Below are 780000 nucleotides of genomic sequence, written 5' to 3'. Positions count from 1 at the left end.
CCCAGTGAACCCAGGCGGCTTTTTTGCTATAAAGCCTCTTCAATGCCTGTTTTTTAAACACTCATTATTCCAAGCGCAGATAACAACCACAGCCGGCGCCGCCCGTTAATACCATGCAGAATCATCGCAAACCGACATCCCGTGTCCGTATAGGCGCCTTGCCCAAACATTTTCCCCGCGTACATGCACTCACGGCTAGTGCCGCGGCCTGTGTGCTGGTGTTGGCAGTTTTTATTCCAACGCCGGAAGTGGAAGCCAAGCGTATGCCGCTTCCCGTCAATTTATCTTCAACTGAAGAGACCGTGACTGATCAGCAACCCGTGCATGTTGAGAAAGTTGCTCCCGAGCAAGGTATTGCATTAGCCACAGCAGCTGTGGCTAAAGTACAGTCATTAAGCTTGACCGTACGTAATGGTGACACTCTATCCGATCTGTTTAAGCGCGCCAAAGTGAGCGCCGGGGAGATGTATCAACTACTGGGTAGTGGCAAGGAGGCGAAAAAATTAGCGCGACTCAATCCTGGCGAAGAATTGACCTTTACAGTCAATGCGGATGGAAAATTGCAGGGTTTAGCGCTGCAAAAAGACCAACTCAGTCAGGTCAGATTTACCCGCGATGCGGAAAGCAGGTTCCAACACGATTTAGTCCAGCGTGAACCCGACAGCCATCCAGCTTACCGCCAGGGACAAATTGATAGCTCATTATTTGTTGCCGGTAGTGATGCCGGTTTGAGCGATAGCCTGATCATGGAAATGGCCGATGTCTTTAGCTCGGATATCGATTTCGCACTGGATATTCGCAAAGGCGACAGTTTCAGTGTGATGTTTGAAGAAAAATTCCTCGACGGAGAGAAAATCGGCAATGGTCCTATTCTCGCCGTCAGCTTTACCAATCAGGGAAATACTTACAGCGCAGTTCGCTATGTCGATAGTAGTGGCGATGCCAATTACTTCACACCTGAAGGTAAAAGCATGCGTAAGGCGTTTATTCGCACGCCATTGGATATAGTGCGTATCAGCTCACACTTTAATCCTCGCCGTCTACATCCAGTGTTCAAGTCGCGTCGTCCTCACAACGGTACCGATTATGCTGCTCCGCGCGGCACTCCAGTTTACTCAACGGGCGACGGCCGAGTCATTGCATCCGGCTACAGTAAGCCCAATGGCAACTATGTATTTATTCAGCATGGCGAACGCTACGTTACCCGCTATTTGCACCTAACAAAGCGTAAAGTGAAGAGAGGCCAACGAGTAAAACAGCGCCAGGTTATTGGCACTGTCGGCTCTACTGGCTATGCCACCGGCCCTCACTTGCACTATGAATTCCTGGTGGACGGCAGACACCGCAACCCGGCCACGATCGTGCGTAAACTGCCCAAGGCCAAGTCTGTGCCCTCAGCGGAAATGACGCGCTTTAAAAACCAAACCCAACCGCTGCTGGCTAAGCTGGAAAATTATCAGGGCCCCGCCCTGGCAAAACTCGAAGACGACAACTAAACAAGCACTATTTTTATGTCCGATCTTTTTATCGGCCTGATGTCCGGTACCAGCGTCGATGCTATCGACGCGGTACTGGTCGACTTTGGCGGCGAAGAGAAAATCAAGCCGCGCATCCTGGCAGCTCTAAGCCACCCTATCCACCCTTCATTGCGCAGTGCCATCCTCGCTCTATGCTCTCCAGGTCCCTCAGAATTAGACCGTGCGGGACAGCTGGATCGACAGCTCGGCCAAGTATTTGCCGAGGCTACGAATACCCTATTAGCTCGTGCCGGTATAGAACCGAGCGATGTCACCGCAGTCGGCAGCCACGGACAAACTGTCAGGCACCGGCCACCCGGCACCGTTAGCTCCCCCTTTACCCTACAGTTGGGCGACCCCAACACCATTGCGGCACTGACGGGTATCAGCACTATCGCAGATTTTCGTCGACGCGATATGGCCCTGGGAGGCCAAGGGGCACCATTGATGCCCGCCTTCCACCGCGCCGCATTCAAAACCGAAGGCAACCGTGCCGTTGTCAATATTGGCGGCATGGCCAATATCACCGAGCTGAAAGCCGATGGCAGCATTTGTGGTTACGATACTGGCCCCGGCAATGCCCTACTGGATTACTGGGTAGGTCTGCACAAAAAACAACCTTTCGATCGGGACGGCGGCTGGGCAGCCAGCGGACGCGTAAGTCCCGAGTTGCTCAATCGTTTGATGTCAGCCCCCTACTTCTCCGCTGAGCCTCCCAAGAGCACTGGGCGTGAAACTTTCAATGCCAACTGGCTAGAACAGGCCCTGGCTGGGCTAGAGTTAGCTCCCGCAGATGTACAGGCAACTCTATCGGAAGTTACCGCTGCGAGTATTGCTGAAGCCGTGCATTCATTCGCTGATGGTGGAGAGTTGCTAATATGCGGTGGCGGGGCCAGGAATAAGGATTTGTTATCCAGGTTGCAGAGGCGATTGCCCACTTGGTCGATTGCCGATACCGGCACCTATGGTATTGATGCCGATTGGCTTGAGGCAGTGGGCTTTGCTTGGTTGGCACGGCAGACATTACTCGGCCTGCCCGGTAATTGCCCCGGTGTGACCGGAGCAAAAAAAGAAGCCGTGCTAGGGGCTATCTATCCCCCTTAAGCGGCTAGCTGACGAGCGGCTCAGATTGAGAAAGATGAGCCGCAGCCACAGGTCGAAGAGGCATTGGGGTTTTGCACCACAAAGCGGGAACCGGCTAGTCCCTCCTCGTAGTCCACATTGGCACCCACTAAATAGGGGTAGCTCATCGCATCAACCAGTACCTGGATACCATCCTTTTCGATAATGGCATCGTCTTCGGCAACCAGTTCATCGAAGGTAAAACCGTACTGGAATCCAGAGCAGCCGCCACCGGTTACAAAGACCCTGAGCTTTAATTCCGGGTTGCCCTCCTCTTCCAACAGGCTCTTGACCTTAGCCACCGCTTTATCGGTGACCACTAGTGGTGCAGGAGAAAAGGATACAGCTTCTGACATAAGTCTCTCTCAACTCATCGGGACGTTCGCAGCTCGTATAAAAACCATACTGAGCACAGCCTCGGGGGCGTCATCTTGCTTAAACCCAGCAAATCAGTCAAGTATTTGGCACAACAGACCCCAGCATCAGTGAGAACTGGGGCAGTAATTTACGGTTTAGTTTAAGAGGCTTCTATCACCGTCTCGTCTTCGGAATACCCAATCATAGGGGGCTCACCCGCAGAACTGAGGTCGGCATTGGAAACCAAGGCGCCATTGACCTGGGCACCTTTCATCATCTCAATCAACTTGTAGTGTACATTGCCCTCTACCATCGCCTTGGACGCCAATTCCAAATGGCGGGCAGCGAATACATCTCCACTCACATTACCATTGATGACCACCTGGGGCACACGGATTTCTCCCTCTATAACGCCACCCTCGACAATCTGTAAGCGGGCATCGCTGTCGCTATGAGCGGAAACATTGCCCTTTACTTTGCCCTCGATTACCAGGTTACCTCGAAAGTGTATATCGCCAGTGACTTCCGTCTGGCGCGCGATCAGAGTGGTATGGTTACTACCGGTGCTGGCCATAGTTACGTGCTTCTCTTTTTTTCTTAACATAATCCCTAAAACCTCATGCCTTTGGCATCAATGCTAGCTTTTCTGTACCAACCAGCCGTAGCGCTGTTCAATATTGAAACCCGTGCGCCCACTGGATTTGAGCGACAGCTCCACACCCTCTGGAATAAATCCTTCCGGTAGGCTCAACTCACCCTCAATGTTCTGAAAATATTTAAAACGCAGCGGTATAGACTCTGTATCCACCTGCTCCGATAAGTCTTTGAGGGCGTAGCGCATTGGCTCACCATCTTGACGACCCACAACTGTAAAAGTGGCAGCCCCCTTGATTACATTGCGGCGCGCTGCCGACTGCTGCACTTGCAGCTTGTACTGATAGCTGCGCGCATCAGCAGTCTGGGAGAGAATAAAACGTCCAATTGAAACCCCTTCCCCTCCTTCTGCTGGCGCCATGACCCCTCGATAAAAAGAGATTTCCTGCTTCAGCTCGGCAATCTGACTCTCTTTCTGCACCAACTCAGTTCGCACCGCTTCACTGGCCTGCTCACCGATTACCAAAGACTGCTCGGCGGTAGCTGCACGCAGGCGCAACGCTTCATTCTCGCTATTAAGCGCCACGAGTTTCTCCAGCACCCGGGTGTACTCCAGAGTCTTTTCATCGAGGTTTTTACGTAGATGGTATTGGCCCGCAAAATAAGAGCCAGCAGCGGTGACCAAAACCAACAAGGTGACTCCACCTACGGCAATCACGCCGGAGAAGGGGCGATGAGGCACCACTTTCATACGGTACTGCTTGCTGCCTTTCACTTTGAGCTCCATAAAATTCGCTGGGGCCAAACCGGAGTTGCCGGTTGTCGTAATTTTTTGATTTTAAGGCAGCAGCGCAGGGCTCTCCAAGCCCAACGTCTCAGTTAAGCCAAACATAATGTTCATATTTTGGACCGCCTGAGCCGAGGCGCCCTTGGCAAGATTGTCGATCACCGACATTACCACCAGGGTATCCCGATCCTGAGGCTGCATCACGGAAATCCTGCACATATTTGTTCCGCGCACACTACGGGTTTGAGGGTGACTTCCAGCCGGCAGTACATCCACAAAGGGCTCATCTTTGTAACGCTGCTCAAATAGCATCTGCAATTCACTTGCCGACAGGCTCGCTGAGGAGCTGGTTTTAGCAAAAAGTGTGGCGTGGATGCCCCTGACCATAGGAAGTAGGTGCGGCACAAATGTCACCTTTATCGGGTTGGCACCGAGTGGTTGTATATTCCGCAACCCCTGCTCAATCTCTGGTAAATGGCGATGGCCCGCAGCGGAGTAAGCGCGGAAGTTATCGCTATTTTCCGCCAGAATTAGATCGGTCTTGGCCTGACGCCCGGCACCACTAGCACCACTGGCCGCACTGGCAATCAGTTCTGATGGTTCCACTACCCCCGCTTCCACTAGAGGGATCCAGCCCAACTGAATCGCAGTGGGATAGCAACCGGGACAAGCCACCAGCTGCGCAGCTGCAATATCGGCGCGGTTGACTTCGGGTAACCCGTAAACCGCCTCCTTGGCCAAGGCCGGAGCTGCGTGCTGCTGACCGTACCAGGCTTCCCAGGAGGGAATGTCCTTGAGACGAAAATCAGCGGAGAGGTCGACCACCCGCACGCCGCGTTCAATCAGCGCCGGCACCTGCGCTTGTGCAACTCCATGGGGAGTCGCAAAAAATACAAGATCACAGCTAGCCAGCTGCTCAACATTCGGTTCACAAAAAGCCAGGTCATAATGACCACGCAGACTGGGAAATAATTCTGCGACAGGTGTGCCCTTCAGGGATCGTGAGGTGATTGCGGTTACCTTTACCTGAGGATGTGTCGCCAAAATCCGCAGCAGTTCCACTCCCGTGTAGCCGGTGCCTCCGACAATTGCTACCTTAATCACCTTGCAAAACTCTCCCGATAAATTCGTCAATTGAGACGATAATCATAAAATCAGCCAAGCACTCTAACACAAGCCCCGGACCTTGAAGGATGTGCGGTGTCACAGCGCCCCAGGATTTCACTTAAAAGCACCCTGAGCCGTTACTTACCAAAGACAAACGGCCTGGAACAGATCCGCCTGCAACTCTCTGCCCGGGAAGCCCTGGCACCACTGCTTGGCATGGCTTTGATTACCGGAGCACTCGCCGGTGGAGTCACAGTGTTATTCCGTTTTGCTATGGAGTGGCCGACAACTTTTTTTCTTTCAGTCCCCCAAAATTATGAGTCGTTGCCGCCACAGTGGCGGTTTGCCCTACCGATAATCGGCTCTCTACTCATCGGGGTTATTTACCTGGTGCTCAGTCCCAAGCGCTACGACGTCGGTGTAGTGCATGTGCTCGACCGTCTCTATAACCACCAGGGCAATATGCCGATATCCAACGCAATACTGCAATTTTTCGCCGGTGCCATCGCCCTAATTAGCGGGCATTCGGTCGGGCGAGAAGGCCCAGCCGTACATCTGGGTGCCGCCAGCGGTAGCTGGTTAGCCCGTACACTGCGACTACCCAATAATTCTGCGCGCAACCTGCTCGGTTGTGGTGTTGCCGCCGCGATTGCCGCTTCTTTCAACACCCCCCTGGCCGGTGTGGTATTCGCTATGGAAGTGGTAATGCTGGAATATTCCGTGGCCGGTTTTTTACCGGTTATGTTGGCGGCGGTAACTGGGAGCGCAATCACCCAGCTCACTTTTGGACGCGAACCAGACTTTAATGTGCCGGCAATCCATCTCAACTCCCTGGCCGAATTGCCAATTTTATTTTTGTGTGCACTGGCTATCGGCTTTCTGGCTGCACTTTTCATACTGGCCCACCGCAAACTCACCAAGCAGAATAATCGATCCCCACTATTGCGTTTTTTAGTGGTCGGCCTGGTGACAGGCACCATCGGAATCTGGGTCCCAGAAATTCTCGGTGGGGGCTACGACACATTGCAAATGGCCATGCTGGGAGAGTTGGGCGTAAACACTTTGGTGGTTATTGTTGCGGCCAAGCTGGTTGCCACCGCTCTGGGGTCCGGGTTGGGTATTCCCGGAGGCGTCATTGGACCCAGCCTGATCCTCGGTGCCTGTCTCGGTGGCATCGCCGGCGGCCTTGCCAATATGTGGCTGGGTGAGCACACCGCGAGCCCTGGCTTTTACGCCATGGTGGGTATGGCAGCAATGATGGCTGCCATGCTCAACGCACCCCTCGCCGCCCTACTCGCTATTCTCGAATTGACCTACAACCCCAATGTGCTGTTCCCCGGCATGATGATGATCGTGGTGGCCACCTTGATCAGTCGACAATTTTTCGGCACCCAGGGAATTTACCTGGAGACACTGCGTGCATTAGACAAGGCCGGCACCCCAACCTGGCGTCAGCAGATGCTCAGTGGTGTGGGTGTTGCAAGTCAAATGGATCGGCGTTTTATTGTTGCTCAACAGGAAATTACTGTAGAGCAGGCACAGAGTTACATCGCACAACACCCCCAATGGATATTGATCGACCTATCTAATGAAAAACCGCCTGAACTCTTACGCGCCGCTGACTTGGCTACATTCCTCCAGGGCAGTGGAGAGGAGGGAAGTGAAGAGTCTCTTGTTGAGCACGAACAAAAAATCGGGGAAAAAGCAGCAACTATTGATTTGTTAAAAATTCCCGGTGAGCGCAAACAAATGGCGGAATTAAATTGGCGGGCCACTATGTTGGAGGCCCAGCAGGAACTGAAAAAAACCGGTGCCGACGCTCTCTACATCAGCCGCCATCAGAGCGGTTCTCTGGACAATCGCATCGCGGGCATTATTCTGCCGCTACAGATCGATAACTTTTACCGGAAATAATCGTTTCCGTTTTTATTTTTGAGGGGATATTCCATGTTGTGGATCAAGGCTTTTCACATTATTGCCATGGTATGTTGGTTTGCCGCGCTGTTTTATTTACCGCGTCTTTTCGTCTACCACGTAGATGCTACCGACGCCCTTAGCCGCGATCGTTTCTGCATCATGGAACGGCGGCTGTATCGGGGGATCGCCATTCCGGCCATGCTCGCCACCGTCGGCCTGGGTATTTGGCTGTACAGCTTGAATCCCAGCTACTACACCTCAGCCGGCTGGATGCACGCGAAACTCACCTTCGTTGTATTGCTCCTGGCCTATCATCATATGTGTGGCGCCTACGTTCGTAAGTTCGCCCAGGGCACCAATACCCGCAGCGGGCGTTACTTCCGTATCTTTAATGAGGTTCCAACAGTGGCTCTATTCGCCATTGTAATTTTAGCCGTCGTGAAGCCATTTTAATTTGGCGCAAAATCATTCTTTATGTGGGGCTTACAGGAACTAAAATTAGGCGCACAGCAATTGGCAGTCATGTAGATCTTTTATGGATACACCGCAGCCCATTATTTTGACCGTCACCCACCACGACCCCAGTGGCAGCGCAGGAATAGGCGCAGATACAGAAACGGCCGTCAGTTTGGGCTGCCATGCAGCCTCCGTCGTCTCCGCCATCAGCGTTTGCAATACCGGGGAACTGCTCGGCGTAGCGCCAGTGGATGACAGCCTTTTAATTGAGCAGGCCCGCACGGTCCTTGAAGATATGCCGATAGCGGCTATCAAGGTTGGCTATCTCGGTTCGGTGGAAAATGTGCGGGCATTGCACAGCGTGCTGCGCGACTACCCGGACGTTCCAGTCATTATCGACCCAGATGCCACCCTGGCCGATAAAGAGAGTGTACTGGCCCCGCCTCTCTGGGAGGCCATGACCTCTCTGTTATTGCCATATGCCACCATGGTCTGCCCCAACCGCCGTGAGGCGCGCGCCATGGCAGTAGAGGCCGACACCCATGATGCTATGGCCCAGGAATTGTTGGAAAGCGGTTGTCGCTACCTGCTCCTCACCGGAGTACCGCATGAGCAACAACTGCAGAATCGCCTCTACGATGAACGCGGCCTGATCCGTGAATTCCACTGGGAGCGGTTGCCACCTGCAGCCTATGGGGTCTGCGGCACCCTCGCCACCGCCATCGCCTGTCATATCGCCCACGGCCTGACCATCACCGAGACAGTGAGCCGCAGCCAGCAATACGCCTGGAGCGCCATCCGCGACAGCCGTCGTCTGGGGATGGGACGGCCGATTCCCAACCGCTTATTCTGGTGTGAACGCTAGGGCACTTCCCTCCTCATTGCACAATAGGATCCGCACCGACACTAAGGTCGGTGCGACTTACCAGCCAGCCTCCCCTACTGCGCCCTGACTCTTCACGCATTGTCCTTAGAGCTTCACACCCTGATAATGGCCGCTGACTCTTGGCCTTTTTCGCAATTTCTGAATGAATTCTATGAGTAAATCCGAGCAGCTCTTTGCTGAAGCCCAGCAATTTATCCCCGGCGGCGTTAACTCACCGGTGCGCGCTTTCCGCGCTGTGGGCGGCACCCCTCTGTTTATCCGTCGCGCCGAAGGCGCCTACCTCTTCGATGCGGACGATAAGCGTTATATCGACTATGTACAGTCCTGGGGCCCGATGGTGCTGGGTCATGCACACCCGGAAGTGATTGAAGCGGTTGTGGAGCAGGCCCAGTCAGGCCTCAGCTTCGGTGCCCCCACCGAGCTGGAAACCGAGCTTGCCGAAGAGCTCTGCCGCTTGTGGCCCAATATGGACCTGGTGCGCTTCGTCAACTCCGGTACCGAAGCCACCATGAGCGCTATCCGCCTCGCTCGCGGCTTCACCGGGCGCGATAAAATTGTGAAATTTGAGGGCTGCTACCACGGTCATTCCGACTCACTACTGGTCAAAGCCGGCTCTGGAGCCCTAACCATGGGCGTGCCCTCCTCTCCCGGTGTTCCTTCCGCCCTGGCCGACCACACAATTACCCTGAGCTATAACGATGCTGACGGCGTGCGCGCCTGCTTCGATGAAATTGGCGACCAAATTGCCTGTATTATCGTGGAACCCGTTGCCGGCAATATGAACTGTATTCCTCCAGTCCCCGGTTTCCTCGAGACATTGCGCGAAGTCTGCGACCAGCACGGCGCCCTGCTGATTCTCGATGAAGTAATGACGGGCTTCCGTGTAAGCCTTACCGGAGCCCAGGGCCACTTCGGTATCGAGGCGGACCTGACCACCCTAGGTAAGGTTATCGGCGGAGGCATGCCGGTAGGCGCCTTCGGTGGAAAACGCGAAATTATGGAGCAAATCGCCCCCCTGGGACCGGTTTATCAGGCCGGCACTTTATCCGGCAATCCCGTGGCCATGGTTGCGGGCCTAGAAACTTTACGTTTAGTGGAGGAAGCCGGCTTCTATGAGCCTTTAGTAGCCAGAACAGATCGTCTGGTAGAAGGTATCTTGGCCGCAAGTAAAAAGGCCGGTATTCCTATCACCGCCAATAAAGCCGGCAGTATGTTCGGATTCTTCTTTACCGAAGAACCCCAAGTCACCAATTACCAGCAGGTAATGGCCTGTAATAACGAGCGCTTTAATCAATTCTTCCACGGAATGCTTGAGGAAGGCGTATACCTGGCACCCGCTTCCTATGAGGCCGGGTTTATGTCCGCCGCCCATAGCGACGAGGATATCGAAGAGACTATCGCTGCCGCAGAACGCGTCTTCGCCCGGCTCGACTAGCCCTTCTCTCTCAGGCATCCATCGCAGGGTGGGTGCCTGTACGCTCTCCCAGTATCACAACGGCCCCCAAGCACTGTAGATCAACGGCCCCCAAGCACTGTAGATCAACGCTTTGTCGCAGAAACGTTGTTCTTTTGTTATTAGTGATCAAAAATGTATACAAAATGAAAAAGGTATACATTTTGAGAAGCTTGCTTTCCGATACCAGCCTGTCCACGATCAGCGCTGGCTTTATCGCCGTGCTGGTCGCCGTAACCAGCTCCGCAGCCATTGTGTTTGAAGCAGCCCGTACAGCCGGCGCAGACGAGGCGATGATTGCTTCCTGGATCGGTGCTCTGGGATTGGGGATGGGGCTCTCCGGTATCTTCTTCTCCTGGTATTACCGCGCACCGATTGTTACTGCATGGTCGACTCCCGGCGCAGCATTACTAGCAACCAGCCTCAGCGGTATCCCAATTGCTGAGGCCATTGGTGCATTTTTTTTTAGCGCTATGCTGACCCTTGTAGTAGGCCTCTCCGGAGCCTTCGAACGAGTAGCCAGGCTAGTACCCGGCCCAATTGCCGGCGCCATGCTGGCGGGCATATTGCTCCAGTTCGGCCTCGCTACTTTCACCTCATTGCAATCCCAGCCTGTACTAGTGGGTGCGATGTTGTTGGCCTATTTCATCGGGCGGCGCTGGATACCCCGTTACGCCATTATTTTGGTACTCGCTTGTGGGGTGGCTGTCTGCTGGAAACTGCAATTGTTCGCACCTGACCAGATTCACTGGCAGGCTGCGAAGCCCATTTGGGTTACACCGGAATTCAAACTCTCAACCCTAATCAGCGTCGGCATCCCGTTGTTTATCGTCACAATGACTTCTCAATATCTCCCAGGGGCTGCAACCCTGGCCGCCAGTGGTTACCAACGAGTGCCAGTTTCTCCACTGATCAGCGGAACAGGATTAACCAACCTGCTTCTCACTCCTTTCGGCGGCTTCACCCTGACCCTGGCGTCGATTACCGGGGCAATTTGTACCGGACCCGAAGCACACCCCAACCCAGACAAACGCTATACGGCCGGGATTGCCGCGGGCTTCTTCTATCTTCTGGTAGGATTATCCGGCGCCACCGTAGTGGCATTATTCAGTAATTTCCCCAAGGCACTCATAGCCGGCCTGGCTGGCCTGGCGCTGCTTGGGACACTAGGCAACTGCCTAGCGAGTGCTACCGCAGATACAGAAAACCGTGAGGCGGCGCTAATCACCTTTCTTGTCAGCGCTTCAGGCATCAGCTTCTTGGGCATAGGCGCTGCTTTTTGGGGCCTGGTCGGCGGACTGGGCTGTTATTGGTTTTTCAAACAGGATAATAAATAAAGGGCCAATGAACCTTTACGAGAAAATCAAAGCCGATTTACAGCGGGGACGTTTTCCCGCAGGCCAAGCATTGAAGCAGGCTGAATTGGCCGAGTTCTACGAGGTCAGTCGTATTCCCATAAGGGACGCCTTGCAGCGGTTGAAAAATGAAGGCTGGCTATCGCCCCACGGCAAGCGGGGTGTCGCTGTACCCGAGTTCGATCCGTTGGAAGTAGAAGATCTGTACCTGATACGTATGCGTCTGGAACCTCTAATACAGACCTTTGCACAAAAAAAACTCACCGGGGAAATTATCGGTCGGGCACGAGACATTCTCGATACCATGGAGGGGAACCCCAACCTCTCAGCCGAGCAGATCGGCAGTCTTAACTGGCAATTTCACGCCACTATCTACCTCGCCGCAGAGCGCCCCACCCTTTTCGCTACTGTGGAGCATCTGCACAGACAATGTGAGCGCTATATTGGTTACCAATCTCGCAGCCTGGACTACCAAAACACCAGCCAGAAAGAGCATTACGCAATTCTCGAGGCCCTACAACAAAAGAAGGAACAGGAAGCGGCAGCCCTGCTAGCCACGCATATCGAAACCGCCGGCAAGCAATTGGTGTCCTTTCTTCACACCACGCCAAACAGCCTCTAAAGCAAGTTGAGGGAAATCACCGGTGGCGGCAATTTGATATGATGGCCGCCAATTGCGGTCGCGGGATTGCTGCGGCCTTATCGATAGCCGGAGTAATTCCCTATGAGTCAAAATCTCGGCCGCGGAGCCTACCCCAACACCCGCTTGCGCCGCCTGCGCGCGCAGGATTTTTCCCGTCGACTGGTGAGGGAGAATCAGCTCAGCTGCGACGACCTGATCCTGCCCCTGTTTGTCATCGAGGGGCGCAGCGAAACTCAGAGGGTGGCTTCGATGCCCGGCGTCGAGCGCCTCAGTGTGGACCTGTTGGCCAATAAGGCCAAGTCCCTGCAACAGCTCGGTATTCCCGCCGTCGCGCTGTTTCCTGTAGTGGACCCCTCGGTGAAATCCGACTGCGCCAGCGCTGCCCACGATGCCAATGGCCTGGCCCAACGTGCCGTGCGGGAATTGAAGAATGCCGTGCCGGAGTTAGGGGTTATTACCGATGTGGCCCTGGACCCGTTCACCAGCCACGGTCAGGATGGCTTGATGGATCACAGCGGCTATATCATCAATGATGAGACGGTTGAGGTACTGGTACAGCAGGCCCTCTCCCATGCCGCAGCCGGCGCAGATATGGTGGCGCCGTCAGACATGATGGACGGCCGTATCGGCGCTATTCGTACAGCACTTGAAGGCGCCGGGCACAGCAATACCCTGATCATGTCCTATGCTGCCAAATACGCCTCCGCCTACTACGGCCCCTTCCGCGATGCTGTCGGCTCCGCCAGTAACCTCAAGGGGGGCAGCAAAGCCAGTTACCAGATGGACCCCGCCAATTCCGATGAAGCCTTACACGAGTGCGCCCTAGACCTGCAAGAGGGTGCGGATATGGTGATGGTGAAGCCCGGTATGCCCTATTTGGATATCGTGCGCCGGGTGAAAGAAGAGCTGCGAGTACCCACTTTTGCCTACCAGGTAAGCGGCGAGTACGCCATGCATTGCGCCGCGTTTGAAAATGGCTGGCTGCAGCGCGAGGCGGTAATTCTCGAATCCCTATTGGCGTTTAAGCGCGCGGGCGCGGACGGAATCCTCACCTATTTTGCCGAGGAGGCCGCACAGCTACTGCAGGGCTGAACCCTTGTAAATTTTGCGCGGCCTGCGCCGCGCCACCGGTTCAGGGCCATTGGTCTTCCAGCGCGGGGCCCACCGGCTGGGCCTCCTCAACGGGGACACCTCGGTAGTCCACCTCTGTGGACTGTCCGCGAGGGAGCTCCAAAGGCTCCAGACTGGAATCCCCACCCAATGTCTCCGCATCATCACGGCGCAACTGCTCTCGCATTTGATGGCGGCGCTCACTTTCATATTGGCGCCGCTCTGTATCATTGCCCCAACCCGGTGTCATCTGTTCCCTTGGAGCCGCCTCGGACCGCTCATTGCCAAACAGGTTGCGGAACCAGCGCCAGCGGTCGCGCCCGCGACATTCAGGCGCAGGTTGCAAGTGGGTTTCGTAGGAGAAGGGAATCTCATAGCCGCCCCGACAGTAATCCGGGTCCATAAACTGCCCGCGCGCATTCACCTCTTTGAACTCAACACCCCGCGGTGCCTCGACAGGACCATGCTGATGGGGCAACTTGCGCATGATTTCAGTCCAGATCGGCAGAGCTCCGGTAGAACCGGTTAGACGGGTGCGTACGTTGTCATCGCGCCCAAGCCACACCACGGCGGTAACCTCAGGGGAAAACCCTGCAAACCAGCTGTCGCGGTTATTGTTGGTAGTACCCGTCTTACCGGCAAAGGGCACACTACTGGGCAGACGCTTGGCCGACCTGCGCCCAGTGCCTTCGCGCATCGCCTGCTCCAGCCCCCAGCGCAACAAGTAGGCGGGCACCGGATCGACACCACGATTAGTGCGCGGGCGGAAGTGCTGTACCCGCCCTCCCTGTGCATCGGATACAGCCATCAAGGTGCGCGGTTGCACCGTCTCGCCATTATTGGCGATGGTCTGATACATGCCAGCTACCTCAAATGGCGTCATCTCCACTGCGCCTAACAACATTGCAGGCACATGCGGCAGACTAGTATCTACACCCAGGCGTCGAATTGTCTGACGCACATTCTGCAGTCCCAGATCGAGCCCCAGATGGGCAGTAGCCAGATTGTAAGACTTGGCCAAGGCGACATAGAGAGGCACCTGACCGTGGGCGAGCTTATCGAAGTTCTGCGGCATCCATACATCGCCATCGGCTTCCTCAATTCGCACTGGCGCATCGTCGATCAAGGTAGCTAGGTTGTACTCTTCGGGACGCTCCAAGGCAGTTAAGAAGACCGCCGGTTTGATCAGAGAACCCACCTGGCGGCGCGCCTCCAGGGCTCGATTGAAGCCGGGATAATCCGGATCGCGGTCTCCCACCATGGCCAACACATTACCCGTGTTGTTATCTAGCAATACCGTAGCAGCCTGAAGAGTATTCGCCTTAATTTTGCGATCTTTCTCCAACTTCTGTACGCCTTGACTGATGGACTCTTCCGCGAGTTTCTGTACCGAAGGCGCAAGGGTTGTATAAACCCGCAAACCGGTGGTGCGCAGCTCCTCGTAGGAGTAATAAGGACGCAGCTCTGAGAGCAGGCGCTCAGTAAAGGCCGGGTAGGGATTCTGTGCGGTTACACCGCCTTTCACCACACCCAGTGGTTTGGCGGAGTAGTTCTCAAACTCTGCCTGGGTAATCAGGCCCTGCTCGCGCATCAGTTCCAGAACGGTGTTGCGACGCTTCAATGCGCGCTGGGGATGGCGCCAAGGGTTGTAGTAAGAGGCACCCTTGGCCAGCCCCACTAGCAGGGCGACCTGATGGGGCTCCAGAGTATCCAGCGGCTGTTGGAAATAGAACTCCGAGGCCAGGCCAAAGCCATAAATACCTCTGGCTCCCTGCTGGCCCAACCACACCTCATTGATGTACTCCTGCAGGATATAACCCTTGTCGTAGTGTATCTCCATCAATACCGCCATCAAGGCTTCATTGATCTTGCGCTGCAGGCTCGGCTTATGGTCGAAAAAGATATTCTTAACCAGCTGCTGAGTAATGGTTGAGCCGCCCTGCACCAGGCGCCCTGCCTTGATATTCGCCACCATAGCGCGGGCAATACCTCGCGGAGAGATGCCGAAGTGGTTGAGGAAGTCTTGGTCTTCCACCGCTATCAGGGTATTCGCCACCAACGGCGGGATATCCTTGAAACGCACCGGATTGCGATCGTCTCCGCCCCCCAGCAATGAACCGATATTAGCGGCATCCAGGCGGAACTCGGCGATACGCTGCCCATCTTCATTGCGCAGGTTGTCAATTTCATCGTTACGCAGGCGGAAAGTAACCATAGCCGCCGGCTCACGGCCATCGGCATGAATAAAGTCCCGGCGCCAGACCCGGTAATTCATCCCCTCGTGTGTCCAGGCGCCAGGTTCCGTCAGAGTCTTTTGTTTGCGGTAGTTGAGGGCGGCAAACTCGCTTTCCAGCTCATCAGGGTGCATTGCCATGCCTTCGCGCAGTACCAGAGGGCGCGCAAAAACCCGCGCCGGCAACTGGTACTGGCGGCTATCGAGACGCTCCCGCAGCTGTACGTCGAGGTATGCCATATAGCCGGCAAGGGCCATTGCCCCCACCAGGGCCAGCAGGAATAAGAACTTTAACCAGCGGTAGCGTCTTTTCGGTTTTGACGCTTTACTGCGCCGGCGTTTCGTCGAGGCCATATAAGAGTTTTCCAGCTGCCATCTCGGTACATCTCTAGACAGTGGGGATCTTCAGGAGCCTCATCACTATCACAGGCAGGACACCAGCAGGTGGCAGCTCCGCTGGTATCTTGCCGTAGACGCCTGAACCGGCGCCTTGGGGAACATCCGTGAACCGCCAGAATCCGGGCTGAGTATCCCGGTAGTCATACCACAAGCACACAAAGTACCTGTTCGAGGATTGACCGCAATTGCCTCCTATAAGTTCATATTGAGGCATATGACGCCTTTATAAACGCTGACCGCTTTAAGTCAAACCAACCACCTTGCACTTGCCATAATCACAGCCATAATGCGGCGGAAATCTATACAAATCGCCCGAAAAGGATGGATATGCAGCAATATGATCTCTACGGCATCGGCGCCGCCCTCTTGGACACGGAAATTGAGGTATCCGACAAGGATCTTGCGGAGCTCGGTGTTGAAAAGGGGATTATGACCCTAGTGGACGATGCCCGGCAGAAACAGCTGGTAGACGACCTTCGGGACCACATGATCACCGCCAAACGCGCCTGTGGTGGCTCTGGTGCCAATACAGTTATCGCCGCCAGCTATTTTGGCCTGAACACTTTCTATTCCTGCAAAGTTGCCGCCGACGATAACGGAGATTTCTATCGCAGCAACCTCAGCGCCGCTGGCGTTGACTATCCAACCACTTTGCAGCAAGCAGATGGCGGCACTACCGGTAAGTGCCTGGTAATGATTACCCCCGATGCCGAGCGCAGTATGAATACCTACCTGGGTATCAGCGAGCAACTCTCGGTAGCCGAACTGGATAGCGAAGCCCTGAAAGCCTCCAAGTGGGCCTATATCGAAGGTTATCTGGTCTCCTCCGAAACTGGGCGCCGCGCAGCTATCACTCTGCGTGAACAGGCCCAGCAGGCAGGTGTGAAAACCGCGCTGAGCCTTTCAGACCCGGCTATGGTGCAATTCTTTGGCGAGGGCTTGCGAGAAATGATTGGCGGCGGCGTAGATATGCTGTTCTGCAATCGCGATGAGGCACTGGGCTTCACCGGCACCGACTCACTGGATGCCGCGGCAGAAGCAATGAGCGATTACTGCCGCAGCTTTGCCATCACTCTGGGCGCCGATGGTGCGCTACTGTGGGATGGCAGCAAGCAGTACCGAGTTGCCAGTCCGCAGGTGCGCGCAATAGACACCAACGGTGCCGGCGATATGTTCGCAGGCGCATTTCTGTATGCGGTCAACCGGGAGATGGGCTTTGCCGAGGCCGGCGAACTCGCCTGCCGCGCCGCCGCACAGGTAGTCAGCCAATACGGTCCACGACTACAAGCAGAACAACATCCAGAACTATTGGCAGCGGTTATCTGAAGTCAGCGGTAGAGATTGAGAGCGGCCTTTACCGGCCGCTCAGCTTTAAACCTTAGGGCTCACCAATATCGGGCAATTCCGAAGCGGCAGCAATACCGAAGCCCTGGGCGTAATCCACCCCCATACGACAGAGTTTATCCATCAGTTCGGGGCTCTCGACATACTCGGCGATAGTGCTGATCCCCATACGCTTTGCCAGGTGATCAATGGTACTGACCATCGCGCTGTCGATCTCATCCTCAAGCATATTGCGCACAAAGCTCCCGTCGATTTTGAGGAAGTCCACCGGTAACTGACGCAGGTAAGCCAGCGAAGAAACTCCGCGGCCAAAGTCGTCCAGGGCAAAACTACAGCCCGCAGCGCGCAGCTTGTGGATAAAAATCAGAGCCCTTTCAAGGTTGTTGATGGCACTGGTCTCGGTAATCTCAAACTGTACCCTTGAAGGCGTTACCCCCTCCTCACTCATTGATGCAAGTACAAAGTCTGCAAACGTATCATCGCCCAGGCTGATACCGGAAATATTGATGGCATAGCTGGCCGTAGCAATACCGATCAGTTGCTCCTGGGCCATATAACGGAACACGCGCTGAATAACCCAACGATCTACCTCCTCAATTAGGCCATAGCGCTCCGCTGCGGGTAGGAACAAGCCCGGCGAGATCACCCCTCCATCCCGCCCGCGCATGCGTACCAGAATTTCATAGTGATGAATCTGGCGCTCCCCTTTTAGGGAGACCACAGGCTGCCGATAGAGGATCAAGCGATCCTCTCGCAGGGCAGCGTGAATTTCTGCAACCCAAGTGGACTCACGACGCTTTTCCAACGCCTTGCGCGAATCTCCAAACAACTTTATCCGGTTGCGCCCCTGATCCCTGGCTGAGCAGCAGGCATCATTGGCGGTTGCCAGCAGCTGGCTGGCACTGGGGGTGAATCGGTCCACACCCACCACCCCAATTGATATCGCTACACGGCTATCATTACCCTGCCAGTGGAAGCTGAATTCCTGAACAGATTCGCGCAGACGCGCAACCACGCGCCCGCCCTCTTCAAGGGTGCAATCCCGCAGCAAAATGGCGAACTCATCACTGCCCACACGTGCAAACAAATCAGCCCCAGATAAGCCCTTCTGTAGCAGTGCAACCAGTTGCACCAGCAACTGGTCACCGGCGACAAAACCCAGCGTGTCGTTGATTACTTTGAATTGATAGACATCCAAGTATAGGAGTACATGATGCTGACGCTTATCGACGCACTGTGACAGGAGCTTTTGCAATTCGCTCTCGAAATACTGTCGATTGGGTAAGCGGGTTAACGCATCGTGGCTGGTCTGCCAGCTCAGGCGAGTAGACACTCGTCGGGCAGCAGAAGTATCCCGCAAGACCAACACATAATTTTTTAATGTGCCGGCATCCCACAAAGCCATCACCTGCACAGAGACTTCCAGCGGTGGACGGTTTTCCCCGAGTCTCCAAATAAAGGCGCGAACCTCCCGCACGCTGGGTACTTCGTGAGAAGGGGAGTCTGGTATCAGCGCAGGCAACAGGGTGCCCTGACTATCGCGAAGCCGCAGGCCCTCGTTCACAGGCTGACCAGGCAGGAGTCCAACCAGGTCACCACTCATCTCACTGACCAACGGATTGGCATATTGCACAATACCGCGGGGATCGGTGACGATCACTCCATCGGCAATCTCCCCCAGCGCCGCCTCAGCGGCCTGTAGGCTGATCTGCTCACAGGGTTTGAGTTGAGCCTCCAGCTCCCCCAACAAACCGAGGTATTCGGCGGATTGAGTGTCAAATAAGGCCACAGCCACACTCCCAGTGGAAACCGAAATATCCCTGGAAAAGGGTGGCTGGCGCAGCCCTTGTAGGCATCTCACCGCAAGAAATGGCTAAAAATAGCCTTATCATCGCCCAAAATCGCCGATTGTATTCAATTATCCAGCCTCCAGCCGGCTCACTTCAGTAGATCCCTAAATTGCACATTCAAAGATTTGCGCGCAAGAATTTTTTCAGTTTCTCATCTTCGAATACCCGCTGCATAGTCGCACTCAGCAGGCCATTTACCCGGCTTTCCACCTCTTCGCGGCTGGGCTTAATCAGATTGCGGTCTTTGCCAGAGGAACTGTAAGTTCCAAAATAGGTGGCATGGCCCACTTTAACCTCCAAGTGAATCTCAGCAGAGGTATCCACCTGGGTGGTGTAAACCTGACTGGGGCTGTTATACGTTAGCTTCACCAACTTCGCCGTCACCTGCACCTCAGGTGCCGAGTCGGTGATACGGAATGACCAATTGGCAAAACCCTGGCTCAACCCTGCGGCGATAGCACTACCTGCATCGTTGGCAATACTCACCTGAGATGTGTCTGCATAGACTCCGCCGAGAGAACCGAGCCCCCCACCGGATAGTTCATTAACACCGCGAACATTGAGGCTATAGCCCGAACCAATGGATTCGGGAGCCACCTGAACCTGTGGATACAATTGGATTTGCAGTGGGCTGTGAGCACACCCAGCCACGACCAGAGACCCCACCCATAACAATAACTTCTTCATTTTTCTTACCTTTACTTCAACAGGATTTTTTTATCCAGCACCGCCATGATGATGGTGGTGATCTTTATCAAGTCCATCACGCCCCATGATCGGAACCACGACCTCCAAACTACTTCCGTCGTCAAAAAGCAGGCGTAGGGGCAGTGTATCTCCAGCCTGAAGGCGCACCCCATGAATCATCAAGTGGATACCACCTGGCATCATCTGTAGTTTCTCTCCAGCGGCAATCGACAGTTTCTCCAGTGGACGCATACGGTTGACGCCCCGCTCACGCTCAGTGGTATGCAAATCGACAGCCCCGCCCCCCCCTCCGGGCAACTCCACCGCCGTCAACTGCAGCGGTTGTTTGCCGGTGTTGTGCAGGGAGAGGTACGCCGCGCTCATAGGTGCTCCCGGCGGAGTCTCTCTGGCATAGCCCTCAATCATAAGGGACTGGGTGAGGGCCAAAGCCCCCAAGGTGTACAAAAGGCTGCTGGAAAGCAGAATCCACACAAATACATTTGGCTTTTTCACTGGACCCCTCCACTGGGTTTAATAAGAAGTAAACGTGCGGGGCTGCCAATCTTTATATCCCCCCGCACCCGATAACCGGGCACCGCTTCACGCAGCTGCTGGTAAACCCAGCGACCTTCCGCGTCATTGCCGGTGACAATTATGACGCGTAGTTGTTCTCTGCGAATACGCTGGGCCACTTGGCGCAGCTTTGTGACCAAATTTTCCGATCTCGCCCGCAGCCCAGCCGCAGGCAGGCCAATAGCCTCTCCCTGTGGTAGATCCAGCTGTGCGCGGCCGCGCTCATGGACTAGCTGTGTACGCACCTCAGCCACCAAAGGATTCCCCGGAGCCAGTATTTCTGCGCGCTGTAGTAGGCCGCCCACTTCGGTAAAAGCACGCCTGCGCAGCGCTTCTCGGGCACGCTCAACGTAGGTGACCACAATTGTTTGAATTCCGGTCTGAGCCTTACGATTTCCAGGGTCCAACTTCTGCACGTTTAAGTAGTAGTCATAGGCACTGGCGCCGGCAGGCTTGGTAAGATGGCCTTTGCGTAGCGCCTGTTCAGCACGCTTTAAGAAGTAAGCCACATTGTTACGCCGCACCTCATTAACGGATGGTTTGGCTTTCTGCGGAGGAGGACTGGGCGCCGGGGGAGGCGGTTGTTGCGAAGCACAGGCACCAAGTAACGCCGCCATCAAGAGGCAGATAGCAAAGCTGTGAAGGCGTTCAAGTGACGGCAAAGCAATTCTCCGCTGTTGTTTTTTTGTACCACTAGCATCGCTATACTGCTGACGCGACTGAACCCCCGTCCGGCGCAGCAGTCAGAACCATGCGCCCGACTATAATGAATTTTTTCATCTATGGCTGTGATGACCAAAAGTTTCAGAAATAATTTCCTCGCACTGCTGGCAATATTGCTATGCCTATCCACAACCAACGCTCTTGCGCAGGCGGAAAGTAACCCTTTTGCGTCTTCTATCGGCCAGCAGCAAAATACCTTCCTGCCAGTGGACGAAGCCTACCGGCAGGACCTGCTGCTGAGTGGCAATCAGCTCAGTGCGCTGTTTGAAATAGCTCCAGAATACTATCTCTATCGCGACAAACTTGCCCTTTACCTTGTAGAAAACGGACAAAAGACCGCAGTTCCACTGAATCTCCCCAGCGGTGAAGTTATCTGGGATGAGTATTTCGAGAAGGAAACCGAGGTCTATCGCGGCCAGCTGGAATTCCCCATTCCCCTCAACGACAACGACAGCGCCAATAACTTACAATTAGAACTGCACTATCAGGGCTGCGCCGATGCGGGGCTCTGCTACCCACCAGAGGTACGCCACTATCGCGTGGATATTGGCTCGGGAAGCATCCAGCCTATTGAGGGAGGCCCGCAAAATTCTTCTCCCCAAAGTACAGGTGGCAGCTCCTCACCTCAGGGGAGTAACGCTAGCGCCATCACGCTCCCCTTTGCACTGCTTTTCGCCTTTGCCGGCGGCCTGCTACTCAATCTAATGCCCTGTGTTTTTCCAGTGCTTTCAATCAAGCTGCTGGCAGTTAGCCAGACAGCACAGAATGCTAATCAACGTCACCATCACGGCTGGGCCTACTCCACCGGCGTTGTACTCAGCTTTGTCGCCATTGCCGCCACCATGCTGGCATTGCGCGCCGGCGGTGAGGCGATAGGTTGGGGGTTCCAGCTACAGTCTCCCTGGTTGGTAGCCGCATTGGCCTATCTGTTCTTTATCATGGGACTCAGCTTGTCCGGTGTCACAGAGATCGGCAGCAGCCTGATGGGCGTTGGTAACAATTTAAGTAACAGTCAGGGGTTGCGCGGCTCCTTTACCTCCGGCGCCCTGGCCACACTCGTGGCCAGCCCGTGCACCGCGCCCCTGATGGGCTCGGCGCTGGGCTTTGCAGTCACACAATCTCCAGCCGTGGCGCTCAGTGTTTTTGCCGCCCTTGGCGCCGGTATGGCCGCCCCCTTCCTGCTGCTCACCTATATTCCCGCTCTAGTGGACAAGCTGCCACGCCCCGGCCCCTGGATGGATCGCTTAAAGCAACTACTGGCCTTCCCCATGTACTTGACCGCAGTGTGGCTGCTGTGGGTATTGGGACGTCAGACTGGTGGCGATGGTATCGCTCTGGTTCTCAGCGGCGCTGTGGCAATCGCCTTTGCGCTATGGCTTTGGCCCAGCCCTCAGTGGCACTGGCTGCGGGGCTCGCTGGCGGTTGTGGCCCTGAGCTTTGCGCTAATGCTACTGCCACGCCTCAGTACTGCCCCCCAAGCACTTCAACAGACCAGTGACTACTGGCAGCCCTACTCCGCCGAACGGCTCGAGACAGCGCGGAGGGAGGGGCGTCCAGTGCTAACCAATATGACCGCGGCCTGGTGTATTACTTGCTTGGCCAATGAGAAAGTGGTGCTGTCGAGTGATGCTGTGAGCGACGCCATTGAGAGACTAGGGGTAGTAGCTCTTAAAGGGGACTGGACCAATCAGGACCCACATATCAGCGAGCTCCTGGCGAAATACGGCCGTACCAGCGTGCCGCTTTACTTGCTTTACCCCGCCAGTGGTGGCGAGGCCAAAATCCTGCCGCAAATCCTCTCCCGCGAGGAGCTATTGATGGAGCTGGAAGCCGCTGCCGGGAGCGAACTCAGTAGATCCTCTGCCCCTTAAAGGAAACTGCCGCCTTTGTAGCCAATCCCAAGGGTAAAAAGGCCACATTGCGGATATTTTGCGCTAATTTTTAGGCAAATATCGCCGAACTGCCGCTAACTTCGATAAACTGCCCAGCAGGCATGGACAGGGAGTCACTTTTGCGGCACACTCGCCTAAAGCACTCGGGCAAATAGGCCAAAAATTCGAGTTTGCCCGCAAGATAGCCAACTTTAGACCATTTTTTTGGGTTTTTCGGCAACTTTCCCCAGGGCATACTATGGCTAAAATTCTTCTCCTGCACGGCCCCAACCTCAACCTGCTCGGCAGTCGCGAGCCGCATATCTACGGCGCCGCCACCCTTGCGGAAATCAATCAGGCCGCCGAGCGCCAATGTGATGCTGCAGGCCACCAGCTGGAAACCCTCCAGAGCAATAGCGAGTCTGCCTTGGTGGAACGCATCCACTTAGCCGCCAATACCAGCGTGGATTTCATCGTAATCAATCCCGCCGCCTACACCCACACCAGCGTGGCTTTACGAGATGCTTTAGCGGGCGTTGCCATACCGTTTGTCGAGTTACACCTTTCCAATCCTCATGCCCGCGAGGCATTTAGGCACCATTCCTATCTATCCGATTTAGCCCGTGGTGTGGTGTGTGGCTTCGGGCCACACAGCTACACCCTGGCACTTCAGGCGGCCATACACCAACTGGGTATGGCGTCTCAAAATCAATGAATCAAACCTGCGAGTGAAAGAACTATGGATATCCGCAAAATTAAAAAACTAATTGAGCTGCTCGAAGAATCGGATATCGGCGAGCTGGAAATTAAAGAGGGCGAGGAATCGGTGCGTATCAGCCGCGGGGTCAGCGGTGCAAATCAACCGATTGCTCCAATTTACACGGCTCCAATGGCACCGGCACCGGCTCCTGTTGCACCTGCCCAAGCTGCACCAGCCCCGGCGGCGGTAGAAAAAGAATCCAAACCAACGATCAGCGGCCATGCGGTGAAATCCCCGATGGTGGGCACTTTTTACGCAGCTCCCAGCCCCGGCGCCGAGCCCTTTGTCAAAGTTGGCCAGCAGGTTAAGGTCGGCGACGTAGTGTGCATCGTTGAAGCCATGAAAATGATGAACCAGATCGAAGCCGACAAGGCCGGTACCATCGATTCCGTTCTGCTCGAAGATGGCCAGCCGGTAGAGTTCGATCAGCCGCTCGTGACCATCGTCTGAGTGGGGTAAGTCACTATGTTCGACAAAATCCTGATCGCCAACCGCGGTGAAATCGCCCTGCGGATTTTGCGCGCCTGCAAAGAAATGGGCATCGCCACAGTTGCGGTTCACTCTTTGGTGGACCGCAATCTCAAGCATGTACGCCTGGCCGATGAATCTGTCTGTATTGGTCCCAACCCCTCGCCGCAGAGCTACCTGAATATTCCTGCCCTGATTTCCGCTATGGAGATCACCGATGCAGTAGCCGTGCACCCAGGCTACGGCTTCCTCGCAGAAAACGCGGACTTCGCCGAGCAAGTACAAAAAAGCGGCTTCACTTTTATCGGCCCAGACCCGGATGTCATTCGCCTGATGGGTGACAAGGTATCCGCCATCGCCGCCATGAAAAAGGCAGGCGTCCCCACCGTACCCGGCTCCGATGGTCCCCTACCCGAAAATAGCGAGCGCTGCCTAGAAATAGGCGAAAAAGTCGGCTATCCAGTCATTATCAAGGCCGCCGCCGGTGGCGGTGGTCGCGGTATGCGTGTCGTGGAGCGCGCCGAAGACCTGATCAACGCTATCGCTGTTACCAAGTCTGAGGCTCAAGCTGCCTTCGGTGATGGCACCGTATACCTCGAGAAATTTCTGCAGAACCCACGCCACGTCGAAGTCCAGGTAATGTCCGACGGACAGGGTAATGCCATTCACCTAGGGGATCGCGACTGCTCCCTGCAGCGCCGTCACCAAAAAGTACTAGAAGAAGCTCCAGCTCCCGGAATCCCCGACGCCGTGCGTGAACAGGTACACGAATCCTGCGTGCAAGCTTGTATCGATATCGGCTACCGCGGCGCCGGCACTTTCGAGTTCCTCTATGAGAATGAACGCTTCTACTTTATCGAGATGAACACACGTATTCAGGTTGAGCACCCTGTTACTGAAATGGTGACTGGCGTAGACCTGATCAAGGAACAGATTCGTGTCTGTGCTGGAGAGAAGCTCTCTCTCAAGCAGGAGGATATTGTCGTTCGCGGGCACGCCTTCGAGTGCCGTATCAATGCGGAAGATCCCCAGACTTTCTTCCCCAGTCCCGGCAAGGTCAACAACTTTCATATGCCAGGCGGCCTGGGTGTGCGGGTCGATTCGCACCTCTACTCGGGTTATACGGTTCCCCCCAACTACGACTCGATGATCGCCAAGTTGATCACCTACGCCGAGGACCGCGAAACCGCACTGGCACGCATGCGCGTAGCCCTATCTGAGCTGGTTATTGATGGCATCAAGACCAATATCCCCCTGCAGGAGGATCTGGTACGCGATGAGGCCTTTGCCAAGGGTGGCGTCAATATTCACTACCTGGAGAAGAAGTTGGGACTCTAACCCTCGCCAGCCAGGGCAAAGTTGGAGAGAATTGCGGCCACAATACGATGATGCCGAACGCCAGGGATGGCGGCGGACATCGCAAAAGTAGGGTGGCCACTCCACCCAATAGCAGTTACTCACCACGGAATCCCTATGCCCTGGCTACAACTCCGCGTCGACACCGATCGTGCCCAAGCGGACAAAATTGAAAATGCACTGCTTTTTGCCGGTGCCGTATCCGTTACCCTGCAAGACAACGCAGACCAACCCATTCTCGAACCCGGACTCGGCGAAGTACCCCTGTGGGATCAAACACGGGTTACCGGTCTGTTCGATGCCGAGGTCGACACTGCTGTCACTGAGGCCAAAGCAGCTTCCTTCCTTTGCGAACTCCTACCCAATGCCCGCTGGGACCAACTTGAGGATAAAGACTGGGAACGCGAGTGGATGTCTCACTATAAACCCATTCAGTGCGGCGACAACTTGTGGATCTGCCCCAGCTGGTGCGAGCCACCTCAACCGGAGGCGGTCAACCTGCTACTGGACCCTGGACTCGCCTTCGGCACCGGCACCCACCCCACGACCTACCTGTGCTTGCGTTGGCTGGCACAAGAGCCCTTGCAGGATAAGAGCGCCATCGACTTTGGCTGTGGTTCCGGCATCCTTGGCATCGGCGCCTTGCTACTCGGAGCCAAATGCGCCATGGGGACCGATATCGATCCACAAGCTCTGATTGCCAGTCGCGACAACGCGGTGCGCAACGGCATAGACCCGCAGCGCTTCCCAGTCTATTTGCCAGAACAGATGCCTCAGGAAGCCGCCGATCTCATGCTAGCCAATATCCTTGCTGGCCCATTGGTAGAGCTCTCCAAGCAGCTGATTGCGCTGACCAAAATCGGCGGGCGTATCTGCCTGTCCGGTATCCTCGCCTCCCAGGCCGAACAAGTAAAAACTGCCTACTCAGACCAGATCGATTTCGATGAGGATGCGGAGCACGAGGGTTGGGTACGCCTGAGTGGTACCCGTATTCGCTAAATACGCTAGCCAGTACTACGCGGGGACCGGGCAGACTGATAAACTTGAGCGCAAAATAAACTGCGCCATAGTCGAATGTCTCAACTGGTAACCCGCTGCCCCCATTGCAGCACCTCATTTCACGTTAATGACCAGCAGCTGCGCGCTGCCCGTGGCGCTGTGCGCTGTGGTTCCTGCCTGCAAGTTTTCCGTGCAGATGAGAACATTGTCTTTAATGACAATGGCCCCGACACACGCAGTGATCTGGAAACTCTTCTGGAAGACGATGACTTCCTGATTCATGACGATATCGAGCTGGAAGACGACGATCCGGCGGATGCGGATAAGGCAGCCCCCAACAGCGCCAATGCAAAGCAGCCTCCCATCGATTTTGAAGCCGGGGAACCCGCAGAAGACACCCAGCCCGAAGCACCACCAGCGAATTCCGAGAGCCTCATTGGTGACGCATTTGGCGATAACGAGTGGCAGGAGCTACAAGAAGAAAACCACCACGAGGAAGCCCAGGAGGAAGACCTAGAGTCGGTACTCAAACCGGATTGGGACGATGTACCCGACTTCGATAACAGTACTACAGGCAATAGGGTTGACACCGATTATGACAATCGGGACACCACCCATAAAAACGATAGCCTCAATGACCTGGATCCCTGGGAACAGCCCCTGGAGGCGCAAACAACTGCCACAGAGCCCAGCGATCTAAAATCAACATCCGAGACGCCCCATAGCTCCGAAGAGATATTCCCTACATCCCAGCCTGAGGCAAGTGGTCAACGCAGGGAGCCTTACTTTGCCACAGAAGCTGAGGACACTCCTGAGCCGCAGGCCGAGCCCGCTCGTGAACAGCTGATCTCCGCCATTCAACCTGCCCCGCTGGAAATGAGCTGGGGTGCGACACCATCGAAGAAAGCGGTGAGTCCCTGGCTGTGGCGACTTCTCCTGCCAGCTTTGGTCATTTTACTGCTGCTTCAAGTGGGCTACTTTCAGTTCGACCGTCTCAGCAAGCAGCAACCATGGCGCAAAATTTACGCTGTGGCCTGCCCACTATTCGGCTGTACTCTCCCCCCATTACGCGATGCCAGAGCGATCCAGGCCTCCAACCTGATGGTGCGCAGCCATCCCCAGTTGGAGGGCGCTCTGATTGTGGATGCTGTGCTGCTAAATACAGCGCCCTACCCCCAGGCGTTTCCCAATTTGCTGTTAAATTTCAGCGACCTGAAAAATAAAGCGGTAGCGAGTCGCCGCTTTAGTCCCCAAGAGTATTTACAAGGGGAGTTGGCTGGGCGCAAGCTAATGCCCCAGGGCAGCCCTATTCACATTGCCATTGAGGTGGTCGATCCAGGGGCCGAGGCGGTGAACTACGAGATGAAAATCGCTCCTTGAGGAAGGTTTGAGCGTCAAGACATTGGTCACCCTGGCGTGCAAAGCCACTAAAATTGACCACTCTGCAAGCTAAACGCACAGGGATCGATCAACTTGCCCGCTTTTTCGCTTTGCCAACGCCGGGGCAGTCGTTATCATAGGCGGCCTTTTTGCCTGGGCCCAGAACGCCCTTCCAAAGCCCAAACGGAGCTACCGTGTCTATTGCTATAGGCCCCTACATTATCGACAACCCGGTAATCTTGGCGCCAATGGCCGGAGTTACTGATCGCCCCTTCCGTCAACTGTGTCGCCAACTCGGCGCCGGGTTGGTGGTATCGGAGATGGTGACCTCAGACACGCGTCTGTGGAATAGCCGCAAGTCACGACTGCGTCTGGACCACGGTGGTGAGGCAGCTCCCATATCGGTACAAATTGCCGGTGGTGATCCCGAGATGATGGCTCAGGCCGCTCGGGAGAACGTGCGTCGCGGCGCGCAAATCATTGATATAAATATGGGCTGCCCGGCAAAAAAAGTGTGTAAGAAAGCGGCGGGCTCCGCCCTGCTGCGGGATGAAAAGCTGGTTGCGGATATATTGCAGGCCGTGGTCCAGTCTGTCTCCGTCCCGGTGACGCTTAAGATCCGCACCGGCTGGTGTACGGATTCCCGTAATGGCGTCACCGTTGCTCAAATGGCCGAGGATGCTGGTATCGCTGCTTTGGCGGTTCACGGTCGCACTCGTGCCTGCGGCTACCACGGACAGGCTGAATTCGATACCATTGCCGATATTGTATCCAGGGTAAGAATCCCAGTTTTTGCCAACGGCGACATAACCAGTGCCGAGAGAGCCCGCGAGGTGCTCAATTACACTGGTGCTGCGGCGGTCATGATTGGCCGTGCCGCACAGGGACGACCTTGGATTTTTCGGGAGATAGCCCACTACCTCGCCACCGGCGAGCGGCTGCCCGAACCAACATTGGACGAAGTAAAAAAAATACTGCTCACCCACTTGGGTGAACTGCACCGATTCTACGGTGAGGTGATGGGGGTCCGTATCGCCCGCAAACACGTGGGCTGGTACTTGAAGACACTCGCGGACAGCGAGTCCTTCCGCAAGACCTTTTTCCAAATAGAGAGCGCAGAAGTACAACATGCCAGCGTTCACGAGTGGTTTGAACGCCGAATAACGAGAGGGGCACAAGCGGCATGAATAATGAAGTATTGATTCCGGATACTGGCAGCGAAGAAGTATCCTCCAGGGGGCAGACGCAGCTGGCACAGCCGCAACAACAGTCCCTGCGCGATGCCGTTGAGCACGCGATGGAGAACTATTTCCGCCACCTGGATGGCCAGATGGTTACCGATGTCTATGACATGGTGCTGTCGGAGATCGAAGCGCCCATGCTCGAAGTGGTGATGAAATATACTCGCCACAACCAGACCCGCGCCGCGCAATTACTGGGTCTCAACCGTGGCACTCTGCGCAAGAAGCTGAAGCGCTACGGCCTGCTGTAAGCTTCCCACCGAGAGAAATTCTGAAGGGGGATGAGGTAACTCATCCCCCTTCGCTATTTTCCCGGCAGCAATTTTATTCGTTGCCGCAGAGGACAACCCGTATAAACCCTTTAAACATCTTTTCCGAAAACCAGTTGGATCTAGTGCAATGACAGACAAGGTTTCCATCCGCCGCGCTTTAATTAGTGTCTCTGACAAGAGTGGCATCGTAGAGTTCGCCCAACAGCTCTCCTCAATGGGCGTAGAGATCCTCTCCACCGGTGGCACCCACCGCCAGCTCAAAGAAGCCGGAATTCCAGTCGTAGAAGTTTCCGACTATACCGGTTTCCCTGAAATGATGGACGGTCGCGTCAAGACCCTACACCCGAAAGTACACGGCGGCATTTTGGGGCGCCGAGGCACCGATGACGCCATCATGGGCGAGCACGGTATCACCCCCATCGATATGGTTGTGGTCAACCTCTACCCTTTCGCTCAAACCGTAGCTAAGCCTGACTGTTCCCTTGAGGACGCTATCGAGAACATCGATATCGGCGGCCCCACCATGGTTCGCGCTGCCGCCAAGAACCACAAAGATGTCACTATCGTGGTCAATGCCAGCGATTACGGCAGCATCATCGAGGAAATGAAAGCTAACGACGGTGCACTGAGCCACGCCAGCCGCTTTGACCTGGCGGTAAAAGCCTTCGAGCACACGGCGGGCTATGACGGCGCTATCGCCAACTACCTGGGTGCCATTAAAGGCGAGGAAAAGCAGCTGTTCCCGAGCACCTACAACAGCCAATTTATCAAGAAACTGGATCTGCGCTACGGTGAGAACCCACACCAAAAATCCGCTTTCTACACCGAAGCCAACCCGGCTGAGGCCAGCATTTCCACTGCCACCCAGCTGCAGGGCAAAGAGCTGTCCTACAACAATATCGCCGATACCGATGCCGCGCTGGAGTGCGTGAAGTCCTTCGAGCAACCCGCTTGCGTGATCGTAAAACACGCCAATCCCTGCGGTGTGGCGATTGCTGAAGATATTCACACGGCCTACGACCTGGCCTTCGCTACCGATAGCGAATCTGCCTTTGGCGGTATCATCGCCTTCAACCGGGAACTGGATGGCACCACTGCCCGTGCTATCGTCGAGCGACAGTTTGTTGAAGTCATCATCGCACCGTCAGTCTCCGAAGAGGCCAAACAGGCCGTTGCCGAGAAGAAGAACCTGCGCCTGCTGGTATGCGGCCAGTGGAGCAGCGAGCGCACCCCGGCACTGGACTACAAGCGCGTTAATGGCGGCCTGCTGGTTCAGGACCGTGACGACGGCCTGATCACCGCTGCCGACCTGAAAGTAGTCTCCAAGCGCCAGCCCACGGAAGAAGAAATCCGCGATCTGCTGTTTACCTGGAAAGTGGCCAAGTTCGTAAAATCCAATGCAATCGTATACGGCAAAGACGGCCGCACTGTGGGCGTAGGCGCAGGCCAGATGAGCCGCGTAAACTCCGCGCGTATCGCCGCGATCAAGGCCGAGCATGCCGGCCTCGCCGTTGCAGGGTCCGTGATGGCCTCCGACGCTTTCTTCCCCTTCCGCGATGGTATTGATAACGCCGCCGCTGTCGGCATCCAGGCGGTTATCCAGCCCGGTGGCTCCATGCGCGATGAGGAAGTGATCGCCGCAGCGGATGAGCACAATATGGCCATGGTCTTTACCGGCATGCGCCACTTCCGCCACTAAACCGGCACTCTCCACGAAGCACTCTCTCGCTTCAAGGGGATTCGTGACAGTGACGCATCCTCTGCGTCACTGTTATCGAGTAGTTCCCAGCGCCCACTATCAAAGAGGCGCCTATTGCAGGCGTGTAACACCACCTGCAACGATTCCGCGCTAAACTAGCGCACCTGATACCTGTCCAATGGACCCAAGTGGTCGACTTAGGGGGATTTAAGAATGAATGTATTAATCATCGGCTCAGGTGGCCGCGAGCACGCCTTAGCGTGGAAAGCCGCACAAAACCCCAAAGTGGGTACTGTGTTTGTAGCACCAGGCAATGCCGGTACCGCCCGCGAAGGCAAAGTGCAGAATCTGGCTATCGGTGTCGACAACTTCCCCGCACTGGCGGACTTCGCCGAGGAAAACGGCGTGGAACTCACTATCGTCGGCCCCGAAGCGCCACTAGTTGACGGCATCGTAGATTTCTTTAACGGGCGCGGCCTCGCCATCTTTGGCCCCAGCAAAGGCGCTGCACAACTGGAAGGCTCCAAAGCCTTCACCAAGGATTTCCTTGAGCGCCACAAAATCCCCACCGCCGCTTATCGCAATTTCACCGAAGTTGAACCAGCCATCGAATATATTCGTGAGCGCGGAGCACCCATCGTAGTCAAAGCCGATGGCCTCGCCGCTGGTAAAGGCGTCATCGTCGCCGAGACCGAGCAGCAGGCCGAGCTGGCTGTGCGCGATATGCTCTCCGGTAATGCCTTTGGCGACGCTGGCTGCCGAGTAGTGATCGAGGAATTCCTGCAGGGTGAGGAGGCGAGCTTTATCGTTATGGTAGATGGGGAGAATATCCTGCCCATGGCCACCAGCCAGGACCACAAACGCGTCGGTGACGGCGATACTGGCCCCAATACCGGCGGCATGGGTGCCTACTCCCCAGCACCGGTAGTGACCGACAGTGTTTATCAGCGCATTATGCAAGAAGTGATTGAACCCACAGTAACAGGCCTCGCCGCTGAGGGTACGCCATATACCGGGTTTCTCTACGCTGGCCTGATGATCGATCCGCAGGGTGCTCCCAGAGTGATCGAGTACAACTGCCGCTTCGGCGACCCCGAAACCCAGCCTATTATGATGCGTCTGAAATCCGACCTGGTAGATCTTTGCCTGGCCGCACTGGACAAAAAGCTCGATAGCGTGACGGCTGAATGGGACCCGCGCCCATCACTTGGGGTGGTACTGGCCGCACACGGCTATCCCGGCAGTTACCGCAAGGGCGATGCTATTAGTGGGCTTGAGAAAGCTGACGGCGATAATGCCAAAGTCTTCCACGCTGGTACTGCCCTGGACGGCGAACGTGTGGTCACCAATGGCGGCCGCGTACTCTGCGCCACCGCATTGGGCGACACTGTCGCCGAAGCTCAGACCAATGCCTATGAAGCTGCCCGCGCCATTTATTGGGAAGGTGTCTTTTACCGGAAAGATATCGGCTATCGCGCGGTCGAAAGAGAACAGACTAGTAGCGATAAGTAGTTTTACCCAGCATGGCGGTAGGGCTGACTACCGCCATACAGAGGAAGTCATAAACATGAGTGAACGCAATTTAAGTGGCCTCGATCACCTGCTGATTCAGGCTGACCGCGCCCTGCGCACTCTGAGTCCCGGCGAGCCCTGTCACGGGCGCCCATCTCCGGCCAAAGGCGAAGCGGAGGCCGAGCTCAGCGATACCGAGCGCAAGCACGCCGCCGGTCTGATGCGGGTCAACCACAGCGGCGAAGTCTGTGCTCAGGCCCTCTACCAAGGCCAGGCACTCACAGCAAAACTGCCCGAGGTACGCGGTGAAATGGAGCGCGCTGCGGATGAGGAGATCGACCACCTGGCTTGGTGTGAGCAGCGCCTCACAGAACTGGACAGCCGCCCAAGCCTGCTCAATCCACTCTGGTATGGATTGTCATTTGGACTGGGCGCCGCCGCCGGCAAAATCAGCGATCGCATCAGCCTGGGATTTGTCGCAGCGACAGAAGAAAGGGTCTGCGAACACCTGGAGAGTCACCTGCAGAAGCTTCCAGCCCAGGACAAACGCAGTCGCGCCGTAGTGGAGCAAATGCTGGTCGATGAGAGCGAACACGCTCATGCCGCGCTAGCCGCCGGAGGCAAACGTTTCCCAGCACCGGTGAAAGGCGCTATGTCTCTGGTAGCCAAGGTGATGACCTCAGCCAGTTACAAAATTTAAAATATTAATAACCGGTTCGTAAAAATTGACTGGCCCGCTAAAAGCAACCGCTTTTGAGCAGGCCTTTTCTTTATCTGAGTATTGCTTAGACTTCTTCTACTCGATAGCGATGCACAATCTCCACTCCCGCATTGCGCAACATAATTGAAGCAGAGCAATATTTCTCTGCAGATAGCTCCACAGCGCGGGCTACATGGGATTCTTTTATTCCCCGGCCTCGCACAACAAATTCCATTTCAATTCGCTCAAAAGGTGATGGGGTGGTATCCGGGCGAACGCCATTCAATTCGCAATGACAGGAAATAATATCCTGGCGCGCCTTCTGTAAAATGGAAACCACATCATAGGCTGCACAGCCACCAACCCCGAGGAGGATCATCTCCATCGGGCGCACACCGTTATTAGTGCGCCCCCCTTCCATCACTACCGAATTACCACTGCCGGCTTCGCCGACGAAGGTCAAATCATTAACCCAGGTTACCTTGCCCTGCATTGCCATGCTCCCGCTGAAATTCAAGCCGCGAAGCTTAGCACAGAGTACAAGATTATCCTGACAGGCAGAGTATTTCCGGTATAGTGTCCACAACACCTCCGCGCGAAATGTTCGCTACTGAAGTTTCCCCCTTCGCCAGTGAACGCAATAGCCCGCTTGCAGTCCAATCGCACCCGCGCCAGAGTGTCACAGGTCACACTGCGGAACTTTGCCGCGACCAACCTCTGTTGGGGACTGTTTTTTCGCGCGATAATTCAATAGTGCTCAGCTGCTAAAGCCGGGATAGAGCACGAGACAAAAAATGAGGAATAAATCCGTGACGGTTGCTATCGAAGACCCCATGACTATCGGCAATATTGAAGACTTTCTGGCCCACTGCCACCGGCGACGCTATCCGGCCAAGAGCACGATTATCTATGCCGGCGACCGCTGTGAGTCCCTCTATTTCATTATGCGCGGTTCAGTCACCGTCTTAATCGAAGATGACGAGGGCCGCGAAATGATCGTAGCCTATCTAAACGACGGGGACTTTTTCGGTGAAATGGGGCTATTTGATCAGGACACCCGCAGCGCCTGGGTGCGCACCAAAACCGAGTGTGAGGTTGCGGAAATCTCCTACACCAAATTCCAGGAACTGACTCGTCAGCACCCAGAATTCCTGTTCGCTCTAGCCACACAAATGGCCGGGCGCCTGCGCAATACCACTCGAAAAGTTGGCGATCTAGCCTTTCTTGATGTTACCGGTCGCGTGGCGCGAACCCTTTTAGACCTGTGTAATGAGCCCGATGCGATGACCCATCCAGAAGGCATGCAAATCAAGATCACTCGCCAGGAAATTGGCCGTATTGTTGGATGTTCCCGTGAGATGGTTGGGCGCGTGCTGAAAACCCTGGAAGAGCAGGGCTTGGTATCGGTCAAAGGTAAAACCATGGTGGTTTACGGCACCCGTTAAATACCTGTCCCAGAGTCAAATACCACAGACACAAAAAAGGGCGATGTAATCAATCGCCCTTTTTTGTGTCTGTGATTTTATCTAGCTAACTTTCTAAAACCCCACTAGCACTCAGTTAAACATCTCCATCAATTTTCGTCCCGGTTCTTCCTCGCGCATAAAAGCCTCGCCAACCAAAAATGCATCAACGCTGTGTCCGCGCATGGCCGCGACATCATCCGTGGTGTGGATACCGCTTTCTGTTACAACAATGCGGTCCTTGGGAATCAGATTGAGCAGTTTAAAAGTGTTCTCCAGCTGTACCTCAAAGGTGTGCAGATTACGATTGTTAATTCCAATTAGACGGTTGGGGAGAGCCAACGCCCTCTCCAGCTCTGCGCGATTGTGCACTTCCACCAGCACATCCAATCCCAGTTCCAGGGCCAAACCATTGAGTTCCTGCATTTGCTGATCTTCCAGGCAGGCGGCAATGAGCAGGATGCAGTCAGCTCCAATAGCGCGCGCCTCATACACCTGGTAAGGGTCCACGGTAAAGTCCTTACGCAAAACCGGTAGACGAACCGCGTTGCGCGCCTGCTGCAAATAACTGTCATCGCCCTGGAAAAAATCCCTATCGGTGAGTACCGACAAGCATGCCGCGCCACCCCTCTCATAACTGGTCGCAATTTCTGCGGGAAGAAAGTCCTCGCGAATCACCCCCTTGCTGGGGGAAGCCTTTTTGATTTCCGCAATCACTGCGGCCTCCCCCTCGGCGATTTTGTATTCCAATGCCGCGACAAATCCCCGTGCCAGTGGTTGGTCATGCGCGCTCAGACGTATTTCTTCCAGGCTGCATTGAGATTTGCGCTCCGCCACTTCCTGCCACTTGCGCTCGATAATAGTTTTTAAAATGGTCGGTGTGCTCACGATTTCACTTCCTCGGGGCGAAAGGCGCTGGTAAAGGCAGCCAGGTCATTGATTTTTTCTGCGGCCAAACCGCTATCGATGGCGTCCTGCGCCATGGCGACACCCTGCTCTGCCGTGCTCGCAGTGCCGCTGACATAAATGGCCAGGCCGGCATTCAGGGCGATAATATCTGCAGCTTTTTTCCCTGCTGCAGTTTCACGCTTACCCAATGCGTCGCGAATCAAGGATAGAGACTCTGCGGCACTCGCAACGATCAAGCCATCCAGGCTCTGGCGGGGCAGACCAAAGGCTTCGGGGCAGAGAGTAAACTCACTAATAACACCATCTTTCAATTCCACCGCAAAAGTATCCGCGGCGATACTGGCTTCGTCGAGGCCGTCATCGCTGTGCAGGACCAGCACGTGCTCAGAACCAAGTCGTTGCAGGACTTCAGCCAACAAACGACAGTAGCGTTTTTCGTAAACACCGATGACCTTGCGCTTAACTCCGGCGGGGTTGGTCATGGGGCCGAGCAGATTAAAAATAGTGCGCAGCCCCAATGCTTTGCGCGCTGGGCCTACATGACGTACGGCGCTATGGAAACTGGGTGCAAACATAAAACCGATACCGAGCGTTTCCACACAGCGCGCCATTTGCTCCGCACTTAAATCCAAGTAAACCCCAGCACGTTCGAGCAAATCGGCGGAGCCACTACTAGAAGACACCGAGCGGTTGCCGTGTTTGGCCACCCTAGCCCCAGCTGCAGCTGCAACAAAGCTACTGGCACTGGATACATTAAATAGATTTGCGCCATCTCCGCCGGTGCCGACGATGTCTACGGTATTCTCAAGGTCGAGTTCAACCTTAGTGGCCAGTGCGCGCATGGTTTCCACCGCACCGACGATCTCGTCGACAGTTTCACCGCGAATGCGCAACGCGATCAGCAAGGCCCCTATCTGCGCTTCCAGGGCTTCACCGCGCATGATTTGGCCTACAGTCTCACGCATCTCCTCACGGCTCAAATGCTCTCCATCCACCAGCTTGGCGATAGCATTTTGTATATTCATTGTGCCTCCCTTGTCCCGCTCAGTATTGATTGGTGCGAAGCGTAATTAACTGCCCCGCGTTTTGCCCTTCGCATCAGGACTCGAGAAAATTCTTCAACATATCGTGGCCATGCATGGTGAGAATGGACTCTGGATGAAACTGCACGCCCTCTATCGGTAATTCCCGGTGGCGCAGCCCCATAATTTCATCAATCTCGCCGTCAGGCGTCTCCGTCCAGGCGGTAATTTCCAGGCATTCAGGCAAGCTGCCCTTTTCCACCACCAGGGAGTGATAACGGGTGGCCTCGAAAGGGTTGGATAGGCCGTGAAACACTCCCAGGTTGTTGTGCACTATAGGCGATGTTTTACCGTGCATAACCTGGCCGGCACGTACCACGCGACCACCAAAAACCTGGCCGATACTCTGGTGACCAAGGCAAATACCCAAAATGGGGATACGCCCGGCGAAATGACGAATCGCCTCCAGGGAAATGCCTGCCTCATTGGGTGTGCAGGGCCCTGGTGAAATCACAATTTTCGCCGGGGCCAACTGCTCTATGTCCTTAAGGGTAATTTCGTCATTACGCTTGACCACAACCTCAGCGCCCAGCTCCTCAAGGTACTGCACCACATTCCACGTAAAGGAATCGTAGTTATCGATCATCAAAATCATTACTTGGCCCCCATAGCCTGTGCAGTATCGGTAGTTGCTTCCATGCGCTTTTGCAGTCGTGCGAGCGCCGCCTGGGTTGAGCGCAATTCGCGCAGAATTTCGGTTTGACTGGGCGGCAGACACATTTCATCCATTCGACGCAACTTGGCTTCCTCCAGGTTATTGAGCACCACGCCAATAAACAGGTTAATCATGACAAAGGCGCCCATAACCACGAAACTGACAAAGTAGAGCCAGGCCCAGGGCATTGCATCCATAGCGGTATACATAATGTCGGTCCAATCCTCGAAGGTCACTATACGGAACAGACTCAACAGAGCTATCGGCAGGTTGCGCCAATGGGTTGGGTCTATCTCATGAAAGAGAAAGTAGCCCGCCACACCATAGATATAAAAGATAATTCCCATCAAGATTGCGATGTGCATCATGCTCGGCAAGCTGCGCAACAGTGTATCCACCAGAGTACGCAGTTCAGGGAAAGCAGAAACCAGGCGCAACACCCGCAGGATCCGTACCAGGCGCGCGAGTGTTGCCAGGGGCCCTGTGGCGGGAATCAAACTTAAGGCGATGATGGTAAAATCGAAGCAGTTCCAGCCGCTGGCAAAATAACGCCAAGGACGCGATCCGTGCGAAGTTATTTTTATCGCTGCCTCTAAAATAAAAGCAGTCAGCACCAATTGGTTAACAACGCCCAATGCAGTACCAAAACGCTCCATCACCCATATTGAAGTCTCCAGCCCTACCGCCAGTGCATTAACCAGGATCATGCCAATGATCACCTGATTAAACATGGGAGCTTCGACTATCTGTTGACAACGGGCGGCAAGAGATACTTTTTGAGAAATACTAGCTTCGCTCATTTTGTTCGATCTTTACTTCTACTTCTTTACAACTACTCGCCAGAGCCATGCCCGCTGCACGGAACAACGCCCTAGCCTTATTCATGGTCTCATCCCACTCGGATTGGGGATCTGAATCGGCCACCAGGCCGGCACCGGCCTGGATAAATAACTGTCCGTCCTTAATAACTGCGGTGCGAATTGCGATGGCTGTATCCATATTGCCATTCCAGGCCAAGTAACCCACCGCACCACCATAGATACCACGCTTCTCAGGTTCCAATTCATCGATAATTTCCATAGCGCGGATCTTTGGTGCCCCGGATAAAGTGCCGGCCGGCAGCGCCGCGCGCAGGGCATCCATACCGGTGAGTCCCTCCCGCAACTGACCGGTGACATTGGAGGTGATATGCATCACATGGGAGTAGCGTTCCACCACCATCTGCTCAGTGACCCGCACGCTGCCAGTCGCCGCTACACGGCCCACATCATTGCGCCCCAGATCGATCAACATCAGGTGCTCGGCACACTCTTTGGGGTCTGCCAATAGCTCCTGCTCCAGGGCTTTATCTTCCTCCTCGGAAGTACCGCGACGGCGGGTGCCTGCTAGCGGACGCACAGTCATCTCACCCTCTTCCAGGCGTACCAGAATCTCTGGACTGGAGCCCACAACCTGGTGATCCCCTAGGTCGAGGAAATACATATAGGGCGAGGGGTTCAGACTGCGCAGGGCGCGATAAAAATTCAGTGGCGGGGCATCGAAAGGAGCCGACAAGCGCTGAGATGGCACCACCTGCATAACATCACCGGCGAGAACATATTCCTTTACCCTATCAACGGCCTTCTTGAAATTTTTCTCACCAAAGTGGGAGTGAAAAGCACCCTCTTCGATTCCCTTGCCATCCAGGTCCAGAGGCACTGTATCCGGTAAAGGCCGAGCCAACCTTTCCACCAGTTGATCCAGACGCTGCTGGGCCCGCTCATAGGCATCGGCCTGGGAAGGGTCCGCATGCACAATAAAGATAACTGCACCGGCGAGGTTGTCGAACACCACCAGCTCATCACTGACCATCAGCAGGATATCCGGATTACCCAGGCTATCCTGCGGCATACTGTGCGCTAAACGCGGTTCAATATAACGCACACAGTCATAGCCAAAATACCCAACCAAGCCACCATTGAAACGCGGCAAATTGGCAAGTTCCGGTACCCGATAGCGCTGCTGGAACTGCTCAACAAATGCCAGCGGATCGCGCTCGGTATAGCTTTCTATCACCGCCCCGTCACACTCCACCGTAACCTCGTTGCCACGCACCCGAAGCAGAGTTCTGGCGGGCAACCCAATAATGGAGTAGCGCCCCCATTTCTCCCCGCCCTGTACCGACTCCAGTAGGTAACTGTAGCGGCCTTCGGCAAGCTTCAGATAAGTGGACAGGGGGGTTTCAATATCCGCCAGCACACGGCGCACTAGCGGTATACGGTTATAGCCCTCAGACACAAGTTGGGCGTATTCACTAGGGGTCATAGAGACTCCGATCTATTGGGTATTTTTCTTGTTGGCGCCAAAGTATAGGCGGCGCCCACGGGAGAGGTGGCCGAACGGTATTGTTGACCAGTTGGCCTCAGCGGATCAGTGGCGCCATCGCCAACTGCTGGATGTGGGGATAGTGTGATTCACGGAAATTCCCTCTGTGCAGGCGCACAAGTTTACAAATCCCGTATGCGGCGGGCAAGAGGCTGCCCGCCAAGTTTTTCTCAGGACAGGCTTTCGCGCATAGCACCGATCACTTCAGCGTAGTCAGGGGCATTGAAGATTGCAGAGCCTGCAACAAAAGTATCCGCGCCGGCTGCGGCAATCTCCGCAATATTGTCACGGTTGACCCCGCCATCGATCTCAAGGCGAATATCGTAACCAGAAGCGTCGATCAACTGGCGCGCCTCGCGCAGTTTTTCCAGAGTGCCCGGAATAAACTTTTGCCCACCAAAGCCAGGGTTGACTGACATCAACAAAATCATATCCAGCTTGTCCATCACATACTTGGCCGCATCCAGTCCTGTGGCTGGGTTAAAGACCAAACCGGCCTTACAGCCAAGACTGCGGATCAACTGTAGGGAGCGGTCCGGGTGTCGCGAAGCCTCGGGGTGGAAAGTAATATAACTTGCGCCCGCATCGGCAAACATGCGAATCATATCGTCTACCGGCTCCACCATCAGGTGCACATCAATGGGCGCCTCGACACCATGCTTGCGCAACGCCTGGCACACCATTGGGCCGATGGTGAGGTTGGGCACATAGTGGTTGTCCATCACATCGAAGTGCACCCAGTCAGCACCAGCGGCTAACACATTGTCCACCTCTTCACCAAGGCGGGCAAAGTCGGCGGAAAGAATCGAGGGGGCAATCTTGTAATCTGACATCATTATTTCCTTCAGTAACTCAATTTTCCGCGCTCAGGCGGCAATGCAGGTTTTCCAGGCGCTCGGGGGTGCCCACATCACACCAGTCCCCAGGGTATAAGTCCGCCTGTAGTTTGTCCTCATTGAAAGTAAAGACCTCGCCAAGGCCGAAGCATTCACGCACTTTGGGGTAGCGGGTTAACACCTCGGGGCGCAGCCAACTGATACCGGCAAAGGTATAGCGGGGCTTGGCAGTTCCAGACAGTAGGCCATTATCAATTCCGAAGTCTCCCTCGGGGTTATGTGGAGGATTTGGCACCATCAAAAGTCGGCCGGGGCAGCCCTCAGGTAAGGGGCGATTCACCCACTGCGAAAGGTCAAAGTCACACCAAACATCCCCATTAACCACAAAGAATGGGCCCTCTCCCAGCAGCGGCATCGCGTTGAGAATACCCCCAGCGGTCTCAAGGGGTCGGTCTTCTTGCTCCACAGAATACTGGATATCGAGTCCCCAGCGATCACCACTCCCCAGGTAATCACGAATCTTATGGCCCAAATGGCCCAGGTTGATCACTACCCGTTGAACTCCCACAGCCTGTAGTCGCTCAAGCACATGCTCAATGAGCGGCTTGCCCGCCACAGACAACAAAGGCTTGGGGGTTTGGTCAGTAAGGGGGCGCATTCTACGCCCAAAGCCCGCAGCCAAGACCATAGCGGTTGTTGGGGCTATCTCAGTGAGCTGAGTCATTCAATTCATCTATCAGTTTTTATACAGCTTATTAGTGCTATTCACCGGCATAGCGATAATCACTGTACCAAGGCTGCTGCTCTATAAGCGGAAGTAGCTGTTGCTCAAACCACTGCGCAAACGGCTGAAGCTCCTCATAGCGCCCAGCAGTTTCCAGTACATAGCGTATCACCAGCGGCAAATCCCCCAGGTAGTTCTGCTTGCCATCGCGCAATGATAGACGTGGAAAAAGGCCCAGCACTTTAATATGACGCTGGAGCCCCATCCAGTCGAACCAAGTTAAGAACTCTTTAGGCTCGACAGGTTCCAGCACCCCAGCAGCTTCTGCAGTAGCGGCATAGGCTAAAGCCCAGCGCTCGACCCGCTGGCGTGGCCAGCGGATATAGCAGTCTCGCAACAGAGAGACCAAATCGTAGGTAATCGGTCCCCACACGGCATCCTGGAAGTCCACGATTCCAGGGCGCTCACCTCCACGGATCATTAAATTACGGCTGTGGTAGTCTCTGTGCACTAGAGTTTGCGGTTGGCCTGCAGCACTCTCCAGCAACCGCTGAAAGGTCTCTTGCAGCAGGCGGTTTTCCACTTCACTCAGAGAGTAGCCGAGTAACTTGCCTACCAGCCACTCGGGCATAATACGCATCTCTGTCAGCAATAGTTCCCGGTTGTAATCTGGAAACAAATCCTCTGTACGGGGTATCTGCTGGAGACTCAGCAGCTCACTCATTACCTCCGCATAGAGTCCCTCGACACTGTCATTACTCAGCACATCGAATAATTGGGTATCACCCAAGTCTTCCAATAGCAGGTACCCATTGGCTGTATCAGCTGCTATTACCATGGGTGTGTGCACACCATTGCGCCGCAGATAATCGGCAACTGCTACAAATCGGGCCGGGTTAGTACACTCAGGTGGAGAATCAACAGCGATTAACCTCGGCTCGGTAGAAGTGCGGAAATAGCGCCGAAAGCCCGCATCCCCGGCAAGGTTGGCCAAGTCTGCTGGAAATTCAATTTCCAAAGCCTTACCCACCCAAAGAGCCAAAGCCTCTTGTCGCAGGTCATCACTCACAGTACACCCTTCATTTATTGTTCGGCCCATCAATGATTCTTTCTATCGCGGCAGTTTCCCATTAAGCAGCTCGTATTGAAACCCTGCCCCAGGGAGCTTGAAGCGACTATAACACTCTCGCCTCTTACATCCGTACCATCTGTGCGGCTATTAACCACTTCTACATTCAAGTAGAATCGGGCGATAATTTTTTGCGCGCCCCGGCTGGATAGCTGTCGCACGCATCTGCCGATACAAGAAACACCAAAGAATAGCCGGAACCTATCGATTGATGCTTGAAGTCTCCCGGTGGCGTCGCCTCGCTCTAGCAATAGCTCAGAATCCACGAGCCCACTCTCTAGCCCTCGGTTTGTTGGCCGCGCACCCTATATGGACTCATGCGGACCAAACCGCCGTAGATCCTGAATACAACCCCTACCTGTACTTAGACTGGTTACCACGTTCTGAATTGACCCCTGAGGAAAGCGCCAGAGTACCGGCGATTTGCTCCGGAGCCTTTATCGAACCGCCTAGGGATTACCCCGATGCCAACTTGCCCCCTGAAGACGCGCCACTACGTGCCACAGCCGAGCAGTCTCGCATCCTCGATGACGGATCTGCTGAACTAATTGGCAACGTCCATATCACCCAAGGCTATCGCCAATTATTTGCCGATGAAGTGACCCTCAACCGCCAGACCAACACCGCTTTCCTAAGTGGCGCTATCGAACTGCGCGAACCCAATTTACTCGTTCGAGGGGACTCGGCAGAGGTTCACACCGATACCGAAGCGGCCTCCATTGAGGACGCAACATACGTTGTACACGACGAATTTATTCATGGTGACGCCGCCCAAGTCGCACGTCAGACCAGTGGTGAATTGACCCTTACCGATGGCACCTATACACGCTGTGAGCCGGGCCGGGCTTTCTGGCGCCTGAGTGGCGGAGAAATCAATATCGATCAAGTGGAGAGTCAGGGAACCGCAAGGGATGTACGCCTGGAGATACTGGATGTTCCCGTACTCTATTTCCCGTATTTTCGCTTCCCGGTGGGCGATGCGCGCATGTCGGGCTTCCTTTTTCCTTCTCTAAGCAACAGCGATAAGAATGGCTGGGACCTATCTGTTCCGTATTACTGGAACATCGCCCCGGAGATGGATGCGACCATCACTCCACGCTATATCCAGTATCGCGGCACTGGTCTGGAAGTAGAATTCCGCCACCTAAGCCCTGTGTTCAACACCGAAATACGCCTAGCCGACCTTCCCAATGATAAGGGCGGCAATAGTGGTCTCGCCCAGGAATTGATTGACCGGGGCTTCCCTGAGGATCTGGTTCTACCTTACAAAGGGGACGATCGCTGGTTGGTCAACCTGGAACAGCAGGGCGGTTATAGCGGCAGTATCTGGCGTACCGACATCGACTACACCAAGGTGAGCGATCCAGACTATTTTCGCGATTTGAGTACCGCCAACCTTGATATCAACGCGGAAACCCAGGTTAGTCAAAAAGCCCAGGGTAGACTCACTTTTGAAAACTGGGCGATTAGCCTTCGTGCCCAGGATTACCAAGTATTGGAAAATGATCGTTTCGATACTTTTGCCCAGCTGCCTCGGCTAGATGTGGATGGCAATTACCGCTGGGGTGACTGGCAACTAGCCTTACAAAATGAAGCCACTGTATGGCGGCACCAGGACACTCAGACGATTAGGTTTATTAGAGATATTGATGACCCCGACAGTGTCACTGAACGAACAAGAGACTTTATCACCGCAGACCGCTTGCGACTGGACTATGAGCTTTTTTGGGATAAGGAGTGGCTTTGGGGTTACTTTAAGCCGGGGTTGGCAGGCCGCTATCTGGGTTACCAAGTCAGTGATACCTTCCTACCAGAGGGCACCAACGACACCCCCAGCGCCTCTGCTGCGCAGCTCACTCTGGACACCGGCCTCTACTTCGAGCGAGATAGTTTCGCCTTTAATCATGAGTATATCCAGACTCTAGAGCCCCGCTTGTACGGGTTGCTTAGTAGCAATGCCAAACAAGAGGATTTTTTTAATATCACTGGTGCTGATATCAATAACCTAGGCCCCATTGATCCTCAAAGTAACAATCTACTCTACGATACCTCACTGTTCACCTTCAGCTACGACCAGCTATTTCGCCACAGCCGTTTTACCGGCAATGATCGTATTGACGATGCAAGTAGGGTTGCTCTGGGGCTAACCACCCGCTTTATTGAGCCTATTAGTGGCCGTGACTTGCTGTCTGCAAGTGTCGGCCAGGTTTTCTACTCCAGCGATACCCAGATTGGTCTGCGCGAGCTTATCGAAGAAACCCCTCGCTCTGAGCTTGCCGCCAGACTGGAAAGCCGCCCAATTCAATCCCTACGTATTGGCAGTGAGCTGGTCTACGATGACACAGAGCACAATGTCAACCGCGGCAACTTCAGCTTGCGCTACTTTGATGATGAAGCGCGTATTTTTAACCTCAGTTACTACTATAAGCGTGACAATGTCACATTTATCAATAAGGACGGTGTTGAGCAGGTCGGCCCTACGCGCCAGCTGAACAGCTCCACTGTACTGCCTATCAACACGCACACTTCTATAATGGCTGGCGCAGCTTACGATTTGTCATTGAACCGGGAACTGGAATACCTGGCAGGTATCGAATATGACGACTGCTGCTATCGTGCACGCCTTTTATGGCGCCGAACCCTAGACAATGACCTAGCCGGTGTTGTTAGAGCTGAAGACCTCCAATACGATGAAGGTATCTACCTCGAAATACAACTGAAGGGTCTAGCAGGATTTGGCGCAACGGTCACCCAGATGCTTAGCCAAGGAATTGCCAATTTTGACCAGAGAGAAAAGCTGAAACCGTGATGAAAATAATGCAGAAATTTATGCCGAGATTAGGCTTGTCATCCGTTCTGGCTGCTTGCGCCCTGATCGCCGGCACGGTCACAGCGCAAGTACAAACCCTGGACCGGGTAGTCGCCGTTGTTGATGAAGATGTAGTCATGGCCAGTGAACTAGCCCAGCGCATGAACACTATTGCCAGCCAGATTCAAGCACAGCAAGTCCAAGCACCGCCTGTAGATGTTTTGCGCCGCCAGGTACTGGAACAACTGATTATCGAGCGATTACAGCTACAGATGGCCTCCCGTGCGGGCATTACAGTATCTGAGTCCGAGCTCGATCAAGCCATTGCTCGCGTTCAACAAAATGCGAGTGTCAGCCCTGAAGAATTTCGTCAGCGCCTGCGTGCCGATGGCATGACTATGAAGAGCTTTCGCCAGCAGATCCGTCAGGAACTGATGATCCGCCGGGTAGAACAAGGCAGCGTCAACCGCCGAATCCAGATCACCGACCAAGACATCGACAATTTCCTTCGCTCTAAAGAGGGCGAGTTCTGGAAGTCCCCTCAGTATGAGCTGGGACATATCTTGATCCCCATCAGCTCCAGTGCACCTGCCAGCGAAGTTACCCAAGCTCGTGAGAAAGCCGAGGAGCTGGTTCAGCAGGTTCGCGATGGCACAGATTTTCGTCGCCTGGCAATCGCCAATTCAGCTGGACAGAATGCCCTCGCCGGCGGCGACCTGGGTTGGCGCAAAACAGTGGAACTCCCCACCCTATTTGCTGATGCTCTAAGCGGCCTCAAGGTAGGTGATATCTCTGAGCCCTTCCGCAGTGATGCCGGCTTCCACCTGCTCAAGATTCATGCACAAAAAGGTGCCAGCGAGCAACTAGTGGAGCAGACTAAAGTTCGTCATATCCTGCTCAAACCCTCAGCCATCCTCACAGATGATGAAGCCTACAACAAGCTGGTAGCCATGCGAGAAGAGGCGATGGCTAGCGATAACTTTACCGAGCTCGCTCGCGAGAATTCCGAAGATATTGGTTCCATGCTGTCCGGCGGTGATCTCGGCTGGTCTATGCCAGGACAATTTGTGCCTGAATTTACCCAGGCCATGAACACCACCGGCATCGGCGAAATCAGCCTGCCATTTCGCAGCCAATTCGGCTGGCATATCCTGATGGTCGAGGGGCGGCGCAAACAAGATATGACCGATCAATATATTCGCAACCAGGCTGCCAACCTCTTACGCAACCGCCGCTATGAAGAAGAACTGCAAAATTGGCGCAGGGAAATCCGCGACCAGGCTTATGTAGAAATTAAATTAAAAGATGAAAAGCAAGAAGGTCCTGAACAGGAAGCGCAATAAAAGCGCTTTTTAAGACCTCGAAGACCGGGCCAAAGCGCCCGGTTTTTTATTCGTATAAAGTGTGACTCCTCTATGATACCCAGAATCGCGCTGACCCCCGGAGAACCCGCCGGTATTGGCCCAGAGATATGTGTAAAATTGTCTCAGCATGGCAGCCCTGCACAACTGATTACCATTGCAGACCCAAGCCTGCTGGAACGGGCTGCTAAAAAGCTAAAACTTCCCCTTCAGCTTATATCTTTCTCTGAAGAAACCCCGCTGTCGGAAACAGCACCAGGTAGTCTCTATATTTTAGAAAGCCCTTTAAAGCAGCCATCCCTACCTGGAAAGCTAAACACCGCCAACGCCTTCTATGTATTGAGGACATTGGAGATAGCCGCAGATGGGTGCCAAAATGGTCAATTTGATGCGCTAGTGACGGGCCCTGTACATAAAGGGGTAATCAATGAAGCTGGATTTCCCTTCAGTGGCCATACCGAGTTTTTTGCGGAGCGAGCAGGCGTAGCACAAGTCGTCATGATGCTGGCTGCGCAGGAGCTTCGAGTAGCCCTTGTCACCACACATCTTCCACTTAAAGATGTGAGCACAGCAATAACTGGCAAACGTCTGGAGCTCATCACCGAGATTCTACACGGCGGTCTGCGTGATCAGTTCCGTATCCATTCACCTCACATTGGGGTTTGTGGATTGAACCCCCATGCTGGAGAGGGGGGCCACTTGGGCCGGGAAGAAATCGAAGTGATTCAGCCAGCACTGGAAAGGCTGCGTCAACGTGGCCTTCATCTGACCGGGCCACTACCGGCAGACACACTGTTTACCCCACCCCAGTTAGAGCATTTCGATGCAGTACTTGCTATGTATCACGATCAGGGCCTGCCAGTGTTAAAATTTCATGGCTTCGGCAAGGCGGTTAATATCACCCTGGGTTTACCTTATATTCGCACCTCGGTCGATCATGGCACCGCCCTGGACTTGGCGGGCACTGGCAAAGCCAGTTGTGGCAGTCTCGAAGCTGCCCTCACTCAGGCAATAGAACTGGCACAACTTCGGAAACAGCAGGTGATATAACATCCTGTTTGCCTAATACCACTATTTGAATTGCAGATTAATTAATGGACAATTTTTTCCAACATAAGGCACGCAAGCGTTTTGGCCAGAACTTTTTGGTCGACGGGAATATCATCGAGCGTATAGTTCGTTCAATAGCCCCTAAAGAAACCGATAAATTGGTCGAAATAGGCCCTGGCCAAGGGGCTATTACCGAATTGCTAATACAACGTTGTCCCTCACTCACAGCCGTGGAACTGGACCGGGACCTGATTCCTCTGTTGGAATTTAAATTCAGGGACTACCCTGATTTCAAGATTATTGAGCGAGACGCATTGAAATTCGATTTTGGAGAATTTGCCAGTGAGAACCCTCTGCGTATTGTTGGCAATCTCCCCTACAATATTTCCACGCCTCTTTTATTTCATTTGCTCAGCTTCAAAAGCAAAGTGCAGGACATGCACTTTATGCTGCAAAAGGAGGTAGTCGATCGCCTCGGAGCCAGCCCTGGCACCAAGTCCTATGGCCGTCTCACAGTAATGGTACAGTATTACTGCCGTGTTCAAGGGCTATTTCCAGTACCACCTCAGTCCTTCAGGCCAGCCCCTAAAGTGGAGTCTGCTATTGTCCGTCTAATACCCCATAGCAAGATCCCCTACATTGCCGAAGATGAAAAACTATTGGAAAGAATCGTCAATGTCGCTTTTCAGCAACGCCGTAAAACACTGCGCAATGCACTAAAGCCCCTGTTCCCAGATCTCGATCCAGATCAACTGCCAGTGGATGCCAGCCGTCGCCCAGAAACTCTGAGTGTGCAAGAGTTTGTACAGCTATCAAATTACTGCACAAAACTTGGACAACACTGAGCAAGTTAAGCCTCGGGAGATAAGAGTTTGGCTACCTATGCTATTGGCGACATTCAGGGTTGTTTCGAATCTTTAAAGCGCCTATTAAAGAAAATCCATTTTAGTTTTGACAGTGACAAACTATGGATCGCCGGAGATTTAGTGCACCGTGGCGAAGACAGTCTGGGTACTTTACGCTTTCTTTATGAACACCGTTATCAAGTTACCGCTGTTCTCGGCAATCACGATCTGCATCTCTTGGCCTTGGCACATGGGGCCAAGCATCTTGCAGAGAAAGAGCAAGATCTCGCAAAGATTCTAAGGGCAAAAGATTCAGATCGTCTGTTAAGCTGGCTACAGACCCTTCCCTTAATGGTACATAAAAAGGGATACACTATGGTCCACGCCGGTATCCCCCCTATCTGGAGTATTACCAAAGCCCAAAAGCTATCTCGTGAGGTAGAGCATGCTCTCTCGAATGAAGCCATGGCAAAGGCTTTTTTTTACGGCATGTATGGTAATGAACCCCACTGCTGGGATGATCACCTAATCGGAATTGAGCGGCTTCGTTCAATTACCAATTATTTCACGCGCATGCGCCTCTGCAAGGAGGATGGCACCCTCGACCTTGTTACCAAGCGTGGGCCTCAGGCATCCCATGGTGATTACAAGCCCTGGTTTAGTTTTTCTAATAGAAAGACCAAAAATGACAAAATAATTTTTGGCCACTGGGCCGCCCTTGAAGGAAGAGCCGATACCGAAAATATCTATGCTTTGGATACCGGCTGTGTATGGGGGGGATATCTAACAGCTATGCGCCTGGGAGACGAAGAGTTTTTTTGTACAGACTGCAGCCTCTGAGCCTCCACAAAACTATAAAAAATCTCAGAGGTCAATGGAGGCTACTAGAAATTTAGTTTTGTCCTTAGAGCTGTATACCTGACTTGAGGGTTTATACGCTCAACAATATCACCCCGGAGACAGCTACTAAAGGAGCTAAAATAACTCGCCCCCACTTATAAAGTGAAAGTAAAGAGAACCCCGTTATAACAAGCATATAAATCAAAAAATGTGCCGCTGACTCCAGCCCATTTATAAAGACAACTGCCATAATCCCAGGCATGGATATTAGGATACCTTTGAAGTATTCCTGAATAACAATTTCACCCTTTCCACAAGATTTCATCATCATCCAAAAATTGACTTCAGCCTCATCCTCCAAGATGGAATTTATTGCGTAGGTAAAAATTATTGAAGAGCCAACTACCAATAAAATACGCAAGGCAATCAAAATCTCATTAGCCGCAAACATATAACAGTAAATAGTAATTGCAAACGCGATTAGCAATCTGATGACTATACGCGATTTTTTTAATAAAACTGCCCTTGATTGTGAAAATAGGATTTGTCTATATTTGAGCCCTATTAAAGACAAAAAAGAAAGCAATTGGATGCTACAGAATAAGAAAAACCAAGTCAGGTACCCTAAGATACTAAATGGCTCCCCCAAGTACACCAACACTAAGAGCGGAAGCAACCATAACGCCCAAAAAAGTGGATTGTATTTAAGCTGAACTATACATAGAGATTTAATCAGATCTAGAGGGTGAAAGCAGCTCAAATACCATTTTAACTCCGCAGGTTCAGGAGACAACAGAATTCCACAAACCGCAAAAACAATATGCGCCACTAGAAGAATAGAAAGAGAAGTCCTTATATCTCCATCTTCTCCTGTCAAGAGCAAGCTTACAGGAAGATGAATCATCATCAATACAGGGGTTATTATTGAGGCCAGCCCAATTAAAATCCATTGATTTACCTCAACCCAAACTCTCAGCCTAAAGGCAACCCCTGCAAACAACAAGTTATTCAAAGGCAGGCTCACAACATTACCTCCGTTTCTTTTTCTGAAAAAGAAACGGAATTATGACTCGCGTAAATAAGCATTCCAGAATAACTTGATCAGTACTCGATCAAAGCTCTGCTAGAGTTCTCATCCAACGCATTGAAAGGCTCATCCAATAAAAGAACTCCATTTTCTTTAAATAAGGCACAAACTATAGCCACTTTTCTTCGCTGCCCTTCCGATAAGTCGGAAACTTTTGCACAAGAATGAATATCGCACAAAAACTCTTCTTTAAATTCTTTTAAATGGTCAGTTTTTTGTATATGGCAAACAGATAGGACCTCCCCAACAGATAAATAACCTGGAAGGGTGATCGCATCAGAAAACACTCCACACCTTCCTCTTCGGTTTGACCTTTTTATTTCCCCAAGTAAATTAATAGTACCTGAGGATATAGGAATTAGACCTGATATCCCAAGCAAAAGACTTGTCTTTCCCGAGCCATTCTTTCCCAATATTTTTATTATTCTGGCAGAGGCAGAGAAGGACAGATTTTCAATAACACGGTTTATTCCTCGATGAACATATAGAGCATCAACAACCAATTGATTCAAAACTTCTTCACTCCATAAAGAATAAGCTATCCTAAATAACAAAGAGTAGTGGCTCCTTGTGGAGTTAATAGTTCCAAAGTTCTTAGAGAATTGGCAGTAAGTAGTGGACTCCCTCCCACTACACAGCATTACAATCAGAGAAGATAGTTACTTAAGCTTCGTAACCATTTGGGTTTTGAGACTGCCAACGCCAGGTATCCTCTACCATCCGTTCCAGGCCATGCTCAGCCTTCCAGCCAAGCTCACTCTCCGCCAGAGTTGGATCTGCATAACATTCAGCAATATCTCCCGCTCGACGGGGTACAATTTTATAGGGTATAGACTTGCCACTAGCCGCCTCAAAAGCCCTTACTACCTCTAATACTGAGTTTCCCTTGCCTGTACCAAGATTATGGGTATAGCAACCTACGGGGGTTGAGGGTTTACTCAACATATTTAAAGCTGCAAGATGACCTCGAGCCAAGTCCACCACGTGGATATAATCTCTGACACCAGTACCATCTACCGTAGCGTAGCCATCCCCAAAAACCTGTAGGAATGGGCGCCGACCAACAGCAACCTGGGCAACATAAGGCAGTAAATTATTAGGTATACCACGAGGATCTTCACCAATTAAACCACTCTTATGTGCACCAATTGGATTAAAATACCTTAAAAGACTTACCTTCCAACCGTTACCTGGCGCTGAGCAAATATCCCTCATTATATTCTCTACCATCAGCTTACTAGCACCATATGGGTTTGTAGCGCCAGTGGGAAAGCTTTCATGTATAGGTACCGTTTCTGGATCTCCATAGACCGTAGCTGAGGAACTGAAGATAATTTGTTTAGTATCAAACTCCTCCATCACCTCCATAAGTGCCAAGGTACCAGCCACATTATTTTGGTAATAGCGCAAAGGTTGAGCCACGGATTCACCCACTGCTTTAAGGCCTGCAAAATGAATTACTGCCTTTATCTTGTGATCAGTAAATACTTGGCGAAGCCTAGGCTTATCAGCAATATCCAGATCAAAAAAAGGTATATCCTCACCTGTGATCAGATTTACCCTGTTTAAGGCCTCACGACTGCTATTGGAGAGGTTATCCACCACTACTGGCTGTAATCCAGCCAAAAGCATCTCAACACAGGTGTGACTACCAATATAACCGGCGCCGCCAGTCACTAAAATCGCCATTTCAGTTCCTTATTAACCCACTTACTTCTTCTGGGTCGTAAGTAAAGACCAAAACTGCCATTAAATTCAACCTCTCTGAATAACAATCCAGTGCCGTAGTGAACCAAAAAGCTATGCTGGAAAAGCCGGAACCGTTTCATCGAATCCGGGGAAGGACAAGGTTAGCAACGGCGATAATGAATAGCGCTTTATGCCGGGCAACACTCAAACAAGGTAATGACTGGATAACCGCCAATCAAACACTTTGCGGGAGCCACAGTAAATACAGTCTTCGAAACAACTAGTCAGTGCTCTGATTCAAAATGATAAGCAGGACGCTGGACTCTGCCCACCAGGCTACAGGGAGGTAAATTCCATGACAATTTTTAATCACTACCTGGAACGATACGAGTCAATCCAGGATGAAGAGCTCAGTATTCAAGAATACCTGGAACTCTGTAAGACAGACCGCAGTGCCTATGCGTCACCCGCTGAGAGAATGCTGATGGCCATTGGAGAGGCAGAGCTGATAGACACCTCTCGCGATCCTCGCTTATCACGTATTTTCTGCAATAAGGTTATCAAGCGCTATAAGGCTTTCGGCGAATTCTATGGTATGGAGGAGGCAATTGAGCAAATCGTCTCCTTCTTCCGACATGCCGCTCAAGGGCTGGAAGAGAAAAAACAAATACTCTATTTATTAGGGCCTGTAGGAGGCGGTAAATCCTCACTGGCAGAACGTCTTAAAGCACTCATGGAGCAAGTGCCCATTTACGCAATAAAAGGGTCTCCGGTTTTTGAATCCCCTTTGAGTTTGTTCTCTCCCAATGAAGATGGGCGCATCCTTGAAGAAGACTACGGTATTGCTAGACGCTATGTAAATACTATCATGTCCCCCTGGGCTGTTAAGCGCCTTCATGAATTCAAAGGTGATATCAGTAAGTTTCGGGTAGTTAAGATCCGCCCATCGATTCTTGATCAGGTTGCCATCTCCAAAACTGAACCTGGCGACGAAAACAATCAGGACATCTCCTCCCTGGTTGGCAAAATTGATATCAGAAAACTAGAGGATTTTCCTCAGAATGATCCAGATGCCTACAGCTTTTCAGGCAGTCTCTGTCGTGCCAACCAAGGGCTGATGGAATTTGTTGAGATGTTTAAGGCTCCGATCAAGGTGCTTCACCCTCTCCTTACCGCAACCCAAGAGGGCAACTACAATAGCACCGAAGGACTCGGGTCTATACCATTTAATGGGACTATTCTGGCACATTCAAATGAGTCTGAGTGGCAATCCTTCCGGAATAATCGCAACAACGAGGCCTTCCTTGACAGAATTTATATTGTCAAAGTGCCCTATTGTGTTCGGGTTCAGGAAGAGATTCGAATCTATCAGAAGCTACTGGAAAATAGCTCCCTTTCAAAAGCTCCATGTGCGCCTGACACCTTACGTATGTTGGCTCAATTTTCGGTGCTCTCACGGATTAAAAACCCGGAAAATTCAAGCCTCTACTCGAAAATGCGCATTTATGATGGAGAAAATCTGAAAGACACAGACCCCAAAGCCAAAACTATACAAGAGTATCGAGATAATGCCGGCGTCGATGAAGGAATGAATGGGCTGTCCACTCGCTTTGCCTTCAAAATACTCTCCAAAGTTTTTAATTTTGATGCTACAGAAGTAGCAGCCAATCCTGTGCATTTACTCTATGTCCTGGAACAACAAATAGAACAAGAACAGTTCCCTCCAGAAATACAAGAAAACTATCTTGGATTCATCAAGGAATATCTCGCTCCAAGATATGTAGAATTTATTGGCAAGGAAATTCAAACCGCATATCTCGAGTCGTATGCCGAGTATGGACAAAATTTATTTGATAGATACGTCACTTATGCGGACTTCTGGATTCAGGATCAGGAATATCGAGATCCAGAGACTGGGGAAATCCTAGACCGTGGCGCACTAAATGAAGAATTAGAGAAAACAGAAAAACCTGCTGGTATCTCTAATCCAAAAGACTTCCGCAATGAAATTGTCAACTTTGTTTTACGTGCTCGCGCCAACAATCAGGGGAAAAATCCAGATTGGCGATCCTATGAGAAATTGCGCGCTGTTATTGAGAAAAAGATGTTCTCAAACACCGAGGATCTCCTGCCAGTTATTTCCTTTAATACCAAAGCTTCTGCGGATGACAAGCGCAAGCATGCAGACTTTGTTGCCCGCATGGTAGAACGCGGCTATACAGAAAAACAGGTTCGTCTGTTATCAGAATGGTATCTCCGAGTACGTAAATCTCAGTAGCTGGATTAATTGCAATGACGGATAGAAACTTTCAAGTATCTATTCCTATTTTCCTAGAGCTGAAAAATTTCGTCTATTAGGCCCCCCATAGGGCCTAATAGACGACAAAAGCATTTCTGAATAGATTGTATGGTGGCCTTGCCAGATGGTTTTATTCAGACTAAAGGCAGAACTATGAGCTATATCATCGACCGCCGCCTAAATGGAAAAAAGAAAAGTACTGTAAATCGGCAACGCTTTTTAAGGCGCTATAAAGCCCATATAAAGAAAGCCGTGGGTGACGCTATGAACAGCCGATCCATAATGGACATGGACAAGGGCGAACGTATCAGCATTCCTACCCGAGATATCAGTGAACCCCTTTTTTCACATGGCTCAGGGGGGCATGTCGAGCGTGTTTTACCCGGCAACAAAGAATTTACCACAGGGGATCGTATTCCACGCCAGCAACCTAAAGGTGGTGATGGAAATGGCGGAGGAGCCAGTGATAGTGGCGAGGGAGTGGATGACTTTGTCTTTCAAATTTCACAGGAAGAATTTCTCGACTTTATGTTTGAAGGGCTACAGCTACCCAACATGGTTAAACAGCGGCTCGCTGGTAATGAGTCCTTTCAAGTTGTCCGCGCTGGAATCAGTAACGAAGGCACCCCTGGTCGGCTAAATGTCATTCGCTCCTTAAGAGCAGCTCACGCTCGTCGTATCGCACTCACTAGTAGTAAAAGACGAAATATCCGTGAACTGGAGAAATCCCTAGAGTTAGAGGAACAAAAAGATACTGCTCTGCGCGATCAGCGCAAGATAGAGGCTCTGAAAGGCGAAATTGCTGAGTTGCGCCGCCGTGTTGGGCGGGTGCCATTTTTGGATGATTTTGATCTGAAATACAATCTATTAATCAAACAACCAAAACCTCGTTCGCGTGCGGTTATGTTCTGCCTTATGGACGTATCCGGCTCTATGAATCAAGCCACTAAAGATATGGCTAAGCGCTTTTTCCTCCTGCTTTATCTTTTCCTGCAACGCAGTTATGAATACACAGAAGTCGTTTTTATCCGCCACCACACTAGCGCCAAGGAAGTGGATGAAGAGGAATTCTTCTACTCTCGTGAGACAGGGGGAACCATCGTATCCAGCGCTTTGAAGTTAATGAGACGGATTATGCGCGATCGATACCCGGAGAGTGAATGGAATATTTACGGCGCCCAAGCTTCAGATGGTGACAACTGGAATGATGACTCCAGCACCTGCCATCGTATCCTAATTGACGACATCATGCCCCATGTACAGTACTACTCCTACGTGGAAATAACTCCCAGAGACCACCAAGCCTTGTGGGAAGAATACGAAAGTGTGCGTACCCTATTCCCAAATCACTTCGCCATGGAGCAAATTGTGGATGTGCAGGATATTTATCCTGTGTTCCGTCAACTGTTCAGCCAGAAGGTGACCGCTCGATGCTAGATACATTTGCCAGCGGCAGCGATTCGCAAAAACCAGAATCAGCAAACCCTATCTCTACCACCTCAGAGTGGACATTTGAGCTGATCCAGGAATATGACCTCGCCATTGGCGCGTTGGCAGACGAATTTGGCCTGGATACCTACCCCAATCAAATTGAGGTTATCAGTTCAGAACAAATGATGGATGCCTACTCTTCGGTGGGTATGCCAGTGGGCTACAACCATTGGTCGTTTGGCAAGCAATTTATAAGTGTTGAGAATAATTATCAGCGCGGTTTAATGGGGCTCGCCTACGAAATTGTTATCAACTCCAACCCCTGCATCGCTTACCTCATGGAAGAAAACACCATGACAATGCAGGCCTTGGTGATCGCTCATGCCTCCTACGGGCACAATTCTTTTTTCAAGGGCAATTACCTTTTCCGCTCCTGGACGGATGCCAGTAGTATTATCGACTACCTAATCTTTGCCAAAAATTATATTTCCCGCTGTGAAGAACGCCACGGGCTTGATGAAGTCGAGGCCATTCTCGACTCCTGCCATGCCTTAATGAACTACGGCGTGGATCGCTATAAACGCCCTTACCCCATCTCCGCTATTGAAGAAGAGCGCCAGCAACAGGAGCGTGAAGAATATCGGCAACGTCAACTCAACGACCTATGGCGAACGATCCCAAAACTTGGAGAAGGCACCGAGGAAACCAATGAGAAACGTTTTCCGGAGGAACCCCAGGAGAACCTCCTTTACTTTATCGAAAAAAATGCCCCCTTACTTGAAGGTTGGCAAAGAGAATTAGTACGTATCGTGCGCAAGCTCGCACAGTATTTTTATCCACAGCGCCAAACTCAAGTCATGAACGAGGGCTGGGCCACTTTTTGGCACTACACACTGCTAACAGAACTCTACCGGCGAGGACGAGTGACTGAAGGCTTTATGATGGAGTTCCTGCAAAGTCATACGAACGTGATCTATCAGCCCAGTTTTGACAGTCCTTATTACAATGGCATCAATCCATACACCTTGGGCTTCAGTATATTTAGTGATCTCCGGCGTATCTGTGAAGAACCAACCGATGAGGATCGCCGCTGGTTCCCAGATATCGCTGGGAGCAATTGGCGAGAAACACTCCAGTTTGCCATGCGCGACTTCAAGGATGAGAGTTTTATCCTACAGTTTCTCTCACCAAAAGTGATGCGTGATATGAAACTCTTTTGTGTCAGCGACAACGATCAGGAAAATGAAATTGTTGTCAGTGCAATCCATGACGAAAGTGGTTATCGACAACTTCGGGAGAATCTCGCGGGCCAGTACAACTTGGGTAATCGAGAACCCAACATACAGGTTTACTCTGTAGATACACGGGGAGATCGTTCACTCACCTTAAATCACACCCAGCATCGCCGCCGGCCACTTGGCAAAGATACTCCGGAAGTTTTAAGGCATCTACACAGACTCTGGGGTTTTGATATACATCTAAACAGCCTCAACGGCGATGAAATTATGGCTAGCTTCCACTGCCCTGAACAGGGCCGTGATCGGCAGGAAGGAGAAGAGGAGTCAATGCTGATTCCGAAACCTATCTGAATCTTTGCACGGGAGCTTTTTGTTAAAACTCCCGTGCAAACGGGGCGAATGGCCAGGAATAAATCCAGGCAGAAAACTTGGCTTAGTGATCAGCCTCTAACAGCAACCTGGCTTTAGCAGCCAGTTCACCGCGTTCTTCACGATGTGCCAGAAGGGCATCGGCCCCCGCATCCAGCCAGCGGGCTTTATCCAGATCTTCCTCAGCAGCCACAACCAGGATACGCAGGCTGCTATACTCGCTGCGCGACCTCAAGTAATCCAGTACCTGAAAGCCCCCGTCACCAACCAATGCGGCATCGACAACCAACAGCGCCGGCTTGGCATTAGCTAATAAAACACCCGCAGAGAAACTGTCACCAGCCACTTCAATTTCACAGCCGATATTTTTCAAGGCCTGGAGGCCTGAAGAAGTCAGTTCCGGATCTGTTGTCAGCAACAGAACTTTGCGACTGGGTACCGCCAGGTCATTCGGCACTGGCATAGAGTTATCCCGCAGGAAACCCACGAAGTCCTCTACACAAATCCGATGGTCGCCACGCCCAGGAAGCTTGTAAGCCTTGAGCTGCCCCCGCTCAATCCAGCGAATCACCGTTCGGAAGTTGACCCCACAATACCGAGCCGCTTCCCCGGTGGTTAGCACATGTAGTTCGCTCATATTTATTCTCCCCAACAACTGCAATCCTTGACGAACAAGTCAATTTCAAAAGCCCCAACTCCATCCCCCGAAGCCAGGCGCGAAATTATCCTGCCCAACAGGATCGCCCCTATAAATTATGCTGTTCAATGCTGCAAAACCAGCCCGAAATTCGGTCCATGTATTTAGTTAACGAACAGAGATACAACCCCCTCAAAAAATACTAAAAGATATAGTTGACAGGTATGACAGGTCACATAGAATGACTTCAGATTTAGCGGTACCAGTGTGTCGCCAGATCCTCTCCAGCGGGTATGGCCGGTAAGTCAGCGATCCCGCTATTGGCAATTAGATGTTTGCTAAGCGAATACCCTAAGACCCTGGGCCCCCTTGTTTTTTCGGGGCCTTTTTTTTATCTTGCCAAAACCTCTGACTCTCCTTCCCTGCATTCTTATCCAGCAGCACCCCTGCGGACATTGCCGGAATAAATGGACTTATGGCAGTACAATCACCTACCGAATTAATGATATCTCCAGCTCTGGAGAACAATTTTTGAAGATCTACCTTGTTGGCGGCGCAGTGCGCGACAGACTTTTGAATCGTCCAGTCACCGAGCGTGACTGGGTAGTGGTTGGGGCAGATGTAAATAGAATGCAGGATCTCGGATACAGCCCAGTCGGCAAAGATTTTCCAGTATTCCTACACCCTGAGACCGGTGAAGAATACGCGCTCGCTCGCACCGAAAGAAAGAGCGGACACGGCTATGGCGGTTTTACCGTTAACGCCGATGCCAATATCACCCTGGAAGAGGATCTCCTGCGGCGAGATCTCACTATTAATGCCATTGCAGAAGACACCGACGGCAAGCTAATTGACCCCTACGGCGGGCAGAAAGATCTGGAGGCACGGCTTTTGCGCCATGTTTCCCCTGCTTTTGCCGAAGACCCGCTAAGAGTTCTGCGAGTGGCCCGCTTTGCCGCCCGCTACCATCACCTTGGCTTTAGCGTTGCCCCTGAAACCATGATACTCATGCGCCAGATGGTAGAAGCGGGTGAAGTGGAATATCTGGTGGCCGAGAGAGTCTGGAAAGAGGTCAGCCGGGCGCTTACCGAGCCAGACCCCGATATTTTTATTCGAGTACTGCGAGACTGCGGTGCCCTCTCGGTACTGTTACCAGAATTAGAGAATTTGTTTGGTGTTCCCCAGCCGCCCAAACACCACCCCGAAGTGGACACTGGAGAACACGTACTGCTAGCCCTGCGCGCCGCACCGGCAGAGCTCCCCTTGCGTTTTGCAGTACTGCTACACGACCTGGGCAAAGGACTGACTCCCGAGGAGATTCTCCCCAGTCACCACGGCCATGAGGCCGCCGGCGTGCCCCTGGTAAAGGCCGTCTGTGAGCGCTGGCGTACCCCAAAAGACCTGACTGCACTAGCTGTCGGGGTCTGCGAATATCACCTGCATTGCCACAGAGCCTTCGAATTGCGCCCACAGAGCATTATGAAGATGATCCGCAGTCTGGATGCCTTTCGACGTCCCGAACGATTTGAAAACTTTCTTCGCGCCTGTGAGGCAGATGCCCGAGGTCGTGAGGGGCTGGAGAATCGAGATTATCCACAGGTGGAATTTTTACGCGCCGCTCGAGATGAGGCAGCGGCAGTAACTGCCGAGGAGTTGATTAAACAGGGCTACCAGGGTGCGAAACTGGGGCAAGCATTGGACCGGGAGCGTATCAAGGCAATCGCCAAAGTAAAGGATGACTACATTGCGTAATGTGTTGATTACCGGTGCCGCCGCACGCCTGGGCCGTGCTATTGCTGAGGAGCTACATAAAGATCACAGAGTTGTTATTCACTATCGCAACTCGGCTGATGCTGCCAAGGCCCTGGCAAACGAGCTGAACCAACGTCGCCCCAACTCTGCCATAGCGTTGCACAGTGAGTTGAATAGCGCCGAAGCCTGTTCCAATCTGGCCCAACGCGCACAAGAGGCCTGGGGCAGTATTGATGTTCTGGTCAACAATGCCTCAGCATTTCACCCCACACCTGTGGGAAATGCGACCGAGGAGGACTGGGATCGGCTGGTAGGCAGCAACCTCAAAGCCCCTTTCTTTCTCACTCAGGCCCTGAAAGAAACACTCAGCCAACAACAGGGTTGCGTTGTTAATATGGCGGATATTCACGCCGAGCGCCCGATGCCCGAGCACACTATTTACTGCGCCGCCAAGGCTGGGCTAGTAATGCTGACAAAAAGCCTCGCTCTGGAGCTGTCTCCCCAGGTCCAGGTCAATGCAGTCGCCCCCGGTGCCATTCTTTGGCCAGAGCAAGAGGCAACTAACGAAGCCAAGAAAGCACAGATCACCCAGCGCATTCCTTTGGCCCGAACCGGTGACCCCAGTGATATCGCCAAAACCGTGCGCTTCCTGGTCTGTGACGCCCCCTATATCAACGGTCAGGTTATTGCCGTTGACGGCGGCCGCAACCTCAATATCTAGAGCAGTCCAACCAATAAACAGTCCAACAACGAGGCTTCACTTCAATTTCACCGGCACTCTGTCAGAATGTTTTGCAACTTCCTCTGCCAAAAGAGATTTGCCGGTGCGCTCACTGAAGATATTGTTGATTGAAGATAACCCCACTATCGCCCGCCAGCTTGCCGAATTCCTGCACGCTGAGGGCTGGCAGATAGATTATGCCCAGCGGGGCCGCCAGGGCTTACAGCTGGCCCTGGAACAAATCTTCGACCTGATTATTCTCGACCTGGGCCTGCCGGATATGGACGGCTTAGAGGTCTGCGAAAAGATCAAGGCACAAGCGCCAGTTAACATGCCAATTCTGATGTTAACTGCCCGAGATGCTCTCGCAGATAAAGAACGCGGATTTGGTATCGGTGCCGATGACTACTTATGTAAGCCCTTCGAACCAAGGGAACTGATACTGAGATGCCGTGCCCTGGCACGTAGACACCAGCTGCATACCAGTGAAGAAATTAAGGTCGGTGATTTACAGATAAACCAGCGCCAGCAAACGGCCTACCGGGATAAACAACCTCTGCCCCTGACAACTATCGGTTTTCGCATTCTCACTATGCTCGCCCAGGCGTCGCCAGCACCAGTAAGCCGCTCGGCAATAATCCACCATATTTGGGGTGATGAACCCCCAGAAACAGACGCCTTAAAATCCCACATTTATAGTCTTCGCCAAACACTGGATAAGCCTTTCCAGGCCCCTATGTTGAAAACCATCACCAATCTCGGTTATCAGTTGGAAACTCCCAATGCGCGAAACCAGTAATTTACAGAGGAAGGTCTTCGCTATTTTTGGCAGTTTTACCCTGCTGCTATGCTTGGTGTTTTTTGCCATTTGTATGATGGTGGCCTATGTAGTTGAAGACCATTTACTCGATAACTTATTGGCCGGAGAAGTCCGCTACCTCGAACAGCAGGCAAGACTGACTAATGCGACCCCAGAGCCACGCCTACCCTATTTAACGCTATACACTGAAAGCAAAATAATTCCGGCCGAACTGCGCACTGCCTTACCAAGCTATGCAGAAAAGGCTGAGTGGTTTAGTGATACTGAACATCACTTCCATTTACGCAGAGTACATTTTCCGGACAACCATTCCGCCGTTCTCGTAGCTGAAGTCAGTGAATTGCTCACTGTTACCCGACAATCTTCAAAGCTTCTCTGGCTTTTTGCCAGCGCCTGTATCTTGACCCTACTCTTAGCCCTCTATTGTGCTTTTCGTATTTCCCGTAAAACCATCGCGCCTGTAGTAACCCTCGCTAAAGCAGTTCAGCGGCAGAGAAACTGCGATTCTCAAATTTCCCTGCCCTATAACAATGAACAAGATGAAATCGGTTATCTCGCAAGTACGTTGCAAGATACTCTTAACCAGCTCAAGCTAACATTGCGCAGGGAAACTGAGTTTACCCGGGATACAAGCCATGAGTTGCGCACCGGGCTAACCATTCTGAAAAGCACGCTGGCTCTCAGTCAAAATCGGGAAATGACTTTAGCTGAGAAAAATGAGCTATTAGAAACTGTTACCGGTATGGAAAAAACCGTTAAGACACTATTAGCCCTCGCCCGCTCTGAGTCTCTACAGTCGGAAGATATCCCGTTGTGCGCTTTACTAGAGGAACGTCTTTTAGCTCAACACCAGTTAATTGTACAAAAGCATTTTAATGTTGATTTAAAGTTAGGGCACAAAGTCAGAGTCCTGGCCAATCGACACCTGGTAAGTCTGCTCTTCGACAACTTGATCAGCAATGCATTACAGCACGCTACCAGCCCTGAATTGGTTATTACCTATAAGGGGGACACACTCTTTTTTGAGAACGCCACAGACAACCAATTAGATCTAGAAACCTCCCTCTTACCCGGCCAAAAAAGGGAAGGCAGTGATGGTATTGGTCAAGGCCTTTTCCTGGCCAAGAGAATCTGTGAAGCCTTAAATTGGACCATCTCAATCCAATGTCGAAACAATACTTATCAGTGCGCTCTGTCTTTTACACAGTAGCGTTCTAAGATTCAAATTTTTACCGTATGCGCTCGATATGCACAGTGAATCGGCATCCATACCTTATACGATCTCGAGTGCAGCTTTTTCTTTCTTCCTAAATAGCAATTACAATCTCACCTGAATTTCACCTTCCATCCCTTATTCTCCTACGAACTCACTAGAAGATTTTCCGTCTACTACTGCAATTTTGGAGATTAATATGTTGAAGAAAATTGTTATTTCCCTGGCACTGACTTTGTCCGTATTTTTTGGTTTTATTATTTGGATTAAGGGCCTAATTCCACCCCAAGAGCAGGACTTTTCCACTACGACAGTAAGTGACCTGCCGTATTTACAACAATTACCCAGGGAAAGCCGAGGAAAAATCTTAGCTGTTGTCACCAGTACTGAAACGATGGGAGATAGTGGCAAGGCAACTGGTTATGAATTAACTGAACTGGCACGCCCCTATTACATCTTTTCAGCCAACGGATTTATTATCGATATTGCCAGTCCCAAAGGCGGCAAACCGCCTGCGGTGATCGATAAAGATGATCTGGGGCCTTTCGACTATGCCTTTCTCAATGACCCGGAGGCACAACAAAAGGTCAACAACAGTATTCCTATCGATCAGGTATCAGCAGAGGATTACCAGGCCGTATTTTTTGTCGGCGGTAAAGGCACTATGTTCGATTTCCCTGACAATCCCCATATCCAGTCCCTGGTGCGGGAAATCTATAACAGCGGCAAAATTATCGGAGCGGTATGCCACGGGCCAGCAGCCCTTGCCAATGTCACCCTGGATAATGGCAAGCTCTTAATCGCCGATCGGCAGATCAGTGCTTTTACTAACGAAGAGGAGCTTTTTCTTATCCCTGACGCCGAGCAACGATTTCCATTCCTGCTTGAGGATCGCTTACGTGAGCAAGGCGCGTTTTTTCAGGCTGGGCCCACTTACCTGGAACAAGTCAGCGTGGATGGCCAGCTTATTACCGGGCAAAACCCCTGGTCCACCTGGCTGGCGGCTGAGAGTATGGTAAGCGCGATGGGGTACACCCCTGTTCCACGCCAAATCACTCCGGCGGAGCAGACCGTCAAATTACTACTCACTTATGAGCAGAGTGGCTTTACCGAGGCCACAGAGAAATTACAAAAGCTTCAGAAGAAGGGGAAAATAGACCAGCGCCTACTGGCCATGCACGGCGTTATCTCTGTTATGCGTTGGGAGCCGGGCAGGGCTCTGGACATAATCAGACTGCTGTCCAAGAGCCAGGATTGATTGAGCCCCTCAAAAAGCCAACTAGCCAGCCTGCTCTAGGGGCTGGCCATTTTCATCCACAAATAATACATCGCGAATACTGAGTTTTTGTCCCTGGGCATTCTGCACAGCCACTTCGGAGATAGGCTCACCATTTTTTTTATCGACCAGATGCATCCCATCTTTATTGCCGTTCCAGCGCAGATTCCACTGGCGTAGGGCGATTACCACCGTAAACAAGTCCCGACCTTTTTCCGTTAAGCGGTACTCGTAGCGAGTGCCGTGTTCACCCGCATCAAAGCGCACCAGAACCTCGTTTTCCACCAGACGGGATAACCGATCCACAAGGATATTTTTGGCAATTCCCAGGCTTCTTTGGAAATCCACAAAACGGCGGGTACCCAGCATCGCCTGCTTAATTATCAGCAGGGACCACCAGTCCCCCACCTCATTTAGGGCGCAAGCCAGGGAGCAATCAAGATCATCAAAGCGTTTACGTGACATATAGGGAGCCTCTAAATAACTCCGTGATACCTCTGGCATGCAGAGCGGTTCACAATAAAGGCGCGGCTTCGCAAGAATGTCTAGACCTTTCAAGAAGTCGCAACGCGGAGTGTGAATCGCTCTGCAAGCCCCGAAGGGCGGGCCTTGAAGGCCACAGCTGCTGCGTTGCAGCTCTTGCAAAGGACTGAGCCATTCGCGGCGAGCTGCGCCTAACATCTGCAGCCTTCATGGCCCGCAGAGGCATTACGGAGTTATTCAGAGGCTCCCTAGCCATTATACCGACAAAAGAGTTGCAATACGAAACCAGATATTGAACTCAACCTTAAAATAAGGTCTTATAACGCAACCATTTTAATTGTGACCTAGTGGGACCAGTGAGTCCCAGTGTTGAATCGAGACATTCAGGAGAGAAATATGAGTGGTTCCCTGGACAACCTACTGCGTCCTTTCGAGCATAAATCCCTAAAGCTGCGCAACCGGGTCGCAATGGCCCCCATGACACGCACTATGTCACCGGGCTATACAGCCAATGACCAAGTGGCCGGCTATTACCGCCGTCGAGCTGAAGGTGAAGTGGGACTGATTATTACCGAAGGCACCTTCGTTAATCATAAAGCTGCCAACGGCTACGAGAATGTACCGGCAATCTACGGTGAAGCCGCTCTCGCCGGCTGGAAAAAAGTGGTAGACGAAGTACACGCTGCCGGTGGCCAGATTATCCCGCAGTTATGGCACGTAGGCTCCGTGCGCAAAGAGGGCACAGGCCCGGATAAATCAGTACCCGGCTACTCCCCCTCAGGCCTGTTCAAACCCGGCAAGCCCAATGGCCAGGCGATGAGCAAAGAGGACATTCGGGAAGTTGTACAAGCTTTTGCAGACGCGGCGAAAGCAGCCAAGGAAATTGGGTTTGACGGCGTAGAGATTCACGGCGCCCACGGCTACCTGATCGACCAGTTTTTCTGGGAAGGTACCAACCAACGCGATGACGAGTACGGTGGCTCCATCGAAAATCGCACCCGCTTTGCAGTGGAAATTATCAAAGCGGTACGTGAGGCCGTAGGCGAAGATTTCGCCATAGTGCTGCGCTACTCCCAATGGAAGCAGCAGGATTACGAAGCCAAGTTGGCGCAAAACCCGGAAGAACTGAAACGCTTCCTGACTCCGCTACTTGAAGCCGGCGTTGATATTTTCCACGCTTCTACAAGACGCTTCTGGGTGCCAGAATTTGAGGGTTCTGATCTCAACCTGGCAGGCTGGACCAAGGAGCTGACTGGAAAACCAGTAATTTCTGTCGGCAGTGTCGGCCTTGACGATGATTTTATCGGCGGCAATAACCAGGGCATGGGCGGTACTGCCAACCCTACCGATCTAGGCGAACTAACTCGTCGTATGGACAACCAGGAGTTCGACCTGATTGCCGTTGGCCGCGCACTATTACAAGACTCACACTGGTTCGCTAAGGTACGTGAAGATCGCGCGGAGGAAATCACTCCGTTTACCAAAGAGGCACTAATGAGCCTGAGTTAATTTTTACTGACAAAAAAGCAGCCTCTAAAGGCTGCTTTTTATCTACATTTTTTAAAAAATTATTGGAATCACGGCCAAATAAATTCTACCGGCCACAATTTTTGTGAAGCCTGGTCGTACTCATTCCACAACTGACGGTAAGTTTTCTGCTCGATCGGATGCAATACTTCCGGAGCAATCTCTGCCAAAGGCTGTAAAACAAAGGCATTTTTTACAATCTCACCTCGAGGCAATTTCACTCCATCGATAGTCCCCGTAAGTTGATCATAGGTAAGAATATCAATATCCAGGGTGCGCGCACTGAATTTAGGTCCAGAGCGCAGGCGGCCGTTGGCATCTTCGATACCACGCAGACACAGGGCCAGCTGTCCTACTGGCAGGTCAGTTTGTAGCCCCACCACCAGATTGTAAAAATTATCCCCTGGGAATCCTACCGCTTCGCTCTCGAAAACCTGAGACACCTTCAAGTCGCCAAACTGTCCTGCAAGGGCATCCAGCGCTGCGCGGATATATTGCGCGCGATTGATATTACTGCCGAGGCTAAGATACACCTGAGCCACGTTTACACTCCCGCAGACATCGCTGCTGCACCTTTTGCTGGCCTTTCGCCACGCTCAATAATGACACCCACATCCCTGGACCCTCGGACCGCACCCGGCTTGGACAAACGCAGTCGCAGCCAGCTTACGGAAAACTCTTCCCTGACAATTGCCGCAGCCTGTTCCGCCATAGTTTCCACCAGCAAGAACTCGCTGCTTTCAATAAAAGCGATCAAGCGCTTGGCCACCGCCTTATAGTTAAGTGTGTGCTCGATATTGTCTGTACGCGCCGCCTCGCTGATATCGAAAGCCATTTCTATATCAAGGCTGACAGTCTGGCGTACTTCCCGCTCCCACTCGTAAATACCGATAATGGTATTCACCTTTAAATCCCGTATATAAACAATATCCATTTATCGGCTCTTTTCTTTTTACTGCCAGGATGCCCCTGGGATTTCTTAAAGTTCGGTCTTGGGCAATTCTGTCATTGGCCAACGTGGACGCACATCAACTGCAAGGCTCGTCTGTTCTCCGGCTTGCAAACGCAGACTACCGGCATAGGCGATCATAGCGCCGTTATCGGTGCAAAACTCATGACGGGGGTAGTAGACGCTGGCACTATCCTTGCGCAGGCTCATTTCCAAACGTTCACGCAACAACTTATTCGCGGAAACCCCACCGGCAATTACCAGAGTTTTATAACCAGAGGCTTTAATTGCACGACGACATTTAATCACTAGAGTATCCACGACCGCCTCTTGGAAGGCTGCCGCAATATCCGCACAGGTCTGTTCATCCGGCAGGCCATCTTCGAGGGCGTGCTGACGCACAGTGGTCAGGGTGAAGGTTTTTAAGCCCGAAAAGCTGAAATCCAGCCCCGGTCGATCCGTCATAGGGCGAGGGAATGTAAAGCGCTTGGGATCACCTTTCTCAGCCAAGGCTGCCAATCGCGGACCACCGGGGTAGTCCAGATCGAGCATCTTGGCGGCCTTGTCAAAAGCTTCGCCAGCGGCATCGTCCAGGGATTCCCCCATCAGTTCGTAGTCGCCAAGACCGCGCACTTCGACTAATTGGGTATGACCACCAGAGACCAGCAAGGCCACAAAAGGAAAAGCCGGTGGATTGTCCTCCAGCATCGGAGCTAATAAATGCCCCTCCATATGATGCACCGCCACAGCGGGCACCCCCCAGCCATACGCCAGGGCGCGGCCGGCACAGGCGCCCACCATCAGGGCGCCAACCAAGCCTGGACCGGCGGTATAAGCTACACCCCCCAAATCGGAAGGCTTGGTATTGGTCTTCGCCATTACCTGCCGTACCAACGGCAACAGCTTGCGCACATGGTCGCGGCTTGCCAGTTCAGGGACTACACCGCCGTAATCGGCGTGCAGGTCAACCTGACTAAATAGAGCATGGCCGAGCAGACCGGACTCAGAATCGTAGATAGCGACGCCAGTTTCATCGCAGGAAGTTTCTATACCGAGGACGCGCACTTGATTTCATTCTCGTGACTACTTCGAGGGGCGGTTATCATACTGGAAAATGGGGTTGCGATCCCGTATAGGAGTGTTTAGAATTTGCGCCCTCGCTGTGAACCGGCCACCGGATGCAACTGCGAGAGCATTGCCGGAATGGCCGAGAGAAACGAATTTTAACAGGTATCCTAATGCCCTCTGTACGAATCAAAGACAACGAACCTTTCGATATCGCTCTGCGCCGCTTCAAGCGCTCCTGTGAAAAAGCAGGCGTACTGTCTGAAGTACGTCGTCGCGAGTTCTACGAGAAGCCCACCGCTGTTCGTAAGCGCAAAGCTGCTGCCGCTGTTAAGCGTCACGCTAAAAAGCTTCAGCGCGAAAACCGCAAGTTCCAGCGTCTCTACTAAGAGCCGCAGGCTGAATAAGCCTGTCGCAGCGAGGCGGCCGGACGGGCTTAGCCCGTAGCGGAGCTATAAAGAACGGCGTGCGAGCCCTACTCGCGCGCCGTTTTTCGTTCTGCCAACCGCATTCTCCATGCTCGGCGGACGCGCTATCCTTAGCGCTCAACCCAATAAACCACAATCAATGCCAATCCCGGAACACTCACTATGAGCACTCTCAAGGACACCCTGACTCAAGCGACCAAAGACGCAATGAAAGCACGCGACAAAGAGCGTCTTGCCACCCTGCGTTTAATCAATGCTGAGATCAAACGAGTTGAAGTGGATGAGCGCATCGATCTGGATGACGCGCGTATCCTCGCTCTGCTGGACAAGATGACCAAACAGCGTCGCGACTCCATCACCCAGTATGAAAAGGCCGGCCGCGCCGAGCTGGCTGCAGTGGAACAGGCGGAGATCGAAGTCATCCAAGAGTTCCTGCCCAAGCAGTTGACCGAAGCGGAGATTAGCGAAATTGTCGCTTCCGCCGTGCAGAGCACCGGGGCCAGCGGTATGGCCGACATGGGTAAAGTGATTGCCCAGGTGAAGCCCCAGGTTCAAGGCCGTGCAGATATGGGCGCAGTCAGCAAATTGGTTAAGGCCCGACTGGCCTAACGCCCAGCCGGATTACAGAAAAGTATGCCCAGCAAGATCCCCCAGCACTTTATCGACGACCTGCTCGCCCGCGCAGATATCGTCGAGCTGGTGGACAGTAGGGTAAAACTGCGCAAGACCGGAAAAAACTACTCCGCCTGCTGCCCCTTCCACGACGAAAAAACCCCATCCTTTACCGTGAGCCCAGACAAGCAGTTCTACTACTGCTTCGGCTGTGGCGCCAACGGCAATGCAATCGGCTTCCTGATGGAATACGATCGCCTGCCATTTCCCGAAGCCGTGGAAAAACTGGCAGCCACCCGCGGCTTGGAAGTACCCAGAGAGGCATTGGCTCCCGGGCAGGAAAAGCGCCAGAGGGAAAGCCAATCCCTCTATCTACTGGCGGAAAAAGCTGCAGAATTCTACCGTGAACAGCTACGCAACCACCCTGCAGCAGGTAACGCAGTGGCCTACTTGCGCAATCGCGGATTATCCGGGGAGATTGCCCGAGATTTCGACATCGGCTTGGCACCACCGGGCTGGGACAACCTGCTCAACGCCCTGGCCGACACTCCCGAAAAAGCCGACCAGCTTGAACTGGCAGGACTCGCCATTCGTCGCCAGGACAGTGACGGCAACAGCAAACCAGGCGGGCGTCATCACTACGACCGCTTCCGTAACCGTATCATCTTCCCCATTCGCGACCAGCGCGGCCGCACCATCGCCTTTGGCGGCCGGGTATTGGGGGACGAAAAGCCCAAGTACCTCAACTCCCCGGAAACCCCGATTTTCCACAAGAGCCGTGAACTCTACGGCCTGTGGGAGGCGCGCCAGGCCAATCGCAACTTAGAGCGCTTGATCGTGGTGGAGGGCTATATGGATGTAGTGGCCCTGGCACAGTTCGATATCCGCTACGCCGTCGCCACCCTTGGCACCGCCTGCGGCGAAGAGCACATTCAGCTGGCCTTTCGCCATACTAGTGAATTGCTATTCTGTTTTGATGGTGACCGCGCCGGCCGCGCCGCCGCCCGCCGCGCACTGGAATCTGCCCTGCCCCATATGCAGGACGGCCGCAGCCTACGCTTTTTGTTGCTGCCGGAAGGCGAAGACCCCGACACTCTGGTGCGGCAACTGGGTGGAGAACGTTTCCAGCAACTGATAGAAGAGCAGGCCCGCCCCCTGGAGGACTTTCTCTTCGACCTGCTCAGCGAAGACATCAACCTCCAGACCATGGACGGCCGCGCGCGCCTGTCCAAGCTGGCCGCCCCACTGCTGGATTTGCTGCCAGGAGGCGTATATCGCCAACTGATGTTCCAGCAGCTGGCCTCGCGTACCGGACTCGACAAAGACACTCTGCAGGAGGTGATTCACGCGGAGAAGGCTCGCAACACCCAGTTACAGCAAGCACAGGCACAGCCAACTGTCACCGGCGCACCCCTCTCTACCGAGCAGGATGAGGAACTCCAACACCGCACTCCACCGGAACCCTGGCCCCGCGAAGACGAATCTGAATATTCCCCCACACTTGGGGACAGCCCACGCCGCACCGGCCAGTATCGCCTACCTCCTGAACGTATGCTGGTAGCGCTGATCCTCCACCACCCCGAGCTGGCCACGCAGATTGAGGACTTGCAACAGTTCCTCGGCGCCGACAACCCAGACCTGCTGCTATTTGCCCAGCTGGTGGAGCTTTTCAAGAGCCGCCCACAACTTAACTTTCGCCAATTGATCGGCCACTGGCGCGCCCATCACGGCGCCGAATCCAGCGATATTCTGGCTAAGCTGGCGATATCTCCCCTAGTTTCCGGGGTTCGTCACCTAGCCCAAGGCGATAGCAACCTGGAATACGATCCCCAGGCTGAATTTAACGACTGTCTACGTCACCTAGAAAAATCCGATGCCAAGCAGCGCAATCGCGATCTCTTGGCCCAGTTAAAAGCCGGTGCCCAGCTCAGTCAGGAAGAACAACTGGCTTTATTGGCCAACTGGCGCAGAAAAGACAATTAATCTGCAATAACCCCTTGAAAACTGCGGCCTCAACACTATATTCACTCACCCCGCCGGGCGGGAACGGGAACCTCAGCACCCTAAAATTCACACCAGAGCCGTTGCTTGACAGCTAGAGTGGTTATTGCTAGTGCATATACGCTATAATCCCGCGTCTTTGTCCCGTATTTTCATCCCCAGAATTCAGGGTTGTGCATGACCGACAAAACCCAGCAACAAACCTCCCGTATCAAGGAGTTGATCGCCCGCGGTAAAGAGCAGGGCTATCTCACCTATGCCGAGGTAAATGACCACCTCCCGGAAGATATTTCCGATCCCGATCAGGTGGAAGACATTATTGGCATGATCAACGACATGGGTATCAAGGTGTTCGAAAGCGCACCAGATGCCGAAGAGTTGTTGATGGCCGAGGGTGACAGCTCCGCCGACGAAATCGCCGCAGCCGAAGCCGCCGCCGCACTGGCCGCAGTTGAGTCTGATGTAGGCCGCACCACCGATCCGGTACGCATGTATATGCGCGAAATGGGCACTGTAGAGCTGCTCACGCGCGAGGGCGAAATCGCCATTGCCAAGCGTATCGAAGAGGGCCTGCGCGAGCTGATGGCCGCCCTCGCCTACTGGCCTGGCGCAGTACAGCAAATCATCGATGAATACGCGCTCATCGAGAAAGAGGAGCGCCGTATCCCCGATGTCATCGCCGGCTGGCTCGACCCAGCAGAAGATGTGCCCCCCGGAGCCCAGGCTGGCCAAGCCGCTGTAGTAAGCGACAACAGCAGCGAGTCCTCTGAAAGCGAAGGCGAAGAGGACGATGACTCGGACGACGCCGACGATTCCTCCAGCGAGGAAGAAGAGGAAAACGCCGGCGGTCTCGACCCAGAGGAGCTGGCCGAGCGCATGAATGCGCTGATCGCTGCGCAGAAAGCCGCCGATGAGGCCATCGCCGCCCACGGTCGCGACTCCAAGGAAGCCGGTACTGCTTTGGAAGCCGTCGCCGAGGTATTCCGCTACTTCAAACTGGCACCACGCCAGTTCGATCCTCTCTACGGCGAAGTTCGCGATATTCTCGATAGTGTGCGCAGGCAAGAGCGCATCACTATGAATTTGTGCATCAAGCGTGCACGTATGCCGCGCAAGACCTTTATCAAGGAATTTCCCGGCAACGAAACCAATGAAGAGTGGATCCCCGCGATCATCAAAAAGAAGCGCGACTACTCTGACGCCCTGCGTCATGTCGTAGACGATATCGTTCGCGCGCAACGCAAGCTGGCCCAGTGCCAAGAGCGCTCCGGTCTAGACGTAGGCCAGATCAAAGAGATCAACCGCCGTATGTCCATTGGCGAGGCCCGCTCCCGCCGCGCTAAAAAGGAAATGGTTGAAGCTAACCTACGCCTGGTTATCTCTATCGCCAAGAAGTACACCAATCGCGGCCTGCAGTTCCTGGACCTGATTCAGGAGGGCAATATCGGCCTAATGAAGGCGGTGGATAAGTTCGAATACCGCCGTGGCTATAAGTTCTCCACCTACGCCACCTGGTGGATTCGCCAGGCTATTACCCGCTCTATCGCAGACCAGGCACGTACCATTCGTATCCCGGTGCATATGATTGAGACTATCAACAAGCTCAACCGTATCAGCCGCCAAATGCTACAGGAAATGGGGCGCGAACCCACGCCGGAGGAGCTGGGCGAGCGCATGGATATGCCGGAAGACAAGGTGCGCAAGGTTCTCAAAATCGCCAAGGAGCCCATTTCCATGGAAACTCCTATCGGTGACGATGAAGACTCGCACCTGGGTGACTTTATTGAGGACCAGAACCAGTCCTCCCCGGTGGACACCGCCACCCAGACCGGCCTGCACGACGCCACCCGCTCCGTGCTCTCCGGCCTAACCGCGCGTGAAGCCAAGGTACTGCGTATGCGCTTCGGTATCGACATGAACACCGACCACACCCTGGAAGAGGTGGGTAAGCAGTTCGATGTAACCCGTGAACGTATTCGCCAGATCGAGGCTAAGGCCCTGCGTAAGCTGAGGCACCCATCCCGATCAGAGCACCTGCGGAGCTTCCTCGACGAGTAAGCCCCCACGAAAAAGCCCGGTTCGACCGGGCTTTTTTATGTGACACAATCATGACCGCCCGCAAGGGTCTACGGATGGCAGGAGAGCAGCATGCAAAAAGAAGTCGCCAATAAACCGGAAGAGTCTGAAGAAGTCGCCAACAAGCCAGGCAAAAAAGGCATTGCCCGCCTGATTGCCGCCGCCAAATATTCAAGCGAAGGTCTCAGCGCCGCCTGGCGTAATGAGGAAGCCTTTCGTATTGAAGTTATCCTCGCTATCTTCTTTGTCCCTTTTGCCCTATGGGTAGGAGACACCCCGGCTGAACGCGCCGTATTGATAGCTGTTAGCCTGGTGGTATTGCCTTTGGAGCTTATCAATAGCGCTATTGAAGCCACTGTGGACCGCATAGGAGCTGAGAAGCACCCACTGGCCAAGATCGCCAAAGACACCGGCTCTGCCGCAGTAGCAGTGGCCCTGTTAATGTGGTTTATCGTCTGGGGTTGTATTGTGATTCCCAAGTTGCCGATTTAACCGCACTATTTGAAAATCGTTAGTTATAAAAAAAGGGAGGCTACGCCTCCCCTTCTATAACCTGAACAATGGTACTAACTAACACCAACAAACTGAACAGGCGTACCAACAAGCTCAAAATGGGATATCCATCCCTTACTTTCTAGGCTGGGAAGTTAAAATTTAAAGACCGCTCAAATAATAGCTACTGAGATTGACGTTGTTGTGCAAACACGACAAGAAGAAATTTCTGCCACAAAGGCATTGATTTGAAAGGAAAAATCTTGTACTTTGCCCAACCGCTTGCAACGATACCCGCAAGCAAAGTGTGGGCCCTTAGCTCAGTTGGTTAGAGCATCCGACTCATAATCGGCAGGTCCTGGGTTCGAGTCCCGGAGGGCCCACCATTTTAATCCCCAATTAATCCCTTCTCATGTGACTCACTGGGTTTCTAGGCGTCTAGGAAAAGCACCCACTTACGCACTCCCAACGTTGAAGTAGCTAGCGATATATCACACCTTTTCTAAAGCCCAGTAAATTCAAACATCAAACTATTAATCCGCCATCACCACCAAAATCTCCAAGAAACATAGAAGGTCATAAAAACTTTTACAGCGGATGATATTCACCACTGATAGAGAGCGATTAGAAGCCTGAACTATTATGAATAGATCTATATCAAGACTACTCCTAACAACTAGTCAAAGTGTTGTAATTTCAAGTAGGGTGCTCAATCCTCTCAGTAAACCATTAAAAATAGTATTCAGTTATTTGAAACAGCAGTATCTCTAAATAAATTTTGATCATTCATCCAAGGTATTTTTTCGGCGACATGACATGTCATACATGCAGAGCGGGCATTGGAAAATCCTTGCCAGGCTTTTTTTATATCCCTGGTCTCAAATGCACTAAGTACAGCTTCATATGTTGAGTTTATAAAAATTGCATCCGAATTTGCCCTCCGGGCAGGACGTTTTAGGTAACCATTCTCAATGACAGCTTTAATTTTTTTCCAATGATATATAGCTAGGTCAAAGTTCTCATTCTGAAGTGCCGAATATATGGTTTTGTAACGATCCCCTACTTCCCACATGGAAACAGAAAAACCACCAAGATAATTTTGCAGCAAAATAAAGCGACCTCTATCATTTTCTGCATTCAACAACCAATCACGCTCATCGCCCGTATCGTAACTCTCAGAATACGCAAAATTTTCTACAGATAAAGTTACAATCAGCGCTATCAATAACTTATTCCCATTAAAAGTCTTTGTCATGAGCTATACCAGTTTCCCAGAGACGTATACCAACTAAATACTTATAGCAGCAGAAAATAACGCCAGTTTCTTTCCATTCAAATAACTTTTAATTTCTAGACCTTTTAAGCACCCAAATAAATATATTGCAAGCACTTAAACCTTCAGTTAGATATAAGATTTTCTCATAGAGAATAATGAATAAAAATTTGAAGTATATAGCCCTATGACCCCTTCAACGCCATACAGAAGAGTCGTGAGCTTAAAGAATATATTGGCAACTCTGCAGAGAAAAGTGATTGACCGTCATCAACATTACCTAGACCACAATGAGTAAAATAATCTGGTTCAGAGCTTCTCTCAGGATTACCCAATAACCATTGCTCTAGGTAAATTTTATCTCAAAGCCAGCTATAACTGATGGGCGGCCACTACTCCATGCCTATTAACTCTATAAATGTCCAATTCCAGAATGGGCAGGGACCTGAATTAAGTAAAGGTACACAAAGTATATTTTAAATTCTCGATTTCCGGTTGAAGCGCGCTATGTAGGATATACTGCACCAGTTAAACAATAGTCAGCACCTGCAGCTTGATATGGATGTTCAGCACGCCTGGTTAACAATATCCTCAGATAAGAAGCACAGAATCGGTTGCCTGCCATTGAATTAGTGATAACCCAACCTAATCCTATGATTAATGGCCATCAAGATTGGCTAGAAGGCCTGAAAACAAAGGCTCTTAAGATTAAAGGAAGAACATAATGAAAGCACTGACGCTAAAAGCACCTGGCGGTCTTGAAAATATCTCTCTGAGCGAAATTAATGACCCCGGCAAGCCAGGGCCTGGGCAGATCCGTGTTGCCATTGGCGCATCCTCGCTCAACTTCCATGATTTGCTGGTTGCCGACGGCAGTATATCTACCGAAGATGGCCGTATTTTAATGTCTGATGGTGCAGGAACAGTTGAGGCCGTTGGTGAGGGTGTCACCGAATTTAAGATCGGTGATTCCGTGGTTTCCTGCTTTTTCCCCCAATGGCAGGCAGGGCCGGCATGCCACAGTGTTTGGGGCTTCGCCAATACACCCGGAGATGGCATTGATGGAATGGCAGCCCAGCATGTAGTACGTGATGCCACTGCATTTACCCTGGCACCCAAGGGCTGGAGTCATACTGAATCTGCCACTATTACCACAGCGGGCCTCACGGCCTGGAGGGCCTTGGTCAGCGATGGCAAGGTTAAACCAGGAGATATAATTTTAACCCTTGGTACTGGCGGCGTATCTATTGCCGTAATTCAAATTGCCAATATGTTGGGCGCCCAAGTAATTGTGACCTCATCCTCCGATGAGAAACTAGAACGCGCCAAGAAGCTGGGGGCAACTCACGGGATTAATTACAAAACCCATACACAGTGGTCAGAAAAAGTACTGGAGTTAACCCATGGCAAAGGGGCCGATCATATTATCGAGGTGGGTGGGCCCGCCACTTTGGGACAATCCATTCAGTCAGTTAGGGTGGGGGGGCACATTTCTCTCATTGGGGTGCTAACTGGCAGAGAGGGAGAAGTCCCAACAGCATTACTGATGGGAAAACAAGCACGCCTACAAGGGCTGGTTGTGGGAAATCGCCGTGAACAGCAGAATTATGTTGCGGCATTGGAAAGCAACACAGTGCATCCAGTTATCGATAAGACATTTCCGTTTGCCAATCTTGAGGAAGCTTTTGAGTATCAAACCAGCGGTTCGCACTTTGGTAAGATTTGTGTGGAGTGGTAATCGTTTATTTTAAAGAGCTATTCCCTAGAAAATGAGTAATGCACTGCTACCGGCATTTATTATGTATAAACTCATGGATACGCTCAATGAGTATTGATACCTAATAAAATCTCGAGTGCAGTGTATTATTTTTTTCAGTACAATGAAAGTCAATATTTACTATGACTTTACCTAACTTTCACGATCCTTTTCTTGAATATGATTTGGTAACTGTAATAGTACTCCGTCCCTACCCTGCTTATAGTCACGCCAGCTTGTCGTCATCGGAAAATCAGGGTATAGCGCATCGGTAGGAGATTGAATAAAGCGATAATAGCGCTTGGCAATACTTATCTCTCTTCGAGTTTTTAAGCTTAAAACGGTTAGTTTCAGAGGCTATATTAGGATCGGCGCCTGTCGGAGTACCCACCAAGTTGGTATTGAGAATTTGCTGATACTGGGCCGCATTACTCATCGCTGCTGATTGAGCACCTTCATCAATCATTACATATATACCATTGCGCCAATCGAATTGATCCAAATTTTGAATACAGGAAGAGAGAGCCAATCCTGCGTAAAAATTTCCGCCATGATTATCTCGAAAATCGATAACAAGATTCTGAACTCTACTATCACGTACGATATCAACAATATTCTCACACTGTTCTTGAAGATCACGTAAATCTGGATAACTATCAAAGTCCACGTAAACTGCGTCGTACTTTCTTAGTAAAGCCAGGCGGATACCAGACAAGTCGATATTAAAATAATCAGCAACCACCCGCATAGCGGGTGGTATGGTGAAAGCCCCCAGAGGGGCTAGTTACAACCCCGCTAGTTGAATCTGCTCTTGCCGGCGTTCTTCGACCTCTTGATTCTTGATGTACTCTCGAATCATCTGCTCATCAAGCCCCACTGTACTCACGCAGTAACCCCGAGCCCAAAAGTGTCTTCCTATGAAATTTCTCTGTACATGCTTGTACTTCCGAAATATCTGGATCGCAGATTTTCCTTTCAGAAACCCAACCGTATTGGAAACACTAAACTTCGGAGGAATCATTAACAGCATATGAATGTGATCCCTCATTGCGTACCCCTCGACTAACTCAATGCCCTTTTGACGACATAAGTCTCGGAATATTGCTCCAATCTCCCGCCTCAATGTCCCAAATAACGCTTTCTTTCGATACTTGGGCACAAATACCACGTGGTACCTGCAATAATGTTTCACGTGAGCTTGGCACTGCCAATCTCGCATATGGCCTCCTTCTAGAACTTGCCCGTTCATGGAGGCCATATTTTTACTCTGCACGCCGGAACGGCTGAGCCTTGTCAAGTCTCACCGCCAGAGGCGGTGGTTTACCAGTGTGTTAATTAATATCAGGAACCAAAACCGGATACTGTGTGCTCAACCCACCAAATTTTTCCATAGGCACAGAGTGCACTTTCATTGAGATAGATCTACCATCTTTTAAAAACTGGTAAGTCACCTCATCTTGTCCATCAATAATGCCAGTGCCATAAAGAAACTTTGCCAATACTACGCATTAAACGCATTATTCCCACCTCTACTTCTGCTTCATTCATATCTGGCAGAGATTTAAGTAGATTATGAATTTGCTCATAGAATTCATATTTATCAACATTAACAAGCGGATCTATATGATGTGTTTCAATTAACTTCTGTAATTACTGTATATCTTCCTTCCACAAACTAACCTTCTCAGTTTCAAGTGTGTTGGCTTTATATGAAAAAAATAACAAGTAGATAATTAAAAATAATCTTTGTTTTATGCTTGATTCCGGCTGAAATATGAGGGAGAGACCCCAAACTGAAGGTGAAAGGCCCGGCGAAAACTATCGTAACTGGAAAAGCCCACTCTTAGAGCTACTTGCTCCAAGCTCAAGGACTCGCAAGTAATCAGGTCCCGCGCCCGGTTGAGACGAATTTGATTTAAATACTGGCTAGGCGTGCTGTGTAAATGACGCTTGAACAAGCGAGTTAACTGGCGCTCACTGATAGATATTCTCTCGGCCATATCGGAGACACTGATAGGTTTTTGATAATCTTGAGCTAACCACTCCAGCAATGGGTTGAGACGCATGCTATCGCCAGATTGTACCTGTAATAAGTCTGAGTACTGCGCCTGACCACCACGGCGCTGTAAGTAGACCACCAGTTCTTTGGCAACACTCGCAGCAATAGTATTGCCGTGGTCTCTGCGGATGATCTCTAAGGCTAGGTCGACACCGGATAAAACACCGGCGGAAGACCAGATTCCTTCACTTTCAATAAACAGCGGGTCTTCTTCTACTTGATAATTAACTGCCTGTTGTGCCAATTCTCGGCAATGTCGCCAATGTGTAGTAACTCTATGACTCTGTTCAGGAAAAATCTTTGCCAGAATAAAAGCACCGGTACAGATACTCATTACCCTACGGGCACTTTCAGCTATCAGCCTCAAAGCATTGAGTTGCTTCGAGCTCAGTTCCAATTGCCGCATTCCAACACCGCCACAAATGACCAAGTAATCGACTTGTGGTAATTCAAAGATATCGCAGTCTACAGAAAGGGATTGTCCATACGCTGTTTCAACAACCCCTGAAGACAAACCTAATAAATAGCAAGAATAGGCCTCACTGATAAAACTGTTAGTCTCCATAAATGCATCCAAGGGGCCAAATAAGTCCAGGGCCTGAAAACCATCGGCAATGAAAAAACCAATCTTTTTGCTCATAGCAATTCCTCCTTGTACCTATTCTACTCCTCTAGAAATGTCACAAAAGACGCAATTACGACAAAAACAGACATGCCGATTGCAACGCAAAATACGCTGTGGGTAACAGCTTCATTTTCCATGCCATCTTATGTACTCGTGTCGCAAGCCACAGATATTCGCTATTCATAAGTACTCATTCCTTCAAATTTCTCCTTTTATAGTTTCAACAGAGAACCGTCGAAGTGGATAATCAAATGGAGATATTGCAAAGCAAAGAAATCCGTATGGGGATAGTTGAGAATTCATGAGGGAAAATAGGTTTAGCAGAGTGACCGGTATAGACCTGTCACTCTGCTGTGAGAGAGTATAGATTGACAAAACTCTGGTATAGATCACTACAGCTCTGTAGCCGACTTAGTTATACTTCCCGAGTGACAGCTTAGTGCCTCGATTACCCCGACTTCGGCCAAAGAACAAGATTTATGCTCTTTTCATCTGCCCTACTAGCCATGGTTATGGCCACCACCACACCAAATAATTGTACCGATGGTATTGCCCTGGCAAGGGGGGTAGCCGCCATTGCAAACGAATACCCTTGGTTGAGCGCAAACAAGAAAGACTACGTATTACGTAACTATCATCGTATGTACATCATTATCCCCAAAAAGTCCGATATCAATATCAAGGGTGGTGGTATGCCAACGGCTACAGTAGGTAAGGAGAACTGTGAGGTAATTAATGTTCACCTAGCTCGTTAATTTATTGTCGAACACTAATAAGATATACTTTAACCTTGCTTTTTATAAATCTGCGTATTGTTAGTTTCATCGCATTCCTCCACGATGTTTTTATAGTCTGCGGTCACTTCCAGCACCGCATCAGGATCAAATACCCAATAATTCAAGGTAAAGTTGAGGGTTATCGTCGCACTAACGGCTAAGGCTGGGATTGCTTGAACATCATTGGCCAAAGTATCGGGATCGATCAGGCGAGCAAAACTTGCGGCAGCTGCCATTTGCCCGACATTGGTGATATCTACAGCAATCAGGGATTGCCCTGAACCAGAGTCCCAGATTGGATCATGAATTTTGCTCACGATCAGGTCTGGTTTATCACATACACATAAGCACATGTAGTGATCATCTTCAATTACTCCAAAGGGTGTACCCGCATAACAATTAGCTTCGTCGTCAAATTGATTACCATATAACCAATGGGCCAATGGTTCATCATATGGCTTTTCAATAATCTCTGGATTGCGAGTGATTTTACAAACATTGGTTTGTTCAAACTCCTCTGTCATCTCCTTTGTCAGTTCAGATTCTGATGTAGCACCGACCCAAATTGCACAAGTTCTACGACAGGTAAATGGACCCTGACCTTGATAGAAGTTAGGGTACCAACCAGCATTATAGTTCTGCATACTTATATCCTGAATCGGATCTGCATAACTGATTATCGCAAAAATCAAAGTCAGTAAACTAGCTAAAAAACTGATTATCAGTCTCAACATGTTACCCTCCATAAAGTATTTTTTTTACTAACTATTTTACCCTTCAACCACATATCAAATAAAAACTACATTCTATTGGCTGGAGAGATTGTAAAGCGACCTTATGGAATATCTATATATAGCTGGAAAATATTGGCGGAATTTAATCTTAAACAGTTGCAGCTCTCTTATTTATCATGATTTTTTTAATTTTAAATTCAGTTTTATAATTAAGACACTTCAGCGCTAGAGAAATGTAAATATAACCAAGATACAAAGCATATATCCTAATCCATCCACATTAACTTATCCTCTTATAATCAAGGGTATTAAACGTGTATTTTTAATACCCTAGCACCCTAATTACTACTGAGTGAGAAAATCCGAAAATAAACAGGAAATACTAAAATTCTGCGACGCTGTATAAAACTGCCAATGTAGCTCCAATTGAAAGCATTAGCGGATACACAACAGCTAAGAAAGAATACTTAATCAAAGTCATAATCCAACCTTGCCTATATAAACGCTTTTGCATGATTAAAAGATATACAGGTATCCAAAAGACAAGGATAGATATTAAACTCCACGTGATCTGCTCAACCCATGGATAACCGCCAAACCAACCCTGAACATTAAGTAGAAGAGTCGTCAGTAATAGTGCCAAACTAATAAATGCATGGCTATGTAATGCAACAATTAAGTGTTCCATATATAACCTTCGCTTGAACAGATAAAGCACCCATAACATGAATGCAAAAATAGGCAGCATAATAAATAGTGTGGAAGGTAAAGAGCCAAGAAAAATCTTCTTGAAACGATTGGGATCAGCTTCAACTAGATCACTATTTTTTTCGATCTTTAGCAAGAATTCAGCCACGCTATCCACCAGGGATTGTGGTACACCTGAAAATCTTGGGCGTTCCGCTTTGTTATCCCAGCAAGCTCCACCAACCTTTACATTGCAATGATCATCCTCTTCACTATCAAAAATATCAACTACCAATTTGGGCTCAGCCCTCTGAAATTCATCGATTATTTCACCAACTTTTTTCTTTGGAGCCTCATTCGGCAAAAACTCAGTCTCGACATCCTGATTTGATGTGTCTGATATAGTATTTCTCCCTTCATCAAGGGGCTGCTTTATATCAGATACTTCCTCAACCACAGTCTCATCATTCTCAGATGAATAATCCTTCCAATCAGTGCTAAGCTGAATTGTAAAAAAGGTTGTTATACATAAGAAAATAAACAAACGTACTGGGCTGACATAACGTACCCGCCGTCCAGCAAAATACTCGACTGTTAGAAAACCAGGACGAAACAGCAAAGGCGCCAGAGTGCGTACTATACGCGAATCAAGCGCTAGTAATGTGTCAAAAAAATCCCCGATTATGTTAGAAAATTGGCGCACCATTCCTTTTACAGGCTGACCACAAGAATAACAGTGTGGCCCCAAAAGTTCGGTCTTGCAGTTTGCACATTCAGCAACACTTCCTTTTATATGCTCCACTGTTTCTGAACAACTCATTACCTCTATCCTTTTTTCTACTTCTAGGTATCAACCATAAAAACGTTCTACTTCTTTGCATCTTATTATGTGAAGAACGTCCAAAAAATACTAACCACTGATCAATTTGTTTTATTTCACGAATAGCTAAAAACTAGCACTAAAGCTCTGCCAAGCTCCAGAGAACAGTCAAAGCCGCACCCAAGGCCAGCAAAATCAAATAAGCCCCTCCCAGAAAAGAGTATTTACATAAGGTAATAAGCCACCCCTGCTGATATATACGCTTTTGCATCCAAAATAGATAAATGGGGACCCAAAAAATTAGCAGAAAAAACAGATTATCAAAAAGCGAAGAGATTACATTGTAATCAGAAAACTTTTCGCTTGCGCTGTAAAACAGATTGGCAGTTAAAATACTTAAACAAATAAAAGCATGACTGTGCAGTGCAACAATTAAATGCTCCATATAAAGTCGACGTTTGAAGATATAAGCTACCCACAACATCATGGCGAAAATTGGCAACATGATTATTAAAGTAGAAGGCAAGGCTCCCAGAAATGCTTTCTTAAGTCGATTTGGATCTTCAGTGACTCGTTCTACATTTTTATGGGCACTGTCTACTTTTTTATTAACCCAATCTTCCAAAGAATCAGGAAGCCAGCCAACTTGAAAAAACTCTTCATCTATTTCGGTAATAGTTTCATTTAGCCCCGAAGCAATAGCATCCTTAGTGAAATATTCGGATTGCTTTGATGCCCCTGTAACACCGTTCAGATTGACATTAACTTTATCTAGATCCGTATTCAGTTCGTCTAAACCCGCCTTAATTTCAATGCGTTCTTCAACAAGGTCAGACTCTACCTCCTTTAAATTGATGACCACCAAATTGTCTTCCGCATGTTTTTTTTGGAGGTCTTTTAAATTCTCAACAGCCTGATCAAGACCTCTTTCGGCAGACTCCGTATCCACAACTACAGATTTATTGCCACCAAAGTTAATAGCCCAGTCACTATTAATCTGAGTAACAAAAAAACTGGTGATACAAAGAAAAATAAACAACCTTACAGGACTCACATAGCGGACTCTACGACCTGAAAAATATTCAGTAGTTAAAAATCCAGGTCGAAAGAATAAAGACGGCACTGTTTTCCATGTACGCGAGTCAAATGCCAGTAGAGTGTCAAAAAAGTCTCCAATTATGGAAGAGAAATGACGCACCATCCCCTTGACCGGCTGACCACACTTGTAACAGTGAGGTCCCAAAAGTTCAGTTTCGCAGTTAGCACAACGATTTGATTTTTGAGCAGAATGATTTGCGGATGCCGTAGTACTCATTACCTATTACCCCTCGACATTTAAAATAAATTTCCGAATTACACAAAACGTATTTATGAGCCCAAGTCCCAATTAACGAGCTAAATTAAAAAAACCTCAACTAGTGAAAGTTCACTGATTAAAGCTTTCAAAAGGAATATAATTTCGTGAAAATTTACAGGCGCAGGTCAGGAAAAAATAGAAACGCGCCAATTTTAGGCGCGTTTTGCAAGGCTTTTGGCAGTAATTGCTGGGTATTAATTATCCAGTAGGAAACGAGCAATAGTTCTCAAGCCATGTCCCTTGGCACCAGCGGCCCAAAGGTCATTGGCACTTGGCTGGTAAGAGCCAGAGAGATCTATATGCACCCAGTTGCGGCCCTCCTCCGATACAAAACGAGCAAGGAAGGCCGCCGCAGTTGAAGCCCCAGGGCTACCGTCAGCGCCTATATTAGAAATATCGGCAAAGTTAGAGGGGGTCTGCTCCAGATGGAAGGGCTCCAGTGGCAAGCGCCAGGCCTTCTCATTCTCCTGTGCTGCGGCATTCAGTACCTTCTGTGCCATTTCATCTTCAAAACTGAAGACTGAATTAAAGTCGCGGCCTACAGCCATTTTGGCAGCACCCGTCAGGGTAGCGGCATCCAAAACAAAGCGAGGCTTATCTTCCCCTGCGGCGAGTAGGCCATCCGCTAATACCAGACGCCCTTCCGCATCGGTATTCAGCACTTCAACGGTGACACCATTCTTGTATTCAATAATATCGCCCAACTTAAATGCGTGGCCGGAAACCAGGTTCTCCGCACAGCAAAGGTACAGCTTCACTCTTTTTTCCAGACCACGCGCAATGGCCAGCGCGAGGCCTCCAGTCACCATAGCGGCACCGCCCATATCAGATTTCATGGTGGCCATGTTGCTTGAGGGCTTAATGCTGTAGCCACCGGAATCGAAGGTGATCCCTTTGCCCACCAGACAGATATCCACCTCAGCATCCGCATTGCCTGTAGGGTTGTAGTCGAGCTGTAACATGACCGGCTCGCGCACGCTACCACGGCCCACATTGTGGATACCAACAAAACCATCGCGCAGCAAGTCATCGCCGGCCACTATGCGATAGTTAACTGCGCTCGGGGCAAGCTTCTGTAGCATTTCCGCCGCGCTCTCCGCCAGCACCCTGGGAGAAACATCATCCGGCGTGCCATTGGTAATCTCGCGGACCCAACACGCAGCATTTTCACGTGCTGCCAGTTCTTTTAGCTCGCCAGTATCCTCGCTGCCCCAGTGGATTTTATTATTGATACGTGGATTAAAATAACCGCCCCAGAAAGCCCAGCGACTTTCGATATCCCAACCCTCACCGCTGAGTATCACCTCATTGATTCCCATGCCATCGAGGCGCCGAGCCGCGCGTTGCGCCGCCACCAGTGCAGCACCTTTGGCCGCACCAATATGGATATGAGCTTCGCTGCCATTAAAACTGAGTAACGCCGCCTCGCCCCAGGGTCCTCCTGCAGTGCCTTCCACCAAATGAACGCGCATAGCTTTTGTCATACAACACCTTTTTTGAAACTTGTGTGCCAATTTTATTGGGATTCACGCTGCATTCTAACAGTACATCAAAAATACTCGACGATTGCGCCGCCACGATGACGGCAGATAAACTGTTAGAAAGAAACACAATAAGCCTTCAGGAAGAAAAGTTTTTAGGGAAAATTCATGGCTGAATCCTGCCGCTACCATTCCAGTGCCGATGCATCCTGGCAGTGCCAACCCTGTCAGCGCAAATACTGTAGCGAATGTATCCCAGGCTCCAGTGCCAACTATCAGGGCCTTGGACCCGAGTGTCCGTTGTGTCGCGATCTAGTGGAGTATATCGGTGCCAGCAACAGTGCTAAGCCCTTTTGGCAGATGGGAATTTTTTATTTTCTCTACGCCTTAAAACCAGGTCCCCTGGCGATCATAGCACTGGCAGCTGCAGCTAGTTTACTAATCTCAGGCCTGGGTCTTTTAGCAATCGTGGCCCTGGTGGGCATCGTTGCCCTGGTGAGCCGCTACAACTTGCTGGTTATCGAGCGGCTTGCCAGTGGCCAGTTGGAAGCTCCCGGAATCGGCGATGCCCTGGACGGTAATAGTGCACCGCTGTTCTTGAAAGTCATCGCTATGACCTTGATTGCCGGTTTTGTTGGTTACAAGCTCTTCTCTTTCGGTATGGGTGCCGTGCAGCTTTATGCTTTTGCCCTCTTCCTATTTGCGCCGGCAGCGATGATTGTACTGGCCCTTGAACACAGCCTGCGTGCGGCGATCAATCCACTTAAGTTACTGCAATTCACTTTGATTATCGGCTGGCCCTACTGGCTGTTGTGGATTACCACCACTGCGGTTTCCGCCGCACCCAACCTGCTGATGGCCATTGCTATTGAAAAGCTACCCCCCTGGTCCCTGGGCCCGGTGATTGCAGCCACGACTACCTATTTCTATATCGTGACTAGCGCCATGATGGGTTACATCTGCCTGTCGCGGCAGCAAAAACTGGGTATTCAGGCCGAACTGGATGACGAAAGTACCTTTCTGGAAGAGGACGAATTCAACCGCGCACGCGCTTTGGCCGATGCACAGATTTTAATGCGCGAATCGAATCTTCCAGCCGCACGGCAGGCGCTGGTAGATGGCTTGCGCCGCTACCCCAATGATGAAGTCCTCAACGAACGCTACTACCGCTTGCTACTGGCAACCCAGGACCAAAAAGCCCTGCGGGAACTCGGCCCCCATTTACTGGATAAGTTCATACAACTCAACCGGCCACACAAAGCGGCGGAACTTTACCTGGCCACCGAGCCGGCCCCCCCTATTGTAAAACCCGAGCTTCGCCACACCCTAGCCAAGGTGCTCTACCAACAGCACAAATACCAGCTGGCGGCGCAATTATTGAACAATCTACACAAAGAAAGTTATCCACAGCTGGATGCGGCTTACCTGCTGCTGGCGCAGGTATATATGGATGGGCTGAACCGCGAAGACCTGGCCAGGAAATTACTGCAATTCATTAGACAGAAATTCCCTAACAGCACTCTACGCAATCAAATCGATACTCTGTGGAAAGTACTAAATAGTTCAGAGAACACACACCAATAAATTCATAGGGTCAACGAGTCAGTAGCCTGTACCGATAGCACGTTTCCAGGAGAGGGTTGCGTGCTTTCTCTATCCGTTTATTCCACTCGGCAGAAAATCAGAAGCAATCTCACCAGTGCTTTAAAGCCCTATTCCATAGATAGAGGCAGCGGGCAAAGCCATTATAGATTTTGTTAAGACACCATCGCAGACCCGGTGTTTTTGAAAACCTTGCTTTCCACTGCTCACTGGGAGAGTTCTCCCAAATCGCTATAAATGCTTCGTAACCCACTCGCAGGTGCCCCTGTGTATCAATCACGTGCAAGCGCTCTCGCACAAATTCCAGGTCCACATCGAGCTGCTGTGCTTTGGCATTATCAAGGTGAACATCTTCCCACTCCACACCGCAAGTGGTGTTTTTCTTCTTCTGAGCACGGATACCCACATCGCATACCGGACAGGCAGAATTGTAGAAAACACGTACTTTTGTGGCCATACAGAATCTCTGTCTGTGGAGTTAACGAGGGTGCTCGATATCTTTATGATCCACTAGTTCCCACGGCAACCCCTTATTACGGTAAATCCTCTTATTCTTATTGGGGTAGTCTGCCACATCATGATCCAGGCGCTGGCCCACTACGATACAGCGCAGAATATCGTTTCCGGTATTTTTCATCACATGGGGAAGGCCATTAGCCGGATATCCGATAAAGTCCCCTTCACCCACTATATAGTTTTCTTCGCCGATGAATACTGAAGCCTGCCCCTGCAGGATATAGACACATTCATCTTCAAATTTGTGGCAGTGATACTCTGTGGATTCGTACCCAGGCTCTATTTCAATAATGTGAAAGCCAAAGCCACTTATCCCGGTCATGTCTCCCAAGGATTTATTGCGGCGCACTGCATTCGGGTTGAGGAAGTGCACCTTGTGCTCCCCCTCCATATCCAGGATTTGTTCTTTTTTAAGAATATATTTATTCATAAGGCTCCCCTGCCAATTTGATCTTATGGATGCTTACTGGGATCTGTCTAACTGCCAATGTATTTTAATAAACAGGTTTTTATCCTCTAGGGCTGTCCAGATATTTCCATCCCCTGGGTTAACGCCTTCATTTCCCGCGCGCGCCCCTCTTCGCCCAGACGTCGGTAATAATTCACCAGAGTCATACCTAATTTGGGTATCAACGGGTGCTGTACTTTTTGCGCAATAAGCTTGTTCAAGAGTTCATCGAGCCAGGGCCAGTTTTTGGCTTCAGCAGCGCGGCGCGCCATCAGCAGGCAAGTTTTGGCGGTTAGGGCTCGAGGCTTCTGCGTAGTTTGCAGGTAACTGTAATAACCGTCGGAAATAATACGAGCATCAACTGTTGGGTTGGCCGCCTGGGTAAATAGCGCCAAATTGGCTCGGTGATACGCCTCACTATCGGGATTAATCGCGGTCAACTCGATAAAGCGCTGTATCAGCGGTAGGTGGTCGGGATACTGACGTACTGCGGAGGCCGCAGCCTCTGCGGCTTCGAGCAGCTTACCCTCTTCCTGGAATCGATCGATGCGCGCCAGCGCGCTCTTTTGCGGGGATGGTAGTTCCTCTTCTTCCTGCGGCATCGCCTTTAACGGTGGTCGCCAGTAAATCAACAGTAAGGCCAGAACAAATCCAGCCAGCAAGCCGCCGGTATGGGCCCAATAGGCGATCCCGGCATCACCATATAGGTAGCCAAACACTTCCTTACCCAGCCACAGGGGCAACACCATCAGAGCCGGTGCACTGAACTCGCCAAACATAAATCCGATGGTGTAAAAAAAGCGCAAGCGCCGCACTCCGTATATAGCAACGAACATCCCCATAATCGCCGATACAGCGCCAGAAGCACCGACCATAGGTACATAACTACCCGATTCAACCAACATATGCAGGCTAGCCGCAGCCAAGCCACCGAGAAGATAAAGGGCGATAAACCAAAGCCCCCCCAGCGCCAGCTCAACCGATAAGCCAAACAGCAGCAAAAACACCATATTGCCAATCAGGTGATCCCAGCTGCCGTGTAAAAACATATGACCTAAAAGTCCAGCCGCACTGGGTTCCGCCGGCGTCAGACCCAGGGCCATGCTGCTAATCTTGTCGCGCAGCCCGGCAAAATACTGGCGCTGCTGTAACCACTGGGTTTGCCCCTCCTGTTCCAGCCTGGGCAGTAGCCACTGGTGAAATTCCGTATTCCACAGTAGTTCCCGATAGACAAATTCCTCGCCCTCTACATCCATCTGCAGGCGCCACTCGGGATGCTCCTCATTGACATAAATCAGGAAGCGCTGCTCCTCCAGATCCGGTAAGTCACTGTCGAAGTAATATTCCTCAGCCTGCTGCCAGCGGGCATCGTCACCGCCCTGGTAGAACATAAATACCAGTAAGTTGGCGAGGATTAGCACAAAGCACATCAGAGGAGGTCGGCGCCAGTCTGGTTTATTCTGGATCGGGATTATTAGCACGGGCAGTTCCTTGTAGATATTGCACGAACGCCCAATAGCAAAACGCTGCAATAAAAATAACAGGGATGGGGCCGACATCACCGTCGGCCGCTTGGAAAATACTACGCCTGTTCACCGCAACTCAAGCCCGATGCTCTCCCTGGGCTACTACTTTCTCCCTGTGCGAGTAATCATTGCCGGTGCATCCCAACTGCGCAGGTGCAGATCCCGCTGTGGGAAAGGCACCTCGATACCCTTTTCACGAAATTCCCGCAACAGTTCTAAATTGTAAAGCGCATAGGAGTCACCCAAAGAAGTGACCATGTTACTGTTCACCCATACCACCAGCTTAAAATTCAGCGCGCTATCGCCAAATTCCATCAGCCAGACTTCAGTTTTACGCTTCCAGTCGGTATGAGTGATATTGACCCGCGAGGCGGCCTCCAGTGCAGCTTCCCGCACCAAGTCTGGATCGGAGGCATAGGAAACACCAAAGGACACATGAATACGACGCACCGGGTCATCGAGGGTATGGTTAATCACCCTTCCAGCGACAAACTCGGTATTCGGTACCAGGATATCCACATTGTCGCGGGTGGTGATACGGGTTGAACGTACATTGATATCGCGGATTCGGCCAAAAACACCGGACTCCAGCTCTACCAAGTCCCCAACCTTCAAGGGCCTTTCGAACAGCAAAATAAGCCCGGAAATGAAATTGGAAAAAATAGCCTGCAAGCCAAAACCAATACCTACAGATAGGGCTCCAGCCACCAGTGCCAGCTTGGAGGTATCCAGGCCGAGCATACTCAACACCACAATCAGGGCAACGCCGATATAGGTGTAGTGCAAAACGCGACTCAGGTTATACATGGAGGATTCGCTGGCGTGTTCCCTGCGTACCAGCCGGCGTAGGAAGGCGCGAGTCAGTACCGACAGCAACCAGGCGCAGACCAACACAAATGCCATCCTGGCAATCAGGCGCAACGTGATTGGGTTTTGCGTGATAGTAAACAGCTGGTAATCCGCCAGAGTGCGCCAGCGTTTGTATACCTGGCGGCCGGTCAGCGCCAATCGTTCACGAACCGTGGCCCACCAGCCCTGGCGCTCGCGGTAAACTTCAAGTTGGGCCTTCTCATAACGCTGGATATCCTGCTCCAAGTCGTTGGCCCGCGCCAGACCACTGCCGATCCGTTCAAAGTAAGCCCACCAACGGCTCAGATCGGCACTTTCCTCCTCATCGCGCCAAGCCACCACCTGCCGCTGTCGGATCGCCAGCTCCCGCGAAGTGCTATCGATCACCGCATTGGCATTCTCCAGCAGCTCGCGACTGACAACCAATGTCTCCTCGCCAGTTTCTGGATTCAATACGCGGTTGATGGATTGTAGTAACTCACTCTTGCGCTTACCCAGGTGTTCCTCTAAAAGGTCCACCTCCAGTTGCATCAGGGTGAGGTCCTTTTTCATATTGACGTCGGGGTCAGTGGAGGGCTCGGTAGTGCTCTGGATACTGGTGCGGGTAGCGGCGATACGCTCAATTTTCTTATCGCTGTCGGTGATGGATTTCTCCAGCTTTTCGGCATCCTTCTCACTGAACTGCAGGTCGTCGAGCATACCGCGCAGCTTGGTTTCCGACAGTTCGATTTTTTCCTGCCAGGTGCCGAGAAACTCATTCACCGTATCCAGCTGCTCAATAATATTCAGGTGATTGATCTGCGCCAATAACAGCGCTTGTGCCGCCTGGTCTTCTTCCTCACCTTTGGCATCACGCAGCACAATTACTTGCTTGCGCAACTGCGCCAAGGATTGCGATCGACTAGCGCGCAGCTGCCGCGCCTCTAGCTGCACACCACTTAGGCGGCGTTGACCGCGGCTAATGGCCGCATCGGCGCGGGCCCAGTCGAGTACACTAGGGTTTTCCGGAAACTTCACCTCCGGCATCAACTCAACTTTTAGATATTCCTGACGCTTCTTCCAGGTGACCTCCACCCCCTCCAGGCTCTGGGTAATTTTTTTTGCCCCTTTTTGCAGCGCCTCATCCTCTTCAGGTAATTCTTGCTGCCACTCTTGCCAATCCTTTTTAATCGCTTGTAGCCACTCTCGTCGCTGCTCCGGCGATGCATTGGTCCAGCCGGTCCACCAATCTGCAGAAGGGTCGGCAAACTCAGGCACCACCGCCTTGAATTCCTTGGGCTTGGAACCGGGTAACTGGGCACTAGCGGCCAGAGAGCAAAGGGCGAAAAAAATCAGGCAGAAGGCGATCGGAAAAAAGTGGGAAAGTCGTTGCCCGGTGCGAGTCTTAGGCTTATCAGTAAAGAAGTAACCACCAACACCCAGCATAAAATACACATCTGTCCGTGAAGCAGTATCAGCAAGGGGAAGACCTTGCCCCTAGGGGCTTATTTCTTGAGTGTAGCCGAGAGCGGCCAGGCTCTCGGCCCTTCAACTTAAAGGGGGCTCAGTAGCGTCTGCGCCCATAGCTGCGCATACAATTGAGGTATTGTCTGCGATAGGCGCGAGTACTAACCACAGATACCCTTCCGGGTCTATGCACACTTCTCACCAGATTGGCTGCTCTGGCCTTACAAAACACTTCCCTACGGCCGAGATTTCTGTCAGGGCGGCGGACATTTCTCGAATGACGTAGCTGGCTGACATTGCGGGAGGATTCGTATTTAGGAGGATAGGCTCGGGTAGATTCGTAATTGGGCGGATAGGCACGCGGGTAAATTCTTACTTCGGGTGCTAGGGGATTGCGATTGTAATTGCGCCAATTGGCCGGAGGGGTAACCACCACAAATTGGTTGTCTTTAGGGTCAAACTCGAAGAAAGTGCCATTCCCCGCTCGCCGGTAATCCTTGCCACCGAGGTAAAAGGATGTGCCTGTTGGTACTTCCGGCACTCTAGCCCCGAGTGGTGGCTCCACACGGGTGTAACCATCTGGTCCCTGCCGGTAGAAATATCCATCTGCATAGAAATAAATTTCATTGTTGGCTTCGATAAGGCGCGCCCCGTCCAGAAGGGGCACCACCTGCGTCTCCGCGAGAGGTGCTGAGGCAATCGTCAGTAACAGCAGCGCAAGCAGGAAACGCATAAGACACCTCGACGAGCAAGTAAATGTCGCAGAAGTGTATTGTCATGGAACTCTGTTCCCCAATTTAATTAAAAGAGACTGGTATCAATATTTCAGTCAGCCACCGCCAGAACACTGCTGTCATCTTTATCGCGCACCACCTCTGATAATATCTTCACCTCCTGCCCCGGCTGCAGGCGCTCGGCACCGCGCACGATAACCCGATCGCCATCAGCGAGTTCACCATAAACGGCTATCCACTCTCCATCACCACTGCCAACACGAACCGACAAACGCTCCGCTTTATCCTCTTTATCTACACGGTAAACAAAGGTTTCGCCATTGCGCAACACCAAGGCGTCACGCGGAACTGCCATGGTGTCGCGGGCCTCAGACAGGGGGACTGCCACCTGTACCGGCATGCCCACTACCCAGTCCCACTGCTGTGAAGCCTTGCCGGGCAGCTGCACCATCAGCTTAACTCTGCGAGAGTTTTCGCTGGCCACAGGTACATACTGGCGCACATGACCGCTGATAATCCTTGCTTTAGCGCGCTCACTCTCGGAGAGGGACAAGGCATCGCTGCGCACCGAAATACTGTCGCCGGCACCAATCAGGGGCAGAGCAGCCAACGGAATATCTGCCTCCACCTCCAGCTGGGACATATCCAGCGCGCGCAACAGCTCGGAGCCGGTGCGGACATATTCCCCCGCCTGCAACTCGCGGCTCACCACCAGGGTATCGAAGGGGGCGTCAATGTTGGTCTTACCAAGTTCATAGGCGCGCCTGTCCCGCTCAATCTGTGCGGCTAACAGATCCTGGGCCATCGCCTCGCGCTCGGCCTGCTGTTCTTCCAACGCTGCACGGGAGGTGCTGTTGGTTTCCGCCAATTTACTCAGTCGATGCAGCTGCGCGTCCAGGTAGGTGAGACGCGCCTTCAGCTGGGCAATACGACTTTCACTATTGCGCAACTGCAGGCGCCAATGGGTTCCATCCAACTGCGCCAGGCGCTCACCTTTTTTTACCAAGCTACCGGGCTCAGCAACAAACTCCAACACGCCATCCAGTTCAGAGGAAATACGAATATCGCGACGGCTCACCACCTCCCCCGCGGACCACTGGCTAGCTGCCATCTGGCGGGTCTCAGCCCGATCCACAGTGACCGCCACGGCGCCACTCTGGGCCAAAACCGGTCCCACAGAGGTGAGGGACAGGACTACTCCGGCAAGTAACTTTTTCATTGGGAACTCCTCAGGGCCAGTCTTTGACGCAAGCGGGTAAATTGCGGCACAGGCAGGCGACCGGTCTGTAACAGCGCCGGTAATAAAATCAAGGTAAACAGAGTACTGACCGCCATTCCACCGACAATCACGGAGGCCAGACCGCGGTAGATCACACTTCCTTCGCCCGGAGCTACCAACAGGGGCAACATGCCGAATACGCTGGTCAAGGTACTCATAAAGATCGGCCGCAGGCGCAGGCGCAACGCCTGCTCCACCGCCTCTACCCGACTGGCGCCCGCGCCTTCCGCTGAGCGGGTCTGGTGTACTAACAAGATGGCGTTATTCACTACCAACCCCAGAAGAATAACGAAACCAATCATGGTGAGAAGATCGAGGGGCTGGAAGCTGATCAGATTCAGCAACTGCAGTGCCAAGACCCCGCCGACAGTAGCCAGCGGTACGGTTAACAGCACCAGCCCAGCATCGCGCAGTGAGCGAAACAAAGCACTCATCAGCAGGAACAGAATCAACAGCGCCAACAGGAAGTTCTGTGAAAGAGATACCAGAGCTTTATCCAAATCACTAGCGTTCCCCCCTACCAGGATACTGCCATCCTCGGGCAAAGCCTCGCGAATTTTCGGCAGCACCTCTTCCTCAAGCTGGGCACGTACTTCCTCTAGAGAGATGTCATCCGGTGGCACAATATTCAGGGTAATAGTGCGACGACCATCCACTCTACGCAGATTGCCCGGGCCCACGGTGCGCTCCACACTCGCCAACTGGCTCAGCGATACCACCTCTCCACGGGGAGTGACCAAAGGCGTATTCTGCAACTGTTCCGGTGTACTCCAAGGCTTGGCCTTGAAAATCATATCCAGGCGTTTTTCCCCGTCGAAGTATTCGCCCACATAGAGACCATTGCCGAGGGTGCGAATCAGCCCCCCCATATCCTGGCGGTTCCAACCCTGCTCCAGCATGGCGCGGTCGTTAGGGCGCACAGTCAGCTCTGGTTCAGACAGAGACAGACCCGGGTTAGTCTGCACTGGGGTGCCCGGCATCACCTCTTCCACCACTTCAACACCGCGGGCAGCCGCGCGCATTAATCCATCAGCATCACGGGATTGCAGGTGTAGGGCGATATTGCGATCTCCACCAAAGCGGCTAAACAGGTTGCCCCTTGCGGCGAAGCCTTGAAAGTCGGGAATATCTACCAGGATTTCCTCACGCAACAGCGTCTCCATCTCCTTGGCCTGATCCATATCCTTAACACGCACGCCCATATTTCCGCCGCTGGGCCAGGTAATGATGTAGTAGTTTTTGAGAGCCGGCTCGCGCTCACCACTCATAAAGGGTGCCATGCGCCGGTCCAGTTCGTTGACGATATCCTTTTCGATAGTTTTGGTATTTGTAGCCGCGGGGAAATTCATCCATACATCCACCGCATCCCTTTTTACCGGCGGTAAATAATCGAGATTGGGTAATAGGAAATAAGTTGCGGCAATAGGCACCAGCAGAAAGCCACCGATCACCTGCCAGCGACGCGCACGGGTACCGGTCAGTGCCATAACCCGAGTGGCGATTTTCTCCCACACATGAGCCAGGCGATCCTCACTGGAAATCGAGGGCAGCCAGAGTTTTGCCGCCAGTGGCACTATGGCAATGGCCGCCAACAGGGAAAATACCACTGCCACTGCAATCGTCAGAGCCAGATCACCAAAAACCTGTCCCTCGACACTGTTGAGAAAAAATACCGGCAAGAAGATCGCTACGGTAGTGGCAGTACTCGCCAGCAATGCGCCCCAAACCTGACCGGCGCCCTGTTCCGAAGCCTCCTCCGGATTGCTGCCTTTTTCCCGTAGACGCACAATATTCTCCAACACCACAATTGCCGCATCGAGCACCATACCGGTAGCGAAAGCAAGGCCAGCAAGGGAAATCACATTGACACTGCGCCCAGCGGCAGACATGACAACGAAGGTGGATAAAAGGGAAATGGGAATAGCGGCTGCCACAATCAAAGTAGCGCGCATACGCCGCATAAACCACCAGAGCACCCCCACCGCCAGTAATATGCCCAAAATCATATTACCGCCAAGTAAATTGAGGGCGCGGTAAACGAATACCGAGGCATCGAAGGACTGCACCAGTACCAGCTGTTCGTTTTTCAGCTTGGTCTCATTCAGTTCCTCCACTTTCTGTTTTACCAGCTCCAGAGTGGCAAGCATATTGGCATCGTTTGCGCGGTTGATGCGCATAGAGACAGCCGGATTGCCATTTTGTGTGGCCACTCCGCGGGGCTCAGAGGGCCCTACACGCACCTCGGCAATATCACCGAGGCGCACCGGCTGGCCATCGCGCCACTCCAGCACCAGTTCGGATAAATCCGCCGGCTTGTACTCACCGACAAAACGCAGTGTGTAGCGGCGACGCCCGACATCGGTAAAACCACCAGAAACATCTCTTGCCGAGGCCAACTGACGGCTGATCGCCGGCAACTGAATACCTAAATCAGCCGCTTTCCAAGGGTCGAAAATAACCTGCAGTTCCTCTTGCGCGGCACGACCGGATTGGGCCTCCACACTTGCCACACCCGGCACAGACTCCAGCTCCGGCCGCAACACATCCTCAATCAGGCCGGTATAGTCGTCTAGGTGGTTGGGATTTTCAGGCAGCTTCTGCAAAAAGAAATAAGTAAGTGCATTGGTACCACCGCCCCAACCACCTAGCATTACCCGCGGCGGTTCCGCATCTCGCGGCAGAGGCGGCAAGCTGCTCATACGGCTGATCACATCGATCAGCACCTTGTCCATGTCGGTGCCCATACTGAATTCGAGATTTACCCAAGCACCGCCACGGCCAGCATTGACCTCCATGGTTTCCAGACCGGTAAGGCCCTGCAGAACCGATTCAATCGGCTCGACAATTTCTGCCTCCACCTCTTTCGGTGCGGCAGCACGCCAGCCCGCCTGGATAACAATACGCGGGCTTTCGATATCGGGGAAAAGCTGTACTGGTAAGCGGCTGGCAAGAAAAGCCCCCAGCAAGACTGCGAACACCACTACCACGCCGGCGGCAGCAGGATTTTTCAGAGCGGCTTTTGTCAGTGCCATTCCATAGGCCCTTAATTATATATTTACGGTTAGTGTGGCAGTGACCCAGACATGTCCTGATCTATTTCACTGTCTCTGACAAAATACTGGTGCAGAGATCGTAAACCTGCAGTTAGTAGGTCGGTTCGCACCCGATTTATTTTCTTGGAAAAAATACCATTTTTCTGGGAGTGATAGGCATTATTCCAGACACTCTAGCTCTGGGCCAATAACCGCACTTCCTGTGCCGTGCGATATGCCCGCGGCTGGAGAACAGCGGGCTAGGGAAAGGAAGATTAATGCAATAGGAGTTGCAAACAAGGCCGTTGCGACAAAGTGTCGGGAATATTCGATCAGGTTACTGAGTGAATTTTTATTTCTGCTAGGCGCAAAAATACCTCAAAGAAAATGCTGCACTTTACTCTTATAGCTGCGGCTCATTTTCAGGCACTCGCCACTGTCCAACACCAGGTGATATTCACCATTAATATGCGCGCGAATTTCCCGCACACGGCTTAAATTTACGATGGTGGAGCGGTGAATACGCTGGAATAATTTTGGATCCAGCTGTTGCTCCAATTCCTTCATGGTAATGCGCATCACATGGGTTTCGCCCTGGGCGTGTACACACATATAGTCCCCGGCAGCGTCAATCCAGTCGATTTCCCGTGCCGGCACTAGGGTGATCTTACCAGAGTCCTTCACAGCGATTTTATCCGGGTAGGCGCTGCCGGCAAACTGTCCGCTGACCAGTTTCTGCTCCAGTGCCTCCGGGGATTCCTTGGTCAAATCCGCAACCGCCTCCAACAGCTGCTCGCGCTGTATGGCGATATCCGCCGTGGCCATTTTTTCCCGTGCGCGAGTCAGAGCCAGTTGCAGTCGCTCCTCTTCGATGGGTTTCAATACGTAATCTACCGCGTTGACCTCGAAGGCCTCCACCGCATACTGATCATAAGCCGTTACAAACACCACCTGGGGCAGTTTTTCCAGGGGTATTTGCTGCACCAGCTGCAGACCATTGACGCCAGGCATCTGAATATCCACAAACGCCACATCCGGGTTTAGCTGCAGAATAATTTCCAGAGCCTCACGGCCGTTGCCGCACTCAGCGACTACATCGACACCGGACATATGCTCCAGGCGCAGGCGCAGGCCGCGACGTGCCAGGGGTTCATCATCGACAATTACTGCGGTCAGGTTTTCAACTGCACTCATCTCGTTATTCCTGTTCATAGGGAATGCGGATATTCACCGACAGCCCACCCTGTGGACGGTTGTGGAAACGCACTCTCTGATCATCGCCATACAGAGCGCGCAAGCGCTCACAGGTATTGCGAATACCAACACCGTAACCTTTGCCTATCAGGCGCAACTCCTCTTCCGGCATACCCGGACCATTGTCGCTCACTTCGAGCAGTAACTCCCCTGCGAACACTCGCGCCTTGATATTGATCTCGCCACCGCTCTCCAGTTGAGAGATACCGTATTTAATTGCATTTTCCACCAGAGGTTGCAGTAGTAGGCTGGGCACCAATGCCTGGGGCGAGTCGCCCTGCAGATCCAGCCGTACCCCAAGGCGATCGGCAAAGCGTACTTTCTCGATATCCAAATACAACATCAGGGCCTCCACCTCCTTGGCCAGGGTAACCTTTTGCATGGGGTCATTATCGAGGGAATGACGCAAAAACTGAGACAAGCGTGTGACCATATTGTTGGCGGTGCGCCCATCGTTATCCAGGATCAGAGTGGAGATAGCGTTTAGCGTATTGAAGAGAAAGTGGGGATTCAGCTGGTAGCGCAGCATCTTTAACTGGGCCTGATGCGCCATGGATTCCGCACGCAGAGCCTTGGCCCGCTGGGTCTGTGAAGATCGATAATACTTGATGCCGTAATACAGTGCCGCCCAGGTGGTGAGAATCAGGAAGGAATAGGAAAACCAGTACATGGCCAGCACGGCCGGATGCTCATCGCTGTCCTTACCGTACAACCACAGGGAACCGCCAAACTTGATTGCCGCCCACACAGCAGCTGCACCAATCACCAGCAGCTGTGAACCAAAGAATCGAGTCGCCGGAGGCTTGTTCCAGAGGCGCTGAAAGCCGAAGCGCATGGCTTCACTGAGAAATATCCCCGCGACAGTAGCCACAGCGATATAACCCGAGTGGATCCAGTGGTCCTTCACCCAGAAAAAGCTACCGACAAAAGTCAGCAGTGTGTAGCCGGCCCAACCACTGATTTGCAGGGCCCAGTACTGGGACCTGTGGCTCGACAGGCGCTCTGAAAGCCACTGAAATGCTTTGTTTCCCATAATCTCCCGCTAGAGGCGTAAAAAAATAACGCCGATTTGACACTTTTGTATGGCTTCATACTAAATGGCGCCGATCGCCGGCGAAACACCAACCGGCGCAGCACAGGGACAAACTGCCGCATGACACACTGGTTATTCAAATCCGAACCCGATGAGTACAGCCTGCAAGACCTCGCCGCCGAAGCCAATGGCAGCGGTCGCTGGGATGGTATTCGAAATTACCAGGCGCGCAACTTCTTGCGCGATCAGGTCGCCGTGGGCGATGGGGTGCTGTTCTATCACAGCGCCTGCAAGCTGCCGGCGGTGGTGGGCACCGCCGAGGTAGTGCGCACCGCCTATGCGGACCCGGCGCAATTCGACCCCAAGAGCAAGTACTTCGACCCCAAGGCCAGCGCCGATAGTCCTCGTTGGTTCTGTGTGGACCTGGCATGGTGCAGCGAATTCAAACGCCCAGTACCCCTGGCAGAAATCAAGAAGGATCCACAGCTGGCGGAAATGGTACTGGTCAGGCAGGGGCGTTTGTCGATACAGCCGGTGCGCCAGGAAGAGTGGGATTACATCCTGAAATTGGGCGGGTAAAACTAGAACAGGGCGGCAAGACGCCACCCCGAAGTGATTTATCCCAGCTTACGGTTGTTCGTCTCCACCGGGCTCGCCGCCCCTCTGGGTAGGGCTGTGCCCGACGTTGTACCAGTCCAGTTGACGAGTCAGTACCATAGTGCAGCCAAGCACCCCGAACACTAACAGCGAGCCCATCAACAGAGCGTAGTCCTCAGCGCTGAGCAAACCATACAAGAGTGCATATAGGGCGGCCAACAACCCCGCGAAACCCAGACCGCGCTGCCAACTGCGCAACACCGCGCTGGCATAAAAACCAATTAGGCCTACGCAGGCTGCGGCGGAAATTATGTAGGCTTTGATGAAAGCGATATGCTCCGACAGAGACAATAGAAGCAGGTAAAACAACGCCAATGCCAAGCCCACCAAGGCATACTGCACCGGATGCACTGCCAGGCGCTTGAGTATTTCAAACAGGAAGAAGGTGGCAAAGGTCAGGGTGATAAACAGCAACGCATATTTGATCGCGCGATCTGTTTTTAGGTATTGATCTACTGGGTCGAGGAAGCTCACACCAAAGCGGCTGTTAATCAAGTTATTACAATGATCACTGCCCATACAGCGCTGCAATATCTCCTCCAAGTTGGTGGCGAAAAAGCTGGTCTGCCATTCCGCAGTAAAGCCTTGATCGTTTAAATCTCTACTACTGGGCAGGAAGTTGCCAAAGAAGCTCGGATGCGGCCAATCGGCCCTCATCATGACACGACTGTCACGACCCACCGGTACCAGGCTGAAGTGCTCGGTACCCTGTAGTTTGAGATCGAAGGAAAACGCCAGGGTTTGGCCGCCTTCCGAGTCCAACATTGGCAGCATAGCGTGCACACCATCACCGAGAATCGGTGCACGACTGCCCGGGGCAAATTCCAATGTCTGGTTGTTCAAGCGCAATTTCAGATCGTTGCGGATACCTCGAATATCGTTGATACCTACCGAGAAGTAAGGCGTGCTAAAGCGGTACTGATCCAAATTCGCTCCCAAACCCAGTTTCTCCGGCACTCGGAACAAGCCACTGACCTTGCTATCGCTGTGGTACAGAAGCGCCTCATAGATACCCCGAGCACGCCGCTCAGTTGTCAGGTCGGCATCGAAGACAAAGCGCTCGGGAAGGAAATACAAGTGGCCGCGCTCTTCCCGCTGCTCCTTGTGCCTCTCACCGGTTTTTTCATTGGTTATCCACTTCCAGTATTTCTTGACGTAGGGCACCACTAAAATAGGGCCGGTAATTTGCTGGTTAAAGCTGGAACTGCGGGCAATATCCTTTAGCACATCACTCTGGTAACGCTTTCGCTCACTGATCAGGCCATCGATCATGGTCAGTGGAATAAGAAGCAACAAAATCAAAACAGCAATAGCGCCCAATTTAAAAGCCAGGGCTCGGTTCATGGTTCAGACCTCGGTATCCAATTTCGATAACCTCAGTCTGAGCTGCGAGTATGGATTGCCGATGGAGGCAATATGGAGAGTCTGGGGAGATTGTGTGGGGGCCAGTGGAAAGTAACTTTACCCATCAGGCTGCGGGCAAATTTAGACTGACCTCGACACCACCAGACACATTGCGGATCGACAGAGTACCGCCGTGTAACTCCGCCACCTCCTCAACAAAGTTGAGTCCCAGTCCAGTACTCTTACGCCCGCCCCCAGGACGCGGCAGTGAATAGAAGCGCTCAGTAAGGCGCCCTAGGGCATATTCCGGGATTGCCTCGCCCCGATTGAACAAGCACACCTTGACCCATTCTCCACAGCATTCGGCTTTGACGCGAATCAGGCCGCCATCCGGGGTAAAATCCAGCGCGTTGTCCAGTAGGTTGGCCAGGGCCTGCCGCAGCAGAAAGCGCTCACCGTACAGCTGCAGTGCCGGTGCCAGCTCTTGCTCCACATGCAGCTGGGCGGCACTGATACGAACTCGCTGAGCCTCGATTAGCTCCTCAACGAGCGGCGCCAGCGGTATCGCCACTCGCTCCTCCAGCCCCTGACGCTGCTCCACCTGGGCCAGATGCAGTAGCCGTTCGCTTAACTGCTGCAATCGCTCGGCCTCCCGCTGGATATTACCCACAAAACGCTGGTGCTGTTCGGTCGGCATATCACTATTAAGCAGTTCGGCGGCACCGCGAATGGCCGCCAATGGGCTCTTCAGTTCATGAGTCAGGGTGTGTACATAGCGCTCTACATAGTCCCTGCCCTCTAGTTCACCGCGCATCTGCTCTACCGCCACCGCCAACTGCCCCAACTCTCCACTAGGTAACTGCGGCGGTTTTACCCTGCGGCCCGTACTGGCAGCCTGGGCATAATCGGTGAGTTTCCCCAGAGCACGACTGAGCCACCAGGACAGAAGGGCGCCTACCAACAAACCGAGTACAACCAGCCCCGCCCCCTGCCATATCAGGCGACGCTGCGAACGCTCGATATAGGGCTGCAAGGTTTGATTGGGCTTGGCCACCGAAACCACACCGATAATCCGTTCGCCATCGCGGATTGGCGCCGCCACATACATGACGGAAGAATCTGGATTATTGGGGTCTTCGCGGGTAGATCGGGCACCGTAATCGCCACGCAGGGTCAGATAAACATCGTTCCAACGGGAGTAATCCCGCCCCACAGCGAGGCCACTGGAGTCAAGTAATACTGTACCGCTGGCATCGGTGACATAGATGCGGTGATTGACCTGGCTCTTGGTATACCCCCAGATACTCGCCTCCGGGCGGCGACGACCATAGGCTTTAAGCACTTCGGGTAAATGACTTTGAGCCAAGTTACCGGCGATCACCGGATCGCGCAGGATTTCCGCCAATAGATTAGCGGTATCCACCAGGGTTTCCTCAGTGGACTGGCGCACGCCGGGGCGAATTTCATCCATCACCGTGCCCAATACAAACCAACCGGCCAGCCCTACAAACAGGAAATAGACGGCAAAAATGCGTATCCCGAGCGGCATATTATTGCTCCGGGCAACAACTATATCCGAGGCCGCGATGGGTTTGGATTGGCTTGGAGTCTGGTGCTATCTCGCGAATTTTTGCCCGCAGCCCTTTGATGTGGCTGTCGACATTGCGCTCATACCCCACTTCCAAAGCCACCCCCAAAGCATCGAGCAATTGTGCACGGGAAAACACCCTTCCGGGCTGGGCCAGCAGGGTTTCCAATAGGCGGTACTCGTGGCGGGTCAGGGGCAATAACTGTTCGTGGAAGAGGATTTGGTAACTCACCGAATCGATACGGAAAGGGCCTTTAGCCTCAGATAGCTTTACTCTCTCTGGGCGTGGCGCCACCCTTTTGAGGATGGCCTTGACCCGCGCTGCCACCTCGCGCGGGCTGAAAGGTTTCACTACATAATCATCAGCGCCAATTTCAAGCCCTACAACCCTGTCTATTTCCCCGTTGCGCGCAGTGAGAAAAATCACTGGCACTTCGGAGAAGCGTCGCAATTGTTTACAGGCTTCGAAGCCACTGATATCCGGCAGTCCCACATCCAGAATCACCAAGTCGAAAGACTCACTCTTCAGTAGTGCTAATGCCTCGCCGGCAAGCGCCAGCCAGTGAGTGGTAAAACCCTCGGCCTGCAGCGCATAAATCAGGGTATCGGCTATTGCGCCTTCGTCCTCGACGATCAATATTCTTGGCATGGAACCCTAAGCTCAAATTCCACCAGTGTATCTATTTTTGCCGCGCGGAAAGCGGTAACTCAAATAAAATCAGCAATTTCATCCAGGGGTTTTCTGCCGATAGCTGGCACCTGAGCACCTTCAGCGGGCAGCCCAGCCACCAGAATCATATAGGGTTTTTCCTGCACAGGGCGGCCAAGAATTTCATTGAGAAATTTCATCGGACTGGGGGTGTGGGTCAGGGTCGCCACACCGGCATTATGCAGGGCGGCAATCAATATACCTGTGGCGATACCTACCGATTCCGCGGTGTAATAGTTTTTTAATCGCTCACCATTTTCCGCACTGGAAAACTTCTTCAGAAAAATTGCAATCAGGTAGGGCGCCGTTTCAAGAAAAGGCTTGTGCGCATCTGTGCCCAGGGGTTCCAATGCGTTAAGCCATTCCTCTGAGGCACGGCGCTGGTAAAACTCGCGCTCCTCCTCTTCCGCGGCCAGGCGAATACGGCGTTTAACCTCGGCATTTTCAACGACGACAAAATGCCACGGCTGCATATTGGCCCCGCTGGGAGCGCTACCGGCAGCTCGCACGGCGTCTTCGATAACCTCGCGGGGCACAGGTTTAACTGAGAAATCCCGCACCGAGCGACGCCGGCGCATCAAACGGAAAAAGTCCCCTGCGCGACGGCGCATCTCGTCATCGCCAAGGCAAGTAAAATCCAGTGGCTGAAAGTTTTTATCGGGCTCCATAGCAAGCCCCTCACACCACGCCTTTGGTCTGCGCGATCAACACGCTGATCAACGACAGCAGGGTCAGCACCACCAGGAGCATGACGAACAACAACCAGGGGCGGAAGGGCTTGCGCTCCACTTGGTTGACCGCGCTTTGCAGATACTGATCGACCCGGGCCTGGTCTTCCTCGGAGAGTCTCTTCTGGGAGATATTGGTCATTGGCTGTTTCGCTCTTTATTGTTTTCTCCCGAGTGTAGGAGAAAGCGAAAAGCGACTCCATAAAAAAAGCCCCGCAAGGCGAGGCTTTTTTAGAATCTACCGAGAGGGTTGTTAGAACAGTTCCTCTTCCAGATCCATCAGGGTGGCGCTACCGGCATTGACGCTGCTGGCGAGTGCCTGGGTGCGCGGCAGTAAGCGCGCAAAATAGAAGCGTGCAGTTTTCACTTGGCCCTTGTAGAAGCTGTCCGCCTCCTGCTTGTCCAGCGCAACTGCAACCACCTTGGCCCACATAAAGGCGTAAGCCACATAGCCAAACAGATGCAGGTATTCCACCGAAGCTGCACCCGGCGCGTGGGGGTCTTCCTTGGTTGCGGCGATCATTTTCTCTGTGGCTTCGCGCAGGCGCTGCAACTCAGTTGCCAGCGGCTGTACAAACTCAGCCATTGCCTCGCGATCAACCTGGCTATCGATAAAACGCTGCACATCCGCAGCAAATAGCTCGAACAGGGCGCCACCGCTGGCGACGGTCTTGCGACCCACCAAATCCAATGCCTGAATACCGTTGGTGCCCTCGTAAATCTGGGTAATACGCACATCGCGCACCAGCTGCTCCTGGCCCCATTCACGAATATAACCATGACCGCCGAAAACCTGCTGGCCGATTACGGTGCAGTCGAGGCCCATATCGGTAGTGAAGGCCTTGGCCACAGGGGTCAGCAAGGCCACCATAGCCTCGGCGTTCTTTTTCTCTTCACCCTCGCCGAACTTGGAGATGTCCAGCCATTGAGCCACGTAAGTGGACAGGGCGCGGCCACCGCCCACCAGTGCTTTCTGGGTGAGCAGCATACGGCGCACATCGGGGTGCACGATAATCGGGTCGGCAGCTTTTTCGGGCTGCTGGGCACCGGCAGGAGAGCGGCTCTGGATACGATCGCGGGCGTATTCCAGGGCGTTTTGGTAGGAGCGATCAGAGGCACCGAGGCCCTGGATACCCACACCCAGTCGCTCGTAGTTCATCATGGTAAACATAGCGGCGAGGCCCTTGTTCTCCTCACCCACCAGCCAACCCTGAGCACCGTCGAAATTCATCGCACAAGTAGCGGAGGCTTTAATGCCCATCTTGTGTTCAATGGAACCACAATTAACGTTATTGCTCTCGCCGATGCTGCCGTCTTCGCTCACCTTGTACTTCGGCACCAGGAACAGGGAAATGCCTTTAGGGCCCTTGGGTGCGTCCGGCAACTTGGCCAGTACCAGGTGAATTATATTTTCGGACAAGTCCTGGTCACCGCCGGTGATAAAGATCTTGCTGCCGCTAATGCTGTAACTGCCGTCTTCGCGGGGCTCGGCCTTGGTGCGGATAATACCCAGGTCGGTGCCGGCGTGGGGCTCGGTCAGGTCCATGGCCCCGGCCCAGGTGCCCTCGTACATCTTGGGCAGGAATTTCTGTTTCAGCGCTTCACTGGCATGAGCATCGATCGCCAGACAGGCACCGTTGGTCAGTACCGGGTAGAGAGCGAAGGAGATATTGGAGGCGTTAATCATTTCCTCGACCTGAGCGCCCAGCATCTTCGGCATACCCATGCCGCCGTACTCTGGGTTGCCCAACAGCGCGCCCCAGCCACCCTCACAGAAAGTGGCGTAGGCTTCTTTGAAGCCCGCAGGGGTGGTCACAACACCATCGTTCCAATCACAGCCCTCTTCGTCACCGCTGCGGTTAATCGGATCCAGGGTGTTGGAAGCCAACTTGGCCATCTCTTCGAGAATCGCATCTGCGGTCTCGCGATCCACAGCTCCGGCCAACCCGGGCAGTTCCGCCCAGAGTTTTTCCGCAGCAAATACTTCGTGCAGCAGGAAGTTCATCTCCCGCAGTGGCGCCTTGTAGTCGGCCATGCTCCCGGTCCTCATTCAGGTGTTTCAAACGCTTGTTTGAATCTAGGGCCGAAGGCGTACAAAGTCAACCGATTTGGGCCCTCTCGGGCCCGACTGAGAATGCTTTGATGAGGTGCTTTAGCTGGGTATCAGCGGGCGAATATCCAGGTGTTGCGCCGCTTCGCGGTAATCCCGCGTCTCGCTATGGGGCAGCACACCGAGCAACGGGGCCGGCAGCAGGGCCTCAAGGGTGGCCAGGTTTTCCTCGGCCCGCGCCATGCCCGGACGGACGAAGTTGGCCACCCAACCCGCCAGAGGCAGCCCATCGTGGCGAATCGCCTCGGCGGTCAGCAGTGCGTGGTTGATACAGCCGAGCTGCATACCCACCACCAGAATCACCGGGGTATTCAACTCCCGCGGCAGTTGCGAAAGAAAGGCTCTGGGACCCAGGGGTGTGCGCCAGCCGCCGGCCCCCTCGATTAACACCAGATCAGCGCCGGCACACATCACACCGCGGCAGACTCCAGCCATGCGCGATACGTTGAGCTGCTTACCCGCCTCTATGGCGGCGATATGGGGGGCGATTGCCGGTTCCAGTGCAAAAGGATTCACCTGCTGGTAAGGCAGATGCAAAGTCATGGCCTCCTGTAACAGCAAGGCATCCTCATTGCGCAGTCCATATTCAGTTTGCTCACAACCGGAGGCCACCGGTTTTACCGCTGCGGTTTGCAATCCCACATTCGCGGCCGCTGTGAGTAGAGCCGCACTGACAAAGGTCTTGCCCACTTCGGTATCGGTACCGGCTACAAAATAACTTCTGCCCAAGACCAAGGCCTCCCCTATTCAAAAAGTTCAAATTTTTTCTTGTGGTGACTTTTCACGCCAGCCACTTGATGATAATTTAGTCGTGTAGCGCAGATTTTGAACAAATCAAGCCAAGCACTGATAACAAAGGCACGGGGCCGCGCTCACAAAATAATTCCCTCAAAAGGGGAAACTGCTCTGCAGGGACGCGGGAAATCTCGAAATAACTGAAAACATTCAAGCAGCTTAGAGACCATGCGATACCTGACTCTTGCCCTGTTGCTGGCGATGCCTCTGTTCGCCTCAGCAAAAGTAACTCCTGTCGATCATGTTGTTGTGTACAAGTCGAAGAAGCTGATGCAGCTGATTCGCGACGGCCGGGTAGTGAAAAGCTACACCGTCTCCTTCGGCGATAATCCCAGAGGACACAAGGTCCGCGAGGGGGATGAACGCACCCCCGAAGGGCGCTACACCCTCGACTGGAAAAACCCCAACAGCCGTTTCTACCGCTCTATTCATGTGTCCTACCCAAATAAACAGGACCGTGCGCGGGCAGCCAAAATGGGGGTCAGCCCTGGCGGCGATATCATGATCCACGGCATCAAGCCCGAGTGGTCCTATATGGAGAGGCATCTGCGCCGCAATAACTGGACCGATGGCTGTATCGCAGTGGCCTCCAATCGGGAAATGGACGAGATCTGGGCGCTGGTGAAAACCCCGATCCCCATCGATATCTACCCCTGATCTGGTTCACAGGCCAGCTTCATATAGATGACCTCGTAGCTTACCGGCAGCCCTCTGGGCTGCCTGAGGCCTTCATAGGCTTCGGCCAGTTGCTGTAACCTGGCACGCCCGGTCATCCCCCGCTTGGCGGCGCGGTTAATATTGTGTGCCCCCACGCCTTTTAATTCCTTCATCAGCTGGCGCAGGCTATCGAAATACAACAGGCGCTGCTCATCGAGCACCTCGCCATTTAATTGCGATTGCACCGCCGCTTCACGCCACTTTACCAGGGGAAGGAAACGATTGACGTGTATATCGCCATCCACCTGGGCCCAGCTATTACGCAACTCTGCCAGCGTGCCCGGCCCCAGTGTCGCCACCAGGCAGAACCCCTCTGGAGAGAGTACCCGACGCAACTCGGTAAACAGCTGTGGCAAGCGATAGCACCACTGCAGCGCCATACTGGAAAACACCAGATCCACGCTGTCATCTGCTAGGGGCAACTGTTCAGCATCCGCAACAATATAATCATCAGCCTGGGGGCGTTCTGTGCGAGCGTAGCGCAACATATCTTCCGCCAGATCCAAGGCGATAATTCTCGCCTCGGGAAAATGTTGGCGCAGCAACTCACTACCAAAGCCGGTGCCGCTACCAAGGTCGACAATCGTGCGCGGTGCCCAGTGGCGATCCGCCATTTTCATCAGCTGCCGACACACCGCTCTCTGTATATGAGCGCAGTCGTCATAGCTGGCGGCAGCGCGGCCAAAGGAGCGCGCCACGGCGGATTTATCGAAAGGCTCGGAAGTACCGCTATCAGGGGGAGACAGGCTCTCGACAAAATGCCGCAATCGCCCTGCGACTTGGCGCGGCTGAGATAAATGCGGTTTATGACCACATCCCTCAATCACCTCTACCGCTGCACCACAGCCCTGGATCTCCTCTACGGCAGCTTGGGGCACCAGGGCATCCTGCTTACCAAACAGATGCAGTGTGGGGACTCCGAGTGTCTGCAGTAGTTGACGATTATCCAGGTCTGCCAGGCAGTCCAGGGCCCGCTTCCAGGCTTCGGCATTGATATTGGGGCGGCGCTCCTTAAGCTGCTTGAGCAGGTCGCGCATGGCACTGTCACCATGGGACTGCAGGGCACAAAAGCGCTCCCAGATTGCGTAGGGGTCCTGCACAAAGGCCCTGCGAAATCTCTCAAAAACACGCCGCTGCATACCCGGCCAGTTGTCCCGCTCCACAAAACAGGCATTGGCAGAAATGGTGACAACACCGAGGATTTTTTTCTGTCCCGGTCTGGCCGCCAACTGCAGGGCCAACATGCCTCCGAGAGAGTGCCCAACCAAAACACAGTTATTAGGCAGTTCGTTATACAGTCGCTGTAAAAGTGTCTCTAATTGTGGCCAGGGCACGCCACTACGCTCCCCACACCCCGGTAATTCGATACAAGTCAAAGGTTGTGCCAGTTGTTCACGCACCGCTTCGAGTAGGGGCTGCCAGGGCCCTTTATCTCCCCCCCAACCGTGCAGGAATACCAGGTTCTCTATCTCAATCACAAAGGCACCGCTATTTTTTCCTGAAGCACAGCTACGAGGGCATCTACCAAAGCATCAATTTGGCTGTGGTTATGGGAGGCACTCAGGGTGATTCTCAAGCGAGCGGTACCTCTGGGCACGGTAGGTGGGCGAATAGCGCCCACTAGAAAGCCACGCTGCTCCAACTTTTTGGACACAGTCATCACAGTTTCTTCACAGCCCAACAGGAGTGGTTGAATCGCACTGGATGAATCCGTCAGAGGTAAATTCGCTTGCGCCGCACGCCGGCGGAAGTAAGTGATATTCGCCTGCAGGCGCTGGTTCAACTCGGGCGCATTGCGCATCAGTTCAATTGCTGCAATACAACCTGCCGCCACTGCCGGCGGCATACCGGTGGTATAAATATAAGGCCGTGCAAACTGCACCAAAAAATCGATCAACATACGCGAGCCAGCCACAAAGGCACCTGCATTGCCGGCGGCCTTACCCAGCGTACCCATCAGTACCGGCACTTCATCCTGGCCGAGACCGGCGGCCGCGCAGCTGCCGGCAAGGGGCAGCTGTTCACTCCCCATCACTCCAAAGCCGTGGGCTTCATCCACCATCAGCCAGGCATCAAATTCCCAACACAGGGCAGCAATCTCCGCCAATTGAGCCCTGTCGCCGTCCATACTGTAGACCCCATCTACCGCCACCAGAGTATTGCCACCGCGTTCGGCCGCCCTTTGCAGCTGGCGGCGCAGGGCAACTGGATCGTTGTGGGCAAAACGTAAACTGTTGGCGCCACACAAGCGCGCGCCGTCTATCAGGGAGGCGTGGTTGAGCTTGTCGGAAATAACATTGTCCGCGCGGCCCAGCAACGCACAGAGTGTCCCCACATTGGCCATATAACCACTGGAAAAAACCAGTGCGGCCTCGCGTCCGGTGACTTCGGCAAGGCTCTGTTGCAATTGTTGATGGACTTGAAGGTGGCCGTTAACCAAATGGGAAGCGGTGGCACCGGCGCCCAGCTCAGCACCGGCCTGCTGGGCACGGATAACTTCTGAGTGGCTTGCCAGTCCCAGGTAATCGTTACTACTAAAGGTCAGCAGCTTTCGCCCATCCACTACAGCGATGGGGCTGGGCGCCGCTTCCAGAGTTTTAATCTGGCGATAAAGATTGTCCCGATGCCGCTCATCGAGACGCTGGCGCAGGGTTTTATCCAGGGTCATTTGGCCGCATCGTAAAAGAAAGCGTCGTTTTGCTGCTCGGTAATCTGTGCATTCAACTCCGCTTCCACTGCGCTCTCATCGGCGTATTGTTGATACTCCTCCGGCTGGATACCCAGGCGGGAGAACAATTGCATATCCTTGTTGGCCTCGGGATTGGCGGTGGTCAGCAGCTTCTCGCCATAGAAGATGGAGTTGGCACCGGCGAGGAAAGCCATAGACTGCATCTCATCACTCATCTGTTCGCGCCCGGCGGACAGGCGCACATGGGACTTGGGCATCATAATGCGCGCTACGGCGATGCAGCGGATAAATTCGAAGGGGTCTAGGTCCTTCTCCTGCTCCAGCGGCGTACCAGCTACTTTTACCAACATATTAATGGGCACCGACTCGGGGTGTTCAGGCAGGTTGGCCAGTTGCATCAGCAGGCCGGCGCGATCTTTGTCGCCCTCGCCCATGCCGACAATACCGCCGGCGCAGACTTTCATACCGGCGGCACGCACGCGCCCCAGTGTCTGCAACCTATCCTGGTAGGTGCGGGTGGTAATAATCTCGCCGTAATACTCCGGTGAGGTATCCAGATTGTGGTTGTAGTAATCGAGCCCGGCATCAGCTAATTCCTTCGCCTGGTCATCATTCAACATCCCCAAGGTCATACAGGTTTCCATACCCAGTGCCTTCACTTCGCGCACCATCTGGGTAACGTAGGGCATATCTTTTTTCTTGGGTGAGCGCCAGGCAGCTCCCATACAGAAGCGAGTGGCGCCGCCAGCCTTGGCCGCGCGAGCTTCTTCCAACACCTTCTCCACTTTCATCAATTTTTCCCGCTCCAGCCCAGTATCGTAACGGGCGCTCTGCGGGCAGTAGGCGCAATCTTCCGGGCAGGCGCCGGTCTTAATGGAACAGAGGGTGCTGACCTGGACCCGATTGGGATCGAAGTGTGTCCGGTGAACCTGCTGCGCGGTAAACATCAGATCGCTAAATGGCATAGCGAAGAGATCCAGAACCTGCTGACGGGTCCAGTCGTGGCGGATATCGGCGGCGGGCATAGTCTGGGCTGCAGTCACAAGCTTACTCTCTCTGTTACTGGAGTTGGGGTGCTGTTTTTATGTATTCGGGCGGGGTGACTGCAGAAGACAGCAGTGGCAAACTCGACCAAACAGACTGGCCAGTTTAGCCAGGCCCCACCTGCTGTCAACTCAGAAGCTCTCTTATGGTTTACAGCCTGATTTCAGCTCGACTCTCTCGCTACCTGACGCAGTGCCTGCTGTGCGGCGATAGAGCCGGTGACTTTGGTATCTGTGCCAGCTGTATCCGAGACCTGCCCTATCTGGGCCAGGCTTGTGAAAGCTGTGCGCTGCCGTTGGCCTCCAGCGCACGCCTGTGCCCCAGTTGTTTGCGCCAGCCGCCGCACTGCCAGAGGGTTCAGGCCGCCTGGCAGTATGCCTTTCCGGTGAACCAGCTAATCCAGCGCTTCAAGTACCAACGCGACCTGGCCGCCGGCCATAGCCTGGCGCAACTTGCCGCCACCTCAATAGCCCCACACAACGAGCCCCCCGACCTACTCGCCCCCATTCCTCTCCACTGGCAGCGCTACTGGCAACGTGGATACAACCAAGCGCAACTGATCGCGAGCGAGTTGGGAAAGCAATGGCATTTGCCGGTGCAAGCGCGGCTGTTGCGCAAAACTGGCGCCACCCGCACCCAGTCGCAGCTGCGCCGGCAACAACGCCTACGCAACCTACTGCAAAGTTTTGCCCTGCGTGAATCCGTTGAAGGAATGCATATCGGGCTGGTGGACGATGTCCTGACTACCGGAGCCACCCTGGAGGCGGCGGCACAGATACTCCTGAAAGCTGGTGCACACAAGGTCAGTGCGTTCGTTTTGGCCAGAACGCCATGACTCTTCGGCGCGACCGCAGATAGACCGGCAGTCACAGAGACGTCACAATAACTTGCCTTGCCGTTCTGGCAGATAAATCCCAAACAAGCCGGCACCGCTAAAGGCTAAGGTTTTAATCAGTGACTAATTGCTCGCAGGTGTTTTGCTGCGAGCCAGGGATTCAGCGATGAGTGAACACAAGTTGCCACGGGGCATTGTCATCAGCGGCACCGGCCTGTGGACCCCACCGGAAGCGATCAGCAACGAAGAGCTGGTAGACGCCTACAATAGCTACGCCAAGCAGTACAACCTGGAGCACGCTCAAGCAATTGAATCCGGCGAACTGCAGCCCAAGCCACAGTCCTCTGCGGAATTTATCGAAAAGGCCTCCGGTATCAAGAGCCGCTATGTGGTGACCCGTGAAGGAATTCTCGATCCCGCGCGCATGCGCCCCTTTATTCCCGAGCGCAACGACGACGACCTGTGTGTTCAGGCGGAGATGGGGCTAAAAGCCGCCAAACTGGCGCTTGAGAAAGCCAATAAACAGGCCTCCGATGTCGATATGGTGATTGTTGGCGCTTCCTATATGCAACGCGCCTATCCCGCCATTGCCATCGAAATTCAGGGCGCCCTCGGCATCGATGGATTCGCTTTCGATATGGAAGTCGCCTGCTCCTCGGCAACATTTTCTCTACAGCGCGCGGTAGATGCCATCTGTTCCGGCGCCGCACGCACCGTACTGGTGATCAATTCTGAATTGGCCTCACCGCAAGTGGACTTTACCGATCGCGACAGTCATTTCATCTTCGGAGATGTGGCGGTCGCCAGTGTGATCGAGCGCCGCGAGACCTGCAGCGTAGACACTGCCTGGGAAATCCTCGGCACCAAGGCCAAGACCGTCTACTCCAACAATATCCGCTCCAACTTCGGCTATGCTGCGCGCGCTGCCGATGTGGACCCTTTCGGCCCCGGCAAGTTGTTCCGCCAGAACGGCCGCAAGGTATTCAAGGAAGTCTGCCCCATGGCCGCCGCCCATATTGAGGAGCACCTAGGGGAGAGCGGCACCGATCCCCGCGAAGTGAGCCGCTACTGGCTGCACCAGGCCAACATCAACATGAATAATCTGATCGCCAAGAAACTGATGGGTGATGAGGCCAGCGCAGAACGCGCCCCGGTGGTGCTGGACCGCTACGCGAATACCGCTAGCGCCGGTTCTGTCATCGCCTTCAATCTGCACAGCGATGACCTGCAAGTAGGTGAGCGCGGAATTATCTGTTCCTTTGGCGCAGGCTACTCTATCGGCAGCCTGGTAGTGGAGAAAGTCGCTTTATAAGCTAGCACTCGACTCATTTCCGCACCATAGACACAAAAAACCGGGCATCGCCCGGTTTTTTTAACTGCTCTCTTCACATTTTTGTTCCAGTTGCTGCAGCATATTTTCCGCCCAGTTGATCCAGGTCTTCTCCGCCTCTATGCCTAACAGCAGTGTCTGGTGGGCCAGCCAATAGCGCTCCTGCAGGGCGGGGTCACTCTTAAGCACCCGCTCATTTTGTTCCCGATAATTCTCCAACAGCCCTCGGTGCCTGTGCAGCTGATCATTGAGAGCCGAACGCAACTCCTCTTGGCTCAAATGGTGGCCGGCAAACATACGCACTAAAAAGGGTTCGCGAATCTTCTGTGGTGCCGCTGGCTGAATTACCCAATCGCGCAGCTCCGCACGCCCCTTGTCGGTGAGGCTGTAGACCTTTTTGTCCGGTTTGCCCTCCTGCGGTTGCTCCTCGCAATCCAGCAATCCTTCGTCGTGCAACTTGTGCAGCTCCCGATACATCTGCTGGTGGCTGGCGCTCCAGAAATGGGAAACACTGCGCTCGAAGCGGCGCTTTAGGTCGTAGCCACTGCCGGGCTCTATATCCAGCAGGGTGAGTACGGCATAGCGCAGGGACATGGCGGCTCCGATTCGTCTTATGCAAAGAGTTGCATATTAACCTCTGCGACGCCATCGTGACCAGGAGGCGCGTTAAGCCAATAAGATAATTAGATTAATTTTCTAATAATTAGTAGGACGTTTATCTCGGCAGACCTCACCAGTCGAGATGCAAGGCTAGCATTTACGCAATTTGGAGATATAATCGCCGGCCTGCCGCCATCTTGATATGGCGGCTCGAGGTTCAAGAGGTTGTCTGCTCCATGTCCGCGCCCGCATTAACACCATCCGGCCCCGACGCCGAACCAGCCGCACCCAACTCGCGACGCTGGGATTTCCTGCTCGATATCTTCGCCATGAACAGTTTTTCCTGGGCCGTGGCGATCCCCATCGAGCTGGTGTTGGCAGGTATGAGCTGGAGTGAGCACCTGAAAGTGCGTTTGATGGCGCTGGTGTTCAATACACTGATCGCTCGCCCTTTCAGCATGTACCGCAGCTGGATTGTGAACCGCTTTGGTGGCGGCGGTTTTGTAAATGCTTACCTGGTAGACACCTTTGTCTTCCTCAGCTTCCAGTTTCCCCTATATATGGCCAATATGCGCCTAGGCGGTGCCAGCTGGGACGAAATTGCCACAGCCAGTATCACTTTTATGCTGATCGCAGGCGCCTTGGGGCGGCCTTATGGAATTTATCTCGACTGGGTGCGCCGAGTGTGGATTAATACGCTGGTTCCCCTGCTGGGCAGACGCGCCATCTAAGGGGCACCAATACTCGATTGAGCATTACGAGAGAGGAGCATGACTGTGTTGACCGATAACGCCATTGAAAAAAGTTCTATGACCATTGGCGTGGTCGCCGGCACCCCCACAGACACCCGCTTTGGCCTGGATTTCCTCGCCGCGCGTCAGCTGCGTGGCGTCGGTATGTCTCTGTCAACATCGCCCCAGGCACAGACGCAACTGCAAGCGCTAGAACGCGGCGCTCTCACCCAGCAGCTGATCGAAGCGATTGAACAGCTGCATCAGGCCGGCGCCGAAGCCGCCATGATCTACTGCAATTCCCTTTCCGGTGCGGTGGATATGGAAGCGGTCAAAGCCACCTCGCCAATTGAGGTGGTTTCTCCCCTTGAGGTATACGCCGAACTCACCCAGCGCTACCGCAACTTTGGCCTGCTCGCCGCCAACTGCCAAAGTTGCGCCAATATTGAGCGTGAAATTCTCGAGCGCAACACAACCGCCAAGGTGATCGGTATCGGCAATCTGCAGATCGTCGAAGATATTGAGGATGGCCTCGCCGCCGAGATGATCGTGCGTCAGCACGCTTTGGATGATCTGGTCGCGGCTCTGGTGAAAAGCGGCGTACAGATACTGATTCTGGGCTGCACACATTTCGATTATTTTTATCAGGAATTGCTCGCCCATTGTGATGGAATTCGCCTGTTTCTGCCTTCTGAGCGCATGTTGCAGTTATTGCAGGAGCGCCTACCTCAGGCCGCTTGAATCAACCCTGATATTTTTAATTTTTTGCGTATTTTATCGAGGAACACTGTGCCACCGATCTCGGTAAAATACGCCAACCCAGTGCAAAACCTCCCGCTATATAAGCCTGTGTAATAGCGTGCAATTCTTCAGCATCAAGCCCCCAAAAAAAACCATCCTCTGTTTTTGGCGCAATAACTCTTGGCTAATGGCGATAGCGTTCATGCCTCTGACCGGATTATCCACCCGTTAGCCCGCCAGTCCTTTAAAAATATCTCTTGTACGCCGTGCCATATTGCAGTATCAAACGCTCTGATCTTTTCGGGAGTATCGATCAAAACCTACCGCGAAAATCACACTGCGGACTGCAGGATTTAGTCCGCCCTAACACAAGTGGTTATAAGGATGATAAAAGCCATTTCTTCTGGGGGATTGCCCTCTCGTCGTGTTTTTTTTCACGCTCTACTAGCCGGAGCACTACTGTGCGGCTCAGTATTTATCTCCACCACCGCACAAGCCATTGAATTAAATGCTCTGCAGCAACAAATTCCTATTTACTGGTTGATCGCGGCGCTGATTTTTACTGTGCTAATTTGTGCTTTTACACTCAATAGACAACTGAGTCTGCGCAAATTGCGTAAAGAGAGTGCAGAGCGTGTCGATAATATCAGCGCCGAAAACAGTAATTTGTTTCAGCAGGTGCATAGCCGCAACAGTGAATTTCTCGCCCTAGAGAAGCAACTCGAAGAAACTCGTGAAAGCCTCGAATTACTGCGCCAGGAAAAATCCGATCTGCTCACAATAGTACGTCACCAGTTGCACCACCCCCTGGATACATTGATGGGCACCCTCAACCTGATTGGACGCAGCGAGGACAACAATATCAAAGCGCTGGTTGAAATCGGCAAGCGCCAGTTAAACGCCGCTCTCAAATCTCTGGACGATTTACGTCAGATCGGCAAGGTGGAAACCGTGGAGCTGAAACTTCCCAAGGAAGTGCTCGGCAATACCGGCAGCGGCCTCGCCATCCTGTTGGTGGAAAATAATAAACACGAATCCCTGCAAGCGCCGCTGGAAGCCATGGGCCACCATGTACAAAGGGAATGTAACGGTATCGACGGCAGCAGCGCCGCCCTCCAAAAAAACTTTGACTTAATCCTGACCGACACCCATCTACCACTGATGGATGGCGTGGAGGCAGTACGAGAAATTCGCCGCGAACGGGGCAACGATTTACCCATTTTCGCCCTGCTGCAATCTGCCAAAACCGGCGATAAAGAGCGCTATCAGGCCCGAGGTTTTACTGGCGTACTTACCCACCCAATTGCCGATCGCCAGCTAATGCAGCTGATGCAATGGGCTTCACGGCGCACGCAGGGGACGTCACCACAACAAAAAAACCGCCCCACCCAGCTGCTCAACACCAGTGCTCTTTTACGCCAGCAGGACACTCTCGATCACCTGACCTTCGCCGAGCTACTCAGTGACCGCAGCGCCACCCTACCCAAACGAATCACTGCGCTCACCAGCGCCCTCACCGGCCGCCACTGGTTGGATGCAGAAAAACAGGCGCAGGATGTCGCCCGGGCAGCGGCACAGGTGGGGCTCGATAGCGTAGCCAGTCGTCTGCGCAGTCTCGCCGCCAACCTCTCCATCGACAGCGAACGCGAACACTGCCGTCAGCAGCGTACAGAATTACTGCAACTGATGCGGGAATCGGTGCGACAGCTGAAGGCATGGCGCGAGCGCAATGTGCACACCGAGTGGGCACTAAAATAATATGGGACGTTACGACACCCTGGGCTCTTCACCGACTGTCGTGTAAAAATACCATTCCAACGCAGTCAAGTTGAATTGCGCATTGGGGACCACACTATATTTTTCAGAGTCCACAAGAGAATAAAGTTATGTCAGAGCAGTACCCCACACGCTCCCAGGAGGCCCGCGAACAGAGTGGTCGAGATCTGGCCATCATGGTCTACCTGATCCAGGCCATCAGCCTATTTACCGCGGTTCCGTTTTTTGTTGGCGTACTGATTAACTATTTCAAGCGCAGCGATGTACGCGGCACCCTGGCGGAGTCCCATTTCCGCTGGCAGATTCGCACTTTCTGGTTCTGGTTGCTGTGGACTGTGGTTGGTTCTTTGACCTTTTGGGTTTTCGGTCTCGGCTATGTGATTCTCGCCGTAAACTGGATTTGGGTTATTTACCGGGTTATTCGCGGCTGGCTGCGCCTAGTCGATCGCCGCCCCGCCTATGACTACTACTAAAACCCGGCCCGCGTGAAAATCTCGCGCGGGCGCTTCTGCCCTGCGCAAATAGGGGATATTTAAAAATCCCATAAATTTTACGCCTTCCTAACCAATTTACTCTTCGCTTTTTCCAATTTAATTCCCCTCCTGATGACCTCCCGCCTAAAAAAATCTGGTCGAAAGCTCTCTCTAATAGCCGATAAAATACCTGGCATGATATTTATACCTGCTGGATTATAAATTTTCTAAAAACCAACCTTTATCGTAAGACTTTTCCTTTATTTATCATTATTTAAGTAAATTTCTTACTGAAAAAATCTTTTATTTTGGCAGCACAGCCTCCTTACGAAAAAATTATGCGAAGATAAAGCCCGGTACTTTCACCGGATATCGTTAGGGAGATAAAGGCTTGTGAGTCAGGATCAAAACACCCCGTTGCGGGAGGACGTCCGCCTACTCGGCGAGGAGCTCGGTTCGGTATTGCGCGAGCAAGCCGGTGATTCGCTATTTAATACTGTGGAAACCATCCGCCAGGCCGCAGTGGAAAGCCGCAGTAGCGGAGAGATGCAGGTGGATCGCTTACACCAGCTGCTGGACCCTCTCGACGACGATACATTGTTGGAAGTGGCGCGCGCCTTTAGCCAGTTTTTGAATCTCGCCAATATCGCCGAGCAACGCCATCGCGAACGCCTGCACCGGCAGCATCAGCGTTTTTCTGGCGACCCAGATACAGACCGCGGCCTGCGCCAGGTATTGGCAGAGCTAAAGAACATCAATCGCTCAACCGACGATATACACACCGCACTCAGGGATCTCTCCGTGGAGCTGGTCCTCACCGCCCATCCCACCGAGGTCACCCGTCGCACCCTGATCCGCAAGTACGACCACGTCGCCGATCTCCTCGCCGCATTGGACCGACCAGACCTTACCCAGGAAGAGAGCCGCGAGCTGCGACGTCATCTGCACGAGCAAATACTCTCTGCCTGGAGCACCGATGAAATCCGCCGTGAGAGGCCCACGCCGGTAGACGAAGCCAAGTGGGGCTTCGCCACCATTGAACAGTCCCTATGGCAGGCAGTACCCCAGACTATGCGCGCCATCGAGGAGGAACTAACCCTAGCGGGATTACCGCCACTGCCGGATAACTGGGTACCCATACGCTTCGCCTCCTGGATGGGTGGCGACCGCGACGGCAACCCCAATGTCACCGCAGCGGTAACCCGCAAGGTATTACTGCTGGCGCGCTGGATGGCTGCCGACCTTCTCTTGCGCGATGTGGAAAACCTGCTGGCCGATCTATCCATGCACAAGGCCAGCGAAGAATTACTGGCACAAACAGGCCCAAGCCATGAGCCCTACCGGCTCATACTCCGCCGGGTGCGCTACCGCTTGCGCAATACTCGCGCGCAACTGGAGGCCCGCATTAACGAACAGCAGGAACCAGCGGGTGCAGTATTTCACAGCGGTCAACAACTGCTCACTGAGCTGAACCTGATCGACCGCTCTCTGCGCGCGGTGGGGCTCTCGGCGATCGCCGATGGCCAGCTCAAAGACACCCTGCGCCGGCTCAATTGCTTCGGTATCACCCTGTTGCGCCTGGATATTCGTCAGGAATCCACCCGCCATATGGATGCCATCGACGCTATCACACGCTATCTGGGGCTGGGGAATTACGCCACCTGGGATGAGCAGAGCAAACTGGACTTCCTCCTGGCGGAGCTGGATAACCGCCGGCCATTAATCGATGAGGATTTCTACCATACGGATTTCTGCGATGGGGATGTGCGCGAGGTATTAGAAACCTGCAAGGTGGTTGCTGAGCAGGGCCACGAGGGGTTTGGTGCCTATGTGATTTCCATGGCGAAAAAGCCCTCCGATGTGTTGGCGGTCATGTTGCTGCAGAAAATTGCCGGGGTAAACCAACCTATGCGCGTGGTGCCATTGTTTGAAACCTTGGACGACCTCAATAATGCTGCCGACACCATGAGTACCCTGCTCAATATTCCCCAGTACAAACAGCGCGTGCTGGAGGGCCAGGAGGTAATGATCGGCTACTCAGACTCGGCCAAGGATGCCGGCTTCCTCGGCGCGGCCTGGGCACAGTTCAGTACTCAGGAGGCGCTCACCCAAATTTTCCGCAATCACGGCATTCCCCTAACCCTGTTCCACGGCCGTGGCGGCTCTATTTCCCGCGGCGGCTCTCCAACGCGCATGGCACTGTTGTCGCAGCCACCAGGCTCGGTGGCTGGGCGTATCCGCGTTACCGAGCAGGGAGAGATGATCCGCTTCAAATACGGCCGCCCCTCCGTTGCCGCCTACAATTTGGAGCAGTATGTGGCCGCCACACTGGAGGCTACCCTGATGCCACCGGCCCAGCCTCGCCCCGAGTGGCGCAATCAGATGGAACGCCTCACGGAAGTCTCGGTGCAGAGTTACCGCGAAGTGGTGCGTGACGACCCGGCTCTGGTGGCCTACCTGCGCACCGTCACCCCGGAGACGGAACTCCGCCGTCTGGCTCTCGGTAGTCGACCGGCGAAGCGCAAGCCCGGTGGCGGCGTAGAAACACTACGCGCCATTCCCTGGGTGTTCGCCTGGACCCAGATGCGCCTGATGCTACCCGCCTGGCTCGGCACCGGCACCGCACTCGAACAAGCCCTAAAACAGGCAGACGAAGCCGACACCCTGGGAGAAATGAGTCGTGAGTGGCCCTTCTTCCAGGGCGTGGTGGATATGCTGGAGATGGTTTTGGCGAAATCCGATACCCGTGTCGCCTCCTGGTATGAGGAACGCCTTACAGACAACAAGGAGCTGATAGAGCTGGGGGAAAGCCTGCGCGAACGCCTGGCTCATACAGTGAGTGCTTTGCAGCAACTCACCGGTCGCGAAAGTCTGTTGGACAATAACCCAGTGATGCGTTGGTCCATCCGCGTGCGCGATCCCTATACCGATCCACTGCATTTGCTTCAGGCCGAATTAATGGCGCGTCTGCGCGAGCGGGAGAATGACGCTGTGTTGGAGAGTGCCCTAATGGTAACGATCGCCGGTATCGCCGCAGGCATGCGCAATACCGGATAACCGTTGGCGGGCAGAGTCCCCCACTCTGCTCGCCTACACCCTCGCCCCTATAAAAAGCCTGATATATGGCCAATCAAATTAAATCGAGGCACTACCAGATACCAGGGCAACTCCTACACTGCACGATACACCACGCCCCCATACAATCGATAAGTGTCCATATACTCTTCTGCTAGAACCCGTAGATCGTTATTCAGATCTCCCGAAATACAGAATAACTCCAACGGGGTATCAGCCAGCTGATGATCTATCGTCCGTGTGAATAAACCAGTTTTACCGCCAAAGCCGCCGGAACAGCATCGCCTTATTAACACCTGCGATACTGGCCATGTCCCTAGTTGTACAGCACCCATAACCATGAGCCATCCATTCGCTGATAACTACTTTAAACAGCTTGGCTTCATCGATGGTGCACTGCATAGAATCTCCTTTTCGATATAAACAGGCGCATAATGCAAGTGGTCATTTGCATTACAGGAGATGCCGATGAGCGACCCTGAAACCACGGCTAGAACCCGCAAGTCAAAAGTCATTTACGCCAGCTTTGGACCCAACGAGCGGGCCATGGTCGACAAAGTGCATCCCCTTTGGCTTCGCCGCCTGTTTATTCGTCTTTTGGGTATAAAGTTGCAACTTCAATTTACTGGTTGGCTGCAGTACCTAATGCCTGTCCCAATCACTCTGAGCCTCTTCCTGTTGGTGGGACTCATATATCTAGTAGGTTTAACTGGACTGGCCAATATATTGATCTGGCTACCCTTGATACTAACGGCCATTATTCTTTTTGATATTGTGACTTGCCGTTTTTGTATCCGTTTGCCGGAACCGCTACCCAAAGCCCGCAGCCGAGAAGATATTTTCGCGCTGATACGTGACCGTAGATCGTGCCGCGCCTATCAAACCCGTCCCTTAATCCCCATCCATGAGCAAGCACTAAAAGCTCGTATTGCAATTCACCTACAGCAACCACGTCTCGGCAATGCACCGATACGTCTGGAGTGGGTCAAAGCACCCATCACTGTTTGGCCGGTGGTCAATGCCAGATATTTCCTCGTTGCAATAGCCCCAGCGGAATACAATCGAACGGCCATTCTTGATATCGGCAGAACCCTGCAAAAGATTGTTTTAGACGCTACGCGAATGGGTTTAGGGACTTGCTGGATTGGTCCCGGAGCAGATCACCGCAGTGTCAAAACCCACCTCCGCGAGCGCTTTGATAAGAAAAAGGATTCTATTATTTGTCTCTGCGCTGTGGGTTACGAAAGCTGGTACGCACCATTGTTTATCCGTTTTTTTAACAATCAGTTTCATAAGCGTCTGCCGCTGTCCGACCTGTTTTTCGTAGATAACGCCATGAAAGAAGCATTAAAAATAGATAAATCGCCCTGGGAGGCGTTTAATCGATGTTTTGAAAGTTGCCAGTGGGCACCGTCTTCCTATAACGGTCAAACCACACGCTGTATTGCCCACAAGAAAGGCTCTCAAGTGCGCCTTGATTTTTATGCGACAACATCTTCTAGATACTATGCCGCAGTGGCTACTGGCATCTGGTGCGCTAACTGGGAGGTGGGGTGTGAAGCTTTAGGAATACAAGGAGAGTTTCTAAGGTTGCCCCCACAGGAAAGAAAAAACCTGCCGGACGATGTGCTGCCACCTCACTATGATATTAGCTGGCTCAGTACCCCTTTAATCTAACAGCAAGAGGATTTTTGCATTGTCCGGTCGATATAAATTAGGACGCAATGAGTACCCAAGATACCGTCTTGTTAAAAAATGGATTTACCGGAAAGAGAAAGGAACGATCACATCACTCCTTTCTCCAATCTAACCGTTAAGCCAATCAGATTTTAAAATTGTCCGGTCAGTGCCATTAGGAACAAATCTGGTGGCAACTGCTGGCCATTCACTTCCAGGCGCCCGCGATTCACCTCCAGGTGCATCTGCAGTTCATCGTTTTGCTCAATCAGCAAACCGTATTGTCGCAACATCATTGCCTGGCCTACCAGCGGCGACTGCAGCAACGCCGATTCTGCCGCGCTCAGGGTCATGCTGCCCACCAGAGGATTCAGCCATTGATTTAAAGCGCTGCCGTTGCGATGGCGCGGAGGTCGCTTCATTCCTTTCCAGTCAATATCCGCATCCACCAGAACCGGACCATTGCGAGATTCCACTACCAGCTGTTGTTGCAGGCGCAGGGGTGGACGCATATCACTCGCCCAATTGCGCTCCGCCACCGGCAGTAGTACACGTAAATAGTGGCCCAGATCGGCAGCCTTAATCTTAGGCAGGGTCATCTGTTGGCGCACAGAAGTAATAGGAGTGGCAGACTGCACACTGGGTAGCTGCAGATCACTCACCACTTTGAGGGTCTGCGCCGCGAGCATTTCTATATCCAGTTCCAGGCTAATATCCCGCAGTTCCGCCGGCCCCGAATCACGCTCGGCACGCAACAGTGACAGATATAGCTGTGCCTTACCGCCACGGCGGGGCTCTAACTGAAACTCTCCTTTAAGCGGTTCGGTAAATAATACTTCCACGCCATCGCGCATCTGGGTCAGGCTACCCAGATCGATTACCCCATCCAACACCGCGCCGCTATAATCTGTCGACACTGCAATCTCACCACCTGTAAATGCCAGCTGGCCAAAATCACCTGAACTTTTAAAGGGTTCCAGGCGCAGGGTATTGAGTACCCGGTTATCCGCTAAAACCAGGGTTTCCAAAACCAGGGGGCTGTTCTGCAAGCGGCCATAGATTCCCTCAAGCTGAGCGCGTAGCTGCGGGTTTAATTGCTCTAGATCTAGGCGGGTTTCGCTATAGATAACCCCCAAACGGGGCCCACCAGAAGTTAACAGCAATGGACCATGATGAATTTCAGTGTGCAGCTCAGTGGTGCCATTCTGTAGCGCCACCTCAGTATTGGTTTCAGCTCCAAACCAACCGCGTTGATAGCCGGTAGTGCTTCCCCCCTGCATCCTGCTCAGCTGCTGCTTCCAGACCTCCTCCACCTTGGGACCAATGAATCCTGGCGCCGCCAGGGCTGAAATTACCAGTAAAGCCAGTAGGATTAACAGAAGCCAACGCAAGAGTTTCATAAGAATCGATCTAACAACAGGATTTGCGCTGATGGTAGCAGATTATGAAGTTATTAGTGCGACAGCAGTAACAGGGCTGAACCTCTTTGCCTATTCCATAGCCCCAATGGGCGATTCCCTTTAGCAGGGGCCACGTTAAACAACCAGACATAACGGATTGCCAGGCTTGATATAAAATAACCCCTGAGCCTGTGAGTTAATGATAATACGGCACGAGTGTTCGCTATAAAAAATTAAAAGCTAAAAATATTCTCCCCTTTTATAAGTGCAATAACTCCCACAGATTCCAATAGCTAACTAACCCTCTATAACCCCAATATTTAGAGTACTTTGGCGCAGTCCTGCCGTATAATGGTATTCAAAGTTGTACCAATCAGAGAGATCTAATTTTGAAACCCGAGGTAACGTTACTAACCGTTAACGCTATAATCATCTGCGCCGCCTATCTCTATATCTACCCAAGGCATGCAGGCGCTGACCTTAACAAGATCATAATTAATGACCTCTTAGCAACCGGTATCGCACTACTGATCGCCGGCGCTCTCTTTTGGGATTCTGGATACAAGTTCAATATGCTGCTATTTACTGCTAACTGGTTTGGATTTTCTCTAATCAGCTTTTTACTAATTGAATTACCATTCTTTAAATGGTACTGGGATAAATACAGCGTTAGCTTGAGATAAGTTCTTTTGGCATCATAGCCAAGAAATGAGTAAATAAAGAAAAATATAGAGTACAGGGAATGAGCAACAAACAATTTTTATTAAGGGCGTTACAAATCTCTAGCATCTTTCTTTTAATCTTTTTAATGGCAATTCACTTACCCGAGGATCATCTCATTTGGAGATTGTTTCCTTTTATAACGGCTCTCATTGCCATAAATTACAACCGAAAAAAATTTCAGCAACCAATAATAGAAGATCCAGTTTCCTATGTAAGGTTTGATGGAGAGTTTATCTTCATTGGTGATCATTCAATTAAGAGATCAGAGATAAGGAAAGTTGCTGTCGACTCGGTTAAGGATCGCGGCTACTTTTCTCTCCCTTACAATCAGATATCTCCGGGAGAAATTCCAGAATTTACCTTTCCCTCCAGCAAAATAACCTCTTTTCGTGCACATCTGCAGAAAGAATTTGATACAAACGTGGAATTTATTACATAAAAAACTATGAGAAAACCGTTCCAAAATAACTGAACAATTTCATCAATTAATCGCCATTACTATCCTTACTTATCAAGAAGTAGATAATCACTATGAAAATACGTAAAGCCTCAAAGCATGATGTGCCCACCATCGCTAACATACATAGTGTCAGCTGGCAGGAAAATTATCGTAGCGTGCTTAGCAAACAGTACCTTGAAGATAGGATTCCAATGGAAAGGATGCGACTCTGGAAAGATCGCTTTGAGCACCCTAAATCCAATCAGCAGGTGTTTTTAGCTGAAGTAGAGGGCAATATCGCCGGCTTTATCTGTCTATACATGGATAATCACCCTGACTGGGGTACACACCTGGACAACTTACATGTACGCGAAGGCTACCACTCAATGGGAGTTGGCAAAGCGCTCTTTATAGAGGGCGCGCGCAGGGCTTATCAACAGGCTCCACATAGAGGCATGTGCCTTTTAGTCAACCAGGATAATATTAAAGCGCAATCCTTCTACCAAAAACTGGGCGGGAGACAAGTACAGGAAAGTATTTGGCATGCTCCCGATGGAAGTAAAGTACCAACTTATTGGTATATCTGGGAGCAACTAAACGAACTGGTCGATTTAGACCAATAAAGAATTCAATCTAGACATCATTGAATGCACATCCTCTGACCAATGCACAATAGATAGTATGGAAGAGATTTTTATCTATATTCTTTTTAGCAAAGTGAATCCACAGAGCAAGAAAAAAATAGAAGGATAATAAGGTGAAAAGGTTGATATTCTTTATTGGTATTATTTCATCCAGTAGCTATGCACAAAATATGACTTTGGCCGAAGCTGCTCTGGAGCGAACCTATCATAAGGTACGCTACGATCCTGCTTATGTGTCTATTCCCTATCCAAATGGAGATGTGCCGGCTGATACCGGTGTTTGTACCGACGTAGTGATTCGATCATATAGGAAGCTGGGGATCGATTTGCAAAAAGAAGTTCACGAGGATATATCGGGTCATTTTCAAGCCTACCCATCTAAACGCATTTGGGGACTTTCCAGGCCAGATAAAAATATTGATCACCGGCGAGTACCCAATCTACAGGCTTTTTTTACTCGCAAAGGGCAATCACTCTCAATAAGTAACAAGGCAGAGGATTATCTACCAGGGGACATCGTTACCTGGATGCTGCCCGGTAATTTACCACATATCGGTATTGTGACTGCGAAACGCTCTCTAAAGACCAACCGGTACTTGGTCGCACACAATATCGGGGCTGGACCCGTGCTGGAAGACATGCTGTTTTCCTTTAAAATTACCGGGCATTACCGATACAACGCCAGCCAAGCAACCGAAAAGATTGAGTAGCGAAAAAACTACGCTATTGCCAAGCGATTACGACCTTTCTTTGACCGGGATATGGAGAAACATTTCCGCTGTCGGGCTGGTAACCTGATATCTGGGTGGGTACAGCTCAAAGTCTGGCCTCTCAATATAGTCGTAATTGGACTTTGGCAACCAGCTTCCCCAAATATACTTCAATGTCTGTTCCAGGGTGGTAATAGATCCGCGGTGAACAAATTTTGCATATAGCTGCTCCGGTAGTTCCCGCGCCACCATTCCCTCGGGTACCTGAGTCAGGTCGGCAACCGGCGCACAGCAGACATACTTAAACTGAATTTCATCACCCGCTTCCTCATAACATTCATAGATACCAAAAGATTCATCGCTGATACGATTGGGGATTTTATCCCTGTAGGGCCGAAATGCAGACCAGAGCTTTGGCAAGCTGAGATTTTCATGGTCGTATTCCTGCGCTACCCCCACCAATTGCATCGCTGGCCGCGAAATAATTTGTGGCTCCATGGACAACTCATTTTGCAAGAGGTGCAGCATATGAGGGCTAAATTGATCCTTATACAACAACCGAAAAGGATCCTGCTGCTTTCGATACTGTGCCGGGGTTACGTTAAATAAAGCTTTAAACGCGCGAGTAAACGCTTCTTGGGAGTCAAATTGGCACTCCATGGCAAGCTCAAGAATACCAATATCTTCACTCAACAACCTCTTTGCGGCGACGGTCAATCGGCGCTTACGCAAATACTCTTTCGGTGAGTCCCCCACTAATGCCTTAAAAATACGGCTGAAGTGGTAGGTGGAGTAATGAGAGGCAGCGGCAATTTCGTGAACAGAAATTTTGTCATATAGATGCTGCTCTACGAAGTTAATACTTTTAAAAAATCGCTGCATGAGAGGCTCCTTTACTGCCAGTCTACGTTGGGGCGGTGAAATTTTCGAACAATACCTTCCCGGTTTAGTATGCCTTTAAATTAAATTCGCTCACTAGTGATAAAAAAGCGTAAATGGCTAAATGCCTTGTCCCTCAAAGGAATAATCGCCTGGTAGGCTGGATCATTAAAGAATGCATAGATCGCCTCCCGATCCGAAAAAGATACCACAACAAATGCCCTTGGTGACCGACCCCCGTCCAGGGCCTCTTCCACATCATAAGAGGCAATAGGCACCCCCCCATACTGTTGCATTAATTGCGGTGCCAGACCTATATACTGCTGAAGAGCCTGCGATTCCTGTAAGTTTGGTGAAGACTCTATATGTAAAAATACTGGTAACAAAGTAATAATCTCTTAAGTGTAAATAATTTTAGTTGCTTAACTAAGAGCTTCTAATGACTAACTTTGAGAGGCTACTCGCCTATACCAAAAAACCAGAAGTGGAACTATCGCAAGCTCAATAATCGTAGGCGGTAAGACCTGATCATCCACCAATCCAAATTCCAGAATATTGCTTAAGCGGCCCAGACCGCCAATGAAGAGGGATAAAGCCACGAAGTAAAACAATGCTTTATGTTTTTCGATATTGCTCAGGAAATACAGTAGAACCAACCCCTGGGCAAAGAAAACACCAAAGGCAAATCGATATTGATTATCCCCAAATCCTCTCAAGGGGCTATCCGGGCCAAAAATCATAGCACCACCACTCAGAGCAGCACTGCCATTCAGCCCTCCAAATGCACTGATACCACCGGGTACAAAACAGATCACCGCTAGCGCTACCACTAACAATTGGAAAATTTTTCTTTCTATAGAACTCGCCTGATTCATAGTGTCACCTTAGTTTGCCGTATTTGGAGTGATGACCTAATCATATTGGCCAGTAAGGCCCTATTTTTGATATTTCTTGCGGTCTTGGTATCCCACTAAGACAGCAAGAAATGTCAAAAGACGAGGCGCTTAACCGCTTATCTTTCTCTCCAACAGCCGGGTATATCCATATCCGGGCACCAGTTCCCAATATCCACAGAGACAGAAAGATGATTAAGAGTGTTTTGATTACCGGAGCGAATGCAGGCTTAGGCAGGGAGTGCGCCAAGCAACTGGCGGAATACCAGCAGATTAACAAGATCTATCTCGGCTGCCGCAATCTGCACAAAGCCAAGGAAGCCCAGGCCGAGCTGGTGTCGGAAACAGGCAGGAATATCTTCGAAGTATTGCTGATCGATGTCGCGGATCAACAAGCTGTGAAAGAGGCAGTTAAGAACCTGGACTCCCCAGTTGATGCGCTGGTTATGAATGCTGGCGGTACCGGGGGGAAAGAGTTTTACAACAAGACCCCTGAGGGAGTCACACAAATTTTCGCCGTCAACCTGCTTGGGCATGCTCTACTGACTAACGAGTTACTGAAAGCCAATAAATTAACGCAGGCTGCTATCTATGCCGGCTCCGAGGCCGCTCGCGGCGTAAAAGAGATGGGTATGAAGCGACCAGACCTGAAAAGCGCCTCTGTGGAGGAATTTATGCAGATCTGTGAAGGAAAGCTCTATGCCAGTACCAAAGACGCTACGGTACCCTATGGTCCGATAAAGTATATGGGCGCCCTATGGATGTCTTCCATGGCGCGGGAATTCCCCCATATCCGCTTCGTAACCATGAGTCCCGGGGCTACTATAGGCACAGAGGGCTTCAATACACTGTCGTTATTCAAGCAATATATGATGAAGGGCATGATGCAGATTATGCTGCTACTTGGCAAAGTCCACAAAGTAGAAATAGGCGCCAAGCGCTATATCGATGCCCTACTGGATACAAGATCCTTCCGCACAGGTATTTTTTACGGCAGTGAACGCGGATTGACTGGACCTCTTGGTGAACAGCGGAAGCTTTTCCCGGACCTGGACAATCCTACCTATCAAGACAATGCCAAAATGGCGATCAATCGCTTTATCTAGTGAAGGGTCGCATCAGGGAAGGGCCCTTTGCACCCTTCCCTGCCCCCAAGTTAACGCCACCGAAACCGCTTGTTTACCTATACTTGACTGTTAAATACTTACTGCTAAAAACAGCCAATGTTTCGGGTAATCTTTTCCCTGCTGTTGTTAATTCCCCTTGCCCTGACTGCTGCTGAAGATGTAGCTAAAGCAACTCCCCTGCGGCTGCTGGATCCAGCAACTGTGGATAAGTTCGTCAATGAACTGCCAATACCCGTAGAAATCCACCCTCAGGGCTCAGCCCCGCTTAAACTACCCGCCCGCCCCACTGAAGTTTGGATGGGGCTACGGGATAAGAAAGGCAAACGTTTAATGACAAAGGCCTGGGGTTTTGAATATGCAGGTCGCATCCACTCTCCTGGCCCTACTATTCGCGCCCGAGAAGGCCAACCGGTATTTGTACACTGGGCCAATGAGCTACCGGGTCCGCATCTATTTCCTGTGGATCGATCTATTCACCTCGCCGACGTAAAAGATCCAAAAGCTGTACCTATGATTATCCACCTTCACGGCGGGCATACAGAGTGGAAAAGTGACGGCAACCCCCTCGCTTGGTACACCCGCAATTATCGTGAGACGGGACCATTATTTGAGAAAAAGATTTACGAATACGACAACTCCCAGGATGCCGCCACTATCTGGTATCACGACCACACCCTGGGCATGACGCGCCTTAATGTTTACGCAGGTCTATTCGGTTTTTACCTGGTTGGCGATGACAATGAAGACCATCTGATACAGGAGAAGCTGCTCCCCGCAGAAGAGCGCACTTTTGTAGCCGCTATTACAGACAGCTTGTTTAGCTCCGATGGGCAGCTGTATTTTCCTGGCTGGAGGGACCAGCCTCCATCACCGGTTTCCCATGAGGTGGTTAAGGCCAATTGGCCCAATCCATCCCATCTCGACGAATTTTTTGGCAATTTTATTCTGGTAAACGGTATGACCTGGCCCAAAGTCAGTGTCACTCCACACGTCTATCGATTGCGATTACTCAACGCATCCAATACCCGCACACTGATACTCAGGATCGACGAAAATACACCCTTTGTACAAGTCGGCGGTGACGGCGGATTTCTCGATTACCCTGTAAAATTGAACGAGTTGATATTGGCACCTGCAGAGCGAGCAGATGTTTTAGTAGATTTCAGCGGTTATGAAGGACGTGAACTGACACTGCGGAACTTTGGGCCGGATGTCCCTTTTAAAGGATTTGTAGAGGCTAATGATCCAAAGAGTTCAATTCCACTTGTCTATAACCCGGATGGTAAACGCGTATTAAGCGATGGGCGCGGCGGCATCACACCAGCTACCGATCCAAATACTACAGGCCAGATCCTACAATTTCATATTGCTCCAACACCGATAAACGGCCCTTCTAATAAACAGAAATCAGAGATTCAAAATACCATTGGAGATTTAAAACTCAGCCTAAATACTCCCTTACGCGCCCCACTTAATAGGCTTAACCAAGCCAGCCATACACGACAACTTGCCACCTACCGGTTGGACGATCCCTACGGCCGCAATCTACTCATGTTAGGTCCAGTAAAGGAGGGCTCCCTATTTTTTGAAGACCCTACTACAGAAATAATCCAACACAACGCCGTTGAGATCTGGGAGATATACAACCCCACCGTATCGGCCCACCCTATTCATATTCACTTGGTGGAATTTCAGGTGCTGAACCGCCAGCCTTTTAAAGGAAAGCTAATCCCCAAACCACAGAAATTTATGCACACAGGTGAAGTATTTCAGGGAGCACGACTGGAGATAGAATCTCTACAGGGAAAACCTCTTCCACCACAGCCAGAAGAAAGCGGCCCCAAAGATACAGTCATCGCGCTTCCCGGCCAAGTGACCCGGGTAATTGCGCGCTTTGACCGCGAGGGACTCTATGTATGGCACTGCCATCTACTCTCCCATGAGGATTACGATATGATGAGGCCATTTAGGGTATTGGCGCCAAAACCAATAAACAACCAGTAATCCATTAACTTTTAAGCTCTAATCTAAGATGAAAAGTAAACACCTAGAAACTAATCGATAAGCCGAACAATAAATAAGACAGCAAGAATAAGAATAGAACCAAACAACATCATCAATGGTTACAATCACCCAAGAAAATCAAAAACAACTCGGAATTGAGCTTTACAAAATAAGTAATTACGATGAAAACACTAATAATATTATTATTTTTTACACTGGCATCAGGGGCAATTGCCACTGAAATACCGGAATTAACAAAGGAAAACTTGAAGAAAAAAGCTGCCCTTATCAATGAGCCACAAAACAAAATGCTGATGAAGGGATCGACAATCGAAGATATCGACAAACTATTTTCTCACTACACCGACGACTTTATCTATATCCATGAAGTTTATGGTGGCACCTATACCAAAGAGCATCCATACAACAACTCTATTAAATATTTAAAGGAGGGAGAATATCAAATAACTGACGCCAGATATAAAATTATATCAATCATCGCCGGCTACAAAGCAGTGTCACTTGAGCAGCAACAAGCCTATCAAGGCGTTACTTCTAACCACTCATCAACCTTTGAATTTGAGGGTAATTAGGTTTCAAAAATTATTGAATATTCGAAATAGCAATCACATCAACAACAAAAGATTCAGAATAAAAGCAAAGAAAGTAACACTGAACACCCTGAATATAATTTCTCGCCACTGCAATGACACTAAAACCTGCCTGGAAAGGCTTACTCCAATAAGCCCTTCCAGCAGCCTAAAACTAAAATTGAACAGTGACACCCAATTCAAACTTATCTAAGTTTCTGTCCGTATTCCAAATAGTTTTAAAGACATCACTGCCAAAGCTTGTGTACCTGAAGGTATTTTCTAAAATGGTAGTATAGGAGGCTTTTATCGCAACATTTTTATTGAGAAAGTGAGAGAAACCTACTCGATAATCACTATTTTCATCATAATCGACACCTAAAGAAGAATTTTTAGTAAAATAATAATTTGCAGCCGCTCGCCAATAATTATCCCACTCATTATCATTCAAATAATTAAATTCAAGCGACACATATTTATCACCACCAATTTTAGAAAAGTACTTTGAAGAAAAAATCTGCCAATCAAAAACAATATCAGTAGAAACATCAAACCCGACATAATCAGAATCATTCAATTGATAGTTATAACGAGCTTTTGCATATGTAGCCCCATCAGTATTGTAAATCTTCATTAAGAAATTAGATGTAAACAAATACCCCAGTGAAAATGTATTAAAGTTATCTCGCCCAAAAGTTGTCAGGTTACCACCAAACACAAATCCAGCTTTTGAAAAAAATTCTCCACCCAAGGCAAAGTCATCACTATTACCGTAACCTTTAGCACTATGGAAATAGGCCGCCGACAAACTACTAGCCTTATTAATAAACTCAAACTCGTTAAAAGGTCCCAGAGAGCTTTTTACAGAAAAATAATAAGTGGTTTCTGCAAAAAACTCATCCCTATCACCCTCATCAAAATCCAAGTCAGAGTAGCCGAAATTGGTGATCGAATTGTACTCTTCAGCGACAACGTCTAAAGCCACAAAAAATACAAACAAAAAAATAAAACCATATTTTTTCACACCAAACTCCTTTTTAAGGAAATCCATATTGAAGTCTTCAGCTGAGACCCAAGCTATTTAGAATGGTTCACAACAAATATAACTATCTCCACTGCATGCCACATTAATCAACATAATTTGATTTTTGGCACAAAAAAGTCAATTAGCATGAGGGTTTTAACCACATAAAAAACAAGAAACTTCAAAAATAGAGCCATCTCGGACCAACTCTCAAATCCGACAAAGGTTTAAGGTGACAAACTGACTGACAAAAGCTTATTAGCAAAAATTACCTCAAGGCACTTTGCGAGAACAAGCAACAAGAACTGAATTAAATTGAAATCGACAAATAAAGAATTAATTAATCATGTTTAGCCAGCTGACACACCCACTATACAAATAATATAGAGCATTCTTTTTAGGTGAGGGCCCAACCAAGGAACTCTTAGAACTATTACAATTTTATAATACACGCAAGCAAACAGCTTAATCAGAACCTATATAAACTTATCGAAGCTCGACCAAAAATTCGAAACTTTGAATGCAGACACCATCACCCCATCCCCACCACACATAAACCTAAGAGGAAAAACGAATCCGCATAAATTCCATGCATCGAAATTAATTAGCACGCTTACTTTATATCAGCACCAATAAAGAAAAATATAATTAGCAAACATTTATATTTTTAAACTTATTATTTTAGAAAAGATCAGGTAGCGACCCTGAGCATTTATTTGACAGCAGAAAAATAGCAATCTGGAAGATTTTTTAATTTAAAAAAAATTTTATTAAATGCAATTTGGCTTCAAGAAATAAGGGTTATTTATAAAAGAAAGTTCACACTAGAAGACAGTCTGATTTTCTAGTGTGAACTAATCATAGCTTTTCAGCAAGGCACGAAAGCCTTAGCCACACGGGAGTTGGTCTCGCGCCCCAGCTGTTCAGAAATAAAGTTCCCAGCCTCTGCCAACAACTGCAAATCCACACCGGTTTCAATACCCATGCCATTGAGCATATAAAGCACATCCTCACTGGCAACATTACCGGAAGCGCCGCGGGCATAGGGGCAGCCGCCCAGGCCAGCTACGGCGGAATCTACTACTGCGACACCCATTTGCAGGGCCGCGTAGATATTGGCCAACGCCTGGCCGTAGGTATCGTGGAAATGCACAGCAAGTTTTTCCACAGGTACACGGGCCATCACCTGCTCCAGCATACGCTTGGCGGCTTCCGGGGTGCCGACACCGATGGTGTCGCCGAGGGAAATTTCGTAGCAACCCATTTCCAATAGAGCGGCACTAACCTCTGCCACTTTGGCCGGGTCAATATCGCCTTCATAGGGGCAACCAAGTACGCAGGATACGTATCCGCGCACGGGTATACCGTCTTGCTTGGCTTTTTCCACCAGTGGACGGAAGCGCTCCAGACTCTCAGCAATACTGCAATTTATATTTTTCTGGGTGAAGGCTTCTGAGGCCGCGCCGAATACGGCGACCTCATCCGCTTTGGCTTCTACTGCACGCTCGTAGCCTTTTAAATTTGGCGTGAGCGCACTGTAGATAACACCGTCTTTGCGCTGAATACCCGCCAGCACTTCCTCGCTGGCGGCCATTTGCGGTACCCACTTGGGGCTGACAAAGCTGCCGGCTTCAATAACCGACAACCCGCTAGCACTGAGTTTGTCTACCAAAGCGATACGGGTCTCCACAGAGATAGGCTGCTTTTCATTTTGCAGCCCATCGCGGGGCCCCACTTCGACGATTTTGACTTGCTTGGGCAATGTCATTATTGCTCCTCCCCGGCAAAATCCACCAACAGGCTGCCGCCATCCACCAGCTCACCTTCGGCGCAGAAGAACTGCTGCACGGTGCCGGATGCTGGAGCCCGCAGGGTGTGTTCCATTTTCATGGCTTCCATGACCAGTAGTGGCTGGTCTTTTTCCACCGTAGAGCCGGGCTCAACCAGCAGCGAAATTATGGTGCCGTTCATGGGGGCATCAAGGCCGTGGGCCTGGTCATTGCTCTCACCGATATCCGGTGGCAGCAACTTAAATTCCACCTGGGTGCTATCGATAAATACAGCACCGCCATCGCGGGTATCCACGGCGGAGAAACTCATGCGGCGGCCATCCACCAGCATCAAGTCGCGTCCCGGCAGCAGGCGAATGTCACCGCTGTTTTGTTCTTCAGGCAAGGCATCGCAAGTCCAGCGCAGGCTATCGCCCTCCGCAACAAAGCGAATTTGAGCGTGCTGACCACGGTAGTCCACCGTCTGGGTGCGACTGCCAGCCAGAGCATTGCGCCAGTTATCACCGTTGTGCCAAGGGGAGAAAGGATCCCGCTGCGGTGCGCTGTTGCGCAGATCGCGTTCTTCACGCTGCTGCAAATAACCTCCAATAGCAGCGCATTTCAGCGGCGTCAGTGTCTGCTCCTGATGCAGTACTTCCGCCTCGTAGTCCTCGATAAAGTGCGTCGAAATACAACCGCTGGCAAATGCCTGATGATTGATCACTCGGCGCAGGAATTCGATATTGTGACGCACACCGGCAATCTGATAATCACGCAATGCGCGATCCAGTTTGGCCAGGGCTTCTTTGCGGGTGCGGCCGTGGCAGATCAATTTGGCGATCATCGGGTCGTAATGCACACTGATTTCATCGCCGGTCTGCACACCGGTGTCCACCCGCACGCCCTCGCCTTCCGCCGGGGGCTGGTGACGCACCAATACGCCGGTTGCCGGCAGGAAATCATTGTCCGGGTCCTCGGCGTAGATACGCACTTCCATGGCGTGGCCGTTGATCTGCAGCTCATCCTGGCTCATGGGCAGGGTATCGCCAGCGGCAACTGACAACTGCCAGGCCACCAGGTCCTGGTCGGTGATCATTTCCGTCACCGGGTGCTCTACCTGCAAACGGGTATTCATTTCCATAAAGTAGAAGGCACCGCTGGCATCCAGCAGGAACTCCACCGTGCCGGCACCCACGTAACCAATCGCGTGGGCCGCGCGCAGGGCCGCTTCACCCATGCGGGCGCGCAGCTCCGGAGTCATGCCCGGTGCGGGAGCTTCTTCCACTACTTTTTGATGGCGGCGCTGCACCGAGCAATCCCGTTCAAACAGGTAGACACCGTTGCCCTGCTGATCGCAGAACACCTGGATTTCCACATGGCGGGGACTCACCACATAGCGCTCCAGCAGCATGATGTCGTCGCCAAAGGCATTCATGGCCTCACGCTTGGCTGCAGCTAATGCTTCGTGGAATTCATCGGCGTTGTCGACACGGCGCATGCCCTTACCACCACCACCGGCAGCGGCTTTCAGCAATACCGGGTAACCGATGCGATTGGCATGGCCTTCCAGCAGCTCTTCATTTTGGTTTGTGCCGTGGTAACCAGGCACCAGGGGCACATTGGCCTCTTCCATAATACGTTTGGCGGCGGACTTGGAGCCCATCGCCTCAATCGCCCCGGTGGGCGGGCCAACAAAAATAATGCCGGCGCTATCGCAAGCGCGGCAAAACTCGGCATTTTCCGACAGGAAGCCGTAACCTGGATGTATGGCATCAGCACCAGTCTGCTTGGCAGCACCCAATACCTTGTCGATACCCAGGTAGGAATCCCTGGCCGGGGCCGGGCCCAGGTGTACCGCTTCGTCCGCCATCTGCACATGCAGGGCGTCGGCATCCGCATCGGAATAGACGGCGACAGTGGCCACCCCCAGGCGGCGGGCGGTCTTGATAATACGGCAGGCAATTTCGCCGCGATTAGCTATTAACAGTTTGCGAATCATAAAATTATCCTTCGCCGCCATTCATCCATTTGGGTGCGCGCTTCTCTAAAAACGCACTTAGCCCTTCCTGCCCTTCCGGCGACACACGCACGGCAGCGATCAACGCGCTGGTCTGGCCCTGCAATTCATCGTTGATAACCCGGTTGGACATGGACATGGCCAGTTGCTTGGCCATGGCGACCGCCTTGGGGCCATTATCGGCAATGGCATTCACTAATTTCTGCACATGCAGGTCCAGCTCGCCCTCGGCGCAGACTTCAGATATCAAACCCATCTGTTCTGCGCGCTCGGCGGAGAAGCGCTCCGCAGTGACAAAGTAACGGCGCGCGCGGCGAGTGCCGATCGCATTGATGACATAGGGGCTGATGGTAGCGGGCAGTAACCCGATTTTGACTTCCGACAAACAGAAGCTGGCGCGCTCAGAGGCCACGGCCATATCACAGCAGCTCACCAGACCCACGGCCCCGCCAAAAGCGGCGCCCTGTACTCGCGCAATGGTGGGAGCTGGGAAAGTATCGAGCTTGTACAGCATGGCAGCAAGCGCGGCCGCGTCGCGGCGGTTTTCCTCTTCTGAATAAGTCGCCATGCGCTTCATCCAGTTGAGGTCAGCTCCGGCAGAAAAGCTCTTGCCATTGGAAGCCAGTACCAACACACGAACAGCAGGATTTTGCGCCAGAGTGTCAAAGGTGGTGGCCAGCTCGTGGATCAGTTCATCATCAAAAGCGTTGTGGATTTCCGGCCGATTCAGGGTGACCGTGGCCACGCCCTCGCTATCCACTTCGCACAGCAATTTATCGCTCATTGTAATTCCTCGATTGGGGCGTTTCTCTCTAGCGGCACCGGGGTAGCCCGCGGCACCGCAACCACAGTTCCTTACATACGGAACACGCCGAACTTGGTCTCTTCCGGCTCTTTGTGGCTGGCCGCCGCCAGGCACAGGCCTAGCACGCGGCGGGTATCCGCCGGGTCGATAACGCCGTCATCCCACAAACGTGCAGAAGCGTAGTAGGGGTGCCCCTGATGTTCGTAGTTATCCACAATCGGCTGCTTAAACTGCTGCTCTTCCTCTTCGCTCCAGGATTCACCTCGCGCCGCCATCTGGTCGCGCTTCACCTGGGCCAATACGCCAGCGGCTTGTTCTCCCCCCATAACCGAGATGCGCGCATTGGGCCACATAAACAGGAAGTTGGGATCGTAGGCGCGGCCACACATCCCATAGTTACCGGCGCCGAAAGAGCCGCCGATGAGGATGGTAATTTTGGGCACCTTGGCGGTAGCGACAGCGGTCACCATCTTGGCGCCGTGTTTGGCGATGCCGCCCGCCTCGTACTGTTTGCCCACCATAAAGCCGGTGATATTTTGCAGGAAAACCAATGGAATCTTGCGCTGCGCACACAGCTCTATAAAGTGCGCGCCCTTCTGCGCACTCTCCGCAAACAGGATGCCGTTATTGGCAACAATTCCCACCGGGTAGCCCTGGATACGAGCAAAACCGGTTACCAGGGTGGTGCCGTACAACGCTTTAAATTCATCGAACTCAGATCCGTCCACAACCCGCGCGATAATCTCGCGCACGTCAAACGGCTGGCGCGAATCTTTAGGCACCACACCGTAAATATCTTCCGGTGGATAAATCGGCTCCACTGGCTTTTGGATATCCAGGCCGGGATTCTTGATACGATTCAGGCGCGCTACAGAGCGACGCGCTAACTGCAACGCATGTACGTCGTTATTGGCGTAGTGATCAGAAACCCCGGAAGTGCGACAGTGCACCTCGGCACCGCCGAGTTCCTCCGCGGAAACTTCTTCACCGGTGGCCGCTTTCACCAGGGGCGGGCCCGCCAGGAAGATGGTGGCCTGCTCTTTCACCATAATGGATTCGTCTGCCATGGCCGGCACATAGGCTCCACCGGCGGTGCAGCTCCCCATAACCACCGCAATCTGCGGAATATTCTGTGCAGACAGGTTGGCTTGGTTAAAGAAGATGCGACCGAAGTGCTCTCGATCCGGGAAAACATCGTCCTGGCGCGGCAGATTGGCACCACCGGAATCCACCAGGTAAATACACGGCAGATTATTCTGTTCGGCAATGGTCTGCGCGCGCAGATGTTTCTTTACCGTGAGCGGGTAATAGGTACCGCCTTTTACCGTGGCATCGTTGGCGACGATGACACAAGGCTGGCCAGAGACGGTGCCGATGCCGGTAATAATACCCGCAGCCGGGACATCTTCACCGTAAACCTCATGAGCGGCCAACTGGGAAAATTCCAGGAAGGGGCTACCCGGATCGAGCAGCGCATCGATACGGTCCCGTGGCAATAATTTTCCTCGCGCCAGGTGTTTTTCCCGTGCGCGCTCGCCGCCGCCCTGGGCGATGGCTTCCACTTTTTCGCGCAGGTCTGCCACCAGCGCCTGCATCTGCTCGCGGTTTTCGCCAAAGGCGGCATCGCGCGTATTTATTTTGCTCTGCAACTGATTCATAAAGTCCGATTCACTTTCCCGGAGAAAAGACCTCTACGGAGCGCGGCTTACCGCCGTAATGTCCGTGGAGACAGCTGCCGCCGACAGGCGCCGGCAGCGAGAAGAAATGCCCAGCCTTAGCGGGTCTCGTTAAACAGCTCGCGACCAATCAGCATACGACGCACTTCAGAAGTGCCCGCGCCGATTTCGTAGAGCTTGGCATCGCGCAGCAGGCGACCGGTGGCGTACTCGTTGATGTAGCCATTGCCGCCCAGTGTCTGGATAGCCTGCAAGGCCATCTGGGTTGCGCGCTCTGCAGTAAACAGGATTACTGCGGCGGCATCCTTGCGCGAGTCCTCACCGCGATCACAGGCACGCGCCACGGCGTAGAGGTAAGCACGGCTTGCATTCAGGTCGGCATACATATCGGCGATCTTACCCTGCATCAGCTGGAATTCGCCGATGGCCTTGCCGAACTGCTTGCGCTCGTGGATATAAGGAACCACCACATCCAGGCAGGCCTGCATAATACCGACAGGGCCACCGGAGAGAATGGTGCGCTCGTAGTCGAGGCCGCTCATCAAAACGCGTACGCCGCCGTTCAACTCACCGAGAATATTTTCTTCCGGCACTTCACAGTCTTCGAACACCAGCTCACAGGTGTTGGAACCGCGCATACCCAGCTTGTCGAGTTTCTGCGCCTGTGAGAAACCGGCAAAACCGCGCTCAACGATAAATGCGGTAATACCGCCGGAGCTGATACCCGGCTCGGTGCGCGCGTAGATCACATAGGTATCAGCATCGGGGCCGTTGGTGATCCACATTTTATTGCCGTTCAAAACAAAGCGATCGCCGCGCTTTTCCGCGCGCAGTTGCAGACTCACTACGTCAGAACCGGAATTCGGTTCGCTCATAGCCAAGGCGCCTACATGTTCACCGGAACACAGCTTGGGCAGGTACTTGAGCTTCTGCTCGCGAGTACCATTTTTGCGAATCTGGTTTACACAAAGGTTGGAGTGGGCACCGTAGGACAGGCCCACAGAAGCGGAGGCGCGGGAAATTTCTTCCATGGCCACAGCGTGTGCCAGGTAACCCATATTGGAACCGCCGAACTCCTCTTCCACGGTCATGCCCAGCAGACCCAGCTCACCAAACTTTTTCCACATGTCCGCGGGGAACAGGTTGTCTTCATCGATCTGCGCCGCGCGCGGGGCCAGCTCCGCCTGGCAGAACTTGTAAACCATGTCGCGGAGCATATCGATGTCTTCACCGAGACCGAAATTCAAGGTTGGGTAGGAGGTGTTCATAATGGCTCCAATAATTATTAGAAAAGTCTTTTAAACTGACGGCACCTGCAACCACTCGATACATCGGGTGACACGCTAAACTTCTGCGGGTCACAGGCTTTCGCAGGCGCCTGTCGAAATTTTTAACCGGTGAACTAGGGGCTTTCCTCGTTGCGGCTCTTTACCAAAGCCGCTTGTGCACGGGCCTCGGCTTCACCGAGTTCCCCCATCAGGCTCTCAATATCCCGCAGCTGCTGCTGCAACTGTGCCCGCTTCTGCGCTATACGCTCCAGCAGGCGCTGCAACTGCTCTACATTGCCATGAGCAGGGTCGTACATATCGATAATCTCGCGGCTCTCATCGAGGGAAAAACCCAAGCGTTTACCGCGCAAAATCAGCTTCAGCCGTACACGTTCTTCGGGGCTGTAGACACGGGTCTGACCATGCCGCTCCGGTTTGAGCAGGCCCTTGTCCTCATAGAAACGGATGGCGCGGGTGGTTATCTCAAACTCCCGCGCCAGCTCCGAAATACTGTAACTCTGGGGCTCTACGATGCTGGCTTTGGCTTTCATAAGTACTTCCTCGAGACGCAACAGAGCCTAACAAGAGTTTACGTTGACGTAAACGTAAAGCAAACGCCAAAAATAACTGCGAGGGGCTATTCAGTCATTAACCCATCGCAGTAATCGGAAGGGAGGGATCAGACGCCCAACAGCTGTTGCAACTGATTGTCGAGCAACTTTTGATAGGAGGGTGTAAGACCTGTGATTTCCAGAGCCCAGCCAGCACCGTGGTGCTCAATACGCCCAGCCAGAGAGCTATCCTCCAGCAACTCAGGATGTAAAAACAAACCACGCGATTGGTTTAGTAGCTGTTCAGCAGAAAAATCTGGCGTGCTTGGCTCACAAGGCGCTACCGCCAGGGCCAACTTCAAACCGGTAGCGCGGCTGACACTCTGCATCTCCCGCAGCAACAGGCCACAGCAGACCGCACGAAACGCCGAATCGGCGCCGGAAAACCCCAAACCAACTTGCGGCCCTGCACAACTCAATGGATGGGCACCGTAGATCCGACGTAGCAACTGCATACGCCCATCCAATTCCCGCTGAATTCCATCGAGCGCACTGCGACTCAATTGGTTGGTCAACTGAGCCCAGTTCAATGGCCGCAGGTAGAGGCCTATAGAGTCTTGCTTTTGCTCGGGAAGATCCGCAGAGGAAAGAGGCTCTTCCGCTGGCAAACTGCGCTGCGCGGAAAAACCCCCTGTCATCAGTGCCGCCACTGCACTAAATGGCAGGGCAAATACCAGCGTCAGCAATAAGCTGGCCCAGGGAAAGCTGACGTCCGCACCAGGAATCAGGGCTACGGTAACATTGCCGGCGATACTGTCATGCAGCACTACTGGCACACTGATGGTCTCGCCACTCTTCAGATCACCAACTTCCGCCAGGCTATTGGATTCCACATCCTCAACAGCAACACCGCTGATAGCAGGCAATTCCAGCAGCTGCCTGGCCAACAGCTGCATACTGATACGATCATCGGCAACAATACGCTCCAGGCTCTGCCCGGCGAGAAAACTGGCCGCAACCTGCGCAGAGGCCCGGTCTCTCTCCACCGCATCGGCATGGCGCTGCGCATAGTAATGACCGAGAGCCACACTGCAGAACAGCGCCAGTATCAGCCAGATCATCGCAGCCAGCAGACGCTGGCGGGTACGTTTAGATAAACGCGCAAACTGCTCTGGCAACCTGCGCAGAAGGGAAATCATCGATACAGACATAAATACGGCTTTAATACCTTGCCTTGTTTTTTATTACCTTGCGTTTTTGGAACTCTCCACGGCCAAGGGCCTTGGCGCAATTTTATCCTCACAAAGCGCGAATAATACGCAGTGTAATTTCCTGTGCCGTTGGTCGATCCCGCAACAAAATAGTTCCATACGGGATTTTTTAATTTGTAATAAATAAGCGGGCCCAACCTGCGGCGCTGATTTTAACGAAGATTCCCGCTAGAGCTATAATGCGTCGCTTATTGAATAAATTGGGGACCTTCGCTATGGGCGTCGAGACTAAAGCACAAGAATTTCATCTGCCCCTGGCACAAATTACCCAGTCACACTTCGACTGTTCTGTGCGCTACCTCACCTATAGCGGCGGCCATGCACTGCTGGGGTTGGAATACGACAATACAGCCCCCTTTTCGGACGCCGCCAGTTGCCAATTGAATTTACCCAGCGCGATACCATCAGACGTGCAATCGCCCTGGTGCCTGACCCTCCTAAGCCCAGCAGCCACCCTGTCACAACTGCAGCGCCTACTGGATTTTTGTGCTGAACAACACTGGCATATCGATGTCATCGACACCCTAGCCCACCGGCACGAGTGCACGGTCATCCGCTTTCAGTTCAGCGCTGAACTGGAGTTTTCCCCGGCACGTTTTGCCTGCCTACAACTGGCCGAAGCAATCGGAGCCGATCTGGTCTTGCAGGAGGGCATCAGTCAGAGGGTACCGGCACTGGCTGGCTTCGATATGGATTCCACTCTGATCGATGCAGAGGTGATCGACGAGCTAGCCAAGATTACCGGAATCGGCGACCAGGTGGCGGCCATCACTGCGGCCGCCATGCGCGGCGAATTGGATTTTCGCGATAGTTTCAAAAAACGTATGGCGTTGCTAAAAGGTTTTTCCGAACAGCGCCTGGCAGAAATTGCCAGGCAACTGCCACTAAAAGATGGGGCGCAAAACCTGTTGCACTGCCTACGCAAACTCGGCTGCAAAACGGTCATTTTGTCCGGCGGTTTTACCTACTTCGCCAATTTCCTACAAAGGGAACGCCTGGCTGTTGACCTGATATACGCCAATGAACTGGAGTTCGCCGAGGGCGCGCTCACCGGTGAAGTGATAGAGCCTATCGTGGACGGAATGCGCAAGCGGTTATTGCTGAGGGAAACTGCAAAGGAGATGGGCGTGCCGCTGGAAAAAGTGGTTGCCGTTGGGGATGGGGCAAACGATATCCCCATGTTGAACCTGGGTGCCCTGGGTATCGCCATACACCCGAAACCCAAAGTCCGCAGGGAGGCGCCGCAAGCTATCACTCTATTTGGACTAGATGCGGCGCTTTACCTGTTCGGTATCAACGACCAGCAAATTGCCGAATTGGGACAGCCTTCTTAAAGGTGTCCCAAAAAAGGTTTATATCACCGCGTGTGGGAAGGGAAATGAGCGCGGCTTAGTGTTATCCGAGCAGGCACTGGGTTCATACTCGCAGCCTGCTGCCAAAAGGCTGAGAAAAGCCAATATTAAAATCCGCCTGTACATAGGTACCTCCCTTTGCCTAAATGGATTTTTATTCGAGCAGCAGGGTACGCAATGGGTTCCGTTTTGAACAGCAGTTTAATGATTTTTATGCCAGAAAATTGACGTAAAATTCTTTCTTTTGTACCAGTTTGTTCAGCTTTGCTACACAACCGATTACACAGGCCTTTTTTAGCATTGCGCGCCAGCCAAACCCAATCCGAAACCAGCTTTAGCAGATTCATTAAGTTAATCTTGGTAAGAGGAAAAACGGGCAGATAAAGCGAGGGAAAGCTCGTAGGTGGCCAGTGTTGCGCTGGCAACAACCAGTATGGAGAGTGGCGATTCTGGTGCACAGCACCAAAATCGCACAAGAGTCGAAGGCCGAGCTAGCCTTCTTTTTTACCGTAGATTACCAGGCTGTTCACTTTTACCGTCAGCGGGTGATACCCCACCTTGGCGCGTTCAAAAATACGCGCTGCCACATCCTGTTTGCCGGTTTCAACCATATTGCGGTATAGCGGACGCAGAAACTTGTTGCGGCCGATGCTGGTAAGGAAGTTTTCCAGGCGATTGAATGCCGGCTCGTAGTCGTTGCGCACGGCAATCATCAGCCAGCTAAAGGCCACTTCGTTATTGCGGGATTGGGTCAGGCCAAAGGCGCTGTCCAGTTCCTTCAATTGCGTTTCAGTTAACTTTTCCGGCATACCGTCGAGGAAATACTTCCACTGGTGGAAGGTCCAGCCCTTGGTGTCGATATCCTTCGCTGCCAATTTGCCGTCCAACCACTGTTGACGCACTGGGTCCAACTTGCTGAAGGCATCGGACTGCGGGTGTGGCGCACCTTCAGGAATACCCGGCTCGAAAATCCACTGGTGAATGCGCTCGCGATCCAACTTATCGGCGTGCTCAACCAACAAGGTCTTGTCGAGGTACTTAACGAAATCCTCGGTGGTAATGCTCTGGAAGGAGAAGTGGTTGAAGTACTCCATCAGGAAGCGGTCGAAAGCTTCGCGGCCCACTTTCTGTTCCAATTCGTACAGGAACAGAGAGCCTTTTTCATAGGGGATATTGGAGAAGACTTCATCGGGATCACGGCCGCGCAGGTCGATCGCCATAATCTCATCGCGGGGCTCTTTATCGGCCAGATCCGCTTGCAGGTCGTCATAGCCCAGGGCCATTTCCATCTGGTAGCGCTCATCGCCGTAGACAAACTGCATAATGCGGTTGGTCAGGTAGGTAGTGAAGCCTTCATTCAGCCACAGGTCGCGCCAGCTGGCATTGGTCACCAGGTTACCGGACCAGGAGTGGGCCAATTCGTGGGCAATCAGGGCTACCAAGCTCTTATCGCCGGCGATCACCGTCGGAGTGATAAAGCTCAGGCGCGGGTTTTCCATACCGCCGAAGGGGAAGCTGGGCGGCAGAATTAGCAGATCGTAGCGGTCCCAGTGGTAGGGGCCATACGCCTTTTCGGTCACTTCCAGCATGGATTCGGTATCGGCAAACTCCGCCGCTGCAGATTCCAGCATGGAAGGCTCGGCGTAAACACCGGTGCGCTCACCCATGGGCTTAAACTGCAGGTCGCCTACTGCCAGGGCAATCAGATAAGAGGGAATGCGCTGGGGCATTTCAAATTCGTAAACGCCATCTTTGGCCGCCTGCGGATCGTTGTTCGCACTCATTACCGCGCGCAGTTCTTTCGGGGTGCGAACGGTAGCGTTGTAGGTGATACGAACTTTCGGGGAATCCTGCAGCGGGATAAAGCTGCGCGCGTGAATCGCCTGGGCCTGGGTAAACAGGAACGGATGCTTCTTGCCCGCGGTCTGCTGCGGTTCCAGCCACTGAACGCCAGAGGCCCCCGGCGCTGTGCGGTAGCGGATAGTAATGCTGTCGGCATCTTCCGGCAGCTCGATATTCAGCGGAGTGCCCAGGTGGCTGTCTTTCTCACCCATGGAGAACTTCACCGGCGCGCCATTAGCCGATACAGAAACCACTTCCAGCTCGCGGGTATCGAGCACCATCGGCAGGTTCTTATCGTTGAGGCGTTTGAAGTCCAACTTGGCTTCGCCCTCGAGAACCTTGCGGGAGAAGTCGACAGTCAGGTCCAGATCCAGGTGCTGCACCTGGTAGTCATTGCTATTGGCGAAGGAGTGATAATCCACACCGGATTGCGGCGCCTTTTCTGAAACGCTTTTCTTCTCGATCACCGCAGCCGCTTTTACCGACGTATCGGCGCTGTCAGCTTCGACCTTGGTCGGTTCATTCTTGGAACAACCTGAGGCTACGGCGAGGCCGCCGATGATCAGGCTGGTGCATAGTAAACGGGGCAACATGGGTCTACTCCCTGGGTTCAGCTTTTCAATTTGCGCCACAGGATACCCGAGAGTAAGCGCTTGCGGAACGACAGCGGGAGAGACCATTGCTGGATACCGGTCACAATGAAGGGGTACAGCGTACCGCCAGCGAAGATCGTACTCTCAGGGGCAATAAAAATAGACATATGTCTCAACTTATCGGTTGGCGGACGAATTTGCCGACTAATCCGCACCTACAACACAAAAATCCCCCCATCAATTAACAAAGCCTTCACTTTCCCTATTCAGACTGCGGGCCCTCTAAAACAAGCACATAAAGGAGAGTCCCATGTCACTATCCCGGAGGCGGTTTCTACAATTTTCCGGCGCCGGCCTGGCATCGCTGCCACTGCTGAAAGCCTATGGTGCTGGCCTGCAGCCATTCCAACACGGCGTAGCCAGCGGAGATCCCCTAGCGGATCGCGTTATTCTCTGGACCAGGATCACCCCCTCCGATGATCCCGCCTTCCAGTCCATGGTGCCCTATAGCTGGCAGATCGCACTGGACCCGGAAATGGCCATGGTGGTTAACAGCGGCAGTGGTCTCACCGGCCCAGAAGTGGATTACACCATCAAGGTGGACGCATCAGGACTACAGGCAGGCACTAGTTACTACTACCGTTTCTACTCCAACGGTATCGATTCGCCGATCGGCCGCACCCGCACCCTGCCCACCGGCCATGTAGAGCGCCTGCGCTTCGCCGTTACCAGCTGCTCCAATTACCCGATGGGCTACTTCAATGTGTATCGCGAGATCGCCCTGCGCGCCGATCTGGATGTGGTACTGCACCTGGGCGACTACATCTATGAATATGGCCCCGGTGGTTTTGGCACCGGTAGCGGCCTCGGACGCGAACCAATTCCCGCCAAGGAAATGGTGGATATTCAGGACTATCGCCAGCGCTACGCACAATATCGCTCAGACCCCGATCTACAGGAAGTCCACCGCCAGCACCCGTTTATTTGCGTATGGGACGACCACGAAACCACCAACAATGCCTGGGCCGGTGGTGCGGAGAACCACAACCCCCAAGACGGCGAAGGCGAATGGGCGGTGCGCCGCTCTGTGGCAAACCAGGCCTACTTTGAATGGATGCCAATCCGCGATAACGGCATCCTCGATTTATTTGGTGACAAGGCCATTTACCGCAGCTTCCGCTTTGGCAACCTGATGGATTTGATGATGCTGGATACGCGAATTGCCGCGCGTGACGAGCAGGCCAATTGGTTCGACCAGAAGACCGCCGATAATCCCGATCGCAGTATCCTCGGCGCACAACAGGAGCAATGGTTGCACAGCGGCCTGACGCAATCCCAAGCGGACGGTGTGCGCTGGCGGGTACTGGGGCAGCAAGTGATGATGGCGCAACTGACTTTGGCCAAAGATCTGTCGATCAATATGGACCAATGGGATGGTTACACCGCCTCCCGCGAGCGCCTCTTCGATCACATCAGCAACCACAATATCGACAATTTTGTCGTGCTCACCGGAGATATCCACAGCTCCTGGGCCTGGGACCTGGCCAGTAATCCATTCAATATTCTCGAGTACGGCCGCCTAACCGGCCGCGGTGCCCTGGGCGGCGAGTTTGTCACCCCGGGAGTGACCTCCAGCTTCCTGGACAAGTCCCATTTAACTGATGTAGCCGCCATCGCCATGGATGGACTGATTCCTCATCTGAAGTGGGTTGACGTAACCCAGCGCGGCTACCTGCTGATGGATGTATCCCACTCTCGCACCAAAGCCCACTGGTACCATGTGGATACTGTCACCAGTAAGAGTTACAACGCCAACCTGGCGCGAATCTATAAGCAAAAGGCCGGCGCCAACCACATACAAAGAGCCTGGAGTGAGAGTAATGCTCCCGCGGAAGTGCCTGCACCGGCTCCAGGCTATGCCACTCTGGCGCGCAACGCCATTGCTGCCCTGCGCAGCCGCTATCAGGTTTAAGCGGCATAAAAAAACCGCGCGGCCCATCGAGTCGCGCGGTTTTCTCTCGCCAATTAAGAGCCGGATCAATCCAGGCTAAAGTCGAAATTCATCTCATCTGCCGGAGCCTGCACATAGTAACCCTGGATATAGTCAGTGCCGGTTTGCCAAAGAGTGGGCAACATGCTGGCCTGCTCGATATGGGGCACGATCACCTTGGTATTCGCCTCACCCAGGCGCTGTACCAACCCTGCAAGGGTATCACTGCTCTCGCCCTCGTCCTGCACTTCGCGCACAAATGACGGGTCGATCTTGGCGATATCCACCTTCACATGCTCCAGCGCCTTAAACGGGTTCAGGCCGGTACCGAAGTGACAGACTGAAACGCGACAGCCGATCTGCTGTACCTGGGTAGTGAAGTCCCGCGCAGCGTGTAAATTGCTGGTGATATCCTCCTGGCGCAACTGAAATACCACCGAAGCGGGTATCAACTTGGCGGCCTTGAAGGCCACCCCCAGCCAGGCCGGCAGGCTGTTGTCGAGTAGTGAGGCGGTAGTGAGGTGCAACAATAGCGACACCTCCTTGCCCTCGGCCCTGGCGGCGGCCGCGGCCTTGATCGCGGTTAGGATCACCCAGCGATCCATCTTTGCCGACAGCCCCGCATCACCCAGCTCCTGCAGAAAAGCCAGCGGCGCCAGTTCCTCTTTTTCATCAAGCATACGTACTAAAACCTCGTACATCTGCTCGCCGGTGCCCTGCAGACTCAGGATCGGCTGGTACAGTAGCTTGAGGTTACCCGCTTCCAGCGCCTGTACCACACGGGCGCGGTGATAGGTACCGGCATCAGCGCTGTTTTCGGTATCCGGCTCATAAAGGGCAAAAGCACCGCCCTGAGCGTCTTCGCCGAGGGCCTGTTTATGGGCCGTTTGTGCCTGCTCCAGCACTTGCTGGGAGCCACTGGAAGCCTCGCTCAGTAATGAAATCCCAATCGAGGCGGTCACCTGCTGGGTCTTGCCGGCGGCATCGAAAATGGTGTCAGCAATTCGCTTGAGTATATCTTTAGCGCGCAGCTCGATACTATCCGGCGTGGTATCGGAGCTCAGCAGGCAGAAACTGTCATCACTGTAACGTGCCAGGGTGTCACCGCTGCGCTGGCAGCCCTGTAATAATTCGGCCATGGCTTTCTGCAGTGCGTCGGCACCAGCCACACCCACAACTTTTTGCACCTCCTCAGCAAAGCGATCCACCTGAATAAACATTAAGCCACCGGTGCGATGTGAATCCGCCGAAGCCTTGATGGTGGAGTCCAGTAGCTGCAAAAAATGCTGGCGGTTATATAGGCCAGTGAGAGGGTCGCGATTTTTAATATCGCTGAGCTGGGCTTCCAGCTGTTCAGTATCGCCGCGACGACTGGCAATGCGCACTTGCAAACAGCGCTCATCCTCGTAAGTCGTACTGAGTACCTCTGCACGGGTGGGCAGCGGATCGCCGCTCACAGTTCTGGCAGTAAACTGCCACTCCTTGGCCTCAACTTCATTGTTGTCGATAGCGCAGCGCTTGAGAAATTCCCGTGCGCCTTCCTGCTCATTTTCCGCCAACATATCGATCAGCGGTTGATATTCGATATCCTCACCAGTTTCATAGCCGAAACGCTCGGCAAAGGAATCGTTGGCATATACCAGTAGGCCGTCGGAGACATAGGCTATGGCATCTTTGGAGCTGTCGAGTAATTCTTTAGCCCGCTTGAGTGTGGCGTGATAGCGACGGTCGTGTAGCCGCGCCTGGCGGCGGTTTTCGAGAGCCGACATCTCGCGCTGGATCACCAACAATAGGTGTTGATCTTCATCCACCGTCACCACGTCCCTGGCGCCCAGTTTCAGCCCTTCAACCACCGGCTGAGAGCCACTGCGCTCACTCAGCAGAATCACCGGAATATCTTTTTGCAGTTTACTGATAGTGCGTAGAGTTACTGCTGGAGGAACCTGAGTACTACCTTCTGAGGCAATCACTAGATCCCAGGTTTTATCTTGCAGCAAGCGGGTAAAAACCGCTTCATTAGCGACATGCTGGGCACGATTGGGCCTGCCTGCATTATGCAACATGCTCACCAGGCGCTGTGCCTCTGAAGGCATATCGTGAATCAGAAGGAGTCGGATAGTGTCGTTGCTATTCATTATTTGCTCTATTTATTCAGGGCAGCGCACCGCAACCCCATGCGGTAGTTTAGGGGGCCCCTGTGGTGGCATACAAGAGCACATCTGGGTGGTACGCGTGATTCAAGTCACACTATTCTTCCTGCCAAAAACACGCCCGAGAGTATTTTTTTGCGAATAAGTAATCACTGAGCAGGCCGGCAGCTGCTTTTCTGGCCCGCGGGCTGTGCGGCGCAATTAATCGGCAGCCACTATATATGTAGGCTCTGCCGTGTATTTAGCACAGATCAATTTGACGCCATTTTTCTAACCTCTGCCCCTCAGGATTTTTATTAATCGACTTTAGAAGGTTTGACGCAAGCCTCTATTGGCGACTTGGAAGCGACACCCGGCACTTCTCGCACCAGCTTCGGCACCAAATAACCCGGTAAGCGCCGGCGCAATTGCTCAACAATTTCCACTGCCACGCTATCACTCACTGCGAAGTGGGCCGCACCGTTAACCCTGTCCAACTGATGTAGGTAATAGGGCAACACACTCGCATCAAACAGAGTTTCGCTGAGGGCCTCCAGGGCTTCGCAGCTATCATTGACACCGCGCAGCAGCACCGCTTGATTTAACAGAGTCACTCCCGCTTCGCGCAACCTGAGCAGGGCCCCACGCACCTCAGCATCAATTTCGTTAGCATGATTACAGTGCAAAACCAGAACTGGCTTCAGGCGCGACTGGCTGAACCAGGACAGCATCTCATCAGTAATGCGGCTCGGCGCCACAATGGGTACACGACTGTGCACGCGCAATTTATTTAGATGGGGGATCTGTGCCAGCTCACCGGCGAGCCAACCGAGTTGGCGATCATTCAATACCAGTGGATCACCACCGCTCAAAATCACCTCGCGCAACTCTGTGTGTGCGCGCACATAATCAAGCGCTGCAGACCACTGTTTGCGATTCAAATGATTATCGCCATAGGGAAATTCCCGGCGAAAGCAGTAACGACAATTTACCGCGCACTGTCCCGCTGTAATAAACAGCAGGCGACCGTGATATTTATGTACCACCCCCGGCAGTGGATTCGCCTCAGCTTCTTTTAGCGGGTCTGCACTATAACCCGCTACTACTTCCAACTCTGCAGCGCCAGGCAAAACCTGCAACAACAGCGGATCATTTGGGTCGGCAGGGCGTATACGGCGGAGAAACGGGCGCGGTACCCGCAAAGCAAACTTGTCATTGGCCCGTTGCGCCCAAGGCATCTGCGCCGGGTCGAGCTGCAGCAACCGGATCAACTCTTCGGGATCAGTGATCAGGTCTGAAAGTTCATCCTGCCAGCGGCGGGCTTCGGAGATGTCGATCATTTCGCTGTCGACGGCTGGGGATTTCACCATAGGAATACGCACGGAAGGGAGCAACACTAAAGAAGCCATTGTACCAGAAGCTGCTCCCAGCACAGACGCTCTAGGTATTCGGCCTACCAAGCCTGATAGCGGTACCCAAAAGGCGGAAAACTGTCGATCAAAGTTACCGAGCCAAAACCAATAAAACCACACAGTCACAATGGCTTTAAAGCCAATTAATATCGGGTTCAGTCAGGCCCACACCCTGACTTTCAGTAACAAGGAGTGTAAACCAAGCCTGTGCCAAATATTTTTTCTCTCACAATTATTCAACTTTGTCACATAAACAACGAAAAAAAATCGACAAAAAAATAAACGCCACACTGACCTTGAGATTAGAAAATCTCAATATCGCCCTTTCAACATAGGCGCACAGCCTGCGCTGCAAGCGAAGTAACGACTTCACTACCACCAAGGTAAAAAATCACTCCGAATCAATAAAAGTTGTTACTAACAAAAAAATAACTGCCAGCATAAAAATATTACTACTCATACAAATTTCCTTAGGAAAATCTTCACAATTCCCCCATTCACAACAGGGTTAATACGGTGTTAATTTAACCAAAGACAAAGCGATAATAACCTTGTCTTTCTTGAATTCAGTGCACTCGAATTTCAATAAAAAAATAAACCGGACATCTTCCTCGTCCAATAAAAATGGAATTACATAAAGGAATAATTCGATGGAAATGCAGCTTGAGTTACTTGAGGCAAATAAAGATTTACTGATTGAGCAAACTCGTGCTCACCCATTCCTCAAGCGCTGCCGCGATGGCTCTATAACCATGGAAGAGCTGAAAATTTTCCTGGTCCAACAGGGAATTTACAGCAGCTACTTCGTGCGTTATCTGTGTGCGATGATGGCCAACCTCCCCAGTAATCAAGAAGTACATGAGCTGGCTGAAAACCTGATGGAAGAACTGGGTTTGGAACCCGACAGCCCCAAGCCCCACGCTGAGATTTACCGCGAGACTCTCGAGCATTTTGGTCTGAGCTTGGAAAATGCAGAAATTCTGCCGGGCACCCAGCACCTGATCGACACTATGTTCCAACACTGCCGCGACCTGCGTGCCAGCTCAGGACTGGGCGCACTCTGCCTGGGCGCAGAGGCACTGGTACCGGACCTTTATAGCGATATCGTAGCCGGCTTCCGCGCCCGCGGCGTGGCAGACGAACAGTTAACTTTCTTTCTGCTGCATATCGAATGCGACGACGGCCATGCTGAAACCATCCGCGATATTATGGTCGATATCGGCAGTAAAGATGCCTCCCAGCTTGATGTCATGCTCGATGCGGGACGCCGTCTGGTACAGGCCCGCCAACAGTTCTTCGATTCTATCGAAACTGCCTACCGCACCTCGAAACAGAGTCAGCCCCAAGCGATCCCCGCCTAAGCCGTGTTTGCCCGGCCATTTATTGTGGCTGGGCACAATACAGGGATGTATTTACCACAGTGAAATCACTGTGCTTGCTGCAAAAAATTAAAAAGATTGAACGGCACTTTCCCAGAGTCCCACCGCGCACGGCAACCGGTGAACATTCTGTGCCATAAATATTGGAGTTAAAAATGGCTGAAACACTATCAATGAATAAAAGCGAGCTGATTGAGCGCGCCAGCGAATCCATGAAGCAGCATCTGGGCGTGCCCGATTGGACTCTGCGTGAAAAACTTGCGCTCACCTGCCGTATTCTTTTTGCCCACGGACACGACTCCGGTCTGGCCGGACAGATCACTGCCCGAGCAGAAACACCAGGAAATTATTACACCCAGCGCCTGGGCCTGGGTTTTGATGAAATTACCGCGTCCAATTTGCTGGAAGTGAACGAAGATCTCGAAGTCCTTTCCGGCGACGGCATGGCCAACCCTGCCAACCGCTTCCATACTTGGATTTACCGTGCACGTCCGGATGTTAAGTGCATAGTGCACAGCCATCCAATTCATATCTCTGCACTGTCCATGCTGGAGCGCCCACTGAAAATTTCCCACATGGACGCCTGCATGCTGTACGACGACATCGCCTTCCTCAAGGAGTGGCCAGGCGTGCCGGTGGGCAACAGCGAGGGCGAGTTGATTGCTGAAGCGATCGGTGACAAGCGCGCTATTCTGCTCGCCCACCACGGCCTGATCATTGCCTGCCGCTCCGTCGAGGAAGCCTGCTCCATGGCCCTCCAGTGCGAGCGCGCCGCCCAGTTGCAAATGCTGGCGGAGTCCTCTGGCACCATTCAGGATATAAAACCGGAACTCGGCCGCGAAGCCCACGACTGGATCCTGCAGGAAAAACGCAGTCAGGCTACCTTCGCTTACTATGCCAGGCGCCTGCTGCGGGAAATCGACAAAAGCAGCGATAATCCGCTTGGCTAATACACAGCCACCGCTACTTTTTTCAGTCCGCGGGCCCAACACCTGCGGGCTCACAAGCTGCTCCAGCCAAGATCTGTACAAGCGGCCATAACAACTCTTCAAATCGCCGCACGGAGTCGTTCAAGCCGCCGCCCTCCTGTATAATCTCGCCCCAACATTTCAGGGCCGCAGGTAAAGTCTCTGCGCCGCGGCCTAACGAGTCGCCTGCAGCTACCATTTTTGGCGGGAGCGCACGGGATTCCCAGGGCTGGAGCGGGCCGCGGCCGGGCTTTTGTGAGGGGAAAACTCGTTAAAAATCATAGAGATACATGACTTATAAGGGCTCTAATTGCTATGGCTAATTACTCTACCAACGAATTCAAGGGCGGCCTCAAGGTAATGCTCGACGGCGATCCCTGCTCGATTGTAGAAAACGAGTTCGTCAAACCTGGCAAGGGCCAGGCATTCAACCGCGTTAAACTGCGCAACCTGAAAACCGGCCGAGTTTGGGAGCGCACCTTCCGCTCCGGCGAAAGCTTGGAAGGCGCAGATGTTATGGACCGCGAGATGGAATACCTCTACAACGATGGAGAGTTCTTCCACTTTATGGAGCCCGAAACCTTCGAACAGCACCAGGCCAGCACCGACGCAGTGGGCGACGCATCCAAATGGCTGAAAGAGCAGGATATCTGCACTGTAACCCTGTACAACGGTTCTCCGCTGGCAGTCACTCCGCCCAACCACGTCATTCTGGAAATCACTGACACCGATCCCGGCCTGCGCGGCGATACCGCCCAGGGCGGCACCAAGCCGGCTACCCTGGCTACCGGCGCTGTGGTTAAAGTGCCGTTGTTCCTGGAAATCGGCGAGACCATCAAAGTAGATACCCGCACCGGTGAATACCTGGGCCGCGCCAAAGAAGATTAATTTCCCACCTCTCGCGGGCGGCCACCGGCCGTCCGCCGCCTGAGCCAATCCCATGACCTCTAACCTCTGGCGTCCTAGCGCCACCATTGAAGCCCTGCGCCATCGCGCCGTGTTACTGGCTGAAATTCGTCAATTTTTTACTGTCCGCAAGGTGCTGGAAACCGAAGTGCCAGTGCTTTCACGCCGCGCTACCAGCGACCCGCATATCGATTCCATTCCCACCCAATGCGGTGGTGACAACGCCTACCTGGCCACCAGTCCAGAGTTTGGGCTGAAGCGCTTGCTGGCCGCCGGTTTCGGTGACTGCTACTACCTGGGCAAGGCGTTTCGCCAAGGTGAAGCAGGCAGCCGCCACAACCCGGAATTCACCATGTTGGAATGGTATCGCTGCGGCTGGGATGATCGACGCCTGATGGACGAAGTGGCCGATCTACTGAGCGAAGTACTAGAAATCCAACAAGTGCAGTTACTCAGCTATCGGGAGTTGTTCCAGCGCGAATTACAGCTGGACCCCCATAACGCCAGCGATAGTGACTTACACCGCTGTGTCGAGAAGGAGATGGACCTGGCCTTCAGCCCCGCTGATCGCAGCGAATGTCTGGACTTGCTGATGAGCCATCGCCTGGAGCCCACCATGGGTGAGGGTATTACGCTGCTGTACGACTTCCCCGCAGACCAAGCGGCGCTTGCCAAGGTGCTTCCCGACGAAAGTGGCACCCCAGTGGCAAGGCGCTTCGAAGCCTATGTGGGCGGATTGGAGCTAGCCAACGGTTATTGGGAATTGACCGATAGTGCGGAACAGCTGCGCCGTTTCCAAGCGGACCATGCCTATCGCCAAAAGCGCGGCCTCAATCTCTATCCCTATGAGGAGCGATTAGTGGAGGCATTGCGGGCGGGGATGCCGGAGTGTGCCGGTGTGGCACTTGGTGTGGATCGTTTATTGATGTTGGCCGGTGGTTACAAAACCATCGAAGAGGTGATCGCCTTTCCTATTGAACGCGCTTGACCCTCTTTAGACTCTACAGAACAACAAACTGATCAGCCCCCTCAAGGCGTGTAAACATAGCGCGCCACTTCGCCCACAGCAAAAAAGCCGCAATCCAATGGCAACTGCTGACGTTCCGCAGGTACCAGCGCCACTAGACTGCGGTGATGACTGCTCTGAGCCTGCTCCAGCAGATAGTGAAACAGAGCCCGACCAATCCCCTGCCCTCGGTAGTCTTGCAGAGTCACCAGATCGTAGAGTCCCAGAGCATCGGCGGAGGCAAACAGGCAGCCCGCCGCCACCGGAGTATCCTGCAACCGTGCCAAAAAGAACCTGAGCCGCGCTCGGCGCTGTTCTGGAATCTCCGCCAGTGCCGTGTAAAATTTTTTTAGCTCCGCGGCTTCCAGGGCACTGCCGCACTCCGCCGCCTGTACTTCTGCATATTCGGGCAGAGCCTCTTTTTTTACCGGGCACAACACCAACCCATCCACTTTCTGTGCGGCCCCCTGCACTGCCAGGCGTTCAATCTCTGCGGCCATCGCCACCTGCGATTGCTTGCGCTGTAATCCCAGCTGCGCCAGAGCCTCGTCATCGAGCGGCTTGGAGGCGCTGTGCCACAAGGTAAATGCGCTGTGGCGCTCGGCAAAATAGTCCAGCGCGAAGCGCTGCAGTATGCGTGGCTGCATCACTGTATTGGAAACCGCCTGGTTAAGACGGCTCGATAAAAGACCAGTATCACTGCGCACAATACCGGTGATCTCTTTGGTGTGATTGGGATTGAGCAGAGCCGCACAATAACTGGCGTGAGCCTCTAGATTGCGGCAGACAAGGTTTTTGGCGCTGAGACTGTATTTCATGGGTACAAGGATAGTTCCGTTTATCCAACTCCCTAAAGAACGAAAAACCCCACACAAGGTGGGGTCGCGATCACTACTTTTCCACTTGCGAAAGCGCGCACTGATCCATAGACATTGCCGGCTGGGCACAAGTCGCCGGCCCCACCACTTTGGCCGGCACACCAGCCACCAGGGTTTTTGCCGGTACCGGTTTTAAGACCACACTGCCAGAAGCCACCTGGGCGCATTCGCCCACTTCAATATTGCCCAGTACCTTGCTGCCGGCGCCAATCAGAACCCCACAGCGAATCTTGGGATGGCGGTCGCCACTCTCCTTGCCGGTCCCCCCCAGGGTTACTGACTGCATGATAGAAACATTGTCCTCCACTATCGCAGTCTCACCAATCACAATACCGGTAGCGTGGTCCAACAGGATACCCTCCCCCACTTTTGCCGCAGGGTGAATATCCACACTGAACACCACCGAGACCCGGTGTTGTAAAAACATGGCCAGCGAACGCCGCTGCTGCCTCCACAACCAGTGCGCCACCCGGTGCACCTGCAGGGCGTGAAACCCTTTGAAGTAGAGGAAGGGCTCGTGCATGGAATTGCATGCGGAGTCCCGTAGGTAAGTGGCATTCAGATCCGCGCGCGCCGCACGACCGATTTCCGGGTCGGCCGCCAGGGCTTCATCGATCACCTCGCGGATCAGCAGTGCCGGCGCCACGGCATTGTCCAATTTGTTAGCCAGGTGAAAGCTGAGGGCCGCCTCCAAGGAGCTGTGATTGAGAATAGTGGCGTGCAGAAAACTGGCCAGGATCGGTTCGCGTTCGACCTGCTGTGCCACTTCGATGCGAATTCGCTCCCATAGTAAATCCGAGTTTGTCTCGGTGCATGAGGCATTCACAGTGGACTCTTCCATATCAAACCGCTCCCAGTGTCAGAGGTGGCTCCAGTAGTGCCGATTGCTGCTCGCGCAGTGCCAGTATATGTTCCGCCCAATAACGAGGCGTGTTAAACCAGGGAAATGCCTGGGGAAAAGCCGGATCCTGCCAGCGGCGCGCCAGCCAGGCAGCGTGGTGCATCTGGCGCAAACAGCGCAATGGTTCCACCAGCTGCAACTGCTGAGGATCAAAACTATAGAAGGTTTCATAACCTTCGAGTACCGCATCAAGGTAGGCGGTTTGCTCGGCGCGATTGCCAGAGATCAGCATCCAGATATCCTGGATGGCCGGGCCCATCAGGCAGTCATCCAGATCCACAAACCAGGGGGTCTCATCGCGCCACAGGAAGTTACCACTGTGACAGTCACCGTGCAGACGCAGTAAGCCCCAGTCACGCTCAAACAACGGGGCGACCTGTTCAATAATATGCCCGGTTACTGAGGCGTAGGCCTCACGGTTTTCCCGCGGTAAAAAATCACCATCCAGGATAAATTCGCGGCTATCAATGGCAAAGTGCTTTAGAGTCAGAGTTGGGCGATGAATAAAGGGCTTAGCGCCACCCACTGCGTGGATACGCCCGAGCATAGTGCCCACCTGCTCCAGATGATCGAAATTATCCAGCTCCAGCTGGCGCCCCCCGCGGCGGGGAAACAAGGCAAAGCGAAAGCCTGCCGACTCCAGCAGGGTATGCCCATCAAACTGCATCGGCGCCACCACCGGAATCTCCGCTTCGGCCAATTCCAGGGTGAAACGATGCTCTTCCTGAATCTGCTCATCACTCCAGCGGCCGGGGCGGTAAAATTTGGCGATCAATGGCTCCGCGCCCTCAATGCCCACTTGGTAGACCCGGTTTTCATAACTGTTTAAGGGGAAAATACGCGCATCGGAAATCAGCCCGGTGCTCTCGACACAGTCAATCACCACGTCCGGCGTAAGGGCTTCATAGGGATGGTGGCTCTGGGTCATAGCGGGTACCAACTGAATATCGGTTGGCTATGCTAACGCGCTCGCGGGGGCGGGGACAAACACAGAATAGCCCCGCAGCTTTAGCGACACCCAAAGAGGCTGCAGAAGGGGAAGTGGCGTGCAATAGCACTAACCAGAACCACTCTCTGAATTGCAGTGACTAACCGCCACTTGACCGCTGTTGCTGCAATAGCTGAACCATTTGGTCACGACCAAAGACCTCGGCAAAATCCTCTGCCGAATGGCCGGCCCTATTGACCTGTTGCGAATCACAGTCCTGCTTTAACAAGGTTCTTGCCAAGGCAAACTCACCACGAAAAATTGCCGCCATCAACGCGGTATTGCCGCGACAATCCTGTGCACAGGCGTCCGCACCTCTTTGCAACAAATAATCCACAGCTTCCCTGCGGCCGTTATAGGTGGCAATCATCAGTGCCGTATAGCCTTTTGAATTGCGGGTATTTAGGGGAAATCCGGCTTGCGAGAATTCACGCAGCACCTCGGTATCACCAATCCTGGCAGCGGCAAAAAAATACTGGGAGAGTTCGGTAAAGTCAGAGTCATTTTTTTCCGGCTCCACTGCCTGAGCCATTAGAGTTAGCCCCTGGGCGAGAAAGACGATTGCAAATAGAATTGATCTCATGAGTTCACCTAAACATTTTGGTGGGCGGCAACTGCCGCCCACCAATGGGTCAATATTACTGGGCCAGTTTTTTCACTCGGCTCAGGTTGCCACCAACCGCTTTGGTCAGGCGCTGGCCATAGTCTTTATCGGCGTGGTAGAAATAGCTCAGCATAATGTGTTTGGTGTTGTCATCGCGCACCTTACCCAGATCGCCAGCTAGGTTTTCGATCAGGTTCTGACGCTCTTTCAAACTCAAGCTGCGATAGAAAACACCGGCCTGGGCAAATGGCAGTTTCTTCTCAATCGCCTTTTGCTGGGTACTGCCAGTGAGCAGCTTATTGCTGTACAGGCCTTTGGGATCTTCGCTGCGGGCATCAATACGGCTCGGCTGATAGTTCACATCGGAAGTCTGCTGCCCGTAATTTGCGGCTCCATCTTGGTTCCAGTTATTCACTACTGCGCGGGGACGATTGATCGGCAGCTGCTGATGATTCGCTCCCAAGCGATACATTTGAGTATCGGAGTAGGAGAAAACACGGCCCTGCAGCAGACGGTCTTCAGACGGTTCAATGCCGGGCACAATATTGGCTGGCGCAAATGCGGCTTGCTCAGTTTCCTGGAAGAAATTAGTGGGCACACGGTTGAGCGTCATGGTGCCGACTTTGGTTTCCTCCACCTCCAGCCACATTTTAGTCGCGTCGAGTGGGTTGTAATTAAAGCCATCAAGCTGAGAAGGTTTCAGTACCTTGATATACAAATCCCACTGGGGGTAGTCGCCTTTCTCAATGGCCGCGTACATATCTCGCGTCGCATGACTGAAATCTTTCGACTGGATTTCCGCCGCTTCCTCCGCACTTAAGTTTTTAATACCCTGGCGGGTTTTCCAGTGGAATTTCACATAATGTACTTCGCCCTTATCATTGATAAGTTTATAGGCGTGCACACCCCAACCATCCATTTGACGCAAGTTTGCCGGGGTGCCGTAGTCAGAATAAACCCAGCTGAGCATATGGGTGGCTTCTGGTACATGGCTAAAGAAATCGAAAAAGCGATTCGGATCCTGCTGATTGGTTACCGGAGAGGGTTTCAGGGAATGCACCATATCTGGAAATTTAATCGCATCGCGAATAAAAAATACCGGCAGATTATTGCCTACGAGATCCCAGTTGCCCTCATCGGTATAAAACTTGGTGGCGAAGCCACGGGGATCGCGCAGAGTTTCCGGCGAGCCTTTGGAATGAATTACGGTTGAGAAACGCACGAAGACTGGTGTCTTGCTACCGGGCTCAAATACCACCGCTCGGGTCAGCTCACCAATATCCTTTGTAGCGACAAATTCACCGTGTACTCCTGTGCCGCGCGCATGTACAACCCGCTCTGGAATACGCTCGCGGGCAAAGCGCTGTAATTTCTGGATCAGGTGCACATCCTGCAGTAAATTTCCATTTTCTCCCGCAGTTTGTGAGTTCTGATTGTCACCTATCGGTGCGCCATTATCGCGAGTTAATGTCTCAGCATTGGCACCGCCTATCAGGCCGATAGTTAATGCAAATAAAGGAAGATATTTCATCGGCAAGTCCGTCCCTAAAATTGTTTCTATTACAGGGACAGAGCTTATAAGCGAGTATATTTAGTGGGAAATTAGACCTTATTATCGTTCTTATAGTTGGGATTAATAAGCTGCACTGACTATAAAATTCCCCCTCAAGTTTTATCACTTTTTTTAAAGTGACGCTTTGGCATCAGATACCAAAGCACAATTGCCACCAAAAAAAGCGCAGGAATATCTCCCAACAAATTCGCTCGCTCAGTGCGATCGTACAGTGCCTGAAACAGCATAATCGTAGCATGCACCAGGCTGGACCAAACGGTAAACCAAATTAAGCTGGCATTGGCTGCGGGATCTTTTGCCGCGCGAATAAGAAAAACACCCAAAGTTGCATAGATCCCCATAATCATCTGCTCATATTCCGGCTGTCGTGGGGTCCACCCCCACCCAGATGGCCAAACCCACATCATCATCGGATAAATAGCAAATATAAAGATCAGGCCTACGACTACCAGTGCAATAGGTAGGTACTTGGCGCGGACAGCATCATCCATAACAAAGTCTCTATTTTATTAGCTAAGCAACTACCTGAATTATTCCTGCAAATCGCCGGGCAAATGACAAACCACCTCGAGATTGTTGCCATCCGGGTCTAATACATAGGCTGCGAAGTAATCCGGGTGATACTCTTCATAGATATCCGGCACACCATTATCGGTACCACCCGCTGCCAATGCGGCTCGATAGAAATCACGCACTACCTCACGTTCCTCTGCACGAAAGGCAATATGAAGCTGAGAGCTGCTGACTTCCTCGCCGCGAATCCAAAATTCCGGCTTATCCGCCCAACCAAAACCAGCTGAATTATCAAACTCCATCACCAGTTCATACCCCAAACACGCCAGGGCCTGGCGATAAAATTCACGGGAGCGAGTAAAATCTTCGACCGGTATTCTGATGTGATCCAACATGGATTTACTTTCCCTTTCTTAGGCTGGCTTCACCGCCAATCTGCAAGATAGTCCAGGGAAGGGAGTTAGACCTTGCTCGGAATGGAATCGTGACGGGCTTTACTGCGTGAAAAGAACCATTACAGTGTCGAGGCTGATGACAACCCAGCAAATTCTGTCGCCAAGTTGCCATGCCAAAATTTGAGGGGTCGGGTTAAGGAGTGATATACCAGTGATACAACCCATATGCTGCCACACCAAATCCAAAGATAAGCTGGCCGACCAAAAGTACCCGATAGGCAAAGGTGTAACGCGCAATTTCCCCACGACGGATAGCGTCATTGGAAAAAATTCTGGCCTCTTCGGGATACTGCTGCTCGAGGTTTTGCAGGGCGGGTACCGCTAACCTAAGTAGCTCGCGGCTGCGTACATCCATCAACCAAAATACCGTTACCAGGATCATCACAAAACCACCGAGCAGGGCCAATATAAGCGGGTGAAAATTTTTCTCCACCGCAGTAAAAATCCCACCCTCCACAAACATGGTCAGTACAACAAAAAAATTAAAAACCTTGAGGCGCTGGTCAGCTGCAAAGCGATAGTGCTCACAAAGGTACTTTACTTGCTCCAAACTCTTTCTCCTTGAGTCAATTTACTGGCCTTGGACCAGCGCGCGATGGCACCGATAAGAGCAAAAAAACCGGGCGATGCCCGGCTTTTCTACAGTCCCCAACAGCCGCGCCGCCAGGGAATAGTACTTGCGCTAAATTCAGGTCAGCGATTTTCGCGATGTGCCAGTAGATCGTCAACTACTGCAGGGTCCGCCAGGGTGGAGGTATCTCCGAGGTTATCCAACTCATTACAGGCTATCTTACGCAGAATACGCCGCATAATTTTTCCCGAGCGGGTTTTAGGCAGGCCCGGCGCCCATTGAATAACATCCGGCTTGGCAATAGGCCCTATCTCTTTGGAGCAGAGTTCAATTAACGCCTGCCGCAAGGCTTCACTGGGTTCCCGCCCTGATTTCAGGGTAACAAACGCATAGATACCCTGCCCCTTAATATCATGCGGATAACCCACCACTGCGGCCTCTGCGGTGTCCGGGTGCAATACCAGAGCACTCTCGATCTCAGCGGTACCTAGGCGGTGGCCGGAAACATTCAACACATCGTCGATACGCCCAGTGATCCAGTAGTAACCATCCGCATCCCTGCGCGCACCATCGCCAGTAAAGTAATAACCGGGATAAGTAGAAAAGTAGGTATCGATCATACGTTGACGATCGCCATATACTCCGCGAATCATTGAGGGCCAGCTTTTTTTAATCGCCAGAGCGCCTTCTCCTGCACCTTCGATTTCTTTGCCGTCCCCATCCAACAACACCGGCTGCACACCAAAGAAAGGCTTTGTGGCGGAACCCGGTTTAAGCGCCATAGCACCGGGTAGCGGTGTGATCATATGAGCGCCGGTTTCCGTCTGCCACCAGGTATCCACAATAGGACAGCGCTCATCACCGACCACCTTGTAATACCACTCCCAGGCCTCTGGATTAATTGGCTCACCCACTGTCCCCAATAGTCGCAAGGAGCTGCGTTCTGTACTGGTGACAAACGCATCCCCCGCTCCCATTAGTGCACGGATCGCCGTGGGCGCAGTGTAAAAGCTGTTGACCTGATGTTTATCCACAACCTGCCAAAAACGTGAGGCATCCGGATAGGTGGGCACGCCTTCAAACATTAACGTGGTGGCTCCTGCAGCCAGGGGACCGTAAACGATATAGCTGTGTCCGGTAATCCAACCGACATCCGCGGTGCACCAGAAAACCTCACCCTCCCGGTAATCAAATACATATTTGAAAGTCATGGTGGCCATCAGCAAATAACCAGCGGTGGTATGTAGCACCCCTTTTGGTTTGCCGGTGGAACCGGAGGTATAGAGGATGAACAGCGGATCTTCAGCGCTGACGACTTCTGGTGCACAGTCGCCATCCATTTCTGCGATGGCATCCGCATACCAGATATCCCGTTTACTATCCCAGTCCACTGGGGCGCCGATATGCTTTACCACAATGGCCGTATGAACGCTGGGGCACTCAGACAAGGCCTGATCTACATTAGCCTTGAGGGGAATATGCTTACCCCCTCGAATCGCTTCATCGGCGGTAATCACCAAGCGACAATCAGAGTCGAGTATGCGATCCCTTAGCGAAACCGGCGAGAAACCGCCAAACACCACCGAGTGCACCGCACCAATACGGGCACAGGCGAGCATGGCATAGGCCGCCTCGGGAATCATGGGCATATAAATGCAAACCCGATCCCCTTTCTTCACTCCACGAGACTTCAACAGGTTCGCCAAGCGGCACACATTGTCATACAGAGTGCGATAGGTAATCGCCACACTATCCGCAGGGTCGTCTCCCTCCCACAAAATGGCGGTTTGCTCACTGCGGCTAGCTAAGTGTCTGTCGATGCAATTCACCGTGACATTGAGTTGACCATCGGCAAACCAAGCCGTATGCCCTCGGTGCATATCCTCCTCCAGCACCTGGGTAAAAGATTTTTCCCACTGCAGAAAATCCTTGGCCTGCTGAGCCCAGAATGCCTCTGGATCTTGCACCGATTGTCGATACATTTTTTCGTAGTCTTCAGCGCCAATCAGAGCATTGGCAGCAAACTTGGCAGGTATGGGGCGGGTATGCACATCTGACATCATCTTCTCCCTTATTATTAGCGTGGCACCTTGGCCTAGAGAATTCTGAATTTATGGGGTCTTATTCGACTCACTTTATAGCATTGCCTGGGTGAAACAATCCCCCCACCGCTGGCAGAGTTGAAAAGTAGGAAACATTCACACGGTACAAGATAATTCGTCCATTCCTCACCCACTGGGGACGGCTAAAACAACAAGGGGCCAGAGGGTTGACTAACAACAGAAAATTATCGATTAAGCCCTGGGCAATTTACCGGATATTAAATCCAGATATTATTATCCGCGGTCAGTTCAACTCCGGCATCACCAGTATTCACAACACCTCTGGGCTCAACCAGTAAAATCTCGCACTCCTGTTCAGCCCTTGGCTTGTGCTCCACGCCTTTGGGCACCACAGTCATCTCCCCAGGGCCTAAACAGATCGTATTATCCCGAAACTCAATTTCCATTTGTCCTGAGATAACGATAAAAACCTCATCCGTATCGGGATGATCATGCCAGGTAAACTCTCCTTGTATCTTTACCAGCTTGAACTGGTAATCATTCATCTCCGCGATGACCTTAGGGGACCAATGGTCCGAGACCTTTGCTAGCTTTTCTCTGAAATTAATGACTTCATAACTCATTACCTAATCCTTTCTCCCAAGCAAAAAAGCACTTACTAATTAAAACTATATCGAGCGTGAAATCTCAACTAAGTCTCTGAGCCTTCCAACCCTATGCTGGCTAAAAACCAACACTCCCGACTCTCTTAAACGGGCAGCCACTATTCCAATCCCTTTTTTCTTCACTCCAGAAAAACTGCCATCGTAAATAAAATTCGAGCCACAGGAGGGGCTGTTTTCTGTAAGTACCGCGAACTTGATATCCTGATCACGACACAGGCGCAGGGCTAAATCCGCTCCCAATATAAATTGATTAGTTAGATCCTCCCTGTCGCTTCCTATAACTCTGGCCGTGCCCGCTAAAACCTCAGTTCCGCTACCGCCGCAAATCTCTGCCGGCGCCCTGGGGATAGGTAAACCTGCCGACACCTCTGGACAGAGGGGAACAATCTCCTGGGTATCCACAAGCCAATCAAAATCGCTGTTATGGACCCCAACATCGCTACCGTTATAGCGCACCGCACATCCCAGAAGACAAGAGCTTACCAATATTTTTGCCATATACACCTTCACCTAAAATGGACACAATAGGATAACAAGTTCATGGATCATTGAAATTCCCAATACACAGTTTTTCGGCTTGCATTAAAAGCGAATTAAGCCAGAAAGTCGGGGTCACAGGACAGATCCCCCAGGCATACCGAGAAATCCATAAATAAACTTATTCGAGACAGAAACAATGCGACTTTCAATATTGCTTTTGATCATCTGCCTGATAATCAGCCCCGCGCTTAATGCCAAACAACTGGCCATTACTTTTGATGATGCTCCCCGCAAAGCCGATGGCTACTTTGACGGACCAACTCGAGCAAAAACACTAATTGAGAACCTGGAAAAGCACAAAATTGGACAAGTAACCTTCTTTGCCACCACGCAATCACTGAATCAGGAAGGCCTAGAGAGAATAGGCACATACAACAAGGCCGGGCATACTATTGGCAATCACACCCATAGCCATCCCAACTTTCTTGAGACAGAGCTATCCGTCTATCAGTCAGATTTTTTACAAGCCCATCATCTACTGCAACAATTTGACAATTTTAAACCCTATTTCCGCTTTCCCTACCTGCGCGAGGGAGAAACTATTGAAAAACGGGATGGCATGCGAAATCTATTACAGAAAAATAATTACCAAAATGCCTATATCACCTTAAATAATTACGACTGGTATATCGAAGAGCTTTTCCAAGCGGCAGTGAAAGTCGGGAAACCGGTTGATATGGAGAGACTCTCAAAGTTTTATGTCGACGTTCTTATGGCGAGTATTAATTACTATGACGATATGGCAAGCAAATATCTTGGGCGTTCACCCAAGCACGTCCTACTGTTACACGAAATGGACATTACGGCGTTGTTTATTGGCGATTTAGCTCGTCGCCTGCAGCGGGAAGGCTGGGAAATAATTTCTTTGCAGGAGGCTTATCAAGATCCCATCGCCAAATACCAACTCGACCAACCGATTAAATACAATCCTGGCAGAATCGGCGAAATCGCCCTTGCTAAAGGGCAAAAGAAAAATCTCTGGCATTACACCCTGGATGAGTCCTACCTGGAAAAGAGATTCAATCAGGAAGTGTTATTGATGTCTAATCACTAAATGGCAGGGGTGCTACAGGGCACAAAGCCCTGTAACGGAGAGAATCAGGCTTCAGCGAGCTGAACCGGAATGGTATTAGTGCTGCGCTCTACCTTGTTGCTTTCATCCAGGTAGACCAGCTTGGGCTTATGGCTATCGGCCTCTGCCTCTGTCATCTGGGCATAGGAAGCGATAATAATACGATCGCCAACTTGTACACGGCGGGCAGCGGCACCATTCATGGAGATAATACCCGAGCCGCGCTCGGCCAGAATCACATAGGTGTGAAAGCGCTCACCGTTGCTCACGTTGTAAATATCGATTTTTTCGAATTCGCGCAGACCGGCCAGCTCTACCAGATCTTCATCAATTGCGCAGGAGCCGTCATACCAGAGTTCGGCCTGGGTCACCGCGGCCATATGCAGTTTGCACTTCAACATTTCAATTTGCATGGTTGGATGCCCCTCAGAGTTCCAGGGATACGTTGTCGATCAGGCGCGCGGCACTGGTGTACATCGCCCCCAGAATCGTAATTTGTTTATCGTCATCAGCTGCCGGCTGTAAGTCCTTGCTGTAACAGATGGAGAAATAGTCGACGCGGAAGCCAGTGTCTTCGATACGCTGGCGCGCCTCTTTTTCCAGGTCGGCAAAGTCCCGGCGCCCACCCACGATTTCATCTTTAACCCAATTCAGCGACTGGTTGAGCACCGCCACTTTGGGGCGCTCATCGGCAGTGATATAGCCATTGCGCGAGCTCAGGGCCAGACCGTCGCTCTCGCGGTGTACCGGCGCAGCAATGATTTCCACCGGAATACACAGGTCCTCGGCCATACGGCGAATCACCGCCAATTGCTGGAAGTCCTTGATGCCAAATACGGCCTTGTCCGGCTGCACAATATTAAACAGCTTGGAGACTACCGTCGTCACCCCTTCGAAGTGACCGGGGCGACTCGCGCCACAAAGCACATCGGTCATGGCCGGGCAAACTACGCGGGTCTGCTGGTCCATACCGTTGGGATAAATCTCGTTCTCATCCGGGTGGAACAGGAAATCGCACTCGGCTTCGCGCAACCGGGCCATATCCCGCTCCATAGTGCGCGGATATTTGTCCCAATCCTCATTCAGGCCAAACTGCAGGCGGTTGACGAAGATCGATACCACTACTAGGTCGCAGTGCTGCTGGGCCAACTTGACCAGCTCGATATGGGCGTCGTGCAGATTGCCCATGGTGGGCACGAAGCCCACGGTCTTGCCGTCTGCTCGGGCTTTGGCCAGCGCCTCGCGCAGGCTGGCTACGTGGTGGAAGACTTGCATCTCTCTACCGCTCACTATGTATCAGCGCGGCATCATACTCGCTGAGACGAGGCGTCTCAACTTAGCAAAAGTGCCGCTATCCCCAGGTTTTTTCCACGACATCTCTGATAGCTTACAGACCACGTCTAGGTCATATCAGCCGGATTCCAAGTCACTTACAAATTATCCCACCACACCTCTCCCCCACCTCAGGTTATCGCACAGAGTTCAGGAAGTGTTCATACCCGCCAGGGCAAACTGCCCGCCAAGATCCACAAACGACTTTAAACGACATCAAAGAGCCATCTGTGCTCGGGAGCGCTGCCATGAGACACCTCACTACTGCCATCGCCGCCGCGGGCCTATTGCTCCTGGCAACCCCTGCCATATCCGAAGTACATAGGGGACACCAGCGGGCAATGGACCACGATCACCACGGACAGGGAAGAGCCCATCGCGAGCAGCGTCACATGGAACGCGACAGACATCATAATCGCAAGCACGAGAGAGAACATCGTAGAGAAGAGCGCAGACAGCGCAAGGAAGCACGCAGAGAGCGTAGAGAGGAGCGCAGACATCGCCGAGAAGTCCGCCACGCTTACAAAGATGGTTACTCCGATGGCTATAGCCGCGGCCACCGCACAGGCCACCGGCACGAGCACCGCGCGGTGCACAGACCCCATTATCGCCGTGGCCACCATGGGCATCGTCCTCGCTGGCGCCCAGCACATTACGGCTACGGCTACAGCTGGCGCCACCTACCGCAAAATTTTGTCAGTATCAGCATCGGCGCCACCGGCTTCTACTATAGCGAAGGTATTTTCTACCGCCCGGCTTCTCACGGCTATGTGGTAACCCGTCCGCCCCACGGCGCCATCGTGCATAGCCTACCGGCCTCGGCCCTGACAGTGGTTGTCGGTGGTTACAACTACTACGTAGCCTACGACACCTATTACCGCTGGGATGACCGACGACGCGGCTACCGCGTTGTGCCCAATCCCGGACTGTTTTAACCGCCCTATTCCATCCCCCCAAGCTTCAGCGGTCTTCGGACCGCTTTTTTATTTCGCGGCTAAATTTCCACAACAATTCCTCATCGTAAAGCGCGCTGAAGCCAGAAAAAAACCGAATAAATATTTAGTTTTTTACAGGGAAAAAAATCAACGTTTTTTTATCTATAGTTATTGCTTTCCAGCACTGCTGGGCCCAAGATTCGCGCCCGCCACAGATCAACGGAAAGGCGCCATGAAACAGCAACAAGTAAAAAACTGGACCTGCGACGATTCTGCCGAACTTTACGGCATCCGCAACTGGGGCGCCGGCTATTTCGATTTAAATGAAGACGGTGAAGTTTCGGTCCTGGTCGAGGGTCCCAACGGGGAATCCCAAAGTGTCTCTCTGATGGAGATCGCCCGCGGCGCCACCGAGCGCGGCCTGGGCATGCCCTTACTACTGCGCATTGAAAATCTGCTCGATGCACAGATCGCCCGCATTAATGAATCCTTTGCCCGCGCCATCGAAGATTGCGGCTACGGCAATGTTTTTCGCGGGGTCTTCCCGATCAAAGTCAACCAGCAATGCCAGGTGATTGAGGAGATCGCCAGCGCCGGCCGCCGTTTTAACCACGGCCTGGAGGCTGGCAGCAAGGCGGAGCTGATCGCTGCACTGTCCATTCTGGACAACACCGAATCTCTGATCATCTGTAACGGCTACAAGGACGAGGAATTTATCAACCTCGGCCTGCAGGCGCAGCGCCTGGGTGTACAGATTTTCTTCGTGGTAGAAACGCCCTCGGAAGTGGAAACCATCATCCGCTGCGCAGAGCGCGAGCAGGTGCGCCCCAATATCGGCGCGCGGGTGAAACTCGCCTCCAAGGTGGGCGGCTACTGGAACGCCACCAGTGGCGACCGCAGCATTTTCGGCCTGGGCAGTAACGACCTGATTGCCATGGTCGACCAGCTGCGCAGCCACAATATGCTCGACTGCCTCAAGCTGCTGCACTACCACCTGGGCTCACAGGTACCGAATATTCGCGATATTCGCACCGGAGTGTTGGAAGCTTGCCGCTACTACGCCGATCTGGTGGAAGAAGGCGCTCCCATGGGCTATCTGGACTTGGGCGGTGGCCTGGCGGTGGACTACGACGGCACCAAGACCAACTACACCCACTCCAAGAACTATTCCCTTGACGAGTATTGCGTGGATGTCGTGGAAGCCATTATGGGGACTCTCGACAGTGAAGGGGTTGCCCACCCGGTGATTATCACCGAGTCCGGCCGCGCTACCGTGGCCTACTCCTCCGTGCTTTTGTTCGATGTGCTCGACACCACCCGCTTCGAACCGGTGGAACTGGAGCACACCAAGATCAGCGATGGCGACCACCAGATGTTGCTCAATCTGCAGGATGCGGTGAGTAGTATCACCCCCAAAAACCTGCAGGAGAGCTACAACGACGCCCTTTATTATCGCGACGAAGTGCGCTCCCTGTACCTGCACGGCCAGGTGAGCCTGCGCGAGCGCGCCAATGCGGAGAACCTGTTCCTGCAGGGTGCCCAGGAGATTCGCGCACTCCTCGACGAAGCCGAAGTAATACCCGCTGACCTGCAGGCCCTGCCAGAGGTGCTGTCGGATATCTACTACGCCAATGTGAGCGTCTTCCAGTCGATCCCGGATATGTGGGCCATCGACCAGGTATTCCCGCTACTGCCGATCCATCGCCTGGATGAGGCGCCGACCCGCTCGGGTATCATCGCCGACATCACTTGCGACTGCGACGGTAAGATCGACCGCTTTATCGGTCGCGAGAAGGAGCAGAAAACCCTGCCCCTGCACGAACTGAAAGACGGCGAGGACTATATCCTCGGCACCTTCCTGGTGGGGGCCTACCAGGAAACGCTGGGCGATTTGCACAACCTGTTTGGCGATACCAACGTGGTGAGTGTACGTATCCAGGAGGACGGCAGTATCGACTTCAGCCATGAGATTCACGGCGACAGTATTTCCGACGTGCTGAGTTACGTAGAATATCAACCCAAAGAACTGTTCGAGCGTTTCCGCCGCCTGGCGGAGCGCGCTGTGAAACAGGGGTTGATCACCGCTGCCCAGCGCAAGCAGATTCTGCATACCTATACCGCCAGCATGAGCGGTTACACCTACTTCGAAAAGTAAGTTTAAAAAATAAGGCGGTAAGCCTTTAAGAAGATAGCGGCGGCCAACGTCGCAGACTAAGGAGATCTTTATGGCCAACGTACTGATCATCGGCGCCGGCGGCGTCGGCCAGGTAGTTGCGCACAAGTGCGCACAAGTTCCTGAAGTATTTGAAAACATCACTCTCGCCAGCCGCACCAAGAGCAAGTGCGACAAGATCGCGGAGATGTTGCCGCGGAAAATTGATACCGCCGAAGTCGATGCGGATAACGTACCCGAACTGGTCAAGCTGATCGAAAAAGTGAAGCCGGACATGATCATCAATGTGGCCCTGCCCTACCAGGACCTACACATCATGGATGCCTGCCTGGAAACCGGCGTGCACTACCTGGACACCGCCAACTACGAGCCGCCAGAAGAGGCCAAGTTCGAGTACAAGTGGCAGTGGGCCTACCAGGAGAAGTTCGAGAAAGCCGGCCTGATGGCCCTGCTCGGCAGCGGTTTTGACCCCGGTGTGACCAGCGTATTTACCGCCTACGCCAAGAAGCATCACTTCGATCGTATCCACACCTTGGATATTCTCGACTGCAACGCCGGCGACCACGGCCTGCCTTTCGCCACCAACTTCAACCCGGAAATCAATATCCGCGAGATTACCGCCAACGGCCGCTATTGGGAAAATGGCCAGTGGATAACCACCAAGCCGATGGAAGAGAAGCGTGTCTTCAATTTCCCCGAAGGCATCGGCGACAAAGACATCTACCTGCTGTACCACGAAGAGCTGGAATCCCTGTCCAAGCACTTCCCGGAAATCGAGCGCGCGCGCTTCTGGATGACTTTTGGTGACAGCTACCTGAAGCATCTCGAAGTACTGCAAAACGTCGGTATGACCGGCATCGAACCGGTGCAATTCCAAGGCCAGGAAATTGTGCCCATTCAGTTCCTCAAGGCGATGCTGCCAGACCCCGCCAGCCTGGGCCCGCTGACCAAAGGCAAGACCTGCATCGGCAACATTATCCGCGGCAGCAAAGACGGCGAAGAGAAGATCTACTACGTCTACAACACCTGCGATCACCAGGATTGCTACAAAGAGGTACAGTCCCAGGCCATCTCCTACACCACTGGAGTACCGGCAATGATCGGCGCCAAGATGATGCTGGAAGGTAAGTGGATGAAGCCCGGCGTGTGGAACATGGAGCAGATGGACCCGGACCCCTTTATGGACGACCTGAACAAGTACGGCCTGCCCTGGCAGGAAACCTGGCTGGATAAGCCCTTCCAGTAATTCCGCACTTTTCCATACCCCTCGGGATGGGCCCTGGCGCCCATCCCGCGTAGCAGGATAAAGAAGCTCCCTATGGATCTCACTCCCCGCCTAGACTACTTCGGACACTTTGACCCCTACCGCGTACCCTCTCCCTGTTTCGTGGTCGATGAAATCGCCTTGCGCGACAACCTGGCACTACTGGCCGATGTACAGAAACGCAGTGGCGCCAAAGTATTGGCCGCATTGAAAGCGTTCTCCATGTTCAGCACCGGTCCAATTGTTGCTGAATACCTATCGGGCACCTGTGCCAGTGGCCTGTTTGAGGCGAAACTCGGCTTTGAAGAGTACGGCGGGCGCGACCAGGGCAAGGAAGTCCATGTTTTCAGTGCCGGCTATAAAGAAGATGAACTACGCGAAATTCTGCAGTTCGCCCACCACGTGATCTTCAACTCCTTTTCCCAGTGGAAACGCTACCGGGAACTGTGCCTGGATATGCAGAAGCAGCGCCCGGAACTGCGCTTTGGCCTGCGTATTAACCCAGAGCACTCCGAAGGCCACACCGACCTCTACGACCCCTGTGCGCCCTGCTCACGGCTCGGTATCGTGCGTTCACTGTTTGACGAGGAGTCGCTGGAGGGCATTAGCGGCCTGCACTTCCACACCTTGTGCGAACAGGACTTTAAACCGCTGGAGCGCACCATCGCTGCCGTGGAAGAGAAATTTGGCGACCTGATCCCGCAGATGGAGTGGATCAATTTTGGCGGTGGCCACCATATCACCCGCCGCGATTACCAGGTCGACGAGCTGATTGCCGCCGTGTGCAATTTTTCTGAAAAATATGATGTGCAGGTCTACCTGGAGCCCGGTGAGGCCATTTCCCTGTTCGCTGGTATCCTGGTGACAGAAGTGGTGGATACCGCCTGGAATGGTCAGAACCAGGCCATACTCGACGCCTCCGCCACCTGCCATATGCCGGATGTTCTGGAAATGCCCTACCGCCCGGGAATCACCGGTGCCGCGCGCCCCGGCGAGCTGCCCCACACCTACCGCCTGGGCGGGCAGAGCTGTCTGGCCGGGGACAGCATTGGCGAATACAGCTTCCACAACCCCCTCAAGGTAGGTGAGCGCTTGGTATTCGAGGAGATGGCCTACTACACCATGGTGAAAACCAATACCTTCAATGGCATCCCCCTGCCCTCCATCGCCCTGTGGAACTCAGAGACCGACGACCTGAAAATCATCAAGAGCTTCGGTTACGACGACTTTAAAGAGCGCCTCTCCTGATAGCCCCAACAAGATAGTGATGCGGCGGGCAGTACAATCCCCCGCCGCCGGAGGACACATAGATGCAGCCAGAAAACGATTACCCCATCTTCCTGGGCTCTGAAATTGAGCAACCCAAGCCCGAGGACGCCTTCTTTCATATCATCCCCATCCCCTATGAGGAGACTGTTTCCTACGGTGGCGGCACTGGCAAGGGCCCGGCCTCCATCCTCGAGGCCTCCTGGCAGCTGGAAACTTTCGACAACTTCTCCTCACCCTGCGAGCTAGGTATCTACACCCGCCCGCCGGTTGAAATGGGTGGTGCCGCAGAACAGGTAATGGACAATATCGCCGCAGCCACCAAAGAGGTGCTGGCACTGGGTAAGATGCCCGTGGGCATCGGCGGCGAACACTCGGTGACCTGGGGCATTATCAAAGGCCTGCTGGATGCCGGTGAAACCGACTTCGGTGTGGTTCAGATCGACGCCCATGCCGACCTGCGCGACCGCTATGAAGGCCACAAGCACAGTCACGCCAGTGTGATGCGCCTGGTGGTAGAGGCCGGTGTGCCCCTGTTCCAGCTGGGGATTCGCGCCTACTGCGAAGAAGAGATGCAAGCGCGCAAGGATTACAACGTCGGCTATCTGGACGCCCATCAGCTAGTGCCCAACAACGTGCAGGAATTCCAGCTGCCGGAAAACTTCCCCAAGAAAGTCTTCTTTACTCTGGATGTGGATGGCATGGACCCTTCGGTGTTTCCCTCTACCGGCACTCCAGTACCCGGCGGTCTGGGCTGGTACCAGACCCTCAACCTGTTCGAATCCGTGGCGCGTCAACGCAAGATTATCGGTTTTGACGTACTGGAATTCGCGCCGATTGACGGCTTCCACGCCTATGATTTCGCCGCTGCCCAGCTGATGTACAAACTGATGGGGATTATTCAGCGCAACCGCTGAGGCAGCCTCGCTTTCCAGCACTTTGACAATTCTTAACCAATTAACCTGTCATTGCTGTCAGATTAAGGGTTAGTATGTCGATGTGAGTAATCACTTCGCTGGAGAGACCGTGAATAAGCTGAATATCGTTCTTGGCGCCAGTGCCTTCATTGCACTGGCGGCTTTTGCCTTTAGTCCATCTGCTGACGCCCGTGGCTACGATCGCTGGGGGGAGCACCGCCATCATCATCGCCACGGTCACTACCATGGCGGCAGCCGCATTTCCATTGGCTTTGTCGCCCCGATACTACCCACCAATCATGTACGGGTTGCCGTTGGCGGGCGTCCCTATTACTACCACGGCGGACACTTCTACCGTCATGGCCCAAGGGGTTACGTCGTCGTGAATGCGCCGCTGGGCGCTTCGGTGGTAACACTACCAAGCCGAGCCGTGCCGGTACAAGTGGGCGGCGTCACTTACTACCAGTATGCCGATGCCTATTACCAGTGGGTACCGGCTACCCGCACTTATGTGGTAGTAGCGCCTCCAGCACCGGTCGCGGTCGTTCCAGCTCCGGCACCAGTGGTTACAGTTCCGGCCCCTGTCGCTGCGGCGCCTGCACAAGCTCCAACCGCGGCACCGGCGACAGTCCCCGCAACCCCGGATCCTGGCCCAGAAGGTTTCCAGCCCGGTCAGGTCTTAGAGACGCTGCCTAAAGGCTACGCGGCTGAAGTGATCAATGGCATCCAGTACTATCGCTATGGCGGCAACTACTTTATGCCGACTCAACGCGATGGCCAGGAAGTCTATGTGGTGGTCAAGCTGTAAGCGCCGCCGCTCTTTCCAGCCCGTGAAAGCGGGCGAACTGACCCAAGGCCCGGTGAAAGCTCGCCTCCAGCGAGACGCCGGGCTTTTCCAACCAATGCAGAGTCTCGATACGCAGTGCTCCCGCATCCCGATCGGCCTTCAAGTCCACCAACCCCGCAAAACGGTCTCCGTATAAAATCGGCAAACAGAAGTAGCCATAGCGACGCTTGGCTGCAGGGACATAGCACTCCAGCTGGTAGTCAAATTCAAACAGCCGGCTCAGGCGCTTGCGCTGTAGTATCAGTGGATCGAAAGGCGATAACAGCCGCACCTTGCGCGCTGGCCGCGCCGGACTCTGCTCCAGCTGCTCTGTCAGCATCAACTCTTTGCCATGAGAAGTCAGCTCACCAGTGGTGAGCATATTTTCGATGGCCCGTTGAATCAGGGGCTTGTCTTCACGACGTAGATAGGCGACTTCCTCAGGGCGGCCAATGCCCTGGCAGCCGAGAAAAGTGCGTACCAGGTGACTGCCGTATTCCAGTTCGGTAGCAGCGCTGATCGACGTATTTGCCGGCAATACCCGCTCTGGGAGATCAAAGACCTTTTGAAAACCCACTCGGTGGCTGACCATCAGCTCACCCTCGTGAAATAGCTGCTCCAGCGCTTTCTTTTCATCGGACCACTCCCACCAACCGCTTTTGGTGCGTACGAAATCACTGGCCCGCAATGGTCCCTCAGCGCCTACCCGATCCAGCACATAGCGGCACAGTTTGGCATTCTTCTCATACCAGTGGCGCTGCCCAGCGCGGATACGATCCATACGCACCCGAGCATAGGGGTAGTGCTCCATCGACATATAGGCGGCGGCGTGGGACCAGTATTCAAAAATTTCGCGGCGCTGTTCTGCTTCGGCTAAGTCTGGCTCACGGTAACGGGGCAGACGGTTGTACAGCTGGTGGTGGTGCGCACGGGTAATGCGCTGGATGGCATCCAGTTGCAGCGCGCCGAGATGCGCTATTAAGGCGGGGAGCCCCTCCTTCCAGGGGCTGTGGATAAACTGACGCTCCAGCACCAGTGCGCGGACCTGTTGCTCTGACAGCATGGTGTCACCCTCCTTGTATTTGCTGAGCAGCAGTTACCAGTCAGGTTTCAGAGACTGGCACCTAGCGATCTACTCGCCCTGATAATATTCCGGTGCCAGGTTATCGAAGCGCGTATATTTACCGATAAATGCCGCGCGACAGGTGCCTATCTCACCGTTACGCTGTTTGCCGATAATCAGCTCTGCCAGCCCCTTGTCCGGGCTGTCCTCGTTGTAGTACTCATCGCGATAGATAAACAAAATCACGTCGGCATCCTGCTCGATCGCCCCGGATTCCCGCAGGTCCGAGTTCATCGGCCGCTTGTTGGGGCGCTGCTCCACACCGCGGTTGAGCTGCGAGAGGGCGACTACCGGGCAGTCGTACTCTTTCGCCAATGCCTTGAGAGAGCGCGAGATTTCGGAAATTTCCTGGGTGCGGCCCTCTGTAGAGCCCTTCACCTGCATCAGCTGTAAGTAGTCCACCATAATCATTGCCGGCAGGCTCTTGGCCTCGGCATCCTCACGACTCATACGCGGATTTTCGCGCATCAACTTATTGGTGTGATCGCGCACGGTGCGCTTGGTGCGCGCGCGCACCTCACTGGGGCTGAGCGCAGGCGTATCGTCGATATACAGGGCTTTGCCCTTCATTTTTTGTACGGCGCTGGAGAGTTTGGGCCAATCCTCTTCCTGCAGCTTGCCGTTGCGGATACGGCCCTGGTCGATACGACCGATTGAAGACAACATCCGCATTACCAGGCTGTCAGACGGCATTTCCATACTGAAGACCAGGGTCGGGCGCTCCTGGCTGAGCATGGCACTCTCAATAAAATTCAGTGCCAGCGCGGTCTTGCCCATGGAAGGACGCGCGGCGAGGATTACCAGCTCGCCCGGCTGCCAGCCGGAGGTGCGCTGATCCAATTCTGTCAGGCCGGTACTGAGGCCGGTGATATCGCCTTCAGTTTTAAACAGCTCATCGATGCGCTCGACGGTTTTCTTCAGCAGGCTATCCACACCGACGAAACCGCCCTCTTTGGCGCGTCCCTCGGCAATTTCCGCCACACGGCGCTCAGCCATCTGCAGCAGATCGGCGGAGGCCAGGCCACCGGGATTGAAACTGGTACGGCTGATTTCGCCGGCGGCGGCAATCAGCTGGCGCAACATGGAGCGCTCGCGCACTATCTTGGCATAGGCGACAATATTCGCCGCGGAGGGAGTGTTCTCGGCCAGTTCCGCCAGATAGGCCGGACCGCCCACCTCGCCGAGGAGGTCGCGACTGGCGAGGCCTTCGGCGAGAGTAACGATATCCAGCGGCTGCTCACCATTGCTCAGCTCACCCATTACCGCGAAGATCTTGCGGTGACTGGCGGTAAAGAAGTCCTCTTCACTCAGCTGCTCGGCAACCGCATCGATGCGGCCCGGATCCAACATCAGGCCCCCCAGCACCGATTGCTCCGCCTCTACCGAGTGTGGCAGCGGTGAACTCTCTTCACTGTGGATTTCTTCTTCGGGGGTAGCGTATTCGTCGATCATGGGACTTTACTGGATACCAGAAACAAAACAGGCGCTGACCCGGTAGGGTGCAGCGCCCGATTGTAGCGCGGCTGGCGCCTGTGGCACCAACTGCTTGTCGGCAAAACCTTACTCGGCTTCGATAACGACTTTAACTACAGCAGTCACGTCGGAGTGCAGCTGTACGTCTACTTCGTACTCGCCCACTTCGCGCAGAGCGCCTTCCGGCAGCTTCACTTCAGCCTTGGCTACTTCAACACCGCCAGCAGTAATTGCGTCTGCGATATCGCGAGTGCCGATAGAGCCGAACAGTTTGCCTTCGTCGCCAGCGTTGGCAGCGATGGTTACAGCCAGGTCGGCCAGCTTGGTAGCGCGGCTCTCAGCTTCTGCCATTTTGGCAGCTGCAGCGGCTTCCAGTTCAGCGCGCTTGGCTTCGAACTCAGCAACATTGGCTGCGGTAGCCGGAATTGCCTTACCAGTCGGCAGCAGGAAGTTGCGGCCGAAACCGGCTTTAACTTCAACGCGATCACCCACGTTGCCCAGTTTGCCTACTTTATCGAGCAGAATAACTTCCATCTCGGTTTCCTCAATTTCTGTATTGTGCAGAGCGCGCCTACTTTGCGGAGCGCCCGCGAATATCTATCCAGCTATCTACCAGAGCCAAACCACACAGGAATCCAGCCAGGGGCAAGCCACCAATCACCAGCATCACGTACATCGCCACCAGGGGACCAATCCCCCAACCGCGACTGGCGACCAGCCAGTGAATCAGGGCGATACCTGCAACCACCATGGGGAAGGCGATCACCGCGCCCCAGAAGGCGTAACCTGGGGTCACCAGGCTCACCACCCACAGCAGCATACTCAGTGCCGCCAGCCATACCGGCATACGCAACTGGTGAAACTCCTGGCGGAAACCGCCGGGGTTGTACAGCAGCGCCTGCCAGTAGCGCCCCAGAACCAAAGCCAGTGTGGCGCTCATCGCCGATATCAGGCTCAGATATCCAGTAATCTGCAACTCGCCTGAGAACACCTGCTTCAGTTCTTCCATCGGAACCGTATTGGGCTGCTCTGCCGCTCTTTCGAGCGCTTGCATAAAGCCCTGGAGCAAACCGCCGCTGAAGGCAGAAGTGAGCAAAATACCCACCGCCGAGGCCGCTGTTACAGTGAACAGTGCGGCGACCCATGAACGGCTACTGCGCAGTGCCACGGCGCCGCAGAACACTGCGGCAAAGTGGCCGGCGGAAATACCGGTCACCAGTGGTGGTACATGACCGCTCATGCCCATAACAACGATCGGCAACAGTGCCCAGGCCAAAACCATCAGGCCTTCACTGCTGCCGCGGCGCAAACTCACTAGAGCGAGGATTGCCGGGCTTATCAGCGGTATCCCCACCATAGTGAGGATCACCGCCCGCACGCGCCCGCGCATAATAAACTCAGCTACGGCGCGCATAGTTAGATAGCTTCTCTATTAATGAGTCTAAGCAAACTGCGGCTTAGGCTTCGTGGCTGTCCGTGTACGGCAGCAGGGCCAGGTAACGCGCGCGCTTGACCGCAGAGGCCAGCTGACGCTGATACTTGGCTTTGGTACCGGTGATACGGCTTGGAACAATCTTGCCAGTCTCAGAGATGTAGGCTTTCAGGGTATCGAGATCTTTGTAGTCGATACGCTTAACACCTTCGGCGGTGAAACGGCAGAACTTGCGACGACGGAAAAAACGTGCCATCTGATAATCCCCTTACTCTTCGCTTTCAGCGTTATCGGAAGAAGCTTCTGCGGCGTCAGAAGAGGACTGCTCTTCTTCAGCGCGCTCGCGACGCTCGGTGCGCTCTGCACGGGCAGCTTTGCGCTCACGGCTTTCTTTTTCCGCTTTCATGATCGGGCTCTCGTCGGTGATCGCCTCGTCTTCACGGATTACCAGATTACGGATAACCGCATCGTTGTAACGGAAGTTGGTGGTCAGCTCTTCCAGAGCTTCTTCGGTGCACTCAACATTCATCAGAATGTAGTGGGCTTTGTGGATCTTGTTGATCGGGTAAGCCAGACGGCGACGGCCCCAGTCTTCCAGACGGTGTACTTCACCGCCAGTGTCCTTGATGGCAGCGGTATAACGCTCCACCATGCCGGGTACCTGCTCGCTCTGGTCCGGGTGAACCAGGAATACAATTTCGTAATGACGCATTTTAGCTCCTTACGGGTTAATCAGCCTTCCGGACAGTCCGGTAAGGCAAGGAGTACAACGGGCACGGATAGACCGAGCCCATTGCGGGCGGCGTATTCTAGGCAGTTGCGGGATTGCTTGCAAGTTGATCAATTATTTGTGGGCTGTGTCTTCTCCAGCTCGGGGACAAGTGAACTAATTATTCCAACTGCTCACTCAGAGACCACCCGTTCAAACGTGGGCCTTAGCCCAACGAAACCCTGTCTTTGTGTAGATTCAGCCACTGAACTGCGCGTTCTGGTCATGGGTTTGTGACGGCGAGCTGGCATATAGTGCCTCCCTCTGTAGGGAGAAGTACCATGCCCCAAGAAACGCACAACCTTAGTTTTGGCGCCTTCCAGGTGCCCGTCACCACCGTTCGCAACGGCGAAGGCCCACTAGTCCTGGTGGTTCCCGCCATGGGCGTTCCCGCCAATCGCTACCATCTTTTGTTGAAGGAATTACAGCGACTCGGCTACAGCACCGCCATCACCGAACTGCCGGGAACCGGCGAAAGCCTGCCGAGACCCAACCGCAATGCCGACTACGGCTACGATGACCTGGTATTTGCCTTTATCCCGCAACTACTGGCACTGCTGGAAGAGTCCTTCCCCGCAGGCCCGGCCCTGATTCTCGGCCACAGTATCGGCGGCCAAACTAGCACTCTCGCGGCCCGTGCCGGCCTGACCGGCAATGCCAGGGTTGTCACCATCGCCTCCGGCCATGTAGACCACCGCAGCTGGAGCGGACTGCACAGGTACGCCATTTTACTTTTTGCCTCAATAGTGAGTGTCACCTCGAGTCTGCTCGGCTATTTCCCCGGCGCACGTATGGGTTTTGGCTGGCGTGAAGCGCGCAAACTGATGAAAGACTGGGCCCGCTCTATTTTCAGTGGACGCTTTGCTCCAGAAAAACGCCTTGGAAAACACAAGCCCAGCAACCAACCCACTCTTCATATCGCCCTGGCCGGCGATCCCTTTGCACCAGTAAAGGCTGCGCGCAAACTGGCTGCTATCGTAGATGGCGAGACCCGTGAGATGGCCGCCACCTATCCGAAAGGCAACCCCCACCTAAGCTGGATCAAAAATCCACGTCCGATTATCGCCGAGGTGGACAGCTGGTTGACTCAACACCAAGCAGGCTCTTACTGAGGAAATACAGGTCTTGGCGCCATCCAAAGTGTGGCGCCGAGGCAGCTGAACTCTTCAGGTATTCAACCCCCAGTTTTTCTACTCCTGCTTATTTTCCAGCACAGCAATACCCCCTCACAGTAACACCTTCCCTATTCACTTCCGTTTTTGGCCAGAAGTTAGAAAAGGCTCGAAGTAATTTTCTACCCCAGTTACTCGATCAATAAGTCGTCGCAAGGGGAAATTTAATGGCCACTAATTACTTCGAACAATTCAACGCTTTGCATGAAGGCAGCCAACTCTTAGTCCTTCCAAATATCTGGGATGCCGCTAGCGCACAGCTCTGCCAAGCAGCCGGCGCTCCCGCCTTAGCTACCAGTAGCGCCGCTGTGGCCTGGTCACTGGGTTATGCCGATGGCAGCAGCATGCCAATATCGGAACACCTGAGCGCCGTTAAGCGCATTTTGAGGGTTTCCCGCGTCCCGATATCCATTGATATTGAGGATGGCTACAGCTCTGATCCCGGGCAAGTAGCGGAGTTAGTTGCAACCTTGTGTGATCTTGGCGTAGCTGGCATCAATATCGAAGATGGCAGGGAAAGCCCACAACTGCTGCGTGAAAAAATCCTGGCTATTCGCTCCACGTTAAAGGCGCGACCCTTTTTTATTAATGCACGGACCGATATTTACCTGAACAGTACGGAGAACAGCCAGGATTCACTGAAACAGGTGATGCAAAGGTTGTCCGATTACCGGGAGGCCGGTGCCAACGGAGGATTTATTCCTGGTTTAACCTCCCTGGCGGACGCACAAAAGCTAACACAAGAAATCAGTATGCCACTCAATTTAATGCTGCTAGCCGGTATGGAAGAGCCCGCCCATTTCTGGCGAGCGGGTATTCGTAGGCTAAGCTGGGGACCTGCTTTATTTCAATCGAGTTATGCGCTTTATAGCAACATGGCCAATAAGTTATTCCAAGGAAAACATCCAAAACAAATCTTTGAACACAGTCTGGACTATAACTATCTAAATAACCTGGGCTCCAATATCCAATAAAAAAGATCAATAATCTCGAAAAGGAATAACTTAAACGTCTCAATACCCATTATAAATTTACAGATGCGCTTGGGGGAGCCATCCTTGCCCCCAAGCGATTTAATAGTTCAGCTATCAAAAACTATAACCGACCCCTAAACTATATTCACTTTTGTCGTAAGTATAGAATTCCCGATTCTCCTCATTTTCAATATATTGGTACTTCCCATTAACATGGAGATTAGGGGTAATACGAAGCTTTGCTCCTAACCAGGATCTCATTCGATCAGATTCTCTAAAATAGAGATCCACATCACCTTGGCTATCGGTAATACGATTGCTTTCGTTATAGAGGCTACTGCGATACTCCACCCCTGTGGAGATATTCCATCTTGGTGAAGGTATCCAAACCAGGGTGCCTCCAAGAGTATGACGAGCCGGTGAGTAGCTATAATAATCCCCCTCTGCTTTCTCCTGCCCTTCACGATCGTTGTAATCGAATCGATAAAACAACTTCGCCTCGGTCGAAAATAATGAACGCTGCCAACTCAAGTCAAAGTACTGGCGCCAGCCATCCAAATAAGCATAATCATCGCCACCAAAGTAGTAACCTGGACTATAGGAAAAAACAATTCTGGAGCGCCCCCAATTCCCTGAAACTTTACCCAACAGCCGTGCTTGCTGTGTGACAGGCTCCCCCCCCAAGGTCACCATTTCGACGGCAAATCCCATCTCTGCAGTCCAACCAAACAGGCGGCGATCATGGAATAATCCCGCCCTGGCGCTGGCTAGATCGAGATTGTCATACTCCTTGTATTTGCGCCCAAATCCGTAACCTTGCACCCGCCAGCCACTCCCAGCAGTTCCCTTGAGGCGGTATTGCCCCCAGGCAAACAACTCGGCGTAATTGTCATCCCCAATCGAGGCCTCTTCCAGTAGTTCATTTTGCAACGCATAGGCGTTGTCATCATTGCCCACCGTCAGGCTGACAGTGGCCAGCCAGGGTTTCTCACGTTCGCCACGGTGATCCTCTGCCAATAAGCGCAGACGGCGCGCAGCCATGCCTCGCAGCTTTTCTGTAGCCGCCCCTGCTCGCACAATACGGTAATGTTTAAGTGCGACCAATTCTCGATCACTTCGCTCTGCGGCAATGGCCAAGTTATAACGGGCCAAATCCTTCCAGCGGGCATTATTCAGGAGGCCGAGAAAATATATCGTGGCCTCCGAATAACGCTCTAGTTTCATCAAGGTAACGCCAATGTTATACCTGAGCTTTGCAGAGTTATTGCCAGACTCACGCTCAATTTCAAAGTACTTAAGCGCCCTACGGTATTTTCCCTGCTTGAAAGCCTCCGTAGCCTCACTGAAGAACTCTGCAGCTATTGATACTGGTGATATCAACACCAACAGCGTAATTAGCACTATTCCGATTCGCCCATTTCGCACTGTGGATTACCTCTAAACATTCCCTGTCATCAATTTTGCAGTGCCAATTAATTAGGCATCTGGCCCATCGGGTAAATTGTCCTGAGCCTGCTCAAACATTCCATCAAGCTCCATAGAAATCTGGTCGCGAATATCCGCCGGTAGACTAGAAAGAATATCCTGCATCACTTGCTCGATAACGCCTTGTATATCTGCACCGTTCATCGCACTCTTAACGGCCTCTTCGATACTTTCCCTGGCTACTTCAGCGGTGCGCAGAGCTTCCTCCCTGGCCGCTTCTGCTGAGAGACGCGCATTGGCAATCAACTCCTGGTGGCGTGTGAGGGCCTCACGCATCCTTGCTTCAATTTCCTCACTATGTTCAGCGCCCTGCCCAGTTGCCGCTACTGCTTCCATTACCGCCGCAATGGTTTCCTCAGCCACCTCCTGCATATCCGGCGGAAGCTCTATGTTGTTCACCACATCTTGCGCATCCTGCCCCTCCTCAACCACAGTGAGAGTGACATCCAGGTCTTCTGGTGCCTCCTGCGCCAATAAAGGGCCGCTATACATAACTGCTGCTGCGACACCCGCCGCCAATAATCCCTGTTTCCACATCGCTTGGTTACCTCTAGGTTGTGACAAAAATTGCTATCGAACCCTACATTGCGGCGGCTTCACAAGTGCGTTAATCGTTGACGCAGTCGCTTGCTCACCCCACCGTATTCCACTTCGATCAATATCTCCCCCGTGCTATTTTCACCGAGGATTTTCACCGGCAACGACAGGCGATTACTTCCTGCAGCAATATCCGTTTGCCATTGCAACACCTGACTGCTCGCATAACCATCAAGTTGCATATTTTCCGGTAAGACGACCCTGATTAGTGCCCCCGGCATCCGGCGACTGCTGTGCAGTAAAAGGTGCACTGGCCGCCTGATAGTGCCTTCGACATCTTGTTGCGTATCACCAGCCCCAACATCCATCGGGGTATCCTTTAAGAATGTCAGTATCACTCCCAATGTCACGACCACGAAGAAACCCGCAGCTACAGCCAACTGTCCCACTCGCCGGTATTCGTCAAAAAATAATTTTGATAAAGAAGGCGATTGACTGCTTTCCTGCCCAGTGAAGACAGACTTTAAGATACGCTCTTCCAAGTCATCGCCAGGGTTCTCAACCGGCAGGGCGCGGAGCTGGTGACGTAACAACATCTCACTGGAAAAATCTTCAGAGTCATATTTCAGCATTGGCTTTTCCTCTGATTACTAACACGGATGACCCTCGCTAATAGTTCCCTCACTGAGCAATTTTTTTAATTTTTTATGGGCGCGATGTAGGCGTGATTTCACCGTGCCCACACTTATGCCCAAAATATCTGCCACCTCTAGTAGGGAGTACCCCTCTACATCGTGCAGCAATACCGTATCGCGCCAATCGACCTCTAGTTTCGATAGCGCCTGCAGTAAAATGCGCTGCATTTCCACCTGAGAAGAAAGTCCCTTCTCTGGCGTGCCGCTTGCCACCGTCTCCCAATCAACCTCTTCATCAATGGGGGAGCTTCGGCGTCGGCGGTAGAGATCCACATAGCGGTGATAGAGCACCTTGATTAACCAGGGACCTAAGCGCTGAATTTTTTCCAGTGCTACAGATCGCGTCAGCAGGCTTGCCAAAACATCCTGTACCAGGTCCTCAGCCTCCTCGCGATTCCCTGTCCAGCGAAAGGCCATACGATAAAGTTGGCGAATATGTGGATGTATCAACTCAGCAAAACGAGCATTACGCGATCGTCGTCGCAGTAATTTTTGGGGCCAGGCGTACAAACCGCTACTCCCGGATATCAAAGGAAAGTTACCCGCAAATTTTTCACCCGCGGCATGAAATAGAAAGCTGCACAGTAAAATTGCTGTGTGACAGTGGAAAAAATCTAGCAGTGAATAGTGGAAATAGAGGGGAAAAAGAGGTTTGCGTGTGAAGCGTTACGCCGGGATGCTGCAAGTCCCGGCATCAGTAATCACCAGGACTTACAGATCAAAAAAAAAGAATAAATCAGGCGCTGCGCTGGCGCACCGCTTCAAATAGACAAACACCGGTGGCAACAGACACATTCAGGCTGCTGACTTCACCGGCCATCGGAATTTTAATTAAATGATCACAGTGCTCCCGGGTTAATCGGCGCAGGCCACTGCCTTCGGCACCCATCACTAAAGCCATAGGACCCGTCAACTGAGACTGGTAGACATCCTGAGTAGCCTCTCCTGCCGCACCAAAAATCCACACTCCAGCCTGCTGCAACTGCTGTAGGGTACGCGCGAGGTTGGTCACCGTAACAAAGGGTAAAACCTCAGCCGCACCACAGGCCACCTTGCGGGCTGTCGGGGTCAAACCTGCGGATTTATCCTTGGGCGCAATCACCGCATGTACCCCGGCAGCCTCCGCTGAGCGCAAGCAGGCACCCAAATTATGGGGGTCGGTCACGCCATCCAGGACCAAGAGAAATGGCGCCTCACTTTTCTGGTCCAGCTTTTCGAGCATGCCAAACAGAAATTTCTCATCCAGAACCTGAGTTTTACTCGCACAAAGAGCGATTACCCCCTGGTGATTAGCGCCCTCTTCCACCTTGTCATCCAGAGTGCGACGGTCGACAAAACGCAGTGCGATATCATTTTTTTCCGCCTGCTGAATAATTTTTTGCAGGCGCTGGTCTTTGCGCCCACGCAATAGCATCAGCTCCTGCACATTTTGTGGAGAACCCTTTAACAAAGCCTGCACCGCGTGCAGGCCATATACCAATTCTTGGCTCAACTTATGCCTCAATCACTTTTTCTTTTTACTGGTAGAAGAAGCTTTCTTCTTCTTTTTAACTTTGCCGCTACGCGTTTTGGCCTTTTCTGCTTTCTGTGCAGCCTTGCGCGCAGCTACCGCTGGGCGTTTACCGCCTTTGCGTGTGGGAGTGCGCTTGCTTCCGCGACGCTTTGCCGGCGCCTCAGTTTTTTGCTTGTCGGCATCCTCGCTTGATTTTTTCTTGCTCGTACTGGGCTTATCCTCCGTCAGCTCTGCCACAGGGACCGCTTCTTTGGAGCCGACCTTACGTTTGCGAATAGGCGCTACTTCCGCTGAGGTTTCTGCGCGCTTTCCCCAGGGGCTGGCATGTAATTTACGGCTGCTGTCTTTTTTCTGCTTGCTGCGCCGCTCCCGCTCCAATTGATGCTCTACAGCCATTTCCATCGCGCGGGCACTGACCTTAGTCGTTTCTTTCTTAGCACGGGAGGCCTTTTGACGCGGCACCAATTCCTCGAGAATAAAGTCTACTTTGCGCTCTTCAAGATCGACCCGCGCCACCTGAACGCTAACTGAGTCACCTAGATGGTAGCGTTTGCCACTGCGTTCGCCGATTAAACGCTGGTGCGCCTGCTCAAAGCGGTAATAATCTTTTGGCAGCGCGGTCACGTGGATCAACCCCTCAACAAAAAGATCATTAAGCTCGACAAATAAGCCGAACCCCGTTACCGCACTAATTACGCCGGAATAAACTTCACCCACATGATCCTGCAAATATTCGCACTTGAGCCAGCTAACCACATCGCGGGTAGCATCGTCTGCACGGCGTTCAGTCATGGAACACTGTTCGCCGAGCTGTAACATCGCCGGCATATCGTAGGGCAGTATCTGCTGTCGATCGATGGGCCTGGCACCCGGCACGCTGTATACCTTCTGCACCACTGCGGCTTCATTGGCACTACCATTGCGAATTAGCCAGCGCAGGGCACGGTGCAACAGCAAATCGGGATAGCGGCGAATGGGTGAGGTGAAATGGGCATAGGCGCGATAATCCAAGCCAAAGTGGCCGCGATTTTCCGGTTGATAGACCGCCTGATTCATGGAACGCAGTAACATCACTTGAATTATATGGGCATCCGCACGGCCCTCGACCTGCTCCAGTAACGCCTGAAAATCCGCAGGCTGTGGCTCCGAGCCACCGGGCAGTCGCAATCCCAGCTCACCGAGGTACTCGCGCAAGTTGCTGAGTTTTTCTTCTTTCGGGGCATCGTGCACACGATAGAGAGCCGGTAATTCCGACAGCTCCATTAAATCCGCCGCACAGACATTGGCCGCCAACATGCACTCTTCGATCAGTTTATGCGCATCGTTGCGCGTAACCGGCACTATGCGCTCAATCTTGCGTTCGCTGTCAAACAGAATACGGGTTTCGGTGGTTTCAAAATCTATCGCCCCACGCCGATCGCGGGCACTGCGCAACGCCAGGTACAAATCGTGCAAATTATCCAGATGTGGAACCAGTGCGGCAAACTGCTTACGCAGACCACTATCGCGATTGTCCCGTTCTTCTAATACCTGCCCTACCTGGGTATAAGTCAGACGCGCATGACTGCGCATCAAACCTTCAAAGAAACGGTAATCGGTAATTTCACCGCTGCGATCAATGTGCATCTCGCACACCATACACAAGCGGTCTACCTCCGGATTTAATGAGCAGAGCCCATTAGACAATTTCTCCGGCAGCATAGGCACGACAAAGTCGGGAAAATAAACCGAGTTGCCACGGCTATGGGCCTCCTCATCGAGCACCGAGCCGGGGCGCACATAGTGAGACACATCGGCAATGGCTACCAGCAGCTTCCAACTGTTGTCAGGCAAAAGCTCACAGTAAACTGCATCATCAAAATCGCGGGCATCCTCACCATCAATAGTGACCAGGGGTAATTGGCGCAAATCAACCCGCGCTTTTTTATCCTCTTCCAGCACTTCATTGGCAATGGCATCCACTTCCGCCTGTAAGGCCGCGGGCCAGATATGGGGGATGCCATAGTTGCGGATCGCGACATCGATCTCCATGCCCGGTGCCAAATGGTCGCCGAGCACTTCCAGCACTTCCCCCTGGGGTACGCGGTCACGCCCAGGTTGTGTGACAATTTTTACCACGACATATTGGCCGTGTTCGGCACCGGCGGCATCTTCTGCCGCTACCATCACATCGAGGTTCACGCGGGGGTTATCGGGCCGCACAAAACAGATACCATTTTCCCGGTAAAGGCGCCCAGCCAGCTGTTCGGTATTGTGCTTGATTACCCGAACCACGGCACCTTCACGCTTGCCGCGAAAGCCGCCGGGAGTCTCCCGCACCAGCACCTCATCGCCGTCAAAGACTTTGCGCATTTGTCGATGGGACAAAAATAAATCGCCGTCACCATCCGTGGGCACAACGAAACCAAAACCGTCGCGGTGGCCAATAACGCGGCCACGAACCAGGCTCATTTTGTCCAGCACACCAAAATCACCGGAGCGATTGCTGGCAATCTGGCCATCTCGGGACATGGCGATTAGGCGTCGGCGCACCCCTTCACGCCGGTCTTCATCCTCTAATTCAAGAAGGTTGGCAACAAATTCCCAGGGCACCGGTTCCGCCTGCTGCTCCAAAAGTTGCAGCAAATATTCTCGGCTGGGGATAGGCTTTTCATATTTTTCCGCCTCTCGCTGGGCATGAGGGTCAGCGTTGAGGGGGCCTGAAGTATTTTTGTGTGTCAAAACAGCATCCGTTGTTGAGATAACCGCCCATTGAGGCGGCTTCCGGAGGTTATCCGGTCAAAGGCAGGCGGCGGAGGTAGAGAGTTTTTGTTCAATGTTTCGCCGCTGTTGAACGCATTATAAGCGATTTCAGCACATTTCCAGACCTTTGGGTAAAATGTTGAAATAAGCGCTAAGAAACCGTTGACACTCCCCCTGCAGATCTCTATAGTTCGCGTCCTCAACGGAGCACACGTTGATTTGCCCAGGTGGCGGAATTGGTAGACGCGCTAGCTTCAGGTGCTAGTGACCTAACGGTCGTGGAGGTTCAAGTCCTCTCCTGGGCACCAATTCCAAAAAGGCTGACTCGAAAGAGTCGGCCTTTTTTCGTTGCGGCTTATGTAAATCTTACCCACGAAAAGTCCCCAGATATTTCCAATACAAACGCCCATAAAAAAACCGGCCACTGGGGCCGGTTCGGTATTTTAAAGTCTTCTAGGGACCATCAGCCCCCTGAATTAATGGAGGCCAAGGTCTCCTGCTCGCGGTAGTCGACAGTAACATCCTGGCTCTCTTCCAGCCTGGCATCGAATTCCGGATCTTCCTCATCGGTTCCGGAAAGTCCCGCTGCAGGTAACAACTCACCGGATCTCAAACGCATTTCCGGGGAATTCACCGCATCCACTCCACTACTGTAAGGTTTCACCGCACTGAAAATCGCCGGGTCAACCTGGGTGAAGTCCTCAACACCATTTTGGATTGCGGAGCGCAATCCCTGGGATGCCTGGGCACCAGCGATAGACTGCAGCTCGTCACCCTTACTAGTGAAGTTCGGTACCTGCCCAATAAATTCAGGCTCGTAGTAGGAGACAGAAACAATTGCCACATTGGTAAGCGCATCCATACGCAGCGGCACCAACTCGCTACCGATAATACTCCAGAGCTGAGTATCGGTACCCAGAGTGATATTGCCCGCTGTGATATGGGTATCGCCGTAGGTTTCAGCGGTGAGCATGCCAAAGCCCTCACTCGCCAGCTGAACGTTACCGCGACCCGCATTGATTTCATCAATCAGTAGGTTGTCTTTCGCCAGCACCGTAATATCGACATCCGGCCCGGAAGTAGAGATAGCAAGGACATCGACATCGGACTCAATATTGACATCGCCGCTGACCACCAAATCTGCACGCTTAGCTTTGAGGCTACCGCCAATAGTACCCGTGGCACTGCTAAGTACATTAATATCCCCTGATCCATCGTAACCGAGACGCATACCACTGCCAGCAAATCGCAAACCTACGCCGCTTTTGTTGAAGCTGCCGGAATTAACACCGCCATTTTCAAAATCAAAAGCAAAGTCTGTTTCTAACATGAGATTACTGGAAGTGTTATCAAGGAACTCAAAATCAGAGAAGCTAAAGTTGCCTACTTTGTTACCAGAGGATTTCACCTGCCAAGTATCACCAGCAAGGTTGTACTGGAAGGAATCACTTCCGCTGCCACCAGAGAGTGCTACTGTGTCAGAGCTATTCTCATTCACTTCCACGTAGTCATCCCCCTCTCCCAGGGAAATACTATCGATGGTGGTTGCAGAGAGTATGACCGTGTCATTACCTGCACCGGTATCTATTGAAGCAAGCTCACCGCCATTTAAATTAAAAGTATCCTGGCCACTACCCGCATTTATCGTTTCAATACCGCTAAACACAAGCTTTTTGTTATTGCCGCTTACGGTACTCTGCGCATCGTTGATATCCCAAACCGCATCGATATTGGCCCCCTCGATAGTATCGTTTCCACTGCCCGCACTCAGGCTCTCCAGATCCGCAAAAGTGACCCCGGCAACTGTCATGCTGTTGAGGCTATCGAAGACATAGTTACTGCCGATGTCCTGGCCAATATATGTACCCACTCCCTGGACCATCTCAAGATTATCAAACAGAACAGTAAGGCCATTCACCCTGGCTTGAGCCGCTCCGTTTTCTAGGGAGCTGCCATTACTGGAAGATGTCCAGCTAGCGCCACTACCGGCTGCATTAACAGTGTCCTCACCCTCACCAGTATCCACACTTTCAAGCCCGGTAAAGAGAATACCCGCAGCAGTAATATCACCATTGGAAGCCAGAACAAATGTATCCTTGCCAGAGGTACCTACAAGATGGTCAGTACCTCCCTCACTGCTGACTTTAGTAATGCCTGTAAATGCTATTCCCGCAGTGGCGATTCCAGACTCAGTTAGGGCTAAGACATCATCAGCATCAGTACCGTATAACTGTGCATTATTAGTTTCTACATGATCAATACCGCTAAATTGAACACCATTCACCTCAAGGGCATTTGCAGTACCAGCTAACTGCCAACTTCCCGCATCGCTCTGAATCGTATCGCTATCTTCGTTACCACTTCCCGCAGAAACGCTAGCAACAGACGAGAACTCAATACCCCGCGCTTTGAGCGATTTCCCAGTTTTGGCCAGTTCGAAAGTGTCTGCCTGATTATTTGTTGATGCGTCCAGCGACACGTTGTCTGCATCAACCTGCTCAATGCCCTCAAAGCTCACACCTGCAACAGCAAGAGCACCGCGGCCTAATCCCAATACCCAGGTTTCTCCAGCTATATCACTTGTAGCCACAATAGTGTCTGAGCCTTCGCCTGCATCCACAGAATCAAGTTCCATAAATGTCATGTTGTCGACTCGCACTATGGCATCCGCTCCGGACTTACTTAAGGTGAAAGTGTCCGTATGTTCTCCACCCGCCAGCGTGCTGGTGCCGCCGCTGATGAACTCGGCGTTCTGGATGGTGATCGCGCCGTGCTCTACTTCATTCGCATTGTCGGTCAGGGCCCAACCTTGGCCCGCCTGGCCAATCACGGTGTCATCACCACCGGCGGCGGCGACCGTGCTGAGGCCGGCGAACTGCATATTGTCCACCTTCACCAACTGACCCTGGCTGCCGCCGTCGAGGAAGGTGTAGGTGTCAGCGAAGTCTCCCCCCATCAGGGTGCTGATGCCGCCGCTGATAAACTCGGCGTTCTGGATGGTGATCGCGCCGTGCTCTACTTCATTCTCATTGTCGGTCAGGGCCCAACCTTGCCCCGCCTGGCCAATCACGGTGTCATCACCACCGGCGGCGGCGACCGTGCTGAGGCCGGCGAACTGCATATTGTCCACCTTCACCAACTGACCCTGGCTGCCGCCGTCGAGGAAGGTGTAGGTGTCAGCGAAGTCTCCCCCCATCAGGGTGCTGATGCCGCCGCTGATAAACTCGGCGTTCTGGATGGTGATCGCGCCGTGCTCTACTTCATTCTCATTGTCGGTCAGGGCCCAACCTTGGCCCGCCTGGCCAATCACGGTGTCATCACCACCGGCGGCGGCGACCGTGCTGAGGCCGGCGAACTGCATATTGTCCACCTTCACCAACTGACCCTGGCTGCCGCCGTCGAGGAAGGTGTAGGTGTCAGCGAAGTCTCCCCCCATCAGGGTGCTGATGCCGCCGCTGATAAACTCGGCGTTCTGGATGGTGATCGCGCCGTGCTCTACTTCATTCTCATTGTCGGTCAGGGCCCAACCTTGGCCCGCCTGACCGATCACGGTGTCATCACCACCGGCGGCGGCGACCGTGCTGAGGCCGGCGAACTGCATATCGTCCACCTTCACCAACTGACCCTGGCTGCCGCCGTCGAGGAAGGTGTAGGTGTCTGCGAAGTCTCCCCCCGCCAGCGTGCTGGTGCCGCCGCTGATAAACTCGGCGTTCTGGATGGTGATCGCGCCGTGCTCTACTTCATTCTCATTGTCGGTCAGGGCCCAACCTTGGCCCGCCTGGCCAATCACGGTGTCATCACCACCGGCGGCGGCGACCGTGCTGAGGCCGGCGAACTGCATATTGTCCACCTTCACCAACTGACCCTGGCTGCCGCCGTCGAGGAAGGTGTAGGTGTCAGCGAAGTCTCCCCCCATCAGGGTGCTGATGCCGCCGCTGATAAACTCGGCGTTCTGGATGGTGATCGCGCCGTGCTCTACTTCATTCTCATTGTCGGTCAGGGCCCAACCTTGGCCCGCCTGGCCAATCACGGTGTCATCACCACCGGCGGCGGCGACCGTGCTGAGGCCGGCGAACTGCATATTGTCCACCTTCACCAACTGACCCTGGCTGCCGCCGTCGAGGAAGGTGTAGGTGTCAGCGAAGTCTCCCCCCATCAGGGTGCTGATGCCGCCGCTGATAAACTCGGCGTTCTGGATGGTGATCGCGCCGTGCTCTACTTCATTCTCATTGTCGGTCAGGGCCCAACCTTGGCCCGCCTGGCCAATCACGGTGTCATCACCACCGGCGGCGGCGACCGTGCTGAGGCCGGCGAACTGCATATTGTCCACCTTCACCAACTGACCCTGGCTGCCGCCGTCGAGGAAGGTGTAGGTGTCAGCGAAGTCTCCCCCCATCAGGGTGCTGATGCCGCTGCTGATAAACTCGGCGTTCTGGATGGTGATCGCGCCGTGCTCTACTTCATTCTCATTGTCGGTCAGGGCCCAACCTTGGCCCGCCTGGCCAATCACGGTGTCATCACCACCGGCGGCGGCGACCGTGCTGAGGCCGGCGAACTGCATATTGTCCACCTTCACCAACTGACCCTGGCTGCCGCCGTCGAGGAAGGTGTAGGTGTCAGCGAAGTCTCCCCCCATCAGGGTGCTGATGCCGCCGCTGATAAACTCGGCGTTCTGGATGGTGATCGCGCCGTGCTCTACTTCATTCTCATTGTCGGTCAGGGCCCAACCTTGGCCCGCCTGGCCAATCACGGTGTCATCACCACCGGCGGCGGCGACCGTGCTGAGGCCGGCGAACTGCATATTGTCCACCTTCACCAACTGACCCTGGCTGCCGCCGTCGAGGAAGGTGTAGGTGTCAGCGAAGTCTCCCCCCATCAGGGTGCTGATGCCGCCGCTGATAAACTCGGCGTTCTGGATGGTGATCGCGCCGTGCTCTACTTCATTCTCATTGTCGGTCAGGGCCCAACCTTGGCCCGCCTGACCGATCACGGTGTCATCACCACCGGCGGCGGCGACCGTGCTGAGGCCGGCGAACTGCATATTGTCCACCTTCACCAACTGACCCTGGCTGCCGCCGTCGAGGAAGGTGTAGGTGTCAGCGAAGTCTCCCCCCATCAGGGTGCTGATGCCGCCGCTGATAAACTCGGCGTTCTGGATGGTGATCGCGCCGTGCTCTACTTCATTCTCATTGTCGGTCAGGGCCCAACCTTGGCCCGCCTGGCCAATCACGGTGTCATCACCACCGGCGGCGGCGACCGTGCTGAGGCCGGCGAACTGCATATTGTCCACCTTCACCAACTGACCCTGGCTGCCGCCGTCGAGGAAGGTGTAGGTGTCAGCGAAGTCTCCCCCCATCAGGGTGCTGATGCCGCCGCTGATAAACTCGGCGTTCTGGATGGTGATCGCGCCGTGCTCTACTTCATTCTCATTGTCGGTCAGGGCCCAACCTTGCCCCGCCTGGCCAATCACGGTGTCATCACCACCGGCGGCGGCGACCGTGCTGAGGCCGGCGAACTGCATATTGTCCACCTTCACCAACTGACCCTGGCTGCCGCCGTCGAGGAAGGTGTAGGTGTCAGCGAAGTCTCCCCCCATCAGGGTGCTGATGCCGCCGCTGATAAACTCGGCGTTCTGGATGGTGATCGCGCCGTGCTCTACTTCATTCTCATTGTCGGTCAGGGCCCAACCTTGGCCCGCCTGGCCAATCACGGTGTCATCACCACCGGCGGCGGCGACCGTGCTGAGGCCGGCGAACTGCATATTGTCCACCTTCACCAACTGACCCTGGCTGCCGCCGTCGAGGAAGGTGTAGGTGTCAGCGAAGTCTCCCCCCATCAGGGTGCTGATGCCGCCGCTGATAAACTCGGCGTTCTGGATGGTGATCGCGCCGTGCTCTACTTCATTCTCATTGTCGGTCAGGGCCCAACCTTGGCCCGCCTGACCGATCACGGTGTCATCACCACCGGCGGCGGCGACCGTGCTGAGGCCGGCGAACTGCATATCGTCCACCTTCACCAACTGACCCTGGCTGCCGCCGTCGAGGAAGGTGTAGGTGTCTGCGAAGTCTCCCCCCGCCAGCGTGCTGGTGCCGCCGCTGATAAACTCGGCGTTCTGGATGGTGATCGCGCCGTGCTCTACTTCATTCTCATTGTCGGTCAGGGCCCAACCTTGGCCCGCCTGGCCAATCACGGTGTCATCACCACCGGCGGCGGCGACCGTGCTGAGGCCGGCGAACTGCATATTGTCCACCTTCACCAACTGACCCTGGCTGCCGCCGTCGAGGAAGGTGTAGGTGTCAGCGAAGTCTCCCCCCATCAGGGTGCTGATGCCGCCGCTGATAAACTCGGCGTTCTGGATGGTGATCGCGCCGTGCTCTACTTCATTCTCATTGTCGGTCAGGGCCCAACCTTGGCCCGCCTGGCCAATCACGGTGTCATCACCACCGGCGGCGGCGACCGTGCTGAGGCCGGCGAACTGCATATTGTCCACCTTCACCAACTGACCCTGGCTGCCGCCGTCGAGGAAGGTGTAGGTGTCAGCGAAGTCTCCCCCCATCAGGGTGCTGATGCCGCCGCTGATAAACTCGGCGTTCTGGATGGTGATCGCGCCGTGCTCTACTTCATTCTCATTGTCGGTCAGGGCCCAACCTTGGCCCGCCTGGCCAATCACGGTGTCATCACCACCGGCGGCGGCGACCGTGCTGAGGCCGGCGAACTGCATATTGTCCACCTTCACCAACTGACCCTGGCTGCCGCCGTCGAGGAAGGTGTAGGTGTCAGCGAAGTCTCCCCCCATCAGGGTGCTGATGCCGCTGCTGATAAACTCGGCGTTCTGGATGGTGATCGCGCCGTGCTCTACTTCATTCTCATTGTCGGTCAGGGCCCAACCTTGGCCCGCCTGGCCAATCACGGTGTCATCACCACCGGCGGCGGCGACCGTGCTGAGGCCGGCGAACTGCATATTGTCCACCTTCACCAACTGACCCTGGCTGCCGCCGTCGAGGAAGGTGTAGGTGTCAGCGAAGTCTCCCCCCATCAGGGTGCTGATGCCGCTGCTGATAAACTCGGCGTTCTGGATGGTGATCGCGCCGTGCTCTACTTCATTCTCATTGTCGGTCAGGGCCCAACCTTGGCCCGCCTGGCCAATCACGGTGTCATCACCACCGGCGGCGGCGACCGTGCTGAGGCCGGCGAACTGCATATTGTCCACCTTCACCAACTGACCCTGGCTGCCGCCGTCGAGGAAGGTGTAGGTGTCAGCGAAGTCTCCCCCCATCAGGGTGCTGATGCCGCCGCTGATAAACTCGGCGTTCTGGATGGTGATCGCGCCGTGCTCTACTTCATTCTCATTGTCGGTCAGGGCCCAACCTTGGCCCGCCTGGCCAATCACGGTGTCATCACCACCGGCGGCGGCGACCGTGCTGAGGCCGGCGAACTGCATATTGTCCACCTTCACCAACTGACCCTGGCTGCCGCCGTCGAGGAAGGTGTAGGTGTCAGCGAAGTCTCCCCCCATCAGGGTGCTGATGCCGCCGCTGATAAACTCGGCGTTCTGGATGGTGATCGCGCCGTGCTCTACTTCATTCTCATTGTCGGTCAGGGCCCAACCTTGGCCCGCCTGACCGATCACGGTGTCATCACCACCGGCGGCGGCGACCGTGCTGAGGCCGGCGAACTGCATATTGTCCACCTTCACCAACTGACCCTGGCTGCCGCCGTCGAGGAAGGTGTAGGTGTCAGCGAAGTCTCCCCCCATCAGGGTGCTGATGCCGCCGCTGATAAACTCGGCGTTCTGGATGGTGATCGCGCCGTGCTCTACTTCATTCTCATTGTCGGTCAGGGCCCAACCTTGGCCCGCCTGACCGATCACGGTGTCATCACCACCGGCGGCGGCGACCGTGCTGAGGCCGGCGAACTGCATATTGTCCACCTTCACCAACTGACCCTGGCTGCCGCCGTCGAGGAAGGTGTAGGTGTCAGCGAAGTCTCCCCCCATCAGGGTGCTGATGCCGCCGCTGATAAACTCGGCGTTCTGGATGGTGATCGCGCCGTGCTCTACTTCATTCTCATTGTCGGTCAGGGCCCAACCTTGGCCCGCCTGGCCAATCACGGTGTCATCACCACCGGCGGCGGCGACCGTGCTGAGGCCGGCGAACTGCATATTGTCCACCTTCACCAACTGACCCTGGCTGCCGCCATCTAGGAAGGTGTAGGTGTCAGCGAAGCCTTCTTTGCCCGCCAGCGTGCTACCGCCTCCACTAATTAAATTCGCATTTTTTATAATAATTCCTGCATGACTTACTTCATTATCATTAGCAGTCAAAGCCCAGCCTAAATTTGAGTACCCTTCTAAACCTGCATTCTTTGCAATTAAGTAAGAGACATCAAAAAATGTAATGCCATTATTCGTCGCAGTATTAGCGTTATTAATTATCCAGTTGTGGCCAAGTAAACCAGTTACAGTTCTTGCATAGCCATTTGTTTTAACACTTGTTACACCAGTGAAATTAAATTCATATCCAGGATTTTGCGAATCAGTATCAGATGAAACCAACCCATCCCCTAATACATAAAAATCTCCTTCTTGGGACGCCCCAATAACAATGCTACTGGAGATAATGTCACTGAGATTAACGAATTGGATCCCGTTGATTTTTCCATTTTCTAGATTTGCCTCATCGACGGATAAGGTGTCCTGCCCTCCCAATGCATCGACAATTGTCACCCCAGTAAAATCGATCGATGAGGCAACAACAAGGTTGTCATTTCCGTTTTCAATTATGCTGAAAGCATCAACATTATCGGTGCCATAGAGAGTTGTCGTGTAAGCGTCTTCAATATCCTGGAAAAGTAACCCCTGAGAGTAAAGACGTAACTCTCCAGCAATACCTGTTAGCTCCAGACCATTAGAGTAATTTTCGGCATCTACATAATCATCGCCGCCCAAAGCATTGACAGACTCAAGACCAGTAAACGTTAAGCCATTAACCTGTAGCTCAGCACTGTCATTAAAAGTAAATATTTCTTTATCATTGGTGCCTAGTAAAATATCCGATGTATTAACACCAACATGTGCTCCGGCTTCCACTCGGGTAAGCCCATTAAAGTGCATCCCATCAACTTGGATCGCCGTTGTGCTATCAGCATTTTTTACAATTTGGTAGCTATCATTGCTATTAGACGCACCCTGCAGTATTCCATTGCCGCCACTGAATATATCAGCATCGTTGATGATGACATCGGCATGCTCTACCTGATTATCACTCGCTGTGAGCGCCCAGTTTCTATTGTTAACACTACTGTTAATCGTGTCTGTAAAAGAGCTTGAGTCCCCAGCGCTTAAAATATCAATACCGGTAAAGGCCATGCCTTTAGTATCAATCTGGGTCTTTTGCTGTCCATTATCTGTGTAAGCAGAAAGCGTAAAGATTTCATCTTGGTCATTTCTGCCAACCAACTCGCCAACATTTGCCTGGATAGTTTCTACATCACTGAAGGCAATATTGTAGCCTGTGATCTCTTTATTTCCGGATCCCAAAATCCACTGGCTGCCGGTTTGCCCAGTACCGTCAATAATACTGTCTGTACCCGCACCGGTATTGAGGCTTGCAATACCGGTAAAGGCTATCTCATTGGCCTTGAAGGCCTTGTCCCCAGTAATCTCGATCGTATCGGCTAAGTCTGAGCCGACAAGGTTTTCACCACCAGTACCCGCTACCTCAATCTGTTTAAATAAGATATTGCTGGTAATCAGTTCTTTTGCGATTCCGGTGAGTGCAACCGTTTCTCCAGCCTTTGCATTCACGGTGTCGGCAATATTAGTATCGTTGCCGGCTAATACAGAGCTCACATCCGAGAACTGGATGCCTTTGCTGCGCAGCTTATTATCACCCTCTACGGTGAAGGTGTCTGCACCCGTGGTGCCGGTTAAAATTCCTGTATTAGTAACCGCATCAATGCCACTAAAGTTGATGTCATAGCTGCTACCATTAGGATCGATGGTTACACCAAAGGCATTATTACCTTGAAGAGTAACTGCACCGGTTGCATCTACCGTGTCCGTATAATTAGTATCATCCGTATTCGCATTCACATTGCGAATACCTTTAAAGATCATGGAGTCAACGGTGATATCGCCTGTCAGGGAAAGCTGATAGCTATCTCCGTTATCAGCGGCACCAACGAGGGTGTTATTACCACCCGTCAGACTACGCATTCCTGCAAAAGTAATGCCTGAGTGCTTAACTTCATTATCCGCAGAAACGAGTTCCCACTGGTCGCTGGTCTCAGAGGTAACAGCTCCACTAGAGCCAGTATCAACAATACGATCAACACCGGAGAAGGTGATCGCTTTAGCGAAAACTTTGTTGGTATCTTTTACTGTATAAGCGATATCCGCACCCAGCAGATTACTCGCCACCGCTTCATTAATACCGGATATCGTAATATCGATAATATTGCCATCGGTAAAATCTGCTTTTACGTTGTTGTCATCTAGCAAAAGAAGATTGCCACTAATAGCACTGGCATCTAGTGATGCAGTACCGTTCCCCTCAATTGTGGTAAATCCAGTAAAGCGAATAGCATCAGCATTAATACGTCCATCGCTGGTCAGGGCAAATTCGTTATCAGTATTCTTACTTTCCAGTGTGCCCTGATTATCTGAAGCGGTGACTTTTTCTATATTGGTAAAGGTAATTCCGCTGCTTGTGGCTTCTTTATCTGTATTCGAGAGACTCCATGTACTGTTGGCTACAAGCGTACTAACGGTGTCAGTGCCCTCGCCGGTATCAATCGTTTTATTGAAGCCAGTAAAGTCGATATTATTAGCCGTGAGCTTGTCACCGGTACTGGCTATGATAAAGCTGTCATCTATAGCCGATCCGACAATCTTGCCGTTCGAGTTGTTAATAAAGGCGACCTGTTCAATATCTTTGAACAGGATATTGGCATTGCGCAGCTCTTCTTGATTTCCGGTGAGATTTACATCAGTTTCTGTATTCAGTTGATCAGAAATGCCATCATTACTTGTGCCTCCAGCATTAACTTCTTCAATACCGGTGAAGCTGATACCGTAAGTATGTAATTCGCCGCTAAGGAAACCAAACGTATCGGCCCCGTCGGTACCGATCAAAATATCTGTTGTGTTAACACCAGCATGTGCTCCGGCTTCCACTCGGGTAAGCCCATTAAAGTGCATCCCATCAACTTGGATCGCCGTTGTGCTATCAGCATTTTTTACAATTTGGTAGCTATCATTGCTATTAGACGCACCCTGCAGTATTCCATTGCCGCCACTGAATATATCAGCATCGTTGATGATGACATCGGCATGCTCTACCTGATTATCACTCGCTGTGAGCGCCCAGTTTCTATTGTTAACACTACTGTTAATCGTGTCTGTAAAAGAGCTTGAGTCCCCAGCGCTTAAAATATCAATACCGGTAAAGGCCATGCCTTTAGTATCAATCTGGGTCTTTTGCTGTCCATTATCTGTGTAAGCAGAAAGCGTAAAGATTTCATCTTGGTCATTTCTGCCAACCAACTCGCCAACATTTGCCTGGATAGTTTCTACATCACTGAAGGCAATATTGTAGCCTGTGATCTCTTTATTTCCGGATCCCAAAATCCACTGGCTGCCGGTTTGCCCAGTACCGTCAATAATACTGTCTGTACCCGCACCGGTATTGAGGCTTGCAATACCGGTAAAGGCTATCTCATTGGCCTTGAAGGCCTTGTCCCCAGTAATCTCGATCGTATCGGCTAAGTCTGAGCCGACAAGGTTTTCACCACCAGTACCCGCAATCTCAATCTGTTTAAATAAGATATTGCTGGTAATCAGTTCTTTTGCGATTCCGGTGAGTGCAACCGTTTCTCCAGCCTTTGCATTCACAGTGTCGGCAATATTAGTATCGTTGCCGGCTAATACAGAGCTCACATCCGAGAACTGGATGCCTTTGCTGCGCAGCTTATTATCACCCTCTACGGTGAAGGTGTCTGCACCCGTGGTGCCGGTTAAAATTCCTGTATTAGTAACCGCATCAATGCCACTAAAGTTGATGTCATAGCTGCTACCATTAGGATCGATGGTTACACCAAAGGCATTATTACCTTGAAGAGTAACTGCACCGGTTGCATCTACCGTGTCCGTATAATTAGTATCATCCGTATTCGCATTCACATTGCGAATACCTTTAAAGATCATGGAGTCAACGGTGATATCGCCTGTCAGGGAAAGCTGATAGCTATCTCCGTTATCAGCGGCACCAACGAGGGTGTTATTACCACCCGTCAGACTACGCATTCCTGCAAAAGTAATGCCTGAGTGCTTAACTTCATTATCCGCAGAAACGAGTTCCCACTGGTCACTGGTCTCAGAGGTAACAGCTCCACTAGAGCCAGTATCAACAATACGATCAACACCGGAGAAGGTGATCGCTTTAGCGAAAACTTTGTTGGTATCTTTTACTGTATAAGCGATATCCGCACCCAGCAGATTACTCGCCACCGCTTCATTAATACCGGATATCGTAATATCGATAATATTGCCATCGGTAAAATCTGCTTTTACGTTGTTGTCATCTAGCAAAAGAAGATTGCCACTAATAGCACTGGCATCTAGTGATGCAGTACCGTTCCCCTCAATTGTGGTAAATCCAGTAAAGCGAATAGCATCAGCATTAATACGTCCATCGCTGGCCAGGGCAAATTCGTTATCAGTATTCTTACTTTCCAGTGTGCCCTGATTATCTGAAGCGGTGACTTTTTCTATATTGGTAAAGGTAATTCCGCTGCTTGTGGCTTCTTTATCTGTATTCGAGAGACTCCATGTACTGTTGGCTACAAGCGTACTAACGGTGTCAGTGCCCTCGCCGGTATCAATCGTTTTATTGAAGCCAGTAAAGTCGATATTATTAGCCGTGAGCTTGTCACCGGTACTGGCTATGATAAAGCTGTCATCTATAGCCGATCCGACAATCTTGCCGTTCGAGTTGTTAATAAAGGCGACCTGTTCAATATCTTTGAACAGGATATTGGCATTGCGCAGCTCTTCTTGATTTCCGGTGAGATTTACATCAGTTTCTGTATTCAGTTGATCAGAAATGCCATCATTACTTGTGCCTCCAGCATTAACTTCTTCAATACCGGTGAAGCTGATACCGTAAGTATGTAATTCGCCGCTAAGGAAACCAAACGTATCGGCCCCGTCGGTACCGATCAAAATATCTGTTGTGTTAACACCAGCATGTGCTCCGGCTTCCACTCGGGTAAGCCCATTAAAGTGCATCCCATCAACTTGGATCGCCGTTGTGCTATCAGCATTTTTTACAATTTGGTAGCTATCATTGCTATTGGACGCACCCTGCAGTATTCCATTGCCGCCACTGAATATATCAGCATCGTTGATGATGACATCGGCATGCTCTACCTGATTATCACTCGCTGTGAGCGCCCAGTTTCTATTGTTAACACTACTGTTAATCGTGTCTGTAAAAGAGCTTGAGTCCCCAGCGCTTAAAATATCAATACCGGTAAAGGCCATGCCTTTAGTATCAATCTGGGTCTTTTGCTGTCCATTATCTGTGTAAGCAGAAAGCGTAAAGATTTCATCTTGGTCATTTCTGCCAACCAACTCGCCAACATTTGCCTGGATAGTTTCTACATCACTGAAGGCAATATTGTAGCCTGTGATCTCTTTATTTCCGGATCCCAAAATCCACTGGCTGCCGGTTTGCCCAGTACCGTCAATAATACTGTCTGTACCCGCACCGGTATTGAGGCTTGCAATACCGGTAAAGGCTATCTCATTGGCCTTGAAGGCCTTGTCCCCAGTAATCTCGATCGTATCGGCTAAGTCTGAGCCGACAAGGTTTTCACCACCAGTACCCGCAATCTCAATCTGTTTAAATAAGATATTGCTGGTAATCAGTTCTTTTGCGATTCCGGTGAGTGCAACCGTTTCTCCAGCCTTTGCATTCACGGTGTCGGCAATATTAGTATCGTTGCCGGCTAATACAGAGCTCACATCCGAGAACTGGATGCCTTTGCTGCGCAGCTTATTATCACCCTCTACGGTGAAGGTGTCTGCACCCGTGGTGCCGGTTAAAATTCCTGTATTAGTAACCGCATCAATGCCACTAAAGTTGATGTCATAGCTGCTACCATTAGGATCGATGGTTACACCAAAGGCATTATTACCTTGAAGAGTAACTGCACCGGTTGCATCTACCGTGTCCGTATAATTAGTATCATCCGTATTCGCATTCACATTGCGAATACCTTTAAAGATCATGGAGTCAACGGTGATATCGCCTGTCAGGGAAAGCTGATAGCTATCTCCGTTATCAGCGGCACCAACGAGGGTGTTATTACCACCCGTCAGACTACGCATTCCTGCAAAAGTAATGCCTGAGTGCTTAACTTCATTATCCGCAGAAACGAGTTCCCACTGGTCGCTGGTCTCAGAGGTAACAGCTCCACTAGAGCCAGTATCAACAATACGATCAACACCGGAGAAGGTGATCGCTTTAGCGAAAACTTTGTTGGTATCTTTTACTGTATAAGCGATATCCGCACCCAGCAGATTACTCGCTACCGCTTCATTAATACCGGATATCGTAATATCGACAATATTGCCATCGGTAAAATCTGCTTTTACATTGTTGTCATCTAGCAAAAGAAGATTGCCACTAATAGCACTGGCATCTAGTGACGCAGTACCGTTACCCTCAATTGTGGTAAATCCAGTAAAGCGAATAGCATCAGCATCAATACGTCCATCACTAGTCAGGGCAAATTCATTATCATCGTTCTTACTTTCCAGTGTGCCCTGATTATCTGAAGCGGTGACTTTTTCTATATTGGTAAAGGTAATTCCGCTGCTTGTGGCTTCTTTATCTGTATTCGAGAGACTCCATGTACTGTTGGCTACAAGCGTACTAACGGTGTCAGTGCCCTCGCCGGTATCAATCGTTTTATTGAAGCCAGTAAAGTCGATATTATTAGCCGTGAGCTTGTCACCGGTACTGGCTATGATAAAGCTGTCATCTATAGCCGATCCGACAATCTTGCCGTTCGAGTTGTTAATAAAGGCGACCTGTTCAATATCTTTGAACAGGATATTGGCATTGCGCAGCTCTTCTTGATTTCCGGTGAGATTTACATCAGTTTCTGTATTCAGTTGATCAGAAATGCCATCATTACTTGTGCCTCCAGCATTAACTTCTTCAATACCGGTGAAGCTGATACCGTAAGTATGTAATTCGCCGCTAAGGAAACCAAACGTATCGGCCCCGTCGGTACCGATCAAAATATCTGTTGTGTTAACACCAGCATGTGCTCCGGCTTCCACTCGGGTAAGCCCATTAAAGTGCATCCCATCAACTTGGATCGCCGTTGTGCTATCAGCATTTTTTACAATTTGGTAGCTATCATTGCTATTGGACGCACCCTGCAGTATTCCATTGCCGCCACTGAATATATCAGCATCGTTGATGATGACATCGGCATGCTCTACCTGATTATCACTCGCTGTGAGCGCCCAGTTTCTATTGTTAACACTACTGTTAATCGTGTCTGTAAAAGAGCTTGAGTCCCCAGCGCTTAAAATATCAATACCGGTAAAGGCCATGCCTTTAGTATCAATCTGGGTCTTTTGCTGTCCATTATCTGTGTAAGCAGAAAGCGTAAAGATTTCATCTTGGTCATTTCTGCCAACCAACTCGCCAACATTTGCCTGGATAGTTTCTACATCACTGAAGGCAATATTGTAGCCTGTGATCTCTTTATTTCCGGATCCCAAAATCCACTGGCTGCCGGTTTGCCCAGTACCGTCAATAATACTGTCTGTACCCGCACCGGTATTGAGGCTTGCAATACCGGTAAAGGCTATCTCATTGGCCTTGAAGGCCTTGTCCCCAGTAATCTCGATCGTATCGGCTAAGTCTGAGCCGACAAGGTTTTCACCACCAGTACCCGCAATCTCAATCTGTTTAAATAAGATATTGCTGGTAATCAGTTCTTTTGCGATTCCGGTGAGTGCAACCGTTTCTCCAGCCTTTGCATTCACGGTGTCGGCAATATTAGTATCGTTGCCGGCTAATACAGAGCTCACATCCGAGAACTGGATGCCTTTGCTGCGCAGCTTATTATCACCCTCTACGGTGAAGGTGTCTGCACCCGTGGTGCCGGTTAAAATTCCTGTATTAGTAACCGCATCAATGCCACTAAAGTTGATGTCATAGCTGCTACCATTAGGATCGATGGTTACACCAAAGGCATTATTACCTTGAAGAGTAACTGCACCGGTTGCATCTACCGTGTCCGTATAATTAGTATCATCCGTATTCGCATTCACATTGCGAATACCTTTAAAGATCATGGAGTCAACGGTGATATCGCCTGTCAGGGAAAGCTGATAGCTATCTCCGTTATCAGCGGCACCAACGAGGGTGTTATTACCACCCGTCAGACTACGCATTCCTGCAAAAGTAATGCCTGAGTGCTTAACTTCATTATCCGCAGAAACGAGTTCCCACTGGTCGCTGGTCTCAGAGGTAACAGCTCCACTAGAGCCAGTATCAACAATACGATCAACACCGGAGAAGGTGATCGCTTTAGCGAAAACTTTGTTGGTATCTTTTACTGTATAAGCGATATCCGCACCCAGCAGATTACTCGCTACCGCTTCATTAATACCGGATATCGTAATATCGACAATATTGCCATCGGTAAAATCTGCTTTTACATTGTTGTCATCTAGCAAAAGAAGATTGCCACTAATAGCACTGGCATCTAGTGACGCAGTACCGTTACCCTCAATTGTGGTAAATCCAGTAAAGCGAATAGCATCAGCATCAATACGTCCATCACTAGTCAGGGCAAATTCATTATCATCGTTCTTACTTTCCAGTGTGCCCTGATTATCTGAAGCGGTGACTTTTTCTATATTGGTAAAGGTAATTCCGCTGCTTGTGGCTTCTTTATCTGTATTCGAGAGACTCCATGTACTGTTGGCTACAAGCGTACTAACGGTGTCAGTGCCCTCGCCGGTATCAATCGTTTTATTGAAGCCAGTAAAGTCGATATTATTAGCCGTGAGCTTGTCACCGGTACTGGCTATGATAAAGCTGTCATCTATAGCCGATCCGACAATCTTGCCGTTCGAGTTGTTAATAAAGGCGACCTGTTCAATATCTTTGAACAGGATATTGGCATTGCGCAGCTCTTCTTGATTTCCGGTGAGATTTACATCAGTTTCTGTATTCAGTTGATCAGAAATGCCATCATTACTTGTGCCTCCAGCATTAACTTCTTCAATACCGGTGAAGCTGATACCGTAAGTATGTAATTCGCCGCTAAGGAAACCAAACGTATCGGCCCCGTCGGTACCGATCAAAATATCTGTTGTGTTAACACCAGCATGTGCTCCGGCTTCCACTCGGGTAAGCCCATTAAAGTGCATCCCATCAACTTGGATCGCCGTTGTGCTATCAGCATTTTTTACAATTTGGTAGCTATCATTGCTATTGGACGCACCCTGCAGTATTCCATTGCCGCCACTGAATATATCAGCATCGTTGATGATGACATCGGCATGCTCTACCTGATTATCACTCGCTGTGAGCGCCCAGTTTCTATTGTTAACACTACTGTTAATCGTGTCTGTAAAAGAGCTTGAGTCCCCAGCGCTTAAAATATCAATACCGGTAAAGGCCATGCCTTTAGTATCAATCTGGGTCTTTTGCTGTCCATTATCTGTGTAAGCAGAAAGCGTAAAGATTTCATCTTGGTCATTTCTGCCAACCAACTCGCCAACATTTGCCTGGATAGTTTCTACATCACTGAAGGCAATATTGTAGCCTGTGATCTCTTTATTTCCGGATCCCAAAATCCACTGGCTGCCGGTTTGCCCAGTACCGTCAATAATACTGTCTGTACCCGCACCGGTATTGAGGCTTGCAATACCGGTAAAGGCTATCTCATTGGCCTTGAAGGCCTTGTCCCCAGTAATCTCGATCGTATCGGCTAAGTCTGAGCCGACAAGGTTTTCACCACCAGTACCCGCAATCTCAATCTGTTTAAATAAGATATTGCTGGTAATCAGTTCTTTTGCGATTCCGGTGAGTGCAACCGTTTCTCCAGCCTTTGCATTCACGGTGTCGGCAATATTAGTATCGTTGCCGGCTAATACAGAGCTCACATCCGAGAACTGGATGCCTTTGCTGCGCAGCTTATTATCACCCTCTACGGTGAAGGTGTCTGCACCCGTGGTGCCGGTTAAAATTCCTGTATTAGTAACCGCATCAATGCCACTAAAGTTGATGTCATAGCTGCTACCATTAGGATCGATGGTTACACCAAAGGCATTATTACCTTGAAGAGTAACTGCACCGGTTGCATCTACCGTGTCCGTATAATTAGTATCATCCGTATTCGCATTCACATTGCGAATACCTTTAAAGATCATGGAGTCAACGGTGATATCGCCTGTCAGGGAAAGCTGATAGCTATCTCCGTTATCAGCGGCACCAACGAGGGTGTTATTACCACCCGTCAGACTACGCATTCCTGCAAAAGTAATGCCTGAGTGCTTAACTTCATTATCCGCAGAAACGAGTTCCCACTGGTCGCTGGTCTCAGAGGTAACAGCTCCACTAGAGCCAGTATCAACAATACGATCAACACCGGAGAAGGTGATCGCTTTAGCGAAAACTTTGTTGGTATCTTTTACTGTATAAGCGATATCCGCACCCAGCAGATTACTCGCTACCGCTTCATTAATACCGGATATCGTAATATCGACAATATTGCCATCGGTAAAATCTGCTTTTACATTGTTGTCATCTAGCAAAAGAAGATTGCCACTAATAGCACTGGCATCTAGTGACGCAGTACCGTTACCCTCAATTGTGGTAAATCCAGTAAAGCGAATAGCATCAACATCAATACGTCCATCACTAGTCAGGGCAAATTCATTATCATCGTTCTTACTTTCCAGTGTGCCCTGATTATCTGAAGCGGTGACTTTTTCTATATTGGTAAAGGTAATTCCGCTGCTTGTGGCTTTTTTATCTGTATTCGATAGACTCCATGTGCTATTCGCCACACTCGTACTAACTATATCGGTACCCTCACCGGTATTTAGACTTGAGATACCGGTAAAGGCTATCTCATTGGCCTTGAAGGCCTTATCTCCGGTAATCTCGATCGTATCGGCTAAGTCTGAACCGACAAGGTTTTCACCACCAGTACCCGCTACCTCAATCTCTTTAAATACGATATTGCTGGTAATGAGTTCTTTTGCGATTCCGGTGAGCGCAACCGTTTCTCCAGATTTAGCATGTATGGTATCTTCACCAGTACCGGCATTAAGAGTTTCGATGCTAGAAAAGGACAATTTTAGATGATTTACATTGGTCTCATCAGGGTTTGTTGAGGTTGATACCAGATCAAATGCATTATTCCCAGTGATGAATACTTCATCTTGCCAATCACTAAGAACAAATATATCAGAACCACTGCCTCCTAAAACGTTGAAAGTAGCTTGCGATGCACCATCAAAATAAATCTTACCAAGATAATTAGTTGAGCCCTCACCTTTTTGACCAACCTTTAATTCGAAACTATCTCCTTCAAAAGCACCCTGACCATCTGAGACACCTGAAAAATTTATCTTACCGTAATTATTAAAAGAACCACCAGTAGATAAATTAATCTTATTAGCAACTATTTCTGCTACCTTATCTCCATCCAGATTATTTTCGATATCCCCTTGAGCTATAATCTGAATATTCTCGGCAGTTATGGAACCAAAATAACTATCATTCGATACGGCCGATGCGGCATTAATGAAACTACCATCTGTTGCCACAGAAAAGTTTACTAGGCCTTGAATAGTTCCGTTATTAATCACATCTGTTTTGGCAAGGATAGAGAGGCTACCAGCTCCACCAGCATCTACAGTTGCATCTTGGTGTATCATTACTCCAGCATGGGAATCTAGAGTTAATGTAGTATTACTGCTCCAACTCAAGTTATTTCGAATACGTATTCCATAAGTAAAATCACCAGAATAACTTTCATTACCACTATTCCAAGCAGCATTTGCAGTATTATCGGAAGTTGTTTTTACAGTTACACTATTATTAGTTAAAGCGTCCTGTAATGTACCCACACTCATGCAGTTACTTATGCACTCAGGAACATCCTCTGAACTATCATCTAGGATATCGAACCAACCTGGATCTAATAGCCATTCTCCTGTAATTCCTTTGCCATGGCTTAATGTAGAAACATACATGCCATCTTCACCAAGGTTAAGATAAACCTTACCTGAAGTTTCGACAAAACCACCATCACCACCTTGCTTACCTGACTCGGCTAAAATAGTTCCGGCAAAATTCGTAGTATGGTCGGCCCAAACAATAACCTCACCACCATCGCTTTCGCCTAAACCACTCGCGTCAATATGAGCATCTTCAGTGACTGTTGTTTTTTTGGCATTACGAATCCGGGAATTTTTTCCTTGATAATCTCCACCGATTAATGCTTCACCACCTGCCGTCGTGCCACGGGCATCTATGGTGCCGCTGACCAGCACTTCATCGCCGAGAACCATGGCCTGACCGCCCCGGCCAGCGCTACCACGAACATCAATCGCACCACTGTGTTCTGCAGTATCACCCTCGAGCACCACCTGACCGCCCGTGGAACCAGCGGCTTGTAACTCGCCACTATTGATGACACTGGAACCCGAACCAAATAAACGGATTTTACCTCCGCTGGTGTCGATTCCCTGTGCTTTAATCGTGCCTTCGTTATTTACTGCAGCAGTAAATAAGTCACCAGATACGCTCGCTTCCAGGAGTACCTGGGCACCATCGATATTACCTTCATTTAAAACGGCGCTATCAACACCGAGGTCGTTTTCCATCACCTCTTTAGTAACTTGTACACCGATCATGCCGTCGGCATCGAAGGTAAGGATCGCTTCATCTGCAGCGGCCATACTGACCAGCTCTGCGCTAATCAGACCTGACGAGGCGTTGGTGACTTGTTTACCTACCAATACAGCACTGGCTGCATTGATAACACCTTTATTGACAACAAAGCCCGCGGAGCCGTCCTCTCCCTTAAAGGTAAAGTCGCCATTCATAAAATCCTCTGGGCTCATATCGAGCCCAGAGGCGGTAATGGCACCAACATTAATAGTGGCACTTTCGGTAAAGAGTACCCCGCGCGGGTTTACTAGAATAACGTGGCCATTGGCTTCAATGGAGCCATGAATCTTACTAGCACTTTGATCCAAAATTCGGTTGAGTACGACTGAGGAGGTATTTGGCTGAAGAAACTTAACCAACTCTTCAGCACTTAGATTAAAAGAATCCCAATCTATCGAGAGCAGATCAGTATTTTGATCGATTGTGGTGATCGTACCATTCACATCGATTGTGCCACTACCACCAGTTACCACACCGCCTTCCGGGCCCGCATGTGCCAGAGGGCTTAGTAAGCCTGCAAACATGCCAGCATACGCTAAGCGAGATACCTTGATTGCAGAAGTCAGTTTTTTCAGTTCAAGAGTATTTTTTTTGGCTTTCATACCGGTACCTTGCATAGAGCGGTCAGGTCAGCTTCAGCTATCGATGATATTCTGAATTATTAGTTATAAAAAATGGAAAAATCGGCATAGACCATAGGCTGATCTATATCTTCACCAGTACCTTCGATGGAAGAGGCTTTTTCAATAGGCCAACCGACTGATACTTTGCTGGAGAAGAATTCGTTCCAGGTAAACTTGAACAGTAGGCCACCTCCGGCAAGCCTGGCCCAGTCATCCTCTTTCCCTGATTTATAGTTATTCACAATGCCGTAACCCACATCGGCAAATAACGCAATTTGCATCATATCGTTTAGGCGCTGACCAAATAAGATAGGGTTCACCACTTCGGGGAAACTGGGATACCATTCGGCAGATAAAAGTCCGGCCCTATCAGCAGAAAAGTCTCGTACATCAAAGGCTCTAACTCCATTAGCGCCCCCCAAGGACATCTGCTCAAACGCAGGCAGAGGATTATCGCTTTGCTGTATACGGCTTTTAATTATTAGGCGAGACTGATCATTAGTGAACGGCATTGGCAAAAATAGTAGTGAATTACTATTTAAAGACACCTTGCTAAAACTATCACCGCGGGGCACTTGCAAATTCTCTTTCAGCTCCCTCTGATGCTCACCATATTGTACTCTGGCACTCAAAATATTTAGCATTGAAATCGAACCACTGGATAGGTGGTCCATATAAAAACCTAGTTCGCCGCCGTATACATGATCACCGGGTTCATCGAATGCTTTAATTGCCCGTAAGTTTGACTTTTTCTCAGTGAGCCCAAATGAGCCCGTCAAATTGAAACTTCTAGAGCGACGAAATTTATGATCCACCGTTAATGCGTAACTGCTATTATCGCCATGAATATCCAGTAAATTCAGGGTGTCATCTGGGTCTTTGACGTTACGTAATACAAAGTCGTTGTAATCTGCAGAGAACTGAAGCCTAGTGCGCGGTCCAAATAGTGGAAGGCTGTACCTTAACTGGCCAAGATCGGAACCAAAATCAGAATCAAAATCGGAAACATTAGTCGATTTCAAATAGCCAATGGTAAGTGCATCTCCAATACCCAGAGGATTCAACCAGTCTATGGTCGTATAAAATCTCTGGTCACCTGTATACTCCGATCCATGGTTGTCTACCCTAAATGAGGTTTTCCAGCTAGTGGCATCCCGTACTTTCAAGTTCAGCTTAGTTTCACCAGGATTTTCACCTGCACTAAAATAGCCGGTAACATTTAAGCCTGGCAAATCATTTAGAAGGTAAAGACCCTCTTCTATATTATCGTGATTAACTAGCTTACCTTTTTGTTTCTCAAAGGGCTTAGCCAGCTGTTCCAGAGCGTATTCTTTATTATCCTCAGCAGCGACCTGCCCCAACAATCCCTCTTGAACCGTCAGAGTTACAACGCCATCCTCAACATCTTGGGCAGGAATTTGTACCTGAGCGAGAAAAAGTCCTTGGCGACGATAAAAATTAGTCAGTTCCGCAGCAATTTCTTCCAGATCAGCGTAACTCAAACCACGCTCTTTATTCTGCTTCTCAATGACACTGACGAGTTTTTTGAGTTCAGCAGGTCCCAAACCACCTGGATTAAATTGGGCTTGCATATTACCCAATAAAACTGCTAACTCCTCTAGGTTATCAACCGTATAACCACTAGCGAGGATTTTATCCTCTTTCATAAATTTGACGCGAAGCTTTTCTGCCATCTCTTCGACAATTTCGCGTTCAATACCAAACTCTGGGTATTCTTCTAACCTGTGAAATTTAAACTCTTTTACAGTAATTCTTGGGCCTTGATTACGTTGAGAGATATCTGGAATCTCAGTATTCAAATTTGGATCTTCCGCTTCATAGGTGCGCTGCAGGAAGTCCTTGGTTACGTCCGCCTCATTAACTGTTGGCGTATCCTGGTCAAAGGCCTGCTTTACACGACTGCGAAAACTGGAACCCTCGTCTTGAGCATAAACAGGCAAATTTGATAGCAGGAAGCCTGCGCCCACAAATAGCGCCAGCTTACTTTTTCCAAGCCCAAGCATAACTCCCCCAAATTACTCATATTTACATGGCCGAATCCAGCCTTCACATGGCTAGAAACGGCGAATTTTTTATTAATTCACATCTCTAACGATGCGAAAGCCTGTTAATTCATCTGCGAGTCCTGCATGCAACCTTTTGGATGTAGCGAGACAACGGCTCATGGGGTCTTGTCGATTACCGCCAAGCGCAAGTAACTCCCCATCAGTACCTTTCGCCCACTCTTGAACATTGCCCACAGCATTCACTAGGCCAAATCTGTTTGTCGATCCGTCCTGGGCTGGTATCAACTCGACCCCTTTCTCAATACCGCCATACTTTAAATGGCAGTTGCGATCTGCAACTTCTTCCTCGCCATTAGCACTGGCAGCCGCAAACCACTCTTGCTCTGATGGGAGGCGATAACGGTACCCCGTCTCATCGGATAACCAGCTGATATACGCTTCTGCGTCTTGAAGAGTTAAGTTGTTGGCTGGCAGATCGCCCGCAGCGATATCAATGGCTGCACATTGTTTGGTTGCACTACAATAGTGCTCGAGGTCTCGGTTACTTACTTCATACTTTCCAACTGCCAAGGGCCGACCACTCACACCTCGAACCACTACCATTGCAGGCCCCTTGGTACCATCCGCAAGACGGTCGCGACAGCTGTAGCGGTCTCCTCTGCCACCGCTACCTGGGATTAGGTGACCACAAAAATCCAGCTTGAATTCTTTGAGGGGCTGATAACCGGGCAGGAGCGCCCTGAACTCATCGACTAGAGCCTCTGTCCTTAGTGGGTCTTCAGCACCCAATTTGGTGGCACAGTTATTAAGCTCTTCACCAACAACCGGACGAATCTGTCTGGCTTTAACACTATCTAGCCCTGCCAGCTGAGATAACTGCGCTCCCACAGCGGCGACATTCATATCAAAGCCACAGGTTAGTGTGGATTCCATATTGGCCAGAACAGTGTCGATTTGCCTGTTTTTAATAGAGGCTAAGCGTCGGCGCTCAGCGCGTTCTTCCGCAAGACGAATGCGCTCAGCCTCACGCTCTGCCTCTAGGCGCTCAGCCTCCAAGCGAGTTCGCAGGTTCTCTCTATCCGTAGCCAGCTGGGATTTGATCGCAACAGCTTGGCTGGATACGCCATACCAGCTGGCAGCGCTTTCCAGCATGGAATCCGCTTGATCCAAATTACCCAGGTTTAACTGACCGGTAGCCGCGGCGAGAAACAGCTCCGAAATTTCACGGCGTTTATTATCGAGAAATTCTTCATCGCTGGGGTTAAGCTCAGAATACTCATGAAGCTCCAAGCGAAGGTCCTTTTCCCAGGCTGGAGTAAGGATACTCAGTGACACCAAACGATTAATTGCTTCTTTTTTATCACTGATTCGCCGCTGTAGTAGCTCTTCCTGGAGCTTCTTTTCAAGCTCAATCTTTACTCTTTCTTGCTCAGCCGTATTCTGCTGTTCCAAGTGGCTATAGCCGACCCCAGCACCTACAAGCACCATGGTGAAAGCCCCACCCAATACCCACTTCCAGGTATTGCTGACAAAAAACGCCTGAACAAATTTTTCTACGGTATCAGTACGATCTTCTCGTTTTAGCTGCAGAGCGGCTTCAAGGGCACGCCACTCCCGTCGATTTAACCCCCTAATACGTTTCGGGCGTAGCTTCTTTTCTAAGGCCTTATCAGCGGGAACCTTGTCATAAGGATGTCGGCCACAAAATAGCTCGTAGGCCACACAGCCGAGGGCATAGACATCATCAGATGGAGCGGGCTCACCCCCTTTCAGCATCTCGTAACTGGCATAGGCGGGCGTCAAAGCTCCCAGACTGCCAGCATCAAAAACCGTAGTCTCGCCAGTTTTATTGGCGATCCCCCCTTCAGATACGGCTCGAGCAATACCGAAGTCAAAAACCTTCGCACCTTTCTTACTGGTAACAAAGATATTGCCAGGCTTAAAGTCGGAATGGACGATCTTATGGGAATGGGCGTAAATGAGGGCCTGGGAAATATCAGAAAAAACAGCGCGCGCCTTTTCGGGTTCCAGCCCAACATCCGCATGCTCTCGCAGGAGTTTGTCAAGCGGTGCACCCTCGAGAAACTCCATGGTCATAAAGACCCGATCACCATCGCGGTCAAAATCGTAAACCGTTACGATGTTGGGGTGAGCCAGCGTTTGTGACTTACGCGCTTCCCGTTGTAAGGAAATAAAGGCATCAGGATGTTTCTGGAAATCATCATTTAACAGCTTGATTGCTACATAAGGCTCGCTGTCATTCGCTTCCAGCTTACGGCGATCAAGTGCCTTATAAACAGCTCCCATACCGCCAACCCCAAGGAGCTTATCTAGCTCAAATCGCCCCTTGATCACTGTTTTGGTTACAGCGCCAGATGGCAACGGCTCAAAAGAGTCAGAAGTATCAATAGGGTTTGCAGAAATTCCACCAGAAAGTTGGCCCGGCTCTTTCTTTTGGCCGGTATTCTTTCGAGGTGCAGGGCTAAAAACTGTTGCATCTGGATTAAACCCAGATGCAGCAGAGGGCAGTATTGCCTGCGCACCCCGCACCGGAGGGTGATCATTTTTCCCAGTGGAGTCCTGATTAACAACGACGGTTACGTCGCCATCATCTGTCAGTCCCTTTTTAGATTGATCCGGTCCGGGCAGATTGCCGTTCGGCCGAACAACACGTGTCTTATCGTTCAATTCCGCCTCCATGGGAAAGCTTTTCGACACATCCAAAGACCGTAACAAAATATTGCTACGGGCAGGTTGTCAAGCTAAATAAGGGGCAAAGTATATCGAACAGCCTTTTAGGCAACAATGAACAGGTAAGCAAATATATTTGACTATATACCGTTTTGAAAAAACTACTCGACAATTACAGACTCAGAAGAGAAACTGATACTGAAGACAAATAATTACACCTTCTTACAAGCTCACCTGACAAAAGAAAATCCCTAACTTAAAATATTTTATTAACGTGATTCCGTTAACAATTCTTAATATTTTTTCCTCAAATACTCATTTTTTTGACATCAAGCTTTTCTGTTCAATAGAAAATTAATTAGTGTCAGAGTCGAATAAGCGCAGACGGCATACCTCCAGCAATCAATATACTCCCCTGGATAATTAGTGCCAGAGTCGATTTTATAAGCTGAAATTTCGGTTTTTTTTTGTATTTCACTCTGTTTAAATCACCTCAGTTGTCATTGCGACACCATCTGAGTTACCGCACTAATTCGGTAGCAAGGAACTAACCACCAATATCTCAAGCCAACAAAGAGGGATTTCCCATGGCTATTTACATGAACTTCAACAGCCTCGCCACTAAGGGTAACGTTACTGCCAAGGGCTACGAAGACTGGATCGAAGTTGACAGCTTCAACTTTGGTGTTGGTCGCGGTATCACTATGGAAGCCGGCGCTACCTCCAACCGTGAAGCTTCTCGTCCGAGCCTGAGCGAAGTTACCTTCACCAAGCGTATTGACGCTGCATCTGGTGGCCTGTTTAAGGCTTCCGTAACTGGTGACGAAGGCGTACCTGTTGAGATCCACGTTGTACAAACTGGCGCTAACTCTGTAGAAAAGTACGCTGTGTATAAGCTAGAAAACGTACTGATCTCCTCTTACAGCATCGGTGCTTCTGCTGGCGGCGCACCTCAGGAATCCATCTCCCTTAGCTTTGCCAAGATTGAGGCTGACCTCAATCACGCTGACAAATCCAACAAGAACCCCAAAAACATGCGTGTTGGATACGACCTCACTACCGCTACTCCGCTGTAATAGGTCTATACCCTTTTGGGATAAGATGGCCTGCAGAATCTCTGCGGGCTGTCTACAGGTCTTTAGCTGAATGCTCATTGAGTATTCAGCTAAAGATCTGCAAATCTGCTAGTTTCTCATTTCTTTCAGGCACCGTAGGGATAGTTGGGGCTGCCCATGGCTACACTCAATCAAGATAAAAGAATGATTACGGTCGATAGCCCGGTTGGCACAGATGCGCTAATTGCTACGACCCTGCAAGGCGAAGAGCATATATCTAAGCTTTTCCGCTATGAAGTGCAATTGCTTTCTGATGACCATGCTATTGAACAAAAGGATATTGTTGGCAAACCGGTAACAGTTTCCATTCACCACTCTGAAACACCTCGCCATATCAATGGTTACGTTACCCAGTTCTCTCTACATGATGTTAATGCTGAGGGTGTACGTAGTTATAGCGCCATTTTGCAACCGGGTCTGTGGTTTACCAGTTTGGCCGGCAGCAACCGAGTCTTTGAAAACAAATCTGCCAAGCAGATTCTAGAAGAGGTTCTGGGAGAATATAGCCGGGTAATAAAACTCACGTTAAAGTTAAATGCTGAGTACATTACCCGTGAATATTGTGTTCAGTTTGACGAGAGCGACTTTGATTTTATCAATCGCCTGATGGCTGAAGAAGGCATATCCTACTATTTCAAGCATTCCACAGGACAGCACGAACTCGTTCTTTGCGATGATTCTCAAGACTTTTATGATTGTGAAAGCGCTGACATTGAGTATGACGGTGGAGGCAGCCATCCAACCAAAAATACCGTAAGTAGCTGGAGAAGAAACTTCAACTATCACGGTGGTGGGTTTGAGCTTAAAGATTATAGCGAGTACACAGCAACTAAAGACAACAAGCAGCAGGTAAAAACGACCAGCCAGCTTAATGATGTTGCGAATTATATGCGCGGCCTCTATGGCTTAAACCATTTCCAGGTTGATGGTGAGCACAAGCACAAATTTACAGACAGCTATCACAAAGCACTTGCCGAACGAGCAATGGAAGCGCAAGAAGCACTTTTTGATGTAAGCCACGGTCGCAGTGATTGCCCTTCCTTTACTGCAGGCGGTCGTTTCAATTTCGATCACTCATTATCTTCTGAAAAGGGCAAATATCTTATTACCTCAGTGCATACTTCTGCAGCAGATGGAAATGGTATTGATACCCACTTCCACAACACCTTTAGCTGTATACCTTCTACGGTAATGCCACGCCCACAGCCCAATGTATGTGCGAAAAAAATCCATTCACCACAGGTAGCACGAGTTTTAGAGGTCAAGGCCACAGCTTCAGACAGCTCACAGGATCCCTATACACAGCTCAAAGTTAAATTCCCCTGGAATTCTCAACAGAACAGCTGTTGGGTAAGGGTAATGCAGTCCTTTGCCGGTAAGAACTGGGGCGCGAATTTTGTTCCAAGAGTTAACCAAGAAGTCGTTGTTACCTATATCAATGGCGATCCGGATCGGCCATTGATTACCGGGGCGGTTTATAACGGTGACAACCCTGGGCCCAACTACACAGCGACCCAAAGTGGCTGGAAAACCGAGTATGAAGGTAGCACTTTCAATGAGCTTAGGTTTGATGACAAGGGTGGCAATGAAGAAATTTATATGGAAGCTGGCAAGGATCATAACTTTGTGATCCATAACGATCAAACCGGCAAAATTGAAAACCAGCAAACACTAGAAATCAAACAGGATCGTAGTGTTACCGTCACGGATGGTAGCGAAGTTATCACCATTGCCAAAGGGGACCAAAAACTCAATGTCAATAAGGGCAACCAGGTTGTCACTATCGGTTCAGGCAACCATACCCTTAAGGTGAGTAAAGGCACCCAAACAACCGATGCTATGGGGGCAATCAAGATATCCTCCAAGGCTTCAATTGAGTTAAAGGTTGGTGGCAGCAGTATCAAGCTAACGCCGGCAGGTATTACCATCAAAGGAACAATGCTCTCCTGCAAAGGAGACGCGACGGCTGAAGTTAAGGGCGGTGGTATGCTTACCTTAAAAGGTGGCGTTACCATGATCAATTGATGGGATTAAACAGCAGATGACCGACCTGATCAAAGTACAAGCGTTAACTGCAGCTGAGCTCCTTAAGAATTTTGAGGTTAGCGAGGAGGCGGAAGAGCATCTGGTGCCAGATACCGCACCTGAAGTTAGCATTAATCAACTGATAGAAGCTGGCCTCTATCCGGATGCAATAAAACTACTAGCCCACGGACTGCCAAAACGAGAAGCGGTATGGTGGGCCTGCCTTGCGGCACGCGATATACAAAGTCCTGAGACTGACGAAGACAACGTTAGTGCATTGATCGCAGCAGAAACCTGGGCTAAAAAACCCAATGAGGAGTCGCGATTAAATTGTAAAACACTGGGTGATAAAACCAAACACAAGACGCCCGCAAGCTGGGCAGCAACCGCTGCAAGCTGGTGTCACGGCAGCCTCGCAGCCGAAGGCGAGCCTGTGGTTGAACCGCCAGAACACCTCTATGCGCACGCAGTGGCTGGCAGTATTACATTAGCAGCAGTCTTATCTGACCCAGTAGACCCCGCCAAACGCTTTGACCGCTATATGAAACAGGGTCTGGATCTGGCCCGCGGCGGCAATGGAAGAGTGAAGGATTAAATTATGGGCAAGCCAGCTTCACGTATCACCGATATGCATGTATGCCCCATGGTTACTGGTACGGTACCTCATGTAGGCGGCCCTATTCTCAGCCCAGGTGCTCCAACAGTAATCATCGGCGGCATGCCATCCGCAACTGTTGGCAGCACTTGTACTTGTGTGGGACCACCAGATACTGTTGCTATGGGTAGCACTACCGTAATGCTACAAAAAAAACCAGCTGCCCGTATGGGGGATACAACTGGACATGGAGGGAAGATTGTTATTGGGTGTCCAACAGTATTAATTGGTGGTTAACCACTCACAGTGGCCTTTGCTTAACTTAAATAAGAGCAAAAAAAGAATTTAAGGGACAATAAATTTACTTAATAACCCTTATAAGACAAACTCTGTTTGTCATGACGCACCAATTAGCAGTATAAATTAAAAAAATTAGAAAAGACCATAAAAGCCAAAAATATAATACAACTCAACTAAGAATAAGGTCTTTTATGTCTAACTTGCTCCAAAAATATCTCGATTAGTTTTTCGCATTTTATTATCTTTTACTTCGAGAAGAACTGCTTAGTCAACTACAAATACATACCTTCATGCCCAAAAATGAAAATCTACTGGCTGCCAACAAACTTTCCTATTGAAGTAAATAAGAGCCATAGCTTTATGACAATCAACAACCATAAAAGGAGGATTTTATGGGACTTTGTATTGATTCAACCAATGTTGCATTTATTAATCAAGTTAGAAACGCTTTAACTGTTCTTCTTGGGCAAGCCAATGCCCTAGCATATTCTGCAGAAAAATATCACTTCGGTGCTCGTACGGTTACCCGAATTACACGGGGTGTTGGTATGACCAATGCACTCTTACAGCTACCTCAAAGTGCAACCCTTGTTTCTCGGATTATTGCCAGCCCACATGATACAAGAATAACTGAAAGTGCGGGATTAGCGGCAGTTCCAGATAAGTGGTTAAAAGATAGGGTATGGAGTAACTTTAAGTATTACGTCCCACTGGTTAAACACGATCAAGGTTTCATGGGAAAAGTAATGAGCGCAGGAGCCAGTGCATGTGTCCACTGGAATAACACAGTTCAGACTACCACAAACCTCAATCAAAATGGCACTGTGACTGATGGCGGTGCTTGCCCTATTTTTATCACGTTGGCACATGAGCTCGGCCACGCTGATCGAATAAATCGTGGAGTTTATTTAAGTGGCGCAACTGAAATTACTTGCTTAGTAGATGAGCGTCAAAACATGCTACATAATGTTCAAGTAACTCAACCATCACGATTCTTTAGGGCTCGCGTAAATACTGGCGGGGCAAGCATTAGAATTCCAGATCTCAATAGAACCGTCAACAACCCAAATAATGTTATTACTACGAGAACCCAAGGCTGGATTTGGGTAACAACTGAAAGAATTTTACTTGAAGAGCTAGCTAATGTAGGGGGCCTAAGCGATGACAACAATGTTCTCCCTAATGACCCACTGACAATTTCAGAAAATACTATTCGTGTTGAACATGGTATAGCTAGACGAAGAAAATATGGCAGCATTGGACAGGTGAATTAATCTATCGCACAAAGTAAAAAACCTTAGGCACCCCTTCAAACATAGAAAAATGCACTAAATTCCCCAGCAAGAAAATTATTTGAATAACCCATATAGCTTATGAAGCTTCACTTGTATATTTTTCAGGAATTATATCCAAACACAACGCCAAAATAGATAAAAGCCAATATAAATTAAATTAATTCACTTAGTGTTTTTTAATTAAGGTATTGGATACATCATGAATAGCCCAGGAGTTTAGCACTACTGGGCTAATTTCCAGATTATTCTACTTTATAGGCGAAATCACCCTCTTCAGTCGCAGACACTTTAATTGCCTTAACCTCTTCACCTTTCGCCATTTTATCCAAACATTCACTGGCCAATTCTGGTAATAAAGTTTTATTTAGAATTACCTCAATGTTGCGGGCTCCAGTATCTGCTTCATGGCAACGCGCCACAATATTGATAAGTACATCCTCATCATATGAGAAAGAAGCGCCATAGTGTTCACGAACACGCTTCTCAATCTTACGCATATTGATTTTACAAATTTCAACCAGATTCTCGTCATCCAGTGGATAGTAGGCAACAACATTAGCACGGCCAAGAAACGCTGGTTTGAACTTCTGTAGTAATTGGGGACGTATATTATCTAGCAGTACATCTGGTTCTGGCTTTTTCTCTACCTGGCTGAATATAGCCCTAATAGCATCCTCACCAGCGTTAGAGGTCATAATGATAACGGTATTTTTAAAGTCGATATCACGACCTTCACCATCTTTGATGGTACCTTTATCGAACAGGTTGTAGAAAATATCCTGTACGCCGGGATGGGCCTTCTCCATCTCATCCAGTAGGATTACGGAGTAAGGTTTACGCCTAGCAGCTTCGGTTAGAACTCCTCCTTCCCCATACCCTACATATCCGGGAGGAGACCCTAGCAGCATAGATACTTTGTGTTCCTCTTTAAATTCGGCCATGTTTATCGTAGTGATGTTTTGCTCACCACCAAACAACTCATCGGCTAAAGCCAATGCAGTCTCAGTTTTACCTACGCCACTAGTGCCGCAAAACATAAATACACCAACTGGCTTGCGTGGATCAGTCAATCCTGCCCGTGAAGTACGAATTGCCTGAGCAACAGCCTCAATCGCATGGGGTTGACCAATCACACGCTTGTTCAGGCGCCCAGCCAGAGTTTTCACAGCTACGATTTCATCACTGACCATTTTCCCAACAGGAATACCTGTCCAGTTGGCAACCACCGCAGCGATAGCCTGCTCATCAACAGATGGCTGCATCAAAGGTGTATCACCTTGTATTACCTCAAGCTCTGCAGACAGGCTTTTCAATTGTTGCTGATAGTCAGCTAAAAGCGCTGAATCGGGCTCCAGATTTTCACTCTTTCCTTTCATAAATTCGGAGTCAATTTGATCTCGAATTTTTTGTATCTGTTCAATCAGCTCATTTTCTTGAACAAGCTGTTGTTTTAATGAGGATAATCTCTGCTCTTCAGTCAGCTTGAATTCTTTCAGTTCTGTCAGCTGTTCTTCGTGCTCACCCATCGCTGCATTTTCACGTTCCAACTTGGCAAGCGTTGTGTTAGTCCGCTCAATATTAATTTGAGCATCTTCAATAGCGCCAGGAGTAGCTGATTGGCTCAGGGCCACGCGGGCACAGGCGGTGTCCAGCAAGCTTACAGATTTATCAGGTAGTTGACGCCCAGGGATATAGCGGTGGGATAACTTAACCGAAGCAATAACTGCCTCGTCAAGTATGCGTACTTTATGGTGTGCTTCAAGAGTAGTGGCAATTCCACGCATCATATCAATGGCATTTGCTTCACTGGGCTCTTCAACTTTTACAACCTGAAAACGCCGAGTCAGAGCAGGGTCCCGCTCAAAGTATTTCTTATATTCAGCCCAGGTCGTGGCTGCCAATGTTCTCAGCTCACCTCGTGCTAAAGCGGGTTTAAGTAAGTTGGCCGCATCTCCCTGCCCCTCCTTGCCTCCTGCACCAATCATGGTGTGAGCTTCATCAATAAACAAAATAATAGGCGTTGGGGAGGATTTGACCTCTTGAATCACAGATTTAAGACGATTCTCAAACTCGCCCTTTACGCTAGCACCGGCCTGAAGTAAGCCCAGGTCCAGCGTCCGAACTGCTACACCACGTAGAGGCTCAGGTACATCTCCACTGGCAATTCGTAAAGCAAAGCCTTCAACTACGGCTGTTTTACCAACACCTGCCTCACCAGTGAGAATCGGGTTGTTTTGTCGACGACGAGTGAGGATATCAATACACTGCCGAATCTCTTCATCTCTGCCTAGAACTGGGTCAATCTCCCCCTTCTTCGCTCTTTCAGTCAGGTTGACGGTATACTTATCGAGAGCTGGCGCTTTACTAGCGGCGGCCGCTACGGCAGCAGCGCCATCATCAGTTGCGCAGGCAGCACCAATATGACTCGACTCACCACTTTGCCCAAACATCGCCCGGGCAGTTTCACGAATAGACTCAGGCGCTATATTTTTAAGCTCTGGACAAGATTCTTGAATTTGTCGACGTGAAGTCTCTTCCAACAGCAGAGCTGCGAGGAAGTGTCCAGAACTGATTGCACGGTGCCCATAGTCGATAGACGCCAGCATCCAGGCATTCTTTGCCGCTTCGACAATTGTCGGAGATAGTGCAGGAGGTCGGCTACTTCCCGAGCGGAATCCAGCTATAGAGGAGGCAAGCTGTTTAGCAAAATTTGCCGGATTACAGTCATGTTTTTCCAGTAGGTGATAAAGGTCTGTATCTGATTGATCTAATAATTTAAGCAGCCAGTGCTCAAGTTCAACATTGTATTGATTTTGAGATAAACAAAGGCCGGCTGCGCCTTCAAGAGAATCACGCATATGCGGTGTCATGGTATCAACAAGCCGCTTCAAATCGATATTTATCACAGTAAAAAGATCCTTTTAAAAATTATTGTTAATGAACAATTATGCTGCTGGCAAGGCTTCATCAGGCGACATATTTTCAGCACTTAAGGTAATCTGTATGAGTTCTGCTGATTCCTGTTCACTGGCCATATGTGTATTCCACCCTAAAAGAGGTTCATGATCAGATTTTTTGTTTAACTGAACAGGCGAAACTTGTTGCGCAGGTAAAGATACTGATAGCTCGAAGTCCAACTCAATCCCAGCACTTAGTTTGATAAAGGCTTTAAGGGATTCCAGTTTCTGAGTTCCCGGGGCAATAGTCATAAATTGTTCATAAGCCATTGGTTCGATGACTATTCGAAATTTATTTTGAGCTTGGAAACAGTGCGTACCCAGAATTGTGTTTACCCCTAGACAGTTATTTACTCCACTGGGAGCTTCATCACAAGGCAGGCGACAGAGAATGTCTTTCGGTAATTCATCCCACTGCCCCTGAAATTGCTCTATAGCGACATCCAAACCAAAGAAATGCTTAATCATGCTGGTCAGCGCAGCTGCAGAGCAACGTCCCTGCCCCAAATGGCCTGCCATGCCCAAAAGAGCTTCATCGGGAATTGGCAATCGATAGCGCATCTCGCTAGTACCCAGGCCCGCCAAAGAGGCAATCGCCTGTGTAAAAATATCTGGAACCCTTTCATTGCGTAAACGCTGGCGTTCATAGTTCACAGGCAATTGGTATTTATGCCATGCTTTATAAAGTAGCGAAGTATGACGGTGATTAAACATATCGAGAAAATCCCGAAGAGCGGTATTATTTTCTCTGAGCTCTTTTTGAACTATTTCCGTCAGGTAGTAGGGCATTACACCCTGACTCCCTATAAGACCAGTAAAGCCAACCTCCATATGCCATTGACTAACTTCTTTATCTTGTATTTCTACATTATTACTGGTCTTTTTTTCCAGACGTAAAACGTCTGAGCCAATAAAAGATAAACCGGTCTGGGCGCTGAAGCGAACCATTTCCTTCGCTGGTGGAGCCGCACTGGCAATAGGTTCATCACAAAATCCGCCATCCGCCAAAGACACAGCACGCTCCAGGATACGCACCGCCTGATAGAATTCGAAATGATAGGGCTCTCGACGCAGCCGCTCTATTACAGTAAAGCTTTTTCGCCGGCGCGAGGTGGCCATCTTTTAAGTTCTCCATCTCTGCCACTCATGGTAGCAATCAATTTAGTAAATGAATTAATAGAACAATATAAGCCAAGAAAACGTTCAATGATGCTGGCAAATAATAAAGGGCTAGTGCCAGTAAGCATCATCGAGTCGAGTTCAATTTCTACCTCAGTTCCCCGACAAAGAACGACGCTTTGATCAATCTGGATAGGAGCAGTAATGGGTTTTGTATTCAGCTTTAATAAAGATTCAATCAAATTACGAGTACTGGCTGAATCCCTAAAATCATACAGTCTGAAAATTTCTTTGAGGGCATCACATCCCTGACTTCCAGATAAGGAGAGATGATTCAAGTTCAGATGTGATATCAGCTTCCAGTAGCCTCGCTCTCTTCTCGGAGGCCTCAATGTCGCTGTTGGTGCCACAACACAGCTAATTCGTTTCGCTGGGACATCACCATCAACTACTTCAAGATAAGGTTGAGAATTGCCACTGGGTAACTTCTTAGGCAGATTCCGATTACAGCAAGTTAATTTAATATCGAGTGTTTGATCATTAATCCTGTGCGGATTGAAATCTAAATCAACGAGACTCAAATCAACTTCGGAAGCCTGCTCATTGCGATGCTCCCCTTCTATAACTTCACGACGCCGACTGAACCAAAATGCTGACTGTTCCGCGTGGTGTTGGCTATGCTTAATCCCGTAGAAAGGCCTATATTTAGTGGTTTCGCCATCACCGTCTGTGGCAGCCACCTCATCAATAGAATATATTTCCAGTCCATCGCTACGACGAGCATCTGCTATAACATGATATTCATACTGAGTATGGGTGAGCGGTATAGGATCTGCACTCTGCTTGAATAAATTAATAACAGGCGTACAGCCGAGTGCAAACATACTTGGAACCAATTGTTTTTCCAGTTCCTCATGCGTCTCTGAAAGATAAAAATACAGGTTCAATGTATCTGCATAACTATCATTCAAAGCCCCCTGTAAATTTTCAATATCCAAGAAGAGAAATTTTTCGGGGAAAGCAAAATATTCAGTAAGCAACCTGTAACCGATGAATGCTGTATCTGGATAGGGTAATAAACCTTCTTCTGCATTCATCCCGACCTGGCAAATATCCTCTGGGGATAGAAAAGTCGGTTTTGGATCACTCTCTCCATTTGCCACAACCAGCTTTACACATTTGGTTAAAAGCAGATCATAGAGGCTATACACATGTGTCGCTTGACCACGCAAGAAGAATCTTATTTTTTCGGGATTCATCTCCGCAAAGCTCAGATCAGGACTCAAAGCTTTAAGGGAGAGCTTAAGAACGGCGTTTGCTCCCTGAATCTCATTACAACCAGGAGCAATAAACGGGCGTGGCATTAAGCTTGCGCTGACCGGTTGAAACGGATTAATTTCCACCGGATAACAAGTTGTAAACCTGCAGGTTTGTCCCTGAAAGCTGTCACTTTCTAACAACGTTTTTGCATCAACCTGCGTTATTGCATCAAGGTCTGAATCCGGCTCAAATTGAACGATCGCACATGATGGAATGGGTCGTAAATAATGTGGATACAATGTTTCCAGCATTGCATCTGTAAGTTCAGGGAAATCATCACTTAGTTTTTGTTGAACCCTGGCATTCATATATGCAAAACCAGACAACAAACGCCCCACAAGCGGATCATCTACGGTATCTGCATCTAACTGCAGACGTGATGCAGCCGCAGGGTGCATACGGGCAAACTCAGCGGATGTTTGCTGAATAAATGCGAGCTCACGCTCATAGAGATCTATTAATTTTTCACTCATTACATAATCTCAGACACGTCTACCATTTGTGTTACCGGGTTTAAGGCAGAGTCAAATACGATAACCTCAGATGCAGGATTAACATGCAATACTGCTTCTACACGAAAACGTATGCTGGGATCTTCCACATCTACCTTATCTTGAGTGGTAACTTTTACAGAGCGAATTCTTGGTTCAAAATGTAAAATTGTCTTCTCAATATCCCGGCAGAATTGTTTTCGACTGTCTAATGAGGATAAATTGACAGTAGACAGATCTGGCAGACCATAATTGATATTTGACTCGTCCAAGTGCCGCAGTTCAGATGGTGGTGAAATACAGCGATAACGTGTATTAAATAAATATTCGAGGTCGCGCCTAACCCCCTCACGTAGCTGGCGTAAAATCTGATGGGATTGGTGAACATTTACTTTACTAGATGATTCAAGTAGTCGATCTAGCACTGGAGCTAACAGTCTTTTTTCTCTTGCCATAATTCTATGAACCCCCAACACCTATCGTTGCCAGAGCCGTAGTGAGCTTGAGCTCAGAGACCAAATGATCGACCGTATAGTGGCTTTTAAGATGAATTACGCTTTGATAACTACCTACTTTGCCAGGCTCATCCGCCACACGAACTCGAGCTTCACGCAGGGGGTAACGTGCCAACATTTCCCAAGATAAATCATCTCGCCCAGTAGTATACTGGTCCAACCAATGCTGAAGCTGGCGCTCACAATCAGCAGCATTCATATAGGCACCCACCTTATCCCTAATCATCACCTTGATATAGTGAGCAAAGCGTGAGGCGCAAAGAATTTGTTGCAGCATAGAACTAATACGCGCATTCGCCGTAGCTGCTTTCGATGTATATTGTTTAGCTTTCTGAAGAGAGGGCACACTATTAAAAGCACTATATGGCGTGTCATAACAGTGGCTCAAGCATGCAAAACCCAATTCTGATAGGTCCCTTTCTACAAAATCTGTAACCAGAATCGAAGTGGTCATCTTAACCATACCGGGGCGGCTGTCCGGCTTATAGGCCAGGGTGGGCAGCTGAGTCACCAATCCACCGCCAAGATGATCCCGTGCAACACCGCGAATATGGGAAAACCAACCAACTTCACTGAATTCGCGTAACAGTACTGCCCCCATAGCAAAGCAGGAATTCCCCCAAAGATATCGCCGGTTGTGAGATCCGCTAACCTGTTCCTCAAATCTCAACCCACGATATTCTGAAAACTCTAGGCTATAGGGCTCGCGCATAAGCACTTGAGGTAAAGTAATGGCTATAAAGCGACTATCCTCTAAATCTCTCAGGCTATTCCAGCGTATATATTCTTTTTGACGAAAAACCTCAGAGAAGCGAATTGGCTTGGCCAAATCATCAAAATGATCGACGCCAAAAAGTTGAGGTGTTGCAGCACAGATAAATGGCGCGAAAGCGGCGGCGGCCGTATGGGCTATGCCCTGCAGAGTAAAAATATCATCGTAAGGGTGATCTGCCATCGGCCGATGCGAGATATAATAATCTCCCATTAACAAACCAAAGGGCTCTCCACCTGGAGTACCAAATTCTTCGTTATAAACTAAATGAAAAAGTCCAGACTGATCGAAATCTGGAGCCCTCTCCATATCTTTGCTCAAGTCTTTCCAGCTGGCATCTAGCAGTTTTATCTTAATATTGTCTGAATGTGGTGTATCAAATACCAGCATTGATAGACCACGCCAACTTGCCTCTAGACGCTGAAAACGAGAGTTATGAAGAATCCGATTAACTTGATCGCATATAAGCTCATCAAGCTCAACAATAATACGACTCAAATATTGGCGAACAGAAAAATTCTCCTTTTTTGGACAAGGACATATTTCTGTTAACCAGTATTCAAAAGAGAATAGCTCGTCTGGTTCGCGTAAAAAACGCTGTAATTGACCCTGATCTCCACTCGCTAAATTTTCCGGCAAAATATCTAAATAATCTTCCGTAAATTCTTTTTTTGTTGCGCAGGGCACCGGAAAACTCCCATTAGCATTTCTGACAGCTTCAAGTAATTTAAAGCTTTGATGAAGACTTTTCAAAAAATTGCCCGCCCCTTATTCCGAGGCGGGCACAGGTTTTTATCCTGCAGATGGGATATTGGCAACCATACGCATGGAGGTGGTCAACTCCTCCATTTGTAACCAGGGCTTCAAGTAGGCAACAGCACTGTAGCACCCAGGTTGACCTGGAATTTCCTTCACTTCAACTCGAGCTTCTGAAAGCGGATACTTTGCCTTCATCTCTGGGCTTGCGTCCGGATTTGAGTTGGTGTATTGAGTAATCCACTTATTCAACCAACGTTCACAATCACTAGCCTCCATAAAGGAGCCTACTTTGTCACGCGCCATTACTTTCAGGTAATGGGCAATTCTAGAAGTAGCCATCAGATAGGGAAGACGTGCAGAAATCGCTGCATTCGCGGTAGCATCCGGGTCGTCATAGGCTTTTGGTTTTTGCGCACTTTGAGCACCAAAAAATACAGAGTAATCGGTATTCTTGTAGTGACATAACGGCAAGAATCCTTGAGCGCTCAATTCGGCTTCACGGCGATCAGTAATACCGATCTCTGTTGGACATTTCTGGTCCATATCGCCGTCATCACTCTTGAATATATGTGAGGGCAGACCTTCCACTTTACCACCACCCTCGGCACCACGAATGGCTGTACACCAGGAATTCTCAGCAAAGGCCTTGGTCATGGTGGTGCCCATTACATAAGAGGCATTCATCCAGCAGTACTGGTCGTGGTCCGCAGGGCGTGAAACTCCAGATTCATCAACTTCAAACTCTTCAAAGTCAAAAGCTTCGATTGGCTTGGTATTTGCGCCATAGGGAGTTCTGGCCAGAGTCCGTGGCATAACCAGAGTAACGAAACGAGAATCTTCACTATCTCGGAAACTACGCCACTTAATATATTCAGCTGACTCAAAGATTCCACCGAGGTCACGGGGTTTCGACAGTTCGGTAAAGTTATCAAATCCAAACATACCGGAACCGGCTGCAGCAATAAACGGACAGAAACCCGCTGCCGCAACATTGGACATTTTACTCAGAAGCTCGATATCTTCAGGGTGACTGGTGAATTCGAAATCACCTATCATGCATCCGTATGGCTCACCACCTGCAATACCAAATTCTTCTTCATAAATCTTTTTGAAGGTCTGGCTCTGATCAAATTCAACGGCTTTATCCAGGTCTCGGAACAATTCGCGTTTGCTCAAATTGAGCATGCGAATCTTCATGGTTGCACCTGTTTCAGAATTCATCACCAGGTGATTCAGTCCGCGCCAGGAACCTTCAAGCTTCTGGAATTTTTCATCGTGCAGAATAGCGGCCATTTGCTTAGACATAGCCTGGTCAATTGCACTGACTGCTTTTTTGATTGTCTGGGTAAGGTTACGGTCCCAGGTTACGGTTCCTTTTAAAACCTGCTCTGTCAGGTTTGCGATCAGATCCTGGGCTTCCTGCGGTTCTGTTTGTTTGGTCGCGGCAATAGCCTGCTCCAGTAGGTTGACCGATTGTTCCTCAGCTTCACCTTCCGCAACATTTTCTACTTCTGTGCTCATTCTGAGTCCTCTCCTTTATCCTTGTTCAACCCCAACTGCTCGGAAATAGCACCGACATTTTCCGTACTTTTCAGGATGTCTTCTAAAACTTTTTCTAGTTCCTCAGAGCGGTCTGCCTTACTGAGAAGGTCACGTAATTTACTGCGTGCTTCCAAGAGTTGTTTCAGCGGCTCAACCTGATCGACGATTTTCTCTGGAGAAAAGTCATCCATATGATTGAAATCGAGATCAATACCAATTTTGCTGCCATCACCAGATAAGGTATTTTCCACCTGAAGATTCAGTTTTGGATTAACCTTGGTCATTACATCGTTAAAATTATCGCGATCAATTTGAACAAACTTACGATCTTTCAATGCTTTGCGATTTTCGGTGTTATCCCCTGAGTAGTCGCCCATTACACCAGCAACAAAGGGAAGTTCCTTTTTAACTTCCGCACCATTGGTTTCAACATCATAAGTTATATGTACACGTGGTTTGCGCACACGCTTAAGTTTATTGTGGATACTCTCAGACATCTCAGGTCTCCTTCCTAGATTTAGGGACTGCTGTTCTTAATTAATTACCAACCCGAGCTGGCTTCTTCTTGTGCTTGCCCACCCCAGCTATCCTCAGCTGCAGATGCAGCTTCAGTGGCTGTTGATGCTGGCTCAGATGCAGCTGGAATTGGTGATGGGGTATTACTCGTTACCGGCGGAGCTACATAACGTTGGGTATCCGTTCCATCGAGACGAACACCTGTCAACTGGGAATATAGGGCTCGGGACTGCTCATCTGGTAGTAACTCAGTCATCAATTCAGAGACTGTCATGCGACCCCAGCCTATTAATCGCTCCAACCCTGGAGCCAAAGGAGTATGTGGCTCGTAGGTACGGAAATATTTCGCGGCCTGTTCTAGTAATTTAAGAGCATCCTCTCGGGAGCTAACCGGTCCGGTGGGTGCTGCAATAGCATTCGCAACTATTGTTGATGCCACATTGGGAACAGCTTCCTCAATGGGGGAGTCACTCTGTGTGTCTTCAGTTACTTCCGGTGCCTCATTCTGTGCTAGCGCATCAAGCTGACTCTTATAAATGAATCTCGCTGTACGCAATACTTCATCCAGTAGAGAGGAAATATTAGTTGATGGCGGTGCATCATGACCGCAACTAGAGCGCAAAGCATCATTGATATTTTTATAGCTGCTAATAGTAGCTTCTATAGTTTCTATCAGATTCTTAGCCCATTCATTAGTCGCGCTGTTCACACATTGATCTACATCTTCCAGGCTATATCCCAGAGTCTCAATGCGGGCCGCTTTAGCATCTTCATCTGCGATACGATCTGCATCCCGAGCTTGCTGATGCTGGAAAAAAGAGAAATCTCCGTAATCCCCCTCCGGGGTTACTGGTGCACTACGGATCGGCATCATTAGCGTACCGTCACCGCCATCACCATTAAGGCCCGTCAGTGGTGCAACCGTAGTTTCAATACCATCCTCATCAGGAACTGGGTATAGGCCATCCCAAAAATTGGTAACCAGCTGCTCAATTAATAGAAAGCCATCTCTGAGGCCACTAAAGCCATGGAGACGAATTAGGGCCTCTGTATACCAGCTGGCCACTTCCAGATCTTTACTTTTCTTTGTCAGAATCTTTTCTGCGGCCTTTGCCACATCACGCCAAGGGGCCAGCAGATCAGAATCTGTGTCATCAAACATGGCCGAGCGCTCTGCGGCCCTAGCACTATTTCGCGCATCTTTGATGGAGTAGTAATCAGAGGTCGGTGATCGATCCTCCCGAATATCCTCACCGACAGGGCTCTCTGAAGAAATAGGAGCCGTGAGTTCTTCGATATTTATTGTATTTGGGAATGCCATGAAAAAAGTCCCTTCTACCCAATCAATTCCTTCAAGAAGATTTCCGAGAAGAGTACACGTTGTAAAGATCTAATCAAGGCAAATGACACAATGTAATCGCAATACCTTAAAAAAAGTGCACAGCGCACAATATTAAACAAATAATTTTTATTATTTTTTTAGATTTTACAGCCGCTGACAAGACAATTACACAGCAATTACAGCTGAGGCCTTACTTTCTGCGGTAGTCTCACTTTCCGGAGAGCATTGAAAACTTGCCACTATCTGAATAAATTCTGTTTTTGCTTGTGCAAAGCTTTGCAAAGAGGTCCATAGAAAAAGGGTATAGAAACTCTCTTTGCCGCGAAAAAAAACAACCATATATTGAACCGAATCTTTGCCGACATTAGCACTCATCTCGTACAACAAACCCATTTGCCAATCGCGCTCTAGCACTTGTGGGCCACTTAGAAGGTTGCCATTAGATACTTTGCTCAAACACTGCTGCATCTGAGCCTCGGCATAGTCCGTGAGGCTTAGCTCTTCGGGAAGTTCAGTTCGCTTTTGCTCCAATACAATCAGGTACCGGTTTAATTCGGTATCACCAGCCTGAATTTCAGCGTTTGGATTCAAATTATTACAAACTACCCAATTACGCGGTGCGCACAGTTGCAGCTGCGAGCCTTCACAGTGGAGTTTTCCCATAACCACAGGTAAATGAGAAGCACCACGCTCAACGGATTCTTTAGTAGAGTGCAACAAGTCAGAGTCCAAAAATAATTTGGAGTGCCAACCGGCCACCCATAATTTCTGAACAAAACGACAGGCTTCTGCACGATCTGCAGTCTTTCTAAGCTGTGAGCGGCTGCTAGCCATAAGCGCTTTAATTTGTGTAAAACTAAATCCAAACTCGCTACCCAGGGCTGATATTGCCTTTCGCCGCTCAAAAAGTGCTCTAATCTCCCCAGTAAATACCACGATATATGACATACCTTAACCCTTGCTTCCTGCAGTTATAGATAGGTTGGCGGATATTTGGACAACCAAAGAGCCCTGTACACTGGTACCTTTTTCCTAAATAGGCTACTCAATTAATTTCACTTATGCCATGAGCTTTAATGCATCTGGAGTAAGTTGCTATTACTTCACCAAGCTCAAATGGTTTAAAAACAATAGGGTTTTTATTGTTTAGCCTTAACCCTCTAGTGAAGCAGCCTCGCTTGATACTTTTTGAATAGCCGACTTAAATTTGTTGACTGATGCAAAGACAGCATATGAGCGTATATTGGAGCTAAATAGCCACGCTCTTTTAAGCGTAAGAAGTCATTATCATCCAATGCATTCATACGCTCTGAAGTAACACAAAATACACCGGTTAATCGATGTTTGGTATTACCAGGTAAATCGACTACCACTACCTGCTCCTGAAAGAGTTCCATCTCAGTGAGGCAACGAATAAACTCTTTATTATTTGATTTCTGCTGATGAATTCCACTCAGTAAGTTTCTGGCCTGCAATAATGCATTTGTCGCTTGCCCCTCATCATCGAATAGCCTACTTCTATTTCCATCTAAGCTACCAAGTGAGAGAGAGGATGAATCCACACAAATTATTGGATTTGTTTCCAGTTGATCTTTGTAATGCAAGTAAAATGGATAAGCTCTCAATGTTGCCGGGATATAACCACCCAACCATTTATCCTGCTGAATAAAAAGATTCTGCCCCGGTTTTATACCTAATAAAGCACAACTTTCCAGGGCATTCTCTTCTTGAGACTTTAAAAATATGATCGGACATTCTCCAGCCAGAGCCGTGAACTCGGGTAGGTACACTTGACAGATATGTCGAGTTTCACTGTGTGAAATATCACCGGTTAACACACTATACCGCCGATGCTTATTACTATTTAAAGCCACTATTATTTGCTTCACACTAGATATCCTTTACCTATTTATTCACTGTCTTTGCTGACTGGCACCCAACATAGAGCAGTAAAATTCAGGGCCGGGTAAAGAGGGGCAAAGCACGCTGGTTGGGGCTAGATGCTGTGATCCTTCGCAAGACCACAGACTGTAACTGGCGAACTGCTTACGACATACCTGTCCGAGCAACCCCGCGTAGCGATTGTCGTTACCCGAGGCATCATTACTCGCGACAAAGAACTCACTCTGTGCTGCAGGAGTAGCTAGCTGCCCCAGTTCTACCGGCACCTCACTAAAGGCCTCGAACAGCTGATCTGCATGGAGCATATTTTGCAGTGCGCTGACAGCTAATTCCGTAAGTTCCCGGTACCACATATCTGCATCTGACATAAAGTTAATTATGTCCATAGAAGAGGGTAACGGTGCGGCGATAGTCAAAGGAAAATAACGCCCCACACTATCCACACTAGGCACTAGAACCCCTACCCAGGGGGTCTCATCAATGATTCCTTTACTGTGGGCAAAGCGCCAGACCGGACTGGTCAAATAATAGTCCAGCCAGTTTTCACCCATTATTTCTCGGGAGCCATGCACTGCACGCTGCAGCCACTCATCCCACACCCTGACGAAACTCGCTGGAAGCTGACGCTGGATAAAATCCCCATGCCCAGGAAGCTTGCCAAAAATACCTATGCTGCTTTGCAAGTCACTCACTCCCTACTACAGAGTCTCCGGGCACCGATAACCACGCAGTAAACTGCGATCGAAAGGATTATTTACATTCGAAGCCACTAGTTTGAATTGTGCTTTCCGCCCTTCTTCAGAGAAGGTCACCAAACGCTCCGCATTGCTTCGCCCTGTCTCAAGATCTGAGCTTGCAAGAAGTCGATACCAAGCCCAATCTCCTTCGAAATGTTTACGGTGTACGGTTTCATTGAGATCTTCAAAGATAATCCGCACCCGATTACTCTCTCCACCGCGCCATGTAAGTTTTTTACTGGTCTTGGGGCCATGCGAATAAGGAACACGCTGATCTCCCAGCTCAAGTTCAAACAGGCGCACACTGGAATCCAGCTTGGTTGGCTCTATACGGAAAGAATAAGCTGCGCTTTCTCCCGATTTAAAGAAGGTCTTACGAATCTTCTCCGCTCTACGCAGCTGGGACAGCGTTTCAATTGAAAGGCTCATACCCTGCCCTTCCACATACTTCACTTTCCAATTTCTTGTATCGACGAAAGGCTTTAAGTATTCAGTAACAAACTTTTGCTCAATCCCCCCAGGCTTGAAGTATTGATTAAATTCAATAACTGGTACTTCCTGGTCCCGGTCACTGCGCAGCGGATAGCGATTTGCCAGGCTGCTGGCGTAGCTTTGATAAACTTGCTCACGCCATACCCGGTTTAGATGCCCCTTGGCTTTCGACATAACCAGAGCCCAAGTGCTGTCAGCAATTTCGGTCAGCCATTTATCAAAAGGCGCCGGCGCATTGGCCGCTTTGACTCTTAGCTGCTTAATCGCATCGCCGCCCCCAGCAAAACGGGCTTTGGCACTGGCGAACGCCGCTTCATTGGAGTCTGGAGCACTGTCAATTTCAGTCAGATATTCCTGAATCTTATTGATAGTCTGGAGATACTCCTGAACCCGTGCGGGTCTGCCTTTCTCGCTTTGTGTAATGCGCTGTATTTCCTCAAAGCGCACATCGACAATATTAGGCTTGTAGCGGTCCTTCAACGCCCCTGCTGCGCTATCCAGTGCCGCACCACCGAGTCGGCGAGTTGTACTGGATACCGGTAATGGCACCCCCTTGGCATCCACCGACAGCTCCGGTCGCAATGTCAGGCGTGTGTTATCCGAAGTAATTTCCGTGATTGCCAGTAATGGGGAATAAATGGGGTCTGACAGGGTTGAGAGAACCTCAAGTGCCTGGGAAGTGCTGTTGAATCTGCGAATGCTGAAACCGCCAAGGAAGGATTGCCAGTGCTGAAGATACTCCCCCAGATAAATACGCTTTACATCCTCGCCGAGTTTCGCCCGGTCGGCTTCGGTAAAGTCCTCACCACTGAGTTCCCCACCGTAGATCCAGCGCTCATCCGCCATAGTGGTCATCAACTGGGAATCTGCACCAAAGTCCACGTCCTTATAACCCGCCTTGGTATATAGGAAGGGGATACTAAAGCGTGAATCGCCAGCTCTCACACCAAACACCTGCTGAGTATCACCGCCGATTTCCTGATACAAGTCGACAGAGGTCTGCCCAAGATCGCTATTTTGTAATTGCGCAAACAGCCTTTGCGGCACAGGGATGCGTCGCAGCTGTTGGCGGGCGCGAGCCACTACACGCTCATTTTGTTGAACACTTTCAGGTATTGGACGCGCCAACAATTGATCGAGGTGGTAGCGTAAATTATCTTGTTCCTGAGCTTCGCCGGGTAATTGGCGTTCCCAGCGGGCGCTGTAGTAGCCCTCAACGGTCGTGATGTCCAATTTGTCCGGGTTGAAGAACATCAGATAGGTTTTGAGGGTACTGACCAGTGCAGGGTCATCACTCCCCAAGCGGCTGAGGTTACTTTCAATATCTCGCAATAGCGCCGGTAAAAAGATCTCTTCAAGCTTTTGCCGATAGAGGTTATCCAGCGTCTGATCTATACGGGTGTCATACAAGCCCAGATTGGAGATCCAGGGGTGCTCCTCGCGGTCATACACCGAAGTCGCCTGCCGCAAGGGTTCAAGCATCTGCAAAACATTCGCCGGTGTAGGCCTCTTGTCCTTAAGCTTTTCCTCGGCTTGCTCATAGGCCGCCAGGTGGTCATTAACTTCACCCATGGACAATTTGTTGGATGCGAGACTGCCACTCCAGAGAAAGATCGAACCCACAAATGCCGCAGCTAAAGTGATATATACCCCTCTGCGCAACCACAGGTTAGCGCTCTCTACCTTGCGATTGACTCCCACCAATTCAGCTTCGGGGAATACCACATCCTTGAGCAGGCGATTCAGGAAGAAACTTTTTCCAACCCCCTGGAATTTGGGCCCAACACTGCGCTCCAGGCCAAAATCCGCTGTTACCGAAGCCATCATACGGTCTACCGGGCTGCCCTCCTGGGTACCACTGGTAAAATATATACCGCGAACCATAGGCACAGTTTCATAGCGGTTTGGCTCGAAGGTCTGCTTGATAAAGTCCGCTAAAATATCCGACAAACTTTCCATGCGGGCGGGAAATCCCTGCAGCAGTGCGCGCTTCTCAACATTGCGCTCCTGGTGCACACGCCACAACACTCTCTGATTTAAGCGCTCAATCAGCTGGTTAAACTCGGCCCTGAAGTTATCCAACGGCGCGCCGACAGTGGCATTGGCTTCACGGGGAAAGCTCATACCCCAGACCTGCTCGCGCTCGGCTTGTGAAAGGTTATCAAAGAATTCACTAAAGCCCGCTACCAAGTCACACTTGGTAAAGGTGAGGTAAATAGGGAAACGTATTCCCAGCTCCTGCTGGAGCTCATTCACTCGCGAACGAATCGTCTTGGCCTGATGTTGGCGCTGTTCATCGGTCTGTACCATCAGGTCCTGCAAACTAATGGCAACCAGGGCACCATTAATCGGCCTGCGACGACGATAGCGTTTCAATAATCCGAGGAATGCTCGCCAGGCACTGTTGTCGTAAACCCGGTGGCTGTCCTGAGTGGTATAACGGCCGGCGGTATCGATCAAAACTGCATCGTTGGTAAACCACCAATCGCAATTTCTCGTGCCGCCAACTCCCCCCAGGGCTTCTTTACCGTGGCTTTGCGCCAGGGGAAATTCCAATCCTGAATTTACCAGCGCAGTAGTTTTGCCGCAGCCGGGTGGACCAATAATGACGTACCAGGGCAGCTGGTACAGGGACACCTTGCCCTTCTCTGACTTAAAGCGGGCGTTGCGCAATACATCCATGGCCTCGCGGAAACGCCCCGATAGAGCCTCAAGCTCCTCGAGGGAATGCTCTTCATCCGGATCCTGGGTACTCTCCTGAGACTCTTCAATGCCCTTAATCAGAGCCTGGTTTTGGCGCCGTTCGACCAGCCACTGGCTCAGGTTCCACACCAACCAAATTGCGAAAATAAAAACGATGATGGTAATGCGAACTGTATGGGACAGTGTGGCGTTATCACTGCCAAACTTGATGTAGTCCGCCCCAAACCAAATCAGAACAGACAGGGCTGCGAGGCCGATAATGCCAAGCACCCATTTGTTGGTAAAAAAGTCGCGCAAGCGTTTCATGAATAGCTCCATCTCCCGGGCTCAATCGGCACCGGATCAATTCGGTCCGAGTGTCACCCTTCCCCTTGCGGGGGCTCACTGTCACTGCCTGTTAATTCCACTACTCGGTCAGCCACAGGGGTAGTCGTTTCGTAAAGCCACCAGCGATAGCCGCTGTAGGTGGCAACCAACAACCCCAGTGCGACGCTCATAATCACCCACAAAGGCATGTAGTGAATCAGGCCCGACTTGCGCTCGACACAGCCCTGCCAGTGGGGAGAGAGATCGCGGTCCATTGCTGATTTGTGCTGCTCTATGGTCCGATAAAGCTCATCGCGAATCTGCTCAATCTGCTCGTGGCCCCGCTGCACCAAGCGATACTTGCCTTGAAAACCGAGACTGAGGCAAAGATAAAAGAGCTCTAACAACTCCAGGTGGGAAGCAGGGGTTTCCAGCATACGCTGCAGAATGGAAAAACATTTCTCACCACCAAACGTCTCCTTGTGGAACAGGCTGAGCAACGAGTGCTGACTCCAACCACTCGCCGTACCCCAGGGCGTAGTCAACACCACTTCATCCACAACGGTACACAGCAGATAGCGGGCGGTAAGCACTGCCTCAGGGGCCAGGCCCAGCTGTTTGGATTCCCGCTCAAATGCCTGAATTTCCTTGGTCAGCCGCTTGTGCAGATCCGGCACATTGGAGTGATTCATGGTTGTGCGCAGCTTGATAATCACCCCCAGCAGCTTGGAGGCTGCGGAGACCAGAGGATTCAAACTATTGCGAATCTGCATATCCGCTGAACTGCCGGGATTGGCAAAGAACTGCGGCTGTGCAGATGAACCAGACTGCACCGGAGCTGCGGCACCTGGAGTGGGAATCATTACGGTCCTGTCACCTGCATTGGGCGACGGTGGAGGGCTGAAGCTGTCGTTGCTCATATCAGTTATTCCTTATGGCCCAGAGCTCCATGGTCAGCCCCGGAAATTCCGCGCCGAGATGCACCGCAAAGCCCCCAGATCTCTGCATGGCCTGCCACAGCTCACCGCTGCGCTCCATTTCGAAATAGGTAAAACCCGCGTGATAGGGAATTTGTCTCGGCGCCACTGGCAAGGGGCGCAATGACAATCCCGGCAGCTGAGCGGAAATCAACTCACGGATAGCTTCCACTGGCGCCACTTTGGCCTGCGTGGGGAAACGACTGCGCAACAGGTCGCCGGGCATATCAGCTTTAGCGGCCATCACGAAACTGGCCGTTTTCAGTAGCGAGGGATCGGAAACCGGGGCCACATAAATACCAAACTTTCTCTGCACCAACTCCATGGCAATAGCAGTCTGCTCCAGAACTGTTGAGAGCGACTGGCGCAGGGCTGAAAACAACCCAGCAAAGCTGAGTTGTAGGTTTTCGTGCGAGTAACTGGGGATTTCCGGCGGGCGCTTGGTCGATGAAGTAAATGTCGACAGCTCACCAGCCAATTGCAGTAACTCCACAAACAAACTGTGCGGGTGTAGGCGTGGCTGAGCAGTGATCTGTTTTAATAGAGGTTCAAAACGATTAATAACCTGCAGCAACAGATAATCGGCAATCTCTGCTGAGCCACTGCGGCCACTATCACTCAAGCGGTGTCCCAGCGCGGAGCCGCGGTGATCCAACAGGCCTTTAACCTCTTCGATATAGGCTTTGATTACCGCTGAAGTCTCTGCATTCAATAGCGGCGGAATATAGTCTGAATCCAACTCGACCGGTTTCTCCGGCTGGCGTTCGCGTATTCTAGCGATACCAATAGACGCGTACCCACTGAGATCATCGCTCTCAAGCTTGAGACACACTCGCAGTTTGCCCACCTGGATACGGGCAGACTCCCCGGAGGCTGCGGCACTATTGCGCGCATCGAAGTTTGCTGTCTGGTAGCGCGCCTGGGGAAAATCTTCCTGGTCACGGATGGATTCCTGGCTGCCGGGACGCTTCATCGGTACACATAGATAGACGATCTCATCACGGGTGTTAACCGGCACATCCAGGACATCCGGTAGGATTTCATTTTCCGGTGCAAGAATTGGCGTACCATCGGGAAATATCGCACGTACACGGGATAGCGATATCTTCCCCATAGAGAGCGGTTCACTATCGATCGCCAGCTCCACCACACCCCAGGTATAGGGCCCTAGCGAAGCTGTGCGAGCCTCAACTAACTGTTCGAGATAGCGGTCCTGCTGCTGGAAATGTTGAGGGCGTAAAAACATGCCCTCACTCCAGATCACCTTGTTGTTAACCGACATATGTCTTCCTTGTAAAACCCAATTCCACTTGAAGTGGGCTTAATTAAACCTGTGCTGAGCGACGCTCTATTTAGATTTTTCCGCTTCCTGAAGACGCTTCTTCATCAAGTCATAGTCTTCACTGGAAATTGTCACCGTGTCGCCCTTCTTCCCACTGGTATCGTTGCGAGATAGCGGTGAAACAATGCCTCGGCGTCGCTTGGCGATATTATCGGGTGTGCCGATACGCGTGTCGGCCAAGGCAATCTGATAACTATTCTTTTTGTGGTCGGTTATCGGCAGCACCATGAGTGCATCGGCTTTTTGATACTGCACAAATTCTGCCAATAAACCGATGTACTTCACTTCTGGAGTCAAAGGCAGCTCTTCCACACGCTGCTCACCAGGTGCGAACTCCTTCAGGATAACGGTATCTAGGAGATCCTTGCCGAGACGGGATTCCGCATTTTCATAAAGATTAAGGAAATCCTCTCGGGCAAACTGGCGGTCGTCTGCCAGCATAAACACGCGCACTACCACCGGCGATGCACGACCATCATCATCCGGATTGACGTCATTGCGGATGTTGACCGAGAGCTCGACACTGGTATCCAGATTCAGGGTGCGCCTAGTTGTTTGGCACGCTGCCAGACTAACTACCAGTATTCCGAGTAGGGTGAATTTCAGTAACTTTGTTATGGACACGACCAATTCCCTCTTCCGATCTATTAATTTTTCAGCTGTCTGGCATTCTTCAGCTCAGACAACTGGTTTTCATAAGTCACAGCAAACTCATCACCGAAAAGCTTGCGGTAACAAGCATCCGGATCGCCCACTAATTCCCGATACATCGCGCTGAAGCCCTCCCATTTCTTTGCATTCTTATTGCCGAATACACCAGAGGTATTCCCCAGGCGACGTTCAATATTGTCCGGGCTGAAATACTGCAGCATCGCACTGTAACCAGCGCGCATCCCCGCCAGCACCGCGACCTGGTGATCGGAGAGATCATCGAAACTATCCTGCACCGCCTCCTTGGGCTGTAAAAAAGCACCATTACCGGCGAACATCGCCTCCAACGCATCTCTCTCCGTGGCACTGAATTTCAGTGGGTTATTCGCCTCTGTCTGGATCATAGTGCGCTGTACACGCAGCTCATTCTTGATACTGCTGCGCGCACGTAGGAGGTCGATCAGGCGGGAAACCGTTTCGCGGACGATCTCCGCGGCCTGTTGATCGGCTATTTGTTGTTGCCCGGGATTCATATTCAGGCCCAGCGTTGCTGCCAGCACACTGGATACCGGAGGAACCGGGGCTGGCTGCACCGGCGCTACCGGTACTTCAGGCGCCGGGCTCTGCTGAACAGGAGTCGGTTGTTGCAATTGGGAAAAGCTCTGCCCCTGAGAGGCAAAACCCATAGGGCTTGCAGGAGGCGCCTGTGCAGTATCAAAGCCCGGTGCGCCCGCTACCTGTTGTCCCTGTATTGCCGCAAAAGAATCCGCAAAAGGATTATCCTGTGGAGCCTGCGGGGCTTGTGGCTGCATTTGTACCGGGGGTGGTGACACTGGCGCTGGGGCGAACTGGGGCTGCTGTTGGGCAACTGGCTGTGATGGGGGCGCAAGCGGAGGCTGAGGAGCTACCTGGGGTTGCGGAGCTGGCGCCTGGAAAGATTGCGGCTGAGGTGCTTGAGGCTGTGTGGAGGGAGGAGCCTCAAATGACTGGGCCGGAGTTTGTGGAGCAATTTGCACAGAGTGTTGATCTGCCGGCACATGGTCCTGGGCACTGCCATCTTTCCACCACTCATCATCGGACCATTGCCCTGGCGCCGCCTGCCCTTGGGGTTCGCTACCAAATGAACCGAGTCCCTGCACATCTGACGATCCGAAAGACTGAGGCTGCTCAAAAGCCGACATGGGGTCCAGTGGACCCGGATCTGCAGCCAGTAAATCATCCTGCGCGGGAGCACTCTGACTACTCTGTGGGACGTAACCCCATTCGCCAGACTGGGAAATATCGTTGCTGCCACCGGGTTCCAACCAGTTATCCAGCTGCTTTGCCTCCGCTTGGCTCTGCATCTTGGCCATAGCACTGGCATTGAAGGTGGTGCGATCGGAAGTATCGAGAAAATCGGCACTGCCCAATCCCTTTGGCAGGTCACTTTCGGCCTGAGGCTGTCGCAACGTCACCTTGAGGCGATATTCACCCACATTGATGATATCCCCCTCGCTCAGAGGGAGTTTATTGCCTTTACCCAGCGGGTTATCGCCATCGTTATGATAGGTACCGTTAGTGCTGGTATCTGTCAGGAAAAATTGCCCATCACTGAAAGAAATTTGCGCGTGCTGAGATGAGACAACACGTTCGGGATCGGGTAGCACCCAGTAATTATCAGCAGAGCGCCCCAGACTACCCCCATCTTTAGTGAACAGCTTGGTGTGCTTGAGCATATTGGCCCCTGCGGGGTCGGCCAATACTGAGAGAATTAGATCCATGTCTTCCTGACTCACACAGTTGTTGTACTTCGCTCATCCGCTGGGACACAAACTACCAAAGAGAGCGAAAATGATTCGGGCACAATGGCCTTCCACACAAGAAATTCAAACCCGGCCTACAGAGAATGCCGTGACCGGGAAATACTTTTTAACTCCAGGGCCCTTTTAATTCTCCACCGGCGAGAGATCTCAAACTGGGGAGGACAATCTGATCGCGGCCCTGTACCGAGCGCATAGTACTCAACCCCGCCTGACTAAACTCTGCTGCTGCACGATCGGTAAGCAACGCTTCAGCACAGGGGGTAATCCACTGTCCTTGAGGCAGTTTACGCAGATGCAAAGGCAGGCTTTCATAGGTTGCAGAGGTGGGAGCCTGGAATCTGCCGGTTGTGGAAAAACCCTGACAGATAGCCAAGGCGAGCAGATAGGCACTATTACCCCACTGATAGTATTGGTGGCCCTGATCGGGGGTTAGTTCTTCAAAATCAAAATGCTCAGTGGTGGAGGTCTCACGGCCAAATGGCAGCCGTAACATAAAGCGGGGGGCGGCCAGTGCAACATACTCACTGGCGGAGTAATCCCGTACCGCCTGCCAGCTTTCGGCAAAGCGCTCACTCAAAGGATAATACCAATCATCTGGATCAACCGATCCTGCCAAGCTGGGACAGCCGGCCAGTTTGGTGTCCCCTCCGAGAAGCAGAGTACTTCCAGCCGCTTCCGCAATAGTGGAGAGATCGATCAACAGATGCAGATCTCTCTCCTCGTCCGTAATAAAAAAGTCACCCAACACGAGGTTGTAGGGACGGTCACCGGCGACTGTTTCACGCTCAACCAGTAATTTAAAAACCTGAGACTTTTCAAGATCGCTCTCAGCACTGGCAAAATCGGCAAGCAGCTCTTCCTTGCTGACATCAATCAGGTGCAGCTGCAAATTTGGGTGTTCGTCTAGTCGCCTCATTAAGAAATGCAGACTGAGCCAGCTCGCCTCCAACTGGCGGAAATCACTATGATGCATCACCTTGCGCATAGTGTCAGAGGTCGCCTCGGCCAAGGCGTTTAAATACTCCCCTTGCATGGGATCCACGCTTTTTTGTACATAGGGGGCAACAATGTCCCTAATCAGTTGATCCACCTGGAAAGCACTGCCATTTTCCCTAGCCAGGCGCTCGCGACCCGCCGCGAGAATCTCATCGAGGATTGACTGCTCAGATGAATAATCCGCAGCCTCTTGCCCGGTTTCAGTCAGCTCCGGTTTCCACTGACGAATCTCCTCTGCGGCTTGCTGGAATTGGCCAGGATCACGCAGGCGTTGACCGAGCGCTATAAAATGCTTGAAAAGCGGTAGACGGCTGTAGAGGTAATCCGGGTGTAAATCATCGAAACAAGGTAATTGCAGTGGCTCATCCATCACCGGTAACTGCAGGCTCACCCTAAGATCACTGAATACTCCTTCAAAAGTATCCCGGTTCAGCACATATACCCTGCGCTGAGCAATAGTCTCAGGCTCGCACTGACGACGGCTGGAGCGACCACTAAAATCGCCCAAGATTGCGACTTTTAGAATATCACTGCCATGGTCCATGGTTTCTTCCTTTTTATTTTTATCGCCGTGGATTTGAAATCCGGCAGCTATAGTGGCTTTGCTCACAGTTAATTATCCACAGGTAAAAAAAATACGCAGCACAACGAAACCCCTTGTACTCATCATGCGTTTTTATCTATTTGGTTTCCACTACTTGTTTTTCGATTTTATTCGACTTTCTTGGTCGTCCCCTTTTCAGCGGACGAACCCTCTGATTGGCGATTTGTTCAATCTTATCTTTAAAAGCATCTCCACCCAGAACATGCCCCAACTTAATGGTTTCAGCGATGTAATCCAGTAGCCGGCTATCAAAGCTATAGCGAAAAAGCTGGCGATAAGCCTGTGCACGTTGCCCGGCATTTTCACCCAAGTCGGTATATAAACGATGATCTTTAATCAAATTATCATGCTTAGTGTTTACATGATGATTGAAACTTGACCACTGATAATTTCCCAGTGAGTCAGCAAGTCCCAAATAAAGAGGGCGCAGTTCCACATAGCGGTAGCAGGTCAGCAAGTAGGCATCGGAGTCAATCAAGCTGGATTTATAACGCCCTCGCCAAATGGTGCCGGAACGCTTGTAACGGTGATTGACAAACTGTACGTAACGACGCCCTAGAGATTGCATCATTGAAGGTATGCCATCTGGAACCCTCGGGGTGGCAATAATCTGAATCATATTGGGCAGTAGGACGTATGCGTGCACATCCACATGGTACTGATCAGCAGCATTGCGCAAACTAATCAAATAATATTGATAATCCTCCTCATCAAAGAAGCACGGCAAATTATTGTGACCAACTTGCACAATATGCTGAGGGATATCTATTAGATTGAGCCTGGGCAAACGAGGCATTTTGCCAGCAAATCCTTTTTTATAAGGCGCAATGCCTTTCTAGTGATGAATAAAGGTTTTATTATCGCAAATCAGGGAAAAAAATTTCAAACTTAGTCTACTGCCAAGTTAACATGAACTCTGGTTAGTGGTTGTAATCATGTTACGCTGCATTTTGTTGCTATTTAAATAAAGGGGAGTTGCACCAGACATGGATCAGATAAGTCTGGCGGTCAACGGACGCACTGACATTGGTCAAGTTCGCGAGGAAAACGAGGATAGTATTCGCTGGTATGCCAGCGCCGACCAACCTTTCGCCTATATCGTGATAGCGGATGGTATGGGGGGATACACAGGCGGTGCCACAGCTAGCAAAATAGCGGCAGAAACCGTTCAATTCCATTTAGAAGACCTTTTAAAACATACCTTCCTCTCCTGCACACCCGAGCAACAACAATTGATTTTACGCGCGACTTTGATCGACGCTATCAACAGTGCCAACAACGCCCTCCTAAACACAAAAAATACCAACCCGCATTTTGCAAAAATGGGAACAACAATTGTTGTCGCTGTTATGTGGCACGATTTCCTGATCGTCGCGCATATTGGTGATTCTCGCGCTTATCTATGGAATAACTTCGGCTTACAGCGCCTTACACGCGATCACAGTGTTGTTCAGGAAATGATAGACAGTGGTCAAATAAGCGAGGAGCAGGCACAGCAATCCAGTGTACGAAATCACATAACCCGCGCTTTGGGCGTTTCCAATTCTGTAGAAGCAGAAATTAATAGCTGGAAATTAACAGAGAACGCTTTGCTATTACTCTGCACTGATGGCTTAACTGAATATTTGGACGATCATGCGATTGAGCGAGTGCTTGCCACTCACCGCCCTGCTCTGGAATGTGTTTATCGCTTTATTGATGATGCCAACAGAATGGGAGGGCGCGACAATATCAGTGCGGGTATTCTTGAATACTCCTCCCAACCCGCAGCGCAGATACTCGCACAAGAGCAGAGCGCAACCCAAAGACCAAAATCACCAGATGTAACTATCAGAAAAGCGCAACGATAAAACTGTTTGCCGGAAGCTGAAGAATGACACCGGAACGTCTCACCCAGCTGGTCCCCAACCTGCTCAAAGTCTTAAGCCCCTCCACAGCCACCTTCCCCCAGGGAAATCCTGCGGCAGCCTATCGCTGGGTGGAGGCTATTGAAGAACTTCCCGAGGCCCAAATTACTGACGGCCACCACCGACCTCTGTGGCCAGAACCACCTACTGTCGAGGTCAACACCTATACAATTTCAGCTGCACCTGAAGTCGAGCTGTTACCCGGAGTCAATGAGGGCCCAGTTCAATTTATTAATACTCCCGGTACCAACCCACTAGGGACTCATGTCCCCGCTCTTAGCCGGTGCCGTCGGGTACACGAACAGGTAATCATTGCAACCGGCGAACTGAATTTCGAATGTGTGGACCTCACAATACCGGGGCCACTGCCATTTTCTTGGAAACGATACTACCGCTCTAGTATCGATGAAGACAGTGGAATTGGAGCTGGCTGGCGTCATTCGCTGAGCGAACAGTTACTGGTGCAGGATAACCAAGTAGAACTGTTTAATGCCGAAGGCCGCAAGATTCAATTCCAGTTACCCGCGATTGGGCACGGCTGTTATAACCGCTTCGAACGACTGCTGCTATTCCGGCAGAGTCTGCACAGCTATCGACTCTCCACCTTTAATGAGCCCGATAAAATTTTTCGCGCAGATGGAGTCAACAGTGCACTCCCGCTTACCGAGATTCGAGATCAGTTCGGCAATTCCCTAACCATTGATTACAGCGAAGGGTTACCCAGAAAAATTGTCAGCTCCTGGGGGCGGGTACTCGACTTCGAAAGCCGCGGCGGGCGCCTTACCAAACTGCTGAATAACCACGCTCCCGACGATCAGCGCAATCTGTGCAGCTATGAATTCCAGGGCGGTCTACTAACCGAAGTCCACAGTAATCATGATCTGGAGAGCTATCACTATCACGATTTATTGCTTGTGCAAGCGCACAGCGGTGTGAGTGGCAAGCGTCAATTTGAATACGACCTGCAAGGGCACTGCCACAGGCTGATACAAGAGGAATCGGTAACATTATTAACCTGGCAACACAACCGTGGGAATTGCCAGGTAGAAAATACTGAGCGAACTCCACAACAGCTGCACTTCAACCAGTTCGGCCAGCTCACCAAAGAGCGTCAAGGGCAGCGGCAAAAAAGCTGGCTCTACGACTGCTACGGGAATCTATGCCAGCAGATTAATGCCGATGGACAGCATTCCTTCTTCCGCTACGATGAATTTGGCCGCTTGCGGCGCATCACCGAAGGGAGCAACAGCAAGCGTTATTTATACAGTGAAGACGGCTACCCACAGGCAGTACAGTTAAGTGAACAACAATCATGGCTGTTCACTTACAGCGACAAGGGACGGCCACAGGCAATTATCGACCCGGAACAGCAAGAGTGGAAATTGCTCTATAGCGATCGCGGTATGCTCACGCAAATTACAGATCCCGAGGGCGGCTGCATTGAGTTTACCTGGGATGGCCAGGGGCAGTTACAAACGATTCGCCGAGGGGAAAAGCAGTGGGGTTTCGAATACGATCACTGGCAGCGCATGACCACGCTGGTCGTCAATGGGGAAGCTTGGCGTGAGTGGCGCTATGGCCCCACCGGCGAATTACGCGAGTCCCACATAGGCAGCTACCAATATGGAATCGATTACTGCGAGCGTGGCCAACCCCACGCCATCCATGCCAGTAACAGCCAAAGCTTGCAGTGGGACTACGATAGCTGCGGCCGTATTTGCCAGATACATTTCGCCGATGGCAACCAATGGGCTTTACACCACAATACCCAGGGCCAGTTGACCCAGCTGCAAACCCCCACCGGAGATTACTGCTGGCAATATGATGGACTCGGCCAACTGATCAGCCACCGCACCCCGGACGAGCGCCAACTCACTTGGAACTACAGCGTTGATGGCAGCCTGAGTGAATACTGTGATAACGACTGCCGTTGGTACTTCCACTATTACGACAGAGGCACCCTCGCCAGCATACGCAATAATAATGGCCAAATTAATGAGTTCCATTACGATACTGAAAAACGCCTGATTCAAGCTAACAATTTACATTCATCTGTCCGTTTTAAATACGACCGACGCAACCGGGTTATCGCCGAGAACCACGACAGCAGTGACGTGCGCGATTTCAGCCTGAGGTATCAGTACGATTCACGCGGCTGGTTGAGAAGCGCCAGCTCCGACAACCTCGACTTGGCCTACACGCTCACACCCTGTGGCGCGCTTTACGGTGTGGATGGCAATGGCGAGCCGGTGCTGCGCAGTGAGTTCAAAGAGCAAAACACTATTCATATCCAGGGAGAGGTGCGCAGTATAGTCAAACATCGGTTTGGAAGCCCTTTTAGCCTGGAAAGTGGACTCGCCCTCGCTTGGCAATTTGATAAGTGCCCCCCGCTACAGCTCACTACTCCAATACGCCAGACCGGGTTTCCCCAGGCACAAATTGACAGGGATAAGCGCGGCAACGTGGTCGCCGAGCGGCAAATTCCCGGGCGCAGAGATTATCAATACCAGTACGACGGTTGGGGGCTGATGAGCACCGCAGAATGCGGCGATTTTAAAACTCATTTCCGCTATGACCCGTTCGGGCGCCGTCTGAGTAAAACCTGCACCCATCGCAAGTCGTCACGCCAGCGCCGGGTCACCAGCAGTTGGAGTGGCCTGGGCATCTGGGCTGAAGCACACCAGATCGATGGTAAATCCCGCGGCATCGGCCATTGGATAACACACCCCTTAAACGGATCCGTACTCTGCCACTGGAGCTCCGGCCGCTGTGAGTACTATCACACTGACTCACAGGGAAAACCGCTGGCTATTTTCGACGCACAGGGCACGGTGCAATGGTCTCAGGGAAAAGATGCCGAGGACAGAAATGGCAGAGCCTTTGGACAAACCCCTGGCCCCTGGCGCGGTATCGGCTTGATCGCCGATATTGAGACTGGTCTATGGTACACCACTTCCGGATATTGGAATCCCGCCCTGCAAATGTGGCTGAACGGCTCAAGGATTTTCTCTCACACTACGTCCAATATGCCGCTAATCAGGCTCTAAAATCCTACTGGCGCCCCTCACAGGGGCCCATCCTGGCCTGCTCTATTCCCTAAACTTAGAGCTCTCAATTGCGAACATAACCATGCAAGAATCCCCGAACTTTGAAATTGGCGGTATCGCAGTGGCCAAGGGGGAATCCCGCCATATAGACCTGCCCGTAGTCAGCCTCTACACCAATACAGAAATGGCCATACCCGTTTATGTACAGCGCGGTAAACGGGAGGGTCCCACGATTTTTGTCTGTGCGGCCGTGCACGGCGATGAGCTGAACGGCATCGAAATCATCAGCCGTTTGATTCAGAGCCGCAGTCTAAAATCCCTTCGCGGTAACCTGATTGCCGTACCTATGGTCAATGTCTACGGTGTGCTCCAGCACACCCGCTACCTACCCGATCGCCGCGACCTCAATCGCAGCTTTCCCGGTTCAGCCAAAGGCTCCCTGGCTGCGCGAATGGCCCATGTGTTTCTACGTGAGATAGTGGCCAAATGCGATTACGGCATTGATCTGCATACCGGGGCCGCCCACCGCAGTAACCTTCCCCAGATACGCGCCAATCTCGACGACGATGTGACCCGTGCCATGGCCAAGGCTTTCGGTGTACCGGTATTGCTGAATGCATCGATTCGCGATGGCTCCCTACGCCAGGCGGCCGCAGATCGGGGAGTGAGAATCCTCCTGTATGAGGCAGGAGAAGCCCTGCGCTTTGATGAGTTGTGCATTCGCGCTGGTCTGAAAGGAGTGACTAACGTTCTCAGGCATCTGGGTATGCTCCCGGTAAGGCGCAGACGCAGCTTGATAGAGCCCTTTATCGCTCGTAGCAGTGGCTGGCTAAGAGCCGGCGACAGCGGCATAGCCACCCACCTTAAAGCGCTTGGTGATCAAGTGTACGCAGGTGACCTGCTCGCCACTGTTGCCGACCCCTATGGCAATGAACTAGACCAGGTACGCAGTAATGGCGAGGGAATCATAATCGGCAAGCAGAACATCCCACTGGTGCAGGAGGGAGAGGCGATGTATCACATCGCCTATTTCCACGAACCCCAGGAGGTAGTTGAAAACCTCGAGTTATTGCAGGACAGCCTACTACCGGATGAGAACTTCTAGAGGCGCCCTACTGTTTCTGAAGCAACTCCAATACCTCTTTACTGGGAAAGCCCTTCTCCTCCACACCGGCGCTCTTCTCGAAAGCCTTTATCGCTTTTCGGGTTCCCGGACCAGCTTTACCATCAATCTCACCACTGTAGAAACCCTTCTGCTTCAGCAGTTTTTGCAACTGTTCAACTTGACTGCCATCGAGGGGAGTAAATGGGCGGTTCCAGTCTTTCACCAGCGGCGCGCCGCCGCCAATACGATCCGAAAGTAAACCAATGGCTATAGCATAACGATCGGAGTTGTTATAACGCTTGAGTACAAAGAAATTCTTAAATACTAGAAAAGCCGGACCATTGCGCCCATCAGGCAGCTTCAGCTCCGCCACCGCTTTCTTACTTGGAAAGGGCTCACCATTGGCGCGCTTGACTCCGAGCTTTTCCCACTCCGCAACTGTCAATTTGCCGCCCGGCATTTTCTTGGCGGGAATGGTGACCTCATAGCCCCAGGGCTTACCTTTCTGCCAGCCATTACTGGAAAGTAAATTGGCAGCGGTAGCCAGTGCATCCGGCACCGAATTCCAGATATCACGCTTGCCGTCGCCGTCGATGTCTACAGCATAAGCTTGGTAGCTGGTGGGGATAAACTGCGTGTGCCCCATAGCTCCTGCCCAAGATCCAAGCAGGTGTTGACCTTCAACATCACCGGCCTGCAGGATTTTCAGTGCCGCCAACAACTGCTGCCGACCAAACTTCTTGCGCTGGGGATCTGCATAGGCCAGGGTCGCGAGAGAGCGGATTACACTGCGCATTACCGTCTCATTGCCAAGAATGCCTCCGAAGCTCGATTCCACCGACCAGATTGCCAGTAGGATATTGGGGTCCACACCAAAGCGCTTCTCGATTTTATCGAGCCAGGGCTGCATCTTCTCTTTTTCCCGCTTGCCCCGCTCGATAGCGCGCTTTTGCACACGGTTGTCGAAGTACTGCCACACCGGCGCCTTGAATTCCGGCTGGTAACTGGCTCTATCCAGCACCCACTGGTCAGGAGAGGTAATGCCTTTAAAGGCCTGGTCGTAAACCTGAGGGGAAATCCCATTCTTAACGGCCGTTTGGCGGAACTCCTTTACCCACTTTTCAAAAGCCGGGTCCGGCTTATCGGCAGCCTGAGCCTGTAGAGTGAATAACGTCAAACAGAGGGTAAGAACATAGAGCAGTGCGGGGAACCGTTGCAATTTGGGCATGGGAGTACCTTTGACACGACATTTCGCTCGCACAAGGTTAGAACGAGCCTCTCTCTTCCGGAAGGCGGATTTCTCCAATGGTGTCATCCGCTTGATCCGTCATTAATGGGGACAGTGGAGTCGAAAGGAAGTTCTGGTGATGGCGAGGCCCTGTGACCAGGGCCACAAAATCAGGGAATGACGTAAAAGAGTACGGCGAAGAAATGCAAAATACCGCCAGCCAGCACAAATAGGTGCCAAATAGCGTGGTGAAAACGCAGGCTGCGCCACAAATAAAAAGCAATACCGCCGGTATAACAGAGCCCCCCTAGCACCAACAGCCATAGACCACCGGTCTCAAGACTATTCGCCAGGGGCTTGATTGCAGCGATAACCACCCAGCCCATCAAGGCGCTGAGCGTAATCGACAGTGCACGGATCTTTTTCAAGGGAGTGAACTGGATAATCAGGCCCAGCAGTGCCAAGCCCCAGATAATGCCAAACAACCACCAGCCCCAGGGCCCGCGTAGGGTCACTAGAGTAAAGGGCGTATAGGTGCCGGCAATTAGCAGAAAAATTGAGGAGTGATCCAGAGTTCGCAATATCGCCTTAGCGCCTATATGGCTGACGGCGTGATAAAGAGTCGAAGCGAGGAAACAAAGAATCAGGGTAGAGGCATAGACACTGGAGCTGACGATATGCCAGGCATCCCCACGCAGTGCGGCGAAACCAGTGAGAACACCCAAACCAGCAATAGCCAGAACGGCTCCGATACCGTGGGTTACGCTATTGGCAATCTCTTCAGCAAAGCTATAGCGGCTGGCAACGGAAACGGAAGAGGTCATAAATTGGCCCGATTGAATTCTGGTAGCGAGTGGCTTCAAAACCACTCGACCGATAACTTGAATCAGGTCTAATGATCAAAGGCCTCACTAAAAATAGCAAGGCCAGGATTTGACCGTAGATTCACAAGCAGGCTTTAGAGGCTTATACGCTCGCGTTATGGATTCCCATTTCGCATAGAGCGGAAGAGGCGCGAACGATCGTCTCGTTGCGGTCGGGACCTGTAGAAACAATATCTACCGGCGCACCCACCAGCGCCTCGATACGGGCGATATAGGCCTTAGCATTGGCCGGCAGGTCCGCCTCACGACGCACCCCGAAGGTATTCTCTGTCCAGCCAGGCATGCTTTCGTATACAGGCTCTACCCCTTCCCAACCGGCGGCGTCGAAAGGTACCGGTACTTCTTCTCCGGCACTGTTGCGGTAACCGACACAGATCTTCACTTCCTCGAGACCATCGAGCACATCCAGCTTGGTCAGACACAAGCCTGAGATACTGTTGATACGAATAGCATGACGAACGGCGACCGCATCGAACCAGCCGGTGCGACGCTGGCGCCCGGTGGTGGCACCAAATTCATGCCCCTTCTCACCCAGATGACGCCCTACTTCACAGTCGAGTTCGGTGGGGAAAGGGCCACTACCAACGCGGGTGGTGTAGGCCTTGGTGATACCCAGTACGTAATCCAGGTAGAGGGGGCCAAAACCAGAACCAGTGGCGGTGCCGCCAGCAGTGGTGTTGGAGGAGGTCACAAACGGATAGGTACCGTGGTCAATATCCAGCAGGGAACCCTGAGCCCCCTCGAATAGGATGTGCTCACCCTGTTCGCGGGCTTTATGCAGCTGGTCGGCCACATCGATGATCATCGGCACCAGTTGCTCACGCCAGATCTTGGCCTGCTCGAGAGTGTCCTCGTAGCTCACCGGATCGACTTTGTAGTATTCGGTCAGAGCAAAGTTGTGGTAGTCGATCAGCTCCTTGAGCTGATTGCAGAAGTTCTCCCAGTTACACAGGTCACCGAGGCGCAGACCGCGGCGGGCAACTTTGTCTTCATAGGCGGGACCGATGCCGCGACCGGTGGTACCGATTGCTTTGGCACCGCGCGCCTTTTCACGGGCCTGATCCAGTGCCACATGCACCGGCAGAATCAGAGGACAAGCCGGGGACAGGCGCAAGCGCTTGCGCACTGGGACACCGCGCTCTTCCAACTCAGACATTTCCTTGAGTAATGCTTCCGGTGACAGCACCACACCATTGCCGATCAGGCAGGTCACGCTGGGGCGCAAGATACCGGAGGGGATCAGGTGCAGTACGGTTTTCTCACCGTCGATCACCAGGGTATGGCCGGCGTTGTGTCCGCCCTGAAAGCGCACCACCAGGGAGACCTGTTCTGTCAGCAAATCGACAATTTTACCCTTGCCTTCATCGCCCCACTGGGTACCCAGCACTACTACATTCTTGCCCATCTGTATCAATCTCTAACTCAGGTTTCGTTCTGCAGGAGGCCGAGAGGCCCCTACATCAATGAATCTTGCGGGGTTCACCGCACCAATATAGGCACATTATTGGCACATCCGCTGCGCCCGCCTTTGTTCAATCCCGGGGCTTAACCACCCAGGAGTCGCCCTCGAATACCAGCTCGCGATCACAGCGCGAATGAAGATCGCTCTCTGCACTATCGGAAAGAGTGGCAATGACCACCTCTCCCCGCTCGCGCAGCTCATCAATTGCGCGCCACAGCCCGGCGCCCTGGGGACCACTTACCTCTGGCGCGAGTATGGCACCCTCAGCGGTTATCGCGCTGGTACCCAGCGTATTGAGAGCCACTAAATCACTACTAAAGCCCGTTGCCGGGCGGTCCCGGCCAAATACTGCACCGATACCGTTATAGCGGCCACCATTGGCGAGTGCCTGCCCGTGGCCCGGTGTGTAAGCGGCGAATACCAAGCCGGTTTCATAATCGTATCCACGCACTTCACTCAAATCGAAGAACAGGGTCACCGCCGGGTAGCGCTGCCCCAGAGCCTCGGCGACCTGCTGCAGATCAGACAAAGCATCCAACAGAGCCTGCGGCGCTCCCACCAACTGAGTGGCGGCTCGTTCCAGGCAGTCGAGCCCGCCGGCAAGACTGGGGAGAGCTTGCAGCCAGCCCGATACCTGTGAATCACTAATATTCTCAGACACCCAGCTGTAAACATCGGCACTGGCCTTGTTCTGCAGCAGCGCGGAAAGTTCTTCACGCTCACTGTCACCGAGCCCGGCTGCCTCGGCGAGACTTCGGTAAATCGCTACGTGGCCGAGGTCCAAATAAATATCTTCTACCCCAGCAACCTGCAGGCTCTCCAGCATCAGGGAGATCACTTCGATATCTCCGCTGAGGCTGTCCACGCCAAACAATTCCGCACCTATCTGGATCGGCGCACGCGAGCCCATCGCGGTACGTGGCCGGGTGTGCAGGACCTGGCCCGCGTAGCACAGGCGGTTAGCTCCCGCACGAGGAAAACTATGCGCATCGATACGCGCGGTCTGCGGGGTAATATCGGCGCGAATACCGAGTGTGCGGCCGGAAATCTGGTCTGTGACCTTGAAGGTGCTCAGGTCGAGATCACGCCCCATACCAACCAGCAGGGACTCGGTGAATTCCAACATTGGCGGTATCACCAACTCGTACCCCCAGCAATGATAGAGGTCCAACAGTCGGCGGCGCAGGGTTTCAACTTGAACAGCTCCCGCGGGCAAAATCTCCGCGATGCCATCCGGCAGCATCCAACGATCGGCTTGAGTCATGGTGAAACGGACTTTTCAGAGTTAATGAGGCGCGTCGGCTTCCACAAAAAAACCGGGCGAGGCCCGGTTTGCGTGATTTTAGCACCAACTGCCGGCAGGAAGGTAGGGCTGTCGCAAGGACAGCCACGACCTCGGGCAAACAGCTGGGGGGTAGGGATAATCCGCTGCCATTTGCCCCGCAAGTTGGTTTATTGCCCTTTAGGGTCCTTCAGATAGCGGAAAAACTCACTATCCGGATCCACCAGCAACATATCGGATTTGCTGCGGAAAGATTCCCTATAAGCCTGCAGGCTGCGCGTGAAGCGGTAGAACTCGGGGTTCTTGGTATAGGCTGCGGCATAAATCGATGCCGCCTCCGCATCCCCTGCACCACGCAGTTCTTCGGCCTGGCGGTAGGCCTCGGACTCAATCACCACCTTTTGGCGATCGGCATTGGCTTTGATCCGCTCACTGGCCTCCTGCCCTTTGGCTCGGTGATCCCTTGCCTCCAGCTCACGGCCTGCACGCATACGCTGGAACACGGACTCGGAGACTTCTGGTGGCAGGTCGATGCGCTTGACGCGCACATCAATCACCTCCACACCCAAGTCGCCCTGAGCAACCTTATTCAGGTTTTTGGTGATTTCCGCCATCAGCTCATCGCGCTCACCACTGACTACCTCATGCAGGTCGCGCACACCGAACTGGTTACGCAGCTGATCGTTGATCCGCTCAGACAGTAGACGCACCGCATTGCGCTCATCGCCACGAGTAGCGATGTAGAACTTACTCACATCCGAGATACGATATTTAGCGTACGAATCCACCATCATGAACTTGTTTTCGCTGTTGAGCATACGCACCGGGCTTGAATCCACAGTTTGGATACGAGCGTCAAACTTGCGCAGCTTCTCCGCAAACGGAATCTTGAAGTAGAGACCCGGCTCGGTATAGGTGCGCACCAGCTCACCAAAGCGCAGCAACACGGCCTTTTCCGTTTCCTTCACCACGAAGGCGCTGGAGGAAACCAACAGGACGACGAGCAGCAGTGCGACAATAATTCCTAAAGACTTGTTATTCATTCCATCACCTCCTAGCGAACAGTCTGGCTGCGGCGGCTGCTGGCAGCATCCTGGCGCAGGCGCTCGACGATACGCTGGTAGACCTCTTCGATTACGATCGGGGAGGTGTCTTTACGTTGGACCGCCTGGGATGTGCTCTCCTGCGTCAGCTTATCCAGCGGTAGGTACATCATGTTGTTGCCACCCTCGACATCAACCATCACCTTGGAGGTGTTAGACATCACATCCTGCACCGCATCCAGGTATAGGCGTTCGCGGGTCACTTCCGGCGCGCGCTCGTATTCGGACAGCAGTTTCTCGAAGCGCACCGCCTCACCGCGGGCACTCTCTACAACGCGTGCCTTGTAGCCCTCGGCCTCTTCGATAATTCGCTGTGCCTGACCGCGAGCAACCGGAATCACTTGGTTGGCGTAGGCCTGGGCTTCATTTTGCAGACGCACCTCGTCCTCGCGAGCCTTGGTTACATCGTCAAAGGCATCCTGCACTTCGCGGGGCGCCTTGGCGTCAGTCAAGTTCACCACATCGATACGGATACCCGTTTGGTACAAATCCAGGTACTCCTGCAGGCGCTGTTGGGTGTCGGTGGATACCTGGGTCCGGTTTTGCGAAATCACACCGTTCAGAGTGAGAGAGCCCACTACGTGGCGCAGGGCACTGTCAGTGGCCTCCTGTAGACTCTTCACCGGCTCGCGTACACGCAGTACAAAAGACTCCGCATCACTTACCTGCCATTGCACGGTCAATACCACTTCAACGATATTGGCATCTTCGGTCAGCATCTGTCCGGTGGTGCGCTCGGTACGCACCTCAGTCATATTGACCTTGGTTACACTGTCGATCAGCGGTGGATTCCAGTGCAGGCCGGCCGATTCGGTCGAGTGGTATTTACCAAGGCGCAATACCACCGCCTGTTCGTTGGCGTTGACCTGATAAATACCAAGCCCTGCATAAATCAATACGGCAACAACAATCACCAGCATCCAGGGAAAGTTGCCCGTTCCAGTACTGGGACTGCCACCAAACAACCCACCGAGTTTCTGCTGGACTTTGCGGAACAGTTCGTCGAGATCCGGTGGGCCATCGTTATTGCGGTTACCACCGCCGCCACCCCAAGGGTCTTTGCCGTTGTTACCACCCGGTTCATTCCAGGCCATCTAAATTACTCCAACTCTGATCATTTAAGCTTTGACTCCGGCGGATTCTAGCATTCCCCGCCGGCAAAATATTGCCGCCAGACCTCTGCTGAAGGCAAGTTTGTCGCAATTGGGGCCGCATCGGCCACACGAAAATGTGCTGGCGCTAGTGTTCTTGCGCCTCATTATCATCGGGAAGAGCCTCTTTTGGCAGCCACTCCGGCTCTTCACCACCATCTGTAAATGGGGCCAGTAAACGCTGGAAATCACTGCGCGGAAGCAATAACTGCAATTCGCAATCGCCATTATCCCGATAGTGTTCGCTCTGCACCGCGTTGATCTGGTAGAGCTGTGCGCGCAGGCGGGATTGCTGTGGTTTTACCACCAGCAGCCCCTGTACCATCTGCTCTCCCAGGCGCTCTGCAATCGCCTCCACCAGCAGGTCACAACCAGCACCGGTCACCGCAGAGAGCCAAACCGCACGCGGTACCCCCTCTTCATCGCGGTCAATGCGGGGCTCACTGTCGGCAAGCAGGTCGATTTTGTTGTACACCAGCAGCTGCGGGATATCCGCAGCACCAATTTCCTCCAGTACGGTCTGAACCTCTTCCATCAGGTGCAGACGATCTTCCGCGGCGGCATCCACCACATGTAGAAGCAGCGTTGCCTGCGCAGCCTCTTCCAGGGTCGCGCGGAACGCCTCCACCAGTTTGTGTGGCAGGTGCGAAACAAAACCTACCGTATCAGCAAGGATCATGGCGCCGACATTGGGTAATTCAACCCTTCGCATAGTAGGGTCTAGGGTCGCGAACAGTTGATCGCGCACATACACGTCGGCATCAGTAAGCCTGTTAAACAGTGTCGACTTACCGGCGTTCGTGTAACCCACCAGGGAAACCGTAGCCACTTCGGCACGGGAGCGCGCACGCCGGCCCTGCTCTCGCTGACGGCGAACTTTTTCCAGGCGCTTCTCAATGGAATCGATACGCGCGCGCAATAAACGCCGATCCGTTTCCAGCTGGGTCTCGCCCGGTCCGCGCAAACCGATACCGCCTTTCTGCCGTTCCAGATGGGTCCATCCTCGCACTAGGCGGGTGGTCATATGGCGCAATTGCGCCAACTCCACCTGCAACTTACCTTCATGGGTGCGCGCACGCTGGGCGAAGATATCCAGAATCAGGCCGGTGCGATCCAGCACCCGGCACTTGAGTTCACGCTCAATATTGCGCTCTTGGCTGGGTGAGAGGGTGTGATCAAAGATCACCAGCTCAGCACCCTGCTCTTTCACTTCCTGGCGAATCTCTTCCAGCTTACCTCGACCAACAAAAGTTTTAGGGTCTGGAGTGGCACGTTGTCCAAAAATAAAACTGACCGGATCGGCTCCGGCAGAGAGGGCCAGCTCCTCAAATTCGCGAGGATCATCGGGGCTGTCTATAGCGGAGAGTTCAAGGTGTACCAGTACTGCCAGTTCACCAGATTCCGGTCGATCGAAAAACAATGGGAAATCTCTATATGAGGAAATGGGCGCCTATCTGGCTCCCTAGATTGAAATGGCAGCCGCAAGTCCAACTCCGGATTCACTCGGCTGCTTGCGCCCCGGTAACGGGGCGCGAGTCTCGTTAAGCGCAACTCAATCAGCTGAAAGATTCGCGCTCACCGCCTTCACCATTGCCCTCGCCGCCATGCTGTGCGGCTGGGTTCAACAGGGGAACGCGCACTGCGCGGGACGGTACAACAGTGGAAATAGCGTGCTTGTAAACCATTTGGCTGACGGTATTTTTCAGCAACACCACAAACTGGTCGAAAGATTCAATTTGCCCTTGGAGCTTGATGCCGTTTACCAGATAGATAGAAACCGGGATACGCTCTTTGCGCAATACGTTGAGGTAAGGGTCTTGTAAGCTGTGCCCTTTTGACATCTTTTTTCTCCTTGTCAAAAAGCTGAATGCGGTATGCAGGCCGCAATCGTATCCGCGAAGTGCGCGGATCAAAAAACGACTGAGGTCGAATACGCGTAATAAGTAGTGTAGTTGCGAGCCGGAAAAGGCCGACCCTGTGAAAACTGACTGACTGAGCTTGTCGTTTTATAGCCCAACCACGTTATGGATGCTCAAGCGAGAAATTTCAAGGCTTCGGCCAATATTTCATCATTCTCACGCACCCTGCCCTCGCTGTCCTGAGTGTACAAAATTTCCAACTCGGGCCAGCGCCGCAACCACGTCAGCTGTCGTTTGGCCAACTGGCGGGTGGCGGCAATTCCCGCAGCAACCATCTCATCATAATCGCAGTGCCCTTCCAGATACTGCCACACTTGACGATAGCCCACCGCACGAATCGCCGGTAGATCCTCATGCAGATCGCCACGATCAAATAAACCGCGCACTTCCTGCACAAACCCAGCTTCGAGCATCCGCTTAAAGCGCAGTTCGATACGCCGATGTAGCAGCGACCTGTCCCGGGGCATTATCGCCAACTGAGTCAAGTGGTAGCATTCCTGTACCCCGCCACCAGATTGTTCTCGACGCAACTGGGAAAGAGGCACACCGGTAAGCCGATAAACCTCCAGCCCCCGCTCTATACGTACCGAGTGATTAGGATGCAGTTCCGCGGCTAATTGCGGGTCGACTTGTGCGAGTTCCGCATGCAATGCCGGCCAGCCTTCACGTTCGGCACGCACTTCAATCTCAGCGCGTAGCTTCAGGTCGGCCTCTGGCAACTTTGCCATTCCTTCCAGGAGAGCACGGAAATACAACATAGTTCCGCCAACCAGTAAAGGGATCTTACCGGCTGCGCTGATTTCGTCCATAGCTTCGAGAGCATCTTTGCGAAATCGGCCGGCAGAAAAAGACTCGCTGGGATCACAGATATCGATCAAGCGATGGGGATAGCGGGCCAGCTCCTCCCCGCTGGGCTTGGCCGAGCCCACGTCGAGGCCCCGATAAACGAGAGCCGAATCCACACTAATTAATTCCACCGGCAGGCGATCGGCCAAAGCCATGGCCAAATCCGTCTTGCCCGATGCCGTGGGACCCATCAAAAAAATTGCGCGGGGTTTATCGTCCAGAGTGCGCTCGCTCAAATCACCACCTACTTCCAAAACGCGATTATTGACCGCGCATAAACCACTTATCCATATCCGCCAGTTTAACCTGGGTCCAGGTCGGACGGCCGTGATTGCACTGGCCGCTGCGCTCAGTGCGTTCCATATCCCGCAGCAGCGCGTTCATTTCCGGAATCGTCAAGCGGCGGTTGGCACGTACAGACCCGTGACAGGCCATGGTGGCGAGCACTTCGTTGATTTGCTCGCCTATACGCTCGCTGTCACCCTGCCCAAGTAAATCTGACAATACATCGCGCACCAGTTGCTCCACCTGAGCACCGTGCAACATGGTCGGCACCTGCCGTACCAGTAGAGTTTCCGGGCCTGCGCGCTGTAGCACGAAACCGAGAGCCGTAAACACTTCGCTGCGCTCCTCGAAGCAATCCGCCTCGCGCTGGCTGACCGCCAGGCTCACTGGTACCAGCAATGGCTGTGCCTGAATACCGCCCGCAGCATGAGCCACTTTCATTTGTTCATAGACAATACGCTCGTGGGCGGCATGCATGTCCACCACGATCATGCCCTGCTCGTTCTGCGCGAGGATATATATGCCATGCAGCTGAGCGATGGCAAAACCCAACGGCGGAACATCTTCTCCATTAGCACTCTCGTTAATCGTGGGTGCCTGCGCAGCCATTGGTGCAACAGGAGCGCCAGCCGGAGGCGCATCTGGAGAAGGTACCGCAGGCTCAGCAACAGCCGCCGGCTCCCGATAGGGTTGATGCAAGGCACCGTAGGCATTCATTTGCTGCTGTAAGCTCGCCGGTGAGGGGCGATTGGAGAGTGGCATTTTTTGTTGGCCGGAAAACTCTCCTGCCTGAATACCACTGATTCTTTCAGCAGCGCCATTCTCTTGCCCATCAGCCTCTTCAGCTTGCTCATCTTTCTGCCCTGGGCGCACATCCGCCAGAGCCCGATGCAAACTGCCAAACAAAAAGTCGTGTACCAAGCGACCATCGCGGAAACGCACCTCGTGCTTGGTCGGGTGTACATTTACATCTACCGATGCCGGGTCCAGCTCCAGATAGAGTACAAACGCCGGATGACGGCCGTGATAGAGCACATCCGCAAAGGCACGGCGCACCGCGTGACTCACCACCTTATCGCGGATAGCACGCCCATTGACGTAGAAGAATTGCAGATCGGCCTGGGAGCGGGAGAAAGCCGGCTCGGCCACCCAACCCCATAGGCGCAAACCACTGCGCTCCACATCGATATGCAGGGCGTTCTGCATAAAAGCCGGACCACATACCTGCGCCACACGGCGCTCCATCTCCACGCGGCCGCTGCCGGCACGCAGGTTGTGCACGCCCTTGCCGTTGTGGCGCAGAGTGATAGACACATCGAAGCGGGACAGAGCAAGGCGCTTGATGGTGTCGTCGATACGGTTAAATTCAGTCTTCTCGGTGCGCAGAAACTTACGCCTCGCCGGCGTATTGAAAAATAGATCACGCACATCCACGGTGGTGCCGCGGGGGTGGGCCGCTGGGGCCAGCTGCGCCTGCATATCACGGCCCTCGGCACTCACTTGCCAGCCCTTGCCGCTCTCATCGCGGCTACTGATCAGATTCAATCGCGCGACAGAGGAAATACTGGCCAGGGCCTCACCACGGAAACCCAGGGTGGCCACCGCTTCCAGATCTTCCAGCACATGGATTTTCGATGTGGCATGACGCGCCAACGCCATGGGCAAGTCCTCTTTCTCGATACCCTTGCCGTTATCCCGCACTTTCATGCGCTTGATACCGCCATTATCGATATCCACTTCCAGCCGCGTGGCGCCAGCATCCAAACTGTTTTCCAGCAGCTCCTTGATTACAGAGGCGGGGCGTTCGACCACCTCACCGGCAGCGATCTGGTTGGCTAGACGCGGAGATAATTGCTGGATACGTTCGTGCATAACTCTGTCTTGTTAACGCTAATTTGAAGGGCCGATAAGGCGGTAACTTTGCGGCTAACCCGAGGGGATACTCAGAGTCTGCCCCACGCGGATCACTGAGCTTTTAATACCGTTGGCTTTCTTCAGGGAGGCCACGGAAATCCGGTAACGCGCGGCAATTCCGGACAGTGTCTCGCCGCGGCTAATCACGTGGCGGCGCGACTTGGCAGGCTTGTTGGCTACCAGCCAGGTACCCGCCGGAGGGTTAGCGCGAAAGTAAGCCACTATACCCTCACTGAGCTTTTCTGCCATACGCTGCTGAAACTTGGGATCACTCAATCGCCGTGACTCGTAGGGATTAGTGATAAAGCCCGTTTCCACCAAAATTGAGGGTACATCCGGGTTGCGCAACTCCGAAAAATTCGCCTGCTCCACTTTCTTTTTGTGCAAGTGTGTAAAGCTGGCCAGTGAATTCAGTACACTGGCGCCAATATCCAGGCTGGCATTCATGGTGGCGGTCATCGACAAATCCAGTAATACCCCAGCCAGGGTGTCATCCTTGTCATCCAGGCTCAAGTCACCGGCACCGCCTATCAGATCGGATTCATTTTCCCGCTGGGCCAGGAAACGTGCAGTCTCACTAGTAGCGCCACGCGAGGAAACGGCATAGACACCGGCACCACGGGCCTCCTTGCGGGTAAAGGCATCGGCGTGAATCGAAATGTACAGATCCGCGCGCATTTTGCGCCCCTTCTTCACCCTCTGGCGCAGGGGAATAAAGTAATCACCGGTTCTGACCAATTTCGCGCTGAAACCCCGTTCGCGATCGAGTTCTTTGTGTAGTTTTCGCGCAATAGCCAGCACCACATCCTTCTCGCGCAGACCTCTGGGACCCAGTGCACCCGGGTCCTCACCGCCGTGACCAGCATTCACGGCAATAACGATGTCGCGTTCAGTACTCACCTGCTGCAGGGTCTTCTCTTGATTTTCCACTTTGTCGTAAAGATCAAGCACCAGGCGATCCGGCAGTAATTCATGACGGCGCAGGGAAAAACTGCGGGGATTGATCTGCTGCTTCAGATCGAGGACAACGCGCAGGTCTTTCTTGTTGTGGCGGGCGTGGCGTACTTGGGCGATGGGAGTACCCTTCAGATCCAGAGTATCTAACTGCGCCTTTAACTGAGTATCGGCAATATCCACCACAACACGGTGCGGCCCGCTCAAGGTGAACAACTTGTGCTCCGCCGGGCCGCTCAAGTCGAAGACCAGGCGCGTGTGGTCCGGCGCCCGCCACAGGCGCACGCCCTCCACTTCAGCCGCCATCAGCGGCAGTGCAATTACCAGCCCAGTTACCAGGGCCACCAGCGAGCGCCACATCCTACTCATTACTTCCCAACCCTTTCACTTATTGTTTTTACACATCCCTGAATCCAGGCCAATTGCTATTTATTTAGCATCTTTGCCAGAGTATCGAGTACCGCTTCTCCCTGTTTGGAATGGGTATTCAACAGCAGCTGGCGGCCGCTGTCCGGTACTTGCAGAGTCAACTCCAAGTCCGGTTCAGGTAAAACGCCAGCGCCACGTTCCGGCCATTCCACCAGGCTCAGGCTATGCGTGGCGAAGTAGTCCCGCACCCCCATAAACTCCAACTCTTCGGCATCTCCCAGGCGATATAGGTCGAAGTGATATACCCGCTGGGGTCCAAGTTCGTAGGGCTCAACCAGGGTGTAAGTGGGGCTCTTCACCGCACCCTGATGCCCAAAGGCTCTAAGCACGCCGCGACAAAAGGTGGTCTTGCCGGCACCCAATTGGCCATTCAGGTACAGAGTGAGCCCCTGCTGGAGACCACTGGCCAGGCAGGCGCGGCCCAGCGCTTCGCCGCCTGCCACCGTTGCCTCTTCGTCCGCTAAATGCAATTTCAGTTCACTCACTATCAGTCCACCAACCGTCGAATCCAGGGCAATAAATCTGTGGCCAACAAACCGCGCTGACCATCCTCCGCGGCGCGGTTACCCGCTTCGCCATGCAGCCAAACTGCCAGGCGCGCCGCATCTACCAAAGGCAGGTGCTGACCGATCAAGGCTGCCACTATTCCGGTGAGCAGGTCCCCCATGCCTCCCGAGGCCATACCCGGATTACCGCTGTTGATCAAATCGACACCGCCTTCGTGGGCAACCAGAGTGCCGGCGCCTTTTAGTATCACCACACCACTGAATTTCTGCTGAACTGCCACCGCCGCCGCGCGGGGATCTGCCAGTACCTCGGCGGTATCGCAGCCGAGCAGGCGCGCCGCCTCGCCGACATGGGGCGTCAGCACCCAATCATCGCGTTTTACACCTGCGAGTACCCGCCCGGCGGCGAGGATATTCAGTGCATCCGCATCCACCACCAGCGGCACCTGAGCGCGGCCGGCGCGGGCCAGCAGCTGTTCGCTCCAGGGAGAGCGGCCAAGACCCGGGCCCACTGCGATGACATCGGGCCCCTCTAAAAGTGGCTCAAGTTCCTGGCCAGAAATAACCGGATGGGCCATGACCTCTGGGCAGCGGGTCAAAGCGGCAGTTAAGTGTTCCGGGCGGGTTGCCAGGGAGATCAGACCGGCACCACTGCGTGCAGAGGACTGCGCCGCCATCAGCGCTGCGCCACCGAAACCGCTGTCGCCACCAACCACCAGAATATGGCCAAACATATTTTTGTAGCTGTCCGCAGCACGCGTGGGCAGGCGCCTCAGGCTGGAGCCCTCAAACCGTTGCGCCAGGGGCTCTACTGCTTGATAAACCGGTGCGGGGGCGCCGAGATCGGCAAAGATCACCTCGCCACAAAGCGCCGGGCCACGCCCACAGTAGAGGCCCAGCTTGCGACCGATAAAGGTCACGGTCATATCGGCCTGAACGGCCAGATCAGCGCTGCCACTATCGGCACTCAGGCCCGAAGGAATATCCACAGAAAAAACCGGACCGGGACTCTTGCGAATTCGCTCAATGACATGAGCAACATCCTGACGCAACTCACCGCTAAACCCTGTCCCCAGCAGTGCATCCACGATCAGGGTGTTACCATCGGCACTGTCCAGCTCGGTCAGGGAGGTCAGCACCTGAACGCCTTCGCGAACGGCGTAGGCATGGGCCTCGCGGGCATCGCCCTTCAAGAGTTCGGGGTCGCTACAGGCAAACACCGTCACCGGTATCTTCTTCTGCGCGGCCAGAGCCGCAATCACATAGCCATCACCGCCGTTGTTGCCACCGCCACAAAATACCTGGATGCGGCCGATATCCGTCCAGCGGGCGCGCAAATGGGTGAAAGCTGCGCGGGCCGCGCGCTTCATCAGCTGTATCGAAGGAATTTCCAGCGCGGCGATTGTTTGTCGGTCGAGTTCCCGTACCGATTCGGCACTGTACAAAGGTTGTGGCGTATCCATGCGGCTCCCGCAATGTGGTGAAGATGTCATCTGTGGCAAAATGGGCAATTGTATCGCTGGCACTTGCACTGACAGCAAAGTATACCGCCCCGGCCAGTCATTGTGCTTGCATGGGATATCGAGCCGCTTTATCTATGACCGAATCACTGCTCGCCGAATTAGCCGACCTTATCAAACTCTGGGGACGGGAGCTGGGCTTCCAGCAAGTTGGTATCACCGACTGCCAGCTGGAGGAGGACGGTGAGCGCCTGCGCGCTTGGATCGATAAGGGCTACCACGCGGATATGGAGTGGATGGGCGCCCACGGGGAAAAGCGCTGGCGCCCGGCACTACTGGAAGAGGGAACCGTGCGCGCCATCAGTGTGCGCCTGGACTACCTGCCACCGGATACCCAGCCGATCAAAGTGCTCAAGGATTCCAGTAAGGCCTATGTCTCCCGTTACGCCAATGGTCGCGACTACCACAAGCTGATTCGCAAGCGCCTGGCCAGCCTGGCCAAGAAGATCGATGCCTTCTGTGCCGAACAGGGTATCGATTCCAAGGGTCGCGCCTTTACCGACAGCGCACCGGTAATGGAACGCGCTCTGGCGCGCAAGGCCGGCCTCGGCTGGGTCGGCAAGAACTGTCTGCTGATCAATTCCAAAGCTGGCTCTTTTTTCTTCCTCGGCGAGATCTATACCAATCTGCCCTTGCCTGTCGATGCCGGAGATTTTGCCGACGAGTGCGGCGATTGCGTGGCCTGCCTTAAAGTCTGCCCAACCGATGCCTTTATCGGCCCGCGCACCTTAGATGCCGGGCGCTGTATCTCTTACCTAACCATCGAAAACAAGGGGCCGATTCCGGAGGAATTCCGCGAGCCAATCGGCAACCGGGTTTTCGGCTGCGACGATTGCCAGACAATCTGCCCCTGGAACAAGTTCGCCAAACCCACCGCAGAGCAGGACTTCCACCCGCGCCACGGCCTTGACAACGGCGAGCTGCTGGCGCTGTTCAACTGGAGCGAGGAGGAGTTTTTGCGCAAGACCGAGGGCTCGCCAATCCGCCGTATCGGCTATGAGCGCTGGCAGCGCAACCTGGCGGTGGCGCTCGGCAACGGCGCGGCCAGCGAGGAGGTATTCGAAAGCCTGGAACAATCGCGGCAAACGGCCACGCCTCTGGTGCTGGAGCATATCGATTGGGCCCTGGCGCGACTACGCAGTGGACGCAAACGCAAACGCAAGATCAAACGCGTAACCTGAGCCCCTTATCGAGGCGCAGAAAAGAGTCGGGACAGCAGAAAAGAGGCTCTAATCGGCCGAGTGCTCCGCTAAGTCGGAAGCTTAACTGAGGCGAAAGAAGGTCTCGCGGTAATGGCGCAACTCTTCGATAGAATCGCGAATATCGTCTAGAGCCAAATGGCTGCTATGTTTTTTCACCCCATCCAACACATCCGGACGCCAGCGCCTGGCCAGCTCTTTCACCGAACTCACATCCAGATTGCGGTAGTGGAAGTAGGATTCCAGCTGCGGCATATATTTGACCAAGAAGCGACGGTCCTGACCGATAGAGTTACCACACATGGGCGAGGCACCCTCCGGCACCCAGTGGCGCAGGAACTCCAGGGTCTCTCGCTCCGCTTCCCGCTCGGATATATTCGACTCCTTTACTTTTGCCACCAAACCAGAACCGCCGTGTTGCTCGGTATTCCAGTCATCCATGGCATCCAGCAGGGCTTTGCTCTGGTGAATCACCATCGCCGGGCCTTCGGCGAGCACATTCAGCCGCGAATCGGTCACAATGGTGGCGATTTCGATAATGCGCTCTTTTTCCGGATCGAGGCCGGTCATCTCCAGATCTATCCAGATCAGGTTGTTCTGATCCACAGCGGGTCTCCTCAAACTTTCCGCGCAAGTTACCGCAACTACCCGGCAATGGCTATAATCCGCCGCTAATCTCCAGGTGCCAGTGCATGAGTAAACGCAAATTAAACCGCCGCCAACAGTGGCGCGTCGCCAAGATCCAGCAGGAGCGCGAGGCCCGCGCGCGCAAGCGCGAAGAGTCCGCAGAACAAGCTCTGGACGACGGTCAACTGGGCCAGGAACAGACCGGTCTTGTCATCGCCAACTATGGCACCCAAATTTTGGTGGAAAGTGAGAGCGATGCTTCCCTGCGCCAGCGCTGCCACATGCGTGCCAATATCGATACCCTGGTAACCGGCGATCGCGTCGCCTGGCGTCCCGCCACTAGTGATAGTGATGGCGGCTATGGAGTTGTGGGTGCGCGGTTGCCGCGCAACACAGAGCTGCAGCGCCCTGATCGCTACGGCGACCTGAAAACCGTAGCAGCCAATATCGATCGCATTGTGATTGTTATAGCCCCCTACCCGGAGCCCTTCGCTAATGCCATCGACCGCTACCTGGTCGCCGCAGAGACCACCGGTATAGCGCCAATCCTGCTGCTGAACAAGATCGACCTGATCGACGATGGCAACCGCCAGGCACTGGATACCCTACTGGCCCCCTACCCCGACCTCGGCTACCCAGTACTGCGCCTTTCCACTAAAACCGGCGAGGGCCTGCCACACCTACTCGAGACCCTGGCCAAGGGCAGCAGCGTCTTTGTCGGGCAGTCCGGCGTGGGCAAATCTTCACTGGTCAACGCCCTGCTACCGAGTGCCGGCGCCCGTACCGGCGCCCTGTCCGAGGCAACCCTGAAGGGCACCCACACCACCACCGCAGCGGAACTGTTTCACCTGCCCAGCGGAGGCGATCTGATAGACTCTCCCGGCATCCGCGAGTTTGGCCTCTGGCATATGGAGGAGGCCGCGCTACTGGAAGGGTTTGTGGAATTCCGCCCCTTTATCGGCCACTGCCGCTTTCGCGACTGCAACCATCAGGGCGAACCCGGCTGTGCCATTCACGAGGCACTGGCCAACGGCGACATCAGTGAGCGCCGTATGAACAGTTTTTTACACCTGCGCAACAGCCTGGAATCGGAGAATAAATTTTGAACCTGATTATTGAGGCGGAAGAGCTCGCCGCCGAGCTGGAGCATGAAGAGCTATTGGTTGTCGACCTCAGCTCCCTGCAAAATTACTTGAACGGACACATCCCCGGCGCCCTGCACCTACCATTTCAGGCACTGATGGCGGGTACTGCCCCTGCGCCGGGTAAACTCCCCAGCTCCGAACAGCTGACCCGAGTTTTTCGCGCTATTGGCCTGCGCCCGGAAACCCATGTAGTGGCCTGTGATGATGAAGGCGGCGGCTGGGCCGGACGCCTCCTGTGGACCCTGGAGAGTATTGGCCACCGCAATTACAGCTACTTAAACGGTGGTATGCACGCTTGGCGCGGTGCCGGGTTACCACTGACCACTGAAGAACCACAGGTTACCCCAAGCGATATCGAAGTCTCGATCGATACCGATGCTGCCATGAGTGCCCGAGAGATCCAGGAGCATCTTGGCAACCCCGACTTCCTCGTTTGGGATGCCCGTTCCCCCCAGGAGTACAGCGGAGAAAGGGTCTTGGCTACCAAGGGCGGTCATATTCCCGGCGCAATCAACTGCGAATGGACCCAGCTGATGGACCCTCAGCGCGACCTGCGTATCCGCACCGATGCGCGTGAGCTACTCGCCAAGCTCGGCATCAATGAAGCACATAAAATCGTCACCCACTGCCAAAGTCATCACCGCTCTGGTTTTACCTGGTTGGTGGGTAAGTCCCTGGGTTTTGATATTCGCGCCTACCCAGGCTCCTGGAGTGAGTGGGGCAACCTGCCCAATACGCCCGTCGAACAGTAAGTATTACCGGAAAACGTTGTACCCGTATGAATCCAAAACTCTTTACCACCCTGCAATACCTGACTCCGCAACACGCTCTTTCCCGCGCTGCGGGCTGGCTGGCGAACACCGAAATCAAGTCGATCAAAGACCCTTTCACCCGCTGGTTTGTCGAAAAGTACGGTGTCGATATGCAGGAGGCCAAAGAGACCGATTGCACCGCCTATCGTACTTTCAACGACTTTTTTACCCGTGAACTCAAAGAGGGCGCACGCCCGATTGTCAGTAGCGAGGGTAGCCTGGCCTGTCCCGCAGATGGCGCCATCAGTCAGCTCGGTGCTATCCACAATGGCCGTGTGTTCCAGGCCAAGGGGCACGACTACAGCTTGCTGGAATTGGTGGGTGGTGATCCGGAATTGGCGGCCCAGTTTGACGATGGCCACTTCGCCACCGTGTACCTGTCACCCAAGGATTACCACCGGGTACATATGCCTATCGACGGCACCCTGCGCAGCATGACTTATGTGCCGGGCCAACTGTTCTCGGTCAACACCGTAACCGCCGAAAACGTACCGCGCCTGTTCGCCCGCAACGAGCGCCTGGTGTGTGTATTCGATACTGAAGCCGGACCCATGGCCATGATTTTGGTTGGTGCCATGATCGTTGCCGGAATCGAGACTGTTTGGGCCGGCCAGGTAGCGCCCCATACTCGCGATGTGCGCACCACCAACTATCTTGAGAATGCACCGATTCACCTGCGAAAAGGCGAGGAGATGGGGCGCTTTAAATTGGGCTCCACAGTCATCATGTTGTTTGGGGCGGATCAAGTGCGCTGGCTGGACAGCCTTGAGGCGGAAACCCCTGTGCGTATGGGTGAGTATTTCGGCAGCATGATAGCTGACGCCAGCTGACTCTTCGGGAGAGCGGTAAGTTACGCCGCTCTCAAGGCTTCCCCCGAAAATAAACTATCTCGCCAGACGCGAGAAAAAGCGGGACAGCTGCCCACCACTATTGAAAAGGTAATCGTCCCGCACCGCCGAGGTATTCACCTCCGGATAAGCCCCTGGCTCTATATCCCGCACTATGCTGACCTTTTCCTCCGGGCGCATCTTGCCACGCTCAATCAGCTTTTCTGCACGATCCTCGGCAGCCGCCAGGTCAAACAGGCGCGGTTTACTCAGCTGGCGCTTGTGTGCATCCAGCACAATCATCACCTTGGGGCGCAAACGCCGGTCATAGGTCTGCTCCACCACTACACCCACTTCGCCACTGGAGAGCTCTACCTGGGTACCGGTGGGGTAAAGTCCTATCGCCTGAATAAATTCAACGACCAGCTGTTCTTGGTAGGCGATGCCACGCAGATCATAGAGTTCGGCCACGGCCTTTGAGGGCGCTATGGGTTGGCTGGCGCCACGGGGGTTCGTGGCTTCATCATAAAAAGTAACGATGCCGCACATGCGCGCCAATACGGGAATCTTGTCACCGCGCAAACCGCCGGGATAACCACCGCCGTCGTGGCGCTCGCGATGACCGCGCACAATATCAATCACCTGGGGGTCGACCTGGGCGTCTGCCGATAGCATCTGCACGCTGTGTTGCACAAATTTACGATACTCCAGCTCGCTGCGCGGGTCGCGCTTGGGCATCTGCAGCACTTCTGCGGGAATCGATAACTTACCCACATCCTTTAACAGGGTGGCCACCCCCAGCTGCACCAACTCATGTCGCGCCAAGCCGATATGCCGGCCAAACAGCACCGCCCAAATACTGGCGCGTACCGAGTGACTGTAAGTATGTTCATCCCTGTCTCGCACTCGCGCCAACCAGGCGAAAGCATCCGGGCTGCGCAGCACACTCTCAACCAGATCCTCTACCACCCGGTTCATCTGTGGCACCGGCAGTGGTCGATTGCTCGCTACCAACCCCATAACTTCACCCATGCCGCGCAATATCTGGCCGTGCAACTTGCGCGCATTGCCTGCCTCGCGCTGGGCGGGCTGAGGGGGGGGGTAAGTCTTGTGAGAGACCGCAACGGGGCGGCAGGGAATGGTGACGCGCACGGCGGCTCGGCCATGCCCTTTAGCACTTGCACCACTAGCGCCGATCAAACGGCGCAAGGTAACACCGGCACTGCCTACGGTCTTGTGCACATCGACATAAACAAATCGGCAGTACTTCTGTAGTTGGCGAATCTCCTCCAAATCGCGGATATAAAAGCCCTGCAGGGCGAATGGAGTCTGTGTCCAGGGTTTGTCTAGCCTGGACACAAACATGCCGCGCTGGAGATCACCGACGGGAATTTTTGCCTGTTCGAGTGCCACTTGGGGAGGTACCGACCACTGTAGTAAATGCTTGGAGACCGCCCTCAGCAAGGGCCCCGTTTCTAAATCCGGGCCCCCTCGGGCAAGCGCACATTTATATCACGGACAGATATTGGCGAGCACCTATACAAAGTGAGACTGTATTCACAGACTCAGACACTAGTTGCCACAGTTAGACGTGATATTTTGCGGAAAGCTCTACCACTGCCTCGATCATGGCGCCGGCATGGGCCGGATCTACTTTCGGAGTAATACCGTGGCCAAGGTTGAAAACATGGCCACTACCCTGGCCGTAGGACTGCAGCACAGCTTCCACTTCTTGGCGGATGCGCTCTGGACTGGCGTAGAGTACGGAAGGATCCAGATTACCCTGCAGGGCAACGCGATCCCCAACACGGGCACGGGCACTGCCGATATCAGTGGTCCAATCAAGCCCGAGAGCATCAGCACCGGTATCCGCCATCGCTTCCAACCACTGCCCCCCCCCTTTGGTGAACAAAATAGCGGGCACCCGGCGGCCATCGGCTTCTTTGATCAGACCGCTGAGAATACGCTGCATATATTGCAGGGAGAACTCGCGGTAGGCGCTGTGACTCAAGGCGCCGCCCCAGGTATCAAAAATTTGTACCGCCTGGGCACCGGCGCGAATCTGTGCATTCAGGTAGTCGGTCACCGAATCGGCGAGTACGGTCAGCAGCTGGTGCATCAGCTCGGGGCGGTTGTAGAGCATTTCCTTGCTGCGGGCAAAGTCCTTACTGGAGCCGCCCTCAATCATATAGGTGGCCAGGGTCCAGGGGCTGCCGGAAAAACCGATCAACGGCACACGACCATTTAGCTCGCGGCGAATGGTGGACACAGCGTTCATCACATAGTCCAGATCCCGTTCGCTATTCACCACTTCCAATGCCTCAATATCATCGGCAGTGCGCAGCGGCTTATGGAATTTGGGGCCCTCGCCCTCGGCAAAATAGAGCCCAAGGCCCATAGCATCTGGGATGGTGAGGATATCGGAGAATAAAATCGCTGCATCGAGTGGGTAGCGTTCCAACGGCTGCAGAGTGACCTCGCACGCCAATTCGGTATTACGGCATAGATCCATAAAGCTCCCAGCCTCGGCGCGGCTGGCGCGGTACTCGGGTAGGTAGCGACCCGCCTGGCGCATCATCCACACTGGTGTTCGATCCACGGGCTGGCGCAGCAGAGCGCGGAGAAAGCGATCGTTTTTCAATTCGGACGGTTTGGTATCAGACATAGGTACACCGAGCGGGCTAAAAAAACGGCCATTGTACAGGGGGCGGGGCCACTAGATACAGCGTGGCAAAAATATCATCCAGGCAGGTTGAGGGCTGGTGCCGCTCTACAAAGATATAAAAATGGGAGGCTTAAAGCCTCCCATCCGCAACCGGGAAAATCAGATATCCAGATAATCGAGAATACCCTCACCGGCCTGGCGCCCTTCCCAAATAGCTGTTACCACCAGGTCGGAACCGCGTACCATATCGCCACCGGCAAAGACCTTCTCGTTGGAGGTCTGGAACTTGTATTTCTGTTCTTCCGGGGCAACGACACCACCCCAGTCCGCTACTTCAATGCTGTGCTCGGCAAACCATTCCGCCGGGCTTGGGCGGAAACCGAAGGCGACTAGCACGATATCTGCCGGGATGACTTCTTCGGAACCGGGCACTACCTGCGGACGGCGACGCCCGTTTTCATCGGGCTCACCCAACTCGGTAGTGACTACTTTCACTCCAGAGACCTTGCCGTCGCCGACAATTTCTACCGGCTGGCGGTTAAACAGGAACTGCACCCCTTCTTCTTTGGCATTGACCACTTCGCGGCGGGAGCCCGGCATATTTTCCTCATCGCGACGATAAGCACAGGTCACGCTCTTGGCCCCCAGTCGAATAGAGCTGCGGTTACAGTCCATGGCGGTATCACCGCCACCCAGCACCACTACACGCTTGCCTTCCACCGAGACAAATTCCGCAGGGTCCTTCTCCCACCCCATATTGCGATTGACGTTGGCCACTAAGAACGGCAAAGCATCGTGCACGCCGGGCAGGTCCTCACCAGGGAAGCCGCCCTTCATGTAGTTGTAGGTACCCATCCCCAGGAATACAGCATCATAGTCATTGAGCAACTGCTCGAAACTGATGTCCTTGCCCACCTCGGTATTGAGACAGAACTCCACCCCCATCTCAACAAACACCTCGCGGCGCTTTTCCATCACCGATTTTTCCAACTTGAATTCCGGAATACCGAAAGTGATCAGGCCGCCGATCTCCGGATGCTTGTCGAAGACCACCGGCTGTACGCCGTTGCGTATCAGGATATCAGCGCAGCCCAGTCCGGCTGGGCCCGCGCCCACAATCGCGACTTTTTTACCTGTCTTTTCCACATGGCTGAGATCCGGACGCCAACCCAGGGCAAAGGCGGTATCAGTGATGTACTTTTCAGCATTGCCGATGGTCACAGCGCCGAAACCATCGTTGAGGGTACAGGCGCCCTCGCACAGGCGGTCCTGGGGACAAACGCGCCCGCAAACTTCCGGCAGGGTGTTGGTCTCGTGGCAGAGTTCCGCCGCCTCGATCACATTCCCCTCGCTGATCAATTTCAGCCAGTTGGGAATATAGTTGTGCACCGGGCACTTCCACTCACAGTAGGGGTTGCCGCAGTCCAGGCAGCGGTGTGCCTGGCTCGCCACCTGGTTTTCACTGGATGGCTGGTAAATCTCCACAAATTCACTGGTGCGCGCGATGATATCTTTCTTCGGCGGATCTATACGGGCCACGTCGATAAACTGGAAATCATTGTTCAGTCTGTCTTTCATACTGTCTCTCCACCCCAGCCTTATTCGCCGCGCTTGCGCACGTCAGAAAGAAGATCCGCAAGGCTCGCCGCCTTGGGTTTTACCAGCCAGAATCGGCTCAGGTAATCGTCGAAGTTATCCAGCAGCTCTTCACCCCAGGCGCTGCCGGTCTCCGCGACATAGGTTTCAATCACCTCGCGCAGGTGACTCTGGTGCGGCTCGAGAATTTCACTACTGATACGGCGCAGCTCGATCAACTCATGATTGCAGCGGTCGAAGAAATCGCGCTCCAGATCCAGCACATAGGCAAAACCACCGGTCATACCGGCACCAAAGTTGTAGCCGGTGCGCCCTAGCACCGCGACCATTCCACCGGTCATGTATTCACAGCAATGATCACCGGCCCCTTCCACTACGGCGAAGGCGCCGGAATTGCGCACAGCAAAGCGCTCGCCGGCACGGCCAGCGGCAAATAACTTACCGCCAGTAGCACCGTACAGGCAGGTATTACCGACGATGCTGGTGTCTTGGGAAGCAAACTCACTACCCTCAGGCGGTCGAATAACCAGCTTACCGCCGGCCATGCCCTTACCGACATAATCGTTGGCATCCCCTTCGAGATACATCTCCAGCCCTCCGGCGTTCCATACGCCGAAAGACTGCCCGGCAACTCCATTGAGGTTGAGTTTTATTGGCGCCTCCACCATGCCCTGGTTGCCGTGGCGCTTGGCGATCTCGCCAGAAAGACGCGCCCCCAGAGAGCGATCGCAGTTGGTCACCTCGAAGCTGAACTCACCACCAGTCAGGTTCTCAATGGCGGGTAGAATTTCTTCCACCATGCGCTCGGCCAACTCGCCCTTATCCCAGGGCTCATTTGTGGCCTGCTGGCAGGTTTGCGGTTTGCTGTCGAGTAGTGCATCGGTATGCAACAGCGGCGACAGATCCAGTTTCTTCTGCTTGTCGGTTTCTCCCTCAATGATGCGAAGTAGGTCTACACGGCCGACCAGCTCTTCCATGGTGCGCACACCAATGCTCGCCATCCATTCGCGGGTTTCCTCGGCAACAAAGCGGAAGAAGTTCATCGCCATTTCTGCGGTGCCGATATAGTGCGCATCGCGCAAGTTCTTGCGCTGGGTCGCGATACCCGTGGCACAGTTATTCAGGTGACAGATACGCAGGTATTTACAGCCAATCGCCACCATTGGCGCAGTACCAAAGCCGAAGCTCTCCGCACCGAGAATCGCCGCCTTGACTACATCCAAGCCAGTTTTAAGGCCCCCATCCGTCTGCACCCGAACTTTGCCACGCAAGTCATTGGCTCTCAGGGTCTGGTGTGTTTCCGCCAGGCCCAATTCCCAAGGTGAACCAGCATAGCGAATAGAGGTGATCGGGCTCGCTGCAGTACCGCCGTCATAGCCGGAAATGGTAATTAAATCCGCATAAGCCTTGGCCACGCCGGCGGCGATAGTGCCAACTCCTGGACGGGACACCAGCTTCACGGATACCAGTGCATCCGGGTTAACCTGTTTGAGGTCGTAGATCAGCTGGGCCAGATCCTCAATGGAGTAGATATCGTGGTGCGGTGGCGGTGAAATCAGGGTGACACCGGGCACCGAGTAGCGCAGCCGTGCAATCAGGTCATTCACCTTGCCGCCGGGCAACTGACCACCCTCACCGGGCTTAGCGCCCTGAGCCACCTTGATCTGCAGCACTTCGGCATTGACCAGATAGTGCGGCGTCACGCCGAAACGGCCGGAGGCGATCTGTTTGATTTTGGAGACTTTGTCGGTGCCAAAACGGGCCGGATCTTCACCGCCCTCTCCGCTGTTGGAGCGTCCACCCAGGCGGTTCATGGCCTGAGCCAGAGATTCGTGCGCCTCGGGAGACAGAGCTCCCAGGGACATAGCTGCGGAGTCAAAGCGGCGCACAATCTGCTCGACCGGCTCCACTTCCTCCAATGGCACAGGCACGAGGTTTTCCTTGAAGGCCAGCATATCCCGCAAGGTTGCCACTGGGCGCTGGTTGACCAGTCCCGAGTAATCACGCCAAGCGGAGTAATCCCCAGTACTGGCCGCTCGGCGCAGGGCCGTCACCACATCCGGGTTAAAAGTATGGTATTCGGTGCCATGCACATATTTGTGCAGGCCTCCGGGGGACACCGGCTTACGCGCTTTCCAGGCGATATCCGCACGCGCGGCCATATCTGCCTGCAACTCGGCAAAGCCGGCGCCTTCGATACGAGTGGGTGCACCAGGGAAACACAGGTCCACCACCTCTTTGGAAAGACCGACCAACTCAAACAACAGCGCACCACGGTAAGAGGCGACGGTGGAGATACCCATTTTTGACAGGATCTTCAACAGGCCCTTGATAATACCGTTGCGGTAATTCTTCTGCGCTTCCGCCGCATCCAACAGCAGCTCACCTCTATCGATCAGGTGATTGATAATGCTGTAGGAGAAATAGGGATGTACTGCCGTCGCTCCCACACCTACCAGACAGGCTAGCTGGTGCGCATCCCGTGCACTGGCGGTATCCACCACCACATTGGAATCACAGCGCAGGCCCGCATGCACCAAATGATGGTGCACGGCACCAGTGGCGAGCAGCGCATCTATGGGCAGATGGCCCTGGCGAATATCGCGGTCGGACAGCACCACAATCACAGTGCCGGCACGAACAGAAGCCTCTACCTTGGCACACAGACGTTCAATTGCACTATGAAGATCCAGATTTGCCGGATCGTAATTCAGGTCGAAAATCTCTGCGTCGAAGCCGGGGCGATCCAGCGACAGTAACGCGGTGTATTTCATATGGGAGAGCACCGGCGAGGACAGAATCACGCGGTCGGCGTGCTCTGGCGTCTCCTCAAACACGGATTTTTCACGGCCCAAGCAGGTTTCCAGGGACATCACCACCGTTTCCCGCAGCGGGTCTATAGGCGGATTGGTCACTTGGGCAAACTGCTGGCGGAAGTAATCGTAGAGCGAGCGGTTGTAGCGGGACAGCACCGCCATCGGCGTATCGTCGCCCATGGAACCCACCGCTTCCTGGCCGGCTTCCGCCATCGGGCGCACTACCTTATCGCGCTCCTCCAGAGAGGAACTGAACAGTTTCTGGTAGACCTTAAACTGTTGGTGGGAAAAATTATTGTCAACCGGCGCGGTCACTAAGGTGGAGCGAATACGGCGCGCCTTCTCTTTCAGCCAGCGTTTATAAGGCTGGGCGCGCTTGAGCATATTGTCGATATCGGCAGTGTGGTACAGCTTGCCTTCCTGGGTATCCACAGAAAGCATCTGCCCGGGCCCGAGACGCCCTTTAGCTACTACATCTTCCGGTGCATAGTTATAAACACCGACTTCCGAAGCCACGGTAATAATATCGTCTTTGGTAATCACCCAGCGGGACGGGCGCAGGCCGTTGCGGTCGAGAGTACATACCGCATGACGGCCATCGGTCATCACCAAGCCGGCGGGGCCATCCCAGGGCTCCATATGCATGGAGATGTATTCATAGAAAGCGCGCAGGTCTGCATCCATGCCCTCAACATTTTGCCAGGCCGGCGGCACCAGCATACGCACCGCACGGTGTAGCTCCATACCACCCGCCAACAACATCTCCAACATATTATCCAAACTGGAGGAGTCGGAGCCCTCGCGGTTCACCAGCGGTACCAGCGCATTCAGCTCGGGAATCAGCTCGGTAACAAATTTGTTGGTGCGTGCCACCGACCAATTGCGGTTGCCGGTAATGGTATTAATTTCACCATTGTGCGCCAGCAGGCGGAAAGGCTGGGCCAGAGGCCAGCGCGGCATGGTATTGGTAGAGAAGCGCTGGTGGAAAACACAGATAGCGGTTTCCAAGCGCGGATCCGCCAACTCGGGGAAGAATTTCGGCAGATCCGCCGGGATCATCAGCCCTTTGTAGGAGAGCACACTAGTAGAAAGGCTGGCGATATAAACATCACCGCTCAGCTGCAACTCAGCCTTGCGCCGGGCCACATATAGCCGAGCATTAAAACGGGCTTCACCCAGTGGCTCTTCGGCATCATTGATCAGCAGTTGTTCGAAGCGAGGTTGGCAGTCCCTGGCGATGGGGCCAAGACACTCGGGGTTGGTGGGCACGGTGCGCCAACCAACAATCCGCATTCCTTGCGCCTGCAGCTCAGACTCAAAGATTTGGCGAGCGCTCTGCGCCTCTCTGTCATCCAGAGGCAACATCACCGAACCTACGGCATAGGCCTCAGTGAGTTCCAGACCGAACAACTTTAGCGCTTCCTCGCGCAGGAATTTATCGGGCTTCTGCAGCAATAAGCCACAGCCATCGCCAGTTTTACCATCGGCGGCAATACCGCCGCGGTGGGTCATACAGGTGAGGGACTCAATGGCCGTCTGTACTAACTTATGGCTCGCCACACCCTGTAAATGAGCGATCAGACCAAAACCACAGTTGTCCTTAAACTCATCCAACTGATACAGACTGCTACCCATAGAATTCCTCGTCACTATCGATTGGGGGACCACAGGCACTGCCGATAGCGGCCTGATATGGGCAAAAATGGCTTAACGCTCGCGCTACGCTCTCCTGCGGTCCCTAAGTAAAAGATCCCGAGATAAAAAAAGCCCTCTAATGGGGCTTTCTTTATTGTTCTTATTGGCGGTTATTTTGCCCCGCCATTATTTCCGGGGGGCGCGCAATATTACTTGCTTACCACTACATTTTCAATAATTCACAGTTTTTTTAACTGCCAAACAAAAATAAGGCAGATTTATTTCCTGTCAACTTGGTTTTAAGTGATCGTACTCTCTAATAAGCGCAGTTCGCGAATCCCCTGTCACCTGGCACCACAGTTCCTTAGCGCATCTATAACTTTTTCCTGAGGCGTATCATCGACAACTTTTGCGTCCCCCAAAGATCTCAGCAATACCAAACGCAACTTGCCATCCAGCACTTTCTTGTCTAACTGCATAGCTTGCAGAAAATCATCGACACTCATATCCGCGGGAGACTGCTGCGGCAACTGGGCTTTTTGCAGCAGCTGACGAACACGCTGTACCAATTCACTGTCCACGTCTCCCAGTAAATGCGAGAGCTCCAGGGCCATCACCATTCCTGCGGCCACCGCCTCACCATGCAACCAACGCCCGTAGCCCTGCACAGTCTCAATTGCATGTCCAAAGGTATGACCAAAGTTTAATATGGCACGGCGGCCTGCCTCACGCTCATCACTAGCCACAACCTCTGCCTTATCACGACAGCAACGATCCACGGCATAAGCCAAAGCCTTGGGATCTCGCGATAAGAGTGCATCGATATTGGTCTCTATCCAGTGGAAAAATGGTGCATCACAGATCAGGCCATACTTGATTACTTCAGCTATGCCTGCTGAGAATTCACGATCTGGCAGAGTCGTCAATGTATCCATATCGGCAAGTACTAGCCGGGGCTGGTAAAAAGCCCCAATCATGTTTTTACCTAGCGGGTGATTGACGCCAGTCTTACCTCCCACAGAGGAGTCCACCTGGGCAAGGAGTGTAGTGGGCACCTGAATAAAATCGACGCCGCGCTGATAACAGGCAGCGGCAAATCCACACATATCTCCCACAACACCACCCCCTAAGGCAATTAGCGTAGTCGTGCGGTTGTGACGCTGTTCCAATAGAGCGTCAAAAATTCGATTGACGGTATCCAGAGTCTTGAAGGCTTCCCCGTCGGGTAGTTCGACAACATCAACCTTATCGAAATCAGAGAGCCCATCCACTAAGCGGGACAAATATAGGGGAGCCACTGTCTCATTTGTAACCACACAGATCTGGCGCCCACGTAAATAGGGCAGTAAATATTCTGAGTCGGCTAATAACTTGGACCCAATGACAATGGGGTAACTGCGCTCCCCCAGTTCCACATTAAAACAGTGCACAATGCTCTCCTTCCCACTAGCGCCAATATGTAGCGCATTGAGTTAATGAGACGCACTTTAGCACAGAGTGAAAAAGGGGTTATTGGGAGAGGCTTTCCATAAGGCGCTCAGCAACCAGGGCTGATGCTTGCTTGGGGGTCAGGTCATCAGTGTCGCAGATAACATCCGCAACTTCGCGATAAAGAGGGGCGCGTTCTTGTAAAATTTCTTCAATACGCGCGCGTGGATTGGGCACTCGTAAAAGAGGGCGGTTACTGTTCTTGGAAGTGCGTTCCAGCAACTGCTCTACCCCGGCCTGTAAATAAATCACATGACCAAACTTTTGCAGCAACTGCCGGTTTTCCTCCAGTAGAACGATGCCACCACCGGTGCCGATAACTTGGTGGGGACCAAGACAAAGTTCTTCGAGCACTTCACTCTCGCGTCGACGAAAGCCGGCTTCGCCTTCTACATCAAATATCCAGGGGATATCTGCCCCTGTGCGCTCTTCCAGCACCTTATCGGTATCGGCAAAAGGCAGCTGCAATTGTGCCGCTAACAACCTGCCTATCGTGGATTTGCCGGCCCCCATGGGGCCGACTAAAAAGATGGAGCGGTTAATCACTTAGATAAAAAAGTCTCACTTTCGATAATACGCGGGGTGATAAACATCAATATCTCACGTTTATCATCTGTGCGTACAGTTTTCTTAAACAAGTTACCTAAGTATGGTATATCTCCAAGTAAGGGCACCTTAGTCTCACCCTCAATAACATTACTCTCAAAAATACCACCTAGGACAATGGTTTCACCGTTACGTACAAGAACCTTAGTCTGCAGAAGGTTGACGTTTATTGAAGGAATTTGATTGCTACTACTCACGCTAAAATATTCGCCGACACTATTCTGCTCAATATTTAGCGCCATAATAATATTGTTATCAGGAGTAATTTGTGGAACAACTTGAAGCTCTAACACCGCTTCACGGAAAGTTACAGCAGCTGCTCCTGAAGAAGTAGCCTCAAGATAAGGGATTTCCACACCTGACTGGATAAGCGCCTCCTGCTTGTCACCGGTAACAACTTTCGGCTGGGATACGATTTCAGCCATACCCACGTCTTCCATCGCAGAGAGCTCCAATCCTAAATAGAAGTCATCTTTTAGAATCGCATACGCAATATTACCAGCCCTTGTAGCAACCCCCAAGTCAACCATTAAAGGATTATGTAAACTAGTAGGACTTTCTAAGCTATTCCCCGTTCCTGTTACTGGTTCTCCAGACAGTCCACCTGAAACAACTCCGAGGGAGTCATCATTAATTTCACTCGTGCCTACATAATCCCAGGTCACACCAAGCTCTCGGGTAAAATCACTATTAGCAGTAACAATTCGAGCTTCAATCATTACCTGTCGAATCGGAATATCAATAACCTCTATCAGCTCACGAAACTGAGCAATTTTTTCTTCAGTATCGGTTAGGATAATCGTATTTGTGCGTTCATCAACGATAGCACTGCCTCGAGGGGACAGTATGCTCGCATTATTATTTGCCCCATCACTACCGCCTCCAGCAAAACCGCCTTGACCGGAGCCATCGCTGCCTTTTCCTGAGAACAGATTGAATAACTCCCCAGCATCAGCATAACGAACTGCAATATATTCTGTTCTAAGAGGAGCTAATTCTTGGAGTTGCTTGCGGGTTTCCAGCTCTTGTCGTTCACGCTCCGCAATTTCAGCTGCAGGGGCTACCATAATGACACTACCCTCTTGGCGCTTATCCAATCCCTTAGCCTTTAGGATTAAAGTTAATGCCTGGTCCCAGGGTACTCCATCAAGACGCAATGTAATTCGCCCTTGCACAGTATCACTAGCCACCAGATTGAGATCAGTAAAGTCGGCAATAATCTGGAGTACAGAGCGAACTTCAATATCTTGGAAGTTTAAAGAAAGTTTTTTTCCAGTGAATTGAAACTCTTTTTCTTTCTCACGAATTTCCGCTGCTGAAAGAGCCTTTACGCTTAGCACATACTGATCATCTGCTTGATACGCGAGGTAATCATAATCTGTATCTGTGGGGTCAACAGCAATTACGGTATTTCGGCCATCGGTGTCTACCGTAATCGCATTCACTGGGGTTGCAAAATCAGTTACATCAAGGCGCTGTCGAAGAGATTCTGGGAGCTCGGTGCCTAGAAAAGTCAGATAGATCTTTCCGCTGGTGCGTTCTACATCAATATTTACTGCCGGATCAGAAAGGCTAACAATAACTTTACCTTCACCTTCTTCTCCGCGACGGAAGTCAACCCCTTTCACAGCAATAGCCCCAGAGGTATTAAAATGTTTACTTCCACCGAGATTCAAGCCACTGTCATGAGTGGAAACTGAGGTAGGTATAGGTGAAGCTGTCACAGCAATATCTTCACCAATCTCTATCACAAGCTGGTTACCATGACGCTCACTAGTATACACCGGCAACTGGTCTAGATTAACAATCAAACGGGTTCGACCTTCACTGGAAACAACTACTGCGCTGCGAGCAGCACCTATTCCCAGTGAATATTTCTTCTGTGGCAACGCACTTTCAACACCGACAAAGTCCATCACAATCCGTGCCGGCTGCTCAATCGTGTATCCTGTGGGCTCTGGCGGCTCGTCTGCGAAAGTTAAGCGCAGCTGAATACGGCTACCAGGCAGCTCGGAAAACTGTATATCATTTAATTGATTAACCTGCGCTTGTAGCGCCAGAGGAACCATCAATACGGCGAGTAGCAAAAGCTGAAACGGCGCCAAATATTTAGCGAACTGCTTGTTAATCATTATCCGTTGCCCTTCTCTTCCAACATCAATGCTCGCGGCCTTTCGATCCAGCCACCAGTTCCGTCCGGAACAATTTCCAGTACATCGAGCTGTGAGGCTGTCGAACTCACAACTCGCCCGTGATTTTTCCCCAGATAATTACCCACAGTTATTCTGTGGATGCCTCCCTCTCCATCATCAATAAGGGCCCAAAGCTGGCCATCTCTCGATAGAGTTCCCACCATTGATAAGGCATCAAAGTTAAAGCGTTCCAATAATTCACGCTGCCGGTTCATATCAGGAGCTATATCAAGCCTGCGCCCGACCAGACGCTGTTCTGACTCCAAAACAGGCCTTGTAAATGGGCTTCGTATTGCTGTCGCGCTGTATACATAGGGGCTATATGGTGTGAAAGTAGGAATGGGCTCAATCTGTCCCTTTGGCCGCCTTTCAATCTCAGCCATTCTTGCATGTAGGTCACTATGATCCGTATTTAAACTACAACCTGATGTCAGCAAAAGGAAAGCTGGGAAAAGATATCTTTTCATCCCTCTTCTCCCTGATCCTTATAGCGGTAGGTCTTTGCATTAATGATCATGTTTAGCAAACCTGCGCCGTCTCGATGGTTAGAGATAGTGAAATCATGCAACGTCACAATTCTTGGCATACCAGCAATACCGCTAATAAACGACCCAAACTCATGATACCCACCTTGAACCTGAATCCTGATAGGTAACTCAACATAAAATTCACCTACCAGTTCTTTTTCCAGCTCTACTTTTTCAATCGTTAAACCACTGCCCCGCCCATATTCATCAATATCCTCAAGCAAGCCAGGAACTTCTGTATCTTTTGGCAACTGCTTTAACAGAGCACCAAAAGTTTCCTCCATTTCAACAAGTTGGGCACGATAAGCATCTAAATTTGCGGCTTCGAATTGTTTATTTTCAAACTTAGAGAATAATTCTCGCTCTTTATTACTGGCAAACTCAAGCTTGTCATACTGATCACCAACCCAAAGGTAATAACCAGACCCGATCAATATAGCCACAATTATCGCTAATAAAGTTAAACGTCCCGCCAGGGGCCAAACCCCCACACGGTTAAAATCAATATCATTAATATCCAGCTCTTGCAGCTGCGTAAGCGTATTCGCCAATGTCATTTCTATATTCCTTTAGTTGGCCACGCTCTGATCTTCATCATTCGTCTTACGCCCACTTAAGTTCACCGTGAGCTGAAATGCACTGGCCTGCTCGCCAAAAGCGGGACTCGCTGTGACATCGGTAAGGTTTGGGGATTCATACCAATCTGACTGATCCAGATTACGCATAAAGGAGGAAACCCGGTTGTTCGACTCAGCAATTCCAGACACACTCAAGCCACTTCCTTTACGCTCTAAAGCCGTCAACCAAAGCCCTTCCGGAGTAGCCTGTACCAGCTCATCAAAATAACGAACGGCCAGAGGACGGTTCCCCTGGAGCGCCTGAATCACCCGCATTCGATCAATCAATTCCTGACGGCGCTTTTTCAGGTCCTTAATCTCACTTACCTGCTTATCTAGAGCATTAATCTTGACCTGCAGTATCTGATTGCGCTCATTCTGGGAAGCGACTTGCCGATCAACCGTTTTCATCCAAAGAAAAACCGACGCCGCAGCAGCAATAATCACCAGCACTAATACTTGCTGAAATTCTTTCTGCTTTTGTGCGCGATATTCCTGGCGCCAGGGGAGTAGATTAATCTTGGCCATCTCAGTACTCCTTCTCCCGCATGGCGAGCCCTGCCGCGATCATCAGCCCCGGAGCCTCTTTGGTTAATATCTGTTGGTTTACCCGAGAAGAGGTGGTCATTTTGTAAAAGGGATTGGCAATCACTGTGGGTTTGCCCAGTTTTTCACCGACCAAATCAGACAAACCTTCCATTGCGGCAACCCCACCACTGAGCAATATGTAATCCACATCGCTGTAGGAAGTCGAAGAATAAAAGAACTGCAGCGCGCGGGTGACTTGCTGAATCACCGCATCCCGAAACGGCTCCAGAACCTCGGCATAATAGTCATCGGGCAATCCGCTGCCACCCTGGTGCTTCGCCAGAGAGGCCTCTTCGGCGGAGAGGCCGTAGCGCCGCTGAATCTCATCGGTGAGCTGCCGGCCACCGAATAGCTGCTCCCGTGTATAAACTGTCTTGCCATCAACTAGTACAGACAGTGCACTCATAGTCGCACCGATATCCACTACCGCAACAACCAACTGCTCTTGGGGAGGAAACTGATCTTCCAGTAGAGTGTAAGTGCGCTCAATAGCGTAAGCTTCCACATCCACGACACCCGCCTCCAACTCAGCCTCACCGAGGGCGGAAACCCGCTGTTCGATATTTTCGCTGCGGCAAGCTGCCAGTAACACTTCCACCTGGTCATCCCCTCTTTCGGATGGCCCCTGTACCTCAAAATCGAGACTAACTTCTTCGAGGGGATAAGGAATGTACTGATCCGCTTCCAAGGCAATACGCGCTTCCAGATCCTCATCGGAGAGATCAGCGGGCATTTCCAGGGTCTTAGTGATCACTGCGGAGCCGGATACGGCGACAGCCGCACGGCGCAGTCGGGTTTTGGAGCGGCGCACTACCTTGCGAATAGCTTCCGCCGTGGCGCCAACATCATTGATGTTCTTATCCACTACCGCATTCGGCGGTAGGGGTTCCACGGCGTAACTTTCGACCCGATATTTGTCACCATTGCGACTTAGCTCCAGCAACTTTACTGCGGTCGAGCTAATATCGAGTCCCAACATGGCCTTCGGGCCTTTATCCAGAAAAGGGAAAATCCCCATTTTTCTTATCTTTTCCGTGGGTTATGAAAGTTTGATGTTATAGCACTTTAAATTACCGCTTCAACCGGCATTTGCATAGGTAATAGCGCACAATATTCGTATAATTATTCACCGAATCACTCAAATGAAGTACACAGAAGCAGTTTCATGACAGTAAAAGCCCGAAATCGTCTACTAGCGCTGCTCTGGCTCTGTCTCGCCGGAGCAGCCGGCGCAGCCATGGTTTTCGCCAGCATTTACCTCTACCTGAAACCCGGGCTGCCCTCAGTCGAAAGCCTGCGGGATATTCGCCTACAGACCCCTCTGCGCGTCTATACACAAGACATGAAACTGATAGGCGAGTTTGGCGAGAAACGCCGTAACCCTATCACCATCGAACAAACGCCAGAACCATTTATCAAGGCAATACTGGCAGCAGAGGACGCGAGCTTCTACTCACACAGTGGGGTTTCGATTAAGGGTTTGATGCGGGCAGCCTCGCAGCTGGTGCAGACCGGCTCAATTCAGTCTGGTGGTAGTACCTTAACCATGCAGGTGGCGCGCAATTTCTTCCTGAGCCGTGAGCAGCGTTTTATCCGCAAGTTCAATGAGATTCTCTTATCACTGCAAATTGAGCGCGAACTCAGTAAAGATGAGATTCTGGAACTCTATATCAACAAAATATTCCTGGGTAACCGCGCCTATGGCTTTCAAGCTGCCGCACATGTTTACTACGGTCGCGACATCAAGGACCTGAGCATGGCGCAATGGGCAATGATGGCGGGGTTGCCCAAGGCCCCCTCCACCTTCAACCCCATCGCCAACCCCACTCGGGCCCTGGTGCGCCGCAACTGGATCTTGAAGCGCATGCTCGACCTGGGATATATCGATCAGGATGAGTACAAGCACTCCATTACCGCACCGGTGACCGCCAGCTACCACAGCCGCGATCTGGATCTGGATGCCCCCTATATCGCCGAAATGGCGCGCAAAGAAGCTGTTGAGCTTTTTGGCGACAGTGCCTACACCGATGGCTATCAGGTCATCACCACGGTCAACAGCCGCCTGCAGGACCAGGCGCGCAGGGCACTGCAACACGGCCTCGAAACCTATGATTCTCGCCACGGTTATCGTGGCCCGGAGCAGCGACTGCCACCGGAACTGCTGCATGACAGTGACCAACTGATTGATCTGCTCAATGAAATCCCTGTGCTAGGTGGGCTTGAGCCTGGGGTAGTCACTGCGGTGGAGCCAAAGCTGTTGCAAGTACAGCTGCGCGACCGCCGTGTGGTCGAGGTTCCCTGGGAGAATGGGCTCGATTCCATTCGTCCCTATATTACTGAAAGTTCACGAGGGCCACGCTTACAGTCTGCTGAGAAGATGTTTGCACCTGGTGATGTGGTGCGCCTGCGCCGCATTGAGATTAAGCACACTGAGGTTATCGGCTCCCAGGGCGAACCTACCAGCGCAGGTGGGGCAGCCCAACTTGCTAGCGCCTTTGAAGACACACCCAACCCCGATCCATTTGCAGAGCCCGAAGAAGTTTCTTCCAGCCCCCTGGAGCCACAAATTACTGAGGAATGGGAGCTAACCCAAGTGCCATCGGCCCAGGGAGCCCTAGTCTCCATTGATCCCCAAGACGGCGCCATACGCGCCTTAGTCGGTGGTTATGACTTCCGCCAGAGCCACTTCAATCGCGTCACACAGGCGGCGCGACAACCGGGCTCCAGTTTCAAGCCATTTATCTACGCTTCGGCTATCGAGCGCGGCTATACCGCCGCCAGTGTGATTAACGATGCCCCAATAATCTTCGAGGAAACCAACCTGCAGGACGTGTGGCGCCCGGAGAATGATGGTGGCACCTTCCTTGGCCCCACCCGCTTGCGTATGGCTCTGTATAAGTCACGTAACATGGTCTCCATTCGCCTGCTGCAGGCACTGGGGCTCGATTACGCCCTCGGCTTTGTCGAGGGCTTCGGCTTTGACCGCAGCAAATTGGCGCGCAACCTCACCATCGCACTGGGCAGCTCGGCCTTGACGCCCCTGGAAATGGTGCGTGGCTATGCAGCTTTCGCCAATGGTGGCTATCGAGTGGAACCCTATCTTGTTGACCGGGTTTTAGATGTAAATGGCGAAACCCTCTACCAGGCCCTACCACTCACTGTGTGCAATGACTGTCCTGAGCCTGGCAGTGAGTCCCAAGGATTCAATAATCAGGAGCCACTCGACCTAGCGGCAATTCAACCCGGTGAAGAGGGCCCGGACCAAGGCAAAGAGCCTCCCGAGCTGAAAGTACTCCCGGTTGGCCCACTGGATTCATCCAAGCCCCAGGCACGCCCCCTGGCACCGCGCGCCATGACCCCGGAGACGGCTTACATCATGGATTCCATTCTCAAGGATGTGATCAAAAAAGGCACCGGCCGACGCGCCCTCGCTATGAAGCGCGGTGATATTGCTGGCAAGACGGGAACAACCAACGGCCCGCGCGACGCATGGTTCTCAGGTTATAGCCCCTACCTAGCCACCAGTGCTTGGGTCGGTTTCGACTCTTACGGCGAACTCGGTAAAAATGAGTACGGTGGCTCTGCGGCACTGCCTATCTGGATAGATTTTATGAGTACTGCCCTGGAGGGCTTGCCCGAGCGTCACCTGCCCCAGCCAGACAGCATAACGACCGTGCGTATCAACCCCAAGAACGGCCTACGTACCTCCTATGGCGGCATGTTTGAGATCTTCCGCACCAATAGGGTACCCGGGCGCGAGGCCTACAACCCCTATCGCACCAGATACTCCGACGATGAGATGCCAGGCCGGGACCGATCGAGTGAGCCACCACCCGAAGAGCTTTTCTAAGATACGGCATCCCTGCCATAAGCCCACTTAATGAGTGGGCATACCAATAAAAGAAAAGGGGCCCATGGCCCCTTTTCTTTTATTGATTATTGTTTTCTCTCTTATCACCTGTCATACAAGAGACATCCGCGCTATTACGCCACTATTCTGACTCTCTATACCTAAGGCAGGCACGCTCTACGCTCTGCAGATCGGGAATGACGGCCTCTTCACCTAAAAGTGCCACGTGCATTAGCTCCCCTGGGCTCAGGGTTTGCTCCCGTAGCACTAGTTCTTCCTGGGTCACCCTTACTAAACGCGGTGTCCCCTGCAATATAAGAGCAAAATAGGGCAGGTCTCCATCTGGGTTTCCGCTACTCAGCACCGCGATACGAGCATTATCTGAGGTTCCGCCCAGTGCTTCGCCACGCATCACATCAAAAGACAACAGCGGCAGGCGTTGCTCACGCCAAATGAGGTCCCCCAGATACCACTCAGGCACATCGTATACTGCCATAGGTACCTGCACAGCGATCACCTCGGAAAGGCTTTCTACAGGAACCAACATCTGGCCCTGTTGTAGCGGCAACAGCAGGCTGCTCACCTCCTGGGGAACATCTAGCGGCAGCGCTTCAACTTCACTCATTGCCTACCTCTTGCATGCAATATTTCATTTCTTGGTATTCGCTCAACTGCCAACGGCCGAAGTGCCGGCATATTCTCGAATAGCCTCCAGCAATACGTCTTCCTGGTAGGGCTTACCCAGGTAGTGATTGACTCCGAGAGACATAGCGTGATCACGGTGCTTACTACCGGTACGGGAAGTAATCATCACGATGGGGATATCTCGCAAGCGACTACTGGAGCGAATATGCCGCGCCACTTCGAAGCCATCCATACGGGGCATCTCGATATCCAGAAGTATCAGATCTGGAACCTTATCTTGCAGCTGAATCACCGCATCCTGACCATCTTTGGCGGTACTGACCAGATACCCCTCGCGCTCCAGGAAGCGTGTGGTTACCTTGCGTACCGTTACGGAATCGTCCACCACCATTACAGTCTGCTGGCGTTCTTCTCGCTCGGGCTGCTCTTCTACCTGTAACTGCAGCTGTGGGATATCCGGGCGTGCTAACTGGGTTGCCTGACGCCGCAGCAGGGCATGGGCATCGAGAATCACCACCACACTGCCATCACCAGTTACCGTTGCCCCAGAAACTCCTTGTACCCCAGAAAACTGTGGACCAAGACTCTTCACAACAATCTCGCGGCTGCCGCGGATAGCATCCACTTGCAGGGCCATAGCGTGACCCTCGGAGCGCACTAACAATACTGGTAATTGCATATCATCAACACTGAGCTTCGGTTGGGCACCAGACTTCAGCAGGGTGCCAAAGTAGTTCACCTCATACAGCTCGCCTGCATATTCAAAGCGGGCATCGCTAGAGCGGTAGTAATGCTCCAGCTCAAAGGGGCTCAGGCGTACGATACCTTCAATAGTGTTGAGCGGCAGAGCAAACAGGTCTTCGCCAATCTTCACCATCAGTGCGCGGTTGACCGATACTGTAAACGGCAGGCGCACTACAAATTCCGTGCCGGCACCCGCCTCGGAATTGATATGCACGCTGCCACCGATCTGTTTGAGTTCGGCGGAAACCACGTCCATACCGACCCCACGGCCGGAAATTTGGGTAACTTTTTCCGCAGTGGTAAAACCTGCCTGGAGAATAAACTGCAATATCTCGCTATTGGAGAGCTCCGCATCCGGGCGCATCAGGCCATTTTCCACAGCCTTTTCTCGCACGCGGATCAGGTTCACCCCTGCTCCATCGTCGCGAATGGTCAGCACCACCTCACTGCCTTCTCGAGCCAGAGCCACATCGATGCGACCGCGTTCGGCCTTGCCTGCCGCGCGGCGTGCATCAGGCATTTCAATGCCGTGGTCTACCGCGTTGCGCAGCATATGCTCCAGAGGTGCCACCATACGTTCCAGCATGGACCTGTCCAGTTCCCCCTCGACGTTGGAGAACACCAGCTCCACCTGTTTTCCGAGCTCCGCACTCACCTGGCGCACAATACGACGCAGCCTGGGCACCAAGCGTGAGAAAGGTACCATGCGACTGCGCATCAACCCCTCTTGCAACTCGGTATTAACACGGGATTGCTGCAGCAACAGTGTCTCGGTATCGCGGGCTTTGTTATCCAGGGTGGAGCGCAGCTCCATCAAGTCAGAAGTGGACTCAAGCAGGGAGCGGGACAGCTGCTGAATAGATGAGTAGCGGTCCATCTCTAGCGGGTCAAAATCACCATCCTGCTCAGCCAGCTGCTCCTGGCGGAACAAGATTTGTGCCTCGGTCTCACGATCCAGACGACGCAGCTGCTCATTGAGACGCAACAGGGTTGAATCCATCTCATCGAGGGCCAGACCAAACTCGCTCATCTGCTCTTCGAGACGGCCTCGGGAGATTGCGGTTTCACCAGCGAGGTTCACCAGCTCTTCCAAAAGCTCAGCGGCAACCCGAACCATTTCCTGTGGTTGGTTCCTGGTGGGAGCCGCCACCTCATTTTCCACACCCTCGGGCTTGCGGATAAATGGCAGAACATTGCCGGCATCAGAAGATTGTACTGGCTGCGGCAATGACCCAGAGGGCTCTAGTCGCTGCTCAGATTCAGGACGCTCCTCGCTTTCTGCGGACAGTGGCTCCCGTTTATCGACAATGATGGACTCATCAGCAACAGTCACAAGCTCAGCATCAACACTTGGAGGTACTTCCTCCGTGATAGCTTGAGTGACAGGGTCAGACACATTGCCAAGCGGGTTTTGAATGTCAGCCCAATCGGTAGTGGTCAGTTGAACAAAGGCCTCCAACTGCTCACCTGCCATCCAGGCGCGAACGGTTTCTACTCCCTCGGCAATACGGTCATGTGTGAAATGCGCCTCGCTAAAGAATTGTGCGGAGGGTTTCACAATATCGCGCATGCCCTCAATCGCTGTTTCAAAGCGGTGAGCAACTTCACCAAGCCCCATAAGGCCGGCCATGCGGGCACCGCCCTTGAAGGTATGCAGCACCCGTTTGAGCGCCTCAGCCTGCTCACCACTCTCTGGTGTGTCTTCCCAAGCCTGGATCAGCTCTTCCAGCTCGTCGGTAAGATCGCCAGCCTCCTCCATAAAGACATCGACCACATCGGGATCAATATCCGCCAACAGGCGCTGTTGTTCGGCAATACTCAGCCCAGCTTGTGACTCTGATACCACTTCCACAGTAGGCGCTTGGTGAACAGGCTCCACAGCCTCAATAGCAGGCTCTACTGCACTCTGTTCAGATTCAGCTGTCTTGTCAGCGCAGATGTCTGTAGTCTCGGCCACCTCGAACAGTGCGTCATAGAGGTCATCCAAGACTGGCTCGGGTGAGACGTCCACGGATTCCACAGCGCTCTTGTCTACCATCTCCACCATTGGAGCATCGACAGTTTCAACTTCCGTTGATTGCGCGGACTCTAACTCTACCTCAGGCAAAGTCGCAGAAACGGACTCAGCGGTGGGGGCAAAAATCGACTCCAGTACGGAGGCTTGCACCTCGTCGACGGAAACTGAGTGCTCTTCAATATTTTCAGTTTCTAGATCAGAAACCTCTGCAGCCTCTCCAACTTCAGGGTCGAGAGTTTGTGCCTCGATACCCAATTCGCTCAGGTCGTAGTCATCCTCTGGTACATCTTCGCTCACTTCGCCTTCGGCCAGATAGCGCAAGGCTTCCTCTACCGCCTCACTAACCTCAGGTAAGTCCTGGGCAGCGGCGACAGCATCCACTAGATCGAGTAACTCGTTGTGCCCCTGTTCAAGGGAAGCCCACAAGGCGGGTTCTTCCTCTAGCTGATCGGCCAATACTTTGCGATAAACCTCCAGCAGTAACTGTGCCAGCTCTGCCAGGGTCGGTAGCTGAGCGCGGCTGGCGGCCTCCTGCAGGGTATTGAGCTCTTCGGCAACTTCACTCACCTGAGATTTATCGGCAGGGTTTGCACGCCACTGATTGAGCATCTGATCCGCATCCAGCAGGACACGCATACCGTCTGCCATCAACACTTCAAGAAGTTGAGGATCTACTGCTCTGGGCTCATTCGCTTCGCGCTCGCGGATCAGGTGACCTACGGAACGTTCCTGCAACTCGGCAACACGGGCAAGGAATTGCTCGGCCCTCTCAACCTCAATGGGCTCTGCAGCGCGGATCTGTGCCAAAACCTGACGCACGTAATTTGCGCCATCGCCAATCAGCTCGAAGATATCCGCATCGATGGGCACCTGGTAAATACGCAGCTCTTTGGCGAAGCGCTCCAGAGGCGCCATCATTTCGGCCACCACCTTGACCTCTGCCATATGGGCAGAGCCCTTCAGGGTATGCAGGGCTCGGTGCAGGGGGTCGCTGGGTACACCGTAAACCGGAGCCGCAGCACGCATGTCTGCAAGGTAGTCATCAACGACACCCAGATGGGTATCGGCCTCTTGGGCAAAGATCTCCCACAACTGTGCCCGCTCGTCGCTGCATTCTTCTTCCTCAACGATTGCAGTAGCTGCGGTATTGGCATCTTCGACCAGCAGTTCCGAGGGGATATGCCCCTGGCTGAGCTGCTCCGCCCAGGCTTGTAACTGCAGGGTAAGGGATTTGTCCGGATCGCTCTTGTGGAGACGGAATGCCTCGATCATCGATGGCAGCTTCTGATATACCCGCTCAATTAACAGCACATGGGCGCGCTCAGGCTTTATGCTGTCATCGATTACCCGATTAAGCATATTTTCCACGGACCAGGCCAACTCACCGATATCCAGCGCCTCGACCATACGGCCGGAGCCTTTCAGGGTATGGAAGCCACGGCGGAACTCCACCAGGGCGTCTGAGTTGGCAAAATTAGCGGCCCATTCCGGAAAATAATTGCCGATATGCGCGAGTACTTCGCTGGCTTCTTCGAGGAAAATTTCGATGATCTCATCATCGATCAAGCTCTCGCTATCATCGACTAACTCTTGCGATTCGCTCTCAACAGGCTCTGAGGTTGACCCAGTTTCTGCAAGCGGTTCCACTTCGTTAGGTGACGACTCATCTTCGCTGCCTGCTGCCACAGCTACAGAAATTTCTTCTTCTGCAGCTACCGCCGGGGCCTCGGAAAGAGTCTCAGGCTCGACAGTACTTTCAACTGTTGAGAACCAGTTGTCTTCATACTCGTTAGCTTCTTCCGCAGCAGGGGCTTCCACTTGCTGCAGATCCAGTGTTTTCTCCACTGGCTGTTCAACATTAGGTACGGATTCGGTCTCAGGCTCAGCCGGTGCAGAGACAACATTGAGAAGTTGCTCTTCACGATAATCTTTGTCGGTGTCTGCGCTATCGAAAAACTCCGGTGAAAATAACTCAAGTCCAGCGTTGTCCTCTTCACTCACCGCGCTTTCGTGGACGGACTCAGCCTCCTCCGCAGATACCTCAGCATCAGTAAAGGAAATGCCAAGGTTCGCGACACTGTCTTCCGCCAGAGCCAGCAACATCTCGGTATCATCCAGGCCTTCAACTCGGCGTTCCAGATAGTATTCGACACTGGTGATCGCGTCGGCCAGGGTATCGAGCATTCGCCATTCCGGCTGCTCTGCCCGGTCGATCAGTGCATCGCTGATAAAGCGATTACAAGCGGCAATAATTTTGCTCGCACGCTGGTAGCCCACCATTTCAAGGCCACCACATACCTCTTGCAGGCGCTGGGGTACGCGGCTTAGATAGCTGATATCCCAGTGGCTGGCCACATACTCCATGACCGCCTCTTTAACCGCCTCCAGGCCCAGGCGCGCTTCGCGCAGCACCGAATCTGTAGCATCCCCCATAATCGGCTGTTCGTTATCACCGCGCTTATTGCGGTCGACAGCAGCCGATAGGGCTGAGTCAAGCTGCACCAGCTCACCTGCGGCGCGCATCAGGTACTCTTCGACATCAGTGCCGCGCGAAGCATCGCGTAGGTACTCATAAATGCCGCGGGCACGACCTCTCGGCGCTTCGAGACCCAAAACGCCGAGGGTGTCTGCAATCCGCTTGGCGATAGCAGCAGTCTCACTGAGGGGAGGAAGTTCGGAGGCTGCGCCACTGGGTTCTAGCGCCTCACGCACCAGCTGCAACTCTTCACGCAGTGCAGTTATTGCAGTACCCAATGCTTCAGGCCCCATGGCCAAGACATCTTCTGTATCTGGGCGGGGCGTGCCCGGCACTGCCCTATCCAGGGCAAAGCGTTGGTACAGTTCCTGGCAACGGCTACCATTTGGACCGGCCAGATAAACGTAGAAGAGTAGGTTGCTCAGGAAGTCTGCATCCAGCTCGGCATCCAGTACTCTGGCACCGCGACCCTGCAGCAGGCGGAACTCTACATCGACCCGGCGCAGCAGATGGCGCAATGCTGGTTGCACATTGATACGGTGCTCTGCCAGGGCTTCCAGGATACCCAGTAATACTTCCCACAGAGACTGCCGCCGACTACCGCTGTAGAGCAGCTGCAACTTCTCGACAATTTTCACCAGGTAAGAGAGGCTCTCACCACTGTTTACATCGCGGATTAGCCCTGCTGCGGCAACGTGATACATCTTGCGCAACTTGCCCACCAGCTCCTGCAAGCGCACATTGTCTGCAGTCAAAGGTTGGCGCTTTCCGGTGATGCGATTCGATGAAGTGAGGTCCGGGGAAAAGAGTGCGCCCTCGGTAATCAGGCGCTCGCGGCGCACCGCGCGTAAATCATTGAGGAGGGGCAGCAACAGCACCGCATTATCACGGCGCTGAAAAGAAACCTTCTCTAAATAGAGAGGTAATTCCAGCAGGGCGCGCATCATAAATTCGCGCGTCTCATCGGTATTTTCAACGGTGCCACCGGCCAGTGACTGAAGCAATTGCTCCATTTCTTCAGCCAGCATCGCCGCACCATTGAGTTGCGCCATATGCAGGCTACCGTGTACCTGGTGCACCAGGGACAAGCTGTTCTGCAGCAGGGTCTCACCGGCTTGCGGATCCGTTGCGAAAGTCTCGAGGAACTGGCGTGCCTGTGCCAGAGTCTCGTTAATTTCGCCTATCAGCCAGTCCAGGGCCATGAAGTTCGGATTGTCGTGACTCACGCCAAGTCCCCAATAATTCATTCTCTATGCAGGCGCTCTACCCGAAGCGATCCAGGGTTCGCAATCTTGCGGAAATTGCTCCGTGCGCCCTCTCCGCCCGGCAGCCAACGAAGGCGCCGGGCTTTATTTTGTGGGTTAGGCCAGAGCCCGGTCTTCACGGGACTCCAAGGAGTTGCTTTCCTCACTGTCGAGCGTGAAAGTTTCCGCATCCATCTCCGGCAACTCCACGTCGTACATTTCACTATTGGTTTCCACGCTCTCCTCTTGCGGCAGTTTGAAGCCGGCAACAGATTCACGCAGGGCGCTGGCGGTCTGCGCCAGATTACCAATAGACTGAGCAGTCGCCTGTGTACCGGCAGAGGTCTGCGAAGTAATCTCCTGAATCACGTTCATGGTGTTGGAGATGTGGCCAGCAGAGGAAGCCTGCTGGCGGGCGGCGTTGGAGATGTTTTGAATCAAAGAGGCCAAGTTGCTGGATACATTCTCGATCTCTTCCAGCGCAACACCGGCGTCCTGTGCCAAACGTGCACCACGTACCACCTCTGTGGTGGTCTGCTCCATGGAGATTACCGCCTCGTTGGTGTCAGACTGAATCGCTTTTACCAGGCCTTCAATCTGTTTGGTTGCCGCGGCAGAGCGTTCCGCCAGTCGCTGAACCTCGTCCGCAACCACGGCAAAGCCTCGACCGGCGTCACCCGCCATACTCGCCTGAATGGCAGCATTCAGTGCGAGGATGTTGGTCTGGTCGGCAATGTCATTAATCAGACTTACGATATCGCCGATCTCCTGGGAAGATTCACCCAGGCGCTTGATCCGCTTGGAGGTGTCCTGAATCTGCTCCCGGATATTATCCATGCCCTTAATGGTGTTCTGTACCACTTTGGAACCATTGCTGGCGATCTGTACCGAGCGCTCGGCAACCTGAGCAGATTCGGAGGCGTTAGCAGATACTTGGTCAATGGTGACCGCCATTTCGTTCACCGCGGCAGAGGCCCCGGCAATCTCCTGAGCCTGATGCTCGGAAGCCTCGGCAAGATGCAGAGCTGTCTGCTGGGTTTCTTGAGAAAGCCCGGATACTTCCTGTGCGGTGCCGTTAATTCGAGATACCAGCACACGCAACTGGTCGATGGTGAAGTTGATAGAGTCTGCAATCGCACCGGTAAAGGCCTCGGTTACCGTTGCGGAGGTGGTTAAGTCACCATCGGCGAGATCAGCAAGCTCATCCAGCAGCTGCATAATCGCCTGCTGGTTGCGCTCATTGGTCTCGGCTTCTTCCATCAGGCTGCGGCGGGTACCGGAGAAGGCCATTCCCATCATGGCAAAAATTAACAGCACGAATGCTGCAGCCAAAATGGTAATAGTCATATTGTTTGGCTGACGTTCATCGGCCAGGTTCACAATACGGTCGTTCAGAGTACTGAGAGCCTCAAGCAGCTGTGGCGAGGATGCAATAATGCCGTTGGTTGCCTGACGTGATGCAAACAGTGCCGGGGTTGCTTCGAAGATCTCGCGAACAGACGAACTTACAAATTCAAACAGTTCGGTAATTTCATCGAGCGAGCGGCGCGCTTCCTCATCGGTAATGCGGGAGATACCCATCACTACATCACCGCTCTTCATGCCATCTACCACTTTACCGAACAAGCTAGCATCGGTATTAAACTGGTCGGCTGCGCCTTCGGCATCGTCATCACCCTGCAGCATCTTGTCGATGTTTCGACCGATTCGCTCAGCCCGCCATACCTGTAACTGAGCCTGTTCAACCTGATTAGCGGGGGCATTATTAGCTAGCAGAATTTCCACAATATTGTTGTGCTCAGCCTGCAATTCCGGCAGGGAGTCACTCAAAGTGGTGGCAACATCGTTCAGGAAGATAATCGTTTCTTTGTTACCGGTAATCGTTTCTACCTGCTCGCGCAACTTACGCCAAACGGTACCGTAAGTCGCTAGCTCAGCGTCCAGCGCCCTGCGGCTGCCTTTATCCATTCCCTGCAGCTGATTCCAGGCGTTAGCCATCTGCCCGGAAACTTTTTCCAGCTCGGCAAACGCTTCGTCGTCTCCGGAAGTGGCCGCCGGTGCATAGGAGACCAGCTGATAGGAAAGTGCTCGAAGTTCAGCAACTTGCTGTAGGTACTCTTTATCGCGATCACTGCGGGTCTGCACCAAATAGATACTGACAATCAGCCCCGCCAGTACGGCGAGTACCAGCAGACCCAAACCCAGCGCAGCAGGGTTACTGCGAAACGCGGAAAAGGAGCTCTGGGAGCCTGTTTTCATAGTTTACTCCTAGCGGGCCCAAGCATTAGGCCGGTTTAATACCACTGAATATTTAACGCTTTAATGACAATGGCCCTCAGCCAGTGCGAATATCCCTGCACCGCTTTAGGGTCCCCCCAACATCTCAAAAGCTGCGAGATGCCGAAAATTCAATCGGACCTTAACGAGTGGCAGCATCCATGAAATGAGGGTCTTTGAGCAGAGCCCGCATGTCGAACACCAGCCACCGGTCCTTTTGTAAAATAAACTGGCCATGCACCATCGGCGCAAATGGCTCAATTAAATCTGTTGGTGCTTCACGGGCATATTCAAATGCCAAATGCTGCATTCCGTGCAACCTGTCGACAATCAACCCCACGTAGGTTTTTTCCCGCTCCAACACCAGAACCCTGCGCTGTTGGCGCTGGCCCGAGAGGTGGCCGCCGTAAAAGGCTGCGAGATCAATCAGGGGTAACAGGCGGCCGCGAACATTAGAAACACCTTTTACCCAGGGCTGAACGCCGGGAATAAAGGTGTGCTGCGGCACTTCGAGCAATTCCACAACATCATCCATTGAGGCGACGAAGTTGTGGCCGAGTAAAGAGAAACCGATTCCGGTCCAATAGGGTTTGATTTCTCGGCGGCCGGGCAGGCCGGTGGCCTGCGCTTTAGCTCGCCGAGCGATATCAACAAGTGCTAGATAGGGGGTTTGTGACTGCACGCTGAGCAGCTGGCCGTCAGGCCAACACCTCCCCAATTGCACTCAACAATTTGCCCTCATCAACGGGCTTGGTGAGATAAGCTTTTGCGCCCTGGCGCATACCCCAAACCCGGTCGGTATCCTGATCTTTGGTAGTCACCATAATGATCGGTATCCCCGCGGTATTGCCATCCTTACTCAGCTGGCGTGTGGCCTGGAATCCATTTAACCCAGGCATCACAATATCCATCAAAATCAGATCTGGTCGCTGACTGCGTGCAACATCCACACCATTTTCACCATTGGGCGCGGTGATTACCGAATGGCCATGCTTTTCAAGTATTGTGGTCAGCTTGTGTGTTTCGGTAGGAGAGTCATCAACTATTAATACTCTTGCCATCATTTCCCCCATGACTTCTTCGAATTGGCAACTGCTCAATAAATGACAGTGCTTGGCGATTTGTTGTATTTATTTTGATGGCATGTGCCAAGTCTGCACTTACTGCCAATGCACTGCCAGACTACAGAACCTTCCACCACAGGCAGATGTGGTGAACGGTATGTCTGTTAATTCATCCCCCCCAAAGAGCGAAGGGGTTGGCCCAAAAAATCAGACCCTTTTTGTTAGTGATTACTTAGGCTGCGTGGTGCGGCTTTGCGTGAGCGGAAATTGCTCCCAGCAGCTCGCTTTTACTAAATGGCTTTGTCAGATATTGATCACAACCAACAACGCGGCCTTTCGCTTTGTCGAACAAACCATCTTTGCTCGACAACATCACTACTGGAGTGGAGCGGAATTCACTGTTGTTTTTAATCAGCGCACAAGTCTGATAGCCATCCAGGCGCGGCATCATGATATCGACAAAAATAACATCGGGACGGGAGTCCGCGATTTTCGCCAACGCATCAAAACCATCTGTAGCAGTGACGACCGTGCAACCTGCTTTTTGTAGCAGAGTCTCGGCAGTGCGGCGAATTGTCTTACTGTCGTCAATCACCATTACAGTCAGACTTTCCCAGTTAAGCTCCATAGTCTTTATTGAATCCCCTGTTTACTTATTTTCGGGCACGCGAAAATTTTTTATCTGCACCCTTTTTTGAGCCGCTTGCGGGGCCTGGGTGTCTCTCTTTGCCAAGATCGCACACTGGGTGGAACTTTTATCACAGAACCCCAGGTGAATCTAGCCGCGCTGAAGCACCGCAGACCTTATGGTGCAAATAATCACCACTTTTTATTGCCAATCCAGACAACTTATCTAATTAAGTTGCACCTAGACGAAGCTGCTCTTACCTTATCCACCCTACAAGTTGGCAGTGGCAACATTTCAATCAGCCACAACCACCGCGGCGCGGGATCAAAAATCCCTTCAACTACGGAAGCTAAGATGAATTACTCCCTCGGTGTGGTGATGGACCCCATCGCCCAGATCAATTTTAAGAAAGATACGACACTCGCACTGTTACAGGCCGCACAAGACAGCGGTTTCCAGCTGTTTTATTTTGAGCAAAGCGACCTGTATCTGGACAATGGCCGCGCCATTGGTAAGGGCAGACCACTGAGGGTATTTGACGATGCCGAGCGTTGGTTTAGCCTGGAAGAAGCCAGGGAGATGCCCCTTGGAGAACTCGATACCATTTTAATGCGTATCGACCCCCCCTTCGATAATGAGTACATTTACTCCACTTACATCCTTGAAGCGGCTGAACGCGAAGGTGCATTAGTCGTTAACAAACCGCAGTCTCTGCGGGACTGTAATGAAAAAATTTTTGCAACGACTTTTCCCCAGTGCTGCCCGCCTGTATTGGTCAGCAAGGATATGCAGCGCCTGCGGGAGTTTCATAAGACCCATCGGGATGTCATTTTCAAACCCCTCGATGGCATGGGTGGCGCAGGTATTTTTCACTGCAAACCGGACGGCGCTAATTTAGGCGCCATTCTGGAGATGCTCACCCAGCACGGCCACCAGCAAATCATGGCGCAGCGTTATATTCCCGAAATTAAAGATGGCGATAAGCGCATTCTGGTTGTCGATGGTGTAGCCGTACCCTACTGCCTAGCCAGAATTCCCGAGGCGGGTGAAACTCGCGGCAACTTAGCCGCCGGTGGCCGTGGTGAAGCGCGGCCACTGACTGATCGAGATCGATGGATCGTCGAACAAGTCGCCCCCACCCTGAAGGAAAAAGGGCTGTTATTCGTCGGTCTGGATGTTATCGGTGATTACCTCACGGAAATTAATGTCACCAGCCCAACCTGTGTGCGTGAGATTGATACTGCCTACGATACTTATATCGGTGCGCGACTAATGAGCGCCATCACACACCGTCTGGCACAAAAGCGCTAAACTGCGCCTTTAACTTGAATGACTCCCACCAGTGAACGGGCCGGATGGGAATGCCGAGCGTTACGCTCGGCAAGATATAAGCAGTAACCGATAATAGATAATGAATTCCACCGCCAACACGACGCCAAATTATGCAGACCAGCGCGAGCGTTTTACGTTCTCGCTGTTTCTCGCTGGCGCCATTCACGCGCTTTTGATTTTTGGTGTGGCTTTTGCCGAACCTGAAGGGCGGCAAGCCGCACCAACCCTGGAAGTTACTCTGTCACAATATAACTCGCCACAAGCACCGGAAGATGCCGACTACCTGGCCCAACACAACCAGCAGGCCAGCGGCACGGCAGATACCCCAAAGGAGCTGTCCAGCAATCGTCGCGCCGAATTTGCCGATACGCAAATTCACGATGTGAATCCTCTACCACAGCAGCAAGCCGCACGGCCTGCTGACCAGCGCCGCCAGTTGATCACCACCATCGGCGACAGCCCTCTGCAGGCCCCGGAGCTACCCGCTGAAGACAAGTTTTCCGAAGAGAAGCGCGGCGATGCACCAAATGATCTAGCCAGGACAAATCCAAAGATTGCCAGCCTGCAAGCGCGCCTGGATAAAATTCGCCAAACTATTGCCCAGCGCCCGCGAGTGCGGCGCCTGACCTCAGTGGCAACCAAGGCCTCTGCAGATGCCGCTTATCTGCACGAATGGCGCCAGAAGGTGGAAGCAATAGGTAGCGACAACTTCCCCGCGGAAGCCCTGCAGCAGAAAATCACTGGCAGCCTGCGCATGATGGTGCGCTTGCTGCCCACAGGCGCGGTGGAGGAAGTCATGATTCTGGACTCTTCGGGAGAGCGAATCCTCGACGATGCCGCCCAACAGATTGTACGCCTGGCAGCCCCCTTTGCGCCTTTCCCAGCAGAGATTCGCAAGGAGGCTGACCGCCTCGAAATTATCCGCACCTGGCGCTTCGATTTAACTGGCTTCTCCACTACCGCAGGTGAGCTGCCCGAGCGCGGCTAAACTTGCCTTGCACGCAAGCGACCTAGAATCCAACTATGCCCAATTCGAACATTGACAGCGACCTAACCCATGGCAGCTTGCGCGGCCAATTCCTACTGGCCATGCCCGGCATGGAGGACCCGCGCTTCAAGCACAGCATCGCTCTAATTGTTGAGCACAGCCAAGAGGGGGCTATGGGCATAGTGATCAACGCCCCCAGCAAAGTGCACTGGCGAGAGGTTTTTGAGCAGCTGTCGCTGAAGGACTCCAGCCAACGTGGCGATGAAACTGTCCTGCTGGGCGGGCCTATTTCTCCCGAGCAGGGCTTTGTCCTACACGGTGCCGGCGTACATTTCGACTCGACGAGCGAAATCAATATGGAAATCAGTCTTACCGCTTCCAGGGATATTCTCGAGTCACTGGCCTCAGGACATGGCCCCGACGATGTGCTGCTAGCGCTGGGCTACGCCGGCTGGGGGCCAGGACAATTGGAGCAGGAACTGGCGGAAAACGCCTGGCTGACTCTACCGGCAGAACCCGAAATCCTGTTTGCCACCCCAGTGCAAAAACGCTGGCAAAGTGCTGCCGCTCGACACGGTATCGACCTCTCAGGGCTCGGTTCACAGGCCGGACACGCCTAGCCCTTCCCGGTTATCATCCGGCCCAAGATTGATCCCTCTAATACCGGATGTTCCCCTTGATGAGTAAACCCATTACCGCCCTCGCCTTCGATTTTGGCACCCGCTCCATCGGCCTCGCCTTTGGCCAGAGCCTGACCGGCAGCGCCAAAGAGCTGCCACCACTGCCGGCAAAAGACGGCAAACCGGACTGGGACAAGGTCCAACGACTGATCGACGAGTGGAAGCCACATTATTTGCTTGTGGGTTTACCACTGAATATGGATGGCAGTGAGAGTGAATTTGGTGTTCGTGCACGTAAATTTGGCCAGCGCCTGCACGGGCGCACCGGGCTACCGGTGGAAATGATTGATGAGCGCCTCAGTACCCGCGCAGCCAAAGAGGAGGCAGCGGAACGCGGCCACCGCGGCAGCTACGCCGACAATCCAGTGGATTCCATTGCCGCGCGTATCATTCTTGAGGACTGGCTGCGCACACGCGCCTGATATCCGCTCCCAGAATCTGTGCAAGCTGAGCCATAGCTGCCGCCGCTCTGATAGAATTACCCGCCCACACAAATGAGTGATCGAGCCCAATGCCCATTTCCCGTATCCGCATCGCTACGCGCGAGAGCGCCCTGGCCCTATGGCAAGCCAATTATGTTAAGGATCGCCTGCAGCAGGAGCACCCTCAGCTGGAGGTAGAGTTGCTGCCAATGACCAGTCGTGGCGATCAGGTGCTGGATATCCCCCTAACCAAGGTGGGCGGCAAAGGGCTCTTTGTCAAAGAGCTGGAAGTGGCCATGCTGGAGGGACGCGCGGATATCGCCGTACATTCTATGAAGGATGTGCCGATGGAATTTCCTGAAGGCCTCTACCTGCCAGTTATTTGCGAGCGCGAGGACCCGCGTGATGCCTTCGTCAGCAACCGCTTTGCCAATTTGGAGGAACTGCCACAAGGCGCGATTGTGGGCACTTCGAGCCTGCGCCGCCAGTGCCAACTTCTGGCGCAGCGCCCCGATCTGGAGGTCAAGTTCCTACGCGGCAACGTAAACACTCGCCTCGCCAAACTGGATGCGGGAGAGTACGACGCTATTATTCTCGCTGCCGCCGGGCTGCTACGCCTGGAGATGCGTGAGCGCATTCGCAGCTTTCTCCCCTCCACTGTATTGCTGCCCGCCGGCGGCCAGGGCGCTGTCGGCATCGAAGCCCGCAAAGACAGCGAGCTGGAAGCCCTATTGCAACCACTGCACTGCCATGAAACCGCCGCGCGACTCAGTGCAGAACGCGCACTGGTTAAGCGCCTGAACGGCGGCTGTCAGGTTCCTATCGGCTGTTATGCCGAGCTGGAAGGCGACGCTCTGTGGCTTCGCGGCCTGGTCGGCAGCCCCGATGGCACCCGCATGATCCGCGCCGAAATCCGTGGTGCAGCCATTGATGGCGAAGCTCTGGGCGTTCAACTCGCTGAACAGTTGTTAGAGCAGGGTGCCGACAAAATTCTCGACGCGATTTAAGCCCAGGACAGATCCATATGGCCAAGCGCCTGCAAGGCAAGCGCGTACTGACCACGCGCCCCGCCCATCAAGCCGACACCTGGGGCGCGCTATTGCGCGCTACGGGCGCGGAAGTTGACACTATCCCTATGTTGGCTATTGAGCCCCTCATTGATGAGGCGGCTCAGCAGGCCATTAAAAAACGGATTCTCGATTTCGACCAGGTGGATTTTGCCATTTTCGTCTCCCAGAATGCAGTGCGCTACGCCGTCGACTGGCTGGAGGATTACTGGCCACAGTTACCCCAGGGGCCACAATACCTCGCTATTGGCGCGGCCACGGCTAAAGCATTACTGATGCGTGGTATACCCTGCGAGTACAGCGGCGAACACATGACTTCCGAGGACCTGCTCGCCCTCCCCACCCTACAAGAGGTTTCAGGACTTCGGGTACTGATCTTCCGCGGCACTGGCGGACGCACTCTTATTGGCGACACCTTGCGCGCACGGGGTGGGCGTGTGGATTACTGTGAACTCTACCGTAGGTCCCTACCTGCAGATGCCCCAGCGGATTTGGCGGGGTATTCTTTCACTCCGGATGCCATCACGGTCCACAGTGGCGAGACTCTCGCGAACCTACACAGCTGCATTGAGCGTGCAAATTGCGCGCACCTCCTCCAGGCTGCCCTTATCTGTCCCAGCGCGCGCGTCGCGGAGCAAGCCCGTTCTCTGGGTTTTATCTATACCAGCAGTGCTCAGAATGCCGGAGACAGCGCTATGCTAGAGGCACTGCTCAGGGCGCTAAACTGAATTGCTCTCGAATTTGCTGCCCTATTGGGTTAAAAATCTCAAAACGACGCCACCGGCGCTATTATGGTCGGTGCCACTCGCTATAATTCGACGACAATTACCAGCTGCGCCCCAAGCCCATGACCAACGAAAAACCCAAGGACAATCCTTCCACCCCGGCTAACGAACTCACTTCCGATGCACTGGACAAGGGGGGGAGCAAGAGCAATTTTGCCAAAGCAGCAGAAGGCAAAACTGATAAGGCCGCTAAAAATGTGATGCCTAAAAAGGGCGGTGGGCATTGGTGGTGGCTGGTCTTTATTCTGCTGCTTATCGCTTTGATCGCTTTTGCCTGGTACAGCTGGCCCCAACTGCGCAACCGCATCGCACAGCTGGACTTTTTCCCTGCCAAACAAACTGTGTCCACACAGAAAGCCGAATCACAAGGTGAAGTCACATCGCCAAATATTTCTACCGGGCCTGATACTTCCAGCCAAGCCCGCGAAGGGATAACTTCTACTGCACCCGCTGCACAATCTACTGCCGAACCTCCTTCCATAGAACCCCAGCAGGCAGAAGCGCCGAGCGTCTCCCCACAGAACCAGCAGCTTGATCAACTTCAACAGACAGATACTGAGTTGCGCAATCAAATACAATCGCAAACGCGCACTATTTTGCAGCTACAGCAACAGCTAGCGGCTCTTCAGCGCAGCCTCACCGCCCAGGGCAACCGGCTCAGTGAGCTCGGTAATGTGAGCCGGGAGGACTGGCAGCTGGCCGAGGCCGACTACCTATTGCGAATGGCCAATCAACGGCTGATGCTTGAAGATAATAGCCGCGCCGCTCTGGGCCTTGTTGAAAAGGTCGACACCATTTTGCGCCAAGTAAATCTTCCCGATCTCTACGGAGTGCGCCAACAGTTGGCACGGGATATCACCGCTTTGAAACTCGTGGAAAATATCGATCGAGAAGGCCTCTATTTACGCTTGCGCGCCCTGGAAGAGCAGTTGATCCGCGCCTCTATACAGCCGCAATTCGATATGGCCCAAACTCCAAGGGAGGTGGCAAAAGCAGAGCCCACGCAGGATAACCAATCCGCATGGGAGCGCAGCTGGAAAAATTTTACCAACTTCCTACGCGACTCTGTTCGCCCCATCGATGGCGATATCAACCCGGTAATGCTCTCCCCTCAAAGCGAGGCACGCTTTCGCCAAACCCTGCGTCTAAATATGGAGCAGGCACAACTGGCTCTATTGCGCGGCGATAGCACCGTTTACAAGGACGCTCTTGATAGCGCCCGCGAGCTGCTTCTGACTTATGGCACAGCCAATTCCCAGCGCAACACACTCGCGCAACAACTGGCAGAACTCAGCAAACAGCCCATTCAGGCGCAAATGCCAGATCTGAATGCCTCACAGGTGGCTCTCTACAATTACATTGAGCGGCTGCACAAAACGTCAGGGTATGGCACCGGCACCACCGAGGAGGTCAGCCAGTGAGAAAGGTCCTTTTTGCTGCTGTCGCCCTATTACTTCTCGGCGCCTTACTGCCGCAGATAAATCAGAATTACCCCGGGTATTTGGTAATCGGCTTCGGTGGCGAACTCAACAAAGGCTATGAGATGAATCTCTGGTTCGCCATAGTCGCGCTAGTTGCCCTTTTGCTCGCCCTGTTTCTTCTCACCTGGATAAGCCGCAGTCTCTTTCGCGCTGTGCGCGGCAGCGTCGATCGCCTGCGCTTTGGTCGCCAGCGGGTCGCCCGCAGACGTCTCACTAGTGGCCTGGTGGAGTTTATGGAGGGCAACTGGTCACGTGCCCGACGACAACTTTTAAAAAGTGCGCCGCGCTCCGAGGCGCCACTGATTAATTACCTGGCTGCCGCGCGCAGCGCTCATGAGCTTGGATTTCGCGAAGAAGCCAATGAGTTGCTGGCAAAAGCCGAAGCCTGTGGCGATGACACTGGCTTGGCAGTGGCTTTGAGCCAGGCCCGTATGCAGCTACAGGATAAACACTACGAACAGTGTATCGCCAGCCTCAAGCGAGCCAAGCAATTAGAACCTAAGCACCCGGCTCTGCTACAGATGCTCAAGCAGGCCTATTACGCTTTGGGGGACTGGAGCAACCTGAGAGAACTTCTCCCTGAATTAGAAAAACACGCCAATATGTCCGAAGAAGACCGACAAAAACTAGAGCGGGAAGTCTACGAACATCAACTCATCGAAGCCGCAAACCGAAACGACAGAGAGAAACTACATGACATCTGGCACGGCCTGAATGGCCGCTGGCAACGCAACGTAGAGCTTCGCAGTCTCTTTGCCCGTCTGCTGCACCAAAGCGGTGATGACAGTGCCGCGGAAAAACACCTGCGTTGGCTACTAAACCGAGAGTGGGCTCCCAAGCTGGCCGATCTATACGGCCGCCTTACCGGTGCCGACGCAGCGGCTCAGCTCTCTGCTGCAGAGGGCTGGCTCAAGGAATATGGTGAGAGTGCCGACCTGCTCACCTGTCTCGGGCGCCTGAGCTTACGCAACGAGCTGTGGGGAAAGGCACAACAGTATTTTGAGAAGAGCCTGTTGTTACGTCAGGACCCCGCAACCTCTGCAGAACTGGCACGACTATTTAAAGCACTCGGCGAGAAGGACAAAGCCTCGCGCTTGTTTGAGGAAGGGCTGATGCAAGCTGTTCCAAACTTACCTCCTGTATCCATGCCCAGTCAGGACAAACCCCTGCTCGGGGTACACGCCTAACCGTTTCTCCAAGGGTCCAGATAATCTGGGCCCTTTTCCTGTTATACTATTTGCCCCATAGTAGTAAGCCTCCGCATCCTTTTTGAGGCTTGCTCCATGACACCGTCACAGCAATATCTCTCATCCTTCGCTATTTTATTTTCCATTCTCTTATCACAGGTGACGCTGGCTGCTGACAACCCAATCCAGCCACAAGATAAGCTGCTGAGTGACTACGAGTACCCCTATCCGGTTAAGACTCTAGAGCTATCCAAATTAAGCCAGCCTGTGGCCATGGCCTATATGGATATTTCTGCGAACAAGCTTGTACCCTCTAAGGGAACAGTACTGCTTCTGCACGGTAAAAATTTTTCCGGCGCCTACTGGAAAGATAGTATCGCCGCGCTCACAGAACAGGGCTACCGTGTTATTGCTCCAGACCAAATTGGCTTCGGAAAGTCCAGTAAGCCATTGATGCAATACAACCTGCACGGTATGGCTACAGATACCAAATTTCTGCTCGACAAACTCAAAGTGGATCAGGTTTCTGTAGTTGGTCACTCCATGGGAGGCATGCTGGCTACACGCTTTTCTTTAATGTACCCGGGGATGGTGAGAAAGCTCGCCTTGGTAAACCCAATCGGCTTGGAGGACTGGAAGCGCGTCGTACCATACGAACCCCTGGAACAAGCCATCCTTAGAGAGCAGGCACAAACACCCGAAGGGATTAAGAGCTATATGTCCAGGGCCTATTTTGATGGGAAATGGAGGAAGTCCTACGATTCCCTACTCGATATTCAGGCCGGCTGGTCACTGGGCCCTGATTCTAAGCATATAGCCAAGATTGATGCCCTCACTTCAGAAATGGTTTTCACACAGCCGGTTATCTATGAATTCGCAGATCTCACTGTACCTATCTTACTGATTATCGGTACCCGGGATCGCACCGCGATTGGCCGCACCCGCGCTGCCGAACCCATTAAAAAGGCTCTGGGGCGTTATGACCTATTGGGTAAAAAAGCGGCTGCCATTATTCCAGATGCGAAGTTAACAGAACTTGATGGGGTCGGGCACATACCGCAGTTCGAGGCCTTCAACGATTATTTCGAATCCCTGAGCCAGTTCCTTAAGGAGGAGACTCAGCGGGATTCCGATTGATAAATTCCTTTCAACCTAAATCAGCCCCACATGACTGAAATAGCCTCAATGGAAAAATAAAAGCTTTCCAGACAGCAATAAAATTCTCTAGCTTGGGGATTTTCACTAAATCTATACCGTAAAGCAGCGAAGCTTCTGTTTACCTTTACACCAGAAAAAAAGAAAAATTTATAAAACAGCACCACTTAGAGGGAGAGATAACTTGGATCAGGAACAGAAGACATCCGTAAAAAAGCTATTTGAAAGCCACCTGACCAAGCTGAATAAGAAAAAAATTGCCCGAAGCTATTAGATATTTGCGAACATACCAGCAAAAAGAAGCATCGCTAGGAAAGTAATTATTCCCTGCAGAATCGCAATAATTATTGCTTTCAAAAATCCAGTACCCAATACCAACATATAGGCAATAGCCGCCAGTGGAATAGTCAAGAGAACCCCGGCGCTGTCACTCACACCGGGCAACATGCCGCCCACTATTCTCTGTACAATTAATGCCAACAATAAAGCAAAAAGACAGTGGAAAACTCCTGTATTTCTCGCCCCCATCATGGCAGCAGCCATTTTTAATGGCAGGACTAAGACTGCCACCATAATGATTACAAAAAGAATCAATTCCATTTATCACCCCTCCCTCATATTGTAATTATTTGCCCTAATCCCCAGGACCATCATGATGTAATTTGTTTATCGACCACTAAAAGCCAGACAAGAATGTCATCAAATGTTAAATATATTGGTCGACTGCATAATTAACATGCAATATAGCATCGAAGTATAGAAGAGATTACATCATACTACCTAAGTCACATTTGGTTGAATTAGACACACAAAAAAAGCTGGCAGAAGAATCACTACCAGCTTTATTGCAAGAAAGAGTGATATACAGAATTGATTGATTTGACAGTTTACTTACGTACTAGACGCATACTCGAAGGCTTTAGAGCTCCATTTTCCATATAGCTCTCTGTACGGATGATCCCTTCACTCTCCAACCACTCAAAGCCCAAACTATGTTGGTGATTGGCTTCTAAATCCAAAAGATTGGTAGCATCTTTGAAAGAAAATACCAGCTGTCCTCTTTCACCACTTGAACTAAGCTGCAAACGGGGCTGATTTCCTTGAGGGCAATAGTGGGTTGCCAATAAATTGCCATTATCCATATGATAGATAGTGAGCGAATGAGATTTACCCTTATACAGCCAATTCTCTACCAAAACAGAGGCTCCGGCAGTCTGGGAAAATTTAATATAAAAATCCCCCCCAGTATCGCCTTCCTTTTTCCAGTCTCCGCTAAGTGATTTTATTCGTTCGAAAGCTTCCTTACTCTTCAGGTTAGTCTCTTCTGCATTCACCATAAGTGGAAAACAACACAGGACGACAGAAAGAAATTTAATTATATCCTCTTTGGCTCTAATCATAATTGGTACTCCTTTTCCTATAGTGAGAGAGCTCAACCCAATGATACCCATTGGAACTTCCTCAATCACCGAAAAACCTATTAATGGATTTTGAGAAATTTCAGATAAAATCTTGATTATTTTATCTTATTTATGATTATTATATTTGCACTAAGCGCTTGGCAATATGCCTCATCGCCTCGGCTGACTTACTATCCATACCACGGTTCATTAGTATAATAAAGCCATCCTTACGGTCTGGGTCAAAATACATAGCAGTAAAAACCCCCAGATCTGACCCCATATGCCCCACAAGCCCATCGCGATCTCTCCAAAAAAAGCGTTGCGAATCAGAAACCGATTTGGGCAACTGCAAACGAAACATTTCTTCATACATGGTATCAGACAAGAGTTTCGCCCCTGATTTATCCCGGTTATGAAGGACTGCCAGTAGGAAATCACTAAGGTCTGCAATACTTACGCGAACACCACCATCCGGATACTGTGGATTACCATTGTGAGGATATGGATGAAATTTTTTATATTCGAAAGGTGGCTTAATAAACCTTCCCACAAAATAATTTATTTTGCTTGATTCATCATCAGTACACAGGCCGACAAATGGCACACATTGCTCTACTTTATAAGGCACAGCTATAGAATTCAGATCCATCCCATTAAGTTTCCAGCTTGCACTTTCCATTTCCAAACGGTGAAAAAGGGTATCCTTGCTATAGTCAGCGAGGGTTTGGCCTATTGCAGACTCCACTAGAAGGCCCGCCAAACCTGCAGATAAATTACTGTATTGCCGTCTTTTCCCCGGCATAGATTTCAGATAATGGTCTCCATTATTGTACAGACTACCTTCCTTAGTAAGGAGAGCACGGAGGTGTTGCTCAAGACTAATTTCTGGGTCGCGGTTTTCAGAATAAGTGGCATAGTCATAGTAATCCGCAATACCTGCAGTGTGACTTGCCAGATTTCTTAAAGTAATTTTTTCACCCCTTGTATGTGGATTATCCACCTTAAATGGTAAATAGGTATTGATATCCCGATTGAGCTCCAAATTTCCATTATCGACCAATTGCAATAACGTTACGCCCATAATAGGTTTGCTAATTGATGCGATATTAAAAGGGGTATTCTGGGTAACTGCCTCACCAGATTCCACATCCGCCATTCCGTAGACTTGCTGAAAAACAAGCTTACCGTCTTTTACTCTTGAGACGGCCATACCAGGAATAGCCGCCTCTTTCATAATTGTGGGCAGAAATTCTTCAATATTGGTAATCTCGGCGCTTCTCTCCTGCTGGCTTGGCAATATAGCCCAAAATCCGAAAACGCCAACAATCATTAAGCTGACAGCATAAAGTACTCTCATTTAAATATTCCCCACAATTAATCAAAGACGGCCATAAAGCTGATACCGAGATTTGACGTTATCAGCTTTATATATGGATGCGGGAATATGGAAATGGTTAAATGCTAAGAAATTAGCAACTAGAGCGCCTCTTGGGACGCCCTATGGAAGACCAACTAAAATAAAGTAGCACCAGTAATTATTCAAAACCTAGCTTGGACCAGATTTCATCGACTCTCTGGACCACCTGCGGATCTCTCTCGATAGGATTACCCCACTCTCTGTTGGTTTCTCCCTGCCATTTATTAGTAGCATCAAAACCAATCTTCGAACCCAAGCCAGAAACCGGCGAGGCAAAATCCAGATAATCAATCGGGGTATTTTCCACCATCACCGTATCACGCGCGGGGTCCATACGGGTTGTCATAGCCCAAATTACATCTTTCCAATCTCTTGCATTCACATCATCATCGGTAACGATAACAAACTTGGTATACATAAACTGGCGCAGGAAAGACCAGACTCCCATCATTACCCTTTTGGCATGTCCGGGATACTGCTTTTTCATAGTTACTACAGCTAGCCGATAGGAGCAGCCTTCAGGTGGCAGGTAAAAATCGACAATTTCAGGAAATTGTTTCTGCAAAATAGGCACAAATACTTCATTGAGCGCCTCGCCCAGGATCGCGGGTTCATCCGGCGGACGGCCAGTGTAAGTACTGTGATAGATGGGGTTTTTCCGGTGGGTGATTTTCTCCACCGTAAACACCGGGAAACGGTCCACCTCATTGTAATAGCCCGTATGATCCCCATAGGGGCCTTCATCGGCCATGTCATCGGGGTAGATAAAACCTTCCAACACATACTCAGCACTGGCGGGAACCTGCAGATCACTGAGCAATGCACCAGTTACTTCGGTTTTATCTCCACGCAATAGCCCGGCAAAGGCGTATTCCGACAGGCTATCCGGTACCGGGGTCACTGCTCCCAGTATTGTGGCCGGATCTGCACCAAGTGCTACAGCTACAGGATAGGGCTCCCCGGGGTGCTTCCGGCACCAATCACGGTAATCCAGCGCACCTCCCCGGTGGCTGAGCCAACGCATTATCAGTCGGTTTTTACCGATTAACTGCATGCGATAAATACCCAGGTTTTGGCGCTTCTTCTCTGGCCCACGAGTGATCACCAATGGCCAGGTTACCAATGGAGCCGCATCTCCCGGCCAGCAGGTCTGAATTGGCAATTTGGTGAGGTCTAAGTGAGCTTTATCTACTACCACCTGCTGACAGGCTGCTCCCTTGACCACTTTCGGCCCCATATTGAGCACTTGCTTGAAAACCGGCAATTTTTCCCAGGCATCGCGCAAATTCTCAGGCGGTTGAGGTTCCTTGAGAAAGGCGAGTAATTCACCCACCTCACGTAGGTCATCAATACTCTCACGCCCCATCCCAAGCGCTACTCGCTCAGTGGTGCCAAACAGATTGGCGAGCACCGGAGTATCAAAACCGATAGGATTTTCAAAAAGTAATGCAGGACCTCCCGAGCGCAGAACGCGATCAGAGATTTCTGTCATTTCCAGATTGGGGTCTACAGGGAATTTAATCCGTTTGAGCTGGCCACGCTTTTCCAACAATTGGATAAAATCACGCAGGTCTTTGTATTTCATGGGCTGCCGGTCAAGAAGAAAAATCCAGCGAGCAGTGTAAAACAGAAATTACAAAATAGGGAACAGCCCCCAGGATAGGGTGCCAATTGAGAAAAGGAAGAAACGACCCGCAAACAAAATGCTGCGGGTCGCAAAAAACTTAAGCTAGCCGTAGCTTAGAAGCGAGGGCGACGCGGACGATCTTCGCGAGGCTTAGCTTCGTTCACGCGGATGTTACGGCCAGACAGAGGCTGGTCGTTCATCTCTTCGATCGCTTTGCGCGCTTCGTCGTCGTTAGGCATTTCTACGAAACCGAAGCCCTTAGAGCGGCCAGTCTCACGGTCAGTAATAACAGTAGCCCGAGAGATTTCTCCGAATGCGCCGAAAGCTTCGTGCAGGTCGTCAGAGGTTACCGCGTAGGCCAGATTTCCAATATAGATATTCACAAAAGGTTCTCACTAGATGTGTGGGCTGTCGTGCAGTCACAAATGAATAACCAGCTCCACCAGATTATCCATTTGAGATTGGCCCTTTGCGGGGTTATCCCTGGGCCAATTCGGTCGGGCGCCAAACTATAAATTTCATACCCAGCGCCACGATGTGGAACTTTATATGCCTTATAGCTCGCCTTTTCAACATTAATTCGCGCAAATAATCACTTTGTGCAAACCAGAATATAAAAGGCGCCGATATGGGCGCCTTTTATATAAAAAAATTATTTCCGTTTCATGGACAGGAAGAATTCGTCATTTGTCTTGAAGTCTTTCAGCTTGTCCACCAGGAATTCAGTTGAGGCAACATCTTCCATATCATGTAGTAACTTGCGCAGGATCCATACCCGCTGCAGCTCGCCCTCAGGCATCAGCAGCTCTTCTCGACGTGTTCCCGAGCGTCGAACATTAATTGCCGGATAAACACGTTTTTCCGCGATCTTACGATCCAACTGCAACTCCATATTACCCGTGCCTTTAAACTCCTCGAAAATCACCTCGTCCATCTTCGAGCCAGTATCAATCAGTGCAGTAGCAATAATAGACAGACTTCCGCCTTCTTCAATATTCCGTGCAGCGCCGAAGAAACGCTTAGGTCTCTCGAGGGCGTGGGCATCCACACCACCAGTCAATACCTTACCGGAACTGGGTACCGTGGTGTTATAGGCACGCGCCAGACGGGTAATAGAGTCCAACAGGATGACCACGTCTTTCTTGTGCTCTACCAGGCGCTTGGCCTTTTCGATAACCATCTCGGCAACCTGTACGTGACGTGCCGGAGGCTCATCAAATGTAGAGGCAACCACTTCTCCGCGCACCGAGCGCTGCATTTCGGTAACTTCTTCCGGGCGCTCATCGATCAGCAGGACAATAAGGTGGCACTCCGGATTGTTGCGCGTGATAGCCTGAGCCATATTCTGCAACATAATCGTTTTACCGGCTTTTGGCGGCGCCACGATCAAACCCCTCTGGCCCTTACCAATCGGCGCAACCAGATCAATAATGCGGCCAATCAGGTCTTCGGAAGAGCCATTTCCACATTCCAGGGTTAAGCGATCGTTGGGGAAAAGCGGGGTGAGGTTTTCAAAAAGAATCTTATTGCGGGCATTTTCCGGTTTATCGAAATTAATTTCGTTAACCTTTAATAGAGCGAAATATCTCTCACCCTCTTTTGGTGGGCGAATTTTTCCGGAAATTGAGTCACCCGTGCGCAAATTAAATCGACGAATTTGGCTGGGGGAAACATAGATATCATCCGGACCCGCGAGATAGGAGGAATCAGCGGAACGCAAAAATCCAAAACCATCCTGAAGGATTTCCAGTACGCCATCACCGTAAATATCTTCACCGCTTTTGGCGTGGCGTTTGAGAATATTAAAAATAATATCCTGTTTACGCGACCGGGCCAGGTTTTCCAGGCCCATGCCTTTGGCTATTTCAATCAACTCTTCAATGGGTTTGGTTTTTAATTCGGAGAGATTCATACCAATTGCTTATTAAGGTTTCTGTTGTCATTGGCGCGGACACGCCGGAAATAATTTGAGGAGGGGTTTGAAAATCAGAGATTTGCTCGTTTATTTGCCCGGTACTCCAGGACTCCATGCCTTTCAAAAGCGTAATACTCATTGGCTTTAGCTTTCCAACACTAAACGTTATAGGGAAAGCCGTCTCAATTAAGCTCAATTCGAGGAATAAATACGCCGGGAATAGTCAGGGACCTATGGGGGGGCGTTTTCTTCAGCTGGTCGTCACTGGATTCACAGCTGACTGAACTATTACAGAATTACAGCCAGTATAACGGGTGTTTCCCATCCTGCAAAGAAATTTGCCTTCTTTGCAGGATGAATTAACCGGGATTAAAGCTGGCTATCGATAAACTCGGTCAACTGGGCTCGAGACAGGGCGCCAACCTTAGTGCCTTCCACATTGCCACCTTTAAACAGCAGCAGGGTAGGAATACCGCGTACGTTGTACTTTGCCGGGGTTTCTTTGTTGGCATCCACGTCAACTTTGACGATTTTCAATTTTTCGCCATAGTGACCAGAGAGGTCTTCCAGGACCGGAGCGATCATTTTGCACGGACCGCACCATTGCGCCCAGAAGTCCACCAGCACCGGACCTTCAGCCTTGAGAACCTCGGCTTCAAACTCAGCGTCGGTTACGTTGATGATTGCGTGCTCGCTCATAATGCTTTCCTGTTCTTTAGTTACTCGATGCGGGGACACCGCAGGCGCATCATCTCACGATGCCGGCTGTGGTAATACAGCTGTACTGCGCCGATCAGCCCAGAGTTTGGGGCATTAATTCCGTTTTCAAGCCCTGCTCAGATATCAGGCCTGCTCCAAAAACCGCTGAAGAATCTCATCAAGATAGTCAAAGCCAAAGGCACTGGCAGCAATACGGCGCTCCAGCGGCTGTACCAGATCCATAGCCATCAGCCCCGGCCAATGTCGCTGCAGAGCCTCCAATGATAGGCCGGTATAGCGCTCAAAAGTATCTACCGGTACACCCTCGACCAGGCGCAGGGCGTTCATCAAGAACTCAAGGGGCAAATCGCTGAACTCTATTGAATCAATATGGGGCTCAGCCAGTGCGCGCTGCAACAACTCCCCTCCCCGGGGTGCAATGGATAGGTAGTCTCTTGGAGTTCGCGTACGGCGACTGCGCAATATCTTCCCCTCTGCGGGCAAGCTGACCTTGCCATGGGCTCCGGCACCAATGCCCAGGTAATCGCCAAAGCCCCAATAGTTGAGGTTGTGGCGCGACTCCAGTCCCCTGCCACTGTAGGCGGACACCTCGTAGCGAAAGTATCCCTCCGAGGCAAGGAACTCGCGCCCGTGGCTCTGCATACTGGCGATCAGCTGTGACCCCGGTGTCGAGGGGGGAGCGCTGTAGAACGCTGTATTGGGTTCAATGGTTAATTGGTACCAGGAGATATGTTCAGGCGCCAGGGAGACAGCGCGCTGCAGGTCTTCCAGAGCCTCAGCCTCTGTCTGTCCAGGCAGGCCATGCATCAGATCGAGATTGATATTATCGAAGCCGGCCTTCCGCGCCATCCCTAGGGCCTCACTGGCCTCTTCACCGCTGTGGATACGGCCCAGATTGTGCAACTGGCTACTGCTAAAACTCTGCACGCCAATCGAGAGTCTATTAACCCCTGCGGCCCGATAGCCGGTGAATTTAGCTTGCTCGAAAGTACCCGGATTGGCTTCCAAAGTTATTTCAATATTCTCACTGAAGCCAACCAGCTCCTCAGCCATTATCAGGATCTGGCCGATTGCTTCGGGAGAAAACAGGCTCGGGGTACCACCACCAAAGAAAATCGAGCGCAGCTTGCGTCCCTGCACCCAAGGCAGCTGGCTGATCAAATCACGGCGCAGTTGCGCCACATAGTCCGCCTGTGGGAGAGCATACTCCGTATCCGTATGATCTCTGCTCGCCTGGTGGGAGTTGAAATCACAGTAGGGACATTTGCGCACACACCACGGGATATGTACGTAAAGGCTAAGCGGCGGTAACTGCAAACTATGGTTTCTATCCTGCAAGATCGGCACCCAGCATAGTTTCCTGCCACATCGTTTCAAATGCCACCACTGCCTGGGCGCGGTGGCTAATGCGGTTTTTCAGCTCTCTCGGCATCTGCGCAGAGGTCATCCCTTCCGCATCCACAAAGAACAGGGGGTCGTAGCCAAAGCCCTGCTCACCGGCAGGCTCATTGAGTATACGGCCGCGCCACTGGGCACTACATACTAGGGGGACCGGGTCATCAAAACTGCGTACAAAGGCTAGTGCACAATGAAAACTGGCACCACGACGCACCTCTTCGATCCCTTGCAAGGCCTCAAGCAGCTTGCTGTTATTGCGTGCATCTGTAGCACCTTCGCCGGAATATCGCGCCGAATAGATTCCCGGCGCACCACCGAGCACATCCACTGCCAACCCAGAGTCATCGGCTAGCGCCGGGAGGCCGCTAATGCGGCTGGCGTGACGTGCTTTGATCAGGGCATTTTCAATAAAGCTGAGCCCGGTCTCCTCTGCATCACTCACACCGAATTCAGACTGTGGCAGAACCTCAATGTCCCAGCTGTTGAAGAGTTGGGAAAATTCTCGCAATTTGCCGGCGTTACCGCTGGCCAAAACAATTCTTTTTAACATGCTGTATCAAATAAAAAACGGGCTCTGGGCCCGCAAAGGATTCAGTTTAATTGAGATGTCTTTCTGTGATCACACAGCTTATTGCAGCCGTATAAACAGAGAGAATCGCTCACCCAGGTCATTCACCATTGCCGCTAGAGCTTGCGACGGAAGGAAATCGTCTGTTTCTTGCCATTGGGCAGGGTCACATCCACATTGAAGGTGAGAGTTTCCTCTTTTTCAAAGCGCAAGGGTGCCAAATAGTAAACCGCGTCGCCTTCCCGAATTTCTTTAAACTTCAGCGGTCGCGACTGCTGAATCAGGTTTGTCGCATTGCCAGACATCTCCGCACTAAGGCCCTTGGTACCACCATCTTTTTTCACCACAGAGACATTCACGTAGGCGCGGTCTTTAGCCCTCACCAGTTGGTACTGTTGGGCGATGTCCGGCTGGATAAAGTCACTGTTGAACACCGAGAAAATCACCCGGTAATCTCCGAAGTCCTCGTAATTCTTAATAACACGGGCCTGTTGTGCCATGGCACTAGCGGTCAGGAAGAGCAGCGTAAGAGCGGCAGCGACATTAAAGATGCGGTTCACGGGTCACCTCCAATTGTTATGAGCGCCCTTTCAACTGAATAACCGGGCAGACCCGGCAGTTTGGCCAGAGCGATAATCACCCATATCAGCAGTTTGCCCCAGAGACCCGGAACAAAAACTTGGCGCAGATATTAGTTTAGCGAGTCAGGTGGTATATCGCGGTCTCACCGAATAAATTTGGCAAAAAGTCTTTAAAGACCACCCCTAATTTCGACTCAGATACTACCTGGCGGTGCAAAATAGTCCAATCGTTCTGCCCGCACAGCACCTCGAAGTCTCGAAAAGTACAAAAATGAATATTGGGTGTGTCATACCATTCAAATGGTAATAAATCGGAAACCGGCATACGCCCAGAAAAAGCCAGGTGCCAGCGGGCCTTCCACTGGCCAAAGTTGGGGAAGGTGATAATACAGTCGCGCCCAACTCGTAACATTTCACCCACCACCAGATGCGGGTGCCTCAAGGTTTGCAGGGCCTGGGTCATTACCACGGTATCGAAACTGGCATCGGCGAAATTGGTAAGCCCCGCATCGAGGTTTTGCTCGACGACATTGACCCCACGCTGCACACAACGGTGTATCTGCTGCGCATCTATTTCCAGTCCGTAACCAACAACGTCTTTGTTCTTCTGCAACTGTTCCAGCAGTTCACCATCACCACAGCCCAGATCGAGTACTCGGCTTGCGGGTGCTATCCATTCCTGGATTACATTGAGATCTATACGCATGCGGGCTGCCCTGCTTTGTGCTCCAGCGCTACACGCTGCATGTAGGCACGAAAGACGCCCTCGTAGCGCTTATTTGGCAACAGGAAGGCATCGTGTCCCATGGAGGACTCTATTTCTGCATAACTCACCGCCCGATTGGCGTGCATCAACGCATCGGCGATTTCCCGCGAGCGGCTGGGGGCGAAGCGCCAGTCCGAAGTGAAGGAGATCAACAGGAAGCGGCAACGCGCATGGGCAAAAGCCGCTACTGGGTCGTCGTTGTACTCCCGTGCGAGATCAAAAATATCCAGCGCTCGTGTCATAAGGATGTAGGTATTTGGATCGAAACTGCTGGAAAAGCTATCACCCTGGTAGCGCAAATAACTCTGAATCTGGAACTCCACCTCTTCGTCAACGCCCTGCTGGAAGCTGCCGGAACGCAGTTCACGACCAAATTTATGCGCCAAACCATCATCGGAAAGATAGGTAATGTGGCCAATCATGCGCGCGACGGCCAAACCTCCACGTGGCAGTTTCCCCTCCTCCTGATAGCGCCCTGCACAGAAATCCGGATCCGAGGTTATCGCCTGACGTGCGGTCTCATTGAAAGCAATATTCTGCGCCGAGAGTTTCAACGCCGAAGCAATCACCACGCAATGGCGCAAGCGTTCCGGGTACTCCAGAGACCAACGCATGGCCTGCATTCCCCCCAGACTGCCACCAATCACTGCGGCCCACTGCTCTATGCCAAGAATATCTGCCAAGCGCGCCTGGCTGTGTACCCAGTCGCGCACTCGCAAGGAGGGAAAATCCGGGCCCCAGGGTTTACCCGTGGCGGGATTGATAGAGACGGGCCCGGTAGAACCATGGCAGCCGCCCAAGTTATTGACCGCCACCACAAAAAACCTATTGGTATCAATGGGCTTGCCGGGACCGATATAGTGGTCCCACCACCCTGGGCGCTTGTCCTCGGGGCTGTGTCTGCCCGCAGCATGGTGGTGACCGGATAACGCATGGCAAATCAACACCGCGTTACTTTTATCGGCATTCATTTCGCCATAGGTTTCATAGACTAAGGTGTAGTCCTGTAAAACACGCCCGCAGGCCAGCTGCAGAGGTTCACAAAACTTATGGCTCTTTGCTGTTACAAGACCTACAGAGCCGTGATCTGCTGTACTGGGTGCCTCGAGGGAGGGGCTGGAGTTTTCCGTGGACAAAGTAATTATATCTGTCGGGTTATTTGGCGGTTGGTTATTGTCACTGCAGCAAGTGTACGGGAGTGCTGCAACTTATGACAATTAGCAACCGCCGGCGAGTGTGTTAAGTCGTCAGAGCTGGTTTCAGTGGGGTGACATTGTGCGCGCGCGGCGCTGGCGCCAAAGGCTGGGGTGCCGAAGTACTGTAGCGCAGCAAGTCCTCCAGTGCGGACAGGGCCCGATCATTGCGCAGTACCTCATCCTCTAAGGTACGCAAATCGGTGTGCCGACTTCGGGTTTTCTGCTTCAGCTCGGTCAATTTGATCAAGTGCCGATTCAAAAGATGTTTTTGGTATTGCGTATGTTGCTTGAGTGGTTCCAGCGCCTGCTCAAGCCAGTTTTCTGCCGCGGCACCCATTTCGCTATAAAGGCGTCCTACCTCACTGGCCAGAGTCGTAACAAAACGCTCGCTCAAACGGTTGCGCCGCGCCAGTAAAAGCTGTGGGGAGCGTCGCAGCTGGGCCGCCTGGCGGTGTAGGCCGCGCAGGGTGATACGGAATTGGCGAATGGTGAAGTACTGTTCAGCACTGTCCACCTTCTTCAGGCTGGAACGCTCAAAAATCGCATCCAACAGTCGATTCGCCTGATCCACTTCCCGCTCTAAGGTGGCTAACTGGCAATCGACTCCCTCCATAAAGGTATCGATGGCCTTGGCAAGTCCCATGGGTGTCCAACGCTTATGCAGCGCCTTACTGGTTTCATCAACCAACCGTTGCAGCTGCTGTATGGTAATAGGCGCGAGTAGGGCCGTACTCTGCCGCATTAGCATGCGCTGGCTGGACTTCAGGGTGAGTAACTCCTGATGGCAGAGCTTATGTTGCTCACGCACAGTCTGCTGCAACTGGCCCAACTCGGTCAGTTGCTCCTCAGTGCTGGCACTATTGCGCTGCAAATGCATCAGCGCCGCACGGCCGCTGTTGAGTCGGCGCTTGAGCAGATCGCGGGTATCCGCCATCAACGTCAGGGCCTGGTGCAGAGAGCGGTGTTCCGCCACTTTTTGGCGGTGCTCCAGCAAACGTTGAACCAACAGCTTTTCAAAATCAGTAAAACAGCTGTTGCGCAAAAGTTCGGCATCCTGCTGTTGACGCGCCAACAGGGCCATTTTTGCCGAGACTCCGGTGACACTCTCCTGTGGCAGGGACAGTAATTTTGCGACCTGAGAACGCATGCGCCGCAGCAGTTGCTGCGCATCTTCATCTGGATCATCCCAAAGAACATCCACTTTATTCAGCAACGCCATAACTGGAGTGCCGCGATGTTCACGCAGAGGGGCCAGGTGGGTCTCCCACATATTCATATCAGTGCCACTGACACCGGCATCGGCGGCCAGCAGAAATGCGACGGCCTGGGCGCCAGGCAGTGTGCTCAAAGTCAGTTCCGGCTCATTGCCCAGAGCGTTGAGTCCCGGTGTGTCAATAATCCGCAGGCCTTGATCTAACAGTGGATGAGGCAGGCAGATCAGCGCATAACGCCAAGCGGGAATTTCCACCAAATTGCCTTTGTCGTCCAGGTGGCGGCGATCGAAGCCATAACGCGCAGCCTCCTCCGGCAACACCGATTTGGTGGCGGCCACTTTGAGCAGAGCTTCGCGGGTCGCATCGGGATTATTGGCGTCGAACTCGTGCGTGACCCACTTCTGTGGAATTCGCCGGAAGCTCTCGAGGCTGGTATTGGTCGCCAGGGTCTCAATGGGCAACAGGCGCAGGCTGGCGCGCTCTCCGCCATCGCTAAAGATCTCCGTTGGGCACATGGTGGTGCGGCCGGGTTTGGAGGGTAGCAGCCGCTGACCGTAGGTCTGTGCCAAGAGGGCATTGATCAGCTCGGTTTTGCCACGGGAAAATTCTCCCACAAACACCAAGGTGAACTGATCATCGCTGAGAAGCGCACGGGCCTGCTGTACAACTTGGCAGGCGCCGGCAGAGTTGGGGAAATGCTGCTGTAACCACTGACTGAACTGGGCGAATTGTCGATCCAGATTCTTTTTCCAGCGATCGTATTCAGAGATATGTTGGCGTAGGAGTGCGTCTTCCATTTCACAGTATTCTTGTAATTTATACTCTGCGGGCTACCGATCCAAAGCACTCAAAGCTGAGTTGGTCCGGTAGCCGTTAGTATAAAAGTCTAACACTGCGCCAAATGCGATCCAGTGCGCGCGGTGGAAGAAAAGCGCACAGTAGTCAATTTAAAAACCGGGGATATGCCAGAAAAGGCTATAAACAAAGCGCGGCATATTGGCCATACTGGCAAAGCCTAATAGCAACTTATCCGCCACAGTAAGTAAAATAAACACGAAGATAGGGCTGATATCGATCACCCCCAAAGGCGGAATCAAGCGGCGTACCGGTGCGCAGAAGGGCTCTAGCAACTGGCGCAGTAGCATCAGTGCTGGGTGGCTGCTCTGCGGAGCGATCCAGCTGAACACAATGGAAATCAGCATTCCCACAAACACGACCGCAATCACGGTAGCGACACAGCCGATCAGAGACCACAGCAGTGCACTCAGGGGATTGAAAAGACCAAATCCGGCAAACGCACCGCAAACCAGTATCATCACTAGCCCCACCAGCAAAGCCAGCACTACCGAGGCCATATCCACGCCGAAGAGACCCGGCACCATCTTGCGCAGTGGCAGTAGTAGCGGATTGGTAACTTTAACGATGCCCTGAGAAATCGGGTTATAGAAGTCTGCCCGGGCCAATTGCAGCAAAAAACGCATCAATACCGCAAATAGGTAGAGGATACCCAGGGTAGCCACCAGGAAAACACCGATGTTGCTGAAGGTACTTGTCATTGAAAATCCCTAAAGAGTGATCAACTCGCGGCGCAGCCTGCACCATTTATTGTGTTGATAAGTTTATTGGTCCAGTTCGCGAGCCATCTCTGCAGCGCGCTCGGCACAATCGCGCATGGCATCGGCCACCAACTGCGGCAGGCCGCCCTGCTCAAAGCGCTGCACAGCGCGCTCGGTGGTACCACCCGGCGACATCACATTGCGCTTCAACTGGGCTACATCTACATCACTGGTCATGGCCAGTTTGGCGGCGCCCAGGGCAGTTTGCAACACAAGGCGCTCGGCATCGGCGCGGGCAAAGCCACTGGCTGCGGAGGCGTCGATCATCGCCTCCATAAACTGAAAGAAGTACGCCGGCGCCGACCCTGCCACAGCGATCACTTGGTCGATGCCCTCTTCTTTATCCACCCATAGGGAGATACCTACTGCGTTGACTATGCGCGCAGTAATGGCGCGGTGCTCCGCAGTTACCGCCTCATCTGCAAACAACCCGGTCACCCCACTCTGCACTAGAGCCGGCGTATTGGGCATAGCGCGTACAATCGGCAGATGCTCCCCCAGCCAACGCTGGTAGGCGGCCAAGGGAATACCTGCGGCCAAAGTAATAATCAGCGGCTTGCGTCCTTTCAGGTGGGGGCGCAAATCCATGCACAGATCGCGCATCACCTGGGGTTTTACCGACAAAACGATAACATCGGCCCCATCGATTGCGACGATATTGTCACTGTGCACCACGGTATTGTGGCGCTTGGCAAACGCCTCAAGTTTGAGGGGATCACGCCCGGTAGCCACAATTCTATCGGCCGGGTATCCCGCCGCCAGCAGGCCACCGATTACCGCACCGGCCATATTTCCGGCACCGCCGATAAAAACAATTTTGGGATTTGTTGCAGTCACTTGGGTTACCTCGGCGAGCATTCGCCTCATTCTCTGTGAGTTTTACTGGCTGTTATACCCCGCAGGGATTCCGATAATATGTGGTCGCTCAATTCCAATAACAAGAGAAGCGCGCCCCAGCGCGCTAGCCAAGGAGAACACGATGTTGAAATGGCGCTATTTGGTGACCGCCGCAATACTCAGCGCGGCTGCTGTTGCCCATGGAGTGGAAACCCGCACCGAGAACAATGGCCAGCTGCAGTTACAGGACATTCCCCCAATTCCAGCGAGCCTGGTGGAAGAGCTCGACCGCTACCAGAATGTGCGCTCAGCCAGTTTTCGCGGCTGGGATATGCAAGGCAGCGGTATGTATATCAGTACCCGCTTTGGCGAAGTAAACCAGCTGCACAAGGTAGATCGCGCTGGAGGAGCCCGCCGCCAGCTGACTTTTTTTGACGAACCAATTGGGGAAGTACTTACCCGCCCCCAGCACCGACAGCTGGCCTACACCATGGACGCCGGCGGCAACGAATATGCGCAGATTTTCCTATTTGACAGTGCCAACGGTAAGAGCAAGATGCTCAGCGATGGCGAATCTCGCAATGGTGCCATTCTTTGGAATAAGCAGGGCTCGGCCCTGGCTTACCAAAGTACTCGCCGCGATGGTAGGGCCAACGATATCTGGCTGACTACGATTGGCGACAAGAAAAATGAAGATCGCCTGATACTAAAATCGGAGGATGGTAGCTGGTGGGGACCCAGTGACTTCTCTCAATCCGGCAGCCAGCTACTGGTTCTGCAATATGTTTCTTCCACCCGCTCTAAAGTTCACCTGTTGGACCTGGACAGCGGCGAAATAACATTGCTCTCCGGTAATGATGAAAAAGACTCTCGCAACTTTCCCGCCGGCTTTAGCTACGACGACCGCTCCATATACCTGGTTAGCGATAAAAATGGCGAGTTCACCCAACTGATCCGCAAAGATCTCGCCAGCGGCGATGAGAAAATTATTAGCGCCGATATTCCCTGGGATATCAGCAGCTTTGTCCTTAGTGAGGACGGCCGCCGCGGTGCTTTCGTGTCCAACGAGAACGGCATGTCGGCACTGTACCTGTACGATCCGCGCAATGATCGCTACCGCAAAGTCGACACACTACCTATTGGTGTAATCGGCGATATCGAGTTCAACCCCAGCGGAGACAAGTTAGCGTTATCACTGAACACCCCCAAAACCCCCACCGATACCTTTGTTTTGGATCTGGGCCGGCGCCCCCTATCCAGTGGCGATCTGAACCGCTGGACATTTAGTGAAGTGGGCGGCCTGGATACCGAACAATTTATCGAGCCCAAGCTGGTGCACTACCCCACTTTCGATAAAGTAGACGGAGAGCCACGCAAGATTCCCGCCTTCGTCTACAAGCCGCGCGATATAAAGGCGCCTGTGCCGGTCATTATTTCCATTCACGGCGGCCCCGAAGCTCAGTACCGCCCACTGTTTTCCAGCAAGTACCAACTGTGGTTGAAGAAATTGGGGGCTGCAGTGATCGCCCCTAATGTGCGCGGCTCCGCCGGCTACGGAAAAAGTTACCTGGCCATGGACAACGGCTACAAGCGTGAAGATTCGGTGAAAGACATTGGCGCGCTATTAGACTGGATCGCCACCCAGCCGGACCTGGATGCCAAGCGGGTTGCCGTCTTCGGTGGTAGCTACGGCGGCTATATGGTACTGGCCAGCAGCGTTCACTATTCGGATCGTTTAAAAGCGGCTGTGGATATTGTCGGTATCTCCAATTTTGTCACCTTTCTCACCAATACCAAGAGTTATCGCCGGGACCTGCGCCGTGTGGAATACGGTGACGAGCGCGACCCGCAAATGCGCGAATTCCTGGAAGGTATCAGCCCTAACAACCATGTGGAGAAAATCCAGGTACCCATGTTTGTGGTGCAGGGACAAAACGACCCTCGCGTCCCCGTCACAGAAGCGGAACAGATCGTGACGGCACTGCGAGCAAGCGGTAACCAGGTTTGGTACATGAATGCGTTAAATGAGGGGCACGGCTACCGTAAAAAGGAAAACAATGATGTCTTCACCCAGGCTACCGCATTGTTTTTTGCCGAACACTTGCTCGACGAAACACAGAAGGAAAAACTGACTTTAGTTGAGTAGTGCCAAAGGCTCTTATAAATCGTAATGCTTAATAAACGGCCCAGTGGGCCGTTTAGTTTTTAAGGCCTTAAACTCAATGTTTCCACAACAGCGATCAAGTTGAGCGCTATGGCAAGTATCCATAACCAGTGCCGGCTCTCAGGCCACAGGGCCTGGGACACGGTGCGGTCTAAGAAATTGGTGATCAGTGTGACCTTAGGTAGCGCAAAGGAAAGCAGGCAAAGAAAAGCCAGCCATTCCAAGGCCATCCAGGTCACCAGCAGGGTGTGCGCCATAGACAGGGAAATCACTGCGCATAGCGTCAACCCCAGCAACATCACTTCGAGAGTCCCTGAGCGTTTCATTGGTCTCTTACACTTTCCCCACGAACTCAGCCCTAGAACTTCGGGCAAGCGTTCGGATAAAAATAGGATCTTTCATTCAGAGTAATTGCGCGCGCCAAAAATATCTGTGCCGATGCGCACAATGGTCGCACCGCAGGCAATCGCCGCCTCCATATCGGCAGACATACCCATGGAAAGTGTATCCAGCTCCTCGTTGGGAAATAACTCTTGCAGAGAATGCAGCAGGCGCGCCATCTTTAAAAAAGGTTGGTGTTGCGCCTGTACTGTCTGTCGCGCCGCGGGGATCGCCATCAAACCACGCAGGCGCAGCCCCGGCAATTGCACTACTTCCCGCGCCAGTGCCTCCAAATCCTGTGGAGCTATGCCAGACTTGCTCTGCTCATTATCGATATTGACCTGCAGACAGATATTGAGGGGAGCCAAATTAGTTGGCCGCTGGGATGACAGACGCTGGGCGATCTTTAGACGATCCACCGTATGCATCCAATCAAAGTGTTCGGCTACTGCGCGAGACTTATTCGACTGCAAGGGCCCGATAAAATGCCAGTGGATATCCAGATCTTGTAGGGCATCCTGTTTTTCCAGGGCTTCCTGCAAATAGTTTTCGCCAAAGTGACGCTGGCCGGCCACATAAGCGATGCGCAAATCCTCCGCCGGGCGGGTTTTGGAAACCGCCAACAGAGTGATTTCTGCAGGATCGCGATCGCAGTTGTTGCAGCAGGTCACAATCCGCTCACCTACTGCATTCAGGTTTTCGACGATTGTCGCTTTGCGCATATACTGAGGCCCTTACCGAAATGAGTGGCGATTTTACCTGAGCCCAAACAAGAACCATAAGGTAGCAGTATGGATATCACTGAACTCCTCGCCTTCAGCGCCAAACAAAACGCTTCGGATCTGCACCTCTCCGCAGGCCTTCCGCCGATGATCCGTGTGGATGGCGACGTGCGCCGCATCAACCTGCCGGCCATGGAACACAAGCAGGTGCACGGCCTGATCTACGAGATCATGAACGACAAGCAACGTAAGGACTACGAAGAATTTCTCGAGACCGACTTCTCTTTCGAGGTACCTGGTGTAGCCCGCTTTCGTGTGAACGCCTTTAACCACAACCGCGGTGCCGGTGCAGTATTCCGGACCATTCCCTCCAAGGTTTTAACCATGGAGGATCTGGGCATGGGCCAAGTTTTCAAACAGATCTCCGATACTCCGCGCGGCCTGGTCTTGGTCACAGGGCCCACCGGCTCCGGTAAGTCCACCACCCTCGCCGCGATGATGGACTATATCAACGACAACAAATACGAGCATATCCTCACCATTGAGGACCCCATCGAATTCGTGCACGAATCCAAAAAATGCCTGGTGAACCAGCGCGAAGTGCATAGAGATACCCACGGCTTCGCGGAAGCATTGCGCTCGGCCCTGCGTGAAGACCCGGATATCATTCTGGTGGGCGAGATGCGCGACCTGGAAACTATTCGCCTGGCATTAACCGCAGCGGAAACCGGCCACTTGGTATTCGGCACCCTGCATACCACCTCCGCCGCCAAGACTATCGACCGGGTGGTGGATGTGTTCCCGGCACAGGAAAAAGCCATGGTGCGTTCCATGCTATCGGAATCCCTGCAAGCGGTAATCTCGCAGACACTGCTGAAGAAAAACGGCGGTGGCCGTGTCGCTGCCCACGAGATCATGCGCGGCACTCCCGCAATCCGCAACTTGATCCGCGAAGACAAAATCGCGCAGATGTACTCCGCCATCCAGACTGGTGCCAGCGTTGGTATGCAGACCATGGACCAGTGCCTGGAAGACCTGGTGGCGCGACGTATCGTCAGCCGCGAAGTCGCGCGGGAAAAAGCCAAGATGCCAGAAAACTTCTAAGCATTAACGGCCCCTCTTCAGTCAAAAAATAATACGCGGTAACAATCATGGATATAGAAAGACTCCTACAGCTGGTAGTAGAGAAAGGTGCATCGGATCTGTTTATCACCGCCGGCGTACCGCCTTCCATCAAACTGCACGGCCGCGTAGTGCCTTGCAGTAGCAGTGCCCTCACCCCAGAAAAAGCCCGCGAGCTAGTAGTGGGCACCATGAATGAGAAACAGCGCCGTGAGTTCGCCGAAAAAAAGGAATTAAACTTTGCCATTGCGGTACGCAACGTGGGCCGTTTCCGGGTGTCGGCTTTCTTCCAGCGCAACTTGGTGGGTATGGTGCTGCGACGCATCGAAACAAAAATCCCCACCATTGACGGCCTCGGCCTGCCGGATGTACTCAAAGATCTGGCCATGACCAAGCGCGGGCTGATTATTTTTGTAGGCGCCACCGGTACCGGTAAGTCCACCTCCCTAGCCTCGATGATCGGCCACCGCAATGAGAACACCAAGGGTCATATCATCACCATTGAGGACCCGATCGAATTTATCCACCAGCACCGAGGCTGTATTGTGACCCAGCGCGAAGTGGGTCTGGATACCGACTCCTTCGAAATCGCCTTGAAGAACACTCTGCGTCAAGCGCCAGATGTCATCCTGATTGGTGAGGTGCGCTCTCGCGAAACGATGGAGCACGCCATTGCTTTCGCCGAAACTGGTCACCTGTGCCTGTGTACACTGCACGCCAACAATGCCAACCAAGCCCTCGATCGGATCATTCACTTCTTCCCGGCAGACCGTCACCAACAGCTGTTTATGGATCTGTCCCTGAACCTTAAGGCCATGGTTGCCCAGCAGCTGGTACCAACACCGGATGGCGATGGCCGCCGCGCCTGTCTGGAAATTATGATCAACACGCCGTTGATGTCAGACCTGGTGCGCAAAGGCCAGGTGCACAAGATGAAGGAGTTGATGAAACGCTCCGGCGAACAGGGCATGCAGACCTTCGACCAGGCGCTGTATGAACTCTACGATCGCGGCGAAATTACTTACGAGGACGCCCTCGCCCACGCCGACTCCGCCAACGACTTGCGCCTGATGATCAAGCTTAAGTCTGAATCCGATGCAGAGTATTTAAACAGCGCAGCCGGCGAGTTGAGTCTACAAAATGACTCTGAGTACGGCGATGGTGGGCCGCAACTTTACTAAGGTTGCTACTTAGCTATCCAAGAACCGTTTACAGAAAAATCAACGCCCTAACACCTGTAAACGGTTCTCATCTAAAAAAACCGCTTTTAATTTCCCGATAAGTCCACAGCAAGCTGCGCTCAATAATTTACGAGCTGCTTTATTCCAAGATACTCAGGGCCCCAACCTACTATTTGACTTGGGGAACAATATTTCCTTACCCTTCTCCTCCCCTCACCGAATTACTCACTTCATCGCGGCCATAGAAATGAAAAATAAAGTTGCCTTGATAACCGGAGGCAGCCGGGGAATCGGTGCCGCCATAGCAAAACTACTGGCTCAACGTGGATATCAGATTGCCATCAGCTATCGGGAACGAAGGAAGCAAGCGGAAGACCTAGTAAATGAACTTCAATCTTTGGGCGTTACTGCAATAGCGGCACGTGCCGATATCACTTCAGAAGATGAGGTTGTCCGTCTATTCGAAAAGGTTGACCAAAATCTCGGCCCGATTAACAGCCTGGTAAACAATGCCGCAATCATTAAACCGCAGATGCGTGTTGAATTAATGGATTCTCAGCGTATCAACGAGATTCTTCGGACCAATATCACCGGTACATTGCTCTGCTGTCGCGAGGCGATTAAAAGGATGTCAACAAAAAGCGGGGGCAGCGGAGGAACTATTGTCAATATCTCATCCGCCGCCAGCCGTTCAGGGTCACCTAACGAATATATCGATTACGCGGCTAGCAAAGGTGCTGTAGATACTCTAACCATCGGACTCAGCCAAGAAGTCGCCGGTGAGGGGATTCGAGTGAACGGTGTAAGGCCGGGTTTTATTTACACGGAAATGCATGCTGATGGCGGCGAACCAGATAGAATTGAGCGAGTAAATTCTGCAGTTCCACTCAAACGCGGCGGGCAAGCAGAAGAAGTGGCTAAGGCTGTGGCCTGGCTTCTCAGTGACGAATCAACCTTTACAACCGGCTCATTTATTGATGTCGCAGGTGGAAAATAAGATAAGAATATATGTTGGAAGCACTTTTTTCCCTTGTTGCAGCAACAGCTCTGCTACTTGGCTCCCCCGGTCCCGCACCACTCGCGCTGGCCGCTTCTGGGGCAACTTTTGGGATCAGGAAAAGTAGCCATTTTCTTATCGGTATCCTACTGGGGCTAAGCGTTGCAATTATGGGCGCAACCGCCGGGATAGCGGCCCTGCTGGCAACCTGGCCCGAGGCGCGCTTTGCCGTACAACTTTGCGGGGCTTTGTATATTGGCTATATCGCCATAAAAATTGCCACAGCCCCGGTAATGGAGAAAAACCCATCAGCGGAAACTCAAGCGCCATCACTGTTGGATGGGTTTATTTTTAATCTACTCAACCCAAAAGCTTATGCCGCCTTCTTTGCCATCTTTTCCCAATTTTTACTGCCAATTGAAGAAAGCAACCTAAGTTACATTGCTACTGGAATGGTCTGTTTGATAGTCGCGGCTGTGGTCGATTTTATCTGGCTATGTTTGGGAGGAAGTTTGCGACCGGTTTTTCATAAACCTAAACAGGCACGAATAATCAGAGTTTGCTTTGCCCTTCTGATGGTAGCAGCTGTGCTAATCGTGTTCCTGCGCGGAATGGTTTAACTACTAGCAAATCTCCGTGATCAGGTTTTTTACCGAAGACAACATACGCCGGCTTACCAATGGGGCTTGTGTTACCCCTTCCAGCTCCACCCGATAATTCGCTCCGTCTCTGCGTAAGCCTGTAATAAATGCTACTGCCACCAGTGCACTGCGGTGCACTCGAACAAAGCGCTCGGCAAATTCGCTTTCCAACTCTTTTAATGACTCGTCAAGGATCGTCTCACCGGCAGGGTGATGGGCCACCACATATTTGCTGTCAGCAACCAAACAACGAATGCTGTCCACTTCCAATAGCTCGACCCCCATACGGCTCACCGCTTTGATACGGCTGCGACCGCGATCCTTCTCGTCACCACTAACAAGTTTTTGTTGGGGTTTATTGAGGCACTGCACCTTTGCCAGCGCTTGGCGCAGCTGCTCCACGCTGACAGGCTTGAGTAGATAACCCACCGCAGCGGTGGCGAAGGCCGGCAGGGCGAACTCATCGTGGGCGGTGCAAAAAATTATCGCGGGTGGGCACTCGCGTGTGGAAAGCTGCTGGGCCAATTCCAAGCCACTGCCGCCGGGCATTTCTATGTCGAGTAAGACCAGATCTGGGTCCAGTATCTGCACCTGCATCAGCGCGGATTCAATGTCCGCCGCTTCACCGATAGGAATGCAATTTTCGACTGTAGACAACTGCCGCTGCAGCCGCGCGCGGGCCAGGGGTTCATCATCGACAATCAGGACTCGCAACTGGGTCACTCCATCACCTCAGTATCTCTACTGGAATTTATGGTCGGTTTTGTTTCACGCTGAACCACCTCCCGGGGAAACAAGGGTAGTTGTAGCTGCACTCGGTAGTGGTCCTCCACCCGACCGGCGGTAAACTTGAAGCGATCACCGTAATAGGCGGCAAGGCGCTGACGAATATTCTCCACTGCCATACCGTTGCTTTCCCTGGTGAAATGCACAGTTTCTGCCGGAAGTGGGTTTTCAATATCAATGTACAGAACACCGCCTTCGGTTTTCACTGCCACAGTAATTGTGCCGCCCTCACGCAGCTGTGCCACACCGTGTAAAACGGCATTCTCAAGCAATGGTTGCAACAACATGCTGGGTACTTGTATATCCTCCAAAGTACCCTGCTGCTGCCATTGCTGCTGCAAACGCTCGCCCAGGCGCAGAGCCTCAATCTCCAGATAACGTTGGGACAATTGTATTTCCTGCGACAGCGGCACCAGCTTTGGGTCAGCGAGGCTGGCCCGAAACAACACGCACAAATCTTCCACCAAACGCTCAGCGCGATCTGGGTCTACCGCGATCAGGCTGGCCAGGCTATTCATGCTGTTAAACAAAAAATGCGGTCGTATACGCGACTGCAACGCCTCGATACGCGCGCCCAGTTCCGCCTGCTGCTGGTTGTATAACTGCTGTTGCAAATAGGCGTAGCGCAATACCACCCCAGCGCAGATAGCCCCAAGGAGACAATCACTAGCCAGTCCCCACCAGTCGAAATCCGCCTGCAGCAATAGAGCACGCACATAGCGCTGAATCCCCATTACTAATCCAAGCACGCCCAACACCGCGATAAAGCTGATAGCGCCGGCATGTTTGTGGGGTAACTTGGCTAGATAGGGGCGCAGCCGGCAAAGCACGGCGGCACAGGGCAATATCACCCACTGAATCACCAGGGACACCAAGCCAAGACGCTGCCAACTGAAGTCGCGCAGCCCGTCCAAGGCGAGCACCAGAACCAGAGCCAGCAATTCCCCCATCAACACCAATGCGGCCAGGGCGGTGACACTGCATAAATCCGGAAGAAAAGGCACCTGCCCGCAAAGCGCAGAATCCTTGCTATCAGTGTCAGTTTTTCGAATTTTCTGCGATATAATGCCCGACGGCCTGGGAAATGACATGCAGTTGTTATTCTTGATTGTCCCTATATTCAAAGCGCACGATACCACCAAGCTCCCCGGCCTTTCACCTCACTGCAGCCAGGAAAACCATGAGCAACGACAAACCCGACTCCGCCACTAATCCCGCCGCCAAACTCTGGGGCGGCCGTTTCAGCGAAGCCACCGACGCTTTCGTAGAGCGATTCACTGCCTCTGTCACCTTCGATCAGCGCATGGCGCTGGAAGATATTCAGGGTTCCCTCGCTCATGCACAGATGCTATCCGAGGTTGGGGTATTGAGCGGTGATGAATATCACCAGATTGCCAATGGCCTGAAAGAGATCGCAGTAGAAATTGAGGCGGGTGACTTTCCCTGGTCGGTGCAGTTGGAAGATGTGCATATGAATATCGAGGCGCGCCTGACCGAACGCATCGGTGCCACCGGTAAAAAACTGCACACTGGCCGCTCCCGCAACGACCAGGTCGCCACCGATATCCGCCTGTGGCTGCGCGGCCGCATCGACCGGATCGGCGCCGAATTAACCCGACTGCAAACCGGGTTGGTAGACCTGGCCGAACGCGAAGCCGATACCATTATGCCCGGCTTTACCCACCTGCAGAGTGCGCAGCCGGTGACCTTCGGCCACCACCTGCTGGCCTGGAATGCCATGCTCAGCAGGGATTTCGAGCGCCTGATGGATTGCCGCAAAAGAGTCAATCGCTCGCCCCTGGGTGCCGCAGCACTGGCCGGCACCAGCTACCCAATCGACCGCGCGCGCACTGCCGAACTGCTGGGCTTCGATGCTCCGACCGAGAACTCCCTGGACTCGGTGAGCGACCGGGATTTCGCCATTGAATTCTGCGCCTTCACCGCCCTACTGCTCACCCATCTTTCCCGCGCCAGCGAGGAACTGGTGCTCTGGGCTTCTAGCCAGTTCGACTTTATCGACCTACCGGATCGCTTCTGTACCGGCTCATCAATTATGCCGCAAAAGAAAAACCCGGATGTGCCCGAATTGGTACGCGGTAAGACTGGCCGTGTGAACGGCCACCTGATTGCACTGCTGACCCTGATGAAAAGCCAGCCCCTGGCTTACAACAAAGACAACCAGGAAGATAAAGAGCCTTTGTTCGACGCTGCCGATACCGCACTGGACTGCCTGCGCGCCTTTGCGGATATGGTGCCCGCACTCAAGGCAAAAAAAGAAAACATGCTGGCGGCAGCCGCCAAGGGTTTCTCCACTGCCACCGACCTGGCGGATTATCTGGTGCGCAAAGGCATTGCCTTCCGCGATGCCCACGAGATCGTCGGCCAGTCGGTTTCCTTTGCCATTGAACAGCAGAAAGACCTAGCGGAGCTGAGCTTAGAGCAGCTGCAGCAATTCTCTGCTGATATCGGTGCGGATGTCTTTGAAGTGCTCACCCTGGAAGGCTCGGTAGCCGCTCGTAACCATATCGGCGGCACCGCTCCCGATCAGGTTCGCGCTGCCTGTGCACAAGCACGAGTGCAAATTGAAGGGCGTCATTAAGGCAGACCCCAGCAGGACTAGGAGCCCGTTTTTTGCATCCGGGCGCCTGGGGTACGGCCGATCAGTAAACCGGGATTACTGCGGTAATCCCAGTTCGACCGATTCACCCTGCTGCTCGCTCAGCACGCGATTGAGCAGGGTCGGTAGATTTTCCTCGGTGGTACTGCATTTCCAGCCGGGCGCGGTAAACGTGAGGTGGTAACCGCCCGACTTGGCAGCTACCCAAAGTTCCTGATTGGCAGATTGCCGGGAGAGAATAACCTGACTGCCATTATCCTCCAGGGTCAAGGTGAGCACGGCACCACTGCGCTCGTAATCGATATCCCAGTCACAATCGTCCAGGGCATCCTCAATCGCCATCAGGGTATGCTCAATGGCCGCTTCATATTCCGTTTGGCTCATCTTTTATTACTTCTGTTACCGTCTACTGTGTTCAATCTATTGGCTCGCTATACTATCAGGCTTTTGCCGAACACCGCTCTAAAGCCCGAGTGCAGGATGTCACCCATGCCAAAGAAAATGCTCTACCCCCTTTGCGCCCTGCTGAGTGCATCCGCACTCCTCAGTGGCTGCGGTCAGAAAGGACCGCTGTACCTGCCTCAGGCGCCGGCCGAACCCGCGCCAGCTATCACCACAGGCCCGCCCACTACGGTGCCCACTAGTAGCACGGCGGTGGAGCCGGATGAGCCGGTACTTGTTCCAGCCGGAGAAACTGTTGTACCGGAAGGGTACTCCGAACCAAACGACTATTCAGAACCCGGGGATTACTCTACGCCAGAAGACTACCCGGAAGAGGGCTACCCAGAGGAGCAAGCACCGCAGAAATGAGTGAGTTCAGTTATCGCCAAGGCAGCCTGTGGGCAGAACAGGTATCACTGGAAGAGGTCGCCGAGCGTTTCGGAACCCCCACCTACGTCTATAGCCGCGCCCACTTCGAGCGCCAATATCAAGCCTATGCCGAAGCACTGGGCAGCCACCCCGGCCTGATCTGCTATGCGGTGAAGGCCAACAGCAATCTGGGTATCCTGTCGCTTTTGGCCCAGCTTGGCGCTGGGTTTGATATCGTCTCCGGGGGCGAACTCGAAAGGGTATTGCTGGCGGGAGGAGATCCCTCGCGAATAGTATTTTCCGGTGTGGGTAAAACCGCAGACGAGATACGCCGTGGCCTGGAAGTGGGTGTGCACTGCTTCAATATCGAATCGGAGGCCGAAATGCGCCGCCTCGAGCAAGTAGCGGCGGAGTGCGAAGCTGTTGCCCCAATCTCACTGCGGGTCAACCCAGATGTAGACGCACAAACCCATCCCTATATTTCCACCGGCCTCAAAGAAAATAAATTCGGCGTCGCCATCAACAGCGCTTTGGATGTGTATTTATACGCAGCGCGCTCACCTCACCTGAGAGTGACCGGGGTGGATTGCCATATCGGCTCCCAGCTCACCGAAGTGGCCCCTTTCCTAGATGCCCTCGACCGGCTGTTGATGCTGGTGGACACCCTCTCCACCGAAGGTATCCAGCTGGAACACCTGGATCTCGGCGGCGGCCTCGGGGTCCGCTACCGGGGTGAAGAGCCCCCAGTAGTTGCAGACTATCTGAAAGCAGTTCTGGAGCGTATCGGCGAACGCCAGCTGGGCCTGATACTGGAACCTGGCCGTTCGATTGCCGCTAACGGCGGTGTTCTATTGACTCGGGTTGAATACCTGAAGCACACCGAAGGACACAACTTCGCCATTGTCGATGCCGCCATGAACGACAACCTACGCCCTGCCCTTTATCAGGCCTGGCAGGATATAGTGCCGGTTACTCCGGGCGACGGTGAGGACACACTCTGGGATATCGTTGGCCCCGTTTGCGAAACCGGTGACTTCCTCGGCAAGAACCGCGCCCTGGCTCTGCGCGAGGGGCAATTACTGGCCATGCTGTCCGCCGGCGCCTACGGCTTTACCATGAGTTCCAACTACAATAGCCGCCCGCGTGCAGCGGAAGTGCTGGTGGATGGCGAGAATAGCTATTTAGTGCGCACACGGGAAACTTTCGACGACCTGGTTCGGGGTGAGACCCCGGTGCCTGAAAAGGTCTAAGGCTTTGTGTCACCCTTGCCTCTTAATTACCAACCAAAAGAATTCCGGGGCGCCAGCAATGCCGGCGTCACAGGTGGCGAGCACCCCTAGGATGGCCCGCTCAATCAGTTTTACAGAGAAATGGAATGCGCGTTAAATTCAGCAAGATGCATGGGCTCGGCAATGATTTTGTAATGCTCGATGGCATCAGCCAGAGACTTAAGCTGTCACCAGATAAAATTCGCCGAATCGCCGATCGGCGCCTAGGCATCGGCTGTGATCAAGTACTACTGGCAGAGCCGCCACGGGGGCCAGAGGCAGATTTTCGCTATCGAATTTTTAATGCCGATGGCGGCGAGGTGGAAAACTGCGGCAATGGTGCACGCTGTTTCGCCCGCTTTGTACGCGAACGCCGCCTGACGGGAAAAAAACGGCTCAAGGTCGAGACTGCTGCGGGTATGCTGCACCTGCGTGTACTGGATAACGACCAGGTCAGTGTCGATATGGGCGCCCCCGTTTTAGAGCCGGAGAAGATTCCGTTCAATGCCGATCGCCGTGCGGATAGCTACCTGCTGGAAGCCAGTGACGAGACCTTTACCATCGGCGCAGTCTCCATGGGTAACCCCCACGCCATACTGTTGGTCGACGACATTCACAGCGCCCCGGTAGTGACCCTCGGCCCTTTAATCGAGGCACATCCCCGCTTCCCCCAGAAGGTGAATGTGGGTTTTCTGCAAGTCGAATCCCGCAGCCAAGCACAGTTGCGTGTATTTGAGCGCGGCGTAGGTGAAACTCACGCCTGTGGCACCGGTGCCTGCGCAGCCATGGTGTATGCCCACCTGCGCGACCTGGTGGATGAGCAGGTGGAAATCCGCCTTCCCGGCGGGTCCCTGACAATCCACTGGAGTGGGCCGAATCAGCCGGTTACTATGACCGGGCCCGCGACTACAGTTTTCCACGGGCAAATCATTGTTTAAATAATTTAGCGGGCGAGCCTCAGCTCTAATTCCGATAGAGCACAGGATTCACCACGCGCCCGCGCCAATGTGAACAGAACACGATGGAACACACAGACGCCAATCAAACTTCTGATGAGATTGTCGCCGGCAACCACAGGGAAACCCAGCGCGATGACAAGTTGCTCGCGCGCCAGGTAGCTCGCTACCTAATGCAAAACCCTGAGTTTTTTGTCGAGCGCATGGACCTGCTCGAAACCATCAAACTGCCGCGGGAAAATGGCAAGACCGTGTCGCTGATGACACATCAGACTAATCTGCTACGCGAGCGCAATATTGAGATGCGGCAACGCCTCGACCAATTACTGCACAATGCACGCGATAACGATCAGTTGTTTTTTAATAGCCGCCGTCTGATCCTCGCCCTATTGGAAGCACAAACCATTGGTGAGGCTACCACGGCTCTGTACAACAGCTTTTCCCATGACTTCAATGTGGAATTTACCAGCCTAACTCTATTTGGGCCGCTAGGCGTGTCAGCCGACAAGCTCGGTGAAGTGCGCACCAGCACACTCTCCAGCGCAGAGACGGCCATTGGCGCCATATTGCGTAATGGCCGCCCAATATGTGGAATTTTGCGTCCCGGGGAAAGAGAGTATTTATTCGGAGACCAATGGCAGGAAATTGCCTCCGCCGCAGTGGTCCCGCTCGGCAATCAGCTCGGCATGCTGGCAGTTGGATCATCCGACCCCCAATACTACCGCTCCAGCCTCGGCACTCTGTTTCTCTCCTACATTGGCGAAGTTTTGGAGCGCCTATTGCCCAGGCTACTGAATCCCTGAGGCCAACAGGCCTCGGAGGTTCCTGCAGAAAAGATTTTGCCGCCAACCTGATCTCAGGGGCGGCAACGTTGAAAAGCACTAAATAGGTCGACTACCGTATTTTGGCTGCGGTTTCCGTGGCGGGTCGGCGGTGACGTCTGGATCGACTTCATTAATCGCCCCGCCACCGGCTAGAAATTCCTCAACATCAGAACTCAGCTGGCTTCTGGCGCGTTCACGGGAGGTAATGGAGCGCTCTTCGGCAAATTCCTCTGTATCCTTGCTGCGAGCGTTCTTACCCTGATCTTCATAACTATCTTTCATAGCAAAACCCTGTAACCCTTACTCCTGTTACAGAGGGAGTACCTCTGTGCCGCCCCTTCCCGCGGCGCCAATGAAATTGAAAGCCACCGGAGTAGCAATCGCCCACCGCATCAAAAGCGGCGATTAATATATAGGCACTTACAATCTACGCTGCCAGCTGCAGGCACCGGAGCCCGTAGAGTTTTTTGTTGGGAAAAAATCGAGGAGATATTGCAGTTTGTTATGGAGATTTAAGTGACAGGTAGGGAGAAACCTTCTAGTAGGAGACGATCAGGGATCATTTTTAGGGGATAAAGAAAAGCAAAAGCCCCTTACGGGGCCTTAAACATACTGGGCATTATTAATAGAAGTACCCTGATTAATCGGCAAACATTACACCGCTTCGCTACCGGTTTCCCCAGTACGGATTCGGATCACTTCCTCCAGCGCGGTGATAAAGATTTTTCCATCACCGATTTTTCCGGTTTGCGCCGCTTTGGTGATAGCTTCTACAGCCGCATCCACCATGCTGTCATCGACGGCCAGCTCCAGTTTAACCTTGGGCAGAAAGTCCACCACATACTCCGCACCACGGTAGAGTTCGGTGTGGCCCTTCTGGCGGCCAAAGCCTTTCACCTCTGTTACCGTCATTCCCTGGACACCGACCTCGGAAAGGGCAGTACGCACATCGTCCAGCTTGAAGGGCTTCACTACGGCCGTTATTAATTTCATCTTGTGTTTTCCCCTGGTTTATCTTCTTTGCGGGAACCTCAATGCGGCGGTCACCCTAATATTAAGGCGACGCCACTACCGAGCGACTATTTGCTCATAAATTCTGGGTAAGCTTCCATTCCACACTCGGCCAAGTCAACACCCTCCATCTCTTCATCCTCACTGACACGGATACCGGTTGCCAGCTTGAGCAGGTACCAAACCGCCAGGGAGCTTACGAAGACCCACAGGAAGATCGTCAAGGCGCCAACCAACTGACCCACAAAGGTGGACTCCTCGTTGGTTATGGGGACCAGCAACAGGCCGAGCAGACCAACTACACCGTGCACGGAAATAGCACCTACCGGATCATCAATTCTGAGTTTATCCAGAGTAATGATGGAGAAGACCACCAGAACACCGGCAAACATACCGAACACAGTGGCCTGCAGAGCAGTAGGAGTAGAGGGCTCGGCAGTAATTGCCACCAAGCCCGCCAGCGCGCCATTGAGCAGCATCGTGAGATCGGCCTTGCCGAACAGCAAGCGGGCGGTAATCAGTGCGGCGATAGCACCACCGGCTGCAGCGGCATTGGTATTAACAAATACCATAGCTACAGAATGCGCACTAGCGGCATCGCCCAGTTTTAATACGGAACCACCATTGAAGCCGAACCAGCCCATCCAAAGGATAAAGGTACCGAGTGTGGCCAGCGGCAAATTGGCACCGGGAATCGCATAAACCTGGCCATTGGGTCCGTATTTACCTTTACGTGCGCCCAGCAACAGCACGCCAGCCAAAGCGGCGGCGGCGCCGGCCATATGTACGATACCGGAACCGGCAAAATCGGAGAAACCGAGGTCACCCAGGCTAAATAGACCAAAGACATCCTGGCTACCCCAGGTCCAGGAACCTTCCATAGGGTAAATAAAGCCAGTCAATACCACCGCGAAAGCAAGGAAGCTCCACAGCTTCATACGCTCGGCCACGGCACCGGACACGATGGACATAGCGGTGGCGACAAATACGACTTGGAAGAAAAAGTCAGAAGCACTCGAATAAACGGAATCGCCTTCAAATCCATTACTGGAGGAATCGGCCAGTACAGTGTCAAGGCTAAATGCCTCAATGCCAGATAGCATCCAGTTGCCATCATACATAATCGCGTATCCAGTGAGCAGATACATAATGCAGGCTATTGCAAACAGCGCAACATTTTTGGTGAGGATTTCTGTAGTGTTCTTTGAGCGCACCAGGCCGGCTTCCAGCATGGCAAAACCCGCAGCCATCCACATCACCAGGGCGCCCATTACCAGGAAATAAAAAGTATCAATTGCATACTGCAACTGAAATATCTGGTTTTCCATGTTTCTCTCCGTTCAAGTCTGTATATTTTTAAAATTATGTTTGTTGCTATTGAGTTAGATTGCGTCTCTGCCGGTTTCGCCAGTGCGTATGCGCACTACCTGCTCCAGGTTGGCAACAAATATTTTTCCATCACCGATTTTTCCGCTGTGAGCACTGGAGCCCAGTGCCTCCAAAACTTTGTCTAACTCAGAATCCTCTACGGCAATCTGCAGCATGGTTTTCGGCAAAAAATCCACGACATACTCAGCGCCCCGATACAATTCGGTATGGCCCTTTTGCCGACCAAACCCTTTTACCTCAGTAACAGTCACGCCATTAACACCCACTTCTCTGAGGGCATCGCGCACGGCATCCAACTTAAAAGGCTTGATAATTGCGGTGATTAATTTCATGAATTCCCCCCAAAAAAATGCCCGCGAAATATCGCGGGCGAATTGATTACCAAGTATAAGTAGCACCAACTACCAGGGTCGGCTCACACCAATCGGTATCCCAACATTCCTCTTTACTGACATCGGTACCAACGTAAGCCGCACTCAGGTTCAAACCACCGAAGTCTCTGCTGAGCGTTACGGAATAATCGATATAATCATCGTCCTCATAAAGGAACTCACTACGCTCCATAAAAATGTTGTAACCAACATGCAAATCCAGGCTCAGATCTGCTGGCAGTGAGAAACTGTACTCCGCAAAGGTGTAATAAAATTCGTCGCTCTGCGCCCAATATTCAGGTGAATAAGCAAGTCCGAGGGTCAAATCTTTAATGCTGAGGTTGCCGTAAATTTCCCAGTAATCTTCATCCTGATCACTACCGTGATAGGCGTAATAGATATAGCCGACGTCGTAACTAATGGAGTCATTGATATCCGAAGAGAAACCACCGTAAAAATCCTGCTCGTAATCGGTTTCATCAAACCCATAAGCAAAATCCACCTGCGAAGCCCAGGTACCCACGTAAAAGCCATTGCCAAAATCCAGATCCAGACCACCCTGAATTGCGGGATTTCTATCCTTTTGGGAAATGCCTCGGAAGCGATAATCTGAAACCATACCCAGGTTGGCGCTGAAACTGATGCCCTCTTCCTGAGAGCTGCTGGAAGAGGTATTTTCTTCAGCATTTGTTAGATTGGCAGTGCCCAACGCCAGTAAAGCGCCAGCGAAAATAGTGGCAATTTTATGCTTTTTAACTTCCACCTTATTTCTCCTAAATTTCTATAGGCTGTATTTCAAGAGCTGTAATGGCGCCGCCTGCAATCGGTCCTGCACTGTCGGGTATGACAGAGGGTCTCTTGCGTCTTGTGAACCGCTACTTTCCCAGACTCCCAGTGATCGTAAATGGCACACCTGCCTATTCACTGCAGACTTGATGCCAGGACAGCAATATCCAATAAAATCAATAAGTTAACGGGAAAGCAGACAACCGGAATAAATACGAACAATGAGCCCGCAAAGTCTCACGCACCAAGATGGAACTGTTTGTCATCGCGTGCACAGAAGTGGGGAATCTTGCAGAGGCAGTGATCAGAATAGTGCACAAAGAGTCAGCTTTTGTGGCTATAGGGTGTGGGTTACAATCTGGTGCCATTAAATAAGATTTTGACAGCAAGGAGTTGCCCGTGGCTGCGGACAAACTGCAACAACTCTTAAAAGAACTGCAACAGCAAGGCACAGTAGTTACCAATGACCTGCGCAGTGCGCTGGAGGTTTCACTGGATAAATTGCCGCTGGTCTCCCAGCGCGAGTTCGATACTCAAGTGGAGATACTGAGGCGCACCAGAGAAAAATTGGCTCGCCTGGAAGACAAGGTGGAAATACTGGAGCAGGCTCTCGCACAGAGAGAACACAAACCCGAGGATTAGTTCTTCCACAAGCCGCCGCATCAAGGATGAAAATGTGAGCCTGTCAGTTAGCTACACCCGTGCTCAGCTGGGTGTTAACGCCCCATTGGTCACCGTTGAGACCCACCTGGCCAACGGGCTCCCCGCCTTTCATATCGTCGGCCTGCCCGAAGCTGCTGTGCGCGAGAGCCGCGACCGGGTACGCAGTGCCCTAATTAACAGCCACTTTGAATTCCCCCAGCGGCGTATCACCGTTAATTTGGCCCCCGCGGACCTACCCAAAGACGGCGGGCGATACGATCTCGCCATCGCTATAGGCATACTCGCCGCCTCCGGCCAAGTGCCTAGTGAGCCCTTGGAAAGCTACGAATTTATCGGAGAGCTCGCCCTTACCGGCGGAATACGCCAGGTCAGCGGCGCACTTCCTGCAGCCATCGCCAGTGCTGCAGCTCAACGCCTATTAATAGTACCGAAAGAAAACGGCAGCGAAGCCGCCCTGGCTGGCAGCGAAATCGCTAACGCCAACTCGCTTCTTGAAGTGTGTGCAGAACTGCATGGCCGGGAAAAATTACCCCGCGCCGAGCAGCAATTAGAGCGAGTAATTACACACACTGCAGACCTCGCTGATGTTCGTGGCCAGCTCAAGGCGAGACGGGCGTTGGAAGTCGCTGCAGCAGGAGGCCACAACCTTTTGTTCTATGGTCCACCGGGTACAGGCAAGACCATGTTAGCCAGCCGTTTGCCCGGTATATTGCCGCCTCTAACCAGCCGTGAATCTATAGAAGTGGCGGCTGTGTACTCTAGCGCTGGATTACCCCACCAGAGTCACAGGCCCTTCCGCGCCCCCCACCACAGCGCCTCCCCAACCGCACTGGTGGGCGGCGGCAGCACACCGCGCCCAGGGGAGATTTCCCTGGCCCACCGCGGGGTCTTATTTCTGGATGAAATGCCAGAGTTTCCCCGCCATGCCCTAGAGATATTGCGTGAACCGCTAGAGAATGGCGAGGTGCGTATTTCCCGCGCCAGAGCGCAAGTTACCTTCCCCGCCCACTTCCAATTAGTGGCCGCGATGAATCCCTGCCCCTGTGGTTATTTGGGGGAAACTCGTTGCCGCTGTACACCGGACCAGATAGACCGCTACCGCAACAAGCTGTCCGGACCCCTGCTGGATCGTATTGATATGCAGGTGGAAGTTGGCGCAATGAGTGCAATACAGTTACAGGACTCTCCTCCCGGTGAGTCATCTGAGAGTGTGCGTGAGCGAGTCTGTAATGCCCGCCAACAGCAGTTACAGCGACAGGGAACAATCAATAGCTTATTAAAAGGGGCATCGCTGGAAAACCACTGCGCCCTAGGCGATACCGAAAAACTGCTACTGCGACAGTCAGTAGAAAAACTTGGGCTTTCCGCACGCAGCTATCATCGAGTGCTTAAAGTCGCGCGCACTCTGGCGGACCTCGCCAAACAGGAAAGAATTGGTACAGCACAAATTGCCGAAGCGTTGGCTTACCGGAATCTAGACAGACGCCAGGCAAGCGTTCATACACATTAGAAGCTCTTTACGCCCTCTAAATCTCGAATATACCGCCAGAGTAAATTCTCATTGCTACAGCGCCATCAGCTGTATATTGCACTGATATTTGACAGGTCAAAAACTATAGTTATCATGGTAACTATATTATACACTGCTGAGTTAACCTTATGAATAATCACCTATTCATTATTGCCAGAATTTCCCCCAAGGCAGAATTCTTTATGCAAGCCAAACAGGCCATCTTATCCATAGTGCCAAATACCCTCGAAGAGGAAGGCTGCCTCCAGTTCGCAGTGCACCAGGATGGGGAATGCCTATTTTTATACGAGGAGTGGCGCAGCCAGGAAGACTTAGAAAAGCATTACACCATGCCCTATATCGCTCCAATATTCGAAGCCTATCAAGAGTGGCTAAAAGAGCCGGTGGAGATCAATAAGCTCAAGAGACTGGCCTAATGTTTTTCCTCAAAGATCTTCCCTCGCAACAAATGATTGAAGGATATGCCAAACGTTTTACAGTAAAAGATCCCACAGCCGTTCAGGGCGCACTTACCATGATGCGGGATGCAAGCCTACTTTTACGAGAGCTGGAGAGCTATTTTACTGAGCACGGAACCTCCCAGCTGCGTTTCCTAGTAATGATTGTTATCGACCGGGAGCCACAAAGAGACAGTTTACTAGCTTCAGAAATTGCAGAACGAATTGATGTTTCTCGGCCGGTAATGACACGAACCTTGAAAAGTATGGTGGAAGATGAGCTTATCGCTATGGAAGCAGATTCCAGTGATGGCCGAGCAAAATGTATAACACTCACTAAGAATGGAAAAAAATTTTTACAGAAAATTTTGCCTGGGTATTTCAAGGCAATTTCTAAATTTATGGAGGAGCTGAATAGATGAAGAGACCGATACTACCCGTCCTGTGCATATGGGCATTGGTTTACCCCATTGTTACTCTATTACTTCTGGGGATACAGGCACTAGAATTGCAAATTGCAATTGGTTTAAAGGCTTTAATAATGACCGCCATTCTGGTCCCACTAATGTATTTCTATCTTGTACCAAAGGTACATCGCTTGTTAGAAACAAATTAAAAAAAAAGGGCATATTAAAATGGAGAAAACATACCCCAGCTTGGCAATCAAGCTGGGTATTTTTTAACAAATCTAGAACCCCAAAAATATTATACCTGAATAAAATTTATTACCTATCATTAATTGGAATCATTGACTAACATTTTCCCCTGCTTCACGCCAATGTAAATCTTATCGAGAAAACCTAAATCCTCTAGAGGATTGCCCTCCAACACTAAGAAGCTACCCTCAGCACCTTCGGCAAAGGTGCCTAAATTTCGCTCCGGAAACATCCACTTCGGAGTATCCATGGTCAAGGATTTAAGTAATACTTCTCTCGGTGCAATATCTAGAGAGTCCAAGTAGCGCATTTCACGAAGTACCGTACCGGAAAAATTATCACTCCCCATTAATAAAGATACGCCAGCATTACGTAAACGGGTAAGATTATCTCTCTGAATCTTCTGTATCTCACTCAATTCACCTTCTGAGTATTTGTGTCCAGTGGGCACACTAGCTGTTGCAATCAACTTTGTACCCTGCTCAGCAGCTAAAGCTATAGCAGTATCGCTCAAAACATAGTCCTGAATATCGAAGCCTTCGTTTCTGGCAATTCTATATCCGGGCAAATGACCCAAAACATCGACACCGGCTTTTATCGCTACCATAGCATCGTGGGCTGTATCTACATGGGCTACCACTGGAATTCCAGATTGGTGAGCACGCTCGACAATAACCGGCACCAATTTCGGATTTAGGCCATTAACGCCAAGATACTTCTTATCTCCGTGGCGCTCTTCGAAATTCTCACTGCCAACGAGAACAATTTTGAGAAATCTTGGCGATTTTTTTATAATTCCAGGCCAAACTCGGTCAAGATCTGACAAACTGTCAACGATTAGCAAGCTACTTCTACCATCCTGAATCTCTTTCTCAGTGGGGTTTGATCGATCCTTAAAATAAAAAGCAATCGGGTGACCATCCGAAGCAGTCATGCAATCTGACGCATACAAAACATCCATGGTATCTATACTACTGAACTGCGCCTCAATTTTCTCACCAAAGCTGCACATCTGCACGCTATAAAAAACTCCAGACTTGATCTGCAGAGGCCCAAAATTCTTGATACCCCAAGGGTTTTGTAGATTGTGATTATGTCCTTCAGCATAAGGCGGCACTACATACTTTCCACTGGCATCAAAGGTATAATCAACTTTTTGTGGTTTGGTCTTAGTCAAAGAGCCATTCTCGTCAACAAACCAAGTAGCTTCCTTAAAATCCGTCCCATCAAACCACTTACCTCCCACCACGGCATATGTAGTTTCACAAAAAGCTTTCTGAGAAAAAATAATTAAAAACACCCCATATAAAAAACGACCAATAAAATTTACTGAAACACCTTCAAATGATTTTACTTTAAACATTATTAACTGCTAACTCTATTCATATGAGAACAACTCGAATTAATTTATTTTAAATAACTCATATTATTTACAACAAAAAAATCATTACTTCTAACTATTTACGTAGTTGTTGTTCAAATTTTTCCGAAGCTGCATCGGAATATCCTTTACAGCCCACTCTTACTTTTCTGGTAATAGTATCCTGGAATACCCACCCACTTGCAGCCGGGTGAGGCGTAATGAGTAAATCACAAGGTAAATCGCGCACACGGGCGAAGCTTGTGCGGAAGTCCTCTACGATATTGGGGTAGCGGCTATTATCAATCAGTTGATAACCCGGCGCTGTAAGGCTATCCACATAAGCGATGTCTGTAGCTTTACCATCAGCTACATCTTCCCAGGTCCAGGCCATACTGCCCGGTGTATGGCCTGGGATAAAATGTACGCGTAAACGCAAATTTCCCAGAACCACTTGCTCGCCATCATGAAGAATACGATCTGCCTTTACTGGCGGATATAAAAGTTCGTCGGCGAAATGAATATCATTAGCACCACCGCGAGCCATCAGCACTGCCGACTCGGCATTGGTTACTACCTGTGCACCAGTCACGCGTTTTAGCTCGGCTAAGGAACCTACGTGGTCTGCATGGGCCTGACTGTGCAAGATTAATTTGAGATCCGTGGGGGCGACTCCCAACTTGCGCATATTCTCCAATAAATGTTCAGCCGTCTGCTCCATGCCACCGTCAATTAAAATCGATCCCTCTTTGCCTTTTAATAACAGTGAGGTAATTCCCTCTGTACCTATTTGCCACGTATTATCTGCTATTTTTAGAGGCGCTACTGGCTGGAGCCAGGATTCTGGTACTTTGTAGTTTTCCAGTTGCGGCAATACTGAGAAATTTTCTGCCATCGTGGTACTGGCGTAAACTGTCATTACTATCGCGGCTAGTTTGGTTCTTATATTCATCGATTGCTCTCTATTTTCTTTACACCGGATATACATCTGGGTGCTCCATTAAGTAAGGTATTTTCTATCCATCCAGCAACTCGTTCAAAAACCTCTCTTCGGTGATTCACACCATCGGTATCAGTCATATAGTGATCGTAACCGGGATACTCCCAATAAGTTAATTCACATCGCCCCGCGCTTGTATAAGCATCACGCGCTGCACGGCCGGAGCTGACAGGAGAGGACTTATCTTCTGTACCTTGAATCAATAAGACAGGAACATGGCTATCTAATAAGTCATTGACTGGTACCCGATCGACAACATCGGCCCACCAGCGCATAGAATTCCCCCCCCAGACTTCTACACTTTCAGGATTCGTCCGTGCGTAAGCGAGTTTGGCATCGACTTCTGTCGCTACATGAGGAGGAACCAAGGACTTAAGTACCTCTGCAAAAGATTGCCCGAGGCCACTAGAGAAAACTACAGCCGCATCTGGATTTAATTTGGGGGCCAAACGGGCAACTACATCTCCGCCCTCTGAGCCACCAAAGAGTACCAGCTTACCATTCCACCAGTCGGCTTCCTTTAACTCTTCGACTATTTGCACGATATCCCGAGCGCGCTGCTCAACGGTATGCTTCGCCATATAAGCCTGAGCGCAATCTTTAAATTGGTCATTGGGGCCATCCGCATGGGTAACCCCGTATTTCTCTACCAATAGCACGGCAAAATTTGGGGCAATCTTCTTAACTTGTTGTACTGTCTTATTCTTAATGGCAGGAAGACAACCTGAGCCCTGAGCGATCAGTAACAAGCCGTGAGACTCGCTGTGGGCAGGAAATTCTAGAGACCAATAAAGGGTTGAGGTATCCGGACGTTTACTCGTATTTTTTATGAACTCCGCATGAGCCATTGGCAAACTGATTAACAGCAGAATATATATAAGGACAACTATTATTGCCTTTAACCGAAACAGATTCATCATAAAACACCTCCATTTGCTTTTGTTTCTTATGTTTATTGAGAGTGCTGTTTATGACGCAAGTCCATTAAATAGGTTCCATTGAATAGCTTAAAGACTATCTATAATTTTAATTTAAACCGCTTAATAGGATTTTTCGCCTATCTGCTCCCACCAAGTATCAAACGAGAGCCGATACAAACAGTGAGGCCGCAGGGGGCTATTTTCCGGTACCAGTGGATGATCAAAGATTGAAGCGTCACGCCTCATACCCAGACCATGCATCATTCTTTGTGAAGGAAGGTTTTGTAATGCAGTACACCCCACTACCTCAGTAAGATTTAATTGTTCGAATGCTACTGCAAAGACAGCCTTGGCCGCTTCACTGGCATACCCCCGCCCCCAGAAATCCCTGATGAAGCGGCAACCAAGTACCACATTTGGAGAGAAAGGCAACTCAGCCGAAGCATGTTTAATACCAGCGAAACCAATGAATTGTCCATTCTCTTTCAATTCCACCGCCCAGTACCCCCACCCGTATTCATCGATATGTTCCTTAAGGGTATTTAGTAGCTTATTACTTTTAGTTCGGTTCAGAGTGCAGGGAAAGAACCGCATAACCCGAGTATCTGCATTTAAATGAGCAAAATCACCACGATCCTCTTCTCGCCATTGGCGAAGGACTAATCGCTTTGAATCAGGCTGAATCAATCTGGCCATTGTCTGGGTAGCTACGCGCTGAGAAAATTCCTGGTAACACCTATACCTTTAAGACCATTTTGAAGTAATGAAAGTCCAGTTAACTAAAAAATGATTAACTTAAATTTGGCGAACTTTTTCTCCCTTCATAAAGCATCAAATGGACTAAAAGAAATGCAAACCGTTCTATAGGTGTATGTATTCCTTTCCAGCAGAACATACACACCCTAAGAACCATCTGATTGTGGGAAAATTTACCAGGGAATCACTCAATATTCATGATGCCCCTGGCTTTCAGAATGGTTCTCGATAAGGCGCGGCTTCGCAGGGAGGACCTTGAGGCCGCAAATGAATACGAAACTAATCAGGGGCCCCTTTTTCAGCAAAAGAGCCCCCAGAGTTGACAAATTATTTGATTGAATGCCCTCTAGACCATTCATCAGCATTGATACGATATAAACAATGTTTTAACAAAGGGCTTTCGGTTGGAACCTGCGGATGTTCAAAGACAAGAGAATCCCGCCGCATGCCCAGCCGCTCCATCACCCGCTGGGAGCGAAGATTCTGAAGCGGCGTAAAAGAAACAACTTCACTCAGGCTAAGAGTATTAAAAGCTACATCCAAAGATGCTTTTGCGGCTTCACTGGCATAACCTTTTCCCCAATAAGGGAAGGCCAAGCGCCAGCCAATCTCTACCGCCGGTGCGAAAGGCAAATCTTCAGTCACATTTTTCATGCCGACAAATCCGAGAAACTCTTCGGTCTCTCTCAGCTCCAAGGCCCAAAAGCCCCAGCCGTACTTCTCAATATGCGTAATACTGCGATCCACACCGGCGTCACTCTGCTGTCGCGTCAGCAATGAGGGGAAGAACTCCATCACCCTTGGGTCGGCATTCATTTCGGCAAATATAGGCTTATCTTCATCTCGCCACTGGCGCAGCTGCAAGCGTTCGGTCATGGGTTGTATTAATTCAGGCATGGAATATTCGCTATTCAATATTTTGCTTCTGCTGAAAACCTTTAGAAGGTGCAACCATAAAATCGCACTGTTCCAGCCATTTTCGCTGCCCTGGATAAGCCGCTTCCTCAAAACCCAATTTCTGGTAGAGAGTCCGTGCCGCTAGATTAGTACGCAGGACAAATAAAGAGCACTCGATTGCATCCAGGGCTCTGGCTCCTGTTTGTGCAAGCTGTACTACCAGCGCACGCCCTAATCCGGCTCCGCGATGTTTAGGAGTGACAATTAAGCGACTTAGGTGGCAGCGGCCCAGGTGTTGGTAATACTGCCCAAAAGCCAGCACATCACCGCTGCTGTCCTGAAGTGCGTAGCTGGGTAACTCCGGCCAACGGCAATCCTCCAAGAAGGACCTCCCCTCGAACGGAAACCTGAAATCAGGACCACCCCACTGTTGGCACTGCTCCCTATCAGGTAGCCAAGACATCAATGTTGGGAGTTGCCACTCTTCCATTGGCTTCAGCCTCAAATTTTCCATGGCAATTCCCCTTAAAATTACTTGCAACTCTTTGCCAGCCATCGATCTAACTGATCGGCAAAAGCTTTGCGGTCTGCCTGACTAAGGGCCGGTGGTCCGCCGGTATGTACGCCGCTGGAGCGCAGGGTATCCATAAAGTCCCGCATATTAAGACGCGCACGGATATTGGCTTTGGTATAGCGCTCCCCACGGGGATTAAGAGCTTCAGCACCCTTGTCGATCACCTCTGCTGCCAGTGGGATATCGCTGGTGATAATCAGGTCCCCCGCCTCGCAGCGCTGCACTATCTCGTTATCCGCCACATCAAAACCGGCTGTCACTTGCACGGAGCGAATATAGAGCGACGGCGGCACCCGTACCGCTTGGTTGGCCACCAGCGTTAGTTCTGTGGCTGTGCGCTCAGCAGCGCGAAACAAGATTTCCTTGATGGCGACCGGGCAAGCGTCGGCATCGACCCAGAGTTTTGTCATGGCTATACAACCTTTTCAAGCGTATCGGGCGGTGCACCCTCATCGCATTTCTTACAATTGAGCTGGAATCCCAGCATGGACTCGCGCCCTTGTTCAGTAATCACCCAGGGCCGGTTGGTCCAGGGAGGATTGTGGCGTACATGTTGGAAGTGGCCACAGGCGAGCTCCGCCACCCAGTGATTCTCTTCATCCAGGTGGTAGCCGGCGATGGGTTGTTGCATGGGGTTACACAAGCAGGGAGTAAGGCGCAGTTATAGCCAATCCCAAGGGCAAAGTATACGTGTGGCCGGTGGTTCGCACTGGTACTGGGATGATTCGAGCCAAGACTGCTAGAATCTCCCGCTTTTCCGCGACGCGAAGATGCAGCCCCATCTATGACCCAGCTCAATCCCCGCCAATCCGAAGCCGTGAAGTATGTCGATGGCCCCTGCCTGGTGCTGGCCGGTGCCGGCTCCGGCAAAACCAGCGTAATCACCCGCAAGATCGCCTACCTGATCGAGCAGTGTGGCTACGCCGCGCGCAATATCGCCGCCCTCACCTTCACCAACAAGGCGGCACGGGAGATGAAAGAGCGGGTCAGCAAACTGCTGGCGGGCCCGGATGGCAAGCGCTCCAAGGCGAGTCACGGTCTCACCGTATCCACCTTTCACAACCTTGGGCTGAATATCCTGCGTAAGGAATACCGCGCCGCCGGCTTCAAGCCCGGCTTCTCCATCTTCGATGCGGAAGACGCCCGCGCCCTGATCAAGGAGCTGATGCTCAGGGATGGCGACCTGGATACAGACCTCTTGGATCGGGTACAGAACCAGATCTCCAATTGGAAGAACGATATGCTCACCCCGCGCAGTGCCCTAGAGCAGGCACAGAGCCCCGGTGAGCAGGCCATCGCGGTTGCCTACGATCGCTACTGTGAAGCCCTCAAGGCCTACAATGCCGTCGACTTCGACGACCTGATCCTGCTGCCGGTACAGTTGTTCGACAAAGATCCAGAGTTGCTGCAACGCTGGCGCAAGAAGATTCGCTACCTGCTGGTGGACGAATATCAGGACACCAACAACTCCCAGTACCTGCTGGTGAAGCTGCTGGTGGGCGGGCGCGGCGGCCTCACAGTGGTGGGAGACGATGACCAGTCTATCTACGCCTGGCGCGGCGCGCGCCCGGAAAATATGAGTGCGCTGAAGACCGACTTCCCCAACCTTCGCCTGATCAAACTGGAGCAGAACTACCGCTCCACCAGCCGCATACTGAAAGTGGCCAACCACCTGATCGCCCACAACCCCCACGAATTCGACAAAGCATTGTGGTCCGATCGCGGCCTGGGTGAGGAGATCCGCGTGCTCAAAGTGGCCAATGAAAATGAGGAAGCGGAGCGGGTCGCCAACGAGATATTTCTGCAGAAGAGCCGTCGCGGCTGCAAGTTTATGGATTTTGCCGTGCTCTATCGCGGCAACCACCAAGCGCGCCTGATTGAAATGAAACTGCAGGAACATCAGGTTCCCTACCAGATGTCCGGCGGTACTTCCTTCTTCGCCCGCGCTGAAATCAAGGATGTGATGGCCTACCTGCGCCTGTTGGTGAATCCGGATGATGACAACGCATTCCTGCGCATTATCAATACCCCGCGTCGCCAAATAGGCACCAGCAGCCTGGAAGCCCTGGGCAACTACGCCAAGGGCCGCGAGATCTCTATGTTCAAAGCCTGCTCGGAATTCGGCTTTAAGGAGCATATTAACGAGCAGGGCTACGAGCGCCTGAATCGCTTTGCCGTGTGGCTCGAAGGGGTGCAGCGCAACTGTCGCGATACCACCGCCAATGGTGCCCTGCGCGAGATGCTGGAGGATATCGACTACGCCGGCTGGCTCTCGCAAAACGCCAGTAGCGAGAAAGTGGCCGAAAAGCGCATGGAGAATGTGTTCTGGCTTCTGGAGAGCCTCAACAAGATTATGGAGGGCACCGACGATGAGCTGGAGCAGGATATTCGCCTGGAACAGGCCATCTCCAAATTGATCCTGCGGGATATGCTGGAGCGCCAGGAAGAAGAGGAAGCCACCGATAAGGTCAGCCTGATGACCCTGCACGCCGCCAAGGGCCTGGAATTCCCCCACGTATTTATGATCGGTATGGAAGAGAACTTACTTCCCCACCGCAACAGTATTGAAGACAACAACATCGAAGAAGAGCGCCGCCTCACCTACGTGGGCATTACCCGCGCCCAGCGCACCCTCACCATGACCCTAGCGGGCAAACGCAAACAGTTCGGCGAAACCCAGGACACCACGCCCAGCCGCTTTATCGACGAGCTGCCGGAAGAGGATGTGTTGCTGGAGGGATTTGGTAAGGCGACACCGGAGCAAAATCAGGCGAAGGGGGAGGAAACTTTGGGGTCTTTGTTGAGTATGTTTGATTGAGGTTGCACATATTGGTCAGGATATAACGGCGTATATCCTGACCTTAAGTCAATCAAATCAATACGAGATAGCGATAGCCACATTACTCTCAGGATTAATTTCCAATATTGAGTTTGTATTTAAATCCAACCCAAATAGATATCCTGAATCTGGATTAAGCGCAATACTAGCCAGATTATGAGATCTATTTAGCGGGATATGCTTTAGTGGAGCGGAAAAATCCACAGGGATAGATTTAAGCCCATCTCCAGCATAACTATGAACGAATATTAATGTTTCTTCATCCGCACTCAATATCATGTCCACACTTCCCGTTAGCTCACTTGAATGACTAAAACGGGAGGTCATGACAATAGATCCAGTCTCAACATCTACAGTATACACTTCGCGTGAAATCGGCTGACTCCAAGAAGAATATCCTAATAAGTAAAGATATTTTCCATCCTTTGTCATAGCCATAGTTTCAATATTCACCCAGCTGCCTGAACCGGTGAGTTGGCCAAGAGTATCTTTAAGATCAGTTTTCTCCCCTGTTTTCAGTGAAATAGAGGTTAACCGCCCTAAGTCTGAAAGGACCCAAGCACGCTCATTAACCTGATCAATTTCCACCTCAACAGCATCAGTTAAAACTAAAGCGTCAGAGCTGTTGTTGTCACTTACTAGAGTTCGGTTTCCCGATGGGATATCTACATGAATTAGGGAAAATTCGTCCCGATGCCCATCAAGAGCATAAAGCGACCCTGTGCTACCAAAAGCTAAATCATAAATAGAGGAAAAAGACGGACCAGTGCCTTTTTCAGGGCCAGTAATGACTGATCGCTCTCCAGACTGTGGGTCAACAGAAATAATTTTCCCCGCTGTATCTCTTTCTGCTGAAGAGGAAGTTAGGTATAGCTTTTTCTCCTCGCTACTATAAATAAGTGGTTCAAGTACAGAGTCTGCAACTAGCTGAGGCCCTACACCCCGAAATGGTTCTGTCAATTGTTCAACTTCACCAGAGGTCAGATTAACCTCAAATATCTCATCAGAACTTTCGGTTGTTAATAATAGATTAGTAGAATCTCCTTTCTCAACCACTTTCGCTTCACTCAAATTTAAATTAAAAGGCTCGAGAGAGTTAACATCAACGACCCTCGTTAAACTATTACTTAAAACTTCCCATTGATAAATTTCACCCTCTTCATATGTTGATCTAACAAAGTTAGATATACGGTAGGGCCTACCAATAAACACAAAGCTATCATCTAAGGGGCGATAAATTAAATCTTCGATAGATGCTATTGGAAAATCTACATGGCGCCCAAAACTAGTCAGTTCAACAACAGTACCATCTTGAATATTCAGAGAAAACAATGCAGCTCCAGATTCTCCACTAGAACTTTTATTAGTTGCAAACACCAACTGATCATTAGCCCACTGAAGAGCCGTCACTCGCTGAAAGCGATCACCATTCAAGAGGTCATCCTTGATAACAGAAACAGCATTTGTTGCCAGCTCCAATTTCCCTAGTGAATAATTCCCATCATCTTTTTTCAAGAAGTAAATGTTAGATTTGGAATTATCAAACACCAAGTCAAAAATTTCTTCCCCTAATTCTCCAGAATACAACTCAGACTGTTTTGACTCATCTGAAAAATTATCTAACCTATAGATAGATTCATTGATATAGCCAACAACAAAATCATTCGCCTGATCGTAGACAAAACCCTCTAAGTTCTGAATCCAGTCATCGACTTCAACTGAAGTAAATTTTTTGCTCCCAAGGTTATACCTACTCAGTGGACTACCAAATAACAATTCCCCTCCGTTGGAGGAAGAATAAGCAAACCCTTTTCTTGGCAGACGCTCATAGCCTTTATTGGTATACACTGCAACGCCAGAAACTTCCTCTCGATTCTGATAAATATCAATAGCTTCTACCTTTATCTGGGTAGGGCCATTTTCAACTAGAGGGATAGTGATATGCCATTTTTTTAATTCGCTGTCATAATCGCCCTGAACACCGTTAACTTCTATCCTCTCTATGCCGCTAGCGTCTTCTGCCATACCACTGACGGTGAGCTCAGAATCAAATAAATAAACTCCGTCTTTCACAGGAAAATCTATTCGCACAGAAGGTTTAATCAAATCCCCCTTAGTGGTGACATTGAATGTTGTCATGAAGTCACCAACATTAATATCAGACGAAACCACTCCCCCCAATTCAACATGAGACATAAGTCGAACTACAAGAGTTTGATTATTTTCTATATCACGGGATTCAGAAGAAAAGTCGCCACCATCAATAGAAAATTCGCCCTCTGACACCTCCACAAGTACCGCAGTATCAATTCCGGTGATTTTAACTGGCAATGAAGTTACCAGCGTTTCAGGGATAGCATTTTCAATATTCAAAAAGGTTATTTCATCCGGGGTGCTATCTGAGCCACCACTTTCAGAGCCGGCCCCCGCGCTACCAGAGCTAGCCACATCGCTATCTGCACGAGAATCACTACTGCCACTCCCACCACTACAAGCGGCCAATACAAACGATAGAGCAGCAAAAGAGAAGAGTTTCCCCAGCTTCATGCGTAATTTCCTTGAGTTGTTGTATACATCTAACTTACAGGCAGGCGCGGATAATACAGAGTTATTACGTTAGTAGGGATTAAATGCCTAATTACGGCTTATCACAGTTACTACTGCAGCTTATCTGACACTGAATTTTCTTATAGTCATTTAAGACAAGTTATATCATTTGGTTTATACGACATTCGATAAGCTTATTTGAAGGTCCAGGTATTAGCTGGAAATGACCGAAAGAAAAAAGCCGATTAGAGGAAGATGAGTTTTGCTTAAGAGAGAAACAAAAAAGGCCGCTTAATATGCGGCCTTATCTATAGCGAGTACACAGCTTACTTACTGTTATCCACCATATAATCAACCGCTGCCTTCACTTCGTCATCGCTACAATCCATACACAGGCCCTTGGGCGGCATGGCATTGATACCATTGATGGCATTGGTGTAAAGAGTGTCCATGCCCTTGGCAATACGCGGTGCCCAGGCAGCGGCATCACCAAACTTAGGCGCGCCCGCTATACCGGCCGCGTGACAGGTAGTACAGCTCTTGTTGTAGATATCTTCACCACTGCGGGCACCGCCACTGGCAGCTTCCGGGGCAGCCGCTACCGCCGCCGCACACTCCTCGCCCTTCATACAGGTCTCACCCGCTGGAGCGATACGCTGCTCAATGTCCTGATCAACAGACTGGGCCACTGCCGCAGCCGCACTGACGGCCAGTGCCGCCACAATACCCAAAATGCTCTTCATGCTATTCCCCCAAAGGGCCGAAGTGAGTTGGCCCGTAGACTATCGATTTACTGCCGCAAACTTCCACGCCGCGCATTATAAGCACTGTGCCGCCCCCTGCCAAAGCCTGTGTAGAAGCGCCATAAGTCCTTTCACCCGCCCCCACCCTTCTGTATAATCCGCCTCCCATTGGCACAGATAGCCAAAACCGCCCGTAGCTCAGCTGGATAGAGCGTCGCCCTCCGGAGGCGAAGGTCAGAGGTTCGAATCCTCTCGGGCGGGCCATATACAAAGAAGCCCGCTTATGCGGGCTTCTTTGTATATGGCTCACTCCCAGGTTTTGTTCGAACTCAGGTTCGACTCGGAGGCAGCAAAGCTGTCGCAGAGCAGCGAGCCCAAAGGGCGAAGCTAATCCTCCCGCACACCACCCGCTTATGCGGACTTTCTTGTATATGGCTCACTCCCAGGCTTCGTTCGAACTCAGGTTCGACTCGGAGGCAGCAAAGCTGCCGTAGAGCAGCGAGCCCAAAGGGCGAAGCTAATCCTCACGCACACCACCCGCTTATACGGGCTTTCTTGTATATGGCTCACTCCCAGGCTTTGTTCGAACTCGGGTTCGACTCGGAGGCAGCAAAGCTGCCGCAGAGCAGCGAGCCCAAAGGGCGAAGCTCATCCTCACGCACACCATCCGCTTATGCGGGCTTCTTTGTATATGGCTCACTCCCAGGTTTTGTTCGAACTCAGGTTCGACTCGGAGGCAGCAAAGCTGCCGCAGAGCAGCGAGCCCAAAGGGCGAAGAATCCTCACGCACACCACCCGCTTATGCGGGCTTTCTTGTATATGGCTCACTCCCGGGCTTCATTCGAACTCAGGTTCGACTCGGAGGCAGCATAGCTGCCGCAGAGCAGCGAGCCCAAAGGGCGAAGCTCATCCCCTCTGATTACATCAACTTCAGACAAACTTTCTTAGATAGACAAATATCGGCTCTGACCATCCACAAAAGTCTATTAGCAGCCCTACCCCAACGGCACCCCCAAAGGCTCAATCACCACTTGCTCCCCAGCTTCTACACTGCCGCTATCCCGCGCTAAAACGATAAAGCAGTTAGCAACAGCCAGACCGGAAAGAATATGGCTCCCCTGGGTACCAACCGGTTCAACTACCAATACCCCATTTTCATCAGTGCCATAAACACCCCGCTGGAAATCGGTACGGCCGGGCTTTTTCTTTAGGGGTTTTAACAGTTTTGCCTGTAAGGTCTGCGGGCCAGTCCACAGATCGCCTTTCATCACACTCAGGGCCGGCACGGCCAGCTGGTAAAAAGTAACCAAAGCGGAAACCGGATTGCCGGGTAGGCCAAAGAAGGGAGTTCCCTGTAGGAAACCAAAAGCGAAAGGTTTGCCTGGCTTCATCGCTACTTTCCAGAAGCCAATCTCTCCCAATTCTTCCAATACTTCACGGGTGTAATCCGCTTCACCTACGGAAACGCCACCGGAAGTAATAATGGCATCGGCCTCTTGGGAGGCGCGTTGCAAGGCATTGGTGATGGCCTGTTTGTTATCGGGCAAAATACCCAAATCCAAAATTTCCAGATCTAACTGATCGAGAGCAGCCAATAGGGCGATGCGGTTGCTATCGTAGATATCGCCCTTGCCCAGGGCTTCGCCGGGCTGACGCAGTTCATCGCCAGTAGAGAAAAGGGCAATGACTGGTTTGCGCACTACTGCCACTGTGCCAACACCGGCAGCGGCGAGCAGGGCGATATGGGGAACGCTGATACGCTCTCCGGCCTTAAGCAGGCTAGCTCCTTCGGCCACATCTTCACCGCAGCGGCGAATATGATCTCCAGGGCGAACTTCACCGTTTATACGTATCGACTCTTCCTGGGCATCGACATTTTCTTGCATCACCACCGTATCTGCACCGGCTGGTACTGCAGCTCCCGTCATAATGCGCACGCAAGTGCCCGGGTTCACCACACCGTCAAAAGGTGCACCGGCAAAAGATTTGCCGATCAGCTCTAACGGCAAGCCACTGGCCAAGTCTTCAAAGCGCAGGGCGTAACCGTCCATCGCAGAGTTGTCGCAGGGCGGTAGGTTTACTGTGGAGATAACATCCTCAGCCAATACCCGACCGGCGGCTTGTGCAAGGGGCAAAGTCTCAGTGCCACTGATTGGACTCAATGCTTCGAGAAGTTTTTCGCGGGCACTTTCTATGGGCATCAGACCCGGTTGGCTACAGCAGTCGATAGTGGGCATAGAGAATTTCTCTTACTTCAGTCCTTTGCGGTGAGGGCAGATTGATCAGTGGTTTCGATCCTGGAAATCAGGGCGCCTTTGATTGACCATCCACACAGCGGCTTCCACACGGGAACGCATCCCCAATTTCTTTAATAAGTGTTTAACGTGCACCTTCACTGTTGCATCACTAATATCTAATTCGCGAGCAATTAATTTGTTGCTCAGGCCATCGGCGATTAATTGCAGTATCTGGTATTCACGGCTTGTGAGAGAGGAGAGGATATCCGCTCCCGAGTTATCCGGTTTGCGCAGTGCCGAGGCGAGAATTTCTGTGAGACGCTGGCTGATTGCAAGCTTGCCATGAGTAGCCAGAATAACTTGTTCAAGAATATCCTCGGGCTCCATATCCTTGAGCAGGTAGCCATCGGCACCGGCGCGGATACAAGACACCACGTCGGCATTATTATCAGAAACGGTGAGTATCACGATACGCGAGGAAACATCTGCAGCGCGCATTGCACGCAGTGTATCCAGCCCATCCATACCGCGCATATTCAAGTCCAGCAGAATAAGGTCCGGCTCGTGTTGCTTGGCCAGCACCAGCGCTTCCTCTCCACTACTGGCCTCAGCCACCAGCTCCAGGCCGGGCTCCATTGCAAATAATTGTTTAAGGCCTTTGCGAAATAGCGGGTGGTCATCGACCATCATTACCGTAGCAGAAGAAATCATAGAGAGCCCCGCTTCAATTTGAAAATTGGTTTAAATCTGTACAGTGACTTTACCATAGCGTCCCACCTCGGCACTTACCCCCTAAGAGGTAGCTATTACTCCAGGGCAAAAGGGTTACTTCCTGTTGGTAATTGAGTAGGCTCAAACCCCGGCCCATAGTGGCTGTACGAATCATTTCGAGGAGGAGTGGCCGCCGTGTCTGACATCTACGAGTGGGCCCCGGAGGACAGCAAATTCTGGCAGTCCAAGGGCAAGAAAATCGCAAACCGGAATTTGTGGATATCCATTCCCAGTTTGCTGTGCGGCTTCGCCGTGTGGCTCTACTGGGGCATTATTACCGTTCAAATGCTCAACCTTGGCTTTCCCATTGCCAAAGCCGATCTGTTTACCCTAATGGCCATCGCCGGCCTCACCGGCGCTACCCTTCGAATACCCAGTAGTTTCTTTATTCGATTGTTCGGTGGGCGCAACACCATTGTATTTACCACAGCCCTGTTGATGATCCCCGCACTCGGCACCGGTATCGCCCTGCAGAGCAAGGAGACTCCACTGTGGGTATTCCAGTTGCTCGCGCTGTTGTCTGGCATCGGCGGTGGTAACTTCGCCTCTTCCATGTCCAATATCAGTTTCTTTTTTCCCAAGGAAAAGCAGGGGCTGGCGCTTGGCCTGAATGCAGGCCTGGGCAACTTCGGTGTTACCACTATGCAGATCCTGGTACCGCTATTTATGACCTTCGGTGCCTTCGGCGCTGCTGGCGGCGACCCCATGATTCTGGTGAGCAGCTCTGGCTCACTGATAGGCAAGATACCGGCCGGTTCTGAAGCGTGGATTCAAAATGCCGGTTTTGTATGGTTGCTGTTCCTGATTCCGCTGGCCTTTGTGGGCTGGTTCGGCATGAACAATCTGCGCACCGACGAAGTCACCCCGGATGTGGGCAGCTCGCTCGGTGCCATGATGAAGATGACCATGATGTTGGGAATCGGCCTCTTCACCGCAATCGCAGGTCTGTGGCTGCTGCTTCCCGAAGCGGCCAATGGTTCAGGCTGGGGCGTGCCCAAGGAAATCGTGCTGGTGTTGGTAATCACTGCCACCGTGTTCGGTTTGAAACTGCTGCCCGGTGAGATCAGAACTAGCCTGCAACGCCAATACCGTATCTTCAACAACAAGCACACCTGGGTAATGAGTGTGATTTACACCATGACCTTCGGCAGCTTTATCGGTTTCGCGGCAGCCTTCCCCCTGGCTATTAAAGTGATCTTCGGGTACAGCCACGTGATGGTCGACGGGGTTATGACTCACGATACCATCAACAACAATGGCCCCAGCGCCCTGATGTACGCCTGGATGGGTCCGTTTATCGGCGCCCTGATTCGCCCGGTAGGTGGTTGGATCTCCGACCGTATCGGCGGAGCCCTGGTTACCCAAATCTGTGCTGCAATCATGGTGGGTAGTGCCCTGGGTGTGGCTTACTACATGAAGGCCGCCTACGGCTCAGCCACTCCGGAAGAGTTCTTCCTGCCCTTCTTCCTGCTGTTCCTGGTGCTGTTCGCCGCTACCGGTATCGGCAATGGCTCTACCTTCCGCACCATCGCCATGGTGTTCCCGAAAGAACAGGCAGGCCCAGTATTGGGATGGACTTCAGCCGTTGCCGCCTACGGTGCCTTCTATATTCCCAAGGTCTTCGGCGAGCAGATCAAAGCCACCACCCCGGAATACGCTCTGGCAGGCATTGCTATCTTCTACGCGGTTTGCCTAGTGGTTAACTACTGGTTCTACCTGCGTAAAAACGGGGAGTTCTATAACCCTTAATTCAGTTTCACTCACGGGATACCGTTGCTTCGGGGAGGTTTTTACCTCCCCTTTTTTATGATGCATTGGTGGAGAAGCGATACCTTTTTCTACAGCCATTTCCCTCAGCCATTTTAAACCTCCATATTCCGCAGAAGTTTTAAATACAAGGTTATTCAAAGAGAAGTAAGAGGCTTACAAACCGGCAAGACTACCGGCCTTAAACTGGGCAAAGTAGGTAGTGCCTTCACGCAGTTCTAGGCGCTCGTAGGAAAGACGGGAAATATCTGCGTAGAACACCTGCTCAGCAATAGCTAACTGCAGGCGAATGCGGCCATCGGTAAGCTTCTGCTTAGCAACTAAAGTTACCGGCAGGCAATTGAGGATACTGGACAGGCCCGGCTTCTCTACACTGAGGCTGATATCTCCAGCTTCCAACAGAAAAGCTGCGGTATCGCCTTTGCGATAATGGCCTGTCACCCTATCTGCAAAGATGGAAATCCCACCTAAATCCAAAGTGAGCAAACCATCGCTTAGGGCTTCCACTCGCGCTTCAATCCGGCTGCGACAGCTATCCCCTACGCCGTAGCTATCCAGGCGCTGGGCAATTTCAGGTAAAGAAAGTGGTGCGGACAAATTGGCAGAATCCATCCACAAACAGCACTGGGCCAGCAGCTGGATTTCATCAAAGTCATGACTGGTCCAGATTACCAGTGCCGGATATCGGGCCCAGAAATCCCGTAGGGTCGGCAATAGGCGGCGCAGTACTTGGGCGCGGTCAACCGCTGAAAGCGGCTCATCAAATAATTGCAGTGGCGCGTTGTTAAAAAGCTGGCGTAATACAGCCACACGCTGGGCTTCTCCACCAGACAATAGCTCTACCGGCCGATGGAGTAGCGCTTCAATACCAAAAGCCTTTAGCAGCCGACCACACTCTTCCTCGGGCAGTGGCCTACGGCTGTAACGGCGGGCCAGTGCCAGGTTATCTGCCACCGACTGGCCGGCAAACAAGCGGCTATCTTGAAAGCCCAAAGAAAGCGTTCTTTTGTAGGTAGCCAGGGCGCGGCGTCCACGCTGCCAAACCGTATTGGCAAAAGTGATATTGCCACGGCAATGGCGTTGGCCAGCCAAAGCAGCCAGTAATGTGCTCTTGCCGCTGCCGGAAGGACCGGTAAGGCCAAAAATCCCAGAGGCTGGCAGCTCTAACTGCCAGGGAATAGCAGCGTTAAGCGAAGTCACCAGCCCTGCAACACTCAGTCCGGTGGAATCAGAAGTGGTAGACGCAGTACCGAATAGGGGTAAGGTGATTTCCATTAACCCAGCACCCCCATTACTGGTTTAACGCGCTCACTGTTTAATCCACTCGGGGCCAATCTATGTCCCAGCCAACGGGCAGCGAGTAGCAGTACCGTAGTAATCCCCATCAACATTAAAGCCAACCGGTGCGCCGCGCCGTATTCCATCGCCTCCACATGTTGGTAAAGGGCGATAGAAACCACCTGGGTCTCACCGGGAATAGCGCCACCAATCATCAGCACTACCCCGAACTCACCCAGGGTATGGGCAAACGTTAAAGCACAGGCACTCACAATAGCCGCGCGACTCGCCGGTAAAAGAACTTTTAATAATGCCGCCCAGGGCGGTATACCCAGCGCTGCGGCAGCCTGGGTCAATCGCTGGCCATTGGCATTAAACGCGGCTAACAACGGCTGCACCATAAACGGCAGGGAATAAATCACTGACGCAAACACCAGGCCGGTAAAGGAAAACACCAGGGGGCCATCAAAAATGTGTGACAGCCACTGCCCGGGGGCATAGTTAGGAGAAAATAAAAGCAGTAAATAAAAACCCAACACCGTGGGTGGCAGTACCAGCGGCAGGGTAATTAATACCTCGATACCGTGGCGCCAGCGGCTCTGCCATTGGCTCAATTTCCAGGCCAGCGGCACGCCGATAATAAACAGCAGTAAGGTAGTTAAGCCGGCCAATTTTAAAGTTAGCCACAAGGCCTGCCAGTCGGCAGTGGCGATATTCATAAGCCACTCCCTCCATCTCTACTTCGATCTTGAGTTGGCAAAACACCGTAACCCAAGTGGTATAACTGCGCCTGCACTTCCCCTGAACGCAAATAGTTAGCGAGGGATTGCGCCTCTTTAGGTCGGCGACTCTGGGTGGGAATCAGCAGCTGCTGTTCAATGGGTTTGTACAAATGCTGCGGCAGCAACCAGTAGTTATCGCGGCCGGCCGCTTGCATCTGGCTGGCGGCGACAAAGCCCAGCTGCGCATTGCCGGAATCCAGCATTAAATAGGCTTGGCCGGCATTGTGGGCTCGGGCTAATTGAGTTTGTTTTTTCTTCCACAAGTCCAGGCTCTGCAGCGCCTGCCGGGCGGCACTGCCGAAGGGTGCTACTTTCGGATCGGCTAATACAATTTTATCGGGCCAGGTTTGCAGTAGCTTTTCGATATTCGATTCCGATTTTGGGTGCCAGAGAGCCAGTAACCCCAAGGCGTAAGTCTGACGACTGTTGGCCTGTGCCCCGCCCTGCTTTTCCAACAGTTCAGGTCGCTCGCGATCCGCAGACAGGAATAAATCGAAGGGCGCGCGGTGCGCTATTTGTTGGTAGAGCACCCCGGAGCTGCCACTGCTGATTTGCACCACACAGGCATGGCGACGCTCAAATTCCGGCAGTACCTCTTCCAGTGCCGGGCGGAAGCTGGCCGCTACCGCCACCCGCAAGGTGCAGTTATCCGCATTAACCGGTAGCGCGATGGCCACCAGTAAAGCGGATAGCAGCAGGCTCAGCCGGCGGACCACTTTTCCATCTCCGCAGCATCACTGGCCCGGGCTTCGACCCAGCGCTCTGAAGGTTTACCGGACTCATCCGCTACCGCTTCGCGCTTCCAGAAAGGCGCCTCAGTTTTGAGGCGATCCATGATGTATTGGCAGGCGGCAAAGGCAGCTTGACGGTGGGGGCTGGTAACACCGACAAAAACAATTTCATCGTTGATCTGCATGGGGCCAACCCGGTGGACGATAGTCACACGACCCAGGGACCAGCGATCGCGGGCATCATTGATAATCCGTTGCAGGCTTTTTTCGGTCATGCCCGGATAGTGTTCCAGAGCCAAGCCGCAGACATCACTACCGGCATTGAAGTCCCGCACCGAACCCACAAACAGGGCGCAGGCACCATCACCACTGTTGCCTTGCAGCGCAGTATATTCAGCCGCTATGTCGAGGGGCGTTTCACAGACTTCAATACGATCAACGGCTTTCATATTGGCACCACTAGCCGCCGGTAACCGGCGGGAAAAATGCAACTTCATCCCCAGCCTTCGCCTGGTCTCCGGTTTCTGCCAGCTCCTGGTTCAGGGCCATACGAATATCATCCCTTTGCAGATGCGGGCTCCAATCCGGGTGCTGTTCACATAGGGTTTTGCGCAACTCGCTGAGACTGCCGGAAAAGTCCTCCAGGGTAGTCTCGCCCATGCCCAATTGCTGGCGCAGACGCGCGAAAAACAGAACCTTTACCATCGCTTTACACCTCTGAAATTGTTACGCCTTGTCCGCAGCATCGCCGCGCCAGTGGCCGCGCTTACCGCCGGTTTTTTGCAGCAGGCGGGTCGGGCCGATTTCCATCGCCGGGTCCACGGCTTTGCACATATCGTAAATGGTCAGCGCCGCTACCGAAGCCGCGGTTAACGCTTCCATTTCCACCCCGGTACGCCCGGCCAGGCGGCAGAAAGCGGTGATATGCACACTGTGTTTTTCCGGCTGCAATTCGAAATCCACCGCTACTTTGGTCAACGCCAGTGGATGGCACAGGGGAATTAAATCCGAGGTTTTCTTCGCGGCCTGGATGCCGGCGATACGAGCTACAGAAAGCACATCGCCTTTTTTGTGCGCCCCTTGGCTAAGCAGTGCAAAAGCCTCTGCACTCATACAAATGCTGCTCTCAGCCAGGGCGCTGCGGTCAGTGATGTCCTTCTCGGTAACATCCACCATGCTGGCTTCGCCGCGCTGGTTTAAATGGGTTAATTGGCTCACAAATTACCCCCGGCTCTCGCAGGGCGCGCTGGCAAAGCGCACATGAGGGATAAAGTTACAGGGCTTGTGCCGGGCATCCAGCTGCTCCAGCAATATGCCTTCCCAAGCCGTGCGGCAGGCTCCGGTGGAACCAGGCATACAACATATCAGTGTGCGATTCGCCAGGCCGGCGAGCGCGCGGGATTGCACGGTGGAGCTGCCGATATCCCCCAGGGAAATATGGCGGAACAGCTCGCCGAAGCCGTCGACGGTCTTGTCGAACAGCGGGCTCAGAGCTTCCGGCGTGGAGTCGCGATCGGTAAAACCGGTACCGCCGGTCACCAATACCACCTGCACTTTGGGATCGGCAATCCAGGCGGAGACCACCGCGCGCATCTGGTAAACATCGTCCGGGGTAATGCGCTTATCCGCGAGCTGATGGCCGGCAGTTTTGAGGGCTTCCACCAGGTACTGGCCAGAGGTATCAGTCTGCTCGTTGCGGGTATCGGATACGGTAAGTACCGCGATATTGAGCGGTACAAATTCTTTGCTAGCGTGTGCGGACATAATCAGTGGTCTCTCAAAAAACTGTTTTCTGGAGTTTTATCCGGCGTACTCAAGCCGAGATAATCTGCCGGCGTATTGATATTGCGATGCCAATCGCCGGCACTTTTTATGGGTATGGATTTGGCCCCCAGGTGACGCAGCAGCGCGCCGACAGAATTGCGCGCACTGCCCTCAACGGCACGGCGCAAATAATCCAGGCAGTCGCCATTTAAAGGCAGCCACAGGGGAAAAAAGAAGTTTTCAAAATAACAGGGCCGGCCACTTGCCTGCCCCTCTGTCAATAACTCTGCGAGGTGCTCCCGCCCAAGCAAGGGCATATCTACCGGGATTACCAGGGCCGCGTCAGCACCGGTTGCCAGGGCTACCGAATAAAGGCCGCCCAGTGGGCCCCGCTCTGGCACCAGGTCTTCAATCGCTCCAGGGCGGGCGCCGCTGGTGACGACTTTTGCCAGCGGAAGCTCACTCAACAATGCCTCAGCATGCTGCAAGAAATTGCCCTGTTGGGGGTGGGCCAGCAGGGCCTTGTCGCGGCCCATCCGGCTGGAGCGGCCGCCGGCCAGCACCACGCCGATTGTCGATTTACTAACAAGAGCCCTGGCCATAACCCTAGCCCCCCAGCATCGCCAGGTTGCGGGTAGCGCCGGTAAAACCTTCGTGCAGTTGGTGGCCTGCGGTTTTATCCACAATCAACTCGCGGATATGGGCCGCCAGTGCCTCGCTATCGCCAGCGGCAATGATTTCGCGCATATCAAAGCCCTGGTCGGCAAACAGGCACAGGTGTAGCTTGCCCTGGGCCGATACCCGCAGGCGGTTGCAGCTTGCGCAGAAGTCTTTGCCGTAAGGGGTAATCAGGCCGATACGGCCGGCGTAATCCGGGTGGAAATACTCCCGCGCCGGACCGGCATCGCGGGTGCGGATCACCTGCTCCCAACCTTCCCGCAGCAACAGGGTTTCTATATCGCCACCGGAGACATGGTTGCTGGCGAAGAACTCGCGGTTATCGCCGGTGCGCATCAATTCAATAAAGCGCAGGGTCACCGGAGTCTCACGAACCCAGGCGAGGAAGTTATCCAGCTCGGCCAGGTTGTACTGGCGCATCAGCACTGCGTTGACCTTGGTATCGATACCCAAGGCCAGAGCACGATCCAGGCCTGCTAAGGCTTTATCCAGGCGATTGTGGCCGGTGATATGGTGGAATTGAGCCGGGTCGAGGCTGTCGATACTGACATTCACCTGATCCAAGCCGGCGCGGTGCCAGTCGTCTATCTGACTGGGCAGGCGGTAACCGTTGGTGGTGATGGCTAAGCGGCGAATCTTATCGCTAGCGCGCACGGCTTCGAGCAGCGGCACCAGATCTTTGCGCAGGGAGGGCTCTCCGCCGGTAAGGCGTACCTTTTCCGTACCCAGGGAAGCGAAAGCGCGCACCAATGTGCCCACCTCAGCCACTGAGAGAGGATTTTCCCCTTCCAGGGAACGTCCGCAACCGATGCCCTCGGGCAGGCAGTAGTTGCAGCGGTAATTGCAGATGTCCGTCACGGACAGGCGCAGGTAGTAAAACCTACGGCCAAAATTGTCTTGTAACATTAAACGCCTTTCCAATTTCGGGAGGCCGCGCAGTTTCCCGCTAGACCCTGGTGGCCGGTACGGCCACGGTCCCGGCACCTTGCAACGTCAATAAAAAACGGCGCTGTTTAGGTAGCGGGACTCGGTGTTTAAACTGATGTCAGTGTATCAAGCTGGTTAATTTATGCTTGGGGCAAAGGTGGTACTCCTTAGGTACTCACAGTGATGCCAACCGGTAAGGGAAATAACATCACAAAATAGAAATTCAGTAGGCAGAATGGCTAAAAACCGAAAAATACCCCTAAAGAAATTCTTCGGTTTTTATAAGTAAAACCCCGGCCAGAGCCGGGGCCTCGCTATGGAGCGGCTTTATTTAATTAAAAATTGGCAGTAACCATTAACCAGAACTTGTCGGTATCCACGTTGTGATCGTCAGCCTGGTAAGAGGCGTATTTCACCAGTGCAGAAATATCCTCTGTCAGCTTGCGGCCGTAGCTGATATTCCACTCATGGCCATAATTTGCGGAACCTTCATTCGCATCAAAATTGTGATAAGCCATATTCAACTTGCCACCCACAAGTTTCATAGCACCGCTGATATACATATCTTCAATGCCTTCGCCTGGAGTCACCAAGAACTGGTCGGTGAAACCTTGGAATTTATGCAGGGTAGCCAGCGGCGTTTTGAAACCAACGCCATTATCAGAACCCAGTACTTCATAACCGAGTTTTGCGGTTACCGGGCCCAGGTCTGCGCCAACTTCCGCCAGATAGTAGTCGGCATTGTAGTCGAAGGGGTTGTCCCCGGTATCGTCCTGGCGCGCATAGCTTAGATTAGCTTTTACAGGGCCAAAACTTCCTTTGTAATCCACCCCATAGGTGCGGCTGGAATTATTCACGAAATTTTCTAAATCCAGGCTGTAAACAAAACCGCTGACTTTATGGTTTTCGGCCACCGGGTAGCTGGCATGGAGTAGCTGGATATTGCCTTCAAATTCGGCGCCGGCGCTATCTTCACCAAAAACCCGGTTTACGTTGTACACGTAGCTGTAGTCCAGCTGCAGGCTGTCGGCGCTGCCATACTGATAGCGTATGCCGTCGTAAGTCTGCTCGTTCTGCCTCCAGCCAACACCGCCAACAAAGCGCTGGCCATCGAGGTTAATACGCTGGCGACCAGCAGTAATTATGGAATTTTCTCCGTTATAACGGATATAGGCCTGGTTAACCTCTGTGCCATCTGGATCGGCCACTACCGGGTAATTAGTTTTACCATTGACGGTGGAGTTGTAATTGTCGTTACCGACTGCAGTAACATCGTCCATCTCAAGAAAACCACTGAAGCCGCGGTAGCTGCCGCTGCGCCAGTTGAGGCGGGTTCTCAGAGTGGACGCGAGTGCATCCCCATTAATACCATCCTGGTCATAATCTTCCTGGTCGACGATCTCTACGCGATAACGCAGATTCAACCCGACTTCACCGGATTTAAGCGCGTCGACAAGAGTGGCATTTTCACCATCCTGCGCAGCGGCCTGCAATGCGACTGTGCTGCAGGCCCCCAACAGTAAAGCACCGAAAATTTTGGGAAATCTGGAAATGGTCATTACGCTTTTCCTTTGCAACAACGGAGTGACAGTGACAAATTACAATTTTTCAGACGTGGTTGAAACCACAGTTTTTCTCGGTAGAAAAAATAAATACTTCCTACCCTTTACACACACATAATTCCATTTTGGTAGTGGGCGCTACCTATCTGGCAAAGCCGCAGAGTTACTCGTATCCTCATGCAAAAAATTATTTTGCCTGGCAAAGGCCAAACGCTGTTGATATTGCTCCCTCTGGATTGCCAGATACATTACCAACATACAAACTGCCAGCACGCCGTAGAGCAACATAAATGCCGCACTGTGAATACCCACTAAATCCTGTGCGATACCAAACAGGACCGGCAGAGTAAAACCGCCCAGCGCACCGATTGTGGCTACAGTGCCACCGACACTGCCCATATGTGCCGGAAAATTATCGTGTAGCGCCTTGTAAACTGAAGCGCGACCAAACCCCTGGGCAATACCAATCACCAGCAACAGCAGGGTAAACAACTCAATGCCCACCTCGATATTTAGATGCACATCCCGTTCCACCCCGTGAATCGTCATACTGGTTGGGGGGTAACTGAGAAAAAACAGGCATACCAAGCAGGTCCAGAACACACTCCAATTCACCGTGCGCGCACCATAGCGATCTGCAAACCAGCCACCCAGCGCACGCAGCGAACTGGACAGGGCCACAAACAGCAGGGTCAGCGCCATCGCCACCTGGGTGCTGACTTCATACACCGCCAGGTAGTAATTCGGCAACCACAGTAAAAGTGCGAGAAAGCTGCCGAAGACAAAATAATAATAGAGCCCATAACGCCACACCTTGATCTGCATCAGTGGCCTTAGATGGTGCTGAATTTTTGCCTTGTTACGACTGCGCATATAGCGGGTTTCTTCAGGTGCACAAAATTCGAATAACACCACCATAAGCAAAATACCAACCGCATAAATCGGCCCAATCCATTCTCGCCCCAGCCAATTCTGGATCGCTGGCGCCAGGGCCAGGGTAATCGCCGCCCCGGCATTGCCTGCACCAAAAATGCCCATCGCGGTGCCCTGCTGCCTCCTTTCGAACCACGGAGTGATATAGCGAATACCCAACACAAAGGAGACCCCGGAAATCCCCAACCACAAACCGGCCAGTAGATGCTCACCGTAACTCTCGATATAGGGCAAGAGTAAAAGCACCGGCAGCAGCAATAGCATTTGCAGGAGGATAAGTTTTTTTGCCGAGAAATATTCCACCAACAAGCCGGCGGGAAAACGCAGTAACGCACCGCTCAGGATCGGCGCGGCCAGTAAGATGCCGTACTCTGTGGCTGAGAGGTCTAGCTGCCCGCGGACTTCCACTCCAAGCACCGCATAGAGTGTCCACACGGAAAAGTTCGCAGCAAACATGGCCGAAGCAAATATCAGCACACGCCCGGCGAGTTGCTGGGTATATTGCACCGCGGGCTTCTCCTATTTTTTCAGTTTTCGGGAAGGTTATTTGGTCACCACATCGGCTGCCCGATCAATACGCACCGGCTGCGCCGCCACGAACGGATTAAAAACAGCAGTATTGGTAAAGGCCACCTGCCAGCAAGATGCATAAAAACTCCGGTAATCACAATTACTCCCAAAAACTCTTCGCTCGCAAGCCGATTTTTTATGGCTACTCAACAAGGGGTAAACCTTATTCAATAGGCAGCAGCTCCCCTTAAAAGGCACTACCCCAAATGGGCTAACACTAAGCAGCAAAGCCTTTATTCAGTACCCAACTACCCCCTTTGTGCACTTTCCCTGTAGCGCTGCTCAAATACTATCGGCCATGACCCTATCCACCTCTAAATTTCTGAGAAGCCGGAGAAAATAGTCATGAGTCAATCCAGCGGCCTCAATTTATTTAATTGGGGCGATCCCAAAATAAAGACGCTGCACGTTACCTGGTTTGCGTTTTTCCTGACTTTCGTGGTGTGGTTCTCCCACGCTCCGCTGATGGTCTTTATCAAGGAAGCGTTCGACCTCACCAGCCAGCAGGTAAAAGCCCTATTAATCCTCAATGTGGCACTCACCATCCCCGCCCGAATCATTATCGGTATGCTGGTGGATAAATTGGGGCCGCGCCTGGTGTACAGCGGGCTGCTGATGACCTCATCTTTGATCTGTTTGGGCTTCGCCACCGCAGACAGTTATGAATCCTTGGCCCTGTTCCGCTTCCTGCTGGGATTTGTGGGTGCCGGCTTTGTCATTGGTATCCGCATGGTGGGTGAATGGTTCCCAGCCAAACAAGTTGGCCTGGCAGAAGGTATTTACGGCGGCTGGGGGAATTTCGGTTCTGCTGCCGGTGCCATGACCCTGCCCACCATCGCCCTGCTGTTCGGCGGTGAAGACGGCTGGCGCTATGCCCTGGGCCTCACCGGCATCATCGCCGGCCTGTACGGCATCATCTACTACCGCGTTGCCCGCAACACCCCTAAAGGCTCCACTTACTTCAAGCCGAAAAAGAGCGGCGGCCTGGAAGTGACCAGCAAGCGGGATTTCTACTTCTACCTGCTGATGAATGTGCCCATGTACCTGGCACTGGCAGCGCTGGCTTACAAACTGTCTCCCAGCGGCGTAGCCCTGCTGAGCCAGAATGCCACCTACGTGATGTGGGGACTGCTGGTAGTGCTGTTCGCCTTCCAGACCCGCATGATCTGGAATGTAAACAAAGACCACCTACGCGAAGGTGTGCCCGAGCTGGAGAAATACAACTTCAAGCAGGTAGCCATCCTCGACCTGGCCTACTTCGTCACCTTCGGCTCAGAGCTGGCCGTGGTTTCTATGCTGCCCCTGTTCTTCCTGGAAACCTTTGAAGGATTGAGCCCGGTGAAGGCCGGCCTGCTCGCCTCTGGCTTCGCCTTTATGAACCTGGTGGCTCGCCCAACCGGTGGATACTTCTCTGACAAACTGGGACGCCGCCGCAGCCTGATGTTCCTGATCGGCGGCCTGGCAGTGGGTTACTTTGTACTGAGCCAGATCAACGGCGGCTGGTGGATTCCCGCTGCGGTAGTGGCCACCATGTGCTGCTCTTTCTTCGTGCAGGCCGGTGAGGGTGCCGTATTCGCCGTCGTACCCCTGGTGAAGCGTCGCATGACCGGGCAGATCGCCGGTATGGCCGGAGCCTACGGCAACGTGGGTGCGGTTACTTTCCTTACCGCCCTGTCTTATGTCAGCTACAGCCAGTTCTTCCTGATTATCTGCGGCGCAGCAGCGGTGATCTTCTTCGCCTGCCTGTTCCTGGAAGAGCCCAAAGGCAATATCGCCGAAGTGCTACCGGATGGCACAGTGCAGCTGATCAGCGTGGAGTGATCGGAAAGGGTGATCTTAAAGCAGTTATCCAGCAACAAACGCAAAGGAGGGCCAATGGCCCTTCTTTGTTTTTCGCCGTTGGTCTGAGGGGACGAAAAGAGAGTGGAGAAAGCTGTGAGCGAAACCAATTCCGGGGTGCAAACAGAAACCGAGGCAAACCCCGAAGCCCAGACACCGCGATTGAGCCACGGCCTCTGCACCAGTGCCGGCATCAAACCGCAGAACGAAGATGCCGCAATCTATCACTGGCCGGACAACCCGCACTTGCAGGAATACCTGGGCGCAGTCGCCGCACTGGCAGACGGCGTCAGCTCTGCCGAAGCCGGCGCCCTGGCCAGCCACACCGCCACCGAGCAATTTGTGCGGGACTATTACAAGGTGCCGGATACCTGGTCTGTGGCCCACGCCGGACAGAAAATCCTCGCCTCCATTAACAGCAAGCTATACCGCAAGAGCCACGACTTTCCCCAACAGGAAAAGGGCTTCCTCTGCACCTTCTCTGCCCTGATTTTTAAATCCCGCACCGCCCACTATTTTCATATCGGCGACAGCCGTATCTATCACCTGCGCGGTGACAACCTTAAATGCCTCACCCGGGACCACAACATCACCCTGGCCCACCGCCAACAGATGCTATCCCGCGCGCTGGGCATGGATACCGGCCTGCAAGTGGATTACGGCCAGCTCAGCCTGGCTAAGGACGATGTGCTGCTGATTACCAGTGACGGCGTGCACGACTTTATCAAACAGGATGTGCTGCGCGAGCTGCTGGCAGATACCCAAATAAGCGAACAGGAAACAGCGGAAACCCTGGTGCGCCTCGCCGAGGAAAACGGCAGTGACGATAACCTCTCCGCATTAGTGGTAAAGGTAAAAGCATTGCCACAAACCACCCTGGACGACTACAGCCGCCAGCTTACTCGTCTGCCCTTCCCGCCGGAATTGGAACCGGGCATGGTATTGGATGGTTACCAGGTGGAACGGGAGCTGTTCTCCTCCCAGCGCAGCCAGCTGTACCTGGTGCGTGACAGTGCCACCGGGGAAATCCTGGTAATGAAAACCCCCTCGATAAATTACGAGGACGATATCCACTATATCGACCGCTTTATTCAGGAAGAGTGGATAGGCCTGCGTATTCGCAGCCCCCAGGTAGTGCGCCTGCACCGCCAGACCCGCCCGCGCACCGCGCTCTATTACCTGATGGAGTATGTGCAGGGCAGCACCCTGGAGCAGTGGATCACCAATAACCGCTTTCCCAAACCGGCGGAAGCGTTTCGACTCCTTAAGGAGATTGCCACCGGACTACAGGCCTTCCACGATCAGGAAACCATTCACCAGGATTTGCGCCCGGCCAATATCATGATCGACGGCGACGGGCGGGTAAAAATTATCGATTTCGGCTCTGTCTACGTAGCCGGCAGTGCCGAGATTTTCCGCCCCCTGGAGCACCCGGAAGCGCTGGGCACCGCCAGCTACTCCGACCCCCACTATATCCTCGGGCACAACAGCGGTATTCGCGGCGATATCTATGCCCTCGCTACTATTGCGTACGAAATGTTTACCGGCGAACTGCCCTACGGCGAGGAAATAGAGAACTGCCGCTCCCACGCCGACTTCGAACGCCTGCGCTACCGCACCGCCAGCCAGTTTAATCCGGTAGTCCCCATCTGGTTCGACCGCGCCCTGGAACGCGGATGCAGTATCGACCTGGAACAGCGCTATTCCACGCTAACGGAATTTATGCGCGACCTGGCCAATCCCAACCCGGATTACTTGCGTGAAGATCCTACTGAGAAAGGGGATGCGTCCCTTTTTTGGAAGATTCTTTGTGGGATTTGGGTGGCTACTTTGTTGGCGGTGGCGGCGTTGTTTTCTTCTAGCGCTTGAAACAGAGACTCTTAGTACAACAGTACCCAATTGAGAAGGCTCTGCACCTTAATATCCATAAAATGTTCTGCTTTAGAAGGCAGCTCTGATTGGATTACATCCATGTAATTTTATTTGTGTAGCTCTTAAATGTAATTGTATTTAACGACTTCACATCTTTGCCAAAACTTCAGGTCAAGAGCTGCTTAGTACATCCTTTGGAGTAATTTTTATCAATGCTAATTAACATACTGATTGATATGTTTTTTTATTTTGAGTAGTTTCCTACCCCTAGAATTTATTACCAAGTGATATAATACTGCTTCTTTTGTATACGCTAATACATACAAAGCAGGATAGCTTATTAATGAGTAAGAAACGAGGGATCATATATTGCCCACACTTTAAATTTGAACAAAATGGCGTATATTTGCCACGTGTTCAAATGTCAGAACAGCAGGTACGATTCTTCTGCCTCTATTGGGATCACATAATCCAACCAGTTCCTGCGAATATTCCAAAATGGAAAAGTAGTTTAGATGAAATTGTACTTGAAGATTCGGGGATACTAATAAAAGACTACGAAGAAGTACCAGAAGGCATACCTGAGCTTATTGTTAAAGAGGAAGCGTACTCATTAAAGGCAGAAGATGACAACAATAAATGGCTGGAGGTCTTTTTAAACAATCAAAGTGAAGCGCTTCAAAGAGCTCAGTTTTCAATGCCTAACGTGTTGTGGACACCACAACAGTCATTTAGAGAGATTATGGCTAACCCTAGTCAATCTACTGATTTAGACGCTCTTCAACTAAAACTGCATAGGAAGTTACCTGTCCCTTCAGCAGATTCTTCAATAAAAAAGATAGTCTCATTTAAATTCGAGAATGAAGATCTCTTTTATGAATTAAAATTTTCAATAGATAAATTAGCGAACTTTGTAGCAATGAATGGCCTTGAAAATGAATACGCTATAAATATGGCTGTTACTGATATAGACAAAGTTGTTAATGAAATTAACACATCGTCAAAGCGCAGATGGGGAAAGCTAAATAATTTTCAAGGCTTTAGCTTCCAAATTGGATCAGCAAATATTTCTACCCTAATTAAAGATTTTTTTAAGGGTTCCAGTAAAACTGCAAGTGCTACCAATGAACCGTATTCAGCAGCAATCGGAGGCTTAGCTCAAGCTGGAAGTAACTATATTAGTATCGAGCCTGTTAAGTCAAAGAAACTAAATTGTTTGCCGAATGAACAATTAGAGCTCGGTTATTTGACTAACATATATCAAGAAGATGTTTTGTAATGTATACAACTAGAAGATGAGGTCAACTGTGATTGCATGCAGTACTTTGAACGTGTAGGTTCAAATGAGGATGGGTCTAAGGAGAAACCCAACAAGCCGTTAAAGGACCGGTCTAGCCGTTCCAAACGGGCATCTCTTGTTGCTGAATCAAGTAAATCTGTCTTGTGCACTTTATATGCAGAAAATATTAGTAGAGCACAAGTCTAGCTAAGCTAGTCAAGTTCACTTCAGCAGGATCTGTACAGACCTACACCGGGCGGCCACCACCAGGCCGTCTCATAACTCAGTATTAAAGTGCCGAGGAAGCATTGTGGGAAGAAAGGCAAAACATCACTACATACCGAAATGCTACCTAAAAGAATTTACTATAGGTGGTGAAGATACTTCACCATTTTGGTGCGTGCCAATTAATAACAACACTCCATTCCAAACGAGCCCAAATGACGCATGTGCAAAACGAGACTACTATACTGTTCAGCACTCAAATTCTCTTATAGTTGAAGACTGGTATGCCGAAGAAATCGAACCAAAGATAAAGAAAGGAATTCTGCATATCAAAGAACACTCATCTTTACCCCCCAAAGAAGAGATGCCCTATTTGTTTTTACTCTTGGCCACACTCTATTTACGTGTCCCTTCATTTCGAAATTTAATAGAATCTCCATTAAAAAGAACAAGAGAAATTACAAATAGTATCGCCCAAGATATAAAAATACGAAACAAAAGTGAATTTGAATATGATCAAACAGACATCATTATGTCTGAGCTTAGACTAATTGATACTGTTCAAACGTGCTTATCAAATAAGTACTTTCAGCTCCATGTTATTGATGACACAAAATCTAATGTAGTTACTTCTGACAGTCCATTTATTCTAAGCCATCCAAATAGTAGCAATGGCTATTGTTTCGGATTAAATACCCCAATGGTGGAAATCTGTGTTCCAATTACCAAGCATGCAATCATAATCGCCAGAAATGAAAAAATAACTGAGGGCTCTTTCAAAGCTACTGAGCAGCTGATTGGTTTAACTAACACTAAAGTGATTCTTTCTGCTGATAGATTTTTTTACTCAACTAATTCTGAGATTCTTTTAGTAAATGACAACCTCTCAACGCACAAACATAAAATCTCCACCAAAAAGGACGTCACTCCGGCCTAACCGGTAAACGTGGTAAATAATAAACGAGACTAGATTTTCAACGATCCCTTCTCGCCGGTGCTCTTTCCTTTTTCTCACGTATATATACTTCCTCACGGTGAACAGGTAAAGATTTGGGAGCACGTATCCCTATCTTCACCTGATTGCCCTTAACTTCCAAGACTGTAACTGAAACATTGGCTCCAATTCTTAAGTTTTCACCTGTCCGGCGCTTTAAGATCAACATATTGATTTCCTACTGATACTCAAATCATGGGCAAACCTTCTCTGATGGAAGGCTGAGAAAGTAACTTTTTGAGGAAATACGGGGTGGTGCGCGGGAACGGTAGGCATAGAAGAAAAAAAGGCAGGCACAACGCTTCCAGAGCTTGGGGAATCGCACCAAGCCGCTGAATGTACTCCACTTTATTGAAGACGAGCGGGTTTCTAGCGTATGATCCATTTAGCCATTTTGATAGTTAGGTTATCAATTTGGTCAGCTGGCCCCTGGTGTTGCTGCACCTTGGGTCAGCGCCTTTTACTGTCTCTTACGTCACGCTACCGTTCTCCTTTAAGAAGATGGTTCTTTAGAAAACTCTTAGATGTCTTGATTCTCTCGATTTCCTTGGTCCTTGGTCCTTGGTCATCGGCCTACAAAAGGCCACCCAATTCTGGCCAAAATACCAATAAATATCTTTCGATTTTACGCAGCTTTGACACTAAAACAAACTGAATAAAATCCAATAAGATCATTTTTGTGCCTATATTTTTTTCATTTATGCTGACGAAAATCCAAGCTATTCATAAAAATAGCAACTTAAATTGGTACTCTTTACAGATCCTCTAGTTGAAAATAGAAAATAATAGATCGATCATTATCGACACACTTTCAGCGATGACAGCAACCCTTTCATCCGCTACATAAAGACTGCCTCAGGTACGATAGTTCTTATTTTTAATATATTTACCCAGAATATGCTGGGTGATAGATTTTCTGGTTACGGCAAACTTCATTGTTGAGATATATATAAAATCGGTATAATGCAGCATTCTTTTAAATACGTTGCTGGCTTCACAAGAGGTATCAAATATATGAATAAAATCATTGCAATACTGGCGTCCATCGCTATTACATCATGCGCTAGCAATTCTGATGTTACAAACTTTCAAAGCAAAGGAAACTTAGAAGCGTCTAAGCCAGCTGCCTGTGTGGATATTAACTCGCTCCAGGCCAGTCAAAATCCTGCTGATATATTTTCTGGCATGAAGAAATGCCTAAACTCTGGAAATTATTCAGATGCAGCAAAAATGTATTACGCTGCCATGACTTATGGAATTTATGATACCAAAAGAGTTAGTGACCAAACAGCACATCAAAGCATCATTGTTCTTCGCATGAATACATTAAGCGGCCTTTCGGAGGAACAGCTTTCTCTTCTCCAATCAGAAATAAATACAATCTTGGAAAGTAATGAGCAAGTATGTGAAGCTTTACGCGCACGGGGGCTACCGACATACCATCCAGCATATATGATCCAGCACGGTATTGGTGCTTTCACAGGCAATCAAGCCAATAACGGTCTCATTGAAAACTTTGATAGTCAATCAGCCTGGTCTGAGGCTATTGATAAAACAGTTAAGTGTAAACAAAGCTAATAAATACATGGTATTTTCTATTTAGGGGTAAAGAATGAAAAAAATAGCATTTCTATTAATGATACTTTTCTGTCAATTAAGCATTGCTGAAGAATTGCTAAGTGAAGATGAGTTTGTTGAACGATATATCAAAGCTGTTCAAAAAAAGGTTGTGGGTATTAAAGCTGAGAAGAAAGATCAGCTAGAAGTCCACTTCGAAAACAATGAGGGTGAAGAGCAGATTTCTTTTTTAAATAACGCCTATATTTCTTATACAAATAGCCCTGAATCACTTGAAGATATTATTAAACAATATACTGGAAGCTTAGAGGAGTTGTTCCAACCAAAAGAAATTAATTTTGGCAAGACACAAATATTCCCAGTCATCAAAAATAGAGATTATATTAGTCAAGTAGCAGCAATGTTTAGAGAAAAAGGTAGCGATGCTCCTTTTCCCTTTTACTTTGAACAGTTAAATGAAGAGCTTTATGTCCTCTATGTATTTGATACTGAAACCTCAATGAGATATATATCTCAAAAAGATATAGATAAACTACAGATTAAAAACGAAGAGTTACGCACCCTAGCTAAGGAAAACTTACGGAACTCCATTGAATTGCAAATACAGGGCAATCCTGCCTCTTTATCGATGTTACTAGCAGGTGGAAATTATGAAGCTTCGTTCATACTTTATGACAGCCTATGGAATAAAGAACAGTTTCCCGTAAAGGGAGATATTGTTGTTTATATTCCATCTAGAGATTTGGTAATAGTAACTGGATCAGAAGATGCTGAAGGCCTAAAGCAAGTAAGAAACATAGTTTATGACCCTGAGAACGAGTGGCCTCATATAGTTTCAGAGAAAGGTTTTGTTCGCAAGGGTGATACTTGGGAAGTATTGAGCCTTTAACAAGCTGATGTAGTGGAATTAAATTAGCTTTCATCTTTTATTGCTTGGAAAAGGTGAAAGCTAGTTTTTCCACCAGGAAAAGATGATATCTATATATGAATAATACATGGAAGTCTGCCAAAGAGGCATGGATAAAAAATGATATTGCAGGTCAACTTTGGCTACTTGAAAACCGCAAGAAGCGCTCTGGGGAATGATCAAAATCATTTCTTTAAAATGGCCGCAGCGTTGGCTGAACCTTCGTTTCGCAGCTTTGCTGTTCCGATTCGGACCATATTTACGATCTTATAAGTAAAGGGGTGATCGTGGAAGACTCAAGATTTTGGGATTTGGTAGAAAGCGTAACAAAGCGAGTACCCGATATTGAGGAAGTTTTTGATAGATTAGTTGAGGCTGTAAGCAAGCTCACTCCTAATGAAATTATTGCATTCAAGCAAAAGCAGTGCGAACTAAATGACCTCACATACCGTTGGGATATTTGGGCTGTGGCATATATCTTAAATGGTGGCTGTTCCGATGATGGTTTTACTTACTTCAGATCTGGCTTGATACTTGGGGGACGCGAGAAGTTTGAAGCAACACTAACAAATCCTGAATCTCTGGCCGATTGGCTACCTGAAGACTTCGAGGCTGAGGACTTCATGTATATAGCTAATGATGCCTACGAGAAGGTCACAGGAGAAGAGTTCCCTTATGACCGTCTTAATTATGAAGGTCAAGATGATCCACTTGGAGAAGCGTGGGATGAAGACGATTTACCCAAGCTATACCCAGATTTGTGCAATAAGTATTTTTGACAGAAAAACTTAATACTGTAAGCTGTTTTTCCGTCCCTTAGGTTTGTTGTAGCCATTATGTTGGCACGAAACTATCAATTAAAAGCAGCCGTGAACTGATAGATTTATGTGTAATTAGAAAAATCTCTCCATGAAATGGAACAAGCTTAAATCTCTAGTTGAAGAAACATTTTTTCCATCCTTAGATGGCCGCATTTCAATTTTCAGCACCAGATAAGGTAATTATACATTTTAATCAAGCTTATTTTGACTACACTGTGAACATCAAATGGAAAAGCGCAAGAAATTACTTTGGTTTAGCCTTCTTACTGTCTCTCTAATTGGAATCGGATTCATACTTGGCATGTTTGGTAGTGCCCTAAAGCCTCCAGCAAATGCTGGTGAACTATCTCCTAGTATTGATATAGCTGACCTGGAGCCGGGTGAAATACTTACTCGGGATGTAAATTATGAGGCGGGCGGGAAGTGGGGCTTTAGATACATAATTTATAAAAACTATGAATCCGAAATCACAGTTTTTGGCGTTCCCCTCAGAGAGGGCATGGTAAATATGCCAGATATAAAGTGGTGGAGGTGGGGCACAGAATGTAGGAATTTTGGGCCGACCATGAAAAACGGTAAGGTAGTACCACAAAGCCAGTTCAAATGTCATGATCACGAATTAAATACGTGGTTCGCCAAAGAAAATGTCTGGGATCTTGATGGGAATAATCTCGGCAAATATACAGAAGACATGGAAAGAGTAAGATTTTCAATAAAAGGTTTTGACCTTATACTACATATGTATTATTAGAAAATAAATCTACCCAGTCTGTCATAGAGCTTTTTAATGTCTGACCCGCTTCATTATGCGAGAAGTACAATTAAAAAATAATATGGGAAGAACAAATTATTTAGTATGTAGACTTAGTATCGCGATGCTATGTGGGTTCATCTCATATTTGCTGGTAGCGACCTTTCCAGCTCTTATTACCCTAGAACTAGCAAATTTTTATAGAACACTAGGGATGTATTTCCTTTATATAGCCATTGCTCAATTAGCAGGGTTGTTATTTGTGATATTTGGGAGTAAACAATTACTGAATATTGCAAACATGGTTTTAACCTTGATCTGTTTTATACCTGTAATAATTTACTTTATGAAAATAGCTCCAGATAGCCTAAGCCAATAAAATTAGTACGATCGAACCTTTTATGCTGAATAACTGTTGCTCTGCTGCTACAGAACTTACTGTAAGCTTTGAGTATTCCATTGGGAAGACAAAGGTACTATTATCCAAATAGATCCTGTTAAAGGTTGTGAGTAATGAGAGCAAAGTTACAAGAATTAGTAAATGATAAACCCATAGAGCAAAGCCCTCATTATCTTCTGAGTCAAGAATTAGAGTTCGAATTTTTAAAGTCCAATTTGTCATTTGCGATGGCATTTATAGGCGGCATTATTACTCTTAAAACTGCTCTTGGTATTGATACACCTATTTCTGAAGGGTTCACCTACTCTTTGACCGCCGCCGTCTTCTCAGCTCTACATGCCTTTCAAGCACAGCAAGAATTAATTAATGACCTACGTAATGGTCGAACGCCTAGTAAAATAAAACGCCTGTTTAGACGTTACCCCGGACCTGTCCTCCTTGGGTTAGCTATCGGATATGCCTTTATCTATTTCGAAAGCTCACTGCACTAACTGCACTAACTGTACAAACTTAATGAATTTTTTAAGCACTCCGTTTTAACCGAGTAATTAAGGTAGGGGGCATGGAGAATCTGACTTAATCTTTGATCCCCATAGGCTGAGGTACAAAGAATATTACGGGTTAAGATGTTAGTGGTGTCCAGAACTGTAGGGCTACGAAGCTGAAGACTTTATACATATAGCCAATGATGCCTAAGAGAAGGTCACAGGAGAAGAGTTCCTTTATGACCGCTTTGTTTCATGGCAAGCGTTATGTTCGCACAAGATAATCAAAAAGAAATTAGCCCCTTGGTAATTTAGTTATCTTGCGAAGAAAAATGGATAAAAAGTTACTCGGCTTGCTCCCTGGTATAGGTATCTATGTCTATATCCTGGCAACTCAAGAAACTTTAACAGCCTCCAGCGTATTTGGATGGTTGGCTTACTCTATAGCCATTGGCTCTATGATATTCTTTGTCATGTTCGCCCCATATGGTAAGCAGAGCTCGTTCACAGTCTTTGGCCGAGAGCAACATTATAGGACTTCAGTACCCATTATCCCAGTGAAAGTAGCACTCAGTATCCTTGGGGCTATAGTAGCCTCTTTAACAATCAGTTTCGTTCTCTACCATGCCAGCCAATAGCCACTTAATAAGGCTTATAAGCGAGATAATTCATTGCATGGCCCACCCCTTCACCACAAGCTATACACTTTGACTGAGTTCTTGCATAAGTTTGCATGCTTCGATTGTCAGGTCGCCTCTAAGCGGCGAGCTATTGAGGATGCATCATCTGGCTCAGCACACCAGTCTGATTTGAACATCATCCATAAGTGTCCAAATCGCGGTCCTCTTTACTGCCACCCGGATACCAAAGGTTTAAGCTGACCCACTTGTGCATAACAGAGCGTTGGCCCAAAGCCGCTATAATCAAACTCGCGGGATAGGCTCCGCCTAGTTTGTAATATTTTTTGCGAGCTGCATGACAGCTCGGTCAACCTTAGCGTTAAACAGTGGTAGATGTCTGTCCATGCGTTCGACCACAACCGGACGCGAACGGAGAAGAATCGAAAAATGAATAGTGAACAGGCCGAAGCATTTCTGGATGAGATGGCCAAAGCGGTATGTGATCCAAACGCTGATTCTAAGGTCACCGACCGCTACTTTACTGAAGACTTCGTGCAGGTTATCGACAACACAACGATTGGGCGATCGCAACTCGATTCGCGTATCAATTTGCTCCGAATGGAGTACTCGGCCGTCAGGTTCGATTACCTTTCCGTAATTGGCGAGGGCGATCGGATAGCTGATATGCATCTGGTGCGCGCGAAGGCGAAAGATGGCCAACCGCTCACAATCAAGGTAATCAGCCTGTACACGCTAAGAGACGGTCGGATCTCGCGCGCCGAATCCCTTAGCCGCCTTATCGAAGGGACTGCGGAGGACCTGCAACTGCTCGTGCGTGGTGAGTGAGGCGGCGTGGACCACGGTTTCACTGGAGATGATAACGCGAACTGCCTCCAGGCATCGGTTTTGGCGAAGTCCTTCAACTCCCTCTGGAATTACTTGATCAGCTTACGAGTCGCCCAGAGATTCATGATCATCGAAGGCAATACCCAAGTGCTGACCGAGGTGCCGCTGTGTTCAACCATTTTTTATCCCCGCGATGGTAGTTAGTGGGTTGGGCCTTCTTATGAGTCAAGCTTCATATCAGCAGGTTACACAGATCTCCCCTGATAAGGGTGTGACTTTCACCACACAATTTCATCATTTACTCTACCCATTAGATCACATGGCTTCAGTGCCCTTGACCACCTCGACTCTAGGCTAAGCATTAAGTGATGTTTCTATTCGGTATTTTGTAGTTTTTTCAGCGGCCCCCTCTCCCTAAGAACTCGCCGCGTTGCAGTTGCCATTCGCTGGTAGTTAGCATTTAATGGAAAGGCATTAAATGGTGGTCTTCCTACAGGAGACTTTCACCCTATTAATTCAGGCCTATGCTGGGCGTACCAAGTGCATGCAATCTGATCCGCGGTTGCTGTCACCTTTTTTGCCAAAGCTCTAAAAAAAGGCGCCAGTAGTCTCCGGCAATTGAGGCAAGCATATCTTTCATCGTAATTGGCGCTAATTATTATGCTCTTTCAGGGATCGTGTAAATGTAAGCGTTGGCGGGTTGAAGTTCAGTTAGCTGGACCGCTCGATGGCTTGAATCCGCGCGTTTGCGATTGTAATTATTGCCAAGCCAACCCGTCACGTATTATTAGTGATCCGAATATGTCAGTGGTTTTCACTGGTGATGGGATTTTAACTAAACAAAATGGCGATCAGCTTGCTAATTTCTACCATTGCAAAGCTTGTAATGAACTACTAGCCGTAGGCTGCAATATAAATGGTCGGCTTCGCGGAGCAGTAAATTCCAATTTATTACAAGACGTGAATCAACTTGGCAACCCTATTCAAATTCAGCCAAGACTGTTGAGTGCTGATGAAAAGCTTGAACGCTGGGATAAGTTGTGGGGTGTCCTTAATGGGTTTTGATACTTAAAATGTTAAGGCTTTCGGACGATTCGGTCCGCAGCTTGAGGTGTTATGAGTCAGGGAGAAAAAAACAGCGCCGATAACGCCTTGGCATTTATACAGGAACTGATATGACTAGGTCTGATAAGTTCTGGGATAGAAAAGCAGAGGAGTATGCTAGGAGCCCTATTTCTGACGAGGCAAGTTATCAGAAGAAGCTCTCAGATACCCAGAGATTCTTTACGCCTGATATGAATATTTTGGAGTTTGGTTGCGGAACAGGAACTACAGCGATTTGCCACGCTCCACATGTGCAACATATTGAAGCGGTAGATATCTCTGAAAATATGCTTGAGATTGGCCGAACTAAGGCCAGGGAAGCCTGTATTGATAATATTAGATTTACCAGAGGTACATTAACCGAATTCAATGCTGAGTCTGCAAGTTTTGATGCTGTATTGGGTTTAAATGTTATTCATTTATTACCAGATAGAAGAGATGTTTTGGCAGAAGCTGCTAGAATCCTCAAGCCTGGTGGTGTTTTCGTAAGTAGTACCGTTTGTATGGGTAATTCCTATATACGGTTTATTAAGCTCTTAGCACCTCTGGGAAAATTCATGGGCTTAATGCCCGATGTCTTCATCCTAACAAAAGTAAAATTAGAGAAAGAAATTCAAGACGCTGGTTTTACCATTGAAGTTCTATGGCAGCATGGAATGCATGACATGGTAGTTTTCATTATTGCGCGTAAAATATGAATGATCTTTCTAAAACTTCGTTATGTCTCCAGAAATACAAACCATACTTTGATACTTAACAGTGAGGATACTCAAATGAATACAAATGCAGTTTGTTGGTTTGAAATTTATGTAAATGATATGGTTCGTGCAAAGTCATTTTATGAAGCTGTTCTCAAGCAGGAGTTAACTCGATTAGACAATCCTGACGAAGTAAAAGACTTCCCTCAACCCGAGATGTGGGCATTTCCAATGAAACAAGAGCCGGGGGCAAGTGGAGCAATTTGTAAAATGGAGGGTGTTGAAGCTGGAGGTAATAGCACTCTAGCGTATTTTGATAGCGAAGATTGTTCTGTTGAACTGGCCAGAGTCGAGCCAGCAGGTGGGAAGGTAGTAGTGCCTAAAATGTCTATTGGAGAGCATGGTTTTATCGCAATAGCGCAAGATACCGAAGGAAATAATATCGGTTTTCATTCAATGAAGTAGCTAGTTCTCACCAGCAAACATTAATTCACATAACTGGTTACTTAAATATCGTACATTGACTTCATCAAGGCATTAAGTTGTGCTCAAATTAAGCCGGCTTACCCTATTGATGAAATTAAAATTAGCGTGGAATAGCTAAGGCTAGCAATTTTGTGCAGTTAACGTTTTTGGCTAGCCTTACCAAAGTATCCCAATACCATCCCGTATCCAAAGTGCAACTGACAAAGCCGTTACAGACTAAAGAACCATTTATCACAGTGCAAGAGGATGAGTTTTGAAAGGATTTAGAATTCTGACCTCCACTTTATTTCTACTCACCAGCTCTATCGCTTTATCAAGTAGCATTAGTGTGCAAAAAGTTTCTGAACACCTACATATCTTGAGTGGAAAAGAGTACGGAACGAATATTGGCTTAATATCAACGGAAAATGGATTGGTACTCATTGATCCTATGCCAGGAAATAATCAGTTAAGTGCATTAAATGAAACAATTCGATCAATTTACGATAAGCCTATCTCCTTCATCTTAAACACACACGCGCATTCCGACCATACCGGTGGAAACGCGCACTTTGAAAAGCAAGGTGGAAAACTGATAGAGAGCAGCTTCAATTTAAATGAACTCACTCACATTAAAGTCAAGTCTCATACAACAATCGACAATATCTATTACCATAAGGAAAGTAATTCTATATTTGTCGGTGATGTATTCGATACCAGCTGGCATCCAACATTTTATGCTGGCGGAATTAAAGGTTTTAATGAAGCCATTGAGGCCATTTTAAATTTGGGTGATGATCAAAGTTTGATAATACCCGGCCATGGCGCTCCAGCAAACAAGTCATCCTTGCTTGAATTCAGGAAAAATACTTTTACATGGATAAATAAAATTCAAGAGCTTCATCAAAAAGGGTTGGGTGTTGAGCAAATAATGATTGACGCACAAGTTAAAGATATTTTGGAGAAGTTCAATATAAATAATAAATCCCCATTCCTACCCCAAAAAGCTTATAAAAGATTTATAGAAAGAACTATTTCAGTGATTAATGAAGAAAATAATAGATAACAAGAAGTCTTATCAGGATAAGCTCATATTAACTCTATTCTTTTTTTGTCGGAGAAAAAAACCACTCCAGCGAGGCTTTATTCATTTATGAAAATTGCAACCTCATTTTTACTAATTATTTTATCATGCTGAAAACATCACTCTTTGCCCAGAAAAACTTCAGCGCATTGAGGGATATGACCCTAAATATCCAATGAGAGAGTACCGACGATTTTTAGATAGCTGGGTAGTGCTAACTGCCCTGCTTAATCCTGATGGAATTTTGCAAGATATTGAAATTGTAGAGTCAGAGCCGGATAACTTATTTGATTGATCTGCTGTAAAAGCATTAAGAATGTAGGAAATTTGACTGGTCAGGAAGCTGGTGTAAATATAAGGCTAGATTACGCTTTAAATTCAATGACTAACGGTTTAAGCCTAGGCTGCCCATCAATACACTAGAATAAACCATGAAAAGATATGGCTACAAATTTACCAAGGATGATGGTGGCCTTTCCAGATTAAGCGGACTTAGATTCTTTATCGGGCTGTGTGCTTTTTTCAGCACAATTACCAGCTTGATTTTCTCTGGTGAGAGCCAATTAAAGTTATATTTGGCATCACTCTTCGCTTTCTGGCTTGCGGCATTCTTGGCCGAAGTTGTCCCCAAAGTAAGATCCTACCCAGTTATATTTTCCGCAATAACGGCAAGTATAATTTTCTGGATTGATCCGAGAAATGTTTTTATAGTCCGTCAGTGTGAAAATTGGCAGTGTGTTGATGTTGAAAATTTGAACGGCAAAATAATATATTTAGGATTTTGTGGAATGGTAATAATCGCTGCGCTGTGGTCTTTGCGAAGACAGTCACACTAACGCATTTAGACATCATGCGACGCTTTGGTGCGAAAGTACTAGCTGGATATGGCACATCAATCAATTACATGGCTTAGGCACCCTATGATAGCTTATAATTTCTGGACGTAAGTTCAAACCAAATCTCTGTGCGACATATACCATCAATAATTGCTGCAAGCCTTATTCCTTCGATAGTACTTTTGTTACTGGCCGGTACGTTAGGATTTTCTAAAATAAACTCAGCCGGCCCAGCATTTATTTTGATTTTTTCAATCCCTATATCACTAGCACACATGATGATTTATGTACCACTTGCATTAATCATAGAAAGATACTTTGGGTTAAATCTATTTAAGTGTATGTGTCTAGGTTTAATTGTTGGCTCTCTATATCCTGGATTTAATGACTGGCCGTACCCTGATGGCAGTTACATTGGTAAGGTTGAAGATACTTTAATCGGCATAGATGTAATAAAAGCAGTTAATGGCTATCCAACGCTTTGGGGTTGGTTAATTTATCTAAAGCATATACTTACAGTAGGCCTTCTATTTGGAGCTACTAGTGGTTTAGGTTATGGCCTCTTATATAGAAAAGATTAACAAGTGACTTTGTACCTGTACTGGATTAAGAATTCCACTTCAATTTACCCAGTCGCAATCGCATGCGAACGGTTGCAAATCTCTGCCACCTCAGTGGGCCTCCCCCGATAAATCCAGGCCGGAGATTTGCGCGGCCTGCACCATTTTTTGCAGGTAGTCGCTAGTCATCTGGCGGCGGCGTTTTTCAGTTAGGTATTCCTCGATTCGCTCCGAAACATATTCGTATTCCAGCGGGCGGCCCGGTTCACAGTGTTCCACAAAAATCAGGTGTACTCCGTAAGGGGTCTCCACGGGCTCTGCTACCAAGCCGGTGCCCTGCTCGAATACTGCGCGCTCGAAGGACGCGACGGTATCACCGCGCCCCACTTGGCCGAGGCTGCCACCAGCTTCGGCGGAGGAACAGGCGGAGTGGGATTGGGCTAACTGAGCGAAGGCCTGTAACGGATTGGCATCGTTGCGGATCTGCTTGAGCATATCCTCGGCAGCGGCGCGTGCTTTGGCGCAGGCTTCAGAGTCATCCGGTGCGGCTGGGATCAGGATATGGCGCACTTCGGCGAGGGGATCGGAGCGAAATTTATGTGGGTGGGCTTCGAAATAAGCACGGCACTCGGCTTCACTGGCCGGGCTTACTTGCAACTCACCTTTCAATAGATCTGAAACGGCGTGATCGAAGGCCTCGCTGTGCAAGTCTTCATCGGCCGCGCAAAGCCCCTGCCCTGCGGCCTTTTCCCGTAACAGCCAACCGATAACCAATGCCCGTGCAGCGCGGTAAATTGCTTGGCGCGGGGAGTTGGCGGTCTGGTATTGCATCTCCTGATAAATCAGGTCTGCGGGAATTTCACTACCGTTCACGGCCACGGCTTCAGCCAGTTCGAATTCGTGCCCGGCGGCGTCGGAAGCTAGTAATGCACTCATGACTCTTCTCTACACAAGGCCCCCACACTTGGCGGGCCTGGTTAACGATTGCTGGGATTAGCGCGCGGCTTTGGCGCGCACTACCTGGTAATTGCGGCGGAAGTACTGCACTGGAACACTCCATACGTGCACCAGGCGGCTGAAGGGGAACAGCAGGAACAGGGTCATACCGAGGAAAATATGCAGCTTGTAGATGATATTTACGTCGGCGATAGCCACTGCGGCTGCGGAGCCATCGAGGGTGACAATGGACTGGGCCCAGGTCATCAGCTTGAGCATTTCGGCACCGTCCATATGGCCGGCGGAAACCAGGATACTGATCAGGCCGAGGATTAACTGGGCGTAAAGCATCAGCAGGATGGTCAGGTCCATTTTGGAAGTGGTGGCGCGCACTCGCGGATTGGTGAGGCGGCGCTTAATCAAAATGGTGAGGCCGATAAAGCAGATTACCCCGAAGAAACCGCCGATAACCATCGCCATCATCTGCTTGGTGGAAGCTTCAATGCCGAGTAAGTGCCACACCGCTTTGGGCGTAAGCAGGCCGACAAAATGGCCTGCGAGAATGGCGATCACCCCAATATGAAACAGGTAACTGCCGATGCGCAATTGCTTGTGCTCCAACAACTGGCTGGAGCCGGTGCGCCAGGTGTATTGGTCGCGGTCATAGCGGATCAGGCTCCCCACCAGAAACACCGTAAGGGCGACGAAGGGATAGATGGCAAAGAGCAGCGTATTCAGATAGTTCATCTTGTTACTCCTGTGGTGCGGGCTGGGCAGAATTCTGCGCGGCATCTTTGGCACTGGGGGCCCAGGTTAGGGGCTGGCCGTCGCGCAGCTGCGCAGCGCTGGGCCGCGTTATGGACTGGTCACAATTGTTGGCGCCGGTAAAACTGACCACCTCTTCCTCCCAGATCTTGTCCAGCGCCTCGGGGGTATCGTCGCGCTCCTCATTGGCGACTTCCTCTTTGAGCGCGGTCAGATCTACAAAGACGCCGGCCATCTGCAAGAGCGCATCCATCAACAGGTGATAGGGGCTCTCGCGCTTTGACAGGCGCGCGCTCAACAGGGCAATCACATGGGTGATATCGTGCACCCAACCGTAGGCCGCTTCACCTTGAGTGGCGCAGAACTCTAAGTAGGTGGGCAGGTAATCTGGCAGTTCGCGCTCATTCAGTTCCAGGCCGGCGGCTCGGTAGCGATTCATCAGATCCACCATGGCCTGGCCGCGATCGCGGGATTCGCCGTGGATATGCTCGAACAGGTGCAGGGACACAGCGCGGCCGCGCTCAAACAAACCGTCGTATTCACTCTGCCAATCAAGCGCATCCATACGCTCGTAATGAGAGATAAACGCCAGCAGCAAATCGCGCAGGGGCTTGTCCAGGTCTTCGGATTCCGCCACCCAGTTGGTTAACTCATCCAGATGCGCCACCAGCTCATCGGACGGGTAATCCAGCAGGCGGGCGATCAGGTTTAATACTTTCATCGGTACTCTCCCCTCGGCCTCAGTCGACCACTTTGGCCGGTATCACTTCGCGCACTGCATTCTGCTTGCCGCCGAAGATATTGGTGCTGTCGTTGCCAGTGCTGCAGCCGTTGCCAAAGCTGAAACCACAGGAGGACTTCATGTCGTAGGCGTTCTCGGCGTAAGCCTTGTGGCTTGAAGGCACCACGAAGCGGTCTTCGTAATTGGCCAGGGCCATATAGCGGTACATCTCTTCTACCTGGGCTACGGTCATCCCGGCCTCTTCCAGCAACTCGCGTTCCTGCACGCCGTCCACATGGATGCCACGCATATAGGCGCGCATCACAATCATGCGTTCCAGGGCGCGGGCCACTGGCTTTTCGTCGCCGGCGGTGAGCAGGTTGGCCAGGTATTGCAGCGGGATACGCAGGGTGGAGAGATCGGGGATCTCGGCGCCGCGCCCCACAGTGACGGTTTCCACTTGGCCGGCCTGCACTGCGTTCTGGATCGGAGACAGCGGCGGCACGTACCAAACCATGGGCAGGGTGCGGTACTCCGGGTGCAGCGGCAGGGCGATCTGCCAATCGATAGCCATCTTGTACACTGGGGATTTCTGCGCGGCTTCGAGCCAGGCTTCGGGGATACCTTCGGCGCGGGCAGCTTCCTGGACTTTGGGATCGCTGGGGTCGAGGAAAATATCGCACTGGGCTTGGTAGAGGGCTTTTTCGTCTTCTACCGCAGCGGCTTCTTCGATGCGGTCGGCGTCATAGAGCAGCACCCCCAGGTAGCGGATACGGCCCACGCAGGTTTCGGAACAGATAGTTGGCTGGCCCGCCTCAATACGTGGGTAACAGAAGATACACTTCTCGGATTTACCGGTTTTCCAGTTGTAGTAGATCTTCTTGTAGGGGCAGGCAGACACACACATGCGCCAACCGCGGCATTTGTCCTGGTCGATCAGGACGATGCCGTCCTCTTCGCGCTTGTAGATGGCGCCGCTGGGGCAGGCAGAGACACAGGCCGGATTGAGGCAGTGCTCGCACAGGCGTGGCAGGTACATCATAAAGGTGTTTTCGAACTCACCGTAGATATCCGCCTGGACCTGTTCGAAGTTCTTATCCTTCTTACGCTTGTCGAATTCGGTACCGAGAATTTCTTCCCAGTTGGGACCCCATTCGATTTTTTCCATACGCTCGCCAGTAATCAGCGAGCGCGGGCGGGCTACCGGCTGGTGCTTCTGCTCCGGTGCCTTGTGCAGGGTCTGGTAGTCGAAGTCGAACGGCTCGTAGTAGTCATCGATTTCTGGCATATCCGGGTTGCCAAACAGGTTGGCCAGTACCCGGTGCTTGCTGCCGATCTTCGGCTGCAACTTGCCATTTTTCTTGCGGGTCCAGCCACCATTCCATTTGTCCTGGTTTTCCCACTCTTTGGGATAGCCGACACCGGGTTTGGTCTCGACATTGTTAAACCAGGCGTACTCGACCCCCTCGCGGGAGGTCCAGACGTTTTTACAGGTCACCGAGCAGGTGTGGCAGCCGATACACTTATCGAGGTTCAGCACCATGCCGATCTGGGCTCTAACTTTCATTGTTACACCTCCTCTCGGGTCGGCTCTTTGATGTCTTCGCCATCCAGCCAGTCGACCTTGTTCATTTTTCTCACCACCACAAACTCGTCCCGGTTACAGCCCACAGTGCCGTAGTAGTTAAAGCCGTAGGACTGCTGGGCGTAGCCGCCGATCATATGGGTGGGTTTCATCACCGCGCGGGTTACGGAGTTGTGGATACCGCCGCGGGTACCGGTGGTTTCCGCTCCCGGTGTATTCACGATGCGCTCCTGGGCGTGGTACATCATGGCCATGCCGTCGGGCACCCGCTGGGACACCACCGCACGGGCGGCAATGGCGCCGTTGACGTTGAAGATTTCGATCCAGTCGTTGTCTTCAATAGCCGCCAGCTTGGCGTCGTTCTCACTCATCCACACGATGGGGCCACCGCGAGACAGGGTGAGCATCAGCAGGTTATCGGAGTAGGTACTGTGGATACCCCACTTCTGGTGCGGGGTGATCCAGTTCAGCAGGATCTCCTTGTTGCCATTCGGCTTCTGGTTCAGCACCGGCTGTACGGTTTTCAGGTTGATGGGCGGCTTGTACACACACATGGTCTCGCCGAAGTCGCGCATCCACTCGTGATCCTGGTAGAACTGCTGGCGGCCGGTGATGGTGCGCCAGGGAATCAGCTCGTGCACATTGGTGTAGCCGGCGTTGTAGCTCACATGCTCATCTTCCAGGCCGGACCAGGTGGGCGAGGAGATAATTTTGCGGGGCTGCGCCACGATATCGGCGAAGCGGATCTTCTCGTCTTCCTTAGGCTTGGCCAGATGGGTGTGATCGCGACCGGTAATCTTGCCCAGCGCTTCCCAGGCCTTCACCGCCACCTGGCCGTTGGTTTCAGGGGCCAGAGACAGGATCATCTCGGCGGCATCTACGGCGCTGTCGATACGGGCGCGGCCATCGCGGGCGCTTTCATCCTTCCAGGTGCGGTTGAGCTTCTTGAGGAAGTCCACCTCGTCATCGGTATTCCAGCTGATGCCCTTACCGCCGTTGCCGAGTTTTTCCAGCAATGGGCCGATAGAGGTAAAGCGGTTGTAGGTGTTGGGATAATCGCGCTCCACCTCGATCATGCTCGGCGCGGTAACGCCGGGGATCAGGTCGCACTCGCCCTTCCACCAGGCCTTCACCCCAAAGGGCTGGGCGATTTCGGTGGGGGTATCGTGGTGGATTGGCAGGGTTACCAGATCCTTTTCCACCCCCAGGTGGCCATCGGTGAGTTCGGAGAATTTCTTCGCCACACCTTTAAAGATGTCCCAGTCGCTGCGCGCTTCCCAGGCCGGGTCCACCGCTTTGGTGAGCGGGTGGATAAAGGGGTGCATATCGGAGGTATTGAGATCGTCCTTCTCATACCAGGTAGCCGTTGGCAGCACGATGTCGGAGTAGAGACAGGTGGTGGACATGCGGAAGTCCAGTGTCACCAGCAGATCGACTTTGCCCTCACTGGGGGTATCGTGCCAGGCCACATCTTCCGGTTTCTTGCCGCCGGCTTCGCCCAGGTCCTTACCCATCAGACCATGCTTGGTGCCCAGCAGGTGGCGCAGCATGTACTCGTGGCCTTTACCGGAGGAACCCAGCAGGTTAGAGCGCCAAATGAACATGTTACGCGGGTAGTTCTGCGGATTATCCGGGTCCTGGTTGGCGAACTTAAGCGCGCCACGCTTGAGCTGCTGTACGGTGTAATCCTTGGCGGACATACCCGCAGCGGCGGCATCTTTGGTCAGTTGCAGCGGGTTCATACCCAACTGCGGTGCAGAGGGCAGCCAGCCCATACGCTCGGCGCGGCTGTTGTAATCGATAATGGAAGCCTGCCACTTGCTCTTGTCGGCCAGCGGCGAAACCACTTCGTCCATCTCCAACTTCTCGTAGCGCCACTGGCTGGCGTGGTTGTAGAAGAAGGAGGTGCCGTTCATATGACGCGGCGGGCGCTGCCAATCGAGACCGAAAGCGAGGGGGGTCCAGCCGGTTTGCGGGCGCAGCTTTTCCTGCCCCACATAGTGGGCCCAGCCACCGCCGCTCTGACCGATACAACCGCACATCATCAACATATTGATGAGGCCGCGGTAGTTCATATCCATGTGGTACCAGTGGTTGAGGGCGGCACCCACAATCACCATGGAGCGTCCACGGGTTTTGTCAGCAGTGTTGGCGAACTCGCGCGCAACCTGGATAACGTTCTCGCGGCGACAGCCGGTGATTTTCTCCTGCCAGGCGGGAGTGTAGGGTTTGTCTTCGTCGTAGCTGTGCGCGCAGTTGGGGTCGTCGAGGCCGTGCTCCACGCCGTAGTTGGCCAGGGTCAGGTCGTAGACGCTGGCAACCTTAAGTACCTCGCCATCTTTGTTCTGCACAAACTTCACCGGCACCTTGTAATCGATCACATCGCTGTGGTCGGTGTGCTGGAAATAGTCGTGTTCATGGGTCTGGCCACCGAAGTAGGGGAAGGCCACTTGGGCGATTTCATCGGCGCAGTCTTTCAGGCTGAGTTTCAGCTCTACTTCTTCGCCACTGAGGCCATCGCGCTGCTCAATATTCCATTTTCCCTGCTCGCCCCATCGATAACCCACTGAGCCCTGAGGGGAAACAAGCTGGCCATCGTGGTTGACGGCGATAGTCTTCCACTCCGGGTTGTTATCCTGGCCGAGGTCATCTGCCAGATCGGAGGCGCGCAGGAAGCGGCCCTGTACCAGCTTACCGTCGCGCTCTTCCAGGGTCACCAGCATCGGCATATCCGTGGTGGTGCGCACATATTCGGTGAAGTAGGTGCTGGGCTTATCGACGTGGAATTCTTTCAAAATCACGTGGCCGAAGGCCATCGCCAGGGCCGCATCGGTACCCTGACGCGGTGCCAGCCAGGTGTCGCCAAACTTGGAACACTCGGAGTAATCGGAAGTGATTACGCAGGTCTTGGCGCCCTTGTAACGCACCTCGCTGAGGAAGTGCGCATCCGGGGTACGGGTCTGCGGCACATTGGAGCCCCATACGATCAGGTAGTTGGAGTTGTACCAGTCGGCGGACTCGGGCACGTCGGTCTGCTCGCCCCAAATCTGCGGAGAGGCGGGGGGCAGGTCGCAGTACCAGTCGTAGAAGCTCAGGCAGTTGCCGCCAATCAATGACAGGTAGCGGGCACCGGCGGCGTAGGACACCATGGACATTGCGGGAATCGGCGAGAAGCCGGTTACCCGGTCGGGTCCGTATTTTTTGGTGGTGTAGACGTTGGCAGCGGCGATCAGCTCATTGGCTTCATCCCACTTAATCCGCACAAAGCCACCCATTCCCCGGCGTTCTTTGTAGGACTTGGCCTTGGCCGGGTCCTCGACAATGCTGGCCCAGGCATCCACCGGATCACTGTGTCTCAACTTGGCTTCGCGCCAGAGTTTTACCAGACGCTTGCGGATCTTCGGGTACTTAAGGCGGTTTGCCGAGTACATATACCAGGAGTAGCTGGCACCGCGCGGGCAACCTCGGGGCTCATGGTTGGGCAGGTCCGGGCGGGTGCGCGGGTAGTCGGTCTGCTGGGTCTCCCAGGTGACCAAGCCGTCTTTGACGTAGATCTTCCAGCTGCAAGAGCCGGTGCAGTTCACCCCGTGGGTGGAGCGCACGATCTTGTCGAACTGCCAGCGGCGACGATAGCCGTCTTCCCAGCTGCGGTCGTCATGGGTCTTTTCCCCGTGTCCACCGGAAAAGGGCTCTTTTTGTTTCTTCAGATATTTCAGTCGGTCCAGGAAATGGCTCATGCGGTACTCCCAGGGCATCGAAATGCGGTTAAAGCATCGGTTTAGCTGGGAATATAAAAGCGCTGTAAAAGAGGATCACCTGACCAAAAAGGGGTAGAAAAGCGCTGAGCTACCCATGAGTAGGTAAGAAAATGGCGCCAGTTGATGGTTGAGGTTGGGCGTAAGTCCCGTAATGACTTAGGCGGTATTTAAAACACAGGCAATAGGTTAAATTTTGTGCAAAACTGGCACTCTTTGGTGGTACTCACAAATTTGAGCGCTCGTAAGCGGCACAATAGAGGCTATCCAACAGCGGCCCGAGATCGAAGTGAACTGATATGTTGAATCGAATCCGACAGTCCATCGTCTATCGAATCGGCACCCTGATGCTGCTCACAGTGTTAGTCGCGCTGAGCTCCATGGTGGCCTCTTACATTATCTCTGACGCCGCGGAAAACGATGCCGCCGCAGTGAACCTGGCCGGTTCCCTGCGCGCTATGAGCTACCGGCTCGCAGCGACAGCACCCTCTGGTGATATGAAAGCCACCGCCACACTATCGAACGAAGTGACTTCGCGCCTGAGCCGTGTATTGAGTATTTCCGACTTCAGTGCCAGCGATAACCTGCGCGCGGCGCGCAACTACCGCAAGGTAATCGGCAGTTGGGAGGAAGAGATTCGACCACTGTTGGAATCCATCGCCGCCGGTCGCACCAGCATGGATTCCCTGCAGTTGGCCACCCACCTGGAACCATTTATTCACGATGTAGACACCCTGGTACTGGACTATCAAACCATCGCCGAGGAAAAGATCAGCCTGCTGCGCCTGGTACAGGTGGCTTCCCTATTCGCCATAGTGGCGCTTGTTTACTTGTCCCTATACATACTCCATCGCTCCGTGGAGCAACCGTTGAAGCAACTCATCAGCCGCTCAATGAGCATCGCCCAGGGGAACTTCAACCAAAATCGCCTGGAGATCGACAGCGAAGACGAGTTGGGGGTTCTGGCGCGCACCATCAATTATATGAGCGACGAGATTCACGCAACCCATCGTGACCTGGCCCACCGCGTCGAACAAAAAACCGCCCAGCTACAGAAGAGCCACGAGGCACTGGATTTCCAATACCGACTGGCACGGCGTATCAGCGAGGGGCCCCTGGCCGGATCCGAGCTGGGGCAATGGCTTGGCGAGTTCGCCAATGTCGCCGACTTGAACAACCTGGACCTGTGCCTGATGACACCTGAAGGCGAAGCCCCCTACGAACATCTGGTGCAGGGGTTTGGCAACAGCCAGTGCAGCGGCAGTGACTGTCGGGTTTGTGTGAGCACCTGCGGTCCCTCCGATGAGGGAGAGTTCCGCGTGTACCGCTTCCCCCTGGAAGTGGATAAGCGCAATTACGGCGTACTGATGTGCACTCTGCCCAGAGGCAACAGCCTCGATGAGGAACAGCAACAGCGCCTTGCCACCTTTGCCGACAGCGTCACCGCCGCCATTGCCATCAACGAGCGCGAGGCCCAAGAGCGCCGCGTTGCCCTTCTGGATGAGCGCGCGATCATCGCGCGGGAACTGCACGACTCCCTGGCCCAATCGCTGTCCTACCTGAAAATCCAAGTCACTAGGCTCAATCGCGCCAATCGCAGCGAGCAGGTGGATAAGTCTAAGGTGAAGGAGATTATTACCGAGCTAAAAGAGGGGTTGGACTCCTCCTATCGCCAGCTGCGCGAACTGCTCACTACTTTCAGGCTGCAAATAGGCCCTGGCGGCCTACGCAATATCCTCGAGCAATCCATCCTCGCTTATCGCGAGCAACACCCGCAAATCACTATTTTGCTCGACTATCACCTCAATGAAGTACCGCTCACTCCCCACGAGGAAATCCATCTGCTGCAGCTGGTACGCGAAGCTACCCAGAATGCCGTATACCACTCTCAGGGCGATATGGTGCAAATCAGCATGATCCAGGCTAATAACCAATCGCTCAATGTGCGCATCCGCGACAACGGTGTGGGTATCAGCAACGCACCGGAAAAACGCAACCACTTCGGTATGTCAATCATGCAGGAGCGCGCCAGTAATCTGAATGGAAAACTGAATATTCAGCGGCGTACGCAGGGGGGCACAGAGGTACAATTTAACTTTACTCCCCTTTATGCCCGAGAGCGCGAATTAGTTTGGAAGGATGCGGGGTGATAGCGCCCCATCCTCGATAGCAGAGTCACTGGGTACGGATGAGCAATCGTTGTATCCAGTATTTTAAATTTAGCGAAAATGCCTGTTAATAATTTTTTCCGATAACCCCAATTTTTTCCGGCTGCATCCTTCCTATACCCATCGCTTCATGTGAAGCCGGATATCCCGTTTCCACGAATTCCTTTATTCCCCAAGATACCCAGTAAAAAATACTGTCTCCAAAATTGGCCCTAAGCGGCCAGAACCAAGCGCATATGCTACAAGTAGTTATCGCCAGCCATCCATGATCTACACCATTCTTCATAGTGAATATGAGCGCTATTAAGCGTCTGGCATTAAATTTCTCGTATAGGTAATAACAAGATCGATTAAATATAGAGGAGATGTTTATGAAACTCAGTTCATTACCCAAAATCGCTTATTTAATAATGGCGATGTTTTTACTGGCCTATTCCACTTTCACCACTGCAGATAACCACAATAAAAAAGAAAAAGACTCACCAACTGCCAAACATGGATCTGGCGAGAAAGCCTGGTCCGATGCCGGAGATGACAAGCGGTTTACCATTTTTAAGGCTGACCTGACCACCGCTAACGAAAATATGCTCGGTAAAAAGGTAAATCCACAAACCCCTAAAGATGCGGGTGGCTTCTTTATTGGCGCCTACAACAACCAGACACATATGCTGAGTTTTATGGTTGGCTACAGCGATCTATCACCCGGTGGGGTAGCCATGTCGCATTTCCATATGCAATGCGCAGGCGATGGCAAAGAGCCGCCTATCTGCAAGCCCGGCAAAGCGAGCGGTCCGATTATCCAAACTATCTGTGGAATGCCGACAAACCCCGGCATGGTTCCCGATTGGCCCAAGACCAAAACCGATAAGGATAAACACGGACTGGAAAAGAAATGCTCCGAGGGCACCAGTGGATTTATTATGGGTAAATGGATGGTGGAAGAGCCTTATCGAAAAGCGCTAATGGATGGAAAGGTCTTTATTAATATGCACAGCAAACTAGATCCCAAGGGTGAAATCTCTGGATTGCTAATGAAAGGTAAATAGCATTCTTTACCATGCCTTCCAGACCCAGCTTCGATGACCCTATGGAGAACGGTGATGTCCAACTACACTACATCATTTTTTAGCCCAAGTTCCCGGGAAGATGCTTACAAGGCAGTAACCGAAAAAATGTCCCAGTGGTGGACACCGGTAAGCGCACCCTTCCTAAAGGTGGGTGACATCGCCAAAACCGGTTTCAAAGGTCAATCTTACTGGGTCTTTCGCGCCAAAATATTGAAGCCCGAGAAATTGATTGAGCTTGAATGTACTGAATCCAATATGGTTTCAGATAACGTAGATGACCCCGAGGAGTGGAAAGGCAGTACTCTGCGTTTCGAATTTTCTGAGGAGAATACGGGAACTCTGATTAAATTTACCCATATTGGTCTATCCCCAGAAATGAAATGTTGGGATATGTGCAAAAGTGGCTGGGATTATTACCTTTTTGGAAGTCTTAAGGATTTTTTAAGTGGAAACGGAGGCCGCCCAAATACTTATTGAAAAAAAACAACTTATAGACTTACTTTCTGAAAAAGACTTTCTTGGGTAAAAGTTAATCACAGCACTTTTTGAACTATTTATCTCATTACTACTAGAGTTTACATTAGCCTCTTCTAAAAATTAAAAAAAGAATTCGCCTATTAAATATCTAGAAAAATAATTTTGAGCATAAACTGCATGGGAAACTTATTAATAAGCATTCGTAATGAATAGCTACCCCCATCTTAGATGTATGGGGATAGCCATAGACTAATATGGTCTCTTAGATTACAGATCTTTCAAGGGAAACCATAACGCCCTTAACTCTAAATCCGTAACTTCTACATCTTCGTGAAAATACCCACTAACTATTGGTAACCAATCATCATTAGTCACCAAGCGGTGGCACAGTTCATCCACTTCACAGATAACCCCATCATTATCGATATCGGTTCCGGCCATCACACCAAATCCTAACTCAGAAGTGGCATCTAATTGAGGGGACTTATAATGGTAGACACCCTGTTCTGGATCGAAAGTTGCCATTACCCGGCCTGCAGCTTCACCAGTTTTAATATCAACAAAATCGACATAAACGGCGCCGGCATTACCACCAGATTCCACATCTTCAGCGATAACCTGGACTGATATCCATAAATCAAAACGGGTTTCGGTAGAAGCAACAAAGCTCAAAATGCCAGAATAACGACCTACCTCTAGGTTGTCAGTGTCTACAGTAATTTGATAACTGCCAAGACCATTTGAATCCTCATCTAGATAACTCGCACTCAACCAAGAGACAGATGCATTAATCTCAGCAACCGAGACTCCAGGCATATCTGCCAGCAGTTCTACCTTCGCTTCTTTTTGGGTCCACAGTTCATGCTGATGACCACTTTTGATATACAAACGTCCAAGCTGTGGTGTAGCAAAGGCACGAGATTTTGCAGAAGCAACTGCAAGCTCAGCATTTATTTCACCATAACCAAATCGAGGGCTTGGTGTATTACCGTAGGAAACTCTAAAATCGGTTATCAATTTGTCAAAATCGTCAGGAGTCATTGACTCCCACTCCTCCTTCATCAAGGCAATAACACCGGACACATGGGGTGCAGCCATAGAAGTACCTTGCATACCTCCATAAATAAACTCGATTTCACCGCTCTCAGTTTCTTTCCCGAGAGTGCTTATCACGCCGCCATCGGATTTAGCTATTATCTTAGGATCAAAGGGCTCTGTTGGCTTGCGTCTATCAATTGGCATTAAACCGCCAGGGGCAGTCAAATCAATATTGCCCCCAAAATTGGAGTACCAAACAGGCTCACCGCCTTGTCGAGTGGCAGCCACTGTAACAACCCCATCGAGGTTAGCTGGTGAATAATTACTTACATCATCGCCGTTGTTACCTGCAGCTGCAACAACTATCACACCCGCTTCACGGGCTGCATGCACTGCATCCTGCATCGTTTGAGAGTAACCTGCCCCTCCGAGACTCATGTTAATTACATCAGCTTTTCGATCCGGAACTTTACCAGAATCATTTGTGAGACCTGCAGCAAAATAAATCCCTTGAGCAATGTCATAATCGCTAGCTCCCTCAGCGCCCAGCACCCGTACAGGCATTATTTTGGCTTCATGGGCAACGCCTGCAATACCAATACCGTTGTTAGTAGCTGCAGCGATTGTGCCCGCCACATGGGTACCGTGCCAGGAATCATTATCACTGTCTGGAGCATCACCTGGGTCTTCAGGGTTTGGATCAATACCATCTCCATCCACGGAATTATCAATATCACTGATCATATCGAAGCCAGCTACCAACTGACCCTGGAGGTCTGGATGACCTGATAAGATACCCGTGTCTAATACCGCAACGATTGCACCTCTTCCGGTTGACGTACTCCACGCGTCCTGTACAGCAATCTGTGAGTAATGCCACATCTTTGGATACAAGGGATCGCTGACTGATTGACGCTGACGAATCCGGTTCAGTTCAACATATTCAAATTGGCCACTAGCATTAAGACGCTTGAGATTATAAATGGTCTCCAATTTACGCTGTATTTCAGCTGAAACCTTTACGCCAGCAGTATTCGATAGCGAGGATACTCCCGCTGACTTAAATAAGCCAAACCCCTTCGCCGCCTGATTTGAATCCAGTAGCATTGGGCCATCATCCCTGGTAGTGTGCTTGACCGCGCCTGCCGCAGTAAGCTTCCCAATACCTGCTAATTTAGCCGTGGGCTTTAGACGAGCTATAAGTTCACCAGCGACAAATTTTTCGTTGGTACGGATTGAATTACCAACGCTATCAACTATCGGAGCAGAGGATATTTGCATACGGTAAGCAGAAGCCCCACCAAATGCCAATGCTGCTAAATAATAACTTCCATCTTCTGGGATTTTTAGGGATTCCGTTTCTTCAACACCATTTGAACTTATGAGCAAATTACCAGACTCATCTATCAACCAAAGATCGATATCTGCATCACCATTTTGCCAGTCCTGAATATGTAGAGAAACATTCTGATTCTTTTTTAACGAGGCAACATAGAAATCAAACTCATCCCGGTAGGCACTTGAACTCTTATCTTGAGAAGCAAATTGAGCAACAACAAAACCAACAACTTCACTAACCCCTGAAATTGCCTGCGCTTCTTTCATGGAGTTATTTGGTACAAGCTCGCTGTTAGGATCATTGGTATCGCTATCAGCATACTCACCTTTTGCAAGAGATATCTTTCCAAAAGCAACAAACTGGCCATCACTGACTAGCAAATTAGTTACATACTTATTGGTATTACCCGTCTGATCATCCACAGTTAGGCTGACGGTGTAATCTCCATACTCCTGGTATTCATGCTCGGGCTGGATACCCTCACCTGTCGTACCATCACCAAAATCCCACTGGTACAATAAGTCAGTACTTTCTGCATCAGTACTTTCTGAAGCATCGAATAAAACCAATGGTGATTCAAGATCTGGCTGGTTATATGCAAATTTTGCAACTGGCGGTGAATTTTTAAGGGCTGTAAACGTCAATTCGGAAGTGGCAGTCGCACCGTCATTATCCGTAACCGTCAGCTGAATCGTATACTCCTTGTCAATCCCGTCGTATGCATAAAAGGTATACTCAACTTCCTTCCCAGTAGCATCACTGCCATCACCAAAATTCCATTCGTAACTAGTAATACTGCCGTCCGCATCGCTTGAAGCAGATGCATCAAACTTAACCTGCGCAGGCGAAAGCCCAGACTGCGAAGACAAAGTAAAGCTTGCTACCGGTGCTTGGTTGGCTACTGGGACAGTCGTCCCATCACCTCCGGTTCCACTATCTCCATCACCCCCGCCACCGCCGCTACATGCCGCAGCCATAAGGGCAGCTACGCAAACAGTTAATTTTAAAATCTTAGACATCATTCAGATAAGTTCCTTTTATTTACACTTTCAACAAAGAGCAATGTCAACTCTCGTGTAGAAAACTTTACGTTATTACATCCCATGAACTAGTTGAGTGATTTCAGCTCTTCCATAAGGCGGCAATATACTAAACTATTTTTTATTTATGCAAAGACACATTAATCAACCAAAGCTGACGAGCAGCTCGTCCATAACCTGAATAATTTTTTTAATCGTCATCTTCGCTGTATCACTTGCTTATGTTTCCTACTAATTTAGAAAAAGAGCTTTCCAATTACCTTCACTAAACTTTCAGCTAAACGTTCGTTCCAGTTAGCTTTTGAATGACTGAAATATTGGTTAGCAAATGCGAGCTAGGTAAAACAGCCTCCGCTATCTAAGGCCATGGGTAGTATCAATTGATCCACCAAGTGCTCATCCACCGGCACGCCTACAAAGCTGTATCTGCCGAATTACAAGATCGACAATGCGATCAGAATCTATCTGATGCTCTCCCATAACATAAAACACTTTAGTCAAATGCTGGGATAACAGTCACAGGGAGAGTACATTGCCTGTCCTTTAATAGCCTGATTTTCGGATATACAAACACTCAATGGGCCAATCAACCTTGGGTAGTTCACGCTAAAGTTCCCTCTTTAGCATTTCGCTACGAGCATAATTGCGTAATTTTTATGCAAAGAAAAGGTGTCATTGACAATCAAAGCTACCGCTAATATCAACTCAATAAACATCTGCAATTCATGTTTTTGAATGTGATGTTACAAGCCGCATGGAATCCATATTAGCCATTCATAAACATGGGACACTGGTGTGGTTTCAGAATGTTATGTAAGCGTTTCGCAGTTTCGATAAGCTCTTTCTCTTGGCCTTTAAGGCCGATCAGCTGTGCTCCGATCGGAAGCCCGTTTCCATCAAATCCTATTGGTAAGGTCACAACTGGATGACCCGTCAGTGAAATCGGCGTTGTAAAGGCTGCCATCGCATCAAAATAATTTACCGGTTGCTCATTGATGTACATAGGGAGGGCGTAATCACGCACACCATTGCGATCGCTGGTTGGTGCCATATGCTTAAACACCGAAGTCGCCGTAACGGGCAACACCCATACACTGTTATCTGCCAAAAAGGCATCAATAGCACCAGACAATATCTTTTTTTCGTCAATTGCATTGCTAAGGCGGCTTTTATTGTGGCGATAACCAAGCATGACATTCGCGATGAATTCTGGTGAACGGCGCGCACTTGCACGCCCAAGAATGCTGGAAAGAAAACGTACAGGCGCCGACACTAAAGCGCTTGTTTCAAACCCCATAATTTCACCAAATGCGCGACGTGCCCGTTTAAAATCGAAATCTTTTGGTTGAGCCTGTACTACGTGAACCCCAGATTCTTCCCATGCGTTTTTCGCATTTTCAAAACATTTAACGATGCTCTTACAAACTTCAATCCCGCCGCTATCGACACTCCAGTTGACCTTTGGCATTTTAAACTCTTTCTGCCCAACGTCTGGCTGGTTATTCATATGTGTCCATACTAGATCCAAGTCATCGCAAGTTCTGGCAATCGGTCCCATACGCGCAAAATGCTTCAGCGGTGCAACCTGGTTTGGCATAGTCCCATCAATGGGAATGGCATCCTCGCTCGGCAGAAGGCTAAACACCCCACAAAATGAGGCGGGGATACGCAAAGACCCACTCAAGTCTGTACCAATATCGACAAAGCTCATCCCCGCCGCTATCGCAGCTGCGCCGCCACCACTACTCCCCCCCGGTGTGTATTCTAAATTCCAAGGGTTGTTAGTGGTGCCAAATAGAGTATTACTGCACTGAAAGTCCATCGAGAGGGGCGGGAGATTCGTTTTACCCATAACCTGTGCACCGGCATTCAGCAGTCGTTCCACGGCAGATGCGGTTTGGGTAGGGTGGAACCCCTTGAAACGTTCCGACCCGAATGTGCAGGCCATCCCTCGATAGTAAATTTGATCCTTCAGGGTGATGGGCAAACCCGCCAACGGACGCATGTTACTTGTAGGCTGGTTTTCATTAAGTGTTACAACGGCATTGATCACCGGGTTGAGGCGCTGTATACGTTCTAGCTGGTGGTGTATTACCTCTTTGGCCTGGATATCCCCTGCCGACAAGGCTGCACAAATCTGGGTGGCTGGGTATTGATGAAGTTGCATGGCTTAATCCCGAACAATTTTGTTCCGGACGAATTTAGCAAGTAAAGTGGAAACCTGCTGTTCCTATCATGCTTTTCTGAGTGGAATATAAATACGAGTGAGTTGTTTTGCTGGGGCGATGTAGTTCGGTGTTCCCGAATAAGCTTCGAACGGAAATTCATCACGCAGCCTATAGGCTGTCTGAGCAAGCCAGTTGCGATAAATCTGGTTCCAAGTTTGGTAGAGGAATTTGTAATCCCCCCAGTGTTCAAAGACCGCCCATGTTCCAGCGTCGAACATGTGCCAATTATAGCTTTTGTTGTTGTTCGGGCGTTCTGAGTAGGCTCCACCGTACCAAACTGTAACGGTATCATCATTGAGCATCTGGGGGGTGTTAGGAAAACAGCTCATTAAGAATTGATCCGGTGGCACTGTCTCTTTGAGTAGCGCTAAAAAATATGCACCAATATCTAAATCACTCTTGTGGAAAAACTGGCCTTCATAGGTTCCTCTCGACTGCTGAAACCGGAAATAGAATGGTCGTAGAGTGACGATCTCGACTGGCTCAATCACCTGGCGCGGCGGCTGATTGATCAAATACGGGCGGCCCTGTTGCACCCCTGTTTCCGCGGCTTCGGGAGAATTGCGAAAAGCAGAGGGGCTTATTCCGAACTGTTTTTTGAATGCCCGAGAAAACGCGCTATGGGTTTGAAAACCGCAATTTATTGCAAGCTGCAGTAAGTTGATGTTTGGAGTGTTGGTGAGTTCCAATGCTGCGGTCTCCAGACGGCGCACAGCAATATAGCGATTCACAGGTTCTCCCATATAAGCAAAAAACAATCGTTGAAAATGAAAAGGCGATAGATGGACATGATTAGCAATATCGGTGATTTTCAAATTTCTATGAAGATTTTCCTCAATTAACTGCGCTGCTTGAGTTACTTTATTTCTATTTTTATCTAACTTCTTCATCGGATTACTTTAGTAGCCCTTGAACCGATCTCTCATGAAAAATCTACAGCCAGTATTTATATCTTCGTCTAGCTTCTTTTCCTGCACCCATACGTATTAACGTCGACAAAAAATTCTATTTGGAAAAATCTAAAATGGTTTTTTTATTGTAGACACAGGGTTCAAAGCATAATTTGCTTACTCCACTGGTCAACAATAGCGGTGACAATACGATTTGAAAGGCCAGGCTTTTACGGCCTGCACGAATAGTTTTAATAAGAACCGGCATTCCCAGTCATAAGGACAAAGTAAGGGAAGTCCGCAAAATCTGTCTGCAGCCCTTCCCCTGAGCACCGTCTATCTTAGTCACTGCCTAAGTCCTTAAAACTCAAAGCTTACTTGATAGCTTGCTACCTTAAGCTGTTGGACGCAGCTTCACCAAATCATTAAGCACGCCTTCTAGGCCACCATAAACTGATATTTTATCGATGCGTGTACTGACTTTTTCTAAGGATTCCAATTCTTTTAGACGCAGTAATGTAGGATTGTTATCCATCATCTTGGCAGTGTTATGCAGGGAGCGCATAGCCTGGGTCTCTTCACGACGCTTTATTAAATTCGCTTCAGACTCCTTCTGAGCTTCCACTACCTGATTAAGAATCATCTTCATGTCGCCTGGTAAGATAATATCTTTCACTCCGACACTGACAATCTCGATACCATAATGCGCTAGTTTTTTATGGATAGCCGTTGCAATAACAATATTCAGTCGATCTTTATCTGCTAATAAGCTATCCAGAGTCTGGGTACCCACCGCTTCACGCAAACTTAGTTGTAATTCACGATAAATATGGTTTTTATAATCACTGAGCTTCAATGCCACCCGCTGTGGATCTGTAATCTTGAAACTGCCACTTAAGTTGATACGCAGGCTAACTCTATCTTTGGTTAGAATTTCCTGGCCACTCACTTCAATAGTTTGCAGGCGCATGTCTATCAATTTCACTGCGATAGAGCGATTGTATTTCCAAAATCCATAACGACCCGGCTGCAGCGCTTTCTCCAACTTTCCATTGACAACTAAAAGACCCACATGCTCATCGGGGACTTCGTTATAGCTTACTGCCTGAGCAGCGATGCGTATTTGGCTTGCGCAGGCACCGCGACCGAGAAGCCCCAGTACATTGTCATCAATGGTGTATTCCCTGGAAATATCCACAATACCTACACGAACGGTTTCCCCTCCTTTCCATACGGCCCGGTATGAACCAGGGGGAAGGATATCTACCAAGTTACCATCCCGATAGAAAAGTCCGACTTGTTGATCAGACAATTCGTAGGACTGCAAATATTCACCTAACACTTCGCTATAAGTATTCAGCAGGAATTTTGCTTTAATCGCATCAAAAACCACCTCAGTAATATCATAGGTCTCCACCCGTACATCACCTGAGAGCAGCCAAATACGGTGACGCCCTGGTGGCAGCACCCTTTCAAATCGGCTGCGGCGAAACAGTAGTGCTCGCTCGTTATCAGCCACATTGACAATCTTCCATATTTTAAAGAGAGACTTCATTTCTCCGATCTCTTATCATTTTATTCCTTTAGGGTGGGGCCCACTCGATCTCAGAGTGGCCCAACGCTTATACACAGAGGGTGCAAAATACAGCGGTTCTGCAAAGTTCTTCTTGCACCCATCCTGGGTAACGAAGCCAACATCCTTGGCCAAAATAGAATCAATGCAAATGCTGTAATCCACACGCACAGCGTAAACCCACGCAAGGCGACACTGCCGCCGGCGTGCCTTTATGGCTAGCTATTGCTGCAATTCCCAATAACCGAAACCATAAGGCACTGTAGGCCCCGGATAGATTTCAACAAAGAGGGCTTCTTTGTGGGGACTCGAACCCCAGGCTCTCGCCTTCCCTTAAGGTCGCTTTCCAGGCGACGTGACTTTGACAGGAATCGAACCTGTAACAAACCGATTTAACGGTTGCTCTACCAATTGAGCTACAAAGTAGGCGTTTGAAGATTGCCCCAGTGGGTACACCTACCGCCAGCGTCGGGGGTGCCAGGCCGGCATACAGAACCGGCTCCGCTGACTGGAACACAAACATTCAAACTTGATTGCGGAGAGCCTGCCCTTTAGGCATAACTTCCGACATTCCTCACTATTAAACGCCTTATCCCTGGCCTGTGCTAACTATCCTTTGACACAGACTACCTGCTTGAGGGTGTAAACGATTTCCACCAGATCTTTTTGTGCTGCCATAACCTTCTCAATAGGTTTGTAGGCCGATGGGGTTTCGTCGATCACACCTTCATCTTTACGGCATTCCACGTCGACAGTAGCCGCGCGATGCTCTTCCAGGGATACCAGTTTTTTCGCCTTGGTGCGGGACATCACCCGCCCGGCACCATGGCTACAGCTGCAGAAGCTTTCCTCGTTTCCTAACCCCCGCACAATAAAAGACTTGGCCCCCATACTTCCGGGAATAATGCCCATTTCATCAACACGCGCCCTTACAGCGCCCTTGCGCGTTACCAGTACCTCCTTGCCATAGTGTTGTTCGCGGGAAACGTAATTGTGATGGCAGTTTACCGCCTCCATGCGCGCCTCAAAATCCATACCCAGTGCCTGCTTCACCGCGCCAATAGTGCGTACCATCATGACTTCACGATTGATGCGAGCAAATTCCTGCGCCCACTCCACCGCCTGCACATAGTCATCGAAATGCTCGCTACCCTCGGGGAAATAGGCCAAGTCACTATCGGGCAAGTGGATATGCCAGCGTTCCATATCCCGCTTGGCCTTTTCGATAAAGTAGGTACCAATACGGTTACCCACACCACGAGAGCCACTGTGCAACATCAGCCACACGCTGCCTTGCTCATCCAGGCACATCTCAATAAAGTGATTACCGCTGCCAAGCGTTCCCAAGTGATTGATATTATTGGTATTTTTCAATACTGGGTGCTTCTCTTTCAGCGCCTCAAACTGCTCTGCCAACGGCGCCCAGCCGGCAAGTGCATCGTCCGGCGGATTCTCCCAGGCACCCTTATCCCGACCCCTACCCCGGTGTCGACCAGTGCGGCCGTGGGGCACGGCGCGCTCAATGGCACTGCGGACGCCCGCCAGGTTGTCTGGCAGCTGTGCTGCAGTGAGGCTGGTGCGGACTGCCATCATGCCACAGCCAATATCCACACCCACAGCTGCGGGGATTACCGCTCCCAGGGTGGGTACCACACTGCCAATGGTGGCGCCTTTGCCCAGGTGTACATCGGGCATTGCCGCCACCCACTTGTGGATAAAAGGCAACTGCGAAATATTTTTAAGCTGAGCCCTGGCTTCTTCTTCAAAGGGCACACCTAAGGTCCAGGACTTAATCGGTACCCCACCTGCCTGCATCACTTCATACGGCAATGGCTTCATCTCTCGCTCCTTTAAGAATCTCATGAAACCAAGAATCTCATGAAACCGCGTTACCACTTCACGCGCTTCTTTTGCCATTGATATAGCGAATTGAGTGCCAACTTTTGCAGAAACTTTCCAAATTTCTGTAACTCATTGTTTTTTATGAAAAAATTATTTTATAGGTAGCATTCTAAGCGATAGTTAGCCCAGTACGATGTTTATAAAATCTATCTTTTAAGATAGCTATTTATTATTTTAGATAGTATGAAAACAGTAGCTATCAGTATTCTCGGCACGACTAAAGACCGGCGCGGTAAAAGTGACAAGCGTTGGGACAAGTGGCGCCCCAATATCTCTATGTGCCAGCACGATGACCTGCTGATCGATCGGCTTGAGCTCCTTTTCGACAACCACTCGAAAAACCTGGCAGACCAGGTCACTGAGGACATTGCACGTATTTCCCCTGAAACCAACGTGGTCCATCACCGGGTCAACTTCAATGACCCCTGGGATTTCGAGAGTGTGTACAGCAACCTGCTGGATTTCGCCCGCGATTACGCTTTTAAGCCGGATCAGGAGCAATACCTGGTACATATCACAACTGGCACCCACGTGGCCCAGATCTGTCTCTACCTGCTCACAGAGGCCGGTTATTTCCCTGGGCGCCTGCTGCAAACTTCTCCTGCACAGAAAAACAGTAATTTGCCGGATCAGTACCAGATTATCGATTTGGATCTATCCAAGTACGACCAGATTGCCTCACGTTTCCAGCGAGAACACCAGGAGGGCACTACCTACCTGAAAGGCGGTATCGAAACCAACAACCAGGCCTTTAACCAGATGATCGAGCAGTTAGAGCAGGTCTCTATTCGCTCCGATGCGCCCATTCTCATTACAGGACCGACGGGGGCAGGAAAATCCCAGCTGGCCCAGCGTGTCTATGAGTTACGTAAACAACGCGGAAAATTGGAAGGAGGCCTGGTAGCAGTAAACTGCGCCACCCTGCGTGGTGAGAATGCCATGTCCGCCCTATTCGGCCACCGCAAAGGAGCCTTTACCGGTGCCACCACACACCGCCCTGGGCTATTAATGGAGGCGGATAAGGGTCTGCTATTTCTGGATGAGATTGGCGAGTTGGGACTGGACGAACAGGCAATGCTACTGCGGGCCATAGAGCACAAGCGCTTTATGCCCTTTGGCTCAGATAAAGAGGTGAGCAGTCACTTTCAGCTGATCGCTGGCACCAACCGGGATCTAGTACAGCTCAGTCGCGAGGGTAAGTTTCGTGCAGACCTGCTGGCCCGTATCGACTTATGGACCTACCGCCTACCCTCTCTGCGTGAGCGTATTGAAGACCTGGAACCCAATATCGACTTTGAGCTTGAAGCCTTCTCCACAAAGTCTGGCCACCTGGTGAGCTTCAATAAAGCGGCGCGGGAGAGGTACCTGAACTTTGGCCGCTCGGTAGAGGCCAGCTGGTCAGCGAACTTTCGCGATCTTAACGCCAGTATCCTGCGCATGGGCACCCTCGCCGACGGCGGGCGTATCACGACCCAGGTAGTGGAGGAGGAAATTCACAGATTACAGATTAAGTGGCAAAGCCCACAGAGTAAGTCATCACTGCCCTTTGCCCGTATTGAAATGTTGTTGGGCCGTGACCGCATCGAACAGATGGATTACTACGAGCAGATCAAGCTGGCGGGACTGATTCAAGTTTGTGAGGAGTCCAACTCTATGGCGGCAGCCGGGCGCAAACTGTTTCAAGTGAGCCGCACAGCAAAAAAATCCAATAACGACTCTCACCGGATACGCCAACTTTTAGATAAATACGGTCTTAAATTCGACCAACTGAATAAAACATAGAGACCGCCTGGCACCATTTTTTGTTAGTCTCATTCCTAAACCCTGATGCTGGATCATGGAATGAGATCTATCTACTTTTTCCCGCTTATTTTTTTACTCAGTGCCTGCGAGCCAACTCAGTTTGCAGGCGGAACCGCCTTGCCAGATGGCTCGGTATACAAAGGCGATATGTTAAACGGCCTGTTTCATGGGCAGGGCCAACTCGAATGGCCCAATGGCAGCCTTTATCGTGGAAACTTTCGAGAAGGCCGCATGACGGGCGAAGGCGTATTAACCGGAAATGATGGTTGTACTTATGAAGGCGAGTTTCTCAATGGGGAGCCCCACGGCAAAGGTCGCTATACCTGCAATGGAACTGTGTGGATAGGCGAATTCCTTGAAGGGGAGCTAAAAAACGGTACGTTAAATTGGGATGACGGTGACATTTACAATGGCGAGTTTTTGGCTTTTGACCCTCACGGCGAAGGCAAACTCAGTACCGATGATGGCAGCCTTTATCAGGGCACTTTTGAAAACGGCTATTTAATACAAGGCAACTACTCGGATAGCGATGGCTATCGTTATACCGGCGGCTTCGAGTACGGCTCATACTCTGGCGAGGGTGAACTCACTCAGCCTGACGGCACTGTGATCCATGCCACATTCAGCTATGGGGAAGCTGAGGGGGAAGGTACACAAATTAGTAGGGATGCTGAAGGCAACATTATCGAGAAACCTGGCTATTTCTCCGAAGGTATTTATTACCCTAGCGAAGCTGCTTGGCGCGCACTGGCGAATATACCCGGCGCCCAAGCGGAAACCCGCCTCTATAGTGAGAGTGAACGCTTACGAAACGCTATAAACGCACTGCCCCCACAAAGACCCGGCATCCGTGATATTTACACACTACTAGTAGGTGGTGATGGCACCTCTCCGGTATTTGCAAGGGAGTTGGAGTGGGTGGCAGAACGCCTAGATGAAGCTTTTGATATCGACCAGCGACTGCTGCGCCTTAGTAACGGCGGGGGTTACGGTTTTCCCTTGGCCACTCGAACCAGTATCCAGGAAAGTCTAACAGCTCTAGATCAACTGATGGACCCCGAAGAAGATCTGCTTCTGGTGCACCTTGTAAGCCATGGTGCTCGCAATGGAGACTTCAAAATTGCCGAAGGTGAAATACCACTTAACGACCTATCTCTAAAAGATGGGCAACAGTGGCTAGACAATATTAACGCCCAGCACCAATGGATCATAATTTCGGCTTGCTTTTCCGGACAGTGGATAGAAGCTTTAAATACCCCCAACAGAGTAATCTTTACTTCAGCCGCTGCCGACCGTAGCTCCTTTGGTTGCAGTGACGACTCTCAGCGCACCTGGTTTAGCTCAGCCCTTTACGGTGAGGCCCTTAACCAAGGTGTGGACAATCCTGAAGCCTGGTTTGAAGCTACAAAATTAAAAGTAACCGAAATGGAGCAGGAGCAGGAAATTAGCAGAAGCCGTCACTCTCTGCCCCAGTATTCAGTGGGAGAGGACTTCCTGATGTGGTGGCAGGGGAAAGAGAAAGCAAATTAGATGGGTATTTCTTCGTCAGAAATAAGTTATTTCTTATTAGTTTGGCGGGAAATTTATAAATGCTACTTCCTGTAAAAAATATTCAGGCTTTATTAGCTAATAAATCTAACAGTAAGCGAAAGGAGGTATCTTTTTGGATTTCGCTAGCTTCTCTACAGAGTTATTACTTATCTTATTTTTCGTTGCTATTGTTGCCGGCCTACTCGATACATTAGCGGGTGGCGGCGGCCTGATAACCGTTCCGGCCTTAATCTTAAGCGGTATTCCACCACTATCTGCCTTAGGTACCAATAAATTACAAGGCAGTATCGGTACAGCAACAGCCACTTATATGATGATTAGGGGTAAAAAGGTAAGCTGGGATGGGGTTAGGAGGTTGATGCTATCCGCCTTTATTGGAGCAGCTATTGGAACCATAGCCGTACAACTTATCAATACTGACATCTTATCTTTTGTTATCCCTATAGTACTGTTATTTATTGCTATTTACTTTCTGATTTCTCCGGCTATAGCTCAGAATAATGATGAACCAAAACTATCTAGCAAGAAATATCAATATGGGGTAATTCCATTTATTGGATACTACGACGGCATGTTTGGGCCTGGGACTGGGTCATTTTTCACTTTGTCAGGCATTGCTTGCCGAGGACAAGATTTATTGACAGCCACCGCAATGGCAAAGCCTCTTAACTTCTCCACCAACGTAGCCTCTTTATTGGTATTTTTAGTTGCAGGGCAAGTGGTGTGGGTTATAGGTACCCTGATGATGGCTGGACAAGTCATAGGTGCATGGATAGGGTCACACTGCCTTTTTAAAATCAACCCCACCTATTTGAGAGGGGTAGTCGTACTGATGTGTAGTGGGATGCTAATAAAATACGCACACGCTATGGGATGGATAGGTTATATCTGAAAACAAGCTGCTTTACCGCTTGTATCAATAATTTGCCGGTTATACGCTGGCTTATTCTTGCAATCCCGCTCTAACAATGAAGAGCGGGATTGCAAAACAAGACACTTTAAGAGGCTTTCTGCTCCGCAATAAACCGTTGCATTTGCTCTTCCAACATGGAAAGCGGTAGGGCTCCATTTTTTAACAGTGCATCGTGGAAAGCACGCAGATCAAATTTTTCACCCAACTCCTTTTCCGCTTGAGCGCGTAGCTGGCGGATCTTAATTTCTCCCATTTTATAAGAGAGGGCTTGGCCCGGCCAGGATATGTAACGATCCACTTCTGCACGTACATTCGCTGGAGATAGCGAGGTATTACTGGAGAGGAAATCGAGCGCCTGCTGGCGAGTCCAGCCCTGAGAGTGAATACCGGTATCGATCACCAAACGTGCCGCACGCCACATTTCATAGCTGAGACGGCCAAAGTGTTCATAAGGCGTTGTATATAAGCCCATTTCCTTGCCAAGGCGCTCGGAGTAAAGCGCCCATCCCTCACCAAAAGCGCTTAAGTAAAGTTCACGGCGGAAGTCCGGTACATTCTCCAGTTCCTGAGACAAAGCACCTTGCAAGTGATGACCGGGTACCGCCTCGTGTAAGGTCAGTGCAGGCAGTTCATATAAGGGGCGCTGATCCAGGCCGTGTGTATTCAGCCAATAGGCCCCACCACGGGTGCCACCGATAGCGGCAGGATTGTAGGAGGCAGTGGTGTAGTTGGGCGCGATTTCGCTGGGTACCGGAACGACGCCATAGGGGGTGCGTGGCAGCAGATTAAAGAACTGCGGCAACACATAGTCGATTCGCTTAGAGATATAGGCAGTCTCCTTTAGCAGCTCTTCCGGCGTTTTGGCATAGAACTGGGGGTCCGTACGCAGAAAGTGAGTAAATTCCGCAAAGCTACCTTTAAAACCAGATTCCTTTATTAACGCTTCCATTTCCGCACGAATACGCTTCACCTCGGCCAAACCTGTGCGGTGAATTTCCGTTGGATCCATATCCAAGGTGACGTAATAGCCGATGTTGTAGCGATAGTAATCCTTACCACCACGCAGCTGTTCAGCCCCAAGGGTCTCACTGGCGGCTTTCAGGTAATCCCCTTCCAGGAAGTTTGCTACACGGTCAAAAGCCGGAATAGCCACCTGTTCAATGGCTTCTTTGCCGGCATTGCGCAGGCGCTGCTGCTCTTCAGTAGTAATTGCAGCAGGCATCTCCGCAAATGGCTTATACAAGCTGCTTTTAGTTGGGTCTTTATAAACCTGGGCTCGCACCGTAGGGGCTATGCCTTGCACCACTATTTTTGGCAAAACAAAACCTGTGCGAATACCCTCGCGCATATTGGCAATATTCTCATCGAAGAAGCGGCCAAACTCGCGGATACGAGCGATGTAATCCTCAAAATCCGCAACGCTGGTCATCGCCAGGCCACTATGCGCATCCAGGGCCGTGCCGAAAAAACTAGAGAAGGTATTGAGCGGTATACGCTTCAAGAATAACTGATTGGCCTCGATGGAGTTTTCCAGTACCCAGGCGAGCAACTCCCGATTAACCTTGTCCGAATCCGCTAACTCGCTAGCGTCTATCGTTTGCAAGCGCTGCAGCAATTTTTGCTCGGACTTCAACCGACGCGCTCTATCCTCAGCAGTCACCCCCGGCAACTGACGGTTATAGTCCGACACCCCCATACGTCCCGCAGTAATTGGATCCTCGCGCAGACGATACTGCCAGTGGTCTTCGATCACATCCTGGAGCTGTTCTGTTGCCGTTGTGGCCCAAGATACTGGGGTTAGTACACAAGTGGCCAAGATAACGCCAGATAGCCGCTTAAAGTGTTTTGCCAGGGCCTTGCCGGATTTCACGCTGCTCTCCATTTAATCGCTAAGTTTATGCTCATCGAAATTGATATTCGTTATGACCGGCCAACCTTAACATGAGTGACACACTGCAAGATTGTTTTCCGTGACCCTGAAACCGAGATAGTTCGTGACTTGAGGACGAGGTGGTTGAAGATTGATTACATAAAATGGTGTTAATTAAGAGGACTGTGGGAGCCGCAGTGGCTACAGCTCCCACACTATCGGTGACTAATTAGCCCCTGCGCGCATAAGAGCGAATAGCAAAGCCGCCACTCAAACCGGCGGAATACATGGACTGATACCAGAAGGATTGGGTAAACCAATTAAAGAAAGAAGCGCGGGATTCAAACCAGAATTCGCCAAAGTTCGGATCAAAGAAGGCGATGTCTTGCGCCACCCAGGCAGCCATGGTGTGACCGGCGAAAGTGCCATCCAGGCTGATTTTTTTATAGCAGCCCGCTCCGCCCGTTTGATCGAGAATAATTTCCCGAGCCAAAGCATTGGGAGAGAACAAACCGCTCTGCCCATTGGCTCTACGCGGATTATTAATACCACGAATCGTATTACCACCACGCCCATTGGGGAAAGCCCCCCCAAAAATATTCTGACTGACAGGATACAGGTTTTGCACCCCCAACCAAGCTTCGGTAATCCGATCCTGATCATCGTGCATGCCTGCCTGTTGTAAAGTCATCACATGATAGAGATGGCGCTCATCGAGCGTGTTATTGGGGTATAACCAGCTCCACAAAGTACCGCCTTCAGAGTGATACTTCATCCAAAAAGCCGAGAGGGATTCACACACACCACCAGCAGTATCTTCATGCATGGTGATCAACCCCTTCACCGGATCGAAGCATTGGCTAAAGTCCTTGACAATTACTCCATTATATCTGGGCACCGCCTGTTGCACGGGCTGTACACGTGTACCAGTTACGGTAAGAATGGTTTTGTCGACCCAAATAGGCATTTTTATTCTCTCACTTCTACTAGGCAAGAAAAGCGCTTTTAAAATCCCTTTTAAAAATTTCGTGGAATTTTTCTACGCCACTTATCAGATTGGGCCGGCATTGAAGCAGAAAAGTTTCAGCGCCAACAGGAAATAGAAAAGCTTTTTAAATCGACTCTGGCACTCTTTTTCCAGGCCGCATAAATGCTTATTTTGAAGGGAGGTTTTAAGTGGTGCTGGCCAAATTTTATTGGCTATAGTGGTATTTTTTTGTTCAACCACGATAAAAACAGATAGTAAGAGTCTAAAAATTACTGCTGAAATTTTAATTGGTAGGGCTTTCCCTCGGAATTACCATTTCTGCTAAGACCATATACAAAACCACCCAGTTTTTTAATTGCTTAAAAAGTATAAAGAAAAAATGGAGAGGGAAATTTTTGCAGAAAACTATTGAGAAATTTCAGTAGCCATACCCCTAAGAAACTGGATCTACACTAAAAAGAACTTATCAAACCAATATGGGGTTCACCCTCTCCAAAGTTCGCCTCAAGATAAGTGGGGCTAGCAAAGTGAGAATTATCACTCTGTTACATTTCATTCTCATTATCAGGTTTTAGCTTGATCAATACTCCGTAATAAAACTGGAGAAAAAGGAGACCCTTAGTGAAAAGCCTTTGTGTTGCAGCAGTGCAAATGGTCAGTGGCGAGAGCGTTACAAATAATCTCTCACAGGCCTACAAACTACTTGTGGAAGCTGCCGAGCACGGCGCGCAACTGATACTACTGCCGGAAAACTTTGCGCATTTCTCGGATAAAGGTAGTTTTTCCGTGGCCGAACCTTTTTGCATTTCTGGTAAAGCCAATGCAGATAGACAACCCATTCAACACGCACTTGCAAATTGGGCAGAGGAGCTGGGTATCTGGCTGGTCGCAGGCTCGATACCCTTACTGGAGCGAGCCGACGGTAGCCCTACTGAGGGGAAGCGCAGCCGCTCAGCGTGCCTGCTATTCGACGATCAAGGCGCTTTGCTGGCTCGCTACGACAAAATACATTTATTTGATGTGGAAGTTGAGGACGCTACCGGCAGCTATCGTGAATCCGCCAGTATTGAACCCGGCAACGAGCCCTGTGTGGCGACATCGCCCTGGGGGGCTCTGGGGCTCAGTATCTGTTTTGATCTGCGCTTTCCCGAACTCTACCGCCAGCTAGCCATAGCCGGTGCTGAGATTTTTTTGGTGCCTGCGGCATTTACCCACGCCACAGGGCGGGCACACTGGATGACCCTGTTGCAAGCACGTGCGATTGAGAACGGCTGCTTTGTAATTGCAGCCAATCAGGGGGGGACCCACTCGGAGAAAAGACGTACCTGGGGACATTCCGCGATTATTGATCCCTGGGGTGAAATCCTGGCCGAAGCCGGCGAGGGTGAAGCAGTCATCACTGCCACATTGGAAGCTGAAAAGTTGGCCAATATACGGCGGCAAATGCCATTACTTTCCATGCGTCGGCTTGGGGTCTAAATAAAAGGAATCTAAACAAAAGGTATCTAAATAAAAAAGGGCCACCTAACGGTTGCCCCTTTTTTACGAAATAAACTGTGGCAAGAAGGTGATATTAAACCTTCTCCACTGTCTGCTCGATACGCCCAAAAATAGACTGACCTTCACCATCGAACATCTCGATAGCGATAGTGTTGCCGAAATCCATAAACGGTGTACTAGGTGAACCATTCTGGATGGTTTCGATCATGCGGATCTCAGCGATACAGCTGTAGCCAACCCCACCCTCTGCCACCGGTTTGCCGGGACCGCCATCCAGCTTATTGGATACGGTACCGGAACCGATAATAGTACCCGCACAGAGTGGGCGGGTCTTCGCCGCGTGGGCGATCAACTGGCCAAAGTGGAAAGTCATATCCACACCAGCATTGGGCTCACCAAACTTCTCACCGTTCAGTTGTGAGACCAGTGGCAGGTGCAATTTGCCCTCTCGCCAGTTTTCACCCAGCTGCTCTGGAGTCACGCATACCGGTGAGAAAGCACTGGAGGGTTTGGACTGGTAGAAGCCAAAACCTTTAGCCAACTCCGCAGGAATCAATCCACGCAGGGAGACGTCATTCACCAACATTACCAATTTGATATGGGAGAGCGCATCCTCGGCGGATACTCCCATGGGTACATCGTCGGTGATTACGGCGATTTCCGCCTCGAAATCGATACCAAAGCCCTCACTTTGCGGCATGGTCACCGGCTCGCGCGGGGCCAGGAAGGTATCGGAGCCCCCCTGGTACATCAGCGGATCGCTATAAAAGCTCTCAGGCACCTCGGCACCACGGGCTTTGCGCACCAACTCAACATGGTTCACATAGGCACTGCCATCCGCCCAGTGATAAGCGCGCGGTAGAGGCGATGCACACAAGCTCTGATCGAATGGCTCACCAGTAATCTCACCGTTGTGCAAACGCTCGTGCAGCTTCTCCAGCTCACCATTGACGGCTGCCCAATTGTCCAACGCACTCTGCATGGTGGGGGCAATATCGCCGGCTGGCACCATACGGGTAAGATCATCGCTAACAACAACCAGTTGGCCATCGCGGCCGGATTTAAGGCTGGCTAACTTCATTGTGCCTCCCCTTCAGTTTTTTCCACAAATTCTTCTTCCCCGTGCATCCAGGCGGCGTGCCTTGGGGCTTTTTTAGTACGCGACCACTCTTCCAACATATCCTCAGCAACCCGCTTCAGCTCTTTGTGCATACCAGGCTTGGCGGTATTGGCAGCCAGCTCAATGCGATGACCGTTGGGGTCGAAGAAGTAGATCGACTGGAAAATCGTGTGATTGGTAGGGCCGAGTACGTCGACCCCGGCCGCTTCCAATCGCGCTTTGGTCGCGAGCATTTCTTCCATGGACTCCACTTCGAAAGCGATATGCTGCACCCATTTGGGTGTGTTCTCATCGCGCCCCATCTCCGGGGAGTTGGGGATTTCGAAGAAGGCAAGCACATTCCCCATACCCGCGTCCATAAAGACATGCATGTAAGGGTCCGGCTCACCGGTTGAGGGTACCTCGTTTTCGGCAATGGCCAACTGGAAGTCCATGCCGAGAAGATCGCGGTAGAATTCCACTGTCTCCTTGGCGTCCCTACAGCGATAAGCCACGTGGTGAATGCGCTTAATGCCCATTGAAGCCTCCGTTATTATTCCTTTTCTTTAATGACGCCACGCTTGAGCTGGTCGCGCTCAATGGATTCAAACAGGGCTTTGAAGTTGCCCTCCCCGAACCCTTCGTCTTCCTTGCGCTGGATAAATTCAAAGAATACCGGGCCGAGCATATTGGCAGAGAAAATTTGCAGCAGCAGACGCGGCTGGCCGCCCTCAGTGGTGCCATCCAACAGGATGCCGCGGCTTTGGAATTCCTCGGTAGGTTCGCCGTGCCCTGGCAGGCGCTCTTCCAGCATTTCGTAGTAAGTGTCCGGCGGCGGGGTCATAAACTCCATACCGCGCTCTTTCAGGCGATCCCAGCAGGCAATTAAGTCATCACAAGCAAAGGCGATATGCTGGATACCCTCGCCGTTGTACTTCATCAGGAACTCTTCGATCTGGCCGCCACCACCAGCTGCTTCTTCGTTCAGCGGAATACGGATCTTGCCATCCGGTGCAGTCATCGCCTTGGACAGCAGGCCGGTGTATTCGCCTTTAATGTCGAAGTAACGGATCTCGCGGAAATTAAACAGATCTTCGTAGTACTTGGCCCAGTAATCCATGCGGCCGCGATACACGTTGTGGGTGAGGTGATCCAGAGTGTGGAAGCCGCAACCTTCCGGACGACGGTCAACGCCCTCTTCCCAGATAAAGTCGATATCGTAGATAGACTCACCATCTTCGTAGCGGTCGATCAGGTACAGGGTCGCACCGCCGATACCCTTGATAGCCGGCAGTTTCAGCTCCATCGGGCCTGTCTGTACATCTACCGGCTGAGCGCCCTTGCGCAGAGCTTCTTCGTAGGCAAACTTGGCATCTTTCACCCGGAAGGCCAGGCCACAGGCAGAGGGACCATGCTCCTGGGCATAGTAGTAGGCGTGGCTGTCGGGCTCGTAGTTGGTGACAAAGTTGATATCACCCTGGCGCCACAACTCCACGGCTTTAGAGCGGTGGCTGGCCACCTTAGTAAAGCCCATGGCGCTAAACACAGTCTCGAGAATGCCTTTCTCCGGCGCAGTGAATTCTACAAATTCGAAGCCATCCAAACCCATCGGGTTCTCAAATAAGTCGGCCATGCAGTCCTCCGTCTCTTATCATCGCGGCGCCATTTATCGGGGCTGCGCGCTGGTTAATTTCTAGCGCAAAGGAAGTTAGTTGCAGATGTAACTAATGTCAAGGGGGCCAGGAATACGTACCCAAAGGCAGTATTCAGTCACTGAACATGAGGGGATTATGCATTCACGTGAATTGTAAAAAGGACCGCTAGATAAGCGATTCAGGTGAGAATGAGAGGCGCAGCACAGGCTTGTACCGCACCCTCAGCAGCAGATGCTATTTACGAGCGCACTTGCCGGTATCGGTGCGGCACATATGCTCTTTATGAAACTTGCCGCTCATCTGGTCGCACTGGGATTTGGTAACATCCCCGGCGCAGGCACTTTCTGCATGCTGGCAGCACCCGGTTTCAGCAGTGCCCATACCGCCTTTGTCCATGGACTCTTCCTTTTTCCTCTGTTCACAAGCGGAGAGGGTCAGCACCAGCGCAGCCGCCAGTATTCCGATTGAAGCTTTGAATTGCATATAGGCCTCCTAACTAGCCGGCGAGTGGCCGGTGACATGGATGTCGCGGAATCCGCCGCCCATGGCTCTGTGCGACCCGCGTAAACATACCCGACATCTCCACCAACTGAGCGGGCTTCGCACCGGGGCACAGAGCCTCTCAGCCATCCCGTAGATTTACCGGGCCATGCATTGACTGTAGCCCACACTGGCAGCGGAACCATCTGACTGGCGGGACACTTTCGATTTTTTACAGATATCGCGCCTACCTTTTCAGCAATTCACTGATTGTGACGCCGAGAGCCGGTACAATCGCTGACCGTTTGTCGGGCCATGCCCCAATCCGCCTGTATCTTTTGAGGACTGCCTATGCTTCTCGCCGCTCTCGCCATTATCGCCGGCTTTATTGTGCTGGTCTGGAGTGCTGACCGCTTCGTGGAAGGCGCCGCTGCCACAGCCAAGCACGCCGGTATGCCCACGCTGTTGATCGGCATGGTGATTGTCGGTTTCGGTACTTCTGCCCCTGAGATGGTAGTTTCAGCCATTGCCGCGCTGGATGGTAGCCCCGGCCTGGCCCTGGGCAACGCCTATGGTTCCAATATCACCAATACCGGCCTGATCCTTGGCCTCAGCGCCCTGATAATTCCCTTGAGCGTACATTCGAAAATTGTGCGCAAAGAGCTGCCGCTATTAATGGCCATCACTCTTCTGAGTGGCGCCTTCCTATGGAATGACAAGCTGGAGCGCTGGGAATCAATCATTCTGTTACTGGGTTTCTTCGGCTTGATCGGTTGGAGTGTATTCTCCGCCCTGCGCGGCAAAGGCGATAATCTGGAAGGTGAGGTCGCTGAGGAGCTGGAAGAACACGCCATGCCCCTGGGCCGGGCTCTGTTCTGGGTAATCGCCGGCTTGGTACTTCTGATTGTCAGCTCGCGGTTGTTGGTTTGGGGCGCAGTGACCATCGCCGAATCGCTGGGCGTTAGCGACCTGATTATCGGCCTTACTATTGTCGCCCTCGGTACTTCTCTACCAGAACTGGCAGCCACCATAGTAGCCGCGCGCAAAGGCGAACACGATATTGCGATAGGCAACGTGGTGGGTTCGAATATGTTCAATCTGCTGGCCGTGGTGGGGATTGCCGGCACTATCGCTCCCATGTCCAGTGTGCCACCGGAAGTACTCACCAGAGACTGGCCCATGGTGATCGGCTTGACCCTGGCCCTATTTGTCTTCGCCTATGGCTTTCGTGGCCAGGGTCGAATCAACCGCTGGGAAGGCGGTGCTCTTTTGACAGCTTACCTTATCTACACTGGCTACCTCATCACCACCATTACTAAAGCCGCACTTTGACCGTACTTGGGGTGGCTTCACACCACCCCAAGTTTACCGCCTGAATTCGCCATAATTTGCCCCCAAAAAGCCCGTTCTTCCAGACCAGTGCCAGCTAGTATTGGCAGCACCTCAAGGGAAATAATGACGGAGATGCTTTTATGAGGCGGAGCTTTTTTGCCAAAGTTGGCATGTTGGGTTCTTTATTCGGCTTTGGAGCTATTTACCTATTAAATGCTTCCTGGTTGGCTCCAACACCCCAGGGCGAGCCCGTTCTTATTTCCCATCGCGGTGTCTACCAAACCTACAATCGCGATAATCTAGGGCGTGACGATTGTACGGCTATTCGCATATTCCAGCCTGAGCACCGCTATCTTGAAAACACCATTCCCTCCATGGAAGCAGCATTTGCGCATGGCGCGGATATTGTCGAACTCGATATCCATCCCACAACCGACGGTGAATTTGCCGTATTTCATGACTGGACTTTGGATTGCCGTACAAATGGAAGAGGCGTCACTCGGAAGCATGCCATCACTGACCTAAAGAAACTCGATATCGGCTATGGGTACACCTTCGATGGCGGAAAAAGCTTCCCTTTTCGCGGCCAGGGCATTGGCCTACTACCCACATTGAAAGAAGTTCTGCAACACTTCCCAGATCGACAATTCCTGATCAATATAAAAAGTAATGACCCCAATGAAGCAGACCTACTCAATAACTATTTACGCCAACACCAACTACTCTCCGATTCCCGCTTAATGGTCTACGGCGGCCCCCTCCCAATCGCAAGAATACGGGAGTTAAGGCCCAAAGCTTTGGCCTTCAGTAGGGACAGCGCAAAAGGTTGTGCACTGGGATATTTGCTGATTGGGTGGAGCGGCTATATCCCCGAGGCTTGCCGCAACAGTATTGTTATGGCACCCAATACCTGGCATTGGGCACTCTGGGGCTGGCCGAACCGATTTATCGACCGGGTAGCCCAAAGCGGCAGTTTAGTCATAGTGCTGGATCATCGAGATAAAAAGGGCGGCCTTACCGCTATCTACCGACCAGAGGATTTAAATTTCCTGCCTAAGAATTACAACGGTGTTATCTGGATTGAGAAAATTGAAGTCATTGGTCCACTGTTACAAGCCAGCCATGAATAAACACTAACGTTTTCGCCGCTGTTCTAATCGCGCCAGCTGTGCTTGTAACCGCTCTATCTCTTCAAGTAATTCCAGCGCCAGCGCAGCACCGGCAAGATTGACTCCAAGATCCCGCTCCAGCGTGTAGACACGACGAACCCTGCGCACGCAAATACCACTAAAGCGCCAGCGGGGTTTGCGCGCACGTGGCTCGATAATACCTTCCTCCACCAGTGCCAATATACGTTCAGCAGGAAGCTCACAGGCGCGGCACAATTCGCTCAAACTCAGTTCACTCTCTTCATCAAGCAGCACACCGGTGACCTGTTCGGCCTTTCTAACTCTCATTATCAGCTCCCCATGGATTGGCGCGGATTAAAGTCAAAGGCCTTACTGAATTGGCGATAGGCCTCGCGCTGAGCATCGCTAGTGGCAGAGGGGGTAACTATCTGCAGCACGATGTACATATCACCAGGTTGTTTGGCGGGGATTCCCCGCCCCTTGAGGCGAAGCTTCTTGCCGTTATCACTATTGGCAGGGATGGTAACTTTCAGGGGCCCGCTCGGTGTTGGTACCTGTACTTTGGCCCCCAAGGCCATCTCCCAAGGGGCCATGGGTAAGTCCAGATAAACCGTTGGGCCCTCGGTATGATAGAGACGGTGAGAGTTGAACATGATCTCGAGGTAAAGGTCACCGGGTTTACCGCCGCCAATGCCTGCTTCACCCTGCCCGGCCAGACGAATTTGCTGACCTTCAGTAATCCCTTTTGGAATCTTGACGTTTAGTGTGCGCTCCTGCAGTTGCGGGCGCCCATCCTCCCCCAACACCGTGTGTTTAAGGGTAATCTGCCGACTGCTGCCGCGATAACTGTCTTCCAGATCTATGGCGATTCGCGCATAGGTGTTTTCCCCCTGAGCACTGTACTGGCGCCGCTGCCTGCCGCCATAGCCCTGACTAAATCCGCCTCGCCCAAATAAGCTCTCAAAGAAATCGCTGAAGGCCTCACTATCGGCATCGGTATAACCACCACCGTGAAACTCAAACCCCTGATCCCAATTAGGGGGCGGCCGGAAATCCTGGCCGGACTGGAAGCCACTACCTAACTGGTCATAGGCCGCACGTTTCTCTGGATCCTTAAGTACTTCGTAGGCCTCATTCACCTCTTTAAAGCGCTCCTCGGCATCCTTCTCACTACTGACATCGGGGTGGTATTTACGTGCCAACTTTCGATAGGCACGCTTGACCTCCGCCTGATCAGCGTTCCGCTCCAGACCGAGAATCTTGTAATAGTCCTTGTATTCCATGGCTTTAATAAAAGCCGATGATGAGAGGGTTCGCCACGTATTTAAAGTGAGAAAATCGACGCGAGTATTATCTGGTTAAGTAGATGTCCACTGGTAAATAGAAGCGCCGATAGAACAATCGGCGCCGTACTACTAACTTAATGCCCAGTTTCGTACCACATGTTGGCTGTTACATATTCGATACTTCCATCCTTGTAATGGATATAGGCCTGCGCCTCGTTGGATGAATAAGCTCTGACTGTCACACCGCATGACAGCCCAGAATTACAGCCTTTTACCCAATGGACCCGATCAATAGATTTAGAGATATTGGTAATACTCCAACTTCCAGAAGTGGAGCTTCCAAAACTGAAATCTATTCCATTACAGTGGGAAGTGCCATTACCCATTACATGGCCACCAGGCTTAACATTTAGTTGGCAAACAAGATTGGCAGAAAAAGCCGGTACAGCTAAAGAGGAGGCAAAAATCAAAGAACTCGCTAATAGAATTTTTTTGATAGTCATTTTCCTAACCTAGTTATTTTTATATATTAGTTGTCGCAGCAAACCAAATTAACGACCTTAATCAGGTTAACATCCAGATTTTAATCTTCAAAGGCGCTTCCAGAATCCTAACGAAAAAAATTGAGAATCTTTTATCAATTTTATGCAATTTTTTTCCATTATTAATAGATCAGTTTATAAAACCCAGATACGGATGATTTAAATGACGATTCAGCCTTTAAAGACGACATCAAAAAAAGAGTATTGATGCGCCATTTCAATTAGCGACTTAAATAGCACATAAACATCAACTACTCAGCTAAAGGAAACAAAAATGAATCATGCTCCCAGAGTAACATCACTACAAAACTGGTAATTATCGCTCGGCAGAATAAGGATCTTCCGCGGTCAAATAGGCAAGAATATCTGCTTTCTTTTCTTGGGAATGTAACCACTCTCGAATTTCTTTTACTTTGTCATATAGCTCTTCGCCAAATCTGCTTCTATAAACCTCAGAAAAAGTCTCTTGTGCCCTAGTATGCCTAACCTTTTTCTGCCACTCATGGGTAACCAATGAGTTCAAAGAAGCAGCAAGCCCCTCAGCTCTCAGAAGCTCCCACTCTCCTTTATCCAGCCAAATACCACCAACTGTCGGGCTATAATCTAAACGGTGTTCACTAGCCGCAGTAATTTTTTATTTCTGCATAATCATGCCAGATGCCGGACATAAAATAGTTTTTTGGTACATTAAACCACTACTTCGTTCAGCACATCTTAGTTATTATCCCGGCAGGAATATAGACTGGATTAGGTGCCGGTAAATATAGAACTGGATAGAATTCCTTTATCTAATTTACTCGAAATTTCAACCAAGCTCTCACCACTTTTGCATGAAGCGCGTTTAACGTTAAGTTGAATAACAGGTATTCGTCCTTTAGAGGCATATCCTCACCCATACTGACAATGGGAGTTAATTACCCTACTCGATATCAGTCTATTCCTTTTTCGCCATATTCTGAATTTTGGATACTCCGCCTACAACTAAGATATTTTCTGAACTGGGCACTGCTCATAAGCACTTTTTAGAGGTGTTTGTAGTGTGAATCCCTTGTGAGTTAGTAGATCACCGATAGCTCTGATATCGATTTTAATCTTAAATTTTTTCTTGATCAGCATCTAAAGATGCTTATCTCGTTCAGAGTGAATAAGTCATCTTTATTTGATCTGGGTGTCTATGGATAATCGATTGCTTGATGATCCTCTCCTATTCTTCAGTGAGTAAGGAGCCCGTTCCAGGCTTTTGGCCAGGAGTTTTTGCTGAAATTTCTTTAGCACCATGAGCAAAATACGCTCGATACCATTTTCAATGATTTCAAAATAGACACTAACATTGTCGGCAACTTCTTTATGCGAGGAGTCATGTTGCCTAACCAAATGTCTTGCTTGCATTTTTCTTCTTTAGTAGAAACATAAAGAGTATGTGTGTATCTTCTTTTTCATACCCACACCACAAAATCACTAGATATCCGTCAGATTAACATTACTTGATACCAAGCATTCCTAAAGCCTACTTTTAAAAGAGATCTTAACGATCAAAATTAATCTCAACTTCTAAACATTAGAGGTATCGCTCCTCTTTACCATATAGTTTTTCAACAACCCCAAAATTATTCACTAAAAGAAGTTCTACTAAACTATTGATTAATATTATTTTTTTCTTATAATTTTGAGTATTCTAAGTTATTCAACATGCTGCTGGTTAGCACTCACTCCTGAAGTATAGAATCGTCGCGTAATTCAGGATATCGAATATAAAATCTCAAACTTAAGAAAAAAATTCCAAGGATAAGGTATGCATTGCTCTGGCTGCGGTAAAGACATTCCATTTTCCGGAGAGGTTTGCCCTTACTGTAATCGATCTAAATCTTACGACAAAAAATATCTATCATTAGCCCCATTTTTAGCACTTGTATTCGCACTTTTTGGTTATGGGTTGTTTGATTGGTGGGGTGTCATCATCGGGTTGATTGCTGGATACGTGTGTCCTGCATTTATCATAAGTGATAATGATAGTAACGGCCCCCATGAAAACCTTTCTCTGGAGAACTCAAAACGCGAACAAGTCTCATTGACATATGAAAAATCGAGGACAAGAAATGCTCACAAGGAGAGAAAATTAAAAACTTCTAACACAGGAGCTCACAAAGGAAGTCGCCGCAAGCTAGGCCAAAGAACAAATAAAAATAAGACATTAGAAGAGAAAGATATAAACTTAAATTATGATTCTGATTTAATTCACGTAGACCATATACTTGCAAGTGAAATCGACCGTGATGAAGAAGAACAAATAAAGATTTTTAAATTTCAACTTCAAGTAACCAATATAACAAATATTAACCTGAATGATCTAACCGTAGATATTGATTTTTATGGTAATGGTGAATTTTCAGGCCCAGAAAATTATCCAAGGCAAGAAACTCTCGCCCCTGATGAAACACACTTTTTCTCAACCTACATGAAATTCCCAATAAATACGGAAGTAATAGATTTGGATATTTCAGTTAAAAAGCAAAAAGAAATTAAGGATGATCATTCTGAACTGCCATTATTCGCTTGGATATTCATGTATATAGGTCTGTTTTATACTTTATTTAAAGGTTTTCACATTATCTTCGATTTACCCTTTAATTGATTTCATAATCTGCCAGAAAGCCGAGTATTTAGCACCATAGTAGGTATTACATATCAGTAATTTTCATTTTAAAAATGACCTAGATCAGGCTCCCGGTTCAGGTTGGGGTTAAGCTAAAATGGTTGAAACCAATACCCTTTGCCCCCAAATAGAGTAGAGATCTAAAATATATTGCTATTAATCCGGCGAGAATATGATTGAGTTTACTATACTTTATATTTGATCTTATTATGCTGAAAACAGCCAGTGACTCGTTAAGATGTTTTCTTACAATAGCTATATATACTCTATAATTTTTTCTTAAGCTATTTAGCATTGCTGTGGATATCAATCTTTAGATTATAATCAAAATATTAATCTGGGTTGAACTCTAGAAAATATGAAGGTAAAAAGAATACTTCTATTCACTTGGACTGAACTATTTCAACTAAAAAATAATTTTTCAGAGCACTCCTAATTCGCCAAGGGAAGAAGAATATATTATTCCCAGAATTAAAATACTCTACAAATAGCAATTATCGTTCGGCAGAATAAGGATCTTTCGCGGTCAAATAGGCAAAAATATCTGCTTTCTTTTCTTGGGAATGTAACCACTCTCGAATTTCTTTTACTTTGTCATATAGTTCTTCGCCAAATCTGCTTCTATAAACCTCAGAAAAAGTCTCTTGTGCCCTAGTATCCCTAACCTTTTTCTGCCACTCATGGGTAACCAATGAGTTCAAAGAAGCAGCAAGCCCCTCAGCTCTCAGAAGCTCCCACTCTCCCTTATCCAGCCAAATACCACCAACTGTAGGGCTATAATCTAAACGGTGTTCACTAGCCGCAGTAACTTTTAACTTCTGCATGATCATGCCTGTTACCGGACATAAAATAGCTTTCTTGGTATCTTCAGCCACGATTTCATTTAGCACAGCTATATTATCGGAAAACTTATACTCGGGATTTTTTCTTTTCCAAGTCAGATAGTCTTCAACCAGAATCCAGTTCCCACCACAACTTGAGCAGGTATGTGCACGAAACAACTGCTCAATGACAACTGGTTTGAGCACACCTTTTTTACAACTGGTACAGCGTTTCATAATTTCTTTTCCATAAAAAATAACCCAGATCTTTTTTAAAGACCTGGGTTGCGAGATTAGAGTTTTTATCAGATAAGTAACTAGTAAATAAAACTCGAATATCGTTTATCTACCAAATCTGAAAAATATTAACTCTCTGTCTCAACGGGTTTACTTAAGTTGCCAACACCCGCTTCTTTCAAGAGAGAATCCACTAAGGGGGCCATCGCACGGTGCTTCAGAGCACTGCCGACTAAAGCTTCCGGCAGGCTTTGGCCTTTAGCTTCCGACTCTCCATCCAGAATTCCACTGGAGGCACGACCATCCACACCATTTAAACCTTCGACAGAAATAATTTTCATGCCATCAATACTTTCCATCGGTTTAACACTTTCACGGATAATATTGGGCAGATTCTCATGCAGGCTCAGCACCTTCTTCAATGCAATCTGAGCTTCACTGAGACTGTTGTATGCCTCGTTCATCAGACGCTGACCTTCAGCATCCACGGCGTATTTCTCGCGATCTGCTTCAACCTTAATACGAATTGCCTCTGCCTCTGCAGAAGCCTGCAGGCGAAGTGCTTCGGCTTTATCTTCTGCAGCTGACTTCTCCGCTTCGGCCATTACTTTAATACCGGTAGCCTGACGCTCAGCCACTTTCTGGGCTTCGATAATCTCAATGCGCTTATCACGCTCTGCCACTTCTACGTCCTTGGCAGTGCGCACCTGCTCCTCCGCTTTTACCGCTTCAGCCAGTGCAACGTTGGCCTGCTGGTCTGCCTGGGACTGCTCTTTGGATTTTTCCGCAACGGCAATTGCCCGCTCTTGCTCCGCAATCTCTACAGATTTCTCTTTGGAGATACGCTGCTCATCGAGAATACGCTCGCGCTCAATTTCCTGCTCTTTCAGGCGGCGCTCCTTTTCAATCTCCAACAGTTTAGTCGCCTGCTCTGCAGCAATCTGGGATTGGCTAACTTCACGCTGGGCTTCAATTTCTGCCTGACGCGCAGCCCTGTCTTGTGCGGCCAGTTCACGAGCAATATCAGCTTTTTGTGCGGCTTCGCGATTTTCCAACTCGCGCTGTTGCTCCAAATGGGCGTAACGTTTTTCTTTATCGATTTCCAGTTTCTGGCGCTCGGCTTCGAGGTTTTTCTTCTCGATCTGCACCATAGTTTCCTGTTCGACGTCGTTCACTTCCTTGCGGCGCGCTTCAATAGAGCGGGTCATGCTGGCAAGGCCTTCGGCATCGAAGACATTATCCTGGTTAAAAAACTCTTTGTGGGTCTGGTCCAGACCGGTCAAAGAGACAGACTCCAGTTCCAGTCCATTCTTTAATAGATCCTCGGAAACTACTTGTTGTACTTTTTGCACAAACTGGCTGCGTTGCTCGTGTAATTCTGCCATTTCCATTTCGGCAGCCACAGAGCGTAGTGCGTCAACAAATTTACCCTCAATCATTTCCTTCAAGGCTTCGGGGTCCAGAGTGCGTAGGCCCAAAGTCTGTGCCGCATTGGCAATCGCCTCGGCATCGGGCTTCACGCGCAAATAGAATTCCGCGAGTACATCGACACGCATACGATCTTTGGTAATCAGCGCCTGGTGCTCTTTACGGGATACCGCAAGGCGCAGGGTATTCATATTTACCGGAATAATTTCGTGCAACACCGGTAATACCAGTGCACCACCATTCATAATGACTTTTTGCCCACCCATACCGGTACGCACAAAAGAACGCTCTTTAGAGGCACGGGTATAAAGCCTTGCAAAAATAGTCCCAATAACAATCAGGGCCACTAATATAGCCCCGGCAATAAATACCATAATCGGAAGGTTTCCTATCACTGCTAGATTCTCCATTTAGTTATTCTCCATAAGATGTATACTGCTGGGGCGAGTTACTCGAAAATGTGCTCCCAGCTCTTCAACCAGTAACACCTTATCCCCCTGATTAAATATTTCACTCTCATCCGGCTCCACCATTACATAGTGTGTGGTTCCGTATTCATCACTAAAACGCGCCTCTGCCGGTGAACCGGCTTCTGCTCTGCCGATCGTAATAATCGCTACACGGCCAATAAAGGAGTTTCTCTCAACCGCCTCAGATTCATCACCCACGGCAAAGCGTCGCATAATATTGCCAACAAAACGTACCTGGGGGAGAGCCAGGAAAAGGACTCCGACAGCAAGTAAACCACCCGGCAATAGATACCCAAAGAATGACTCCATGAGCATTTGGATTAATAAGCCCGTTACTCCAAAACCAACCAAAAAAGTAACTAACAGGATAAGTGCAGGCACTTCCCCAAAGCGTAACCATCCGAGTAGTTTAGTCATCCCCCCTGATAACCCTGTGTCTGGTACGTCAACATTAAAATCTGGTAGTACGTTATCCAGTAAGTCTGAAATACCAACACCAATCAATGTCATCACGCCTTCAAGAAGCGCTATCATAAACATTAAAAATAGCGCGCCAGTGAAGATCAGGTTTTGATCTTGCAACAAAAATATCATCAGCCCCCCGATTTAATTTTGGCTAAACGTTCTTTCACACGATTATTTCGTGCAAACTCCTCAAGCTCTGCTAACTTACTGGCATCTATTTCGGAATCAAATGTCGATATAGCTGTACTACCTATTGCTCGATTAAATGCATCTGTAGCTTGTTCTACCTGGGCTTTCGACTTTCTATCCCTACCATATTCATCAGTAACAACGCTACCTCTTGCATTTTTATTGACTGCAATAAATTCCTGTAATTGCTCACGCATTTCACGCTTCTTACCTTGCAGAGCAAGAATATAAGAACCTAGTTCCTTTATTTCTATCTCATTTTCACTGATCGCTTTCTCTAAAATTGGAAGCTGCACCTCAATATCCATTTGCTTGGCGATGGCGACTTCAGCCAAATCATCACGACCTTCATTTACAGCGATGGTAATTTGTTCAGCTAAACGTTTATGACGTGTTTTTTCTTCGTTTAACGTTCTACTATTTAGATATTTAGATGCTTCTGCTTTCCCTAGCTGATCTCGCACATCCTTAATCGCATCATCCACATCCCGGATTGCCTGTTCCATCACTGACTCTGGCGCAGCAGCTTCAACTGAGTCCACAACTGCATTCGCTGACACAGAGATTAAGCGTGAAATGCGCTTAATTAATCCTTCTCTCAAAATTTTCTTTCCTTTTATTATTTCAATTTTCACCAAAGCCAGACCAAGTCCCTCAAAATCTGACAAACTTTATTAAGTACTTACCACAACAGGCTGCTAAATTACCGCTTTTTTTCAACAGTAATTCTGCCGCTTGCTTAACCATAAAGCCCATTTGCGCAGATACTTATTCCGCAGTTTCACTTTCAAGGCGTTCACGAATTCTCACGGCGGAATCACAGTGAATGCTGCGTGGACTGCTCTGTTGTGACAACAGCAACATTTTTTCCAGGAAAGCCTCGACACTTGGCAACAAGTCTTTCTCCAATTCCGGTGCCATTGGCTCTTTACCGGCCACATTTTGGATAATGGCGGCACCTTCTGTGAGCAAGTCCATTACCGCCTCAATCAACAGACTCCGCTGGTTTTCCTCCAGATAACGAGCCTTCAACGGCAGCATGGCCTCTGCAGAGGAGAGATAGCTGCGGGAAAGACAATCCCCGCCAATAGACTCTCTCGCCATTGCAATAATTTCGCGTACTTTTTCACTTTGGGTGACCGCCCCATTGCGATCAATCGACATCAAATATGCATAATCTTCCGCCGATAGGCGTGCCGATATAGATTGTGTTTTATTGAGCATAATGATCCCTTGCTTGCCATGTATACAAAAGTACACACCACTATGTGTAGGGTCAATTAAAACTCGCATGACCTATTGGTACGACAGAACCAGCCGGTGTGGAAAAATAATCTTTTGTTGATTGTGCTATCTATAATTCAGGGGATTTTTGTAAGGAATTGTTCTGATTACCGCCAGTTGTTTTAAATTACACATCCTTACAGGGATAAATTCCCGCAAAAATATTTTTGATTTTCACACCCAGAAACAGGCTTTTGGCGACACACCCATAGTTCCATCGCCAACTGACGGATGTAATGTCGATAGAAAACCTGATTCTCAATGTCGATAGCTATAAAGCCAGCCACTACCTGCAATATCCACCAGGTACGGAATTTATTAGCAGCTATATCGAGTGCCGCGGCGGGGAACTTTCTGAAACGGTATTTTTTGGTTTACAAGCTTTTATTAAACAGTACCTACAAAGACCTATCACATTTGCCAATATCGAAGAGGCAGGAAAGCTACTCAAGGCCCACGGTTTGCCCTTTAATCGCGCGGGCTGGGAACATATCGTCAGTAAACATCGAGGGCTGCTGCCTTTAGAGATTTGTGCTGTAGAGGAAGGAGGCATTATTCCTTTACACAATGTTATGGCACAAATTGTTAACACCTGCCCATCCTGTTTCTGGTTGACCAGTTATCTTGAGACCGCACTGGTACGCGCTCTCTGGTATCCGTGTACTGTCGCCACACAGAGTCGGGAAATCAAAAAAATCATTGCACATTATTTACAGCAAACGGCCGACAGCCAAAAGAGTCTCCCCTTTCAATTACACGATTTCGGTGCGCGTGGGGCCAGTAGCTTGGAAAGTGCCACGTTGGGCGGTATGGCTCATCTAGTGAATTTTTACGGAACAGATACTCTCTCAGGAATATTAGGTGCGAGAAATTTTTACCATGCCGATATGCCTGGATTTTCTATTCCGGCTGCGGAGCATAGCACCATTACCGCCTGGGGCCGGGATGGGGAAGCATTGGCCTATCAGAACATTCTGCAACATTTTTCCGGAAAAAATAAAACCGTTGCTGTGGTCAGTGATAGCTATGATTTATGGCATGCAGTGGAAAATATCTGGGGTGGCCAATTAAAAAACACGATTCAAACCAGTGGTGGGACCTTGGTTATCCGCCCAGACTCCGGCAACCCTGTACAGATTGTTGTCGAGTGTATAGAGCGATTGATGCATATATTTGGGGCTCACACCAACAGCAAAGGTTACCGTGTTTTGCCTGAGTATATTCGTGTTATCCAAGGAGATAGCATCTCTCGCTTCACTATCCCCAAAATACTGCAGGCAATGCAGAAGCATAAGCAGAGTGCCGAGAATGTCGCTTTCGGTATGGGCGGCGGACTGCTGCAAAAAGTCGACAGGGACTTAATGAGCTTTGCCATGAAAGCCAGTGCTATTCGCATCAACGGTATCTGGCGAGACATCTACAAGGACCCGCGCACAGGGCCAGAGAAAAAATCCAAGCGCGGACGCCTGGCCCTGATTCAATGCGAGAATGGCGACTTCAGAACCATTCGTCTGGAGGATGTAAATCAATACAAGAACTTTCTGAGACCAGTGTTTCGTAACGGCAATTTGCTTATAGAAACGACTTTTGCTGAGGTGCGCCAGCGCGCAGCCCTTTAGCAACTTGATTCATCCCCCTCCTCTTTCCGTAACCATTTGCCCCTAGCAAACCTCATTTCACCGAACCAACACTTTACAAAAGCAATCATGGCCTGTTACCTGTATAGGTTTGTTGTCTGGACAAGGCGCCCGGCCGGGCCTCTTGTATGTATCGGGCACAATAACAATAAGCACACCCCCAAACGCTATGGGGGGATAAAGGTAGCCAATGGAAAGAAGAAAATTCCTCAAGATCGCCGGCGTCGGCTCTAGTGGTATTTTATTACCACTGCAGGGCATTCAGGTCAGCGCCGAGCAACTGCTCAATGAGGGCATGCACAGCTCTCACAAACGACACCTGGCAGATGTCGCCCTGAATACGGCGCGCAAAGCCGGTGCCAGTTATACCGATGTGCGCATCGGTCGCTATCTCAACCAGTACGTGATGACCCGCGAAACCAACGTGGAGAATATCGTCAATACGGAATCCCTCGGCGCCGGTATCCGCGTAATCGCCAATGGCACCTGGGGTTTCGCCGCCACCAACGATCTGACTGCCGATGGCGTTGCCCGCGCCGCACGCCAGGCGGTTGCCGTTGCCAAGGCCAACGCCAAATATCAGACCGAGCCAGTGCGCTTGGCACCGGTTAAAGGCGCAGGCGAGGTTTCCTGGCAGACACCGATCAAACAGAATGCCCTGCAGGTGCCCATCAGTGATAAAGTCGATTTCCTGATGGATGTTAACAATGGGGCACTTAAAGCCGGAGCCAGCTATATTCGCTCTTCCCTGTATTTAGTCAATGAGCAGAAATACTTTGCTTCCAGCGACGGCTCCTATATCGACCAGGATATCCACCGCCTGTGGGCGCCCATGCAGGTGACCGCTGTGGATAAGAAAAGTGGGGCCTTCAAAACGCGCAATGGCCTCAGCGATCCAGTGGGAAGGGGTTATGAATACCTGGCTGGTCACAACAAAGACAAAATTCGCGGACAGACCACGCTCTACAAAGCCTCCTACGATATGGCCGAGGATGCCGTGCTCGCGGCCGAGCAGGCCAAAGCCAAGCTATCGGCCAAATCCATCGATCCGGGCAAGTACGACTTGGTACTGGAACCCTCGCACCTATGCCTGACCATCCATGAATCTGTGGGCCACCCATTAGAACTGGACCGCGTGCTGGGCTACGAAGCCAACTATGCCGGAACTTCCTTCGCCACTCTCGATAAGTGGCGCAGCGGTAAATTCCAGTACGGCAGCGACAAAGTCACCCTGTTTGCCGACAAGGTACAACCGGGCTCCCTCGGTGCCGTCGCCTATGACGACGAAGGGGTTAAAACCAAGCGTTGGGATCTGGTGAAAGATGGCATCCTGGTGAACTACCAGGCCACTCGCGATCAGGTACATATGATCGACCAAAAGGAATCCCACGGCTGCAGCTACGGCGATAGCTGGTCCAGCGTGCAATTCCAGCGCATGCCCAATGTCTCCCTGGCTCCGGGAGAAAAGAAGTACTCAGCCAAAGACATGATCCGCGATGTGGAAAAAGGCATTTACATCGTCGGGCGCGGCTCCTACTCCATTGATCAGCAGCGCTACAACTTCCAGTTCGGCGGACAGCTGTTCTATGAGATCAAAAACGGTGAGATCGTCGGCCAGGTTGAGGACGTTGCCTACCAGTCCAACACGCAGGAATTCTGGAATTCCTGCTCGGCGATATGCGACAGCAGCGACTACCGCCTGGGCGGAACCTTCTTCGATGGTAAGGGCCAACCCAGCCAGGTAAGTGCGGTATCCCACGGCTGCTCCACCACCCGTTTTGACCAAATTAATGTAATCAATACCAAGCGCAAGATTTCCTGAAGGGCGCACAAGAATAAGTAATTGGAGAAAAGGCAATGGCAATTCTGAGTAGAAGTGAAGCGAAGCGTATTCTCGATAAGGTTTTGAAATACAGCCGCGCCGATGAAGCCAGCGCACAGCTGGCCGGCAGCGAGACCGGCAACATTCGCTATGCGCGCAACAGTGTTTCCACCAGTGGCATCGTCAACGATATCGAGCTGGCGGTAGAGGCCCGTTTCGGCAAGAAATCCGGTGTAGCCACCATCAACGAATTCAGCGATGCCTCCCTGGAAAAAGTGATGCGTCGCGCGGAAGAGCTGGCCAAGCTGTCCCCAGAAAATCCGGAAGCCATGCCGATGCTGGGCCCACAGAAATATGTCAGCGTAGACGGCTTTGCCAAGTCCACCGCAGATATCACCCCAGACCAACGCGCCAAGGCGGCCGCAGATTCCATTATTGCAGCCAAGGAAAAGAAGGTGGTTGCCGCAGGTTATCTGGAAGATGAGCGTTCTTTTGCCGCAGTCGCCACCAGCAAGGGCCTGTTCGGCTACCACGCCTCCACTTCCGCCAACTTCACCGTAACCATGCGCACAGAGAATGGCCTGGGTTCCGGCTGGGCTGAAAGTGATGTTACCGATTTCGGTGCCATGAATACCGGCAGCACTTCCTCTGTCGCCATCGACAAGGCGGTCCTGTCCCAGGAAGCCCGCGCTCTGGAGCCAGGCAAGTACACCGTGATTCTGGAGCCCAATGCGGTGTCCGGCCTGGTGGGTTACATGATGAGCGGCTTCGATGCGCGCAGTGCCGACGAAGGCCGCAGCTTTATGAGCAAAAAGGGCGGCGGCAACCGCACCGGCGAGAAGATGTTCGACAAGCGCGTAAATTTCTACTCCGATCCCACCAGCCTCGATGTGCCGGCCCAACCCTGGACCGACGGTGACTTTATGCAGCTGGGGCGCACCGAATGGGTGAAAGACGGCGTAGTGAAAAACCTGGCGCGCAGCCGCTACTGGGCCGAGCAAAGCAAAGGCGAAGTGGTCCCCGAGCCCAAAAACCTGATTATGATCGGCGGCGATAAAACCACCGAAGAACTGATCAAAAATACCCGCCGCGGTATTTTGGTATCCCGCACCTGGTATATCCGTATGGTCGATCCGCAGTCCATGCTGCTCACCGGCCTCACCCGCGACGGCACCTTCTATATCGAAAACGGCAAGATTAAATACCCGGTGAAGAACTTCCGCTTCAACGAGAGCCCGGTAATCATGCTCAACAATATCGAAGATATGGGCGTCCCCCAGCGAGTGGGTATGTGGGGCATGTCCGCCATGATTCCCGCACTGAAAGTACGCGACTTTACTTTCAGCAGCCTTTCTGACGCCGTTTAACCGCCAGCACCACTTGAGGATAACGAAATGGATAGAAGAAAATTTCTCCAGCTCAGCGGTGCCGGCCTGGGTGTTTCCATGTTGCCGCTGTCCGGCAATCTGGTGGCCGAGAGCAAACTGACCCAAAGCGGTATTGATCTCTCGGTAAAAAAAGAATTTGCCGATGTCGCCCTGAATACCGCCACTAAACTCGGCGCCACTTATGCCGATGTGCGTATTGGTCGCTACCTGAATCAATACGTAATCACCCGCGAGATGAAAGTGCAGGACGTGGTGAACACCGAATCTATCGGCATGGGCATTCGGGTTATTGCTAATGGCACCTGGGGCTTTGCTGCCACCAATGACCTGACCGCCGATGGCGTCGCCCGCGCCACCCGTCAGGCAGTAGCCACGGCCAAGGCCAACTCCAAGTACCAGCAGGAGCCAGTACAACTGGCCCCGGTGAAAGGTCATGGCGAAGTCAGCTGGCAGACACCGATCCAGAAAAACGCTATGCAGATCCCCCTGGCCGACAAGGTGGATCTGTTGATGGATGTAAACAAGTCTGCCCTGGATGCCGGCGCCAGCTATATCAACTCCATGTTGTACCTGGTGAATGAGCAAAAGTATTTTGCCTCTACCGATGGCTCCTATATCGACCAGGATGTTCACCGTTTGTGGGCGCCCTTCTCGGTCACCGCGGTGGACAAGAAAACCGGTGGCTTCCGCACGCGCCAGGGCCTTAGCCAGCCGGTAGGACGCGGCTTTGAATACCTGGATGGCCGCGCCGAAGACAAGATCCAAGCGCAGACGGTGCTCTATCGCGATTCCTACGATATGGCCGAAGACGCACGCCTGGCGGCGCAACAAGCCAAGGAAAAGCTCACGGCTAAATCGGTCAAACCAGGCAAGTACGACCTGGTCCTGGACCCAAGCCACCTTTGGCTCACCATCCATGAATCCGTCGGCCACCCGCTGGAGCTGGACCGCGTGCTCGGCTACGAGGCCAACTTTGCCGGCACCTCTTTCGCCACTATCGATAAATGGCGCAGCGGCAAATTCCAATACGGCAGTGACAAGGTCAATCTGTTTGCCGATAAGGTACAGCCCGGCTCTCTCGGTGCCGTCGGCTACGATGATGAAGGCGTGAAGACCCGCAACTGGGATCTGGTAAAAGACGGTGTGCTGGTGAACTACCAGGCCACCCGCGACCAGGTACATATGCTGGGGCAAAAGAAATCCCACGGCTGCTGCTACGCAGATAGTTGGTCCAGCGTGCAATTCCAGCGCATGTCCAATGTTTCGCTGTTGCCTGGCAAGGAGGAGCTGAGCGTCGACGATATGATCAAGGATGTGGAGAAAGGCATTTATATTGTGGGTGCCGGTTCCTTCTCCATTGATCAGCAGCGCTACAACTTCCAGTTTGGTGGACAGCTGTTCTACGAGATTGAAGACGGCAAGATTACCGGCATGGTGGAGGACGTCGCTTACCAGTCCAACACCCAGGAATTCTGGAATGCCTGTTCGCAAGTCTGCGACAAAGATGATTACCGCCTGGGTGGTTCCTTCTTTGACGGTAAGGGACAGCCGATGCAAACCAGTGCCGTGTCCCACGGTAGTTCCACTGCACGCTTCGACGGTATCAATGTGATTAACACCAAGCGCAAGCTGGGCTAATCACTGATCCACGCAGGGGTCAGGCCGGAAAACCGGTATGGCCCTAGCGTTATGATTAAAGGAAAGCAGGCACTTCACTCAAGACGCGCTGTGAATACGTCCCTGTACGCTCGTAATCGGCATCCATGCCTCATACGGTCTTGAGTGAAGTACCTACTTTCCTTTCTAGCTAACAATAAACCAACGCAGTAACAGAGTTATCCCGTGTCCCTCACCCGCAAGGCTTTTCTTCAGCGCCTGATCCTGGGTAGCTGCGCCGCAGCGCTGCCTCTGGGCACACGCGCACAAAATACAGCACCGGGTAGTGCACAGGAGCACTACGATTTTTATTTCACCCGCTTGATGTACGAATCCGGTGACTGGGATGTGGATCAGCGCATGCCCTCCAACCTGCTCAATTCACTGGTGGAATACACCAATCTCAGGGTTGATCCCAAAGAGCACATAGTGCCGCTGGCCGATAAGAAAATGCTGCTGGCGCCTTTCTGCTACCTGGCCGGACACAAGCTGGTGCAATTCACTACGGAAGAGGCAAAGAATTTTCGCGATTACGTCAATCGCGGTGGCTTTGTATTTGTTGACGACTGCAACCACGATATCGACGGTCTCTTTGCCAAATCCTTCGAAGCGCAAATGGCCGAGCTGTTTGGCGAAGACTGCCTGCAAAAACTCCCGGACAATCACGACCTCTACCGCTGTTTCTTTCAATTCGATGAATTGCCGGTAACCAGCTTTGAATTAAATGGCTGGGGTGATGATCTGGTACACGACTACCTGAAAGCCATTGTTGTAAACGGCCGTATCGCCGTGCTTTACAGCAACAAAGATTTCGGCTGCGAATGGGACTACGACTACCGCAACAAACGCTGGCTCGCCATCGATAACACAAAATTTGCGGTGAACATTGTTATTTACGCACTGACGAGCTGATTATGCTGACCACCCTGGAAAATAGTATCGAACAACAACTGCACAGCCTCGACAATCTTCAACAGGAAATTGCGCGGGTGATTGTCGGCCAGAAACCTGTGGTGGAACAGATGCTGATCTGCCTGTTGGCCGGCGGCCACGCCCTACTCGAAGGGGTGCCGGGACTGGGTAAAACCCTGCTGGTAAAAACCCTCGCCGATGCCAGTGCGCTGGATTTTAAGCGGGTACAGTTCACCCCGGATTTAATGCCCGGAGATATTCTCGGCAGTGAGATCCTCGAAGAGGATCACAGCACCGGCAAGCGCTTTTTTAAATTCCAGCAGGGCCCGGTTTTCACCAATATCCTGCTCGCCGATGAAATTAACCGCACACCGCCGAAAACCCAGGCAGCCCTATTGGAGTCCATGCAGGAAGGCTCAGTAACGGTGGGCGGTAAAACACTCAAATTGCCCGATCCCTATTTCGTATTGGCCACACAAAACCCCATCGAACAGGCCGGCACCTATCCGCTGCCGGAAGCTCAGCTGGACCGCTTCCTGTTAAATATTCATATCGACTATCCCGATGAGCGGGATGAAGTTGAAATCCTGCGCTCCACCACCGGTGCCAGCAGGGTCAAACCCAGTCCCAGCCTGGATGCGGAGCAACTGCGGGAAATGCAGAAACTGGTGCGAGAAATTCATGTCAGCGACGATCTGTACCGCTACGTGGCGACACTAGTGCGCGCTACACGCATGGAAACCAGCGGCAGCGATACCCTGCAACAGTGGATCAAGTGGGGCGCCGGTCCCCGCGCGGGACAGGCTCTGATTCTCGCTGCCAAGGCGCGGGCCCTGTTGCAGCGACGCCTCGCCGTCACCCGCGAGGATATCCGTAGCCTGTTACTGCCGGTATTGCGCCACCGGGTGCTGCTCAGCTTCCAGGCCCAGGCCGATGGCGTGCAGATGCCACAGCTGATTGACGAATTACTGACAGCGGTGCCGGAACCGGGCCGGGACTGATCAGCGTGGAATATCTGTCCCCCAAAACCCTGGCCAGTTGTCGCGATCTGGTGTGGCTGTCGCGACATATTGCCGAGGGCGTGATGCTCGGTGTGCAACACAGCCAACGCCGTGGCACCGGTCTGGAATTTCACCAATACCGAGGCTATCAAGCGGGCGATTCCATTCGCCATATCGACTGGAAACTGTTCGCCCGTAGCGATCGCTACTATGTGCGCGAGACCGAGCAGGAGAGCCGTATGCACGTGTGCTTTGTGCTCGATACCAGCGCCTCCCTGAGCCAGGCAAGCTTTGTCGAGCCCAGCCTGAATAAACTGCATTACGCCAAGTGCTGGATTGCCAGCCTCTGCTGGCTGCTCAACGCCCAGGGAGACAGCTATTCCCTATTGGCGTTTAACAACAGCCGGACGGTTTATGTGCCCGAAGGCCAGGGTGAGAGCCACCAGCGCCAAATCGCCCTTCAGCTACAACAACTCGACGCCAGCGACCGCTGGCCAGATCGCGCTCAACTGGCGCCGCTGTGGCAATACTTTGAACGCCCCTGTCAGGTGGTGTTGCTGAGTGATTTTTTTCAACAGGGCAATGAGATCGGCGATTTTGCCGCACGCTTGCATGCCGCCGGCCGCCCCTGCCTGCCACTGCAATTGTTAGTTGAGGCAGAACAGACTTTTCCTTTTGGCGGAGAGCTAAAGCTGCTCAATCCAGAAGTAAGCGCCATTACTCCCGCAACTTTAGAAGTGGACGCCGAGCGGCAACGCCAGTCTTACCTGGATGCTTTTGCTCAAGCACAGAGCGAGTTAAAAGCACGCTTTGCCACACAGGAGTGTTCACTGCAGACCGACCTTATCGAGCAACCTGTGGAAAAGTCATTGCAGCAATTTATTCAACTGCACGGCAGGTTGTGCTGAGATGTTGTGGATAAATAACTTATTTCAATCCCCACAGTGGCTATGGCTATTCACTGCCCTGATTATCCCTGTCGCCATTCATTTGCTGCGCCGAAGTAATCCACAGCAGATCTCCTTTGCTGCGCTGCAATGGGTACAAAGATATTCACAGAGTCGCGCGCGCCGCCCTCTTGTGGATAACAAGTGGTTGCTGCTATTGCGCCTGCTAATCGTCGCCCTGCTGGCAAGTTTATTGGCTCAGCCGCTGATTAAACGGAAAATTTATCCCCAAGAGGGCGTGATACTGGTAGACCCCAGAATTGGGGCGGGCGAAGCGAATACATTTATCCACAATTCACTGCCGCAGCTTGTGGGGGAAGGTTATAAAGTGCTGTGGTTATCCCCAGAAACGCCTTCGGTAACCTCACCCCCACCACAAAATGTGGACCTGTGGAAAACTCTATCAGCACTATCACGCCGGGCGGATTTGCGCAGGGCTCATATCCTGTTGATAAACAACGGGGTTCCAGCATCCCACCAGGCACTGAGATTCAGTCCCCATTGGCAGTGGCACGGCCTCAACAAAGCATCCACAGCTCCGAGCCAGGCATTACCGAGTATCGCTTTAATGGGCAAGGCGCCCAGCTGGTGGGCGCCTGTGCTGGAAGACTGGCAAGGCAATATGCCGGGACTATCGGTGCATATTCAGGAACAAGAAGAGACACCCAATGCCGAGCAGGCAGATTGGTTGATCTACACGGGCCCCGCGCCCCTGCCACAAGCCGTGCTGGAATTTGTTTCAGATGGCGGCCTGTTAATCACCGACAACAGCATCCCCCCTACCGATAATCTCAACTTCGTTGCTGTGGATAACAGCCAGTCAGCTCAAGCGGCCTCAATGGGACGGGGAAGTTGGCTGCGCTACGAAAGTGACTGGTACAGCGAGGCCTTTTATCGCCGCGCAGATTTGCCCGAACTCCTGTGGCAGCACTGGTCTGGGCAAGACTGGGCTCTGCAACACCAAAATCGTGGCTATTGGTCTGCCAATAAAAAAGTAGTGGCAGACATAGCTGGGGCAGGCCTTCCTGTAGAAGACAGCGAGGTAAAAAACCGTCGTATTGTACAACTGCAACCCTGGTTAATAGCCGCCCTACTGTTACTTCTGGCTTTTGAACGCCTAATTATCCTATCGCGACCTGCAGTCATTATGGCAACTGTTAGTAACGGGGAGGCTGACCATGGATAAGCGTGAGTCCACCCTTAATGCTGTGCGCAGGCGCTGGCAACTGACGGCCCTACGGCCCTATCTCTGGCTTGCCACTGGCCTCAGCCTTCTGGCTGGCTTGGGCATTTTTGTATTCGGCTGGCCACAGTGGTTATTGTTCGCCTGGCTCGGAATTATTGTTGTAGCAATTCTATTGGATCGCAGCTGGCGCCTAAGCCCTGAAAGCCTATGTCGACAGTTGGATGGACAATATCCACAGCTACAAGACAGCAGCCAGTTGCTTAACCAGCAGGAAACCAACCAAAGCCCATTGCAGCAATTACAGCGCGTGCGTATCGAAACAGAGCTGCAACAACTGCTAAAAAGTGGCGACAGATCGTCTTTCGGTCCAAAAAAACTCCGCAGTGCCCTGACAAATGCCTTCGGTGCCTGCCTGGGACTATTGTTATTTGTACTGAGCGATTCTCTCTTCACCGGGGATAAAACTGAGACCACGCAACAAAATACAGCTATTCCCGTTGCCGAAAAACTTGCCATAACGCGCGCGGCAACCCATATCCAGCCGCCCGCCTACACTGGGCTCACAGCCAACAACCAATCCCTACAAATCGATGTGCCGGAACAGTCTGCGGTCCAGTGGCAACTTGAATTGAATCAACCGGTGCAAGGGCTGGAAATGCTGGCCGAAACTGAGCGCTTCGCCTTTTCTCCACTAGGTGATCTACCCAGTAAAAAATGGCAATTACAACGCACGATCGCTAAAGCAGACTTTTACCAGCTCTCAGTGCAACTCGCGGAGAGCCAAATGCTATTGCCGGAAATTCATAATATTCGGGTGCAAAAAGACAGTGCCCCGGAGTTTACCTTTGAGGCACCCAGCTTGCGCGTCGATACGATTCAAGGCAGCGCTCAAAGTATTCCCGTGAAAGTAATCATTAATGATGATTACCAGGTGAGTTCTGCGGATTTATTGGTCACCCTCGCCAGCGGCACAGGGGAAAATTTACGCTTTCGCGAAGAGCGTATTGCTCTCACCAGTTTGCAACCCACTGCTTTATTAACAAACTCCTCGGAAGATAAGAAAGCAGCTCGCTACGATTTCACCCTGCCCATCCACCAGTTTTCCATGGAAGCGGGAGATGAACTCTACTGGTATTTGGAGGCCAGGGATAACCGCGAGCCCAGCGCCAACGTTGCCAAGAGCCAACACTTTATCTTGCGCTGGCCGCAAGAAGAGATTTTCGGGCTGAGTGACAGCGAGGGGATGGCGATTAAGATATTACCGGAGTACTTCCGCAGCCAACGTCAGTTGATTATTGACACCGAGGCCCTACTAGCCGAGCGAGAGCAGCTGCATCCACAGGAGTTTCGCAAACGCTCCGAGGGTTTAGCCTATGAACAGAATTTGCTGCGCATGCGCTACGGCCGCTTTCTCGGCGAAGAGGATTCGGAAGCGGAGCATTCTGGAGCAGAAAGCGAGAAGCACGATGATGAAGAGGAGTCCGAATACGGCCATAGCCACGACCATACAGAACAAGGTGAGCACCAGGCACATGGCGAAGAAAATGCCACTCCCTTTGCACAGCGAGACTCCCATTTCCAACAGGCAGAGCGCATAGCTGCTTCTGCCGGACACCGGCATGACAGCTCAGAGCATGCCACCCTGTTCGACCCCCAAACCAAGGAGCTACTGCGCAACGCGCTGAATGCCATGTGGAGTTCCTGGCGCGACCTGTCGGTTATAGAGCCCCAAGCCTCCCTGCCCCACCAGCACCGGGCTCTGAGGTTTATCAAGGAAGTACAGCAGGCTTCACGTATTTACTTACAGAGAGTCGGCTTCGAGGCGCCGCCCGTAGACGAAAGCCGTCGGCTTAGCGGTGAACGGGAAGACGTAGCGCCAGAAACTGTCGACAGTGCCTTTGAACAAATACAAAGAGCACAGGTGCTCGCCCTAATGGCCCAGGTAGATGCTGGAGCCGAACTCGATACCGATTTACTGGTGCAGATAAATGAGCTAGCTGCAGAGCAATCACCAGAGCTCGGCCTGGAGCTCGCCAAACAGCTACGTTTATACCAGCAGCGCCACCAACAACCGAACTGTGTTGATTGCACTGACTCCCTGAGCCAGCTGCTCTATCAGCTACTACCAGTACCTGAGTCTGCGCCTTCACTGCCTTTGCAAGCTGAGGCCGACGGCCATTTCAATCGTTGGCTACATCAGCAAGGGGAGAAGTCATTGTGATTGATTTCTTGATACCCGGCCTGTGCCTGTTGGCCTGCTTAGCATCACTCGTACTATTGCACCGCCGAGGTGCCAAGCCGTTCGACTATGGCCTGCAACTGGCGATTTGGTTGAGTGCCTGGATGCTCTGGCAGCCGCCGGCAATCATTCCCACCGAGCGCAATATCTCTATCGACAGCAAACAGCTGGCGAGCTCACATCCAATAAATCTCAATGGTGTGGAATATATCTCTCTCAATGGGGAGCCACTCGGCCGCGACAAACTTCGGGACCTGGCACCGGTGCGTCTGGAGTTATCGAAAATCCTGGAATCTGATGGCCGCTGGGAATTGGACTGGCAGCGGCAAATTACCTTGGGTGATTCTTTAAAGTTAAAGGTTCACAACAGCCAGCCACTGACTGAAAACGTAAAAATTAGTCTGCTCAATCCCTACGGCCATATTGAAGACAGTCTTGAGCTAAAAGTGGGAGAAACAATTCAGGCACAACTCACTGCCACTCCAAAACTCGTAGGCTCCCAGCTATACCGGGTACGGACGGAAAGCGAAGCCGGCGAAACCCATACAGATCCTTTACCCATCCTGGTGCGAGAACCGCTCCAACCCAAATTATTACTGTGGCTGGCACGCCCCTCTTTTGAGACAGCCGCCCTCTCCCGCTGGCTGCGCCAATCCGGTGTAACAGCACAAGTGATGACCCAGTTGGCACCTGAAATTAGTAGAAAAGAAACTCTCAACGGCCTTCCACTTACCGAGTCTGCGGATTTATTCACGAATGAAAGTCCCTTCGATTTAGTGATACTCGACAGCAGTTTGTGGCCACAATTTTCTGCTCTGCAAAAGCGTCAGCTCAACGAACTGGCCACTACAAAGTCACTGTTATGGTTAGTCAGTGACGATAGCTCTGAAGAGTTTCTCCAATATGCTGCTGCCCAATCCATGCCTCTACAAAAGGAAGAAGCCACCCACTTACACTCCAGCTTTGGCTACCAAAAAGCGGACAATCCGGAGATTCCCCCACTGCGTAATCTTGGCTTCAAAGTCACACAGCCCGGCTCCTACGACTTTTTACTGGGCAATGGAGAGCCCCCACTTTTCTGGGGGCGTTCGACTGAGACACAACACCTGGGGTTTATCCTATTTAGTGGCAGCCATCGCTGGCTAACCAGTGGCTTTACTACTGAATTCGCCAGCCTGTGGAAGTCCATTATTGATTACCAACTCAAGCATTTGGGTAGTCAGCAGCCAGTAATCCTCTCCAATGAGTTACCGCGTACACAAGAACGCATCACCCTATGCAGCCCACTTTTTTCTGATCAGAGACCAATATTATTAAGCTCCCAAACTGAGTCCCAATCCATTGGCGGGATTGCTGTAAATACTAATACCCAGGGCCAGTGTTACAGCTTCTGGCCACAGAGTTCTGGCTGGCATCAGCTTAAGACTGATATGGATGGGGAGCCGGTATTAAACTTCTATATCTTTGCCAAACAGGACTGGCCCCAGTGGCAACGGTCCCTAAATACCAGAGAGACCCGACAAATGGCCGCCGCACGCTTGGGGCCAGTTGATAATCGTCACTCAGGCAAAATGCCTATTGAGCGCCAATGGCCGGCTTTGATTTTGCTGTTATTGGTCTGCACAAGCTGGTGGAGGGAGCGCAGAATCTTGAATAGGCCCTTATCTTGAAGACTGCGCGGAGGGTTTATTACCCGGCTGCGCCTCCTGCTTGGGGAAAATCAGCTGGTCGACGGGATAACCCATCGCCTTAGCTTTCTGTAAAAACCGCTCCAGAACATCCTTGGGCATAGTCGGGGTGCGGGACAAGATCCACAGATAGGATTTGTTATAGCCGGAAACCATCGCATATTGATAATCGCCTGCCAGGGCAATCACGATATAGGAAGAATAAAAGGGCCCAAGGAAAGAAACTTTCAAGTGTCCTACATCTTTTGCACCAACAAACTCGGCCTTCCCTCTCGCCAATTGCCAATCATCACGCGCTTGTGAATAACCGGTATTCACCACTGCGACAGAACCATCGGGGTTGAGGCTGTAGTCCGCCGTTACCAGGGTTAGACCCCGCTCGAAAGAGTGGTCCAAGCGGGCTATCTCATACCAGTGGCCTAAATAGCGCTGCAGCTGGAAATTCTGTACGGGCTCAACCCCCTCCGGCACCCGTGTACAGGCGCCTAGCCACAGAAAGGAAAACAGTAGTATTCCCAGGGAAAACCGCTTCATCTAGCCACTCCCAGCAAATTCACCCTCGAATCAAAATAGAAGGCAAGGGTTTCACAAGGTCAGGATAGTTTCGAGCGTTTGTATTTCACCCATAAAAAAACCACCGCGTGGGTGGTTTTTCATCGCTGGACTGGCCAACTTATTTTTCGACGAAAGCGCGCTCAATCACATACTCGTGAGGCACGCCTGCGCGGGTCTCCTTGAATCCCCAGTCATCTAGGATATTGGTGAGATCCTTCAGCATTGCCGGGCTACCGCACAGCATAAAGCGATCTTCTTCAACATTCGGCTTGGGCACATCCAGATCTGTAAAAAGTTTTCCGGACAACATTAAGTCGGTCAGGCGGCCGGTATTACGATAAGGCTCACGGGTCACAGTAGGGTAGTAGAGCAGCTGCTCACGCACCATCTCACCAAAGTACTCATGCTCAGGTAGCTCATTCTCGATCTGCTCCTGATAGGCCAGCTCAGAGACATAGCGCACCCCGTGGGTAAGGATTACCTGGTCGAAACGCTCGTAGACAGTAGGATCTTTAATAATGCTCATGAAAGGTGCCAAACCGGTGCCCGTAGACAGCAACCAAAGGCGCTTGCCAGGTAACAGGTGATCCGCAACCAAAGTACCGGTGGGCTTCTGGCTCACATAGATCTCATCACCCGGCACAATCTTCTGCAGACGAGAAGTCAGGGGTCCATCGGGTACCTTGATGCTGAAGAATTCGAGCTCATCTTCGTAGTTGGCACTGGCAATGGAGTAGGCACGCAGCAGTGGACGGCCGTTATCCTGCTGCAGACCGATCATCGTGAAATGTCCGTTCTCAAAGCGAAAACCCGAATCTCGGGTGGTCTTAAAGCTAAACAGCGTGTCGTTCCAGTGATGGACATCCAACACCTTCTCTATATTCAATTTGGACATAAACTTAAAACCGGTTATTCCACGAATCTCTTGATAGTTGAATTTTAGCTCTGGAAGATCTATTGGCAAAGTGGGATATTTCGATATTCCTTATCTATTTTAACGATTAAGTGGAGAATTCCCTTTGCGCTATACCTTGCGCCAACTGGAGGTATTCCTGGCCTGTGCCCACCACGAGAATGTGAGCCGCGCGGCAGAGAGCCTGAGCATGTCCCAGTCTGCCGCCTCCACCGCCCTAAAAGAGTTCGAACAACAGTTTGAGCTGCGCTTATTCGAGCGCACCGGCAAGCGCCTGCGCCTGAATGAGCTGGGTAGGCAACTATGGCCCAAGGCGGAGGAACTGCTGGAACGGGCACAGGAATTAGAACAGAGCCTCGCCAGTCATCGCGATCTGGGGCGCCTAAAAATAGGGGCAACCCTAACTATTGGCAATTACCTGGCAGCGAATGTAATGGCGCGATACATGGAAGAGCAACCCGGCACACGAGTGGAGCTGGAAGTCGCCAATACCTCGGCAATTACAGAGCGGGTGCTCAACTTTGAGTTAGACCTTGGGCTTATTGAGGGTGAATTTAATCACCCAGATCTGGAAATGATTCCCTGGCGCAGTGATGAATTGGTCGTCTTTTGCGCCCCCTCTCATCCCCTCGCCAAACGCAAGCGCCTGACAGACAGAGATCTGCTCAAAGCCACCTGGATTACCCGGGAGCCCGGTTCCGGTACACGTCAGACTTTTGAGCGTGCAATGGTCGGACTACTACCAAAACTCCATATTTTGTTGGAGCTTCAACATACAGAGGCCATTAAGCGAGCGGTGGAAGCTGGGCTCGGTATCAGCTGCCTATCTAGAGTCTCTTTAGCTGATGCCCTGAAGCGGGGCTCATTAATCGAATTGCCGGTATCACAGAGAAATTTTCACAGAGAATTTTATTTCGCCCTACATCGACAAAAATATAGAAGTGCGGGGATTGAGCGATGGTTGGAGTTATGCCAATCCATCGAAATCAATTAAATGAACCCTCAATGAGATTTAGTTTTCCGAGCACTACGGTATCAACTGCTAAATTTTAGCTTTTGACGGCAATATACATTTGTCAGTGTCGAGAAATTTAAAGATGACTGATGGATATAAAATGAATTTTGAGTTCCGTTATATTACTTTTCAGTGAAAAATCATCTGTCCTAAAGTTCGTTTAACCACTATTGTCAGGCTTTCTTATCTGGTAAATTATCGCGCATAAAAATTCGACAATTTATCAATTTGGCTACATCTGTATACTTCCTGGCAGTTGTAATATTTCTTTGAGGCAATATGAATATCAGCGGATTTAAAGTCGTACTAGCTGGTACAATTTTAAGTATCTCTTCTTTAGCAATGGCAAAAGATGTCATTAAGATCAATTCAGCAGCTCACTATCATGATGAGAAAGTAATTGCTGCCAATATACTTAGTGAATGCCCGAATCTCGGCTCGCAGTTTTCTAATTCGACCCATAAGTTTCTTAGTAAATATGGATACTATATCTCTTCAACGTCTGAACTAAATCCTCAGTCAGAGGGCTATATTCTCAAACTAAGTATTCTAAATGCCCTGAGTTCTGGTAACGCTTGGTTAGGACATAGAAAGTCGGTATCTATTGAGGCGGAACTTTACAATAATGGAAAATTAGTAGACAGTTTTACTAATACTAGAAATTCTAGTGGTGGGTTTGGTGCAAACTTTAAGAGTTCTTGCCAAGTACTCCAACGCTGTGTTCATACACTTGGTAATGATGTAGCGAAGTGGATGAAGAAAAACCACGAAATTTGATCCTAAAACTACCAACAGGATATTTAAATGAAAAATTTTAAGAAAATATTGTTCTCTGCGGCTTTTGCATTAACTCTCGCTGGCTGCACCAGTAATCCAGTCATGAATATCCAAGAAAGAAGTATTCCTGACCGCCTTGATGGTTCTGCACAAACTCAGGATACCATTAAAAAATCAATTATCGCGGGATGTATAGCAAGAAACTGGACTTGTCGTGAGGTCGCCCCTGGACAAATAATCGCTTCAATTAATGTTCGCAAACATCACGCTGAGGCAGATATCAAATACGATATGGATAATTATAGTATTACTTATAAAGATAGCGATCTGCTTGATTACAATGAAAAATACTATACTATCCACAGAAATTACAATCGCTGGGTACGTAACTTGAATGATGCGATTATTAAGCAGTTATCAATTTAAAGCTTAAGCATTCTCCCAATGATACCTATCATTGGGAGAATACGAGTATTTTTTAAAGTCTTATGCCAACATTTAAGACAAATGGCATATCTATACCATCATTTTCATCAAAAAAATTAGCATTTGAAAAGTGCTTCCAAGATACCATTAGTACCAGATCCTCCTTTTTCCTCCAGTTAATTCTTGCGCCATAACCCACCTGCGCCTGAAAAGAAAAGTTGTTCTCTTGGCGTCGATCGCCTAAATAGTTACTGGATATATAACTGGGGCCCAATGCTCGAACAAAGAAAAAGGGTTGCCCCCAACTTCTTTGCCTTGGGTACAAATTTAACTGCGGGTAAATGGAAAAAGCCCTTATGCGTTTATTTTCATCCGCACTAGTACTAATTTCTGTGTAACTTACACCTATATCAATATGCTGCCGATAACTCTTTTCAAACGTTTTAAAGGAGTAGTCTAAGCCAAAGGTCTTGTTATTTTGTTTTGAATCCGGCTGTGGTCCACCACCAAAACTTAACAACAATTCGTCAGCTAATACTGGCTGAGCTAAGAAAATTATTGAAACTACAGCCAGTATCCACTTCATCTGCTATCCCTTATTTAAAGGTCACTCATCTATTAATTAAGAATTTTTTTAAATATTAATGAAGTATTAATTCCACCAAAGGCGAAATTATTACTCATGACATATTCTGTATCGATGTGCTTGCCGGGGCCTTGGATAAATTCCAAGTCCGCACAATCAGCATCAACTTCTGCCAAATTCATTGTGGGATGGAACCAACCATTGCGCATCATCTGGATACTTGTCCAAGCTTCCAAAGCGCCGCAGGCACCTAGAGTATGGCCGGTATAACTCTTGAGGGAACTGATAGGCACAGCACGACCAAACGCATTGCGAGTCGCATGGCTCTCGGCGATATCTCCTCGGTCCGTGGCAGTACCATGTGCGCTGACATAACCTATCTCACTAGCATCTACGCCAGATTGAGCTATAGCTTGCTCCAGAGCCACCTGCATAGTCCTCGACTGGGGTTGAGTAACATGGCTACCGTCAGAATTAGTACCAAAGCCAACAACTTCCGCATAAATTCTGGCTCCACGTGCAACGGCGTGCTCATACTCCTCCAGAATCAGCGTGCCAGCACCTTCACCGATCACCAATCCATCCCGGTTTCTATCAAAGGGACGTGGGGTCGCTTCAGGAGTATCATTTTTTGTGGAGGTAGCATAAAGCGTATCGAAAACTGCCGCCTCAGTTGCACACAGCTCCTCTGCACCACCGGCGACCATAATAGTTTGGCTACCATTGCGGATCGCTTCATAGGCATACCCAATTCCCTGGCTACCAGAAGTACAAGCAGAGCTGGTGGTGTAAACCCGCCCACACAAACCAAAAAATACTCCGATATTGACCGCAGCCGTATGAGACATCATTTTTATATAGCTGGTGGCATTCAGCCCATCAGTACGATGATTTAGTAGCATATTGCCAAAATCAGCGATAGCAGCGGGAGTTCCCGCAGAGGAGCCATAGGCGACACCGGCAGCTCCACTTTTGAGAATGGGGTCATCCAACAATCCCGCATCCTGAAGAGCAATTTCACTGGCGCGAACCGCCATTAATGAGACGCGCCCCATGCTGCGAACGCGTTTGCGATTGTAATGAGATGGCTTTTCAAAATCTTTTACTGGGGCACCAAGGCGAGTTTCAAGTCCCTCATACTTGTCCCAGTCCTCCATATAAACAATTCCGGAACGACGGCTCTGCAAAGACTCACTAACCGACTCCCAATCTTGGCCGATAGGAGATATTCCGGCCATTCCTGTAACAACGACACGCTTCATTAGCAGAGACCACCATTTACGGAAATAACTTGACGGGTAATGTAAGCAGCCCGCTCATGCATTAAAAAGGCTACAGTCGCTGCGACTTCTTCAGGCTTGCCCATTCTGCGGGTTGGAACCATTTTTAAAATGTCTTCAACCGGCAAATCTTCATCCAGCATATCGGTATCAATAAGACCCGGAGCAACACAATTAACGGTGATTTTTCGTTTCGCCAGCTCCAGTGCGAGCGCTTTACTCGCACCAATCAAACCAGCTTTAGACGCGGAATAGTTTACCTGTCCTCGATTTCCAGCGACGCCAGAGACCGAAGTCATCACAACTATTCGACCGGGAGCACGGCGTCTAACCATGGGCATAGTCAGGGGATGCAAGACGTTGTAGAAACCATCCAGATTTGTGTGAACGACTGAATCCCAATCCTCGGCAGGCATTGCGGGAAAAGCATTGTCAGCAGTTACACCTGCATTGCATACAACCCCATAGTAACAACCGTGTTCATCGACATCTTCTAGCAAAACATCTTTAGTTTGGTTCCGATCAGAAATATCAAACTGAAGAATTCTACTTTTACTTCCTAGCTTAGCAATTTCCTCTGCAACCTCTTCAGCTTGGTCACGGCGGCTACGGCAATGTAAAACGATATTATAACCATCTTCAGCTAACTGAAGGGCAATTGCCCGACCTATACCACGGCTTGAACCCGTAACTAAAATCCACTCAGACATTTAATTTCTACCCTTCAAATACTGTTCCACGTTGTCCGGTTGATATACATTTAACCGCGCACTTTGCTCGATGGAGGGGCCCTTTATTACACACTCAAATGTCGCCATGCCATTCTCAGCCTGCAGCAAACGCTGGACTTCAATCGTCAGTTCATCGCCACAGCGATAACTTTCAACATTTGACACAAATTTACGGGTACCCAATAAAAAGCCCAGGCGAACCTCTTCGCCCCGTTCCTTGGCGTGGTAACCGGAAAATGCCGCTATTGACTGGGCCATATACTCAATTCCCACATAGGCGGGAACACGACCGTCGCGAGAAAAAATTCCATCATCTCGGACCCGCAATTTTGCCAGCAGTTGTTCCTCATCTACTGAAACTACTTCATCGAGAAGTGACATATTTCCACTGTGTGGAACCAATTCTCCAGCAGTATATTTTTGCATATATTTTACCTCTGACTGCCCATAATTACCGAGCAGTTACTCCCACCAAACGCGAAGGAGTTACTCATTACGTAGCGCAATCCTCCAGCAGCTTCTTGGCCCTGGCAAAGGTTCAGCCGCACAATCTCCGGATCATAATGCCCATCATACTGATGGGGGGGGAGTTGATCATTTTGCAGGGCAAGCCAGCAAAAGGCCGCTTCAAGTGCACCAGCAGCTCCCAATGTGTGCCCGGTTAAAGGTTTAGTGGAAGAGCAAGGCAGTTGGCTTCCAAACACCCTTTCAACGGCTAAAGCCTCCATAGAGTCATTTTGTGGTGTGCCCGTACCATGGAGATTTAGATAATCAATATCGCTTGCATCCAAGCTCGCATTTTCCAGTGCTCTGCGCATACAGGCCTCTGCACCGCGCCCCTCTGGATCTGGAGCCGACATATGGTGGGCATCAGACGTGGCAGCAACACCGGATAGAATCACAGGCCCAGGTTCTTTGGTCATCACAAATATTGCGCCAGCTTCCCCAAGATTAATACCATCCCGATTAACGCTGAAGGGGTTGGTCTGGCCCGCACTAAGTGCCCCCAGGCTATGAAAGCCACGAATCGTCATGCCACAAAGAGAATCCACACCACCAACAACCACAGCATCACAAACATTGGCAGAGAGAAGGCGCCGGGCACTGGCAAGGGCATTCGCACTGGATGAACACGCTGTAGAAACTGTAAGTTGTACGCCTTGCACACCCAGATACTTTGCGACAAAAGTACTAAGTCCTGCCATTTGCTGTTGAAGCCGGTAATTGTAACCAGTGTCTTTTTTACCACTGAGGTAAGATTCACCAGAATCGATCCCAGAAGTTGAAGTTCCCATAACCACTCCAACTCGGCTTGTACCATATCTTTCAACAAGACTACCGATCTCTGATTCGATTTGGCCCAGTGCAGCCAAAGCCAGCTGATTATTACGGCAGTGATAGGCTTGTAGCGAACTCGGTAATTCTGGCAACTTCTCCTGCACAATACCCAGGTTTCCCTGATAGTTTAATAATCGGTTTTCATCCAGTCGCATAAAAGAGCTATCACCGCTAAAAAGGGGTTTAGCTACCGATTCAGCAGAATTTCCCAGGGTACAGATGATGCCCATATGATTAAGATAGAAATTAGTCATACCTAAAAATTCCTGATGCTTAACCTGTAACCAAGTCGTTTGTGCTCAAGCTCAACCTGTGCTTCCCAAATATCATTAGTACTGTAGCGCGCCTCTGTACTTATTTCTCCATTGTGGAAGAGCTGACGGATATAATCCCCCTCAACTATGGACTCTTGCAACTTCCACCCAACAGGTAATTGTTTCTGCAGCTGAGTAACTGGCCAATATACAAACTGAATGTCTGCTAACAGTTTTTCAGGTGGCAGACTTGCCGCTCTACGCATGTAGTGATGAGTGCTGATCTCATTACCATCATATGCAATATCTAACAAACTCATACCTTCAGGGCTGAGAAGCGAAACCCTCATGTTCTCTGAAGAGAGCAAGGTGGCCGCAATCACTTCGTACACATTGTTTTGATAAACAATACGCAAATGTTGATTCATCTGACGCGGTTGCTCAGCTAAAAGAGGCGCCAAAGACCAGCCTTCAGACTTATCTTTTTCTACCCTAGGGGAAATACAACCCACCAGAGTAAAGATACTAAAATAAAGCACTAACCAGCGGAGCATATTTCCACCAGTGTATTCAATCTACGCTCTGCAGCAGCAACAAAAGGATTTTTCTTATCCCAGGCATAACCTGCCAATATTGAGCAAATCATTCCTTTAATTTCTTTTTGCTCAGTCTGATAAAAAATCACATCCTGAAAACGACCATCATACCAAGCCTTTACATACGTTTTAAAAACTTCAACACCCTGCTTTAAAGGCACAGAAAACTCTTTGTCCCAATCAACGCTCTCTCCAGAGAGTTGACGGTGTAAACATTCAGCAGCTAACTCTGCAGACTTCATTGCGATGGTAACGCCTGAAGAAAATACTGGATCAAGGAATTCACCAGCATTTCCCAAAAGAGCAAAGCCTGGACCTGCCAGCTTGGTTACATTACTTGAATATCCACGAATACGTTGAATCTCGGTATCAAATTTTGCGTTGTATAAAGTTTTTGCCAACTCTGGTGCAGCCGAAATAGCACCTTTCAGGATCTGTTCTGGATCCTGTCCCCAAGCCGCGATCTTTTCCTTCTCACCAACAACACCAACAGAAGCTCTGCCATCGGCGAAAGGTATCAACCAATACCAAATATCTCTCTCATTGGGATTGACTGTGATAAGTATTTTATCTCTGTCAAAATTACTATCAGTAATATTGTCCTCTACATGTGTGAATACTGATTCACGTTCAGGAAACTCTGATGGACGATTCAGGTCCAGTAATCTTGGTAGAACTCGTCCAAAACCACTTGCATCCAGAACAAAACGGCCCTGGAAAGCAAGCTCTTCACCATTGTGTTCTGCAATCAGTTCCGCACCATTTTCGGCAATATCAGCTGATACAATAGAATGACGATAATAAATTTTTACTCCCTGGCGCTCAGCTTCATCGGCCAGTATTTTGTCAAACTTGGCTCGCTGTACCTGGAAAGTTGTACCATGCCCTGGTGTGAATTTTTCACGAAAGTCAAATGAGGTACGGGCACCATCCCATTCAAAAGCAGCACCATTTTTAAATTGGAAGCCTGCGGATTTTACTGCCTCCAACATATCTGCGTTTTCAAGAGATTCCATACACTGTGCCAGCAAACTCTCGCCGATAGAGAAGCGAGGGAACATCTCTCGCTCAACGATCGATACACTCCAGCCATTTTTAGCCAACAAAACACCGGCTACAGCTCCAGCAGGTCCGGCACCAATAATAACAACGTCAGACTTAATTTCTTTCATTGGCTAATATCCCTTACCCCGTGTACAAAAAAATAGAAATGCCAACAACAAAGTTAATACTGTGCCCACAGCCAGGACTAACCCAAAATTTGCAATCGCCGGTGTGCCAGACAATGCTAGCAAACCAAACCCTAAAAAAGTTGTTAACCCAGCCATAGCTATCGCCAGCAGGGTATAATGCTGCTCTGCTTTCCGGCTCGTATGGCTAAATATTGCGTAATCTATACCAATTCCAAAGACAAGCAATAAAGCCGCAACATGAAATAGATTAATTGCTGATCCCTGTAAAATCACTATCGCCAGGGTGCCTAGTACTGCGCTGGATGGAAGTGCAACTATACTTAAGGCTTGTTTTATTCCTGTTTTAGTTGCCGTCACTAAAAATACAACAATGAATATTAATGGTAGTAATTGCAGCAACAGATCACGTTGTTGTGACATCACATTAGAGATACTTCTGGTAGTATCGACATAGGTTACTCCAGGCAGTAACTCTAAAGATGACAAATCTTCTGTTAAGCCATAAATACGAACCACAGAATAACAGTGATTATTTTCACAACCCAGCCATAGTCCTTTATATTGCCGACCTGCAACTGGCAACCATTCAGAGAAGTTAAAGGTATTGAATGGCTGTATTTTAGATTTTAACTGTTGATTAATATCTTGTGCAGAATAACCCAATTGCTGATAAAAAGACCTGACAGCATCCCCACTATAAAACTTCGACAATAACATCCAGTCAGCTTCTTGAACCTCTTCTGGAGGTATCCGGTTGGTTACCCCCTGAAAACCACTAATAATTTCCTTTTCTACTAAATAGTCCAGTTGATTTCTAAGTTCCCATTCCCGTGTTAATACTTGTTGCTCATCTTCACCAAAAACCAGAAAGTAACGGGAGTCTGGCCGGGATCTAATCAGAGAATTTAGATCTATTTCATCTTGTGTAAGAAATTCTGGAGGCTGGTAAAACAGTTTTAGGTTATCATTAAATTGAATTTTCTGAAGTGCCGCAGCTCCAAAAATCAACAGCCCAACCAATGGGAACAGGTAGTACCTAATATTGAGTTTAGGAAACTGACTGGAAAACGATAAAGGCCTATGCTTAATATTAATCCAGCCTGGAAATAACAGGATTACAGTCAACCAAGCCCCTATTAAACCACAGCCGACAAAAACCCCTATTTGTTGTAAAAGCGGAAAAGGTGTTAATGCAAGAGAGAAAAATGCCAAGCAGCTTGATATCAAGCCCAACAATAGCCCAGGTAAAATATCCTTATCTTTTGGCTTGCCAAGCCTCAATCTATTACAAATAAAGTGAAATGCGTAATCGATTGCCAATCCAGAAACCGTCGTACCAAATACAAAAGCCAGTATATGAATTTGGCCCAAAATGATAATGACGCCAGATATGCCACTGGCCACGCCACATAGAATTGCGAATGTACAAGCTAGTAGAGGTTTTAATGAGCGAAAGACAACAATACATAGACAGCAAATAGCAAGGATCGAAAGGGAGCCAATCAGGCGTATTTCATCCTGTGCCATAGCAGCAGCATACTCTGTGTGCAGGGGGGCTCCAGCTACCAGTAGCGAATAACCATTTTTTTGGGACCATTGCTTTAATTCTGACTGTAAAGAAAGAAGTGATGTACCTCTCTCTCCAGTCAAATCTACCGGTGCAGCCACCGTATAAAGCAGAGTAAAAACTTTATGTCCTTCTGTATGTACCGGGATTCCATCAAAGACTTGTGGAGTAACTCCAATATCAGCGGTAAAGTAATTGCGAAAAGTTGAGAAAGTGTCTTTCTCCAAATCGATTCCAGCGCCGTCAGGCCCGTATAACTTACTCAATTGACGCTGTATAAGTTCCTCTGGCTTAGCGCCTAATAACGCCCTATCTTCAGGGCTGAGTAGCTGTTGGCGCAGAGGAAAGAGCAGCTCCCACTCCTCTTTATAGCTTTCAGAATCGGTCCAACGATATTCAACAGACTCTAGAGATTTAGCGGCCTTTAGTTTCTGCGCCAACTCTTGGGTATGCCTGGCCAGACGTTGTGATTCTTTTCCTTCAGAAACTAAAACCCAAATTAAACTTCCCTGTAATTGCTGACTGACTTTTTTCTGGATGCCAGCACTACTTACCGAGTCGGAGTTATTATCAGCTAATAACAAAATATCTGTTTGCAGCCAGCTGGATTGATAGCGTAATACAGTTATCCCAAGAATTACACTAACAAAGGAAAGCCAAATAACAACTCGACGTGACATGAGATTATTTCTGGTTATCTTCTGAGAATTCACTCAGTAGTTGACTGTTATTAGCTTCAACTGAATGTAAATTCATAATATCTATTTCAGTAATTGCCATGTTGGCTTCAGCTAGTACTATTTTCCGAATCTTTTTGTCTCCCACGACTTCTATCGATTCAATAACCTTTCTAAAAGCCTCTTGTTTGGGAATTAAGTTAATTCGCCATTGCTCTTCTGCGATCTGAGGTCCCACCGTAAAAGTCTGATCCAGTTCGCTAAAATCACCACTGATAATCTTTAATAGAGGATCAGCCACATGATTTCCTACAATATTGCTATTGACCCGATTACCAGAATCAGCATCATCTAGCTTAAATATTCGATGGGATTCTATTGGATTCTCTATTCGCCAACTTAATCCTAACTCTTCAGAAATAGCCAGGATGCCTGAAGAAACCAGAGGCCTGGGCAACTGGGGCAGCCTCTTTGTCTGGGAAAAAGTGCCAAGCATCTGTGGATATGACACAATATTTTTCTCTATCTCCCGCAAAACCGCCTGCTGCTCTGAAGTCAAAGCAGAAGTTACTGTGGAAAATAGAAAGCAAATAAAAAATAAAACCAAACGCTTGGCAGTCATCACTAATTTACCCCCAATTTTTCCAGCAAAATTGGAGGTGATGCAAACAGCATTTCGGCACTGCTTATTTCGACAGCTACCTGTACGGTATGTCCTTTTGTTAAGCGTACACCGGTATCTCTATCTGTTATCGTATAATTGATCTTAAATCGATTTTCATATTCAGAAACCTCAGCGCGAACAACAATCCACTGCTGAAATCGTAAAGGCTTTGCATATCGTACGCGCAAATCTATGACCGGCCAGGCAAAACCTGATTCCTTCATCTGTTGGTAGTTATATTCCAACTGATCAAACAATGCACATCGGGCTATTTCAAAGTACTTTGCATAATGCCCATGCCAAGCTATCTCCATCATATCCACATCGTGGAAAGGAATTTGTAGTTCAACTTGTGCCGTCCATTTTTCAGGGCGCATAGGTGTATTAGTTTTCATATAAGCGCCAATGTCTTTGCTGAATTAACGAAACGAATTTTCTCAATGGCTGTTCAAGCTCTCTATCTTCCTCCAGAAAAGAAAATTCATCTCCTATCTGCCTGATTGTGGTATTAAGAGCGGTAGATAATTTTTCCAAATCCACTCCTCCACTACGAACTCGAAGCTGAATGCCCTGCCAAGCAACCATCAGTGCCGCTGCGGTTGTTTGCTCCGTTAACTGTAATACCCTGATACAGTCCCTGGCAGCAATGGTGCCCATACTGACCTTATCCTGGTTATGACACTCCGTTGATCTGGAAAAAACACTTGCGGGCATGGTCTGCTTTAGTGCTTCAGCAGTCCAGGCACTCGCACCAATTTGAACAGCCTTAAAGCCATGGTTAATTGATCTTCGAGGCCCGGTTACACCTGATAGGTTTGCCGGGAGCCCATTATTGAACTTAACATCTACCAGTTGGGCTATTTGTCGATCCAGTAAATCAGAGAGGTTTGCTACCGCATTCTTCAGGCTATCCATGGCGAAGGCTATATGCCCACCATAGAAGTGCCCACCATGAAGCACCCTCTCGTTTTCACCATCAATGATCGGGTTATCATTGGCACTGTTTAGTTCGTTATGAATAAACTGCTGGAGCCAGGGCAGAGAGTCCTGTAACACACCAACTACATGGGGAGCACACCGAAGTGAATAGCGATCCTGCAATCGACTATTTTGTCTTGGAGCAGCACCAACATTGAGATCGTCATGAATCCACTTTGCAATTTGGTTTTGACCGGGGTGAGGCTTCACTGCAAAAAGCGCGCTATCGAAATGATAGGCATTGCCATCTAGTGCAATGCTCATCATGGAGGTAATACGAGCACTCAGCTGTGCTAGATACTCTGCCCGTTTGTAGGCTAAGCACGCCAAGCCAGTCATTGCGGCGGTGCCATTCATTATTGCTAAACCCTCTTTTGGATATAGCTTTAATGGCTCAATCTGTAATTCATCGAATACCTCAGCAGTATCTCTCTGATGGCCTCGGTACCAAACTTTGCGCTCCCCGCACAAAACCGCAGCAACATAAGACAGTGGGGTCAAGTCGCCACTGGCTCCCACAGAACCCTCTTGGGGAATTACCGGAATAATGTCTTTCTGAAGTAACAAAACCAATTGCTGCAACAGCCGATATCGGACCCCTGAACTGCCCTTTGCAAGGCTGGCAATCCGGGCAGCAACAATCGCTCTACTCTGCTCAAGAGTAAAGACTTCCCCCATTCCACAACCATGGAAGGTAAATAATCGATGAGGTAACTCTTCCACCAGGTCTGCTGGAATACTTTCGGTACAGGAATCACCATATCCAGTGGTTACTCCGTAGATCACACCTTCCTTCTGCCAAAGGCTATCCAGGAACTCGGCACCGCGATTTATCCTTGCGACAAAGCCCTCTTCATCAGATAGAGAGATATCGCCACGGCCGGCTGCAATGGTGTTTACCTGATCAATAGATAGATCTGTGCCATCAAAGACTATTTGGGTTCGTTGTAGTACTGCTGAATTCATTTTTGCTGATCCCAGAACGGGTAAAAGTTATACCATTGCAAAGGTGCTATATGACAATAGCGTTCCAACCGTCGTGCAAACTCCTCGACAAGAGAGCGAATATGCCCCTCTCTGTCACCGCGTTTCATCACAACACGATCGCAGAGTTTTTCCATATAAATATCGTATCCGGAAGTACTGCGCAGACAGAAAAGTGTGTACACCGGGCATTTGAGCAGCGCAGCAAGAATATAGGGCCCCTGGGGAAAAGGCGCTTTTCGCCCCAGGAATTCTGCCTCGCAGGTGCGCCCCATAGAGTTAATCGGTGTTCTATCACCGACAATAACAACCAGCTCCCCGGCTTCAACAGCCTCGGAGAGTCGCATCGCTAAAGCGGGAGTTACTTCTGTCACCTGGATAAGCCGCACTTGACTCAGGGGGTTGAGCATCTTCATCATGCGATTAAATTTCACCGCATGCTTTGTATGCACCAAAACATTTACCCGTACCTTTGTCAGGCTGCCAAGTGCCCTGCAAACCTCCAGGTTCCCGAGGTGAGAGCCAATAATTAATCCACCCTGGCCACTAGCGGCCAACTGGTGAAGACCCGCTCTTTCTGGGAAATTTACCTGACTATCCGGGATACCCACAAACCAAGCTTCAAGCTTTTCTCTAGCACTGTTAGCAAAATTAAGGAAAATTTTAAATCCGGTTTTCCAATTCGGTTCTATTTCGCTAGATGGGTAGCGTTTGGCGAATAATTCCAAGTACTCACGGATCGAATTGCGGCCACTCTGATTTTTTAGGTAATAGCATAAAACTACCGGGTATACCGCAACTTTAAAGGCAATCGGACCCAACCAGTGGTGCAACCAGAATAAGAATTTGATACCCAGGAAAAAGCCTTGTTCCCGGTATTTTGACCAGTGTAAATTACTCACGCTTTTCGCCCTACTGTCGAAATACGCAGAGTTCTGGCCAACATGCCAAAAAATAGACGGGTGTGCATTGCCGATATAAGGAAGTTATCCTCAAATCCCCGGAAATGGGAAACGCCATCTATTGGGTAGCTCACATTAACTGGTACCTGGCAGAGACCGCCTTTGCTCCAATACCACCGTACCAAGATCTCTGGATCAAAATCCATTCGATCACCGGTATACTCGTTATCTAACAAATCTACAGTTCGAGATAAGGGATAACAACGCAGCCCACACATGGAATCCTTAATCTCCAGAGAAAGAGTATTAATCCAGATCCATACATGAGTTAGATAGCGTCCCCACAAACGAACTTTAGGAACTGATTTATCGTATTGCGGATAGCCACAAATCAGTGAGTCAGGGCACTTTCTGCTTTTCTCAAGGAATTGAGGTATATCAGCGGGGCTGTGTTGACCATCGGCATCGACTTGAATTCCATGACTATATCCAAGCGCTTTCGCAGCTCGCAGACCACTTTTTACCGCGGCACCTTTTCCACCATTAGCCTGGCGAACAACCAAGTGAACCCGGGGACCGTAGCTCTGCTCTAACCGTTGCAGTTCAATTCTACAGGGTTCATCACAGCCATCATCTACCAGAATGTAAGGCAGGTTAAAGTTATCCAGAGATGCCAGCGTCTCTGCGATCGCCCCCTCATGATTATAAACGGGTATTACAAAACAAAAGTTAGACATGGCTGAAGCACAACCTACCACTGCTATATTCTATATTGCCATCTTGAGTGTTCCGAAAAGAATAATTTAATTTGTTCTTTTCCTGGCTGAACTCCAAAGATAAAGTGACAGCATCACCGGGCATCATTAACTGCTTAAATTTAATCACTTCCATTTGGGTAAACGTACTGCCGGCTTTTACAATTGGACGGCCAAAATGCATAGCCCAATCCAGCTGCACAACCCCTGGCACTACCGGTGAGCCTTCAAAATGACCATCCAAGCAAGGCAGATCATCATTAACCGTAAAATTAACTTGACGATTATTATCTAATATTTCGCTGCTAATAATCTGTGGCACCATTGCTGCCGGAATTTCATCAAAAAGTTGCATTAGCAGGTCTCTCGTTATTTTTCCCTGTAAGTTAGTGGGAATTTCATTAACAAAACGCCAAGAACGTGGCACAGCCACGCCATCAAGATCCTTGGCCAGGGTTTCTCTAAGTTTACGAATAAGAGAAGCCTTTCCTTTCTTTTGCAATAGTTCTTTCCCGGATTCCGTTAGTGTGGCAACAGCGGCAACTATTTTTCTTTTACGCTCCAAGACAAGTGCATTGGCTTTTACAATATATGAGCTTCCAACTAGTAGGGACTCAACTTGTGCAAGAGAAATTCTTTTCTCTTCAATCTTAACAATGCGATCAGCCCGCCCCTTAAGTTCAAACATACCGTCTGTACTTATTTGTACTTTGTCCTGACAAATAAACTCCTTGGGTAACCACGGAGAAGAGACTTTGAGTAATCCATCGCTGGTTTTTGCAATGTTCACTCCTTTTAGTGGACTCCAACTTTTCTGACGTAATTGATTACGCCAGGCAATTCCCCCGGTTTCAGTGCTTCCATAGACCTCTATAGGCTGGATTCCACACAACTGATCAATCGCCTTTGCGTCTACTTCCAGTAAAGGCCCCCCAGAAGAAAAGATATCTACCAAGGATTTTCCCAACGCCCATGGCCAGGAAGAAATACGGCGGCTTAACTGTGCAGGGCTTGCAACCCACACGGCAGGCCCCCACTTGTGGGCGTCTTGGAGTAATCCCACAATATCCACATAAGTCTTACTAACAAATCGACGCCCGCTGGCTAGTGGCCACAGTAATTTAAACAGTAAGCCATATATATGCTGATGGCTTACAGTTGCCAAAGTAGTTGTATTAGCTACCCGGGGTGACCACTTAAGATTATGGGCCTTAACCTCATTGAGCAGTTGATATAAGGTTTTATCAACGGTTTGTGGTTCACCACTGGTTCCTGATGTGAATAATTGAATACCAGCATCAAAACAACTGGGAACAGAAAGCTCCTCTCTACATTGATCCGGAATATTTATACTAAATGCCGAGCTATCTTCCCAGCTGCCCAGTAATAGGGTTTGCTCACCCAGTTTTTGCTGGGTAAATCGCTTATTATTTGCCGGAATAACAACGACTTCACAACAAGACATAGCTGCAAAAAAGAGCAAACTAAACTCGTAACTATCTTCACAGAAAATGGCAGCTCTTTTGATCCCAGCTTCGTTTAGGGATTTTTTTAGCTTTCGCTCAACAAATGCCAATTCACGTTTAAATTGGGCGAATGAAATTTCCCCACGACTTGAATAGCTAACTACTGCTTGGTCATTCGAGTAATCAAACACCTGTTCAAACTGTACTTTGTCCACGGCCTTAACTCACACCTTATTTTGGACACGACGACGTAGTAGCCATTCACCGCCCATCATAATTCCCATTAGCACATATGAAACAAGGCCATTATAAAGAGTCCAGACTTTCATATCGCCGTTTAAAACAGTTGCCAGTGCGAGGCTTCCATTAATTAAAAAGAACAGGCACCATGCCTTGGTAACCTTTCGTGTATATAGAATACCTTCAGGTGGTAAATCTGGAGTCGTAAGGCGAGCAAGCCGTTCTACTAATGTTTGCGGTTGACTCAAACTGTATAAAAACAGTGAAAATAGAATCAGGTTACAAAGTACTGGATACCAAAGAAGTCCACTTGAATCGCCCCTTAACCAGGAGACGCCAACAACAAAAGCCAAGGCCACGGCCATTAGCTTGGTGCCAATCGCCTTATTCGCGCCGCCAAACAATACCCTTGAAACCGCAACAATCAACAGCAGTAACAGAATACTACTTAAAGACAAGTATTCTATGCCAAAATAAATTGCCACAGGGTACAGTGTCAGAATAATGACCAATATTAGCTGCGCGAATCGACTCACTTCTCGGCCATTACCTTTTCAATTGCACCAACTACATCTCCAACAGTTCTTACACTTTTGAATTCTTCAGGTGCAATTTTCTTTCCAGTAAGCTCTTTTAAACGAACTATCAGGTCAACCGCATCAATGCTATCTATATCCAGATCATCAGCAAGGTGGGCTTCTTCTGTTATATCCTCTTCATCAACCTCAAACATCTCAACAAGGATTTCGGTCAATTTTGGGAAAATGTCTTCTCTATCTTTCAACATACATATCTCTCTTACGCGCGGCTACCATTAACAAATTTTGCCAGGCTGTTCACACTAGCAAAATGTGATTTGGTATCTTCATTTTCCGCATCGATAGATATGTTATATTTCTTCTGCAATGCCAGACCTAGCTCAAGCGCATCAATGGAATCCAAACCTAGACCTTCACCAAATAAAGGCTCATCTGCGATGATTTCCTCTGGTGTAATATCCTCTAGGTTTAGAACCTCAATAATCAGTGTCTTTAGCTCTTCAACCAAATCATTCACGCAGCACACTCCTCAGTATAAAATGCTTTTAATTCTTGGGTAACTTGCCTGGCTACCAATGGGCTTTCGCTTTTTTCTTTCATCTTGAGAATCTCCCAAGATTCAGAGACATCAAATTCAAAATGTGGCCGCGATAACGGAATGCTGTACCACGGGATATTTTTCATCAGCATTGGCGGGTTGCAGCGAATGGTAACCAGAGTCGGACTAATACCAGAACGAAGTGCCATATAGGCAGCCCCCCGCTGGAACTTGAATGGTTTCCCTGGCACAGAGCGGGTTCCTTCCGGAAATAAAACCACTGACTCCCCTTTTTTCAAAGATTTTGAGGCAAGCTCAATTATTTTTTCCGGGTCATCATTGGGAATATAACCCGCAGTCATTACAGCACCACGCATAAAGGGATTTCGAAATAGACTCGCCTTTACAATACAGTTTGCATTAGGTATTCGAGATATAAGAAAAACGACATCAATAAGAGTGGGATGATTAGCCAGTATTAATTGGCCGGGCTCTTGCAGTTTAATCTCATCCTTGAAATCATAAGTATATATCCCTGTTTTGTGCATAAATCCAATAAACAAACGGAAGGCATGATGTATGATTAACCTAGCCTTACGCATACGTACATTTGCATTAGGGTATAAAATTCTGAGAGGTGGAAATAAAATAAATCGAAGGATCAGACCACCAAAACCAAATAGACTAAACGCAACGGCAGTGGCTATCAGCCTAAACCAATACCGATCATACCTCTTGCCAGACTCCAAATTAGTTTGCATTGATTAGTAACTCCCACCCTTTGGCAACAGGTACTTTTCCTGAGTTTTTAATAAGCGCGCTTATCAGAGGTAGCTGATAATCAGCCTCTTCAAATGCCGTTTTTAGTCTGACGCTCGAAGAATTTAGCAAAGTCACTCCAGTACCCTTACTTCCCTCAACTGGTAAGGTTAAGAGTAAAGCTGTAGCACAAACACCTGAGGGACTTTGGGTGCTAGGGTGATACATTTCTGGCAGGGGTTCCTCACAAAATATCAGCAGTATTTCTTTTGCACCTTCCCGCAAAATACCGGTAGCTTCCATTAAACCTGCCAGTAATGGATAGTCACCACCCGCTAAAGCGAGAGCTGGAGATCGTACTTTATTCGCTATAGACAATTGGCCGGCGATCGCATTGTGTACTGATAAACCAAACGCCGTAGGGGATAAATCTTCTTCCGCAGCAACCCCCTGTAGAAGAGAGTAAGTTCTCATCGCCTCTCCGTGCACAGAGCAACACAGCAGGGGGATATCTCTCTGCTGCAGAAGTGGGTAAGCACTATTAAATACGGCTTTAGACAATGGGCTCAGGCGGCGCCTGAGCATCGCCGGAAGAAAGGAGACATCAGCCAGGGTATCTTCCTGCAGTTCTAACTCGCCACTGTGCCATCGATGCCAGTCCGCAGGTTCCGAAACCCCCGCATACCAAGCTCGCCAATCGGAAATTACAAATTCAATAGACAAACTACTCTTATGGAGCTTGGCTCCAACCCTCAATATCAAGCCTTAGTATCCAGCCAGCTCTACCATTGTTTTTAGGTGGCTTTTTGAGCTTTTCGTGACCGGCAACAGGGCGGGAATGGTACACAAAATGATCAATTCCCGCTAGCAAAAGAACCTTCAATTGGGACTGGTGAGTTTCTTTATTACACCTAAATACACGAGAACTATTCCTTAGGACATTTCTCGTATACTAGCGCCCTTAATTTCACTGGCATAAGGTCAACTTAAGCCTTCGTGGGCCACTAAAAATGACAAATCCCTCACCAAGAATAAAATTCCCTTAAGGTGACAATTTAAGGTAAAAAACTCTAAATTTAAGAATGATTCTTAATTGCCCAATCCGGCATTTATGGTCTATTTCTGAGGCATTTCTGAAGATGTATGTACCCCATCTTTTCCTCAACCATTTACCATGAGAGCCGTTCTGCTATTCAGCTTTGTTAGTGATTACAATCTAAGTCTGAATCGATAGATAAGACTTTATGCTTTATTTTACTTGTTCTTCATTCAAAAATTGGCCTGAGGATTGGCAGGCGAACTCATCTTTCTTATTGAGTGACACGGAACATTTACGTTTAAAAAACATTCGCAACCCGAATCGGAGGATGCAATTTTTAGCCGGGCGCCTACTCGCGAAAACCCTTATTGCTGAACGGTTCGGATACCACCCTTCTGATCTGGAAGTTGACCCTAAGAACCCTACAGTTGCCAATTTCTCAGGAACCCCTATTGTCAACCTCTCAATCAGCCATACGGCAGACTACCTTGCAGTCTCCATTGGAAAAATTCCGGTTGGTATTGACTGTGAAAGAGACCATCCCAAAAGAGATTGGCTGGCAATAGCCCAGAATTACTTTAGCTCCTATGAGGTGTCCTGGTTACAAAGCTTACCGAAAGCCCTCTTAGAGCGAGAGTTTATAAAATCTTGGACTATGAAGGAGGCGCTTGCCAAGTGCAGTGGTGATCCACTCGGTAAGCTACTTAAAGTCTCTTCACTGGTCGGCCAAGAAGAAAATTGGCCTGAACCCTATTCTGAATACCGTTGTTGGAGTGGGCAACCTGAAAAAGATATCTACCTTTCACTCGTAGTTAAGCCTAGGCCCAATTTTACTTCTAAAGAGGTAATAGGTACTTACCGCAATAGTTTTAAAGGCCCTGCAACTCGAGAAATTCGACTGAAAGCTTCATGACCTGGAGATTCCCCACTCAAATTAGCCAGGTATCGAGGGAATCTCCAATAACCACTAGCGCACGTTAACTACTGGCTAAACAGGTCCCCAAAGAAATCTCCCTCATACCATGAAGGCTTATCCTCAGCATCCGCCACTTCCCTGGCAATTAGATAATTAACTTCGGTGAACTGCCTGGCAGCTGCATAGCTCACCCCAGCATCAGGCGCATCTCCGGGTTTGTGATAGCTCTCTTTCAGGAATGCCACTTGTTTAGCGGTACCATCAATATTCGGATCCTGAGCTTCGCGCCCAGTAATTAGGTAAATAGAGGGCACACCGCGGCGAACGAAATTATAGTGATCACTACGAACAAAGATCACTTCTTCTGGCATGGGATCAGGGCTCAATTTTAAACCGCTGAGTTTTGCCGCATGCTCCGCAATCTGGCCAAGGGACGAATGCTCGGCACCAAAGGCAATAATATCGCGGAATGGGTAGAGCAGCATGGGCATATCCAGATTGATATTGGCCACGATGGACTGCAGAGGTACGGTAGGGTATTCGGCAAAGTAGTCCGAGCCGAGTAATCCCTTCTCTTCTCCGGTCACCGCAACAAACAATAGAGAGCGTCGTGGTGCTTGGCCAGACTCCGCAAACAACCGTGCGGTTTCCAGCATTACTGCGATTCCTGCAGCGTTATCTTGAGCGCCGTAATAAATCTGGCCATCTTCTTTTTTACCGATATGGTCCAGGTGTGCAGAGAAGACCACATATTCATTTTTAAGCACCGGGTCGCTACCCGGTAATACGGCCACAACATTGGGGCTACGCACTTCCTCGTGCCTAGAGCTTGTACTCAGGGCAGCGCGGTAAGGCAGCGAAAATCCACGGGGATTTTGACCTTTTTCCATAATGCTGAAAATAGCTGCGAGGCTCTGTTGGGCACCGTCGAAGAGTTTGCTCGCCGCATCGATATCAAGCAATACACCAGGATACAAACCGGGGATAGCGCTGCCCGGCTCGCCTTTTCGGTTTACCCAGTCGAAAGTCTCATCGTGACGATGCTCCGCATAGCGCACGAAGGGGCGGCGCTTCTCGCGCTCGGGGGTATAAATGGTGATATAACCCACCGCACCATGACGAGCAGCGGTCTCACCCTTGTTGCGACTTGATGCATAGTGAGCCCCCACTTCACTGGGCAGACTCTTCGGGCGACCACTCAGTATCACTGCAATCTTACCCTTCACATCCAATCCGGCATAATCATCTAGGCCATAGTCCGGCGCTTCAATTCCGTAGCCAACAAACACCAGCTCGGCCTCCAAGCGTGCCTGCTCACTGGACGCAGAAGGCGAAGTGATAAAGTCCCCCCCGAAGGCAAAGCCGACCTCACCTTTGCTCCCCTTTAAAACAAAAGTCGGCTCAGTGCCATTCCAGCTGGCACTACGGAAAGGTACATCCTGGAAATATCCCTGCTCGCCAGCCGGAGTGAGCCCCATGGATTGGAACTGTGCGGCCACATATTGCGCTGCCTTGAGGTAGCCTTCGCTGCCTGTGTCTCTTCCCGCCAGCTCTGCAGAAGCCAGGTAATTCACATCCCGACTGATATTGTCGATATTCGCGCTTGGGGCTGTGCTGGTGGAAACTGGCATACAGGCCACCAGTAGCAACGACAGCAGGCCGCTGAGCAGGACTTTTCTTTTCATCGGATTACTACTTCTCGAATAAATCTTTGCGGTCTGCCAGACAGAACCAACACCGCACCAAAAAGGAGCGCAATCTTACCACGTTCAGACTTAGTGCAGAGCACCAAGATGTGAGTGATCACTTACTTGAAAGGGTTAATATATAGAATTCAGGCGGCCTTGTAGAGCCCAGGAAAGGCTCGGCTTATTGCTGCGGTCACTTCCTCATGGGCCCGATCCGCACAAAACTCTCCATGGGCTGCCAGAAAGTGTAGGAAGGGCAGCTGTAGCAGGCGCTCAAAATCCTCCTGCAGCCAACAGCGTTGGTCCCGGCCTTCAGGAGTCATCCGTGTTCGCCAGGCAGGCGGTACCTGCATCCCCGAGCGCATACCGGACAGTCGCAGCAGATTTCGGCCAAACCAGCTACAACCGCTCCACTTCCCCCAATACTGCAGAGCATCACAGCCCAGCAACAGGCCGTCATTGAAGGGCAGCCACCAGAATGCCTCTGGGTAACGGCTATAACGCAGTTCCACGAAGCGACTGCCGGGTATTGGACAAAAACCACCATCCCTCACCAATCTATCAGCACTGGGTGGATAAAAGTTTGAGCCGGTCTGCCGCCAAAAAGTCAGATCAAAATGGTCACGGTAATAAAGATCATCCTGGCCGTGATGGTAGCCAAGACGCACTGCATGAGCTATTCGGCCGAGATCCTGCAACTTCTCTTCTTGCGCTGGGCGCAGGCGTATCGGGTTCACCAGTATCAGCTCTTCCTGCCAACGCACAATGGCCATGTTGCGGTTAATGGTAACCGCCGGTGCCAGTTTTACGGTCCCAGGGACGAAGAACAGGTCTGGTAGTAGTTGGCGAATCTCGCCGTGGGGCTGGGGTTCAGGGTAATTAATACGCACTGGCAAGCGCTCAGGTGTAATACACCCGATTACTGAGCCCGCGTAAAAGCTGTAAGGCTCGCTGCGCGCTCTCTTCAGGGACAAAGACATGATCGTGACGCAGGGCATTTACCATATTCGCCACTATGCCCGCATCAGCCAGCTCCCTGGCGACTGTAGCGGTAAGGCCCACCGCACTGAGACCGGAAAAGACCTGCAGGGTAATTTGTCTGAAGGGCCCGCTGGAAGCAATCCCATACTGCTGTGCCAAGCATCTGGGTAAGATCGCGCTCATCCCCTCGCCTTCGCGGAAGATACACAGGCTTTGAGTCAAGACTTCTTCGAGCCGAGCATCCGACACCTGGCAAAACACGTAGGTTTCCTCATGTAACTTTGGGCACATATTTCTCAGGATATTTGCGAGGGAAACTTCTGCAGTCATATCCGGTTTGCCGTTGAAAAAACCTGCTGTGAAAATACTCAGCGAATGGTTACCAGTCAGAAACCACCTAGTGTAATTATCCAGAGGGAACATTTCCCACAGGTAAAACTACATGGCCATAAGACCTGCTTGATCATCACGTTCTATTAATGGATGACAACACCACTGTCTCAGAGGTTTTTTATTTTAATTTCGCTGACGGGTTTTCACCCTCTTTTTATTGGTTTTTTTCAGCTCCTCTCCTTCTAGCTCTGGCTCGCCCGGAGCTGGTGCAGTATTCACCTCTAAATCGGGGGAATCTTTCTTTTCCCAGCGTTGCAACATTCTATCAATCGCTTTTTCCAGACGCACACGAGGGAACTCGGGACAGGGAGCACCCTTGCCAGGATCATGCCAGGCAGATAATGGTGCAACAAAAACAATCAGAGATTTATGCAGGCGATCCCGACCGATACTCACTTCCGTCCAGGTAGTCTGCCAGGCAAATTTACCTCGCACTGAATAATCGCTCTCATAGGATTTCAAGGTGAGAAAATAGGGATATATTTTTCCTCTGCGGCAAATGATTCTACGACCGGTTTTTATATTGGCCATTTGGGTGAAAGGATCAAAATACCAGTGGATATCGTAACCAAAAGCAAATTGCATTTTTCCGTCATGTGGGAGAAAAGCGTAGGAGCGGCCAGTACCATCGGGTTTGAGACTCCATACATGGCGGGCCTCCCCATCTCTGGAGATTAGCCAGGCACCCACCCACTGGCTGGCATTCAGCTTGGATTGAGCGTGCCAGCCTGCATTGTGCTGCTGTGTCTGTTCACTCTGTTTTTCTTTTTTTTTCTGCTCCTCCTTGGCAAAAACTGAAAATGCTGTGAGCAAAAATACCAGAGTCAAAACCAAGGACTTTTGCATCACAGCTCTACTCCAATGTTCGGCGCTCCCCTCCCTGAGTGGAAAATTCCTGTTTTTGTTTCTTACTCGGACCCAAAAATCAGCTGGCAATGTTGGGGCAGTTACTACCCGCTTTAGGCGTACTCCAGTCACTCAATCGGCGCTGGAAACTCAGTAACCCACCGCCAGCCTGCAGCCAGTGCCGCCCGTCTATTACGGCAAATAACAGAGTGGAGCGGCTCCAACCACGAAACGCCACCGAGACCACACCGCCCTTACAGCTAACGGAAGCACCGGTGCGGACCCGCACACGATCACCATCCAGTTGCCAGTTAATGGCAAAGCCATGAGTCAATCTGCCACCGGAGTTAAAGCCATAGGCATAACCGGAGCCATCGGCATTGAGTTGCCAAACCAGTTGGTCGTCACCTTCACTCACTACCAACCAGTTGCCCGCCCACCTTTGTTGAGCTGATTCCGCCGTTGCCATCGAGGGCAATAACAGGAACAGCATTAAGGCAATGGCACAACTCTGTCGTATGGAGACAAACACAAAATTCGAAGGGGGATTACGCAAATACTTCATGCGCTGCTCTACCGTAAGTGCTCCACGGTAAGAACCGCGGAAAGGGGTTGCTGTAAACGGCGGCTGGCGTCACCGCCAATTTTCCTGGCCGGTTACGGCCACAGGCCAAAAAAACCGGCGTGAAAAATCGCACAGGCGCTATTTTTCACATCCCTTGCTTAGTAAGGCTAGACGCTAAATCCCACAATGGCATTAGAAGCATTAAAAATATTTATTGAGGCGCCACTATGGGGGAGTGGAATTAGAAAGGCTGTTAGATAGGGCTACGAGCAATCATTATTTTGAGTGAGCATCAGACAGGTTTTTATCCGCACGCCACACACGGTATTTCAATTGGACGCCCTCCGGCAAATACACCACCAGGGGCTGGCTACTTGAATAAGGCAGTATCAGGCCGTTACCGCGCACGCGGATAAAACGGCGCGATTCGGAATCGGACCCGCAAACTTTACTGGTACCTTTGGAAGGCTTTGGTTCTGCCAGCACATAATAGGGGTAACCCCAACCCGGTAGAACCTGGCGCTGTAAGGGCGCGCTATAACTACGCAGGTTGCAATCGGCCAATGCATTCTTGCCTGGCACTAACTCAACCATAAAGCGGCTCTCATCGACCACCTTGGGCAACTCAATAACATGGCGACGCTTACCCTCAACTTCTGCAGGAAAGGCATCTAGCGGTTCAGCCGCCTGAAGCGGCACCACACAACAGAGAATAAGAGCGGAGAATAAGGATCTTGCCACGGCGACTTCCTCACGGCTGATCAGCTGATTTGGCGCACAAACCCTTTAAAGTCTAGACCGCTTTCTCCAGCGCAGTCCCCACCAAAGTGACACCCCCAGTGCCAGTGCCAATGCAAAGAGCAATGCCGCCCATAAATAGCTGATGTGTCCCCCCGGCATTGGTTCCAGGCGTGCTCTGGCTCTTCCCAGCAAGGTGCCTAAATTTTGAATTGAAGTGATCACATCAGTATTGGGCGCGTTTGAGAGCACTTCTCGGCGCAATGTTTGCCATTGGGCTTGTAACTTTCCGTACAAAACCCGGTCGCTCATTTCAATGGATTGCTGTAACGGCTTATAGCCCTCTCGATAGGCGAGCATCAATTTGTGATAAGCACCGGCATTGTCACCGCCTCTATAAGCGGTTTCCGCCAGACTTAGTAACCCCTCTGCGCGAGTAAGGGGGTGTTCGAGGGAGCGGATCAGGTGCGGGTGGCCCCGCCACCACAATAAGGCACTCCTGGCATCAGTGGGCAATTCAATCGGTCGGGTTACCGCCATACCCGGCAGACTGATCAGTGCTGGATAGCGCTCGGCAAGATCGGCGGAGGGTGGCAGCTGATTTTTTACGGCAAAAGCGGCCACCGTCACCGCGAGAGCCCAGCGCTGGCGACTATTTAAGTCGCCATCAACCCGCTCGCTATGCACACTATCCACGTTAGGGTCGAGAGTATTGTAGAGGTCATAAAGACTGAAACTCGCCATCCGCCTAGCATCACGCAGATCGGGCAGGGCTCCATCACCCTGGCCCCATCTACCGTGGCAGCTGGCGCAGCGCTGTTGGAAAAGGGGAGCAGCCAAGCTGGCTGAAGGCAGTGAGTGGGCTGGTGAGCGCTGCATTTGATAGAGAGCCGCCAATCGGTCGGCTATCTCATTGGCGCGCCTTCGCACTTTTTCAGCATTCTCCCGTCGGCTCAAAGCCTCCTGTAACCCTGCGATGCTGTTTTCCAGGGCTGAACGGCCCGGTTTATCTGGCAACTTCCGCACCAGATCCAGCGCCTGGGCAGCATGGTCTTGCTGGAGTTGATAGAGACCTGTATCGATGACTTGGCCTTTATCGATGGCATCCCCGTAATCCACAGCGATATAGGAAAGCAGATTGCTCGCGCGCGCGGCAAGCTTGTCATTTTCCGTGACCTGCTGCGCCCAAAGAGATTGAACTGAGAGGGCCAGCAAGAGTAGTAAAGTCCATGAATTCCGCAAAAATGACTTCCTGTTACTGGCAGATAACGAAAGGGGTGGTAGTCGTTAATTGTGGCAAACGCCTAGATACAAAAAACCCCGCACTGGGCGGGGTTTGTTTTCAGATGGGCTATTAGCCTCGATCGGCGCGCTCCTTGGCGATCAAGTAATCCGCTACTTGCAGCATCAATTCCTGACCATTGCTTTTGCCCTTGTAACCCGGCAGAGAGGAGCTGATACGGTACTTACCAGCCACAACCACTTCAGGTGTACCAGTCATTTTATAGGCGCGCTGATTGGCGACACCCTGCTTGACCTTGCTGTTGATAGCGAAGGAGTTCATCAGCTTGGCCGCTTTGGCACCATCGGCGCCATGCTTGTTAAATAAGGCTTCAATAGCAGCCAGGTCGGGCTTAAAGTTGCGACCTTCACGAATCGCCAGCATTTGGCGCTGGTTGTAGATGGTGTTGAACAGCGGAGTGTGCATTTTTTCCAGAACACCCATGGCATCAGCCACGTAGAACAAGCGGGCGTGAACATCCATCACTGGCTGCCAGATAGCCGGCAGCTTCACCAAGGAGACATCACTGGGCATTTTTTCTTTCCAGCGCTCCAGGGTCGGTTCGAAATGAAAGCAGTGGGCGCAGCCATACCAGAACATCTCGGTCACTTCGATTTTATTGGCGTTTTTTTGCGCTACCGCCTGTGGCAGCACTTGGTAGTGTTGGCCCGCCTTGAATTCACCGCCTTCTTGGGCGCAGGCGACTAGGCTGAACAACACAGCCAAAACCATCGTTATAGGGGCGAGAACTGCTCTCATAAGTCTTCTCCAGCTTGTACATTCGTGGTTCGAGCGCCTGATTTGGCGGCATACTGTCGGGCCACTGAGGACACAATAGACAGCGCAGATTATTTAAGTTCCCAGCGCCAGGCGCAAGGAAAGGTCGCAAAAGTGGCAATACTTTACCCAATTCCCGCCCACTTGAGCGAGCGTCGGGCACAAAAAAGGCCGGTGTGTGACCGGCCTCTCGTTACTGTGGCTAACCCTTTTAGTCGGTCAGACCAGCGATATAGTTGGCAACCGCCTTGATCTCTGCATCGGAGAGCTGCTTGGCAACGGTGCGCATGGTGCGAATCTCACCATCATTGGCACGAGTACCCGCACGGAAGGCTTTCAGCTGCGCTTCAATATACTCCGGATACTGACCGGACAGACGCGGATAACCCGCTGGTGCATTGCCCTGACCTGTGGGAGAGTGACAGCCCATGCAAGCCGGTACGCCAGTTTCTTTATTACCTGCACGGAACAGCTTGCGGCCAAGGATTAGGCTATCGACACTGTCACCACTATTGAGCATCACCGGGAAGGCTGTGGAGCCAGTCAGCTGCATTGGCTGGGAGGCGAAGTAGGCGGCGATATCCTGCAAGTCTTGGTCGTTAAAGTTATCCAGCTGACCGATCATCTGCGGTATGTCGCGGGCCTTCTCACCATCAGGAGTACCTTTGATGTCCTGAAGTTGCTTGTACAGGTACTTTTCACCGAGGCCAGCGATTTTTGGGAAAGCTGGTGACAGGCTGTTGCCATCAGCACCGTGACAGGCGGCGCACTGGGCGGCCTTAGCCTTGCCCGCAGCAGCATCGCCAGAAGCCATTGCAAAAGGTACGGCCCCCAAGCCGAAAACCAAACCGAGTGCCAGAGCAGTGTTCTTGATAATGCTGTTCATACGTCGTCCCGTTGCGCGCTGAAATATGGCGTTTCGTGTCGCCCCCGATAGTCCTGCGACGCGAAAACCGCGGCATTATATACTTGCGCGCCAAGCGAGTGTACTGAATCAGCAGACTTAAACGATGCCAATTAACAAATTTGAAGCCCAACCACAGAAACTGAACTATCGTTCCATACGATTTCTCACCAGCGCCCCCACTCTGGCACAGTGTCCTGAAGACATTGGCGCCGAGGTGGCCTTTGCCGGCCGCTCCAATGCGGGCAAATCCAGCGCCATCAATGCCCTGACCAGCAACAACAAGCTGGCGCGCACCTCTAAAACCCCCGGGCGCACCCAGCTGATCAACTTTTTCAGCCTGTCAGAAGACCAGCGCCTAGTAGACTTGCCGGGCTATGGCTACGCCAAGGTAGCCCGTGCTATGAAAGACGAGTGGCAGCGCCATCTGGCCGAGTACCTGGAGCAGCGCACCTGCCTGCGCGGCCTGGTGTTATTAATGGACATACGCCAGCCTCTCAAGGAGTTCGATCTGCATATGCTCACCTGGGCGGTAGAGGCCGGACTACCCGTGCATATCCTGCTTACCAAGGCCGATAAAATGAAAAATGGCCCGGCCAACAACGCCCTGTTCGCCGTGGAGAAATCCCTCAAGGAGCAAGGGTTGAGTCGCGGCGTTACCCTACAGACCTTTTCTTCACTGAAAAAAACCGGCCTCGACAAGCTGGAGCGCAAGCTAAACACCTGGCTGGCGCCCCAGACCGATGCTGAAGTGCCAACCGAGACTGAAAGCTAAAGCAAACTCTGGGGGAGACGGGATCCAGTTACGCCTTGGCACGCGGTTCTGCTCAGTGAGCATCTAGGCCAAAGCCACCGATCTGCAAGTCAAAGCGATGATCAAGGAGGTCGGGGGCTCCAAGATCACCCTGTCAGTTCCGGCCCGGCGAAATGTTCTCTCCCCCGGGCAACAGCGAACGCAGTAGCAACTCACGCAGACGACGTCGCGCTTGGGGGGTCGCACAGTGCAGGGCCTCTGCGCAGAGGGCACGCTGTGCTAACAGATCCACCAGGGTATCCTCGCAAATAGCAACGGTGAGCAGACGCGAGGATTTTTCGACCTCTGCTGCCGCCTCCCCTTTAATGCAACTGCAGGTTCGCCCCGCCATGGGATACGAGCTTTCCCCCGGCAAGTAAGGGTGCCGGCTCGTCGTCCCCATCCGTATAGAGTGCGCTGATGCAGTCAGCGGCAAGCCGCTGTTTATCGCGATCTCCCAGTTGGCGGGCGAGAACAGAACTGGCTCCAACAAGGAGGTAGTGGTGGTGTTTTTCATCTCCCTGCTTCCGGTAAGCCGCCATTAATTGAGCGGCACATTCACTAAAACGTGTTGCAGATACGGCATAGCTGGGCCACTCGCTTGTGAGCAGCATTCCCGCCACATCAAACGCGCAACCCAGGTAGGGAATTGCCTCACTATGATTTCCCTCTTCGCACAGCATCCTGCCGCGCTCCATCCAATCCAACCACGCCTGTTCCGCACGATCGTTATTCTCAATCAGCCACTGGCGGTGATTAGCACATAGGTAACGTAAATTCACGGTAACCCCCCTGTTAGGTTTAAATTAAAGATAATGAGAAACATTATCATTTGCAAGCGCATTTAATTGAAAGAGACAAATGAAAAGACTCTTAGGGAGGTATTGAGAACAAGGCATAAAAAAAGCCGGCAGATGGGGGCTGCCGGCTAGGGGTCAGTGCCCTTGGGGTGGGGCACTTGCCAGACGCACCCAGGGGGACGGGTACGTCTGAGGGTTCCTCTACATATGCAAACACCTTGCATATTGGAAGGTTAGGCTGGCTCAGATTCGTTTCCCAGCCAGTAAACACCACGATCAGAGGTGCGCGAATACTATGCCCTTTAATCACTAATTTCCGGAAATAGGTTCCAAAGACACCAATAAATCAGCAGCTAATGAGAAAGGTCCAGAGAGGCGGAAAACAAATCCTCCTGCGCGCAGACAAAAAAAACCCCGGGTTTGGGGAATTCCGGGGTTAAAAAGCTGAACGCTTTGGGGTTAGGGAGCAACAATGATCTGTTTTATTCGATAGGACATTTGCCCCATTTGTTCCCATTACTTAAGTAAATAAATGTAAATGCGGCTCAGGGGCGGAAAAAATAACGCGTGATAGGGATGGAAAGGATTTCAGAGGAGTATTTATGCGCCAAATTTGCGTAAGACAGATGTGAAGCAGAGAGTTACTTTGTCGATAAGACTAATTTACTGAAAAAATTAAAGTGTAAGCTCACTCACCGGACCACAATCATGCAGGCGCCGAATCGCTTCCGCCATCAATGGGGCGCAGTCGAGTAGATGGAAACTCTGTGGCAAATTTAACTGGGGTAAAGAGTTGGTCACTGCCACCGCCTCCAAGGGTAGTTGTGACAAGTTTGAGAAAGCATCGCCACTAAATTGGCCGTGGCTGGCCAGTGCCAGGATACGCTGCGCCCCGCCTCCATGGGCAGCTTCCACCGCCCGACAGAGCGTTGCACCACTAGCGATAAGATCATCCACAACCAACACGACCGCCCCCTGCACTTCCCCCACCAAGGTGCCCCCGCTGATTTTTTCTCCACTGCGATACTTCTCGACGAAAGCGCAACCTACTGGGCGCCCCAGACGCTCACTCAGGGCCTCGCGCAAGGCCTCCGCGCGCTTTATACCGCCCTCATCCGGCGATAAAACCGATAGTGGTCGCGGCTCCGCCAACAGCTGACTCAGCGCAAACTCCAGTAACAGCGATTCCGACAGCAAATGTAAGGTGCGGCAGCGAAAAGCATTCTCGAACGCAGCCAGGTTGTGGGCATCGAGAGTCACGACCACCTGAGTCCCCACGGCCTCAAACAAGCTGGCCAGATAGCGAGTGGGCAGTGGATCGTGTAATTTGGTGCGGCGGTCTTTGCGTCCGTAGCAAAGGTAGGGCATTACTGCGGTAATACGTGCCGCCCCTGCATCGCGCAGGGCGCCAATGAAGAACAAACAACGCAGCAGTTTTTCATCGACACTACTGCAATGGTCCCTGTATAGGGATTGCACCAGGAAGACATCCGCCCCCTCGACATCATCCAATGGGCGCACTTTATGCTCACCATCGGCAAAGCATCGCTCTTCGTGGCGAGCTAATGGTTCACCCAGGGCTGCAGCCACACGACCAGCAAAATCGGCGCCGGCATCCAGGCTAAATAGTTTCAGTCTACTCATAGTAAACTCGCACGAAACCAGCGCTCGGTCATGCGCACTACTTCATCCATGGCACCGGGTTCCTCAAATAAATGACCGGCGTGGGGTATCAAGTGCAAGCGGGGCTCATTGACCATATGATTTAGGGCCTCTTTATTTAATTCCAGCACCTGCTTGTCATCACCGCCTACCAACAACAGCGTGGGCGCCTTAACCAGGGGGAGGTCGGAACCGGCCAGGTCCGGTCTGCCGCCCCGTGAAACCACCGCACCCACCAGGGACGGACGCTCGGCGGCGGCAATCAACGCTGCCGCAGCCCCAGTGCTGGCGCCGAATAGTCCGATGTGCAGAGTCCGTGTAGTTTCCCCATGTGCGGCCCAATCGATCACTTCCACCAGGCGCCGGGCACTCAGGTCGATATCAAAGCGGTATTCACTGGTAGCCTCATCTGCACGGGTTTCCTCTTTGCTGAGCAAATCAAATAAAAGTGTGGCAAATCCATCATCGTTCAGACGTCGAGCCACGGCGATATTGCGCGGACTGTTGCGGTTACTACCGCTGCCATGGGCAAAGATCACCAGCGCACGCGCCTCCTGGGGCAGCGTGAGAGAAGCCTGGAGAGTTTTGTGCTCCGCTGCCAACGCTATAGTTTTGTTCTGCATTGATGGCCCTCTCGGTAACCAGGGGACAAGGGCAGTTAATAATCCTAGCCGCCCAGACGTTATGGCAAACGAATGAAATCTTTGTAGTGCTCAGACTAGACCAGATGAACGCCAGCGGGCCTGCGGGAATTACTTGTGTCGCTTAATCCATGAAAAAGCGAGAGCTGTAGAAGGGTTTAATTTGAAGGCAAAAAAAATGCCCCGGACTTGGGGGAGTTCCGGGGCAAACATCTGACTTCCTTGGGGGATGATGACGCATTCCAACGATCTTGCCTTTTTAGAGGGGATGTCGCCGGAACAGTTCCACGATTTCGCGCAAAGAATGCAAAAACGCCGATTTAAACACACTTATTGGCACTTTTTTCATCAAAAAGACGCCTATTAAGCCATCTTGTACCGGCGTATCTCATTGAACTGGCTCTTTTACTTAATGGATGAACCAGTCGCTTAAATTGAGAAACTCAATGCGCTTCATCCCAGCTCTTGCCGCGCCCCAGATCCACAATCAAAGGCACATGCAATTGGGCAGCGCCCTGCATAATCTCCTGTACACCACTGGCCACTGTCTCAACCTCATCCTTAGGCACTTCGAGTACCAGTTCATCGTGTACCTGCATAATCAGTTTTGTCGACAGCTGCTGCTCTTTCAGCCAGGCATCCACGGCTATCATGGCGCGCTTGATAATATCTGCGGCGGTGCCCTGCATCGGCGCATTGATCGCGGTACGCTCGGCCGCCTGGCGTTGCATGCCGTTGCGCGAGTTGATCTCCGGCAGATACAAGCGACGACCAAACAGGGTCTCTACGTAGCCCTTTTCCGCCGCCTGCTTGCGGGTATCCTCCATATAGCGCAACACACCGGGATAGCGTTCGAAATAGCGGTCGATATAAGTCTGCGCATCGGCGCGTGGGATATCCAATTGCTTGGCCAAGCCAAACGCTGACATACCGTAGATCAGGCCAAAGTTGATGGCTTTGGCACGGCGGCGCTGTTCATCACTGACTTCATCCAGCGCCACTTCAAAGACCTCTGCAGCAGTGGCGCGGTGAATGTCGGCTCCGTGGGCGAAGGCATCCACTAAGCCCTTGTCCCCAGACAAGTGCGCCATGATGCGCAGCTCAATTTGTGAATAGTCCGCCGCAATAATTTCACTACCGCCATTAATGCGCGGGTCCGCAGTAAAGGCACGGCGGATACGACGCCCTTCCTCAGTGCGGATAGGAATGTTCTGTAAGTTGGGGTCACTGGAGGACAGTCGACCGGTGGCCGCCACCGCCTGGTGGTAAGAGGTATGCACCCGTCCGCTGCTGGGGTCGATCATTTTCGGCAGCTTGTCGGTATAGGTATTCTTCAATTTGGCCAGACCGCGATACTGCATGATCAGCGCTGGCAGCTCGTGATTGTGGGCCAGTTCCTGCAGTACCGCTTCAGCAGTGGATGGCGCCCCCTTGGGGGTTTTCTTGATCACCGGGATCTGCAATTTCTCAAACAGAATGACTCCCAGCTGCTTGGTGGAACCCAGGTTGAATTCCTCACCGGCCACCTCGTAAGCCTTTTGCTCCAACGCACGCATCTTCTGCTCGAGTTCGGCACTCTGCTCGGCGAGCATTTTCGCATCGATATAGGCGCCGTTGCGCTCCATAAGTGCGAGCACCGGTAGCAGTGGCATCTCGATTTCATCGAGTACCTTTTGCAGCGTCGGCTCCCTCTGTAGGCGTGCGCTCAACTCATTGTGCAGACGCAAAGTGATATCCGCATCTTCAGCAGCATAGGGACCGGCTTTATCCAGCTCAATCTGGTTGAAGGTAAGCTGTTTCGCGCCTTTACCGGCGATATCCTCGAAATGAACTGTGTGCTCGCCCAGGTATTTTAGTGCCAGGCTGTCCATATCGTGGCGGCTGCCGGTGCTGTCCAGTACATAGGATTCCAACATCGTATCCCGTGCGATACCACGCAGCTCAATGCCGTAGTTGGCCAGGATATGACTGTCGTATTTAAGGTTTTGCCCCACCTTTTTCTGTTTTTCGTCTTCCAACAGAGGTTTCAGCCTGGCGAGAATCTCATCGAAGGGCAGTTGCTCAGGTGCGTCCATATAGTCGTGGGCCAGAGGCACATAAGCGGCTCGATAGGGCTCGACTGCGAAAGACACCCCCACTAGTTTTGCCTGCATATAGTTAAGGCTGGTGGTCTCGGTATCGAAAGCAAAGATCTCAGATGCCTTGAGCTGTTCAAGCCAGGCGTCGAATTCTGTCATCTCGGTGACGATGACATAATCCCGCTCAACCGCCTCAGCCATGGCCTCTTCAGACTCTTCACTGGTCAGCTCTTCCAGCCAGCCGCGAAATTCATTCTCGGTGAACAGCTCTATCAAGGCATCGGAATTGGGATCCGCATTATGCAGATCCTGTGGGTGATAAGGCATCTCCACATCGGTCTTGATGGTGGCCAGTTTGTAGGAGAGTTCTGCCGCCTCGCGGTGTTCGGCCATTTTCTTGCCGAGAGTCTTGGCGCCGCGGAATCCCAACGGTGCAATGGCGTCCAGGTCTGCGTAGATATTTTCGAGGCTGCCGAGATTTTGCAGCAGCGCCAGCGCCGTCTTTTCCCCTACTCCGGGGACACCGGGAATATTGTCGGATTTATCCCCCATCAAGGCGAGGAAGTCGATAATCAACTCCGGCCCAACGCCAAACTTCTTCACAACCCCTTCGCTATCCATCTCCGTGTTGGACATGGTATTGACCAGAGTGACGCCGGGGCGCACCAATTGCGCCATGTCCTTATCACCGGTGGAGATAATCACTTCCTGGCCCTTACGCTGGGCTTCCAGGGCCAGGGTGCCGATCACATCGTCCGCCTCGACCCCATCTACCACCAGGCGCGGTAGCCCCATGGCATCGATAATGTCGTGGATCGGCTGAATTTGCTCGCGCAGGTCGTCCGGCATGGGAGGGCGATGGGACTTGTATTCGGCAAACATCTCATCGCGGAAGGTTTTTCCCTTCGCATCAAACACCACTACCACTGGGCTTTGCGGATGCTCCTTCAAGTGGCGGCGCAGCATGCTGATCACACCACGCACGGCGCCGGTGGGTTTGCCCTGGCTGGTGGTCAACGGCGGAAGAGCGTGAAAGGCGCGGTACAGATAGGAGGAGCCATCCACCAGGATCAGCGGGGCGGCAGGGGTGCTTTGTTTACTCATAAATCTCGGGATTCTGTTATTTGTCCTGTCGGGCGCTCGCGGCGCTGGATTGGCCGATAGGATACCCCCCTTTGCACAGTTTTTCCGCTCGCTAGCGCCAGGCAGAACATTTACCGCCACCACAGCCCCTGCGGCAAAGCCAACTCATCTCGACGCTGGGTTACTAACAATCGACGCAGCAATCTCACCAAATGCTCAGGCTTGTCTAGTCTTGCCGGTAGCGACTTTCATTAATCGCCAACTCCCCGGAAACAAATGCCAATGGCCGCCCACAGGCGGCACGGGGCCTTTTATTTCCGCAAAAAAGTTACCCACAGATGTACAGGAAGGATTCTTATTATGAGAGGAGTGATGTACGCCGCACTGCTATTTACCGCCTCATTTCTAGCATCGCCAGTAGCCGCGGTATCTGCCTGCCAAACGGAAAAGTCCCAGCAAACGGTCTCCGCTACAGCAGATTATCCACAGATACCAAGTCACGAGCTGATGCTGGAAGAAGCCACCAGGGAACAGAGTGAAGCGTTATTTCAACGCCAGATGCGTCAACTGGAAAAGATGCAGCGCAAGGCTGAGAGAGATTCAGCGCGCGCAGAAAAACTTCTGCAATTCAAAAATAAATCCGGTAATGCCGGTTAAACGGCTCTTATAAGGTATGGCCCGCGCCTCAACTGTCGGGCCATTTTTTTCCCAAGTCGACATCAAATTGCCTGGGGCCCAGTTTACTCCTCTGCTTCATCTACACCGCTGTCGGGTATCTCACTAAGACAGCTGCGCGCCTGTACCAACAGTGACTCGATCAAGTCGCGATAGCTGGCATCGGGCCCCAGCTGTTCGCCGAGGGGGTCCAGAGCGACATATTCCAGCCCCAAATGCTCTGCCACTTGCCGGTCCCGAGTATTTTCTGGGACTTCTCCAAACAGGCAACCTCGCCCCATCCCACTGAGGCCTAACATGGCGCGTGCACCGCGGCCGCCACCGCTACCATTGCTTAGAGCACGGGTATTCACCCCAGCGGAGCCAAAGAAATGCCCATAAGCATCATGGGTCACCACTATGGGTACATCGCGGTAGGCCCACAGGGCCCGGTCCAGCACTTTCTGAAGGCTGGCCATAGATTGGGAAAAGTCGCGGGCGCGACTGCGATACAGCTCAGCCTGTTGCGGCTGCAATTGTGCCAGGCGCTCAGCAATCAGGGCCCCAGCCAATGCCGCATTGCGCGGACGCAGCCACAGGTGGGGATCGGCTGCATTGGCCCCCTGGTACTCAAATTCAGTTGCGCCCAATAACTGCAATTGCCTTTCTTCGGGTAGCGAATTCACCTGCCCGGCCAGCAGCCCCTCCATCTGAGGCCCCAACCAAATCATCAATAAGGCGCGCTCCAGACGTGCCCGCTCCGCAACACTGGGGGCGTAATGGTGGGGGTCGGCCCCCTGGATTAATATTTTCACCGGCACGTTATCACCGGCAATTTCCCGTGCGATCAGTGCCAGCGGGCGCACGCTCACCACCAGCTCTGTGCGCTCAATGGGCTGCGATTTACCACAGGCCAGCAGGCTGAGGCAGAACAACATCAGGGCGGAAAAGTAGAAAACACGCGAAGAGGGAGACATGAGAGACATTTGGCGACGCAAAACTGAGATATAATCACAACCGGCTTCGTGCCGCCAGCCCGACTGGTGACAGACTCTCCTTTTGAGTCCTCGCTTGGAGGCCACCAACATACGGTTTTTCACGCCCGTCCCGGAGATTTTGTCCTGAACCCTTCCCCGCCGCTAATTACCGCCGACCGTGTCGCGCTACAACTCGCCGGCCGGCAATTACTCCGGGATATCTCCGTGGAGTTGATTCAGGGGGAGATTGTCACCCTGATCGGCCCCAATGGCGCCGGCAAGACCACCCTGCTGCGACTATTACTGGGGCTGACCAAGCCTACAAGTGGCACCGTCTGGCGCCAACCGGGCTTGCGAATTGGTTATATGCCCCAGCGCTTACACATAGACAACTCGATGCCCATGTCCGTGCAGCGCTTCCTACAAATGGGCCAGCCGGGAATAAAGACTACTCAAGCACAGGCTGCACTGGATAGGGTGGGTGCCGGGCAGCTGTTACAAGCCAGCCTGGCAAACCTCTCTGGCGGGGAGATGCAGAGAGTACTACTCGCTCGCGCCGCCTCCCGCAAACCGCAATTACTGGTACTGGATGAGCCCACCCAGGGCGTCGATGTTGGTGGGCAGAGTGAGCTGTATCAATTGATAGCCACCCTTCGCGATGAGCTGGGCTGCGGAGTGCTGCTGGTGTCGCACGATTTACATCTGGTGATGGCCGCCACCGACAGGGTGCTGTGTCTCAATCAACACATCTGCTGTCACGGACACCCGGAACAGGTGAGCAAAGATCCCGCCTACCTGGCGCTCTTTGGCGATACCGTGGCTCCCTATACCCACCAGCATAACCATCAGCACAAACTGAGTGGCGATATTGCCGGAGAGTGCAACCACTCTGGTACAAAGTCGAACGGCAAAAATAGAGAGCAACAATAAGTGGTCGAATTCGGAGAATTACTGCACAGCCAATTTCTCTGGTACGCCCTGGGTGCCGGTCTGCTAGTCGCATTAGTTAGCGGCCCACTGGGCTGTTTTGCCGTCTGGCGGCGCATGGCTTACTTCGGTGACACGCTGGCTCACTCAGCCTTGCTCGGTGTCACCCTCGGCTTTGTACTACACATCATGCCCACCCTCGCCGTTGGCGCAACCTGCTGTTTGCTGGCAATTCTACTGGTGTACCTGCAGCGCAGGCAGAAGTTAGCCGTGGATACTCTATTGGGGATTCTCTCCCACTCGATGCTCGCTCTCGGAATCGTGACTGTCAGCCTGTTCGAAATTAAGGTGGACCTACTCTCCCTGTTACTCGGCGACTTACTCGCCGTAGGCAGCCAAGATCTGGTGCTGATGTCTGTTACTGCCGTGGGCATCCTCACTCTGCTTTATTGGCTATGGGAAAAATTATTAGCCTTCACTCTGCACGAGGAGCTGGCCTCGGTGGAAGGTGTACCGGTAGAGAGAATACGCATGGCGCTAATGCTGATGCTAGCCCTGCTAATTGCCATTGCCATGAAAGTGGTTGGTGTGTTGCTGATCACCGCCTTGCTGATTATTCCCGCTGCTGCCGCGCGCAGGCTCTCCCGCACTCCAGAGCAAATGGCGCTGCTGGCATCCCTGATCGGCTGCCTCGCCGTAGTGCTCGGCTTGCTCGCCTCTATTTTATGGGACACGCCAGCCGGGCCCTCTATTGTCCTGGCAGCGGCTGTGTTTTTTCTCTGTAGCCAACTACGTCCACTTCAAAATTACTAGCGTTCCTTTTAACAGTCTTTAAGCTCTGCCACAGCTTCTAATACACTGCCTTTAGCAGTTTTGGCGTTTATTTCATCCAGAAAAAGCGACCCACTTCACCCATTTATCCACGGGGTCTTTGCCCAGCTCTGAGCTAATTGTTTCAGTTTTCCGCCATTGCTAGTGTTGCTCGACGACCAGCCAATTTGGGCCAGTCATGGACTATGACAATAAAAAAGTTGAGCAATAAACATGGAAAAATTCACTCTCCGTCGCAATGTGTTGGCCTCTGCCATTTTGGCCGCGGCCGCTTCAACAACTCCACAGGCTCTCTTCGCCGCCGAGGAAGGTGCTATTGAAGAGGTCACCGTTGTCGGCTCCCGAATCAGCCGCAACTCTGAATTTGAAAATGCTACCCCGATCCAGGTAATGGACCGCGAAAGCATCGAGAAATCCGGTTATACCAACCTACAGCAACTGTTTGAGAAAAACCCCGCCGCCGGTAACGGCACTTTCTCCACCCGCGGTAACAACCAGGATTCCACCGCCAACGGTGCTGCTGCGGTGAGTTTGCGTGGTATGGGGGCTGATGCCACGCTCGTACTGGTTAATGGTAAGCGTGTTGCTATCAGCTCTTTCGCTGAAAGTATCAGCACGAACTTCGTCGATATCAACAGCATTCCCCTGGCAGCGGTTGAAAGAGTGGAAATTCTGAAAGACGGTGCTTCGGCTATCTATGGCTCCGATGCAGTAGCCGGTGTGGTCAACCTGGTACTGCGCAAAGATTTCGAAGGCACAGAAGTCTCAATGGATTACGGCAGTGCGGAAGATTACTCCCAACGGTCCTTTTCAGCTGTTTGGGGCATCAATGGGGAAAGCTCCAACTTCACTGTAATTTTGGATCACAGTGCAAACACCCGTCTTACCAGCTCTGAGCGTGGTTTAGACAACCCTAATTTAAAAAGTCGCGGAGGCGCAGACAACCGATCATCCCGTGGCTACCCAGGTAGCTTTACCTTAAGTGATGGAACCACTGTTGCCGATCCAAACTGCCCGCAGGATCGCGTTTCCGAAGGTGTCTGCGTATACAACTATGGCCCCTGGAACCTGCTCACTCCAGAATCGGAGCGTACCGGTCTATTGATGCTTGGCCATTCCCAGTTGACTGAGAGCGTTGAATTCTTTAGCGAAATTGCTGTGCAGCACAACACTTCCGTAGCCCAGGGTGCGCCAACACCTTTGGACGACAAGGCTAATCTCTATGTACTTGCAGACCACCCCAACAATCCCTTCGGTGAAGATGTAAAAATCTACCGCTACCGCACTGTAGATGCCGGCGCACGGCAATGGGATATTGAGACCGATAACCTACGTGGTGTCTTCGGTCTGCGCGGCAGTATTGCTGAGTGGGATTGGGAGGCCTCAGTTCAGCGCTCTCGCAGCGAATCGACCCAAACAGGTGACCGCTCCCAAGGCTGGGTTCGCACTGACTTACTCCAGCAGGAAATCAATGCAGGGCGATACAATCCTTTTGGTGGAGTTCAGAATCCCGATTCAGTAATTGATGCGATAACCACCAATCTGGTTCGACAAGGCAAGTCTGATTTCACTGGTTACGACTTTTCAATCAGTGGTGATTTATTTCAAACCCAGAACGGCACCATTGCCATGGCTACTGGGCTTGAATACCGCGAGGAAAAGATATCCGATATCCCCGATGACCAATTCCAGCGTGGTTTAATTTTTGGTACTGAATCTGTTTTTGCCAAAGCTAGTCGTGATATCACCTCTGCCTTTATCGAGTTTGCAATTCCCCTGCCCGCCAACTTCGAACTGAGCTTGGCTGGACGCTACGACGACTACAGTGATTTCGGCGATACCACAAACCCTATGGCCAGTTTGCTGTGGAACGCAAATGAAATGCTTTCTCTACGCGCCTCTTGGGGTACAGGGTTCCGCGCCCCATCCTTAGCTCAAGTAGGATTGGGACCATCACAAAAATCATTATTTATTGAAGATAGTTACGGTTGTGCAGTGAATGATGCCTTCTGTGCAAGGACCGACTATACCGTTGTTTTCACGGGCAATACCGACTTGGAGCCAGAAGAATCCGAATCATTCAATATCGGCGCAGTTCTTGAACCAATGGATGGTCTGAAATTATCTTTAGACTACTGGAATATCATTCAGGAAAATAAGATTGAGGCAGAACCAGCTCAATATCTTTATGACAAATACTGTGGTAGTCAGGACAGTGTCATCTGTGTCCGTGCAGATCCTCTGAAACCAGGCGATACTTTAGGCCCAATTCAGGATATCTACGGTAGCTATCTGAATATTGGGGAGCAAGATGTCTCTGGCATTGATTTTACCGCTGTGTATAGTGGATTAGCCCTGGCTGGTGGGGAACTTGGCCTGCGTTTAGATTATTCCTATCTTGCTGAATTTGAACGTGTTGGCCTGGGTTCTACAGAGGACCCAATTACAGAGGATTTAGCTGGAGAGTATGAATACCCACAACATCGATGGATGGCAACTGCTGACTGGGCTCTCAATAACTTTGGCCTAACTGCAGGAGTTAATTACATCGGTGAGTTTGAGGATATCCCTGACGTTGGCGCCTCCCGTACGGATCGTACCGTAGATTCCTTCATGACAATAAATTTCCAAGCCAGATATACCGGATTTAATAATATGGTGGTCAGCCTAGGGGCAGAAAACCTCTTTGATGAAGAACCACCCTTCGCAATTGGTGATGGAGAAGATGATCTTTATGGCTATGTACAATCTCAGCATGACCCACGCGGACGCTTTATCTACGGAAAAATGACTTATAGCTTCTAATCAAAGGGCTTTCGCAAACAAAAAGGGACGCCATTGGCTTCCCTTTTTATCTTATAAGTTTCTCGAAATTATTTAATAGACTTATTCTTCTTCGATCGATCTCCAACTGGCTCATAACCCGCCTTATGGAATTCATAGATAGTCAGTCCTACCCCTATTAATATACAGATAGATACGCCAATTCCTATTATTAAAATTAATGTATCAGACATAGCCTTTATCTTCTTGCCAGAAGGGCTGATACTTTAAAGTAGATGCCAAAACTTAAAATACTGGGCACCCATAAGGCAGTAAAAATACCCTGTTCCTTATAGCCGTTAAACCATAAGTACCCAGATAAAAAAAATGAGATCAGAACAGCCAATAAAATAAAGAAATCAGATGCCTTCAACATTGATTTAACCGCCAAATTTAATCATAGTCCCAAAACCCTACCGCAGCTAATAACAACCCTGATATTGTAATCATCGCGGGAATACCTATCCCTTGAATCCCAAAATATTGAATCATTGATGGAACAATATTTAGCACACTTGCCAATCCCCAAAGAAAAAATGGCATAGCAATTAAAAGACCAAACCAACCAAGAAAAAGCCTTGCTTTCCTCAGCCGATGAAACATACAAATTAATCTCTTCAAAAGACCTGTGTTCAGGTTCGACAGTAAAATTTATAAAATTGCTAAAAGCATAGCTCACCAACTTGAGGCCAATGTCTAAATCAGTGCCTTTGTGAAGTCGCATACTCTTCATTACTTTGCCAGATTCTCAGTAGATTACCCCCGAGAATCTTTTTGATGTCTTCTTCACTATAATCTCGCTCAAGTAAACCAAAAACAAGGTTTGGATATTCTGAAACGTCTTTCAACCCAATAGGTAAACTATCACCAACACCATCAAAATCTGAGCCTATTCCAATATGGTCAACACCAACTAAATCGCGAATATGATCAAAGTGATCAAGTACATCACTTAAATCGGCATAGACAAACATATCCTGATGTAACGTTTCTGTATATTTTTCAACTTCCGGACTATGTATATCTAAGTTATTTTCTTTAATATATTTTTCAGTCAGCCGACTAATTGAGTTATAGGAATCTCTAGATTTAGCACTAATAAATGTTGAGCCAAAATTGACCATAATCAACCCGCCCTGCTTTGCAAGCGCAGTTATCATTGCATCACTCATATTGCGCTCAAAACCTGGGGTGAAATGTCTCGCTGAGGAATGTGAGGCGATTACAGGAACTGATGAAATTTCCATTACCTGCCAAAAGGCCTCATCAGAAATATGGGACACGTCAATCATAATACCTAGTGCATTCATCCCTCTCACTAGATCCTTACCAAACTCACTCAATCCTTTCCACGGCCTTGACTCATCATAGGAGGAATCCGAGATATGATTACTCTTAGAGTGGGTTAGGGTAATATAGCGAACTCCGCGGTTATAAAAATGCCTTAAATTATCTAAGCTTCCGTCAACACCTGCACCATTTTCCATGCCCAGAGGCAGTGAAATTTTACCCTGCTCAACTTGAGCTTTTAATTCTTTTAAAGATTTAGGAATCGCAAATTTTTCGGGATGCATTTCTACCAATGTCTCGACATTAGTAATCAGCTGGTCTGCATAATCCTTAGCAGTTCCATCAATTTCCTTTTCGGCAGGTATGTAGATCGACATAAAAGGAGCGTTTAAACCACCTTTGATGGCCCTATAATAATCAAAGTCTCCACCTTCTACACTGGAACCAACATCAACATTTTCTTTCGACAACCTATATGGAACATCTATATGACCATCCACTAACATATTTTCCAGTACAAGTTTGTTCGCAAGTGCATGGTGATTTTCAACATTCCACTCATCACAAGCCGATAAGAATATAAAAATAAAAGCCAAGCATTTTTTCATAAGAATCTTCCAATCAAATAGTAAACGTGAATAAGATCTTCGGTAAAAACTTGAACATTATCAGTACGCTTCAACAAATATCTTGGATAGATTATTATCACTTTTCAGTTTTAAGCCGGAAGAGGATAAGGGAGTAAAAACATATGAAATACATTGACCGCCCAGTGAGCCATCACACAAAGCCAAAAATTTCTACGTAAATACCAGAGAATTGCATAACAAAAAGAGGCTAAACCAAGTAGAATAACTGCTGATGTATCTGCAGACCACCCAACATGAAGCATGGTAAAAATAGCTGTGACTATTGGAACAGAAAGCCATCGCCACTCAGCAAGGGATTCTTCTAATCCTCTTTGTAACACCCAGCGAAAAAAGCCTTCCTCACTAATACATACGACTAAAAGATTGATAACTGCTGCTATTAATATAGCATTAGATATTTTTACCGAAGGACCATACAAAACCAACCCAATAGTGATTGGAATAGCAATAGTAATTATTAAAAAAAATAAATCGATAGGTCGTACGGTTTGTTTTTGACGAAGCATAAAAGCGAGTAAGCCAATAGCAACAAATGCTTTACCAATATTGAAACTCGCATATATCAAATTCCCTGCACTATCTGAGTAGGGAGTTAAAATTTGAATTCGCTCACTACCAGGAATGATATTAAAGCCGGCCAACAGCATAAGGGCAATACAAACAAAATATAAAGCCGTACGCCTCCACCCTCGGCATATTTCAAGTGTGGTTAAAGCGATCCAGGTAAGAGGTGCAAGAAAGCCAGCCCAGCCAAAAGGAATAATACATAAGGATAATATAAGTGGTGCACCCCAAGGGACTTTAGAAACATCCGTTGAGTGAACCTTGTCAAGGCTTTTCAACTGCACTTTACTTCCTTACATCTAAGTATACACAGGTCAAAGAGTAATTTATGGGAATACACCAATATGTAAATTAACCATTAAAAGTGGCACGAATCGAACGATAGGTTAATTTCATTTTTGCCGGATCTAGTGGCGCTCTAAAGAAAGCATGGTAATGTCCAAGGGGATTTATTAATACAACTTGAGAACCATGATCCATCGTATAATCATTATTTCCTAGAATAACTTTATTAAAAGGAACATTAAGTTGACTAGCAAAACGCTTTATTTCTATGAAATTGCCAGTAACACCGAGAAAATCATTATTAAAATATCGAACATAATCATGTAAGATCAGTGGTTTATCTCTGGCAGGATCAACCGAAACTAAAATAACATCGGTATCTGCACGAATATCTTCATCAAGGAGTTTATAGAAACTATTGAGACTCGACAGAGTTGTAGGGCAAACATCGGGACAATGGGTAAATCCAAAGAATATGAAAGTCCATTGGCCTTTCAAATTTTTTGTTTCGAATGCACTGCCTGTATCGGCGATTAACTGAAAATTATCTAAAATTCTTGCTCGCTGTAATTTTACGGCACCATTTATGCGAAGCTCAGAATCACTTAATATCCTTGGCTGACTTAACTTATGAACAAAGCCAACCAAAACTGCCACAATAAACATCAGTAAAACGGTAATCGTTATACGAACACCACGCTTTTGGCGTTGTATGAATTTAGGCTCAGCCATCTTATGAAAATTAGTCATTTTTTACACCGATATTAAATAGTGATCCAACAACATAATGCAAAATAAAGCCATCAGATAAATAATAGAATACTTAAAGGTTTCAATTCCCGCATTGGGGTCTCGACCCCGTAGCATTACCAAACTCCAATATATAAACCCAAGACCTAGCACCACCGCCCCAAGAAGATATAACCAACCTAACATTGCAGTCGCAAAAGGAAGTAAGCTAACTGCAAATAAAATAAATGTATAAAGTAAAATATGCAGATTTGTGTATGGCACACCGTGAGTAACTGGAAGCATGGGAACTTTTGCTCTGGCGTAATCCTCTTTCCTATGCACTGCTAGTGCCCAAAAGTGCGGAGGTGTCCAGGCAAATATGATCAGTACCAGTAACAAGGCATGTGGATGAATTTCATTAGTTACCGCTGTCCAGCCGAGTAGTGGCGGTGCTGCACCAGCGAGTCCGCCAATGACAATATTCTGAGGTGTGGCATGCTTTAAAAACATAGTGTAAATAACAGCGTAACCAATCAGAGATATCAGTGTTAACCAAGCAGTTAAGACATTCACAAATACCATTAACACTGCCATACCAAGAATACCCAGCAACAGAGAAAATAGTATGGCCTTGCGTGGCTCAACTCTTCCTCTTGCGACTGGGCGATTGCTAGTACGCGCCATTTTTGTATCAATGTAACGATCAACCAGATGATTAATCGCTGCAGCGCTACCAGCGCAAAGGGCAATACCTATATTACCCAATATTAAAATTTCTAACGGAACCATTCCTGGAACAGCTAACAACATACCAATCAGAGATGTAAGAATCATCAGCATGACTACTCTGGGTTTGGTCAGTTCATAATAATCACGCCAGTTAGTGAAGCTCAATTTAGCAGTTTGTATAGCCATAATATTCTTCTTTTCTAATTCTTCCTTGATAAGACATAGATCATTACAACTCGGCAGCCAATCCTGAATCTTTTATAATTCTATTTTTTTTAGAATTATTTTCTCGTAATTCAATAGAGCCAGCTGAGTAAATACGATAACAGAGAGTTAAAACACCTAATAATAGAAATGCGGCACCGGCATTATGAGCAACAGCAATTGATAGTGGTAAAAACATGATTACATTTGCGACACCCAAACTTACCTGCATCCCTATCAAAGCAATCAATATAAGGGCCCAACGATACTCACCAGCTTTCCAGGAAAAAAATGAAAGGCTAAGGACTAGTCCGGTCACAATTAAAGCACCGATACGATGAATAAAGTGAATAGCCGTACGTGCATCACTTTCCAAAGCACCACCTAAATAATTTGGCCCAATTTGTTGGAGGATATTAAACCCTTCCTTAAAATCAGCTTTAGGAAGCCACTCGCCATGACAAGTGGGGAAGTCTGGACAGGCAAGTGCAGCATAATTTGAACTCGTCCAGCCTCCTAAGGCTATCTGAACAACTACTGCTATAGCAGTCAAAACGGCAAGGGGTAATAGATTATGAAGCTTACGGTAATTTTTAAATTCACCTGATAATTTATCATATCTCATTCTTTCTACGAGTAACCACAGCATAGATAATGTTGCCATTCCTCCGAGTAAGTGCGCAGTGACAACCTGAGGCCATAACTTCAAGGTGACAGTCCACATACCGAAAGCCGCTTGCAAAGTAATCAGGGCCATCAAAAAATGTATCTGCTTAAAAGTGCGTTGTTTGGGATTACGCCAGGATATGTAAACAAGCGAAGCGACTAATAAAAGCAGGATGCCTGCAAAGTATCTATGCACCATTTCAGGCCAAGTTTTGCTAGTATCTACAGGCGTATCTGGAAATGCATAGTTAGCAGCTTGAATTTCATGATTTTTATCTGGCCAAGTAAGATGGCCGTAACAACCAGGCCAATCGGGGCAGCCCAACCCAGCATCAACAAGCCTAGTAAATGCTCCTAAAGTAACAACTATTATGGCTAAGACACATCCAGCCAATGTTAACTTCAAACGCCAACCAAATTGCTCTTTTATAGGTTGCTTTATTTTCTTTTTTTCTGAAGATTCCATGTCACTCTCCATTACTTTTCATAGGAGTACTTCAACAGGCGTTTGATATCTTTCAATAGTTGATTACCACTATGTTGGTTGTCATAGATCATCATTGCGAATCCTTCCTGATCTATTAATATTGCTTTAACATCATCAATTTTTTTATGGTCGGTCAGTTCATGTAGCGTATTTACGCTATTGTCATTCAATCTGAAAATCTTTAGACGAGGATGTTCTAACTGTAGTTTTTCTTTTTTTTCTTCAGTCATGGAATGATGAGTTGCAAGAAGCCTCTCAACTCGGCTGGCTTTCTCACCCAATCGGATATGCACTTGTCGACTGGTATATAATAGTTTTTCACAGTCCTCACCACAGTCTGAAGGACTTATAATGAGATATCTCCACTTTTGGTGTTCCCCCCCAATTAACTGTGTCTCCTCTTCAAGTGAAGATATTTTTAAATCATTAAAATTAATCGGTGGTTGAAGTAACTCACCTTGATTAGTTGTTCCATCAGGTATTCCCACTCCCGTATAAAACACTATATAAGCTGCAACAATCGGTAGAAAAACCGATGCTGCAATAGAAAATATCTGTATTTTTTTTGAAGAAGAATTTGTTTTTATTTCTCCATTTTCTTGCAGAGTGGAGGACCCTTCTCTTCCTTCCATTATCATACCCCTAATTATTTGTTTTATTTACTTTTATAAAATTGGTAGCAGTAAAAAGCCAAAGAAAAAATAAAGCTGTAGCCATAGCAAACCATTGAATCGCATAAGCGATATGTCGATCCACGCTGCTATTTACTAATTGCCAATCAGTTATGAATGCTGATTCTGAGTCAGCACTTAACCTAACGATCCAGTTGTTATTACTGAGCGTCATATTCTGAACAATTTCTTTATTAACAATCTGTATTCTACGATTTATTATTTTTTCTTTATTCTCTATAGATTTTAAGTTTTCAACCGGGTATAAAAACCCATTGATTTTTATCTTATCTTTAGGGTAATTAACTTCAGGCATTACATCCCGGCTAGCTGAAAATGGAATCCAGCCTCGATTTATTAGCCATCTCTGTTCACCAGATATAAAGACTTGAAGAACCTCATACCCTGCCTTTCCAGTGCGAGTTCGATTATCCAATAAGAAATATTCATCAGAATAATTTCCATCTAATTTTACAGGCAGGAATCTTTTTAAATTCGTAACTAAATGTAGATTTTCTGGTTGGGATGACAATCTTGAATTGATTTCTAAATCTATGATTCTCTTATCATCAGCTCTACCGAGCTGCCAAAATCCCAACAACACAAAAACTGGAATAAACCCAAATGAAAACAGGGTGATCGACCAGTTACGAATCAATGATACACTGGTATTATCTGAAGAAACTGATGGTATCTCTACTGTCATGTGCTACTACATAAAATAATGGAAAATAATTATATGTGGCTCAAAATCGTTATAGTCGTTCTTTTTCTCGCGATACTGGTGAGCCTATCCAGTGCTTTATTTTTTCTACTGCGAGATATGGGTGCTCCCCAGTCTAAACGTACTCTTTATGCTTTAGGTATACGGATTTCTCTTGCCGCACTTCTTTTATTAGCCATCTGGTATGGCTTTGAAAGCGGCATTTTGGCTAATACTGCCCCCTGGACAGATAAATATTAGTTTATATCGCCTCAAGTTAATTCAACCTGAGGCGAATCCTATGTACTTATAAATTATGCACCTAGCACATATACAAAAATAAATAAGCCAACCCAGACAACATCTACAAAATGCCAGTACCAGCTTGCTGCTTCAAAGCCAAAATGATCATTAGGTTTGAAATGATGTGCGATTACAGAACGTAACAACATTATGAGCAGCATTATCGTTCCCAGAGTTACATGAGCTCCATGGAAACCCGTCAACATGAAAAAAGTTGTGCCATAAATGCCTGACTCTAAAGTGAGTCCAAGATGTTGATAGGCTTCATAGTATTCTTGCGCCTGAAGATATAAAAATATGAAACCTAGTAGAACAGTTCCTCCCAACCACAGATTAAATTTCCCACGCTCACCTTTTTTAAGAAACACATGAGCGAAATGTACGGTAACGCTGGAAGATAAAAGAATTATTGTATTCCAAAGAGGTAAATGCCATGGATCAATAACATCTTTAGGTCCTATAAATTGTGCTGTATCGCCATGAGCTGCTGCATCCGGAGTCACATAGAGAGGCCAAGTATTCTCAAACCCCTCCCACAACATGTTGGATATTCCATTATCGCCTTCCCCAGCTAACCAAGGAACAGAGAAATTTCTTATGTAGTATAGGGCCCCAAAAAATGCAGCAAAAAACATAACCTCAGAGAAAATAAACCATCCCATTCCCCAGACATAAGATCTCTTTAACTGTTCACTGTTCAGACCAGCCATATTTTCTCTGATTACCGCTGCAAACCAGAACCATAAGACTGCTGCCAAAGCCAGCGCACCGGTAAAGAAAATATAGGAGCTACCACCGTTGATCCAATTTGCAGCACCAAAGGCAATTAAAAACAAACCTATAGTGGCAAATATCGGCAGCTTGGATTGTTCTGGAACATAATAACTGCTTTCACTAGCCATGAATTTTATCCCTCTCGCTCGGGCTCGTTATTTTTTTCGATATTTTTAGAAATTCTTTCCGTAACATCGAACAGCGTGTAGGAAAGGGTTATGGTATTTACACTGTTAGGAATCTCGGGATCAACGATAAATCGCAATGGTAACTCTGCCTGTTCACCCGCTTTTAAAATTTGCTGATTGAAGCAAAAACATTCAGTTTTGTGAAAGTATTCCGCGGCTTTAAAAGGAACCAAGCTGGGAATGGCCTGACCGATCATATCCCTTCCAGTAGGATTAAAAGCGATAAAAACAGTATCCATAACCTCACCTGGATGGACTTCCACCGACATTACACTGGGAGAAAACTTCCAAGGCATATTGTCGTTATTGCTCGCAATAAACTGAACGGTGATAGACCTGCTGGTATCGATAGCAGCAGGGACCGCTTCGTAACGCCCGCCAGTTTTACCATTCAAACCAGTAATCTCGCAGAAAGCATCATAAAGTGGTGGCATCACAAATATGGCGAACACCAGCATGCTGGCGGCAAGCGCCAGCAATTTCGCAGAAACTTTCGTATTTTCGCTAAATTTCATCGGCACAAGAACCAAAAATTAACGAATAACCGGAGGGGTACTAAAAGTGTGATAGGGAGCCGGTGATGGCACCGTCCATTCCAACCCTTCCGGGTTATCCCATACTTTATCAGTGGCTTTTTTGCCACCCATGACTGTACGTACCACATTAAAGAGGAATACCACCTGAGCCGCACCGAAAAGAAATGCCCCCATACTGGCCATCTGATTAAAGTCAGCGAATTGTAGTGCGTAGTCTGGAATTCTTCTGGGCATACCCGCCAGACCGACAAAATGCATCGGGAAAAATGTTAAATTCAATCCGATGAAAGCTAACCAGAAATGCACTTTCCCCATAGTTTCGTTGTACATATTCCCTGTCCACTTGGGCAACCAGTAATAAACCCCCGCCGTAATGGAAAAAATAGCCCCAGGAACCAGTACGTAATGGAAATGGGCAACTACAAAGTAGGTATCATGATACTGGAAATCCGCTGGAGCAATGGCCAACATCAATCCTGAGAATCCGCCAATGGCAAACAGAATAATAAAAGCTATAGCGAACAACATGGGAGTTTCAAATGTCATGGAGCCTCTAAACATGGTAGAAACCCAATTAAAAATTTTCACACCCGTGGGTACTGAAATCAGCATAGTGGCATACATAAAGAACAGCTCGCCGGCTATAGGCATACCCACTGTAAACATATGGTGAGCCCACACAATCATGCTGAGGAATGCAATTGCAGCTGTGGCATAAACCATGGAACTATATCCAAATAGTGGTTTACGCGTAAAAGTGGGAATGATTGCCGAAATAATACCGAAAGCAGGCAAGATCATGATGTATACCTCTGGGTGCCCAAAGAACCAGAAAACATGCTGGAATAGAACTGGGTCACCACCACCTGCAGCACTGAAGAAACTGGTACCAAAGTGGATATCCATCAGCATCATCGTCACTACACCAGCTAGTACTGGCATCACTGCGATTAGAAGATAAGCAGTGATCAACCAGGTCCAGACGAAAAGCGGCATTTTCATTAAAGTCATGCCTGGAGCACGCATATTCAGAATGGTCGCTATGATATTAATGGCTCCCATAATGGAAGATGCACCCAGAATATGAATGGAAAATATAAAAAACGTGACGCTCGGTGGTGCATATTCTGTCGACAAGGGGGCATAGAATGTCCAACCAAAGTTAGGTGCTCCCCCCTCCATAAAGAGGGTCGATGCCAACATTGCAAAACCGAAAGGTAAAATCCAAAAGCTCCAATTATTCATCCGTGGTAATGCCATATCTGGAGCGCCGATCATCATCGGTACCATCCAGTTTGCTAGCCCGACAAATGCCGGCATTACCGCCCCAAAGACCATGATTAATCCATGCATGGTCGTCATTTGATTAAAAAATTCTGGCTGTACGATTTGTAGTCCAGGCTCGAAAAGCTCAGCACGTATAATGAGTGCCATACAGCCACCCAGGAAAAACATTGCAAAGCTGAACCAAAGATACAAAGTACCAATATCTTTGTGATTTGTGGTGTATAGCCAGCGTTTCAAGCCAGATTGAGGTCCGTGTGCCATGTTAAAATCCCCCAGCGCTTACTGCTTATTCTTAAAATTAAGGATATCAACGGGCTGAACCGTATCGCCCATTTCATTACCAAAGGCATTGCGTTGATAGGTTATCACTGCGGCTATATCCACCTCAGATAACTGTTCTCCAAATGCTTGCATGGCAGGGTTTACCTGTGATCCATCAATGACTATGTCGAGATGGGTATTCAAGGGACCTGTCGCAATTTTTGATCCGGCAATCGCTGGAAATACGCCGGGAACACCTTTTCCATTTGGCTGATGACAGGCTGCACACATGCTGTTGTAGACTTTTTCCCCTTGTGCAAAAAGCTCATCAAAAGTAAAAGTTTTTCCGGTAAGCTCGCGCATTTTTACTGCAGAAGCAACTCGCCCATCCAGCCAAGCGTTGTACTCTTCTTGGGGAACAGCTTTTACAACGATCGGCATAAATCCATGATCTTTGCCACAGAGTTCTGCACATTGCCCACGATAAATTCCAGGCTCTTCAATACGTGTCCAGGATTCATTAATGAAACCAGGAATAGCATCTTTTTTTACAGCTAGGTCAGGTACCCACCAAGCATGAATCACATCATTGGCAGTAATTAAGAATCGAATTTTTTTCTTAATAGGAACAACTAAGGGTTCATCAACTTCCAATAGATAGTTTGGGCTTTTTGGCTGTTCGTTATTAATTTGGCTACGTGGAGTTGAGAGATTTGAGAAAAAAGTAACATCCGAACCAATGTAGTCGTATTTCCACTTCCACTGATACCCCGTAATCATGATATCTAGATCCGCTTTATCGGTATCATAGATCTCATAGAGGGTTTTGGTCGCAGGAATAGCCATGAGAATCAGAATGACAGTAGGAATTATTGTCCACACCAGCTCCACAGCTGTACTTTCATGAAACTGTGCAGCCTTGTACCCCTTACTCTTACGATGACGCCACATACTGTAAAACATGACACCAAATACAAGAGCACCAATGGCTACACAAATCCAGAAAATCAGCATGTGTAATTCATAGGTCGTTTGGGCAACTTCTGTCACCCCTTTGGGCATATTGACCCCCCAGCGCTCAACAGCCTGCTCTTCCGCCAGTACGGATTGGACAGATAGCGAAGCGGCCAGCAAGGCGAACAGCCGATCAAAGCCTCTCAACATCGCCTACAGATCTCCGTGGTTGCGGGTTTCCTTCGAAAACCCGAATTTTATTTTTGGCCGCCGGCCTTCACGGATAGCTGAAATAGCCCTGTCTATATACTGTTACAGGGTTAAATCCACTCAATAATTTTGGACATACTGTAGTAACACAAGACTACATACACTGGACGAGGTGACATCCCCGCATTACTGCCGTCAGTGCAACTTGTTATTTTAGTAAAAAAATTTTTACTTCAGATGTCGTCGCCCGGAAGGTACAACCAACAACCTGTGTTTCTTTATTTGTCGCAACTACTGCAGGTACAACAGGAACATATTGTCAATGAAAAGTCAATCAGGCCTTATAGCGATAAATTATGCTCAAACCAGCTTCCTGCATAGGAAATTTCAAATAAATTTAATCATTATTTGATGATATAACTCCTATTTTGCAATAAGCTCAAGTTCTGTTGTCCCGGGACGATTAATTTGTATTAAAAAGATTATTTGCGTTGTGCATTCACACAGACACTCCACTTCAGTACCACTTTATTGCTTGTATAAAATTGCTCTCCTTTATTGCTCCCTTCTGTCCAATCCTGCCTTCAACAATCATCAAATTGAACAATAAGGTATAATCGACAGCTTAGTAACAGATGATTTATGCGCCAAAACGATACTAATCCCTCTTAAAATACATCAGACAAAACTCCAAACTGATACGTTTCTTTCTTACAGTTATTAATCATAAGTAGCCCCTATGAAGTACCTAACAATTGATTCAAGAAGCATGAGTCGGGTTTGGAATCTTGCCTGGCCTATGATTCTTAGTAATATTTCAGTTCCTTTACTTGGGGCAGTAGATACCGCAATTCTCGGTCACCTTTCTTCAGCCGTTTACCTCTCTGGAGTAGCCATTGGCGCAAGTGTTATGACAATGCTGCTTTGGGCCTTCGGTTTTCTTCGCATGGGCACCACTGGTGTCGTTGCACGCAGTCAGGATGGTGGTGTTGAATGGTTGCTAAGAGCAATACTATTGGCAATGGCATTAGGGATACTACTTCAGATTATTACCTATCCTTTGCTAGACAATATTGTTGGTTGGATGAATGCCAGTAGTGCAGCCAGTCCGCATGCAGTGGTTTACTTACAGATTCGTCTGATAAGTGCTCCTCTTGCACTAGTTAACTTTGCCATACTGGGTTTCTTTATAGGCCGACAGGATAGCCGGGCTCCACTATATATTTTGCTAGCAGCAAATATACTCAATATCCTTTTGGATTTTCTTTTTATTCTCGGTCTTGGTTTAGGAGCAAAAGGCGCTGCGATAGCCACAGTTTGTGCTGATACTTTCGCCTTATTGATGGGATTGTTTTTACTTAAGCGTGTTAATCCTAAAATTTGGAAAGCATTAAAAAAGTGTCTTCAAACCCCTCAATTTCAGCCATGGATAGAGTGGAAGCCTTGGCTTGAGTGGAAGCCTTGGCTTGAGTTACTGCAAATCAATACAGATTTATTTATTCGAACCTGCCTGCTGTTATTAACATTTACATTCTTTACTGCTCAAGGGGCCGCCCAAGGAGACTCCACCCTTGCAGCCAATGCAATATTATTACAACTATTAATGATGACTTCTTACGCGCTGGATGGCTTTGCCCATGCAACTGAGGCATTAGTAGGTGAATCAATAGGAAAAAAATCAAAAAAACTATTTCAGGAAGTGGTTAATGCCGCAGGCATTTGGGCTTTAGGAAGTGCACTCTTTATTACTCTATTGTTGATATTTTGTCAGCCAATAATAATAAAGTTGTTTACAGATCTCTCTAGTGTGATCCAGCAAGTAAATAACGTTTATTGGTGGCTTTGCGCTCTGCCGCTATTAGCCGTATGGAGTTACCAACTTGATGGTGTTTTTATTGGCGCCGGAAAAAGCCGACAAATGCGCAATACTATGTTTATAGCTACTATTCTAATTTTTTTCCCAAGCTGGTGGTTAACTCGAGATTGGGGAAACCATGGCATATGGTTTAGTCTTTTTTTGTGGATTGGCGCACGATCTTTAGGCCTTGTTGCTTACTTTCGATACTACACTGTAACCGACACATGGATTAAGAAATAATTTATTACTTTTATAAATTAAATTTTAGAGGGCTTCTGGCTTGTAATAAGCTGAATTATTCAGCTGAATACAGAATAGAGTAGTATGATACTGAATTTATATCGGAGATGATGTACAAAAATTGTTTAGACTGAAAACCATTAGAAAATCAATGTTTAAACATTTTTTAGGAGTTTTATTAATCTATGAAACTCATGGCTTCAGGAAATAAAAACAATAATCTCGGGATGACAAATATTGAGCGGGAACAATAATGTATTAATGCCCGCTCACAATTTTTAAAATCCCGAAGCTCTTATCTGCTTACTGACCAAAATCTGAGTGTAGTTGGAAAAGAACTCGCTTTCTCCTTGTAAAATTGCTCGATTCAAAATATCAATTTTGCTTCTTAGAGAGCGATCATAAAAATAAAGACTGCCACTACGCACAGTGTAAGCTTTCGGATTTTCGGCCATCAACTTATAAAAGGTTGATAATCTTTCAAGATATACATTGGCATTATTAAGTGAAAAATCCCCTTTCTGATAATAGTCCAGAACTTCTGTGTTTATTTGTTTTTGAATAAATTCTTTTTCTTCATCAGAAAATCTATAAACTTTCATCTGAGTACTTATATCACTGCGTAAATCTTTCAGGTATCTATCTGCTGCCTGTGCTGACTCTCTCAGTGCACCAATAGTTTTCTTACGTTTTCTCAGTGACTTTCTACTTTTAAACGTAGCAGCATCTGACATTTCAAATGAAGCGAGGTCGGCAAGCGGTCTGAAAATAGTAATATGTTGTAAATTGCTATTTCTTGTTAATTTATTACAGATATCGACAGCATACTCCCATTTCTTAAAGGATTTTCCCTCTAAAATCTTTTCCGGTAGCCCTTCGACACTCTCATTAAGTGATCGCTGTTGTTGCAGAACAAAGCCTGGATTCTTGTGCCAATCATTTGCCTGTAAACGAAATAGGCTGAGAAGTCCTTGGTTGACGCAACTGGCCAATAGATGTGAGGTCTGCTCCAGTTGCTGTTTCTGAATTTTTCGATAATGATTTAGGCCGTACAAGCCAGCAATAATTGCAATGGCAAGCACGGCTATAACTACAATTGCCTTTTTCACTACTTATTTTTTTTGGTAGGTTGAATAAATTTTACCGGTTCTTCACTCGCCTCTTTTCTCTGCCCGGTACTAACCCGGGTTAATAGCTCAGAAGGCGCGGACTGCAGGCGTATTTCATCTTTAAATCCGCAGGAAACACACTCACGAAAATTTTTTCCATCCTCCTGGTAATTGACTATACGATCCATCTCGCTACAGCGTGGGCAAACAGCGCCAGCAATAAATCGTTTTTTGGTTTTTTTGGAATGCCCACCGGAATTTTCCTGATCGACCATAGTTACTGCTCAACATGCATGACTTAACGGCCTTTTCAGGCCGGGCTGATATTTAATTCAAGCTGCTCAATACCTGAGTGACGCAATAGTGCATCAACATCGGGTTTTCTACCTCGGAATTCTACAAACAGGTCTAAAGCATCCCGGCTGCCACCCTGTTCGAGGATAGAATGCAAAAAACTCTCGCCAGTTGCACTGTCAAAAATACCCTTTTCTTCAAATAGTGAAAAGGCGTCTGCTGAGAGCACCTCTGCCCACTTATAGCTGTAATATCCTGCAGCGTAGCCACCGGCAAAAATATGGCTAAAACCATGCTGGAAGCGATTTTCCTTAGCCACAGGAACTACAGCCACCTCGGTGCGTACCTCTGACATCAGCTGCTGAATTTTCTGTGTCTCCATCACTTCTTCACTGGCGTGAAGTCGAAAATCAAAAATTGCAAACTCCAGTTGTCGCACAGTGAACATAGCGGACTGGAAATTCTTTGCCGCAAGCATTTTTTCTAGTAATTCTGCAGGCAACGGCTCTCCAGTTTGGTAATGAGAAGAGATCATGGCGATCGCCTCAGGTTGCCAACACCAATTTTCCAGGAACTGACTGGGCATTTCTACCGCATCCCAGGCCACACCATTGATACCCGAAACCGCCGCTATAGCAATTTGCGTTAGCATGTGATGCAGGCCATGGCCAAACTCGTGAAACAAGGTAGTGACTTCGTAATGTGTTAGCAGAGAGGGCATATCTCCTACTGCGGGGCTAAAGTTACACACCAGATAAGCGATAGGCAGCTGCAAGCCCTCTTCACCTTGGCGACGTGTGGCAACAGTATCCATCCAGGCACCCCCACGCTTTTTCTCTCGCGCGAAGGCATCCAGATAAAAGCCCGCGATACGTTCACCATTGCGATAAAGCCAGAAAAACTGTACATCTTTATGCCAGGTTTCCACAGTAGTGTCTTCCTGCACAGCAACTCCAAAGAGCTTTTCCACTACGGCGAATAAACCTTCCAGAACCTTGGCATAAGGGAAGTAAGGGCGTAGCTCTTCCTGGCTAATGGCATAACGCTGCTGCTTGAGTTTTTCCGCAACCCAAGCAATATCCCAAGGTTGAAGCTCTTCTAACTTATACTCTTCGCTGGCAAATAAGCGTAATTCAGCCATTTCCCGCTCGGCTGCGGGCTTGGCTCTCTTCGCCAGGTCATTGAGAAACTCCAATACGCCTTCGCAATCTGGCGCCATTTTACTGGCCAGAGATAACTCGGCGTAATTAGCCATTCCCAATAGCTGGGCCTGCTCTGCGCGAAGTGCCAAGATAGATTCCATCACTCCTGAATTGTCGAACTCTCCAGCGTTGGGCCCAACCTCAGAGGCACGGCTCACAAATGCGGTATGCACCAACCGGCGCAACTCTCGGTTCTCCGCATGAGTCATTACCGCCAAATAGCTCGGACCCTCTAGAGTGATCAACCAACCACTTTTGCCTTTTGTGTTTGCCGCACTTTTCGCCGCCGCTATAGCGGTTTCCGGCAAGCCAGTTAAATCTGCCTCATCTTCCGTATGCCAGGTCCAGGCATTGGTAGCATCCAAAACATTGTTGGCGAACTGGCTGGAAAGTTCAGCCAGGCGCTTGCTATTGGCTGCAAAGCGCTCCCGAGCTTCACCCTCCAGGCCGACCCCACTTAATTCGAAATCCCGTAAACCCAACTCTACAGATTTCTTTCGCGGCTGCGGCCAGCTCACAAAATCAGGCGATGCCGTCAGCTGTTGATACACCTCGTACAATTCGCGGTTTTGCCCTTGCTCAGTCCAATAGGCAGTTACCTGAGCAAGCGCCGCTTCATAGGGCGCTCTCCATTCACCACTCAGTACACTGTTGAGATGACTGATCGGAGAGAAGGCCCGGTTGAGTTGATCCTGAACCTGTTCAAGTGGCTGCAAGGTGCTTTCCCAGCCAGGTTTCTCTAAGCCTCTTTGTAACTGCCCTTGGCAGTCTCCGATGAGTTTTGCAATTGCAGGCTCAACCTGCTCGGGCTGCAGTTGGGTGAACGGTGGCAGAAGAGGGAGATTCAACAGTGGATTGGACATACGGGACCCTGTGCTCGAAATAGGATACAGCTATGATAGAGGATTCATTGTACAGGAGCTTCTTTATGTCCCCACTGCGCAGCCACAACGATTCTGCGAGCGAGAAATCCCCGCAACTTGGCCATCGTGTTTTTGTTGACCCACAGTCAGCTGTGATTGGCGATGTCACTCTGGGTGATGATTGCTCCGTATGGCCCATGGCGGTGGTACGCGGGGATATGCATCGAATTCAGATAGGTGCCCGTACCAGTGTCCAAGACGGTGCAGTATTACATATCACCCATGCGGGGCCGTTTAATCCCGAGGGGTGGCCACTGACAATCGGCGAAGACGTCACAATTGGCCACAAGGCCTGCCTGCATGGCTGTAGCATCGGCAACCGGATTTTGATCGGTATCGGCGCCATAGTACTCGACGGTGCGGTTATAGAAGACGAGGTCGTTTTAGCAGCAGGCGCGTTGGTACCACCAGGAAAAACCCTGGAGAGCGGTTATCTCTATGTGGGCTCCCCCTGCCGTAAAGCCCGCCCGTTATCCGACAAGGAAAAGGCGTTTTTTAGCTACTCTGCGCAAAATTATGTGAATCTGAAGGATCAATATCTGCGCCAGGATATTGAATAACTCATCGCCGGGCGATTCGACACTCATGCTCAATCTGAATACTGATCAATTGCATACTTTTGTACGCGCCTGCGAGCTGGACTCTTTCTCCGCTGTTGCCCGCGAACAGGGGCGTGCTCAATCCTCGGTAAGTGCCTGTATTCAGAATCTTGAGCTGGACCTGGGACTCGCCCTTTTCGACCGTAGCGGAAAATTCCCACACCCCACAGCTGCGGCCATGGCCCTGTTGCCACTTGCCCGCCAAGCGCTGGGGCAGCTGCAGCGTTTTCAGCAGGCCGCGGACTCCTATCAGCGCGGCGAAGAACCCGTGCTGCGTATCCTGTTTGAGGAGTTGGTGATGCCCGATCGCCTCAACGATGTACTGGCAAGCTTCAGCCAGCGTTTTGCCCACACCCAGCTGCAACTGCGCAGTTCCAGTCATCATCAGGCAGTGCAAAGTATCGCCAAAGGCGAAGCCGATTTTGCGTTTGTGACAAGCGGCGGCAGCTACCCGGGCGCACTAGAGTTCAACACACTCGGACGCCAACAAATTCTCTGCCTGGCCACACCCGACCATCCACTGGCGCATCAGCAGCCTAGCTCTCTGCGTGAGGCCGCGCGCCACCGACAAATAATCGCAGCCATGGAGGAGGGCCAACAACGCTGGCAGCTCTCGTCGCAGGTCTGGGTCTGCGATTCCCTGCTACAGGCCCTGGATCTGGCCTGCAAAGGCATAGGCTGGGTCAACGCGCCTTATGAGCTGGCTCGCCCTTTCCTGAAGAGTGGAAAACTGGTGGAGCTGAAACTCACCAGCGCACTGAGCGCCTGGAGCCTGGATGTCGACCTGTTGTGGTCGGCAAAAACAGCTCAAGGCAAAGCCGGCCTTTGGTTCGCCCGGGAAGCTCGGCGTCTATACGGTAATTATTACAGCCCACCTATCGAGAAATCCGATAGTTATTAATTTTTATCTAACAGCAATACCGATAAAACTTGGCTGCAGGGCCGAGGAGGTCCGACTTTCTATCACCGGCAATAGGAGCCATAGAGATGACAGAACAGCAGCAGCTGCAAGAAATGGATGCCTTCTCCAAGAAATATCGCTACGACATGGAGTATCTAAAAGAGTTTTTACGCTCGTCTCCAGAGGGCTTTGAAAAATTTGTACAGTTCCAGCCCCTGTCGATGCACCGGGAATTCTTACCGCTGGAGGTTTTTTGGGTGAGCAAACTGGCCGCCATGCAGGTGGCGGACTGCGGTGCCTGCCTGCAATTGAATGTGCGCATGGCGTTGGAAGCCAATGTCGCTCCGCAATTGGTGAAGGCCTGCATTCAGGGCGGCAGTAATTTACCGGAGCCTCTCAAGGATATTTTTGACTTTGCCACCGCGCTGGCCAGTTACAAAAATATTGATCCGTTGTTGGACCAGCGGATCTCTGAGCAGCTGGATAAAAAACAGCGAATCGAGCTGGGCGTCAGCGTCGCCACCGCCTCTGTATATCCCACTATCAAGAGAGCTATGGGCCACACCCAGAGCTGTAGCCTTATCGAAATTGAGTTTGAGGCCTGATTGGAGCAGCCGCCGCAGTCACTTGCGGCGGTGCCTAACTGGCCTCAGTTACTTTACTTACCCTGTAGTCGCAGCAGCGCGGATGCGGCAATACCGCCAATAGCACAGGCGAGAACGATCACTAGCGGAGTCATAGTTCCCAACACAAAAGCGCCATAGTCATAGCCTCGCTGGGGCAGGAGGTAGAACAGCAGGAATGCGGCAGGTAGCAGTGATAATAAAGCACCGCGCAATAGCCAAGCATTGCGCAAGGGGAGCAAGAACAACAGACCGCAGAGCCCGCCCCAAACGATACGCTGGTATAGATAAGCGTTACTGAGGTGCGGTGCCAAGTCTACCCCCAACCAGCGGGTAAATCCGTAGCTGCCCATAGCCCACAGACCCAGGGCATAACAAAGGCCGCCGAAACAACCCACCGCAAAGCACATAGAGAGATTACGCAACCACTCGCGCACAGCCAGCATCCTCTTAATTTTTGTTGTTATAACTTCAGCCGAATTAATCAGGCTGTTAGTGTTCGCCGCAACTGCGCCAACACCGGCTCAACACGGGGCTTCACCCCGCGCCATAAACAGAAGGCTTCCGCGGCCTGTCCCACCAGCATGCCGAGACCATCGGCTGCTTCAACCCCCAGTTCATGGGCCCAGTGTACAAAAGGCGTCGGCTTTGCACCGTAGACCATGTCATAGGCCCGACCAGTGCTTGTAAAAAGGTGTTCAGGCAGGGGGGGCAACTGGTTACCCAGGCTCGCCGAACTGGCATTGATAACCAGATCAAAACCTCCACACAGCTGATCCAGTCCGCCTGCAGTCATAGCCCCATAGTGGGAAAACTCATCTGCCAACTGACAGGCTTTAGCGGCGGTGCGGTTAGCGATATGTAGCTGTGAGGGATGCTCAGCCAGCAGCGGCAATAGGGCTCCGCGGGCGGCGCCACCGGCCCCCAGAAGTAACACCCGCTTATCCTGAATTGTCCAACCCAGATTGTTGCGGATATCTGAAACCAAGCCGGCGCCATCGGTATTGTCGCCCAGCAGATTTCCACTCTCTCCGTATACCAGGGTGTTCACCGCACCGGCAGCGGCCGCGCGCTCAGTAAGCGCATCAGCCAGCTCGCAAGCTTCAATCTTAAATGGCACTGTCACATTGAGGCCGCGCCCACCCTCGGCAAAAAAGGTTTGTACCGACTCAGTAAAACTATCGAGAGGGGCAAGTAGCTTTTCGTATACCAGGTCCTCGCCGGTCTGGGCGGCAAAGGCGGTGTGAATTTGTGGAGACAGGGAGTGGTCGACGGGATTGCCTATCACTGCATAGTGGTCACTCACGACTGGGCCCTCTTGCGCGCCCTGACCGCCTCGCGGATCTTGGCACTTTCATCGACGAGTACTAAAGCGTCAACTTTAAGGCCCTGCTCGGTATCTGTGAGCAGGTAACGTGTGTGTGAACTGTAGAGTTCGAGGGTCTTATCGTCCTCTTCTCTGTGATGTAACAGGGTCCAGCGTACACTGGCCAAGCTGCTGTAATCATTCAATTCGATGATTTCAGTGACAGTGCCGAGTATCTGGCATACCTCCAGGCGCTTATAAGCGTTGAGCAGCTTCTCAACCTGCTGCACGAAGGCGCCGCGATCTACCGCCAGTTTGTTGCCATCTTCACGGTAATAATGCAGGGGAAAGCGGTAATAGTCCGCTATTTGTTCCGCATCCCCGGTCTCAAAGTGACGCCTGTAATCCAAAAATAGCGAGTTGATGGCTTCCAATCGCGTTTGTTGCACAGCGAACCTCCGTAGTGCCTGATCTGGGGTTATACCCAGTCCCTATGCGGCAGAAAATCCGTGTAGAGTTTTTCCTCCGCCGAACCTGCTTCTGGGTGCCAGTCGTATTTCCAACTCACCAGCGAGGGCAATGACATAAGGATAGATTCGGTGCGCCCACCGCTTTGCAGGCCAAACAAGGTGCCGCGATCGAATACCAGGTTAAATTCCACATAACGGCCGCGGCGGTAAAGCTGGAAATCCCGCTCGCGTTCGCCGTAAGACGTATCCTTGCGCTTTTGAATAATGGGCAGGTAAGCATCCAAATAACTGTCACCCACGGCGCGAGTTAGGGCAAAGGCGTTTTCAAAACCACCTTCGTTAAAATCATCGAAGAAAAGGCCGCCTACTCCGCGGGCCTCATCGCGATGCTTCAGGTAAAAATACTTGTCACACCACTGCTTGAAGCGCGGATAGATCTCTTCACCAAATGGCGCACAGGCGCTCTTTGCAGTATTGTGCCAATGCACCACATCCTCTTCGAAACCGTAGTAAGGAGTGAGGTCATAGCCTCCCCCAAACCACCAGATCGGCTCGGCGCCAGGCTTTTTGGCCACGAACAGGCGCACGTTGGCGTGACTTGTGGGTACATAGGGGTTGCGCGGGTGGATCACCAAAGAAACCCCCATCGCTTCGAAAGAGCAGCCAGCCAACTCTGGGCGGCTAGCCGTAGCAGAGGGCGGCAGGCCGTCACCATAGACGTGCGAGAAATTGACCCCACCTTTCTCGATTAAATTTCCCTCTTCCAGCACACGGGTTCTACCGCCCCCGCCGCCGGGCCTCTCCCAGGCGTCTTCGTGAAACTCCAGGCCGTCCTCGCTACCCAGCGCGCTGCAGATTCGATCCTGTAGATCCAGCAGGTAGCCCTTTACTTCCTTGGTATCAATATCACTCATTGGGAAACACTAACTCGTTTTAAAGAATTCATCCGCCCGCCCGCAACTGCTCTCCGCTGAGCAGGTCGCGAATCTCACTGGGGGAATTTCGGCCCCCGGTGGAACCACCGCCGACAAAGTCGAGGGCATCACCAAAATAGCGAAGTACCTGGTACTTGTGTCGGGCAGGTTGACACCCCGCCGGATTGGCAGAAGTGGATACGATAGCACCGCCAAAAGCCCTTGTTAACGCAGCGGTGAAAGAGTGTTCGGTATGACGCAGGGCCACTGCGGGATGGGCACCACAGACCCAATAGGGTATGCGGTCGCGATGGGGCACCAGCCAGGTCACGGGTCCGGGCCAGGTTTCCCGCATCTTTTCGCGCTGCTCAGCGCTGAGTGGGTCGAGCAGCTGACTAAAACTTTCCTCCTCACCGGAAACCAGGATCAGACCCTTTTCCAGTGGGCGGTTCTTCAGTCGCAGCAGGCGCCTTACGGCCTGCAGATTATTTGGATCACAGGCGAGGCCCCACACGGACTCGGTAGGGTGCGCGATAACACCACCCGCCGCAAGAGCACGGGCAGCCTTCTGTACAGCAAGCGGAGAGTACCTCATGACAGTATCGCTGCTACTTCGCTTCGCACTGCTGGATGTCTAACTTCTCCAGTACACCGAAGGCGGCTTTCATAACTGGCAGATCGGGGCTGGCCCCCAACAGGATCGCTACAAAAGGCTTGCTCATTTCAACTCTCTCAACTGTCAAAGTGGGGACAAGCGCCAAAATCTAGCGGATTGCGCAGCCGTGCACAAGGTGTTGCCTTCAGCATTTCAAAACAGAGGCAACTTTGTGCTTATGGTACAAATAGCTTCATATCTTGTCTTGTAATATGGCGTCTTAATTTAAGTATCTTGATACCACCAAGCCCATCGAGAGAATGGGCGTCTATATTCTTTATTACGAGTTACTGGCTCAATATTCTCTATTCCCAGAGCATCAAATTTTTTCTTATAATGTGTTTGATCATACCTTGTGTCTGACAGAATTAATGCCTGCTGAAAATTCTTACGATAACCTCGACTCCCAAACTTGAATCGCGCAAGCCCCAGAAGGTAATGAAAGCGATGATCGTTTTTTTCTAGTGAAATTGCATTCTTAATGTTTCGGATTGCCGAGACGTAATCTTTTTTCGAGTAAGCTGCCTGAGCACTGGCATACCAGTAATAAGGGTTTTGTTCACGGTAACTTTGTAACTGTTTAGAGAGAATCTGAGCGGACTCCAAATCTCCCCTCTCCCTGAGCGCCCTTTCCATATTATTCAGTGCAACCATATTATGGCTATCCAGCTCTAGAGAGACTTTGTAAGTGTTGATCGCCAGATTTCGATAGCCTGCAGATCGATAAATTGCACCTAGATTACTCCATAGATTTGAGGAATCAGGCGACAATAATAATGCCTTACGAATATAGAGAAAGGCCTGTTTGAAGTTCCTATCTGAAAGGAAGTCTACTGATAAATTACTATAGAATTTAGAAAATGCTTCCGAGTCATCTAACACCTCCCCATGATAATCTGATTCGTAGTCAATAAAATTAAAATCCAAAATCTGTTTTTTACTTCCTAGGTCTGAAATAGTATTGATGTGTTGATAAACATAGGTCTGCTGATCCTCCAAGTATCGAGTTTCTGGAATAAATACCTGATTAAAGTTTATTTCTATTCCGAGCTCCCTAACCATGGCAACCATAAAAGCACTAAAGGCCATACAGTTACCCCTCTTTTCTAAAAACACTTCAGAAGCACTTAAAGTGGCATTAGCCTCATAAAAGAGAGAGAAATCAACCTCCTGTAACTTTAGCAAAAAATTATTTAACCGATCAGTATCGTCTTTACCTTTTATTTCATCTAAAAACATTTCCATTTCGGAATTTATTGCCAAAATATCAACTTCTGGCAGATCATTAATTTTTACAGGCTCTCCAATTAAAATAGAACCAGATAAAAGCTGCTTTTTAGAAAACTCTGAAGGTGGTAACAAATCGACAATAGATGGTTGAACTGAACAAGCTGACAGCCAAACAGTGAAAAATGAGAGGGCAGTTATTTTTTTTATCATCCAATCCATAAGCTTATCTTCTTTTTTTTAAAAAGTAAGAAATACATTTTTACCATAATTGTCAGGTAATTAAAGCTTTACGAAATAGAAAGTATTTTTATTTTTTTCCTAAAGATAACTCTACGCCCTCAGCATAACTAGAGTCGACCTGGGAAAAAAGTACCAATTGTCGCTGTACTATCTCATCCGGAACTCCGGCCATGGCTCTGGCAATATTGCCAAAGAGTCTCTGTTTTTCGGCGTCATCGAAGAGATTGAAAAGCGTCCGCACTTGGCCGTAATCATCGTTGCCCTCGCGATGATCGTAGCGATCGGCAGCACCGGAAAGCTTTAGTGGCGGCTCCTTGGCACTGGGGTCTTGCTGCGGGCCGTTGAAACTGTTGGGGTCGTAATAGGCATCGGGATTGCCTGTGCGAATCCCGCTGGTATTCATCTCCCCGTCTCGATAGTAGTTATGCACTGGGCATTGGGGTGCATTTACCGGAAGACTCTCATAGTGAGTACCCAAACGGTGGCGATGGGCATCGGCATAGGAAAACACTCGCGCCTGTAGCATTTTATCTGGGGAGAAACTAATGCCCGGTACTACGTTTGAGGGAGAGAATGCTGCCTGTTCCAGTTCGGCAAAATAATCATCGGGGTTGCGATTCAACTCCATTTCGCCAATCTCAATCAGCGGGTAATCCCTATGTGGCCACACTTTGGTGAGATCGAAAGGGTTGTAATTTGTCTTGGCAGCATCGGCCTCGGGCATTACTTGTAGCTGTAGACTCCACTTGGGATAGTCACCCTTCTCAATCGCACCAAACAGGGCTTCCTGATAACTCTCGCGAGTGCGGCCAATCACTGACTCCGCTTCGGCATCGGTATGAAATTTGTGCCCCTGGCATGTCTTGAAATGGAACTTCACCCAGAAGCGCTCGCCGGCACTGTTCCACAGAGAGTAGGTGTGGGAGCCGTAACCATTCATATGCATAGGTGAAATTGGCAGGCCGCGATCTGAAAACAGGATCGTAACTTGGTGCAGGCTCTCTGGAGATAGCGACCAAAAATCCCACATGGCTGTAGGGGAGCGTAAGTGCGTGCGGGGATGACGTTTTTGCGTGTGGATAAAATCGGGAAACTTATAGGGGTCGCGTACGAAGAAGACCGGGGTGTTATTGCCCACCAGATCCCAGTTGCCGTCTTCTGTATAAAACTTGAGGGCAAAGCCGCGCACATCGCGCTCGGCATCCGCCGCCCCCAACTCTCCGGCTACAGTGGAAAAGCGGGCTATCATTGGTGTTTCAGCACCGGGCTGCAATACCTTGGCGCAGGTGTACTTGGCAATATCTCCGCTAATCCGCAGAGTACCGTAAGCTCCCCAGCCCTTGGCATGTACCGTGCGTTCGGGAATCCGCTCACGGTTTTGATGAGCGAGCTTCTCCAGCAGTTGATAATCCTGCATCAATAGGGGGCCACGTGGTCCGGCGCTAAGGCTGTTTTGGTTATCCGCGATGGGTGCGCCAGCATCCGTGGTGAGCTTGGAATTATTCGCCATGACTTGCCTCCTGTGTTCGAGTCCACAGAGTATTAACGCAGCGCTTTGACTTCGCGAATCGCTCGGCGGCTGGTCCTTCAGGGGAGGATTCAGGTGGCCACGCCTTCTTTCTGGAGACAGCAGGCTGCTCCCTGAGCCGTCAATTGATAACCACCGGGCAGCTGCTCCAATAGCTCTAGCAACTCCATTTGCAATAGCAGCGCCATCAGTTCACCCGCCGGCTCCCCAGTATCCACAGCCAACTGCTCGATACTGCGAGGCCCTCCCTGCAGGGCTAATAACACTGACAGCTGCTGATTATCCAGCGGGGTATTGCTTAGGGGCTCACTATCCGCAGGCTCCGCTAACAGCCCCCCCAGCTGCCCGGCGATATCTGCGCTGGTCTCCACCAATGTTGCCCCCTCGCGAATCAGGTGGTGACAGCCCCTGGCCATCGGGTTGTGGATGGAGCCGGGGATAGCGAAAACCTCTCGATTTTGCTCCAACGCCAGCCGCGCAGTGATTAGCGACCCCGATCGCATCGCAGCCTCCACTAGCAGCACTCCCATAGAGAGCCCACTGATAATCCGGTTGCGACGCGGGAAGTTTTTCGCCTCAGCGCTACTGCCGAGTGGCAGTTCACTGACAATGGCGCCACCCGCGCTCAGGATTTCTTCCGCCAAGGCGCGGTTCTGACGCGGATAGACGGAGTCGACACCGCTGCCCAGCACCGCAATCGTGGCTCCCTGTCCCCGCAAAGCACCCTGGTGCGCGGCTGCATCTACCCCCAGTGCTAGCCCCGAAGTGATGGCAAAACCGGATCCGGCGAGCTCCATGGCAAAACTGCGAGCATTATCCAGGCCAGAAGTCGTGGCGCGACGCGCACCAACAATAGCGATTTGGGGCAAGGTGAGAGCAGCAGCTTCGCCCCGCACATAGAGTATTGGCGGTGGTCGCGAGATCTCTGCGAGCAAATTCGGGAAACCTGCATCACCGTGGTACAGCAGCTGCACGCCGATTTGTGCACAGCGGGCGCGCTCGGCTGCCACCCACTCCAACAATTCGCTCTGCAGGCCAAGACGACAACAATCACGCCACTGGGATTGGGCCCGCGGCGGTAGTTTGCTCAACAAAGTTGGGGGGAATTGCAGTAAGGCCCGATCGGGGCTGCCAAAGTGCTCTAGCAGCTGCCAGTAGCGGGCGGGCCCCAGGCCCTCTAAACGCAGCAGGGCCATGCTGGCGGTCAACGCATCCATGCGGGCTCACTATTTTTGTCTGTTTTACAGGAGAGGTTGTATTCAGATTTGCGGCGCTCCAAACAGCAAGAGGCGCCGCTCGATTTCTATGCTTATTTAGGGATTGCGCACCGAGTCCATCACCGCCAAGGGGCGATCAGCTTCGAGAATAAGCGCCAGGCTCATCTTTTCAAAAGTGCGGAAAACCATCATCTCACCTGCGCGCTCATCGGGCAGCTTCACGCTGTCTCCGGCGATACGATCGCGCACTACAGAACCGCGCTTATAAACTGCCATCACATTGCCAGGCACTATGCCATCGCGCTCACCCAGATTGAGGATAACTACGTCGAATTTACCAATCTGAGTCACCCCCTCATCGACACCAACAATCAAGCCATTCACTGTCACGGCCGGGGCACTGGGGTGAAAGAGTGCATCGATAGAACGCTCTTCCACTGGCATCAAATGATCCTCGAGACGGATCTCGCGGGCGGTGCTGGCCACGCCCAGGGTGGCGACGGAGAATCCAGGGCGGTTATCCGGGTCCAGCTGTAGCAAATCCACTTCACCTATCCCAAGAGCCTGGCGTCCTAGAGTCTCATTGCTGACGGGGTCCACATACACCGGGCCCGGGCGGTAGAGACCGTAGGAGGCCAGGGGCACTTCAAAATCACCGCGTGCGTAGATGGTATCGCCGGCACCCATCAAAATGTGGTTATCGGAACCGGACACAATATAGGGCGTACCCTCGAAGGCATTGGGCTCGACGATACGGGTGCGCGAGAGGAAGGCATTGATGGCATCGAGGGGAATCGCCGGAATCGCATCCTCCACGGCTTCGCGACGGATCTGCGGCGTTAAGCGGTTACCATTAACACCGGGAGACAATTGATAAGCTCTCGGGCCGCGCTGCAGCTGCAGTTGCGGCTGGCCATCCACATACACCAGGCGCAGGCTGTCGCCGGGGTAAATCAAGTGAGGGTTTTCAACCTGGGGGTTTACTTGCCAGATCTCCGGCCAATACCAGGGCTGTACCAGAAATTCACTGGAGATATCCCAGAGGGTATCGCCCTTTTGCACAACATAGGCATCCGGATGGCTGGGGTTCAGGCGCACCTGATCCTGCGCTTGGGTGCCAAGGGCGACCGCCAACATCGAGACGGCGGCCAGGATTATTTTTTTCATGGAAGCATTCCTATGCTCTTTATCGCTATAATTCTCAGCGCCGAACCACCCTTCCTACAGGAAGTGTGGCCGGCCCCGGGCGCAAGGCGCCAGCGAAAATCGGGGTCCACTCGGTAAATATTGAGCGCGATCATAATGTTATCAGCGCACGTTCAACGAATACTAGAAGTTTGTCACAGGTGTTATGGCTAAACTCGAGATACTGGAATTTCCCGATCCGCGCCTGCGTGAGATCGCCAAACCCGTCGCAGAAGTTACCGACGCGCACCGTCAACTGCTGGACGACATGTTCGAAACCATGTACGCCGCACCTGGCATAGGCCTCGCCGCCACCCAGGTCAATGTGCACGAGCGCATCGTAGTGGTGGATATTTCCGAAGACAGCAGCGAGCCGTACGGATTTATCAACCCGGAGATCGAAGTACTGGACCCGGAGATCCACCAGTACGACGAGGGTTGCCTGTCGGTACCCGGTTTCTACGAGACGGTAGAACGCCCGCGCAGGGTGCGAGTCAAGGCGCTGGATCGCAACGGCGAACCTTTTGCCATAGAGGCAGAGGGGTTGCTGGCGGTGTGTATCCAGCACGAAGTTGACCACCTGGATGGCAAACTGTTCGTGGATTACATCTCCCCACTCAAGCGCAACCGCATTCGCTCCAAGCTGGAAAAGTCCCAGCGCCGACGCGCCTGATCTATAAGAACTGGCCGCCGGCTGGCCCGGCGCCATCTCCACCCCTCGATCTGAGAATCCGCCAGTGAATATCATTTTTGCCGGCACGCCGGACTTTGCCGCCGTGCACCTGCAGGCGCTGCTCGACAGCGACCACACTGTCATCGCCGTTTACACCCAACCGGACAGGCCGGCGGGGCGCGGTAAGAAACTACTGGCCAGCCCGGTCAAGCAGCTGGCCCTCTCCCACGATATCCCCGTTTATCAACCTCAGAGCCTGCGCGACCAGGCAGCTCAGGAAGAGCTGGCGGCACTCGGCGCCGATATCATGGTGGTGGTGGCCTATGGACTGATCCTGCCGCAAGCAGTGCTGGACACCCCGCGACTGGGCTGTATCAACGTACACGCCTCCCTGCTACCGCGCTGGCGCGGCGCCGCTCCCATTCAGCGCGCCGTCGAGGCGGGAGACAGCCACAGCGGTGTGGCAATCATGCAAATGGAAGCCGGGCTTGATACGGGTCCGGTACTGGTGGAGCGCCGCTGTGACATTACTGAGAAAGATACGGGAGGCAGCCTGCACGACAAGCTCGCCGAACTCGGTGGCCCGGCTCTGATTGAAGCCCTAGCGCAGCTAGCCTCAGGCGTCGCCAAGCCGGTGGCTCAAGATGATGCTACAGCCAATTACGCTAATAAAATCAGCAAAGAGGAAGCGCGCATCGACTGGCAGCGCCCGGCGCAAGAACTGCAGCGCCAGATCCGCGCCTTCAATCCCTTCCCGGTGTGTTGGACTACCTATAGCGAAAGTAAAGGCGAGCAACGCCTGCGTATCTACAGCGCCAGCCTGGAACGCGGCTGCCACAGCGATACGCCCGGTACCATTCTAGCCAGCGATGACGAAGGTATTCTGGTGGCCTGTGGTCGCGAAGCCCTGCGTCTGCAAGTACTTCAGCTACCCGGTAAAAAAGCGCTGCCCGCAGCGGAAATTTTGAAAGGCTACCGGGCGCTATTCACTCCCGGCACACAATTGGGATCACTATGAATAGAGATGTACGCGCCGAAGCAGCCCGAGTAGTAGCCGCACTGCTGGAAGCGCAAGGTTCACTGGCACGCCTGCTACCTAAAGCCGAAGACAAGGTTGAGGAGCGCGACCGCGCCCTGCTCCGCGAGCTGTGCTACGGCAGTGCCCGCACCGCCCCGCGCCTGCAACTGATCGCTACCAAGCTACTGCGCAAAACCCCCAGCGATAGCCTGGTGAGCGCACTGATCCTGCTGGGCCTGTATCAACTGGAATACACCCGCATCCCCGATCACGCTGCTATCTCTGCCACGGTCAATGCCGCCCGCAGTCTCAAGTTGGATCGCGCCACTGGCCTGATCAACGGCGTACTGCGCAACGCTTTACGCGAACGCGAGCGTTTGCAGCGAAAATTGTCCGGCAACCCCCAGTTCAGCTCTATGCACCCCGCCTGGATGCAACAGGCGATCAAAGCCGCCTGGCCAGTGCAAGCGTCGGAGATTTTTCGCGCTAACAATACCAATCCCCCCATGACCTTGAGGGTCAACAGCGCGCGCATTTCCCGCGAGGATTACCTGCAGCAGCTCGACGAGACCGGCCTGTCCGCCGAGGCCTGTACCCTCTCTCCGGTTGGCATCACCCTGCTCGAAGCAGTACCTGTGGGAATTCTGCCCGGTTTTGCCGAGGGCTTGGTGAGTGTGCAAGATGAATCCGCCCAGCTGGCAGCGCAACTGCTGGCACCCTGTGAAGGCGAGCGGGTGCTGGATGCCTGTGCCGCGCCGGGAGGCAAAAGCTGCCATCTATTGGAGCAGCAGCCCGCTATAGAATTGAGTGCCCTGGATATCGAGGAGGAGCGACTCGATCGGGTGCAGGAAAACCTCGAACGTTGCGGCCTCTCCGCACAGTTAATTTGCGCCGATGCGGCTGCGCCGGATACCTGGTGGGATGGACAGCAGTACGACCGTATTCTGCTCGATGCACCCTGCTCTGCCACCGGGGTGATTCGCCGCAACCCGGATATCAAACTGCTGCGCCGTGCCGAGGATATCGCCGAGTTGGCCAGGCTGCAGGCGGAAATTCTGCGCGCCACCTGGGCACTGCTCAAACCCGGTGGCAGTCTGCTATACGCCACCTGTTCAGTGTTACCGGCCGAAAATAGTGAAGTTGTCGCCGCCTTCGTTGCGGAGACCGACGATGCGAGCGACAATACTCCGCAACTGCTGCACGGTAAGTCCTGGGGTGAAAAACAAGTTGCTGGAATGCAACTGTTACCCCATAACGGTGGCGGCGACGGTTTCTACTACGCTCTGCTCAGCAAGGCCGAATAACAGCAGCGCTAGCCGCGAGTCTCATCCGATATGAAAATTGTCATTCTCGGCGCCGGCCAGGTGGGCGGCTCACTGGCGGAGGCTCTGGCCTCCGAGCGCAATGATATTGTGCTGGTGGACAGCGACGAAAAAACTCTGCGCGAGTTGCGTGATCGCATTGATATTGGCGTGGTCAACGGCCACGCCTCCCATCCCGACGTGCTGATGAATGCCGGCATTGAGGATGCCGATATTCTGGTGGCGGTCACCAATAACGATGAAACCAATATGGCAGCCTGCCAGATTGCCCATTCATTGTTCCGTGTGCCCACCAAGATCGCGCGCGTGCGCGCCTCTTCCTATCTGCAGTACCCCGAGTTATTCGACAACCAGGCGATACCCATCGACGTTTTGATCAGCCCCGAGCAGCTGGTCTCCGAATATATCGCACGCCTGATGGAACACCCTGGCGCGCTACAGGTGCTAGATTTCGCCGGTGGTCGCGTGCAGCTGGTCACTGTATTGGCAGTTCAGGGCGGCCCTCTGGTAGGCCATCAGCTGCGCTATCTGCGCGAGCACATGCCCAAGGTGGATACCCGTGTGGCGGCCATCTACCGGCGCAACCGGCCGATCATTCCCCAGGGGGACACGGTGCTCGAGGCCGGCGACGAGGTATTTTTTATCGCCGCACGCGCCGATATCCGTGCGGTAATGAGCGAGTTGCGCCGCCTGGAACACGGTTATAAGCGCGTGGTAATTGCCGGTGGTGGCAATATTGGCCTGCGGCTCGCAACCAAATTGGAAAACCGCTACTCGGTTAAAATTATTGAGCGCAGCCATGAACGCTGCGTATTTTTATCCGAGGAGCTGTCTCACACCATTATCTTGCACGGCAGCGCCTCGGACCAGGAGCTGTTGCTGGAAGAAAATATTGAGGACACCGATGTTTTCCTCGCACTCACCAACGATGACGAAGCTAACATCATGTCATCGCTACTGGCCAAACGCCTGGGCGCGCGCAAGGTGATGACCCTGATCAACAACCGCGCCTACGTGGACCTGGTTCAAGGCGGTGAAATCGATATTGCCATTTCGCCCCAGCAAAATACTATCGGCAGCCTGCTCACCCATGTGCGCCGCGGCGATATGGTTAATGTGCACTCCCTGCGTCGCGGTGCCGCCGAGGCGATCGAAGTTGTCGCCCACGGCGACGAGCGCACCTCCAAGGTGGTGGGAAAGAAAATCGAGGATATCGATCTGCCCGAGGGCGCCTCCATCGGTGCCATAGTGCGCGAAACAGAAAATGGCAGCGAAGTTTTGATGGCGCACGACGATGTAATTGTGCAAAGCGACGATCACGTGATTGTATTCCTGGTGGATCGCCGCCAAACACGCCATGTGGAGCAGTTGTTCCAGGTTGGCTTCGGCTTTTTCTAAATCATATTTTTTATTGAATAGTCCGGCGATTACAAACTCCGCCGTCCATATATATAAAGTAACAACAGATAACAGGCTGACAGGCGCCAATGCGAATTGCGGTAATTGCGCGAGTTTTCGGAATTCTCCTCACTGTGTTCAGCCTGACACTGCTGCCACCGATCGCCGTGTCCCTTTGGTATGAGGACCATACCCACAACGCCTTCGTTATTGCCTTTGTGATCACTCTGGTGACCGGCTTGTTTATGTGGCTGCCCGTGCACGACCTGCGCCAGGATCTGCGCACCCGCGACGGCTTTGTGGTGACTTCGCTATTCTGGCTAATCCTCGGCAGCTTTGGCTCCCTGCCGTTTATTATCAGTCCACAGCCGGACCTGAGTATTACCGATTCTATTTTTGAATCGATTTCCGGGCTCACCACCACTGGCGCCACCGTAATTACCGGCCTAGACTCCCTGCCTCCAGCCATCCTCTACTACCGCCAGCAGCTGCAGTGGTTTGGTGGTATCGGCGTAATTGTTATTGCACTGGCAATCCTGCCCATGCTCGGCATCGGTGGTATGCAGCTGTACAAGGCGGAAATACCCGGCCCAGTGAAAGATACCAAGCTGACACCGCGCATCGCCGAGACGGCGCGGGCACTGATCGTAATTTATGTAATCCTGACCATTCTGTGCGGCATCGGTTACTGGTGGGCGGGCATGACCGTGTTCGATGCCGTGGGACACGCCTTCTCCACCGTGGCTAACGGCGGCTTTTCCACCCACGATGCCAGTATGGGCTTCTACGCTCACAACCGGGCCATTATGGTGATCTGCATTATTTTCATGTTCACCGCGGCGATTAACTTTGGCCTGCATTTTTATGCCTTCCGCAATAAAACCCTCAAGCACTACTGGCGCGATTCCGAATTTCGTTTCTACGTAATGCTGATTTTGGGGGCCGGCCTGTTGATCAGCTGTTATCTGTGGATTCTGAATATCTTCTCACCAGGCAACAGCCTGCTACACGGTTTCTTCCAGGTGGTTTCTATCAGTACCACTGCCGGCTTTGCCTCTGAAAACTTTTCCGCCTGGCCGGTATTCCTTCCCTACGCATTGCTTCTTCTGGGTATTCTCGGCGCCTGTGCCGGCTCTACCTCTGGTGGTATCAAAGCGGTACGCGGCATGTTGATTATGAAATCCGGTATGCGCGAATTGAATCGACTGGTGCACTCCAATGCGGTGATACCCATTAAGATCAACCGCAAGATCGTACCCGATCGGGTAACCGATGCTGTGTGGGGCTTTTTTGCCGTCTATGTGCTGTCGTTTTTTATTCTCTCGATTATTGTGATTGCCACCGGCGAAGATTTCGTCACCTCTGTGACAACGGTGGCCTCCTGCCTGAGCAATATCGGCCCGGCTCTGGGTGAGGCCGCATCTCACTACGGTTCAGTCAATGAGGTGGCCAAGTGGTTTCTGATCCTCGCCATGCTGATGGGACGCCTGGAAATTTTCACCCTACTGGTGCTCTTAACTCCCGCCTTTTGGCGCCACTAATTTGGCGCCAACGCCGCAAGTCAGATCGAATAGCAATATTTTTTAGTTTCTGCCACAGTTGTTCTTTACAGGAAGTAATCAATAAGAACATGGCTGTATGAGCAGAAACACCAGTGAGCTGCTCGGTCAGTTGAAAATTGACCGGGATACGGCTCCCAATGATTTACCGTCATCGCCCCGAAAAACCCTGCTGGCGGCTTCCACCGGTGCAGTCGCCGGCCTGCTAGTTGGTTTTTTTGGCGCCTCCCTCTTGGCCGAAGACCCACCCGCAAGCCCTAACACAATCCCAACCCCCGCCAACACACACACTACGCCATCTGCCCTTCCCACAGGCACACGCCTGGAAACGGTGTTGAATGCCTCCGGATATATCACCGCCCGACGCATGGCCACGGTGTCAGCAGAGGTGATGGGACTGATCAGCAGCGTGGATGTCGAGGAGGGTATGCAGGTACAGGAAGGTCAAGTACTAGCCCGCCTCGACGACGTCAAAGCGCGCGTCAGCCTGGCATTTGCCCGTGCGCAGATTCAGGTACTGCAAGCCCAGGAGGCCAGTATTCTCGCCAAGCTAAAAGAAGCAGAGCGTCAGTACCGGCGTTTCGTTGGCTTGCGTGAAAAAAACTACTCCAGCAAAGCACAACTCACCCAGAGTGAGGCCACTGTTGAAGGCTTGAGAGCCGATTTAAACAGCGCTCGGGCAAATATTGAGGTGGCTAAACTGGAAGCCGAGCGACAGCGGGAGCGCTTGGAGGATCACACGATACGCGCGCCCTTTGCGGGAATCGTTACACAAAAAAATGCTCAGCCCGGAGAAATTGTCGCACCCAGCTCCGCCGGAGGCGGTTTCACCCGCACCGGTATCTGTACCATTGTGGATATGAACTCCCTGGAAATTGAAGTGGATGTCAATGAGGCATTTATCGGCCGGGTCTACACGGGTCAAAGGGTAAACGCGAATCTTGACGCCTACCCGGAGTGGGATATTCCCGCCACGGTGGTGGCAATTATTCCAACCGCCGATCGCGCCAAAGCTACGGTGCGTGTGCGTATCGGTATCGATCAAAAAGACGCCCGTATCCTACCGGATATGGGGGTGAAGGTCGGCTTCCTGGCCGGGGAGGAAGTCGCTCTTTAACGGCACAGACTACGGCTCTAATTATTCATTAAAAAAGGAAATTACAGATGTCTGAAGATGTGTTGTTTCAGTTAAAAAATGTCGGCAAGAGTTTTATCAAAGGTAAAGAGAAAATCTCTATTTTTGACGATCTCAATATGAGTATTGAGCGAGGAGATTTTGTCGCCATTATGGGGCCTTCCGGCTCCGGAAAAACCACTCTGTTAAATATGCTTGGCGGTGTCGATCAACCCACCAGCGGGGAAATTTGGTTTGATGGCACCCGTATAGACTCCCTCAATGAGAGCGCCCTAACCCGTTGGCGCGCGCAGAATATTGGTTTTATTTTCCAATTCTACAACCTGATGCCAATGCTCAATGCCCAACGCAATGTAGAACTGCCGCTACTGTTGACCAAGCTCTCCAAGGCACAACGCCGCAAAAATGTCGAAACCGCCCTCGCTTTGGTGGGCTTGAGCGATCGCGCCAAACATATGTCCAGTGAAATGTCCGGCGGCCAGCAACAGCGGGTGGCCATCGCCCGCGCAATTGTCTCGGATCCAAAACTCATTCTGTGTGACGAGCCCACCGGTGATCTCGACCGCGCCACCGCCGATGAAATCCTGGAGATGCTGCAACTACTCAACCGCGATCACGGCAAGACCATCGTCATGGTTACCCACGACCCGGCCGCAGCCAAATACGCAAAACGCACCCTGCATCTCGACAAGGGACAATTTGTGCAGAGGGAAATAGTGGCATGAACGATCTCTATTTAATTTATAAAAACATGACGAGGAAACCTCTGCGGTTATTTCTCACCTGCTTTGCAATTTTTATCGCTTTTTTAATTTTTGGCGCAGTGACCAGTCTGAAATCTGCACTCAATTCCAGTGTGGAGTTATCCGCTGATAATCGCCTGGTAGTTTTTAACCGGATCAATTTCACCCAATCGCTACCCATCTCTTATTTCCAAAAAGTCGCTGCGGTCGAGGGAGTAAAAGATGTCACTCACCTGAACTGGTTTGGCGGTTATTATCAGGAACAAAGTAGACAAATTGTCTCGCTGGCAGTGGACCCCGAATCCTATTTACGCGTTTACGAAGAAATAGTGATTCCGGATGAGCAAAAACAGGCTTGGTTTAACAATCGTCAGGGCGCACTGATAGGTGAGAAACTCGCGCAAATATATGGCTGGAAAATTGGTGACCGGATTCCTATCTCCTCAAATATATTCACCCATAAAGATGGTGGCTATACCTGGGAGTTTGTAGTCTCAGGAATTTTTAAAGGGGATACCGAGCAGTACGATACTCGCCAAATGTTATTCCATTATAAATACTTCATGGAAACTCAGACATTTGGCAATGACTGGATAGGATGGATGGCACTCACTACTGACGATCCCTCTCTCAATGAGAAAGTAGCCAAAACCATTGATGACAGTTTTGCCAATTCGCAAAGTGAAACCGATACCAGTACGGAAAAATCCTTCAACAAAGCTTTTATCGAGCAAATTGGCAATATCGGTTTGATTATTTTCTCGGTGGTTTTCACCGCGTTTTTCACCATTCTGATTGTGGTTGGCAATACCATGGCCTTGGCGATTCGCGAGCGCACCGGCGAGATTGCTGTACTCAAAACCCTGGGCTTTTCCAGCGCACGCATTTTTCGCATGGTGCTATCGGAATCCCTGTTGGTCGCATTTATCGGCGGTCTCTCCGGACTCGCTGCGGCCTGGCTGTTAGTTGAAGGAATAAAAACCTTTCTCGCCCGTTTCCTGCCCAACTTGATTCTCGATGGCGATATCGCTCTACAGGCGCTGTTTTTTATGCTGCTGCTGGGAATTATTACCGGCTTGTTACCGGCTTTTAACGCGCTGCGATTGAATATTGTCTCGGCATTTAATCGTCAGCCCTAAATACATTGTATCGAGTTCCTAACAACTGTAGGTGCCCGATTGATCAAGCCCGACCGGAGGACAGCCAATGGGCTCTCTAATTGCACAAATTATTTCAGTGACCCTGATGAACCTGGGCAGCCTGCGCCGGCGCCTGTGGATGTCACTGGCGATGGTACTGGCCTCGGCGGTGGTGGTGGCAATACTGTTGGCATTTCTCGCCATGGCCAAAGGCTTCGAAGAAACTATGCGCGGCGCCGGCTCCAACCAAATCGCCATCCTGATGCGAGAGGGTTCCTCTACCGAGCTCAACTCGGTGATCCTGCAGGATCAAGTCAACCTGGTTAGCGAATCTGCAGGAGTCGCCCGCGACGCCAACGGCCCACAGGTTTCACCGGAACTCTATGTCATTGTGGATGGTATCAAAAAGTCCAGTGGTACCGAGGCCAATATCCCCCTGCGCGGACTCAACCAAACCGGTATGGCCATGCGCACCAACATGCACTTAACCGAAGGCCGTATGTTTTTTCCCGGAACCAATGAAATGATTGTCGGCGAGGGTGTCCTGCGGGAATTCAGCGGTTTCGAGATTGGCAAGGAAGTGCGCTTTGGTAAAAACCTGTGGACAGTTGTCGGAGTTTTTTCCACAGGGGGCAATATTTTTGAAAGTGAGCTGTGGGCAGATATCAAAACAATCCAGAGCCATTACAACCGTGGCAGCAGTTATCAATCCATTCGCTTGCAACTGGATAATGACGACGGCCTGGCATCGGTCAAGGAAACCATTGCGCGGGAACCGCGCCTTAATCTCGAAGCGCAGACCGAGCGAGAATACTTCGCCAGTCAGGGTAAACAACTGCAGTACATCGCCACCTTTGGCTGGATAATCAGTGCGGTGATGGCCCTCGGTGCCCTGGCTGGAGCACTCAATACCATGTACACCTCAGTGGCGGACCGTGCCAAGGAAATTGCCACCCTGCGCGCCCTCGGCTTCAGTAATTTTTCCGCTTTCTGCGGCACGATTGCTGAAGCGATGGTACTGGCGGTGGCCGGTGGACTACTGGGGTCATTGGCCGCCTACTTGTTCTTCGACGGCCTAAATACCTCAACCCTGGGCGGCAGTTTTACCCAGGTGGTGTTCAGTTTTGAAATGTCCCCAGACCTGTTCGTGCAGGGCGCCGTGTTGGCGTTGGTAATCGGCTTTGTCAGTGGTTTTTTCCCCGCCTGGCGCGCCGCGCGTATGCCGGTAATTGTGGCATTTCGCCACGCGACGTAAACTTTACCTAGATGCCGATAGACAAAGGGGCCGCTCAGGCCCCTATGTTTGTTTGCGGTAAATTTTACTCTTGCCCTCCGGCTGTCTGCGAAAGCGCTTGTATTCCCACTGATACTGCTCCGGCGCTTGGGCGATGCAGGCCTCCACACCGCGGTTCATCGCCGCCAGAGATACTTTTTGCTCTTCGCTGTAAATCGCTTTTTCTGCGGGGACAAAAACCAGCTCAAAACCGCCTTCTACACGCTTGCCAAACCCAAAAACCACATGGCACTTGGTGCGCTGTATCAGATTGTGCACCAGGGTCATCGTCAGAGCCGGGCGCCCAAAAAACGGGGCAAAGTCACCGCCCATATCCGGTTCCTGGTCGGGAAGAATCAGGGCTAAATCTCCCGCTTTCAATGATTTAAGCAGCGCGCGCACACCGTGCACATTGGTGGGCACCATCTTGCCGCCAGTTACTTCGCGCCCGCTGCGAATCACCGGGTCCAGGGCTTCTATTTTAGGAGGCTGGTAAAGTACAGCACAGGGGGACAAGGTACCTACATACAGGCCGAATATTTCCCAGTTGCCAGTATGTGGCATTAAGACAATAGTGCCGCGCCCATCGGTCTCACCGGCGTTGAGTAACTGCTGATTGCGCACACGAACAATGGCATTTTCATTTTTTGCCCAGGGCGTATTCCACAGTGATGCCATCTCAAAACCCGCCATGGCCGTGTTGATCACACTCTCCCTTGCCAGCTTTTCGCGCTGCTTGGGGTCCATTGCCGGATAGCAGAGTTTTAGATTAATGCGGCTCAGGCGCAGGCCTTCAGAACGAGTCCACACAACCATTTTGCCAGCAAACCAACCCAATCGCCGCGACCAGTGCAACGGCAATTTGCCGATGATTTTCAGTGCCCCTACAGCAAGGCGCCCCTTAATATCCACTCACTACTTCCTATACAAAAACCACTTTAAAGTGGTCGTGTTGCCCAAGTATGGCCATTGAAACCTCTTGACGCGGCTATAGCGCTTTAAGCGCAGCAGTCGCTGCCGCTATAATTGCGTCCCTTTGCCCACAGCAGATACTGATCCGGAGATAGCGGTGTCCAAGCAATACGATCTCAGTACCTTCCAGGGACTTATTTTTGCCCTACAGGATTATTGGGCGCGCCAAGGGTGCGTCATTCTACAGCCTCTGGATATGGAAGTGGGCGCCGGCACCTTTCATCCGGCCACTTTCCTGCGCGCCATAGGCCCGGAAAACTGGAATGCGGCTTATGTACAGCCCTGCCGCCGCCCCACCGATGGCCGCTACGGCGAGAACCCCAACCGCCTTCAGCACTACTACCAATACCAGGTAGTAATGAAACCATCCCCGGACAATATCCAGGAATTGTACCTCGATAGCCTTCGCGCCATGGGCGTAGATCCCGCTGTCCACGATATTCGCTTTGTTGAGGACAACTGGGAATCCCCAACCCTGGGCGCCTGGGGCCTCGGCTGGGAAGTTTGGCTGAATGGTATGGAAGTTACCCAGTTCACCTACTTCCAGCAGGTTGGCGGCCTCGAGTGCTACCCAGTTACCGGCGAGATCACCTACGGTCTTGAGCGTATCGCCATGTATCTACAAGGTGTCGAGTCTATCTACGATTTAGTGTGGACCCGCAACCCGGATGGCAGCCCCGTCACCTACGGCGACGTTTTCCATCAGAACGAAGTGGAAATGTCCCACTACAACTTTGAACACGCCGATGTGGAGTTCCTATTCGCGACCTTCGATCACTGCGAGCGCGAGAGCACACGCCTGATTGAGCTGGGCCTGCCGCTCCCCGCTTACGAGCAAGTTATGAAGGCCTCCCACGCCTTCAACCTTCTGGATGCCCGCCACGCCATCTCAGTGACTGAGCGCCAGCGCTATATCCTGCGCGTACGAACCCTGGCCCGCGCCGTGGCACAGGCTTACTACGATGCGCGCCGCGCCTTAGGCTTCCCAATGGCAGATGAAGCACTGCGGGCAGATATTTTGGCGGAAGACATCGAGCAAGAGGAGAAGCAGTAATGGCTCAGGATTTTCTGGTAGAGCTGGGCACCGAAGAGCTGCCGCCCAAGGCGTTACACAAATTAATGAGCGCTTTCGCCGATGGTATTACCCAGGGCCTCAAAGGCGCCGAGTTGTCTTTTGGCGAAGTTAAAGCCTACGCAGCCCCCCGTCGCCTGGCCGTAGCAGTATTCGGTTTGGCGGATAAGCAGCAAGACAAACAAATTGAAAAGCTGGGCCCGGCTGTCAAAGCCGCTTTTGATAAAGAGGGTAAGCCCAGTAAAGCCGCTGAGGGGTTCGCCCGCAGCAACGGTGTAACTGTTGAAGAGCTGGGACGCAAAGAGACCGACAAAGGCGAGCGCCTGGCCTTTATCAGCGAGCAAAAAGGCGCAGAAACCGAATCCCTGTTAGCGGGCATTGTCGAGAAAGCATTGGCTCAACTGCCAATTCCCAAGCGTATGCGCTGGGGGGCACGCCGCGAGGAGTTCGTGCGCCCGGTGCACTGGCTCGTCATGCTGTTTGGCAACAAGGTAGTCAACGGTGAAGTACTCGGCTTAAAAGCCGGTAACACCAGCCGTGGTCATCGCTTCCACTGCAATCGCGAGCTGGAGATCCACTCCGCCCACGACTATGCACAGGTTCTGCGCGAACCCGGCTACGTAATGGCTGACTTCGCCGAGCGCCGCGAAGCCATTCGCGCCCAGGTGATCGCCGAAGCCAACAACGTCAATGGTGAAGCGGTCATCGATGACGATCTGCTCGACGAAGTGACTGCACTGGTTGAATGGCCTGTAGCCCTCACCGGTCGCTTCGAAGAGCGCTTCCTGGAAGTACCCGCTGAAGCCCTGATCTCCTCCATGAAGGAGCACCAGAAATATTTCCATGTGGTAGATGAAGATGGCCAATTGCTGCCTTTCTTTATCACCGTGTCCAATATCGAGAGCCAGGATGCCGCTCAGGTTATCCACGGCAATGAGCGCGTAATCCGTCCGCGCCTGGCGGATGCCGCCTTCTTCTTTGAGACCGACAAAAAGACCAGCCTGGAATCACGCCGCGAAAAACTGCGCCAAATCGTGTTCCAGCAGCACCTGGGTAGCGTCTACGACAAGACTGAACGGGTAGCCGCCCTCGCCCGCACCATCGCTGAGAAAACCGGAAGCAACGGCGACTGGGCCGAGCGCGCCGGCCGCCTGTGTAAATCGGACCTGGTTACCGAGATGGTGTTCGAGTTTGCCGATATGCAGGGCATCGCCGGCTACTACTACGCCGAAAACGACGGCGAGCCATTGGATGTGGCCAAGGCCATGTACGAACAGTATATGCCCAAGTTTGCCGGTGACGAGCTTCCCGCCAGCGACACCGGTACTGTAATTGCTCTGGCAGATCGCCTGGATACTTTGGTCGGCATCTTCGGCATAGGCCAACCCCCCAGCGGCTCCCGCGACCCCTTCGCCCTGCGCCGCGCCAGCCTGGGCATCATCCGCATCCTCGTCGAAAAGCGCCTCGATCTGGACCTGCGAGAATTGCTGGAATTGGCCCGCGACAACTACCCGCGCACCGCCCTGGGTGAATACGACAAGGTGGTAGGGCAGACCCTGCAATACGTACTGGAGCGCTTCCGCGCCCGCTACGAGGATCAGGGCATTGCCGCCGAGGTATTTATGTCTGTTGCCGCGCGCAAGCTGTCGCGCCCGCTGGATATCGACAACCGTGTGCACGCGGTTAACGCCTTCAGCCAGCTGCCAGAATCCGGTGCTTTGGCCGCCGCGAACAAACGCGTTTCCAATATCCTTGCCAAGCTGGATGGCACAGTGCCCAGCAGTGTCGATGAAGCACTATTGCAGGAGGAAGCGGAGAAAGCCCTGTTCGCCGCAGTACAGGTTGCCCGCACAGAAGTTGAACCGCTGTATAGCGATGCGCTTTTCGCCGAAGGGCTCGCCGGCCTGGCGGGCCTGCGTGAAACCGTGGACAACTTCTTCGACCATGTGATGGTAATGAGTGACGACGAGCAACTGCGCAACAACCGCCTGGCCCTACTGGCCCAGCTGCGTGCACTGTTCCTCGAAGTTGCCGACATCTCCCTGTTGGTTCCAGCCAAGTAATAGCGACTTGAAGCGGGGCTCTGCGCCCCGCCTCAACGAAACAGGCGAATCGACATGGCAATAATTCTTCTTGGCCGCGATGGGGTCATTAATCAAAACCGCAACCAGTTCGTAAAATCCGCAAACGAATGGCAGCCCCTGCCCGGCAGTATTGAAGCACTGGCTGCGCTCAGTCAGGCTGGCCACCAACTGGTGATTGCCACCAACCAGAGCGGCCTGGCCCTGGGCCAGTTTGACTTGGATGACTTGGAGGCGATACACGCCAAGATGCGTTCCCAGGTAGAGGATGCAGGCGGTGAAATTGCCGCGATTTTCTACTGCCCCCATGGGCCCGAAGACAACTGCCGTTGCCGCAAGCCCCAGGCGGGCCTGCTGGATGCCATCGAAGCGGAATTCGACACCAGCTTGCATGGCTGCTATCTGCTCGGTGATAAACTGGCCGATTTACAGCTGGCCTTGGTCAAGGGGTGTAAGCCGGTACTACTAAAAACCGGTGCAGGCGCAGAAACCCTGCAACAGCTAGTAGAGAGCCCCGATCCGCGTCTGGCGGAAACCGCTGTGTTTGCCGACTTAGCCAGTTTCAGCCTGTTTCTAGTGGGCCCCTGAGCCCACTGATCTCTCTTTTACAGCCCTCCAAATTTAATGAGCTTTTCCAATCTCGCGGAAAAGCGTCATCAGAAACCCTCTCCACTACTGCGCCACCTCGCATTTGTGACTTACGTTTTTTTCTTTCTCGCCAGTTAGCAAAAATAGTACAAAACAATGACTATGACGCCAGTTTATTGAGTCCTGCGACACATTACTTTAAAAGCGAGTCACAGGTCGGGTGGCTTTATCCCAGTGAAAGCGCGCTCTGCCAGACCAAGGATGGCTTGTTGGGTGTCAGTGACATTGGATAAACAGCGCACTTTCTCTCCCACCTCTACCCGCCTGTTAAAATAAAAAATGGGACAACTCAATGAAAAGAAAAATAATTTCCTCGCTTATTGCGGGCCTGCTGTGCTCTGGCAGTAGTTTCGCAGCCTCAGTAGCAGACACACTCACCCCCGAAATCCAAAAGAATAAAAAGGTCTATATCGTACAGCTCGATGGCGAGCCACTCTCCACCTACAGCGGCACAGTCGCGGGCCTCTCCAGCGCTAAGTCCAATGTACGTCGCAAGGCTGACCCGCGCAGTAGTAGCTATCGCCACTACTCCGATTTTCTCAAAACACGTCGTCAACAGGTGCTTTCCGCGGTGCCCGGCGCACGCAAAGTGCATGAATACAAGGCGGCCTTTAACGGCTTTGCCGCAGTTATGAGTGAAAAAGATGCCGAAGCACTGCGTAGCCATAAAGATGTGAAAGGCGTCTGGGAAGATCGCCTGCTGAAAATGCATACCGATTCCACTGCAGACTTCCTCGGCCTGACAAATACACCCAGTCCCTGGCTCTGGGGAATCACCGGTGAGGATGTGGTCGTGGGTGTAATCGACTCGGGTATTCATCCAGAACACCCGAGCCTGATGGATGTTCCAACGCCACGGCAGGGTAATCGTGGCGTCAATATTTCCTATGGTCCAGTGCCTGAATCCTTTATCGGTGAGGGCTGTGAGTTTGGTAACACAGACTTTAACCCCGGTGACGCCGCCTTTACCTGCAATAACAAACTGATCAAGGCCAAGTCTTTTTCAGACGCCTTCCTCTCCAACAAGACTCTGGCGGATTACGAGTTTCTCTCTGCACGGGATGCGGACGGACACGGCACCCACACCGCCACCACTGCCGCAGGGAACTACGGTGTAGTGACCCCAGATGGGAAAACCCTGACCGGTATGGCGCCGCGTGCCCGTATCGCGGCCTATAAGGTGTGCTGGGATGCCCCAGACCCGGACGATAGCGGCTGCTCCTCGGCAGACTCCATGGCTGCTATTGACGAAGCCGTGGCCGACGGTGTGGATGTCATCAACTTCTCAGTGGGTGGCTCCAGTACCGTTTTTACCGGTGCTGATGAGATCGCCTTCCTGTTTGCCGCCGATGCGGGCGTTTTTGTTGCCACTTCTGCCGGCAATGATGGCCCAGGCCCACAAACAATGGGCACGCCTTCCGGTGTCCCCTGGATTACCGCAGTGGCGGCTGCCGAAGACGACCAGAGCTTTGGCACGGCCCTGCAGGTGGATGCCCCTGAAGCGGTTGTGGGCACCTACGATGCCCGTGAAGGCAACGGCCCGATCACTATGGAAGATGCAGGTCTACTATCGGCACCTGTTGTTGTGGGTGCCCCTCTGGAGGCCTGCTCCGCACTCACCAACTCCGAGGCCATTGAAGGCAAAATCGCGCTGGTGAAGCGTGGGGGATGCTCCTTCAGTACTAAATACAACAATGCTGCAGACGCCGGCGCAGTGGCCATTGTTGTCTATAACGACGGCAGTGCTGTAGACCGTATGGATCCGATCGTTATGTCGGCACCGGATACTACGATCCCCGGTGTGATGATTCGCCATGCGGATGGCGCCATGCTGGTTGAGAATTCGGGGGTCACGGGCACCCTGGATCCAGAGCTGAAGATTTCCCGCGAAGACCGCATCGCCAGCTTTTCTTCCCGCGGCCACAACGTAGGTGCGACGGATATTATCAAGCCGGATGTGGCAGCACCGGGCGTAGGCATTCTCGCCGGTACTTCACCGGTGCTGAGTGGCGGCAACCTATTCGCCGCCAAAAATGGCACCTCCATGGCCAGCCCCCATGTCGCCGGTATTATGGCCCTGTTAAAACAGGCTCATCCGGACTGGAGCCCGGCCATGGCCAAATCCGCACTGATGAGTACAGCGCGCACCGACCTGCAAAAGTCCTTCGGACCCGAAGCCGCTGATCCCTTCGATATTGGTGCAGGCGCTATAGTGCCCGCCGCGGCTTTCGACCCCGGTCTAGTCTACGATGCCGGTTTCAACGACTATCTAGCCTTTCTCTGTGGCGCAGAAAATCAGCCGCAGATTATCGAGGCCAGCACCTGCGAGGGACTGGTTTCCGCTGGCTATTCCTTGGATTCCAGTGATCTCAACCTGCCATCAATCGGCATCGGCGAATTGGTTGGCACGCAAACTATCAAGCGCCGTGTCACCAGCGTCGGCCGCGGCCAGAGATGGTATTGGGCTTCTGTAGAGGCACCCGCAGGTGTCGAGGTCAGTGTTAACCCTAGGACTCTACGCCTTAGAGAAGGAGATAGCGCCGAGTTTGAAGTTACCTTTACGGTTACCGAAGAAGCGGCCATGAACGAGTGGGTATTTGGCGAATTAAGCTGGAAATCCGTTGGTTTACGCCAGGAAGTACGCAGTCCTATCGCTGTACGCCCGGTTCCACTATCCACAACTCAGAAGATCAGTGCCGATGGCAGTGATGGTGCAGTAAACCTGCCCGTGCAGTTTGGTTATAACGGCAACTATCAAGTGGATATCAACGGCTTGGCGGAAGGCGTACCTTTCCCTGGTAGCGTTGAGGATGGAGAAAACCAGCTGATTTTCTTCGATATTCCGGAGGGTACAAAGCTTGCCCGCGTAGCCTTATTTGATGCGGATGTGGGCGATGGTAGTGGCAGCGACGACTTGGATTTACAAGTCTACGGCCCCGGCCCCGACTTCCCAGAGGTGGGCACCAGCGGTTCACCGACTTCCGCTGAATCTGTCGATTTAGTCAATCCCTCCTCAGGTCAGTATGCGGTATTCGTAGTGGACTACGCCTCTGCTGAGGGCCCTACGCCATTTACCCTATTTAACTTTAACCTGAGTGGAGACAACGGCAATACCCAGCTCACAGCTCCGCCGCAGGCACAAATAAATAGTAGTGGCACTATCAATCTGGAGTGGCTGGATCTCTCCCCTGGTACCCGAGCCTTGGGAATTCTCAGCCACGGTAACGGTGAGACCGTATTTGCCGAAACCGAAGTTATGGTGAATACCCAATAGAAAGCCATTCCCTCCCATGATTGACAGAGGGGGTATTTTTAGAAACCGGCTGAGCTATTGGTCTTGGCCGGTTTTTTTATTTACAACGTAATTTACCCTGTTGCCGAATAAAAGCTTCAGCAATATCCATTGAGATACGACCAAAATCCCAAAAAGCTTTTGTTTTACGATTGATATTTACTGCCACTGACAAGTTGTGATCCGGCATAATCATCAACCAGCTTTGACTGCCGCGGCTGACACCACCATGATTAGCATGACGCACTATTCCGACAGATGGAATTTCTTGTTCTCGGTACCGCCAACCCAACGCATAGTGCTGCTTATTGACCTCTCCATTAGCAAGCTTTTGTGGGGACAAAAAAACTTCCCGGGTTTCAGCAGCTAAAAAGTTGTCGTCGAGATAGTGTGCACCAAGCTTTACCAGGTCAGTGGGTGTGGAAATAAAACCACCTCCCGGCAGACGATGACTTAAATCCACCGGTCGCCATTCACGCAGGCGAAGTTCATCCCCGCTTAAACCATTACTTTTATAGAAACGGGCAATATTTCTTTCCATATTGCCATTTAATGGAGAGACCTCAGTATTTTTCATTCCGGCAGGAATAAAGACTTCGTCTTCCATCACATTCAAATAGCTTTTTTGCTCTGAACCAGCCAGAACTGCTCCCAGAAGAACAGTCCCCAAGGTGCTGTAATAAAAATTTGTGCCTGGTTGGAATAACAATTCACTATTGTCAAAAATTTCCAGGGCCTGGTACATACTGTCGTAATGAGTGTCCAGTGCCAGTGTCTTATACAAACCAAGCCAATCAGAATTCTTCTTATAATGTGGTAAACCCGACATATGAGAGGCCAACTGGCGTGGAGTTATCTCTGCCCATTCCGGGTTGGGCAATGCTTCTAGGTAGTTTGATATTGAACTGTCAAGGTCAACACTTCCCTTCTGTGCCAAGCGCGCCAGAGCTGTTCCAGTCAGAGCCTTAGAGGTACTGCCGATACGAAAACGTGTCTCAGTGGTAACAGGTATTTGCTCTTCCAAATCTGCCCATCCAGATGCGCCAGCCCAAACAAGCTTGCCACAAGTCGAGACTGCAGCAGAAATTGCAGGAGAACCAATCTTCTGGCGATGCTTTTCAATGGCTTTAAGCGACTGATCTGCTGCCGGTTGCAGCTCTTTTTGGTAAAGCTTTTGTGTCGATGGTGCCTCGGTGGCTAACGCCTGCCAACCAAATGGACTAAGTGGTAACGAATCCAGAGACCAGGCATAAAATTGATAAACCGGCCAGAGCAAATAGCCAATACAAGACAGCAGGGCAAAGATACCCAGCAAAAACTTTTTATTTTTCATCTGATCTATCTATTTAGTCCCTAAGCCATATCTGTGAGATCTAACGGTTAACACGTACCTAAAAATTTTGAACCTAGAATTATTACATTGCAGCTATTGGAACAAAAGACACACTTACGACGAATTCTGACATTTTAATTGGGAAACAATCTAAGAAAGTGTTTTTCCCATACTGTAACTATTCATCTTTTTTAGTTGAAAAAGCAGTCATTCAGGAGAATTAAAAAATTATCAAAAGGCCAATAATTCATTTAATTCTCAATTGAACACAGCCGAACACAAAATAATATTATTTCACGATGGATTATGAGTTTGCCTTTGTAGTTTTATTTAATGAAATCGCCGGCGAAACTCACTGGGAAGTATGCCTTTATGTCTTCGAAACGTGCGTCTCAATTGCTCCTGGGATTGAAAGCCACATAGACAGGCTATTTTTTCCTGCGACAGGTTTTGTTCAGACAACAATTGGCAGGCTTTTTCCACACGGATATTTTCGACAAAGCGCGCTGGGGTCACTCCCAGCTCCTTGAGAAAGCAGCGGGAAAAATTACGGGGACTCATAGCAGATTCCTGCGCCAATTTTTCTACTGTGAGAGACTGATTTAAATTTTGGTAAATCCACTCCACAAGTCTGGCAAAGCGATCACTCTGTTGCTGATTCATCAAGTGGCTGCTGTATTGCCGCTGGCCGCCATCTCGCTTGAGATAGAGGACCATTAGTTTGGCGATTGCCAGTGCCAAACTACGCCCATGATCTTCCTCGACTAACGCCAGAGCGAGATCAATACCCGCGGTAATACCGGCCGAGGTATAAATATGATCATCACATACATAAATTGCATCAGGGTCTACTTCAATATCGGCAAACTGCCGTAGCTCATCCACATTTGCCCAATGGGTAGTTGCTTTATGACCAGACAGCACCCCAGCCTTAGCCAAAATCAAAGCACCATTACAAATTGAGCCTATCCGTTTAACCACCTGTTTTTGTTCACACAGCCAGTCGAGAATATCTGTTTGGGAATAGAGGGCTTTATAACTTCCAGGCGGCCCACCACTCATCAACAGGGTGTGGATATCTTTCACCTCACGATATCCACAATCCGCATACAGCTTTACACCCGTGCCCATCTGTACCAGCCCGGATTCTTCAGCTAATAACTGGATTTTGTAAAAGTCAGAAGGGTATCGCCCCTCCTCACGGAGGAGATGATTGGCCAGAGCAAAAACCTCCAGTGGCCCAGTCACATCCAAGCTGGAAGCGCCCGGATAGATAAACATGGCAATTTGAATAGACTGGTCCTGAGTCAATTTCATTGATAGAGTTTTCCACAACGCCAACAAGGCACAATTTTATCTTGGCGGTAAATTCTGCCGATTAATTCGCACTTTACCAACCATTTCTGCTAAATACCCATCCTTCTGCAGAAGTTGTGACTACATTTATTGTCGAGAATACATTATGTTTGTAAGTGCTCACATCCTTAGAGAGCTACTCTGCTTACTGAATATCTAAATTCCTGTGGGTTATCCACAAAATGACCCAGTAGCTAGTTATTCACACTTTTACTCGTACTTTGCTCTTTGATCACTGCGCATCGATCCTGTTTATCCACAAAGACTCGAAATCCTTGACCTATCCCCAGAGCCAAGCACAATTGCCTCCGCGAATCACCCCAGCTTACGGAGACCCCAATTGGCGGAATTAATATTGAATCGCGGCGCAGAGCGCCGTTTAAAGCGCGGCCACCTGTGGATATACAGTAATGAGGTGGACACCAAGCGCTCCCCGCTGAAAGGCTTGGAAGCGGGGAGCCAGTGCCAGGTTCTGGATAGTCAGGGTAAACTTCTGGGCACAGCCTGGGTCAACCCCAGTCAATTAATCTGCGCCCGCCTATTGAGCCGCAAGGACAATTTTTCCGAAGATGACATTGGTGAGCGCTTGCAAACCGCATTGCTACAGCGGCAACGCTACTTCGACCACCCCAGCTACCGTATGGTTTACGGAGATTCCGATGCCCTACCGGGGCTGGTCGTTGATCGCTTTAACGATCATCTAGTCGTACAAGTCAGCAACTGGGGCATGGATCGCTACCAACAGGTGGTTGTGGATAAGTTAATCGAGCTGACTCAACCTACAGGAATTTTACTGCGCAATGACCACCAGGGCCGTGCAGTTGAGGATATGCCCCTCATTAACCAGATTGCTTACGGAGAAGTGCCAGAACTAGTGCCCTTTGAGGAAAATGGCGTTCCGCTTTTGGCGCCAGTTCACCAGGGGCAAAAAACCGGTTGGTTCTACGATCACCGCGAAAACCGCCGCCTGTTAAACCGCTGGGTACGAGGGAAGCGTGTGTTGGACCTCTTCTCCTATGCGGGCGGCTGGGGAATCCAGGCTCTGGCCAACGACGCCAGTCACGCGGTTTGTGTAGATGCCTCGCAGCAGGCCCTGGACTGGTGTCAATTGAATGCACAGCACAACGGTTTTGCCGACAGACTGGATACGGTGCAAGGTAAGGCGCTAGAGGTTCTGAAGGCCATGGTGGCCGAGGGCGAGAAGTTTGATGTCATAGTGCTCGACCCCCCCGCGTTTATTAAAAGACGCAAAGATCACAAGGCCGGCCTTGCCGCTTACCGCCACATAAACGAACTGGCTATGCGTTTATTGTCGGAGGACGGCTTGTTAGTAAGTGCTTCCTGTTCTATGCATCTTCAATCGGAAGAACTGCTCGATTGTGTACGCGGTGCGGCGCACCGATTGGGCCGTAGAGCTTCAATACTCGCCAGCGGTGGCCAGGGCGCAGACCATCCAATACATCCGGCAATTCCTGAGACCAACTACCTCAAGGCCCACTTTGCCCACCTGGGCGGCAGCCGCTGGTAGCGTGCATCTATTCACTGTAAAAGAAACCCCGGCTTACGCCGGGGTTTCTAATTGACCGCTGCTCTGTCACGCTGTGGGATTAGAAAACGTATTTCATACCCAGTGTGGCGGTGCGCGGCCGGTTGGCGCGGGCACCATCGGGACTGCGGCTGATAATCACCTGCTCATCAAACAGGTTATCCACTTTCAGGTAACCGGTCAGGTCTGCGCTGAAATCGTAGTGCGCAGCGGCATCCACAACCCACAGAGACTCTGTGTAATCGAATTTATCGGTATTCCCCCGGTTACAACCGGTATTCACACACATCTCGTCCTGGTAAGCCGCGGTCAGGTTTAAACGCCAGGCTGCGCCGCTGTCGAGGCCGGCAGATACGGCAAACACATTTTCAGGCAGATATTCGAGATTATCGCCGGCAAGCAGGTCATTGCCGTCACTATCTTCACTGATTTCTGCATCAGTAAAGGTATAGGTTGCCCGCACCGGTAGTATCCAACCATTTGTGAGCACCCACTCACTTCCAAACGTAGCTTCCAGCCCTTTGATTTCTGCTTCACCCAACTGGTAGGTTCCACTCTCAGCACCATTGGGGCATTTCACCGCCACCGAGCAGTTTTGCACAGCATTTTCATAGTCACTGTAGAAGGCGATCAATTCGGCATTCAGGCTGCCGTTATCAAAGCGAGCACCCCATTCATAGTTTGTGGATAACTCCGCCCCCTGGCCATCGGCTGCACCTGCACCAGGAGGGGCAAAACCACGGTGCACACCTGCCAGCAGGCTCCACTGTTCGCTTGCCTGGTAAACAAGCCCCAAACCTGGCAGCCATTCATCCACCTGATTGGTGCGGTAACTGCCCTTCTCGGACCGCTCGGCGTCGTTATAACGCTGCTGCTCTGTCTCTATATCTTCGTAGCGAAGAACAGCAGTGAGAGTCAGCTTATCGTTCAGCTGGATATCGTCGTAGATAAAGAACGAAGTTGCATCGGCTTCTTCGATTCGGTTATTGCTGCTTTCTTTAACGATATCGGGAATATCTGTGCTCAGATACACCAATTTGCCATCAACCTGCTCATAATTTTCCACAGGCTGGAATCTATCCACTTCGTCCTGATGCTGGCGTACTCCAAAGGTCAACTCATGACTAACGGAAGCGGTGTTAAAGTGCCAATCAGCACTAATCTGCAGGCCCTTGGCCTCGTACTCACGGTTGTTGTGCTTAACACCAAAAATGTAATCCTCAGTGCCATCCAATACCGCTTGGGGGTCTATGACTCCATCAACACTGCCGCCGGTATTAACAGCATCTATCAAGTCCCCCTCACTGACCTTAAACCAGTCGCGCTTGAACTTGTTGTAGTAAGCCTGGGTATGCAGGGTAAAGCTGCCACTCAGCTCGATACTGTGGTTCAGCTGGATAGTGCTGTGGCGATTCTGCATTTCATCCAGGGCGCTGATACCGTATCGACGGTTCGGATCTTTCTTGAAGTCGGCATCCGTTAGGCCCAGATAACTCATGCCAGACTCCTCTTCGGAGTACTGCAGCTTGATATCCAACTGCTGGCGGTAGGTCGCATCCGCATTGGATTGCAGGCGACCTTTCAGCAGATAGTCTTCTTTGGCGATATCTGCACTGCCAGATCGATCAATTTCGCGGAAACCGTCGGCATACTGTTGCTGGGTCTCCAGTAGCCAGCCGGTATTTTCTGTGCTGGTGCCATAGTGTGCGTGCACACGGGTCTCACCGTATTCACCGGCTTCCAGCTGCACCATCCCCTGGCTGGAAGTGGGAATGGGGGTACTCAACATATTTACCGCACCACCCACGGTGAATGGGCCGTATTGCAACGCAGCGGGGCCCTTCACTACTTCAATGGCATCCATGCGGCCAGCACTCGGGAAGTAATACGCTTCCGGTGCCGAGTAGGGTGCTGGAGCCACCAGGACTCCATCTTCCATCAGGGAAATTTTGGCGGAGCGCCCACCCTGGGCACCGCGAATTCCAATATTCGGGCGCAGGCCGTAGCCATCCTCTTCAAGGATGTAGACCCCCGGAACCGAGCGCATCATACGGTTGATATCCACAAACTCGAATTTTGCCAGCTCTTCGGCATCAACCAGGTGCGCGGAGCCCGGCAGCTTGGAGACAGAATCGGAGTTACCAATAACGGATACGCTCTCTAAACGTTCCTCAGCGAGGCTGGGAGCTGCGGCAGCAACCGCCAGGGCAAAAGCCATTGGCGACAGGAAAAATCTCTTCATGAACCCTCCAATGAATCTAAGTAATTTGTAATTGTTTTTGTTAATAAGAATGATTGTATTTTACCACTTAGAAGGGTGGGATATGACAGAACATTTTTTTGTTTTTTGGCGCCTTTACGAGGAAAAAACCTCTTTGTTTTTAGTTTCTATCCTAATAACTGGATGTTTCCTAGGATCTACTCTTTGAGCTGACTAGCATTGGGCCCATGTATCCACTTTGGGAATGCCCATGATACGAATGGCAGAACTCAAAGAGTTGGATAGGCTAGAACAGCTCTGGCTACACGCTGTAACAAATTCACACCCTTCGCTGCCCCGTCAGTTCTGGTTGCAGCACCGAAGTGAATTTCGTAGAGACTGCCGCCGATCCAACCAATGCCTGGTCTTTACCGGCCGCCACAGCGCCGTTGCGGAGGCTTTTATTACCCTGGTGGACAGGGATAACATCGCCCACCTCTGTGTCAGCCCACTGTTCACCGGCTGTGGTATTGGCGCCACCTTACTTCAGGCTGTTGCCAGGGGATGTAAACAACTCCAGGCTCAAGTATTTCGTGAAAACCTGCGCACGCGTTATTTCCTGCAAAAACATGGGTTTGTAGAAACACAACGCGGATACAATGCCGAATATGGCCAGCATCAGATTTTTATGTCCTGTGGAGGTCTTCGCCCCTGAGTTCATAACCTAATATCCGAGGTTGAACCCATTACTTATAACCGAAGCTTATTGATTCACTCCTTTTTATTGTTTCTACGCGACAAGCTATCCGGGTAGCATGACTTCCATTCTAGTTTTCCAATGCGCTGATTTTTATGGGACACAACGCTTCCAGTAATGCCCTGCAGTCTTCGAGAGGCCGCTTCTTTCATCACAATGCCAACCTGGCAGTATTGAATCAGACTTTTGCTGAGGCTAAACCCAGCGAAATCATGCAATTCACCATGGAAAAGGCCCAGAACCCGGTAGTCTTTACCAATTTCCGCCCCCTTGCTGTGGCCTTTCTACATCTTGTGAGCAGAGCCAAGCCGGATATTCCGGTGATCTGGGTGGATCACGGTTACAACACTCCTGAGACCTATCGCCATATTGAAAATGTGGTAAAACAGCTGGGCCTCAATCTGCGTACCTACTCTCCAAAGATGTCCGCGGCCCACTACAACGCTGTATACGGTGGTATTCCAGCCCTGGATACTCCCGAGCACGACTTCTTTTCGCGTACGGTCAAGCTCGAACCGTTTAACCGCGCCATGCAGGAATTGAAACCGGATGTGTGGCTAAACGGCATTCGTCACGATCAGAATGCACACCGTAAAAACCTGGATGTTTTTACCCAGGGGAATCACGGCACCATTCGCATAGCGCCAATGTTTCATTTGAAAGAGATTGATGTAGAAGAGTACGTTTACGAAAACGAACTGCCGGATAATGATGTGTATTTTGATCCGACCAAGGGTGAAGAACATCGCGAGTGCGGGTTATTACTGGAAAAATAAATTCATAGATCGGCGGGGGAATTTTTGCTCCGCCTTTTTTTAAAAACTTTCTTTTTCCCTTAGTTTTTCTTCCAAAATACCCAATCTTCCGCGATCAAATAGTTCTTATTTATGCATAGCGATTAATTCATAATTTTGGCTTTTGTCAGATTTCTCTGCAAAAAATATTTTTTTATCTTTGCTTTTTTCCCATTCCCTTCTGCTTGCTGACAGCAGAAACAGAAGGGCTTATAAAACTATATTCTTAATATTCAGCTAACTAAGCAGCGGCCTCACCGGTAAGATGCCGGCCTTTTTCCAAATGATTTTTTAGGTCCTCCAACATTTTACCAAACTGTGTGCCTGTCATTTTTTTCACTACCGGGCTCAGTACGCCACCAATGGCACCCAGCTCCATATTCGCAGTGAAGCTCACTCTTGTCCCATTTTCGGATAAAGCCTCTAATTTAAACTGCGATAAACTTTTCTTCACCGGAAATCCTGGCGGCGTGTTCTTTGTTTCTACAGACACATCCAGTTCATGCTTTTTATCATCAAATCTTGTGATGGTTTCATCGGCGACAAGACCATTGGGGCCTTTATTTGTCAGTACACAGACACGCCCTTTTACACTGGCATTGCCAACCGGTGTACCCTCTTTGACAAAGGAATGCGGTATCAGCGTCATCCATTGGTAAGCGGTGTCGAAATCCACAGCAAGCACTTTCCAGACCTCCTCAATCGGGCGGTCTATGGCAATTTCTCTCTTAACTTGAACGATTTTCATTGGATTCTCCCAGGATGTTCGGTGCAATAAACATTGACGGGAGACAGATTAGCTGGACACTATTTGCAACGGAATATAACAAAATAGGACACTGTGTTGCATAAAGGATCCATTGAATGGACTGATATTCAGTTCTTTATTGCGGTTGCCAGGAGTCATAGTGCCCGCAGCGTTGCCGAAGACCTTGGAGTGAGCCACTCCACTGTATCCCGCCGTATTGACGCTCTTGAAGAGAGGCTTCAAGCCAGACTGTTTTACCGTAACTCCAAAGGTTATCAACTAACCGAAGATGGAGAAGCCATGCTCGGTTATGCCAAATCCGCAGAGCAGTACCTCGACGCGGCACAGAAACACTTGCAGGGTGGTAGCCATCGGCTCTCTGGGGAAATACGCGTTACCATGCCTGATGTCGTGGCTGCCCATCTTGTGATTCCGCACCTTAATGAGTTCACTAACGCCTACCCGCAGATAAACGTTCAGCTCCTAGTGACCAGCCAGGTGCTCAGCCTTGAGAAGCACGAGGCGGATGTGGCTTTGAGAATCCTGCCCAAAGGTGCTGAGATACCCGAAAGGTTTATTGCCCGTAAGCTTACCAACCTACCTAGTTGCTGTTACGGCTCGCCAGCCTATATTGCAGAATCTCTACCAGAGCACGGCCGCTGGCTCGGCTGGAGTAGTGAGGATGGCAAGGTGAACTGGGCTCAAAACACCCCTTATCCAGATTTGCCCTATCAACATCAGATCAGCCATGGCCTGATACAGCTAGAAGCCGTCAGAAGTGGACTGGGCTTAGCCAGGCTTCCCTGCTTTCTCGCCGATGGGATTAATGGAATAATTCGCTTACCCGGCGCGGAGCCCTCCAGCCTGCACGATCTGTGGCTGGTCTCTACACCGGAACACCGCAATGTGCTGCGATTTAAAGTCTTTCGAGAGTTTGTTGTGAGTCTATTCAGGCGCCTTGAGGATAAGTTGGAAGGCAAGCTGGCGGGGTGATTTCGATCGATATTTGCCTGGAGCGGTATAAAACCGCCCCAGGCAACCCATCTATTTTTAAGCGCAAGAGCGTCTGGAAGACTTAAACATCCAGGTTTTCTACCGCCAAGGCATTGGTTTCGATAAAGTCACGGCGTGGCTCTACCTGATCGCCCATCAAGGTGGTAAAGATCTGATCTGCTGCGATAGCATCTTCAACAGTTACCTGCAGCATACGACGGCTCTCTGGGTCCATGGTAGTTTCCCAAAGCTGCTCCGGGTTCATCTCACCTAGCCCCTTATAGCGCTGGATACCGTAGCCTCTGCGGCTCTCGCCCATCAGCCAGTCCATCACTTCAGGGAAGCTGCCAACAGGGTGCTGCTTCTCGCCGCGTTGGATAAAGGCACCCTCTTCCAATAGACCCACCATTTTCTCACCCAGAGCGCAGATAGACGCATACTCGGCGGAATCGAAGAACTCGTGGTTGATCAGGTAGTCACTGCCGACACCGTGCGCCACTATGTGAATATGTGGCAGGAATAGACCGCGCTCGGTATTTTCCTGCACAGTCACTTCATGGCGACGGGTTCCACCGCTCTCCTCATCGGCAAGTTTTTCCTGCAGCTGAGCACACCATTCAGCCACCTTCTCCTGGGATTGCAGATCCTCCTGAGACAAGCTGGGCAGGTAGATCATGCTGCGCAGCACCTCCTCTGGATACAGGCGGGACAGACGATCAATAGTAGCCAGCACACTACGATACTCGCCCACCAGGCTTTCCAGGGAAGCGCCAGATAGTCCAGGGGCATCCGGGTTCACAAATAATGTGGCGCCTTCTAGGGCGGCGTTGGTGAGGAACTGAGTCAGAGCACCCTCATCTTTTAGGTACTGCTCCTGCTTACCCTTGGAAATCTTATACAGTGGCGGCTGGGCGATATAGATATGGCCACGCTCAATCAACTCCGGCATCTGGCGGAAGAAGAATGTCAGCAGCAATGTGCGGATATGGGCTCCATCCACATCCGCATCGGTCATGATGATGATGCTGTGGTAACGCAGCTTATCGGGGTTGAATTCGCTCTTACCGATGCCACAGCCCAGTGCGGTGATCAAAGTGCCCACTTCGGCACTGGAAAGCATTTTGTCGAAGCGCGCTTTTTCCACATTTAGGATTTTGCCCTTCAGCGGCAGGATCGCCTGGGTACGACGATCGCGGCCCTGCTTAGCAGAACCACCGGCAGAGTCACCCTCCACCAGGTAGATTTCCGACAAGGCAGGGTCTTTCTGCTGGCAGTCTGCCAGTTTTCCGGGCAGGCCAGCGATATCCAAGGCACCCTTACGGCGGGTCATCTCACGCGCCTTACGCGCCGCCTCACGGGCTTTGGCCGCATCGATCATTTTAGTAACGACGGACTTGGCTTCCTGGGGGTTCTCCAACAGGTAGTCGTTGAAGTGGTGTCCCATCTCCTGCTCAACAGCGGGCTTCACTTCAGAGGAAACCAGCTTGTCTTTGGTCTGCGAGGAGAATTTCGGGTCCGGTACCTTCACAGAGATAATCGCAGTGAGCCCTTCTCGGGCATCGTCACCGGTGGTGTTGACCTTATCTTTTTTGCCCAGGCCCTCGCGCTCAATATAGGTGTTCAAACCGCGAGTCAGCGCCGCGCGGAAGCCTGCCAGGTGGGTGCCACCATCGCGCTGGGGGATATTGTTGGTGTAGCAGAAAATGCTTTCCTGGAAACTGTCATTCCACTGTAGCGCCACTTCTACGGCGATGCCGTCATCGCGCTGGCTCTGGAAGTGCAACACCTTGTTGATGGGAGTTTTGTTTTGGTTAAGAAACTCCACAAAGGCACTCAAGCCACCCTCGTATTCATAGACCTCTTCCTTACCACTACGCTCGTCCTTCAAGACAATACGTACACCGGAATTGAGGAAGGACAGCTCGCGCAAGCGCTTGGCCAGTACATCGAAATGGAATTCGATATTGCTGAAGGTATCTGCAGAGGGCTTGAAGTGCACGGTGGTGCCGGTAGTATCGCTATCTCCCACCACCTCCAGTGGAGCCTGGGGCACACCGTGATGATAGGTTTGCTCGTGGATCTTACCCCCACGGCGAATAGTCAGCTTCAACTCTTTTGACAGCGCATTTACTACTGACACACCCACGCCATGCAGACCACCGGATACCTTATAGGTATTGTCATCGAACTTACCACCGGCGTGCAGCACGGTCATAATTACTTCTGCAGCAGAAACCCCCTCTTCTGGGTGGATTTCTGTTGGAATACCACGGCCGTTATCTGAGACAGAAATCGATTCATCCGGATGGATGGTTACGCGAATCTCATCGCAATGGCCTGCTAGTGCTTCATCGATGGAGTTGTCGACCACCTCGAACACCATGTGGTGCAGGCCGGTGCCATCGTCGGTATCACCGATATACATTCCGGGGCGCTTGCGCACCGCATCCAGGCCTTTGAGTACCTTGATACTGCTCGAGTCATAGCTTTGCTGCTCTGACATTTATTCGCTCCATTCAACTTATTATGCAGCCGATGCATCGGCGCTGATATTCCCATGTTCCACGTGGAACACTTTTGGGCAATTCCAAGGGGCTTCCAATTGTCGCCAGGGGCGGCTTGTAGTGCCCTCATCTATTCCGGTTACCAGTACCTGGCTGGCACAACGACCAACCCACTGGGCAAAAACTTGCTGATTATGATCATCCAGCTCTGCTGGAAGGTCGTCCACAAGAAATACCGGTTTCTCTCGGTGACGACAAACCAACTGCGCCATAGCCGTGCGTACGGCGCACACCAGCATCTTCTGCTGGCCACGGGATAAAACATTGTGTGCAGGCTCACCTGCAACGGTAAAACGGAGATCTGCTCTGTGAGGCCCAGTGCGGGTATGTCCCTGACTGAGATCACTATCCCGAGACTCTCTAAGCGCCTCGGCCAGTTCAACCTCTTTTCGCCAACCGCGTCGATAACTCATATCCACCCGATTTAGCAGGCTGGGAGGTAACTCTTCCAGTAGCGTTGTTACGGCCGCACGCAATTGCTCGAATTGGCCGCGACGCAGGGTATCCACCTGTTCGCCACTTTGGGACAACTGATGCTCCCAAATCCCGATCGCGTCCGGATCGATTTTACCACGTCGCAACAAGGCATTTCGCTGCTTCAGTGCGATTTGATAGTTTTTCCATTGCTGAGCAAAGAGATGTTCCACGTGGAACACTGTCCAATCCAGAAGTCGCCTGCGCACTCCAGGGCCACCATCCAGGGCGGAGAAACTATCGCTGTTAATCAGTTGTAAGGGGAGACAGTTAGCAAGCTGTGAACTGGACTCAGCCGCCGCCTGGTTGATACGCACACGGCCTCCGCCATCAGCTAGGCGCTCGACCCCAAGATTGAAGCCCGTATCCAGCTGGGTAAAAACCGTGAGCCCTGAATGATCATGGCGGATAACCGATTTGTGCTGGCGAGACCGAAAAGAGCGGCCTGTAGCCAACATATGAACAGCTTCAAGAATGGAAGTCTTGCCACTGCCATTGACGCCACAGAACAGGTTAACCCCAGTGTCCAAAAGCAGATCGGCGTGAGAGATATTTCGAAAATTAGAAATCAGAAGGCGGGTCAGCGCCATAGACCCCTCGCCCCGCTGGCTGGGAAAATTTCAGCGGCAATATTCAGAAAAAATAAAGGGACCGCCTGTTGATAATACAGTGCGGTCCCTTCTCGATTGTGAGCCAAATGCTTACTAACCAGGGCTTACAGACGCATCGGCATAATCACGTAGAGGGCATCTCCATCCTCAGGTTGCTGCAGTAAAGCACTGCTATTGGCATCCGCCAGACTGATGCGAATCTGGTCGCTGTGAATAGCACCAGTAACATCGAGCAAATAGGAAACGTTAAAGCCTATTTCCATGGGCTCCCCCACGTAATCGACCATCATTTGCTCTTCGGCCTCCTCCTGCTCGGGGTTATTGGCCACAATCTGCAGCAAACCCTCGGAGACCTGCAAACGTACCCCACGATATTTTTCATTGGAAAGAATCGCTGCTCGTGAGAAAGCCTGACGCAGGCCCTGACGGTCGGCATAGACCACGTTGCCGGCACCACGTGGTAGAACGCGCTCATAATCCGGGAACTTGCCATCCACCAGCTTAGAGGTAAAGGTGAACTGGCCACTCATCACTCGGATATGGTTGTTGCCCAGTACTACCTGCGCCTGCACGTCGCTATCTTCCAGCAAACGCCCCAATTCCAATACGCCCTTTCGCGGTACAATCGCCTGAATGGGTGCCGATACATTCAAGCCCGGAGCATCGCGGTCGCACAGTGCCAGGCGGTGACCGTCAGTGGCGACTGCGCGCAGCTGCTGTGGGCGGCACTCCAGCAGTAGGCCATTCAGGTAATAGCGCACGTCCTGCTGGGCCATGGCAAAGCTGGTTGCCTCGATCAGACGGCGAATCTCGCGCTGAGAAATATCGAATCGAGTCTGGGCACTGGCTTCCTCCTGATTGGGGAAGTCCGCTGCGGGTAAAGTGGATAACTGAAAACGGCTGCGGCCACTGCGCAATACCAGGCGCTCGCCATCGCGCTCAAATTTTAATTCAGCGCCATCCGGCAATGAGCGACAGATATCCAGCAGCTTGCGTGCTGGAACAGTTACTTCACCTTCCATTTCCACGCCATCCACCGGCAAGCGGCCGACAATTTCCACTTCGAGATCAGTACCAGTCAGGGACAACTCCTGACCTTGTAATTGCATCAATACATTGGCCAGGACCGGCAGGGTCTGGCGTTTCTCAACGACACCGGCTACCAGTTGTAGGGGCTTCAGCAGGGCGTCCCGGCTCACATTGAATTTCATCGGTAGTTTCGCCTTGTTTGTCAGTTATTCGATTAAGTGGTCAACGACCGTGTCAGTAACTTTACGTCCTCGCGGATATCCGCATCAGACTCCTGCAATTCGCGAATTTTGCGGCAGGCATGCAAGACCGTAGTGTGGTCACGCCCGCCAAAGGCATCGCCAATCTCTGGCAAACTGTGGTTGGTCAACTCTTTAGCCAGAGACATAGCCACCTGACGCGGACGCGCGACAGAGCGGCTGCGGCGCTTGGACAACAGGTCGGCCACCTTGATCTTGTAGTACTCGGCCACCACGCGTTGAATATTGTCCACACTCACCAAACGATCCTGCAAGGCGAGTAGATCCTTGAGGGCCTCGCGCACCAATACATCGTCAATGGCACGGCCGGTAAATTGGGAGTTGGCTATCACACGGCGCAGGGCGCCTTCTAGCTCGCGTACATTGGAGCGGATACGCTGCGCGATAAAGAAAGCGGAATCGTGGGGTAACTCTACACCGAACTGCTCCGCTTTCTTCATTAATATGGCTACCCGCGTCTCCAGTTCAGGCGGTTCCACAGCCACGGTCAGGCCCCAACCAAAGCGGGACTTGAGACGTTCTTCAAGGCCGTCGATCTCCTTGGGATAGCGGTCGCAGGTGAGGATAATCTGTTGGCCACCCTCGAGAAGCGCATTAAAGGTATGGAAAAACTCCTCCTGAGAGCGCTCCTTACCAGCAAAGAACTGAATATCGTCAATCAGCAGCGCATCCACAGAACGGTAATAGCGCTTAAAATCGCTGATGGCGTTGAGCTGTAGAGCCTTCACCATATCCGCGACAAAACGTTCAGAGTGCAGGTAGACCACTTTGGCATTGGGATTGCGCTCTAACAACGCATTGCCCACCGCATGCATAAGGTGCGTTTTACCCAGGCCCACACCACCATAAATAAAGAGCGGATTGTAGGCGCCACCAGGGTTGTCGGAGATTTGCTGCGCAGCAGCCAAGCCCAATTGGTTGGATTTGCCTTCAACAAAAGATTTAAAAGTGAAGTTTCGATTGAGGGAGCTGCCGTGCTTAATGGCACCCTCAACCTCAACCTGCCGCGCGGGTTGTTCCGGGATAGAACGCACCATGTCGTTCATTACCGCAGGACGAATATCGGATACCGCCTGCTCCCCCTTGCTGACCTGTCTGGAGTTGGTCTCCTCTTCCAGTATTGAATGAGGATTTACACCAGGGCCACCACCAAAGCCGCCACCATTCAGCGGCTGATTGGGAACAGGAGCCTGTGGCTCCGCATGGCTCATAAACCCCTGAGAGACAGAGGGAGAAACCACACCAGGCGTTGTGGAAAAATCCACCGAACCCGATGAAACAGAAGGTGCTGGGGAAGTTGTAGGTGCTATCGGCGGCGGCATAGCACTGGCAACCGGAGCCGTAGGGGGCACGGGAGCCGGTACAGGTGCCACTTCCATTGCTGCACGACTACGCTGAAAACGCGCGGGGCGACGAGCAGTGATCTCCAGCCCTACTTGAAGTGGCTGTCCAGGAGAGAACTGGTGGACCAGCTCGCGGATACGATGAAGGAATTTACCGCCAACCCAGTCCAGTACAAAGCGATTTGGTGCAACCAGTCGCAACTCGCCCTCAGCACACGCGGGATTGACGCGCAGCGGTCTGATCCAGGTATTGAACTGCTGAGATGGCAGCTCATCCTGCAAACAGCTCGCGCACTGCTTCCAAACGGATTCAGTCAAGAAACCCCCCAAAACCCCAAAATGGTAAGACCACGGAGACAACGGCATGAAAGGACTGGAGTGCCCTAGCCGTCAAATAAGATCGGCGCAGTATACCTTTCCATCGATGGGTTATCCACAAGAAAGCGTGGCGCTGTTGAAAAAATTGCGCAAAAATGTCCATGCAATCAGGTATTTGCGTAACAATTAGACAATTGAAGCCTACGCCTTTGGAACTTTATCCACAATCACCTGTGCATATCTTGGGGTCAATCGGTGGGCATCACGAAATACATCAGGTAGCTCAAGGGCTTGTCTGGTAGCCGTTATTTCGCATCAGTGATTTAGTGGTAAACAAGCCGAATATCTCCCGTCTGTGCGTTGCTTTCACTGTTGCCTTTCTATACAATCCGCGGCCTTCGCAGCGCGTAGCTCCGTCTGCCCCGGCTCTGTGCCGGACCGGAGCCCAGGCCGCGGCCGGGGATGGTCCCGAGAAATCTTGAACACAAAGTCTCAGGTAGCAAGACTATGAAACGCACATTTCAACCCAGCAACTTGAAGCGCAAACGCACTCACGGTTTCCGCGCTCGTATGGCAACCAAAAACGGCCGTAAAATCCTGGCCCGCCGCCGCGCTAAAGGCCGCAAAGTACTGTCTGCATAATATCTCTTCTTTTTAGAGATTCTCCCTATGCAGCAGGTGCGCAGCAGCTTTGGATTTGCCAAGACTCTGCGCCTGCTTAATGCGGCGCAGTATCGCAAGGTTTTCAATGAAAACGTTGTGCGCGCCGCGCATCCCCACCTCCTGATCCTCGCATGCCCCAGTGATTCTGAGCATCCGCGCCTCGGCTTGGTAATTGCCAAGAAGCATGTGCGCAACGCCTCCGACCGCAATCGAATCAAGCGAATTACCCGAGAAACCTTCCGCTTGCAGCAACACCAGTTGCCGCCGCTGGATGCTGTAGTATTGGCTCGCCCGGGGGTTGCAGATCTGGATAAGGCCGCACTGGCGAAGACACTAAACAAGCTCTGGCGCAAGCTGGCCAAGCGCGCGCAACAGCCACAATCGAAGTCATGAAGTGGCTACTGATCAAGCTGATACACGTCTACCGCTATCTGGCCAGCCCATGGGTAGGTAACCAGTGCCGCTTTTACCCAACCTGCTCGCGATACTCCGAAGAGGCGATTGAAACTCACGGAGCCTTAAAGGGGGGTTATTTAACTGCGCGCCGCCTTATAAAATGCCACCCCTGGCACCCTGGTGGACTGGACCCGGTTCCCCCCACCAAACACAAGAACACGCTCTAGGTATTAAGATGGATTGGCAACGCTATACGCTGCTAGGTGGAATTCTCGCGGTTCTCCTCGCACTTATCTTCCAGTGGAATGCATTTCAAGAGCAGCACACTCCTGAACTCGACCGCGAAACCATAGTTCACGACGATATACAGAGCGGCAGCCAAATCCCGGCGCAGACCAGCGAAAACGGCAATGGCGATGTACCCCAACTGGAGTCCCAAGCGCCAGCAGAGACAGGCACCGATAGCGGCCAACGCACGCTCATCAATGTCACCACCGACGTCTTTGATCTGCTCATTGATCCTCGTGGCGGTGATATCGTAAAAGTGGCCCTGCGACAGTTCCAGGAAAAGCTGGATACGCCTGACCAGCCCTTAATCCTGTTAAACCAGACTCGCTATCACACCTATATCGCCCAGAGTGGTCTGATCGGTAACAACGGTACCGATAGCGCCGCTGGCCGCCCCCTGTTTAAGGTTGAAAAGACCAACTACGCCATGGTGGAAGGGCAGGATCAGCTGATTGTGGACCTGACCCTGCAGCAAGAAGGTGCAAATATCACCAAACGCTACACCTTCAAGCGTGGTGACTACCTCGTTCAGGTGGCCTACCTGGTAGATAACACCAGCTCCAAGCCCTGGTCCGCCGCCATGTTTGGCCAGATCAAGCGCGATGCCAGTGAGCCGGTGACCGATACCGGTTTTGGTATGTCACCCTTCCTCGGTGCCGCTCTTCACACCAACGAAGAAAATTACTTCAAGCAGGATTTTGAGGAAATCGCCGAGAAACCCACCCGCACCACAGTGGAAGGCGGCTGGGTAGCCATGGTGCAGCACTATTTCCTTAGCGCCTGGATTCCCCCACAGGATGAACGCAACACTTTTGAGCTGCGCGAATTGTCCAACGGACTATTCCGTATGGGCTTCACCGCCCAGCCGGTACAAATCCCCGCCGCGACTCAGGGCGAGCTGAGCGCTTCCTTCTATGCCGGCCCCAAGGATGTCTACCGCCTGGAGGAGATCTCACCCTATCTTGACCTGACCGTGGATTACGGCTGGCTGTGGTGGATTGCCAAGCCGCTGTTCCGCGTACTGCACTTTATCCAGGAGCATATCGTCAGCAACTGGGGCTGGGCGATTATCTTGCTCACCGTCTTTATCAAGACACTGCTGCTGCCGCTGTCCGCCGCAGGCACCAAGTCTATGGCGCGCATGCGCAAGTTTGCTCCACAGATGAAAAAACTGCAGGAGCAGTACAAGGACAATCGTCAGAAGTTGGCGGAAGAGACCATGAAGCTCTACCGCCGCGAGAAGATCAATCCCATGGGGGGCTGCCTGCCGATCCTGCTGCAGATGCCGGTGTTTATCGCCCTCTACTGGATGCTTACCGAAACCGTTGAGCTGCGCCATGCGCCCTGGATCTTCTGGATTCACGACCTGTCGGCGAAGGATCCTTATTTCATCCTGCCGGTACTGATGGGCCTATCCATGTGGTTTATGCAAAAGCTGAACCCGGCGCCCACCGACCCGACCCAGGCCCGTATCATGCAGTTGATGCCGGTGATGATGACGGTATTCTTCCTGTGGTTCCCGGCTGGCCTAGTACTGTACTGGATCGCCAACAACCTGATCACCATCGGTCAAACTTGGTATATCAACAAGCAGGTGGATGCCGGAAAATACTGATCAAGTATCCACAGATCACAAACAACAAGGGCCGCTACTGCGGCCCTTTTCCGTTATGTCGAGTACACTCAGCCGATGACACAACAAAGCCTTAATCGCGACACCATCGCCGCCGTCGCCACCGCACCGGGGCGCGGTGGTATCGGTGTAATCCGCCTCTCTGGCCCCAAAGCCCTGTCCATTGCCCAGCAAATCTGCGGGGATAAACCGCTCAAAGCGCGCTATGCCCATTACCGAAATTTTTTCCACAGTGAGCAACTGATCGACCAGGGACTCGCCCTATTCTTCCCAGGCCCCAACTCATTTACCGGAGAAGACGTGGTGGAACTGCAGGGCCACGGTGGCCCGGTGATTCTCGATCAACTGCTGAAGGCAACGATCGAACTGGGAGCCCGCCAGGCACGTCCCGGGGAGTTTTCTGAACGCGCCTTCCTCAACGACAAAATGGATCTCACCCAAGCCGAAGCGATCGCCGATCTGATTGATGCCGGTAGTGCCCAAGCGGCGCGCAACGCCATGCGTTCGCTACAGGGCGCTTTTTCCGACAAAATTGAAGACCTTGTGGAAAGTCTTACCCACCTGCGTATCTACGTAGAAGCCGCCATCGATTTTCCCGAAGAAGAGATCGACTTTCTCGCCGATGGCAAGGTGGCTGCGGATATCCAGGCCCTACTGGCACAAATGGCTGTTGTGGAAGCTCAGGCGCGCCAGGGCGCCATTATGCGCGAGGGTATGCGAGTGGCCATTGCCGGGCGCCCCAATGCCGGCAAGTCGAGTCTGCTCAATGCCCTCGCGGGTCGCAATACCGCCATCGTCACCGATATCGCCGGCACCACCCGCGATATCTTGCGGGAAGATATCCACATTGACGGCATGCCCCTGCAGTTCGCCGATACCGCCGGCCTGCGGGATGCGCCAGATAAAGTAGAGCAAATAGGCATCGAGCGCGCCTGGGAGGAGATTCACCAGGCGGATCGCGTGCTCCTGGTAATGGATGCAGAGCAACTTCACTCACTGGACCCGGCAGAGGCCTGGCCGGAATTTACCAACCAGCTTCAGGACTTAGGCAAGCTCACACTGGTACTGAACAAAATTGATCTCAGCGATTACAGTGCCGGCCTCCAAGCTCACACTGAAGGAGTGCCGGTTATAGCCATCAGCGCCAAGACTGGCTCAGGCCTCGAAGCACTGAAGGAGCATTTGAAACAGTCTATCGGCTTCAGTGGTGCTGCCGAAGGCACTTTTAGTGCGCGTAGACGCCATTTAGAGGCTCTTGAGCGCGCCCGAGCCTTTATTGAGCAAGGTTCCCAGCAGCTCCACAGTCATGGTGCCGGTGAGTTACTCGCGGAAGACTTACGCCAAGCCCAACAGGCGTTGGGAGAAATCACCGGTGCAATGAGTGCGGACGAGCTGCTCGGGAAAATTTTCGGCAGCTTTTGTATCGGAAAATAAGAAGGTGTGGAGTTCCACGCACTTATCCAATTGGGGGCGCTAGTAAATAGCGTCCTCTTCTCTTCCCTATAGTACCTCCCCACTCTCCTTCTTCTTATTCTCCTTCTGGCACAAGTTCCACACCTCTTGCTCACAGGAAGAGCTCAGATCTATCCTAGGCTGTTAAAAAAGTTCTATTTAATCCCCAGCTTTCCCGCATATTTTCCACGAAAAAGGTGAGAAATAAGCTTGAGATAGCTGTTTAAATGGCTCTTAAGGGAAAGAAGTTATACATGTCCACGGGGATTTCCCGTGGATAATCTTATTGGCAGTTATCTCACCATTAACCCACACCCATTCAATGGGTATATGCACAGATTTATACATTGCGTTTGACTACTCACAGGTATCCCCCAGAAAGTCTGGGTAAAGCACCACAGACACTAGTCAAAAAAACTGACTGTGGGCAAAAGAGGGGATAAGCACCTGCAAAATAGAATAATCGTATGATGATAACTTCCTAATAAGAGTAGATAGGGCAAAGTTGTCCCAAGTTTTCACAGCCTCATACCCCGGTTACCCCTGTGTCCACCAAGGGTTTGTCGGCAGGGTTTTCATCTTTGTAACTTGTTGTTTTTAAAGGTTTTTTTGTGCTTATACCGAGTTGCGGCAGGTCTAATAAAAACAACAAATATAAAAAAATACTCTTTAAGATATACATATATTCATTAGTAAGAGTATTTAAGAAAGCAAGACAGAGTTTTGAAATTCATCCGATCAGAATTTGATATTCAGGAAGGAGAGAGAAAGACAAAGGCAGAGCTTTCCTAAACGGCTTGAATAAAGCTAATTGCTGAGGACACTTACTGACTATAAAATGTGCGCCCCAAGTTGTAACCAGTAGCAGCCATTATGGAATTCCCTAAGACCTATGATGTGATCGTGATCGGCGGAGGCCATGCAGGTACCGAAGCCTCACTGGCAGCGGCACGTATGGGCGCTTCCACTCTGCTACTGACCCACAATATCGAGACCCTCGGGCAAATGTCCTGCAACCCGGCCATTGGCGGTATTGGCAAGAGTCATCTCGTGAATGAGGTCGATGCCCTCGGTGGCGCTATGGCAACGGCAACAGACCTGGGCGGAATTCAGTTCCGGGTCCTCAATGCCCGCAAAGGTCCTGCAGTAAGGGCAACTCGTGCCCAGGCCGATAGAGCCCTATATCGCGCCGCGATCCGTTCGATCCTGGAAGCACAGGAAAACCTGGAGATCTTCCAACAAGCGGCAGATGACCTGATTGTCGAAGGTGAACGCGTTGTGGGCGTTGTCACCAACGCAGGAGTACGCTTTCGCGCAAAGACAGTGGTACTGACCGCCGGGACTTTCCTCGGTGGGCGTATCCACATCGGCTTGGATAACCACGCCGGCGGCCGCGCCGGAGACCCACCCTCGATTGCCTTGGCAGATCGTCTGCGCGAACTGCCTTTCCGTGTTGACCGCCTCAAAACCGGCACCCCTCCTCGTATTGATGCCCGCTCAGTAGATTTCAGTGAGTTGGAGGAGCAGTGGGGAGACAGTCCCACACCGGTGATGTCTTACTTGGGCAGCCGCGATCAGCACCCGCGCCAGGTCTGCTGCTGGATTACCCACACCAATGCCCGCACTCATGAAATTATCCAAGGGGGGCTCGATCGCTCGCCCATGTATTCCGGTGTGATTGAGGGGATTGGCCCGCGCTATTGCCCCTCCATTGAGGACAAGGTGCACCGCTTTGCGGACAAAGACAGCCACCAGGTGTTTATCGAGCCCGAGGGGCTGACTACCAACGAGCTGTACCCCAATGGTATTTCCACCAGTCTGCCCTTCGATGTGCAGATTGAGCTGGTGCACTCCATCAAAGGTTTTGAAAAGGCGCATATAACCCGCCCGGGCTATGCGATTGAGTACGACTTCTTCGATCCGCGCGATCTTTTGCCCTCCCTGCAGACCAAATTTATCCAGGGGCTCTACTTTGCCGGCCAGATCAATGGCACTACCGGCTACGAAGAAGCGGCCGCCCAGGGACTCCTGGCTGGCGCCAACGCCGCCCTACAGGCCCAAGAGCGCGAAGCCTGGTCCCCGCGTCGGGATGAAGCCTACCTGGGCGTGCTTGTAGATGATTTGATCACCAGTGGCACCAAAGAGCCCTACCGCATGTTTACCAGCCGCGCGGAATATCGCTTGCTGCTCCGTGAGGACAATGCTGACCTGCGCCTGACCGAAAAAGGTCGCGAATTGGGCCTGGTCGACGATACCCGCTGGGCAGCGTTCAGTGAAAAGCGCGAGGCGATCGCCCGGGAAAGCCAGCGACTACAAGATACCTGGGTGCACCCAAGGACACCCCAGGCCGCCTCCGTAGAAACCAAACTGCCGCAGCCATTGGCGCGGGAATACAGCCTGATGGACCTGCTGCGCCGTCCGGAACTGGGCTATCAGGATGTGGCGGGCCTCAAAGGGGAAGCGGTAACCGACGAGCAGGTTGCCGAACAGGTGGAAATCTCGGCCAAATACGCCGGCTATATCGATCGCCAGCGCGAGGAAATTGAGCGCTTGCAGGCCTACGAAGATACCCCTATCCCGGCGGACTTCGACTACAGCGATATTTCCGGTCTGTCCAATGAGGTCAAGCAAAAACTGGGAGAGACCCGCCCGGATACCCTGGCGCGGGCCTCGCGGATACCGGGCGTGACGCCCGCATCCATATCCCTGCTGCTGATCCAGTTGAAAAAGCGCGGGCTGCTGAAGCGCAAAAAAGCGGTATAAATCGGTTTTCCACAGGGTATCCCGCGAGGCCCTGCGGGGTTTGAGTTTCGCGGGACTACTGGGGGATAGACCCATTTCTCACTCAATGGAACAGTTTCGTCCGCGCCTGTTAGAGGCGGCGGCACAGATGTCGGTGGCACTCAGTGACCGACAGCAGGATCAGCTACTGGAATACCTGGCGCTTTTAGCCCGCTGGAACAGTGCCTACAACCTGTCTGCCATACGCGACCCGGAGCAGATGCTGGAGCGCCATATTATCGACAGCCTCAGTGTGGTAAATCTCTGTGGCGAAGGGGCTTTAATCGATGTGGGTAGCGGTGGCGGCCTGCCGGGAATCCCCCTGGCAATTGTGCATCCGGAGCGCGCCATCACCCTGCTCGACAGCAATGGCAAGAAGACCCGCTTCCTGTTCCAAGTGGCCAGCACCCTGCCCCTGCCCAATATCAAGGTAGTCAATGAGCGGGTAGAAGCCTTTGTGCCAGAACAGCCTTTTGCCGGTGTGGTGTCCCGCGCCTTTGCCTCCATCGAGGATATGGTCAATGGCAGTGAGCACATGTTGGCACCTAAGGGGCGTTTTTATGCCATGAAGGGCAAGCTGCCTGAGGATGAGTTGAGCGCTCTGCCAAAAGGCATTAAGGTCGAGCAGGTGCACCGTTTGTCGGTGCCCGGCTGCGACGGTGAGCGACATATGATTCAGCTCTGTCGCACAGAATAAGATGATAGTTTGGTGGGCCTGTCGCCCGCCCAATCCTACTCCCCTTTCGTGGGACACAATAGCCGCTGCCCGAAGCTGAGTCAGCGTGGGGGCAAACGCACCCGGAAACAACAAAGGACAAGAATCTTGAGCAAGATATTTGCTGTGGCCAACCAGAAAGGCGGGGTTGGTAAGACCACTACCTGCGTCAACCTGGCCGCATCTTTGGTTGCCAACAAGCGGCGCGTATTGCTGATCGACCTGGACCCCCAGGGCAATGCCACCATGGGCAGTGGTGTGGATAAAAGCGACCTGGAGGTATCCGGTTACGATGTGTTGGCCGCTGAATTACCCGTAGAGCAAGCCATTGTATCCACAGAAAGCGGTTTTGATTTGATCCCTGGCAACGGTGACCTGTCTGCGGCAGAGGTGGAGTTGCTGAATCTGGAGGGGCGCGAATCTCGTCTGAGCCGCGCTCTGGCGGTAGTGAGCAACCGTTACGATTACGTGATTATCGACTGTCCACCGTCGCTAAATATGCTGACGGTAAACGCCCTCTGTGCGGCTCACGGCGTGCTGATTCCCATGCAGTGCGAATACTATGCCCTGGAGGGACTGTCAGCCTTGGTGGATACGATCACCCAGATCCAGCAGACCGCTAATCCGGACCTGAAAATCGAAGGCATCTTGCGTACCATGTACGATCCGCGCAACAGTCTTACCAGCGAAGTATCGGCGCAGTTGCAGGAGTATTTTGGCGATAGCCTGTATCGAACTTGTATTCCGCGCAATGTGCGCTTGGCGGAAGCGCCCAGTTTTGGCAAACCGGCGTTGGATTACGATCGCCACTCCAAGGGCGCTATCGCCTACCTGGCATTGGCTTGTGAAATCAATCGCCGCCATCCCGCCAATCAATCTACCAAAAAGAAAAACCGCCCTATGGCGGAAGCGGTATAAGGGGTAATAACTATGGCCGCCAAACGCAAAGGACTGGGCCGGGGCTTATCCCACCTGATCAGCAATAAAAACAGCACCGCGATCGCCGAGGCTACCGGTGAGGCCGAAACCGAAACTGCCGTGGTCGACGGTGAGTTGAAAGAATTGCCGATCGAGTTTTTGCAGCGCGGTCGCTACCAGCCGCGCCGAGATTTTCCACAGGAGTCCCTGCAGGAACTGGCGGACTCGATTCGCGCCCAGGGTATTATGCAGCCGATCGTCGTACGCGGTATCGGCGAGCAAAGCTACGAGATTATTGCCGGTGAGCGGCGTTGGCGTGCCGCCCAACTGGCAGGATTGGAGAAAGTGCCGGCGCTGGTGCGCAGCGTTTCCGATGAAGCCGCCATCGCCATGGCATTGATCGAGAATATCCAGCGTGAAGACCTGAATCCGGTGGAAGAGGCTGTGGCCCTTAAGCGACTGCAGGATGAATTCAAGCTGACTCAGCAGGAAGTGGCCGATGCGGTGGGTAAATCCCGAACTGCCGTGACCAACTTACTGCGCTTATTGAGCCTCAGTGAAGAGGTGCGCACTTTCCTTGAGCGCGGTGACCTGGAGCTGGGCCACGCCAAGGCCTTGCTCGGTCTCTCCGGTGCCACCCAGCGTTCCGCCGCACGTCAGGTTGTCGAGCGCAGCCTCACCGTGCGCCAGACGGAAGCGTTGGTGCGTCGCCTGCAACAGCCGGCCACGCCGAAGCAGGAGAAGCCCAAGCCCGACCCCAATATCCGCCGCCTTACCGAGCGTCTGGCGGAAAAGGTCGGAGTGCCGGTCTCTATCGATCACAACGAAAAGGGCAATGGTCGCCTGGTGCTGAAATTTACCACCTTGGAAGAGCTGGACGGAATCCTTGCCCACCTCGGTTACGCCGAGGATTAAAGCCGTGGCGAAATGCGCGTCCTAGTGGCGCGCGCAATAACTGTTGGCAATTACTCACTGCGCCGAGTAATTCCGCGCAAAACCTCCCGAAAATCAAATAAGTTGGCGACATTTGCCGGTTGAATCGACGATGCTGTTGCAGCATAATTCGCACGCCCAAATTTTGGGCGGACAGCGCACAGAAGTCGGCTTATCCCGTCTATGAGAAAACCCCCGGTATTACGAATTGCCGCGGTACAGCTTCTGCTGATATCGGTGGCCAGTGCGGTACTGCACTTGAGTGGCAAACCGGTGACGGCGCTTTCCGTATTTATCGGCGGTGCCCTATGTGCACTGCCCGGAGCATATTTCGGCAGGCGCGCCTTTCGCGATAGCGGTGCGCGCGCGGCCCATCGCGTGGTAGGCAATTTCTACCGCGCGGAAACCGGCAAATTTATATTGACCATGGCGGGTTTTGCGGCAGTTTTTGCCACCGTCAAGCCGTTGAATGCGGCAGCGCTTTTTATCAGCTACGTCCTCTGTGTGATCGTGCAGTGGATTATGGTGGCGCGCATGGTCCGCTAGCCGGTGGATAAGAAAAAAAGAATTCTTACTTTTACGATTGTTGAGGAACTATGGCGGGCGAAGCTCTAACTGCGACGGGGTATATCCAACACCACCTGCAAAATATGACTTACGGCAAGCTGCCGGCCGGGTACACCCGCGCCGATGGTTCTGTGCTTAGTGAGTCCACCTGGACTATGGCGCATTCCTCTCAGGAAGCCGCGGATATGGGCTTTTGGGCCCTACATGTGGATACCCTGGGTTGGTCTATCGGCCTCGGTCTGATTTTCTGTTTCCTGTTTGCCCGCGCTGCCAAAAAGGCCAGTGTGGACAAGCCCACCGGTTTCCAGAGTTTTGTGGAGCTGGTCACCGAGTTTATCGACAAGCTGGTTAAGGAAACCTTCCCTCACCGCAACACCATGGTTGCCCCGATGGCGCTGACCATTTTTGTGTGGGTGTTCCTGATGAACCTGATGGACCTGGTGCCGGTGGACTGGCTACCGATGGCTGCCGCCAAGATTTCCGGTAACGATCACCTCTTCTTTAAAGTGGTTCCGACTACCGACCCGAACGCCACTCTGGGTATGGCCCTGGCGGTGTTTGCGCTGATGATTTTCTTCAGTATTCGCGAAAAAGGTGCCATCGGTTTCCTGAAAGAGCTGACTCTGCACCCTTTCCATACCGGCAAGCTGTTCTTTGACATCCTGCTGATCCCGGTCAACTTCCTGCTGGAGGCAGTATCCCTGATCGCGAAGCCGATCTCCCTGGGCCTGCGTCTGTTCGGAAACCTCTACGCCGGTGAAATGATCTTTATCCTGATCGCGATTGTCTTTGGCGTTGGCGTTCTCGGCTTTATTGGTGCGGGTCTCCTGCACATGGGCTGGGCGATCTTCCACGTACTGGTAATCGTGCTGCAGGCGTTCGTATTCATGGTATTGAGCACCGTGTACATGGCGATGGCACACCATCGCGACGATGAGCACGAGCACGATCAATAAGTTTTTAACCCTTTTTTCGACCTTTACAACAACTCTTTAACTTTGATTTGGAGAACACAATGGAAGCATTAGGTCTGGTTTACATCGCAAGTGCACTGCTGATCGGTCTGGGCGCCCTGGGCACCGCTATCGGTTTCGGTACTCTGGGTGGCAAGCTGCTGGAAGGTTCCGCTCGTCAGCCTGAACAGGCTCCGGCTCTGCAGGGCAAAATGTTCCTGATGGCTGGTCTGCTTGACGCGGTTCCGATGATCGGTGTTGGTATCGCTATGTACCTGATCTTCGCCGTAGCTCCTGGTCTGGTTTAATTACGCCGTTCCAATTGCCCTTAACCCTATTTAAAGAGCAAGAGGTGTCGGTGTGAATATCAACCTGACTCTAATCGGCCAGTCGATTACTTTCCTGTTTTTCGTCTGGTTTTGCTGGAAGTTTGTTTGGCCGCCGCTTTTGGGCGTGATGAAAGAGCGTGAGCAGAAGATCGCAGATGGTCTCGCTGACGCCGAGCACGCGCAGAAAGATCTGGAACTGGCCAAGCGCAAAGCTGCCGAGCAGCTGAAAGAAGCCAAAGATCAGGCGAGCGAGATTATCGATGGCGCCAACAAGCGCGCTAATCAGATTATCGATGAAGCAAAGCAGGCTGCGCATGCCGAGGGCGATCGCCTGAAAGCTGCGGCTAAAGCTGAGATCGACCAGGAAGTGAATCGCGCTAAAGAGCAACTGCGCAGCCGTGTGGCAGACCTGTCTGTCCTGGGTGCGGAGAAGATTCTCGCGGTCAATATCGACGCTAAGGCGCACGACGACCTGATCGACAAACTGGCAGCCGAGCTGTAAGCGAGGAACCCCATGGCGGAACTCAGCACACTGGCCCGGCCCTACGCTAAAGCTGCATTTGCTTATGCGCAGCAAGCCTCCCACTTAGGTGGTTGGAGCGCTGCGCTGGAAACTGCGGCGGCGGTCAGCCAGAACGAAAAAGTGCGTGAGCTGCTGGATAACCCACAGCTCACCAGTGAAGAGCGCGCAGATAAATTCCTGTCGATCTGTTCAGACGAGCTCGGCGAGCACGGAAAAAATTTCATCCGGTTGCTGGCGGAAAACCACCGCCTGCAGCTGCTGCCGGAAATTTCCGAGCTGTTCGAAGAGCTGAAAGCGCAGGCGGAAGCCACCCTCGAGGTGGAAGTTGTTTCCGCGCACGCCCTGAGCGATGCACAGGCGCAAGCACTGGGCCAAAAGCTCAGGGCGAAGTTTGAACGCGAAATACATCTGCACAGCTCGGTGGACGAGAGCCTGCTGGGCGGCGCGATCATCCGCGCCGGTGATACAGTCATCGACGGTTCCGTACGCGGCCGTCTGGCCAAGCTCGCCGAGGCGATGAACTCCTAAATTACTCTCCCCGTCGGCGTCAGCCGGCGGGGGACTTGAGGAACAGAGCATGCAGCAACTGAATCCCTCTGAGATCAGTGAAATCATCAAGAGCCGCATCGAAAATCTCGATGTGAGCACTGAAGCCCAAAATGAGGGCACCATTGTTTCCGTATCCGACGGCATCATCCGCATCCACGGCCTGGCCGACGTGATGTACGGTGAGATGATCGAGTTCGAAGGCGGCGTTTACGGTATGGCGCTGAACCTGGAGCGCGACTCCGTTGGTGCTGTAATCCTGGGCGACTACAAATCTCTGGCCGAAGGTCAGAAGTGTCGTTGTACCGGCCGTATCCTGGAAACCCCGGTTGGTCCGGAACTGCTCGGCCGCGTTGTAGACGCGCTGGGTAACCCGATCGACGGCAAGGGTCCACTGAACAACAAGCTGACCGACGCGGTAGAAAAAGTAGCGCCTGGCGTTATTGCCCGCCAGTCCGTTGATCAGCCTGTACAAACCGGCTTGAAAGCGGTTGATACCATGATCCCGATTGGCCGTGGCCAGCGTGAGCTGATCATCGGTGACCGCCAGATCGGTAAGACTGCTGTGGCGATCGACGCCATCATCAACCAGAAAGGCACCGGCGTTAAGTGTATCTACGTTGCCGTGGGCCAGAAGCAGTCCTCTATTGCCAACGTAGTGCGCAAGCTCGAAGAGCACGGCGCTATGGACCACACCATCGTAGTGGCCGCTGGCGCCGCCGATCCGGCAGCGATGCAGTTCCTGGCTCCTTACGTCGGCTGTACCATGGGTGAGTACTTCCGCGACCGCGGTGAAGATGCCCTGATCGTATACGATGACCTGACCAAGCAGGCTTGGGCCTACCGTCAGATCTCCCTGCTGCTGAAGCGTCCGCCTGGACGTGAAGCCTACCCCGGTGACGTTTTCTACTTGCACTCCCGTCTGCTGGAGCGCGCTGCGCGTGTAAATGCCGACTACGTAGAGAAGTTCACCAATGGTGAAGTGAAAGGCAAGACCGGCTCTCTGACCGCCCTGCCGATCATCGAAACCCAGGCCGGTGACGTATCCGCGTTCGTACCGACCAACGTGATTTCCATTACCGACGGCCAGATCTTCCTCGAGACCGATCTGTTCAACTCCGGTATCCGCCCTGCGATCAACCCGGGTATCTCCGTATCCCGTGTAGGTGGTGCAGCGCAGACCAAGGTGATCAAGAAATTGTCCGGTGGTATCCGTACCGCTCTGGCTCAGTACCGCGAATTGGCGGCATTCTCCCAGTTTGCCTCTGATCTGGACGAAGCTACCAAGGCCCAGCTGGATCACGGTGAGCGTGTAACCGAGCTGATGAAGCAGAAACAGTACTCTCCGCTGTCTATCGCGGACATGGCTGTTTCCGTTTACGCCGCAGACAAGGGTTACCTGAAAGAAGTAGAAGTTGCCAAGGTTCTCGATTTCGAAGCCGCCCTGCTCGCTTACATGAACAGCGAACACGCAGAGCTGATGGAGAAAGTGAACGCGACTGGTAACTACAACGACGAAATCGACGCAGCTTTCAAAGCCGCTATCGAGAAGTTCGTCGCTACTAGCAGCTGGTAAGAACTCCCTGGAGAGCGCGAAAGAGCGGCGTGTCCGCTCTTTCGGAATCTAACTTCCAGCGAACAAGGTAAATCACTATGGCAGGCGGAAAAGAAGTACGCACAAAAATTGCCAGCATCAAGAGCACGCAGAAGATTACTGCCGCAATGGAAATGGTTGCAGCCAGTAAGATGCGTAGAGCTCAGGATCGCATGGCACTGGGGCGTCCCTACGCCCAGCGCATACGCGCAGTGATCGGCCACGTCGCCAACGCTTCGGCCGAGTACCAGCATATTTACCTGCAGGAGCGCGAGGCCAAGCGGGTCGGTTTTATCCTGGTATCCACTGACCGCGGACTCTGTGGTGGCCTGAACATCAACATGTTCAAGGCGGCTATTCGCGAGATGCAGGCGTGGTCCGAAAAAGGCGTTGACGTAGAAGTCTGCGCGGTAGGTAACAAGGCGGCCAGTTTCTTTAACGCCATCGGCAGCAAGGTTGTCGCAGCAGTTCGCGACCTGGGCGATGCGCCCCAGGCCAACAAGCTGATTGGCTCAGTAAAGGTAATGCTGGACCGTTACGCAGAAGGCGATATCGATCGCCTGTTCCTGGTATCCAACGAGTTTATCAACACCATGTCACAGAAGCCGCGGGTCGAGCAATTGCTGCCGCTGCCGAAAGACGAAGATGAAAAACTCATGCACGAGTGGGACTACCTCTACGAGCCGGATCCGGTTGAATTGCTGGATGGATTGCTGGCTCGCTATATCGAGTCTCAGGTATACCAGGCAGTAGTTGAAAACAAAGCCTGTGAGCAGGCAGCGCGTATGATCGCGATGAAGAGCGCCACCGATAACGCCGGTGAGCTGATCGATCAGTTGCAGCTTGTCTACAACAAGGCGCGCCAGGCGGCCATTACCCAGGAACTGTCCGAAATTGTCGGCGGTGCGGCGGCGGTTTAATCCGCTGCCCCTAGCAGTAATGGTCAGCCTAGAAAGAATTTAAAGCTGAGGATCCGGAAATGAGTAACGGGCAAATTGTGCAAGTGATCGGAGCGGTCATCGACGTGGAATTCCCACGCGATTCTGTTCCGAATGTATACGACGCACTGGTGGTTGAGGACAAGAACCTCACCATGGAAGTGCAGCAGCAGTTGGGTGACGGCGTGGTACGCGCTATTGCCATGGGTTCATCCGAAGGTATCAGCCGCGGTCTGCCCGTGCGCAATACCGGCGCTCCGGTTTCTGTACCGGTAGGCCTGGAAACCCTCGGTCGCATCATGGACGTGCTCGGCAACCCGATTGACGAGTGTGGCCCTATCGGTGAAAAAGAGCGCTCCTCTATCCACCGCGCTGCACCGACCTACGAAGAGCAGTCCAGCTCTACCGAACTGCTGGAAACCGGCATCAAGGTAATCGACCTGGTTTGCCCGTTCGCCAAGGGTGGTAAGGTTGGTCTGTTCGGTGGTGCCGGTGTAGGTAAAACCGTAAACATGATGGAACTGATCAACAACATCGCTACCGAGCACTCCGGTCTGTCCGTGTTTGCAGGTGTTGGTGAGCGTACTCGTGAAGGTAACGACTTCTACTACGAGATGGCTGAATCCGGCGTTGTTGACCTGGAAAACAAAGCCAACTCCAAAGTGGCGATGGTTTACGGCCAGATGAATGAGCCGCCCGGCAACCGTCTGCGCGTAGCCCTGACCGGCCTGACCATGGCGGAAAAATTCCGTGATGAAGGCAAAGACGTACTGTTGTTCGTCGACAACATCTACCGTTACACCCTGGCCGGTACCGAAGTATCCGCACTGCTGGGCCGTATGCCTTCTGCGGTAGGTTACCAGCCGACCCTGGCGGAAGAGATGGGCGTTCTGCAGGAGCGTATTACCTCCACCAAGACTGGCTCTATCACCTCTATCCAGGCGGTATACGTACCGGCGGATGACTTAACTGACCCGTCTCCGGCGACCACCTTCGCGCACTTGGACTCCACTGTAGTACTGAGCCGTGACATTGCCGCTAAAGGTATCTACCCGGCTGTTGACCCGCTGGATTCCACCTCTCGTCAGCTGGACCCGCAGGTAATCGGTCAGGAGCACTACGAAGTGGCTCGTGGCGTACAGTCTGTATTGCAGCGCTATAAAGAGCTGAAGGACATCATCGCGATCCTGGGTATGGACGAACTGTCTGAAGAAGACAAGCAGATCGTAGCCCGCGCCCGTAAGATCGAGCGTTTCCTATCCCAGCCTTTCCACGTTGCGGAAATCTTCACTGGTGCACCAGGTAAATATGTTTCCCTGAAAGAAACCATCCGTGGCTTCCAGGGCATCCTGAACGGTGAGTATGACCACATGCCTGAACAGGCCTTCTACATGGTGGGAACCATCGACGAAGCTGTGGAAAAAGCCAACAAGACCAAAGGCTAAGCCAGAGAGGCATATACTATGGCCATGACAGTACATTGTGACATTGTCAGCGCCGAGCAGTCTCTCTTCTCCGGACTGGTGCAGATGGTGATTGTGAGTGGTATCGAAGGTGAGCTGGGTCTCTCCTACGGCCATGCGCAACTGCTTACCGCCCTGAAGCCCGGTCCGGTACGCATCATCAAGCCCGGTGGTGAAGAGGAAGTACTGTTCGTCAGCGGTGGCTACGCCGAAGTGCAGCCGAACATGGTTACCATCCTCGCGGATGTAGCCGAGCGTGAAATTGACGAGGAAGCCGCGCAGAAGGCCCGCGAAGAAGCGGAACACGCCCTGCACAAAGCGCCTTCTGAAGTTGATTATGCGCGTATCTCAGCCCAGCTGGCCGAAGCCGAGGCGCGTCTGCGCACTCTGCAGGCAATCCGCAAGGCGGCCGGCAAGTAAGTAACGCATTGCATTAGTGTAAAGCGCCTACTTCAAGGCGATAAAAAAGCAGCTTCGGCTGCTTTTTTTGCATCTTGAATAATCCCCTCTGTAATTCTCCTTATCCTTGTTTCTCTTCTCCGTGCCTTTTCTATACTGGATATTGGCTTAATTAACCAAATGTATTCATTCAATTTAAAGTGGCGCTGATTTATGGTTTTCAGTAAGTTGTATCAGGCCTCATTTCGAAAAATTTCGATTTTTCTGACATTTTTTTTGTTGTTCTTGGGTGTAAATAGCCACTCTCAATTTTATGGTGGCCCTACTCCCGCCGAATATCTCAGTAACACCAAGCCTTTATATATTCCCGGTAATATTTTTGTCACAGGAATAGTTCCGCAAAGAAATCGAGTGCCAAGTCATCTGAAAGAATTTGGTGTTTATCACTCCGGCTGGGATAAGGATGATATTCCCGAAGTTGCAAAATTTTCCACATTCGTTGATGTTTGGTGTTTCGACAAGGATTTGATGGAGATTGCCAGGAAGCATGGGTTGAAAATCTGGGTGGCTTTGGCCCCTATTTTTTTTAAGGATTTTGGGAAAAACAAACATGAGAATTATCGGGAACGGTGGGAAAAAAGTAGAAAAGATTTACTCCTTTTTAAGGATATTATTTATGCCTTTGATCCCTTGGATGAACCCTTCCAGAGATCTCAGTTACCTGACAAGGAGTTGAAAAATTATCTTGAAGAAATTGGAGAGCTGGTAAGAAAAGATTTTCCAAATGCAAAGTTGGCAATTACTTTTACTCATAATACAGTGAGTCAAGCAAGATTTCAGTTGATCGTTCCTGAAAATTATAATTTGTTTGGAGTGGACCATTATTTTGGTGTTGATTTTCAAGATGAGATAGTTGAAAAATTGATGTTTAAAACTCAGCATATGAATGCCAAGTACTATCTTATCCCTAGAGCATTCAAAACTACAAATAACTTTTATCCACTCATATCTCAGAATGAATTGATTATTCGAGCAAGGCAGGCTTACAATTTTGCCATTGCGAACCAGAAAGTTGAGGTGCTTTTTCCATTTCATTGGAAAGAAATTTCGGTAGCAGAGGGTGATTATATGGGGATAGAATTCATGCCAGCTTTGCGTCGAGAATATGAAAAGATCGGTCGGGCTATCTCCAAGAATCGACAGAGGATTAGTCGATGATAAAGAATCCTGATCACGTAACCATCGCTGTCACCAATTTGGAAAAAAGTCAAAAATTCTTTGAATTATTAGATTTTGAATTGGAGATTACTGATGTTATTTCAGGAGAGAAAATCTCTAAATACCTGGAGGTCCCCAATGTTCAGGCAGACCATTTAACAATGGTTTTGAAGAATTCTGATCCTAGATTTGAAATTCAGTTGTTACACTTCCGTTCGCCAAAGATATTTTCTGATTCCAATATATTAAATCTGGCAAGACCTGGCTATAACCATCTTTGCTTGAGGGTTGATGATATCGAGTTGTCTGTGGATTACTTGAAGAAAAATGGGGTTCATATTCGTGGTCAGGTTATAGAGTATTTGAGCAGAAAGCTGGTATACATTGAGGGTCCTGAATACATCACGATAGAGTTGGCTGAATGGCTGTGATGAAAAATTAGCCTTATCACCTTTTTACAAGATTAATTTTTTACAAGTTTATTCTAATCCCACAGCAAGAACTTCCCTACTGGCGTAAAAATCTCTCGAAAAATAATAGTATTAAAATAAACTATTCTCTCCGTTTTCAGGGAGAAAATCATGTCAGATAATTTGATTTTATATACTAACCCCCAGTCCCGTGGATGCATAGTACGCTGGATGCTAGAAGAATTGGGCTTATCTTATCGTACAGAGGTACTTGAGTACGGTGAACCTATGAAGACCACCGAATATCTTGCTATCAATCCAATGGGTAAGGTACCTACTCTGGTTCATGGCGGGAGAATTATTACAGAAGCTTCAGCTATATGTGTTTACTTGGCGGAAGTGTTCCCTGAGTCAGAATTGGCGCCAATGAATGACGATGAGAGAGCGAGCTTTTATCGCTGGATGTTTTTTGCGGCTGGCCCTATGGAATCTGCCATTGTGAATAAATATATCTTTGGGGAAGAGGCAGGTGCAGACAAGCAGCTGATGCTCGGTTACGGTTCCTATCAGTTGGCATTAGACACACTTTCTAAGGTGATTAAGTCCGGCCCCTATATTCTCGGTGAGCGTTTTACTGCAGCGGATGTTTATATAGGCGCCCAGTTAGAATGGGGGCTGCAGTTTGGCACTATAGAGAAGAGAATAGAGTTTCAGGAGTATGTTGAGCGCTTATCTAAACGTGAAGCTTTCCAGCGAGCGCATGCATTGGATAAAGCTCTAATAGAAGAGGTTAATGAAGTTTAGTTATCACTTTTTGAGATTACTATGTAAAGCCTCGCTATGCGAGGCTTTTTAATGGATGAGCGTTAAAGTCTGGAGACAAGTATTGGGTGTATTTGAACTTCATCGGTAATTATGTAGAGTGAATAATTACCCCATATTTTTTATGATTTTTTTGATTTAATGGCGAGGCTAGTTAGGGCCTTGTTCAAGTCCAAAGCAGCTATCCTGAATGCTGTGTCGCATCTTCCCATGATGTAATTTTTTTCATCTCCCATTCTGATTTTCTATGAGTATCAATAGCGATAGACCCAAGAGTGAGCGGGTGGTTTTGTGTGAACAGATGGATGCCAGCCTGCATGAATATGAACGTGAGAGTCGCTCTCTGTTGTGGTCATCTATTGCTGCGGGATTGGAAATTGGTTTTAGTTTTTTCTTGATGATGGTGCTGTTTAGCAGTTTTCATGAAGAGCTGGATAAATCGGCGTTACACCTTGTGTTGTCGATGAGTTACCCGGTTGGCTTTATTTTGGTCATTATAGGGCGCACAGATCTTTTTACCGAACATACGACATTGGCAATTTTACCAGTTGCTGATAGAAGGCAGCGTTTGCGTGATCTGGGGCGTATCTGGGGATTCATTTATCTCGGCAATATGATTGGCACTTTTTTATTTGCGTTGATACTAGTGGGTTATGCTTCAGTCAGTCAAAACATTGTCTCAGCAGGTTTTGATTACTATGGTCAAAAGCTGATTAGTGCGAATAATAGTGCGTTATTTCTTGGTGCAATTTTGGCTGGGTGGCTAATGGGTTTACTCGGTTGGCTGGTTTCATCCAGTACTGACACCATTAGTCGAATAATGGTTATTGCAATAGTGACCTTTGTAATCGGTCTGGGCAGTCTGCCGCATTGCGTAGCAGGGGCCGTAGCAATATTTAGTGCCTGGATAGGTGGTGATGGCTCGGTAGGTTTGATGGAAGTACTGCGCTTTCAAATCTTAGCCACGTTGGGTAATACCTTTGGTGGGGCCGTATTTGTGGGTCTTTTGAAATATGGCTATATCACCAATAATTTGCCCTAGCCGAAAACTCTCTGTAGTAGGGTTATAAGAGATAGGTAATTGGGCGCTTTGATAGTTCTCCGCGCCCTAGAAGTTGTATCCGGCGGAAGCCACCGGATTCAAAACGAAGACTCTGGGAATTAATGTACCCAGTGGTGGCGTTCCATTTTCTCTTGTACCGCCTCTGCCGTAGGAGCGGGCATAGCGCTGATAGGCAGGCGTTCATGGAAAAATGCCAAGCGTTCGCTAGCACCGACTTCGTTCATGGTTTCTGCCTCGAACACACGGCCATTAATTACCGTGTAGGTAATGTTCTCTGACAGGCGTAGGTTATCCAAGGGGTTGCCGTCAACCACGATCAGGTCAGCCAGCTTACCAGCCTCAATGCTGCCGATATCACCGTCCATACCCAAGTAGCGGGCACCATCGATGGTACCGGCGCGGAAGGCTTCCCAGGGGGTAAAGCCGCCCTGCTCCATCATCCACATCTCCCAGTGCGCTCCAAGTCCTTCGCGCTGGCCGTGGGCGCCGATATGTACGGTGACACCTTCGTCGCGCAGCTGCTTGGCCTGACGGGCCACATTAAAGTGGTTGTAGTGGGCATCCGGCGCAGTGGGGCGACGGATAGAGCGGGGGTTAACGATAAAATCGGGGGTAAAGCGGGTCAAGCGCTCGTTCTTCCATACTTCGGTGCGGTCATACCAGTACTCCTCACCCCAGAGGCCGCCGTAGGCCACAACGAAGGTCGGTGTATAACCCACTTGGGTTTGGCTCCACAGTTGCTCCACATCGCCGTAGACATTGGCGATCGGCAGTGAGTGCTCGATACCGGTGTGCCCGTCCACAATCATGTTCATATTGTGCTGGTACTTACCGCCGCCCTCGGGCACTACCATAATGCCGGCTTCGCGGGCTGCCTGCAGCACTTTCTGGCGCTGGTCGCGGCGGGGCTGGTTGTAGCTCTTCACCGAGATGGCGCCCATTTCCTTGAGACGGTTGACGTGGAACTGAGCGTCCTCCAGGGAATTGATCTTGGCTTTGTAGCCTGGACCTTTGGCGCCATAGAGGATGGTGCCAGTAGAGAAAATACGCGGTCCGGTAATCAGACCGGCCTTTTGCATTTCTGCGGCGGAGAATATCTCGCTGCTGTCATTGGAGGGGTCGTGAATCGTGGTCACGCCAAATGCCAGACTGGAGAACAGGTTCCAGTTTTGCTGCGGGATAATTTCTTCGCGACCCTGAGCGCCGTGGGCATGAGCGTCAATCAGCCCTGGCAATACAGTTTTGCCGGTGATATCGATACGCTTCGCCTCGGCGGGAATTTCAACTTCTGCAGCTGGGCCCACCGCGACAATGCGGTTGCCTCGGAATAGAACCACGCCATCCTCGATAATTTCGCGGGTGTTCTCCGCATCGCGCATAGTGACGACTTTGCCACCGGTGAGGGCAACGAGGCCAGCGCGATTGTCGAAGGACTGCTCAAAGCTCAGGTCGATGCCTTCAGAAACAGGCTCTGGTAGTTCCTCCGGGGCACCGGCGACAAATTCGAAGGCGTCTTTCAGTTCCCGCTCGAACAGCTTGGGCCCGTGTGCCCAGCCCAAAGTGTCACTATCGGCGGACCAGTGCAGGTTTTCACCGGCGCGCTTGGATACCTGGGTGACTTTGACCGCTTTGCTATCAGGGCCGATCACCTCGGACTTGCCGGTGTGCATAAACGGTGCGACAAAAGCTTTGAAGTCCTGGGTAAAGGCGACCCACTTGCCGTCCGGGGACAGGCGGAAGGAGGTAATCTCAGCGCCGTGCAGGTGCTCACGCTCATCTTTGCCTTCCAGGTTGGTGCTCTTCAATACGCGCTTGCCGCCGCCGGCGTGTTGGTACTCGGAGAAATAGATACGGTCCTCGCTGACGCCAAAGTGCGGCTCATAGCCGGACTTCACAACCCGGCGTTGCCAGTTGCCGTCGACGTCTGCCAGGTAGATACCCGGTTCCAATGAGTACTCGGGGCTGAGCAGGTAACCGCCGGTAAAGCGGCGGTAGGCCACGGTGTCACCACTGGGGGAGAAGCTCGGCTCTACGTAGAGGCCGGGCTGTTTGGTGATGTTCTTGCCGCGACCGCTGCGGGCGGATACTACACGCACATGACCGAGTTTTTGGTCGTCCCAGGTGACATAGGTGATCTCGCGACCATCGCGGGACCAGCTGGGATAGAATTCAAAGTGGTCTTCCTGGCGGGTCAGCCGGCGGCGCTCACCACTGGCGATATCCTGAATATAAATCTTGCCCAATGCCTGGAAAGCGACCTGCTTGCCGTTGGGGGATTTTTGCGCCCAGCGAATCATTTTCACATCGAAGGTGTCCGGGGCTACTTCCACAGGGAAGCGCACCGCATCCGCGACCTGTTTCTCGACCTTCACATGAGCCGCAATCGGCGCAACGCTGTCGCCGTTGATGGAGATACGTAGGAATTTACCGCCAGTCCAAACGACCAATGACTCACCATCGGGCATCCAGTCGTATTGAACGTAGTTGCCATGGGGGCCGAAAATTTCCTGTAGGTCTCGTTCAAGGCCGGCGTAAACAGGGGTTTCCAGCCCAGTATCCAAATCTTTCAGGAACAGGGAGGTCTGGTTGTCCTGGCGGCGAATAAAGGCCAGTTTGCTGCCATCCGGAGAGGGCACTGGCGCCACCGCGCCACCGGGACCAGAGATAAAGGTTTCCTCTTCACCGTCCTGTAGGTCGTAGCGCTTGATGGCAAAAATTTCTTTGGTCGAGTTCTTGTTGTACTCCCATACGGTACCGGGCGTGGTATCGATGGAGTAATAGACATAGCGTCCATCTGGAGAGAAGGCCGGATCGGCAATATTCTTCTGGGCGATATCGCCGCCGATACGCTCTTTCAGTTGGCGACCTTCACCCCCACCGTAGTGGTACATCCAGATTTCACCGGCGGGAATACTACGGCCGGACATAAAACCTTTACGTGCTACCAGGTACTGGCCATCGGGGCTCCAGTTGGGCGAGTGCAGCAGGTTTTCCTTCTCTGTGGTGAGCTGGCGTAGGTTGTCGCCATTGCGATCCATCAACCAAATGTTGTCGGCGCCATCGCGGTCGCTGATAAATACAATGGTTTTGCCGTCCGGGCTGAAGCGCGGCTGCATATTCCAGGCGATTTCATTGGTCAGGGCTACTGCCTCGCCGCCTGCTACCGGCACTGTGTAGATATCGCCGAGCATATCGAACAGGATGGTTTTGCCATCTGGGCTGATATCCAGGTTGCTCCAGGTGGTCTCGCGGGTGTCCAACTGGATCGGTTTAAATTCGTAGGGCGGCTTGTTGATATCCCAGGATTGGGCTTCCGCCTTATCTCCTTCTTGTTCTTCAGCGCCTTCAGCTTCTGCTACGGCTCCCAGAGGCAGGGACAGCATAAGCGCTGCCAGAGCCAATAAATGGCGCCGTGGTTTTTTTTGCTCGATTGTATTCATGGACAATTTCCCTCCACCGCATTGTCTGCGTTGGCTCTGACTGTACTGTTGTAATGGGCAACGTATTGATCTTCAGGAGGCTAAATTACCGGGATCGCCGTCCGGCGGCAATCGCAATGCGCTAAGCGCCAAGCTGCCGGGTTGGGTTGAGTTAGTGAGGGCTAGTGGCCACAATGTTGCCAAATTTAAGGAATTAGTGAGATTTCAAACCATTATGACTATCGACGTAGTGATTTTGGCTGCGGGCAAAGGTTCCCGTATGCGATCGGACCTGCCCAAAGTGCTGCACCCGATTGGCGGAATTCCCATGTTGGGACATGTCATTGAGACGGCGCGACAGTTGCAGGGGGTTGAAATTACCGTGGTTGTCGGACACGGCGCTGACCAGGTACGTCAGCGCTTTGCCGATAGTGGTGTGAAGTTTGTTGAGCAGACGGAACAGCTGGGCACCGGCCACGCTGTGGCACAGGCTATCCCTCAGTTCCGCGAGGGTGCCACCGTGTTGGTACTTTATGGTGATGTGCCATTGGTCAGGGCGGGAACTTTACAGTCCCTGCTGTCGGCTGCGGATCATGGCCCAGCCCTGCTCTCGGTAGAAATGGCCAATCCGGCCGGTTATGGGCGCATAGTGCGCGATACGTCGGGTCGGGTGCGGGCGATTGTAGAAGAGAAAGATGCGGATGCCGATACACTGGCTATCAGTGAGGTGAACACAGGTATCCTGGCGGCGCCGGCAGATCTGCTGGCTCGTTGGTTACCTGAGTTGTCTTGTGAGAATGCCCAGGGCGAGTATTACCTGACCGATGTCATCGCACGTTCTGTGAGTGAGGAGATCGCGGTGACGGGCGAGCGTGCCAGTGACACGCTGGAAGTCGCCGGAGTCAACAGCCGCGCCCAGCAGGCTCAGATGGAGCGGGCCTTACAGCATACCCGCGCAGTGGCACTGATGAATGCCGGTGTCACTTTGCTCGATCCAGCCCGGATCGACATCCGTGGCAGCCTCGAATGCGATACCGATGTATCCATTGATATCAACTGTATCTTCGAAGGTGAGGTCTCACTGGGCAAGGGAGTACAGATTGGCCCCAATTGCCTGCTAAAAGATTGCCGTCTCGCGGATGGTACCCGTGTAGAGGCCAATTCTGTCATTGAAGGTGCCCATGTGGGTGAAGCTTGTACCATCGGTCCTTTTGCTCGCCTGCGCCCTGGCACCGAGCTGGCTGACGGAGCCAAGGTGGGTAACTTTGTAGAGACTAAAAAGGCCAAGGTGGGAGTCGGTAGCAAGATTAATCACCTCTCCTATGTGGGGGATTCAGTTGTGGGTGAGTCTGTGAATATCGGTGCCGGCACCATCACCTGTAATTACGATGGTGTGAATAAGTCCCTCACTGAAATTGGTGACGGCGCCTTTATTGGTTCCAATACCGCTCTGGTTGCTCCGGTGAAAGTTGGCAGTGGTGCCACCATAGGAGCGGGCTCCACCATTACCCGGGAGGTGGGTAGTGAAGAGCTGGCCGTGGCGCGGGGCAAGCAACGCAATATCACCGGTTGGGAACGTCCCATTAAGCGAAATTAGTTTTTACCCTTCCTAAAAGGGGAAACCCGCTGGAAAATCGAATTCCGGCGGGATTTCACTCCTCCCACCCGGTGGGATACCTCCTTTCCATTAAACTTGCGCTTCGGGAACAAAAGGAATGGCCCGATGCACAAGCCTAGAATGCAGCTGCTCGCCAGCTTTGATATCGCCTCTCTACAGTACCTGGATGAGTCAGGACAAACTACGCAGGCGCTACCCGATTTCGCTACCCCGGATACTCTGGTTGCCCTATACCGGCAGATGACCCTGGCGCGTATGGTCGATGATCGCGCGGTGAAGATGCAGCGCACCGGTCAACTTGGTACCTACCCGTCCAGCCTCGGGCAGGAAGCGATCGGTGTGGGGGTCGGTGCCGCCATGGCAAAAGAAGACGTCTACTGCCCCAATTACCGGGAAACCGGTGCCCTTTTGGAGCGCGGTGTGCGTATAGAGGAAATCTACGCTATTTGGGGAGGAGATGAACGCGGCCAGAACTATCGCCACGTATGCGAGGATCTACCGCTAAGCGTACCTATTGCCACGCAAATGTTGCATGGGGCCGGCGTTGCCTTTGCGCTCAAATATAAACAGGAGCAGCTGGGGGAGCCCATACGTGCGGCGGTTACAAGTGGCGGTGACGGCGCCACTTCCAAGGGAGATTTCTATGAGGCGATCAACCTAGCGGGGGACTGGAAGTTGCCGCTGGTGGTGGTGATCAATAACAACCAGTGGGCCATCTCCCTACCCCGTTCTGGGCAGACTGCTTGTAAGACCCTCGCGCAGAAGGCAATCGCCGCCGGTATCCCCAGTTTACAGGTTGATGGCAACGATGTGATCGCTGTGTATCAGGCCGTGTTGGAGGCGCTGCAACTGGCCCATGAAGGTGGCGGGCCTTCATTGATTGAGGCGGTGACTTATCGTCTGTGCGATCACACCACTGCGGATGATGCCAGCCGCTACCAACCACAAGAGGGCGTCAAAGAAGCTTGGGGTAGGGAGCCGCTCAGGCGGTTGAGAATTTATTTGGAGAGCCTGGGTATCTGGGGCGATTCACAGGAAGAGGAATTACAGCGGGAGTTGAAGGAGATACTGGAGGAGGCAGTGCGGGTGTATCGGCAAACTCCTCGCGATAAGTCTACGGCTATTTTCGATCACCTCTATGGAACCTTGCCCGAGGCCTTTATCGAGCAATACCAACAATTGCAGGGGGACAGCTGATGGCGCAAATTACCCTGGTAGAAGCGATTACCCAGGCGCTAGCTTTCGAAATGCAGAGAGACCCCAAGGTGGTTGTTTTCGGTGAGGATGTGGGACTGAACGGCGGCGTTTTTCGTGCTACCGATGGCCTGCAGGCGCGTTTTGGCCATGAACGGGTACTGGATACTCCGCTGGCGGAAAATATGATTGCCGGGATTGCGATTGGTATGGCGGTGCAGGGCCTGCGACCGGTGGCAGAATTTCAGTTTATGGGGTTTATCTATCCCGGTCTCGATCAGATCCTCAGCCATGCCGCGCGCTATCGCAATCGCACTCGCGGCCGTCTCTCCTGCCCGATTGTCTACCGGGCCCCCTATGGAGGCGGAATCCATGCACCAGAGCATCATTCGGAGAGCACTGAGGCACTGTTCGCCCATATTCCCGGATTGCGCTTAGTGGTGCCCTCTTCTCCGGCGCGGGCCTATGGATTGTTACTGGCGGCGATCCGCGATCCAGACCCGGTTGTCTTTCTCGAACCCAAGAGGATCTACCGTGCGGTGCGCCAGGAAGTCGTCGACAATGGTGAGGCTCTGCCGCTGGACCGTGCCTTTGTCTTGCGAGAGGGCAGTGATATCACCTTGATCGCCTGGGGAGCTTCGCTGAAGGAGACTCTGCAGGTTGCCGAGCAGCTCTCCACTGAAGGCATCGAAGCGGAGGTGATCGATCTCGCCACTCTAAAACCCCTGGATATTCACACCATTATTGATTCTTTGGAGAAAACCCACCGCTGTGTCTTGATACATGAAGCCGCGCGTTTTTGTGGTCTGGGTGCGGAGGTGGCTTCACAGATCAATGAATATGCCTTTGACCTATTGCATGCACCGGTACAAAGAGTAACGGGGTTCGATACGGTGATGCCCTATTACCAGCTTGAAGATATCTACCTACCCGGTGTGCCGCGAATTATGACGGCGGTGCGCGAAGTGCTCGAATACGCAAATGGAGGGGTGGCATGAAAATTTTTACCCTGCCCGACCTCGGTGAGGGGTTGCCGGATGCAGTAGTGCGGGAATGGCATGTGCACGAAGGAGATGAAATTGCCGCCCACGAAAGCCTGGTAACCGTTGAGACCGCCAAGGCTCTGGTAGAAGTTCCAGCTCCTTGGGGAGGCAGAATAGAAAAGCTGTTTGCAGAGCCGGATCAAACCGTCAATGTGGGTGAGCCCTTAGTGGGCTTTGTCGCTGAAGGCAGTAACCAAGAGACATCGCAATCAACAGTGCCTGCTGAAGCTTCTTCCCCCAAAGAGTCTGTCATTCAGGAAGAACCTGAAAAGGAACAAGTGTGCGGCGCATCGGCACCTAGTCGTTCGCGGGCCGACAGTGGAACGGTGGTTGGGAAGCTCGAACAGAGTGAAGATGTCCTCGGCGCCGAGCAGGGCCTTACTGAGGGGCCTAAACGGCTGGCAACACCTTCGGTTCGTGCTCTAGCTCGGCGCCTGGGGGTGAATTTGGAACAGCTCTCCACGGACGGGGGACTGATCACAGCTGCGCAGGTGCGCTCTGCCGCGGGGGCAAAATTTAGTGCCGCAGAAATAGCTACCGATCAAGCTGAGCAAAATACAAGGAAGCCTTTGCCTGAGAGGGATTTGGTAAAAGCTCAAGAGCCTGGGGAAATTATGTCCCCGGCGCGGCGTGCCATGGGCCTGTCCATGAGCCGTGCTAGGGACCAGGTGGCGCAGATTACTCTATGTGATGATGCGGATATCTCCAGCTGGTGGGGCAGCGAACCGGCATTATTGAGACTGATTCGCGCTGTGCAGTCTGCCTGTGCTGCGGAGCCTACCCTCAATGCGTATTTCCAAGATGATCAGCTGTCTCCTCAACAGCCCGTCAATATCGGATTGGCGGTAGATTCCCCGCGAGGCCTATATGTCCCTGTGCTCAAAGATGTAGCCACGCGATCAGATGAATCACTGATGGCCCAGGTGGCCGACTTCAAGCATCAGGCCAGGGAGACCGGAATCGCCCAGAGCGATTTGCAGGGCGCAACGATTCTCTTGTCCAACTTTGGTGCTATTGCCGGGCGCTATGCGACACCCGTTGTATTGCCCCCTACGGTGGCTATTGTCGGTGCGGGCAGGGTTTGCCAAGGAGTCGTCGTCATAGACCGTTGGCCGGCTATCCGGCCACTGTTGCCGCTTTCTATTAGTGCTGATCATCGAGCGGTGACCGGCGGTGAACTGGCGCGCTTTCTCCAGGCGATGCTAGCCGCGCTTTCCACCTGAGTAGCGGCATCATTTCTGCTGTTTCCCTGTTGGGCCTCTGCCTTTTTGAAATTCCTGTGGGAATTTATCTTTCACTTTGCTATCTTTAAGTTTCGAAATGAAAGTTAGCAAGTTATGTCGAAACGCAATACCCAACAACGCCGCCATGGGATTATGAGTCTTTTGAATGAAACTGGGGAGGCCAGTGTCGAAGATTTAGCAAGGCGTTTCGAAACTTCAGAAGTTACGATTCGAAAGGATCTTACTGCGATGGAAAACCACGGTTTGCTGCTGCGTCGCCGTGGTGGTGCCATACCGGTACCGCGGGAATTGGTTGTAGAGGAAGGGCCATCGGAAGTGAAGCGCGCCATTGGCCGCACTGCGGCGGCCTTGATTCCCGACCACCATCGCATCGTGATTGATTACGGCCGCACGACTGCGGCGATGATCCCCGAGCTGGAATCAAAGCGCGGTCTGGTGGTTATGACCAACTCGCTGCATGTGGCCAATGCCCTGCGGGAACTGGAAAACGAGCCAACCCTGTTAATGACAGGCGGCACCTGGGACCCCCACTTCGAGGCTTTTCAAGGCAAGGTGGCGGAACAGGTTTTGCGCGATTACGACTTTGACAGAGCGTTTATTGGTGCGGATGGCATAGATCTGGAGCGAGGCACTTGTACTTTTAACGAGCAAATAGGCCTATCCAGGGTGATGGCGCAAGTTGCTCGGGAAGTAGTGGTATTGGCGGAGTCCAGCAAGGTTGGCAGGCGTATTCCCAACCTGGAGCTATCCTGGTCAAAAGTCGATGTACTGGTGACAGACTCTGGTCTGGAAGAGAGTGCGCGCGAGCAATTGCAAGATTTGGGGGTGCGGGTGATTTGCGCATCGCCAAAGTCAGTTGCAGGCGACTAACGAAAGAACAAACAAAAATTTTAGGATTTGAGAGGAGATCGGTATGTGTGGGATTGTTGGGGCACTGGCCCAGCGCAATGTAACGGGTATTCTTCTCGAGGGCCTGCGCCGCTTGGAGTACCGCGGTTACGATTCTGCGGGCGTCTGCCTTCGCGATAATGAAGGCCAGCTACAGTTGCGCAAGAGTTTGGGTAAGGTTGTAGACCTGGAGGCCAAGCTGCAGGTCGATCCCACTGAGGGCCATCAAGGCATTGCCCACACACGCTGGGCTACCCATGGAGTGCCTTCCGATGAAAACGCCCATCCCCATATGTCTGAACATATCACCCTGGTGCACAACGGGATTATTGAGAATCACCAGGCTCTGCGCGAGGAGCTACAGGCCAAGGGCTATGAATTCGCCTCCGATACCGATACCGAAGTGGTGGTTCACCTGATTCACTCCCTGAGCACAGAGGGCCTGGACGTGGTGGATGCGGTTAGCAAGGCGACCAAGATGCTGGAGGGTGCCTACGCCCTCGCCGTGATCAGCAGAGAGGAGCCAGAGGTCCTGGCTTGTGCGCGCTACGGTAGCCCCTTGGTCTTGGGCGTTGGCATTGAGGAGAACTTTATCGCCTCAGACCCGATGGCACTGCGCCAGGTAACCGATCGTTTTATCTTCCTCGAAGAGGGGGATGTGGCGGAAGTGCGTCGCAGTGGGATTTCCATTCGCAATAAGCAAGGTGAAGAAGTGAGCCATCCGGTGCATAAGCTGGATAGGGGCCACGACGTTGCCGACAAGGGGCGCTATCGCCACTATATGCAGAAGGAAATCTTCGAGCAGCCGGAGGTTGTGGCGGCGACTTTGGCCGGACGCATTGGAGAGCATTCGGTATTGTCCCAGGCGCTGGGTAGCCGCGCCCAGGAAATCCTGCCCCAGGTAGAGCAGGTACAGATCGTCGCCTGCGGTACCAGCTACCACGCGGGAATGGTGGCGCGCTATTGGCTGGAGGACTGGGCGGGAGTGCCTTGCTCCGTGGAGGTGGCCAGTGAGATTCGCTACCGCAAGACTGTTGTTCGTCCGGGTACTTTGTTCGTGACTATTTCTCAGTCCGGCGAAACTGCGGATACCCTGGCAGCTCTGCGTCAGGCCAAAAAACTTGGCTACCTGGGTTTTATGACGATTTGCAATGTGCCCAACAGTTCTCTGGTGCGTGAGTCTGAACTTTCGCTGATGACGGAAGCGGGCCCGGAAATTGGTGTGGCCTCTACCAAAGCCTTCACCACCCAATTGGTGGCCCTGCAGTTATTCAGTATTGCGTTGGCCAAGGCCAACGGCCTCCCCAGTGAGCGTGAGGCGGAACTAGTTAGTGCGCTACATCAGCTGCCGAAGCTGATGGAAGAGTTCACCGGCCTCGATGCACTGGTTCAACATACCAGTGAGGCTTTTGCGGAGAAGAATCATGCGTTGTTCCTCGGCCGTGGTGTCGAGTTTCCTATCGCCCTTGAAGGTGCATTAAAGCTTAAGGAAATCTCTTATATCCACGCAGAAGCCTATCCGGCAGGTGAGCTCAAGCACGGCCCGCTGGCACTGGTAGATGCGGATATGCCTGTAATTGTTGTGGCCCCCAATGACGAGCTGTTGGAAAAGCTTAAGTCCAACTTGCAGGAAGTGCGTGCGCGCGGTGGACAGCTGTTTGTCTTTGCTAGCCCCAAGGCCGGCTTCACCAGCGAGCAAGGAATTACCGTAGTGGAAGTGCCGGACTCCCCAGAAAGTTTGGCACCTATCCTCTATACCGTGCCCCTGCAGTTGCTCAGCTATCATGTGGCGTTGCTGAAAGGTACCGATGTTGATCAGCCTAGGAACCTGGCTAAGTCGGTGACGGTAGAGTAACTCTCCAAGGCCATGGATGGCTTATGAACAAATCCACGCAGCGCTTTAGCTTTACCACGTCGGATGGGGTAAAGCTCAGCTATCTGTGTGCCGGGACTGGTCCGACCCTACTGATACTGCACGGTTGGTCTCAAGGGGCGGCCCTGTTCAAGCATCAACTTGCCGGTTTATGTGATCGCTACCGAGTCATTGCTCTCGATATGCGCGGCCACGGTCAGTCAGAAAAACCCTTGTATGGCTACCGTATTGCCCGCTTGGCGAAGGACTTACAGGAGTTGATCACAGCCCTGGACCCGGCCCCTCTCTATCTACTTGGCCACTCGGCCGGTGCTTCGGTGATCTGGAATTACCTGGAGATATTTGGCGATACGCGAGTTTCCAAACTGATTTTTATTGATGAACCCGCCGCCTTACTTGCCCAGCCTTATTGGTCTGAACAAGAGCGTTTGCAGGCCGGTGCAATCCTCACTGCCAAACAGCTCTTCCAGTTTACCGGTCAACTGCGTAGCTCCCAGGGCGAGCAGGCAACCCGTGACATTTTGATGTCAATGGTGACTCCGGCAATGACACAGGATCAGAGGGAAGAGCTGGTTGGGGTCAATTTGCAGTTCCCGCGCGCTCTGGCGGCGCGCCTGTTTATTGACAATGTTACTCGCGATTGGCGGGATTTTATCCCCAGAATTGAAAAACCCACTTTGATCGCCTTCGGCCGTGCCAGCCCTCACCCAGTAGAGTGCCAGCAATGGATTCATCAACAAATTAAAGGTTCTAGGTTGGAGATTATCGAGGCTGCAGATGGAGGCAGCCATTTCCTATTTCTTGAAGCACCACAGAGGTTTAATCGGTTGCTGTGTGATTTTCTCGCCAGTTAGTCGGGTTTAAATAGAGGCCTGTTGATATTTTTCTGGCTGGATGGATTATTATCCGCTGGTTTTCCACAGGTACTCTGTTACCTGGTCTGCGTTCTTTTTCGGTGGGTAAGATAGGGAGTGTTAATAACAGGTTGGAGTTTTAAAATTTACCCTACGGCAGCAGGTGGCTGTTGATGTGGATAAGTATTTTTTAAAAAATCCAACTTTCCCAAAATTATGCAGAAGGAACTCTAATTTATGAGAAAGACCTTAGGTTATTAATAATCTTTCCCTATTTTTAATGAACTCTCTCTAGAGAGTATCTCTCTACCGATGCCAGAGGTGCCTATTCGAAATTAATTGTTAGGTTTACAGCGTTTCGGTTAACTCTTTTCCCTCTTGTGGGGATCTTTGTTTCTTAAAGCGTCTGTGATTTTGCTTTGGCGCTAAAGCCAACACTTTGAATGACTTTGTGAAGCCTCGGTAATCCTCTTTCCTATACTGGCGGAATGGCTGACCTGTTAAGTCGGGTTGAAAATTGCAGTGCCGCAGTCTTTCAAAGGAATATGAGTGGGCGATGCACTATCTCGTTGTTGCTCTGCTGTTATTGCTGGTAGTGGCGCTCAGCCTGATTGTCGCTAGAGTTTTGCCTTTTCCTGTTCCCTTGCCTCTTATTCAAATTTTAGGCGGTGTTCTTCTCGGCGCCGTGTTCGGCATAAAAATACCATTAGACCCAGAAATATTTTTTCTGCTTTTTATTCCACCTTTGCTTTTTTTGGCTGGCTGGCGCATTCCCAAGGGTGCTCTTTTCAGAGATCTAGGTTCGATAATTACCTTGGCTGTAGGGCTGGTAATATTTACCGTATTTGGCATGGGGTTTTTTATCGCTTGGTTGTTGCCGATTATGCCGATCGCCATGGCATTTGCACTAGCAGCAATACTTGCCCCCACGGACCCTGTGGCCGTATCGGTTGTGCAGGGCACCAATAATATTCCCCCAAGGCTTGAGCATATTCTTGCTGGAGAATCATTATTTAATGATGCCTCTGGGCTCGATATCTTTCGTATTGCTTTGGCTGCGGCGATGACTGGCAGTTTTTCTTTTCCACAGGCCGTAACCGGTTTTTTTTGGGTTGCCATAGGAGGGGTTGCCATTGGTGCGGGGGTGGCATTTATCTGTGGCTATCTGTTGCGCTGGTTGGTGTACCTTCGCGGTGAGGATACGGCGATCCAGATTTTGGTAAGCTTATTGGTTCCTTTTGCCGCCTACCAAGCCGGTCAAAGTGTAGGTGTGTCGGGAATTCTTGCTGCTGCAAGTGCGGGAATTGCCACTCATTACACCAGCTTGCATGGTTCAGAAAAATCCGCTACACGGATGGACCGTAGAGCAGTTTGGAATACCGTACAAACTGTGCTCGATGGCATTATCTTCGTGCTGCTGGGGGAACAGCTGGTGCGCCTTATCGATGTAGATTCGAGTTGGGCTCAGGATATTGGATTAGGTTGGATTGTATTGTATGTCCTGGCAATTTCTTTTGTTCTTTTGATGCTGCGTTTTATCTGGGTTTGGGTATCGCTTTATCTCTCGCGCTTTCGCCGCAACCTTCCCTCTCTCTCTACTCAATTTGCTCTGGTCAGTGTGTTGAGCGTGGCTGGTGTGCGTGGGGCTATCACTCTTGCTGGTGCATTTTCAATGCCTCTGTTAATGCCTGATGGCAAACCATTGCCTGGCCGTGAAGCATCTATAGCGATAGCTATGGGGGTAATTCTGATTTCATTATTGGTTGCCAGTATTTTCCTACCATTTCTTCTTAGGCGCTTACCGGATACGCCCAGTCTTGCGGCGATTGGCGATGAAAAGGGAGCAAGGGTTTCTGCCGCAAAGGCCGCGGAACATCGTCTGATCAATTTGCGCAAAGAAATAGATGTACACTGGAAAAATAAAGAGATTGCCTACGAGGCGATCGATCACCTGTTGGAGATATACCGTCGGCGCATAAACATCGGTGATGATGAAGCGGGCGAGACGGTATGGTTGAGGGCACGGGTGGAACGCCGTTTTCGTCTGGCGGCATTGGCCGCAGAGCGACAGCGTCTTTTGGAACTCCGTGTGAGCCGGGAGATTGATGATGAGTTGCACAGAAAATTAGTGCTCGAAGTTGATCTGATAGAGGCCAGTATTTTGTCTAAGGAATAGAGGTTTTCCCGGATCAATATTCGCAATAGGTTGGGAAAGGTATGAAGTATATAGAGCTGCTAAGTGTTGATGGCGTATCTACCTTTAAAGAGCGGAAAATAATCCAGAAGAACCATCAGCCACTTGGGGATTATTCTGATCCCTATCAGGTGCGGCAAATATATTTTCGCGAGTTCGATGAGCATCAGATTTTTGATTGGCACTGCGCGCCACGAGAGCAGTTTATTTTTTATCTGGAAGGTGAGGTGAAAATAACGACCAGCTCTGGCGAACAGCATATTTTTAGAGCTGGCGATATTTTATTAGCCAAGGATTTGTGTGGAGAGGGACATGTGAGTGAAACTCTGATACCAGGTCGGGCTGTGATCGCTGTGCTCGATCACAGCTCCGCAGTTGGCCACTAAGTCGCACTCAACCACATTGCGCTCAAAAGTTTGCGCCGTCAGCCAATATCTTAATCTGGGTAAAAGCTATCTTGGCGCTATGTTCCTAAGTCTTTGATCGGCACAGGCAGTGGCCAATTAAGACCTTTCGGTCTCCACTTTCGCCTCTTCCCAGTAATGGTCCAGATGCAGGTCCCTATCGCGGCGGTCTTCTTGTAGAGCCTGCAAGAGTTGTTCACGATAGATACGGCTTTGCGCGATGTGCTGTGCCTCATCGCGCCAGTAGGGAAACAGTGCCTCCAGCATACGCTGGTCGTGCTGTTTAAACTTGCGTGCAGCGCGGCGCGCTTGCAAGGGGCTGAGTCCCAACAGCTCCAGGGCCTTCTCACCAATTGCCAAGGCGGGATCGACGGTCTCGCGAAAAATATATTTTACCCCGGCTTCCATCAGCGCGTATTGGTGCATACGGCTACGCGCCCGCGCGAGAATCTTTAAGTGCGGAAAGTGTTTTTGCAGCTGCGCGATGATCTCCAAAGATGCGGCCTGATCACTCAAGGTGAGTATCACCAGGCGTGCCTGGGCGGCGCCGGCGGCGCGCAGTAGGTCTTCCCGCGTGGCATCACCGTAATAGGCCTCGATACCATAGCGACGAACCAAATCCAGCTGTTCGGCGTTGCGCTCCAGTAGGGTGGTGCTAAAACCACAGGCATTGAGCAGGCGTCCGGCAATCTGGCCGAAACGGCCGTAACCGATGATGATGACCGGTGAATTGGAATCCAGCGGTGGTTCGTGTTCGACTGCCTGTGGGGCTTCCGGGCCGATAAGAAAACGCGGCTGAATAAACCTTTCAAATACCAGTAACAGAATCGGTGTGAGCGCCATAGTCAGGGCGATCAGTGCTACCAATAAGCTGCTGGCTTCGGCGTCGAGTACTTGGATTTGAGTGGAAAAGGACACCAAAACGAAGCCAAATTCTCCCGCCTGGGCCAGGGATAGAGCGAATAACCAATCTTCGCCCTTGGACATGCGCAGAAACCTTGCCAATAAGAACAGAACGCCAAATTTCACTACTACCAGGGCTACTACCAGGCCAAACAACAGCAGTGGGTTTTGCGCGATCTGCGCAAAGTTCAGGCTGGCGCCTACGGCGATAAAGAAAAGTCCCAGTAACAATCCCTTGAACGGTTCAATATCTGCCTCCAGCTCGTGGCGAAACTCACTCTCCGCCAACAGTACTCCGGCGAGGAAAGTACCCAGAGCCGGTGAGAGGTCGAGCCAGCTCATTACCGCCGCTGCAGCGAAGACAATCAGCAGAGCAGTAACGGTAAACATTTCGCGTACCTGGCTGCCAGCTACCAGGCGTAACAGCGGTCCCAGCAGATAGCGGCCGGTGATAGCGAAGGCTGCGATGGTGGCAATAACTGCAGCGGCATATCCCCATCCCTCCAAGCCGCTGGCGTGGGATTCGGCGGTAGTACCCGCGAGCAATGGCAGCAGGGCGAGAATGGGGATTACAGCGATATCCTGGAGTAACAGCACCGCAAAGGCACTGCGCCCGCCTTGAGTTTTGAGAAGCCCTTTTTCATTGAGGGACTGTAAGACGATAGCGGTGGAGGACAGGGCCAGAATCAAACCGATCGCTACGCCGGTGCGCCAGCTCATATCGAATAACCACAGCGCAATTGCCGCCACTGCAGCAGCGGTCAGGAGCAGCTGCGCGCTGCCGGTGCCGAGGATGGCGCCGCGCATTTGCCACAACTTTTTAGGTTGCATCTCCAGGCCGATCAAAAACAGCATCAACGCTACGCCGAATTCGGCCACATGCATTTCATCGCTGGCATCCCCCACCAGGCCCAGTGCGCTGGGTCCAATGGCCACCCCGGCCAGTAGGTATCCGAGTACGGAACCCAGGCCCAGGCGTGTGGCGATAGGCACAGCGATAACCGCGGCCCCCATAAAGATGACGGCTTCAACAAGGAAGTTAGAGTGTTCCATTGATCGATTATCGCTAGTTAGCAGTGTGTTGCTGATCGCTGGCGGGCGCGCTTTCCGGTTCGGCAAATTCGCGACTGCGGCGTATTAATGGCGCTATGGTAGAGCCCTGCACCACAATAGAAAAGAGCACTACGCCATAGGTCATAACCACCCATAGGTAGCGCAGGTCCTGCCCCTGAACAAAAGCGCTGCCAGAGGGGATGGACATAGCCAGGGCCAGGGCCAGGCCGCCTTTGAGACCACCCCAGATCAATATCCGGTTGGTGTAAGGGTGGTAGCTGCGGCGCCTTTTCAGGTACAGGAAGGGCACCCCCACAGCCAGGACTCGTGCCATTAGTACGATGACAATTCCCGCCACCATTAGCAGGTAGTCCGCCGGGCGCAGATCGATAGTAATCAGGAACAGGCCCACCAACAGGAACAGCAGTCCGTTGAGGAAATCCTCGGTGATATTCCAGAAGTTATCCAGTTCGTGCTGGCTCACCCTGGAAAAGCCGCGCTCGCGGGTGAAGTTACCGATAATAATTCCGCTCACTACCATCGCCAGGGCACCGGAGACACCGAGGATATTGGCCAATGAGAATCCGGCAGTTGGAATGACCAGAGTGAGCAACAGCTCCAGGCTGTGGTCGTCGGTGCAGCAGATCAGCCAGTGGAACAGCCCACCGATAATCAGGCCTAGCAGAATTCCCCCAATCGCTTCCAGCACGAATAGCTCTGCCACTGCCGGTACAGTTGGTTGCCCCCCTTCGAAAGCCACCGCGTAAATTACCGCAAATACCACAATACCGAAGCCATCGTTGAACAGGGACTCCCCTTCCACCTGAATGGAAACCTGCTCCGGTGCCTTAAGGTTTTTCATAATGGCCAATACGGCGATGGGGTCGGTGGGGGAGATCAAGGCACCAAATAATAGACAGTAAATGAAGGCTACCGGCATATTGATCAACATGAGGAACCAATACAGCAGGCCGCCCACCGCAAAAGTGGAAATCAAAGTACCAACAATCGCCAGCAAGCCAATTTCCAGTTTTTGATTGCGTAATTCCAACAGGTCGATATGCAGACTGCCGGCGAAGAGCAGGAAGCCCAGCATTCCCTTGAGTAGGATGTCTTCCAGGTTAAGCAACGGCAGCAGTTGGTCGGCCCAGGTGCGCAACTCCACTACCCCCAATTTGCCCAGGCCGGTGACAATGAGCGACAAGGCCAGGGCCCCAGTGGTGATGGCAATTGTGGTTTGTGCACGCAGCACATACTGATTTAGGAAACCGAGAAAGACCGACACCGCGGCAAGAAAACAAAAGGTGTAATAGACTTCCATGCCGTGCGTGGACTCCAGGGATAAGAATTGCGGGGCCTTGCCCACCCCTTAAAAGCGATGCTTCTACGGGCGAAATTATCAGTTGCTGAGCGTGCCGTTAGTGTAGTCGCGCAGGGGCCCGCTCGAGTTTCCCTGACAGGGCTTTGGGCACAGGGGTGTCAGGTATGGATACCGCCGGCTGCGCCCTGGTTGGGGGCGCGCAATTGTAACGGCTCTTCAGTGCGGTACAACCGCATTTTCTATTTATATCCACAACAACTTTTCTGCGCCTGCCGAAACTGTCATTCGTTAATTTCCGCTTCGTCAGACTCTCAATTGCGGTGCAAGTTTCTCTTAGCGGAATACATTGCTGTCGGCATCGCCCCCATTTCGATATCGCTTCCCAACTACACTGGAGGCATCAGGTAGAGCCCAATGTAACAGTTAAAGAAGAGAGAAGGCCGTGGCACATCATCCCCTGTTATGTGATACCTCTAAACTTGTCGGGCGGGTATTAATGTCCCTGCTGTTTATCTTTGCCGGCTGGAATAAGATCGGCGGCTACAAAATGACGGAAGCCTTTATGGTTTCCATGGGAATCCCCGCCCTGTTACTCCCCTTAGTGATTATCGTAGAACTGGTCGGTGGCCTGGCGATATTGCTCGGATTCTTTACCCGCTTTTCCGCAGTGATTCTTTTTCTCTTCTGCCTGGCTAGTGCCTGGATGGTGCATTACTCACCAGGCGATCCCGCAGAGATGACCAGCTTTATGAAGAACATCACCATTGCTGGAGGCTACCTGATTCTCGCCTGCGCGGGTGCTGGGCGCTTCAGCCTAGATCACTGGATTCGCAAAAAATAGCGCCTTGTGAAGCCAGTAGGCGCCTATATTGCCCGATGCCGCACAGTCCACTCAGGAGGGTCACCGTGAAACTCTTTTATGCGCCAGGAGCCTGTTCTCTATCCCCACATATTGTCGCCCTGGAGGCGGGTATTGATCTCGAACTCTGCAAGGTGGATCTAAAGACGCATACCCTGGAAAACGGCGACGACTTTTATAGAGTTAATCCTAAGGGCTATGTACCAGTACTGCAGCTAGAGGGGGGCGAGTTACTCACAGAGGGCGTCGCTATTATGCAGTTTCTCGCCGAGCAAAAGCCCGATGCCGGTTTGGCGCCACCGTTGGGCACTTTGGACCATTACCGCTTGTTGGAGTGGTTGAATTTTATCAGTGCGGAGGTTCATAAATCTTTCTTGCCCCTGTTTTGGAAAGGCACTGAGGAAGAAAAGAAAAAAGCTCGGGAAAGGATTCTACGTCGCATAGACTATATTGAAGAGCAGCTACAGAACGACTATCTGTTGGGGAATTCTCTATCTGTCGTGGATGCGTATCTCTACCTGATAAACCGCTGGCTCAAGGTGCAGGATTTTGATATGACACGGTGGCCCAGGTTACAGGCTTTTCAGGAGCGTATGGCAGCGCGCCCGGCAGTTCAGCAGGCCTTGCAAGAGGAAAATCTCAGTTAGATTGAGGGCCCAAGAGTATATTACCGCCAAATAAACAGTGCACCAGCTCCGCTAGCGTTGGTCGAAGTTGTGGCTGTACTCACTGAAAGCATCTTATCTCGTTCAGGAATAGTCCTCGATTTATTTACTCCCTACACATATCTTCAGCCTTACCTGGACAGGCAAATTGTCGTTGGTACTGACCCGGAGAGATACCGAAAGTTTTACGGAAATGATGGCGAAGGGTTGCACTGCTCTCAAAACCAGAAACTTGTGCTGCATGATCAATGGTCTCACTGCCTGACTCCAGAGCTTTCTGCGCTACACGAAGCCGTTGTTGCGTTAACCATTCTTTAGGGGCCAGCCCCATGGATTGGCGAAATTTTCTATCGAAACTGCGACGAGAGAGATGCGCTTGTTTCGCCAAGTCGCCCACCATGATGGGTTTATCCAGGTTGGCAAGGGCCCAATCCAGTGCGCCCGCGAAATGATCGGGCCGCTTGGGAACTGGGGTCTCTACAAACTGGGCCTGTCCTCCCTGCCGATGAGGAGCCATCACCAGGCGCTTGGCTACAGAATTAGCCAATTCATAACCATGGCTACGCCGTAAATACTCTATTCCCAAATCTATTGCTGCTGAGCTTCCTGCAGAACAGGCCAATTTGTCCTGCCAGACATAAAGTACATCCCCTACATACTCTACTTTGGGGAATCGCTTTTTAAAGGTATTCGCATAGCGCCAATGAGTGGTGGCTTGCCTTCCATCCAGCAAACCAATTTCGGCAGGTAAAAATGCGCCAGAACAAAAAGTCAGAATTTGCCGGCGTTCCGCCGCAAAGGCTTCCACAGCAGCGTATACAGATTGTAGGGAGCAGTCCTTGGTTTGTGGTGTAGTCGGCCAGCTGGGTACGACTAACAAATCGTAATCCATCAGGCTGCTCACTTGTCTGCACTGTAGGGATACCCCCCCAAGCCCTAGCTGTGCCTTGGCAGTGAAGGAAACAACCTCTCCCTCATAGAGCGTATTGGTACAGGGGCGGGGTAAACAGAACAGTTCGGTCGCGCAGCCAAGTTCAAATAAGGCAACTTGGTGATGAACCAGAATCGCTACGCGCTTTGCTTTTCCCTTATCCATCATGCTGATTTCTCACTTCGATACCCAGGTTGGCTCAAATTTAACGCTATATGGCTTTTAAGCCAATCGTTAAATAAATAGCCAAAGAACAGAATACATACATGACAAAGAGTGAGTGTTAACCAAGGAGATAATTATGAGTTCTGCTGTAAGTCGTATTGCCCCAGCTAGCAGTCAAAAAGCCCTGCAACATTTCCAAGAACTGATGGCCTTTGAGACGGACTGCTGGGATGTTCATCATGCCCTAACCAATGGGCGCCAGGACTTTGTGCTGTTGGATGTTCGCGGTGAAGAAGCCTTTCGTCAGGGGCACATTTTGGGCGCTGAGTCCCTACCCTATCAGCACATCAATAAAGAGCTTGTATCTCGCTATCTAGATTCCACCTTGTTCGTCGTCTACTGCGCCGGGCCCCATTGCAATGCAACAGAGAAGGCTGCTGTCCGGTTGGCAAAATTAGGGCTTCCAGTGAAAAAAATGATTGGTGGTATAACCGGATGGATAGATGAAGGATTCAAACTGGTGGGAGAAAAGGAAACTATCAGCGCCTAAGGTCAAAGTGAGATTTTATCTCTCAAGACCGGAAATAAAGAGGGTGAAGATTGCACCCTCTACCAATCCATCAAATTTGGCAACAAATAAATGCTTATACGTAACGCAAAGCCTAGTGATATTCGCCAATTATTGGAGATGATGCGTGGGCTAGCTAAATTCGAAGGCTACTTAGATAAGTTCAAGGTTACTGAGGAAGAATTAAATAATCGGCTATTTAAGCGGGCAGACTTTCAATGTTTAGTGGCCGAAGACAGTGGAGTGGCTATTGGCTACCTGGTTTTTTATGCCCTTCCCTTTACCTACGATTTAACTCCCTGGCTGTGGATTAAAGAACTTTACGTAGTTGGTAACAAAGAGTATCGCCGTAAAGGAGTAGGAAGGGCATTGATGGGGTATTTAATAAAAGAGGCCTATGAGCGGGGTAGTGCCAAAATAAAGTGGGAAGTTCTTTCTACTAATGTAGATGCACAAGCTTTTTATCAGCAACTAGGTGGAGCTCTGGAACAGAAGTGGCAAATATGGTCCCTGAGTACTTAGCCAATATGGCCGGGCCGAAATACCCCCTTTTCAATAGATGAACACAAAACTGACTCTTCAACGCGGGGTAAAGCGCCTGGTGATTGGTATATCCGAGTCGATGGGTTTGCGTGCCTGAGCGATTACCAGAGTGGAGATCAGGGCCACTACCGCACATCCAAACATGGACGCGGCAATAGGAACCAGGGTGCCTGTGTGCAGGCTGCTGACCAATCCGCCCAGCACACCGCCAGTGATAAAAATTGTGGCGCCATACAGGGCGTTGGCGCTGCCGCTGATTTTGGGAAAAAACTCCAGATAACAGGCGGCGGCATTGGGCCCGGTAATACCGATACAGCTCATTACCAATACCAGCGGTACCATCCACAGAGTCAGCTCTTTAATACCGGTCAAAGTGCCGAGTAATAGCAAACCACAGCCGAGTATCTGCAGGGTGACGCCAGCCAATAAAATATTGCGCGGCTGGAACAGGTTGAGCAGGCGGATATTGACCTGCACCATGCAGATCAGCCCCAGAATACAGGCGCCAAAGAACAGCGGGAAGCGGCTCGGACTGACACTGAAGTAGTCCATAAAGACAAAGGGTGCGGTGGTGATATAGATAAACATCGAACCACTGACACAGGCCTGGGCGCCGAGAAAACCGAGGGCGCGGCGGTTGCGTAGCACCTGTCCATAAGTGGAAATCAGTGAAGCTAATGGCATCAACTGGCGCCGCGCGCGGGTAAAACGCGATACAGTTTCTGGTAACAGTAAGCGGACTAATAGCAGCATGGCAGCGGCGTACAGTAGCAGGAATACAAAAATACTCTGCCAGCCACCCACTGCCAGCAGAAGAGAGCCGATTACTGGAGCGATCAGGGGGGCGATCAGCATGATGGTACTGATCATAGAAATAATTTTGGCGGCTTCACGCCCACTGTGCAGATCGCGCACTATGGCGGCGCAAATCACCGTAGCAAAACCGCCCCCCACGGCCTGGAAAAAGCGCAGGATAATCAGTTGATCGACATGGTCGGCAAACAGGATCAGCAGCGAACTGACGATATAAATGCACAGGCCGATAGTGCCGACCAGTCGCCTGCCCCAGCGATCGGAGAGCGGGCCGCCGAAGAGCTGACCTAGGGCAAAACCCAGTAAAAAGCTGGAGACCGAATACTGCACCCGCTCCACTTCGGTATCGAGCGCACCGGCCATGGCCGGGATAGCCGGCAAGTAACTGTCGATGGAAAATGGCGTCAGGGAGACCAGCGCCGCTAGCCATACCACCAACCAGCGCGGTGCTTTTTGCTCAGCGGATAATGCGGTGGATGTCATGGAATTGCTCTGGAACGGCTAGGGGCACTTGTTGGCAGTGGCAGTAGATTGCCGGATACAGCAGGCATGGTAGAGGGGCCGCGACACATTATCCAGTGCCGCATTCTTGCAAATTTCCCTCAGTGCTTGTCTTCCCGCAATGTGTACAGGCCCTGCTTCAGCTTCAGTAGGTGCTCTTGCAACTGGGGGCCTTTGCGCTGGGCAACGCCGATGGCGAGCACATCGATCACCACCAGGTGGGCGATGCGTGAGGACAGTGGTGTATAGATCTCAATATCCTCCTCCACATCCACTTCTAGCGGGATACTGGCCTGCTGCGCCACCGGCGAACCGCTGGGTGCCAGGCCAACCACCAGAGCGCCCTGCTCCTTTGCCATGCTCATCGAGCGCAGTAGTGCCTTGGTGCGGCCACTCTGGGAGATAGCCACGACTACATCGCCAGGCTGCATAGACATGGCTGACATATTCTGGATGTGGTGGTCCGAGTGGGCGGCGGTGGCCAATTGCAGGCGGAAGAACTTGTGCTGGGCATCGGCGGCGACAGCACCAGAGGCGCCAAAGCCGAAGAATTCCACCCGCTTGGAAGCGGCCATCGCAGTGACAGCGGCTTCCAAGGCGCGGTCGTCAATTCTATCGCGCACTTTTAGCAGAGTATCTACTGTTGAGTCGAACACCTTGCGTTTGTACTCGGCAATGGTGTCGGTCTCGGTCACCGCAATTTGGCCGAAGCTGGGGCTGGAAGCCAGCTGTTGCGCCAGGTTCAACTTGAACTCCTGGAAGCCGGAACAGCCCACGGCGCGACAAAAGCGCACCACGGTCGGCTCGCTCACCTGGGCCTCGGTAGCCAGGTCGACGATGCGCATATGAATAATTTCATCGGGATTGGCGAGAATATACTCCGCCACCTTGCGCTCAGATTTGCGCATGGATGACAGTTGCTCACTGATTCGTTGCGTTACTTCCGCCGGTTTCACAGGACTTCCTTCTCTATGCCAGTTGGCGCAGTTTAGCCGCTGCGCCCCCGGCTGGCGAGGGGCTTTGCATTGTCAGCCAGGGTAAAATCCTGTTTATTTACACAGGTCTTATGCAGCAGCTCTGGTACAATCTTCGCCCATGGACGTATCTCAGATTTTAGACCCCCTCAACGACGCCCAGCGCGAAGCGGTAGCTGCCGCGCCCGGCAATCAATTGGTTCTGGCCGGTGCCGGCTCGGGCAAGACCCGGGTGCTGGTGCACCGCATCGCCTGGCTGATGCAGGTGGAGGGCGCCTCGCCCTACTCTATTATGGCGGTGACCTTTACCAACAAGGCGGCCCGCGAGATGCGCGCTCGTATCGAAGAGCTGCTGGGGGTGAATACCTTTGGCATGTGGGTGGGCACTTTCCACGGCCTGGCTCACCGCCTGCTCAAAGCTCACTGGCAAGAAGCCAAGTTGCCGCAGAACTTCCAGATTCTGGATTCCGACGACCAGCTGCGCCTGATCAAGCGGGTACAGGCAGATCTGGGGCTGGACGATAAAAAGTGGCCGCCGCGGGAAACCCAGTGGTGGATTGGCGCGCAGAAAGATGAAGGCCTGCGCCCGCAATATATCAATGCCGGCGCCGATCCCTGGTTGCAGACCATGGTGCGCATCTACTTCGCCTATGAAGAGGCCTGTCAGCGCGGTGGGCTGGTAGATTTTGGCGAGTTGCTGCTGCGCGCCCACGAACTTTGGCTGAATAACGACAGTATTCTGGCCCACTACCGCCGGCGTTTCCCCCATATCCTGGTGGATGAGTTCCAGGATACCAACACGATTCAATACGCCTGGTTGCGCCTGCTCGCTGGGGAGCAGTGCCATATCACCGCTGTGGGTGACGATGACCAGTCCATTTACGGTTGGCGCGGCGCCAAGATCGAGAATATCCAGCACTTTTCTACAGATCTGCGTGAAGTGCAGACGGTGCGCCTGGAACAGAATTATCGCTCTACCTCCACCATTCTGAACGCCGCCAATGCGGTGATCGCTAATAACAGCGGTCGTCTGGGCAAGGAGTTGTGGACCAAGGGTGAAGAAGGCGAGCCTATCGCCGTCTACGCCGCCTACAACGAGCAGGATGAGTCGCGCTTTATCGTCGAGCGTATCAATGACTGGGTGCGCGATGGTAATCGCCGCGACAGCATTGCCATCCTCTACCGCTCCAACGCCCAATCCCGGGTGCTTGAAGAGGGGCTACTGCGCGAACAGGTGCCCTACCGTATCTACGGTGGCCAGCGCTTCTATGATCGCCTGGAAATCAAAAATGCCCTGTCCTACCTGCGCCTGATCAGCAATCGCAATGATGACACTGCATTTGAACGGGTGGTGAATACCCCCACTCGTGGCATTGGTGCGCGCACGGTGGAAATGGTGCGCTCCTTTGCTCGCGAGCAGGGCTGCTCCTTGTGGCAGGCGGCCAAGCTGATGTTGCAGCAACGGGTATTGGCTGCGCGCGCCGGTAATGCTCTGCAGAGCTTTCTGGATCTGATCAACCAGCTGGCTGCAAATGCGGAAGATAAAGAGCTGGATGCCATTGCCGAGGATTTGATCGAGACTAGCGGCCTGCTGGAATTCCACGGCAAAGAAAAAGGTGAGAAGGGCCAGACGCGGGTGGAGAACTTGCAGGAATTGGTCACTGCTTGTCGCTCTTTTGCCGGTGTGGACCTGCCCGAGGGCGAGGAAGATGAGGAGGAAATTCCTCTTCTTAACCAGTTCCTCGACAGCGCCGCCCTCGATGCCGGTGAAGGCCAGGCGGATGAGTTTGAAGATGCCGTCCAGCTGATGACCCTGCACTCTGCCAAGGGCCTGGAATTTCCTTTGGTGTTTATGGCGGGCGTGGAGGAAAACCTGTTCCCCCACAAGATGTCTGCACAGGAACCCGGCCGTATGGAGGAAGAGCGGCGCCTCTGCTACGTGGGTATCACCCGCGCCATGCGTAAGCTGTATATTACCTACGCGGAAAACCGGCGCCTGTTTGGCAGCGAGACCTACAACAGTCCGTCTCGCTTTATCGGTGAGATTCCGCCAAATTTGGTGCACGAAGTGCGTTTGAAGACCGAAATTTCCCGCCCCCTCTACCAGGCGGATTATGGCAAGGTGGGCCAGTTTTCCGACCCGGCGCCAGATTTTGATGATTTACCACCATTGGCACTGGGTGGCCGGGTTGAGCATGTCAGGTTCGGCGAGGGCACCGTAGTGCAGTTCGAAGGTAATGGCCCCCGTGCACGTGTACAGGTCAATTTCGATGATGTTGGCAGTAAATGGCTGGTAGTGGCTATGGCTAAGCTGCAGCCTTTATAGATTGTTTGCTTTGGTAAAAACCAAGTCAGATTAGAAATTTTTTCTACACTGATTTCGGTTTTTCCCAAAATCCCGACCATTTAAAAAAGATCGTTTATCGATGATCAGCGCCTTACAAGAAAAAAGATAATTAAAAGCGATGAAAAAAGTTAACTGGTATCCCGCTATTATTTTGGGCCTACTGGCCCTACTCGTTGTTACCTTTGCTGCACTGGTCACTTCCCGCGTAGCACAGGGCCCTGCACAACACTTTTCCGATAATGGCAACAAAGAATTGTTCGAGTGGAAGCTTGTCACCACTTGGCCAAAAAATTTCCCCGGCCTTGGCCAGGCCCCAGAGCGCTTTGCAAAAAACGTTGAGTTGATGTCCTCCGGCCGCCTCAAAATTAAAGTTTATGGTGCGGGTGAGCTGGTACCCGCTCTGGGTATTTTTGGTGCGGTATCTGAGGGCGCTGCACAGATGGGGCATGGTGCCGCCTATTATTGGAAAGGCAAGATTCCAGCGGCCCAGTTTTTTACCGCGGTACCGTTTGGTTTAAACGCCCAGGAAATGAATGGCTGGCTGCACCACGGTGGTGGTTTGGAACTCTGGAAAGAGATTTATGAACCGTTCAACCTGATACCCCTGGCCGGTGGCTCTACTGGGGTACAGATGGCGGGTTGGTTTAACAAACCAATTAACTCTGTTAAGGATTTGCAGGGCTTAAAAATGCGAATTCCCGGTCTGGGCGGTGAAGTATTAAACCGGGCCGGCGGTACCGCTGTGACTATTCCCGGTGGTGAACTTTATACCGCGCTGCAGACTGGTGTTATTGATGCGACCGAGTGGGTTGGACCTTACAACGATCTCGCTTTCGGTTTCCATCAGGTTGCCGAGTACTACTACTATCCTGGCTGGCATGAACCCGGTTCAATGATGGAATTTATCGTCAATAAAAAAGCTTTTGAGAAATTGCCCAAAGACCTACAGGCTATTGTGCGCGTGGCTGCCCGCGAAGCAAACCAGGATATGTTGGATGAGTACACCGCACGTAATAATCGCGCCCTGCGTGAGCTGGTGGAAACACACGGAGTCAAAGTTAAGCGTTTGCCAGACGATGTGCTTGCCCATTTAAAGCAGATCAATACTCAACTGATGCAAGAGACCGCAAATAAGGACCCAGAATTTGCGCGTATCTATAAAGCCTTTAAGGATTTTGAGCGGGATGTGCGGCCCTATCACCAGATAAGTGAAGAGGCTTATTACCAGGCGCGTGAACTTGATGGAGAAAGCAAGAAACAGGAATAAAAGGCAGAATTAATATCATAGAAGGGAAACTGGTTTAAGGCAGTTTCCCGAAATAGTTTTGCAAGTCGTTTCAGGGCAGTGGTCTGGTATGCCCTCTATCGTCGATAGCGACAAAAACAAACTCACCCTCGGTGACCTTTACCTGCTCACCAGAGTCCACCCGTGTCAGCCATACCTCAACCATTGTTCTAATAGAGGAACGCCCTACCTCTATAGCCTCGGCATAACAGCTGACCGTAGAGCCAACCGGAACCGGGCGTAAGAACACCATACTGCCGACCGCTACGGTAGTTACCCTGCCGCGCGCAATGCTTTGGGCCAAGATTGCTCCAGCCAGGTCCATTTGCGACATCAGCCAACCAGCGAATACATCCCCCTGGGGATTGGTATCACGGGGCATAGCCAGGGTTTGCAGGGTAAGCGTGCCTGTTGGTTGCGGGTTTTCATCAAGGGCTGAAAGTGCGGACATCGACTACTCACAGATTGTTAGAGTTATTGGTTTCCACCTGAGGGAAGGTGGCGCATTCTAGCACAAATTGAGTAGTATTTGACCAGTACTTGTCTGAGTTTTTCCAACGAAAACGAGGGAAGTTTTTCCCAGCCACCCCCCTAGGTGGCCGGGAAATTAGTGACAAGAGCCCTAAAGTGTCTCTATTGCTAACAGATTGTCGTCCGGGTTTTTGTCGATCATCTTGATATAGGGATCAAAGCCAGCAATGCTCGGTTTGCCCTTCACCTCAAACTCCAGCAGGGTGGTCTCTTCACTGATCTCCTGTTTGGCCAAGTAGAGCACATTGTCTGAACTGGTATTCTTGTCGGGATCTTCTGCAAAAATGGCAACATCTATCCAGTTATTGATGGGAATTTCTTGTTCCTGTCCATCCCCTTCGGCTTCATATTTGTGCGCTTCCAGCTCCAGTAATACGCGATAATTGCCGTTCTCCAACAACTCATAGGTGGCATTTGCGACTTTGAGATCAAAGAGGACTACTCGCTCCAGCATATCGGTGATTAGCTCTTGCTGGGGTGGTTTGGCGTGGGCTCGGAGTCTTGCCACTAAATCCATGCTGGTGGGATAGGGATCACTGGAGAAGCCTTTTTCTTTTAACAGGGAAGCCAAAGCCGCATTGACGGCATCTTCACCCATCGCATCCTTAAGGGCATACATCGCTAGCGAGCCCTTGTCGTAATGGATATAGGTCTGGTTCTCGTTGCGAGATAAAGGTAACTCCTCAAGCAACTCGGTACCCCGAGCGCTCAGGTAGCCATCTAGCTCATATTTGAGGAAACGACGCATTTTTTCAGGGCCGTATTCCCGCTCCATCACCATTAGTGCTGAGTACTGCGCCAGGGTTTCAGACAGTAGAGTCGCTCCCTGTACATTGGCGCCAATCAATTGATGCGCCCACCACTGGTGTGCCACCTCGTGGGCGGTTACATAGAAGACGTAATCAATCTCATCCGGGTCCCGCAGATCGGCGACAAAACCGATAGATTCAGAGAAAGGTACGGTGTTGGGGAATGCCTGGGCAAAGGATTCATAGCCCGGGAACTCGACGATACGCAGTTGGCGATACTGATAAGGGCTGAATGCCTTACTGAAATACTCCAGGGACTTTTTCACCCCCTCAACCATACGATCTATGTTGTAGTCGTGGGGCTTGTGGTGGTAGACCTCAATGGCAACGTCCTGCCACTTATCTTTGACCACTGTGTAGTCCGCTGAAAGGTAGGAAAAAAAGTTGTGAATGGGCGCGTCCATCTTGTAATGAAAATAATGGCGCTCTCCCTCCTGCCAGTCTTTTTGTAGGTAGCCGGGGGCCAGTGCTATCTGTCCCAAGGAAGTACTGACGGTGGTTTCAAAGTTGATCCAGTCGGAGTCGCTGCGAAGATAGGATTTTCGGTAGTGCTCTTTGTCCTCCAGTTTGGGCATACGCTGCGGCGGCGGTAGATCGTGCTTTTTACGCAGGTGACGATCAGTCAACTCAAAATTGCTGTTGTAACCGATAAAGGGCAGCGCTTCGTAGTTATTAAAGAAGGTACCGTTCTGCACCAAGGTGGTGGAGGAGCCGGAGTTCATAAAGCCGCGATTGATCCTGCTCAGATCAAACTCCAGCGTGAGGGACTGGCCGGGTTCAAGTGGGCGATCCAGCTCGAAGAAATAGTGTCCGAACTGCTCGTCCTTTTCGCGTAACTTGGCCTGATTTAGGGATAACTGGTTAACTGTAAGGCCGCGATCCAGCCCTATAACTACCTCATCAATCGACTCCTCACGCTTGTTAACCAGGAAATAGCGGCCGCGCACTTCATAGCGGCGTTCATTGGGGAAGATATCCACATCCACTTTGACATCGGTGATATGTGGTGCGAGTTTATCCTCCAGGGCCTTGTATTTCTTCTCATAGTCTGCAGCCAGTCGCTCACGATCCTTGCTGGTTTCGTAGTGATTGAGAATATTGGTGTTGTAGAAAATAAAGACGCCCGTGCCGATAAACAGTAGCAGGGTTGTGGAGGCAGTTAATCGACTGGAAAGCCCCAATTGGAAGCGCAGGGCTTTGACCCGGCTAGTTAGAGGAGCCAGGGTTCCGCGCTGCCAGAGCCCGTAACTCAAGATGGCCAGTATCAGGCTGAAGCTGATCCAATATAACGCAAACCAAGCCCGACCCTGATCAAAGTGACCATAACCATTCATGTCCGAGTAAGGTGCGGCGTTCCAGTCTGCAAATTGATAGAGGTTGTGTTCGAACCCAAGGCCATCAAGGACACTGGAGCTAATTAAGTAGCCCACCATCAGCAGCATGCCGAGGAATTTATTGCGGGTTATCACCTGGGCAAAGATTGATAGGACTGCCATCAAGTAAAACGGCAGCGCAAACTGATACCAGAGTCCGTAAAAATACAGTCCAGGCTCAAGAGTTGTATATCCCTTGCCCAGCTGTACAGCCACAGTGGTAAGCATGCAGGCTATCAGGATACCGGCCAGAACTACCAGCATTGCACTAAACTTGCTCGCTACGAAAATCCAGCTGGGTGTGGGCACGGCATCCATAATTTCATGGCAACCGGCCTGGCGTTCTCGCCACACCAATTCAGCCCCATAGTAGATCAGAATAATCAACATGATGAGGCTAAAAGCACCTTCTATCAGACTGACCATAGAACGAGTCACCGGGTATACCGAGGTGCCAAATACTGCCTCCAGGCTCAGGGATGCGCCCAAGACATTCAGAACACCTAGTGCCAGGATTACCCAAAAAGCTAGGCTTTTTACTACTGCTTTTACTTCAAAACCGCAGCGTATACGGAATTGTTGCCAAACCGTGGCTGCCCCAAAGTTTGGAGTAATTCGCGGTAGGGGCTTGATGTACCTAGGTATCTCACTATCTGCAGCTTCTGTGGTGCGGCGGCGCGACCAGAGAGGTTTACGTTCGACAAATGAAAAGCATTTATAGCCTAAGCCGATAAATAATAAGCTGGCGCCCAGCCATAGTAAGCGGTTGATTAGAAAGTTTCCCTCTAGTGCGATCATAGAGGTATTGCGATCGAAAGCGGTCCAGTAGCGAGTTGTCTCCTGGAAGGCGGCGATACCAAAGGGGTCAGCCAGTGCGGCAGCACTTCGATAGGCGGGTTCATCCATGATTCCCTGGCTGGTGAAATAGAGTATCAGGAAGGCGATCAACCCCAGGTAAGTGGCCATCATGCTGCGAGTTATGGCTGCCAGGCTAAAAAACATGGCGCTGCAAAACAGCATGGTGGGAAAGATAAGTATGAATAAGGTTTGCAGGTAGTGGGATATTTGAGTGGGGCCCAAGCGCTCTGGGTCTAGCCAAGGCATCCATGAACCGAACAGCATACCCAGCGCCGTAGATGAGAAAGCCAGGAAGGCTACGGCGAATGATCCTGTGAAGCGCCCCAATAAATAATCACGCTTACTGATAGGGGTACTGAAGACAATACCTTCCATTTTCATATCGCGATCACGCAGCACCGGATTGGCTGCGAAGGCGGCAGTGATAAAAATACTGAAAACGCACATTACTAACAGGGTTAGCATAATCGCGTAGGGAGAGTTGATCAGGGTGCTACCGCCACCGCCGCCGATCTGTATATTGTCGACGGTCATAGCACCAAAAGTCAGTAGAAAAAATACCAGGCTGGTCACATAAAACAGTGGCTGGCGCAACTGGTAGTGAAATTCAAACTTAGCAACCGATAAAAACATTTCGAAATCCCCCCCCATCTCAAGCGGCGCTAGCCACATGAGCTTTTTTATTGCTAAACAGGGTGGAGAAGTAGACATCTTCAAGGTCCGGTTGCAGCTGCTCAAAGCCTACTGCCGGTTGGGTATCTGCCAGCGCATGCACAACATGGCGCCCGGCTAATAAACGAGTGGAAATCACATCAAAATTATTGTGGCATTCTTCCAGCTCAGATTTATCGACGGTGCGCCGCCATACACGTCCTTGCAATTTAGAGATAAGTTCTTCGGGTTTACCTTGGGCCACAATTTGACCTGCGGCCAGGATCGCCATATTGGGGCACAGATCGGCAACATCTTCGACAATATGGGTGGAAAGAATTACCACTACGTTCTCGCCAATTTCGCTAAGCAGGTTGTGAAAGCGATTGCGCTCCTGAGGGTCGAGACCAGCGGTAGGCTCGTCGACAATAATCAGGCGTGGGTCACCGATCAGGGCTTGGGCAATACCAAAGCGCTGGCGCATACCCCCAGAGTAACCGCTTAGGTTTTTTTTGCGATCCTTAAATAAATTTGTCTGGTGCAGTAATTCAGCCACCATTTCGCGACGCTCTTTGCGATTACTAATACCTTTTAGAACTGCCATATGATCGAGCATATCTTCAGCACTGATTCTCGGATAAACCCCGAAATCCTGTGGTAGATAACCCAAGGTGCTGCGAATTTTCTGAGGGTTACTGGCCACATCGATACCATCAAAAGTGATGGAGCCGCTGTCTGCAAATTGCAGCGTGGCGATAGTACGCATTAAAGAAGACTTGCCGGCACCATTGGGGCCGAGCAATCCGAACATACCCTTGGGAATATCCAAGTTGACGTTTTTAAGCGCATGCACGCCGTTATCGTAGGTCTTGGAAAGGCTGGTAATATTTAGCATTTTTTAAATCCTTTTTAATTTTTTATTCGTGCTTGGATATCGATAGCAGTGTTTAATTCCTTTTGATGGATCTATTTTTAAGGAGAGATATCCACAGAGGTTTATTGATGGTCTGGCGAGCAAATTAAAAAATTGAATGCCAATTTAGCAGGTGCTGGTGACTTGCCGTAGGGAATCAAGATGTGCTGTTGAATTTAAGGGGCGAAGGGTTTATTAAGTTTCAATGTTAGTACGATCGTTTTGGGCTGGATCCAATCGGTAGCGATACAAGGTCTTATCACTACCGATCGTTGTCTTTTGGGTTAATTCTGAACCACCCCCGGCAACCAAGTCACCAGAGCAGGCCAGAGTGCTAGGAGGCACAAAATCAACAGCTGAATAGCGATAAATGGCATAACGCCGCGATAGATAGCGGAAGTGGCCACTGAACTTGGCGCAACACCGCGAAGGTAAAACAATGCAAATCCAAAGGGTGGGGTAAGGAAGGATGTCTGCAAGTTGATTGCAATCATGATGCCCAGCCAAATCGGGTCCACACCCATCGCCAACAACACCGGCCCAACAATGGGCACCACCACAAAGGTGATCTCAATAAAGTCGAGAATGAAACCGAGCAAGAAGATCACCAGCATGACCAGCAAGGTCGCACCAATAACACCTCCAGGCAGGCTGTGGAAAATACTGGTGACAAGTTCTTCACCGCCATATCCACGGAAGACCAGTGAGAACAATGAAGCACCAATAAGAATGGCAAACACCATCGCGCTTACCTGTAGAGTGCTGCGACCCACCTCCCCCGCTTGCGCCCAATGCAGAGCACCGCGACTGTAAGCCAGTAAACCCGCCCCCAGAGCACCTACGGCGGCGGCTTCTGTAGGCGTTGCGGCACCGGTAATAATTGACCCCAGCACTAATAGCATCAAAGCGATAGGAGGAAAAAGGCTACTCAGTAGCGGCCAAACTTCCAGAGGTTGCTGCTGCGCGGTCTTGGCCTTACTCGGAGAACGGCGCGCCACAAACAATAGATAAACAATGTAGGCTGCTACCAGCAATAGGCCGGGAATAATGGCACCGATAAAAAGGTCACCAACGCTGACCGGCTTGGGGTTAAAAATACCTGCGGATAGTTGTGCCTGCTGGTAGGCGTTGGAGAGAGTATCCCCAAGCAGCACCAGAGCAATAGAGGGGGGAATAATCTGCCCGAGGGTGCCGGTGGCGCAGATGGTGCCGGTGGCGAGCTTTGGGGAGTAGCCCTGCTTCAACATAGAGGGCAGGGACATTAATCCCATAGTCACCACGGTGGCGCCCACAATACCGGTACTAGCGGCCAGAAGTGCGCCGACGACCACTACAGAAATGGCCATACCCGCCGGCGCGCCCATAAATACTTTGGTCAGATTGACCAACAAGTCTTCGGCGATTTTTGCTCTCTCGAGAATGACTCCCATCAAGACAAAGAGCGGCACGGCAACCAGGGTGCCGTTTTGCATAATGCCGTAGAGGCGGTCGGGGAAGGCACGCAGTAGCTCGGCATCGAAAGCGCCATACACGATACCCAACCCGGCGGTGATTAGGGCCGTACCGGCGAGCGTGAAAGCTACCGGGTAACCGAACATCAGTAGCCCGCAAACGGCGGCAAACATCAATAGAGGTATCAGCTCGATCATGCCTCTGCCTCCTCCACCTGCTTGAGCAATCGTGGTTTCGCTACAGATTCGCTTACCGGGCTTGAAACCTCCATAAGCTGTAGCAGAGCACGAATAAACTGGGCGGTGCCGGCGAGACCGAGGGTTACTGCCGCGAGGGGAATCAGACTTTTCAGCAGGAAAACACCGGGAAGGCCGCCGGCATTGGCGCTCTCCTCAAGCACTGACCAACTATTCAGAGCAAACTGCCAGCTGCTCAGCAACATAAAAGTGCAGATTGGCAAAAGAAATAGCAGAAAACCCACGGCATTAACCCAAGCTTTGCCCCTGGGACCCATTCGCCGATAGAAGACATCGACACGCACGTGGGCGTCGGTTTGCAGGGCATAGGCCAGGCCCAACATAAAGGCGGCACCGTGCAGATAGATTACGGACTCCTGTAGCGCTATGGAGCCACTGTCGAACAGGTGGCGCAGAGCCACAACGCAGGACTGTATTAAGACCATGGCCCAGGTAAACCAGGCGAGCAGGTGGCCGGTGCGACTGGATAGACTCTCCAGTGCACGCGCTCCACGCATCAGAAATAGCATGGGGGCTTCTCTCTTTACATCTTATTGTTATCTCGTTTGTATGCAGGTTACCGCTTTGCCTGCCCGGGCACCAGCGGGGTAAATTTCCGGCTGTAACTTTTTTGTCATGTTTTATTCATAGAATCGTCATCCGTTGTTCCTAGCATCGCCGCGTGAAATAAAAAACACTCATCGGAGTTACACATGAACAAGCAAATTTTGGCTACTTCCCTGGCGGCATTGACCCTTGCCACCTCTCAGGTAGCCCTGGCGGCTCGCGACTACATCAGTGTTGTGGGTTCTTCCACTGTTTACCCTTTTACCACCACTGTGGCGGAGCGTTTCAGCCGTGCTACCCAGTTCAAGACTCCGGTAGTTGAATCCACAGGTACTGGCGGCGGCATGAAGCTGTTCTGTCAGGGCGTTGGTGAAAGCACTGCAGACATCACTGGTGCTTCCCGCCGCATTAAGCAGTCCGAGCTGGAGATGTGTAACGGCAACGGCGTTGATGTTGTGGAAGTACAGATTGGCTACGACGGCATCGTGCTGGCCAATGCTAAGAAAGCAACGCCTTTCAAGCTTTCCCGCAAAGATATTTTCCTGGCCCTGGCAAAAGAAGTACCGAACCCGGATGGTTCCGAAACGCTGGTAGCCAACCCTTACAAGACCTGGAAAGACGTAAACCCAGCGCTGCCCAATACCAAAATTGAAGTTCTGGGGCCGCCCCCCACTTCCGGTACCCGCGATGCCTTCGCGGAGCTGGCAATGGAAGGTGGTTGTAAGAAATTTGGCTGGATCAAGGCCATGAAGAAAAAAGATAAGAGCGCTTACAAGGCGATCTGTCACAACGTACGCGAAGACGGCGCTTATGTTGAAGCCGGTGAGAACGATAACCTGATCGTCAACAAGTTGGTTGCCAATCCGAATGCCCTGGGCATCTTTGGTTTCAGCTTCCTCGACCAGAATGCCGATAAAGTACAAGGCTCTTTGATCGAAGGACAGGCTCCGACTTTCGACTCTATCGCCGATCAGAGATATCCAGTTTCCCGCCCGCTGTTTATTTACGTGAAAAAGGCACATGCCGACGTAGTGCCAGGTATCAAGCAGTTCCTGGCGGAGTTCACCAATGAGCGTGCTTGGGGTGATGAAGGTTACCTGACTGACAAAGGTATGATCCCGCTGCCCCAAGAGAAACGCCAGAAAATTGCTACTGACGTTCGCAAGCTGAATGCCCTGAGCAATCTTGCTGCGAAGTAAATTTATCTTGGAGTAGTACAGTCAAAGGGAATTGACGGCCAAGCTCGAGAGGGCTTGGCCGTTTTTATGAAAGCCAAGTGGAAACACAGGGAAAAGTCGGGATAATGCCGACATCGACATTTTTAGCACGGTAATTCAATGCAAACCCCCACACTGTTCGCCCTTTTGCTGCTGTTGATTTTAGTGGCCTACGGTACCGGCTTTAGTCGTGCACTGAGTGCAGCGCGCAGCCGCGGAGGCCTGCGTAATCTGGCCTCACTGCCCAGCTATCATGGATTATTTACCGCGCTTTGGTGTGGTTTACCGGCACTTTTACTACTGGGTGCCTGGCTGATTTTTGACGATGCCATTATTCGCTCTATGGTGATGCACAGCATCGCCGACAAGCCCGATACCATTGCCGGGCAGAACCTGCTCTTTGCACAAATTCAAAATCTCGCCGCTGGCCATTTGGTGGGAGAGTCATCCCCACAGTTACAGTTGGCTGCCGAGCACCTCAGTCAGTTGCGCAATAATTCCAATACTCTACAGGCCTTTTTAAGCCTGGTATTGGCGGTGGGCCTGGGGGCATTTGCACTGTTGCGTTTTTCACCGGAGCTGCGTGCCCGTGAGAAAGTGGAAAAAGTCCTGAAGGCCATTCTGATTACCTGTGCCTGCGCCGCGATTTTTACCACTGTGGGTATTTTGTTCTCGGTACTGTTTGAGTCGCTGCGCTTTTTCCAGTCGGTGCCGGTGACTGAATTCTTGTTCGGCCTGCACTGGAGCCCGCAGATGGCCCTGCGCGCCGATCAGGTTGGTTCCAGCGGAGCCTTTGGTGCGGTACCCCTGTTTACCGGCACCCTGATGGTTTCCGCAATCGCCATGTTGGTGGCGGTGCCTGTGGGCCTGATGGCCGCTATTTATCTGGCCGAGTACGCCAGCAGGCGCGTGCGCAACGTGGCCAAGCCTATTTTGGAAATTCTCGCCGGTGTACCCACCGTGGTATACGGCTTTTTTGCGGCACTGACTGTTGCCCCATTTATTCGCGACCTGGCCACCTCAATGGGTTTACAGGCCTCCAGTGAGAGCGCCCTGGCCGCTGGCCTGGTGATGGGGATTATGATTATCCCATTTGTCTCTTCATTATCTGACGATGTTATTAATGCAGTTCCGCAGTCCCTGCGCGATGGCGCTCTGGGATTGGGTTCAACCCAATCGGAGACCGTGCGCAAGGTGGTGATTCCCGCCGCCCTGCCGGGAATTGTCGGCGGTGTACTCTTGGCGGTATCTCGCGCAATTGGTGAAACGATGATCGTAGTGATGGCCGCGGGCCTCGCCGCCAACCTGACTGCGAACCCTCTGGATTCGGTCACCACTGTTACCGTGCAAATCGTGACGCTACTGGTCGGCGACCAGGAGTTTGACAGTCCCAAGACCCTGGCCGCATTTGCGCTTGGCCTGATGCTATTTATCTCCACTCTGGTGCTGAACTTTATCGCCCTGCACGTAGTGAAAAAATACCGGGAGCAGTATGACTAACCTCACCCAGACGCAGGTTCGTGAGCGCATCGAGAAGCGCCTCGCCAGCCGCCATCGCAAGGAAAAACTGTTTCGCGGGCTGGGCATTGCCAGTATCGCTTTCGGCATACTCGCGGTTGTTATTCTATTCAGCGATATTATCAGCAAGGGTAGCGGCGCCTTTGTACAGACCGCCATTGAGCTGGAAGTGCACTACGATGCGCAGGTACTCGGTATTGATAAGGTCGATGACGAGAGCCTTGCCTGGGCCAATTTCACCGGGGTGATCCGCGCGGCGTTGCGCGAGCGTTTTCCCTCGGTGACTGGCCGCAGTGACAAGCGTGAGCTATATAGCCTGGTCTCCTCGGGGGCACCCTTTAACCTGCGTGATCGCCTGGCTGCAAACCCAGAGCTACTCGGTAAGAGCGAGAAGGTATGGTTTGCCGCTGACGACGATGTGGATACTTTTGTTAAAAGTCTGAAGGATTCCAAAGAGGGCTTCCGCGGCCGCACATCCGAGCAGAAAGCCGGCTGGATCGAGCAGTTGCTACAAAGTGGCGAACTGAAGAAGCGTTTTAACACCACCTTCTTTACCAACGGCGATTCGCGCGAGCCGGAACAGGCAGGTATCCGCGCCGCTTTGATGGGCTCGCTGTTTACATTGCTGGTGACTTTGGCGCTGTCTTTCCCAATCGGGGTGGCTGCCGCTATCTACCTGGAAGAATACGCGCCGAAGAATCGTTGGACCGATTTGATTGAGGTGAATATCAATAACCTCGCGGCAGTGCCGTCCATCGTATTCGGTTTGCTGGGGCTGGCGATCTTTATCAACTTTTTTGAGTTGCCGCGCTCTGCGCCTCTGGTTGGTGGTCTGGTACTTACCCTGATGACGTTGCCGACAATTATTATTTCCAGCCGTGCGGCGTTGAAGGCGGTGCCGCCTTCGATTCGCGAAGCGGCGATGGGTATGGGCGCCTCGCGTATGCAGGTGGTTTTCCATCATGTGTTACCGTTGGCCATGCCCGGTATGCTCACCGGTGCGATTATTGGTATGGCCCAGGCCCTGGGTGAGACTGCTCCCCTACTGATGATCGGTATGGTTGCCTTTATTGTAGATGTACCCGGCGGAGTTACCGATCCGGCCACGGTATTGCCGGTACAGATTTTCCTCTGGGCCGACAGCCCAGAGCGCGCCTTTGTGGAGCGTACCTCTGCAGCCATTATGGTGCTGCTGAGTGTATTGATTCTTATGAATACCAGTGCAGTAATGCTGCGCAAGAAACTTGAGCGCCGCTGGTAACAGCGCGGATAATCGGAAAACGGGATTATTTATGAGTACCATGACCCTGGATGCCGCCGGAAATTCTGAAGCGGCGCAACCCGAACTGACCGGTGAAAAAATGGCAGTGAGCCAAGCCGTGGTGCGGAAAACAGTGGGCCAGCCCTTCACTGATACCGCCAAGTTACGCATGCGCAATGTGAATGTGTTCTACGGTGAAACCCAGGCTATTCACAATGTGGGCCTGGATATCGGTCGCAATGAAGTTGTGGCGATGATCGGCCCATCCGGTTGTGGTAAGTCCACTTTCCTGCGCTGCCTCAACCGCATGAATGACACCATCGAAGGTTGTCGAGTGGAAGGGGAACTGAGCCTGGATGGCGACCCCATTTATGGTCCCAAGGTGGATGTTGTGCCGCTGCGCGCTCGGGTGGGGATGGTGTTCCAAAAGCCCAACCCCTTCCCCAAGTCCATCTATGAAAACGTGGCCTACGGCCCCAAAATCCACGGGATCGCCAGCCGCCGTGCCGACCTGGATGAAATTGTGGAAAACAGCCTGCGCCGCGCCGGCCTTTGGGATGAGGTTAAGGACCGTTTGGACAAACCGGGCACCGGCCTGTCTGGCGGTCAGCAGCAGCGTCTGTGTATCGCCCGAGCCATTGCCGTGAGCCCTGAGGTTATCCTGATGGATGAGCCCTGCTCCGCCCTGGACCCTATTGCCACTGCGCGTATTGAGGAGCTGATCGATGAGCTGCGCGAGAACTACACTATTGCCATCGTGACCCATTCCATGCAACAGGCGGCCCGCGTTAGTCAGCGCACGGCTTACTTCCATCTGGGGCACCTGGTTGAAGTCAACGATACAGAGACCGTGTTCACCAATCCGGAGCACGAACTAACCGAAGCCTACATTACCGGCCGCTTCGGCTAAGCCAATCTTGCTCCGAGGGATAACTATGGAAATGCACTTCGATCAGCATATCTCCCGCCAGTTCAATGAGGACCTGGAGGGAATCAAGACCGAGATGTTGGAAATGGGCGGCATGGTCGCCCGCCAAGTAGCCGATGCCGTCGATGCTCTGTCGAATGCCGATAGCCAGCTCGCCGAGGAAGTCCTGCGCGTCGAAGAGGAAATCGACAAGTGTGAGATGGCCCTGGACGAGCACGCGACTTTAATCATCGCCAAGCGCCAGCCCGCCGCTTCGGATCTGCGTATGGTGATGTCGGTAACCCGTATCGCCCGCGACCTGGAACGTATAGGTGATGAGGCCAGCAAAATCGCGAAAATGGCGATTGCTCTGACCGATGAGGGCACCTCACCGCGCGGCTATACCGAGATACGCCATCTGGCAAATGCAGTACGCAAAATGCTCAACGACGCCCTGGATGCCTATACCCGTTTCGATGTGGAGTCTGCATTGCGCACCCTCGCCGAGGATGAACAGGTGGACATGGATTACCGCACCGCCGTCCGTGAGCTGGTGACTTACATGATGGAAGATCCACGCAGTATTTCCCGCGTGATCAATGTGCTGTGGACACTGCGCTCACTGGAGCGTATCGGTGACCACGCCAAGAATATTTGTGAGCAGGTAGTCTACTTGGTGGAGGGGGCGGATATTCGCCACGGCCACGAGAGGAATTTGAATTTAAGGAAACCCTGAGTTTCCTCAGCCAAAGAAAGGTCGCTCAAAGCGGCCTTTTTTATTGCAAGCAATTTTTTAAAAACTGGAAATATATAGAGGCTTGGCGATGAAATATATTTTTGAGGTTCAAATCAAGGAAGGTTTCACAGCGGAAGAATACGCCGATGCCTGGGTACGCGCGTCTCAGTTAATTCAGCAAGCACCTGGGGCCATGGGCACGGAACTTTTGCAAAAGATCGGTGACGAAAATAGCCTCATAGCGATAGCCACTTGGCACAGTAAAACAGAACGCGATGCTATGCAGGCTGAACATACGTTTGCGATTGATAAAATTATTCAAAGTGTGGCTCCTTTTGTGGGTATACGACCTTTAGGAGAGTTTAAAGAATTTAGAGAGGTAGTAGCTTCTTCTGCTGATGATGAACCTTCTTAAGGTTGCTTTGTCATTACTGAATAGAAGCTGAATAAATTAGTTTTTTAAAAAATAAAAACTGTAAATTTTACTCGGTCATTGAATAAGCACTTAAAGTACTTGATTACGGATAATTACATCTAGGCTGGCCGCTTTTTATTCTATCTAACCTCTGTTCTCACTCCCTTCGTCGCAAAGTCTTCTCAAACTGACTTTGTGTAATTAACTGTTGTTGCGGACAAAAAATCTTTTGTTACAATCCGCAGCCCAATTTGGATCCCTACGTTAACGAAGGATTTTGATATGAGATTCAAGCTCGCAGCTCTTCCCCTGGTGCTTCTTGCGGCTACTGCAACTGCTGAGGAGTACAACTCTTTTACTAAAGCTAAATACAGCGATTTAGAAAATGGTGCAGATAGTTTTAATCTTGGCAGCCAGTATTTTTTCGGTGGAAAAGAAACTCTTGGCCCACTGAAAGAATTTGAGTACATCAATAAAGTTAGCAACATCTACGGTGGTTACTCTCACCTCAACGTTGGTAGTGAAGATTTCGATGCCTTTACAATAGGTGGAGAATATTTTGCATCCAATGGTCTGGTTTTAGGTGCTCAATTAGCCGATTGGGGTGAAGAAAATATTGATACTTTATCAGTAGGTTATCTCTTCACTCCTAACTTCCTGGTTAGCCTGGAACATGAAGATAACGACAGTGATAATGAACTGTCTGTTAATGCCCGTTATAACCACCAGCTGAATGGAACCGATTATATCGGTTTCGATTTTTCCGTTGATGAAGAATTTGATACTCGCAGCCTGTCTTCCAAGTACTTTACCCACTTGGGTGGCGAGCAGTACCTGACTGCAGAATTAGATTATGTCAGCTACGATGAGGGCGATGACTATTGGAAGTTGGGTACTGAATACTTCTTTACAAAACGTACTTCTGTTAGTTTTTCCTACGATGAGGTGGAACAGTACAAGCTGGGTATGAACCATTTCTTCAACCGCAACATCGCTGTTGAAGCAGCTTACGTTTCCAATACTGATAGTGATATCGATTACGATATCTACCAAATTGGTATGACCGTACAGCTGTAAGATATAGCTATCGTTTTGCAAAAAAAGGGCTACCAACGGTAGCCCTTTTTTCTAATTAAACTGGAATTGGAACAATTAAATTCAGCCCTTGCCCGTCAATGCTTGTATCCGCGCCTGCGCCTTAGAACCAATATCTCCCCCCGCTCCAGCTGCAGTCTGGTAGTGTTTGACAGCGCTTTGCTTATTCCCCTGCTTTTCATACACCTCGCCCAAATAGAAGTGTGCGTAAGCTGTTTCCAAATAACCTAGAGAACGGTTTAAGTCCCTCTCCGCAGCAGTGTAATTTTTAAGTTGCGCACTAGCCATGCCGCGTTTTAACCAGAGGGAAAATAGTGCAGGATTTTTCTGTACGGCACGGTCGTAGGCCTGGTGGGCTTTATCAAATTGTTTTTTCTGGGCGAGCAAATCTCCTTCCAAAGCAAAGAAAGAGGCTTCTTTTGGTTGTTGCTTCTGTGCCTTTCGTATCAAATTCAGTGCCGTATCAAACTGCTTTTTATTGGCTGCTTTTAGAGCATCATCATAATTTTCATAGGCATCGGCATCACGTTTTAGTTGTGCTATGGCCTTTTGATAGGCATCGCGGTTGGTGACCCCGTTCTTGGGCAGTGATTTACTGTGCTCGATATTGGCGCTGACGCGGGACTGTGATGGGGGGTGGCTGGCGAAAAGGGCTTCCAGGCCGTTGCTCTGCTGCCCTTTGGAGAGTTCGACGAATTTGCGCTGCAGTCGCACGGCGCCCTGGGGATCATAGCCGGCAGCAGCCATATATTTCATGCCGTATTCGTCGGATTCCAGTTCGTTGCCGCGACCGTAGCGGGCGATATAGGCGGAACCTCCCAGCTGGCTGCCGGTGGAGATAAGGTCCGCATAGGCGGACTCTTTGGTGGCCGCACCGAGTACAGCCAGTCCGGCCCCGAGCACCTGCTGTTGTGACATGGCGGTGGCGGAGTGGCGTGCGGCGGCATGGACAATCTCGTGGCCGAGTACAGCGGCCAATTCCGCCTCATCCTCAAGCAGGACCAGCAGGCCTCGGTTAATGGCGATTTTGCCACCGGGAAGTGCCCAGGCGTTGGGAACGGAGTTATTCAATACTACAAATTCGTAGGGCAGCTGCGGCTGGTCCGAGACACGTGCCAGTTTCTGCCCAACCCGGTCCACATACTCCTGCAAGCTGGGATCTATGGTGTACTGACCGCCCTGTTGTTGCTGGTTGATTGGGTATTGTTGCTGCCCTAAGTTCAATTCCTGCTGGGCCGATACCAGAGAAAACTGTTGCTCTCCGGTCACTGGATTGGTGACGCAGCCACTGATTATAGAGGTTGCCGTCAACGCCACTGCGGCGAAGAAAGCCTGGTTACGCGAGATCATTGCTTGCCTCCCTGTATAATGCCGATTATTCAACGATCACCCATTGTACACAGTCGGGGAATAGAGGTTATGACGGCACTTCAGGTAATAGAGTTATTTGCGGGCACCAACCCCGATGGCGAGCCGGTGGTAGAGCGCTTACAGGTACGTGTCAACGAGGATGACAGTTGCCAGCTGGTACGTTCTCCCGCATTTATTAAAGGTATCGCCAGTGGCGATTGCATCAAAGTGGATAAAGACACCCAGCAATTTGAGCTGGTTAAGCGCTCCGGCAATTTGGCGATCCGTGTTTTCTGTCGCGGCGACAGCGCCGAACTCTCCGACCGCTTGAGCCCGCAGCTGGAGAAACTTGGAGGAGAGCTGGATCTGGAAGTTCCACGCATGCTGGTTTACAGCATCCATGTCAGCTGTGGTTTCGATAAGATTGAGGAAATTCTCAATAGTATCTGTGATGGTGCCAACAGTGCCTGGTATTACGGCAATGTCTACGATCCGAAGGATGGCCAAACACCCCTCAACTGGTGGCAGGATATATTGAAGCCCGAATAGAGCAGTGCCCCGATCCTAGCGGTTGGGCTCAAATAGAAAGCGAAGCAGCACAAGTAAGGCACCCGATGTTAATAGTGATTTCTCCAGCCAAGACGCTGGATTACGAGAGCGAAATACCCACACTGGAAACCACTCAGCCAGACTTTCTCAAGGAGTCAGCGGCATTAATTGGCGAACTGCGTGATCTGAGCCCACAGCAGATCTCCAGCTTGATGAAGATTTCCGACAAGCTCGGTGTGCTGAATTACGACCGCTTCCAAGCCTGGAAACGCCCTTTCACAGATAAAAATGCGCGCCCGGCCCTGCTCGCCTTTAAGGGGGATGTTTATACCGGCTTGGCCGCTGAAACTATGGGCAAGCGCGATTTCAGTTATGCGCAAAAGCATTTGCGAATGCTCTCCGGTCTCTATGGCCTGTTGCGCCCACTGGATCTGATGCAGCCCTACCGCCTGGAAATGGGCACCAGATTTGAAAACAGTCGCGGTAAAAATCTGTATGAATTTTGGGGAGAGCAAATTACTGAGACGCTCAATGCCCAGTTACATGCGCTGAAGAGCCGGGAATTGGTCAACCTTGCCTCTAATGAGTACTTCAAGGCGGTAAAGCCCAAGGCGCTCAATGCAGAGGTCATTACCCCCCATTTTAAAGATCTAAAAAATGGTCAGTACAAGATGATCAGCTTCTTTGCCAAGAAAGCGCGGGGCATGATGAGCCGCTGGGCGATTGAGCAGCGGGTGAAGAAAGCGGAGGAGCTTAAGGGCTTTGATGTAGCCGGCTATGCCTATAACTCGGGCATGTCCAATGAGCGCGACTGGGTTTTCACTCGGGATGAGCAGCAATGAGCGATACCAGCCTGCCGGATGCACCGGCTTGTGCGCGTAATCGCGATCCAATTCTTATTCATCTGCGCCGCCTGCTGGATGGTAGCCATAAGGTATTGGAGGTGGGGAGCGGCACAGGTCAGCACGCGGTCTTTTTTGCACCGCGCCTGCCCCACTTAATTTGGCAGACCTCGGAGCGGGCGGAAATGCTGCCCGGTGTGCGAGCCTGGTTGGCGAGTGCGCCCGCACAGAACTTGCGCGAACCTCTGATTCTGGATGTCGATGCGCCCTGGCCAGCGCTGAATTTCGATGCGGTGTTTACCGCGAATACCCTGCATATTATGTCGAGGGAGTCAGTACAGCGATTCTTTCACAAACTGCACACTCTGTTAGAACCCAATGGCTTGCTGGTTGTATATGGACCCTTCAAGATTGATGGCAGTTTTATCGGGCCCAGCAATGCGGATTTCGATACCTACCTCAAAGAGCGCAACCCCGATAGCGGTATCCGTGATCTGGAGTGGTTGGATCAATTGGCCAGTAATGTCGGCATGCGCCGGGAAGAGCTAAATTACCTGCCAGCGAACAACCAGCTGGTCGTTTGGCGTAAATACGATAACAAGGAGTGATTATGCCCGTTTGGTTTGAAGTGTCTGTTGTTGTAGCGTTTGCCATTGCTGCGGTGTTTTTTTTCGCCAAATATCGTGAAACCGCTGCAGCCCTGCATGAAAGCGAGCGCATGAAAACGCGTCTCTCCAATGACCTGAATCGCTATAAAGATGTGCCGCGGCTGCGCGCTCTGCGCGATGCCTTGGTGGGAAACAAGCCTCTGCCTGTGGATGACAATGGCAATGAGCATCTGTTGTTAAGAGATGGGGATTTAAAGTTGCACCACCTGATCCTGCGCCGGGAGAGCACCCCGGTGCACGATGAAGAAGAGGCAACTTATATCAAAAATGGTGAGCCGGTAAAGCTGCCGGAATTTGAATAGTTTTATCATTGAGGGGGTGGATCAGGAATCCGCACCCTCGGTCTCCATTAGTTCCCGAGAGGGGCTCTCTTCCAGCTTGGTAGAGGGGAAGTGCAGGGTGAAAGTACTGCCCTGGGCTGGGACACTGTGCACGCTCATTTCCGCACCGTGGCGCAATAGTACATGCTTGACGATAGCCAGGCCCAATCCTGTGCCGCCGCTGTCGCGGGAGCGGCCGGGGTCTACCCGGTAAAAACGTTCGGTAAGGCGCGGGATATGCAGCGAGTCTATACCGATACCCTGGTCCCGCACACTGAAGTGGCCGCCATCGTTATCCTGCCACCAGCGCAGTTGTATCTCCCCGTTCCCCGGGCTGTATTTCACCGCATTGAGCGCCAAGTTGGCGAAAGCACTGTGCAGCTCACTGGCATCGCCGCGGATACTGTAATCCCCTTCGCACGCCACACTGACCTGGTGACGGTCGCCGCTAAAGCTGCGCGCCTCACGGGCAACTCGCTCCATCAACTCGCGCACATCTACAGAGACGTCACCCGTTTTTCGCTCTGACGTTTCCAGGCGTGCCAGAAGAAGCAGGTCGTTGACCAAGGTGGTCATACGTGCCGCCTGCTCCTCCATCTGAACCAGCGGGCGCCGCCAGGCGGGAGGTGCCATATCGCTGTTCTGCAGGGTTTCCAGGTAGCCGGCGATTACGGTAAGGGGAGTGCGCAACTCGTGAGAAACGTTGGCGACAAAATCGCGGCGCATCTGCTCGAGATTGTGCAAGCGGGTGATATCACGAACGATCACCAGGGCTTCATCCTTGCCGTAGCGGGTCACTTCCAGTTGCAGTTGCAGGGCTTCATTACCCGGCGCTGGCAGGGTCAGCGGTTCGCGGGGGCTGTTGTCCTCGCTGTGCATATAGCTGACAAAGCCAGGGTCGCGCACAAAGTTCACCAGGGACTGCCCCTGATCACTGGACTGCAGGCCGAGCAGCTCGCCGGCGGCGGGGTTCCACCAGGCCAGGTGGTCGCCATTTTCCAGAGCTACAATGCCTTCGCGCAGGGCGCTGGTGCTGTCCTGAACACGGCGTAACATGACATGCAGCTTTTGCTTCTCACGGCGGTGACGTCGCTGCATACGGTAGAAGTCGTCATAGATTTCACCCCAGATACCAAAAGCAGTGGGAGCGGGGCCGCGGCGGCCATTGGCCAGCCAACGATTGAAGCGGTGCTGCTGCCACAGCACTGAGAGCAGGTAGGCTGCCAGCCCTAAAATCAGGGTGAGCGACCACTCGGACGTGGTGAAGCCGAGGGTCAAGCAGCCCAGAGCAATAATTAAGAAGCGCGAAAATTCGCCAATACTGCGATCCAACATAGCCTTGCCGTGTTACCTGGCAGTTGTCGGGAGGGCTGATGTCCACCCCCGCACTTAATACATCTTAGAAACCCGGTCCTCTGTGGGAGTGACCAATGGTTACCGCGGGAGTCAGTGCCGATCTTTGCAGATTGTCACACTTTTTCGGCAGTTTGCACAGAAAATCGATAGCCGGTGCCGCGCACTGTCTGGATATAACGGTCGTGACCGTCAAGTGCCAGGGCTTTGCGCAGGCGGCGGATATGGACGTCGACGGTGCGCTCCTCCACATAGACATTGCCACCCCAGACGTGATCCAGCAGCTGGGTGCGTGTGTAGGCGCGTTCCTGGTGAGAGAGGAAGAAAGTCAGCAGGCGAAATTCAGTAGGCCCCATATCCACCGGCTGTCCCTTGATGGTGACTCTGTGGCTCAGAGGGTCCAGTACCAGATCGCCGGCGCTAAGGGGGTCTTCAGGGGTGGCCGGGCCGGCGCGGCGCAGTACCGCCTTGAGGCGCGCCACCAGCTCGCGGGGGGAGAAGGGCTTGGTGATATAGTCGTCGGCGCCTGTCTCTAACCCTTTGATTTTATTGTCTTCTTCGCCTTTGGCGGTGAGCATTATGATGGGCACCCCAGTGGTCAGCTCATCGCGCTTAAGTCGGCGGGCCAGCTCTACTCCGGACACATCGGGTAGCATCCAGTCGAGAAGAATAAGGTCTGGCTTTTCGTCGATGACTAAGGCGTGGGCCTCTTGGGCGTTTTCCGCCTCCAGGCAACGGTAGTCTGCCATTTCTAAAGCCACCCGCAGCATATCGCGTACAGGGGCTTCGTCGTCGACAATCAGGATCGTTTTACTGTGCATTTGGCTGCCATACCCGCTCTGTTGTCAGAAGTTCCCGGTTATGGCCGAGGATTAAACGGGATTTATATGACAAATATATGACGGTTATGCCTGAACTCCCAGACCTGGATCAATTGAAGAGGTAATGCAGGAATATTCCGGCAAAAAACACCAACCCTACCCAGTTGTTGTGGATAAATGCCTTAAAGCAGGCCTCTCTATCGCGGTTGCGGATCAGCCATTGCTGGTAGGCGAAGAGCGCCGCTATAGCCGTAACTGCCAAGTAGTAAATGGCGCCGAGGCCGAAGCGCTGGCCGATCAACATCAGTGCCATTAGAACCAAAAGCTGCAGGGTGGCAGTCATGGCTCTGTCCATTTCCCCGAACAGAATTGCTGTGGATTTAACTCCAATTTTTAGGTCGTCATCCCGATCTACCATGGCGTAAAAAGTGTCATAGCACAGGGTCCACAACAGGTTGGCGACATAGAGAAGCCAGGCCTGGGGGGGGACTTCGCCTGTCACTGCGGCGAAGGCCATGGGGATCCCCATACTGAATGCCGCACCCAATACGACTTGAGGCAGGTGAGTGTGCCGCTTGGCAAAGGGGTAGCAGAAGGCCAATGCCAGCGCTGGCAATGACAATAAAATCGTTAGCTGATTGGTGGTGAGCACCAGCAGAAAAGCCGCGAAACTGAGCCCGGCGAATAGGCCAAGAGCCGCCTTGGGAGTAACGTTGCCGGTGGCCAGGGGGCGCGTGGCGGTGCGCTTAACATGGCCGTCAATCTCGCGGTCGGCGAAGTCATTTACCGCGCAGCCGGCCGCACGCATCAGGATGACGCCCAAAGTGAACACTGCAAATAGGTGCAGCCCTGGCCAGCCCCCCGCCGCAAGCCATAGTGCGACCCAAGTGGGCCACAGAAGTAATAGGGAGCCAATGGGCCTATCCATACGCGCTAATTGCCAATAGGGCATTGCGGCGGGCCAGCGCGCGGCGATTTGTTGGCTAATCACGGTGGCTAATCTCCCTGTATTTGGTTATTGGTTTGCGGGGACTGCAGGTGGGCCATCGGGGCAAAACTGCGTTAGAAAGGCCTCTGCGACCAAAAGGGGCTTGCCCCGCAGCCAAAAAATTGAGCGGCGCCCCCAGGCACTGTCGCCGCCGTCGCAGAGTCCTTGAGCCTGCAAGTCGGGGTTGCGCCGCAATTGGTTGAATTCTATTTCGCCTCGGCGAATCCCTGGTTCGCTGAACAGCAGCTCCCCCAGAGGCCGGTCGTCGAGACTGCGTAAGTTGCGGGACTTACCCTGCAGGCTGCGCAGGGGCAGAACACTGCGCGCGTAAACCCAGGGTTGGCCACACCCCATTAGTAGTACCTCCCGCACCAGGGCGCGGCTGTGGCGATTTAAATTGAGCGCGCGGCATTCCTCCGCTCGGGGTAGTTGCCAGCTCTGACCAAGTACCCGCACACTGAAATCCCCTCCACTCAGTTGCTTCAGTGCAGCGGTGAGCGAACCGGTGTATGCCAGCCACGGCATCAGGCTTTCTGGTGGTTGGGACTGTGCCGATTCAAACGGCTGCCCCCGCCAATCGCCCGCAGGTACAAATGGAGACTGGTGCAACGATAACTCCGCAGTCGGTAAAAAGGGCATTGTACCCTGCCCACTGGCGGCTGGCGCCACCCCGTTGGATTTTTGCTCACCGGGGCGGCAATGGATATAGTGCTCCCTTTAATGAAAACAATGAATTTATAAAGAGAAGCTTGTTATGGGGCTTACGACCAAAATTCTGCTGGGGATGATCGCGGGTATTGGGCTGGGAATCCTGATCAATATCCTGAATATGAGCCAGTTGCTCGGTGAGGGTGTTACCAACGCAATCAACCTCTACCTGACCGGTGGCCTGTTCGACATTATCGGGCGAATTTTTATCGCCTCTCTGAAGCTGATGGTGGTGCCGTTGGTATTGGTTTCTCTGATCAGTGGTGCCTGTGCACTATCTGAAGGAAGCCGGATCGGTCCGTTGGCGGGTAAAACCGTGCTGCTCTATATGCTGACAACGGCTATCGCTATAACCCTGGCCCTGTGCATGGCACTGATCTTCCAGCCTGGGGTGGGTGTGAGCGAGGCTGCTGCTGCGGCAACGTCTTCTTTCCAACCAAAAGAATCCCCCCCACTCTCTGAAGTGCTGGTAAATATTTTTCCCACCAACCCAGTCGCAGCCATGGCCGAGGGCAATATGCTGCAAATTATCGTGTTTGCCCTATTGATGGGCTATGCGATCTCCCGCTGCGGCGAGCCAGGGAAGCGCATTGCAGCTTTCTTCAACGATCTTAATAGCGTTGTACTGCGCATGGTGGGGGTGTTGATGGTGTTTGCTCCCTACGGAGTTTTTGCCCTGTTGGCGAAAACTTTTGCGGGTTTGGGCTTAGAAGGCTTACTGCAACTGGGTAAATACTTCCTGGTGGTACTGGCAGCCTTGATTATTCATGCACTGGGCGTCTATTCGATTCTACTGAAGCTGTTTAGTGGCCTAAAGCCCCTTGAGCTGCTGAAAAAGATGCGTCCGACGATGATTTTTGCTTTTAGTACAGCTTCCTCTGCAGCAACCATACCGGTAACCCTGGCGACAGTTGAGAAGCGCTTAGGTGTGGACAACAAGGTGGCTGCTTTCACCGTTCCCTTGGGTGCAACCATCAATATGGATGGCACCGCGATTATGCAGGGTGTGGCTACGGTCTTTATCGCTCAGTTCTTTGGTATTGAGATAGGCTTGACCGGCTTCCTGACTGTGATCCTGACAGCAACCCTGGCTTCTATTGGTACTGCCGGGGTGCCCGGCGTCGGCCTGATTATGCTCGGTATGGTGCTGCAGCAGGTGGGACTCCCGCTGGAGGGGATTGCCATTGTGATCGGCGTTGACCGCCTACTGGATATGGTGCGCACCGCAGTGAATATCACCGGAGATGCGGTAGTGAGCAGTGTGGTGGCGAAGAGTGAAGGCGCCTTGGACGAGGAGACTTACTACGACGCCAATTACAAGAGTGTCAGCATCAACGACAACAGTACAGTAGGCGCCCACTAGGGCGTTCTCCTCAAGCCTCGGCGAAACGGGGCTTGTTTTGTAACCAACGCTTAATTAGCTGCTGTCGCATCCCTTCCGTCAAATGTGGGGATATGGCTATTTTTTGCACTTGTGGCAGCAGTTCCGCATCCCGCTGCAGATCTGCGATACGGTGTTGGATCTCTCCAGTCTGGCGGGTGCCGAGAATTTCCCCTGGTCCGCGCAGACGCAGGTCTTCCTCAGCGATGGCGAAGCCGTCGCTATGCTGACGCAGCGCCTGTAGGCGCGCCCGTCCATTTTGTGACAGTGGTGTACCGTAGAGCAGCACACAGTGACTGGCTATGGAGCCGCGCCCAACCCGACCGCGCAGCTGGTGCAGCTGGGCGAGGCCCAGGCGCTCTGGGTTTTCGATAATCATCAGACTGGCGTTGGGCACATCTACCCCTACCTCGATCACCGTGGTTGCCACCAGCAGGTCTACCTCACCAGCTTTGAAAGCGCTCATCACCTGCTCTTTCTGCTCCGGCTTAAGGCGCCCGTGTACTAGGGCCACACGCGCCCCGTCGAGCATCTCCACTAATTCCTCGGCGGTGGACTCTGCGGCCTGAGCCTGCAGGCTCTCGGATTCTTCAATCAGAGTGCAGACCCAATAGGCCTGGCGCCCCTCGGCGATGGCACTGTGCACTCTTTCCATCACCTGGTCGCGGCGGTCGTTAGAGATCGCCACGGTGTTGATAGGCTGGCGACCGGGAGGCAGCTCATCAATGATGGAGCAGTCCAGATCGGCAAAGGCGGACATAGCCAGGGTACGGGGGATTGGGGTGGCGGTCATAATCAACTGGTGCGGTTGCAACCTGCCGGTGGCACCGCTGGCGGCGCCCTTCTCACGCAGCTCCAAACGCTGGCGCACCCCGAAACGGTGTTGCTCGTCGATAATCACCAACACCAGGTTGTGGAACACCACCCCCTCCTGGAAGAGTGCGTGGGTGCCTACCACCAGCTGCGCCTCGCCACTGGCAATTTTGCCCAGCTGTTCGCGGCGCTCGGCGGCTTTTAAGCTGCCGGTAAGTTGCGCTACCTGTACGCCGAGAGGCTCAAGCCAGTTACAGAAATTGATTCTATGCTGCTCGGCGAGAATCTCTGTCGGCGCCATCACCACCACCTGAGCACCAGCGCCGATGCCTTTGAGGGCAGCCATGGCCGCTACCAGGGTTTTACCGGCGCCGACATCTCCCTGTAACAGGCGCATCATGGGGAGGTCCTGGGCGAGGTCTTCGGCGATCTCCTCACAGACTCTTTGCTGTGCACCGGTGAGCGAAAATGGCAGGCGCGAGAGGAAATCTCTCTCCAAAGATTTGTTGGCGGGCAGTGGTGGTGCCGCAACCCTTGCGCTGTTGCGCCGCAATTCCAGCAGGCTCAAATGGTGCGCGAGCAGCTCTTCCAGGGCCAGGCGCTGTTGTGCGGGGTGTGTGCCGGCGGCGAGTTTTTCCAACTGGGTGCCGGCAGGTGGCGAGTGCAAATAAACCAGGGCGTCACTCAATGGGTAACGCAATGGCTTTGGAAGTAAATCTGCAGGGAGCAGTTCGGTCACGGCTCCACTGCGCAGGAGCTCCACGGCTTGTTGCATCAGACCGCGCATACGCCCCTGGCTGACGCCCTCGGTCAGGGGGTAAACCGGTGTCAGGGTTTCCTCGGTAGTGGCGTTTTCGCTGCCGACAATTTCAGTTTCGGGATGGTAGAGTTCCAGGCCGGCAGCGCCACGCCGCGCCTCGCCGAAGCAACGCAGGCGTGCGCCGCGGGCAAAGCGGTTTTTCTGCGCAGCAGAAAAGTGGAAAAAACGCAGAGTGATACTGCCGCTCATATCCTGAAGCTTGACTACCAGACTGCGTCGGCGGCCGAAAACTACATCGGCGGCAGTTACCTCGCCCTCAATAACCGCATCCATCCCGGCAGTGAGCCCGGCCACCGGCACCACCCGGGTGCGGTCCTGATAGCGCAACGGCAAGTGGAACAGCAGGTCTTGCAGGGAGTGGATATGCAGTTTGGCCAGGACCTGGGCAAACTTGTCTCCTACCCCTTTGAGGTTGGTAACCGGCTGATCTGCAAGGTTGTTTATGGCTCGATCAGATGACACTGGCTGATGGCCTCACGCAATATATCGATAGCTCGGTGGCGTGGAAAGCTGGCACGCCAAGCCAATGCGACGGTGCGCCGGGGCCCCGGTGCCTTGAAGGGGCGTGTTTCCAGCAGCCCGCTGGCATATTGCGAAGCAGTGGCAGCGGAGAATGGCAATACGGTGATACCGAGACCCGAGGCCACCATGTGTCTCAGGGTTTCCAGCGAACTGCCATCGGCGGCTGTGCGAATGCCTCCACCACCGCTCTCCTTCTCCATAGTGACCTGCAAATGTGGGCAGGCCTCCAGCACTTGGTCGCGGAAGCAGTGGCCCTCCCCAAGCAACAGCACATTATCTTTGGTGAGCTGCTCGGGATCTATGAATTCCTGCTGGGCAAGGGGGTGCCCAGCCGGCATCAATACCACGAAAGGTTCGTCATAAAGTGGTTGGGTGACCACATCGGGCTCGGTGAATGGCAACGCGATAATGATCGCATCCAGCTCGCCCTTGCGCAGGCGTTGGCGCAGAGTGGCGGTGTAGCCCTCTTCTACGTAGAGAGGCATATCTGGGGCCAGGTGCTGTAGCTGCGGAATAAAGTGCGGAAACAAATAGGGGCCGATAGTAAAAATCGCCCCGACCGAGAGGGGGCTCGCCAGTTGGTCCTTACCGGCGCTGGCGATGTCTTTAATAGCGGCAGACTGTTCCAGTACTAGTTGGGCCTGGGCGACGATACGCTCCCCCAATGGCGTGGCCTGTACCCGGGTTTTGGAACGCTCGAAAAGGGCGACGCCCAGCTCTTTCTCCAGCTTTTTTACTGCGATAGACAGGGTCGGTTGGCTGACGAAGCAGCGCTCGGCGGCGCGGCCGAAATGCTGTTCCTGAGCGAGAGTGACGATGTAGCGCAGTTCATTGAGAGTCATGGTAAAGACAATTAAGCGATAGTATTTGATAGCTATTATTCATAAATAATAGCTGCTGACCACACCCTAGCGCTAAGCTGTCACCTCAGGCACAAAGTTGGGAAAAAATACCAATTGTGGACGCCGTTATGGAATTGAGGCGCAAAATTTTGCTATATCTTATGAGGGCCAACAGAATGGAGAAACGCCATGGGAGTTTTATCCTGGATTATTCTCGGACTGATTGCCGGCGCCTTAGCCAAATGGATCATGCCAGGTAAAGACCCAGGTGGTTGGATAGTCACAATGGTGATTGGCATTATCGGTGCCTTCATCGGTGGTTGGCTTGGTGCCCTGATTGGATTCGGTGGCCCCGTGACCGGTTTCGGATTTGGCGACATAATAACAGCCACCATTGGTGCGATTATCTTTCTCGCTGTCTACCGCCTACTCAAAGGGCGCGGTAATTAGTTCAATACCAGAGCGGCAGATGGAATGGTGAGGCGTGAAAGTGCCTCGCATCGTTATTCATGGATGGCAAAACCGCAATCGTTTGCGGATTTTTTTTGGCGCACCGTTTAATAGTTAATGAATAAGACTAGGGACTTCTCATCTGAGGAGTTCTGCGGGACGCAACAGCACAATATCAAGGGAATATGGCAGTCGACGCTGTCCCAGGCGCAAGATTGTCGGGAACTATATGACACAAAAAGAGAAGCTTTGGATCCTTGGGTGTGGTGATCTGGGGGCGCGCCTCGCTCTAAATATAGATCGCAAGCAGTACAGTGTTTACGGCATGCGACGCAACCCTCTGGTGGCTCTGGCGAGTAAGCGCAGAGCGGATGCGGTTAATTGGCGTCGGGGGGATGCCACCAAGGTGGGGGATATCGAGCGCCTGCTGACGGATGGTGCCGATATCGTCCTCGCCACATTTACTCCGGATGAACATACCCCTGGCGGTTATCAGCGCGCTTACGTGGAAACCGCGCGGGCTTTGGGCGAGGCCATTTCACGCCTGCCAAAACCGCCGCGCTTGGTGATATGGGCGTCTTCAACCCGCGTGTATGGCCAGAGCGGTGATGATTTTCTCGATGAGCAGACGCCTCCTGCACCTAGTGGTTTTCAGGGAGAGGCGCTGCTCGCAGCGGAGGAGATCATACGCTCGGCGATTCCCGGGGTCTGTATTGTACGATTTGCCGGAATTTACGGTCCGGGGCGTGACCGCTTGCTCTCTCAGGTACGCGCCGGTCGCTGTGCCCCGCCCCAGCCCCCCCAGTTCAGTAACCGTATTCATGTGGACGATTGCATTGGCTTTTTGTTGCACCTGGTTGAAAGGCACAAGCAGGGTTGGATACCAGAGCCACTGTATATCGGCGCCGATAGTAAGCCGGTCCCCATGTATGAACTACAGCAGTGGCTGGTGAAGGCTATGGGCTATACCAGCGCTCATTTGCGTGAGATTGTGCAGACCAGCGAACGCCGCTCGAAAAAACTCAGTAATCAGCGCTTGCTCGCTAGTGGTTACCAGCTCAAGTATCCCGATTACAAAGTGGGCTACAGTGCGCTATTGGAAGCGGAAGGCTGACAGCGGCAAATCTACGAGAGAGAAATCTAGAAATGCAGTGCCGGGCGGAAGTCCGGCACTGCAGGCTGGCGCTCTGCTGGGTTAAGGCACCATCACCCCCTCGGCTTCAAACTGGGCACCAAGCGGCAGCTCCTTAACGACCACCGTGGCACGCGCTGGGTAGGGCACCTGAAAAAACTCCGCCATCACCTCATTCACTGCGGCAAAGTTGTTGCTGTCGGTGATGTAGAGATTGAGCTTCACAATATGCTGGAGCGATCCATCCGAGGCCTCACAAACGGCTGCAAGGTTGCGGAAAACCTGGTGGGCCTCATCGACAAAACCACCGGAAACCATCTGCTGAGTCTCGGGATCCAGTCCTATTTGCCCGGACAGGTATACCGTATCGTTGACCTTTACCGCCTGGGAGTAGGTACCGGCTGCTGCCGGAGCCTTGTCTGTTTTGATAATTGCGCGGTTGGGCATTGGGCACTCCATTACTTATTGCTATTTGTTGCGGAAAGCCAGTAAATATAGCGCGCTTTTGTAGTGAATGGCAGCGAAGCCATAGGCCAAAAAGCGGAGTAGAAGCTCGCTCTCAGTGAGTCGATAATTAGCTCGCCAGAACGATATCCAAGTATCTTACGGGCGCGAGATACGGATCACCGACGGCAGGTTACGCAGCCTTTTCATGACTCTTGCCAGATGAATACGGCCACTGACCTCTAATGTGAGGGAAATTACGCTGTTATGGGCGTCTTTTTCATCCACATTAATCTGCTCGATACTGGCCCCCTCTTCGGTAATACGGGTGGCCAGGCGCGCGATAATGCCGCGCTCGGACTCCACTTCCACCCGCACATCCCCGAGGAACTCTCCGCGTACGTCTGGGGACCAGTTCACCAGCATCAGGTTTTCCGGGTGTTCGCGGAATTCGTTGGTATTGCGGCAGGTATCCCGATGTACCACTACGCCTTTGCCGGAGCTGATATGGCCGATGATGGTATCCCCCGGAATTGGTCGGCAGCACCGGGCGAAACTGATCATCATGCCCTCCTGGGCATCAATGGTCAGTGGTGAGGAGATATTGCTCGCTTCCGCCTCTTCACTGTGCGCGGGAGCCAATAGCTTGGCCGCCGAGAAGGCGACTTTGTTGCCGAGGCCTATCTCCTCCAGCAATTTCTCCAGAGTGGCACACTTGGCTTCCTGCAGACCTTTTTCCAGTTGCTCCGGTGTCAGTTCTTCCAGTCGGGTATTAAATTTACCCAGGGCCTTTTCGAGCAGACGCCGCCCCAGAGTAATGGAGTCGTGGTGGCGCTGGTGTTTGAGGAAGTGTCGAATGGCGCTGCGGGCTTTGGCGGTTACAACAAAGTTGAGCCAGTTTGGGTTTGGCTGAGCATTTTTACGGGTGAGAATTTCCACCTTTTGCCCGCTGGCCAGCGGCTGTGACAGGGGCGCCAAGCGCTGGTTGATCCGCACTGCCACACAGGAGTTGCCGATATCTGTATGCACTGAGTAGGCGAAATCCACGGCGGTGGCACCGGCGGGCAGGTCGACAATCTGCCCTTTGGGGGTGAATACATAGACCTCGTCGGGGAAGAGATCGATTTTAACGTTCTCAATAAACTCCAGGGAGTCGCCGGCACGCTGCTGCATCTCCAGCAGGCCCTGCACCCAGCGGCGTGCACGTACCTGGCTAGTACCACCAGTGTTGATCACCTCATCGCCGGAAGCCTTGTACAGCCAATGGGCGGCGATACCGCTATTAGCCATTTCGTCCATTTCCTTGGTGCGAATCTGCACCTCGATAGGCACCCCGTGCATCCCTAGCAGCACTGTGTGAAGTGACTGGTATCCATTGGATTTGGGGATGGCAACATAATCCTTGAATTCGGAGATGACGGGTTTATAGAGGCTGTGCATTACGCCCAACACCCGGTAGCAGGTGTCCACGCTGTCCACGATGATGCGGAAAGCGTAGACATCCATGATCTCTTTAAAGGATTTCTTCTTGGCGCGCATCTTTTGGTAGATGCTGAATAGGTGTTTCTCGCGACCAATCACCAGGGAGCTGATTCCTTCACGCTGCAGGCGCAGCTCAATGGCGTTCTGGATCTGCTCCAGCAGTTCCTTGCGATTGCCGCGCGCGGCTACCAGAGCGGCACGCAGTCGGCTGGCGCGCAGTGGGTGGATCGCAAAGAAGGATCGGTCCTCAAACTCGATACGCACATCGTTCATACCCAGGCGGTGGGCAATGGGTGCGTAGATTTCCAGGGTTTCGCGAGCGATGCGCTGGCGTTTCTGTGGCTTGAGTGCGCCGAGGGTGCGCATGTTGTGCAAGCGGTCGGCTAGCTTGACCAAAATCACGCGTATATCGCGCGCCATGGCCAGAGCCATTTTCTGGAAGTTTTCCGCCTGTTTTTCCGCGGCGCTGTCTGTCTCAAACTGGGTCAGTTTGGATACACCGTCGACAATATCGGCAACTTCGCCACCAAACTGCTCTTCCAGTGCGGCTTTGGGGATTCCGGTGTCTTCGATCACATCGTGGAGCATGGCAGCAGCCAGGCTTTCGTGATCCATATGCATGCCAGCGAGAATAGTGGCCACCGCCAGAGGGTGGGTCACATAGGGTTCACCGGAACGTCGCTGCTGACCGTCGTGGGCTTGTTCCGCGTAGAAATAGGCGCGACGGACTATTTGGATTTGCTCGGGAGGCAGGTATGAGGAGAGGCGGTGGGCCAGACTATCGATGGTGTGCAATGCCGCGCGCGCCTCTCGTAAAACTCATAAACTCTAGGTCAGAACAGATCGAAATCAGATTTCCTGGTCGGACAGATAGGCCGGGGCCGCCATGGGTGCCGGGGCCTCTTCACGATCTGGCTGGTCGAGAATGCTCGCATCAACCAGGCCCTCTTCGATTTCACGCAGGGCGATAACCGTGGGTTTGTCGTTCTCTTCTGGAACCATCGGATCCTGTCCGCCGGTGGCAATCTGGCGGGCGCGCTTACTACCCACGATAACGAGTTCGAAGCGGTTGTCGACGTGCTCCAGGCAATCTTCAACGGTGATACGTGCCATAAACTTTCGGTTCCATTCACTGTGCCCGGGTGGGCGAATTCTGTTCGGGGGACCGGTTATTTTACCGGACCGGGGAGTGTACGCAATTCGATCAACCGGCTCAATGGCGCAACAGTGCCTGCAACAGTTCACCGTGGCGTTTCTGTTGCTTTTCCAGGCGTTGGCGCTGGGCGGTGAAGATGGAGCCAAGCTCTATTAGGGCCTGCTCGAAATCGTCGTTAATCACCAGATAGTCGGCTTCCACGTAGTGGGTCATTTCATCAATGGCCTGATCCATACGACGCTCGATCACACTTTCGTCGTCCTGGCCTCGACCTGTGAGGCGTTCGCGCAGGGCCTCCTGAGAGGGCGGCAAAATAAAAATACCGACGGTCTTTGGGTGCAGACGGCGCACTTGAGCGGCACCCTGCCAGTCAATTTCCAGGACTACATCGCGGCCACCAGCGAGAATTTCCTCGATACTGCCTTTGGAAGTACCGTAGTAATTATCACCGTATACCTGAGCGTGCTCGAAGAAGGCATCTTGCTCAAGCATTGCCAGAAACTCCTCGCGCGACACGAAGTGGTAATCGACACCGTTGACCTCGCCCGGACGCATGGAACGGGTGGTATGGGAGATAGAAACGGTGACCTGACTGTCGCTATCCACCAGTGCTTTGACGAGACTGGTTTTCCCTGCGCCGGAGGGGGCGGATACGGTATAGAGGGTTCCTGTTTGCACAACTGATCCTGTTCGGGGGCAAAGCGCGCATTATAACCGAAGCCGTTACCTGAGCGGTGACTGGCAATTGCGCAATTCCAGGAGAAAGGAGGAGGAAAAGGCTAAACCCCGGCCGGAATTGGGGGGTAAGTGTTGGGAGTTTCAGGAGGCGCTATAAACTGCCTTCTGAGCCCGGCCGGGATCGCCCAGCGGGAGATCACTCGATCACCACCAACATCCTGTAATCGAGGTTCACTCCTTGTTGCTAATCGCAAACGACAGCGACTGTATCCTCTTTGCAAGTGATTGCCAACCACCCCCAGGCCAGAGCGCTGATCGCAATATAAGCGCTAAAAATTGGGACAAATTGTGTGTTTAACAGCGGCAGCACCCCGCAGTAGAGGGCCAGGCGTAAGGGTTCCAGATATTTGGTCAGTGGATGGTTATCGAGAATTCGCCCATTGACTACCAGGCCAAAAACCAACAGTGCTACTGCCCCCAGCAGTAAGGGAATCTCCAGGCTCTGGTAGTACCACAGGAGTGCCAGGGTGGCAGCGGAATAGCACAGGTGCTGGCCCAGCGCGTAGTTGCGCCGGGCCCGATGAATCTGTGGGTTGTAACGCTGGAAAGATTTCAGGTTGGTGGAGGGGACTGGCATTGCCGCTTCGGCATCTGCGGGACGATAGCCGGTGGGGCGGAACCAAAGGGTAAATTTGTCCCACCAGTTTTTTGTATACCAGGCGTCTTGCGCCATGCGTTTCAGATGTTGCAGGTTTGCCGCCAGAGGATCGAAGGTATTAAGGGGTTTGCGCACACCGTAAATACAGGGCTCCCCCTCCAGCTCCTCTTGATAGGTACCAAATAGGCGGTCCCATAAGATCAGGATTCCGCCGTAGTTTTTATCTACGTACACCTTGTTCTGCGCATGGTGTACTCGGTGGTTAGAGGGGGTAATCAGCAGCCATTCCATCCAGCGGATTTTGGGAATTTTTTGCGTGTGTACCCAGAATTGGTAAATCAGATCTATGGCTCCGGCCACGATCACCATTTCCGCTGGCAAGCCAATCAGCAGCAGGGGTAAATAGAATACCCAATCCAACTGCAACCCACCGCTAGACTGGCGCAAGGCAGTGGTGAGGTTGTAATCCTCGCTTTGGTGATGCACCAAGTGTTCCGCCCAGAACACGTTGACCTCATGGCAGATGCGGTGCTTCCAGTAGTAACAAAAATCGTAGGCGAGTACAGCTAGTGCCAGGTGCCAGCCATTACTCATGGACCAGTCGAAGCCGACTGCTTGGTAGTAAGGCTGCAGCAGCTGGTATAGCGGGATATAAATGACTAGAAATAGGCTTTTATAAGTAAGCCCAAGTATGCGGCTTAGGATACCCGTACTCAAATTTCCCAGGGCATCGTTGAGGCGGTAAAGCCCCCAACCTTTCCAGCGGTCCAGTGCGAGTTCTGTGAGTACGGCGATCAGGAAAAAAGGGATGGCGAAGGTAATCAGATCCACGGTGACCTCTTATTGTTATTACTCGATACCGTTTCTCCTGAATGTGCCATAGGGGCTGCGCTGGTCAAATAACCGCAGGGGCTGGATTCCGAAATCCGTCAGCGTTTGTATAAGAGGCCGCTTATAATCGCCTTTTTCTCAACTTGTGGTCTGCACGCAGGCTGGGTCAAACAACTGTTCGATCATTTGCTCAACCGCAGCGCGGTCCGAGGTGGCGCGGAGATAAGTTCGCAGCCCAATCATTTGAACCTGCAACTGGCGAGCGAGCAGCGCCGAGTCTGTCTGTTTTGAAAGCTCTCCAGCATTCACCGCACTCTCCAGATACTGACGGAACTTTGCCCCATGTGCAGCCAGTAAAGCGCGGGCCTCGGCCAATAGTGCTTCTTCTCCTTCATCCAGCTCTGAGATGGCTTTAGCTAAAAGGCAGAGCTCGTTTGGGGCATCAACATCGTCACCTAGCAATATGTAATGGAAATAGGCACGCAAGCCTCCAAGGTTGCTGCCTTCGTCATTTATGCATTGAAGGAGTAATTGGTCACGATTTTGCGCGTAATAGCTTAGAACCTCTTTGAAAAGTCCAGATTTACTACCAAAAGCGGCATAAATACTACCAGGACGAAGATTGGTGGCCTGTTGTAGGTCACGAGTCGATGTGGCGTGAAACCCTTTTTGCCAGAAAAGCCAGGTTGCCCGCTGCAATACTTCCTGGCGGTCAAATTTCGCGGTATTCGCCATGTTGCCTCCACTTGAGCAATTGCTCAAATTTTACCCTTTCAAGAGATATCCGCCAATTACTCTTTATTGTTGATCGGTCGCTCAATATTGGTTAGTCTCACAATGCTTGATCGATCGCTCAAGTATTTAACCCAAACATTAAAGGTGAGTTCAGCGATGAAAGAGTTCCAGATTTACGATCTTGAAAGTGCACCGCAAGACAGCACACCCCTCCTCCAGAAATCTATCAAGGCCTTTGGCTCTATCCCCAACTTGCACGGGGTTATGGCAGAGTCGCCCCAAGCCCTGGCGGCTTACCAGGATTTACATCAGTACTTCCTGGACACCTCATTCAATGCCGAAGAAATGACCGTGATCTGGCAGAGCATCAATGTGGAGCATAACTGTCACTACTGTGTACCGGCACACAGCGCTATTGCCAAGGCGATGAAAGTAGCGGACGAAGTGAATGAGGCCCTTCGCAATAAGACGCCCCTACCTAGTGAAAAACTTGAAGTACTGCGGGATACCACCCTGGCGATTGTGCGTGAGCGCGGTGTGATTTCAGATGAGGTATCAGAGCGGTTTTACGCAGTGGGCTATAACCGCCAAAACCTGTTGGAGATTATTGTTGGGGTTGCGCAGAAAGTGATGAGCAATTACATCAATCATCTTGCAGATACGCCGGTTGACCGCCAATTTGCCGCGTTTGTTCGTTAGATTGCGTGGGCCGGCATGGGAAAGCTATAAGGCCGGCACTTGCCGGCCTTTCTATAAGATCCACAAGCGGTGGGGATATCAGTTACTGGCCGCTGCCACTGCCGCAGCAGCGTCGACAATGCCAGAGCCACAGCGCGAGCAAGAGGACGGGAAACTGCGCGCGGTGCTGGTGAGAATAGACTCTACCTGATCGGGTGTCACATTGGGGTTCACCGAATAGATCAGAGCTGCGGCACCGGCTACATGGGGGGTGGCCATGCTGGTACCGGGATAGTAAGCATAGGAATCCGTAACGGCTACAGTGTTGCCGCTGTTGAGAGTGGATAGCACACCATCACTGCTTATTACATTGGTCTCACCACCCGGTGCGGCTACGTCGACCACATTACCGTAATTAGAGTAGTAGGCGCGACCACCGGAGCGATCTGTGGCGGCAACAGTAATAACCCCCGAGCAGCTTGCCGGCGTGTAACGGCGAGCGTTGCGAGCGGAGTTGCCGGCGGCAACCACGACGGTGGCACCGAGGCTGCGTGCAGTATTGATGGCATTCTGCGTTGTGGTAGCGCAGCTGCCGCTCCCACCCAGGCTCAAGTTCAGTACCTGGGCGGGGTTGGCGTTGGTTGGGACACCGCTGACAGAACCGCCGGCGCTCCAGATGATGCCGTCGGCAATATCTGAAGTGTAACCGCCACAGCGGCCGAGTACTCGCACGGGTACGATCTTCGCTTTGGAGGCCACACCGGCTACGCCCATATTATTGTTGGTCACTGCCGCTATGGTGCCGGCGACATGGGTACCGTGCCAGCTGCTGTCCGCTTCCGGATATCGGGGGTCACCACAGTAGGTATTGGTATACCAGTCGCCGGGGTCGGTGGCATCGCTGTCGCGGCCGTCGCCATCCACAGAGACATCGGTATCGGAAATCATGTCGTAACCGGGCAGCAGGTTAGCAGCCAGATCTGCGTGGGGCAGGAAGCCGGTATCGATAACTGCAACGACCACACCCTCGCCCTGAGTGGTATCCCAGGCTGCCGGCAGATTAAGGCCACCGGTAGACTCAAAATAGTGCCACTGATCGTAATAGCTGGGGTCATTGGGTACGGCCATGGCCTTCATCATCAAGTCGGGCTCTGCATACTCGACATCGGGGTCCTGTTTAAGGCGGCTGATAATAGCCTCGAGCTCTGCTTTGTTTTTGCGTCCCTCCAGGCGCATCACCTGAGCACCTGTGGCCATACGGCGCAGGTGACGCATTTTATGGCCGGCGCGGCGGGAGGCTTTATCTACGGTTTCTGGAGCCAGTCTGGCCGCCTGCCCTATTTTAGCGCCCTGCTTGTATTTGACGATAATGCGGTCGGTGATTTGAGCGTTGCTGGTATCTTCGGCCTGGGCGGCGAAGGGGCTTGCACACAGCAGTGAAAATACGCCGGCCAGTGCGGACTTATGCAATAGATTTTTCAGTGGTGTTTTCATTATTGTTATCTCTCCGTGATGGATGGTTATCACCCTGGTCAATATTTAGCTGACAAGAGGGGAAATCCGGGTGCTTGGCTTTCGGTAGAACTGCAAAAAAGCGTGGCACCGTTAGAACACAGGCAAAATATGTGCCCGAAAAAAGTGCATTAAGGAATTTTGTCGATACAGCTGGCAAAGTTCGGGGTTGGTGCAGGGGTGCAGAGGCATGGCCTCTTACTTAGCCGCGTAACGCACAGCTCGTTATTTCCCTTTCCCGCGCCCCAATTGGGTGAGGTACTTTGGTTCTTTATTGCTAATCCGCACCAAAATACCTCTTCCGTGGCCGGAGCTTATGGCGCCGGCCTATGTCGTCAATTAGGGAGTGGTTTCAGCCTTAAGGGTGACGCCGCTGTAGGAGTCGTAACCGTAAACACTGACATACCAGGTACCCGAGTCAGGGTTGCTAATAGTACAGCTCTCTTCATTGCCCCAGAGGTAGGGGCGGCAATCGTACCGGCGCAGAGTGGGGTAGTTGGCATGGCGGACATAGAGGTCGACTTCGCCACTGCCGCCAGACATCTCTATATTCAAGCTTGTGGTACCCGCAGCGACTTCGATGGTGAAGTCGTTCCAACTGCCGGAGCTGCCGGAAAGGTTGGATTCGGTCCAGCTGACACCGCCGCCATTTCCGTTATCGCCACCGTTGTCTCCATCGCTACCGCCGCTCGCCATGGCCACAGCTGCTGTAGCATCGACAATACCGGCACCACAGCCGCTGCATGAAGATGGGAAACTGCGTGCGGTGGTGGTGAGTATCGATTCGATGTCGTCCGGGCCCAGGTCAGGGTTTACCGAATACAGTAGTGCGGCAGCACCGGCAACATGTGGGGCAGCCATACTGGTGCCTTGCATATAGACATAGCTATCGCTGCCCGCGACGGTACTGCCACTATTGTGGGTGGAGAGAATGCCGTTCGGGTCGTTAGCAAAACTCTGCGCTCCCCCCGGTGCCGCAACATCCACTACGTTGCCGTAGTTGGAGAAGTAAGAGCGGCCGCCATCGCGGTTCGTTGAGGCAGTAGTTATTACGCCATCGCAGCTGGCGGGAGTGTATTGGCTGGCGTTATCGGATTCATTACCGGCAGCGACTACGATAGTGGCGCCGAGGCTGCGTGCGGTGTTGATAGCATTCTGAGTTGTCGTGGCACAGCTGCCACCACCACCAAGACTCAGGTTGAGTACTTGTGCGGGGTTGGGGTTGGATGGCAGGCCGCTGACAGAGCCGCCGGCGCCCCAGATGATGCCATCGGCGATATCTGAGGTATAGCCACCACAGCGGCCGAGCACGCGTATCGGTACAATCTTGGCTTTGTAGGCGACACCGGCGATACCCATATTGTTATTGGTGACGCCCGCGATGGTGCCGGCGACATGGGTGCCGTGCCAGCTACTGTCGCTTTCCGAGGGGATGCGAGGATCATCGCCACAGGCTTTGTCCGTATACCAGTCGCCTGGGTCTGTGGCATCGCTATCACGGCCATCGCCGTCTACAGACACGAAAGTGTCAGAAATCATGTCGTAGCCCGGCAGAATATTGCCCACCAGATCAGGGTGTGGGCGGTAACCGGTGTCGAGCACCGCGACAACCGCTCCCTCACCCTGAGTGACATCCCAGGCCGATGGCAGGTTCAGACCGCCGGTGGACTCAAAGTAGTGCCACTGGTTGAGATAGCTAGAGTCATTGGGCACAGCCATTGCGCGCATCATCAGATCCGGCTCAGCGTACTCCACATCCGGATCCTGTTTCAGACGGTTGATAATCGCGTTCATTTCCGTTCTGTTTTTGCGACCTTCCAGGCGCATTACCTGAGCACCAGTGGCCATACGGCGCAGGTGACGCATTTTGTGGCCGGCGCGACGGGAGGCCTTTTCCACCGTTTCCCTGGCCATGCTGGCAGCCCGGCCAACCTTGGCACTTTCCTTGTATTTAACGATGATGCGGTCCGTCAGCAGAGCGTTGTCCGCTTGTTGTGCCTGGGCAGTGAAGGGCGCAGTGCATAGCAGTGTAAAAACGCTCGCTAGAGCCGTCTTCTGCCGAAGGTTCTTGAGTGGTGAAGTCATTATTATTTGCTCTTCGAAATTATTGTTATCCGACAGCCAGCCAATCAGCTGGTCTATCGGTCACTCCTGAAAAGATCTTTCACTGACAGAAATATATCTGCCAATAGAAAGTCCCGAATAGCCGCCAGAATAGGCATTTGGCGGTTAAAAAGACCAAAATTAGTACCAAAGTTTCACATTGGCACAGATATATAACGACTTTGAGATTATTGTCCTCAGCTGAGGAACCTGAAATTGTGTGGCTTATGACGACAAATTTATAATTTTTTAGAAAAAAGTCAGGTAATGAGAACTTGGTCAGTGAGAAGGTGTGTCTTAGTTCACGAGCTCAGTTGGCGAGGGGTGGTTATCGGTTTTGCAGAAAAAAACAGTAAATCACTGTTTGGCAGCAAATGATTTTATGCCTTTCTGGTGCGAGGTAATTTTAAGTATTTTTGTCACAGCGCATGCATTAATCCCCAGTGGTAGCTTCTTTCAGAGTTCGCGCTGAATACTGACTGGTAACTTTTCTGACATCACAATTACTTCAAAACAGCATTCAGCCGTCTGTACGAACTATGGCCGGAAACTTGTTTTTATTTTTTTGAGTGCACACAGAGAGCGGTCATCCGGCTCCCTGTGTGCCTGCTGTGAATTTGCTAGAGAAAAACTATGAATTTTTAGATACAGCTTGTCGGTCCGTAATAGGGTTGGGTGTGTGGGCCCATATTTTTGCAGCCATTATGCCAAAGAGAAAACCGAATAGATGCGATTCCCAGGAAATATACATTCCTTGTGGCAGCACACCAAAAATAAGCCCGCCATAAACCAATCCGACAAAAATGGATATCATTAGTCGAACAAACTGCTTGCTGATAAAGCCGGCCAGCAATAAGAATCCAAAATAGCCATAAATTACTGAACTTGCGCCCAGATGATTCCCGCCTCTAGCAAATAGCCAAACGGCAAGGCCAGTGGTGACAATAATCGTCAGAGTGACTTTTAGGTAGGTTTTCACTCCATATTGCAACAGCAAAAAACTGAAAACGCACAGGGTTACTATATTGGATAGAAAATGCCAGATGCTTCCGTGTAGCAATGGAGCGGTAAAAATATGGGGCAGATGGTCGATGGATCTAGGAACTAGGCCGAAGTAATTCAATGAGCGGCCGGATAATATATTAATAATTTCAATAATGGTTACAGCTAAGAATATAGCCCCAACCCATTTAATATTATTTCGCATATAAAATGTATTTTAATGTTAGCTGGGTAAAGCAGCAGATAGTTTTTTAGCAGAACGTGAATACGGGGCTCTTATTTTGGTTTTAAAAAGCCCCACAATATGCTTACTCAATATTTTGTACTTGCTCACGCATTTGTTCGATCAAGACCTTCAGCTCTACTGCAGCCTGGGTGGTGTCGGTTACCACGGACTTGGAGGATAGAGTGTTGGCCTCGCGGTTAAATTCCTGCATAAGAAAATCCAAGCGCCGACCTATAGCGCCGCCTCCAGCGAGTACCCGGCGGGTTTCTACAGTGTGGGCATTTAGGCGATCGAGTTCTTCATCGACGTCGGCTTTTTGAGCGAGCAGTACAATTTCCTGTTCCAAGCGCTCCTTATCCAATTCTATAGAGAGCTCTTCCAGGCGGTTGCGCAGTTTTTCCCGCTGTGCCTCTAGAATCTGTGGTAGCAGTTCCCGCACTAGGGCGACTTGTTCTTCAATGCCTTTTAAGCGAGCTTCAATAAATTTGGCTAACTCCGCACCCTCACGCTCACGATTCGCGCGCAGTTGTTCTAGCGCTTCGCGAAACGCCTGCAAAATAGTGGCGGATTGCTGCTCAGTATCGGCTTCCGGTTCGCTAATAACACCGGGCCATTGGAGAATCTGCAGGGGGTTGAGTGGTTGGGCGCCTTCACCGCCGGTCACTTGTTTGGCGGCGTTAATCAATGCTTGTGCCAGCGGCTGATTAATTTCAAGCCCACTCGTTTCCACACTGTTGGGTTTTACTGTAAGCGTGAGTTCCACTTTTCCACGGGATAAACTTTTCCGCAAAATATCTCGTAACTGCGCTTCCAGAGGGCGGGCGACCTCGGGCAGACGGAAGTGCGGCTCCAGATAGCGATGGTTGACCGAGCGCAGCTCCCAAATGGCGTTTCCTGTGGCATAAGCGGCTTCGGCGCGACCGAAGGCTGTCATGCTTCGCACTTTGTTCTGTTCCCGGTTATTGGCCATTGCTCATCCCCTGCAGGCGTATTTATCGGCTCGGCATCATAGCACAGCGTTCGGATATCCATGTGGGGGTATATAATGCAGGGCTTTCATTCATTGACCGAGGTGAGCTATGCAGCGTCCCAGTGGCCGCGCGGCGGCGCAGATGCGCCAGATAAAAATTACCCGAAACTACACCCGCCACGCCGAGGGCTCTGTGTTGGTAGAATTTGGCGACACAAAAGTTCTGTGTAATGCCTCAGTGTCGAGTGAAGTACCGCGCTTCCTGCGCGGTCAGGGCAGCGGTTGGATCACCGCGGAGTATGGCATGCTGCCGCGCTCTACAGGTTCCCGCATGCCGCGTGAGGCAGCCAAGGGTAAACAGAGCGGCCGCACTGTAGAGATCCAGCGTCTGATTGGCCGCTCCCTGCGCGCAGCGGTGGATCTGGAAAAGCTTGGAGAGAATCAGATCACCCTGGATTGCGATGTTATCCAGGCCGATGGCGGCACACGCACGGCGGCTATTACCGGCGCTTGTGTAGCCTTGGTGGATGCGCTGCGCCATATGCAGCGGGAAAAAATTCTCGCTGAGGATCCGTTGCTCAACCTTGTCGCGGCGGTCTCTGTCGGAATTTATGACGGCGAGCCGGTTTTGGATCTGGACTATCCAGAGGACAGCGCGGCTGATACGGATATGAATCTGGTGATGGCGGCAGACGGAGGTATGATCGAAGTACAGGGTACCGCTGAAGGTAAGCCTTTTTCCGAGAAAGAGTTCGCGCAGATGCTGGGCTTGGGTAAAGCGGGAATCGATGAACTGATCGAGATACAGCAAAAAGCCTTGGATGAGTGAGGCTTTGTATTTTGCTGAGTTAGGACCGCTCCCGCTGTAAAGCGGGTCGGTTCGCGACAGGACTCGGCTCCCCTACTCTCAGCCGAAATGGGCCGAGTCCTCAACGGTTTATACTTCCAGGTCGTAATCCATCATTAGTGGTAGGTGGCTGGAGAAATTCACATTCTTGTTAATCGCACCGTACTCAATACGATTTTTCAACCCGTGTGAAACGATCTGCATGTCGGTACGCCAGCCATCACCTTCGCCTACGGTGCCACTCGGCCACCAGGTAAATTCATCGGTGTCTTTGACCACGCGGCGAAAGGCATCGACATAGCCAATTTCATTGAACAGCTGGTCCAACCAGCGCTGTTCGTGACGCATGAAACCAGGGTTATCCTGGTGGTCCTGCCAGTTCTGCACATCGGCACGGCGGTGTGCCATGCCCCAATTACCGCAGAAAATAAAATCGCGGCGCTTGCGGCTGATTTTGTGCAGGTGCGCTTGCATGTCGTCGAAAAACTGGACCTTTTTTTCCAGTGAAGCCTCGTCAGTGGCTATTGGCGCTAACAGAGAACCCACACTCAGGCGTTCAAAATCTGCCTGTAAATAGCGCCCATACATATCCTCGCCGTTGGCGAAACCCATACCGAAAATAATGGCTTTGGGCTGGTTGCGTGTATAGATCGCCACGCCGTTTTCATGGGGCGTTCCCGAATCGAAGAAGTAGCTGTAATAGCCATCGGGGTGGAATATGGGGTGGTCTAGCTCCGGCTCCAGAGAGCGCAGGTCTTGAAGGCAGATAATGTCTGCATCCTGCTCAGCTAACCAATCGTAGAGACCGCGCTGTGCGGCCTGATGAACGCCGTCTACAGACAAGCTTACTATTCGCATTATTAGCCCCTTACCAGCGGACTGTGTATCATTAGAAACATTATTTGCATGCCTATCCCCGGAAGAAATGCTACGGGGAGGTCTCCCTTCACCTTAGCTAATAGTTAACAATTTTCCATGCAGCAATATCAGCGCAATTTTATCCAATTGGCCCTGGATCATCAGGTGTTGTGTTTTGGTGACTTCACTCTGAAGTCAGGCCGTCAAAGCCCCTATTTTTTCAATGCTGGCCGCTTCCACACCGGTGCGGCACTAGCCGCACTGGGACAGGCTTACGCCGAGGCGATTATCGCTTCGGGAGTGGAGTTTGATGTCATTTTCGGACCGGCTTACAAGGGTATCCCGCTGGGTGCGGTGACTGCCGTGGCACTGGCTCAGAAAGGTATCGATAAGCCTTTCTGCTACAACCGCAAAGAGGCCAAGGATCACGGCGAAGGCGGAACCTTAGTGGGTGCGCCGCTTAATGGCAAGGTTTTGATCATTGATGATGTGATTACGGCTGGTACCGCGGTGCGTGAGGTGATGCAAATCATCGAATCTCACGGTGCCGAAGCGGCTGGTGTGGTCATCGGTTTAAATCGCCAGGAAAAGGCCAGCGAAGATTGTGAATTCTCCGCTATTCAGAAGGTCGAACAGCAGTTTAATATCCCAGTCATTAGCATTGTACAGCTGGATGATATAGTCAGTTTCCTCGAGCAGGAGTCTCAGGATAGTGAAACCCTGCAAAAAATTGTCGATTACCGGCAGCGTTACGGCGTAACGGGTTAAGTGAGAGGCCCGCTCGTTATAGCGGGCCGCATCAATTTAGTGAGAAGAGCGATGGCAATCGCCCCCATAAAATGTTTCCTGGTTCCTGCCATTTCGTTGTTTTGTACCCTGGCGAGTGCTGCCAGCGGTGAGCAGTTGCTCTATCGCTATACCGATGAGCAGGGCATCATGGTACTCAATGAAATGGTGCCGCCGGAGTACGTGGCTAAGGGCTACGAAATTCTCAACCTTTCTGGCCGTGTTATAGAAGTGGTTCCACCGCAGTTGAGTCCCGAGGAGTTCGAAGCGCAGCGCCGACAGGAAGCACGCGAAGAAGCGGACCGCAAGCTGCTCAAACGCTATAACAGCCTCGCCGATATCGAAAGTGCTCGCAAACGCAAGCTGGCAATTGTCGAGCAGGATATGGCGATCATGCACTCGAATATCACCAGTCTCACTCGTCAAATTACCCAGGAAGAGACACAGGCGGCGCGCACCCAGCGCGGTGGGCGCGAGGTGGCTCCGGAGCTCCTGAAGCGTATTGCCGATTTGCAAAAAGAAGTGGCAGTACTGCGCGAGCGCCTCAAACGGCGCGCTGACGAGGCCAGTTCTATCGGTGAGGAATTCGATAAAGCCGCCACGCGCTACGCAGAAATTACTAACAGATCCTGATAGTGCAGGACCATTAGCGCCTTTCTGGCTTCGTTACACGTGCGTCCTTCCAGTTATCTTTCACTTTCCATACCGCACAGCCAGTTACCTGGCTGCGGCGACGGTCTCGCGGAAAAAGCCGGAGGTCAAAACCGGCCATTGCTCGGCCCAGTACTCGGTGGGCTTGCGCTTAAAGCCGCTGCGTACATATTGCACGATACGGCCCTCGGCACTGGCCAATAACAAGTTGGCGGCACCGCCCAGGGGCAGGGTTGGACGCAGGTGTTCACGCAGTTCCGCTTCACGCAAAATCTGACGGATTTGGGTTTCCAGGCGATCGAACAACTGCAGGATACGCCCGTGCAAACGCTCGGTTTCGCCGGTCAACGCATCGCCAGTGAGAAGTCGGGTAATACCCGGATTGCGCTCACAAAAAGCCAGCAGAAGGTGCAGGATTCTCTGGCATCGCTCCAAAGCAGAGGGTTCTTCCTGAAGGATCAGCGCTATGCGACTGAAAATAGTCTCCTCGATAAACTCGATCAGGCCTTCGAACATTTTTGACTTACTGGGGAAGTGGCGGTATAGCGCCGCTTCAGAAAAGCCAACTTCCTTGGCCAGGGCTGCAGTTGTAATACGTGCGCCAGGACTGGCTTCCAGCATATGTGCCAGAGATTCCAGAATTTGCTGGCGCCGATTGATTTTTTCGCTGCTCATTGATTGCCTTTAGTCCACTTGGGGGGTGGACGGTGATTTTTGCTCTTGTCGCCTTAATATTTCGGCGGCGGAATCCTACCGATTCGTACGTCTGTCTTCAATTGCCAAGCGCTACAGTGCGATGGCTTTATGTCTCACTATTGGTAATCAAGGTGCCGACGCCGGTGTCGGTAAATATTTCCAGCAGGACCGCGTGAGGTACCCGGCCGTCGATAATATGGGCAGAAGTGACCCCGTCTTTTACCGCGTCGAGTGCACAACTGATTTTCGGCAGCATGCCGCCATGAATGGTGCCATCTTCAATCAACCCTTCCACCTGAGGCGTCGTCAGGCCGGTGAGTACCTCGCCCTGCTTATCTTGCAGGCCCGCAACATTGGTGAGCAGCATCAGCTTTTCTGCCTGCAAGCACTCGGCGACCTTACCGGCCACCAGATCGGCATTGATATTGTAAGAAACCCCCTCTTTGTCGACGCCGATAGGGGCGATTACCGGAATAAAGCCGCCCTGGATCAGCATATTGATGACATCGGTATTGACCTTTTCCACCTCGCCTACCTGGCCGATATCAATAATTTCTGAGGCGTGCAGGCCGGCGCTCTCATTTTTGCGGCTCAGTTTGCGCGCTTCGATTAACAAGCCATCCTTGCCGGTAACGCCCACTGCGCGGCCTCCGTTCTGATTGATCAGATTGACAATTTGCTTGTTGACCGTGCCCCCCAATACCATTTCCACCACATCCATGGTCTCGCTATCGGTTACGCGCATACCGTCGACAAAGTGAGATTCGATATTGAGTTTGTTCAACAGCAGGCCTATTTGCGGGCCGCCGCCGTGTACCACTACCGGGTTCATGCCCACCAGCTTCATCAGGATAATGTCGCGGGCAAAGTCGTTTTGCAGCTCGTGATCCACCATGGCATTACCGCCAAACTTTACCACCACGGTTTTATTGGTGAATTGCTGGATATAGGGCAAGGCTTCATTCAAAACCTGAGCAATACGCAGAGCGGACTTCTTATCGAGGGACATGGCAATTCCTTTATGGTGGGATGCGGCTGGATAGCTTTCCCGCTGTCCAGCCGCTGCTGTAGATACTGCGCGGTCGAGATTTTTTTGATTAAAGCACGGAGCGCTAGTCGGTTGCGGCACCTGCCTGTGCCGCACAGGTTTAAAATTGGTGCGCTAGTTGAGCAGTTCCCAATTGGGAACGACAACTGTGGGAGCAATTTTCTTGATCTGCGCCATGACTACTTTGCGAATACGCTCCAGAGCCTCTTTATTTTCGGCCTCGAAGCGCAGGGTCAACGCGCTGGTGGTATTGGAGGCGCGCACCAGCCCCCAGCCATCAGAAAATTCTATGCGCAGACCGTCGGTAGTATTGATATCGGCATTGTCAAAATTGCCTTGTTCGCGCAACTGCTCAATCAGGGAGAACTTCTCCTGCTCCTCTACGGGCAACAATATTTCCGGGGTGCTCTCCATTTGCGGCAGTGAGTCGAGGAGTTCATCTAGGCTCTGTTCCCGCAGGGCCATAATCTCCAGGAGCCGCGCCGCTGCGTAGATACCATCGTCGAAACCAAACCAGCGATCCCGAATAAAAATATGGCCGGATAACTCACCGCCAAGAATTGCCTTGGTTTCTAGCATTTTGTTTTTCATCGGCGCGTGGCCGGTCTTCCACATCACCGGGCGGCCGCCGTACTGGTTTATCAATTGAGCAAGGCTACGGCTGCTTTTCACATCGAAGACGATCGTCTCCCCTGGGTTGCGTGCCAGGATGTCTCTCGCCAGTAGCATAACCAGCTGATCGGCCCAGGCGATGCGCCCGCTGCTGGAAATCAGAGTGACACGATCACCATCGCCATCCAGAGCTATGCCCAGGTCTGCTCCGGTTTCCGCCACTTTGTCGATCAATGCTTGCAGGTTTTCCGGGCGCGTGGGATCGGGTGGATGGTTGGGGAAGTCCCCATCCACTTCACAAAACAGCGGAGTGACTGCGCAGCCCAGCTGCTCAAACAACCGGGGTGCCAAAACGGAAGTGGCTCCATTGCCCGCATCCACTACCAGGTGCGGTTGTCCGGCGAGGGCGACGTTGTTAAAGATCTCGTCGATATATTTGTCTTTAATATCCTGCTCGCGGTTACTGCCTTCCCCGCTTTTGAAGGGCCCCTGCTGCATAAGCTGGTGCAGGCCCTGTAGCTTTTCTTCAGAGAGGGGGCGGCCCTTGAGCACAATCTTGAAGCCATTGTATTCCGCCGGATTGTGGCTCGCGGTCACCATAACACCGCTGCTGGTGTTCTTGCCCTTGGCGCAGGCGTAGTAAAGCAGTGGTGATGGGATCAGGCCCAGATCGATACTGTTACAGCCGCTATCGAGAATCCCCTCCATCAGGCAGTTGCTGAGCAGTGCACTACTGTTGCGGCCATCGCGCCCCACTAGCAGGATTTGCTCTCCGGCGTGCTGTGCCAGGGTACCGAGGGCCTTTCCCAGCTGGTAAGCAAAGGGCTCATCAATTTCCTCACCGGCGATGCCGCGGATATCGTATGCGCGAAACACATGAGGGGGAAACTCGGTAGTTAGCGGATGTTGGGGCTTACCTGATTTGGTCGCAGACCTTGCCTCAGCGCGATTTGTCATATTCTGTTGTAAAGCTTCGGGAGCGATGCTGGGTGCCGATGCGAGCCCTTGGGGTAAAGCTTCATCCGCCAGCAGAGCATCCTGCTGCGACTCGGGCGCAGGGAATTTTTCACTTTCGCTTCTACCACCTTTCTCACCTTTCTGACTGCGCTCCCAGGGGGCACGGTTGTCTCGGGGCAGGAAGCGCAGAAGTACCAGCAAGGAGAACAGCAGGCCGGCGCCGGCTGTGAGATAGATCCACAGAAGTGGCAAGCTGTGTTGCTGGATAAATGCAGGGGAGGGGCTGAACTGCACCTGCAGGTAGCTATCCGGAATTGCTTCAGAATGGCTGAAGCCACTGCCCTGCCCGCCGCGCCAAAGGGGCTGTGCAATCGAATCGGGAAATTTTTGAAGCAGCTGAATCTGTCCCTGGTTTTTATCGAGCGTTTCCAGGGATGTTTGCAAAACAGCGAAGGGCTGGCTGATCAGAAGTTGTTGCCCCGCCAGGTTAACAGCATTGTGAAGCTGCCAGCTGTTGTCGGGGCCGGTACGCAGTATCTCTAGGGGCTGTTGACTGTCTTGTCGGGTACGCTTGAGCAGATCTACTAGCGCGAAGTTCAGGGTTGGCTTTTCACCTGCGCCCACGCGGATTTGTGCCTCTGAAAAGACCTGAATTCGCGATTGTTTCGGTAGTTGTGCTGTTTTTAGCTGTTCTTCAAGGGGTTGTCCATTGCGTTCAATTTGTTGCAGCTGCCGCGTGCGTTCGGCTAACAGAGACTCTACATCTTGCGCGAAGATTTTCCCCTGCGCCCGGGCTGCCTGTTGTACTTGCGCTTGATTGTGGGGGGTGACTATATGCTCAACGATTAGATAGGCCCCGCAGAGCCAGGCGACGGCCGCCAGCAACGAAGGCAGCAGCAACCCCTTGTGCAATAGTCCTTGGCTCTGATTTTTCTTGTTGAAAACCACTGATTTTCCTGCCTGTTAATCTTTATTTCTGCGCTTTGACGGCAATAATTTCTATTAACTGTCGCGCTAGGTCGGCCTTTAGAGCCTCGGGCAGTTGTGTATTGCCGTGGCGATCTATCACCGTGACGGCATTGCGGTCACTATTGAAGCCGGTTTCACTGCCACTGACGTCGTTGGCGATAATCATATCGAGGTTTTTCCGTTGCAGTTTGCTTTGCGCATACTGTTCGACTTGCTGTGTCTCAGCGGCAAAGCCCACGGTAAAGGGGCGTCGCTCGCTGCGCGCGGCGATGCCGGCGACGATATCCGGGTTTTTAACCAGGGTAATAGCGCTCTCGTCGCAGCCCTCGCGTTTCTTGATTTTTTGTTCCGCCACCGAGGTGGGGCGAAAATCGGCAACAGCGGCAGCGCTGATAAAAATATCGCAGAGGTCAGCCGCACGCTCGGCGGCATCGCGCATATCCCGCGCATCGATGACATCGACGCGCTTCACATGTGCGGGAGTGGCTAAATTTACCGGCCCGGCGATTAGTGTGACCTCGGCGCCGGCCCTCCGGGCGGCCTCGGCCAGGGCGAACCCCATCTTGCCGGAGCTGTGGTTGCTCAGGTAGCGTACCGGGTCCAGGGCCTCGCGGGTTGGGCCGGCGGTAATCGCCACGCGCTTGCCGCGCAGACAGTCGTTAGAGCCGAACTGTGACTCGGCCTGCAGGGCCAAGTCAGCGGGCTCCAGCATGCGGCCGGGTCCCACGTCACCACAGGCCTGGCTGCCAGCCGCCGGTCCCCACAGCTGTACCCCGCGGTCACGCAGAGTTTTGGCATTGGCAGTGGTGGCTGGGTGGCGCCACATGGCCTGATTCATGGCGGGGGCCAGGGCCACTGGTGCTTCGCTGGCGAGACACAAGGTGGTGAGCAGGTCGTCGGCCATGCCGCAGGCCAGTTTCGCCATCACCTGGGCACTGGCGGGGGCAATCAGGATCAGGTCGGCCCACTTGGCCAGCTCGATATGCCCCATGGCGGCTTCAGCGGCTGGGTCCAGCAGATCGGTGTGTACAGGGTTGCCGGATAGGGCCTGGAAAGTCAGCGGCTGCACAAACTCGCGCGCGCCGGCGCTCATTACCACTCTCACCTGGGCACCGCGTTCTTTTAGGCGGCGTACCAGGTCGGCGCTCTTGTAGGCGGCAATACCGCCACTGATTCCCAAAAGTATGCGTTTATCGGCCAGTGAGGACATAGATACAGTTTCCGAATATATGCGAGCGGGTTAGATTAGCATTTCTGCGTCTGGACTTATAAGGCGCAGAATAGACGCGAAAATCGTGCTTGTGGTGAGTTGGGGAGAGAGTTCACAAAAAAAAGACAGTCAGGGAAGGCGAGAAACGATTATGAAGATCAAGGATTGGCCGGCGGCTGAGAGGCCCCGGGAGAAGCTGTTGGCGCAGGGTGCCGCGGCGCTGTCGGATGCAGAGTTGTTGGCGATATTTTTGCGGGTGGGGCTGCCGGGCGTTTCCGCAGTGGATTTGGCGCGGGGTCTACTCAGTGAGTTTGGCGGCTTGCGTGCCCTGTTGGAGGCCGGTAGGGAGCAGTTTTGTCGCGCTCGTGGATTGGGGGATGCCAAGTTTGTACAGCTGCAAGCGGCGCTGGAGATAGCGCGACGACACCTGGCAGAAACGGTGCGGAAGGGCAGTGCTTTGTGCAGTCCGGCGGCAGTGCGAGACTACCTGGCTATGCAGTTGCGCCATCGCCGCCGCGAGGTCTTTTGCTGCCTTTTCCTGGATACCCAGCACCGTGTTATCAGTTTTGAGGAATTGTTCGAGGGCACTCTGAATGCCGCCAGTGTTTATCCTCGTGAGGTGGTGCAGGCTGCTTTACAGCGGGGTGCGGCGGCAGTGATTCTGGCGCATAATCACCCATCGGGCATTTGCGAGCCTAGCCAGGCGGACATCTGGATTACCGAGCGTTTGGTACAGGCCCTGGAGCTTGTGGATATCAAGGTGCTGGATCATCTGATAGTGGGCGAGGGCCAGGCCCTATCCTTTGCAGAGCAGGGGCTGCTGTAGGCACTGCAATTGAGAAGCTGCGATTGGCGCAGAAGTACTGTACAAAACTTGCTCCCTACGGGCTCTTTTGGTATAAAACGCCGCTCTTTGCGGCCGGGCCAGATTCTGCACAGGTTCCGCCGCCATCCAGGAACCGGATTAGAATCCCGATTTTTATGTTCCCGCACACCCTTTTCCTCTTCAGGATTGGCGCCATGCGGGCACAAGCGTTTTGAAGAGGCCAACAGATGTCCAAGGTATGTCAGGTAACCGGTAAGCGTCCGGTAACCGGAAACAATGTATCCCACGCTAAGAACCGCACCAAGCGTCGCTTCGTGCCGAACCTGCACAGCCACCGTTTCTGGGTTGAGTCCGAGAAGCGTTTTGTGAAACTGCGTGTTTCCGCAAAAGGCATGCGCGTTATCGATAAGAAAGGTATCGACGCTGTCCTGACTGAGCTGCGCGCCCGCGGCGAAAAAGTTTAATTAGCTGTATTCAGCTAACTGATTGGAGATTGAGCAATGCGTGAGAAGATTCGTCTGAATTCCAGCGCCGGTACTGGCCACTTCTACACCACTACCAAGAACAAGCGCAACATGCCTGAGAAAATGGAGATCAAAAAGTACGATCCCGTTGTTCGCAAGCACGTTATGTACAAAGAAGGCAAAATCAAGTAATTGCCTTCCGCGTACTCGCAGAAGAGCCCGGTTCTTGCCGGGCTTTTTTGTGTCCGCTCCTCGGCTACAGCCATCGTGAGATGAGAAATGCCTGAACTCCCAGAAGTAGAAACCACCTGCCGTGGCCTCGCTCCTTATCTAGAGGGACAGTGGGTGCGATCGGTTGTGGTACGACAGGCGCGACTGCGCTGGCCTGTAGACCCGGACTTCGCCAAGCACATTAAAAATGCCCGTATTCTGAAGCTGGAGCGTCGCGCCAAATACTTACTGGTGCATACAGATAAGGGATGTGCCATCTGGCATTTGGGGATGTCTGGAAGCCTGCGCCTGGTCGAGCAGGAAGAATCCCCTGAGAAGCACGACCATATCGACTGGCGACTCGATAGTGGCCTGACCCTGCGCTACAGGGATCCACGCCGGTTTGGCGCTCTTCTGTGGACCGCAACAGACCCCCTGGCCCACGATCTACTCAGTCATTTAGGGCCGGAGCCGCTGTCGGAGAGTTTTAATGGTGACTACCTGTTCGCCGCTTCCCGCAAGCGTAAACAGTCGGTGAAAACGTTCATTATGGATGGGCGGATCGTGGTGGGGGTGGGGAATATTTATGCCAGTGAATCGCTATTCCTGGCAGGTATCCGCCCGGATCGTGAAGCGGGCTCTATTTCAAAAGCCCGCTATCTGCGCCTTGCAGAGGCGATCAAAAAGGTATTGAGTCGTGCCATTGCCCAAGGTGGCACTACCCTGAGGGACTTTATCGGTGGTGATGGTAAGCCAGGATATTTCGCCCAGGAACTCAATGTCTACGGCCGCGCGGGAGCACCTTGCCCCAGTTGTGGGAGCCTGGTGCGGGATATGGTTCTGGGCCAGCGCAGTACCTTCTTTTGCACTCGTTGCCAGCGTTGAGCTTACTTTGCGGTAGGGCATTGGCGGGAATTTACTACTAATATCAGAGTATTGCTGTCTGTGGAGATGGCCCGTGGTATTGGTACTGCCTTTTCTCACCGTTCTGATTGCAGCCTGGTATATATGGAAGCGCCGCCAGCGCGCGGCCACCGTGTGGTGGTTGTTGACTATGGTGATTTACATCATCTGGTTGATTTATCACTCGAACACAACGCTGGACCTCTCCTTCTAGCCGGGGTGCCGCTATGGTGTATATGGTCCGAAGGCTCGATGCCCTGGCTCTTCTCGGCCTCTCTGCGGTTCTCTGGGCGGCTTTTATCATCGAGCTTTACGAGCACCAACTGCCCTGCCCCATATGCCTGCTTCAGCGTGTAGCCTTTACCATGGCTGGCTTGGGCTTGCTGATGAACCTGCGATTTGGTGTACGTCCCGCTCACTACGGAATTGTTATCCTCTCGAGTATTGCCGGGCTGGCTGCTGCCGGGCGCCAGGTGTTGTTGCATATTCTGCCCAATAACCCCGGATTTGGAGAGCCCTTTCTCGGCTTGCATCTCTATACCTGGGCGGCCGTGGCTTTTTTTGGGCTGCTTACTTATTGCGGGGTCGCAATGATGTTGGGTTTCTTGCGGCGCAACCTGTCACCGCGTCGATTCACCTTTCCCGAGAAATTTATCGCGGTGCTGTTTCTCACCATTGCCATGGCGAACCTGGCCAGCACCCTATTGGAGTGCGGGCTAGGTCCCTGTACGAGAGGCTCTTTCGGCTATCACTGGCTGTGGCCTTGAGAGAATCATTGAATTGCTAGTCTCGCTGAATTTTTTCACAGTGGAAAATTGAGGGGATAGGGCAAATCCGTGGGAAGCTATATGCGTTTATTCAGTTTGCTATCGGTTCTTTTGCTCCTCTCCTGTGATCCTCTAGAAAAGAGCGTGGGCTTCATTCCCACTGCCAATCCCACCCCAAGCAAGCCTGCTCAGTTAATTGTCCGCAACGCCACTATTTATACCGCGGATAAAGCCCGATCTATTGCTGCGGCGATGGCAATCAGGGATGGGCGAATTGTCTTTGTCGGCACTGAGACAGGTGTTGAGGCTTATATTGGCGGGGATACTGAAATTGTAGATCTGAATGGTAAGCTGGTTTTACCTGGCTTTTTCCAAAGGGCAAAAATTCGAGGGGCGGCATCCAGAATCAACTTATTTTCTGGAGGCTCCATTGAAGATTACCGTTTTGCGGTAGCGCGTTATATTCTAGAGAATCCGCAACAGCAAGTAATTGTGGGTGATGGTTGGAATTTGCAGACATTTTCTGCTGAGACTCCGCATAAAGGAATTCTCGATCAAATTAATGACCTGATCCCGATTATTTTATTTTCTTCAGACCGAAACAATATCTGGACAAATTCAGAAGGTCTGGCTGCCGCAGGAATTAATAATGAAAGTGTGAATCCTCCTAATGGATTTATAGAAAAAAACGAACACGGCATTGCTACTGGTTGGTTGCGGGGTCCTGGCGCTGTCGCACTAATAGAGAAATTGATCCCGCAGGACATAAACGGAGATTACCGAAAAGACTTGCTCAGTATGCAAGATTTAGCGGTTAGTAATGGTGTGACAAGTCTCTATGATTCCGTTGTTGTATTAAAAGATGAGGAAGGCCAAAAGCGTTATTTTGATCAAATATCCAAAATTGAACCCATGGGTTTTCGCGTGCTGGCCTCAATGGCGGTTAGTACAGATTTTGCCGACAGAGATTTTAGTTCGTTGCAGCAAAAGGTTAGTCAAATAGCAATCGATGACTTTAGGCTGACTTCGATAAGTTATATTGGATGGTTGCCGGAAAATTTAAGGGTGTGGATCACTACAGAACCAATCTCAAGGACTTCTGGTTCGATTAAAGAGGTTATTAGCTTGGCGCAAAGGGCTAATGCTCACCAATTTCCCATACAGATTTTAGTCTCTGGAGAAGAGGAAACTGATAAAGCTTTAAATATACTGGAAAAGTTGGAGGGGGACGACACCAAAATACGCAATGCAATTGTTAATGCTTTTTTAGATAAAGAGTCCACTCTGGATCAGCTTTCCCAGATGCATAGTGCTGTATTTATGCAACCAAAAAATATTTTCCTCTTGCATAGGGGCCGAGAAGGTTCAACGGAGGGCAGAAGTTTAAAGGGCGGAGAAAAATATATTCCCATGAGTGTATCTTTATTATCTTCTGACCCCTCTCAGATTAGTGGCATGTTGGATCCAATGGCGGTTATTTATCGGGGGTTAAATCTAGGAATTTCTATTTATGACCTAGTTGAGGCTTTTACAATTAATGCTGCCTATTCCGGGGGCTTGGAAAAGGAAACGGGCAGTATCGAAAAGGGTAAGTGGGCTGATTTTATTGTTTTAGATAGAAATATATTTAATTTTTCTAAAGATCAGGTTGATGAAGCCAAAGTGATAAAGACTTTTTATAAGGGACGCTTGGTATTTGATCGAAAATATTTTAGAAATTCAGGCAGTGAACCAAGATCAATACAACTAGACACCTTCTGACCTTTGTTGTATTGAGTTAAATTCAAATATAAGAAAGATATTCAGCTTTATAAGTATGTTTTTCTATAAATTCTAAAAAATCTTTTGGCGGTTCCATTGCGCTGAGCCCAAGTTCAAAGATTTTCTTGCTGACTTTTGCGGCTGTATTTTGGGATATTTCTAAAATTTTTGATTGTGGCGGAAACAGACAGCCCTGCTGCAGCAGATCTTGACCGACTTGCTCAGCAACTCCACGGGCGGCCTCAATAAATAGTGAGTCGGGCACACGTTTAGCACTTGTTGCATAAATTGCCATTGCTACCGCGGGGAAGATATATAAATTATTCGCTTGGCCTGGCAAATAGGTTTTTCCATGCAGTGTGACCTTGGGGAATTGTACGCCGGCGGCATAGATGGCTCGGCCTTGGCTCCAACTGTAGGCCTGCTCCGCACTGCATTCGGCATGTTCGGTTGGGTTGGACAGAGCAAAAATAATGGGTCGCGGGTTGTGTGCGGCCATAGTTTCCACGACTTCCTGGGTAAATAATTGGCCAACGGTACTGACGCCAATCAAGGTAGTTGGCTTGTGAGTTTTTATGGCCTCCAATAATTGTGAAGTTGGGGAGTGGTCGTGTGCGTAGGGGCGCTGGAAGTCGAAAAGGTCTTCGCGACTTTTTACCAGTAGTCCCTTTTCATCGAACATAATAATGCGGGCTTGGGCCTCTTCCCTACTGAGCCCCTCATTGACCAGTTCACTCACAAATAAATCCGCAAGCCCTATGCCGGCAGAGCCGGCACCGGCGAAGAAGATTTTTTCATCCTTTAACGAGCCCTGTTTGATTTTCAGGGCGTTGATCATGCCGGCCAGGGCAATGCCCGCAGTGCCTTGGATATCATCGTTATAGCAGCAGGCCCTGTCTCGATATCGTTGCAGCAGGTGGACGGCGTCACTACCGGTCCAGTCCTCAAAGTGCAGACAGCAGTGTGGATAGCGCTGCTGAACAGTGTCCACAAATTCATCCACAAAACGGTAAAGCGTCTCAGTATCCGGGCGTTTACGACGCAGGCCTACATAAAGAGGGTCTGTGAGTACTTGTTCATTATCGGTGCCGGCATCTAAAAAGAGTGGCAGTAAATGCTCTGGCGGTACGCCCCCGGCGGCGGTGTAAAGCTGCAGTTTACCAATGGGGATACCCATGCCATTCGCGCCGATATCCCCGAGCCCCAGAATTCGTCCGCCATTGGTGACACAAATAAATCGAATGTCCCGGTCCGGCCAGTGAGACAGGGAGTCGGCGATACTGCCCTTCTGTGCAATAGACAGATAGACACCCCTGACCCTGCGCATGATATGGCTGAACTTGGTGCAGGCTTCACCGATAGTGGGGTCGTAAATGATCGGAAGGAAGCGCACCGGATCGGACATCACCACTCGGTAAAAGAGCGTCTCGTTGGTATCCAGTAGACCGGTCAGGTAGACAAATCGATCAATATCCGAATGTTTGTGGCTCAGCTGCATCATCACCCGCTCTACCTGGGTTTCGATGGTTTCCAGAGCGTAGGGAATCAGGCCGTTAAGGCCAAACTTGTTGCGTTCCGCTTCTGTAAAAGCAGTGCCCTTATTGGTGCTGGGGTCGTGCAGGAGTTCGATGCCAGTAGCATCTACTTTGCGGTGGTCCAAGAGGGGCCCTCCAGTTGCGTTTTGGCTTACGCTAGTTAGGAGGAAGTATGGACCACTCTAAAGAAGGGGCACGCTATCCGGAAAGCTGGTTTATGAATGGCAGCTTTCTAGGGGGGATGGTTTTGAGGAGGCATATGCAATATGCCTCCTCCAGAAAATCAGTGCCCCAGCGCACTGCCTTCCCGGCGGGGGTCGGCACCGCCGTGGAGTGTATTGTTTTTTACCGCGATTGCATGAATGCCGCTGTTGAGATCGCGCTCGACGACCTCGTGCCCGCGAGCCCTGAGTTTATTGATGGTGTCCTGGCTAAAGAAACCGGGTTCAAGTTCGACACGCCGCCCGATAGCGCCAATGTTGCCGGCTGCGATGGCATCGGCAATGGGCATATTCAGCCCCAGGTGGTAGAGAATGGTGCGGGCGGTGTAGTCGATAATACGTGACCCCCCGGGTGAGCCCACCAGTAGGCGCAGGCTGCCATCTTTATTAAATACCACCGTTGGCGACATGGAAGAGCGAGGTCGTTTGCCGGCCTGGATACGATTCGCCACCAACTGCCCTTCGGCCGTTTTTGGGGTAAAGGAAAAATCGGTCAACTGGTTATTCAGCAGAAAACCCTTTACCAGCAGGCGAGAGCCAAAGCCCGTTTCGATGCTGCTGGTCATGCTGACGCCATTGCCGTAGCGATCCACAACGACCAAATGGCTGGTGTTGGGCATCTCAGGTGATTGGGCCGTGAGGCGCTTGGTCGCCCCAGTGTTCGGATTGCCGGGCTTGGCTATGCTGGCGCTGTCAGGGTCAATGAGTGTCGCACGTTCGCTCAAGTAAGCGGGGGATACCAAAGCCTTACTGGGCACACTGATGAAATCCGAGTCGGCCGAATAGGTGTTGCGATCGGCAAAGGCCAGTTCTGAGGCTTCGATAAACAAATGGGTGAGCAGGTCGTCCCCGGCTTCCATTTCAGCGATGGGAAAAGCTTGCAGCATGCCCAAAATACCGCCCACGGTGGTGCCGCCCGATGAGGGGGCATCCGCACCACAGACCTGGTATTCGAGAAAAGCGGAACAGAGAGGCTGGCGCAGTTTGGCCCGATAATTAGCCATATCCTCAAGGTTGAGCAGACCGGGGTTTTCAGTGTCGCCGCGAACGGCCTTGACGACCGCCTCGGCGATCTCTCCTTTATAAAAAGCGTTCGCACCATCGCTGGCAATCATGCGCAGGGTGCGGGCATATTCCGGATTCTTCAGCCGGTGGCCCACCGGCAGGGGCCTGCCGTCGCTGTCAAAGAAATAACTGGCGATCGCCGGTCTTGCATCTACATGGGGTAGCCTGCTCAACAATTTGTGCAGACGTGGAGAGACTTCAAAGCCGCTTTCGGCTAGCTGGATGGCTGGCTGGAATAAAACTTCCCATGGCAGTTTGCCATCGCGCTGGTGCGCCATTTCCAACATGCGGATGACGCCAGGGACGCCCACTGAGTAGCCGCCAATAACCGCCTGCATAAATGAACGCGGTCTACCGTCGTGCATAAAGTAGTTTTCATCCACCTCTGCCGGAGCGGTTTCCCGGCCATCGTAATAGCGCAGCTGTTTATCTTTGGCGTCGTAGCTCAGCATAAAGGCGCCACCACCAATACCTGATGACTGGGGCTCCACCAGCCCGAGCACCAACTGAGCGGTGATGGCTGCATCCACGGCACTACCGCCCTGCGCGAGGATTTGTTCGGCGGCGCGACTCGCGTGGGGGTTGGCGGTCACCGCCATATAGGATTTGGCCGTGGCAGACTTGATGGCACTGCGGCCGGTATCGACTTCCGGTTGCGGCTCATCGGCCATGGCCGGAGATAGAACAAGGGCGAGAGCGAGGAGAATGTGACGCACGAAACACTCCGCGGATTGTGGAAAAATCCGCTCGAGTGTATCAGAAATAACCAATTCGGGAGTTAGCGGAATTTCTCTTCCAGTGCCGCTTGTACAGCACTTGGAACAAATTTTGTGACATCTCCACCGAGAGAGGCAATTTCTCTAACCAAAGAGGAAGAAATATAGGACAAATGTTCTGCTGGGGTCAGGAACAGGCTTTCCATATTCGGCGCCAGTTGGCGGTTCATATTAGCCAGCTGAAACTCGTATTCGAAGTCGGATACTGCGCGCAGGCCGCGTAGAACCCCATAGGCATCCACCTGGCGCACCAGGTCAGCCAGCAGGATATCGAAGCCGATGACTTCCACATTGGGCAGGTGGCCGAGTACGCGCTGGGAGAGCTCCACCCGCTCATCCAGTGTAAATAAAGGATTCTTTCGATTACTGGCGGCTACGGCCACGATGACGTGGTCAAACAGGCGACAGGCCCGCTCCACCAAATCGAGATGACCATTGGTGATTGGGTCGAAAGTTCCGGGGTAGACAACTTTTTTCATACGCCAAGGATAAATGCGGGCTGAAAGGGATGCGAATGGTAAACAATTTACGGCTAAGGCTCAAAACCGAATGCGTTAACCTGATCCGTTGACCGGTCAGTGTTCAGTGGTTGCATCGGAGTTATTACTAAACAGTCGCATACAGACCTGACCAGCGCGCTTTTCCTTGATTAACGACCAGTCGTTCGCAGTAGAAATAACAGTGTCTCGGGGTGTCTCGATATAAATCAAAGCGCCTTCTGAGAGCCTGCCAGTGAGAGCGCCGAGACTCTCCTGCCACAAATCGTCTGCAAAGGGCGGATCGATAAAGACAATATCGTAAGGCTTGCCGCCACCGACCAAAAAATCTGCTGCCCGGCAGTTATGCACCTCGCCATCTGTGGCTTCGAGTAGCTGGAGTTGCTGGTTTAGGGTGCGTGCAGCCTGGGGATTCAGTTCGACGAAATCCACTGAGGCCGCGCCACGGGATAGAGATTCCAGACCCAGGGCGCCGGAGCCGGCGAAGAGGTCGAGGCATTGTGCGCCAGGCAGGTGAAACTGCAACCAGTTGAACAGGGTTTCGCGCAGGCGATCGCCGGTAGGTCTCAATCCCTCAACCGGGGCAAATTGCAATTTGCGCCCGCGCCACTGCCCTCCGATGATGCGCAATTGGGAAAGAGGCTGTGTGCTTTGCTTGCGCGATGAACTTCTGGCCAAGGTAACTCTCTACTGGGGGCTTAGCGATGCTAAGATTAGCGTCTTTCTGCAAGCGGTACACCCGGATAAACGAATGATCTTTGATTTCCTGCGCAAAAAGAAAAAGCGCAAGCCCGAACAAAGCGAGCCCCAAGGGGAGCAGGCCGAAGCGGTTGGCTCACCAGAGGAGGCCCCGGCGGAAGAGTGGCAGGAGCCATCTGTCACCGATAAAGAGCCCGCTCCAGAGATGGAACAAGCGACTGCTGATGTGCAGGAACCTTCCACAGAAGCTGTTGAGCCGTCGCCCGCTAGTACAGCCAATGCGCAGCCCGAAATTCCGTCTAGCCCTGAATCTGAGTTGCCAGCCGATACTGAAGCAGCAGCGCCAGAACCGGCTCCTCGGGTTCAGGAGCCAGCGCCCAAGCCCACCCCCGTGCAGGAAAAACCCGTAGCGAAAAAGAAAGAGGGTTTCTTTGCACGTATTCGCCGCGGGCTCAGCCGCACCAGCAATCAGTTTGTCGAGGGCATGGGCAACCTGTTCCTCGGAGCCAAAGAAATCGATGAAGATCTGCTGGAAGAGCTGGAAACCCAGCTGCTGATGGCAGATGTGGGTGTCGAGGCCACCAGTGAAATTGTTGAGCGCCTCACTGAGCGCGTCTCACGCCGTGAGCTGGCCGATGGGGATGCGCTCTATAAAGCGCTGCAGCAAGAGTTGGCAGAGCTGCTCGACAGTGTCGACGCGCCTTTAGTGTTGGATACCAGTAAAAAGCCCTATGTGATTTTGGTAGTCGGCGTTAACGGCGTTGGTAAGACCACCACTATCGGCAAGCTGGCGCACCGTTTCCTCGGCGAAGGCAAATCGGTGATGCTTGCCGCCGGCGACACTTTCCGCGCCGCTGCGGTAGAGCAGTTACAGGTTTGGGGACAGCGCCACGATGTGCCGGTGGTGGCTCAGCATACCGGTGCGGACAGCGCTTCGGTAATTTTTGATGCCGTGCAGTCGGCCCAGGCCCGTGGTATTGACGTGGTAATCGCCGATACAGCCGGCCGCCTGCACACCAAGTCCAACCTGATGGAAGAGTTGACCAAGGTGCGCCGTGTAATGGGCAAGCTGGATCCCAGTGCTCCCCACGAGGTGCTATTGGTGCTGGATGCCGGTACCGGCCAGAATGCAATTAACCAGGCTGCGCAATTCCGCGAGGCGGCCGGTGTCACCGGCCTGGTACTCACTAAGCTTGACGGCACCGCCAAGGGTGGCGTGATCTTTGCCCTGGCGCGGCGTTTCGGTATTCCTGTGCGCTTTATAGGTGTGGGTGAACAGGCTGAGGATCTGCAGCCGTTCCGCGCGCGCGAATTTGTCTCGGCGCTGTTTGGCCGTGATACCGCTTGATCGCCACTAAACCCTCTTAGGGAATAACAAGAACAAAATCGTGATCACCTTTGACAATGTGAATAAGCGCTATGCATCGGGGCAGGACGCCCTGGTGCGTATCAGCTTGGAAGTCCCTCGAGGCGATATGGTGTTTCTCACCGGCCATTCAGGTGCGGGTAAGAGCACACTTTTGCGGCTGTTGACTGCCATCGAGCGCCCCACTAAAGGCTCGATTTTGGTCGCAGGGCAGAATCTCAACCGCCTGCGCAATAGCCAGATCCCCTATTACCGCCGCAACCTGGGTATCGTTTTTCAAAACCACCAGCTGCTGTTTGATCGCAGTGTGTTCGACAATATCGCTCTACCGCTGGCAGTGGCCGGTTGCAGCAAACGCGAAGTGGGCCGCCGGGTGCGTGCCGCTCTAGACAAAGTAGGTCTTCTGGACAAGGAGAAACACAATCCCATTACCCTATCTGGAGGGGAGCAGCAGCGGGTGGGTATCGCCCGCGCAGTAGTGAACAAGCCGGCGATCCTTGTAGCGGATGAGCCTACAGGTAATCTGGACCCTCAGCTGTCACAGGAGATCATGCAACTGTTTTCCGACTTTAATGCTGTGGGCGTCACTGTATTGGTGGCAAGCCACGACCTGGAATTGATAGCGCGCATGCGCCGGCGGGTATTGACCCTGCAAGCCGGTCAGTTGATCTACGACGGAGTCCCAAGCCGTGAAGCACACCCAGTCTAGAGTCCAGCGCCCGGCGAGCAGTGGCATTGAAAAGCGCCCGCGTAGCAGTGGCGCGGTGGCTGCTCGCACCGGTATTTCGGATCGCTGGCAGTCCTGGCTCGACCACCATCGCCAGGTAGCACGGGAATCCCTGCGCCGTTTTTTCGCTACGCCCATGGCTAGTGCTATGACCGCCCTGGTGATTGCTATCGCCCTGGCCCTGCCCGCCGCATTGCAACTTGGGTTGGCAAATTTTCAGCGCGCTGTGGCCGGCTGGGATGGTCAGCCGCAGATTTCAGTATTTCTCAATAAGAGAGCGCAGAAAACGGCAGTAGACTCCTTCGCCGCCAAACTGCGCAGCGACCCGGCCATCGCAGAGGTGACTTATATTTCTCCGGAAGCGGCGCTGGCGGAATTCGAGCAGGCATCCGGGCTCGGCGATCTCCTGGTGGGGCTCGATGCCAACCCTCTGCCGGCAGTATTGCTGCTGCGCCCGCGAGATACCCATAACAGCGAAAAATTGCAGCGCATTGTGGATAACCTACAGGAGCACGCCCTGAGTGACTCGGTGGTGCTCGATCTGGCCTGGGTGCAGCGCCTAACCCAGCTGACGGAGCTGGGGCAACGGATGTCCGCAGGGCTCGCGCTGCTGTTGGCGCTGGGGGTTATCCTGGTGGTGGTCAATACGATTCGCCTGCACATTGAGAGCCGTCGGGAGGAAATCCTGGTGGTAAAGCTTGTGGGTGGCACAAATGCTTTTGTGCGCAGACCTTTCCTCTACAGTGGTCTCTGTTATGGGGCTTTTGGCGGACTGCTGGCATGGGCTCTGTTACTGGGGGCGGTGTTGCTATTGTCCGGGCCGATCTCAGGCCTCTCCTCTAGCTACGGTAGTAATTACAGCCTAGTGGGGCCCGGTTTCAGCTATTTTGTTGGCCTTATCGGTGGCGCTGCTTTGCTTGGGCTGCTGGGGGCCTGGCTGGCGGCGGGCCGTCACTTGCGCGAGATCGAACCCTGCTGAGAAGAGTGTTTACACGCCTTGGTTTAGCCAAGAAGCGTAAAGCTGTAGCGAATTGGGGAACCTAGTCGGGATTTGGTCCCTCTAAACGGCTGCAATACAAGGGAATACGGCAGTTGGCGGCGGACTTTCTTAACCGCTCGTGCAAGTGCTACACTGAGTCCAGCCTGTTGCCGGATAAAGTGTCCGACGACAGCGGCCGCTGGAATCGGCCGACTAATAATGAGAGGAGAAACCTGAATGGGAACCAGCCTACAGCCAGTGCATACGCTGTCTCCGGGCGCCAACCTGGGAGCTTACATCCAGACCGTCAGCAGCTTCGATGTGCTGTCCGCGGAGGAAGAAAAGCGCCTGGCAGAAGACCTCTATTATCGCGAAGATATTAACGCGGCCCGCCAACTGGTCATGTCCCACCTGCGCTTTGTCGTACATATTGCCAAGTCTTATTCTGGCTATGGACTCAACCAGTCGGATCTGGTGCAGGAAGGCAATGTTGGTCTGATGAAGGCGGTTAAACGCTTTAACCCCGAGAAAGGGGTACGTTTGGTCTCCTTTGCGGTGCACTGGATCAAAGCGGAAATTCACGAATTTATCCTGCGCAACTGGCGCATCGTGAAGATCGCTACCACCAAGGCACAGCGCAAGTTGTTCTTCAACCTGCGTGGTCAGAAGAAGAAACTGGCCTGGCTGAGCAATGATGAAGCCAAGGCGGTGGCTAAAGATTTGAATGTGGATGTCGCCCAGGTCCATGAGATGGAGGGCCGCCTTGCCGCTCATGATGCCGCATTTGATGCGGGGGTGGACGACGATGACGACACCGCCTGGCAAGCGCCGGCACACTACCTGGAAGACCGCAGTTATGATCCGGCAGCTCAGTTGGAGCGGGATAACTGGCAGGAAACCAGCTTCAACAGTCTGGCCAATGCTATGGAGCAGCTCGACGAGCGCAGCCGCGATATTATCCAGGCACGCTGGCTGAGCGAGGAGAAATCCACTCTGCACGAGTTGGCAGATAAATACGGAGTCTCCGCCGAACGTATCCGTCAGCTGGAGAAGAACGCCATGAAAAAAGTGCGTGCGGCTATGGAGGCCTGATAGCGCACTTTGGCAGTTCGGAAAAAACCGCGCAGCAGCGCGGTTTTTTTATTTCTGCGATGCATGGACCCGCTTCGTCGGGCGCAAAAAAATGGGATAAGCCATGGTTAAAGTTTACCTTCTACTCGCCGCATTATTTGGCGCCAGTGGCGTTGCTCTCGGTGCCTTTGGCGCACACGGCCTGCGTGGCAAGGTCGCCGAGCCGCTATTGGAAGCCTACAAGACCGGTGTGCAGTACCAGATGATCCACGCCCTGGCGCTATTGGCTGTGGCGCTGCTGATACAGAATTGGGGAGAACGTCTGTCACTCACTCTGAGCGGCGCTTTCTTTGTATTTGGCTTGGTGTTTTTTTCCGGTAGTCTCTACGCCCTTACCCTGGGTGGGCCGCGTTGGCTGGGGCCGATTACACCGATTGGTGGGTTATTGATGATCGCCGGCTGGGTGACACTGTTTATTGCCGCCGTGAATACCCCCAAATAGCCGGGCTGTCGCCTATCAAAACCCGAATAAGAGAAAACCGTTTCGCATAAGAGGTCGCGAACAATGCAAGACGAATCCGCGGAAGAGTTTCCCTACCGCACCGAGTACAAGAAAAAATCTATCCGCAGCTACGTGATTCGTGCGGGGCGGATGACTGAGGGGCAGCGCCGCGCCTTTGATACTTACTGGGGAAAATATGGTCTGTCGCTCTTCGATGGCCCTCTGAATCCAGTTGAGGCATTTGGCCGTGAGGCTCCGCTTGTGTTGGAGATCGGTTTTGGTATGGGCGACTCACTGCTTGCCATGGCCCAGGCCGAACCGGATAAGAATTTTATTGGTATTGAGGTGCATCCTCCCGGTGTGGGTCGGCTGATTAACAATGCCGGTAAAGCCGGGGTTGAGAATCTCAAAATTTATATGGCCGATGCGGTGGATGTTTTGAATGACTGCATTGGGGATGGCATTTTGGACAGGTTCCAATTGTATTTTCCCGATCCCTGGCATAAGAAGAAGCACCATAAGCGCCGCATCGTGCAGCCGCAGTTTGTGCGCCTGATTTGCAGCAAGCTGAAAACCGGCGGTGTCATGCATATGGCTACGGACTGGCAGAATTATGCCGAGCATATGCTGGAAGTGTTGCAAGCGGAGTCACTGCTGGAGAATACCTCCTCCAATGATGACTATGTCGAGCGTCCAGAGTGGCGCTCGGAAACCAAGTTTGAGCGCCGCGGCCAGCGCCTTGGGCACGGTGTCTGGGATCTGGTGTACCGCCGCCTGCCCGGAGAAGCTCCCGCCCTGGCGTCGAGCGAAGAGACAGTTGAAAAGCCTTCCAAGCCGGCACCGGAGGTCGAATAACATCCAATTTTCCACTTGGAGAGTTTTAGCAATAAGCGCCGACTGTAAGTCGGCGTTCTCCCCCACCTACGGCAGTACCCCACCCTTTCTTTAAACGTACAGCTGCCAGTTCTTCTTGAAAGATTCCCAGCGCTGTTTGTCTGCGGTGATACGGATATTTCTTACCGAGTTTTCGTTGTAGTACATCCAATCCGATAACACGATATTGTTTTGGCTGCCGGCATAGTAGCGCATGCGGAAGCGGCGAATATATTGGTTGGGTATTGCCAGGAAGGCTACCTCACGACCGGGGGTGACGTTGGCGACCTCAACGCATTCATGTCCAGTTTTGTCGAACTCATAGACAAATCCGGCGATGGCTTTATCCACCCTGTCGGTTTGGTGCAGGTAGTAGTAACGCACCGGACAGTAAGTTTTGTTGTGCCAGGCAAAGCGCGCTACCACGTTGGGATCGTCAGTGCTGGATATCACCTGGCAGGAAGCGCCGCTACCGAGATGGGGGTCGTGGCGGTTGTTGTTATCCATTTTTGGAAAAAATCCCCCTGACTGCCACAGCATTTGCGGCGGCCGGGTATCCCCCCGGTACAGGCGCCCCGGTGTCATATGCAGGTTAAAACCCGAGCGGCTAAAACGATAACGATACAGATTGAAAGGGATGTCATTGTGGTTCTGAATATTGCCCAGAGCCAAAGGTTCTGACAATGCGGCTTCACTGGCCTGGCGATACCAGCAATAGGCGCCGCCCAGCAATGTGGTAATGGCGTTTTGACGTCGCTGTATTCCATCCGAGGTGAGCTGTTGTACCGGGTTGGAGGGATTGAAGCCGGTCAACCAGGTATACATTGCCTCTATAAGGCTTTGGGATGTGTTGGATATGCGGGTGTAATCCAGAGTCTGGATCAGTGCAGCCTGAGTCACTAACTGATCAATTCGGGTTAGTCCATCTTTACTGCGGCTGTACTTCCAACTGCAGCGAGAATTTTGTTGAAAATCGGTGGCGTATTCTCGAATAGTTTTTGGTGGGCGGCACGAAGTTTGAATCAACTCTGGGCGAACCAGGTTTCTTACGTAGTTATCTATGTTTGGCGCCAGCATCGGTTAACTCTCCGCTGTTTATAAGTATATTTTTTATTTCCCGTCTATGATTTTCATATTGGGCGCGGCATTAAATAGTAGTTTTATTAAAAATGCAGAACAAATAACACAAAGATAATCGAATTAATTTGAATTTAAAGTAGTTAATCAAATTAATAAAAATTGAAAGGGGGATGGTTTTAAAAAGATTTCGGTGTCAGTAATGGGTAAATGCCATACTTCAATTTCAATCCTCTGCGGTGCTGTGTTGCTTTTTTCTGTCAGCAATGTTTCGGCCGATTTTGTCGGTACCCTCAATCTCTATGCCAATGGCGGTAAATACTGGTTTAACAGTGACCGTTTAAACGGAACCCCTTTTCACGGATTGACTTTGCAGGATACCACCGGTGGTGGTGGTGGCCTGGGATTTAATATGACCAACTACTGGGCGATGGAGGGGGTGGTCGATTACTTTATTGTTGGAGTGGATGATTTTCCCGAAAAGCTCGAGATTTACAATTACCACCTGGACCTCCTCTACCAATTTGGTGGGCAATTCTGTGGTGATTTTTGTTGGCAGCCATATGTGGCTTTTGGCGTTGGCGAGATGCGTATTAATTATGATAAGGCGCCGAAAAAACGTTACAGGAGATATTACACGGACGAGGATGGGATAGAACGTTACGACTGTAAATATCGGTATAAACATGGTTATAAATATCCTGACTGGCACCCCTACCGGAGATATCTGTGCAACTGGCATGATCGCCAAACCATGGTCAATCTCGGTCTGGGGATAAAATACAGCCTCGGTCCCCGCTGGCAGGCCCGTGCGGATGTGCGACTTTTTCAGGGGGTGGATCACGGTGGGTTGGATGGTTTTGCCAGCGTTGCGATTGGCTACCAGTGGATCGAGTACCCGGACTTTTGGTACGACGAGGATGCGGACGGGATTATCGATGCAACCGATCAGTGCCCACAGACCCCGGTAGGTGTGGATGTTGGCCCCGATGGCTGCCCCATGGATATCGACTTTGATGGAGTGCCGGCCTATATCGATCAGTGCCCGAATACACCGGTCGGCACCGCCGTGGATGAATATGGCTGTATTCGCAGATAGCTAATGCCTTTTTAAGGCTTCCGGGGTAGCTCCTGGAGGGCGATAAAGATGCCCTCCAGGAGCTACTTTGATAGACAAACGGTCGAGTTACTCCCCGCGCAATTGCTCAAGTTGCTCAGAAATTTCCAACCACTCCATTTCCAGAAGGTCGAGAGCTTCGCGATATTCGGTTTGCTCTTTATTGAGGCGTGCAATTTCATCTTGCTGACCTCCCATGTAGAGTTGCTCATCGGCCAACTTGCCTTGAACTTTTTGAAGTTTTTCCTCTGTTGCGGCCATTTGCCGCTCAATATTTTTTAATTTATTGGTCAGGGGTTTTAGTTGTTCTCGCAGGGCGGCAGCGGCACGGCGTTGGGCCTTTTTATCTTCTGCAGGTTTTTCCTGATTATCACCGCTTTCTACTGATTTTTCCTCACGCCGCTTTTCCCGGTTAAAACCCAGTAGCCACTGTTTGTAGTCCTCGAGGTCACCGCTATAGGGTTCCGCACGACCATTTGCGACCAGAATAAATTCATCGGCGGTATTGGCGAGTAGATGGCGATCATGGGATACCAAAATAACCGCACCGGGGAACTCAGCCAGGGCCATGGTAAGAGCATGGCGCATTTCCAGGTCTAGGTGGTTGGTGGGCTCATCGAGCAGTAGTAGGTTGGGTTTTTGCCAGGCGAGGATCGCCAATGCCAGGCGGGCCTTCTCTCCACCAGAAAAGCCGGCTACGGTTTCAAAGACCCGGTCGCCAATAAAGCCGTATCCGCCGAGGAAGTCGCGCAGAGACTGCTCACTGGCCTCGGGACTCAGTCGTTGCAGGTGTAATAAAGGAGAGGCCTTGCCATCCAGAGCTTCGAGCTGGTGTTGGGCAAAATAGCCAATAGCCAGGTGTTCGCCACACTGGCGCTCCCCGCTCTTGGGGGCAAGCTCGCCGGCAAGGGTTTTAATTAGCGATGACTTACCCGCGCCATTGGGACCGAGCAGGCCGATACGGCGGCCGGGCTGAATACCCAGTTGTACTTTCCTCACGACCACTTTGTCGGCATAGCCGATATCAGTTTCGCGCAGATCGATCAGCGGATTGGAAGTTTTATCCGCAGATGGCAGGGTGAAGTGAAAGGGTGAGTCCACATGGGCTGGGGCGATTTGTGCCATGCGGTCCAATGCCTTTAAACGACTCTGCGCCTGTTTGGCCTTGCTGGCTTTGGCACGAAAGCGCCGCACAAAGTCTTCCATGTGGGCGCGTTCGGATTGCTGTTTTTCGTATTGTATTTGTTGCTGGGCTAAGCGCTCGGCGCGTGTGCGTTCGAAGGCGCTGTAGTTGCCGCTATAAAGCACGAGCTTTTGCTGTTCAAAACTGACAATGCCATCAACCACTGCATCGAGGAAATCGCGATCATGGGAAATAATTAACAGGGTGCCGGGGAAACGCTGTAGCCACTGTTCCAGCCAGAGGGTCGCGTCTAGATCCAGGTGATTGGTGGGTTCGTCCAGCAGCATCAAATCCGCGGGGCACATCAATGCTCTAGCCAAATTGAGGCGAATGCGCCAGCCACCGGAAAAGCTGCGCACCGGGCGCTGTTGTTCCGCGTGCGCAAAACCCAGGCCGTCGAGTAACTGTGCGGCACGCGCGGGCCCGCTATAGCCGTCGATGCTGGCCATACGCTCGTGCAGCTCGGCCAGTTTGTGGCCATCGGATTCCCCGCTGGTTTCAGCCTTTTTGAGCTGGTCTTGCAGGTTGCGCAGTTCCCGATCGCCGTCGAGTACATAGTCGAGGGCCGACTGATCGCTAGCCTCCACTTCCTGGGCCATATGGGCAATTCGCCAGCCGCCGGGGATATCCACCTGTCCAGCGTCGCTTTCCAGTTGACCCAGTAGCAACTTAAACAGTGTTGACTTACCACAGCCATTCGCGCCGATAATTCCCACCTTGTGGCCGGGGAATATACGGCAGTCTGCACCGTTTAGCAGGTCGCGCTCGCCTCGATGCAGGGAGACACCTTGCAAATTAATCACTGGAAAAAACCTCTTATGAACAGGCCGATGAATGCTAGGCTATTCGACGTATTTGTACGTATTCGCCGCCGCTTGAGCGCGCCGAACCGCAAAGGGCCTGGATTTTAACGTGACAGATAGCACACCTCCATCCTCTTCCAAGGAAAACCCACTGTGGCAGTTCAGTCTGGACTTCTATCGTCATCAAGGGGTTGAAGACTTCTTGCTCGACTGCCAGGACACGAAGGGGGCCGACGTGTGTTTAATGCTTTGGGCTAGCTATGCAGCGGTTTGTGGACACCAGTTGAGTGAGGAGGGGTGGCGTGTGGCTGATCGCGGTTTGGCACCGCGTCGTAGAATGATTATCAGTGTACGCCACCTGCGTCGCTTACTGGGGCGCTTTCGCCCTCATACAGTGCGTGTGTACGAAATGTGTAAGCGTTATGAATTGAAATTGGAACGCTTGCAGCTGGCGGCACTTTGGAAAATTTGTCTGGAGGCATGGCCGGGAGATAAGCCTGCGCTACAGCTTGCGGGGCAGCAATATGGGCTTTTACAAAAAGATCAGGTTCACTGGGCAGGTCTGATTGAGAGTTTTATGGCTTCGGTCGAAAATCTGGATGCCGTCTGAATTTTTCAGGCAGCGGCTTTAGCAAACACAGTGTGCTGCCAATAAAATTGGAAGGTTTCTACCTACTACCAATCCCATACTTCCAATAAATTATACCGTAATGGACTGGCTACTTGGCACCCACCCTAATAGAACCGGCCGGGTGCCAATCTGTTTACAAAGTATTAGGAGCGCCTATTCGCCACGGTGACCCTCTGTGGAAAACAGGCTATTGGCCGGTGTAGTTGGCGTAATCGATGGTGCTGGTGGAGTTTGCTCCAGTGGTTTTTGCTGCTCATCAGATGCCAGGTTCTTTGCTTCTTCAGTGGGTTTTTCCTGAATTTTGCTTTCACTGGGTGCGGCTTGCTTGGGTTTTTCCTGTTGCGGCTTTCCTTCTTTGGCCTTTACCTGCTCAGGTTTAGCAACTTCAGAAGTTTTTGTCGCTGTTGCGGCTTTAGTTGGGGTAGCTTTCTTGCTGGCGGGTTTTGCTACTTTTTGCTTGCTCGCGGTGGTAGTTTTTGCCGGCTTGGTAGCGGTTTTCTTTGTGCTACTAACAGCTGCCTTCTTTGATGGTTTAGCAGTGCTCGTCTTTTTCGCAGCAGCTTTCTTTTCGCTGGCCTTTGCTGCTACCGTCTTTCTCGTAGATTTTGCCGTGCCAGCTTTTACAGACTTAGCAGAGGTTTTACTGGTGGCTTGCTTAGTGGCGGTGGGTTTTTTCGCCTTAGGTTGAGTCTTAAGCAGCTCTTTTTCCGTTTTAGCTGCGACTTTACGTACGGTTTCCGCCGCTTTGAGCTCTGCTTTGGCTCTGGCTTGCAGATACTTGGCATCGGCAGCAGCTTGCTTAGCCTGTTGAAATACCTCGTTAAATTTCTCTACATTGCTTTTAGCGGTTTCCACACGCTTTAGAGCTGCGGGCGTCTTGGTGGTTTTCGCCTTAGCGCGGGCTTCACCCAGCTTGTCCTTTGCCTTACTCAGCTTGTCTTTTGCTGAGGTCAGGTTTTTTCCGGCCTTGAGTACCGCTTTGCCGGCATCGGTGATTTTCTTATTGCGGGCTTTGTCCAGTTTTGCGGCGAGTTTGGAAATTTGTGCTTCCAGCTCTGCAACCGGATTGACAGCTTTTGGTTTGGCAGCCATGAGTAAATGTCCTGACGTTTATTATCGATTGGCACTTCCGGATAGTGCGCTCTTCTTCCTTTAAATACGATGGATACCGCTCTAGCAAGAGATATGCGCACCGCGCACTGCCCCAAACTGAAAAGCACTTCAAACAGTCCAGAACAATAACCGGTTACTGGCCGATAATAGCGCTGTTTTTAAAAAAAATGTATGCCGTGTACTGCGAAAAAAGCGTTGTCTGCAGATTTTTTGTGAAGCGGCTGGAACCTGCAAGGGGAATGTGGTGTCCTGCACAGTGTGCGCGTCATCAGTATGCACTGGGAGTCGCCTTGGGTTAGACTTGGGCGCACTGGCGGAAACTGTGCGCCTGGTGGCTTAGGGCCGGAACAGAGTTGCTTGAAATACCGCTGTTGGCGTTGGACCAAGGTCAAGCGCGAATCTATAAACGCAATACGGACAAAGAGACAACACCCATGAATAAATACCCTTTGGCTGCAGCAATTGCCCTTGGCCTGGCGCTGACCGGCTGTAACGAACAGGGACAGAAGCAGGAAAAAGAAGTTGCCCTGGACACTCAGGAGAAGAAGGTCAGCTACATCATTGCCGAAGACATGGCTAAGCGCCTAAAGGCTCAAGATGTGCAGCTGGATCCCAAAGTGGTTGCGATGGCACTGAACGACGTTGCCAGTGGCCGCGAGGATCGCTTGTCCGATGAAGAAAAGCAGCAGACTATTGCCGCTTTCCAGGAGCAGATGCAGAAGAAACAGCAGGAAATGCTGGCTCAGCAGGAGAAAGAATTTAAAGAGAGCGCCGACAAAAATATGCAGGAAGGCAAGACTTTCCTCGAAGAGAACGCGAAGAAAGATGGTGTAGTCACCACTGATTCTGGCCTGCAGTATAAAGTGATTAAAGAAGGTAGCGGCAGCAAGCCAAGCGCTACCAGCACCGTTGAAGTTGATTACAAGGGCACCCTGATTAACGGTGAGGAGTTCGACAGCTCTTACGCGCGCGGTGAGCCGGTTCAGTTTCCGGTAAACGGGGTAATCAAGGGCTGGACAGAAGCTCTGCAACTGATGAAAGAAGGCTCCAAGTGGGAACTTTATATCCCCTCTGAGCTTGCTTACGGTCCCGGTGGTGCAGGCGGTAAAATTGGCCCCAATGCCACTCTGATTTTTGAAGTGGAACTGCACAAAGCAAATGTTGCTGGTGATGAGGGTTCCGAGAAAAAAGAAGAAAAGAAAGAAGAAGCTCCATCTGAATAATCTGACTTTTCGAACTTTACTGAAAAAGGGCGCCAATAGGCGCCCTTTTTTTGTGCTTGAATTTATTTCGCTTGGCTACCTGGTTTTATTTAAAGATTAAATGCATTCGCAGATATATTCCGGCTAACTGGTCGTCAGCCGGCGAGTGAAGGCGAGCAAAAAATAGGAGTCCCTGGGCAACGAAAAATTGCATGCAACAAGAGGCGGCTGTGCTAGGCGATCCGATTTTTGTGAGCGGTGTGTAACAGGGCGATCATTCTATCTTCGGAGCTAAAGCGGGTTTCTAGCGCCTCTCCCAGTTCGGACAGATCCGGTGCCAGGCTGGAAAGGTCGTCCGTCTCCAGATATTTATCGTTGAAATCAACGGCGATATCTGTAGTCCTATCGATATCATCGTAGAGTTCACAGGCTTTTTGCAGACCTTGTTTATCATCGAAGGCCTGCCCCTCACGCATCAGTTGTTCATAGACCTCAAAATGACCGGCTGACACATAGTCCACCAGCAGCTGGCACAGCTGACGGACACGGTCTTCAGTTTCGGGATCATCCTCACTGAATTCCTTTTTTTCGGATAGGTGGTAGAAACTCACTAATAGGTTTTGTCGTGACTGAAGCCAGCGGTCAATAATTTCGCTGACACCACCCCAGCGCTCCCGCGCCGACTTGCAATTTTCCAGCATCGCCAAGATGTCCTTTTGTTACTGTTGCTGCAGTGGCAGCTTATTAGCTTTTTGCTGATCTCGAAGGCCCTTAGGAAGATAGGAGATTCCCCCGCCGGCAGCAAGGAGTCAGGCGCAAAGTACGTCAGAATGCTGTGACGGCTGTGTAAATTTCACTGCTCGCGTCGGCAGGTGACTCAGGGGGCGATAATTAGCGGTAACAATAGCGCGCTTAAGGCGCCACAGAGTCCCATAGCGAGGGCGGCACAGGCGCCACACAGCGCACTGATTTCCAGTGCGCGCGCCGTGCCCACGGCGTGGGCATTGATACCGAGCACCACGCCGAGAATCCGCTCGTCGCGAATACCTAGGTGGCGCACCAGCGGTGGTCCGGCCAGGGCTCCTACCACGCCGGTGAGCACCACGATTGCTGCGGTCAGGCTTAAGCTCGCGTGAACTTTTTCGGCAATTGCAAGTGCGATGGGTGTGGTAATGGATTTTCCGCTAAGGGCGAGTAGTACAGACTTCCCCACTCCGAGTAAAAGTGCGATCCCCACAGCAATTGCTGGGGCCAACAGGGCTCCGACGGTGATGGTTACCAGCAGGGGCCAGCCAGCGCGGCGAATCACTGTCAGGTTTTGTTTCAGCGGTACGGCCAGCGCGACTACGGCCGGACCTAGTAAGGCGTAGAGTAGACCGCTGGCATCCTGGTAGTCGCGGTAGGGAATATCCAGGCTATAGAGAGCTGCGAAAACTAGCAGACTTGCGGTGATTATCGGGTGTAACAGTACCGTACCCGTGCGTCGGTACAGCAGTACCCCAAACCAGAAGGCACCGCAGCTCAATGGCAGGGCAAACAGCGGGCTGTGTAGTAACTCACTGTTCATTGTTGTGCACTATATCGGTTTTTCTGAGTAGGCGGCGCAGCAACAGAGTACACAGCGTAAGGCTGATCAGGGTGCCAAAAAGAATTGCGGCGAGCAGGCCCAGCCAATCGGATAAGGAGAGATCGCGCAGAAAGAAGACCCCAGTGGCGGCGGGTAAAAATAGCAGTGGCAATAAAAAGAGCAGCTGTGCACTGACTTTTGCCAGGCCGCGGGGCACGCTGCCGTAGACCATTAGGCCCACCAGTAGCAGCAACATCCCAACTACAGCACCCGGCACCGGTAGGGCGAGCGCCTTTCCGATCAGGCTACCGAGCCGTTCGCAGCCAAACAGGATTGCGATACCGAGCACCCAATGGGCTAGCTCGCGTGGGGATGGTGCTGTCATTGGCAAAGGGCGGCTCCGCTGAGCCGCGGTTTAGTGTCCGGTTGATTCAGGCTTTGCGAAATGCCTGCCAGCCGCCAAATAGGATCAGTCCGGCAAAACCGATAGCGGACCAGCCGGGGATACTGAGGCCCATCATGGTCCATTGGACCTCGGCGCAGTTGCCGTCGCCGGTGAGCAGTGCCTTAAGTACATCGGCCATAGGAAAGACCTCCATCATGTAGCTGACACTGGGTCCGCAGGCGGGCACCTGGCCCTCCGGCAGGCTCTGCAGCCACAGCTGGCGCCCGGCAAAATAGAGGCCGCCCAGAGCCCAAATGGAAACCAGCAACCCATAAACGCGCCGGCCGATCGTTGCAGGATTGTGTAGGAAGGCTATGAGAGAGACCAGTCCAATGCCAAGTAACATCACCCGCTGGGTAATACACAGCTTGCAGGGCTCCAGGCCCCGAGCGTACTCCAGATAAAAGGCGGAGCCGAGCAAAAAGACGACAATTAGAAATACCAACAGAAAGGTAATGCGCGGGTTGGGTAAGGTCATGGTTTATCGGATCCTGAATAGTGCTGCCGAAAGCGCTGGGCTTCGAGATTCAAGTCGGTTAGTAGTTTATTGAAATTGTTTTCCAGTTTTGCCCGCCCGCTACTGAGCTCAGGCAGTATTTCCTGCAGCGCAACCGGTTGGCGCAGGCGCTGTCCTACCCGCTCCAGGGTAAGGCCGATGATGCGTTCCTCGCGGTAACTCTGCAGTAATTTAATTTGCTCGGCACGGGCCATAAATGCCCGTGCCTGCGGCGGAATATACCGGCTGTGGCTGCGAAAGTCTCTCCAGCACTGGTCGCAAAATTCTTCCAGGCTCTGTGGATGCCACTCCTGCCAATGCTGTGCCAACAGATGGTCGAACCAGATATCCAGTGCGATACCGGCATAGCGGCGCCAGCTGGGGTCCAACTGCGCCAGGGCCTCACGATAAGAGGCATTGCTGTCGGTGCTGGCATCAATGCGGCGGTGCAGTTTGATACCGGCCTCAATGGCCTCCGGTCGCTCGCCTTTGAGTGGACCCTTCACAAAATCTCCGAGTAGCCCACCCAGGCGCCAGCGGGTGTCGGGACCAGAAAGCAGCAGGTGGGCGAGATAGTTCATGCGCTCAATCCCTATGGGCGGATATCCGGACCCTGCGCCGGTGCTCTGTGTTGCCAGGGCTAGCCCTGGCAACACATATATTGCGCGTAGTAGTGGCTGAGGAATTCCTCGAAGGAGCCCTTGTCTTCCGCTTCCACGCGCTTTTGTCTGAGCAGGGACTCCTCGGCTTCACGAGAGAAATCCCGCACCGACTCGCTGTCGAGAGGACGCTCGAGAAAGTAGCGGCGATGTTGCTCGGCTTTGTGCATAGCCCAATGGTAGAAGTTCAGGTTTTGCTCCTGCATTTCCGCCAGGATCTGCTGGGCTGGGGTGGGTATTTCCCCTTTGACCTTGGCGCGCTGAACTCCTACGGCACTGCGGTACTGGTCGCCGCCCCAAGCGCTGTCGAGTAACTCGGCTACAGTATCCACCTCCCCGAGTAGCTGGGAAGCCCACTCACTGAGCTCCCGTTCGCTTCCGTTGCTGCGCAGCTTGAGGCCGGGCTCGTGGCCGCGATAGACGATACGCTGTTGGTTTTCCTGGGTCGAACGGTAATCGACCTCATCGGTCTCCGGGCTCTCTGTCAGCAGGCAGTGCAGCAGGAAGCTGTCGATAAAGCGCATTTGTTGCGCATCGATGCCCAGCGGCATAAACGGGTTTAGGTCTAGGCAGCGCACCTCGATATATTCGACCCCGCGATTATCCAGTGCCGCCAGGGCGGTCTCACCGCGTTTGGCGGGATTTTTTGGCCTGATCGGTGAATAGAATTCATTTTCGATTTGCAGCACGCCGGCGGAAAGCTGCTGATACTGTCCATCGCTATCCTTGACTCCGAGCTCGTTGTAGGGGCCATAGGGCCGGCTAATCGCTGAACAGAGCGTGGACAGGTAGCTACGCAAGTTGTTGTAGCAAACCACCAGAGACTGCTGCACTTCGCTGTTGTAGCCCAGGTCGCCCATGCGCAGGGAGGTGGCGAAGGGAGCGTGTAGGGTGTGACCGTCGCCGTTAAAAGCTTCGAGCTTATGCTGGCGTCCTTCGACAAAAGAGGAACACACCGCAGGTGCGGCTCCAAACAGGTAGATCAGCAGCCAGTAGTTGCGGCGGAAATTACGGATCAGGTCGAAGTAGCGGCGGGTCTTGAATTCGCACAGGGCTTCACTGCTGCCTTCGAACTCGTGCAGCCACAGCCAGAATTCATCCGGCAGAGAAAAATTGTAGTGGATACCGGCGATGGTCTGCATGGCGCGGCCGTAGCGCAGGCCGAGTCCCAGCCGATAAATGGTCTTCATAGTGCCGCTATGGGAATCTCCGTAGCGGGCCACCGGGATATCGCTATCGGCGCCGATAACACAGGGCATGCTGTTGACCCACAGGCGTTCGTCTCCGATCTGGCTGTAGGTAAAGCGATGAATGCGGTCGAGAATCCGAAGGGCTTCCTCCGGGGTAGCCACCGGAGGGGTAATAAATTCCAGCAGCGCCTCAGAAAAATCGGTGGTGATGCTCTCGTGGGTCAGCGCGGAGCCCAGTGTCTGCGCGTGTGGCGTTTGCGCCAGGGTGCCGTCGTGGGCGACCCGCAGACTCTCTTTTTCCAGGCCGCGACGTATGCCCTTGAGCAGTTGCACGGGTTTGGCCTGGGATAGGGCAGCCAGGTGGGGAATAGGCACTCGAATCTCCTTGGTACTACCGGAACTCTTTCTTGTTGTCGCCGTTGGGGCTACTTGTGCCGGTGCTAAAAGAATCTCCGCTCAGGCGGCAGACTCCGATTCCGATTTGTGCTCGCCGGGTTGTGCGGGCGTCTCATCCGGGGTTTGTGCTGGCGCGACCTCAGGAGCCTGTTCCGGGGCCACTTCCGGCTCTGGCTGTGGTTCCAGCTCGGTGGGCTCTGCAGCCGGGATCTCCTCTGGTACACCGGGCTCGATCTCCGGATCCTCGGGCGCCGAAGATTGCTCAGCGAGAGCTTCTTCCGGTATCAGTGGCTGGGCCTTGGGGTTCAGCGCACACTGCAGCAATTCGATACGCAAGCCGACATCACGGGTATTGGCCTCGAACATCTGGTTGATGGCGACATCTTTATGCTCGCTGCGAAACAGTTTGTTGGGCTCGCGGCCATCAAGCCATTCGCCGCTTTTGCTCAGGAACTGCTGGTGCTGGTTTGTCAGCACATACACGTGACTCATTGTGTTGGGCAACTTTGATGCTGTGACAGAAAGGCAGTTTAGCGACGGGTGCTTTATGGCTCAAGAAGTCTGTGGGGGTGAAAGCGGCAAACGCCCGCCCCGAGAGGATAAGGCGGGCTTCTAGGGATGAATTAACCGGCCCTAGAGTGTTTGCAGCGGGTAGTTTTCGGGGTAAGGCAGGCGGGCACAGCCGCTGTCTACCGCTGCGCGCGCTACTGCGGCGGCAACTTCCGGAAGCAGGCGTGGATCCGTGGGTTTGGGCAAGATATAACTTGGGCCAAAGCTCAGTTCTACCCCGCCGTAGCCCTCGCGTACCGAGTCCGGCACCGGTAAATGGGCGATCTTACGGATGGCTTCAATTGCGGCCAGCTTCATCTCTTCATTGATACGCGCCGCACGCACATCCAGCGCGCCACGAAATATGAAGGGAAAGCAGAGTACATTGTTGACCTGGTTGGGGTAATCCGAGCGCCCGGTAGCCATGATCAGGTCGTCGCGTACGCTGTGGGCCAGCTCTGGTTTGATCTCCGGATTTGGATTTGAGCAGGCGAATACCACTGGCTTCGGCGCCATGCGCTGCAGCTGTTCGGCGGAGAGCAGATCTGGGCCCGATACTCCGAGGAATACATCGGCACCGGTGATAGCGTCATCGAGGGTGCGCATATCGGTATCCCGCGCCCACTCACCTTTATAAGCATTGATATCGGTGCGGCCGGAGTGAATTACCCCACGGCTGTCGAGCATGGTGATTTGATCTTTGCGCGCGCCGGCGGCCAGCAGCAGTTTGCAGCAAGCGGTGGCGGCGGCACCGGCTCCAAGGCACACCATGCGCACGTCGCTGATTTTCTTACCCTGGATCTCCAGGGCATTTAGCATGCCGGCAACGGTCACAATTGCAGTGCCGTGCTGGTCGTCGTGGAATACGGGTACTGGGCAGCGCTCAATCAGTGCCTCTTCAATATGGAAGCACTCAGGCGCTTTAATATCTTCGAGATTGATGCCGCCGAAGGTATTGGCGATGGCGGCAACTGTCTGAATAAACTGCTCCGGGCTGTTGACGTCCACTTCGATATCCACCGAGTTGATATCGGCGAAGCGCTTGAACAGTAGTGACTTGCCCTCCATCACCGGCTTGGAGGCCAGTGGGCCCAGGTTACCGAGGCCGAGGATGGCGCTGCCGTTGGAAATGACCGCCACTAGGTTGCCTTTGCCGGTATAGCGATAGGCGGCCTCTGGGTCCTTGGCAATTTCACGCACAGGTTCCGCCACACCGGGACTATAGGCCAGCGACAGGTCCTCCTGAGTTTCAGCGGGGGTGGTCAGCTCGACTGAAAGTTTGCCGGGGCTGGGGAGTGCGTGGTAATCGAGCGCTGCCTGGCGCAATGAATCCGTCATTTGGGGGCTGTTCTCTCGAAAACGGGGGGCGACACTTGGGGCGTCATCCCGGTTACTGCGGGTTTCAGAGAATAACCGAGGGGTGCTTGCGGTCACAAGCTCACAGAGGTAATGAAACAGCTACTTATTACTATTTTGCCCTTAACATTTGGCCAAATTCAGGATGATCAGCCGTCTAATATTCAATTTGAAGGATAAATTTACTGCTAATAACGAATATATTAAGCGATACAAATCGATTTCGCCCCAGCGCTCTGGATCTGAGCAGAGCGCTGAATTTGCAGCACAAAAAAGGGCGCCGTGGAAAATTCCAGGGCGCCCTTTCTGAAGTACCAAAGTACCTCTTTATTCGGATTACTTGCCGATGCGGCTGCCGAAACGCTTCTTGAAGCGGTCCACGCGTCCACCGGTAGTAGCCTGCTTCTGCTTGCCGGTGTAGAAGGGGTGGCACTGGGAGCAGACGTCGATCTGCAGGTCTTTGCCCAGGGTGGAGCGGGTCTTAACAACATTGCCGCAGGAGCAAGTAGCGGTGATGTCGGTGTAGTTAGGATGGATATCTGCTTTCATGATTGCCTCTTTCCGAAACCGCCACTCGATCTGTTGCCGGGCACGGCATCGTCGTTGGAGCAGGAACCGGATTGGTTCCAGGCTGATTAAAAAGTCGGCGCATACTATCAGATTAGCGCCGGGGTTCAAGCCCAAATACAAGGCCGGGCAATGGTGTTATTCCGCGGCGGCGATAAGTTGCTGCAGAGCCTGCAGGTGCTTGTTCAGCGCCTCTCGCCCGCTCTCAGTGAGGCGATACCAGGTGACGGGTTTACGCTCTACAAAGTCTTTGCGCAGAGTAATATAGCCCTGCTCTTCCAAGCGGCGCAGCTGCGCGCCGAGGTTGCCATCGGTTACCTGCAACTGCTCCTTGAAGAGAGAGAAGCTGATTTCCTCGTATTTCGCTAGCATCACACAAATCGCGAGGCGTACCCGGTGTTCGAGGACCGGGTCCAAGTCCGCAAGGGCTTTCATTGCGCCGCTCCATTAGTTTGCCTGGCCCGCTGTACCAGGCCGGTCCAAACAAGTCCACAGCCGATCGCCAGGCCGCTCAGTACCCAGGCGTAGGGTGGTGTCAGCAAAATGATCAGCAGGTAACTGGCCAGCATCAATATACCGCTGTAGAGCAGTGGACGGATCAGGTGGATACCGGCGAGGCTATAGGAGAGTCCGGCTAAAAGCAGAAATTGCTCCGGGCCAGCGGCGTTGGGCCTGGCGATCATTGTGGCCAATATCAACAGGAAACCGATCCCAGTTACCAGCCAGTGCCAACCATACTTGCGACCAAAGGTACTGTTATTGATGCCAGTGCGGCGTGCTGTTCGCTCGCCCAGCCACCAGCTGAACAGTCCGCCGGCGGTACTCGCCACCAGGAAGTAATACACGGTGAGTTGCGGGGCCAGGTCCGCCAAAGCGAATCCGATAAAAATTAGTAGTCCCCACAAAAAATAGAGTGATGGGGTGCCGTTCTCCATTTGGTTGCTGCGCACGGCATCGCTGACAAAATCCAGGCTGTCTTTGAGTTTTTCCATATCGGTCATGGCTGTCTTCCTTGCTAATTTAGTGAACTCTAAATATTAGAGTTGATTAATAGAGTACTCTAAATATTAGAGTTGGCAAGTAAAATTAGCAGTCTCTGTACCTTGTCGTAACAGCCAGTACACTAGCGCCTTTTACCGAGGTTATTGGGGGCGGGGTGCAGCAGACGGTACCAAAGACAGTGCAACAGGGAGTTATCCTGCGGTTGGCGGTGCCAGTGCCACTGCGGCGTCTCTTCGATTATCTGCCCCCGGAGGGCCTCAATCCCGCTGAATTGAAACCCGGCCAGCGCTTGTGGGTACCTTTTGCCGGGCGCAAATTGGTAGCCGTGTTGGTGGAGGTAGTGCTGGAGTCGCCGCAGGCACAGCTGAAACCGGCGCAGGAACTGATTGATAGCAAAGCCCTGTTCGACAGTGGCGCACGCAAACTTCTCAACTGGATCGCCGATTATTACCAGGCCCCGGTTGGAGAGGTTTACGCCGCCGCCCTGCCCGCCGCCTTGCGCAAGGGCAAGCCGGCTGATCATTGGGCTGAGCAGTGGTTGCAACTCACTACCGAAGGCAAGGGGCTACCGGAATCTGCACTGGCGCGGGCGCCCAAGCAGCAGGCCCTGTTGCAACAATTACTGCGCGCCGGCCAGCAGAGCCGCACCTACCTGAAAACCCAGGGGCATACTCCGGCGGTGATTCGCGCCTTGCAGGAGCGCCAACTGGTGGAGTGGGTTTCGGGTCCTACGGTGCCGCCGCCGATGCCGGCTGCGGAGGCCACTCCGCCACCGCAGCTGAATAGTGAGCAGCAGCAGGTACTCGCTGCGGTAGATTGCAGTTGCTTTTCCGCCACCTTGTTAGAAGGCACCACTGGCAGTGGCAAGACCGAGGTCTACCTGCGGTTAATGGAGCGGGTTCTGGCCGAAGGGCGCCAGGCCTTGTTGTTGGTGCCGGAAATCGGTCTCACTCCGCAGACCTTGCGGCGCATCGCCGCGCGCTTTCCCGAGCACAGTATCGCCGCCCTGCACTCGGGGCTGGCCGAGGGCGAGCGTGCCCAATCGTGGCTCGCCGCCTCTGAGGGCCAAGCGGATATCGTTATTGGCACCCGCTCGGCAATTATGACGCCACTGCCGAGACTCGGTGTGGTGTTAGTAGATGAGGAACACGACGCTTCATTTAAGCAACAGGATGGTGTGCGCTATTCCGCCCGTGACCTGGCGGTGGTTTTGGCGCGCAACAGTGATGTGCCGGTGCTGCTGGGTTCTGCAACGCCTTCCCTGGAAACCTTGCACAACGCCCTTAATGGTCGCTATCAACATTTGCGCATGCGCCAGCGCGCCGGCGAGGCGCGCCCGCCGCAGATCCACGTGGTGCCGACCCTACGCGAGCCCCTGGAAGAGGGTTTTTCGCCTCAGGTTTTACGTCATATCGGCGAGACACTGGCTCGCGGAGAGCAAGTGCTGGTGTTTATTAACCGGCGTGGCTTTGCACCGGCACTCAACTGTGATGATTGCGGCTGGATTGCCGACTGTCCGCACTGTTCCAGTAAACTCACCATGCACCGACGCCAGCGCCAGCTACGTTGTCACCACTGCGATTATCGCCGCCCCCTGGTGGATACTTGTCCGCAGTGCCACAGCCGCTCAATCTCTGCCCTGGGAGGCGGCACCGAGCGCAGCGAAGAGTTGCTGGCGCGGCGCTTTGCCGATTATCCGGTAATTCGCGTTGACCGGGATACCACCACCAGTAAGCAGGCTCTCGATCGCTTGCTGGCGCCGGCCCGCGATGGCGAACCCTGTCTGTTACTGGGCACTCAGATGCTGGCCAAGGGGCACCATCTACCGAGGGTGACCCTGGTGGTGATCCAGGATGCCGATGGCGGCTTGTTCAGTGCCGATTTTCGCGCGCCCGAGCGCACAGGCCAGTTGCTGGAGCAGGTGGCGGGGCGCGCCGGGCGCGGCAGCTTGAGTGGCCGCGTATTGGTGCAGAGCCGCTTCCCGGAGCATCCGCTGCTGCAAATGTTGTTGGAAAAAGGCTACGGGACTTTTGCGCGCCAGCTGTTGCGCGATCGTGCGGTGGCACAGCTGCCTCCGACCCACGCCATGGCACTGGTGCGGGCCGAGTGTGAGGAGCCCGCTTGGGCCGAGGAATTTCTGCATAATGCACGCCTATTTATGCAATCCCTAGTACCGCCCTCACCCCAGTTGCAATATCTGGGACCGGTGCCGGCGCTGCTTGAGCGCAAATCTGGTCGCTACCGTTTTTATGTTCAGGTGACCGCACAAAATCGCGCCCAGTTACAACCCCTGCTGGCCCGGGTATGTGCCTGGGCCGAGAGCAATAAGAATCGCCGCTTGCGCTGGGCGGTGGACATGGATGCGCAGGAATTGTCGTGAATTTTGCGGGAGAGCAATGCCCTTGTGTAAATTGGCGGTACAATTTGCCTGCTGAGTAGACTATCCAGGGAAGAATTCCACCATGAGCCGTCGCAACACGAAACGCCGCAGCAAAAGTGCCTCGGGCAAACCCGCATGGGTGTGGTTTGTACTGGGCAATGCCGTGGGTGGCTTTGCGGTGTTCTTGCTGCTGCAGTTCGGTGTGGCCGGCAATGGCAAAGGTGCCGCTGGTGACAGAGCTCCGGCAACCAAACCGACGGCGCAGGCGCCGTCCGAACCGCGCTTTGATTTCTATACCATGCTCAAGGAAAACGAAGTTTCGGTACCGCCACCCAAGGTAGCCAAACCCGCCATTCGTGGGGAGTCTTCCTCCAATAAACAAGGGGCTGCTGACAAGGTCAAAGCGCAGGTCTATATCTTGCAGGCCGCCTCCTTCCGCGAGGCGGCGGAAGCCGAGCGCCTGCGCGCCCAGCTCACCCTGGCCAATCTGGATGTCAAAGTGGAGTCTGCCAGTGATAGCCGCGGCACTTGGCATCGGGTCTTAGTTGGACCCTTCGACAACCGCTCGCGCATGGCCAAAGCCCGCCAGGTTCTGGCAGAACATCGCCTGATGCCGCTAGTATTGAAGCGACCTGCAAATTAAATCAACCGCTGGATTCCTCGTCTGGTGCCGCCAGTTTGCCCAGCAGACTTTTTATTACCGGTCTGATCAGTGGCGGCAATCCCAGTGAAATTATCCAGGCCAGTAACCAGGCCCGGCCCCATATCGGCAGAAATCCTTCGCTGAATCCCTGGTGGGAGTAGGTAATCGCCCCAGAGATTACTCCCGACATCACGCAGGTCATAACCAGGGTGAAAAGCGGCTTGAAGTAGCGGGAGGGAAGCAGAGCCAAGAAGCGAATCCGCAATGGATGACGGGTTCTCAGTATAGCAATTGACCCTTCTCTTATTGAAATCGGTGCGTCCCGTCCTCACTTATCTAATCTGACTAATTTTCCCGGCGTGTAAGCCAACAGGCCTTGCACAGCCACAGTACACGCGTAATCCGAGAGGTCTCCATTGGAACAGTATCGCGGAACCACCATTTTATCCTGTCGCCGCAACGGCAAAGTTGTGATTGGCGGCGACGGCCAGGTGTCTCTGGGCAACACCATTATGAAAGGCAATGCCCGCAAGGTGCGCCGACTTTACAAAGATAAGGTTATCGCCGGTTTTGCCGGTGGCACCGCCGATGCCTTCACCCTGTTTGAGCGTTTTGAAGCCAAGCTGGAAGCCCACGGTGGCCAGCTGACCCGCGCTGCGGTGGAGCTGGCCAAAGACTGGCGCACAGACCGCGCCCTGCGTCGCCTGGAAGCTCTATTAGCGGTGGCAGATGACAGCGCCAGTTTGATTGTGACTGGCAACGGCGATGTGATTCAGCCGGAAGATGACCTGATTGCTATCGGTTCCGGCGGCCCCTTTGCCCAGTCGGCGGCGCGCGCGCTGCTCGACAATACCGATATGGACGCGCGTTCGATCGTTGAGCAGGGCTTGAAAATTGCCGGTGATATCTGCGTCTACACCAACCACAACAACACTATCGAAGAATTGACTTACTGACCGGGCGCTCTCAGAAGAAGCACCTGAGTCCAGCGGGCTGCAACCTGGCCCGCACAACCGTTTTGCAGGAATTTGTATGTCCCAGATGACCCCCCGTGAAATCGTCCATGAACTCGATCGCCACATCGTTGGCCAGCAGGATGCCAAACGCGCGGTAGCGATTGCGTTGCGCAACCGCTGGCGTCGTATGCAGGTGAGCGAGGATCTCCGTGCCGAAATCACCCCGAAGAATATCCTGATGATCGGCCCCACCGGTGTGGGTAAAACCGAAATCGCACGCCGTCTGGCAAAGCTTGCCAATGCGCCTTTCATTAAGGTTGAAGCGACTAAGTTCACCGAAGTGGGCTATGTTGGCCGCGATGTAGAATCTATCGTGCGTGATCTTGTCGAGATGGCAGTGAAGCAGGAGCGCGAACTGGCCATGGCTGGCGTGCAACAGCGCGCTATGGATGCGGCCGAGGAACGCATTCTCGACGCTCTGCTGCCACCTGCGCGTTCGGCTGAGCCCAACGACAAGGATTCCAGCACCCGCCAGCTGTTCCGCAAGAAGCTGCGCGAGGGCGACTTGGATAGTAAGGAAGTGGAAATTGATATGGCCGCCGCGCCTATGGGTGTGGAGATTATGGCCCCTCCTGGGATGGAGGAAATGACCAACCAGCTGCAGGGCATGTTCTCGAATATGTCCCAGGGCAAGACCCGCAAGCGCAAGCTGCCAGTCAAGCAGGCGTTGAAACAGCTTACCGATGAGGAAGCCGCCAAGCTGGTGAACGATGAAGATATCAAAACCCGTGCGATTCGCGCTGCCGAACAAAACGGTATCGTTTTTATCGATGAGATCGACAAGGTGGCCAAGCGTCAGGAGAGCGGCGGTGCCGATGTCTCCCGTGAAGGGGTGCAGCGCGACCTGTTGCCACTGATCGAAGGCAGCACCGTCAACACCAAGTACGGCATGATCAAGACAGACCATATTCTGTTTATCGCCTCCGGTGCCTTCCACCTGTCCAAGCCCTCGGACCTGATTCCTGAGCTGCAGGGGCGTATGCCGATTCGCGTGGAGCTGAGCTCGCTGACTTCCGCGGACTTTGAGCGTATTCTCACCGAACCCTCCGCGTCTCTGACCGAACAGCAGAAGGCTTTGCTGGCGACAGAGGGTCTGGAACTGCAATTCACCGAGGACGGCATTCGCCGTATCGCCGAAGTGGCTTACGAAGTGAATGAGCGCACCGAGAATATCGGCGCACGCCGTTTGCACACGGTGCTGGAGCGCCTGCTGGAGGAGGTTTCCTTCGATGCCGGCGACGGCGACAAGTCTCTCAAAGTGGATGCGACTTATGTGGACAGCCACCTGGGTGAGCTGAGCCAAAACGAGGACCTTTCGCGTTTTATCCTGTAAATGAAACCGCAAAAAATACGATTAAATCGCGCAGAGAAAACTCTGCAGTTGCTGTTTGCCGATGGCGAGTTCAGCCTGCCGGCAGAGTATCTGCGTGTCTACTCCCCCAGCGCCGAGGTGCGCGGCCATGGCAATAGCCCCGCACTGCTGGTGGATGGAAAAATCCATGTGGGTATCGACAGGGTCGAAGCCGCCGGTCGTTACGGTCTGAAAATCGATTTTGATGACGGCCATGACACCGGCATTTACACCTGGGAATATCTGCGTGAGCTGGCCGAAAAATACACCGTCAATTGGGAGGCCTACCTGGAGCGCTTGCGCGCGGCGGGCAAGGGGCGCGACCCGGATGAAAGTGTGGTGAAATTTATCGGTTAGCTGCCAAGTGCGCCCTTCAGTGGCGCACTTTCCTTCCCTCCCAAAGTATTAAAAAGCGAGGAAAAACAATAATTTCCAGCATTATTTCGCAATACTGTAACAATTATGTGGCTGTCTTTTTGCAGTTGTAACAAGCGTACAAATCTTTATGACAAAGAAAACGAGATGTTAATCGGCGCGTAATTCTTTTGTCATATTTCCGGACTCTAATGCTCGCCAAATTCACGAGTTCCGGAGGCCCACCGTGGCAAAAAAACTTGCCCGCGCACTCAGCGCCTTTTGTTTGATTCCTCTCGCTTCCGCGGTTTCCGCCGCGAGCCTGCCCGATTACCAAATTAAGAGTGAATGGTTTACCGAGGCGTCCGATCGCCTGGAAGAACGCGTTTCTCTTACCCGTGAAGCCAAAACTGCCAAAAACGTCATCCTATTTGTTGGCGATGGCATGGGGATTTCTACCCTGACTGCAGCCCGTATCTTCGAGGGCCAGCGCCGCGGTGAACCCGGTGAAGAGAACAGCCTTTCTTTTGAGGAGTTTCCTCACAGTGCCCTGATCAAAACCTACAACACCAACCAGCAGACCCCCGACTCCGCCGGCACCATGACCGCCATGATGACCGGGGTGAAAACTCGCGCTGGTATGATCAATGTGGATGGCAAGGGCCTGGTGGCTGACTGTGCTGCGAGTAAGGAGCTGGGTTTGAATAGCTTCCTTGAGATGATGGAGAGCCGCGGTAAGGCTACCGGTATCGTCTCTACCGCACGCCTCACCCACGCTACTCCGGCAGCCACTTATGCCCACAGTGCCAGCCGCAAGTGGGAACACGCGGCCGATGAGGGCTGTACCGATATCGCTACACAAATGGTGGAAATGAACATCGGCGATGGCATGGAAGTCATGCTCGGTGGTGGCCGCAACTACTTTACACCGGTGGCTGAAGGTGGTCTGCGTGAAGACGAGCGCAATCTAACGGGTGAATGGCTGCTGCGCTATGACGGTGAGCAGAATGCGGTTTACGTCGAAAATGGTTTCGAGCTGTCGGCAGTGGATATCGCTAAAACAGATAAGCTGTTGGGTCTCTTTACCGAAGATCACATGAGCTACGATGCTGACCGCATCGCCAAGAACAGCGAAGAGCCCAGTATTGTCGAGATGACCACCACCGCTATCGATATGCTGCAAAAGGATGAAGACGGCTTCTTCCTGATGGTGGAATCCGGCCGAGTCGATCACGCTCACCATTCCGGTAACGCCTACAACGCGCTGAATGAAGCGATCGAGTTATCTGACGCGGTCAAGGCAGCACTACAAAAAGTGAATCTGGAAGAAACCCTGATCCTGGTGACTGCTGACCACAGCCACGTAATGAATATGGCGGGCTATCCCACCAGAGGTAACCCTATTCTGGGCAAGGTGATCGGCAACGATGACAGCGGTGCGCCAAATCAGGCCGTCTCCCTGGCCGAGGACAATAAGCCTTACACCACCTTGACCTACACCAATGGCCGTGGCTTTGCCGATTTGGGTACTGAAACTGATGCAGACAAGCGCGATGACTACGATATCGCCGCCGGTCGCCATGATTTGACGCATGTGGATACCGAGATGCCTGGCTTCCACCAGGAATCCCTGGTTGCCCTGGGGGGCGAAAGCCACGGCGGTGAGGATATTAGTCTGCACGCGATCGGCGCCGGTGCCGAAAAAGTGCAGGGACATCTGGAACAGAACGCGGTTTTCCACATAATGACTGCCGCGACCGACCTGTCGCTGTCAGAAGAATAATTGGGGGTATTGACCATGAAACAGTTTAAAAAGACCCTGCTGGCCTTTTCCGTTGCCGTACTGGCCAGTGCCTGTAGCGACGATAACTCCAGCTCCAACAATGTTGCTGAAGTGCCGGATGCTACTGAAACACCGCAGCAGCAGAATTATTTAGGCCTTTCCTCAACCCAAAGTGAAAGCAGCTGGTTCGAAGATGGCCAGAAAGCCGTAGCTGCGGCGAGCGCAGAGAAGATCAACAATACGCCGGGTGCCGCGAAAAACATTATTCTGTTTGTGGGCGATGGCATGGGTATCTCCACCGTCACCGCCGCGCGTATCTTCGCCGGCCAAAAACTGGGCCTCGACGGCGAGGAATATCAGCTGAGCTTCGAAAAGATGCCCTTTGCCGGCTTGGTAAAAACTTATAACACCAACCAGCAGACCCCCGATTCCGCTGGCACCATGACCGCTTTGGTTACCGGAGTGAAAACCAAGGCGGGTATTCTGAGTGTGGCTGAAAATGTCGCCCGCGGTGACTGCGCTGCCAGCCTCGAACGTCCCCTGACCACCTCCCTGGAGCTGGCCGAGGAACTGGGGAAAAGCACCGGTATCATCAGCACCGCGCGTATCACCCACGCCACGCCCGCAGCCACCTATGCCAAGGTGCCTGAGCGTGAGTGGGAATACACTGCTCCGGATGGCTGTCGCGATATCGCCACCCACCTGGTTGAATTGGAGGCCGGCGATGGTATCGACGTGGTAATGGGCGGCGGACGCCGCAACTTCCTGCCAGCGGACTTCACCGATGCGGAAGGCAAGACTGGTAAGCGCACCGATGGGCGCAATCTGATTGAAGCGTGGAAAACCCGTTATAACGATGGAGTAACCACCGCGCAGTACATGGAAGACAAAGCCGGGTTTGACCAGCTGGATGTGACTAACACCGATAAGCTATTGGCGTTATTTAACTCCTCTCATATGCGCTATGAGGCCGATCGTGGCAACGATGTTGGCGGCGAGCCTTCCCTGAGTGAGATGACTGCCAAGGGCATTGAGATGCTGCAGCATAACGATAAGGGTTACTTTCTGATGGTGGAGTCCGGGCGTATCGACCACGGTCACCACGCCAACAATGCCTACAATGCTCTCAGCGATGCGGAAGAGTTTGCCAAGGCGGTGCAGGTAGCCCTGGATAACACCAGTGCAGAGGATACTCTAATCGTTGTTACCGCGGATCACAGTCACGTGATGACCATTGCCGGTGGGACTACCCGTGGCAACCCAATCCTCGGTAAGGTAGTTAAAAATGACAAGACCGGTGTGGCTGAAGAGATGCCCAAGCTGGATAAAACCGGCTTGCCTTACACCACCCTGAACTATGCCAATGGTCGCGGTTTTGCACATTACGGCGACAATACCGATGCTGATGACCGCTACTATGACGATATTGTTCAAGGGCGTCAGGATCTTACCGATGTGGACACCACCGCTCCCGGCTTCCACCAGGAAGTCCTTGTTCCTCTTTCCGGGGAGACCCACGGCGGTGAAGACGTAGGTGTCTGGGCCCGAGGACCCGGTGCGCACCTAGTAAGCGGCACCAATGAGCAGAACTATCTGTTCCATGTGATGGCCCGCGCCGGCGGCCTACTGGAGCAGAGCGCCAAATAAGTTGGCGAGCTTAAGGCGCGGGAAACCCTCCTGCGCCTTTTTAGTTTTTTGGTGAGTAGTTTCAGCGCCCTCTGCGCCAGCATCACTTAGATCACAAGTGTTTTGTGGGCAAAGAAAATGGCGCAACCGTCTTCTATTTTCCTGCGCAGTCGCATCTTGTGCCAGTCCCCCATCTCCAATAGCTTGATTAACTCTTCCCCTAATGGCTCTCTCACAGTGATGGCAAAGCGACACAGTAGGTATAGATCACGCCAGTCCCCTAGTATTTGTGCGAGTTGTTTGAGCGGTTCACAGCGCAGCGCAATAGATTGGGGGTGTTTCTCTCTGAGTAGGCGACAGTGGTACCAGTGATCTTTTACCCTTTTACGCAATTGATGCAGTTTATGGGCGTTATCTCCTTCGCGTGTTTCTAGCCAGGTTTTGTGCGCGCGCTGGTAGCTGCGTAAATATCCTACGTCGATATCTCTCCAATCAATATTTTGCAGGGGCCAACACTCAATACTCTTTTGTGCCTCATGCAGTAACCCTTCGACCCGAATAAGGCTCTCCTCATCTCGCAGCGACCGCTGTAATTGGTGCAGTACTCTATGCATTTTTTCAAAGTGGTTGGGGGGAGCTAGGGTAAGTAGAGCGGTGCGTATGGAGACCAGATCGCGGCCCGCCGATAGGGATCGCGCTAATTTCCTGTAGCGATCGTTCTCGAGTTGGAAGAGTGAATTTTCTTTCGGAAAAATCAGTCGCAGTAGAGCACGCAGTTTCTTGCAGTGTTTACGTAGCTCATGAACGGCATGTTCACCTGGCAGAAGCCGGGCATTATTACAGGCGGCGCGTATTTCTGCGCGAGCCGCAGTGCGCAGACTCAGTGCAGCGGGCATGTCGCTGTCGAGTCGGTAATCCATGAATTTGCCCTGGACTCAGTATTTTCTCTCGTGTGATTTAATTTTAGTGAGTTGCCACAGGGCGAATCATGGGCACTGTTCCGCCGGCTTGGTCGATGTACAATGGCGCACTGAATTTGGCTCAGCAGGCAGCACAGCATGAAGGATCGCAAGACCACCCACTTCGGCTACCAAGAGGTCCCGGTGGAGGAAAAGGCCGGTCGTGTGGCGGAAGTGTTCCACTCAGTGGCGGCGCGTTACGACGTAATGAACGACTTGATGTCCGGGGGTATTCACCGCCTCTGGAAGCGTTTCACCATCGAATTGTCCGGTGCGCGGCCGGGACAGAAAATTCTGGATATAGCCGGGGGCACCGGTGATCTCACCGCGCGTTTCTCGCGTATTGTGGGCGCCAGCGGTCAGGTGGTGTTGGCAGATATTAATGAATCGATGCTTAGGGTCGGCCGCGACCGCCTGCTCGATCGTGGCATTGCCGGCAACGTAGTGCCGGTACAGGCGGACGCCCAGTACCTGCCCTTTCCGGACAACACCTTCGACTGTATTACCATCGCTTTTGGTCTGCGCAATGTCACCGATAAAGACTTGGCGCTGCGCTCCATGTTGCGGGTACTGAAACCCGGTGGGCGCTTACTGGTACTGGAGTTCTCCAAGCCGGAATCGAAACTGCTGGAAAAAGTCTACGATCACTACTCGTTCCGCCTGCTGCCATTTATGGGGAAATTGGTGGCCAACGACGCGGAGAGTTACCGCTACTTGGCGGAGAGCATCCGCATGCACCCGGATCAGGAAACGCTCAAGCAGATGATGGTGGATGCTGGATTTGTCGATTGTGAATTTCACAATATGACCGGTGGCATTGTGGCGTTGCACCGTGGTATCAAGCCCTGAGAGGTGCCCGTCGTGATTGACCCCCAAGTGATGGCACGAGGCCAATAACCACCATGAGCGATCCCACCTATCGCGCGGGTTTTGACGCCGCGCTGGAAACCGCTATTAATACTGCCTTGCAATACGATCCCGCGACCCGAGCACGCCTGCAGGAGTTGGACGGCAAAACCATGGCGCTCGACCTGACGGCTCCAAAGTTGCAATGCTGCCTATGTATTGAGGGCGATCAGGTGCGCGTGCGCCAGCACTGGGAGGGAGATGTAACGACCACCATCAGCGGCTCGGCTATTTCCCTGGTGCGATTACTGAAGGACCCCGATGCCACGCCTGCGGCACTGGGTGTCTCTATCAGTGGCTCCAGTGCCCTACTGGCGGAGTTGCAGTGGATCATGAGCGATCTGGATATCGATTGGGAAGCGCCACTTGCGCAAGTGTTTGGCGATATTCCTGCCCACTCCATCGGCAATGTGCTGCGCAGTGCTAGTAGCTGGTTAAGTGCCAGCCTTAGTCGCGCGCCGGTTGCGGCCGCAGAGACGATCAGTGAGGAATGGCAGTTGACGCCACCACAGGCACAATTTGAAGCTTTCGCGGATGACCTCGCCGAGTTGTCCCTGGCCACCGAGCGCCTGGAGGCGCGGGTGCGCCTGCTGCAGGAACAGTTTTCCCGCGGGGAGGCTGAGTAGTCTTGCCTATATCCCGTACTGTTACCATCGCGCGGGTTTTCCTGCGCCATCGCTTAGATCTGTTATTACCAGCCGAACGCCGCCCCCTGTGGCTGCGCGGATTACTGGCTCCACTCAAACTGTTGCCGCAACCAAAGATGGAGCGCGGCGAGCGACTGCGTCGCGCCTTGGAAGAGCTGGGACCGATCTTTGTGAAATTCGGCCAGCTGCTCTCCACTCGGCCGGATTTGTTGCCGCCGGATGTGGTTGAGCAGCTCGACTATCTACAGGACAAAGTACCGCCCTTCCCCAGTGATCAGTGTCGCGCATTGATTGAGGAAGCCCTTGGCGCTAGTGTCGATGAAGTCTTTGCCAGCTTTGAGCACGAGCCCCTAGCGGCAGCTTCGGTGGCACAGGTTCACGCCGCCGTGCTTAACAGCGGCGAGTCAGTCGTGGTCAAGGTGCTGCGCCCGGGCATCGGCGAAGTGATTCAGGAAGATTTGCGCCTGTTGCGGGTGATTGCCCGGGCTATCGAACGCTTCGTGCCAGAGGGCCGCCGTCTGCGCCCGGTGGAAGTGGTGGAAGACTACCGTCATACCATCGAGGGTGAGTTGGATTTAACCCGCGAGGCGGCCAACGGCACCCAGTTGCGGCGTAATTTCACTGATTCCCCACTGCTATATATCCCCCAAGTTTACTGGGATTACACCCGCGAAAACGTGCTGGTACTGGAGCGTATCAATGGTATTCCTGTCACTGATTTAGCGCAGCTGCGCGAGCAGGATACCAATATGCCGCTGCTGGCCGAGCGCGGCGTGGAGATCTTCTTTAAGCAGGTTTTTGAATACAACTTTTTCCACGCGGATATGCACCCGGGCAATATTTTTGTCTCCCGGGAACACCCGCAGCGCCCGCAGTATATTGCCATCGACACCGCCATTGTCGGCAGCTTGTCGCGAGAAGATCAGTACTACCTGGCGCGCAACCTGCTCGCCATGTTCCGGCGCGATTACCGCATGGTGGCGGAGCTGCACGTACAGAGTGGCTGGGTTCGTGCGGATACCCCTGTAAATGCCTTCGAGGCGGCAATTCGCGCCGTGTGCGAGCCGATTTTTGAGAAACCCCTGGGGGAGATTTCCTTTGCGCGGGTATTGATCAGCCTGTTCCAGACTGCGCGACGCTTCGATATGGCGGTGCAGCCACAACTGGTGTTATTGCAGAAGACCCTGTTGAATATAGAGGGTTTGGGACGCCAGCTTTATCCGGAATTGGATCTGTGGAAGACTGCTCATCCATTTTTGGAGCGTTGGATGCGTGAACGCATCCACCCCAAAACACTGGTGGGCGAGATCAAGCGCTACGGTCCCGAGTGGCTGGAGAAGTTTCCACAGATGCCGCAATTGGTCTATTCAGCCCTTGAGCAGTCGCGGGAATTGGCGCCACAACTGGAAAATATCGGTGAAAAACTGGCGAGCAGTCAGCGCCGTGGGCGCTGGCAGTATTTGCGTCGGCTCGGCGGGGTAGTGCTCGCTTTAGGTGCTCTGGTCTTAAGCCGGCCGCAGTGGCTGGAGCAGTTGCCACCCTCTGGTTGGGTATTGGGCATCGCAGCCCTGATTTTACTGCTCTGGCCCTAATGACACTGGCGGCAGTATTTTGCCGGCGTCGCGCCGGCCTACACTTGGAATTCTGATGGAAGAGACATTGACTCAAGCTGTGCCAGCAAGCGGCTTTATTGATCAGGTCAGCTGGAACAACGATGGCCTGGTACCCGCCATTGCCCAGGATTTTAAAAGCGGTCGCGTGCTGATGATGGCGTGGATGAATCGCGAGTCTCTGGCACTGACCGCTAGCGAGGGCTATGCGGTCTACTGGTCGCGTTCCCGCAAGGGCCTGTGGCGCAAAGGGGAGTCATCCGGCTTCCTACAGAAAATACGCGAGATTCGCCTCGACTGTGACGGTGACACCGTACTGTTAATGGTTGAGCAAGAGGGTGGAATTGCTTGCCATACGGGCCGTAGCAGCTGTTTTTACAACCTCTTGCAGGACGGTGAATGGCGCGTTAGCCAACCGGTATTGCAAGACCCCAAAGCCATCTACAAGTGAGCCCGGAAATGAGTGACCTGCTGCAACAACTCGATGCGGTACTAGAGAGCCGCAAGTGCGCAGAGGATGCCGATAAATCCTATGTGGCTAGCCTGCATAGGAAGGGGCTCAACAAAATACTGGAAAAGGTGGGCGAGGAAGCCACCGAAACAATTCTCGCCGCCAAAGATGCGCAGGCCAGTGGCGACAACCGGGATATGATCGCCGAGACGGCGGATCTCTGGTTTCACTCATTAGTGATGCTTTCGCACCTGGGAGCGGACTCCCAGGATGTAGTGCGTGAACTGGGTCGACGCTTTGGCCTCTCTGGCCTGGAGGAAAAGGCATCCCGCAGTAAAGAGGGATAAGAATTCAGTTGGAAGGACTGGCGTAACAGTCCTCTGATAATTTGTGGTTTTACCCAAGGTGGCCAATGGCAATGCAAATCGGCTGCCGTATTAAATGACATGGAGACAATTATGGGATTCGGTGGAATTAGCATCTGGCAGCTGTTGATTATCTTGGTTATTGTCCTGCTGCTTTTCGGAACCAAGCGCTTGAAAAACCTCGGTGGTGATCTGGGCGGTGCACTGAAAGGCTTCCGCAAAGCGGTGAAGGACGATGATAAGGATGAGGACAAAGATAAAGGCAAAGACCCTGAGCGTCTTCAGCACGATGAGGAAGAAAAGCCGCAACAGGGCAGCACCTCGAAAGAAAAAGACAAGCAGTCCCAGGACAAATAATTCGGCACTGTTAACGCGAGTAATGCCCCGTGTTTGATATTGGCTTTTTTGAACTACTACTGGTCGCGGTAGTGGCACTGCTTGTGGTGGGCCCGGAGCGCCTGCCCGATGCCATCCGCACGACAGCGCGCTGGTGGTCTGGCCTGAAGCGAACCTTGCAAGGTGCGCGTGAGGAACTGGAACGGGAAGTCGGTGCCGACGATATCCGCCGAGAACTGCACAATGAGCGCATCCTCAAGGAGATCGAAGAGAGTCGCCGGGAAATGGAGCGTACCTTCAGTGAGGCTAACCGCGAGGTGAATGAATCCCTGCAGCAGCAGGAGGAGCCCCAGCCCAGCGAGTCGGCCAAACCTAAGGAAAAAGCTCCAGCCAAAGTGCCCCAGGAGCCCGATCATCCGCGCGCGGAAAAAGAAGACTATTTACCGGAGCAGGATGAAACCGTTGAAGAGTTGCAGGACCCGGAATACCCAGAGCACTGGCACGATTTAGGTGATCCCGAACTGAATCCGGAGCACCCGGAAAATACGCCTAAAAACGTAGAAAAAGAGTCGCAACAGGAAAAAGACAAGCAACCATGAGCGATCAATCACAAGACAGCCATCAGCCCTTTATCGATCACCTGATCGAGCTGCGGGATCGGCTGCTGCGCACGTTACTGGTTGTAGTGGTTTTGTTCGCCTGCCTGGTACCCTTTGCCTCGGATATCTACAACTTTATTGCCAATCCGCTACAGGAGCGTTTGGTCGGCGATGCAGGCATGATTGCCACAGAGGTGACCTCCACCTTTCTTACGCCATTTAAGACCACCTTTATTGTATCGTTTTTCATCGCCATTCCCTTTGTGCTCTATCAGGCCTGGGCTTTTATAGCTCCCGGTCTTTATAAAAATGAAAAGCGTATTGCGATTCCAATCTTGGTCACCAGCGTATTTTTGTTTTACGCCGGTGTGGCCTTTGCCTATTTCGTAGTGTTTCCTATTTTATTTGATTTCTTTGTTGGCTCGGCCCACGCAGATATCAAAGTTATGCCGGATATGCGCAGCTATCTGGATTTAGTATTGAAGTTGTTTTTTGCCTTCGGCTTCGCTTTCGAGATACCCATCGCCACGGTGTTATTGATTTGGAGTGGCGCAGTGGATGCCAAAACCCTGGGGAGTAAACGTCCCTATGTGATTGTGGGCTGCTTCCTGATCGGTATGCTGCTCACCCCACCGGATGTTATCTCCCAGTCCCTACTGGCCGTACCCATGTGGTTGCTGTTTGAGGTGGGAATCTTGTTTGGTCGCTGGATTACATCGCGCCGGTCAAAAGAGCAAGCCGAGCAGTCTTGATTTGCGGATTTTTAAAAATTACATTTCCGCCATCAGTTAAACGGCTCGAAGTAGTTTTTCAAATCAACATTTTGCTTGCGCAATAAAATGCCCCGACTGCTTTCGCAGCCGGGGCAGTCGCCCTGTTGTTTTACCTGCCCTAACCAAAATCCAACGCCGTGCTCTCAAACAGAGCTGGTTGTGGGTAGACAGTCTGCGTTCCATGCAATAAAAAGCCGAACGATATTGGTTTTTGCGCCACTACTGGCAAGCCCCCATCGCAACAAAAACCAAACGGTCAGCTGAGGAAATTAGCGATTAAGATCCGAAACTCCTGTTTCTTAAAATAACCGCCTGCGCCGCAAAAAACTTGCGGCAATGGTACTACCCTGAGACCCCAGGTATTAGCGAGATGCAGCCGCCGTTTTATTGACACGTGTGGCTGCAGCGCGCTCTTTCTTTTCCTGCTCCGCTACTGCTTTTTCCACATTGTTGCTAACCAGTCGATAAAAATAGAATGCCATCAGGAATATAAACCCGATTACGGCCAGACTGAGCAAGCCGGAAAAGCTGGTAAATAGATCAATTAAGGCATCCATCTTTCTCTCCAGTACGCCAATGCTTCAGTTATGCAGTGTATGGCGTTGTGCTACAAACCTCTTGACCTAAATCAACTGGGCTTGAGTTACTGGAGAAGAGGAGGTTCGGTGGTCTCTGGCTGGGCGTATATAAGCCGATACCAAGTGCTGGTGTTCTTAGGGGGCTACTTTTCCTAAAGGAAAAGGTGCAGTACTGCGACTGACCGGTATTTTGCTTGGTAGAGTTAGCTAGGTTCATATATGCGCTTTAGAGCATAGGGAATTTTTTCATCAGTGCAGCACAAAACTTAATAGCAGGCAGGCAAGTGCTGCGCCCCATAGTAGATATAACTCCTGCTCCTGGCGCCAGCGAGGGAGAAGCAGCATGAGTGCCAAGGGAGGTATAAAAAGAGCGAGGAATCCAGCTATAGTGCTGTCGTCAAAGCACACTTTCACTAATCGCAGCCATGCAATGGCGGCAAAAGCCAGGGCAAATACTGTCAGAACCGCGCTAACTGGCATCATGCTATAACCCTTAGAGGCTATTGAAGGGGAAGAAAAGGCCCTGGCCAGATCACATTAAAATGACAATAGGAAAGGAAGTGTATAGCAGATTGCTTGTCACGGGCCTGCCAAAAAAATGGCTTAATTTGCGCTTATGGCTGCTTATCATCCCACTGTATTTGGCGGGGTGTGAAACCGTCGGGTATTACGCCCAAGCAGCTTCCGGCCAGTGGCGTATTTTGTCTGGGCGTCAGCCGATAGAAAAAGTCATTAATGAACCGGGTACCAGTGAGCAATTACAACAGCAGCTACAACTGGTATTGCAGATTCGTGCCTATGCAGCTGAAGTTTTGCAACTGCCGGTAGGTGATGCCTATAACGCTTATGTACAGTTAGATGACACCTACCCGATTTGGAATGTCCTGGCAGCGCCGGAGTTTTCCCTTGAGCCTAAGCGCTGGTGTTACCCTATCGCTGGCTGCGCCAGCTACCGAGGTTATTTTCGCAAGTCTGCGGCAGAGGCAAAAGCGAATCAACTGCGTGGACAGGGCTATGATGTATATCTGGGCGCGGTGCCCGCTTACAGCACCCTCGGTTGGTTTAACGACCCAATATTATCCAGTTTTGTTAATTGGTCTCAGGAACGCCTAGCCGGTCTTTTATTTCATGAGCTGGCCCATAGAAGGGTTTATATCTCCGGTGATACCCAGTTCAACGAGAGCTTTGCCACCGCCGTCTCAGAAATTGCCCTACCCGGCTGGCTCAGTAGTCAGGGCCTGGTCAGCTCCGCAGCTCAGGCCCGCGCAGAAACCTTGTCTGTGCGTCAATTGATGGCAGCCGCACGCAGCCAATTACAAACAGTCTATCAATCTTCACAGCCAGATGATTTAAAGCACGAACAAAAAGCCCGAGTTTTATCCCGATTACGTCAATGCTATAGAAATCTATCTGCAAACTGGCCCAATCCTGCCCGCTATCAAAACTATATAGAAAAAACCAACAATGCCACCCTGGCTCTAGCCGCCGAATATGAATCCCAAGTGCCGGCCTTTAAGCAGCTTTATTTGGATAGTGGTAGTTGGGAGGCTTTTTATGATGCGGCTGAGAGATTAGGTGAGCTCGACAAGGAGGGAAGAGAGGAAAGTTTGTTGAGGCTGGCTACTGATTACAGACGGAAAAATAATGTATCGAAACTGATAGTTGATATTGATATGAAAGCTTGTATTCATAACGATCCTTAAATAGGCTTTAAGGATCTTGGTTTCGGATAATAAGTGCAGTTGGCAAGGGAAGGCCGCTAGTAATATCGGGTCTCACCTGACTAAAAAATTCAATGGCGAGCTACTATCAACATAACTAGAAGGATCGATACAGATTTATAGTCTGAGAAAACTGGGTACTCTCAGAGAGCAATTATAGAACTGTTGGAGAAATATCTCTCGACGATCAGTTGCGCAACAGCTTTGTGAGGCTATTGTCTATGGTGAGTGAACCTCAAGTGTCAGCAAGAATATAAGGAATAAAAGGTGGCTGATTACGTGTGGCAATAAATGTGAACTCTAACCCCGGAAGAGTTACATCCTCAGTAAATAGTTAGTCCTTTAAAAGACATACTGGTTATTGTTATATCACGAGAAAATCTACCGGATTTTTTTAATTTCGATTAAAAAATCGTGGATACTTATATAAATATCTTAAGGTTGTATCAAAGGCCTATTGCAGGCGTTATGGTAAGTGTAGTCGATGCGGAAAGATCAAAATAGAGTAACTATATAGATAAGCGGTCAGTTATTGTTGACTGAAAAAGTCGGATAGTTGACTAAGAAGATGATGTTGTTATAGGTAAGGGGTATGGTTGAATACTTCTGATTATGATCAAATGCAAGAGTTACTTATTGTTAGATTAATAGGTAAACGATCAGCTTTATTGGTGGTTGAAGTAGTGATTACAATGGACTTAGAAATCGATATTTATTTTGTTCGCTCATATTATCTCTGAGAGACGGTACTAATAATACGAGTTGTAGATTCAATTGATCAGTGCAACACCTCTGTAGGAATATGGCCTATCGGGGGATCATTGAATGAAGCGCATATTTACAGCAGAAGAAAAAGTGGATTTTCGACGCTTGGAAAAAGGGCATTGGTTTTAGTGAAATTGCCATTTCCATAGATTCTAAGCCAGGAACCATTTTTACTGTTTTGAGAGATACTGGCGGAATTAAACCAATACCCAGAAAGCCATCTCCTCAACACCTCACATTAGCCGAACGCGAGGAAATACGTGCAGGTCTTTCTGCAAAACAAAGTATTCGAGCAATCGCTCGCTCCTTGAATCGGAATCCATCCGCAATCTCGTGTGAGATTCAGAGAAATCGGGAGCGACGATACTCAAACAACCGTGCAAAACGGATGGTAAGGCGTCCTAAGCCGTATTTGCTGGAGCAAAACCCGAGGCTAAAGAAGCTTGTTTTGGAAAAATTAGAGTTAAACTGGTCACCAGAGCAGATATCGGGTTGGTTACGGAAGACATATCAGGCTGATGAATCAAGGAAGATATCAGCAGAGGCTATCTATAAAACACTGTACTTCCGTGTGCGTTCAGCACTTCATCATAAGCTAGTAAAGCATTTGCGTCGGTCTCACAGTCTTCGTCACAGCAAACAACATTCACGTAAAGGCGAGCGCGGTACTATCAACATCGTCAACGGTACATCGATAAGGGAGCGTCCTCAGGAGATACAAGAACGATGTGTTTTAGGTCATTGGGAGGGTGACTTAGTGTCAGGTTCAAATAACACTCATATTGCCACGCTTGTTGATCGAAAATCGCGGTATACGATCATTCTTAAGTTGAAAGGGAAAGATGCGAATTTTGTGAACCAGACGCTTGTTGCTAAGTTTAAAAAACTGCCAAAAGAGCTTTGCCAATCACTGACGTGGGACCGAGGAATGGAGCTGGCGAAGCACGCTGAATTTACGGAAAAGACGGGTGTTCCTGTCTTCTTCTGCGATCCTCAGAGCCCCTGGCAAAGGGGAACGAATGAGAATACCAACAACTTAATCCGTCAGTACTTTCCAAAAAAGACATGCTTGGCGCAGCATACTCAGAGGAAACTCAATCAAGTTGCTAACGAGCTTAATAGCAGGCCAAGAAAAACACTGAGCTTTGCGACACCAAAGCAGGTTATTAAACAGGGTGTTGCCTTGACAGGTTGAACCTACAGTGGCCTATTTCGGCAGTATTTCTTAAAGGATGTCAACATCCAATAATGTAATAGACGAGAAGCTTCAATTTGTAATGTATCGCCTAGAAGTAGGCCAAGGCTGAGCTAGGAGGAAAGTCACCGAGTGAGTTGTTCATGGGGCTGTAAGATGATGATTGTATTATTAGGGAGTTTAAATTGCTCCTTGAAACCAAGCTTGATTGAGATGATCCAAGAGGTTGTTTTAAGTTTCAATTATAGATTTTTAAATAAAATGTAATAGTTTCAGTTTGGCTGCATATATGCCATCGACAGTTTCTCTCTTTATTGGTCTAAGCTGCAAAGTGGGAGATTTGTAATGCACCTATTTAGAGTGAATAGGTGCATATTTTTTGTTGGAGAAGTTATTTAGATACTGTCAGTGCTTGTGAGGTTTCGTAATCATAAACTCTAACTTCTCCAAGCAAGGTTGAAATATAGGTTAACCCTGTATTGGGATCTACAATAGCCTTATTTTTTGTGCTGGCATTATTTGAGTACCTATATTCACGATTTCCTGTTTCAATATCTACATAAATCATCGGTTGATCACCAGAAACTTTAGAGCTATTAACAATTAATTTGTTTCTAGTGGAATCAAGTCGCATATTAAATGGCCCGGCTAAAGATGGCCCTTCGCCAACATCGTCACTCGAAATTATTTCTCTATATCCTGTTGTAAGATTAACGAGGAAAATTGAATTTCTAAAACGGTCAGCAACATAAGCAAAGTTCTTATTTGAGCTCAGTACCATGCCACTTGGGTCTGACCAATCGGGGCCTTTATAATCATGACCATAACCCTCAAAAACCCGGCTGATTACAGTTCGGTTTCCGTTTGAAATATCGACACTAAACAAACCCCTATCACTTCGACTGAGAACGTATAGTATCCCTTTTTCTTCATCTATTTCGATATCTGAAATTGGTCCAAATGGAAATCCAGTTCCAGTCCCAAGTCCAGAAATTATAGCTCTGTCGCCTGTAGCCCTATCTACTTCTACAACATAACCATACGACTCAGGCTCTTCAGGATCGTACCAGGAATGGGTGATAAAAATACGTCCATTTTTTGCATCCAGGGCAAAATCGTAATAGCTTTCTGGTGAGATTCCAGATCCTATAATATCACTAACAATTATTTTTCTATCACCACTTACAGGATCAATTTCCATTATCTCAGGCATATAAATTGGGGCGGTTTCGTTAATGATTAGTATTTTATTGTTAATGCTATCAAATCGTACAGATGAGGCATCCCCTATGGGAGGTCCATCACCTCTTTTAGATTGTGTTATTTGTTTGCGAACACCCGATTCAATATCAATAGATATTAATTGATTTGATGAACAACTTAGATAGACTGATTCGTTAGCGCTATCAACAGTTAAGTGGATATTTCTCCCGAAAACCAAGTTGTCTTTAAGGTAAGTTTTTTTTTCTGATACTAGTCTTCTTTCGCCTGTAGAAATATTGACTTCTATTAACTCATCGGATGAATCACCAATATATGCGAATTCTGCGGTGTCATCGACGGTAAAGCTTATACTCCGATTTAGAGGATAACCAGTCCCATAAATACCACCGCTGATTATGGATCGCTCACCGGTATTTAGGTCAACTTCTATTAAATAACCAACCTCCGGATAAGGATATGTTTTTCTGGTAATGGCAAAAAGTCTCCCGTTCCTGGCTTCTATTCCTGATATGTGATGAAAGTCGTCTTCGCTACCTGTCGATTTATCAGCAATGATTTTTCTAGCTCCACTACTTAAGTCTACGCTAGCAATATACCAATTATAAGGGTCATCTGTATCAGATATGTAGAGCATATTATTGCTGCTATCTATCGTAATTTCTCCAGGTGTTAGGCTAACTCCATTTGTCTCTTGTTCAGAAATAGTAATTGGTACAAGGTTAGAATAGTCGAATAGTACTATGTTTCCGTCATAGTCCATTCCGTATAGGTGTTTTGTCAGGGTGTTGTAAGTGGGCCTCCAAATATCAAAATCAAATGGAGTGTGTGTTTGATTCCCTGTGTTTAAGTCAGTTTCTACGATATCCGGATAGCTGCCTATCACTCTGTGATTTTCCGGATCATAAGATATTTTTCCGCAAGCATTATAATTATTAGGTATATTGGCGTTGACTATTCTAGTTGCCGCAGCTTGTGAAATGTTCCCATTTACATCTTCTACTTTTACAGTCAGTGTATTTTTCCCAAAACTCTCTAGAGGTACTTCCGCTTGCCAGCTGCTAAAATTAACGTTGGAAGTTGAATCTGCCATAACTCCATTTACTGATACACTTTTTACAGCCTCATTATCACTTGCGGAGCCTCTTATTATAATATTTCCTTGCCTTGTAACTAACCCATCTATATGTGGGAAATCAATTGTTGCAGTTGGATAGGTACTATCGTTCGAGCCTCCGGTATTGTTGTTACTTGCATTGCTGCCATTAGAGCTACCGTCTCCTCCTTCGCAACCGCAAAGAATTATTATTATAAAAAGGTAGCTTGACAACTTTTTTAAATCTGAGAGGGTAAACAAAACAAATCCTTGTGTGTTTTTTATGAGGTTAAATGATTTGACACATAATCAAAAATATGATTATAAATCAATACTTGATTATGTATATGAGATGAAAAAACGTTATTAGGGGAAGGCGTCCTAACTATTCATGTTGTATCAGTAATTTGCAGCCGAGTGAGGCATAGATAATCTTTAGGTTATTTTTGCTAAATCCAACATCCGATTAGCAAACCCCCACTCATTATCAAACCAAATCAATATCTTTACTAATTTTCCGCCGGCAACCCGTGTCTGACTGGCATCAATAATTCCCGAGCGCGGGTCGTGATTAAAGTCGCAGGAGGCGAGGGGTTCTTCGGTGAAGCCGAGTACGCCTTTAAACTCGGTCGCAGCTGCGGATTTTAGTAAAGCGTTGATCTCACTTTGACTTACGTCTTTTTGTAATTGAACCGATAGATCAATAGCGGAGACATTGACAGTGGGTACGCGCATAGCCTGGGCTTCGAACTTTCCAAATAAGTGCGGCAATATGCGCTCGATGCCGCGGGCGAGTGCGGTGTCGACGGGAATAATTGAGGTAACGGCGGAGCGTGTTTTTCTTAAATCGGTGTGGTGATAGGCATCGCTTACCGGCTGATCGTTCATGGCGGAGTGGATGGTGGTCAGCACGCCCGCTTCTATACCAAACGCCTTGTCGAGCGCTGCGATTACCGGCACGCTGCAATTGGTGGTGCAGGAGGCGGCAGAAATAATAGTTTCATTGCCGTTCAGGGTGTGATCGTTAACCCCATAAACAATGGTGGCATCCACATCGCGGCTGGCGGGCTGGGAGAATAAAACTTTTTTTGCCCCTGCGGCCAGGTGCAGTTCGGCACAGCGCCGCTCTTTAAAACTACCGGTGCATTCCAGCACAATATCGACATTTTCTTCGCGCCAATTCAGGTCTTCCAAACGCTCGAAATGCGTAACTGCGATGGAATCGCCATTAACTGTTAGTGTGTCATATTTCACTGAGACATCACCGGCGAAGCGACCGTGTACCGAATCGTACTTGGTAAGGTGGCCGATGGTAGCGCAGTCTGCCAGCTCGTTGATGGCGACAATCTGTAGGGTATCGCGGGCGCCGGATTCGTACAGAGCGCGCAGAACGGAGCGGCCGATACGGCCATAGCCATTAATGGCGAGTCGGGTGGTCATAGCGGTACATGCCGGATAGGAATTGAAGGCGTAGCCGAGACGTCCCTCGCGATATTGTGTGCAAGGGGCGCCCGGCTAGAGTGCTGAAATTAGTTCAGCACTTTCTCGACGGTTTCCACCACATTTTCCACGGTGAAACCGAAGTGACGCATCAGCTCGCCGCCGGGGGCGGACTCACCGAAGCTGCTCATGCCGATAATAGCGCCGTCAAAGCCTACGAACTTATACCAGTAATCCTGGTGGCTGGCCTCTACCGCCACGCGTGCGCGCACGGCGGAGGGCAGTACCGATTCGCGGTAGGACTCGTCCTGCTCCATAAAGGCTTCGGCGCAGGGCATGGAAACCACACGCACCTTCTTGCCCCCGAGCTTCTCTTGGGCGGCCATGGCCAGTTCCACCTCAGAGCCGGTGGCGATAATGATCGCTTCCGGGGTGCCGTCGCAGTCGGACAGTACATAGCCGCCCTTCTCTACCTGGGCCAGCTGTGCGGCGTTGCGCGGTTGCGGCGCCAGGCCCTGACGGCTGAATACCAGGGTGCTGGGGCCATTTTTACGGGCGATAGCCATTTTCCAGCTCACTGCGGATTCGGTGGCATCGCAGGGGCGCCAGGTGTGCAGATTGGGGGTAGAGCGCAAAGCACTTAGCTGCTCAACCGGCTGGTGAGTGGGTCCATCTTCACCAAGGCCGATGGAGTCGTGGGTGTAGACAAAGATCACGCGCTGCTTCATCAGTGCGGCCATGCGCACGGCGTTGCGGGCGTATTCCATAAACATCAGGAAAGTGGCGCCATAGGGGACGAAACCGCCGTGCAGGGCGATGCCGTTCATCATGGCGCTCATGCCGAACTCACGCACGCCGTAGTAGACGTAGTTGCCGGAGGCATCTTCTGCGCTGACGCCCTTGGAGCCGGACCAGATGGTGAGGTTGGAGCCGGCCAGGTCGGCGGAACCACCGAGGAATTCAGGCAGCAGCGGACCGTAGGCGTTCAGTGCATTCTGGCTCGCCTTGCGCGAGGCGATTTTCTGCGCATCGTCCTGGCACTGCTGAATATAGTCATCGGCCTTTGCAAAAAAGTCTGCGGGCAGTTCGCCGCGCATACGGCGCTCGAATTCGGCAGCCAGCTCGGGGAACTCTTCGCGGTAGTCGGCGAAAATGTCTTTCCACTCGTCTTCCTGGGCTTCACCTTTGGGTTTGGCGTCCCAGTCGGCATAGATCTCCGCGGGGATTTCGAAGGGGGCGTGGGCCCAGCCGAGGGTTTCGCGTACCAGGGAGATTTCATCGTCACCCAGAGGTGCGCCATGGCATTCTTCGCGGCCCTGCTTGTTGGGGGAGCCGAAGCCGATCACGGTTTTACAACAAATAATGGTTGGCTTATCGCTGTTCGCGCGGGCCTCTTCGATGGCGGCTTTAATGGCGGTGGCGTCGTGGCCATCCACATTGGGGATTACGTGCCAGCCATAGGATTCAAAGCGCTTGGGCGTGTCCTCGGTAAACCAGCCTTCTACTTCTCCGTCGATGGAAATGCCGTTGTCGTCATAAAAGGCGATTAGTTTGCCCAGGCCCAGGGTGCCGGCCAGGGAGCAGGCCTCGTGGGAAACACCTTCCATCAAACAGCCGTCACCCATAAATACATAGGTGTGGTGGTCGACCAGCTCGTAACCCGGACGGTTGAACTGTGCTGCCAATACTTTTTCAGCCAATGCCATACCAACGGCATTGGTAATACCCTGGCCGAGAGGGCCGGTAGTGGTTTCTACGCCCGGCGCATAACCGTACTCCGGGTGGCCCGGGGTTTTGGAATGCATCTGGCGGAAATTTTTCAGCTCTTCGATCGACAGGTCGTAACCGGACAGGTGCAGCAGCGAGTACAGCAGCATGGAGCCGTGGCCGTTGGAGAGCACAAAGCGGTCGCGGTCGGCCCACTCGGGGTTGGCTGGATTGTGCTTCAGGTAGTCATTCCACAGCACTTCGGCGATATCCGCCATACCCATAGGCGCACCGGGGTGGCCGCTGTTGGCTTTCTGGACGGCGTCCATAGACAGGGCGCGAATAGCATTGGCCTTGTCTGTGCGAGAGGGAATAGAAGACATAGGAAGAACTCTCTGATTTTCGGATGGCCGCGGGGTGCTCTACAGGCGCTTCCCGCAGCGACAAAATGGGGGCGTATTTTCCCGTAAAGGTGTGTCTCACGCAAAGGCTTGCGGAGGGAAATTGCTATTAAGTGAAGCAACAATTGCCCAGGTTTATGTGCAGATGGTGGCCATAAGCACCTACATCAAAATAATTTTATGAAGCTATATCAAAGTTCTTTGATATAGGGTGGTGTGCCTGATAGACTCACCCGCATGTTTGAAATCCAGCCCATTTCTCAATCCGGCACCGGCGCGGAAATTCCCCAACTGGCGGCGACCCTAAAAGCTGCGGGGGATCCCCTGCGCCTGGAGATTTTGCGCCTGCTTAGCCAGGACTCCTACAGCGTGCTGGAACTCTGCCGAATTTTTGATCTGCGCCAACCGGCCCTGAGTCACCACCTCAAGGTGCTTGCTCAAGCGGGGTTGGTGAGCAAGCGCCGCGAGGGCAATAACCTCTTTTACCGGCGCACAGGCAGCACACCGCTGCTCGCTCAGCTGTTCGCCAACCTGGACCAGTTGCCGCTATCAGACGCGCGGGCTCAATCGGTGGCGCGTATCTCGGAGGAGCGCGCCGAAGCCTCGCGTCGCTTCTTTGCGGACTACGGCAATCGCTTTCGGGAGCAGCAGGAGTTGATCGCCAGTTACAGCGTGTATGGCCCGCAGGTGGCACAGCTGCTCAACTCTGGCCGCCATGCCCTAGAGGTGGGGCCCGGTGAGGGGGAGTTCCTACAGGAGTTATCCCTGCGTTTTGCCACAGTCACTGCGCTGGATCTGTCCTCGGCTATGTTGGAGCGCGCCCAGGCATTCGCCGATGAGCAGGGCCTGGCAAATATCGAATTTGTCTGTGGTGACACCCGTGCTGCAGCGGCACGTCCAGCCAGTGCGGACAGCATTGTGGTGAATATGGTATTGCACCACACCCCCGACCCCGCACAGATTTTCCAGGACTTACAAGGCGCGCTGAAAAGTGGTGGCCAGTTACTGGTGGCAGAGCTACAGGAGCACGGTCAGGACTGGGCGCGGGAAGCCTGCGGTGATCTATGGCTGGGATTTGCCCCCGAACAGCTGAGCCAGTGGGCACAGACTGCCGGTTTAAGGGACGGCCGTAGTGTCTACAGTGCGCTGCGCAATGGCTTTCAGATTCAGATCAGAGAATTTGTAAAACCCTGACAACTGCAGTCGATTGTCAGGCCCAGAATTTTGCTAACCGCCCGCGGCGGAACACATGGAGACTCTCACATGAGTGAATACAAACTGTTTACCTCGGAATCCGTGTCTGAAGGGCACCCGGATAAAATCGCCGACCAGATTTCCGACGCGGTATTGGATGCTCTGTTGGCTCGTGACAAGCAGGCGCGCGTTGCCTGTGAAACTCTGGTAAAGACCGGTATTGCGGTTATTGCCGGGGAAATCTCCACCTCCGCCTGGGTTGATCTGGAGGAATTGGTGCGCAAGGTGATTACCGATATCGGCTACACCTCCTCCGACGTGGGTTACGATGGGGAAACCTGTGGTGTGATCAACGTTATCGGCAAGCAATCCCTGGATATTGCCCAGGGTGTCGATCGCGCCAAGCCAGAAGATCAGGGTGCTGGCGACCAGGGCCTGATGTTTGGCTACGCCACCAATGAAACACCGACTTTTATGCCGGCGCCTATCTATTATTCCCACCGCTTGGTGGAGCGTCAGGCTGAGGCGCGTAAGTCCGGCCTGCTGCCCTGGTTGCGCCCGGATGCCAAGAGCCAGCTTACTTTCCGCTACGACGACCAGGGCCGTCCCTGCGCTATCGATGCGGTGGTGCTCTCCACTCAGCACAATCCCGATGTGAGCCAAGCCGACCTGCGCGATGCGGTGATGGAGTTGATCGTACATCACACCCTGCCGACAGAGTGGCTACACAAGGACACCAAATTCCATATTAACCCTACCGGTAATTTTGTGATTGGCGGCCCTGTCGGTGACTGTGGCCTGACCGGGCGCAAAATTATCGTGGATACCTACGGCGGTTCTGCGCGCCATGGTGGCGGTGCCTTCTCCGGTAAGGACCCGTCCAAAGTGGACCGCTCTGCGGCCTATGCCGGTCGCTATGTGGCCAAGAATATTGTCGCCGCAGGCCTGGCCAAGCGCTGTGAAATTCAGGTGTCCTATGCCATCGGCGTTGCCGAGCCTACCTCGGTTGCCATCAATACCTTTGGCACAGGCGTGGTTTCCGAAGAGAAACTGGTGGAGCTGGTGCGCGAGAATTTCGATCTGCGCCCCTATGCCATTTCCAAGTCCCTCGATCTGCTGCACCCCATGTATCAGCTGACTGCAGCCTACGGCCACTTTGGTCGCGATCCCTTTACCCACACCTATAACTGGGTGGATGGCAACGGCCAAGCGCGCAGTGAAACTTTCACCGCCTTCCCTTGGGAGAAGACTGACAAAGTCGATGCGCTGCGTGCGCAGGCGGGTCTGTAATCTACTGGATAAACGCGGCTCTATATCGTGAGTTGCTATCAGGAGGCGCTGCGGCGCCTCAGTGAGTGAAAAGAACATTACTGGAACTCAAAAGAATGAATCAAATGAGCACTGAATTTAAAGATTTTAAGATCGCGGATATTTCACTGGCCGAGTGGGGCCGCCGTGAAATCGAAATTGCCGAAGGTGAAATGCCGGCGCTGATGACCCTGCGGGAGAAATACCGCGCGGAACAGCCTCTCGCCGGTGCGCGTATTATGGGCTGTATCCATATGACCATTCAGACCGCGGTACTGATTGAAACTCTGGTTGCCTTGGGTGCTGAAGTGCGTTGGTCTTCCTGTAATATTTTCTCCACTCAGGACCACGCTGCTGCCGCGATCGCCGCACGCGGAATTCCTGTGTTTGCCTGGAAGGGTGAAACGGAAGAAGAGTACGAGTGGTGTTTAGAGCGTACCGTGGGTGCCGATGTTGCCGGCTGGCAGCCGAATATGATTCTCGATGACGGTGGTGACCTCACCGAACTGCTGCACCGTAAGTACCCGGCCGTCCTGAACAATTGCCACGGTATCAGTGAAGAAACCACCACCGGCGTACATCGTCTGCAGGACATGTTGCGTGAAGGCACCCTTAGAGTTCCGGCGATCAACGTCAACGACGCCGTAACCAAGAGCAAGAATGACAACAAATACGGTTGTCGTCACAGCCTGAACGATGCAATCAAGCGCGCCACAGATCACCTGCTGGCGGGTAAGAAAGCGCTGGTTATCGGTTACGGTGATGTTGGTAAAGGCTCCGCCGCTTCGCTGCGCCAGGAAGGTATGATCGTCAAGGTTTCTGAAGTGGATCCCATCTGTGCCATGCAGGCCTGTATGGATGGTTTCGAGCTGGTTTCTCCCTACATTAACGGTATTAACACCGGCACCGCCGAATGCATTAATAAAGAGCTGCTGGCCAATACCGACCTGATTGTCACCACTACCGGCAATGCCAATGTCTGCGATAAGCATATGCTGGCGGCACTGAAGAGCGGCGCTGTAGTTTCCAATATCGGTCACTTTGATAATGAAATTGATACCGCCTTTATGCGCGAGAACTGGGAGTGGCAAGAAGTGAAGCCCCAGGTGCATAAAATAGTGCGCAATAGTGAAACCAATGACCACCTGCTGTTGTTGTCCGAAGGCCGTTTGGTAAACCTGGGCAACGCCACTGGTCACCCCAGCCGTATTATGGACGGGTCATTTGCCAACCAGGTTCTCGCGCAAATTCACCTGTTTGAAGAGAAGTTTGCCGACCTGGCCTCTGATCAAAAAGTGTCTGCACTCTACGTCAAGGTACTGCCCAAGCACCTCGACGAGGAAGTCGCACGTTATATGGTGGAAGGTTTTGATGGGGTAATTACCCGTATGACCGAGGAGCAGGCCAAATACATAGGTGTTTCTGTCGACGGTCCATTCAAGCCCGAAAGCTATAAATATTAATCCCTCATAAAAGATGCCGGCCGTGCCGGCATCTGAATTTCGGAGGGCCTGGAAAATATAATGAAAAATCCCATTCGCATCAGTTTCGAATTTTTCCCACCCAAAACCCCCGAAGGCCGCGTCAAGCTGTATAAAACCCGCGAGGCTTTACAGGCGTTTAATCCAGAATTCTTTTCAGTCACCTATGGTGCCGGTGGTACCACGCGTGAAACTACCGCTAATATTGTTACCAATATGCGCAAAGATGGTATTTCCATCGCGCCGCACCTGTCATTTGGTGGAGACAATGAAGAGATCATTCTCGGATTATTAGATATATATAAAGAGGCCGGTGTAAATCGTATTGTGGCCCTGCGTGGGGATATGCCCTCTGGAATGGGTGCGGTGGCGCAACTGGTCTACGCGAATGAGTTGGTGGCTTTTATTCGCCGCCATACTGACGATCACTTCCACCTGGAAGTTGCCGCCTATCCGGAAATTCATCCGGAGTCCAACAGTTATGATGATGATATACGCTATTTAAAAGGAAAGTTTGAGGCGGGAGCGAATAGCGCCCTGACTCAATACTTCTATAACCCGGATTCATATTTTTATTTCATAGATCAGTGTGAGAAAGCCGGTATCGATGCACCGATCTATCCGGGAATTATGCCAATTATTAACTTCGATAATTTAGTGCGTTTTTCGCGTAACTGCGGCGCAGAGATTCCGCGCTGGCTGAAAAAACGTATGGAAAGTTATCGCGACCCGGAAGATATCCGTAAGCTGGGTCTCGAAGTAGTTACCGACCTGTGTGAAACTTTATTGGAGGGGGGCGCACCGGGATTGCATTTTTATACGATGAATCAGATTGGTGCCTCAGAGAGTATTTTAAAGGACTTGGGCCTTGAGGCTCGCTAGTCCTCCTTGATATTTTATAGTGCCACGGGGTGTGGGCATTAGCATTTAACAGGTTGTAAGAGTTAAATAATGCGTAAATATTGCCCACCAACCGAGCCTTTTTTATCGGTCATTTATCAGGATTCCTCCCTTCTTATTTTAAATAAACCCAGCGGTCTCCTCAGTGTGCCAGGTAGAGATCCGGCCCATAAAGATAGTCTGGCAAGCAGGGTACAAAAAAACTACCCGGAAGCACTGATAGTACACCGCTTGGATATGGATACTTCGGGCCTATTGGTAATGGCGCGGAGTCCTGAAGTTCACCGCAAACTCAGCACACTCTTTCAAAATCGCAAGGTCGATAAAACCTATCTTGCTAGAGTGTGGGGGGGACACACTGCGGACTCAGGTGAGGTGAATCTGCCTCTAATTTGTGACTGGCCAAACAGGCCAAAACAAAAAGTAGATCATGAGGTGGGTAAGCCATCTCTCACGCGTTGGGAAAAAATATCTAGTACAGCAGACAGCAGCTTACTGCGCCTCTTGCCGGTTACAGGCCGTTCTCATCAGCTGCGGGTGCATATGCAGGCGATGGGGCACCCGATATTGGGTGATCCATTCTATGCACACTCAGAAGCCTTAGCTGCGGCCCCGAGATTATTATTGCATGCGAGTGCTCTGGAATTTTTGCATCCAGAGACCCAAGAGCGCCTGAGTGTTACCAGTGAATTACCAGAGGTATTCTCAGCTGAATAATCGTTAATGCTAGTTTTACAACCGGCTTTGATTTTTCATTAAATAAAAAAGGGCGATCTGGTGATCGCCCTTTTTTGTTGGTCCGCAGTATTATTTTTTATTCTTCATTGCCGCCATTAACAGATCGCCCATGCTGCCACGGCTATTCCCTTGGCCGCCCTTCTGTTGCCGATTGCCTTGTTGCTTGTTATAGCGCTGGGCCTGGCGGTTTTCACGCTGGTCGCCTTTGTTGATACCGCCGCTGTCCTGCTCGCCGGGCTCGTCGGAGAGGCGCATGGAAAGACCGATGCGCTTGCGCGCGACATCCACTTCCATCACTTTTACTTTGACGATATCGCCGGCTTTAACCACCTCGTGGGGATCTTTCACGAACTTTTCTGAAAGCGCGGAGATATGGACCAGTCCGTCCTGGTGCACGCCGATATCCACAAACGCACCGAAGTTGGTGACGTTGGTAACCGTGCCTTCCAACACCATGGCCGGGCGCAGGTCTTTGATTTCCTCAACGCCCTCTTCGAAGCGCGCAGTACGGAATTCCGGGCGTGGGTCGCGGCCGGGTTTTTCCAGCTCGGCGATGATATCGGTAACGGTGGGCACACCGAATTTTTCATCGGTGTAATCCGCCGGGTTGAGGCGGCGCAGGAAGGCGGAGTCGCCGATCAGGCTATTGATCTCGCGGTCGTTTTTCTCGGCGATGCGTTTCACCACGATATAGGATTCGGGGTGTACGCCGGATTTATCCAGCGGGTTTTCGCCGCTATTAATACGCAGGAAGCCGGCGGCCTGCTCAAAGGCTTTGGGCCCCAGGCGCGGTACTTCCATCAGCTGTTTGCGGTTTTTAAAGGCGCCGTGTTGATCGCGGTAGCTGACGATATTGCTGGCGATGGAGGCAGTCAGGCCGGAAACCTTGGCCAACAACGGCGCTGAGGCAGAGTTCAATTCGGCACCGACACCGTTTACACAGTCCTCTACTACAGCGTCGAGGGAACGCGCCAGCTGAGTCTGTGAAACGTCATGCTGATACTGGCCGACACCAATGGATTTAGGCTCGATTTTTACCAGCTCAGCCAGCGGGTCTTGCAGGCGACGGGCAATAGAGATGGCGCCACGGATGGTGACATCCAGATCGGGAAATTCCCGCGCGGCGAATTCGGAAGCGGAGTACACGGAGGCGCCTGCCTCGTTTACCACCACCTTTTGCGCATTTAATTTGTATTGCTTAATGGTCTCGCCGACAAATTTATCGGTCTCGCGACTGGCTGTGCCGTTGCCGATGGCGATCAAGCCTACATTGTATTTATTGCACAGGGCGGCAATAACCGCGGCGGATTCCTGATGACGGTTTTGCGGCGGATTGGGGAAGATGGCGGTGTGGTCCAGTATCTTGCCGGTGGCATCTACCACTGCAACTTTCACACCGGTACGCAGTCCCGGGTCCAGGCCGATAGTGGCCTTGTGTCCGGCAGGTGCGGCTAACAGCAGATCTTTGAGATTGCGGGAGAAGACCTTGATGGCTTCCTCTTCCGCTTTCTCGCGCAGCTCACCCAACAGGTCAGTTTCCAACGCGGTAAGCAGCTTGATACGCCAGGTCCAGCGCACCACTTCGCCGAGCCATTTGTCCGCCGGGCGGCCTTCGTCGCTGATATCGAAATGCCGAGCGATCATAGATTCACAGGGATGGCTGGCGGTGGCTGGAGTACCTTCCTCTTCTGGTAATCCAACACTGATGGCGAGGATGCCCTCGTTGCGGCCGCGGAAAATCGCCAGGGCGCGGTGGGATGGCACCTTGGACCAGTCCTCGGCGTATTCGAAATAGTCGCGGAATTTGGCTCCCTCTTCCTCTTTGCCGTCGAGCAGCTTGGATTTAACCTGGCCATCGCGCTTGAGGAAGTCCCGCAGTTTACCCAGCAGCTCGGCATCTTCGGCAAAGCGTTCCATCAGGATAAATTTGGCCCCGTCGAGGGCGGCCTTGATGTCTTTTACCTGTAAGGAGGCGTCTTCATGATCGGTGTTGAGGTATTGCTGCGCTTCTGCGGCGGGATCCAGGGATGGATCGTTAATCAGGGCGTCGGCGAGAGGCTCGAGGCCCGCTTCGATGGCGATCTGCCCTTTGGTACGACGTTTGGGTTTGTAGGGCAGGTAGAGATCTTCGAGGCGGTTCTTGGTGTCGGCACCGTTGATTTGCTGCGCTAATTCTGCGGTGAGTTTGCCCTGTTCATCAATACTCTTGAGGATGGCTGCGCGGCGCTCTTCCAGTTCGCGCAGGTAGCGCAGGCGCTCTTCCAGTGTGCGCAGTTGGGTGTCGTCTAAAGCTCCCGTTACTTCTTTCCGGTAGCGGGCAATAAAGGGCACCGTGGCGCCTTCGTCCAGCAGGGATACTGCGGCAGTTACCTGTTGGGAGCGTACGTTGAGTTCTTCTGCGATGCGAGCGTTGATATCCAGCATTTGATGTCTATATCCGTTTTCCGGGGGTTCGTACCTTAAGGAGCGGCGTTTGACCGGGAAATAGCCTATCGGTTTCCTTGGCTTTGCGCGGCCCGTTGTCTCTCCTGCAACGGTAAATTGGGGCGGGCATTATGCGTTACCAGGGGCCAGCGAGGAAGGTTTGCGATAAAGCACAAACTCCTGCGGCGACCTGCATCCGAATCGACTCTTATTGGCGTCGAACTCCAGTAGAATGCGCGCTAATTAAAATTTGACCAGTATCGGTCACAGAATGGGGTAGAGGGTGCCTGTGAAAGTGTCGAGCAAGAACAAGCTTTTATTTACCGTTTTGGCTATCGGGGCGGCCGCCATTACTGCGGTGGTGCTATTGAAGCCGAAGCCGGAAGAAAAACCACCGGAGGCGGTGGTACCGCCGGTGGCGGATGTCCTGTATGCGGAACCGGGGCGCCAGACTTTGTTGGTACCGAGCCAGGGCACCGTGCATGCTCGCCATGAAATTGAGGTGGTGGCCCGTGTCGGCGGTGTGATTGAAGGTGTGGGCGAGGCCTTTGTGCCCGGCGGCTTCTTTGCCGAGGGGGAATCATTGCTGCAGCTCGAGCAAGCCGACTACATCCATAAAGTGACACGTGCCGAATCACAGCTGGCCGATGCCAAGTCCGCCCTGGCTCAAGAGCAGGGTCGCGCCAAACAAGCCAAGCGCGAGTGGCGTAATCTGGGCAGCGAAGCTGCCAACGCTCTGTTTCTGCGCAAGCCACACCTTGAAGCCGCCGAGGCCGCAGTGGCCGCAGCGCGAGCGGATCGCGACCAGGCCAAACTTGATCTGGCGCGCACCGCAGTGAAAACGCCGTTTGCCGGGCGTGTCGTGGAGACCTATGTCGATCTGGGCCAGTACATTACCCCTGGCACGCCTCTGGCAAAAATCCACAGCACCGGCACCGCCGAAGTGCGCCTGCCTCTGACCGATCAACAGTTGGCACTGCTCGATCTGCCTCTGGGTAAATCCTTCGAACATGGCCCCGAAGTGCGCCTGCGGGCGATGGTAGCTGGGCTTGAGCGCGAGTGGCGTGCCCAGCTGGTGCGCACCGAGGCCAGTATCGATACCAATAGCCGCTTTATTTATGCCGTGGCTCAGGTACAGAACCCTTATGAGGGCGCTGTTCCCCTGATGAATGGCCTGTTTGTGGAGGCCGATATTGCCGGTCGCACATTGGACGGCATAGTGGTTTTGCCGCGCCAGGCTCTGCACGAGGGCGACCACCTGCTGGTGTTGGATGAAGAGAGCAAGCTGGTGTTCAAAACTGTGGAGCTGCTGCAAAGTATCGGCGACCAGGTGTGGTTGCGCGGTGATATCGCCCTTGGTGATCGCGTCGTGGTGTCCAGCCTGGGCTACTCCCGCGAGGGTATGGCACTTACCGCTAATCCTCTCAACGAGAAGCCTGCCGGTCTAATCGATAGCGTTAAGAGCGATGCCGAAGCCGATTCAAGTACCTCCGGTGAGACCGCAGCCACGAATAGCGCTGCCCACGGAGGCCACTGATGAACGGCATTATTTCCTGGTTTGCGCGCAACAGTAAGGCCGCTAACCTGTTGATGATTATGATCATCATCGGCGGCTTCTTCGGAATCAGTGGGATTGATCGCGAGGTCTTTCCAGCGATTCAGCCCGGTATTGTCGAGGTGGAAATATCCTACCCCGGTGCCGGCCCGGCGGAGGTCGAGCAGCAGGTGACCGTGCGTGTAGAGGAGGCTATCTCTGAGGTGAAGGGCATCAAGGAGGTGAACTCCGCCTCTCGCCGCAGCCACGCCTCTATCGAAGTTCAAGCGGTGGATGGCTACGATGAGCTGCGTCTGCTCAACGATATCAAGGTGCAGGTGGATAGTATTAACACCTTCCCCGAGGGTATCGAGCGACCGGTGATTCGCCTGCAGGAGTGGGATACTCAGCTGATGATGATCGCCATTGGCGGTCCGGTTTCCGAGCGCCAGCTCAAGGAGACCGCGCTGGACCTGCGCGACAAGCTCACCCTGATTCCCGGTGTGCGCCGTGTGGATATCTGGGGCGAGCGCCCGGATGAGCTGTCCATCGAGGTTTCCGAGCTGGACCTGCGCCGCTACAACCTGAGCTTCAACGATGTGGCCAATGCGGTGCGCCGCTCCTCCCTCGATCTGCCCGCGGGTATGGTGCGTTCGGATCGCGGTGATATCCAGGTGCAGACCCGTGGTCAGGCCTACACCGCCGAGGACTTCGAGCGTATTCCGGTAGTCAGCCGCGCCGATGGCTCTGTACTGCTGCTGCGTGATGTGGCCACCGTGCGCGATGGCTTCGAGGAATACAACAACGTCATTCTCTTTAACGGCAATCCGGCTATGAACCTGCGTGTGGTTCAGGGCGAGCCGCTGGATGTGGTGGCCACCGCCGAGCGTATCAAGGCGTTTATGGCGGAGGCGCGCACCCAGTTGCCGCCGGGTATGGAGTTCGACGTCTGGTTCGACTTCTCCAAAGCTTTTGAAGGCCGCATGAACCTGTTGACCACCAACGCCTTAAGCGGCTTCGCCATGGTCTTTATCATGCTGATGCTGTTCCTGCGCCCGGCGCTGGCGATGTGGGTAACGGTGGGCATTATTGTGGCCTTCCTCGGTGCTTTCTGGTTGCTGCCGATTACCGGGGTCAGCCTGAATATGCTGTCGCTGTTCGCCTTCCTGCTGATTCTCGGGATTGTGGTGGACGATGCGATTATTGTGGGGGAAGCCGTGCATGCGGCCCACGATCGCGGTGTTACCGGTCTGGCCGCCGCAGAAGAGGGCGTGAAGCAGGTCTCTGCGCCGGTGATCTTCGCCGTGACCTCCACCATGGTGTTCTTTATCCCCATGCTGTTCCTGCCCGGTTATACCGCGCAGATGATGTTGGCACTGCCGGTGGTGGTGCTCTTGTGTCTGGTGTTCTCCCTGGTGGAGTCTCTGCTGATTTTGCCGGCGCACTTGGTGGGCATGAAACCGGAGAAGCCGGCGAAGTCCACCCTGGGTATCAAGTTGCAGAAGCTGCGTGGCCGCTTCGCCGGGGCCATGAAGACCGCCGGTGACAAATACTACTTGCCGCTGCTCAAGAAGTCCCTTGGCAACAGCCGCACCACGGTGATGGTCTTTTTCATGGCACTGGTACTTTCCATCAGTGTCTTTACCAGTGGTTATGTGGGTTCTTCCTTCTCGCCACAGGTACCGTCGGATCTGTTGGAATTGCGTGCCAGCATGGCCGATGGCGAGCCTTTTCATGAGGCCGAGCGCGTGATGAATCAGGTGCTGGAGGCCGCAGATAAGCTCGCTACCGATGAGGAGATGCTGAAGCTCAACGACGGCGAGCCCTTCGTAATGAACTCCATGGTGTTCAACTGGCGCGGCAACATCTTTGTGATCTTGCAGCTCACCGACGGAGAGATGCGTGATGTGACTTCCAAAACCCTGTCGTTGCGCTGGCGCGAGCTGATCGGTGAAATGCCGGCCAGTGTTGAAGACCTCAATATTGATGCCACCATCAACGATGGCGGCAACGGTATGAGCCTGAACCTGAGCACCGCTTCCGGGGACATGGACGAATTGCGCGCTGCCGCCGATGCGGTGAAGAAGAAGATGAACAGCTATGCCGGTGTTTACGATGTGCGTGACAATCTCACCAGTGCGCGTCGCGATATCGAAATTCAGCTGAAGCCCCACGCCACCACCATGGGTATCAACCTGGCGGATGTGGCCAGGCAGGTGCGCCAGGGTTTCTATGGTGAAGAGGTACAGCGTATTCCCCGCGGTCGCGAGGACGTTAGGGTGATGGTGCGCTACCCGCAGGAAGAGCGCGCCAGCGAAGAGCAGATGGACCGCGTGCGTATTCGTACGGCGGAGGGAGAAGTGCCCTTCTCTGCGGTGGCCGATGCGGTCTATGTGCCCGGTTACACCACCATCCGCCGCAACAACCGCGAGCGCACCGTGCGCGTGTTTGCCGAGTTGACGCCGAACACCTCCACTGCGCAGGAAATTCTCAAGGATATGCGCGAGACTCTGGTGCCTGAGCTGGAGCGCCAGTTCCCCGGCTTCTCCCTGAGAACTGCCGGTGAAATGCAGGAGGAGGAAGAGTTCAACGGTGCGATCCTGGCGTTCTTTGTGCTGTCTCTGTTCGCCATTTACGCCCTGCTGGCCATCGCTTTCCGCTCTTACTCGCAGCCGCTGTTGATCCTCACCGCAGTACCGTTCGGCTTCTTCGGCGCGGTAGTAGGCCACCTGTTGATGGGCCACGATATCAGCATCATGTCCATGCTCGGCTTCCTCGCCGCAGCGGGGGTTGTGGTGAACGATAACCTGGTATTGATGGATCGCATCAACCAGCTGCGCGCCCAGGGTTGGGCGGTGATGGATGCGGTGGTGCAGGCGGGTCGCGATCGTTTCCGCCCGATTATCCTCACCTCTATCACTACCTTCATCGGGTTGGTGCCGATCATGTTCGAGCGCTCTATTCAGGCGCAGTTCCTGATTCCCATGGTGATCAGCCTCGCCTTTGGCGTCCTGTTTGCCACCGCGGTAACCCTGGTACTGGTGCCGAACCTGTACAAGGTGATCGAAGTGCTGCGCCCGAAAGGCAAGCGCCAGGAGCAAACTGACACTCCGGTGTCTCTGGAAACTGCCTGATCACGATTTTCACGCCGGGCAATGGTGGGGGTTTTCCGCCATTGCCTGGTCTGTGCATTAGTGCCTAAACTACCCGCCTGCAAAATGCCGACATCTCCGTCGGCTTTTTTATAGTGCTTTACAGGATCTTTACCCATGCGCATTCCGCGTATCTTCTCCCAGCAGGCCCTGGCCGGTGTTTCGCAAATCGAGTTGGATGAGGGCGCTTCCCGGCACCTGGTAAAAGTCCTGCGCCTCGGCGCCGGCCACCCGATGACTCTTTTCGACGGTTTGGGCGGCGAGTACAGTGCAGAGTTGCTGGCAACGGGTAAGCGTGCACAAGTGGGGGTTGGTGCGTTTCGCGAAGACAATCGCCAGTCGCCACTGGCGTTAACCCTGGCAATTGGCATCTCCCGCGGTGACCGATTCGACTGGGTGATACAGAAGGCTACCGAGTTGGGGGTGGCGGCTATCCAGCCGCTGTTCAGCGAGCGCTGCGAGGTCAAACTATCCGGTGAGCGCCTGCAAAAAAAACTCGGCCACTGGCGCCAGATTACCATCAGTGCCTGTGAACAGTGTGAGCGCAATCTGTTGCCGGAAATTGCCGAGCCGGTAAAACTACCGCACTATCTGCAGACCTCAGCACAACAGAGTGCACCGCAAACCAAGCTGGTATTACACCACCGCACCGAGCTGGATCTGCGCCGCTGGGAAGCGGACAATGGCAAGCCGGATTCGGCCCTGTTGATGGTGGGGCCAGAGGGTGGATTGTCCCAGGCGGAGATTGATCTGGCCTTGGGCCACGGCTTTATGCCACTGCGCTTGGGACCGAGGGTTATGCGCACCGAAACCGCGCCTATCGCTGCACTGTCTGTATTACAGTTCCAATGGGGTGATCTGTAGGAGCCGACGCAAGCCAAAATTGGATAGGATGAAAACCAGGAAGGGAAACTATGATTCGAGTGATTGTAGGGTTATTGGGTATCGCGATTGTCTTGTTGTCGCTGGCGGTTATTGCCAAGCCCAAGTTGGCGCAAACCATCAGTGAGCGACTCAGCGAAACGGGCTATTTCTTTTCCGCCTGGCTGCGCATCTTTATCGGTCTCTTCCTGCTGTTGATCGCTGACACGCGCCACTGGTATATCCTCTTCAACGCCCTGGGCGTATTGGTGCTGCTGAGTGGCGCCTATATGCTGCAAATGGGTTTTGAGCGCGGCAAGGCGCTGGCCATCAAAATCTCCCAGGGCAATGAAAACTTCCTGCGTATCAGCGGCATACTCGGTGTGGTTATCGGTATTATGCTGCTTTCAGCGCGCTGATTTTACGGGGTCCCATGTCTTCCATAGATTTGATCATTTTTGATTGCGATGGTGTGTTGGTGGATAGCGAGAGTATCGTCTGCCGCATACTCGCCGAAGAAATGAATAAGTTGGGTATGGCCACCACTGCGGAGGAGCTGGATGAGCAATTCAGCGGCCGGCCCGCCAGGGATTGCCTACTGGAAATCGAGAAGCGTTTCGGCGGCCCCCTGCCAGACAATTATTTTGGCAATACCGAGCGCCGTATTCGAGAAGCATTCCACGCCGAGTTGGAGCCCGTAGTCGGTATTGAGGGCTTGCTCGATCACTTACAGCAGATCGGCATGCGCAGTTGCGTGGCCTCATCGGGCTCTCACCAGAAAATGCATCTCACCCTAAATAAAACCGGTCTCTACGACTACTTCGACGGCAGGATCTACAGTGCTGAGGATGTTTCCCGCGGTAAACCCTGGCCGGAGCTGTTCCTGCATGCGGCCACCAGTATGGGGGTGGAGCCGGGGCGTTGTCTGGTCGTGGAGGATTCTAACGCTGGCGTGGAAGCTGCGGTAGCCGCTGGCATGCGGGTAGTCGGTTACAGTACCCATAAGCAGAGAACGCCACAGCTGGAGCAGCGCGGTGCCCGGGTAGTTAGCGATATGATGTCGGTGTTGAATTTCCTCTAACGGCTAGATATCTCCTGCCGCCGGCAGCTTGTTCTACACTGAATTTGACGTCTGCAAACCGGAAGTTTTGTCTATGGCGGGCAAGCCTTTATTCGTCTGCTATCTCGCCCTGCTGGTGCTATTACTTGCCGGCTGCCCCACCCCCGATCCCAATAGAAAATATGCCCTTGAGCCTCAGTCTGCGGTGCAGTCCGGAGACAGTGAGAAAGAGGCGCGGCAGGCGGCTCCCTTTGCCGATGATTTAGTGCGCTTTTTACGCGGAAATTCCCGTAAAGATGGGGATACTTTTAGATTGCGCCTGGAGTTTGACCCCGGTGGCTTTGCCCCGCGTATGGATAGCATCGCCGATCTGGAGGCGCTATTGGTGATCATGCGCGATTTCCCCGAGATGCGTATTACGATTGAGGGGCACACGGATAATGACGGTGACCCAAAGAAAAACCTGCACCTCTCTCAGTGGCGCGCAGATTGGGTACGCAATTTTTTGATAGAGCGCGGTATTGATGGCGACCGTATGCGTGCACAGGGCTATGGCGATACAGATCCTATCGCTGATAATGAGAGCAAGGCAGGGCAAAGGGAAAATCGACGCCTGGTTATCCGCGTCTTGAACTTCGACCGAATGCCGAGCAGATTGCCGCGATTAAATACATCTCCGAGCCCATAAATTAAATAAAAACCCGGCATTGATCGCCGGGTTTTTATTATCGCAGTTGCCGAATAAGCGTTATTACCGACAAATCAGGTGGATGCTTTGCCTAGCGCCTCACCATTATTTGCCGGTGTTTGAAAAGGCTGCCCACTAATAACCTGGCGCATCAACTTCGCCCCCTGGCGCAAACCGAGAATACTTTGAGCGGTTAATACTCCCGAGATCATTGCCCCGGCGACACCGCAACTCATCACATCCTGGCCGGTGAGATAGAGTCCATTGAGTCGAGTCTTTGGTCTCAGCCAACGCTGTTCAAAACGTTTGGGATCGTGGTCGAGGCCATAAATTTCACCGCGTGGATAGAAGCAGAAATAATCTGTCGACAGCGGTGTGGATAACTCGTAGTAATCGATTTGCCCGCGCAGATGGGGGAAATGCTTGTAAAGGTGCTCCAATAAGCGCTGGCTGAAGGCCTCTTTCAGGGCTTCATAGTCATCACCGCGCTTGCCCCAGGGTTTGTCATGCCACTGAGCGAACCAATCGTAATTGGCTGGTGCAACGATTTCGATAGTGGCGCGTCCAGGATAGCGCTGGGTAAAGGTGGGGTCCTTGGCCGAGGGGAAAGAGATATAGGCTAGCGGAATATCTTTGTCGCTATCCTGCAGGAATGCCTGCATATCCTCCTCGTAGTTCTCACTGGTATAGAGCCAGTAATTGGTTTTCGGTAGTTGTAGTTCTTCGGCGGTCTTTTCCAGGCCGATATACAGGCACAGGTGAGACATAGATGGAGTGACGGTTTTCAGGTCGCGCAGGTAACCGAGGTGCTCACTGGCACTCTGGGGCAGTAATTTTTCGAAAGTATTGAATACTCCCGCTCCGGAAATCACCACGGGCGCCTCAATTTCGGTACCATCGCTCATGCGTAGGCCGCGAACCTTATTGCCATCTAACAGAATGGTTTCCACCTTGGCATAGGTAAATACATCGCCGCCACTGGCCTGAATTTGCGGAATAATGGTCTCGGAAATCTTGCTGGCACCGCCCACGGGGTAGTAACCCCCATACAAATAATGTTTGGCAATCAGGGCGTGAATAATAAAACTGCTCTGTGCCGGCGCCATGCCGTTGTCGCCCCACTGACCAGTGAGTACGGAGATCAGTTTCTCGTTGTTGGTGATTTCAGCCAACACTTCGCGGGTGGTTTTGTTCAGCCAGGAGGGGTCGCGCAGTTTACGCCAAAGCCGCAGGAGTGGGCCGCACCAGCCGGGAAACAGTTTCTCCATCGCAATGCGTTGCATGGATTTGGCCACCTCGTTGAGGCGGCCCAGATAGCGCTCGATATTTTCCCGCTCGTCGGGAAAATGTTTAACCAGTTCATCGATAAACGTTTGGCGACCGGCGCGCAGATCAAACTGCTCTTCGCCGATACAAATGCGATCGTAGGTGTCGTCCATCGGCGCCCAATGCAACTTACCCCCGCTGATAAAGTCGAAAATCCTGCCTGTCATGGTCGGGTGCTCGCCCACATCGCCAATGTAGTGCACGCCGACATCCCACTCGTAGCCATTGCGGTCGTAGGCATGGGTATAGCCGCCGGCGGTGTAGTGCTGTTCCAGGACCAGTACCTTCTTACCGGTGGCACTCAGCATAGCCGCAGTAGTCAGGCCGCCGATTCCAGAGCCGATTACCAGGGCATCGTAGGGGCCGTTCAAGCGACTGGCACGGTAACGCTGGCCAATACGCAGGCGGCTCGGCTTGGGGGCACTGCGTTTCTTCTCGGTGGTTTCGGACATGGTGGCCTCATCACTATTGTTTTTATCTCTCAACCATATCGTTCAAATATTGACTATGCAACAAGTTGCATATTTTTGATCTTGCTGGTCGGCTTGTACTTCTCATGAAAAGAAATATACACTTTGTATATGAATAATATATGCGGTGTATAAAATGGGTATCGTTAAGATCTCGGATGAATTACATGATGAAATCCGTAAAGCGAGTACAACATTGGCGCGTTCTATTAACGCCCAGGCCGAGTATTGGATAAAGATCGGCATGTTGGCCGAGCTGAATCCAGAGCTCAGTTACAGCCAGTTGTGCAAGAAACTACTGCGCACCGAATCATTTACTCTGGAAGAGCTCACTCGTGAATAACATAAAAATAAAGACCGCCAGGGAACAGGCGTTGATGCGTAACTCCGGTGAATTATTGAGCCGGGTGTTCGTCATGCTCGATGGTATTGTGAAGCCGGGTATTACTACCATGGAAATTAACGACCGGGTGGAAACGTTTATTACCCGGGAGTTGCAGGCGCGCCCGGCCAGCAAAGGGCAATACGACTATCCCTACTCTCTCAATACTTCGATTAATGAGGTGGTTTGCCACGGCATGCCTCGGGAGGGACAGGCGTTGCGCGATGGCGATATCGTCAACGTGGATATAACCCTGGAAAAGTCCGGTTATATCGCCGATTCCAGCAAGATGTATATGATCGGTAATGTGACTCCCATTGCCAAAAAACTGGTGCAGTGTTGCTACGATGCCATGTGGGCCGGTATTCACACCGTAAAGCCCGGCGCGACTTTTGGTGATGTGGGCCATACGATTCAACAGTATGTTGAAAAGCGCGGGTTCAGTGTGGTGCGTGAATACTGTGGCCATGGTATTGGCCGTGAAATGCATGAAGAACCTCAGGTAATGCACTTTGGCCGAGCGGGCAGCGGAGCTGTTTTACGCGAGGGAATGACATTTACGATTGAGCCCATGATTAATCAGGGTAATCGCAAAACCAAACTCAAAAAAGACGGTTGGACCGTGGTGACCAAAGATGGCAGGCTCTCCGCGCAGTGGGAACACACAGTACTGGTTACGGCGGATGGATATGAAGTGCTGACTTTGCGGGAAGAGGAAAGATAAAATCGATAAATAATATATATCTATTTTGCAAGAAAAACATTATCAGCCAACTTAAATATTGGCTGATAATATTGTTAAATCTTATTGCAATTTAATTACGGAACAGCTTGATGGCTTTACCTATACGCTCATATTCCTTTCTGAGATCTAGTAAATCTTCCGTTCCTCTATAAACATGTCCACCTTGCTCAAAAGAAGCCCACATGAAAGGATAAATCGCGATTATTTTTTCATTTTGGGTGGCAAAGTCATAGGCTTGTCTGGCACGATTGATTAGTTGTTCCTCGGTCATGCTAGTATAGTGAGTTTTAGATTCAAAGGCTTTTGGGATAATATAATAGTCTGCTAAGTGATTTCGTGTGATATGCATAAGATCATTAACAACATCCTCCTGGAAGTCGATATGTTCGTAATAGTCTGCTCCGAATAAGTTATAACTATCTGGTATATATCCTTTACAAATCCCTCTAAATGTACATTCACGTGGATCATACGGGTAGTCTTTGCCGCTTTTTTTAAATTTACCTACAGATTGTTTGTTTAGAGTTATTGCCCTTTTGGCATTTGGAAAGTCTGATTCCAATAAGTAGCCAATATCATTTAGGTAGTCCGCTATTTCATAGTCAGACATATCTGCCCAAAGAAACGGTTCATCAATAGGGTCTAGTGCATAAATAATATCTTCATAAGGCTTCATCTGTGCTTTGACCACTTGCCACCGCTCATAAAAATCAGCTCTTTTCTTTTTGTCTCCATTGAAGAAAATAGGACCTAACTCAACCCAAACTTTAACACCATTATTCTTTGCGATTCTTAACTGCTCAGTAATATTCCCATTAAAAATTACAGTAGTAAAAGTAGAAAATTTTGCTACTTCAGGAATATTATCTTTATTCCAGCCCGAATGATAAAAGCCAAACTCTTTAATATGATTGGGCACTACATTTCCGGGTGGAACTATCAAGGGAGTGTTAACCTCGCCATGTAGTATCACCATCAATGGGTCTTTAAGATCGGCTGCCTTTGTTGCAGGAATTTCCTGAGCAAAAAGACCGCTAGAGCTCATTAAGGTCAAAATTGAAAAAAAACAAGTGCTTTTAATTTTATCAAACATAAAAATCCCTCTTTGTTAATGCTTGTGAGTATTATTATTTTCGTAGGTCAATGGAGGCTGCAGATAGGCAATCATTGATATCCGTATAACTATAGATGTTCACTTTTTTCTCAGAAACTAGAGCAGTGGTTGCTAAAGTAAATGATCTCTGAAAGGTACCCTCTGTTCCTGACTGATTGAGTTGAACCTTGACCTTTCCATTGCAGTGATCATTTGATCCACCTGTATACCAAATCCAAAAAGCATCCTGTTTATTTGAGGTAGAACTTACTTTGACGACTTGGGCATTTTCAACAATAAAGCCACCTGCAGCGAAAGAATTAAATGAAGCACTTAAGCAGAGAAATGAAAGCGCGGCGGTGATGATCTTTTTCATAAAATAGCTCTTACTGATTTTCTTCCCTATGAATTCTCTCAAGAGTATTATCTACAGTCAACGTGTTAATTTTTCTAAATTAATTATTTAGTTGGCTCCTTTTGAGAATGCCGAAGCTGCATAAAAAATATATCCATTAAAAGCGGAAGGCTTGCAATAGATGGGACCTTCGTACTATAAATATTATGCTTAATTCTAGCTGTAAGCGTTGATTTCTAGCATCAATTAAGCAAAGATAAAATCTTTTGAATAATAGTGGCAGGAGTGAGCGGTAGTGGAGCTATTAATTGTATTTGTGAAACTTTAATGGTCTTATAAGTTACTCTTCTCTCATCAAATATAAGCCTTGATTTCAAGTAATAACCGTAATTCCTTATGCTACGCAGATCATCTTGCAACCCATTAAATAACTCGCTCGGTGACCTGCCGCCCCAGCTCGTTCTGGGTCTACTATTCAGGCAATCCTTTACAAATTGAACCTGCTCGACTGTTACTTTATTAAAGTCGGTATCCTTTTCATTTTATCAACAACCGCTGGCCGATTATCTATGCTCTCTCTGTTTCTGATCCTTCCGCGCCGAACATACTTACCGCAGCGTTTGCGATAGGGTTTTGATGCAATCCTAAGATGCTTGTATAGGTCTTCAACATTAATCTGATCTAAAGAAATCATCTGGTAGATCGTCTCGTGATGTAACGATACGCTCGTATGTCTCTTTAAATAGCCGGCTGTCTGCTGAGGACTTAACTCTTTCCGAATTAGCCGCAGGCCATCAGCCACTCTCTGTACCTTATACGCATGGCAGCGCCTTAGATCCGCATGCTTATTTGTATGCCTTGGGCGATATTCTTGCAAACCAATATTGCGTTGTAGCTCTCGATTGATCGTCCAGAGATGTCTCTCCAAGAATTTTGTGATTACTTTTTGAGAGTGTACGGATTTTCTCAGACTGTAAATCTGATATCGTTCCTTCTCACTCAGTTGGTAGTAGCTCATCAGTACCTTATCTCCCGGTTGGGTGAGATACCGACTATACTAGCTGAGCACTCCCTTCCCAATTGCACTTATTATCCGAAACCAAGCTTTATCTATTTTTCAATTATCAATTTTTATAGGGATATTATAGCTTAGAATTGTGGTTTTTATAGCTAAGTAGAAAGAAGAAGCCGAAATAGCTATGGGGCCCAGATGGAAAGGATTTAGTGATTTAGGTTATGTATCAAAATCTTAGAAATAGAAAGCGACTTACACTCAATAAACTTTCCATCCGTTATCATTGCCCTCCAAGACTCAGATTTGAAGGTAATAGGGTTTTAGGATAAGTAGGCTGAATGATTTTATTGACTGTTAAAGACCTGTTGAACATAGAGAGAATTATAAATAAAATACAAAGGGTACACGGCAAGGATATTGTGAACGAAGCAGGATAAGATATGAAAAAATTTTCAAGAAAACATACCTTGAATATCGGAAAATCCATTTTGTTGGGGTTTTTTTTGCCTCAGGAAGCGTTTACTCCGCTAATCCAGATTGCACTGGTAAGGTAACCACAGTCGAAGTTGCAGCAAACGGAAGCATTTTCGCAAGTATAAAAGATAGTACTATAGGTACCAATTTCCACAGTGTCGGAATCTGCAGAATTACTGAAGATGTGAAAGATTTTAAGCAAGATTCTTGTAAAGCAGTATTCTCCCTCTTAACTACCGCACATGCAACTGGAAAAAGTGTGACACTTTGGTTCCATGAGGAGCAGTTCTCTTCTTGTACACAATCATGGGGAGAAATTTGGTCTAAAGGACTATATCATCTTCGTATGAAAGAAAGTTAGCGGAACCAGAAAGTTTCATTTTTAACACTTTGAAAGAAACTTGGTGTATTAAAGTGTGTTTTCATTACTTTGTTGGCCACTTTAGTACACAAGTATTCCCGATTTGATTAAAATATAGATCTCCTTAATTATATATATTTGAGCGTTGATTGTAGTATATTCGGTTTCGCATTGAAAAATATATTTAGAACTTACTAAGTACGACATTAATTTTTAAAAACAAATAATCTTTTTCCAAAGTAGAAATAAATTAAAAAATTCTGCTGAGAATTTTAAGGGCTGATTTAGCACTATATTTTTCGGATTAAAGCTCAATGAGTTTGTTTGATGCTCACTTGGTTACCTATAGTGACCTAAAAGCAAATTTATAACCTATGAATCCCTTGTCAGCCGAAATTAGGTTAGCTGACAAGGAAAAGTTATTTGAAATTTATTTTATTCTCGGAACAACTTGATGGCTTTACCAATACGCTCATATTCCTTTCTTAGTGTTGGTAAATCCTCTGTGCCTACATAAGAATGCTTACTATCTTCAAAAGAAACCCAAACGAAGGGGTAGATGGCAACTATTCCTTCATTTTGGGTGGCAAAGTCATAGGCTTGTCTAGCCCGATTGACTAGTTGTTCCTCTGTCATATTGGTATAGTTAGTAGATTTAAAGGCCTTAGGAATAATATAATAATCGGCTAAGTGATTGCGTGTGATATACATAAGATCATTTACAACATCCTCCTGAAAGTCGACATGCGCATAATAATCCGCTCCGAATAAATTATAACTACCTGGTAAATATCCTTCACAGATTTTTCCCATTACTCCAGCGAAACGACATTTATTTGGATCATATGGGGCGTCTTTACCTGACTTCTTAAATTTGCCTACAGAGTCCTTGGTAAGAGTTATTGCTCTCTTAGCATTAGGAAAATCCGATTCGAGCAGATAGCCTATATCATTTAGATAATCTGCCATTTCATAGTCACTCATAGGAGTTTTGTGAAATGGCTCATCAAGAGGATCAAGCGCATAAATAATATCTTCATAAGGTTTTAGTTGTGCTTTGACTACTTGCCATCGCTCATAAAAATCATCTCTCTTTACTTTGCGGCTAAAAAAGGTTGGGAATAACTCAATCCAAACCTTGACCCCATTTTTTTTGGCGGCCTCTAAATTCTCGGTTAAATTTCTATCAATCACTAAGTTGACAAAAGTAGAAAATGGTGCGCTGTCAACAATTTTATCAGTTGAAAACCAGCCCGAATGATAAAAGCCAAATTCTTTAATATGATTAGGTACTACATTTCCGGGTGGAACCACCAAGGGAGTGTTAACCTCACCATGTAGTATCACCATCAATGGGTCTTTAAGATCGGCTGCCTTTGTTGCAGGAATTTCCTGAGCAAAAAGACCGTTAGAGCTCATTAATGTCAAAATTGAAAAAAAACAAGTACTTTTAAGTTTATCAAACATAAATATCCCTCTTTGTTAATGCTTGTGAGTATTATTATTTTCGTAGGTCAATGGAGGCTGCAGATAGGCAATCATTACTATCCGTATAACTATAAATGCTCACTTTTTTCTCAGAAACGAGAGCAGTGGTTGCTAAAGTAAATGATCTCTGGAAGGTACCCTCTGTTCCTGACTGATTGAGTTGAACCTTGACCTTTCCATTGCAGTGATCATTTGATCCACCCGTATACCAAATCAAAAAAGCATCCTGTTTATTTGAGGTAGAACTTACTTTGACGACTTGGGCATTTTCAACAATAAAACCACCTACAGCGAAAGCATTAAATGATGCGCTTAAGCAGAGAAATGAAAGTGCGGCGGTAATGATCTTTTTCATTAAATAGCTCTTAATGATTTTCTTTCCTATGAATTCTCTCAAGAGTATTATCTACAGTCAATGTGTTAATTTTTCTAAATTAATTATTTAATGGGCTCCTTTTGTGGATGCTGGAATTGCATGATAAATATATTCATTAAAGGTGGAAAGTTAGCTATAGGTGGGACCTTCGTGCTATAAATATTATGCTTAATTTTAGCTGTAAGCATTGATTTCTAACATTAATTAAGTGACTATAAAATATTTTGAACAATAGTGACAGGAGTGGGCATTTTTGAGGGCTGCACTTATTTGATGATTATCTTTTTTGTCAGCAGTTACGAATGCTGACAAGGTTTTCACTGGGAAAATTAAGTCACTGCATATGGGGCCTCAATACCAAGGCAGAGTATTTATAGAGATGATGGAGCTCCAACTAGGCAGGTTGCCAGTGATTATGATTCAAGTAATAGTTTTCACTACTCTTTTAGCTACCACTGAACAGGGACAAATATATTTAATTGCTGTCTTAGTTGCCTATACTGCACAGAAAGCTGTAGTGATAGAAAGTTATGATGCTTGTAATATTTATTCAGGAGATCCCAGATCTTAGAAATTTCATTTTAAATTGATTGTCTATTAATTGGATCAAAATTTTTCAGTAGAGCTATTAATTATATTTATGAAGCTTTAATGATTTTCATAAGTTGTATATTTTCATAAAATATAAGTCTTATAATATCGCCTTTAAAGGTGATTTATGAGTACTTAGGCTCTGAATAGAAGTTATTTCATAATATTTTTAACATTCAATATACAGGTAGTATAGGGAAAGTCTTTGTAAGAAGAGAAATAGTAACCCTAACCACCAGCTAAGCGATGGTAGCTTCCTCGCCATACGCCTCATATACCTTTTAAGCCTTCTGTCATCTTCTTTCGAGGGCTTTTTTCTGTACTACGGTGAGATCAAATCTGGTTAATTTTACGACGGATCAAGCTGTATTGAACGGGGCCGAATCTATAGACTTGTCGTATATAAGGCATCGAATTTTATTTTATACAGGTAATATCTAGTAGTGTGTGACATAGTCTTACTTCTGCAGATGATGCCGAATTTACGGTACCCCTAATGGAATGTTTTTGCCCTTGAGCATCACCACCCACTTAGTTTTTCTGACTTCAGCCTCCCTTTTCTTATTGAAGCAAAGCTGATATACAAAAAGAGTTCTTCTCAGTTAAGCTGAGATCTATGATTGAGCTATTATGAAAATTTTGCCAAGTCTATAACTAATCAGCCTTGATCTTTTCAAAACTGTAGCCTGCTCCTGCAAGTGCTCGTTTTGGGGTAAGATGAAGGGAAGTCCTTCCATCGTGCTTTAGTATGTAAAATCTAGAATATACCCTTGAAAACAAGCAAAATTATCAATGGATTTTGATTACCTTTTCCAGGTATGAGCTGGGGAAGACGAGGCTCAATCAATTTCCACTGTGAATCAGTTAATCCTGACTTAAATCTGCTCACACTTACTACTCTCATCATTCCATGAGACCGTAAGAATAACAGACTTCAAGTTATGAAACTTATTCAAGACTCCGTGTAATATTTACAACTTTAAATGTATAAATTGGCGAGAGAGATAGGAGTGCCAGGCATTTTCAATAGGAAATTAACACTAAAAATATACTAATTTATATTTTTATAAGTGAATTTTTAGTAGATCTGGAACTGTTGCCAGAAAAATAAATTCTTATTGCACGTAAAGAATAATTCCCTACGTGCCTATAGCCTGATCTAGCGTGTATTCAGGATACCTGTCCTGAACTTACTCCACTGTCAGTGGAGGTTTCCTTTGCTACCCAATCGAGCAATTTTTTAGCGCGTGACCGAACCTTGTGATTGTGGGACCAGGCCAGAGTTCTCTCCAAAAATGGTTTTGCAAGCTTTGGCTTTTTAAGTTTTGCGAGGTGAAAGCCAATAGCGCTATTTATTTCAATACTATTTGGATTCTTCTGATAGGCCGCCATCATGGTTTTCAGTGCGGCAACACTTTCGCCTTTGTACTGCTGAGCCATCCATTTGTACTGGTAAGCCGATAGGGAAGCCGGATTTAGCGCTATAGCCATATCTGCATAATGCACCGTTTTGGTATAGCTCCCCTCATCCCATTGCCGGGATTCAAGCGTATTATGTAAGCTATATAAATGGTAAACAGATAGATTCGTTGCCGCTGTATGATTCAAATCAGATATTTCTGATAATTCCTGAAGTAAAGCCTGTGCCGCAGCCTCCTGCTGATTGTGCATTAATAGATTCGCTTTCAGAGCGATAACTCCTGGTAACTTGGCAGCATCTTTTTTTACTTTATTCAGATAGCTTAACGCCTGATCATATCTTTCAAGGTCAACCGCTCGCTCCGCCAATAATAGGGATTTTTCATTATGGTTCAGTTTGCGCTTTTCGATTTTAAAGACGTTTTTGGTTAGATTAACCTTGTAGCCCGACAGACGCCGTTCTTTTAGGTAGCGAGTTAATGCGATATCTAAATCTTCCTCTCGGATATCATAATGTTGTGTAAAGAGATCTAGTGGATCTCCTCCATTATTGATATCCGCTAGGTAATTTTTGGTTTTTTCATGGTATGCATTTTCTCTGGCATCTTCGCTGAAAAATAAATAGTGTAATAATAACCATGCACTGGCGTAATACTGACTGCTATGTTTCCAACCCTTTCTACTGTAATCCGGCTGAAGAATTTCCCTGGCTTTCAAGGGACCCTCTTCCAAATCGTAAGCTCTCCACTCAGGGAAGTTGCCGATGGTGATGGAATCCTGATCAATAGTCGCTCTGGCTAGTAACTCTGCGAAGCCTTCTGAATACCACCTGGGGTAACGCATGGAACCGCGCTCACGCATAAGATGGTGAACATATTCATGAAACATGATTGCTTGGCCGTTCAATATGCCACGTTTGTTTTCCTGGGAAAAAATTAAGGGGCCATCGATGGTATTGATGTAGAAGCCTGCGATACTTCTTTTTCCGGAGAATTTTTCAAATTCTCTAGACTTATTAAAGTGATAGACCCTAAGCCTAGAGTTTTCAGGACGATCTTCCATGCCTGTTACCATAAGTGAGGCGCTGCGAAATTTTTCCAGCTCGCGCAATAAGGCCTCAGCTTTTTTCGGTGAAACATCGGAGTAGACGGTAAAGTTAGTGCTTTTATATTCCCGCCAATCTCTGGCGTAGGCTGATACCGTTAAGACGGATAGCAATAGAAAGGATATAAGGCAGTAAACTCTGCTTTTCATGGAATATCTCTAATAAAAGTGCGGAGAGGCTTGAGCCAATTAAAGGGGCGGGATTTTATAGAGGCATATACGTTTAGTACATGCCAAATCATATGGCCATTTGGTATAGGTGTTGTCCACCCTGCTTTCCTTGGCCTATGGCGACAATATGTTTCTCAGTTTGTGACGTTGGCTTTTATAGTGTCTTTATCTGAGATTAAATTGTTGACGAATATCATGAATCAGTATTTGCCTCGAACTCTTGTGCCGCTCATGGGGTGCGAAAAGGCTGCTGGCGCTCTCTAGCAGGTCAACAGCCCTCTGTAATTTTTGTAGGCCTATTCTGCTGAGATTGCCCTCTTTTGTTAACTCCTTGATCACTAGAGAGGCCAGCTCTTTACGTGCTATATCTTCGGGGAGTCCGCTTTTAGTACATAGCCCATAAGTACCATCAATAAAGTGTTTCCATTCGCTTTCAATATGTGTGGTAAGCCCCTTGTTCATTTTTATGTCAGAACAGCTATGGCCAATAGAGTTTAACTGATAGATTGTATCCGTGTATCTTGTTTTAAATAAATCAAAAATCTGTTTTGGATTATTTTGTAGCCGAAGGTCTTTTAACCAGGATACATAACCTTTGGCGTAGAACTCCTGGTTATGGGATTCATTATGGGTGCCGAAGAATGAATGGCATTGCAGGCCCAGTACCAGCGTGTAGGAAGCTTTAGGCATAACAAGGGCATTCTGGTAGTTTACAAATTCTTCCTGCCTTAAACCGCTTAGCGATAGCAGCTCCTCTTTACTATAAAAGTGACTCTGTAAATATTCTATTAATTCCATAAGTACACACCCGAATGTGCCGTTGCGATTGGATTGGCAGTGCAGCTTGACATAAACCTTACGGCAACACTTCGATGGAGGGCGTAGTATATAAGTCGGGCTATAGATTATATGCAGCGACTTTAGGGAAGCTCTAAGTAGCGATTTATTGTTATTTAAGTTCGAGACGCTTCCCTGCGACTGAATGCTTTATTAAGATTTTTTAAATAAAATTGTTAACCCTGTTAATCAATCCTGAAGAAATAATATATCTGTACGAATAATATATTTTATTCCACGAGTAATTGGCGTTGAGCTGTGGATCCTATGCAAGGGGTGCATACCATGGGGGAAACACAGTACGGATCCAGCGGGGGTTCTTACATCAATATCCATCATGGAGTCCCGGCTGGGCTGTTGGTAGGGGTTATCTGCATTGACACGAAAACGTGTGGCACCGCCGTCAAAATCTTCACTGAGTAAAACTAGAAAAGTCATTTCGCTAAAACGGTCTGGAAAACCATTAGCGACCAACTGGCCATCTATGATTCGGCTGCCCGGCCAGGCTCCATCGGTGTGAAATTGAAAGTAATCACCTTCGCCGTAACGATAAAAGCGAAAACGCTGATTGAGTCCCACTGGCTCCCGCCCTTCAAAGTAGCCATTGGGGTCCTGCATAAAAGCGCTGCACCGCTGCCAGATTAGCCGTTCGGTAGTTTCATCTACCACCCAGGTAAGGCTGTCGTTATGGCGTACCTCCCTAGGCAAAGAAACGGCGGCATCTGGCAGATAACCGATATTTTCAGTGATATCGATGAGACGCTGGCATTCCTCACTGGAAAATACATTGAGTAATTGAAAAGCACCGGGCACCTCAGCAATCTCTCTGCGCTGAACCAAAGACGGGGCGCTATCTTTGAGTGAGGCTGGGTTTTCCAGTCGTGCGGCCCAGGTGGGCAGAGCAGGATGCTCCGCACCGGGTTCCCTGGCGATAATAAATAAATCCTGCTCAAGGCTGCTGTTGGCCTCAGTTGATGGATTTATCGCAATGTCTGGAGAGCTTGGCATAATGATTTCGTCCAAAATATCTGCACTCGGATTTTTTAATTAATGATTAATAAGGGTGAGCTGGGCAAATTGTCGGTGTCCCTCAGCCCCGCCGTGGTAGCCAAAGCCACTCTGTTTGGCACCTACCCATGGTGTTCCACCGGCCCCCTGGTTAATACCAATCATGCCTGCCTGTAGTTGATTCGCGACTTCCTGGGCATCCGCTTTGCCAAATACCACGGCCCCCAAGCCGTATACAGAGTCGTTGGCTCTGTGAATCCCCTCTTCAATGGTGCTGAATCGGTCTATTGCGACTACCGGGCCAAAAGTTTCCTCGTCCTCAAGTTGCATACCCGGTTTGATACCTCTGATGACCGTGGGAGGAATAAAAGGAAGCTCGGGGGATTTTTCTCCCAGCAAAAGCGTTGCGCCCTTCTCTATGGCGTCATGAATATGCTGAACTACTTTTTGATGCTGACGGGGATTGACCAGTGGACCTATATCGACATCCCCTTCTGGCCAACCACCGGTGCGATAATTTTTTGCAATGGCAACCACCGCTCGCTCAAACTGGTCCGCAATATGCTCGTCCACATAAACACGCTCGGTTGAAGTACACATTTGTCCGGCATTTTCAAAGCTGGAAGCCACGGCGAATTGTGCCGCGCGGTGAATATCGGCGCTGGCCAAAACCAACATGGGATCATTGCCGCCCAACTCCATGATCAGGCGTTTTAATTTGGGAGCGGCATTGGCCATGATGGCCTGGCCGGTTGCACGGGAGCCGGTGAAAGCAACCATATTGATGTCCGTTTTCACCAGGGCTTCTCCGGTTTTTCCATCTCCATGGGCAATCTGTAATACTCCGCTGGGCAGCGACTGGTTCAGGGTTTTTACCAGTAGGTCTGCAACCAGAGGTGTTTCTTCGGAGGGTTTTAAAATCACGCTGTTACCGGCAATCAGTGCCGGCACGATCAGGTTATTGGCCATCGCCAGGGGATAATTCCAAGGAGAAATAACCGCGACCACGCCCAACGGACGATATTGAATTTCACTGTTACCCTGGCGATGGCTGCGCAGGGCCTCACCGGAATCTCCGGCCAACCAGGGGCCACTGTGAATGGCGCCACCTGCCTCGTAGCTGGCCCGCCGCGCATCTTTGCCCATTTCACGGCTGATCAGTTTTGCCAATTTCGCCTGTATGGGTTCAAGCTGCTTATAGGCTTGTTGTACAAGCTGTACACGCTGCTGAATGGATTTTTTGCCCCACTCAACCTGTGCCTGCTTGGCCTGTTGCAGCAATTTTTTTAAATCGTCTTCATAACAAATAGCGACACTGCCGACAACTTCGTTATTTAAAGGATCTATTGAGTTCAGGGTTTTATTCATGGAGTTTTGATCGATATTTCAATTTATTTAATGTTTAAACAACGCGATAGTACGAATTTCCAGGCTGGTACGCCGGGGGACATTTTCGCTTTCCGGTAAGTCGAAGGCGCTATGGGGGCTGCCGGTAATCACATCGCTGTGTTCGCTATCAAAAACCCGCAGTAGCAACCCTTCGCCGGGGCGCATATCACTAAACCAAACCCAGCGGTGTTGAGGGTTGGAGCTGATGACAGAAATTTGCCCCTCCCGTTCTGGATAAATCAGGCGCATTTTGTGGAAATCCGCTGCTTCCACACTGCGCAGGTCCGCCATAGCCAGGGGGGACTCTTCAACCCGATGCAGCAGCGGCAGCCACAAGTTCACAAACTTAAACCGGGGATATTCGTCCGGATTTAAGCCGTATTCCGGTAGCGTCTGCTTGAGCTGGCGCTGGGCAGACCAGGGCGTGTAATCGTTGTGCGCGATTTTTACTGGGGCGCGGCGACTGCGGCTCTGCTCAGCGATGGCGTCTGCTTTAGTCTGAGCGCGCAGCGTGTGATCGAAGGTTACAACCTGGTCCGCGCCCAAATAAGCAGCCAGCCATCGCTCAATCGCCGGATACCATTGAGTACGGATCAAGGTGTCTCGGGATTCTGGCGAAAGCACTGTGCTATTGGCTGAAGGCTTGTTGCTATCCAGCGCTTTTAAAGTGCCATCCAGCAGGTGCAGGTCGATATCGAGGCTGGGCTCTACCAGCTCAAACCCCTGTTCGTCCAAACGGAAGGTCTCCCCCGCAGCCTGCAGTTGCCTGCCGTCATGAACTGTCACCAGGTGGGGGATTACCTGATCGATCAGGCTAGCGGGGCCGGGGCCTGTATGGCGCTGATCGTAGACCAGCTCCGCGCTGGGGTCCGCGTAGTTGATACTTGCCCGCATTAAGCCCGGTGTCGATGGTTGCAGAGTCGCGCCTGACATAGTGGGTTCCTCACTTATGGGGGTCTATATATCGGCAATGCTAGGCTGGAGCAGATACAATGAAAATCAAGTAACGACTGTGAGTGATACAGGTGTGACTAGGGGCAACAGAGACGATCGCCTGGACCGGCTGGAACTAAAGCAACTGCGGTTGCTGCAGGCAATTCTGCGGGAGTTAAATTTATCCCGGGTGGCCGGCCAGCTCGGTGTGACTCAGCAGACCGTGAGTGAACAGCTCAAGCGATTGCGGGAGATCTTTGGCGATCGCTTATTTATTCGGACCAGCAATGGAGTGGTAGCCACTCCCCTGGCAGAACGGCTGGCACCGAGGATCGATAGCGTGTTAAACGAAATTGCCTCACTGTTGCGTGGGCACGAATTTCTGCCGGCCGAGTACACCGGTATTTTTACTATCAGTGCCACTGACTTTGAACAGCGAGTGGTATTGCCGGGTCTGCTGAAAAAACTGCGTGAACAGGCCCCGGGTCTCAAAGTGGTTGTGCTCAAGCTGGAAATCGACCGCATGGCGCAGCAGCTGCAAACCGGCGAGGTAGATTTGGTCTTCAGTACACCCGGTTTTGTGCCGGACAACTGCCCGACAATGCTGCTGTATCGAGAGCACTATGTTTGCGTGTGCTGCCGGCATGCAAAAATACCCGGCCAGTTAACAGGAGAGACTCTGGCATTGGCACAGTTGGCGGCGCTACCGCAATTGGTGGTGTCTCCCTCCCGCGGAGAACTGCGTGGCATGGCCGATACCTGGTTCGAAGAGTTTGGCCTGCAGCGCAATGTGGTGTTGTCGGTTCCCTCTTTCGCCGCTGCAGCCGAATGTATCGCCTCCACCAATACCGTGGCTTTTCTGCCGTCGCGCCTGTTGCCCGATGAGCGCCTGAGTACCCTGCCGATTGCCGACCAGCCCCCCGGTTTCGATGTGATCGCCGCCTGGCACAGTCGCAGCGGGCAGGACCCGCTGCATAAATGGATCAGGGAGTTATTGGCGCAGCAATTTGCTCCAGCGACGGATCATCAGTAACAACGCGCAAGAGTAGCGGCCTCGCTATTAGATAAAGCATTGGTGTTGAATGTGGGTAATCAGGCCGTAGTATTTTTAGAGTGGTGAACGATCTACCCCTTGCCCTTTTCCACTAGGGACGCACGGTGTCATCTTTCTGCAACCGCTCTTACCAATCATTGCCTGGGATTGCGTGATCGCCCTCACTTGATCTGACTAAAGAGTTTTACTCTAGAGTTGCAGGATACTGGTGGCTTTCCTTTTGGGTGCCGAGTTAATGAATTTGAATCTGGTAATTCTCGTATGAATTATGGTTCCAATGTTTACCTGTTCAGGATGGTGGAATCCCTGGGGCTGTTGATGCGCACCCGGCTGTGGATGCAAATCCTGTTGGCTATGGTGCTGGGGCTCGGTATTGGCCTGTTGCTGTCGCCGGAAGGGGCTGGGCTGGTCGATGAGAATCTCAGCGTAATATTGGCCAGCTGGTTCAAACTGCCCGGTGCCCTATTTCTGAATATGATCCAAATGGTGGTGATTCCACTGGTGGTCTCCTCCATTATCCTCGGGCTCTGTGGCAGTGGAAATGTATCCCAGCTCAAGCGGGTTGGCCTGCGTATAGCGCCCTATTTTATTGCCACCACCACAGTAGCGGTGATTATCGGTATAGTCCTGGCCCAATTTATTCAACCGGGTAACTATATCGATGAAGCCCTGCTCACAGCGGCTACTGAATTACCCGGCAGCCCACCGCCACAGATGCTGGAATCCAAGCCGCTACCGGAGCGAATCGCCGAACTGATTCCGGCCAATCTGAATCAGAGCATCGCCATGCGCAATATGCTGCAGCTGGTGGTCTACGCGATTTTCACCGGAGTGGCAGTGATGTTACTGCCGCAAAAGCAGCGTGAAACTGCAGTCTATGCCTTCGGCATAGTGCAGGAAATCGCCCTGAAAATAGTCGGTTGGGCCATGCTGTTCGCGCCGCTGGCGGTATTCGGATTATTGGCGGATATTGCCATTCGCGTGGGCTTAACCGCAATCGTGGGGATGTCTGTCTATGTAGGCACGGTTATTCTGGGGCTACTGATTCTACTGCTGTTTTATCTGTTGATTGTCGCACTGGCCACGCCAATGCGGCCTCTGAGCTTCCTGCAGCGCATCAGCGGCGTACAGCTACTGGCCTTTTCCACTTCCAGCTCCGCGGCCGTAATGCCGCTTTCAATGCGCACTGCCGAGACTTCCCTGGGAGTGAAACCTTCTATAGCCAAATTTATTGTGCCTCTTGGCGCTACGGTGAATATGGACGGCACTGCCCTCTATCAGGTAATTGCGGCGATTTTTCTCACCCAGGTTTATGGCATTGACCTCAGCACGGCACAACTGGTGGGACTTACCGTAACTACTGTGGGCGCTTCAATCGGTTCCCCAAGTACACCGGGCGTGGGGATAGTGATTCTCGCCAGTATCCTGGCTGGGATAGGTGTCCCACCAGAGGGTATTGCACTGATTCTCGGTGTGGACCGCATACTCGATATGTGCAGGACCGCCGTAAACGTCACGGGCGATCTCACCGCCTGTCTGGTGATGGATAAACTACTGGGCAGCGACAGTCTGGAAGAACCTGAAACCCAAACTGCTTAAGTGTTTTTTCGGGAGGTTTGGGGCTAGAGGTTAATGGAAGCTTTGCAGGATCTCCAGGGTACGGGGGTCCTGTTTGCCCTCATAATATTTCTCTAAAACCTGCATAAATAGATTATCAGCGCCACCCGCAGCAAGGGCGAACAGGGTCATACTGGATCTGACCTTGATCGCATCAAGACTACCGAATATTTCCAGGGCGCTGAGATCTTGCAGGTTTAATAACTCCTGACAACACTCCCGCAATCGCGGCCCAAGCTGTGGATGTTTCAGGTAAGCATGCGCCTCCTCTAGACCTGTCACTCCATATCGTTGTGAAGTAGCACTGTGTCCCAGTCCCTTGAGCTGCGGAAAAATATACCAAATCCAATGGCTGCGTTTGTGCCCCTGCCGCAACTCCTGCAAGGCCTGTGCATAAGAGTCGTTTTGTGCCTGGCAGAACCGCTCCAGGTCAAAATAATCACTCATAAACATTTTCCCGTAAAAGGTCATTGATGTTTTACAGAAAGAAAAGCGTAGCATGAATATTCATGCGCGAGGTTATAGCGGCCATGTTCTGGCAGGAGTAGTAAAGTGGTAGTACTTACCCTCTAAGCAGTTGCTTTTTTGACATGTGTACTCGTGGTGATCAAACCCTTGTCTATTACGCCCTGTTTAACGGTAAAATTTTTCAGGGTCAGTTATTTGAAAGACGGGGTTAACCGTCTTTTTGAATGAAGAAATCCAATTTAAGCGGTGGGCAATAAAGCCCGTATATCATCAGGTACCGGCATGGATTTCCCAGCCTGTTGGTCTACCCAAACAATCTTAGCTTCACCGGTGGTGTAGAGTTTATCGGTGTTATCCGCATCTCTGATCTCGTAATAGCTATTAAAGCTACTACGCCCAGGAGTGCCGCCATACATACTAACAGTAATGTTGGCTGGAAATACCAAAGGTAAATGAAAATTGGCCGAAGCATTGAGTAGTACTGGGCCATCTCCTTGATTACTGCTTACCGCGCCGGAGCGTTTAATAGCCGCTAACCAGCTGCAGCGGCACTGCTCAAAGTAGGTGAAGTAGGTAGCGTTGTTGATATGCCCTAAGGCGTCCATATCACCCCAGCGTACAGCTAAGGTTTCCTGATGTAGAAGGTTACGGGGGGCTTCACTCATTGTCATTACACTTAAATCAAAACAGTAAAGCGGTTAATTGTAATGGGCCGTCGAGGCTGTGAGTAGGGTTATATTTTATATTCTTAAGTTAATGCAAGACTGCAAGAAAACATCAATATTACTTTTGTCTTTTCTGCTTACTCCTACGTTGCGGCGGTTGATTAGTAGTAAGTGCCAGCAAAAAATAGTTGGCATCAAATAGTTACTTGCTGAGCCGCTTCCGCAAACTGGAGCCGGGAAACCCATGGGAATGTTCGCAAGAAATCACTACGCCGTATTATTGAGGCCGCCGAAATACAGTCTCCCTGTGACAACGAACACCGCCAAGCTCGTTAGTATTCCATGGAATATCCAGGAGAGAATGTGAAGTCAAAGAAAGTGACTTCTTTTTCGCAGGCGTTTAATGGTCGTGTGGTAAATTATAAATGGCTCTTGTATGTAGTGGACATGTAATCTTTATAGTTTTGTATCTTTGTTATAGGGCTGAATGGTTTTTTAATTTCAGATTTACAATTTATGGCTGCTTTGAAAGTAGTAGCCTTTTAGGCAGGTGAGAGTTTTTAAATATTATTTTAGTGGGAGGTCTCACTTACATGATGCACAGGAGTTAATATCCAGTGCATCATGATTGATTTTCTAAATTATTTTTGCTGCTTTATTCGGCTTCAACGGTAATTCGTAGTGTTCCAGAAAAGGGGGCCGATGCCTGATTGGGCTCCCACTGATTTTCGGGGATAATAATAACAAAAGTGGCGTTATCATCCGCGCAGTTGGACGCTTGAAGGACATTGTTGGTGATGGCTTGTCCAGCTGGGGCCGGTTCAGGAAGTGCACCATCATTCTGGTAGACCACATCGTAACTAATTGAAGTACCGTCAGATCCAATTAAGCTATATGTAGGGTCAGCACCATCATTTTCAAAGGTTATGCCATAAAGTGAAAAACCATTTCCGGCAACACAAAACCTGTCGTCGGCTATTGCGTCATTTCCCGGTGTGGGGTTTGAAATAGTGACTGGATCAACATTATCTATTGTGATAGTTGTATCAAATTGGAGGGTTATCAAACTGGTTGCACTATCTGTGGCTTGGGATAGCGCGGATGGAGTAAAGCCAATGGCTAATCCGGTAACTACTATGGGTGCCAGAAAATTTGCTGTAACAATTCTCATTGTGAACTCCCTTTCACATTAGATCACACAATATCTGTAAATCAATAACGACAAAACCAAATGAGAATGAGTGGTTCCTGTATTGAAATATTAGTCGTGAATTTTCTGTGGAATCTTGCTGGGCGGTTATCTAATTATTTTAGAGAGATAACTACTAGTTTTAGAGAGAGGTTTCTTATTTTTAGGTTGGGGCTTTGGCGGTTAAGTTGCCTTTGTAAATATTCTAGTGAAGCTTTTTTTGAGGTTTATGGGTCTTTAGGCCTGTTGTTAGGCGGCGGTTTCAATTTTTCGGCGCCGGAAAATTTAAATCTGATAGGCTCAAGTGACCCCAATCACTAAGCAGACCGTTACCTAAAAGGGCAAATAGGGAATATTCACGAATCATTGGCCAAGGTCCGCCAAGCTATCAAAGTAAAAGACGGCGGCGAGGTCTGGCTAAGCAGTGAATTTTTAAATGTGCTGAAGGTATTAGAAGATTTAATCGGCGTAGTGTCGGCCCTGGCCGGCACACTCACTTCGCAATGGAAAAAACCTGACCAGGATGCGGCAATCAACGGCAACAAAAGCTGCGCGGATAGTTTGGAGTCTCAACTTAAGCCAATAAGGGCCTAAGTTTTTTATTGTGTTAAAGGATGTTTTTTATGGGAAAGAATATAATCAGATACGCAATTTTTGCTGAGAGAGTCCACCTGATGAATGGTGGCGCAAAGAGCTTTAGGGGTTCCGCGCCTACTGAAGAGGCGGCAATGGAGCTGGCAGAAGAGATTGCGAAATCTAAGAAAGCCGAGTTTTATTCTTGGTTGCAAATTTTGGATATTGTGACCGAGACCTATACAGAGTACTCGATTAAATGGGGAGGGGTATTGGTGGAGAGGGTATGATTATCCTAAGTAGTGCGGTGCCTGTTTTGACAGGCACTTTGTTACTAATTATATTATTTCGTGAGTGTAAGAGTTGTAGAGATGGCTTCTAAACTTTTGCTTTTAGTGCTTCAACTAGTGCTGTTATTTGCTCTTGTATCATTTTTTTCTTATCATTAAGCCTCCTCTCTAAAATTTCACCCCTCCCCGTCAGTTCTCCGTAGGCTGTAGTTCCAATTGCGTTAATTTCACTATCAATTTCTGCTTGAGCTTCTTGTAAGGTGGATATCATTCTCAAAATGTCGGCTCTTTCTGTCAGAATGGTAATAGTTTTATTCTTTTCGGATAGAGCTTTATTTTTTGATGTCCTGCAATATTCCAGATCTCTTTCAATGGATTTTATTTTATAGTCTAAGCCATTCATATCTCCTTTTTCTGACAGGCAAATATTAAGCCGGTTTTCAAAAAGCTCAGCTTCTGCATAGGTAATGGATAGGTCTTTTTTTAAGTTTAAGTATGTATCTGAGGTTCTAATGTCTTTTTCTACAGCTTCAATTTTCGCCTTTAATCGGATATTTTCTTCTCTTAACGGTTCTAACCTAGATTTGTCATATAGGGCGAGCATTCCGAGAATTGCTCCAGGTGCACCAGCTAAAAACCCTACCACCATCCCTATGGTTACCATTGGGTTCCACCCTTTTTTAGGGTTTTTTTCATCTTTTGTTGTCGATTCAGAATTGAAGATTTCGTTGCTCATAGTGCTGTTTTCTTTCCGATTTCCTTGCTGAGACTTCTCTATCTAAATCTGTACAGCTCTGAATCGCCGCGACGACTGCTTTTGAGCTGGCTTTCGAGTATCCACCACCACCTAGTATAACGGTGGGTATAGCGCGCTCGCTAAGAGCATTAACCGTTGATCTTTCTCTCTCTGCTATATCCTCGATAGTTAAGCAAAGCCCCCCAAGTTTGTCATTGATAAGGGGATCTGTGCCGGCAACTACAAAAGCTATTTTGTAGTCATCATCTAAATTTTTTATTGCTTCTCTATATCGTTTCAAATATTCCTGGCCCTCTGTGCCTGGCATCAGAGGAACAGAAATATCTACACGATCACGTGTATAACTCGATGTAGGGTAAATACCAGTATTATAAACATCTAAAAGCGTTACACTTTCATTATCCATAAACGTGTAAGCATTTCCGTTACCGTGATGAGCGTCTGTATCGATTATTAATATTTTTTCTTCGGGTTTGAGTAGTCCGCTATTTATCAATTGTTGATGACAAATACCTATGTCGTTATAGATGCAGAATCCTTCCATGTTCTGCTGCATAGCGTGATGGTATCCACCGGATAGGTTCCAGTAGATGCCACCATTTTCAAGGGCGGATTTTGCTCCAAGGATAGTCCCCGCTACTCCCCAGCGCATAGGAGAAAGGATTTTTTTATCTAATAGTGAGAAGCTAACCAGAGGGATTCTAGGGATCTCAAGTGCTTGAAAAATTCCATTTTTATTGCGCACTCTATGTCTCATGATGCTTGATAGAAAATTGTCGATAACCTCCATGCTGACGGGAGATTCCGGCTCTAAAAAATCTATCTCTTTATTGCCCTTTAGTTGCTGGTGAATCTTTTGGAACTTATTTCCATCAAACGGGTGTAGGTAGTTCAATAAGCCAAGATTTATATTGTAATGTTTACTGTAGATGACATTCATGCGAATTCTTTTCCATATGCTGAGAGCTCTCTTGCATATCTTAAAACTTCATTTGGAGTCCATATGCCTCGACCAAGAACCTTTCCAAACTTGCTGTAGTCATGTGCGCTAGGATGAAAGCTGGGGGGAGTGTTACAGGCAACTTTTAGGCACTCTGAAACTACATTCGAACAGTTGTAACGAGCAATTTGATATCTGGGAATATTTGACCTTAGATCTGCAATAAAACGTGATAGCTTTTCTTCATTAAATTTTAAAATAGTTACAGTGATAGGTTGGCGATTTCCTTCTGCGACTATATCTTCTTGCAGCGCAGCCATAAAATGACCGGGCTGGCTTGTTTTAATTTTTAAATCTTTTTTCCCTGCTTCATCTTCTGGCCAGAAACTAACGTAGTTATTTCCGAACGATAATGAGGTGTGTCCTACCATATTACCGTGTGGGGGCCAAACGTGAACTTTTAACAAAATGGTCTCCTTTACACCAAATGTTACTTTTTCATTTCCTTGTTAGCACAAAGCATTTTTATTGAAAGATATTTAATTAAAGCGGTTACAGATACCCGTGTATATACAATTGGTTAACTGTGCCAAGATTTCAAATATGTTCACAAGCTTGTGTCATCTTTTTAAAGCTACCACGAAGGCTTTTCAGAATTAAACACCTTTAAAAAAGCGCAATTGCTGAGCTGGAAGAAGTCGCAGGTTGTTTTTTGATCAGCAAAAATTGCTGCCGGTCACTCCTCCCCACGCCTGCCGATTTTGGGCACTCTTTTAGTTGATGAAATTGAATGTGGGATGAGGTCGTGAGCTGGTGCGGGCTTAAGAGCTAGCCAGGATTTCACAGAATGAACACTTTGGAACACTTTTGAAGCCGGGGTTCACTAAAGCTGAAGCGGGGCAATTGTGCCCACCGGGGGGAACGGCTCTGGGCCAAAAAATTTCTATGTGGACACTTTAGTGATTTTCAGCGTTTATTGGAACATGGTAGAGATAATAAAAAACCCGCGAAAGCGAGTGCTTGCGCGGGTTTTAATATGGTGCCCGGAGGCGGAATCGAACCACCGACACGGGGATTTTCAATCCCCTGCTCTACCGACTGAGCTATCCGGGCTTTGCGATCTTGCTGGGCTTCCCCTGCGTCGCGAGGCGCGTATTAAAGCCTTATCGCGGGGCTGAGTCAACCCCTTGATTGTAAAAAGTTTTTTTTCTTTTGCGGGGAGGCTTTGCGGGGCCCGTTTACTGCTGTTCCGGGGGTACGTAGCCGTCGGCTGCGTCGTACTCTTCACCGCTCAGGAACTTCATCATCTGCTCGCTCAGGTAGGCGCGGCTGGAGGGTTCCATCATGTTGAGGTGCTTTTCGTTGATTAGCATGGTTTGGTGCGACATCCACTCCTGCCAGGCTTTTTTGGAAACATGCTCGAAGATATCGACGCCCTTAGGGCCGGGGAAGGGCGGTGCGTCCAGGCCTTCCAATTCCTCTTGGTACTTGCGGCAGAATACGGTTCTGGACATGGACTCCTCCTGGTTCTAGTCGGCCGTAGTTGGGGCGAGCAGGGGTGCCTGCAGCGCCAATAGTTGTTTTGCCAGCTTTACGATCGGGGCGGGTAGCCCCAGTTCCTGGGCCGCGCGGGCGCGGTTTAGTTGCCGCAGTTTATACCAGCCGGCGCCGCTCTCCGCCACCTGGGTGGAGACTTTGTCGAGCTGTACCCACAGCGGGGTAATATCCAGGTGGAAGTGAGTAAAGGTGTGGCGCAGCAGCGGCAGCGTTTGTATTTCACTGGCGCGCCAACGCTGTTGTTTGAGCCAAGCCTTGGCATCTTCTGCTTGGGGAGGGCACCAGAGGCCGCCCCAGATGCCGCTGGCGGGGCGCTGCTCTAGATAAATTTCGCCCTGGTATTCCAGCAGTAACAGGGTGGCGCTGCGCACCGGTTTTTCCTTGCGCGGTTTTTTGCCGGGGTAATCCTGCGGATTGCCTTGGGCGTGGGCCACACAGGATTTCTTTAACGGGCACTCTTCACAGCGGGGTTTGCTGCGGGTGCACAGGGTGGCACCCAGATCCATCATCACCTGGGTGTAATCGTTAACGCGTTTGTCCGGGGTGTAGGTCTCGGCCAGCTCCCACAATTGATTGGCCACGGCACTCTGCCCCGGCCAGCCTTCCACGGCGTGGAAGCGCGCCAGTACCCGTTTTACGTTGCCATCCAGAATCGGTGCTCTGAGTCCCATGCTGATACTGGCGATAGCGCCTGCGGTGGAGCGGCCAATGCCGCTCAGTTCAGTGAGCGCTTCTACATCCTGTGGAAATTCCCCACCGTGTTCCTGCAACACCGTCTGTGCACATCTATGTAAATTGCGCGCGCGGGCGTAATAACCGAGGCCGCTCCAGTGAGCCAGCACCTTATCCAACGGCGCGTTGGCGAGGATCTCCAGGGTGGGAAAGCTCTGCATAAAGCGCTCGAAGTAGGGGATCACCGCGCTGACCTGGGTCTGCTGCAGCATGATCTCGGAAACCCACACGCGATAGGGATTGATATTCTGCTGCCAGGGCAGGTCCTTGCGCCCGTGTTTGTCGAACCATTTGAGAACGGCGTTTTGGAACTGCTTTGGGGTCATGGAGATACTGCGGGCTGATGTTTGTGATGGAAACCTTGGGCTGTGCGCGGGCTAACCTTGGTGCACTTTGCTTTGAGCCTTAGCGGCTGAAGAGATTTTTCATGGTTTCTCTCAATTCGTCGACCTTTTCTTCTACCCAATCGCCATATTTTTTCTTGGTGTTGTATTGAAGCTCTTTTGTGCACAGGGTCTTCAAAGCGACTTATGCCGGGTGTTGCCGTATCTATATCTTCAAAGTCAGCCTTGCGGCGCCGTGGCAGCGGGTCGATGCGCCAGCGGATTATAAAGAGAGGGATACCGCCTGTGTGGCCAATGGAGGGGTAAACGCGCTATCAGATCAGCATTGATCAGTTGGAATTTGAGCGGTGGAGATTACTATCTGCCCGAAGCAGAAATTGTCTCTGCTAGACCCCCCGCCGGCTGCGAATAGCCTGGGGGAGCTTCCACTAGCGTTGCGGACACTGGGTGGACCGCTCTGGTGAAAATTCGGTGAGGGCAGGCTTTGCTGCCCATCTTATCTAGTTCAGGTCTAGCTCAGGCTGAGCAGCACCGTGACGATCTTCGCTTAGCGATTAGACCTGAATACCCTCTTCCGGCACATAGAAATAGCCGACAAAGTGATAATTTGTGGCAGCCATACCATAGTTATGGTTTGCCGTCTCCAGCTGCTTGGGCAGAATCACAAAACCGGGCCCGTAGTTTTTCACTCCGTGAGCGCCTGGTTTGTGCGTCCAGTAGCCGGTTTCCGGGTCCCGTCGGTACCAGTGGTGATCGGTTGTGGACTTATACAGGGCAACACAGTAATAACCCTTGGTGAAAGGCGGGGGATTGTTTGCTGGGGCGTTGGCTACATAGGCCATCCCATCGCGTTTGGCGCCCTCAATCAGGCGGTCATTATCCAAGCCCGCGACATAGCCGGAGTTGGAGCCAGGGTCTGGCTTGCCCTTGTGGGGCTTCTCGCAGTTTGCGGCCCAGGCATAGCAGTTCACGTGGTGGTTACCCCAGGCCTCCTCTGCAGGTGTGTTTTTCGCAGCGCTAGTAACCAGCTTGGTGATCACCTGTTTGGATTTATTGTCTTGCGCTCGTTGCATTAATGGCATTTGTTATTCCCTTTATATGGCCGATCAAGCTTGTACTGATCTTGGAAAAAGAAAGTGCAAGTAATAAGGAAATTGTCGCGCAATGGGAAAAAATATAAATAAAAGTAAAAGATGGCCGGGGTGATGTAGAAGCACCTGATGACAGCTCCCGGCACTGGCTAGGGGCCGCGTTAAGTAGATCGCACTAACCCCGTCCTTTAATGGTTTATTCACACTCTATGCGCTTCGCGGTTATTGGTTGCTGCAATTTAGCGCGGTATTTCTCTAGTGGCTTTGGCGCTATGGAGAGGATTCGGAGATGGAATAGCGTGCAATATTGGGGGCGGGGTTACGCACCGGGCGAAACCCGGTGCGGCTTACATTAACGGCCGAAAAGATTTTTAAGTTTTTCTTTTAGTTCGTCGACTTTTTCTTCCACCTTATCGCCATATTTTTTCTTGGCTTTGTATTTCAGCTCTTCGCGCACCAAGTCGTCGAGGCGGCGGCTGTCGGGTTTACAGGTTGTTGGACCCACATCGTCGAAGTCGCCTTTGCAGCGCAGTGGCAGCGGGCGGTTGCGCCAGCGTTTGTTTTTTACGGTGCAGCCATCCGCGGAGGTGCTCTCACCCACTAGAGCGAGGCCGAGGGCGAAGTCGAAGTCCTGCTTCTTCAGGTCCACCTCGCCATCGCCGGTCATGGCGATATTCTCGATGCCGGCGAGAATTTCGGTCACTTTCACTTCATCCCCTTTCACCGCGATTGTGGCGCGCACATCTTGTAGGTCAGTCTGGGCGGGCCAGTTTCTCTCTGGCAGTGGAGTATTCTCGGCGTAGCTGAACAGCTGGCACATGCTCTTCTCCAGGTTGAAGGGCGCTATGGACAGCTCTTTACTGGACACATTGACGGCGGCGCGCAGGTTCTGCTGCAGATCTGTGGAGGTCTTGCCCTTGGTCTGCCCGTCCCAGTTGACACTGGCTTCGCCGGCCACCTGCACTTTTTCATTGGGGAACAGTGCCTTCTGGACCTTGCCGATATCTACACCGACAAGGCCGCCGCGCACCTGTCCCTCTGCGGTCTGGGCGCGAGCATTGAACTGGCCGTTGCTATTGAGCTGGCCGCCGTAGAGGTCGGCGCTGAGTTTTTGCAGCTGGTAGAGACCGTTATCCACGGTGAGTAGAATTTCGGGGCTGTCCAGCTGTAGGCCGGCGGCCTGTAACTGGTCCAGGGCCAGGTTGATATTGGCGTTAAAGCCACGCAGATCGCTCAGAGGTAGGGGCTCGGCGGATACCTGTTGGGTACCGGCTTTGGTGGTGGCTTTCTTTTCCGTCTGTTGGGCGCTCAGGGTCTCCGCGGAAGTTGGGGTCTGGGTAGACTCCACACTCTGTGCGGTGGCCTCAGTAGAGGGCGCCTTGGTTGTTGACTCTCCACTGGTTTTTTCGTCCGGCTTAGCGCTTGTTTCATCGGTGGGTGGCAAGTAGTTGTCCAGATTGAAAGCGCCGCCGCGCAGACTCAGATCTAACCCCGGCATCTCCGCATTGCGCAGCTGGGCGTTGCCATTAAAGGTGGTGCCGTCGAGTTGCAGTTGCAGAGGGGTCAGGTTGATCTTTTGTTCGGTGCCTTCGATGCTGGCTTCGATACTCAGCTTTTGCAGTGCGGCGCTATCGCGGGTCACTATTTCACTGCCGGTCAGCTCCAGCCAGGGGCGCAGGGGATCGGCGCTGGCGTTTAGATTCATCTGCACGCGCCAGGGCTGGTTGCCGTTGTCGCGGCGGACATAGCCGCGCAGGTGCATCGTGGCTTTGGCGTTGTTGTCGGAGGTGAGCACCAGCTGCAGAGGTTGCAGGCGCAGGCCGTTGAGGCCTTCATCCAGGGCCAGGGTGCTATCCATTTTGAGTTTGAGCGGGTAACGTAAGTCGCTGCCTGTCACGCTGGCATCGGCGTTGAGTCGCCCAGGCTCGCCGCCGGGCACCAAGTTGTCGGCGGTTATGCTCAAGTTTTCAACCTTGTAGGCCTTGCCGCTGCGGGCGTCACTGTAAGAGAGCAGGCCTTTTTCAATACGCAGTTTATCCAGGCTGAGCTCAACCTGTTGCGCGGCAGGCTCTTGCGTTTCCTTGGGAATCTCCAGCTTGGGTGGCTGTTTTTTCTTTGCCTCCAGAGCCTCACTGATCAGCTCCCAATTACCGCGCCCCTCTTTGTCCACGGAGAGTTCGATCTGCGGTGCCACTAGCACGATTTCCTCGGCTTCCACGCGGCGCTGCAGCAGTGGCTTGAGGGCCACACCCACGGCGATTTTGTCGGCGCGCACCAGGGTCTCTTTCGGCAGCTGCAATGGCGCCATGGTGACATCATCTAATTGCAGCCCCAATTTGGGCCACAGCTGCCAACCGATATCGCCCTGGAGTTGCAGGGAAATGCCCTGTTTGGCGGCGAGTTTTTCCAGTTGCGGCTTGTATTGATTGATGTCGAGGCCGGCCAGCAGCCAGGCGACAGCGCCGGCGAGTAGCAGGAAAACGACCAATAGAGCGATAAATGTGCGCTTGATCCAGGCCATGGAGTGGATTGTCCCTGTGTTTTTTTAGAAGGTACGTCGAGCGTGTATTAATACTTCAGACGCCGCGGTGGGGGTTGATGTTCCCACAGGTGTTCACCGAGAGCCTATCCGGGAAGTGTAGGAGATGCAGCCCCGCGGAGCTGGGTGCGCCGCGGAGCCATTGAAGCAGTTGTGGCTTAGAAAATAAACCGCACGCCGGCTTCGATACTGCGGCCTGGAGCCGGGGCATAGTCGCGCAGCAGAGAGGTGGAATTGCGGATTTCTTCGTCGAGCAGGTTGCGGGCGCTGGCGAAGAGCACCGCGTCGCTGCCGCCGATATTGAGGTTGTACTCGGCGCTCAGATCCATGCGAGTGTAGCCATCGGTGGGCTCCTCATAGGCACCGGCGCGGTCCTGGTCCGCCGTCTGTACGGTGCGCCACTCCCAGCCCCACTGATCGTACTCGGCCCCCAGGGCCAGGCCCATACGCAGCGGCGGCATACGTGGTACATCGGAGCTTTCGCCGGCGATGGCATCATCGAAGCTGGCACGCACCATATCGCCAAACAAGGTGACATAGTGGCCTCCCTGTAAGGGGAAGGTCACCGAGGCCTCGGCACCGTAGAAAGTTGCATCGCGGTTGGCATAGGCATAGACCGGTAATTCCTCTTCCTCACCGCCGGTGTTTTGCGCGTAGATATAGTCACCGATCTGGTTGTAGAACACACTGGCCTCAATACGCGCAGCGTGCCAGCCGTTGGCGGCTTCGTTGTGGTGGTGATAACCCAGTTCCAGGTTAACGCCGTTCTCTTTATCCAGCTGGTTGTTGCCCAAGAGGTAGCGGGATTCTGCCAGGTGCGCTCCGTCGGCAAACAGCTCCTCGGCCACGGGCGCGCGCTCGGAGTGGGTAGCGCCGAAACTGATATGCTGGTGCTCGGCGAGGAAGTACTGCAGCGTCGCGCTGGCGCCGATCAGGTTGTAATCGCGGTCGCTGGCGGTTTCCGGATCTATATCCACTCGCTCCAGGCGGGCGCCCAGATCCAGGTGCCAGTTACCCCACTCGCGCTCTTTCATGGTGAAAAAGCCAGCGCTGCGGGAGCGCGAAGGCTGGATAAAGGCGTGGCCACCCACTGCGGCAAAGTCTTTGTCGGTCAATTGCAGGCCGTAGGCCCCGCGCCAGCCGTTGCCGGCATCGTGGGTTATTTCAACCCGGCTCTCCCAGGCCTCGTTGGTGAAGCGGGTGCCCGGATTACCGGCATCCAGCTCCACATGCTCATAATCGTTGTAGCCGATGCGCAGGCTCAGTTTGTCCCAGTAATCGCCGTCGAAGCGGTGCTCACCTTTCAGGTCATAGCGGGTTTGCACCAGGTCGATACGTACCGCATCGATCTCACCGGCCTCGGCGTGCTCCTCGTGTTCATCATGGTCGTGATCATCGTGGTCTTCACCCGCATGGTCCTCATCGTCATGGTGATGCTCATGGGTGCCCAGGGGGATGCCGTAATTGTTTTCCAGTCGGTTTACGGAGAAACCGATAAAGCCGCTGTCGGTGATCCAGGAAACGCCACCGCTATAGCTGTGGGCGCGGGCATTGGTGTTGCCCACGAAGCCATCGGTATTGAAGGCCTCTTCGTGTTCGCCTTCTTCGCCGGCGTGCTCTTCATGATCATGGTGTTCTTCATGTTCACCGTGCTCAACGATAGCGAGGCCCGGGATTTCGGTATTGTCATTTTCCCGGTAGACACCGTCCACATACCAGGCCAGCTGCCCGGCGCCACCGGTGAAGCGAAATACCGAGGCATCCTGATTGTCGGCGCTGTTGTGGCGCAGCTCTACCGCGCCTTCCATTTTCTCGGGCACGGCGGTGGGAATGCGTCCGTCGGTAATATTCACCACACCGCCCACGGCGCCACTGCCGTAACGCAGGGCGGCGGGGCCGCGCAGTATCTCAATGCGCTCGGCCAGTAGGGGTTCGATGCTGGCGGCATGATCGGCGCTGGTATTGGAGGCGTCGGATACATCCAGGTTGTCACTGAGTATTTTTACCCGGTTGGCGCTTTGGCCGCGGATAACCGGCAGGCCGACGCCGCTGCCGAAGGAGGCATTGGCGACGCCGGGCTGGTCTTGCAAAGTCTGGCCCAGGGTTGCGGCTGCTGATTTGCGCAGTGCGTCGCCGGAGAGAATAGAAACTGGTGCCGCCACAGCATCGGCGGGTTTATCCAGCGGCGATACGGTAACGTTGACCTCTTCCAAGGGCGAGTTGTATTCAGCGGCGTAAATAGTGGGCGCAGCCAGGCTGGCAATGGCCAGGGCCAGAGTATTGAACTTGATCATTTGTTTTTTTATGTCCTGTCACAGGCGGATGCTGCCGTACGCGCACAGGCGCGGGCATCCACAAAAATAAATTGTTGGTTTTTTTAGGGTTAGCTGAGAGACAGGGACAGGGGAGGGGCGCGCGCGCTCTGGCGCTCCGGCTGGCGATCGCGCGCTGCTAGCGCAGAGGGCCGGTTGTAGTGACTTTGGGGCTCAGCCTGAACGAGCAGTGGCTCGCTGCCGAGTGCTGCGGGTGAATGCATGCAGCACAGGTCACACAGTTCCACCTGGCTGTTACCAAGATGGAAGTGCTCCGCCCACAGCGGCTGAGCTGCTACTAATGCAAGTAGCAGGAACAGGCTGGCCCAGTAATGGGATTTTCGGCGCTTTAAGGTAACCATACCGCGCATGATAGGTGCTTACGGTTACGAATCAAGTTTCATCTGACACTAGCGAACCACAGAGGGCATCATTCATCTTATAATCTGCGCCCTCTGTCTTATTGCTCATAAAAGGAACGCTTTCGATGCGCAAGGCTAGCGTCACCCGCGACACACTGGAAACCAAGATTCAAGTCAGCGTCAATCTGGACGGCCAGGGGCACGGCCAGTTTGCTACCGGCGTTCCTTTTCTCGAGCATATGCTCGATCAAATTGCCCGTCACGGCATGATCGACATGGATATTCATTGTGATGGGGATACCCATATCGACGACCACCATACGGTGGAAGATATCGGTATTACCCTCGGCAAGGCCATTACTCAGGCGCTGGGGGACAAGAAGGGGATGACCCGTTACGGCCACAGTTATGTCCCCCTGGATGAAGCTCTCTCCCGCGTGGTGATCGATTTTTCCGGCCGCCCCGGTCTGGTGATGGATGTGCCTTTCACTCAGAAACGCATCGGTAATTTTGATACCGAGTTGTTCTATGAATTCTTCCAGGGCTTCGTCAACCACGCATTGGTAACAGTACATATCGATTGCCTGCGCGGCCACAACGCCCACCATCAGGTAGAGACAGTATTCAAGGCCTTCGGCCGCGCCCTGCGCATGGCGCTCACCCTGGACCCGCGCATGGCTGGCACCATGCCCTCTACCAAGGGGGTGTTGTGATGGGCAAGATCGCGGTCCTCGATTACGGTATGGGCAACCTGCACTCGGTTGCCAGTGCTCTGGATAAGGTGGCGCCGGAAGCAGAAGTGGTACTGGCGCAAACCCCGCAGCAGGCCCAGGGGGCGGAGCGTTTGTTGGTACCGGGGGTGGGCGCCATTCGTGACTGTATGGCGGGATTTGTTGACGCGGGCTTTGCGCCGTTGCTCAAAGACGCTATCGCCGCGGGTACACCGGTATTGGGTATCTGCGTGGGTATGCAAATCATGATGCGCCACAGCGAGGAGAATAACGGTATCGATTGCCTGGATATCTTCCCGCAACCGGTGAAGTTTTTTGGCAAGGACCTGCCGAGAGTTGCCGCGGGTGAACGTTTAAAGGTTCCACATATGGGGTGGAACCGGGTGCAACAAACCCGCGAGCATCCACTGTGGGCCGGTATCGCCGATGGCAGCCGCTTCTACTTTGTGCACAGTTACTATGTGCCGGCTGATGATAATCGGGATCTGGCTGGGCGCACCGATTATGGTGTCCCCCTGGCGGCTGCGGTGGCGCGTGAGAATATCTTCGCCACCCAGTTCCACCCGGAAAAGAGCGCCGAGACTGGCCTGCAATTACTAAAGAACTTTGTCAGCTGGAATGGCCGGGCCTAAGCCCAGCAGACCTTTCCTGACATCAATAACTACCGCCGACGAAAGACAGAGCATGATTGTAATTCCCGCTATCGACTTAAAAGACGGCCAGTGTGTGCGCCTGCGCCAGGGCGAGATGGACAACGCCACCGTATTTTCCGATGATCCCCTGGCTACCGCCCAGCACTGGGTGGACCAAGGGGCCAAGCGCTTGCACTTGGTCGACTTGAATGGTGCCTTTGCCGGCAATCCAGTCAACGGTGAAGCTGTAACTGCCATTGCCAAGCAATTTCCCACATTGCCGGTACAGATCGGCGGTGGCATCCGCGACTTGCATACTATCGAGCGCTATCTGGATGCCGGAGTGAAATGGGCCATTATCGGCACCGCCGCGGTGAAACAGCCGAAACTGGTCGAGGAGGCCTGCCGCGAATTCGAAGGCCACGTAATTGTCGGGCTCGACGCCAAAGATGGCCTGGTGGCTACTGAGGGCTGGGCCGAGGTGTCGGAGCTAAAGGCCACCGAGCTGGCCAAGCGCTTCGCGGATTGTGGTGTCAGCTCCATTGTGTACACCGATATCGCTCGCGACGGCATGATGCAGGGCGTCAATATCGAGGCCACTCTGGAAATGGCTCGTGCGGTACAGGTGCCGATAATCGCCTCCGGTGGTGTCAGTAGCATTGAGGATATCGAGCAGCTGTTGGAAACCGGTGAGATCTACGGCGCGATTACCGGTAGGGCGATTTATGAGGACAAGCTGGATCTGCGCGCGGCGCAGCAGCTCTGCGATCAACGGAGCAAGTAATGGCACTGGCGAAACGTATTATTCCCTGCCTCGATGTCGATGCCGGGCGCGTGGTAAAGGGCGTTAATTTTGTCGATATCCGCGATGCCGGCGACCCGGTGGAGATTGCCCGCCGCTACAACGAGGCGGGTGCGGATGAAGTTACCTTTCTCGATATCACCGCTACTCACGAGCAGCGCGACACCCTACTGCACACCGTGGAAAAAATGGCCCACGAGGTGTTTATTCCACTTACCGTGGGTGGCGGTGTACGTACCCTGCAGGATATCCGCAACCTGTTAAATGCCGGCGCAGACAAGACCGCGATCAACTCCGCAGCGGTGAAAAATCCCGAGTTTGTGCGTGAGGCCGCAGAGCGTTTTGGCAGCCAGTGCATCGTAGTGGCGATTGACGCCAAACAGGTGGGGGAGAACCGCTGGGAAATATTCACCCATGGCGGGCGCCAGCCCACCGGCATAGACGCTGTGGCCTGGGCTCGGCAGATGGCGGAGTTGGGTGCTGGGGAAATACTGCTCACCAGTATGGACCGAGATGGCACCAAGAACGGTTTTGATTTGGCCCTGACCCGCGCGGTCAGCGAGGCGGTGCCAGTGCCGGTCATTGCCTCCGGTGGCGTCGGCAATCTCCAGCACCTGGCCGAAGGTGTTCTGCAGGGCGGCGCCGATGCGGTGCTGGCGGCCAGTATCTTCCACTTTGGAGAATACAGCATCGCCGAAGCCAAGGCGTTTATGCAGGAAGCGGGAATAGAGATGCGAGTTTAGCCTGCGGGCTGACGAAGGCTGGATGTCACTGCTGGGGCGGATGCGCTGGCGGCGGGCTTGAGCCCGCCGCGCGCCAGTTACTACTGTTTATCTGCGCGGGCAAAGCGTTCGCGCAGACCCCGGTCCCTGTGAGCGTAGAGATTCAGCCCTTTAAGTACATTGAGTGCTTCGAAGATCTGGTTGTCGCGATCCATCCAGTTGTCGCGCTCTCCCTCTTCCCGTTCCCGCGCGCGGTCTTCCGAGGTGCGATCAGCCCCGCCGTTGCCATTGTTCAAATGGCCAGCCAGGTCCGCCTCGGTGGGGCGCTGCATATCTTTCAAACGGGTGATCTTGGCCCTTTCCACAACAATATCTGGCGTGATGCCCTGGGCCTGGATGGAGCGGCCATTAGGGGTGTAGTAGAGCGCGGTGGTGAGTTTGATGGCGCGTTCGCTATTGATAGGTATCACGGTCTGTACCGAGCCCTTGCCGAAGCTGTCGGTGCCCATCACCACGGCGCGGCGATGGTCCTGCAGGGCTCCGGCGACAATTTCCGCCGCCGAGGCGGAGCCGGCATTGATCAGCACTACCAGCGGGGCGCCTTCGGTGAGGTCGCCGGGTTCGGCGGAGTAACTCAGGTTGGCAGCCTCATTGCGGCCTTCGGTGTAGACCACCAGCCCTTCCTCAAGGAAGGCGTCGGCCACTTCCACCGAAGACTGCAGCACGCCGCCGGGGTTGTTGCGCAGATCGATAATCAGGCCTTTGAGCGCCCCTTTCTTTTGAAGTTTGATCAGCTCTTCCGCCACATCGGCGCCGGTATCCAACTGAAACTGGCTGATGCGCAGATAGCCGTAGCCTTCATCGAGCACCTTGCTGCGCACACTGCGCACACGCACGGTGTCCCGCTTGAGGGTGACGTCGAAGGGCTGTTTGCGGCCCTTGCGGGCGATAGTCAGGGTGACGCTACTGCCTTTGGGGCCGCGCATCCATTCCACCGCCTCATCGAGGCCGACCCCCTTCATGGATTTGCCGGAGAGGCGCAGTATCACATCACCGGCTCTGAGACCCGCGCGCGAGGCGGGAGTGTCATCCATGGGGGTGATCACAGTGATATGGTCATCTTCGATACCCACCTCAATCCCCAGGCCGGCAAATTCTCCGGTGGTGTTGGCCTGTAGATCGTCGAAAGAGCGGCGGTCCAGGTAGGAGGAGTGGGGATCGAGTCCTTGCAGCATACCTTTGATGGCGTACTCCAATAGGGTGCGATCATCCACTTCTTCCACATAGCCCTGACGGATCTGTTCGAACACCTTGGCGAAGCTGCGCAGGTCTTCGAGGGGGAGGCGCCCGCTGTTCTCGGTGGCGAGATTGGGTTGTTGGCCACCTTCGCTGAGACCCATTAACGGCAGGGCTGTGAGGGCGGCGGCTCCGAGAAATGTGGTGAGCGCCTTGGAGATGAACATATTGTTGTGACCTCTGCCTTATTTCTTCGCTGCTTTGCGAAAGTGTAGACCGCAGAGATTGGCAGGGATTCTAATGCGCCGCCAAATTCTACTGTGCCACAGGCTTAGTCGTGAAAAGCCCAACTGCCTTACAACTCCCTTTTGCGCTGGTGCACAAGTCCGGCGTCAGGGGAAAAAATGGGCGTATCGTCGCAGAAGAGAGCGGCAAAGTGTCAGCCACGGCACCAGCCGGTAGGATCGCGGGCCTGGCCGCGATGGCGTATTTCAAAATAAAGCCCACTGTGGGTGAGGCCGCCACTGTTGCCTACCCGAGCGATAGTGTCACCGCTCTCCACCCACTCACCGACATTGCGGCTGAGGGATTGGTTGTGTGCATAGAGGCTCATATAGCCATCGCCATGATCGACAATCACCAGCATGCCGTGGCCGCGCAGGTAATCGGAAAAGACGACGCGCCCGCGGTGGATTGCCTGCACGGGCTCCCCCTCGGCGGCGCGAATAATCACCCCCTTCCAGCTGATTCCATTGGCGCGGCGCTGTCCATAAGCATTGGCGCGGCGGCCCTTGACCGGCCACTGTAATTTTCCCCGTTGCTTTGCGAAGGGTTTGTGCTGGTCCGGATTTACCAGGGTGGCGATTGCGCGCCCGACTTCATCGATCAGGGTCTGCAGGCGTTTTCGGTCCCCTTGCAGTTGCTTGAGTTCACCACCGCCATTGGCGAGCCGCGCCGCGAGTTTTTCCAGGGTGCGCTTGCGTGTTTGTTGCGCGCTGCGCAATTTGTCCTGGCGCTCCTGTAGCTGTGCCCGTTCCGCCTGCAGGCTATTGCGCTCGCGCTCGATCGAGGCGGAAACCGTTTCCAGCGAGGCGAGGGTTTGCAGGTAGTTGTCGATAACGCGGCTGCGTTCTTGGAGGAAGTAATCGTGGTAGCGAAGTTGGCGGGCGATATTCTGTGGATTTTGTTGGTTGAGAAGGAGCTTGATCTGTTCTTGTCGGCCCAGTCGGTAAGCGGCGGCGATCTCCTGCTCGACCCGCCGCTGCATACTTCGTCGCGCTTCTTGCAGCTGCTTCTGCTCTCGCTGCAGTTCGCGCAGCTTGTCCGTGCGGCTGCGCATATCCCGCTTGATCTGGTCTATGCGCTGGTACAGCCCGGAGATATCTTTCTCGTTCTCTTCCAGATCCTTGAGCAACTGGTCGCGCTGGCCGCGCACCTGGTTGAGCTCCTGTTGCAGGGAGTCGATGCGCTGCTTGATTTCCGCGAGGCGTGCCTGCTGGTCCGCTTCCGCCTGGCTCCAGGCGGGCAGTGACAGCAGGGCAATCAGGAAGAGTACGAGAGTTTTCATCAGTCCATTTTTACCAAACTGTGGCCGGTCATTTCCGCCGGCTGTGGCAGATCCATCAACGCTAACATGGTTGGCGCCACATCCGCCAGACTGCCTCCGTCACACATTTGCACATTGCGTTCGCCGATGTATACAAAAGGCACCGGCAGGGTGGAGTGCTGGGTACTGACCTGACCGGAGTTAGTGTCGAACATCTCTTCCACATTGCCGTGGTCGGCGGTGATCAGCACTTCGCCACCGGCGCTCAGGGCTGCATCCACGACACGCTCAACACATTGGTCCAGGGCTTCTACCGCTTTTACTGCCGCTTCAAAAACACCGGTGTGGCCGACCATATCGCCGTTGGCATAGTTGCAGATAATGGCGTCGTACTCGCCGCTCTTAATCGCCGCGACCAGCTTGTCGGTTACTTCCGGCGCGTTCATTTCCGGCTGCAGGTCGTAGGTGGCTACGTCCGGAGACTTGATCAGCTCGCGGGTTTCGCCGTTGTACGGCTCCTCGCGGCCGCCGCTGAAAAAGAAAGTCACGTGGGCGTATTTTTCGGTTTCGGCAATGCGCAGCTGGGTCTTGCCCTGGGCAGACAGATATTCACCGAGGGAATTCACCAGGTTTTCCGGTGGGAAAGCGCAGCTTGCGTGGATGTCTGCGGCGTATTCAGTGGTCATGACAAAGTCTGCCAGCTTGGGCTGGGCCTTGCGCTCGAAGCCGCTGAAGTCTGCTTCGGTAAAGGCGCGGGTCAGTTGGCGTGCTCGATCTGGGCGGAAGTTCATAAAGATCAGAGCATCGCCATCTTTGATGGGAGCGGGCTCGCCGATCACTGTCGGCGCAACGAATTCATCATTTTCACCGCGCTCATAGGCGGCAGCTAATCCCGCCAGGGCGTCAGTGGCTTTGTGTCCTGCGATACCCAGGGTGAGCATGTCGTAGACAGATTCGGTGCGCTCCCAGCGCTGGTCGCGATCCATAGCAAAGTAGCGGCCTGCCAAAGTGGCCATATGGGCATTGCCGACGGTGTCGCACACCTGCATCAGGCGCGCGATGGAGGGCTCGGCGCTGCGCGGCGGCGTGTCGCGGCCATCGAGGAAGGCGTGTACGTAAATGGCGCGGGCTCCGCGCTGGGCCGCCAGGGTCACCATCGCGACGATATGGTCCTCGTGGCTGTGTACGCCGCCCTCGGACAGCAGTCCCATAATATGTACCGCGCCGTTGTTGGCGATGGCCTTATCTACCGCAGCGGTGTAGGCGGTATTGCGGAAGAAATCGCCGTCCTGAATGGCCTTATTGATACGGGTGAAATTTTGGTAAACCACACGGCCGGCTCCCAGGGTCATGTGTCCCACCTCGGAGTTACCCATCTGCCCTTCGGGCAGACCCACCGCCATACCGGAGGTCTGGATCAGGGTCTTGGGGCGCGTCGCCCAGATGTTGTCCCACACTGGGGACTTCGCGGCGCGAATGGCGTTGTACTCGGCATTGTCGCTGTGGCCGAAGCCGTCCAGAATCAGCAGGATCAAGGGGCGTTTGTGCGGGGCTTGCGAAGCGGCCATAGCGACGGATTTCCTCTATCGGGTGGTTTGGATTGCGGACGCGGATTTTAACCCGTTCGGCCATCGTTTAACTACGTCGAATAGTGTTGGGTGAGTCCATTTGAGTCTATATCCATGCCGTTGGAGTATGATTTTGCTGGTTAGAAATTCGCCACAATCGTGTATACTCCCGCCAGCTTTGGCGCAGCTGCGCCGTAACGATAACCACGATGGATTTTGGGGGCGGAGTGGATTTTTTCGTTTTTTTAAGTGAGCAATGGCTGCTGGTCGGCCTGCTCGTGGCACTGCTCTATGCGCTGGTTTTGAGCGAGCGTTACAAGGCGGGCGTACCGGTTTCCCTGCACGAAGTGACCCGGCTGATCAACAGTGATGGGGCCAAGGTGCTGGATGTGCGCGATCGCAGCGAGTTTACCGCCGGGCATATTGTCGATGCACTGCATATCCCCCACGGGGAAGTGGCCGAGCGATTCGCCGAGCTGGAACCCTTTAAAGATAAGGTGGTGATTGTCGCCGATAAAATGGGTCAGCACGCAGGTCCTGCGGGCCGCCTGCTTAAGCAGAAGGGCTTCCAGGTACGCCGCCTACAGGGCGGTATGAGCGAGTGGAGTAATCAGAATCTGCCCCTGGTCAAAGGCAAGGGTTAGCTCAGTAGTTTTATAGATGGCTTTAGGCGGAGTTTTATTATGCAGGATGTAGTCATCTACACCACCCGTTTTTGTCCCTACTGTATTCGCGCCAAGCAGCTGCTCGACAGCAAGGGCGTGAATTATCGCGAGATTGCGGTGGACAATAAACCTGAGCTGCGCGCACAGATGGCGGCCAAGGCTGGGCGCCGGTCGGTGCCGCAGATTTGGGTCGGCGACTTCCATGTGGGCGGTTGCGATGATCTGATGGCCCTTGAGCGCAGCGGTAAGCTTAACGGCTTGCTTAAGTCAGCTGGCTGATAAAGGTTGACGCCGCGTGCCTCACGCGACTCTTTATATTTGCTATTAATCCGGTCCGGGCCTTGAAACGGTATTTGCAGGCCCCAATCTGAAGGCTCATACAGGGAGTCTTTCTCACGGAAGGCATCAATAAACTTTTTATAAAAACAGGCAGTAACATGGCTGAAGAATTAAACGGCGCGGCAAACGCAGAGGCTCCACAAGTACAATTCGCGATGCAGCGCATCTACCTGAAGGATCTCTCCTTCGAGACTCCCATGGGCGTTGAGGTTTTCAAGAAACAGTGGAAGCCCCAGGTAAATCAGGAGCTGAACACCAAGACCGCCAAGGTTGAAGAAGACCTGTACGAAGTGGCACTGACGCTCACTATCACCGTGAAGCTGGAAGAAGACACGGCTTTCCTGGTGGAAGTGAAGCAGGCTGGTCTGTTCGGTATCAAGGGACTGGAAGGTCAGCAGCTGGCTCAGGCCCTAAATACTGCCTGCCCACAGATCCTGTTCCCATACGCTCGCGAAGTGATCGACAACGCGGTTGTTAAGGGTTCTTTCCCGGCTCTGATGCTGCCGCCGGTCAACTTCGACGCCCTGTTTGCCCAAGCCCTGAATCAGGCGCAGCAACAAGCGGAAGGCGCACAGGCTAACGCGGACGCATAATCCGGTCAGCTTGCAAAAAAGGTCCCATCAGGGGCCTTTTTTTATATCTGCTATTTGTCCACTTAGCAGGATTAGTAGAAATAAATACCAGTTATTTGTGAGATCCAGCGGGGGCTGCCTATGCAATGGGATTTACCCAATCCCTTTATCCACAGAGTCAGGGTAAGTGCTGAGCATGTGGATGGATTACACCATGCCAATAATGCCGAGTATGTGCGTTGGTGCGAGGCTACCGCCTGGGCCCACAGTGCCGCATTGGGTCTGGATGTCATAAATTACCAGGACCTCGACCGGGGAATGGCCATTCGTCATGGGCAGTATGACTATATACTGGCGGCGAAAGAGGCGGATGAACTGGTATTCGGCACCTGGCTCACCGAGGTGGATGGGCGCTTGAATATGACCCGCCACTTTCAAGTCTTTCGCGCCGCCGATGGAGCATTGGTATTGCGGGCCCAGTGGCGGTTGGTATGCATCGAACTTTCCAGTGGTAGACCGAAGCGCATGCCGGCGATCTTCAAGGAAATTTACAGTCCGGCAGTGACTGCCCCGGAGGCTGAAAAAAATGAGTGAAGAGTTTGTAACCCTGACAGAAAATACAGGGGCGCTTAAGGACAAGACCATCTTTATCACTGGCGCTAGCCGCGGTATTGGCCGTGCCATAGCGCTCAAGTGCGCGGCGGATGGCGCTAATATTGTGATCGCTGCCAAGTCTGCAGAGCCCCACCCAAAGCTACCCGGCACCATCTTCTCAGTAGCGCAGGAGGTGGAGAGCGCTGGCGGTAAGGCCTTGGCCCTGCAGGTGGATGTGCGCGATGAGCAGCGGGTGCAGGAAGCGATGGCGCAGGCAGCCGACAAGTTTGGTGGTATCGATGCAGTGATCAATAACGCCGGCGCGATCAACCTGAGTAATGTCGAGTCCACCCCGCCCAAGCGTTACGATCTGATGCAAGACATCAACAGCCGCGCAGTGTATCTGACGGCGCACCTGGCGATTCCCTACCTGAAGAAATCGGATAGCGCCCATATCCTCAGCCTGTGTCCACCGCTCAACCTACAGCCCAAGTGGCTGGGGCCTTTTGCGCCCTACGCACTGTCCAAGTTTGGCATGACTATCCTCAGCCTGGGATTAGCGGAGGAGTTGCGCGAGGCGGGGGTTGCCGTTAATACTCTGTGGCCGCGCACTCTGGTGGCTACCGCCGCCATTGAGTTTGCCGTGGGTAGCCGCGAGATGTTTGAACAGAGCCGCAGGCCGGCGATTATGGCCGATGCTACCTACGAAGTACTGATCACCAAGGAAGCCGCCTTGAGCGGGTGTCAGCTGATCGATGAGGAACTTCTGGTGGAACGCGGGGTAAAAGATTTTACCGACTATGCCCACAACCCCGATAATGCGGGGGACCTGACTAAGGATTTATTTTTGGACTGACGCTGGCGGGGGGTACTTCATGAGCGGCGACAGCAAGTTATTCAAAGACGCTCTCGGTGAGCTGGGAGATGTGAAACCGCTGGTGCAGGAGCGCCGCGTCACCCTGCGCAAGGAGAGCGAGCCATCCGAGCGTATCTTGCGCGAGCGCCGTGCTGCTGCGACGCGTTTGACCGAGCGCGAAATGAACCCCCTTTCCGGTGAGTATATTGAGCTTGTGGCGCCCTGGGACCCTATCGAATTCAAGCGCGATGGGGTGCAGAACGGTGTGTATCGCAATCTGCGCCTGGGCAAGTACACGGTGGATGCACGTCTCGACCTGCATCGTCACTCGGTGGAAATGGCGCGCAGCGCCGTTGTGGAGTTTGTGCGTGATTGTGTCGAGGCGGATGTACGCTGTGCGCTTATTACCCACGGCAAGGGAGAGGGCCGCAAGCAGCCCGCACTTTTGAAAAGCTGCATCTATCACTGGCTGCCGCAACTGGATGAGGTGCTGGCATTCCACAGCGCGCAAAAACAACACGGTGGTATGGGCGCTACTTACCTTTTGCTGCGCAAAAGCGAGCGCAAGCGTCAGGAGAATCTGGAAAGGCATCAGCGGCGCTTTTGAGGTCCGTTATGTCATTTTTCTGTCATCTGTGAGAACTATGATGCGGGCCGAGGCTATCCAATGCGATTGCGCATCTGACTCATCTTTTTGATTCTTCTTGATTGTAATATTGGCGACCCTTTGGGTCGCCTTTTTTATGACTGCGCTACAGGCATTGGTATCGGGAATTCAACGCATAATGTCATCGACCCGGTTAAATTCTAGCCGTGTGGATTTGTCATTGCTGCTCAAGATCAGCTTGTCACCCACCACTTCGAGAAAACGGGTTTTGCGCAGGGCTTTCAGGTAGTCGGCCTCTAGTTCATCACTGGGGCGGCGGTTCCCCACTCTGGAGATAATCGGCGACCTGGGCCAGGAAAGTTCGCCGCTGCTCTCGAGAGAAAAACGCCCCAGATAGGGATTGATGCCACCGTTACCCCGTACGTAGCCGAAGCGATCACAGGTAAAGAATGGGCGCTCGCGCCAGAACTTTTTCCACAGCAGTGTGTACTCGTAGGTGTTCTCGCCATCTCGGAGGTTTGAGAGTATCCAGTCGTGCTCACAGGCAGACCACGCTGGCTGTTTGGGGGGCTGGGGAGTGGGCTCCCTGAAAGACATACACCCGGAAAAAAGCAGGCTCAATACGGCTGGGACCACAAGCTGCAAGCGTAAGTGAGATCGCGGCATGATGTCGTTCTCATTGTTTTTGCGACATTTAATCGTAAAAGCTATCAGTGGTCTGTGGTGGTGTTCAAGATCCTGCCCTGACATATTCAATATAAATATCGCCAGAGGCGTCGCGAAGGATCAAACGCTTGCCGCGGGACTTGGTAAATGCCTGGCGAGTACCGGCCAGGGCGCGCAGGTAGGCATTTTCCTGCTGCAGTAGGATCTCCGGGCCGCTCATCTTGGTCGAGGCGAAGCTGGAACTGTCCCACAACATCAGGCCGTTTTCAGTTATCTGCAGCTCGCCACGGTAGGTATTAATACCGCTGCGCCCCATCACATTGCCATCGAGATTACACACGAAAGTAAAATCTGCAGGCTTCTGGATCGGTACCGCAGCGCCGTTAATACGCAGGCGTACCAGCTGCCACTTCTTATTGCAGACTGAACTTGCAGTTCCCGCACTCTGCACAACTCGGGCTTCTTCCGCACTATTCGACAGGCATCCACCAATGACCAGTAGGGCCCCTAGCAGCCACAGTTGCACCAACCTGCTCATCGGCGAGTTACTCCCTGACCCTTGCACCTACAATCTCAAACGGGCCTGTCGCTTTAGCCTATAACCCGCTCTATGCAAAGCTTAGTCGCTGGCCTCTGTTGAGAGACGACAGGTGTGACAAGCTATGCTTCACCTGTGAAAGCGAGTGCTATCCGGGCAGTAAAACGAGGCTAGGTGCGGCATGATCCGGCGGACAAAAATAGTCGCAACACTGGGTCCCTCAACCGATAAGGGGGACACCCTGGGGCAACTGGTCGCCGCCGGGGTGAACATCGTGCGCCTGAATTTTTCCCATGGTGAAATCGACGAGCACCGCCGCCGCGCTGAGCAGGTTCGGGCAGAGGCCGCTCGCCAAGGGTGTCATATCGCCATATTGGGTGATCTTCAGGGGCCGAAAATTCGTGTGGGCAAGTTCACCGATGGCGGTGTGCATCTCAGCACTGGTGCCGAGTTTACTCTGGACCCCACTTGGCCAAGGGAGCAGGGCAGCAGCGCCGGGGTTTCGGTGGATTACGCCGAGCTGGCCGAGGACTGCCGCCCAGGAGATACCCTGCTGCTGGACGACGGGCGACTCAGTCTGCAGATCAAGAAAATTGATGGCAGTGCGGTTATCACTGAGGTACTGGATGGGGGCAGGCTCTCCAATCGAAAAGGAATTAACAAGCGGGGCGGTGGCCTCACCGCGCCTGCATTAACGGACAAGGATTTGTGCGATATTCAAGTTGTCGCCGATCTGCAGCTGGACTACTTGGCGGTGTCCTTTCCTCGCGATGCGCGGGATATTCATAGGGCGCGGGAGCTTCTACAGCAGGCGGGGGGTAGTAGCCAGATTGTCGCCAAGATTGAACGGGCCGAGGCGATCTCTTCTGATGAACACTTGCAGGAGCTGATTCTGGCGAGCGATGTCATCATGGTGGCACGCGGCGATCTGGCAGTAGAGATTGGCGATGCGGAATTGATGGGGGTGCAAAAACATTTAATTCGTTTTGCCCGCTATCTGAATCGCACGGTAATTACGGCAACACAGATGATGGAGTCAATGATCTCCAGCCCTGTGCCTACGAGGGCGGAGGTGTGTGATGTCGCCAATGCGGTATTGGATGGCACCGATGCGGTAATGTTGTCGGCGGAAACCGCCAGCGGGGACTACCCGGTGGAGACTGTTCGGCATATGGACGAGGTAATTATTGGGGCGGAAAAACACCGTGCAACACAGCGCCCTTCGGATAGTTTGCGTGGCAATTACCCTGCCGGGGATGCCTGTATCGCCATGGCTGCCATTACCATTGCCAATCACTGTCGAGATATCAAGGCTATTATCTGCCAGACAGAAACGGGCAACACAGCTCTTTTGATGTCCAGGGTTCGCGCAGCCATTCCGATTTACGCCTTTTGTCGGCACCGTAGAGTTTGTAACCGGGTTGCCCTTTATCGCGGCGTCGATCCGGTTTTAATGGCGGTGGCGGGGATGGATGGCCCCTCCCGTGACCACAAGGCAATCGACCATTTGAAGCAGCGCAGTCTTTTAAAATCGGGGGATTTTGTCTTGGTTTCCCGTGGCTATCGACAAGATGCCGGCGGCCAGACTGATACCCTACGGGTCGTAAGAGTTGGGTAAGCATTTTTTCCGCTCTGGGCGAAAATTCAATTTTTATTTTTAAATCGAAATCCCTACTTTTTTATCTGTATTTTTCTGGCATTTAATAAATTCGTTTTTAGCCGGAACGTGCGCAGCGCACTAGAGTTTTTGTTTCCAGTTCCTGTTCAACGCAGTGAAATTTTTTTCCGTTGAGTGATAAAGATTTTGGGGTGCCCTGTGATTTAGTTGTGGAACAGCCGGTAATGCTTATTACCAGTGTCACAGCAAGCAGTTTCGGCAGGAGTTTCTGCACTGCACTTACCTCGCAAGGTTTACAGGATTCGTTTTCTTAACTCAGGGTAGTGGTAATAGCTGTCAAAGTGAGGAAAAGAACGCCAATTTGCAAAAAGTAGCGACAGAGCTGTTGAATGGCTAAAGATAAAACAGGCGTTGGTACCCAGTGAGTAAACTCGCCGGTCACTATTGTGGAGTGGATGTGAGTTATCGAAGAGAGATTTTTCTGATCACTCTTTTTTTTGCGTGCAAATAAGTAATCGAATATTTCTAAATGATTAATTCAAAGTTATTAGCGGACCAATTTAAAATTTGTATTGATGTTGTTTTGTGGATTGGTGAGTCCGCAAAATACCAGTAATGTTATTGATCTGTACCGGCATTTTGCGGGCAAAATGAAATATCTGGATTTCAGCTATTTCAAGGCTGGATTAATAGCAGCTAAACGCTAGCGTCTTCTATGGTGATATCCACCGCGGACGCGATGGTGTCCACGCACTCTATAACTGCGGTGGCTGCGATATCCTCGGTGGCCGCCGCGATAGTAACGGTGCTGGGCACGATAGCGGATTTGTGCAGCACCGGGGGAGTTAAAGCGGTTGTAGTAGGGAAGCCCGCGATAAAAGTACCTGGCCCGGTAGCGGGGGTTGCCGCGATAACCTGGTGCGCGGTAATAGGAATAGGCACCGCGATAATAATAGCCATAGCGCGGGGTTGCCCGGTAATACTGGTAAACCGGTGTGCGGTAAGAGACATAGATATTACTGGAGGGATAGTAGTTCGGGGTTGCGTAAGGGTAAACAAAGGAAGATGTGTAGGCCACTCCCCCTCCTCTGTAGTAACCGCCGTAGTAGCCACCGCTATAGTAACTATCGGTTGCACAGGCACCTAAAGTTAGGGCCGTGCATACCGTGACGGCAATAAAAGCCGTCTTAACAGCTCTATTCATAGTGCAATCTCCGGTAAGCGAAAGTTCCCCCCGGAGAGGCCCGGCAGGGGCCAAGCCCCTTTATGTGTGCCAAATGGGCGCACACAGAATTTCTTTCTCAGTAGGGCCTGGCCTGGTAGGGCGGATCCGGCAGATCAATTACCTGGTAACTTGTGTTCACCACCGCGGGCGGCCTCAGGCGATAAAAATTCCCATCCCAGTAAAAGTTGCAATGCTGCATGTTGTGGCAGGTTCCATCGGGGTGGCAGTGGGCATAGCGGCCCCGTAGGTTGTAATATGACTTGCTGTAATAAGGGCTATATCCGTAATAACTGGCTGAGCAGTCATAGCCTCCCCCGCAGGGATAACCTGTCCCGTTACAGGCTGACAGGGCAAACCCTGTGGCAATAGCCAGCGCGTAGCCCGAGTGGCGGAGCAGCCGAAGCGACAGCGGTTTCATCTAGACCTCCACACCTTTTGGCGGGTAAAACGTCTAATTGTCAGCCTAGCACTTTTGGCGCAAATTTCCTCACAAAGAAAAAAAATTGTTCTAGCAGTACTTGATAAAGAAAAGCTTGTCTCTTTACTGATTTTTTTGTTTTAAATCGCGACCGTGGACAAACAGCTACTTTAGAGTCGCTGTTGCTGGCGGACCAAAGACAGAGAAAAAAATACCGGGATTTAGGCCCCGGTATTTAGTAACGAAATCTTCTATAAAAATTAATTTATAGAAATTAAAGGAAATTAATGACTGCTTGGGAGCAGGGCTGGATCAATGGATTCCAGGTAGGCGCCGCTGCTCAGCAACTGCTTTGCCTCTTCAATATCCGGGGCAAAGTAGCGGTCCTTGTCATAGAAAGGTACTCGGGCGCGAAGTTTTGCCTTGGCGGCCTCCAGTTTTTCCGTGGATTTTAACGGCGCGCGGAAATCCAATCCCTGGCAGGCCGCGAGTAGCTCTACCGCCAGGATGCCACAGGTATTGTCGGCCATATCCCTTAGGCGACGGCCGGCAAAGGTGGCCATGGATACATGGTCTTCCTGGTTGGCGGAGGTGGGCAGTGAGTCCACGCAGGCAGGGTGCGCCATGGATTTGTTCTCACTGGCAAGTGCCGCTGAGGTGACCTGGGCGATCATAAAGCCGGAGTTCACCCCGCCATTTTCCACCAGGAAGGGAGGCAGGCCCGATAGGTTACTGTCGATCAGCAGCGCCATGCGACGCTCGGATAGAGAGCCGATTTCTGCCAATGCCAGCGCCAGGTTGTCGGCGACCATAGCAACAGGCTCTGCGTGGAAGTTACCACCGGAAATAATGTCGGAGTTATCCGGATTTTCCTCATCGGTAAATACCAGCGGGTTATCGGAAACACCATTTGCCTCGGCCAACAATACTTCGGCAGCGAAGCGCATCTGCTGCAGGCAGGCACCCATGACCTGAGGCTGACAGCGCAGGGAGTAGGGGTCCTGCACTTTTTCACAGAACTGGTGGGAATCACCGATCTGGCTGGTTTCACCGAGCAGGTCCCGATAAATTGCCGCTACGTCGCGCTGAGCCTGTTGGCCGCGGGCGTTGTGAATACGATCATCGAAGGGGCGGCGTGAGCCCTTGGCGGCTTCCAGGGTAATGGCACCGGTTACCAGGGCGCCAGCGAACAGGTCTTCACTGGCGAACAGGCCGAGCAGGGCAAAGGCGGTAGAAGCCTGGGTGCCATTTAGCAGGGCGAGGCCCTCTTTGGGAGCAAGGGTAATGGGCTCTAGCCCCGCAGCTTTGAGGCCTTCGTGAGCACTCTTGCGCTCGCCCTTGATAAATACTTCCCCTTCACCGAGAAGTACCACGCTCATATGAGCCAGCGGCGCCAAATCGCCAGAAGCGCCGACAGAGCCTTTCTCAGGGATAGCGGGGTAGACACCGGCATTGACCAGTTGCATTAAAGCTTCGATAACCTGCGGGCGCACGCCGGAGAAGCCGCGCGCGAGCGAGTTGATTTTCAACACCATCAGCAGACGCACGGTGGCTTCACTCATAAAGTTGCCGGTACCGGCGGCATGGCTCAGTACGATAGCGCGTTGCAGGTTTTCCAGGTCGTGCTTTTCAATACGGGTGTTGGCCAATAAACCAAAACCGGTATTAATTCCGTATACCGTTCGCCCTTCGGTAATAACCTGGGCAACGGTGTGGGCAGAGGCTTCAATAGCGGGATAGGCGCTTTTCGCCAGGGACAGCTGCACCGACTCGCGGGCTACGCGGCGCAGTTGCGCAAGGCTCAATTGACCGGGATCGATTTCCAATTGATACATAAATTCATTCACCAAAAAATATTTACTGCTTAGCAGGCTGTTGAAAAACAGCCAGCGCGGGCGGTGCGAAAGCGCCTGCCGTAAAATCAAGCACTGCAAATGCTTGATTTGAGTGCCCATCTTTGTGGAAATGTGCCGCAAAGGTGGCTTGAAAAAGTCGCTTGTTGGCTTTTTCAACACCCTGTTGGGCGCCGGCGGCGCAGCCCGATCAAAGTTATTCGGGCTGTAAAAGATTTCCGCCGGCGGTATTTTTATTGCGGTAAAAAATCAGTCGTTCAGCATGGGCAGGTCCAGGCCCTGCTCTTTTGCACATTTTTTTGCAATCTCGTAACCGGCATCGGCGTGGCGCATTACGCCGGTGGCGGGATCATTCCAGAGAACCCGTTCGATACGTTTGCGCGCAGCTTCGGTACCGTCACAGACAATGACCACCCCAGAGTGCTGGGAGAAGCCCATGCCTACGCCACCACCGTGATGCAGGGATACCCAGGTAGCGCCGGAGGCAGTGTTCAGCAGGGCATTCATCAGCGGCCAGTCGGAGACAGCGTCGGAGCCATCCATCATGGCTTCAGTTTCGCGGTTGGGGCTCGCTACAGAGCCGCTGTCGAGGTGGTCGCGGCCGATCACTACCGGTGCTTCCAATTCACCGTTGGCTACCATCTCGTTAAATGCCAGTGCCAGGCGCGCGCGATCTTTCAGGCCCACCCAGCAGATACGTGCGGGCAGTCCCTGGAAGTGAATCCGCTCGCGGGCCATATCGAGCCAGTTGTGCAGCTGTGGATTGTCGGGAATCAGTTCTTTAACCTTGGCATCGGTCTTGTAGATATCTTCCGGGTTGCCGGACAGGGCTGCCCAGCGGAAAGGACCTACACCTTCGCAGAACAGAGGGCGAATATAAGCGGGTACAAAGCCGGGAAAATCGAAGGCATTTTCTACACCTTCCTCGAGAGCCATCTGGCGAATATTGTTGCCGTAGTCGAGGGTCGCGGCTCCGCGCTTTTGCAGCTCCAGCATGGCTTCAACCTGAACCGCCATAGACTGTTTGGCTGCCTTTACTACTGCGGCTTCATCTTTCTTGCGCATCTCCGCAGCGTATTCCATGGTCCAGCCCTGGGGCAGGTAGCCATTTAAAGGATCGTGTGCGGAAGTCTGGTCGGTAACCGAATCCGGCAGAATATTACGTTTTACAATTTCCGGGAAAATATCTGCTGCGTTGCCCAGCAAGCCAACGGAAATGGCTTCACCTTTTTCCATCGCGGCTTCAATCATTTGCAGGGCTTCGTCGAGGCTGGTGGCTTTTTTGTCGACATAGCCAGTACGCAGGCGGAAATCGATTCGAGTTTCGTCACACTCTACGGCGATCATGCTGAAACCGGCCATCGTCGCCGCCAGTGGCTGAGCGCCACCCATGCCGCCGAGGCCGCCGGTAAGAATCCATTTGCCTTTCGCTTCGCCATTAAAATGTTTGCGTGCGACTGCGGCAAAGGTTTCATAGGTACCCTGGACGATGCCCTGGGAGCCGATATAAATCCAAGAGCCGGCAGTCATCTGGCCGTACATGGCCAGGCCTTTTTTATCCAGCTCGTTGAAGTGTTCCCAGTTGGCCCAGTGGGGTACCAGGTTGGAGTTGGCAATTAATACCCGTGGTGCATCGGCGTGGGTTTTAAAGACTCCGACGGGCTTGCCGGACTGCACCAGCAGGGTTTCGTCGTCTTCCAGGCGCTTCAGCACCTCGACAATCTTGTCGTAGCACTCCCAATCCCGCGCGGCGCGGCCGATACCACCGTAAACCACCAGGTCTTCCGGGCGTTCAGCTACTTCGGCGTCCAGGTTGTTCATCAACATGCGCAGGGGAGCTTCGGTGAGCCAGCTTTTGGCATTGAGCTCACTGCCGCGAGGCGCGCGGATTTTGCGGCTGGGGTCGTGGCGTTTATCAGCAGACATACATTCCTCTCAAATTATTTGTTAAAAATTCTTGCGCCCTATGATTGGCAATCCAGTGTTGCCGGGACGTATGAGATACATGCAGAAATTAGAATCTCAGCTGTGCCCCCAGGCGGTAGCGTTTACCCGGGTGCACCAGGCGGGCAAAGCTCACAGTGCCGGCGCTACTCTTGGTACGCCGCCACACCTGTAGGCAGGCATCGCCGGTGGCGATCTCCAGTGCGTAGGCAATAGAAGCTTCTGCTGCGATTGCCTCAACCGTGGTATCCGCCTCGGTCAATGGTGCGACCCTGGAAAGATAGGCGTTTGGCGTGGTGTGGGCGAAATCCTGTTGTAAGTATTCGGGAGCCAGGGCCGGATTGGTAAAGCGCTCTTCCCACTGAATGGGAACGCCGTTATCACAGTGCACAATAATGGTGTGAAAAACCTTGGCTTGTTCCGGCACTTCCAGGGCACGGGCTACTTCGGCATTAGCCATACAATGTTGTGCCAGCAAAATTCGATTGCTGTAGCTGTGGCCGCGTGCGGAAATTTCATCAGCAATATTGCGCACTTCTAACAGGGAGCCAGCCGGTACTGGTTCGGCCACAAATGTACCGAGCCCCTGGGAGCGCATCAGCACCCGCTCATCGGTCAATTCACTTAAAGCGCGTCTGGCGGTCATACGGCTGACACCGAATTCCTGCGCCAGCTGATTTTCTGAGGGCACTTGGAAATGCACAGGCCAGCTGCCGTTTTCGATGTTTTGCCGGATATGGCGCTTGATCGCCGCGTAGCGGGGTTCGCTTGCAGTATTCATACTCGGGTTTAGTGCCTTTATGGCTTGTATATGGTTGTATATACAAGAAATAATAGAAGCTACTATGGTTGTCCTAAAGATGACTGTCAAGCCGGGGCGATGGTCTGTATGCTGACTGCCCAAATCCCGCTCGGTATTGCACTGGGCATCTATGGTTAAAGAAGGAAAAGCGCGCCGCTAGAAGCTTATGACAGAACGCTGTGACCTACTGATTACGAATATGAACGCCGCTACCATGGACCCTTCGATTGCCGGGGGCTACGGTGCTGTAGAGGATGCCGCAGTGGCGGTAACCGGCGGCAAGATTGTTTGGCTGGGGCCGCGTCGCGAGTTACCGGACTGTGCTCCAGATAAGGTGATCGACGGTGAGGGGCAGTGGTTGACACCGGGCCTAATCGATTGCCATACCCATCTGGTTTACGGCGGTCACCGCGCCGGAGAATTTGCGCGCCGCCTGGGCGGGGAGAGCTATGAAGAAGTAGCCCGTTCTGGTGGTGGCATTATTTCCACTGTGAGGGCCACTCGTGCCGCCAGTGCTGAGGAATTATACCGTTTGTCGGAGCCCCGCCTTCGCGCCTTGATGTCCGAGGGGGCCACCACTGTCGAGATCAAATCCGGCTATGGCCTGGATCTGGATACGGAGTTGAAGCAACTGCGCACCGCTCGCCGTTTAGCGCAGCACAATTCGGTGGAAATCGTTACCACCTGTTTGGCCGCTCACGCCCTGCCGCCGGAATACGATGGTCGTGCTGATGAATATATCGATTTGATTTGCGAGCAGATATTGCCGGCAGTTGCGCGCGAGCAACTGGCCGATGCGGTGGATATGTTCTGCGAAACCATCGGCTTTACGGTAGAGCAGTGCCAGCGGGTAATTGATGCCGCCAAGCAGTTGGACATGCCCATTAAAGTGCATGCCGAGCAGCTGGCACGCACTGGCGCCACTGAGATGGCAACCAAAGCCAGCGCCCTCTCCGTAGATCATATTGAATATATTAGCGATGCGGATGTGCTGGCCATGGCTGAAAGCGGCACCGTGGCAGTTTTGCTCCCTGGAGCTTTTTATACATTGCGCGAGACCCAGATGCCACCGGTAGAGAAACTACGCGAGGCGGGGGTTTGTATGGCCCTGTCCACCGATCTGAATCCCGGTAGCTGCCCTATCGGTTCTCTGCGGTTAATGATGAATATGGGCTGCAACCTATTTGGTCTTACCCCAGCGGAGGCGTTGGCCGGGGTGACTCGCGCAGCCGCGCGCGCCTTGGGGCTCTGCTGTTCCCGCGGAGTACTGCGGCCCGGATTGCGCGCAGATATGGTGTTATGGCCGATGGATACCCCAGATCAGCTGGCCTATGAATTTGGCGCGCTGAAACCCGCACAGATTTTCCTGGGAGGTAAAGATGTTACAGCTGGCTGATATGCGCTTGTGGAGTGGCCGCACAGACAGTGAGGACGGTCGCGCCGGGGAGCGTTGGCACCAACGTGTTTCGCCGCTGCAGCTGGATAACCCCCCTGGAATTGCCATCCTCGGTTTCGCCTCGGATGAAGGTGTGCGCCGCAATAAAGGGCGTATTGGCGCTGCGAAAGGGCCGCGAATCCTACGCTTGGCGACTGCCAATCTGCCCGCCACCTTTGATTTACCTCTTTATGATGCCGGCAATGTGCGAGTCGATCGTGAGGATTTGGAGTCCGCACAGGCACTACTCGGTGCGCGTATCAATGAGTTGCTGGCTAACGGACACTTTCCCCTGGTTTTGGGGGGTGGACATGAAATCGCGTTTGGTAGTTATCAGGGCATAGCGCGATGGATGCGCGAGCTTCACCGAGAGAAGACCCTGGGTATTATCAATTTTGATGCCCATCTGGATTTGCGCATTCCTTCACCCAAGGGTTCCTCGGGTACACCTTTCTATCAAATTGCGGAACAGTGCCAGATCAATGGCCGCCCTTTCAATTATCTCTGTGTCGGTGCTGCCGATAATGCCAATACGCCGGCGCTTTACAATCGTGCCGATGAACTGGGTGCAGAAGTCATTCGCGATCGAGAAATTAGCAGCTGGAATCTGGATAAAATAAAACAGCAGATCAGGGACTTTACCGATAAGGTGGACTTTGTGTACCTCACAGTATGCCTGGACGTATTACCAGCAGCAGTAATGCCTGCGGTCAGTGCCCCCTCTGGGCGTGGAGTCCCACTGGAATTACTCGAAGAGCTGCTGGATACCGTTCTGGACTCAAACAAGGTTTGCTTGGCGGATATGGCCGAGTTTAATCCCTATTTCGATATTGAAGATCATGGTGCGCGCACTGCAGCAAGGTTGGTTTTCCAAATAACCAATGGGGCCGCGCGCTCAACTCGCCAAGAGTAAGAGGGTAAAGTGGCCTGTAAGGCTGCCAGGGGTTGGCAGCCTAATGCTTCTAAACCGTAATATGCAGCCTCACGGTAATATTATTGCGGGTTGCATTGGAGTAGGGGCAAACTTCCTCGTGAGCTTTTAAGGCCACGCGTTCAGCTACCACCTGATCCATGCCCGGTAGCTCTATATAGAGATCAACTTCCAGCCCAAAGCCTTTCCCGCTGGGTCCTATGCCAACTTCAGCTCGCACACTGGTATCGTTCGGTGTAGCGACCTTTTCCTTGTCCGCAACAAATTTCATTGCGCCGATAAAGCAAGCCGAATAGCCTGCCGCAAATAATTGCTCAGGGTTGGTACCACTTCCGCCATCCCCGCCCAGCTCTTTGGGAATACTGAGCTTTACGTCTAGGGCGCCATCCGACGAAGCCGCCTGTCCATCACGTCCACCTGTCGCCGTGGCGACTGCCGTATAGAGAGTCTTCATAAGTGTGTCCTCAGAAATTCTGCAGACCAAGTGTAGTTGTCTTGGCTTGTGTCGGTATGTAAAGCCTGAGTAAATCCGAGTTATCGGATCAAACGAAGATATGGACACTTATTGAGAAAGTAGACGAAATTTTTTGTAAGGTTCTTGGCGTCGCCGGTACAGTAATCATTACAAAAAAATGGAGTAACCGGTGGATTTACGGGATCAATTATTTCAGCAGGCGATAAGCGAGTATGCCGAGGGTATCTCCCGAATAGCGCGCAGCTATGTGCGCACTACTGCAGAACATGAGGATCTGCTCCAGGAGATATGGTTGGGTTTATGGCGAGCGTTACCCTCCTTTCGAGGGGATGCCAGCTTGAAAACCTTTGTCTATCGCATTGCTCACAATCGTTGTGTAACCGAAATAGCAAGAAGAAAACCTCAACATGCGGGTGAGGAGGAATTGATGACTTTACCAGACAATCAAGCGGGCCCAGATGAGCGCCTGGCGGAAGAGCGTAAGTCAGAGCGCCTACTAAATGCGGTTAAAAAACTACCACTGGGCCTGCGTCAAACCCTGACCCTGCGTTTAGAGGGGTTAAGCTATACGGAAATTTCAGAAGTGCTTGGTATCAGTGAAAGCAATATTGCCGTGCGCTTGAATCGAGCAAAAGAACGGCTGAATATCTGCTTGTCAGGAGGTGAGTAATGAATAAAGCGAGCAGTGAAGATCAGTGGTCCGAACTGGAAACTTTATGGAAGCAGCAGCGGGTTAGTACAAAAGTGCCTACTGCCATATTGAAGTGGGTACGTCGTCAGGAGCGGCGTATGCGTTTTGTGATTATTTCCGAGGTTATCACATGGATTGTCTTAGCGCTTTTTATAGTCAAGACAGTACTGGAAAGAAACCTAGCAGATGTATCTATCAGGTTATTCTTTGTATTTAGTATCTTTGCGTTGGGGATTGGATTTTCAATAGTAAATCGACGTGGTTTATGGGGACCATTGGAAGAAACCGCAAAAGCTTATATTGATTTAGCATTATTAAGATTGCGTCGAAAACGAAGGGAGATAAATTTTTGTTGGTTTTATTTATTGATTCAACTTGTAATATTTGCAGTCTGGCACTTCATTTCAATTGAA

At 51.7% G+C, this 780000-nt stretch carries 685 protein-coding genes, 5 tRNA genes, 2 pseudogenes and 1 riboswitch (1 of these 693 running past the window's edge); of the genes and pseudogenes, 305 read left to right on the top strand and 387 right to left on the bottom strand.

The window, feature by feature from the left end; all coding sequences use genetic code 11:
- The first annotated feature begins 113 nt into the window (after nucleotides 1-113).
- Together ACJJIO_RS12245 and ACJJIO_RS12240 are read left to right on the top strand one after the other, a co-directional pair.
- Nucleotides 114-1496 carry a peptidoglycan DD-metalloendopeptidase family protein gene (locus ACJJIO_RS12245; protein WP_252084395.1) on the top strand — a complete coding sequence of 461 codons (1383 nt, stop codon included), beginning with the start codon at nucleotides 114-116 and terminating at the stop codon, nucleotides 1494-1496.
- Between the two features lie 15 nt (nucleotides 1497-1511).
- Nucleotides 1512-2621, top strand: coding sequence for an anhydro-N-acetylmuramic acid kinase (locus ACJJIO_RS12240; protein ID WP_252084394.1), 1110 nt, complete (start codon nucleotides 1512-1514; stop codon nucleotides 2619-2621).
- A gap of 20 nt (nucleotides 2622-2641) precedes the next feature.
- On the opposite strand, the gene erpA is transcribed toward ACJJIO_RS12240, so the two are convergent.
- The 4 genes from erpA to argC form a co-directional block, all read right to left on the bottom strand.
- Nucleotides 2642-2995 carry an iron-sulfur cluster insertion protein ErpA gene (gene erpA, locus ACJJIO_RS12235; protein WP_020411471.1) on the bottom strand — a complete coding sequence of 118 codons (354 nt, stop codon included), beginning with the start codon at nucleotides 2993-2995 and terminating at the stop codon, nucleotides 2642-2644.
- Between the two features lie 161 nt (nucleotides 2996-3156).
- The gene (locus ACJJIO_RS12230; RefSeq protein ID WP_252084393.1) at nucleotides 3157-3600 is read right to left on the bottom strand and encodes a bactofilin family protein; all 444 of its coding nucleotides are present in this window, start codon (nucleotides 3598-3600) and stop codon (nucleotides 3157-3159) included.
- Nucleotides 3601-3633: 33 nt separating this feature from the next.
- Nucleotides 3634-4365 (bottom strand): DUF6776 family protein, encoded by a 732-nt coding sequence (locus ACJJIO_RS12225; protein WP_444908636.1) that lies wholly within the window; start codon nucleotides 4363-4365, stop codon nucleotides 3634-3636.
- Nucleotides 4366-4428: 63 nt separating this feature from the next.
- Nucleotides 4429-5481 (bottom strand): N-acetyl-gamma-glutamyl-phosphate reductase, encoded by a 1053-nt coding sequence (gene argC, locus ACJJIO_RS12220; RefSeq protein WP_444908635.1) that lies wholly within the window; start codon nucleotides 5479-5481, stop codon nucleotides 4429-4431.
- Nucleotides 5482-5577: 96 nt separating this feature from the next.
- Between argC and ACJJIO_RS12215 the strand changes: the two genes are divergently transcribed.
- The 7 genes from ACJJIO_RS12215 (at nucleotide 5578) to hemB (ending at nucleotide 13286) form a co-directional block, all read left to right on the top strand.
- Nucleotides 5578-7398: a chloride channel protein gene (locus ACJJIO_RS12215; RefSeq protein WP_444908634.1), complete on the top strand. Its 1821-nt coding sequence runs from the start codon at nucleotides 5578-5580 to the stop codon at nucleotides 7396-7398.
- A gap of 33 nt (nucleotides 7399-7431) precedes the next feature.
- Nucleotides 7432-7854, top strand: a complete 423-nt coding sequence (gene hemJ, locus ACJJIO_RS12210) for a protoporphyrinogen oxidase HemJ (protein WP_252084389.1) — start codon at nucleotides 7432-7434, stop codon at nucleotides 7852-7854.
- 82 nt (nucleotides 7855-7936) lie between these two features.
- A complete protein-coding gene (gene thiD / locus ACJJIO_RS12205; protein WP_252084388.1) occupies nucleotides 7937-8722 on the top strand; it encodes a bifunctional hydroxymethylpyrimidine kinase/phosphomethylpyrimidine kinase in 786 nt (261 codons plus the stop codon).
- A gap of 172 nt (nucleotides 8723-8894) precedes the next feature.
- Nucleotides 8895-10178 (top strand): glutamate-1-semialdehyde 2,1-aminomutase, encoded by a 1284-nt coding sequence (gene hemL, locus ACJJIO_RS12200; RefSeq protein ID WP_444908633.1) that lies wholly within the window; start codon nucleotides 8895-8897, stop codon nucleotides 10176-10178.
- Between the two features lie 164 nt (nucleotides 10179-10342).
- On the top strand, nucleotides 10343-11533 hold the full coding sequence (locus ACJJIO_RS12195) for a benzoate/H(+) symporter BenE family transporter (RefSeq protein ID WP_444908632.1): 1191 nt from the start codon (nucleotides 10343-10345) through the stop codon (nucleotides 11531-11533).
- A 7-nt stretch (nucleotides 11534-11540) separates the two neighbouring features.
- Nucleotides 11541-12173 (top strand): GntR family transcriptional regulator, encoded by a 633-nt coding sequence (locus ACJJIO_RS12190; protein WP_444908631.1) that lies wholly within the window; start codon nucleotides 11541-11543, stop codon nucleotides 12171-12173.
- A gap of 102 nt (nucleotides 12174-12275) precedes the next feature.
- Complete coding sequence (gene hemB, locus ACJJIO_RS12185) at nucleotides 12276-13286, top strand: porphobilinogen synthase (protein WP_444908630.1); 1011 nt, start codon at nucleotides 12276-12278, stop codon at nucleotides 13284-13286.
- A gap of 40 nt (nucleotides 13287-13326) precedes the next feature.
- Here hemB and mrcB read toward each other — a convergent pair whose 3' ends face one another.
- The gene (gene mrcB / locus ACJJIO_RS12180) at nucleotides 13327-15891 is read right to left on the bottom strand and encodes a penicillin-binding protein 1B (protein WP_444903746.1); all 2565 of its coding nucleotides are present in this window, start codon (nucleotides 15889-15891) and stop codon (nucleotides 13327-13329) included.
- A 372-nt stretch (nucleotides 15892-16263) separates the two neighbouring features.
- On the opposite strand from mrcB, the gene ACJJIO_RS12175 reads away from it, so the two are divergent.
- Entirely contained in the window at nucleotides 16264-17262 is a 999-nt protein-coding gene (locus ACJJIO_RS12175) for an adenosine kinase (RefSeq protein ID WP_444908629.1), read from the top strand.
- 52 nt (nucleotides 17263-17314) lie between these two features.
- Here the strand turns inward: ACJJIO_RS12175 and ACJJIO_RS12170 are convergent, their stop codons facing one another.
- From ACJJIO_RS12170 to ACJJIO_RS12155, 4 genes are all read right to left on the bottom strand, one after another.
- Complete coding sequence (locus ACJJIO_RS12170; RefSeq protein WP_444908628.1) at nucleotides 17315-19069, bottom strand: EAL domain-containing protein; 1755 nt, start codon at nucleotides 19067-19069, stop codon at nucleotides 17315-17317.
- Between the two features lie 178 nt (nucleotides 19070-19247).
- A complete protein-coding gene (locus ACJJIO_RS12165) occupies nucleotides 19248-19817 on the bottom strand; it encodes a YajG family lipoprotein (protein ID WP_444903744.1) in 570 nt (189 codons plus the stop codon).
- A gap of 30 nt (nucleotides 19818-19847) precedes the next feature.
- On the bottom strand, nucleotides 19848-20330 hold the full coding sequence (locus ACJJIO_RS12160; RefSeq protein WP_444908627.1) for a copper chaperone PCu(A)C: 483 nt from the start codon (nucleotides 20328-20330) through the stop codon (nucleotides 19848-19850).
- Entirely contained in the window at nucleotides 20327-21052 is a 726-nt protein-coding gene (locus ACJJIO_RS12155; RefSeq protein WP_444908626.1) for an N-acetylglucosaminyltransferase, read from the bottom strand. Before ACJJIO_RS12155 ends, ACJJIO_RS12160 begins: the two co-directional genes overlap by 4 nt.
- Before the next feature lie 120 nt (nucleotides 21053-21172).
- On the opposite strand from ACJJIO_RS12155, the gene ACJJIO_RS12150 reads away from it, so the two are divergent.
- The 11 genes from ACJJIO_RS12150 (at nucleotide 21173) to coq7 (ending at nucleotide 33371) form a co-directional block, all read left to right on the top strand.
- Nucleotides 21173-22984 (top strand): protein-disulfide reductase DsbD family protein, encoded by a 1812-nt coding sequence (locus ACJJIO_RS12150; protein WP_444908625.1) that lies wholly within the window; start codon nucleotides 21173-21175, stop codon nucleotides 22982-22984.
- Between the two features lie 259 nt (nucleotides 22985-23243).
- On the top strand, nucleotides 23244-23699 hold the full coding sequence (gene aroQ / locus ACJJIO_RS12145) for a type II 3-dehydroquinate dehydratase (RefSeq protein ID WP_444908624.1): 456 nt from the start codon (nucleotides 23244-23246) through the stop codon (nucleotides 23697-23699).
- A gap of 24 nt (nucleotides 23700-23723) precedes the next feature.
- Complete coding sequence (accB, locus tag ACJJIO_RS12140; RefSeq protein WP_444908623.1) at nucleotides 23724-24194, top strand: acetyl-CoA carboxylase biotin carboxyl carrier protein; 471 nt, start codon at nucleotides 23724-23726, stop codon at nucleotides 24192-24194.
- Between the two features lie 15 nt (nucleotides 24195-24209).
- On the top strand, nucleotides 24210-25550 hold the full coding sequence (accC, locus tag ACJJIO_RS12135) for an acetyl-CoA carboxylase biotin carboxylase subunit (RefSeq protein ID WP_444883654.1): 1341 nt from the start codon (nucleotides 24210-24212) through the stop codon (nucleotides 25548-25550).
- Between the two features lie 135 nt (nucleotides 25551-25685).
- On the top strand, nucleotides 25686-26567 hold the full coding sequence (gene prmA / locus ACJJIO_RS12130; RefSeq protein ID WP_444883653.1) for a 50S ribosomal protein L11 methyltransferase: 882 nt from the start codon (nucleotides 25686-25688) through the stop codon (nucleotides 26565-26567).
- Between the two features lie 75 nt (nucleotides 26568-26642).
- Nucleotides 26643-27947, top strand: coding sequence for a DUF3426 domain-containing protein (locus ACJJIO_RS12125; RefSeq protein ID WP_444908622.1), 1305 nt, complete (start codon nucleotides 26643-26645; stop codon nucleotides 27945-27947).
- A gap of 248 nt (nucleotides 27948-28195) precedes the next feature.
- Entirely contained in the window at nucleotides 28196-29134 is a 939-nt protein-coding gene (gene dusB / locus ACJJIO_RS12120; protein ID WP_444905284.1) for a tRNA dihydrouridine synthase DusB, read from the top strand.
- Complete coding sequence (fis, locus tag ACJJIO_RS12115; RefSeq protein ID WP_152451046.1) at nucleotides 29131-29439, top strand: DNA-binding transcriptional regulator Fis; 309 nt, start codon at nucleotides 29131-29133, stop codon at nucleotides 29437-29439. Before dusB ends, fis begins: the two co-directional genes overlap by 4 nt.
- Before the next feature lie 148 nt (nucleotides 29440-29587).
- A complete protein-coding gene (purH, locus tag ACJJIO_RS12110; RefSeq protein WP_444908621.1) occupies nucleotides 29588-31159 on the top strand; it encodes a bifunctional phosphoribosylaminoimidazolecarboxamide formyltransferase/IMP cyclohydrolase in 1572 nt (523 codons plus the stop codon).
- A 213-nt stretch (nucleotides 31160-31372) separates the two neighbouring features.
- Nucleotides 31373-32671, top strand: a complete 1299-nt coding sequence (gene purD, locus ACJJIO_RS12105; RefSeq protein ID WP_444908620.1) for a phosphoribosylamine--glycine ligase — start codon at nucleotides 31373-31375, stop codon at nucleotides 32669-32671.
- Between the two features lie 55 nt (nucleotides 32672-32726).
- Complete coding sequence (coq7, locus tag ACJJIO_RS12100) at nucleotides 32727-33371, top strand: 2-polyprenyl-3-methyl-6-methoxy-1,4-benzoquinone monooxygenase (RefSeq protein WP_444908619.1); 645 nt, start codon at nucleotides 32727-32729, stop codon at nucleotides 33369-33371.
- 85 nt (nucleotides 33372-33456) lie between these two features.
- On the opposite strand, the gene ACJJIO_RS12095 is transcribed toward coq7, so the two are convergent.
- A complete protein-coding gene (locus tag ACJJIO_RS12095; protein ID WP_252084368.1) occupies nucleotides 33457-33864 on the bottom strand; it encodes an OsmC family protein in 408 nt (135 codons plus the stop codon).
- Nucleotides 33865-34165: 301 nt separating this feature from the next.
- Here ACJJIO_RS12095 and crp point away from each other — a divergent pair, with 301 nt between their 5' ends.
- Nucleotides 34166-34816: a cAMP-activated global transcriptional regulator CRP gene (gene crp, locus ACJJIO_RS12090; RefSeq protein WP_051089460.1), complete on the top strand. Its 651-nt coding sequence runs from the start codon at nucleotides 34166-34168 to the stop codon at nucleotides 34814-34816.
- Between the two features lie 111 nt (nucleotides 34817-34927).
- Here crp and trpC read toward each other — a convergent pair whose 3' ends face one another.
- The 8 genes from trpC to ACJJIO_RS12050 all read right to left on the bottom strand — a co-directional run bounded on the left by trpC (nucleotide 34928) and on the right by ACJJIO_RS12050 (nucleotide 42503).
- A complete protein-coding gene (gene trpC, locus ACJJIO_RS12085; RefSeq protein ID WP_444910994.1) occupies nucleotides 34928-35725 on the bottom strand; it encodes an indole-3-glycerol phosphate synthase TrpC in 798 nt (265 codons plus the stop codon).
- On the bottom strand, nucleotides 35719-36768 hold the full coding sequence (gene trpD / locus ACJJIO_RS12080) for an anthranilate phosphoribosyltransferase (RefSeq protein WP_444903736.1): 1050 nt from the start codon (nucleotides 36766-36768) through the stop codon (nucleotides 35719-35721). The genes trpC and trpD overlap by 7 nt, the downstream gene beginning before the upstream one ends.
- A gap of 73 nt (nucleotides 36769-36841) precedes the next feature.
- On the bottom strand, nucleotides 36842-37420 hold the full coding sequence (locus tag ACJJIO_RS12075) for an anthranilate synthase component II (protein WP_444908618.1): 579 nt from the start codon (nucleotides 37418-37420) through the stop codon (nucleotides 36842-36844).
- The gene (locus ACJJIO_RS12070) at nucleotides 37420-38280 is read right to left on the bottom strand and encodes an ion transporter (RefSeq protein ID WP_444883646.1); all 861 of its coding nucleotides are present in this window, start codon (nucleotides 38278-38280) and stop codon (nucleotides 37420-37422) included. Before ACJJIO_RS12070 ends, ACJJIO_RS12075 begins: the two co-directional genes overlap by 1 nt.
- Nucleotides 38267-39784, bottom strand: a complete 1518-nt coding sequence (gene trpE, locus ACJJIO_RS12065; RefSeq protein ID WP_444883645.1) for an anthranilate synthase component I — start codon at nucleotides 39782-39784, stop codon at nucleotides 38267-38269. The genes ACJJIO_RS12070 and trpE overlap by 14 nt, the downstream gene beginning before the upstream one ends.
- Before the next feature lie 230 nt (nucleotides 39785-40014).
- Nucleotides 40015-40677, bottom strand: a complete 663-nt coding sequence (gene rpe / locus ACJJIO_RS12060) for a ribulose-phosphate 3-epimerase (RefSeq protein WP_252084363.1) — start codon at nucleotides 40675-40677, stop codon at nucleotides 40015-40017.
- Nucleotides 40678-40696: 19 nt separating this feature from the next.
- Entirely contained in the window at nucleotides 40697-41404 is a 708-nt protein-coding gene (locus ACJJIO_RS12055; protein WP_444883644.1) for a nucleotidyltransferase family protein, read from the bottom strand.
- A 37-nt stretch (nucleotides 41405-41441) separates the two neighbouring features.
- Nucleotides 41442-42503, bottom strand: coding sequence for an aminoglycoside phosphotransferase family protein (locus ACJJIO_RS12050; RefSeq protein WP_444908617.1), 1062 nt, complete (start codon nucleotides 42501-42503; stop codon nucleotides 41442-41444).
- 241 nt (nucleotides 42504-42744) lie between these two features.
- On the opposite strand from ACJJIO_RS12050, the gene ACJJIO_RS12045 reads away from it, so the two are divergent.
- The 5 genes from ACJJIO_RS12045 to ACJJIO_RS12025 all read left to right on the top strand — a co-directional run bounded on the left by ACJJIO_RS12045 (nucleotide 42745) and on the right by ACJJIO_RS12025 (nucleotide 49438).
- The gene (locus tag ACJJIO_RS12045) at nucleotides 42745-45342 is read left to right on the top strand and encodes an LPS-assembly protein LptD (RefSeq protein ID WP_444908616.1); all 2598 of its coding nucleotides are present in this window, start codon (nucleotides 42745-42747) and stop codon (nucleotides 45340-45342) included.
- A 20-nt stretch (nucleotides 45343-45362) separates the two neighbouring features.
- A complete protein-coding gene (locus tag ACJJIO_RS12040) occupies nucleotides 45363-46685 on the top strand; it encodes a peptidylprolyl isomerase (RefSeq protein WP_444908615.1) in 1323 nt (440 codons plus the stop codon).
- Nucleotides 46686-46757: 72 nt separating this feature from the next.
- Nucleotides 46758-47753, top strand: coding sequence for a 4-hydroxythreonine-4-phosphate dehydrogenase PdxA (gene pdxA / locus ACJJIO_RS12035; protein ID WP_444908614.1), 996 nt, complete (start codon nucleotides 46758-46760; stop codon nucleotides 47751-47753).
- 44 nt (nucleotides 47754-47797) lie between these two features.
- Nucleotides 47798-48598 (top strand): 16S rRNA (adenine(1518)-N(6)/adenine(1519)-N(6))-dimethyltransferase RsmA, encoded by an 801-nt coding sequence (gene rsmA / locus ACJJIO_RS12030; protein ID WP_444908613.1) that lies wholly within the window; start codon nucleotides 47798-47800, stop codon nucleotides 48596-48598.
- 27 nt (nucleotides 48599-48625) lie between these two features.
- Nucleotides 48626-49438 carry a symmetrical bis(5'-nucleosyl)-tetraphosphatase gene (locus ACJJIO_RS12025; RefSeq protein ID WP_444883638.1) on the top strand — a complete coding sequence of 271 codons (813 nt, stop codon included), beginning with the start codon at nucleotides 48626-48628 and terminating at the stop codon, nucleotides 49436-49438.
- Nucleotides 49439-49529: 91 nt separating this feature from the next.
- Here the strand turns inward: ACJJIO_RS12025 and ACJJIO_RS12020 are convergent, their stop codons facing one another.
- From ACJJIO_RS12020 to galE, 3 genes are all read right to left on the bottom strand, one after another.
- Nucleotides 49530-50462, bottom strand: a complete 933-nt coding sequence (locus ACJJIO_RS12020; RefSeq protein ID WP_444908612.1) for a hypothetical protein — start codon at nucleotides 50460-50462, stop codon at nucleotides 49530-49532.
- Between the two features lie 77 nt (nucleotides 50463-50539).
- Nucleotides 50540-51037, bottom strand: a complete 498-nt coding sequence (locus ACJJIO_RS12015; RefSeq protein ID WP_444908611.1) for an ABC transporter ATP-binding protein — start codon at nucleotides 51035-51037, stop codon at nucleotides 50540-50542.
- A gap of 151 nt (nucleotides 51038-51188) precedes the next feature.
- Nucleotides 51189-52214, bottom strand: a complete 1026-nt coding sequence (gene galE, locus ACJJIO_RS12010; protein WP_444908610.1) for a UDP-glucose 4-epimerase GalE — start codon at nucleotides 52212-52214, stop codon at nucleotides 51189-51191.
- A gap of 355 nt (nucleotides 52215-52569) precedes the next feature.
- Between galE and ACJJIO_RS12005 the strand changes: the two genes are divergently transcribed.
- The 3 genes from ACJJIO_RS12005 to ACJJIO_RS11995 all read left to right on the top strand — a co-directional run bounded on the left by ACJJIO_RS12005 (nucleotide 52570) and on the right by ACJJIO_RS11995 (nucleotide 57533).
- Complete coding sequence (locus ACJJIO_RS12005) at nucleotides 52570-54492, top strand: PrkA family serine protein kinase (RefSeq protein ID WP_252084352.1); 1923 nt, start codon at nucleotides 52570-52572, stop codon at nucleotides 54490-54492.
- 174 nt (nucleotides 54493-54666) lie between these two features.
- The gene (locus ACJJIO_RS12000) at nucleotides 54667-55950 is read left to right on the top strand and encodes a YeaH/YhbH family protein (RefSeq protein ID WP_444883634.1); all 1284 of its coding nucleotides are present in this window, start codon (nucleotides 54667-54669) and stop codon (nucleotides 55948-55950) included.
- Complete coding sequence (locus ACJJIO_RS11995; protein ID WP_444908609.1) at nucleotides 55944-57533, top strand: SpoVR family protein; 1590 nt, start codon at nucleotides 55944-55946, stop codon at nucleotides 57531-57533. The genes ACJJIO_RS12000 and ACJJIO_RS11995 overlap by 7 nt, the downstream gene beginning before the upstream one ends.
- Nucleotides 57534-57615: 82 nt before the next feature.
- Here ACJJIO_RS11995 and ACJJIO_RS11990 read toward each other — a convergent pair whose 3' ends face one another.
- Nucleotides 57616-58188: a helix-turn-helix domain-containing protein gene (locus tag ACJJIO_RS11990; protein WP_444883633.1), complete on the bottom strand. Its 573-nt coding sequence runs from the start codon at nucleotides 58186-58188 to the stop codon at nucleotides 57616-57618.
- A 531-nt stretch (nucleotides 58189-58719) separates the two neighbouring features.
- Here ACJJIO_RS11990 and ACJJIO_RS11985 point away from each other — a divergent pair.
- The 5 genes from ACJJIO_RS11985 to ACJJIO_RS11965 all read left to right on the top strand — a co-directional run bounded on the left by ACJJIO_RS11985 (nucleotide 58720) and on the right by ACJJIO_RS11965 (nucleotide 63952).
- Nucleotides 58720-59940 (top strand): multifunctional CCA addition/repair protein, encoded by a 1221-nt coding sequence (locus ACJJIO_RS11985; protein ID WP_444908608.1) that lies wholly within the window; start codon nucleotides 58720-58722, stop codon nucleotides 59938-59940.
- On the top strand, nucleotides 59924-60661 hold the full coding sequence (locus ACJJIO_RS11980) for a pteridine reductase (protein WP_444908607.1): 738 nt from the start codon (nucleotides 59924-59926) through the stop codon (nucleotides 60659-60661). Before ACJJIO_RS11985 ends, ACJJIO_RS11980 begins: the two co-directional genes overlap by 17 nt.
- A 103-nt stretch (nucleotides 60662-60764) precedes the next feature.
- Nucleotides 60765-61460, top strand: a complete 696-nt coding sequence (locus tag ACJJIO_RS11975; protein ID WP_413664232.1) for a response regulator transcription factor — start codon at nucleotides 60765-60767, stop codon at nucleotides 61458-61460.
- A complete protein-coding gene (locus tag ACJJIO_RS11970) occupies nucleotides 61444-62691 on the top strand; it encodes a sensor histidine kinase (protein ID WP_444908606.1) in 1248 nt (415 codons plus the stop codon). Before ACJJIO_RS11975 ends, ACJJIO_RS11970 begins: the two co-directional genes overlap by 17 nt.
- Nucleotides 62692-62893: 202 nt before the next feature.
- Entirely contained in the window at nucleotides 62894-63952 is a 1059-nt protein-coding gene (locus ACJJIO_RS11965) for a type 1 glutamine amidotransferase domain-containing protein (RefSeq protein ID WP_444908605.1), read from the top strand.
- A 21-nt stretch (nucleotides 63953-63973) separates the two neighbouring features.
- On the opposite strand, the gene ACJJIO_RS11960 is transcribed toward ACJJIO_RS11965, so the two are convergent.
- Nucleotides 63974-64435, bottom strand: coding sequence for a winged helix-turn-helix transcriptional regulator (locus ACJJIO_RS11960; protein WP_444908604.1), 462 nt, complete (start codon nucleotides 64433-64435; stop codon nucleotides 63974-63976).
- 414 nt (nucleotides 64436-64849) lie between these two features.
- Between ACJJIO_RS11960 and ACJJIO_RS11955 the strand changes: the two genes are divergently transcribed.
- Complete coding sequence (locus ACJJIO_RS11955) at nucleotides 64850-65962, top strand: NADH:flavin oxidoreductase (RefSeq protein WP_444908603.1); 1113 nt, start codon at nucleotides 64850-64852, stop codon at nucleotides 65960-65962.
- 68 nt (nucleotides 65963-66030) lie between these two features.
- Here ACJJIO_RS11955 and folK read toward each other — a convergent pair whose 3' ends face one another.
- Genes folK through tsaD form a run of 3 tightly spaced genes read right to left on the bottom strand, consistent with a single transcriptional unit; the run spans nucleotide 66031 to nucleotide 67994 of the window.
- A complete protein-coding gene (gene folK, locus ACJJIO_RS11950) occupies nucleotides 66031-66522 on the bottom strand; it encodes a 2-amino-4-hydroxy-6-hydroxymethyldihydropteridine diphosphokinase (RefSeq protein WP_444899186.1) in 492 nt (163 codons plus the stop codon).
- Nucleotides 66523-66524: 2 nt separating this feature from the next.
- Nucleotides 66525-66914, bottom strand: coding sequence for a dihydroneopterin aldolase (gene folB / locus ACJJIO_RS11945; RefSeq protein ID WP_444887906.1), 390 nt, complete (start codon nucleotides 66912-66914; stop codon nucleotides 66525-66527).
- A gap of 45 nt (nucleotides 66915-66959) precedes the next feature.
- Nucleotides 66960-67994 carry a tRNA (adenosine(37)-N6)-threonylcarbamoyltransferase complex transferase subunit TsaD gene (tsaD, locus tag ACJJIO_RS11940; protein ID WP_444908602.1) on the bottom strand — a complete coding sequence of 345 codons (1035 nt, stop codon included), beginning with the start codon at nucleotides 67992-67994 and terminating at the stop codon, nucleotides 66960-66962.
- Between the two features lie 173 nt (nucleotides 67995-68167).
- On the opposite strand from tsaD, the gene rpsU reads away from it, so the two are divergent.
- From rpsU to ACJJIO_RS11910, 6 genes are all read left to right on the top strand, one after another.
- Nucleotides 68168-68383: a 30S ribosomal protein S21 gene (rpsU, locus tag ACJJIO_RS11935; RefSeq protein WP_020411530.1), complete on the top strand. Its 216-nt coding sequence runs from the start codon at nucleotides 68168-68170 to the stop codon at nucleotides 68381-68383.
- Between the two features lie 201 nt (nucleotides 68384-68584).
- Complete coding sequence (locus ACJJIO_RS11930; protein WP_444883624.1) at nucleotides 68585-69031, top strand: GatB/YqeY domain-containing protein; 447 nt, start codon at nucleotides 68585-68587, stop codon at nucleotides 69029-69031.
- A 24-nt stretch (nucleotides 69032-69055) separates the two neighbouring features.
- A complete protein-coding gene (gene dnaG / locus ACJJIO_RS11925) occupies nucleotides 69056-71017 on the top strand; it encodes a DNA primase (RefSeq protein WP_444908601.1) in 1962 nt (653 codons plus the stop codon).
- 195 nt (nucleotides 71018-71212) lie between these two features.
- Nucleotides 71213-73093, top strand: a complete 1881-nt coding sequence (gene rpoD / locus ACJJIO_RS11920; RefSeq protein WP_444887903.1) for an RNA polymerase sigma factor RpoD — start codon at nucleotides 71213-71215, stop codon at nucleotides 73091-73093.
- Between the two features lie 90 nt (nucleotides 73094-73183).
- Nucleotides 73184-73603: a diacylglycerol kinase gene (locus ACJJIO_RS11915; RefSeq protein WP_252084337.1), complete on the top strand. Its 420-nt coding sequence runs from the start codon at nucleotides 73184-73186 to the stop codon at nucleotides 73601-73603.
- Nucleotides 73604-73912: 309 nt separating this feature from the next.
- A tRNA-Ile gene (locus ACJJIO_RS11910) sits at nucleotides 73913-73989 on the top strand.
- A gap of 356 nt (nucleotides 73990-74345) precedes the next feature.
- Here ACJJIO_RS11910 and ACJJIO_RS11905 read toward each other — a convergent pair.
- Entirely contained in the window at nucleotides 74346-74858 is a 513-nt protein-coding gene (locus ACJJIO_RS11905; protein ID WP_444908600.1) for a hypothetical protein, read from the bottom strand.
- Nucleotides 74859-75600: 742 nt separating this feature from the next.
- Between ACJJIO_RS11905 and ACJJIO_RS11900 the strand changes: the two genes are divergently transcribed.
- On the top strand, nucleotides 75601-76614 hold the full coding sequence (locus ACJJIO_RS11900; protein ID WP_444908599.1) for a zinc-dependent alcohol dehydrogenase family protein: 1014 nt from the start codon (nucleotides 75601-75603) through the stop codon (nucleotides 76612-76614).
- A 271-nt stretch (nucleotides 76615-76885) separates the two neighbouring features.
- Here ACJJIO_RS11900 and ACJJIO_RS11895 read toward each other — a convergent pair whose 3' ends face one another.
- The 3 genes from ACJJIO_RS11895 to ACJJIO_RS11885 form a co-directional block, all read right to left on the bottom strand.
- Nucleotides 76886-77380 (bottom strand): hypothetical protein, encoded by a 495-nt coding sequence (locus tag ACJJIO_RS11895; RefSeq protein WP_444908598.1) that lies wholly within the window; start codon nucleotides 77378-77380, stop codon nucleotides 76886-76888.
- A 36-nt stretch (nucleotides 77381-77416) separates the two neighbouring features.
- Nucleotides 77417-77851: an IS200/IS605 family transposase gene (tnpA, locus tag ACJJIO_RS11890; protein ID WP_444908597.1), complete on the bottom strand. Its 435-nt coding sequence runs from the start codon at nucleotides 77849-77851 to the stop codon at nucleotides 77417-77419.
- A gap of 532 nt (nucleotides 77852-78383) precedes the next feature.
- Nucleotides 78384-79331 carry a GlxA family transcriptional regulator gene (locus ACJJIO_RS11885; RefSeq protein ID WP_444908596.1) on the bottom strand — a complete coding sequence of 316 codons (948 nt, stop codon included), beginning with the start codon at nucleotides 79329-79331 and terminating at the stop codon, nucleotides 78384-78386.
- 464 nt (nucleotides 79332-79795) lie between these two features.
- On the opposite strand from ACJJIO_RS11885, the gene ACJJIO_RS11880 reads away from it, so the two are divergent.
- Nucleotides 79796-80071: a hypothetical protein gene (locus ACJJIO_RS11880; RefSeq protein WP_444883615.1), complete on the top strand. Its 276-nt coding sequence runs from the start codon at nucleotides 79796-79798 to the stop codon at nucleotides 80069-80071.
- A 29-nt stretch (nucleotides 80072-80100) separates the two neighbouring features.
- Here ACJJIO_RS11880 and ACJJIO_RS11875 read toward each other — a convergent pair whose 3' ends face one another.
- The 4 genes from ACJJIO_RS11875 to pepB all read right to left on the bottom strand — a co-directional run bounded on the left by ACJJIO_RS11875 (nucleotide 80101) and on the right by pepB (nucleotide 85174).
- A complete protein-coding gene (locus ACJJIO_RS11875; protein WP_444908595.1) occupies nucleotides 80101-80826 on the bottom strand; it encodes a CARDB domain-containing protein in 726 nt (241 codons plus the stop codon).
- Between the two features lie 382 nt (nucleotides 80827-81208).
- Nucleotides 81209-82333: a DUF3667 domain-containing protein gene (locus ACJJIO_RS11870; RefSeq protein WP_444908594.1), complete on the bottom strand. Its 1125-nt coding sequence runs from the start codon at nucleotides 82331-82333 to the stop codon at nucleotides 81209-81211.
- Nucleotides 82334-82472: 139 nt separating this feature from the next.
- The gene (locus tag ACJJIO_RS11865) at nucleotides 82473-83648 is read right to left on the bottom strand and encodes a DUF3667 domain-containing protein (RefSeq protein ID WP_444908593.1); all 1176 of its coding nucleotides are present in this window, start codon (nucleotides 83646-83648) and stop codon (nucleotides 82473-82475) included.
- A 236-nt stretch (nucleotides 83649-83884) separates the two neighbouring features.
- The gene (gene pepB / locus ACJJIO_RS11860; protein WP_444908592.1) at nucleotides 83885-85174 is read right to left on the bottom strand and encodes an aminopeptidase PepB; all 1290 of its coding nucleotides are present in this window, start codon (nucleotides 85172-85174) and stop codon (nucleotides 83885-83887) included.
- A gap of 165 nt (nucleotides 85175-85339) precedes the next feature.
- Between pepB and ACJJIO_RS11855 the strand changes: the two genes are divergently transcribed.
- Nucleotides 85340-86755 (top strand): hypothetical protein, encoded by a 1416-nt coding sequence (locus ACJJIO_RS11855; RefSeq protein WP_444908591.1) that lies wholly within the window; start codon nucleotides 85340-85342, stop codon nucleotides 86753-86755.
- A gap of 109 nt (nucleotides 86756-86864) precedes the next feature.
- Here ACJJIO_RS11855 and ACJJIO_RS11850 read toward each other — a convergent pair whose 3' ends face one another.
- The 9 genes from ACJJIO_RS11850 to ACJJIO_RS11810 all read right to left on the bottom strand — a co-directional run bounded on the left by ACJJIO_RS11850 (nucleotide 86865) and on the right by ACJJIO_RS11810 (nucleotide 98890).
- Nucleotides 86865-87230, bottom strand: coding sequence for a thiol-disulfide oxidoreductase DCC family protein (locus tag ACJJIO_RS11850; protein ID WP_444908590.1), 366 nt, complete (start codon nucleotides 87228-87230; stop codon nucleotides 86865-86867).
- Nucleotides 87231-87251: 21 nt separating this feature from the next.
- Nucleotides 87252-87719 (bottom strand): cupin domain-containing protein, encoded by a 468-nt coding sequence (locus ACJJIO_RS11845; RefSeq protein ID WP_444883608.1) that lies wholly within the window; start codon nucleotides 87717-87719, stop codon nucleotides 87252-87254.
- 86 nt (nucleotides 87720-87805) lie between these two features.
- Entirely contained in the window at nucleotides 87806-89296 is a 1491-nt protein-coding gene (locus ACJJIO_RS11840; RefSeq protein WP_444908589.1) for a rhomboid family intramembrane serine protease, read from the bottom strand.
- A gap of 69 nt (nucleotides 89297-89365) precedes the next feature.
- On the bottom strand, nucleotides 89366-91537 hold the full coding sequence (locus ACJJIO_RS11835) for a mechanosensitive ion channel family protein (RefSeq protein ID WP_444910993.1): 2172 nt from the start codon (nucleotides 91535-91537) through the stop codon (nucleotides 89366-89368).
- Between the two features lie 118 nt (nucleotides 91538-91655).
- Nucleotides 91656-92291, bottom strand: a complete 636-nt coding sequence (locus ACJJIO_RS11830; protein WP_444887887.1) for a DUF6515 family protein — start codon at nucleotides 92289-92291, stop codon at nucleotides 91656-91658.
- Between the two features lie 92 nt (nucleotides 92292-92383).
- Nucleotides 92384-93511, bottom strand: coding sequence for an efflux RND transporter periplasmic adaptor subunit (locus ACJJIO_RS11825; RefSeq protein WP_444887886.1), 1128 nt, complete (start codon nucleotides 93509-93511; stop codon nucleotides 92384-92386).
- Nucleotides 93508-96603 carry an efflux RND transporter permease subunit gene (locus ACJJIO_RS11820; RefSeq protein WP_444908588.1) on the bottom strand — a complete coding sequence of 1032 codons (3096 nt, stop codon included), beginning with the start codon at nucleotides 96601-96603 and terminating at the stop codon, nucleotides 93508-93510. Before ACJJIO_RS11820 ends, ACJJIO_RS11825 begins: the two co-directional genes overlap by 4 nt.
- Before the next feature lie 378 nt (nucleotides 96604-96981).
- Nucleotides 96982-97797, bottom strand: a complete 816-nt coding sequence (locus ACJJIO_RS11815) for a LytR/AlgR family response regulator transcription factor (RefSeq protein WP_252084319.1) — start codon at nucleotides 97795-97797, stop codon at nucleotides 96982-96984.
- A 4-nt stretch (nucleotides 97798-97801) separates the two neighbouring features.
- Nucleotides 97802-98890, bottom strand: a complete 1089-nt coding sequence (locus tag ACJJIO_RS11810) for a sensor histidine kinase (RefSeq protein ID WP_444887884.1) — start codon at nucleotides 98888-98890, stop codon at nucleotides 97802-97804.
- A gap of 120 nt (nucleotides 98891-99010) precedes the next feature.
- On the opposite strand from ACJJIO_RS11810, the gene ACJJIO_RS11805 reads away from it, so the two are divergent.
- The gene (locus tag ACJJIO_RS11805) at nucleotides 99011-99469 is read left to right on the top strand and encodes an EVE domain-containing protein (RefSeq protein WP_444908587.1); all 459 of its coding nucleotides are present in this window, start codon (nucleotides 99011-99013) and stop codon (nucleotides 99467-99469) included.
- A 48-nt stretch (nucleotides 99470-99517) separates the two neighbouring features.
- Here the strand turns inward: ACJJIO_RS11805 and creD are convergent, their stop codons facing one another.
- The 7 genes from creD to bioD all read right to left on the bottom strand — a co-directional run bounded on the left by creD (nucleotide 99518) and on the right by bioD (nucleotide 106761).
- Nucleotides 99518-100891 carry a cell envelope integrity protein CreD gene (gene creD, locus ACJJIO_RS11800; protein ID WP_444908586.1) on the bottom strand — a complete coding sequence of 458 codons (1374 nt, stop codon included), beginning with the start codon at nucleotides 100889-100891 and terminating at the stop codon, nucleotides 99518-99520.
- A gap of 124 nt (nucleotides 100892-101015) precedes the next feature.
- The gene (gene creC, locus ACJJIO_RS11795; protein ID WP_444908585.1) at nucleotides 101016-102440 is read right to left on the bottom strand and encodes a two-component system sensor histidine kinase CreC; all 1425 of its coding nucleotides are present in this window, start codon (nucleotides 102438-102440) and stop codon (nucleotides 101016-101018) included.
- Nucleotide 102441: 1 nt separating this feature from the next.
- On the bottom strand, nucleotides 102442-103128 hold the full coding sequence (gene creB, locus ACJJIO_RS11790; protein WP_444908584.1) for a two-component system response regulator CreB: 687 nt from the start codon (nucleotides 103126-103128) through the stop codon (nucleotides 102442-102444).
- Nucleotides 103129-103187: 59 nt separating this feature from the next.
- The gene (locus ACJJIO_RS11785; RefSeq protein WP_444908583.1) at nucleotides 103188-103856 is read right to left on the bottom strand and encodes a nitroreductase family protein; all 669 of its coding nucleotides are present in this window, start codon (nucleotides 103854-103856) and stop codon (nucleotides 103188-103190) included.
- A gap of 10 nt (nucleotides 103857-103866) precedes the next feature.
- Nucleotides 103867-104058 carry a DUF3094 family protein gene (locus ACJJIO_RS11780; protein WP_252084312.1) on the bottom strand — a complete coding sequence of 64 codons (192 nt, stop codon included), beginning with the start codon at nucleotides 104056-104058 and terminating at the stop codon, nucleotides 103867-103869.
- A 111-nt stretch (nucleotides 104059-104169) separates the two neighbouring features.
- Complete coding sequence (locus ACJJIO_RS11775) at nucleotides 104170-105951, bottom strand: acyl-CoA dehydrogenase C-terminal domain-containing protein (RefSeq protein WP_444908582.1); 1782 nt, start codon at nucleotides 105949-105951, stop codon at nucleotides 104170-104172.
- Between the two features lie 117 nt (nucleotides 105952-106068).
- A complete protein-coding gene (gene bioD, locus ACJJIO_RS11770) occupies nucleotides 106069-106761 on the bottom strand; it encodes a dethiobiotin synthase (protein ID WP_444887877.1) in 693 nt (230 codons plus the stop codon).
- 228 nt (nucleotides 106762-106989) lie between these two features.
- On the opposite strand from bioD, the gene ACJJIO_RS11765 reads away from it, so the two are divergent.
- Nucleotides 106990-107478, top strand: a complete 489-nt coding sequence (locus ACJJIO_RS11765) for a L,D-transpeptidase family protein (protein WP_152450920.1) — start codon at nucleotides 106990-106992, stop codon at nucleotides 107476-107478.
- On the opposite strand, the gene bioC is transcribed toward ACJJIO_RS11765, so the two are convergent.
- Genes bioC through bioB form a run of 3 tightly spaced genes read right to left on the bottom strand, consistent with a single transcriptional unit; the run spans nucleotide 107469 to nucleotide 111252 of the window.
- The gene (gene bioC, locus ACJJIO_RS11760; RefSeq protein ID WP_444908581.1) at nucleotides 107469-109016 is read right to left on the bottom strand and encodes a malonyl-ACP O-methyltransferase BioC; all 1548 of its coding nucleotides are present in this window, start codon (nucleotides 109014-109016) and stop codon (nucleotides 107469-107471) included. The genes ACJJIO_RS11765 and bioC overlap by 10 nt on opposite strands.
- Entirely contained in the window at nucleotides 109013-110206 is a 1194-nt protein-coding gene (bioF, locus tag ACJJIO_RS11755) for an 8-amino-7-oxononanoate synthase (protein ID WP_444908580.1), read from the bottom strand. The genes bioC and bioF overlap by 4 nt, the downstream gene beginning before the upstream one ends.
- Nucleotides 110203-111252 carry a biotin synthase BioB gene (bioB, locus tag ACJJIO_RS11750; protein WP_252085949.1) on the bottom strand — a complete coding sequence of 350 codons (1050 nt, stop codon included), beginning with the start codon at nucleotides 111250-111252 and terminating at the stop codon, nucleotides 110203-110205. The genes bioF and bioB overlap by 4 nt, the downstream gene beginning before the upstream one ends.
- Nucleotides 111253-111416: 164 nt before the next feature.
- Between bioB and ACJJIO_RS11745 the strand changes: the two genes are divergently transcribed.
- Both ACJJIO_RS11745 and ACJJIO_RS11740 read left to right on the top strand, forming a co-directional pair.
- Entirely contained in the window at nucleotides 111417-112106 is a 690-nt protein-coding gene (locus tag ACJJIO_RS11745; RefSeq protein ID WP_444883596.1) for a ComF family protein, read from the top strand.
- 166 nt (nucleotides 112107-112272) lie between these two features.
- Nucleotides 112273-113418 carry a beta-ketoacyl-ACP synthase III gene (locus ACJJIO_RS11740; RefSeq protein WP_444891486.1) on the top strand — a complete coding sequence of 382 codons (1146 nt, stop codon included), beginning with the start codon at nucleotides 112273-112275 and terminating at the stop codon, nucleotides 113416-113418.
- A gap of 60 nt (nucleotides 113419-113478) precedes the next feature.
- Here the strand turns inward: ACJJIO_RS11740 and ACJJIO_RS11735 are convergent, their stop codons facing one another.
- Nucleotides 113479-114030, bottom strand: coding sequence for a PadR family transcriptional regulator (locus ACJJIO_RS11735; RefSeq protein ID WP_444887871.1), 552 nt, complete (start codon nucleotides 114028-114030; stop codon nucleotides 113479-113481).
- Between the two features lie 242 nt (nucleotides 114031-114272).
- Here ACJJIO_RS11735 and alaE point away from each other — a divergent pair, with 242 nt between their 5' ends.
- From alaE to ppc, 5 genes are all read left to right on the top strand, one after another.
- On the top strand, nucleotides 114273-114767 hold the full coding sequence (gene alaE, locus ACJJIO_RS11730; RefSeq protein ID WP_252084304.1) for an L-alanine exporter AlaE: 495 nt from the start codon (nucleotides 114273-114275) through the stop codon (nucleotides 114765-114767).
- Nucleotides 114768-114806: 39 nt separating this feature from the next.
- Nucleotides 114807-115508 (top strand): aspartate/glutamate racemase family protein, encoded by a 702-nt coding sequence (locus ACJJIO_RS11725; RefSeq protein ID WP_444883594.1) that lies wholly within the window; start codon nucleotides 114807-114809, stop codon nucleotides 115506-115508.
- Nucleotides 115509-115892: 384 nt separating this feature from the next.
- Nucleotides 115893-117266, top strand: a complete 1374-nt coding sequence (locus tag ACJJIO_RS11720; RefSeq protein WP_444908579.1) for an ATP-binding response regulator — start codon at nucleotides 115893-115895, stop codon at nucleotides 117264-117266.
- A 128-nt stretch (nucleotides 117267-117394) separates the two neighbouring features.
- Nucleotides 117395-117757, top strand: coding sequence for a DUF4870 family protein (locus tag ACJJIO_RS11715; protein WP_252084301.1), 363 nt, complete (start codon nucleotides 117395-117397; stop codon nucleotides 117755-117757).
- Nucleotides 117758-118150: 393 nt separating this feature from the next.
- Nucleotides 118151-120814: a phosphoenolpyruvate carboxylase gene (ppc, locus tag ACJJIO_RS11710; RefSeq protein WP_444908578.1), complete on the top strand. Its 2664-nt coding sequence runs from the start codon at nucleotides 118151-118153 to the stop codon at nucleotides 120812-120814.
- A gap of 273 nt (nucleotides 120815-121087) precedes the next feature.
- On the opposite strand, the gene ACJJIO_RS11705 is transcribed toward ppc, so the two are convergent.
- Nucleotides 121088-121234: a hypothetical protein gene (locus ACJJIO_RS11705; RefSeq protein WP_444883591.1), complete on the bottom strand. Its 147-nt coding sequence runs from the start codon at nucleotides 121232-121234 to the stop codon at nucleotides 121088-121090.
- 66 nt (nucleotides 121235-121300) lie between these two features.
- On the opposite strand from ACJJIO_RS11705, the gene ACJJIO_RS11700 reads away from it, so the two are divergent.
- On the top strand, nucleotides 121301-122509 hold the full coding sequence (locus tag ACJJIO_RS11700; RefSeq protein ID WP_444908577.1) for a nitroreductase family protein: 1209 nt from the start codon (nucleotides 121301-121303) through the stop codon (nucleotides 122507-122509).
- A 152-nt stretch (nucleotides 122510-122661) separates the two neighbouring features.
- Here ACJJIO_RS11700 and ACJJIO_RS11695 read toward each other — a convergent pair whose 3' ends face one another.
- Nucleotides 122662-123909: a DUF945 family protein gene (locus ACJJIO_RS11695; RefSeq protein ID WP_444883589.1), complete on the bottom strand. Its 1248-nt coding sequence runs from the start codon at nucleotides 123907-123909 to the stop codon at nucleotides 122662-122664.
- Nucleotides 123910-124651: 742 nt separating this feature from the next.
- Here ACJJIO_RS11695 and ACJJIO_RS11690 point away from each other — a divergent pair.
- The 3 genes from ACJJIO_RS11690 to ACJJIO_RS11680 all read left to right on the top strand — a co-directional run bounded on the left by ACJJIO_RS11690 (nucleotide 124652) and on the right by ACJJIO_RS11680 (nucleotide 126425).
- Entirely contained in the window at nucleotides 124652-125071 is a 420-nt protein-coding gene (locus ACJJIO_RS11690; RefSeq protein ID WP_444908576.1) for a hypothetical protein, read from the top strand.
- Between the two features lie 92 nt (nucleotides 125072-125163).
- The gene (locus tag ACJJIO_RS11685) at nucleotides 125164-125694 is read left to right on the top strand and encodes a GNAT family N-acetyltransferase (protein ID WP_444908575.1); all 531 of its coding nucleotides are present in this window, start codon (nucleotides 125164-125166) and stop codon (nucleotides 125692-125694) included.
- 134 nt (nucleotides 125695-125828) lie between these two features.
- Entirely contained in the window at nucleotides 125829-126425 is a 597-nt protein-coding gene (locus tag ACJJIO_RS11680; protein WP_444908574.1) for a DUF1287 domain-containing protein, read from the top strand.
- Nucleotides 126426-126452: 27 nt separating this feature from the next.
- Here the strand turns inward: ACJJIO_RS11680 and ACJJIO_RS11675 are convergent, their stop codons facing one another.
- From ACJJIO_RS11675 to ACJJIO_RS11665, 3 genes are all read right to left on the bottom strand, one after another.
- The gene (locus ACJJIO_RS11675) at nucleotides 126453-127307 is read right to left on the bottom strand and encodes an AraC family transcriptional regulator (protein WP_444908573.1); all 855 of its coding nucleotides are present in this window, start codon (nucleotides 127305-127307) and stop codon (nucleotides 126453-126455) included.
- An 80-nt stretch (nucleotides 127308-127387) separates the two neighbouring features.
- Nucleotides 127388-127690, bottom strand: a complete 303-nt coding sequence (locus ACJJIO_RS11670) for a DUF1330 domain-containing protein (RefSeq protein ID WP_444908572.1) — start codon at nucleotides 127688-127690, stop codon at nucleotides 127388-127390.
- Between the two features lie 57 nt (nucleotides 127691-127747).
- Entirely contained in the window at nucleotides 127748-128179 is a 432-nt protein-coding gene (locus ACJJIO_RS11665; RefSeq protein ID WP_444908571.1) for a DUF4345 domain-containing protein, read from the bottom strand.
- A gap of 209 nt (nucleotides 128180-128388) precedes the next feature.
- Between ACJJIO_RS11665 and ACJJIO_RS11660 the strand changes: the two genes are divergently transcribed.
- The 3 genes from ACJJIO_RS11660 (at nucleotide 128389) to ACJJIO_RS11650 (ending at nucleotide 131921) form a co-directional block, all read left to right on the top strand.
- Nucleotides 128389-129303 (top strand): SDR family NAD(P)-dependent oxidoreductase, encoded by a 915-nt coding sequence (locus ACJJIO_RS11660; RefSeq protein WP_444908570.1) that lies wholly within the window; start codon nucleotides 128389-128391, stop codon nucleotides 129301-129303.
- 117 nt (nucleotides 129304-129420) lie between these two features.
- Nucleotides 129421-131328 carry a multicopper oxidase family protein gene (locus tag ACJJIO_RS11655; RefSeq protein WP_444908569.1) on the top strand — a complete coding sequence of 636 codons (1908 nt, stop codon included), beginning with the start codon at nucleotides 129421-129423 and terminating at the stop codon, nucleotides 131326-131328.
- A gap of 182 nt (nucleotides 131329-131510) precedes the next feature.
- Nucleotides 131511-131921 (top strand): hypothetical protein, encoded by a 411-nt coding sequence (locus ACJJIO_RS11650; protein ID WP_444908568.1) that lies wholly within the window; start codon nucleotides 131511-131513, stop codon nucleotides 131919-131921.
- Nucleotides 131922-132093: 172 nt separating this feature from the next.
- Here the strand turns inward: ACJJIO_RS11650 and ACJJIO_RS11645 are convergent, their stop codons facing one another.
- The 8 genes from ACJJIO_RS11645 to ACJJIO_RS11610 all read right to left on the bottom strand — a co-directional run bounded on the left by ACJJIO_RS11645 (nucleotide 132094) and on the right by ACJJIO_RS11610 (nucleotide 142239).
- The gene (locus ACJJIO_RS11645; protein WP_444908567.1) at nucleotides 132094-132942 is read right to left on the bottom strand and encodes a putative porin; all 849 of its coding nucleotides are present in this window, start codon (nucleotides 132940-132942) and stop codon (nucleotides 132094-132096) included.
- Between the two features lie 868 nt (nucleotides 132943-133810).
- Nucleotides 133811-134710 (bottom strand): hydroxymethylglutaryl-CoA lyase, encoded by a 900-nt coding sequence (locus ACJJIO_RS11640; protein WP_444908566.1) that lies wholly within the window; start codon nucleotides 134708-134710, stop codon nucleotides 133811-133813.
- Nucleotides 134710-136710, bottom strand: coding sequence for an acetyl/propionyl/methylcrotonyl-CoA carboxylase subunit alpha (locus ACJJIO_RS11635; RefSeq protein ID WP_444908565.1), 2001 nt, complete (start codon nucleotides 136708-136710; stop codon nucleotides 134710-134712). Before ACJJIO_RS11635 ends, ACJJIO_RS11640 begins: the two co-directional genes overlap by 1 nt.
- 4 nt (nucleotides 136711-136714) lie before the next feature.
- Nucleotides 136715-137512: an enoyl-CoA hydratase/isomerase family protein gene (locus ACJJIO_RS11630; RefSeq protein ID WP_252084285.1), complete on the bottom strand. Its 798-nt coding sequence runs from the start codon at nucleotides 137510-137512 to the stop codon at nucleotides 136715-136717.
- A 71-nt stretch (nucleotides 137513-137583) separates the two neighbouring features.
- Nucleotides 137584-139191: a carboxyl transferase domain-containing protein gene (locus tag ACJJIO_RS11625; RefSeq protein WP_444899226.1), complete on the bottom strand. Its 1608-nt coding sequence runs from the start codon at nucleotides 139189-139191 to the stop codon at nucleotides 137584-137586.
- A 116-nt stretch (nucleotides 139192-139307) separates the two neighbouring features.
- Complete coding sequence (locus ACJJIO_RS11620) at nucleotides 139308-140477, bottom strand: isovaleryl-CoA dehydrogenase (RefSeq protein ID WP_444908564.1); 1170 nt, start codon at nucleotides 140475-140477, stop codon at nucleotides 139308-139310.
- 134 nt (nucleotides 140478-140611) lie between these two features.
- The gene (locus ACJJIO_RS11615) at nucleotides 140612-141028 is read right to left on the bottom strand and encodes a MerR family transcriptional regulator (protein ID WP_444887854.1); all 417 of its coding nucleotides are present in this window, start codon (nucleotides 141026-141028) and stop codon (nucleotides 140612-140614) included.
- A gap of 128 nt (nucleotides 141029-141156) precedes the next feature.
- Nucleotides 141157-142239: a hypothetical protein gene (locus ACJJIO_RS11610; protein ID WP_444908563.1), complete on the bottom strand. Its 1083-nt coding sequence runs from the start codon at nucleotides 142237-142239 to the stop codon at nucleotides 141157-141159.
- Between the two features lie 239 nt (nucleotides 142240-142478).
- Here ACJJIO_RS11610 and serB point away from each other — a divergent pair, with 239 nt between their 5' ends.
- Nucleotides 142479-143633 carry a phosphoserine phosphatase SerB gene (gene serB / locus ACJJIO_RS11605; RefSeq protein ID WP_444908562.1) on the top strand — a complete coding sequence of 385 codons (1155 nt, stop codon included), beginning with the start codon at nucleotides 142479-142481 and terminating at the stop codon, nucleotides 143631-143633.
- Nucleotides 143634-143758: 125 nt separating this feature from the next.
- Here the strand turns inward: serB and ACJJIO_RS11600 are convergent, their stop codons facing one another.
- On the bottom strand, nucleotides 143759-143998 hold the full coding sequence (locus ACJJIO_RS11600; RefSeq protein WP_444883572.1) for a hypothetical protein: 240 nt from the start codon (nucleotides 143996-143998) through the stop codon (nucleotides 143759-143761).
- Between the two features lie 144 nt (nucleotides 143999-144142).
- Nucleotides 144143-146086: a M1 family metallopeptidase gene (locus ACJJIO_RS11595; protein WP_444908561.1), complete on the bottom strand. Its 1944-nt coding sequence runs from the start codon at nucleotides 146084-146086 to the stop codon at nucleotides 144143-144145.
- 310 nt (nucleotides 146087-146396) lie between these two features.
- On the opposite strand from ACJJIO_RS11595, the gene ACJJIO_RS11590 reads away from it, so the two are divergent.
- Nucleotides 146397-148058 (top strand): alkaline phosphatase D family protein, encoded by a 1662-nt coding sequence (locus ACJJIO_RS11590; protein ID WP_444908560.1) that lies wholly within the window; start codon nucleotides 146397-146399, stop codon nucleotides 148056-148058.
- 65 nt (nucleotides 148059-148123) lie between these two features.
- On the opposite strand, the gene ACJJIO_RS11585 is transcribed toward ACJJIO_RS11590, so the two are convergent.
- Nucleotides 148124-150211 carry an EAL domain-containing protein gene (locus tag ACJJIO_RS11585; protein WP_444883568.1) on the bottom strand — a complete coding sequence of 696 codons (2088 nt, stop codon included), beginning with the start codon at nucleotides 150209-150211 and terminating at the stop codon, nucleotides 148124-148126.
- Between the two features lie 311 nt (nucleotides 150212-150522).
- Nucleotides 150523-151545 carry an EF-P beta-lysylation protein EpmB gene (gene epmB, locus ACJJIO_RS11580; protein ID WP_444910992.1) on the bottom strand — a complete coding sequence of 341 codons (1023 nt, stop codon included), beginning with the start codon at nucleotides 151543-151545 and terminating at the stop codon, nucleotides 150523-150525.
- Nucleotides 151546-152267: 722 nt separating this feature from the next.
- Here epmB and ACJJIO_RS11575 point away from each other — a divergent pair.
- From ACJJIO_RS11575 to epmA, 4 genes are all read left to right on the top strand, one after another.
- A complete protein-coding gene (locus tag ACJJIO_RS11575; protein WP_252084274.1) occupies nucleotides 152268-152978 on the top strand; it encodes an iron-containing redox enzyme family protein in 711 nt (236 codons plus the stop codon).
- A 173-nt stretch (nucleotides 152979-153151) separates the two neighbouring features.
- A complete protein-coding gene (locus tag ACJJIO_RS11570) occupies nucleotides 153152-153946 on the top strand; it encodes an aldolase (protein ID WP_444908559.1) in 795 nt (264 codons plus the stop codon).
- Between the two features lie 333 nt (nucleotides 153947-154279).
- Complete coding sequence (gene efp, locus ACJJIO_RS11565) at nucleotides 154280-154852, top strand: elongation factor P (protein ID WP_252084272.1); 573 nt, start codon at nucleotides 154280-154282, stop codon at nucleotides 154850-154852.
- A gap of 52 nt (nucleotides 154853-154904) precedes the next feature.
- Nucleotides 154905-155858: an EF-P lysine aminoacylase EpmA gene (gene epmA, locus ACJJIO_RS11560; RefSeq protein ID WP_444908558.1), complete on the top strand. Its 954-nt coding sequence runs from the start codon at nucleotides 154905-154907 to the stop codon at nucleotides 155856-155858.
- A gap of 41 nt (nucleotides 155859-155899) precedes the next feature.
- On the opposite strand, the gene ACJJIO_RS11555 is transcribed toward epmA, so the two are convergent.
- The 11 genes from ACJJIO_RS11555 to ACJJIO_RS11505 form a co-directional block, all read right to left on the bottom strand.
- Entirely contained in the window at nucleotides 155900-156694 is a 795-nt protein-coding gene (locus ACJJIO_RS11555) for a GNAT family N-acetyltransferase (RefSeq protein WP_444908557.1), read from the bottom strand.
- Between the two features lie 73 nt (nucleotides 156695-156767).
- The gene (gene cysE, locus ACJJIO_RS11550; protein WP_252084269.1) at nucleotides 156768-157595 is read right to left on the bottom strand and encodes a serine O-acetyltransferase; all 828 of its coding nucleotides are present in this window, start codon (nucleotides 157593-157595) and stop codon (nucleotides 156768-156770) included.
- Nucleotide 157596: 1 nt separating this feature from the next.
- Complete coding sequence (locus ACJJIO_RS11545; protein ID WP_444908556.1) at nucleotides 157597-158583, bottom strand: SrkA family protein kinase; 987 nt, start codon at nucleotides 158581-158583, stop codon at nucleotides 157597-157599.
- A gap of 160 nt (nucleotides 158584-158743) precedes the next feature.
- Nucleotides 158744-159226: an ankyrin repeat domain-containing protein gene (locus tag ACJJIO_RS11540; protein WP_444908555.1), complete on the bottom strand. Its 483-nt coding sequence runs from the start codon at nucleotides 159224-159226 to the stop codon at nucleotides 158744-158746.
- A gap of 55 nt (nucleotides 159227-159281) precedes the next feature.
- Nucleotides 159282-160778, bottom strand: a complete 1497-nt coding sequence (locus ACJJIO_RS11535) for a catalase (protein ID WP_444908554.1) — start codon at nucleotides 160776-160778, stop codon at nucleotides 159282-159284.
- A gap of 134 nt (nucleotides 160779-160912) precedes the next feature.
- On the bottom strand, nucleotides 160913-161311 hold the full coding sequence (locus ACJJIO_RS11530) for a DUF6632 domain-containing protein (RefSeq protein WP_252084265.1): 399 nt from the start codon (nucleotides 161309-161311) through the stop codon (nucleotides 160913-160915).
- Nucleotides 161312-161350: 39 nt separating this feature from the next.
- A complete protein-coding gene (locus ACJJIO_RS11525) occupies nucleotides 161351-161728 on the bottom strand; it encodes a VOC family protein (protein WP_444908553.1) in 378 nt (125 codons plus the stop codon).
- Between the two features lie 193 nt (nucleotides 161729-161921).
- Nucleotides 161922-162338, bottom strand: a complete 417-nt coding sequence (locus tag ACJJIO_RS11520) for a RipA family octameric membrane protein (RefSeq protein ID WP_252084263.1) — start codon at nucleotides 162336-162338, stop codon at nucleotides 161922-161924.
- A gap of 143 nt (nucleotides 162339-162481) precedes the next feature.
- Nucleotides 162482-164419, bottom strand: a complete 1938-nt coding sequence (gene acs / locus ACJJIO_RS11515; RefSeq protein WP_444883557.1) for an acetate--CoA ligase — start codon at nucleotides 164417-164419, stop codon at nucleotides 162482-162484.
- 260 nt (nucleotides 164420-164679) lie between these two features.
- Nucleotides 164680-165045 carry a cupin domain-containing protein gene (locus tag ACJJIO_RS11510; RefSeq protein ID WP_444908552.1) on the bottom strand — a complete coding sequence of 122 codons (366 nt, stop codon included), beginning with the start codon at nucleotides 165043-165045 and terminating at the stop codon, nucleotides 164680-164682.
- Nucleotides 165046-165090: 45 nt separating this feature from the next.
- Nucleotides 165091-165585, bottom strand: coding sequence for a 2-thiouracil desulfurase family protein (locus ACJJIO_RS11505; protein WP_444908551.1), 495 nt, complete (start codon nucleotides 165583-165585; stop codon nucleotides 165091-165093).
- A 178-nt stretch (nucleotides 165586-165763) separates the two neighbouring features.
- On the opposite strand from ACJJIO_RS11505, the gene ACJJIO_RS11500 reads away from it, so the two are divergent.
- Entirely contained in the window at nucleotides 165764-166681 is a 918-nt protein-coding gene (locus ACJJIO_RS11500) for a polysaccharide deacetylase family protein (protein WP_444908550.1), read from the top strand.
- A 44-nt stretch (nucleotides 166682-166725) separates the two neighbouring features.
- On the opposite strand, the gene panD is transcribed toward ACJJIO_RS11500, so the two are convergent.
- Both panD and panC read right to left on the bottom strand, forming a co-directional pair.
- Nucleotides 166726-167112: an aspartate 1-decarboxylase gene (gene panD, locus ACJJIO_RS11495; RefSeq protein ID WP_252084259.1), complete on the bottom strand. Its 387-nt coding sequence runs from the start codon at nucleotides 167110-167112 to the stop codon at nucleotides 166726-166728.
- 13 nt (nucleotides 167113-167125) lie between these two features.
- A complete protein-coding gene (panC, locus tag ACJJIO_RS11490) occupies nucleotides 167126-167974 on the bottom strand; it encodes a pantoate--beta-alanine ligase (RefSeq protein ID WP_444910991.1) in 849 nt (282 codons plus the stop codon).
- Between the two features lie 305 nt (nucleotides 167975-168279).
- Between panC and ACJJIO_RS11485 the strand changes: the two genes are divergently transcribed.
- The 6 genes from ACJJIO_RS11485 (at nucleotide 168280) to ACJJIO_RS11460 (ending at nucleotide 175394) form a co-directional block, all read left to right on the top strand.
- Entirely contained in the window at nucleotides 168280-168966 is a 687-nt protein-coding gene (locus ACJJIO_RS11485) for a DUF6515 family protein (protein WP_444908549.1), read from the top strand.
- Between the two features lie 232 nt (nucleotides 168967-169198).
- The gene (speA, locus tag ACJJIO_RS11480; RefSeq protein ID WP_444885946.1) at nucleotides 169199-171121 is read left to right on the top strand and encodes a biosynthetic arginine decarboxylase; all 1923 of its coding nucleotides are present in this window, start codon (nucleotides 169199-169201) and stop codon (nucleotides 171119-171121) included.
- A 70-nt stretch (nucleotides 171122-171191) separates the two neighbouring features.
- The gene (locus ACJJIO_RS11475; RefSeq protein WP_444908548.1) at nucleotides 171192-172385 is read left to right on the top strand and encodes a saccharopine dehydrogenase family protein; all 1194 of its coding nucleotides are present in this window, start codon (nucleotides 171192-171194) and stop codon (nucleotides 172383-172385) included.
- Between the two features lie 72 nt (nucleotides 172386-172457).
- Nucleotides 172458-173651 carry a carboxynorspermidine decarboxylase gene (gene nspC / locus ACJJIO_RS11470; protein WP_444908547.1) on the top strand — a complete coding sequence of 398 codons (1194 nt, stop codon included), beginning with the start codon at nucleotides 172458-172460 and terminating at the stop codon, nucleotides 173649-173651.
- A gap of 62 nt (nucleotides 173652-173713) precedes the next feature.
- Nucleotides 173714-174586, top strand: a complete 873-nt coding sequence (speB, locus tag ACJJIO_RS11465) for an agmatinase (RefSeq protein ID WP_444908546.1) — start codon at nucleotides 173714-173716, stop codon at nucleotides 174584-174586.
- 109 nt (nucleotides 174587-174695) lie between these two features.
- Nucleotides 174696-175394, top strand: coding sequence for a DUF6515 family protein (locus ACJJIO_RS11460; protein WP_444908545.1), 699 nt, complete (start codon nucleotides 174696-174698; stop codon nucleotides 175392-175394).
- Here the strand turns inward: ACJJIO_RS11460 and ACJJIO_RS11455 are convergent.
- The 6 genes from ACJJIO_RS11455 to rpsF all read right to left on the bottom strand — a co-directional run bounded on the left by ACJJIO_RS11455 (nucleotide 175384) and on the right by rpsF (nucleotide 180152).
- Nucleotides 175384-176475 (bottom strand): winged helix-turn-helix domain-containing protein, encoded by a 1092-nt coding sequence (locus ACJJIO_RS11455; RefSeq protein WP_444908544.1) that lies wholly within the window; start codon nucleotides 176473-176475, stop codon nucleotides 175384-175386. The genes ACJJIO_RS11460 and ACJJIO_RS11455 overlap by 11 nt on opposite strands.
- A 69-nt stretch (nucleotides 176476-176544) precedes the next feature.
- On the bottom strand, nucleotides 176545-177987 hold the full coding sequence (gene dnaB / locus ACJJIO_RS11450; protein WP_252084252.1) for a replicative DNA helicase: 1443 nt from the start codon (nucleotides 177985-177987) through the stop codon (nucleotides 176545-176547).
- A 108-nt stretch (nucleotides 177988-178095) separates the two neighbouring features.
- Nucleotides 178096-178542, bottom strand: a complete 447-nt coding sequence (gene rplI, locus ACJJIO_RS11445; RefSeq protein ID WP_444883547.1) for a 50S ribosomal protein L9 — start codon at nucleotides 178540-178542, stop codon at nucleotides 178096-178098.
- 37 nt (nucleotides 178543-178579) lie between these two features.
- On the bottom strand, nucleotides 178580-179422 hold the full coding sequence (locus ACJJIO_RS11440) for a hypothetical protein (protein ID WP_252084251.1): 843 nt from the start codon (nucleotides 179420-179422) through the stop codon (nucleotides 178580-178582).
- A gap of 43 nt (nucleotides 179423-179465) precedes the next feature.
- Nucleotides 179466-179696 (bottom strand): 30S ribosomal protein S18, encoded by a 231-nt coding sequence (rpsR, locus tag ACJJIO_RS11435; RefSeq protein ID WP_108731487.1) that lies wholly within the window; start codon nucleotides 179694-179696, stop codon nucleotides 179466-179468.
- Between the two features lie 12 nt (nucleotides 179697-179708).
- On the bottom strand, nucleotides 179709-180152 hold the full coding sequence (gene rpsF, locus ACJJIO_RS11430; RefSeq protein WP_252084250.1) for a 30S ribosomal protein S6: 444 nt from the start codon (nucleotides 180150-180152) through the stop codon (nucleotides 179709-179711).
- 338 nt (nucleotides 180153-180490) lie between these two features.
- On the opposite strand from rpsF, the gene ACJJIO_RS11425 reads away from it, so the two are divergent.
- Together ACJJIO_RS11425 and ACJJIO_RS11420 are read left to right on the top strand one after the other, a co-directional pair.
- The gene (locus ACJJIO_RS11425) at nucleotides 180491-181321 is read left to right on the top strand and encodes an alpha/beta fold hydrolase (protein WP_444908543.1); all 831 of its coding nucleotides are present in this window, start codon (nucleotides 180491-180493) and stop codon (nucleotides 181319-181321) included.
- A gap of 227 nt (nucleotides 181322-181548) precedes the next feature.
- On the top strand, nucleotides 181549-182355 hold the full coding sequence (locus ACJJIO_RS11420; protein WP_444908542.1) for an isocitrate lyase/PEP mutase family protein: 807 nt from the start codon (nucleotides 181549-181551) through the stop codon (nucleotides 182353-182355).
- Nucleotides 182356-182469: 114 nt separating this feature from the next.
- Here the strand turns inward: ACJJIO_RS11420 and ACJJIO_RS11415 are convergent, their stop codons facing one another.
- The 6 genes from ACJJIO_RS11415 to rnr form a co-directional block, all read right to left on the bottom strand.
- Nucleotides 182470-183780 carry a tetratricopeptide repeat protein gene (locus tag ACJJIO_RS11415; protein WP_444908541.1) on the bottom strand — a complete coding sequence of 437 codons (1311 nt, stop codon included), beginning with the start codon at nucleotides 183778-183780 and terminating at the stop codon, nucleotides 182470-182472.
- Between the two features lie 51 nt (nucleotides 183781-183831).
- Nucleotides 183832-184377 (bottom strand): hypothetical protein, encoded by a 546-nt coding sequence (locus ACJJIO_RS11410; protein WP_444891528.1) that lies wholly within the window; start codon nucleotides 184375-184377, stop codon nucleotides 183832-183834.
- A 59-nt stretch (nucleotides 184378-184436) separates the two neighbouring features.
- Nucleotides 184437-185009: a hypothetical protein gene (locus ACJJIO_RS11405; protein WP_444908540.1), complete on the bottom strand. Its 573-nt coding sequence runs from the start codon at nucleotides 185007-185009 to the stop codon at nucleotides 184437-184439.
- Nucleotides 185010-185027: 18 nt separating this feature from the next.
- Nucleotides 185028-185582 carry an RNA polymerase sigma factor gene (locus tag ACJJIO_RS11400; RefSeq protein WP_444899250.1) on the bottom strand — a complete coding sequence of 185 codons (555 nt, stop codon included), beginning with the start codon at nucleotides 185580-185582 and terminating at the stop codon, nucleotides 185028-185030.
- A 226-nt stretch (nucleotides 185583-185808) separates the two neighbouring features.
- Nucleotides 185809-186564 (bottom strand): 23S rRNA (guanosine(2251)-2'-O)-methyltransferase RlmB, encoded by a 756-nt coding sequence (rlmB, locus tag ACJJIO_RS11395; protein ID WP_444908539.1) that lies wholly within the window; start codon nucleotides 186562-186564, stop codon nucleotides 185809-185811.
- Nucleotides 186565-186576: 12 nt separating this feature from the next.
- Nucleotides 186577-189306: a ribonuclease R gene (gene rnr, locus ACJJIO_RS11390; RefSeq protein WP_444908538.1), complete on the bottom strand. Its 2730-nt coding sequence runs from the start codon at nucleotides 189304-189306 to the stop codon at nucleotides 186577-186579.
- A gap of 242 nt (nucleotides 189307-189548) precedes the next feature.
- On the opposite strand from rnr, the gene ACJJIO_RS11385 reads away from it, so the two are divergent.
- Nucleotides 189549-189635 (top strand) — tRNA-Leu (locus ACJJIO_RS11385).
- A 155-nt stretch (nucleotides 189636-189790) separates the two neighbouring features.
- Here the strand turns inward: ACJJIO_RS11385 and ACJJIO_RS11380 are convergent.
- The 3 genes from ACJJIO_RS11380 to ACJJIO_RS11370 all read right to left on the bottom strand — a co-directional run bounded on the left by ACJJIO_RS11380 (nucleotide 189791) and on the right by ACJJIO_RS11370 (nucleotide 215667).
- Nucleotides 189791-210931, bottom strand: coding sequence for a filamentous hemagglutinin N-terminal domain-containing protein (locus ACJJIO_RS11380; protein WP_444908537.1), 21141 nt, complete (start codon nucleotides 210929-210931; stop codon nucleotides 189791-189793).
- Between the two features lie 59 nt (nucleotides 210932-210990).
- Complete coding sequence (locus tag ACJJIO_RS11375) at nucleotides 210991-212772, bottom strand: ShlB/FhaC/HecB family hemolysin secretion/activation protein (protein ID WP_444908536.1); 1782 nt, start codon at nucleotides 212770-212772, stop codon at nucleotides 210991-210993.
- Between the two features lie 276 nt (nucleotides 212773-213048).
- On the bottom strand, nucleotides 213049-215667 hold the full coding sequence (locus ACJJIO_RS11370; protein WP_444908535.1) for a bifunctional serine/threonine-protein kinase/formylglycine-generating enzyme family protein: 2619 nt from the start codon (nucleotides 215665-215667) through the stop codon (nucleotides 213049-213051).
- 590 nt (nucleotides 215668-216257) lie between these two features.
- Here ACJJIO_RS11370 and ACJJIO_RS11365 point away from each other — a divergent pair.
- The 5 genes from ACJJIO_RS11365 (at nucleotide 216258) to ACJJIO_RS11345 (ending at nucleotide 220979) form a co-directional block, all read left to right on the top strand.
- On the top strand, nucleotides 216258-216746 hold the full coding sequence (locus ACJJIO_RS11365) for an Hcp family type VI secretion system effector (RefSeq protein WP_252084237.1): 489 nt from the start codon (nucleotides 216258-216260) through the stop codon (nucleotides 216744-216746).
- 156 nt (nucleotides 216747-216902) lie between these two features.
- Entirely contained in the window at nucleotides 216903-218810 is a 1908-nt protein-coding gene (locus tag ACJJIO_RS11360; protein WP_444908534.1) for a type VI secretion system Vgr family protein, read from the top strand.
- A gap of 16 nt (nucleotides 218811-218826) precedes the next feature.
- Nucleotides 218827-219405, top strand: a complete 579-nt coding sequence (locus ACJJIO_RS11355) for a DUF6931 family protein (RefSeq protein ID WP_444883486.1) — start codon at nucleotides 218827-218829, stop codon at nucleotides 219403-219405.
- A 3-nt stretch (nucleotides 219406-219408) separates the two neighbouring features.
- A complete protein-coding gene (locus ACJJIO_RS11350; protein WP_152450772.1) occupies nucleotides 219409-219702 on the top strand; it encodes a PAAR domain-containing contractile injection system baseplate protein in 294 nt (97 codons plus the stop codon).
- A gap of 395 nt (nucleotides 219703-220097) precedes the next feature.
- Nucleotides 220098-220979 carry a hypothetical protein gene (locus ACJJIO_RS11345; RefSeq protein WP_444883485.1) on the top strand — a complete coding sequence of 294 codons (882 nt, stop codon included), beginning with the start codon at nucleotides 220098-220100 and terminating at the stop codon, nucleotides 220977-220979.
- Between the two features lie 263 nt (nucleotides 220980-221242).
- Here ACJJIO_RS11345 and tssH read toward each other — a convergent pair whose 3' ends face one another.
- The 18 genes from tssH to ACJJIO_RS11255 all read right to left on the bottom strand — a co-directional run bounded on the left by tssH (nucleotide 221243) and on the right by ACJJIO_RS11255 (nucleotide 245641).
- Nucleotides 221243-223906, bottom strand: a complete 2664-nt coding sequence (tssH, locus tag ACJJIO_RS11340) for a type VI secretion system ATPase TssH (protein ID WP_444903669.1) — start codon at nucleotides 223904-223906, stop codon at nucleotides 221243-221245.
- Between the two features lie 39 nt (nucleotides 223907-223945).
- Nucleotides 223946-225076: a type VI secretion system baseplate subunit TssG gene (gene tssG / locus ACJJIO_RS11335; RefSeq protein WP_252084232.1), complete on the bottom strand. Its 1131-nt coding sequence runs from the start codon at nucleotides 225074-225076 to the stop codon at nucleotides 223946-223948.
- Complete coding sequence (tssF, locus tag ACJJIO_RS11330) at nucleotides 225040-226869, bottom strand: type VI secretion system baseplate subunit TssF (RefSeq protein WP_444887812.1); 1830 nt, start codon at nucleotides 226867-226869, stop codon at nucleotides 225040-225042. Before tssF ends, tssG begins: the two co-directional genes overlap by 37 nt.
- The gene (gene tssE / locus ACJJIO_RS11325) at nucleotides 226869-227342 is read right to left on the bottom strand and encodes a type VI secretion system baseplate subunit TssE (RefSeq protein WP_252084230.1); all 474 of its coding nucleotides are present in this window, start codon (nucleotides 227340-227342) and stop codon (nucleotides 226869-226871) included. The genes tssF and tssE overlap by 1 nt, the downstream gene beginning before the upstream one ends.
- Nucleotides 227343-227346: 4 nt before the next feature.
- Nucleotides 227347-228927: a type VI secretion system contractile sheath large subunit gene (gene tssC / locus ACJJIO_RS11320; protein WP_444908533.1), complete on the bottom strand. Its 1581-nt coding sequence runs from the start codon at nucleotides 228925-228927 to the stop codon at nucleotides 227347-227349.
- A gap of 39 nt (nucleotides 228928-228966) precedes the next feature.
- A complete protein-coding gene (gene tssC, locus ACJJIO_RS11315) occupies nucleotides 228967-230454 on the bottom strand; it encodes a type VI secretion system contractile sheath large subunit (RefSeq protein WP_252084228.1) in 1488 nt (495 codons plus the stop codon).
- The gene (tssB, locus tag ACJJIO_RS11310) at nucleotides 230451-230972 is read right to left on the bottom strand and encodes a type VI secretion system contractile sheath small subunit (protein WP_252084227.1); all 522 of its coding nucleotides are present in this window, start codon (nucleotides 230970-230972) and stop codon (nucleotides 230451-230453) included. Before tssB ends, tssC (ACJJIO_RS11315) begins: the two co-directional genes overlap by 4 nt.
- Before the next feature lie 44 nt (nucleotides 230973-231016).
- Complete coding sequence (gene tssA, locus ACJJIO_RS11305; RefSeq protein ID WP_444908532.1) at nucleotides 231017-232312, bottom strand: type VI secretion system protein TssA; 1296 nt, start codon at nucleotides 232310-232312, stop codon at nucleotides 231017-231019.
- 186 nt (nucleotides 232313-232498) lie between these two features.
- Nucleotides 232499-233281, bottom strand: a complete 783-nt coding sequence (locus tag ACJJIO_RS11300; protein WP_444883477.1) for a hypothetical protein — start codon at nucleotides 233279-233281, stop codon at nucleotides 232499-232501.
- 212 nt (nucleotides 233282-233493) lie between these two features.
- Nucleotides 233494-234222 carry a SapC family protein gene (locus ACJJIO_RS11295; protein ID WP_444908531.1) on the bottom strand — a complete coding sequence of 243 codons (729 nt, stop codon included), beginning with the start codon at nucleotides 234220-234222 and terminating at the stop codon, nucleotides 233494-233496.
- A gap of 24 nt (nucleotides 234223-234246) precedes the next feature.
- Entirely contained in the window at nucleotides 234247-234918 is a 672-nt protein-coding gene (gene tagF / locus ACJJIO_RS11290; RefSeq protein ID WP_444908530.1) for a type VI secretion system-associated protein TagF, read from the bottom strand.
- 15 nt (nucleotides 234919-234933) lie between these two features.
- Nucleotides 234934-238473 carry a type VI secretion system membrane subunit TssM gene (gene tssM, locus ACJJIO_RS11285; RefSeq protein WP_444908529.1) on the bottom strand — a complete coding sequence of 1180 codons (3540 nt, stop codon included), beginning with the start codon at nucleotides 238471-238473 and terminating at the stop codon, nucleotides 234934-234936.
- A gap of 53 nt (nucleotides 238474-238526) precedes the next feature.
- Nucleotides 238527-239393 (bottom strand): type IVB secretion system protein IcmH/DotU, encoded by an 867-nt coding sequence (gene icmH / locus ACJJIO_RS11280; protein ID WP_444891546.1) that lies wholly within the window; start codon nucleotides 239391-239393, stop codon nucleotides 238527-238529.
- 1 nt (nucleotide 239394) lies between these two features.
- Nucleotides 239395-240732, bottom strand: coding sequence for a type VI secretion system baseplate subunit TssK (gene tssK / locus ACJJIO_RS11275; protein WP_444908528.1), 1338 nt, complete (start codon nucleotides 240730-240732; stop codon nucleotides 239395-239397).
- A 66-nt stretch (nucleotides 240733-240798) separates the two neighbouring features.
- On the bottom strand, nucleotides 240799-241416 hold the full coding sequence (gene tssJ / locus ACJJIO_RS11270; RefSeq protein ID WP_444887806.1) for a type VI secretion system lipoprotein TssJ: 618 nt from the start codon (nucleotides 241414-241416) through the stop codon (nucleotides 240799-240801).
- A 23-nt stretch (nucleotides 241417-241439) separates the two neighbouring features.
- Nucleotides 241440-243218, bottom strand: coding sequence for a type VI secretion system-associated FHA domain protein TagH (gene tagH / locus ACJJIO_RS11265; RefSeq protein ID WP_444908527.1), 1779 nt, complete (start codon nucleotides 243216-243218; stop codon nucleotides 241440-241442).
- 133 nt (nucleotides 243219-243351) lie between these two features.
- Entirely contained in the window at nucleotides 243352-244851 is a 1500-nt protein-coding gene (locus ACJJIO_RS11260; RefSeq protein WP_444899260.1) for a type VI secretion system contractile sheath domain-containing protein, read from the bottom strand.
- 70 nt (nucleotides 244852-244921) lie between these two features.
- On the bottom strand, nucleotides 244922-245641 hold the full coding sequence (locus ACJJIO_RS11255) for a transposase (protein WP_252084216.1): 720 nt from the start codon (nucleotides 245639-245641) through the stop codon (nucleotides 244922-244924).
- 190 nt (nucleotides 245642-245831) lie between these two features.
- On the opposite strand from ACJJIO_RS11255, the gene ACJJIO_RS11250 reads away from it, so the two are divergent.
- From ACJJIO_RS11250 to ACJJIO_RS11240, 3 genes are all read left to right on the top strand, one after another.
- On the top strand, nucleotides 245832-246695 hold the full coding sequence (locus ACJJIO_RS11250) for a Stp1/IreP family PP2C-type Ser/Thr phosphatase (protein WP_252084215.1): 864 nt from the start codon (nucleotides 245832-245834) through the stop codon (nucleotides 246693-246695).
- A 23-nt stretch (nucleotides 246696-246718) separates the two neighbouring features.
- A complete protein-coding gene (locus ACJJIO_RS11245; protein WP_444908526.1) occupies nucleotides 246719-249799 on the top strand; it encodes a DUF6531 domain-containing protein in 3081 nt (1026 codons plus the stop codon).
- Nucleotides 249800-249881: 82 nt separating this feature from the next.
- Nucleotides 249882-250904: a succinylglutamate desuccinylase/aspartoacylase family protein gene (locus ACJJIO_RS11240; protein ID WP_444908525.1), complete on the top strand. Its 1023-nt coding sequence runs from the start codon at nucleotides 249882-249884 to the stop codon at nucleotides 250902-250904.
- Between the two features lie 7 nt (nucleotides 250905-250911).
- Here ACJJIO_RS11240 and ACJJIO_RS11235 read toward each other — a convergent pair whose 3' ends face one another.
- The 13 genes from ACJJIO_RS11235 to ACJJIO_RS11175 form a co-directional block, all read right to left on the bottom strand.
- On the bottom strand, nucleotides 250912-252132 hold the full coding sequence (locus ACJJIO_RS11235; RefSeq protein WP_444908524.1) for a lytic murein transglycosylase: 1221 nt from the start codon (nucleotides 252130-252132) through the stop codon (nucleotides 250912-250914).
- Nucleotides 252133-252302: 170 nt separating this feature from the next.
- Nucleotides 252303-252956, bottom strand: a complete 654-nt coding sequence (gene trhA / locus ACJJIO_RS11230; RefSeq protein ID WP_252084211.1) for a PAQR family membrane homeostasis protein TrhA — start codon at nucleotides 252954-252956, stop codon at nucleotides 252303-252305.
- Between the two features lie 142 nt (nucleotides 252957-253098).
- On the bottom strand, nucleotides 253099-254421 hold the full coding sequence (locus tag ACJJIO_RS11225; protein WP_444908523.1) for an adenylosuccinate synthase: 1323 nt from the start codon (nucleotides 254419-254421) through the stop codon (nucleotides 253099-253101).
- A gap of 127 nt (nucleotides 254422-254548) precedes the next feature.
- Nucleotides 254549-255742: an ATP phosphoribosyltransferase regulatory subunit gene (locus ACJJIO_RS11220; protein ID WP_444908522.1), complete on the bottom strand. Its 1194-nt coding sequence runs from the start codon at nucleotides 255740-255742 to the stop codon at nucleotides 254549-254551.
- A 188-nt stretch (nucleotides 255743-255930) separates the two neighbouring features.
- Nucleotides 255931-256803 carry a protease modulator HflC gene (gene hflC, locus ACJJIO_RS11215; RefSeq protein WP_252084208.1) on the bottom strand — a complete coding sequence of 291 codons (873 nt, stop codon included), beginning with the start codon at nucleotides 256801-256803 and terminating at the stop codon, nucleotides 255931-255933.
- An 11-nt stretch (nucleotides 256804-256814) separates the two neighbouring features.
- Nucleotides 256815-257957, bottom strand: coding sequence for an FtsH protease activity modulator HflK (gene hflK, locus ACJJIO_RS11210; RefSeq protein ID WP_444908521.1), 1143 nt, complete (start codon nucleotides 257955-257957; stop codon nucleotides 256815-256817).
- 145 nt (nucleotides 257958-258102) lie between these two features.
- The gene (hflX, locus tag ACJJIO_RS11205; protein WP_252084206.1) at nucleotides 258103-259434 is read right to left on the bottom strand and encodes a ribosome rescue GTPase HflX; all 1332 of its coding nucleotides are present in this window, start codon (nucleotides 259432-259434) and stop codon (nucleotides 258103-258105) included.
- A gap of 136 nt (nucleotides 259435-259570) precedes the next feature.
- On the bottom strand, nucleotides 259571-259855 hold the full coding sequence (gene hfq / locus ACJJIO_RS11200) for an RNA chaperone Hfq (protein WP_020413623.1): 285 nt from the start codon (nucleotides 259853-259855) through the stop codon (nucleotides 259571-259573).
- Nucleotides 259856-260046: 191 nt separating this feature from the next.
- Nucleotides 260047-260970, bottom strand: coding sequence for a tRNA (adenosine(37)-N6)-dimethylallyltransferase MiaA (miaA, locus tag ACJJIO_RS11195; protein ID WP_444888894.1), 924 nt, complete (start codon nucleotides 260968-260970; stop codon nucleotides 260047-260049).
- Nucleotides 260971-261040: 70 nt separating this feature from the next.
- Nucleotides 261041-262936, bottom strand: a complete 1896-nt coding sequence (mutL, locus tag ACJJIO_RS11190; protein WP_444908520.1) for a DNA mismatch repair endonuclease MutL — start codon at nucleotides 262934-262936, stop codon at nucleotides 261041-261043.
- Nucleotides 262937-262990: 54 nt separating this feature from the next.
- Nucleotides 262991-264301, bottom strand: coding sequence for an N-acetylmuramoyl-L-alanine amidase (locus ACJJIO_RS11185; protein ID WP_444908519.1), 1311 nt, complete (start codon nucleotides 264299-264301; stop codon nucleotides 262991-262993).
- 56 nt (nucleotides 264302-264357) lie between these two features.
- Nucleotides 264358-264846 carry a tRNA (adenosine(37)-N6)-threonylcarbamoyltransferase complex ATPase subunit type 1 TsaE gene (gene tsaE / locus ACJJIO_RS11180; protein ID WP_444887795.1) on the bottom strand — a complete coding sequence of 163 codons (489 nt, stop codon included), beginning with the start codon at nucleotides 264844-264846 and terminating at the stop codon, nucleotides 264358-264360.
- 2 nt (nucleotides 264847-264848) lie between these two features.
- Nucleotides 264849-266330, bottom strand: a complete 1482-nt coding sequence (locus tag ACJJIO_RS11175; RefSeq protein WP_444908518.1) for an NAD(P)H-hydrate dehydratase — start codon at nucleotides 266328-266330, stop codon at nucleotides 264849-264851.
- A gap of 134 nt (nucleotides 266331-266464) precedes the next feature.
- On the opposite strand from ACJJIO_RS11175, the gene queG reads away from it, so the two are divergent.
- Complete coding sequence (queG, locus tag ACJJIO_RS11170) at nucleotides 266465-267568, top strand: tRNA epoxyqueuosine(34) reductase QueG (RefSeq protein ID WP_444908517.1); 1104 nt, start codon at nucleotides 266465-266467, stop codon at nucleotides 267566-267568.
- 81 nt (nucleotides 267569-267649) lie between these two features.
- Here the strand turns inward: queG and orn are convergent, their stop codons facing one another.
- Nucleotides 267650-268192, bottom strand: coding sequence for an oligoribonuclease (orn, locus tag ACJJIO_RS11165; RefSeq protein ID WP_444883459.1), 543 nt, complete (start codon nucleotides 268190-268192; stop codon nucleotides 267650-267652).
- Between the two features lie 86 nt (nucleotides 268193-268278).
- Here orn and rsgA point away from each other — a divergent pair, with 86 nt between their 5' ends.
- Genes rsgA through asd form a run of 3 tightly spaced genes read left to right on the top strand, consistent with a single transcriptional unit; the run spans nucleotide 268279 to nucleotide 271000 of the window.
- Complete coding sequence (gene rsgA, locus ACJJIO_RS11160; protein ID WP_444908516.1) at nucleotides 268279-269319, top strand: small ribosomal subunit biogenesis GTPase RsgA; 1041 nt, start codon at nucleotides 268279-268281, stop codon at nucleotides 269317-269319.
- On the top strand, nucleotides 269316-270110 hold the full coding sequence (locus ACJJIO_RS11155) for a sulfurtransferase (protein ID WP_444908515.1): 795 nt from the start codon (nucleotides 269316-269318) through the stop codon (nucleotides 270108-270110). The genes rsgA and ACJJIO_RS11155 overlap by 4 nt, the downstream gene beginning before the upstream one ends.
- A gap of 26 nt (nucleotides 270111-270136) precedes the next feature.
- On the top strand, nucleotides 270137-271000 hold the full coding sequence (gene asd, locus ACJJIO_RS11150; protein WP_444908514.1) for an archaetidylserine decarboxylase: 864 nt from the start codon (nucleotides 270137-270139) through the stop codon (nucleotides 270998-271000).
- Nucleotides 271001-271054: 54 nt separating this feature from the next.
- Here the strand turns inward: asd and ACJJIO_RS11145 are convergent, their stop codons facing one another.
- The 11 genes from ACJJIO_RS11145 to ACJJIO_RS11095 form a co-directional block, all read right to left on the bottom strand.
- A complete protein-coding gene (locus ACJJIO_RS11145; RefSeq protein ID WP_444908513.1) occupies nucleotides 271055-272410 on the bottom strand; it encodes a cyclic di-GMP phosphodiesterase in 1356 nt (451 codons plus the stop codon).
- Nucleotides 272411-272582: 172 nt separating this feature from the next.
- Complete coding sequence (gene hemE, locus ACJJIO_RS11140; RefSeq protein WP_444908512.1) at nucleotides 272583-273662, bottom strand: uroporphyrinogen decarboxylase; 1080 nt, start codon at nucleotides 273660-273662, stop codon at nucleotides 272583-272585.
- Between the two features lie 159 nt (nucleotides 273663-273821).
- The gene (locus ACJJIO_RS11135) at nucleotides 273822-275240 is read right to left on the bottom strand and encodes a glutamate synthase small subunit GltD family protein (RefSeq protein ID WP_444908511.1); all 1419 of its coding nucleotides are present in this window, start codon (nucleotides 275238-275240) and stop codon (nucleotides 273822-273824) included.
- Nucleotides 275241-275260: 20 nt separating this feature from the next.
- On the bottom strand, nucleotides 275261-279709 hold the full coding sequence (gene gltB, locus ACJJIO_RS11130; RefSeq protein WP_444908510.1) for a glutamate synthase large subunit: 4449 nt from the start codon (nucleotides 279707-279709) through the stop codon (nucleotides 275261-275263).
- Between the two features lie 344 nt (nucleotides 279710-280053).
- Entirely contained in the window at nucleotides 280054-281139 is a 1086-nt protein-coding gene (gene aroB / locus ACJJIO_RS11125) for a 3-dehydroquinate synthase (protein ID WP_444908509.1), read from the bottom strand.
- 79 nt (nucleotides 281140-281218) lie between these two features.
- Complete coding sequence (aroK, locus tag ACJJIO_RS11120) at nucleotides 281219-281740, bottom strand: shikimate kinase AroK (protein ID WP_444910990.1); 522 nt, start codon at nucleotides 281738-281740, stop codon at nucleotides 281219-281221.
- Entirely contained in the window at nucleotides 281740-283935 is a 2196-nt protein-coding gene (locus ACJJIO_RS11115) for a type IV pilus secretin PilQ (protein WP_444908508.1), read from the bottom strand. Before ACJJIO_RS11115 ends, aroK begins: the two co-directional genes overlap by 1 nt.
- A complete protein-coding gene (locus ACJJIO_RS11110; protein ID WP_444908507.1) occupies nucleotides 283935-284462 on the bottom strand; it encodes a pilus assembly protein PilP in 528 nt (175 codons plus the stop codon). Before ACJJIO_RS11110 ends, ACJJIO_RS11115 begins: the two co-directional genes overlap by 1 nt.
- Nucleotides 284459-285079, bottom strand: coding sequence for a type IV pilus inner membrane component PilO (locus ACJJIO_RS11105; protein WP_444908506.1), 621 nt, complete (start codon nucleotides 285077-285079; stop codon nucleotides 284459-284461). Before ACJJIO_RS11105 ends, ACJJIO_RS11110 begins: the two co-directional genes overlap by 4 nt.
- Before the next feature lie 12 nt (nucleotides 285080-285091).
- Nucleotides 285092-285667 (bottom strand): PilN domain-containing protein, encoded by a 576-nt coding sequence (locus ACJJIO_RS11100; protein ID WP_444908505.1) that lies wholly within the window; start codon nucleotides 285665-285667, stop codon nucleotides 285092-285094.
- 1 nt (nucleotide 285668) lies between these two features.
- Nucleotides 285669-286745, bottom strand: coding sequence for a pilus assembly protein PilM (locus ACJJIO_RS11095; protein WP_444908504.1), 1077 nt, complete (start codon nucleotides 286743-286745; stop codon nucleotides 285669-285671).
- 147 nt (nucleotides 286746-286892) lie between these two features.
- Between ACJJIO_RS11095 and ACJJIO_RS11090 the strand changes: the two genes are divergently transcribed.
- The gene (locus ACJJIO_RS11090) at nucleotides 286893-289577 is read left to right on the top strand and encodes a penicillin-binding protein 1A (RefSeq protein WP_444908503.1); all 2685 of its coding nucleotides are present in this window, start codon (nucleotides 286893-286895) and stop codon (nucleotides 289575-289577) included.
- Between the two features lie 142 nt (nucleotides 289578-289719).
- Here ACJJIO_RS11090 and ACJJIO_RS11085 read toward each other — a convergent pair whose 3' ends face one another.
- The 6 genes from ACJJIO_RS11085 to pilG all read right to left on the bottom strand — a co-directional run bounded on the left by ACJJIO_RS11085 (nucleotide 289720) and on the right by pilG (nucleotide 300672).
- Nucleotides 289720-290202 carry a chemotaxis protein CheW gene (locus ACJJIO_RS11085; protein WP_444908502.1) on the bottom strand — a complete coding sequence of 161 codons (483 nt, stop codon included), beginning with the start codon at nucleotides 290200-290202 and terminating at the stop codon, nucleotides 289720-289722.
- A gap of 42 nt (nucleotides 290203-290244) precedes the next feature.
- Nucleotides 290245-296685, bottom strand: coding sequence for a hybrid sensor histidine kinase/response regulator (locus tag ACJJIO_RS11080; RefSeq protein ID WP_444908501.1), 6441 nt, complete (start codon nucleotides 296683-296685; stop codon nucleotides 290245-290247).
- A gap of 135 nt (nucleotides 296686-296820) precedes the next feature.
- A complete protein-coding gene (locus ACJJIO_RS11075; protein ID WP_252084184.1) occupies nucleotides 296821-298962 on the bottom strand; it encodes a methyl-accepting chemotaxis protein in 2142 nt (713 codons plus the stop codon).
- A gap of 160 nt (nucleotides 298963-299122) precedes the next feature.
- Entirely contained in the window at nucleotides 299123-299662 is a 540-nt protein-coding gene (locus tag ACJJIO_RS11070; protein ID WP_444883443.1) for a chemotaxis protein CheW, read from the bottom strand.
- 16 nt (nucleotides 299663-299678) lie between these two features.
- The gene (gene pilH, locus ACJJIO_RS11065) at nucleotides 299679-300041 is read right to left on the bottom strand and encodes a twitching motility response regulator PilH (RefSeq protein ID WP_252084182.1); all 363 of its coding nucleotides are present in this window, start codon (nucleotides 300039-300041) and stop codon (nucleotides 299679-299681) included.
- 235 nt (nucleotides 300042-300276) lie between these two features.
- Nucleotides 300277-300672 carry a twitching motility response regulator PilG gene (gene pilG, locus ACJJIO_RS11060; RefSeq protein WP_020413651.1) on the bottom strand — a complete coding sequence of 132 codons (396 nt, stop codon included), beginning with the start codon at nucleotides 300670-300672 and terminating at the stop codon, nucleotides 300277-300279.
- A 354-nt stretch (nucleotides 300673-301026) separates the two neighbouring features.
- Here pilG and gshB point away from each other — a divergent pair, with 354 nt between their 5' ends.
- The 9 genes from gshB to ACJJIO_RS11015 all read left to right on the top strand — a co-directional run bounded on the left by gshB (nucleotide 301027) and on the right by ACJJIO_RS11015 (nucleotide 309751).
- The gene (gene gshB / locus ACJJIO_RS11055; protein WP_444910989.1) at nucleotides 301027-301983 is read left to right on the top strand and encodes a glutathione synthase; all 957 of its coding nucleotides are present in this window, start codon (nucleotides 301027-301029) and stop codon (nucleotides 301981-301983) included.
- 100 nt (nucleotides 301984-302083) lie between these two features.
- Nucleotides 302084-302992, top strand: a complete 909-nt coding sequence (locus ACJJIO_RS11050) for an energy transducer TonB (protein ID WP_444883442.1) — start codon at nucleotides 302084-302086, stop codon at nucleotides 302990-302992.
- Between the two features lie 35 nt (nucleotides 302993-303027).
- Nucleotides 303028-303612, top strand: a complete 585-nt coding sequence (locus ACJJIO_RS11045) for a YqgE/AlgH family protein (protein ID WP_252084180.1) — start codon at nucleotides 303028-303030, stop codon at nucleotides 303610-303612.
- A gap of 59 nt (nucleotides 303613-303671) precedes the next feature.
- Nucleotides 303672-304094 carry a Holliday junction resolvase RuvX gene (gene ruvX / locus ACJJIO_RS11040; RefSeq protein ID WP_252084179.1) on the top strand — a complete coding sequence of 141 codons (423 nt, stop codon included), beginning with the start codon at nucleotides 303672-303674 and terminating at the stop codon, nucleotides 304092-304094.
- Between the two features lie 89 nt (nucleotides 304095-304183).
- On the top strand, nucleotides 304184-305101 hold the full coding sequence (gene hemC / locus ACJJIO_RS11035) for a hydroxymethylbilane synthase (protein ID WP_252084178.1): 918 nt from the start codon (nucleotides 304184-304186) through the stop codon (nucleotides 305099-305101).
- A 17-nt stretch (nucleotides 305102-305118) separates the two neighbouring features.
- Nucleotides 305119-305889, top strand: coding sequence for a uroporphyrinogen-III synthase (locus tag ACJJIO_RS11030; RefSeq protein WP_444908500.1), 771 nt, complete (start codon nucleotides 305119-305121; stop codon nucleotides 305887-305889).
- Between the two features lie 119 nt (nucleotides 305890-306008).
- A complete protein-coding gene (locus ACJJIO_RS11025; RefSeq protein ID WP_444908499.1) occupies nucleotides 306009-307367 on the top strand; it encodes a uroporphyrinogen-III C-methyltransferase in 1359 nt (452 codons plus the stop codon).
- Entirely contained in the window at nucleotides 307364-308614 is a 1251-nt protein-coding gene (locus ACJJIO_RS11020; protein ID WP_444883436.1) for a heme biosynthesis HemY N-terminal domain-containing protein, read from the top strand. The genes ACJJIO_RS11025 and ACJJIO_RS11020 overlap by 4 nt, the downstream gene beginning before the upstream one ends.
- A 96-nt stretch (nucleotides 308615-308710) precedes the next feature.
- Entirely contained in the window at nucleotides 308711-309751 is a 1041-nt protein-coding gene (locus tag ACJJIO_RS11015; protein ID WP_444908498.1) for an alpha/beta fold hydrolase, read from the top strand.
- Nucleotides 309752-310039: 288 nt separating this feature from the next.
- Here ACJJIO_RS11015 and ACJJIO_RS11010 read toward each other — a convergent pair whose 3' ends face one another.
- The 15 genes from ACJJIO_RS11010 to proC all read right to left on the bottom strand — a co-directional run bounded on the left by ACJJIO_RS11010 (nucleotide 310040) and on the right by proC (nucleotide 325048).
- The gene (locus tag ACJJIO_RS11010) at nucleotides 310040-310369 is read right to left on the bottom strand and encodes a hypothetical protein (RefSeq protein ID WP_252084173.1); all 330 of its coding nucleotides are present in this window, start codon (nucleotides 310367-310369) and stop codon (nucleotides 310040-310042) included.
- Between the two features lie 287 nt (nucleotides 310370-310656).
- On the bottom strand, nucleotides 310657-311169 hold the full coding sequence (locus tag ACJJIO_RS11005; RefSeq protein ID WP_444891574.1) for a hypothetical protein: 513 nt from the start codon (nucleotides 311167-311169) through the stop codon (nucleotides 310657-310659).
- Nucleotides 311170-311308: 139 nt separating this feature from the next.
- On the bottom strand, nucleotides 311309-312529 hold the full coding sequence (locus ACJJIO_RS11000; RefSeq protein WP_444908497.1) for a serine hydrolase domain-containing protein: 1221 nt from the start codon (nucleotides 312527-312529) through the stop codon (nucleotides 311309-311311).
- A 178-nt stretch (nucleotides 312530-312707) separates the two neighbouring features.
- On the bottom strand, nucleotides 312708-314174 hold the full coding sequence (ubiD, locus tag ACJJIO_RS10995) for a 4-hydroxy-3-polyprenylbenzoate decarboxylase (protein ID WP_444908496.1): 1467 nt from the start codon (nucleotides 314172-314174) through the stop codon (nucleotides 312708-312710).
- Nucleotides 314175-314329: 155 nt separating this feature from the next.
- The gene (gene rbp / locus ACJJIO_RS10990) at nucleotides 314330-314599 is read right to left on the bottom strand and encodes an RNA-binding regulator (protein WP_020413665.1); all 270 of its coding nucleotides are present in this window, start codon (nucleotides 314597-314599) and stop codon (nucleotides 314330-314332) included.
- A gap of 269 nt (nucleotides 314600-314868) precedes the next feature.
- Entirely contained in the window at nucleotides 314869-316128 is a 1260-nt protein-coding gene (gene rho / locus ACJJIO_RS10985; protein ID WP_108731406.1) for a transcription termination factor Rho, read from the bottom strand.
- Between the two features lie 372 nt (nucleotides 316129-316500).
- Nucleotides 316501-316830, bottom strand: coding sequence for a thioredoxin TrxA (gene trxA / locus ACJJIO_RS10980; protein ID WP_252084169.1), 330 nt, complete (start codon nucleotides 316828-316830; stop codon nucleotides 316501-316503).
- 144 nt (nucleotides 316831-316974) lie between these two features.
- The gene (hemW, locus tag ACJJIO_RS10975) at nucleotides 316975-318198 is read right to left on the bottom strand and encodes a radical SAM family heme chaperone HemW (protein ID WP_444908495.1); all 1224 of its coding nucleotides are present in this window, start codon (nucleotides 318196-318198) and stop codon (nucleotides 316975-316977) included.
- Nucleotides 318179-318799 carry an RdgB/HAM1 family non-canonical purine NTP pyrophosphatase gene (rdgB, locus tag ACJJIO_RS10970; RefSeq protein ID WP_444908494.1) on the bottom strand — a complete coding sequence of 207 codons (621 nt, stop codon included), beginning with the start codon at nucleotides 318797-318799 and terminating at the stop codon, nucleotides 318179-318181. The genes hemW and rdgB overlap by 20 nt, the downstream gene beginning before the upstream one ends.
- Nucleotides 318800-318933: 134 nt before the next feature.
- Nucleotides 318934-319377: a DUF4426 domain-containing protein gene (locus ACJJIO_RS10965; protein ID WP_444883429.1), complete on the bottom strand. Its 444-nt coding sequence runs from the start codon at nucleotides 319375-319377 to the stop codon at nucleotides 318934-318936.
- Between the two features lie 136 nt (nucleotides 319378-319513).
- On the bottom strand, nucleotides 319514-320104 hold the full coding sequence (gene metW / locus ACJJIO_RS10960) for a methionine biosynthesis protein MetW (protein WP_252084166.1): 591 nt from the start codon (nucleotides 320102-320104) through the stop codon (nucleotides 319514-319516).
- Nucleotides 320095-321300 carry a homoserine O-succinyltransferase MetX gene (gene metX, locus ACJJIO_RS10955; RefSeq protein ID WP_444908493.1) on the bottom strand — a complete coding sequence of 402 codons (1206 nt, stop codon included), beginning with the start codon at nucleotides 321298-321300 and terminating at the stop codon, nucleotides 320095-320097. The genes metW and metX overlap by 10 nt, the downstream gene beginning before the upstream one ends.
- Before the next feature lie 103 nt (nucleotides 321301-321403).
- Complete coding sequence (locus tag ACJJIO_RS10950) at nucleotides 321404-323371, bottom strand: dynamin family protein (protein ID WP_444908492.1); 1968 nt, start codon at nucleotides 323369-323371, stop codon at nucleotides 321404-321406.
- 150 nt (nucleotides 323372-323521) lie between these two features.
- Nucleotides 323522-324130, bottom strand: a complete 609-nt coding sequence (locus ACJJIO_RS10945; RefSeq protein WP_444908491.1) for a YggT family protein — start codon at nucleotides 324128-324130, stop codon at nucleotides 323522-323524.
- Nucleotides 324131-324193: 63 nt separating this feature from the next.
- On the bottom strand, nucleotides 324194-325048 hold the full coding sequence (proC, locus tag ACJJIO_RS10940) for a pyrroline-5-carboxylate reductase (RefSeq protein ID WP_444891581.1): 855 nt from the start codon (nucleotides 325046-325048) through the stop codon (nucleotides 324194-324196).
- 121 nt (nucleotides 325049-325169) lie between these two features.
- Between proC and ACJJIO_RS10935 the strand changes: the two genes are divergently transcribed.
- Complete coding sequence (locus ACJJIO_RS10935; RefSeq protein WP_444908490.1) at nucleotides 325170-327173, top strand: S9 family peptidase; 2004 nt, start codon at nucleotides 325170-325172, stop codon at nucleotides 327171-327173.
- Between the two features lie 59 nt (nucleotides 327174-327232).
- Here the strand turns inward: ACJJIO_RS10935 and ACJJIO_RS10930 are convergent, their stop codons facing one another.
- Together ACJJIO_RS10930 and ACJJIO_RS10925 are read right to left on the bottom strand one after the other, a co-directional pair.
- Complete coding sequence (locus ACJJIO_RS10930; RefSeq protein ID WP_444908489.1) at nucleotides 327233-327517, bottom strand: hypothetical protein; 285 nt, start codon at nucleotides 327515-327517, stop codon at nucleotides 327233-327235.
- A gap of 72 nt (nucleotides 327518-327589) precedes the next feature.
- Nucleotides 327590-328294, bottom strand: a complete 705-nt coding sequence (locus ACJJIO_RS10925; RefSeq protein WP_444908488.1) for a YggS family pyridoxal phosphate-dependent enzyme — start codon at nucleotides 328292-328294, stop codon at nucleotides 327590-327592.
- A gap of 69 nt (nucleotides 328295-328363) precedes the next feature.
- On the opposite strand from ACJJIO_RS10925, the gene ACJJIO_RS10920 reads away from it, so the two are divergent.
- The 4 genes from ACJJIO_RS10920 to ACJJIO_RS10905 all read left to right on the top strand — a co-directional run bounded on the left by ACJJIO_RS10920 (nucleotide 328364) and on the right by ACJJIO_RS10905 (nucleotide 332214).
- Nucleotides 328364-329398 carry a type IV pilus twitching motility protein PilT gene (locus tag ACJJIO_RS10920; RefSeq protein ID WP_252084158.1) on the top strand — a complete coding sequence of 345 codons (1035 nt, stop codon included), beginning with the start codon at nucleotides 328364-328366 and terminating at the stop codon, nucleotides 329396-329398.
- Nucleotides 329399-329445: 47 nt separating this feature from the next.
- The gene (locus ACJJIO_RS10915; protein WP_152450611.1) at nucleotides 329446-330597 is read left to right on the top strand and encodes a PilT/PilU family type 4a pilus ATPase; all 1152 of its coding nucleotides are present in this window, start codon (nucleotides 329446-329448) and stop codon (nucleotides 330595-330597) included.
- A gap of 247 nt (nucleotides 330598-330844) precedes the next feature.
- Complete coding sequence (locus ACJJIO_RS10910) at nucleotides 330845-331594, top strand: SDR family oxidoreductase (protein WP_444908487.1); 750 nt, start codon at nucleotides 330845-330847, stop codon at nucleotides 331592-331594.
- A gap of 11 nt (nucleotides 331595-331605) precedes the next feature.
- Nucleotides 331606-332214, top strand: coding sequence for a LysE family translocator (locus ACJJIO_RS10905; protein ID WP_444883422.1), 609 nt, complete (start codon nucleotides 331606-331608; stop codon nucleotides 332212-332214).
- Between the two features lie 3 nt (nucleotides 332215-332217).
- On the opposite strand, the gene ACJJIO_RS10900 is transcribed toward ACJJIO_RS10905, so the two are convergent.
- Both ACJJIO_RS10900 and ACJJIO_RS10895 read right to left on the bottom strand, forming a co-directional pair.
- Complete coding sequence (locus ACJJIO_RS10900; protein ID WP_444887771.1) at nucleotides 332218-332958, bottom strand: LytR/AlgR family response regulator transcription factor; 741 nt, start codon at nucleotides 332956-332958, stop codon at nucleotides 332218-332220.
- The gene (locus ACJJIO_RS10895) at nucleotides 332955-334112 is read right to left on the bottom strand and encodes a sensor histidine kinase (protein ID WP_444908486.1); all 1158 of its coding nucleotides are present in this window, start codon (nucleotides 334110-334112) and stop codon (nucleotides 332955-332957) included. Before ACJJIO_RS10895 ends, ACJJIO_RS10900 begins: the two co-directional genes overlap by 4 nt.
- Nucleotides 334113-334201: 89 nt before the next feature.
- Between ACJJIO_RS10895 and argH the strand changes: the two genes are divergently transcribed.
- Entirely contained in the window at nucleotides 334202-335620 is a 1419-nt protein-coding gene (gene argH, locus ACJJIO_RS10890) for an argininosuccinate lyase (protein ID WP_444883419.1), read from the top strand.
- 75 nt (nucleotides 335621-335695) lie between these two features.
- Here argH and cyaY read toward each other — a convergent pair whose 3' ends face one another.
- Complete coding sequence (cyaY, locus tag ACJJIO_RS10885) at nucleotides 335696-336022, bottom strand: iron donor protein CyaY (protein ID WP_444883418.1); 327 nt, start codon at nucleotides 336020-336022, stop codon at nucleotides 335696-335698.
- Nucleotides 336023-336127: 105 nt separating this feature from the next.
- Here cyaY and lptM point away from each other — a divergent pair, with 105 nt between their 5' ends.
- The 4 genes from lptM to ACJJIO_RS10865 all read left to right on the top strand — a co-directional run bounded on the left by lptM (nucleotide 336128) and on the right by ACJJIO_RS10865 (nucleotide 339475).
- Nucleotides 336128-336448 (top strand): LPS translocon maturation chaperone LptM, encoded by a 321-nt coding sequence (gene lptM / locus ACJJIO_RS10880; protein ID WP_252084151.1) that lies wholly within the window; start codon nucleotides 336128-336130, stop codon nucleotides 336446-336448.
- Complete coding sequence (lysA, locus tag ACJJIO_RS10875) at nucleotides 336445-337698, top strand: diaminopimelate decarboxylase (RefSeq protein WP_444903633.1); 1254 nt, start codon at nucleotides 336445-336447, stop codon at nucleotides 337696-337698. The genes lptM and lysA overlap by 4 nt, the downstream gene beginning before the upstream one ends.
- A 125-nt stretch (nucleotides 337699-337823) precedes the next feature.
- Nucleotides 337824-338654: a diaminopimelate epimerase gene (gene dapF / locus ACJJIO_RS10870; protein ID WP_444883415.1), complete on the top strand. Its 831-nt coding sequence runs from the start codon at nucleotides 337824-337826 to the stop codon at nucleotides 338652-338654.
- Nucleotides 338655-338737: 83 nt separating this feature from the next.
- Nucleotides 338738-339475, top strand: a complete 738-nt coding sequence (locus tag ACJJIO_RS10865; protein WP_252084148.1) for a DUF484 family protein — start codon at nucleotides 338738-338740, stop codon at nucleotides 339473-339475.
- Between the two features lie 78 nt (nucleotides 339476-339553).
- Here ACJJIO_RS10865 and ACJJIO_RS10860 read toward each other — a convergent pair whose 3' ends face one another.
- The 5 genes from ACJJIO_RS10860 to ACJJIO_RS10840 form a co-directional block, all read right to left on the bottom strand.
- The gene (locus ACJJIO_RS10860) at nucleotides 339554-339778 is read right to left on the bottom strand and encodes a hypothetical protein (protein WP_252084147.1); all 225 of its coding nucleotides are present in this window, start codon (nucleotides 339776-339778) and stop codon (nucleotides 339554-339556) included.
- A gap of 372 nt (nucleotides 339779-340150) precedes the next feature.
- Nucleotides 340151-340489 carry a P-II family nitrogen regulator gene (locus tag ACJJIO_RS10855; RefSeq protein ID WP_152450594.1) on the bottom strand — a complete coding sequence of 113 codons (339 nt, stop codon included), beginning with the start codon at nucleotides 340487-340489 and terminating at the stop codon, nucleotides 340151-340153.
- Between the two features lie 86 nt (nucleotides 340490-340575).
- Nucleotides 340576-341835: an ammonium transporter AmtB gene (amtB, locus tag ACJJIO_RS10850; protein ID WP_444908485.1), complete on the bottom strand. Its 1260-nt coding sequence runs from the start codon at nucleotides 341833-341835 to the stop codon at nucleotides 340576-340578.
- 54 nt (nucleotides 341836-341889) lie between these two features.
- Nucleotides 341890-342228, bottom strand: coding sequence for a P-II family nitrogen regulator (locus tag ACJJIO_RS10845; protein WP_252084145.1), 339 nt, complete (start codon nucleotides 342226-342228; stop codon nucleotides 341890-341892).
- Nucleotides 342229-342274: 46 nt separating this feature from the next.
- Nucleotides 342275-343030, bottom strand: coding sequence for a TorF family putative porin (locus ACJJIO_RS10840; protein WP_444908484.1), 756 nt, complete (start codon nucleotides 343028-343030; stop codon nucleotides 342275-342277).
- Nucleotides 343031-343452: 422 nt separating this feature from the next.
- Here ACJJIO_RS10840 and ACJJIO_RS10835 point away from each other — a divergent pair, with 422 nt between their 5' ends.
- The 5 genes from ACJJIO_RS10835 (at nucleotide 343453) to ACJJIO_RS21025 (ending at nucleotide 346300) form a co-directional block, all read left to right on the top strand.
- Complete coding sequence (locus ACJJIO_RS10835) at nucleotides 343453-343695, top strand: accessory factor UbiK family protein (RefSeq protein WP_252084143.1); 243 nt, start codon at nucleotides 343453-343455, stop codon at nucleotides 343693-343695.
- Nucleotides 343696-343729: 34 nt separating this feature from the next.
- Nucleotides 343730-345226, top strand: coding sequence for a YifB family Mg chelatase-like AAA ATPase (locus tag ACJJIO_RS10830; protein WP_444883410.1), 1497 nt, complete (start codon nucleotides 343730-343732; stop codon nucleotides 345224-345226).
- Between the two features lie 149 nt (nucleotides 345227-345375).
- Entirely contained in the window at nucleotides 345376-345663 is a 288-nt protein-coding gene (locus tag ACJJIO_RS10825; protein ID WP_444908483.1) for a putative quinol monooxygenase, read from the top strand.
- Nucleotides 345663-346106 (top strand): MarR family winged helix-turn-helix transcriptional regulator, encoded by a 444-nt coding sequence (locus tag ACJJIO_RS10820; RefSeq protein ID WP_444908482.1) that lies wholly within the window; start codon nucleotides 345663-345665, stop codon nucleotides 346104-346106. The genes ACJJIO_RS10825 and ACJJIO_RS10820 overlap by 1 nt, the downstream gene beginning before the upstream one ends.
- The gene (locus ACJJIO_RS21025; protein ID WP_507014101.1) at nucleotides 346103-346300 is read left to right on the top strand and encodes a putative antibiotic biosynthesis monooxygenase; all 198 of its coding nucleotides are present in this window, start codon (nucleotides 346103-346105) and stop codon (nucleotides 346298-346300) included. The genes ACJJIO_RS10820 and ACJJIO_RS21025 overlap by 4 nt, the downstream gene beginning before the upstream one ends.
- 119 nt (nucleotides 346301-346419) lie before the next feature.
- Here ACJJIO_RS21025 and ACJJIO_RS10815 read toward each other — a convergent pair whose 3' ends face one another.
- The 8 genes from ACJJIO_RS10815 to ACJJIO_RS10780 all read right to left on the bottom strand — a co-directional run bounded on the left by ACJJIO_RS10815 (nucleotide 346420) and on the right by ACJJIO_RS10780 (nucleotide 352478).
- Nucleotides 346420-347703 (bottom strand): amidohydrolase family protein, encoded by a 1284-nt coding sequence (locus tag ACJJIO_RS10815; RefSeq protein WP_444908481.1) that lies wholly within the window; start codon nucleotides 347701-347703, stop codon nucleotides 346420-346422.
- Between the two features lie 94 nt (nucleotides 347704-347797).
- Nucleotides 347798-348646 carry a subclass B3 metallo-beta-lactamase gene (bla, locus tag ACJJIO_RS10810; RefSeq protein ID WP_444910988.1) on the bottom strand — a complete coding sequence of 283 codons (849 nt, stop codon included), beginning with the start codon at nucleotides 348644-348646 and terminating at the stop codon, nucleotides 347798-347800.
- Between the two features lie 2 nt (nucleotides 348647-348648).
- A complete protein-coding gene (locus ACJJIO_RS10805) occupies nucleotides 348649-349620 on the bottom strand; it encodes an alpha/beta hydrolase family protein (RefSeq protein WP_444908480.1) in 972 nt (323 codons plus the stop codon).
- A 120-nt stretch (nucleotides 349621-349740) separates the two neighbouring features.
- On the bottom strand, nucleotides 349741-350316 hold the full coding sequence (locus ACJJIO_RS10800) for a GNAT family N-acetyltransferase (protein WP_444908479.1): 576 nt from the start codon (nucleotides 350314-350316) through the stop codon (nucleotides 349741-349743).
- 387 nt (nucleotides 350317-350703) lie between these two features.
- Nucleotides 350704-351273: a GNAT family N-acetyltransferase gene (locus tag ACJJIO_RS10795; RefSeq protein WP_444908478.1), complete on the bottom strand. Its 570-nt coding sequence runs from the start codon at nucleotides 351271-351273 to the stop codon at nucleotides 350704-350706.
- Nucleotides 351274-351283: 10 nt separating this feature from the next.
- Entirely contained in the window at nucleotides 351284-351787 is a 504-nt protein-coding gene (locus ACJJIO_RS10790) for a GNAT family N-acetyltransferase (protein WP_444908477.1), read from the bottom strand.
- A 17-nt stretch (nucleotides 351788-351804) separates the two neighbouring features.
- On the bottom strand, nucleotides 351805-352257 hold the full coding sequence (locus ACJJIO_RS10785; protein WP_444908476.1) for a YaiI/YqxD family protein: 453 nt from the start codon (nucleotides 352255-352257) through the stop codon (nucleotides 351805-351807).
- A gap of 2 nt (nucleotides 352258-352259) precedes the next feature.
- Nucleotides 352260-352478 (bottom strand): DUF3565 domain-containing protein, encoded by a 219-nt coding sequence (locus ACJJIO_RS10780; RefSeq protein WP_252084134.1) that lies wholly within the window; start codon nucleotides 352476-352478, stop codon nucleotides 352260-352262.
- A 153-nt stretch (nucleotides 352479-352631) separates the two neighbouring features.
- Here ACJJIO_RS10780 and rep point away from each other — a divergent pair, with 153 nt between their 5' ends.
- On the top strand, nucleotides 352632-354665 hold the full coding sequence (gene rep, locus ACJJIO_RS10775) for a DNA helicase Rep (RefSeq protein ID WP_444908475.1): 2034 nt from the start codon (nucleotides 352632-352634) through the stop codon (nucleotides 354663-354665).
- 57 nt (nucleotides 354666-354722) lie between these two features.
- Here the strand turns inward: rep and ACJJIO_RS10770 are convergent, their stop codons facing one another.
- Nucleotides 354723-357233 carry an NHL repeat-containing protein gene (locus tag ACJJIO_RS10770; RefSeq protein ID WP_444908474.1) on the bottom strand — a complete coding sequence of 837 codons (2511 nt, stop codon included), beginning with the start codon at nucleotides 357231-357233 and terminating at the stop codon, nucleotides 354723-354725.
- 326 nt (nucleotides 357234-357559) lie between these two features.
- Nucleotides 357560-357976, bottom strand: coding sequence for a c-type cytochrome (locus ACJJIO_RS10765; protein WP_444887752.1), 417 nt, complete (start codon nucleotides 357974-357976; stop codon nucleotides 357560-357562).
- Between the two features lie 187 nt (nucleotides 357977-358163).
- Here ACJJIO_RS10765 and ACJJIO_RS10760 point away from each other — a divergent pair.
- A tRNA-Arg gene (locus tag ACJJIO_RS10760) sits at nucleotides 358164-358240 on the top strand.
- Between the two features lie 731 nt (nucleotides 358241-358971).
- Here the strand turns inward: ACJJIO_RS10760 and moeA are convergent.
- Nucleotides 358972-360213 carry a molybdopterin molybdotransferase MoeA gene (moeA, locus tag ACJJIO_RS10755; RefSeq protein WP_444908473.1) on the bottom strand — a complete coding sequence of 414 codons (1242 nt, stop codon included), beginning with the start codon at nucleotides 360211-360213 and terminating at the stop codon, nucleotides 358972-358974.
- Nucleotides 360214-360258: 45 nt separating this feature from the next.
- Nucleotides 360259-360924 carry a two-component system response regulator NarL gene (gene narL, locus ACJJIO_RS10750; protein WP_252084129.1) on the bottom strand — a complete coding sequence of 222 codons (666 nt, stop codon included), beginning with the start codon at nucleotides 360922-360924 and terminating at the stop codon, nucleotides 360259-360261.
- Nucleotides 360925-361119: 195 nt separating this feature from the next.
- Between narL and ACJJIO_RS10745 the strand changes: the two genes are divergently transcribed.
- Nucleotides 361120-362733 (top strand): MFS transporter, encoded by a 1614-nt coding sequence (locus ACJJIO_RS10745; protein ID WP_444908472.1) that lies wholly within the window; start codon nucleotides 361120-361122, stop codon nucleotides 362731-362733.
- Between the two features lie 174 nt (nucleotides 362734-362907).
- On the opposite strand, the gene ACJJIO_RS10740 is transcribed toward ACJJIO_RS10745, so the two are convergent.
- From ACJJIO_RS10740 to ACJJIO_RS10690, 11 genes are all read right to left on the bottom strand, one after another.
- Nucleotides 362908-364026 carry an ATP-binding cassette domain-containing protein gene (locus tag ACJJIO_RS10740; protein WP_444908471.1) on the bottom strand — a complete coding sequence of 373 codons (1119 nt, stop codon included), beginning with the start codon at nucleotides 364024-364026 and terminating at the stop codon, nucleotides 362908-362910.
- Entirely contained in the window at nucleotides 364026-364748 is a 723-nt protein-coding gene (gene modB, locus ACJJIO_RS10735) for a molybdate ABC transporter permease subunit (RefSeq protein WP_444908470.1), read from the bottom strand. The genes ACJJIO_RS10740 and modB overlap by 1 nt, the downstream gene beginning before the upstream one ends.
- Nucleotides 364745-365527 carry a molybdate ABC transporter substrate-binding protein gene (modA, locus tag ACJJIO_RS10730; protein ID WP_444908469.1) on the bottom strand — a complete coding sequence of 261 codons (783 nt, stop codon included), beginning with the start codon at nucleotides 365525-365527 and terminating at the stop codon, nucleotides 364745-364747. Before modA ends, modB begins: the two co-directional genes overlap by 4 nt.
- Entirely contained in the window at nucleotides 365512-365991 is a 480-nt protein-coding gene (gene moaE / locus ACJJIO_RS10725; protein ID WP_444910987.1) for a molybdopterin synthase catalytic subunit MoaE, read from the bottom strand. The genes modA and moaE overlap by 16 nt, the downstream gene beginning before the upstream one ends.
- A 10-nt stretch (nucleotides 365992-366001) precedes the next feature.
- Nucleotides 366002-366247, bottom strand: a complete 246-nt coding sequence (moaD, locus tag ACJJIO_RS10720; RefSeq protein WP_444908468.1) for a molybdopterin converting factor subunit 1 — start codon at nucleotides 366245-366247, stop codon at nucleotides 366002-366004.
- Nucleotides 366248-366268: 21 nt separating this feature from the next.
- Nucleotides 366269-366760, bottom strand: a complete 492-nt coding sequence (gene moaC / locus ACJJIO_RS10715; RefSeq protein ID WP_282951931.1) for a cyclic pyranopterin monophosphate synthase MoaC — start codon at nucleotides 366758-366760, stop codon at nucleotides 366269-366271.
- A 3-nt stretch (nucleotides 366761-366763) separates the two neighbouring features.
- Nucleotides 366764-367306: a molybdenum cofactor biosynthesis protein B gene (moaB, locus tag ACJJIO_RS10710; protein ID WP_108731355.1), complete on the bottom strand. Its 543-nt coding sequence runs from the start codon at nucleotides 367304-367306 to the stop codon at nucleotides 366764-366766.
- Between the two features lie 2 nt (nucleotides 367307-367308).
- Nucleotides 367309-367908, bottom strand: coding sequence for a molybdenum cofactor guanylyltransferase (gene mobA, locus ACJJIO_RS10705; protein ID WP_444908467.1), 600 nt, complete (start codon nucleotides 367906-367908; stop codon nucleotides 367309-367311).
- Nucleotides 367909-367912: 4 nt separating this feature from the next.
- Nucleotides 367913-368890 (bottom strand): GTP 3',8-cyclase MoaA, encoded by a 978-nt coding sequence (gene moaA, locus ACJJIO_RS10700; RefSeq protein WP_444887742.1) that lies wholly within the window; start codon nucleotides 368888-368890, stop codon nucleotides 367913-367915.
- Nucleotides 368879-369029, bottom strand: a riboswitch (molybdenum cofactor riboswitch). (Overlaps the previous gene by 12 nt.)
- A gap of 217 nt (nucleotides 369030-369246) precedes the next feature.
- Entirely contained in the window at nucleotides 369247-370470 is a 1224-nt protein-coding gene (locus ACJJIO_RS10695) for an alginate export family protein (protein ID WP_444899322.1), read from the bottom strand.
- A 141-nt stretch (nucleotides 370471-370611) separates the two neighbouring features.
- Nucleotides 370612-371913 carry an MFS transporter gene (locus ACJJIO_RS10690; RefSeq protein ID WP_444908466.1) on the bottom strand — a complete coding sequence of 434 codons (1302 nt, stop codon included), beginning with the start codon at nucleotides 371911-371913 and terminating at the stop codon, nucleotides 370612-370614.
- Nucleotides 371914-372321: 408 nt separating this feature from the next.
- Between ACJJIO_RS10690 and ACJJIO_RS10685 the strand changes: the two genes are divergently transcribed.
- The 4 genes from ACJJIO_RS10685 (at nucleotide 372322) to ACJJIO_RS10670 (ending at nucleotide 378128) form a co-directional block, all read left to right on the top strand.
- The gene (locus tag ACJJIO_RS10685) at nucleotides 372322-373797 is read left to right on the top strand and encodes a NarK family nitrate/nitrite MFS transporter (RefSeq protein WP_444908465.1); all 1476 of its coding nucleotides are present in this window, start codon (nucleotides 372322-372324) and stop codon (nucleotides 373795-373797) included.
- 114 nt (nucleotides 373798-373911) lie between these two features.
- Nucleotides 373912-375684: a bifunctional protein-serine/threonine kinase/phosphatase gene (locus ACJJIO_RS10680; protein WP_444908464.1), complete on the top strand. Its 1773-nt coding sequence runs from the start codon at nucleotides 373912-373914 to the stop codon at nucleotides 375682-375684.
- 346 nt (nucleotides 375685-376030) lie between these two features.
- A complete protein-coding gene (locus ACJJIO_RS10675; protein ID WP_444908463.1) occupies nucleotides 376031-376966 on the top strand; it encodes a hypothetical protein in 936 nt (311 codons plus the stop codon).
- 310 nt (nucleotides 376967-377276) lie between these two features.
- On the top strand, nucleotides 377277-378128 hold the full coding sequence (locus ACJJIO_RS10670; RefSeq protein WP_444908462.1) for a DUF4238 domain-containing protein: 852 nt from the start codon (nucleotides 377277-377279) through the stop codon (nucleotides 378126-378128).
- Nucleotides 378129-378165: 37 nt separating this feature from the next.
- On the opposite strand, the gene csrA is transcribed toward ACJJIO_RS10670, so the two are convergent.
- Nucleotides 378166-378354 carry a carbon storage regulator CsrA gene (gene csrA, locus ACJJIO_RS10665; protein WP_444908461.1) on the bottom strand — a complete coding sequence of 63 codons (189 nt, stop codon included), beginning with the start codon at nucleotides 378352-378354 and terminating at the stop codon, nucleotides 378166-378168.
- 845 nt (nucleotides 378355-379199) lie between these two features.
- Between csrA and ACJJIO_RS10660 the strand changes: the two genes are divergently transcribed.
- The 13 genes and pseudogenes from ACJJIO_RS10660 to ACJJIO_RS10600 all read left to right on the top strand — a co-directional run bounded on the left by ACJJIO_RS10660 (nucleotide 379200) and on the right by ACJJIO_RS10600 (nucleotide 389361).
- Entirely contained in the window at nucleotides 379200-379763 is a 564-nt protein-coding gene (locus ACJJIO_RS10660; protein ID WP_444908460.1) for a hypothetical protein, read from the top strand.
- Between the two features lie 34 nt (nucleotides 379764-379797).
- Entirely contained in the window at nucleotides 379798-380652 is an 855-nt protein-coding gene (locus ACJJIO_RS10655) for a DUF1444 family protein (RefSeq protein ID WP_444908459.1), read from the top strand.
- Between the two features lie 305 nt (nucleotides 380653-380957).
- Nucleotides 380958-381449, top strand: a complete 492-nt coding sequence (locus ACJJIO_RS10650; RefSeq protein WP_444908458.1) for a DUF4240 domain-containing protein — start codon at nucleotides 380958-380960, stop codon at nucleotides 381447-381449.
- Nucleotides 381450-381579: 130 nt separating this feature from the next.
- A pseudogene (locus tag ACJJIO_RS10645) lies at nucleotides 381580-381660 on the top strand (SF0329 family protein); the annotation flags it as partial.
- 57 nt (nucleotides 381661-381717) lie between these two features.
- Nucleotides 381718-382242 (top strand): hypothetical protein, encoded by a 525-nt coding sequence (locus ACJJIO_RS10640; protein WP_152450513.1) that lies wholly within the window; start codon nucleotides 381718-381720, stop codon nucleotides 382240-382242.
- Nucleotides 382243-382755: 513 nt separating this feature from the next.
- A complete protein-coding gene (locus ACJJIO_RS10635) occupies nucleotides 382756-383133 on the top strand; it encodes a hypothetical protein (RefSeq protein WP_444887730.1) in 378 nt (125 codons plus the stop codon).
- Between the two features lie 1061 nt (nucleotides 383134-384194).
- Nucleotides 384195-384593 carry a nuclear transport factor 2 family protein gene (locus tag ACJJIO_RS10630; RefSeq protein WP_444908457.1) on the top strand — a complete coding sequence of 133 codons (399 nt, stop codon included), beginning with the start codon at nucleotides 384195-384197 and terminating at the stop codon, nucleotides 384591-384593.
- A gap of 801 nt (nucleotides 384594-385394) precedes the next feature.
- Nucleotides 385395-385658: a hypothetical protein gene (locus ACJJIO_RS10625; protein ID WP_444908456.1), complete on the top strand. Its 264-nt coding sequence runs from the start codon at nucleotides 385395-385397 to the stop codon at nucleotides 385656-385658.
- Nucleotides 385659-385768: 110 nt separating this feature from the next.
- Nucleotides 385769-386395 carry a class I SAM-dependent methyltransferase gene (locus ACJJIO_RS10620; protein WP_444908455.1) on the top strand — a complete coding sequence of 209 codons (627 nt, stop codon included), beginning with the start codon at nucleotides 385769-385771 and terminating at the stop codon, nucleotides 386393-386395.
- Nucleotides 386396-386470: 75 nt separating this feature from the next.
- Entirely contained in the window at nucleotides 386471-386860 is a 390-nt protein-coding gene (locus tag ACJJIO_RS10615) for a VOC family protein (RefSeq protein WP_252084102.1), read from the top strand.
- Nucleotides 386861-387134: 274 nt separating this feature from the next.
- On the top strand, nucleotides 387135-387926 hold the full coding sequence (locus ACJJIO_RS10610) for an MBL fold metallo-hydrolase (RefSeq protein WP_444910959.1): 792 nt from the start codon (nucleotides 387135-387137) through the stop codon (nucleotides 387924-387926).
- 449 nt (nucleotides 387927-388375) lie between these two features.
- The gene (locus tag ACJJIO_RS10605) at nucleotides 388376-388780 is read left to right on the top strand and encodes a hypothetical protein (protein WP_444910958.1); all 405 of its coding nucleotides are present in this window, start codon (nucleotides 388376-388378) and stop codon (nucleotides 388778-388780) included.
- A 182-nt stretch (nucleotides 388781-388962) separates the two neighbouring features.
- Nucleotides 388963-389361 (top strand): hypothetical protein, encoded by a 399-nt coding sequence (locus ACJJIO_RS10600; protein ID WP_444910957.1) that lies wholly within the window; start codon nucleotides 388963-388965, stop codon nucleotides 389359-389361.
- A 90-nt stretch (nucleotides 389362-389451) separates the two neighbouring features.
- On the opposite strand, the gene ACJJIO_RS10595 is transcribed toward ACJJIO_RS10600, so the two are convergent.
- From ACJJIO_RS10595 to ACJJIO_RS10575, 5 genes are read right to left on the bottom strand one after another with little or no spacing between them, the layout of a single operon-like run.
- Complete coding sequence (locus ACJJIO_RS10595) at nucleotides 389452-390276, bottom strand: peptidylprolyl isomerase (RefSeq protein ID WP_444910956.1); 825 nt, start codon at nucleotides 390274-390276, stop codon at nucleotides 389452-389454.
- A 57-nt stretch (nucleotides 390277-390333) separates the two neighbouring features.
- A complete protein-coding gene (gene narI / locus ACJJIO_RS10590) occupies nucleotides 390334-391023 on the bottom strand; it encodes a respiratory nitrate reductase subunit gamma (protein ID WP_444910955.1) in 690 nt (229 codons plus the stop codon).
- 4 nt (nucleotides 391024-391027) lie between these two features.
- Nucleotides 391028-391762, bottom strand: a complete 735-nt coding sequence (narJ, locus tag ACJJIO_RS10585; protein WP_444899342.1) for a nitrate reductase molybdenum cofactor assembly chaperone — start codon at nucleotides 391760-391762, stop codon at nucleotides 391028-391030.
- A 19-nt stretch (nucleotides 391763-391781) separates the two neighbouring features.
- Entirely contained in the window at nucleotides 391782-393329 is a 1548-nt protein-coding gene (gene narH, locus ACJJIO_RS10580; RefSeq protein ID WP_444910954.1) for a nitrate reductase subunit beta, read from the bottom strand.
- A 2-nt stretch (nucleotides 393330-393331) separates the two neighbouring features.
- Nucleotides 393332-397084: a nitrate reductase subunit alpha gene (locus tag ACJJIO_RS10575; protein WP_444910953.1), complete on the bottom strand. Its 3753-nt coding sequence runs from the start codon at nucleotides 397082-397084 to the stop codon at nucleotides 393332-393334.
- Between the two features lie 317 nt (nucleotides 397085-397401).
- Between ACJJIO_RS10575 and ACJJIO_RS10570 the strand changes: the two genes are divergently transcribed.
- From ACJJIO_RS10570 to ACJJIO_RS10560, 3 genes are all read left to right on the top strand, one after another.
- Complete coding sequence (locus tag ACJJIO_RS10570) at nucleotides 397402-399252, top strand: histidine kinase (RefSeq protein ID WP_444910952.1); 1851 nt, start codon at nucleotides 397402-397404, stop codon at nucleotides 399250-399252.
- 389 nt (nucleotides 399253-399641) lie between these two features.
- Nucleotides 399642-400316, top strand: a complete 675-nt coding sequence (locus ACJJIO_RS10565) for a CHRD domain-containing protein (RefSeq protein ID WP_444899344.1) — start codon at nucleotides 399642-399644, stop codon at nucleotides 400314-400316.
- A gap of 54 nt (nucleotides 400317-400370) precedes the next feature.
- Nucleotides 400371-400814: an SRPBCC family protein gene (locus ACJJIO_RS10560; RefSeq protein WP_444903585.1), complete on the top strand. Its 444-nt coding sequence runs from the start codon at nucleotides 400371-400373 to the stop codon at nucleotides 400812-400814.
- A 267-nt stretch (nucleotides 400815-401081) separates the two neighbouring features.
- Here the strand turns inward: ACJJIO_RS10560 and ACJJIO_RS10555 are convergent, their stop codons facing one another.
- From ACJJIO_RS10555 to ACJJIO_RS10530, 6 genes are all read right to left on the bottom strand, one after another.
- Complete coding sequence (locus ACJJIO_RS10555) at nucleotides 401082-404213, bottom strand: S8 family serine peptidase (RefSeq protein WP_444910951.1); 3132 nt, start codon at nucleotides 404211-404213, stop codon at nucleotides 401082-401084.
- Between the two features lie 784 nt (nucleotides 404214-404997).
- Nucleotides 404998-406398, bottom strand: coding sequence for an amidase (locus tag ACJJIO_RS10550; protein ID WP_444910950.1), 1401 nt, complete (start codon nucleotides 406396-406398; stop codon nucleotides 404998-405000).
- Between the two features lie 66 nt (nucleotides 406399-406464).
- Nucleotides 406465-407349, bottom strand: a complete 885-nt coding sequence (locus ACJJIO_RS10545) for a helix-turn-helix domain-containing protein (RefSeq protein WP_444887707.1) — start codon at nucleotides 407347-407349, stop codon at nucleotides 406465-406467.
- 394 nt (nucleotides 407350-407743) lie between these two features.
- Nucleotides 407744-408904 carry a slipin family protein gene (locus tag ACJJIO_RS10540; RefSeq protein ID WP_252084088.1) on the bottom strand — a complete coding sequence of 387 codons (1161 nt, stop codon included), beginning with the start codon at nucleotides 408902-408904 and terminating at the stop codon, nucleotides 407744-407746.
- A 374-nt stretch (nucleotides 408905-409278) separates the two neighbouring features.
- Nucleotides 409279-409347, bottom strand: a tRNA-OTHER gene (locus ACJJIO_RS10535).
- A 184-nt stretch (nucleotides 409348-409531) separates the two neighbouring features.
- Nucleotides 409532-410761: an RtcB family protein gene (locus ACJJIO_RS10530; RefSeq protein WP_444887705.1), complete on the bottom strand. Its 1230-nt coding sequence runs from the start codon at nucleotides 410759-410761 to the stop codon at nucleotides 409532-409534.
- A 246-nt stretch (nucleotides 410762-411007) separates the two neighbouring features.
- Here ACJJIO_RS10530 and rtcR point away from each other — a divergent pair, with 246 nt between their 5' ends.
- The 3 genes from rtcR to ACJJIO_RS10515 all read left to right on the top strand — a co-directional run bounded on the left by rtcR (nucleotide 411008) and on the right by ACJJIO_RS10515 (nucleotide 415070).
- Nucleotides 411008-412606 carry an RNA repair transcriptional activator RtcR gene (rtcR, locus tag ACJJIO_RS10525; protein WP_444910949.1) on the top strand — a complete coding sequence of 533 codons (1599 nt, stop codon included), beginning with the start codon at nucleotides 411008-411010 and terminating at the stop codon, nucleotides 412604-412606.
- 60 nt (nucleotides 412607-412666) lie between these two features.
- Entirely contained in the window at nucleotides 412667-414157 is a 1491-nt protein-coding gene (locus tag ACJJIO_RS10520) for a C13 family peptidase (RefSeq protein ID WP_444910948.1), read from the top strand.
- Nucleotides 414158-414290: 133 nt separating this feature from the next.
- Nucleotides 414291-415070, top strand: a complete 780-nt coding sequence (locus ACJJIO_RS10515) for a TSUP family transporter (protein WP_444910947.1) — start codon at nucleotides 414291-414293, stop codon at nucleotides 415068-415070.
- Between the two features lie 106 nt (nucleotides 415071-415176).
- On the opposite strand, the gene ACJJIO_RS10510 is transcribed toward ACJJIO_RS10515, so the two are convergent.
- Both ACJJIO_RS10510 and ACJJIO_RS10505 read right to left on the bottom strand, forming a co-directional pair.
- Nucleotides 415177-416961 carry a DUF885 domain-containing protein gene (locus ACJJIO_RS10510; RefSeq protein ID WP_444910946.1) on the bottom strand — a complete coding sequence of 595 codons (1785 nt, stop codon included), beginning with the start codon at nucleotides 416959-416961 and terminating at the stop codon, nucleotides 415177-415179.
- 229 nt (nucleotides 416962-417190) lie between these two features.
- On the bottom strand, nucleotides 417191-417928 hold the full coding sequence (locus ACJJIO_RS10505) for a YopT-type cysteine protease domain-containing protein (RefSeq protein WP_252084082.1): 738 nt from the start codon (nucleotides 417926-417928) through the stop codon (nucleotides 417191-417193).
- Between the two features lie 642 nt (nucleotides 417929-418570).
- On the opposite strand from ACJJIO_RS10505, the gene ACJJIO_RS10500 reads away from it, so the two are divergent.
- Entirely contained in the window at nucleotides 418571-419428 is an 858-nt protein-coding gene (locus ACJJIO_RS10500; protein WP_444910945.1) for a carbon-nitrogen hydrolase family protein, read from the top strand.
- 94 nt (nucleotides 419429-419522) lie between these two features.
- Here the strand turns inward: ACJJIO_RS10500 and ACJJIO_RS10495 are convergent, their stop codons facing one another.
- The 4 genes from ACJJIO_RS10495 to ACJJIO_RS10480 form a co-directional block, all read right to left on the bottom strand.
- Complete coding sequence (locus tag ACJJIO_RS10495) at nucleotides 419523-420530, bottom strand: fumarylacetoacetate hydrolase family protein (protein ID WP_444910944.1); 1008 nt, start codon at nucleotides 420528-420530, stop codon at nucleotides 419523-419525.
- The gene (locus tag ACJJIO_RS10490) at nucleotides 420527-421087 is read right to left on the bottom strand and encodes a VOC family protein (protein ID WP_444887698.1); all 561 of its coding nucleotides are present in this window, start codon (nucleotides 421085-421087) and stop codon (nucleotides 420527-420529) included. The genes ACJJIO_RS10495 and ACJJIO_RS10490 overlap by 4 nt, the downstream gene beginning before the upstream one ends.
- Nucleotides 421088-421101: 14 nt before the next feature.
- Nucleotides 421102-422181: a 4-hydroxyphenylpyruvate dioxygenase gene (hppD, locus tag ACJJIO_RS10485; protein ID WP_444887697.1), complete on the bottom strand. Its 1080-nt coding sequence runs from the start codon at nucleotides 422179-422181 to the stop codon at nucleotides 421102-421104.
- Nucleotides 422182-422437: 256 nt separating this feature from the next.
- The gene (locus tag ACJJIO_RS10480) at nucleotides 422438-422686 is read right to left on the bottom strand and encodes a hypothetical protein (protein ID WP_252084077.1); all 249 of its coding nucleotides are present in this window, start codon (nucleotides 422684-422686) and stop codon (nucleotides 422438-422440) included.
- A 348-nt stretch (nucleotides 422687-423034) separates the two neighbouring features.
- On the opposite strand from ACJJIO_RS10480, the gene ACJJIO_RS10475 reads away from it, so the two are divergent.
- Nucleotides 423035-424015 (top strand): calcium/sodium antiporter, encoded by a 981-nt coding sequence (locus tag ACJJIO_RS10475; protein WP_444910943.1) that lies wholly within the window; start codon nucleotides 423035-423037, stop codon nucleotides 424013-424015.
- Nucleotides 424016-424155: 140 nt separating this feature from the next.
- Nucleotides 424156-425145, top strand: a complete 990-nt coding sequence (locus tag ACJJIO_RS10470) for a glycerophosphodiester phosphodiesterase family protein (protein ID WP_444910942.1) — start codon at nucleotides 424156-424158, stop codon at nucleotides 425143-425145.
- 3 nt (nucleotides 425146-425148) lie between these two features.
- Here ACJJIO_RS10470 and ACJJIO_RS10465 read toward each other — a convergent pair whose 3' ends face one another.
- From ACJJIO_RS10465 to ACJJIO_RS10445, 5 genes are all read right to left on the bottom strand, one after another.
- Nucleotides 425149-425472 carry a chaperone modulator CbpM gene (locus tag ACJJIO_RS10465; RefSeq protein WP_252084074.1) on the bottom strand — a complete coding sequence of 108 codons (324 nt, stop codon included), beginning with the start codon at nucleotides 425470-425472 and terminating at the stop codon, nucleotides 425149-425151.
- A gap of 2 nt (nucleotides 425473-425474) precedes the next feature.
- Nucleotides 425475-426428, bottom strand: coding sequence for a DnaJ C-terminal domain-containing protein (locus tag ACJJIO_RS10460; protein WP_444910941.1), 954 nt, complete (start codon nucleotides 426426-426428; stop codon nucleotides 425475-425477).
- A gap of 137 nt (nucleotides 426429-426565) precedes the next feature.
- Nucleotides 426566-426934: a hypothetical protein gene (locus tag ACJJIO_RS10455; RefSeq protein ID WP_444891645.1), complete on the bottom strand. Its 369-nt coding sequence runs from the start codon at nucleotides 426932-426934 to the stop codon at nucleotides 426566-426568.
- 1020 nt (nucleotides 426935-427954) lie between these two features.
- Complete coding sequence (locus tag ACJJIO_RS10450; protein ID WP_444910940.1) at nucleotides 427955-428089, bottom strand: winged helix-turn-helix domain-containing protein; 135 nt, start codon at nucleotides 428087-428089, stop codon at nucleotides 427955-427957.
- Nucleotides 428090-428128: 39 nt separating this feature from the next.
- Nucleotides 428129-428362 carry a hypothetical protein gene (locus ACJJIO_RS10445; RefSeq protein ID WP_444910939.1) on the bottom strand — a complete coding sequence of 78 codons (234 nt, stop codon included), beginning with the start codon at nucleotides 428360-428362 and terminating at the stop codon, nucleotides 428129-428131.
- A 403-nt stretch (nucleotides 428363-428765) separates the two neighbouring features.
- Here ACJJIO_RS10445 and ACJJIO_RS10440 point away from each other — a divergent pair, with 403 nt between their 5' ends.
- Nucleotides 428766-429605 carry a hypothetical protein gene (locus ACJJIO_RS10440; RefSeq protein ID WP_444910938.1) on the top strand — a complete coding sequence of 280 codons (840 nt, stop codon included), beginning with the start codon at nucleotides 428766-428768 and terminating at the stop codon, nucleotides 429603-429605.
- A gap of 515 nt (nucleotides 429606-430120) precedes the next feature.
- On the opposite strand, the gene ACJJIO_RS10435 is transcribed toward ACJJIO_RS10440, so the two are convergent.
- From ACJJIO_RS10435 to ACJJIO_RS10415, 5 genes are all read right to left on the bottom strand, one after another.
- Nucleotides 430121-430684 carry a TFIIB-type zinc ribbon-containing protein gene (locus ACJJIO_RS10435; protein WP_444910937.1) on the bottom strand — a complete coding sequence of 188 codons (564 nt, stop codon included), beginning with the start codon at nucleotides 430682-430684 and terminating at the stop codon, nucleotides 430121-430123.
- Between the two features lie 128 nt (nucleotides 430685-430812).
- The gene (locus ACJJIO_RS10430) at nucleotides 430813-432522 is read right to left on the bottom strand and encodes a flotillin family protein (protein ID WP_444891647.1); all 1710 of its coding nucleotides are present in this window, start codon (nucleotides 432520-432522) and stop codon (nucleotides 430813-430815) included.
- Nucleotides 432523-433176: a YqiJ family protein gene (locus ACJJIO_RS10425; protein WP_444910936.1), complete on the bottom strand. Its 654-nt coding sequence runs from the start codon at nucleotides 433174-433176 to the stop codon at nucleotides 432523-432525.
- A complete protein-coding gene (locus ACJJIO_RS10420; RefSeq protein ID WP_444910935.1) occupies nucleotides 433176-433904 on the bottom strand; it encodes a PspA/IM30 family protein in 729 nt (242 codons plus the stop codon). Before ACJJIO_RS10420 ends, ACJJIO_RS10425 begins: the two co-directional genes overlap by 1 nt.
- Before the next feature lie 100 nt (nucleotides 433905-434004).
- Nucleotides 434005-434460, bottom strand: a complete 456-nt coding sequence (locus tag ACJJIO_RS10415) for a hypothetical protein (protein WP_444910934.1) — start codon at nucleotides 434458-434460, stop codon at nucleotides 434005-434007.
- A gap of 296 nt (nucleotides 434461-434756) precedes the next feature.
- Here ACJJIO_RS10415 and ACJJIO_RS10410 point away from each other — a divergent pair, with 296 nt between their 5' ends.
- The 10 genes from ACJJIO_RS10410 (at nucleotide 434757) to ACJJIO_RS10365 (ending at nucleotide 448978) form a co-directional block, all read left to right on the top strand.
- Nucleotides 434757-436139, top strand: a complete 1383-nt coding sequence (locus ACJJIO_RS10410; RefSeq protein ID WP_444910933.1) for a nicotinate phosphoribosyltransferase — start codon at nucleotides 434757-434759, stop codon at nucleotides 436137-436139.
- 208 nt (nucleotides 436140-436347) lie between these two features.
- Nucleotides 436348-437979 carry a TldD/PmbA family protein gene (locus ACJJIO_RS10405; RefSeq protein ID WP_444910932.1) on the top strand — a complete coding sequence of 544 codons (1632 nt, stop codon included), beginning with the start codon at nucleotides 436348-436350 and terminating at the stop codon, nucleotides 437977-437979.
- Nucleotides 437980-438014: 35 nt separating this feature from the next.
- Nucleotides 438015-439346 (top strand): TldD/PmbA family protein, encoded by a 1332-nt coding sequence (locus ACJJIO_RS10400; RefSeq protein WP_444883341.1) that lies wholly within the window; start codon nucleotides 438015-438017, stop codon nucleotides 439344-439346.
- 27 nt (nucleotides 439347-439373) lie between these two features.
- Entirely contained in the window at nucleotides 439374-441005 is a 1632-nt protein-coding gene (locus ACJJIO_RS10395) for a TldD/PmbA family protein (protein ID WP_252084063.1), read from the top strand.
- 204 nt (nucleotides 441006-441209) lie between these two features.
- Nucleotides 441210-441935, top strand: coding sequence for a DUF4159 domain-containing protein (locus ACJJIO_RS10390; RefSeq protein WP_282930459.1), 726 nt, complete (start codon nucleotides 441210-441212; stop codon nucleotides 441933-441935).
- A gap of 2 nt (nucleotides 441936-441937) precedes the next feature.
- On the top strand, nucleotides 441938-442936 hold the full coding sequence (locus ACJJIO_RS10385; protein ID WP_444910931.1) for an AAA family ATPase: 999 nt from the start codon (nucleotides 441938-441940) through the stop codon (nucleotides 442934-442936).
- A gap of 5 nt (nucleotides 442937-442941) precedes the next feature.
- Nucleotides 442942-443844 (top strand): DUF58 domain-containing protein, encoded by a 903-nt coding sequence (locus tag ACJJIO_RS10380; protein ID WP_444903564.1) that lies wholly within the window; start codon nucleotides 442942-442944, stop codon nucleotides 443842-443844.
- Nucleotide 443845: 1 nt separating this feature from the next.
- Nucleotides 443846-445069 (top strand): N-terminal double-transmembrane domain-containing protein, encoded by a 1224-nt coding sequence (locus tag ACJJIO_RS10375; protein ID WP_444903563.1) that lies wholly within the window; start codon nucleotides 443846-443848, stop codon nucleotides 445067-445069.
- Nucleotides 445062-447290 (top strand): hypothetical protein, encoded by a 2229-nt coding sequence (locus ACJJIO_RS10370; RefSeq protein ID WP_444910930.1) that lies wholly within the window; start codon nucleotides 445062-445064, stop codon nucleotides 447288-447290. Before ACJJIO_RS10375 ends, ACJJIO_RS10370 begins: the two co-directional genes overlap by 8 nt.
- Nucleotides 447287-448978, top strand: coding sequence for a hypothetical protein (locus ACJJIO_RS10365; protein WP_444910929.1), 1692 nt, complete (start codon nucleotides 447287-447289; stop codon nucleotides 448976-448978). Before ACJJIO_RS10370 ends, ACJJIO_RS10365 begins: the two co-directional genes overlap by 4 nt.
- Here the strand turns inward: ACJJIO_RS10365 and ACJJIO_RS10360 are convergent.
- Together ACJJIO_RS10360 and ACJJIO_RS10355 are read right to left on the bottom strand one after the other, a co-directional pair.
- Nucleotides 448970-449530: a lipocalin family protein gene (locus tag ACJJIO_RS10360; RefSeq protein ID WP_444910928.1), complete on the bottom strand. Its 561-nt coding sequence runs from the start codon at nucleotides 449528-449530 to the stop codon at nucleotides 448970-448972. The two genes, ACJJIO_RS10365 and ACJJIO_RS10360, sit on opposite strands and share 9 nt — an antisense overlap.
- 139 nt (nucleotides 449531-449669) lie before the next feature.
- Nucleotides 449670-450446, bottom strand: a complete 777-nt coding sequence (locus ACJJIO_RS10355) for a ferredoxin--NADP reductase (protein WP_444899372.1) — start codon at nucleotides 450444-450446, stop codon at nucleotides 449670-449672.
- A 124-nt stretch (nucleotides 450447-450570) separates the two neighbouring features.
- Between ACJJIO_RS10355 and ACJJIO_RS10350 the strand changes: the two genes are divergently transcribed.
- The 3 genes from ACJJIO_RS10350 (at nucleotide 450571) to ACJJIO_RS10340 (ending at nucleotide 452682) form a co-directional block, all read left to right on the top strand.
- Complete coding sequence (locus ACJJIO_RS10350; protein WP_252084054.1) at nucleotides 450571-451458, top strand: LysR family transcriptional regulator; 888 nt, start codon at nucleotides 450571-450573, stop codon at nucleotides 451456-451458.
- Between the two features lie 300 nt (nucleotides 451459-451758).
- Nucleotides 451759-452256, top strand: a complete 498-nt coding sequence (locus ACJJIO_RS10345; RefSeq protein ID WP_444910927.1) for a hypothetical protein — start codon at nucleotides 451759-451761, stop codon at nucleotides 452254-452256.
- Between the two features lie 27 nt (nucleotides 452257-452283).
- A complete protein-coding gene (locus ACJJIO_RS10340; protein ID WP_444883332.1) occupies nucleotides 452284-452682 on the top strand; it encodes an ApeA family protein in 399 nt (132 codons plus the stop codon).
- Nucleotides 452683-452734: 52 nt separating this feature from the next.
- Here the strand turns inward: ACJJIO_RS10340 and ACJJIO_RS10335 are convergent, their stop codons facing one another.
- From ACJJIO_RS10335 to ACJJIO_RS10245, 19 genes are read right to left on the bottom strand one after another with little or no spacing between them, the layout of a single operon-like run.
- On the bottom strand, nucleotides 452735-453268 hold the full coding sequence (locus tag ACJJIO_RS10335) for an acyloxyacyl hydrolase (protein WP_444910926.1): 534 nt from the start codon (nucleotides 453266-453268) through the stop codon (nucleotides 452735-452737).
- A gap of 32 nt (nucleotides 453269-453300) precedes the next feature.
- Entirely contained in the window at nucleotides 453301-454530 is a 1230-nt protein-coding gene (locus ACJJIO_RS10330) for a beta-ketoacyl-ACP synthase (protein ID WP_444910925.1), read from the bottom strand.
- Nucleotides 454530-455258, bottom strand: a complete 729-nt coding sequence (fabG, locus tag ACJJIO_RS10325) for a 3-oxoacyl-ACP reductase FabG (protein ID WP_444910924.1) — start codon at nucleotides 455256-455258, stop codon at nucleotides 454530-454532. Before fabG ends, ACJJIO_RS10330 begins: the two co-directional genes overlap by 1 nt.
- The gene (locus ACJJIO_RS10320; protein ID WP_444903557.1) at nucleotides 455259-455705 is read right to left on the bottom strand and encodes a hotdog family protein; all 447 of its coding nucleotides are present in this window, start codon (nucleotides 455703-455705) and stop codon (nucleotides 455259-455261) included. It lies immediately after the preceding gene.
- A 5-nt stretch (nucleotides 455706-455710) separates the two neighbouring features.
- Nucleotides 455711-456871 (bottom strand): beta-ketoacyl-ACP synthase, encoded by a 1161-nt coding sequence (locus ACJJIO_RS10315; RefSeq protein ID WP_444910923.1) that lies wholly within the window; start codon nucleotides 456869-456871, stop codon nucleotides 455711-455713.
- Nucleotides 456872-456873: 2 nt separating this feature from the next.
- A complete protein-coding gene (locus ACJJIO_RS10310) occupies nucleotides 456874-457425 on the bottom strand; it encodes an ApeN family LolB-like membrane protein (protein WP_444883326.1) in 552 nt (183 codons plus the stop codon).
- Nucleotides 457410-458639: an NAD(P)/FAD-dependent oxidoreductase gene (locus tag ACJJIO_RS10305; protein WP_444903555.1), complete on the bottom strand. Its 1230-nt coding sequence runs from the start codon at nucleotides 458637-458639 to the stop codon at nucleotides 457410-457412. Before ACJJIO_RS10305 ends, ACJJIO_RS10310 begins: the two co-directional genes overlap by 16 nt.
- Nucleotides 458640-458642: 3 nt before the next feature.
- The gene (locus tag ACJJIO_RS10300; RefSeq protein ID WP_444910922.1) at nucleotides 458643-460907 is read right to left on the bottom strand and encodes an MMPL family transporter; all 2265 of its coding nucleotides are present in this window, start codon (nucleotides 460905-460907) and stop codon (nucleotides 458643-458645) included.
- Between the two features lie 4 nt (nucleotides 460908-460911).
- Nucleotides 460912-461529, bottom strand: coding sequence for a LolA family protein (locus ACJJIO_RS10295; protein ID WP_444910921.1), 618 nt, complete (start codon nucleotides 461527-461529; stop codon nucleotides 460912-460914).
- Nucleotides 461529-461963 carry an acyl-CoA thioesterase gene (locus ACJJIO_RS10290; RefSeq protein ID WP_444903552.1) on the bottom strand — a complete coding sequence of 145 codons (435 nt, stop codon included), beginning with the start codon at nucleotides 461961-461963 and terminating at the stop codon, nucleotides 461529-461531. The genes ACJJIO_RS10295 and ACJJIO_RS10290 overlap by 1 nt, the downstream gene beginning before the upstream one ends.
- Entirely contained in the window at nucleotides 461953-463512 is a 1560-nt protein-coding gene (locus ACJJIO_RS10285) for an HAL/PAL/TAL family ammonia-lyase (protein WP_444903551.1), read from the bottom strand. The genes ACJJIO_RS10290 and ACJJIO_RS10285 overlap by 11 nt, the downstream gene beginning before the upstream one ends.
- Complete coding sequence (locus ACJJIO_RS10280; protein ID WP_444903550.1) at nucleotides 463509-464432, bottom strand: lysophospholipid acyltransferase family protein; 924 nt, start codon at nucleotides 464430-464432, stop codon at nucleotides 463509-463511. The genes ACJJIO_RS10285 and ACJJIO_RS10280 overlap by 4 nt, the downstream gene beginning before the upstream one ends.
- A complete protein-coding gene (locus ACJJIO_RS10275; protein ID WP_444903549.1) occupies nucleotides 464429-465169 on the bottom strand; it encodes a glycosyltransferase family 2 protein in 741 nt (246 codons plus the stop codon). Before ACJJIO_RS10275 ends, ACJJIO_RS10280 begins: the two co-directional genes overlap by 4 nt.
- Entirely contained in the window at nucleotides 465162-466868 is a 1707-nt protein-coding gene (locus ACJJIO_RS10270) for an ApeI family dehydratase (protein ID WP_444910920.1), read from the bottom strand. The genes ACJJIO_RS10275 and ACJJIO_RS10270 overlap by 8 nt, the downstream gene beginning before the upstream one ends.
- Before the next feature lie 9 nt (nucleotides 466869-466877).
- Complete coding sequence (locus ACJJIO_RS10265; protein ID WP_444910919.1) at nucleotides 466878-467405, bottom strand: COG4648 family protein; 528 nt, start codon at nucleotides 467403-467405, stop codon at nucleotides 466878-466880.
- Nucleotides 467406-467425: 20 nt separating this feature from the next.
- Entirely contained in the window at nucleotides 467426-467680 is a 255-nt protein-coding gene (locus tag ACJJIO_RS10260; RefSeq protein WP_252084036.1) for an acyl carrier protein, read from the bottom strand.
- An 11-nt stretch (nucleotides 467681-467691) separates the two neighbouring features.
- Complete coding sequence (locus tag ACJJIO_RS10255) at nucleotides 467692-467949, bottom strand: ApeE family acyl carrier protein (protein ID WP_444883316.1); 258 nt, start codon at nucleotides 467947-467949, stop codon at nucleotides 467692-467694.
- Nucleotides 467946-468731 carry a lysophospholipid acyltransferase family protein gene (locus ACJJIO_RS10250; RefSeq protein ID WP_444891672.1) on the bottom strand — a complete coding sequence of 262 codons (786 nt, stop codon included), beginning with the start codon at nucleotides 468729-468731 and terminating at the stop codon, nucleotides 467946-467948. Before ACJJIO_RS10250 ends, ACJJIO_RS10255 begins: the two co-directional genes overlap by 4 nt.
- A complete protein-coding gene (locus tag ACJJIO_RS10245; RefSeq protein WP_444891673.1) occupies nucleotides 468721-469452 on the bottom strand; it encodes a beta-ketoacyl synthase chain length factor in 732 nt (243 codons plus the stop codon). Before ACJJIO_RS10245 ends, ACJJIO_RS10250 begins: the two co-directional genes overlap by 11 nt.
- 521 nt (nucleotides 469453-469973) lie before the next feature.
- On the opposite strand from ACJJIO_RS10245, the gene ACJJIO_RS10240 reads away from it, so the two are divergent.
- Nucleotides 469974-470681, top strand: coding sequence for a 4'-phosphopantetheinyl transferase family protein (locus ACJJIO_RS10240; RefSeq protein WP_444910918.1), 708 nt, complete (start codon nucleotides 469974-469976; stop codon nucleotides 470679-470681).
- 68 nt (nucleotides 470682-470749) lie between these two features.
- Here the strand turns inward: ACJJIO_RS10240 and ACJJIO_RS10235 are convergent, their stop codons facing one another.
- The 9 genes from ACJJIO_RS10235 to ACJJIO_RS10195 all read right to left on the bottom strand — a co-directional run bounded on the left by ACJJIO_RS10235 (nucleotide 470750) and on the right by ACJJIO_RS10195 (nucleotide 478840).
- Nucleotides 470750-472369, bottom strand: coding sequence for a M28 family metallopeptidase (locus ACJJIO_RS10235; protein ID WP_444910917.1), 1620 nt, complete (start codon nucleotides 472367-472369; stop codon nucleotides 470750-470752).
- Between the two features lie 149 nt (nucleotides 472370-472518).
- Nucleotides 472519-473262, bottom strand: coding sequence for a hypothetical protein (locus ACJJIO_RS10230; RefSeq protein WP_444910916.1), 744 nt, complete (start codon nucleotides 473260-473262; stop codon nucleotides 472519-472521).
- Between the two features lie 10 nt (nucleotides 473263-473272).
- Nucleotides 473273-473683 carry an ACT domain-containing protein gene (locus tag ACJJIO_RS10225; protein WP_444883311.1) on the bottom strand — a complete coding sequence of 137 codons (411 nt, stop codon included), beginning with the start codon at nucleotides 473681-473683 and terminating at the stop codon, nucleotides 473273-473275.
- 186 nt (nucleotides 473684-473869) lie between these two features.
- Nucleotides 473870-474595, bottom strand: a complete 726-nt coding sequence (locus ACJJIO_RS10220) for a hypothetical protein (RefSeq protein WP_444910915.1) — start codon at nucleotides 474593-474595, stop codon at nucleotides 473870-473872.
- 76 nt (nucleotides 474596-474671) lie between these two features.
- A complete protein-coding gene (locus ACJJIO_RS10215; protein WP_252084027.1) occupies nucleotides 474672-475157 on the bottom strand; it encodes a hypothetical protein in 486 nt (161 codons plus the stop codon).
- Nucleotides 475158-475433: 276 nt separating this feature from the next.
- Entirely contained in the window at nucleotides 475434-475898 is a 465-nt protein-coding gene (locus tag ACJJIO_RS10210; RefSeq protein ID WP_444887656.1) for an ecotin family protein, read from the bottom strand.
- A gap of 45 nt (nucleotides 475899-475943) precedes the next feature.
- The gene (locus tag ACJJIO_RS10205; RefSeq protein WP_444910914.1) at nucleotides 475944-477137 is read right to left on the bottom strand and encodes a c-type cytochrome; all 1194 of its coding nucleotides are present in this window, start codon (nucleotides 477135-477137) and stop codon (nucleotides 475944-475946) included.
- A 112-nt stretch (nucleotides 477138-477249) separates the two neighbouring features.
- Nucleotides 477250-477936, bottom strand: a complete 687-nt coding sequence (locus ACJJIO_RS10200) for a thiol:disulfide interchange protein DsbA/DsbL (RefSeq protein ID WP_252084024.1) — start codon at nucleotides 477934-477936, stop codon at nucleotides 477250-477252.
- Nucleotides 477937-478165: 229 nt separating this feature from the next.
- Nucleotides 478166-478840 carry a c-type cytochrome gene (locus ACJJIO_RS10195; RefSeq protein ID WP_252084023.1) on the bottom strand — a complete coding sequence of 225 codons (675 nt, stop codon included), beginning with the start codon at nucleotides 478838-478840 and terminating at the stop codon, nucleotides 478166-478168.
- A gap of 124 nt (nucleotides 478841-478964) precedes the next feature.
- On the opposite strand from ACJJIO_RS10195, the gene yihA reads away from it, so the two are divergent.
- Nucleotides 478965-479633: a ribosome biogenesis GTP-binding protein YihA/YsxC gene (gene yihA, locus ACJJIO_RS10190; protein WP_252084022.1), complete on the top strand. Its 669-nt coding sequence runs from the start codon at nucleotides 478965-478967 to the stop codon at nucleotides 479631-479633.
- 133 nt (nucleotides 479634-479766) lie between these two features.
- Here yihA and ACJJIO_RS10185 read toward each other — a convergent pair whose 3' ends face one another.
- The 5 genes from ACJJIO_RS10185 to polA all read right to left on the bottom strand — a co-directional run bounded on the left by ACJJIO_RS10185 (nucleotide 479767) and on the right by polA (nucleotide 485936).
- On the bottom strand, nucleotides 479767-480003 hold the full coding sequence (locus tag ACJJIO_RS10185; protein WP_444891680.1) for a hypothetical protein: 237 nt from the start codon (nucleotides 480001-480003) through the stop codon (nucleotides 479767-479769).
- Nucleotides 479975-480433, bottom strand: a complete 459-nt coding sequence (locus ACJJIO_RS10180) for a hypothetical protein (protein ID WP_444891681.1) — start codon at nucleotides 480431-480433, stop codon at nucleotides 479975-479977. The genes ACJJIO_RS10185 and ACJJIO_RS10180 overlap by 29 nt, the downstream gene beginning before the upstream one ends.
- A 693-nt stretch (nucleotides 480434-481126) precedes the next feature.
- Nucleotides 481127-482095: a ribose-phosphate diphosphokinase gene (locus ACJJIO_RS10175; protein WP_252084020.1), complete on the bottom strand. Its 969-nt coding sequence runs from the start codon at nucleotides 482093-482095 to the stop codon at nucleotides 481127-481129.
- Entirely contained in the window at nucleotides 482092-482736 is a 645-nt protein-coding gene (locus ACJJIO_RS10170) for a dienelactone hydrolase family protein (RefSeq protein WP_444883305.1), read from the bottom strand. Before ACJJIO_RS10170 ends, ACJJIO_RS10175 begins: the two co-directional genes overlap by 4 nt.
- A gap of 461 nt (nucleotides 482737-483197) precedes the next feature.
- Nucleotides 483198-485936, bottom strand: coding sequence for a DNA polymerase I (polA, locus tag ACJJIO_RS10165; RefSeq protein ID WP_444910913.1), 2739 nt, complete (start codon nucleotides 485934-485936; stop codon nucleotides 483198-483200).
- A gap of 339 nt (nucleotides 485937-486275) precedes the next feature.
- Between polA and ACJJIO_RS10160 the strand changes: the two genes are divergently transcribed.
- Nucleotides 486276-486572, top strand: a complete 297-nt coding sequence (locus ACJJIO_RS10160; RefSeq protein WP_444910912.1) for a hypothetical protein — start codon at nucleotides 486276-486278, stop codon at nucleotides 486570-486572.
- Nucleotides 486573-486655: 83 nt separating this feature from the next.
- Here the strand turns inward: ACJJIO_RS10160 and ACJJIO_RS10155 are convergent, their stop codons facing one another.
- Nucleotides 486656-487555 (bottom strand): metal ABC transporter substrate-binding protein, encoded by a 900-nt coding sequence (locus ACJJIO_RS10155; protein ID WP_444910911.1) that lies wholly within the window; start codon nucleotides 487553-487555, stop codon nucleotides 486656-486658.
- Nucleotides 487556-487690: 135 nt separating this feature from the next.
- Between ACJJIO_RS10155 and znuC the strand changes: the two genes are divergently transcribed.
- The 3 genes from znuC to ACJJIO_RS10140 all read left to right on the top strand — a co-directional run bounded on the left by znuC (nucleotide 487691) and on the right by ACJJIO_RS10140 (nucleotide 492109).
- Complete coding sequence (znuC, locus tag ACJJIO_RS10150; protein WP_444910985.1) at nucleotides 487691-488476, top strand: zinc ABC transporter ATP-binding protein ZnuC; 786 nt, start codon at nucleotides 487691-487693, stop codon at nucleotides 488474-488476.
- Nucleotides 488477-489286, top strand: coding sequence for a zinc ABC transporter permease subunit ZnuB (gene znuB, locus ACJJIO_RS10145; RefSeq protein ID WP_252084015.1), 810 nt, complete (start codon nucleotides 488477-488479; stop codon nucleotides 489284-489286). It abuts the gene before it with no gap.
- A 231-nt stretch (nucleotides 489287-489517) separates the two neighbouring features.
- Nucleotides 489518-492109, top strand: a complete 2592-nt coding sequence (locus ACJJIO_RS10140; protein ID WP_444910910.1) for a TonB-dependent receptor — start codon at nucleotides 489518-489520, stop codon at nucleotides 492107-492109.
- A 411-nt stretch (nucleotides 492110-492520) separates the two neighbouring features.
- Here the strand turns inward: ACJJIO_RS10140 and ACJJIO_RS10135 are convergent, their stop codons facing one another.
- From ACJJIO_RS10135 to ACJJIO_RS10100, 8 genes are all read right to left on the bottom strand, one after another.
- Nucleotides 492521-492730 carry a hypothetical protein gene (locus ACJJIO_RS10135; protein ID WP_444888955.1) on the bottom strand — a complete coding sequence of 70 codons (210 nt, stop codon included), beginning with the start codon at nucleotides 492728-492730 and terminating at the stop codon, nucleotides 492521-492523.
- A 98-nt stretch (nucleotides 492731-492828) separates the two neighbouring features.
- Nucleotides 492829-494025 (bottom strand): dipeptidase, encoded by a 1197-nt coding sequence (locus ACJJIO_RS10130; RefSeq protein WP_444910909.1) that lies wholly within the window; start codon nucleotides 494023-494025, stop codon nucleotides 492829-492831.
- 110 nt (nucleotides 494026-494135) lie between these two features.
- Nucleotides 494136-494915: a CPBP family intramembrane glutamic endopeptidase gene (locus ACJJIO_RS10125; protein ID WP_444910908.1), complete on the bottom strand. Its 780-nt coding sequence runs from the start codon at nucleotides 494913-494915 to the stop codon at nucleotides 494136-494138.
- Nucleotides 494916-494982: 67 nt separating this feature from the next.
- On the bottom strand, nucleotides 494983-495666 hold the full coding sequence (locus ACJJIO_RS10120; protein ID WP_444910907.1) for an SCO family protein: 684 nt from the start codon (nucleotides 495664-495666) through the stop codon (nucleotides 494983-494985).
- A 3-nt stretch (nucleotides 495667-495669) separates the two neighbouring features.
- Entirely contained in the window at nucleotides 495670-496563 is an 894-nt protein-coding gene (gene cyoE, locus ACJJIO_RS10115; protein WP_444910906.1) for a heme o synthase, read from the bottom strand.
- Between the two features lie 43 nt (nucleotides 496564-496606).
- Nucleotides 496607-497713 carry a COX15/CtaA family protein gene (locus ACJJIO_RS10110; RefSeq protein ID WP_444910905.1) on the bottom strand — a complete coding sequence of 369 codons (1107 nt, stop codon included), beginning with the start codon at nucleotides 497711-497713 and terminating at the stop codon, nucleotides 496607-496609.
- An 11-nt stretch (nucleotides 497714-497724) separates the two neighbouring features.
- Complete coding sequence (locus ACJJIO_RS10105; RefSeq protein ID WP_444903529.1) at nucleotides 497725-498366, bottom strand: redox-active disulfide-containing membrane protein; 642 nt, start codon at nucleotides 498364-498366, stop codon at nucleotides 497725-497727.
- 10 nt (nucleotides 498367-498376) lie between these two features.
- The gene (locus tag ACJJIO_RS10100; RefSeq protein ID WP_444910904.1) at nucleotides 498377-499111 is read right to left on the bottom strand and encodes an SURF1 family protein; all 735 of its coding nucleotides are present in this window, start codon (nucleotides 499109-499111) and stop codon (nucleotides 498377-498379) included.
- A gap of 33 nt (nucleotides 499112-499144) precedes the next feature.
- Here ACJJIO_RS10100 and ACJJIO_RS10095 point away from each other — a divergent pair, with 33 nt between their 5' ends.
- Nucleotides 499145-499369, top strand: coding sequence for a DUF2909 domain-containing protein (locus tag ACJJIO_RS10095; protein WP_252086046.1), 225 nt, complete (start codon nucleotides 499145-499147; stop codon nucleotides 499367-499369).
- Between the two features lie 53 nt (nucleotides 499370-499422).
- Here the strand turns inward: ACJJIO_RS10095 and ACJJIO_RS10090 are convergent, their stop codons facing one another.
- From ACJJIO_RS10090 to coxB, 4 genes are read right to left on the bottom strand one after another with little or no spacing between them, the layout of a single operon-like run.
- On the bottom strand, nucleotides 499423-500313 hold the full coding sequence (locus ACJJIO_RS10090) for a cytochrome c oxidase subunit 3 (protein WP_252084005.1): 891 nt from the start codon (nucleotides 500311-500313) through the stop codon (nucleotides 499423-499425).
- Between the two features lie 5 nt (nucleotides 500314-500318).
- Complete coding sequence (locus tag ACJJIO_RS10085) at nucleotides 500319-500888, bottom strand: cytochrome c oxidase assembly protein (protein WP_444883291.1); 570 nt, start codon at nucleotides 500886-500888, stop codon at nucleotides 500319-500321.
- An 18-nt stretch (nucleotides 500889-500906) separates the two neighbouring features.
- Nucleotides 500907-502457: a cytochrome c oxidase subunit I gene (gene ctaD, locus ACJJIO_RS10080; RefSeq protein ID WP_444883290.1), complete on the bottom strand. Its 1551-nt coding sequence runs from the start codon at nucleotides 502455-502457 to the stop codon at nucleotides 500907-500909.
- Between the two features lie 18 nt (nucleotides 502458-502475).
- Nucleotides 502476-503621, bottom strand: a complete 1146-nt coding sequence (gene coxB, locus ACJJIO_RS10075; protein ID WP_252084002.1) for a cytochrome c oxidase subunit II — start codon at nucleotides 503619-503621, stop codon at nucleotides 502476-502478.
- 739 nt (nucleotides 503622-504360) lie between these two features.
- On the opposite strand from coxB, the gene ACJJIO_RS10070 reads away from it, so the two are divergent.
- Entirely contained in the window at nucleotides 504361-505719 is a 1359-nt protein-coding gene (locus ACJJIO_RS10070) for an MATE family efflux transporter (RefSeq protein WP_444910903.1), read from the top strand.
- 278 nt (nucleotides 505720-505997) lie between these two features.
- Here ACJJIO_RS10070 and ACJJIO_RS10065 read toward each other — a convergent pair whose 3' ends face one another.
- From ACJJIO_RS10065 to ACJJIO_RS10055, 3 genes are read right to left on the bottom strand one after another with little or no spacing between them, the layout of a single operon-like run.
- Nucleotides 505998-506828, bottom strand: a complete 831-nt coding sequence (locus tag ACJJIO_RS10065; protein ID WP_444910902.1) for a hypothetical protein — start codon at nucleotides 506826-506828, stop codon at nucleotides 505998-506000.
- The gene (locus ACJJIO_RS10060) at nucleotides 506828-507103 is read right to left on the bottom strand and encodes a YheV family putative zinc ribbon protein (RefSeq protein ID WP_444910901.1); all 276 of its coding nucleotides are present in this window, start codon (nucleotides 507101-507103) and stop codon (nucleotides 506828-506830) included. Before ACJJIO_RS10060 ends, ACJJIO_RS10065 begins: the two co-directional genes overlap by 1 nt.
- Before the next feature lie 35 nt (nucleotides 507104-507138).
- Nucleotides 507139-509187, bottom strand: coding sequence for a M3 family metallopeptidase (locus ACJJIO_RS10055; protein WP_444910900.1), 2049 nt, complete (start codon nucleotides 509185-509187; stop codon nucleotides 507139-507141).
- 65 nt (nucleotides 509188-509252) lie between these two features.
- Between ACJJIO_RS10055 and ACJJIO_RS10050 the strand changes: the two genes are divergently transcribed.
- The 3 genes from ACJJIO_RS10050 (at nucleotide 509253) to ACJJIO_RS10040 (ending at nucleotide 511352) form a co-directional block, all read left to right on the top strand.
- On the top strand, nucleotides 509253-509807 hold the full coding sequence (locus ACJJIO_RS10050; RefSeq protein WP_444887638.1) for a gamma carbonic anhydrase family protein: 555 nt from the start codon (nucleotides 509253-509255) through the stop codon (nucleotides 509805-509807).
- A 25-nt stretch (nucleotides 509808-509832) separates the two neighbouring features.
- Nucleotides 509833-510747 carry a LysR family transcriptional regulator gene (locus ACJJIO_RS10045; RefSeq protein WP_444887637.1) on the top strand — a complete coding sequence of 305 codons (915 nt, stop codon included), beginning with the start codon at nucleotides 509833-509835 and terminating at the stop codon, nucleotides 510745-510747.
- 86 nt (nucleotides 510748-510833) lie between these two features.
- Complete coding sequence (locus ACJJIO_RS10040; protein WP_252083995.1) at nucleotides 510834-511352, top strand: hypothetical protein; 519 nt, start codon at nucleotides 510834-510836, stop codon at nucleotides 511350-511352.
- 53 nt (nucleotides 511353-511405) lie between these two features.
- On the opposite strand, the gene ACJJIO_RS10035 is transcribed toward ACJJIO_RS10040, so the two are convergent.
- From ACJJIO_RS10035 to ACJJIO_RS09995, 9 genes are all read right to left on the bottom strand, one after another.
- Nucleotides 511406-511816: a hypothetical protein gene (locus ACJJIO_RS10035; RefSeq protein WP_444883282.1), complete on the bottom strand. Its 411-nt coding sequence runs from the start codon at nucleotides 511814-511816 to the stop codon at nucleotides 511406-511408.
- Nucleotides 511817-511854: 38 nt separating this feature from the next.
- On the bottom strand, nucleotides 511855-512676 hold the full coding sequence (gene aroE / locus ACJJIO_RS10030; RefSeq protein ID WP_444910899.1) for a shikimate dehydrogenase: 822 nt from the start codon (nucleotides 512674-512676) through the stop codon (nucleotides 511855-511857).
- Entirely contained in the window at nucleotides 512673-513125 is a 453-nt protein-coding gene (locus tag ACJJIO_RS10025) for a DUF6841 family protein (protein WP_444888969.1), read from the bottom strand. Before ACJJIO_RS10025 ends, aroE begins: the two co-directional genes overlap by 4 nt.
- Nucleotides 513126-513154: 29 nt before the next feature.
- Nucleotides 513155-514060, bottom strand: a complete 906-nt coding sequence (hemF, locus tag ACJJIO_RS10020; RefSeq protein ID WP_444883280.1) for an oxygen-dependent coproporphyrinogen oxidase — start codon at nucleotides 514058-514060, stop codon at nucleotides 513155-513157.
- Between the two features lie 28 nt (nucleotides 514061-514088).
- Complete coding sequence (gene tsaC, locus ACJJIO_RS10015) at nucleotides 514089-514655, bottom strand: L-threonylcarbamoyladenylate synthase type 1 TsaC (protein ID WP_444899411.1); 567 nt, start codon at nucleotides 514653-514655, stop codon at nucleotides 514089-514091.
- Nucleotides 514656-514940: 285 nt separating this feature from the next.
- A complete protein-coding gene (locus ACJJIO_RS10010) occupies nucleotides 514941-516164 on the bottom strand; it encodes a transglutaminase domain-containing protein (RefSeq protein ID WP_444910898.1) in 1224 nt (407 codons plus the stop codon).
- A gap of 88 nt (nucleotides 516165-516252) precedes the next feature.
- On the bottom strand, nucleotides 516253-517695 hold the full coding sequence (locus ACJJIO_RS10005; RefSeq protein WP_444910897.1) for a catalase: 1443 nt from the start codon (nucleotides 517693-517695) through the stop codon (nucleotides 516253-516255).
- Nucleotides 517696-517784: 89 nt separating this feature from the next.
- Entirely contained in the window at nucleotides 517785-518930 is a 1146-nt protein-coding gene (gene dprA / locus ACJJIO_RS10000; protein WP_444883277.1) for a DNA-processing protein DprA, read from the bottom strand.
- Nucleotides 518931-519026: 96 nt separating this feature from the next.
- Nucleotides 519027-520097, bottom strand: a complete 1071-nt coding sequence (locus ACJJIO_RS09995; RefSeq protein WP_444910896.1) for a LysM peptidoglycan-binding domain-containing protein — start codon at nucleotides 520095-520097, stop codon at nucleotides 519027-519029.
- A gap of 184 nt (nucleotides 520098-520281) precedes the next feature.
- Between ACJJIO_RS09995 and def the strand changes: the two genes are divergently transcribed.
- The 9 genes from def to ACJJIO_RS09950 all read left to right on the top strand — a co-directional run bounded on the left by def (nucleotide 520282) and on the right by ACJJIO_RS09950 (nucleotide 530357).
- A complete protein-coding gene (gene def, locus ACJJIO_RS09990) occupies nucleotides 520282-520788 on the top strand; it encodes a peptide deformylase (protein WP_444883275.1) in 507 nt (168 codons plus the stop codon).
- A 64-nt stretch (nucleotides 520789-520852) separates the two neighbouring features.
- Nucleotides 520853-521806 (top strand): methionyl-tRNA formyltransferase, encoded by a 954-nt coding sequence (gene fmt, locus ACJJIO_RS09985; protein ID WP_444910895.1) that lies wholly within the window; start codon nucleotides 520853-520855, stop codon nucleotides 521804-521806.
- Nucleotides 521803-523110 carry a 16S rRNA (cytosine(967)-C(5))-methyltransferase RsmB gene (gene rsmB, locus ACJJIO_RS09980; RefSeq protein ID WP_444910894.1) on the top strand — a complete coding sequence of 436 codons (1308 nt, stop codon included), beginning with the start codon at nucleotides 521803-521805 and terminating at the stop codon, nucleotides 523108-523110. Before fmt ends, rsmB begins: the two co-directional genes overlap by 4 nt.
- 30 nt (nucleotides 523111-523140) lie before the next feature.
- Nucleotides 523141-524526: a Trk system potassium transporter TrkA gene (trkA, locus tag ACJJIO_RS09975; protein WP_252083983.1), complete on the top strand. Its 1386-nt coding sequence runs from the start codon at nucleotides 523141-523143 to the stop codon at nucleotides 524524-524526.
- An 89-nt stretch (nucleotides 524527-524615) separates the two neighbouring features.
- Complete coding sequence (locus ACJJIO_RS09970) at nucleotides 524616-526067, top strand: TrkH family potassium uptake protein (protein WP_252083982.1); 1452 nt, start codon at nucleotides 524616-524618, stop codon at nucleotides 526065-526067.
- Nucleotides 526068-526164: 97 nt separating this feature from the next.
- A complete protein-coding gene (locus tag ACJJIO_RS09965; protein ID WP_444910893.1) occupies nucleotides 526165-527202 on the top strand; it encodes an efflux RND transporter periplasmic adaptor subunit in 1038 nt (345 codons plus the stop codon).
- Nucleotides 527203-527249: 47 nt separating this feature from the next.
- The gene (locus ACJJIO_RS09960; RefSeq protein ID WP_444883271.1) at nucleotides 527250-527945 is read left to right on the top strand and encodes an ABC transporter ATP-binding protein; all 696 of its coding nucleotides are present in this window, start codon (nucleotides 527250-527252) and stop codon (nucleotides 527943-527945) included.
- Complete coding sequence (locus tag ACJJIO_RS09955; RefSeq protein ID WP_444888978.1) at nucleotides 527942-529102, top strand: ABC transporter permease; 1161 nt, start codon at nucleotides 527942-527944, stop codon at nucleotides 529100-529102. The genes ACJJIO_RS09960 and ACJJIO_RS09955 overlap by 4 nt, the downstream gene beginning before the upstream one ends.
- 67 nt (nucleotides 529103-529169) lie before the next feature.
- Entirely contained in the window at nucleotides 529170-530357 is a 1188-nt protein-coding gene (locus tag ACJJIO_RS09950; protein WP_444903516.1) for an ABC transporter permease, read from the top strand.
- Between the two features lie 42 nt (nucleotides 530358-530399).
- On the opposite strand, the gene ACJJIO_RS09945 is transcribed toward ACJJIO_RS09950, so the two are convergent.
- On the bottom strand, nucleotides 530400-531287 hold the full coding sequence (locus tag ACJJIO_RS09945; protein WP_252083977.1) for a lysophospholipid acyltransferase family protein: 888 nt from the start codon (nucleotides 531285-531287) through the stop codon (nucleotides 530400-530402).
- A gap of 157 nt (nucleotides 531288-531444) precedes the next feature.
- On the opposite strand from ACJJIO_RS09945, the gene glyQ reads away from it, so the two are divergent.
- The 4 genes from glyQ to ACJJIO_RS09925 all read left to right on the top strand — a co-directional run bounded on the left by glyQ (nucleotide 531445) and on the right by ACJJIO_RS09925 (nucleotide 538422).
- A complete protein-coding gene (gene glyQ, locus ACJJIO_RS09940; protein WP_282930551.1) occupies nucleotides 531445-532401 on the top strand; it encodes a glycine--tRNA ligase subunit alpha in 957 nt (318 codons plus the stop codon).
- On the top strand, nucleotides 532401-534482 hold the full coding sequence (glyS, locus tag ACJJIO_RS09935) for a glycine--tRNA ligase subunit beta (RefSeq protein WP_444910892.1): 2082 nt from the start codon (nucleotides 532401-532403) through the stop codon (nucleotides 534480-534482). The genes glyQ and glyS overlap by 1 nt, the downstream gene beginning before the upstream one ends.
- 54 nt (nucleotides 534483-534536) lie before the next feature.
- Entirely contained in the window at nucleotides 534537-535088 is a 552-nt protein-coding gene (gmhB, locus tag ACJJIO_RS09930; RefSeq protein ID WP_444910891.1) for a D-glycero-beta-D-manno-heptose 1,7-bisphosphate 7-phosphatase, read from the top strand.
- Nucleotides 535089-535440: 352 nt separating this feature from the next.
- Nucleotides 535441-538422 (top strand): S8 family serine peptidase, encoded by a 2982-nt coding sequence (locus ACJJIO_RS09925; RefSeq protein WP_444910890.1) that lies wholly within the window; start codon nucleotides 535441-535443, stop codon nucleotides 538420-538422.
- 76 nt (nucleotides 538423-538498) lie between these two features.
- Here the strand turns inward: ACJJIO_RS09925 and ACJJIO_RS09920 are convergent, their stop codons facing one another.
- Together ACJJIO_RS09920 and ACJJIO_RS09915 are read right to left on the bottom strand one after the other, a co-directional pair.
- The gene (locus tag ACJJIO_RS09920; RefSeq protein WP_444910889.1) at nucleotides 538499-539773 is read right to left on the bottom strand and encodes a serine hydrolase domain-containing protein; all 1275 of its coding nucleotides are present in this window, start codon (nucleotides 539771-539773) and stop codon (nucleotides 538499-538501) included.
- A gap of 330 nt (nucleotides 539774-540103) precedes the next feature.
- Entirely contained in the window at nucleotides 540104-541090 is a 987-nt protein-coding gene (locus tag ACJJIO_RS09915) for a GlxA family transcriptional regulator (RefSeq protein ID WP_444910888.1), read from the bottom strand.
- 379 nt (nucleotides 541091-541469) lie between these two features.
- Between ACJJIO_RS09915 and ACJJIO_RS09910 the strand changes: the two genes are divergently transcribed.
- The gene (locus ACJJIO_RS09910; RefSeq protein ID WP_444910887.1) at nucleotides 541470-542657 is read left to right on the top strand and encodes a class I SAM-dependent rRNA methyltransferase; all 1188 of its coding nucleotides are present in this window, start codon (nucleotides 541470-541472) and stop codon (nucleotides 542655-542657) included.
- A 79-nt stretch (nucleotides 542658-542736) separates the two neighbouring features.
- Here the strand turns inward: ACJJIO_RS09910 and ACJJIO_RS09905 are convergent, their stop codons facing one another.
- Nucleotides 542737-544917, bottom strand: a complete 2181-nt coding sequence (locus tag ACJJIO_RS09905) for a TonB-dependent receptor family protein (RefSeq protein WP_444910886.1) — start codon at nucleotides 544915-544917, stop codon at nucleotides 542737-542739.
- A 229-nt stretch (nucleotides 544918-545146) separates the two neighbouring features.
- Here ACJJIO_RS09905 and ACJJIO_RS09900 point away from each other — a divergent pair, with 229 nt between their 5' ends.
- Together ACJJIO_RS09900 and ACJJIO_RS09895 are read left to right on the top strand one after the other, a co-directional pair.
- A complete protein-coding gene (locus ACJJIO_RS09900) occupies nucleotides 545147-545590 on the top strand; it encodes a GNAT family N-acetyltransferase (RefSeq protein ID WP_444910885.1) in 444 nt (147 codons plus the stop codon).
- A 137-nt stretch (nucleotides 545591-545727) separates the two neighbouring features.
- The gene (locus tag ACJJIO_RS09895; protein WP_444910884.1) at nucleotides 545728-546408 is read left to right on the top strand and encodes a phosphoadenosine phosphosulfate reductase domain-containing protein; all 681 of its coding nucleotides are present in this window, start codon (nucleotides 545728-545730) and stop codon (nucleotides 546406-546408) included.
- Between the two features lie 259 nt (nucleotides 546409-546667).
- Here the strand turns inward: ACJJIO_RS09895 and ACJJIO_RS09890 are convergent, their stop codons facing one another.
- A complete protein-coding gene (locus ACJJIO_RS09890; RefSeq protein ID WP_444910883.1) occupies nucleotides 546668-547174 on the bottom strand; it encodes an SRPBCC family protein in 507 nt (168 codons plus the stop codon).
- 93 nt (nucleotides 547175-547267) lie between these two features.
- Here ACJJIO_RS09890 and ACJJIO_RS09885 point away from each other — a divergent pair, with 93 nt between their 5' ends.
- Nucleotides 547268-548167, top strand: a complete 900-nt coding sequence (locus ACJJIO_RS09885; protein WP_444910882.1) for a LysR family transcriptional regulator — start codon at nucleotides 547268-547270, stop codon at nucleotides 548165-548167.
- Nucleotides 548168-548249: 82 nt separating this feature from the next.
- On the opposite strand, the gene gyrB is transcribed toward ACJJIO_RS09885, so the two are convergent.
- From gyrB to dnaA, 4 genes are all read right to left on the bottom strand, one after another.
- Entirely contained in the window at nucleotides 548250-550670 is a 2421-nt protein-coding gene (gene gyrB / locus ACJJIO_RS09880) for a DNA topoisomerase (ATP-hydrolyzing) subunit B (protein ID WP_444910881.1), read from the bottom strand.
- Nucleotides 550671-550691: 21 nt separating this feature from the next.
- Nucleotides 550692-551795, bottom strand: a complete 1104-nt coding sequence (gene recF, locus ACJJIO_RS09875; RefSeq protein ID WP_444910880.1) for a DNA replication/repair protein RecF — start codon at nucleotides 551793-551795, stop codon at nucleotides 550692-550694.
- Between the two features lie 125 nt (nucleotides 551796-551920).
- Nucleotides 551921-553027 (bottom strand): DNA polymerase III subunit beta, encoded by a 1107-nt coding sequence (dnaN, locus tag ACJJIO_RS09870; RefSeq protein ID WP_252083962.1) that lies wholly within the window; start codon nucleotides 553025-553027, stop codon nucleotides 551921-551923.
- Between the two features lie 32 nt (nucleotides 553028-553059).
- A complete protein-coding gene (dnaA, locus tag ACJJIO_RS09865; RefSeq protein WP_444910879.1) occupies nucleotides 553060-554766 on the bottom strand; it encodes a chromosomal replication initiator protein DnaA in 1707 nt (568 codons plus the stop codon).
- A gap of 507 nt (nucleotides 554767-555273) precedes the next feature.
- Here dnaA and rpmH point away from each other — a divergent pair.
- From rpmH to ACJJIO_RS09755, 22 genes are all read left to right on the top strand, one after another.
- Nucleotides 555274-555408, top strand: a complete 135-nt coding sequence (gene rpmH / locus ACJJIO_RS09860) for a 50S ribosomal protein L34 (RefSeq protein WP_020413885.1) — start codon at nucleotides 555274-555276, stop codon at nucleotides 555406-555408.
- A 27-nt stretch (nucleotides 555409-555435) separates the two neighbouring features.
- On the top strand, nucleotides 555436-555822 hold the full coding sequence (gene rnpA, locus ACJJIO_RS09855) for a ribonuclease P protein component (RefSeq protein ID WP_020413886.1): 387 nt from the start codon (nucleotides 555436-555438) through the stop codon (nucleotides 555820-555822).
- A complete protein-coding gene (yidD, locus tag ACJJIO_RS09850; RefSeq protein WP_083922742.1) occupies nucleotides 555819-556052 on the top strand; it encodes a membrane protein insertion efficiency factor YidD in 234 nt (77 codons plus the stop codon). Before rnpA ends, yidD begins: the two co-directional genes overlap by 4 nt.
- 8 nt (nucleotides 556053-556060) lie before the next feature.
- A complete protein-coding gene (gene yidC, locus ACJJIO_RS09845) occupies nucleotides 556061-557728 on the top strand; it encodes a membrane protein insertase YidC (protein ID WP_444888993.1) in 1668 nt (555 codons plus the stop codon).
- A 75-nt stretch (nucleotides 557729-557803) separates the two neighbouring features.
- Nucleotides 557804-559180: a tRNA uridine-5-carboxymethylaminomethyl(34) synthesis GTPase MnmE gene (gene mnmE / locus ACJJIO_RS09840; protein WP_444910878.1), complete on the top strand. Its 1377-nt coding sequence runs from the start codon at nucleotides 557804-557806 to the stop codon at nucleotides 559178-559180.
- 891 nt (nucleotides 559181-560071) lie between these two features.
- Nucleotides 560072-561961, top strand: coding sequence for a tRNA uridine-5-carboxymethylaminomethyl(34) synthesis enzyme MnmG (gene mnmG / locus ACJJIO_RS09835; protein WP_444910877.1), 1890 nt, complete (start codon nucleotides 560072-560074; stop codon nucleotides 561959-561961).
- 85 nt (nucleotides 561962-562046) lie between these two features.
- The gene (gene rsmG, locus ACJJIO_RS09830) at nucleotides 562047-562676 is read left to right on the top strand and encodes a 16S rRNA (guanine(527)-N(7))-methyltransferase RsmG (RefSeq protein ID WP_444910876.1); all 630 of its coding nucleotides are present in this window, start codon (nucleotides 562047-562049) and stop codon (nucleotides 562674-562676) included.
- A 126-nt stretch (nucleotides 562677-562802) separates the two neighbouring features.
- Complete coding sequence (locus tag ACJJIO_RS09825; RefSeq protein ID WP_444910875.1) at nucleotides 562803-563612, top strand: ParA family protein; 810 nt, start codon at nucleotides 562803-562805, stop codon at nucleotides 563610-563612.
- Nucleotides 563613-563624: 12 nt separating this feature from the next.
- Nucleotides 563625-564527 (top strand): ParB/RepB/Spo0J family partition protein, encoded by a 903-nt coding sequence (locus tag ACJJIO_RS09820; RefSeq protein WP_444887614.1) that lies wholly within the window; start codon nucleotides 563625-563627, stop codon nucleotides 564525-564527.
- Nucleotides 564528-564728: 201 nt separating this feature from the next.
- Nucleotides 564729-565091, top strand: coding sequence for an ATP synthase subunit I (locus ACJJIO_RS09815; RefSeq protein WP_252083953.1), 363 nt, complete (start codon nucleotides 564729-564731; stop codon nucleotides 565089-565091).
- A 50-nt stretch (nucleotides 565092-565141) separates the two neighbouring features.
- Complete coding sequence (atpB, locus tag ACJJIO_RS09810; protein ID WP_252083952.1) at nucleotides 565142-566068, top strand: F0F1 ATP synthase subunit A; 927 nt, start codon at nucleotides 565142-565144, stop codon at nucleotides 566066-566068.
- A 59-nt stretch (nucleotides 566069-566127) separates the two neighbouring features.
- Entirely contained in the window at nucleotides 566128-566373 is a 246-nt protein-coding gene (gene atpE, locus ACJJIO_RS09805) for a F0F1 ATP synthase subunit C (RefSeq protein ID WP_020413895.1), read from the top strand.
- A gap of 52 nt (nucleotides 566374-566425) precedes the next feature.
- The gene (locus ACJJIO_RS09800; RefSeq protein ID WP_252083951.1) at nucleotides 566426-566896 is read left to right on the top strand and encodes a F0F1 ATP synthase subunit B; all 471 of its coding nucleotides are present in this window, start codon (nucleotides 566426-566428) and stop codon (nucleotides 566894-566896) included.
- 12 nt (nucleotides 566897-566908) lie between these two features.
- Nucleotides 566909-567445, top strand: coding sequence for a F0F1 ATP synthase subunit delta (locus ACJJIO_RS09795; protein ID WP_252083950.1), 537 nt, complete (start codon nucleotides 566909-566911; stop codon nucleotides 567443-567445).
- Nucleotides 567446-567494: 49 nt separating this feature from the next.
- The gene (gene atpA / locus ACJJIO_RS09790; RefSeq protein ID WP_152455988.1) at nucleotides 567495-569039 is read left to right on the top strand and encodes a F0F1 ATP synthase subunit alpha; all 1545 of its coding nucleotides are present in this window, start codon (nucleotides 567495-567497) and stop codon (nucleotides 569037-569039) included.
- 77 nt (nucleotides 569040-569116) lie between these two features.
- On the top strand, nucleotides 569117-569977 hold the full coding sequence (atpG, locus tag ACJJIO_RS09785) for a F0F1 ATP synthase subunit gamma (protein WP_252083949.1): 861 nt from the start codon (nucleotides 569117-569119) through the stop codon (nucleotides 569975-569977).
- Between the two features lie 59 nt (nucleotides 569978-570036).
- The gene (atpD, locus tag ACJJIO_RS09780; RefSeq protein WP_252083948.1) at nucleotides 570037-571440 is read left to right on the top strand and encodes a F0F1 ATP synthase subunit beta; all 1404 of its coding nucleotides are present in this window, start codon (nucleotides 570037-570039) and stop codon (nucleotides 571438-571440) included.
- 18 nt (nucleotides 571441-571458) lie between these two features.
- Complete coding sequence (locus ACJJIO_RS09775; protein ID WP_020413901.1) at nucleotides 571459-571878, top strand: F0F1 ATP synthase subunit epsilon; 420 nt, start codon at nucleotides 571459-571461, stop codon at nucleotides 571876-571878.
- Nucleotides 571879-572070: 192 nt separating this feature from the next.
- Nucleotides 572071-573075, top strand: coding sequence for a hypothetical protein (locus ACJJIO_RS09770; protein WP_444910874.1), 1005 nt, complete (start codon nucleotides 572071-572073; stop codon nucleotides 573073-573075).
- Nucleotides 573072-573506 carry a VOC family protein gene (locus ACJJIO_RS09765; protein WP_444910873.1) on the top strand — a complete coding sequence of 145 codons (435 nt, stop codon included), beginning with the start codon at nucleotides 573072-573074 and terminating at the stop codon, nucleotides 573504-573506. The genes ACJJIO_RS09770 and ACJJIO_RS09765 overlap by 4 nt, the downstream gene beginning before the upstream one ends.
- A 150-nt stretch (nucleotides 573507-573656) precedes the next feature.
- Complete coding sequence (locus tag ACJJIO_RS09760; RefSeq protein ID WP_444910872.1) at nucleotides 573657-574289, top strand: glutathione S-transferase family protein; 633 nt, start codon at nucleotides 573657-573659, stop codon at nucleotides 574287-574289.
- Between the two features lie 319 nt (nucleotides 574290-574608).
- A complete protein-coding gene (locus tag ACJJIO_RS09755; protein ID WP_444903494.1) occupies nucleotides 574609-575349 on the top strand; it encodes a formate/nitrite transporter family protein in 741 nt (246 codons plus the stop codon).
- A gap of 119 nt (nucleotides 575350-575468) precedes the next feature.
- On the opposite strand, the gene ACJJIO_RS09750 is transcribed toward ACJJIO_RS09755, so the two are convergent.
- On the bottom strand, nucleotides 575469-578810 hold the full coding sequence (locus ACJJIO_RS09750) for an amidohydrolase family protein (protein ID WP_444910871.1): 3342 nt from the start codon (nucleotides 578808-578810) through the stop codon (nucleotides 575469-575471).
- Between the two features lie 214 nt (nucleotides 578811-579024).
- Here ACJJIO_RS09750 and glmU point away from each other — a divergent pair, with 214 nt between their 5' ends.
- The 9 genes from glmU to ACJJIO_RS09705 all read left to right on the top strand — a co-directional run bounded on the left by glmU (nucleotide 579025) and on the right by ACJJIO_RS09705 (nucleotide 590083).
- Nucleotides 579025-580386, top strand: a complete 1362-nt coding sequence (glmU, locus tag ACJJIO_RS09745; protein ID WP_444885939.1) for a bifunctional UDP-N-acetylglucosamine diphosphorylase/glucosamine-1-phosphate N-acetyltransferase GlmU — start codon at nucleotides 579025-579027, stop codon at nucleotides 580384-580386.
- Nucleotides 580387-580512: 126 nt separating this feature from the next.
- On the top strand, nucleotides 580513-581604 hold the full coding sequence (gene pdhA / locus ACJJIO_RS09740) for a pyruvate dehydrogenase (acetyl-transferring) E1 component subunit alpha (RefSeq protein WP_444910870.1): 1092 nt from the start codon (nucleotides 580513-580515) through the stop codon (nucleotides 581602-581604).
- Nucleotides 581604-582599, top strand: a complete 996-nt coding sequence (locus ACJJIO_RS09735) for an alpha-ketoacid dehydrogenase subunit beta (protein ID WP_444910869.1) — start codon at nucleotides 581604-581606, stop codon at nucleotides 582597-582599. Before pdhA ends, ACJJIO_RS09735 begins: the two co-directional genes overlap by 1 nt.
- The gene (locus tag ACJJIO_RS09730; protein WP_444910868.1) at nucleotides 582596-583867 is read left to right on the top strand and encodes a dihydrolipoamide acetyltransferase family protein; all 1272 of its coding nucleotides are present in this window, start codon (nucleotides 582596-582598) and stop codon (nucleotides 583865-583867) included. The genes ACJJIO_RS09735 and ACJJIO_RS09730 overlap by 4 nt, the downstream gene beginning before the upstream one ends.
- 114 nt (nucleotides 583868-583981) lie before the next feature.
- Nucleotides 583982-584758, top strand: coding sequence for a DeoR/GlpR family DNA-binding transcription regulator (locus ACJJIO_RS09725; protein ID WP_444883238.1), 777 nt, complete (start codon nucleotides 583982-583984; stop codon nucleotides 584756-584758).
- 43 nt (nucleotides 584759-584801) lie between these two features.
- Nucleotides 584802-586631, top strand: a complete 1830-nt coding sequence (gene glmS / locus ACJJIO_RS09720) for a glutamine--fructose-6-phosphate transaminase (isomerizing) (protein WP_444910867.1) — start codon at nucleotides 584802-584804, stop codon at nucleotides 586629-586631.
- Between the two features lie 23 nt (nucleotides 586632-586654).
- Nucleotides 586655-587503: an alpha/beta fold hydrolase gene (locus ACJJIO_RS09715; protein ID WP_444910866.1), complete on the top strand. Its 849-nt coding sequence runs from the start codon at nucleotides 586655-586657 to the stop codon at nucleotides 587501-587503.
- Between the two features lie 556 nt (nucleotides 587504-588059).
- Nucleotides 588060-589679 (top strand): Na+/H+ antiporter, encoded by a 1620-nt coding sequence (locus ACJJIO_RS09710; RefSeq protein WP_444889009.1) that lies wholly within the window; start codon nucleotides 588060-588062, stop codon nucleotides 589677-589679.
- Between the two features lie 41 nt (nucleotides 589680-589720).
- Nucleotides 589721-590083 carry a cupin domain-containing protein gene (locus ACJJIO_RS09705; RefSeq protein ID WP_444910865.1) on the top strand — a complete coding sequence of 121 codons (363 nt, stop codon included), beginning with the start codon at nucleotides 589721-589723 and terminating at the stop codon, nucleotides 590081-590083.
- Nucleotides 590084-590200: 117 nt separating this feature from the next.
- On the opposite strand, the gene ACJJIO_RS09700 is transcribed toward ACJJIO_RS09705, so the two are convergent.
- A complete protein-coding gene (locus ACJJIO_RS09700; RefSeq protein WP_444899451.1) occupies nucleotides 590201-592057 on the bottom strand; it encodes a monovalent cation:proton antiporter-2 (CPA2) family protein in 1857 nt (618 codons plus the stop codon).
- A gap of 13 nt (nucleotides 592058-592070) precedes the next feature.
- On the bottom strand, nucleotides 592071-593378 hold the full coding sequence (locus ACJJIO_RS09695; protein ID WP_444899452.1) for a cation:proton antiporter: 1308 nt from the start codon (nucleotides 593376-593378) through the stop codon (nucleotides 592071-592073).
- Nucleotides 593379-593820: 442 nt separating this feature from the next.
- Here ACJJIO_RS09695 and ACJJIO_RS09690 point away from each other — a divergent pair, with 442 nt between their 5' ends.
- Together ACJJIO_RS09690 and gstA are read left to right on the top strand one after the other, a co-directional pair.
- Nucleotides 593821-594219: a DoxX family protein gene (locus ACJJIO_RS09690; RefSeq protein ID WP_252083931.1), complete on the top strand. Its 399-nt coding sequence runs from the start codon at nucleotides 593821-593823 to the stop codon at nucleotides 594217-594219.
- Between the two features lie 65 nt (nucleotides 594220-594284).
- Nucleotides 594285-594884, top strand: a complete 600-nt coding sequence (gene gstA, locus ACJJIO_RS09685) for a glutathione transferase GstA (protein ID WP_444883233.1) — start codon at nucleotides 594285-594287, stop codon at nucleotides 594882-594884.
- Between the two features lie 124 nt (nucleotides 594885-595008).
- On the opposite strand, the gene ACJJIO_RS09680 is transcribed toward gstA, so the two are convergent.
- The gene (locus ACJJIO_RS09680) at nucleotides 595009-596001 is read right to left on the bottom strand and encodes a helix-turn-helix domain-containing protein (protein ID WP_444910864.1); all 993 of its coding nucleotides are present in this window, start codon (nucleotides 595999-596001) and stop codon (nucleotides 595009-595011) included.
- 133 nt (nucleotides 596002-596134) lie between these two features.
- Here ACJJIO_RS09680 and ACJJIO_RS09675 point away from each other — a divergent pair, with 133 nt between their 5' ends.
- Together ACJJIO_RS09675 and ACJJIO_RS09670 are read left to right on the top strand one after the other, a co-directional pair.
- Complete coding sequence (locus ACJJIO_RS09675; RefSeq protein WP_444887604.1) at nucleotides 596135-596548, top strand: rhodanese-like domain-containing protein; 414 nt, start codon at nucleotides 596135-596137, stop codon at nucleotides 596546-596548.
- A gap of 90 nt (nucleotides 596549-596638) precedes the next feature.
- On the top strand, nucleotides 596639-597088 hold the full coding sequence (locus ACJJIO_RS09670; protein ID WP_444910863.1) for a GNAT family N-acetyltransferase: 450 nt from the start codon (nucleotides 596639-596641) through the stop codon (nucleotides 597086-597088).
- Nucleotides 597089-597145: 57 nt separating this feature from the next.
- On the opposite strand, the gene ACJJIO_RS09665 is transcribed toward ACJJIO_RS09670, so the two are convergent.
- Nucleotides 597146-598405, bottom strand: a complete 1260-nt coding sequence (locus tag ACJJIO_RS09665) for a multidrug effflux MFS transporter (RefSeq protein WP_444910862.1) — start codon at nucleotides 598403-598405, stop codon at nucleotides 597146-597148.
- A gap of 119 nt (nucleotides 598406-598524) precedes the next feature.
- Nucleotides 598525-599379 carry a transcriptional regulator HexR gene (hexR, locus tag ACJJIO_RS09660; RefSeq protein WP_108735063.1) on the bottom strand — a complete coding sequence of 285 codons (855 nt, stop codon included), beginning with the start codon at nucleotides 599377-599379 and terminating at the stop codon, nucleotides 598525-598527.
- Between the two features lie 139 nt (nucleotides 599380-599518).
- On the opposite strand from hexR, the gene uvrD reads away from it, so the two are divergent.
- Together uvrD and ACJJIO_RS09650 are read left to right on the top strand one after the other, a co-directional pair.
- Nucleotides 599519-601723 carry a DNA helicase II gene (gene uvrD / locus ACJJIO_RS09655; RefSeq protein WP_444910861.1) on the top strand — a complete coding sequence of 735 codons (2205 nt, stop codon included), beginning with the start codon at nucleotides 599519-599521 and terminating at the stop codon, nucleotides 601721-601723.
- A 139-nt stretch (nucleotides 601724-601862) separates the two neighbouring features.
- Nucleotides 601863-603011, top strand: a complete 1149-nt coding sequence (locus ACJJIO_RS09650; RefSeq protein WP_444910860.1) for a TRAP transporter substrate-binding protein — start codon at nucleotides 601863-601865, stop codon at nucleotides 603009-603011.
- Nucleotides 603012-603081: 70 nt separating this feature from the next.
- Here the strand turns inward: ACJJIO_RS09650 and ACJJIO_RS09645 are convergent, their stop codons facing one another.
- From ACJJIO_RS09645 to ACJJIO_RS09625, 5 genes are all read right to left on the bottom strand, one after another.
- Nucleotides 603082-603480, bottom strand: a complete 399-nt coding sequence (locus tag ACJJIO_RS09645; RefSeq protein ID WP_152455932.1) for an acyl-CoA thioesterase — start codon at nucleotides 603478-603480, stop codon at nucleotides 603082-603084.
- A gap of 171 nt (nucleotides 603481-603651) precedes the next feature.
- Nucleotides 603652-607233: an ABC transporter permease/M1 family aminopeptidase gene (locus ACJJIO_RS09640; protein ID WP_444910859.1), complete on the bottom strand. Its 3582-nt coding sequence runs from the start codon at nucleotides 607231-607233 to the stop codon at nucleotides 603652-603654.
- Nucleotides 607234-607252: 19 nt separating this feature from the next.
- Entirely contained in the window at nucleotides 607253-608146 is an 894-nt protein-coding gene (locus ACJJIO_RS09635; protein ID WP_444910858.1) for an ABC transporter ATP-binding protein, read from the bottom strand.
- A 302-nt stretch (nucleotides 608147-608448) separates the two neighbouring features.
- Nucleotides 608449-609813, bottom strand: a complete 1365-nt coding sequence (locus ACJJIO_RS09630) for a TRAP transporter large permease (protein WP_444887598.1) — start codon at nucleotides 609811-609813, stop codon at nucleotides 608449-608451.
- The gene (locus tag ACJJIO_RS09625) at nucleotides 609810-610382 is read right to left on the bottom strand and encodes a TRAP transporter small permease subunit (RefSeq protein ID WP_444910857.1); all 573 of its coding nucleotides are present in this window, start codon (nucleotides 610380-610382) and stop codon (nucleotides 609810-609812) included. Before ACJJIO_RS09625 ends, ACJJIO_RS09630 begins: the two co-directional genes overlap by 4 nt.
- Before the next feature lie 183 nt (nucleotides 610383-610565).
- On the opposite strand from ACJJIO_RS09625, the gene ACJJIO_RS09620 reads away from it, so the two are divergent.
- The 7 genes from ACJJIO_RS09620 to ACJJIO_RS09590 all read left to right on the top strand — a co-directional run bounded on the left by ACJJIO_RS09620 (nucleotide 610566) and on the right by ACJJIO_RS09590 (nucleotide 617550).
- The gene (locus ACJJIO_RS09620) at nucleotides 610566-611618 is read left to right on the top strand and encodes a PstS family phosphate ABC transporter substrate-binding protein (RefSeq protein ID WP_252083916.1); all 1053 of its coding nucleotides are present in this window, start codon (nucleotides 610566-610568) and stop codon (nucleotides 611616-611618) included.
- Nucleotides 611619-611756: 138 nt separating this feature from the next.
- The gene (gene pstC, locus ACJJIO_RS09615) at nucleotides 611757-613136 is read left to right on the top strand and encodes a phosphate ABC transporter permease subunit PstC (RefSeq protein WP_444910856.1); all 1380 of its coding nucleotides are present in this window, start codon (nucleotides 611757-611759) and stop codon (nucleotides 613134-613136) included.
- On the top strand, nucleotides 613129-614415 hold the full coding sequence (gene pstA / locus ACJJIO_RS09610) for a phosphate ABC transporter permease PstA (RefSeq protein WP_444910855.1): 1287 nt from the start codon (nucleotides 613129-613131) through the stop codon (nucleotides 614413-614415). Before pstC ends, pstA begins: the two co-directional genes overlap by 8 nt.
- A 100-nt stretch (nucleotides 614416-614515) precedes the next feature.
- Complete coding sequence (gene pstB, locus ACJJIO_RS09605; protein WP_444910984.1) at nucleotides 614516-615325, top strand: phosphate ABC transporter ATP-binding protein PstB; 810 nt, start codon at nucleotides 614516-614518, stop codon at nucleotides 615323-615325.
- A 25-nt stretch (nucleotides 615326-615350) separates the two neighbouring features.
- Nucleotides 615351-616058, top strand: a complete 708-nt coding sequence (gene phoU, locus ACJJIO_RS09600; RefSeq protein WP_444910854.1) for a phosphate signaling complex protein PhoU — start codon at nucleotides 615351-615353, stop codon at nucleotides 616056-616058.
- A gap of 88 nt (nucleotides 616059-616146) precedes the next feature.
- On the top strand, nucleotides 616147-616473 hold the full coding sequence (locus ACJJIO_RS09595; protein WP_444910853.1) for an antibiotic biosynthesis monooxygenase family protein: 327 nt from the start codon (nucleotides 616147-616149) through the stop codon (nucleotides 616471-616473).
- Nucleotides 616474-616755: 282 nt separating this feature from the next.
- Complete coding sequence (locus ACJJIO_RS09590) at nucleotides 616756-617550, top strand: putative porin (protein ID WP_444910852.1); 795 nt, start codon at nucleotides 616756-616758, stop codon at nucleotides 617548-617550.
- Between the two features lie 81 nt (nucleotides 617551-617631).
- Here the strand turns inward: ACJJIO_RS09590 and ACJJIO_RS09585 are convergent, their stop codons facing one another.
- Nucleotides 617632-618918, bottom strand: a complete 1287-nt coding sequence (locus ACJJIO_RS09585) for a M48 family metalloprotease (protein WP_444910851.1) — start codon at nucleotides 618916-618918, stop codon at nucleotides 617632-617634.
- Between the two features lie 69 nt (nucleotides 618919-618987).
- Between ACJJIO_RS09585 and ACJJIO_RS09580 the strand changes: the two genes are divergently transcribed.
- The 4 genes from ACJJIO_RS09580 to ACJJIO_RS09565 all read left to right on the top strand — a co-directional run bounded on the left by ACJJIO_RS09580 (nucleotide 618988) and on the right by ACJJIO_RS09565 (nucleotide 621279).
- A complete protein-coding gene (locus ACJJIO_RS09580) occupies nucleotides 618988-619467 on the top strand; it encodes a DUF4265 domain-containing protein (RefSeq protein ID WP_252083907.1) in 480 nt (159 codons plus the stop codon).
- A gap of 65 nt (nucleotides 619468-619532) precedes the next feature.
- Nucleotides 619533-620309, top strand: a complete 777-nt coding sequence (gene yaaA, locus ACJJIO_RS09575; protein WP_444910850.1) for a peroxide stress protein YaaA — start codon at nucleotides 619533-619535, stop codon at nucleotides 620307-620309.
- Complete coding sequence (locus ACJJIO_RS09570) at nucleotides 620306-620917, top strand: DUF938 domain-containing protein (RefSeq protein WP_444910849.1); 612 nt, start codon at nucleotides 620306-620308, stop codon at nucleotides 620915-620917. Before yaaA ends, ACJJIO_RS09570 begins: the two co-directional genes overlap by 4 nt.
- Before the next feature lie 2 nt (nucleotides 620918-620919).
- Nucleotides 620920-621279, top strand: coding sequence for a hypothetical protein (locus ACJJIO_RS09565; protein ID WP_252083904.1), 360 nt, complete (start codon nucleotides 620920-620922; stop codon nucleotides 621277-621279).
- Between the two features lie 21 nt (nucleotides 621280-621300).
- Here the strand turns inward: ACJJIO_RS09565 and phoR are convergent, their stop codons facing one another.
- From phoR to ACJJIO_RS09545, 4 genes are all read right to left on the bottom strand, one after another.
- Nucleotides 621301-622632, bottom strand: a complete 1332-nt coding sequence (gene phoR / locus ACJJIO_RS09560; protein ID WP_444910848.1) for a phosphate regulon sensor histidine kinase PhoR — start codon at nucleotides 622630-622632, stop codon at nucleotides 621301-621303.
- A 134-nt stretch (nucleotides 622633-622766) separates the two neighbouring features.
- Nucleotides 622767-623471 (bottom strand): phosphate regulon transcriptional regulator PhoB, encoded by a 705-nt coding sequence (gene phoB / locus ACJJIO_RS09555; protein WP_444910847.1) that lies wholly within the window; start codon nucleotides 623469-623471, stop codon nucleotides 622767-622769.
- 109 nt (nucleotides 623472-623580) lie between these two features.
- Nucleotides 623581-624423: a 4-hydroxybenzoate octaprenyltransferase gene (gene ubiA / locus ACJJIO_RS09550; RefSeq protein ID WP_444910983.1), complete on the bottom strand. Its 843-nt coding sequence runs from the start codon at nucleotides 624421-624423 to the stop codon at nucleotides 623581-623583.
- Nucleotides 624424-624486: 63 nt separating this feature from the next.
- On the bottom strand, nucleotides 624487-625098 hold the full coding sequence (locus ACJJIO_RS09545) for a chorismate--pyruvate lyase family protein (RefSeq protein WP_444910846.1): 612 nt from the start codon (nucleotides 625096-625098) through the stop codon (nucleotides 624487-624489).
- Nucleotides 625099-625213: 115 nt separating this feature from the next.
- Between ACJJIO_RS09545 and ACJJIO_RS09540 the strand changes: the two genes are divergently transcribed.
- Complete coding sequence (locus tag ACJJIO_RS09540) at nucleotides 625214-626530, top strand: dicarboxylate/amino acid:cation symporter (RefSeq protein WP_444910845.1); 1317 nt, start codon at nucleotides 625214-625216, stop codon at nucleotides 626528-626530.
- 10 nt (nucleotides 626531-626540) lie between these two features.
- Here ACJJIO_RS09540 and recG read toward each other — a convergent pair whose 3' ends face one another.
- Together recG and ACJJIO_RS09530 are read right to left on the bottom strand one after the other, a co-directional pair.
- Nucleotides 626541-628643: an ATP-dependent DNA helicase RecG gene (gene recG, locus ACJJIO_RS09535; protein ID WP_444910844.1), complete on the bottom strand. Its 2103-nt coding sequence runs from the start codon at nucleotides 628641-628643 to the stop codon at nucleotides 626541-626543.
- The gene (locus ACJJIO_RS09530; RefSeq protein ID WP_252083898.1) at nucleotides 628622-629545 is read right to left on the bottom strand and encodes a hydrogen peroxide-inducible genes activator; all 924 of its coding nucleotides are present in this window, start codon (nucleotides 629543-629545) and stop codon (nucleotides 628622-628624) included. The genes recG and ACJJIO_RS09530 overlap by 22 nt, the downstream gene beginning before the upstream one ends.
- 189 nt (nucleotides 629546-629734) lie before the next feature.
- On the opposite strand from ACJJIO_RS09530, the gene ACJJIO_RS09525 reads away from it, so the two are divergent.
- Together ACJJIO_RS09525 and ACJJIO_RS09520 are read left to right on the top strand one after the other, a co-directional pair.
- The gene (locus tag ACJJIO_RS09525; protein WP_252083897.1) at nucleotides 629735-629995 is read left to right on the top strand and encodes a GlsB/YeaQ/YmgE family stress response membrane protein; all 261 of its coding nucleotides are present in this window, start codon (nucleotides 629735-629737) and stop codon (nucleotides 629993-629995) included.
- Between the two features lie 229 nt (nucleotides 629996-630224).
- A complete protein-coding gene (locus ACJJIO_RS09520; protein ID WP_444887588.1) occupies nucleotides 630225-631109 on the top strand; it encodes an NAD-dependent epimerase/dehydratase family protein in 885 nt (294 codons plus the stop codon).
- A gap of 81 nt (nucleotides 631110-631190) precedes the next feature.
- Here ACJJIO_RS09520 and ACJJIO_RS09515 read toward each other — a convergent pair whose 3' ends face one another.
- The 6 genes from ACJJIO_RS09515 to ACJJIO_RS09490 form a co-directional block, all read right to left on the bottom strand.
- A complete protein-coding gene (locus ACJJIO_RS09515) occupies nucleotides 631191-631574 on the bottom strand; it encodes a Rid family detoxifying hydrolase (RefSeq protein WP_444910843.1) in 384 nt (127 codons plus the stop codon).
- A 156-nt stretch (nucleotides 631575-631730) separates the two neighbouring features.
- Nucleotides 631731-633848: a bifunctional GTP diphosphokinase/guanosine-3',5'-bis pyrophosphate 3'-pyrophosphohydrolase gene (gene spoT, locus ACJJIO_RS09510; RefSeq protein ID WP_252083894.1), complete on the bottom strand. Its 2118-nt coding sequence runs from the start codon at nucleotides 633846-633848 to the stop codon at nucleotides 631731-631733.
- 54 nt (nucleotides 633849-633902) lie between these two features.
- Entirely contained in the window at nucleotides 633903-634166 is a 264-nt protein-coding gene (gene rpoZ / locus ACJJIO_RS09505; RefSeq protein WP_252086044.1) for a DNA-directed RNA polymerase subunit omega, read from the bottom strand.
- Nucleotides 634167-634266: 100 nt separating this feature from the next.
- On the bottom strand, nucleotides 634267-634887 hold the full coding sequence (gene gmk / locus ACJJIO_RS09500) for a guanylate kinase (protein ID WP_444910842.1): 621 nt from the start codon (nucleotides 634885-634887) through the stop codon (nucleotides 634267-634269).
- Between the two features lie 244 nt (nucleotides 634888-635131).
- Nucleotides 635132-636376 carry a sterol desaturase family protein gene (locus ACJJIO_RS09495; protein ID WP_444910841.1) on the bottom strand — a complete coding sequence of 415 codons (1245 nt, stop codon included), beginning with the start codon at nucleotides 636374-636376 and terminating at the stop codon, nucleotides 635132-635134.
- Between the two features lie 138 nt (nucleotides 636377-636514).
- Nucleotides 636515-637111 carry a TetR/AcrR family transcriptional regulator gene (locus ACJJIO_RS09490; RefSeq protein WP_444883206.1) on the bottom strand — a complete coding sequence of 199 codons (597 nt, stop codon included), beginning with the start codon at nucleotides 637109-637111 and terminating at the stop codon, nucleotides 636515-636517.
- 156 nt (nucleotides 637112-637267) lie between these two features.
- On the opposite strand from ACJJIO_RS09490, the gene ACJJIO_RS09485 reads away from it, so the two are divergent.
- Nucleotides 637268-637810, top strand: a complete 543-nt coding sequence (locus ACJJIO_RS09485; protein ID WP_444910840.1) for a carboxymuconolactone decarboxylase family protein — start codon at nucleotides 637268-637270, stop codon at nucleotides 637808-637810.
- Between the two features lie 78 nt (nucleotides 637811-637888).
- On the opposite strand, the gene ACJJIO_RS09480 is transcribed toward ACJJIO_RS09485, so the two are convergent.
- The 4 genes from ACJJIO_RS09480 to ACJJIO_RS09465 all read right to left on the bottom strand — a co-directional run bounded on the left by ACJJIO_RS09480 (nucleotide 637889) and on the right by ACJJIO_RS09465 (nucleotide 643602).
- A complete protein-coding gene (locus ACJJIO_RS09480) occupies nucleotides 637889-639283 on the bottom strand; it encodes a S8 family peptidase (RefSeq protein WP_444910839.1) in 1395 nt (464 codons plus the stop codon).
- Nucleotides 639284-639640: 357 nt separating this feature from the next.
- The gene (locus ACJJIO_RS09475) at nucleotides 639641-641386 is read right to left on the bottom strand and encodes a S8 family peptidase (protein WP_444910838.1); all 1746 of its coding nucleotides are present in this window, start codon (nucleotides 641384-641386) and stop codon (nucleotides 639641-639643) included.
- A gap of 649 nt (nucleotides 641387-642035) precedes the next feature.
- The gene (locus tag ACJJIO_RS09470; protein ID WP_444883202.1) at nucleotides 642036-642611 is read right to left on the bottom strand and encodes a rhomboid family intramembrane serine protease; all 576 of its coding nucleotides are present in this window, start codon (nucleotides 642609-642611) and stop codon (nucleotides 642036-642038) included.
- A 103-nt stretch (nucleotides 642612-642714) separates the two neighbouring features.
- Nucleotides 642715-643602: a YicC/YloC family endoribonuclease gene (locus ACJJIO_RS09465; RefSeq protein WP_444883201.1), complete on the bottom strand. Its 888-nt coding sequence runs from the start codon at nucleotides 643600-643602 to the stop codon at nucleotides 642715-642717.
- A 109-nt stretch (nucleotides 643603-643711) separates the two neighbouring features.
- On the opposite strand from ACJJIO_RS09465, the gene rph reads away from it, so the two are divergent.
- Nucleotides 643712-644431: a ribonuclease PH gene (rph, locus tag ACJJIO_RS09460; protein ID WP_252083885.1), complete on the top strand. Its 720-nt coding sequence runs from the start codon at nucleotides 643712-643714 to the stop codon at nucleotides 644429-644431.
- Between the two features lie 108 nt (nucleotides 644432-644539).
- On the opposite strand, the gene ACJJIO_RS09455 is transcribed toward rph, so the two are convergent.
- Entirely contained in the window at nucleotides 644540-645307 is a 768-nt protein-coding gene (locus tag ACJJIO_RS09455) for an exodeoxyribonuclease III (protein ID WP_252083884.1), read from the bottom strand.
- Nucleotides 645308-645424: 117 nt separating this feature from the next.
- Between ACJJIO_RS09455 and pyrE the strand changes: the two genes are divergently transcribed.
- Both pyrE and ACJJIO_RS09445 read left to right on the top strand, forming a co-directional pair.
- Entirely contained in the window at nucleotides 645425-646075 is a 651-nt protein-coding gene (gene pyrE, locus ACJJIO_RS09450; RefSeq protein ID WP_444899476.1) for an orotate phosphoribosyltransferase, read from the top strand.
- Between the two features lie 51 nt (nucleotides 646076-646126).
- On the top strand, nucleotides 646127-646726 hold the full coding sequence (locus ACJJIO_RS09445) for a hypothetical protein (RefSeq protein WP_444910837.1): 600 nt from the start codon (nucleotides 646127-646129) through the stop codon (nucleotides 646724-646726).
- Between the two features lie 84 nt (nucleotides 646727-646810).
- Here the strand turns inward: ACJJIO_RS09445 and slmA are convergent, their stop codons facing one another.
- From slmA to coaBC, 4 genes are all read right to left on the bottom strand, one after another.
- The gene (slmA, locus tag ACJJIO_RS09440) at nucleotides 646811-647419 is read right to left on the bottom strand and encodes a nucleoid occlusion factor SlmA (RefSeq protein ID WP_252083881.1); all 609 of its coding nucleotides are present in this window, start codon (nucleotides 647417-647419) and stop codon (nucleotides 646811-646813) included.
- Nucleotides 647420-647546: 127 nt separating this feature from the next.
- Nucleotides 647547-648449: an acetylglutamate kinase gene (gene argB / locus ACJJIO_RS09435; RefSeq protein ID WP_252083880.1), complete on the bottom strand. Its 903-nt coding sequence runs from the start codon at nucleotides 648447-648449 to the stop codon at nucleotides 647547-647549.
- Nucleotides 648450-648602: 153 nt separating this feature from the next.
- Complete coding sequence (locus tag ACJJIO_RS09430) at nucleotides 648603-651005, bottom strand: phosphomannomutase/phosphoglucomutase (protein WP_444910836.1); 2403 nt, start codon at nucleotides 651003-651005, stop codon at nucleotides 648603-648605.
- A gap of 22 nt (nucleotides 651006-651027) precedes the next feature.
- Nucleotides 651028-652236, bottom strand: coding sequence for a bifunctional phosphopantothenoylcysteine decarboxylase/phosphopantothenate--cysteine ligase CoaBC (gene coaBC, locus ACJJIO_RS09425; RefSeq protein ID WP_444910835.1), 1209 nt, complete (start codon nucleotides 652234-652236; stop codon nucleotides 651028-651030).
- Nucleotides 652237-652387: 151 nt separating this feature from the next.
- Between coaBC and radC the strand changes: the two genes are divergently transcribed.
- From radC to ACJJIO_RS09390, 7 genes are all read left to right on the top strand, one after another.
- Nucleotides 652388-653062, top strand: a complete 675-nt coding sequence (radC, locus tag ACJJIO_RS09420; protein ID WP_444887576.1) for a RadC family protein — start codon at nucleotides 652388-652390, stop codon at nucleotides 653060-653062.
- A gap of 227 nt (nucleotides 653063-653289) precedes the next feature.
- Nucleotides 653290-653526: a 50S ribosomal protein L28 gene (gene rpmB / locus ACJJIO_RS09415; protein WP_020413982.1), complete on the top strand. Its 237-nt coding sequence runs from the start codon at nucleotides 653290-653292 to the stop codon at nucleotides 653524-653526.
- Between the two features lie 36 nt (nucleotides 653527-653562).
- Nucleotides 653563-653718, top strand: coding sequence for a 50S ribosomal protein L33 (rpmG, locus tag ACJJIO_RS09410; RefSeq protein ID WP_020413983.1), 156 nt, complete (start codon nucleotides 653563-653565; stop codon nucleotides 653716-653718).
- Nucleotides 653719-653805: 87 nt separating this feature from the next.
- A complete protein-coding gene (mutM, locus tag ACJJIO_RS09405; protein ID WP_444910834.1) occupies nucleotides 653806-654621 on the top strand; it encodes a bifunctional DNA-formamidopyrimidine glycosylase/DNA-(apurinic or apyrimidinic site) lyase in 816 nt (271 codons plus the stop codon).
- 73 nt (nucleotides 654622-654694) lie between these two features.
- Nucleotides 654695-654853: a DUF5993 family protein gene (locus ACJJIO_RS09400; RefSeq protein WP_444903461.1), complete on the top strand. Its 159-nt coding sequence runs from the start codon at nucleotides 654695-654697 to the stop codon at nucleotides 654851-654853.
- A 13-nt stretch (nucleotides 654854-654866) separates the two neighbouring features.
- Complete coding sequence (locus ACJJIO_RS09395; RefSeq protein WP_252083874.1) at nucleotides 654867-655406, top strand: disulfide bond formation protein B; 540 nt, start codon at nucleotides 654867-654869, stop codon at nucleotides 655404-655406.
- An 81-nt stretch (nucleotides 655407-655487) separates the two neighbouring features.
- Nucleotides 655488-657167 (top strand): amidohydrolase, encoded by a 1680-nt coding sequence (locus ACJJIO_RS09390; protein ID WP_444910833.1) that lies wholly within the window; start codon nucleotides 655488-655490, stop codon nucleotides 657165-657167.
- A gap of 22 nt (nucleotides 657168-657189) precedes the next feature.
- Here ACJJIO_RS09390 and ACJJIO_RS09385 read toward each other — a convergent pair whose 3' ends face one another.
- The 4 genes from ACJJIO_RS09385 to rsmD all read right to left on the bottom strand — a co-directional run bounded on the left by ACJJIO_RS09385 (nucleotide 657190) and on the right by rsmD (nucleotide 661939).
- Nucleotides 657190-658827: an NAD-dependent malic enzyme gene (locus tag ACJJIO_RS09385; protein ID WP_444910832.1), complete on the bottom strand. Its 1638-nt coding sequence runs from the start codon at nucleotides 658825-658827 to the stop codon at nucleotides 657190-657192.
- 158 nt (nucleotides 658828-658985) lie between these two features.
- Nucleotides 658986-660704 (bottom strand): gamma-glutamyltransferase, encoded by a 1719-nt coding sequence (gene ggt / locus ACJJIO_RS09380; protein ID WP_444910831.1) that lies wholly within the window; start codon nucleotides 660702-660704, stop codon nucleotides 658986-658988.
- 62 nt (nucleotides 660705-660766) lie between these two features.
- A complete protein-coding gene (gene coaD / locus ACJJIO_RS09375; RefSeq protein ID WP_252083870.1) occupies nucleotides 660767-661243 on the bottom strand; it encodes a pantetheine-phosphate adenylyltransferase in 477 nt (158 codons plus the stop codon).
- 96 nt (nucleotides 661244-661339) lie between these two features.
- Complete coding sequence (rsmD, locus tag ACJJIO_RS09370) at nucleotides 661340-661939, bottom strand: 16S rRNA (guanine(966)-N(2))-methyltransferase RsmD (RefSeq protein WP_444889044.1); 600 nt, start codon at nucleotides 661937-661939, stop codon at nucleotides 661340-661342.
- A gap of 226 nt (nucleotides 661940-662165) precedes the next feature.
- Here rsmD and ftsY point away from each other — a divergent pair, with 226 nt between their 5' ends.
- The 6 genes from ftsY to trmB all read left to right on the top strand — a co-directional run bounded on the left by ftsY (nucleotide 662166) and on the right by trmB (nucleotide 667460).
- Nucleotides 662166-663308, top strand: coding sequence for a signal recognition particle-docking protein FtsY (gene ftsY / locus ACJJIO_RS09365; RefSeq protein ID WP_444910982.1), 1143 nt, complete (start codon nucleotides 662166-662168; stop codon nucleotides 663306-663308).
- 40 nt (nucleotides 663309-663348) lie between these two features.
- Entirely contained in the window at nucleotides 663349-664035 is a 687-nt protein-coding gene (ftsE, locus tag ACJJIO_RS09360) for a cell division ATP-binding protein FtsE (RefSeq protein WP_252083868.1), read from the top strand.
- Nucleotides 664016-665032, top strand: coding sequence for a permease-like cell division protein FtsX (gene ftsX, locus ACJJIO_RS09355; RefSeq protein ID WP_444910830.1), 1017 nt, complete (start codon nucleotides 664016-664018; stop codon nucleotides 665030-665032). The genes ftsE and ftsX overlap by 20 nt, the downstream gene beginning before the upstream one ends.
- Nucleotides 665033-665269: 237 nt before the next feature.
- Nucleotides 665270-666124 (top strand): RNA polymerase sigma factor RpoH, encoded by an 855-nt coding sequence (rpoH, locus tag ACJJIO_RS09350; protein ID WP_252083866.1) that lies wholly within the window; start codon nucleotides 665270-665272, stop codon nucleotides 666122-666124.
- A gap of 103 nt (nucleotides 666125-666227) precedes the next feature.
- Nucleotides 666228-666605: a DUF423 domain-containing protein gene (locus tag ACJJIO_RS09345; RefSeq protein WP_444910829.1), complete on the top strand. Its 378-nt coding sequence runs from the start codon at nucleotides 666228-666230 to the stop codon at nucleotides 666603-666605.
- 63 nt (nucleotides 666606-666668) lie between these two features.
- Nucleotides 666669-667460 carry a tRNA (guanosine(46)-N7)-methyltransferase TrmB gene (gene trmB / locus ACJJIO_RS09340; RefSeq protein WP_444910828.1) on the top strand — a complete coding sequence of 264 codons (792 nt, stop codon included), beginning with the start codon at nucleotides 666669-666671 and terminating at the stop codon, nucleotides 667458-667460.
- A 90-nt stretch (nucleotides 667461-667550) separates the two neighbouring features.
- Here trmB and ACJJIO_RS09335 read toward each other — a convergent pair whose 3' ends face one another.
- The gene (locus tag ACJJIO_RS09335; RefSeq protein WP_252083863.1) at nucleotides 667551-668555 is read right to left on the bottom strand and encodes a hypothetical protein; all 1005 of its coding nucleotides are present in this window, start codon (nucleotides 668553-668555) and stop codon (nucleotides 667551-667553) included.
- A 202-nt stretch (nucleotides 668556-668757) separates the two neighbouring features.
- Between ACJJIO_RS09335 and ACJJIO_RS09330 the strand changes: the two genes are divergently transcribed.
- The gene (locus tag ACJJIO_RS09330; protein ID WP_252083862.1) at nucleotides 668758-669654 is read left to right on the top strand and encodes an outer membrane beta-barrel protein; all 897 of its coding nucleotides are present in this window, start codon (nucleotides 668758-668760) and stop codon (nucleotides 669652-669654) included.
- An 87-nt stretch (nucleotides 669655-669741) separates the two neighbouring features.
- On the opposite strand, the gene ACJJIO_RS09325 is transcribed toward ACJJIO_RS09330, so the two are convergent.
- Nucleotides 669742-671658, bottom strand: coding sequence for an ATP-binding cassette domain-containing protein (locus ACJJIO_RS09325; protein ID WP_444910827.1), 1917 nt, complete (start codon nucleotides 671656-671658; stop codon nucleotides 669742-669744).
- A gap of 109 nt (nucleotides 671659-671767) precedes the next feature.
- On the opposite strand from ACJJIO_RS09325, the gene ACJJIO_RS09320 reads away from it, so the two are divergent.
- Nucleotides 671768-672268: a TIGR02444 family protein gene (locus tag ACJJIO_RS09320; RefSeq protein WP_444903451.1), complete on the top strand. Its 501-nt coding sequence runs from the start codon at nucleotides 671768-671770 to the stop codon at nucleotides 672266-672268.
- Nucleotides 672269-672442: 174 nt separating this feature from the next.
- Here ACJJIO_RS09320 and ACJJIO_RS09315 read toward each other — a convergent pair whose 3' ends face one another.
- Nucleotides 672443-673381, bottom strand: coding sequence for a hypothetical protein (locus tag ACJJIO_RS09315; RefSeq protein WP_444910826.1), 939 nt, complete (start codon nucleotides 673379-673381; stop codon nucleotides 672443-672445).
- Nucleotides 673382-673836: 455 nt separating this feature from the next.
- On the opposite strand from ACJJIO_RS09315, the gene bamJ reads away from it, so the two are divergent.
- Nucleotides 673837-674625 (top strand): FKBP-type peptidyl-prolyl cis-trans isomerase, encoded by a 789-nt coding sequence (gene bamJ / locus ACJJIO_RS09310; RefSeq protein ID WP_252083858.1) that lies wholly within the window; start codon nucleotides 673837-673839, stop codon nucleotides 674623-674625.
- Between the two features lie 212 nt (nucleotides 674626-674837).
- Here the strand turns inward: bamJ and rsd are convergent, their stop codons facing one another.
- From rsd to ACJJIO_RS09255, 11 genes are all read right to left on the bottom strand, one after another.
- Entirely contained in the window at nucleotides 674838-675305 is a 468-nt protein-coding gene (gene rsd, locus ACJJIO_RS09305; protein ID WP_252083857.1) for a sigma D regulator, read from the bottom strand.
- 176 nt (nucleotides 675306-675481) lie between these two features.
- Complete coding sequence (locus ACJJIO_RS09300; RefSeq protein ID WP_444910825.1) at nucleotides 675482-676171, bottom strand: LrgB family protein; 690 nt, start codon at nucleotides 676169-676171, stop codon at nucleotides 675482-675484.
- Nucleotides 676161-676556: a CidA/LrgA family protein gene (locus ACJJIO_RS09295; protein ID WP_444889052.1), complete on the bottom strand. Its 396-nt coding sequence runs from the start codon at nucleotides 676554-676556 to the stop codon at nucleotides 676161-676163. The genes ACJJIO_RS09300 and ACJJIO_RS09295 overlap by 11 nt, the downstream gene beginning before the upstream one ends.
- A gap of 46 nt (nucleotides 676557-676602) precedes the next feature.
- On the bottom strand, nucleotides 676603-677094 hold the full coding sequence (locus ACJJIO_RS09290; RefSeq protein WP_252083854.1) for a disulfide bond formation protein B: 492 nt from the start codon (nucleotides 677092-677094) through the stop codon (nucleotides 676603-676605).
- Complete coding sequence (locus tag ACJJIO_RS09285) at nucleotides 677091-677693, bottom strand: acyl carrier protein phosphodiesterase (protein WP_252083853.1); 603 nt, start codon at nucleotides 677691-677693, stop codon at nucleotides 677091-677093. Before ACJJIO_RS09285 ends, ACJJIO_RS09290 begins: the two co-directional genes overlap by 4 nt.
- Nucleotides 677694-677752: 59 nt before the next feature.
- Entirely contained in the window at nucleotides 677753-679336 is a 1584-nt protein-coding gene (gshA, locus tag ACJJIO_RS09280; protein ID WP_444887562.1) for a glutamate--cysteine ligase, read from the bottom strand.
- Between the two features lie 81 nt (nucleotides 679337-679417).
- A complete protein-coding gene (locus ACJJIO_RS09275) occupies nucleotides 679418-679849 on the bottom strand; it encodes a hypothetical protein (protein ID WP_252083851.1) in 432 nt (143 codons plus the stop codon).
- A 141-nt stretch (nucleotides 679850-679990) separates the two neighbouring features.
- Nucleotides 679991-681244 (bottom strand): malic enzyme-like NAD(P)-binding protein, encoded by a 1254-nt coding sequence (locus tag ACJJIO_RS09270; protein ID WP_444887560.1) that lies wholly within the window; start codon nucleotides 681242-681244, stop codon nucleotides 679991-679993.
- Between the two features lie 354 nt (nucleotides 681245-681598).
- Nucleotides 681599-681811 (bottom strand): 50S ribosomal protein L31, encoded by a 213-nt coding sequence (gene rpmE / locus ACJJIO_RS09265; protein WP_083922744.1) that lies wholly within the window; start codon nucleotides 681809-681811, stop codon nucleotides 681599-681601.
- A 156-nt stretch (nucleotides 681812-681967) separates the two neighbouring features.
- Nucleotides 681968-682264 carry a winged helix-turn-helix domain-containing protein gene (locus ACJJIO_RS09260; RefSeq protein WP_444887559.1) on the bottom strand — a complete coding sequence of 99 codons (297 nt, stop codon included), beginning with the start codon at nucleotides 682262-682264 and terminating at the stop codon, nucleotides 681968-681970.
- Nucleotides 682261-682830, bottom strand: coding sequence for a hypothetical protein (locus ACJJIO_RS09255; protein WP_444910824.1), 570 nt, complete (start codon nucleotides 682828-682830; stop codon nucleotides 682261-682263). Before ACJJIO_RS09255 ends, ACJJIO_RS09260 begins: the two co-directional genes overlap by 4 nt.
- Nucleotides 682831-682985: 155 nt before the next feature.
- Here ACJJIO_RS09255 and ACJJIO_RS09250 point away from each other — a divergent pair, with 155 nt between their 5' ends.
- Together ACJJIO_RS09250 and ACJJIO_RS09245 are read left to right on the top strand one after the other, a co-directional pair.
- A complete protein-coding gene (locus ACJJIO_RS09250) occupies nucleotides 682986-685211 on the top strand; it encodes a primosomal protein N' (RefSeq protein ID WP_444910823.1) in 2226 nt (741 codons plus the stop codon).
- 82 nt (nucleotides 685212-685293) lie between these two features.
- Nucleotides 685294-685854, top strand: a complete 561-nt coding sequence (locus tag ACJJIO_RS09245; RefSeq protein WP_252083843.1) for an SPOR domain-containing protein — start codon at nucleotides 685294-685296, stop codon at nucleotides 685852-685854.
- 1 nt (nucleotide 685855) lies between these two features.
- Here ACJJIO_RS09245 and ACJJIO_RS09240 read toward each other — a convergent pair whose 3' ends face one another.
- Nucleotides 685856-686104, bottom strand: coding sequence for a DUF2798 domain-containing protein (locus ACJJIO_RS09240; protein ID WP_252083842.1), 249 nt, complete (start codon nucleotides 686102-686104; stop codon nucleotides 685856-685858).
- A 166-nt stretch (nucleotides 686105-686270) separates the two neighbouring features.
- Between ACJJIO_RS09240 and hslV the strand changes: the two genes are divergently transcribed.
- The 5 genes from hslV (at nucleotide 686271) to ACJJIO_RS09215 (ending at nucleotide 692005) form a co-directional block, all read left to right on the top strand.
- Complete coding sequence (gene hslV / locus ACJJIO_RS09235) at nucleotides 686271-686810, top strand: ATP-dependent protease subunit HslV (protein ID WP_252083840.1); 540 nt, start codon at nucleotides 686271-686273, stop codon at nucleotides 686808-686810.
- A gap of 76 nt (nucleotides 686811-686886) precedes the next feature.
- On the top strand, nucleotides 686887-688203 hold the full coding sequence (gene hslU, locus ACJJIO_RS09230) for an ATP-dependent protease ATPase subunit HslU (protein ID WP_444883174.1): 1317 nt from the start codon (nucleotides 686887-686889) through the stop codon (nucleotides 688201-688203).
- A complete protein-coding gene (locus tag ACJJIO_RS09225) occupies nucleotides 688204-688578 on the top strand; it encodes a gamma-butyrobetaine hydroxylase family protein (protein ID WP_444883173.1) in 375 nt (124 codons plus the stop codon).
- A gap of 244 nt (nucleotides 688579-688822) precedes the next feature.
- Nucleotides 688823-690358, top strand: a complete 1536-nt coding sequence (locus ACJJIO_RS09220) for an alkaline phosphatase (protein WP_444910822.1) — start codon at nucleotides 688823-688825, stop codon at nucleotides 690356-690358.
- Between the two features lie 15 nt (nucleotides 690359-690373).
- Nucleotides 690374-692005 carry an alkaline phosphatase gene (locus tag ACJJIO_RS09215; protein ID WP_444910821.1) on the top strand — a complete coding sequence of 544 codons (1632 nt, stop codon included), beginning with the start codon at nucleotides 690374-690376 and terminating at the stop codon, nucleotides 692003-692005.
- An 86-nt stretch (nucleotides 692006-692091) separates the two neighbouring features.
- Here the strand turns inward: ACJJIO_RS09215 and ACJJIO_RS09210 are convergent, their stop codons facing one another.
- Nucleotides 692092-692904 (bottom strand): CHAD domain-containing protein, encoded by an 813-nt coding sequence (locus tag ACJJIO_RS09210; protein ID WP_444910820.1) that lies wholly within the window; start codon nucleotides 692902-692904, stop codon nucleotides 692092-692094.
- Between the two features lie 138 nt (nucleotides 692905-693042).
- Between ACJJIO_RS09210 and ubiE the strand changes: the two genes are divergently transcribed.
- From ubiE to tatC, 8 genes are all read left to right on the top strand, one after another.
- Complete coding sequence (gene ubiE, locus ACJJIO_RS09205; protein ID WP_252083834.1) at nucleotides 693043-693792, top strand: bifunctional demethylmenaquinone methyltransferase/2-methoxy-6-polyprenyl-1,4-benzoquinol methylase UbiE; 750 nt, start codon at nucleotides 693043-693045, stop codon at nucleotides 693790-693792.
- 53 nt (nucleotides 693793-693845) lie between these two features.
- Nucleotides 693846-694475, top strand: a complete 630-nt coding sequence (locus tag ACJJIO_RS09200; protein ID WP_444883169.1) for a ubiquinone biosynthesis accessory factor UbiJ — start codon at nucleotides 693846-693848, stop codon at nucleotides 694473-694475.
- A 2-nt stretch (nucleotides 694476-694477) separates the two neighbouring features.
- Nucleotides 694478-696088, top strand: a complete 1611-nt coding sequence (gene ubiB, locus ACJJIO_RS09195) for a ubiquinone biosynthesis regulatory protein kinase UbiB (protein ID WP_444910819.1) — start codon at nucleotides 694478-694480, stop codon at nucleotides 696086-696088.
- Nucleotides 696089-696143: 55 nt separating this feature from the next.
- Complete coding sequence (hisI, locus tag ACJJIO_RS09190; protein WP_444910818.1) at nucleotides 696144-696557, top strand: phosphoribosyl-AMP cyclohydrolase; 414 nt, start codon at nucleotides 696144-696146, stop codon at nucleotides 696555-696557.
- An 8-nt stretch (nucleotides 696558-696565) separates the two neighbouring features.
- On the top strand, nucleotides 696566-696904 hold the full coding sequence (locus ACJJIO_RS09185) for a phosphoribosyl-ATP diphosphatase (protein ID WP_252083830.1): 339 nt from the start codon (nucleotides 696566-696568) through the stop codon (nucleotides 696902-696904).
- Nucleotides 696905-697015: 111 nt separating this feature from the next.
- A complete protein-coding gene (tatA, locus tag ACJJIO_RS09180; protein ID WP_444910817.1) occupies nucleotides 697016-697279 on the top strand; it encodes a twin-arginine translocase TatA/TatE family subunit in 264 nt (87 codons plus the stop codon).
- A 29-nt stretch (nucleotides 697280-697308) separates the two neighbouring features.
- Nucleotides 697309-697857, top strand: coding sequence for a Sec-independent protein translocase protein TatB (gene tatB, locus ACJJIO_RS09175; protein ID WP_444910816.1), 549 nt, complete (start codon nucleotides 697309-697311; stop codon nucleotides 697855-697857).
- The gene (tatC, locus tag ACJJIO_RS09170) at nucleotides 697854-698609 is read left to right on the top strand and encodes a twin-arginine translocase subunit TatC (RefSeq protein ID WP_252083825.1); all 756 of its coding nucleotides are present in this window, start codon (nucleotides 697854-697856) and stop codon (nucleotides 698607-698609) included. Before tatB ends, tatC begins: the two co-directional genes overlap by 4 nt.
- Before the next feature lie 383 nt (nucleotides 698610-698992).
- On the opposite strand, the gene ACJJIO_RS09165 is transcribed toward tatC, so the two are convergent.
- Nucleotides 698993-699187, bottom strand: a complete 195-nt coding sequence (locus tag ACJJIO_RS09165; protein WP_252083824.1) for a DUF3149 domain-containing protein — start codon at nucleotides 699185-699187, stop codon at nucleotides 698993-698995.
- A 270-nt stretch (nucleotides 699188-699457) separates the two neighbouring features.
- A complete protein-coding gene (locus ACJJIO_RS09160) occupies nucleotides 699458-699691 on the bottom strand; it encodes a hypothetical protein (protein ID WP_152455765.1) in 234 nt (77 codons plus the stop codon).
- 77 nt (nucleotides 699692-699768) lie between these two features.
- Here ACJJIO_RS09160 and ACJJIO_RS09155 point away from each other — a divergent pair, with 77 nt between their 5' ends.
- Nucleotides 699769-700911 (top strand): aminopeptidase, encoded by a 1143-nt coding sequence (locus tag ACJJIO_RS09155; RefSeq protein ID WP_444910815.1) that lies wholly within the window; start codon nucleotides 699769-699771, stop codon nucleotides 700909-700911.
- Between the two features lie 843 nt (nucleotides 700912-701754).
- Nucleotides 701755-702889, top strand: a pseudogene (locus tag ACJJIO_RS09150) (IS30 family transposase).
- Nucleotides 702890-703280: 391 nt separating this feature from the next.
- Here the strand turns inward: ACJJIO_RS09150 and ACJJIO_RS09145 are convergent.
- From ACJJIO_RS09145 to tkt, 3 genes are all read right to left on the bottom strand, one after another.
- Nucleotides 703281-705467 carry a hypothetical protein gene (locus ACJJIO_RS09145; RefSeq protein WP_444910814.1) on the bottom strand — a complete coding sequence of 729 codons (2187 nt, stop codon included), beginning with the start codon at nucleotides 705465-705467 and terminating at the stop codon, nucleotides 703281-703283.
- Between the two features lie 174 nt (nucleotides 705468-705641).
- Nucleotides 705642-706646, bottom strand: a complete 1005-nt coding sequence (gene gap, locus ACJJIO_RS09140; RefSeq protein WP_444910813.1) for a type I glyceraldehyde-3-phosphate dehydrogenase — start codon at nucleotides 706644-706646, stop codon at nucleotides 705642-705644.
- An 89-nt stretch (nucleotides 706647-706735) separates the two neighbouring features.
- Nucleotides 706736-708727, bottom strand: a complete 1992-nt coding sequence (gene tkt / locus ACJJIO_RS09135) for a transketolase (protein ID WP_444910981.1) — start codon at nucleotides 708725-708727, stop codon at nucleotides 706736-706738.
- A gap of 243 nt (nucleotides 708728-708970) precedes the next feature.
- Between tkt and ACJJIO_RS09130 the strand changes: the two genes are divergently transcribed.
- The 5 genes from ACJJIO_RS09130 to ACJJIO_RS09110 all read left to right on the top strand — a co-directional run bounded on the left by ACJJIO_RS09130 (nucleotide 708971) and on the right by ACJJIO_RS09110 (nucleotide 714354).
- Nucleotides 708971-709948, top strand: coding sequence for a metalloregulator ArsR/SmtB family transcription factor (locus ACJJIO_RS09130; RefSeq protein ID WP_444910812.1), 978 nt, complete (start codon nucleotides 708971-708973; stop codon nucleotides 709946-709948).
- 69 nt (nucleotides 709949-710017) lie between these two features.
- The gene (gene metK, locus ACJJIO_RS09125; RefSeq protein WP_252083816.1) at nucleotides 710018-711238 is read left to right on the top strand and encodes a methionine adenosyltransferase; all 1221 of its coding nucleotides are present in this window, start codon (nucleotides 710018-710020) and stop codon (nucleotides 711236-711238) included.
- A 95-nt stretch (nucleotides 711239-711333) separates the two neighbouring features.
- Nucleotides 711334-712719 carry an adenosylhomocysteinase gene (gene ahcY, locus ACJJIO_RS09120; RefSeq protein ID WP_444910811.1) on the top strand — a complete coding sequence of 462 codons (1386 nt, stop codon included), beginning with the start codon at nucleotides 711334-711336 and terminating at the stop codon, nucleotides 712717-712719.
- Between the two features lie 60 nt (nucleotides 712720-712779).
- Nucleotides 712780-713619 carry a methylenetetrahydrofolate reductase [NAD(P)H] gene (gene metF, locus ACJJIO_RS09115; protein WP_444910810.1) on the top strand — a complete coding sequence of 280 codons (840 nt, stop codon included), beginning with the start codon at nucleotides 712780-712782 and terminating at the stop codon, nucleotides 713617-713619.
- Between the two features lie 69 nt (nucleotides 713620-713688).
- Nucleotides 713689-714354 (top strand): RluA family pseudouridine synthase, encoded by a 666-nt coding sequence (locus ACJJIO_RS09110; protein ID WP_444910809.1) that lies wholly within the window; start codon nucleotides 713689-713691, stop codon nucleotides 714352-714354.
- Nucleotides 714355-714444: 90 nt separating this feature from the next.
- Here the strand turns inward: ACJJIO_RS09110 and ACJJIO_RS09105 are convergent, their stop codons facing one another.
- Nucleotides 714445-716799, bottom strand: coding sequence for a Tex family protein (locus ACJJIO_RS09105; RefSeq protein WP_444910808.1), 2355 nt, complete (start codon nucleotides 716797-716799; stop codon nucleotides 714445-714447).
- Between the two features lie 295 nt (nucleotides 716800-717094).
- Here ACJJIO_RS09105 and ACJJIO_RS09100 point away from each other — a divergent pair, with 295 nt between their 5' ends.
- From ACJJIO_RS09100 to ACJJIO_RS09075, 6 genes are all read left to right on the top strand, one after another.
- Entirely contained in the window at nucleotides 717095-718336 is a 1242-nt protein-coding gene (locus ACJJIO_RS09100; RefSeq protein WP_444910807.1) for an efflux RND transporter periplasmic adaptor subunit, read from the top strand.
- Nucleotides 718336-721467 (top strand): efflux RND transporter permease subunit, encoded by a 3132-nt coding sequence (locus tag ACJJIO_RS09095; protein WP_444910806.1) that lies wholly within the window; start codon nucleotides 718336-718338, stop codon nucleotides 721465-721467. The genes ACJJIO_RS09100 and ACJJIO_RS09095 overlap by 1 nt, the downstream gene beginning before the upstream one ends.
- A gap of 135 nt (nucleotides 721468-721602) precedes the next feature.
- Nucleotides 721603-722349: a 16S rRNA (uracil(1498)-N(3))-methyltransferase gene (locus tag ACJJIO_RS09090; RefSeq protein WP_444910805.1), complete on the top strand. Its 747-nt coding sequence runs from the start codon at nucleotides 721603-721605 to the stop codon at nucleotides 722347-722349.
- 50 nt (nucleotides 722350-722399) lie between these two features.
- Nucleotides 722400-722765, top strand: a complete 366-nt coding sequence (locus tag ACJJIO_RS09085) for a hypothetical protein (protein WP_252083806.1) — start codon at nucleotides 722400-722402, stop codon at nucleotides 722763-722765.
- A 14-nt stretch (nucleotides 722766-722779) separates the two neighbouring features.
- Nucleotides 722780-723427, top strand: a complete 648-nt coding sequence (locus ACJJIO_RS09080; protein ID WP_444910804.1) for an HAD family hydrolase — start codon at nucleotides 722780-722782, stop codon at nucleotides 723425-723427.
- A gap of 73 nt (nucleotides 723428-723500) precedes the next feature.
- Nucleotides 723501-724094 (top strand): OmpA family protein, encoded by a 594-nt coding sequence (locus ACJJIO_RS09075; protein ID WP_444883153.1) that lies wholly within the window; start codon nucleotides 723501-723503, stop codon nucleotides 724092-724094.
- Nucleotides 724095-724168: 74 nt separating this feature from the next.
- On the opposite strand, the gene ACJJIO_RS09070 is transcribed toward ACJJIO_RS09075, so the two are convergent.
- Complete coding sequence (locus ACJJIO_RS09070; RefSeq protein WP_444910803.1) at nucleotides 724169-725872, bottom strand: phytoene desaturase family protein; 1704 nt, start codon at nucleotides 725870-725872, stop codon at nucleotides 724169-724171.
- 154 nt (nucleotides 725873-726026) lie between these two features.
- Here ACJJIO_RS09070 and ACJJIO_RS09065 point away from each other — a divergent pair, with 154 nt between their 5' ends.
- Both ACJJIO_RS09065 and map read left to right on the top strand, forming a co-directional pair.
- Complete coding sequence (locus ACJJIO_RS09065; RefSeq protein ID WP_152455728.1) at nucleotides 726027-726233, top strand: ParD-like family protein; 207 nt, start codon at nucleotides 726027-726029, stop codon at nucleotides 726231-726233.
- On the top strand, nucleotides 726226-726996 hold the full coding sequence (gene map, locus ACJJIO_RS09060; protein WP_444910802.1) for a type I methionyl aminopeptidase: 771 nt from the start codon (nucleotides 726226-726228) through the stop codon (nucleotides 726994-726996). The genes ACJJIO_RS09065 and map overlap by 8 nt, the downstream gene beginning before the upstream one ends.
- 91 nt (nucleotides 726997-727087) lie before the next feature.
- Here the strand turns inward: map and ACJJIO_RS09055 are convergent, their stop codons facing one another.
- The 10 genes from ACJJIO_RS09055 to ACJJIO_RS09010 form a co-directional block, all read right to left on the bottom strand.
- Nucleotides 727088-728110: a hypothetical protein gene (locus tag ACJJIO_RS09055; protein WP_444910801.1), complete on the bottom strand. Its 1023-nt coding sequence runs from the start codon at nucleotides 728108-728110 to the stop codon at nucleotides 727088-727090.
- Between the two features lie 34 nt (nucleotides 728111-728144).
- Nucleotides 728145-728486 (bottom strand): DUF5992 family protein, encoded by a 342-nt coding sequence (locus ACJJIO_RS09050; protein WP_444910800.1) that lies wholly within the window; start codon nucleotides 728484-728486, stop codon nucleotides 728145-728147.
- A gap of 490 nt (nucleotides 728487-728976) precedes the next feature.
- Nucleotides 728977-729483, bottom strand: a complete 507-nt coding sequence (locus ACJJIO_RS09045; protein ID WP_444910799.1) for a helix-turn-helix domain-containing protein — start codon at nucleotides 729481-729483, stop codon at nucleotides 728977-728979.
- Between the two features lie 1267 nt (nucleotides 729484-730750).
- On the bottom strand, nucleotides 730751-731782 hold the full coding sequence (locus ACJJIO_RS09040) for a hypothetical protein (protein ID WP_444910798.1): 1032 nt from the start codon (nucleotides 731780-731782) through the stop codon (nucleotides 730751-730753).
- Nucleotides 731783-731816: 34 nt separating this feature from the next.
- Nucleotides 731817-732158 carry a DUF5992 family protein gene (locus ACJJIO_RS09035; RefSeq protein WP_444910797.1) on the bottom strand — a complete coding sequence of 114 codons (342 nt, stop codon included), beginning with the start codon at nucleotides 732156-732158 and terminating at the stop codon, nucleotides 731817-731819.
- A gap of 1782 nt (nucleotides 732159-733940) precedes the next feature.
- The gene (locus tag ACJJIO_RS09030) at nucleotides 733941-735443 is read right to left on the bottom strand and encodes a tetratricopeptide repeat protein (RefSeq protein WP_444910796.1); all 1503 of its coding nucleotides are present in this window, start codon (nucleotides 735441-735443) and stop codon (nucleotides 733941-733943) included.
- A gap of 186 nt (nucleotides 735444-735629) precedes the next feature.
- Nucleotides 735630-736262, bottom strand: coding sequence for a DUF6058 family natural product biosynthesis protein (locus ACJJIO_RS09025; protein WP_444910795.1), 633 nt, complete (start codon nucleotides 736260-736262; stop codon nucleotides 735630-735632).
- A gap of 228 nt (nucleotides 736263-736490) precedes the next feature.
- Complete coding sequence (locus tag ACJJIO_RS09020) at nucleotides 736491-737309, bottom strand: prolyl hydroxylase family protein (protein ID WP_444910794.1); 819 nt, start codon at nucleotides 737307-737309, stop codon at nucleotides 736491-736493.
- 39 nt (nucleotides 737310-737348) lie between these two features.
- Nucleotides 737349-738677: an aldehyde dehydrogenase family protein gene (locus ACJJIO_RS09015; RefSeq protein WP_444910793.1), complete on the bottom strand. Its 1329-nt coding sequence runs from the start codon at nucleotides 738675-738677 to the stop codon at nucleotides 737349-737351.
- Nucleotides 738678-738704: 27 nt separating this feature from the next.
- Nucleotides 738705-739631 carry a CmcJ/NvfI family oxidoreductase gene (locus ACJJIO_RS09010; protein WP_444910792.1) on the bottom strand — a complete coding sequence of 309 codons (927 nt, stop codon included), beginning with the start codon at nucleotides 739629-739631 and terminating at the stop codon, nucleotides 738705-738707.
- Nucleotides 739632-739710: 79 nt separating this feature from the next.
- Between ACJJIO_RS09010 and ACJJIO_RS09005 the strand changes: the two genes are divergently transcribed.
- Nucleotides 739711-740664, top strand: a complete 954-nt coding sequence (locus ACJJIO_RS09005) for a LysR family transcriptional regulator (RefSeq protein WP_444910791.1) — start codon at nucleotides 739711-739713, stop codon at nucleotides 740662-740664.
- A gap of 282 nt (nucleotides 740665-740946) precedes the next feature.
- Nucleotides 740947-742284 (top strand): dicarboxylate/amino acid:cation symporter, encoded by a 1338-nt coding sequence (locus ACJJIO_RS09000; protein ID WP_444887529.1) that lies wholly within the window; start codon nucleotides 740947-740949, stop codon nucleotides 742282-742284.
- 30 nt (nucleotides 742285-742314) lie between these two features.
- Here ACJJIO_RS09000 and ACJJIO_RS08995 read toward each other — a convergent pair whose 3' ends face one another.
- From ACJJIO_RS08995 to ACJJIO_RS08985, 3 genes are all read right to left on the bottom strand, one after another.
- Nucleotides 742315-742749, bottom strand: a complete 435-nt coding sequence (locus tag ACJJIO_RS08995) for a DUF1810 domain-containing protein (RefSeq protein ID WP_444910790.1) — start codon at nucleotides 742747-742749, stop codon at nucleotides 742315-742317.
- A gap of 260 nt (nucleotides 742750-743009) precedes the next feature.
- Nucleotides 743010-743435 (bottom strand): acyl-CoA thioesterase, encoded by a 426-nt coding sequence (locus ACJJIO_RS08990; RefSeq protein WP_444883142.1) that lies wholly within the window; start codon nucleotides 743433-743435, stop codon nucleotides 743010-743012.
- A gap of 655 nt (nucleotides 743436-744090) precedes the next feature.
- On the bottom strand, nucleotides 744091-744606 hold the full coding sequence (locus ACJJIO_RS08985) for a hypothetical protein (protein ID WP_444910789.1): 516 nt from the start codon (nucleotides 744604-744606) through the stop codon (nucleotides 744091-744093).
- Nucleotides 744607-744990: 384 nt separating this feature from the next.
- Between ACJJIO_RS08985 and ACJJIO_RS08980 the strand changes: the two genes are divergently transcribed.
- Complete coding sequence (locus ACJJIO_RS08980; protein ID WP_444910788.1) at nucleotides 744991-745218, top strand: hypothetical protein; 228 nt, start codon at nucleotides 744991-744993, stop codon at nucleotides 745216-745218.
- Nucleotides 745219-745247: 29 nt separating this feature from the next.
- Nucleotides 745248-745487 carry a hypothetical protein gene (locus tag ACJJIO_RS08975; RefSeq protein WP_444910787.1) on the top strand — a complete coding sequence of 80 codons (240 nt, stop codon included), beginning with the start codon at nucleotides 745248-745250 and terminating at the stop codon, nucleotides 745485-745487.
- 88 nt (nucleotides 745488-745575) lie between these two features.
- Here ACJJIO_RS08975 and ACJJIO_RS08970 read toward each other — a convergent pair whose 3' ends face one another.
- The 10 genes from ACJJIO_RS08970 to ACJJIO_RS08925 all read right to left on the bottom strand — a co-directional run bounded on the left by ACJJIO_RS08970 (nucleotide 745576) and on the right by ACJJIO_RS08925 (nucleotide 756130).
- Entirely contained in the window at nucleotides 745576-746223 is a 648-nt protein-coding gene (locus ACJJIO_RS08970; RefSeq protein WP_444910786.1) for a hypothetical protein, read from the bottom strand.
- Nucleotides 746198-747184 (bottom strand): histone deacetylase family protein, encoded by a 987-nt coding sequence (locus ACJJIO_RS08965; protein WP_444910785.1) that lies wholly within the window; start codon nucleotides 747182-747184, stop codon nucleotides 746198-746200. The genes ACJJIO_RS08970 and ACJJIO_RS08965 overlap by 26 nt, the downstream gene beginning before the upstream one ends.
- Nucleotides 747181-747651, bottom strand: coding sequence for a hypothetical protein (locus ACJJIO_RS08960; RefSeq protein WP_444910784.1), 471 nt, complete (start codon nucleotides 747649-747651; stop codon nucleotides 747181-747183). The genes ACJJIO_RS08965 and ACJJIO_RS08960 overlap by 4 nt, the downstream gene beginning before the upstream one ends.
- 570 nt (nucleotides 747652-748221) lie before the next feature.
- A tRNA-Phe gene (locus ACJJIO_RS08955) sits at nucleotides 748222-748297 on the bottom strand.
- A gap of 125 nt (nucleotides 748298-748422) precedes the next feature.
- Nucleotides 748423-748698, bottom strand: coding sequence for an oxidative damage protection protein (locus ACJJIO_RS08950; protein WP_152455703.1), 276 nt, complete (start codon nucleotides 748696-748698; stop codon nucleotides 748423-748425).
- A 15-nt stretch (nucleotides 748699-748713) separates the two neighbouring features.
- Nucleotides 748714-749799: an A/G-specific adenine glycosylase gene (gene mutY / locus ACJJIO_RS08945; RefSeq protein ID WP_444910783.1), complete on the bottom strand. Its 1086-nt coding sequence runs from the start codon at nucleotides 749797-749799 to the stop codon at nucleotides 748714-748716.
- Between the two features lie 572 nt (nucleotides 749800-750371).
- Nucleotides 750372-750899 (bottom strand): hypothetical protein, encoded by a 528-nt coding sequence (locus ACJJIO_RS08940; protein ID WP_252083777.1) that lies wholly within the window; start codon nucleotides 750897-750899, stop codon nucleotides 750372-750374.
- 361 nt (nucleotides 750900-751260) lie between these two features.
- Entirely contained in the window at nucleotides 751261-753429 is a 2169-nt protein-coding gene (locus ACJJIO_RS08935) for an AsmA family protein (protein WP_444899529.1), read from the bottom strand.
- A 176-nt stretch (nucleotides 753430-753605) separates the two neighbouring features.
- Nucleotides 753606-755741, bottom strand: a complete 2136-nt coding sequence (locus ACJJIO_RS08930; protein ID WP_444910782.1) for a TonB-dependent receptor — start codon at nucleotides 755739-755741, stop codon at nucleotides 753606-753608.
- 89 nt (nucleotides 755742-755830) lie between these two features.
- Nucleotides 755831-756130, bottom strand: coding sequence for a hypothetical protein (locus ACJJIO_RS08925; RefSeq protein WP_444887518.1), 300 nt, complete (start codon nucleotides 756128-756130; stop codon nucleotides 755831-755833).
- A 116-nt stretch (nucleotides 756131-756246) separates the two neighbouring features.
- Between ACJJIO_RS08925 and hisB the strand changes: the two genes are divergently transcribed.
- From hisB to hisF, 4 genes are read left to right on the top strand one after another with little or no spacing between them, the layout of a single operon-like run.
- Nucleotides 756247-756834, top strand: a complete 588-nt coding sequence (hisB, locus tag ACJJIO_RS08920) for an imidazoleglycerol-phosphate dehydratase HisB (protein WP_444889094.1) — start codon at nucleotides 756247-756249, stop codon at nucleotides 756832-756834.
- Nucleotides 756834-757484, top strand: coding sequence for an imidazole glycerol phosphate synthase subunit HisH (gene hisH / locus ACJJIO_RS08915; protein WP_444899532.1), 651 nt, complete (start codon nucleotides 756834-756836; stop codon nucleotides 757482-757484). The genes hisB and hisH overlap by 1 nt, the downstream gene beginning before the upstream one ends.
- Before the next feature lie 52 nt (nucleotides 757485-757536).
- Nucleotides 757537-758268, top strand: a complete 732-nt coding sequence (gene hisA, locus ACJJIO_RS08910) for a 1-(5-phosphoribosyl)-5-[(5-phosphoribosylamino)methylideneamino]imidazole-4-carboxamide isomerase (RefSeq protein ID WP_444910781.1) — start codon at nucleotides 757537-757539, stop codon at nucleotides 758266-758268.
- Complete coding sequence (gene hisF / locus ACJJIO_RS08905; protein WP_444883129.1) at nucleotides 758268-759029, top strand: imidazole glycerol phosphate synthase subunit HisF; 762 nt, start codon at nucleotides 758268-758270, stop codon at nucleotides 759027-759029. The genes hisA and hisF overlap by 1 nt, the downstream gene beginning before the upstream one ends.
- Before the next feature lie 80 nt (nucleotides 759030-759109).
- Here the strand turns inward: hisF and ACJJIO_RS08900 are convergent, their stop codons facing one another.
- The 3 genes from ACJJIO_RS08900 to gpmI all read right to left on the bottom strand — a co-directional run bounded on the left by ACJJIO_RS08900 (nucleotide 759110) and on the right by gpmI (nucleotide 763358).
- A complete protein-coding gene (locus ACJJIO_RS08900; protein WP_444883128.1) occupies nucleotides 759110-760471 on the bottom strand; it encodes a S41 family peptidase in 1362 nt (453 codons plus the stop codon).
- A gap of 212 nt (nucleotides 760472-760683) precedes the next feature.
- On the bottom strand, nucleotides 760684-761811 hold the full coding sequence (locus tag ACJJIO_RS08895; RefSeq protein ID WP_444883127.1) for a murein hydrolase activator EnvC family protein: 1128 nt from the start codon (nucleotides 761809-761811) through the stop codon (nucleotides 760684-760686).
- Entirely contained in the window at nucleotides 761811-763358 is a 1548-nt protein-coding gene (gene gpmI / locus ACJJIO_RS08890) for a 2,3-bisphosphoglycerate-independent phosphoglycerate mutase (RefSeq protein WP_444910780.1), read from the bottom strand. Before gpmI ends, ACJJIO_RS08895 begins: the two co-directional genes overlap by 1 nt.
- Nucleotides 763359-763585: 227 nt before the next feature.
- Here gpmI and ACJJIO_RS08885 point away from each other — a divergent pair, with 227 nt between their 5' ends.
- The 6 genes from ACJJIO_RS08885 to smrA all read left to right on the top strand — a co-directional run bounded on the left by ACJJIO_RS08885 (nucleotide 763586) and on the right by smrA (nucleotide 766991).
- Entirely contained in the window at nucleotides 763586-764002 is a 417-nt protein-coding gene (locus ACJJIO_RS08885) for a rhodanese-like domain-containing protein (RefSeq protein ID WP_444883125.1), read from the top strand.
- A 39-nt stretch (nucleotides 764003-764041) separates the two neighbouring features.
- On the top strand, nucleotides 764042-764302 hold the full coding sequence (gene grxC, locus ACJJIO_RS08880; protein ID WP_444887513.1) for a glutaredoxin 3: 261 nt from the start codon (nucleotides 764042-764044) through the stop codon (nucleotides 764300-764302).
- Nucleotides 764303-764460: 158 nt separating this feature from the next.
- Nucleotides 764461-764955, top strand: a complete 495-nt coding sequence (secB, locus tag ACJJIO_RS08875; protein WP_444883123.1) for a protein-export chaperone SecB — start codon at nucleotides 764461-764463, stop codon at nucleotides 764953-764955.
- 120 nt (nucleotides 764956-765075) lie between these two features.
- Entirely contained in the window at nucleotides 765076-765528 is a 453-nt protein-coding gene (locus ACJJIO_RS08870; protein WP_444883122.1) for an acyl-CoA thioesterase, read from the top strand.
- A complete protein-coding gene (locus tag ACJJIO_RS08865; RefSeq protein WP_444910779.1) occupies nucleotides 765521-766384 on the top strand; it encodes an SDR family oxidoreductase in 864 nt (287 codons plus the stop codon). Before ACJJIO_RS08870 ends, ACJJIO_RS08865 begins: the two co-directional genes overlap by 8 nt.
- A 19-nt stretch (nucleotides 766385-766403) precedes the next feature.
- Nucleotides 766404-766991, top strand: a complete 588-nt coding sequence (gene smrA, locus ACJJIO_RS08860) for a DNA endonuclease SmrA (protein WP_444883121.1) — start codon at nucleotides 766404-766406, stop codon at nucleotides 766989-766991.
- Between the two features lie 168 nt (nucleotides 766992-767159).
- Here smrA and ACJJIO_RS08855 read toward each other — a convergent pair whose 3' ends face one another.
- Entirely contained in the window at nucleotides 767160-767657 is a 498-nt protein-coding gene (locus tag ACJJIO_RS08855) for an META domain-containing protein (protein WP_444883120.1), read from the bottom strand.
- A 64-nt stretch (nucleotides 767658-767721) separates the two neighbouring features.
- Entirely contained in the window at nucleotides 767722-768195 is a 474-nt protein-coding gene (locus ACJJIO_RS08850; protein ID WP_252083757.1) for an META domain-containing protein, read from the bottom strand.
- Between the two features lie 181 nt (nucleotides 768196-768376).
- On the opposite strand from ACJJIO_RS08850, the gene pyk reads away from it, so the two are divergent.
- Entirely contained in the window at nucleotides 768377-769813 is a 1437-nt protein-coding gene (gene pyk / locus ACJJIO_RS08845; protein WP_444910778.1) for a pyruvate kinase, read from the top strand.
- A gap of 703 nt (nucleotides 769814-770516) precedes the next feature.
- On the opposite strand, the gene ACJJIO_RS08840 is transcribed toward pyk, so the two are convergent.
- The 5 genes from ACJJIO_RS08840 to hutC all read right to left on the bottom strand — a co-directional run bounded on the left by ACJJIO_RS08840 (nucleotide 770517) and on the right by hutC (nucleotide 776034).
- Nucleotides 770517-771017, bottom strand: a complete 501-nt coding sequence (locus tag ACJJIO_RS08840) for a hypothetical protein (RefSeq protein ID WP_444883118.1) — start codon at nucleotides 771015-771017, stop codon at nucleotides 770517-770519.
- Nucleotides 771018-771114: 97 nt separating this feature from the next.
- The gene (locus ACJJIO_RS08835) at nucleotides 771115-771456 is read right to left on the bottom strand and encodes a hypothetical protein (protein ID WP_252083753.1); all 342 of its coding nucleotides are present in this window, start codon (nucleotides 771454-771456) and stop codon (nucleotides 771115-771117) included.
- Nucleotides 771457-771740: 284 nt separating this feature from the next.
- Nucleotides 771741-773411 carry a histidine ammonia-lyase gene (gene hutH / locus ACJJIO_RS08830; RefSeq protein WP_444910777.1) on the bottom strand — a complete coding sequence of 557 codons (1671 nt, stop codon included), beginning with the start codon at nucleotides 773409-773411 and terminating at the stop codon, nucleotides 771741-771743.
- 147 nt (nucleotides 773412-773558) lie between these two features.
- Nucleotides 773559-775235 carry a urocanate hydratase gene (hutU, locus tag ACJJIO_RS08825; RefSeq protein WP_252083751.1) on the bottom strand — a complete coding sequence of 559 codons (1677 nt, stop codon included), beginning with the start codon at nucleotides 775233-775235 and terminating at the stop codon, nucleotides 773559-773561.
- Between the two features lie 88 nt (nucleotides 775236-775323).
- The gene (gene hutC / locus ACJJIO_RS08820) at nucleotides 775324-776034 is read right to left on the bottom strand and encodes a histidine utilization transcriptional repressor HutC (protein ID WP_444883115.1); all 711 of its coding nucleotides are present in this window, start codon (nucleotides 776032-776034) and stop codon (nucleotides 775324-775326) included.
- 187 nt (nucleotides 776035-776221) lie between these two features.
- Here hutC and hutI point away from each other — a divergent pair, with 187 nt between their 5' ends.
- On the top strand, nucleotides 776222-777451 hold the full coding sequence (gene hutI, locus ACJJIO_RS08815; protein WP_444910776.1) for an imidazolonepropionase: 1230 nt from the start codon (nucleotides 776222-776224) through the stop codon (nucleotides 777449-777451).
- Nucleotides 777435-778403, top strand: a complete 969-nt coding sequence (gene hutG, locus ACJJIO_RS08810; RefSeq protein ID WP_444910775.1) for a formimidoylglutamase — start codon at nucleotides 777435-777437, stop codon at nucleotides 778401-778403. The genes hutI and hutG overlap by 17 nt, the downstream gene beginning before the upstream one ends.
- Before the next feature lie 49 nt (nucleotides 778404-778452).
- Here hutG and ACJJIO_RS08805 read toward each other — a convergent pair whose 3' ends face one another.
- Nucleotides 778453-778875 (bottom strand): organic hydroperoxide resistance protein, encoded by a 423-nt coding sequence (locus ACJJIO_RS08805; RefSeq protein ID WP_444910774.1) that lies wholly within the window; start codon nucleotides 778873-778875, stop codon nucleotides 778453-778455.
- A gap of 190 nt (nucleotides 778876-779065) precedes the next feature.
- Here ACJJIO_RS08805 and ACJJIO_RS08800 point away from each other — a divergent pair, with 190 nt between their 5' ends.
- Entirely contained in the window at nucleotides 779066-779566 is a 501-nt protein-coding gene (locus tag ACJJIO_RS08800; RefSeq protein ID WP_444910773.1) for an RNA polymerase sigma factor, read from the top strand.
- On the top strand, nucleotides 779566-780000 hold the 5' portion of the coding sequence (locus tag ACJJIO_RS08795) for a hypothetical protein (protein WP_444910772.1). The gene runs 159 nt beyond the window's last position; only the first 435 of its 594 coding nucleotides appear in the window; the start codon lies at nucleotides 779566-779568; its stop codon lies off the right edge, out of view. The genes ACJJIO_RS08800 and ACJJIO_RS08795 overlap by 1 nt, the downstream gene beginning before the upstream one ends.

The sequence above is a fragment of the Microbulbifer mixtoriginis (SeqCode) genome (assembly GCF_052467235.1).
This window is presented reverse-complemented; position numbering and strand designations above follow the sequence as displayed.

Excerpts from the sequence above, each read along its gene's own strand:
- ACJJIO_RS09725 (WP_444883238.1), top strand. The coding sequence starts at position 583,982 with ATGTCGAAACGCAATACCCAACAACGCCGCCATGGGATTATGAGTCTT.
- ACJJIO_RS11485 (WP_444908549.1), top strand. The coding sequence starts at position 168,280 with ATGAGACACCTCACTACTGCCATCGCCGCCGCGGGCCTATTGCTCCTG.
- ACJJIO_RS09570 (WP_444910849.1), top strand. The coding sequence starts at position 620,306 with ATGAGCGATACCAGCCTGCCGGATGCACCGGCTTGTGCGCGTAATCGC.
- glmS (WP_444910867.1), top strand. The coding sequence starts at position 584,802 with ATGTGTGGGATTGTTGGGGCACTGGCCCAGCGCAATGTAACGGGTATT.
- asd (WP_444908514.1), top strand. The coding sequence starts at position 270,137 with ATGAATCCAAAACTCTTTACCACCCTGCAATACCTGACTCCGCAACAC.
- ACJJIO_RS09295 (WP_444889052.1), bottom strand. The coding sequence starts at position 676,556 with ATGACAGCACCATCCCCACGCGAGCTAGCCCATTGGGTGCTCGGTATC.
- ACJJIO_RS10455 (WP_444891645.1), bottom strand. The coding sequence starts at position 426,934 with ATGACTATCAAAAAAATTCTATTAGCGAGTTCTTTGATTTTTGCCTCC.
- ACJJIO_RS11705 (WP_444883591.1), bottom strand. The coding sequence starts at position 121,234 with ATGCAGTGCACCATCGATGAAGCCAAGCTGTTTAAAGTAGTTATCAGC.
- ahcY (WP_444910811.1), top strand. The coding sequence starts at position 711,334 with ATGAATCAAATGAGCACTGAATTTAAAGATTTTAAGATCGCGGATATT.
- ACJJIO_RS10675 (WP_444908463.1), top strand. The coding sequence starts at position 376,031 with ATGAGTAAGAAACGAGGGATCATATATTGCCCACACTTTAAATTTGAA.
- ACJJIO_RS10400 (WP_444883341.1), top strand. The coding sequence starts at position 438,015 with ATGGCAATTCTGAGTAGAAGTGAAGCGAAGCGTATTCTCGATAAGGTT.
- ACJJIO_RS12195 (WP_444908632.1), top strand. The coding sequence starts at position 10,343 with ATGAAAAAGGTATACATTTTGAGAAGCTTGCTTTCCGATACCAGCCTG.
- ACJJIO_RS11700 (WP_444908577.1), top strand. The coding sequence starts at position 121,301 with ATGAGCGACCCTGAAACCACGGCTAGAACCCGCAAGTCAAAAGTCATT.
- ACJJIO_RS11110 (WP_444908507.1), bottom strand. The coding sequence starts at position 284,462 with ATGAAAAGATATCTTTTCCCAGCTTTCCTTTTGCTGACATCAGGTTGT.
- gmhB (WP_444910891.1), top strand. The coding sequence starts at position 534,537 with ATGGCAATAATTCTTCTTGGCCGCGATGGGGTCATTAATCAAAACCGC.
- atpA (WP_152455988.1), top strand. The coding sequence starts at position 567,495 with ATGCAGCAACTGAATCCCTCTGAGATCAGTGAAATCATCAAGAGCCGC.
- rtcR (WP_444910949.1), top strand. The coding sequence starts at position 411,008 with ATGAAAACAGTAGCTATCAGTATTCTCGGCACGACTAAAGACCGGCGC.
- ACJJIO_RS08805 (WP_444910774.1), bottom strand. The coding sequence starts at position 778,875 with ATGAAGACTCTCTATACGGCAGTCGCCACGGCGACAGGTGGACGTGAT.
- recF (WP_444910880.1), bottom strand. The coding sequence starts at position 551,795 with ATGGCGCTGACCCGCCTTCTGATTTCTAATTTTCGAAATATCTCTCAC.
- secB (WP_444883123.1), top strand. The coding sequence starts at position 764,461 with ATGGCTGAAGAATTAAACGGCGCGGCAAACGCAGAGGCTCCACAAGTA.
- ACJJIO_RS11425 (WP_444908543.1), top strand. The coding sequence starts at position 180,491 with ATGCCCCAAGAAACGCACAACCTTAGTTTTGGCGCCTTCCAGGTGCCC.
- moaB (WP_108731355.1), bottom strand. The coding sequence starts at position 367,306 with ATGTCCGCACACGCTAGCAAAGAATTTGTACCGCTCAATATCGCGGTA.
- ACJJIO_RS11785 (WP_444908583.1), bottom strand. The coding sequence starts at position 103,856 with ATGGAGCCCGATAAAAACTTTCAGCCACTGGATTTTACTTGCCTTGGC.
- ACJJIO_RS10275 (WP_444903549.1), bottom strand. The coding sequence starts at position 465,169 with ATGTCTAACTTTTGTTTTGTAATACCCGTTTATAATCATGAGGGGGCG.
- ACJJIO_RS10370 (WP_444910930.1), top strand. The coding sequence starts at position 445,062 with ATGGATAAGCGTGAGTCCACCCTTAATGCTGTGCGCAGGCGCTGGCAA.
- ACJJIO_RS11740 (WP_444891486.1), top strand. The coding sequence starts at position 112,273 with ATGAGTGAACACAAGTTGCCACGGGGCATTGTCATCAGCGGCACCGGC.
- ACJJIO_RS09950 (WP_444903516.1), top strand. The coding sequence starts at position 529,170 with ATGGGCTCTCTAATTGCACAAATTATTTCAGTGACCCTGATGAACCTG.
- ACJJIO_RS09015 (WP_444910793.1), bottom strand. The coding sequence starts at position 738,677 with ATGAATAAAACCCTGAACTCAATAGATCCTTTAAATAACGAAGTTGTC.
- rnpA (WP_020413886.1), top strand. The coding sequence starts at position 555,436 with ATGCAGCAGGTGCGCAGCAGCTTTGGATTTGCCAAGACTCTGCGCCTG.
- ACJJIO_RS11090 (WP_444908503.1), top strand. The coding sequence starts at position 286,893 with ATGACAGTAAAAGCCCGAAATCGTCTACTAGCGCTGCTCTGGCTCTGT.
- ACJJIO_RS12245 (WP_252084395.1), top strand. The coding sequence starts at position 114 with ATGCAGAATCATCGCAAACCGACATCCCGTGTCCGTATAGGCGCCTTG.
- ACJJIO_RS12045 (WP_444908616.1), top strand. The coding sequence starts at position 42,745 with ATGCTTGAAGTCTCCCGGTGGCGTCGCCTCGCTCTAGCAATAGCTCAG.
- ACJJIO_RS11015 (WP_444908498.1), top strand. The coding sequence starts at position 308,711 with ATGACACCGTCACAGCAATATCTCTCATCCTTCGCTATTTTATTTTCC.
- rsgA (WP_444908516.1), top strand. The coding sequence starts at position 268,279 with ATGAGTAAACGCAAATTAAACCGCCGCCAACAGTGGCGCGTCGCCAAG.
- ACJJIO_RS11660 (WP_444908570.1), top strand. The coding sequence starts at position 128,389 with ATGATTAAGAGTGTTTTGATTACCGGAGCGAATGCAGGCTTAGGCAGG.
- narH (WP_444910954.1), bottom strand. The coding sequence starts at position 393,329 with ATGAAAGTTAGAGCCCAGATCGGCATGGTGCTGAACCTCGATAAGTGT.
- ACJJIO_RS11780 (WP_252084312.1), bottom strand. The coding sequence starts at position 104,058 with ATGACCAATATCTCCCAGAAGAGACTCTCCGAGGAAGACCAGGCCCGG.
- trpD (WP_444903736.1), bottom strand. The coding sequence starts at position 36,768 with ATGAATATACAAAATGCTATCGCCAAGCTGGTGGATGGAGAGCATTTG.
- ACJJIO_RS09035 (WP_444910797.1), bottom strand. The coding sequence starts at position 732,158 with ATGAAAAAGATCATTACCGCCGCACTTTCATTTCTCTGCTTAAGCGCA.
- ACJJIO_RS10070 (WP_444910903.1), top strand. The coding sequence starts at position 504,361 with ATGAAGTACCTAACAATTGATTCAAGAAGCATGAGTCGGGTTTGGAAT.
- ACJJIO_RS10460 (WP_444910941.1), bottom strand. The coding sequence starts at position 426,428 with ATGGAATACAAGGACTATTACAAGATTCTCGGTCTGGAGCGGAACGCT.
- ACJJIO_RS10170 (WP_444883305.1), bottom strand. The coding sequence starts at position 482,736 with ATGCAGAACAAAACTATAGCGTTGGCAGCGGAGCACAAAACTCTCCAG.
- ACJJIO_RS11615 (WP_444887854.1), bottom strand. The coding sequence starts at position 141,028 with ATGAAAGCCAAAGCCAGCATCGTAGAGCCCCAGAGTTACAGTATTTCG.
- ACJJIO_RS10260 (WP_252084036.1), bottom strand. The coding sequence starts at position 467,680 with ATGTTGAAAGATAGAGAAGACATTTTCCCAAAATTGACCGAAATCCTT.
- ACJJIO_RS11010 (WP_252084173.1), bottom strand. The coding sequence starts at position 310,369 with ATGGAATTGATTCTTTTTGTAATCATTATGGTGGCAGTCTTAGTCCTG.
- ACJJIO_RS09040 (WP_444910798.1), bottom strand. The coding sequence starts at position 731,782 with ATGTTTGATAAACTTAAAAGTACTTGTTTTTTTTCAATTTTGACATTA.
- modB (WP_444908470.1), bottom strand. The coding sequence starts at position 364,748 with ATGAATATCGCCACTGCCGACTGGCAGGCCTTGTGGCTAACTTTAAAA.
- ACJJIO_RS10415 (WP_444910934.1), bottom strand. The coding sequence starts at position 434,460 with ATGCTCAATAAAACACAATCTATATCGGCACGCCTATCGGCGGAAGAT.
- ACJJIO_RS09055 (WP_444910801.1), bottom strand. The coding sequence starts at position 728,110 with ATGTTTGATAAAATTAAAAGCACTTGTTTTTTTTCAATTTTGACCTTA.
- ACJJIO_RS09620 (WP_252083916.1), top strand. The coding sequence starts at position 610,566 with ATGAACAAGCAAATTTTGGCTACTTCCCTGGCGGCATTGACCCTTGCC.
- ACJJIO_RS10090 (WP_252084005.1), bottom strand. The coding sequence starts at position 500,313 with ATGGCTAGTGAAAGCAGTTATTATGTTCCAGAACAATCCAAGCTGCCG.
- ACJJIO_RS10765 (WP_444887752.1), bottom strand. The coding sequence starts at position 357,976 with ATGAAGAGCATTTTGGGTATTGTGGCGGCACTGGCCGTCAGTGCGGCT.
- ACJJIO_RS11225 (WP_444908523.1), bottom strand. The coding sequence starts at position 254,421 with ATGGGCAAGAATGTAGTAGTGCTGGGTACCCAGTGGGGCGATGAAGGC.
- ACJJIO_RS10130 (WP_444910909.1), bottom strand. The coding sequence starts at position 494,025 with ATGAAAAAATGCTTGGCTTTTATTTTTATATTCTTATCGGCTTGTGAT.
- ACJJIO_RS11365 (WP_252084237.1), top strand. The coding sequence starts at position 216,258 with ATGGCTATTTACATGAACTTCAACAGCCTCGCCACTAAGGGTAACGTT.
- ACJJIO_RS08985 (WP_444910789.1), bottom strand. The coding sequence starts at position 744,606 with ATGAGAATTGTTACAGCAAATTTTCTGGCACCCATAGTAGTTACCGGA.
- ACJJIO_RS11820 (WP_444908588.1), bottom strand. The coding sequence starts at position 96,603 with ATGGCACTGACAAAAGCCGCTCTGAAAAATCCTGCTGCCGCCGGCGTG.
- ACJJIO_RS09285 (WP_252083853.1), bottom strand. The coding sequence starts at position 677,693 with ATGAACTATCTCGCCCACCTGCTGCTTTCTGGTCCCGACACCCGCTGG.
- alaE (WP_252084304.1), top strand. The coding sequence starts at position 114,273 with ATGTCCGCGCCCGCATTAACACCATCCGGCCCCGACGCCGAACCAGCC.
- rho (WP_108731406.1), bottom strand. The coding sequence starts at position 316,128 with ATGAATCTCTCCGAATTAAAAACCAAACCCATTGAAGAGTTGATTGAA.
- ACJJIO_RS09665 (WP_444910862.1), bottom strand. The coding sequence starts at position 598,405 with ATGACATCCACCGCATTATCCGCTGAGCAAAAAGCACCGCGCTGGTTG.
- epmB (WP_444910992.1), bottom strand. The coding sequence starts at position 151,545 with ATGATCGACATCTCCGAAGCCCGCCGCTGGCAGGATGAACTTTCAGAC.
- ACJJIO_RS09345 (WP_444910829.1), top strand. The coding sequence starts at position 666,228 with ATGGTTAAAGTTTACCTTCTACTCGCCGCATTATTTGGCGCCAGTGGC.
- pyk (WP_444910778.1), top strand. The coding sequence starts at position 768,377 with ATGATCCGGCGGACAAAAATAGTCGCAACACTGGGTCCCTCAACCGAT.
- ACJJIO_RS08835 (WP_252083753.1), bottom strand. The coding sequence starts at position 771,456 with ATGAAACCGCTGTCGCTTCGGCTGCTCCGCCACTCGGGCTACGCGCTG.
- ACJJIO_RS09565 (WP_252083904.1), top strand. The coding sequence starts at position 620,920 with ATGCCCGTTTGGTTTGAAGTGTCTGTTGTTGTAGCGTTTGCCATTGCT.
- ACJJIO_RS09520 (WP_444887588.1), top strand. The coding sequence starts at position 630,225 with ATGACACAAAAAGAGAAGCTTTGGATCCTTGGGTGTGGTGATCTGGGG.
- panD (WP_252084259.1), bottom strand. The coding sequence starts at position 167,112 with ATGCAAATTGAAATGTTGAAGTGCAAACTGCATATGGCCGCGGTGACC.
- narJ (WP_444899342.1), bottom strand. The coding sequence starts at position 391,762 with ATGAAAGTATTAAACCTGATCGCCCGCCTGCTGGATTACCCGTCCGAT.
- ACJJIO_RS09335 (WP_252083863.1), bottom strand. The coding sequence starts at position 668,555 with ATGCTGGCGCCAAACATAGATAACTACGTAAGAAACCTGGTTCGCCCA.
- icmH (WP_444891546.1), bottom strand. The coding sequence starts at position 239,393 with ATGAGCAACGACAGCTTCAGCCCTCCACCGTCGCCCAATGCAGGTGAC.
- hisH (WP_444899532.1), top strand. The coding sequence starts at position 756,834 with ATGGGCAAGATCGCGGTCCTCGATTACGGTATGGGCAACCTGCACTCG.
- ACJJIO_RS09540 (WP_444910845.1), top strand. The coding sequence starts at position 625,214 with ATGGGGCTTACGACCAAAATTCTGCTGGGGATGATCGCGGGTATTGGG.
- atpE (WP_020413895.1), top strand. The coding sequence starts at position 566,128 with ATGGAAGCATTAGGTCTGGTTTACATCGCAAGTGCACTGCTGATCGGT.
- ACJJIO_RS10155 (WP_444910911.1), bottom strand. The coding sequence starts at position 487,555 with ATGTCTCTCATGTCTCCCTCTTCGCGTGTTTTCTACTTTTCCGCCCTG.
- ACJJIO_RS10305 (WP_444903555.1), bottom strand. The coding sequence starts at position 458,639 with ATGAAAGAAATTAAGTCTGACGTTGTTATTATTGGTGCCGGACCTGCT.
- ACJJIO_RS09900 (WP_444910885.1), top strand. The coding sequence starts at position 545,147 with ATGATACGAATGGCAGAACTCAAAGAGTTGGATAGGCTAGAACAGCTC.
- hisI (WP_444910818.1), top strand. The coding sequence starts at position 696,144 with ATGGAAGAGACATTGACTCAAGCTGTGCCAGCAAGCGGCTTTATTGAT.
- ACJJIO_RS11360 (WP_444908534.1), top strand. The coding sequence starts at position 216,903 with ATGGCTACACTCAATCAAGATAAAAGAATGATTACGGTCGATAGCCCG.
- ACJJIO_RS11630 (WP_252084285.1), bottom strand. The coding sequence starts at position 137,512 with ATGAGCGATAAATTGCTGTGCGAAGTGGATAGCGAGGGCGTGGCCACG.
- ACJJIO_RS09730 (WP_444910868.1), top strand. The coding sequence starts at position 582,596 with ATGAAAATTTTTACCCTGCCCGACCTCGGTGAGGGGTTGCCGGATGCA.
- mobA (WP_444908467.1), bottom strand. The coding sequence starts at position 367,908 with ATGGCCAGGGCTCTTGTTAGTAAATCGACAATCGGCGTGGTGCTGGCC.
- proC (WP_444891581.1), bottom strand. The coding sequence starts at position 325,048 with ATGCTCGCCGAGGTAACCCAAGTGACTGCAACAAATCCCAAAATTGTT.
- ACJJIO_RS11625 (WP_444899226.1), bottom strand. The coding sequence starts at position 139,191 with ATGAATCAGTTGCAGAGCAAAATAAATACGCGCGATGCCGCCTTTGGC.
- ACJJIO_RS09750 (WP_444910871.1), bottom strand. The coding sequence starts at position 578,810 with ATGAATACAATCGAGCAAAAAAAACCACGGCGCCATTTATTGGCTCTG.
- cyaY (WP_444883418.1), bottom strand. The coding sequence starts at position 336,022 with ATGAGCCAAACGGAATATGAAGCGGCCATTGAGCATACCCTGATGGCG.
- hemJ (WP_252084389.1), top strand. The coding sequence starts at position 7,432 with ATGTTGTGGATCAAGGCTTTTCACATTATTGCCATGGTATGTTGGTTT.
- ACJJIO_RS10805 (WP_444908480.1), bottom strand. The coding sequence starts at position 349,620 with ATGATGAATCTGTTTCGGTTAAAGGCAATAATAGTTGTCCTTATATAT.
- ACJJIO_RS10225 (WP_444883311.1), bottom strand. The coding sequence starts at position 473,683 with ATGACTGCAGAAGTTTCCCTCGCAAATATCCTGAGAAATATGTGCCCA.
- ACJJIO_RS10185 (WP_444891680.1), bottom strand. The coding sequence starts at position 480,003 with ATGGCGGGGCGAACCTGCAGTTGCATTAAAGGGGAGGCGGCAGCAGAG.
- ACJJIO_RS11990 (WP_444883633.1), bottom strand. The coding sequence starts at position 58,188 with ATGAGCGAACTACATGTGCTAACCACCGGGGAAGCGGCTCGGTATTGT.
- yihA (WP_252084022.1), top strand. The coding sequence starts at position 478,965 with ATGCCAATTAACAAATTTGAAGCCCAACCACAGAAACTGAACTATCGT.
- fis (WP_152451046.1), top strand. The coding sequence starts at position 29,131 with ATGAATAATGAAGTATTGATTCCGGATACTGGCAGCGAAGAAGTATCC.
- dnaN (WP_252083962.1), bottom strand. The coding sequence starts at position 553,027 with ATGAAATTCAATGTGAGCCGGGACGCCCTGCTGAAGCCCCTACAACTG.
- ACJJIO_RS08990 (WP_444883142.1), bottom strand. The coding sequence starts at position 743,435 with ATGAGTGAAGCCCCCCGTAACCTTCTACATCAGGAAACCTTAGCTGTA.
- dusB (WP_444905284.1), top strand. The coding sequence starts at position 28,196 with ATGGCCGGAGTTACTGATCGCCCCTTCCGTCAACTGTGTCGCCAACTC.
- ACJJIO_RS09650 (WP_444910860.1), top strand. The coding sequence starts at position 601,863 with ATGAAAAAAGTTAACTGGTATCCCGCTATTATTTTGGGCCTACTGGCC.
- ACJJIO_RS11590 (WP_444908560.1), top strand. The coding sequence starts at position 146,397 with ATGTCACTATCCCGGAGGCGGTTTCTACAATTTTCCGGCGCCGGCCTG.
- ACJJIO_RS08855 (WP_444883120.1), bottom strand. The coding sequence starts at position 767,657 with ATGCCGCGATCTCACTTACGCTTGCAGCTTGTGGTCCCAGCCGTATTG.
- ACJJIO_RS09065 (WP_152455728.1), top strand. The coding sequence starts at position 726,027 with ATGGGTATCGTTAAGATCTCGGATGAATTACATGATGAAATCCGTAAA.
- purH (WP_444908621.1), top strand. The coding sequence starts at position 29,588 with ATGACAGACAAGGTTTCCATCCGCCGCGCTTTAATTAGTGTCTCTGAC.
- ACJJIO_RS11355 (WP_444883486.1), top strand. The coding sequence starts at position 218,827 with ATGACCGACCTGATCAAAGTACAAGCGTTAACTGCAGCTGAGCTCCTT.
- folB (WP_444887906.1), bottom strand. The coding sequence starts at position 66,914 with ATGGATATTGTTTATATACGGGATTTAAAGGTGAATACCATTATCGGT.
- ACJJIO_RS09270 (WP_444887560.1), bottom strand. The coding sequence starts at position 681,244 with ATGACGGATTCATTGCGCCAGGCAGCGCTCGATTACCACGCACTCCCC.
- ACJJIO_RS08965 (WP_444910785.1), bottom strand. The coding sequence starts at position 747,184 with ATGAATGTCATCTACAGTAAACATTACAATATAAATCTTGGCTTATTG.
- dapF (WP_444883415.1), top strand. The coding sequence starts at position 337,824 with ATGCGCGTTAAATTCAGCAAGATGCATGGGCTCGGCAATGATTTTGTA.
- ACJJIO_RS09455 (WP_252083884.1), bottom strand. The coding sequence starts at position 645,307 with ATGCGAATAGTAAGCTTGTCTGTAGACGGCGTTCATCAGGCCGCACAG.
- ACJJIO_RS10855 (WP_152450594.1), bottom strand. The coding sequence starts at position 340,489 with ATGAAATTAATAACGGCCGTAGTGAAGCCCTTCAAGCTGGACGATGTG.
- ACJJIO_RS11175 (WP_444908518.1), bottom strand. The coding sequence starts at position 266,330 with ATGGATACGCCACAACCTTTGTACAGTGCCGAATCGGTACGGGAACTC.
- ACJJIO_RS11815 (WP_252084319.1), bottom strand. The coding sequence starts at position 97,797 with ATGAGTGCAGTTGAAAACCTGACCGCAGTAATTGTCGATGATGAACCC.
- dnaG (WP_444908601.1), top strand. The coding sequence starts at position 69,056 with ATGCCCAGCAAGATCCCCCAGCACTTTATCGACGACCTGCTCGCCCGC.
- ACJJIO_RS10780 (WP_252084134.1), bottom strand. The coding sequence starts at position 352,478 with ATGCAACAACCCATCGCCGGCTACCACCTGGATGAAGAGAATCACTGG.
- moeA (WP_444908473.1), bottom strand. The coding sequence starts at position 360,213 with ATGCCCACTATCGACTGCTGTAGCCAACCGGGTCTGATGCCCATAGAA.
- rpoD (WP_444887903.1), top strand. The coding sequence starts at position 71,213 with ATGACCGACAAAACCCAGCAACAAACCTCCCGTATCAAGGAGTTGATC.
- ACJJIO_RS09215 (WP_444910821.1), top strand. The coding sequence starts at position 690,374 with ATGAAACAGTTTAAAAAGACCCTGCTGGCCTTTTCCGTTGCCGTACTG.
- ACJJIO_RS10490 (WP_444887698.1), bottom strand. The coding sequence starts at position 421,087 with ATGGGCATTAAGCGCATTCACCACGTGGCTTATCGCTGTAGGGACGCC.
- tssA (WP_444908532.1), bottom strand. The coding sequence starts at position 232,312 with ATGGCATTCCCAAATACAATAAATATCGAAGAACTCACGGCTCCTATT.
- ACJJIO_RS08850 (WP_252083757.1), bottom strand. The coding sequence starts at position 768,195 with ATGAGCAGGTTGGTGCAACTGTGGCTGCTAGGGGCCCTACTGGTCATT.
- ACJJIO_RS10795 (WP_444908478.1), bottom strand. The coding sequence starts at position 351,273 with ATGCCTGAATTAATACAACCCATGACCGAACGCTTGCAGCTGCGCCAG.
- ACJJIO_RS10375 (WP_444903563.1), top strand. The coding sequence starts at position 443,846 with ATGTTGTGGATAAATAACTTATTTCAATCCCCACAGTGGCTATGGCTA.
- ACJJIO_RS10195 (WP_252084023.1), bottom strand. The coding sequence starts at position 478,840 with ATGAACAGCATTATCAAGAACACTGCTCTGGCACTCGGTTTGGTTTTC.
- ACJJIO_RS09590 (WP_444910852.1), top strand. The coding sequence starts at position 616,756 with ATGAGATTCAAGCTCGCAGCTCTTCCCCTGGTGCTTCTTGCGGCTACT.
- ACJJIO_RS10920 (WP_252084158.1), top strand. The coding sequence starts at position 328,364 with ATGGATATCACTGAACTCCTCGCCTTCAGCGCCAAACAAAACGCTTCG.
- epmA (WP_444908558.1), top strand. The coding sequence starts at position 154,905 with ATGACCTCTAACCTCTGGCGTCCTAGCGCCACCATTGAAGCCCTGCGC.
- rsmA (WP_444908613.1), top strand. The coding sequence starts at position 47,798 with ATGGACAATTTTTTCCAACATAAGGCACGCAAGCGTTTTGGCCAGAAC.
- hslU (WP_444883174.1), top strand. The coding sequence starts at position 686,887 with ATGTCCCAGATGACCCCCCGTGAAATCGTCCATGAACTCGATCGCCAC.
- prmA (WP_444883653.1), top strand. The coding sequence starts at position 25,686 with ATGCCCTGGCTACAACTCCGCGTCGACACCGATCGTGCCCAAGCGGAC.
- ACJJIO_RS11640 (WP_444908566.1), bottom strand. The coding sequence starts at position 134,710 with ATGACATTGCCCAAGCAAGTCAAAATCGTCGAAGTGGGGCCCCGCGAT.
- ACJJIO_RS10055 (WP_444910900.1), bottom strand. The coding sequence starts at position 509,187 with ATGTCCAATCCACTGTTGAATCTCCCTCTTCTGCCACCGTTCACCCAA.
- narL (WP_252084129.1), bottom strand. The coding sequence starts at position 360,924 with ATGATTTCTTCTGCTACGGTAATGATGGTCGATGACCACCCGCTATTT.
- ACJJIO_RS09000 (WP_444887529.1), top strand. The coding sequence starts at position 740,947 with ATGAATTATGGTTCCAATGTTTACCTGTTCAGGATGGTGGAATCCCTG.
- creD (WP_444908586.1), bottom strand. The coding sequence starts at position 100,891 with ATGAACCGAGCCCTGGCTTTTAAATTGGGCGCTATTGCTGTTTTGATT.
- trmB (WP_444910828.1), top strand. The coding sequence starts at position 666,669 with ATGCAAGACGAATCCGCGGAAGAGTTTCCCTACCGCACCGAGTACAAG.
- ACJJIO_RS11855 (WP_444908591.1), top strand. The coding sequence starts at position 85,340 with ATGGCTGAATCCTGCCGCTACCATTCCAGTGCCGATGCATCCTGGCAG.
- coq7 (WP_444908619.1), top strand. The coding sequence starts at position 32,727 with ATGAGTGAACGCAATTTAAGTGGCCTCGATCACCTGCTGATTCAGGCT.
- ACJJIO_RS09625 (WP_444910857.1), bottom strand. The coding sequence starts at position 610,382 with ATGCTATTTCTGATGCGTGGAGCGCGTGCACTGGAGAGTCTATCCAGT.
- mnmG (WP_444910877.1), top strand. The coding sequence starts at position 560,072 with ATGGAATTCCCTAAGACCTATGATGTGATCGTGATCGGCGGAGGCCAT.
- coaD (WP_252083870.1), bottom strand. The coding sequence starts at position 661,243 with ATGAAAAAAGTTGTCTACCCCGGAACTTTCGACCCAATCACCAATGGT.
- ACJJIO_RS10405 (WP_444910932.1), top strand. The coding sequence starts at position 436,348 with ATGGAAAGAAGAAAATTCCTCAAGATCGCCGGCGTCGGCTCTAGTGGT.
- pstC (WP_444910856.1), top strand. The coding sequence starts at position 611,757 with ATGCAAACCCCCACACTGTTCGCCCTTTTGCTGCTGTTGATTTTAGTG.
- hisA (WP_444910781.1), top strand. The coding sequence starts at position 757,537 with ATGATTGTAATTCCCGCTATCGACTTAAAAGACGGCCAGTGTGTGCGC.
- ACJJIO_RS12240 (WP_252084394.1), top strand. The coding sequence starts at position 1,512 with ATGTCCGATCTTTTTATCGGCCTGATGTCCGGTACCAGCGTCGATGCT.
- ACJJIO_RS10655 (WP_444908459.1), top strand. The coding sequence starts at position 379,798 with ATGAAAAAAATAGCATTTCTATTAATGATACTTTTCTGTCAATTAAGC.
- radC (WP_444887576.1), top strand. The coding sequence starts at position 652,388 with ATGAAGATCAAGGATTGGCCGGCGGCTGAGAGGCCCCGGGAGAAGCTG.
- amtB (WP_444908485.1), bottom strand. The coding sequence starts at position 341,835 with ATGGAAAACCAGATATTTCAGTTGCAGTATGCAATTGATACTTTTTAT.
- purD (WP_444908620.1), top strand. The coding sequence starts at position 31,373 with ATGAATGTATTAATCATCGGCTCAGGTGGCCGCGAGCACGCCTTAGCG.
- rpoZ (WP_252086044.1), bottom strand. The coding sequence starts at position 634,166 with ATGGCACGTATCACCGTTGAAGATTGCCTGGAGCACGTCGACAACCGC.
- metK (WP_252083816.1), top strand. The coding sequence starts at position 710,018 with ATGAGTGAATACAAACTGTTTACCTCGGAATCCGTGTCTGAAGGGCAC.
- ACJJIO_RS11185 (WP_444908519.1), bottom strand. The coding sequence starts at position 264,301 with ATGAGTAGGATGTGGCGCTCGCTGGTGGCCCTGGTAACTGGGCTGGTA.
- ACJJIO_RS09465 (WP_444883201.1), bottom strand. The coding sequence starts at position 643,602 with ATGGCCAATAACCGGGAACAGAACAAAGTGCGAAGCATGACAGCCTTC.
- ACJJIO_RS09925 (WP_444910890.1), top strand. The coding sequence starts at position 535,441 with ATGAAAAGAAAAATAATTTCCTCGCTTATTGCGGGCCTGCTGTGCTCT.
- ACJJIO_RS10215 (WP_252084027.1), bottom strand. The coding sequence starts at position 475,157 with ATGAAGTATTTGCGTAATCCCCCTTCGAATTTTGTGTTTGTCTCCATA.
- ACJJIO_RS11775 (WP_444908582.1), bottom strand. The coding sequence starts at position 105,951 with ATGGCCGACTACAAGGCGCCACTGCGGGAGATGAACTTCCTGCTGCAC.
- ACJJIO_RS11440 (WP_252084251.1), bottom strand. The coding sequence starts at position 179,422 with ATGCGCGCCGTAGCTGAGTTTATTATGCGCGGGCGCGTGCGGGCGGTG.
- rsmB (WP_444910894.1), top strand. The coding sequence starts at position 521,803 with ATGAATAGAGATGTACGCGCCGAAGCAGCCCGAGTAGTAGCCGCACTG.
- hemL (WP_444908633.1), top strand. The coding sequence starts at position 8,895 with ATGAGTAAATCCGAGCAGCTCTTTGCTGAAGCCCAGCAATTTATCCCC.
- csrA (WP_444908461.1), bottom strand. The coding sequence starts at position 378,354 with ATGTTGATCTTAAAGCGCCGGACAGGTGAAAACTTAAGAATTGGAGCC.
- ACJJIO_RS11250 (WP_252084215.1), top strand. The coding sequence starts at position 245,832 with ATGGATCAGATAAGTCTGGCGGTCAACGGACGCACTGACATTGGTCAA.
- ACJJIO_RS10570 (WP_444910952.1), top strand. The coding sequence starts at position 397,402 with ATGTTGAATCGAATCCGACAGTCCATCGTCTATCGAATCGGCACCCTG.
- ACJJIO_RS10425 (WP_444910936.1), bottom strand. The coding sequence starts at position 433,176 with ATGATATTTTTGTTGCAAGATCAAAACCTGATCTTCACTGGCGCGCTA.
- ACJJIO_RS11050 (WP_444883442.1), top strand. The coding sequence starts at position 302,084 with ATGAATTCCACCGCCAACACGACGCCAAATTATGCAGACCAGCGCGAG.
- ACJJIO_RS10140 (WP_444910910.1), top strand. The coding sequence starts at position 489,518 with ATGGAAAAATTCACTCTCCGTCGCAATGTGTTGGCCTCTGCCATTTTG.
- ACJJIO_RS10175 (WP_252084020.1), bottom strand. The coding sequence starts at position 482,095 with ATGAGTAGACTGAAACTATTTAGCCTGGATGCCGGCGCCGATTTTGCT.
- ACJJIO_RS10625 (WP_444908456.1), top strand. The coding sequence starts at position 385,395 with ATGTCAGTGGTTTTCACTGGTGATGGGATTTTAACTAAACAAAATGGC.
- ACJJIO_RS11095 (WP_444908504.1), bottom strand. The coding sequence starts at position 286,745 with ATGGGGATTTTCCCTTTTCTGGATAAAGGCCCGAAGGCCATGTTGGGA.
- pyrE (WP_444899476.1), top strand. The coding sequence starts at position 645,425 with ATGCAGCAATATCAGCGCAATTTTATCCAATTGGCCCTGGATCATCAG.
- ACJJIO_RS12125 (WP_444908622.1), top strand. The coding sequence starts at position 26,643 with ATGTCTCAACTGGTAACCCGCTGCCCCCATTGCAGCACCTCATTTCAC.
- ACJJIO_RS11825 (WP_444887886.1), bottom strand. The coding sequence starts at position 93,511 with ATGAAAAAGTTACTTGCCGGAGTAGTCCTGTCCCTCACCTCTGTGGGA.
- ACJJIO_RS09290 (WP_252083854.1), bottom strand. The coding sequence starts at position 677,094 with ATGACCTTACCCAACCCGCGCATTACCTTTCTGTTGGTATTTCTAATT.
- ACJJIO_RS09050 (WP_444910800.1), bottom strand. The coding sequence starts at position 728,486 with ATGAAAAAGATCATCACCGCCGCGCTTTCATTTCTCTGCTTAAGTGCT.
- hemF (WP_444883280.1), bottom strand. The coding sequence starts at position 514,060 with ATGAGTGATATTGATACCAAGGAAGTAAAGGGCTACCTGCTGGATCTA.
- ACJJIO_RS09200 (WP_444883169.1), top strand. The coding sequence starts at position 693,846 with ATGAGCGATCCCACCTATCGCGCGGGTTTTGACGCCGCGCTGGAAACC.
- ACJJIO_RS09090 (WP_444910805.1), top strand. The coding sequence starts at position 721,603 with ATGCGCATTCCGCGTATCTTCTCCCAGCAGGCCCTGGCCGGTGTTTCG.
- ACJJIO_RS11895 (WP_444908598.1), bottom strand. The coding sequence starts at position 77,380 with ATGCGGGTGGTTGCTGATTATTTTAATATCGACTTGTCTGGTATCCGC.
- ACJJIO_RS12000 (WP_444883634.1), top strand. The coding sequence starts at position 54,667 with ATGAGCTATATCATCGACCGCCGCCTAAATGGAAAAAAGAAAAGTACT.
- ACJJIO_RS11715 (WP_252084301.1), top strand. The coding sequence starts at position 117,395 with ATGTCAGAGCAGTACCCCACACGCTCCCAGGAGGCCCGCGAACAGAGT.
- ACJJIO_RS11665 (WP_444908571.1), bottom strand. The coding sequence starts at position 128,179 with ATGAATCAGGCGAGTTCTATAGAAAGAAAAATTTTCCAATTGTTAGTG.
- ACJJIO_RS09700 (WP_444899451.1), bottom strand. The coding sequence starts at position 592,057 with ATGGAACACTCTAACTTCCTTGTTGAAGCCGTCATCTTTATGGGGGCC.
- ACJJIO_RS09920 (WP_444910889.1), bottom strand. The coding sequence starts at position 539,773 with ATGAAAAATAAAAAGTTTTTGCTGGGTATCTTTGCCCTGCTGTCTTGT.
- ACJJIO_RS09915 (WP_444910888.1), bottom strand. The coding sequence starts at position 541,090 with ATGAAATTGACTCAGGACCAGTCTATTCAAATTGCCATGTTTATCTAT.
- atpG (WP_252083949.1), top strand. The coding sequence starts at position 569,117 with ATGGCAGGCGGAAAAGAAGTACGCACAAAAATTGCCAGCATCAAGAGC.
- ACJJIO_RS11405 (WP_444908540.1), bottom strand. The coding sequence starts at position 185,009 with ATGCTGAAATATGACTCTGAAGATTTTTCCAGTGAGATGTTGTTACGT.
- ACJJIO_RS11955 (WP_444908603.1), top strand. The coding sequence starts at position 64,850 with ATGAGTGGTTCCCTGGACAACCTACTGCGTCCTTTCGAGCATAAATCC.
- ACJJIO_RS10395 (WP_252084063.1), top strand. The coding sequence starts at position 439,374 with ATGGATAGAAGAAAATTTCTCCAGCTCAGCGGTGCCGGCCTGGGTGTT.
- ACJJIO_RS10085 (WP_444883291.1), bottom strand. The coding sequence starts at position 500,888 with ATGAAATTTAGCGAAAATACGAAAGTTTCTGCGAAATTGCTGGCGCTT.
- ACJJIO_RS11930 (WP_444883624.1), top strand. The coding sequence starts at position 68,585 with ATGAGCACTCTCAAGGACACCCTGACTCAAGCGACCAAAGACGCAATG.
- ACJJIO_RS10100 (WP_444910904.1), bottom strand. The coding sequence starts at position 499,111 with ATGACAGTAGAGATACCATCAGTTTCTTCAGATAATACCAGTGTATCA.
- ACJJIO_RS11255 (WP_252084216.1), bottom strand. The coding sequence starts at position 245,641 with ATGCCTCGTTTGCCCAGGCTCAATCTAATAGATATCCCTCAGCATATT.
- ACJJIO_RS10045 (WP_444887637.1), top strand. The coding sequence starts at position 509,833 with ATGCTCAATCTGAATACTGATCAATTGCATACTTTTGTACGCGCCTGC.
- yidD (WP_083922742.1), top strand. The coding sequence starts at position 555,819 with ATGAAGTGGCTACTGATCAAGCTGATACACGTCTACCGCTATCTGGCC.
- creC (WP_444908585.1), bottom strand. The coding sequence starts at position 102,440 with ATGCCGCTCGGGATACGCATTTTTGCCGTCTATTTCCTGTTTGTAGGG.
- ACJJIO_RS10660 (WP_444908460.1), top strand. The coding sequence starts at position 379,200 with ATGAATAAAATCATTGCAATACTGGCGTCCATCGCTATTACATCATGC.
- ubiE (WP_252083834.1), top strand. The coding sequence starts at position 693,043 with ATGAAGGATCGCAAGACCACCCACTTCGGCTACCAAGAGGTCCCGGTG.
- dnaB (WP_252084252.1), bottom strand. The coding sequence starts at position 177,987 with ATGATCGACGAATACGCTACCCCCGAAGAAGAAATCCACAGTGAAGAG.
- ACJJIO_RS10320 (WP_444903557.1), bottom strand. The coding sequence starts at position 455,705 with ATGCAAAAATATACTGCTGGAGAATTGGTTCCACACAGTGGAAATATG.
- pilG (WP_020413651.1), bottom strand. The coding sequence starts at position 300,672 with ATGGAGCTTAACTGGGAAAGTCTGACTGTAATGGTGATTGACGACAGT.
- ACJJIO_RS11000 (WP_444908497.1), bottom strand. The coding sequence starts at position 312,529 with ATGAGAGTACTTTATGCTGTCAGCTTAATGATTGTTGGCGTTTTCGGA.
- phoU (WP_444910854.1), top strand. The coding sequence starts at position 615,351 with ATGGAAATGCACTTCGATCAGCATATCTCCCGCCAGTTCAATGAGGAC.
- ACJJIO_RS12040 (WP_444908615.1), top strand. The coding sequence starts at position 45,363 with ATGCCGAGATTAGGCTTGTCATCCGTTCTGGCTGCTTGCGCCCTGATC.
- tsaC (WP_444899411.1), bottom strand. The coding sequence starts at position 514,655 with ATGAGGTACTCTCCGCTTGCTGTACAGAAGGCTGCCCGTGCTCTTGCG.
- ACJJIO_RS11805 (WP_444908587.1), top strand. The coding sequence starts at position 99,011 with ATGACACACTGGTTATTCAAATCCGAACCCGATGAGTACAGCCTGCAA.
- ACJJIO_RS10530 (WP_444887705.1), bottom strand. The coding sequence starts at position 410,761 with ATGAAGCCATTGCCGTATGAAGTGATGCAGGCAGGTGGGGTACCGATT.
- ACJJIO_RS10945 (WP_444908491.1), bottom strand. The coding sequence starts at position 324,130 with ATGACAAGTACCTTCAGCAACATCGGTGTTTTCCTGGTGGCTACCCTG.
- ACJJIO_RS09315 (WP_444910826.1), bottom strand. The coding sequence starts at position 673,381 with ATGGCTGCCAAACCAAAAGCTGTCAATCCGGTTGCAGAGCTGGAAGCA.
- acs (WP_444883557.1), bottom strand. The coding sequence starts at position 164,419 with ATGTCAGATGTGCATACCCGCCCCATACCTGCCAAGTTTGCTGCCAAT.
- ACJJIO_RS11870 (WP_444908594.1), bottom strand. The coding sequence starts at position 82,333 with ATGAGTTGTTCAGAAACAGTGGAGCATATAAAAGGAAGTGTTGCTGAA.
- speA (WP_444885946.1), top strand. The coding sequence starts at position 169,199 with ATGAAACAGCAACAAGTAAAAAACTGGACCTGCGACGATTCTGCCGAA.
- cyoE (WP_444910906.1), bottom strand. The coding sequence starts at position 496,563 with ATGGCTATACAAACTGCTAAATTGAGCTTCACTAACTGGCGTGATTAT.
- ACJJIO_RS11960 (WP_444908604.1), bottom strand. The coding sequence starts at position 64,435 with ATGTCACGTAAACGCTTTGATGATCTTGATTGCTCCCTGGCTTGCGCC.
- ACJJIO_RS10310 (WP_444883326.1), bottom strand. The coding sequence starts at position 457,425 with ATGCTCCGCTGGTTAGTGCTTTATTTTAGTATCTTTACTCTGGTGGGT.
- ACJJIO_RS10475 (WP_444910943.1), top strand. The coding sequence starts at position 423,035 with ATGCTTCTCGCCGCTCTCGCCATTATCGCCGGCTTTATTGTGCTGGTC.
- ACJJIO_RS10435 (WP_444910937.1), bottom strand. The coding sequence starts at position 430,684 with ATGAAACGCTGTACCAGTTGTAAAAAAGGTGTGCTCAAACCAGTTGTC.
- trxA (WP_252084169.1), bottom strand. The coding sequence starts at position 316,830 with ATGAGCGAGCACGCAATCATCAACGTAACCGACGCTGAGTTTGAAGCC.
- argH (WP_444883419.1), top strand. The coding sequence starts at position 334,202 with ATGAGCAACGACAAACCCGACTCCGCCACTAATCCCGCCGCCAAACTC.
- bioF (WP_444908580.1), bottom strand. The coding sequence starts at position 110,206 with ATGACCCTGGATAAAACCCTGCGCCAGCGTCTCGATGAGCGGCATCGG.
- ACJJIO_RS10450 (WP_444910940.1), bottom strand. The coding sequence starts at position 428,089 with ATGCTGATCAAGAAAAAATTTAAGATTAAAATCGATATCAGAGCTATC.
- rpmB (WP_020413982.1), top strand. The coding sequence starts at position 653,290 with ATGTCCAAGGTATGTCAGGTAACCGGTAAGCGTCCGGTAACCGGAAAC.
- grxC (WP_444887513.1), top strand. The coding sequence starts at position 764,042 with ATGCAGGATGTAGTCATCTACACCACCCGTTTTTGTCCCTACTGTATT.
- ACJJIO_RS09160 (WP_152455765.1), bottom strand. The coding sequence starts at position 699,691 with ATGATGCCAGTTAGCGCGGTTCTGACAGTATTTGCCCTGGCTTTTGCC.
- pepB (WP_444908592.1), bottom strand. The coding sequence starts at position 85,174 with ATGACAAAAGCTATGCGCGTTCATTTGGTGGAAGGCACTGCAGGAGGA.
- ACJJIO_RS10335 (WP_444910926.1), bottom strand. The coding sequence starts at position 453,268 with ATGAAGTGGATACTGGCTGTAGTTTCAATAATTTTCTTAGCTCAGCCA.
- gap (WP_444910813.1), bottom strand. The coding sequence starts at position 706,646 with ATGACCACCCGACTCGCCATTAATGGCTATGGCCGTATCGGCCGCTCC.
- ACJJIO_RS09395 (WP_252083874.1), top strand. The coding sequence starts at position 654,867 with ATGGTGTATATGGTCCGAAGGCTCGATGCCCTGGCTCTTCTCGGCCTC.
- ACJJIO_RS10910 (WP_444908487.1), top strand. The coding sequence starts at position 330,845 with ATGAAAAATAAAGTTGCCTTGATAACCGGAGGCAGCCGGGGAATCGGT.
- ACJJIO_RS09695 (WP_444899452.1), bottom strand. The coding sequence starts at position 593,378 with ATGGAAGTCTATTACACCTTTTGTTTTCTTGCCGCGGTGTCGGTCTTT.
- ACJJIO_RS11455 (WP_444908544.1), bottom strand. The coding sequence starts at position 176,475 with ATGCTGTCAGAGCAACAGGTCCGCGCACTGGTGCTGGAGCGTCAGTTT.
- ACJJIO_RS11530 (WP_252084265.1), bottom strand. The coding sequence starts at position 161,311 with ATGGATGATGCTGTCCGCGCCAAGTACCTACCTATTGCACTGGTAGTC.
- ACJJIO_RS09260 (WP_444887559.1), bottom strand. The coding sequence starts at position 682,264 with ATGAAAGCCCTTGCGGACTTGGACCCGGTCCTCGAACACCGGGTACGC.
- ACJJIO_RS10815 (WP_444908481.1), bottom strand. The coding sequence starts at position 347,703 with ATGTTTAAAGTAAAATCATTTGAAGGTGTTTCAGTAAATTTTATTGGT.
- ACJJIO_RS11635 (WP_444908565.1), bottom strand. The coding sequence starts at position 136,710 with ATGATTCGCAAACTGTTAATAGCTAATCGCGGCGAAATTGCCTGCCGT.
- ACJJIO_RS11810 (WP_444887884.1), bottom strand. The coding sequence starts at position 98,890 with ATGGGAAACAAAGCATTTCAGTGGCTTTCAGAGCGCCTGTCGAGCCAC.
- ACJJIO_RS12190 (WP_444908631.1), top strand. The coding sequence starts at position 11,541 with ATGAACCTTTACGAGAAAATCAAAGCCGATTTACAGCGGGGACGTTTT.
- ACJJIO_RS11690 (WP_444908576.1), top strand. The coding sequence starts at position 124,652 with ATGAGCAACAAACAATTTTTATTAAGGGCGTTACAAATCTCTAGCATC.
- gshB (WP_444910989.1), top strand. The coding sequence starts at position 301,027 with ATGAATTACTCCCTCGGTGTGGTGATGGACCCCATCGCCCAGATCAAT.
- ACJJIO_RS12230 (WP_252084393.1), bottom strand. The coding sequence starts at position 3,600 with ATGTTAAGAAAAAAAGAGAAGCACGTAACTATGGCCAGCACCGGTAGT.
- hflK (WP_444908521.1), bottom strand. The coding sequence starts at position 257,957 with ATGGCCTGGAATGAACCGGGTGGTAACAACGGCAAAGACCCTTGGGGT.
- rsmG (WP_444910876.1), top strand. The coding sequence starts at position 562,047 with ATGGAACAGTTTCGTCCGCGCCTGTTAGAGGCGGCGGCACAGATGTCG.
- rpsF (WP_252084250.1), bottom strand. The coding sequence starts at position 180,152 with ATGCGTCATTACGAAATTGTATTCCTGGTTCACCCGGACCAGAGCGAG.
- gltB (WP_444908510.1), bottom strand. The coding sequence starts at position 279,709 with ATGGGTAGCAGTCTGTATCAGTTGGATGAGTTTAAGGACAACTGTGGT.
- erpA (WP_020411471.1), bottom strand. The coding sequence starts at position 2,995 with ATGTCAGAAGCTGTATCCTTTTCTCCTGCACCACTAGTGGTCACCGAT.
- ACJJIO_RS11610 (WP_444908563.1), bottom strand. The coding sequence starts at position 142,239 with ATGTCTGTATCGATGATTTCCCTTCTGCGCAGGTTGCCAGAGCAGTTT.
- mnmE (WP_444910878.1), top strand. The coding sequence starts at position 557,804 with ATGACACAACAAAGCCTTAATCGCGACACCATCGCCGCCGTCGCCACC.
- miaA (WP_444888894.1), bottom strand. The coding sequence starts at position 260,970 with ATGGGTCCCACGGCATCGGGCAAGACGGATTTGGCCATGGCTTTGGCC.
- tssM (WP_444908529.1), bottom strand. The coding sequence starts at position 238,473 with ATGAAACGCTTGCGCGACTTTTTTACCAACAAATGGGTGCTTGGCATT.
- ACJJIO_RS10060 (WP_444910901.1), bottom strand. The coding sequence starts at position 507,103 with ATGGTCGATCAGGAAAATTCCGGTGGGCATTCCAAAAAAACCAAAAAA.
- narI (WP_444910955.1), bottom strand. The coding sequence starts at position 391,023 with ATGAACTATCTGAATACGCTGCTCTTTGCCATCTATCCCTTCGTCGCC.
- fabG (WP_444910924.1), bottom strand. The coding sequence starts at position 455,258 with ATGTCTGAGTGGATTTTAGTTACGGGTTCAAGCCGTGGTATAGGTCGG.
- argB (WP_252083880.1), bottom strand. The coding sequence starts at position 648,449 with ATGTCCCTCGATAAGAAGTCCGCTCTGCGTATTGCTCAGGTTTTGAAT.
- ACJJIO_RS10340 (WP_444883332.1), top strand. The coding sequence starts at position 452,284 with ATGAAAAATTTTAAGAAAATATTGTTCTCTGCGGCTTTTGCATTAACT.
- ACJJIO_RS09330 (WP_252083862.1), top strand. The coding sequence starts at position 668,758 with ATGGGTAAATGCCATACTTCAATTTCAATCCTCTGCGGTGCTGTGTTG.
- ACJJIO_RS10905 (WP_444883422.1), top strand. The coding sequence starts at position 331,606 with ATGTTGGAAGCACTTTTTTCCCTTGTTGCAGCAACAGCTCTGCTACTT.
- ACJJIO_RS10285 (WP_444903551.1), bottom strand. The coding sequence starts at position 463,512 with ATGAATTCAGCAGTACTACAACGAACCCAAATAGTCTTTGATGGCACA.
- ACJJIO_RS11650 (WP_444908568.1), top strand. The coding sequence starts at position 131,511 with ATGAAAACACTAATAATATTATTATTTTTTACACTGGCATCAGGGGCA.
- ACJJIO_RS09025 (WP_444910795.1), bottom strand. The coding sequence starts at position 736,262 with ATGGAATTAATAGAATATTTACAGAGTCACTTTTATAGTAAAGAGGAG.
- ACJJIO_RS08870 (WP_444883122.1), top strand. The coding sequence starts at position 765,076 with ATGCAATGGGATTTACCCAATCCCTTTATCCACAGAGTCAGGGTAAGT.
- ACJJIO_RS09165 (WP_252083824.1), bottom strand. The coding sequence starts at position 699,187 with ATGGATGCCTTAATTGATCTATTTACCAGCTTTTCCGGCTTGCTCAGT.
- ACJJIO_RS10790 (WP_444908477.1), bottom strand. The coding sequence starts at position 351,787 with ATGGAAAATTTGAGGCTGAAGCCAATGGAAGAGTGGCAACTCCCAACA.
- ACJJIO_RS10250 (WP_444891672.1), bottom strand. The coding sequence starts at position 468,731 with ATGCAAACTAATTTGGAGTCTGGCAAGAGGTATGATCGGTATTGGTTT.
- ACJJIO_RS10595 (WP_444910956.1), bottom strand. The coding sequence starts at position 390,276 with ATGAGTGCATTACTAGCTTCCGACGCCGCCGGGCACGAATTCGAACTG.
- ACJJIO_RS09585 (WP_444910851.1), bottom strand. The coding sequence starts at position 618,918 with ATGATCTCGCGTAACCAGGCTTTCTTCGCCGCAGTGGCGTTGACGGCA.
- hemE (WP_444908512.1), bottom strand. The coding sequence starts at position 273,662 with ATGTCTGATACCAAACCGTCCGAATTGAAAAACGATCGCTTTCTCCGC.
- ACJJIO_RS09895 (WP_444910884.1), top strand. The coding sequence starts at position 545,728 with ATGGGACACAACGCTTCCAGTAATGCCCTGCAGTCTTCGAGAGGCCGC.
- tssB (WP_252084227.1), bottom strand. The coding sequence starts at position 230,972 with ATGTCTGAGAGTATCCACAATAAACTTAAGCGTGTGCGCAAACCACGT.
- ACJJIO_RS09960 (WP_444883271.1), top strand. The coding sequence starts at position 527,250 with ATGTCTGAAGATGTGTTGTTTCAGTTAAAAAATGTCGGCAAGAGTTTT.
- ACJJIO_RS11965 (WP_444908605.1), top strand. The coding sequence starts at position 62,894 with ATGTTGAAGAAAATTGTTATTTCCCTGGCACTGACTTTGTCCGTATTT.
- ACJJIO_RS11115 (WP_444908508.1), bottom strand. The coding sequence starts at position 283,935 with ATGATTAACAAGCAGTTCGCTAAATATTTGGCGCCGTTTCAGCTTTTG.
- bioB (WP_252085949.1), bottom strand. The coding sequence starts at position 111,252 with ATGCCCGCCGCCGATATCCGCCACGACTGGACCCGTCAGCAGGTTCTG.
- ACJJIO_RS11620 (WP_444908564.1), bottom strand. The coding sequence starts at position 140,477 with ATGAACACCTCCTACCCAACCTTGAATTTCGGTCTCGGTGAAGACATC.
- ACJJIO_RS10235 (WP_444910917.1), bottom strand. The coding sequence starts at position 472,369 with ATGAAAAGAAAAGTCCTGCTCAGCGGCCTGCTGTCGTTGCTACTGGTG.
- ACJJIO_RS12165 (WP_444903744.1), bottom strand. The coding sequence starts at position 19,817 with ATGAAGAAGTTATTGTTATGGGTGGGGTCTCTGGTCGTGGCTGGGTGT.
- ACJJIO_RS09105 (WP_444910808.1), bottom strand. The coding sequence starts at position 716,799 with ATGCTGGATATCAACGCTCGCATCGCAGAAGAACTCAACGTACGCTCC.
- ACJJIO_RS11085 (WP_444908502.1), bottom strand. The coding sequence starts at position 290,202 with ATGAGTGAAGTTGAAGCGCTGCCGCTAGATGTTCCCCAGGAGGTGAGC.
- ACJJIO_RS09735 (WP_444910869.1), top strand. The coding sequence starts at position 581,604 with ATGGCGCAAATTACCCTGGTAGAAGCGATTACCCAGGCGCTAGCTTTC.
- slmA (WP_252083881.1), bottom strand. The coding sequence starts at position 647,419 with ATGAGCAGCGAAAAAATCAATCGGCGCCAGCAAATTCTGGAATCTCTG.
- mutL (WP_444908520.1), bottom strand. The coding sequence starts at position 262,936 with ATGCACGAACGTATCCAGCAATTATCTCCGCGTCTAGCCAACCAGATC.
- ACJJIO_RS09795 (WP_252083950.1), top strand. The coding sequence starts at position 566,909 with ATGGCGGAACTCAGCACACTGGCCCGGCCCTACGCTAAAGCTGCATTT.
- ACJJIO_RS11030 (WP_444908500.1), top strand. The coding sequence starts at position 305,119 with ATGGCCAAGCGCCTGCAAGGCAAGCGCGTACTGACCACGCGCCCCGCC.
- ACJJIO_RS10695 (WP_444899322.1), bottom strand. The coding sequence starts at position 370,470 with ATGACCATTTCCAGATTTCCCAAAATTTTCGGTGCTTTACTGTTGGGG.
- ACJJIO_RS11570 (WP_444908559.1), top strand. The coding sequence starts at position 153,152 with ATGGCTGAAACACTATCAATGAATAAAAGCGAGCTGATTGAGCGCGCC.
- rph (WP_252083885.1), top strand. The coding sequence starts at position 643,712 with ATGCAGCGTCCCAGTGGCCGCGCGGCGGCGCAGATGCGCCAGATAAAA.
- ACJJIO_RS09715 (WP_444910866.1), top strand. The coding sequence starts at position 586,655 with ATGAACAAATCCACGCAGCGCTTTAGCTTTACCACGTCGGATGGGGTA.
- ACJJIO_RS10800 (WP_444908479.1), bottom strand. The coding sequence starts at position 350,316 with ATGGCCAGATTGATTCAGCCTGATTCAAAGCGATTAGTCCTTCGCCAA.
- ACJJIO_RS11025 (WP_444908499.1), top strand. The coding sequence starts at position 306,009 with ATGACCAACGAAAAACCCAAGGACAATCCTTCCACCCCGGCTAACGAA.
- rpoH (WP_252083866.1), top strand. The coding sequence starts at position 665,270 with ATGGGAACCAGCCTACAGCCAGTGCATACGCTGTCTCCGGGCGCCAAC.
- glmU (WP_444885939.1), top strand. The coding sequence starts at position 579,025 with ATGACTATCGACGTAGTGATTTTGGCTGCGGGCAAAGGTTCCCGTATG.
- ACJJIO_RS11300 (WP_444883477.1), bottom strand. The coding sequence starts at position 233,281 with ATGTCATATATCGTGGTATTTACTGGGGAGATTAGAGCACTTTTTGAG.
- rep (WP_444908475.1), top strand. The coding sequence starts at position 352,632 with ATGACCCAGCTCAATCCCCGCCAATCCGAAGCCGTGAAGTATGTCGAT.
- dprA (WP_444883277.1), bottom strand. The coding sequence starts at position 518,930 with ATGGATGCGTTGACCGCCAGCATGGCCCTGCTGCGTTTAGAGGGCCTG.
- ACJJIO_RS09905 (WP_444910886.1), bottom strand. The coding sequence starts at position 544,917 with ATGAAGAGATTTTTCCTGTCGCCAATGGCTTTTGCCCTGGCGGTTGCT.
- ACJJIO_RS09530 (WP_252083898.1), bottom strand. The coding sequence starts at position 629,545 with ATGACTCTCAATGAACTGCGCTACATCGTCACTCTCGCTCAGGAACAG.
- ACJJIO_RS21025 (WP_507014101.1), top strand. The coding sequence starts at position 346,103 with ATGAAGAGACCGATACTACCCGTCCTGTGCATATGGGCATTGGTTTAC.
- creB (WP_444908584.1), bottom strand. The coding sequence starts at position 103,128 with ATGCCAAGAATATTGATCGTCGAGGACGAAGGCGCAATAGCCGATACC.
- ACJJIO_RS12075 (WP_444908618.1), bottom strand. The coding sequence starts at position 37,420 with ATGATTTTGATGATCGATAACTACGATTCCTTTACGTGGAATGTGGTG.
- ACJJIO_RS10605 (WP_444910958.1), top strand. The coding sequence starts at position 388,376 with ATGAAAAGATATGGCTACAAATTTACCAAGGATGATGGTGGCCTTTCC.
- cysE (WP_252084269.1), bottom strand. The coding sequence starts at position 157,595 with ATGGAAGAGTCCACTGTGAATGCCTCATGCACCGAGACAAACTCGGAT.
- ftsY (WP_444910982.1), top strand. The coding sequence starts at position 662,166 with ATGGAACAAGCGACTGCTGATGTGCAGGAACCTTCCACAGAAGCTGTT.
- ACJJIO_RS10575 (WP_444910953.1), bottom strand. The coding sequence starts at position 397,084 with ATGAGCCATTTCCTGGACCGACTGAAATATCTGAAGAAACAAAAAGAG.
- atpD (WP_252083948.1), top strand. The coding sequence starts at position 570,037 with ATGAGTAACGGGCAAATTGTGCAAGTGATCGGAGCGGTCATCGACGTG.
- metW (WP_252084166.1), bottom strand. The coding sequence starts at position 320,104 with ATGCGTATAGATCTCAATGTAATCCAGGAATGGATAGCACCCGCAAGC.
- yaaA (WP_444910850.1), top strand. The coding sequence starts at position 619,533 with ATGTTAATAGTGATTTCTCCAGCCAAGACGCTGGATTACGAGAGCGAA.
- rdgB (WP_444908494.1), bottom strand. The coding sequence starts at position 318,799 with ATGTTAAAAAGAATTGTTTTGGCCAGCGGTAACGCCGGCAAATTGCGA.
- ACJJIO_RS10095 (WP_252086046.1), top strand. The coding sequence starts at position 499,145 with ATGTGGCTCAAAATCGTTATAGTCGTTCTTTTTCTCGCGATACTGGTG.
- ACJJIO_RS12070 (WP_444883646.1), bottom strand. The coding sequence starts at position 38,280 with ATGAGCGAAGCTAGTATTTCTCAAAAAGTATCTCTTGCCGCCCGTTGT.
- ACJJIO_RS09070 (WP_444910803.1), bottom strand. The coding sequence starts at position 725,872 with ATGTCCGAAACCACCGAGAAGAAACGCAGTGCCCCCAAGCCGAGCCGC.
- ACJJIO_RS11100 (WP_444908505.1), bottom strand. The coding sequence starts at position 285,667 with ATGGCCAAGATTAATCTACTCCCCTGGCGCCAGGAATATCGCGCACAA.
- ACJJIO_RS09390 (WP_444910833.1), top strand. The coding sequence starts at position 655,488 with ATGCGTTTATTCAGTTTGCTATCGGTTCTTTTGCTCCTCTCCTGTGAT.
- ACJJIO_RS10565 (WP_444899344.1), top strand. The coding sequence starts at position 399,642 with ATGAAACTCAGTTCATTACCCAAAATCGCTTATTTAATAATGGCGATG.
- ACJJIO_RS11585 (WP_444883568.1), bottom strand. The coding sequence starts at position 150,211 with ATGAATAGCAACGACACTATCCGACTCCTTCTGATTCACGATATGCCT.
- ACJJIO_RS09955 (WP_444888978.1), top strand. The coding sequence starts at position 527,942 with ATGAACGATCTCTATTTAATTTATAAAAACATGACGAGGAAACCTCTG.
- atpB (WP_252083952.1), top strand. The coding sequence starts at position 565,142 with ATGGCGGGCGAAGCTCTAACTGCGACGGGGTATATCCAACACCACCTG.
- ACJJIO_RS11350 (WP_152450772.1), top strand. The coding sequence starts at position 219,409 with ATGGGCAAGCCAGCTTCACGTATCACCGATATGCATGTATGCCCCATG.
- ACJJIO_RS10110 (WP_444910905.1), bottom strand. The coding sequence starts at position 497,713 with ATGGAATCTTCAGAAAAAAAGAAAATAAAGCAACCTATAAAAGAGCAA.
- ACJJIO_RS12175 (WP_444908629.1), top strand. The coding sequence starts at position 16,264 with ATGCAGCAATATGATCTCTACGGCATCGGCGCCGCCCTCTTGGACACG.
- ACJJIO_RS10135 (WP_444888955.1), bottom strand. The coding sequence starts at position 492,730 with ATGTTTCATCGGCTGAGGAAAGCAAGGCTTTTTCTTGGTTGGTTTGGT.
- ACJJIO_RS08895 (WP_444883127.1), bottom strand. The coding sequence starts at position 761,811 with ATGAAAACTCTCGTACTCTTCCTGATTGCCCTGCTGTCACTGCCCGCC.
- tssC (WP_252084228.1), bottom strand. The coding sequence starts at position 230,454 with ATGAGCACAGAAGTAGAAAATGTTGCGGAAGGTGAAGCTGAGGAACAA.
- ACJJIO_RS09480 (WP_444910839.1), bottom strand. The coding sequence starts at position 639,283 with ATGAAAACACCACTGAAAAATCTATTGCATAAGTCCGCACTGGCCGGC.
- trpE (WP_444883645.1), bottom strand. The coding sequence starts at position 39,784 with ATGACCCCTAGTGAATACGCCCAACTTGTGTCTGAGGGCTATAACCGT.
- ACJJIO_RS09470 (WP_444883202.1), bottom strand. The coding sequence starts at position 642,611 with ATGCGAAATAATATTAAATGGGTTGGGGCTATATTCTTAGCTGTAACC.
- ACJJIO_RS10445 (WP_444910939.1), bottom strand. The coding sequence starts at position 428,362 with ATGCAAGCAAGACATTTGGTTAGGCAACATGACTCCTCGCATAAAGAA.
- ACJJIO_RS10470 (WP_444910942.1), top strand. The coding sequence starts at position 424,156 with ATGAGGCGGAGCTTTTTTGCCAAAGTTGGCATGTTGGGTTCTTTATTC.
- ACJJIO_RS10635 (WP_444887730.1), top strand. The coding sequence starts at position 382,756 with ATGAGAGCAAAGTTACAAGAATTAGTAAATGATAAACCCATAGAGCAA.
- ACJJIO_RS08935 (WP_444899529.1), bottom strand. The coding sequence starts at position 753,429 with ATGGCCTGGATCAAGCGCACATTTATCGCTCTATTGGTCGTTTTCCTG.
- ACJJIO_RS11685 (WP_444908575.1), top strand. The coding sequence starts at position 125,164 with ATGAAAATACGTAAAGCCTCAAAGCATGATGTGCCCACCATCGCTAAC.
- crp (WP_051089460.1), top strand. The coding sequence starts at position 34,166 with ATGAGGAATAAATCCGTGACGGTTGCTATCGAAGACCCCATGACTATC.
- ACJJIO_RS10300 (WP_444910922.1), bottom strand. The coding sequence starts at position 460,907 with ATGTCACGTCGAGTTGTTATTTGGCTTTCCTTTGTTAGTGTAATTCTT.
- ACJJIO_RS09580 (WP_252083907.1), top strand. The coding sequence starts at position 618,988 with ATGACGGCACTTCAGGTAATAGAGTTATTTGCGGGCACCAACCCCGAT.
- rplI (WP_444883547.1), bottom strand. The coding sequence starts at position 178,542 with ATGGAAGTTATTCTGCTCGATAAAGTAGGCAAACTGGGCAACGTGGGT.
- ACJJIO_RS08995 (WP_444910790.1), bottom strand. The coding sequence starts at position 742,749 with ATGAGTGATTATTTTGACCTGGAGCGGTTCTGCCAGGCACAAAACGAC.
- ACJJIO_RS10950 (WP_444908492.1), bottom strand. The coding sequence starts at position 323,371 with ATGGAAGACGCACTCCTACGCCAACATATCTCTGAATACGATCGCTGG.
- ACJJIO_RS10465 (WP_252084074.1), bottom strand. The coding sequence starts at position 425,472 with ATGAGAGTTAGAAAGGCCGAACAGGTCACCGGTGTGCTGCTTGATGAA.
- ACJJIO_RS11500 (WP_444908550.1), top strand. The coding sequence starts at position 165,764 with ATGCGACTTTCAATATTGCTTTTGATCATCTGCCTGATAATCAGCCCC.
- queG (WP_444908517.1), top strand. The coding sequence starts at position 266,465 with ATGACCGAATCACTGCTCGCCGAATTAGCCGACCTTATCAAACTCTGG.
- ACJJIO_RS11735 (WP_444887871.1), bottom strand. The coding sequence starts at position 114,030 with ATGTCCCTGCGCTATGCCGTACTCACCCTGCTGGATATAGAGCCCGGC.
- ACJJIO_RS10315 (WP_444910923.1), bottom strand. The coding sequence starts at position 456,871 with ATGACTAATTTCTATCTTAATCATATGGGCATCATCTGTACCCTGGGA.
- ACJJIO_RS11980 (WP_444908607.1), top strand. The coding sequence starts at position 59,924 with ATGACTACATTGCGTAATGTGTTGATTACCGGTGCCGCCGCACGCCTG.
- aroQ (WP_444908624.1), top strand. The coding sequence starts at position 23,244 with ATGGCTAAAATTCTTCTCCTGCACGGCCCCAACCTCAACCTGCTCGGC.
- gyrB (WP_444910881.1), bottom strand. The coding sequence starts at position 550,670 with ATGTCAGAGCAGCAAAGCTATGACTCGAGCAGTATCAAGGTACTCAAA.
- hutI (WP_444910776.1), top strand. The coding sequence starts at position 776,222 with ATGACAGAACGCTGTGACCTACTGATTACGAATATGAACGCCGCTACC.
- ACJJIO_RS10480 (WP_252084077.1), bottom strand. The coding sequence starts at position 422,686 with ATGCAATTCAAAGCTTCAATCGGAATACTGGCGGCTGCGCTGGTGCTG.
- ACJJIO_RS09705 (WP_444910865.1), top strand. The coding sequence starts at position 589,721 with ATGAAGTATATAGAGCTGCTAAGTGTTGATGGCGTATCTACCTTTAAA.
- ACJJIO_RS11240 (WP_444908525.1), top strand. The coding sequence starts at position 249,882 with ATGCAAGAATCCCCGAACTTTGAAATTGGCGGTATCGCAGTGGCCAAG.
- ACJJIO_RS09640 (WP_444910859.1), bottom strand. The coding sequence starts at position 607,233 with ATGTTTTTATCGGTTGCTAAGTTTGAATTTCACTACCAGTTGCGCCAG.
- ACJJIO_RS10740 (WP_444908471.1), bottom strand. The coding sequence starts at position 364,026 with ATGGAAATCACCTTACCCCTATTCGGTACTGCGTCTACCACTTCTGAT.
- ACJJIO_RS11995 (WP_444908609.1), top strand. The coding sequence starts at position 55,944 with ATGCTAGATACATTTGCCAGCGGCAGCGATTCGCAAAAACCAGAATCA.
- ACJJIO_RS10845 (WP_252084145.1), bottom strand. The coding sequence starts at position 342,228 with ATGAAATTAATCACCGCAATTATCAAGCCTTTTAAGTTGGATGCCGTG.
- ACJJIO_RS11830 (WP_444887887.1), bottom strand. The coding sequence starts at position 92,291 with ATGCGTTTCCTGCTTGCGCTGCTGTTACTGACGATTGCCTCAGCACCT.
- ACJJIO_RS09710 (WP_444889009.1), top strand. The coding sequence starts at position 588,060 with ATGCACTATCTCGTTGTTGCTCTGCTGTTATTGCTGGTAGTGGCGCTC.
- ACJJIO_RS09545 (WP_444910846.1), bottom strand. The coding sequence starts at position 625,098 with ATGCCCTTTTTACCGACTGCGGAGTTATCGTTGCACCAGTCTCCATTT.
- ACJJIO_RS08930 (WP_444910782.1), bottom strand. The coding sequence starts at position 755,741 with ATGATCAAGTTCAATACTCTGGCCCTGGCCATTGCCAGCCTGGCTGCG.
- ACJJIO_RS11245 (WP_444908526.1), top strand. The coding sequence starts at position 246,719 with ATGACACCGGAACGTCTCACCCAGCTGGTCCCCAACCTGCTCAAAGTC.
- ACJJIO_RS10935 (WP_444908490.1), top strand. The coding sequence starts at position 325,170 with ATGTTGAAATGGCGCTATTTGGTGACCGCCGCAATACTCAGCGCGGCT.
- phoR (WP_444910848.1), bottom strand. The coding sequence starts at position 622,632 with ATGTTGGATCGCAGTATTGGCGAATTTTCGCGCTTCTTAATTATTGCT.
- ACJJIO_RS11505 (WP_444908551.1), bottom strand. The coding sequence starts at position 165,585 with ATGGCAAAAATATTGGTAAGCTCTTGTCTTCTGGGATGTGCGGTGCGC.
- ACJJIO_RS11005 (WP_444891574.1), bottom strand. The coding sequence starts at position 311,169 with ATGATTAGAGCCAAAGAGGATATAATTAAATTTCTTTCTGTCGTCCTG.
- ACJJIO_RS10685 (WP_444908465.1), top strand. The coding sequence starts at position 372,322 with ATGAGTCAATCCAGCGGCCTCAATTTATTTAATTGGGGCGATCCCAAA.
- ACJJIO_RS11555 (WP_444908557.1), bottom strand. The coding sequence starts at position 156,694 with ATGAAATACAGTCTCAGCGCCAAAAACCTTGTCTGCCGCAATCTAGAG.
- accB (WP_444908623.1), top strand. The coding sequence starts at position 23,724 with ATGGATATCCGCAAAATTAAAAAACTAATTGAGCTGCTCGAAGAATCG.
- ACJJIO_RS11765 (WP_152450920.1), top strand. The coding sequence starts at position 106,990 with ATGCGATACCTGACTCTTGCCCTGTTGCTGGCGATGCCTCTGTTCGCC.
- ACJJIO_RS11725 (WP_444883594.1), top strand. The coding sequence starts at position 114,807 with ATGACTGTGTTGACCGATAACGCCATTGAAAAAAGTTCTATGACCATT.
- ACJJIO_RS11535 (WP_444908554.1), bottom strand. The coding sequence starts at position 160,778 with ATGAAATATCTTCCTTTATTTGCATTAACTATCGGCCTGATAGGCGGT.
- ACJJIO_RS09770 (WP_444910874.1), top strand. The coding sequence starts at position 572,071 with ATGGTTTTCAGTAAGTTGTATCAGGCCTCATTTCGAAAAATTTCGATT.
- ACJJIO_RS09020 (WP_444910794.1), bottom strand. The coding sequence starts at position 737,309 with ATGCCAAGCTCTCCAGACATTGCGATAAATCCATCAACTGAGGCCAAC.
- ACJJIO_RS09630 (WP_444887598.1), bottom strand. The coding sequence starts at position 609,813 with ATGATCGAGCTGATACCTCTATTGATGTTTGCCGCCGTTTGCGGGCTA.
- ACJJIO_RS11420 (WP_444908542.1), top strand. The coding sequence starts at position 181,549 with ATGGCCACTAATTACTTCGAACAATTCAACGCTTTGCATGAAGGCAGC.
- ACJJIO_RS11410 (WP_444891528.1), bottom strand. The coding sequence starts at position 184,377 with ATGTGGAAACAGGGATTATTGGCGGCGGGTGTCGCAGCAGCAGTTATG.
- ACJJIO_RS09010 (WP_444910792.1), bottom strand. The coding sequence starts at position 739,631 with ATGTCAGGCGCGACTCTGCAACCATCGACACCGGGCTTAATGCGGGCA.
- nspC (WP_444908547.1), top strand. The coding sequence starts at position 172,458 with ATGGATCTCACTCCCCGCCTAGACTACTTCGGACACTTTGACCCCTAC.
- ACJJIO_RS09490 (WP_444883206.1), bottom strand. The coding sequence starts at position 637,111 with ATGGCGAATACCGCGAAATTTGACCGCCAGGAAGTATTGCAGCGGGCA.
- ACJJIO_RS09095 (WP_444910806.1), top strand. The coding sequence starts at position 718,336 with ATGAACGGCATTATTTCCTGGTTTGCGCGCAACAGTAAGGCCGCTAAC.
- ACJJIO_RS09085 (WP_252083806.1), top strand. The coding sequence starts at position 722,400 with ATGATTCGAGTGATTGTAGGGTTATTGGGTATCGCGATTGTCTTGTTG.
- ACJJIO_RS10915 (WP_152450611.1), top strand. The coding sequence starts at position 329,446 with ATGGATATAGAAAGACTCCTACAGCTGGTAGTAGAGAAAGGTGCATCG.
- lysA (WP_444903633.1), top strand. The coding sequence starts at position 336,445 with ATGAGTGAGTTCAGTTATCGCCAAGGCAGCCTGTGGGCAGAACAGGTA.
- speB (WP_444908546.1), top strand. The coding sequence starts at position 173,714 with ATGCAGCCAGAAAACGATTACCCCATCTTCCTGGGCTCTGAAATTGAG.
- ACJJIO_RS09080 (WP_444910804.1), top strand. The coding sequence starts at position 722,780 with ATGTCTTCCATAGATTTGATCATTTTTGATTGCGATGGTGTGTTGGTG.
- hutU (WP_252083751.1), bottom strand. The coding sequence starts at position 775,235 with ATGTCTGCTGATAAACGCCACGACCCCAGCCGCAAAATCCGCGCGCCT.
- ACJJIO_RS11600 (WP_444883572.1), bottom strand. The coding sequence starts at position 143,998 with ATGAATCTGCTAAAGCTGGTTTCGGATTGGGTTTGGCTGGCGCGCAAT.
- ACJJIO_RS10865 (WP_252084148.1), top strand. The coding sequence starts at position 338,738 with ATGGAACACACAGACGCCAATCAAACTTCTGATGAGATTGTCGCCGGC.
- ACJJIO_RS10560 (WP_444903585.1), top strand. The coding sequence starts at position 400,371 with ATGTCCAACTACACTACATCATTTTTTAGCCCAAGTTCCCGGGAAGAT.
- ACJJIO_RS10005 (WP_444910897.1), bottom strand. The coding sequence starts at position 517,695 with ATGGCGAATAATTCCAAGCTCACCACGGATGCTGGCGCACCCATCGCG.
- rpmE (WP_083922744.1), bottom strand. The coding sequence starts at position 681,811 with ATGAAAGCAGATATCCATCCTAACTACACCGACATCACCGCTACTTGC.
- ACJJIO_RS09595 (WP_444910853.1), top strand. The coding sequence starts at position 616,147 with ATGAAATATATTTTTGAGGTTCAAATCAAGGAAGGTTTCACAGCGGAA.
- ACJJIO_RS09030 (WP_444910796.1), bottom strand. The coding sequence starts at position 735,443 with ATGAAAAGCAGAGTTTACTGCCTTATATCCTTTCTATTGCTATCCGTC.
- ACJJIO_RS08950 (WP_152455703.1), bottom strand. The coding sequence starts at position 748,698 with ATGTCCAGAACCGTATTCTGCCGCAAGTACCAAGAGGAATTGGAAGGC.
- smrA (WP_444883121.1), top strand. The coding sequence starts at position 766,404 with ATGAGCGGCGACAGCAAGTTATTCAAAGACGCTCTCGGTGAGCTGGGA.
- ACJJIO_RS10385 (WP_444910931.1), top strand. The coding sequence starts at position 441,938 with ATGCTGACCACCCTGGAAAATAGTATCGAACAACAACTGCACAGCCTC.
- gpmI (WP_444910780.1), bottom strand. The coding sequence starts at position 763,358 with ATGGCCGCTTCGCAAGCCCCGCACAAACGCCCCTTGATCCTGCTGATT.
- ACJJIO_RS11045 (WP_252084180.1), top strand. The coding sequence starts at position 303,028 with ATGCCCAATTCGAACATTGACAGCGACCTAACCCATGGCAGCTTGCGC.
- rpmH (WP_020413885.1), top strand. The coding sequence starts at position 555,274 with ATGAAACGCACATTTCAACCCAGCAACTTGAAGCGCAAACGCACTCAC.
- tatA (WP_444910817.1), top strand. The coding sequence starts at position 697,016 with ATGGGATTCGGTGGAATTAGCATCTGGCAGCTGTTGATTATCTTGGTT.
- galE (WP_444908610.1), bottom strand. The coding sequence starts at position 52,214 with ATGGCGATTTTAGTGACTGGCGGCGCCGGTTATATTGGTAGTCACACC.
- ACJJIO_RS09210 (WP_444910820.1), bottom strand. The coding sequence starts at position 692,904 with ATGGATTACCGACTCGACAGCGACATGCCCGCTGCACTGAGTCTGCGC.
- mutM (WP_444910834.1), top strand. The coding sequence starts at position 653,806 with ATGCCTGAACTCCCAGAAGTAGAAACCACCTGCCGTGGCCTCGCTCCT.
- panC (WP_444910991.1), bottom strand. The coding sequence starts at position 167,974 with ATGCAAGTCTTCCACCACGTAGCCAGCCTGCGCGAGGCGCTGGCCAAA.
- ACJJIO_RS10505 (WP_252084082.1), bottom strand. The coding sequence starts at position 417,928 with ATGCCTATTTGGGTCGACAAAACCATTCTTACCGTAACTGGTACACGT.
- ACJJIO_RS10860 (WP_252084147.1), bottom strand. The coding sequence starts at position 339,778 with ATGAAAGATAGTTATGAAGATCAGGGTAAGAACGCTCGCAGCAAGGAT.
- lptM (WP_252084151.1), top strand. The coding sequence starts at position 336,128 with ATGCCAAAGAAAATGCTCTACCCCCTTTGCGCCCTGCTGAGTGCATCC.
- ACJJIO_RS11075 (WP_252084184.1), bottom strand. The coding sequence starts at position 298,962 with ATGAAAACAGGCTCCCAGAGCTCCTTTTCCGCGTTTCGCAGTAACCCT.
- ACJJIO_RS10545 (WP_444887707.1), bottom strand. The coding sequence starts at position 407,349 with ATGAAGAAGTTAGATAAAAATAGAAATAAAGTAACTCAAGCAGCGCAG.
- ubiA (WP_444910983.1), bottom strand. The coding sequence starts at position 624,423 with ATGCCCTATTGGCAATTAGCGCGTATGGATAGGCCCATTGGCTCCCTA.
- ACJJIO_RS09645 (WP_152455932.1), bottom strand. The coding sequence starts at position 603,480 with ATGTCCGCACTTTCAGCCCTTGATGAAAACCCGCAACCAACAGGCACG.
- ACJJIO_RS10925 (WP_444908488.1), bottom strand. The coding sequence starts at position 328,294 with ATGCGCAAAGCGACAATCGTCGAAAACCTGAATGCAGTAGGTGAGCGG.
- pstA (WP_444910855.1), top strand. The coding sequence starts at position 613,129 with ATGACTAACCTCACCCAGACGCAGGTTCGTGAGCGCATCGAGAAGCGC.
- ACJJIO_RS09185 (WP_252083830.1), top strand. The coding sequence starts at position 696,566 with ATGAGTGACCTGCTGCAACAACTCGATGCGGTACTAGAGAGCCGCAAG.
- pdxA (WP_444908614.1), top strand. The coding sequence starts at position 46,758 with ATGATACCCAGAATCGCGCTGACCCCCGGAGAACCCGCCGGTATTGGC.
- ACJJIO_RS10930 (WP_444908489.1), bottom strand. The coding sequence starts at position 327,517 with ATGAAACGCTCAGGGACTCTCGAAGTGATGTTGCTGGGGTTGACGCTA.
- ACJJIO_RS08840 (WP_444883118.1), bottom strand. The coding sequence starts at position 771,017 with ATGAATAGAGCTGTTAAGACGGCTTTTATTGCCGTCACGGTATGCACG.
- def (WP_444883275.1), top strand. The coding sequence starts at position 520,282 with ATGGCTAAACTCGAGATACTGGAATTTCCCGATCCGCGCCTGCGTGAG.
- tnpA (WP_444908597.1), bottom strand. The coding sequence starts at position 77,851 with ATGCGAGATTGGCAGTGCCAAGCTCACGTGAAACATTATTGCAGGTAC.
- hutG (WP_444910775.1), top strand. The coding sequence starts at position 777,435 with ATGTTACAGCTGGCTGATATGCGCTTGTGGAGTGGCCGCACAGACAGT.
- ACJJIO_RS12095 (WP_252084368.1), bottom strand. The coding sequence starts at position 33,864 with ATGCAGGGCAAGGTAACCTGGGTTAATGATTTGACCTTCGTCGGCGAA.
- rpsR (WP_108731487.1), bottom strand. The coding sequence starts at position 179,696 with ATGGCACGTTTTTTCCGTCGTCGCAAGTTCTGCCGTTTCACCGCCGAA.
- rsd (WP_252083857.1), bottom strand. The coding sequence starts at position 675,305 with ATGCTGGAAAATTGCAAGTCGGCGCGGGAGCGCTGGGGTGGTGTCAGC.
- ACJJIO_RS11840 (WP_444908589.1), bottom strand. The coding sequence starts at position 89,296 with ATGTCGGCCCCATCCCTGTTATTTTTATTGCAGCGTTTTGCTATTGGG.
- ACJJIO_RS08940 (WP_252083777.1), bottom strand. The coding sequence starts at position 750,899 with ATGCCATTAATGCAACGAGCGCAAGACAATAAATCCAAACAGGTGATC.
- ACJJIO_RS11525 (WP_444908553.1), bottom strand. The coding sequence starts at position 161,728 with ATGTTGGATCACATCAGAATACCGGTCGAAGATTTTACTCGCTCCCGT.
- ACJJIO_RS11135 (WP_444908511.1), bottom strand. The coding sequence starts at position 275,240 with ATGAAAGACAGACTGAACAATGATTTCCAGTTTATCGACGTGGCCCGT.
- ACJJIO_RS11475 (WP_444908548.1), top strand. The coding sequence starts at position 171,192 with ATGGCCAACGTACTGATCATCGGCGCCGGCGGCGTCGGCCAGGTAGTT.
- ACJJIO_RS10540 (WP_252084088.1), bottom strand. The coding sequence starts at position 408,904 with ATGAAGTCTCTCTTTAAAATATGGAAGATTGTCAATGTGGCTGATAAC.
- ACJJIO_RS10630 (WP_444908457.1), top strand. The coding sequence starts at position 384,195 with ATGAATAGTGAACAGGCCGAAGCATTTCTGGATGAGATGGCCAAAGCG.
- ACJJIO_RS09300 (WP_444910825.1), bottom strand. The coding sequence starts at position 676,171 with ATGAACAGTGAGTTACTACACAGCCCGCTGTTTGCCCTGCCATTGAGC.
- ACJJIO_RS09995 (WP_444910896.1), bottom strand. The coding sequence starts at position 520,097 with ATGAAAAAAATAATCCTGGCCGCCGTCTCGATGTTGGCGGTCGCCCTT.
- ACJJIO_RS10330 (WP_444910925.1), bottom strand. The coding sequence starts at position 454,530 with ATGAAGCGTGTCGTTGTTACAGGAATGGCCGGAATATCTCCTATCGGC.
- ACJJIO_RS11510 (WP_444908552.1), bottom strand. The coding sequence starts at position 165,045 with ATGAGTTATGAAGTCATTAATTTCAGAGAAAAGCTAGCAAAGGTCTCG.
- hfq (WP_020413623.1), bottom strand. The coding sequence starts at position 259,855 with ATGTCAAAAGGGCACAGCTTACAAGACCCTTACCTCAACGTATTGCGC.
- pilH (WP_252084182.1), bottom strand. The coding sequence starts at position 300,041 with ATGGCAAGAGTATTAATAGTTGATGACTCTCCTACCGAAACACACAAG.
- ACJJIO_RS10035 (WP_444883282.1), bottom strand. The coding sequence starts at position 511,816 with ATGCTGGCTGTGCGCGAGTGGTTGCGTAATCTCTCTATGTGCTTTGCG.
- ACJJIO_RS08900 (WP_444883128.1), bottom strand. The coding sequence starts at position 760,471 with ATGTTCATCTCCAAGGCGCTCACCACATTTCTCGGAGCCGCCGCCCTC.
- ACJJIO_RS10640 (WP_152450513.1), top strand. The coding sequence starts at position 381,718 with ATGGAAAAGCGCAAGAAATTACTTTGGTTTAGCCTTCTTACTGTCTCT.
- ACJJIO_RS09820 (WP_444887614.1), top strand. The coding sequence starts at position 563,625 with ATGGCCGCCAAACGCAAAGGACTGGGCCGGGGCTTATCCCACCTGATC.
- coaBC (WP_444910835.1), bottom strand. The coding sequence starts at position 652,236 with ATGTCCTCACTGGCCGATAAACGCATACTTTTGGGAATCAGTGGCGGT.
- moaD (WP_444908468.1), bottom strand. The coding sequence starts at position 366,247 with ATGGTAAAGGTTCTGTTTTTCGCGCGTCTGCGCCAGCAATTGGGCATG.
- ACJJIO_RS10615 (WP_252084102.1), top strand. The coding sequence starts at position 386,471 with ATGAATACAAATGCAGTTTGTTGGTTTGAAATTTATGTAAATGATATG.
- ACJJIO_RS11885 (WP_444908596.1), bottom strand. The coding sequence starts at position 79,331 with ATGAGCAAAAAGATTGGTTTTTTCATTGCCGATGGTTTTCAGGCCCTG.
- trhA (WP_252084211.1), bottom strand. The coding sequence starts at position 252,956 with ATGACCTCTTCCGTTTCCGTTGCCAGCCGCTATAGCTTTGCTGAAGAG.
- ACJJIO_RS09670 (WP_444910863.1), top strand. The coding sequence starts at position 596,639 with ATGCTTATACGTAACGCAAAGCCTAGTGATATTCGCCAATTATTGGAG.
- ACJJIO_RS09970 (WP_252083982.1), top strand. The coding sequence starts at position 524,616 with ATGCGAATTGCGGTAATTGCGCGAGTTTTCGGAATTCTCCTCACTGTG.
- ubiD (WP_444908496.1), bottom strand. The coding sequence starts at position 314,174 with ATGAAATACAAAGACCTGCGTGATTTTATCCAATTGTTGGAAAAGCGT.
- ACJJIO_RS12050 (WP_444908617.1), bottom strand. The coding sequence starts at position 42,503 with ATGGGCCGAACAATAAATGAAGGGTGTACTGTGAGTGATGACCTGCGA.
- ACJJIO_RS10160 (WP_444910912.1), top strand. The coding sequence starts at position 486,276 with ATGAGAGGAGTGATGTACGCCGCACTGCTATTTACCGCCTCATTTCTA.
- ACJJIO_RS10620 (WP_444908455.1), top strand. The coding sequence starts at position 385,769 with ATGACTAGGTCTGATAAGTTCTGGGATAGAAAAGCAGAGGAGTATGCT.
- efp (WP_252084272.1), top strand. The coding sequence starts at position 154,280 with ATGGCTAATTACTCTACCAACGAATTCAAGGGCGGCCTCAAGGTAATG.
- ACJJIO_RS10360 (WP_444910928.1), bottom strand. The coding sequence starts at position 449,530 with ATGAAGCGGTTTTCCCTGGGAATACTACTGTTTTCCTTTCTGTGGCTA.
- ACJJIO_RS10105 (WP_444903529.1), bottom strand. The coding sequence starts at position 498,366 with ATGGAAGGAAGAGAAGGGTCCTCCACTCTGCAAGAAAATGGAGAAATA.
- hemC (WP_252084178.1), top strand. The coding sequence starts at position 304,184 with ATGCCCATTTCCCGTATCCGCATCGCTACGCGCGAGAGCGCCCTGGCC.
- ACJJIO_RS10290 (WP_444903552.1), bottom strand. The coding sequence starts at position 461,963 with ATGAAAACTAATACACCTATGCGCCCTGAAAAATGGACGGCACAAGTT.
- hemB (WP_444908630.1), top strand. The coding sequence starts at position 12,276 with ATGAGTCAAAATCTCGGCCGCGGAGCCTACCCCAACACCCGCTTGCGC.
- mutY (WP_444910783.1), bottom strand. The coding sequence starts at position 749,799 with ATGACCCCAAAGCAGTTCCAAAACGCCGTTCTCAAATGGTTCGACAAA.
- rpe (WP_252084363.1), bottom strand. The coding sequence starts at position 40,677 with ATGTCAGATTACAAGATTGCCCCCTCGATTCTTTCCGCCGACTTTGCC.
- pstB (WP_444910984.1), top strand. The coding sequence starts at position 614,516 with ATGGCAGTGAGCCAAGCCGTGGTGCGGAAAACAGTGGGCCAGCCCTTC.
- ACJJIO_RS10495 (WP_444910944.1), bottom strand. The coding sequence starts at position 420,530 with ATGAAGTTAGCCAGCCTTAAATCCGGCCGCGATGGCCAACTGGTTGTT.
- ACJJIO_RS11970 (WP_444908606.1), top strand. The coding sequence starts at position 61,444 with ATGCGCGAAACCAGTAATTTACAGAGGAAGGTCTTCGCTATTTTTGGC.
- ACJJIO_RS10555 (WP_444910951.1), bottom strand. The coding sequence starts at position 404,213 with ATGATGTCTAAGATTTTAAAATTAACTGTTTGCGTAGCTGCCCTTATG.
- hutH (WP_444910777.1), bottom strand. The coding sequence starts at position 773,411 with ATGGGCACTCAAATCAAGCATTTGCAGTGCTTGATTTTACGGCAGGCG.
- glyS (WP_444910892.1), top strand. The coding sequence starts at position 532,401 with ATGGCTCAGGATTTTCTGGTAGAGCTGGGCACCGAAGAGCTGCCGCCC.
- ACJJIO_RS11380 (WP_444908537.1), bottom strand. The coding sequence starts at position 210,931 with ATGAAAGCCAAAAAAAATACTCTTGAACTGAAAAAACTGACTTCTGCA.
- ACJJIO_RS09680 (WP_444910864.1), bottom strand. The coding sequence starts at position 596,001 with ATGATGGATAAGGGAAAAGCAAAGCGCGTAGCGATTCTGGTTCATCAC.
- tatC (WP_252083825.1), top strand. The coding sequence starts at position 697,854 with ATGAGCGATCAATCACAAGACAGCCATCAGCCCTTTATCGATCACCTG.
- ACJJIO_RS09760 (WP_444910872.1), top strand. The coding sequence starts at position 573,657 with ATGTCAGATAATTTGATTTTATATACTAACCCCCAGTCCCGTGGATGC.
- ACJJIO_RS11720 (WP_444908579.1), top strand. The coding sequence starts at position 115,893 with ATGATAAAAGCCATTTCTTCTGGGGGATTGCCCTCTCGTCGTGTTTTT.
- bamJ (WP_252083858.1), top strand. The coding sequence starts at position 673,837 with ATGAATAAATACCCTTTGGCTGCAGCAATTGCCCTTGGCCTGGCGCTG.
- ACJJIO_RS09815 (WP_252083953.1), top strand. The coding sequence starts at position 564,729 with ATGAGAAAACCCCCGGTATTACGAATTGCCGCGGTACAGCTTCTGCTG.
- ACJJIO_RS11695 (WP_444883589.1), bottom strand. The coding sequence starts at position 123,909 with ATGAAACTCTTGCGTTGGCTTCTGTTAATCCTACTGGCTTTACTGGTA.
- ACJJIO_RS11880 (WP_444883615.1), top strand. The coding sequence starts at position 79,796 with ATGCTCTTTTCATCTGCCCTACTAGCCATGGTTATGGCCACCACCACA.
- hisB (WP_444889094.1), top strand. The coding sequence starts at position 756,247 with ATGCGCAAGGCTAGCGTCACCCGCGACACACTGGAAACCAAGATTCAA.
- hutC (WP_444883115.1), bottom strand. The coding sequence starts at position 776,034 with ATGAATACTGCAAGCGAACCCCGCTACGCGGCGATCAAGCGCCATATC.
- ACJJIO_RS09775 (WP_020413901.1), top strand. The coding sequence starts at position 571,459 with ATGGCCATGACAGTACATTGTGACATTGTCAGCGCCGAGCAGTCTCTC.
- ACJJIO_RS09075 (WP_444883153.1), top strand. The coding sequence starts at position 723,501 with ATGGCGGGCAAGCCTTTATTCGTCTGCTATCTCGCCCTGCTGGTGCTA.
- ACJJIO_RS09445 (WP_444910837.1), top strand. The coding sequence starts at position 646,127 with ATGGCAATCGCCCCCATAAAATGTTTCCTGGTTCCTGCCATTTCGTTG.
- tssK (WP_444908528.1), bottom strand. The coding sequence starts at position 240,732 with ATGTCGGTTAACAACAAGGTGATCTGGAGTGAGGGCATGTTTTTACGC.
- ACJJIO_RS11900 (WP_444908599.1), top strand. The coding sequence starts at position 75,601 with ATGAAAGCACTGACGCTAAAAGCACCTGGCGGTCTTGAAAATATCTCT.
- ACJJIO_RS10355 (WP_444899372.1), bottom strand. The coding sequence starts at position 450,446 with ATGTCCAAATTGAATATAGAGAAGGTGTTGGATGTCCATCACTGGAAC.
- ctaD (WP_444883290.1), bottom strand. The coding sequence starts at position 502,457 with ATGGCACACGGACCTCAATCTGGCTTGAAACGCTGGCTATACACCACA.
- ACJJIO_RS09675 (WP_444887604.1), top strand. The coding sequence starts at position 596,135 with ATGAGTTCTGCTGTAAGTCGTATTGCCCCAGCTAGCAGTCAAAAAGCC.
- ACJJIO_RS08865 (WP_444910779.1), top strand. The coding sequence starts at position 765,521 with ATGAGTGAAGAGTTTGTAACCCTGACAGAAAATACAGGGGCGCTTAAG.
- coxB (WP_252084002.1), bottom strand. The coding sequence starts at position 503,621 with ATGTTGAGAGGCTTTGATCGGCTGTTCGCCTTGCTGGCCGCTTCGCTA.
- ACJJIO_RS11835 (WP_444910993.1), bottom strand. The coding sequence starts at position 91,537 with ATGCTGGGTGTTGGTGGTTACTTCTTTACTGATAAGCCTAAGACTCGC.
- rpsU (WP_020411530.1), top strand. The coding sequence starts at position 68,168 with ATGCCCTCTGTACGAATCAAAGACAACGAACCTTTCGATATCGCTCTG.
- ACJJIO_RS10785 (WP_444908476.1), bottom strand. The coding sequence starts at position 352,257 with ATGACAAAACTCTGGGTCGATGCCGACGCTTGCCCGGTCGCCATCAAG.
- ACJJIO_RS09275 (WP_252083851.1), bottom strand. The coding sequence starts at position 679,849 with ATGAGTCACGTGTATGTGCTGACAAACCAGCACCAGCAGTTCCTGAGC.
- thiD (WP_252084388.1), top strand. The coding sequence starts at position 7,937 with ATGGATACACCGCAGCCCATTATTTTGACCGTCACCCACCACGACCCC.
- moaA (WP_444887742.1), bottom strand. The coding sequence starts at position 368,890 with ATGTTACAAGACAATTTTGGCCGTAGGTTTTACTACCTGCGCCTGTCC.
- ACJJIO_RS11220 (WP_444908522.1), bottom strand. The coding sequence starts at position 255,742 with ATGACTCAAGCCGATCGTTGGATGCTGCCGGATGGCATCGCGGAGATT.
- ACJJIO_RS11850 (WP_444908590.1), bottom strand. The coding sequence starts at position 87,230 with ATGGCCACAAAAGTACGTGTTTTCTACAATTCTGCCTGTCCGGTATGC.
- ACJJIO_RS10895 (WP_444908486.1), bottom strand. The coding sequence starts at position 334,112 with ATGTCATTTCCCAGGCCGTCGGGCATTATATCGCAGAAAATTCGAAAA.
- ACJJIO_RS10440 (WP_444910938.1), top strand. The coding sequence starts at position 428,766 with ATGCATTGCTCTGGCTGCGGTAAAGACATTCCATTTTCCGGAGAGGTT.
- ACJJIO_RS11655 (WP_444908569.1), top strand. The coding sequence starts at position 129,421 with ATGTTTCGGGTAATCTTTTCCCTGCTGTTGTTAATTCCCCTTGCCCTG.
- moaE (WP_444910987.1), bottom strand. The coding sequence starts at position 365,991 with ATGAAAGCCGTTGATCGTATTGAAGTCTGTGAAACGCCCCTCGACATA.
- ACJJIO_RS11675 (WP_444908573.1), bottom strand. The coding sequence starts at position 127,307 with ATGCAGCGATTTTTTAAAAGTATTAACTTCGTAGAGCAGCATCTATAT.
- ACJJIO_RS11745 (WP_444883596.1), top strand. The coding sequence starts at position 111,417 with ATGGTTTACAGCCTGATTTCAGCTCGACTCTCTCGCTACCTGACGCAG.
- ACJJIO_RS09525 (WP_252083897.1), top strand. The coding sequence starts at position 629,735 with ATGGGAGTTTTATCCTGGATTATTCTCGGACTGATTGCCGGCGCCTTA.
- ruvX (WP_252084179.1), top strand. The coding sequence starts at position 303,672 with ATGAGTAAACCCATTACCGCCCTCGCCTTCGATTTTGGCACCCGCTCC.
- ACJJIO_RS10120 (WP_444910907.1), bottom strand. The coding sequence starts at position 495,666 with ATGACTAATTTTCATAAGATGGCTGAGCCTAAATTCATACAACGCCAA.
- polA (WP_444910913.1), bottom strand. The coding sequence starts at position 485,936 with ATGAGTAAACAAAGCACCCCTGCCGCCCCGCTGATCCTGGTGGATGGC.
- ACJJIO_RS09225 (WP_444883173.1), top strand. The coding sequence starts at position 688,204 with ATGAAACCGCAAAAAATACGATTAAATCGCGCAGAGAAAACTCTGCAG.
- tssG (WP_252084232.1), bottom strand. The coding sequence starts at position 225,076 with ATGGCCACCTCGCGCCGGCGAAAAAGCTTTACTGTAATAGAGCGGCTG.
- yidC (WP_444888993.1), top strand. The coding sequence starts at position 556,061 with ATGGATTGGCAACGCTATACGCTGCTAGGTGGAATTCTCGCGGTTCTC.
- ACJJIO_RS11345 (WP_444883485.1), top strand. The coding sequence starts at position 220,098 with ATGGGACTTTGTATTGATTCAACCAATGTTGCATTTATTAATCAAGTT.
- ACJJIO_RS09635 (WP_444910858.1), bottom strand. The coding sequence starts at position 608,146 with ATGCTAAATATTACCAGCCTTTCCAAGACCTACGATAACGGCGTGCAT.
- hisF (WP_444883129.1), top strand. The coding sequence starts at position 758,268 with ATGGCACTGGCGAAACGTATTATTCCCTGCCTCGATGTCGATGCCGGG.
- mrcB (WP_444903746.1), bottom strand. The coding sequence starts at position 15,891 with ATGGCCTCGACGAAACGCCGGCGCAGTAAAGCGTCAAAACCGAAAAGA.
- ACJJIO_RS12005 (WP_252084352.1), top strand. The coding sequence starts at position 52,570 with ATGACAATTTTTAATCACTACCTGGAACGATACGAGTCAATCCAGGAT.
- ACJJIO_RS11865 (WP_444908593.1), bottom strand. The coding sequence starts at position 83,648 with ATGAGTACTACGGCATCCGCAAATCATTCTGCTCAAAAATCAAATCGT.
- ACJJIO_RS09485 (WP_444910840.1), top strand. The coding sequence starts at position 637,268 with ATGAAAGAGTTCCAGATTTACGATCTTGAAAGTGCACCGCAAGACAGC.
- ACJJIO_RS09045 (WP_444910799.1), bottom strand. The coding sequence starts at position 729,483 with ATGAGCTACTACCAACTGAGTGAGAAGGAACGATATCAGATTTACAGT.
- ACJJIO_RS09890 (WP_444910883.1), bottom strand. The coding sequence starts at position 547,174 with ATGAAAATCGTTCAAGTTAAGAGAGAAATTGCCATAGACCGCCCGATT.
- ACJJIO_RS08925 (WP_444887518.1), bottom strand. The coding sequence starts at position 756,130 with ATGCGCGGTATGGTTACCTTAAAGCGCCGAAAATCCCATTACTGGGCC.
- ACJJIO_RS10520 (WP_444910948.1), top strand. The coding sequence starts at position 412,667 with ATGAGATCTATCTACTTTTTCCCGCTTATTTTTTTACTCAGTGCCTGC.
- ACJJIO_RS09755 (WP_444903494.1), top strand. The coding sequence starts at position 574,609 with ATGGATGCCAGCCTGCATGAATATGAACGTGAGAGTCGCTCTCTGTTG.
- tssF (WP_444887812.1), bottom strand. The coding sequence starts at position 226,869 with ATGAGTGAAAAATTAATAGATCTCTATGAGCGTGAGCTCGCATTTATT.
- ACJJIO_RS08970 (WP_444910786.1), bottom strand. The coding sequence starts at position 746,223 with ATGAGCAACGAAATCTTCAATTCTGAATCGACAACAAAAGATGAAAAA.
- ACJJIO_RS09110 (WP_444910809.1), top strand. The coding sequence starts at position 713,689 with ATGCGTAAATATTGCCCACCAACCGAGCCTTTTTTATCGGTCATTTAT.
- ACJJIO_RS09475 (WP_444910838.1), bottom strand. The coding sequence starts at position 641,386 with ATGACTTCACCACTCAAGAACCTTCGGCAGAAGACGGCTCTAGCGAGC.
- rpmG (WP_020413983.1), top strand. The coding sequence starts at position 653,563 with ATGCGTGAGAAGATTCGTCTGAATTCCAGCGCCGGTACTGGCCACTTC.
- ACJJIO_RS11875 (WP_444908595.1), bottom strand. The coding sequence starts at position 80,826 with ATGTTGAGACTGATAATCAGTTTTTTAGCTAGTTTACTGACTTTGATT.
- serB (WP_444908562.1), top strand. The coding sequence starts at position 142,479 with ATGCGTCGCTTATTGAATAAATTGGGGACCTTCGCTATGGGCGTCGAG.
- ACJJIO_RS09255 (WP_444910824.1), bottom strand. The coding sequence starts at position 682,830 with ATGACCGATATGGAAAAACTCAAAGACAGCCTGGATTTTGTCAGCGAT.
- hflC (WP_252084208.1), bottom strand. The coding sequence starts at position 256,803 with ATGAATAACAAGTCTTTAGGAATTATTGTCGCACTGCTGCTCGTCGTC.
- ACJJIO_RS09245 (WP_252083843.1), top strand. The coding sequence starts at position 685,294 with ATGAGCCGTCGCAACACGAAACGCCGCAGCAAAAGTGCCTCGGGCAAA.
- ACJJIO_RS12055 (WP_444883644.1), bottom strand. The coding sequence starts at position 41,404 with ATGACTCAGCTCACTGAGATAGCCCCAACAACCGCTATGGTCTTGGCT.
- ACJJIO_RS11575 (WP_252084274.1), top strand. The coding sequence starts at position 152,268 with ATGGAAATGCAGCTTGAGTTACTTGAGGCAAATAAAGATTTACTGATT.
- phoB (WP_444910847.1), bottom strand. The coding sequence starts at position 623,471 with ATGCACAGTAAAACGATCCTGATTGTCGACGACGAAGCCCCTGTACGC.
- ACJJIO_RS09515 (WP_444910843.1), bottom strand. The coding sequence starts at position 631,574 with ATGCCCAACCGCGCAATTATCAAAACAGACAAGGCTCCGGCAGCAGCC.
- accC (WP_444883654.1), top strand. The coding sequence starts at position 24,210 with ATGTTCGACAAAATCCTGATCGCCAACCGCGGTGAAATCGCCCTGCGG.
- ACJJIO_RS10040 (WP_252083995.1), top strand. The coding sequence starts at position 510,834 with ATGACAGAACAGCAGCAGCTGCAAGAAATGGATGCCTTCTCCAAGAAA.
- ACJJIO_RS10240 (WP_444910918.1), top strand. The coding sequence starts at position 469,974 with ATGCTTTATTTTACTTGTTCTTCATTCAAAAATTGGCCTGAGGATTGG.
- uvrD (WP_444910861.1), top strand. The coding sequence starts at position 599,519 with ATGGACGTATCTCAGATTTTAGACCCCCTCAACGACGCCCAGCGCGAA.
- ACJJIO_RS10410 (WP_444910933.1), top strand. The coding sequence starts at position 434,757 with ATGTCGATAGAAAACCTGATTCTCAATGTCGATAGCTATAAAGCCAGC.
- ACJJIO_RS09965 (WP_444910893.1), top strand. The coding sequence starts at position 526,165 with ATGAGCAGAAACACCAGTGAGCTGCTCGGTCAGTTGAAAATTGACCGG.
- ACJJIO_RS09765 (WP_444910873.1), top strand. The coding sequence starts at position 573,072 with ATGATAAAGAATCCTGATCACGTAACCATCGCTGTCACCAATTTGGAA.
- ACJJIO_RS11905 (WP_444908600.1), bottom strand. The coding sequence starts at position 74,858 with ATGACAAAGACTTTTAATGGGAATAAGTTATTGATAGCGCTGATTGTA.
- pdhA (WP_444910870.1), top strand. The coding sequence starts at position 580,513 with ATGCACAAGCCTAGAATGCAGCTGCTCGCCAGCTTTGATATCGCCTCT.
- ACJJIO_RS10825 (WP_444908483.1), top strand. The coding sequence starts at position 345,376 with ATGAATAATCACCTATTCATTATTGCCAGAATTTCCCCCAAGGCAGAA.
- ACJJIO_RS11540 (WP_444908555.1), bottom strand. The coding sequence starts at position 159,226 with ATGAGATCAATTCTATTTGCAATCGTCTTTCTCGCCCAGGGGCTAACT.
- ACJJIO_RS11545 (WP_444908556.1), bottom strand. The coding sequence starts at position 158,583 with ATGACCCAGAGCCACCATCCCTATGAAGCCCTTACGCCGGACGTGGTG.
- ACJJIO_RS10770 (WP_444908474.1), bottom strand. The coding sequence starts at position 357,233 with ATGAAGCTGGGGAAACTCTTCTCTTTTGCTGCTCTATCGTTTGTATTG.
- hppD (WP_444887697.1), bottom strand. The coding sequence starts at position 422,181 with ATGGCCGACTTATTTGAGAACCCGATGGGTTTGGATGGCTTCGAATTT.
- ACJJIO_RS11595 (WP_444908561.1), bottom strand. The coding sequence starts at position 146,086 with ATGTTGCCCCGTTTACTATGCACCAGCCTGATCATCGGCGGCCTCGCC.
- trkA (WP_252083983.1), top strand. The coding sequence starts at position 523,141 with ATGAAAATTGTCATTCTCGGCGCCGGCCAGGTGGGCGGCTCACTGGCG.
- ACJJIO_RS10820 (WP_444908482.1), top strand. The coding sequence starts at position 345,663 with ATGTTTTTCCTCAAAGATCTTCCCTCGCAACAAATGATTGAAGGATAT.
- ACJJIO_RS10200 (WP_252084024.1), bottom strand. The coding sequence starts at position 477,936 with ATGAGAGCAGTTCTCGCCCCTATAACGATGGTTTTGGCTGTGTTGTTC.
- ACJJIO_RS10550 (WP_444910950.1), bottom strand. The coding sequence starts at position 406,398 with ATGCAACTTCATCAATACCCAGCCACCCAGATTTGTGCAGCCTTGTCG.
- ACJJIO_RS10010 (WP_444910898.1), bottom strand. The coding sequence starts at position 516,164 with ATGGATTGGATGATAAAAAAAATAACTGCCCTCTCATTTTTCACTGTT.
- ACJJIO_RS10345 (WP_444910927.1), top strand. The coding sequence starts at position 451,759 with ATGAATATCAGCGGATTTAAAGTCGTACTAGCTGGTACAATTTTAAGT.
- tssE (WP_252084230.1), bottom strand. The coding sequence starts at position 227,342 with ATGGCAAGAGAAAAAAGACTGTTAGCTCCAGTGCTAGATCGACTACTT.
- ACJJIO_RS11105 (WP_444908506.1), bottom strand. The coding sequence starts at position 285,079 with ATGACATTGGCGAATACGCTTACGCAGCTGCAAGAGCTGGATATTAAT.
- ACJJIO_RS11235 (WP_444908524.1), bottom strand. The coding sequence starts at position 252,132 with ATGCCCAAATTGCAACGGTTCCCCGCACTGCTCTATGTTCTTACCCTC.
- ACJJIO_RS08975 (WP_444910787.1), top strand. The coding sequence starts at position 745,248 with ATGGGAAAGAATATAATCAGATACGCAATTTTTGCTGAGAGAGTCCAC.
- ACJJIO_RS10050 (WP_444887638.1), top strand. The coding sequence starts at position 509,253 with ATGTCCCCACTGCGCAGCCACAACGATTCTGCGAGCGAGAAATCCCCG.
- ACJJIO_RS10430 (WP_444891647.1), bottom strand. The coding sequence starts at position 432,522 with ATGGAGAATCTAGCAGTGATAGGAAACCTTCCGATTATGGTATTTATT.
- metF (WP_444910810.1), top strand. The coding sequence starts at position 712,780 with ATGAAAAATCCCATTCGCATCAGTTTCGAATTTTTCCCACCCAAAACC.
- ACJJIO_RS12150 (WP_444908625.1), top strand. The coding sequence starts at position 21,173 with ATGGCTGTGATGACCAAAAGTTTCAGAAATAATTTCCTCGCACTGCTG.
- ACJJIO_RS11845 (WP_444883608.1), bottom strand. The coding sequence starts at position 87,719 with ATGAATAAATATATTCTTAAAAAAGAACAAATCCTGGATATGGAGGGG.
- ACJJIO_RS11915 (WP_252084337.1), top strand. The coding sequence starts at position 73,184 with ATGCAAAAAGAAGTCGCCAATAAACCGGAAGAGTCTGAAGAAGTCGCC.